This is a genomic window from Herminiimonas sp. NPDC097707, from assembly GCF_044761395.1.
Classification (GTDB): Bacteria; Pseudomonadota; Gammaproteobacteria; order Burkholderiales; family Burkholderiaceae_D; genus Oxalicibacterium.
This window is the reverse complement of the sequence record NZ_JBIWCI010000001.1, coordinates 287,252-1,209,997: the sequence shown is the minus strand read 5'-3', so window position 1 is coordinate 1,209,997 and position 922,746 is coordinate 287,252. Positions and strand designations below refer to the sequence as shown.

Genomic DNA, 922,746 nt, shown 5'->3' with positions numbered 1-922,746 from the left:
TACGATGGAGGAGTCACAATGAGCAAGGCGAGTATGAAGGTCGGAACGCGTTTGACGCTGGGTTTCGGCCTGGTACTGTTATTGATAGTGGCGCTGGTCGCAGTCGGCTTGTGGCGTTTCAATCAAGTGGGTGGGCTGAGCAGCCGCATCATCGACAAGGACTGGGCCAAGTTAGAGGCGATCAATCTTGTCGATGGCGCCACGCGCGCCAATGCGCGTGGCACCCTGGAATTGTTCCTAGTGGCCGACTCGGAGCGAGTGACTCGGATTTACCAGCAGATCGAGGTGAACCGAAAAAGGGTGGACGAGGCGCTGACAAGCCTGGAAACGCTGGTGTACCTGCCCGAGGCGAAAACATTGCTGGCGACGATCAAAGAGGTACGCGGCAAGTTTGTGGCTTCCTTTAACCGGGTCAGAATCATGCTGGAGCAGAATCAGCGTGAGGAAGCTGTTGCCCTAATGAATGCAGAAACTTTGCCGGCACTGGATGCCTTGCAGGCACCGATCACCGCCTTGCGCGAGTTGCAGAGCAAGCTGGTGACCGAAGGAGGCATCGAGATTCATAGCAACATCGATGCCGCCCGGCTGTTGATGCTGGTGCTGGGCGGGATGGCTCTGGCGATCGGCCTACTTTCCGGATTCCTGATCACCCGCCGGTTGCTGAGCCAGCTTGGCGGCGAGCCCGATTACGCAATGGCGATCACGCAACAGATTGCCGCTGGCGACCTTGCGGTCGAAATTGAAACCAAGAGTAGCGATCACACCAGCCTGCTATTTGCGATCAAGACCATGCGCGACAGCTTGTCCGGCATCGTGCGCCAAGTGCGTAGCGGCACCGATACCATCGCCACCGCATCGGGTCAGATTGCGGCTGGCAATATCGACCTGTCGTCGCGCACTGAAGAGCAAGCCAGCTCGCTTGAAGAAACCGCTTCGTCGATGGAGGAGCTAACTTCGACCGTCAAGCAAAATTCCGACAATGCGCGCCAAGCCAACCAACTGGTAGTGTCGGCTGCCGAAATTGCGCAAAAAGGCGGCACGGTAGTGGCGCAGGTGGTCGATACAATGGGTTCGATCAATGCATCCTCCAGAAAAATTGTCGATATCATCGGCGTCATCGACGGCATCGCGTTTCAGACCAATATTCTGGCGCTGAATGCGGCGGTGGAGGCCGCTCGCGCTGGCGAGCAGGGGCGTGGCTTCGCTGTGGTCGCAGCTGAAGTGCGCAATCTGGCGCAACGCAGCGCCGCCGCCGCACGCGAAATAAAAATTCTGATTGACGACTCGGTGGAGAAAGTCGGGATCGGTAATACCCTGGTGGAACAGGCCGGCGTCACGATGGGTGAGGTGGTGGACAGTGTCCGGCGTGTGACCGACATCATGGGAGAGATCGATATGGCAAGCCGGGAACAGACTGCAGGCATCGAACAGATCAACCAGGCTGTGACCGAAATGGATACCGTGACCCAACAAAATGCGGCACTGGTGGAAGAAGCGGCGGCGGCGGCCGAAGCGTTGCAAGACCAGGCGAGTAACTTGGCGCAGGTGGTGAGCATCTTCAAGCTGTCCGGTGTCGCCGATATTGCCAATGGCTCCAATGTTGTTAGTTTAGGCGCTGTTTCAGTCGTTAAAGCGCCGCGGCTAGTACTCGCGCGGGTCGAGGCGAAGCGGGGAGTGCAGCGGTCGTCGGTGCTGAAAGACAGTTCGCTCAACCCGCCACAAGCTAGGCAGGTAAGCGTGACAGCGGACAGCGACTGGGAACAATTTTAAGCATCAGGCCGGCGACGTTTGAGTCGCTCAGCAGTCATCTCAAGCCAGCATATGAACCACGAATCCGTTAAACAATTATCTTTTTCAGACGCGCCCGATTCATTTTTTCGGTCCAGTATCAGCCGCAAAACCGGCTGGATATTCGTGTTGGTGCTGATGGTGGCGACGGCCAATATCGTCGTCGTCAAGCATATGCTGAGTGATTTGAATGACGTTGCCGCGACGTTAAACGTATCCGGCAAGCTGCGCATGCTGAGCCAGAAAATTGCATTTGAAACGCTCAATCTGTCGCTGAGCCCGCGGCAGTCGGGCAAACAGGCGGTGTCTGATGATATCCGCGACTTCGAAGCGGCGCTGATGGCGTTGCGGCAGGGCGGCAGCGTATTCGGTTACAACATTCCGCAACTGGACATCCAGCATCAGAGCCGGCTGCATAAGGTGCGCGGCGAGTGGGTTGCTTACCGTGGTGCCATCGAAGACATGCTGGCAAAGTTGGCGCCGTTCGGCCAGCCTGCTGCAGGTCAATCCGAATTCGCAGGGCTGGCGCGAGACGCCGCCATCGTCCTGGCTAGCACTGAAAACCTGATCAGCTTCATTGTGACTGAAACTCAGAAAGTGCAGCAGCGCGGCTTGTTGAAACTCTATGCCTTGCTAGTGTTGGATATATTGATACTGGCGGCTATATTTGTCGCCATCCGCCGCAACATCGTCCGTCCCTTGCAGGACTTGTCGGCATATTGCGGCGCGCTGGCGGTAGGGAATTACCAAGTGCGTAGCCGCTTTCAATCGTTCGATGAAATCGGTCAATTGTCGGCGGCTTTCAACCACTCGGCGCAGCGCATCGGCGATTTGCTGGACCACGTTGAGCAGGAGCGACAAAGCCTTGTGCGGGCGGAAACCATGTTTCGCCAGTTGGCGGAAAACTCAGGGGTCGGCGTCTACATCGTCAAGGACGAGCATTTTCATTTTGCCAACGCCAAGATGGCCGCCATGTTCGGCTATGAGCCGACTGAAATGATGGCCTCGGTCGGCATCTTCGATATCGTGACCAGCGATGATCGGCAAGTGGTACGCGAAAGTATCCGAAGCCGATTAGATGGCGAGTTGCGGGAGGTGCACTACGAACGCCAGGCCTGTCGCAAGGACGGCAGCCAGTTCGAAGTCGAAGTCTTCGGCTCCAAAATGCAGATCGACGGCCATGACGTCACGATCGGTGTCATGCTCGATATCAGTCGTCGCAAGGAAACTGAAAGAGAAGGGCAACTGGCGGCGCTGGTCTACCAGAACACCAGCGAGGCGATGATGGTCACCGATGCGCACGGTACTATCGTCACGGTCAATCCGGCGTTCACCGAAATCACCGGTTATCCGGCGATGGAAGCAATTGGCTTAAACATCAAAATTCTTAGTTCTGGCAAACAGGATCAGGCGTTCTACCAGACGATGTGGCATGCCATCAATACCACCGGCAAATGGCAGGGTGAATTGTGGAACCGTCGCAAGAACGGTGAACTGTATGCCGAGCGTCTGGTTATTAATACGTCCTTCAATGAAGACGGTACGGTGTACCGACGCATCGCCCTGTTTTCCGACGTTACAGACCAGAAGCAAAATGAGTCGTTGATCTGGGAGCAGGCGAATTTCGACTTCCTGACCGGCCTGCCTAACCGAATGATGTTCCACAACCGGCTAAAGCAGGAAATTCAGAAATCGCAACGCGTCGCACTGCCGTTAGCGTTGATATTTCTCGATCTCGATAATTTCAAGGGAGTCAACGATACGCTGGGGCACGTGATCGGCGATGAGTTGCTGAAACAGACGGCCCAACGTCTGCGCAGCTGTGTACGCGGTTCGGATATGGTGGCACGCCTAGGCGGCGATGAGTTCACTCTGATCCTGGCGGAGTTGAGTGAAATCAGCGTGGTCGAAAATATTGCGCGCAAAATCTTGCAGGCGTTGGCTGAGCCTTACCTGCTGGCGGGAGAAGAGTTGTATGTGTCGGCCAGCATCGGTATTACTTTTTATCCAGAAGATGCCGGTACGCCGGAAGAATTACTCAAGAATGCTGACCAAGCGATGTACGCAGCCAAGGATAGCGGCCGCAACCGATTCAGTTATTTCGTCCGCTCGATGCAGGAAGTCGCCCAAAGTCGGTGCCGGTTGGCGCGCGATTTGCGCCTGGCGCTGGCCAGCGCCCAATTCTGCTTGCACTACCAGCCGATCGTGAATTTGGCGACCGGCGCTATCGACAAGGCGGAAGCGCTAATCCGCTGGCAGCATCCCGAGCGCGGCATGGTCAATCCCGCCGAATTCATTCCGGTGGCCGAGGAAACCGGCATGATCAATGCGCTTGGCGATTGGGTGTTCCGGACGGCAGCGCAACAGGCGGTGCAGTGGCGCACCTTGCTCGGCACGCAATTTCAGGTCAGCATTAATACCTCGGCGGTGCAGTTCCGGCGCGACGGTATCCGTCCGGACGACTGGCTGGCGTGGCTACAGGAGCTTGGGCTGGCGGGCGACGGCATCGTGATCGAAATTACCGAAGGCTTGCTGCTGGATGCCGGTAGCGTCGTTACCGACACCCTGCTGGCGTTTCGCGAAGCCGGTATCGCGGTCTCGATCGATGATTTTGGCACTGGCTATTCGTCGCTCTCCTACCTGAAGAAATTCAACATCGACTATCTGAAGATCGATCAATCCTTCGTGCGTAACCTGGTGCCAGAATCTTCCGACCTCGCGTTGTGCGAAGCCATGATCGTGATGGCGCACAAGCTCGGTATCAAGGTCATCGCGGAGGGCGTGGAAAGCGCGCAGCAGCGTGATTTGCTGAGGGCCGCTGGTTGCGATTACGCCCAGGGCTATTTGTTTTCCCGGCCGGTTGTGGCCGTGGATTTTCCCGTTTCTGTCTGAACGGCACGTGCTTTTTCAGCTTTAAAAAATCGCCTTGTAAGCATCCTCGGATGCTTGATACATGTAGTTGCTAATTTTTTAATAATTATTGGTCGCTTCGTTACTCTCCATCAAGATTGTAAATATTTCTGGTCGGTGTTTGGAAGTAATACACATCAAAAATTTCGCTGCTATCTCGCAAACAATGACTACACAAATATTTTCTCATCGTTCTTGCCAAGGCTCTGCAGGCAGAGGCCGGAGCATAAAATTCCTGCTTGTCATTTGTGGCCGTGAGCCTGTTACTCATGGTAGTGCTCGTTATGTTGCGTAGTTATCCTCTTGTATAGTGATCACAATCAGGTAAGATAGTAATAGATTACTTACTTTGATGAGTGAAAACAATGAATGACCATGCCAAAGCCAAACATCTACCTGCCGACGAGCGGCGAGCGGTCACTGTCGAGGTGGTGGTCGAACTGGCAGCTGAACAAAATCCGAACGACATCACTACTTCCGCCATTGCCAAGCGCATGGGGCTGACTCAGGGTGCGTTATTTCGCCACTTCCCGAACAAGGAAGCCATTTTGCAAGCCGTCATGGCATGGGTAGCAGAACGCTTGCTTTCACGAGTGGACCAGGCCGCACAGGGCGTTACGTCCCCGATTGCCGCGCTGGAGGCAATTTTTATGACGCATATTGATTTTGTGGCTGAGCATCCCGGGGTGCCACGGATGCTGTTCGGCGAGTTGCAACGCGCGGGAGAGACGGCGCCCAAACGCATGGTGCAGACGCTCATCCGGCATTATGGTGAGCGTCTGCACCGCTTGATTGAGGAGGGTAAGGCGCAGGGCGAGCTGGATGTTACGCTCGATTCCGAGGCAGCCGCCACCCTCTTCATCGGCACTATTCAAGGATTGGTGATGCAGTCGCTGCTGGCTGGCGACGTTGCCAGCATCCGCCGCGATGCGCCGCGAGTCTTTGCGATTTACCGGCGTGGTATCGGGAGCGCGTAATGAAACGTCTGCCATTGCAAGGTCGCACTCTGGCACTGCTGGCGGTTATCGTCCCTCTGCTGGTCCTCTTCATTTACGTTGGTTTTCGCTCCGGCCCGCTGGCGCCGGTCGCCGTAACGGTCATGACAGTGGAATCGCAAGCGGTCACGCCAGCGCTGTTCGGCATCGGTACGGTGGAGGCGCGTTACACCTACAAGATCGGCCCCACATTTGCCGGACGTGTCAAACGTCTGGATGTGCATGTGGGCGATCAGGTCAAGGCTGGGCAGGTATTTGGGGAAATGGATCCGGTTGATCTTGATGACCGGGTGCGTGCACAGGAATCGGTATTCAAACGTGGCGAAGCGGTTTTGCGTGAAGCAGAGGCACGGCAAGTCTACGCACACACTCAGGCGCGTCGCTATGAACAATTGTTTGCGGTGCGCTCGACCAGTGAGGAAATCGTCACTACGAAGCAGCAGGAACTGCGGATCGCCGATGCCGTTTTATCTGCTGCTCGGGAAGATATCTCCCGAGCACGTTTCGACCGTGAGGCGCTGGTTGCGCAGAGAAACAATTTGCGTCTGATCGCACCGGTCGATGGCGTGGTCGTCATGCGCGATGCAGATCCCGGCACCACCATCGTTGCCGGCCAGGCAGTGGTGGAAGTGATCGATCCCGAGAATTTGTGGATCAATGTGCGCTTTGACCAGATCAGCGCATCGGGACTGGCTGGGAAATTGCCTGCCCATATCGTCTTGCGTTCGCGTGGTGGTCAGGCGTTGAAGGGGCGCGTACTGCGCATGGAACCCAAGGCAGATGCGGTAACCGAGGAGGTGCTCGCCAAGGTGATCTTCGACAGCAGACCGGAGCCTCTGCCACCGCTGGGTGAACTGGCGGAGGTCACGATTGGCTTGCAGACGCTTCCTGCCGCTCCTGTGATTCCCAATGCTGCCGTCCGGCGGGAAGGCAATAAAGTGGGTGTGTGGAAAATCGTGGAGGGCGATCTGCGCTTCTCCCCGCTCAAGCTCGGTGCTTCCGACCTCGATGGTGATGTACAGGTACGTGAAGGGCTCAAGAGCGGTGACCAGGTTGTGACGTATAGCGAAAAGACACTGACGGCGCGCAGCCGCATCTACGTGGTTGACGCCATTCCGGGAGTCGCACGATGATCAGCCTGGCTGGTCGCGACATTCTCCATACATGGGAAAAATTCGTTTTCACCGGCATTGGTCTGGGTCTGCTGATCGGCGTCACGCTGGTCATGGCCGGAGTGTATCGGGGCATGGTGGAAGACGGCAAGGCGCTGCTCGACAATAGTGGCGCTGATCTTTGGGTGGTGCAAAAGGATACTTTAGGCCCCTATGCGGAGTCTTCCAGTCTCAACGATGACGTGTATCGTGCCATCCTCGTCATGCCGGGCGTCGCCCAGGCGGCGAACGTGACCTACCTGACCATGCAGGTACGCAAGGACGAGAGCGATGTGCGCACCATGGTGGTTGGCATCGCACCGGGTGCGTTGGGAACGACGCCCGGATGGCCGCCCTATCTGGTCGCTGGACGCCAGATCACGCGAGGTCATTATGAAGCGGTGACCGACATCGCGACCGGCTTCAAACTGGGAGATCGTCTTGCCATTCGTCGCAATCATTACACCGTCGTCGGGCTGACGCGGCGCATGGTGTCATCCAGCGGTGATCCAATGGTATTCATACCACTCAAGGATGCCCAGGAAGCACAGTTCCTCAAGGACAACGATGCCGTCTGGCAAAGCCGGCGACGCACTGCAAGCAACCCAGCCTTCAATCGTCCCGCTGTTCCGGGTTTGCTGGATGCCGTCATTGCTTCACAGAGTACGAATGCATTTGTCAATGCGGTATTGGTCACGCTGCAACCTGGCCATGCGCCGGACGAGGTGGCCGAATCCATTCGGCGCTGGAAGCGTTTGACGGTCTATACCAGAGCGCAGATGGAAGGTATTCTGGTCGGCAAGCTGATCGCTACTTCGGCCAGACAGATCGGCATGTTTCTGGTGATCCTGGCTATCGTCAGCGCAGCCATCGTTGCCTTCATTATCTATTCGCTGACGATGGATAAAATCCGCGAGATCGCGGTGTTGAAGCTGATCGGCACGCGCAACCGAACCATCGCCGCGATGATCATGCAGCAAGCGCTTGCTTTGGGCGTGATTGGTTTCGTGGTTGGCAAGATCACAGCTACTTTTTCTGCTCCGTTTTTTCCTAAATATGTACTGCTCACGCCCATGGATTCCGTGGTCGGTTTTTTCGCCATGCTGGTGATTTGTGTTCTTGCCAGCATGGTCGCCATTCGCATGGCGCTCAAGGTCGATCCGGCAGAAGCGATAGGGTGATCAGATGAGCAGAAAAGGCATCCGTATCGAAGGCTTGAGCAAACGCTATGGACAGGGCGATACTGCCGTTTATGCCCTGAAGGATGTGAACATGCACGTCGCACCAGGCGAGGTGGTTGGCTTGATCGGTCCTTCAGGTTCAGGCAAGAGCACGCTGCTCAAATGTCTGGGCGCAGTGATCGATCCCACCGCCGGTCGCATGATACTGGACGACGACGTGATTTATGACAACGGCTGGAAGGTGCGTGACCTGCGCGCCTTGCGGCGGGACAAAATCGGTTTCGTCTTTCAGGCGCCGTACCTGATCCCATTTCTGGATGCTACCGATAATGTGGCGCTACTTCCCATGCTGGCTGGCATACCCAATGATGAAGCACGCATGAAGGCACTGGAATTGCTCACGGCGCTGGATGTGCAGCATCGCGCTCGTGCCATGCCGTCCGAGCTGTCCGGTGGAGAGCAGCAGCGGATTTCCATCGCGCGCGGCCTGGTCAACCGGCCTCCGGTGATTCTTGCCGATGAACCCACCGCGCCACTCGACAGCGCGCGCGCCATGACTGTAATCCGCATCCTCAATGACATGGCCCGCAAGTTCGAGGCCGCCATCATTGTCGTCACCCACGATGAAAAAATCATTCCCACTTTCAAGCGTATTTACCACATCCGTGATGGCGTGACACATGAAGAAGCCGGCGAGGGACGGGAATTCGCATGAAAAATAACTTGATGCCATCCCTTTTTACCCACACAGGAGAACTTCCGATGATCCAATCTTTCAACCGAAAAACAGGTTATTTGATCCTGACCGCCTGCCTGGTCATTTTCGCTCCGGCGCAGGCGCAGCAATCCCATGATCACGGCCACGCAGAGCATGGAATGGTGCAGCTTGAACTCGATCATGGTCGACTTTGGGCCACCGATGCGCCGCTGCGTGAGGGCATGGAGCGTATCCGCGCTGCGGTAGCCAAGGCCAGGCAGGCTGGTGCGCAGAGAGGCCTGAATGCTGCCCAGGCTAAAACCCTGGCTAATGCTATCGAAGACGGTATTGCCTTCATGGTTCAGCATTGCCGCCTTGAACCTAAGGCTGATGCCAATCTGCATATCCTGCTCGAGCGTTTGTCGGCTGCCGCCACGGTGGTCAAAGCCAATCCCAAGGCAGCGAATGGTTTGACACAGATGCTTGAGGTACTCGATGCCTATCCGCGCTATTTCAATCATCCGGGATGGAAAGCCATCACCCACGTGCATTAAGCACGTTTTTCAACGCAAGGAGATTCATCATGCATACCAATGTCGGCCAGACCGATCGCATCGTCCGTATCATCATCGCGCTTGCACTGTTCAGCCTTGTCTTTTTTCTCGATGGTTCCCTGCGCTGGTTTGGACTGATCGGGGTCATTCCTCTGATCACGGGCATCGCTGGTCGATGCCCCGCTTATCGCTTGCTCGGGTTCAGCACTTGTACGATGCGCAAACCGGACTAAGCGAATCATGAAGGTCATCCGAATGCTGTGCGCGCTACTGAAAAACAGTTGCCCGGCCTGCCTCAGATTGTGCATCAGCTGTTCGCGGAGTATTGCTATGGGCAGAGTTGAGGTGACGAGCCGCCTTGGCGTTCATTGCATGAAAGCCGGATGCAATGCCGTGTGCTTATTCACGGCATTGCTTCTTGCCGGATTGTTGGCCGGCTGTACCGCCGGGCCTGATTTCAAACGGCCGGCGGCGGCTCCCGATGTCACTGGCTACACAGCGACATCCTTGCCCATGCAAACGGTATCCGCACCCATGTCTTCCCTGGGAGAGGCGCAGCACTTTACCCCTGGTTCGAGCGTGAGTGCGCAATGGTGGCAAAGCCTGGGCTCATCCAGACTCGATGCATTGATTGCGCAGGCTTTTCAAGCCAGCCCAACACTGGCTGCTGCCAGGGCCACTTTGCGACAGGCGCAGGAAATTTATTCAGCGCAGGCAGGATCGACGCTTTATCCACAGCTTGATGCGGGCATCGGCGCTCAGCGCCAACGTCTGAATCCCAGCCTCTTGGGACAGACTGGCGATGCGCGGGAATTCAATCTGTACAACGCCAGTGTCGGTGTGCATTACCAGCTTGATCTGGCTGGCGGCAACTGGCGTGCCATGGAAGCCTTGCTCGCCCGCGCCGAGTATCAGCGCTACCAACTGGAGGGTGCGCGTCTGACCCTGGCAGCGAATATTGTTACCACTGTCATCACCCAGGCCAGGCTCACCGGGCAAATCCAGTCCACGGAGGCCATCCTTCGCGCTCAGGATGAACAATTGCATCTCACCCGAGAGCTTGTGCGCCTTGGTCAGGCTGCGCCAGACGATGTACTGGCGATGCAAACCCAGGTGGAACAGACGCGCGCCGGACTTCCCTTGCTGCGCAAGCAACGCCAGCAGAATGAACATCTGCTGGCCGTACTCGCTGGTCAGATGCCGGGAGCGGGAGGTTTGCCCACTTTCAATCTGGAAGAATTAACGCTTCCTGTTCAATTGCCGCTGGTTTTGCCGTCTGAACTGGTGCGCCGCCGCCCTGACATTCAGGCCGCAGAAGCCTTGTTATCTGCCGCCAACGCAGAATATGGCGTTGCGGTCGCCAGGCTATACCCGCAACTCAACATCAGCGCCAGCCTTGGTTCGCAGGCATTGAGCACTGGCGCAGTGTTTGGTGGGGGCTCTGCAGTATGGAGTTTCATCGGGCAATTGACCCAACCGCTCTTCACTCCCGGACTATCCGCCGAAAAACGTGCTTCATTGGCCGCATTCGATGCAGCGGCAGCAAATTACCAAAGTGTCGTACTCGAAGCTTTACGTAATGTGGCGGACGTATTGCAGGCACTGGATAACGATGCGCAGACGCTGGCGGCACTGGCAAGCGCCGATATCGCAGCACAGGGTTCTCTGGAATCCATGCAAAGACAATATGCACTGGGCGCTGTCAGCTATATCCAGTTGCTCGTTGCGCAACAGCAGGCGCAACAGAATCGAACTAACCTGATTGCGGCTCAGGCACAACGCCTCGTCGATAGCGCCGCTTTGTACCAAGCTCTGGGTGGTGGAGGCTGAGGTGACGTCAGTTTAAAGCTTGTTCTAAGAATGACGTTGCTCACATTGGGCATTTGGCATGACACAGATTACGTGCCAGGAATGATTTGGGGCCTACTAGTTTCATGCGTGGAACGGCACTAAAAACCTAAAATCCCGTGTAACTACGGGCTTTTTCCATTTATATTTCAAAATTTCCGGTGGCCTAGCAACGTTAAACAAGACTTTGAACTACTACATCTAAATTTTGTTCAACAATTTAATGATGCTACGACCGGTTGAATCCGCCCACCCGAAGTTTTTTGTGCTCGCAACCTCGATTATTTAATCATCAGATTTGTTCAAGGCTTTCCATGAATGTCCTTACATGATTGCTCCATAGACTCGGTCTTGTAATGATGAGATGGCCTGGTGAAGTGCCAGTACTTTTTTGGATGTGATAACTTCCATTGGGTACTTGCTTGATCATATTTTGTAGGATCTGTAACGCATTAGGATTGAACTCGTCATCGTCAACATTGAGGGCAAACACTTTTGCTTTGATTGTGTTTAGTCCGGGTTCTGGATTGTAGTCACGAGACGATTCCAATGCATACAGCACATTATTCGCATCTGCAGAAGTGCTTTCTTTCTTGACTGATTCAATCCATTTTTCCGCACTGTTCGGATCTGGCACCAGAGTTTGAATGCGCGGAACACTATCGATCATCATTCTCAGAAGAAGATAACCATATTGGAAATTATCTGGCTGTTTTGTGTAATTACCACCGTTCCAACTAGGATCGTTTCTTATTCCGCTGATAACGATGGTGCGCCACAATAAGTTACGTCCTGTGATTGCTTTAGGAAATGTAACGACGGGCATAATGCCCTGGACCGCATCAGGATATTTAACTGCCCATTGCCATGCGTTCATTCCGCCCATGGACATCCCTAGAATAGCGTGCAGTTGGCGAATACCCAGCGTCTCGGTAATGAGCCTGTGCTGAATTTCTACAATATCTTCGTACCCGTATTGTGGAAAGTGTGCATGCAATCCATCACTTGGCTTGCTCGATTTCCCATGTCCAATATTGTCTGGAAATATCAGGAAGTATTTATTTGCATCGAGTGGTTTACCTGCTGCAAATAGCGTTTCCTGATACTCAGAAGTGAGAACTTGGGCGCTACTGTTTGCTGTCCAATGTAATACAAGAACCGCGTTGTCAATCTCGCCAACTGTATTGCAAAGGGGCGTGCCCATGGTGGCGTAATGTAGCCTTAGATTATTCAGCGTTTGACCGTTTTTGAATTTATAGTCTTGATAATGTACTTCTGAATAAACGATGGTCGGTGGTAGTGGTGTTGACGTTTGGGTAGTCGATGCCGAAGCAGATAGCAGCCCGGCAATAGTAAGGTCATTTTTGATCATGTTTGCCCCTAGGAATTTAGTTTTCTGATCGCGCGTGGGTGGTGCCAGCGTAGGGAATAATCTACATCGTTGCCGTTTTTTTCATTGTGCTTGTCATTATCTTCTTTACCAATTCATAAAGCGAAACCTGCCAATTTAAAAATGTTTTTCCCACTTAGTAAAAATCGGCGAATTCTAGTATGAAGTGCAATTTATGAACCAAGCATGTCAGGTGGGTGCGATGCGGTAGCATCAATGATTTTTTGACCGGCTAGTCGAAATTGCACATGAGCTACACACACCTCAGCCAAGAAGAACGATATCAGATTTACACGCTCAAGAAAGGGGAATCCCCCCATAAAAAAGCGGTCTAAAAAGGTAGAATTTTCTCGAAATAAATTAAGGAGGTTTTGCAGTGAAGAAATCACGCTTTACGGATAGCGTGATCATGGCCCGGTTCCCCGATCTCACTGCAAAAGCTGCCTAAGGTGATCTTGCTTACTGGGTGTCCGACCGTCACAGTAGACTTGCTCTTATCATCGTGCTCGATCAGTTTTCACGTTCTATCTGGCGTGGCACGGATCGCGCATATGTACAGGATGATGCTGCGCTGTTGCTGGTCTGGATGGCATTGCGAACGGTCACTATGCCGCTCTAAGCAGACCGTGGCACAAGATTGTTTTTTGTTTGCCGCTAGGCCACTACGAAGGCTCAGATCGTATTGAACTGCTTATCCGGCTACGCCAGGATATCCTTACAGAATCGCCGACGCCGCCGCGGTTTATTTGCCAGTCGCTGGTAAAAAAGCAAGCCGATGACGTGAGGCAGGTTATTGCTGCGTTTGGTCGCCACCCTCATCGCAATAAGGTACTTGCTCGGGACTCGACTTCTGTAGAGGAGGCGTATATAGCGGGCAGGACAGTTTACGCATTTAAGAGCATTTGACGGGCAGCTAAGGTCTGTTCGCGCTGTCGCTTTTATCGTTTTCAATAACAAAAGTGAATGCCGTACACGAGACTATATCCACGTCCGGACCTTCGCCTTGTATGACGCAAAGTCGGTACCGAATTTTTCCTGAAGAAATCGTTCTTCGGGCCGGATTTGATAGTGATGGATGTAAAGCGCAAAGGCGAAAGCAAACAGTAGCGACAATGCATTGCCTAGGAATAGCGCCCAAGCGATCAACATCATCAGTATCCCCAGGTACATCGGATTGCGGGTAAAACTATAGACGCCGGACGTAACCAATGTTGATGCAGAGCCGGGTTTTCTTGGATTGGGTGTAGTGTGTGCGTGTTTGAAGGCTAGGATTCCCGCCATGCTGACGCCGAGGCCCAATAGGCCGGTGATCAGCGCCGCTGTGACGCTGCTGAGCGCGAGCAGGGTGAGCCCAGGTAGAAAGACGGAAGGCAGCCACATGATCAAGGCGGTTACGAGCATGATAATGGGTGGCGGAACGGCTAACTCAAGGGACTTCATACTTATCTCCTAGTAGGTGAGCTTACGCTGCAAATTTGTTATCCATGATATAAAAAATGTAGATATCAAATGCGTGCACACCGAAATAAGTCGTCGCCAACATGGCACAGCCCTTGTCGCTACAAAATATAAATGCGTTGACGTGCAGGCGTCTGTTTAATCGGCTCGTAATGTATTGAATGCAAGCGTTTTGTATAAAGCTGTTCCGAGGGAGCGGGGGGATATGCTGAATTGCAACAGGAAGAAAATCATTTTTTCATTTTTCCGCTGCCTCAAGAGCATTACACAGCGTTCTTCGGTAGTTCGCAAGCTAGAATTGAGCGGCTGAAGAGCGAGGGCAGCCAATTCATTGGGGATATCAAGACGTTTAGAAAGGTATTTCAGAGCCGGACAGGCATATCTATTTCAACAATCCACGGCGTGAAGGGGGTGGAGTTTGATGCAGTGATCACCTATGCTTTGTTGGAAGACATGGTGCCGCACTTTAATGACCCGAACGGCCAAGAAAGTGCGATGAAACTACTATCTATATGTCATCGGATCACGTGCAAGGAAGAACTTGTACCTGATTTCGAAACGGGGTCGTCACCAGTACTCTGGTGAAGAATATCAAGCAACAAGGAAACTCGTGTCCTGCAAGTTCTCATATGACCAGATTTAGTGATCGCACTGTTTCCTAGCAGCCGATCTGATGCAGGGAAATTATCCGGAAGTCTTTCTTGTTAGTAGTAATTGTGGTGAGGTGGTTTGGATGTTCCTCATCCTTGTCGCCGCTTCCTGGTGCCGTCGAGACGGTTAAAATCTAAGCCTTCCGCATGAGGATGACGTTATCTGCAGGTTTCAGAATCAATGACAGGCGGTCGCCCAGCAGCTGCCATGCCTCTTGTTTTTCAGCTGCATAGTCGTAGGTCTGGTACGTTCTGCGCAGTTTGTTCGGTTCGACATGATTTAGGCAGCGTTCGATAACGTCAGGCACCACTCCCAAGCTTTGCATCATGGTCGCGCCGGTCCTGCGAAGGTCATGCGGAACCCAATCCCCACCGGATAGAATAAGCGCATCGGCTTTCTGGCTGCGGTTCGACATTGGCTTGGCACCCGGGGGCTTTTGGCGGTCACGTACCTGCTTCGTCGTGGACTTGATACAAACGTGGGTTTCATCGTCGTCACGCGGAAAGCACCACGCGCTTTTGTCAGCTAGTTGCTTCAGTTCGCGAAAGTGGGGAAGGGTGAATGTCGACAGGTAGATGGTGTGCGCCATCTTGTTTTTGGCGTTCTCTTTCGGGATTGTCCACACGCCATTCTCCATGTCGATATGCTCCCACCGGGCCTTGATGACCTCGCCTATACGACAGCAGCAGGACAGCATGATCCACATGCAAATTTCCGTGCGCTTTAGTAAGCTAGCTTTTGGTAATTTTTCTGACAGGTCTTTAATTTCGTCAGCGGATAGAGTGCGGGTGCGCTCGGCTCCGTCGTAGTCTTCAGACGTGATGCGCTTTGCTTCCAGGTGTTCGACCGGGTTATCGTCGATGAGTTTTTTCCATGGTCTGCGCTTTTCGGCCCAGCGGAACATTTGCTTCAGGTCTGACAGAAGCATGACGGCCATGCGATCGGAACCTCGATTGACTACGCCGTCAAGGATGCTGCGCATATCCTTTTCTGTAAGCGATTTAAGCGCCTTGGCGCCGACTTTAGGCAATACGTCACGCGCAAACAAGCGCCGCAGCTCTGCGCCTTTGTCTTTGCGGTCGGTGGTGATAATCCATTCGTCGAACAGGTCTTGAGTGGTTAGATTTTCGGCTTCCAGTTGCAGCTTGATCGCCTCCGCTGCTGCTTCTCTTTCCTGCTTTTCGGTGGCAAGTCGGATAATCTCGTTTTGTACAAACTCTTTTGGATCGATGCTATTTTTTCGCCAGTCGGTCAATTCGACAGCAATGCGCCGCGCAGTCGCAAGCGTCAGTCGCGCATTGGCTTCTAGTTTATATAGTGTCGTTTCAAATTCCGGCAAGCTGGCGTCGTAATCGCCCAGCACCATATAAACCGATTTAGTACCTACCTTGTAGGCATACATCCAGCTACGCGAAATGCTCCCCGACTGGCCCTTACGAAACCGAAGTGATAACCCGTTACCGTCTGATTTCGTTTCGTCACTTTTTGTCGGCTTGTACTTTTCAATTGCAGTTGCGGTTAGTTTTTGCGTGGCCATTGCTACCTCTTATTGTTATCTAACCGGAAATGTTGGTAAGAAATTGGTAAGAAGTTTTACATGGATTGTGCTGCACGTCAACAAACGTCTTTGGACACAAAGTTATGTAACTAATTGAATAAAAAGGATAAAAATATATTTCTTGGATCTCATCGGACGTTAAAAAACATATTAACTCTTACCTACGAACCAAGGGGTAGTGGGTTCGATTCCTGCCAGCCGCACCAGCATATACAAGGGGTTACGTTCAAAAGACGTAGCCCCTTTTGCTTTGTCTGAAAAGTTTGTTCTTGCACCCGGTAATACGATCTGGAAACGGATTCCGTCATTTCCACAATCACAGCCGAGCTCTTGTAAATTCTCCTGCCTGCCGGATTCCGGCTACGTGCGCACCGGAATCGGTCGTCGCCAGCGCGGCACATCCCTTATCGCTACACTATATAGATCCCTATACGTATGGACGTTCGTTTGTCGGTCGTCATGTATTGATGGCATTCGTTTTGAATGAGAGCTGTTTCGTGTGGGCGAGGGTGAGTATTCCAGGCTTGCAGTGATACGCAGGCAGCAGGAAAAATAATCATCTTCTTCCTTTTCGTGCTGCCGCAAGGTGCATAAGGATTTTCATGATGAGTGCCGATGTTATGAGTCACGATCCTGCACCGATAGAGCCGCTGATTTGTACGATCGGTCATTCCAACCGTTCGCTGGAAATTTTTCTGGCTCTACTGAAAAGCAATGACATCGTTCACGTGCTTGATGTGAGAACGGTGCCGCGTTCGCGCCATAATCCGCAATTCAATCGGGATGTCCTGCCTGTGTCATTAAAGGAGGTGGGCATTACCTATACTCATCTTCCCAATCTCGGCGGTTTGCGTCACGCGCGCCGTGATTCTCCCAATGCCGGCTGGCGCAATCTCTCGTTCAGGGGGTATGCGGATTACATGCAATCAACGGAATTTTCCGATGGTGTTGACTGGATTGCGAATCTGGCACGTACCGAACGCTGTGTATTGATGTGTGCCGAAGCGGTGCCGTGGCGCTGTCATCGCTCGATGATCGGTGATGCCTTGCTGGTGCGGGGCGTGCGGGTGGAAGACATTATCGGGCCAAAGGAGCGCAGGCCGCATGTGCTTACCGCGTTTGCACATGTGGAAGGAAGGCAAATTACTTATCCACCAATTGATACAGAAGCGTTGCCTGTCAATTCGGAAGGAATTGCGTCATGACACATGGATTTAAAGTCGGTGATCACGTGAGCTGGAATTCGGAAGCGGGACGCGTCTCGGGAAAAATCATCAAGGTGCATACGAAGGAAGTGATTTATAAGGGCTATACGCATCACGCCAGCGTAGCGGAGCCGCAATATGAAATCCAGAGTGTCAAAACAGATCACATTGCTTTGCATAAAGGGACTGCACTGCACAAAATAAGCGCTTGAGGTTTTATGCGCGATCCAGCATCAGGGAGGTCTGATGCCAGGCAACTAAAGCAATCACAAGCGGTTTTACTTTCACCAGCCGCCAAAACCGAATTTGCCATCGCGATTGAAGCGCAGATCCGGCCCGTTTTCCATCTTGTTGACGATGCCATTGTTGTTGAAGTGAACATGCATCATCGAGTTCCACACGCCAGCTTCCTTGTAGGGATAGGTCCACACTTCCAGTTGCAGGCGTGGCAAATAAGATGTTTCCGAAGGATGGCCTACGGTGCGCAACACGTCGGTTTTGGTCGATACGCCTGGTTTGATGGTGGCGAATTTCTCCGTTGTCAGCACTTGCTCGTATGAAACCAGCCTGCCATCACGGTCGAAACGCGCCATATCGGTGGCCTGTCCCCAGGGATTGCGCGTGTATTCCAGCAGATAGCCGTTCACGTCGGGAATGCGCGCAGTCGGCTGCCCGCGTTTGGCAATGACTTGGGCCTCGGTCTCGCCGACCTGAACTGGAGAGGGCATGAGAACAGCGCAGGCAGTGAGCAGCAGGGCTAATCCGCTCAATATTGCTTTTTGAACATAGTTCATTTCGGTTGCCTTAAAATAAGTGCCGCCAAGTGTTTGAGCCGCTTGAGTTTTCCGTTATACTCCGGGGCTGGTCAATTTGACCTGTTTTATTAATCGTTGTTCACGGTGTGTGGGGTGAGAACTCTGTGCATCGCATGTGAAAGGTAATTCAATCATGTCTCTCGAAAAAACAAGCAAAGCTGCCATCGTTGCAGATAACGCACGTGGCGCAAACGATACCGGATCACCAGAAGTGCAAGTCGCTCTGTTGACCGCACGTATCAACGACCTCAACGGTCACTTCAAAGCACACTCGAAAGATCACCATTCCCGTCGCGGTTTGATCATGATGGTCAATCGTCGCAAAAGCCTGCTGTCTTACTTGAAAAACAAGGACGCAACGCGCTATCGTGATCTGATCGCAAAGCTCGGCCTGCGCAAGTAATCCGTTTGCGTTATTTTATCCGGCTTGCATAGAAAAATGCCTGCGTCAGTTCTCTGATGCGGGCATTTTGTCTTTTTGAAGTTTGTTGTTCGCAATGAAGTACCCAGTAACTCTCGGTAGGTAAGCAATAAAAGCGACGCCTGATTTGTTGTGTCGTTTGTGGTGAGGTGAACGACAGCACCTGAAAATCTGTCGGTAAAATTAGAAAGGAACACCCGTGTTTAATAAAGTCACTAAAACTTTCCAGTATGGTCAACATACGGTCACGCTTGAAACCGGCGAAATCGCTCGTCAAGCTTCCGGTGCCGTACTCGTCTCGATCGAAGATACGGTCGTACTCGCAACGGTTGTCGCTCGCAAGGATGCAAAACCAGGTCAGGATTTTTTCCCGCTGACCGTTGATTATGTAGAAAAAACCTACGCTGCTGGTCGTATTCCAGGCGGCTTCTTCAAGCGTGAAGGCCGTCCTTCCGAAAAAGAAACACTGACATCGCGCCTGATCGATCGCCCGATTCGTCCGCTGTTCCCGGAAGGTTATTTGAATGAAGTGCAGATCATCATTCACGTGATGTCGGTCAATCCTGAGATTGATCCGGACATCGCTGCAATGATCGGCGCATCGGCTGCATTGTCGGTTTCCGGCATTCCATTTGCAGGCCCGCTGGGTGCTGCTCGCGTCGGTTATATCGATGGTCAATACGTATTGAACCCGACTTCATCGCAACTGAAAACATCGCAAATGGATCTGGTTGTTGCCGGTACCGAAACTGCAGTGTTGATGGTTGAGTCGGAAGCGCAACAATTGTCGGAAGAAGTCATGCTGGGCGCGGTTGTTTTCGGCCACGATCAGATGAAAGCAGTCATCGATGCGATCCATGATCTGGTACGTGACGGCGGCAAGCCTGAAGTGCAGTGGGCGCCTCCAGCAAAGAACGAAGCCTTGATCGCACGCGTAGCGCACTTTGCAGAAGCAAAATTGCGTGCAGCGTATCAAACCAAAGACAAGCAGGCACGTACTGCCAAGCTGAAAGATGCATTTGCAGAAGTAAATGCTGAAGTTGCTGCAGAAGCTACTTCGGTCGGCGGCGCTGCGCCGGACTCGTCCGAAGTCGGCAACATCCTGTTCGATCTGGAAGCAAAAATCGTTCGTTCGCAAATCCTTGATGGCGAACCGCGTATCGATGGTCGTGACACACGCACCGTGCGTCCAATCACGATCCGTACCGGCGTCTTGCCGCGTACCCACGGTTCGGCATTGTTCACCCGTGGCGAAACGCAGGCATTGGTGATCGCAACTTTGGGCACCGCACGCGACGAACAAAAAATCGATGCATTGATGGGCGAGTACTCGGATCGCTTCATGTTGCACTACAACATGCCGCCGTTCGCAACTGGCGAAACCGGTCGTGTCGGTACACCAAAGCGTCGCGAAATCGGTCACGGCCGTTTGGCGAAACGCGCGCTGATTGCAGCCTTGCCTGCGCCTGAAGATTTCAGCTACTCGGTGCGCCTGGTTTCGGAAATTACCGAATCCAACGGTTCGTCGTCGATGGCTTCGGTCTGCGGCGGCTGCCTGGCACTGATGGACGCTGGCGTGCCTATGCAAGCGCATGTGGCTGGTATCGCCATGGGTCTGATCAAGGACGGCGGCAAGTTTGCAGTCTTGAGCGACATCCTCGGCGACGAAGATCACCTCGGCGACATGGACTTTAAAGTGGCTGGTACCGCAAACGGTATTACCGCTTTGCAAATGGACATCAAAATCCAGGGTATCACCAAGGAAATCATGCAAGTCGCTTTGGCGCAAGCTAAAGAAGGCCGTATCCATATCCTCGGCGAAATGGAAAAAGCAGTGCCTAGCGGCACGACTGGCGAATTGTCCGACTTCGCACCACGCCTGATCACCGTCAAAATCAATCCGGAAAAAATCCGTGACGTGATCGGCAAGGGCGGCGCAGTGATTCGCGCCTTGACCGAAGAAACCGGCACTCAAATCGATATCAGCGATGAAGGTGTTGTCACCATCGCTTCCGTCGACGCAGCTGCTGGCCAGGAAGCCAAACGTCGCATCGAAGAACTGACCGCTTCTGTTGAAGTCGGCAAGGTCTACGAAGGTACCGTTCTGAAATTGCTGGATTTCGGCGCGATTGTTCAAGTCATGCCAGGCAAAGATGGTTTGTTGCACATCAGCCAGATTGCCAACGAACGCGTCAATGCAGTTGCTGATTACCTGAAAGAAGGCCAGCAAGTGCGCGTTAAGGTTCTGGAAACAGATGACCGTGGTCGTTTGAAATTGTCGATGAAGGCAGCGCTCGCAGAAGAAAATCCGGAAGCGGCGCCGCAAGAGTAATCAGCCTGAATCAGGCTTGCCTGAAGGTAAAAACAAAAACCGCTCATTGCGCATGCATTGAGCGGTTTTTTATTGACCTGGGTCAAGCATCTAGTTTGACCATGCTTGCTGCAACAAGCTAGAATAGCGGGTTATTAGAATCTTGGATTTCATATGCGCCGCAAACTCGTCGCAGGCAACTGGAAAATGAATGGCAGTCTTGCTGCCAATGCTCTTTTGCTGGCAGAGATCAAAGCCGAGTTTGGCCATCCCGCATGTGATGCAGCAGTATGCGTTCCTGCACCTTATCTTGCTCAGTGCATGTCATTGTTGTCGGATAGCGCGATCGCATTAGGTGGGCAGGATGTGTCGAGTCACGATGCCGGTGCCTATACCGGTGAAGTGTCAGCTGCGATGCTGCTGGAATTTGCCTGTCGTTATGTGATCGTCGGTCACTCCGAACGACGTGCATATTTCGGCGAGTCGAATGAGCTGGTAGCGCAAAAAACAGTGCGCGCCTTGAATGCCGGCCTGATGCCTATCGTCTGTGTTGGTGAGACGCTGGAACAGCGCGAAGCAGGGCAGACCGATGAAGTCGTAGGTCGACAAATCGATGCGGTATTGTCATCGATTGCAGAGAATGATCTGGCGAAAATAGTAGTGGCGTACGAGCCGGTTTGGGCAATTGGAACCGGCAAGACGGCGACGCCGGAGATGGCGCAGGAAGTCCATGTCATGTTGCGCAAGCGCTTGCATGCAAAGAATGCGCAAGCTGCAACGGAAGTGAGAATTTTGTACGGTGGCAGCATGAAGCCGGATAACGCCAAAGAGTTGCTCGCCATGCCGGATATCGATGGCGGCCTGATTGGTGGAGCGGCATTGAAGGCGACGGATTTTCTGGCGATTATCCGCGCGGCATAGGTCGCTGGCTTTATTACGAATTACCTAAAACTGGAAATTAAATGAATAGTTTGCATACCATCATCGTCGTTGTTCAAGTGCTGTCTGCATTGACGATTATCGGACTCGTATTGCTACAACATGGCAAGGGCGCCGATATGGGCGCATCCTTTGGTTCGGGCGCCTCGGGAAGTTTGTTCGGTGCTACCGGATCATCGAACTTCCTGTCGAAGTTTACCGGCGTTGCAGCAGCTATTTTCTTTGCTGCGACATTGGGTCTCGCATTCATCAGCAATAAGCCTGCACAAACCAGTGCCGGCGTGATGGAAAATTTGCCGGTGTCTGCTGTTCCTGGTGCGGAAACCAAGTCTGCAGAAGTGCCGGGTGCACCTGCCAATGTACAGCCTGCTGCGCCTGCATCGTCATCTGAAAAAGAGCATGCAAATCAGATTCCAAAATGACTAAGTATTAATACGTATTTAGTGCATTTAAGAGTGTAAAAGTGCCTGTTTTATCATGTTTTGATGCAATTGTAGATTGAGCAAATGTCTTGAAGCGGGTTAGAATGTAAGGCTAATGCCGACGTGGTGAAATTGGTAGACACGCTATCTTGAGGGGGTAGTGGCGAAAGCTGTGCGAGTTCGAGTCTCGCCGTCGGCACCAAACAAAAACAAGGCCAGCAAGGGAGTGCCTGAGCTGGCTTTTTATCGACAGATAGTCGCTTAATTCAACGGATTTTTTGCGCGTCAATTAACCGTATAACTTACTGCTGCGAATCGTGAACCTCGAAACTTACTTCCCTGTTCTGCTTTTTATTCTGGTTGGCATTGGTGTTGGTGTCGTGCCTCAAGTCTTGGGGCGTATCCTCGGCCCGCACAAGCCAGACGCACAAAAACTCTCTCCTTACGAATGCGGCTTTGAAGCCTTTGAAGATGCGCGCATGAAGTTTGATGTGCGTTATTACCTCGTCGCAATTTTATTTATCCTGTTCGACCTCGAAGTGGCCTTCCTAGTTCCTTGGGCGGTAGCGATGCGCGAAGTAGGGATGCTCGGATTTTGGTCAATGATGATTTTCCTTGGAGTGCTGACTATCGGTCTGGTGTTCGAATGGAAAAAAGGCGCGCTGGATTGGGAGTAAGTCATGGCAATTGAAGGCGTATTGAACGAAGGCTTCGTTACTACGACAGCCGACAAGCTGATTAACTGGACTCGTACCGGTTCGATGTGGCCGATGACCTTTGGTCTCGCATGTTGCGCGGTAGAGATGATGCATGCCGGCGCTTCGCGTTACGACATGGATCGATTTGGCGTAGTGTTCCGTCCTTCGCCGCGTCAGTCCGACGTGATGATAGTCGCCGGCACACTGTGCAATAAAATGGCGCCGGCGTTGCGCAAGGTCTACGATCAGATGGCAGAGCCGCGTTGGGTGATCTCGATGGGTTCCTGCGCCAACGGTGGTGGTTACTATCACTACTCCTACTCGGTGGTGCGCGGCTGCGATCGTATCGTGCCAGTGGATGTATATGTTCCGGGTTGTCCCCCAACTGCCGAAGCGTTGTTGTACGGGATCATGCAATTGCAAAACAAGATCCGTCGTACCAATACGATCGCTCGCTAAGAGGCTGCCTAGTTAATTATGACGATCAAACTTGAACTCCTCGAATCGGCCTTGCGCAATGCGCTCGGCGATCAACTCCAAACTCTGACGCTTGCGTTGGGTGAAATCACCATCGTAGTAAATTCGAGAGATTATGCATCCGCCATGCGCGTACTGCGTGATCATGCCGATTTGCGCTTCGAAGAATTGATTGATTTGTGCGGTGTTGATTACTCGACTTATGGCGATGGCACCTGGGATGGGCAGCGTTTTGCTGTGGTATCGCATCTGCTGTCGATTACGCATAACTGGCGTGTACGTGTGCGCGTATTCGCTTCGGACGATGAGATGCCGGTGGTGGCATCGATGATGGAAATCTGGCCGGCTGCCAACTGGTACGAACGTGAAGCGTTCGACTTTTTCGGCATCCTGTTTGAAGGCCACAGCGATTTGCGTCGCATTTTGACCGACTATGGTTTTATCGGTCATCCATTCCGCAAGGATTTCCCAGTCTCCGGTTACGTTGAAATGCGTTACGACCCTGAGCAAAAACGGGTAATTTACCAACCCGTCACGATCGATCCGCGCGAAAACGTGCCGCGTGTGATCCGTGAAGAACAATACGGGATGAAATAATGGCTGAGATCAAGAACTACACCCTTAACTTCGGTCCTCAGCATCCTGCCGCGCACGGTGTGTTGCGCCTGGTTCTGGAGCTGGATGGCGAAGTGATTCAACGTGCCGATCCGCATATCGGTTTGTTGCATCGCGCGACCGAGAAGCTCGCCGAACAAAAGACCTATCTGCAATCGGTGCCGTACATGGATCGCCTCGACTATGTGTCGATGATGTGTAATGAGCATGCGTATGTGATGTCGATTGAGAAAATGCTCAATCTCGAAGTGCCTTTGCGTGCACAGTACATCCGCGTCATGTTCGATGAAATCACGCGCATCCTGAATCACCTGATGTGGCTGGGCGCACATGCGCTGGACGTTGGCGCAATGGGCGTGTTCCTGTACGCATTCCGTGAACGTGAAGATTTGATGGACTGTTACGAAGCGGTTTCCGGCGCGCGTATGCACGCTGCCTACTATCGTCCGGGCGGTGTTTATCGTGATTTGCCGGATGCAATGCCGCAACATCAGGCATCGATTATTCGTAACGCCAAAGCAATTAATAAATTGAATGAGAACCGTCAGGGTTCCCTGCTCGATTTCATTGAAGACTTTACCAATCGTTTCCCGACTTACGTCGATGAATACGAAACCCTGCTGACCGATAACCGTATCTGGAAACAGCGCCTGGTTGGCATTGGCGTGGTGACGCCGGAGCGCGCCATGGCAATGGGCTTTACCGGGCCTATGTTGCGCGGTTCGGGCATTGAATGGGATCTGCGTAAAAAGCAGCCGTACGAAGTGTACGACTTGCTGGATTTCGATATTCCAGTCGGTACCAACGGCGATTGTTACGATCGTTATCTGGTGCGCGTTGAAGAGATGCGTCAATCGAATCGCATCATCAAGCAATGCATTGAGTGGCTGCGCAATAATCCCGGTTCTGTCATGACGGACAACCACAAGGTTGCGCCGCCATCACGTGTAGACATGAAGTCGAACATGGAAGATTTGATCCATCACTTCAAACTGTTTACCGAGGGTTTCCACGTACCGGTGGGTGAGGCATATGCCGCAGTGGAACATCCAAAAGGCGAGTTCGGTGTTTATCTGATTTCGGATGGCGCGAATAAACCGTATCGGATGAAGATTCGTGCGCCAGGCTTCCCGCATCTGCAGGGTCTGGATGAAATGGCCAAGGGTCACATGATTGCCGATGCAGTAACCATCATCGGCACGCAAGATATTGTGTTTGGTGAGATTGACCGCTAATCGCGGCTCAATATTTGAGGCATAGACATGCTGTTATCAGAGCAAGCGTATAAAAAAATCGATCGCGAGATCGCCAAATTCCCAGCAGATCAGAAACAGTCTGCCGTTATGGCGGCACTCGCCATTGCGCAGGATGAAACCGGCTGGTTGCCACCGGAGGTGATGCAGGACGTTGCCGACTACCTTGGCATGCCGGCGATCGCGGTGCAGGAAGTGGCGACTTTCTACAATATGTATGACACTAAGCCGGTCGGCAAGCACAAGATTTCAGTGTGCACCAACTTGCCTTGCCTGTTGTCCGGCGGCGAGAGAGCCGCACACTATTTGAAACACAAACTCGGTATCGACTATCGTGAAACGACGGTAGACGGCCAGTTCACGCTGATCGAAGGCGAGTGCATGGGCGCTTGCGGCGATGCGCCTGTGATGATCGTGAATAACAAACGCATGTGCAGCTTCATGTCGGATGACAAGATCGATGCGCTGGTAGAGGAATTGAAAAAATGACCAGTCTGCATAATCGTCATATCAAGCCATTGATTTTGGCCGGCCTCACCGGTGATAACTGGGGTCTCGAAGAATATGTCAAACGCGGAGGTTACGCATCGCTGAAGCGTATCCTGAGCGAAGGCATGACGTCTGATCAGGTCATTGCTGAAATCAAGGCATCGACACTGCGCGGCCGTGGTGGTGCTGGTTTTCCAAGCGGTTTGAAGTGGAGCTTCATGCCGAAGAATTACGAAGGTCAAAAATATTTGATTTGTAATTCTGATGAGGGCGAGCCAGGCACTTTCAAGGATCGCGATATCCTGCGCTACAACCCGCATGCAGTGATTGAAGGCATGGCCATTGCTGCTTATGCGATGGGTGTCAGCGTCGGTTACAACTATATTCATGGCGAAATTTTCGCCGAATACGCACGTTTTGAAGAGGCGCTGGAACAGGCGCGTGCAGCAGGTTTCCTCGGTGATCGTATCCTGGGTTCAGCATACAGCTTTCAGTTGCACGCATTCCATGGTTATGGCGCGTATATCTGCGGCGAAGAAACCGCCTTGCTGGAGTCGATCGAAGGTAAAAAGGGTCAGCCGCGCTTCAAGCCGCCTTTCCCTGCCAGCTATGGCCTGTACGGCAAGCCAACCACGATTAACAATACCGAGACCTTTGCTGCGGTGCCTTTCATTTTTCAGGTGGGCGCTGAAGCTTATGCTGCAATGGGCAAGCCAAACAACGGTGGCACCAAAATCTTTTCGGTGTCCGGCGATGTTGAGAATCCTGGCAATTACGAAATTCCGCTCGGCACCCCATTTGCCGAATTGCTGAAGCTGGCAGGTGGTGTGCGCGGCGGCAAAAAGCTCAAGGCAGTCATTCCTGGCGGCTCGTCAGTGCCGGTCGTCAAGGGCGACCTCATGATGGCTACGGATATGGATTACGATTCGGTCGCCAAGGCCGGCTCCATGCTGGGTTCTGGCGCCGTCATCGTGATGGATGAAACACGTTGCATGGTCAAGTCGCTATTACGATTGTCCTACTTCTATTTTGAAGAGTCCTGCGGTCAGTGCACGCCGTGCCGTGAAGGTACCGGTTGGTTGTATCGCATGGTGCACCGTATCGAAAACGGGCAGGGCCGGGCGGAAGATCTCGATATGCTGAATTCGATTGCTGACAATATCCAGGGCCGCACGATCTGCGCGCTGGGCGATGCAGCTGCGATGCCGGTACGCGCGATGATTCTGAATTTCCGCGAAGAATTTGAATATCACATCGAGCATAAGCATTGCTTGGTACCTGCGTACGTTTAAGTCAGCTTGCTGAATACGTAACTGAGAACACTAAGGCAAAAAAGTATGGCCATGGTTGAAATCGAAATAGACGGTAAAAAAGTCGAAGTGGAAGCCGGCAGCATGGTGATGGACGCTGCCAATAAAATCGGCACCTACATTCCGCACTTCTGTTACCACAAAAAATTATCCATCGCGGCGAACTGCCGCATGTGTCTGGTCGAGGTTGAAAAAGCACCCAAGCCTTTGCCGGCTTGTGCGACCCCGGTCACACCCGGCATGATCGTGCGCTCGCATAGCGAGAAGGCAGTGCAGGCACAAAAAGGCGTGATGGAATTCCTGTTGATTAATCATCCGCTCGATTGCCCGATCTGCGATCAGGGCGGCGAATGCCAATTGCAGGATCTGGCGGTCGGCTACGGCGAATCAACTTCGCGTTACGCAGAAGAAAAGCGTGTGGTCGTACCGAAAGACGTCGGCCCGCTGATTTCGATGCAAGAGATGAGCCGTTGCATTCACTGTACGCGTTGTGTCCGTTTCGGCCAGGAAGTTGCCGGCGTGATGGAATTCGGCATGCTGGGTCGCGGCGAACACGCAGAGATTACTTCTTTTGTCGGCAAAACTGTCGATTCCGAATTGTCCGGCAACATGATCGATCTGTGCCCGGTTGGCGCACTGACATCGAAGCCGTTCCGTTACAGCGCTCGTACCTGGGAATTGTCGCGTCGCAAATCGGTGAGTCCACATGACGGCCTGGGTGCAAACCTGGTTGTGCAAGTGAAAGCCGGCAAAGTCATGCGCGTACTGCCGCTGGAAAACGACGACGTCAACGAATGCTGGATTTCGGACAAGGATCGTTTCTCCTACGAAGGTTTGAATAGCGAAGAGCGTCTGACCAGCCCGATGATCAAGCAAGACGGCAAATGGCAGGAAACCGACTGGCAGACCGCATTGGAATATGTTGCGCATGGTTTGCGCAACATCAAGCACGAACACGGTGCCGAGGCGATTGCCGCTCTCGCCACGCCGGATTCGACGCTGGAAGAATTATCCTTGCTGGGCAAACTCGTGCGCGGCATGGGTTCCAACAATGTTGATTTCCGCTTGCGTCAGGCCGATGCTTCGCTGGATGCATCGATTACGCCATGGCTGGGTATGTCGATCAATGAATTTGCGGGCTTGAAGCGTGCATTCGTCATCGGTTCCTTCCTGCGTAAAGATCATCCTTTGCTGGCAGCGCGTTTGCGTCAGGCAGTCAAGCAAGGTGCCAACGTCAGCATTCTGCATGCGACGGATGACGATCTGCTGATGCCGGTTGCCAACAAGATGATCAAGGCGCCATCCGATTGGCTGGCAGCGTTGTCTGAAGTCGTGGCAGCAGTTGCGCAAGCTAAAGGCATGACTGCACCAGCGGGCTTTGAAAACATTCAAGCTTCTGTGGAAGCCAAGCAAATCGCGGCCAGCCTGTTGTCCGGCGAGCCAAAAGCAGTATTGCTCGGTAACGCTGTATTGCAACATCCGCAAGCGGCCCAACTGCACGCTGCGGCGCAATGGATTGCACAAAATACCGAAGCAAAATTCGGCTTTCTGACGGAAGCGGCAAACAGTGTTGGTGGCTATGTGGCAGGTGCGAACGGTGCTTCTGCGGCGCAGATTTTCGCTCAGCCGCGCAAGGCATTTTTGCTGTTGAACGCAGAGCCTGAGCTGGATACCTTTAACCCGCAAGTTGCACGTCGCGCGTTGGAGCAGGCTGAAATGGTTGTGGTCATGTCGCCATTCAAACACAGCGCAGACTTCGCCGATGTATTGCTGCCGATCGCACCGTTCTCGGAAACTTCCGGCACCTTTGTCAACTGCGAAGGTCGTGCACAAAGTTTCAACGGCACCGTCAAGCCACTGGGCGATACACGCCCGGCCTGGAAGGTATTGCGCGTACTGGGCAATCTGACCGGTCTGCAGGGTTTTGAGTACGAAACTTCGGAAGCAATCCGTAACGAAATTCTCGGTGTGAGTGCACCGGCAGATGCAAATCTGACGGCGCATCTGAATAATTTAGGCAAGACGGCGCCGCAAGCTGCTGCGGCGGCAACGACATCGTCGCTGGAACGCGTTGCCGATGTATCGATTTATGCGACCGATGCCATCGTGCGTCGTGCGCCAGCGTTGCAAGAAACCAATGATGCCGCCGTGCCACAAGCATGGTTGTCGTCCGAGTTGGCGAGCAAGCTGGGTGTCGCTGCCGGTGATCGAGTCAAAGTAAAGCAGGGTGAGGGTAGCGCAGTGCTGGTCGCAGCGATTGCTCCTACATTGCCAGCGAATGTGGTGCGCGTAGCTGCCGGACGTCAGGAGACTGCAGGCTTGGGCGCGATGTTTGGTGCTATCAGCGTGGAGAAAGCGTAATGGATCAATTGTTGGCATCCGTCCACGCAACGGGTAACTCTTTCCTCGGCGATTACTGGTTGCTGGTGTGGACTCTGGTAAAAATCGTTGCGGTTGTTGCGCCATTGATGGGCGCGGTTGCTTATCTGACTTTGTGGGAACGCAAAGTCATCGGCTGGATGCATGTGCGTCATGGCCCTAACCGCACCGGCCCTGCAGGTTTGCTGCAACCGATCGCCGATGGCGTCAAACTATTGCTCAAAGAGATCGTCGTTCCGGCGAAATCGAGCAAGGCGCTGTTCTTGATCGCTCCTATCATGACCATCATGCCAGCGTTGGCGGCGTGGTCGGTAATTCCGTTCGGACCTGAAGCAGCATTGGCAAACGTCAACGCAGGCTTGCTGTTCGTGATGGCGATTACTTCGCTGGAAGTCTACGGTGTGATCGTGGCAGGCTGGGCATCGAACTCCAAATATGCCTTCCTCGGTGCGATGCGTGCCTCGGCGCAAATGATTTCATATGAAATCGCGATGGGCTTTGTGCTGGTGATTGTATTGATGGTGTCGGGCAGCCTGAATCTGTCGGAGATCGTTCTGCAACAAACCAGCGGTCGTGGTGCCGACATGGGCCTGACCTTCCTGTCGTGGAACTGGTTGCCGCTGCTGCCGATGTTTGTCATCTACATCATTTCCGGTACAGCTGAATTGTTCCGTCACCCATTCGACGTGGTGGAAGGCGAGTCAGAGATTGTTGCCGGACACATGGTTGAATATTCAGGCATGTCATTTGCAATGTTCATGTTGGCTGAATACGCAAACATGATTTTGATTGCGATGCTGGCAACGCTGATGTTCCTGGGCGGCTGGTCGTCACCGATTGATGCGATGCCATTCACCTGGATTCCGGGCTGGATCTGGCTGGGTATCAAGACGCTGTTTGTCGTGACCCTGTTTATCTGGTTCCGTGCATCGTTCCCACGCTATCGCTACGATCAAATCATGCGCCTGGGTTGGAAAGTATTCATTCCATTGACTTTGGTTTATCTGTTGATCGTTGCGATCTGGATGAAAACCCCGTGGAATATCTGGCATTAATGCAGCAAGGCTGAGCAAAAAGGGAAGCCAAAATGGAAGCAATCAAGGATTTTTTCGGTAGTTTGATGTTGCGCGAGATGCTCAAGGGCATGGCCCTGACCGGACGCTATATGTTCTCGCGCAAGATTACCGTGCAGTTCCCGGAAGAAAAGACACCGCAGTCGCCGCGTTTTCGTGGTTTGCATGCGCTGCGTCGTTATCCGAACGGTGAAGAGCGCTGTATCGCCTGCAAACTGTGTGAAGCAGTGTGTCCTGCAATGGCGATCACGATCGAATCGGAACAGCGTGACGACGGCAGCCGTCGCACTACACGGTACGACATCGATTTGACCAAATGTATTTTCTGCGGCTTCTGCGAAGAATCCTGCCCGGTCGATTCGATTGTGGAAACACATATTTTCGAATACCACGGCGAGAAACGCGGCGATCTGTACTACACCAAGGAAATGCTGCTGGCAGTAGGTGATCGCTACGAAACCGAAATTGCAGCTGCACGCACCGCCGACGCGGCCTATCGTTGATTAATAGTATTAGCAGCGTTTTTAGGCTTACCTTTACGCTGACTTTTTGCTGACTTTTTGGTTGATTATGGAATTTACAACTGTATTGTTTTACGTGTTTTCAGTGATTCTGATCCTCGCTGCCATACGTGTCGTCACCGATTCCAATCCGGTACATGCAGCATTGTTCCTTGTGCTGTCGTTCTGTACGGCTGCAGCATTGTGGATGCTGCTCAAGGCGGAATTCCTTTCCATCGTACTGGTGCTGGTATATGTCGGCGCAGTGATGGTGCTGTTCCTGTTCGTTGTCATGATGGTCGACATCAAGCTCAGCAATGTGCGTGAAGGCTTCTGGGGTTATCTGCCGCTGGCAGCGACCATCGGTGTTGTGATTGTGCTGGAAATGGCAGCCGTTCTGTTCCGCGGTTTCTGGAAAGCGCATACGCACGTGCCGGAAGCAGCGGCCATGATCGGCAACACAAAAGAGCTGGGCAAGCTGATTTATACCCAGTATCTGTATGCATTCGAGCTCGCTGCATTGCTGTTGCTGGTAGCGATGGTGGCGGCAGTGGCTTTGACGATGCGCAAGCGCAAAGATACCAAGTATTTTGCGCCTGGAGATGCGGTCAGAGTCAAGGCGGGTGATCGTCTGCGCATCGTGAAGATGAAAGCGGAATCCACACGCGCCAACGGCGATCAATCAGCTGCTCCTGCAGCAGAACAAAAATAAGGGGAGTGTTGTGGAGTTATCGCTCGTACATTACCTGATTCTCGGCGCGATCCTGTTCGCGATCTCGATAGTCGGTATTTTTCTGAATCGTAAAAACATCATCGTTTTATTGATGGCCATCGAATTGATGCTGTTGTCGGTAAATATGAATTTCGTCGCGTTCTCCTACTATCTTGGTGACGCCGCCGGCCAGGTTTTTGTTTTCTTCATTTTGACGGTAGCCGCCGCTGAAGCTGCAATCGGTCTTGCCATTCTGGTTTCCATGTTCCGTACATTGGACACCATTAATGTCGAAGATCTTGACAGTCTCAAAGGCTAATTCCGAACAATAACGATAAGGTTTCATCATCATGGCGGGGCAACTTAACCCACACCTCCTTCTGATCGTACCGCTGGCACCACTTGCGGGATCACTGATTGCTGGTTTGTTTGGTACCAAATTTTTTGGCAATTTAATCGGCCGCAAGGCGTCGCATTCCGTGACGATACTTGGCGTGTTGATCGCATTCATCCTGTCCTTGCACACGATGTCGCTGGTTCTTGACGGCGCCACGTTCAATGACAGTTTGTATACATGGATGACGGTCGCCGGACTGAAACTTGAAGTCGGCTTTCTAATCGACAGTCTGACCGCGATGATGATGTGCGTGGTGACCTTTGTGTCGCTGATGGTGCATATTTACACGGTAGGTTACATGGAAGAAGATGAAGGCTATAACCGCTTCTTCTCCTACATTTCCCTGTTCACGTTTGCCATGCTGATGCTGGTCATGAGCAACAACTTCCTGCAGCTGTTTTTCGGTTGGGAAGCTGTGGGTCTGGTGTCCTACCTGCTGATCGGTTTCTGGTACACCAAACCGACCGCAGTCGTGGCGAACATGAAAGCCTTCCTGGTTAACCGTATCGGCGATTTCGGTTTCATCCTGGGTATTGGCTTGTTGCTGGCTTATGCCGGTTCCATGGATTACGCTGAAGTCTTCGCAAAGAAAGATGAGTTGGCGCTGCTGACTCTGCCGGGTACCGACTGGATGCTGCTGACGGTAGCCTGCATTTGCCTGTTCATCGGTGCGATGGGTAAATCGGCTCAGTTCCCGCTGCACGTCTGGCTGCCTGATTCGATGGAAGGCCCAACCCCGATTTCCGCACTGATTCACGCGGCGACGATGGTGACGGCAGGTATCTTCATGGTGGCACGCATGTCGCCGCTGTTCGAGTTGTCGGATACGGCCTTGTCCTTCATCCTGATCATCGGCTCGATTACTGCGCTGTTCATGGGCTTCCTGGGCATCATTCAAAACGATATCAAACGCGTAGTCGCTTATTCGACGCTGTCGCAACTGGGTTACATGACCGTAGCACTCGGTGCATCGGCTTACTCGGTTGCCGTGTTCCACTTGATGACGCATGCATTCTTCAAGGCGCTGCTGTTCCTTGCTGCAGGTTCCGTCATCATCGGCATGCATCATGATCAGGACATCCGCAATATGGGTGGTCTGCGCAAGTACATGAAGATCACATGGATTACTTCCTTGCTGGGTTCGCTGGCATTGATTGGTACACCATTGTTCTCGGGCTTCTACTCGAAAGACAGCATCATTGAAGCGGTGCATGCGACTCATATTACTGGCGCAGGCTTTGCCAACTTTGCAGTACTGGCTGGCGTGTTCGTGACTGCGTTCTATTCCTTCCGCATGTACTTCCTGGTATTCCACGGTGAAGAACGTTTCGGCAAGGCACATGCTGATCATGCGCATGACGATCATGCTCACGCTGATGACGAACATGACGATGCGGCGCATCACGGTCTGGCTCCCGGCCAAAAACCGCACGAGTCGCCTTGGGTGGTGACGCTGCCGTTGATTCTGCTGGCGATACCATCGGTTGTGATCGGCTACTTTGCGATCGAACCCATGTTGCATGGCGATTTCTTCAAGGGCGTGATTACCGTTGATCCGAAGCATGGCGGCATGGCAGAACTGAGTGAAATGTTCCATGGTGCAATGGCAATGGCGATCCACGGTCTGCAAACGGCGCCGTTCTGGCTGGCGTTGGCTGGCGTGGTGTCGGCTTACTACTGCTACATGATCAATCCGCGCGTTCCAGCCTGGTTCTTCAAGAATTTCCATGCCGTGTACAAGCTGCTCGACAACAAGTACTACATGGATAAATTCAATGAAGTCGTCATTGCCCGCGGTGCACGTGCACTGGGTGGTGGTTTTTCCAATGTGGGCGACAAGACACTGATCGATGGATTGATCGTGAACGGCAGTGCGAAGCTGGTGGGATGGTTCTCAGGTATCGTTCGTACGCTGCAGACCGGCTACATTTATCACTACGCATTCGTCATGATTCTCGGCGTGCTGGGTTTCCTGATTTATTTCTTGCCGTTCCCATCGTTCGCCCAATAAGTTAGCGAAATAGAGCAAATAAAAACATGATGCAGTCAACATTTCCCCTGTTAAGTCTCGCGATCTGGTTGCCAATCGCGTTCGGTATCGTCGTGATAGCTTTCGGTCGTGACGACAATCCAAACGTTGCGCGCAGCGTATCGCTGGTCGGTGCCATCGTCAGTTTCCTGGTGACCTTGCCGCTGATACAGAAGTTCGATAACGCAGCGCACGGTATGCAGTTCGTTGAAAAATTCAAGTGGATTGATATTTTCAACATCAACTACTCGCTCGGCGTCGATGGTTTGTCGATGTGGTTCGTCGTATTGACTGCCTTCATCACGATTTTCGTCGTGATCGCAGGCTGGGAAGTGATCGAGAAGCGCGTAGGCCAGTACATGGGTGCATTCCTGATCCTGTCCGGTTTGATGATCGGCGTGTTCTGTGCTCTCGACGGCTTGCTGTTCTATGTGTTCTTTGAATCGACACTGATTCCGATGTTTATCATCATCGGCGTGTGGGGCGGTGCAAATCGCGTCTATGCATCGATCAAGTTCTTCCTCTACACCTTCTTCGGCTCGCTGCTGATGCTGGTCGCATTGCTGTACCTGTACTTCAAGTCCGGTCACAGTTTCGACATTCTGGCATGGCATACCTTGCCGCTGCCTATGGATGCGCAGATCCTGATCTTCCTGGCATTCCTGATGGCGTTTGCCGTCAAGGTGCCGATGTGGCCGGTGCACACATGGTTGCCGGATGCTCACGTGGAAGCGCCAACCGGCGGTTCCGTCGTGTTGGCAGCGATCATGCTGAAACTCGGCGCATACGGCTTCCTGCGTTTCTCGCTGCCGATCACGCCGGATGCCAGTCATTACCTGTCCAGCTTCATGATCACGCTGTCGTTGATCGCCGTGATCTATATCGGTCTGGTCGCGCTGGTGCAAAAGGATATGAAAAAGCTGGTGGCGTATTCTTCGATTGCGCACATGGGCTTCGTCACACTGGGCTTCTTCATGTTCAACGACATGGCAGTGCAGGGCGGTATCGCACAAATGATTTCGCACGGCTTTGTGTCGGGCGCGATGTTCCTGTGTATCGGTGTGTTGTACGACCGTATGCATACACGTAATATCGCTGACTACGGCGGCGTCGTGAACACCATGCCTAAATTCGCTGCATTCTTCGTGCTGTTCTCGATGGGTAATGCCGGTTTGCCGGCAACCTCGGGTTTCGTTGGCGAATTCATGGTGATTCTGGGCGCGGTCCAATACAATTTCTGGATCGGCATGCTGGCAGCCACCGCATTGATTCTGGGTGCAGCGTATTCACTGTGGCTGGCCAAGCGCGTGCTTTTTGGCGCTATTGCCAATCACCACGTGGCGGAACTGACAGATATCAACAAGCGTGAATTCCTGATGCTTGGGCTGCTCGCCATTGCTGTTTTGGCTATGGGTCTGTATCCGGCGCCTTTCACAGATGTTATGCAGACTTCGGTCGCTGATTTGCTCAAGCATGTCGCGATTTCGAAGCTTCCTTAACGTTCTGCAACCGCGCAACTGAACGCACACACACTGCGACAAAATGAATAATTTGAATCTGATACCTGTCATTCCTGAAATCTTCCTGGCAATTGCGACTTGTGCAATTCTGCTGATCGATTTGTTTCTGTCGGATGCGAAACGCTACCTGACTTATATATTGTCGCTCGCAACTCTGGTTGTGTGCGCAGTACTCAGCCTGAGCGATTTCAATGCGGGCGCGACTAGCTACAGTTTCGGCAATATGTTCGTCTCGGACCCAATGTCGAACCTGCTCAAGTTCTGCACGTATATTGCGGTCGGCCTGACGCTCATCTATTCGCGCCAGTATCTGGAAGATCGTCAAATGGTGAATGGCCGTCTGGGCGGCGAGTTCTACATCCTGTCGCTGTTTACCGTCCTCGGTCAGATGGTGATGATGTCGGCCAATAACTTCCTGATCATTTATCTCGGTCTCGAAATCATGTCGCTGTCGCTGTATGCGCTGGTTGCTTTCCGTCGCGACAATGCTGTGGCAATTGAAGCAGCGATGAAATACTTTGTCCTCGGCGCACTGGCTTCCGGCTTCCTGCTGTACGGTATTTCGATGTTGTACGGCGCGACCGGTTCGCTCGATTTGACTGAAGTTGCGCGTGTGATTGCAACTGGCGCTGTCAACAAGCCGGTACTGATTTTCGGTCTGGTATTCGTGGTGGCCGGCCTGGCGTTCAAGCTTGGCGCCGTGCCATTCCATATGTGGGTGCCGGACGTTTATCAAGGTGCGCCAACTGCGGTGACGCTGATGCTGGGCGGTGCGCCGAAGCTGGCTGCATTCGCCATCACGATACGTCTGCTGGTGGAAGCCTTGCCTGCGCTGGCTATCGATTGGCAGCAAATGCTGACGATACTTGCCGTGCTGTCAATGGCGATCGGCAACATTACCGCGATCATGCAAACCAATATCAAACGCATGCTGGCCTATTCGACCATCTCGCAAGTTGGTTTCATTCTGCTCGGCCTGCTGTCTGGCGTAGTGGCGGGTGCGGATGGTGCGACCACCAACGGCTATGGCGCGGCAATGTTCTATGTCATTACGTATGTACTGACTACGCTGGGCATGTTCGGCGTCATCATGCTGTTGTCGCGTGCCGGTTTTGAAGCGGACAACATTGACGACTTTAAAGGTTTGAATCAACGCAGCCCATGGTTTGCCTTCGTTACATTGTTGCTGATGTTTTCGCTGGCCGGCGTGCCGCCAGTCGTCGGCTTCTACGCCAAGCTGGCAGTCTTGCAAGCGGTTCTGAGCACGGGACAAATCTGGCTCGCAGTGGTGGCGGTGCTGTTCTCGCTGATCGGTGCGTTCTACTATCTGCGCGTGGTCAAGGTCATGTACTTCGATGAACCGGCTGATACGGCGAAGATCGTTGCCAGCAAGGATGTCACCGTGACCCTGAGTATCAACGGCGCAGCATTGCTGGCCTTGGGCCTGGTGCCCGGGCCGCTGATGACAGCCTGTGCGGCTGCCATCATCAAGACGCTCGCGTCCTGATGGCGATGACAGGCGCTTACTGAATGGATGTGTCGCTGGCAAGCTGGTTTGTGATTTTGTTGGCGCTCTTTTGCGCCAACCTGCCATTCTTCAATGAGCGTCTGTTCGCCGTCATTCCTTTTTCACGCCAGATCAAGCCGGTCTGGTTGCGCCTGATCGAATTGTTCCTGCTGTATCTGGCGGTCGGCCTGGTGGCCGACTTGCTGGAGTTGCGTATCGGTAGCGTGTTCCCGCAAGGCTGGGAATTTTATGCCATTACAGGTTGTCTATTCCTCGTGCTGGCCTATCCAGGTTTTGTCATGCGCTATATGCGCAAGCATCATCACTGAGCGTCAGGAAAAACGCTTTTCCATTATTTCCATCTGTCGCATGTCTAGAGCGTTATCGGAGCCGGAATATGGATAATCATCTGAAAGAAATTCGCATCGACAGTACGCTGGCCTACGATGGCCACTTCCTGAAAGTGCAGCGCGATACAGTGCGTCTGCCAAATGGTCAGCCGACTACGCGTGAATACATCAAGCATCCTGGCGCCGTCGTGATTCTGCCGCTATTCGACGATGGCTCTGTATTAATGGAACGTCAGTTTCGTTATCCGCTGGATCGTGTCTTTATCGAATTTCCGGCCGGGAAAATCGATCCTGGCGAACAGCCATTGGCCTGCGCCCAGCGTGAGTTGCTGGAGGAGACCGGTTATACGGCAAGCGATTGGCAATTCGTCTGCACGATACACAATGCGATTGCCTACGCTGATGAACATCTGGATTTATATCTGGCGCGCGGCTTGATCGAAGGGGAACGCAAGCTCGATGACGAAGAGTTCCTCGAAACCTTCAAGGCTGCGCCATCCGATTTGCTGGGCTGGATACGCGAAGGCAAGATTACCGATGTGAAGACCGTGATAGGCGCGTTCTGGCTGGAAAAAATATTGCGCGGTGAATGGAAAATTTGATCGCAGCGCAGTAAAAACAGATCGTAAAAAAAGCCGCATAGCGGCTTTTTTCTTTTCCTGCAGATATTTACATATTCGGATAGTTCGGCCCGCCACCGCCTTCCGGCGTCACCCAAACGATATTCTGCGTAGGATCCTTGATGTCACAGGTTTTGCAATGCACGCAGTTTTGCGCGTTGATCTGCAGCTTGTCTGCACCGGCCTCATCCTTGATGAATTCATACACCGCCGCCGGACAGTAGCGTGCTTCCGGACCGGCATATTCAGCCAGGTTGACTTGCACCGGTACGGCCGAATCTTTCAGCGTCAGGTGTATGGGCTGATCTTCTGCATGGTTGGTATTGGAGATGAAAACCGAAGACAGGCGATCGAAGGTCAGGATGTTGTCCGGTTTCGGATACGCGATAGGCTGGAACGCGGCGGCAGGGCGCAGGCATTCATGGTCTGCATGCGTATTACGCAGGGTCCACGGCGCCTTGCCGCGCAACAGCATTTGATCGATGCCGAACATGATGGAGCCGGTGTACAGGCCCTTGCTCATCCACGGCTTGAAGTTGCGTGCGACATGCAATTCTTCATGCAGCCAGGACTGTTCAAATGCGGCCGGATACGCACTCAATTCATCGTACTGGCGACCAGCGGCAAGCGCCGTGAAGGCGGCGTCCGCTGCCAGCATGCCGCTCTTGATGGCGGCATGGCTGCCCTTGATGCGGCTGCCGTTCAGGAAGCCGGCTTCACAGCCTATCAATGCGCCACCACCAAAGACCAGCTTGGGCAGGGATTGCAAACCACCGGCAGTAATGGCGCGTGCACCGTAGGAAATACGTTTGCCGCCTTTGAAGAACTTGCTGATTTCCGGATGTGTTTTGTAGCGCTGGAATTCTTCAAACGGCGACAGATAGGGATTGTCGTAACCGAGACCAACTACGTAACCGACGGCGACCTGATTGTTTTCCAGGTGATACAGGAAGGAGCCGCCATAGGTATCGCTCTTCAGTGGCCAGCCGGCAGTGTGAATGACGAGCCCCGCTTGATGCAGGGCCGGATCGATTTCCCACAACTCCTTGATGCCGATGCCGTAAGTTTGTGGCGCCTTGCCCTGGTTGAGCTTGAACTTCTCCATCAACTGCTTGCCGAGGTGGCCGCGCGAACCTTCGGCGAACAATGTGTATTTGGCGTGCAGTTCCATTCCGAGCTGGAAAGCAGCAGTCGGCTGGCCGGCACGGTTGATGCCCATATTGCCGGTAGCCACGCCTTTGACGGAGCCATCGTCGTTGTACAAGATTTCTGCCGCCGGAAAACCGGGGAAGACTTCCACTCCCAGCGCTTCGGCCTGTTGCCCCAGCCAGCGGACCACATTGGCCAGCGAGACGACGTAATTTCCGTGATTCTGGAAACAGGCCGGCAGCAGAAAGTTTGGTGTTTTGTAGGCTTTGCTCTCGGTCAGGAACAGGAAGCGGTCTTCGCTGACGGGAGTATGGAGCGGTGCGCCCAGCTCTTTCCAGTCGGGCAGCAATTCGGTCAGCGCCTGCGGATCCATGACGGCGCCGGAAAGAATGTGTGCGCCCAGTTCGCCGCCTTTTTCCAGAATGCAAACGGAAACTTCGTGATTTTGTTCGGCGGCAAGTTGCTTGAGTCGAATTGCCGCCGCCAAGCCGGCCGGTCCGCCGCCGACTATCACAACGTCGTATTCCATTGCTTCGCGTGGACCGTATTGGGCTAACAGGCTGGATTCTGGGAGAGGGGTCTGGGTCATGGTAAAAACAGTCTAATTATCTGCATGCGAAGGCCTTATTGCCTCGCGGTTTCGCAGTGAGTACGAAGTGTAAAACGCGCATTGCTGCGCTTTCGTGTAATCATAACGCCTCCAAGGTCACTTTTTGTTTTTCGTACGTTAATAATCAAGAGCAAGTCAGGAGAATGTCGTGGGCATAGAAGTCAATTTTGAAGGCAAAGTCGCCCTGATTACCGGCGCTTCCAGCGGACTTGGCGCACGCTTTGCAAAAGTACTGGCGATGGCTGGTGCGCAAGTCGTGCTGGCGGCGCGTCGTGTAGACAGACTCAAGGAATTGCGTGCCGAGATCGAGGCAGAGGGCGGCGCCGCGCATGTCGTGACGCTGGATGTCACCGATTATGCCAGCATCAAATCTGCCATCGCACATGCAGAAACTGAAGCAGGAGCGATCGATATCCTGGTCAATAACGCCGGCGTTACCGCCAGCGGACGCCTGCTCGATGTGACGCCGGAAGAATACGCCTACGTGATGGATACCAATCAGCGCGGTGCATTTTTCGTGGCGCAGGAAGTGGCAAAGCGGATGATTGCGCGCGCCAAGGGCGATCCGAAGAAGCAGCACTGCATTATCAATATTGCTTCGGTCGCGGCCTTGCGCGTAGTACCGGAACTTGGTGCGTACAGCATGAGCAAGGCGGCGCTGGTGCACATGACGAAGGCGATGGCGGTGGAGTGGGGCAGGTTCGGCATCAACGTCAATGCGATCTGTCCGGGCTACATCGGCACCGAGCTTAATCAAGAGTACTTCAAGAGCGAACAGGGGAAGCAGTTGCTGGATACCCTGCCGCGCAAACGTATCGGCAAGCCGGAAGATCTGGATGGTTTGCTGTTGCTATTGGCGGGGGAAGAATCGCACTTCATCAACGGCGCCATCATGACGGCCGACGACGGCATGAGCGCGCATTAAGTTTTTACTCTTCAGGTCGGGGCAAAATTTAATGCAGCACCGATTTACCGCAACACGCCTAGCAGGCGATTGATCAGTTCGCTGGCAGTGCTTGCGGTAAATTTTCGCATCAGTTTCGATCTATGCATTTCCACTGTGCGTGGACTGAGCCCGATTTGCTGCGCAATCAATTTGCTGGTTTTCCCATCGACCAGCATGGCGGCAATTTCACGTTCGCGCGGCGTCAGCGCCGCCGTCACCGGTCGCTTTTCACTCAAATCGTCGAAAGTCCAGATGCCGGCCGCATGCGGATCATCCGCCACCAATGCGCGGCCGCTGACATGACACCAGAATAACTGCCCATCTGCGCGTTTCATGATGCGCTCGTCCGAATAAGAACCTTTTTCATTCATGATAGGAATGATGCGCGCACCGGTGCGCTCGAATTCTGTGTAGCTCGGGTACAGCACGGAAAATGACAATCCGGCCAGTGCACCGTCCGGGTAGCCAAACATGTGCGTCAATGCAGCATTGCAGGCGTGTATCACCCGATGCTGCGAGATACACATTCCGATAGGCGCATGCTGGAAGATGCTTTCATAGTCTATGTTTGCCGAGTCCATCATTGATGCCCTGCCTTTTCAGCTTGCTACTCGTAGTTCTACGGTATTGTGATTGGCGTCGCCACGTCTTATGCTGGCTGACACACTACAGACGTTCTCGTTGGTGACGGTTTACTCTACACAAAGAAGGGTGACGATGAATAAAGTTTATCCCGATGCAGCGCTGGCGCTGGCCGATATAGTCAGTGATGGGCAAACCATTGCCGTTGGCGGTTTCGGCTTGTGCGGAATTCCGGAAGCCCTGATTGCAGCATTGCGCGACTCCGGCGTGAAGAACCTGACGGCAATTTCCAACAATGCAGGCGTGGACGATGCCGGACTGGGGCAATTGCTGGCAACGCGCCAGATCAGGAAAATGATTTCCTCCTATGTAGGCGAAAACAAGGAGTTTGAGCGTCAGTACCTGGCCGGTGAACTGGAAGTGGAATTTACGCCGCAAGGCACGCTGGCCGAAAAACTGCGCGCCGGTGGCGCCGGCATCCCGGCATTTTTTACCAGAACCGGCATAGGCACTGTCGTTGCGGAGGGCAAGGAAGTGCGTGAATTTGATGGTGAGCAATATGTGATGGAACGCGCGCTGATTGCTGATGTTTCTCTCGTCAAGGCATACAAGGCGGATAAGGCCGGAAATCTGGTGTACCGGCACACGGCGCGCAACTTCAATCCGAATGTGGCGATGGCGGGGAAAATCACCGTGGTGGAAGTGGAAGAGCTGGTCGAGATCGGCGAGATCGATCCCGACGATGTGCATACGCCGGGTATTTTCATTCATCGCATCGTGTTGAATGCGCATCCGCAAAAACGCATAGAGCAGCGTACCTTGCGTGCCAGCTAGTTGAAAAATACGCGGAGAACGATATGGTATGGACCAGAGACCAAATGGCTGCACGCGCAGCACAGGAATTGCATGATGGCGCTTACGTCAATCTCGGCATCGGCTTGCCGACCCTGGTTGCCAATTTCATCCCGGCAGATGTTCACATCTGGCTGCAATCGGAAAACGGTTTGCTCGGGATAGGTCCGTTTCCCACCGAAGATGAAGTCGATCCGGATCTGATCAATGCCGGCAAACAGACGGTGACCTCGTTGCCGGGCTCATCGTATTTCAGTTCGGCAGATTCCTTTGGCATGATACGCGGCGGAAAAATCGATATCGCCTTGCTGGGTGCGATGCAGGTTTCCGAAAAAGGCGATCTGGCCAACTGGATGATACCGGGCAAGATGGTCAAGGGCATGGGCGGTGCGATGGATCTGGTGGCCGGCGTCAAACGCATTGTGGTGTTGATGGAACATATGGCACGCGCCAAAGATGGTTCGATTGCGCACAAGATTTTATCTTCATGTGATTTGCCACTGACCGGCGTGGGCGTAGTCGATCGCATCATCACGGATTTGGGCGTGATCGATATCACGCCAAAGGGATTGCACCTGGTTGAACTGGCGCCTGGCGTGACGAAAGAAGAAGTGGTGGCAAATACCGGCGCGCCGCTGGATGTGAGTGCGCTGCATTAACCGCCGGGAAAAATCAAGGAAGAAGATTGTGATTGAAGATTTTTAAAGAGCACCGTTTAAAAGTTTTAAACGGTGCGAGTTCTTGCATCTTTATTGCGCAGTCCATCCACCATCCATACTCCACGCCGCACCGCGCACCTGATTGGCGGCTTCGCTGCAAAGAAATACCGCTAAAGCGCCCAGCTGTTCCGGCGTGACAAATTCTCCCGACGGCTGTTTTTCCGCCAGCAAACCTTTCTTGGCCTCGTCATTGGATACGCCTTCATTTTCTGCGCGTACATCGACCTGTTTTTGCACCAGCGGTGTCAACACCCAGCCGGGGCAGATCGCATTGCATGTGACGCCGGTTTGCGCAGTTTCCAGTGCCGCGACTTTGGATAATCCGACGATGCCATGCTTGGCCGCGACATAGGCTGATTTTTGTGCCGAGCCGACCAGGCCATGTGCGGATGCAATGTTAATGATGCGTCCCCAGTTCTTCTCTTTCATTGCGGGAAGCGCGAGGCGTGTTGTATGGAATGCGGAAGAGAGGTTGATGGCGATAATCGCATCCCATTTTTCGACCGGGAAATCTTCGATGTCTGCAACATGCTGAATACCGGCATTGTTGACCAGGATATCGACACTACCGAATTTTTCGGCAGCAAATTGCATCATCGCCGCGATTTCCTGTGGTCTGGACATGTCGGCCGGATGATAAATCGTCTGTACGCCGTAGTCCTTCGTCAGCGCGACTTGCAGCGCGGCGATTTCATTTGCATCGCCGAAACCGTTGAGTACGATATGCGCGCCTTGCTGCGCCAGTGCGCGTGCAATTCCCAAGCCTATGCCGGAAGTGGAGCCGGTAATCAATGCCGTTTTGCCGCGCAGAGGTGTGTTTTGCATGATGGGCCTTTCAGGCTGAGATTTCAGATGCTGCGATCTTTGATAAGATTTTACGCTCAAGAGTCGTAAAATACGGCATATATCCAATTTCGATTGCCATGACTCATACTCAAATCAAAACTGTTCAATGCCTTTCTCCTGCCGGCTTGCACCGGATGGCATACAAAGAGTGGGGCGATCCCGCCAATCCGAAAGTATTGATCTGCGTGCATGGCCTGACGCGGGTATCGGATGATTTTGATGCATTGGCAAAAGTGCTGTCGCACGATTACCGTGTGATTTGTCCCGATGTGGTTGGACGCGGGCGTTCAGAGCATTTGCGCGATCCGCAATATTATCAAGTGCCGCAATACGTCAGCGACATGGTGGCGCTGATTGCGCGCCTGGACGTGGAATCCGTACACTGGCTCGGTACTTCGATGGGCGGCGTGATTGGCATGGCGCTGGCGTCTTTGCCGGATACGCCGATACGCAAATTGCTGCTCAACGATATCGGCCCTACCATCGATGCGCAAGCGCTGGCACGCATAGGCGAATATGTCGGGCAGGATGTCCGTTTTGCCAGCTTCGATGAGGCATGGCAATACGTGCGCGCGATCTCGCTGTCATTTGGTGCGCATAGCGATGGGCAATGGCGCAAGCTGGCGGCGGATGTGATGCGTCAGAATGCGCAGGGGCAATGGGTATTCGTCTACGATCCGGGCCTGGCGCTGCCATTCAGGCAAGTGACTGCGGAAAGTGCAAGGTTGGACGAGCAACGTCTGTGGGTCGCCTACGATGCCATCACTTGCCCTGTTTTACTGGTGCGCGGTGCCGATTCCGATTTGCTGTCGCCGGAAACGGCACTGGAGATGTCGCAGCGCGGCCCGAAAGCCAGGTTGGTGGAGCTGCCCGGAATCGGGCATGCGCCGACTTTTTTGAGTGAGGCGCAGATTGCGATCGCAAAAGATTTTTTCCTGAACTGATGTTTGCAGCCGGATTTTTATACTGAAATAACATGAACATCACACGTTTGCATATAGGCGATACGCTGTCGGAAGTTGCCATACATAATGGCACGGTATACTTGGCGGGACAAATTGCAGAAGATACGGCGCAGAATATTCAGGGCCAGACACGCGAAGTGCTGGGCCATATCGATCGTCTGCTGGCGGAAGCCGGTAGCGATAAAACCCGTATTTTGTCGTGTCAGATATTTATTGCCGATACCAATGACTTCGACGGCATGAATGCCGCGTGGAATGAATGGGTGCCGGAAGGGCATGCGCCGCCCAGAGCAACGGTTGCAGTGCAGTTTCCCGATGCACAGCGTCTGATTGAAATTATTGTGGTTGCAGCATCTTCCTAGGTTGGTAATGGTTTCTTTAGCATCAACACAGAGCGACGTACCTGCGTTGCTCCGCTCCGGCCTGACAGAGCACGATAGTGCTCGCGTGATGGATGCGCTTGCATACGTCAAACCGTTTTATACCGGCAAGAGCGTTTCTGCAGGACAGGATGCGTTTGAAAGCGAGCAGGATGCCTTCGAATTTGCGCAAGGCGTGGCGACCGTTTTATCCGAGCTGGAAACCGATGCCGATACGCGGATTGCTGCTTTGCTATTTGAACTGGAAATGATCGCGCCGGCGGCTGCCGAAAAAATCGAAGAACGATTCGGCAAAGAGGTGAGTGATCTGGTGGCGGGAGTGCGTCAGTTGATGCGTTTGCATGAAGCCACTTTCACACAGCATGAAGCAGCGCGCAACAAGAACGCGGCGCAGGAAGCGGCAGCGCAACTCGAAGTATTGCGCAAGATGCTGCTGGCCATGGCGAGCGATATGCGTGTGGTGCTGGTACGTCTCGGTACGCGTGTCACAACGCTGCGTTACTTCGCCGACAACAAGTTGCTAAATGAGCGTTCGCGGCAATATGCGCGCGAGACTTTCGACTTGTATGCGCCGCTGGCAAACCGGCTCGGCATCTGGCAATTGAAATGGGAGCTGGAGGATTTATCGTTCCGCTTCCTCGAACCTGAAGCGTACCGGCGCATTGCATCGCTGCTGGAAGAAAAACGCGTCGAGCGCGAAGCCTTCGTTGAAAATTCGATCAAGCGCCTGAAGTCGGAAATGGCCGCAGCCGGCATCAAGGCCGAAGTCTTCGGCCGGCCGAAACACATTTTCAGTATCTGGAGCAAGCTGCGCGGCAAGGAAATCGAGTTCTCCGATTTGTACGATGTGCGCGCATTCCGCGTGATCGTCGACGATGTGAAAACCTGTTACACGGTGCTCGGTATCGTGCACAACATCTGGACGCCGATACCGGCAGAGTTCGACGATTACATCTCGCGCCCCAAAGCCAATGGCTATCAATCCCTGCATACGATTGTTATTGCAGAGGATGGTCGACCGCTGGAAGTGCAGGTGCGTACCAACGATATGCACGACTTTGCCGAATACGGCGTGGCTGCGCATTGGCGCTACAAGGAATCGGGCGGCTCGAATTTTGCCGGGCAAAAGTATGATGAAAAAATTGCCTGGCTGCGTCAATTGCTGGCGTGGAAGAGCGAAGTCGTTGATACCGTCGTCGGGCAGGAAGACGTGCATCGCGACTGGGTGGAAAAACTAAAGTCCGCCACTTTGGATGACCGCATTTATGTATTGACGCCGCAGGCGCGCGTAATCGAGTTGCCGAACGGCGCCACGCCTATCGATTTCGCTTACCACCTGCACAGCGATGTCGGGCATCGTTGCCGTGGTGCGCGCGTCGATGGGGTATTGGTGCCACTCAATACAGTGTTGAAAAATGGTCAGACTGTCGACATCATTACCGCCAAAGGCGCCAGCGCCGTGACAGGCACAGTCGGTCCGTCGCGCGACTGGCTTTCGCCCGGTTATGCCGCGAGCCCGCGCACGCGTTCCAAGGTGCGTGCCTGGTTCAATGCAATCGATCAGCAGGAGACGCTTTCCAGCGGACGTGCGCTGATTGAAAAAACCCTGCAGCGTGAAGGCAAGACTGCCGTCAATCTGGAAGAACTTGCACACAAACTGGACTTTGCCAAACTCGACGATTTGTTCCTGGCGGTAGGCAAGGATGAGTTCAGCTTGCGCACAGTGGAACAGGCTTTGCGTGGCGACGAAGCAAGCGCTGCCGCGCAGGCCGAACTGGAAGATGTGGTCATTCCGCGCAAGAGTCGCGCGTCCAGCGTCATGCACGGTGCCAAGTCCGGTGTGCTGGTGGTCGGTACCGATGGCTTGATGACGCAGCTGGCAAAGTGCTGCAAGCCGGCGCCGCCGGATGAAATTGTCGGCTTTGTTACGCGCGGCAAAGGGGTGTCGATACATCGTGCGGACTGCAAGAATTTTGTTGAAATGCGGCACAAGGCACCCGAACGCGTAGTGCAAACCGCGTGGGGAAAAACAGAATCGGCGACTGTATATCCAGTCGATATTTTCGTGCTGGCCAGCGACAGGCAAGGCTTGTTGCGCGACATCTCCGATATCTTCCTGCGTGAGAAAATCAATGTGATCGGCGTCAGTACACAAAGCGTGAAGGGGCAGGCGCGCATGGCGTTCACGGCGGAAATCGCTTCTACTGCGCAATTGCAGAAAGCGCTGGCCGTCATTCGTGAAGTAAAGGGCGTATTGGCCGCCAGACGCCATTGATGCCGTTAAAGTGAGTGCAGAATGCGTTGCCGCTTCTGCACGATAAAAAGCGCCGTATAGAGTTTTTTCAAACAAGTTTGCACAAGCACTAGCTAAGAAGATAATTTGTCGCTATAATTTCGCTTCTTTAGGCGCGTAGCTCAGCTGGTTAGAGCACTACCTTGACATGGTAGGGGTCGTTGGTTCGAGTCCAATCGTGCCTACCAACGAAAAATTGGTAAAACCTGTAAGAGCGAGAAAGGCAAACCCGGTTATGACACCGCGAACGACAACCACACTGGTTTCCGAGCGACGCTAAGTCGGGTTCTTTTTCGTCATTACTATTTGAAAAAGCGCGGCTAGCCCGCGTTTTTTTTCGTCCGCATTTTTTGTTGTTCAATTAATCTAGCGTCAGCAAGCAAGTCCCCGCTGAAACGGAGAGCAAAATGATTACAGTCCGCCTTCCTGATGGTTCGCAACGCGAATTCGATTCCCCGGTCACCGTGGCGCAAGTCGCTGCCAATATCGGTACCGGTCTTGCCAAGGCGGCACTCGCCGGCAAGGTCAACGGCAATGTGGTTGATACCTCGTACTTGATCGAGCAGGACAGTGATCTGTCTATCATTACCGATAAAGATGCTGAAGGTCTGGACGTCATTCGCCATTCCACCGCGCATTTGCTGGCCTACGCGGTAAAGGAACTGTTCCCTGATGCGCAAGTAACCATCGGTCCGGTCATCGAAAACGGCTTTTATTACGATTTTTCGTATAAACGCCCATTCACGCCGGAAGATTTACTGGCGATCGAAAAGAAAATGACCGAGCTGGCGAAAAAGGACGAGCCGGTTACCCGTCAAGTCTTGCCGCGCGACGAAGCGGTTGAGTATTTCAAATCCATAGGCGAAGCCTACAAGGCAGAAATCATTGCGTCGATTCCCGCTGATCAGGATGTGTCGCTGTACACCGAAGGCAAATTCACCGATCTGTGCCGCGGCCCGCACGTGCCGTCGACCGGCAAGCTGAAAGTATTCAAGCTGATGAAGCTGGCCGGCGCCTACTGGCGCGGTGATTCCAAGAATGAAATGCTGCAGCGTATCTATGGCACCGCATGGGCCAAGAAGGAAGAGCAGGAAGCCTATCTGACCATGCTGGAAGAAGCTGAGAGGCGCGATCATCGCAAGCTGGGGCGTGCACTCGATCTGTTCCATTTCCAGGAAGAGGCGCCGGGCCTGATTTTCTGGCATCCGAAGGGCTGGACAGTCTGGCAGCAAGTCGAGCAATACATGCGCCGTGTTTATCAGGACAACGGTTACCAGGAAGTAAAAGCGCCGCAGATTTTGGATCGCAGCCTGTGGGAAAAATCCGGCCACTGGGAAAACTATAAAGAAAACATGTTCACCACCGAGTCGGAAAACCGCTCGTATGCGTTGAAGCCGATGAACTGCCCGGGCCACGTACAGATTTTTGCTTCGGATTTGCGTTCATATCGCGAACTGCCGCTGCGTTACGGCGAATTCGGTCAGTGTCACCGTAACGAGCCGTCAGGTTCCTTGCACGGCATGATGCGTGTGCGCGGCTTTACGCAGGATGATGGCCATATTTTCTGCACCGAAGACCAGATTCTGGATGAATGTGTTGCCTTTACTGCATTGTTGCAAAAGGTATATCGCGATTTCGGTTTCACCAATGTCATTTATAAAGTCGCAACACGACCTGAAAAACGTGTCGGTTCGGATGAGGCGTGGGACAAGGCTGAGGCTGCACTGATTGCGTCGCTGGATCGTTCAGGCTGCACGTATGAAATTTCACCGGGCGAGGGCGCATTCTACGGTCCGAAGATCGAATACACACTGAAGGATGCGATCGGTCGTATGTGGCAATGCGGCACGATACAGGTCGACTTCTCGATGCCTGCACGTTTGGGTGCGGAATATGTCGCAGAAGACAACACCAAGAAAATTCCGGTCATGTTGCACCGGGCAATCCTGGGTTCCTTCGAGCGTTTTATCGGCATGCTGATCGAAAACCACGCTGGCGCCTTGCCATTATGGCTAGCCCCGGTTCAGATTGCCGTGCTGAACATCTCAGACGCACAAGCCGATTACGCACAAGCCGTTGCGCAAAACCTGAAAAAACAAGGGTTTAGGGTGCACGTCGATTTGCGTAATGAGAAAATAACCTATAAAATACGCGAGCATTCTGTTCAGAAGCTGCCGTACATTATAGTAATTGGCGACAAGGAACGGGACGCAGGTACAGTGGCCGTGCGAGCGCGAGGTAATGTCGATCTGGGTGTCATGCCTGTCGATTTATTGGTGGAGCGCCTCAATCATGAGGTTGAAACCAAAGCCTGAGGGATCAAACCCATAGCGCAAGAGCACGGCTTAATTATTTAATTTTAAAAGGAAATTGCAATAGCTACTGACAAGTCGCATCGGATCAACGGTGAAATTACAGCGCCTGAATTGCGTTTGAGTGGTGTCGAAAATGAGGCACTCGGTATCGTTAGTCTGGCAGATGCCTTCCGCCTTGCGGAAGAAGCTAACGTCGATCTGGTAGAGATTGCGCCAACTGCGCAACCACCGGTCGCTCGCCTGATGGACTACGGCAAGTTCAAATATCAGGAACAAAAGAAGGCGCACGAAGCCAAGCTCAAGCAGAAAGTTATTCTGATCAAGGAAGTCAAATTCCGGCCTGGCACCGATGATGGCGATTACAACATCAAGCTGCGCAATCTGATCAAGTTTCTGGACGATGGTGATAAAACCAAAATCACGCTGCGTTTCCGCGGCCGTGAAATGGCGCACCAGGATATTGGCTTCCGTATGTTGGAACGTTTGAAGGCTGATTTGGAGCCATATGGCCAGGTCGAGCAGTTTCCCAAGATGGAAGGCCGTCAGATGATCATGGTTCTGTCGCCGAAGAAGAAGAAATAATAGAGTTTCGTACGAGCCGTCCGGCAACGGGCGGCTGGTGCAAAATAGCAGTGGACTCGATTCCGCTGCATAACAAGTGAGAGCAGGCATCCAAGTGTGGCGAAATTGCTGCCACCTGCAATCATGTTAAAAATGGAGCTGTCCCCAAAGGACAGATAGTGTCATGCCTAAAATGAAAACGAAAAGCGGCGCCAAAAAGCGCTTTCGTGTACGTCCAGGTGGGACCGTTAAACGCGGCCAAGCTTTCAAGCGTCATATTCTGACCAAGAAAACCACAAAAAATAAACGTCAATTGCGCGGTTCTGTCGGTGTTCATGACACCAACATGGTATCCGTACGCGCAATGATGCCGAACGCTTAACCTCACTCAAATAATCAGGAGCAATCATGCCTAGAGTAAAACGTGGGGTCACAGCACGGGCCCGTCATAAGAAAGTCCTCGATCAAGCCAAAGGCTATCGTGGTCGTCGCAGCAAGGTTTACCGTATTGCCAAGCAAGCAGTTATGCGCGCTGGTCAATATGCATACCGCGATCGTCGTAACAAGAAACGCGTTTTCCGCGCTTTGTGGATCACCCGTATCAATGCAGCATCGCGTGAACATGGCCTGACATACAGCGTGTTCATGAACGGTCTGAAACGCGCATCCATCGAGCTGGACCGTAAAGTCCTGGCCGATATGGCTGTGATGGACAAGCCAGCATTCGCGGCAATCGTGAATCAGGTGAAAACTACCATCGCTGCTTAAGTTGTGATCGTATGCACTGTCTTCGGACGGTGCAGCAATATCCGAGAGCGGGGCAGGGTTCATACCTATGTCCCGTTTTTATTTTTGCACGGCCTTTTGGGCTTTCCTTTTCGGCTTCCTTGCTAAGGACGAAAACAAACCGCATGAATCCCCTAGATCAACTTGTCATTCAAGCCCAGACCGATTTTGCTGCTGCAGATGATGCCGCCGCGCTGGAAAACGCGAAAGCGAAATACCTCGGCAAAACGGGACAGATTACCGAACAGATGAAGAGCCTGGGCAAGCTCGCGCCGGATGAGCGCAAGACGCAAGGCGCTGTCATCAATTCCGCAAAAGAGAAGATCGAGGCTGCGCTGACGGCGCGTCGCGACGCCTTGTCCAATGCACAGATGGAATCCCGCCTGAATGCGGAAGCCATCGACATTACCTTGCCTGGCCGTGGTCGCGGTACCGGCGGCATACACCCTGTCATGCGTACATGGCAGCGTGTGGAAGAGATTTTCGGCTCTATCGGTTTCGATGTGGCAGACGGCCCCGAGATCGAAAACGACTGGACCAATTTCACCGCATTGAATAGCCCGGAAAATCATCCGGCACGTTCGATGCAGGATACGTTCTACATCGAAGGCAACGATACGCAAGGCAAGCCTTTGCTGCTGCGTACGCATACCAGCCCGATGCAGGTGCGCTATGCGCGCATGAACAAACCACCGATCCGCGTCATCGCACCTGGTCGTACATACCGTGTCGATAGCGATGCAACGCACTCGCCGATGTTCCATCAGGTCGAAGGTTTGTGGATAGACGAGAACATCAGCTTCGCCGATTTGAAAGGCGTGTATCTCAATTTCGTCAAAGCCTTCTTTGAAACCGACGATCTGCAGGTACGCTTCCGTCCATCCTATTTCCCTTTCACCGAACCGTCGGCCGAGATCGATATCGCTTTCGGAAGTGGTCCGTTAAAAGGCCGCTGGCTCGAAGTGTCGGGCGCTGGCCAGGTGCATCCGAACGTGATGCGCAATATGGGATTCGATCCGGAACAATTCATCGGTTTTGCGTTCGGCTCCGGCCTTGAACGCCTGACGATGCTGCGTTATGGCATCAATGATCTGCGTCTGTTCTACGAAGGCGATTTGCGGTTCCTGAAACAATTCAACTAGCAGCAACAAGGCAGGGCATGCTGAATAGGCGCGTGCCCTGATTTTTTCTGTATTTGTGATGTCTGTGGCAAAAGGTTTTTAAATCATGCAATTTTCCGAAAGCTGGCTCCGTACGATGGTCGATCCGAACATGACGTCGGACGAATTGGCGCACATGTTGACGATGTCCGGTCTGGAAGTCGAAGAAGTCGAACCGGTTGCGCCGCCATTCTCGAATGTCGTGGTGGCTGAAGTACGCGAGATCGCCAAGCATCCGAACGCCGATCGCCTGAATGTCTGCCAGGTCGATGCCGGCACCGGAACATTATTGAACATCGTATGCGGTGCGCCTAACGTGCGCGCCGGCATGAAAGTCGTTTGCGCATTGGCTGGTGCAGTATTGCCGCCGGGTGAAGATGGCAAGCCGTTCGAGATCAAGGTTGGCGCCTTGCGCGGTGTGGAATCGCAAGGCATGTTGTGTTCGGCGAAAGAACTCAAGTTGTCGGATGAACAGGGCGGCTTGATGGATTTGCCGTCGGATGCGCCTATCGGCCAGAATTTCCGCGATTACTATCAACTGAATGATCTGAAATTCACCATCAAACTGACGCCGAACAAGGCGGATTGTTTGTCTGTACTTGGTGTCGCACGTGAAGTTTCCGCCTTGACCGGCACGCCATTGAGAATGCCGACGTATCAGGCTGTAGCAGCCACGATTGCCGATGTGTTGCCAGTGACGGTTTCCGCTCCGGATTTGTGCGGTCGTTTTTCCGGTCGCATCATACGCGGCTTGAATGCAAAGGCAAGTACGCCGGACTGGATGAAACAGCGTCTGGAGCGTAGCGGCCAACGTCCGATTTCTGCTTTGGTGGATATCTCCAATTACGTCATGCTTGAGCTGGGTCGTCCGACGCACGTGTTTGATCTGGGCAAGATCCACGGCGGCCTGAATGTGCGCTGGGGTAAAAAAGACGAATCGCTGAAACTTTTGAATGGCAACACGGTTGCCGTTGATGAGTGGATAGGTGTGATCGCCGACGACCAGCAAATCGAATCGCTGGCCGGCATCATGGGTGGCGACGCGACGGCTGTGTCGCTCGATACGCAGGATATTTATCTGGAAGCTGCGTTCTGGTATCCGAATGCCATTCAAGGTCGCGCACGTCGCTTCAATTTTTCGACCGATGCCGCACATCGCTTCGAGCGCGGCGTCGACTTTGCAACGACGGTCGAGCACATCGAACGCATTACTGCATTGATCGTCGAGATTTGCGGCCAAAAAGATAAAACAGCAGTTGGCCCGATCGACGACCATATCGTCAATCTGCCCAAACGCGATCCTGTCAGCGTGCGCACTGCGCGTGCCGTCAAGGTCATCGGCGTACCCTTGACCGATGCACAGATCGCCGACATCTTTACCCGTCTCGCACTGCCGTTCACGCAAAAAGACAGCGTGTTTTCAGTCACGCCACCGTCCTATCGTTTCGATATCGAAATCGAAGAAGACCTGATCGAAGAAATCGCACGTGTCTACGGCTTTGAGAATATTCCAGCCTTGCCGCCAGTTGCGACCAATGCGATACGCATTCGTCCCGAGAACACGCGTTCGCTGTTCACGATTCGTCGCCAGTTGGCCGATGCCGACTATCAGGAAGTGGTCAACTTCAGCTTTGTCGAGCAGGCGTGGGAAGCAGACTTTGCAGGCAACAGCAATCCAATCAAACTGCTCAATCCGATTGCCAGCCAGATGAGCGTGATGCGTTCATCGATGATAGGCAATCTGATCGCCAATGTGCGCTACAACCTGAACCGCAAGGTCAGCCGTATTCGTCTGTTTGAAATCGGCGCTGTTTATTTGCGTAACAACATAGATCAAGACGGTCCGCTGTCTGTGGCCGGTTACGACCAGCCTAAACATGCCGCTGCAATTGCCTACGGTCCCATCGTGGAAGAGCAATGGGGCATGGATTCGCGCAACGTCGATTATTTCGATGTCAAAGCCGATCTGGAAGCCTTGTTTGCTCCGAAGATGCTGACTTTCGCCAAAGTCGAACATCCTGCACTGCATCCGGGCCGTTCGGCGAATGTTTTACTCGATGGCAAGGTAATCGGTTTTATCGGTGAACTGCATCCGCGCTTGCAACAAAAGTACGATTTGCCACTGGCACCAGTTTTGTTCGAGGTAGAGACAAGTAGTTTGCAACAGGTGAGCGTACCGTCCTACAAGGAAATCTCAAAATTCCCTGCGGTAACACGCGACTTGGCTCTGGTAGTCAAGAATACCGTTTCCATGCAAGACTTGATGGATGTTTTTGTTGCCGAAAAGAAAATAAATCCAATTTGCAACATCTTGCAAGTCGTTGTTTTATTTGATGAATATCGCGGCAAGGGCTTGGAGTCTGACGAAAAAAGCCTTGCTTTCCGCTGCACCTTGCAAGATACTCAATTAACCCTGCAAGATGATCTGGTAGATGCGGCAATGGCCGCGTTGATCGTCGCTGCCGGTGCCAAGCATGGGGCTAAATTACGTGCATGACGAAGTCGCAACCCGAGCCGTGAATATAACCAATATGAATGATGTGAATTCCACCGAACTCCAGTCCGTATTGGCAGCCGATCTCAATCGCGCCATGCTGGAGGCACAGGTACGTTCGCAGGCGGAAAAGGATTTGCCGACCCTGACCAAGGCTGAGTTGGCGGAGTTGCTGTTCGAGCAAGTCGGTTTGAACAAACGCGAAGCCAAGGATATGGTTGAAACATTCTTTGATGAAATTCGTAATGCGCTGGAACGTGGCGAAGCGGTAAAACTCTCCGGTTTCGGTAACTTTCAGTTGCGTGACAAACCGCAGCGTCCAGGGCGTAATCCGAAGACTGGAGAAGAGATTCCAATTACTGCCCGCCGCGTCGTTACCTTCCATGCCAGTCAAAAGCTAAAAGGCATGGTCGAAGTTTCCAACCAGGCGTCACTCGCACATACCAGCTGAATTAGATGAACGAACGGATCAACAAAGCTGAATTGGCAGCATTGCCGCCAATTCCTGCCAAACGCTATTTCACAATCGGCGAAGTCAGCGAATTGTGCGGTGTAAAGCCGCACGTTTTACGCTACTGGGAGCAGGAGTTCACTCAGTTGAAGCCGGTCAAGCGGCGCGGTAATCGGCGCTATTATCAGCATCATGAAGTATTGCTGATACGCCGTATTCGCGAACTGCTTTACGAACAGGGTTTCACGATCAGTGGTGCGCGCAACAAGCTGGATAGCCGGATTCTGGAAGCGAGAAGCGATGAGGATATGCCGATGGATGTTGTGACCATCGATCCCAATGCCGTACTTGCGATTCGTAACGAACTGATGGAAATCCTGACGCTGCTGAAGTAGTACATTTCATGCTCAGAGTTTTTGCATGGCGAAAAAACAGCATTGCTCTGGTATAATTTTGCTCTTGTCGGGGCGTAGCGCAGCCTGGTAGCGTACTTGCATGGGGTGCAAGGGGTCGAGTGTTCGAATCACTCCGTCCCGACCAATGAATTCAAAGGGTTATAGACTTTAGTCTATAACCCTTTTTTATTTTCAAGTTTGAAGCACTTCGATGCGCGTTATGGAATTTACTCTTCCTATTTCATCTGACCCGATCAAGGTGCTCTCGTCGAAATATGAGCGGCCTGTATTCAGGCTGCTCCGGTTTGATTCGCAATTCGCACCGGCGGTCTGATTGCCGGCGATGACACTGCTGCTGGCGGCGCCAGCTCCACCGAACTGGAACGGTAGCCGATGCGAAAACCACCCCAGTGCTTGCCGCCGACGTAGATCGGCACCGACAGATCGTGCATGACCTCACCGGTATCGCGTTTGTATGTCTGCAATAAAAATGGCTTGGTATTGCTGCCGCAGCGTTTGCCAGTGCGATCAGTGAAAATGCGCTTGGTGCGATTATTCACCAGATCGACATCGTAGTTGCCAGTCAGTGGTTGGGAAAATTTCTTGTTATGGGTCGGGAAATAACCATTGTCATCTACCGCGCCGGCATAAGCGAGTTGTGGCATGGCATCCAGTATTGCCTCTTGCACCGTCGGCAAAACCCGATCGGTGAAGGCATCGAATTGAGTCGTATGCTTGGGCGGTGAAGTGTTCGGCAGCGGCTGATAATGTCGGTCAAACAAAGCTTCACGAGTGATGCGACCGGCAACGATCGCGTCATCGAAAATTCGCCCGATCTGATGTGCCGCCTCGGTCGCGATCATGCGGATCGGATCGTGCTGAGTGTCCGCACCGCTTTCGGCAATCGCGTCGTACACGACTTCGGCGCGTTCCGACAAGGCCATTGCTGATGCCGCAACACGCGGCAACTCGGTATCCGTCTCCAGCATGCCGTCACGGATTTCCAGAATGGCGGCCGCAATCCTGTGGGTGGTTTCCACATGCTCACGCGAGGCGCGTGCAATTTGCTGAATCTCTTCTTCAGAGGTGCTGGCAGCGCGCTCGATATTACCCAGAAACTCATGTACTCGCGCGACGTTCTGCGAAGCTTCCATCACCTTGCCACTGAGCGCCTGCATACCACCGGCGGCGCGTTCTGCCTCGACATTGATGGCGCGTACCATGGAGCCGATATCGTCGGTCGCCTCCTTGGTTCGCTGCGCCAGTTGTCGCACCTCGCCGGCGACCACCGCAAAACCGCGCCCATGCTCGCCAGCGCGGGCTGCCTCGATGGCTGCGTTCAGCGCCAGCAAATTGGTGCGGGCAGCAATTTCACTAATGACTTCGGTGATGCCATGAATACGACGCGATTTTTCCTGCAGCACGCGCATCATTTCGGAGGCGGCCTGCGCATCATCGCGCGCCTTGCCGATCTGTTCCAGACCCCGATTGACTTCAGTGCGGCCGGCAACACTTTCGGTGCGCACTTCGGCAGCGACTTGCGAGGCGCGCTCGGCATTGGCGGCAATTTGCTCAGTGGTGCTGGCATTTTGCTCGGAACCGGCAACGATGCCATTAGCCGCCTGCACATCCTGTGCAATCTTGCTCTTGATCGAATCGACGAAAAAAGAAGTCTCGGCAGCACCAATCATGATGTGATCAATTTCGCTGCCAACCTTGTTGATAAAGTGGGCATTCTTGCTGCCCCGCTGGTGCAGAAGCTCCAGCAAACCAGCGCTGACCAGCGCCGCCATCAATACCAGCCACGGCAACGCCAATGTATCGCCAGCCAGTTGCGAAACGCCGAGTGCCAATCCGGCACCTACCGCAACTGCTGCCAGCAACACGGCAGTCCGCGTCAAACATCGGAAAAAACTTTTGTTTTTATTCCTGAACATATCGCGGTCTCCACGCAAATGATCTGACGCGCCTTGATTTTTTTGATTGGCACGGTACAGAGTGAACTTAAAAAACGACAAGTTTCAATGCCACCGATGCTCTTCAGGCGAAGACGTAATTCCCGACTTTTCCCTGCGGCAGGCGTGTAATTTTTATTTTATGCAACTCGATACTACTCACACTAACTTACGCCCAGCTTATGCAGAAAACAGTATAAAAATGGAAACATCTCATCTTCGCCAGCGCAGAATGCGCCCAATTAATCAGGCGATGAAACATATTTCAATCAAGACACTCATGGCGAAAATCATCGTGGCAGTGCAGGGATTTTCGGGTGTAGCGCACGCGCAAGATGCCGTGCCACCGCAAGACTGTGGCGATGCTACCGGCAGACCGCGTACGGCGATGGATGAAAGCATGCAGGCTTATCGGGCGCAATACGGCGCTGCACTCAAGACAAAGTACGGACCCTCCGGCAAGTTGCGGCAAGAGATCGAGGTCGCGCAAAAGTGGATGTGTTTGCTTCTTCTTCCACGGATCACGCGCAAGCACTGGCGCAACAAAAACAAGTAATAGGGGCAGACCACCATTGTTTTTATCAACCCAATTGTTGCTAAATTTAGGTCGAAGGGGATAGCGGGGAAGGCAGGTAGGCAGATCAAGGCGGAACTACTGCACTTGAGCCGTTCTTCTGCATACATCTTCTTGCGCCTGGCGTTCTCCATCTCCAACTTCTTGATACGCACATGAGTCCACGATAATAGAAGGCGCAAAATTTTGTCTATTCAGCCATTCTTAGGCAAGGCCAACTATAATCGACCGGATTTTGGCGTACAGAGACGCGATATCATTTGCTGGCTGATTGTCCTGCATCGCCATAGCTGATTCTGAACACGGCTGTGCTGTGGCTGATTTTCTGTCTGCAACCAATGTTCTGATTATTTTTATTCCACAGGAGTATTCATGAAGTTCGAAACGATTGCCTTGCATGCTGGCTATACGTCTGACCCGACTACCAAAGCGGCGGCGGTGCCGATTTACCAGACCGTTGCTTACACTTTCGATAGTGCGCAACACGGTGCCGATCTGTTCGATCTGAAGGTGCCGGGCAACATCTACACGCGCATCATGAACCCGACTAACGCCGTCCTGGAGCAACGGGTCGCCGCGCTTGAAGGCGGGATAGGTGCGCTGGCATTGGCCTCCGGCATGGCGGCCATCACTGCCGCAATCCAGACCATTTGTGAAGTCGGCGACAACATCGTGTCAGCCGGGACGATTTACGGCGGTACTTATAATCTGTTTGCTCATACCATTCCGCAGCAAGGGATAGAGGTACGCTTTGCCAATTCCAGCGAGCCGGATACCTTTGCGGCACATATCGACGAGCGTACCAAGGCGATTTTTTGCGAATCGATCGGTAACCCGCTTGGCAACGTCACCGATATTGCCCGCCTGGCCGATATCGCGCATGCACACGGCATCCCGCTGATTGTGGACAACACCGTACCCAGTCCTTATCTGTGCCGGCCGATTGAACACGGCGCTGATATCGTGGTGCATGCGTTGACCAAATACATGGGCGGCCACGGCAACAGTATTGGCGGCATCATTGTCGATAGCGGCAAGTTTCCCTGGGCAGAGCACAAAGCCCGCTTCAAGCGTTTGAATGAGCCGGATGTGTCTTACCACGGAGTGGTGTATACCGAAGCACTGGGTGCTGCGGCCTACATCGGGCGCGCGCGGGTGGTGCCATTGCGTAATATGGGGGCGGCGCTGGCGCCCATGAATGCGTTTTTGTTTCTGCAGGGGATCGATACGCTTGCGCTGCGCATGGAACGTATTTGCACCAATACGCTAGCATTGGCGAAATATTTGCAAACACATAAAAAAGTGGCGTGGGTCAAGTATGCCGGTTTGCCGGATCATCCTGACCATGCATTGGCACAGAAATATATGGGTGGGAAGGCATCGGGGATTTTGTCATTCGGCGTCAAGAGCAACGATACTGATCCGCGTGCAGCCGGTGCAAGGACGCTGGATGCCTTGCAGTTATTCATGCGACTGGTCAATATCGGCGACACCAAGTCGCTTGCGACCCATCCGGCTTCCACCACTCACCGCCAGCTGGATGAGGTGGAATTGGCCAAGGCAGGAGTTTCAGAAGATATGATCCGACTGTCGGTGGGCATAGAGCATATTGATGATCTGATTGCCGATTTGGATCAGGCATTGGCTGCGGCTTGACTCGTTTCTGAAATGCCTGTTTATCGTTGCGTATCGGTTGAGCGAGAGTGATGATGGGCGCGGCAATAAGTACGCTTATTGCCGCGCTGATGATTTGAATGTTTTTGCTCAGCGCTATGGCTCCCGTATTACGCAAATCATGCGGTTACAGTTTTCTTTCTTCAGTACGTTCCGTCTGTATCGCATATGCATATTTTGTCATATTGGATAAGTGTTCAAGGGTGCGTACTATGGCGCAAACTTGCTCAGGGGAAGAATATGAATAATCTGTCGATTAAAGCGTTGATGCTGGGAGCAGCCATGGCGGTTTCAGGTTGGAACGGTGTCTTGCATGCGCAAACGACCGAGCAATTGCCTTTGCTGGTTGCCGCCGGGAGTTTGAAGACGGCAATGGATGAAACGATTGCAGCCTATCAAGCACAAGGTGGTTCTGCATTCAAGGCAAAGTATGGCCCGTCTGGAAAGTTGCGCAAAGAGATCGAGGCTGGCGCGAAAGTGGATGTGTTTGCTTCGGCGGATATCGAGCACACGAATGCACTGGCGCAACAAAAATTGCTGGATGTATCCAGCGTCTTTACGCATAACGATCTGTGCGTGGTCGCCAGGCCGGAACTGAAGCTGCACGCCGACAATATGCTGGATGTCTTGCGCAGCCCGTCTGTACGAGTGGCAACGTCGACGCCGGTCAGTGATCCCATGGGCGATTACACCTGGCAGTTTTTCAGAAATGCAGAGGGCAGGCAGCCCGGCATTTATCAACTGCTGGATGCCAAGGCGCTTAAACTTTCCGGTGCGAGTGTGCCTGCTCCAGGTGAAAAACTGCCTTACATTACGGCCTTTGAAGATGACAAGGCAGATGTCTACATCATGTATTGCACCAATGCCGTGATCACAAAAAAAGCCGTGCCGCAATTGCATGTGGTGCGGATACCGGATGAATTGAATGTGCGCAGTGTCTACGGGATTGCCGCCGGCCTGCATTCGGCCGCTGGAAAAGATTTCGTCCGCTTTGTAATGGAGAGCACGGGACAGGCCATTTTGAAAAAACACGGTTTTGAGTAGCGGCTTGACCCCTTCATTCCTGCATACGATAAGCCTGAAGTCGACTCGAAAAAATAATGAAGAAAAACCACTTGCATCAACATAACACTGGCTCGGCCATTTGATCATGCTGGGACTTTTTGATTTCGAGCAGGACGGGCGTTATCCCTTGCGTCGTATTCCCATGACGATGCGTTTCAATCTGGATGCATGCGGGATAAGGATATCGCTGACCGCATGGATCACCCTCAGTCGTGATGAACGCGAACAATTGGTCGCGATGCCGTGTGGTTCTGAAGAAGAAAAAAATATCTATCGCGAACATCTTGCTGCGATGCTGGCGCCGCATGCAGGTAATCCGGATGCGTTGATCGAGCGTGTTGAAATAGAAACGTCTCCGGCCTGGAGCGATCGCCATACGATTCCGCAGCTTGTGCTGGTTACGCTGCTGGAACTGGCTTTGCCGGCGCCGACCCTTGCGCAATGGTCGGCGCTGAGCGATCTGCAACGTTTTGCTTTGCTCAAGCTGACTCGCTCAGGTCATAAAAATGCCAATCTTCTTCCTGCACTGAAAGAATTCGGTTTGGCCTGAATGCAATAACTTTCCTCCTTGCGTTTCTACACATAAATTTCCACGCACAAACGAACTGCCGCTTGTCCTACGTCCTCATCAGCGCTTAACCGATACCGGCGATGAGCAGTGATCTATACACTTCACTGCATTCATTACCGGAGCCGGCGGTTCGAAAATATACCGGCACCAATTCAATTCTTCAGGCAGTCTGACGGGGCATGATTGCCGTTCAGGCTGACAGAAAATCAGCAGCCCGCTCTTCAATCCATCTTCTTTCAGTACATCTGCCTTTCATACGACGCAGCGCCATCATCGTTTTACGCTATCCTGTCGGCAACGTTAAGCTGCTTCAGAAGGAAACGATGTCTATCAAAATAAGCTCTCATTTCGATGCCGGTGCGATTGAAGTATTGCGCGCCGAAACGGCACAGACCATCGAACTCACATTACGCAAAGATTCGCATGCCGATATCCGCCAATGGTTTTATTTCCGCTTGCAGGGCGCGCGTGACGAGCGCTGCATACTGCGTTTCCTGAATGCGGGTGAGGCGACGTATCCGGATGGATGGAAGAATTATCAGGCGGTAGCCAGTTACGATCGCAAGAACTGGTTTCGCGTACCGACTGCATACGATGGCAGCGTGATGACGATCTCGCATACGCCGCAATTCGACAGCGTGTATTACGCCTATTTCGAGCCTTATTCGTGGGAACGGCATCTGGACTTGCTGGCGCGTGCGCAAAGTTCACCGCTGGTGCGTGTCGAAGATCTGGGTTCCAGCGTCGAAGGGCGCGATTTGAATGTTCTGGTGATAGGCGATGCTGCAGCACAACGGAAAATCTGGATGATTGCACGCCAGCATCCGGGCGAGACGATGGCGGAATGGTTTGCCGAAGGCATGATAGATGCCTTGCTTGATCCCTTGAATTCCATTGCGAAAAAATTGTTGCGACATGCTGTGTTTTACATCGTGCCGAACATGAATCCGGATGGTTCCGTCCATGGTAATTTGCGCACCAATGCAACTGGCGCAAATCTGAATCGGGAATGGATGACGCCGACCCTGGCGCATAGCCCGGAAGTGTTTCACGTCAAAAATAAAATTCATGCGACCGGATGCGATCTGTTTCTCGATATTCACGGCGATGAAGGTTTGCCTTATGTGTTTGTGGCCGGTAGTGAAATGCTGGATGGCTTTACACCGCAGCAAGCTGCCGAGCAGCAGGCATTCATCGAGCAGTTCATGCAGGCCAGCGAGGATTTTCAGACTGAATTCGGTTATGCCTCAGGAAAATATCGCGCAGAAATGCTGACGCTGGCATCCAAATACATAGGCCATACATTCAAATGCGTAGCGCTGACGCTGGAGATGCCGTTCAAGGACAATGCACATTCGCCCGTTCCGAAAGTCGGCTGGAACGGTGCGCGCAGCGCGAATCTGGGAGGCGACATTCTGCAGCCGATTCTGCATAACGTGGAGCGGGCAGTGCGATGAGTGTCGAAATCGAAAGAAAATTTCTGGTGCGCGGCAGCCTCTGGAAAACCCTGGGAGAGAGCGTGGCAATACGGCAGGGTTATCTGTCGACTCACCCGGATCGGGTGGTGCGCGTGCGTATCGAGGATGATGCCGCCACGCTGACAATCAAGGGGCGGATGCAGGGCATTACGCGCGGCGAATGGGAATATGCAATCCCGGTTGCAGAAGCGGATCAGCTATTGAAATTATGCGAGCGGCCCCTGATAGAAAAAACGCGCACGCGCATTGTGCACGAGGGCATGGTGTGGGAGGTGGATGAATTCTTCGGCGACAATCTCGGCCTGGTGGTTGCAGAGATAGAGCTGGAAAGCGAAGGGCAAGCGTTTGCCAAACCGGACTGGATCGCGGAAGAAGTGACTGACGACGCCCGTTATTTCAACGCCAACCTGTTACGCCATCCATACATAGTCTGGTGATACATACGGCGCAGTGAACACCGCGCCGGTCAGCAGCATCAATGCAGATGAGTGGAGCCTGTCGGTGCATCTTCGGGCATTTCCGCATGCGTCAGTTCCGCATCCATATCGGGAAAGAGTGGTGCGCCGCAGTCGTCACAGACTTCCATTGCAAACAATTCGGCATGACGTTTCACATTAATGACGCCGCATTCCTCCAGTAGTGCAAGAATTTCCTCTATCGGCGATTTGCGTTCCACATCAGCCGAAATCACAGGGTCGCTAGGTACTTCCATTGCGCGATATTGCAACTCTTCGTCATCTTCCTGACCGTAGAGTGGCCATACGATGCCGTAGACGACTTCCATGTTTTCCATCAAGGCAAAGCTGATGCGATATTCGTCAACACGACCATCGGCAGATTCTTCGCCAAAGCTGCCGATAATGGCTTGCAAGTCATTCGGTTCGACATTCAGTGTGTACGTCAGATAGTGTACGGCGGCGCGTATCGAGGCCGGACGAATTTGCTTGTCGCCTTCGCGGCAGGCAACAAAATAAGCTTCAGGCAACAGCAGCTCGATACCGCAGCCCGGCAACAGGCGCGCAATATTCGGCATGGCCTGTGTATTCCATTGCGCCAGGGCTTCGTCGCGTTCCTGCAAATTGGCCGAGATCTGCCAGCGAAACAATGGTTCGCCTGCAACGGCAGTGACCACCGCCAGCAGATAACGCGTATCGGCGAGGAAGGGCGCCGTTTCAGGCTGCTGTGCAACCTGCTTCAATGCGCTGTCTTTCAAGGCGGCCTGTGCCATCTTTTGTGTGAGGGCGAAGGTTTCAGCGTGGCTGCGCGGTAGTTGGTCGATAGAAAACAGATTCGGCATCATGGCCATTTTTGTTTCTGTCGCCAGCATGTGCGCCTGCAAATGCGCCGACAGGGTTGTCACCATCTCAGCCGGGATAGCGCCTGAAGCAATGGAAAAACGTGTCCATGCGAGGATGGGCATGGCGATCAGCAGGGCATCGTAACAGACGCCGTCTTGCTCGATCTGGCAGGATTCGCTGGCTGCTTCTGCGCATTCCATCAAGGCATCGTAAGCGGCTGATTCCAGTTTGAACAAGTGATCAAATGCGGCATCGATGACTTCCTGATGATGCGCTTTCAGCAGCTTGCGCAACAGCAAATCCAGTTGCCGCTCCCAGTTGCGTTCTTCCAGGCGGCTGGATGCCTGGATAATTGCCTGGGCGAGCGTCGCCAATCGTTGACTATCGGGGGACAGCTTGAGAGCGGTATTTTTAGATGGACGACGCATGAAGGAATGATCTGAAGAAAGGCGGAGACTTGTATTGTAGTGGATTACACGTAGCGCAAACGTAATCCGGCGCTTACATGCAATTTTGCTGACAGGGCAGAGCGTTTGCACAGACTCTGAATCTGATTTGATCCACGCATGCGAGGCGAAGTTCATCAAGCATATTGCATGGTTTGCCAATAAAAAAGCCGCATGCTTGATGCATGCGGCTTTTTGTTATCGGCTGTTGCGCAGCTGCTGTCTTCGTGCAACTCTGCAAGAGTCGCACGAAGAAGATCAGGCTGCCAGCAATTGACGCAGTACGAAAGGCAGAATGCCGCCGTGCTTGTAGTAATCGACTTCGATAGGCGTATCGATGCGCAACAGCACTTTGACGTCCTGCGATTGACCGTTGGCACGGTGGATGACCAGTGTGACTTCCTGCTGCGGACGCAGATTGCCTTCCAGACCTTTCAGATCGAAAGTTTCTGCGCCGGTGATGCCTAGCGTGGTGACGCTGTCATCGCCGAGGAATTGCAGAGGCAGAACGCCCATGCCAACCAGGTTGGAACGATGGATACGTTCGTAGGAACGTGCGATTACTGCCTTGACGCCCAGCAACTGCGTACCTTTGGCAGCCCAGTCACGTGACGAACCTGTGCCATATTCTTCGCCGGCGAAGACCATGGTAGGCGTGCCTTCACTGACGTAGCGCATCGCTGCATCGTAGATCGACATTTCTTCGCCAGTCGGCTGGAAGCGAGTGATGCCGCCTTCAACACGCGAGCCGTCCGGTTTGATAGGGATCATCAGATTTTTGATACGGACGTTGGCAAAGGTGCCGCGCATCATGATTTCGTGATTGCCGCGACGTGAACCGTAGGAGTTGAAATCGGCTTTCAACACGCCTTTTGCGGTCAGGTATTTACCGGCAGGGCTGGTGTCCTTGATCGAACCGGCAGGCGAGATGTGATCGGTGGTGATTGAATCGCCGAATACGCCGAGCGCACGTGCAGCGGTAATGCCGGTTGCAGCAGCTTTCGGTTCCATAGTGAAGTCGTTGAAGAACGGTGGTTCGGCGATATAGGTCGAGCTTGGCCAGTCATAGACCTGGCCTTCAGCGACGCCCTTGATGCCTTCCCACAATTTTCCTGGCGCGGTTTTGACTTGTGCGTAGTTGTCCTTGAATACCTTGGCGTTCATCGCAAACTTCATCAGCTTGGAAACTTCCTGCGAAGTCGGCCAGATATCGCCCAGATACACATCGCGCATCTTGCCATCGGCGCCTTTGCCGCGACCGACTGGTTCCGTCATCAGGTCGCGTGTCATGTTGCCGGCGATCGCGTAAGCGACAACCAGCGGTGGCGAGGCGAGGAAGTTGGAGCGGATGTTCGGATGAATACGTGCTTCAAAGTTGCGGTTGCCTGACAATACGGCCGAAGCGACGATATCGTTTTGTACAATCGCTTCATTCATCGCAGGGGTCAGGTCGCCGGCGTTACCGATACAGGTGGTGCAACCGTAGGCGGTGACGCCGAAGCCGAGTTTTTCCAGGTAGGGCAGCAGGCCGGCAGCTTGCAGGTATTCGGTCACAACGCGTGAGCCAGGAGCAAGCGAAGTCTTGATGTGCGGTGAGACTTTCAAGCCGGCTTCAACTGCTTTCTTGGCCAGTAAACCTGCGGTCAGCAAGACGCTAGGGTTCGATGTATTGGTGCACGAAGTAATCGCGGCAATCAGCACGTCGCCGTTTTTGACTTTGACGCCATCGCTGTTGGTATAAGTAGCATCCAGATCTTCCGGTTTTTTATTGAAACCGTTTTCCGATACCGGCTTGGCAAACAAATCGGCGAAGTTTTGTTTGACGTGACCGATTTCGATGCGGTCTTGCGGACGTTTCGGGCCGGCCAATGATGGTGCGACGGAACCGAGGTCGAGTGCGACCACGTGGGTGTAATCGATCTCGCCGGATTTTGGAATGCCGTACAGACCCTGCGCCTTGAAATAATTTTCAAATGCATCGATTTCGGCTTTGGTGCGACCAGTGCCCTTGAAGTAATCGATAGTGGCATCGTCGACCGGGAAGAAGCCCATCGTGGCGCCGTATTCCGGTGCCATATTGGCGATGGTGGCGCGATCGGTCAGCGACAGCGACTCGGTGCCTTCGCCGAAGAATTCAACAAACTTGCCGACGACTTTTTCCTTGCGCAGCAATTCGGTGATGGTCAATACCAGATCGGTTGCTGTCACGCCTTCACGCAACTGGCCAGTCAGGTTGACGCCGACTACATCCGGGGTCAGGAAGTAGACCGGCTGGCCCAGCATGCCGGCTTCCGCTTCGATGCCGCCCACGCCCCAGCCGACTACGCCGATGCCGTTGATCATGGTGGTGTGCGAATCGGTGCCGACCAGCGTGTCCGGATAGTAGACGTCGGTTTTGCCGCCATCCTTACGTTTGTGCACGCCGCGCGCCAGATATTCCAGATTCACCTGATGCACGATGCCGAAGCCCGGTGGCACGACGCCGAAAGTGTCGAACGCCTGCATGCCCCATTTCATGAACTGATAACGCTCGTTGTTGCGCTGGAATTCCAGTTTCATGTTCAGGTCGAGCGCGTTCTTCTGGCGGAAATGATCAATCTGGATCGAGTGATCGACTACCAGATCAACCGGCACCAGCGGTTCGATATTCTTTGGGTTCTTGCCCATTTTTTTTGCGACGCCACGCATTGCTGCCAGATCTGCCAGCAGCGGAACGCCAGTGAAATCCTGCAACACCACACGTGCAACGACGAAAGGAATTTCATCCGTGCGTGAGGCAGTCGGCGACCAGTTGGCCAGTTGATGGATGTGTTCTTCGGTTACTTTTTTGCCGTCGCAATTGCGCAGCACCGATTCCAGCACGATGCGGATCGAGACTGGCAGGCGCGACATATTCACGCCCAGTTTTTTACCCAATGCAGGCAGCGAATAAAACGTGCCTTTTTTCGAGCCTGAAATATTGAATTCCTTAAGTGTATTCAATGTGTTGCGCGACATGATGTTCTCCTTGATACAAAATAACCGATACGAAAATGATTCTATGCACACTACCAGCGACGAAGCCGGCAGCATTTCCAACTGTTAACTCTTTACTTTTGCGGCCAGTGCTTTTGCCTGCTCAGGATCTCTGCACTCATTGGCCAGTTGCTGGCCTTTTCTGGAGTCGAGCAACATGGCTTTGGATGGAATGTGGATCCATACCAGACCTGCCTTGCGATTCTCAAAACGATTTGCGCCAGTGCTGGTGCCGATTCTGCGCATGCGGTGGACTTTGTCTTTCCAGCGGATGGCAATATGCTTGTCGTCGCTGGCGTTGTAATAAGTGGTGATCTTGTTACCGAGCTCGCAATTGAAATTGTTGACGATGGAACCTTCGATATTGGCTTCGCCCAGATCTTCGTCATCATCGTCGACGGCAGCGCTTGCCGTGGCGCCTGCTGCCGTTGCTGCTGCAGGCGCTGCTTTTTTTACGGTCTTTTTAACTGGTTTTTTTGTTGCTTCATTTTTTGCGATGACGATATTTCCTTCTGCAAATGCAGGGGAAAGCGCTGACGATACGCCGATCAGCAGGACAGCATAAAGTAATTTTTTCATTCAAAATCTCCATTCATTCTGATAGTTCGCTGGCAGCAAGCCGGTGATGCGCTTGGTGTGAACGAATGCATATTCATAAAATAGTGCGGGCCGAATCGGGCAGGGGCAAGCCGCTGGCCTGCGCGCGTTGCAGTATCGTCCAGTAATAACGGTAGCTGGCTTTGTCGTGCAATTTGCCGTTGTGCTGTATAGGCCCCCATTGAGCTGCCTGTGCTTGCGACAGGATAGCCGCTGCTTCGTTCACTTCCGAGAGCTGGGGTGCAAATGATTTCAGGATAGGTTTGATCTGTCCTGGGTGAATACTCCACATCCGTGTATAGGCGAATTCGGATGCTGCACGGTGTGCATCGCTGGCAACCACCGACGTGTCGTTGATTTCCGTCGTGACATTGTGCGATGGCGTCTTGCCGTGCGCATGACAGGCTGCGGCAATTTCCAGCTTGGCGCGCGTCAGCAGCGGATGGGTAAATTGTCCGGGTGAACGCATGGCGTTGCCGGGAATGGCGCCGTAATGTGCGGAAACGAAATCCATGATGCCGAAGGACAGGCATTCGACCTGCGGCAGGGCGGCGATTGCGTAAGCATCTTTCAATGCGCCATGCGTTTCAATCAAGACGTGTACCGGCAAGTTGGTACGGCCGTTTGCATGACGATTGATGAGGCTGATTGCATTTTCTACGTCGGCCACGCTGTCGACTTTTGGAACGACAAGATAAGCCAGACGTTCTGCAGCATGTTGCAGAATGATTTTTATATCCTGTTCGAAGAATTCACTGGTGACATCGTGCACGCGGGCTCCGATGCGACCGAACAGATTCTCTTCGCCGGCAATCAATGCGCCGATCAAATGTGCATGCGCCTGTTCATTGCCATGTGCAGCACCGTCTTCGCAATCGAAGGTAATGTCGAAAACCGGCCCCAGCTCTGCTTGCAGTGCCAGTGATTTTCGCATCAGTTTTTCTGAGCCGGCATAGTGATCGCAGACTGGAATCGAAACTGGTGGCAAGGTGCCTTGAAAGAGAACTTCGGACGGATGCATGAGCGGTGTGCTGGCTAAAAAGGCTGGCGGCAGGGGAGAGGGACGAATAGCCGTAGCCATTCGTCCAGAGCTAATATCAAGCCAGAAGGTGTTTGACGCCTTCACGTTCTTCTGACAATTCTTTCAGGGTCAGATTGATGCGTTCTTGTGAGAATGCATCGATTTCCAGACCTTGAACGATTTTGTATTCGCCGTTTTCGGTGGTCACCGGGAAACCAAACATCGTGTCCTTCGGGATACCGTAGGAACCATCCGACGGAATACCCATTGTGACCCATTTGCCGTTGGTGCCGAGTACCCAGTCACGCACGTGATCGATCGCTGCGTTGGCTGCCGATGCTGCGGAAGATACACCGCGTGCTTCGATGATGGCTGCGCCGCGTTTGCCGACTGTAGGCAGGAATACGTCTTTGTTCCAGACTTCGTCGTTGATCGCTTCCTTAACCGATTTGCCGTCTGCTGTCGCGAAGCGATAGTCGGGATACATGGTTGGCGAGTGATTGCCCCAGACCGTCAGTTTTTCGATGGAGGTGACTGGCTTGCCGGTTTTCGCTGCGATTTGCGACAAGGCGCGGTTGTGATCCAGGCGCAGCATGGCGGTAAAGTTTTTTGCAGGCAGGTTCGGTGCCGATTTCATCGCAATGTATGCGTTGGTGTTGGCCGGATTGCCGACCACCAGTACTTTGACGTTGCGCGACGCAACTGCATCCAGCGCTTTGCCTTGTACGGTGAAGATTTGTGCATTGGCTTCCAGCAGATCCTTGCGTTCCATGCCTGGGCCGCGTGGGCGTGCGCCAACCAGCAGGGCAATGTCTGCATCCTTGAATGCGGTCATCGGATCGCTGTGCGCGGAAACGCCGGCCAGCAATGGAAATGCGCAATCGTCGATTTCCATGATCACGCCTTTCAGCGCGTTTTGTGCTTTTTCATTATCGATTTCCAACAACTGCAAAATAACCGGCTGGTCTTTACCCAGCAAGTCGCCGTTGGCGATGCGGAACAGCAGGGAATAACCGATCTGGCCGGCGGCGCCGGTGACGGCAACACGCATAGGGGCTTTAGCCATGTTGAATCTCCAAGGTAATGAAATCGTGATTGGGTAGGGGGAAAATATTCCGCGTGGCGCAATAATACAGTTGAATACCGGAGAAGTCAGCGGGGGCTATCCACAAATCGATCATCTGTTTTGCTCGATGTTGTTGTTGCTGCGACAAAATAATGCTGCTGCGAGTGTAGGCTTCGGGCATTGTATTGTCAATATGTATCTTATGTCTTATATAAGACATGTTAATTATCAACTTTCGCTGGACGCGGAGGGTGGTTTTGTGGTGAAATCCATACTCATGAGCTCCTCCCATCCTTCTCTGTCGATAGCTAATCCGGCCCAGGCTGCCGGTGCGTCAGCGACGGTGCCGTCACCGACCTTCAGTCCGCTATACCAGCAAATCAAGGCATTGATTACAAAGAGTCTGCAATCGGGCGAATGGCGTCCGGGCGAATTGATTCCGAGTGAGATCGAGCTGGCCAATCGCTTCAAGGTCAGTCAGGGCACGGTGCGCAAGGCGATTGATGAGCTGTCGGCCGAAAATCTGGTGGTGCGGCGGCAGGGTAAAGGTACTTTCGTTGCAACGCATCATGAAGCGCGGGCACAGTTTCGCTTTCTGCGTTTGAAGCCGGATGTCGGCGATGCTCAGTATCCCGAGAACACCGTTACGGAAGCCAGGCGTTTGCGTGCGCCGGCCGATATTGCGCGTCAATTGGACATTAAAACCGGCGACTCGGTTTTCTTCGTCAAGCGTATCCAGTCGTTCGATGGTGCGCCGACGATTCTGGAGGAGCTGTGGTTGCCGGGATCGATTTTCAAAGGCCTGTCGCTCGAGCGTGTGCTGCAATACAAGGGGCCCATGTATGCGCTGCTGGAGACGGAGTTTGGTATTCAGATGATACGTGCGGTTGAAAACATCCGCGCCGTGGTCGCCGATCAAAGTGCGGCGGAACTATTGATGCTGCCGCTGAATACGCCATTGCTGAGCGTGAACCGGGTTTCATTTACCTATGGCGATAAAGCGGTGGAAGTGCGACGCTCTTTGTATGTGACAAATAATCATCATTACCAAAATGAATTGAGCTGAACATGACGATGCGATGCCTGCAATTGTCAGTCCCATGTTTGCTAAGTAGGCAAGTAAAAAGTGTTAAACAGGATTTAAAAAAAGATTTGTTTTGGTGTGGTGCACCAAAATCGGTGAAAATTAGAAGTTCATCTCGCTTGGGAAAGTCACGTCATGTCTGATTCACTCAAAACCGGCAAGCCGCAGTTCCGCAATATTAATATTGCCGACCTGGTGCATTATCGGATGCCACTGGCTGCGATCATATCCATTATGCATCGCATCAGCGGCGCATTGATTTTCCTGCTGCTGCCAGTCATTTTGCTGCTGCTCGACAAAAGCCTGATGTCTGAAATCTCTTTCGAGCATTTCAAGGGCATCGCTTCCCACTGGTTTGTCAAACTGATCATTCTCGGGCTGGTGTGGGCTTACCTGCATCACTTTTGCGCCGGTATACGTCATTTGCTCGCAGACGTGCATGTAGGCGTGGATAAGGTCAATGGACGCAAGTCGGCTGTCATTGTGTTGGCGATTAGTCTGCCATTAACGGCGCTTGTCGCACTCAAACTGTTTGGAGCTTTCTGATGGCTATCGATAATATCGGACCGCATAGACGGGTCGTAGGTGCGCATTACGGTTTGAAGGACTGGCTTGCGCAACGTGTAACGGCAATCATCATGATTGTGTACACGGTGGTTTTGTTGCTCGCTTTCCTGCTTGCCAGCGATTTCAGTTACGAAGGCTGGGCCGGACTGTTTGCGCAGCAATGGTTCAAAATGTTCACCTTTGTGACCTTCCTGGCATTGTTTTATCACGCATGGGTCGGCATGCGTAATATCTGGATGGATTACATCAAACCGGTATCGATACGCCTCATATTGCAGGTTGCCACGATCGTGTGGCTGGTCGCTTGCGCCGGATGGACGGCGCAGATTCTTTGGAGAGCGTAACGTGGCAGCAATCAAATCAAGCATTCCTTCGCGCCATTTTGACGCCATCATCATTGGTGCCGGCGGTTCTGGCATGCGTGCATCGCTGCAGCTTGCAGAAGCAGGCTTGAACGTCGCGGTGCTTTCGAAGGTATTCCCGACTCGCTCGCATACTGTTGCCGCGCAAGGCGGAATTGGAGCATCGCTCGGCAATATGGCGGAAGACAACTGGTTCTGGCATATGTTCGATACCGTCAAGGGCGGCGATTATCTGGGCGACCAGGATGCGATCGAATTCATGTGCCGCGAAGCACCTAAAGTGGTCTACGAGCTGGAACATTTCGGCATGCCGTTCGACCGCAATGCCGACGGTACAATTTATCAGCGCCCATTCGGCGGTCACACCGCCAACTTCGGTGAAAAGCCCGTGCAACGCGCTTGCGCGGCTGCCGATCGTACCGGTCATGCCTTGTTGCACACGCTGTATCAGCGCAACGTGCGCGCCCGTACGCATTTCTTCGTTGAGTGGATGGCGATCGATTTGATGCGCGATGCCGATGGTGATGTGATCGGCGTGGTCGCGCTGGAAATGGAAACCGGCGAAGTGATGATGCTGGAAGCAAAGACGACGATGTTGGCTACCGGTGGCGCCGGTCGTATTTTTGCCGCATCAACCAATGCATTCATTAATACCGGCGACGGTCTCGGTATGGCAGCACGTGCCGGTTTGCCACTGGAAGACATGGAGTTCTGGCAGTTCCACCCAACCGGTGTGGCTGGTGCCGGCGTGCTGATTACCGAAGGCGTGCGCGGTGAGGGCGGCATTCTGGTGAATAGCCAGGGTGAACGCTTCATGGAACGCTATGCGCCTACCCTGAAGGATCTGGCGCCACGCGATTTTGTGTCGCGTTCGATGGATCAGGAAATCAAGGAAGGGCGCGGTTGCGGCCCGAACAAGGATTACGTGATGCTGGATCTGCGTCACATCGGCGCAGAGACAATTCAAAAACGTTTGCCATCGATTCTGGAAATCGCGCACAAATTCGCCAACGTCGATGCGACGCGCGAAGCGATTCCTGTTGTGCCGACTATCCATTATCAAATGGGCGGTGTTCCAACCAATATTCACGGCCAGGTAGTCGAACCGAAAAACGGCAATCCGAACCATGTCGTCAACGGTCTGTATGCGATCGGTGAATGCGCCTGCGTATCGGTGCATGGCGCCAATCGTCTTGGCACCAATTCGCTGCTTGATCTGATTGTTTTCGGTCGTGCAGCCGGCAACCATATTGTCCAAAGCAATCTGAAACAGCGTGAGCTCAAGCCCTTGCCGGCGGATGCTGCCGATCTGGCGCTGTCGCGTCTGGCGCATCTGGAAAACAGTACTGGCGGTGAGCGCGTACAGGATGTTGCCAATGATATACGCTCGACGATGCAGCAGTATTGCGGTGTGTTCCGTACCGACGAACTGCTGCAAACCGGTTACAAGAAAATCATGGAACTGGATGAGCGTCGCAAGCACGTTTCATTCAAGGATAAATCCCGCGTTTTCAATACTGCACGGGTCGAAGCACTGGAACTCGATAACATGATCGAGGTTGCCAAGGCAACGATTACATCTGCCGTGGCACGCAAGGAATCACGCGGCGCGCATGCACATCGCGATTATGAGAACCGCGATGATGAAAATTGGATGAAACATTCGCTGTTTTATTCCGAAGGCAACCGGCTTGATTACAAGCCAGTGGTGACCAAGCCACTGACGGTTGATACCTTCAAGCCTAAACCACGCACTTTCTAAAAGGTCAGAACATGGCACGCACGCTCAGACTCCAGATTTACCGCTATGATCCTGACAAGGATGCAAAACCGTACATGCAGGATGTGACGGTGGAATTGCAGGATCATGACAAGATGTTGCTGGATGCCTTGCAACGCATCAAGGCCGACGTCGACGATACACTGAGCCTGCGTCGCTCATGCCGTGAAGGTGTGTGCGGCTCGGATGCAATGAATATCAATGGCAAAAACGGCCTGGCTTGCACGACCAATCTGAACGAGCTGACAGAGCCTATCGTCTTGCGTCCATTACCTGGTTTGCCAGTGATACGGGACCTGATCGTGGACATGACGCAGTTCTTCAAACAGTACGACTCGATCAAGCCTTTCCTGATTAACGATACAATCCCGCCTGAGAAGGAACGCTTGCAGACGCCGGCGGAACGTGAAGAGCTGGATGGCCTGTACGAATGCATCTTGTGCGCATGTTGCTCGACTTCCTGTCCGTCGTTCTGGTGGAATCCGGATAAATTCGTCGGCCCGGCAGGCTTGTTGCAAGCCTACCGCTTCATTGCCGATAGCCGGGATGAAGCAACCGGTGCGCGGCTGGATAATCTGGAAGATCCATACCGATTGTTCAGATGTCATACAATCATGAATTGTGTGGATGTTTGCCCCAAAGGTTTGAACCCGACGCGCGCGATCGGAAAAATCAAGGAACTGTTGGTGCGACGAGCGGTATAGCGTTTGCACAGAGGGCGTTGTCCCGAAGTGTCAGCGATGTACGATGGCTGATCTGAAATTCGTCGCCGTGTTTTTCTTCGCAACAAGAATTGACGTGGAATAAGCGTTAAAGATTGAATGAGTGTCCATGTCGAATACCCACCAAGCTGATCCCGTAAAGCGCGCACGATTGCGATGGCGCGGTCGCCGTGGCTTGCTTGAAAATGATTTGCTGCTGACGCGATTTCTTGATCAGCATGAAGAAACCTTGACTGACGAAGATGTCGAAGCTTTTTCGGTATTGCTGGAGTTGCCGGATAATGATTTATTGAATTTGCTGCTGGCGCGCAGCGAACCGGAAGGTGAAAACGATCTCCCACATGTACGCGCGTTGCTGACAAGATTGCGTGCGATTTGATCGAAACGGATCAAATTGCACGGATGATGACTTTTTAATTTTGCGATTTATTCTTAAATCGACTCCACCCCTCGTTATATAGAAGGAAGAGCCATGCCCCACTCCCAATCTGACACCAAAGCCACACTGTCGTTTTCTGACGGTTCGCCATCAGTGGAGTTACCGATCTACAAGGGAACCATTGGTCCTGACGTGATTGATATCCGCAAGCTGTACGGTGCAAGCGGTAAATTCACCTATGACCCAGGCTTCATGTCTACCGCATCGTGCAATTCGACCATTACCTACATCGATGGCGACAAGGGTGAATTGCTGTATCGCGGTTACCCGATTGAACAATTGGCGGTACATTGCGATTTCCTGGAAACCAGCTATTTGCTGTTGAAGGGCGAGTTGCCTAATGCGGCGCAGAAAAAAGAATTCGTTGCGACCGTTACCAAGCACACGATGTTGCATGAACAGATGCAATTCTTCTTCCGCGGTTTCCGTCGTGACGCGCATCCTATGTCGGTGCTGGTCGGTACGGTCGGTGCATTGTCTTCGTTCTATCATGATTCGCTCGACATCAGCGACGCGCATCACCGCGAAGTATCGGCGATCCGTTTGATTGCAAAGATGCCGACGCTGGTGGCGATGTCGTACAAGTACTCAGTCGGTCAGCCTTTCGTGTACCCACGCAATGACTTGTCTTACAGCGCAAACTTCATGCACATGATGTTCTCTACGCCTGCTGAAGAATACAAAATCAATGACGTGCTGGTGCGCGCGCTGGATCGAATTTTGATTCTGCATGCCGATCACGAACAGAATGCATCGACTTCGACCGTGCGTCTGTCCGGTTCGTCCGGCGCCAATCCGTTTGCCTGTATCGCAGCGGGTATTGCCTGCCTGTGGGGCCCGGCACATGGCGGCGCGAATGAAGCAGCACTGAACATGCTGAAGGAAATCGGTTCAGTCGACAAGATTCCTGAATTCCTGGAGAAGGTCAAGGACAAGAATTCCGGCATCAAGCTGATGGGCTTCGGTCATCGCGTGTACAAGAACTTCGATCCGCGCGCCAAACTGATGCGCGAAACCTGCCATGAAGTGCTGGAAGAACTGGGCCTGCACGACGACCCATTGTTCAAACTGGCAATGGCGCTGGAAAAAGTGGCATTGGAAGATGAATACTTTGTATCGCGGAAGCTGTACCCGAACGTCGACTTCTATTCGGGCATCGTGCAATCGGCATTGGGAATTCCAGTTTCGCTGTTCACCGGTATTTTCGCGATGGCGCGTACTGTCGGTTGGGTCGCGCAATGGAATGAAATGATTTCAGATCCGGAACAAAAGATCGGTCGTCCGCGTCAATTGTTCATTGGTGAAAAAGCGCGCGATGTGCCGGAAATGTCGAAACGCCCAGCGTAAGTTGACGCGATAAAAAGCGAGTCATGAGATTCGCTTTTTATTCATTTGTTTTATGCTATTCTCGTTTTACATTGTTAGACCCAGTTATTAAATCAGTTATCGAAAAAACGTCCTTCCCCACAACTTGATGTGCAATCCGCTAAACGGTCAGGCCGTGTCGCGGAAGGTTGAATAACCCGCTAATCTCGCGAAACGCGAAGAAAGGTGAGCAAGATGATGCAACAACTTTTAGCCAACTCCTATTTGTTTGGGGGTAATGCTCCGTACGTGGAAGAACTGTACGAAGCATATTTGGACAATCCCGGCTCCGTGCCGGATAACTGGCGTGCGTATTTCGACGCTATGCAGCATGTGCCTGCGGTCGACGGTTCCAGCAAACCGGACGTGGCCCATGCTTCCGTGATTGCGTCTTTTGCAGAGCGTGCCAAACATGGCCCGATCCGCAATGTCGTCGCATCCGAAGATGTGGAAATGGGACGCAAGCGCGTCGCCGCCACACAGTTGATTGCGGCTTATCGCGTGCTTGGCAACAACTGGGCCAATCTCGATCCCCTGCAACGCCAGGAGCGTCCATCCATTCCGCAACTGGAACCGTCTTTTTACGGTTTCACCGATGCCGATATGGACATCGTGTTCAATATCAGCAATACCCATTTCGGCGCCGAAACGGCATCGCTGCGCGATCTGCTGAATGCCTTGCGCGATACCTATTGCCGCTCGATCGGACCGGAGTTCATGTACATCAGCGATCCTGCGCAAAAGCTCTGGCTGCAGGAACGTTTTGAATCGATACGCTCGACACCGACATTTTCCAGCGAAAAAAAGAAGCATATCCTGGAACGCCTGAGTGCAGCCGAAGGGCTGGAGCGTTATCTGCATACCAAATATGTAGGACAAAAACGCTTTTCTCTGGAAGGCAGCGAAAGCTTTATCGCGGCACTCGATGAGGTGATTCAGCGCGGCGGTGAAAAGGGCGTGCAGGAAATCGTCATCGGCATGGCGCATCGCGGTCGTCTGAACGTGCTGGTCAATACGCTGGGCAAGATGCCGCAGGAATTGTTTGCCGAATTCGAAGGCCGGCATGGCGACGATTTGCCTTCCGGCGACGTCAAGTATCACCAGGGCTTCTCATCCGACATCAGCACCCCGGGCGGACCGGTGCATCTGTCTCTGGCCTTCAACCCATCGCATCTGGAAATCGTCAATCCGGTGGTGGAAGGTTCGGTGCGTGCACGTATCGAGCGTCGTGGACAAAACGATCCGTCGCAACAAGTGCTGCCTATCCTGATTCACGGCGATGCGGCATTTGCCGGACAGGGCGTCATCATGGAAACGCTGAACCTGGCGCAAACCCGCGGTTACGGTACCGGCGGCACGGTGCACATCATCATCAACAACCAGATCGGCTTTACTACCTCCGATCCGCGCGATACGCGTTCGACTCTGTATTGCACGGACGTGTCCAAGATGATTGAAGCGCCGGTTATTCACGTCAACGGCGACGATCCGGAAGCAGTGGTTTTTGCAGCGCAGATCGCGCTCGATTATCGCCTTGAATTCCGCAAGGACATCGTGGTCGATATCGTCTGCTACCGCAAACTGGGGCATAACGAGCAGGATACGCCGGCGCTGACGCAGCCGCTGATGTACAAGAAAATTTCCCAGCATCCCGGCACACGCAAGCTGTATGCCGACAAACTGCTCGCGCAGGGAACTGTGGGAGAGAATGAAGCCGATGACATGGTCAAGGCCTATCGCGATGCGATGGATGAAGGCAAACATACCATCGATCCGGTCATTTCGAATTTCAAGAGCAAGTATGCAGTGGATTGGTTGCCGTTCCTGAATCGCAAATGGACCGATGCTGCCGATACGGCCATTCCGATGACGGAGTTGAAGCGCTTGTCCCAGCGTATTACTGCGCTTCCGGAAAATTTCAAGGTGCATCCACTGGTCGAGAAAGTGCTGGCCGATCGCGCCAGCATGGGACGCGGTGAAATGAATCTGGACTGGGGCATGGGTGAACATCTGGCCTATGCATCGCTGGTTTCTTCCGGTTATGCAGTGCGCCTGACCGGGCAGGATGCAGGGCGCGGCACTTTCGTGCATCGCCATGCGGTATTGCACGATCAGAATCGCGAACGCTGGGATGCCGGTACCTATGTGCCTTTGCAGAACGTCTCCGACCAGCAGGCATGGTTCCGCGTTATCGATTCTGTCTTGTCGGAAGAAGCGGTGCTGGCCTACGAGTACGGCTATTCGACGGCAGAGCCGAATACGCTGGTGATCTGGGAAGCGCAGTTCGGCGATTTCGCCAATGGTGCGCAAGTCGTGATCGATCAGTTCATCAGTTCGGGTGAAGTGAAATGGGGTCGCGCATCCGGCCTGGTGATGATGCTGCCGCATGGTTACGAAGGTCAGGGCCCGGAACATTCGTCGGCCCGTCCGGAGCGTTTCCTGCAATTGTGCGCAGACAACAATATGCAAGTGGTGCAGCCGACTACGGCAGCGCAGATTTTCCACCTGCTGCGTCGTCAGATGATCCGCAAGTTCCGCAAACCGCTGGTGATCCTGACGCCGAAATCGCTGCTGCGCAACAAGGAAGCCGGTTCGCCGCTTTCCGAGCTGGCCAGCGGCTCGTTCCAGACCGTGATTGGCGAAGTCGATACGAATATCGATGCGAAAAAAGTCAAACGCATCATCGCCTGTTCGGGACGCGTTTATTACGATCTGGTCAATGCACGCAAGGAGCGGGCGCAGAACGATGTGGCCATCATCCGCATCGAACAACTGTATCCATTCCCGCACAAGGCATTCGCTGCAGAGCTCAAGAAATTCCCGAACGCCATAGATTTGGTGTGGACGCAGGATGAACCGCAAAATCAGGGTGCATGGTTCCAGATTCAGCATAATATTCTGGAAAACATGTCGGATGGACAGAAGCTGGCTTATGCCGGTCGTCCAGCCAGCGCTTCACCGGCAGTCGGCTATTATGACAAGCATTACGCGCAACAAAAGACGCTGATAGAAACAGCATTCAGCAAGTTAAAAGGTTTTATCCAAACGAAATAAAGACCCTGTCGCACTCCAGATACTGGGGTGCGACATGAACAAACCGAAACGGAGAGTTATATGGCAATTCTTGAGATCAAAGTTCCGCAACTGTCGGAATCCGTTGCAGAAGCAACGCTGCTGCAATGGCATAAAAAAGTGGGCGAGACCGTCACACGCGACGAAAACATGATCGATATCGAAACCGACAAGGTTGTGCTGGAGTTGCCGGCACCGGCTACCGGCGTGATCACGCAAATCATTCGCGATGACAACAGTACCGTGGTCGCTGGCGAAGTCATTGCCTTGCTCGATACCGACCTGTCGGCAGCAGTTGCTCCTGCAGCGTCTGCTCCTGCCGCAGCAGCACCTACCGCGACCGCACCTGCAGCAGCAATGGCGGCATCCGCGAATACCGCCAGCGGTATCGCCATGCCGGCAGCAGCAAAAATGCTGGCGGAAAACAAGCTGGCAGCGAGCGATGTTGCCGGTACCGGCAAGGATGGCCGTGTCACCAAAGGCGACGTCATCAGTCAGTTGGAGAAAAAACCGGCAGCGCCTGCAGCCCCAGCAACTGCGGCAGCCAAGCCCGCTCTGCAGCAAGTGACTGCGCCAATGTCGGCCACTATGCTTGCCAATCGTCCGGAAGAACGCGTGCCTATGAGCCGCTTGCGCGCCCGTATCGCCGAGCGTTTGCTGCAGTCGCAATCGAGCAATGCCATTTTGACGACCTTCAATGAAGTCAATATGCAGCCGGTGATGGATCTGCGTACCAAGTACAAGGACAAGTTCGAAAAAGAACACGGCGTCAAACTCGGCTTCATGTCCTTTTTCGTCAAGGCAGTGGTCGCTGCATTGAAAAAATATCCGATCATCAATGCATCGGTAGACGGTAATGACATCGTGTATCACGGTTACTTCGATATCGGCATCGCAGTCGGTTCGCCACGCGGACTGGTGGTGCCGATTCTGCGCGATGCCGATCAAATGACTATCGCTGAAATTGAAAAGAAGATTGCGGAATTTGGCAACAAGGCCAAAGAAGGCAAGCTGACGCTGGACGATCTGAACGGCGGCACTTTCTCGATTTCAAACGGCGGCGTATTCGGTTCGATGCTGTCGACGCCTATCATCAATCCACCGCAATCGGCGATTCTGGGGATACATGCAACCAAGGAGCGCGCAGTGGTTGAAAACGGCCAGATCGTGATCCGTCCGATGAACTACTTCGCCATGTCTTACGATCATCGCATCATCGATGGCCGTGAAGCCGTACTGGGCCTGGTGGCGATGAAGGAAGCGATGGAAGATCCTGCGCGCCTGTTGCTGGATCTCTAAAATCGGATAGACGGAAAGACACAAAGGCGCGCGCAAGCTGATGCCTTTGTGTCTTTTTTTTCAGTAAAAAATTCGCGGGATAAAAAATGTCGAAAAATTTTGATGTAGTAGTAATTGGCGGCGGCCCTGGCGGCTATGTTGCCGCCATACGTGCAGCGCAACTGGGATTTTCTGTCGCCTGCATCGATGAATGGAAAAATGCCAAGGGCGGCGCAGCGCCTGGCGGGACGTGCACCAATGTCGGTTGCATTCCATCGAAAGCCTTGTTGCAATCGTCCGAGCATTACGAGCATGCAGGTCATGCCTTTGCCGAGCATGGAATTGAAGTCAAGGATTTGACGCTGAATGTAAAAAAAATGGTGGCGCGCAAGGATACGGTCGTCAAGCAGAATAACGATGGCATCCTGTATCTGCTTAAGAAAAACAAGGTCACCTTTTTCCATGGTCGTGCTTCCTTTGCAAAAGCGAGCGCGGGCGGATATGAAATCAAAGTGGCCGGCGCCGCCGAAGAAATCGTAGTGGCCAAACATGTGATCGTGGCAACCGGCTCGACGCCGCGTGTATTGCCGGGTGCCGATTTCGATGAAAACATGATCCTCTCCAACACCGGTGCACTGGCTATGACCGAAGTACCGAAACGTCTGGGCTTGATCGGTGCTGGAGTGATCGGCCTGGAAATGGGCAGCGTCTGGCGCCGTCTCGGTTCTGAAGTTACCGTGCTGGAAGCCTTGCCGGTTTTCCTCGGTGCTGTGGACGAGCAGGTCGCCAAGGAAGCGCAAAAGCAATTCGTCAAGCAGGGTCTGGCGATCAATCTGGGTGTGAAAATCGGCGCGATCACTGTGGGCAAGAATGATGTCACGGTCAACTATGTCGATGACAAGGGTGCGGCGCAAAAAGCGGTATTCGATAAATTGATCGTATCGATCGGACGCATACCGAATACGGTAGGCTTGAATGCCGAAGCAGTTGGCCTGAAACTGGATGAGCGCGGTTTTATCGCTGTCGATGGCGATTGCAAAACCAGCCTGGCTAACGTCTGGGCAGTGGGTGACGTTGTGCGTGGCCCGATGCTGGCGCACAAGGCGGAAGAAGAGGGCGTTGCCGTTGCAGAGCGCATAGCCGGTCAGCATGGGCACGTGAACTTCAATACCATTCCATCGGTTATTTATACCTCGCCGGAAATTGCTTCGGTCGGTAAAACCGAGCAGCAGCTGAAAGCTGAAAATATCGTCTATAAAGCCGGCACCTTTCCTTTCCTGGCGAATGGTCGTGCGCGTGCACTGGGCGATACCACCGGCTTTGTGAAGTTTCTGGCCGATGCAAAAACCGATGAAATTCTTGGCGTGCACATCATCGGGCCGCAGGCATCCGAATTGATTTCGGAAGCGGTCGTCGCGATGGAATTCCGCGCTTCGTCGGAAGATATTGCACGAATTTGCCATGCACATCCTACCTTGTCGGAAGCGCTCAAAGAGGCGGCACTGGCGGTAGATGGCCGGGCCTTGAATTTCTAGAAAGAGGTTTATGCGTTACATCAGCTTGCTGCTGCCCCTGGTATTGACAGCCTGTGCCACCGGTAATTGGGGCGACGGCCGGGTTGCCGTTGCCACTGCCAGTAATGGTCAGGAATTCGGCGGCGCCACTTGTGTCGTGATGAACAATGCGGCGAGCTGGAATGTGACGACGCCGGGGACACTGGAGATCGGCCAGGCTGCCGGTGAGTTGCGCATCGTGTGCAACAAACCCGGCTACCGTACTTCTGAGCTGCGCTTGCCGCCGTATGGGCAATCCGGCTCCAGCATGGGTGTCGGTTTAGGCGGTGGTAGCGGCGGTGTCGGCCTCGGACTGGGCTTCAGCCTGCCGATCAGTTCGGGCGGCGGCAGTTATCCGCCGCGTGTCGTGGTGAATATGTATCCGCTGTAAATATACGTGTGTTGAAATGTGCGGGCGAGTTGCGACTCGCCCGTTTTTATCTTGAACATCGATAAACAATCAGATCGCACCTACTCTGAAAACGAATTGGATTTGAGCAGAATGAATGTTCAAGAGTTTTACGACCATGCCTTGCTGCAACGCGGATTCAGTGCAGACGAAGCGCAGAGGCAAGCCGTAATCCGCCTGCAGCAAGCCTACGATGAGTGGGTAGAGTACAAGGCGCAACGGGCAAATGCCTTCCTGCGTTTTCTCAAGCCGCCGGCCATTCCGCGCGGTGTCTATATGTGGGGTGGCGTCGGGCGCGGCAAATCCTTCCTGATGGATAGTTTCTATGCGGTGGTGCCGCTGGTGCGCAAGACACGCGTGCATTTCCATGAATTCATGCGCAGCGTGCATCGCGAGCTGGATGAATTGAAGATGATTGCCAATCCGCTGGATGAAGTGGCATTGCGCATCGCAAAGAAATATCGGCTGATCTGCTTTGACGAATTTCATGTGACCGACATCGCTGATGCGATGATTCTGTACAACCTGTTCAATGCCTTGTTCAAGAATGGCGTGTCTTTTATCATCACATCCAATTTTGAACCGAGTACGCTGTATCCGGATGGCCTGCATCGCGATCGCATGTTGCCGACCATCGCTTTGCTGCAAGAAAAACTGGACATCATGAATGTGGATGGCGGCAACGACTATCGCAAGCGCGCCTTGTCCCAGGTTGATGCATACCACACACCGTTGGGAGCCGAGGCCGATCATGCATTGCGTAAGGCATTTGTACGGATAGCGGAAACCAGCGACGAGAATCCTGTCATCGATGTTGAGGGGCGCCAGATCAAGGCGCTAAGGCGCGCCGGCGGTGTGATATGGTTCGACTTCGCTACGCTGTGCGGCGGTCCGCGTTCGCAAAACGACTATCTTGAAATTGCCAGCCGTTTTCATACCGTCATCCTGTCGGATGTCCCGCTCATGTCGGCAGGCATGTCTTCGGAAGCACGCCGCTTCATCTGGCTGATTGATGTATTGTACGATCGCAGAATCAAGCTGCTGATGTCGGCAGCCGTCGATATGCATCAGCTTTATACCGATGGCGCGCTGACGATGGAGTTTCAACGCACCGTGTCGCGTCTGGTGGAAATGCAATCAACCGAATACATGGAAGCCGAACGCAGCCACAGCGGCAATGCAATTTTATAGCCCTGGCAGCAATTCAACCTGGTGAAACCGTAATGATGAAACTGATAGTGAGAATGTTTGCAGCGGCATTGATGCTGCTATCCGGCCCCTATGTCTGGGCGCAAACGACTGTGACGATGGATGAAGCAGCCTTGCAGTCCTACTCGGTGCAAGATGTGGTGGGGCGTTATCCGGCCGGTGCCATCAAGTCGCAGGAAGCTGCAGAGAGTGCAGTGGAGGAAGTGAAGCATGCGCGTGCCAATGTCGAAGCGCGCTTCAAGGCGGAGCAGCATGCCTGCTATCCAAAATTCTTTGCCACTTCGTGTTTGAACCAGGCGAAGGAGCGCCGGCGCCTGGATTTGCTGACAGTGAAGCCGATCGAAGTCGAGGCCAATGCATATATACGACATGCGCGCGTGGTGGAACGCGATCGCCGTCTGGCAGGAAAAGCAGCGGAAAACGAAGGCAAGGCCATCCTGCAGCAAGCACCTGACGAAGGCAAAACCGATGATGCCGGTAAATCGCTCCATGAACAAAACAGCGTATCCAGGGATGCGCAACGCAAGGCGCGCGCAGATGCACAGGCAAAAAAAATCGAGGAACAAGCGGAGAAACAGCGGAACTTGAAGGCGAATGAGGCGGCGGAAGAACAAAAACGCGCTGAGAATATCAGGAGATACGAAGAGAAGGTAAAGGAATCCGCTGCACGTCAGAAAGAAATTCTGGAGAAAAAAGCGGAAAAGGAAAGGGCGCAGCAGCAAAAATAAGGATGCGCTGGTGTGCTGCCTCTTCTTTTGCCAGTGTGGGAAGTTCTCAGATTTTCATGACAGTGATACAAGAAAATGAGTAAATTTCCTATTAATGCTTTCTTGCAAGATTAAGTAATTATCAAAGTTTAACTTTTTTAATTTTCTCCGGTATAATCAAGCATCGTTGAGATTCGAGTTAGTAGTGCAGTATTAGTCTGTCATTCCTGTCTTGGTTGAAACGATTTAACGGGCAACTGCCCAACTTAACTGAAATTAGGAATTGTAATGGCAACTGGTATCGTAAAATGGTTTAATGATTCGAAGGGCTTCGGCTTTATTACCCCTGACGAAGGCGGCGAAGATTTGTTCGCTCACTTCTCGGCAATTCAGTCGAGCGGCTTCAAATCACTGCAAGAGAACCAACGCGTTTCTTTTGAAGTGACCGCTGGTCCTAAGGGCAAGCAAGCTTCGAACATTCAGCCTATCTAAGCTGAATCAAGCGAAATAAAAAATCCTCGGTTCGCCGGGGATTTTTTTTGTCTGAAAATTCGTGTTGAGAAAGTAAGTGCGAAGGTGCAGTAGAGCGCAGACTCAAGTTTGAGTCAAAGTTTTGCGAAGATTGCGCTCCAGCTGCCACTCCTGATATTCAGCGCTGCTTTGTGCCTGCTGTTTTAGCTCGGAGTTGTTTTTATCCGCATGCGATGTGATCAGGCGATGTGCGATGCGATGGTCGGGCATGGTGGTGCCGTAAAACATCACATCGTCGCCGCGCTGAATTAAAAGTGTGGGGAAGTTTTCAACATCGAAGTCGCCAATCAGATCGGCACTATCTTCAATATCGATCCAGATAAAAAGCTTGTCCGGATGTTGCGCAGCCAGTTCATCGAAACCTGGTCGGTAGCTTGTGCATACATCGCACCACGCCGCGCACAGGCAGGCGACCACCCATACGTCGTCTTGCATGCGTTGCGCTAACTGATGCTGGTTTTCCGGTTCTAGTGTGATACTGGGCATGGCGGTATTTTACCGGTTTCTATCCTCAGTTGAGCAAGCGTCTGCTGCGACAGCCGGGCTTGCCGCAATTTTCATAAAGTGTGCACGCGATCCAGACGCCTTGCGGCACGCGCGGTAAAATACCGCCATGTCTACTATCCTTGCTATTGAAACATCCTCTGAACTTGCCTCGGCTGCATTGCTGCATGGCGCTGTCGTGACATCTGCAGAAGCGGCTGGCGTGACAACGCACTCGCAAAGCATTTTGCCCATGGTGCAGGACTTGCTCGCCAGGGCCGGTCTGGCATTGGCGGATTGCGATGCAATTGCATTCGGTTCCGGTCCCGGTTCATTTACCGGCGTGCGCACCGCTTGCGGGATTGCGCAGGGCTTGGCGTATGGCGCAGATCTGCCATTGCTGCCGACGGTCACCTTGCTGGCATTGGCGCAGGCTTGTCATGAAAAAACCGGCGCATGCGATGTACTGGCAGTGATGGATGCGCGCATGGGCGAAGTCTATTGGGCGCAATATCGTTTCGATCGCGAATGGCAGATTGTGATCGCACCAAGCTTGTCCGCAGCATCAGATGTAATGCCGAATGGGGAAGTTGTCGCTTGCGGTAATGGATTGAAGGCATATGAGAAGGATTTTGCAGCGCGTTCTTTTTTTCGCGCCGAGATGAAAGAATGGGTGCCGCATGCCGCACAGATTGCAACGCTGGGCGCGCTGGCCTTTGCGCAAGGGCAGGGCGTGGCTGCCGGTGTTGCAGAACCTCTGTATTTACGCAACAAGGTGGCATTGACGACGAACGAACGTCTGGAAAAGGCCGCAAAGGAAATCGCATGAGTTCTGTGCAAAGCCCGATTCCGCAGCCGGCTCCGGTAGCGCGTCCGCTCAAGCTGTATTTTTCCCGGATGCAGCCGTCCGATGTCAGCGATGTGCTGGCCATTGAAAACGATGTCTATCCGTTTCCGTGGACGCGAGGAAATTTCCTCGATTCGATCAGCAGCGGCTATGAAACCTGGATACTGCGCGATGCTGCAGGTACGTTGAATGGTTATTTCCTGCTAATGCCGTCGGTGGACGATGCGCATTTATTGAATATCACCGTGCATCGCGATTTGCATGGGGGTGGCATCGGACTCTTGTTGCTCAACAAGGCCAAGGCCATCGTGCAGGAAAGAAAATTGCAAGCGCTGTTGCTGGAAGTGCGTCCTTCCAATACGCGGGCGGAAAAAATTTATGAACGTTACGGCTTTGCGCGCATCGGCATACGCAAGGGATATTATCCGGCACCGAATAATCAGCGTGAAGACGCCATTGTGATGAAGCTGGCGCTATGAGCGATCAACATCGACGGGCAGCATTCCTGCATGAAATGGGCCTGGGGCCGATTTGGTCGCAACGTGGCATTGCAGCGCCACAGGCTGTCGCAGAGGCGGTAATGGATGCTGCGCCTGCAGGGATACCATCCATGCAGGCGACAGCAGTTGCGGTAACGACGTCTGCATGGGCGGAAGCTACTCCGGTCGTGGCAGTGCCGCTGCATGCACCTGTTACGCTTGCCGCATCTGAAGTGGCGACGACCACATCGTTTGCCGATATTGCGCAGATGGATTGGGCGCAGCTCAAATCCGTCGTCGCGAGTTGCACGCAATGCGGTTTATGCAAAAGCCGGACGCAAACCGTATTTGGCGTCGGCGATCAAAAGGCAAAATGGCTGTTTGTCGGTGAAGGCCCGGGACGCAACGAGGATTTTCAGGGCGAACCCTTCGTCGGCCCGGCCGGGAAATTGCTCGATAATATGTTCGGTGCGATGGGCTTGAAGCGCGGTGAAAATACCTATATCGCGAATATCGTGAAGTGCCGGCCGACCGATGCCAGCAAACGCGATCGCCCTCCTGCAGCAGAAGAAGCTGCAGCCTGCATCCCGTACCTGGAACGGCAGATAGCCTTGATCAAGCCGACCGTCATCGTCGCACTGGGCAAAACGGCGGCAATCTCGCTATTGAAACTGGAGCCGACCACGCCGGTCAGCAAGTTGCGCGGCACCGTACATCGCTATGCCGATCTGCCTTTGATCGTCACGTATCACCCTGCCTATCTGTTGCGCAACCTTAAAGACAAGAGCAAGGCATGGGCCGATTTGTGCCTTGCCATGCAAACGTATGCCGACAGTCCAAGCGCATAAACCTGCGAATAATTTTCAGGCGCAATTTCACCGGCGCTGGGGACATCTGAACGATCCGCATGTACGCGCATTGGCATGGTTGCTGGTTGCGCCTGATTTGCTCGATCCGCATGCACCGCAATGGCAGGGAAAAATTGCAGCACTGCCGGCCGGCATGCTGGCTGGCATCGATGCATGGCTGACCGCCATGGATAGCGAACCTGCAGAGCTGCATCGTTACCTGGATTTGCAACCGTTCGCGCGACTGGGACGTTATGCAGAGAAGTTGATGGCGTTTTATCTGGAACGTCAGAACGTACTGTTTGCACACAGCGTGCAGGTGCGCGCCGGGAAAAACAGCACCATAGGCGAATTTGATTTCCTGCTGCGTCTGGACGATCAACTGGTGCATTGGGAATTCGCTACCAAATTCTATTTGCTGGAATCCAGCGGCGCAGGCAACGATGCCGATTACTTCGTCGGCCCCAATCTGGCGGATACGCTAGGCGCCAAAATGCACAAGATACTGGACCGGCAGTTGCTGCTTTCCGCGCATCCTGCTGCGCAAATACATTTGCCGGAGCCTGTCAGCAAGGCGCAGGCTTTGGTGAAGGGCTGGCTTTTTTATCCGGATGTCGATCTGGAAATGAACGCCTTCGGCACCGCACACGAACATTGCCGCGGTTTTTGGTGTGCATGTTCCGATCTCGCGCATTTGCGTGCGGAACGCTACGCAATTTTGCCGCGCCTGCAGTGGCTGGCACCCGCCAGCTTGCCGCTATCGCAGACGATGGATCAACAGGCACTGCAGGAATATCTGGCGGAATATTTCGTGCACGATACGATGCCCGTGCTGGTCGCATTGCTGGAAGTGAAGGATGGCGTGGGACTTGAGGTGAGTCGCGGGTTTATCGTGCCGGATGACTGGCGTACGCGCGCCGGACAGAGAATAAAATTGGCACATCCTCTGGCCTGAATGTTGCCACGATTAGTGTTTGTGCTCGCCGATCAGAGACAGTGAATCGTGCTCGCGCTGATTGGCTGCATGCCTGCGCATGATCAGCAGCATGATGCCGGAAACAAAGAGCCCGAACATCACGATGACAATGTTGATATTCAGATCCAGCTTGATCATCAGTGCATAGAGCAGCAGCATCGTCAGCACCGACAGATTTTCATTGAAGTTTTGTACGGCAATCGAATGCCCGGCGCTCATCAGGACATGGCCGCGATGCTGCAGCAATGCATTCATGGGCACGACAAAATAACCGGACAGGGCGCCTACCAGCACCAGTAGCGGATATGCCAGCCAGACCGTGTGCACCATGGTCATGATGATGACGACGACGCCCATGATGACGCCCAGCGGCATCACGGATAATGATTTTTTCAGGGGGACAAAGCGGGCTGCTGCAATGGCGCCTATTGCCACACCCACCGCGACTACGCCTTGCAGAATGGCGGCTTCGTCCAGCTGCATGCCCAAAGAATTGCCGGCCCATTTCAGGACGATGAATTGCAGGGTCGCTCCTGCGCCCCAGAACAGGGTGGTGACGGCGAGTGAAATCTGGCCCAGCCTGTCATTCCACAAGGTAGTAAAGCAATGAACAAAATCGCTAATCAGCTTGATTGGATGGCGTTCCTGATGCGGATAACGGGCGCCGGTGTCGGGAATTCTTAGATTGAACAAGGCTGCCAGCAGATAGATGATTGCAATAATGCAGAGTGCAGTTTCTGCCGGTGTATCAATGCCAAAATCAAAATACGGGAAATCGAACGCCAGCAATTTGGCGGCAATGCTCGGATTAATCAGAGCGCCACCCATTACCGTACCAAGAATGATGGAGGAAACGGTGAGTCCTTCGATCCAGCCATTTGCCGCGACCAGTTTTTCTGCCGGCAGCAGCTCAGTCAGAATGCCGTACTTGGCAGGTGAATAGGCGGCTGCGCCGAAACCGACTACGGCATATGCGATCAGCGGATGCACGTCGAAAAACATCATGCCGCAACCGACTATCTTGATCATGTTGGTGACGAACATCACGCGCCCTTTGGGCAGCGAATCCGCGAATGCGCCGACGAAAGCGGCCAGCAAGACATAGGAAAGAACGAAGAACAGTTTCAGTAATGGCGTCATCCAGTCAGGTGACTTCATGACTGTCAATAAAGCGATGGCCGCAATAAGGAGGGCGTTGTCGGCGAGCGATGAAAAAAACTGCGCCGCCATGATGGTGTAAAAACCGCGATTCATCCGTATTGATCTATTTGTCTGTGTATCTCCGGCTTGCTTTATACCATGAAAATCTGCGACTTCGATTGAAATGCCCGTCATCGATCAGAGTGCGTCCGGTAAAATAAGATCGCAGGTCGCGCGATGTCGCGGCCCCTCGATTGCTTTACATCGCGCGCAGCATGCGATTTAACTTTTTTATTTTTTTTTGTATGCCCAGACCTTTACTTGCCACTATTGATATTGCTGCTATGCGTCATAATTTGCGAGTGGCAAAAAATTGCGCGCCGCATTCCTGCATTCTGGCTGTAGTCAAGGCAAATGCATACGGACATGGTCTGGAACGCGGCATGCGCGGTTTCGCGGAGGCGGATGGCCTGGGTCTGATTGAAGTGGAGAATGCGGTGCGCCTGCGGCAACTTGGTTGGCAAAAACGCATCCTGCTGCTGGAGGGCTTTTTCGATGCGGCTGACTTGCAGACGATTTCCGTTCATCAGATCGATACCGTCGTGCATTGCGTCGAGCAACTGAAGATGCTGGAGCAAGCCAGTCTGAATGCAAAACTGGATGTGCATCTTAAAATCAATAGCGGCATGAATCGCCTCGGCTTCATGCCTGCGGTCTGTCATGATATCTATCAACGTCTGCGCGCCATACCGGCAGTACGCAATATTTCTTTCATTACGCATTTCGCCAATGCGGAAAATGCAGCCAACGCCAATTTGCCGCTCAGCGAACAACTGCAGCGCTTTCAAACGGCAACGCAGGGCTTGCCCGGCGATCGCAGCCTGTCCAATTCGGCGGCAGACTTGATGCATCCGGAATGCACGGCGGATTGGGTGCGCCCCGGTGTGATGCTGTACGGCGGCACACCCGCAGACACGCCGGCAGCAGCCTTTGGCTTGCAGCCTGCGATGACCTTGAGCAGTGAAATCATCGGTATCCAGCACATCGTGGCCGGCGATGCGGTTGGTTACGGCAGCAGTTTTGTCGCCAGCGGGCCGATGACGGTAGGCGTGGTCGCATGCGGTTATGCAGACGGTTATCCGCGTCATGCGCCTAGTGGTACGCCGGTCATCGTCGATGGCGTGAGGACGCAGATAGTCGGACGCGTTTCGATGGATATGATTACTGTCGATCTGACACCGGTTGCCTATGCTGGTGTCGGTAGTCAGGTCATCTTGTGGGGACGGGGCTTGCCGGTGGATGAAGTCGCCAGTGCGGCGGGTACGGTAGGCTATGAATTGATGTGCGCAATTGCACCGCGCGTGCGTATCGTTGAATCCGAGCACGTTTAACTTAATCAGCAAGACGGAAACCGACACAGATGGCAAAAGCCAAAACTAATTACACCTGCAGCGAATGCGGCGGTATCAGCAATAAATGGGGCGGACAATGTCCATCCTGCAATGCATGGAATACGCTGGTCGAGACGGTTGTCGAAACCGGCACCAATCGTTTCTCGACGCAACACCAGGGCCTGGCGCAATCGGCACCGGTATTGAGCCTGGCCGACATCGAGGCGGTCGATGTGCCGCGCTTCGGCACCGGCATAGAAGAATTCGATCGCGTTCTGGGTGGTGGCCTGGTGGCCGGGGGCGTGGTGCTGATAGGCGGCGACCCCGGCATCGGCAAGTCGACCTTGTTGCTGCAAGCGCTGGCCAATCTGTCGAAGATTAAAAAAGTTCTGTATGTCAGCGGCGAAGAATCGGGCGCACAGATTGCCTTGCGCGCCAGGCGTCTTGCGGTGGATGCAAAAGACTTGAAACTGCAGGCTGAAATCCAGCTGGAAAAAATTCTGAATACCCTGGCCGAACACAGGCCGGATGTGGCGGTGATCGATTCGATACAAACCGTGTATTCGGATGCGCTCAGCTCGGCGCCGGGATCAGTGGCACAGGTGCGTGAATGCGCCGCGCAGTTGACGCGCATCGCCAAGCAAACCGGTGTGACCATTATCATGGTCGGGCACGTCACGAAGGAGGGCGCGCTGGCCGGGCCGCGCGTACTCGAACATATCGTCGATACGGTTTTGTATTTTGAAGGCGATACGCATTCCAGCTTCCGTCTGGTGCGCGCGATCAAGAATCGCTTTGGTGCGGTGAATGAACTGGGCGTATTCGCGATGACGGAAAAGGGCTTGAAGGGCGTTTCCAATCCATCCGCATTGTTCTTGTCACAGCACGACAGTCCGGTGCCCGGCGCCTGTGTGATGGTGACGCAGGAAGGAACGCGTCCCTTGCTGGTTGAAATTCAGGCCCTGGTCGATACTTCGCATTTGCCGAATGCGCGCCGCCTCTCCGTGGGGCTGGAACAGAACCGACTGGCGATGCTGCTGGCGGTTTTGCACAGACACGCAGGTATCGCGGCCTTCGATCAGGATGTCTTCATCAATGCGGTTGGCGGCGTGAAGATTACCGAGCCGGCAGCCGACCTTGCCGTATTACTGGCGATCCATTCGTCGATGCGCAGTCGTCCCTTGCCGCGTGGCCTGGTGGTGTTTGGCGAAGTCGGGCTGGCCGGTGAAATTCGCCCGGCGCCACGCGGACAGGAGCGTTTGCGCGAAGCTGCGAAACTGGGTTTTTCGCTGGCCTTGATTCCGAAGTCGAATGCACCTAAACAGAAAATAGAAGGCTTGACCATCATCGCGGTAGAGCGCATCGATGAAGCGCTCAATCGCGTGCGCGAACACGAATAAGGTTGGCGATTTATTTTGCTGGAGTAAAGTGCTGGCACAGCAAGCTCGCGGCTTTCACGCCGCTGTGCACTGCCGATTCCAGCGTAGCCGGATAGTCGCTGGCCAGATAATCGCCGGCGATGACCAGATGAGGAAATTCGGTCTTTTCTTCCGGACGCTGCAGCGCAGGCGTACAGGAAAACGTTGCGCGTTTTTCTGAAATGATCCGGCTCCATTCGGGATGCGCCAAAGCCGGCATCTGCAAGGCATGGGCCAGTTGTGTCGCAATCGCCGCAGACAAGGCTTCATGCCCCAATTCAATTGCGGATGTCGAAGTGCTGACGACGACGGCAAACAAGCCGCTTTGCGTGCGATCGAGTTGTCCGCGATCAAACACAAACTGGCCCCAGCATCCGCTATCAGCGTCATCAGTCAATGCATAGAACGGCAGGGCGAGATGCGTATTCGCCGGATATTGCAGATAACAGGTGGTGATCGCTTCATATTCAAATGCAGGGATGGCGGCGTCCATCGTCACATCAGCCAGCAGGATCGCCGTTTGCGTCGCCGGTGTGGCGATCACCACGGCGTCATACATTGCATCTTCTGTGTTATCCAGCATCACCGACCACTTGCCCTTGCAGGCGACTATTTTCTGCACCATCGCGCCGGTTTTGATCGTGCCGCCATGCTGCGTTACCAGGCTTGCAGCCTGCTGCGGAAACAGCGTAGTCAGATCGACGCGCGGGATCAGCATGTCGGATGCGGCGCGGCGCGCGCCCAGACTGTCGCGCAATACATTGAGAAAGATTTGTGCCGATGCACGTTCCGGCGGGGTATTGAGGGCGGCGATGCATAGCGGTTGCCACATCAGTTTGATCAGGCGCTCGGTTTGATCGAAGCGATGCAGCAACTCACTGACGCTGCAATCGGTATTCAATTGCCAATCCATCCAGCGTGCTGCCGATGAAAAGCGCGCCAGAGCCATTTTGTCACTGCCGCTCAAGCCTTTTGTGCGCAGCAAGGCGGCGGCCAAATGCAAAGGTGCAGGCAGTCGCGGCGCGACGAAATCCATGCCGTCGCATCCTGTCGGATAACGCATTTGCAAAGGCAGGCGCAACAGCGCTTTGTTGATATCGATGCCGACAATTTTGAATAAGCGCAAACTTTCCGCATAGGCGCCGAGCAGGATGTGCTGTCCGTTATCCAGCATTTTTCCCTGCATTTCAACAGCGCGAGCGCGGCCGCCCAGCGTACGGGACGATTCGTAAAGTGTGACCTGATGTCCGGCGCGAGCCAGTTCAACTGCTGCGGCGCAACCGGCCCAGCCGGCCCCAACGACGGCAATTGCCTGCTTCATGCGGGACGCAGTTTCAGACATTAACCGCGCACATAGGTAATCCACGCCAGCCACAGTTTGCGTATAGGCGTGAGGGAAATGCGTTGCGTCAGGACATGGAAACCGTCGCGCTCCACTTCATTCAGCACGGCACGATAGATTGCCGCCATGATCAGGCCGGGACGCTGGGCGCGTCTGTCTTCCTTGGGCAGCAAGGCAAATGCTTCGTCATACATTTTTTGCGCACGTGCGGCCTGGAACTGCATCAGCTTTTCAAAATTGTCGCTATGGCGCGCATTCAATATATCGGCGGCGGTGACGTTGAATTGCTGCAGTTCGTTGACCGGCAGATAGATGCGACCCTTGCGGGCATCTTCGCCGACATCGCGAATGATGTTGGTCAGCTGGAAGGCCAGGCCGAGCTTTTCTGCGTATTGCAGCGTTTGCGGATTGGTCACACCGAAAATATTCGCCGACAAAAGGCCGACCACACTGGCCACGTGCCAGCAGTATTTTTGCAAGCCGGGGAAATCGAGATAACGCGTCTGATCGAGATCCATTTCCATGCCGTCGATGATGGCCAGCAGATGCTGGCTGTCGAGCGAAAATGGCGTTAAATGCGGCTGCAAAGCCTTGCTTACCGGATGCGTCGGTGCGCCGGACATCATGGCAGCGACTTCCTGACGCCACCATGCCAGCTTGGTGCGTGCAATCGAAACGTCGGTGCAGTCATCAACCGTGTCGTCAACTTCGCGGCAGAAGGCGTAGAGCGCAGTAATCGCACGGCGGCGTTCCGCCGGCAGAAACAGGAAGCTGTAATAAAAACTGGAACCGCTTTGAGCGGCTTTTTGCTGGCAATAATCGTCGGGTGACATAAAAGTAGGGCGCCTGGCGCTGAATGAAGCCGCTATGCTAGCCGACTAAGGCAATCGGGACAAATATGTCCTTACCTTTGGTTAATTATTTGAGAACTTGTGTATGACGGCAAGACGATACATCGGTGTTTGATGTGACGCCCTTATTTTTCATGCAAGCCTGACTGCACCGCTTTCATGCATATGGCACGCCAGATCAGGCGTACCCAGTCGCTTTTCCCCAGCTTGGGGCGATGCCGGAAGACATCGTAATCAACGGCTTCTATGCGTTCCAGTATACGCAGGCCGCCTTGCACGACCAGACGCAACTCCCAGCCGATACGCCCCGGCAGGCGCAAGGCCAGCGGCGCACCCGAGATGAGTATGCTGCGTGCGCGGGATATTTCGAATTGCATCAGATTGCGCCAAGCCTGATCGATACGCTGGCCGACGATATGTTCTTCGTCTACCTGGAATTTTTGCATATCTTCCTGCGGCAGGTAGATACGCGCTTTCCGCATATCAATCGCCACGTCCTGCCAGAAGTTGATCAATTGCAGTGCGGAACAGATGGCATCCGAATCGCGCAGGTTTTCTGCGTTTGCCGCGCCATACAAATGCAGCATCAGCGTGCCTACCGGATTGGCCGAGCGACGGCAATAGTCGAGCAACAGGCCGAAGTCTGCATAGCGCGTGGTGCCGACATCCTGCTTGAAGGCTGACAGCAAGTCGCGGAATGGCTGCAGTGGCAACTGATAGTCGGCGATGACCTTGGCCAATTCGCGGAACAGGGCAGTGTCCGGCGTCTGTGTGGCAGCAATCTGATCCAGCCCATCTTCGTAGGCGGTCAGCGCCGCCAGTCGTTCCTCTGCGCTGGCATCGCCTTCATCTGCCAGATCGTCGGCGCTGCGGGCGAATGCATAAATGATTTCGACGGCAGGGCGCAAGCGTGCAGGCAACAGGATGGACGCAACAGGGAAATTTTCGTAATGATCAACAGCCATGGATGGAGTATGGTGCGTGCACAGAGATGATCAGTGCTTTTAAAATAGTGCAGCAAAACATTGCTGCGATAACAAGGCCAGCCCGCATAGTAAATGAAAATGCCGCTTCCTCAGGCAAATATGCAATCGATGTCGAGTGGCAGGCGGGGTCGCAAATCGCTGTCGCACAGTGTGCCATTCTGTCGGAAAGCAAAGCAATCATGCATTTCGACGGTGGGAGAATCGGGCCGTTGGCGTAAGCAAATTGTCAAAATGTGCGCAGGTGCTGCAAAATCCAGTAAAATCCCGGGTTGAAGTTGAACGGCCGATACAAAAGGCAGTGCAGGGCGACCCACATATTCACTTCCAGGTCGCCCTTTGCTTTTGTATTTGCGCACTTAGTGCACATTCCCGCGAGGATGGCGAAATTGGTAGACGCACCAGGTTTAGGTCCTGACGCCAGCAATGGTGTGGGGGTTCGAGTCCCCCTCCTCGCACCACAGAATTCTTTATTTTTTGGACGATTCACATGGCAACTGCAGTCGAAACTCTGGACAAACTTGAACGCCGCATCACGATCACCGTGCCGGTCGCAGAAGTACAAACGGAAGTCGAAAAACGTCTGAAAGTACGTGCTCGTACCGTCAAGGCGCCGGGCTTCCGCGCAGGCAAAGTACCGATGAAGATGGTCGCGCAACAATACGGTTATCAAATCGAAAACGAAGTGCTGAACGACAAGGTCGGTCAGGCATTCGGCGAAGCAACCAGCGAAAGCAAACTGCGCGTGGCTGGTTATCCAAAAATTGAAGCCAAGAACGACGACGTTGCTGAAGGCACGCTTGCTTTCAATGCAACGTTTGAAGTTTACCCAGAAATCAAGGTAGGCGATCTGGCTTCGGCTGAAGTGGAAAAAACCATCGTTGAAGTCAGCGATGCTGAAATCGACAAAACCATCGACATCCTGCGCAAGCAGCGCGTGCACTACCACGTCAAGGGCGAGCAAAGCGCGCATGGCGACGGTGGTTCGGATCTGACTGCCAAGAATGGCGATCGCGTCACCATCGATTTCGTCGGTACCATCGACGGCGTTGAATTCCAGGGCGGCAAAGCGGAAGACTACGCATTCGTGTTGGGCGAAGGCCGCATGCTGGCTGAATTCGAAGCCGGCACCATCGGCTTGAAAGTCGGCGAATCCAAAACTTTCCCATTGTCGTTCCCAGTCGATTACCACGGTGCAGACGTGGCCGGCAAAACTGCCGAGTTCACGATCACGCTGAAACAGATCGAATGGGCACACATGCCGGAAGTCGATGCAGAATTTGCCAAGTCGCTGGGTATTGAAGACGGCGATCTGGAAAAAATGCGTGCAGACGTCAAACAAAATCTGGAACGTGAAGTCAGCAACCGCGTAAAAGCGCGTACCAAAGACAGCGTCATGGATGCGTTGATCAAAAACAGCGAATTCGATGTACCTAAAGTGCTGATCGATCAGGAAACCCAGCGTTTGATGGAATCGACCCGTCAAGACATGGCGCAGCGCGGCATGAAGGTCAGTGACCTGCCATTCCCGCCTGAACTGTTTACTGAACAAGCTGAGCGTCGCGTACGTTTGGGTCTGATCCTGGCTGAAGTTGTGAAAGCCAACGAGCTGCAAGCCAAGCCGGAACAAGTCAAAGCGCAAGTCGAAGAGTTTGCGCAGAGCTACGAAGACCCAACTCAGGTTCTGAAGTATTATTTCAGTGACCGTAGCCGTCTGGCTGAGGTTGAAGCCCTTGTATTGGAAGAAAACGTCGTCAATTACGTATTGGCTAAAGCCAAAGTGACCGACAAGTCGGTTGCGTTCGATGAATTGATGGGCAACAACGCACAAGGCTAATCGCTTTGTGCCGCTCCATAAGGAAAGCACATGACCACTAGCATGACTCGTACTTCCGCTCTTGATACTGAAATGCTCGGTATGGTCCCAATGGTGATCGAGCAGAGCGGTCGCGGTGAACGCGCGTACGATATTTATTCGCGTTTGCTGAAAGAGCGCGTGATCTTTCTGGTCGGCCCGGTCAATGACCATGCCGCCAATTTGATCGTTGCGCAATTGCTGTTCCTTGAAAGTGAAAATCCGGACAAGGACATCTCTTTGTATATCAACTCGCCTGGTGGTTCGGTTTCGGCCGGCATGGCGATTTTTGATACGATGCAGTTCATCAAGCCGAATGTATCGACACTGTGTACCGGTCTGGCTGCATCCATGGGTGCTTTCCTGCTGGCGGCAGGCGAAAAGGGTAAACGTTTCTCGCTGCCGAATTCGCGCATCATGATTCACCAGCCTTTGGGTGGTGCACAGGGCCAGGCTTCGGATATCGAAATCCAGGCACGCGAAATCCTGTATCTGCGTGAACGCTTGAATCAGATTCTTGCCGATAGAACTGGCAAGACTCTGGACGAAATCAGTCGCGATACCGATCGCGACAATTTCATGTCAGCCGATGCGGCAGTTGAATACGGCATGATCGATAAAGTTTTGACAACCCGAGCCTGATAGTTGTTTATTATGCAAATAACGCCCGGGCGCACCAACGTTCGGGCGTTTTATTTTACGGTCTGCCATCGCAACACTGGTTTTTTACGCTGCGTGACGAATCTGTAATTCGCAGGTAATATCAACCGGCAGCCAAGATCAATCTGTACCAACCATAGATAAACACGCACCATGTCAGAGAAAAAATCCTCAAGCGGCGAAAAACTGCTCTATTGCTCGTTTTGCGGCAAGAGCCAACACGAGGTGAAAAAGCTCATCGCCGGACCGTCCGTGTTCATTTGCGACGAGTGCATCGATTTGTGCAACGACATCATCCGTGATGAAGCATCCAGCGTAGAAACGCTGACCGGCCCGCGTACCGATTTGCCGACACCGCAGGAATTGTGCGAATTGCTGGATCAATACGTGATCGGGCAAAACTCGGCCAAGCGCATTTTGTCGGTAGCGGTTTATAACCACTACAAACGCCTCAAGCATCTGGGTAAAAAAGACGACGTCGAACTGGCCAAGAGCAATATCTTGCTGGTCGGTCCGACCGGTTCCGGTAAAACCCTGCTGGCGCAAACGCTGGCGCGCACACTGGATGTGCCGTTCGTCATTGCCGATGCAACCACGCTGACGGAAGCTGGTTATGTGGGTGAAGATGTAGAAAACATTATTCAAAAGTTGCTGCAAAACTGTAACTACGAAGTCGAACGCGCGCAAAAAGGCATCGTCTATATCGATGAAATCGACAAGATTTCACGTAAATCAGACAACCCATCGATTACCCGCGATGTGTCCGGCGAAGGCGTGCAGCAGGCTTTGCTGAAACTGATCGAAGGCACGATGGCTTCGGTGCCACCGCAAGGCGGCCGCAAACATCCTAACCAGGATTTCGTGCAGATCGATACGACCAACATCATGTTCATCTGCGGTGGTGCATTCGATGGCCTGGCCAAGATCATTTCCGAGCGTTCGGAGAAGAGCGGCATCGGCTTCTCGGCGACCGTGAAGAGTCGTGAAGAGCGCTCGGCAAGCCAGGTCATGCTGGATACCGAACCGGAAGATCTGATCAAGTTCGGTCTGATCCCTGAGTTGGTAGGCCGTCTGCCGGTCGTAGCAACTTTGCGCGAACTGGATGAAGAAGCGCTGATCCAGATCCTGCTCGAGCCCAAGAATGCGCTGATCAAGCAATATTCGAAATTATTGGAAATGGAAGGCGCAGAGCTGGAAATTCGCCCGGCTGCCTTGCAAGCCATTGCCAAGAAAGCCATTGCACGCAAAACCGGTGCACGTGGTTTGCGTTCGATTCTTGAGCACGCCTTGCTGGATGTCATGTACGAATTGCCGAACGAACAGAATGTTTCCAAAGTGGTCATTGACGAAGGTACGATTACCAACGGTGCGAAACCATTGCTGATCTATCATGAGCAACCCAAAGTATCCGGTGCAAAATAGTAAATATTTAAAAAATCTGCAGGAAATCATCAAAAACAGGCTCTTTGAGCCTGTTTTTCATTGAAAACACCAGTACAATCAAATCAGCAAGGATCATTCAGGCTTCCATCGTAAAGCCACTTCGAAGACAACTTCGCAGGTGGCTTTTTTTGTTTTTCTGTCTGATTTTTGTTGCTGTCCGGGCTTGTGTTTTGGCCGTTAGCGCCAACATCATTAACACGTTTATAGATAAGGCTCGCCATGACGACTACTATTTCCACTGAACAAACCCAACTGCCGCTATTACCGTTGCGCGATGTTGTTGTCTTCCCGCATATGGTGATCCCTCTGTTCGTAGGTCGTCCAAAATCCATCAAGGCATTGGAAGCGGCAATGGAACAAGGCAAGAGCATCATGCTTGCCGCACAAAAAGCCGCCGCCAAGGACGAACCTTCTGCCGATGACATTTATGAAATCGGCTGCGTCGCGAATATTCTGCAAATGCTGAAGCTGCCCGATGGCACCGTCAAGGTGCTGGTCGAAGGCGCCCAACGCGCACGCATACATCACATCAGTGAACTCGACACGCACTTTGTTGCCGATCTGACGCCTATTGAGTCCGAAACCGGCGATGAATCCGAGATCGAGGCCATGCGCCGTGCGATCGTGCAGCAGTTCGATCAGTACGTAAAACTGAACAAGAAAATTCCACCGGAAATTCTGACCTCGCTGGCCGGAATAGATGATGCCGGCCGTCTGGCCGACACGATTGCTGCGCATCTGCCGCTCAAGCTCGAGCAGAAGCAAGTCATTCTGGAAATCTTCAATGTCGCCAAGCGTTATGAACATCTGCTGGGTCAACTGGAAGGCGAACTCGATATTCTGCAAGTCGAGAAGCGTATTCGCGGCCGCGTGAAACGCCAGATGGAAAAATCGCAGCGCGAATACTATTTGAACGAGCAGGTCAAGGCGATTCAGAAAGAATTGGGCGAAGGCGAAGAGGGCGCGGATCTCGAAGAACTCGAGAAGAAGGTGATCGCCGCCAAGATGCCGAAGGAGGCGCTTGCCAAGGCGCAGAACGAGTTGAAAAAACTCAAGCTGATGTCGCCGATGTCAGCCGAAGCCACGGTCGTGCGCAACTACATCGACACCTTGCTCGGTTTGCCCTGGAAGAAAAAATCCAAAGTGAACAACGATCTGGCCAATGCTGAAAAAGTACTGGAAGACGATCACTACGGTCTCGACAAGGTAAAAGAACGTATTCTGGAATACCTCGCCGTGCAACAGCGCGTCGACAAGTTGAAAGCGCCGATCCTGTGCTTCGTCGGTCCTCCGGGCGTGGGTAAAACTTCGCTCGGCCAATCGATCGCACGTGCGACGAACCGCAAGTTCATCCGCATGGCTTTGGGCGGCGTGCGTGATGAAGCAGAGATTCGCGGTCATCGTCGTACCTACATCGGTTCGATGCCGGGCAAGATTTTGCAAAGCATGTCCAAAGCGGGCGTACGCAATCCATTGTTCCTGCTCGATGAAATCGACAAGATGGGTGCCGACTTCCGTGGTGACCCTTCATCTGCATTGCTGGAGGTGCTGGATCCCGAGCAGAACCACACGTTCTCGGATCACTACGTTGAAGTCGATTTCGATTTGTCGGACGTGATGTTTGTCGCGACGTCGAACTCGTACAACATTCCGCCTGCCTTGCTGGATCGTATGGAAGTCATTCGTCTGTCGGGTTACACCGAAGATGAAAAAACCAGCATTGCGCAACGCTATTTGCTGCCGAAACAGATCAAGAACAATGGTCTGAAAGAAGGCGAAATCAGCGTGGCGGAATCGGCAATACGCGACATCATTCGTTACTACACGCGTGAAGCCGGCGTGCGTTCGCTGGAACGTGAAATTTCAAAAATCTGCCGCAAGGTTGTGAAGATGCTGCTGTTGAAAAAACAGGAACGCAAAATCACGGTCACGAGCAAGAACATCGATAAATTCCTCGGTGTGCGCCAGTTCGATTTCGGCGTGGCAGAAAAAGAAAACCAGATCGGCCAGGTGGTTGGTTTGGCATGGACTGAAGTCGGTGGCGATTTGCTGACGATAGAGGCGATGACGATGCCGGGCAAGGGCAATATCATTCGTACCGGTACCCTGGGCGATGTGATGAAGGAATCGATCGAAGCGGCGCGCACTGTGGTACGCAGCCGTGCGAAGAAACTCGGGATCAAAGCCGATATTTTCGAGAAGAGCGATATCCATATTCACGTTCCCGAAGGCGCCACGCCGAAAGATGGCCCATCAGCCGGCGCGGCAATGACCTTGGCAATGGTATCGGTATTCACGGGTATTCCTGTGCGGGCCGATGTGGCGATGACAGGCGAGATCACTTTGCGCGGCGAGGTATTGCCGATCGGCGGTTTGAAGGAAAAATTGCTGGCGGCGCATCGCGGTGGTATCAAGATTGTTTTGATACCCGAGCAAAACGTGAAGGATCTGGCAGAGATTCCCGACAATGTGAAAAACAAGTTGGAGATCGTGCCGGTACGCTGGATCGACAAAGTGCTTGAGATCGCATTGGAGCGCGCGCCTGTGCCATTAACTGATGAAGAGGCTGCAGTGGTTGAGACTGCAGTTGCCAAGCCATCTGCACCGACTGATTCTGGTGTCGTGAAGCATTAAGTTGCCTGTACTTAAAAAACGCTCTTCGGAGCGTTTTTTTTTTGCGTAAAACGATCGCTTCATGCAAACACATCTGCATTCCGGCATTAAATGTTAATTTTCAGAGGGGAAAACAGGGCAAAGCGCTTGACACATAGCTGTGCGGCTTGTTTAATACCTGCTGCAGATTTTTCTGCGTGTCGTAACGTCGCATTACTGATTCGGGTAGAAGCGACTTTGCGGCATTCAACTTTTGTGAGGGGACGTAAGTGAATAAGACAGAATTGATTGACCACATTGCTGGTTCCGCCGACATTTCCAAAGCTGCTGCAACGCGCGCGCTTGACGCGGTCATCGTCGCAGTCAAAACCACATTGAAGAAAAATGGCACTGTTACCCTGGTTGGTTTCGGTACATTCTCTGTAGGCAAACGTGCAGCACGTACAGGTCGTAATCCGCGTACCGGCGAAGCAATCAAAATCAAGGCTGCCAAAGTACCTAAATTCAAACCAGGTAAAGCTCTGAAAGACGCAGTTAATTAATGTCGATGTGTGCGCAATTGCTAGTGCAAATTGCGCCAACATGCTGTAAAATAATTTCTTTGCGGCGTGGTGACAACGCTGTATGTTTGGCTGAGAACTCGTAACTTGGGGTGCTTAGCTCAGTTGGTAGAGCGGCGCCCTTACAAGGCGTAGGTCGGCGGTTCGACCCCGTCAGCACCCACCATCAGTCAAACTCGCAAATAATCATCAAGTAGTTTAGGAGTGGTAGTTCAGCTGGTTAGAATACCGGCCTGTCACGCCGGGGGTCGCGGGTTCGAGTCCCGTCCACTCCGCCAAAAAATAAAAAGGCGAACGAGAGTTCGCCTTTTTTCATATGCGACATATTGATCTGTCTGAGATTGGTTAGCCATGTTTGAATTTATCCGTACTCACCGCCGTCTGATGCAGTTTTTGCTGCTGTTGATTATCTTGCCATCCTTCGCTTTCGTCGGGCTGGAAAGCTACACCAGCATGGGTGATGCCTCGAATACTGTTGCCAAAGTCGCTGACCAGACAATCACACAACCGGAATGGGATGCGGCGCAACGCGAACAGATGAGTCGCTTCCGCGAGATGTTCGGCGATCAGTTCGACGCCAAGATGTTCGATACGCCTGAAGCCAAACAGGAAATCCTGAACAACCTGATTGCACAACGTGTCCTGACAGCAGAGGCAAAACGCAACAAGCTTGCCGTAACCGATCAGGCCCTGCAGCAAACCATCGTCAATATGGGCGGGTTGACGACCGCCGACGGTAAATTCGATGTCGAGCGTTACAAGGCGATTCTCGCTGCGCAGGGCATGACGCCAACCATGTACGAAGCTCGCTTGCGTCAGGAACTGACCTCGCAGCAAGTGAATGCCGCTATTCAGAACACTGCGTTTGCGCCGGATTCGCTGGCCAAACGCCTGTCCGAACTGGGCGAGCAGGAACGCGAAGTACAGCAACTCGCGTTCAAAAAATCCGATTATGCCGGACAGGTCAAAGTAACTGACGACATGCTCAAATCGTACTATGAGAAGAGTAATCAGTTTAATGTGCCGGAACAGGTGAAAGCTGAATATGTCGTATTGACGGCAGATGCATTGGCTGCACAGATCAATGTCAGCGATGCGGATATCAAATCGTATTACGAGCAGAATGCCAAACACTATGGCGTGGAAGAACAACGTCGTGCCAGCCATATTCTGATCGGCGTCAACAAGGATGCGTCCGACGCCGAGAAGGCCGCTGCAAAGACGAAAGCAGAGCAATTGCTGGCAACGTTGCGCAAGAATCCGCAAGAGTTTGCCAAGCTTGCCAAGGAAAATTCCAGCGATACCGGTTCGGCTGAACGTGGCGGCGATCTGGGTTTTTTCGGCAAGGGCATGATGGTCAAGCCTTTTGAAGAGGCAGCCTTCAAGCTCAAGCAAGGCGAATTGAGCGATCTGGTGCAATCCGATTTCGGCTTCCACATTATCAAGCTTACCGCTATCAAACCGGCTTCGACCAAAACACTGGATGAAGTCAAAAACGAAATCGCAAACGACATCAGAAAACAATTGGTGACGAAAAAATACACCGAGACGGCAGACGTCTTCAGCAACACGGTGTACGAGCAGGCAGATAGTTTGAAAGCGGTTGCCGATAAGCTGAAATTGAAAATTGAAACGACCGGCGATTTGTCGCGCCAGCCGAATCCTGCTGTCGCGCCAACGGCACCATACAATAATCAAAAATTCCTGACTGCCTTGTTTTCAGATGAATCGTTGAAAAACAAGCGCAATACGGAAGCGGTGGAAGTTGCACCGAATACGCTGATTGCCGGCCGTGTGACGGAATACAAACCTGCAAGCAAACGTCCTTTCGATGAAGTGAAAGCGCTGGTGCATGAGCGTGTTGTACAGGAAGAAGCTGCTGCACTAGCCAAAAAAGCCGGTGAAGCAAAGCTGGCGGCATTGCAGGAAAAAGACGATGCGAGCGGTTTTTCTGCCACGCAAATCGTTTCACGCGCCAAGAGCCAGGGGTTGAATCCTGCAGTATTCCTGGCTGTGATGAAGGCTGATACCAGCAAGCTGCCAGCTTACGTCGGCGTCGATGTGCCGCAGGGCTTTGGGGTGTTGCGAATTGTACGTGTAACGCAACCGGCCAATGTCGATAGCGCCAAGCGTCAGGCTGAACATCAGCAGATCACGGCAGCGCTGGCGCAGCAGGAAACATTTGCCTATATCGAAGCCTTGAAGCAAAAGGCCAAGGTGAAAATCCTGCGACCTGTTGCCAAGTCAGAGACAACTGAATAACAGTTTGCCACCATTGCAAGTCCAAATAAAAAAGCCGCGTTAAGCGGCTTTTTATTTTCCGCTGATCAGCAACGGTTTGAGTTGCGGCCAGATATTGTCGAGTATTCTCGGGTGCGCTGCGGCGCTGGGATGAATGCGATCGGCCTGGAACAGTTCGGGTTTTTCGGCCACACCCTGCAGCATGAATGGGACCAGAGAAGATTTGCTTTCCTGTGCCAGTTTGGGAAATAGGGTGGAGAACTGCCTGGTGTAATCGCTGCCATAGTTGGGCGGTATCTGCATGCCGATCAACAGGATTTTTGCCTTGGCCGCTTTGGCGCTTTTAATCATCGCGCGCAAATTTTCCTGCGTCGCAGTGAGCGACAAGCCGCGTAGTGCATCGTTTGCACCCAGTTCTATCACGACGATTGCCGGTTGATGTTTGAGCAGCAGAGACGGCAATCTCGCTTTGCCGCCGCTGGTGGTTTCGCCGCTGATGCTGGCATTGATGATGGACGCAGAGATTTTTTCCGCTGCCAGTTTTTTTTGCAGCAGATTGACCCAGCCTTCACCGCGTGCCAAGCCATATTCTGCCGACAGACTGTCGCCGAGCACGAGGATGGTTTTTGATGCAGAATAAGCGCTCGTTGCGAATGACGTGAAAACGACCAGTGTCACTGTTTGTAATGTCGTTTTTAATGCCGTTTTTAATATATTTCCCACCTGATACGAAAACCTGAAATCAATCGGCATGTCTGAATCCTCTACTGTGTATCCTGCAATTGAAGCAATCAATTTGACTAAACGCGTGGCCGATGCAACTGGTGAGCTGACCATTCTGCAAGCGGTTGATTTTACAGTGCAAGCGGGCGACACGCTGGCGATCGTCGGCGCGTCCGGTTCGGGAAAATCAACCTTGCTTGGTTTGCTGGCAGGGCTGGATACGCCCTCGGACGGAACGGTCAAGCTGGATGGTATTGATATCTTTGCGCTGGATGAAGACGGACGTGCCGGCTTGCGGAAAGAAAAACTCGGTTTTGTGTTTCAGTCGTTTCAATTGCTGGGGCACTTGAATGCGGTCGAAAATGTCATGTTGCCGCTGGAATTGCGCAACGATGGCAAGGCGAGGGAAAAGGCCGAGGCGATGCTGGCACGCGTGGGCTTGTCGAGTCGCCTCAAGCATTATCCGAAATATCTGTCAGGCGGCGAGCAGCAGCGTGTAGCGCTGGCGCGTGCCTTTGTCAGCGAGCCGCCCTTGCTGTTTGCCGATGAGCCTACCGGCAGTCTGGATGCAGTGACCGGCGAGTCGGTGATTCAGTTGATGTTCGAATTGAATCATGAACGCAAGTCGACTTTAGTATTGGTCACACACGATCCATCAATTGCTGCGCTGTGCAAACGAACCATCACGATTGCGGCAGGCCGCCTGGTGCAATGATGCGTATGTGCTGTTGCAGTACTAATTGATTCAACATCGCACGTATTGCCGGAATCAATTCGCTGGCGGTAAGTCCGATCGGGCCGATGCCGTCCTGAACCAGATTGTCGGCTGCCTTGCCATGCAACCATACGGCCGCCAGTGCCGCTTCCCATGCCGGCCAGCCCTGCGCCAGCAGGGCACCGCATAATCCCGACAGCACATCGCCAGAGCCGGCAGTGGCAAGTGCCGGATTGCCGGTAGGGTTGACGACGATGATGCCGCTTGGCGCCGCAACGATGGTGCCCGAACCTTTCAGAATTGCTGTGGCATTGAACCTGGCTGCGAGTGCGCGGGCTGCGGCGATGCGATCCGCTTGCACTTGTTGGACTGTGAGGCCGAGCAGGCGGGCTGCTTCCAAAGGATGTGGCGTCAGTAGTGCCGGTGCTTCGCGCGCCGCCAGTTTTTGCTGCAAGCCTGCTTCCATGGAAACAAGATTCAATGCATCCGCATCCAGTACCAGAGGCGTATGCGCTGCCAGTGCCTTGACGAGGAAATCGTGCGCGGTGCGCGAGTCGCCCAATCCCGGTCCGGCGACGATTGTTGTGCTGTCGAAGTCGATATGTGCAGCCAGGCGGCACATCAGTTCCGGTTGCACACTGTCGTAAGCAGGTGCCTCTGAAATACAGGCGACGAATACGCGACCGGCTCCGCAGTTGGCCGCGGTGCGAGCGGCCAGGACAGCCGCGCCGACCATGCCGTGGGCACCGCCGAGTACGCTGACATCACCATAACTTCCCTTGTGTGAATTGTGTCGTCTGGACTGCAGCTCGGCAGAAAACAGGGCCACGTGATTTAACTGCATGGAGGCGAGTGGAAACAGTTGCGGATCGATCGCAAGATCGCTGACGAGCACCTCTCCGGCGTAATCGCGACCATCGCAGGTATGCAAGCCCGGTTTGTCGCCGATGAAGGTAATCGTGTGTGTGGCCCGGATGATGCTGCCGCTGTTGCCACCGACGATTGCGCCGCTGTCCGCATTCAATCCGCTTGGAACATCCAGCGCCAGAACCTGACAGTGCAAAGTATTGATCTGCTTGACCAGATCGGACATTTCACCCGTGATGGCGCGTGCCAGCCCGATGCCGAACAAGCCATCGATCACCAATGTCCAGGCGTTTGCGCCTATGGCTGCGCGATCGATGAAAGTGGCAGGGCTGCCTTGAGCGTGTTGCAAGGCTTGTTGCGCATCGGCTGGCAGTTGCGCAGGATCGCCGGTCAGATAGATTGAGACCTGCAGGCCGTAGTGCGCCAACTGGCTCGCTGCCTCAAGCGCATCGCCACCATTGTTGCCGGGCCCGACCAGCGCCAGAACGGCAACATGATCATGATGGCCGAGCAGTCGCCGAACATATTCGGCTGCTGCCGTACCGGCGCGTTGCATCAGGAAATAATGTGGAAGTGCAGCGTGTGCGGCTTGTTCGATCTGGCGAATCTCTGCAACTTTGTAAAGGGCAGGGCGATGGTTGGTCATCAGAAGGCGCGATCAAAAAAATGTGCAAGGCAGGATGCCGGCACAGCTTGATCTGATTCTAGCGCAATCCGTCCGCTGAAATCAGCGAAACCGCAGTGGCGTCAAACCGTCAAGATCGATATCCGGAGTACGGCCTGAAACGATATCCGCCAATACCCTGGCTGAACCTGCCGCCATGGCCCAGCCGGTAGAACCGTGGCCGATGTTAACGTAGACATCCCTGACTTGTGTTGCGCCTATGAGCGGCGGGCCGTCCGGCAACATCAGACTGGTGCCGGACCAGAACGCAGCCGTGTTGTAGTTGCATGCATCCGGAAACCAGTCGTAGCCGACTTTAAGCAGGGTATTTAATCCGGCCTGGCGCAAGTCCGACGTGCGCGCCCCCAGTTCTGCCATGCCTGCGATGCGGATGCGATTGCCCATGCGCGTGATGGCGACTTTGTAGGATTCATCCATCAAGGCGGCGACTGGCGCCGATTCGAAATTACGGATAGTGGCCGTTGCCGAATAGCTTTTTACCGGATAGACCGGTAAATGCAAACCCAGCGGTGCGAGCAGCTTGCTGCTGTCGGCACCGCTTGCCAGAACCACCCGGTCAGCGGCAAAGCTGCGGTCTTCAATCCGGATATCCACTCCGTGCTCGGATTGCCGTATCGATTTGACGTTGCTGCCAAAATGAAACTCCACGCCCATGGCTTGCGCAAGCTGGCGCATCTGGCGCGTGAACAAGGGGCAGTTGCCGGATTCGTCAGTCGGCAAGTGCAGGCTGCCGGCAAGCGGCGTATGCGGATTCAATGCGGGTTCTATCGCACGCGCGCCATCGGGATCCGGAAAATCATGTGGAATGCCATGTGCGGCAAGAAAATCAAAAGCGGGTTTTGCCAGTTGCAGATCGCGTTCGGAGCGAAATAATTGCAGGTAACCGGGTGCCTGCTCGTAATCCAGTTGATGCAGTTCGCGCAATTGCCGCATGATTTTATCGCTGTAAAAAGCAATGCGTTGCATGCGGTTGCGATTGATCTGATAGCGCTCGATATCGCATTCTTTCAGCCAGCGCCGTATCCAGCGCCACATCGAAGGATCCAGCATCCGATTGAACAGCAGCGGCGATTCGGATTTGAACAGATGGGAGAGCAGGGATTTGGCGGCACCGGGGGCTGCCCACGGCGCAATGCTGGCTGGCGCAAGAATACCGGAGTCGCCGAAGCTGGCCTCTTCCGCCACATTGTTGCGACGTTCGATCACCACGACTTGATGTCCTGCCTCGGCTAAAAAATACGCAGTACAGACCCCGACTACACCGGCACCAACAACTGCTACTTGCATTACTTCCACCCCTCCTGAGATTAGCCATGCATGTTACCAAGTCGGTGCGTAAAGAGGCCAGCAGAAGGTTGAAAATTAACAATAAATTGCAGGAAATCGCTGCCAGGTGTTGGGCAAAAGCTTGATAGTCGGGGGAATGCGGATGTTTGATGCTGATTGAATAATAAAAAAGCTGCGCCGGATCGGCACAGCTTTTCTCGTCTATATTCAGCCTATTCCGGCAGACCGGATATTCGGGCTGATTTTCATGCGCGTATTACAAGGGCTTGCGGCCGCTGATAATGCGCAACAGGATAATCACAATGGCGATCACCAGCAGAATGTGAATGAAACCGCCGATGGTATAAGAGCTGACCAGGCCGATCAGCCACAGGATGACGAGTACGACTGCGATGGTATAGAGCATGGCAATTTCCTTTCGAGTTATGGTTCATTGTGGAATGCTCGTTGCAACAACTTCAATGTCTCTTTTCATCGTTGCCGATTTTTATGCAAAACGCTGCGCGCCGATGAAAATGCCGTGCGCAATGCATGTCTGCACAACAGCTTCTTGCGCCAAGTCTAACGTTGTCATCAACGTCCATCTGTACGTTGTCGCACATAAAGATATCTATATTGATTTACGTCTGAATTAGCATGCTTTCCATAAAAGCATATGGGACAATCGCTTCGTTTACATGCAATCACTTATTCGATAGCAGCCACTCTCTGCAGTAATTTTTCAAGCGCACAATCATGACCGAGCAGAATGGGAATAACAAAGAAGTACAGGATGAGATCGGACTTGTATCTGCTACCGGTGATACCGCGCACATTCAGATTCCGGTCAATGCGCGCAGCATCTCCCTGACGATACTGGCAAGTGTGGCATTTGTGTTTGCCTTGTCTGCCGCACACAAATTTTTTATCCCGCTGGTGTTTGGCATCTTCATCGCCTATACCTTGAACCCGCTGGTAGTCTGGCTGGAACGCATTCGTATTCCGCGTGTGGTGGGCACAGTGTTTGTCATAGCCGCGATTTTATCCAGCGCCTTGTGGACGGCAAATAATTTACGCGATGAATTCAATTCGATTCTGGTCAGCCTGCCGACCGCGACACAAAAGCTGACGCGTTCGCTCAAGCATCTGCAAAAAGATCAAACCAGTACGATTCAGCAAATGCAGGCAGCAGCGACGGAAATTGAAAAGGCAACCAATCAGGCGGCCGGTGTGCGCCCGCTCGTCAAGAATACGGCGGCCGAGCAATCGGTTTTCAATCTGAGTCAGTGGTTGTGGGCCGGCTCGATGGGAGCCGCCGCCTTCGCGAGTCAGGTGCTGATGGTGGTTTTCCTGGTATTTTTCTTTCTGGTGTCGGGCGATATGTTCAAGCGCAAGCTGGTGAAAATCAGCGGCAGATCACTGTCTTCGCGCAAAATTACAGTCAATATTCTGGATGCAATCAACACATCGATACAGCATTACATGCTGATGCTGCTGGTGACCAATACCCTGTTCGGTTTGTTGATGTGGATCGCCTTGCGCTGGGTCGCTCTGGAAAATGCCGGCGCCTGGGCCGTTGCAGCGGGATTCCTGCACATCATTCCCTATTTCGGACCGTTATTGATAGTGGCCGCCACGGGCGTAACTGCCTTCATGCAATTTGAAACATTTGCATCGGTACTGACGGTTGCCGGCCTTACGCTGATCATTGCCACTCTGGTGGGGACCTTCGTGACCACCTGGATGACCGGACGCATCGCAAAAATGAATACGGTGGCGGTATTTGTGTCGCTGCTGTTCTGGACCTGGTTATGGGGCGTATGGGGCATGCTGCTCGGCATTCCCATCATTGTGATCGTCAAGGTGATTTCCGAGCATATAGAAGGATGGCAGGTGATTGCCGAATTGCTTGGCGAGTAGGGTGAGCAAATCGATACAGGAAAATGTGTCGGTGCGATTTGACGACTTTCCCATTTTCAGAGGGGGGAGTATTATGCTAATGGCAATGAAAATAATGCCCGTCAGGAAACGATCCGTACTGTGCGTCTAGTTGTAGTACATACAGGCTGGTCGCTCTGATCACCAACTAATCAAGGATGGATATATGCAAAATGCTGATGACCTCGGAAAATTGCTGTTGCGGCTAGTGCTGGGCATATTGATACTGTTGCACGGCATTGCAAAAATCGTTGCCGGCCCAGCCTACATCGTCGGTGTGGTAAGCGAAGCGGGGCTGCCGGCTGCACTGGGCTATCTGGTTTATCTGGGTGAAGTAGTCGCACCTATTTTATTGATCGTCGGTATCTGGTCGCGTGTGGGGGCATTGATCATTGCCGGCAATATGGTATTTGCCATTTTCTTGGTGCATATGAAGCAATTGCTGACGCTCAACGGTCAGGGCGGATGGGCGCTGGAATTGCAGGGCATGTTTCTGGTCACCGCCTTGGCAATCCTGTTGTTGGGAGCAGGGCGCTTCAGCCTGGGCGGTCGTGGCGGCAGATGGAATTGACGGCGCTTTGCAAAGGCAGGCAGCAATAATGAATAAGGGGTGCATGAAAATGCGCCCCTTATTCATTATTAGCGGAACAATAGTAGTCGTCCTGACAGTTAATGCGGGCTCTCGCGGTATAATCATGCTTTCTGATTTAACTCGCAGGACGGCAGCCGAATTCATCTGCTTTTCTGCATCAACTACCTTCTCGCCATGCTGATTTTGCCAGGTTCCAACGCCCTGTCTGCCTTTCGTACCGAACGCCTCTTACTGCAACTGCAACAAATCGATCATGCAATTGCCGGGGTGACCGGACAGTTCCTGCATTTTGTCGATTCTCCAGCAGCAATTGCACCGGATGACGTCAAACGTCTCAACGGTTTGCTGACCTACGGCGAACCGTTTTCTGCAAAACTGGAAGGCGACGAGTTTGTCGTGATTCCGCGTTTCGGCACGATTTCGCCATGGGCCAGCAAGGCGACCGATATCGCGCATAACTGCGGCATGACCGATATCCACCGGATAGAACGCGGCATTCGCTATATCGTGCATCTGAAATCCGGTTTGCTTGGCGGTGTGAAAAAACTCTCCAGCGAGGCTATCGTTGCAGTACAAGCCTTGCTGCACGACCGCATGACTGAAATGGTGTTGCGCAGCGCCGACGAGGCATCCGGCCTGTTTGGCGAACTGGACGCCAAGCCATTGGCCTTCATTGATATCGCGCAGGGCGGCAAGTCGGCACTGGTGCAAGCCAATACCGAACTTGGCCTGGCTTTGTCCGACGATGAAATCGATTATCTGCTGGCCGCCTTCACGACGGCCAAACGCAATCCGACCGACGTCGAGCTGATGATGTTCGCGCAAGCCAATAGCGAACATTGCCGTCACAAGATATTCAATGCCGACTGGACTATCGATGGCGTGAAACAGGATATGTCCCTGTTCGCAATGATCAAGAATACGCATCAACTGGCGCCGCGCGGTACCGTTGTTGCGTATAGCGACAACTCGTCGGTGATCGAAGGCGCAACGGTCACGCGCTTCTATCCGCGTGGCGCTGCCAGCGGCAATGTGTACGCGACGTCGGAAGAGTTGACGCATATCCTGATGAAGGTCGAGACGCATAATCATCCGACCGCGATCTCGCCGTTTCCCGGTGCCTCTACCGGCGCCGGCGGTGAAATTCGCGATGAAGGTGCAACCGGCCGCGGCGCCAAGCCCAAGGCTGGCTTGAGCGGCTTTACCGTTTCCAATCTGATGCTGCCGGATGGCGTGCAACAGTGGGAAAACGATCACGATGTCACAGTCGCGGTAACAGACGATACAAAATCGAACGCATACGGCAAGCCTGATCGCATCGCTTCGCCGCTGCAAATCATGATCGAGGGGCCGATAGGTGCGGCCGCCTTCAACAATGAATTCGGCCGTCCGAATCTGGGCGGTTATTTCCGCACCTATGAACAAAACGTTGCAGGTTCGGTCAACGGTTATCACAAGCCGATCATGATCGCCGGTGGCATAGGCAGCATCGCCGCGATTCATACGAAGAAACACGATCTGCCGGTTGGCAGTTTGCTGATCCAGCTTGGCGGCCCCGGCATGCGTATCGGTATGGGCGGCAGCGCTGCCTCGTCGATGGCAACGGGAACGAATACTGCCGATCTGGATTTCGATTCGGTACAACGCGGCAATCCGGAAATGGAACGACGCGCACAGGAAGTCATCAATGCGTGCTGGGCGATGCAGGATAACAATCCCATCCTGTCTATTCATGACGTAGGTGCAGGCGGTTTGTCGAATGCCTTCCCGGAAATCACCAATGACGCGAAACGCGGCGCGATTTTCGATTTGCGTGCAGTGCCGCTGGAAGAAAGCGGCATGGCGCCGAAGGAAATCTGGAGCAACGAATCGCAGGAACGCTATGTGCTGGCGATTGCACCGGAAAGTCTGCCGCAGTTCCAGTATCTGTGTGAACGCGAACGCTGTCTGTTTGCCGTGGTCGGCACCGCGACCGAAGAACGTCAGTTGAAGGTGATTGATCCGCAGCACGGCAATGAGCCGGTCGATATGCCGATGGATGTTCTGCTTGGCAAGCCGCCGAAAATGCATAGAGATGTCAGCCATGTAAAACAAACATTGCCGGCAGTGGATTTGACCGGCATCGATTTACTGGAAGCCTCGATACGCATTCTGCGTCTGCCGACGGTGGCCGACAAATCCTTCCTGATCACGATAGGCGATCGCACAGTGGGCGGTACCACGGTACGTGATCAGATGGTCGGACCATGGCAAGTGCCGGTCGCCGATTGCGCGGTGACCACAATGAGTTTTGAAGGCTATCTGGGTGAGGCGATGGCGATGGGCGAGCGTACGCCGCTGGCCGTCATCAATGCCGCCGCATCGGGCCGTATGGCCGTCGGTGAAGCGCTGACCAATATTGCTGCGGCGCCGATAGCCGATATCTCCGATGTCAAATTGTCCGCCAACTGGATGGCCGCTTGCGGTCAGCCGGGCCAGGATGCCGCGCTGTTCGATACAGTCAAAGCAGTCGGCATGGAATTGTGTCCTGCCCTGGGCATCAGCATCCCGGTCGGCAAGGATTCATTGTCGATGCGTACTACATGGAACGATGATGGTGCTGACAAGGCAGTCATTTCACCGGTTTCGCTGATCGTATCGGCATTCGCACCGGTCCATGACGTGCGTCAATCGCTGACGCCGCAACTGCGCACCGATGTCGGCGACACCGTGCTGATCGCAATCGATCTGGGCCGCGGCAAGAACCGTTTGGGCGCTTCCGCCTTTGCACAAGTCATGCAGCAGCTCGGTAACGAGACGCCTGACGTCAATAGCGCAGAAGATCTGAAAGGATTCTTTGCCGCGATCCAGCGCTTGAACAAGGAACAGAAGCTGCTCGCGTATCACGACAGATCCGATGGCGGCTTGTTCGCGACCTTGTGCGAAATGGCGTTTGCTGGTCACAGCGGGCTGTCGGTCAATCTGGATATCCTTACGCTGGAAGGCGAACATGCCAGCGATGGCGGCGATGCGAAAAACTGGGCTGACCAGGTATCCGCACGCCGTAACGACATGACTTTGCGCGCTTTGTTCAATGAAGAGCTCGGCGCCGTGATCCAGGTGCGTGCGGAGCAGAAGTCGGACGTCATGAATGTGCTGCGCGAATACAATCTCGGCGCCTGCAGCCACATCGTCGGCAAACTGAGTGACACCGACATGATCGAATTCACGCGCGATGCCAAGGTGATTTACAGCCAGTCGCGCATCGATCTGCATCGTTTCTGGAGCGAAACCAGCTGGCGCATTGCGCGCCTGCGCGACAATCCGGATTGTGCCGATGCCGAATATGATCGCATTCTCGACAAGCTCGATCCGGGCATCAAGTCGGTGCTGACCTTCGATCCGCAGGAAGATATTGCCGCACCGTTCATTGCCAAGGGCGCCCGGCCACGCGTGGCGATTCTGCGCGAGCAGGGCGTCAATTCGCAGGTGGAAACTGCATACGTCATGCACAAGTCGGGCTTCGAAGCAGTCGATGTGCACATGAGCGACCTGATTACAGGCCGTGCACATCTGAGCGATTTCAAAGGCATGATCGCCGTCGGTGGTTTCTCTTACGGCGACGTACTGGGTGCAGGCGAGGGCTGGGCAAAAACAATTCTGTTCAATATGCAATTGGCGGAAGAGTTCGCAATCTACTTTGATCGCGCCGATACGTTTGCACTGGGTATTTGCAACGGCTGCCAGATGATGAGCAATCTGAAATCGATCATTCCGGGTGCACAAGCCTGGCCGAAATTTACGCGCAACAAGGCTGAACAATTCCAGGCGCGCTTCTCAATGGTCGAAGTGACGGACTCGCCATCGATCTTCTTCAATGACATGGCCGGTACACAAACACCGATAGCCATCGCACACGGTGAAGGTTATGCAGATTTCTCCCTGACAGGCGACATCGACAAGGCACTGGTGGCAATGCGCTTCATCGACAACAAGGGCCAAACCAGCGAAACCTATCCGTACAATCCGAACGGTTCGCCGGAAGGTATTACGTCGGTAACGACGCCGGATGGCCGCTTTACCGTCTTGATGCCGCATGCCGAACGTGTATTCCGCAGCGTCCAGCAGTCATGGCATCCAGAGTCGTGGGGCGAAGATTCGCCGTGGATGCGGATGTTCCGCAATGCGCGTAAGTGGGTAGGCTAATAGGCTGTTGTGATGGGTTTGTGCTGCGGTGCAAGCCTGCTTGATTGCAGTTTTTAGTAGTAATAAAGATGCCGCTCAGTTTTTGACTGAGCGGCATCTTTTGTTTGTTTTTCAGTTTTTTCTTGGCGATGTTGTTCTTGCTTCTGGGTGGCTCAGCATGCCAGGGCAGTCCGGCAACGAAACGATGATCGAAGAAAGAACAGAGCCAATAAAAAAGCCGCATGGTGCGGCTTCTTCATAAAACAACACATCCTATTTACTCTCAACAATCCGCAAGGAATAATCGGTAGCCCGCACATCCTTGGTCAAACCGCCGATGGAAATGCGATCCACGCCGGTTTCCGCAATCGCCCGCACCGAATCGCGATTCACGCCGCCCGACGCTTCGAGCAGGGCGCGACCATTCGTCAAGACAACCGCAGCCCGCATATCGGACAGTGAAAAATTATCCAGCAGCACCGATTGCGCACCTGCCGCCAAAGCCGCTTCAAGCTGTGCCAGATTTTCCACCTCTATCTGTATCGTTACACCGGCTTGCAAGGCCAGCGCAGCCTGCATGGCGGCCGTCACACCGCCGGCTGCGGCAATATGGTTTTCCTTGATCAGGATGCCGTCATACAGTGCCAGTCGCTGATTCTTGCCGCGGCCTACGCGCACCGCGTATTTTTGCGCCAGACGCAAACCAGGCAAAGTCTTGCGCGTATCGAGAATGGCTGCTTTGGTGCCGGCGATCAATTCGACGTAAGCGCGCGTCGCCGTGGCAACACCGGACAGCAATTGCAGGAAATTCAGGGCGGTACGCTCAGCTGTCAGCAAGGCGCGTGCCGGCGCTTCGATGGCGCACACTTCGCTGTCTGCCTGCATCAGGGCACCTTCTGCATAACGCCACTCGATGCGTATGCGTGCATCCACCTGTTTCATGACTGCTTCAAACCACGGCGCACCGCACAACACGGCTGCTTCGCGCACGATCACGCGCGCTTGCACGATTTCGTGTTCCGGCACCAGCTTGCCGGTGACGTCGCCGCTACCGACGTCTTCAGCCAGCGCCGTCACAATATTGTCTTCAAACGCTGCCGTCAAAGCAGCATCGAAAGGGGCAAATGGATTACGCAGCAGACTCATGCCGGTCCTATTCCTGAAAACAGTTTTTGTTCTTTTGCCAGATCGCTGGATGGACGCACATTGGCTTTTTGCGCGGCAGCGAAATCGAGCATGCGATCGATGCAAACGGTTGCCTTGCGACCGATTTCCGGATCGACGTGAATTTCATTGCGGCCCGATTCCAGCACGTCCAGCAGATTCTGCAAACCGTTCATGGCCATCCACGGGCAATGCGCGCAGCTCTTGCAGGTCGCACTATTGCCGGCAGTCGGCGCATCGATGAAAATTTTGCCCGGCGCGGCCATTTTCATCTTGTGCAAAATACCGTTGTCGGTAGCGACGATGAATTCCGGCGCATCCATGGTTTGCGCAGCATGGATCAGTTGCGAAGTCGAGCCGACCGCATCGGCCAGCGCCACGACGGCAGCAGGCGATTCCGGATGCACCAGCACTTTCGCCAGTGGATGTTCCTTCTTCAGCAGCTCCAGTTCCACTGCCTTGAATTCATCGTGCACCAGGCAGGAACCCTGCCACAGCAGCATATCGGCGCCGGTCTGTTTTTGTATGTAGCCGCCCAGATGCTTGTCCGGCGCCCACAGGATTTTCTTGCCTTGTGCATGCAGATGTTCGACGATCTTCAAGCCGATGGATGACGTCACCATCCAGTCTGCGCGCGCCTTCACTGCCGCGCTGGTATTCGCATACACGACGACCACGCGATCAGGATGCGCATCGCAGAAAGCATGGAACTCGTCGACTGGACAACCGAGATCCAGCGAACAGGTCGCGTCCAGATCCGGCATCAGAATGGTTTTTTCAGGGCTCAGGATTTTCGCCGTTTCACCCATGAACTTGACGCCGGCTACCACCAGCGTCTTGGCCGGATGATCGCGACCGAAGCGTGCCATTTCCAGCGAATCAGACACGCAGCCGCCGGTTTCTTCCGCCAGATCCTGCAGATCGGCATCGACGTAGTAATGCGCCACCAATACGGCTTCGCGCTCTTTCAGCAAGTGTCTGATGCGTTCCTTCAGGGCGATTTTTTCTTCCGGCGATGGCGTCGCCGGTGTGCGTGCCCACGCGTGGGCCACGCAACTGCTGCCGCTTTCCATCCCGGGACGTTCAAATTCAATTGTTTTAATAAACTGGGTCTGCATGGCTGCTCAATGTCGGTATTGAAGACGCATAAATGTATGCGATGAATTTAAGCGGTGAATTCGTAATTACGGTTCAGGCAAATTGTAGCGTCATTTGTCTCTGATGGCAGAGTCATGGATGCACACGGGCAAGTCAAATTCCAAGCGTAAAAAAGCGCGACGGGAATATTCCACGTCGCGCTTTTTATTTACAGCAATTACTCGATACCCTGGCTGGACAGATAATCCTCGTACGTACCCTGGAAATCGATGATTTCGCCATCTTTCAATTCCAGCACGCGCGTTGCCAGCGAAGAAACGAATTCGCGGTCATGCGAAACGAAAATCAGCGTACCGGCATATTTTTCCAGCGCAATGTTCAGCGATTCGATGGACTCCATATCCATGTGGTTGGTCGGTTCATCCATCAGCAGCACATTGTGACGGCCCAGCATCAGCTTGCCGTAGGTCATGCGCCCTTTTTCACCGCCGGACAATACCCTGACCGATTTCTTCACATCGTCGCCGCCGAACAGCAGGCGACCGAGTATCGAACGTACTGCCTGATCGTCGTCGCCTTCCTGCGTCCACTGTCCCATCCAGTCGGTCAGATTCTTGTCGCTGGCAAAATCCTCGGTCGGATCTTGCGGCATGTAGCCGACATTGGCATTCTCGGCCCATTTGACGCGCCCCTGATCCGCAGCCAGCCCGGTGATTTCCTCGCCGCCTATGCAGCGCAGCAAAGTCGTTTTACCGGCACCGTTGGCGCCGATGATGGCGATGCGCTCACCAGCTTCCACCATGATGCTGAAGTTCTTGAACAGCTGGCGATCGTATGCTTTTGAAATCGTTTCCGCTTCCACTGCCAGGCGATGCAGTTTTTTCTCGCCGTCAAAACGCACGAATGGATAAGCGCGCGATGATGGCTTGATGTCGTCGACCTTGATCTTTTCGATCTGCTTGGCGCGCGACGTCGCCTGACGTGCCTTGGATTTGTTCGCGGCAAAGCGGCGGACGAATTCCTGCAGCTCGGCAACCTTGTCTTTCGCTTTCGCATTGTTCGCCAGTTGCTGATTGCGCGCCTGCGTCGAAGCAAACATGTAGTCGTCGTAGTTGCCCGGATAAATCTTCAGCGTGCCGTAATCCATATCGGCGACGTGTGTACAGACCTGATTCAGGAAATGGCGATCATGTGAAATGATGATCATGGTCGAGTTGCGCTCGTTGAGCACATCTTCCAGCCAGCGGATCGTATTGATATCCAGGTTGTTGGTCGGCTCGTCGAGCAGCAGTATGTCCGGGTTCGAGAACAGCGCCTGCGCCAGCAATACGCGCAGCTTCCAGCCTGGCGAGACATTGCTCATCGGCCCCTGATGCAGATCGATGGCAACGCCGGCACCCAGCAGCAACTCGCCCGCACGCGATTCTGCAGTGTAGCCATCGTATTCAGCGAATTTCGCTTCGAGGTCGGCCGCCTTCATGTAGTCGTCATCGGTCGCTTCCGGGTTCGCGTAAATCGCATCGCGCTCAGCCATCGCCGCCCACATTTCCGTATGGCCCATCATCACGACATCCAGTACGCGCATTTCTTCAAATGCAAATTGATCCTGGCGCAATTTACCCAGACGCTCGTTCGGATCGAGCATGACGGTGCCTGCCGACGGGTCCAGATCGCCGCCGAGGATTTTCATGAAGGTGGATTTGCCGCAACCGTTGGCACCGATCAGGCCGTAACGGTTGCCGTCACCAAATTTGACGGAAATGTTTTCAAACAGCGGCTTGGGGCCGAACTGCATCGTGATATTAGCTGTGGAAAGCACTGATAAAGCCTTTGCGGATATGAATTTAGATAACCCGGCATTCTACCATTGTGGGGGCTGACTGGCAGCGTCTGGCAGGAGGCTGGCCAGCCTTTAATGGAGATTCGATGCCGAAAACCGGTTTTTCTTCGTGGATACTCGGTTGCCGGCTAGTCCGGCAAAGCAACCATGATTGAAGAAAGAGCGGTATCAACACCAGAAAACCAAAAACCACCCGCCAATAAAAAATGCCGCTCAGTCACAAACTGAACGGCATTTTTATTAAACAGCACAATCTCAATGCCTACGATCCGGCGACAACACGCTAGGCAATGCCTTGGGCAGAGTATCCGGATAATCACGGCTGTAATGCAGACCGCGGCTTTCACGGCGCGACAATGCGCTGTTGACGATCAACGAGGCGACTTCAACCAAATTACGCAATTCCAGCAAATCCGGTGTGATGCGGAAGTTGGCGTAATATTCGTCGATTTCTTCCTTCAGCAAACGGATCCGATGCTGCGCGCGTTCCAGTCGTTTGGTGGTGCGCACGATGCCGACGTAATTCCACATGAAGCGACGCAGCTCATCCCAGTTGTTGGCGATGATGACTTCTTCGTCGGCATCGGTGACGCGGCTTTCATCCCAGGCTGGCAGACTGACGGCTTTTTGTTTGGGTTGCGTATCGATGTACTGCGCTGTGGAGCGTCCCAGCACCAGGCATTCGAGCAGGGAGTTGCTCGCCAGGCGATTGGCGCCGTGCAGGCCGGTGCAAGTGGCTTCGCCGACGGCATACAGGCCGGGTAGGTCGGTGCGGCCGGACAGGTCAGTAATCACGCCGCCGCAGGTGTAATGCGCAGCCGGCACGACAGGAATCGGTCCCTTGGTCATGTCGATGCCGAGCTCCAGGCAACGCGCCATGATGGTAGGGAAGTGCTCCTTCAGGAATTCCGGCGATTTGTCGCTGATATCGAGATCAACATAATCGATACCGCGTTTTTTCATCTCGGCATCGATGGCGCGCGCCACGATATCGCGCGGCGCCAGTTCGGCACGCTCATCGTGCGAGGGCATGAAACGCTTGCCGCGACTTTTACCGGCAGTCACCGGTAATTTCAGGACGCCGCCTTCGCCGCGCACCGCTTCCGTAATCAGGAAGGATTTTGCGTAGGGGTGATACAGGCAGGTCGGGTGAAACTGGATGAATTCCATATTTGCAATCCGGCAGCCGGCGCGCCAGGCCATGGCAATGCCGTCGCCGGTCGCCGTGTCGGGATTGGTGGTGTACAGATACACTTTGCCGGCGCCACCGGTGGCCAGTACCGTGTGTTCGGCGGCGATCGTGATGACTTTGCCGGTTTTGACATCCTGCACATACAGACCGAGACAGCGCGGGACGCCCTTTTTTTTCTCCAGTACATCGGACGTGATGACGTCGATCGCGTAATGATGCTCCATCAGGGTGATGTTGGGATGAGCGCGTACTTTTTCTTCCAGCGTTACCTGTACCGCGTGTCCGGTGGCATCGGCGGCGTGGATGATGCGACGCTGGCCGTGGCCGCCTTCGCGCGTCAGATGGAAGCCGAGTTCGGCGCTGGCATCCGGGGTGAAGGGTACGCCTTGTTCGATCAGCCATTCAATCGCTTCGCGCCCGTGCTCGAGAATGAAGCGAGTGGCGGGTTCGTCACACAGGCCGCCACCGGCGACCAGCGTATCGGCCACATGTTCGTCCACGCTGTCATTGGAATCCAGCACTGCAGCAATCCCGCCTTGTGCCCAATTGCTGGCGCCGTCGAGCAGGGTGCGTTTGGAAATGACAGCGACTTTGCGGGTTTCTGCCAGGTGGAGGGCAACGGTAAGACCAGCCAGTCCGCTGCCGACAATTGCGACATCAAATTTCATAAATATTTATATTAAGAAAAAGTTTGTCCATGACTATATTCGATTTAGCAGCTTGCCGTGTAATTTGCATATTGAAAATGTGTTTTTCCATACAGTATGTGGCATGAGAAAAATGTTAAAAACAGTCGATTTAATGCAGGTAATGCATGATTTATTTCCATATGAATGATGGAAAAACAGGCATACGATTACAAATACTATGGGCATGCAACTGGTCGTGTGTAGGTGCCTGTCAAACAAGGAACATGGGCTCAGAAGGCTTATGCTTTCATCCAGGAAAAGAAAAATGTCCAAGCCACCTTTTTATAAATCCTTGTACGTACAGGTTATTTTTGCCATTGTGGTCGGTGTCCTGCTGGGACATTTTGCACCGGAAACCGGTACTGCAATGAAGCCTTTCGGCGATGCTTTCATCAAGCTGATAAAAATGATCATTGCTCCGGTCATCTTCTGTACGGTCGTGATCGGGATTGCCGGTATGGAAGACATGAAGAAGGTCGGCAAGACCGGCGGCATGGCGCTGCTTTACTTTGAAGTGATGAGTACGCTGGCGCTGCTTGTCGGTCTGCTTGTCGTCAATCTGTTGCAGCCAGGCGCCGGCATGAATATCGACGTCAACTCGCTGGATATTGCCAGCATCGCAAGTTACACCGAGCCCGGCAAGCTGGAAACCGTGACAGATTTTCTGTTGCACATCATCCCATCCAGCATGATCGATGCCTTTGCCAAAGGCGATGTGTTGCAAGTGTTATTGGTGTCGGTGCTGTTTGGCTTCGCCTTGCATAAGCTGGGTGGACGCGGCACGCTGGTATTCGATTTCATTGAGAAGATTTCCCATGTGCTGTTTTCCATTGTAGGCATCATCATGAAAGCCGCGCCGATCGGGGCCTTCGGTGCGATGGCATTCACGATAGGAAAATACGGCATCGCTTCCTTGCTGTCGCTGGGGAAATTGATGGGCACCTTTTACCTGACCTGTCTGATCTTCATCTTCGTCGTGCTGGGCATCGTGACGCGCCTGCACGGCTTCAGTATCTGGAAGTTCATCAAGTACATCAAGGAAGAATTGCTGATTGTGCTGGGAACATCGTCGTCGGAATCCGTATTGCCGCGCATGATCGCCAAGATGGAAAATCTGGGGGCGAAAAAATCGGTGGTCGGCCTCGTTATTCCAACCGGCTATTCATTCAATCTGGACGGCACTGCAATCTATCTGACAATGGCTGCAGTGTTTATTGCACAGGCGACTAATACCCCAATGACTTTGATGCAGCAGATCACCCTGCTGGCGGTGCTGTTGCTGACATCAAAAGGCGCGGCAGGGATTACCGGCAGCGGTTTTATCGTGCTGGCGGCAACCCTGTCTGCTGTGGGGCATGTGCCGGTGGCGGGGCTGGCGCTGATTCTGGGCATCGATCGTTTCATGTCGGAAGCGCGTGCGCTGACCAATACCATCGGTAACGGCGTTGCCACACTGGTCGTGGCACGCTGGGGCAATGATCTGGATATGCAAACCTTGCATGCGCAATTGAATAATGAAACGGACGTGGCTGCAAATGAACCGGAAAAAATACTGGATATGGTGAACAACAAGCTGGACGTGTGATATCTGCCGTTGCTGGAGCAATCGGCTCCAGCAGCATGTCTTTTAATACGCGATGCCGATTGCGACAGTCAGCCGAGCGGAAATTGATGGCTGGAGCAGATCAGCGTTTCCGCTTCTTCGGCTGACAGCGGCGGCGAGAAGATGAAACCCTGTCCCAGATCGCAACCCATTTTCTGCAACTCATGAACGTGTGCGCTTGTTTCCACGCCTTCAGCGACGGTTTGCAGATTCAAGGTTTGCGCCAGCGCCATCATCAAACGAATGATTTCCCTGTCGCTTTGCTTGGTGCCCAGACCGTGCACAAAAGTCTTGTCGATTTTGAGTATGTCGATCGGCAGCTTTTGCAGATAGGCGAGGGATGAATAGCCGGTGCCGAAATCGTCCAGCGCCAGACGCAGACCGAGGTTTTTCAGCAAGGCCAGATTTTCTATCGTCTGCAGCGGATTGGCCATGGCAGACGTCTCGGTCAATTCCAGTTCTATCGTACGCGGCACCACGCCGCTACTGTCGAGTATTTCGCGTACCTGGGTGAAGAACGAGGTGTGCAGCAACTGCCGCATCGAGACATTGACGGCAACGGTGATGTCGCCCATTGCCGGATAGCTGGCTTGCCATGCGGCGAGTTGCCGACAGGCCTGTTCCATCGCCCACATGCCTATCGGCACCACCATGCCCGAGGTTTCGGCGATAGGGATAAATTCGTTCGGCGAGATCATGCCGTATTCCGGGCTGTTCCAGCGCAGCAGCAATTCAAATCCCCTGACACGGCCATCCACCAGCGACACCTTGGGCTGATAGGCTACCGACAGTTCATTGCGCTCCAGTGCAAAGCGCAAAGCTACGTCCATGCGCGCATGTTTGGTCGATTTGATCTGCAGGGCGGCATCGTAGATTTCCGTACGATTGCGGCCGCGTTCCTTGGCTTGATACATGGCGGCATCGGCTTCGCGGATCAAATCGGCCGGAACCTGATGATCAGGGCTCAATTGTGCAATACCGATGCTGATTTGAATCTTGACGGCGACATTGTCGAAGATCAGGCGTTCGGATACGGCGCGTGCAATGGCCTTGGCCTTGATGCTGCTTTCTGCCAGTGAGGAGTTGGTCAGGATCACGAATTCATTGCCGCCGAAACGCGCAACGAAATCGGTTTCCGGCAAGACGGCAACGATGCGCTTGCTGATTTCAAGCAGACACTGATCGCCGAAGTCGTGACCGTGCGTATCGTTGACGCTCTTGAAAAAATCCAGATCGCAGAACAGCATGGTCAGGCTGGATTGCTGCTGCCGGCTGGTTTCCATCGCAGTGGCCAGCCTATTGACGAGATAACGGCGGTTCGGCAAATCGGTAAGCATGTCGTGCATGGCCTGATACTCGATCTGTATCTCGGTCGTCTTGCGTTTGGTAATGTCGCGTGTGACGCCGAGTATGCCTATGATGTTATTTCTGGCATCGCGCAACGGATATTTGCTGGTGTGGAACCACAGATGCATGTCGTTGTGCCAGAATCCCGGCGCTTCCATATCCTGCAGCGGAATGCCGGTTTGCATGACCTGCTGATCCTGCTGCTGGATTTCGTCGGCGATTTCGCGCGGGCTGAGTTCATCGTTCCCATTCGCCATCTTCAGGCAGATGTCATAGACGGTTTTGCCGCGCAGTTCATCTTCGCTGGAATAGCCGAAGCGCCGCTGGAAAACCTGATTGCTGATAGTGAAGCGTCCGTCGCTATCCTTGACATAGATCATCGAAGGATTGAGATCGAGCACGGCACGCAGCATTGCCGTTTCCTCCTGCAGTTTCAGCTCGACATCCTTGCGCAAGGTAATGTCTTCTATGCTGAACACGAGGCCGTTGATGGCCGAGTCGTGCAACATGTTGTAGCCGCGCGTTTCCAGCCAGACCCAATGGCCGTCCTTGTGCCGGGTGCGATGGCGCGAAAATATCGTACTGTGCGGCGTATCGCGCAAATGACGTAATTTCTCCTTGTGTTCTTCTTCATCGTCCGGATGCAGAATCGGCTTGATTGCATTGCGAAGGATTTCTTCATAGCTGTAACCGATGACTTCCTGTAATGCAGGATTGGCAAATTTGATGCGATAGTCGGCATCGGTAATGATGAAGATGTGGCGCGTCACCCGTGCAATTGCATTGAAGCGGCGTTCGTTGGTGCGTGCCTTGCTGAGTGCAATACGATTGATGTTGAGCGTTTTTGCCAGCAACAGTGATAGCCAGCCTATACAAATGGTGGCAAATAAATCGGGCAGCCAGTCGCCTGCAGTGGCACCCAGATACACGTTGAGACGATAGCCGATCAAGGTCAGTGCCGCGATGCACAGAATCGCAATACGGTGACGCAACACCAGCGGAAATACACCGGCGATGGCAATCAGCCACGGTATCGGCAATGCGGGTATGGTGCTTTGCGCAGCCAGTACGGCGATGGAGCATGTTGCGACCAATACTTCGGCCAGCAGGAATTTTTCACTGAGCAGAATCGCTGTGCTCAGCCAGAAATAGCGTATGAAGGAAATTGTCAGCAGGGTAAGCAGAAGCACCACAGTGCCCATGCCGATGGGTGTCAGGCTGAGATGTTTTGCATACACCAGCAGCATGGTGTGGAACAGCAGCGTTGCGTATAGCAACAGCGAAGCGGTGCGGAAGATATCGCTCCCTGCCAGAATCCCTGCGGCACGAAGGCGTGTTTCGTTCATCTGCTGTGCACCACCGGCTTGATCGTCGCAGCTGCAGTCCTGGCATTGTTGCGTGCGGTTTCAACATCGGCAGCAGCAGCCAGTGCAACCCCCATGCGGCGGTGAGTGTATGATTCCGGCTTGCCGAACAGGCGGACATCGGTGCCGGCGACGCGCAATGCATCGGCTACGCCCTCGAATGCAATGACCGCGCCGTCGTGCCGGCCGTAGATGACGGCTGAAGCGGCCGGTGTTTTCATCGCTACATTGACCGGCAGGCCGAGTATGGCTTTGGCATGCAATTCAAATTCGCTTTGTTCCTGGCTGGTGATGGTCACCATGCCGGTATCGTGCGGGCGCGGGCTGACTTCGGAAAACCAGACCATATCGTGCTTGACGAATAGTTCGACGCCGAACAGTCCCAGACCGCCGAGGTTATCAGTTACTTTTTTTGCGATGTCGTGCGCTTTCTGCAGCGCGCCGGGATGCATGGCTTGCGGCTGCCATGATTCCACATAGTCGCCGTTGACTTGCAGGTGGCCGATAGGTTCGCAAAAATGCGTGTGCGTTGCACCATCGGCGCCGATCGCGCGTACGGTCAGCAAGGTGATTTCGTAATCGAAATCGATAAAGCCTTCGACGATCACACGTCCGGCATTGACGCGTCCGCCGGCGGCAGCGCAATCCCATGCGGCCTCAATATCGTCGGCACTGTTCAATTTCGACTGGCCCTTGCCGGATGAAGACATCACCGGTTTGACCACGCAGGGATAACCGATGTCGGCGCAACCGGCCTTGAGTTCCTTCAGGCTGTCGGCAAAACGATAAGGCGAGGTGGCGACGCCCAATTCTTCCGCTGCCAGCCGGCGTATGCCTTCTCTATCCATCGTCAGCCACGCTGCGCGTGCAGTCGGAATCACGCGCACATTGCCGGCATTTTCCATTTCGAGCAGGGTGGCGGTGGCGATGGCTTCAATTTCCGGTACGACCAGATCCGGCTTTTCCTGATTGATCAATGCCGCCAGCGCCACGCCGTCGGTCATGTCGATCACATAAGCGCGATGTGCGACTTGATGGCCAGGCGCATTGGCGTAGCGATCGACTGCAATCACTTCAATGCCCAGGCGCTGCAGGGAAATGATGACTTCCTTGCCCAATTCGCCGGAGCCCAGCAGCATGACTTTGGTGGCGCTGTGAGTCAGGGGAGTACCGATGCGAGAGATGGTGTTGCTTTTATTCATGGCGGGAAATTCTATGGGTATGCGAGTACCCGTATTGTGTGCGAGAAGATTTTATTGGCATCCCGACAATAACAAATCCTGATTGATTTGGACAGCGCAAATTACTGGAGTTCATGTTTTTCATCAGAAAATATTTGCATCAATAAAGCAAAAAAAAAACTGCCAGAAATTTTCTGGCAGTTTTTTTCAAGCTTGCTTGAATGAAAGACTAATGACGCTTAATCGTTGGCGTAAATGTCATTGTCCTTGGTTTCGCGAACGAAGATCATGCCGATGACGAAGGTCATCAACGCAATGATGATCGGATACCAGAGGCCATAGTAAATGTCGCCCTTGAACGCCACCAGTGCAAACGCCGTGGTTGGCAGCAAGCCGCCGAACCAGCCGTTACCGATGTGATACGGCAGCGACATCGATGTGTAACGGATACGGGTCGGGAACATTTCAACCAGCATGGCGGCAATCGGACCGTACACCATCGTGACGTAAATCACGAGAATGAACAGCAGCAACAGCGTCATGCCATAGTTGATTTGTGCCGGATCGGCCTTGGTTGGATAACCATGTGCCTTGATGGAATCAGCCAGTTCTTTTGAAAAGGCCTTGTCCTTGGCAGCGGCATCTTCTTTCGACAAACCTTTGGCATCGAAAGATGTCAGCAGGGTATCGCCAACCTTGACCGTTGCAATTGTGCCGGGAGCAGCATCCTCATTCGAGTAGGCCACCGAAGCAGCAGCGAGCTTAGCTTTCACGATGTCGCATGACGAAGTGAATTTCTTGGTGCCGGTCGGATTGAACTGGAATTGGCAGGTTGCCGGATCGGCAGTAACTACCACTGGTGAATCTTTCAATGCAGCTTCCAGTGCGGGATTGGCATAGTGCGTCAAGCCGCTGAAGATAGGGAAGTAGGTCAGCGCAGCAATCAGGCAGCCTGCCATGATGATCGGTTTGCGGCCGATTTTATCGGACAGCGAACCGAAGATCACGAAGAATGGTGTCGCCAGCAGCAGCGAAGCCGCGATCAGGATGTTGGCAGTTGCACCGTCTACCTTCAGTGTTTGCGTGAGGAAGAACAGAGCGTAAAACTGACCCGTGTACCAAACCACGGCTTGACCAGCAGTTAAACCGATCAACGCCAGAATAACGATTTTCAGGTTGCCCCATTTTGCAAATGCTTCAGTCAGTGGTGCCTTGGAGGTTTTGCCTTCCGCTTTCATTTTCACGAATGCCGGCGATTCAGCCATCGACAGACGTATCCAGACCGAGATCCCCAGCAGGAAAACCGAAACCAGGAACGGAATGCGCCAGCCCCAATCGGCAAATGCTTCTTCGCCCATTGCAGTACGCGTACCCAGAATCACCAGCAGCGACATGAACAGACCCATGGTTGCCGTAGTCTGAATCCACGACGTGAATGCACCGCGCTTGCCGTGCGGTGCATGCTCAGCCACATAAGTAGCTGCGCCGCCATATTCTCCACCCAGAGCCAGACCTTGCAAGATGCGCAGAATGATCAGGATGACAGGAGCGGCGAGGCCGATCGATGCATAGTTTGGCAGCAGGCCGACGACGAAGGTCGAACCGCCCATGATCACGATTGTGACAAGGAAGGTGTATTTACGACCGATCATGTCGCCCAGACGACCGAATACAATAGCGCCAAACGGTCGCACGAGGAAACCTGCGGCAAATGCAAGCAATGCAAAAATGAAGGCGGTATTGGGATCGGTGCCTGCGAAAAACTGCTTGGCGATAATGCCTGCCAGTGAGCCGTACAGATAAAAGTCATACCATTCAAATACCGTGCCCAGAGAGGAGGCAAAAATAACTTTACGTTCCTCCGGGGTAATGCCGTTGCGTCCGGCTGTCGCTACTGTGACCATGCTCGTCTCCTTAATAATTATTAATGGAATGCGTGTGCACATTCCTTGTATTGGGTAAGCGAGTCGAGTGTGCGACTAGAACCTTACGGGATACTTGCATTAAGCTTACGTAACGCTTACATATGCAAATGACTTGAAACACTGTTTCCTCTGGATGAAATTCCTGTCATGGCTGTATTTTCATAGGGCGCACAGGCGAAAAATTTCTGCATAAGTTTGGTGCGCGACTCGGATGGCTCTAAAATGACGCCATTTTGCAACTGAAAAGTACCAATGACGAATTCATCCCATAGTTCAGTGGCCGCTGCGGCTTCACCCGTGATTCCCTTTTTGCAGGAGCTCGGCATCCATGTCGTCGAATCCGGTGCGGGCCAGGCGCAAGTCGAATTGATCCTGCAGGCGCATCATCTGAATGGCTGGCAGGTTGCACATGGTGGAGTGATCATGACCATGCTGGATAACGTGATGTCGCTGGCCGGACGTTCGATGGCGCCGGATATCCGCGGTGGTGTGACGATAGAGATGAAAACCAGCTTCATGCAGCCGGGCGGAACAACAGGTTGCCGTCTGCTGGCGAAGGGCAAGGTCCTGCATGCATCGACCAGCATTTATTTTTGCGAAGGTGAATTGTGGAACGGCGACAAGATGGTGGCCAAGGCCAGCGGCACCTTCAAATTCATTCGCCGTACCGACGTGGCGAAAAAAATGACGCCAGCCTGATCGTCCATCCGCGCATTGCTGTGAACCAGACTGCAGCGTTCAAGGCGAGGCCGGAACAGCCTCACCGCTTATTCAAAATCCTTTTGTACACTGCCCGCGATGAGGCACACGTTCCGGCGCGGGCGGCATCGCTACTGTCGGGCGCTCCAGCAATACCGGTGCCTGATTGGTTTGCAATTTGACCAGTGTGGACACGCGGGTGCCGTAATCGTGAGAGGTGATGCAAACGGCGGACAGCAAACGTTCACGCTCTAGACTGACGCCGGTTTTCGGCAGGCGGCAGTCTGACGCGCAGGTCGTGTCGGACAGCATTTCAAAGAATGCATCTTCCGGCGCTCCCTGGCAGAGCAGGCTGGCAAATTCAGCCTTGGTGCTGACCACCTTCGGCCATGTGCAATCCAGCAGCGAGTTCGACAAGCCGTACATGCCGGGTTTCATCGGCTTGCCGTTGCGCTCGTCTTTTTCGCCGCGATTGGAATACCAGATTAATTCATCCTTGTTGCCTATCAACAGATTGAAACCGTTGTAGTCGGCAGCATGGGGAGAAATTTCTTCTACGTAGTCGGTCGGCGTTGTCGTTCCGGCCAGATAATTCAATACCAGATTGCCGCGCGTAGGTGCATCCGGACGTATCTCGGACGGCGCGCGTATATTCGTGATCGCCGCAAAGCGTCCGTCGCGTGTGATACCCATCCATGTACCGCCGCCTTGCAGGTCGCGGCCCGCATAAATCTGCGGATGGTCATGCCACCAGTCAGCCGGGCTGGCCGGTCTATCGTAGAACTCGTCGCGATTGCCGGCGGCGAGCAAAGGCATATTCGGCATTACTTGCCAGGCAAAGACGATTAAGCACATAAAGATACATCCAGAAATTGTTCAGTGTGGCGTTTGCCATCGATGAGCGATGGCAGCTGACTTGCCGCAACGGCTTGCTCCAGCTTGACTGCAAAATCTTCATTCACGGCCAGATACACTTCCATCCACGTATGCATGCCGTCCTGCGCGACGGGACTGCGCTTGAGTGCCGTACGAACCGCGTATAGACGGGTCAAATTATCCTGCAACGCCGACACCTGCGTCAGAAAGAGCGCGGCGTCGGCAGCCTGTACCCGATAATAAATATAGAGGTCCATCGTTGGCTTTGTGTTCAGCAGCATTTTCCGACGTTGCTCAGACCGGATCAGTCAAAGGGTAAGGCAAGGGCTGGAAAGACAGCACCGGGCCTTGCGCCGAACCCAGTCGCACTTCGGACTCCGCTGCCGCCAGTTTGATCTCGACCAGACAGGCGATTTCCTGCGCATTTGTGCGTTCGGCATTGACGACCATGCCGCATGGCTGCTCGGGATCGCTGACGGAAAAAATTTCAGTGCCGGGTTCCGCGCTTGCCGCACTCACGCTCGCATGCAGCATGCGGCGCTTGAGCTTGCCGAGATACTGGCTGCGGGCGACGATTTCCTGGCCAGGATAGCAACCTTTCTTGAAATTCACGCCGCCTATCAATTCAAAATTGATCATTTGCGGAACGAATTTTTCCTGGGTGGCAATGCCGATGTGCGGCACGCCGCTATCGATTTCTGCCAACTGCCACGCCGCTGCGCCGGCAGCATGCAAAACTTTCGTCAACTGCGGCCATGCTTCCACAGCCTGCGCGGCAGTGGTGATCCATTGGTAACGTGCGGTGCCAAATGCATCGGGATGGCGGATCAGCGTACCGGCGGCGGATTCGGTCTTGTCGTAAATCGTTGCTGGCAAGATGGGAAACCACTGCTGCAGTACGCTGGTTGCGGCCGGACCGGCAAGGCCGAGCATCACGTGATTTTCTGTTGCATCGATGAGTTTGGCCTTGGCGCGCAGGACAAACATTTGCAGGCGTTTTTGTACGCCTGCCTGCAATTCGCGCGGCAGTTGCAACATGACGCCGTCGGCGGTTTTCCAGATCAGCAGACTTGCCAGCAGCCGGCCTTTGGCTGAGCAATAGCCGGCCAGTCGTGCTGCGCCGGCATCCAGATGTTCAACATCGTTGGTCAACTGGCTGTGCAAAAAATGCGCCGCCTCGTCGCCGCTGGCGGCGATCAGACCCAGATAGGTAATGGGAGCAACAAAATCGGTGCGCGGTGTTTCAGACGGCATCTGCGCGCCGAAATGCAGAAGTTCGGGTACTGCTTCAGCGCTGGCGGGTGTGCTGAATTGCGCGCCCTGATCAGCCAGAAAATTCAACCATGTAGTCATAATTTCAATCAATAAGTTAGAGCAAACAGCGGTTCCGCTATTATCATTAGAGTCTGATTATAGTGGCGTGGGAAAAACGCGTCGGTTTGCCCTTGATTTGCCTGGATTTCACCGAGACCTTGCCTTGATTAAAAAATTCTTCACCCTGATTATTCTGCTGGCAATCGCTGCAGCGGCTGCCTTCGTGTTCTGGGCGCAGCAACCCATCATCCAGAATGGCCAGCCCGTCATCGACTTCACGATTAACCCCGGCAGCGGTGTGAGAAGCAGCATGCAGCAAATCGAAAAAGCCGGTGCGCCGGTGCAACCTTTCCTGATGATGGTGCTGGCGCAAGTCACCGGCAACAGCACCAAACTGAAAGCCGGCAGTTACGAATTGAAACCAGGCACGACACCATCCCGCTTGCTGACGCAATTGGTGCGTGGCGAGTTTGCCCAGGAAGCGCTGACCGTTATCGAGGGCTGGACCTTCAGGCAGATGCGTGAGGTGATCAATGCGAATCCAGCCCTGAAGCATGACACTGCAAGCCTCTCCGACCAGGAGTTGATGGCAAAGATATCGAGCGATTACAAAACGCCGGAGGGCTTGTTTTATCCTGATACCTATATGTTTGCAAAGAATTCCAGCGACTTGCTGATTTACAAACAGGCACACAATCTGATGCTCAAGCGTTTGAACGAGGCATGGCTGGCGCGCAATCCGTCGCTGCCATATGCTTCGCCTTACGAAGCCTTGATCATGGCTTCCATCGTGGAAAAGGAAACGGGTAAAAAATCCGAGCGCACGATGATTGCCGGCGTCTTCGTCAATCGCCTGAAGAAGGGCATGCTCTTGCAAACCGATCCGACCGTCATCTACGGCATGGGCGATAGTTTCAAGGGCAATATCCGCAAGCGCGATCTGCTGACGGACACCCCGCACAACACGTATACTCGCGCAGGCCTGCCGCCTACGCCGATAGCCTTGCCGGGCACGGAATCGCTGCATGCAGCGATGAATCCGGCAGCGACCGATGCCGTGTATTTCGTCGCGCGCGGCGATGGCAGCAGCCAGTTTTCCGCGAATCTGGACGATCACAACAATGCAGTCAACAAGTATCAACGCAAATAAGTTCGGCAAAAATAACGAGTATTACTTTTATGGCAGTGGCATGACGACAGCAAAATTCATCACCTTTGAAGGTATAGACGGAGCGGGAAAATCCACGCATTTATCGTTCGTCGCCGACTTGTTGCGTACAGGTAAAAAAAGCGTTGTGGTCACGCGCGAGCCGGGCGGCACCAGTCTGGGCGAAGCGTTGCGCGCTATCCTGTTGCATGAAAAAATGCATCTGGAAACCGAAGCCCTGCTGATGTTTGCGGCGCGGCGCGAGCACATCGCGCAGATTATCGAACCGGCACTGGCGCGCGGCGACTGGGTAATTTCAGACCGCTTTACCGATGCGACCTTCGCTTATCAGGGCGGCGGCCGCAAGCTGGATAGGCAAAAACTTTCTGTACTTGAACAATGGGTGCATCCGCATCTGCAACCCGATTTGACGCTGCTGTTCGATGTGCCGCTGGATGTGGCGCGCGCACGGCTGGATGCAACGCGTACGCTGGACAAGTTCGAGCAGGAAAAGGCGGATTTCTTTGCCGCCACGCGCGCCGAGTATCTGCGCCGTGCCGCCGAATTCCCGCAGCGTTTCCGCATCATCGATTCGACACAGGCTATCGCGACGATACAGGAACAATTGCGCGACATCATCGCAGGACTCGATACTTGAATACTCTTTATCCCTGGCAGCACACTTCCTGGCAACAGTGGCAGAAATTGCGTGAACGCCTGCCGCACGCGATTCTCTTTCACGGACCGGAAGGTATAGGCAAGACAGTTTTTGCCGAAGCCTGCGCCCAATCGCTGCTGTGCGAAACGCCGGCAACCGATGGACATGCATGCGGCACTTGCGCTGCATGCGGCTGGTTCCAGCAATACAGCCACCCCGATTACCGTCGGGTGCGTCCGGAAATTCTGGACGATGGCGAATCTGCAGAGGGCGAAGAAGCCGAAGCCGGCGATGCCAAAAAATCCAAGTCCGCCAAGGCACCATCGAAGGAAATCAAGATCGACCAGATCCGTGCCTTGTCCGACTTCATGAATATTTCCACCCATCGCTCCGGCATGCGTGTGATTACGCTGTATCCGGCCGAAGCCTTGAATACGGCAGCCGCCAATTCCTTGCTGAAAATGCTGGAAGAGCCGCCGCCGAATACGATGTTTTTGCTGGCGACGAATAGCATCGATCGCCTGTTGCCGACGATACTCTCGCGTTGCCGCAAGTTTGCACTGGCGATGCCGGGAGCCGAAGAAGCCTTGCAGTGGCTGCAGACGCAACAGGTAAAAGACGCCGACAGCTGGCTGGCCGAACAGGGCGGCTCACCGCTTGCCGCGCTGGCATCCTCGCAAGCTGGTGCACGCGAAACGCTGGATGAGTTTTTGCAGCAGCTGGCACAGCCGGGTGTCGATGCTGCATTGAAAACTGCCGAACGCCTGCAAAAAACACCGGTGACAGAATTAGTAGCGTGGCTGCAACGCTGGTTGTATGACGTGCTTTCCGTCAAACTTTCCGGCACAATCCGTTACTATCCGCGCTACAAAAAAGAATTGGCTGCGCTGGCTGCGCGTGCCGATGCAGGCGCCTTGCTGCAAGCGATCAAGATGCTCAATGAGCGGCGTGCAATTGCCGATCATCCGCTGGCGCCCAAGCTGTTTATAGAAGACATGTTGCTGGATTATTCGACGCTTTTTTCCTGAGAGGTAAATGATGGCAGATGCCCCGATTGCAGCAGCTAGTCCCGCAGTGGGGCGCCCGTCGGTATTGTCTTTGCCGATCAAGGAAAAATCCGCTTTGTACGCGGCCTATATGCCGTTTCTGGCAAATGGCGGCATCTTTGTGCCATCCACCAAGCCATACAAGATCGGCGATGAAATCTATCTGATCCTGACCTTGCTGGACGATCCGACCAAATATCCTATCGCCGGCAAGATCGCGTGGATCACGCCGGCCGGGGCGAACAACAACAAGGCGCAAGGCATAGGCGTGCAGTTTTCCGCCGACGAGAGTGGCCAGCGCATCAAGCTGCGTATCGAGGAATTGCTGGGTGCGGCGCTTGGTTCATCACGTGCCACGCATACCTTGTAAAAACCGCTGTATCGCTTTTCAATAATGCCTCCAAGCCAGCAATGTAGTCAGCAAGCCAGTAAGAAATTTCTCCACCGCCTTGCGACTCTGGATGATTTGCCAGCAATCGTGGCTATCTACAACAGCACTATTGCGTCACGTCAGGTCACCGCAGATATCGAACCTGTCACCGTCGCCTCGCGTCTGGATTGGTTTAATGAACGCTCTGCGGACAAACGACCTATCTGGGTAGTTGAAGACGATGGGAAAATTCTGGGCTGGCTTGCCTATTCCAATTTCAATACGCGTGCCGCCTATACTCACACGGCAGAAATTTCCATTTATATTGCGCAAGATGCCCGGGGAAAAGGCTTGGGCGGCTACTTCCTGACGGAAGCAATTGCATTTGCATCAACGTTGAATATTCATACGCTGGTAGGTCTGATTTTTGCTCATAACGAACCGAGCCTGAAATTGTTTGAGCGCTTCGGCTTCGAACGCTGGGCTAACATGCCGGGCGTTGCAATGCTGGATGGGCTTGAGCGAGACCTGGTGATAGTCGGCAAGCGAGTGACATGAGCAAGATTGCCTGAGCGGATCTCGTTCCGGGTGCGACCGCTCGCAGCAAAGCCGTCTGACGCGTACAATTCAGTTCCATGTATATCGATTCCCACTGTCACATCAATTTCCCCGAGCTTGCTGCGCGCATGCCTGAGATACTCGGCAAAATGGCCGAGAACGAAGTCAGTCATGCGCTCTGCGTTTCGTGCGACCTGCCGAATTTCCCCAGTGTGCTGGAGCTGGCCGAACGCTATCCCAATATTTACGCCTCGATCGGCGTGCATCCGGATTATGAAGATACGCCGGAGCCGTCCGTCGATGAGCTGATTCGTCTTTCCGATCATCCGAAGATTGTGGCGATCGGCGAGACTGGACTCGATTATTATCGGCTGGAAGGCGATCTGGAATGGCAGCGCGAGCGATTTCGCAGGCATATCCGCGCTTCGCGCGCGACCGGCAAACCCTTGATCATCCATACCCGTGCGGCCTCTGAAGACACGATACGTATCATGCGTGAAGAGGGTGCCGGCACCGATGCAGGCGGGGCGGCCGGCGTCATGCATTGCTTTACCGAGTCGCTGGAGGTGGCGAGGGCGGCGATGGAAATGGGATTTTACATTTCGTTTTCCGGCATCGTGACGTTTAAGAGCGCGAAGGACTTGCAGGCGGTAGCGCGCGAAGTGCCGCTGGAGCAGATGCTGATCGAAACCGATTCGCCTTATCTGGCGCCCGTGCCGCATCGCGGCAAGGTGAATGAGCCGGGACTGGTGCGTCATGTAGCGGAATATCTGGCGCTCTTGAAAGACGTTCCGCTGGAGAGGATTGCACAGCAGACGACGGATAATTTCTTTAACTTATTCAAGATTGCGCGGTAAGCAGATGCCGAACAAAAAAATGGACGATGTGCGCAGACGCTCCCTGCAACTGTTGGCGGCGATGTCGCTGGCCGCGAACTTGCCGATGCTGGTGCATGCAGGTGCTTATGAAGATTATTTTCAGGCAGTGAAGGGCGATGACGCGGCGACCGTTACTTCTCTGCTGCAGCGCGGCTTTGATCCGAATACGATAGAGCCTGAACGCGGCGATTCAGGTCTGGTGCTGGCTGTGCGTGAAAAGGCAATGAAGGTATTTGCCGTCTTGCTGAAGGCGCGCGAAACAGATGTTGACCTGCAAATCAAGAACGGCGATACAGCCTTGATGATAGCCGCCTATACCGCCAACAAGCAGGCGGTGGCCGCATTGCTGGCCAAAGGTGCAGCGGTCAACAAGAGCGGCTGGACACCTTTGCATTATGCGGCAGCAAGCGGCGATGACGAGATCGTGAAAATGTTGCTGGATAAAGCAGCCGTACTGGATGCTCTATCGCCGAACAAGACCACTCCCATCATGATGGCGGCGCGCGGCGGCCATATTTATGTGGTGAAAACATTGCTCGATGCAGGAGCGGATGCCACGCTGAAAAACGATGCCGGCATGACAGCTATCGACTTTGCCCGACAGAACGGCAACAAGGATATCGTTGAAGGTTTGACGTATCGCTTGAAGAAGGTCGGCAAGCTTTAACCATCAATACGGCAGCATTAAAATTGCCGGGCGCATGCAAGGTGCAAAATCGGCCGCTGGGATCAGGCTCTTTTGCTCATGCCGTATTTGGGCTGAGAAATCTTTCTCTTAATTCTTTACAAATATCGTCTACCTCGGCAGTCGTCAAGCCGAGTGTGTCGGTCGCCATCTCGCCACCTTCCAGCCATTCAATCGATACAGCATGCCTGTGTTGCTGGATCGCCTGATCCACGACGCAAAAGATCGCGATCAATTCGCGTATTGCAGGTGCAAAGACAGGGTCGGACATGATTTCGTAGGAATGATGTTTTTTGATCGCGAGTACGACCAGCGGATCGGCGTGCCAGTGTTCGGCCAGCATGGCGCCTACCAGCGCATGATTGATTCCATGACGTGTGTTTTCAAGTTCGATAAACCCCTGATGTTCCAGCTGGTTTGCCACAGTGAGCGTGTCTTCGTAATCCAGGAAAGACGCCATCATGAGCGGAATGCCGATATCGCAAAACAGGCCGAAGTTATACGCAAGATCCGGTGCAATGTTCGTGACCTGGCGCGCGACGTGCATCATGCCCCACGAGCGTTTTTCGGACACATCCCAAAATCGCGGCATCATCATCTTGCCGTGGGATAGCATTCTGCGCGCCATCAATCTGGTGATCAGCGCATGGCAATTGTTCAGGCCGATCAGTGTGATTGCTTCTTCGACCGTTTTGATATGGCGATTCAGGTTGAACATTGCCGAGTTTGCCATTGCCAGCAGATTGCCTGCGATAGCGACATCGCGATTGACCAAATGCGCAATTTTTTTCATGTATGGTTCTGCCGTTGCGATTTCGTGCTGCAAGGCGATGAGCAGGGCGGGGCGGGGAGGTATGTTGACGGGGCGTGCGAGCTCTGTTGACATTGATCGCGTGCCGGTTTTTGGACTGGACCCGTGCATGAACATTTCCCCTAAAAAGCAATTTCTTAATGCTTGTTTCACTGCGTGACAGCAGTGTGCCGCTGATGTTGCAGAATGCCTCTTGGGCAACAAAAGAAAGGCTATATGTTATTAATTTCCTATTGGATTCCAGAGTATCTCGAATAATGCATTGGGGATACAAGGTTATGAAAAAATCCGGGAAAACTGTTGCTTATTGTTAAATAAAAAGCGACGTGATTTTTGAGCTTATTTGGACTTCAAATGAAAAGCCTGCATTTCTCCATCGAGAGATGCAGGCTTTTTGGCGGGGCGGGTAGAGGTGCAGGGCGCACCTGCGGGGAATTAAATCAAGCCCTCAAACAGAATCACATCGACCAGCTCACCGGCTTTCACTTCAGCCCTGTCGTGTTCCAGTACGACCATGCAATTGGCTTCCGACATCGAGCGTAAAACGCCCGAGCCTTGCGACCCGGTGATGCGTACTTCCTGTATGCCATCGCTGTTTCGACTCAGTATGCCGCGCTGGTACTCGGTACGTCCCGGACGCTTGCGTATGGCAGCCTGCGATACGACGCGCAACAAGGGCGGCGCTGCTACCGCCGATGCGCCCATCATGTGTAGCAAGGCTTGCCGCGCGAGGAAATAAAAGGTCACCATCACGGCGACCGGATTGCCGGGCAGGCCAAACAGATAGGCTTCCTTGCCGTTCGAGGCGATTTTGCCGAAGGCCATGGGGCGCCCCGGGCGCATGCCGATTTTCCAGAAGCCGACATCGCCCAGTTGCGCCATCATCTGCTTGGTGTAATCAGCTTCGCCTACCGATACGCCACCGGAAGTGATGATGGCATCGGCATTTTCGCAGGCAGTGCGAAACGCGGCTTCAAGTACATCCGGATCATCCTTGATGACGCCCATGTCGACCACGTCGCAACCGAGACGTATCAGCATGCCATATAGCGTGTAGCGATTGCTGTCGTAGACGCAGCCTTCGTCCAGCGTTTCGCCGATGGAGCGCAGTTCGTCGCCGGTAGAGAAAAACGCCACTCGCAGACGACGCTGTACCGGCACTTCGCCTATGCCCAGCGAAGCCAGCAAACCGAGATCGGCGGGGCTGAGGATTTTGCCTTTTTGTAGCGCGGGCGTACCGGCCTTGAGGTCTTCGCCTTGCAAGCGACGGTTGTCGCCAAGCTTCACCGCGCCGGCCGGAATGGTCATGCCGGCATCGCTGGCATCGCGCACGAATTCCTGTGGAATCACGGTATCGCATCCGCCCGGCATCACGGCGCCGGTCATGATGCGTACGCATTCGCCGCTACCGACTTTGCCATCGTAGGCGCGGCCGGCGTAAGCGGTGCCGATTATCTTCAGACTCAAATCCGCCTTCGGGTTCAGCTCGCTGCCGTGCAGCGCGTAACCGTCCATGGCCGAATTGTCGTGCGACGGGACGTTGATGGGCGACACGATATCGAGTGCCAGTACGCGGCCCAATGCGCTGCGCAGGGCAATTTTTTCCACCGCATTGATGGGCTGGATGAGCTGGCGAATGATGGCTTGCGCATCCGCCACCGGCAAGGCATCGGGATCGTAATCCGACAGGCAGTTGACCACGCTGGAGAGCGTGCGCGGCGGATTCTGGTCGGCAGGAGAAACGTTGGACATGGGCTCGTCTAAATCGTCAAGGTTGGCATCGCGCAGGATGTGGGCATAGCGCAGATTCATGGTGTTGCTGCAAACTTGTGCAGCTCGTCCAGCGTATTAATGTTGCGGAATGCATCTTCATCATCGAAGTGAACTTCGGCTACCTCCAGCGATGCGTACCATTTGTCAAACTTGCGTCCGCCTTCCTGCAAATAGAGTGTCAGGTGCGGCAGCAGCGATGCCTTGACCAGACAAAAAACAGGATGCGGTTGTCGCGTTTCGCCTTCGCCGGTAACGGCTACGGCCAGATCGGCATGCTTTTCTTCCAGGCCGGCAGCCAGGCGCTGTACCAGGTCTTTGGGTAGAAATGGGGAATCGCATGGCACGCTGACCATATAATCCGTTTCGCAATGCGTCAGTCCTGTGTGCAAACCAGCCAGCGGTCCGGCAAAGTCCTGGAATTCATCCTGCCAGACGGGTGCGCCGAAACCTTCATATGGCGCGATATTCTGGTTCGCATTGATCATCAGATAACCGACCTGCGGCGACAGACGCATGAGCACATGCAGGGCCATAGGCGCGTCGCGGAATAATTGCAGGCCTTTATCGACTGTGCCCATGCGGGTGCCGCGTCCGCCTGCGAGTATGAGTCCGGTAATTTGACTGGTATCCATTTTTTAAAATTATTCCAGTAACAATTAAATGAGCAGTTAAATGAGCAACTGGATGAACAGTTGCGTGAATGGAAGGAGTTGTTAGCCGCCGATGTAAGACATTTCGACTTTACGCGTCGATTTCAAATCGGTATTGGCAGTGCGTAATTCCGAATAGCGATCGTCACGCGCGCGCCAGATGTGGGCAATGACGGTGGAAATTTCTTCATCCGTTTTGTTTTCGCGTAACAGCGCACGCAAATCGTGGCCGCCGGTGGCAAACAGGCAGGTGTAGAGCTTTCCTTCGGTAGACAGGCGGGCGCGGCTGCAGTCGGCGCAGAAAGCTTGCGTGACGCTGGAGATGACGCCGAGTTCGCCGCCGCCATTGCTGTCGTTGCCAGCGTAACGCCAGCGTCCCGCAGTTTCGCCAGTGTAATTAGGGGCAATCGCCTCCAGCGGCATTTCGGCATGGATGCGACGGACTACTTCGGCAGAAGGAATGACTTCATCCATCTTCCAGCCGTTCGATGCGCCTACATCCATGTATTCGATGAAACGCAGGATGTAGGGGGTGTTCCTGAAATGGCGCGCCATCGGCAGAATTTCCTGATCGTTCATGCCGCCCTTGACGACCATATTGACCTTGATCGGGCCGAGGCCGACGCGATGTGCGGCTTCTATGCCTTCCAGCACATCCGATACTGCAAAATCGACGTCGTTCATCTGTTTGAAAATCTTGTCGTCGAGTGCATCCAGCGAAACAGTGACGCGCTTCAGGCCGGCATCTTTCAGCGCTTGCGCCTTGCGGGCCAGCAGCGAGCCGTTGGTGGTCAGCGTCAGATCAAGTTCGCGTCCATCCGGCGTACGCAATGCGCTCAGCATTGCTATCAGCTTCTCGACATTCTTGCGCAGCAGGGGTTCGCCACCGGTCAGGCGGATTTTCTCGACGCCATGGGCGACGAACAATGATGCGATGCGGGTGATTTCTTCAAAAGACAGCAGCGAAGAGTGCGGCAGAAAGGCATAGTCCTTGTCGAACACCTCTTTCGGCATGCAGTAGACGCAGCGGAAATTGCAGCGATCGGTGATCGAGATGCGCAAATCCTGCAAGGGTCTGGCGTGCGTGTCGGACAGCAATCCGCTCGGCGCCTCAAGTTGCGTCGGGATGATCGGTATCCGGTTCAGATAACGGTGGTCTGCAAGTGGAATTATTTTTTCAGTCATGACGTGGCCGCGATTAAGTCTCTATTGTAAGTGCTTCGTACTCGCCATGTCGAATCGGCACGGCTTGTTTTACTGTCTTGCTGATGATAAATGCCACACATGGCAAATGAGGGCGAAAGCAGAAAAATCAACGCGGGCACTGTATTCGATAGGTTCTAATGCGACATATCGTGAATGAAGCATGGTGTGAATTGGATGGCGGAACGTTCTCTTTAACATTGATCAAGGCCGATATGCTGCAAATTGGTTTAGACTTGCACAATACATTCAGGAGAACCAATGAGCATTACGATTGAAGCAGTCAAAGCGGCATTGTCCACAGTAATTGACCCTAACACCGGCAAGGATTTAGTCAGCAGCCGTTCCGCAAAAAATATCCAGATCAATGGCACCAACGTCATTTTCGACGTTGAACTCGGCTATCCGGCCAAGAGCCAGATCGACGGTATCCGCAAGGCATCGATTGCCGCCGTGCGGACTATCGAAGGCATGGGCAGCGTCACCGCCAACGTGTACTCCAAAATCGTGGCGCACTCGGCGCAACGCGGCGTAAAGTTGCTGTCCAACGTTAAAAACATTATCGCGGTGGCGTCCGGCAAGGGCGGCGTGGGTAAATCCACAACTTCCGTGAATCTGGCGCTGGCGCTGGCGGCGGAAGGCGCGCAGGTCGGGATTCTGGATGCGGATATCTACGGCCCGTCGCAGCCGATGATGATGGGCATTTCCGGCCGTCCTGAAAGCGCAGATGGCAAAACCATGGAGCCGATGGAGAATTACGGATTGCAGGTATCCAGCATCGGTTTCATGATCGATCCGGATGAGCCTATGGTGTGGCGCGGTCCTATCGTGACGCAGGCATTGACGCAGTTGCTGGAACAAACCAACTGGCGCGATCTCGATTATCTGATCGTCGATATGCCGCCGGGTACTGGCGATATTCAATTGACGATGTCGCAAAAAGTACCGGTAACCGGCGCTGTGATCGTGACCACGCCGCAGGATATTGCGTTGCTGGATGCGCGCAAGGGTTTGAAAATGTTCGAGAAGGTCGGCATTCCGATTCTCGGCATCGTGGAAAACATGAGTACGCATATCTGTTCGAATTGCGGTCATGCCGAAGCGATTTTTGGTGCAGGCGGCGGCGAAAAAATGTGTGGCGAATACGGCGTGGATTTCCTCGGCGCCTTGCCGCTGACAATGTCGATACGCCAGCAGGCGGATTCTGGCAAGCCGACGGTAGTGGCCGATCCGGATGGCCCGATTGCGGTGATCTACAAACAGATCGCCCGCAAGATTGCCATCAAGGTCGCGGAAAAAGCCAAGGACATGTCATCCAAGTTTCCAACCATTGTGGTCAAGAACGATTGATGTTCATTTGCTTGATGCAAGCAGCATTTACGCGTATGGTTGCTTTAAAGTATTAGTGCTGGACAGTAAGTAGTGTTAAAGCGTGAGCAGAGCATGCTCACGCAGTTTATTCATGATTTCCCTTCATCGTTTGCAAACACGATTTTCAGAGACGAAATCCGGTTTGCAGTTTCGGCGCACAATAGACAACGCGTCGCTATCGATATAACGACAGGCAGAATATGCCGAAATGAGGAGACATGGAGACAGAAGCAATCAGCATTGGCGTCATCATGCAATGCACGCCTTTATCAAGTCGTTGGCAGCCGTTCCAATGGCAGCCGATTGAAATCGTCGGACAAGTCGGACCCGCGGGTGCGCCGCATTGCCTGCGCAATGATCCTACCGATACACGCTGGTTATTTACCGGTATCGACGTCACGTTATGCAGTCCCGAGGCGGAAGGATATTTCCTCAATATCAGCGCGCCTGTGCCATGCTGGTTTGTCATGTGGCGCATCGAAGAAGTGGACGGTGCAGAACTCGCGGTTCCCAAGGTGGTCACGCTGTCGTACAACGAAGCGGCACGTCTGATGGATGGCGGTGAACGCGTTGATACCTTGCCGGTTTCCGACGAAATCCTCGAGCGTCTGACGGCTTTCACTCACGATTACTACCATCCTGAACCCAAACGCAAACACAAGAAACCATCGTTTGAAGGCGGCGAAGGCGTCGACAAGATGGCGCGTGCCGAAGGTGTGAAAAATGGCAGCTGAAGATTTTTTTGCGCGCTGGTCGAAAAAGAAAAACGATATATCCAGCGTGGCTGGCGAAGCGCAACAGGACAGTGCGGTCACGCTCTTGCCTGAAGCCCATGGCAAGACCGGGGATGCGGTAGTGCAGGATGCAGAGACACAAGTCTTGCCGACGCAGGAAGATGTCGAAAAATTGACGCACGATTCCGATTACTCGGCATTCATGACGCAAGGTGTTGATGAGTCGGTCAAGCGCTCGGCAATGAAGAAGCTGTTTTCCAATCCTCATTTCAACATCATGGATGGCCTGGATGTCTATATCGAGGATTACAGTAAATTTGAACCGATCAGCCCGGCGCTGCTGGCGTCGCTGAGTCATGCGAAGGGATTGTTGGATCCCTTGTCGCAATTGCAGGCGCCGATAATGCGTTTGCTGGAAAAAAATCCCGAAAAGAATACCGCCGAGCCGGATAACGGACAGCCCGCGCCCGCGTTCGATGATGTGACGCAGGAAGACGCACAAGCACCGGAAGCCGCTGCAGCACTGTCTGATGTCGATCAGGAAAAAGACTGTGCTGAACAGCGTACGCATCAAGACAGCCAGAATCAAGATAGCAAGCCAGTAAAAGAGCACGTCGTTAAAGAGGATGTGCAAGAGCTCAAAACATCCCCAAAGTTTGACGACGTTTAAAGCAGTTTTTCTCAGCCAGCATCTACAAGCCAGCCAATGACAACAGAATTCAAAGTTTGCAATTGCAATCGCACCATGCCACTGGACGCTGCCGCAGGTACGCAGCTTGGTGCTGCACTTGGTACCGCACCTATTCCTATTGCCGCCGAATTGTGCCGGCGTGAAGTCGGCACTTATTTGAAAACGCTGGATGGCGTGGATGATGTGGTGGTGGCGTGTACACAGGAGCGCAGCCTGTTTGTCGAACTGGCGCAGCAAAAGGGCACGGTTGCACCTTTGCGCTTCGTTAATATTCGTGAAACCGGCGGCTGGAGTGCGCAGGCCGGACAGGCATTGCCGAAAATGGCGGCAATGCTGGCCGCGGCAGCCTTGCCAGATCCAGAGCCGGTGCCTATCGTCAATTACGATTCTTCCGGGCATGTGCTGATTATCGGACCTGCCGATCAGGCGCTACCGTGGGCGCAGCGCCTGCGTGAACAGGTCGATGTCAGCGTGCTGCTGACATCCGGCAGCGAGAGCCAGATGCTGGGCGAGCGCAGCTTCCCAAGTTTTTCAGGCAAGAAGATAAAGGTTGAGGGCTGGCTGGGCGCATTCAATGTGCGCTGGCAGCAAGATAATCCGATCGACCTGGAAAGCTGCATACGCTGCAATGCCTGCATAGAAGTCTGCCCGGAAAGCGCGATTGATCTGACTTACCAGATCGATCTCGATAAATGCCGTTCGCACGGCGATTGTGTCAAGGCGTGCGGTAGCATCGGTGCAATCAACTTTGCGCGCGGCGAGATGGCGGGAGCCAATGACCGCAACGGCGAATTCGATTTGATATTCGATTTGTCCAGTACACCGCTGGTCCATACGCATCAGTTGCCGCAAGGGTATTTCGCTCCCGGACAGGATGTTGCACGACAGTTTGAAGACAGCCTGAAGCTGACGCAGATGGTCGGTCAGTTTGAAAAGCCGAAATTCTTCAGCTACAAGGAAAAGCTGTGCGCGCACAGCCGCAACGGAAAAATCGGTTGCAATGCCTGTATCGAGATTTGCTCGGCGGAAGCCATCAGCCACAACGGCAATCACGTCAAGGTCAATCCGAATCTGTGCGCCGGCTGCGGTGCCTGCACCACGGTCTGTCCATCCGGCGCGATGGCGTATGCCTATCCGCGTACTGAAGACATGGGCTTGCGCGTGAAGACCTTGCTGAATACTTATGCCAAGGCAGGCGGTCGTCAGGCCGGATTGCTATTTCACAGCAAAGGGCAGGGCGCAACGTTGATCGCACAGACTGGCCGTTTGGCGAAGGCAGGCGGGAACGGAATTCCGGCGCGCATTATTCCGGTTGAGTTGCATCACACTGCAGCTGTCGGCATCGACGTCTGGCTGGCTGCCTTTGCTTATGGTGCCGCCAATGTGAGCGTGATGGTAACGGATGAGGAGGCGCCGCAATATCTTGACGCCCTGCAGCAGCAAATGGAGCTGGCGCAAACCATCATGTCCGGGCTTGGTTATGCCGGTGTGCATGTGCAATTGATCCGGATTAATACGGCGGCTGAGTTGGATACCTTCGTCAACGCGCTGGCACCGGCCCAAACGACGGCAATCTGTGCCACTTTTAATGTGGCGGCAGACAAGCGCACTACGCTGGAATTTGCGCTCGATCATTTGCATCGGCACGCACCAATCAGCGTCGAGCAGATCGTGTTGCCGGCTGGTTCCCTGTACGGTGCGGTGGTGGTTAACCGGGATGCGTGCACCCTGTGCATGTCCTGTGTGGGCGCCTGCCCGGAATCGGCGCTGACAGACAATGCGAATGCACCGCAATTGCGCTTCATTGAAAAGAATTGTGTGCAATGCGGACTGTGCGAAAAAACCTGCCCGGAAAACGCCATCACCCTGGTGCCGCGTTTGTTGCTGACCCCTGCGGCAAAAGAGCTGCAGGTATTGAATGAGGCAGAGCCGTTCCATTGCATCAGTTGCCAAAAACCTTTCGGCACGGCGAAGATGATAGAGAACATGGTGGGCAAGCTGTCCCTGCACGGCGCATTCTCCGGCAATATCAACAGACTCAAGATGTGCCCCGATTGTCGCGTGGTCGACATGATGGCGAACAAGCAGGAATCGTCGGTTTCCGATTTCAAATGAGTTCGCAGTAAATGGTTTTGATATTTTGTCTTCAATCGAACGGAAAGATCTGACAGGACTACATGACAAGCACTCAATCAATCAAATTTGAATCGCAGGATCAAGGTGAAGAAACTGCGCGTGCCGATGTGTACGGCTTATTGGCGACACTGCTGTACGCGCCGCCTTCGCAAGCCTTGCTGGATACGATAGGTAGTGCACCGGCAGAAGGCACTAGCGTACTGGAACAGGCGTGGGCCGATCTGGTTGCTGCCTGTAAAACAGCGCAACAGGAAAGCGTGCGGGAAGAATATGAGCAGCTCTTTGTCGGGGTCGGCAGGCCGGAAGTGATGTTGTACGGTTCGTTTTACCTGTCCGGCTTTCTGATGGAAAAACCGTTGGCAGAGTTGCGCACCGATCTGGCGGCACTTGGTTTGCAGCGCTCGGACGATGTGGTCGAGAGCGAGGATCACCTGGCCTCCCTGTGCGAAGTGATGCGCTATCTGATTGCATCCGATGATGTCGTGCATGCAAATCTCGCAGCGCAGGAAAAATTCTTCAATACACATATGCGCGCCTGGGTGCTGGATTGCTGTGCTGCTATGGAAGCCAGTGTGAATTCTCATTTTTACAAGCCGGTGGCATGTCTGGCGCGTGTGTTTTTTGAAGTGGAAATGCAGGCTTTTGATATGGTGAATTAGGTTGACTCAGTCGTGTCATTTGTTTTTTGAATGTAAATTTTCCATGCTTTTTTCAATTTCAGTCTTTTTTGCCCCAAAGAAGCGCATTTTTTATATCTTTACTTGTGCAAGTTGCCAAAAGGTATGCTAAGTTACACACATGCTGCATTGGAATTAAAAAGCATATTACGTCCTGACCCCATCACAGGAGACGATCATGGCAGAACAAACTAAAATTCCCCGCCGCAGTTTTTTTGCAGGTTTGGGGCTTGTCGCAGCCGCTGGCGTTGCCGCCAAACTGGCCCCTGAATCCGCAACATCCGCCCTGACTAACGCGATTTCCCCGCAAGAACCGGAAGGCAAGAGTTACCGCCTTTCCGAGCACGTCAAAAAATACTACCGTACGACCACAATTTAATTACGAGGTGACGTCATGCTGTTAACTCGCAAAAGCAACGCTGCAGAGCGTTCGCCTGCCCGCTTTACATCCAGTCTTGCCGATAGCCTGTCGCGCGCCTTGCCGACGATGGACAGGCGGGGTTTCCTCAAACGTTCCGGGATCGGCATCGGTGCCGGTATTGCCGTTGCGCAATTGAGTCTGATCCAAAAAGCCAGGGCAGCTGAGGGCGGTAAAGCTGCGGCAGCGGGCAGCAAGATTGAAGTCAAACGTACGGTTTGCACACACTGTTCGGTCGGTTGTGCATCCGATGCCATTGTCGAAAATGGCGTGTGGGTACGGCAGGAGCCGGTATTTGATTCGCCGATCAACCTAGGCGCGCATTGTGCCAAGGGCGCCTCGCTGCGTGAGCATGGCCACGGTGAATACCGCCTGAAATATCCGATGAAATTAGTGAATGGAAAATACCAGCGCATTAGCTGGGATCAAGCCATGAACGAAATTACGGCCAAGATGCTGGATATCAAAAAAGCCAGTGGCCCGGACTCCGTGTTTTTCGTCGGTTCATCCAAACATAATAACGAGCAGGCAGCATTGTTGCGCAAGTTCGTTTCCTTCTTCGGCACCAATAACACTGATCACCAAGCGCGCATCTGCCACTCGACTACGGTCGCCGGCGTTGCCAACACCTGGGGTTACGGTGCGATGACGAACAGCTACAACGATATGCAGAACTCAAAGGCTGCGTTGTACATCGGTTCGAACGCGGCTGAAGCACATCCGGTATCGATGCTGCACATGCTGCATGCGAAGGAAACCGGCACCAAGATGATCGTGGTGGACCCGCGTTTTACGCGCACCGCTGCGAAAGCCGATCAATACGTTCGCATCCGCTCAGGTACAGATATTCCATTCCTGTACGGCTTGCTGTATCACATCTTCAAAAACGGCTGGGAAGACAAGAAGTACATCAATGACCGCGTCTACGGTATGGAAAAGGTCAAGGCGGAAGTCATGACCTGGACGCCGGAAAAGGTGGAAGAAGCCTGCGGTGTGACGGAAGCTGAAATGTATAAGGCTGCTGAGACGATGGCGAAAAATCGTCCTTCGACTCTGGTCTGGTGTATGGGGCAGACACAGCACTCGATCGGCAATGCGATGGTACGCGCTTCGTGCATCGTGCAGCTGGCGCTGGGGAATGTCGGCGTTTCGGGTGGCGGAGCAAATATTTTCCGCGGCCACGATAACGTGCAGGGCGCAACCGATATTGGTCCGAATCCTGATTCGCTGCCGGGCTATTACGGTCTGGCGACAGGCTCGTGGAAACATTGGTGCGCTGTATGGGGCGTCGATTACGAATGGGTGAAGAAGCAGTACGTTTCGCAAGCGATGATGGAGAAATCCGGCACCACGGTATCGCGCTGGATGGACGCCGTTCTTGAAAAGCCGGAAAACATTGATCAGGACAATAACGTCAAGGCAATGCTGTTCTGGGGCCATGCACCGAACTCGCAAACACGCGGTCTGGACATCAAAAAAGCATTCGACAAGCTCGATTTGCTGGTCGTGATTGATCCTTATCCATCTGCTACGGCCGCGATGGCCGCGATGAAAGTCGATGGCCAGGAACTCAATCCGAATCGTGCCGTGTATTTGTTGCCGGCGGCGACCCAGTTTGAAACCTCGGGTTCCGTGACGGCGTCGAATCGCTCTCTGCAATGGCGTGAAAAAGTAATCGAACCTTTGTTTGAGTCGCGTACCGATCACATGATCATGTATCAAATGGCGCAAAAACTGGGCTTCGGCAAAGAGCTGGTTGCCAAGATCAAGCTGGTTCCAGGCAAGGGCGGGATGATGGAGCCGGAACCGGAGTCGATGCTGGAAGAAATCAATCGCGGGTCGTGGACCATCGGTTATACCGGCCAGTCGCCTATGCGTCTGAAAGCGCATATGCGCAATATGCATCTGTTCGATGTGAAAACATTGAAATGCAGCGTTGGCAAGGATGCGGCAACGGGTTACGACATAAGCGGCGATTATTTCGGTCTGCCATGGCCTTGTTACGGTACGCCGGAATTGAAGCATCCAGGCACGCCTAATCTGTATGACACTTCCAAGAGCATGATGGAGGGCGGTGGCAATTTCCGCGCCAACTTCGGCGTGGAAAAAGACGGTGTCAACCTGCTGGCTGAAGATGGTTCGCACAGCAAGGGTTCAGATATCACGACCGGTTATCCGGAGTTCGATCACATCCTGCTGAAAAAACTAGGCTGGTGGGACGACCTGACTGACGCCGAGAAAAAAGCGGCGGAAGGCAAGAACTGGAAAACCGATTTGTCCGGCGGTATTCAACGCGTCTGCATGAAAGTGCATGGCGTGCATCCATGGGGTAACGCGAAGGCACGGGCTGTGGTCTGGAATTTCCCGGATGCCGTGCCGCTGCATCGCGAACCGATCTACGGCACACGCCCGGATCTCGTGGCCAAGTATCCGACGCATGACGATAAAAAAGGTTTCTGGCGCATGCCGACCTTGTACAAGTCGCTGCAGGACAAGAATGTGGAAACCAAGATGTATGAGAAGTTTCCTATCATTCTTACTTCTGGACGTTTGGTTGAATACGAGGGTGGTGGCGAAGAGACACGTTCCAATCCTTGGCTGGCCGAACTGCAGCAGGATGCGTTTGTCGAGATCAATCCGAAAGCGGCATCTGCGCGCGGCATACGCAACGGCGAGTATGTCATTGTCAGTACGCCAACAGGTGCGCGGATCAAGGTCAAGGCACTGGTGACCCCGCGTGTTGGTGAAGACACGGCATTCATTCCGTTCCATTTTTCCGGCTGGTGGCAGGGCAAGGATCTGCTTGAATACTATCCTGAAGGAGCGCATCCGATCGTGCGTGGCGAAGCGGTGAATACTGCGACGACTTACGGTTATGACTCGGTCACGATGATGCAGGAAACGAAGACGACTATTTGCAATATCGAGAAAGCGGCGGCGTGATTATCTGTACGAAGACGAATAAGCAACCGTTAGATGCGGCGTTGAACACGGATAAGAACAGCTAAGGAGATACCAAAATGGCACGAATGAAATTCATCTGCGACGCAGAGCGCTGTATTGAATGCAATGGTTGTGTGACCGCCTGCAAGAACGAAAATGAAGTGCCATGGGGCGTCAATCGACGTCGCGTGGTTACCATTAACGATGGTGTAATCGGTCAGGAAAAGTCGATTTCCGTGGCCTGCATGCATTGTTCCGATGCGCCGTGCATGGCGGTCTGTCCGGTCGATTGCTTTTATCGCACCGATGAAGGTGTGGTGCTGCATGACAAGGATATTTGCATAGGTTGCGGTTACTGTTCTTACGCATGCCCGTTTGGCGCACCGCAATTTCCATCCAACGGCGCATTCGGTCTGCGCGGCAAGATGGACAAGTGCACGTTCTGTGCCGGTGGTCCGGAAGAGAACGGTTCCAAAGCGGAATTCGAAAAATACGGACGCAACCGTCTGGCCGAAGGTAAATTGCCGGCCTGTGCGGAAATGTGCTCGACCAAAGCCTTGCTGGCTGGCGATGGCGACGTGATTGCCGATATCTTGCGTGCACGTGTGCTCCGTCGCGGCAAAGGTAGCGAAGTCTGGGGTTGGGGTACCGCTTATGGCAAGTCACATAACCCAGAGGCCAAAGCGCCAGTGGAGAAAAAATCATGATACGCGCTCTGTTGATTTCAATACTTGCGTTGACTGTGTTCGGTTGTAGCGAAAAAATTCAGTCGCAGGACAAAGAGCGCGTATCCGGCGACGTGCCGCCATACAAGGGAGCGGTAAACGACCCCTATGTAATCAAAGGCTGGACGGCGGGTAATAAAACCGAGTGGGACAAGCAAATGCACGAACGTGCTCAGACTCAGAACGAGTACCTGAAAGTCAATTGATGCATTTGCGAGGAGAATAATCATGCAAACATGGTTCGCAAAACTCGCTATCGGCGTGTCGCTGTTGGTGGCGACTGCCGGTATAGCGCTGGCTCAGACAAGTGAGCCTGCTGCGGCGGCAACGCAGAATATGTCCAATATTGAATCGGACGATATTTTGTACATGAAGCAGAATCAGGCTGAACGTACAAAAGTCCAGCCTGGCAATCTGGCACCTGTATATCGCCAAGTCAAGGAAGGCGGCGAACATTACTCGAGTTTGCCGGCGCTGGAGTCGGGCGTGCTGATTCAACAGAAAGCACAATTTCCCGGCCAAGCACGCGCGACGACAGCAGGTGAAGCGTGGCGGCAATATCGCAACGGTCCTCTGACAACTTACGGCGGCTGGTTGATCATTGTGGCGGTGGTCGGGATCGCAGCATTTTATCTGGCGATCGGAACCATCAAGCTGAAAAGCCCACGCACCGGCCGTCTGATCGAACGTTTTACTTCGATCGAACGCTTGGCGCACTGGACAGTCGCGATCAGCTTCCTGACACTGGCATTGACCGGACTGATCATGCTGTTCGGTAAATATGTGGTGCTGCCGGTATTCGGGCATACCGCATTCGGCTATCTCACTTACGCAGGTAAAAACATACACAACTTCGTCGGGCCGGTTTTCACGGTTGCGCTGATTGTAATGTTCGTGATCTTCGTCAAGGATAACTTCCCTGCGCCGTCGGATTGGCAATGGCTGAAAAATCTTGGCGGTGCTCGCGGTCATGCCAGTGCAGGTCGCTTCAATGCGGGTGAAAAACTGTGGTTCTGGGGCGGCCTGGTGTTTCTCGGATTGATTGTCAGTGCATCCGGTTTCGTACTGGATATGCTGGTGCCGGGCATACTCTACACGCGCGGCAATATGCAGATTGCCCATGTGATCCATCTGGTTGCTGCAGTATTGGTATTCAGCGCATCGCTGGCGCATATCTATATCGGTACCCTCGGGATGGAAGGTGCGTATGAAGCAATGTCCACCGGCTATGTAGACGATGCATGGGCCAAGGAACATCATGACATCTGGTATGCGGACATTGAAAGCGGCAAGGTGCCACGCATACGTACTGACAAGGGCACGGAAAAACTCGGCGTGCCAGCCAAGGCTGTCTAAGGAGACCTGCAAATGAAAAAGATACTGATTGGACTGATGGGCTGGACGGTCGTGGGTATGGCTTGCGCAACATTGCCGCCTTTGAGCGATGAGGCGAAGGCCAAAGCTGCCGAAGCCAAAAACAAGACAGACTGGAGCAACAAGGTCGCGGCGTATCAGCTATGCCAGGTGCAGGATCGCGTGGCGGCCAATTATCTGAAAAGCAAAGGCAAGCCCAAACCTGCAGGCGAGTTTCCTGCATGTACCAGTCCGGGACCTTATGTTGCCTTGCAAGTGGCGACTTCGACGGTAGGCGTGGCCGACGCCAAGCCGGTTCCCGCAGCTGGCGCTAAAAAATAACAGTATCTGCAGTGGTCGCCCGCATCTTGCATGCGGGCGCACGTCTGAGCGGGCGTACTCTATGCCTGCCTTCCCGTTATAATCTCGCTGTAGTAAGGAAATATGCGGTGCCGTCATGGGCGCTCGCGCTTCCTTGCTTATCCCGCATCATGTTGAAACATGAATCCGATAATGAACAGAAGCCAGCCGTTTGTGCTGCCCGAGATGAGTTGCCATGTCGTATCGCCCAGAATTTACCAGCACGCCGATCAAGCTGACGTACGATGTCCAGGCGGTCGATGAAACTGCGCAGGCTTCGACCATAGCAATACCGGCCGAACGTCCGTTGACCGTCTACGTCGATGGCCGGGAATTGATTACCCTGATGACGCTGGGCGCGGCGCCGGAAGCGCTCACGCTGGGCTATTTGCGTAATCAGCGTCTGGTGCAGACTATTGAAGAAATCGTTGCAGTACATGTGGACTGGAGCAAGCATGCTGTTTCAGTAAGTACGCGCGGCGGGATAGAAAATATTGAAGAGCGCACGTCCAAGCGCGTGGTCACGACAGGTTGCGGGCAGGGCACGATGTTTGGCGGTTTGATGGATGAGGTTGATACGCTGGTTCTGCCAGCCGATGCGAGGCTGAAGCAATCTACACTATACAAAATCGTCAACACGATACGCACGCAGGATTCAGTTTATGCACAGGCCGGTTCGGTGCATGGTTGCGGCCTGTTTTCATCTGAAGGCGACTTGCAATATTTCATCGAAGACGTGGGCCGGCACAACGCAGTCGATTCCATCGCCGGCATCATGTGGCTGGAAAATATCAGTGGCGCGGATAAGGTGTTTTACACTACCGGCCGCCTGACTTCCGAAATGGTGATCAAGGGTGCGCAGATGGGCATGCCATTCCTGATCTCGCGTTCCGGCACCACGCAAATGGGTCATCTGGTCGCGGAAAAGGTCAATATGACTTTGCTGGCGCGCTGCACCGGCAAACATTTTTTGCTGGTGACAGGCAAGGAACGCATGGTTTACGAACCGCATTTGCTGGATACTTCTCTGCACGTTGCCTGAGCATAAAGACGTTGCAGGTACGCCTTTCGCCGGTATGCTTTTAGAGTGCGCTAGAATTGCCATTGCACAATAAATAGTCGACCGCATTCGTGTCGCCACTTACCCATCATTTCCCATGCCATTAATTGATGCCACCCAGGCTGCTTTCGGTTTGCTCTTTTCGGGCGATCCGGTGCTATGGAAAATTGTCTGGATCTCGCTCAAGACATCGATAGTCGGCCTCTCGATAGCGACGCCGATTGCGGTGCTGTTTGGTTACCTGATTGCGACGCACGATTTTATCGGTCGCCGTATTGTCATCTGGATTGCGCAAGCCGCCTTGTCCTTGCCGACTGTACTGATAGGCTTGCTGCTGTATCTGATGCTGTCGCGTCAGGGGCCTTTCGGTTCCCTGCAATGGTTATTTACCCAGTCGAGCGTCATTCTCGGGCAAGTGCTGATTGTGCTGCCGGTGTTGATAGCCTTTACCTTGTCGGCAGTGCAGGCGGCCGATCCGCGGCTGGCTGAAACAGCCACCGTGCATGGCGCTTCCAGGTGGCGTGTGATGCTGACGGTGTTGCACGAAGTTCGTTTTGGTGTGATGGCCGCGGTGATCAATGGTTTCGGCCGCGTGATTTCAGAAGTTGGTTGCGCGATGATGGTGGGTGGAAATATCGCAGGTGAGACGCGCACGATCACTACCGCGATCGCGCTGGAAACCAGCAAGGGAGAGTTTGCGCAAGGTATTGCGCTCGGTATCGTGCTGGTTGCCTTTGCGTTATTGATTAATGCAGGAATGATGTTGCTGCAAGGCGATACGCGTCCTGCGAGGAATATGTGATGGATGCATTGTTATCGATTCGGCATTTGCAGAAAAGTTTTCATCAACGCCGTTTGCTGGATATCGAAAACCTGTCGATTGCGCCGGCACAGGCTTATGTCCTGACCGGCACCAACGGTTCCGGGAAAAGCACATTGATGCGTATTCTGGCGGGGCTGGAATCCGTCGATGCAGCCGAGGTGCAGTTTCAGGGGAAATCCGCCAGCCTGTCGCCTTATCCGCGCGCGATGCGCGATGCCATCGTCTATGTACATCAGCATCCGGTGATGTTTTCCACCAGCGTGGCGGAAAACATCGGCTACGGTTTGTTTGTGCGCGGTGTAGCGAAAAATATCATCGCTGAAAAAGTGGAAGAAGCGATCGAGTGGGCCGGCATTGCGCATCTGCGCAAGAGCGTGCCGAATTTTCTATCCGGCGGCGAGAAACAGCGTGTCGCACTTGCGCGCGCACGCGTGCTGGCGCCGAAGCTGCTTTTGCTGGATGAGCCTACGGCGAATCTGGATGGCGCGGCACGCGAACAGGTGATTGCCCTGATTCCAACGCTGGTGAGCGAAGGCAACAGCGTCATCATGGCATGCCATGATCGCGACCTGATTGCCTTGCCTGGGGTACAGCGCTTGAAAATCCGCGATGGAAAGCTGGAAGTAAGAAAGATCAATACGCACGGCGAATAAGCTGGTTCATCCGACGTGAAAAAAATATCCCGGCTTACGGTAAACGCATCGTAAAAAGTGCACCGCCATCGGCGCAGGTAGTCAAATGCACGCTGCCATGTCTGCCATCGTTGCAATGCGCGCGGGCAATTGCTGCACACAAGGCCATGCCCAAACCGGTTGACGTTTGTTCTTCTAAGGCAGCCAGCCCCGGCCCATCGTCGCGCACCGTGAAAATAATTTCCCCGGCTGTTTTTCTGCAAGCGACTTCTATGTTTGATGTTGCAAAGCGCGTTGCATTTTGCAATGCTGCATTCATGGCCAACCCAAGCAGATGTTCATCGAAAAATGCGATAGCCGGCAATGCATGGCTATCAATCGTCAGTGTTAATTCCGGGCGCGGATTGGCATGATTGCGGATCAACTCCCTGAGAAAATCGTCCGGATGGACTGCTTCAATGCGCGGATTCAATCCCTGTTCCGTGGCTTTGTATAAAGTCAGGAAAGCGATCATTTTTTCGCGCAGTGCAATACAGCTTGTATGCGCCTGAAGTGCCTGTTCCCGATCGAGATCTACGGTCAGCGTCGCCAATCGGCCTTCCAGTACGCCCAATTCATTTTTCAAATCGTGCACGACGATAGCGCTCAATTGCGGATTCATGGTCATGCCTCTTTCGCGACCTTGACCAGCGTTTCGCGCAGGAAGCGATACATCTTGGCCACGCGTTCGCTGTTCGGCATCAAGCCATCCAGTTGCGCCAGATAGCCGTTGACGCGCCCGACGTAAGAGCGATCCAGACCTTTCTGGCTCATCCACAATAAATGCAGTTGCGCGGCCGCGAGCAGCACCCCGGTATTATCTGGTGTGGCGTTCAGCGCTTCTTCCAGTTTGGCTAGCGATTCATCGAACTGACCGTTACGCATCAACCTGGTAGCTTCATCGACGATCAATGCGCCTGCGCTGATTGCGTCATCGACGATTCTTTCGATCAGTGCTTCATTGCCGGTATCTTTCAGGACTCTGCGCGCCAGCGCCACCAGCCGTGCATTTTCATGATCGGACTTGATTGCTTTCGCCATGATGCGCGCACCTTCTTCATGCATGCCGACGCAAAATGCCGCTTTCGCCAATGCCAGCGTATTGGCATCCGCACGTATATCTGCAGCCAGTTCTTTGGCTGATTCAAATGCCGCCTTGCCGGAAGCCATGTCACCCAGGGCGGCGAAGGCCTGCGCGGCGATGATTGCCTGTCGGTTGGCGAAACCCGGATCGTCATGATGATCTTGTGCGGCGGCGCTCAAAATTTCCAGCGCATTGCCGGCCTGACCAATGTCGACGTGCACCTGCGCCAGCGACAAGGCATCCGATGCCTGTGCGGTCAGCGAACCGCGTGTGTGATTCAATGCTTTATCGAATGCGCTGCGCGCCTGCTCCAGATCGCCGACGCGATACGCAGCATCGCCGACCATGCGGCTGCGGCGTGCCGATGGAATGACGTTATACGATTTGTTCAGAGCTTCCAATACCTGCTGATCCTCGCCCTGGGATTCGGCTATCTGCGCCAGCAAATCATAGGCATCGATGTATTGCGCATTTTTTTCCAGTACGCCTTGCACGATGATTTTCGCTTCCTCCAGTCGGCCTGCGGCCTGATCGCAGCGCGCCAGGCCCAGCTTTGCCCACACCAGATCCTGACGCAGACCCAAAGCCTGCAGATAGCTGCGGCGCGCCTCATCGTTTTGCCCCAATTCCAGTGCGGTGCCTGCTTTGGTTTTGAGTATGTCGACGATCCATTTAGGTTCCGTTTTCAATACCCTGTCGCATTCGGCGATGGCGCCGGCCAGATCTTTTTTCTGCAGTCTGTCGGTGATCGGTTTTAATGCCTGCTGCCGGTCCAGCAAACGCTCGATCCGATCGGCAATCTTGCCGCCGGTGAGCGGCTTCACCATGTACGCATCCGGCTGGAATTCGGCAGCGCTGGCAACGCTGTCATAGCTGCTTTCTGCCGTCACCATGAAAAACATCGCGGTAGGGGAGAGCAGTTTTTGCGAACGGAGGAACTCCAGCATTTGCTGGCCGTTGGTTTCCTTGTTGAGGTTGTAATCGCAGATGATCACATCGTAGCTGGTGTTGCGGATGTACTTGATCGCATCGTTTGGTGTGCCGGCCTGATCGACTTGTTCTATCCCTAACTGACCTAGCTGGGAGCGAATATTTTGTCGCATGGCCGGCATGTCGTCGACGACCAGCGCACGGAGTTTCGCAAGACGGCTATTGAGGATGGTTGCCATGTAATAGAGAGCATAAGGGATGCTTAATCATACATGCTGGCGTCAGATTTGAAGCAGGTGCGGAAGTAAAAATACTTTTCAGCATTGATAGAACCGGCATGCACACGCGACCATCCTGCGCATGCCGTTTCATCCACCCATCCTCTGATGGCTCAAGGCTGCTATCAGCGCTAAAACTTAGTGGTGATAGCGATACTCTTGCGTATACCCGCCATAACCATACGACGCTGCTTTTACGTCCTGAACATGGATATAGCTTTCTTCATGCAGATTCCCCAGAATGCGGTCGAATCCGGCAAACGCTTCCCTGATGTAAAGCGCTTTTTCATCCTTGGTATTGGTTTCATCGGTGATCTTGATATCGAAGTAGAAGCTGTTCTTCTTTTGCTCGCTGAGGGAATAGCCTCCCACGATCCAGCTGTCGTGCTCGACAAAATCGATGGCGATGGCCGTTACTTCGCGTTTCTTTTTCAGAATGCGCGTCGTCAGATCCAGCAGCAGTTCGGATATCTGTCCGATCAGTTCAGGCGATTTTTTTGCACTTACTTTCACATTCAGTATAGGCATTTGAAACTCCTATTAGTTTGCTATGCAACTATATGATTAAAAAAATACTCAGCCTATGACTGAGCGAACAGCCCTCACTTTGCTTACTGTTTCGTCAAAATGAGCGATACCTAATTCCTTTTTCAAACGTTTCGTTACTTCTCCGCTGGCAGCATCGAGCTGTTCCTGCATTGCGTGTCCCAGAGCAGTTGGCTGGATCGCAGATTCCCGACCATCATTCAAGGTCGCCTCACGCACAAGCAAACCCATCTGCTGCAAGCCATCCAGCGTGCGTGTAGCGGTCGAGCGTGAAATTGCCAATTCCCTGGCCAGTTCGCTTTGCAGCAAGCCCGGTTTCTTCAGCACAACCCTGAGCATGAATGCCTGCGAAGGCGTCAGCCCGAAGGGCTTGAACGCCTTGCTCCATTCGCGTTCCAGAACGCGAGCCAGGGCAGTTGTGTTGAAGTAGAGGCAGTGATCGAACATGCAGGGATAATAGGTCAATTTAATTCGCTATACAACTATAATCGCTACTTCCGAAGCGTGAGTAAGCGCATAATGCATGGACAATTTGCGCCCAATTACGTTTTCAGAAAAACTCCACGATGCTTTTAGAACCCCCTCATGCTCAGGTAGGCTTTAGCGACGCATTGCAATCGCAGATTTGCAATGATCTGGAAACACAAGGCTGGTCGCAGCAGGATTTTTCTCTCCCGGATGAGCTGATAATTACATTGGCTGCTGAATGCAGGCAGATGAGTGTGGACGGCACACTGAAATCGGCCGGCATTGGTCGTGCCGAGGGGCAAGTGTTGCGACAGGATATACGTGGCGATCAGATTGCCTGGTTGAAGGCCGGGCAGTCTATTGCATGCGATCGCTATCTGCAGATCATGGAAAGTGTGCGGCAGATGTTGAACCGCACGCTGTATCTGGGATTGGAGGAGTACGAGAGCCACTTCGCCATGTACTCGCCCGGCGCGTACTACCTCAAGCATCTGGATCGGTTTCGGGACGATGACTGCCGCATCGTTTCAGCGGTGATTTACCTCAATCCTGATTGGCAGCCGGAGCAGGGTGGCGCCTTGCGCCTGCATCTTGATGAAAATCACATGGAAGATATTACGCCGTTGGGCGGTCGGCTGGTGTTGTTCATGTCTGCCGACATGCCGCATGAAGTGCTGCCGGCCACACATGACCGTATCTCGCTGGCAGGCTGGTTCAGGCGTCGCGTCTGAGCAGATCAACTTTCCATGAGTTGCTGAAACTCATCAGCTCTTTCCAGCAGAAACAGCATTTTTTCCTTTGTAAGGCCAGCCAAATTACTGGGCAGCGATAGATAGAAAACGGCGATGTTCTTCGGGAGGGACCAGCGAGCCACCGGTTGTCCAGATGACGTGAGTCGCATCGCTTAAATGATGCTCCAAACCATGTTGATGCAGGTAAGCTCGGCCAGCGTCACTATTCCTTAGCCAGTCAGGTCCACACACGCCAGCTGCGGCAGAAGGCTCAAGCGCGATATCTTCTGTGCGCAATACTTGTAGCAATTGTGTGTACAACTGCTGGTCACTTACGGTAAACACGCCGGACAACTGCGCCGCCATCAAGGGGCTGACCAGCGGAGATGCCAGACCTACAGCCAAGCCGTCGGCTTCGGTAATGTTATCCAGACCTATGTCGTAAACTGAAATCGGCGTACTTTGCTGAGACGCTAATTGCACCAGCATGCAGGGTGATGCGACCGGCTCGGCGAAGAAGCAGTGCACGTGCTCGCCGAACAAGGCTTTGAGTCCGAAGGTAATGCCGCCAGGTGCGCCGCCCACACCGCACGGTATATAGACGAAGAGTGGGTGAGTCGCATCGACAGTACGTCCCGCAGCACTCAGTTGCACAGCGAAGTGTCGCGCTGCGGCGGCATAGCCAAGAAACAGCATCAACGAATGCTCATCATCGACAAAGTAGCCATACGGATCGGCCTGCGCCTGCATTCGCCCGGCGGCTACGGCTGCTGCGTAATCGCCATCGTGTTCGACAACCTCGACTCCTCGCTGGCGCAGACGATCTTTTTTCCACGCTTTGGCATCGGTGGACATGTGCACGATGGCTTTGAAACCCAGTGCCGCTGCCATCACGCCTATGCTCAGGCCCAGATTGCCGGTACTGCCGACTGTGACTGTATAGCGGGCAAATAAAGTGCGTGCCGCTTCGGATGCGAGTTGCAGCCGATCACCATCAGGAAGAAGTAGGCCATGCTCGATGGCAATCGACTCCGCCAGGGCCAGGATTTCATGGAATCCGCCACGTGCCTTGATGGAGCCGGCGATGGGTAAGGCATGGTCGGCCTTGATGAACCAGCTACCTTCGTGTGTTGGATGATTGCTCATCACCTGCTGTAATTGAGGGGTGGCGATTAATTCAGATTCGATCAGGCCAGCGCTCACCTTCAATTCCGGGAAAAGTGCTGCCATTAGCCCGGCACAACGTGCGAGTCGCGCCTCGGCTTCGGCGACATCGGCAACGCCGGGGGCATCCTTCGGGAGCGAGCTGCCCAAGACAGGATTAAGCCACAGCAAGGGTGTGTGAGACTGTAGCTGTGTTAATAGGTCGGGCTGAAAATTTTTCGTTATAGAATTCATGGAAGTAACCGTGTGAGCGAGAATTTATAGGTATCAGGCAGTAATCGTAATGCTGCAAGCATATTCTGAAAAACGATATTTACTACTTCTATCATTAGCCATACTAATTCGAATGAAATTTAATTCATCTATTCTCACTGGCTTGCGCTGCTTTGAAGTAGCGGCGGGTCTACTTAATTTCACCAAGGCCGCACAAGCACTCAATCTTACTCAGAGCGCCGTCAGCCAGCAGATTCGGAATCTTGAGGGAAATCTCGGTTATTCGCTATTTGTGCGCCAGCATCGAAGCCTGGTTCTGACTGATAAGGGAAAAGTACTGTTTGAATGTGCGAGCAGAACTTTCCTCGATATCGAACAAACGCTCAGGCGCCTGGAGCCATCGGATACTCCCTTGCAAGTCAATTGCCTGCCGTCCTTTGCGCTGCAATGGTTGATGCCGCGTCTGAGCGACTTTCAGCATCTTCACCCGACCATTGCAGTGCGGCTGAAGGCGGAATTCCAGACCCTGGATCTGCACGCTATGCAGGCCGATGATATCGACGTGGCGATACGCTTTGATCCCGGACAATACGGCAATCTGAAAGCGGATCGGATTCTTGATGAGTATCTGATGCCGGTAGCGACGCCTAAATTCCTCTCGGAACATCCGGCATTCGCCGCAGGGCAGTCGCTTCAGGGTGTGACCCTGCTGCATGATGCAACGCCGTGGGGCGGGGCGCCAGAGTTCATTGAATGGCGCACATGGATGGAAGCGGAGCGCCCCGATTGGCTAAGCGAGTTGGGTGGAATACAGTTCAATCTGGCGAGCTTGGCCATAGGCGCAGCACTCAATCATCAGGGCGTGGCCATGGCGCGTACGGCACTGGTACTCGACGAAATTAAAAGTGGTCGGCTGCTTAATGTGTTCGGCCGCTTGGTCTCGTCCCCGGCGCACTATATCTTACTGACTCAGCGTGCAGAGGATCGCCGTACAACGGTGTTTTCGCTATGGTTAAAAGACGAGTGCAGTCGTTTCAACGATGAGCGTCGACAACTGCTGTCGATATAAATGCTTAATTGGCATCAAAAATTGATCGTTTGGCGGCAAGTTCTCATTTCTAATTACTCAGTGCCAGTTGGCGCATCCCTTTGATTCTCCCTTTGTAAGCGCCGTGAAATGGCCTGTCCTGCACGTTAAAATTTAATATCGTATAATGACGATATTAAATTTTAAAGAAGACGATATTTGTTTCGTCTTTTAACGAAAAGCTAATAAAACAGGAAATACCCCATGGACATAGATGCAATCCACAAGGCGCTGGCCAATCCGGTACGCAGGCAGATTCTGGCCTGGCTGAAGTCGCCTGGAGAGTATTTTGCCGAGCAGGAGCACCCGCTGGATTTCGGCGTGTGCTGCGGCATGATCGACAAGCGTAGTGGTTTGTCGCAGTCAACTATTTCCGCTCACTTGGCGACCTTGCAGGCGGCGGAACTCATCGTGCCTAGACGCATCGGGCAATGGGTTTTCTTCAAACGTAACGAAGCCACGATTCAAGCCTTTCTCGATTCGATACACGGCGATCTGTAACACCCTTATTCAAAGAAAGACTGCATGCCTTTAGCTTTACTTATATTAGCGCTGAGCGCTTTTGCCATAGGCACCACCGAATTCGTGATCATGGGTTTGCTGCCTGATGTGGCGCGCAGTTTGTCGGTATCGATTCCCAGTGCCGGTTGGCTGATCAGCGGTTATGCGCTGGGCGTTGCGATTGGCGCACCGATCATGGCGGTAGCGACGGCTTCCTTGCCGCGCAAACGCGCACTGTTGTTATTGATGGGGATTTTCATCGTCGGCAACGTGTTGTGCGCAGTGGCGGCCGATTACAACTTCCTGATGGTGGCGCGCATTATCACGGCCTTATGCCATGGCGCATTCTTTGGTATCGGTTCTGTGGTCGCCGCAAGTCTGGTGCCGGAGAATAAAAAAGCATCAGCAGTTGCACTGATGTTCACTGGCTTGACCTTGGCAAACGTACTGGGTGTACCGTTGGGTACCGCACTCGGCCAAGTCGCCGGTTGGCAGATGCCATTCTGGGTGGTTGCTGTTCTCGGTGTGTTGTCGCTGATCGGTTTGTGGCGTGTGATGCCGAGCGGGCACGACGAAGAAAAAACGGATCTGCGTGCAGAAATCGGCCAGTTGCGTAATGCCGGTTTGTGGGCAGCGCTATCGACAACGATGCTGTTCTCTGCCGCCACCTTCGCCTTGTTTACTTACGTCGCCCCTTTGCTGGAAGACGTGACGCATTTGTCGCCACAGGGAATTACCTGGACCCTGTTTTTGATCGGCCTTGGTTTGACGGTCGGTAATTACATCGGCGGTCGTTTGGCTGACTGGAGTTTGGGTACTGCATTGACGGGAATTTTTATCGTGTTGGCAATCGTCAGCTCCATCGTGCGCTGGACCAGCCCAAGCTTGATTCCGGTAGAAATCAATCTCTTCCTGTGGGCGATGGTGTCCTTCGCTGCGGTTCCCGGTTTGCAGGTCAACGTGATGATATTCGGCAAGGCTGCGCCTAATCTGGCGGCGACATTGAATATCGGCGCATTTAATTTAGGCAATGCACTTGGTGCATGGGTCGGCGGCTCTGTCATCAGTGCCGGCTTTGGATTGCAAGCAGTACCGTTGGCAGCAGGAGCACTCGCGCTGACGGCAGTTTTGGCAATGCGCGTATCACTGCGCCTTGCCCGCGACGAAGTACCGGCATGTGCCGCTGCCGTCGCTTGATTTAAACCATTTTTCTGGAAAGAACATTATGACGAATCATTTATTTACCCCGATTAAAGTTGGCGACATCACTCTTCCTAACCGCGTGATCATGGCGCCTCTGACGCGTTCGCGTGCAGTTGGCGGCGGTCGTGTACCGAATGAGCTGATGGTCGAATACTATGTGCAGCGCGCATCTGCAGGTTTGATCCTGAGTGAAGCGACTGCAGTCACGCCGCAGGGTGTCGGTTATGCCGATACGCCGGGTATCTGGTCGGATGATCAGGTCGCAGGCTGGAAGACGGTGACGGACGCAGTGCATAAGGCCGGTGGTCTTATCTCGCTGCAGTTGTGGCATGTCGGTCGCATCTCGCATCCCATGTTCCTGAATGGCGATTTGCCGGTTGCGCCTAGCGCGATCAAACCAGCAGGCCACGTCAGCATCGTGCGTCCGCAAGTGGAATACGTGACGCCACGCGCATTGGAATTGGATGAAATTCCAGGCATCGTCGCTGCTTATCGCAAGGGCGCGGAAAATGCCAAGCTGGCCGGTTTTGATGGTGTGGAAGTACACGGTGCCAACGGCTACCTGCTGGATCAGTTCCTGCAAAGCAGCACCAATCAGCGTACTGATATCTACGGCGGTTCAATTGAAAATCGCGCGCGTCTGATGCTGGAAGTGATCGATGCATGTATCGAAGTGTGGGGCGCGGGACGCGTAGGTTTGCATCTGGCTCCGCGCGGTGACTCGCACGATTTGAGTGATGCAACTCCGGCGGAAACGTTCGGCTACGTTGCTGCCGAAATGGGCAAACGCGGTATCGCCTTCATCTGCGCGCGTGAATCGCTGGGTGAAAATCGTCTTGGCCCGCAATTAAAAAAGGCATTCGGCGGCGTGTATATCGCGAATGAACAAATGACCAAGGAAACGGCAGAAAATGTGATCGCGACAGGTGAAGCGGATGTGGTTGCATTCGGCAAACTGTTTATCGCGAATCCGGATTTGCCGCGTCGTTTGAAAGATAATGCACCGCTCAATCCGGCACGTCCTGAAACCTTCTACAGCCCGACTGCAGAAGGTTATACCGATTATCCTGCACTGGCCTGATTGATCTGTTCCACCGTGCAGGCGATTTGATTGATCGCATGCACGCTGGACAACTCTCTGCGCATCAACTACCTCAGCCGAGGATGAAGGGCTGTTTGCTGAGCGCGACTGCGATGATGTAGGCGAATACAGCCAATGCGGCAAGGAAGGCGTGCAGTCGCGTCGCTCTGGTTTTGCCGCGTTTCAGCGCGATCGTTCCCAGACCAATGTAAACAATCAGTGCAATCACTTTTGCGGTCAGCCAGCTTTGTACAAATGGATACTGCTGGCTCCATACGACCATCGTCACTGCGCTTGCCAGCAGCGCTGTATCCACGATGTGCGGGGTAATTCTCAGCCAGCGTTGCTGCAAGGCCGGTGACTGACGCAGCATCAACATGCCGCGCAGTAAAAAAAGGCTGATACTCAAGACAGCGCAAGTGATGTGCAGATGCTTGAGCGCGATATAGCTGATCATTCGATGTTTCCAATATTGAAGATGCGCCGGCTTTCCGGTGTAAGCAGATCAAGGTATTGCGGATTCTTGCGTAGATAATTCACCATGAAGCCACAAATCGGCACCACCTGTCTGCCCTGGCTGCGCGCATATTCCATCGCCCGAGCGGCAAGTTTTGAGCCATATCCATGGCCGGCAAGAGCAGGTGGCACTTCGGTATGCGTGATCATGCAGATCTCGCCGAACACGTAGTACTCGACAAAACCGAACAACTGATCTTCATCCCGCCATTCGTAACGTTCGGTGCCGCTTTCGTTTTCCTGCTGCTTCATGCACAAGTGATGAGTAAATTTTTCTGCTTTGATGGAAATAGGTAAAACATCATGAGATGATACATTGATTCAAGCGGGATTTATTCGGAGAACAAGCATGGCAAATGAGAATACGACTGTTCAACTGAGTGAGCTGACACGTCAACCGGACGATTGCAGCCGCGTGCTGGTTGCCGCGCTGGAGTCAGGCGATATTGAAACCTCGGTTGCCTTGTATGAACCGAGTGCAGTTCTGTTCAAAAAGTCAGGGGAAACCATGACCGGTCTGGATGCGATACGCGAGAATAATGCCAGTGTGATTGCTTTGAAACCAAAATTCACGATCGAGTTCATTACCTTCACGCTCAGTGGCGATGGCAGCTTGGCGACCAATCGGATGAAGGCGAATCTGGCGTTTGTCAAACCGGATGGGACGCTGGTGAATACCAATGTCGATACGCTGGAAGTGTTGCGCAGGCAGGCGGATGGATCGTGGCGCTACATCATCGACGATCCCTACGGCAGTATGCGAGCAGGCATGAAACAGCGTTAGGGTGCTGTCATGCCTGCTGTGGTAACGGCGATTACTTGGCTTTTTCTCTGTGGCTCAGGAACTGTTCCAGGTCTGCTGTGCGATGCACGGCATGCAGACGCATGCAGCTGAAGTATTCGATATCCTGCAAGACACTGCCCGTATTGTAGATATTGATGGTTTTGCAGTCCTGCTCGACGAACCCGCTCCAGGCCTGCTGCGCGAGCTTCAACTGTTTTTTGACGGCTGGATAAGGAATGCCGGCGACGTCCTTGGCGGGCATTTGTGCTTGCAGTGCCTGGTAAGTGCTATCAAGTTTGGTGCTGGCTTTTTTGTATTCTTCTTTGGCGCAAGCGCTCATTTCCTGCGCCGAACCCTTGCCGATACAAGGATCGACCTGCTGGGCAAAGGCTGACAAAGGAAGCAGGGCCAAAAAGAGCAAAGTGATTTTTTTCATCGTATCCCTGGCGAAAAAATTAATAAAAATAAGTGACTGAACAAAAAACAGCGTACCGCGACAGCTTGCGTCATATTTTGATCGAGGTCAATAAACTGCAGGGAAGAGGGCTGCGAGCCCTACATCTTGAGCCGGTAGCCGGTCTTGAATATCCACGACACCGCAGCCAGGCACAAAGCCAGGAATACCAGCGTCATGCCGGCACTGATGGCCACACTCACATCCGAAGTACCGTAAAAACTCCAGCGGAAACCGCTGATCAGGTAGACCACCGGATTGATCAGTGCAATTTTCTGCCATACGGGCGGCAACATGCTGATCGAATAGAAGCTGCCGCCGAGGAAGGCCAGCGGCGTCACGATCAGCATAGGAATGATTTGCAGCTTTTCAAAACCGGTGGCCCAGATGCCGATAATGAAACCGAACAGGCTGAAGGTCACCGCAGTCAGAATCAGGAAGGCGACCATCAGGATCGGATGCGCGATATCGAAGGAAACGAATAGCCGTGCAGTAGCGAGTATCAGTACGCCGAGGATGATCGATTTGGTCGCTGCCGCGCCGACATAGCCGATCACGATTTCCACATAGGAGACAGGCGCTGACAGTACTTCGTATATTGTGCCCGCATATTTCGGCATAAAGATGCCGAACGAGGCATTGGAAATACTTTCCGTCATCAGCGCCATCATGATCAAACCGGGAACGATGAATGCGCCGTAACTGACGCCGTTGACTTCCACCATGCGCGCACCGATGGCGGCGCCGAACACGACGAAATACAGCGAAGTGGAAATGACCGGTGCAGCAATACTTTGCATCAGCGTGCGCCAGGTACGTGCCAGCTCGAAATGATAGATGGCGCGGATTGCATAGAAATTCATGTTCAAGTCCTCACCAGATTGACGAAAATATCTTCCAGCGAACTCTGGCTGGATTGCAGATCCTTGAAGCCTATGCCGTGTTCATCAAGTTTCTTCAGCAGTTCGGCAATGCCGGTCTGCTCGCTCTGCGCATCGAAAGTGTAAGTCAGCTCATTGCCATCGGCAGAAAGTTCCAGCTGCTGCGAGATGAGCCCGTCGGGGATCGCCTGCAATGTCTGCTGCAACTGCAGGTGCAACTGTTTCTTGCCCAGCTTGCTCATCAATACGGATTTTTCTTCCACCAGTATGATTTCGCCTTTGCGGATCACGCCGATACGGTCGGCCATCTCTTCGGCTTCTTCAATATAGTGGGTGGTCAGAATGATGGTCACGCCGCTGGCACGCAAGCCGCGCACCATTTCCCACATGTCGCGGCGCAATTCCACATCCACGCCGGCAGTCGGCTCATCGAGAAACAGAATTTGCGGCTCATGCGACAAAGCCTTGGCAATCATCACACGTCGCTTCATGCCGCCGGAAAGGGAAAAAATCTTGGCGTCTTTCTTGTCCCACAAGGACAGTGAGCGCAGCACTTTTTCGACGTGTGCATGATTGCGCGGCTTGCCGAAAATGCCGCGACTGAAATTGACGGTGGCCCAAACGGTTTCAAATGCATCGGTCGACAATTCCTGCGGCACCAGCCCGATCTTGCTGCGCGCAGCGCGATAGTCACGCACGATGTCATGCCCATCGGCCAGTACGGTGCCGGTGCTTGGATTGACGATGCCGCAAATGATATTGATCAGCGTGGTCTTGCCGGCGCCGTTGGGGCCGAGCAGGGCGAAGATTTCACCGCGCCGGATATCAAGATTGATTGCCTTGAGCGCCTGGAAGCCGGACGCATATTGTTTGGTCAGCTGTCTGACTGAAATGATGGATGGCAAATTAGCCTCGCAATAAATCTGATGGCATAGATTGTAGTGCGAATGGGATTTCGATGTATTGAACGATTTCTTATGTTCAGAGGCGAATATTCACGGCGCGTGGCGCGACGTACATGTCTCTGGTCATCAGGTCGACGCCGCAATCCAGCGTTTCTATCCAGTCGAGAAAGCGCGCAATCATGGCCTTGCCCTTGAATGGTGCGCCATGCTGCGGCACTATCCATTCCGGATCGACTTCGCGCACCATGGCTGCCCAATAACGGCAGACCTTGTTCGAGACCATGTAGCGCGTGTGAAAACCGCGCATGAAGGACAGGTGCTGATCGAAGTTTGTCACCGCTGTCGTTGCCAGGTCGGGCGGCATCATGGAGGCGCCCATATCGCCGGAAAACAGGATGCGGCTGACCGGATCGTAAAACTGCAGATTGCCTTCGGCATGCAGGAAATGCGCTGGCAGAATCTGGAATGTCGTGCTGCCGAAAGGAAGTAGCGTGCCTTCATCGGGTAGCGCGATGATGCGTCCTTCGGTTTTACCCTGCGGGCAGAAATGCGGCACGAAACGCGACCAGATACGTGAAATCAGCAGGCTGGTTTCGGAGCCGTTCAACCAGCGCGGCAGCGAGGCGATGATGTCGGGATCGGCATGCGAGGCAAAGACATATTTCAATTTCTTGGGCGGAAAATATTTACTCATCGCCATGTAGAGTTCGTTATAAGTCAGTACGCCGCCCGGATCAAGCAGGATGCCGTTGCCATCCTGTACGATCAAAAACTGATTGGACTGTACCGATTCGCCATCTTCTTCCGCCAGATCGGAAAACATCAGGCAAATATGCTTGCCATCGTTGAACAGTTCAATTGCCATGCATATTCCAGGGTGCGGGAGTTGGGGTTGATGTGCGCAATCTGCGTCGTGCTTTGTCATCTGCCATTTTGATTGGCGGCCAGAGTATGGCGTGCAAGTCAAGAGTGCTTCTTGATTTACATCAAAGATGGTGAAGCCGTATTGGATGAAAAAGGCCTGCGCGCTCGCGCAGATTGATCGAGGCGAACCGACATCAGTCAGATCAAGTATCCTTCGTGTCTGGCTTGCTTGATCCTCGCTTTCAATTTTCGTTCATCAACGTTTCTGCACATGACTCAAAAAATAACACCTTCGACTGCATTGCTGCTGACGATTGCCCCGCTGATGTGGGCAGGCAACGCAATCGTCGGACGTTCGATCAACACGCTGGTGCCGCCGCTCACGCTGAATTTTTTCCGCTGGTCGATTGCAGCAATCATTCTGTTGCCATTTGCGAGCTGGATATTCCGTCGCAATAGCGCGCTGTGGACGCACTGGCGCCGCTTTGCCTTGCTGGGCTTGCTGGGCGTGGGGCTCTACAACTCGCTGCAATATCTGGCCTTGAAAACGTCGTCGCCCATCAATGTGACGCTGGTGGCGGCAAGTATGCCGGTCTGGATGCTGATGATAGGGTCGATGTTTTTCGGCGTACGGGTATCTGCAAAGCAAGCGCTGGGCGCGCTCATGTCGATTGCCGGCGTGCTGCTGGTGCTCAGTCGCGGCGAGCTGCAGCAGTTGCTGGCCTTGCGTCTGGTGCCGGGAGATATATTAATGATACTGGCGGCGATCATCTGGTCTTTTTACAGCTGGTTACTGACGCTGCCGAAGGATCCGGCGCAGATTCGCGCCAACTGGATCGCCTTTTTGCTGGCCCAGGTTGCATTTGGCGCAGTGTGGTCAGGCGCATTTTCCGCTGCTGAATGGACATTTACCGATCCGCACATCGTGTGGGGCTGGCCCTTGATTGCGGCGCTGATCTTTGTCGCCATCGGCCCGGCCATCATTGCCTTGCGATGCTGGGGGCTGGGCGTGCAACGCGTCGGGCCGACTGTCGCCGGTTTCTTTAGCAATCTGACGCCTTTGTTTGCGGCCTTGATGTCGGCTGCATTTCTGGGCGAAACACCGCATCTTTATCATGGGCTTGCATTTCTGCTGATCGTGGGCGGCATCGTGGTGTCATCGCGCCACTGATTCGGGCGTATTACGCGATTCGGCATGCCATCAGAGAACCTGCTTGTGCGGGAAGGCGAATCTGCGCCAATCGGATAGCCGGACGATGTATTGCCTTTGTCGGCGATACGGGCATTATTTCTCGCCAACTTTATTCCTTTCTACACGCTTCGATTTCCTTGCCTATAGTGAAATAGCGCCCAGGTTTTTGTATCGCCGATTTGTTTAAATGTTTCGTAAAAATATATTTCATTAATGAAGTATATCGGCGTAGAATAAAAACCCGATGACTATCCGATTGGCTTTCGCATCACCATGAAAAAGATAACTTACCTGTGTCTTGTCTGTTTGACGGCCTTGCTTGCTGCCTGCGCCGACATGGGAAATATCAAGCCGCAGACGCAACAGGTCGATGCAAACAAACTGGTGGGCGGCAAGGAGATTGCCGGTTCTACGCAGGGCGTCACAGTGGCATGGCCGCAGCTGGAGTGGTGGCATGCTTACGGCGACCCGCAACTGGATGGCTTGATTGCCGCTTCTTTGAGCGACAATCCCAATCTGCATATCGCTGAAGCGCGCGTGCGCCTGGCGCAGAATTACGCAGGATTGGCAGAAGCCGCCACACTTCCCAGTGTGGGCATTGCTACATCCATGACGCGCCAGCTATTTTCCGAACACGATTTCATCCCGCCACCGGAAGCGGGCAACTATGCTTGGTACAACCGCGCCGCTGTAGAAGCGACTTACGATCTTGATTTATGGGGTCGGCATCGCCAGGAGTTGGCTTCCGCGCTGGATGAAGTCAAGGTCGCCGCAGCGGAATCGCAGATGGCAAGGCTTGCGCTGGAAAACAATATCGTACGCAGCTACGTCCAGCTGTCATTGCAGTTCGCATTGAAAGACATTGCCGAAGAGACGCTGGCACATCGCGAAAAAGCCTTGCATGTCATGCGCCAGCGCATGACTGCCGGGCTGGCAACCGAAGTCGATGTCACGCAACTGGAAGCCGCTGTGCCGCCTTTGCATATGCAAATAGAACAATACGAAGAATCCATCACCATCCTGCGTCATCAGCTTGCAGCCCTGAGCGGCAAGGGGCCGGGCGAGGGTGAGCGGATTGCGCGTCCGGTACTGGCGCTCGATGGACGCTCCTGGATGCAATTGCCATCTGCCTTGCCGGCCGATCTGATCGGCCGCCGCCCGGATGTCGTCGCGCGACGCTGGGGTGTCGAAGCTGCAGCAAAACAGATTGAAGCAGCCAAAGCCTCGTTCTATCCGAATATCAATTTGATGGCTTTCATCGGCTTTCAAGCGATAGGCTTCAGCAAATTCCTCAGTGGCGAGTCGGCCATACGCGGAATAGGGCCGGCCATTTCCCTGCCGATTTTCGATGGCGGCCGCTTGCGCAGCAATCTCGGCGCACACATGGCGGCGTACGACATGGCGGTGGAAAGCTACAACGGCACATTGATACATGCGCTGGAAAGCGTGGCCAACACCCTAGTTGTGGCGCAATCGCTGCAGCAGCAAAAGCATTTGAACGATGGCGCGCTGGCAACCGCCGGCAAGGCGCGTGCTTTGACCAGCAAGGGCTTTGCGGCCGGCATGAGCGATTTTCTGCTGCTGCTCAATAGTGAAGTCGCCTTGCTGGCACAACAGCAACAGCAGGCGCAAATCACCGCACGCATGCTGGAAAGTCATGCTGCACTGATGCTTGCATTGGGTGGCGGTTATCTTCCCGTGCAGGTCGCGGTAGAAGCAAACACACCTCCGGTTGATGGTGGAAAGGCAGGCACGCATGAGTAATTTTGATGGCACGATTCATCGCATCGCCCGTTGCAGCGTGCGCATGCCGGATCAGCCGCAGCAACTGGTGACGCTCAACAGGCTGGCGTATCACATACAGAAACGCACGCAGGATGCACTCAATACTGCGATGAAAAAACATGGCCTGACGAGTGTCAGCTATACCGCGCTGATGGTGCTGTACGGATCTGACGATGAAACGCAACGTGCATCCGATCTGGGTGACGCCTGCTCGGAAAAACCGGCCAATCTCACCCGTATCTGCAACGATCTGGAAAAGCAGGGCCTGATCAAGCGCCGTTTCAGTCTGGAGGATCGCCGCAGTGTGGAAATATCGCTGACCAGCGCAGGCAGAAAACGCATCGAACAGATTTCTCCGGAGTATTGGGCTATTTTGCACCAGACGTTCGACGGCATTAACGACAGGAATCTCGCATTGCAGGAAACCTTGCTCAGGCAACAGCTCGCCAATCTGGAGGAGAAGCATTCGACATGAGCAATGCTGCTGAAGCCACACCGTTAATGCCAACACCGGCACCGCCGGCTGCATGGCATCGCCGTGCCCGCGTGGTGATGCAGGACTGGATGGATACGGAAGGGCAGCGCTGGGCCTTCGTGCTCAAAACCTTGCTGGCAGCTTTCCTCGCCTTGTGGATCGCCTTTCGGCTCGGCTTTGACTCACCGCGCAGCGCCATGATGACGGTCTTCATCGTCGCCTTGCCCAGCAGCGGCATGGCGCTGGAGAAAAGCATCTATCGTTTGCTCGGCACGCTGATCGGTTGTGCAGCGGCGCTGTTTTTTTTCGCTCTGTTTCCGCAACAGGCGATGCTGCTTTTCATCGCGCTCGCCTTGTGGGTCGGTTTGTGTACCGCAGGTTCCGCCTTGATGCGCAATGCGCGCTCTTACGGTTTTGTGCTGGCCGGTTACACAGCGTGCATGATTGCGTTGCCGGGTATTAATGCGCCGCTGGATGTATTCAATCTGGCTGTTTCTCGCGTGACGGAAATATCGCTGGGCATATTGTGCGCGGCGCTGGTTAACGACGCCCTGTTTCCGAAACATCAGAGCGAGCAGTTGGTGCAGGCGGTGCGCAAGCTGTATCGAAATTTTGCGCAACTGTGTTACGACGCCATGCAGGGACGCCTGAGTGCAGAACAACTGGAACGTTTGCATCTGCAGTTCGCGACCGAGATTGCGGCATTGGAATCCGGCCGTGCAGCGGCGGTTTTTGAAGCCGGCGATACGCGCACGCGCAGCCAGCAACTGTATGCATTCAATGCGGCTGCCATGGTCGGCCTGACCACTTTCCATACCTTGCATCAGTTGATGGAACGCCTGCGCAGTCGTGGCGACATGCTGGTGCCGGAGCTGATTGCGCCGCTCTATGCCGCATTTTCACAAGCCTTGCTGGTTACCCATATTCCAGCACGAACAGCGGCGGAAGTGAGCGTGACGCGAAACAAATTCGTACAGTTGCGTGCCACGTTGCCAGCGCTGACCGCCAATGCACGCAAGGATTTTCTGCTGCGGCAGGGCAGTCATCAGCAGCAACTGGACCTCGATACGGCGCTTGAATTGATACAGCGCTTCAGTGATGAATTTTATCGACTGGTCGTGATTTATCAGGCCTTGCCAAAACGCCTGTCCCGAACGCCGGCAAGAAACCAGACGAAGGTACTAGCCTACAGCGCTAAAACGCCGACCATGATTGCCGTTGCCGCCGGCTTGCGCACTGCGGCGGCGGTGTTGGTATTGACTTCCGCCTGGTATGCGCTGAACTGGCCCAGCGCCAGCGGTGCGGTAATTATTGCCGTTATTTTTTGCGGCCTTGCAGCGTCTTCTGCCGAGCCGGGCCGCCTGATCCGTCAGACCACATTCGGATTCATGCTGGGAACCCCGTTCGCATTTCTTTGCGCTTTCTTCATGCTCAATCACGTGGAAGGTTATCTGATGATGGTGCTGGCGATGCTGCCTTTTCTGATGGCGGGTGCGTATGCCAGCACCTGGCGCAATATCGCGGGCATCGGGATGGGTTTCAATCTGATGTTTGCACAAATGATCGCGCCGGAAAACATGATGCGTTTCAATGTGCCCAGCTTTATCAACGATGGCATGGCGCAGATCATCGGTCTGATACTTGCTGCAATAATCTTTGCTTTGATCCTGCCCGAGCATAAGCAGGGTTCGCGCCGTCATATTGCCCGGGCATTGTGGGATGAGGCGCTGCGTCTGTGCGTCAGCGATGCGGCGCATCTGCGCCACCATTTCGAGAGTCGTATCCGTGACCTTCTGAATCAGTTGAGCATGAGTGTGCGCGGCACTGCGGATGCGGCGACACGCCAGACGCTGAATCAGGCCATTACCCTGCTGGAGCTCGGACATGCCCTGATCGATCTGCGCGACTGGAGCGCGCACCTGAGCATTGGCCATCCGGTGCGCCTAGCCAAGGAACAATGTATTGCCGCTCTGGCAGATTATTTCCGTCAGCCACAAGTGCAGCAGCATGCGCAGGCGCTTGCCGCCACGCAGGCTGCCGGAAAAATGCTGCAGGCATTGCTGCTTGACGAAACAAATGCAGAAGCCGGCGAGACTGCGCGATTGCGCCGTGCGTTGACGGACCTTCATCTGATCAACGCGTCCTTGCTCGATCGATCCTTGAACGATTTTTCCATTGACTCGACAGCGCCGACAGGAACAGCCCATGATGCCGCGTGAAATTTCCATCTTTGGCGTACTGGCGCCATCGCTATTGCTGATTTTCCTGCTGAGCGTGCTGATTCATGTTGGTGTGGACTGGTTGTGCGGCCACTTCGGCGTTTATCGTTATGTATGGCATCGCTCGCTGTTCCGGCTGTGCCTGCTGGTTTGTATTTTCGGTGCGCTCGCGCTGCTTATTTACTGAAAGAGGGATTGCTCTCATGCGTACGTCCGCCTATTTACGTTACATCATTACCGGTGTCCTGCTCCTGATTGCCATCCTGTTCGGCAAATATCTGTGGGATGACAATATGTATTCGCCGTGGACGCGCGATGGCCGCGTCAAGGCCGATACGATTCATATTGCGCCGGATGTTTCAGGTATCGTGACCAAGGTTGCGGTACGCGATAACCAATTCGTGCACAAAGGCGATGTACTGTTCAGCATAGACAGGAGCCGTTACAGCCATGCGCTGGCGCAAACTGAAGCTGAAGTGGCAGCGCAGCAGGCCGAGCGGAACATGCGCAGCAAGGAGTCGGCGCGACGCAACGGACTCGATGCCTCCATCGTGACCAGCGAAAACCGAGAAGCGGCGGCTTCGCTGTCATCCATTGCCGGCGCAAAATATCTGGCAGCAGTAGCCGCACGCGAAACGGCGCAGCTCAATCTGGAGCGTACCGATGTGCGTGCGCCGGTTGATGGCTACGTCACCAATCTGCATGTGTATGCGGGCGATTTTGCCACCGCCGGCGTGCCTCAACTGGCGGTAATCGACAGCAATTCCTATTATGTAAGCGGTTATTTTGAAGAAACAAAATTACCCTATCTATCGCTCAACGACGAAGTGGAGATCCATCTGATGAGCGGTGGACCGTCGCTGAAAGGCCATATAGAAAGCATCTCGCGTGGCATCACCGATCGCGATGCGACAACCGGCAAGGAGTTGCTGGCCGACGTCAATCCAACCTTCAACTGGGTGCGGCTGGCGCAACGCATACCGGTGCGCATACGTATCGACGATCTGAAGAAGGAGCATCTGCTGGTGGCCGGCATGACCTGCACAGTGATCGTCAAGCACAGCAAAGGGTAAGCCGCAGTTCCATCTTGCGTGGTCGATATTTATGCCGTGCTGCAGTTTTTTCCGTGCAGGGAAAAATCAGTAATGACCGCTGCGTTTCAGTTGGGCTTTCAGCATGTCGATCTGATCGAGCAGGTCGAGCGCGAGCGCCACACCGGGCGTGTTGATTTCCATATCCTGCACCAGATGTTGGGCCAGACGCGCACGTCTTAGGGATGAACCGCTGAAGCGCCATTCCTGCGGCAACTGTCCGTCCGGTTCCAGTACTCCTTCAAAGACCCATGCGCTAATCAAATCTTCCGATACCTGGCAGGTCTGGCACAGTTCAACCAGCGTGAGATGGAGCTCTTCTTCAACTATCTGTGCGTCGAGATGCTTGATCGTGGTCTGAATCATGATGGACGTCCTTTACAACGATGCACGCGGGTTGAAATCGAGCGTTTCTTTTAGTGCCCGATAAGCTTCTTTGGCCTTCTCCGTCTGGGCCGGCGGCAGGACGATCGTCAATACCGCATACAGGTCGCCGGCTTCCTTGCCCGGAATGCCTTTGCCCTTCAAGCGCAACTTGCGCCCGGCCGAGGAGTTCGGCGGGATGGTCAGCTCTACCGATCCTTCCGGCGTCGGCACTGCGATGCTGGCGCCCAGTGCCGCTTCCCACGGTGCCAGCGGCAGATCCACATACACATCGCGTCCGTCTACGCGGTAACGCGGATGGGGGCGGAACACAATTTCCAGATACAGGTCGCCGGCCTTGCCTTGGCCGATACCCGGTCCGCCCTGGCCGGCCAGGCGCAGGGTTTGTCCGGCGCGTATGCCTTTCGGAATATTGACGCTGAGCGTGCGCTCTTTGGTGACGACATGACCATGCTCATCAACCGTCGGCATGCGTAGCGAGATGTTGCGTTCCGCACCGCGATACGCATCTTCCAGATCGATCTGCACCTTGGCATGATGATCTTCGCCTTGCACATGGCGCGTGCGATGCTGTCCGCGCCAGCCGGTTTGCTGGCCGAACATTTGCTCGAAATAATCGCTGAAATCCGATCCATCGCCGAAGTCAGCGTGCGCACCGCGGCCGCTGAATTCAAAACCTGCATCGGCATTCGGCGGCGGCTGGAAATCCTGGCCATTCTTCCAGTTAGCGCCGAGTTGATCGTAAGAGGCGCGTTGTTCCGGGTCCTTCAAGACCTTGTAGGCTTCGCCCATTTCCTTGAAGCGCGCTTCTGCATTCGCTTCCTTGCTGACATCCGGATGATATTTGCGCGCCAGCTTGCGGTAGGCGCCCTTGATTTCGTCTTGCGTCGCATCGCGTTTGACGCCGAGAATTTCGTAATAGTCCTTGAATTTCATGTCTGCAGCCTTCTGCCTGATTTCAGTGAAACTTCAATAAGCGGAATGCCCGTTGTTTATTCAATAGATAGTACGCGTTAAACAACGGTGCCGAATAGTTTGCCTATGCCTGCCGTGATACCCATTGCCAGTGCACCCCAGAAGCCGACGCGCACCGCGGCACGGAGCAGAGGGGCGCCACCTGCTTTTGCTGCCAGCATCCCCAGTGCTATCAGAAACAGCAGCGAGGTAGCCGTCAGTGACGCTATCAGCATGGATGGCGGTGCGATCAGGGCAGTCACTAGCGGTAATGCAGCGCCGGCAGAGAAAGTAAGGGCGGAGGCGATCGCCGCCTGCACCGGTTGCGCTGCCGAGGTATCGTGAATGCCAAGTTCGTCCCTTGCGTGCGCACTGAGTGCGTCATGCGTCATTAATTGCTGCGCGACTTGCATGGCCAGCTCAGGCGCCACGCCGCGTGCGGTATAAATCGATGCCAGCTCACGCTGTTCGGCAGCCGGCTGATCGCGCAGTTCCACGCGTTCGCGTTCCAGATCTGCCTGTTCCGTATCCGATTGCGAACTGACGGAAACATATTCGCCGGCCGCCATCGACATGGCGCCGGCTACCAGCGCCGCCACGCCCGCGACCAGCAATTCACTGCGATCTGCATTGGCCGCCGCCACGCCCAGCATCAGGCAGGCGGTGGAAATGATGCCATCGTTTGCACCGAGTACGGCAGCACGCAACCAGCCAATGCGGTCATTGCGGTGATGTTCGGAGTGATAGTGACGTGACATGGATGCCTTGTGCGATGTTGAACAGTAAACGGCACTTTATCATTCTGATATGAAGTCATGATGAGGCCGTCATTTGATGTTTCAAGAACAAGGATCACATTTCAGTCTGAATCATTTTTGATCCATGTCAATTTGTCTGCGATCCTCTTTGCTACAGTCGGGCATCTATATGGCAAGCGAAGGATGATTGTGCTGGATACCGCATTCCCGAAGTTGAAACTGAAGAATAAATTACTGCTCCCCATCGTGCAAGGCGGCATGGGCGTGGGCGTTTCTGCGCATCGCCTGGCCGGCACTGTCGCCAGCCTCGGTGCGCTCGGCACGATTTCCAGTGTCGATCTGCGGCGGCATCATCCAGACCTGATGGCGCAAACCGAAAAGTCGCGCAGCAAGGAGCTGATCAATGCAGCCAATCTGATTGCACTCGATCGTGAAATCAAGGCCGCCAAGGCAATGGCAGAAGGTCGCGGCATGGTCGCCGTCAACGTGATGCGGGCGGTGGCCGAATACGCAGCCTATGTGCGGCAATCCTGTGAAAGCGGCGCCGATGCGATCGTGGTCGGAGCCGGCCTGCCCATGGATTTGCCTGAGTTAACCAGCGAATATCCGGATGTGGCCTTGATCCCGATTCTGTCCGATGCGCGCGGCATTGCGCTGATATTGAAAAAATGGATGCGCCGCAAGCGCCTGCCGGACGCGATCGTGATCGAGAATCCGCAATTTGCGGCCGGCCACCTGGGCGCTGCCGGACTCGATAGCGTCAACGATCCGCACTTTGCGTTTTCCGTGGTGCTGGAAGGAACGCTGGCCTTGTTCAAGGAGCTGGGTCTGGAGAGCGAGAAGATCCCGCTGATTACCGCCGGCGGGATACACAGCCCGGAACAGGTGCGCGAACTGTTTGCCCTCGGCGCCAGCGCGGTGCAACTCGGTACGCCGTTTGCGGTGAGCGAAGAAGGCGATGCGCATATCAATTTCAAGAGGGTATTGACCGGCGCGAGGCCGGAAGACATCGTGACCTTCATGAGCTGCGCCGGTTTGCCGGCGCGTGCGGTAAAGACGCAATGGCTGGCCAATTATCTCGACAAGGAAGCCAAGCTGCAGCGCAAGGCAGGACCGAAAGATTGTACGGTCGGCTTCGATTGCCTGCATCAATGCGGTTTGCGTGACGGCATCGCGAAAGCCGGGCAATTCTGCATCGATACGCAATTGGGCTTTGCACTGGAAGGCGACGTCAAGCGCGGTTTGTTCTTTCGCGGCTCCGAGCCTCTGCCATTCGGCACGGCAATCCGGCCAGTACGCGAGTTGATCGATTATCTGCTGAACGGCGTCAACCCAGTAACGCATAGGGCGCTGCCCGCATGATGCTGCTGTAGCCTGCGCAAGCAGTGTTGTGGTGTCACGCCGTCTTGCCCTGCATGCGTACAGAGCACATCCTGCATGACGTCTTGCCGCATCTGTTATATCCTCGGTCACTCTATCGATTGCGTTCAGACGCAGATTTGGTACGCTGACCCGGTGCAAGGATAAAACGCATGCACAAGTGGCAAAAAATAGTGTTGTGGGGAGCGGGCGGATTGGCGCTTGCGCTGGTCATTGCTGTGAGCATCCTGTATACGCAGACCGACAGCGCGCATCTGAAAATCATTGCACGCGACCAGTTCAGGCAGGCCTTGATGCGCGAACTGACGCTAGGTGAAATCGACCTGAGTCTGTTTCCTTATCCGCAATTGCATGCGAAAAATGTCACGCTATCCAATCCCGTCTGGGCACAGGATCAGCATTTTCTTGAAGCGTCTTCTGTCACTGCGCAGCTTGCCTTGCTGCCGCTGTTAAGCGGCAGGATCGTCTTGAGCGGATTGCATCTTGAAGGCTTGCAAGCGAACCTGGAAATCGCAGTTGACGGTAAACGCAATTGGGAATTTCCGGATGCGGACGCTGTTTCCCTGCCGGATATGACGCTGACATCCCTGAGCGTCTTGCACAGCAATATCCGTTTTCGCAATGCCAAGGAAGAGCCTGCACAATGGCAGGTGCTCAGTCTGCATGCCGATGGCGGGCGCGGTTTGCAGCGCGTGAAATTCGGAATGAAAGTAGTGCGCGACAATCATTTGCTGCAACTGGACGGCAAGCTGGACGATTTATCGGAACTGGGCAAGCCGGGTGCAGTCAGCAATGGCATCGTGCACGCAATTTCCGGTCAGGCAAAAGTCACGATTAGCGGCAAGATTCCTCTTGATCTCGCATTGCAGAACTACGATATTGCAGCCTCGATAGAAGCAGAGTCGATGCAGGACATGTTCGCTTTTTTCGGCATACAACGCCCATCTCCAGTGCCTTTGAAAGGGGAGATGAAGCTGCACGCAGCCAATAAAAAAACCGAGATTGCGGATGTCAGACTGCACATGGGCAAGCTGAATTTGTCCGGTGACGGCCGGTGGGATGGCAGCGGCAGCAAGCCGGTTTTTCATGCGCGCCTGCAAGCCGACAGAATAGACATGGTGCAGACTTTTCTTGACATCGGCCAGCCATCACTGCCGCCTAAAAAAAACGGACAATTGTTCCGCGATCAAGCGCTCGCCTGGCCCTTGCTGATCGACCTCCAAGGGACGCAAGGAACTGCCGAAGTCAAAATTTCAGCCTTGAAAATGCGTTCCGGCATTGAAGTCGCAGATGCGGCAGCGCAGATGAGTTTCAACGATGATCGCATGAAAGTGGAGGCGTTTTCCGGCAAGCTGCTGGGCGGTCATGCAAGCGGCGACGCACTTTTTGAGGGCCGTAAAAAAGCCGTGCATCTGAATCTGCAGATGGCCGATACCACGCTGGAGCAATGGTTCAGGCAAAGCGGAAAGAACATCGCCATCACAGGTGGAGCGATGAAAGTCGATGCGCGTATCGATGCGACAGGCGCATCGATGAACGACCTTGCCGCCACGCTCAGTGGCCCCGTCAATATTCAGGTCGGTGCGGCAAAAATTCTCTCGCCCAAGGCAGGCAATGCCGAGTTCTGGCTGACCGGCCTGTTTTCAGCCAAGGATTCCGATCGTATCGATCTTTCCTGCGTCAGTGCACGTTTGCCCTTCCAGTCCGGCGTGGCGCGTGGCGAGGCAATTGTAGGCGCACGTAGCGATGCCAGCCAATTACTGACGCGCGGCGCGGTGAATTTGCGCAGCCAGACGCTGGACTTGCGCGGCCGTGTGCGTGCGCGTTCAGGTATCAATCTGGGCATTTCCAACTTTGCCGGCGAAGTGAAAATCGTCGGCCAGCTCGTCAACCCGGAATTAAGTATGGATGAAAGCGGCGCGCTTGGTGCCATAGCAAGAATAGGTGCGGCAATCCTGACCAGTGGCGTCAGTGTGCTTGCTACATCGATATGGGATGGCGCCAATCCTGAGTCAGATCCATGCCAGCTGGTCTTTTCCAGCAAGGCAAAAGCCTCTGCCGGCAAAGCGAAACGCACATCTGGCAACTGAAAAAAGCTATGATGTCGGCAGTTTTTGTTTTGGAATGGAATGCAGATGGCCTTGCTCGAAGATATTGTCAATAAGCAAAAAGATGGTGCGCAGTTTGTTATTTCGGCGCAGATGCTGCATCTCGACCCCGAAGAGTTCGATACGCTGGTGCACATGTGGCTGGAAGATGGCGGATTGGGCTTTGAATTGTCAGGCGTGCCGCACCGCAAATGTGTAGACGGCGAATTTTTTATCGACCGGATTACCGTCAGGCGCGTCATTGCACCGAAATAAGCTTCAAGACCCGCTACAATCACGCATCTTTTTTCATCGAATTCATTGTGTCCAATCGCCTGCCTGTTCTTCCGCAATACCTGCTGCCTAAAAAAGCATTGACCATCTTCGCCGGTAAAGTCGCGGGCGCGAAAGCAGGGCGCGTGACGACCGGCCTGATACGCTGGTTTATCGGCAAATACGGCGTCAATATGACGGAAGCGGCGAATCCGGATATCCGCAGCTACGCCAGTTTCAACGAATTCTTCACCCGCGCACTACGCAGCGGTGCGCGTCCGCTGGCCGACGATCCATATATCTGCCCGGTCGATGGCGCGATCAGCCAGTGCGGCACGATACAAAAAGACCAGATATTCCAGGCCAAGGGGCACAGTTATTCCACTACTGCGCTAGTGGGCGGCGATCGTGAATTGGCAGCGCAGTTCGAGAACGGCAGCTTTGCCACCGTGTACCTGAGTCCGCGCGACTACCACCGTATCCACATGCCTTGCGATGGCCGCCTGATGCGCATGATTTATGTACCGGGCGCATTGTTTTCAGTTAATCCGACGACTGCACGCGGCGTGCCGAATCTGTTTGCGCGCAACGAACGCGTGGTATGCGTGTTCGAGGGCGCTGCGGGGCCGTTCGTGCTGGTGCTGGTGGGCGCGACCATCGTCGGCAGCATGCAGACGACGTGGCACGGCATAGTCAACGCAACGCGCAATGGAAACATACGCGAATGGCACTACGACAAACAGTATCTCGGCTTGAAGAAAGGCGAAGAGATGGGACGCTTTTTACTCGGCTCCACTGTGGTCATGCTGTTTCCGCACGATACCTTGTCCTTCAATCCGGCATGGGCGGCAGAGCGCCCGGTCCGTCTGGGAGAGAGCATGGCGCAGACGCTTGCCGTTACTACTCCCTCTGCAGTGCAGTCTGACGCCAGCTAGTTACCCTTGGGCGGGAAGGGGTGCTCTTCATCGACCAGGCCTTCACGCTTTTCCGCGTCCTTGATGGCTTGCTGATCGAGTTTTCTCCCAGGATTGATTTTGCCGATTTCAAGCTCGGTCTCCAGCTCGCCTGCGTTTTTTTCGCCGCTGCCTATGTCGGCTTCGTCCATATAATGTCTGATTTCCTTCGTCATGATGCGACTCCTTGAGCTACTGCATGTCGACGATTTGACCTGTTGCGCGATAAAAAAATTGTCGCCGGGACGATCGCCTTTGCCTGTTTAAAATCTTTACACGCCAAGCACAGCTTGCAGCTGCCTGCTATGCTTTCTGCTTCCGAATAAAGAAGCGCGAACAAGAGACGGAACGAATATCATGAGCTTTCTGCTAGAACTGATTGAGCAATACGGCTTGCTTTTCGTTTTCGCTAATGTGTTGCTGGAGCAATTGGGTGCGCCTATACCAGCTTATCCTACGCTTGTGATTACCGGCGCGCTACTGGGACGGGGCGAATATTCTGCACCGATGTTGTTGTTTGTTGCCGTATTGGCCGCCTTAATTGCCGATTTCGCCTGGTATCTGGCTGGACGGCGTTACGGCGCGCGCGTAATGGCGCGCTTGTGCCGGATTTCTCTGTCGCCGGATTCCTGCGTGCGTCAGACCGAATCCATTTATCTGCGTTTTGGTCCGGCATCGCTACTGGTGGCGAAATTCATCCCCGGTTTTGCTTCGGTTGCCAGTGCGCTGGCCGGTGCGATCGGTACGCGTTCCGTTAAATTCATTTTTTTCGATGCATTGGGCGCGGCGCTGTGGTCGGGCTCGGCGATTTTTCTCGGCTCACTGTTCAGTTCCGCCGTTTCGGATTTGCTGGATATTCTGGCCAGCCTGGGCAAATGGGGCTTGGTGCTGGTGGCAGTGGCGCTGGCAATTTACATTGCGCGCAAATGGTGGCAACGCCATAGTTTTTTGAAGGATTTGCGCATGGCGCGCATTTCTGTCGACGAACTCGATCAATTGCTAAAGCAGGGCAATCCGCCCACCATCATCGATGTGCGCTCCGACTTCGCCCAGCAGAGCGGGAGAATTCCCGGCGCGATGGTGCTGTCGGATGAGGATATCAGCGCGCTGGTAATCAATACCGAAACCGATTCGGAAGTCATCGTCTATTGTGCCTGCCCAAATGAAGTATCGGCAGCGCGGATCGCCAGGAAATTAATGCAGCGCGGTTACACCCGAGTGCGACCATTGACTGGCGGTATCGATGCATGGGTGGAGGCCGGATTTTCGGTCGATCATCATTAGATTTTTCGGGTAGCCTGTTTTTCATCCATATTTTCATTCATATTTTTGATTTCCATACCATCTGAAGATATCTCATGCTGATTCTATTCCTCAAGGCTGCAATCCTGATACCGATTACCCTGGTACCCATCCTCAATCCTTTCGGCAATGCGGCAATATTTGCCAGTCTCGCGGGCAATATCGACCGCGATGCAGAGAAGCGGCTGGCGCGTCAGGTTGCGATCAATTGTTTTGTCATGCTGCTGGGAACCATGTTCATCGGCTCGCACGTGTTGATGTTCTTCGGTATTTCGCTGCCTATCGTGCGTATCGGTGGCGGCATACTGGTGGCGGCTACCGGCTGGCGGCTGTTGAACGATAAGGGGCAGGATGCCATCCGTACGCAAGTGGCAAGCAAGCCGCGCGAAGTCTGGTCCGAGGATGATTTCAAGGTGCGCAGTTTTTATCCGATCAGCTTTCCACTGACAGTCGGCCCCGGCACAATTGCGGCGTCGATTACGCTGGGTGCAAGTGCACCGTCCCGTTTGTCGAATCTGTTTGTTTCAATCGGCAGTGCAGCTTTGGGCGCGGCCATGACGGCGCTGGTGATTTTTCTCTGTTATCGCTATGCGAACAAGATGGTCAGGCTGCTGGGACGCCTGGGTACGATGGTCGTGCTGCGGCTGTCGGCTTTCATCCTGCTGTGCATAGGCATAGAAATTTTCTGGCAGGGCATGCTGGGCCTGTTGGCTGAAGCAGGTATTACGCTTCATTAGGAAAAATTCCGGCGCTTTAAATACAGCGCCGGAATTGTTACGCATGCATCTCTGATCAGGAAAAATCGGGAATGCGTTTTTGATATTCCGACTCCATCTTGAGGAAGGTAGCCCAGAATAATCGCGGTGCATGGTTGCTGAGGCGATCTTCCAGAATACCCAGATGCGTATGCCATCCACCGGAGACATTGATCATTTCCTGGCGGTTCGGCAAACGGCTGTGCGTCAGTATCAGCAGCGTCTTTGTGCCTTGCGACTTGAGTTCAAATCGCACTTCCGATGCATGCCCATTCTTTTCGTTCCAGGTAAAGCTCAGCAGATGCGGTGGCTCGCATTGCGTGATGTGGCCGCTTTGCCGATGGCCGGATTCATAGGGCAGGAAGCGCTCTGGCGTGGTTTCGCTGGTGAGTCGTCTGAAATCGAAAGTGAGATCGGCTTTGCCGCCGACTTGCAAGTCCATGACGCCGGCAGCCAGCCAGGTGCTGCGCTTGTCGGAGTCGGTCAGATATTCCCATACATCGTCGATTGCGCCGGGCAGTACACGTTCCATGCGCACGCTTGTTGTGTCGTTCATTACGCCGTATTCGCTCATCACTTTCTCCTTTTCCTGTTTGCAGATTCAAGTTCGTGTTCCAGTGCATCGAGACGATCCGTCCAGAAGCTCTGATAAAAGCGCAGCCAGTCTTCAGCCGCGGCCAGCGGTGCCGCTTCCAATGTGCATAGATGCGTGCGGCCTTGCACGATGCGCGAGATCAGACCGGCATTTTCCAGTGCCTTGACATGCTTGGAGGCACCGGCAAATGACATGTCGAAAGGCGCAGCAAGCTCGCCTATCGTGCGTTCTCCATCGGCAAGTAATCGCAGCATTTGGCGTCGGGTAGGATCGCCAAGCGCATTGAAGACGGCATCGAGTTTTTCTGTATTTAATTCAACCATGTGGTTGAATATAGCACCGCAAAATTTAAAGTCAACCATTTGGTTGAATTATTTTCGTGCCGGATAAAAGTGAAAGAAGTGCGGAGAAGTGGGATAGCAACTATTGATTAACGTGTACCTGTGTCGGTCACAGGCACACGCAATCAACAATTTCTATTGAAGAACGCCGTTCAGCAGCAGGAAGCCAGGCAGCCATCCGGTAAAAACACCGCATAACAAGGCGACAACACCGGTCAGCTGGCCGATCTGCTTTTGCATGGAGAGCAGCAGGAAGAACATGAACCACAAGACCGCCCACGCAGCCCAGCTCAGGCCGAACCAGATGCCCCATGTTGTCGTGGCTGCTTGCAGGGTCTCGATCGCAACGGGTATGGCGGTAGGCTGAACCAGCCCAGGCCGCGACCGTCTGCGCCATTGAAGCGATTGAAGGCAACCCACAGGTAGGTGAACGAGAATAAAAGAGTGAGTGCGGCCCCTTTGATCGATGCGGCATCGGCGTTTGCGCCAAATGCCAGTTGCAAGGAAATCAGCAGCGTGATGCCGCCGGAGAATACGTTGATGACCCAGATCTCCTTGTCGCCGATACGGCCGAGCAGCCATAAACCGTTAAGAGACAGAACCGCGCCAACGTAGAGAAGTGATAGACCTAATAGCATGAGATCCCTTGATTGATAATCCCGATGGCCGTCCTGTCGTGCTGGTTGTTGATGATGCCCCCAGCAGTCTGGGCGTACTGTGCGAAACGCTGGAGAGCTCCGGCTATACCGTGCTGGTCGCTTGCGATGGCGAGACTGCCTTGCGTTGCCTGGCCCTGGCCACGCCGGACATCATTCTGATGGATGCGCTGATGCCGGGCATGTCAGGCTTCGATGCTTGCCGTCACATCAAGTCTGACCTTGCGACCAAACATATACCTCTTATTTTCATGACAGGCTTGTCCGATACTTCACATGTGCTGGAAGGCTTTGCCTGTGGCGGCGTGGATTATGTGGTGAAGCCGGTGTGTGCGCCGGAAGTGCTGGCGCGTTTGCACACGCATTTGGGCAATGCACGCGTTGCCCGATTTGCATTGGATGCGATAGATGTGTCCGGCCTGGGTGTGGTCATGCTGGATCAGCAGGGTGTGATTTCATGGTGCTCGCCATGCGCAAGGCAATTACTGATGCAATCCGGCATCAGGCAGGATGCGCTCATCTTGCCGCGATTCTGGTGGGATGGTGACAGCAATATGGAACTGGTTGCTTCCATAGCTGAACCGGCTGGCGCCAGTTTGCTGGTACGCAATATGGGTTCGGCCGGGATGGATGAAATCATGTTGCAGCTTGAATTGAGCAGCAATCGCATGTTGCCGACAGGACGTCTTGCCAGTGCCGCGTTGACGCTGCGTGAAACGGAAGTGCTTTCCTGGCTGGCCAAGGGCAAAACCAATCGCGATATCGGCGATATCCTGCAATTAAGTCCGCGCACTGTGAGCAAGCATCTGGAGCACATCTTCGAGAAACTGGGAGTCGAGACGTGCTCGGCAGCGGTTGCCATGGCGAGTGCTCAGGAAAATGCAGACGCTCGCCGGACGTCAGGCAAATGGCTGCCTTGAAGCAACAGCGCAGCACGTTTGCCAGAATGATATTTGAGGGCTGAAAAGTTTCTGGATGCCATGCTCAAAAGGAATGGCATCCAGACTAATCAATCGCGATGGCAAGTGTCAGCAATGTCATACCGATAGCGATACACGCACACAGCCATTTTTTCAGTCGTACGCCGTTTTCGACCAATTGCACGGCTGCCGCTCGTTTGGCTGCGGACAGATCATGTTTTTTCATGAGTGTGCGAGTTCTCCTACTGCCGAATCCAATGGCGTGACATCGAGAATCTTGATTTTCTCGACGCGATTCGACGGCAATTCAACTTCGACCGTGCTCGATATTTTTCTGCCTATCAGGGCCAGACCGATGGGCGTCAAGGTGGAAATCAGCGCGAGTTGCGGATTGGCATCCTGCGGGCAGACGATGGTGATGCTGCGTTTTTCATCGCTGTTGTATGGCGAATACGAAACGGTCGAGTAGAGCGAGACGCAATCCTTGCGCGGTGCATTGATCGGCAGAATCACCGAAGTAGAAATGATATCGATCAATTCTTCGCCGGCATTGATTTCGACTTCGCCCAGGCGCAACAGATGCTCGGCCAGCTTGCTCAGAATGGAGGCATCATTTTGGGTCAGGTAACGTTGATTTTTCATGGCAATAAAACTCCACGGCCAGTCATGTCAGACCAGCCAAAAAAAATGGCAATACATATCGATGCATATCAATGCAAAAGCATCAATACATCGTCAGGTTTTGGATGTGGGTGGCTCGGGAGTGATGTTGCAGAACGAAGTTTCGTTCCCGTGGACACTCGCCGAGCCTAAGGGAGGCAGGCGAGGTCTCTTACGAAAGTTGTCTGCGAGTAGATTCCGGCAACGGCGCGCGTAATAACCGGAATGCTCACAATGCGCGCACGCGACTCTTCCTTGTTCGGCGCAGAACGTATGCGTTTCGACAGGAAGGTTGGCGTAGTCATTGCAGGCAGCTTATGCAAGTGGATGAAAGAGCTTCAGTATAGCCATTTAGATGTTTCCGTCAACCATGTGCAAAATTGCATGCAAATGGAAGGTTTTTTCAGGATGGCAGTAGTTCAGGTGGGGGCGTTCATCTGTAATTCAAGCCACGGCAGCCCATAGCAGCGACATGCCTGAGCAAAACAGCAAGCAATCCAGCAAATGCTGAAAAGTGCGCTCGCTCAATTTCAGCATCACTATTTTTCCGGCGAAGGTGCCCGCCATCAGCGATGCGCCGACCAGCAGCCCTTTGATGAAAATATTCGGTGGCAGGGCGCCGAACTCGCCGAAGACGATGAGTTTGCCGACATAAAGGAAGAGCGAACTGGCTGCCTCGGTTGCGATGAACGCTCCTTTGACCAAGCCGTAGGCGGTAAAGGCCGGTACGCTGAGCGGACCGGTAGACAATACGACGCCGGTGAGAAAGCCGATGACGCCGCCGGCCAGCGACAGATGCCATAAGCTGAGGCGAAAATTGCGCGCGATCAGCCAGTGCCGCAGCGGAATCATCAGAATGAAAAACAGACCGAGAAAGCTGTTGATCAGATTGACCGGCAAGGCCAGCAGCGTGCGTGCACCGATGGCGGCGGCTGGAATGCCGCTGATCGAATAGGCCGCAAACGCACGCCAGTCGATCAACTTCCACCATGCCATCACGCGCGCCAGATTGGCCATTACAGCGGCCACGGCCATAATGGGTATGGCCTGCTTGGGGCCGAAGGTAAATACCAGTATGGGTAGGAGAATGATGGACGAGCCGGTGCCGATCACACCGCTGATGGCGCCGGCGATCAGGCCAACGGCCAGAACGAACAGATAGGCAATCATGTTTTTAATTGTTGAATGGAACAGTCGCGAGTGCAGATTACCGCGCAGACCGTTACACTGCCGTTATGAATAGAGAGCACCATGACCATAGTCGATAACAGAAAAGCATTCCACGATTACTTCATCGAAGACCGCTACGAAGCAGGCATTGTATTGCAAGGCTGGGAAGTCAAGGCGATACGCGCCGGCCGCGTGCAGCTCAAGGAAGCGTATGTCATTGCGCGCGACAACGAGATTTACCTGTTCGGGGCGCACGTCAGTGCCTTGAACAGCACATCATCTTTCGATCACCCGGAAGCGATACGCACGCGCAAACTTCTGCTGCATGCAGCGCAAATCAAAAAACTCGTCAGCAAGGTCGATCAATCCGGCTTTACGATGGTGCCGGTCAATCTTCATTGGGTAGGCGGCAGGGTGAAATGCGACATCGCGCTGGCGAAAGGCAAGAAGGACTACGACAAACGCAATACCGAAAAAGAACGCGACTGGCAGCGCGAACATCAAAAGATCATGAAGATCCATCGCCGCTAGGCGTGTGGATGGCTGGAATGGAGAAAATAAAATTTCAGATGCCAAATTAAACCCGCAGGAACTGGGGCATATCAGCGCCGTGACGCTGAATCATTACAATCAGAGTGCGAACGCGTTCCGCGAAGGGACGCGCACGCATGACGTCAGCCAGAACATCCAGTCGCTGCTGAAATATATAGAGGCGGATGCGCCATTCAGCATTCTGGATCTGGGCTGCGGTCCCGGGCGCGATTTGAAAACTTTGCGGGAGCTTGGTCACAAGCCGGTCGGTCTCGACGGCTCGGCCGAATTTGTGCGCATGGCGCGAGAGGATGCCCAATGCGAAGTATGGCAGCAGGATTTCCTGCAACTCGCCTTGCCTGAGCAGCATTTCGATGGTGTGTTTGCCAATGCATCGCTATTCCATGTGCCGAGCCAGGAGTTGCCGCGCGTGCTGCGCCAGTTGCATGCAAGTCTGAAGACTGGCGGCGTGCTCTTTAGCTCTAATCCGCGCGGAGAAAATCGGGAAGGCTGGAGCGGCGATCGTTATGGTGCTTATTACGAATGGCCCGCCTGGCAGCAATACATGACGGATGCCGGTTTTGTCGAACTCGAACATTATTACCGGCCGCCAGGATTGCCGCGTGAACAGCAACCGTGGCTGGCTTCGGTCTGGCGCAAACCTCGATAAGGGAAGCCGAAGTTCTGATCTTCAATCCAGCTCTTGTTATGCAGGTTTGAGTGGCTTGCGTATCATGAAAATAACCACTGCCGCAAACAAACACGCAGCACCAGCCGTGTACAGCGCTGGCGTATACGTCAGCAACATGGTGCGCGACAAACCGGCGCCGTAGGCTGCAATCGCACCACCAATCTGATGCGCGGCAAATATCCAACCGAAGATCATGCCCGCACGTTCCTTGCCAAACGAGGCGCCTGCCAATTTGACGGTAGGTGGCACGGTCGCAATCCAGTCCAGTCCGTAGAACATCGCGAAGATAGACAAGCCGTACAGCGTGAAGTCGGAATGCGGTAACCACAGCAGCGACAAGCCGCGCAAGCCGTAATACCAGAACAGCAGTTTGCGATTATCGTAACGGTCGGACAGCCAGCCTGACAAGATAGTCCCGACAAAATCGAAGGCGCCCATCATTGCCAGCATGCCCGCAGCCGGAATCGCGGCCATGCCGTAATCGCCGCACAGCGAAATAAAGTGGGTCTGGATCAGCCCGCTGGTGGAGAGGCCGCAGATAAAGAAGGTGCCGGCAAGAACCAGGAAGGTACGATTGCGTGAAACGCTGGCCAGTACTTTCAATGGTTCCAGCAAAGTCATGTGTGCTGTGCTTGGCGGCATCGGCAGCACCACGCTCGGGTCAGCACCGTAAGCCACGATACCCACATCGTTAGGGCGGTTGCGTATCAGGGCGAAGGCCAGCACGGCCACCAAGGCGCAACAGCAAAATACCGGAAGCACAGCCATGCGCCAACCATGATGCTCGATCAGCCATGCCGCGACGGGCAAGAAAATTAATTGTCCGGTGGCAGTACTTGCGGTCAGCAGACCGATCACTAATCCACGCCGTTTCTCAAACCAGCGATTGGCGACCACCGCGCCGAGCACCAGTGCCGTCATACCGGTTGCAACACCAAGAATCAAGCCCCACAACATGAACATGTGCCAAAGCTGTGTCATTTGCGTGGACAAGGCGAGGCAAAGTGCAACCAGCATCAACGCAGTCGAGATCACATTGCGCAAACCGAAGCGTTCCATGAAGATGGCTGCAAACGGTCCGATCAAGCCGAACAGAATGAAGCGCAGTGCGATGGCGGATGAAATCTGATCCGTAGTCCAGCCGAACTCCTTGCTGAGTGGTTGCAGCAGCACGCCTGGCAAACCCAGCGCGGCGGCAGAAGTCAGCATCGTCAGGAAGGTGATGGCGACTATCACCCAGGAAAAATGGATGCCTTTGCGGTCCAGCCATCTGGATAATGATTGAGCGAGCATGAATATCCTATGTGTGGTTCGACAGGGAGTTGCTGAATGGTGAATCAGATATCTGCATCGGCGAGCAATTGTGTGCGTGCGGCAGACAATATTTCTTCCGCAATCGTATCGTCATGGGTGGCGCGCGCGAGCATCATGGCGCCGACCATCGTGCTCCATTGCGCTAGCGCGACTTTCCTGCGCGTTGCCGGATCGACTGATGGGCATAAGGACGCCAGGACTTCGACCAACTCCTTGGTACCGGTCAGATAAGCGGCATGCACAGGTTTATCCAGGGGTTCGCGTGCCACATCGACGGCCAGGGCGGGGCCGGGGCAACTGTTGCCGATATCGAGTACATTTTTCGACGACAGGTAATTGTCGACGATGGTTTTGAATGCGGTTTTTTCATCCTTGGTGTTCTCAATGCGCTTTTCCCAGCGTTCAACAGCATGGTTAAAGGCGCTGGCGCAGGCAAACGCAGCTAATTCATCCTTGGACGAAAAATGTCCGTAGAAACCGCCGTGCGTCAGTCCGGCCGCTGCCATCAGGTCGGAGACGCTGACGCCGTTGAAGCCTTTTTCACGAAACAGTTTTGCAGAAACATTCTCGATGGCAGCACGATTGAGATCGGCTTGATCCCTGGAGACGCGTGGCATGGCTTACCTTTGAAGAATCAGCTTGCCAGAATTATAGATGATATTCGTCATTGATTAAATAGATGTCAACTGTCATCTATAAAAACTGGCATGACTCTGCCTTGCCAATATAGCCTGCTGCGCAAAGTCCTTAATATTTTCCTGATAAAAGTGCGCCTGCATTCGGCGAGATTGTTTGCAGACCGAGCTTTTCCAGCATCTGGTAGGCAGTGCATGCCGCCGCAGACAGGACAGGCAAGCCCAGCCTATCCTGTACCGGCTGGATGGATGCCAGAGAAGGCATTTGCACGCAGGCGGACAGGACCACGGCATCGCAGTTCGCAACATTGAGTCGTTTCGATATCTCGATCAGTGCATTCGGATCGCGCGCGCCGACCTGGAGGTTGTCGGCGATTTCAAGCGAAATGCAATCGAGTACTTCTATCCCTTCGTGCTGGATGTAATCCACCACCAGTTCGGTAAGAGGCTTCATGTAAGGGGTGATGATCGCAATTTTTTTTGCGCCGATTTTGTCGAGTCCATGCACCAGTGCGCCCGCGCTGGTGACGACTGGCGCGGGGCCGTTATTTTCAACAGTGCGTTGATGCAGACGTGCTTCGGAAACGCGGTGGTAGCCGCGTCCCATGCTCATGATCGCAACCAGACAGGCATAGCCAAGGACGTTGACGCGGGCATCCGACAACTCCAGCGCGCAGCGGTCGGAATCGGCATCCATGGCGGCAAGTTCCTCCTTGGTGACACGCTTCATGCGCATGCGGCTGGAATGAAAGGTAAAACGTTCCGGTGCCATGGATTCTCGTGCGCGCAGTATCGCGGGAATTTCGGTTTCCATCGTGGTATTGCTGCTGGGGACTATCTGTCCGATACGGAAGGTTTTCATGCGTTGCTCCTTTTTAAAGTCTTATTTCCCAGCCTGCGCAAAGAACGAAAGCTGGACCAAGATGAAGAACTATCAGGCAGAAATTTTCTGGTCTGGTTTTCAGCAGGGAAGAGAGCGCCTTGAATGCGCTTTAGACCCGTCTTCTGGCTTCCAGCCTGGGCGCTTGTCGCCCCCGCTTACAACAAGCACTGCATTACGCAGTCTTGCCCGATGGCTTGGGCAAGGAGGCAATCAGATCGGTAAAGCGCTGGCCCTGAATCATGATGTGCTGACGCAGCAATTCAGCTGCGAGCTCGCCTTTGCCTTCGATGATGGCATCGACGACCGCACCATGTTCATCGAATGACGCTTTCACGCGGTTACGCACACGCAGTTGCAGGCGGCGATACGGGCGCAGACGGCGTTGCAGCACACGTGCCTGCTCTTCCAGAAAGGTATTCTGGCTGCCTGTATATATCTGCTGGTGGAATTCTTCGTTCTTGTAAAAGTAAGCGTCGGAATCTACGTTGTCGCGTGCTTCCTTGCAGGCCAGATGTGTCGCCTTCAATGTCGCGTGTCCTGCCGGACTCATGCGCCGCGCCGCCAGCCGTGCACACATGGCTTCCAGCTCTGCCATGACCTCGAACATCTCTATCAACTGCTGCGGGCCGATCTCCGCCACGATGGCGCCGCGTCTGGGGCGAATCACGATGATCCCCGTGGAGGCCAGCTGGATCAGCGCTTCCCTGATCGGCGTGCGTGATACGCCAAACTCTTTTGCGAGTTCAGTTTCATCGAGATGATGTCCGGGAGGGAGCTTGCCAACTGCAATCATTTCTTCGATTGCTTCGCGTAATACTTCAGAGTGTTTTTTCATTTTTGCGCAGTATGGCTATGTTTCTTTAAGAAAAATATCAAAAAAACATTATATAAATTATTTAATTCTTGACTGTGTATTCTTTAAATGTATTCTTGTATACACAAAAAGAAAAGCCACCATTGGTATTTATTTGCTGATCGCATAGCGATTGCGCATGCAAACTCAGTGGGAGGTGAGGTTGATCGTCAGTCTGCACGCGTGGATGAATGTGTATCTTGAACGCTTGCTACTGATGCCTTGAAGCAGTTGAATTCTCAAAAAAGAAGTTCATACAGGAGACAAAAATGATCAGTAACAAGTTTCTGAAGTCCACACTATCCACTGTCCTCATAGGCGCATTTGCCTTGGGATTCTCGGCCTCATCGATGGCTGCAACCAAGGTCATCAAGATTTCCCACCAGTTCCCGGGTGGCGATGGCGCCGATGTCGATTTTCGTCATCGTCTTGCCGTCAAATTCGCACAGGACGTTGAAAAACGCACCAACGGCGAATTGAAATTCGAGATTTATCCATCCGCCTCCCTGGTCAAGCCGAACAGCCAGTTTTCCGCGATGCAGACCGGTGCACTGGACATGACCGTGCTGCCATTGGCTTACGAAGGCGGCAAGATTCCGGAAACCAATCTCGGCCTGATGCCTGCGCTGGTGACCAGCTACGAGCAGGGCTTGCGCTGGAAGACTGCGCCTATCGGCAAGGCCTTGAATGACGTGGTCGAGGGCAAGGGCGTCAAGATCATTACCTGGGTATGGCAAGCAGGTGGCGTAGCTTCCAAGACCAAATCCATCGTGCAGCCTAGCGATGCCAAGGATGTCAAAATCCGCGGCGGCAGCAAGGAAATGGACATGATGCTGAAAGGTGCGGGCGGTTCGATCACGAACGTTCCATCGTCGGAAATCTATAACGCCATGCAAACCGGCGTGCTCGATGCGGCAGTGACATCAAGCACATCCTTGTTGAGTTTCCGCCTGTATGAAGTGGCAAAACAGGTGACGACCGCACGTAAAAATACGTTCTGGTTCATGTTCGAGCCTTTGCTGATGGCGAAAAGCACCTATGACAGCCTGACGCCGGCACAGCAAAAAATCGTGATGGAAGTCGGAGTCAGTCTGGAAAAATTCGCGATGGAAGAATCGAAGAAGGATGACGTTCGTCTGGGCGAGGTCTATGCCAAAAATGGCGCCACCGCATCGGATATGGATGACGCCGCCTTTGCAAAATGGCGCGAACTGGCCAAGCAGACTGCATGGAAAAATTTCGCTGAAAACGTGAAAAATGGCCAGCAACTGCTCGACATGGCTCAGGCCGTCAAGTAACCCCGTCGAACTAAAAATGCCTGCAATTTCACTTGCAGGCATTTTTTCAGGAATTTCATATGACTAATTTGATTCGATTGATGGGCAACAGTTTGCGTGCCTTTAATCGCTGGATGGCGATTCTTTCTGCTTTATTAATTGTGGTGGCGACGCTGGCGCTGGTCTACGAAGTGGTGACGCGCTACTACCTGCTTATCGCCAACGACTGGATGATCGAGTTTTGTGTTTACCTTTTGATTGCCGCGACTTTTCTGGCTGCTGCCTATACGCAGGCCGAACGCGGCCATGTCGGCATTGAAGTGCTGGATGAAGTGATGTCGCCGAAATGGAACAAGTATCGTTTGATGGCGGGTGATTTTCTGTCGCTCATCGTGGTGTTTTTTGTCGCGCGCAATGCGTGGCTATACGCATGGAACGCTTATCAACAGGGATGGAGCACCAGTTCCACCTGGGCTCCACCATTGTGGATTCCCTATTTTTTCATGGGGTTCGGCTTGAGCACGATGGCTTTGCAGATGGTGATGCAGATCATCGAAACGCTCACCATTCCTGTCCAGCATCAACAACATCAAGAACAAAACCTGATGGGAGCCTAAATGGGCACGCTAGAACTTGGTTTGCTTTATCTCGGCGTCACTCTGGTCCTGTTGTTTTCAGGGATGCCGATTGCGTTTGCACTGGGCGCCAGTGCGCTTGGCTTCATGTACTTTTTCATGCCGCCGATGAATCTGGAAATGCTGGCTGAAACCTTGTACGGTGAACTGGATAACTTCACCTTGTTGACGATCCCGCTATTCATCATTATGGGAGCGGCCATAGGCAAGACGCGGGCCGCTGTCGACCTGTATGAATCGGCTTATCGCTGGATGCACAAAATGCCGGGCTCGCTGGGCGTGGCCAATGTGATCGGCTGCACGGTATTTGCTGCATTGTGCGGATCGAGTCCTGCGACGTGTGCGGCGATCGGTGGCATGGGCATACCCGAAATGCGCAAGCGCGGCTATTCGGATGCGCTGGCAACCGGCCTGATTGCTGCCGGCGGCACGCTGGGCATTCTGATCCCGCCATCGATCACGCTGATTATCTACGGTTTGATTACCGAACAATCGATCGGCAAGCTGTTTTTGGCCGGCATCATTCCCGGCTTGTTACTGGCATTTTGCTTTGCTGCGTATGTCGTGTATCGGGCATCCAAGGATATCCGTTTGGCCAACGAGGCACTGGCAGCAGGCAGCGATCATGTGCATACGGCTCCAGTAGTGGAAACCTATAGCTGGCGTGAGCGGTTTGAAGTGCTGCCACGCTTGTTGCCATTCGTGATCCTGATCGCCATCATCATGTATGCAATGTACGGCGGCATCGGTACGCCGTCCGAGATTGCCGGCATCGGCGCCTTCGGTGCGATGGTACTGGTGGCGCTGGTGTACAAATGCTATCGCTGGATGGACGTACGTGCGATTTTCCTGGGTACGGCAAAAGAATCGTGCATGATCATGATGATCATTGCGATGGCTTTCCTGTTTACTTATGTGATGAGCTATCTGCGTATCACGCAAAGCGCAGCGGAATGGCTGGCCGCGCTGGAAATGTCCAAATGGGCCTATCTGTTCTGGGTCAATGTGCTGTTGCTGGTGCTCGGTTGCTTCCTGCCGCCGGTCGCCATCATTCTGATGGTAACGCCAGTTATTTTGCCCGGCATTATTGCCAATGGTTTCGATCCGATCTGGTTCGGTATCGTGTTGACAGTCAACATGGAACTCGGATTGATCACACCGCCGGTCGGGCTGAATCTGTTTGTCATCAAGGGTATATCGCCCGACATCAAGAACCGCGAAATACTCAGAGGCGTTGTTCCCTTCATCTGGATCATGATTGTGTTCATCGCGCTGCTGGCTGTATTCCCGGAGATAGTCACCTACCTGCCTAATAAAGTGGGGATGTAATGAAACAGTGGAATCTGCTTTCCGAAAATAGGGAAAAAAGAATTGCACGGGGCCTGGCGATCACAGGACGGATCGCCGACCCCGGCAAAATTGTTGCACTGCTTGAAGCCGTGATTGAATCGGGCGATCGCGTCTGCCTCGAAGGCAATAACCAGAAGCAGGCGGATTTTCTGGCAGGGGCCTTGTGCTCGCTGGATCCGGCGCGTGTGCATGATTTGCACATGCTGCTCTCGGTTCTTGCCTTGCCGGAGCATCTGGATGTTTTCGATAAAGGGATTGCATCCAGGCTGGATTTTTCCTTTTCCGGGCCGCAGGCAGTTCGTCTGGCGCGGCTGGTTGCGACGGGCAAGATCAATATCGGTGCGATTCATACCTATCTCGAACTGTTCGGACGCTACTTCATCGATCTGACGCCGCGCGTGGCGCTGATTGCCGCACAGGCGGCAGATCGGCAGGGAAATCTTTACACGGGGCCCAACACCGAAGATACGCCAGCCATCGTGGAGGCGACGGCCTTCAAGAACGGTATCGTGATTGCGCAAGTCAATGAAATCGTTGATGTGTTGCCGCGTGTTGATGTGCCGGCAGGCTGGGTGGATTTTGTGGTGCCGGCACCGACGCCGCATTACATCGAACCCCTGTTCACGCGCGATCCTGCATTGATTTCCGAAGTGCAGGTCTTGATGGCGATGATGGCCATCAAAGGCATCTACGCCGAATACGGTGTGGAACGCATCAATCACGGCATTGGTTTTGATACCGCCGCGATTGAATTGATCCTGCCGACCTATGCCGAGTCGCTGGGCCTGAAAGGAAAAATCGGACGGCACTGGGCCTTGAATCCTCATCCCGCACTGATTCCTGCGATCGAAGCCGGCTTTGTGGAGTCGGTGCATTCTTTCGGCTCGGAGCTGGGTATGGAACGCTATATCGAAGCGCGTCCGGATGTATTTTTTGTCGGACGCGATGGTTCGATGCGTAGCAACCGTGCGATGTCTCAGGTAGCCGGCCATTATGCGTGCGACATGTTCATCGGTTCGACGCTGCAGATCGATTTGCAGGGAAATTCATCGACCGCAACGCTGGGTCGCATTTCCGGTTTTGGCGGTGCGCCGAACATGGGCTCGGATGCACGCGGCCGGCGTCACCCAAGTGCGGCATGGCTGAAGGCAGGGGAGCAGGCGCGGCAGCAGACAAACCAGGACAAGAAAAAAATACCGCGTGGGCAGAAACTGGTAGTGCAAATAGTGGAGACCTTCCGCGAACATATGCAACCGGCTTTTGTGGAGGAACTCGATGCATGGAAAGTGGCCGAGCAGGCCAAGCTGGCGATCCCGCCGGTGATGATTTACGGCGACGATGTCACGCATATCCTGACTGAGGAAGGCATCGCCAATCTGCTGTTGTGCCGCACCGAAGAAGAGCGCGAACAGGCGATACGCGGCGTTGCCGGTTATACGCCAGTCGGCATGGCGCGCGACAAAAAAATGGTGGAAAACCTGCGTGATCGCGGCATTATTTTGCGCGCCGAAGACATGGGCATCGACAAGCGCATGGCGACGCGCGATCTGCTGGCAGCAAAAAACATGAAAGACCTGGTGCGCGCATCCGGCGGCTTGTATGCACCGCCCAAGCGTTTCAGAAACTGGTGAAGCAAGACATGGAAACCTCGATATGGAAACCTTGAATTTTCGTTTTGAAAACGGTACGCGACGTATCACGCCGCATGCGGAACTGGTCGGTGTGGTGAGTTCGGGCAATCTCGAAGTGCTGATCGAAACGGCGGCCCTGAACGGCGGCTGCGAAGTGGAAGTGAAAACGGCTGCGGTTGGATTCGCTGCAATCTGGCAGGCAGTGATAGCGGATTTTTATCTGCGCTGGTCGCTGGCGGATGTCCGCATCTCGATCAACGATGTAGGCGCGACACCTGCGGTCGTCAGTCTGCGTCTGGATCAGGCGGTGGAATCCATGATGGGAGCGACGACATGAGCAGCTATCTCGAAGCGAATGCACGGCAGCGCATCCATCAGTTGCTCGACGCGGATTCGTTTACGGAATTTCTGCCGCCGGCGCAGCGCATCGTCAGCCCGCATCTGGCGCAACTGGATACGCCGGTCTCGTTCGACGATGGCGTGGTGATCGGCAGCGGCACATTGCTGGGAGCGAAAGTGCTGGCCGCATCGCAGGAAGGCGGCTTCATGGGCGGCGCGGTGGGCGAGGTGCATGGCGCCAAACTTGTGGGCTTGCTGAAACGTGCCATCCAGGATCGCGTGGACGGTGTGGTGCTGTTGCTGGAAACCGGCGGCGTGCGCCTGCACGAAGCGAATGCCGGTTTGATTGCGGTATCGGAAGTGATGCGCGCAGTACTCGATACGCGCGCCGCCAATATCCCGGTCATCGTTTTGATCGGCGGCTCCAACGGCTGCTTTGGCGGCATGGGCATCGTGGCCTGTTGCGCCAATGCGATCCTGATGTCGGAAGAAGCGCGGCTGGCGATGTCGGGCCCGGAAGTGATTGAGACGACGCATGGCGTGGAAGAATTCGATTCCCGCGACCGTGCTCTCGTGTGGCGCACGACAGGAGGCAAGCACCGTTACCTGCTGGGCGATTGCGATGCCGTGCTGGCAGACGATATTGATGTTTTTCGCGATGCTGCATCTGCAGCGCTGCAACGCTGCCGGCAAAGTTCAGCCGAACTCACGCTGCAGGCGCTGGAATCCGAACACGCTTTGCTGAGCAAGCGCTTGAAGGATTTCGGCCAATTGTCCGAACCTATGGATATCTGGTCCAGCCTCGGCATTACGAACCCCGCTGCATTGCCGATGCTGGAAGCCGAAGCCTTCATGCAGCAGGTCTCATCCTTCCGCCTGGGAGAACGCTAATGGAATGGCAGAAACTTGCTGCAGAGTTGTTCCCGGAAGGGCATGACATTGTCGAGCGCGATTTTTTCCTGCGCGGTAACGCGACAGTCGCCGGTCGCATCGTTACCGTCATCGGCACTACCGGGCATACACCCATCGGAGTGGAAATTGCGCTGGCGCAGGCCAATGCCATACTCGAAACGATGCGTGAATTTCCCGGACGCCCGCTGATCATACTGGTCGACACGCAAGGCCAGCGCCTGCGACATCGTGATGAAATGCTGGGCATCAATCGCTATATGGCGCATCTGGGTAAATGCATCGATCGTGCGCGCCGCAATGGCCATCCGGTGATTGGCCTGGTCTACGATCAGGCACTGTCCGGTGGTTTCATCACGAGCGGCCTGATGGCAGATGCCTGTTATGCGCTGCCCGAGGCGGAAATCCGCGTGATGGGCTTGCCCGCCATGGCACGCATTACCAAAGTGCCGGAAGAAACACTGCGCGAGCTGGCGAAGTCGAATCCGGTGTTCGCTCCCGGCGCAGAAAATTATTTGAATATGGGCGGTGTCGAAGCCATCTGGCACGATGATCTGGCAGCCTGTTTATCGCTGGCTCTGCAACAGACGGATGCAAGCGATCGCCGCAGTGAACGTGGGCTGGAAAGAGGCGGGCGCAAAATGGCGCGTCCGGTTATCCAGGCCGTGCTGGCCAGCCGCGATGTTTTACCGTCATAACCGCGTCTGGCTATCTGCAACTGGATGGCAGGCTGCATGTGCACGGCTACCGGCTGCACATGCAAAAGAATTGATGCGATGGGCTGAAAATGACTGGCCGGCCATCGTGCGCCGGAACGACGCCGCTGCACAGCCGGATATGCTTTGCCTTGGCCTGGCACCACCGCCTGAGCTGGATAGCGGTGTAAAAACACGGATTCCCTTTTCAGTCGGTACGACGGACATCATGCGCCACGAAGCACCGCTGGCGCTCATTGCGGCAGAAGCTGCATTGCCGTCTGCATGGCGTTGTGCATTTTCTGCATTGGCAGTAGAAGCAGGCGGCAAGGAACTGGAATTTCGCGTTTATGGTTCAGTCGCGCTGCAGGCAATAACAGGTCTGCCTTACCTTGCCGCTTCTTCCGACATAGACCTCCTTTTTTATCCGCGCACGCAGGCACAGCTTCAGGAGGGCATGATGCTTCTGGATCTGTATGCAAAACAATTGCCGCTGGATGGGGAAATCGTTTTTCCTTCCGGGCGCGCGGTGGCATGGAAGGAGTGGGCGCAAGCGTTTGCAAAGCCGGATCGCCTGCGGGTGCTGGCGAAAGGCATGTCGAGTTTGAATCTTGTGCCGACCGCAGACTTGCTGGCGGAACTGGAAAAATCATAGTGAAGCAATCAGCTCATTCCTTTCCTGCGCGATCCCGGGAAATTCCTGGCAGTGTCGCTGTCCGGATGCCTTCGGCAAACAAGCTGCTGCGTGATGCGTGCCTGGCAACGGCCGGCATCGCCATAGGAAGCCTGCACGCAGAACTGGTGCTGTATCCGAAGCCCGGCCTGGTCTCTCTCATAGACAATGGCAGCCATACGGACATGGATGCCGGCTTGTTCATGCGCAGCCTCTTTTCACTGCGCCATTACTTTGTCCGGGCGGCACATGCGGGGGCAGCGGATGTGCCGTTTGGCGTATTGAAGGAACTCGGTATTCAGGCAGAGCAGCGCATGCTGGCAGCAACCGGCGGTATCAACACGCATCGTGGTGCCATTTTTTCTCTGGGCCTGCTCTGTGCCGCCGCCGGATATTGCCACAGCCACGGATTGCCTTTATCGGAAAGCACATTGCGCACGGTGCTCATGAGGCAATGGGGGGCGGCACTGGAGGCGCACTCGATGCCGCCGGCATCCGGAACTTCTCACGGCATGCGTGTTGCACATCTGTATGGCATTAGCGGTGCGCGCGAAGAAGGCGCAAAGGGTTTTCCGGCGGTATTCGATATCGGTGTGCCGCAGTTGCGTAAAACCATCGCCGCAGGGCGTTCGTCATATCATGCGCAGATCGATGCCTTGTTCGCCTTGATGGCGCATATGGCAGACACCAATATTTATCATCGCGGCGGGCCGGATGGCGCGGTGCTGGCCAGACAGGCTGCGCAAGGATACATCGCACTTGGCGGCACTGCACATCCGCACTGGCACGATACCGCGCTCGATAGCCACCGGCAATTTGTGAGCAGAGGTTTGTCGCCGGGCGGCGCAGCAGATATGCTTGCGGCAAGCTGGTTCGTGTATCAGGCAAGTCTATGGATGGAATGAAATGACAGGGACGGGATGAGTAATCGCATTGCTATCTTGTGCTCCGGACAGGGAGGGCAGCACGCGGATATGTTCGATATCCTGCGCGAGGATGCGCGTGCCAGTCAGTTGCTGCAGACATGGCCGCTGGAAGAACTGTGTGGACACACGCTGCCGGATATCTTGTCGGACGAACACTTGATGTTTGCCAATCCGATTGCACAACCGCTGGTGGTCGCGAGCATATTGGCAAACTGGGAAGCAATCAAAGGGCTCATACCCAGACCCGTGATTACCGCCGGTTACAGCATAGGCGAGCTGGCATCCTGGTCGGTGGCGGGGGCGCTGGCTCCGGAAGAGACGATCAGGCTGGCTGCGTTACGGGCCAAGCTGTTGCAGGCGTGCATTACACCTGAGCAGCCGCAAGTGATGCTGGCCATTTCGCTATCGCAAGCCTTGATACAGATGGCAGAGCTGGAGCCCGTGCTGCGTGCGCATGATTTTTTCATTGCGATTGAGGTCGATGAAGATGCGGTGATCGCCGGCGGCCTGCTCGACAATGCCGATGCGCTGGAAGCGGCCGTTAGCGCAGCCGGCGGTAAAGTAACCCGCCTGCCAATTGAAATCGCTTCGCATACGCCGTGGATGCGCGATGCGGTCACGCCGTTTGAAGACGCTGTGACGGCGAGCGGAATGAGCAATCCCTTATTTCCTGTTCTGGCGGGAATTTCCGGTGCACGCCTGCACAGCAAGGATGCCGCAGCGTCCGCATTGTCACGTCAGCTTGCCGAGCCGATACGCTGGCAAGGCGTGATGGACAGTCTGGATGAAGCGGGGGTGACGATGGCGATAGAACTGGGCCCCGGTGCGGCCTTGTCCAGAATGCTGAAGACGCGTCATCCGCATATACAGTGCCGCTCTGTTGCAGAATTCAGATCGCTGGCCGGTTTGAAAAGATGGGGCGAGCAGTACGCCGATACATGAAGCACAAGACAGAAAAATAGAAAAACTTCTGTCTTTGCTTCCCGAATATCAAATCACACAAGTTCTGAGCAAAAGCATCAATCGATGCGAGTAATCCTGTCGGTGGCCGGCGGTTTTAATGGGGAGTGTGTGCGCAGATACGTCTCCAGCGCATCGACATCCAGTGGGCCGCCCGACACATTGCGTCCCTCATTGAACAGGCTGAATTGATCGCCGCCATTTGCCAGGTAGCTATTCATCGTCACGCGATAAATTCTGTCATCTGCAATCGGCACGCCATGCAGCTGCATGGCGACGATGCGTGTGCCGGCCGGATTTTTCAGTTTGTAACTATAGGTAAATCCGCTCGATGGAAACAGGATGCGTGGATGCCCGATGGGGTTGCTGTCAGTCTTGAACTGCTGCTCCAGCAGTTTACGCAGTTGTGCTCCGGTAAAACTTTTGACGACAAGATTGTTGCCAAACGGTTGACTGCTGAATAGTTGCGCATAGCTGATCTCGCCGCCGCCGTTCGGAACCTGCAGATCGGCACGCAGGCCGCCGGGATTCATCAGCGCGAATTGTGCCTTGCCATTTTCCACTGATTGTGTGGCGGCGAGTTGCGCATCGGCGATCAGATTGCCGAGCGGACTTTCGCCGGACGCTGACTGTCTGCGTGTTGCGGATGCCGTCAGGCTGCCGACGATGCGGTTTGCCAGTGGCGCGGTGGCGTATGCGTAGCGGCTGACGATCGCGGCGACATCGCGCTCTTCCTCAAAACGCGGATACGCGGCAGAAGGCTTGACTGCGACACCTGCATGATTGATGAAGCCAGCTCCCTGCACGATCACATTGTTGGCGGATTTGGACACCACTTTGCGCGTGCGGGGATTGATGCGCAGATTGATGTCTGTCACGAGGGTGCCGTACTGGCCTGCGCTGGTCAGCAAAAACGGCTTGGCCGAATTTTTACGGCCGTAATCGCAGACATATGATCGATGCGTATGGCCGGATACCACGACATCGACTGCCGGATCGAGCCGCTCCAGTATCGCGACGATCGCGCCAGTCAGATTCGGGCAGGAATGATCGTTGAAGCCGCCGGTCGTCGTCCCGCCCTCATGCACGATGACAACGATGGCAGCGGCACCTTGCGCCTTCAACTGCGGGATCAGTGCATTCGCAGTACGTGCTTCGTCCTTGAAGGTCAGGCCGGCAACGCCGCCGGGCGTAACGATGTGTGCTGTATTTTTCAATGTCAGGCCGATGAAGCCGATCTTCACCTGCTGTGCACCATTGCCAAAGGTCTTGATGGCGCTGGCGGGGAAGAGTGTGCTGCCATCTGCCTTGAAGGTGTTCGCTGCGAGAAAGCCAAAATTGGCGCCGGGGAACTGCTTGTTGAGCGCGCAGGGCTGGCGTTGCGTGTATTGGGCGCAACCGCCGTTCTGCATGCGCAACAGCTCGGCTGCGCCTTTGTCGAATTCATGGTTGCCGACTGCATTGAAATCGATGCCGAATGCATTGACAGCTTCTATCGTCGGCTCGTCGAGAAACAGTGCGGATACCAGCGGCGAAGCCCCTATCATATCGCCGGCAGAAACGACCGCATGATACGGGTTGGCCTGCTTCAGGGATTTGATTGCGCCGGCAAGATAGGCGGCGCCGCCGGCCGGTATGCCAACATGCGTGCCGTCGGCGGTCGGTACGGGAATGGATAATTTTGGAGCTTCGAGATGACCGTGCAGATCGTTGAAGGCAATGATCTTGACGTCAATATTGGAGATGGTGTCATCGACTGAAGCGGGCAGGACTTGCGTTGCGGCAGGATAGCTTGCACTGCAACTGCCAAGCAGAACGGCGGCACAAAGCGACAGCGCAATCCGGATCATTTATCTGCGTCTGGATCGGGATCGACCTGGTTCCGAATTGCATCCATGATCAAAGGTTCGACTTCCTTCCACTTGAGCATGATCAGCGGATCGTCCGAATCGCAAAGGCGGGTATCAAATAATTGATGATCCACAGCATACATATTGAGCATCGCAGTATTGATAATTTTTTCATAAAAATATCGGCTTTCCGCATCCATGCCGGCAAACATTTTTCTGGTGCTCATATCCATACCTCGTATAGAAATTACCGTACCGGTCTCTGATCATTATATTCGGCTTGCCGATATCCGAAAGGTTTGCGTGCAGGCATGATGCAATGCGTCAGCAGACGTGAAAAGGGCAAACACGAATGTTTGCCCTTTTCAAGCTGACGGCAGTTCAAATGCCGCCAGTTACTCCATGCTTATCAATAGGTACCCATGTAATCGCGCTTGCCGATTTCAATGCCGTTGTGGCGCAGGATGGCGTAAGTCGTGGTGACGTGGAAGAAGAATTGCGGTAAACCGAAGTGCAGCAAATAATCCTGTCCATTGAATTTTCTTTCTTTTGGCGTTCCTGGGCGCAGAACGATGTCGCGCGCTTCCTGGCCGTCGATTTGTGCCGGTTTGATACTGTCGAGAAAGGTGATCGTTTCCGCCAGCATGGCACGCAGATCGGCAAAGGTGGTGGCCAGGCTGTCGTCGACCTTGGGTACGTCGAGGCCGGCCAGGCGCGCCGATACGCCGCGCGCAAAGTCGCCGGCAATCTGTACCTGGCGTATCAACGGAAACATGTCCGGGAACAGGCGCGCCTGCAGGTAGGCGTTAGGGTCGATGTTCTTTGCAGCAGCATGCTCTTCGGTTTTTTTGAGCAGGTCGCTCACGCTATTGAGCATTTGCTTGAGTACGGGGACGGAGGCGGTGTAGAGAGAAATGGTCATGGAACTTCCTTGGTGAGGGTGTGGCAGGTAGATGTGCCGATTATAGGCAGGATTGGAAAGTCGCGCAGCCGCCGGTATTTTTACGCCTGCTGATTTCTCTCGTGTCATCCTTATTCATGCTCTTGCATATCTGCCTGCATGCCGACATGCGCTTGTTGTTGTGCGACAAAACCGTCGAATGCCGCCAATAGGGGTTTATATTTTTCAATGTTTTCTTCCAGTTGCATCAAGGCGTAGCAGGTCGCCTCGAATGAGGAAAGCTGATCTGCCTTGTGCGCCTTGCGTATCCGGTAATGCGAAGACGGCGGATCGCGTAAGGTCAGACGCGGCAGCTGTTGCAGCAGCGGATTGAGATACAGCATCTTGCGGCTCTTGCGCCAGGTGCCATCCAGTACTATCAGGCGGATGCGCATTTCCGATGGTATCTGTGCGACGGGGGGCAACGCGATGAGTCCTTGTTCTTCAGAGTTTTCAGGATAGAGCAGGATAGGGTAGGCCGTCTTGTCTGACGCATGCATCTCGTTTGCAGAATCGAAAGGCGCATACAGCAATGCCTGCAGCTCATGTGCGGAAAATGTTTCGCCAACAACGAGACGACTGTGCGGCAAACTCATGTGCAGCAGGCGCGCACTGTTTTTTGCGTTGTGGACTTCCAGCGGATGCTGCAGGAACAGCACTTCGACATCATGCTCAAGCGGCGTGACCCACTGACAGATGCAGGTGCGTTGCGGACGCAGGCATCGTGCGCAGTAGAGGCGTTTGCTGGTGTTCGGCGATGACATGGGCAGGATTGGACTTTGTATCGTGCTAAAAAGCGGAAAAGCGCTGGGCGAGTTTTTGGGTACGGAAATGTTCGACGATAAAATCGACGAAGGCCCGCGTTTTTGCCGGCAATAGTTTCTGGGCTGTGAAGTAGAGAGACAACGTCCCCATATCGACGTACCAGTCGGGCAGCACCCGCAGCAGTTTTTTACTTTCCAGATAAGGAAGCGCATTAGGCATGGCGATCAACGTGATACCCAAACCAAGTTGAGCCGCTTCGCATGCGGCATCCGGATCGCTCATTGTCATGCGGATGCGCAATGTGATCGGCATTTGTTCGTTGGCGTGATTGCGCAAAGGCCACGGTCTTACGCGCCCGGTCTGCGGCGAACGGATCAGGATGCCATCATGCTGGGCCAGATCAATGGGAGATTGCGGCAGCGTTTTATTCGTAAAATAATCCGGTGCAGCAACGAGCACACCATGTGCTGGCGCCAGTGAACGGGCAATGACGCCGGGCGGCAACTCGAAGCCGCCGCCGATGGCTGCGTCAAATCCTTCCGCGACCATATCCACGCGACGATTGTCGAAATGCCAGTCCGGTACGATGGCAGGATAGCGTTGCAGAAAATTTCCCAGCAAAGGCACGATATACGCGCGTCCGAAACCGGTACCCATACTAATCTTCAATGCGCCGGCCGGCTGGCCATCAGCGCTGGTCAGATTGGCGACGGCCGATTGTATGATGGCCAAGCCGCTACTGACTTCAGCCAGAAAGCGTTCGCCGGCCTCGGTCAGGGTCAGGCTGCGTGTACTACGCTGGAATAAACGCACGCCGAGATTGGACTCCAGTTTTGCAACATTCTTGCTTACGGCGGCAGGAGTCAGACTGAGGCGTCGTGCGGCTTCCGAGAAGCTGCCCGCTTCGGCGCTACGTACAAAACACTCGATGCCGCTCATTGATTCCATGACTTCTTCCACGTCAATTTTAAACCATTGGTATCAACAGATTATAGTGACTACTGTCTAGTAACACCATAATCCATGTTCGACACTGACTCCGTCGCTTCGCAATTCAATTCACTCTAACGGAGATCAAATCATGTCAAATACAACACAGCAAACTTTGCTCGGTAAAGTCGCTTTCGTTCAAGGCGGTTCACGCGGTATCGGCGCAGCAATCGTCAAACGTCTGGCACGCGATGGTGCGACAGTTGCCTTTACGTATGTCAGTTCGTCTGACAAGGCAAATGAAGTCGTCTATGCCATTCAGCAAAACGGCGGCCGCGCTTTGGCAATCAAGGCTGATAGCAGCGACGCTACGGCAGTCAGGCAGGCAATCGATCAGGCAGCCGCAACATTTGGTGGCATCGATATTCTGGTGAATAACGCTGGTGTATTTGCCTTGGGAGCGATTGAAGATTTCAAACTGGACGATTTTGACCGGACAATTGCCGTGAATGTGCGCAGCGTTTTTGTTGCAACTCAAGAAGCACTGCGCCACATGGGTGTAGGTGGGCGCATCATCACGATAGGCAGCATCAACGCTGACCGCATGCCATTCCAGGGCGGGGCAGCGTATGCAATGAGCAAATCGGCAATCGTCGGTTTGACAAAAGGCCTGGCACGTGATCTGGGTGGGCGCGGTATCACAGTCAACAATGTACAGCCAGGACCGGTAGATACTGATATGAATCCTGCAGAAGGAGAGTTTGCGGAAACCATGAAAGGCTTGATGGCAATCGGCCGTTACGGCAAGACAGAAGAAATCGCCAGCTTTGTTGCTTATCTGGCCGGCCCGGAAGCCGGTTATATAACCGGTGCCAGTCTGACGATAGATGGTGGTTTTGCTGCTTGATAATGAAAAACCGGCTATTGCGGCCGGTTTTTTTACGTCATCTGCACTGAATAAAACTTTACGTTTTACTGCAGGCGTCAGTCATGCGGCGAGTATGACGTCATATTTCGCATCGTCAATCCTTCTCGCGTGTCAGCGTCAGAAACTCGCTTCTGAGCGCAGGATTGCTGCGCATTTCTCCCAGTAGCGCCGAGGTCACGGTTTCTTCCCCCTGCGCCCGGATGCCGCGACTTTCCATGCACATGTGACGACAGCGAATGACGACGCCAACCGACAAGGGCTGTACATGTTCCATCAGTGTTTCTGCAATCTGTATGGTCAGGCGTTCCTGCACCTGCAAACGCCGCGCGAAGCAATCGACCAGACGCGTCAGCTTGGAAAGGCCGACGATTTTTCCATTCGGCGTATAGCCTATGGTGGCGGTACCGAAGAAGGGCGCGAGGTGATGTTCACAGTGGCTGTACACGGGAATGCCGCGCACGATGATCAACTCCTTGTATTGTTCGGCACCGTCCGAAAAGACTTTCAAAATTTCGGCCGGATCTTGCGCATAGCCGGCAGTCCATTGCTGCCATGCTTTTTGCACGCGTTTCGGCGTTTCCTGCAAACCCTGGCGATTCGGATTTTCACCGAGATGAATCAGCAGCCGACGCCAGTCACGTTCTGAAAAATCATTGGCTTCCATTTCACTCACAGCTGCGCTTGTTGCGTGTGCGGACATGGTGTTCAACGGATGTTCATCAAGCAAAGGATGGATTTTCATTTTTTGCATTCAGGCGATGTGTTGGCCTGTTTCAGGTAAGAGATCAGGTCACTGCGTTCTTTTTGACTTGTAACTCCGGCATACGTCATCGTGGTTCCCGGCACCGTTTTGGTCGGGTTGCTGAGAAATAGATTCAGCGTCTTTTCATTCCAGACGATATTTGAATGTTTCATTGCATCCGAATACTTGAAATCCTTCACGCTACCGGCGCGACGCCCGAACAAGCCGCAATGCCGCGGGCCGGTGCGATCATAAGCGAGAGCATGGCATGCCATGCAACGAGCGTAAATCGCTTCGCCGGCCTTGACCTGCGTCGCCAGTGCCGCACTTTTATCCGGTGCTGCATCGGCAGTTGTTGCTGCCGATGCCATGCAGGCGGCCAGAATCAAACCGGCTAATGCACGCATGCTGGTTCACCCTCAGGACATGAAAGCCGAAGGTACCGGCACTTCGCCCAGTGCATTGCGCAGAATCGCCCAGTGCATGGCTTCATCGCCGAGGATGCTTGCAGCCGCTTGCGCCAGTTCACGATTGCCGAACAGCGGGACTGCGCCCAGATAGGCGCTGACTGCGCCTTTTTCCAGCGTGGCGGCAAAGCGCAACACATCTGTTTGCGATTTCAGTTTTTCCACTGGAAAGGTATATTTTTCTTTGGCATTGACAGCCTTGCCGCCGAGTTTTGCAATGGTCTTGGCAAGGATGTCTGCATGTTCCTTGTGGTGCCCCTGAAAAGTCAGTGCCAGATCAAGTACGGGTTTTTGCAGCAAACCGCTTTCGGCGCCCAGCTGATAGGCGGCAATTGCTTCCAGCTCTGCTCCCAGCGCAGTGTTGAGTATGTTGACGTCGGCGTGGGTCGAGGCACCGCCTTTTTTGGCGGCTAGCACATCCTGTCCTGCAAGAAGTGCAACGGCGGCACCGGATAGCAGCAGTCCGGATTTGCTCAGAAAGGAGCGGCGCGTGTCTTGCAGTGTGAAATCATCGGGTTGAATTAAAAAGGACATGTCATTTCTCCATTGAATAGTTACTGCACGTAATCAGGCTTGGTCTGCCTGTAAATTCTTGACGCGATCAAGTGCGCCGGCCACGATGCGATCGCAACGCGCACCATCGAAGGAAAAAGCCTCTTCGTAGACGAAATCGATTTCTCTGGCCAATGCTTCGCGCAACATGCCGCGTGCACGAAAGAAACGGCTGCGCACGGTGGCTTCCGGAACGTCGAGGCAGCGCGAGACTTCATCCACGCTCATCTCTTCCAGTGCGCGTAATACGAAAACTGTGCGGAATACGTCGGGCAGGGCGTCGATTTGCCGCTCTAGCATGCGGCGCGCCTCCGCCCGCAAAACGACGCTTTCAGGTTGTTCCGCTGTCGCTACGTTTATTGCTTCGTTCATGTTGACCTCCGCCACTTCATATTCCAGTGGCGACGTGTTGTCGCTATCGAGTCGAATGATTTCCGCTCTGCGTCTGCTTTTGCGCGACCTTGCTATGGCTTCATTGATGACTATGCGTGTCAGCCAGGTGGATAAAGCAGATTCGCCGCGAAATTTTCCTATATTCCGATATGCCAGCAGATAGGCTTCCTGCAGTACATCTTCGGCCTCGGCATCGTCTTTAAGAATGCTGCGCGCGGTGCGGTACAAAGGACGGTTATGCCGTCGCATCATGAATTCGAATGCAGACTGATCACCGCGCGCAATGCGTTGCGCAATCTCCATGTCAGACCATGCGCCGGGGTTGTCTTCTTTTGTGGATGTTTGCATCACTCCCTCTGCTTTCTTGTGTTGTCGTGATATTGGATGCAGCGTGCGCGTATCGCGTTCCCGTGCAGAAGTTTCTTTTGCCTCGTCAGGATTTGCTGCTTGCCAGATGAAGTCTGCAACAGTTTGATAAGTGCTGCTGAGCATGAAATGTGAACGTGCCCGCGAAGAGAGAAATCGGGCCGGGCTTATACATTGAAAGTCTGAGTAAATTGCCTATACTGAATTGTGCACAGGCAAGCAAAGGAGCCGTCATGAGACATAGACTTTATTACTTCCTCCCGGACATTGAAAGTGCCCGCCGCACTCTTGATGACATGTTGCTCCATCGTATAGAACAGCGACATGTGCGTTTTATGTCAGGCAATACGCCGTTGCCACCGGACATGCCGGAAGCGAGTTTCCTGTTGAAGACTGACGTTTTGCATGGCGCAGCAGCCGGCATGGTTGTTGGTGCGCTTCTCGGTATAGCGTTTGGTGCCTTGTTGATCGTGTATTACGACTTGGGAGAGGCAACGGTGCTCGTGACCACGTTCATCGGTATTATTTTTGGCGGATGGGCATCGAGCATGGTTGCTGCGGCAGTGCCTAACACGCAGTTGAAAGCGTTTTATCCCGCTCTTGAAAACGGGAAAATTCTGATGATCGCGGATGTGCCTGCTCGTCGGGTCGATGAAATTGAAAACATGCTGGCCGAACGCCATCCCGAAATGAAATTCGGTGGTGAGGAACCGCATATTCCGGTTTTCCCTTGATGAAGAGTGGGTGGTTGGAATCATGCTGGATGGTAATCAGTACTTGTAGATGACAGAGAAAATGTCGGTTGTGCGGTAATTGCCAGGGTTGGCAACAGGTTGGAATGGTTTTTTATGGAGGCTGCTATGGAACTTCACATGCATTCACATCGGTGGGAACACCGCAGTCCTGACTGGACGGTGGCGGCGGTTTCCGGTTTTGCAGCAGGCGCAGTGCTGATGGTGCTGGAGTTGCTTTGGTCAACCATTATCATGGGCGCCAATCCATGGGAAACATCGCATATGGTAGCGGCCATTACCATGGGGCAGGATGCATTGCAGTCGACCGATTTTAATTTGATGATCGTGGCTGTGGCGCTGTGTACGCACTATGTGCTTGGTATTGTTTTCAGTCTGATTCTTGCGGCTATCATCGTGCCGTTTCGTTTTGACTCCAGTCTGGGCATGGTGTTGCTGACAGGTGCGGTCTTCGGGGCGGTGCTCTATCTTTTCAACTTTTACGGCATGGTGCAGTTTTTCTCCTGGTTTGCCGGCATGCGCGGCTGGACCACGCTGAGTGCCCACGTGATATACGGCTTGGTTGTGGCGGCGATGTACTGGAAGCTGGAGCAGATTGAAAGATGAGCAGGTAATTTTCTCTTGCGTGATCAATCATGCAACAGAAAATATTGAAACAATGCCACCTGAAAGGGTGGCATTGTTTATTTAGTGCAGGACTAAAGATGGTTTGCCAGCTGCTTTATTAAGCAATGGCCTATATGAATGGCGTCATTCTTTGTACTTTGAAAACGCTTTTCTTGAATATTGCTGCTTCGCAGCATAATTTTCATGTGCGCATGAAATGTTTGCATGTGTAGCGATAATTGCCGGGGTTATCATCGAAAAAACCGGCAAAATCGGTCTTTATCTCGTTCGGTCTATCCTCCACCGGCATCTCGCAAACGTCTGTCAATCCAGCATTTGCAGCAGTTTAAACGCATCGCTTCCCATATTGGCGACCATGCATCATCCGGCATAAACGAAGACGAGTTTACTTTAGTCATCTTCGTTCCGACAATTCTGAATAAGATATTTTTCCATGAGCGCAATTCCTCTCAGCACTATCAGTGACCGCACGTCGCTGGAAAATCGCACTTACGCCAAAGTAACCCTGCGGTTGTTACCTTTCCTGTTCATCTGTTACGTTGCGGCTTACCTCGACCGCGTCAATGTGGGCTTTGCCAAGCTCAGCATGTTGAACGATCTGCAATTCAGCGAAACCGTCTATGGTTTGGGTGCAGGTATTTTCTTCATCGGCTATTTCCTGTTTGAAGTACCGAGTAATATCATCATGCATCGTGTCGGCGCCCGGGTCTGGATTGCCCGCATCATGATTACCTGGTCCGTGCTGTCGGCAGCGACCATGTTCGTGACTTCCCCTACGATGTTTTATGTCATTCGCTTCCTGCTCGGTGTGGCAGAAGCTGGCTTCTTTCCTGGCATCGTTCTGTATCTCACCTACTGGTTCCCGTCCTCGCGTCGCGGCCGGATGAATGCATTGTTCATGATCGGTATCCCGATTGCCGGCGTAGTCGGCGGCCCGTTGTCGGGATGGATCATGAATCACTTTGCCGGTTCCAATGGCTGGTATGGCTGGCAATGGCTGTTCCTGCTGGAAGCCATTCCATCGCTCCTCTTGGGCGTCATCACACTGTTCTATTTGCCTAACACCATACGCGCATCGACATGGCTGTCGGAAAATGAGAAGCAGGTGCTGGAAGAAAATATTGCGCATGATGGCGTGGATGCAAGCAAATCGCATTCGGTGGCTGGTGTATTCACGAATCCTAAAGTCTGGTTGATGGCCGCAATTTATTTCTGCTGCATGATGGGCCTGTACGGCATCAGCTTCTATCTGCCTACGCTAGTCAAGGCATCCGGGGTCAAGGATGCACTGGATGTCGGTCTTCTGACTGCTATTCCTTACAGCTGCGGCGTCATTGCTACCTTGCTGGTGGCGCGTAGCGCAGATCGCATGCGTGAACGTCGCTGGCATTTTGCCATTGCCAGTGCGCTGGGCGGCCTCGGTTTGTTCCTCAGCACAGTGTATGGCGATAACGTAGTGCTGGCTTTGCTGGCCTTGTCGCTCGGTACTGCAGGCATGCTGTCGACGATGCCGGTATTCTGGACTTACCCAAGTGCCATCCTCAGCGGCGCTGCCGCTGCTGCCGGCATCGGTTTGATCAACTCGGTCGGCAATCTGGCCGGTTTCGTCAGCCCGTCCATCGTCGGCTGGTTGAAAGACGTGACTGGCAGCACCAACGCAGGCATGTATTTTGTTGCTGGCGCCTTGGTGATAGGTGCCGGACTCGCCTTGTTGCAACCACGTGCATTGGTTAACAAGTAATCGAATAAAGCTACACCTGATCGTAAAAAAGCCCGCTTGCGCGGGCTTTTTTACGTCTTGTTCATACAGATGGCGACAGGGAAATGACGAGTGACACTTGCTGACACGGTAGGTAGTGCTGCATCGAGTGCTTGAATTCAAGGCTGATAGCTGACATAAAATCAGCGGCACGGCGATTTTTCCGGCACTCGTTGCGAAAAACTTAATCGAAGGCGTATGTGGTGGGCCTTTCGGCTTAAAGCTTGATGCGCGAATGGCACCTCTGTTATCTGTCCATTCAGGAGAACCAAGATGATCAGCAAAAATACGATTTGCCTTTGGTACGACGGCGCCGCATTGGACGCCGCAAAATTCTATGCCGAAACATTCCCTGACAGCACGGTAGGAGCGGTCCATCGCGCGCCCGGCGCCTATCCTGCAGGAAAGGAAGGGGATGTGTTGATGGTCGAGTTCACGGTGATGGGCATTCCCTGTCTTGGCCTGAACGGGGGGCCGGAGCTCAAACACAACGAGGCTTTCTCGTTTCAGGTCGCGACCGACAATCAGGCCGAAACGGACCGCTTGTGGACGGCGATTGTCGGAAATGGTGGACAGGAAAGCGCATGCGGGTGGTGCAAGGACAAATGGGGGGTATCGTGGCAGATCACGCCGCGTGCCCTGATAGCCGCGATCACCGATCCTGATCGAACTGCGGCCAAGCGCGCGTTCGAAGCCATGACGGAGATGGGAAAAATAGACATCGCGGCAATCGAAGCCGCTCGACGCAGCTGATACGCACGAATGAGAAATATGTACATGAATTTGAATTTGTTTGATAGGGAAGAACCGCGCAGCTGGCGCGAGGAGTTGTGTCCGGGCGCCGTCGTCTTGCGCGGATTTGCGCTGCCCGTGGAAGGGGATATTCTCTTGGAGCTGGAAAAGATTGTCAGCGCGGCGCCGTTACGGCATCAGGTCACGCCGGGCGGTTTTCGCATGTCGGTTGCAATGAGCAATTGCGGGAGGTATGGCTGGGTGTCGGATCGCGCCGGCTATCGCTACGATGCTGTAGACCCGGACAGCGGCAAACGGTGGCCGTCTATGCCCGCACTTTTTTCCACACTCGCGTCCGATGCTGCCGCGCATGCAGGTTTCAGCGATTTCAAGCCGGATGCCTGCCTGATCAATCGCTATGATCCCGGTGCGCGCATGTCGCTGCATCAGGATAGAGATGAGCGTGATTTCAGTCAGCCCATAGTCTCCGTTTCGCTTGGCATCCCAGCCGTATTTTTGTTTGGCGGGATGAGCCGCGAAGACAAAGCCATGCGCATTCCTTTAACGCATGGCGATGTAGTGGTGTGGGGTGGAGCAAGCAGACTGCGCTATCACGGGGTTCTGCCGCTGAAGATGGCAAGCCATCCCTTGCTTGGTGAACATCGCATCAATCTGACTTTGCGCAAGGCGATTTGATCAATGTAAACATTCGCTGAGAAACGCATGAAATTAGTCGCCTGGAAGTACTTTATGAGTTGTTTTTTAGAGTAAAGTTAATTGCGGGGATTCATTTTCATGTGCCTGCTGCAAAGGCTTTTCTACAGCAATTGATTGAATTTCTGACTCACCATTAAAAATGACTGAGCAGAACTTTCAGAATGATTTTCGGCACGAACCTATTGTTAAACAAGAACAATGACAGGAGATGTATTGTGAAAAAGTTAATTGGTTTAATCCCGCTACTTGTCGCTTCGACGACCTTTACTTCCAACAGCTTTGCCAGCCCGCCCACCAAGCTTGATATTGGTACGGCTCGCGAAATCTACGATGGCTCTCTTTACCCGGACAAAGCTGTCCGAACCTATCAAAACACCAATAAAATTTTTCCGACGCGAGTGATTAAAGCAGGGGGGAAACCATCTCCGATGCCCTTGAGCGACAAGCAAATAACTTCTTTGACTTTCACTTCAGAGGGGAAGAAATATGATTTGCCGGATTATGTTGCTTTGAACAGGGTGGTTGGCTTGCTCGTGCTGAAGAATGGCAAGATTGCCTATGAGCACTATGATTTTGGACTAAAGCCGGATACACGATGGATGTCCATGTCGGTAGCAAAATCCTTTGTGTCCACCTTGGTTGGCGCTGCGATCAAGGATGGCTATATCACCAGTGTCGACGATCCCGTAGTGAAGTACTTGCCTCAACTTGCTGGCAGTGCTTATCAGGATGTTTCCATCAAGGATGTACTCATGATGGCATCCGGGGTGAAGTGGAACGAAACGTATACCGACCCAAGCTCGGACCGAAGAAAATTGCTGGAGCTGCAAATTGCAAGCAATCAGAAGGGCGGTATTTTTGATATTTTGAAAACCCTGCCAAAAGCCTCTGAACCGGGAAAGAACTTTAACTACAGCACAGGTGAAACGGTATTGATTGGTGAGATTGTTCAAGCCGCAACAAAGATGCACCTGGCAGACTATCTTTCCAAAAAAGTGTGGATTCCAGCGGGGATGCAGGCTGATGCCTATTGGTGGCTGGATTCTCCAAATGGTCATGAGGTTGGAGGCAGTGGCATTCTCGCAGTCATGCGTGACTTTGCGCGCTTTGGACAATTCATTCTCAATGGCGCAGAAGTGAATGGGAAAAAAATTGTTCCAGATAACTGGATAGCCGAAGCAACGACAGCAAAGCCCATTAGCGGTGTCACTGGCAAGAATGGGTATGGCTATCAATGGTGGACCATGAAGCCTGAAGCAGGAAAGGTGCATGAGCAGGCATTTATGGGCAGAGGAATTCATGGGCAATATCTTTATATCAACCCGGAAGAAAATGTAGTGGTTGTTGCCTTAAGCGCTCGCTCAAAACCTACGGGCAGGAATACGATAGATGATCTTGATTTTCTGGCGGCGATAGTGGAAAAGCTGAAAAACTAAGGTGGAAATTGTGGCCTGAGATTAGAAAATTGACGAGCCCATCAGTAAACGAAGCTCCCCCACTATTTCAAATGGGGGGCTTTGTTCTGTATATACCTAGCATCGCGCCCGTCACAGCTTGTATACTGTCATATGCCATCCGATTATTCCAGAGTTCAGGTTTGAGTCGAGGTAATTTGTGCGCGTAAGCGCTCTTCCTGTTCCTGCAGTTCCGGCGTAAATTCGCTCCCGAAATCTTCTGCCTCGAATATCTGCCGAATTTCGATTTCGCTGTTGGCACCGGTTGGGTTAGGGCAGCGTTTGACCCATTCGATTGCTTCTTCTTTCGATTTTACTTGCCAGATCCAGAAGCCGGCGATCAACTCTTTCGTCTCCGGAAATGGTCCGTCGATGACGGTGCGTTTGTCGCCGGAGAACTGGATGCGCGCACCTTTGCAGCTCGGCTGCAATCCTTCGCCGGCCAGCATGATGCCGGCTTTGACCAGCTCTTCGTTGAAATTACCCATGTCAGTGAGTAGCTTCTGGTCTGGCATAACGCCTGCTTCGGTATTTTTATCGGCTCTGATAATGATCATGAATCGCATGGTGATGGCTCCTTGCAATCAATTTTGAAGATAAATAAAGAGGGCCGATCAGGCTGCCATTTTTTGCATTGCCTGCTGCATTTCTTCCGGGCCTACATCGCGTATGTGGGTGGCAATCGACCATTGGTGCCCAAACGGATCTTCCACGACGCCGTAACGGTCGCCCCAGAACATATCCTGCAGCTCGACCTTGACGCTTGCACCGGCGGCAACAGCGCGTGCGAAAGCTGCGTCGGCATTTTCAACGTAAAGATGTAGTGAGATGGGTGAGCCTTTGAGCGCCTTCGGGCCAAGCGCACCGCAATTCGGCATTTCATCGACCAGCATGATGGTCGAGTCCCCGATACGTAGTTGTGCGTGCATCAGCTTGCCTTCCGGCCCAGGCAGCCTGAATACTTCTACGGCATTGAAAGCCTTGATATAAAACGCAATAGCATCTGCGGCGCCGGCGCATATCAGATGCGGTGTCACGCTATGCATGCCTGCGGGAATGGATTGAACTTTGGCGTTGCTCATGGTGCTTCTCCTTTAAGTGAACATCCTGGGTGCTGCAACTGATGACGCGCCTGTTCCATTGAGGCCGTCGGGGGAGGGGATAATGCGCGGATTTTCAGAGTGTCTTCATATGACTCAATCAGGACGATCAATCTTTGCATTTCCTGCTGATCGTGCCCTGTTGTAGAGGATTCCCAGAGCAGATCGAATTGCCTGACCATTTGCCGGTAATCATTCGGCATAGATGGCAGTACCGGTTCTGGTTGGGTTTCAACAGAAGGGGCGGTTGTCATGGCAGACGATGATCTGGCGTTGCGAATACGGTTTACGGTTTCAGGTCAAACAATGCCTTGCCGCTTTCTGGATCAAACGGTGCTGAAAAATGCTCGTGCACAATGCGCCATTGACCATTTGTTTTGCGGTAGCCAGTTGTGACACGCATCCACGACGAATGTTCATTCCCATCCTTGTCTGTGCCGCTGCATTGATTAAGGCAGTGGCTGAAGGCAATGTCGTCGCTGGCCGTAATGTTCAATTCCTGCATCTTGAAAATCATCGGGCCGCAGCACATCGTCAGGCAGTTTTGCCAGTGCTTTGTGTACGCATCTACTCCCTTGAATTGCAAGGCGAGGACGGCATCGAAAGCGACGATATCCGGTGCGTAGTGCGACATGATGGCATTGAGGTCGCTGGCTGTAGCGGCCTTTTGCCAGCTCTCGATCACTTTGCGGACATCGGCTTCGGCAGTTGTTTTACTGATGGCTGTTTGCATGATGTTTCTCCTTTGAAATGAGTTGTTGTGTACAGTGTCCATAAATATTATTACGAATAGTGTACGGTGTACACAATCATTTAAAATGACAAAGAAAATGAGTATTCCCAAACGAAAAACCTATCGCCATGGCGATTTGTATCGCGCCTTGCTGGATGCCGCTACGGAACTGGCGCGCGTCGGCGGACCGACAGCAGTGGTATTGCGCGAGGTGACCAGGCAGGCTGGTGTCGCGCCGAATGCGGCATACCGGCACTTCGCCGATCGCGACGCATTGTTGCAGGCAGTCTGTGCCGTCGCGCAGGCGCAGCTTGCACAAGCGATTGAAGCCGAATGGGCGGTTGCCGGATCGGGTAGCAATGCGGCTGACGGTGCGCGCGCCCATTTGCGCGCGGTGGGGACCGGCTATATGCGTTTTGCGCGTGCCGAGCCGGGCTTGTTTCGCACGGCGTTTTCCGTGCACGAGGATTTGCAAAAGGCTGGCACTCCGGAAATGGCCGGCAAGAGCGGCTTGACGCCATTTCAGTTGTTGAGCTCTGCGCTGGATGAGCTGCTTGCCGCCGGAGTATTGGCGCCGGAGCGGCGGCCGGGCGCAGAGTTTCTTGCGTGGTCTGCGGTACACGGGCTTTCGATGTTGTTGATCGACGGACCTTTACGCGTGCTGGATGCACAGCAGGCAGAAGCAATCGGCCAGCGTCTGATTGATATGGTTGAACTTGGTTTGCCAGCGGCCGGAGCAGGGCGCTGATTTATCGATGCATAGCCACAGGCGTATCAGTGCGTGCGTAGTGGATCGAGCAAATGTCGCAGTGCATTATGGTCGAGTTCATACATCAGCGCGATCAGGCTGCCCAGCTCTCCCTTGGGAAAACCTTCGCGTGCAAACCAGCCCAGATAATGTCCGGGCAGATCGGCGAGCAGGCGGCCTTTGTATTTTCCGTAGGGCATGGTGCGGCTGACTAGCAGTGATAGATGTTCTGGATTCATGCGTGTATTCGGTGGTGATTCAGGTGTGTGCTGTGCATGGTAAACGTCATGGCGGTTTTTTGTTTATGATGGATGCCAGCTGATTGCGGCAAAACGCAGTGAGATAATCGGCAAGCGGAAGTATGCTGCGATAAAAAGCGCAAACACAAATGCAAGATTCTTTCTAACCAGGAGTCATCATGAGCAAGTATCAGATCGCGGTTGTTGTCGGTAGTCTGCGCAAGGATTCGTTCAACCATCAAATGGCGAACGCCATTGTAAAACTGGCCCCATCCGATTTCTCATTCAAGCAGTTGCAAATCTCCGATCTGCCGCTTTACAACCAGGATGACGATGCGAATCCGTCTCCACCTGTGAAACGGCTGAAAGCTGAAATTCTGGCTTCTCAAGGCCTGCTGTTCCTTACGCCTGAATACAATCGTTCCATTCCCGGCGTGCTCAAGAATGCGATCGATCAGGCATCGCGCCCCTACGGACAGAGTGCATGGGCAGGCAAGCCGGCCGGTGTGCTGGGTGTATCGGTCGGCGCCATCGGTACCGCTATTGCGCAACAGCATTTGCGCAATATTCTCGCTTATCTGGATGTGCCGACGCTGGGGCAACCGGAAGCATTTATTCAGGCCAAAGAGGGCTTGTTCGACCAGGATGGAAATATTGGGGCAGGCAGTCAAAAATTCCTGCAAGCCTGGATGGATCAATATGTCGCGTGGGTAAAGAAACACGCAGCTTGATACGCGATGCAGAGCCGCACTTGTCGCGAAATGCCGGGCTTCTTTTCTGCGCGGCATCACTTCTTTTAAGCGCCTCTTCACCTGGAGCTTGAGCTTTCTGGTGAACGCGTTTCATTCTTTTCACTGCGGAAACTCCGCAATCAAATCGAGCGAATTTCGCTGGAATTAGTACGCTCGAGCCGTGGACGAAAACAGTTGCATTGAGAGGGTGCACCTTCGGCACCTTGCGTACTTTTTCCTTTGTACTGACGCTGTGCTCAAATACAAAAATAGAATATAATGAGAATCATTGTTATTTGTATTGGCGTCGTGTGAATCTTTCAGAATTGCTTCCCTTTACTTCTGCCGTCGTTGACGAAGTGGCAGATATGACCGGCGATGATCCGATTGCCAAGCGTTTGCGCGAACTCGGCTTTGTCTCGGGCGAGCCGGTTCGTATCGTGGCCCGCGGGCTGATAGGCGCCGATCCTTTATTAGTGCAGATCGGCTTTACACGTTTCGCCTTGCGCCGTTCGGAAGCGCAACGTGTGCACATCCACCTTGCCAGCTAACTTTCATCCCATGTCTATTTCACGTATCGCGCTGGTCGGCAATCCCAACTGCGGCAAGACTGCCTTGTTCAATCAGCTGACGGGCAGTCGCCAGAAGGTCGCAAACTATGCCGGCGTGACGGTTGAACGCAAGGAAGGACGCTTCACTGCGCCATCCGGTCGCGTATTCAACCTGCTGGATCTGCCAGGCGCCTACAGCCTGGATGCCACCAGTCCGGATGAAGTGATTACGCGCGATATCTGCCTTGGGCGCATCGCCGGCGAAGCATTGCCGGAGTTGATCGTCTGCGTGGCGGACGCGACCAATCTGCGTTTGCATTTGCGCTTCGTGCTGGAAGTACAGCGGCTCGGGCGGCCGATGGTGCTTGCCTTGAACATGATGGATGCGGCGCGCAAGCGTGGCATCAGCATCGATCGTGAAGAACTGCAGCGCCAGCTCGGCATGGATGTGATCGAAACAGTGGCGATACGCAGCGATGGTGCAAAAGCGCTGGTAGCCCATCTCGATGGCATGGCATTGCCGGAAGCCGTGCCGGCAACAGAGGGAAATGCCGCTGATCTGCATGCACAGGTGCGCAAAATACTGGCTGCTGCCGTCACCATGCCGCGTGCAACCGCGATGAACGATGAGATGATCGATCGCTGGGTCCTGCATCCGGTATTCGGCCTGGCGATACTGGCAGCGGTGATGTTCTTCATTTTTCAGGCCGTGTTTTCCTGGGCTGAGCCGCTGATGAATGGCATTACCGAAGGTGTGACCATTGTTGGCCAATGGTTTGCATCGACGCTGCCGGACGGCTTGTTGCGCAGTCTGATTGTCGATGGCATTTTCGCCGGGCTGGGTGCGGTGCTGGTGTTTCTGCCGCAAATTCTGATTCTGTTTCTCTTCATACTGGTGCTGGAAGAATCCGGCTACCTGCCGCGTGCCGCCTTCCTGCTCGACAGGATGATGTTCAAGGCCGGTTTGACCGGGCGCTCGTTCATTCCCTTGCTATCCAGCTTTGCCTGCGCCATTCCCGGCATCATGGCGACGCGCAGTATTCAAGACCCGCGTGACCGTCTGACGACTATACTGGTGGCGCCGCTGATGACCTGTTCGGCACGTTTGCCTGTTTATACCTTGCTGATTGCGGCATTCATTCCCGCCACGACGGTATGGAATATCTTCAATCTGCAAGGCATCGTTTTGTTCGTGTTGTACGTAGCCGGCATCGTCAGTGCATTTGCCGTGGCGTGGGTGATCAAGCGCATGCGCAAGGATAAAAGCGAACATGCCTTGCTGATGGAGTTGCCATCCTACCGTTTGCCGGGCGTGCGCAATATCGCTATCGGCCTGTGGGAAAGAGCGCTGATTTTCCTGCGCCGCGTGACGACCATCATCCTGTCGCTGACCGTGCTGTTGTGGTTTCTTTCGACATTTCCGGGGCCGCCAGAAGGTGCAACGTTGCCGGCCATCGATTACAGTCTGGCCGGCCAGATAGGCCGTCTGCTGGAGCACGTGTTTGCGCCCGTCGGTTTCAACTGGCAAATCTGCATTGCATTGATTCCAGGCCTAGCGGCGCGTGAAGTAGCCGTCTCGGCTTTGGGCACCGTGTACGCAATGTCGGGCAGCGAAGATGCAGTGGCGGCGCAACTGGGGCCGGTGATTGCCGCGCAATGGTCGCTGGCGACTGCACTGGCATTGCTGGCCTGGTATGTGTTTGCGCCGCAGTGCATGTCGACGCTGGCGGTGATTCGGCGTGAAACGAATTCCTGGCGGGTAGTGGCGGTTTCTGCAGGCTATCTGTTCGGCCTGGCTTATCTGGCTGCGTTCCTGACGTACCAAATCACGAAGGCGCTCACATGACGATCTACGGACTTGTACAAGATGTGATTATCGGCGCGGTAGTGCTGATCAGCGGACTGTACGTGTTGCGCAAGTTGCTGCCCAAGTGGATGCGCGGCAGGCAATTGGCGCTGGCGACCGCGCTGAACCAGCCATCGCGTTCTGTGTTGTTGCGCAAGCTTGGTGGATTTCTGCAGCCGGGCGAATCTTCAGGCGGTGGTTGCGGCAGTGGATGCAGCAGTTGCTCCAGTTGCGCATCCAATCCGGAAGTGCAGGCCGAAGCCGCGAAAGAAATCAAACCACTGGAATTTCAGCGGCATATCTGAAGATCCGATTCGGCGATCGATAGCTCGAGGCGGAATGCATGCGCCTGGTAGCGCGCATTATTATTTCAAATTCAAACCAGCCATGACCGGTTGAGCATGTCCTGTCATCAGGAAGCGATGCAGGCTGACGGCATCGGCAGTCCGATTTGCGCTGGCACGCGCATTCAATAACACCATGATGGCATCGCGCCCTGAGGTTCGTACGCGCATGATGATGCAACGGCCGGCCTCCTGCGTATAACCTGTTTTGGACAGGGAAATCGTCCAGTTCTTGTCGCCCACCAGTTTGTTGGTGTTGTGATAGCGGCGTGCCGAACTGCCCAGATCGATCAAATCGCCTGCCGAGGTGGTGATTCTTTCAATTTCCGGATAGCGTGCAGCAGCCATCGCCAGCTTGGCCAGATCGCTCGCGGTCGATGTGTTGTAAGGGGAAAGGCCGGTTGGCTCTTCGATATTCGTGCGGCGTAACGACAAGGCATGCGCCTTGTTGCGTGCCGCCAGCCTGAAGTGTTCAATGCCGCCCGGATAGGTGCGCGCCAGCGCATGTGCGGCACGATTGTCGGACGACATCAGGGCAAGTTCCAGCAGGGTATTACGCGTCAACATGCTGCCTACCGGCACACGGGATGAACTGAATTTGAGGGTATCCACATCGTCGTCGGTGATCATGATGTGCTCATGCATGTCCAGACGGGCATCGAGTACAACCATCGCCGTCATCAGCTTGGTCAGTGAGGCAATCGGTACGATATCACTGGAATTTTTCTCAAACAGTATTTTGCCGGTCGCCTCGTCGATGACGATCGCATGCTTGGAGCCCAACGACATGGCTGATGCAGATGTGCTCAGTGCGAAGAGGAATGCGAGAAAAAAGGACCGGATCATATGCGCTCGAAAATTTTTGCTTCGGGCGCTGATCATAGCGTCGTTTATCGATGATGTATGTGGTTATCGTGTCGCAGACGAAATATTTTTTGTAAGCGATGACTATCGATCAAGCATGAACTGTCTGCATGTTTGAAATTCGGCATGCAGATCGGTAAAAGAACGATCTGCATGCCGCGCCGCATCCGCTTTTGGCTTGGATGGAAGACGGCACTCCCACCTTACTGATTAGGACGCGTCTCTTTTAGGCGGATTCGGATCCAGAATCGCGGCTACCGTCGCAAACATCTCGGCGGCGGCGCTGAAGTGGTTGTTTTCCAGATATTCCGATTCGCGCATCAAGTGTGCAGCGAGTGCCGGGTCGTTACTGGTGATGCCTTTCAGACTACGGCCCAGATGGCGGCAGAATGAGGCTACTTCGCTTTTGGTCAGGGTTTCCGGCTGTACTGCTGGATCGGTATTCGTGTCGCTCATTGCTACTTCCTTTTTCATACAGTGGGTGAACCCCTAATGATAGCGAACATAAGGCAGCTTGTCGCCCATCTGCCGGCACGGGCAAATACGGAAGCCGATTTAACATTAATATATAACTTTAATTTAATCTTATAACTACATGATTAATATAATTAATTTATATTAAATTGATGGCTTTTTTATGATGGGTACAAGGTGCCAGCATTGCATGCTTCACGTTGCACGCATGGAAGCCAAGTAAATTGAACGTTATCGGTCTGGCTATGCCAAAAGGCTTTGGCACTTGCCGCAATTAAATAAAGGAGTCTGATGCAACGTCGTGATTTACTCAAAGCATCCGCTGCGCTTGCGTTGGCTGGTTTTTCCGCACCGCAGTTATATGCAGCAGGAAACGCTCCCGCAAAATTGAAAACGCTGGGCAAGGCCGTGCCTTTCGACTATGCATGGTTGAAAGGGCGTGCCCGCGCACTGGCCGGCCAGCCTTACCATTTGCCGGCCACAGAAGTGCCGGCTGCAGTCAAAGCACTTGATTGGGATCAACATCAGTCGATAGCCTATCGCGACGACCATGCTTTGTGGGCCGGGGACAAGTTGCGCTTTCAGGCCAAATTTTTTCATCTCGGCATGTATGCCACGCAATCGGTCAAAATCCACGAGCTTGAAGACGGCAAGGCACGCGAGCTGGCTTACGATCCGGCCATGTTCAATTACGGGAAAAGCGGACTGAAAGGTTCTGATCTGCCCAAGGATCTTGGTTTTGCCGGCTTCCGGGTAAATTTTCACACTGATCTGGTGCGCGATGTGGCCGCATTTCTGGGCGCCAGTTATTTCAGGGCAGTGGGCGGCGATTGGCAATACGGTTTATCGGCGCGCGGTCTGGCCATAGACTGCGGTATGGAACGGCCGGAAGAATTTCCGCGCTTTACCGAGTTCTGGCTGGAACGTCCGGCGCTGCAATCGAGCAAGCTGGTGGTGTATGCCTTGCTCGATTCGCCCAGCATCGCCGGCGCCTATCGCTTCGAGATCATGCCAGGCGCAACGCTGTTGATGGATATCGATCTCGCGCTCTATCCGCGCAAGACGATTGAACGCATGGGCATCGCTCCCTTGACCAGCATGTTTCTTACCGCTGAAAACGACCGCCGCATCAACAACGATTGGCGCCCTGAAATTCATGACTCCGACGGTTTGGCGATGTACTCAGGCAAGGGAGAATGGATCTGGCGTCCGCTGGTGAATCCTGAAAACCTGCGCTTCAATGCCTATGTCGATGAAGGCCCGCGTGGTTTCGGTTTGATGCAGCGTGATCGTAATTTCGATCACTATCAGGACGACGGGGTGTTTTACGAACGCCGTCCAAGCTTGTGGGTGGAACCCAAATCCGGCTGGGGAAAGGGTTCTGTCCAGCTGGTAGAGATTCCAACCGTCGATGAAACCTTCGACAATATCGTCGCTTTCTGGAACCCGGGGGCCACGCCGCAACCGGGGCAGGAATTATTGTTCGGCTACAAGCTGCACTGGGGCAGCAAAATGCCGGCGCTGCCGCAGACAGCGACAGTGACAGCGACGCGCACCGGCATAGGCGGTGTGGTTGGCAAGAAACGGACTTATTTCTCATGGCGTTTTGCGGTCGATTTTGTCGGCGGCGATCTGGCGCTGCTGGGAAAAAACGTCAAGGTGGAGCCTGTCATCAGCGCCACGCAAGGGACGATAGAAATCACTTCTGCCCGCCCACTGGACGACGTGAAAGGCTATCGCGCTATATTCGATCTGAAAGTTGCGGACAATATTCAGGGGCCTATCGATCTGCGGCTTTATCTGAGTGCGGATGGGCAAACCTTGTCGGAAACCTGGTTGTATCAATGGACGCCGCCTGCCCAGCGCAGCTTCCAGTAAATTCATCGATGCTTCCGACACCTCGTCTTGCGTAATGCAGATGAGGTGTTCTTGTCTCCACCGAAGATCAAAGCAAGTGCGTGGCAAGCGGACGGTTTTCTTTGCAGTTTAACAGTCGTGAAAATCGCGTCTTCCGTTCCTTACGCCTCGCTACGGCTTCTCAAGCGCGACTGAAAAAGGTAAGATAGGGCCATGATCGATCCTTCACTTATGGGCCGGCTTTCCTTTGCCCACACACAACCTATAAAACCACCTTTGCAACCCGGCCGCCATTCGCTCGGCATAGCCGAAGAACGCGATACCTTCCTGTATGTTCCCAAGGGACTGGAAGAAGAGGTTGCAGTTCCTTTAATGGTTCTGTTCCATGGCGGCGGCGGCAGTGCGGAAAAAGTTGCACACTTTCTGGAGCAGCATGCCGAGCAGAATCAGTTTCTGTTAATGGTGCCGCAGTCGATATATCCGACCTGGGATATCGTCATCGGTGGTAACGGTCCGGACCTGCAGCGACTCAATACTGCGTTAGCCAAAGTCGCCGAGCATTATTTTATCGACCCCGACCGTTTCTGTTTTGCCGGATTCTCGGATGGCGGCAGCTATGCGATGTCCATCGGTCTTACAAATGGCGATCTGGTGACCCATGTGGTCGTGTTTTCCGGCGGCTTCATGTCGGTCTTCATGCAAGAAGGCGCTCCGCATATATTCATTACCCATGGTCTGTCTGATGAACAATTGCCGATTGAAACCAGCGGGCGTCCGAATGCACAAAAGATGAAGGCTGCCGGTTACGATGTCACCTATCTGGAATTCAACGGTAATCATTCCATTCAGCCGCCAATAGTCGATCTGGCAGTCAATTTTTTCCTGAATAAACCAGCGAACCGATGAAATCATGTGCTCAGTAATGTCTGCCGTCTGATGCAGTGTTCATGGTTTGGCAGTATGCTTGCAAGGCATGTTTTGATGTGACTCCGATTTCAGTCAGTAATATTTACTTATGCAAGGAGCAAAAGATGAAAAAAGCCGTTGCTAAAAAATCAGATGTGAAACGCAGGCAGATTGCCCCGCTGATCACACCTAGCGACCTGAATGCCAAAGCAACCAAGGATATTACCGGCGCCATGAACGGCGTACTGGCAGATGTCTTTGCCCTTTATCTGAAGACCAAGAATTTCCACTGGCATATGAGCGGACCGCATTTTCGCGATTACCATTTGCTGCTGGACGATCAGGCGGTACAGATTTATGCAATGACCGATTTGATCGCCGAACGCATACGCAAGGTAGGTGGCACGACGCTCCGCTCGATTGGTCACATTGCCCGTCTCCAGCGCATACTCGACAACGATGCGGATTATGTAGAGCCAAACGACATGCTGGCTGAACTGCGCGAAGACAATAAAATACTGTGCGCGCGTCTGCGTGAAGCCCATAGCGTCTGCGATGAGCATCACGATATCGGCACTACCAGCCTGATTGAAGTCTGGATCGATGAAACGGAACAGCGTACATGGTTCCTGTTCGAGGCCAGCCGCCATAGCGATTCTACCGGCCGCTAAGCTGCGTCGAATCAAGGGCATCATCAAAAACACCTCCGTTCATGGAGGTGTTTTTTTTTGCTTCTGGGCTTGTTAAACCCGATGAATTTCGATTGTGATGTGGGCCAGTTCTTCGTGTACAGCCAGTTGGCTGCGGAAATATTCCGGGCTGACGTCTTCGGTAGTCGCAAGACTCAATATGCATGCATATTTATCCTTTCCTACGCGCCATACGTGCAAGTCGCAAATGCGGGCTGCAACAGGGCTTGCGGCGATTACTTCCCGGATTTCCATCACGACTGGCGCATTCATTTCCGCATCGAGAAGAATGCGGCTGCTATCCCGGATCAAGCCATAGGCCCAGACCGACACGAGCACGGAACCGACTATACCCATCAATGGATCCAGCCAGCTCGCGCCCCATAATTTTCCACCGAACAGGGCAATAATTGCCAAGACAGAAGTCGCCGCATCTGCAATCACATGCATATAGGCTGAGCGCAAATTCAAATCGTGGTGATGGGTGTCATGCGCATGATGATGCTCATGTTCATGATGGTGGTGATGGTCGTCTTTCAGCAGATAAGCGCAGGCCAGGTTGATCAGCAAGCCGATGCTTGCGATAACGATGGCCTGATCATAGAAAACAGCGGATGGATGCAGCAGGCGCTCTATGGATTGGTAGAGCATCAGGCCTGCAACCAGAATCAGCAGGATTGCACTGGTGTAACCGCCTAGTATTTCGATTTTCCAGGTGCCGAATGCAAAGCGCGAATCATGAGCGTAACGTCGCGCCAGCACATAAGCCAGCACGGACAGGCCAAGTGCGAGCGTATGCGAACTCATATGCCAGCCATCCGCCAGCAATGCCATCGAATTGTATGCGTAACCGCTGATGATTTCGGCAATCATCATGATCGTCGTGAGCACCAATGCGAGGGCGGTCTTCTTTTCTCCAACCGGATTGCCGCGATCGAAAACGTGATCGTGGAGCGGACTGTATGGCGTGTCAGAAGCATTCATGAGGCAATTTCCTGAAATTTAATATGTCATCCGCAGTATATTGCGAAGACGGATGGGATTTTTTTTAGACGCCTATGGTTTTTTCTGCCTGCATATCGACAAGGAGAGGGCGGCACCCAGACGCAGAGATATTCAAACACCCGCCTTCAACGGCGGAACCACATCATCCGCATCGTCGAATCCCGTCTGAAGTAGTGATGGTAGAGAGCTGCCAGCGTATGCAAGCCGATCACGAAATAAGCTGTGTTCGCCAGCGTTTCATGCACTTTCTTGAAAAGGTCGGCGAGCGCAGGATTTTTCCCGATCAGTGTGGGCAGCACATAGCCAAAATATTCGACTTCACGTCCTTTGCCGTTGAGGGTCAGCCAGCCAAGCAAAGGCAAGCCGAGCATCAGGCAGTACAGCGTGATTTTCACGATGCTTGCCAGTCTGGTTTGAATGCGCGGCGGTGTCGGCAGTATCTGCGGTGTGGCGCCGGCCAGGCGTACCGATAGACGTAACCATGTCAGCGCGAATACGGATATCCCCGCCATGTAGTGCCATGTTTTCATCGATTGCCGTAGCGGCGTGCCACGCTCTGCCAAGTCATGCAGTTCCATCGTTGCGTAGGCGATGATTATCAGTATGGCAGTCAACCAGTGCAAAGCGACAGGGACCGAACCGTATCCGTCTATCGTATTTTTCCATTTCATTACCGGCCTGCTTTCAATCCGTTGGGCAGCGAATATGACAAAGTCGCTGTTATGGGTTTGTTAAAAATACGGGTTTTACGTGATTAGCGATCGCTGGTGCATTGGTCGCTGCGCGCATTGAATGCCAATTCATTCTTGCGCTGATCTGCTTGAAGATGCATATTGATTTTATGCGGATTCCGTCGTTTTTCTTGAAGAATTTCCCGCTCTTTTGATCCATCATAAGTTTTATTAAGAGAAAAGTCGTTTGGCTTCAACACGATGGTGGCATTGTCTGATTCCTGCTACGTTATCCAGCGAAGGAAACATATGCGTATCAAATTCCTCGGTGGCACCGGAACAGTTACCGGCTCGAAGTATTTGATTGGGTCGTGCGCAGGAGCTGATGTATTACATTCATTTATGATCGCGGGCGTGGATGCCATCAAGATTCATGGAGAGTATGTGCCGCTACGCGCAGAGGTAAAGCAGATTGATAATTTGTCGGCGCATGCGGACCGGGGAGAAATTATCGGCTGGCTCTCCCATTTCTCTGCTCCACCTAAACAAACGTTTATTACGCATGGCGAACCGGATGCAGCAGATGCCTTGCGCAAGAGTATCGAGGAAACACTACACTGGCCGTGCCGTGTCCCCGAGTATCTTGAAGAAGTCGAGTTGCCCTGAAGGGCAAGTCGTGGATTGTGCGGCGGTTTAGCGAACGATCAGCACCGGTATGTCGGTTGATGCCATGATCTTGGTCGCCACCGACCCCATGATTGCCCCAGCCAGCGCGCCATGCCCATGCGAACCCATGACGATCAGGTCTATCTTGTTCTTGGATGCATACTTACGGATTTCATCCGTGATCTCGCCTACCTTGTAACTGGACTTGAAAGGAATGCCTTTCTTGCTCAGCGCTTTTTCGGCAACGGCTAATGCCTTTTCCGATTCATCCTTGTAGTAACTATCCACAGCGTTGTTACCGAGCAGGGCGCGCGCTCGATGAACTGCCAGGCCAGCTGGAATGGGTGCCTTGACGTGCAACAGGTGCAGTTCCGGCATCTCCTTGAAGAATGCCAGATGCGAAGCCAGATATTTAACCGCTTTTTTGGTATAGATAGAGCCATCAACAGTCAGCAGAATTCTCATTTTTTGTGTCCCGGTTGGTTGTTAAAGCGATGGAAGTCGGTCTCGTTCTAATGCGACATCAGTATCGGGACGCTCATCTGACCCAATACAGTCAGTGTAACGCCGCCCAATATGATTTCCCGTAAGCGTGCGTGGCCGTAACCGCCCATCACGACAAAATCGTAGCCCTGATCGGACGCCAGCGCCATCAGTGCGCTGCCGATGTTGCTCTCGTTCTCCTGCGGCAATACATCTACCTTGACGCCATGTCGTGCAAGATACAGGGCGATGTCGGCGCCAGGCAGCTCACCGTGCACGTCTAGCTGCGCAGCAGGATTGAATACCACCACAGTGACATCTTGTGCACGCTTGAGTAGCGGCAGCGCATTGCTGATTGCCCTGGTCGAAGACATGCTGCCGTCCCATGCTATCAATATCCGGTTCGCTATCAAACGTGATTGTGATTCATAAGGAACAATCAGAATAGGACGCACGGATTGAAGGGTCACGTATTCGGGCAGGTTTGAGACAAGGCTGGGGTCGAATTCGTTGAAATTCTTTTGGCTGATGACTACAAGGTCGCTGTAACGAGCCTGCAGCACAAGACCTTCTGCAGGATCGTCATTGATCAATCTTTTTTCATAAGAAGGGACGCCGATCTGTTTGACGATGGCCTCGAAATCGATCAGTGACTGATTCGCCCGTTCGCAAAGCATCTCGATACGGGACTCAACAAGAATGCTGTGATCTTCATAAAGAAAACGGGAAATACCCGTCATCGCGGTGCCGATCAGATGGGCGTTTTCAGCAAGTGCGATGTCAGCGGCAATCCGAATACGGTCCGCAGATTGCGGCGAGTGATCGACATGCACGAGGATAGTCTTGTAAGCCATCGCGTCTCCATTTTCTTTATGGTGTCTTGTCTGCGGCACGTTGCAAGCGGTCAAGCACGGAGTAGGCGGGGCACCAGCCGATGCTGCCTGTAATCAGCGGAATTAAACCGATCAACCCTATCCAGCGCCAGTTGCTTTCGAGAAAAAATATTGCGCTCAACAAGCAGAGTCCGACGATGATGCGGGCGATACGTTCAGGGTATTTGATATTCATGATTGCTTCCTGGTTGTTGCACGGAAATCAGAACGTCGGCTGAAACACCTCAATAAACTCAACCATACGCCAATAGTGACGGATATCGCGGAAAGAAAATTGATGTATATCAAATCAAATGAACGAGTGTGGAACTGGTGACGGTGGAAGCCCGCGCGCGGATGTCTGGCATCATGGCGGCGCACAGCCGAGCGGCGCCTGCGCGTTCTTGATCAACTGTGTCACGTTTCAAGCCGTTTGTCGCGAATTCTGGCCGCAGAGCCAGTCGATGCGAATCAGATAGGAGAGGGCGACAAGATTTGAGATGCCGAAGTAATTTCTTGAACGAAGCCGACCGCAGTTTTTTAACTGAGACGATGTAATCCGATTGAAGAATTGCTTAGGCAAGCGGCGACTACCTAAGCAATTCATACATCTATGCAGTTTGAAGTTTCGGGAAAAGCGGGCCTGCCAACACAAAAATCCAGACGACAATGACAAAAGGAGCTGTCAGTGCCGGCATTCCCAACGGTTCCAGGGCGGCAGACACTGCAGCAAACATCACTGCCGTCGTGATCATGGCGAGCAGCCCATACAGTGCCGAGCTGACATTCAGTACATAAAAGACGCTCATCATCGCAATTGCCGTAAGCACGGAATTGAATCCGAAGGCGCCGGAACGAATGGCCGGTTCGGCAGCGCCCATGCCCCAAGCGACGATTAATCCCGTCAATGAGCCGATCAGCGCCGCCGCACATGCCACTCTGGAACTGATCAGTAGCCCGATTGCAAACAGGATGCCAGTGACGACATTACCCTGAAAAAAGACCTGGGCAATACCGTTAAAAAGTCCCTCTGCAAATGTCGATGCGCTGACTACACCTTCAATGATGGCGGTTTTTGGTAGCCCTGCGGTAGGCAGATTGCCGGTCGAATGCAAACGCCCCAAACGTGCGCACGCCATCACAAAGAAAAGCGTCGTAAAAACAAACGGTGCCGTAAGGACAGGGATTTTCCTGCTCTCAAAAAGATTCAGCAGCGCCGCCATCACAATGGTTGAACACGCGGCGGCCAGAACAACATAAGCACCGGTGACAATAGTAGGCTCAAGAAAATACAGTAAAGCGATGGCAACCAGTGCGCCGTTAAAGCCGAAAAGGCCGGCACCTATGCGAGCGCGACTAACGCCCAGCAGCATCGCGGTTGCGGTACTTATCGTTGCGCCAAGCAATGCGGCCCATCCGAAAAGCGTGGAATTATAAAAAATCCCTGCCAGAAAGAGAACGCCAGCATAACTATTGTTCTGCAACATTACTTGCCCAATACCGCGCAAAACCGCGTCTAAAAACCCCAGCAGGCATCGTTGGTCAGTTGCATTCTCTTGAACGAGCAATCCGGTTGAGGAAAAGTGAGGAGCAAGGATTGCACGCAAGTTGTAGACGTTTTTGGATTTCATCAGTATTTTCTGTATCGCACGTCTAGCCGGAACGTATATTTCAAAAGATATTTTTAGCCGCCGCAATCATACTTCATGTCAGTCCATGGGCCTACACACAACTGGCCACCGATCTTTTTTATAGATCCGGCTTTTCATCGGCCAGTTGCTAAAAGGGCTTGAGTCATCTCGATTCAAGCCCTTTTATTCAATGATGACAAAGATGGGCGATTCAGTGCGCAGGCCTATCCAGTACCGGTTTTTGTGCACCGCGCTCACCCAGCACCAATTGCACTGCGACAGCCACGGCAATATTCAGTACCAATGCCAGCAAGCCCGTGTAGATCGTATAGCCGGAGCCGCCCAACATCAATGTATGCACAGGTTTGATGCCATCGGAAAACGCCAGCCAGCTACCGCCGGCCATGCCGACCGCCCATCCTGCCAACAGCGCAGGGGCGCGGAACCAGCCGAAGAACAGGCCGAACACGACGGCAGGGAAGGTCTGCAGTATCCATACACCACCCAGCAATTGCAGGTCGAGGGCGAACTGGGTCGGCAGGAACAGGATGAAGATCAGAGCGCCGACTTTGACCACCAGCGACACGATTTTGGCCACCTGCTGTTCGCCAGCCGGCGTAATCTCCGGATTCACATAAGGTTTCCAGAAGTTGCGTGTAAACAGGTTGGAAGCGCCGATCGACATCACTGCTGCCGGCACCAGTGCCCCGATCGCAATGGCTGCGAAGGCAAAACCAGTGAACCAGCTTGGGAACAATGCATTGAACAGCGCTGGCACTACGTCATTGTTGTTTGTGATCTTGATTCCGGCTGCATGTCCCATGAAGCCGAGTAAGGCAATCAGGCCAAGCAGCACAGTATAGGCCGGCAGAAATACGGCATTCTTTCTGATCGTGTCAGCGCTTCTTGCTGCAAAAATCCCCGTCAGCGTATGTGGATACATGAACGCAGCCATTGCAGAGCCTAGCGCCAGAGTCGCAAACGGCAGAATCTGTTGCGGTTGCAGGAAAAGTCCGGTGGCACCACCTTTGGCTGCGAATGCTGCACCGGCCGAAGAGAACACCGCACTGTAGCCGCCGAGTCTCATCGGCACCAGCACGATTGCCACCAGTACGACGATGTAAATCATCAAATCCTTAACGAAGGCAATCAGGGCTGGTGCACGCAACCCTGCTGAATAAGTGTAGAGAGCCAGAATGATGAACGCCGCCGCCAAAGGCAGTTCGCCCGTCAGGCCGAGCGCCTTGATAACCACTTCCATACCGACCAGTTGCAGGGCGATGTACGGCATGGTGGCGATCACACCGGTGAGAGCAACCGCGAATTCCAGCGTACGTGAGCTATAGCGACCGTACACCACGTCGCCAGCCGTTACATGCCCGGCGCGATGTGCTGCATGCCACAGTTTCGGCATGATGGCGAACACGATTGGATACACGATGATTGTATAAGGTAGTGCGAAGAAGCCATAAGCACCGACCGCATACACCAGCGCCGGTACGGCGATCACAGTGTAGGCGGTATAGAAATCACCGCCGACCAGAAACCAGGTAATCCATGTGCCGAAGTTGCGCCCGCCCAGGCCCCATTCATCCAGGTGCGCCCCTTTGTGGGTGCCACCGCTTTGCCAGCGCGAGGCGGCAAAGCCCATTACCGTTACCAGCGCAAAGAAAAAGATGAAGACGCCCAGCGCCATCCAATCAATTTGGGTTTTCATCATTCATCTCCCCTGCGTTTACCGTGGCGATACACTATCCAGATCAACAGAGAAGTGATTGGTACCCACGCCAGTTGATACCAGTAAAAGAATGGAAAGCCGAAGAGAGTAGGGAACTCGTGGTTATAGAACGGCAACCACAACAGGCCGATAAACGGCAGTAAGAGCAAGATCCACATGTCGATCTCCTTTGCTGATAGCGGAGCATCAGTACAGTCACACTGGCGTTGTAGCAATTTGCAGACAGGTAACTTATGTGAATTGGACAATAAATAATTGCGCAAATTCATTCCGGTTTTTGGATCCAGAGCAAATATTTTTCTATTTTTTAGCGGATGTGACTACATCGTTTTGGATTTTGAAAAGATGCGCTATCAGCTGATATGTTCTATCTTGCGCTCTGTGCTTGGCGTCACCAAAGATGGTAAAACGGGCGGTGAAATCGATGTGCGCAAGCCGAATAGCTTCGGTTTCGGTAAGGATGGGGGCGCAAGCTGGCCGCGTACTTGGCGAAGTATTGCGCCAAGTCGATGGAATATGCTGTCAGCTGTCCAGATAGCGCTTGCAATCGCTGCTGAGGGCAATCCGCACGATATGGCGCTCTACCATAACAAGGGCCGCAAACGATCTGAATAGCCACGGCACCGGGACGAAGTCCGGTCAATCCTTTTGTCGCTCCATTTTGATAGAATCGCCTGATAATAAAATTCAGGGATACGGCATGCGATATCTGGCTAGTTGTTTGTTTCTTTTTGCGGTTTCTGCGTCTGCGCAAGTTAAGGTTTGTGTTGATGCAAAAGGTAAAAAGACATTTACCGATTACGACTGCGCAAAAATCGGAATGAAGAGTGATGCGGTGATTCAAGATATCAACATCACGCCAAAGCAGTGTGGCGCAATCAAGGATGCTATTACTAATAGCCAAAATTCCCTTGCTCGGCATGATGCTGAAATTGTTAATGTGGTAGTGCCTGGCGGTTCTATGTTGCGTAACGTTCTAGTAAATCAGCTTGAAGCAAATCAGCTTCGCTATCATCGAGAATGCGTTCGGTAGTAGCTTTTGTTTTGTTGGTTAAACGCTTCGCAATGTCCTTAATTGGCACGCCTTGCGTGTAGTAGCGCAGTTCTTCAGGATTACCATAACGTGTGTTTGAATATCTCATTTTTCCGCTTTCGTTGAACGTAAAAAAAGCACCATAAGCGGTGCTGTGTGGTTTCAATCTGCGATGATTAGTTTCGTATAATTTATATTATGTCAAATAGAAGAAGAAAATTGCTGAATGCATTGAAGGCATTTTTTACAATGCCGCTGTCCTCGGCAACAAGAGCGCTCCGAACTAATCTTCCTACCTATCCGGAAGTAATCTTCTTACTTTTTATTTTCGCACTTCCGTCTGATCTTTAGTTCCATGCTTATGGAACGCCACTATCCCATCTTAGCAAGATTTAGATTGATATCAAGGATCAACGCCGCGCCTACATTAGCGTCAAAGAGCCACTCATTCGCACGTCAAAGTAACATGGCATAATTGCGGAGTCTAATCCTGTGGAAGATAAATATGAAACGTTCTTTGTTGATGTGTTTGGTTCTGGCTGCTGGCGTGTCAAATGTCGCTATGGCGAATGCCGATTTGGCGAAAGCAAAGAACTGCATGGCTTGCCATGCAGTGAACAACAAAATTCTGGGTCCTGGCTTTAAAGATGTCGCGGCGAAGTACGCGGGCCAAAAAGGCGCGGAAGACATGCTAGCTCAAAAAATCTTGAAAGGCAGTAAAGGCGTATGGGGAACCATGCCGATGCCAGCCAATGCACAAGTGAGCGAAGCAGAAGCACGCGTGCTAGCAACATGGATCATGACGTTGAAATAATCAGCTTGTGATGACGAAAAAAAGCGCCGGCTTGGCGCTTTTTTCGTCGGTACTGCTCTTGCGACTTTCACCGTCACGGCTCAAGCACAAAAAAACCTGATACTCAGGCCGATTTTACGGGCAAGTTTCCCGAACCGCTCGTCTTCGTCACCTGCCGCCGACGTTGCCAGAACGGCTGATCAGACCAGCGGGGTTGAATGCCATAGTAGAAGTCTCGTTGCGACAAGTAGGTTTGCCAGAGTTGGCGCTGTTGCTCATCGTATTGATGCACGAATTCATTGCGCTTGTCCAATCCCCCTACCGTGCCCTGCGGACAGTCTGTTAGCGCGTAATGGATCATGTGTCCGGCGTGACTAGCCGTCCTGAGGGCCTTGTCTATGCCTTGCGACGACAGCGGATCATAGGCTTGCGCCGCATCGCCCACCGCCATCCAGGCATCACCGCAGAAGTCCTGTAATCGCTGGCTATTGGCTGGTGCACCTCGGATTGTCCCGCAAGCTTGGTAGCCCCTGGCTTTGAGCAATGGCGCGATATGCGTCGAGTCCTGCAGCACCTGATCGAAACCTTCCAAGCGCGCAGCCATTCTCGCCGCCGGCAGGTCCTTGTCGGAGTGAAAAACTACCAATCGCCTAGATTCATTGCCTTCAGTGCTCGGCAAGCGGTTGCTATACCACCAGCCGTTTGGCGCGGCCTCAATCCGGGTATAGCGGTCATCATCCTCGCCGATGAAGGAATACCATTGTGCATAGGCGAACAACTTATCATCGCTGTCGACGATAGGCACACCGAGCGACTTAGCCACGGCCGCCCGCCGGCCTGTACAGTCGACCAGATAGCGTGCGCGATACTGCTGCGTCCGTGTTTCCGAGCTTAGCGTCAGCTGCCAATTGAAGGAGGGGTCAGCGCTACGTGCGCAGGATTCGAAGCGTACACCTGTGAGCAAGCTTGCACCGGTAGCAATCGCATTCGACCGAAGGGCCTCATCGAAAGCCAATCGTTCAACGCACAGGCCGTAACCTGTCAGCGTGAAGAAAAAGTCCGTGACATCGGCCTGCTCGGTCGCCCATAGTGAAACATTGCCAGCCGTTCTGAAAAGACCTGGATGATCCTGTTCTGGATCTTCCAGGTCTCCCAGGAAATGCTTGACCAGACCGATAGATGTGGGCGGCAGCGATTCACCCAACTTGAAGCTGGTAGATACCCTTTCCTCTACCAACAGCACACGCTGGCCAAACCTGGCCAGCGTGATCGCGGTTGCGGCTCCTGCCGGTCCGGCACCGACAATAACAACGTCCCATACTGTATCGGTCTGGTCGGCACCGTCGTGCCGAGTCGACGGCACGAATTACTTCCTTTTGACCGGTGGCCGGTTCAGTGTCGGATCACGCTCTTGTTCGACGAATACGGTCGCGCCCTTATCTTTCAAGAAACTGCCGTCCTTGGTTTTGATTGGCAGCACCATCCCCAGTTTCGGCCAGGCATACGCCATCTGTTCGTAACCATCCGTGGACGATAATGGCTCACCATCAGCGTCGTATCCCCGGAACCATTCTCTATAGGTTTTGGTCTTGTTCTTTTGGTCGTATTCAAAAACGATATCTGGTCGTTGCGTCGGCCACCATGCCACGTTGCACGACCAAAAGTCGCCCTGCCACGGACTCGACATATAGGCAGAAAGCGCACCAGGCGCATTGTCTTTACCCACCCGAAACGCCTCGGCGAAATACTGCCGATAGACGAACAGGTAGGGCAACTCAATACCTGGGTGAAAACCGCCACCGATAGTCGGTTCGAGTGCCGAGCTGTCGAGCGCATGCGGCTGTTCTTTCAACGGCAACTTCTCCAGGGATACGGGCTTTTTCGGAGTGCCGACTTCAAAGTTGCCATCTGCCCATTCCTTCAGATGATTCAACTGCAAGTCGGTCAAGCTCAGGAATTGGTCCGGGAGTTGATTGCCAAGTTGCTGATTCTGCAGAGGTTTGCCGCCCGTACCCCACAGCTTAGGCATTTTTTTATCATCCTCTGGGCGTTTGAACTCTTCGTTTTTCCAACTGGTTGGCCGCAGCGGAGGAGCCGGCAACATCGAATCGACCAGTCGTCCCTTCGTTCCGGGAGCGTGCCGCATCAGACCATAGATCCGCTGCCTTATCGGCTTCATTTGTTCGCTTGGATCAGTCAGCAGCGTCATGTATTCAGTGCTGAGCAAGCCACCCGCCTGCCCCGGGCCATGCGCCATGTTCTTTGTTTCAGGCGTGACACCCGCTGCCTCAGGACTCACCCAACCGTAGTTAACCGCATTGGCGAAGACCGGATAGACATCGCGGTAGAAATTCGTCTTCTTCCCAGCGTAAGGGTAAGCCTCAGGAAAGGCCTCGTAGACGCGATCCAGAATGGACACCACGTGGTACATGTGGGGAGCATATTTCGGCGGAGCGGTGACTATCCATGCCCCGGCTTTTGGATTCCTCGTACCTTCATCTTTTTCCGACTTCACGTTGTCGCGTGTACTCAAGACCGTGCCGTCCTTGAGCGTAACCGTGACGTCGATTTCACCGCCACAGGTATCGTCCCACCAGCCCGGAACGTTGAAGTAGGCAAATTGGTTAGTCAGTGGATTTTTTCCGTTCTCCGGGCCGTTCGGAGGGAGTATCGTTTCACTCGGGTTCGACAACACAACCTTCGGTGTTGTGACGCACTCGCCTTTCCCTGGCGCGGGAATGAACAACAGACGATCCTGGGAATCGAGGCGAAGCTGCCCTAACTCGATACCCTTGGCGGCTTTATACGTGACCTCAACTTCTTTCGTAATGTCCTTCGGCGTGAAACCCTCGAAACGCAATGCGCCAGGCAACAACCCTTTTTCAATACCAGTGAAGACATCACCCTTCATGACAATCGGTCCAGCCTGTCCGGAGGTGATGGTATGCACACCTGCATTGATAATGAGCTGATCACGTTCACTCGGCTTCTTGCCGGGCTGGATGGACGGATTCCGCAACTTGTCCGGGTCAAACAGATAGGCACCCTGAAACGCATAGTTTGCCGCCTTCAAGTTCTGGACATGCACCCTCCAACGCAGGGATTGAACGAGACCCGAGTCAGACGTGAGCTCCGCGACGACCTGGTCGTTGGCATCATAGGCATACACCCGATATCGCTGCGCCTGGCGCTTCAATCGCGATCCGCTATCGCGGTAGGTTCCACCATCCGGCCCCGGCCCATTTTTACCACCCGGATCGACCACGACCCCTGGTGCTTCAGGGCCGATGTAAAACTCGTCACTATTCCCTAAACGGGCAAGGCCAATACCAGGGTGAATGCGAATGCTCTTGATTTTCTCGGACATGGTTCAACTCCAATACATGTTGACTTTAATTATTCGGTACTAAAACGGCAGTTCAGCCATCGAGATTGAATTATTTTCACACTACAGAAAAAATTCATAATTTGACGGCAGTAGATTCAAAGCCTGAATTAGTTATTCAGAGAGGAGCTAACGATCTTCCAATCCAGCATGTTTGCCGAGGTGACCGCGTATCGATTGCCAAAATTTTCGATCTCGGCCCGGGTCAGAGCGCCGGATTGTGTATGAGACCGTACCGTGAAGCCGCCACCGAAGTTCGCCTTGATAGATTTCTCTATGCGCAAATCCGCAGCCGATGTGTTGTTCGCTTTCTTGCCTTTCGCGGCAATGGTGCTGGCGCTTGCGCCAACAGGGAGCAACAGAACACACGCCGCTGCACCGCACCCCTTGACAAAATCTCTACGCTTGACGTCCATGTTCTGTTACTCCTTAGTTTCAGCGCTCATTGGTTTTAGCGCCCCTTGAGAAGAGTATATAGTTTTTCCGTGCAACAGGTTTTCCAAGGAATCGGGGGATGCTGCTTCGAATTCTCGATAATTTTTACATTACCTCCCGCTACGAAACTGAGGATAAGACGCTTTGTAGGTAATGAAGTGTGGGGAAATGTCGTGTCCGTTGGGCTGGAGTTCGGCGCTGCTGAGATTGCGAAAGAACGCCGGACTCATTAGTGCGAACTCAATGTGGTGCACTTCGGATGCGAAATGGTGGCTACTTTGAATGCAAATGAGTGGCTATTTTCAAATGCGGCTGCGTGGCTACTTTAATGCGAATACTCAGCAACGTTCGTGCGAATACTCAAATACTGATAGTTTCGCGGGAGTTTTTCGGCGCAATCACTTGCTGCTGCTTTGGGGGTTGTCATTAGCTTTTCGCTGCTTCAGCTTTAATTCCTCATCAATTTTCTTTTGCGATTCAGCAAGATAACGTTCGGCCTCAACGAGTGAAAAGCCAAGTTCTAAAAATATATTTTTGTCTGGCATCGTGATGTGCCAAATTTTAGAGTCAATATCCATCATATTTCACCTATGTATTGAAGTGAATTGATTACTACACATGTAGATACATGCTACCACTCGCTAAAATATGAGAGGAAGTTCTGATTCAATATCATTGCGTATTGAAATTAGTGAGATAAGCATCCCACTGTAGCGCTCCGAACTAACTGCTGCTGAAAGCCCTTATCTTTTCCAAGGCGATTCCAGACCACGCCGTGTGCGCAGCGCTTAGGACGACATTTTGGCAAAAAAACACCATGGGAGATTTATATATACTTTGTTCATGGATTTAATGAGGAATTAACAATGAACAGCCCCAACCCCACTATTCCCGTAAAAAATGTACGTATGCCGGTGTTCTACATTCCCCATGGCGCCGGCCCCTGTTTTTTCATGGACTGGAATCCGCCTAATACTTGGCATCGAATGGCGAGTTTTCTCAAGGGAATCGCAGATACGCTGCCGGCTCGGCCACGCGCAATTGTCATAATCTCCGCCCACTGGCTAGCACCCCAGTTCAGCGTTACCGGTCATGCCCGCCCACCACTGATCTATGACTACTATGGCTTTCCGCCGGACACCTATGAGCTGAACTACCCTGCTCCCGGTCATCCGGCACTGGCTGCGCAAGTGACGCAGTTGCTCGAACAAGGCGGCATGACTGCCCAGGTGGATAACGAACGCGGCTTCGACCATGGCATGTTCATTCCAATGAAACTGATGTTTCCTGCGGCAGATATCCCGGTAATTCAGCTGTCCTTGCAGCACGATATGGATCCAGCCAGCCATTTGCAAGCCGGTCGGGCATTGACGGCACTGCGCGATGAGGGAGTCTTGATCGTGGGCAGCGGCATGAGTTTTCACAACATGCGTGGATATGGCGATACGCGTTATACGCCGATATCGGCCGAGTTCGATGAATGGCTCAGCGCCGCGGTGGCAAGTACTCCTGCACAACGCGACAGTCTTTTACAAGAATGGACGCAGGCGCCTCAAGCACGACATTGCCATCCGCAGGACGCTGAAGAGCATCTGATCCCGCTGCTGGTGACGGCCGGCGCTGCTGATGACTCGATCGGACAACGTGTCTATTTAGAACAGATCATGGAAACCACGATTTCCGCATATCGCTTAGGCTGAATTCCAGCTGCAACTTAACCATAGAGGTAAGCAATGATTATCAATCTTTCAGGTAAAACCGCTTTAGTCACCGGATCGACCGGTGGCATCGGCTTGGCGATCGCCACCGGACTTGCCACGGCAGGTGCTCGGGTGGTCATCGCTGGCCGTGATCAAGACCGTGTTGATGCTGCACTGGCACAAATACACCAAACAAGCGGTCGCGACGATGCCACTGGCGTAGTCTGCGATCCCGGCACCGCACAAGGCTGCCAGACATTGATCGCCGCGCTGCCGGAGGCGGACATCTTGGTCAACAACCTTGGTATTTACGGCGCATGCGAGTTCTTTGAAATCGATGACGGACTGTGGGAAGAATTTTTCGAGGTCAACGTACTCAGCGGTGTGCGCCTGGCCCGTCATTACGCCAAGGGAATGCGCGAGCGCAGCTGGGGCCGAATCCAGTTCATCTCTAGTGAATCGGCCTTGAACATACCGACGGAAATGGTTCACTACGGCGTCAGCAAGGCCGCGCTGCAAGGCTTGTCGCGTGGCTTGGCCAAAGTACTGAGGGGTACCGGCGTCACTGTCAACACGATATTACCGGGGCCGACGCGCACCGAAGGCGCGATCGCCATGATGTCGGATCTGGCGGCAGAGCGCGGTGTGTCGTCGTCAGAAATGGAAGCCCTGTTCCTCAAGGAAAATCGCCCCTCCACCCTGCTGCAGCGCTTTGCCAGCCCTGAAGAGGTGGCTAACCTCTGCGTGTATGCGGCCTCAACTCAGGCCAGCGCAACCACCGGTGCCGCGTTGCGCGTAGAAGGCGGCATCGTCGAAAGCATCGCTTGACGCAAAGGGATTTATATCAGTGATAACAAGCAGCGCAGATATTCAGGCGCAATAGGCACAAGGCCTGATGGTTAGCCTGTGCAAGCATTGGGGTCATAAGCTTCCGCTCAAGCAAAGCGAACAGTGGAGCGAGATAGCGCTGCTGATGGGTAATTGTCGTTTATACGCCGGTGATCTTCTGAAAGTGGAACTAGAAAGTGACACAGAGCAGATGCTGAAAATGCAGCAGGTTGCGGGTGGTACTGGACTCATGACAACTGGACTGGACCTCACTAGGGCGAGATGAACTAATAACTTGGAGATCTCAGATGAATCAACAGAACACCATAGACGTGAAAATCCAAATTTCAGAAAACGGCCCGTATATCGTCTCGGGAGATGTACCTCTAAGTAAGAAGATCATCGGCACCAACAAAGACGATGAATCGGTAAAGTGGACGCAGGGGCAAAAATATCCTTCTCAGGGGCAATACGCGCTGTGCCGCTGTGGCCGCAGCGGGAACAAACCATTTTGCGATGGCACTCATATGAAAACTGGATTTGACGGCACAGAAACCGCGAGCCGCCAACCGTATCTTGAGCAGGCAAAAGTGGTACGAGGCCCGACGATGTCATTGACAGACGTCGAGAACTTGTGCGCGTTCGCGCGTTTTTGCGATCCATTTGGGCAGGTGTGGAATCTCGTCAGCGAAACGGACAACCCGTCAGCAACTAAGCATTTCGTCAGCCAAACTTGCGACTGCCCTTCGGGGCGCCTTGTGGCTTGGGACAACGAGACCGGCAAACCGATCGAGCCGAAGTATGAGCCATCGATTGGTCTGATTGAAGACCCTGTCAAAGGGTGCTCCGGGCCGATATGGTTGCGCGGCGGAGTGCAATTGATCGGCGCCGATGGTTTCGAATATGAAGTGCGCAACCGCGTGACCTTATGCCGCTGCGGGGCATCGCGGAACAAGCCTTTTTGCGACGGCACGCATGCGTCAATCGGATTCAGCGACGAGAGCTGAACCGACAAATAATGGCCGGGAATGTCAAATGTACTCAGAATCGTTTTCGTCGCAGCAGTGTGCCAGCGGCATTTGCCTGAAACTGCCCCGCTTCCTCAATATAACCCTGCACGGTTCCATCATGACGCCAACCGCCTTGCCGTTTGATGTCCTGAAAGTCTGCGCCGACGCGATGCGCGCTGGTGGCCATGCCGCGCCGTAGGCTGTGACTGGAAAGTTGCGGGGCATATTCTAATTCTACGAGTTTTGCACAGATTTCCAGCACCGAATTTACGCTGGCCTCGTGCAACGCTTCTTGGCCAATTTCACCCCACTTCGTAATAGACCTGAATATTGGTCCAGCTCTGATACCAGTGGCATCGAGCCAGGCGCGCAATGCTGTCGCAGGACAGCATGATCCGTCGCCAAATGGAATGGCTTTGGTGATGCCTTGGCCGAGCTGGTCTGTTTTCGAGCGCGGTAGCGTGATCACCAGCCCTTCGTGCTCCCAAGCGATGTTTGATACTTCCAGCCCGACAAGCTCACTGCGTCGATACCCGCCGAAATAACCGATTTGCAGCAGCGCGTTGTCGCGTTTTGCCTTGATGGTGTCAATTCCAGCCAAGTGCTCAACGATGCGCTCCAGATCCTCGATTGGCAATGCCTTCGCCTTCTTCTTTGGCTTGCCATTGGTGCGACCGATGCCCAGCAGCGTCTTGCGCACGGTCGGCGTCGATGCAGGATCAAGAAAGCCTTGATGGGTGTGCCACTGCGATAGTGCCGTCAAGCGCAGCGCCAACGTGCGGGAATTGAGCGCCTGGGAGAAATCGAGCAGATAGCGAATGATGGCCGCTTCATCGCAGGGTAATGCCCCGCCCCATCTCTGGAAGTGACGAATGGCAGACCGATAGGTACGACGCGTATTTTCGGAGGTGGCAGCAGCCAGGAATTCCCGATGCTTTTGCTGCAAAAGACTAACCGGAGCGACTGTGCTGTCGTTACACGATATTTCTTCGACAGCGCTTGGTATGACGCCATCATTTTCGGGGAGATTTTCGCCAGACATGTTTTGTCGCTCGATTTTGGCATTTGTTCTCAACATTACGCAGGCTAGCATAATCATCGGCAACATAACACTCGATAAATTATATTATCGAATCTATAAAATATTAAATATCTTATAAATTATAAGTGTTATATAAAATAATATTACGTATCATGTAATACGTAACTTTATTTGAGGACCACTATGGCACGCGCAGGCATACTCTATTCTCAAGTGGCTTCGGTTGCCGCCCAATTGGCAGACCGAGGCATCAATGCGACGGTCGACAACGTACGGGAAGCGCTGGGCAATACTGGTAGCAAAAGCACGATTGCACCATTGTTAAAACGTTGGAAAAGCGAACGGGAGGAGCGCGTCTCTATCGTGCAGACCGGATTGCCAGCGGATCTGGTCACGGCAGTCAAAAATTTGCACGAACACCTCCAGCATGAAGCTGCCCAAAAGGTTGATGCTGCCTTAACCGAATTGACATCGGCTAAGGCAAACTTCAATGAGCAGGTGGAGGCCGCCCGTAATGAGGTGATGATCTTTAAGACAGAGCGGGATACGCTAGGTATGGCGCTGACTCAGGAGCGAAATGCGCATGAAAAGCTCGGCGCTGCCTATCATGGTCTGCAAGTAATCGAAGCCAAGTTACAAGCCGAAGCCACTGGCTTGGCGCTGCGTCTACAAGATCACCGCAACGAGATTGACAATCTACAGCAACAACTTCGCCAAACGCGCGTCCAGTTTGAGCATTATCAGGAGTCCATTGCCGTCCAACGCATGGAGGAACGACGTCAATTCGAGCATGCCAAGGTAACACTGGAAGCCGAAATAATGAAAATGCGCCGCCAGCTTGCATCCAAAGATATGGTATTAACGCAGCAGAATCAGCAAATTGCGCTGTTGAAGCAAACCGATGAAGAATTGCAATCATCCAAATCGGAATATCGTCACCTCGAAGAGGAATTCTTGAAAGTGACCCAGACTTTAAGCACGCAAACTGCACTTGCCACTGAGTTAAGCACTCGATTTGAAGTTGCATCTGATGCATTATCGGATGCTCAAAACAAATTGGCCGTCCTAGATTATGAGCGGACGCAACTGCAGGTCCGCAATATCGACCTAGAAGCCAAGTGTACTACCTTGGAAGATGCTTGCCAGATCTTACGTATAGAACAAGCAACTCTGAAAGGTCAGCTTCATCAGATCACTGTACCGAAAACTCGAAATGTTGGGTAGCCGAACGAAATAAAACGTAATTTTTCGCTTCTCTTATTTTGTTCCGAAGAAGTACTGAAACTCATACATTCTCCTCCTTGCAGAACGTTACCGATAACATCTCCTACTCCGCTAAGTACGCTAATAATAACGCCAGCGAAGTCTGTATGTCTGGGCATGACTTTCGGTGCAGATAGTCCTCGAACCTAAAGTTGAATAGTGATAAGAACTAAAAATATGTCTCCGAGATAAAAAAGTGATTTCTATTTCGAACGCATAGCATTACTACCGTGTGGTATTCGGAGAGTAGATTTTGCTCGTACATATCCCGCTTGGTCCCGTCGGCCGACGCGCTCTTCCCCGAACCTCAGTATTTCGGCAGCAGGAATTCGTTGTAGGCGTTGATGACCTGGACGATGGCCTTTTCCAGCCCCTCCTCCGTGCTGCCAAAGACCGGAGCCGGCCAAGTGTGGATTCCAAACTGGTCGCTGGCCTTGGGCATCAGCCCACTGTGTGCTGCCGCCTGAAGTCGCCCGGCGCCATACCTGCTTCGCGCCTAAAGAACTTCACAAAGTTTGTCGCTTCATCAAATCCTAGCTTGTCAGCGATGTCAGACACCGACTGCCCCGAGTGTGCCAAGAGCCGCTTCGCTTCCAGCACGATCCTCTGCGACAGGAATGCTTTCGCGCTCACGCCCGCAACATCTAGCGTCGCGCGCTGAAGGCTTTTTTGCGAGCATCCGATGAGTTTGGCGTAGTCAGCAACCTGATGCAGGTGGTGGAGTTCGTCTTCGACTGCGAGCCTATAGCGCCTGAACCGCTGCAAGAGAACGGGGGCGGCAGCTGGCTCGGCCTTGGCCCAGATAAGGTGGAGGCGGAAAAGCAAGGCCAGCAGTTGATGACGCAGCAATGGGTGCAGCACGTTTGCGTTTGCGTGGAGCCGAGCATCCGCCGCCATGCGTTCGATGCCCTCAGTCACGGCTTCTTGCTCGCTCACGCTTAGCGTTCGATGCACGGATAGGTCTGCCAACTGGTGGGGAGCATTATGTTGGCCGATGACCGTCGTCGACACCCTTGCGGGCAGGAACTCTGGTCGGAATATCACCAACCAGCCCTCCCAATCGGTCGACTTCGTGTCGAAGCGCTGCATCTGCCCTGGATTCAACACCAGCAGGGTTCCCCGCTCACACGCCAGCGGTTCGAAATCTACGATATGCGTGCACCGACCTTGCGTGACGTACAACAGCATATGGAAGTCCACGCGTTGCGACTGACGCAGATGCTCCACGCTGACGCGTCGCCTGAACTCGGACAGAGGAAATATCTCCAGATCCAGCGCATAACCCGCAGGCGGGTGGTAATGAACCGGAATGAGCTGCTCAATTGATGTTGGCTTTCTGCCCATCGATTACGCTTGTCCCGTTTTTACCATGATTGCTGCTATTTTATACCTAACAGCATCGACCCACATGTCCTAGACTGGACATTCGTCATTAGCCATTGAGTATATATAGAGTGCCGCTATAAGGAGCTGGCTTATTCAGATCGCGGCCCATGTTGTGAGCGAACAACCCTGTTTCAAAAAAGAGAAAATAATGAATCGTCGAAAACTAATTATTAACGCCTGTTTGGTAGCGACTTCCGGCATTGCGGCCTTATCTTCGAAAATGGCTGCAAGCGCTACGTCGTCTCCTGGAGTTGCGCTGATTGATCGACTGGTAGAGGGTATCAATTCACGCGAGTTGTCAAAGCTCGATCAGATTTATGCGGCTGGTTCGGCATACAGCAACCACCAGGTGCTTGTAGGTGCGCCTAGCTCGATTCCGGCAAGAGAGGAATTTAAGAGCTACCTTGCGCAACGCATTAAAGCCTTTCCGGATATCACGCTCAGCTACGATGTTGCTTTCGCAAGTGATGACATGGTCGCCGTCAATCTCATCTGGCGCGGCACCCATAAAGGGGACTACCTCGGAATAGCGGCGACCTCGAAAAAGGTCACGTGGAACTCGACCGACCTGTTTCGAATAAAGAATGGACTGTTCTCGGATCATTGGGGAGCGGTCGATCTCTATGGCTTGGAACGTCAGTTGAGGAGTTGAGCGAAGCTTGGCAAGCGTGTACATTTTTTAAAACAGGTTACTGCTGAGGGAGCTCTCGTTGTGCTTCATTGTTTTCAGCGACGACCACCTTCTATTTTCAACAAAGAAATGCTCCACCATACTGGTGAAACTGTATGCCAACAAATACAACATCACACTCTGAGGAGAGCATTATGCACACCGATATACCCGAAACATCTGCCCCGAACGAATCCCGTCGCGACCTTTTCAAGATAGCTGGATTCGGCCTCGCAGCTACGCTGGCACCCGGCTTGGCGCTCGCTCAGCTCAAGGCTGAATCCGGCTCGCCTTCGCTCGCTCTTCAGCGCAAGGGTATAGACCGGGCACTGGATATTATCAATCCGGACCTGCTTGAGGCCGAGGCGAAGAAGATTTATTCCGCGGCGGTATATGCCTTCGTGACGCAGGGTTCGGGCAAGCAGTGGACGCTGCGCGAAAATCAGTATGCCTGGGACGACTGGGCATTTTCTCCGCACCGCATGGGTGGCGTGGTACGCAACAAGATAGATACTTCCGTGACGCTGCTGGGTGAAAAACTACCGACTCCGATTATTGTTACGCCCTTCGGCAGCCACGGCCTGCATCATCCGGAAGCCGAAGTTGCTACCGCGCGCGGCGCGGCAATGTCAGGTGCGCTGGCCTGCTTCTCCAGCGCATCGACCGCCAGCCTCGAAGACATCGCCAAAGCTTCAACGGGACCGAAGTGGTTCCAGATGTATCTGAATGTTGATGAGGGAATTTCGCGTGAGGTGCTGCAGCGCGTGCCACGCGCGGGTTATAAGGGTGTGATCATCACCATAGACGCCATCGGTCAGGGTTCGTCAGACGCCTATGTGCGCAGCGGCAAGGCGCGTCCATGGCTGCCGTATGGCAATTTCCCCAGCGGCACTGCGAACGCATTCAAGACAAATCTATCCTGGAGCGATGTCGAGATGATCCGCAAGATCACAGGCCTGCCGGTGATCGTCAAGGGTGTGACACGCCCAGAAGATGCACTTGCAGCGATTCAGGCGGGTGCCAGCGCTGTCCAGGTATCCAATCATGGTGGTCGCGCACTTGACGGCACACCGGCCGCTATTACGATGCTGCCACGCATTGCCGATGTAGTGAAGGGTCAGGTCCCTATCATTCTCGATAGCGGTATTCGTCGTGGCACCGACGTGGCGAAGGCGCTTGCGCTTGGTGCCAACGCGGTCGCCGTCGGTAGGCCGCTGATGTATTCGTTGGCGCTGGGTGGCGCGAAGGGTGTCGATAGCTTGCTGAAGTTTCTTCACACCGAACTCGTCGAGACGATGTTGCACCTCGGCGTGAATCGCCTTGGCGAGCTGGACAGTTCTCATGTCATCGCTGCACCGGGCGGCCGCTTTGCGACCGCGCCTGCACCAGCACGGGCGATCTCACCGCGCGAGTAAATTCTCTCCATTTACATTGAGTTTTTCAGTTACACCATGATTCAAGATTTATTGCCAAATCATTTCTAATCAATTTTTGGAGACCTATCATGTTATATCGCATCGCTTTACTGTCACTCTCCTTGTTTGCCGCGCAGGCCATTGCAGCAGATACCTACAATTTGGACCCAAGTCACACATTTCCACGCTGGCAGATCAATCACTTTGGTTTTTCCACCCACCATGGGCAATTCAACAAGACTAGCGGCACGCTGACGCTTGACCCCAAGGCCGGCAAAGGCAGTCTTGATGTTACCGTCGATGCGAATTCGATTTCGACCGGCGATCCGGCGCTAGAAAAGCATTTGCGCACCGCAGATTTTTTCGACGTCGAAAAGTTTCCCTCACTTACGTTCAAGTCTAAATCGATGAAATTCGAGGGCGGAAAACCGGTGTCGGTTTCCGGCGATTTCACGATGCACGGCGTTACGAAACCGATGACCTTCCGCGTAGCGAAGGTGAAGTGCGGCATGCATCCGGTGTCAAAGAAGGAATCATGCGGTGCCGAAGTGAGCGGCACGCTGAAACGCTCAGCATTCGGTATGACATACGGCGTGCCGGCACTGGGTGACAATATCCTGCTTACTATTCAGGTTGAGGCGAACAAGGAATAGTTTGTGACGCGCGTTCTTAATAATGGAAATACCTGTCAGCCATACGCAATGAGCACAGCCACAGGATGAGCTCATTGCGTATGGATTACTGGGATAGCTCTGAAAGGTGAGCATCCGAATGTCTATCGCAAATGGAAACGGAACGTGGTCATGAGTACGCAACTGGAACGCAACAAACAAAACGTCACCACGTTCTACGATCTGATGTTCAATCAATGTCAACCACGTGAGGCAGTACGCCAATATGTGGGCGACACGTATATTCAACACAATCCGCGCGTGGCCGACGGTGCCGAGGCTTTTGTCGCGTATTTCGAACGGATGGCCAGTGAATATCCAGGCAAACGCGTCCATTTCAAGCACGTCATCGCCGAGGGAAATCTCGTCGTACTGCATTGTTTTCAGCAATGGCCGGGCGATCATGACTGGGCCGGCATCGACATTTTCCGCCTGGATGAAGCCGGCAAGATTGTCGAACACTGGGATGTATTGCAAATCGTGCCGGATAAGTCCGCCAACAACAATACGATGTTCTGAAAATGTGACCGGCCCTCAAACGCTTGATGATTACGAAAGGAACTCAACATGATGCTCGACTGGAATGACTACCAAAAACAATTGTTGACCCGCATCGGTGAAGTCGGGAAATTAAGCCCGGATACCGTGCGTGGTTATCAAGCCTTGTCCAATGCCGGCGCAAAGACGGGGCATCTGGATGCCAAAACGCGTGAGCTGATTGCGTTGGCCGTGGCAGTCACGCGCCAGTGTGACGGCTGCATCACCGTGCATACCGATGCAGCCGCCAAGCTTGGCGCTACGCAAGAGGAAATTGCCGAAGCACTTGGCGTGGCCATTGCTGTCAATGCTGGGGCTGCATTGGTGTATTCGGCACGGGTATTGGATGCTTTTTCAGTCAAAACTAGCTGAAACAAGTCAGCCTTCAGGGCATTCCGCTGTGTGGTTTTGACATCAAGTGGGTGAAATTTAAGCGCTTTTGATCGGAAAAATGCAGTAAATTAATTTCCAATTCTAACCATAAATTAGAAGGTAAATAAACATGAGCCGATATCAAATTGCCGTTGTAGTCGGCAGTCTCCGCAAAGATTCATTCAATCGCCAGTTGGCGAACGCCATCGTCAAACTGGCACCATCGGAATTCTCATTTAAGCAGCTGGACATCGGCGATTTACCTCTCTATAACTAGGATGACGATGCGCAACAGGCCACTTCCGTCAAACGCCTGAAAGGAGAGATCATAGCTGCCCAGGGTCTATTGTTCGTCACGCCTGAATACAATCGCTCGATGCCTGGCGTGCTCAAGAACGCTATTGACCACGCTTCACGTCCGTATGGCCAGAACGCATGGGCGGGCAAACCTGCCGGCATATTGGGTGCATCGGTTGGCGCCATTGGCACTGCGATGGCACAGCAGCATTTGCGGAATGTTCTGGCGTATCTGGACGTGCCGACTTTGGGCCAGCCGGAAGCGTTTATTCACGCCAAGGAAGGATTTTTTGATAGCGCGGGCAATATCGGCTCCGATAGCAAGGCATTCCTGCAAAACTGGATGACTCAGTATGTGGCGTGGATAAAAAAGCACGCAGGCTGAGGCTAGTGCTTGTACACACTCAGTAAATTGCAGGCACCGATCAAGGACGGCCTGTGCAGTAACCTACGACAACACAAGGAAATCATCATGAGCAATAAACTCAACGACGAAGGCCTCGACTTACTGTTTCGTGCAGCCCGTACTCATAATGCCTGGTTAGACAAACCTGTCAGCGATAACCTTTTGCGCCAGCTCTACGATGTGATGAAATGGGGGCCGACCAGCGTGAACTGTTCACCGGCACGCATCCTGTTTCTGCGCACGCCGGAAGCGAAACAGAGGCTGCTGCCGGCATTGGCACCGGGCAATGTCTCCAAGGCCATGGCAGCGCCCGTTACGGCCATCATCGGTTATGACGGCAAGTTCTACGAACAACTGCCAAAGCTGTTTCCCCACGCCGACGCACGGTCTTGGTTCGTCGATACGCCGGAGCTGGCTGAAGTCACCGCGCGGCGCAACAGCTCATTACAGGGCGCCTACTTCATGATTGCCGCGCGTGCCTTGGGGCTGGACTGCGGGTCAATGTCCGGCTTTGATCAGGCAAAAGTGGACCATGAGTTCTTTCCCGCTGAACAGCGGACGAATTTTGAGTATGAAAATTTTCCTGACAGCCACATCAAAACCAACTTCTTGTGCAACCTTGGGTACGGTGACCCGGCGCAGCTGTTTCCACGTGGCCCACGCCTCGATTTCGATGAAGCATGCAAACTGCTTTAATTGATAAAACATTGCACTGTACGGCGGGCGCCGCCGTAAACGGCGGATGGTCGACGATCTGATCACCATCCATCGCCACAACTATGCGGCAAGTGGAGCCGAGTTGATCATGGGTGACGGGAAGTTCGTGGCTCCCAAGATGATCAAGGTGCAATTGCAAGACGGCGAAACGCGACAACTGCGCGGTCAAAATTCTAAGGAGATCAGATAATGAAAATCGGAGTCATAGGCGCCGGAGCCGTAGGTAGCGCATGCCTACTCTCACTCGTGAATGGCCAAGTAGCGCGTGATATCGTCCTTGTGAATCGCACGCACAAGCGTGCCGCAGGCATAGTGGCGGATCTGCAGTACGGTGCCACCCTGACTGACGCAGTCGAACTGAGCGCCGGTGACTATGCCGATCTCCAGGGCGCTGGCGTTGTCATTATTACTGCCGGCGTCAACGAGAAAGCAGGCGGTGCGACTGATCGCAGCGATACTGAGGGCCGCCTGCGTTTGTTGGAAGACAACGCAAAGGTCTATCGAGACATCATTCCAAAAATCGCCGCGGCGGCGCCTGATGCCGTATTGCTTGTGGTGACAGACCCGCCCGATCCCCTAGCGGAATTGGCGCTGACCCTGGCCGGACATGATAGGGTCATCAGCAGCGGCACATTCCTGGATACGCAACGTTTGCGGTTCCATGTTGGGCGGCGGCTGGGCGTGCATGCGAGCGCGGTGCAGGGGTTCGTGCTTGGTGAGCATGGCATGTCGCAGGTTTTTGTCTGGTCGGGTGTGCGAGTTGGAGGCATACCCCTGGCAGATGTCTTAGGCTGCAATCAAGCACAGTGCGAAGCGCTCCAGAAGGAAATCGAGGAAGAAGTGCGTCATGCCAACATCACCATTATAGAAGGGACCGGCGCGAGCCAGTTAGGCATTGGGATGGTAGCGGCACGGCTTGCCAGAGCAATACTGCACGATGAACGTCTGGTGCTACCGGTGGGTTCGCACGTACCTGAATATGGTACGACCCTTTCAGTGCCGAGCATAATTGGACGTCAGGGTGTCGTGCGTCGTCTGGCGTCTTATTTGTCTGAGTCCGAGGCGTATCTGCTCACCCAGAGCGCACGGAAAATCACCGAAGCCGTGAGAGGCGTAGGCTGAGTGATGGGGTACCGCCGCACGACCATGCTCAGCAGGAAGGCCCGGAAGTTCGATTGCTCAACTAAATGCCTTTCCCCTCGAGCTATACGCGAAGGCTCGTGAGTGTCGCGCCCTCGATAGGTGTTGCACCGAGGCAGATTCTCATCATTTTCGTGCCAGAAAGTCGACCTTCAGGGTGACGGCTCCCTATCGCGCGAAGCATCGCGTTTCACCCTTGCATGGGCGGAGAGATGCGCAATTGGCAAATGCCATCCATGTCTGATCGCCATGAAACGAAGCCCAAAGCATAACACCGCCCCGCTCACGGCGGAAACGCCGTAAGGAAGCCCGACAAGATCGCCAATAACTACGACGGATGCACCAGCGAGCGCCGCAACAGCGTAAAGATCTGAACGTAGAACCGACGGAATTTCAGTGAGAAGGACATCGCGCATCATCCCACCGCCGATACCGGTCAGCATACCCAAAAGGGCCGACATGATCGGGTTAAGTCCAAATTCAATCGCCTTTTGCGCACCCACGACGGCGAAGAGCGCTAGTCCTGCCGCATCAAAAAGGAGTACGGGGTTGCGCAGCTTGTCAATGCCGGCATACCAGAGAAACGTGGCAAGTCCGGCTAGAACCGAAACCAGCAAGTACCGTCCATCCGTTAGGGCTGCTGGCGGCACCGCGCCAATCAGCAGGTCGCGACTGATTCCGCCAAAATTTCCTGCGACGAACGCAAGGACAAGAATGCCGAATATATCTAGCCGACGATTAACAGCGGCAACCGCCCCGCTGAGAGCAAAAACGAAGGTGGCACACAAATCTACGGCACGCATGAAGACTTCAATGGTGATCATGGCAGGTGCTCCCTCGCGCTCCCATGTGTTTTGGCCGGAATGTACAGAAGCAGCAACGTCCGCGTGCAACAAGACTGTTTCGCCGCTTTTCTTTCGGTACTAGGCATCAGGTCGTCCCGATCCATGCCAGCACACCGACTACCAAGGCTTCAACACCTGTTTCCAGAGTGGGATGCAAGACCGGCGCAAATTGCGGACTGTGATTCACAGGCAGCTCGTTCAGCTTGCCCGTTGCTTTCGCGCGAGCGTACTCCTCTGGGTCATTACCGCCCACGAACCAGAACACCGAAGGCACCTGCCATGCTGTGCCAAAGCAGCCGAAATCCTCACTCGCTGGCGCCGGGCCCGTGTGCTTCACCCGATCGGGGGGGAAATAGCCGCGAAAGGCTGTAGCGATGCGGTTGCTCGCCACCTCGTCATTCACGTTCAATGGGTAGCGGTCAAGTGGCGTGATCTCGGGCTTGCGCGGGGCGCCTGATGCTTCAGCTTCGGCATTGACGATTCTTTCGATCGCTTCAAGCACATGCTTTCGTACGCCAGCGTCGAAAGTACGCACGTTGAGTTTGATAAGGGCCTCGTCGGGAATAACGTTCTCTTTCGTACCTGCCTGTAGCACGCCGACCGTCACTACTGCCGAATCCATGGCGGCAATCTCACGGGATACGATGGTCTGAAGCCGCAGAACGATAGCAGCGGCCATGACAACTGGATCGATGCTTGCCTGTGGCATCGAGCCGTGCGCACCGCGCCCGAACAAACGTATTTGCAGGCTATCCGCTGAAGAAGTGATCGGCCCTGCGCTCCCCGCGACGGTGCCGGCGGGACCTACCATGACATGTTGGCCGAGCACGACATCGGGTGCTGGGAAGCGTTCGAGCAGGCCATCATCAATCATGGCCTGAGCCCCTTGGGCAGTTTCTTCGCCCGGCTGAAAGACCACTAGTAAAGTTCCCTTCCAGCCGTCACGACTCTGGGACAATAATGTCGCCGCACCAACCAACCAGGCTACATGCATGTCATGACCGCACATATGCCCCACCGGCACGGTGTTTCCTTCTCCATCTGTCGCCGTTATTTCGCTGGCGTATGCAAGGCCCGTGTTTTCTGCAATCGGTAGCGCATCCATGTCCGCGCGCAGCATCACCGTGGGCCCCTCCCCATTGCGCAACAGACCCACGACCCCCGTTTTGCCAACCCCGGTCGTCACCTCATACCCAGCCTTCTTCAGGCTATTTGCCGCTATACCTGCCGTTCGCGTCTCTTGCATCGACAATTCAGGATGGGCATGAACATCCTTATATAACGCCTCGAGATCGGGTAGCAAAAGTTCCATTTTCCCGAGAATGGCAGCTGCGCTTTTTGAAGAGATATGCCCACTCATAGTGACCTCCTAGCCACGACCTTTATCGACCGATAAGATCGCCGCGTTACGACAGCGTTCGATATTGTGAGTACCCGTGTCAACATTACCACTGAATCGCATCTCAAAGTTGCCACCTATTCGCACAATCGATGCCACACAATGTTCATGCATAAACGCACTGTTAATTAATGTCCGCTTTCGGCCAAGAGCAGTCGTTGGACTTCCAAAAACCGATGTAACATCCATAAAAAATGACCATAAAAAGAGGCTTTCAGCGACGCCACGTGCCTCGATGTGCGACAAATCCGTACGCACTTCTTTCCAGATTTCCGCTCTACAATGCCTTGAAATATTTCTCGCTTAACACGTAAAATTTTCTGAGGAGGTGAGGCGGGAGGTGGCAAACTGTGATTCCAAAAGAAAGTAATTTTCAGCTTATGTGGCACTCTACAATTACCCTTCCTGAGAACGGGATTGAGAGAGATTAAAAGGAATTTTTTAACACAATAGACTCTCAGTTGAGGTTAGGGGGGCGCTCTGTCGCAGGATGGAGCCATAATGCACCTATTTATAATTGACTCCCGCCATTGCGAAAGCCTGCTGTTCGCACAGGCAGGTGGTCACCAAGTTCATCATCGCGTTATCCGCTTCCGAAGGGAGGCAGCGCACCGCTAGGAAAGAGTAAATCCATGCCGAACGAGCCATCCGACGATGAACACTTCGAAGCCGCTCAGCCGAGCATGCAAGCGCGAACAGTGAAGCCACATCCCCCGCTTGAGCGCAGTCGATTCGGCGGCACAGAACGCCGGCATGAGCGTCCGATCGACGACGCACCAGTGTCGCGCAGCGATCTCAGCAAGGGCCCTCAGGAACTGATCGAGGATCGTACGGCCCACATCAACTGGCGCGTTCTACTAATCTCGTCGCTGGTGATTCTCGTTTTTTCGATCTGTGCCATCGTCGTTCCCAATCGCACCCGCATGACGATGAAAGTTGCCGTCGACTGGATCGCGATGAATCTCGGTTGGTACTACGTGCTCACGATGACGCTTGTAATCGGTTTCGTGCTCTGGGTCGCGCTTTCCAAGGAGGGCGACGTGCGGCTCGGTCCTGACCACTCGCGGCCGCAGTACAAACTCGCGACCTGGGTTGCTATGCTGTTCGCCGCGGGCGTCGGGATCGACATGCTCTTCTTCTCGGTCACCGGTCCTGTCACGCAATACCTATATCCTCCCTCTGGAGAAGGTGGCACATCCGCTGCGATGCGAGATGCGGTCGTCTGGACGATGTTTCACTACGGCATCGCTGGCTGGGCAGTTTATGCATTACTCGGCATGGCGATGGGGTACTTTGCCTATCGGTGGGATATGCCTCTATCAATCCGTGCGGCTCTCTACCCGTTGCTCGGCAAGCGCGTACGCGGTTCCTTGGGCGACGGCATTAGCATCATCGCGCTGGTTGGCACCGTGTTCGGCGTCGCCACGTCGATGGGCATCGGCGTCGTCCTGCTGGGTGTCGGCTTCTCGCTGATCTTCGGCTTGGAGCAGGGCCTCACGCTACAGATTGTGCTGGTCATCGGCGCAGTGGCTCTGACCATCGCGGCCACCACGTCTGGCGTCGACCGCGGCATTCGCTGGATCTCCGAGCTGAACCTCTGGAGTGCCGTGGCGATGATGCTTTACATCCTCTTCACCGGACAGACGGCGTTCCTGTTGAACGCACTCGTCGAGAACATCGGCCAGTTCATTGTCACGTTCCCCGCCCGCACGCTACAGACCTTCGCCTACGAACCCGGCGGTGCCGAGTGGATGGGTGGATGGACGCTGTTCTTCTGGGCATTCTGGCTCGCGTGGGGACCGTTCGTTGGCGTTTTCCTCGCCCGCATTTCACGTGGGCGTACGCTGCGCGAGTTCGTGATTGCTGCGATCACCGTACCGGTGCTGTGCGACTTCATAATCGTCTCGTTCTTCGGTAATTCGGCCCTATACCATGTGATGCTGGGTAACACGGCGTTCGCCGACCTCGCGGTCCAGAGCCCGGAGCGCGGTTGGTACGCATTGCTGGGGATGTTTCCGGGTGCGATGTTCCTGATCGGTCTGGCGACGCTCTCAGGATTACTGTTCTACCTCACGAGCGCGAACTCGGGTGCAATGGTGATGTCAAATTTCTCAGCCTCGATTCCGGATCCATCGCACGACGGGCCGAAGTGGCTGCGTATTTTCTGGGCTGTGCTCAGCGCAGTGCTCACGGTGGCAATGCTACTCGCGGGTGGTGTGACAGCGATGGAGTATGCGACGCTCATCTTCGCGTTGCCGGTGACGATCATTGCTTACTTGGTGATGGCATCCTTCTACAAAGCGCTACGGATGGAGCGGGCCGAGCGGGAGGGCCAGGTGCTGCGAAGGCCATCCATTGCACCGAGCGGCGGCCACGTACCGGAACGATCGTGGAAGCAGCGGCTTGGACAACTATTGTCTTACCCGTCGCGGCGGGAGGCCAGCCAGTTCCTCGAGCGCACGGTGCTTCCGGCGCTTGACGATGTCGCCACTGAGTTTCGCAATCAGGGTTACGAGGTCGAGCGGAGCACCGTAACCAGCGCGAGCGGCATTGAGGGGCCGCTGCTGCGGGTATCGATGGATGCTCTGCGCGCGTTCCAATATCAGGTCGCTATGGTCGAGTCGCCAGTGCCGACGTTCAGCGGCAAGATGTCGCCTGAGACCGATGTCTACTATCGGCTTGAGGTATTCACGCAAACCGGTTCGGGTGGTTATGACCTGATGGGCCTTACAAAGCAGCAGGTGATTGACGACATACTCGAACGATACGAGGCTCACCTCGCATTCCTCACTTTCTCTACGGAGACCGATACCGCATCAGTACTCACACCAGCGGTGCCGCACAAAAACCAGCAGTCGGCGGTGCCGAAAGGCGCGGGGGACATTGAAAAAAATAAGGAGTGACGTCAAAGGGAAATAATTTGATTTGTTGCATGGAAGCTACTTTATTCAAAACTGGCAATATAATCGAGCCCTTGATCGATCATAGGTAGCCACGGCCCATGAAACGTACACTATTCGCTTTTGCCCTTGTTTTCGTTGCTCCAGCTGTCATGGCGCAAGCACCCATTTATAAATGCATCAGCAAAGGAAAAACGGTTTATTCCGAATCGCCTTGCCCAGTCGGCACCAACAAGCAGTCGATGATAGACACGACGCCCGAATATATGGGTAATGAAACGTTCAGCCGAGACACTATTAACTCAGCCAGAGCAAGAATTCGTGAGGGAATGAATCAACCAGGCGCAACCGGGACATCAACTGGTTCGGCACAACCGACTGGTAATAAAAAGTACGTATGCGATTCGGTAAAACAAGATCTCGATAACCTTGATGCCGCCGCAAGGCAGCCGAACAGCAGTTCCGGTCAAGACTGGATAAAGCAACGTAAACTTGAAACTCAAAAGACTGCAATTGAATGGAAATGTTAAAGTTAAAATTGCACATATACATTTAGATGGGGACGAAAATGCCTGACCGTCAACACAAAGAAGATTACAAGGGATGGCGCATTTCCGTTTGGATAACTCCCATTCAATATGAAACAAAGTCCCCCAGTCAAATTCCATCTTACATTCCCGGGGTCGTCGTTAAAAAAATCACCGAAGCGATGCTAATTGATCAGCCCATCGTTCTAATCCAGCAATTTTCAGAGCCGCAACAATGTTTAGAATTTGGAATAAAAGCAGCTCGTGAATACATTGATGCGACGCAGAGCGTTGGCAAGTAAAAGCGGTTTCGCATGGCGCGAGATAGTTTGACTGCAGTGGAAATGCCAAGGGTGCATTAAACCGAAATCTATATGCGCCCTCACCGGTCTACATGGCCCTGTGGCCCACACCCCGCTACTTTTCCACGCAGACCATGCGCTGATCGATAATTTTGGTGATGTATAGCGCCATTTCAGTGGCTGCTATCGTCGATGAAATCACTGCCACCAATATCCAACCAATGATGCGTGAAGAGAGAAAACTCTTTGCTTCAGAAAACTCCATAGAGAGACGTTGTTTAGGTTTGCGCACTGTGCCGACAGCAAAAATGGGAATGACCCTCTCCGCTAGCGAACGATCATTCTGCCGACCAGTCACACAAGCACCGGCACTTGCACCCATCGCGGCAACATTCGTTAGCGCAATCGATTTTCCAGCCGGCAATTCCAATACAAGGAGACTGATATGCTTAACAGCAAGGAGGCGATCACGATGATCGCGGTCAAGGATATGCAGGTCGCAGCGAAATTTTACGAGGCCACACTCGGCCTGCAGAAGGAATCAGTCGAAGGCAATGATGTCATTACCTATCGCAGCGGCAACACGAGAATCAACGTTTACCGGTCGCAGTATGCTGGCACCAACAAGGCAACGACACTGATATGGAATGTCGGCGACGAGATCGATACCATTGCACACACACTGAAGGACAAGGGTGTCGCCTTCGTACATTACGACCTACCGGGACTGACACTTGAAGGCGACCTTCATGTCGGCGGCAATATGAAAGTCGCGTGGTTCAAGGATCCGGATGGCAACATACTTAGCATCGTCTCCGACTAGTATGGTCAATACAATCCATTAACTTTAACGGCTGGATTCCACGTTGGGGCCAGCTCCATTCATCCAGTCTTCCAGCGGTAAAATCACCGCCGGCTTGCCATTATTCACGAACCAGCTATCGACCACGTATCGATGCGGTTTTACTTCGTCCCAAAAATCCAAAATGCCATCATCATCACCCGGCTTCCCCAGCATGGGATGAGGTAGCTCCTCAATCACCGCCGAGAAATGCTCAAACAGGAAAAACCGGCGACGGCGTACCACGTTCTCGACTTCGTGATACCTCAACAGCCTTCTACTCTCCAGCATCTTGAGGAAGCGTGTGGTTGTTGTGGAATGGTCAATGCAATCCATTGCCCCATTCACCGCACCATCAGCCACATTGCCGCCTTTATCCGCGTACACGGGTGTTTGCTGCCCGGCCCAGTAATACAGCTGACCAATGACATCAGACAGGGCTTTGCGTTCTTCCGCTGCAGAACGCGTCGATCGCAGTTTCTTTGCAAGCGTTCGCAGTTGCGGCTCCGAAAACCATGCGGTCGCCTCGTCAGTGCAGCTATAGTTGTAACAGACACTGATGCTTTCGTCCGCAGACGCCGCGCCGCTGACCAGCAAAAACAGTAGTGCCAGGAGTTTTCTCATTTGGCATGCACACATTGTTGTGAACCGAGTGTAGCCCAAGCGCTAATACTTAAACATAATGGTCGCTACCTTTTATCCATGCAATGAACGAGTCGCTCATTGCAGCAAATAATGCTTGACACTCCCATGGTGGGAAGCTTTATATTTAGCCCCCAAGCACATCAAAATCGATGTTGCTGTTATCTAGTTCAAACCTTATGAACCGCACCTTCAGGACATTACTACTCTGGCTATTAGTCGCTGCGCAGCCCCTTCAGGGGCTGGCTGCTGCTATGCAGACGTCTTGTGGACCGGCACATCATAGTGAATTAGAAGTTTCTGCAGAGGGAAACGCGCATCATCACGATGGCGGAACCATGCTGGGCCTGGATGACGCAGCTGCAGCACATCATTCTGCATCTGACTTATTTTCGACATCAGACCATTCATCTACGCCTCATAAACATCAAACCTCCGTATGCAGCGCATGCGCCGCATGCTGTGTTGGTGTCATCGCATTTACCTCAAGCACTCTGTTTGCACCAACGTACACAAGCTCCGAGCTTGTCCTTATTTCCCCTTCCCCACTAGTCACCGGCTTTATCCCGACTGGCCTGGAACGACCTCCCAAACGTATTTCCGCTTAATCGACATACCGCTGTACGGCATCAAGTAGCGCGAACCTTATCCGTTCGGCGACTTGCTTCCCGTATGAAGCTGCGTGCTTAGTCATTTGGATAACGCGCGTCTTGATTATCGATGTAGAGGAAATCATGTTCTTTTCACTCAAGCTTATGCTTGCCGGCTTGGTATTGCTGCCGCTCGCAGCATTCGCACAAGCAATACAGCAACAGCCAGACCCTGCCGATGCACATGCTGCCGTTCCGGCACCAGGCTATACATCCGCATTCAACAACTATCGTCCAGCCACGGAACAAGCCGCAACACCTGACAAGCTCTGGCGCGCGGCTAACGACGAGGTGCAAAAAACTGCAGGGCATGTCGGCCACACGATGGGAGTCGAATCGAGTGATGCTGAGCCTGCGCCCAAGACCGATGCGCACGCCGGACATGGCCATGACAGTCACCAGAGCAAAGGGAAATAATGATGCGCTCTCGACCACAGGCGCCGCGCCTGAAAACGCTCGCCATTGCCTTCTCCGCTTTGGCTCTGGCTGGCTGCGCGACTTTTTCCAGCGACGGCGGACTAGCTTCCGTATCCGCGATCACCAAGGAACGCACCGGATATGCGGTCCAGCGTGAACAGGCGAAGGAAGACAGAACATCTATTGAGTCGGTGATACGGCAACTCACCGCACAACCGTTGACGCCGGACATCGCCGTACAAATTGCCTTATTGAACAACCAGGGCTTGCAAGCCTCACTGGCAGATCTGGGTATTGCCGAAGCTGACCTGGTACAGGCTGGACGCATGCGCAATCCGGGCTTTTCCTTCGGACGCATGCGTGGCGGCAGCGAGGTGGAAATCGACCGCAGCATCATGTTCGACCTGGCTGGTTTGCTGACGATGCCCATGCGCAGCGAAATCGAAGGCCGCCGGTTTGAACAGGCAAAACTCCAGGCGGCATCGCAAGCGATTCAACTTGCGGTGGATAGTCGCAAAGCCTACTTTAATGCCGTCGCAGCACAGCAAACAGCCCTGTATATGGAACAGGTTGCGAGTGCGGCCGAAGCAGGTGCCGAACTGGCGCAGCAACTGACCATGGTTGGTAACTGGAGCAAGCTGGATCAGGCGCGTGAACAAGTGTTTTATGCAGATGCGATTACGCAACTGGCCAAGGCGCGTCACAACGCTACCGTAACTCGCGAGCAGCTAACGCGTCACCTTGGTTTGTGGGGTCGCGACACTGCGTTCACGCTTCCAGCCCGTTTGCCGGACATGCCCAAAGCGCCTAACGATGCGCTCAATATCGAGTCGCAAGCGATGGCGCAGCGACTGGATGTGAACATGGCCAAGCGTGATGCGGAAGCGACCGCCAAGGCGCTGGGATTCACCCATGTCAGCGGATTCATTAACGTCTTTGATGCGGGCTACGCCAACAAAAGCACCACGGGCAAACCACGGGAAAATGGCTACGAGATTTCGCTGGAGCTGCCCATCTTCGATTGGGGCGGTGCCCGCGTAGCCAAAGCCGAAGCCACCTACATGCAGGCAGTGCATCGTGTCGCCGACACGGCGGTCAAGGCACGTTCAGAAGTGCGGGTATCTTATTCGGCCTACCGCACCACGTATGACCTGGCCAGACACTACAGCCAGGAAATTGTCCCTCTGCGCAAGAAAATTTCGGATGAAGTTCTACTGCGCTACAACGGCATGCTCGCCAGCGTGTTCGAGCTGCTGTCCGATTCGCGCGACCAGATCAATAGCGTCAATGCCACCATCGAGGCGCAGCGTGATTTCTGGCTGGCCGAAACCGATTTGCAGGCGGCCGTCAACGGTAATGGCGGCGCTCCCGCCCCACTGCGCGCGCAGGCTTCCGATGCAGCCGCAGCAGCACACTAAGAGGAATACAAAATGGTTACACGTAGAAATTTTTTCACTGGCGCGGCGGCCATGGTTGGCACCGGTTTCGTCAGTCGCGTCGGTGCTGCTTCGCTACCGGAAGCGGCAACCATGAATGGCGCTGTTACGCAGGCACCGCTCAGCCCACCGAATGGCCAGCCTTACAACCCGGTTGTAACCTTGAACGGCTGGTCGCTGCCCTGGCGCATGAATAACGGCGTCAAGGAATTTCATCTGGTTGCAGAACCGGTAGTGCGAGAACTAGCACCTGGCATGAAGGCAAATCTGTGGGGCTATAACGGCCAGTCGCCGGGCCCAACCATCGAGGTGGTTGAAGGCGACCGTGTGCGTATTTTTGTAACCAACAAGCTGCCGGAACACACCAGCGTTCACTGGCATGGACAACGTCTGCCTAATGGCATGGATGGCGTGACTGGTCTGACGCAGCCGGGCATCCCGCCGGGTAAAACGTTTGTCTATGACTTTGTCGCCAGGCGCCCCGGCACTTTCATGTATCACCCGCACGCCGATGAAATGGTGCAAATGGCCATGGGCATGATGGGGTTCTGGGTCACGCATCCGAAAAATCCTGACTTCATGAAAGTCGATCGGGATTTTGTTTTCCTGCTCAATAATTACGACATCGAGCCCGGCAGTTACACGCCGAAAACCGCCACCATGCTGGACTTCAATTTATGGACGATCAACAGTCGTGTCTTCCCTGGTGTAGATCCGCTGGTGGTACGTCAGAACGATCGCGTCCGCATTCGCGTTGGCAATCTGACGATGACCAACCATCCTATTCATCTGCATGGACATGAGTTCGAAGTGACTGGTACCGACGGTGGCTGGACTCGTCCTGAATCACGCTGGCCGGAAGTCACGACTGACGTTGCCGTCGGCCAGATGCGCGCCATAGAGTTTGATGCCACCGATCCGGGCGACTGGGCTTTTCATTGTCATAAATCCCATCACACGATGAATGCGATGGGACATACCGTCCCGACCATGATAGGTGTCGACCATCGCGGCGTCGCTGAAAAAATCAACAAGCTGGTGCCCGACTACATGGTCATGGGCGAGCGTGGCGGTTCGATGGGCGACATGGAAATGCCGCTACCCGATAACACCTTGCCGATGATGACCGGTCAAGGTCCATTCGGCGGCGTCGAGATGGGCGGCATGTTCACCGTCCTCAAGGTACGCAAGAACCAGAAGCCGGGCGACTACAAGGACCCGGGTTGGTACAAGCATCCGCCGGGTACGGTTGCCTATGAATGGAAAGGTGCGCTTCCGCAAGCAACGCGCAAGCATTCCGCAGGCGGACAGGCTATGCCCTCCTCCCAGGCGCCGAAGAACATCGAAATGACTGTGCGCAAGCCAGGCGGCCACGGCAGCCACAATTAACAAACTGTTTGATACGAAAGGACAAGCAATGAGATATAGACTATTTTCAAGAATGATACTGGCCGGCGTCATGAGCCTTCCCTTGCTGGCCAGTGCCGCCGCGCCGGTCGTTGAAGTTTACAAAAGCGCCTCCTGTGGCTGTTGCACGGAATGGGTCAAGCATTTGCACAAAAACGGCATTGCCACCAAGGTGCACAACGTCGAAGACACTTCCGACTACCGCGCCAAATTGGGCATGCCGCAAGCACTCGGTTCCTGCCATACCGCGAGAGTGAACGGCTATGTGATCGAGGGCCATGTTCCCGCTACAGAAATCAAGCGCCTGCTCGCCGAAAAGCCGAAGGCGCTCGGCCTTGCGGTGCCGGCCATGCCTATGGGTTCACCAGGAATGGAAGGCCCACGTAGCGATCCCTATGACGTTTTGCTGGTGCAGGCAAACGGGCGCTATTCAACTTATCGCCACTATGGCGCGAAATAATCCGAAGAAGGAAACAACGATGAAAACCATTGCACAAATTTCCATTGCACTCGCAGTCGGCCTGACTTCTGCATCGCTCACTTTTGCAAACGATGCGCATCACCACGCGACAGATGCCCGCTCAAGCGAATCCGTGGCCGCTATGTCTGAGGGTGTCGTGAGAAAAGTCGATAAAGAGAACGGGGAAATTACCATCCGGCATGGCGAACTGAAAAATCTCGGCATGCAGCCGATGACGATGGTATTCCGCATCAAGGATGTGGCCATGCTTGACCTGGCGAAGGTCGGCGACAAGATTAGTTTTGTTGCGGAAAACTCAGGAGGCCAACTGACGGTGACACAGCTTGAGATACAAAAATAATCCGTTCACTCATCTGACAAGGACGCCATATCGATCACGAAGCGGTACTTCACATCGCTCTTCAGCATACGTTCATAGGCGACGTTGATATCCTGGATCTTGATCAGTTCGATTTCTGACGTAATACCGTGCTGTCCGCAGAAGTCGAGCATCTCCTGCGTTTCGGCGATGCCGCCGATCAGGGAACCGGCAACCGACTTGCGCCCCAGGATCATCGGCGCCGTATTCAGCGTCGGTTCGAGGCCGCCCAGATATCCCACCAATACCAGTGTTCCTTCAATCGACAGAGTCGGGATATAGGGATTGATGTCGTGGATATACGGCACCGTGTCTATGATCAAGTCGAAACGACCATTGATCGCATGCATCTGCGCTGCATCGGTGGAAAGCACCACGTGATGCGCACCCAGACGACGCGCATCCTGTTCCTTGCCCGGTGAGCGGGTGAACAGCGTGACTTCAGCTCCCAGGGCATTTGCCAGCTTCAGCCCCATATGCCCGAGTCCGCCCAAGCCGACGACGGCCACCTTGCTGCCCTTGCCCACTTTCCAATGGCGTAGCGGCGACCAGGTTGTGATGCCGGCGCACAGCAGCGGTGCTGCACCTGCGAGATCCAGACCATCAGGTACTTTTAGTACGAACTTGTCGGAGACGACAGTTCTTTCCGAATATCCGCCATAGGTAGGCATATGGTCATGCCGGTCGATAGCGTTATATGTAAAGGTGGAACCCTCTGCGCAATACTGTTCGAGATTCTTTTGGCAGGCGGCACAATGTTGACAGGAGTCCACCATGCAGCCGACGCCAACCTTGTCACCGACCTTGAAGCGCGTGACATTCGCACCTACGCTTGCCACGCGACCGATGATTTCGTGGCCTGGCACCATCGGATAAACCGCGCCGCCCCAATCGTTGCGCGCATTGTGAATGTCGGAGTGGCAAACGCCGCAATACAGGATGTCGATTACCACGTCGTTACTGCGCTGATCGCGACGCTCGAAGCGGAACGGCCCCAGGTCGTCAGTAGGTGCATGAGTTGCATACCCAAGAATATTCATCGTCATTTTGCTCTCCGTATCTAACGCTAATGATGCAAATTGTTTGGGGGCGCCCATTCAATTCGCCCACTGGTACAGAGCAATATACGCTTAAAAATAGACTTGATTACATGCTGAAATCAGCGTGAGCCTATCAATTGCATTCATTCATGAAACGGGATAATTTCGTTGATTTACTCGCGTCATCCCCTCGTGCACGAAGAAAGCGTCACCGGCACCGGCACTCACCCTGATAGTTGATGCCTTTCCTTGCTGAAACCATGCCTATGCCCTGTTTTTCTGCAAGCGCATCTCGGCAAGCGCCGAAGTTTACGTTACCCTGCGTGCTTTTTCCCGGGACTAGTGATGATCTGGACTTTTGCAGTATTAGGACTGGCGCTGATTGTTGCCGTACTGGCGGCGCGCGAAGGAACCAAGAATAACAGGGGCTTGGGCGGCACCATCAGCCAGAAGTCCCCATTGAATGCGAATGAACAGGCACTGTATTTCCGCCTGCTGGAAGCGTTGCCGGAGCACATCGTGCTGTCGCAAGTTGCATTTTCTGCTTTGATGACGGCGGACAATCGCGCAACACGTAAGGCCTTTGGCGGCAAAGTAGCCAACTTCGTGATCTGCGAAAAGTCCTTCAAGGTGCTTGCGATCGTTGAATCGGACGTCGCCAGCTATAAAGGCAAGGAAGCAGTCGATGCCAAGCATGACATGATCTTGCAAAGAGCCGGTTACAAAAGCCTGCGCTACAAGAGCATTCCGGAGATCAGGAAGGTCAAGGCCGATATCGCTGGTTTGGCGCAGAACGCCGATCTGCCAGCCGACCCAGCTTAAATAAGCGATCTGATCTGGCATTTTTTTGCCGGATCAGGCTTGTTTATATGCCGGTTTCAGCGCTGCTATTCCCGGTTTTTTGAGTCTGGCCGCACAGGCACGTTGCACTTCTTTCCTGCAAGACTTGATATCCAGGACGCGCGCATTCTTGAAGATGCCGGAATAAAGCGCAAGCATTTGCAATTACTTATACTTAAAGTAGATTATTTTTAACTTTAAAATTCATTAATAATCAATTATTTATAATTGATTATTAATGTTTTAAATTAATAAAAATATTGCTTTGAAGTGCATATTTTTTGTCGCAAAAATGAGTGGGTTTCTTGCAGGCACTGCTGTTAATGCCGTTTGGTTCATCGCAAAATTCCTGTGCCTACGCCTACCATTCCCCTGCTCTTTTCCAGCCGATAGCTGATGTTTCACCTGCTCATCCAGATGGCACCAAATATGGTGGCAAGTATTGCTGCCGTCTTGCCGCACGCAATGGCCCGCTGCGGCGCATAGCTCAATAACAGCACCAATAGCAGCGCGCTTGCTGTCATGATCCCGATGCATAACACGGCTCCAATTGCCCAGCCTTCCAGGCTGACGCTTACGGCGAATGTGCTCACCAGCGCCAGCGCGCCGAACAGACGATACTGCTGGCGCGTGCGCTGATCCTGCTCCTTGCCGCGGCCGTGGATATCTGCATAGTGCCTATCCATCCCAAGGCTGAGTGCGGCCCAGCCGGAATATGCCAGTGCAAGACCGGCTGCCACCCCAAATGCAATCATGTTGCCTCCGGGTATGCTGCACGATCACCGGCCTTTGGTTTTTTCTCTACGGCCGGCTCCGCTGACTTTCGCTTGTCCGGCCTCAGCCACTTGGCGGCATGGATCATCAGCAAACCTAATCCCAGAACGAACAGATCGAAACCGGCAACGGCGAACGGGCCTTTACCTTGAAGCAGGGTGACGCCCAAATGTGTATCGGTGGTGAAGCAGTTCAGCAGCGGCAACAGCGCAAACAGTACGCCACCTATCCTTAACTGCCATTGCCACATGCGACGATCGGGACGAATCTGCGCCAGCACAGCCGCAAGACCCCATGCGATAAAGAAGCAGCTGATTTCCGCATCCGCACGTCCGCTCAGGCCTGTCGGTAACAAGCGGTTGGCCCAGAAGTAACTGGTAAACGCAATCGGCAAACCGGCAATTGCGCCTATGTTCAAGCCGTCAACCAGACGCAAGCCGAATCCGATGCGCCCGCCTTTTGCCAACACCTTTGCGTAAGCCTGCCGCTTCTTGACCGCCCATAGCAGAGCGCCGGTCGCAACCATCGCGCATCCGGCCAGGCCGCACAGGAAAAACAGCGTACGCAATAATGGGTTCGCGAAATTCGCCACATGCAAACCGAACAGCACGCCCCGGGATTCGATCGCAGCGCTGACCTCGTCACCCGCCGTGGACATCAGTGTGCCGCTCACGCCGTCGAATTGCATCGTTTGCCGCACATGCGACAGTTTCTTTTCCTGCTGGCGCCTGATCTGGATGGTGGCGTTGGCATCGCCCGGATGATTGATCGTCACACGGCCGATCTCCCCGCCATCCCAGTGCTTTTCGGCTTGTGCCAGCAGTGGCGCAAGTGTGGTCAATGGTGCCGGCCGACCCGCAGCTTTCCTGTTTTCACCTTGCGGAAACGCTTCTGCGATGAAGGCCTTTGCATCGCCCTTGTACGCTGCCTGTGTGCCGAAAGGCATCAGCATGAACATCAGAGTCACCAGTCCTGTATACGTAATCATCAAGTGATACGGCAAGGCGAGTACGGCGACAGCATTGTGCGCATCCAGCCAGGAGCGCTGCCCCTTCTTCGGCCTGAAGGTAAAGAAATCCTTGAAGATGCGCTTGTGCGTGATGATGCCGCTGACGATGGCTACCAGCATGAACATCGCGCAAAACCCGATGATCCAGCGCCCCCATAGTGCCGGCATGTAGTGCAGATCATAATGCAGTCGATAGATGAAATCACCGCCGCGCGTTTCCCTGGCTTCTGGCAAACGTTCGCCGGTGGCAGGGTTTAGTTGGGCCCTTTCGATTTTCCCGCGCCCTTTTTCACCTTTTGCTACCTGGCCTATCCAGAGAACTTCCAGTGTCTGATTGCGCTCATCCGGCAAGTTGATGAACCAGCGCGCAGCACCGGGCGCTTCTTTTTCCAGCATGAGCATCGCGTTGTGTACTGCCTGACTGGCCGCTACCGGCGTGGCCGCCGCAGCGTGCAACTCAGGTTTCATCCACAGGGAAATTTCTTCACGAAAATACGAAGCTGTGCCAGCTGAAAAAACCAGAAACAATACCCAGCACACCAGCAAACCGGACCAGGTATGCAGCCACGCCATCGATTGGCGAAATCCTTCTTTCATACGATGCTCCGATATGCCAGCAAGCTCAGACCCAGAGTGGCAGCAGGCAAACCTATACCCATCCAGGCCTGGAATGCACTACGCGCGGCGAACACCCACAGCACCGCGCAGGTATAAATGGCGAACGATAACAAGGTCGCCGTCATGGCCGCATCGACGCGCGCCAGCGGCAACATTAATGCCAGTACGGCGGTGGCAAGTGCCGTCACCGCATAGCCGCCGAGAATGGCGGCTATGGCACGTGAGGCAACCGCAAGGCGATACTGCAATCCTTCGTTGAGTTCCATTTTTTTGATGACTGATTGTCTCGATTGCTTATTTACTCGGCATTTCGGGCGTCATTGTCGGCAATGCCTTGATGCCTGCTGTTTGCGACAGCGACAAGGTCGTCATGAAATTGGTGAAGTCGTATGGCTTGCCGGCACGTTCGCCAGGCGTCTTGTCGACGTAACGGACTTCCAGCACGTAAGTGCCTTGCCATGGCAGATCGAACTTCACCACGCCTTGCTCATTGGAAAATGCTTCTCTGGTCCAGCCGGATTGCGCGATTACACCGACTTTGACCTTGGCCTGCGGCTGTCCCTTGTAATACACCTGGAACTCGCCTTGCTTGCCGGCAGGCACCAGATCGAGCGTGAGCTTGGGTGCTTGCACTGCATTCGATGTGACCAGGCGTGCGCCCAGTATTCTGGCGAAGCGAACTGTCGCATCGCCATTCTTGTATTCCGATACAGGGAAATCCACGTCTTCAGTAAAGATGGATTCGTTTTTACCAGCATGTGCCGGAAACACGAGTGCATTGTCTTTTCGCGTAAAGGCCAAAGTTTTCTCGCCCTTCTCGCCAGACAGGGTCGCAGTCGGCTGGGTGATTTTGTCGAGCTGGCCAGGCGAAGTTTCGCGCAGATTGCGATCGAACTCGCCGAAGTACAGGCTGGCCGCTTTGGGCGTCTGCTCCAGCCAGATCTGATGTGCATGCGCGGCGCCGGCAAACATCAATGCCGATACCAGTGGAAGCAATGCGAAATGTCGTTTCATGATGGTTCCCTTTTTTTAAATGATAAAAATAATGACCGACGATGTGCTGCTTGCTGCTGTCCGCTTCTACTTTTCCCTACCACGCAGTTCTGAGCGCGAGCGTGACGCTGCGCGGTTCGCCATAGAAGTTCTGCCGCGTAACGCCGCTGATTTTTTCGTAATAGATTTTGTCGAACAGATTGTTTACCGTCAGGCTAAGGCTGGTGGCCTGGCTGATCTGGTAACCGACTTGCGCATTAGCGACGGTGTAAGCCTTGCCGATGATGCGCACATTGCCGCTTTGGGCATAGGTTTCACTGACGCTACGCAAACCGCCGGCCGCGCTCCAGCGATTGAATGCACCATCGCGCCATGTGTGCTTGCTCCACAAATTCAGATTGTGTTTCGGCGTGATGCTGCTGAATACCTGCCCAAGCTGGCTGACCGGCGCTTTCAGATATTTGGTATCGGTATAGGCGTAACCCGCAGTCACTTCCCAGCCTGGCTTGATCTGGCCGCTGACTTCCGCTTCCCAGCCCTGGCTTCTTACTTCACCACCGGCAATCGATTTGGTATTGCTAATGTCGTTCGGATCGGCAATGGCGCGATCGTTGTCGAGTATGCGGAATACAGCCAGATGGGTATTCATCCGTTTGTTGAAAAATTCGCTCTTGATGCCGAATTCGATCTGCGAGCCTGTGCGCGGCGGCAGAAGCTTGTTGTTTACATCCAGCGCCGTCTGCGCAACAAAGGTTTCTGCATAGCTGCCATATAGGGACGAGTTGTCATTGAGATCGAAAATGACGCCTGTCAGAGGCGTGAATTGCGGCTCCGGCTTGGGCGCAGGCGTCACGACGCCGGTAAGCAGGTTGCGCGCTTCCGTATCCCACCAGCTCACGCGGCCGCCGAGCAGGAAGGTCCAGCGATCGAAGGGCTTCAACTGCAACTGGCCATAGGCGCCGGTTTGCGTTTGTCCGGCACCAGAACTGTATGGCCCCACCACCAGCGCCGGCAACGGCACGCTGTAGTTGGGCTGGAATATGTTCAGCGTTCCGCCAGCCAGCCCGGGCGCGTTGGCTGTCCTGTCTTCTTCGCTGGCATAACTTAATCCGGCCAGCACTCTGTGCGTACGGCCGCCCCAGTCGAAAGGCGTAGTGATATACGCATCCAGGTTGCGATTGACGGTTTCCCTGCGCGACGCTGCACCTTGCATGGTCACCAGGCCCGTCAGCGGATTGACTGCACTATTGGCGCGCACTCCTATGTCATACGAAAAACGTTCCACCTCGCGCGCAGAAAATTTAAGCAGGCCGCCGCCATCCAGATGGTGCTCCAGTTCAGCGAACATATCGCTGGTTTCCTGTTTTTGCGTGTTGCCGTTTCTGCCGGCGAAGGTGGAACGCGGAACATTCAGCAAGGTGCCGTCTGCATAGGTCGGCAACCCCAGATCGCGCACGGTATCCAGTTTTTGCTGCGATGCGCCCAGCGACAAGGTGGTACGCGAACTCAGGTCAATTTCCAGCGTGCCGTAAGCAAGGGTTTTATCGTTTTTGACGACATCGATATGGGAATCGCGATTGTCGGCCACGCCGACTATGCGACCACGCACATTGCCCGACTCCGTGAGTTTCCCGGTAAGGTCGAATTCCGCACGTTTGGCATTCCATGAACCCAGCATGGCGGCAGCACTGCCGGCAAAATCTGCGCGTGCGCGTTTCCTGACCAGATTGATGGTGCCGCCCGGCTCTCCTGCTCCCAGCAGCAAACCAGATGGGCCGCGCAGTATTTCGATACGATCGTAGATCGCCGTATCGACCGTTGAATAGCTGGTGGCCTGGCTGATAGGCAGGCCGTCGAGTTGTATCGAGCTGATGCCGAAACCGCGTGCCGTAATGCTGTTGGAATTGCCGGAGCCGTCCAATTTTGTCACGGTAATGCCGGTGGTTTGCTTCAGCACATCTTCCATTTTGATGATGTTCTGATCATCCAGGCGCTGACGCGTAACGACACTGACAGAAAAAGGAGTTTCTCTTACCGTCTGTGGAATTTTCGAGCCGATGGTGACAGCTTGTGCGACATAGGAACCGCTATGTTCGCTGCTTCCATCCGAAACTGCAGTGACCTGTACTTCCGGCAAGGTGGTCGTGGCAATGGCATCGCCATTCGATGTTTCGTTTTGCTGGGAAAATGTGTAGCCGGACAGCGTTGCGCAAGCAAGCCCCACGGCAAGCGTAATGGTTTTTCGGTACAGCACAGTATGGCCCCGGTTGGTATGGGCACTGGCTGACGATAGCTGGCTGGCGCAAGGTTATTGGAATAATTTCGGCAATCTTAACATGGAATGATTCTCATTTGTCTTTATTTCACCTGCTCTGTTTTCCATGTAGAAACAAAAAATCAGAGCAGGATGCAATGTCCGAGGCGCCAGTTGTGGCATGGGCTGTTATTTAATCAAGTGCTTCCCGGCGATATGCGAGTCGATACAGCAATGGCAATATCAACAGCGTCAATGCAGTGGAAGACAGGATGCCGCCAATCACGACGGTGGCCAGCGGCCGCTGTACTTCGGCACCGGTTCCGGTAGCAATCGCCATCGGGATGAACCCGAGCGAAGCCACCAGCGCGGTCATCAATACCGGCCGCAAACGCGTCAGCGCGCCGTCGCGTACCGCTTCTTCCAGTGAGCGCCCTTCTTCGCGCAAGCTGCGGATGAAGGAAATCATCACCAGTCCATTCAGAACCGCAACCCCTGACAGGGCAATAAAGCCGACTGCTGCAGAAATCGACATCGGTATATCGCGTAGCCACAAGGCGATGATGCAGCCGGTCAGTGCAAACGGAATGCCGCTAAAGACCAGCAAGCCATCCTTGATGTTGCCGAACATCGCAAACAGCAGCACGAACACCAGTAATAAGGTGACCGGAATCACGATTTTCAGGCGTTGCGTGGCCGATTGCAGCTGCTCGAATTGCCCGCCCCAGGTAGTCCAGTAGCCACTCGGTATTTTTACCTGTTGCCGGATTTTTGCTTCTGCATCGGCGACGAAGGAACCGATATCTCGTCCCCGCACATTGGTGCTGATGACGATGCGACGCTTGCCGTCTTCACGGCTGATCTGGTTCGATCCAGGCGCCAAATCCAGCGTGACGACTTCGCCGAGCGGAATGTAACTGGTCTTGCTCTCGCTGCCTTGTGCGCGCGGCAGTGAAATCGGCAAACGCTTGATTGCTTCCAGATCGTTGCGTATGTGATCCGGCAAACGGACGATGATATTGAAACGGCGATCGCCCTGAAACAGCGTACCAGCTTCCTTGCCGCCGATTGCGGTGGCAACCGTATCCTGCACATCGGCGATATTCAAGCCGTAGCGCGCGGTTTTCTCGCGGTCTATGTTCACCGTCAGCATGGGCAGACCGCTGGTTTGCTCTACCTTCACTTCGGCCGCGCCTGGAATTTCCCCCATGACCGCCGCTACTTTGTTGGCTGTGTCGTTGAGCACATCCATGTCATCGCCGAACAATTTGACCGCCACATCGCTACGCACGCCGGAGATCAATTCGTTGAAGCGCAACTGGATAGGTTGAGAGAATTCATAATTACTGCCAGGCAGACTGGCGACGGTTTTTTGCACGGCAGCCAGTAATTCATCGCGCGTCTTCACTGGTTTCGGCCATTGATCCTGCGGTTTGAGCATGATGTAGCCGTCAGAAATATTCGGTGGCATGGGATCGGACGCAATCTCTGCGGTACCGGTGCGGGCAAAGATACGTTCGATTTCCGGATGTTTTTCCTTCAGCAATTTTTCCAGTTGCTGCTGCATGTCGACCGATTGCGTAAGGCTGGTGCCGGGAATGCGCAAGGCCTGGATGGCAAAATCCCCTTCATTCAGATTCGGCACGAACTCGCTGCCCATACGGGTCGCGAGCAGGCTGGAGAGAACGACCAGCACGGCGGCAAACGTCAGAACCACCGGCTTGTTGGCCATGACGCTATCCAGCGCAGACGCATACCATGTGCGCGCTTGCTGCATCATGCGGTTTTCTTTCTCCGCGACTTTGTCGCCTATGAACAAGGCGATCGCAGCCGGGATAAAGGTAATCGACAGGATCATTGCACCAATCAAGGCGATCACAACGGTAAATGCCATCGGATGGAACATGCGCCCTTCGACGCCGGTCAGCGCAAAGATAGGCAGATACACGGCCATGATGATCAACTGGCCGAAGATCAGCGGACGCCGCGCTTCCTTCGCGGCGGCAAACACTTCATGGAATCGTTCCTTGCGCGTGAGCGCACGACCATGCTGCATCTGCGCGTGGGCCAGCCGGCGCACGCAGTTCTCGACGATGACGACCGCGCCGTCCACGATGATGCCGAAGTCCAGTGCGCCCAGACTCATCAGATTGGCGCTGACGTGATAGTTCACCATGCCTGTGAACGTAAACAACATCGACAGTGGAATCACCATCGCGGTAATGATCGCCGCACGGAAATTGCCGAGGAAGATGAACAGCACCGCAATCACCAGCACCGCGCCTTCGAGCAAATTCTTCTTCACGGTGCTGATGGCTTTATCGACCAGTACGGTGCGGTCGTAGACGGTGATCGCCTGTACGCCTGCCGGCAGGCTGCGATTGATTTCGACCATCTTCCTGTCCACAGCTTGCGAGACGGTGCGGCTGTTTTGTCCTATCAGCATGAAGACTGTGCCCAGCACGACTTCGCGGCCGTTTTCCGTGGCTGCGCCGGTGCGCAACTCACGGCCTATTTCAACTTCGCCGACATCGCGTATGCGTATCGCCACACCTTGTACATTGCCGAGAATGATGTTGCGGATATCGTCCATCGATTGCACCTGGCCCGGTGCGCGTATCAGCAACTGTTCGCCGCGTTTTTCTATGTAGCCGGCGCCGACGTTACCGTTGTTGCGTTCCAGCGCAGTAACAATGTCCTGCAAATTCAGGCCGTAGGACGCCAGCCGTTCCGGCACCGGTGCGACCTGATACTCCTTGGCGAAACCGCCGATCGAATTGATTTCCGTGACGCCGCTGACATTGCGCAGCTGCGGTTTGATGATCCAGTCCTGAATCTCGCGCAGATCAGTCGGCGTATACGCGGAGCCATCCGCCTTCTTCGCACCCTCTTTCGCTTCCACCGTCCACAGATAAATCTCCCCGAGGCCGGTTGATATCGGCCCCATGGCCGGCGCGATGCCGGGCGGCAGATTTTGTTGCGCTTCCTGGATGCGCTCATTGACCATCTGGCGCGCGAAATAAATGTCGGTGCCATCCTTGAAAATCACCGTGACCTGCGACAGGCCGTAACGCGACAGCGAACGGGTCTGCTCCAGATTCGGCAAACCGGCCATCACGGTTTCGATGGGAAAGGTAATGCGCTGTTCGGTTTCCAGCGGCGAATAACCCGGCGCCGAAGTATTGATCTGCACCTGTACATTGGTAATGTCAGGCACCGCATCGATAGGCAGTTTTTGATAATTGTAAATACCCAGCGCAGCCATGCCGGCAACTGCCAGCATGACCAGCCAGCGCTGTTCAATCGCAAAGCGTATAAGACGTTCAAACATGATGGTATGCCTTTCGCATCAATGCGTATGTTCGGCACTGGCTTTACCCAGTTCCGACTTGATGATGAAACTGCCGGCCGACGCGTATTTGCTGCCCGCCTGCATACCCTTGATAATTTCCACCGACTTGCCGTCACTGCGACCCGTCGTGACCTCTTGCGCAATGAAGCCGTCTGCAGATCTGACGAAAACGACAGGCTTGTCGTTGATGCTGTGCAGCGCCTCAGCCGACACACTGACCGGCACGGACGCTTCACCGGCAACAATCTCAATACTGACGAACAGGCCCGGACGCCATGTGCCCTGCGGATTGGCTAGCGTGACGCGGGCTGTCGCGGTGCGCGTCTGCTCGCCCAGCAGGGAGCCGACATAGCTGATCGTGCCGGATGCGCTGGAATCGAAAGCGCCGGCTTTGACGATCACCTTTTCACCGACGCGTACTGCATTCAGGTCCTTTGCCGAGACGGCAATATCGGCCCATACCGACGACAGGTCGGAAATCGTGAAGATGTTGGCGTCTTCCTTCACCGCTTCGCCCAGCGCGATGTGCTTGGCGACGACCATGCCATCGAACGGTGCGCGGATTTCATAACGGTTGAATGCGCCGGATGTACCGCTGCCGGCCCCCAGCGCCGCCAGTTTCTGGCTGGCATTCTGTACGGCGATTTCAGATTCGCGCAGTATTTGTTGCGCCTGCAGATAATCCTGTTCGGCGGAAATTTTTTCTTCCCATAATTTCTTTTCACGCTCGAACGTCAGCCTGGCCAATGCCATCCGTTTTTGCGCAGCGAACAGCTCGCTGCGCTGCTCGGACAAACCGGTGCTGGCAATGGCGGCCAGTACCTGGCCCTTTTTTACCTGTTGCCCGAGATCGGCCGCCACGCTTTGCACGACGCCGCTCAGGCGCGGCACCACATGTGCGGTGCGGTCTTCATTAAACTGGATTTCTCCCGGCAGGATCAGGGTAGTCCTGATGTTTGCAGCATCGGCGATCTGTATCGTCACACCCGCAGCCTTGATCTGTGCATCGCTGAGGACGATTTTGTCGCGATGTTCTTCCTCTGTGGCTTGTTTTTTTTGCTTGCCTTCCGCGTGTTCATGCTTCTCTTCTTTTGCATGACTGCTTTTCCCGTGTTCGTCGCCGACTGCAGTATGTTTGTCTGACAACAGGATCAGACCGGCCAGAACCAGGCCGACGATGATGATCGCCATCACGGCGATGCTTTGCTTTTTATTCAGGATAATTTTTTTCATGGTGGCTCTTATTGCGTGATGGCTGGCAGAGGTGTGCCGAGAAGACGATCGATCTCGGCGGCGGCGCGATGCGCTTCGGAAAGGCTGCGCAAATATTGCGCTCGGGCTTGCAGGAAGGTGCGTTGCGCCTCCAGTACATCGAGGAAATTGAATTTGCCGAACTCGAAACCTTTGGTCGCAGCGTCATAGGCGCTTTGCGCACCCGGCAGAATTTCGCTTTGCAATGCCTGCGCTTCCTGACGCGCATTCTTCAATTGCGCCCAGGCTTGCGCTAGTTCGCCGTCCAGGCGAATTTCGCTGGCTGCCAGTTCATCGCGGGCCTTGTCGGTACGCCGCAATGCTTCCAGCATGTTGCCCTGGTTGCGATCGAACAGAGGAAATGGAATGGACAGGCCGACCACGGCCTGGTTGCGTCCCAGTTCCTGATCGCGCTTGACGCCCAGACTGACCGTCATATCCGGCGTGCGGCGACTGTTCTCCACTTCAGCCATCGCCTGCCGGCGCTCGAACTCGAGGCGTGCGCGCGTGATGGCAGGCGCTTGCGCGCTGCGGATTTCCAGATCGCTCCATGCAGGAAGATGCGGCAAGGTTTCAAGCGCGCCTTCGGCTTGTACAAAACGCGGCGCCGGATTTCCCCAGCTTGCAGTCAGGCGCCTGCGCGCATTGCCTAGTTCGTTTTTTGCCTGTCCCAATTCCAGTCGCATATTCGCTTCCGCAACCCGCGCCCTGGTTTCTTCAACCGGCGAGACCTTGCCTGCCGCAACGCGCCGCGCCGCGACATGCGTACCGCGCTGCGCAAGAAGCAGCGATGCATCCGCTAGGCGCAAGCGCTCCTGCGCAGTCAACACATCGAAAAATGCGGTCATGACGGCCGCGCGAATATCGGCATTCTTGGCATCCAGATCGGCATTCGCCGCATCGAATGTCCGGCTGGCCGCCGTGATGCGCGCAGCGCGTTTGCCGCCCAGTTCGATCGCCTGATTCAGTTGTACTGTCGTGGTGCGCGTGTCGCGGCGCGTATCTTCCATCAGCCAAGACAGCTCGGGATTGGGGCTTGCTCCGGCCTGCTGGATAGTTGCATCAACCGCACGGGCCTCATTGCGCGCCGCCGATAATTCAGCGTTGGCGCCCAGCGCCAGGGTCAGCGCCTGATTTAGCGTGATCGGAGTCGCGGGTTCTACGGTTCGTGCTGAATACGCACCGGCATGATTCGGGAAGGCGCGCGTGGCGCCATCGACTGTTTGTGCAAATGCGGGCGTGAGCGCAACTGCCGCCATGCCGAGCGCAAAAAAATACCTGTACATCGAACTCTCCAGAGAAATAAAACGGAGGAAAAATTCGACGAGACGTCAGGTCAGACTAAGTATGTATGGAAATGAGGATCGTCCCGTCGTTCAGGCGACGGGACGATCGGGCCGTCTGGGGCTGTCGGGGATATGGGAGGAAAAAGAAAGGGGAAGTAATTCAAGATGCAGCGAAACGAGCGGGATCGCCAGCGGCAAGGACTGTTCAAGGAAGGAAGCGGGACTGACTGCATGACAATAACCGCAGTCAGTGTGCACCTGTGCCGACTTTTCCTTGTCGTTCGTCTTCTCTGCGCTGGCTGGATGTTTATGCTCGTGATGACCGTAATGAGTGGTCGCCGGGTTGATTTCGTGCTGACAATAGGCTGCTGCCGCTGCCCACGAAAACTGGAGCGGCAACACTATCAACATCAAAATAATCAGCAGTTTTTTCACGGGCTGAATCATAACATTGAATATGAAAATGTCTGCAAGGCCTGCCTTTTCAGACCGCACGCAACAGCCGCAAGCCGTTTGCAACGACAATCAGGCTGGCTCCCATGTCGGCAAATACTGCCATCCACAAGGTTGCTTCTCCCGTCAGTGCCAGCACCAGAAATACGGCCTTGATGCCGAGCGCAAGTGCGATGTTCTGGATCAGTATCGTGTGCGTCTTGCTGCTCAGGCCGATGAAGTCCGCGAGTTTCCCGAGCTTGTCGTCCATCAATGCAACGTCGGCTGTTTCCAACGCCGTATCGGTGCCGGCTGCGCCCATCGCAAAGCCGATGCTGGCTTTGGCCAGTGCGGGTGCGTCGTTGATGCCGTCACCGACCATGCCGACGCAAGCGTGCTGAGCCAACAGTTCGTTGATGGCGGCCAGCTTGTCGTCCGGCAGCTGATTGCCGCGCGCGTCCGTAATCCCTACTTTGGCGGCGATCGCTTCTGCCGTATGCGGATTATCGCCGGTCAGCATCACGACTTTCACTCCCAGCGCATTCAGCTTCGCCACCGCATCCGCACTGCCGGCGCGCACCGTATCGGCCGCTGCCAGTATTAATAAAGGTGCTGTCTCGGAAGCAAGGACGATCGCGGTTTTTCCGCTGCGTTCGAAGGCATCCAGCGTCGCTTCCAGTTCGGGGCCGCAAATGCCGAGTTCATGTATCAGTCTGTGATTGCCGAGGTAGTACGATGCCCCAGCTATCGCGCCCTTCACACCACGCCCGGTCAGTGCTTCAAAATCGGCGACTTCAGACAAGGCCTGACCGGATGCCTGCGCCTTCCACCATGCCAGGACTGCCGATGAAACCGGATGATCCGAGCGCTGCGACAAGCTGGCCGCCAGTCGCAGCAAATTGTCGTCATCCCCGTCTCCAACCGCCAGCATATCGGTCACGACCGGCTTGCCCAGCGTGATGGTGCCGGTCTTGTCGAGTGCGATCGCTTTCAGTTTGCGTCCCAGTTCAAGATAGGCGCCGCCCTTGATCAGGATGCCGTGTCGCGCTGCGGCGGCCAGTCCGCTGACGACGGTAACAGGCGTTGAGATCACCAGCGCACATGGGCAGGCGATGACCAGCAGCACCAATGCCTTGTACAGCCAGGGCTGAAACGGCGCCTGCATCAGCAGCGGCGGCAGCAAGGCAACCAGCACGGCCATGATCACAACGGCAGGAATGTAATAGCGCGCAAACTGATCGACAAAGCGTTGCGTCGGTGCGCGTTCGCCCTGCACTTGCTGCACGCTCTTGATGATGCGTGCCAGTGTGGAATTGGATTGCAAGGCGGTGACACGATAGTCGAATGAGCCCATTTCATTGATGGTGCCGGCAAACACCGTATCACCGATTTGTTTCGCAAGCGGCATGCTTTCACCGGTGATCGGTGCCTGATTGATCGTGCTCTGGCCATCGACGATGATGCCGTCCAGCGGCAGGCGTTCGCCCGGTTTGACGCGCACGATGGCATCCAGCGCAACCTTGTCTGCAGCAACGGTTTGCCATTCGCCACTGCTGTTGCGCACGGTCGCCATTTCCGGCGTCATCGCCATCAGCCCCTTGATTGCATTGCGGGCGCGATCGAGCGACATCGCTTCTATCATTTCAGCCGCCGCAAACAGGAAGATCACGACCGCCGCTTCCGGCCACTGTCCTATCGCGATGGCGCCTATGACCGCCAGCGACATCAGGAAATTCATGTTCAGCGAAAAATGGCGTAAGGCGATCCAGCCTTTTTTCAGGGTATCCATGCCGCCGGTCAGGATCGCCAGCAGCGCCAGTGCGATCACTAGCCAGGAATTATCTGCGCCGGTAGACCACGCCACGATTTCCGAACCGATCGCCGTCACGCCGGAAATCCCCATCAAAGTCCATTTCAATGGTGAAATCCGGTAGTCGCCGGACAGATCGTGATGCTCGTCCAGACCATCGCGCACCAGATTGAGCGTATCGGATTTCACGACCGGGACCAGATCGAGTTTCTTCAATGCCGCGACGATGGCATCCACCGACATCAGATTGTGCTGTACGGTCAGTTCGCGCTGCATCAGGTTGAACTGCATGCCGACTATTCCTTCCATATGCTGGAAGCGATCGCGTATCAATTTTTCTTCGGTCGGACAATCCATCTTCTGGATCAGCAGCACAGCCTGCTCTGCGCCTGCAACCGGCGCAGATGCTGGTACGGCGGACTGATTGTCCGCGTTGGCGTTGGTGTGGTCATGATCGCAACAGTGCATGGATACTCCGGTTTGAATTGGATTTACACTTGCAATTAGAGACTCTGTAGCCACTATAGGGTCAAGGGCTTTTTTCGCCTTTATGAGCCAGGAGCAAAAAATGACACAGCAAACACTGAAAATCGGTGAACTGGCAGCACAAACCGGTTCCTCGGTAGAGACCATACGTTATTACGAACAGCAAAATCTGTTGCCGCAGCCTGCTCGTTCCGCTGGCAATTACCGGATTTACAGCGAGGCGCACGTCAAACGCCTGCAATTCATCCGCCACTGCCGTTCGCTCGACATGACGCTGGATGAAATCCGCACCTTGCTGAACTTTCGCGACACGCCGGAAGAAAACTGTGCCGGCGTCAATACGCTGCTGGACAAGCATATCGGCCACGTTGCAGACCGCATCAGGGAGCTGAAAGCGTTGCAAGTGCAATTGCAGGAGTTGCGCAGTCGCTGCCTGACCGTCCAGTCAACGCAGGCATGCGGCATCCTGCAAGGTCTGGCGAATGCGGATGATATTGATCCCAAGAATCTGGGTTCGCATTCCGGCGGTTGTCATTAAATCTTCGAGCTGACGGCATCCACACTCACACCATTCCTCAGCCAGCGGCTCCTTTCTGGGGCCGCCATCATGTTTGCCTCCCTTCCCGTCGATTTATACGTGTTGTTTACATCGCGCCCTGCTCTTTTTAGAAAGTCTTTATACCTGCACGGATAAGCTTCTTTCCAGCATAACGATGGAAAAAGCTTGCGACTTCCCCAGTCTTTCCCCTCGTTATTTTCTTGATAACCTGGAGGGAAAAAGTAAATGAAAAAATTGATCCTGGCGGCTGCAATCACGACTGCCTTCGTCGGCAATCTGGCCCATGCAGAAGAACAAAAACCTGATCATGAAGTCGGCTTCAATGCGGCAGTTACCTCTGATTATCGTTATCGGGGCATTTCACAAACTCGTCTGCAGACAGCTCTGCAAGGCGGCGCTGATTACGTACACAATGCCAGCGGTTTCTATGCCGGCACCTGGCTTCCACCCTCAAATTTGTCAAGGATGCAGGCGGGAGCGGCGATGTTGAAGTGGATGTATATGGCGGCAAGCGCGGCGCAATCACCAGGGATGTTTCATACGACGTTGGCGTGCTGACTTATGTCTATCCATCCAACAAGCTGAAGCCCAGCATCAATACGACTGAAGTTTACGGACAACTCGGCTATGGCCCTGCTTATATCAAGTACTCGCATTCAGTAACGAATTTGTTCGGTTACCTTGATAGCAAAAACAGCGCTTATCTGGATATCGGTGCCAATCTGGATCTCGTCGATGGATATATCCTCAACCTGCATGCCGGCCATCAAAAAGTATCAGGGATAAATACAGGCGTCAGTAACAGCCGTTTTAATTACACCGACTGGAAGGTAGGCCTCACCAAGGACTTCGGCATTGTTACCGGCGCACTGGCTGTGGTCGGAACCGATGCAGACAAGTCTGCCTATGCTTCGCCGGCCAACGCGAAATTCATGGGGAAAACCGGTCTTGTATTGACCGTCAGCAAAACATTCTAGGCTGAAGGCATCCGATACGGGCGTCTTCGATCGCGCCCGTATTGAGCCATCGCATTAGTCATTCAAGCCGTCGCTTTTCTTTCTCCTGATCAAGGATCAGATCACCATCGTGCAGTCTTGCATGGAACCGATTCCATTTGCCGCGCTCTACCTTTACCCTCACCCCCTCAAGGAGATACAGATGGAACACACTGGATCAGCAGCATGGAAAGGCGGCATCAAGGACGGTATCGGCAGCATTTCGGTACAAACCGGTGTCTTGAAGAACGCGCCGTACGGGTTCAAGGCGCGCTTTGAAGATGGCCCGGGCACCAATCCGGAAGAACTGATCGGCGCTGCGCACGCCGGTTGCTTCACGATGGCCTTGTCGGGAGAGCTTGGCAAGGCCAATCTGACCGCAGACAATCTCACAACGACCGCTACCGTTACGCTGGAAAAAGTCCCCGGCGGCTTCAGCATCAGCAAAATTCATCTCGATCTGGTCGGTAAAGTGCCAGGTACGGACCAGGCCGGCTTTGAAAAAATAGCGAATGACGCCAAGGTCGGTTGCCCGGTATCCAAACTATTCAAAGGCAATGCCGAGATTACATTGACTGCCAGGCTGGAAAACTGATTCCTTGCGTCATTCTGTACTGAATACCTGCACATCATGACGAGACAACAATCCCCGCATCAGCGGGGATTGTTGTCTCCGCCACCATGATCCGGATACCTGTTCAAGTGCACCACCAGGAATTGTTTTGTCCTGATAATGTCTTATAAAGACTCGCCATCAAGATGCACTTGATTGCAATCCGGAAGCCCTTTTACGTTTGTTACAGCCAGTAACACGCTAAAGGTCAACTTCGCAGCAATCCAGGACGTTGAAGAAGAATCAGGGCAGGACCGCAACTGCGGTTCGCCAACTATCAAGCCGGCAGGTGCACAATATGAAGACCAATAAAAGCAAGCTCTCCACTTTGGTGGCCTCATCGCTCGTCATTAGCCTGCTTACCGTTGCCGGTTGCGGAAAAGCCGACATGAGCACGACAGCACCGCCGCCCGCCGCCGCTATACCCCCAACGCCCACTCCCTATACGCCGCCAACTGCCGAGCAGCTATTACAGATGGTTGCGCCGATTGCACTGTTTCCTGACAAGCTGGTTGCGCAAGTTCTTGCCGGTTCGAGCTATCCGGATCAAATCACCGCCGCCAATCTATGGCTGGGACAAAATCCATCCTTGAAAGGCGAGGCATTGCAAAATGCCGCAAATCTGCAACCCTGGGACGTAAGTGTCAAATCATTGACAGCCTTCCCTGCCGTACTCGCCCAGATGGCAAATAACATCCAGTGGACGACAGCGCTCGGCGAAGCCTATGTCAATGATCCAGACGACGTGATGAACGCAATCCAGACGATGCGCTTGCGTGCACAACAATCCGGCAATCTGAAAACTTCGCAACAAATGAGAGTGACGTCCAGCCCGCGCCTCGCGCCGCCGCCTGACTACGCAGATGATGCAGGCTACTTCGTGATAGCACCACCCTCGCAAACCATCGTGATCGAATCGGCACAACCGGATATGGTCTATGTGCCTAACTACAATCCTGCACTTGTCTATGGCGCGCCGATTCCGGTTTATCCAAGTTACGTTTACAACCCCGGTTACAGTTCCGGCGATATGTTCACGACCGGCATCATTTCATTCGGTCTCGGCATTCTGGTGGGCAGCGCCATTCACCATCATGACGGATGGGGCTGGCATTCGTGGGGCATGAACTGGGGCGGTCGCGGTCCTGGCTCCGGGCCGGATTATGGTGCCAATCACGGCTGGCGCCGTCCTTCCGTCGTTTACAACGATACGACCTATGTGTCGAGATCGACTACCATCGTCAACCGCAGCCATAACCCTGCGCGCATCAGCAACAACTTTGGCACGCCGAACAGCAATGCGCCTGGCGCTGGCAATAATGCAGGCCGGCCTAATTTCAGCGGCGGCACACCGAATGTCAGACCGCAAAACCAGAACTTGAGTACGCAAGCGCCGAACCGACCGATGACGGTGCCGCACTTCAATGCTGGCGATACGCGTCCGGGAGCACGGCCAGACACAAGTAGACCTGACGTACAGCACAGAGCCGATACTCCTCATCCTGCGCAGCAACAAAGCGGAGCGATGACCATGCCTCGCTTCAACTCTGGCGATACGCGCCCGGGCGCACGCCCAAGAACGGATGTGCCTGATGCACAACACAGCGCCAATATCCCTCGTCCGACGCAACAGCAAAACGAATCGCGGACCGCGCCTCGCTTCAATGCTGGCGATACGCATCCGGGCCAACGCCCCGCCATGAACGGCCCGGACAAGCGAGACAATCCAAATACTACGCGTTCAACACAGGCACGTGATGCACAAACGCGGGAAATGCCTCCTCGCGTCAATAACCGTGGGCCGGAAACACGCCCGCAATCCGAAACCGGACAAAGGCTCAATTCGAATGGATTTCAGCGTCCGACTGGACCGAACACGATAGGCACGGAGAACAGGCCGCAAAATCCTGCGCATACAACGCCATCGCAAAACACCCTGCGCTCAACCGGCGGACAGCAAAACGAGATGCGTCAACAACGTATCGAGAGAGAAGCCATGCCGCTACGCTCGAATCCGGAACCTGTGCAGCCTCGGCCACAGGCACCGCAGCAACAGCCGCATCCACAAATCTATTCCGCCCCTGCTCCGCAACAGCCTCGTTTTGAGCCGCCACAACAACCTCGGTTCGAGCCGCCACGCCCACAAGTGCAACAGCAACAACCACAACCGCAAGTGCAACAAGCGCGTCCACAGGCTCAACAGCCACGGCCGCAACAGCATGAGCAAATACGTTCTCGTCCAGCGAAAGAAGAAGAGAGAAAAGAACGGTAAAGTGCACCAGCCAAATCAGATGGCATTTGCCGTCTGATTTGCATAGAATTTACAAAGGCAGCAGCAAGCGGTAACCCACTGCCGTTTCAGTCAGCAGATAACGCGGCTGCGCAGGATCGTCTTCCAGCTTTTGCCGCAGATGCCCCATGTAAATACGCAGGTAATGGCTGCTTTCCGAATGTGACGGCCCCCATACTTCGCGCAGTAGTTGCGGATTCGTGACGACCCGTCCAGCATTGGTCGCCAATACCGCCAGCAGCCGGTATTCAGTCGGCGTCAGATGCACCATCTGATTGCCCTTGGTCACCAGATGCGCCTTCAAGTCCAGCCTGACGTCACCGAACTGTATCGCCTCCTGCGCATCACTACCCTGGCGGTGTTGCCGCCGTACAGTGGAGCGAACACGTGCCAGCAATTCACCTACGCCGAAAGGTTTGGACAAATAGTCGTCGGCGCCGGCATCCAGCGCCTTGATCTTGTCGCTTTCATTCGTGCGCGCAGACAGCACGATGATGGGCACCGTCGACCACTTTCGTACATCGTGAATGAAATCCACCCCGTCGCCATCCGGCAAGCCGAGATCGAGCACGATCAGATTCGGTTTGCGCGTGCCGGCATCAATCAGGCCGCGCTTCATCGTTTCCGCCTCAAAAATTTGCCAGCCCTCCTCCTCCAGCGCCGCGCGTACAAAGCGCCGGATTTGCGGTTCGTCTTCCACCAGCAGTGCAATGGGTAATGCTTCCTTCATGGTCTTTGGTCCAAGGTGGTGATCTCGCTCTCGTCGATGGCCGGCGGTGTGCCGAGCGGCAGGGTAAAGTTGATGGATGCACCGCCATCCGGCGAATGTGCGGCACGTATCGTACCCTGATGCGCTTCGACGATGGCACGGCAAATCGCCAATCCGAGGCCGACGCCCGGCGTTGCGGATTCGCGTTCGCCGCGGGTGAATTTATCAAAAATCGCTTCTTCCTGGCCGGCCGGCAAACCGGGGCCATTGTCGTAGACGGAGACTTCCAGGAAACGTCCACTGATTTCTGCCGCGATGACGATACGGGAGCCGGCAGGCGTGTACTTGACTGCATTCTCGATCAGATTGCACAGCACGCGCTCTATCAGCACTGCATCGAAGCGCACCAGCGGCAAATCAGACGCTAGCCTGGTTTTAATTTCGTGATGGACAATCGCGGATTGACTGGCGCGCAATGCGCTGCCGACCACTTCTTCAAACTGCAGCCATTGCAGATTGAATTTCACTTCGCCGCTTTGTATGCGTGCCATGTCCAGCAGATTGGACACCAGATTGCCCATGCGCCGCGCTTCATCGTGCAAGGCTTGCGCGAGTTCCTGCTGGCTGGATGTCAGTGGCGGTTTCGACATGGTCAGTGATTCGGACAGGCCAATCAGCGACGTGAGCGGTGTACGGAGGTCATGCGATAGCGCCGACAGCAAGGAATTGCGTAAACGTTCCGACTCCATGCGCACCAGTGCGTCTTGCGCTACTTCGATGTAATGCACACGTTCAAGTGCGATGGCAGCGAGCGCTGCGAAGGTATCGAGTTGCTGTCTTTGCTCGGGAATCAGAATCCAGCGCCGGTTCTCCGGTTGAATAGCCAGCACGCCGCGCGTGCGCATCGGAGCGACCAGCGGCAGGTAAAAATACGTGCTGGCCGGCAGCGTGTCGGTCCCCATGCCGGCCGGCGTGGCACGATCGAATGCCCACTGCGCGATGCCGATATCCAGCTCGGCAACGTTCTTGCCGTTAGCAGCATCGCTGCCGATGCCGTCCGCAGCTTGTGCCGGCAGCCTCAGGTGCGCCGCATCATCCGGCAACAGCAATACTGCCTTTGCCCGAAACGTGCGTTGTATAAAGGATTGTGTAATCTCGAATATCTGCTCGGCCTGCAATGCACTCGATAACTCCCTGGCAAATTCATACAGCGCGCGTGCCCTGCCTTCCCGATGTGCGGCGATCCTTGCCTGGAAGCGCAATCCCGACGTCAATTGACCGACTATCAGTCCGACGACCAGCAAGACAGAAAAAGTCACCAGATATTGCACATCGCTGACCGCAAAGGAAAAGCGCGGCAAGACGAAGAAAAAGTCGAATACGGCCACACTGAGAAATGCCGCCAGCACAGCCGGCCCGCGTCCAAAGCGCACGGCAATCAGTACTTCGGTCAGCAAAAACAGCATCACGATATTGGCCAGATCCAGATGCGGCAGCAAGGGCGTCGCAAACAAGGCGGTAAAAATACACGCCACGACCGTCCATACATAAGGCATATATCGCGGCTTCGTTCCGCCGGGCATTTCATCCAGCCCCGAGCTGAGGCGCGCTGACAGATTTTGTGATGACGACGAGCCCTTGCCTTCCATCCGCCCTATTTCTATCAGATCGATATCCGGCAGATGATGCGCGATCAGTTTTAAATGCGAGGTTTGCCACGGCCATTTGCTGTGATCCCGTCCCAGCACGATGCGTGAAAAATTATGGCTGCGCGCATAGTTGACGATTTCATTTGCGACCGTATTACCGGATAGAACCGCCGTTGTCGCGCCGAGGTCTTGCGCCAGCTTCAGGGTTTTCAGGATATGTTCGCGATGCGCTGGAGGGAGGCTCTGCAATTGCGGCGTTTCCACATACACTGCATGCCACTTTGCATTCAACTGTCCGGCAAGTTGTGCCGCGCTGCGAATCACATGTTCGCAATTGGCGCCCGGCCCCACGCAGACCAGCAAATCGGAATCAGTTTTCCACACGCCATTGATGGATTTTTCTATCCGGTACGCCTGCACATCATCGCCGATGCGATCGGCGGTTCTGCGCAAGGCCAGCTCACGCAAGGCGATCAGATTGCCCTTGCGGAAAAAATTGCGCGATGCGCGCTCAGCCTGCAGCGGCTGATAGACCTTGCCTGCGCTCAGGCGTGCCAGCAAGTCGTCGGCCGGAATATCGACCAGCACGACTTCATCGGCCTGGTCGAAGACTGTATCCGGCAAGGTTTCCGCCACACGAATACCCGTGATGCCGCCGACCACGTCGTTCAGCGTTTCCAGATGCTGCACATTGACGGTGGTGAACACGTCTATGCCGGCGTCCAGCAATTCATGCACATCCTGCCAGCGCTTGGGATGGCGCGAACCTGACGCGTTGGAATGCGCCAGTTCATCCACCAGAATCAGCGCCGGGCGACGTGCCAGCGCGGCATCGATATCGAATTCGGAAATAGTTTTGTCGCGATAGGCGATCTCTTTACGCGGCAGCACTTCCAGTCCGTCAAGCAGCGCAGCCGTTTCATTACGACCGTGCGTTTCGACGATGCCGACGATGACATCATGGCCTTCCGCCTGCATCCTGCGCGCGGCGGACAGCATTGCATAGGTTTTGCCTACGCCGGCAGATGCGCCGAAGTAAATGCGCAGTTTGCCCCGTTCGGCCCGGCGTTCCTGCTCCTGCACATGCGCCAGCAAGGCATCTGGATCGGGGCGTTGGTAATCGGCTGGAGGCATGGATGTGGAACGACAATGAGAGTAACTATTGTGAATGGAATGCCGGCTTTTATTGTGCCATATTCGAGAGAATCGTCAGGCCCTCTCTTCATCAGTAAATACCATCGGCAGCGCCCGGCTGCCGACAGGCTTTATATCTTAGTGACGCTGATCCAGGGCGAGGTTCAATGCCAGGACATTCACACGCGGTTCGCCAAAGAAACCGAAATACTGTTCCTTGCTGTGTCTGTCTATGAGGCTTAGCACTTCTTCCAGTTGCATCTTGCGTTCACGTGCAATGCGGGCAGCCTGATACTTTGCAGCGGCAAGACTGATTTCAGGATCGAGCCCGCTCGCCGAAGCCGTCACCAGGTCAACCGGAACTGGCAAGGTATTGGCCGGATCGGCGGCTTTCAATGCGGCGATGCGGCCTTTCACACTATCGATCAGTGCCGGATTAAGCGGGCCCTGATTAGAGCCGCTGGATGCCGCGGCATTGTTCGGCATCGGGCTGGTAGCAGATGGTCGCCCCCAGAAATACTGCGGCGATGAAAACGCCTGGCCGATCAGCGATGAGCCGACGATTTGCCCGTTACGTAATACCAGGCTGCCTTCCGCCTGTTCGCTGAAGGCCAGCTTGCCGATGCCGGTAATCGCGTACGGGTAGATGAGGCCGCAAATCAGGGTGAGCGCGGCGAATAAAACCAGTGCGGGACGCAGTGTAGATTTCATATCCATTCCTTCGTATCAATTCTTCATTCAGATGAGACCAAAAACGGTCAGGATCATGTCGATCAGCTTGATGCCGACGAAAGGCACCAGAATGCCGCCCAGGCCATAAATCAGCATATTGCGACGCAGCAGCGCAGCCGCACCGACGGCGCGATACTTGACGCCCTTCAATGCCAGCGGGATCAGCACGACAATGATCAGCGCATTGAAAATCACGGCCGACATGATGGCCGATGACGGACTGCTCAACTGCATGATGTCGAGCGCCTTCAGTTGCGGGTAGGTCGTGACAAATGCAGCCGGAATGATGGCGAAGTATTTGGCGACATCATTGGCGATCGAGAACGTGGTCAGCGAACCGCGCGTCATCAGCATCTGCTTGCCGATCTCGACGATCTCCAGCAGCTTGGTCGGATTGGAATCCAGATCGACCATATTGCCGGCTTCCTTCGCGGCCTGCGTGCCGGAATTCATCGCCACCGCGACGTCAGCCTGCGCCAGCGCCGGTGCATCGTTGGTGCCGTCGCCCGTCATCGCGACCAGACGGCCTTGCGACTGATATTCGCGGATCAGCCTGAGCTTCTGCTCCGGCGTGGCTTCGGCCAAAAAGTCATCGACGCCAGCTTCGGCCGCAATCGCTGCCGCAGTCAGCTTGTTGTCGCCGGTGATCATCACGGTCTTGATGCCCATGCGACGCAATTCGGCGAAGCGCTCCTTGATGCCGCCCTTGACGATATCCTTCAGCTCGACCACACCCATCACGCGGCCATCGTCGACCACCACCAGAGGCGTACTGCCTCTGCGTGAAATATCATCCACCGTATTCGATACTTCGATCGGGAACGAGCGGCCAAGCAATTCGATATGTTTTTTCACCGCATCGGCAGCACCTTTGCGTATCACGCGCTCGCCCATATCGACGCCGCTCATGCGTGTTTGCGCACTGAAGTGAACGAAGTGTGCATTCAATGCCGCGATGTCTCGTTCTCGTATGTTGTACTTTTGCTTGGCAAGGATGACGATGCTGCGGCCTTCCGGTGTTTCATCGGCCAGCGAAGCCAGTTGCGCGACATCGGACAACTGGATTTGCGTAATGCCAGGCGCCGGATAAAACTCGGAGGCCTGACGATTGCCGAGTGTGATGGTGCCGGTTTTATCCAGCAACAGCACATCGACGTCGCCCGCCGCTTCTACTGCGCGGCCCGACGTGGCGATTACGTTGGCTTGCATCATGCGGCTCATGCCGGCCACACCGATCGCCGACAGCAAACCGCCGATGGTGGTCGGGATCAGGCAGACCAGCAAGGCGATCAACACGGTGATCGTGATCGGCGTGCCGGCTCCAGCGACTTGCACCGAGTACAGCGAAAACGGCAACAAAGTGACCGTCACGATCAGGAAGATGATGGTCAGCGCGACCAGCAAAATCGTCAGTGCAATTTCATTCGGCGTTTTCTGACGCTTGGCGCCTTCAACCATCGCAATCATGCGATCGATAAACGCCTCGCCGGGATTGACCGCAATACGTACCACCAGCCAGTCGGACAGCACGCGGGTGCCGCCGGTGACAGATGAAAAATCTCCGCCCGACTCACGAATGACCGGAGCAGATTCGCCGGTAATCGCGCTTTCATCGACCGAGGCCACGCCTTCGATTACTTCACCATCGACTGGAATCACATCGCCGGCTTCAACCAGTACGGTATCGCCCTTGCGCAGATCGGCAGGCGATGCAGGCAGCCACGTTGTGCCATGTTTGGGCGTCGCGAGTTTCTTCGCCAGCACGGTTTGCTTCAAGGCGCGCAACGATGCGGCTTGCGCCTTGCTGCGCCCTTCCGCCAATGATTCGGCGAAGTTGGCGAACAACACGGTGAACCACAAGCAGATGGAAATGGCAGCGATAAATCCGGAATTCGCCTCGCCTTGTCCCACCAACGATTGAATGAACAACAGGGTCGTGATGATGCTGCCGACATAGACAACAAACATCACCGGACTGCGCCACTGTGCGCGTGGCGTCAGTTTTTTGAATGCATCGACTATGGCAGGGCCTATCATGGCCGTATCGAAAAGCGCCAGGCTTTTCCGTGACACGATAGGCGCCGCCTTGATTTCTGGCATGTGCATGGCAGGCTTTCTTTGATTTGTTGGAGACGGAATCGCGGTGCGGCTCCGCCCCTCTCCAGTTGATTAATGTGAGAACAGTTGCAGATGTTCGACGATCGGGCCAAGCGCCAGCGCCGGGACGTAATTCAATACGCCTACCAGCACAACCACGCTTACCAGCAAGGCAACGAACAGCGGTCCATGCGTAGGCATCGTGCCTGCATTCGCTGTAAGTCTTTGCTTGCCTGCGAGTGAGCCGGCGATCGCCAGAATCGGCACGATCATCGCGAAACGTCCGAACCACATCGCAATCGCCAGCATCGTGTTGTAGAACGGCGTGTTGGCAGACAGTCCGGCGAACGCACTGCCGTTGTTATTGGCGGCCGATGTGAATGCATACAGGATCTCCGAGAATCCATGCGCGCCCGGATTGGCAATGCCTATCTTTCCGGGCTCCACCAGTACGGCAATCGCAGTACCGACCAGCACCAGTGTCGGTGTCACCAAAATCGTGATCGATGCCATCTTCATTTCATACGACTGGATTTTCTTGCCCAGGTATTCCGGCGTGCGACCTATCATCAGACCCGCAATGAACACCGAAAGAATCGCGAAAATCAGCATGCCGTACAAACCGGTGCCGACGCCGCCGAACACCACTTCGCCGAATTGCATCAACACCAGCGGGACGAAGCCGCCCAGTGGCATCAGAGAATCATGCATATTGTTGACTGCGCCGCATGATGCCGCCGTCGTTACCGCAGTGAACAAGGCAGATGCACTGATGCCGAAACGGGTTTCCTTGCCTTCCATGTTGCCGCCAGATTGCAGGGCGGTAGTCGTCTGATCAACGCCTAGCGCCTGCATCGCTGGATGTGCGCTTTGTTCCGACATCATGACGATGGAGGTCATGACAACAAAGATCAGCGTCATCGCACCCAGCACCGCCCAGCCTTGTCGCATATCGCCGACCATGCGACCGAAGGTAAAACACAGACCGGCTGGAATCAGGAAGATCGCCAGCATCTCGATGAAGTTGCTGAGTGCGGTCGGATTCTCGTAAGGATGGGCCGAGTTGGCGTTGAAGAAACCACCGCCGTTGGTGCCCAGCATCTTGATCGCTTCTTGCGATGCAACCGGACCCATCGCGATGGTTTGCGTTTTGGTGGTCAGGGTTTCCATCACAGGCTTGCCTTCTGCATCCACCACAGGTTGTCCGTCAGCAGTGGTTTTCGCTTGCTGATACGTAACCGGATCGACCAACGCCACATCCTGATAGGCAGAGAAATTCTGAATCACGCCCTGCCCCATCAAGGCGACCGAGACAACGATAGTCAGCGGCAACAGGATATACAGCGTGGAGCGCGTCAGATCGACCCAGAAATTGCCTATCGATTTGGCTGAACGCGAACTGAAACCGCGTATCAACGCAAATGCGACGGCAATACCGGTCGCTGCAGAAAAGAAATTCTGTCCCGTCAATGCCAGCATCTGCGTCAGATAGCTCATCGTCGATTCGCCGGCATAAGCTTGCCAGTTGGTATTGGCGACGAAGCTCACTGCCGTGTTGAACGATGAATCCGGGCTGACGTTGCCGAATGCCTGCGGGTTGAGCGGCAACCACGATTGCAAGCGCTGTACTGCATACACGAACAAGGCGCCTAAAGTATTGAATACCAATAGCGCGATGGCATAACTTTTCCAGCTCATTGCGGTTTGTGCACCGAGGCCGGCAAGGCGATAGAGAGCATTTTCTATTTTGAGCAGCCAGCCGAATCCGCGGATAGCTGTGCCGTCGCCGACCTTCGCCATGAACAGACCCAGGGGATAAGCGAGCGCCAGCAATACGGCTAGAAATGCAAGGAGGTACATGATGGATTGCGAAGTCATTTTACAAATCCTCCGCTTTCAGCAACGCCATCACGAGATAAATAAGCAAACCGACCGCCACAACTGCGCCGATTACGTAAAATACGTTCATGGCCGTTCTCCCAACTGGCTGCAGCCTTCAGCAAACGCCCAGCAGGTAAGGAAAAACGCCGCAATTACACCGAAAAAAACGATGTCCATTTCACACTCCCACATCACTGTTTTGATGAGATCTAGCTTAGGAGAAACGCTCTAAAAATTGTGTAAAGACTTGGACACGGGATGTAAACAAGATATAAAAACGAGATATAAAAATTGATATAAGCAGATTGGAAAAATGAGCAAGCTAGCAATCCTTCAGTATCCCGACGAGCGCCTGCATACGGTAGCGCAAGCCGTCCCGCAGGTAGATGCCGGCATACGCCGTCTGGTGGGAGATATGGCGCAGACCATGTATGCAGCGGACGGCATCGGCCTGGCGGCCACGCAAGTGAATGTGCATCTGCGCGTGATTCTGGTGGATATTTCCGAAGACCGGAGTCAGCTATTGGTGATGATCAATCCGGAAGTCATCAAGATGGGCGGCAGTGCAGAATTCGAGGAAGGCTGCCTGTCCGTTCCCGATGTATATGAAAAGGTGAAGCGCGCCGCCTGGATCAGGCTGCGCGCGCTGGATATAAATGGCAAGCCCTTTGAAGTACAGGCAGACGGATTGAAGGCGATGTGCATCCAGCATGAGCTGGATCATCTGCAAGGCATGGTGTTCGTCGAACATCTGTCGCCGCTGAATCAGGCACGGATACTCAGCACGCTCGCCAAGCCGAAGTCGGCGCGACGCAAAAACCGTATACGCGGCAAGCTTGCGGTTTAACGCGCTGCGTCTGCCTTGATTACGGCCAGACGCGCTTCTACCCTGACCATTGCGCCGGTTGCCGGGTGACGCAACTTGGTGATGCGCTCGACCAGAATCGTTTCTATCTGTTGCGGCTGCAATTGATATCGTTGCAGAAAATCGTCCGCGACTTCAATTTCCACCGTGATCAGCCCTCTTTCTTCTGCAATATCCACTGCCGTCACTTTACCGAACATATCGATTTGCAAACCGCTCAGGGGATTGCGGATATCGAGCAGGCGCGGTTCGATCGCATTGGTGAACTGTTGCGCATTCAGTGCGCGCAACACGGGGAAACAGCCGCTAACTTCTATTCGTGTTTTCATTTTTACCTGAATCCTGATACTTGAATCTTGATACTTGCGTCGTCACGCAGGCATCCATTTTGCCATTACTTGCCGGCTCAGGGCCATCGCCCTCATTCTTGTCAGCGCGAAAATTTTCTAGTCGGCTTCGCGCAACAGGCGCATGCCTACCAGCGTATAACGCGTATCCGGCGCATTCCAGTTGCGATAGGACGAACGGGCGTAAAACGACCATGTGTGCCATGAGCCGCCACGACGCACGCGGACGTTTCCGGTCGCTGGCCCCTGCGGATCGTTGACCGGCGAGTTGGCGTAATAGTGATCGTCATGCCAGTCGGCCGTCCATTCCCATGCATTGCCGTGGATATCGTAAAGTCCAAATGCATTCGGCGCAAAACTGCCGACCGGCGATGTAAAGGCAAAGTCATCATGCCCGGCCAGCGCATAACTGGCCCATCTGCCCCAGTTTTTTGCCGTGTCCGCATCAAAGATATTGGCCGCGCCCAGCAGCGATTGCGGATCATCGCCGGTGTAATACTGGGTGCTGGTGCCGGCACGTGCAGCGTATTCCCACTCGGCTTCGGTAGGCAGGCGATACGTTTTTCCTTCTGTCTGGCTCAACCATTTGCACATGGCGAGCGCATCGTTCCAGGTAACGTTGACGACCGGATGATCATCGTCTTGCGCAAAGCCGGGATTGCGCCATGAGTATTTCGGATTGCGGCCCTCGAATGCATCGCCGCGCGCCGATAGCGCCGGATCGTATGCGGGGTTGTAACCGTAGCCGCCACTACCGTCGGCTTCCGATTCAGGCTGATAGCCGGAAGCCAGCAGAAAGCGGCGAAACTGGCCGACCGTGACTTCATGCTGTCCCAGATAAAAGGCGCGCGTAATGCGCACCTTGTGCACCGGCGCCTCATCGCCCAGCTCCAGAAAACGTTTGCGCTCGTATTGTGGATAAGCTTTGGCAAGAGTGTCGGCTGAAGCATCGCTGCCCATCATGAATTCGCCGGCAGGAATCAGCACGAACTTCATGTCGATCAGGTTTTTCAGCACCGCTTCGTCAGCCCAGCTCCATGAGGGCAAACACAACAGGCCAAGAATAAACAGGATACGTCTGCGCATGGCGCCCCGCTAGAGAGAAGGAAAAAATGCCAGTGTCTTGTAAAAGTCGCCGGACTTTCAAAGCAATTGCGCAACTTTAACATGTACATTCAGAAAGATTTACCTACAGACTCACCTGATTTTTCTTGCGATCAATGACACTGCGTGAACGCTGAAAACCAGCGAAATCCACAGCCACGAATGTGATAAAGCGAATTTTATAATTTAACTTTTGACAATAAAAATTCTGGCAAACAAGTGAAGTGATATAAAATTCGCGCTTCCCGATCATAGAGCCGTCGTCACCGATGCCGAGTATGAAAACAAAGCGCGCGCCTACCATACGCTCCAAGCTGCTTTTACTTGTCATTGCGTGCGTAGTGCCGGCTGCACTGATGGCAGTGACGCTGATCACTTACGAATACCAGCGCACCCGCGAGCAACTATCGCAGACTTTGCTGGGTACGGCACGCGCCATGATGTCGGGTGTGGATCGCGATCTTGCCAGTATCGAGTCCTCGCTGGTCGCGCTCGCAACCTCGCCGCACCTCGCTGCAAACGACTTTCATACTTTCTACGATCAGGCGCGCCAGGTACTGGCAGCTCGTGCCGAGGACGACGATATCAACATCGCCCTGCTCGACATCGACGGCAAGCAGCATCTCAATACGCGCCGCCCATTTGGCGCGCCCCTGCCTGTGCAAAGCCAGTTTCCCGGCTTGAAGGCGATTTATGAAGATGGCAAACCCGTCATCACCGATTTATTCATCGGCCAGGTGACGCTGACTCCCATACTGGTCATAGCCGTGCCCGTCTATATAAACGGCAAGGTAGCCTACAACCTGAACGCCGGTATTTTTCCTCAGCGCTTCGAGGAATTGCTGCAGCAGCAAAAGCTGCCTGCCGGCTGGATTGCCGCCATTTTTGACAGCAAGGGAACGATCGTCGCGCGCACCCGCGAGATGGAACGTTTTGTCGGCAAAAAAGCCGCGCCAGAGGTAATGGAAAATATCAGCACGAACAATGAAAAAATTTTTTCCAGTACAACGCTCGAAGGCGTCACCGTGCACACCGTGCTTAGTCACTCCGAAATATCGAACTGGTCGATAGCAATCGGCATACCGAATGAAGCGTTTACGCTCGAATTGCGCAATACATTGCTCAAGCTGATTCTGGCCACATTGATACTGCTGGCCGGCAGCCTGGCAATAGCGTGGATGATAGGCGGCCGCATTGCCGCATCCATACGCGGCCTGACCGGCCCTGCGCTGGAGCTCGGTAGAGGCAAGAAGGTATATGTGCCGCCTTTGCATTTGCGTGAAGCCGATGAGGTAGGTGCATCGCTGATGCGAGCCTCGGAAATGCTGCAGAAGGCGCAACATCAAGCCAATCACGATGTGTTGACCGGCCTCGCCAATCGCGGGCTATTCGATGAAATCGTCAATCAGCAACTGGCGCTGTGTGAACGCAACCAGACCAGCTTGTCTATTTTGTACATCGACCTGGATGGCTTCAAGGCCGTGAACGATGCGTACGGCCACGAAATCGGCGATCAATTGCTGTGTGAAGTCGCGGCGCGTCTCAAGGAAAGCAGCCGCCATTCCGATCTGGTGGCGCGTCTGGGTGGCGATGAATTCGCCATTGTGATGGTCGGCACCGGTTTGAAAGATGCTGCATTTTTTGCGGAAAAACTGGTGGAAAACCTGTCGGTCGTCTATGTTTTCGGCAACTTGAGCGCGCATATTTCAGCCAGCATAGGTGTCGCCAGTTATCCCGATTGTGCACTCACCAGCGACACGCTGCTGCAGTACGCAGATCGCGCAATGTATCAGGCCAAGGGAGCCGGAAGACGCCAGGCTGTTATGGCGCCTCCGGCCGAACGAATGTAGGCGGGGCCGAGGCAATGCGTTTGTCCGACTCCACCTCGCCGCGATACATCTCTTCGCGCTGCCTGTCCTTGTCATCCTGATTCAGGTTTCCCGGTACTGGCTGCTCAGGCCCTGGATTGAACAACTTTTCCCAGAACCCTTTCTGTTCATCGATATCCACTGAGCGTACCGAGTCGCCATGGGCATACTCGTCGTACATCCAGTCGCCATCGACTTGCGTGAGGCCGGCTGGAACTGCGCTCTGGATTTCCGCCTTGCCGCGCAAGGCAGTGCGCATATAGTCAACCCAGATCGGCAAGGCCAGCGTGCTGCCGAACTCTCTGTTGCCGAGCGAACGCGGCTTGTCATAGCCCATCCATGCCACGGCCACCATGTCGCGCCCGTAGCCGGCAAACCAGCCATCCATTGCATCATTGGTGGTGCCGGTTTTCCCGGCCAGGTCGCTGCGCCCCAGACGCTGGCCAGCCATGTAGCCGGTGCCAGAACGCACGACATCGCGCAGCATCGTATTCATGATGAAGGCATTACGCGGATCGATGGCGCGCGCAGTTTCATCACCGGCTTGCGGATGATTCGCCTCCAGCAAAACCTTGCCGCGCACATCGACAACCTTCTGGATCAGATAAGGCGCGAGCTTGAAGCCGCCGTTTGCAAATACTGTATACGCGCCCGCCATCTGCAAAGGCGTGACGGAACCGGTGCCCAGCGCCAGCGTCAGATTGTCGGGCTGCTTGTCGGCATCGAAACCGAAATGCGTCAGGTGTTCGATTGCATACGGCGGCGTAATCTTGCGCAGAATCCGGATGGAAACCAGGTTCTTCGATCTTTTCAGTCCGGTGCGCATCGTTACCGGACCATCATACTGACTGTTGTCATTGCCCGGATTCCAGGCCTTGCCACCCTGCTCGCCAGGATTATCCTCGGCCAGCGGGGCATCGTTGATCAGTGTGCCGGGCGAGAAACCTTTTTCCAGTGCCGCTGAATAAACGAAAGGCTTGATGGTGGAACCGGGTTGGCGCCAGGCTTGCGTGACGTGATCGAACTGGTTCAGCGCAAAATCGAAACCACCCACCATCGCACGGATGCCGCCATCCTGTGCGTTGACAGCAACGAAAGCGGCAGCGACTTCCGGCAATTGCGCGATCCCCCATTTTTTCTTGCTGTCCTGCAGCACACGAATCACGGAGCCGGGTTTGATTTTCTTCTCTTCGACAGCCTTGGCCGACAGTGCAGCGGCCGCGAAACGCAGACCTTCGCCGCTAATTTCAATCTCGTCGTCAGCCAGCGTAACGGCTTTAACCGATTTGGCCGATACGGCAGTCACAACGGCTGCCTTCAAATCATCGCTATCCGGATGCTTGACCAGGATTTCTTCGATCGCCTGCTGGCGATCTTCTTCATCTTTCGGCAAATCGATCCACGCTTCCGGCCCGCGATAACCGTGACGCTTGTCGTAATCGAGCACGCCGCGCCGCACTGCTTCGTAGGCGGCGTCCTGATCGGCCTTGATCAGTGTGGTGTAGACGCTCATGCCGCTGGTATAAATATCATCCTTGTATTGCGAATACATAAACTGTCTGACTTGTTCTGCTGCATATTCCGCATGGGTGCGGAAGCGATTGCCGTCCGCCAGCACATGAAGTTGCTCAGCGGCTGCTTTTTCATATTGCGCTTGCGTGATGAAATTCAGTTCATGCATGCGCTTGAGTATGTACTGCTGACGTTCAGTCGCACGTTTCGGATTGACCACCGGATTGGCGCTGGCCGGCGCCTTCGGTATACCTGCCAGCATGGCGGCTTCTGCGATGCTCAGATCCTTGATCGGTTTGCCGAAATAAATACGCGCTGCACTGCCGAAACCGTAGGCGCGCTGTCCCAGATAAATCTGGTTCATGTACAACTCGAGAATCTGGTCTTTCGTCAGATTCTGTTCTATCCGATAGGCCAGCAATACTTCCTGCAGCTTGCGGCTGTAGGTTTTCTTGCGCGTCAGCAAAAAGGTGCGGGCAACCTGCATGGTGATGGTCGATGCGCCCTGCGAGCGACTGCGCACAATATTGGCCAGTCCGGCACGCACGACACCGAGCAGATCGACGCCGCCATGCTCATAGAAATTATTGTCTTCAATCGCGATGATCGCGTTTTTCATGCTCGATGGAATTTCTCCTATCGATACAAAGTCGCGCCGCTCTTCGCCGAACTCGCCGATCAGTACATTGTCAGCGGTATAGACGCGCAGCGGAATCTTGGGCCGGTAGTCGGTCAGCGCATCGATGGATGGCAGATTGGGGGCCACGAACAGGAAAGTGTAGGCTACCAGCAGCAAGGCTGCGCAAAAAGAGGCTATGACGGCAACGATGGCTGCCTGGCGAAGTTTGATATCGGTTGGCCGCTCGGACCAATCCACGATTGATTTTGAAATAAACGAAAAAAGCCGCAACGCAATCCCCTGTGAAGTCTTGTGCGTCGCAACTTTATCAGGCATTGCGCCATCAAGTTGAAACCATTTGTTTCTTGTAAAATTTACATTTTTACAAAACGAGTGCACTACATTTATATTGTACCTCTGGCTTTACCATCAAAAACGAGGAGCGGTATACAGCGCCCTCATTTTATGCGGCGTCACTTTCCGGCAGTTTGAGCCGCCCGGTATGGTAGTCATACTCGAATACTTCGCCGTAGCGGCCCCACTCGACGACCACCTTGAGTACGCGCTTGGCTTCATCATCCTTCAGGAACTCTTCCAGCAGATCAAGGAAACGCTTCTCGGATAGTGTGCCGCTCGGCTCCTGCTCCAGGCTTTGGCGTATCTGTTTGGCCAGCGGTACATGCATCAGCAGTTGCTGGCCGAATATCTCTTTTCGCAGCATGTGCGTGGCTTGCGCGTAGCTATGTCCCAGTGCCGTCAGCGTGATATCGCCCTTCTCTACCTGCGCCAGGCCAAGCAGGCCCAGCACTTCGTAAGTAGGGAACAATTCCTCATCCGGCAATTTCGATTCTTCCGCCAGTTGCGGCAAATCGGCGCGGCCATTGAACGGCGGACCTGCCAGCAGATCAAGCACGCCTTCGATATGCGTGACATCGGTCTCCGGCAGGCGATGGCTGGAAGGCGCATGCAGAACCATGCCGCCCGCCGTTGTTTCCGGCTGGGTACGCATGGTCATCAAGGCATACACTTCATCGATCAAGCCTCTGATTTCGACTGAGTCGACATTGCGGGGGCGCGGCAGATTGATCCTGATTTCACTGCGTATGCGTCCGGGACTGCTGGACAAGACAAGAATGCGGTCCGCCATCATGACCGCCTCCTCGATATTGTGGGAGACGATCAATATGCCCTTGGTCGGAATGCGTTTTTCTTCCCACATTTCGAGTATGTCGTCGCGCAGGGTTTCGCCGGTCAGTACATCGAGCGCGGAAAATGCTTCATCCATCAACAATACATCCGGGCCGGTCACCAGGCCTCGCGCAATGCCGACACGCTGCTTCATGCCGCCTGACAATTCACGCGGCAAGGCGCCGCCGAAACCGGCCAGGCCAATCAGATCCAGCATCGCATCGGCGCATTTTTCACGCTCATCCGGCGCCATGCCTTGCGCTTCCAGTCCCAACTCGACATTTTGCTGCACCGTCAGCCATGGGAATAAGGCGAACGATTGAAACACCATGGCGACACCGGAAACCGGGCTGTAAATGTCCTGTCCGCGATACTTTGTCGTGCCCTGATCGGCAGGAATCAGCCCGGCCATAATGCGCAGCAAGGTGGATTTTCCGGAACCGGACTTGCCCAGCAAGGCGACGATTTCCCCTTCAGCCAGTGCAAAATCCACGTTTTCCAGCACATTGCAGGGCGTGCCATCCGCCGTCTTGAACGACTTGGCGACCCCCTTCAATTCAATCAATAGATTCTGGCTCATCATCTTTCCTCAATGACTGCGGTCTTCGGCAAGCAAATACAACTTGCGCCAGAAGAAGCGGTTTAACAACATCACGAATATGCACATCACGCCTATGCCAAGTCCGATGCGATGGAAATCGCCGATATCGGTCATTTGCTTGATGTAGCTGCCCAACCCATCCGCAATCAGGGTGGTTTTGCCCCATGTGACATATTCTGCAACGATGCTGGCATTCCACGAGCCGCCGCTGGCAGTGATGGCGCCCGTTATATAAGAAGGGAAGACTGCCGGCAAATAGACGCGTTTCCATTTCAGCCATCCTTTCAGGCCGAGATTGTCGGATGCCAGCCGCAGTTCGTTTGGAATCGTTGCCGCACCGGCCACAACGTTGAACAGGATGTACCACTGCGTACCGAACACCATCAGCGGACTCAGCCAGATATTGGGATTGAGCTGCATGCTTACCAGCACATACACGACCAGCGGAAACATCAGATTGACCGGGAATGCCGCCAGAAACTGGGCCGCGCCCTGCACGCGTTGCGAATATTTCGGACGTAGGCCGATCCAGACTGCAATCGGCACCCAGATCAGCGAAGCCAGTCCGATCAGCAGCAATACACGCAGCAAGGTAATGAGGCCGAGTTTCACGACGTGCAATATTTCCGCCAGGCCGATATCGCTATGGATGAACATCGCAAGTTTGAACACGGCCAGCAAGCTTGCAAACAGAATCAGCGCGTTCCAGATGCGCGGCCACCATGGGTGGATGGCGCGTGCGCTGGTTTGCGGCGAGGTGCCGTCATGCTGCAGGCTGAACCAGCCCAGCGTGCGACGCAACAGGCTCCAGACACGATCCGACAAGGCGCGCATCCAGCGACTGCGCCGTCCCCAATCCAGCAGCCACGAACGCTGTGCCGTATCGCCCTGCGATTCCTCGAAGCGAAATTTGTCAGCCCATGCCAGCAGCGGTCGAAAGAATAATTGGTCGTACAGCACAATCCCGGCCAGCATCGCACCGATGGCCCACAGAATCGCCTGCAGGTCCCTGGCTTCGATCGCCACCGCAATATAGGCGCCGATGCCGGGCAGCTTGATATCCTGTCCGGCAACCGAAATGGCTTCCGCCGCCACCAGGAAAAACCAGCCGCCCGACATCGACATCATCATGTTCCACAGCAGGCCCGGCATGGCATAAGGCAGTTCCATGCGCCAGAAACGCTGCCAGCCTGACAGTCGAAAAACGCGTGCTGCTTCATTGAGCTCGGACGGCACCGTGCGTATCGACTGATACAGGCTGAATGCCATATTCCAGGCTTGCGAAGTAAAAATGGCGAAAATCGCTGCACACTCGACGCCCAGCAGATTGCCGGGAAAGAAAGCGATGAACGGCGCAATTGCAATGGCCTGAAAACCGAGGATAGGCACCGATTGCAGGATATCCAGCATCGGAATCATGACTTTTTCGGCGGCTCGGTATTTGGCGGCAATGGCGGCAAATACAAAGCTGAACAGCAATGAGAACCCGAGCGCCATGAACATGCGCAGAATGGTGCGCAACAGGTAATACGGCAGATACGCTGGATCGAGCGAAATCGGCGTTGCTTCGCCGACCATGAAGGGTCGGCTCATCTGCGCCGCGCCAAATGCCACCGCGAGCAGCACGATCAGTACCAGCGGCAACAGGGCCCAGTCCCAGCGATTGGGCGAGATCGCCAGCAGCGATCGATCGGCCTTGCGCGGGGAAAACAATTCAAACATGCTCACACCTTCTACTCATGATGACCTGGCCTGAAGGCGCGAATATTGTGCAATTCAATATGCGATTCTTTTCTCTTTAAAAATCGCAGAATATGCAGGCTCAACGCGCTTGCGGTCGATTGCGTGGACAAGCCGGCACGAGAAAAGTGTGCAATCTGCCAAATATCAGGATGAAGCAAGTCAATAAAACAATTGTGAACATGCTTTAACAGCCTGTTTCTCATGCAAATTCGATGACAAATTCGGCTATTCGTCTGGCTGACGTTACAATGTCGTCTGTGCCTCATCGTATGGAATGGAGAAAATGCCTTTTGTCGTTACCGAGTCATGCATTCAATGCAAATATACCGATTGCGTGGCGGTATGCCCGATGGACTGCTTTTTCGAAGGCCCTAATTTTCTCGCGATTAATCCGGATGAGTGCATAGATTGTTCAGTGTGTGTGCCTGAATGCCCGGTTAATGCGATCGTTAATGCGGCGGAAATCTCGCCTGAGCAGCAACATTTTGTCGAATTGAACCGGACGCTTTCCCGGCATCCGGACTGGAAACGTATCAGACTGCAGAAGGAACCTCTCCCCGAACATGCAAAATGGGCGGAGCTTAAAGATAAACTACCCTTGCTGCTGGTTTGAGAAAAGTAATCAACGCAGATCGTTATACCGGTTTTGAAAACGCACAGCCGTAGCAGACATCGCCAAACCGATTGCAACGGATATAACCATGAAGTATTTGCCACATTACTTTTAAGATACATGACCAAGACATGAGCAATCCCTCTCCTGACCTTAGCCCGACACTCACCGTTAGCGCTGTGCGCGCCAGTTGCGCTACCTGCAGCATGCACCAGTTGTGCCTGCCGATGGGATTGGGTGAAAACGATATGGATAAGCTGGACCAGATCATAGGCCGTCGTCGCAAGGTGCCGCGCGATGGATATCTGTATCGGATGGATGATCCGTTTACCAATCTGTATGCGGTGCGCATCGGTCATTTCAAGACTTACCAGGTCAATGCAGGCGGCGAACAGCAGATCACCGGCTTCCAGATGGCGGGAGAGTTGCTGGGCATGGATGCCATCAGCACCGATCGTCATCATTGCGATGCGATTGCGCTGGAAGACAGCGAAGTCTGCGAGATTCCGTTTCCGCGCCTGGAAGAATTGTTTGGCAGCATGCCTATCCTGCTGCGCCACTTCCACCGCATGATGAGTCAGGAAATCACGCGCGAACAAAGCGTCATGCTCCTGCTCGGCAATATGCGCGCCGAACAGCGTTTCGCAGCCTTCCTGGTCAATCTGGCTTCGCGTTACGTGGCGCGTGGTTATTCTTCAACCAGCTTCCAGTTGCGCATGTCGCGCGAGGATATCGGCAACTATCTGGGCCTGACGATAGAAAGCATCAGCCGCCTGCTGTCCAAGTTCAAGAAACAGGGCTTGCTGAAAGTGAGCAACCGCGAAATCGAATTGCTCGATCCGGTCACTCTGAAGGCAATGGCCGCCGGCACCGAAACCTGCGGCTGATTGCAGCGCCAGACTGCTATAGCGTCATCCGGCTTTTTTCGGCTCTTCGTTCAGATAAAGAGTCAGAAAGCTGGAAAGCGCGCAGAACAGCCACAGGGCAAAGAAGCCTATCGTATAAGCCGCCATCGGCTGCAAGGCGACCTTGCTGCTGCTGAATGTCAGCAGGTAGGGATCGAACACAGAGAAAAACAGGCCTTCCGCCACAATCGCAGCGAGAAAAGACGGCCATAGAACGATCATCAACAGTCGTCGCATTGTGTGTGCTCCCCTTTTATTTTTTCTCTGCCTCATCTGCTTCAATCACGATCTTGCGTTCTGCCGGCCATGACCAGTGAGCGTTCAGACGCCAATCGCGCTGTTCATTTTCGACCAGAACCTGCCAGCGTCCCATCTCGAGCACCGGTAATGCTACTGCAAAATTTCCGTTTTGATCCGGTTGCAGCAACAGCACGAGGTCTTTTTCCGGAATGGTTGCATGGATCAGCCGCATATTGAGGTTGCCGGTGGCTTGTCTGGCCGTATTCGCCACGCTGCCCGTCAGCATGCGGGTGGACGCATCGTACTGCGCGCTGAAGCGCACACCGAGATCAGTGGCCACACGATCGCGCCGCAAATCCTGATTGATCGCCTTGCCCTGCTTGTAGTAATCGTCGACCACCAGTGCATCCTGCCTGGAAACGGCAATCCAGATCGTGATGCTTCCGGCGATGACCACGATGAACGGTCCCAGCATCAGCAGCCACGGCCAGCGATGTTTGTACCAGGGTCCTTCATTTGCTGTCTGGTTCAGTAGCGGTGCTGTGCGTGCCATCGTATTTTCCTTTTCTTGCGTATCAGCGCGGCACAAAAAATACCGCATCTTCGGTGACTTGCAGACGGCGGTCATCCACCGCCTGCAGCGTCACGCTAATTTTGTTGGAACCCGGTTCGCCCTGCCCCTGATCGGTACGCAGGCGTATCGGTACGGCGCGTGTTTCAGTAGCAGCCAGATCGACTTCATCCGGTGTAACCAGGCGCAGCGATTCTATGCCGTACACGCTGATGCGATAACGATGTGCAGATTCAGAAGTGTTCATGATCTGCAGACGGTAGACATTTTCTATCATCCCGTCTTCCACTTCACGGCCCATTGCACCGCGATCACGGATCACGTCGAGTTTGAGCGGCGTGCGCAGCGCCAGTGCGGTGATGAATACAATCACGATCGCCAGCAGGATGCCGGTATAGATCAGCACCCGCGGCCGGAAGGCGCGGCGCCGCACTTCCTTGGGTGACAGATTGTTAGTCAGCGCATTCTCGGTTGAGTAGCGTATCAAGCCGCGCGGCGAGCCTACCTTGTCCATCACGGAATTGCACGCATCCACACAGGCAGCACAGCCTATGCACTCATACTGCAGGCCGTCGCGGATATCGATGCCAACCGGGCATACCTGTACGCACATCGTGCAGTCTATGCAGTCGCCCAGCTTTTTGTCCGCCTCGTCGGCGCTCTTGCTCGGCATGCCGCGCGGCTCGCCGCGTTTCTGATCGTAGGTAATGATCAGCGAATCCTTGTCGAACATCGAGCTCTGGAAACGCGCATACGGGCACATGTATTTGCACACCTGTTCGCGCAGCCAGCCGGCGTTTCCGTAGGTGGCCAGTGCGTAGAACAGAATCCAGAACAGCTCCCACGGGCCCAGCCCCAGGTTCAGTACTTTCTGCATCAGGGTATGAATGGGAGTGAAATAGGCGACGAAGGTGAAGCCGGTCCACAAGGCAACGCCACCCCAGGCCATGTGCTTGGCGATTTTCTTGGCAAATTTGGAAAAGGATGCCGGCTGCTTGTCCAGCCGCATACGGGCGCTGCGCTTGCCTTCTATCACCCGCTCTATCCACAAAAAGATTTCCGTGTAGACCGTTTGCGGACAGGCAAAGCCGCACCAGACACGGCCGGCAATGGCCGTTACCAGAAACAGCAGATAGGCTGAAATGATGAGCAGCGCGGCAAGATAGATGAAATCCTGCGGCCACAGCACGATACCGAAAATATAGAATTTACGTGCCGTCAGATCGAACAGCAGCGCCTGCCGGCCATTCCAGCTCAGCCACGGCAAACCATAGAACGCCAGTTGCGTCAGCCATACGCACAGCCAGCGCAAGGTAGCGTAGCGACCCTTGGTCTCGCGCGGATAGATTTCCTCGCGCGCCGCATACATCTGGATGACGGAAACTTCCGGATCGCTGCTACTCATATTCTTTCCATTACGCATACTGCTTTATACAACAATGCGAGAATCAAATGATAAGACTGCCGGATGACATTCGGCGATGGCAAAAGAAGACCGCCTGCGCCGGTCTTCTTCCTGATCCATCATTTTTGTGCGCTCTCGACCTTCTGCGGGTTCGACAGACCCCATACATAGGCGGCCAGTACATGTACCTTGGCCTCGCCGAGGAAATCGTCAAAGGCCGGCATCATGTTATCGCGCCCTTTACGGATGGTTTCCATGACGCTGTTCGTGCTGCCGCCATACAACCACACTTTATCCGTCAGATTCGGTGCGCCCAGCGCCTGATTACCCTTGCCGTCTGCACCGTGGCAGGCCGCGCAGGCTGCAAACTTGGGTTTGCCGAACACCGTCTTGATAGGATCGGAGTTGGAGCCGGACAGACTCAGCACGTAATGCGCAAGGTTTTCCACATCCGTATCCGAACCGACTGCGGCTCCCATCGGCGGCATGATGCCGTGGCGCCCTTTCATGATGGTCGCCTTGATGACATCCGGTTCACCGCCGTACAGCCAGTCTTTGTCTGTCAGGTTGGGGAAACCCTTGTTGCCGCGCGCATCCGAACCGTGGCATTGCGCACAGTAAGTCAGGAACAGACGTTCGCCTATGAGTTGCGCCTGCGGATCGGCAGCCACGGCTTTCAGATCCTGCTGCTGATACTTGCTGAACAGCGGACCATATTCAGCGTCGGCCTTTTTCAGCTCCGTTTCATATTCGCCGCTCGATTTCCAGTCCAGCTTGCCGGCATAGGTGCCGAGTCCCGGATACAGGAACAGATAGGCCAGAGCGAATACGATCGTGATATAGAACAGCCACATCCACCAGCGCGGCATGGGTGTATTCAGTTCGGTCAGATCTTCATCCCAGACATGGCCGGTGGTTTCCATCTGCTGAGTGGAACCGGGCTCCCGCTTGATCTTCACTTTCGATTGCGACCACAACAGCAAGCCGCAACCGAAGATGCCGAGCAGGGTCAGCACCGTAATATAGATACTCCAGAAACCATTGGTGAAATCAGACATGGCCGCCCTCCGCTTTTTCCCGGTCTTCCTCGTCTGCAAACGGCGCGCGGGCCACCGCATCGAAATCGCTGCCGCGATGCAGGATGAAGGTCCAGACCAGAATGCCGATGAATGTCAAAAAGCTCACTACTGTCATGATGCTGCTGGCATCGATGGAAATATTCATGATTAGCGTCTCGCCTTGATCAAAGTGCCCAATCCCTGCAGATATGCAATCAACGCATCCTGCTCCGTCTTGCCGACCAGTTCGTCCGGCGCTGCCTTGACTTCATCTTCGGTGTAAGGCACGCCCAGTCGTCGCAATGCATTCATCTTGGGAATGATTTCTTCCGGCACCAGCTTGGTTGTTGCCAGCCACGGGTAGTTGGGCATATTCGATTCCGGCACCACATGGCGCGGATTGTCCAGATGAATCCGATGCCATTCGTCGCTGTAGCGGCCGCCTACGCGCGCCAGATCCGGACCTGTGCGTTTCGAGCCCCACTGGAACGGACGGTCATAGACGAACTCGCCGGCTACCGAATAATGACCGTAACGTTCGGTCTCGGCGCGGAATGGACGGATCATTTGCGAGTGGCAGTTGTAGCAGCCTTCACGGGTGTAAATGTCGCGACCGGCCAGACGCAGCGGCGAGTACGGCTTCAATCCGGCGACCGGTTCAGTGGTCGATTTCTGGAAGAACAGCGGCACGATTTCTACCGCACCGCCGACGCTGACCACCAATGTCACCAGCGCGATCAGCAGCCAGGGATTCTTTTCAATCCATTCATGTGAAAATTTCATTCATTTGCTCCTTGATCTGTGAATTACGCGTGCGCCGCAACGACATCCGGGATGCGGGCGTGTACCGCCTCGCTATCGCGCATCGTCATCCATGTGTTGTAAGCCATCAGCAGCATGCCCGACAGGTACAGCAAACCGCCGGTAAAACGGATCACGTAGTACGGATACGTGGCTTTCACGCTTTCGACAAAGGTATAAGTCAGGGTGCCGTCAGGATTGACTGCACGCCACATCAGGCCCTGCATCACGCCGGCAATCCACATCGAGGCGATGTACAGCACGATGCCGATGGTGGCGACCCAGAAATGGGTTTCGATCAGGCGCGTACTCCACATTTCCTTCTTGCCGGACAGACGCGGAATCAGGTAGTAGATGGAACCCATGGTGATGAAACCGACCCAGCCGAGCGCACCGGCATGGACGTGGGCGATGCCCCAGTCGGTGTAGTGCGACAGCGCATTCACAGTCTTGATCGACATCATCGGGCCTTCAAACGTGGCCATGCCGTAGAAGGACAGCGAAACGATCAGGAATTTGAGGATAGGATCGGAACGCAGTTTGTGCCATGCGCCAGACAGCGTCATCATGCCGTTGATCATGCCGCCCCAGCTTGGCGCCAGCAAAATCAGCGAGAACACCATGCCGACCGATTGCGTCCAGTCTGGCAATGCCGTGTAGTGCAGGTGATGCGGGCCGGCCCACATATAGGTAAAGATCAGCGCCCAGAAGTGGACGATGGACAGGCGGTACGAATACACCGGACGTTCCGCCTGTTTTGGAATGAAGTAGTACACCATGCCGAGATAGCCGGCGGTGAGGATGAAGCCGACCGCATTATGGCCGTACCACCACTGGATCATCGCATCCTGCACACCCGAATATGCGGAGTACGATTTGCCGATCGAGGCCGGCATGCTGATGCCGTTGACGATGTGCAGCAAGGCCACGGCAAGGATGTAGCCGCCGAAAAACCAGTTGGCCACATAGATATGCGCGACCTTGCGCTTGACGATAGTGCCGAAAAATACCACTGCGTAGGCAACCCAGACGATGGTGATCAAAATCGTGATCGGCCATTCCAGCTCTGCGTATTCCTTGGCGCGGGTCCAGCCCATGGGCAACGTGATGACGGCCAGCACCAGCACCAATTGCCAGCCCCAAAAGGTGAAGGCAGCCAATTTATCGGAAAACAGGCGCACCTGACAGGTGCGCTGCACAACGTAATATGAAGTAGCGAACAAGCCGCAAATACCGAAGGCAAAGATCACGCCATTCGTATGCAAGGGACGCAGGCGCCCGTAAGACAGCCACGCAATATCGAAATTGAGCTCCGGCCAGGCCAGCTGTGCTGCGATAAAAACGCCAACCAGCATCCCGATCACGCCCCATACAACGGTGGCGATCGTGAACTGCTTGACGATCTTGTAATTGTAGTTAAGCGCAGTATCCACTGAACCTTCTCCCCTAGAATGCAATGATGATGCCGCAAGAGTACGGCGGAGTGACGTTTGATATTTTGATTTGCATCAAATCGGAACCAAACAGAATGGACAAACTACTGATTCGCCTTACATGTGTGTCCCGCATCAAGACGGGATCCAGCACATCGGATATTTTCCGTATTATTTTTTATGCCCTATAGTAAGCGAGTTGGCGAATGCGCCTGCGAAATAATAGGTTGACTGTTTGTGGATGTGGACGTGTATATGCCTATTGCTTATTTGCGGCGCCTGTCAGGTCGCACCAGAACGCGCAGCGCAAATCAGCAGCTGGGTGTCTTTCTGGCCTTTGTCGCCGGTGCAGTCAATGCAGGCGGCTTCCTCGCGGTGCATCAATATACTTCGCACATGACGGGTTTCGTTTCGTCGACGGCAGACAATCTGGTGCTGGGCAATGCCCTGCTCGTGCTCGCAGGACTGGGATCCTTGCTGTCATTTCTGTGCGGTGCGGCGACCACAGCGATCCTGATCAACTGGGCCAGGCATCGCAATATGCACGCCGAATACGCGCTCTCGCTGGCAATCGAAGCGCTGCTGTTGCTGATATTCGGCCTGCTGGGTGCCAATCTGAACGCCTATACCTCAGTGACCCTGCCCGCCACCGTCATTCTGTTGTGCTACATCATGGGTCTGCAGAATGCGATTGTGAGCAAGATATCCAATGCGGAAATCCGTACCACGCACGTCACCGGCATCATTACCGATCTGGGTATAGAACTGGGAAAAATGCTTTACTGGAATCGCAGCAACGACAAAACCGCAATCGGTCATGTCCATGCGAACAAGGCAAAGCTGATGATACACATGGCCATTTTGCTCATGTTTTTTATTGGCGGCATCATCGGTGCGCTTGGTTTCAAGCATGTCGGCTTCATGACTGTCGTGCCGTTCGCCTGCGCCCTGTTGCTGCTGGCACTGATGCCCATCATTGATGACGCACTTTTCTATCTGCGCGCTATGCGCAAGCAGTTGCCGCGAGAATAGGTAAAGCAGCTTACTTCCCGGGCCGGTCATCGTCCTGCAATATGCGGTCGCCCGGCCCTTTCAGGTCGTCGAACTGTCCGCTATCGGAAGCGCGGAAAAACACCCAGATGGCGAGAAACACAATCAGGATGCTAAGCGGGATCAAAAGGTACAAGGCTTCCATATGCGTCAGTTTACCCTTTGTTCCGCCACCGCAGAAATGCCGTTTGCCTGTTCTGCTTTTGCATTTTTTTCATTTAAGCGTGCCGACTGCTCGACCTGCGAACGCGGAATGCGGCGCAGGCGCAGTGCATTGAGTACGACTACCGCCGAACTGAGCGACATGCCGACGCCGGACATCCATGGATTGATCCAGCCTATCGCCGCTGCCGGAATCGCCAGCAGGTTGTAGCAGGTAGCCCAGGCCAGGTTTTGCCGGATCACGTGCATGGTTTTGATCGCGACCTCGGAGGCATGCGCGATGGCCGCAAGATGCGGCGACAACAAAACGGTATCGGCATGTGTCTGCGCCAGTGCCGCACCAGAACCCATCGCAAACGATACGTCGGCGGCACGCAGTACGGCAGCGTCGTTGATGCCGTCACCGACCATCGCCACAATGTTCCCCTGCTGCTGCAGTTTCTGCACGAAGGCCAGCTTCTGTTCGGGCAGACAGGCGCCATGCGCTTCCGCAATCCCGAGTTCGGCCGCCACGTGCTGCGCGACATCCGGCTGATCACCGCTGAGCAGAATGACGGTTTTTCCCAGTTTTCTGAAATACGCGACCACCGCGCGCGCATCCTCGCGCACTGCATCGCTCAGATCGAAGCGCGCCAGCCATGTATCGCTGCTGCCCAGATAGACTGAAGTCATGCCGGTGCCGCTCTGGTGATCGATGCTGCGTCCGGCCAGCTCGCCGACGAAGGAGGCATTACCGAGCCGGAAGCGCACACCGTCTATCACGCCGTCCAGGCCTTGCCCCGCCGTATAACTGACATCATGCGCAACCAAAATCGAAGTTGTCGTGTCCGTTGCGGCGGCTGAGGCTGCCGCAACAATGGCTTGCGCCAGTGGATGTGCATTCGAGGCTTCCAGTGCAGCGGCTATCTGCAGGCAGGCATTGCGCTCTGCATCTGCGAAAGCATGCATATTTTGCAGCGTCGGTTTGCCGACCGTCAGCGTGCCGGTTTTATCGAACACGATGTGCGTCGTGCGATGCAGGATTTCCAGCACATGCGGCTGCACGATCAATACGCCTTGCCGCACCAGCCTGTCGGTGGCGGCAGCCAGCGCAGTTGGCGTGGCGAGCGATAACGCGCACGGACAGGAGACGACCAGCACGGCAATGGCAATCGGCCAGGCGCGCGCCGCATCGTGCCACTGCCAGAAGACAAAAACGGCAAGGGCAAACAATAGCAAGGCAGCGACAAACCATGCAGCCACGCGATCCGCCCACAGCGCGATCTGCGGCTTGGCATTCCCTGCCCGTTCGATCAGCCGTATCAGTTGCGACAAGGTGCTGTCCGCCGCCACCTTGCTTACGCGCAGCACGATCGCCTGCGTGATGTTGATGGCGCCGCCCGGCAATGTCTCGCCCACGCCCCTTTTCAAGGCTGCGCTTTCGCCGGTCAGCAAGGACATGTCGATCGCGCTCGCGCCTTCGACTATCTCGCCATCGGCGGCAATGGCTTCGCCCGGCTTGACCAGTATGAAATCGCCGGCGCACAACTGGGTCGCTGCCACCATGCTGCACTCGCGTTGCGCCGGATAGCCGTTCATGCGCGCAGCCGCAGCCGGCAAGGCATGCTGCAGCTTTTCCAGGGCGCCGGCCGCTTTGCGGCGCGCGATCAATTCCAGATAGCGGCTGCACAGGAGCAGGAAGATGAACATCGTGACGGAATCGAAATACACATCGCCGTCGCCGCGCAATACGGCGACCACACTGCCGATGAAGGCAGCGCCTATGCCAAGCGCAACCGGGACATCCATGCCTAGTGCACCCTGCCGCAGGCTGGCGTAAGCGCCACGGAAAAACGGCAAGGCCGAATAACAGACGGCGGGCAGCGTCAATAACAGGCTGGCCCAGCGCATCAGTGTGTCCATATCGTTTTCCAGCGTGCCGTCGTGCGAGATATAGGCGGGTACTGCGTACATCATCACCTGCATCATGGACAGGCCGGCAACGAATAACTGGCGCGACAGCGTGCGACTGGCGCGACGCAGTTGCGCATCATGCCTGCTCGCATCGTAGGGATAGGCGGCATAACCGATATCGCGCACCGCCTGCAAAACGTCGCTCGGCTTGCACAACTCTTTTTGCCAGCGCACATACAGTCTTTCGGTCGCCACATTCAGATTGACGGCTTGCAGGCCGGGCAGACGCGCCAGACGGCGTTCGATCAACCAGACGCAGGCAGCGCAGCGTATGCCTTCGATGGACAGCGTCGCTTCCGCACTTTCTTCATTCAGATCGAATTTCTTTTGCGCTTCCGGGAGATCGTAGAGCAGCAGTTCCGGCGGAATCAGCGCCGCACTGTCGACGGTGGCGGAAAATGCGGAACGCGTGCGGTAATAATCGGCAAGCCCCATCTCGACGATGGTCTGCGCCGCCGCCTGACAACCAGGGCAGCACATCTCGCGCCGCTGGCCGTCGATCTCGACCGCCCAGTGCGCCGCCGGCGGCAGGGACAAACCGCAGTGATAGCAGCCGTCGAATGCTGTTGCGCCTTGTGCGACAGAACCTGTTTCAGCTTCCGCATGGATATTCATCTATGCAGCCCCGCTGCCTGTGGCGTGATGCAAAACACATCCAGCAAGCCACCGGAAATATCGCCGGACAGACCGCCGGCAGCGCGCACCAATCCGAGCACCCCAAACGCCAGCACGATGAGGCCGCAGACTATCCTCACCTTGCGTTTTTGCGCCAGCATACGCAGGCGCGCACCGACCAGGCCCAGGCTCAGCATGGCCGGCAAGGTGCCGAGCCCGAATGCCAGCATCACCAGCGCGCCAGAGAGCGCAGAGCCGGAAAACATTGCGGTCAGCAGCACGCTATACACCATGCCGCACGGCAGCCAGCCCCACAAACCGCCGAGCGCAAACGCCTTGCCGACATTATCCATGGGCAGCAGGAATTTCATCAGCGGCTGCACGCGCCGCCACAGGATCTGGCCGACCGCTTCCAGTCGTGCCAGACCGCGCCATGCATCCATCAGGTAGAGGCCGAGTACGATCAGCATCAGGTTGGCCAGCCAATAGCCGCCGACTTGCAGCACTGCCAGATTGGCGAACGATCGCATGCCATCCGCCAGCCCGCCTACAAGCGCGCCGGCCACTGCATAACTGCCTATGCGGCCGGCGTTGTAGGCCGTTACCCGCAAGGCATTATCGAGGGCTGCAGTTTGTATTCCACTCGACATCGCATCGGCTGCCACCACCGCCACCGGAAAAGGGCGTGGCGCCTGTGCGGCCGACAATGCGCTGACGATGCCGCCGCACATGCCTATGCAATGCAGCCCGCCCAGCAGGCCTATCATGAAAATCGGAAAGAGATTGAGACCGGTCAATGCATGGCTCGTATTAAATTTTTTTCGTATAGCGCAGCGGCCGGGTTTCGGTTTTGGCAGAAGCGCCGCCGGTTTTTGCTTCGCACGCGGTGTTCAGGTAACGATCGAATACCATGCAGACATTGCGAATCAGCAAACGGCCCTTGGGCGTGACGCTGATCCACTCTTCATCCACGGTAACGAGGCCATTGTCCTCCAGCTCGTGCAGTTTATCCAGCTCTGCGGCAAAGTAGGTTTTGAAGGTGATCGGATAAGCCAGTTCGATGGAGTCTATCGACAACTCGAAATTGCACATCAGCATCTGGATGATGATACGGCGCAGCAGATCGTCCATGCTCAGCTTGACGCCTGTGACGATAGGCAGTTCATTTTGCTCTATGCGTTCGTAATATTCATCCAGCGTTTTGGCATTTTCGCTATAGGTTGCGGCGACCGCGCTGATGCCGGAGACGCCGAAGGCAACCAGATTATGTTCGGCATGCGAGGAATATCCCTGAAAATTACGATGCAGCCTGCCCTGCCGTTGCGCAATCGCCAGGTCGTCGCTGGGCTTGGCAAAATGATCCATGCCGATATACACGTAACCGGCATCCGTCAGGCGCTTGATGCAAAGAGAAAACATGTTCAGACGCGCGTCCAGGCTGGGCAGATCATCTTCATCTATGCGGCGTTGCGGCTTGAACATATTCGGCCGGTGCACATAGTTGTAGACGGCGATGCGATCCGGACTGGCATTGATCACCTTGTTCAGGGTCTGCGCCATCGTGATCACATTCTGTTTTGGCAAGCCGTAAATCAAATCGATGCTGACTGAGCGAAAGCAGGCTTCGCGCGCGGCGCGGATGATGTTCAAGGTATCCTGTTCGGACTGGATGCGATTGACTGCCTGCTGCACGTCGGGATCGAAATCCTGCACCCCGATACTGATGCGATTGAAGCCCTGCTTGCGCAGCGCATGGATGCGTTCGACGGTAACGGTGCGTGGATCGACTTCGATCGCATACTCGCCGTCGAAATCGGAAGCGAAGCGAAAGTGGCGGCGCAGATGCGCCATCAGCTCGCCCATCTGCGCATCGTTCAGATAGGTAGGCGTACCGCCGCCTATATGCAGCTTTTCAATCTGGTTCATGCCGGCAAACAGATTGCCCTGCATTTCTATTTCATGCTTCAGATAACTCAGATAAGTGGCAGCCCTGCTGCGATCGCGCGTCACCACCTTGTTGCAGGAGCAGTAATGGCACACGCTGTCGCAAAACGGAATATGCACGTACAGCGATAGCGGCCGCATGCCGCCGCGCGTGCGCAAACTGACCACGGTTTGCAGATAGTCGCGATAGCTGAATGCATCGCTGAAGCTGTCTGCCGTCGGATAGGATGTATAGCGCGGCCCGAGCTGAATCAGCCTGCGCACCAGACTGGCATCGAATTCCAGCGATGGATTGCCTGTTGCCGGTATTGCAGATGCCACCATTATTCTGTACTCCTGCTGTTCGTTATTCCCGCCGCACCCGCAACCGGGATCTGAACTGATGCGAACCGAGTGTAGCGGTCACGGCCTGGCCATGCTTTGACATACATCAAAAACGTCGGTGCTATGTCCGCATCGCCATGCGGCTGGAATGAGAACAAGGCGCTAGATCGTCTTCGAGTAACGCAAGGGTTCCGGCTGCGATTCACGTTTCTGATTCAGGTAAGTATCGAAAGTCATGCAGATATTGCGTATCAGCAAACGCCCCTTGAGCGTCACGCGCAACCAATGCTCATCCAGCGTGATCAAACCGTCTGCCTGCATGACGCGCAGTTTTTCCAGCTCGGGGGCAAAGTAACTGGCGAAATCGATGTCGAATGTCTGCGCGATGTCGGCTATCGACAATTCGAAATTGCACATCAGGCGCTGGATCAACTGCCGGCGCAACAGATCGTCGGCCTTCAGTTCAATGCCGCGCACGACCGGCAATTCATTCCTGTCGATGTGATCGTAATAGACGTCCAGCGTTTTGACATTCTGGCTGTAGGTCGGTCCGACCGCACTGATGGCGGAGACGCCGCACGACACCAGATCGGCTTCGGCATGCGTCGAATAACCCTGAAAGTTGCGATGCAGACGCCCTTCGCGCTGCGCCACAGCCAGATCGTCACCCGGCTTGGCAAAATGATCCATGCCTATATAAACATAGCCGGCTTCGTTGAGGCGGCGTATGCACAGGAACAGCATCTCCAGCTTGGTATCGGCATCCGGCAAGTCTTCTTCGGCAATGCGCCGTTGCGGCTTGAACAGATGCGGCATGTGCGCATAGTTGTAGATGGCGATGCGATCCGGATCGGCGGCAATCACCTTGTCCAGAGTCTGCCCTATCGTCGTCAGCGTCTGTTTCGGCAAGCCGTAGATCAGATCGACGCTGACTGAACGGAAATCAGCGGCGCGCGCCGCTGCGATAATGTCCAGCGTCTGCTGTTCCGGCTGGATGCGATTCACCGCCTTTTGCACAATGGGATCGAAGTCCTGCACACCGAGACTGAGGCGATTGAAGCCCTGGCGGCGCAAGGTATGTATGCGCTCGCGCGACACGGTGCGCGGATCGATTTCGATCGAATATTCACCCACCGTATCCGGCGCAAAGGAGAACCAGCGGCGCAGATGCGCCATCAGATCGTCCATCTGCTCATCGGAAAGATAGGTAGGCGTGCCGCCGCCGAAATGCAATTGCTCGATTTGATTCATGCCGGCAAACAGGCGCCCCTGCATGGCGACTTCGCGTTTCAGATAATCCAGATAAGTTACCGCCTTGCTGCGATCCCTGGTGACGATCTTGTTGCAGCCGCAGTAATAGCAGACCGTATTGCAGAAAGGAATATGCAGATAGAGCGACAGCGCGCGTTTTTCAGCCTTGGCGCGCACGCCGGCCACCGCACGTTCATAGTCGGCTATGCCGAACGTGCCGGAAAAACGATCGGCCGTCGGGTAAGAGGTATAACGCGGGCCAAGCTGGTTCAGCTTGCGGATTAGCGGCGCGTCGAATTCGACTGACGGCAGCACGGAAATGGGAATCACGGTAGCGCTCATATTTGACATTCCTGCGGCAGCTGGCTTCCGGAATGGAAGACGATGCGACCAGAATGCAGTGTAGGGAGCCTAAGGTGCAGCGACTTTGATCCACATCAAAATCGCCGTAAAACAGGCCGTATTCTCCGGCCTGTCAGCCTTCCTTGCCGTCTATCCGCGCGCGCAAAAGATACGGCGCGTACACCGCAACGTACAGGATAAAGGCGGCGCTCCAGCAGAGCGTGCTGAAAACCAGTACCGCATCGCGCCAGCCGAACAGTTCGAACGCTGCCGCCACCCGCGCCAGCGCGCCGGCCTGGATCAGCAGATACATGGTCACTTCCGCCGGACCCGCCTTGAGCAGGCGTCCGGTATGGCCGAGCGTCGTGCGCGTCATCATGCCGAGTATCAGTCCGGCCATCGAGCCGACCGTCAATGCGTGGAAGGCGGCACTGACGGGAATCAGATTGACGGCCGCCAGCGCCAGCAGGAAAAAGCCGACAGGAATCCAGCCGTAGGACAGATGCAATATCCACAGCAAAGGCACGCGCACGGTGCGCTGCGGCTGCCAGCCGGCGAGTCGCAGCAGCAGCGCACAGGCCGCCGCAAATGCGAACGCGGCGATAGTCAATGCGGGCGCACCGAATATCCATGTCAGGCTGGCAGCTGCCGTCAGCAGCACCGCAATCAGATCGCGTCGCGTATGCACGATGGGCTTGGTGCCCGGTGCGCCGTTGGCGGTAAACATCGGAATCACGCGTGCACCTATCAGCGATTCGATGATCACGATCAGCAGGATGGCCGCCTGTATGACCAGCATCGGCGATAGCGTCAGCAAACCGTTCACTGCGGCGTGGAACAGCAGATTGCTCAGAGTCAGCAATCCCAGCATCACGATCAGAAACATATTGCGTTTATTGCCGGCGCGCTGCAGCACGCGGAACATCGGCCATGCGGCCAGCGGCAGAAAAGCCAGGTCCATGACGGCGGCCCACAGCGGCGGCGCCCACAGCATGGCGATACGGCCGGCCAGCCAGACGCCGGCCAATGCAGCCAGATGGCCTTTGCGCGGCGTCCACAAACCGGTCCAGGCGCGCATGGCGGTCAACAAGAAACCGACGACCACTGCAATCGCAAAGCCGTACACCATCTCGTGCATATGCCAGAACAGATCGACCCGCGGCATGTGGATCACGCCGAAATACTGCGCAATCCACAAGGGAATGCTGAGCACGGCAAACAGTGCCGCCAGCAGATAGAAAGGACGGAAGCCGAGCTGCCATACCGGCTGCTCGGTGAACGACGCGTGGCGCGGCATGGAAACTTCCGGTTCGTCGATTTTTAAAAGCGTCATGGCGTACTCAATTTGCAAGGAAATGCAACGAGGCCTGCATCGATGATGCGGCTATCGGCATCGCAAACCATCTTACGAACTAGCCTCGCAAAGTTATTTGATGTGGATCAATGTTTGCATAGTATGCGCTGATATATTCAAGATGCGTCAAGACGCGTCAAGCAGCGTCAACCGGCGGCGCTCCACGGAACGATCCGTCCGCTATGGCTCTGTTTCACTCCTAGTACAACGCCGTTTGTCGGTGCCGGTAACAAAGCACTGGAAAGGCCAGACTTGCCATGAATCCGTTTTCCCTGCTGCCGCAACGGCTGTCGAGCAAGATAGTTGCCGTCTTGATAGGCTTTCTGCTGCTTGCCTTATCCGCCATCGGCACCACCCTGATGCTGTCGTGGCAACTCGAAGGCAGTGCTGCCGCCATCAATGAAGCCGGCGGCGTACGCATGCAGAGCTATCGCCTGACCAGCATGCTTGCCCGACTGCTCAATGAGGAAGTCGGGCCGGATGACTTGCGCAACACGGCTGAACAGCAAATGCGCACCATCGACGCCACCTTTGCGCGACTGCAACGCGGTGATCCGCAACGGCCGCTCTACCTGCCGCCCACCAATAACATCCATACCGTCTTTGAACAGGTAGTCGAACGCTGGGACACCGAACTTGAACCGCTGGCACATGCAATCTTGCAAAAAGCACAGCCTGACCGGCGACCCGACTGGGATCGTTATCTGACACAGATAGACGGCTTCGTCGCCGACGTCAACAACCTGGTGCAACTGATAGAACGCGATAGCGAAACCCGCATGTTCTGGCTGCGTTCATGGCAACTGGTGCTGGTGGCGATGGCGCTGATCGGTACCGTGATGATGATTTACCTGATGTTCCTGCTGATTATCCAGCCGGTCACGCGCCTGCAGGAAGGCATGCAGCAGATGAACGGGGAGGAACTCGGCGTACGACTGCCGGTGGAAAGCAAGGATGAGTTCGGCCAGTTGACGCTGGGCTTCAACCAGATGGCCGACCGGCTGGAAACCTCATACAACAACCTGGAAAACCGGGTAAAACAAAAAACTGCAGAGCTGGAAGACCAGAACCGCGAGCTCGCCCTGCTCTACGACAGCGCCGCCTTCCTGCAGCGTCCGCAACCGATGGAAATGCTGTGCGACGGTTTCCTGCAACGCATCACGCAGTATTTTCAGGCCGACGGCGGCTCGGTGCGCGTGCTGGAAGCCGCACGCGACAATCTGCACATGGTGGTGCATCAGGGCATCTCGAAAGAACTGGTGGAATCCGAGCACTGCCTGAAAGTCGGCGATTGCCTGTGCGGCGAAGCGGTCGAAAAAAAGATTTCAATGGTGCACAACCTGCAGCAGATGGATCAGGCGCACGCGCTGCAATGCCATCGTGAAGGATTTGCAACGGTGTCGATTTTTCACATCTATGCGCATGAGCAGCACATAGGATTTTTCAATCTGCATTTTCGCCAGCCCAGAGTGTTCGACAAACATGAACAGGCTTTGCTGGAAGCGCTGGGCAATCTGCTCGGCGTCGCGATTGAAAATATCCGGCTGGCGATGCGCGAACGTGAAATGGCAATTTCGGAAGAGCGCAATCTGGTGGCGCAAGGTTTGCACGACAGCATTGCGCAGGGCCTGACCTTTCTGAATCTACAGGTGCAGATGCTGGACGATTCGCTGCAAAAAGGCCGCCTCAAGGAAATCGCCGAAATCGTGCCGGCACTGCGGGCAGGTGTCAACGAAAGTTACGAAGACATACGTGAACTGCTGCTGAATTTTCGCAGCCGTCTGATCAAGGGCGACCTGATCAATTCACTGCAGACCACGATCGACAAGTTCCGCCGCCAGTCCGGCATTACCGTCAATTTTGTTGCCAGCGGTGATGGCGCACCGCTGCCGTATGAACAACAGCTGCAGATCATGTTCATCGTGCAGGAAGCCTTGTCGAACATACGCAAGCATGCAGCGGCCAGCAAGGTGGAAATCCGCCTGCAGGACAATCAGGATTTCTCCCTCTCCATCCAGGACAACGGCGGCGGCTTCGATGCCGATACCCTGCTGAGCAAGGGAGACAGCCATGTCGGTATCAACATCATGCGCGAACGTGCACAGCGCATACACGCCAGCTTCGAGGTGCACTCCACTCTCTTGCAAGGCACTACCGTACGGCTACAACTCGCGCGCGCACAACGCCGCACCGCCTGACACGACAGATCAACCCGGGAAAATCATATGAGCAATACAGAAAAAAACCAGACGCCGGACACCCTTGTTCCTGCTCCCATCAGCGTATTGCTGATCGACGATCACACCCTGTTCCGCAGCGGCATACGCTCGCTGCTGCAACGCTACCCGGAATTTTCCGTGGTTGGCGAAGCGGCGGACGGCGTGGAAGGCATCAAGCGCGCACGCCAGCTGCAGCCCGATGTGGTGCTGCTGGATCTGAACATGCCGGGCATATCCGGATTGCAGACGCTGCAGCTGATGCTGCAGGATTGTCCGAATACTGCGGTCATCATGCTGACGGTATCGGAAGATGCGGAAGACCTGGGCGTGGCGCTGCAAAGCGGTGCGCGCGGTTACCTGATCAAGAACATCGATGCCGATTACCTGGTGCGCGCAATTCAGCGCGCTGCTGCCGGCGAAGCCGTAGTGGCCGAAGCGATGACGAGCAAGCTGATCGCGCAATTGCAGAGCGCCGGACAACGCACCGAAGTGCGCTCAGAACTGGACAAGCTGACGCCACGCGAAAGAGATATCCTCGCCTGTCTGGCCAGAGGCGAAAGCAACAAACTCATTGCACGTACGCTGGATGTAGCCGACAGCACGGTCAAGATACACGTGCAAAACATCCTGAAGAAACTCAATCTGAGCAGTCGCGTACAGGCAGCCATTTTTGCCGTCGGACACGGTGTTACCGGTTCAGTCGAAAACAAATAAGTCAGGCATGGACTCCGATTCTGAATCGGCCACCGTCAAATAAAAAGCGCCCTTCCCCTGTCGGTGAAAGGCGCTGCTGCAGAACCAGCTGCAAGACGATTTCCTTCCTGCCGGAATCGTTATCTCCTTCTAGGCGTGTGCTCCGCCGCAACCGCCGCAGCAGCCACTCGCCTTCTTCTCCAACGCTTCAATACTGTAGCCGGCGCGTGTCAGCGTGGTCTGCAATTCCTGCAGCGACGTCAGTTCTTCATCGAATTGCACGGTTGCCTTGCTGCCGGCAAGTGAAATGATGATGTCGTTGACGCCCTTGATATTCAACAAGGCATCGTTGATTTTTTCGGCGCATGCTTCGCCTGTCATGCCCTTCAGTTTCATGGTTTCTGTTTGCATCGCATTTCTCTCTGTTTGATCTAATGCATTGATCTTAAATGCGGCACACGGGCATGTGCATGATCTGGATCAAGGTTTGCATCAATGGCAGCCGCCATCCGGTCCCGGGCCATGTGTTTATTTTTATCGATGTAAGCCAGCAGCCATTGCAGCACCTGTTCCGGCTGATTCAGATCCAGCCAGGCCAGTTCACGCGAAAGACCGGCCGGCGCAGGCACATCGCTGGCAACCGCCACCACGTCCGGATTGTCGACATACAGAGCGGCTGGCCGGTGGCTGGGCCGGTATACCTCTATCTTTGGAATCGGCTCCCATTTATAACCTTCGACCAGCGTCAGATCGGCCGGCGCCATGCGCTGCACATGCTCGGCCAGTGTGGGCTCCGGTTCGCCGCGCAATTCATGCATCACTGCAAAACGGAATGGCGACGATACCAACACCTCGATCGCACCGGCAGCACGCGCACGCGCACTATCTTTTTGCTTGTCTTCCAGTACCAGGTCATGGTGACTGTGCTTGATGACATTGACGCGCAAACCGCGCGCGGCGAGTTGCGGCAACAGGTATTCCAGCAGTGTGGTCTTGCCGCTGCCCGACCATCCTGCGATGCCGATGATGTTTGCTGTCATTTCAGTTTCCTTGTGCTTTTATCTCTATCAGGAGGAACATGCTGGCCCTGGACTGCAATCGGCGATTACGCAAAGTCACTATAGCCTGATTGTAGACAAACAGCGTGCGCCTGACTGCTGGCATGACGAGCTAAGGCAACTAGTCATTTCGGACTAATGATTCACGCTCATCGTTTACGTCAGGCGCGGAAGCGTATGGACTGGCATATCAAGCATGTGCGGCAACGTCGCACGTTGTGTCTGAGCCTGCTCAAGTTTGAATACGCTCACGACCTGCACCAGATTGCGGGCCTGTTCCTGCAGCGATCCGGCGGCAGCGGCCGCCTCTTCCACCAGCGCGGCATTCTGCTGTGTGACCTGATCCATCTGGCCGATGGCCTGATTGACCTGTTCTATGCCGGCAGTCTGTTCGCGGCTGGCAATCGTGATTTCGCCCATGATGTCGGTCACCTGTCCTATGCTGGCAACGATCTCGCTCATCGTGCTGCCGGCCTGATCAACCAGCACGGCACCTGCACCGACTTTTTCCAGCGAGTCGTCTATCAAGTTCTTGATTTCCTTCGCGGCCTCGGCCGAACGCTGCGCCAGACTGCGCACCTCAGTGGCAACCACCGCAAAGCCGCGCCCCTGTTCGCCGACGCGCGCAGCTTCCACCGCCGCATTCAGGGCCAGGATATTGGTCTGGAAGGCAATACCGTTGATGACGCCTATGATGTCGCCTATCCTGCCGGCCGATGTGCTGATGGAATCCATCGTCGTGACAACCTGCGCCACCACCGTATTGCCATGCACGGCGATATCGGATGCCGAAACTGCCAACCGGTTCGCTTGCTGCGCATGGTCGGCATTCTGCTTGACCGTCGCAGTGAGTTCCTCCATCGAGGATGCGGTTTCTTCCAGCGAACTGGCCTGCTGTTCGGTGCGCGCCGACAGATCGATATTGCCGGAGGCGATCTGGCCGGAGGCGGCGGCGATGGTATCGGTGGCATGCCGGATCTCGCCTACTCTTTTTGCCAGATTTTGTTGCATGTCTCGCATCGCTGCCAGCAGGCTGCTGCGGTCGCCCTTGCGGATGGTGACGGCTCCCGACAGATCGCCGCCGGCAATGCGGCGCACGATCTGCGCCGCATATTGCGGTTCGCCGCCGAGTTGCGCATAAATGCTGCGTACCAGCAGGAAACCGAGCAGCGTGGCCGCCACCGCGCCGGCCACGAGCACCGTCGTAATGACGTTGCGGATAGTCACATAACGCTGTTGCGCAGCCTCATAGGCCAGGCCGGCTTCGTCTACCTGCAGCTTGCGCAAGGCATCGATGCTGTTGCGTACCGCCGGCACCAGTTTCTGGAACTGCTGCTGCAATTGCACCGCCTGTGCAAGTTCCCCTGCCTGCAATGCGGCGGCAGCCGGGAATAAACCATCCTGCACCATGCGGGCGCGATGAGATGCAAAATTTTCTGCCAGTTTGCGTTCATCGGACAACAGACTGCTGCCCATGTATTCTTTCCATGCCTGCGTGATTTCTGCGGCATTTTTTGCAATCAGCGCAGTCTGGCTGGCGGTCTTTTCCGCATCCGGATCTTGCAGGGCTTCGGACAATGCCAGTCGATTTGCAAGCAGTAGACGATCTATGCGCGAGATTTTTTCCAGTGCCACCGTGCGATTTTGATAAACCTGCTGCAAGTCCTCGTTGGAACGGCCGATGCCGTTCAGACCCAGCAAGCCGACCACCATGCTGATGAGCGCAAGAAGGCCGATGACCAGGCCCAGCCTGGTCTTGAGTGTGATGTTCATTTGTTTTCCAGATGCGACAGCGCCGTCGGACGACGGCGCGAATTTACTGCACCAGCGGCGTTTCCGCACCTTCCAGCGTGACGCCCTGGATATCGGCGCGACCGACCAGTATCTGCAGATACTGATGCACCGCGCGTTGCCACGCCTGCCGCGACAGATGATCGGCAATCTGCGCCTTGACTGCTTCAAAGGGCACGATTTCTCCTGCCACACGACGCACAACCTGCACGATATGCAAGCCGAAGCGCGTTTCCAGCAAGCGGTCGGCCAATTCACCTTCCGGCAGGCGGAAGACCAGCGCCTCGAATTCCGGCACTGTCTGTCCGCGTGTCAGTTGGCCGAGATTGCCCCCCACCGTACCGGAAGCGCAGTTTGAATATTCACGCGCCAGTTCGGCAAAACGTTCCGGATGCACGCGCAGTTCGGCCAGCACCGCTTCACCGGTTTCGCGCAGCAACTCCAGCGGCGCACTAGGCGTCATCTGAAACAGGATATGTCGCGCTTCCACCAGTTCGCCGCTGGTGAAGCGTTGCGGCTGATTGCGATAGAAGGTAGCGCAGACCGCTTCGTCGGCGTCCGGCACGCGCACTTCCTGTGCAAACAAGGCTTCGATGCGCGCATCGTCGCCATCACCGGCGATGGCCAGGCGGTCTGCTTCATGCAGCAGCACGGTACGCAGCACCAGCTCATGCACCGATTGCTTCAATGGATTGGCGGCCTGTTGATGGTGCGGCAATTCCTGTTCGATTGCCGTATCAGGAATCTCTATGCCGTTGACGGATATGCCCATGATCATTTCTCCTGGATATCTAATAACGATTAACGACGGCGCACCAGCTGGAAGGCGCGGCCCAGATAGGTGACGGCGCCGAAGCCGCTCCATACATGCACCAGACGGGTGAACGGGAAAATCACAAACAGCGACATGCCCATGAACAGATGCAGCTTGAAGATCAGCGGTGCATCGGCGATGAATTGCGCCGCTCCGCCGCGCAAGGTAAGGATGTGCTGCGCCCAGTTCATCAGTTGCACCATCACGTGACCGTCGGTGTGCGAGGCTGAGGCATAGATGGAAAACAATCCAAGCAACAGCGTCGCCAGTATCCACAGCATCACGATCTTGTCCTTGAAGGTGGTGACTGCCCGCAGTCTGTCGTTGGCGAAGCGACGCGCCAGCAGGATCAGTATGCCGATCAGGCACAAACCGCCCATCACGCCGCCCGCCACCATCGCGACGATCTGCTTCAGACTGTGCGAAATACCCAGCGCATCCCATACCCAGACCGGCATCAACAGGCCGACTGCATGACCGAAGAACAGGCCGAGTATGCCGACGTGAAACAGAATATTGCCGGTACGCAGGCTGCCCTTATGCAGCAGCTGACTGGATTCCGATTTCCACGTGTACTGTTCGCGGTCGAAGCGTATCAGGCTGCCGAGCAGAAAAATCGCCAGCGCGATATAGGGATAAATCCCGAAGATGAATTGATGCAGGTAACTCATTTGTATCTCCTGTTTGATGCGGGCTGTTTTGATGCGTGCTGTGACGGCACGATCAATCCATGACTGCGGCTGTCGTGCGCGCAGCCGCCTTGGGGTAGAAGTTGACCGGTTGCGGCCCGCCGGCAAAGGTTTTCAGCAAGGGTTCAACGCCATCGACGCCGGGCCCGAAAGTTTCCAGCGCCTCATCCATGTCGCGCACCGGCGGCTCGGACAACTCTTCGGGAGCGACCGGGCTCAAGGATTCCAGCACCGCGAAGATGCCGGCGTACGGACTGCCGCCGGCCGCCAGCTTGCGACCGATGTAGGCCAGCACGTGGATGGCATCGGCCAGCATGTTCAGGGCCTGCTCTTCTTCCAGTTGCGACAGAAATTCGAGAAACAGCGGCACGTAATCCGGCAGGTCGTCGCCGCCCATTTCCAGCCCATGCTTCTTGTATTCCTCCATCAGATCGACCATGGCCTGACCGCGGTCGCGCGATTCGCCGTGGATGTGCTCGAACAGATGCAGCGAATGCGATGGCGTGCGATCGAAAGTGGCAACATAGTTTTGCTGCAGTTCGATCAATTTTTCCTTCTGCAGATAGGCAAACAGCGGCTGCAGGGCCGGTTGCAGCTCCGGCGTATAGGCCAGAATGGCGTCGAGTTCGTCCAGGCTGTCGAGCAGTATCTGTTCCGGATAAAGCAGCAGGGCCGACAGGACTTGATAATGTTTCATGGTGATTCCTTTAAGCTGATATCCCCTCGCCTGCTGGCAGGGCGAGGGGCGGTGCAGGATGCCTATACGCCTTCGGTTTCGCGTTTCTTGCGCGACTTGGGCATGCTGACGAAGATCGCCGAGCCCTGCTTTTTCTTGCCGAACAGAGAAGCATCGGAAACGCCGTCCGAACAGCCGTTGCCGAAGCTGAAGCCGCAGGAACCTTTTTCATTGAAGCTGTCTTCCGCCATTTCCTTGTGGCTGGCCGGGATGACAAAGCGGTCTTCGTAATTGGCGATCGCCATGATGTGATACATGTCTTCTACCTCGGCCTGCGACAAGCCGACCTGCTTCAGCACAGTCAGGTTGACTTCCTTGTCGACCGTCTTGCTGCGCATATAGGCACGCATCGCCAGCATGCGATCGAGCGCATGCACGACCGGCGCTTCCTTGCCTGCGGTCAGCAGATTGGCCAGATATTTCACCGGAATGCGCAAGCTCTTGGTGTCGGGAATGATGCCGTTCAAGCCCATCTTGCCGGACTCGGCTGCGGCCTGAATCGGCGACAGCGGCGGGATGTACCAGACCATGGGCAGCGTGCGGTATTCCGGATGCAGCGGGAACGCTACCTTCCATTCCATCGCCATCTTGTAGACCGGCGATTTGGCAGCCGACTCCAGCCATGAATCGGGTATGCCCTGACGACGCGCTTCTTCGATAATGGCGGGATCGTGCGGATTCAGGAATACGCCGAGTTGCGCTTCGTACAGATCCTGTTCATCCGGCACCGAGGCCGCCGCTTCAATCTTGTCGGCGTCATACAGCAGCACACCGAGGTAGCGGATGCGGCCGACGCAGGTTTCCGAACACACGGTAGGCTGGCCGGCTTCGATACGCGGATAGCAGAACGTGCATTTTTCGGCCTTGCCGGACGACCAGTTGTAATAGATTTTTTTGTATGGGCAGCCGGAGATGCACATGCGCCAGCCCCGGCACTTGTCCTGGTCAATCAGCACGATGCCGTCTTCCTCGCGCTTGTACACCGAGCCCGATGGGCACGATGCAACGCAAGTCGGATTCAGGCAGTGTTCGCACAGGCGCGGCAGATACATCATGAAGGTGTTTTCGAAGGTGCCGTACATCTCCTTCTGCATATTGTCGAACAGCTTGTCCTTGCTGCGCTTGGCAAACTCGCCGCCCAGATCGTCTTCCCAGTTCGGGCCCCATTCGATCTTGTCCATCTTCTTGCCGGTGATGACAGAGATCGGTCTGGCCGTCGGTGGCGTTTCCGACAGTGGCGCATTTTGCAGGCGCTCGTAGTCGAAAGTGAAGGGCTCGTAGTATTCGTCCAGCGCCGGCATGTTCGGATTGGCGAAGATGTTGGCCAGGATTTTAAGACGGCTGCCCTGACGCGGTTCTATCTTGCCGGATGCTGTACGTTTCCAGCCGCCGTTCCACTTGTCCTGGTTTTCCCATTCCTTCGGATAACCGATGCCGGGCTTGGTTTCCACATTGTTGAACCAGGCGTATTCAACGCCGTCGCGACTGGTCCACACGTTTTTGCAGGTGACGGAACAGGTGTGGCAACCGATGCACTTGTCCAGGTTCAGCACCATGCCGATTTGCGCTCTAATTTTCATGCTTCACTCCCTTGCTCTTGTCCTTGCTCCTGTCCTTGCTCTTCGAGCGGACCTTCCAGCCAATCGACTTTTTTCATCTTGCGAACCAGGACGAATTCATCGCGATTCGAGCCGACCGTGCCGTAATAATTGAAGCCGTAAGACAGTTGCGCATAGCCGCCTATCATGTGCGTCGGTTTGGTGACGGTGCGTGTGACCGAGTTGTGGATGCCGCCGCGCTTGCCCGACATTTCCGCTCCCGGCACATTGATGATTTTTTCCTGTGCGTGGTACATCAGGGTCATGCCTTCCGGCACCCGCTGGCTGACGACGGCGCGCGCGGTCAGCGTGCCGTTGACGTTGAACACTTCTATCCAGTCGTTATCGACGATGCCAGCATTCTTCGCGTCGATCTCGGACAGCCATACATGCGGCCCGCCGCGCGACAGCGTGAGCATGCGCAGGTTGTCCGAATAGGTCGAATGGATGCCCCACTTCTGATGCGGCGTAATGAAGTTCAGCGCAATTTCCTTGTTGCCATTCGGTTGCGCGCCCAGCATGGCCGCCGTGGTCTTGGTATTGATCGCCGGTTTGTACACACACAGGCCTTCGCCGAAATCGCGCATCCACAGGTGATCCTGATAGAACTGCTGGCGACCGGTCAGCGTGCGCCATGGGATCATTTCATGCACATTGGTATAGCCGGCGTTGTAGCTGACTTCTTCCGATTCCAGGCCCGACCAGGTGGGTGATGAAATAATCTTGCGCGGTTGCGCCTGCACATCGCGGAAACGTATCGTGTCGTGCTCGCGCGGCAATGCCAGATGCGTATGGTCGCGCCCTGTCATTTTGGACAATGCATCCCATGCCTTGACTGCCACGTGGCCGTTGGTTTCCGGCGCCAGCGACAGAATCATCTCGGCAGCATCGATGGCCGTATCCAGACGCGGCTGGCCTTTCGACACGCCCTCTTCCAGCACCGTGCGGTTGATGCCGCGCAGAACCTCGACTTCGTGTCCGGTTTTCCAGCCTATGCCTTTGCCGCCGTTGCCCAGGCTTTCCAGCAAGGGGCCGACCGAGGTGAACTTCTTGTAAATGTCGCGGTAATTGCGTTCAACCACCGTAAAGTTCGGCATCGTCTTGCCGGGTATCGGTTCGCATTCGCCGGCGCGCCAGTCTTTCGGATCGAAAGGCTGACCGAGTTCACCCGGGGTGTCGTGCATCAGCGGCGTCAGCACCAGATCCTTTTGCGTGCCCAGATATTCGCCGCCGATTTCCGAGAATTTCTCGGCAATGCCTTTATAGATTTCCCAATCCGATTTCGATTGCCACAGCGGTTGCACCGCTTCCGACAAGGGATGGATGAAGGGATGCATGTCGGAGGTATTGAGATCGTCCTTTTCGTACCAGGTCGCGGTCGGCAACACGATGTCGCCGTACAGGCAGGTGGTGGACATGCGGAAGTCCAGCACCACCAGCAAGTCCAGCTTGCCTTCGGCGGCAGGACGCACTTTCACATCCTTGGGCTTGATGCAGTTGTCTTCATCGCTCATCAACGCATTTTGCGTACCGAGCAGGTATTTCAAAAAGTATTCATGCCCCTTGCCCGAGCTACCCAGAATATTCGAGCGCCAGACAAACATATTGCGCGGGAAGTTGGCCGGATTGTCCGGATCGTCGCAGGAGAAATTCAGCTTGCCGGCCTTGATCTGATCCACTGCATATTGCGTGACATCCTGACCAGCCGCTTCTGCCGCACGCGTGACTTCCAGCGGATTGGTTTCCAGTTGCGGCGCCGACGGCAGCCAGCCCATGCGTTCCGATTTGGCGTTGTAATCGAGCAGAGACATCTGCGCAACGCTGCTGTCAGCCGATGGCGACTGGATTTCTTCGGTATGCAGTTTTTCGTGACGCCACTGGCTGGTGTGCGCGTAGAAGAACGAGGTGCCGTTCATCTGCCGCATAGGACGATTCCAGTCGAGTGCAAATGCGAGCGGCGTCCAGCCGGTTTGCGGACGCAGTTTTTCCTGCCCCACGTAATGCGCCCAGCCGCCGCCGCTCTGGCCGACGCAACCGCACATCATCAGCATATTGATGATGCCGCGATAGGTCATGTCCATGTGATACCAGTGGTTCAGCGCCGCGCCGACGATGACCATGCTCTTGCCCTGGGTCTTGTCGGCGTTGTCGGCGAATTCACGCGCCACGGTAATCACGTCGGCGGCCTTCACGCCGGTATGCTTGACTTGCCATGCCGGTGTGTACGGCACATCGTCGTTGAAATCTTTTGCGACATTGCCGCCGCCCAGACCGCGATCGATGCCGTAGTTGGCCATCGTCAAGTCATACACGGTAGCGACGGTGGCGATGCTGCCATCGGCCAGCTGGATTTTCTTGATCGGCACATTGCGCAGCAACATGTCTTCGGCATCCTTGCCGCCGAAATACGGAAAACCGACCGCTGTCACTTCGTCGCTGCAATCGATCAGCGACAGCAAGGGATCGATAGGCTTGCCGCTGGTGCCAGCCTTCTGTTCCAGATTCCATTTGCCGGATTCGCCCCAGCGGAAGCCGATCGAGCCGGCTGGTGCGCTGATGTCGCCGCTGCTTTCATCGATGACCAGGGTTTTCCAGTCCGGGTTGTTGGTTTCGTCCAGATTGTTGGCCAGATGCGAAGCGCGCAGGAAGTAGTCCGGCACCAGCGTGCCATTTTTTTCCTTCAATAAAACCAGCATCGGGAAATCGGTGTACTGCTTGGCGTAGCTGCGGAAGTAGGCGGATTTTCCGGTGGCGTGGTATTCCTTCAGGATCACATGACCCATCGCCATAGCCAGCGCGGCATCGGTACCCTGCTTGGGCGCCAGCCAGATGTCGCCGAACTTGGCCATCTCGCCGAAGTCGGATGAAACGGCAACCGTCTTCGTGCCCTTGTAGCGCACCTCGGTGTAGAAGTGGGCATCCGGCGTGCGCGTCATCGGCACGTTGGAACCCCAGACCATCAGGTAAGTCGAGTTGTACCAGTCGGCCGATTCCGGCACGTCGGTTTGTTCGCCCCACACTTGCGGGCTGGCTGGCGGCAGATCGCAATACCAGTCGTAGAAACTCAAGGCCACGCCGCCGATCAGCGACAGATAGCGCGTGCCGGCTGCATAGCTGACCATCGACATGGCAGGAATCGGCGAAAAGCCGATGATGCGATCCGGGCCGAATTTCTTGACTGTGAACGCATTAGCGGCGGCGATGATTTCATTGACCTCATCCCATTTGGCGCGCACGAAACCGCCCTGTCCGCGCACCGATTTGTATTGCTGCGCGCGTTCCGGATTCTGGCTGATGTATTCCCAGGCCGCGACCGGCGACATCAGCACGCGTGCTGCGCGCCACATTTCCATCAGGCGGCCGCGCACCATCGGATACTTGACGCGCTGCGCCGAGTACACATACCAGGAATAGCTGGCACCACGCGGACAACCGCGCGGCTCATGATTCGGCAGGTCGGGACGGGTACGCGGGTAATCGGTTTGCTGGGTTTCCCACGTGATCAGGCCATTCTTTACATAGACCTTCCAGCTGCAGGAGCCGGTGCAGTTCACGCCGTGCGTGGAACGCACGACCTTGTCGTGCTGCCAGCGCTGGCGATAGGATTTTTCCCAGGTACGGTCTTCATCGACTACCGCGCCGTGACCGTTGGAAAAACTTTCTTGCGGCTTGTTGAAAAATTTCAGACGATCCAGAAAATGACTCATGCTGCCTCCACACGTGCACCGTTATCGATGCTGGAAATAAAAACGTCGCAAAGAATTGCTGTATTGAACGTCGATGCGATGAGTCTATCCAGCGCGGCAAGGCTTGGGTATTAGCAAGAAGTCGGTGCGGCGCTTCGATAAGAACTAAGCCTTCTAGTCCTTTGTGACTATAGGGAGGGCTGTGCGATCTGCGGTATACATAAGGACTGACGCTGCCGCACGAAGGACCTTCAGTCGGCGCACTGTTCACTTCCTTATCGAAAGACCATACACCATGAGTATTTCCAGTTATGCCGATCTGCTGCGCGAAGCAGGCGCACAAGAGCAACCGCAACGTCTGCTGTTCACCTTTGCCCAGGCCGGCTTGCCTAACGATGCCGGCGCCGGCGAACAAATGCGTTTTACGGAAAAGCGCGGCGGTACGCTGACGCCGTTGATGTGCGTCGACAAACTGCCGCTGGAATGGAACAGCTTCGACGCGTTGCTGGAGGAATCGCAGCGTGTAGACGCACAGTGGGATGTCGTATTCGTCTCCAGCATGTCCGGCAGCAAGGGACAGGCGCCGGCCAGCGATGATGCCGAAGCGCCGCTGAAGAAAATGGTGGAAGCCATCGCGATCGGCCAGCTCGGCGCCTTCCTCGCCTTCAATCGCGACGGCGAACTGTTGCAGTTTCATTGATGCGGTAAACGAAAAAACGGCACGCTGCGGCGTGCCATTTTTTATCTGTCAGCGTTGAATGCACTAGCAAGGCATATCGGCATTCTTGCGCGCGTAACACCACCAGGTAATCGCAATGCAACTCAGGTAGAAACCGATGAAGCACCACAGTGCCGCAATCGGACTGCCGGTCAGCGCAATCGATGTGCCATAACTTTTCGGAATGAAGAAGGCGCCATAGGCAGCTACCGCCGAGGTGAAGCCGAGTACCGCAGCACCTTCCTTGTTGGCATCGATGATGGCTTGCTGCTGCGCCACCGCGCCCTTGCCCGCCGCATCTCGTTGACGCGCGGTGAGAAAGATCACCGGGATCATGCGGAAAGTCGAGGCATTGCCGACACCGGTGCAGGCGAACAGCAACATGAACATGCTGAAGAAGCCCCAGAAATTACCGCCCACACCGCCTTGCGGCATGAAGTGAATCACGCCCAGTACGGCGCCTATCATCAGGAAGAAAGTCCACAGCGTGACGCGGGCGCCGCCCAGCTTGTCGGAAATGATGCCGCCCGCAACACGCGCCAGAGCGCCGACCAGAGGCCCGAGGAAGGCATACTGCAATGGATTAAGATCAGGGAATTCGGTCTTGATCAGCAATGGAAATGCCGCCGAATAGCCGATGAAGGAACCGAAAGTGCCGGTATACAACCAGCACATCAGCCAGTTGTGCTTGCGCTTGAAAATCACCGCCTGTTCCGCAAACGAGGCCTTGGCCGTCGCCAGATCGTTCATGCCGAACCACGAGATCAGCGCCGTTGCGGCGATGAACGGGACCCAGATGAAACCCGCATTCTGCAGCCACAATTGCTTGGCCTCGCCCGCCTTCATCCAGGTTTGCGGCTCACCGCCCAATGCGCCAAATACGCCAACGGTAATGACCAGCGGCACCACGAACTGCACCACCGATACGCCCAGATTTCCCAGCCCGGCATTCATCCCCAGAGCAAACCCCTTTTGCGCCTTCGGATAGAAAAAACTGATATTGGCCATTGACGAAGCAAAGTTGCCGCCGCCGAAACCGCATAGCAGCGCCAGCACCAGCATGGTCGGATAGCTGGTATTGACATCCTGCACCGCAAAGCCGATGCCGATCGCCGGAATCAGCAGCGATGCGGTAGAGATCGTCGTCCATCTGCGACCGCCGAAAATCGGCACCATGAAGGAATAAAAAATACGCAAGGTCGCGCCCGACAGGCCGGGCAAGGCAGTCAGCCAGAACAATTGATTTGTGCTGTATTTGAAGCCGATGCTGGGCAGATTGACCACCACCACGCTCCATACCATCCAGACCGCAAACGCCAGCAGCAATGCCGGAATCGAAATCCACAGATTGCGATGTGCAATCGGCTTGCCGGTGTTCTGCCAAAAATGGCTGGTCTCCGGCTCCCACGTGTTGATCATGTACTTGCTCATTACTCTCTCCTGTTTCCCACTTTGTTGACGCCGGGCGCAAGCGCATACGGGGCTCAGCCCCGTATGTCTCAGGCCGCTTGAAGGACGGGTTGCCGTTCCTGCTTGAATGAAAAATGCATCCACACCAATGCCACGCAGACCGTGCCGTACAACAGCATGAATGCGCTGGAACGCACGCCGGTCAGATCGACCAGCGCGCCGAACATGATCGGCAGCACGAAACCACCCAGACCACCGGCCAGGCCGACCACGCCGGATACCGCGCCGATGTTGTCGGTGAAATCATCCGAAATGAATTTGAAAACCGAAGCCTTGCCGATCGCCATCGCCACCCCGACCACGAACAGCAGTACGGTGAACAGCCACGGCGAAAGACCTATGTGCAGATTGAGATCGCCATTCACGGTTTTGATCGCCATGCTGGTTTGCGGATACGACAGCAGGAAGAAGCAAACCCAGCAGACCCACATCACCCACCAAGTCACCTGGTAGGCGCCGAACTTGTCGGAAATCCAGCCACCCAATGCGCGCAGTACTCCGCCCGGCAGCGAGAAACACGCGGCCAGCAAGGCCGCCAACTGCATGTCGAAGCCGTATTCGGTCACGTAGTATTTAGTCATCCACAATGCCAGTCCGACATAGCCGCCGAACACCACCGAGTAGTACTGGCAGTAACGCCAGACGCGCGGATCTTTCAATACTTTCATCTGCTCGGCAAACGACACGCCGGCCGGCATTTGATGCGATTTATCGGTGTAGGAAAAGAACCAGAACAGCAAGGCGGTGACCAGCATGCCAAGTGCATAGACTTTGGGCAGCATTTGCCAGCCGTAGGCGGCGATGATGGCTGGTGCGACAAACTTGGTCAGTGCGGAACCGGAATTACCGGCGCCGAAGATGCCCATCGCCAGCCCGCGTCGTTCCTTCTGGAACCAGCGCGCCACATACGGCGTACCGACAGAAAATGAACCGCCGGCCAGGCCGACAAACAAGCCGAGCACCAGAAAGTGCCAATACTCGGTGGCGTAACTGATCAGGTAGATAGGCACCACACTGGACAGCATCAGCAGGAAAAATACGATGCGGCCGCCGTAACGGTCGGTCCAGATGCCGAGCGGCACACGTATCAGCGATCCGCTCAGGACCGGCATGGCAGTCAGCAGACCGAACTCGGTTTCGTTCAAGCCGAGCTGCGTCTTGACCGGAATACCGAGCACGGCAAAAATCATCCATACGGCAAAGCAGATGGTGAATGCAAAGGTACTGCTTGCCAGTACCGAAATTTGTTGCTTGTTGTGGGCCGCCACGATGCCACCTCCGCTCGCATGTTTTGATGCAATCAGCGTACGTGGTGCGATGCAGCGGGACTATTCGCCGTAGAGGTAATTTGCAAAGGCAATCTGGCTAGCGCACTCGGCCGGAATGACTAGGCGCAGCGCTTGCCATATAGATCAAGAGGAGTATGGCGACAGAGGATGACGTGCTTGATGTTGCGGATTGTGGAGTTGCGGATTGTGGAGTTGCGGGTCGTGCGAACAGGGAATGTGATGCGTATGGATGCTGCGACAGTGAGGCTGGCTCTCAACGCTTCATGCGCCCTTCTTTTTCTTTTCCGGAAAATGCATCTGGATAGCCTGCGTCTTCAAGCCCTTGCCGTCTGGAGCGTTTTTTTGGGCAATCAGGTCTGCCAGTGTCACATTGTTGAGCACGGCCAGATAAGCCTCGATGGCATCGTTCAACACACCTTTCAGTATGCAGGATGGCGCGTACACGCAGGCATTGCTGGCCGGATCGAAACATTCGGCCATAAAGAAATCGGTTTCCGTATTGCGCACCACCTCGCCGATATTGATGTCAGCCGGTTCGTGTCCCAGCTTCAATCCGCCATTGCGACCGCGCACGGTTTCGACCATGCCGGACAGGCCAAGCTGATGCACCACCTTCATCAAATGATTTTTCGAGATGCCATGCAGGTCTGCAATGTCCTGGATCGTCACCAAGTTGTCGCGATTCATCCCCAGATACATCAGGGTGCGCAACGCGTAATCGGTGTAGGAAGTCAGTCTCATTGAGTGATCGGCATTCGTTGCTAAAGCTGCTTGAAGATCAATATGTCATTGACGATACGATTGATCAGGTAAGCAGTATATATCTTTGTTCCGGTTTTTTGATTTACCTCAAAATTATAGATGTATTTTATTTGCATCTATTAATACATGCACCTAGAATGCATCTTTAATGACGTTGGCTTTACCTCGCGCCAGATTGCAATTCAACTTCATTCACAAGGAAACCTTGTTATGCACGCTACGCGCAAACTCTGGACCTGGCTCGCCGTTATCTGCGTCCTGTCCTTTTCCGTTCTGGGCTGGGTCGGAACAGAGATTTATCTGACCGCCCCGCCTATTCCCAAACAAGTCGTCAGCAGCAACGGCAAACTCCTGTTTTCCGAAGGACAGGTGCAACGCGGGCAGGAAGCCTGGCTTTCCGCCGGCGGCCAGCAGCTGGGTTCGGTATGGGGCCACGGCAGCTATCTGGCGCCGGACTGGTCGGCCGACTGGCTGCATCGTGAAGCACTGGCCTTGCGCGCCATATGGGCGCAACACGATTACGGCAAACCCTACGAGCAGTTGGGCATAGGCCAGAAGGCCGAGCTCGACGGTCGTCTGAAAAGCGAGATGCGCAGCAATACCTACGACGCCGGCACCGGCAGCGTCACGCTCTCACCCGAACGTGCCCGCGCTGTGCAGCAGGTGACCGAGCATTACATGGGCCTGTTCGGCAGCGACCCTGCATTCGACGCACTGCGCGAACAATATGCGATGCACACCGGCTCCCTGCCCGATCAAGCCGATCTGCAGGCACTCCCGGCATTTATTTTCTGGTCTTCATGGTCGGCTGCCACCGACAGGCCCGGCGAATCCGATCTGAGCTACACCAGCAACTGGCCGCATGAACCTTTGGTCGACAACACGCCGACCGCCGGCGCCGGTATCTGGTCTATCGCCAGTATCATTTTGATGATCGCCGCCATCGCCGGCATGATCTTCTACCATTCGATGCACCAGGAAGAAGGCGATCCGACGCCGCCGAAGAAAGATCCTTTATTCGATCTGACGCCGACACCATCGATGAAGGCCACGCGTAAATACTTCTACGTCGTAATAGCCCTGATCATGGCGCAGGTCGGCATGGGCGTGATCACCGCTCACTATGCGGTGGAAGGAACCAGCTTCTTCGGCTTTCCTCTGGGGGATATCCTGCCGTTCACGGTAAGCCGCACCATCCATACCCAGTTCGCGGTGTTGTGGATCGCGACTGCATGGCTGGCTACCGGTCTCTACATTGCGCCGGCGATTTCCGGCCATGAACCGAAATACCAAAAGCTGGGCGTCAACCTGCTGTTCTATGCGCTGCTGTTCATCGTGGTCGGCTCCACTGCTTTCGGCTGGCTGGGCACGCTGCAACATAGGGGTAACGACTTCAGTTTCTGGATCGGCAATCAGGGTCTGGAATTCACCAGCATGGGGCGAATCTGGCAAATCCTGCTGTTCGTCGGCTTGCTGTTCTGGGTCACGCTTCTGGGACGTGGCCTGTTGCCGGCACTGAAAAAACCATCCGAAAGTCGCGGCCTGATCGCCATGGTCTTTCTCGCTGCGCTCTGCATAGGCGGCTTCTACGCCACCTCACTGACCTGGGGCCAGAAAACCCATTACGCGATGATTGAATACTGGCGCTGGTGGCTGGTGCACTTGTGGGTCGAAGGCTTCTTTGAAGTGTTCGCCACCGCTGTCATTGCACTGCTGTTCACCCGACTCGGCCTGATCCACGCGAAAACCGCCAATAGCGCCATCGTGCTGGAAACCATCGTGTTCCTGTTTGGCGGCATCCTCGGCACCCTGCATCATCTGTACTTCACCGGCACGCCTACTTTCGTGATCGCGATCGGTGCCATGTTCTCGGCCCTGGAAGTGGTGCCGCTGGCGATGATAGGCGTCGAGGCTTATCGCAATTATCAGCGCTCGAAAGCGGCACCCTGGGTGCAGGCGTACAAATGGCCGATCCTATGCTTCATCGCAGTCGGTTTCTGGAACGTGGTCGGGGCCGGCCTGCTGGGCTTTTCGATCAACACGCCGATCGCACTGTATTACATGCAAGGCCTCAACATGACGGCAGCACACGGTCATGCCGCCCTGTTCGGTGTGTACGGCATGCTCGGAATCGGCTTGCTGCTGTTCTGCCTGCGCGGCTTGTCGGATCGTGCCGCATGGTCGGATCGTCTGCTGGCGCCGATGTTCTGGATGCTCAATATAGGCCTGGCGATGATGGTCTTCATTTCGCTGGTGCCGGCCGGTATTTATCAGGCATGGGCCAGTGTGACGCAAGGCATGTGGTTTGCACGTTCGCCTGAAGTCATCCATTCGACCTTCATGGAAACCATGGTCTGGCTGCGGGTTCCAGGCGATATCGTGTTTGCCATCGGTACGGTATTCCTGGCCCTGTTTGCACTGCGTCTGCTGACCGGCGCAAAACGCAAACAGCCGGCGACTACAGCGGCCGGTATCAGCAAGGCGTAAACAACAACACAGGCTGGAGGCTCCTGGCCTCTGCCTGTCTGCACTGAAAATACATTGAAAAGGAATTTCATCATGACTCACGATTGTTCCCAGACTGTTTCCACGGAAGCCATTTATCCATTCGATGCCCGCGGCGTTGCCAAGCGTTTTCGCCATGCGGCAATTTTCGGTGCGCTGGATGCCTTGCAAGTAGGCGAAACCATGCGCTTCTGCAATGACCACGATCCGATTCCGCTGCTCATGCAGATAGGCAGCCGTTTCGGCCCGCGCGTCGAGATCAGCTATGTGCAGCGCATGCCCGGCGAGATCGTGATCGATTTCCTGATCGCCGCTTGAAGGTACAATAGCGGCTGAATCCAGCCAAAAATCAAAACCTGCGGACGGCGATTTTCAGATTGTCGTTCGCCTGATGTATTTAGCAATACCGCCGCCGGTTTTTGACTGCCGGCGGTTTTTTTAATGGAAAAAGGAATGATCCAGGAATCACTAGAAGCGGAACTCGCTGCGCTCAAGGCGCAAGGACTGCAACGGCAGCGCCGCACCTTGCAGACGCCTTGCGGCGTGCAGGCAGAAGTGGACGGACGTTCGCTGCTGTCTTTTTGCAGTAACGATTACCTGGGCCTGGCCGCCGAACCGGCATTGATAAACGCCGCCCGCGAAGCTGCCTTGCGCTGGGGCGTAGGTTCCGGCTCCTCGCATCTGGTCAGCGGCCATTTCGCCCCGCATGAAGAACTGGAACACAAGCTGGCATCCTTTGTCGGCGCTGCACGTGCACTCTATTTCAGCACCGGCTACATGGCCAACCTGGGTGTGGTACCGGCGCTGGTGGGTCGCGGCGATGCCGTCTTTGCCGACAAGCTGAATCACGCTTCGCTAATCGATGCAGTGCAATTGTCGCGCGCCGATCACCAGCGCTATCCGCACAACGATCTGGCGGCGCTGGAACGCCAGTTGAGCGCCAGCACTGCTAAGCGCAAGCTGATTCTTACCGATGCGGTGTTCAGCATGGATGGCGATCTGGCGCCGCTGACGCAACTGCTGGAACTCGCCGAACGCTACGATGCCTGGCTGATGGTGGACGATGCGCATGGCTTCGGCATACTCGGCCCGCAGGGGCGCGGTGCGCTGGCGCAGTGCGGGATCGTTCTCGCCGATCATCCACGTCTTCTTTACATGGGCACGCTGGGCAAGGCTGCCGGCGTATCGGGCGCCTTCGTGGCCGGCGCAGAGAGCGTCATCGAATGGCTGCTGCAACGCGCCCGTACTTATATCTTTACCACTGCATCCAGCCCGATGCTGGCGGCGACCCTGCTCAAAAGTTTGGACCTGATTGCCGGTGCAGATGGCGACGCCCGCCGCAGTCAGTTGCGGTTGCTGATTGCGCGCCTGCAGGACGGCCTGCAAGGCAGCCGCTGGCAATTGCTGCCATCGCCCACCGCGATTCAAGCCATCATCATCGGCGAAAACGATGCCGCATTACGCGTAGCCGCAGCGCTGGCCGAACAAGGCTTGTGGGTGCCGGCCATCCGCCCGCCGACAGTGCCCAAAGGCACGGCGCGTCTGCGCATCACGCTGTCGGCAGCACACAGCCTGGCCGATGTAGATCGCCTGCTGGCCGCATTGCAGGCAGCGCAATGAACCCTTTGCATCTATGGCACGGCTGGGGCATGCACCCCATGGTGTGGAGCGGCCTCTGTGCCGAACTTGCGCAGCACGACATCGCCACGCAAACGCCAGCCTTGCCCGGTTACGCTCAGAGCGAGGCCGTCGCACCGTACAGCCTGGATGCGCTGGTCGATGCGATGCTGCCCGCGACGAGCACACCGCTCGTCCTGTGCGGCTGGTCGCTAGGCGCATTGCTGGCGCTGCATGCGGCACGCCGTCATCCGCAGCGCGTCGCGCGCCTGATCTTGATAGGCGCCACGCCCAGTTTCGTGCAACGCGCAGACTGGCCGCACGGCATGCCGCCGGCAGTACTGGATGAATTCATCGCCGCCGTTGCACACGATCCGACGGCAGCATTGAAACGTTTCATGGCGCTGTCGAATCAGAACGATGTGCATGCGCGCAGCATGGCACGCACATTGGCGCAGATACTGTCCGCCACCGCACTGCCATCTGCCGCTACCCTTACGGCCGGCCTTAGCTTGCTGCGCGATAGCGATCTGCGCGCCGGAATCGCCGATATTACGCAGCCTGTACTCCTGCTGCACGGCGCGCGCGACCCACTGATGCCGGTCGCAGCGGCACAATGGCTGGCTGATGCCTTGCCGCAGGCGCAGCTCGAGATCCTGCCCGAGGCTGCGCATACGCCCTTCCTTTCCGACCAGCAGCACTGCTGCGCTTCCATCGCAAGTTTCTACCGTGCCTGATATCGACAAGCAAAAACTCAGTCTCTCCTTCAGTCGCGCGGCCGCTCATTACGATGCCATCGCCAGCTTCCAGCAACAGGTCGCGGCACGGCTGGCGCAACTGTTGCCGGCCATACCCGCCACATGCGTACTCGACGGCGGCTGCGGCACCGGCGCCAGCAGTGCGCTGCTCACACAACACTGGCCGGATGCCTTGCTGCTTGCCTGCGATCTGTCGCCGGAAATGGCACGACTGGCGCACGCACGACAATTGACTGCCGTATGCGGAGATCTGGAACAACTGCCCTTCAGCAAGGCCTGCTTCGATGTCGCATGGTCCAGCCTGGCCTTGCAATGGTGCCAGCCGCAGCTGGCCTATCCGGAATTGCAGCGCGTGCTGAAACCCGGCGGCCAGCTATTGTTCAGTACGCTGACCAGCGGCAGCCTGCATGAACTGGAAAGTACATTCGGCGGTATAGACCGGCATAAACGCGTGCTGCCATTTGCCAGCGAACAGCAAGTCGTGGATGCGCTGCATGCAGCCGGTTTTGAACATGTGCAATGCCAGGCCGAACGCTGGGTTACGCAACACGCCGATTTAAAAACGCTGCTGACCAGCATACGCGGCATAGGCGCAAACCAGACCGGCGCCGCCAGACGGCCCGGCATGATGGGCAAGACGCAATGGCAGGCTGCACAGGCACGTTATGAAAACCTGCGTGATGCAGATGGCATGCTGCCGCTTACTTATTCGCTGCTGTTTGTCAGCGCTGAAAAATCATCAGCGCAAGACTGATCCAGGGAATGTTGGGCTGATAAAACCTTAGCCCAAGCTACCTTGCTTTTGGTTCTTGCCAGATACATCCCACCTGCTTCGATTTATCACCATCACGGTTTTGGTTCGGCAATGCCGAAGGCGAGCCGGACCTGCCTCTTCCGCTGTGACGCTGCCGTTTGTGCGAAGCAGAAAATGGAATAAGAAGTGAACGTTGTCTGAGCCGCAGGCGAGTTTCGTTCGCTTCCCATTTTTTGCCTCGCACAAACGGGAACCCGAAGGGCAGCGGCTGTGCGGTCGCCTTCTTTTGCTTACTTTTCTTGGCGAAGCAAGAAAAGTGAGTAGCCGCCGGGCTACCCCCGGCAACTGAGCCTCATCGAAGAAAGAACCGTTTCAGCCATCACCAAAAAAGAAACATCTCTGAATTCCGCCACCAATCGAGTCGAGATTTCCGCCAAGGCGCAGGTATTTCCCACCCCACTCGCCAGCAGAATTGACCCATATCAAGGAATATCGAAGCGCCGCCGCTTTCAATTGACCTCACTATATATAGTCAATAGTCTTCCAAAAACACCACATATTGTGTTCACGGGAGAATTTCATGACGACACAGGCAGTTTCCTTTTTGACGTACATCGTCAAGCGCGATGGCAGCATCAAGCCCTTCGATGCCGGCAAGATCGAATCCGCACTGCTGCGTGCCGGTCTGGCCAGCGGTGAATTCGATGCCAGCGTGGCGAAGAATTTAAGTGCGCGCGTAGCGCTGGCGCGCATCCGCTTTCATGAGCAGGATGCACCGCATATCGAACAGATACAGGATGCGGTGGAAACCGTGCTGTTCGATGCCGGCTATCGCAAAACCCTGCGTGCCTATACCGTCTATCGCGAGCAGCACCAGAAATTGCGGCGCGACCGCAAGACGCTGGTCGATGTGGAATCGTCGATGAATGAATATCTGGATCAGCTCGACTGGCGCGTCAATGCGAACGCCAACCAGGGTTATTCGCTGGGCGGCCTGATCCTCAACGTCTCCGGCAAGGTGATCGCCAATTACTGGCTCAATCACGTCTATCCGCCGGAAGTCGGCGATGCACATCGCAATGCCGATCTGCATATCCACGATCTCGACATGCTGTCCGGCTACTGCGCCGGCTGGTCATTGCGCATGCTGCTCACCGAAGGCTTGAACGGCGTGCCCGGCAAGGTTGAGTCCAGTCCGCCCAAACACATGTCGAGCGCGATCGGACAAATCGTCAATTTCCTCGGCACGCTGCAGAACGAATGGGCCGGTGCGCAGGCTTTCAGTTCGTTCGATACCTATATGGCGCCTTATGTGCGCAAGGATAATCTGGACTATGTCGAGGTCAAGCAATACATCCAGGAACTGATCTACAACCTCAATGTGCCGTCGCGCTGGGGCACGCAGACGCCATTCACCAATCTCACCTTCGACTGGGTGTGTCCGGAAGATCTGCGTGTACAGGTGCCGCTGATAGGCGGCGTTGAGATGCCGTTCACCTACGGCGATTTGCAGGTCGAGATGGACATGATCAATCGCGCCTACATCGAGATCATGATGACCGGGGACGCCAAGGGACGCGTATTCACCTTTCCGATTCCGACCTACAACATTACCGAAGATTTCGACTGGCACAGCCCGAATGCCGAACTGCTGTTCGAGATGACGGCGCGCTACGGCCTGCCCTACTTCCAGAACTTCATCAATTCGGAATTGAAGCCGAACATGATCCGCTCGATGTGCTGCCGCCTGCAACTGGACTTGCGCGAACTGCTCAAGCGCGGTAATGGTTTGTTCGGTTCCGCCGAGCAGACCGGTTCACTCGGTGTGGTGACGATCAATTGTGCGCGCCTCGGTCATCTGCATACCGGCGATGAAGAAGGCTTGATGCAACGGCTGGATGAATTGCTGGCGCTAGGCAAGACCAGTCTGGAAATCAAGCGCAAGGTCATTCAGCGCCATATGGACAACGGCCTGTTCCCTTATACCAAGCGCTATCTGGGCACGTTGCGCAATCACTTTTCGACGCTGGGCGTGAACGGCATCAATGAAATGATCCGCAACTTCACCGCCGATGAACACGACATCACCAGTGACTGGGGACATGCCTTTGCCGTGCGTCTGCTCGATCGCGTGCGCGCCCGCATGCTGGTATTTCAGGATGAAACCGGCCATATGTACAACCTGGAAGCCACACCGGCCGAAGGCACCACCTATCGTTTCGCCAAGGAAGATCGCAAACGCCATCCCGATATCCTGCAGGCCGGCACCGTGGATATGCCCTACTACACCAACTCCTCGCAACTGCCGGTCGGCTTTACCGACGATCCGTTTGAAGCGCTGGAGCGACAGGACGATCTGCAACGCAAATACACCGGCGGCACCGTACTGCATCTGTACATGACGGAACCGCTGTCGAATGCCGATGCCTGTCGCACGCTGGTCAAACGCACGCTGAGTCGCTTTTCGCTGCCCTACATCACGATCACGCCGACTTTTTCCATCTGCCCCAAACACGGCTATCTCGGCGGCAGCCACCATTTTTGTCCCAAATGCGATGACGAACTCATCGCACGCAAGCAGCGCGAAGCTGCAGATGTTTAACCTTGAATCCCAACCACAGGAGCAGCCATGAACGACATGATCAAACCGATATTCCTCGCCAGACCAGCCATCGTCCTCACCGATGCCGAACGCCAGCCGTGCGAAATCTGGACCCGCGTCATGGGCTATCACCGCCCGATGTCATCTTTCAATACCGGTAAAAAGGGAGAGTTCAATGAACGCAGGTATTTCAGCGAACAAAGCAGCCATCTCGTCTGAGATTGCTGCAGCCAGCTTGCTGAAGGTGGGCGGCGTAACGCCGTTCACCGCCACCGATTACCCCGGCCAGCTGGCGGCCGTGGTGTTCGTACAAGGCTGTCCGTGGCGCTGCGATTATTGTCACAATCCGCATCTGCAGTTGCGCACTATCGACAGCCCGCTGGAGTGGCCCAAAGTCATGGCGCTGCTCCAGCGCCGCATCGGCCTGATCGATGCCGTTGTATTCAGCGGCGGTGAAGCCACCATCGATCCCGCCCTGCAGGCAGCCATCCTGGAAGTACGTGCGCTGGGTTTTCGCGTGGGCTTGCATAGCGCCGGTATTTATCCGAAGCGGCTGGCTGAAATTCTGCCTTTACTGGATTGGGTCGGCCTCGACATCAAGGCGCCGTTCGACAGTTACGAACGCATTACCCGCATCGCCGATAGCGGCCGTTATGCACGGCAATGTGCGGAGATGATACTGGCCAGCGGCGTGTCTTATGAATTTCGCACCACCATCCATGCCAGCCTGCTGAGCGAAGACGAATTGCTGAATCTGGCGCAGACGCTGGCCGATATGGGTGTGCAGCACTACGCGCTGCAATTGTTCCGTCCGCAAGGTTGCCGCAGTACGCAGCTCAAAACGTTCAAGCAGTCCGACTATCCGACGCTGGAACTGGTGCAGCGCATGGCGGCACTCTTTCCGCACTTTACGCTGCGTCAGGCGGAATGATCCGTCTCCAGCGTATCGCCGGCAGTCAATCTCGCATGCGCAGCATCAGCCCATGCACGCTGATGCGCCAGTTCATCCGCTACCTGTGTGACGATTTGTTCCGCCTGTGCCGGATCAAAATCCTCATGCAGGCGTTTTCTCACGCCGTAGTCGTGCAACTGCAAATGCTTGTCGGGCGTGATGTGATGGCGTTCCAGGCATTTGGTCGCGCAGACCAGCTGACAGCCGTCGATCGCAATGATGGGTCGCCCCGAATGCGCGAGCTTGAGCAGCGACGGCACATCGCCGCCGACGCCGGCTATGCACGACATTTCGGCAATGCCGCGCCGGTCCAGGCGTAGCGCCACATGATTGGCCATCTGTGCGGCGCTGGAACAACCGGAACAGGAATAAACCAGCGGCAAGGTTTTCTTATCGGCACGCATCATCACACCCTCCTTCACGCAAACATCAAGTCCTCACCCCTGACTCGCGTACCAGGCCGGACTTGAAACGGGCCAGCACACGCATCGGCGCCAGGCGCGCCGGATCGAATACCGGAGCCTCGATGGCATCCAGTGTATTTTTTACCAGCAGGCCCAGTTCGGTATCGCCTTCCATCTGCAGGCGACGGCTGAAAAACAGCGTATCCGGATCTTCCTTGCGTTGCGCCAGCAACAGGAAATCGTGCGCCGTGGCGCCTATCGTCAAATCGATCTCGTCGCTGATATTGTCAGCAAGGCGGCGAGCCGAGAAGCGTCCTGCACGCCATTGAAAATCGAAAGACAGTTGCAAATCGAGTACGCTGATGCGCAGGGTCCGGCCTTCCAGCATCGCTTGCGTATCGGATGGCAGGTGCCGCGCCAGCAGCAGATTGAGCGCACGCACGAACAATAGCGAGCCGGGATAAACCGGCAACAGCGACAGCATTTTTGCCAGCGCTGCCGGCACCACGGGGCGAATCTGATTCATAAGCCATTCCTTCGTGAATTCATTCATGCGACATAAAACAGGACGGCACAGTAATGGCAGGCGCTGCCGCCCAGCACGAACAGATGCCAGACGCCGTGACCATGCCTTACCCGGTGATCGGTCGCATAGAATATGATGCCTACCGTATAGAGCAAACCGCCTGCCGCCAGCCACAGGAAACCGTCCCAGCTCAAGGCATCGATCAGGGGCACGATGGCAACGATCGCCAGCCATCCCATCAACAGATAAATGACCAGCGACAGGATGCGCGCACCGCGCGCCAGCCAGATTTCCTGCACCACGCCCAGCAGGGCCAGCCCCCACACGATGCCGAACAGCGACCAGCCCCACGGACCGCGCAAGGTCACCAGCGCAAACGGCGTATAGCTGCCGGCGATCAACAGATAGATCGCGCAATGATCTAATTTGCGCAGCACATCCTTGGCACGACCGTGCGCGCTGTGATACAGCGTGGAAATCAGATACAGCGCCAGCAGCATCGCGCCATAGATACTGAAGCTGACGATGCGCCATGGATCTCCGGTACGTACTGCCAGCACCAGCAACAGCACGCCGCCGCTCGCCGCCAGCAAGGCGCCGAACAAATGACTGATGCTGTTGAACCGTTCACCATAAACCATCACATATCGCCCACCTGCAGCGCCTGTTCAGTTTGATCCATTCCCGGCTTGCCGTTCCAGTAACCATTGCAGGGCTGATTCGGCATCCATTTCTGTACAGCCGCCATGGCTGCGTCCGGCAGCATGCGGCCATGCCGCACGCGATCGAATGCATCTATGATGCGCTCATTATGTTGCGCCTGCGGGCTGATGCGCGCCACGCTTACCCCCATTGCCTGCATCACGCTCAATTGATCGAGCAGATTGCAGACTTTTGCCGACTGCGTCTGGATGCCGTTGAGCACCAGAAAATCGCTGTTTTCGCGTGTTTGCAGCAACAAGCCATCCGGATGCTCAAGGCAGCTGAACTCGCAATTGTCTTTCGGCAGATTGCGATGGCGCGCCGTAAAGCAGCGTGCGGAAAAGGCCAGCGGCATACGGCCGTAGGCAAAGACTTCCGTTTCCAGCCCGGCCGGTTTGTCCTGCAGTATCTGCGCCAATCCTTCCCGCCCCATTTCCAGCGGCATCACCCAGCGCGTGGCGCCCAGCCCGGCCAGCAGTTTCAGCGTCGGCGCATTGTAGATATTCAGATGCGGCCCGGCGATGAAGGGCATGCCTTCCAGCGCATGCACCGCGCCCATGTCGTTGGCTTCCACTGCATAGCGGCCGTTGTCGACTATCCGGCGCAGTGTGCCTACATCGAGGCCGGATTCGACCAGCACCAGTGTCGACAATACCGGCTGCTTGCCGGCATCCGCCAGACGGTCGGCGATTTCCAGCCAGTCGGCCAGACGCAATTCATGCCGACGCGAACAGACTGTCTCGCCCAGATAGACGATATCGATCGCTGTACGGGCTATCTCTTCATAGAACTTGAAGGTTGCGGCACGCGGCCAGTAATACTGCAGCGGCCCCAGACTGAGTTTCAACATGCTTGCTCCGGGAAAATATCGTGATCGAAATGTGTGCAGCTGGCAGTGCTATTTCCAGGCGCGATGATAGGCACCCAAGGTATGCTGCTGGCCTTCCGCCACCTTGTTCAATTCATTCATCCACACCGGCTTGACCGAGTAACGCGGCAAGTTGTCGCGACACAGATCGATGGCCTCGCGCCATACCCGCGTGACTTGCGCCACATAAGCCGGGCTGCGCTGCCGTCCTTCTATCTTGATGGCGCGCACGCCCATCGCCAGCAGCTTGGGCAACAGTTCCAGCGTATTCAGGCTGGTCGGTTCTTCGATCGCATAATATTGCTCGTCGCCGACATCGAAACGGCCCTTGCACAGCGTCGGATAACTGGCGCTTTCGCCTTCTTCGTAACGGTCGATCAGCACCCCGTTCAGGCGCGACTCCAGACCTTTGGGCGTCTGCTGCCAGCGCACTGCCCTGGCGGGCGAACATACGCCATGCGTATTCGGCGCTTCGCCGGTCACGTAGGACGACAAGGCGCAACGCCCTTCCACCATCACGCACAGGCTGCCGAAACCGAAGACTTCGATATCGACCGAAGTTTTTTTCGACAGCTGTTCGACCTGCGTCAGCGACAGCACGCGCGGCAACACTGCACGCACGATGCCGAAATGTTTTTGATAGAAATTGATCGCTTCGTAATTGGTTGCCGAACCCTGTACCGACAAATGCAGGCGCAGATCAGGATGCGTATCTGCGGCATAACGCATCAGGCCCGGATCGGCCAGAATCACCGCATCGATGCCGGCGCGTGCAGCCCTGTCGATGGCAGTGCGCCACAAAGGCCAGCTCGATGGTTGCGGATAGGTGTTGAGCGCCAGCAGCACCTTGCGCCCGCGCGCATGTGCATAACGTATGCCTTCGTCTATCGCGGCATCGTCGAAATTAAGCCCGGCAAAATTGCGCGCATTGGTGGCATCGCGAAAACCCAGGTAGACGCAATCTGCGCCATGATCGACGGCCGCCTTCAATGCCGTCAGGCTGCCGGCCGGACAGACCAGCTCGATTGCAGGTGCTGCAAGAGCCGTACTGGAAATCATTGCATTGTTCATCATGGATCGATCGATATCTTCAACTGCGGGTAGACAGGATGTGCGGCGCGGGGTTCACGCCGTGGCGGTTTGCAATGTGGCCGGTCGTATGCCGTGCAACAGATATTCGATCAACTCACTGACCGGTCGAATCGCGTTGCCGAAGGGCAGGCTTTCCGAGCCGCGAAAAAACAGGCCGCGTTTGAGATCGCCTTCGAGTGCGAAAGCCAGTTGGGTATCGATGCAGAACTGGCCTGACCTCGCGATGCCGTCACGCAAACCGCATTGATGCAGGCAGTCGAAGCCGACCGTGCATTCCTTGGGTCCGGCCTTGCGTTGCAGCTTGGCTTCCTTATCGAGATAATTGGCCAGCCACGGCGTCTTCACCGCACGCGCCGGCAAACCGGCCACGCTCATGAAGGTCACGATGTCTTCCGGCCGTGCATCGGCCAGCACTTTCTTGAAATTCGGATGCGCATCACCTTCCAGCGTCACAGCGAACGGCGTGCCGAGCTGCACCGCACTGGCGCCCAGACCGAGCAGATTGCGCACCTGTGCGTGGCTGTTGATTCCACCTGCGGTAATCAGCGGAATTTTTTCGCGCTCCAGACCCAGCTGCTTGAACAGTTCAAACGTGCCTTCCAGCACAGTGGGAAAAGCAAAGTGCGGATCGTTGAGATTGTCCAGTCCGGCAGCGCCGAGATGGCCGGCAGCGTAGCGCGGATTTTCAATCACGATGGCATCCGGCAGGCGCTGCTTGCGCATCCACTTTTTCAGCACCAGCGCGATGCCGCGCACATCGGACAGAATCGGAATCAGCGCCACTTTCGGATGATGGGCAGTCAAATCCGGCAGATCGAGCGGCAAACCGGCGCCCACCACCACCGCATCGGCGCCGCTGTCGCACGCCTGACGCACATAGGCGGCATATTCGGCAACCGCGCGCATGATGTTGACTGCGATCATGCCCTTGCCGTCGGCGATAACTCCCGCCGATTTTATTTCGCGATCCAGCGCCAGCAGGTTCGCCGCATCGATTTTTTCCTTGTCGCGCGACTTGCCGGTTTGCGCCATCAAGTCCTTGTGATGCCGGCGCAAATCGACGCTGGAAATGGTGCCCAGTGCGCCCAGTCCGGCAACCGTGCCGGCCAGACGGTGCGCCGAAACACCCACGCCCATCCCGCCCTGCACTATCGGTAACAGGGACTTTCCCTTGAGCATGAGTCGTGCAAATGCCGTCTGCGCCACAATTTTTCCTTTGATTTACAGCAATAATGTGCGGATAAGCGAGGTGTCTCATCGCTCGCAATCAATATAACCTTCATGCAGCTGTGCTTTCCTTAATGCACATCAAGGTTATGCAGCCGGCTGTAATGTGAGAATGCGTCATCCCTGTAGAGAAAGCACAGCATGACCACCATCAATGCTTACCTGAACGCAGATCACCCATCTTGCGATAGCCCTTTCAGCGAACTGGAAGACCATGCCCGTGCCGGCAACTGGCGGCAAACCAAAGAGACTTTCCTGACGCTGCAGCAGGCGCTGGAGCAACATCTCGGCATGGAAGAGGAGTTTTTGTTTCCCGCCTTTGAAAAAATCACCGGTAATCGCAATGGCCCGACCGGCATCATGCGCATGGAGCACGGCCTGATACGCAATATTCTGGTGCGCATGGCATACGCATTGGCGCAACGCGACGCGGCAGATTTTCTGCATCATGCGGACACCTTGCTGACGACGCTGCAGCAGCACAATCTGAAGGAAGAAAACATCCTGCGCCTGATGGCCGATTGCATCCTGCTCAGCAAGCACGTCGACATCATCGATGCAACGACACCGCGCACAGCCGTCAGCGCGTGAACTGTATGGAAACGGAAATCAGCCTGAATGCCTGCGGCCTGCAACCGCCGGAACCAATGGAACTGGTACTGGAAGCCTTGTCGCAGCTGCAGCCCAATCAGCGCCTGCGCATGCTGATCGACCGCGAGCCGCGGCCGCTGTATCGCATCCTCGACAACAACGGTTTCCGGCATACCACGCTGGAAAGACCGGACTACCTGTACGAAATATTGATCTGGCATAAAACATGATTCAACGCGCCCTCTCTTACGACCGCACGCCTCCTCTCTCGGTGCCACTGAGATTTTTTCTCAGCGCACCGATTTTTTTATTTGCCGCCGCCCTGCTGCTGTTGTGGGAAGGCCCGCTCGCGCTACTGTCGCGCTGGACGCCCGCCACGCTCGCCCTGACGCATCTGCTGACGCTGGGTTTTCTGAGCATGGCCATGATAGGTGCGCTGCTGCAGATACTGCCGGTGGTAGCCGACATCCAGTTGCCTTATCCGCAGGCGACCGCCCGCTTTGTCCATGCCTTGCTGGCCGCCGGCACCATCCTGCTGGCCTGCGCCTTCTGGCACTCCTATCCGCTACTGTTTCGTCTCGCACTGCTGTGCCTGGTGCCTGCATTTTTGTGGCTGCTCACGGCCTGCTTTATCGGCATGCAGCGCAGGCCGAAACTGAAATCCAAAGCGGCGGGAACCGTCGGCGCCATACGCCTGGCCGTCATCGCGCTTGTCATCACCGTGCTGCTGGGCGCGGCACTCGCCAGCACATTCGCCTGGCCGCATGCATTGCCCATGCTGCTGTTGACCGATCTGCATGTGTTGTGGGGCTTGTCGGGCTGGGTAGGCTTGCTGGTCATCGGCGTGGCGTTTCAGGTGGTGCCCATGTTCCAGATCACTGCCCTCTATCCGGTCGATATCACGCGCGTGCTGGCCGGCACGCTATTCCTGTTGCTGATCTTGTGGTCTGTCGAAGCCATGCTGGAATCGCAATGGAACACCGTGGCGCTGTCCGGCATGATCCTGTCCGGCTTTATCGTGTTCGCCGGTATCACGCTGTATTTGCTGGCACGCCGGAAAAATCCGAAGCTGGATGCCAGCACCCTGTTCTGGAGCACCGCGATGGCCAGTCTGTTCGTTTGTGCAGTGGTATGGCTGACGCAGACCGCCAGCGGCCACAAGGCTTATGCATTGACGCTGGGCGTATTGTTCATCGTCGGCTTTGCCGGCAGTCTGATCAATGGCATGCTGTACAGGATCGTGCCGTTTCTGCTGTGGTACCACGCCCAGAATGAAGCGGGAGCCGGCATCAAGCAGATGCCGAACGTCAGGCAATTGCTGCCGGAACAGGCCGCCATCCGGCAGTTCCGCATGCATCTGCTGGCCTTGCTGCTATTGATAGGCGCCACACTGTTGCCGGAAGTACTGGCGCGCCCGGCGGCGCTGGCAATGTGCATCTCCTCGGGCTGGCTGTATCTGAATCTGCTCAATGCAGTGCGCATGCATACGGCGGCTAAAAGAAACCGGATTTCAACCTTCGTAAGTGCGTAGACGTTCGATATCGAGAATGCGCACATTGCGCCCACTGACGCTGATCATGCCGTTCTCCGACAGGTCGTGCAGAATGCGCGAAAAATGTTCCGGCGTCAGATTCAGGCGCGAGGCAATGACGGTTTTTCTGACTTGCAGATTGCACTGATCGCCGCCTTCGCGCGCATTGCCTTCGAGCAGATAACCGATCACGCGTTGCGTGCCCGAACGCAATGAATAAGCTTCCACATCGCAAATCAGGCCGTGCATGCGACGGCTCAAACCGGCCAGCATTTTGTGCGCGAAGTGCGGATTGCTGGCCACCTCATTGAATACCGTAGCTTTGGTGACGTGCAGCAATAGCGTATCGGCCAGCGCCTGTGCGGAAACGATATAGGGTTTTTCCATGAACATCACCGCTTCGCCGAAACTGTGTCCGGGGCCGATGATCTCCACCACTTTCTCTCCGCCACCGGGCGAAATGAAAGCCAGCTTGATCTGACCGTAAATGACCAGATGAAAACCGACACAGGGATCGCCGCGCTGAAACAGCATGGCGCCACGCAAGATATGCTTTTCGGTAGTACCGGCCGCAATCTGATCCAGTTCCTGCGGCGTCATCTGATTAAACAGCGGCAGCCGCGCGAGAAAATCCTGCACTTTGATCTTGCCTGTCTGGATGGCCACGGACTTCCCTTTTGTTCCGGTAGATGAACGCACTTTTGCGCAGTCTCTGTGCAAAACCGGCGTCGCTTGTGTGTAATTTTTATGCTGGCTCAGCTCGCGGGAAAAGCGGATCGATGCTTTCGTTCATGCGCATTCCCCGGAGTTTCAGCTGTACCAGTATGAAGAGATTACCGGCACAAGAATTGACATGGATCAAATTTGTAGTGCCTAAGCAGCATGCTTGCGTGCCCAGTTTCAATCGCATGCTCTATATTGCTATGACAGTTCCCTGAGCATCAAATGAAGCGGGTACATTGCATACACCATCATCAAGGAAATAATCACCGAAGCTGCACATATCTTCCATAAAAACCTGTCTCTAATTTCCTATACCAAATTGGAGAAATGGAAAAATGCTTATCAACGGGATCACAAACCAACATGCTCCAAATGAAAATACCACCTCAGACCATGGTGATAGCCTAGAAGAAAAATTCTATCGATTGTTAAGCTCGAATCAGGATTACGCCAAGAATTAAGAGTCCTGCGCCGATCAATCTAAACAGGCTTACCGGTTGCACGGGTAAGCCAAGCCAACCGAAATGATCCATCGTCAACGAAAGAAGCATCTGCCCAACAACTACTAAGGAAATAGTAGTCGCTGCTCCCAGTTTTGGCACCATCAGAATGGTTATGGCGATGAAGGTTGCGCCAAAGAGTCCGCCCGTCCATGGCAACCAATCGCCCACTTTATGGAAAGTTTCGGTAAATTTCGGGCCGGGTACGACCAGCGCGATAACAAGCGTAAACAGTAAACCTACGAGATAGCTTACGAACGCAGCCCACCACGGCGAACCGATTTGAACACGGAGATTGGCATTGAGTACCTGCTGAAAAGCTACGCTGGCACCAGCCACTATTACTAACAGTATAAAAAAATATGAGCTCATAATTGCTTTAATGAGTGAATACACCGCGGTGTCGGCCAAAAGAATTTTTTCATTTACTTTTAATTTTGCGCTAACAGTTTAGCCAATATTTGATTGTCGCGAGGGCCATCATTATTACTCAGGCCATCGACTACGCCTAACCATAGACTTTCACTTATTTTCCAGGGCCGTTGTGCTTTGACTGCTCTGTTACAGCTGTTTGTATTTCTGCCGCTGATTGCTCAGCTGTCAGAATTGGCACTGTCGAAACCTGCGCCTCGATTACTTGAACACAAAGCGAATGTCTTTGACGACTTGATGCTTGCCCCAGTAGAAGTTGCATAATCTAGCGACCTCAACACCATCCTTGCTTTCGGGCACACAACCTCCGCGGATTTTCACCACCTTATCTCCCTGCTTGGACAGGGGGAATTCTTTGGACAAGCCCTCAGGAATAGTGTGCTCCAGCTCGACTTTTTCGGAGTAATCATCTACCAGAGCGAAAACCAGAACTTTGTCAGCCTTCAGCGTATATAAATCATGTTCAAACGCAGCGCCTGGCACGATACATATTTCGATCACGGATTTTTCGACTATCTGTTGCTTGCAATGAGGCGGCCCTGCCGCCAGAACTCCAGCCGAGACAAAAAATGACAACAGGATGATGGATAGGGAGCGTTTCATATCTTCCTCTTAGAGCCAGGTGTTCGTTTAGGCCTGACATTTAAAGTCAGGACGCGAAGTCGGTTTGCCGGCGTAGCATCCTTCTGGGCAGAAGGATGAAGCAAATCCCTAAAAGGGACGTGTTTCACAAGATACCATTCAGCGATCAAGTGCTGCATTCAATTTCACTTTGGCACGCATCGGTTGCTGATGATGGATTGCAAAGTGCACACTAAATTATGTGTTTTAACTAAACAACAGTATGGGATAGATATTGTTGTATCGATATGATGCGATCTCATTGCGAGATGCAGAGCGGGAGCGAGAGCGAGAGCGGTAAACCCTGTCACAAAACACAGTGATTTACCGGGGAGCTTCCAGAGTCCGGGGTCTATCGGGGACTGCAATGCGCAGCCCCCACCCCTCAATCAAATTTCTTCGTACAAAGGCAAAGTCAAAAATTCTGCAAATGACTGCGCCGTCGACATTTCTTCGAATATTTTCGCTGCACGCTCATAGCTTGGGCTGACGCCGTTAGGCGCTTGCTGTTTTACCTTGGCCAATTCTTCCGGGATCATAGTCCGCACCATGGCGACCGTGATTTTACGGCCGTCATCCAGCACACCTTTGCTCGAATGTATCCATTGCCATACTTGTGAACGACTGATCTCGGCCGTCGCCGCATCCTCCATCAGATTATGAATAGGCACGCAGCCGTTACCGTCCAGCCAGCTGCCCAAGTAATGAATGCCGACGTTGATGTTGTAACGCAAACCGGCCTCCGTAATCGGCGTCTCCGGCTGGAAGTTCAGCAAATCGGCGGCCGTCGTGCTTACATCGGTGCGCTGCTTCTCTATCTGATTGGGCTTGTCACCCAGTACCTTTTTAAATTCCGTCATCGCCAGTTCAACCAGGCCCGGATGCGCAACCCAGCCGCCATCGTAGCCGTCTATCGCATCGCGCTCCTTGTCGATACGCACCGCGTTCATGGCGATTTCGTTCTTGACGGGGTCGTTCTTGATCGGAATCAGCGCCGCCATGCCGCCCATCGCATGCGCGCCGCGTCTATGACAGGTTTTGAGCAGCAGTAATGCATAGGAGCGCATGAACGGCACCGTCATCGTTACCTTGGCGCGATCGGCCAGACAAAAATTCTTGTCCAGTTTGAAGGTCTTGATGCACGAAAAAATATAATCCCAGCGCCCTGCATTCAGACCGGCGCTATGATCTTTCAGTTCGTAGAGAATTTCATCCATCTCGAATGCCGCCAGCAGGGTTTCGATCAGCACGGTCGCCTTGATCATGCCTTGCGCCAGGCCCAATTCCTGTTGCGTCATGATGAAAATATCATTCCACAGGCGCGCTTCCAGATGCGACTCCATTTTCGGCAGATAGAAATACGGGCCGGAGCCGCGCCTCAGCAATTCATGGGCGTTATGGAACATGAACAGCGCAAAATCGAAGATGCCGCCGGATACCCGCTTGCCGTCCACCAGCATATGTTTTTCATCCAGATGCCAGCCGCGCGGCCGCACCATCAGCGTAGCGATCTTGTCATTCAACTGGTAGTGCTTGCCGTTAGTGTCCAGCGAAATGGTCTTGCGCACTGCATCGATCAAATTGATCTGGCCGCTGATCTGGTTGTCCCAGTTCGGTGTATTCGCATCTTCAAAGTCAGCCATATAGATATCGGCTCCCGAGTTGAAGGCATTGATGACCATCTTGCGATCGACCGGGCCGGTAATTTCAACTCGACGGCATTCCAGTGCCGCAGGAATAGGAGCTATGCGCCAGTCGCCGGCGCGTATGTGCGCCGTCTCCGGCAGAAAATCCAGACGTTCACCGGCATCGATACGTTTGGCGCGCGCGCTACGCATATGCAACAACTCCTGGCGGCGTACTTCAAATGCACGGCTCAGTTTGGCTACCAAAGCCAGGGCGGCGGGTGTCAGGATCCGTTCGTAATCCGCTTTGAACTCGCCATCGATTTCAATTCCTGCCGGCAGGTCTATGGTCAGTTCAGTCATGTCTATCTCCGTGTAAAAGTAATTTTTATAAATAATGAATCAATAAAATTTTGCTTCTTTTGCCTGGTTTTTCTTCAGCGCGGTGGAAGGCCGCATGCAGCTTTTCAAGTAATCGCACCCTTGTGAGCTGCGATTACCGTCTTGCAAAATATGCTCAAGCTGCGTTCTTGTGCCCTGTGATACAAACTTTTGCCAGCTTGTTGTTATCGAAAAATTGTTCATCTTCAGTCGAGCCATGCAATGCGGTGGTGGACGACTTCCCTTGCTGTATGACCTGAGTGATGGCATCGAAGTAGCCTGTACCGACCTCGCGCTGATGTTTGACTGCGGTAAAGCCCTGCGCGGCGGCAGCAAATTCGGCTTCCTGCAACTCGACGAAGGCAGACATCTGATTGCGCGCATAGCCATGCGCCAGATTGAACATCGAGTAATTCAGCGAATGGAAGCCGGCCAGTGTGATGAACTGGAACTTGTAGCCCATCGCACCCAGTTCCTTCTGAAAGGTGGCGATGGTTGCGTCGTCCAGATTTTTTCTCCAGTTGAATGAAGGCGAACAGTTGTAGGCCAGCATCTTGCCGGGAAATTTTGCATGGATCGCATCGGCAAATTGCTTGGCGAATTGCAGGTCGGGCTTGCCGGTTTCGCACCACAACATATCGACATATGGCGCATAGGCCAGTCCGCGCGATACCGCCTGATCGAAACCGGAACGGGTTTTGTAAAAACCTTCTACCGTGCGCTCGCCCGTCAGGAAGGGTTGGTCGTTTTCATCCACGTCGGAAGTCAGCAAGTCCGCCGCCTCCGCATCCGTGCGCGCAATCACCAGCGTGGTCGTGCCACAGACGTCCGCTGCCAGACGTGCGGCATTCAGTTTTTCCACCGCTTCACGAGTCGGCACCAGAACCTTGCCGCCCATGTGGCCGCATTTCTTCACCGATGCCAGTTGATCCTCGAAGTGCACGCCTGCAGCGCCGGCCTCGATCATGGACTTCATCAGTTCGTAGGCATTCAGGACACCGCCAAAACCGGCTTCCGCATCCGCCACGATGGGGGCGAAAAAATCGATATCGCCGCTATCTTCCGACCATTGAATCTGATCTGCGCGCTGGAAAGTATTGTTGATGCGCTTGACTACCATAGGCACCGAATTGGCCGGGTACAGCGACTGGTCCGGATACATTTCTCCCGCCAGGTTGGCGTCGCCGGCAACCTGCCAGCCCGACAGATAAATCGCTTTCAGGCCGGCCTTGACCTGCTGCATGGCCTGATTGCCGGTCAGGGCGCCAAGTGAATTGACGAATGGCTCGTTATTGCACATCTCCCACAGTTTCTCTGCACCGCGCTGCGCCAGCGTGTGATCGATCTGCAAGGAGCCGCGCAGTCGAACAACATCTTCAGCGGTGTAATTGCGCTTGACACCTTTCCAGCGCGGATTTTCGTTCCAATCTTTGTTGAGTGCCTGAATTTGCTGTTCGCGAGTTGCCATGATGATTCTCCTGAGTTAAATGCATGAAATAACAGATAAAGAAAAAACCTGAATAAATCATAGGCTATATTTTGCAGAGCAACAATGTCTTATATAAGATATTTTAATAATTTTATTTCGTTATTTATCAATGACTTATATATTATTTTTCTGTATGTGAAACGTTATTTTGCCAAATAAAATTGAACTATGATGCACCGCGATATCAATTTTTCATAATGCGGAGTGCTGTCTTTAATCATGAAAGATGCATTCTCTTTACACTGGTTTTCCGCATGTTTTTCATGCGCCTGCCCATGCCTGTTAGACTGCGTGTCCATTTCCGCATCACGCAAGCTCCCAACATGAATCCAAGTTCCTTCGCCGCCCTCGCCCTTTCCCCTCCGATGTTGAGCAATCTCGACGCACTCGGCTATCGGGAGATGACTTCCATACAGGCGCAAAGCCTGCCGGTAATATTGCAATTACGCGATCTGATTGCGCAGGCAAAAACCGGCAGCGGCAAGACGGCGGCTTTCGGTATCGGCATGTTGCAGAAATTGAACCCGACCTGGTTCGCCATTCAGGGGCTGGTGATTTGCCCCACCCGTGAACTGGCAGATCAGGTATCGAATGAGTTGCGCCGGCTGGCGCGCTTTGCAGACAACATCAAGATATTGACTCTGTGCGGCGGCGCACCGATGCGGCCGCAAATCGCCTCGCTGGAACATGGCGCGCACATCGTGGTCGGCACACCCGGACGTCTGCGCGATCACATCAGCCGCAATACGATCAATCTGTCCACCGTACAAACGCTGGTGCTGGATGAAGCCGACCGCATGGTCGATATGGGTTTTTATGAGGAGATCGCCGGCATCGTCAGCGCCTGCCCCGAGCGTCGTCAGACCCTGCTGTTTTCTGCGACCTACCCGGACGATATCCGCAAGGCCAGTGCTGAATTCTTGCGCGATCCGGTTGAAGTCAAGGTTGAAGCACAGCACGACGACAGCCAGATCGAGCAGCGGTTTTATGAAGTCGGCTACGACGACCGCAACGCCGCCGTCGCCACGCTGCTGAAACATTACCGCCCCGTATCGACGCTGGCATTCTGCAATACCAAGATTCATTGCCGCGAACTGGCCGCCGAATTGCGTGCGCAAGGTTTCAGCGCACTGGCTTTATATGGCGAGTTGGAGCAGCGCGAACGCGATGAAATTCTCGTATTGTTCGCCAATCAAAGCTGTTCGGTGCTGGTGGCGACTGACGTTGCCGCACGCGGACTGGACATTCAATCGCTGGGGGCGGTGATCAACGTGGATGTATCGAAAGATACCGAAGTGCATATCCATCGCATCGGTCGTACCGGTCGCGGCCAGGACAAGGGATTGGCGCTCAGCCTGTGCGCACCGAACGAAAAGAAATGGGTCAAGCTGATCGAGGAATACCAGCAGAAGCCTGCGCAATGGTTCGACCTGAAATCTGCCGAACCGGCGGAAGGCGGCGACTTGCACGCACCTATGGTGACGCTGTGCATCATGGGCGGCAAGAAGGATAAATTGCGCCCGGGCGATTTGCTCGGCGCCCTGACCGGCGATGTCGGCTTGACGAAAGATCAGGTCGGCAAGATCAATGTGTTTGAATTCATGACCTATGTGGCGCTGGATCGCCGCGCCGCAGACAAAGCCTATGCAAGTTTAAGCAATGGCAATATCAAGGGGCGCAACTTCAAGATGCGCTTTATCGAAACCAATAACGGATGACACTGCGCGGCTGATGGCATCAGTGATGGTGCGACCAGTTGCCATCACCCGAGCTTATATAGGATTCGACCGCATCTTTCTGGCCGGTCGCGTAGCGCATGACCTCGCCGCAAGTGCATATCCCCTGATACGGCTGGATATGCGAACAGGCGGAAACTTTTTGTAAAAATACCTGAACCGGTTTTGTGCATTTCTTGCACTTGAAGGTCAATATGCGGGCTGGTTTGTTAGCCATCTTGATTCCTGAATGAATTGAATACGACGCTGCATCCGGCAGCGTCGCTATTATAAAAGATCAGCGTGCGGCAAGACGCCACAGCGATGTGATTTCAGCCGAACGCGCATGATGCAGCGGATCGCTTTCATCCGCTGCCTTGGCATGGTTCGGTTTGGTGTCCATGCGCTTGATCACCTTCAAGCCGGCATCGGCGATCATTTGCAGCAAGGTTTCGCGCGATCGCAATCCGAGGTGTTCCGCCAGATCGGACAGGATCAGCCAGCCTTCGCCTTTCGGCTCCAGATGCGCTGCCAATCCGTTTAAAAAACCGCGCAACATGCGACTGTCCGGATCGTAGATCGCATGTTCAATGGAAGAATTCGGTCGCGCCGGTATCCACGGCGGATTGCACACGATCAGCGCAGCTTTTCCCGGCGGGAACATATCTGCTTCGATCACTTCCACCCGATCGCGCACATCCAGCCGCGTCAGATTTTCGCGTGCACAAGCCAGCGCCCGCGCATCCTGATCCGTCGCGATCACTTTTGCCACGCCGCGATGTGCCAGCAAGGCGGCGATCACGCCGGTGCCGGTGCCGATATCGAATGCCAGACTGGTAGTCGGCAATGGCGCCTCTGCAATCAGGTTCAGGTATTCGCCGCGTACCGGCGAAAACACACCGTAATAAGGATGTATGCGCGCCTGCAGCGCAGGAATTTCCACGCCCTTGCTGCGCCACTCATGCGCACCGATCAAGCCGAGTATTTCGCGCAGGGAAACCACGAACGGCCCCTGACTCGCGCCATAGGCTTCGTTGCAAGCGAGCCGGATATCCGGCGCCCGGCGCAACGCGATCGTGTAATCGGCAGCCACTTCTATCAGCAGCATGCCTAACGTGCGGGCGCGCTGCGATTGTGCCTGCCGGTGCAGATTGAAGGCATCCAGCGGCGAAGTCGCCGCCTTGCGCGGTTTTCTTTCGGTACGGCGCGCCAGCGCCTGCAGCAACTGTCGTGCATTCTGATAGTCGCCGCGCCACAGCAAGGCATTGCCTTCGCTGGCCAGACGGAAGGCCGAATCGGCCGTCATTCTGTCGTCCGCAATCTGCACGCGTTTGGGGGCGGCGCTGCGGTTTTCCGATTGCCAGCGCGCCGAACGTTCTTCACCCGCTTCATTCCAGGAAATAATTGAATGCTCGCTCACGATTATTTCTTGAAGATTTCAGGATTGGATTTATTGCGCTGCTCGAAAATCGTTTTTGCATCCTGCACCGCCCGCTCCTGCGTGCGCATGGCGGGATCGTCATCATGCAGCGTGAAAAAATCGCCAGCCTGTGCACGCATCACGTATTTGATCGCGGCGGCATCGCTGAGATCGTACATTTCAGTCAGCAAGGTGGTCACTTCATCCAGATATTCTTCGTAGGTCATAAATCTTTTCAACTTTAAAAATGTCGTTTATTGAACGAAGTAGAGAGTATGCCCTTCAAAGCTGTGTCTACATAGCTGAATTGTGGCCTTTCTGTTTTCATCCGGGCAACACAAATCATGATCAAGGAGTAGATGCAAGCGGATGGCAGCTGATTTTTTTGACCATTGCGTTAATTGACAAGCAATAGTTGCCCTATTCATCCCTTAGACGGCCGGGCAGCAATGTCAGAATACTCTTGCAGAAAGTGCCATTTACCGCACAGAACAATTTCCGGAACGATTGATCCGCTCAGCTGATAGTGACGAAACCTGACAAATGAAATCAAGAAATTATTACCAGACGCTAGGTGTGCCGCGCGATGCCACGCAGGAAGTGATTAAAAACGCGTACCGCAAACTGGCGCGCAAATATCATCCTGACGTGAGCCGCGAAGTGCATGCCGAACTCCGCTTCAAGGAAGTCGGCGAAGCATACAAGGTCTTGAAAGACCCGGAAAAACGTCTGGAATACGACCAGATGTCCGGTTTCTTCCATACCCGCAGGGAAAGCCCGCAGCCGCAAGCGTCGCGCAGCTATGGCTTCGACTCGCAAAAAGAAACACGAACGGAAACCAGGTCCGCCAAACGCAACGACGACAATTTCAGCGATATCCTGGATGAAATGATGGGCCGCCCCAATCCGACGCCGCCCAGATACCGCAGCATCAATGTGCACGGCAGCGATCAGCATGCAAAAGTGCAGATCGATCTGGAAGATACCTTCCACGGCACCGCATGCAATATTTCAATGCCAACCTATGTCACCGATGAATACGGCATGCCCATGGTTTCCAAACGTACACTGAAAGTCAGTGTGCCGAAAGGCATACGCGGCGGGCAGACCCTGCGCCTGGCCGGCCAGGGCTTTCCCGGCATGGGAGAAGGCAAGGCTGGCGATCTGTATCTGGAAGTGATGATACGTCCGCATCGCCGCTATCGCGTCGAAGGGCGCGACATCTATTTCGACATTCCGCTGACTTCCGCCCAGGCAGCAGTCGGCGCCACCGTCAATGTGCCGACGCCGGAAGGTTCGGTTCAGCTATCGATTCCGTCGGGCTCCATGCCAGGTCGCAGATTGCGCCTGAAAGGCAAAGGCATTCCGGGCGATCCGGCCGGCGATCTGTATGCCGTCATCGTCAATGTCCCGACGTCCGTGCATACGATGGTGGCGCAAAAAGCATATCAGGCGCTGAAAGCGGCCTTCAGTTTTGCACCGCACTAGGGCTCTGGCGTATACATTTCCTTGCCGACCGCCCTGCACCCACAGGCAAACCAGTTGCACATCTTCTCCCCTCCGGCAACACGCAAGCCAGACGGCACACCCGTTTGCGCATTAGAATGATGCACCTGATCACTCTCATTCGGAAGTTAAGCACTCATGGCATACGAAGTAGTCGATACACAACTCTCACCGGAAGGCCGCCTGGACATCCTCTCCAAGGCCGAAGTACAAAGACTGCTGGACACACGCAACGGCGGGCTCTACCAGCTGTTTCGCAACTGTGCGCTGGCCGTGCTCAACAGCGGCAGCAGCACCGATGACGGCAAGGAACTGCTGGAGCGTTATCAATCCTTCGACATCAACATCATCCAGCGCGAGCGCGGCATCAAGCTCGATATCAAGGGTGCGCCGGCCAGTGCTTTCGTTGACGGCAAGATGATCAAGGGGATACACGAACATCTGTTTTCGGTATTGCGCGACATCCTCTACATTCATGACGAAATCCTGTCCAACCCGACCTTCGATCTCGAATCCTCGGCCGGCATCAGCGATTCCGTCTTCAGTATTTTGCGCAATGCGAATGTGCTGCATCCCAATCTGAACCCCAAGCTGGTGGTTTGCTGGGGCGGCCATTCGATTTCCCGTGAAGAGTACGACTACACGAAAAAAGTCGGTTACCAGATCGGCTTGCGCGACATGGATATCTGCACCGGTTGCGGGCCCGGCGCAATGAAGGGGCCGATGAAAGGCGCCACCATCGGTCACGCCAAGCAGCGCATCCCGAACGGGCGCTATCTCGGCATTTCGGAACCCGGCATCATTGCCGCAGAAGCGCCGAATCCCATCGTCAACGATCTGGTCATCATGCCGGATATCGAAAAACGCCTGGAAGCGTTCGTGCGCGCCGGCCACGGTATCGTCGTTTTCCCGGGCGGCGCCGGCACGGCGGAAGAAATCCTCTACATACTCGGTATCCTGCTGCATCCGGACAACGCCAATCTGCCCTTCCCGCTGATCTTTACCGGCCATGCGGCATCCGCTGAGTACTTCCGCCAGATCGACCAGTTCATCGGCGTGACACTGGGGCCGGATGCGCAAAAACTGTACAAGATCATCGTCGACGATCCGGAACGGGTGGCGCAGGAAATGCAAATCGGTGTCGCCCAGGTACGCGAGTTCCGCAAAAGCAAGGGCGATGCGTATTACTTCAACTGGACTTTGAAGATAGACCACGCATTCCAGCAGCCCTTTGTCCCTACGCATGAAAACATGCGCAATCTGTCCCTGCACAAGAAGCAGGAAAACCATTTGCTGGCGGCCAATCTGCGGCGTGCCTTTTCCGGCGTGGTGGCAGGCAACGTCAAGGATAGCGGGATACGTTCGATCGAAAAACACGGCTTGTTTGAAATCAGCGGCGACCGCGAAATCATGGAGCCGATGGATGCGCTGCTGGCATCATTCGTTGCGCAAAACCGGATGAAGCTGCCGGGCAAGGCTTACGTGCCCTGCTATCGCATCATCAAATAGTTCTTTGCCTAGACGGTCAGTTGCTGCTGCGCGTTATCAGTGCTCAGCAGCGACTGGATGGCGCGCTCGAACAGCGGCGCATATTCGATCATGCCGATCGAACCTTCACGCAAGCCCTTGATCAGCGATATCGACGAGTAGATCAGCAAACGCGGCTTCTGCTCCGCGGCAGCCTGAAATACATAGAATGATTGCTGCTGATTGACCCACATCAGGCGTGCCGGTTCGTAGGCTTTGTCCGCCCACCATTCAACAGCCGTACCAAGCTGCATGCCGCCCAGCCAGCTGACATCGGAATTGAGCAAGGTACCGATATCGCTATCAAGATGCAGATGTGCTGCCACATCGAATTTCTGCAGCATTGCCTGCAGGCGGATATGCGGCACGGTCGGCGCATGGATGGCAGCATTTTCTGCAGGGGCGCCACCGATGCGCAAGCTTGAAAAATGCTGGTGCAGGCTTTCCATCGACGTAGACGCCTTCAAGGGCACCGTTTGTATCATGCCCAGCACATGCGCATGCATGGCGATCAGATCGTCAATCGCCTGCTTGGTATCGTTTTCCGACAAGGCGATCAATTTCATGCCGCTCTTGAGCTGCTTGATCAATCTCGGCAACAGCTTCATCAAGGCGCTGCGCTCGGTCACATCGTGCTGCTGCACACTCCAGATCAGTTCTGCAATGGCATCGCGATACGGCCGCTTGTCTATGCTGTCATCTTCATCCACATGCACCAGCACGCGCGCCCAGATCTTGATGAGGAAATCGACTGCGCGCTGATCGGTTTGCACCGTGAGCAGGCGTTCACGCAAGGCATTCACGGTTTCGACCACCAGCACGTCCTGTCGCAGCGGATCTTTCTCGGCTTCTTCCAGTGCATCGATTGCATGCGCAAGATCAGCGTCCGTCTCGCGCAGAATCTGCGCTACCGCTGCATCGAGCTGTGTCAGCGCAGCGCTGAAAATCGTCATGTCCGATTTGAAATCGTTCAGAACCTTATCGACCACACGCATCATCTCCAGCCGAATCTCGATACCGGGCGAACTTTGCGCATCCAGTTCGACGGCCAGCGATGCCATGCGATTCAATAATTTTCTGAGTGGGTGTTCGGCCAGTTCCAGAATATGCGGCGCCTGCATGGTGGCTCGCAGAAACGGCACCTGCAAGCGCACAATCACACTGCGGAATGCGGCAGGAATCGAGCTGTCCTTGCCGATGTAATCAAACAGCATGGCGACCATGTCCATGGAGACGCGCTCCATTTCACTCAACCGTTCGGTTTCCAGTTCGCTGTGCAAATCAAGTAGATGGATGGCATCGTCTTGCGTTGCAGCGCTGTTGAGCGTTTCCCGCTGCAACCGATGCAACTGGCTGGTCAATGGATGCGGCTTGGACGATTCATCCTCAGCACACTGACGGTAAATATTGGCCTGTCCATCGGAGGAACGCACATTCGACGGGGCGCGATCCTGCGCCGTCTGATTGAATATTTTCCAGACAAAATCCTGCAAGTTCGCCTGACTTTCCTGCTGCGGTGTACGCAACACGTTATGCACATCGGCAGAACGCTGCTGCAACAAGGACTGTACGCGTTCCATCGACGGCGCTACAGATGGCTCGCCTGAATAATTGCCACCGCCCTGCACGATGACGGTATTGGAAAAACCCGGCAATCCTTCCAGCATCTCGCGATCACGCCGGCTCATCGATGATGGGCGCGCCAGCAGCCGTGCATGCACGCCGTTAGACTCAAACACTTCGCGGATGGCGGCAAAGTAGTCGGGCAACTGCGTTGCCAATGCGCCGGACAGATGATCGAACAGCATCGCGCACAGATCGCTGGTGCTGCTCATTTCACACAGTACATCGTGCAAGGCACGCGCCATCAGATAGGGGCGAAACGGATTTTCCCTTTCGCGCACATCGTGTTCGTCATGCAGCTGCGCAATCATCAGGTTCAAGCGGCCCAGACTGAGTTGATCTGCGTCGCGCAAACGCAGGACGCGGCGTTCCACTTCGATTTGACGCACGATGGTTTCGTCGTCGATCAGGGCCCAGGTATCGGCCGAGACATCTTGCAGTCCCTGGCGCAAATCGCGATACATGGTTTGCATGCCGCGCTCGACATAGCCGCAGTAACTGGCGTACAGGCGCTTGAGAAAAACCGGCCCCTGCGTTGCCAGCCATTCCTTGGCGGCGGCAAATGTTTTCTGTTCATGCACCGTGGTGGCGGTGAGAGCCTGTTGCGCGACGCTGGTAGTCGCATCCTGCAGCATGCGGATGGCAAGAGCGGAAAATCGGAATAGCGCACGTTCCTTGGCCAACTGGATCACAGGTTTGATGGCGTGCATTACCGTATTTGTCTCCGCTGAAAATTTGATGCAAACATGAAATTAATCATATCTCAACAAGCCTGGTGTTGATATCCAATTTTGTTTTTCGCATACATCTTTAACTGAATTTAACGATTCAATCAATCACTGACAAACATGCTCCGGAGCATTGATTCAGTACAGGACATTTCATGACACGGCTGAATGCGTATGAAAATTTCGCATGAGAAAGTATTGTTACGATTTTTACGCACGGAGATGCTGCAGAAAAACGCCTGTCAAGCCTCGGCAGAAGATGCTGAAGGTCTGAGCAAAGCCAGCTGTTCCGCATCCAGATAAGTCCACTCGCCTTCTTCCAGTCCCAGCGACTCCAGCGTCAACTCGCCTATCGCCGCCCTGTTCAAGGCTGAGCAATGATTTCCCGCTGCGGCCAGCATGCGCTTGACCTGATGATATTTACCCTGCTCCAGCACAATCTCGATCTGATGCTCAGCCAGCATGCGGCAAGTCTGTGCCGCCAGTGGCGCCGGTTCATCGTGCAGTTGTACGCCACCCAGCAATTGCGCGATCAGTTCCGGCGTCACCGGATCGTGCGTAGTCGCGACGTATATCTTGGGAATATGTCGTTTCGGCGAAGATTGCGCGTGTATGAAAGGGCCATCATCCGACATCAGCAGCATGCCGGTCGTATCGTGATCCAGCCGGCCTACCGGCTGCAGATCGCGCCAGGTGAATTGCTCCGGCAGCAAAGTCAGCACGCCGGGGTGGTGGCTGGGCTTGCGCGAACATTCAAAATTCGCCGGTTTGTTCAGTACGATGTAGACGTGTTCGCGATAGCGCCACACTTCATCGAAGATCGTGAATTCAAGATCAGTCGTATCGACCGCAGTCTTGAAATTATCGACAACTTCGCCATTGATGCTGACTTCACCGTCCTCGATCAGGCCACGGCAATATTTTCGGGTGCCGAAACCCTGCGATTGCAGGATGCGGTCTAGGGTCAATTTACTCATGGCGGCACTCTACCAGAATGGCCGAAAATTATCAGCCGCCAGAGGAGAAAATACTCTGTCGACAGATGTCATTGCGTCATCACATGCAGCAAAAAATGCATTGCCGCGGCTCGCTCCAGGGCCGCAATTTTCTATTTAGCGACTGCGCACGATAAAATGGGCGTATCTATCAATAAGCATCAAAAGGAAAAGCAGTCATGAGTCAGTTCTGGAGCCCTATCGTGCAAACACTCACGCCGTATGTACCGGGTGAGCAACCGAAATTGCCGGGCTTGATCAAGCTTAATACCAATGAAAACCCATATCCGCCGTCGCCCGCCGTCACGGCGGCCGTGCATGCAGTGACAAGCGATGCCTTGCGCCTGTATCCGGACCCTGATTCATCCGAACTGAAGCAGGTATTGGCGCAGTACCACGACGTGCAGCCAAATGAAATTTTCGTCGGCAACGGCTCGGATGAAGTGCTGGCCTTTACCTTCATGTCCCTGCTCAAGCATTCAGCGCCCCTGCTGTTCCCCGATATTACCTACAGTTTTTACCCGGTCTATGCCAGATTGTTCAGCATCGATTACGTGGAGGTGCCGCTGAACGCGGCGATGGAAATCGACATCGCAGACTATGAAAACCAGTCCTGTAGCGGCATTATTTTTCCCAATCCGAATGCGCCTACCGGCATCCTTGCGCCGCTGGCGGCAATTGAAGCACTACTGATCAAACAGCCGAACGCGGTCGTCGTCGTCGACGAAGCGTATATCGATTTTGGCGGTGAAACGGCGATTCCGCTGATACGTAAATACCCGAATCTGCTGGTAGTGCGCACCCTCTCCAAATCGCGCTCACTGGCCGGTTTGCGTATCGGCTTTGCGATGGGCCATCCAAAACTGATCGAGGCGCTGGATCGCGTCAAAAACAGCTTCAACTCCTACCCGATGGACAGGCTGGCGCTGGCTGGCGCAGTCGCCAGTTACGGCGATGAAGCATATTTCCGGAAGACCAATGCAGCCATCGTGGATAGTCGCGAACAGATGACGGCAGCGCTGGAAAAACTCGGCTTCTCGGTATTGCCTTCGCATGCCAATTTCATTTTTGCGCGCCACGAGTCGTATGCCGCCGTTCAGCTGGCGGCCGGCTTGCGCGAACGGGCCATCATCGTGCGTCACTTCAATCACCCCCGCATCAACCAGTATCTGCGCATCAGCATAGGCAATCCGGACGAATGCAAAATGCTGATCCAGACGCTGACGCTGCTGACCTCGGCCCATTAAGAATCAAGGAATGGAATCTGCTACGGGAAATATGGAAGTATCTGATTCTGTTCGCCGACACTAACAGGCTGTATGCTGTCAGACAGGAAAGCCACGGGCAGACATAGCCTGCCGCAAGTGGACAATTTTGAAGGAAACATGATGCCGGAACCAAGCAAGAAAACGCATGAAAAGACCTCCTTTCTGGCCACGATGGGAGCCATTTTCTGGTCTTTTATCGGATTGCGCCGCCGTTCGGATTATGAGAAGGATGTCACCGGGCTCAATCCGTTTTACGTCCTGATCGCTGCGCTGATCGGCGTTTCCCTGTTCATCGGCATCCTGCTGCTCGTCGTATCGCTGGCATTGAAGTAGTTCATGCTGATCGAATAAAAATGGCGAGCCTTGCAGCTCGCCATTTTTATTTTCAGGCTCAAATGACTATTGCGCTCAGGCAGCAATGGTTTCGGTTTGCTCTTCAACGGTAAAGATGGCTGCATCGCCTGCACGTATCGAGGCTTGCAGAGATTGGATGGAGCAGCCTGCGCGATACGCGAAACTGACACATAACTGATCACCGGCCTTGACCGTGAGTGCTTGCGCCAGTGGCAGGGTCATATAGTGATTCAGCCAGTCTATGGTGGTCGATTGCTCCATCACGACGGCAAGAATGTTCTTGGTCACGAAACGCAAGGCATTGACGACACCATCGTTTTCAATCACAAACGCACCTTGCCAGCGTATATCCTCAGCAACGTTTTGCGTAAAATCCAGCATCGTATAGACCGCAGGTGGCGCCAGTTCGATACTGCCGGCCTGCTCAAACGTCGCCTCGCGAAACTGCACGATAGGCGCGTTGTAGCCTTCAAAGCAGTAATCCTGCTGTAAAGGCTGGACTGCCATGATCATTGCTTCCGGAATAAAAATCGGCAAAGGTCCGCCGAATTTTTCCAGATAGCGCTGTTTGAAAGCCTCAATAACCTGCACTTGCTTCTCGCGCACCATCGCGACGTGGATCATTTCGCAGATCACGACATCAACGGGTTCCGGCGGCAAATAGTCAAAGGCATCGGCCTCGACAACTTCAACCTTGTGTCCATTGACGTTCCTCGACAAGAAGGTGCGCGCTTCCCTGACCAGATCGGGATTGTATTCAACGCACCAGACTTTTTCAGCCTTGGCTGCTGCGAACCATGACAGCACACCAGTGCCGCCACCCAACTCCAGCACCTTGGCTCCAGGCGCAACCAGATGATCAATTGCGGCTTTGAAGCCCGTCATTCGCCGATTATCCATCAACATGTTGTGGTGGTAATGCACAGGGATGAATTGGCCCAGATAGGAGCTTTCAAGTTCGCGTTCAGTCAGCATGGCATCATCCTCGTCAATTGTCGTTTGCGTACGATTCCACTGGAACAGGTACGTGAAGCATCATTATGGTGAACGTCACAACAAAGCAAAGGGCAGAGGTATGGAGGTTTTACCCAGCTATCCGGCTAATTGAAAGCACGGGCGGCCCATAGAAAACGGGCTCAAGCGAGAGTGCTTAGTAAGTTGATGATTAAAACAAGGGCGGATCACAAGAATGTGACACCGCTGCATTACATTGCAGCGGACATCACAAACGAACGAAAACGCGTTGGGCAGACCGGATGACACTTTTACCTTCGTTCGCATTAAAAATATGATGCGCCCTTGACCATCACGGCACTATAATTTTTGACAATTTTTCCTCGTCAAAAATAATTTATCGTCTCAATCAGGATTCCCTGATTCATTAACAGATAATTTATTTTTGGCTGTCGCTGCCCATCACAACAGTGACGGTATGTGTCGCACCGTCATCGCACATGATGATGACCTTATCCGGCACCACCACACCATCCAGCTCCACCCGCAATACACCTTTGCTGATGCCCTTCGGATTCTGCAGCGTGATGTTGTAGGTCGAGGTGCCGTAACGGTAATGCAATTTTGCATTGCGCCATTCCGGCGGCAGGCATGGATCCAGGCTGAGACGATCGGCCTTGATCTGCAAGCCCAGAATGAATTCCACGCCGGCGCGATACAGCCAACCCGCTGCGCCGGTATACCAGGTCCAGCCGCCACGTCGCACATGCGGTGATTCGGCATAGATATCGGCGGCAACCGCATACGGCTCCACCTTGTAGGCCGCCATGCCGGTGCGCGTACTGCTGCGGTTGGCCGGGTTGATCATCTTGAACAGATCGTGCGCCTGACCACCCTTGCCCATCATCGAATAGGCAATCAGGCTCCACACCGCAGCATGCGTGTACTGCCCGCCATTTTCACGCACACCGGGCAGATAACCCTTGATATAACCGGGATCAAGCGGGGTTTTATCGAATGGCGGCGTAAACAGCAGGATCAAATCATCGCCGGGACGGATCAGGTATTGATCAACCGACTCCATCGCGCGTTGCGCACGACGCGGTTCAGCGGCACCGGAAATCACCGACCAGCTTTGCGCAATCGAATCGATACGGCATTCGGCATTACTGGCTGAACCAAGCGGCGTGCCGTCGTCGAAATACGCACGGCGATACCATGCGCCATCCCATGCATGCTTCTCGACCGCGGCCTTCAATTTCTCTGCATGCTTGCGCCACGCCATTGCACGTACATGATCGTTGCGTGCTTCCGCCACCGGCACAAAACGCAGCAGCGTCGCATACAGGAACCAGGCCAGCCAGACGCTTTCACCCTTGCCTTCATGGCCGACGCGGTTCATGCCGTCGTTCCAGTCGCCGCCGCCCATCAAGGGCAGACCATGCCTGCCTACCGGCAGACTGTGATCCAGTGCACGTGCGCAATGTTCATACACGCTGGCTTTTTCGTCGGAAATTTTTGCTTCAAAATAATGGTCTTCTTTTTCCAGCGGCAGCAGATCGCCTTCGAGGAAAGGAATCATCTCGTCGTAAATCTGGTCGTCGCCGGTCACCTCGGCATAATGCGCGGCGCAATACGGCAACCAGATCAGATCGTCCGAAATATGCGTGCGCACACCGCGTCCGCTAGGCGGATGCCACCAGTGCTGGACATCGCCCTCCGGGAACTGGCGCGACGAGGCTCGCAGAATCTGGTCGCGCGCCAGTTGCGGCGCAACCATTGCCAGTGCCTGCGTATCCTGCAACTGGTCGCGGAAACCATAGGCGCCGCCGGCCTGATAAAACGCCGTGCGGGCCCAGAAGCGGCAACTCAAGGTTTGATACAGCAGCCAGCCGTTGAGCAGATAATCCATCGAGCGATCCGGCGTCTCGACCTGTATCGTATGCAGGATCTTGTGCCAGTTGCGCTGGCTGGTTTCAAATACCGTATCGATATCGACTGCACGATAACGTTGCACCAGCTCGCGTGCGGCTTCGTTCGTGTCGGCCTGCCCCATCAGGAACACGATCTCGACTTCGCCGCCGACGGGAATTTCAAGCACTGTCTGCAATGCGCCGCAGGGATCGAAACCGGCGCCGACGCGATTCGACAAGACATTCCCGCGCATCAAGCCGGCCGGTTTTTGCAGATTGCCGTTGCGGCCTATGAATTCCTTGCGGTCGCCGGTCCACGCAGTTTGCTTGCCGCACAGATCGATGAAGGCAACGCGCTGGCCGAATTCGATATTCCACGAATTATGCACAAACATCGCGCCGCTTTCCGCATCGCGTTCCGTGACGATGAAGGGTGCATTCTCGGTACGGGTGGCGCCCAATACCCATTCCACATAGGCAGTCAGCGACAGACGGCGCGGATTGCGCGATACGTTCTTCAGACGCAGACGGCATATTTTTACCGGATCGTCCCAACTGACGAATTGCAGCAAGTCGCTGGCAATGCCGCTGCACTCCAGCTCGAAGCGGCTGTAACCCTGGCCGTGCCGCGTCGTGTACGTTGCATTCGGTACGCGTATCGGCGACATGGTCGGGCTCCACAGCGCGCCGTTTTCTTCATCGCGTATATAGAATGCTTCGCCGGAAGGATCGGATACCGGGTCATTCGACCACGGCGTCAATTTGTTTTCGCGGCTGTTCAGGCTCCACGTATAACCGGCGCCGCGTTCCGATACCGTGAAACCGAACACAGGGTTCGCAATCACATTGATCCACGGCGCCGGCGTGACCTGGTCCTGACTCAGCACAATCACATACTCGTGACCATCCGGATCGAAACCGCCCAAGCCGTTGAACAGGGCCAGTTGCGGAACCGGGCCTGGCGCTGCGCCTTGCGGTGCACGCACCTCGCGGTCCAGCCACGAAAACGGCGCATCGACATCGCTGCCGGGACGCGCCTGCAACTGTTCCGCCAGACTGCCCTGACCGCCTTCCAGCACGACCCTTGCAGAAGCCAGCAGCAAGGTGCGCTCATCATCGGTAATCAGATCGGCGCGCACGATGTAGGCGCCGCCACGCTCAGTCTGTTCCTGCTGGGCGGAAAACGCCTGTGCGGCATGCACCATGTTTTCCATCGCAGCCTGCAACTCCTGCGCATACGACGCGCCTTTTTCATTCAGGATGACCAGATCGACCGGCAACTGTTTCATGCGCCAGTATTCATGTGCACGCAGCAACTGCGATACCAGCCGCAAGTCTTCCTGCTTGGCCATGCGCAACAACACGATAGGCCGATCGCCGGAAATGCCCTGCCCCCACAAACCGGCATGACTCAGGCGCATGGCGCGGATCACGCGTCCGCTGACACGCGATGAAGCATCGGAAAACAGGATGCGGCTTGCCAGATGCTGGAACAATTCGGCTTCGTAATGTTCTGTACGCAGGTAATGCAATTGCACCTGCGCATGCGTCCATACCAGGGCTGAAATCCGCGCGAACGCCGAACCATCATGATATTTATCCGCCAGGCTGACGATCTCTTCGCGCGAGTTGGCCGCCATCGTGGCAAAGACCAGATGCGTGACTTCGCCCGGCTCAATGCGCACGCGCACCCGCAAACTGAAAATCGGATCCAGCACCGCACCGACCGTGTTGGACAAGGGCCGGCCGTCGCTGATCGAGTGCGGATTGCTGATGTTCTGCCCACGACCGGTGAAACGCGCACGATCGGTTTCATATTCGATGCTGATGGCGCTGCTGCCTTCGCCGCCTGCCACCACATGTGCTGCCCACGGCCGCAATTCGCCATCCTTGCGCGGACGGCGCGATGCCAGCAAACCGCGCACCTCGTGCAGATATTCGGTTTCGACAAACAGATTTGAAAATGCCGGATGCGCCGCATCGGCTACCACCGGCGCCAGCAATACTTCCATATACGAGGTGACTTCTATCGTGCGGGCACGCGAGCCGGTATTCGTCAGTGTCAGACGGCGCAGCTCGGCGTCGTCTTCCGGCGAAACAATCACTTCCAGCATGCTGGAAATCGTGCCGTCCACGCGTGAAATGCGGGCTCTATCTTCGGAAAACTTGACCTGATACAGATCCGGTTCGACCGCCGTCGGCTGATAACAGGCCGACCAGAACTTGCCGCTGTCAACATCGCGCAGATAAAGATAGCTGCCCCATTGATCACGTGTCGCGTCTTCGCGCCAGCGCGTGACGCCCAGCTTATTCCACAGGCTGTAGCCGGAACCTGCCGCCGTCAGCATCACTGCGTAACGTCCGTTGGAGAGCAACTGCGTTTCCGGCGTGGCCGTCATTACCGTATTGAAATGACGCGCCACTCCAGACTCCGGCATGACCACGGTAGGACGTTCCATATCTTCGCGTATGGCAAGCGAGGCCGGCTGCACCCAGCGCGGTTGCGCTTCATGCAGCAGCAGTTCAGCCGAACGGATGATGGGCTCATGATGGAAGCGATGCCGCATCACATTCCTGTTGATTACGTTGCCAAGCGCTACCAGCAACATGCCCTGATGATGCGCCATATAGGCGCGCACGATGGCCATGGTCTGGTTTTCCGCCCGGCGTCCGGGTGTGAAATCAAGCGCTTCGTAGAAACCGTAACGACCGATCGCGCCCATTTCTGCCAGGCGGCGGAAATTTTCAACTGCGCTTTTCGGCATGTACATTGCGGCCAGGCCGGTTGAGTATGGCGAAACAACGACGTCTTTTTCCAGCCCGCGTTTCAGGCCCAGGCCTGGCACGCCGAATGCCGAGTATTGATATGTGAAGGCGCGATCGCGCAAATTCATTGCCGATTCGGAAACCCCCCACGGCACTTTGCGTTCCTTGCCGTATTCGATCTGACGCGCAACGATACTGCGGCAGGTTTGGTCCAGCATGCTTCCGCGCGGCGTCGAAATCACCAGCGACGGCATCAGGTATTCAAACATCGAGCCCGACCAGGAGGCCAGCACCGGCCCGTCTACGGAAGGCAGCATGCGCCGGCCAAGGCGGAACCAGTGCGACGGCGGCGCCTGCCGTTCGGCAATGGCCACCATGCTGGCCAGACGTGCTTCCGACGCGAGCAAATCGTAATAACTATCGTCCAGCTTGCCTTCATCGACGTTGTAGCCTATCGAAAACAGTTTGCGTTCCGTCGACATCAGGAAGCGGAAATCCATTTCCATCGCCATGCTGCGCGCCACATTTTCCAGTGTTAGCAGGCGTTCCAGCCATTTGCCGGACAGTACGCCTGCCTGCACCAGCGCCGCATCCAGTTCGTCGTAAAGCGCCTGTGGAATCACGCCGGGATCAAGTCGGTTCTGCGATGAAAACAGCCGTGCAACATCGCGACGCACCGAGTCATACCGTTCCGGCAAATCTTCCAGCACCACATCGGCATCGATCTGCTCATTGACGATCTGCCATAATTCTTCATTCTGTTTGCGCGCAAGATCCTGCGCCTGCAGATGCGCCCACGGCAGAATGGTGATGAAATCTTCGCAATGCGTGCGTACTGCATCGCGCAGTTCCCTGGCCCAGGCCAGCACCTCATTGTCGGCCATCCGGATTTCTGCTGAAAACGCTTGCGCCAGATCGGCCAGATTTTCCGCGCAGTCAGCCAGTTTTTTCCAGACGCTATAACTGGACAACCCGCTCTCCAGTGTCAGCAACAGATCATTGAACTGTTCGACGGTCTTGCGCAGTTCCGTGATGCTGACGGCCTGCGTGCGCAATTCACGACCTACGCCTTCGATCGCCAGGCGCAATAACAGTGCCGTGTCGAGCATGCCGGCAGCGACGTTGCTGCGCAATACGCTCTGCTCGCGCGCATCCTTGCATGCCTGCGCCAGGACGAACAGGTGGCCGGCGAGATTGCCGCTATCGACGGTGGAAATGTAACGTGGCGACAGCACTTCCAGACGCTCGGTTTCGTACCAGTTGTAAAAGTGACCGTGATAGCGCGGCAGCACCTGCAGCGTTTTCATCGTCGCTTCCAGCCGCTCCATCATTTCGCTCAGGCCTATCCAGCCAAAATCGCGCGCACTGGCAACCGATAGCAAATACAGGCCAAAGTTGGTCGGTGAGGTGCGATGGGCAATCACCGGATGTGGATCTTCCTGGAAATTATCCGGCGGCAAATAATGATCCTGCGCCACGACGAAGGTCGTAAAGAAACGCCAGGTGCGACGTGCGATCAGGCGCAATTCATTTTCTTCAGCGATTTCCAGAAATTCAACATCTTTATCGACCGGCGGCAGGCTGATCGTGCGCGCAATCACCGGGCTCAGCACCCACAGCAAACCGAATGGCAGCACCAGCAACCAGCGCTCCGGATTCAGAAAATACACAATCGCGACGATTGCCACCGCCACCAGCATGCCCATGCGGCCACGCCAGACGAAGCTGGCAAGAGAATAGCGTTTAGATCTTCTGACTTGTGCGGATGTCACCCATTGCAGCAAGTTGCGGCGCGTGAATATCAGCCGGATCAGGGTGCGTACGATGGCATCCAGCATCATCCACGCACGCTGCACCAGCACCACCAGCGAAATGAAGATCACGGCCAGCGTATCCGGCAGCACGGCCAGGCCGCGTCGCCAATGCGCCTTGAACGAAAGATCGTCGCGATGCGGCAGCAGATCGGAAATGAACTGGAATACGGAAGGCGTAGCCAGTCCCACAATGCCCAATATCAGCCAGGGCCAGATCGGCGCAGACTCGAAGCAGAAGGCGGTCACCAGCACCAGCAGAATCGCAGGCGTCATCAGGGAACGGCGCATGTTGTCGATGATTTTCATGCGGTCGATGACCGACATCGACACCCGCCCTATGTTCAGCAACCACGGCAGCAATTGCCAGTCGCCACGGGTCCAGCGATGCTCGCGTGCCGCAGCTTCTGCGACATGCGAAGGAAAATCCTCGAACAGTTCAACGTCGTTGACCAGCGCACAGCGCGCCAGTGCGCCTTCAAACAGATCATGACTGAGCATGGTGTTTTCCGGCACCTTGCCGGACAGCGCCAGCTCAAAGGCATCGACATCGTACAAACCCTTGCCGGAATAACTGCCCCAGCCAAATACGTCCTGATACACGTCCGGTACTGCGCCGCCGTACGGATCGACACCGCCGCGCGCGGAAAAGAAACGCCGGAACAGCGTGCGTTCCTGCGGCATCGGCAGCGTCGGCGTAATACGCGGTTGCAGGATGCCGTAGCCTTCAATCACCTGCTTGGTCACGGGGTCGTGACGCGGCTGATTCAGCGGATGCGCTGCCACGCCGACCAGCGCGCGCAATGCGCCTATCGGCAGGCGCGTATCCGCATCCAGCGTAATCACGTAACGCACATTATGCGGCAAGGGATTATTTTCCGGCAGGAAGGAGGTATCGCGCGCGTCGCGCAACAGGCGGTTGAATTCATGCAGCTTGCCGCGCTTGCGCTCCCAGCCCATCCACAAACCTTCTGCCGCATTCCACAAACGGTTGCGATGCAGCACATAGAAACGCGTCTGCCCGCTCACACTGGGGCCGTAACGCGCATTCAGTTTTGCGATTTCGCGGCGGGTTTTTTCCAGCAAGGGCAGATCCTGCGGCATATGCTGTTGTTTGGCATCGGCCCAGTCTGACAGCAGCGTGAAATACACTTCGCCGTCAGGATTGGCAAGATAGTGCGTTTCCAGTTGCTGTATCTCTTCGTCCACGCCCTCTTCGCTGGTCAGCATCACAGGCACTGCGACAAAGGTCCGCACGTTTTCCGAAATGTCCGCCAGTTCCAGCCGCGGTAAATGGCGCGGCCAGAACAGGCGCATCAATATTTTATTGACGATGGTGATGGCAATATCGCTGGCAGGAAAAAAACCTGCAACAATCAGCAGCGTCAATGCAATGGAAGAAAGCGCATGCCCGCGCGTAGTCGACAGGGGAACAGCCAGCACTATCAAGCTGAAGAATACGATCGTCAACGGGTAGTACAGGCTGGAATGAGCGACATAATGCCGCCTCATTTTTTGCGAAAAATGCGGCTGATACCCCAGCTCCGCTTCCAGATCGGTTCTGCCGCCGCCCAGCAGATAATGGCCGGGATCCAGCGCGCGTTCGTCGGCGACGACATCGTCGTGTTCCATCTGGCTGCGGTGAAATTCGATCTTGCGCACCAGCGCATCGGCAATCTGCTGCTCCGAATAGCGTGCGTTCAGGGCAATTTGCTGAATGATCTTGCGATAGCGATCGCGCGTCAAAAAATCCAGCGCAACATAATTCGGCAGCGTTTGCAGTTTTTCCTCGACCAGGCTGGCCGATTCAAAAAATAGCCGCCAATCGAAGCTGGCGATGCCGCGCATGCTGGTGATGATGTTGCGTATCGTCTGATTGGCAGCGACTTGCGTCGTATGCTCGCGCAGCACCAGATCGTCTATGGTCAGCCCCTGCTCTGCAAGCCGTCCGCCCAGCGTATCCAGCAAGGTTGTAAATCCGGGTTGCTGATAACGCAGACGTTGCACCAGTTGCACCACGAATGGCTGCCGCAGGCGGCCCGGCCGCAATACCAGAGGCGGCTGTTCGTTCTCCTGCGTCTTCTGCGCAATCGTAATCAGATCGTTGGCAAAATCGTCAGCCTCCTGGCGCGCTGCCTGTGCCGTGACGACACGTAAGGCAACCCGGCGCAGATGTGCCAGCAGCACTGCACGCATGACGATGGGCAAGGCCCACAATTCCGCCATCGTCAATGCCTGCACGCGTTGATAGGCTTGCACAAAACGCAGAAACAGATCGGTATCGAAGTGATTGTCGGTATGCGCGGCAAAGGCCCAGCACAAACCATAGATGCGCGGCTTGCCGGCAAATTCACCGTCCGACAACTTCGGCAGCGATTTATATACGCGGCGCGACATGTTTTCCACCACGCCGACGACACTTTCCTCGACGACATGCAGATTATCGAGCAGCCACTCAGCAGCGGAAGTAATGGCACGGCGTTCAGCTGCCGCTTGCTCAATCGCCGCATGTGCAGCAAGCAGTGCGCGGCCATCGTCACGCACCGAGACAGAAAGGGATCGGTGAAAAGGAGCGGCACCGATTTTTTGCGTGGCGGCCAGTTGCGCTGCGAGCGCTTCCAGCTTGTCCGCACTGTATATTTCCGCCCGCACCCGCTCTTCGGAAATATCTTCTACGTTTTCGGCCGCCGAAAAAAATGGAAGGTGCTGGAGGATTTTATTAAACAAGAGCGTCCTCGCGTTTCACGTATGAAACATGCGTCTCATGGCCAGGCGGATACACGCGACGATGAAAGCCTGTTATGGAAAGCCGGCGGACTTTACTGATGACGAAAGATCGCATCGCACATGCGTCAGTTGCATGCGTCGGGATAGTACTGACCATATTTTTTCCTCCCGCTGATGCGGTTTGTAGATCGACATGGTGGTCCGTATTTTGCTCAGTTGGAGGCAGGAAATGAGCAAGAGTTCCCAACTTTGAAATTGCAGTAGAGCGGAATATTGGTGCTTGTAATCGGACAGCGTTGGTGCTGCTCGCTCTGCGCCGAATTCTTTCGCAAAAAGCAGGTCTGACAGAAAACAACTACGGAGAGGTTACCATGCGCACCAAACTCATCAACGATGGCTCAGAGAAAACATATGCCTTGATACTGGAAACAGGAGAAGAAGTGGTCAGCCAGTTGCAGCGTTTCATCAAAGAAAACGATCTCGCCGCCAGCCGTTTCACGGCAATAGGCGCATTCAGCAGCGCGACGCTGGCCTATTTCAACTGGGATCAAAAAGATTATGAAAAAATTGCCGTCAACGAACAGGTCGAAGTATTGTCCCTGATCGGCGATGTGGCCAAACAGGATGGCGAATCGAAAAGCCATATCCACGTCGTCGTCGGCAAACGCGATGGCAGCGCACACGGCGGCCATCTGCTGCAAGCCTATGTGCGGCCCACGCTGGAAATCATCCTGACCGAATCGCCCGCCTACCTCAAGCGCAGCTTCGATGCAGAAAGCGGTCTGGCGCTCATCGATATCGGCTGACGGCCACTGCGCGGCAGCAACAATATGTAAGAAATGCCGGCATCGTTTGCAATAAATCCATGCAATGCAGCGTTATTCAGTCAACGGATTTTTCGGATAAATAAATTCCAGTTCGGCATGCGCTCCTATGCGCAATGCCTTGCTGTGCAAGGCAGTGTCGGCAATCGCATCATCGGCGGCATGGACCGCTACCGCAATATGGCTGTTATCCCTGATGGTCCTGAACCACCATACATGCGGCGCGCTGAAAACTGCACGTCCTTGCACCACAAGGCCGACTATATTCATGTTGTCATCACCCATATTCGCTATCAGTACGCCCTGCTTGCGCAAACACGTTTACAGTCGCTGACAAAATTGCGCGAGCGCAAAGCCTGCGGCGCGCCATCGGCATCGAAGCCATCCAGCAAAATGACATCTACCGACGCTGCGGCCATCTGCTCCAGATACGGCACCGCATCGACATGCAAGACCTGCAAACGCGCATCGTCGGGCGGGATCATGAAACAATCGCGCAAGGCGATGACGTCGGCGTTCGATTCCAGTACCGTGATGCGGGCTGCCGGCAATTGCCGATAACAGTATTTGAGCAGCGAACCGCCGCCCAGTCCGATCAGCAGAATATGTTCCGGCTCCGGATGCAAGGCAAGGAAGCGGCTCATCATCTGCGTATACAGAATCACCAGTTCGTCAGGCGCCGACAAACGCATCGCACTTTGTACGACATGTTCATTGAAATGCAACGTACGAATATCGCCGTCATCGAAAATAAACGGTTTACCGTCACGTGCCAGTTCCTTGGTTTTTTCTATGCGTTCCGGGCTAAAAAATTGCATGGAGTGATAATTGGAGAAAAGGAAAACGTAGTGTGAAACGATCTTGCCACAAAGTCAAAACCGGCGAGCGATGCAAAGTCCCGCCATTCGCTGCTACCATGTTTGCATGACTGCCTCTGCATCCACCTTCAGCACCCTCAGGACGATGGGACGCGCCACGTTGCGCTGGCTGATAGGCGGCTGGCGTATTGTACTGTTCGGCATGCTGGTGCTGTCGCTCGCGCTCTCGCCTGCGACTTACCAGCGCGACAACCGGCACGCAATCGCCTATCAAATCGTGCTCGGCACCACCGCCAACCTGATCTGGTTTTCCGTGTTATCGGCTCTGGCCAGCCTGATCCTGATTCGCATCGTGGTCGTCACCGCATTGAGTTACGGCCTGTCCAAATATGCGCTGGAAATGGTGGTGCGGGTACTGGTGCTGGAACTCATACCGCTCACTGCCGCCCTGTTTGTAGCCTTGCGCCGCACCCTGCCGGATGGCGTCGAGCTGGCCGAAATGCGCGCGCGCGGTGAGCTGGAAGACTTGCAACGCCAGGGCATCGATCCGATCCGGCGCGAATTTTTTCCACGTGCCGTGGCCGGGGTATTTTCCGTGCTGATGCTGGCTGCCGTCAGTTGTGTCCTTTCGCTGATTCTGGCTTATCTTTCCATCTACGGTTTCACGCATTGGGCGCTAGCCGGCTACACGCGTGTGGTCGGACAGATTTTCAATCCCGCCGTCTCGATGATATTCCTGCTCAAGACCCTCTTCTTCAGCCTGGCCGTATCCCTGATCCCGATGGCATCTTCACTTTACGATACACGCAGCACGCAACTGCACAGTCGCTCCAAGGCCGCAAATGAACTGGCGGCGATGGTGCGGCTGTTTTTCGTTATCCTGTTGATCGAGATTGCTTCGCTGATGGGTAATTATTATTAACGTCGATTCCTGACTCCACTACGGCACCCGACCTCCATGCAAGAACAAGCTGATCTTCCTTCCGCCCTTCCTCAGCCACCACCGGCGCCGGATAACCTTGAATTCAAGGCTGCGATCCTGCTGCTGTTCCTGATCGCGCTGATCTGCAGCTCGGTTGTGTACCTGATGTATGCGCGCGGCGCATTCGAGGTTACGCAGGAACTGGTATTACTGGCCGACGATTCGGAAGGCGTGGTGGTCGGCATGGATCTCACCTTCTCCGGCTTTCCGGTAGGCCGCGTCAGCCGCATCGAACTGAGCAAGGAAGGCAAGGCGCGCATGATCGTCGATGTGACGCAAAAGGATGCGCACTGGTTGCGCACTTCCAGCGTCTTCGCCATGGAGCGCGGCATCGTCGGCAGCACGCGCATACGCGCCTACACCGGCGTGCCGGCCGATCCACCGCTACCGCCAGGCGCCGAACGCACCTTGCTGGTCGGCGATGTGGCAGCGGAAATTCCGCTGCTGGTCGCATCTGCCAAACAATTGATTGAAAATTTGAACGGTCTGACCTCGGCCGAATCGGCACTCAATGCCAGCCTCGCCAATCTGCAGGGATTAACGGAAAAATTCAACGGCCCGCACGGCGCCATCGGCGGCCTGTTCGGCAATGACAAGGATGCACAGAAATTGGTCGCGACGCTGGAGCGCGCCAATACCGTGCTGGCAAAAGTCGATGGCTTGCTGGTCAAAGCCGATACCCAGATATTCGGCAAGGACGGCAATAGCCAGGCCACCGTAGTGCAACTCAATGCCATGCTGGGCGAAGCACGGGCCAGCCTGAAAAAGGTCGATGCGGTACTGGTCGATGCGCAGGCAATCAGCGCCAATGCCAGAATCGCCACCGGCGATCTGGACGTGTTGCGCGCCGATGTCGATCGCAGCCTGCGCAAGGTCGAGCAACTGGTGAATGAAATCAATCGCAAATGGCCGTTTGCACGCGACACGGAGTTGACCCTGCCATGACCTTATCTTTCCCACGACTTTTTTATTCTGCCAGCCTGGCCGCCCTGCTCACTGCCTGTGCCGGCACACCGGTACCGGACTGGCAAATGAACGCCAGGACTGCAATGGAACGCGCTACCGCCGCCTACCTGGAAGGCAATACGCGCGTCGAAACGCAGGAGTTCAAACAGGCGCGCAGTGAAATCGCCCGCACCGGCCGCGCCGATCTGCTGGCGCGGGTCGAACTCACGCGCTGTGCCAGCCGTGTTGCCAGTCTGGTGATGGAAGACTGCCCTGAATTTGAAAAATTGCGGCTGGATGCCGCTGCGCCGGAACGCGTTTATGCCGACTTTCTGGCCGGGCGCATCAACACGCAGAACATTGCCTTGCTGCCGCCGCAACATCGCGCCGTAGCAGGCGCCACTTCGGATACGGCAGCCGCCTCTGCCTTGCAGAATATCGCAGACCCGTTGGCGCAACTGGTCGCCGCCGGCGTCCTGTTTCGCAGCAATCGTGCCACGCCGGCAGTATTGACAACAGCGGTCGATACCGCATCCGCGCAAGGATGGCGCCGCCCATTGCTGGCATGGCTGGGCGTGCAGGTCTTGCGCGCAGAAAATGCCGGCGATACCGTCGCCGCCGAGCACTTGCGCAGGCGCATCGCGCTAGTACAAAACGCCGCGAATTCCGGCCAGCCATAAAGCCGTACGCGAGTGAAGCTCTAATCTGTCATTAGAAGATTACTCATGGATCAAAATACACGCGAAGAACTGCGCCACCTGCTGTCAGCTTCAGGCACCATGGCCGGCCTGTGCATCACCGGCGTTACGCTCTTTTCAACCGTAGGCAGAACAGTGGGCGGAACAGTCGTCGACGATATCTTCGTTCTCAGCGCGCTGCTCTTTCTGCTTTGTACTTACTGCGTTTTCTGGGCCTTGCGCACCAAACATCGCGGCATCGTGCAATTGCTGACGCGCATAGCTGAAATCCTGTTCGCCGTTGCGCTGACGACCATGGTGTCGGCAGGATTCATCATGGCCTATACCTTGTGGTGAGTGCGCCGCCTTGTCGATATGCCGCCTGCCCGTTTCAGTCCGGGTGAACGCGCCTGACGGCGAACTGTGCTCAGGTCGCAGAAAAAAACGCTAAAAATTTCACTTAAACCTTTTATACTGTACATATATACAGTATATTGATAACTCACCGGCACGCGGTGTCTTGTCCCAAACAGCACTTTGGAGGTTTTATGGCTGCACTGGCTTCTGCTCTTCCTTTTTCCACTTCGCCCATTCTTGCGTCGCAGCCGGATTCCATCTGGCTGCACGATCAGATCGGAGCGTCCCGCGCCAAAGCGATTTCGTCCGGATATCGCGAGCTGGATCAGCAGTTGCCGCATGGGGGCTGGCCACCTTCCGTTTTGACAGAATTGCTGCTCGCCAATCCCGGCGGCGGCGAATTGCGTTTGCTCGCATCAACACTGACGCGCATCACGCAAACCGGTAAAACCGTGGTGGTGCTGGCGCCTGCGCATCTTGCAATCGCCGCCAGCCTGAGCGAATGCGGGATAGACATGAGCAAAGTCACACTGATAGAAGTAGACAAGCCGGCAGACAAGATCTGGGCTGTGGAGCAGGCCTTGAAAAGCGCCAGCTTCGGTGCATTGCTGTGCTGGTTGCCGCAAGCACGGGACGACCATTTGCGACGCCTGCACCTGGCGGCTGCCGCCACGCAAGGATTGACGTTTTTGTTTCGCCCTCTGGACGCGCAAGCTCAGGCATCGCCCGCCCCCTTGCGCATGCTCTGCAAGCCGCTGGCGATCGGACGCCTTTCAATAGAGATCATCAAGCGTCGCGGCCCGGTGCACGTTGAACCGATTATCTTGCCGCTGGAGATTCCGGAGATATTGCTCAAACCACTCGCGACACGTGCCCTCGGCAAACCCGTTTTCAGCACACCGTCTTCTTATAGCGTGAACCGCTACGCGCTGGCCGCAACTGCCGCCCGGCATCGTGCCACGCTGCTGTCCTAGAAGAGTTCCGGGATACAAAAAGGCCGCACATGTGCGGCCTTTTTGCATGGTTTACCTGGATGCGGATTAGTAAGTGCCGGGAATCAGAATTTTCCTGTCGACTTTTTTCACGTCCGTCAGACCGCAAAATGCCATCGTCAGATCCAGTTCCCGCTCGATGATTTCCAGGCATTTGCTCACGCCCTCTTCGCCCATCGCGCCCAAACCATACAGGAAGGAGCGGCCGATATACGTGCCCTTCGCACCCAGCGCAAGTGCCTTGATCACATCCTGTCCGGAGCGGATGCCGCCATCCATGTGCACTTCGATCTGATCGCCGACTGCTTCAACGATACTCGGCAATGCCGCGATGCTGGACAGTGCGCCGTCAAGCTGGCGACCGCCGTGGTTGGACACGATGATCGCATCGGCGCCGCTGGCCACGGCCAGTCGCGCATCTTCGGCATCCATGATGCCCTTGATGATCAGCTTGCCGCCCCAGCATTTCTTGATCCATTCGACGTCTTTCCAGGACAAGGCCAGATCGAATTGCTGCGAGGTCCATGCCGATAGCGAGGACATGTCCGACACATCACTGGCATGGCCGACGATATTGCCGAAACTGCGTCGCTTGGTGCCCAGCATGCCCATGCACCAGCGCGGCTTGCCCATCATGTTCAGGATGTTGGGGATGGTCAGCTTGGGTGGCGCCGACAGGCCGTTCTTCAAATCCTTGTGACGCTGCCCCAGAATCTGCAAGTCCAGTGTCAATACCAGTGCCGAACATTTCGCCGCCTTGGCGCGTTCGATCAGACGTTCGATAAAGGGACGGTCTTTCATCACATACAGCTGGAACCAGAACGGTTTGCTGGTGTGGGCGGCAATATCCTCGATCGAACAGATGCTCATGGTCGACAAGGTAAAGGGGATGCCGAATTTCTCGGCGGCCTTGGCCGCGAGAATTTCACCGTCCGCATGCTGCATGCCGGTCAAGCCGGTCGGTGCAATCGCCACCGGCATATGCACCTCTTGCCCCACCATGGTGGTTTGCAGCGTGCGATTTTCCATATTGACCGCGACCCGCTGGCGAAACTTCATTCTGGCGAAATCTTCGCTGTTCGCACGATAGGTCGATTCAGTCCAGGAACCGGAATCGGCGTAATCGTAAAACATGCGCGGCACGCGCTTTTGCGCCAGTACGCGCAGATCTTCTATATTGGTAATGACAGGCATCAGATGATTTCCTTTTGGCGATCAGGCAGGATCGGTACGTAAAACAGACTCCGTATTATGTGAAGATGCGTACCAAACACTATGCTGATTCTGCAGGTTTGGACAACAGCTCCTCCGTTTTTCTACCAATATTCTATTTCCTCTTCGTGCTGCATGAGATGAATGTTTTTAACCGATAAGGGCGGTTCTTCACAAGCGACCCTGCCCAGCCCGAACAACTGCGATCTGTTCGAGGCACCTGGCCTGGATACATATGGCCGACACCAGAGCGTATGCGTCATGTCATTTGCTCAAATAATATTTGCATTCAGGATGCAACATATTTACACTTGCCTGCCGTGAAAAATACCAGGATTGTTGCATCCGGGACGGATACAGGCGACAGTACGCGTTGCCGATTTTGGCAACAGCATTGCTAGACGTATCATATTGTGATGTAATAACGGGCTTACGAATTCGTCAGGGATAATATGGTTCTATCGAAATTGAAGTTGCTTCTCCGTATTGTCCCCGCATCTGGATTGGTTGATCGTTATGAAAAAATGCGCGCTTGCGCCGGCGCATTATTCGGTATCGTACTCACGGCTCTTTGCAGCTACTTTATTCTCGGCAAGGATATCAATGCCGCCTGGCTGATCGCCCCCATGGGTGCGTCGTCAGTGCTGCTGTTCGCCGTTCCCGCCAGTCCTCTTGCCCAACCGTGGTCCATCATGGGTGGCAATATCATCGCGGCGATCATCGGCGTAACCTGCGCAAAATTTGTAGGCGAACCGATACTGGCCGCAGGCTTGGCGGCCTCGCTCGCCATCGGCGCCATGTTTACCTTTCGCTGCATCCATCCGCCCAGCGGCGCAGTAGCGCTGACGGCCGTCCTGGGCGGCCCGGCCGTACATGCCATGGGTTACAACTTTGTACTGATACCGGTCGCCTTGAATTCACTGCTGCTGTTGCTGACTGCGCTGTTTTTCAATAATGCAACCGGACGTCGTTATCCGCACATCGTGCAACCGGATCGCGGCAACAAGCACAACACGAAGGACGTCGCGCCGACCGAGCGTACCGGCATCACACCGGAGGATCTGGATGTCGTTCTGGCACGCTACAATCAGGTGCTGGATATCAGCCGCGACGATCTGGAATCCATCATGCTGCAAACGGAAATGCAGGCATATCGACGCCGCCTCGACGGCACCAAGTGTGCAGACATCATGTCGAAAGATGTGATTCACGTGGAGTTCGGCACGGAATTGGCAGAAGCATGGCGGCAATTCAAATCACATGACTTGACTGCATTGCCGGTCATCGATCGTGGCCGACGCGTGATCGGCATCGTGACCACGGCCGACTTCCTGAAGCACGCCGAGGTCGAATCGCATGAAGGCCTGGGACGCAAGCTGGCAAACCTGATCCGTCCTTCCCTGCTGTCGCATACTGAAAAACACGAAGTAGTCGGACAAATCATGACCAAAGAGGTCTACACCGCCAATGCAAACCAGTCTATCGTCGAACTCGTGCCGCTCATGTCCGATGCCGAAGTCCATCAAATGCCGGTCATCGACGATGACAACCGCCTGGTTGGCATGATTACGCAAACAGACATGATCGCCGCCCTGTTCGAGCACAGCATGGCGGAAGCGATATAAACATCTCGTATTTTTACGCAGGCGTCATTACCAGGAGAGAGAAATGCAAACCAACAATGTAGATCTGGCCTTGTCAAAAGCAATCGTGGATCAGGCGCCGGACGCCATCATTTTTGCCGATACCGGCGGCTTGATCCGTGTCTGGAATAGCGGCGCGGAAAGAATTTTCGGCCATGCCGCAGCCGATGTCATCGGCGGCCCGCTCGACATCATTATTCCGGAACGCATGCTGGCAGCCCATAACAAGGGTTTCGACCACGCCGTATCGACAGGCGAAATGAAATACGTCAACAAGGTATTGACCACCCGTTCCATGCATAAAGATGGCAGCCAGATTTACATCGATATGAGCTTCGGCGTGGTGCACGATCCAGATGGAAAAATTCTGGGCGCACTGGCAGTCGCCAGAGATATCACCGAACGCTTTGCCAGCGAGAAGGCACAACGCGTGCGTATCGCCGAGCTGGAAAAGGCTGTGCAGGAAAAAGCCGGCAACACTGCCGAATAAGACAAGCGCCCTGCTGGGGGATTGCAGAAAAAAGGCCGCCGGATCAGATGATCCTGCGGCCTTTTTTGCATGCTCTGCTTTCTAACGGCTGAACAAGCGCTCCCGGATATGTTCTTCATGAAATGCCGTGTGCGAAGGCTTGAGCAAATCGCTGCGACTGACAATGCCGATCAGCTTCATGGAAGCCCGGTCCACCACCACCGGCAATCTTTCCGCATGCTGGATCGCCATGCGCCGCCCGACCACCTGGCAGGTTTCAGTGGCAAAAGCCACGGATGGAATTTTTTCGAACAAGCTGCCTATCTGCCGCGCGCCGTCATGCTTGTCCATCCACTGCATCAACAACTCGCGGTCCAGCATGCCGAGCAATTTCTGCTGCGCATCCACGACCGGAAAGCTGCGATGCTTCTGCCCAGCGCCGAAATAATCGTGCGACACCTGCTGCAAAGGCAAGGCTGCGTCAATGTGCGCAATATCGGTTGCCATCACATCTTGCACAAACATGCGCTCTTGCGGATCAACGCTATATTCGCGATAAATATGCAAACCCCGCCGTGCGATTTTTTCCGTCATGATGGAACGTTTCATCACCAGAACGGTAAAGCCGTAGGACACGCCGGTAGCCAGCAGCAGCGGCAGCAAGGCATTGAAATCGCCAGTCAGGCCCAGCGCAAAAATGGCCGCCGTCAAGGGCGCGCCCAGCACGCCGGCCAAGACTGCCGCCATGCACACCAGCGGCCACAGCGTCGGATCGCTACCTGGCACCAGACTGGCAATCACCGCCCCCAATCCTGCACCCAGCATCAGCAAAGGTGCCAGGACGCCACCGGAAGTACCGGAACCCAGCGCCACCACCCAGATAATCGCCTTCACCAGCAGCAAGGACAAGGCGGCAGACAGGAGCATTCTGTGATTCAGCAGATCGGAAATCACGTCATATCCGACACCCAGCGCACGCGGCTCGAAATAAGCGCCTATGCCCACCACCAATCCGCCTATGGCCGGCCACCACATCCAGTGCAGCGGCAACTTGCCGAACCAGTCTTCCACGCGGTACAGCGAAAGCGACATGACGGCCGACAGCATGCCGCTGAGCAAACCGGCAACGATGCAAATCGCAAACGCCGCCAGTCCGACCGGCGCTGTGTGAATGGGAAACAGCGGCCCCGACTCCAGCAGCAAGGGCCGGCAGAACGCAGCAACGGCACAGGCCAGAATAACCGGCAACAAACTACGCGGTCGCCACTCAAACAGCAACAATTCGACCGCCAGCAGTACGGCCGCCACCGGCGTGCCGAATACGGCGGTCATGCCGGCTGTCGCACCGGCGACCAGCAAGGTCTTGCGCTCGGCGGCGCTCATCGAGAAATTTTGCGCAATCAGCGAGCCGATCGCCCCGCCCGTCATGATGATCGGGCCTTCCGCACCGAACGGCCCGCCGCTGCCGATCACGATGCCGGATGTCAGTGGTTTGAGAAGCGCTACCTTGGGCGACATCTGACTCTTGCGAAACAGGATGGCCTCGATTGCCTCCGGAATGCCGTGTCCGCGCACCTTGTCGGAGCCGTAGCGTGCAATCAGGCCCGCAATCAGACCGCCGGCTACCGGCACCGCAATCACCCACAAGCCCAGGCTATGAGTCGCAGGCGAGCGATCTGCAAATGAAAAAGTCTGAAAGAAAAACAGATTGGTAAAAAAATGAATCAGATTAAGCAGCACAAACGCCGCCACTGTACTGACGGCGCCGATCACGACTGCAATCAGGCACAGAAAAATGATGCGTCGATCCGGCGCAAAATCGCGTTGATGAGATCGCATGAAAAGCGCTCGCTTGAAAGAAACTGTCTGAGGAGGACGCCTGGGTAGCGTTATCTATCGTTGAAGGCAGAAATGCGCGCGACCTTGAAGACATTGGACAGGGAACGCAATTCATTGCGATGCAATTCTGCCAGGTGGCGCAACTGTTTTTCGCCGGTTTCCGTCAAGCGCACGCGAACCTGGCGCCGATCTTCCACACCCGGGGAGCGCGTTACCAGTCCGGCTTTTTCACAGCGCGATACCAGCGCAACAGCACCATGATGCTGCGTTTGCAGACGTTCCGCCAACTGGCCGACGGTCGCCCAATCCTGGCCGGGAAAACCCTTGATGTGCAACAGCACCAGATAATGCAGCGGCGTCAGACCGACGCTTTGCGCAGCATCTTCACTGAAACGTAAAAAACGCCGTAGTTGGTAACGGAATTCCGACAAGGCTTCAAAATCGGATTGTTCCAGTGGAGAAGTATTAGTCATGTGTCGTCATCGCTATCAGGCCGCGCCTGATACTGCAGAAGTAAAGCACGAGATAATATCACGACATGATCTATTTGCGGGTGATGTCATGCATCGAGCAAACGCTTATCTGCCGCTTCGCACTTGCATACGACTATTCACGCAAGCCATAAAAACCGGCAAACGCCAGATTTTTATGGTGGTAAAAACATTCAGGCTTTTTGTCCGGAAATGGCGCGCACGCCCGTACTCTTGTCTATCTTCATTTCACGCAGCAATTTGGCCAGACCCGCGCCATGCACCAGCCGCATTTTGTGATCGACGGCAAACTGCATCGCATTCGGCGTAAAGTCGCCCGCAGTAATATAGAACGAATAATCCGCACCACCCGCCTCCACTGCACGATGCAAATCGCGCAATGGTTCGATACCATTGCTCGCTGCTTTCCAGCGCTTGCAACTGACGAGCGCCTTGCGTCCGCCGCTGATGATGGAAAAATCGGCCTGCGGCTGTTCGATGCGCGTCACTTCAAAGCCGTCGCGCACCAGTGCGCGTTCAATTTCCACCGAAAAATCCTTCCACGACATCGCCCGCGTTGCCTGCAGGATTTCTGCCACGCGCGCATCGCTGGGCAAGCCGCGTTTGCGCCACAGTACCATCACGCTGACGACCAGAAAGGGCATGCCGCTAAACACGCCATATATTGCATATTGGCGCGGCAATATCGCCCACGCAATGATCGCGATGACCAATGCAATCCCGCCGCTGACCCACCACTGTGCACGCAGCAATAATGCAAAGACCGAATTTTTAGCCATACTGAATTTCACACGTCACCTCACTGTTTTCTTTGCTGTCCATAATAACGCAGTTCAAGCAGAGATCGAAGCCGTACTGCGATTTGCAGACGGCAACATTAAGACGTAAGCTGACCCATTATTTTGCTCACGCTGGTGCCACGCAGACGACATGAAAAACGACCGACAGCAAAACGATTACGAAAATCGCATCGCGCTGGAACTTGCCAGGCTTGGCATTGCGCAGGAATTGATTACACAAAAACAATTGCCTTTTTATGTGGAAGCGCAGGAATTGACCATAGCCGAGACCGATGACGCCGGTCGTGCATACCAGATGACGCCGGCAACAGCCGCAGCCTGGATGGCGATGAAACAGGCTGCACGGCAAGACAATATAGTGCTGGAAGTCGTATCGGCATTCCGCTCGATCGAGCGACAAATCGAGATCATTCAATACAAGCTGGATCGCAATATGCCGATCGAAAAAATACTGACGCTGAGTGCGCCGCCCGGTTACAGCGAACATCACACAGGTCGTGCCATCGATATCAACACGCCGGGCTGCATCGCCACGGAAACAGAGTTTGAAGATACCGCTGCATTCTGCTGGCTGACTGCCAACGCCGGCGGCTTCGGTTTTACCCTGTCATATCCGCGCGACAATGCGCTGGGATTCATTTACGAGCCCTGGCACTGGTGTTTTCAGGCTGATGCGCCGGATGAAAACAATATCTAGAATAACTTTAGATATACATTGCAAGCTATTGTTTTTAATAACAAAAATAACTATAACTTTTGTTGCAAAAATTCCAGAAAACAACTGATTCTTCGCGACAACTGCGTGTTCCGGTAATACACCGCATGGATCTGTTGCCGATAGCCGGTGTAGTAATTTTCCAGAATTCTGACCAACCGGCCGGCTGCAATATCGTCCCGTGTCATGTAATCGGCCAGGCTGGCAATGCCCTGCCCGTGCAAGGCCAGCGCACGCAATGTTTCTCCGCTCGACGCAAACAAGGCAGGCGTAACCGTCAGGCCTTCTCCACCGGCATGTCGTATCGGCCACGTATTGCCGGATTCAAATTGCAAAAAACCCAGCAACTGATGCTCGGCCAATTGTTCCGGCGTGGTCGGCGTGCCGTGTCGTTGCAGGTAGTCGGGGCTGGCCAGCAGATGCAGCGGATTGGCCGTCAAGGCGCGCGCGTGCAGCGTCGAATCCTGCAGGTTGCCGATACGGATCGCAATATCGGTACGATGTTCAAGCAAATCCGCGACCTGATCATTGCTCGTCAATTCCAGCGTAATTTGCGGGTATAGCGTACGAAACTCGGCCACATGCGGCACGATGGCATGCAGGATGAACGGCGCCGCAGCATCGATACGCAAGCGCCCGCTCGGCTGCTGGCGCCGCACCCGGATAGCCTCTTCCGCCTCATCCATCGCAGCCAGAATCGCGCGAGCTTTCTTCAGAAACAGCCGACCTTCGTCGGTCAACTCCATCCGGCGCGTGGTGCGCGTCAGCAAGGAAGTCGCCAGTTTTTCTTCCAGCCGCGACAGCCCACGACTGACCGCCGAAGTCGTTTGCCCCAGATGCTGCGCCGCTGCACCCAGCGTACCGCTATCGATGACGGCGACAAAGGTTTTCAAATCATCGGAATTGATATCCATTGTTGATCCCAGGGAAAATATCATTTGATGGTACAGCTATTTTTCTCAACAATAAATGCCCGCATAGTACGTTCATGGGCTTGATCCTGCCGTCCGGTCAGCCGGCATGCATGGGATGACGCCCACAGAAACATCACTCATCCATATATAAAAAGGACAGAACATGAACGTATTCATTACCGGCGCGGCAGGTTTTATCGGCGGCTCAGTCGCAGCGCGTTTATTGCAGGAGGGCTATCAGGTGCATGGCCTGGTGCGTACGCAGGAACAGGCGAATCGCGTACAGCAACTCGGCATCACGCCCGTCATCGGCACACTGGAAGACAGCGAGGTTTTAACACGCGAAGCAAAACAGGCCGACGCAGTCATCAATGCTGCCAGCTCGGATCATCTGGCTTCCGTCGAAACCCTGCTCAACGCCCTTGCAGGTTCCGGCAAGGCCTTCATCCATACCAGCGGTTCCAGCGTCATCGGCGACGATGCGCGCGGCGAATGGAAGTCCGATACCGTCTTTGCCGAAGACACGCCCGTTACCGTGGTGCCGGGAAAAGCGCCGCGTGCTGCGCTCGACAAACTGATACGCGATGCGGCACAGCGTGGCGTGCGTTCCGTCATTCTGTGCAACACCATGATTTACGGCACCGGCCTGGGTGCCAGCCCCGATAGCGTGCAAATTCCGCCGCTGGTGGCGCAGGCGCAAAAAAGCGGCATCGCGCGTTATGTCGGCCAGGGCGTCAACGTCTGGTCCAACGTGCACATCAAGGACGTCGTTGAATTGTATTTGCTGGCTCTGAAAAATGCACCGGCCGGCTCTTTCTATTTCGTTGAAAACGGCGAAGCATCGTATGCCGATATCGTTGCGACCATCGCCCAACGTCTGCAACTCGGTGCATCGCAATCATGGCCGATCGAAGAAGCGATCAAGGAATGGGGATACGGCCATGCCGTTTATTCCTTCGGTTCCAACAGTCGCGTAACGGCTGACAAGGCACGCAAGGAGCTCGGCTGGAAACCGATGCATGCGTCGGTCTTCGACTGGATCGCAAACGACATGCAGGTCACCGCCAGATAAAAACCGCGGCAGCATCAGGCGATGTACGCAGGACTATCAAGGCTGCGTACTCACCCTGATAGTCCGCAACATGACATCAGACACCCGTCCTGCAAATCATAGCCCGTGCCCAGCCGTGACTGATATTCAACTCAACTCATCCCCCACTACTGCCCAGCACCGCACCGGACACCACTCTCATTTGTCACCGCTACAAAAGGGCAGGTAGGAATATCTCGCAAAAAATTTATTGATAGATGAATAGTTTTCAAGCAAAGGCTTTCTCACATAAAAATCAAGATGGAGTAAGCATAAAGTAAGTATCTCCAGCCAAGATGAAGAGGACTTATGCAAAATCACCTCTCCACTAGCAGCATCAAGACTGCACCTGTGCATCAATTCCGCTTCAGAGATTGACCCAGTATTCAACTGCGGAATCCTGATTCGCCTGCGCACCTTTAGCAAATGTATGTGAATTTCACCGGCCATCGAAAAATTGATATCCGGCGACGGGATGAGCTTGCTCGAACAAGCTGCCCACATCAAATAAAAAATAGTGACACCAAAGGGGAAGACACATGTCCGCATTACAAAATCGCCGCTCCATGAGCATCGCAAAAAAACTTGGCTTGCTCACCGCCAGCGCCATCCTGGGCATCGTCGTACTGACTGCGCTGTTTCTGATTTCCGAACGAAAACTGATACTGGAAGAACGAAAAAATAATGTGCGACAGGTAGTAGAAGCGGCCCACGGCTTACTGACTCATTACCACGACCTCGCAAGCAAGGGCAGCTTGACCGATACGCAGGCGCAACAGCAGGCGATGCAGGCGATCAAGGGCTTGCGTTACAGCGGAAGCGAATATTTCTGGATCAACGATATGCATCCGCGCATGCTGATGCATCCGATCAACCAGGCACTGAACGGCAAGGACCTGTCTGCCAACAAGGACCCGACAGGCAAGCATCTGTTTGTGGAATTCGTCAAGCTCGTCAAGGCTGAAGGTGCCGGCTTCGTTCCGTATATGTGGGCCAAACCGGGCAGCGAGCAACCGGTGCCGAAAATATCGTACGTCAAGGGATTTTCGCCATGGGGCTGGATTATCGGCTCCGGCGTATACCTCGATACGGTTGAAGCCACCATCATGAGTCGCTTGCTGTCCTTTGCAGTCGGTGCATTGATACTGGCTGCCATTCTGTTTGCAATCGGCATGATCATTTCGCGCAGCTTGCTCAGACAGCTCGGCGGCGAACCAGATGACGCAAGCAATCTTGCCAGCGCCATCGCTGCCGGCGATTTGTCGCTTGACATCAAGACGCGCCCGAGCGACAGCACCAGCCTGCTGTATGCGATGAAAAGCATGCGCGACAGTCTGGCAAAAGTAGTCGGCGATGTACGCGCTGGCACCGACACCATCGCCACTGCATCGAATCAGATCGCTGCCGGCAATCTCGATCTTTCGTCACGTACCGAGGAGCAGGCCAGCTCGCTGGAAGAAACCGCCTCATCGATGGAAGAGCTGACCTCGACCGTGAAACAGAATGCCGACAATGCACGACAGGCAAATCAACTTGCCATGTCCGCATCGGAGGTTGCAGTCAGGAGCGGTGCCGTCGTCTCGCAGGTGATCGATACCATGGGCTCGATCAATGCATCGTCAAGGAAGATCGTCGACATCATCGGCGTCATCGACAGCATCGCATTTCAGACCAATATTCTGGCGCTGAATGCGGCAGTCGAAGCCGCACGCGCCGGTGAACAGGGACGCGGCTTTGCCGTAGTGGCATCCGAAGTACGCAGCCTGGCGCAACGTTCGGCAGCAGCAGCGAAGGAAATCAAGACATTGATTAATGATTCGGTTGAAAAAGTGGATGTCGGCGCCAAACTGGTCGATCAGGCCGGCAGCACCATGAACGAAGTTGTCGACAGTATCAAACGCGTGACTGACATCATGAGTGACATCACTGCGGCCAGTCATGAACAAAGCAGCGGGATCGAACAAATCAATCAAGCTATCGGACAGATGGATGAAGTAACTCAGCAAAATGCCGCACTGGTGGAAGAAGCCGCTGCTGCTGCCGCATCTCTTCAGGTGCAAGCTGAGCATCTCTCGCAGACAGTCAGCGTATTCAGACTGTCATCGACAAGGATCGATCATGCGTAAGGCAGTTTTCTGACACGGCCTGGATGCTGGCGCAGGGCCCATCCCTGTTGCCAGCCGGCACGATCTACTGATGGAAGTCAAAGTAATGCCTGCCGACCTGCCTGACATAAAAATCTGCAGCAGCGCTTATCCGCCGGATGGCGAATAGCCGGATGGCGAATATAAAGCTATCGACCGGCATGCTGCCGTAGCATGCAGTCGGCGACCACGTTGGAAAGTAATACTTGAGAGGGAAAACCGTATTGAAAAAATTCTGCCAAGGATTCAAGAAATGAGGCAATGCCTATACTGACAGAGGCCTCCAAAACAAGTTGAAACCATCTGTCTTTTTCAAATCTTTTTTACAGTCCCCTCCCCTAAAAAAACATTCGTTCTCACGAATATTTTTTACGATTTTTTTTCATGCACTTCTATTGAAAAACAAATCGATACAATCACAACTCATCTACTTCTCCGCCCATACTTTCTGTTTTTCCTTATCGGTATTTCACGTGATTTAACAATCTGCAAAAACAGAAAAAATATTTTCACCCCTCGCATTTTCTTCAATCAAAAAACTTCCCAAAAACGCCAGATGCGACTGTCCGAAGCAGACAAGGTTTTGTCGTAAAGAAAAAAGGTCGGCGTCCTATTATCAATCCAATCCAGACGAAGCCAGTCAAGCACTGGCGCAAATGGATTAGCCCGAGTGGCGGATATCAGCATCATCTTTCTCAAGACATATCTGCCAGTCGGAACCTATTGAAAAAGACATCAAGGTACTGGTATCCATCCATTCAGGAGAATCAAAAATGAAACGTCACATCATTGCAGCAGCCATTACATCAATGTTCGCCGTCGCAGCATTTGCGGGTGGTCATGGTGGTCCATACAATCCACCTCCTCCTTCACATCCACCAATGTCAACGGCAGGTGTAAGTGCCGTTTCAACTGGCGGCAATGGCGGCGGCGGCGGCAGCGCAACGTCAGGCAATGTCACCGGTGGTTCAACTACTGGAGGTAATGCAAATGGCGGCTCTGCATTTCAAACCAACAACGGCGGCCCAGCAAACACAGGCGGCAACTTCACGGCCACAGGCGGCACCAGATCAACGGGTGGCAACACCACCGCCAACACCAGCAACACAGCTAAAGTCACCGGCGCCGGTGGCGGCGGCAGCGGCGGGGGCTACGGCGATCGGGGCCGTGGCGGCGATAAAAGTAGTGGTGGTGGTAGCGCAAGGACAGGCGACACAACTGGCGCGTCGCAGGGCTTCAACGGTAATTCTCTCGCAATCGGCGGAGAAACAAAATCCAACACCGGCGATGCCAACTCGGCCAGCAACAACGGCAACTACGCCGGAGATGGAAAATCGGTAACGATTGGTGGCGATACGAAGAGCGGTGCAGCATTCGGCGGCAATGGTGGCGACGGCGGCAATTCTGCTGCGGTTATTGTTAATGGCGGCCATTGAGCAGTACGCAACCGGCTACTGCTAAGGCAGTCCGAAAAACAGGGAGAGAGTTATCTCTCTCCCTGAATTTCAAAAATCATAATGTGATGGAGTCGCCATGAAAAGCAAAATTCTAGGTGTGCTGGTAGCCTCAATGTTCGCCTTGCCAGCGTGGTCGGGAAACATGCATAACGGCTCCGGTGGCTCCGGTGGCTCAGGTGGTTCAGGTGGTTCAGGTGGAGCACCGACATCATCTTCGTCATCCACAGCAACAGGTGGTGCCGGCGGTGCAGGCGGTTCAGCCACCGGTGGTAGCGGAACTGGTGGCTCAGCAACTGGTGGCGCATCGAATGTAAACGTTTCGGTTAACACAGGTTCGGGTTCGGGTAGCGGCGGCGCATCTCCAGCCGCAATCGGTGACGTAGGTGCACCAGGCAGCAGTGCCAACAATACCAAAGCCACTGTCGATTACGGTGGCAGCTATACCGTCAAGAATGTGCCTAGCACGATCGCACCATCGCTGACCACAACACTTTCTGATACCTGCATGGGATCGGTATCGGGTGGCATATCAGCCGTCGGTTGGGGTCTGTCAGGTGGTACGACGATGGTTGATGAAGCGTGCGTACGCCGTCTTGATTCGCGCGAATTCCGTGCAATGGGCATGAATGATGTTGCACTCGCATTGCTATGTCAAAGCGCAGCCAATCGCAAAGCGGTTGAAGCAACTGGTCGCGCCTGTCCCAGCTCGGCACCAACTCAAGCGCAAGCTCCGGGAGTAACGACCTACTCAGTCGGCTCGCCGCAATCTGCAGGAGAGTACACCGACCCTATCGTACGCAGGCGTATGGGGCTGGAACCTTTGCCTGATTTATCCGCAGCGAAATGAAAAAGATGAAACTGATTCTCCTAGCGGTATTGGCGCAACGGAACAGAAACAAAAGGTCATGCGATGAAGCGGACAATAACGAGCGATCGGATTGCAGCAGCCTTGAAACAAGAGGAATTAGGCATGCCATTGAAAGATGTGATCCGACAAGCAGGCGTATCGGAACACACTTTTCTTGACTGGAAGAAACACTACAGCGCGATGCCAGGCTTCCCGCAGGATTTAAAGTGCTTGCAGGAAGAAAATACCAAACTCAAGCAAATCGTCGCTGAGCTGACGCTGGAAAATGCGCGACTGAAAGATGAATTGAAGGAAAAAAGATAACACCAAATGGCAACATCATGATGCCGCCATTTCAATGAAATGTAACCAAATGTAATGACACTGCCATTGCATTTCAAAAATGCAGCAATAAAATGTTTTCTTTAAGCGCATCTTAAGTTCGTAGTCGCAACATGCACTGTAGAAAATATATTTGCTTTGCCATGAAGCAATTTATTTTTCTGTTGTGGCCAGAAAAAATTCTTGTTCAAAAGTAAGAGCAATAAAAAGCAGTTTGACAGGAGATAAAAATGGAACGGATGTCCTTCAAAATGTCGGCAGAGACCGACAGTGCAAGATCCATCAAACATATAGGCATCATCGTTTTTGAAGGCGTTATATTGGCCGACGTTATCGGTGCAGCAGATGTATTCGGCGTTGGCGACAAATTAATCTCTTCCGTCTTTGCTGGCGAGACAGGCTATGCCATTTCCCTGTTATCGCTCTACGGTGGCGTCATTAAATCTTCCGCCTCCGTCGAAATCATGACCTTACCCCTGTCGTCTCATGAGCAGCATACATTTGATACCTTGATCATCGCGAGTGGCACTGGCAATTTCGCTGCATATCTCGAACCTGGCATGATCGAATGGCTGCAAAAAACAAAGAATAAAGTTCGTCGCATAGGCGCCGTATGCACAGGTGTATTTGTGATGGCAGCCGCCGGCTTGCTCGACAATCGTCGTGCCACTACACATTGGGTCTTGCAAGATAAATTGATACATGAATTTCCGCAGATCAAAGTGGAACGGGAAGCGATGATGACGGAAGACGATGGCATTTTTACTGCAAGCGATGTCGGCATGGCTTCAGAGATGGCACTCAGTTTTCTCGAAAGCGATCTTGGTCCAAGTGTGGCAAAACGCGTTGCAGACAGCCTGCTTGTCTGCCAGCGTCGCCGCGATCATCCAACGACAGCTCGTCCGGTTCGAGTAGCTGAACCCAGCAAGAACAATAAAATCCAGCAAGCATCGCGCTGGTTTGCCGAGCACATGGCAGAATCGATCAACATACTCAGTGCCGCAAATTTCGTTTCGATGAGTGAACGCAATTTTCAGCGCCAGTTCAAACGCGAAACCGGATGGACGCCGCACGAATTTTTATTGCATCTGCGACTGGAAGCGGTTCGTCAACAACTGACTGAAACAGATTTGCCTGTCGATAAAATTGCACGTCGCTGCGGTTTTTTAAGCGGTGAACATGTATCAAAATTATTCCGCAAGCATCTATCGGTCTCGCCTTGCGAATACAGAAGAAATGAACGATCCGTACAAAAACAGCTTTTCCCGGCAACATCACAACAGCATCAATTTGTAATCAGCCGCAATCTTTCCCAGGCATCGCAAACGACAACGCCTTGATCAACAGAGTGTTCATCAAGGCGTTGTCGGGCACTACGTGTTTGCTTCAAATTTATTCAATCCGATAGCCGCAGTATTATTTCAAGGCACCAAATACCTTCCCCAGAATCGCACTGCCGGAACCGATAGGATCAGCACGAATTGCTTTTTCTTCCTCAGCGATCATCGTGTACAAACCATCCAGTGCGCGCTTCGTCACATAGCCCTCAACCGTAGTCTCATCCTTTGATACCAAACCGCTGGATCCCGCTTTTCCCATGACGGCGTTGTACTGCGCTGACAGACCGTTCTTATCGGTGATTTTTTTCACGACAGGAAGGAATTGCGCATTCAATGGCGTGGCTGTTTTTTGACGGAAGAAATCAGTGACCGCCGTATCCCCACCAGTCAAAATATTTTTAGCATCGGTGACCGACATCGATTTCACAGCATCGAGCAATAAAGGTTTAGCCAATGCAACCGCAGATTCCGCAGCATGATTCATCGACACTGTCAGCTCATCCACTTTCTTTCCCTGCCCTGTCATGCGCAAAATAGGCATGGCCTTTTCCAGCACGCTCGGCAAGCCGATTTTAACTTTCTCATTATTCAGAAAACCATTTTCGACGCCAAGTTTTGAGACGGCAACACTCGCTCCTTTTTCCAGCGCCGCCTTGACACCGCTGCTGGCATCTTTGTTGCTGAGGTCAGCCAGCGACATAGCGCCGGCAAGAGAACTCGCACATACAAATGTAATGGCCGCAGCCGTTTTGGATAAAGAGAAAATCGACATGATGGCTCCGTGTATAAGTAAAAAATGAATGGCGTTAATGAATATTAGCGAACTATCATCTGGATGGCACGATAATATCTTCCCGCACCCGCATGAAACTCGCGAAGCGTGGAATGCCGCTGCGGTTTTTATCGCGATATCGATACGTCACCCAACTGCCGATTGCCGGTGGCGACGTACGTTGTGCATCACTGAATCCCGTACCCAGCCGGAAACGCTGGCCGTCCGGCATTTCCACCAGCAAGGCGCCGAGCCGCCCCTGATGTTTACCCTTGCCCGGCAGGTGCGCGATTACTCTGGCTTCAGCATCTTCATGCAGTTTCAACTTCAGCAGATCATCGTTGCGGGCGGCCCGATACAAGGATGCGCCACGATGCAGCATCAATCCTTCGCCACCGGCTTTCACGGTTTTTTGCAGCAGTGCCTGCAAGGATTGCTCATCCCGCACCCTGACTTGCCGGACGGCCTGCACCCAGGGCACATCCAGTTGGGCAATGACCGTTTGCAATGCCGGCAGGCGCTCGTCGAAGACGCCGCCATGCAGTGGCAGATCGAACACCATGAAATGCATATTGCGCCAGGCGGCATCCTCCGGTTTTTGTCGGCGTGCGGTCGATACCGCCTCGGCAAAACGTCCGCGTCCGGCCCACAGTTCGCCATCCAGTGCGAGCTGCGGCCAGCCTGCGGTAAACCATGCCGGCGCATGAATGCGTTCGCCCCCACGCGTAAAGAATTGTTCGCCATCCCAATAGGCGCGGATACCATCGTATTTTTCGCTGACCCAGTAGGCGGATAAATCAACATTGCTGTGATAGCTGTTTGCCAGCATCAGCGGCGTAGCGCCGGATGCTCCATCTTCAGTAGATGCGCCGGATGGCGCCATGCCCAGAAACGCGGCAAGCACCAGGCTGACAAAAACTCTCGCGAGCATCACAAGCAGTTGCGTCATGTACAAGGTAAAAGCAAACCGGTATGCATGCATGATATTCCCCTTCCCTGCTTCGATCGCAAGGGTCTTTATTCACTTGATGATCGTATGCCGGAAAACAGTGATGCCCATCATAAATGCAGCGCATTGTGGCTTAAAAGATACTGACATTACGTTGCACCAAAAAAACTATTCAAGTACTCTCACTCTGAACTTTGCTCTTCTTTATAGGTGCAATTGCATGCGCTACGGCCTGCGGTATCGAATACTGTTCTTGATATTATTTTCGCTTGCACTTGGTATCTCGGGACTGGCCCGGTCTGCCGACCTCATTCATGTCGGCGTCACAGTGAGCAAGACAGGCAAATATGCCGAGCTGGGCAGCATGAATGAAAAGGCATACCGGCTATGGGAGCGCGACGTTAATCGGCGTGGCGGCCTGCTTGGCAAACAGGTACAGATCACCATGCTGGATGATAAAAGCGATCCCCACCTCGCCAGCAATCTTTATCGCAAGCTCATTGTTGGCGACAAGGTCGATCTGGTGCTCGGTCCTTATTCCAGCGACATCACCGAAGCCGTCTCCAACATTACCGAACAGCATCATATGCCGCTGCTGGCATCCGGCGCATCGGCTGACTCCATCTGGCAACAGCACCGCAACTATGTGTTCGGCGTCTATGTCACCAGCAGCAAATATTCAGTCGGCTTCCTCGAACTGCTCGTCAAATCTGGGATTAACCGGATCGCCATCGTGGCCGCCGACGATTCCTTTTCGCAAAGTATCAGCATCGGCACTGCCGAATGGGCAAAGCGCTATGAAATGCAGACAGTACTTTCAGCGACCTTCAAGAAGGGCTCCACAGATATCCGCAACAGCATCCAGGCTGCCCGCCTGGCCGGTGCCGAAGCAGTAATAGTCGCAGGCCATTTCGACGATGCGGTCAACGGACGTCGCGCCCTGAAGGAAATCGGCTGGACGCCCAGGGCTTATTACGCCACTGTGGGCCCGGCCATACAGAAATTTTCCGATACGCTGAAGGACGATGCGGACTACACCTACTCGACTTCACAATGGGAACCTACGCTGTCTTATCCGGGAGCGCGCGAATTTACGCAATCCTTCCGCGAAGAATACGGCATCCTGCCCTCCTACCATGCGGCCAGTGCCTACGCTTCGGGACAGATTCTGGAAGCGGCCATACGCAAGATAAAAAGCATAGATCGCGAAAAACTCCGGGATGCCTTATCCAGACTGGATGCCATCACCGTGATGGGACGTTACGGCGTGGATGAAAGCGGCAGGCAGATACGTCATTTCACGACGACCGTGCAATGGCAAAAAGGGAAGAAGGAAGTCGTTGCACCGCAAGAACTGATAACGGCCAAGCCCGTATGGCGATAGAAAAAAGCTCCACCGCACTTGCCAGCAGCCTCTATTTCCGCATTCTGGCGCCTGTCATTCCCATCATCCTATTGATGGTGATACTCGGTGGCACCGTTTTTTCGTTTGGACTGCGCACGGTATCGCACTATGCAAACGAACGGATACTGGATGATCTTGAACGCAATTCCCGCGAGCTGTACAACATCTGCGATACCGTATTGCAGAATCTGCTGCTGGGCGGCTTTGCCGATACCGCAGCGGAGATACGCGTACGCAAGGGCAATGCGCTTGGAAAAATAGAAGAATATGCACACGAGCACAATCTACAGGTACTGGTGCTGGAGGCAAAGCGCGGCAAAATACTGTTGCAGCAGGCCGTCTTGCCGCCGCAAAAAATCATTGCAGATACCGAGGCGGAAAGTGACAAGCCGTTCATAAAAATCAGTTACGAAGACGTCGATTACTATGCGCATCAATTCAATTTTGAATTATGGGACTGGCGCGTCATCATTCTTCGGGACGGCAGAGCGTATGAAGCGTTTGCCAGCACAATCAGACAAGGCTATATCGCTATCGGCCTGATCCTGCTGATCATCAGCGTGATACTGGTGCTCTACTTTCGCCGCGTCATTCACAAGCCGGTGCGCACCATCATTGCCTCTATTCAGGCTAATGGAATGCCTAATTACAAGGGCATTTACGAATTTGAATTTCTCAGCAACGTCATTCGCGAAGCAAAACAGAATGAGCAGGAAAAACAGATCGAGATGTCCTACCAGGCATCGCATGACGAGCTGACCGGCCTGATCAATCGACGCGAATTTGAACGATGCCTGCAAAGCGCCTTGCATGACATCCATACGCAACACGGGACGCATACCATTCTTTACATGGATCTCGACCAGTTCAAGATCGTCAACGATACCTGCGGCCATCATGCCGGCGATATTCTGTTGCAGCAATTGACCCGCGTGTTGAAGGAAAAACTGAGACAAAACGACATTCTCGCCCGTCTGGGCGGAGATGAATTTGGTGTGCTGCTGCGCAATTGTTCCGCCGAACCTGCACTGAACGTCGCCGAATCCCTACGCCAGACCGCCAGCGAATTTCGTTTTGCCTGGAACGACAAACTGTTCTCAATCGGCGTCAGCATAGGCTTGCTGACCTTTTCCGACGACGAACTCAGCCTCAACGAAATCCTGAGCATCGTCGATGGTGCCTGCTATCTGGCCAAGGAAAAAGGTCGCAACCGCATCCATGTCTGCCATCCTGACGATGGCGAGTTAAGCGAGCGCAAAAGCCAGATGGGCTGGGTGGCGAAAATATCGAATGCACTCGAAGAAAACCGCATGGTTTTATTCAAGCAAACGATCGCACCACTGCAGCCATCGCAACAGAAAATCATCCACTTTGAAGTGCTGCTGCGCATGCTGGATGAAGAGGGAAAGCTGCTGCCGCCCGCTTTCTTTCTCCCTGCTGCAGAACGCTACAACCTGATGACCAGCATCGATTTCTGGGTCATTAAAACGGCGTTTGCCTACTATCGCGACTTCTGCACCGATCCGGCGGTGGCCTATACCTGTTCCATCAATCTTTCCGGCGCAACAGTTGGCGACGAACGCCTGATCGCCTATATCCGCGAACAGTTTCAGGTTTCCGGCATTTCACCTTCCGGCATCTGTTTTGAAATCACGGAAACCGCAGCCATTGCCAATCTCGATCGTGCCGTGACGCTGATGCAGGATTTGCAGAGGATCGGCTGCCGTTTTGCGCTCGACGATTTCGGCAGCGGCATGTCCTCTTTTGGTTACCTGAAAAAATTGCCTATCGATTACATCAAAATCGACGGCAGCTTTGTAAAAGACATGCTGCGTGACCGTATCGATCATGCGATGGTGGAAGCCATCAACAACATCGGCCATGTGATGGGCATCCAGACCATTGCCGAGTTTGTCGAAGATGAAAAAACAATGATCGCGCTACAGGAAATGAACGTCAATTTCGCACAGGGCTACGGTATAGGAAAACCCGAACCGCTGTGCAACTTGCCGGAACAGATGATGGAAATGCACAGTTAAACCAGCGTCTGCAGCATGCACCGGTCACCGCCGCCGCAACAGGCACTCCTGACCTCAGCGGCAAATCTGCATTAAAAGGAAGAGCCTGCTGTTTGCAAAAACGCCTGTTCGTCTGCTGTCGATGTGCGTCCGAGAATGGCGTTCCTGTGCGGGAAACGGCCGAAGCGCGCAATGATGTCGCGGTGACGGATCGCAAAATCCCGGAAGCCGGCAAACACCGCCTGCTGATCCGCAGGCACTTCATTGCACAGCTGCCGGAATAATTCCACCGCTTGCTCCTGATCAGCAAGCGATTCGGAATGTTCAAGAGGCAGATAAAGAAACACGCGTTCTATAGGGCGAAGCCGGCGATCATCGCCCTGCTCCAAGGCCTGCTTGCACAAACGTAAAGCCTGCGCATCAAATGAAAAGGAAGCGGGAAGTCCGCGATACATATTGCGCGGAAATTGATCGGTCAACAGAACCAACGCCAGCAAGCCGCGCGGGTCAGCGCGCCATTCATCGAGTGCGCCCTGTGCCGCTGCGGCTGTGCAGGCGGAAAATCGGGTACTGATCTCTTGATCGGCAGCGCTATCCTTGGCCCACCAGAGTTGCTTTTTTTGTTCTGCCGTCCGTGCATCGTCGCGGTCCGTACCGAACCAGAAGGCAAGTATTGATTCTGCAGTTTCCATCTTCATTCCCGCTGTTGATATTGGAACTACAGATGCGGACGCAGCAGGCGTATATCAAGCGATCCGATCAGACGCCGGCATCAAGCCTTCGTATTGATATGGTTACCAAGATGCGCAGGTAGTGCTGCCGGCGTTTGAGCGACAGATTCGATCAGGGCGAGCGCCGACGATCCCTGCATGTCGAGCGCTTTCTTGAAAACGGTTAAAGATACGTCGACATCGTTGCGCTGTTGCGCCATGCTCGTCGCCAGGCTGGCAATATTACTCACGTCCATTTGCACCTCTATCAATACGCCGGAAACAGCGCTTCTTCTTTGTTATCGGCACGCGTCTGAAATTCTTTAAGCATGCGTATAGGACTATAGTGAAAAATGCTGTAAACATGAATTGAATGTTTCATGACAGAACGTCATGAACTAAAATTTTTTCTTGTTGCCAACTTTTTAATGAAATTGCTGTCATATCCATGGCGATTCATATTGTCTGAGTCCGGCAGTACCCTAGAGAAGAGAAATAAACCGGGTGCGCCACCTGCAATCAGGCTGCTCGAACCGCGCTGCCCTAACAATGTTGAACCATCTAAAAAAGCAGGCACAATAATGATGCGACATTTTCTACACGTCCGGCCCCCCATCAAACTTCTGTTTGTAGCGCTTTGCTTTTCCTTGAGCGCCTGCGCTTCATTGCCCGAGGTGCAATATCTGAAAACCTCGCTGCAAGCGCAGGATTCCGCCACGATACAAACCGCGTCAGGCACAAACTTATCCAAGCAAAAAACCGAATCCCTGCTGGCGCAAAAACTGCGCAGTGCAAAAGTCGATTTGCCGGAACTGGCAGCACTGGAAGAAGCTGCGACCGGCAGTCCGCTGATCGCCGGGAACAAATTGACTCTGCTGAATGACGGTCCGCAGACGATGTCCGCGATGATCGCGGCAATCAAAAACGCCAGGGACCACGTCAATCTGGAAACCTATATTTTTGGCGATGAAGGTTTGGGCGAGGAATTTGCCGACCTTCTGATCCAGAAACAGCGTGAAGGTGTACAAGTCAACGTCATTTACGACAGCGTAGGTTCCATCAAGAGCAAACCGGAATTCTTCCAGCGCTTGCGCGATGGCGGCATCAATCTGCTTGAATTCAATCCGGTCAATCCATTCAAACGGATGATTTCATGGCATTTGAACAATCGCGACCATCGCAAGATTCTGATCGTGGATGGCACGATCGCGTTTACCGGCGGCATCAATATCACCGACGATTATTCTTCCGGCTCACTGTTTCGTTCGCGCTCCAGGAGCCAATCGAATCTGGGTTGGCGCGATACGCACATTCAGGTTGAAGGTCCGGCAGTCGCCTCCTTCCAGTGGTTATTCATGCAAACATGGGTAAGCCAGAAAACCGACGACCTCGCCACACGAAAATACTTTCCACCGCTGAAGCCAATGGGCGACAAAATTGTCCGCGTCATCGCCAGCACACCGGACGGCGATTATGGAATCTACAAGGCGTATATCCTCGCCATGCAGGAAGCGAAAATATCCATCCACATTACCAATTCCTATTTTGTACCCGATGTGCAAATGATAGAGGCGCTCACCAAGGCGGCGCAACGTGGACTGGACGTGAAAATAGTCTTCCCCGGCGTCTCCGATACCGGCCTGGTCATGCATGCCGGCCGTTCGTTTTACAGTCAGTTGCTGGCAAGCGGCGTACGGATATTTGAATTGCAGGCATCTGTGCTGCATGCCAAGACTGCCGTCATCGATGGCTACTGGTCCACAGTCGGTTCGACCAATCTAGATATGCGCAGTTTTCTGCACAATAATGAAGTCAATCTGATTGCTCTCGATCAAGACTTCGGTTCCGTCATGGAAAATGCCTTCAATGAGGATATAAAAAATTCGATCGAGGTGACCAGCGAAAAATGGGAGCAAAGACCATTCTCCGATCGGCTCCGCGAATGGATCGCACGCCGTTTTGAATACTGGCTATAGTGTCCAGCAAGCGAATGTGAACTATCGTCAATCCTTGCATAAGAAACAAGGAGAGCAGGGAAAAGCTGTTCTCCGTGGACTATAATCACCTAACTCCAGACGCTGACATTTATTTTGATCGTTGCCATCCCCTTTACCCACAAATCGAAACGACTTTCCCTCCAGGCGGCGCTCACCGTCTTTATCGTCCTCGTTACCGTTTTACTGGTCAGCATCCTTGCATTAAATGCCTGGCATGCACGCGCTGAAAAAATACGCGAAACGGAAACCAACACCAGCAATATGGCGAAGGCCCTGGCCCAGCACGCTGAAGATACGATAGGCGGTATCGATAACCTGCTGGTCAGCATGGAGGAAATGCTTGAGCGCGATTCCTGGAACGTGCAGCATCTTGATCGCATGAATAAATTCCTGCGCCAGCGCGTAACGGATTTACCCTTGCTGCACGGTCTTTTCGTCTACGATGAACACGGACAATGGGTAGCCAATTCGCAGGAAACCCTGCGTACCGACTTCAATAATGCCGATCGCGAATATTTCATCTTTCATCGCACCCACACTGATAGCGGTCCTCATCTGGGTCCGCCGATACGCAGCCGCTCAACCGGCGACTGGATCATTACCGTATCGCGCAGGCTGAAGCATGCCGATGGAAATTTTGCCGGCGTGGTGCTGGCAACCATCCGCATGCAGTATTTCACTGCGTACTATAAAGACTTTGATATCGGCAAGGATGGCGCCATCCTGCTTGCATCAGACAGTGGCACCATACTGGTACGGCGCCCCTTCGACGAAGCCGTAATCGGAAGCGATATCAGCAAGGGCCCGGTCTATCAGTTATACAAGCGTCAAGGCGCTTCCGGTACTGCAATACTCACTGCCAAGATCGACCACACTGAACGGATTTACAGTTACCGTCATCTTGATCGTTATCCGCTTCTGATTGCGGTCGCGCAGTCCACGGATGAAGTGCTGGAAAGCTGGCGCAATAGCACCATACGTTTTGCTTTTTTCAGCGCGATGCTTCTTTTCCTGCTGTGGCTGCTGGGTGCGCGTCTGGTACATCAGATTACCGTGCGCGAACGGGCACAATCCGAACTGCGCACGGCGCGGGACGATCTGGAAAGAAGCAACGGCGAACTGGCCGCATTGGCATTGCTGGACAGTCTGACTGGGCTAGCCAATCGTCGTCGTTTCGATGCCGCACTGGATGATGAATTCGCACGCGCCATGCGCAATCAGACGCCGCTCGCGCTGATCATGCTGGATGTCGATCACTTCAAAAAATACAATGATCGTTACGGCCATCCGCAAGGCGATGAATGCCTGAAGAAAATCTGTGGAGTATTGAAGACGGCAACGGCACGCACCGGCGATCTGGTCGCTCGCTATGGCGGTGAAGAATTTGTCATCCTGCTGCCGGGCACTGACATCACCGGTGCAGCCGCAATTGCTGAACGTGTTCGCCTGTCGATTCAAGCCTTGAACATGGAGCACGCAACAACACCGGACGGCATCGTTACCATCAGCCTGGGTATCGCTTCCTTCATCCCGCAACGTCAGCAGAACTCGCCGCAGCAACTGATACAGCAAGCAGATCAGGCTCTGTACAAAGCGAAGGAAGGCGGCCGCAATCAAAGCTGTAGCAGCACCTGAGTCAGCGCCGATAACTAGGGTCTGCCGTGCACCATCCATAGACGCGCCGGGAAATATCCAGCGCGATTACCGGTTTTTTCTCTATGCGGGAAAACAGCTTTCCAAATATACAATTTAGAAACTATTCTGCCCCTGCTGCATGCCTTCTACTCTTCTCTGTCAAAATACATACTTTACCTACTGCATCTATGATGGATATCCTGGGCTGACTGTATCGGCTTACATGCCTGTATCAGTTTTATCAAGCACAGCCAAATCCGTATTGCATGCAGATAGCCACGCCAGCCCGGTTTTCCGCCGCACAAGGAATTGACATGAATGCCCCCATACCGCACGCGGTTTGCCACTTGAATGATATGCCGCTTGCCAATTCGTTTGCATCCCTGCCACCGGCACACTATACCGCGCTGATGCCGACACCTCTGCCTGCCCCCTATCTGGTATGCGCCAGCGCCTCGGCCGCAGCCCTGATCGGGCTGGATTTTTCCGACGTCAGCAGCGCAGACTTCATAGAAACCTTCACCGGCAATCACATCCCCGACGGCTCCAAACCATTATCGGCCGTATATTCAGGCCATCAATTCGGTGTATGGGCCGGCCAGCTCGGTGATGGCCGCGCTATTCTGCTCGGCGATGTGCCGGCACCGGCGAGTATTCCCAGCGGCAGGCTGGAATTGCAATTGAAAGGCGCTGGATTGACGCCCTACTCGCGCATGGGCGATGGACGCGCCGTGCTGCGCTCATCGATACGTGAATTTTTATGTTCGGAAGCAATGGCGGCGCTGGGCATACCCACTACGCGCGCGCTGTGCGTTACCGGCTCCGACCAGATCGTGCTGCGTGAACAGCGCGAAACCGCTGCGGTCGCTACGCGCATGGCGCAGAGTTTCGTGCGTTTCGGTTCGTTCGAACACTGGTTTTACAATGAAAAACACGATGAACTGAAAACGCTGGCCGATTATGTGATCGCCCAGTTTTATCCGCAATTCAAAACAGCAGAAAATCCTTACAAGGCGCTGTTGACCGAAGTCACGCTGCGCACTGCACAGATGATCGCGCACTGGCAGACCGTCGGCTTCATGCACGGCGTAATGAACACCGACAATATGTCGATACTCGGCTTGACTCTGGACTATGGTCCGTTCGGCTTCATGGAAGCCTTCAATGCCACCCACATCTGCAATCACACCGATCAGCAGGGGCGCTATTCGTATGCACGCCAGCCGCAGATCGGCGAATGGAATTGCTATGCGCTGGGCCAGACCTTGCTGCCCTTGATCGGCGATGTAGATGAAACGCAGAACGCGCTACGGATTTACAAACCGGCCTATGCCGAAAAATTCACGGAACTGATGCGCGCCAAGCTCGGCCTGCAAACGCAGCAGCCGGATGACGGCAAACTGTTCGATGCACTGTTTGCCGTTCTGCAAGGCAGCCATGCCGACTTTACGCTGTTCTTCCGCCGTCTCGGCGAGTTGCGCATCGGTCATGCAGCCAGCCGCGAAGCACTGCGCGACCTGTTCCTGGACCGCGCCGCGTTTGACAACTGGGCGCTACAATACGAGGTACGCCTGCAACTGGAAAACAGCGACGACGACGCCCGCAAGCTTGCAATGCACGCGGTCAACCCCAAATACGTTTTGCGCAATTACCTGGCGCAAATCGCTATCGAAAAAGCGCAGAACAAAGACTTTTCCGAAGTGGCCAAACTATTGCAGGTGCTGGAAAAACCGTTTGACGAACAGCCGGAAAACGAGAAGTACGCCGCCTTACCGCCCGACTGGGCCAACGACCTTGAAGTGAGTTGTTCATCATGACTGAAAAAGTAATCAAGACCGACGCCGAATGGCGCGCCATGCTGGACGATGAAGAATACGACGTCACACGCCACGCGGCGACTGAAGCGCCGTTCAGCGGCCGTTACTGGGATCATCACGAGCATGGCATTTACACCTGCGTCTGCTGCAATACGCCGCTGTTTGCATCGGATACCAAATTCGACTCCGGCTGCGGCTGGCCCAGCTATTTCACCGCACTCAATCCGGACAATGTGAAGGAAAAAATCGATCGCGCCTATGGCATGATACGTACCGAAGTCATCTGTAATGTATGCGATGCGCATCTGGGTCACGTCTTCAACGACGGCCCGCCGCCAACCGGCTTGCGCTATTGCATCAACTCGGCATCCCTGCGCTTCGACGCCACACCCGATCTGAACGAAAGCTGATCTCATGAAATTTCTGTTCGACCTGTTCCCTGTCATTCTTTTCTTCGCCGTCTTCAAATGGGGCGAAGGCAACGCCGATGCCGCGCAGGCATTCGGCCAGCAATTCCTGTCCGGACTGGTTTCCGGCGGACAAGTCACTGTCACGCAAGCCCCCATCCTGCTCGCCACCGCAATTGCCATCATCGCCACCATTTTACAAATCGGCTACCTGCTGTCACGCCGGAAAAAAGTCGATGGCACGCTGTGGCTATCGCTGGCAATTATCGTGTTTTTTGGCGGTGCAACGATTTACTTCCACAATGAAACGTTCATCAAGTGGAAACCTACCGTGCTCTACTGGTGCTTTGCTGCTGCCCTGTTATTCAGCCAGATTTTCCTGAATAAAAACCTGATCCGCACCATGATGGAAAAACAGATGTCGCTACCGGATGGTGTATGGCGTCGTGTCAACCTGTCCTGGGTCGCCTTCTTCATTACGATGGGTTTGCTGAATCTGTATGTCGCCTTCAATTTCTCCACCGCCGCCTGGGTGAATTTCAAGTTGTTCGGCGGCATGGGATTGATGTTTGCTTTTATCATCATACAAAGTTTGTTGTTGTCTAAATACCTGAAAGAACCGCAATGAGTACACGGATGGAACACATACGGGAACGGCTGCTTGAAACTTTTACCCCGCTGGAATGTCAATTGGAAGACGAGTCCGCATTGCATGCAGGACATGCCGGTGCGGCATCTGGTGGCGGTCACTTTCGCTTGCGTATTATTTCCACTCAGTTTGAAAAACAGAGCCGGATAAAACGTCACAGGCTGGTGTATGATTGCCTGGATGACATGATGCAGACAGAAATACATGCGTTAGCCATTACTGCTTTGGCGCCATCCGAAATTTGACGTGCGCCGTAAATAGATTGTCGTACCTCTCTAAAAAATACTTCCATTAGGAATTTATATGACCTTAAAACCTGCTCATCTGCTGGTCGCATTATTTGTATTCGCTGCATTGCCTGCAATGGCACAGAATCTGGCCGTAGTGAATGGCAAACCCGTGCCGTCTTCACGTGCAGATATCATGATCAAACAAATGGCTGCACAAGGTCAGCAAGACACGCCTGAACTGCGCGCCATGGTCAAGGAAGAACTGATCAATCGCGAAATCCTGATTCAGGAAGCCGACAAGCTGGGCCTGGGCACCAATGCCGAGGTAAAAAGCCAGGTTGAAATCGCCCGTCAATCGATATTGATACGCGCGCTGGTCGCCGATTTCCTGAAAAAGAATCCGGTCAAGGATGCCGATATCAAGGCTGAATACGACCGTTTCCGTGCCCAAGCCAGCGACAAGGAATATCACGCTCGTCACATCCTGGTTGAAAAAGAAGATGAAGCAAAAGCTATCATTGCTAAATTGAAAGGCGGCGCCAAGTTTGAAGAGCTGGCCAAGCAATCGAAAGATCCAGGCTCTGCCGACAATGGCGGCGACCTGGATTGGGCAGCACCAGCCGCATTCGTCAAACCTTTCTCGGATGCGATGGTTTCACTGCAAAAAGGCCAGTTGTACGAGACACCGGTTAAAACTCAATTCGGTTACCACGTGATCAAGCTGGATGACGTACGCGCAGCAAAAATCCCGACACTGGAAGAAGTAAAACCGCAAATCGCAGAAGGCCTGCAACAGAAAAAACTGCAGGCATTCCAGCAGCAATTGCGTGCCAAGGCGAAGATTCAATAATCTTCTTCAGGTATGAAAAAAGGCGCTCTTCGGGGCGCCTTTTTTATTGGGTTTATTGTTTTGGTTTGTTGTTGATGCTGTTCTTTCTTCAAGCTAACTCCGTATGCTTCGGGCTCGCCCGGCAACTGAATCTGCACGAAGAATAAAAAATTAACTATCAAACAAGGAACGATATCCAGACATCGTCAAAGAAAACGAAACAGAATCCGAAACCAGCTCAGCCCGGGAACCAAGCACCAGCGTGGCTTTGTCCCGCCCATGCCCAAACGGCAATCCTGTCAGCACCGGCACCGGCAAATGCGCGCGCAAATACGCCACCATCTGCGTAAAGTCGTAACCATTATCGTAATCGCTCAGGCGATAACCGGAAAAATCGCCCAGCAATACCGCTTGCTGCTCATCCAGCATGCCGGCATGCAATAACTGCAGCATCATGCGTTCGACGCGATACGGATGTTCGTTGATGTCTTCGACACACAGAATGCCGCCATCTATTTTCGGCAACCACGGCGAACCGACCAGATGCGTCAGCATCGCCAGATTGCCGCCCCATAGCGTGCCTGTGACCTGTAACTGGGGATTGTTGTCAGCCTGTGCCGTGATCGTGTGCGCAGGCTGCGTCAGACATTGCCAGAAATTGTTCAACGTATAGCCGCTCAATTCATCGCGAACAAAATCGTCGCACAGCATGGGGCCGGAAAAACTCATGGCGCCGGCCTGTGCCAGCAAGCCCATTTGCAAGGCGGTGAAATCACTATGACCGACAAACAATTTTCCGCTTGCGGCCAGTTGCGAAAAATCCAGTTCTGGCAATAGCCGCGTCAAACCATAACCGCCACGCAGGGCCAGCACGATATCGACTTCCGGATCTTGCGCAGCAGCATACAGTTGCGCAATACGTGCATCGTCACTGGCGCCGAAACGCTGAAATCTGCTGGCAGTATCCGTGAAGTTGCGCACACGGCAACCCTGCGCCTGCAAGGTCGCGATTCCGCGCTCGACAGCGCCAGGAATCGGCGCGTAACCGCTAGGCGAAACGATCGCCACTAGCGGGCCTTCCGGTTTATTCGCAAGCAATGCCTGCCGTATATCCTGATTCAATTGACTGTTCATTTTTTTATGCAGCCACTATCGGCGTGGCGACTGCGGCATTGTCCGAAGCATGGCAATGGACAGCGATTCTTGCTGTGATTTCATCTGCCAGTTGGTCCGGCAAATCATGCCCCATGCCGGCGATCTCTAACATCACGGCATTCGGTATCAAACTTGCCGTTTCACGACCACCAGCTATCGGTACCAGCGGATCTTCAATGCCGTGTATGACTAAAGTAGGTACTGCAATGCTTTTCAAAAGATCAACGCGATCACCGGATGCGCCGATTGCCAGTAATTGCCGTGTTGTGGCGACCGGCTCCAGACTGCGTTTGATTGTGTAGTCGACCCGTCCCTGTAAAATTTCCTTCGGCGTCGGATAAGCCGGGCTGCCTATCACTTGCATCAGATTGACGAAGTGCTCCGTCAAAGCGGCATGATTTTTCGGATCTGGCGCCGCAGAGAAAAGTACTTTGCGCGCCGCGCGTGTCGGCCCCGGCAAGCCGCGACGACCGCTGGTCGACATGATGGAAGTCAAACTGAGGACGCGTTCCGGATAACGTGCGGCAACGATCTGCGCAATCATGCCGCCCATCGAGGCACCGACGATGTGCGCCCTGGGAATATCGAGCGCATCCAGCAGGCCAATCGCATCCGCTGCCATATCATCGAGTTTGTAGCCGGCAGCGAGCTTCATGCGCAACGCCATTTTCATCACGGCCAGCAGTGTATTTGGCTTGCCAAGATGATGCAGCTTGGTCGATAGGCCGTTGTCACGATTGTCAAAACGGATCAGATAAAAACCACGCTCTACCAGGCCCTTGCAAAACGACTCCGGCCAGGATACCGATTGCATTCCCAAACCAACAATCAGCAAAAGCGGTGGGTTGCCTGGATCGCCTTGCGTGTCGTACCAGATATCGAGATCATTTACTTTAGCGATGGGCAAACTGAAACTTTCAAAAAATAGTTAAAACTTATGCGCGCTTTGGATCGCGATAAATGCATTTATTTATACCTTGATGACCGTTCCTGTCGAAGCGCCGCCATTTTCCATCGACTTGCGCAAGTCGATCGGCAATCGCATGCAACACCGTAGGATTGACGACCATGCCGGTATGGCTGCCATGGACTTCGATATTTTCTGCCTGTTCGCCTTCTTCCTGGACGCAACATTGCCACGACACAATACCATCGCTGCGACTGAAAATCGAGGTGCTTGGCACTGGTGGCGGTTTCCGAATTTCGGTAATTTGCACATCGTCAATTGCGGTTTTACCACTGACGGTCTCATACAGTCGCCACACATTATTCGCCTTCGGATGGCCGGTAAACGGTGAGCCCAATGTAATCACTTGGCGCACATCATTCGGTAATGCCTTGGCAATTTCACGCGCAAAAATCCCACCCAGGCTCCAGCCTATAAGGCTGACTTTTTGCCCATGCTTTTCGCGTAATTCCTTGACACGCGCGATGCATGCGTCGAGCACGCCCTCGCGCGGCCCAAGATTCCAGCCTTGTTCCCACGCATAGGCCGTATAGCCGCTGCCCTGCAGGAATGTGCGCAGGAACAAAGTCAATACATCGCCCGCCATCAAGCCCGGCAATACCATCACCGGATGACCGTCACCACGCGCAGCGTTTTTCAACAAGGGAAACGCCAGCAAGGATGCGCCAAATTCCCACGGCGCACGCACTTCCAGTGCCAGCAGCAACAGGCTGGGCGGCTTCAGTTTTTGGTCCTGAACAGAGACTTCGACGGAACGCAGTGCATCCATGCGGACTTTCTCCCGGGCGAAACAATGGCAAACCAGCCATGATTACTCGATTGGAGGGCGCAAGCAGCGCGTGGTTCAACGAGGGAGATCAGGAATCGGGAAGCGGAGATGTGCAGGAAAAGCGTTACGTACAACAGGCACGAGCATAGTGCTGTCAGACAGGATTGGAGTCATCCAGTTTTGCTGCTTGCGCTGCCTTGCGACGTTCCGCAAAAAAGTCCTTCAGCAAGGCACCGCATTCCTGCGCCATCAGGCCGCCGGTCAGTTGCGTATGGTGATTGAGTTGATTCTGTTCGAACAGATTGACGATAGAGCCGCAGGCGCCAGTCTTGGGGTCGGATGCACCGAACACCACACGCGCAAGCCGCGCATGCAGCATCGCACCCGAACACATCACGCAGGGTTCCAGCGTGACATACAGTTCGCAGCCGGGAAGACGGTAGTTGCCGAGTATGGTTGCCGCAGCACGCAAGGCCATGATTTCTGCATGTGCGGTCGGGTCGTGCGTGCCTATGGGCTGATTGAAACCGGTGGCAATGACTTGCCCATCCTTGACGATCACGGCGCCAACCGGAACTTCGCCCAGCGCCCACGCGTTATGCGCCTGATCCAGCGCCTGCCGCATCCAGATCTCGTCCTGCGTTACATCCTGACATGCATCCGCCATGAGAGCAATCAGCCTTCCGCAGTGATTTCAGCCCAGCAGTTCGGCGTTTCGTGCAGCACCAGTTTGTGCAGACGCAAGCCGGTGCCGTAATGATCCTTGTATGCCGCATTCAGGATATTAAATGCGGTTTGCGCCAGATTTTCCACTGTCGGAATACGATCGATGATCACGGTTTTGTGGTCAGGTATGCTTTCAAGGAACTCGCGCACCTTGGCATCTTTTTCATAAACGAGAAAAGAATGGTCCCAGACATCAACCAGATGCTGTTTCGCCAGCGACTTGATATCGGAAAAATCCATGATCATGCCGTTATCGGAACTGCCCTCTTCGTCAATCACATTGCCGACCAGTGTGATTTCGAGCGTATAGCGATGGCCGTGCAGATTGCGGCACTGGCTTTTGTGGTCGGGAATACGGTGACCGGCATCGAATTCAAGTTTGCGGGTAATTGTCAGCATGATTTTTTCTGTACTACGTCAGGGTATCTGTAAAAGTTTATGGGTCTGTATGCTCAGCTTCCATTTCGGATTGCGTTTGCAGACATCAATAGCAAGCTTGGTGTTCTGTTCCGCCAATGGGCCGTCCATAGGCTGCACGAAGAAGTGTTCAAAATCCAGGTCTTCATACGCCGCCAGCGATTGCGCCAGCTGCGGAATCACGACCTTCAATTCGCTGCCTTTGCGCACCACCAGTTGCGAACCCATCTTCGGACTGACGCAAACCCAGTCAACGCCGGCCGGCACCGGCAAGGTGCCATTGGTTTCAATCGCGATTTCAAAGCCGACCGCGTGCATTGCATCGATCAGTTCTGTATCCAGTTGCAGCAATGGCTCGCCGCCGGTAAACACCACGTATTTGCTGGCAGCATACGATGCCGGCCACAAAGCATTGATCGTGTTTGCCAGTTTCACCGCATCGGCAAACTTGCCGCCGCCTTCGCCATCTGTGCCGACAAAATCGGTATCGCAGAACTGGCACACGGCGGTGGCGCGATCGCTTTCACGACCAGTCCACAGATTACAGCCGGAAAAACGGCAAAACACGGCAGGCCGCCCGGCGTGCGCGCCCTCGCCCTGTAATGTGTAGAAAATCTCTTTTATGCTGTAAGTCAAAATGATGGCCGGATGAAGGTTGATGCAAGGCCGCTGGCAAATGACAGCTCGCAAATGGATGCGGAACTACGCTGTTTTGCTTGTGTATCGCGGGCCGTCATTATAGACCAGAGCGGGCTTTCCCTCATGGCCGGATGAGATACGTGAGCGCTATGCACCTCTTCTGCCATTAAGATGCAATCTTAATAATGAAAATCCTGAATCCTATAATTTCCTACTCAAACTTTGGCAATCAAGCAGGGACGTATTCAATAGCAACATCAATCGGCGATGTGGATTAAGCAACTAATGTTGCACATGCCGCGTCAGCGCCCCTTCAATCAAATCCAGTTCACGCAACAAACGTTGATGCAAAGTATCGTCCAGCTTGTTGTGCAACCACATCTGAAATAACTCGTCGCGTTCTGCGCGTATCGCGGACAGGCGCAGTTCACGTTCTTTCTCTGCCAGCAGTTGTATGCGGGTGGCTTCTTCGCCTTCGCTTAAACCGTAATCCAGCCGTCGCCGATAGAGTTCGGTGACGCGCATGGCTGCTTCTGTTTGACCGTTATTTTCTGCATTTTCCGGCGCAGCGTCGCATAGTGATTTGATGTGACGGATGGCGGCTTCTGCTGCTGCGACGCGGGCATGTCCTTCATCCATGCCCAGCATCGGTTCGGGCGCAAACTTCATGTCCTTGCTCAACAAAGGCAAGGCCACGCTTGCGCTCAATAGCGAAAGCAGGATTACGCCTTTTGCCAGAAAAATCAGCAAATCCCGCGCCGGGAATGCAGAACCATCCGGCATCAATAAAGGCAAAGTCAAAATACCGGCCAGTGTGATCGCGCCACGTACGCCTGAACATGCGGTCAACAGGAGCACGCGCATAGAAGGCTTGATATCGCTAGACTGATCACGGCGCTTCTTGAACAAAGTGAAGCGGAGCGTACTCCACACCCACAAAAATCTCAGACCGGTTAGCGCAACGCCAATCGCAATCACATAGAGCGATAACCACCATGCGCTACTCAATCCCATATTGTTTGCCACCATAGGCAAACCTTCCACCGTGGTTCGTATTTGCGCACCGAGAATCACAAAAATCACGCCATTGAGCGCCATCTGTATCGTGTCCCACACTGCGCGGCGTTGCATGCGCGTCGTCGCCAATCGGCGGCCGACCATATCGGTGTAGTGCGTGGTAATGCCGGCAGCGGCAGCAGCAAGAATGCCGGAAACCTGCAAATGTTCTGCCAACAAATAAGCCGCAAATGGCAGCAACAGGCTGATCAAAATTTGACTACCGGGATCTTCACCGACAGCAAATACCAGCCACTTATTCGCGACGCCAATCAGCCATGCCACGAGGACGCCGACCAGCAAACCACCGCCTGCTGTCCACAGGAACTCTATCGACGCATCCAGAAAGGAAAACGTACCGGTAATCACCGCCGCCAATGCAAAGCGAAAGCAGACCAGGCCGGACGCATCGTTGAGCAATGCTTCGCCCTCGAGTATGTGCATCAGACGCGGTGGAATCGGGCTTTGTGAAGCGATGGCAGAAACCGCAACCGGATCGGTGGGCGATAGAATTGCAGCCAGCGCAAACGCGGCGGCCAGCGGTACGGATGGAATCATCCAGTGTATGAAGTAGCCCATGCCGAGGACCGTAAAGAGCACCAGACCAATCGCCAACGTGGTGATTGGGCGCACGTCGCGAAAAAAGGCGCTTTTGGGAATGCGCCAGCCGTCCAGAAACAGCAAGGGCGGAATGAAGAAGAGGAAGAAAAATTCAGGATCGAGCGGGACGCTGATGCCAAAGCCGTAAGCCAGCCCGGCTCCCACTGCAATCTGCACCAGGGGCAAAGGCACCTTGATTGGCAGTAGTCGTGCAAAGAATCCGCTGGCCAACACGGCCAGCAATAAAATCAAAGCGATCGTAACGGTATGCATCTAGGCTTGAATCTCATTGGGTGCTGATACTGATGTTCTAAAACTTAAGTCTCAAGTTTTAATTCGAGCCCCATTTTATCGAAACGACCATCTACGCGCATACCGTTATAAAGTTCATTCAATTACGAGTTGCCGAGTTTTTCCTTGCGTATTGCTTCATCGTCCATCAGCTCGTACCACATCGCATTCAGCACGGCGAAAGCCGCTGCAAGAGGCAGACCCAGCATCCAGGCAAAATACCACATGATTTGTCCTTGTCTTTGATTGATGGCTGTCAGATGACGACGGCACGATCTTCACATTGCTCCGTCAATATGCATGTCCGCTTTCATCGCGTATCGCTTTTTCATCCACCTTGCCCCACAACACGTGATACACCCAGGTCGTGTAAGCGACGATGATCGGAATAAAAATCACGCTTACCACCAGCATGATGAACAGGGTCAGATGGCTGGATGAAGAGTCCCATACCGTCAGGCTGGCAGCCGGATGAATGGACGATGGCAGGATGAAGGGGAACATGGACGCACCCACACTCAGCACGATGCCGCTGATGCTCACTGCACTGCACAGCAGTGTGAATATTTCACGCCGCATGCGCAAACCCAACCATGCACCGAGCGCTCCAAGCAGACCCAGAACCGGTGCCGCCATCGTCCACGGTTGCGCGGCGTAATTGACGAACCACGCACCCGCATGCCCTTCGACCGTTTTCAGCAAAGGGTTGGAAGGGCCGACTGGATCGATCATGCTGGTAATGCGATAGCCATCCACGTATTTCCACAGCAGCAGACCGGCAAAGGCATACAGCAGCACCGTCGCCAGCGCCGCCATGCTGCCGTAGCGTCGCGCGCGCTCTGCCACCACACCGTCTGTTTTCAACTGCAGCCACGCACTGCCGTGCATGACCAGCATGGCGACCGAGACCAGCCCGCACAACAAGGCAAACGGATTCAGCAAACCGAAAAAGCTGCCTTCGTAGAAAATATGCATGTGCGGATCAAGCCGGAACGGTACGCCCTGCAACACATTGCCCAGCGCCACACCGAAAATCAACGTCGGCACGAAACCTGAAAAAAACAGTACGCCATCCCAGCGTGCGCGCCAGCCCGGATCTTCGCGTTTGCTGCGAAACTTAAATGCTACCGGACGCAGGATAAGCGCGACCAGAATCGCAAACATGGCAAGATAGAAACCGGAAAATGCAACGGCATAAAGCTGCGGCCATGCGGCAAAAATTGCCCCGCCGCCCAGAATCAGCCACACCTGATTGCCTTCCCATACCGGTCCTACGCTATTGATGACGACGCGCCTTTCGATATCGTTGCGCGCAACAAAAGGCAGCAATATGCCGGTGCCCAGATCGAAGCCGTCCGTCACCGCGAACGCCAGCAGCAACACGCCGATCAAAGCCCACCAGATCAGACGCAGAATATCGTAGTCGATGAGTGTGTGCAGTATCATGATTGCTCCGGTGCGGCTGCAGGAGTGCCGGCAAGAACAGGTTTCAGGTCACTCATTTCTCGAGGTGAATGTTCTGAGCTCGGCCCGGCATGAATCGCCTTGAAAATCAGTTTCATCTCGATGATGAAGAGCACGGTATAAATCAGGATGAAACCGCACAACGTAATCAGCAGTGTCTTGATGCCGAGGCTGGATACCGCCACCGCTGTCGGCAGTACGCCTTCTATCACCCACGGCTGGCGGCCGAATTCAGCCACCAGCCAGCCCGCTTCGACGGCTATCCATGGCAAGGGTATCGCACACACCGCCAGCTTCAGCAACCAGCGATGTTTGGTGAGTTGCCGGCGCGCCGACAGGAAAAAGAAAGTGCCCGTCAGCAGAATCAGGAAGATGCCTATCCCGACCATGATGCGGAACAGCCAGAACAGAGGAGCAACCTGCGGTACGGTATCCAGTGCCGCCCGGGAAATTTGAGCCGGCGTAGCCTGGCGCGGATCGTCTACATAGCGTTTGAGCAGCAGGGCATAGCCGAGATCGCTGCCGGTTTCTTCAAATGCAAAGCGCATTTCCGGCGTGATTTTTTCACCCTGCCCGACGGCGCGAATTTTTTGCAAGGCATCGTAAGCCTGTATGCCGTTCGCAATACGCAATTCAGCATGCTGCACCAGTTCATTAATACCGGGAATCACGGTATCCAGCGAACGTGTGCCGATCAAGCCCATCACCCACGGTATATGAATCGCATAGTGTGTCTCGCGTGCTTCCTGATTCGGGAAACCGATCAGGGTAAAGCTGGCCGGTGCCGGCTGGGTTTCCCACATTCCTTCAATCGCAGCCAGTTTCATTTTTTGATGTTCGGTTGACAGATAACCGCTTTCATCGCCCAGTACCACTACCGACAGTGCCGCCGCCAAGCCGAAAGACGCTGCCACCGTCATCGAACGTTTGGCCAGTTCGAGATGGCGCCCTTTCAGCACATACCATGCTGAAATTCCCAGCACGAAAATCGCTGCCGTCACATAACCGGCCGATACCGTGTGCACGAATTTGGCTTGCGCAACCGGGTTGGTCAGGACTGCTGCAAAGTCGGTGACTTCCATGCGCATGGTTTCCGGATTGAGCGCGGCACCGACCGGATTTTGCATCCATCCGTTGGCAATCAGAATCCACAATGCAGAGAAATTGGAGCCGATGGCCACCGCCCAGGTGGTGATCAAGTGCCCCACTTTGGAGAGTTTGTCCCAGCCGAAGAAAAACAGGCCAACGAAGGTCGCTTCCAGAAAAAAGGCCATCAGGCCTTCTATCGCCAACGGCGCCCCGAAAATATCACCGACGTAGTGGCTGTAGTAACTCCAGTTCATGCCGAACTGGAATTCCATGACCACTCCGGTCGCCACACCCATCGCGAAATTGATGCCGAACAGCGTGCCCCAGAATTTGGTCATGTCGCGCCAGATGACGCGGTCGGTCATGACGTAGACCGTTTCCATGATGGCGAGCAGGATCGCCAGCCCTATCGTCAGCGGAACAAACAGAAAGTGATACAGCGCCGTGATGGCGAACTGCAGGCGGGACAAGGAAACAATATCGAGTTCCATAAACGTCCTTTGTATCTGATTTGAACTTGTTGCGCTGACAGCTCCAATCAATCCGGCCGCAGCGTATTCAATACCATTTCAAAATCCGCATCACCACGCGTAACGTCCCTAACGATACGCCCATATTGCAGACAAACCAAGCGGTTCGCCAACGCCGCTTCACGCCGCACATGCGTTGCCAGCAGTATTCCCCGTCCCTGCGCCAGCGTATCCAGCCTTTGCAGCACATCGCGTGCAGTGGCCGGATCGAGCCCTTCAGTCGGCTCGTCAAGCAACCACAGCGGCACCTGTCGCAACAACAAGCGTGCCAGTGCCAGCCGGCGCAACTGTCCGCCAGACAAACCCATGCCGCCTTCACCCAGTCGCCTGTCCAGTCCGGCCGGCATCCTTGCCACATCGTCGGCCAGACCGGCTGTCCGCAATACCTGCCATAGTCGTGCATCGTCAGCCTGCGCATCGGCCAGACGCAGATTGTTGCCCAGGCTGTCCTGGAACAGCTCGGTGCGCTGTGTCAACAAGCAGTGTGGCGCGACTTGCAGCAAACCGGATTGCGCGCTCAACTCTCCGGCAACGACTGCCATTAAAGTCGATTTACCCGCCCCGCTCGCGCCTATCAATGCCACGCGTTCGTTGGCTCGCATGGCGAATGTAATGTTGTGCAAAACAGGATCGCCTGGCGCCTCCGGGCCGGCAGGATGCGCTGTCATATTCACCAGATTGAGGATCAGATTATCCCCCGGAGATTGCGCACCTGCACTTGCCGTTTCCGTCTGCTGCAGGCGCGGCGCCAGCCGGCGCGCAGCCAGCACCGTGCGCCCCAACTCCAGCGCACCGCGACGCAGTCCGGCAAACGGTTCCAGCGCCGTCAGCACCAAGAGCAAGGCCAGTGCAGCCAGCGGCGCGCCTATCTCTCCTGCCTCAACCAGCGCTGCGACCACCAGCAAGGTCGCAGCCAGCGTCAAGCTACCGACCGCAGCGTAGCTTGCGCCTGCCTGCACTTCCAGCCGGTTCAAGGCATCATCTGCACGCGCCAGGTAACGATCGGCGATAGCCAGCGTTTCTATCTGCGCATCCAGACGTCCGGCCATGATCAATTCCGTCTGCCCGGCCAGCAGATCGATGCTGCGCGCGCGCAGGGCTTCGAGCGCATAACTGCGACGCCGCGACGCCGCACGCGCAGCTTGCGCGGTGAGCAAGGCTATCCCCACACCGGCCGCGATCAGCCAGACGACCATCCCTATTCCCAAGCGGATATCGAGAAAACTCAGCGCAAGACCGGTTGCCAAAGCCACGGCAATTGCCGCGGCAAAAGGTACCAGGATGCGCAGGTAGAGCGTATCCAGCGCGTCTATATCTCCAGTCAGGCGGAACAATAATTGCGCGGGTCGGGCCAGCAAACGCCGCGCAGCCTCCGCCTGCGCCCAGCCGCGAAACAGACGTTCGCGCAAGGCCGCCAGCACGGCCAGCGTCGCATCGTGCGTCACCAGTCTTTCGCCGTAACGGGAAAAAGTGCGGCCCAGCGCCAGCAAACGGATGCCAGCCGACGGCATGAAGACATCGAAAGTAAACGCCAGCGAGACATTCAAGCCGGCAATCGCGGTCGCCGTGATGAACCAGCCGGACAAGCCCAGCAAGGCCATGCCTGACAAGGCGGTCACGACAGCCAGCAAAGCGCCCAGCAGCAAACTATTGTGACGCCGGGCGGCGAGGAACAAGGCCAATACCGGATACAGATCGCGCCACAGCTTCATGCCGGCACCTTCGCATCCGTATTTGCATCGGTATCCAGCATGATCACGCGATCCATGCACGCCGCCAGTACCGGATCATGCGTGGCAATGATCATGGTTTTTCCCTGCGCCAGTTGCAGCAGGGCCTCGGTGACCTGATGCGCCGTCATGCTGTCCAGATGCGCAGTCGGTTCATCCACCAGCAGCAAATCGACATGCGGGTCAACCGCCGCACGCGCCAGTGCCAGCCGCACCGCCTCGCCACCCGACAAACCTCCGCCACCTTCACCCAGGCCAACGCCGGGCTGCGCTTGCGGCACCTTGTCCAGCGCAGCAAAACGCAGTGCCGACGCCACATCCTGCGCATCGATATCCTGCCGGCCCAAGGCGACATTGGCGCACACCGAGCCGGCGAAAATATGCGGCTTCTGCCCTATCCATGCCATGCGCGTGCGCAAGGCATGGATGGTGTTTTCCGCCAAAAGCACACCGCCTATTCTGATCTCGCCGCCCTGCGCCGGCACCAAACCCGCCAGCAGGGCCAGCAAGGTCGATTTGCCGCCACCGCTGGCGGCCACAATCGCGATACGCTCGCCGGCTTTTACATGCAGCGCAAAACTGTCAAACACCAGTGCGGCGGCTCCTGCATGCGAAAAGTGCAAACCGTGAATCTCGACTGCCGGCGCCGCTTTATCTTCATACGGAAAACCCGTCTGCGGCAGGATGGGCTTGGCGCTTGCACCCGGCAGCAATATGCCTGCTCCGCTCAGGCGCTCCATCGCCTCCAGCGCCGCCTCGCCAGCTGCCCTGTCATGCCAGACGCTGGACAGATCACGCAGCGGTTCGAAAAAAGCTGGAGCCAGCAGCAGGATGAACAAACCCTCTCCCAATGTCAGGCGTCTGCCCCAGGCGCCGAATTCAAGCTGGCCGAGTAAATGAAAGCCTGTATAAACCGCCACCATCGCCACGCCCAGAGCGGCAAACAGTTCGAGTACGGCAGAAGATAAAAACGCAATGCGCAAGACCGCCATCGTGCGTTGACGCAATGCTTCTGCCGCGTCACGCAAACGCAAGGCAGTGATATCCACGGCACCCAGGGTGCGCAAGGTCGCCAATCCACGCAGGCGATCCAGTAAAAAGGCATTCATACCGCCCATCTCGATCATCTGCGCTTCACTTGCGGCTTTCGCACGCCAGCCGACCAGCGCCATGAAAAGCGGAATCAAGGGTGCTGCCACCAGCAAAATCAGTGCGGCGACCCACGAGAAAGGGAAAACGATGACGAGAATAACGAAGGGAACAAGCGTGGAGCGCAGACGCGCAGGACGATAACGGGTCAGATAAGGAATGATTGCTTCCGCCTGTTCCGCCATGACACTCGCGGCAAGACCCGAGGCCGGACGCTGTACATCCAGCGGAGAACGCGCTGCCAGCGATGCAGCAACTTGTGCGCGCAACCCAGACAGGCGCAAGCGTGCTTTTTTGAATACCAGTCGGATCCCGCATGCATCGCAGGCAGCACGCAGCAAGCCGACAATCAGCAGGAGTAAGGCAGGAATCCTGACGGCCTCCAGGCCACCGCCATCTGCCACGCCTTGCACGGCATAAGCCAGCAAAGCTGCTTGCGGCAACCACAGCAAGGCTGCCAGCGTTTGCAGAGCAGCACCCATATCGAACCTTTGAGCGGACTGCAAGCGACGGGGAGATTCTGAGCTTGGGTGCATAGTGCTATGCATTATGGCTGATCGTCGCTGTTAATTCTGCATCCGATCCATGAGCATCCATTTTATGCCTCACTGATGAGCTGAATTTCTGGATGCTGCCGGAAAGAATGTCAGTGAAAACGAATTGCATCAAATTTACATTTGAATAATATATTTAAGCTAATCGGAGGCAGTTTCTTTTGATTGTGGTCAGCTATCGCCATCGCAGTGCTGAAGACATTCATGATGTACCGCCATCATTGAGGCACGCTGCTGCTTCACGCAAGGCATTGAAGGTCCGCTAAAATGATGATAACGGCAGGCATACAGGAACGGCATGAAGCGCTTATGATGTCAGTAATGCGCTTTCACACGCCCTCGCGCGTCTTTCATTCATGGAGAATCAAGTGCCCGCAAGCGATCTTTGCAGCGACGAAGAAGTCACACAACTGGTACATGCGTTTTATGCCAAGGTAAGGCGTGACGACATGCTCGGCCCCATCTTCAATAGCGAAGTCGAAGACTGGGATCATCATCTGTCAAAACTGGTGGATTTCTGGTCATCCATCCTGCGTGGCACCGGCCGTTATACCGGCACGCCGATGCAAAAACATACGGCATTGAGTCATCTGGATCCGGCGCTTTTCCAGCGCTGGCTGGCGCTGTTTGATGAAACCATCAAACAGCAAGCCAATCAGGCGATGGGCGAACGCGCCTATGCCGCTGCACAGCGCATTGCGCAAAGTCTTTGGTACGGGTATCAGATGAGCCGCAATCCGGATGCGCTGCCTACGGATTTGCCTGCTAGTTGAATTGCTGCAGAAGCCTGCTGCATCGCGATAACGAGCAGAATATATAGTCGGGATTTTTGCACGGCGCAAGACGGTCTTTCGTCATCCGGCATGCAATGAAAATTCTGGCAAGAGAATGCAGCCTGCCGGCGGCTGCGACGCTTTCCCCTCCTCAGGTACTTGCAGCGCTGTCACCGGCGTGCACCATTACTTCGTCAACTGCAGGCTGCCCTTCATGATTCCTGCATGGCCAGGGAAAGAGCAAAAGTAAGTGTAACTTTCGCCTGCCTTGAGCTTGCTGGTCTGAAATGTCACGGCATCGCTTTCGCCACCGCCTACCACTTTGGTATGCGCAATCACTCGCGCATCGCCGGCTTTCACATAGTTTTTAGCGGCACCGGCGGCCATGCCATCAGTGTCGATACCTTGCACGTCAGCAGTTTTGCTGAGTACCCAGTTATGACCCATTGCCGTTTTCGGCAACTTGCCGCTGTGCTTGAGCTTGACGGTAAATTGCTTACAGCTTTGCGGCACGCTGATACTGGCCTTGTTGTATTGCATCGCATCGTTGCCTTCTATCTCGGTCGAACAATCTGCTGCCAGCACCGAACTGCTCAATCCTGCCAGCATCAGCAAGGCTGTGGTTTTCCATATCTTCACTTTTTTCTCCTTTAGGCAAACAACAATAAAACCTGCTCACTTACAAAGCTTCTATGCGCGGATAAAAATCGCGGTTTTCACGTTGCATACGTTCATGCAGCGTACGCAAGACAATATTGGCATCAGCACGAAAACCATCTTCATCACGTTGCAAACTGTGCGCCGTATTCCAGCGTTGTGCAAACCCTTCGTAAGTACGCGCAATCACACTCATTTCCTCCTGGAACTGTTTACCCATGCGCGCCATGGCGGCATTCTGGCCGTTCTGCAAGGCCGGGTACAAAACCTTGTCTTCGACAGCCAGATGCAGTTTGATGGTCGAACTCATCGCCACGACCAGCCTGGCGATATCTGACGCGTTCAGTGCCACGCCAGCCTGGGTCAGCTTGCGCAGGCTTGCAATGTTGCCGAGGATATCGACGTGCTGCTGTTTGAATTTATCAATATTCATCTATCGTTCCACTTGAAATAAAATCTTTACGCATGCACCGAACGGATCAGCGCAGCATTCTCGAACAGGATGTTGTTTTCCAGATGGATGTGCTCCATCAGGTCTTCACGAAATACGCGCAACGCAAAATACAGCGCCCGCCATGTATTGCACGCGGCCTGCGGCAAGCTGATATCGTTCGTCAGCGCCAGCAGATGCTGCAAGGCGTCGCCATGCTGGTCGTGCTCCATGCGCATGATGGTGATCGGTCCTCCTACCAGTGCTGCCTGGCCGCATAGCAGCAAGGGAAACAGTATCTGCTCCTCTTTTTTCATATGGCTTTCCAGCTCCTGCTGCATCTCGCTCAAGTGATCCGCCAGGCCGACCGGACAGTCATTGCGCTCGCCGTGCGTCTGCTCGACCTTGCGTGCCAGCCGTATCAGTTCCGGCAATTGCTGACGATGACGTTCATGAAAACGCAGCAGGATATGGTCAATCAAACTTTCCGACGACTCGGCATTCCAGTCGGTTTCATCCGTGGCGCCTTGCAGGCTTGCCAGACGCTGTGCGACTTCCTCCGCATCAATACCTTTTTCTTGCGCGGCGTCGCGCAAGCTGTATTTACCGCCACAGCAAAAATCCAGCTGGTAATCATTAAAAACCCTGGTAGCGCCAGCGACGCTGCGGGCCAGTTGCCCTAGTGATTGATCGAGCATGTCCATCGCTCCCCCCTTTTTTCACAAGTATGTACAAAGAAGACAATGCGAATCGCGTGCCTGAAAAAAACCTAACAAAATCAATGTTATGGGAATGCAATGGTATTATTTACCCCAAATAAAAAAGGTAAATTAAACCACTTAAGGTTGTTTTGACCATGATGACAAATTTCTTCCTCGCCGATCTGGTGGCCAATCTTGCGCCGGCGATCCGCATGCAGCGGCTGGTCAGCACTTTGCGTACGCATTTTCGTTGTGGTGCCGTGGCTTTGCTGCAACTGGAAGAAGAGCATTTGCGCCCGATTGCCGTAGATGGCCTGGTGCGCGATGCGCTGGGTCGTCGTTTCGCGATCAGCCAGCATCCGCGCCTGGCCGCCATTCTGACGCGACGCGACGTCACCCGCTTCCACCACGACAGTACGCTGCCCGACCCTTACGATGGATTGATCGACGAGCACATCGGTGAACCCTTGCCAGTGCACGATTGCATGGGCATCAGCCTGCATGTCGAGGGACAGCCCTGGGGCGTGCTGACGCTGGATGCGCTGCAGATTGGCACCTTCGATGACACTGCGCAAACGGAGCTCCAAAAACTCACGATGGTCATCGAGGCATCTATCCGCATCACCCGCCTGGAAGCCGAAATTCGTGCGCTGCGGCTGACACGTGGCGATGCGCCTATGGACAGCAGCAAGCAGGAAAGTGAAATCATCGGCCAGAGCGAAGCAATCGGCCAGCTATTGCATGAGTTGCGCGTGGTCGCCGATTCGGAACTGCCGGTGCTGCTACTCGGTGAGACCGGCGTCGGCAAGGAATTGTTTGCGCACCGCCTGCATCGTCAGTCGCGTCGTCATGCCAAGCCGCTGGTGCACGTCAACTGCGCGGCATTGCCTGAATCGCTGGCAGAAAGCGAATTGTTCGGCCATGCCAAAGGCGCCTTCTCGGGCGCCATCAGCGACAGGCCCGGCCGTTTTGAAGCTGCCGAAGGCGGCACGCTGTTTCTCGATGAAGTGGGTGAACTGCCGCTGGCGGTACAGGCCAAATTGCTGCGCACCTTGCAGAACGGCGAGATTCAGCGCCTGGGCGCAGACCGGCCGCGACGCGTCAATGTGCGCGTGATCGCCGCCACCAACCGCAACTTGCGCGACCTGGTGCGGGACGGCGCATTCCGCGCAGATCTGTATCACCGCCTGTCGGTCTATCCCTTGCCGATTCCGCCACTGCGCGAACGCGGCAACGATGTGCTGCTGCTGGCTGGCCGTTTTCTGGAACTCAATCGTGCACGACTCGGCTTGCGCAGCCTGCGTTTATCGAGCGATGCGCAAGCTGCCCTGCGCCGCTATCGCTGGCCGGGCAATGTGCGCGAACTGGAACATGTGATCAGCCGTGCTGCACTCAAGACACTCAGTCGTGGTGTCAATCGCAACGACATCATCACACTGGAAGCAGAGCTGCTTGATCTGGATGCACTGGAATTGCCGCCAGCACTGGCGTCTCAGGCAACGGCACCCGGCATTCCACTCGCCATATCGTCTCTGCGCGACGCGGTAGCAACATGTGAGCGCCAATCCATTCAGCAGGCGCTGGATGCCAATGGCGGCAGCTGGGCGCAGGCAGCGCGGCAACTGGATGTGGATGCAAGCAATCTGCACAAGCTGGCACGGCGACTCGGGCTCAAGGATTAATTTTCCCGGAATTGCTGGTAAACATTCCTGGTAAACGCAAACGCCATCCGATGAGGATGGCGTCAGGAACTACATGATGCTTTTCTCCGCGCCGAATGCGCGCGGAAGGAAAGCGTTTATTCCCACTCGATCGTGGCCGGCGGCTTGCCGGAAATGTCGTACACCACGCGGTTAATGCCGCGTACTTCATTGATGATGCGGTTGGAAACCTTGCCGAGCAGATCGTATGGTAAATGCGCCCAGTGCGCCGTCATGAAATCCTGCGTCTGCACTGCACGCAAGGCCACCACGTATTCATAGGTACGGCCATCGCCCATCACGCCGACCGACTTCACCGGCAAAAATACCGCGAAGGCCTGGCTGGTTGCGTCGTACCAATTGCGATGCGGAATCCCGTTGTCGGTTGCTTCCGAGGCGCCGGCCGCCAGCACATATGGCGTATTGCGCAGTTCTTCGATAAAGATCGCATCGGCACGGCGCAGCAGATCAGCAAATTCCTTTTTCACTTCGCCGAGTATGCGCACGCCCAGGCCAGGACCGGGGAAAGGATGGCGATACACCATATCGTGCGGCAGGCCGAGCGCCACGCCCAACTGACGCACTTCATCCTTGAACAATTCGCGCAGTGGTTCCAGCAATTGCAGGTTCAATGTCTCAGGCAAGCCGCCGACATTGTGGTGGCTCTTGATGGTGTGCCCCTTCTTGCCCTTGCCTGCGCTTTCAATCACGTCCGGATAAATCGTGCCTTGTGCCAGCCACTTCGCATTCTTGCGTTTGCCTGCTTCGACCTGGAACACTTCCACGAATTCGCGGCCGATGATCTTGCGCTTGGCTTCCGGATCGGTCACGCCGGCCAGATGGCCCATGAACTGATCGACTGCATCGATACGAATCACGTTGACACCCAGATTGTCGGCGAACATGTCCATCACCATCTTGCCTTCATCGAGACGCAGCAAGCCGTGATCGACAAATACGCACGTCAGCTGGTCGCCGATGGCGCGATGGATCAGTGCCGCAGCAACGCTGCTGTCCACACCGCCGGACAAGCCGAGAATGACTTCATCGCTGCCGACCTGCTGGCGAATTTTTTCAACCGCTTCAGCAATATAGTCGGGCATGTTCCAGTCCGATTTGCAGCCGCAGATATCGTGCACGAAGCGCGCGATGATGGCCTTGCCCTGCAGCGTATGCGTGACTTCCGGATGGAACTGGAATGCATACATGCGGCGCGCTTCGTCGGCCATGCCGGCAATCGGGCAATTTGGCGTCGATGCCATCAGCTTGAAGCCGGGCGGCATTTCATTGACCTTGTCGCCATGACTCATCCAGACCTTCAGCATGCCATGACCTTCAGCCGTGGTGAAGTCGCTGATGTCTTTCAGCAGTGCGGTGTGACCATGTGCGCGCACTTCGGCGTAACCGAATTCGCGAACGGTGCCATTTTCGACCTTGCCGCCCAGTTGCTCCGCCATCGCCTGCATGCCGTAACAGATTCCCAGCACAGGCACGCCCAGTTCAAATACGGCTTGCGGTACGCGTGGCGACTCGTCGCCCTCGATCACCGAGTTCGGACCGCCCGACAGAATCACGCCGGCTGCGCCGTAATTGCGCACGAATTCATCGCTGACGTCATACGGATAGACTTCGGAAAAAACACCGGAATCGCGCACGCGACGTGCGATCAGTTGGGTGACCTGGGAACCGAAATCGAGGATGAGAATTTTCGAATGCATGAGATAAATGGCTTAGCGTTTCAATGTGGAACAGTTAATTTTCAGATCAGGACCCGGTGCGGGGTGCATCAGCGGAAAATCCGGAGAAGTGCAATTCCCGCTCGATTAGCGCCGCCAGATCCGCCATCCAGTGTCCATCGCCGGATGTGAAAGCGCGCGAGCGCTCATGTATCAGCACTACCCTGCCGACAACATTGCCGGCGCGATCGCGCAAAGGCTGCAGGGCACAAAACCGCACCTCGAAATTATCGACCTTGCCCAGCGCAGGGCTGAAAGGCGATGCTTTCTCGGGCATTAGTTGCAAGACCTCGCCTAAAGGCAGATCGGCGCAGAAACGATGCGCTGACGAGGCAAAAGCCGTTTCGGCCAGCATCTCATCCGCAGCATGCAGTTGCACGACACAGGCAGTAACGCCGAACAGACCTTTACCCAGCCGCTCGATACGCGCAATCGTCTGCACAAGATCCTCGTGCTCCACCCTGCCTGCTACCGTCATTTCATTCGCCTGCCGCAACACGATCTTAGTCAGCGCGATAGTTCGGCGCTTCCTTCGTGATCTGCACGTTGTGCACATGCGATTCGCTCATGCCCGCCGAGGTGATTTCCACGAACTCTGCCGCTTCACGGAAAGCGTCTATCGTCGCGCAACCGCAGTAACCCATGGTTGAACGGACGCCGCCCACCAGTTGATACAGAATCGTGACCATGCTGCCTTTGTAGGCAACACGACCTTCGATACCTTCCGGTACGAACTTGTCGACGTTATTCGCCGGGTCCTGGAAGTAACGATCAGCTGAACCATCCGCCATCGCACCCAGACTGCCCATGCCGCGGTAAGCCTTATAGCTACGGCCCTGAAACAGAATCACTTCGCCTGGCGCTTCATCGGTGCCGGCAAACATGCTGCCCATCATCACGGTCGATGCGCCTGCGGCCAATGCCTTGGAGATATCGCCGGAAAAGCGAATGCCGCCATCAGCGATACACGGTACGCCGGTACCCTTGAGCGCTTCCGCCACATTGGAAATGGCAGTAATTTGCGGCACGCCGACGCCGGCGACGATACGCGTGGTGCAAATCGAACCTGGACCGATGCCGACTTTGACGCCATCCGCACCATGTTCAACCAGAGCCAGCGCAGCAGCAGCAGTCGCAATATTGCCACCGATGACATCCACGCCCTTGTAGTTATCCTTGATCCAGCGCACGCGATCCAGCACGCCTTTGGAATGGCCGTGCGCAGTATCGACCACGATCACGTCCACACCAGCCTTGACCAGCAGATCGACGCGCTCGTCGTTGTCTGCACCGACACCGACTGCGGCACCGACGCGCAACTTGCCCTGGCTGTCTTTGGATGCCAGCGGATGCTCGGTCGCCTTTTGAATATCCTTAGCGGTAATCAGCCCACGCAACTCAAACGCGTCGTTGACGACCAGCACGCGCTCCAGACGGTACTTGTTCATCAGACGTTTGGCTTCCACCAGATCCGCACCTTCAGGCACGAACACCAGTTTTTCCTTGGGCGTCATCTTGCTGCTGACCGGCGCATCCAGTTCGTTTTCAAAACGCAGATCGCGGTTGGTGATGATGCCGACGACATTCTTGCCTTCCACAACCGGGAAACCGCTGATGCCATGTTGCTGCGACAGCGCCATCACATCGCGGATCTTGGTATTGGGAGGAATCGTGATCGGATCGCGCACCACGCCGGACTCAAAACGCTTGACTTTGGCGACTTCGCGCGCCTGTTCGGCGGCAGTCAGATTCTTGTGAATAATGCCGATACCGCCTTCCTGGGCCATCGCAATGGCAAGGCGCGCTTCGGTCACGGTATCCATCGCTGCAGACAGCAAGGGGATATTCAACGTGATGTTGCGCGTCAGGCGCGTAACAAGAGAAGTATCTTTAGGGAGAATGTCGGAATAAGCCGGAACCAGCAGCACGTCATCGAATGTGAGTGCTTTTTGTAATAAACGCATAGTGTTTTCCTATTGGCGCAAAACCGAATTATACAGAAATCCGCTTGCCGCGTCCCGCCCTTGCGACAAGATTTACGGCAAACCCAGCCTATGCATTGACAGATGGCAGGAAGCATGGCGAAATCGCACAAGTATTTATTCCGCCTTCCTTTAAGGACACACCATGCATGCACCCGGTTTGAAACGCCTTGCTGTCGCCATTTTGCTCGCCGGATGCACCAGCGCAGCCATGGCTCAATATGTCTGGCTGGATGACAAAGGCAACAAACAGTATTCCGACACACCGCCACCCGCATCGGTGCCGAACAGCAAAATTCTCAAATCGCCAAAGGGCCTGACGCCAGTCAGCACGCCGGCAAAACCGGCCGAAGAAACTGAAAAAGATGGCGAAGCGGCAAAAAAAGGCCCGCAAACCATCACTGAAAAGAACGCCGACTTCCAGAAACGCCGTGCACAGCAAGCGGAAAAGGACAAGGAAGCCGAAGCAAAAAAACAGGCTGCCGCCGACAAAAAGAAAAACTGCGAACAGGCTGGCAATTACAAGCGCGTGCTGGATTCGGGCCAGCGCATCAGCCGTATGGATACGTCCGGCGAACGTGACTATCTGAGCGATGAGGAACGGGTGCAGGAAATGCGTGAAAACAAACGCGCGCTGGAAGAATGCAAATAAGGTTTGAGATTTTGACCAAAACCGGCCGCTGAAACCGGCAGGTCTGTCAGGCCTTCTTTTTGACGTCCCGACTTTCGGCGCGCTTGCGCCGGGAGTCTTTTGGATCGGCGATCAGGGGCCGGTAAATTTCCACCCTGTCGTGTTCGTGCAGCACGGTATCCAGCGTTTTCAATTTGCTGTAAATACCTACACGCCAGACGCTCACATCGATTTCCGGCGCCAGCTGGATAATTCCACTCCCCTGAATTGCCTGCTGGATCGTCGTACCGGACGGCACCGTCTGATCCAGCAAAAACTGCTTATCCTCTCTGGCGTAGCAGATCTGGATATGGATGACGGCAGGGGCATTGCTCATATCGTCAGCCATAGACTTCTTCCGCCCGCTTGCTGAATGAATCGACAAAGCTGGTCGCAATCATGTTGAACACCGGCCCGATAATGGATTCGATCAGACGATTGGAAAATTCATACTGCAAATCGAATTCAATCTTGCAGGCATCTTCACGCAAGGGCTTGAAAGTCCAGGTGCCATGCAATTCCTTGAACGGCCCTTCCAGCAAACGCATGGTCATCGACACCGGCCGCACCGTCGTGTTCTCGGTGGTGAAACTTTGCTTGATCCCGTGATAATTGATCATGATGCTCGCCACCAGCTTACCCTCTTCCCGCTGTTTGACATCTATTCCTCCGCACCATGGCAGGAATTGAGGATAATCCTCGACCCGATCAACCAGCGTGAACATCTGTTCGGCGCTGTAACCCAGCAAAACTGTTTTGTGCACTACTGCCATCGAATAGGAACCGTTTGATAGAATCGCAGAGTTGCCATTTTAACCGACCATTAGCCGAAACTCATGAGCATTGTTGATAACAGAAAAGCATTCCACGATTATTTTGTCGAGGAGCGCTTCGAGGCCGGCATCGTATTGCAGGGTTGGGAAGTCAAGGCCATACGCGCCGGACGCTCGCAATTGAAAGAGGCATACGTGATCGTACGCAATGAAGAAATTTTCCTCTTCGGTGCGCATATCAGTCCCCTGGCCTCCGCCTCCACACACGTCACGCCCGATCCGGTGCGCACGCGCAAGCTGCTGCTGAAAGCCGACGAGATCAAAAAATTGTCGATCAAGGTTGAGCGCGCCGGCTACACACTGGTGCCGCTGAATCTGCACTATCAGAAAGGCTATATCAAGTGCGAGATCGGGCTGGCGAAAGGCAAGAAACAGCACGACAAGCGCGATAGCGAAAAACAGCGCGATACGCAACGCGAAATTCAGGCGGTGATGAAACAGAACCGACGATAAAAAACGGCGCTCTGCAGCGCCGTTTTGAATTTCGTCGACCGTCTTCCGGCCGTTTCTCCATACTCAGGACTTGATTTGCGAGCCCTGCGATTTCACAACCTGCATGGCCGTTGCAATCAGTCCGCCCATATCGCCCAGATTGGCTGGAATGATGATGGAATTATTGGTCTTCGCCAGCTTGCCGAATGCTTCGACATACTGCTCGGCCACTTTCAGATTCACGGCATCCGAGCCGCCCGGCTCGCGTATCGCCGACGCAGTTTTGCGTATGGCCTCGGCAGTTGCCTCCGCAATAGACAGAATCGCCGATGCCTCACCCTGCGCACGATTGATCGCCGCCTGCTTCTCGCCTTCCGAACGGGCAATCGATGCCTCGCGTTCACCGGTAGCAATATTGATCTGCTCCTGCTTGCGTCCTTCCGACGCTGCGATCAGTGCGCGCTTCTCGCGTTCGGCAGTGATCTGTGATTGCATTGCATGCAAAATTTCACGCGGCGGGGTCAGATCCTTGATCTCGTAACGCAAGACTTTCACTCCCCAGTTCGAGGCCGACTCATCGACCGCGCCAACCACACTGTGATTGATCAAGTCGCGCTCTTCAAAGGTTTTGTCCAGTTCCATGCGGCCGATAACCGAACGCAAAGTCGTTTGCGCCAGTTGCGAAATCGCCGAAATGTAATTCGATGAACCGTACGATGCACGCATGGGATCGGTCACCTGGAAATACAGAATCCCGTCGACTTCGAGTTGCGTATTGTCCTTGGTGATACAGACTTGCATGGGCACATCGAGTGGAATTTCCTTCAACGAATGCTTGTAGGCGATGCGATCGATGAAGGGCAGCACGATCTTCAGGCCAGGGCCCAGCGTGGCGTGATATTTACCCAGGCGCTCAACGACCCAGGCGTGCTGTTGCGGCACGACGTTGATCGTCTTGACGACAAAAACAATCACGACGAAGAGCAAAAAAATGATGGTGCTGCTGGTAGTACCGAACATGGGAACTCCTTGGTATGTTGCGATTGGGTCGTACTTTATCTGATCTGCGAAACGGGAGGTCTAACTATCCGTCGCATTGCTATTGATGACAATCAAACGATTGCCCTGCACTTCCTGAATCCGGAATTGACCAGCTACTGCCGTGCCGTCGCTGGCTAAATCAACATCCCACAAGGCACCGCGATACATAACGCGCGCGCTGCTGGCTGCGCCCGGTACATGGCGCCACTCTGCGACTTCCAGCGTTTGTCCGATATCCAGATTCACGCCGGGATCACGCGATGCGTCCAGATTTTCCGTCCGGCCAAAACGACTGCGGCGCAAGGCAAATGTAGCGACCGCTGCAATCACTGCCGCCAATATGCATTGCCATGTGCCGCTTGCGGCGCTCAGTGCAGCGATACCGCCTGCTGCAGCGCCGATGGCAATCATCAATAGATAAAAGGTGCCGGTTGCCATCTCCAATATGATCAACACGCATGCCACCGCAAACCAAATCATCCAGTCCGTCATCAGCATTCCTTTACGCATTCCTTTGTTTATTAAGCAAAAAACCCTCGCAGTCCGGAGAGCAACGAGGGTTGATAAACCACGATAAAGCTTGTTCAGTGTTATCCGGTCGGGTGTCCACAGTCTAGTCTAAAAAACTGTGTTGGAAAATAATTTAAGCACCCGACCATCATCACTATTTTTTTACAGACGTTTAGCCAGGTTCTGCCATGTTTCGATGACGGAATCGGGATTGAGTGAAAGCGAAGTAATGCCTTCCTTCATCAGCCACTCTGCAAAATCCGGATGATCCGATGGCCCCTGACCGCAAATACCCACGTATTTTCCCTGCTTGCGGCATGCAGCAATCGCACGCGAGAACAAGGCCAATACTGCGGGATCGCGCTCGTCGAAATCGGCCGCCAGAATTTCCATGCCGGAGTCACGATCCAGACCCAGCGTCAACTGCGTCAAATCGTTGGAACCGATAGAGAAGCCGTCGAAGTAATTCAGGAACTCTTCCGCCAGAATGGCATTCGATGGGACTTCGCACATCATGATGATGCGCAAGCCGTTCTCGCCGCGTTTCAAACCATTCTTCGCCAGCAGGTCGATGACTTTTTCAGCCTGGCCCAGGGTACGTACAAACGGCACCATGATCTCGACGTTGGTCAGTCCCATTTCATCGCGCACGCGTTTCATCGCCTTGCATTCCATCTCGAACGATTCGGCAAAATCCGGCGCCAGGTAACGCGCGACACCGCGGAAACCCAGCATAGGATTTTCTTCATCCGGCTCGTAACGCGAACCGCCGATCAACTTCTTGTACTCGTTCGATTTGAAATCCGACAGACGCACAATCACCGGCTTCGGCCAGAATGCGGCACCGATGGTGGCAATGCCTTCCGCCAGTTTGTCGATATAAAAAGCCTTCGGCGACGCATGGCCGCGTGCGACCGATTCCACTGCCTTCTTCAAATCCGGATCAATGTTCGGATATTCCAGAATGGCTTTTGGATGTACGCCGATATTGTTGTTGATGATGAATTCCAGGCGAGCCAAACCGACACCTGCATTGGGAATCGACTGGAAGTCAAACGCGAGCTGAGGATTGCCGACGTTGAGCGTGATCTTCAATGGCAGTTCAGGCAAATCGCCGCGTGCGATCTCTGTCACTTCGGATTCCAGCAAGCCGTCGTAGACTTTGCCTTCGTCGCCTTCAGCGCAAGACACCGTGACCAGCGCGCCATCCTTCAACAGCTCGGTTGCGTCACCGCAACCAACAACAGCAGGCACACCCAGTTCACGCGCGATGATCGCTGCGTGACAGGTACGGCCGCCGCGATTGGTAATGATGGCGGAGGCGCGTTTCATGACCGGTTCCCAGTTAGGATCAGTCATGTCAGCGACCAGTACGTCGCCCGGTTGTACGCGCTCCATATCTGCCGCGTCGAGAATCACACGCACCGGACCGGCGCCGATCTTCTGGCCAATGGCACGACCGACGGTCAATACGGTGCCGCTGCCTTTCATCTTGAAGCGTTGCTGCACATCAGTCGGCTTTTGCTGCGACTTGACGGTTTCCGGACGCGCTTGCAGGATGTAGAGCTGGCCATCCAGACCGTCCTTGCCCCATTCGATATCCATAGGGCGACCGTAGTGTTTTTCAATGATGACGGCGTACTTTGCCAGTTGCACGATTTCTTCATCGGTCAGCGAATAGCGATTGCGCATGCCGATAGGTACATCGACGGTCTGCACTGAGTGCCCTGCTTTCGCTTCGGCAGTGAATTCCATCTTGATCAGTTTGGAACCGATATTGCGACGGATGATAGGCAGTTTGCCTTGTTCCAGCATCGGCTTGTGCACATAGAATTCGTCAGGATTGACGGCACCCTGCACCACTGTTTCACCCAGGCCGTAGCTGGAAGTGATGAAAACCACATCCGTAAAACCGGATTCGGTATCCAGTGTAAACATCACACCGGCAGAACCCAGATCGGAACGCACCATGCGCTGCACACCGGCCGACAAGGCTACTTCGGCATGCGTGAAGCCCTTGTGCACGCGATAGGAAATGGCGCGGTCGTTGTACAGCGAAGCGAACACATGCTTGATGGCTTCCAGCACATTCTCGATGCCGACGACGTTGAGGAAAGTTTCCTGCTGGCCGGCAAACGACGCGTCCGGCAAATCTTCAGCGGTCGCGGAAGAACGCACGGCAAACGACATTTCCTTGGATGAGTCAGCGGAAAGTTTTTGATAGTACTGCGTGATTTCGTTTAGGAGTCGCGGCTGAAACGGCGTTTCCACGATCCATAGCCGAATCTCGGCGCCAGCCTGTGCCAGCGCACGGACGTCGTCGGTATTCAAATCGGCAAGCCGATCGGCAATGCGTTGCGCCAGGCTCAGCCCGCCGCCTTCGCTATGTTCTAGAAAATCCCGAAATGCCTGTGCCGTGGTGGCAAAACCGCCCGGCACCCGCACGCCTGCTTCTGCAAGCTGGCTGATCATTTCTCCCAATGAAGAGTTTTTACCTCCCACCGAGTCCACATCAGACATCCGTAGATGTTCGAAGGAAATGACGTAATTTCCTTCTGCTACCTGGTCATGCTTAATACCAGTGTTTACAACGTTCGACATAACAACCTCTGCTTTGATGACAAGAAATCTTCATGCGTGCCTTTCTGAGGCTACAGTTTTTGTTATTCTTCGAGAGCGGCCTTGGATAAAAACAGCTATTGGCCGCCATTTTACCGAATCCCGTCGCGATGCGCATCGCAGCGCAGCATTTTTTTAACTTACATCAGGCTTACATTTCATCCATGTCCACTCCTGCAAATCATTCTACGCCCAGCGCACGCACCGTTTTTTTCATTTCCGACGGCACTGGCATCACTGCCGAAACCTTTGGTCATTCGGTATTGACGCAATTCGATTTGCGCTTCAAACAGATCCGCCTTCCTTTCATCGATACGCTGGACAAAGCGCATGATGCACTGCGCAAAATAAACGATGCATTTGCGCTCGATGGGCAGCGCCCGATTATTTTTTCGACTTTGGTCAAAGCGGATTTATCCAAAGTAGTCCGGCAATCCAAAGGTATGCACATGGATTTGATCCAGACTTTCGTCGAACCGCTGGAACAGGAACTGGGTGTGAAATCGACGCATACGATAGGCCGCAGCCATACCAGCACCGATTCCGAGGAATACAAAAACCGGATCGAAGCCATCAATTTTTCTCTGGCACACGACGATGGACAGTCGAACAAGAATCTGGCGGAAGCGGATGTGATACTGGTCGGCGTCTCGCGTTCCGGCAAAACGCCAACCAGTCTTTTTCTGGCGATGCAATATGGCATCAAGGCAGCAAACTATCCTTTGATACCCGATGATTTTGCGCGGGAAAAATTGCCTGGCGATCTGCTGGCATACAAGAGCAAGATCTTCGGTCTCTCGATTGCTGCCGACCGGCTGGCAGAAATCCGCAACGAGCGCCTGCCCGGCAGCAAATATGCGGCGCTGGCAAACTGCCGTTACGAAATCAATGAAGCGGAAAAAATGATGCGTCGCGAAGGCATACGCTGGATGTCATCGACCACCAAGTCGATTGAAGAAATTTCCGCGACTATTCTGCAGGAAATCAAATCCGAACAACGCCCGGATTGAAAAAACTAGTGTGAAGTTTGCTGGCGCACCTGCTCGAAGAAGCACACTGCCGAACTGGCAGCCACGTTCAACGACTCGATCGCGCCCAGATGCGGTATCGTGATCTGATGCGTCGCCAGCGCCAGTAAATGTTCAGTCACGCCCTGTCCTTCATGTCCGAACAGCCAGGCAACCGGCTGCGTCAGATCCAGATCGTAGAGCCGCTTTTCTGCATGTGAACTGGTGGCGATGACAGGAATATCGGCACGCACGATCAAGGCATCGAGATCGACGTTTTCAAAAATTTCGATCAAAAAATGTGCACCCATGCCGGCGCGCATGACCTTGGGCGACCAGGCAAAGGTCGTTCCGGCGCTGCAGAATACCTGCTTGATGCCTGCTGCCGCCGCGCTACGCACGATGGAACCGAAATTACCCGGGTCCTGCACCTTGTCCAGCAAAACTGCAGACTGCAGCAAACGCTGCGGTTCTGTCAGTTCCGGCGTATCGATGACGAACAGGATATCGATGCCATGTTCAACCTGGCTTAACGCGTGGAACAAGGCATCCGGCAACACGATGCATTGCGTGTGGCTATCGCTGCACTGCTGGACGATCACCGTCACTTCGCCGTTGAGCAGCGCTGTTTCACTCGCAATGCACAGTGGCGGCAGACCGACCTGCTGCAGATACGCTTCGCACAGATGTATACCGTCGAGCAAAGTGCGCCCAGCCTTGCGGCGCGCCTGCGAACTGGTGGCGAGATGCTTCAACTCCTTGTAGAGCGGATTGTCGCGCGATGAAATGATTTTGGTCGTCATGATGGTTCAGCGTTTGTCATTCGCAACTGCGCTAGCCAGCAAGGCACGCACCGGCGCATACGATTTGCGATGCACAGGCGACACGCCATGCTCGCGCAGGCGCTCCAGATGCAAAGCCGTAGGATAACCCTTGTGCTGATCGAAGGCGTAATGCGGGTATGCAATATGCAGCAATCCCAGAGCGTGATCACGCGCTGTTTTCGCCAGGATCGATGCGGCTGAAATCGCCTGGACCTTGTCATCGCCCTTGATGATCGCTTCTGCGCGCACGGTCATCACCGGACAGCGATTACCATCTATCAGCGCCAGCGTCGGCTGTATGTGCAAGCCTTCCACCGCACGCCGCATCGCCAACATCGTTGCCTGCAGAATATTCAGGCTATCGATTTCTTCTTCCGAACATTGCGCAATCGACCATGACAATGCATGTGCCTTGATATCAATCGCCAGCGCATCGCGTCGCACTTCGCTTAATTTTTTGGAATCGCGCAAACCGTCTATCGGCCGCATCGGATCGAGAATGACCGCAGCTGCGAATACCGGGCCAGCCAAAGGTCCACGCCCCGCCTCATCGACACCACAGATGACATCCTCATCCAGACTGCTGAACAAGGAAAGATTGGTATCGTTTTTTATTGTCATGACGGTCTTTTAAATTCTATTGCAGTAAATGCCATGACTTCAGGCGCGACGCGGCGATTGCGCAATCAATTCGAGTACCGCGCGTGCGCTTTCGCCGGCGGTATCGCGCAATAGCGTGTGGTGCATTTCAGTGAAGCGGCGCTGCAGGTAATCGCGATGTGTGCCATCCTGCAATTGCTGCCACAAGGCATCGGCCAGAGCCTGCGGTGTAGCAGCATCCTGTAACAGTTCCGGCACCAGAAATTCCTGTGCCAGAATATTCGGCAAGCCTATCCATGGTTGATAGCCCATATGGCGCAACACATACCAGGATGCGCGCATCATTTTGTAGGCAATCACCATCGGCTTCTTGAACAGGGCGACTTCCAGCGAAGCCGTGCCGGATGCCACCATGACTGCATCTGCCGCTGCCAGTGCGCGATGCGATTGTCCGTCTATGACCTTGATCTGCACATCCTGCAAACCGGCCTGCGCAATGAGTTCATTAAAGTAGCGATGCTGCGCCTCGCCAGCCATGGGCGCGACAAACTGCAGCGACGAATCGCGTTGCAGCAATAGTTTGGCTGCCGCCACAAAAGCCACTGCGTTGTATTTCAGCTCGGACATCCGGCTGCCCGGCAACAGCGCTACAACAGGCACATGTGCAGGCAAGTCCAGCGCCACACGTGCAGCGGCCTGATCCGGCTCCATCGGGATCACTTGCGCCAGCGGATGGCCGACGTAAGTTGCCGGAATTCCGGCCTGACGATACAGCTCTTCCTCGAAGGGAAAAATCACCAGCATGTGCGACACCGCCCGCGCAATTTTCTTGATGCGCCCGCCACGCCAGGCCCAGATCGAGGGGCCGATGAAATGCATGGTGGGTATGCCGGCACTCTTCAGTTGCGCTTCGAGCCCGAGATTGAAATCCGGTGCGTCGACACCGATGAAGACCGCAGGCCGTTCGGCCAGCAGCTGGTCGCGCAACGCAATTTGTATGCCCTTGATTTCCCGGTAATGTGCGAGCACTTCAAACAGGCCGCGCACCGACAGTTTTTCCATCGGGAAGTCACTGACAAAACCATGCTGCGCCATGTTGGGGCCACCTATGCCGTGCATCAGGGCATCCGGCAATTGCGGGCGTAAACCGGAGAGCAGGCGACCCGCCAGCAAGTCGCCGGAGGTCTCGCCGGCAACCATTGCTATCGCAGTCCTGCCTGCAAGGTCAGCGGATGATGCCACGTGGGGATGTTTCTATGAAGGTCCGCAACTGGCGCAGATAGGGAGCAGCGTCAGGCGATTTGTTTTCTTCCGCCAGCAAAGCCGCCTTGGCTTCTTCGAGCGGCAGATTGGCGCGATAGATGATTTTATAGCCGCGCTTGATCGCCATGATCTGCTCGCTGCTGAACCCGCGTCGCTTCAAGCCTTCGCTATTGATACCGGCCGGTACTGCGCGATTGCCGGCTGCCGTCACGAAAGGAGGAATATCCTGGCTGACGGCGGCAGTAAAGGCCGTCATCGCATGCGCACCGATACGACAGAATTGATGCACTGAAGTGAAACCGCCGAGGAATACCCAGTCTTCCAGATGCACATGGCCGGCCAGCGTCGCATTGTTGGCAAGAATGATGTTGTCGCCAAGCTGGCAATCGTGCGCAATATGGACGTAGGCCATGATCCAGTTGTCGCTGCCCAGACGCGTGATATTGGCGTCCTGCGTGGTACCCAGATTGATGGTGACGAATTCGCGTATGGTATTGCGATCACCGATGGAGAGCTGCGTCGGCTCGCCCGCATATTTCTTGTCCTGCGGTGCAGCGCCGATGGAGGCAAACTGGAAGATCGTATTGTCGCGACCTATGGTGGTATGTCCTTCCACCACCACATGCGGACCGATCTTGCTGCCTGCGTCTATCTTTACATGCGGACCGATGACGGAATACGCACCGACCTCAACCGAAGTATCGAGCTGCGCCTTCGGATCGACAATCGCGGTGGAATGGATCAGGCTCATTACTGTCCCGCAGCCGAACCCGCATCGTTAATGGTACGCATCGTGCACATCAACTCGGCTTCCAGCGCGAGTTGGCCATCTACCGAGCCAGTCGCCTTGTATTTCCAGATGCCGCGTGCATTGCGCAGAATTTCAACTTCCATTTTCAGCTGATCGCCCGGTTCGACCGGGCGCTTGAAGCGCGCACCGTCGATGCCGATAAAATACACCACGCTGTTGTCGTCCGGCTTCTGTCCCATCGTCAGGAAAGACAGCAAGGCCGCAGTTTGCGCCAGCGCTTCTATCATCAGCACGCCCGGCATGACCGGCTTGTGCGGGAAGTGGCCATTGAAGAATTCTTCATTTGCCGTGACATTCTTGATTGCAGTAATCGACTTCCCGGATTCCCACGTCAATACACGATCGACCAGCAGCATCGGGTAACGATGCGGCAAATATTGTTTGATCTGGTTGATATCGAGTGTTTTCATTTCCGGCACTTTGTTTTCCTGATTAGTCATTCTTGTCTCTCACTCTTGCATTTCACTCTTGTTCATCGCCTAGCGATTTGATGGTTTTTTCCATTTCGCGAATTTTCTCACGCATCGCCGCCAAATTGCGCACGATCACTGCAGATTTTTCCCATTCTGCATTTTTTGCCAATGGATAAAATCCTGTGTATTGCCCAGGTTCGTTGATCGAACGGGACACCAGGCTACCGGATGATATATGCACACGATCGGCAATCGTCAAATGTCCCAGCACCATGGCCGCGCCGCCAAATGTGCAATATTTCCCTATCACCGCACTGCCTGCCACGCCGACGCAACCGGCCATTGCCGTATGTGCACCAATATGGCAGTTGTGGCCGATCTGAATTTGATTGTCGAGCTTGACGCCGTCTTCTATCACCGTATCGGCCAGTGCACCGCGATCGATCGAGGTATTCGCACCGATTTCGACGTCATCACCTATTCTGACAACACCGGTTTGCGGAATCTTGATCCAGGCGCCACCTTCATTGGCAAAGCCAAAGCCGTCCGCGCCTATCACTGCACCGGGATGAACAATGCCACGCTGGCCGATACTGCAACCGGCAAGAAAGGTCACGCGCGGATAAAAATGCGTGGCCGCGCCGATACGCGCATTGCGGCCAATGAAACAGCCGGCATCAATCACGCATGCATCTTCAATGATGGCGCCGGCTTCTATCGTCACATGCGGCCCGATGGATGCGCTGGCCGCGACCTTCGCCTGCGGATCAACGCTGGCGGTCGAATGTATCCCCACTGGCGCTACATGAGCATGCAATTCGGCAAACAGTTGTGCCGCACGCGCAAAATAGGCATACGGATTGTCGGCGACGATGCGCGCGCCCTGATAACTCGCGGCGACGATCTCGTCATCCGCAGCGGACAAAATCAGAGCGGCCGCACGCGTTTGTGCAGCCTGCCCTCTTAACTTGGGATTGGAAAGAAACGTGATGTGCGACGCATCTGCATCGCCTAACGGCGCGATGCCGACAACTTCAATGTCCGCATCGCCTATCAAGCGGCCCCCCAAGCGTTCGACCAAATCTCCCAGCCGAGTGCTCATCGTTGCCTTTTTATTTTATTTGCTCAGCGCTTTGAGCACTTTGTCGGTAATGTCGACACGCGGACTGATGTACACAGCTTCCTGCAACACGAGATCGTATTTTTCTGCTTCAGCAATCTGCTTGATAACGCGATTCGTACGATCGATGACATTCGCCATTTCTTCATTGCGACGCTGATTCAGATCTTCCTTGAATTCACGTTGCGTACGCTGAAAATCCTTGTCCGCTTCCACCAGTTCACGCTGGCGTTTGTTACGGTCGGATTCCGACAGTACGGCAGCGTCCTTGTCCAGTTTGTCTGCCAGGTTTTTCACCCGGGTCGCCATGGACTCCAATTCCTTCTGGCGCTTGGCAAACTCCTGCTCGATCTTGGTCTGTGCTGCCTTGTATGGCGCCGCCTCACGGAAAATACGTTCGGTATTAACCACGCCGACTTTCATGTCCTGCGCCTGCACGCCAGAAACCACAAACATGCCCGCAGCAAATAATGTCAGGCCTTTGGATACCACTGATAGTTTAGTAAACGACTTCAAAGTTATCTCCGTGTTTCAAATTTCTATTTCCAGCTGCTTATTATGCCTGAAGCGATCAGAAACCTGTACCCATCTGGAATTGGAAGGCCTGGGTTCTGTCGCGTTGATTAGGCGGACCATCTGTATTCGCGTTCAAGGCCTTGCCGAAACTCAACTTCAGCGGACCGAGAGGCGATACCCAGCTCATGCCGAGACCCACCGATGTTTTCATGCCGCCGCTACCGAATCCGTCTGCATACACATTACCGGCATCGAAGAAGGTAAACCAGCGCAGGGTGCGATCGGTGCCCGATCCCGGGAATGGAAATTGCAATTCGGCATTCGCGATGATGCGTGAGGAGCCGCCCAATGGATCGCCATTAGTCGCCTTCGGCCCGATCGACGAGCCTTCATAACCGCGCACGGAACCGATACCGCCGGCATAGAAGTTCTTGAAGATAGGGTAATCCTTGCCGCCCAGACCCTTGCCGTAATTTATTTCACCATTCAAGGCCAGCGTTGTGCTGCCGCCGAATAAAGGCTTGAACCATTGATGCTGGTAAGTGGTACGGAAATAATTTGAATCACCAGCCGGCGAGATTTCAAAATTGGCGCGTTGATAGCGTCCCTTGGTCGGCACCAAAGCGCTATCGCGGTTATCGCGTTGCCACGCTGCAGTTAAGGGAATACCTGTAGCACTGGCACTGCGCTTTCCATCTGGATAACCAGTAAAATCAGCAGGAAAAGGCAAACCTTTCATACTATTTACATAGCGCTGGTACACCTCCGGACTATCCGCGTAAGACGGGCTAAGACCTTTGTAAACTTCAACCTCAGTCCGCTCGACACCTGCACCGAAAAATACGGTATCGAATTCAGAAAACGGCACACCGAATTTGATATTGCCGCCAGTTGTACGAATCCGGTAATCGCCGGCATTGATGGTGGGCGGTCTGGTCGTGCGAATGAATGCTTGGTAGCTGCGGCTAATGCCGTCATCGGTAAAGTAAGGGTTCGTGCTCGATACCGCGATGGTGCGATTCAGGCGACTGGTGTTGACATCAACGCCTATCGTATTGCCGCTGCCGAAGGCATTGGTCTGGTTGATTCCGCCGCTAAGGGTCAGTTTCTCATTACTGGAAAAACCTGCGCCCAGCATGATGTTGCCTGTCGGTTTTTCAGTCACTCCCAGATTGATATCTACCTGATCCGTTTTGCCCGGCACGTCCGGCGTTTCGATTGTAACGTCCGTAAAGTAATCAAGGCGATCAACGCGATCGCGCGACAATTTGATTTTTTCGCCGTCGTACCAGGAATTTTCAAACTGGCGCAATTCGCGACGAATCACTTCATCGCGCGTTTTCGTATTGCCGGCAATATTGATGTTGCGCACATAGACGCGCTTGCCCGGATCGATCATGACCGTAAACGCCACTTCCTTCTTGTCGCGATCAATTTTCGGATTTGCATTCACGTTGGCAAATGCATAGCCGAAATTACCCATGCGTTCGGAGATGCTCTTGGTGCTCGCAGTCAGTTTTTCCCCTGAATAGACATCGCCTTTTTTCAGTTGCAGCAGCGAGTTCAATTCAGCTTCACGACCAAACATTTCGCCTTCCAGCTTGATGTCCGAGACCGTGTATTTTTCACCTTCATTGATATTGATGGTGATGTAGATATCCTTCTTGTCCGGCGAAATCGAGACCTGGGTCGATTCGATCTGCATCTCGATATAGCCGCGATTCTGGTAGTAGGATTTCAGCGTTTCGATATCGCCGGCCAGTTTCTGCTTGGAGTACTGATCGGCTTTTGAATACCAGGTAAACCAGCCCGGTGTACGCAGGCTCAGCATCTTGATCAAATCTTTTTCGCTGAATACCTTGCTGCCGATGATATTGATATTCTTGATGCGCGAGACATCGCCTTCATCGACTGCAAAATTGATCGAGACGCGATTGCGCTCCACTGGCGTCACTGTCGTTGTGATCAGTACGCCGTACAAGCCACGCGACAGGTATTGACGCTTCAGTTCCTGCTCTGCGCGATCAACCAGGGCCTTGTCGAAAATGCGCGATTCGCCGACGCCAATTTCCTTCAGCGCTTTCGTCAACTGGACTTTATCGAATTCCTTGGTGCCGGAAAACTCAACGCTGGCAATTGCCGGACGCTCTTCAACGAAAACCACCAGTACGTTGCCCTCGACTTCGATGCGCACATCCTTGAAGAAGCCTGTAGCATACAAGGCCTTGATCGCGGTCGCACCTTTTTCATCGGTAAACGTTTCGCCTACCCGCACCGGCAGGTAACTGAAAACCGTACCGGCTTCGGTACGTTGTATGCCTTCAACGCGGATATCTTTTACAGTGAAGGGATCAGCTGCCTGCGCATAGCCGGAACACAAGGCAAACGCTGCAACAGCGATAAGGTGACGACGAAATATCGGCAAAGGGAAACGCTCTGAATGTAATTTCATTGGCTATCGTAAATTAAGATATTCGTCAGGCTCGGATTCAGGGACAGTCCTGCCCCGTCAGGAAATCAGGCGGTTGATGTCATTGAAGACTGCCACCAGCATCAAGGTCATCAATATTCCTATCCCCGCACGCTGGGCAATTGCACCAAAGCGTTCAGAGACCGGACGACCTGTCAAAACTTCCACAGCATAATACAGCAAATGACCGCCATCCAGCACTGGTATGGGCAACAGATTCATCACTCCCAGACTGATGCTGACAAAGGCGATAAAGCTGAGGTAACTGACCAGGCCGATACGCGCAGTCTGCCCCGCATAGTCGGCGATGGTAATCGGACCTGTCACATTTTTCCAGGAAACCTCGCCGACGATCATCTTGCCGACCATCTTCAGCGTCATCGCACTGGTATCCCAGGTTTTCTGCACCCCTTTGGCCAGAGCCGCGAATGGTCCGTGGCTGGCCAGCACCATATCCGGCATCATGGGCACTTCAACCTTGATGCGGCCGAAAACCTGGCCATCCTTGTCCGCCGCTTCCGGCGTCACATTCACGGCCAGCGGTTTGCCATCTCGTAAAAGTTCGATCTTCAGCATTTTGCCAGGCGCAGCGCGCACCGTATCGACAAAGGCCAGGCCGTCTGGAATCGCGACGCCGTTCACGGCAACGATCAAATCGCCGGATTGCAAGCCAGCCAGCATCGCCGGACCGTCCGGCACGACCTGCCCCAGAATCGCCCGTGGGCGCGCCAAGTCGATGCCGAGTTTGACGAGGAAATCCCCTTCCAGCTCTTCGGCAGAAATACTGTCGACCGGAATCGTTACGGTGCGGATGATTTTGCCGGCATGCGAATCGGCAGCTGCACGCTCCACATCCAGCGTGACGGCTTTTTTGTTGATCACCGCCTGTACCATCTGCCAGCGCAAATCGCTCCAGATCTGAATCGGCTCGCCGTTGACAGCCGTTACCAGTTCGCCGCCACGCACACCGGCTTGATACGCTATCGACTGTTCCGCCGGCGCCCGCAGTTTCGGTGCAGGTTCGGGAGTGCCATAGCTGTACAAACCGGCAAACAGCAAAATCGCCAGCAGGAAATTGGCCAGCGGGCCGGCAGCCACGATCGCAATCCGGCGCCACACCGATTGACGCGTAAATTCGCGCTTCATGTCTTCCGCAGACACATCGCTCAGATCGCCTTCGCGCGCATCCAGCATCTTGACGTAGCCGCCCAGCGGAAGAACCGACACCGCCCATTCGGTCTGATCCTTGCCGAAACGACGCGAATAAACGACTTTTCCCATGCCAACGGAAAAACGCAAAACTTTGACGCCGCACCAGCGTGCGACCAGGTAATGCCCGAGTTCGTGCACGATAATCAGCACGCCGAGGACAACAGCAAAAGCAAGTAGGGTCTGGAGAAAATGCATTTTTATATGAAGGAAGCGGCTGTGTCGCGCGCCCGTCTATCCTGTTCAAAAACTGTATCGATGTCGGTTACGGGACTGGACGGCAAGGCCGCCATCACCCGTGCGATCAATTGATCGATGGCGCGAAAACCGATGCGTCCGTCAAGAAAGGCCTGCACGGCAATTTCATTCGCCGCATTCATGATGGCCGGTGCAGAGCCGCCCGCCTGCAATGCATCATACGCCAGTTTCAAGCATGGAAATCGGAGCAGATCGGGATGCTCGAAAGTAAGTTGCGCGATCTTGATCAAGTCGATGGGCGCGACGCCGGAAGCTATGCGTTCAGGATATGCCATGGCATGCGCAATCGGCGTGCGCATGTCCGGATTGCCGAGTTGCGCCAGCACCGAACCATCGATATACGACACCATCGAATGCACGACGCTTTGCGGGTGAATCACCACTTCGATGCGGTCGGCTGGCACACCGAACAGCCAGTGCGCCTCTATCACTTCCAGGCCCTTGTTCATCATCGTGGCAGAGTCCACCGAAATCTTGCGGCCCATCACCCATTTTGGATGTGCAATCGCTTCGGCGCAGGTCACCTGATCCAGCGTATCGAGAGCCCGATTCAGGAAAGGGCCGCCGGAAGCTGTCAGCAGAATTTTTTCTATTCCATGCTGCGCCGGCGTGCGTTGCTGTTGATGAAAGGCGGCCGGCATGCACTGGAAGATCGCATTGTGTTCGCTGTCGATAGGCATCAGGATCGCGCCGCTGGCAGCGACCGCTTCCATCAGCAAAGGGCCGGACATGACCAGCGCTTCCTTGTTGGCCAACAATATTTTTTTGCCGGCACGCGCTGCCGCCAGCGTAGGCGCCAGGCCGGCGCCGCCAACGATGGCCGCCATCACGCAATCGCATTCAGGCGCACTGGCTACTGCGCACAAGGCTGCAGGACCGTATTCAACCTGCGTTTGCAAGCCCAGGCCGCGCAACAGCACTTGCAGTTTTTGCGCCGCTTCAGCGCTGCCGACGACCGCCACATGCGGATGGAACTGCGCACATTGTGCCGCCAGTTCCTCTACCTTGTTTTGCGCCGTCAAGGCATGCACACGGTAACGATCGGGGTGACGCGCAACGACGTCCAGTGTCGATACGCCTATGGACCCGGTTGAGCCCAGAATGGTTATATGCTGCATTTTTTGCTGCATGTGAGCCTTACATCCAGTAAGCAACCAGCACCGCCAGCGGCAGCGTCGGGATCAAGGCATCCAGCCGGTCGAGTACGCCGCCATGGCCGGGCAACAGGCTACTGCTGTCTTTCATGCCGGCACGGCGCTTGAGTTGCGATTCAAACAGATCGCCGACAATGCTGGCGGCAACCATCAATATCAATATCAGCAGAAAACCCGGCCAGCCCCATGTGAGGTAAAGCTGCACCGCAAACGTATCATTCAATGCCGGCACAGCCAGCGTGGCCGCGCTGGCAAGCAGCACCAGTATGCCGCCGCCGATTGCCCCTTCCCACGACTTGCCGGGCGAAATCGATGGCGCCAGTTTGCGCTTGCCGAAAGCCTTGCCGCTGAAGTAGGCGCCGATGTCGGCAATCCAGACGATCGTCATCACCGAAAACATATACAGCGCCGAACGATTGTACAAGCTCAGAATGGCGACAAATGCACCCAGCACTGCAATGCCGTAGATTCCGGTCAGCAGGCGATTGCGCGTGCCATCCAGCGGCGGCAAGCCGAAGGCCAGCGAGGGCACCAGACGCAAGGCCCAGATCGCGACGCAGATGCCGTATAGCAGCACGCTCTGCTTGAAACTGGCGGTCACCACAAGATAGGCAAACGCGACGGTCCACAGCACCGCTCCCACGACCGGAAATTTATTGCCGAACAGACGCAGGCATTCCCATGCCGCAGCGGCAAAGAAAATTGCCGTCAGGATGGAAAAAACGATAAAAGAACCGGAAAAAATCGCCAATAGCAGCACTGCCAGCAGAATCACTGCAGTGATGATGCGCGTTTTCAGCATTTGGCCACCGGCATTTGCGCGCTCACCTGGGCACTGGTGCGGCCAAAGCGCCGCTCGCGCTGTTGATAGGAAGAGATCGCCAGTTCCAGCGCAGCTGCGTCGAAGTCCGGCCAGTAGGTATCCGTGAAATACAGTTCGGTATAGGCGAGTTGCCACAACAGAAAATTGGAAATGCGTTCTTCGCCGCCAGTGCGTATGAACAGATCCGGTTCCGGCGCATAAGCCAGCGACAGGAATGGTGTCAACTGCTGTTCGCTGAAATCGCCTGCATCCGGATAGGCCGCCGCCATTTTGTTGACCGCCTGCATGATGTCCCAGCGCCCGCCGTAGTTGGCGCAAATAGTGACCGTCAACCTGTCGTTGGCGGCAGTTTTGCGCTCGGCATTGGCAATCATTTTCTGCAGCTTGTCATCGAAACGACTCAGATCGCCGACAATTTTCAGACGTATGCCGTTTGCATGCATCTTCGAGACTTCGCGTTCCAGCGCTGTCATGAACAAACGCATCAACAGCGACACCTCGTCGTCCGGGCGGCGCCAGTTTTCCGAGCTGAACGCAAAGAAGGTCACGTATTCCACGCCCTGCTTCGCGCACGCCTCGACGATCCCGCGCACCGCTTCCACGCCTTTGACGTGACCGGCCACGCGCGGCATGAAACGCTTGGTTGCCCAACGCCCATTGCCATCCATGATGATGGCGATATGACGCGGCACCAGCGAGACATCCGGCACGATTTGGGTTGAACTCGACGTCATCATGAATGAAGCGGCGGTAAAGATATGAAGAGCCGACTCAAACCGTCAGCACTTCTTTTTCTTTTTCGACGACCAGCTTGTCGACTTCCAGCACGAACTTGTCGGTCAGTTTTTGAACTTCATCCTGCGCACGACGTTCGTCATCTTCCGAGCAGGCTTTGTCCTTCAAGAGTTTTTTCAGCGTTTCATTGGCGTCGCGGCGGATATTCCGGATCGCGATTTTTGCGTCTTCGGCTTCGCTCTTGACCAGCTTGACCATTTCCTTGCGGCGCTCTTCGGTCAACGGGGGCGTCGGCACACGTATCATTTCGCCCTGCGTGGCCGGATTCAGGCCGAGATCAGCGTCACGAATCGCTTTCTCAACTACGGCTACCATTTTCTTTTCAAATGGCTGCACACCGATCGTACGTGCATCGATCAGCGTCACGTTGGCAACCTGAGTCAGGTTGGTCGGATTGCCGTAATACTCGACCATCACATGGTCAAGAATGCCGGCGTGAGCGCGGCCGGTACGAACTTTTGCCAAATCTGCCCTTAAAGTCTCGATCGACTTTTGCATTTTTTGATCGGCAATTTTTTTTGCATCTGCAACAGTCATTACTGTTCTCCTCTTCTACTGCGAGTTAAACGAAATTGAATTCGCTGAATTGAACTCAGTGAAATTTATACGTGGACCAACGTGCCTTCGTCTTCGCCCATGACGATGCGCTTGAGTGCGCCCGGTTTGACGATGGAAAATACCTTGATCGGCAGTTTCTGGTCGCGGCACAGTGCAAATGCCGTGGCGTCCATCACCTGCAAATGCTTGGAAATGGCTTCATCGAAAGTGATGGTCGAATAACGCGTTGCGGACGGGTCCTTGTTTGGATCGGCACTGTACACACCATCCACCTTGGTCGCCTTCAACACGATTTCCGCGCCAATTTCCGCGCCGCGCAAGGCCGCTGCGGTATCGGTGGTAAAGAATGGATTGCCGGTACCGGCAGCAAACACCACGATCTTGCCTTCTTCCAGATATTGCAAAGCCTTGGGACGCACATAAGGCTCAACTACTTGCTCAATCGCAATCGCCGACATGACGCGGGCGGTAATGCCCACCTGGCGCATCGCATCGGCCAGGGCCAGCGAATTCATCACCGTGGCCAGCATACCCATGTAATCGGCTGTAGCCCGGTCCATGCCTTCTGCGCCGGGCGCAACGCCACGAAAAATATTGCCGCCGCCGATCACGATCGCCAGCTCGACTCCCAGCCTGGAGACTTCCGATACGTCCGCCACCATGCGTTCGATGGTGGCGCGATTGATGCCATACGGATCATCTCCCATCAACGCCTCACCCGAAAGTTTGAGCAGAACACGTTTGTAGGCAGGGGTTGTCATGGGCTGGATTCCTTGTTTTGTCCGGTTTTTTGAGGCGCTGCAATTACTTCAATCTTGCCTGACTTCAATGCGTTGTTTCGACGCGTGCTACCCGGTTAATCACGGTAGCCAAATGAAATTCGACGGCAAATCGAAGCATACTTGATGATGTTAAAAAAACGGGCCTTTCGGCCCGATTTTTTTGCTTACGCCTGTTTTGCTGCTGCGACTTGTGCTGCCACTTCTGCGGCAAAGTCGTCCTGCTTTTTCTCGATGCCTTCACCAACTACGTACATCGTGAACGCTTTCACGCTGGACTTGGTATCTTTCAGCATTTGTTCGACAGTTTGCTTGTCGTTTTTAACAAAGGTCTGATTCAGCAAGGAAACTTCTTTCAGGTATTTCTGTACCGAGCCTTCGACCATTTTGGTAACGATCTCGGCTGGCTTGCCCGATTCAGCCGCTTTCAACTCAGCAACCGAACGCTCTTTGGCGATCAGATCGGCAGGCACGTCGTCCGACGACAAGGCAACCGGCTTCATCGCAGCGATGTGCATCGCCACGTCTTTACCGACTTGTTCGTCAGCCGCGTCGAAATCAACCAGCACGCCGATACGGGTGCCGTGCAGATAGGACGCCACTTTGCCAGCGGTTTCAAAACGCACGAAACGACGGATCGACATGTTTTCACCGATACGGCCGATCAATTCAGCACGTTTTTCTTCCAGGGTTTTGCCATCCAGCGGCAAAGCCGCCAGCGCAGCCAGATCAGCCGGATTGTGTTCGGCGATCAGTTTTGCGCAGGCATTTGCCAGCGCCAGGAACTCATCGTTTTTGGTAACGAAATCGGTTTCGCAGTTGACTTCCACCAGTGCACCGACATTACCCACGACGCATGAAGCAACAACGCCTTCAGCGGTCACGCGGGAAGCGGCTTTCGATGCCTTGCTACCCAGCTTTACACGCAGGATTTCTTCTGCCTTGACTGGATCGCCATCGGCTTCCGTCAATGCTTTTTTGCATTCCATCATAGGCGCATCGGTAAGCGCGCGCAGTTCACCAACCATAGCTGCAGTAATAACGGCCATTACAATCTCCTAACAATTCCTGACAAGCGGACGTCGTTCTGACGCCCTCTATCTTATTACGTTCAAAATACGCTCGAAAAAAAGGGGCGAACCACTGTTGCCCCTTCATTTCTGACGCTCAATCCATCAGAGCCAGGGTATTAAGCCTGCTCGTTGACCTCAACGAAGTCGTCGCCGCCCTTGATCGATTCAACCAGATCGTTGGTCGCGCTAGCACGGCCTTCGAGGATCGCATCAGCCACGCCACGAGCGTACAACATGATCGCTTTGGACGAATCGTCGTTGCCTGGAATGATGTAAGCCACGCCTTCTGGCGAGTGGTTGGTATCGACCACGCCGATGACCGGGATGCCCAGTTTGGCGGCTTCGGTGATCGCGCCTTTGTGGTAACCGACGTCAACCACGAAAATTGCGTCAGGAATACCGCCCATGTCCTTGATGCCGCCGATGGATTTTTCCAGCTTGATTTTTTCGCGTTCAAACATCAGCGCTTCTTTTTTGCTGAGTTTTTCCATCGAGCCGTCTTCAACCAGCGCTTCCAGTTCTTTCAAACGCTTGATCGATGTCTTGATCGTTTTGAAGTTGGTGAGCATGCCGCCCAACCAGCGTTGATCAACGTAAGGCATGCCGGCGCGCGCTGCTTCAGCGGCAATGGTTTCACGCGCTTGACGCTTGGTGCCAACGAACAGTACGGTGCCGCGATTGGAAGACAATTGCTTGATGTACTTCATCGCCTCCTGGTACATGCCCAGGGTTTTTTCCAGATTGACGATATGAATTCTGTTGCGATGGCCGAAAATGTAAGGGGCCATCTTTGGGTTCCAGAAGCGGGTTTGGTGACCGAAATGGACACCGGCTTCCAGCATTTCACGCATAGTTACTGACATAATATCTCCAGGGTTGGGTCTGGAATTCGCTCAGTCACCGGAATCATTTTGAACTGATTCGGGCACCCTTTTCGAGCGGATTCGCGATTTACAAAAAATTTTGCTTGAAGTTCAATCCAGGCAAGCCCGAGATTCTACCTCAAAATACCAGCTTGTTTCAAGTCCCGCGCCACTTTGCCCGACGAATAAGTGTGCGCTCGTCTATAATTCTTCATCCGCCACTTTTTTCACGCTGTCTTTTCAGCCATTTCCAGCTTCCCATGAGCAATATTTCAATTAAAACAGCAGAAGATATCGAGGGCATGCGCATCGCAGGCCGTTTAGGCTCCGAAGTACTCGACTACATCACCCCATTTGTAAAAGCCGGCGTGACAACGGGCGAACTCGACCGTTTGTGCCATGAATACATGATTAATGTACAAGGCACGATTCCGGCGCCGCTGAATTACTGCCCGCCCGGCTACACACCTTATCCCAAGGCAATTTGCACGTCCGTCAACGATGTGATCTGCCACGGCATTCCGGGCGACAAGGTATTGAAGAACGGCGATTCGGTCAATCTGGACATTACCGTCATCAAGAATGGTTATCACGGCGACACCAGCCGCATGTTCCTGATCGGCGAGCCATCCATCCTGGCTAAACGCCTGAGTGAGATCACCTATGAGTGCATGTGGCTGGGCATCTCGAAGATCAAGCCGGGCGCGCATCTGGGCGATATCGGTCACATCATCCAGCAACATGCGGAAAACGCCGGTTATAGCGTGGTGCGCGAATTCTGCGGCCACGGCATCGGCAAGGTGTTCCATGAAGAGCCGCAAGTGCTGCACTACGGCCGTCCCGGCACACTGGAAAAACTCGCTGCCGGCATGATCTTCACGGTTGAGCCGATGATCAATGCAGGCCGCCGCGAAGTGCGCGAAATGAATGACGGCTGGACCATCAAGACCAAGGATCGCAGCCTGTCGGCGCAATGGGAGCATACGGTGCTGGTGACGGAAACCGGCTATGAAATCCTGACCCAGTCAGCCGGCACACCGCCGCCGCCAGCCTTTATCGTCCCGCCGACTGCCGTCCAAGCCGCCAACGCCTGATCCATCCATGCCGTCTCTTGCCCTTGCACTGAAAGAACAACTCAAAGCCGAACGGCAAACAGTCATAGACCGCTTTCTTGTAGACGGCAAGGCCGAGCAACTGCTGACGCAACTGAAAAACAAGGTCGATGCCGCGTTGTCGCAGGCGTGGGCGAGTTTTGAACTACCGCCGACAGCCGCACTGATCGCCGTCGGCGGTTACGGGCGCGGCGAATTGTTCCCCTATTCCGACGTGGATGTGCTGATTCTGCTGCACGAGCACCCCGATGCGGCGCTGCAGGCCAAGCTGGAAGAACTGATCCAGCTGTTCTGGGATCTGGGGCTGGAAATCGGCCACAGCATACGCACTATCGACGAATGCCTGTCCGAAGCGGCAGCCGACATCACCGTGCAAACCAGCCTGCTGGAAGCCAGATTGATCATGGGCGACAGCGCGCAGTTTCAACTGCTCAAGGAACGTTGCGACGCCGCAATGGACCCGCAGGCATTCTTTCAGGCCAAGACGCTGGAACTGCGTCAGCGCCATGCCAAATACGAAGATACGCCATACAGCCTGGAGCCGAACTGCAAGGAAAGCCCGGGCGGCCTGCGCGATCTGCAAGTCATCCTGTGGGTGGCAAAGGCTGCGGGTCTTGGCGACTCCTGGCCCAAGCTGGCCGAACGCGGCCTGATCACGCCGACTGAAGCGCGTCAGTTGAAGCAGAAAGAACGCTCACTGAAGGAAGTGCGCATCCGCCTGCACATCATCGCCAACCGGCACGAGGACAGACTGGTATTCGACATCCAGACTGCCATCGCCGAATCGATAGGATTCAAGTCTACCGATGCCCGGCGCGCCAGCGAATATCTGATGCAGCGTTACTACCTGGCAGCCAAGGCTGTCACGCAGCTCAACGCCATCCTGCTGCAAAACATTGAGGCGCAGTTGTTCCCGCAGATGACGTCGCCGGTCGCGATCAACGAACGCTTCAATGAAATCAACGGCTTCATCGACATTGCCGACGATCATACTTTCGATGCCACGCCATCGGCCATGCTGGAAGTCTTCCTGCTGCTGTCCCTGCACCCGGAACTCAAGGGCATGACCGCACGGACTTTCCGCTCGCTGTGGAATGCACGCTTCAAGATCGACAACAAATTCCGCCGCGATCCGGTCAATCGCGCACTCTTCATGAAAATTCTGCAGGCCCCGCAAGGGATCACCCATGCGCTGCGCCGCATGAACGAGACCAGCGTGATCGGACGCTATCTGCCGAACTTCCGCAAGATCGTCGGCCAGATGCAGCACGATCTGTTTCACGTCTATACGGTAGATCAGCACATCATGATGGTGGTGCGCAATGTGCGCCGCTTTTTCCTCAGCCAGCATGCGCACGAATATCCGTTTTGCAGCCAGCTCGCCGCCAATTTTTCACAACCGTGGCTACTGTATATCGCTGCACTGTTTCACGATATCGCCAAAGGCCGCGGCGGCGATCATTCGCAATTGGGGATGGAAGACGCGCGTGTCTTTTGCGTCGATCACGGTTTATCGGAAGAAGACACCGAGCTGGTGGTATTCCTGGTTGAACATCATTTGATGATGTCGCAGTTTGCACAGAAACAGGATTTATCCGACCCCGACGTCATCGCCGATTTCGCCCGAATGGTCAAGGATGAACGGCATTTGACTGCACTGTACTTATTAACGGTGGCCGACATACGCGGCACCAGTCCTAAAGTATGGAATGCATGGAAAGGCAAGCTGCTGGAAGATCTCTACCACATGACCTCGCGCGTGTTCGACGGCGACGCGCCATCGGCCGATCGCGAACTGAAAAACCGGCAGGAAGAAGCGCTGAAAACCCTGCGTCTGTTCGGCCTGTCGGACAAGGATCATGAAAAACTCTGGCAGCAACTCGACGTCGTGTACTTCCTGCGTCACGATGCAGACGAGATTGCATGGCAGACGCGCGTACTGTATGAAAAAACGGATAGCCCGGTGCCGGTCGTCAAATGCCGGCTGGCGCCGATAGGCGAAGGCTTGCAGGTGACCGTCTACGTGAAGGATCAGCCCGATCTGTTCGCACGCATCTGCAGCTATTTCGATCACAAGAATTTCAGCATTCTCGATGCCAAGATTCACACCACCAAGCATGGTTACGCGCTGGATACCTTCCTGATTACGGAACCGGCGTTCGCTGATAATTATCGCGACCTGATCAGCCTGATCGAACACGAACTGGCCGAAACATTGACGGCGCAAACCGCCCTGCCCGCGCCCAGCAAGGGCCGTCTGTCGCGGCTGTGCCGCAATTTTCCGGCCACGCCGACCGTTGATTTGCGGCCGGACGAACGCGGCCGCTATTATCTGCTGACGGTCTCCGCCAACGATAGAAACGGCTTGCTGTACTCGATCGCCAATGTGCTTGCGAAGTACAAGGTCAATCTGCATACCGCCAAGATCATGACGCTGGGCGAACGCGTGGAAGACGTATTCCTGATCGATGGCCCGGTGCTGGACAATCCGCGCAGCCAGATCCAGCTGGAGACCGATCTGCTCGACACCTTGCGGGCTTGATAGCCGCATCATTCTTCAACCTGCTTTTTAATTACTATTACTGTACCAACATGACCGAACCGCTACGCCTTTCCAAACGCATGTCCGAACTGGGCCTGTGTTCACGCCGTGAAGCCGATGAATGGATAGCCCGCGGCTGGGTGCGCGTCGATGGCAAGGTGGTGTCCGAGCTCGGCACCAAGATCTTGCCGACGCAACGCGTCACCGTCGAGCGCCAGGCTGCTGCCGAGCAATCCAAGCGCGTCACCATCCTGATCAACAAACCCATGGGTTACGTCAGCGGCCAGGCCGAAGATGGCTACAAACCGGCAGTCGCACTGGTCAAGGCGGAAAGTCGCTGGAAAGAAGACGCCTCGCCTACGCAATTCCATCCAACGCAATTGCGCAGCCTGGTCCCGGCCGGACGTCTGGATATCGACTCGGTCGGCTTGCTGGTGCTGACGCAGGATGGGCGCATTGCCAAGCATCTGATCGGCGAAAACAGCAGCGTAGAAAAAGAGTATCTGGTACGCGTGCAATATATCAAGCCGGGAAAACTGCCCGAGGCGGATCTGCAACGGCTGAATCACGGTTTGATGCTGGACGGAAAAAAACTGCTGCCCGCCCAGGTCAAATGGCAAAACGAAGATCAGTTGAGCTTCATTTTGCGTGAAGGTAAAAAACGCCAGATCCGCCGCATGTGCGACATCGTCGGATTGAAGGTGGTGGGCTTGAAGCGGGTACGCATAGGCCGCGTCAAACTGGGTGATTTGCCGGTCGGCGAGTGGCGCTATCTGACAGAAGGCGAGCAGTTCTGAGAGCTTGATTTCCAAGGAAGTTTTGCTCTGGATCAATATTTACTTGCTGTAAATCGCTACCATCCTAGCTTATCGTCCCGCGATCCGTCCAAAGGCGGCCTGCCACCCCTTACTCCAGTCTGCAAATGAAAAACGACATCATCGGCCGTCCGCCCCCGGCTGCGCCAATCGAACAAGAGGTGCAGGACACAGAACGCAACGCGAGAAACCGGCGCCTCAACCAGCTCTACAAATCGCTGATGCGATGCAATCAGGCGATCATACGCAGCGAAAGCGAAAGCGAACTGTTTGCGCAGATCTGCCGCAACGTCGTCGATTTCGGTTGCACAAAGATGGCATTCATCACGTTGCTCGATGACGACCGACAGAACTTGATTCCCGTCACCTGTTACGGCAGCGGCACCGAATATCTGAAGCTCCTGCACATCTCTGTAGAAGAAAATTCATCGCACGGACATGGCCCGAGCGGTATCGCCTTTCGCGAAAACCAGCCCTTCTGGTGCCAGGATTTCCAACAGGATCCCGTCACACTGCCCTGGCGCAGCCTGGCCTCCCGTTTCGGCTGGCAGGCCTGCGCGGCACTACCGCTGCACAAAAATGGCGAGGTAATCGGCACCCTGAATGTGTACGCCGATGCAGTCCATGCCTTCGATGACATCGCGCAAAACCTGCTCTGCGAACTGGCAATCGACATCGATCATGCACTCGCCCGCTTCGAACTTGAATCCGAACGACGGCAGTCGCTGAAGATGAAAACCTTGCGCGTTTTCATGCTGGAGCTGATTACCAGCGAACTGCCGCTGCAAGAAATTCTGCTCAATGTCGTACTTCAGTTCGAGCAACTCCTCCCTGGCAGCATGTGTTCCATCATGCTGCACGACAAGGAAAACAAACAACTGCTGCTGGGTGCCGCACCCAATCTACCCACCTCCTACATCACGACGCTGGACCGCATGCCGCTCAGCCCTGATGGCGGTTGCATCAATGCGGTCATCAACGGCGTGCGTACCATCGCCGTCGATATTGCCAACGATCCGAACTGGGGAAAATTCCGGCAACAAGCGAAGGAGATGGGCTTGGGCGCGTCCTGCTCCGAACCGATTTTTTCCGCCGGCACGCAGGTACTGGGAGCGTTTACCGCTTACCATCGCACCCCCTTCCATCCGGACCAGCCGGATCTGCAACTGCTGGAAACCGCGGCTCATTTCCTCGCCATTGCGATTGAACGCAAGCAATCGGAAGCTCTCATGCGCAAGCTGTCGCAAGCGGTCGAGCAAAGTCCGAATGCCATTATCATTACCGATCTGAACGGCACCATCGAGTACGCCAACACGACGTTCAGCACCAACACCGGCTATGCGCTGCACGACATCATCGGCAAGAAGCCCAACATGCATAAAAGCGGCAAAACATCGCGCGCCACCTATGCCGATATGTGGGCGCATCTGGGACGCGGTGAAAGCTGGCAGGGCGAGTTCATCAATCGTCGCCACAATGGCGAAGAACGCATCGATCTGGTGCGCGTCTCGCCGGTACGTGAAGCCGATGGCCGCATCACGCATTACCTGGCGATCGAGGAAGACATCACCAACCAGAAAAATGCACAGGCGCGCATAGAATCGCTGGCGCATTTCGACGTACTCACCGGCCTGCCCAATCGCGCGCTGCTCGACGAGCGTGCACAACGTGCATTGCGGCTGGCGGAACAGGATCAGGCTACGCTGGCAGTGATGTTTCTCGACCTCGATCACTTCAAAAACATCAACGACACGCTCGGCCACAATCTCGGTGACACTTTGCTGGTCGAACTGGCGCAACGCCTGCGCGCTGTACTGCGTCGGGACGACACACTGTCGCGTCTGGGGGGCGACGAGTTCGTCCTGCTGCTGCCCGGCGCCAATCGTGAAAGCGCGAAAAAAATAGCGCAGGAGCTGATGCGTGCCATCAACGAACCCTATCGCATAGGGTCGCACGAACTCAACGTGATGGCCTCGATCGGCATTGCAGTGTATCCGGCAGACGGCATGGATTTTGAAACGCTGTGCAAAAATGCAGACGTCGCCATGTATCGCGCCAAACAGGAAGGCCGCAACGGTTATCGTTCGTTCACACAGGAAATGCAGGCGTATTCGACACGCTACCTGCAAGTACTCAATGCCTTGCGGCAGGCGATCGCGCATGAACAACTGCACGTGCATTACCAGCCGCAAATATCGTTAATTAACGGCGACGTAATCGGTGCCGAAGCCTTGTTGCGCTGGCATCATCCGGAAATGGGAAATATTTCGCCTGCCGAATTCATTCCGATCGCGGAAGAAAGCGGCCTGATTCTGCAAATCGGCGAATGGGTACTGCGCGTTGCCGTTGCTCAGGCGAAAAAATGGCATCAACGCGGTCTGGATAAGTTGATCATGGCGGTCAATCTGTCCGCCGTGCAATTTCGCCACGCGGGCCTGCCCAACCTGGTCATGCGCATCCTGAAGGAGGAAGATTTTCCACCGCAATATCTGGAGCTGGAACTGACTGAAGGCGTGGCGATGCACGACCCGCAAGGCGCCATCGCAATGATGAACAGCTTGCACGAGCGCGGCGTACGCATGTCGATAGATGATTTCGGTACCGGTTATTCTTCACTCAGTTGCCTGAAGCAGTTCAAGGTCTACAAGCTGAAGATAGACCAATCCTTCGTGCGCGATATCAGCACCGATGCGGAAGACAAGGCCATCGTCAGCGCCATCATCGGCATGGCAAAAAACCTCGGTTTGCAAACCATCGCGGAAGGCGTTGAAACGGTAGAGCAACTGGCTTTTCTACGCGAGGAAGGATGCCACGAGGCGCAAGGCTATCATTACAGCAAGCCTTTGCCGGCAGCAGAATTCGAGGCTTTTATTCTGGGCGTATCTGCAGCGTGACACGCTGCAGATACTGGAAATACTGCGGGAAAATATACGGCAGCAACGACGCGCATGAAAATCCGGACAAGACGCCCGCAGATCAGTCGTCTTCGTTCGGATCCATTTCAGGGAACAGTACATCGACATAGCCGAATTGACTGAAATCCTCGATGCGCATCGGATACAGGATGCCATCCAGATGATCGCATTCATGCTGCACCACGCGTGCATGGAAACCGTCGACATCGCGACTGATTACCTTGCCGAACTGATCGAAACCTTCATAATGCAGCGAACTGAAACGCGGCACCACGCCGCGCAAACCGGGCACGGACAGGCAGCCTTCCCAACCTTCTTCCCGCTCGGATGAAAGCGGTCTCAACTTCGGATTGATCAATACCGTTTCAGGCACCGGCGGTGCATCTGGATAGCGCGTATTTTGCTTGAAACCGTAAATCACCAGACGCAGATTCACCCCGATCTGGGGTGCAGCCAAGCCTGCGCCATTGGCCGCATGCATGGTGTCGAACATATCGGCAATCAGCGCATTGAGTTCCGGCGTATTGAATTCCTTCACCGGTTCCGCTACCCGCAGCAAGCGCGGATCGCCCATCTTCAGGATTTCTCTTACCGTCATTTCAGTGTCTTCAAATATTCTGTAAAGGCGGCGCCGGTTTCCGGATGCTTGCGCCCCATGGCCACCATCGCCTTCAGATAACCCAGCTTGGAACCACAATCATAACGCTGACCTTCATAACGGTAAGCCAGCACCTTTTGATCGCGCATCAGCGCCGCAATGCCGTCGGTCAACTGTATTTCACCGCCGGCGCCCTGACTCACATTTTCCAGGTAATCGAATATCCTGCCGCTCAGGATGTAACGCCCGACCACCGCCAGCGTCGAGGGTGCATCTTCCGGTTGCGGCTTTTCGACGATCGCATCGACCTGTTCCAGCCTGTCCTGATACGGCGTCGCGCTGACGATACCGTATTGCCTGGTTTCTGCGCGCGGCACATCCTGCACGGCAAGAATGCTGCTGCCTTCACGTTCGAAAATTTCAACCATCTGCGCCAGCACCGGCGCCGTCCCGACCGGCGTATCCATGAAGTCATCCGCCAGCAATACCGCAAACGGTTCGTTGCCAACCACCGGGCGCGCGCACAGCACTGCATGGCCCAGACCCAGCGGTGCAGATTGACGGATGTAAATGCAATTCACATGCTTGGGAATCACATTCTGTACAAACTCCAGCAGTGCGGTTTTACCCGCTGCTTCCAGTTCGCTTTCCAGTTCGTATGCAGTGTCGAAGTGATCTTCAATTGCACGCTTGTTGCGGCCGGTAATGAAGACCATTTCCGTGATGCCGGCGGCGACGGCTTCTTCCACCGCGTACTGGATCAGGGGCTTGTCCACTATCGGCAGCATCTCTTTCGGCTGCGCCTTGGTAGCAGGTAAAAAACGACTGCCCAGACCGGCAACAGGGAAAACGGCTTTTCTAATCTTGTTCATTGGTATCCAGTAATTGAAGTAATCCGGCTTCGTCCAATATTGTCAGGCCCAACTCTTCTGCCTTGGCCAGCTTGCTGCCCGCTTCCGCGCCGGCAACGACATAACTGGTTTTTTTGGAAACCGAACCAGCGACCTTGCCGCCTGCTGCCTCGATTTTTTCAGCCGCAGCATCACGACTCAAAGTCGGCAAGGTACCGGTCAACACAAAAGTTTTACCAGCCAAAGGCTTGGGCTTGTTCTCGACAATATGTTCGGGCCATCTGACACCTGCAGCCTGTAATTGTTCAATCAATTCGGTATTCAGCGGATCGGCCAGAAAAGTCATGATGGATTTTGCCACCACCGGACCGATATCTGCCACCTCCAGCAATTGTTCTTCCGATGCCTGCAGCAAGGCATCCAGATTGCCGAAATGACGCGCCAGCTCCTTGGCCGTCGCTTCCCCTACATGGCGAATACCCAGTGCATAAATAAAGCGCGCCAATGTCGTCGATTTCGATTTTTCCAGTGCATCCAGCACGTTCTGCGCCGACTTATCTGCCATCCGCTCAAGTTCAGCCAGCGCACGAAAACCCAGCTTGTACAAATCGGCGGCCGTCGTGATGATGTGCTTGTCGACCAGCTGTTCCACCAGTTGATCGCCCAGGCCTTCCACATCCATCGCGCGACGCGAGACGAAATGCAGCAAGCCGCCCTTGCGCTGCGCCGCACACTTGACCCAGCCGCCGGAGCAGCGCGCAATCGCTTCATCTTCCAGCCGCACGATAGGCGAACCGCACACCGGACAGCTTGAAGGCATGATGAACGGTCGTGCGCTGGCAGGCCGACGTTCCGGCACAAACGCCACCACTTCCGGAATCACATCGCCGGCACGGCGCACGATCACCGTGTCGCCGATCTGGATATCCTTGCGCCGTACTTCATCTTCATTATGCAGCGTTGCATTGGTCACGGTGACGCCGCCGACCAATACGGGCGCGAGGCGCGCCACCGGCGTAATCGCACCGGTACGACCAACCTGCACTTCGATATCCTGTACTGTCGTCAGAGCTTCTTCTGCCGGGAATTTATGCGCGATGGCAAAGCGCGGTGCACGCGAAACGAAACCGAGCTGCTGTTGCTGATCAACACGATTAACCTTGTACACCACGCCGTCAATTTCGTACGGCAATTGCGGGCGCTTTTCACCCGTGGTTTTATAAAATTCAAGCAGACCCTGCGCGCCCCTGACTACTGCACGCTCGTCGCACACCGGAATCCCGAGTTCCGCATACCAGTCGAGCAAGGCGGAATGCGATGCCGGCATGTCGGCGCCTTCCAGCAAGCCGATGCCGTAAGCAAAAAAGCGCAAGCTGCGCTGTGCGGTAATGCGTGAATCGAGCTGGCGCAAGCTGCCGGCCGCTGCATTGCGTGGATTGGCAAACTCTTTTGCGCCGGCGTCGCGCTGGCGTGCATTCAGTTTCGCCAGATCGGCCTTGTACATCATGACCTCGCCACGCACATCCAGCACCCTGGGCGGATTGTTCGTATGCAGACGCAGCGGAATTTCGCGTACGGTGCGTATATTGGCCGTCACATTTTCACCGGTCGCGCCATCACCTCGCGTTGCCGCCTGCACCAGTACACCATCTTCGTAACGCAGATTGATGGCCAGGCCGTCGAACTTCAGTTCGGTCGCGTATTCGACTTCTTCCTGGCTATTCAAACCCTCGCTGACGCGCTTGTCGAAGGCAAGCACATCGTCGTCTTCAAAGCCGTTGCCCAACGACAGCATAGGCACTGAATGCGTGACCGGAGGGAAAGCCGACAGTGCCAACGCGCCGACACGTTGCGTCGGCGAATCAGAAACCAGTAATTCAGGATGTGCGCTCTCTAGTGCTTGCAGCTCGCGAAACAGCTGGTCGTATTCGGCATCGGGAACCGAAGGATTGTCGAGCACGTGGTAGGCGTAATTATGGCGATTCAGCTCACTGCGCAACCATGCGGCCCGTGCAGGCGGATTGCTGGCATCCGGAATTTCTTTCGGCTGCGTAGCGGCACTTTGTTTCGATGCCGTGGAAAACAGGTCCGGCTGCATAATCAGTTAAACAAACGCAGGGCCCGGTTGGAACCTGCAGGAATATCTGCTGCTTCCATGTCGGCGTAGAAGATTTCGATCTGACCGCCGATTTCATTCAGGGAAGCATCCGACAAAGGCTGGTTGCTGTCGTCGACTACAGTGCCATCCAGCCGCGATGACAGCGAACGCGCGCAGGCAATCATTGCACCGAAACCATCACGCTCAGGCGCCACCACCGGCACATCCAGCAGCAGCGTTAAACGACTGGTGGTGTCTTCCGCCAATGTGACATTGGTGGACAGTGAAAACAGCACGCCGCCGTCGCCGTCCGGCATCACCAAACGGCCTTCCGGCCGCACATCGAAACCTTGCCGCTCCAGTGCCGCCAGCAAGGTCGTCACCGACCACGGCGCGCCATTGGATTGCACGTTCACGCTCAGCTTGGCATCGTATTCAGTGACGAAATGATGCAGGGAACGCGCCGTCACCATGACTTCCGCCATATCCGGGACATCGGGATCGGCATCGAAGTCGTCGGCAATCTGGCGCAGACGCATGACGAATTCGGAATATTCCAGTTCATTCAGCGCATTGCTGCGATTGGCCAGTTGCACACCGGCCATCAGCGACTTGTAGATGCCGCCATGCGTAATCGCTTCCCAGCCGCCATCGATATGCTGACCGGCAAAATGCACCGGCTTGCTGCCGACATGGCGCAAGGATTGCAATGCAGACAGAATTTTTTCGCCGCGCAATTGCGTAGTCAAGGCCAGCGGTATCGTGCAATCGATCAGGTAATCGACCGGCAATTCCTTTTCTTCAGCGGGCGGCATCATATCGACCGGCGCATCGTGTTGAGCGTCAAGATCCTGCGACTCTGTCGATTCGGCGCGGACAAAAGATTCCTCGTTGCCATCGCCGCCAGAAAGGGTAGGCTCAAGTCGATCTGCATAAACTGGCGTGGCAATTGCCTCGTCGCCGGATGCCATCAACACATCGTCATGCGAGGAAGAAAAAGCGCGCTCCACGCTTTTCTTGGCCTTGTATTCCTGCCATTTATTGTAGGAAATGACAGCGACGACAATCGCGCCGCCAATAACAATCAGGCTAGCCTGCAAATCGGTCATGCTGCACCCGGAGAGGAAAAGTCACTCTGCACCGTACTAAACATGCAAGGGACAAAATGTAAAAAAACGGATAGTTTCATAAAAATCCAAGGTTCTATGGTCATGCAGTTATCCGCGAAAACAACGCGCGTTCAGGATACCGCACAAGCCGTGTTCAAGTTAAGTATTACCCATTCTGTACAGCCAACGCTAGACGGTCTGCGCTTCCGCCGCGAAACTTGTAGCGGACTCCATATCCACCGCCACAATCCGCGATACGCCCTGCTCCTGCATCGTCACACCGATCAGCTGCTGCGCCATTTCCATCGCAATTTTATTATGCGAAATAAACAGGAACTGCGTATGCGCCGACATGCGTTTGACCATATTGCAGAAACGTTCTGTATTGGCATCATCCAGCGGCGCATCAACTTCATCGAGCAGACAGAACGGTGCCGGATTCAACTGGAACATCGAGAACACCAGCGCCGTTGCCGTCAATGCTTTTTCGCCGCCTGACAACAGATGAATCGTGGCATTTTTCTTGCCCGGAGGTTGCGCCATCACCTGCACGCCGGAATCCAGAATTTCTTCGCCAGTCATCATCAGTTTGGCCTGGCCGCCGCCGAACAGTATCGGGAACAGCTCGCCGAAATGATGATTGACCTTGTCGAAGGTGTCCTGCAACAGATCGCGCGTTTCCTTGTCGATCTTGTGAATCGCATCCTGCAGCGTATTGATTGCTTCGGTCAGATCTGCATTTTGCGCATCGAGGAAGTTCTTGCGTTCCGATGCCGTCGCCAGCTCGTCCAATGCGGCCAGATTGACTGCGCCCAGAGCCGCGATTGCATTCGTCAGACGCGTGACTTCACCTTGCAGGTAAGACGGACGCAGGTCGCCGTTGAGTTTTTCCATCAGCGCCGCTTCATCGGCTTGCGCTTCGATCAGTTGCTGTGCGTACTGTTCCTGATTCAGGCGCGCCGCCTGTTCTTTCAACTGCAATTCGGTGATGCGATCACGCTGCGGCTGCAGGCTGCGTTCAGCCTGCATGCGCGCTTCGTCATGACCGCGCAATTGCTGTGTCAGTTGATCGAGTTCATGGCGCGCATCGGCCAGCGCACGTTCCTGATCTGTGCGTTTGTCGAGCAAGGTTTGCAGACCGGCCTGTGCCGCCTGATCATCCAGGCTTTCCAGTTCCAGGCTGCCTTGCTGCATATTGGCAAATAATTGCGCTGCCTGTTCCAGTGCGGTGGCGATGCTGCGTTTCAATTCTTCGATCTTGCTGCGCTGTGATTTCTCTGCGTATTCCGCTTCCTGTGCGCCGCGTTCCAGCTCACGCACCCGTTGCCGTGCATCGTTGAGCTGCTGTTCTTTCGCCAGATATGCGGTCTGTCCTTCTTCGTGTTTTTCCTGTAGCTCACCCAGCTCGCCGTCAAGTTGTTCGAACTTGGCTTCCGACTCGGCCTTGACTTGCTGTTGCTCGGCTTCCTGCATCGCGATTTCTTCCAGGTCGGTCGCAATCTGCGTGCTGCGCTGGTTGAAGCGTTCCTGCACTTCCGACAACTTCATGACATCGATTTGCAAACCATGCACCGTTTGCGTCAGCGTATTCACGCGCTGGCGAATTTCCTGCAGGCGTTGCGTCGCTTGCGTCAGTGCAGATTCTGCACGCACCGAACGCGATTTTGCTTCATCGGCCAGCATGTGCTGCGCACGCAGTTGCTTGGTGATGTTTTCGATTTCCTGCTGGCGTGCCAGCATGCCGTCCTGCTCAGAATCGGATGCATAAAAACGCACGCTCGATTTGCTGATCACATGACCTTGCTTGGTCACGAAATAAGCGCCGTTAGGCAATTTATTGCGATCGACGAAAGCAGCGGCGATATCGTCTGCAACATAGACGTTGTGTAGCCAATCCTGCATCAAGGCGCGCAGGCCCGGATCGTTCAATTGCAGCAAGCTCAGGAAAGGTTTGAGGCCGGTTTGCGTCGGGCTCGCTTCAGACGGTATGGCATTCGGCGTGAACAAGGCCAGCTTGGCCGGCGGCGCATCGTTGAAGAAGGCTTTTGCCCAATCGAGATTCGACATTTCCAGCGCCGATGTGCGCTCGCGCAAGACCGATTCCAGCGCGGTTTCCCAACCCTGATCGATATTCAGTTTTTGCCACAAACGCGGCAATTCGCTCAGTTCATGTTTTTGCAGCCATGGTTGAACCTTGCCTTGCGCCTGCACGTTTTCCTGCAACTGCTTCAGTGCCGCCAGGCGTGCTTCCAGCTGTGCGTTGTTGGCGGTTTCCGTATTGACCTGCTGCTGGGTGCTGCGACGTTCCTCTTCCAGCTTCGGCAATTGTTCCTGCGCGATTTCCAGTTGTTCGGTCGCCTCTTCCAGCGTCGCCTGTTTTTCTTCCAGTTGCATCTTCAGGTTGGACAGATGCGTACTATCGGGCAGATTCAAGCCCTGCTTTTCCTGCTGCAAACGTTCGCGACGTACGGTCAAACCAGACAGGATATTGGAAGCGTTGCGTTGATGCGCCGATTCAAGCTCGATCTGCTGCTGCGCCTGCATGATCTTGCCGCGCGACTCAGTCGTTTTCAATTGCGATTCGCGCCATGCCTGCTCCAGCGCCGGCAACCTGTCGTTTTCACGATGCGCGGTTTCCTGCGCCTGCTCGACGCGCATGGCCTGCTCTTCCAGATGCATTTCGGCTTCGACCAGATCGTCCTGATATTGCGTGCCCTGGCGTTGCCATTGATCTCGCTGTGCGGTCAGCGAATTGAGTTGCGATTGCAAACGGCTGCGCGATTCGATGACGAACTTGATTTGCGCTTCCAGGCTGCCGATTTCGGAATTGGTTTGATACAGATGTCCTTGCGCCTGATGCATGCGATCGCCGGCGCCGTAATGCGCCTGACGCATATGCTCGAGTTCAGTTTCGACGTGGCGCAACTTGGCGGTCTGTTCTTCCAGATCGACTTGCGCTTTTTCGATGTCGCGAAAATGCTTGTCCTGCTCGGCTTTCGCTTCATTTTTGCGCAGCAGCCACAGCAGTTTTTGCTTCTCGTCCTGATCGGCCTGCAGTTCGTGGAATTTTTGCGCGACGGCGGCCTGGCTTTGCAGCTTTTCCAGATTGGCATTCAGCTCGCGCAGGATGTCTTCAACGCGCAGCAGATTTTCACGGGTGTCGTGCAGGCGATTTTCAGTTTCGCGGCGACGTTCCTTGTACTTCGATACGCCCGCAGCTTCTTCCAGAAAAATACGCAGTTCTTCCGGCCGCGCTTCGATGATGCGCGAAATCATGCCCTGCCCGATGATCGCGTAAGCGCGCGGGCCCAAACCTGTACCGAGGAAGATGTCTTGAATATCGCGACGGCGTACTGCCTGATTATTGATGTAATAAGTCGAGGTGCCGTCACGCGTCAGCGTGCGCTTGACGGCGATCTCTGCGTACTGGCCCCACTGGCCGGCAGCTTTGCCTTCGCCGTTATCGAATACCAGTTCGACTGATGAGCGGCCAGCCGGCTTGCGGGTATTGGTGCCGTTGAAAATAACGTCCTGCATCGACTCGCCGCGCAACTCGGAAGCCTTGGATTCACCCAAAACCCAGCGCACAGCATCGATAATATTGGATTTTCCGCAACCATTAGGGCCGACGACCCCTACCAACTGGCCTGGCACCTGAAAGTTCGTTGGATCGACGAAAGACTTGAATCCAGATAATTTAATGGAAGTTAAACGCACGTTATCAACCGTTCCCAGGATATACAACAGAAATTAAGTATCCGACCGAGTTGGCGGATGCGGCGAAACAGCCCGCAAAAGGGGGTAATCATAGCATTTGCAATAACGTTTACTCGCATTTGAAACAAGACCTTCCGCAAGTCCTGATGCCTGACATAAAGCGCGCTACGGTTACAGCCGCATGGGCGGTATAATGTTGCCACTTTGAACCTTGCGTCAATTGACATCTCACTGTTAACACTGATTGCCTCTTTTCCGCCCTCTGCCGTGAATCCACTTCTGAACCAGCTGCAACCTTACCCCTTCGAGAAACTCAAGCAACTGTTTGCCGGTGTGACGCCGAACGCTGCTTATCGCCCCATCAGTCTCGGCATAGGCGAACCCAAGCATCCAACGCCGGCTTTTATACAAAAAGCGCTGGCCGACAATCTGGATGGTTTGGCGACCTATCCGACTACGGCCGGAACGGATGCCTTGCGTGCCACTATCGCGGGCTGGCTGGAGCGTCGTTACAACTTGCCCAAACTGGACCCGGCCACGCAAGTTCTGCCGGTCAACGGTTCGCGTGAAGCCTTGTTTGCACTGGCGCAAACCGTCATCGATCCAAGCCAGCATGCGCTGGTTGTATGCCCGAATCCGCTGTATCAAATTTACGAAGGTGCCGCTTACCTGGCCGGCGCCCAGCCTTATTTTGTCAATTGCGATCCGGCGCGCAACTTTGCGCCTGATTTTGCAGCCATCACACATGAAGTATGGTCGCGCGTGCAACTGGTCTACGTCTGTTCGCCGGGCAATCCGGCTGGCGCCGTATTGACGCTGGATGACTGGGCTGAACTGTTTGCCTTGTCCGATCGCTACAATTTCGTGATCGCGGCCGATGAATGCTATTCTGAAATTTACTTCAAGGCAGAAGCGCCGCTGGGCGGGCTGGAAGCCGCACACAAGCTGGGACGCAAGGGCTATCCGCGCCTGATCGGTTTTTCCAGCCTGTCGAAACGCTCCAATGTGCCGGGCATGCGCTCGGGTTTCGTCGCCGGCGATGCAGAAATTCTCAAAAAATTTCTGCTGTACCGCACCTACCACGGCAGCGCAATGAGCCCATCCGTGCAAAGCGCGTCAATTGCCGCCTGGAACGATGAACAGCACGTGATCGACAATCGCGAAAAATACATCCAGAAATTCAATCAGGTTACGCCGCTGCTGCAGGAAGTGATGGATGTATCGCTACCGGACGCCGGCTTCTACCTGTGGGCCAAAGTCGACAAGCTGGCTGCCATTGGCGATATCGAATTCGCGAAGCGCCTGTATGCCGAATATAATGTCACGGTATTGCCGGGCAGTTATCTTGGCCGCGAGGCGCATGGCATCAATCCCGGGCAAAATCGCATACGCATGGCGCTGGTAGCCGAAGTCGATGAATGCCTGGAAGCAGCACAGCGCATCGTTGAATTCACCCAAAAAATATCCCAGTCAGCTTCTTAATCATTTCTGTTAACCGATAAGTACTCACATGACACAACAACTCGAACAGATCATCGACCAGGCATGGGAAAACCGTGCAGATTTCTCCCCTAAAAATGCGCCGGCAGATTTGCGCAATGCAGTCGCACAAGTCATCGCTCAATTGAACGAAGGCACATTGCGCGTCGCGCAAAAAGACAGCGGCGCATGGGTCGTCAATCAATGGGTCAAGAAAGCTGTTCTGCTGTCCTTCCGTCTGGAAGACAACATCGCCATGCCATCCGGCGAGCACATGCAGTTCTACGACAAGGTGCCAACCAAGTTCGCCAACTACACGGCGGAAGATTTCGCCAAAGGCGGTTTCCGCGTGGTTCCTCCTGCAGTGGCTCGCCACGGCAGCTTCATAGGCAAAAACGTTGTCATGATGCCTTCCTTCGTCAACATCGGCGCCTACGTCGATGAAGGCTCGATGGTCGATGCATGGGCAACCGTCGGCTCCTGCGCACAGATCGGCAAGAACGTTCACTTGTCCGGCGGCGTCGGTATCGGCGGCGTGCTGGAACCTATGCAAGCTAACCCAACCATCATCGAAGACAACTGCTTCATCGGCGCCCGTTCGGAAATCGTTGAAGGCGTCATCGTTGAAGAAAACTCGGTTATTTCGATGGGCGTCTACATCGGCCAATCGACCAAGATTTACGATCGCGCTACCGGCGAAGTAACGTATGGCCGCATTCCTGCAGGCTCCGTCGTGGTGTCCGGCAACCTGCCATCCGCTGATGGCAAGTACAGCCTGTACTGCGCGGTGATCGTCAAACGCGTGGATGCAAAAACCCGTGCAAAAACCGGCATCAACGAACTGCTGCGTGACTAACAGCAATCGCAGGTGAACTGCAGAAACCAGCTGCAGTTTCGCATTTTCACTTCCACCAAGGATTAGCTCATGGCTATGGATCGGTTATTTCTCCTGATGAAGGAAAAAGCAGCATCTGACTTGTTTATCGCAGTCAATTCGCCGATCCATATCAAGATCAATGGCAATTTGATGCCGATCAACCAGCAGAAGCTGGACCAGAAAGCCATCATGTCGCTGCTGGCCGAAATCGTGTCGGCAGCGAAGCTGGAAGAGCTGGATCGGGATAACGAACTCAACATCGGTATCCCGGTGGCAGGCGTCGGCAGTTTCCGCCTGTCGGCGTTTCGCCAGCGCGGCAGCATCTCGGCCGTGCTGCGTTACATCCCGGGCGAGATTCCTGCGCTCAACAGCCTGGCACTGCCGCCCGTGCTGGCAGATCTGGTGATGGAAAAACGCGGGCTGCTGCTGGTCGTCGGCTCTACCGGCTCAGGCAAATCGACGACGATCGCTTCCATGCTCGATCATCGCAATGGCTTGCGTACCGGCCATATCCTGACGCTGGAAGATCCGATCGAGTTCCTGTTCAAGAACAAGAAATCGGTGGTCAATCAACGCGAAATCGGCAGCGATTCTACCGACCTGTCGACCGCCTTGCGCAATGCGCTGCGACAGGCGCCCGATTGCATCATGATCGGCGAAATTCGCGACAAGGAAACCATGGCGGCCGCGCTCGCCTATGCGCAGTCCGGCCATCTGGTCGTGGCCACACTGCATGCGAACAATAGTTATCAGGCCTTGACGCGGATCATCAATTTCTATCCGATTGAAAACCGCCAGTCGCTGCTGACCGATCTTTCGTCCACCCTGCGCGCGGTTGTGTCGCAACGCCTGATTGGCGCCATCAACGGAGATCGGCGCGCTGCAGTCGAAATCATGCTGAATACGCGTTACGTCGCGGAACTGATCGAACAGGGTGAGATCACGCAGATCAAGGAAGCGATCGAAAAGAGTATGTCGCCAGGCTCGCAAACCTTCGAGCAGGCATTGATGCAACTGATCAAGGATGGCGTGGTGACGCAGGACGAAGCGCTGGCCCACGCCGATTCGGCCAGCAATCTGTTCTGGCTGTTGAATAACTCGGCACAAAAAATTGAAGTCGAAGAGCCGGAAGAAGAACAAGGCGCGAGCTTCACCGAATTCACATTGAAAATGTAAGCATGACGATTAATCTGTATGGCATCCCCAATTGCGACACGGTCAAGAAAGCGCGCACCTGGTTAAGCAGCAATGGCACCGACTTTGTCTTTCACGATTTCAAGAAAGACGGCATTACGCGCGCGCTGATCGCAACGTGGTTACGCGATGTGCCGTGGGATGTGCTGGTCAATCGCAAGGGAACAACCTGGCGCAAGCTGCCTGACGAACGCAAGGCAGCTATCGTCGATGCGGCCAGCGCCACCGAACTGATGCTGGAATCACCATCGGTCATCAAGCGTCCGGTGCTGATCAGGAACGAAAAAACGACAGTCGGCTTTTCCGCCGATCTTTATCAACACATTTTTCAAGATTGATTTTATGAGCAAGACGCTCGCTCTCACTGAAGAACTGATTGCACTTTCATCGGTCACCCCTGAAGACAAAGGCTGCCAATCGCGCCTGATCGAATTATTGTCGCCTCTCGGTTTTGTCTGCGAAACCATAGAATCAGATGGCGTGACTAATCTGTGGGCACGCAAAGGCAGCGCTCAACCCTTGCTGGTATTCGCCGGCCATACCGACGTAGTGCCAACCGGCCCGCTGGATCAGTGGACTTCACCACCCTTCGTACCGACCCAACGCGACGGCAAACTGTATGGCCGCGGCGCTGCCGACATGAAAACCTCGATCGCTGCGATGGTCGTGGCGGCTGAAGAATTCGTGCACGCGCATCCGGACCACAAAGGCTCGATCGGCTTCCTGATCACCAGCGATGAAGAAGGCCCGGCCACCGATGGCACCGTGATTGTCTGCAATGCATTGAAGGCACGCGGCGAACAACTCGATTACTGCGTGGTCGGCGAACCGACTTCTTCCGATGTCCTGGGCGACACGATCAAGAACGGTCGTCGCGGCAGCATGTCCGGAAAATTGACGGTCAAAGGCATACAAGGCCACATCGCCTATCCGCAACTGGCGCGCAATCCTATTCACCAATGCGCACCTTCATTGGCAGAACTGGTCGCCGAAAAGTGGGACGATGGCAATGAATATTATTTGCCAACCTCATGGCAGGTCTCGAACATGCACGGCGGCGCAGGCGCCTCGAATGTGATTCCGGGCAATGTCGTGATCGACTTCAATTTCCGTTTCTGCACAGCCAGCACGGTCGAAGGTTTGCAACAGCGCGTACATGCGATTCTCGACAAGCACGGCCTCGAATACGATTTGAAATGGTCGATCAGCGGCTACCCTTTCCTGACACCTAAAGGCAGCTTGAGCGATGCGATGGCAGATGCAATCAAATCGGAAACCGGCGTCACGACAGAATTGTCGACCACCGGCGGCACCTCCGATGGCCGTTTCATCGCGCAGATTTGCCCGCAAGTCGTCGAGTTCGGCCCGCCGAACGGCAGCATACACAAAATCGATGAACACATCGAAGTGCGTTTCATCGATCCCTTGAAGAACATCTATCGTCGTACGATGGAAAATCTGCTGCTGTAAGGCAGCTGGCAACACATGTCATGGCCCACTGCAAACATGCAGCTTGTGGCCGGACATACTCCCGCCCGATAGCGTCATGCGCATATCGGGCGTCATCTTTTTTATTTTTTGCTGCATAGAACCATGCCTACCAAGCCTAACGATCTCTCCACCATTCGCGATCTGCTGCGTTATGCAGTCACCCGTTTCAATACCGCGAAGCTGTTCTTCGGGCATGGCAGCACCAATGCACTGGATGAAGCCGCCTACCTGATTCTGCACACGCTGAAACTGCCTCTCGACAAGCTCGATCCGTTTTTCGATGCCCATCTGTTGCAGCATGAAGTCGATGCCGTCCTGCGCGTGATCGAACAGCGCGCCGATGAACGCCTGCCTGCTGCCTACATCACCAACGAAGGCTGGCTGGGCGGTTACCACTTCTATGTCGATGAACGCGTCATCGTGCCGCGCTCCTTCATTGCAGAATTGATCCCGGATCAGTTCTCGCCATGGGTCAGCAATCCGGACAAGATCACCAACATCCTCGAACTGTGCACCGGTTCCGGCTGCCTGCCCATCATGCTGGCCGATGCCTTCCCGAATGCGCAGGTGGATGCAGTCGATATCTCGGCCGATGCGCTGGCGGTCGCGCGGCGCAATGTGGACGAATACGAATTGCAGGATCGCATTACATTGATCGAGTCCGATCTGTACACGAATGTGCCGGAAAACAAATACGATTTGATCATCACCAATCCGCCTTACGTCAATTCAACGTCCATGGGCAAGCTGCCGCCGGAATATCTGCGCGAGCCGCACATAGCATTGGCGGGCGGCGACGATGGCATGGATCTGGTGCGCAAGATCGTTGCCGGCGCAGCAAAACGCCTGACACCTAACGGTTTGCTGATGGTCGAAATCGGTAACGAACGGGTATATGCAGAAGCCGCCTTTCCGGAATTGAACCTGACCTGGCTCACCACCAGTGCCGGCGACGACATGGTGTTTCTGGTCACAGCGGATCAGTTGCAATAAGTCTCAGGATCGACAGCAGAATCTTGCTGTCGATATCTCGCGATCGCATGCACATTGCAGATCACGATTTCGGCTTGCGAGAAGACATTTTCCCGCCAGCCATTTTTAACTCATTTATTAAAGAAGCAAAGCTGGCAGCAAGCGCTGTCGGCTTACACACCATATGATCCGTTTTCAACAAGTTTCACTCATGCGTGGCATCAAGCCGCTGCTCGACAAAGTCGACGTCACACTCAATCCCGGCGACAAAATCGGCTTGATCGGCGCCAATGGTGCAGGTAAATCCAGTCTGTTCGGTCTGCTGCGCGGCGAGTTGCACGCCGACCTCGGCACGATCGATTTTCCGGCCAAATGGCGTGTCGCTTACGTCGCGCAAGAAACACCGCCACTGGAACGCTCGGCCATCGATTACGCCATCGACGGCGACGTGACCTTGCGCCGCCTGGAAGAAGAACTGGCTTTTCTCGAAAGCGAACCGGACACAGCCGACAACGGTACGCTGATCGGCGATCTGTACAGCGCGCTGGCCGATGCCGATGCCTACACTGTACGCTCGCGCGGCGAACAATTGCTGCTCGGCCTGGGCTTCACGATGGCGCAAATGGAGCAACCCGTTGCCAGCTTCTCCGGCGGCTGGCGCATGCGCCTGAATCTGGCGCAAGCACTGATGTGTCCTTCCGATCTGCTACTGCTCGATGAACCAACCAACCATCTGGATCTGGACGCCATCATCTGGCTGGAAGACTGGCTCAAACGTTATCCCGGCACTTTGCTCGTCATCTCTCATGATAGAGATTTCCTGGATGCCGTCGTCAACGTCATCGTGCATATCGACGAACGTAAATTGAAGCGTTACTCGGGCAATTACTCCGGCTTCGAGCGTCAGCGTGCAGCACAAATGATCCTGGCGCAAAGCGCGCTGGAAAAACAAACCCGCCAACGCGCTCATCTGGAGTCCTTCATTAACCGCTTCAAGGCGCAAGCCAGCAAGGCGCGTCAGGCGCAAAGCCGGATGAAGGCCTTGGAGAAAATGGAAGAGCTCGCTCCCTTGCGTGCTGCGGCTGAATTCTCATTCGAATTCCGCGAACCGGCTGCTGCACCGAATCCCTTGCTGGTGATGGAGAACGTCGATGCCGGTTACCGCATCGAAAATGAAACCGATTATTCGATCACGGAAAAGAAAATTGTTTCCGGCATCAACTTCTCATTACAGATCGGCCAGCGCATCGGCCTGCTCGGTGTCAACGGCGCCGGCAAATCGACACTGATCAAAACCATCGCAGCAGAACTGCAACCGCTGAGCGGCGTATCGGAATTCGGCAAAGGACTGGCTATCGGCTACTTCGCCCAGCATCAGGTGGAAATGCTGCGTCATGAAGAATCGCCCTTATGGCATCTGGCGCATATCGCACCGAATGTCCGTGAGCAGGAGCTGCGCAACTTCCTCGGCAGCTTCAACTTCAACGGCGCCATGGTCACCAGCAAGATCGCCCCGTTCTCCGGCGGTGAAAAAGCACGTCTCGCGCTAGCACTGATCGTCTGGCAACGCCCCAACCTCTTGCTGCTCGATGAGCCGACCAACCATCTGGATCTGGAAACACGCGAAGCACTGACGATGGCGCTGGCGCAATTCGAAGGCACGTTGATGGTTGTCTCACATGACAGGCATTTGTTGCGCGCCACCACCGACGAATTCATCATCGTCGCCGATGGCAAACTGCAACCCTTCGACGGCGATCTGGACGATTACAAGGATTGGCTGTTCAAGACCAAACTGGCCACCAAGAACGCCGCCGCCGGCAATGCCGCACTACCGGCCGTCAAGGAAAAATCTGCCAGCGTAATCGCACCTGCCGCACCCGCTGCAGCATCAGTAGACAAGCGTGAGCAGAAAAAACAGGAGGCGGAAGATCGCCAAAAACTGGCAGCGCGCAAAAAACCGATAGAACTCAAAATCAAAAAACTGGAAGAGCAGATCGCCAAACGCAATGCACAGAAAGCTGTCGTGGAAACCGCCCTTGCCGATCCCCTAATATACGACGCCGCCAAGAAAAAGGAATTGAAGCAGTTGCTGGCAGATCAGACTTTCTACACGAAAGAAGTTGCGCAACTGGAGGCGGAATGGCTGGAACAGCAGGAAGCGCTGGAACAAGCCAATCACTGACCGGCAGGATAAACACCCATGAGCAAGCCGAAAACACTCTCCATCATCGGTTGCGGCAAAGTCGGCCAGACGCTGGCGCGCTTGTGGGTGCAGCATCACACTGTCCGGATTCAGGACATACTCAACACTTCCAGCCAAAGCGGCACGCATGCCGCTGCTTTCGTCGGCGCCGGACACGTCGCGAGCGACTATGCTGATCTGCATGCTGCCGATATTTTCCTCATCGCGGCACCCGATGACAGCATTATCAATTGCTGCGAAGCGTTGGCACGCACCAACTGTCTGACGGCAAACAGCATCGTCTTCCACTGTAGCGGTGCCCTTTCCTCATCCGTATTGCACAGCGCCAGCGAACGCGGCGCAGCCGTCGCCAGCATTCACCCGATACGCAGCTTTGCCGCACCTGCAAAGGTCGTTGCAGATTTTGCCGGCACCTACTGCGGCGTGGAAGGCGACCAGCGCGCAATCGAGGTATTGAGCGCAGCATTCACCGCAATCGGCGCAGAGTTCGTCCCCATTAATCGCGATGCAAAGGTTCTGTATCACGCGGCAGCGGTATTCGCTTCCAACTATCTGGTAACGCTGCTGGACACTGCCGTGCAAACCTACGGCAAGGCAGGCATACCTGAAGACACTGCCTTGAAAATGATGGCTGCTCTGGTAAGGGAAACAAGCGAGAATGTTTTGCAGCTCGGTCCCGAGCAAGCACTGACAGGGCCAATTGCGCGTAATGATGTTGCGACTGTCCTCACCCAATATCGCACAGTCAATATGTGGAACAGGCGCTATGGCGCACTCTACAAACAACTGGGGAAATTAACCGCGCATCTGGCACATCGGCGCAAGAGTAAATAAAACCTGTCGGTAGGACGATGAAATCAAGTTCCGATCAAGCCAGCTGCGATATTGATCGACAAACCGATGATAGCGACGTTGAATAGAAAACTTAGCACCGACTGCGCCAGCACTGCCTTGCGCATGCCGGGAGACATCACCGTCACATCAGAAGTCTGCGCAGCCACGGCGATCGTAAAAGAAAAATATAGAAAGTCCCAATAATCCGGATTGAGCTCCGCATCCGGGAAACGCAATGCTCTCCGATTTGCTGGTGATTGGTAATACAGGCGCGCGTAATGAAAGGTGTAAATCGCTCCCAGCAACAGCCAGGAACCCAATACCGTCATGCCGGTAAACACGTAATGGGAAAATTTCAACGCACCGGACAGGCCTTTTGCCGACGTCAACTCAAGGACGATCGCAACCAGACTCAAGGTCGCCACGATAGACAAAATCCCCAGCACCGTCACTGCACCATCATCCTCGCGCCCCGCAATTTCCCTCACCCGTGCGCGATTGGCTGTGGCCATCACCCACCCCATCTGCAACAGATTCGCCCATACCGCAACATTCCACCCAACCAAAAACCGCGTCACCAGCCGCCAGGAATCAGGCGTAACGATGCCGACGATGAGACCGGTCAAGACGATCGATGTCAGGCGCAGGTGGGAATGGGCAAAGCGAGATGTCTTATGCATGAACAGAGTCACCGTCAAGATCAGGGGAAATTTCCGATTCAGGGCAATTTCTTGTAGCGATGAATATACCGCCGATTCAAACGATACATATGACGCTCACGCAAATACTTTATGCACTTTGGCGAAGAAAATAAAAGATCAGGCAAGCAGCCCAATCTTTAACACGGCTTCGGCCTGGAACGTTTCTTTGAACCTTGATCAATCTTCCGCAGTGACAGGCACTTCAGTCACGACATCCGGCAAGCCAGAAAGAATCATCAGTTGCACGCGACGATTACGCAAGCGCCCGTCCATCGTCTCGTTACTGTCGACCGGTTGATTGGCGCCGTGGCCCATCGCGACCAGGCGTTTTTCATTCATCCCGCTGTCGAGAAACAGGCGCACCACGCTGCTGGCGCGCACGGCGGACAATTCCCAGTTGGACGGGAACATCGCATTGTTGATCGGGACATTATCGGTGTGGCCTTCGACCTGAATGTCGTTATCGACCTTGTTCAAGACTTCCGCCACGGCGCGCAAGGCTTTTTCGGATTGTGCACTGAGCTTGGCTTCGCCGGGTGCAAACAGCACGCTGGCATTGATTTCGACGCTGACGCCACGATTGGTTTGTGTCACGCGCACTTTGCCTTCCCTGATCAGCGGCGCCATCGCCTTCAGGATATCGCGTGCGATATTGGTCATGCGGGCTTTTTCGCGTTTGGTGGCGGCATCATTGGCGCGCTGCGATTGCGATTGTACCGGCATGGGCAGCGGTAATATGGGCGCGCTCGATTCAACCGGATCTTTCAGCGCCGGCGCTTTGGGCGTGATGCCGCTGAATGCAATGCCGAGCGAGTTGGACAGGATGCGGTATTTACCTTCGTTGACCGAAGAAATTGCATACATGACGACGAAAAAGGCAAACAGCAAGGTAATGAAGTCGGCATAAGACACCAGCCAACGCTCATGATTTTCGTGTTCTTCTTCGTGTTTTCTACGCGCCATGTGTGCTCAGTCTGCCGATGATGGAAGCAAAGTTGCCTTACATCAGATAGATATTCATCCGCTCTTCGATCAAGCGTGGATTGTCACCAGCGGCAATGCCGGCAAATGCATCGGCCAGCATTTCATGCTTGAAGACATCGCGATTGACGATGGCCTTGAGTTTGCTGGAAATCGGCAGGAACACCAGATTGGCAAAACCGACACCGTAAATCGTCGCCACGAAAGCCACGGCGATACCGCTACCAAGACGGGACGGATCCGACAGGTTTTCCATCACATGGATCAAACCCAGAACGGCGCCCAGAATGCCGATGGTAGGTGCGTAACCGCCGGCTGCTTCCCATATCTTGATCGACAGGCGTTGCTGCGTTTCATACGCGCCGATTTCCATATCCAGCACTTCGCGCAATTTATGCGGATCGACACCGTCGACAATCAGACGCAAACCGTGTGCGACGAATGGATCGTGGACATCCTTGATCATGCGCTCCAGACTCAGCAAGCCTTCACGGCGCGCCACTGTGCTCCAGTTGGTGACGTCATGCATCAGGCTCGCGTAATTATCGTCCTGCGGCATAAAAACGCGGCCGGCCATTTTCAGACCGGTCGCAAAGTTGTGCCAGCCGCTTTGCAGCAGCACCGCACCTATCGTGCCGACAATGACGATAATGAAGGCCGCCGGCTGTACCAGAGAGCCGAGTTTTCCGCCTTCCAGCATTTGCCCGGCAAGTATGCCGCCGAGCGCAAGCACGATACCAATTAAGCTACCCCAGTCCACGCCTTCTCCCTCAAGTTTGCACGCATCCTGGCGATGGCCTGGCTATGTAGTTGAGACACACGGGATTCGGTTACGCCCATGACGGCGCCGATTTCCTTCAGATTCATTTCCTGTTCGTAGTACAGACTCATCAGGATTTTTTCGCGCTCCGGCAAGGCTTCGATAGCAGCGATCACCGCTGAGCGGAAACCGGTATTCATCAAATTCTGCAAGGGATCGGGCGATTCGTCCGTGCAATAGCGATCGAGGAAATGCTCGTTGTCTTCGCTATCGTGAAAATCTTCGTAATAGACCAGTTGGTGGCCGCCGCCATCGCTGAGCAAATCCTGATAATCGGCCAGCGATAACTTGAGCTGCTTGGCGACTTCACTTTCATTCGGTGGGCGACCCAGCTTTTGCTGCAAGCTGTTCATCGCCACCTCGATCTTGCGCATGTTTTGACGCATGCTGCGCGGCATCCAGTCGCTGCTGCGCAATTCGTCCAGCATGGCGCCGCGTATGCGTTGCACTGCGTAGGTTTCAAATTGCGCGCCATGCGTTTCTTCGTAGCGGCCGACTGCATCGAGCAGCCCTATCATGCCGGCCTGAATCAGATCGTCGACTTCCACGCTGGGCGGCAACTTGGCTTTCATCTGATGCGCCAGTTTCTTGACCAGCGGCGCATGTTGGCTTACCAGGTGGTCCCTATCCGATCTTCCATCTGCCGTGTACATTGCTCAGGCCCCGAACTTGGCGCCATGGGCGGATAATGCAAAACGTTCTGCAAGACGACGAAATGCCACCGAGGCGCCTGCCATCGGGAAGGCGTCAATCACTGCGCGTCCCAGGCGTGCGGCGCGTGTCAGGTGATCGTCGGACGGTATCGAGCCGATGAACTGCAGCTGCACGGCCAGATAGCGGCTGGCTGCCTGCGCCATGTTTTGATAGACGATGTGTGCTTCGCGTTCATCGGCATCAGTGACCAGAATACCGAATGGCCGGCGCCCCAGTTGCGCGTTGAGACGCTTGATCAGCGAGTACGCTTCCTTGATCGATGCGGCAGCCGGAGAAACCTGCACCACGATATCGCCGCTCGCCATACCGGGAATCGGAAAATTGTCATTCTTATCCAGCTCGGCATCCACCACCAGCACATCGGACTGTGCTGCCAGCACGCCGAATGCATTGGACAGGCGACGCAACTGATCTGCATCGCGGCTGGCGGCATGGATTGAACCACTGGTCAGCGAAGCAAGGCCAAAACCCTGCGGCATGGACTGCACGACCTGATTCAAGGCACGCTGCTGACGTGCCACATCCAGCAGGGTCGCTTGCATATCGACACCCATGCGGCGCGTGATGCCGGCTGTCGATGCGCAGGCATCCAGCAGCACGACATCGCTGCCGCCGGAAGCAAGAGAGGCGCTCAAATTGACCAGCATTGCACTTTTATCGGCAACCGAAGTGGCGGACAAAAAAGTAAAAATGCGCGGCTTCGGTCCGGCCAGCATGCGCCGCAAACCTTCTGCCTGATCACATTCAAAACTAGCCAAGAATCACCTCACGCAGACTTTTATCGTTCATTGCTTTTGCTGTATTTGCCATTACCAAAGGAATTTCCGCATCATTGAACTGGAATGGCGCTGTCTCACGTTTGAGTTTGAATGCACGGTCGACCAGATATTGCTGGTTCGCGACATGCAGGTCTTCCGGCACGCGCTGTCCATTCGCCACGTAGTATAAGTTTAATTTCTGTCTGATGACTACATCTAGTGCACTACCTATGGTTGCAGCTTCATCAAGTTTGGTCAATATGCAACCGGCCAAGCCATCGCCCATGTAGGAACGCACAACTTCATTGAGCGTTTCTCCGGTCGAGGTGGCGTTCAGGCACAACAGACGTTTGACCTGGCTGCCTGCGCCCGTCAACATTGAGATCTGTTCTGCCACCATTTTGTCACGCTGACTGACGCCGACCGTATCGATCAATATCGTATGCTTGCCCTTGAGCTCATCGAGTGCGATGCGCAGGTCGGCTTCATCTTTCACCGAATGCACCATCACGCCGAGAATCTTGCCGTAGATGCGCAACTGCTCGTAGCCGCCGATACGATAACCGTCAGTCGTGATCAAGGCCAGTTTTCCCGGACCGTGACGCATCACGCAACGCGCCGCCAGTTTCGCGGTAGTCGTGGTTTTGCCGACACCGGTTGGACCGACCAGAGCGTAGACGCCGCCTTTTTCCAGGATTTCGTTTTCATTGCCGATAGTCGCCAGATTGCGCGTCAGGATCGCCTTGATCCAATCCATGCCACTCTGCTTGCTGGCGCCGGCCGGCATTCTTTCAGTCAGATAACGCGCCAGACTGGCGCTGAATCCGGCTGCCAGCATTTCACGCAATACGCCGGATTTGGCCGGCTCGCGTTTGTGCTGGTCGGTCCATGCCAGTTCAGCCAATTGCATTTCCAGCATGCCACGCATGGAACGGATTTCACTCATCACACTGTGCAGTTCGGCGCTGTTGATTTCGCTGGCTGCTGCTTGCAGCGGTGCGCTGGAGGCAATGGCTAACGGTGCCGGCTGTGCAGCCTGCTGCGTTTGATACTTGGGCGCCAGAGCTGCCAGCGTGGTTTCCGAAATCGTTTTCTCAACCATCGGCTCAGCCAGCGATGCCATATCTTCTCCAGCCAGCGCCAGAATCTCAACCCCGCCTTCGACTGCGCGATTGGAAAGAATCACGGCATCGGGACCCAGCGCTTCACGCACCAGGCTCCATGCGCCGCGCGACGTGCTTGCCGTAAATTTTCTTACATTCATACCTGGCCTCCAACTAAGCTAGTAACTCTAATCGTTTTTGAATCGGGCACTTCTGCGTGCGAAAGAACTTTCAACTGCGGCAATGCACGGCGCAGGAAACGCGCCAGCAGTGCCCTTAACTGTGCCGGCACCAGCAGTACCGGCGTCAATCCCATTTGCTCCTGTTGACGCGTCGCCGCTTCGGCTTGCGCGGCGATCGTATCGGCCAGGCCCGGCTCGATGCCCGCGCCTTCCGGTCCGCTGGCGCTCAAGGCTTGTGTCAGCAGGCGCTCGAGGCGATTATCCAGCGTCATCACGGACAATTCGTTCGTCGATGGGAACAACTGCTGCACGATGGCGCGACCCAGCGCGATGCGCACCAGCGCCGTCAATTCATTGACGTCTTGCGTATGCGTGGCATGCTCGGTCAATGTTTCGATAATGCTGTGCATGTCGCGTATGTGTACGCCTTCGATCAACAGGTTCTGCAAGACTTTTTGCAGGGTGGAGAGCGAAATCAGTTTCGGCACCAGGTCTTCCACCAGCTTCGGCGATTCCTTGGTCAGGTGTTCCAGCAATTGCTGCACTTCCTGGCGGCCCAGCAATTCAGCTGCGTGAGTGGTAATCAGATGATTCAAATGCGTGGCGACCACGGTGCCTGCATCGACCACGGTGTAACCCATGCCTTGCGCCTGTTCACGCAGGCTGGCATCTATCCAGGTAGCGGGCAAACCGAAGGCCGGATCGCTGGTGGCCTGGCCCGGCAGCGTGCCGCTCACCATGCCAGGATTGATGGCAAGGAACTGACCGGCCAGCGCTTCGCCGCTGCCCACTTCCACGCCTTTGAGCGTGATGCGATAAGCAGATGGCTTCAGTTCGAGGTTGTCGCGAATATGCACTGGCGGCGATAGGAAACCGACTTCCTGTGCGAATTTTTTGCGTATGCCCTTGATGCGACGCAGCAGCTCGCCGCTTTGCGATTTATCGACCAGCGGAATCAGGCGATAACCGACTTCAAGCCCGAGCGTATCGACTTGCACAATATCCTGCCAGCTGGCTTCCTCGACTTCCGGTGCTGCCGGCGGCGCCGTTACTTCCGGCTCGACTTGCGGCGCTTTCAATGCGCGTTGCGAAATCAGGTAGGCTGCGCCTGCCAACACGCCGGCCAGAAACAGAAAGGACATGTGCGGCATGCCGGGAATCAAACCCATGCCGCCGACGATTGCAGCGGTGATGTACAGCACCTGCGGCTTGGCGAATAACTGGCCAACCAGCTGGCCGCCAATGTCCTGTTCACTCGCGACACGTGATACGACGATACCGGCTGCAGTCGAAATGATCAGCGAAGGAATCTGCGCCACCAGACCGTCACCGATGGCGAGCAGCGTGTAGTTTTCCAGCGCCGCCGAAAACGCCATGTCATGCTGGACCATGCCGACGATCAGGCCGCCGACCACGTTGATCACGGTAACGATGATGCCGGCAATCGCATCGCCGCGCACGTATTTGCTGGCGCCGTCCATCGCGCCGTAGAATTCCGCTTCCTGCGCCACTTGCGTACGGCGCAAACGCGCATCCTGTTCGCCGATCAAACCGGCATTCAGATCGGCATCGATCGCCATCTGTTTACCCGGCATCGCATCCAGTGCAAAACGTGCACCCACCTCGGCAATACGGCCGGCACCCTTCGTCACCACGGTGAAGTTGATGATGGTCAGGATGATGAAGACCACCAGGCCGACGGTGTAGTTGCCGCCGATCAGAAAGTGACCGAAAGCTTCAATCACCTTGCCGGCAGCGTCCGGGCCGTTATGGCCTTCGGTCAGCACGACACGCGTGGAGGCGACGTTCAATGACAGGCGCAACATCGTGCTGACCAAAAGCACGGTCGGGAACACCATGAAGTCCAGCGGTTTAACCGTGTACAAAGCGGTCAGCAATACGATGATCGACAGTGCGATATTGAAGCTGAAGAAGATGTCCAGCACGATGGCCGGCAAAGGCAAAATCATCATCGACAACATCATGATGATGATCAACGGCGCGGCGATGGCTTTTGAACCAGGGCCCGTCATCCAGGCTGGCATTTTCAGGCTATTCATTGTGGCAGGCCATTGGTATCTGCATCTTCTGCAGCGGGGTTAAGAGGATCAAGTTCGGGAGGCACTTCGAGGTCGCCCGGTTTTTCCGGACGCGCGCCGCCGTTTTTGCTGTAGGCGCGCAACTGGAATACATACGCCAGCACTTCCGCCACCGCGATATACAGTGCTTCCGGAATTTCATCGCCGAGCTCTGCGTGACGGAACAAGGCACGCGCCAATGGCGGCGCTTCCAGCATCACCACATTGTTTTCCATCGCGATTTCGCGGATTTTAGCAGCGACTTCATCGGCACCCTTGGCAACCACGGTCGGTGCGCGCATGCCGTTTTCGGAATACTTGAGCGCGACTGCATAGTGCGTCGGGTTGGTCACCACCACGTCTGCGGTCGGCACTTCAGTCATCATGCGGCGACGCGCCATTTCGCGCTGTTGCTGGCGAATCTTGGCCTTGATTTCCGGATTACCGTCGGATTCCTTGGACTCCTGGCGCACATCCTGACGCGACATCATCAATTTCTTCGCGTGCTGCCACATCTGATACGGCGCATCAATGCCGGCAATGATGATCAAGCCGCTGACTATGAAAACAAAGCTGACCAGCAGCAGATGCCCCAAATGTTCAATCCCGGATTGCAGCGGTGTCACGCTCAAGGCCAGCACCGAATCGATTTCATGCTTCATCACTGTCCATGCAATGAAACCGATCAGGAGGGTTTTGGCAATCGCCTTGCCCAGCTCTACGGCTGAACGAGTGGAAACCATATTGCCCAGGCCCTTGATCGGATTCATGCGACCGAAATTTGGTTGCAGTGCCTGGGCGCTGAACAACCAGCCGCCGATCAGCATCGGCGAAGCCAGCGCGACCACAATCAGGATCAGTGCGGCGGGTGCAAATGCAATAAGTAATTTGATGATGCTGGCAGCGGCGTGCGCCAGCAGCAATTCCATGTCGAACGCCATGGCGCGATCGAAGTTCAGGCCGGCAGCCAGCATGCTGTTGAGTTCCGCGATCATATTGCCGCCGGTGAACCAGAAAGCCGCACTCGCGCCCAGCAACAGCGTACAGGTTGCCAGCTCGCGCGAACGCGGGACGTCACCCTGCTCCCGCGCCTGTTCCAGCTTGCGCGGTGACGCGGGTTCTGTCTTTTCGAGATCACTTTCTTCAGCCAAAGCCGACTCCTGGAGCAAACCGGCTGGCGTTCAACATGACGCCATACGGAGCTATGAGTGGATTATTGGCCAGAAAGCCTGAAGGTCATCGAGGGAATAGGCTGGGAAATACCCGCTTTTTAAATATTGCCAAGTGGATATGGATGGAAACAACGCATATTGTGCGTTTAAATCTTGATACTTTGGGCCCAGGCCAGTGCGGCCAAATGCGCTTCATTGACCTGACGCGCGTTGATGAACAGCGAATCAGCCAACGCACCGATATCGCCATTATCCGTTTCACAAGCCTCGGCCAGTGCCAGAAAAGGGCCGTACATGCCATCGCGCGTCAGCAAGGCTTGCGCAACCGGTTCGGCAAGCTGGATTTTCTCCAGTACTTCTTCCATCGGAATGCCCAGCAAGCGGTCCAGCATTGAAAACATGCCGACCACGAACAGATTCTCGGCCTCGTTCTTGGGCAAAATGCCATGTCCGGCCAATTCGGCAAAACGGCCACGCACGATCGCGGTCTGCATCAGTACAGCCGAATCGCTGCCGGTGCCGGCCGTTGCCAGCAGCAGGGACAACCAGCGATACAAAGGCGAATAACCCAGCATCGTGACCGCATGACGCAAGGATTGAATCTCTGCGCCCAGGCCGAAACCGACATTGTTGATATAGCGGAAAAGTTTGTAAGCCAGTGTGGCATCGCGCTTGAGCACATTTTCCAGCTCGCGTACGTCGTCATTCTGCCGCACCATCTGCATCAGTTGCACGATGATGAGCTGCGCCGAATTCAAGCCCTTCTTCTCCGCTCCCGGACGCTGTGTCAGATACAGCTTGCCGATGAAAGCCTGCAACCCTGCTGCTGCGCAGCGATCGTATTCCTGCCAGTCGGCCAGATGGCGCACCACTTTGATCGGCGACGCATGTGCTTCGCCGGAAATTGCAGTGGCATTCTCGATACCGCTGCCGAAGCGAACCTCGACATGGCTGGCCAGCGTCAGCAAGGGGCTATCCGGCGCCACGGCATCTGCATCGCACAAGGAAAATCCATAACCCTGCTGGCGCAGAGCTATTACCGCCTGATGCGTGTCTGCATCGGCCAGATCGGCGGCAGTCAGGCGAAATACGGTATTTTTTGCCGGCAAGGTCTGTACTACATCGGCAGCGATCAAGGCTGGCGTCGCCTCAAAAAACAGCACACTGTCATTCAGTAGCCAACCCGACTCTTCATTACGCAGTTGCGTGGCGACAAACGTCACCAGTTCCAGCAAATCCTCATCGCTGGCCATGCCGTCATCCTGCTGATTGCCATACCAGCGAAGTTCGTATCCAAGAACCTGCTGCTTCGCACTCACTAAAGGTTCGCGAACAATAAATTTAGTTACAAGCATGGGGGCAATAAGAAAGGAAGAAACAGGAAATGGAAAGGATGGACAACATCACTTGCCGACGAATTAAAACCCTAGACTGTCGAGTAAATCATCCACCTGTGCCTGGCCGGCAACCACATCATTGCCCACCGGGTTGATTTGTGGTCCGTTCAGCAAGCCGGTATCGACTTCACGCTTGATTTCCGGCGGTGCGTAATCGACCAGCAATTGCAACAGCTGCTGCTCAAGACCATGCGCCAGCTCGGTCACCTTCTTGATGACCTGACCGGTCAAATCCTGAAAATCCTGCGCCATCATGATATTCATCAGATGCTGCTTGGTTTCTGCCGTTGCCGCTTGCGTTTGATTCAAATAAGCGAGCGTGTTTTCGGCGACGGCACGATATTTTTCTTCCGAAAACGCGCCTTGCAACGTTTGCTGCCATGCAGCCGAAATGCTGGCGGCATCGGTTTGAATACGGTCTTGCAACGGGCCGGCGGCTTCGGTTGCATTCAGCACACGTTGCGCCGCCTGCTCTGTCATGCGCGCCACGTAATCGAGGCGATCGCGCGCGTCCGGAATATCATGCGAAGCGCGTTCGATCAGTTGATCGAAACCCAGGCCTCGCAGGCTATCGTGCAAGGCACGCGTCATATGACCGACGCGCGACAATACTTCGTCATGCGCCAGATCACCACGCTCGTCAGCCATGCCGGAAGGCATGGGCTCGGCACGCAGGGTCGTATTCAACTCAGGCTCCGGCAGCGGCCAGTTTTTCAAAGATCTTCGCGAGTTTTTCATCCAGAGTCGCGGCGGTGAACGGCTTGACGACATAACCGTTGGCACCGGCCTGCGCCGCTGCGATGATGTTTTCTTTTTTCGCTTCTGCCGTCACCATCAGGACCGGCAATTTGGACAGCGCGGGGTCGGCACGTATCTGCTGCAACATCGTCAGGCCATCCATATTCGGCATGTTCCAGTCGGAGACGACGAAATCGAAGGTTTCGCTACGCAGCTTGGACAGTGCCATCACGCCGTCTTCAGCTTCATCAACATTCGTATAGCCCAGTTCCTTCAACAGATTGCGGACGATACGACGCATCGTTGAAAAATCATCGACAACTAAAAATTTGGTGTTTGGACCTGCCATGAATTACTCCATTAATTCTTTATACCGTTATCGATCTTGAAAGAGATCGAAGCTCACTGCAAACCTTGGTCTCTTTTTCCGACATCTTGCTATTATGCACTGATGATGCAGCAGAATTGGAAGATTTGCCAGCCTCTGCAGCATCACTCTGCATCGGCAGCCTGCTCTACACCCTCAATGCGCGACTGCTGTTGCTTGCCAGATGACCCAAAACCATGCCCGGCAAAGCATTCAGCGAGCCGACCTCGTGTGTTGCACCGACCGCAATGGCTTCCCGCGGCATGCCGAACACCACGCACGATGCTTCATCCTGCGCGAAATTATAGGCGCCGGCATTTTTCATTTCCAGCATGCCGAGCGCGCCATCCTTGCCCATGCCGGTCAGGATCACGCCCACCGCATTTTTACCTGCATGCACGGCAGCGGAATGAAACAGTACATCCACTGAAGGACGATGACGATTGACCGGCGGTCCCTGATCGAGTTGCGTCATGTAGTTTGCACCGCTACGCACAAGCTGCAAATGCGAATGGCCGGGCGCAAGGTAGGCATGACCGGGCAGCACGCGCTCCCCGCCTTCGGATTCCTTGACGTCGATTTTGCACAGGCTATCGAGGCGTTGCGCAAACGATTTGGTAAAACCGGGCGGCATGTGCTGGGTAATCAGTATGCCCGGGCAATCGGACGGCATCTGCATCAGGAAATCCTTGATGGCTTCAGTGCCGCCGGTCGAAGCACCGATGATGATCAGCTTTTCGCTACTAGTCAGGGGGTTGCGTACCAGCGGCAGTACACCGTCTCCGGCTGACTTGTGCGTTTCAGTCGGAATATGGCGCGCCTTGATGCGTGCCTTGGAAGCGGCGCGGATCTTGTCCGCGATCATTTCCGTATATTCCAGCATGCCGCTCTGAATCGACATCTTCGGCTTGGTAACGAAATCGACTGCGCCCAGTTCCAGCGCGCGCAAGGTGATTTCCGAACCGCGCTCGGTCAGCGAAGACACCATCACGACCGGCATCGGCCGCAGGCGCATCAGCTTCTCAAGAAAATCGAGACCATCCATGCGCGGCATTTCGACATCCAGCGTCAACACATCCGGATTCGTCTGCTTGATCAAATCCCGTGCGATGATCGGGTCAGGGGCAACGCCCACGACTTCCATATCCGGCTGGCTGTTGATGATTTCCTTCATCACGCTGCGAATCAAGGCCGAGTCATCCACAATCAACACTTTTATCTTCATATCCTCACCTTGACAATTCTGCTTTAGCTACTGTCACGCACTCAGGAAAACAGCTCGATGTCGCCGGCGACATTGTTCGACTGCAGACGATTTGCATAATCCTGTTCGCGATTGACCAGCGTATTGTTATTCAGTTGTTTGAGCTTCTTGACCAGTACCTTGCCGCTGCGCGGGAAGTAATACACTTTGCGCGGATGAATATCGTTGAGGTCTTCCGCAATGATGCGGATACCTTCCACCTTCAGAAAATCACGTACGAACTGTGCATTGCGTTCGCCTACGTTCATGGCGATAAATCCGCGCAGCACGGCACCGCCGCCGAATACCTTGGCTTCCAGATTTTCACGCTTGGCACCAGCCTTCAACAGATCGTTGATCAGCACTTCCATTGCATAGGTGCCGTAACGCGCCGAGGCGGAAATGGGGCTGCCTGCATCGGCACCGCTATCCGGCAGCATGAAGTGATTCATGCCGCCCACGCCCGTTACGCGATCGCGTATGCAGGCAGATACGCAGGAGCCGAGCACCGTCACGATCAGCATGTCCTTGCCGGTGTAGTAGTACTCACCCGGCAGTATCTTGGCTGCATCGCAATCGAAGGTTCTATCGTAATAGACGTTCGTGGCGAAATGCTCTTTGGTAAATTCACTCATACATTCAATCTCATGCCCTGCGCAATTTTGCGCTGCTGGTTTTCCTGTCCGGATCCAGTTCGTATACTGTTTTTCCGCGCAGCTTGAATTCATCGCATACATACAGGAAGTTTTCGGAATGACCGGCAAACAGCAAGCCATCCGGTTTCATCAGGGGCGCAAAACGATCCAGTATTTTCCCCTGCGTCGGTTTGTCGAAATAGATCATCACATTACGACAGAAAATCACGTCGAACGGCCCGGAAACTCCCCAATTATCAGCCAGCAGATTCACTTGCTTGAAACTGACCATCTGACGCAACTCGGGACGCACACGCACCTGGCCTTCACGTTCGCCTTTGCCGCGCAGGAAAAAGCGTCGCGCGCGTTCCGGCGACATTTTATCCAGCCTGTCGATGGAATAAACGCCATTGGCGCCGGTATTGAGCACATTGGTATCGATGTCGGTGGCAATGATGCGCACCGGCGGCGTCAGCGTATTGAATGCTTCGCATGCTGTCATCGCAATCGAATACGGCTCTTCCCCGGTCGACGCAGCAGAACACCATATCTCGATCGGTTCCTTAACCTTCTTCAGATGTTCGGCCAGAATCGGGAAGTGATGGGACTCGCGAAAAAACGAAGTCAGATTGGTCGTCAACGCATTGGTAAACGCCTCCCACTCTTCCGTCTCTCCACTGCCCTGCTCCAGCCTGTCGAGATACGTCACAAAAGAACTGATGCCGGTAGCGCGCAAACGACGCGCCAACCGGCTGTAAACCATTTCCTGCTTGCTTTCGGCCAGTGCAATTCCTGCTTTTTTATAAATCAGCGCACGCACCCGCTCAAAATCGCGTGCAGTAAACTCGAACTCCTTGGAGCCTTCGGTTCTGGTTTGAGAAGACGATTTCATACTGCCACTTTCCTTTTCCACAGTTGCATATCAATGCTGCCGATTATGCAGTCTCTAAAAATCGTCAACTGTTTTGCACAATTTTGTATACCGACTCGACTACGCTGCAATATTTTCAATCAAACCCATCTCTTCGCTGGACATCAATTTGTCTATATCGACCAGGATCAGCATGCGTTCGTCCAGCGTGCCCAGACCGATCAGGTAATCGGTATTGAATGCCGTACCCATTTCCGGTGCCGGTTTGATTTGCTCCGGCGACAGGGTAATCACATCCGACACGCTATCGACCACCATACCCACCACGCGACCGCCGATGTTCAAAATGATGACGACGGTAAATTGATCGTAGGTCGGTTCGCCCAGATTGAATTTGATTCGCATGTCGACGATAGGCACGATAATGCCGCGTAGGTTAACCACCCCCTTGACGAATTCAGGCGCATTCGCAATCCGCGTCACGGTCTCATAGCCGCGAATTTCCTGCACTTTCAGGATATCAATGCCGTATTCTTCCTTGCCGAGTGTAAACGCAAGAAATTCATTCCCGGTTTTGGCGCCGTTGGTATTGTCTTGTACATTGTGAATCATGAAAATTCTCCTCTTCAGGAATAAATGGATTCGTCGTTCAATTGACGACTGGAGCGCAGTAGTGCAGCAACATCAATGATCAGCGATACGCCGCCGTCACCCAGAATAGTGGCACCGGAAATTCCCGCCACCTTGCGATAATTCGATTCAAGATTCTTGACCACAACCTGCTGCTGACCGACCAGCTCGTCGATAAACAAGGCCGCCTTCCGACCTTCCGATTCCAGAATCACAACAATGCCTTCGGATGGATCCATGAAGTTCGGTTCAATATCGAACATCTTGTAAAGCGGAATCAAAGGCAGGTAATCGCCACGCACCTTGACCACTTTTCCCTGTCCGCTGATTTCCTTCACATCCTCCGGGTCCGGCTGCAGCGATTCCACCACGTAGCCCAGCGGCAGAATGTAAATTTCCTCGCCAACTTTAATCGACATGCCATCCAGAATGGCCAGCGTGAGCGGCAGCGAAATCGAAATGGTGGTGCCGAATCCTTTGCTGGAACGAATGTCGACCGCACCGCCCATCGCAGTGATATTCCGCTTGACCACATCCATGCCGACGCCACGACCGGAGACGTCCGTCACCGCTTCTGCAGTGGAAAATCCCGGTGCAAAAATCAGCTGCCAGACGTCTGCATCCGGCATCTCGTCCGATACTTCCATCTCCTGCTGTCTGGCCTTGGCGAGAATTCTTTCGCGATTCAAGCCGCCGCCATCATCGCTGACTTCGATAATGATGTTGCCGCCCTGATGGCTGGCGGAAAGCGAGAGCTGTCCGGCCGGCGTCTTGCCGGCAGCCGTTCTTACCTCCGGCATTTCTATACCGTGATCGACGCTGTTGCGCACCAGATGTGTCAAGGGATCGACGATACGTTCGATCAAGCCCTTGTCGAGTTCGGTTGCCGCGCCTTGCGTGACGAATTCGATTTTCTTGCCCAGCTTGCCGGCAAGATCGCGCACCATGCGAGGGAAGCGGGAAAACACATAATCCATCGGCATCATGCGTATCGACATCACCGCTTCCTGCAGATCGCGTGTATTGCGCGTCAATTGCGACACGCTGTTCAACAGCCGCTCATGCAGCATCGGATCAAGCGAATCCGTACGCTGTTCTATCATCGCCTGCGTGATCACCAATTCACCGACCAGATTGATCAGTTGATCCACTTTTTCGATACCGACACGTATTGAAGACGATTCGGCGCTACTCGTCATTTTGTCGGTATCGCGTTTGGCTGCAGGTTTTTTATCATTTGCAGCCGCGTGATGGTGGGCCTCGCCCTCATCATCCTCGACGTCCGTCGCCTTGCGTGCGACCGCAGGAGCAAGTTCAAGCGGTACGAAGGGTGCAAAAAAACCATAACCCTGCGCGTTTTCCTTTTCCTTCAAGGCGGTTTCACCGGCGATCACCGAATGCAGCGGCTCGAAGAAGCCGTAACCCTGCTGCGCCTCAGCATGGCTGCGCTCATCAATTGATTGGCTGCCAGGCGCAAATTCTTCCGTTATTTTCAGATCATTCGGGTCGAGGATGAAAGAACAAATGGCGATAATATCGTCCGGTCCTTCATGCGTGCTCAATGTAAATACCGGCCGCTGATCAGGCAAGACATCCCGGTGGATCTCGCCCAGCAAACCGAGCTCTGCTGCCAGCGCCTCCACGTCGCGCGGCGGCACTTGCGGCAATTCAATACGAAAACGACGATCAGTGCGCGCAACAACTCCGCCGGCATTGGCAATTGGTGCGACAGCCGCAGCAGATGGAGCCGCATCGTCCTGCGACAGCGCTTCCAGCATCAGACGTACTTCGGTTACCGCATCCAGATCGACAGGCGTGTGTAAACGATGGCCATCGAGCTGCATTTTTAAAATATCTTTTGCCGACAAAAACGCATCCACATGTTCTGGTTTCAGCGCCATCTCGCCCTTGCGTATGCGATCCAGCAGGGTTTCCAGCACGTGCGTCACTTCGGTCAAATCGGTAATGCCGAACGTGCCGGCGCCGCCCTTGATTGAGTGGGCAGCGCGAAAAATTGCGTTCAGATCCTCTTCATCGGGAGATGACACATCAACGGCCAGCAGCAATTTTTCCATCTCAGCCAGCAGTTCTTCGGTTTCATCGAAAAACACCTGGAAGAACTGACTCATATCGATGGTCATTATTCAACTCCGTTGTCTATGCTCTGGATGATATTCATGCTCATCGCGCGATCAACCTATGACTTTTTTCACTACTTCGGTCAGACGTTGCGGATCAAACGGTTTGACCAGCCAACCGTTTGCACCTGCCGCCCGCCCTTTGGCTTTCATTTCATCGCTGGATTCCGTTGTCAAAACCAGGATGGGCACTTTTTGATAGGTTGGCAATGCACGCAGCGCACGAATCAGCGAAAAGCCATCCATGCGCGGCATGTTCTGATCCGTCAGGACCAGATCGAAAATCTGCGTTTGCGCCTTGTCCAAACCATCCTGTCCATCCACTGCTTCGGTCACTTGATAACCGGCTGCTCGCAGACTGAATACCACCATCTGTCGCAACGAACCCGAATCGTCGACTGCCAATATTGTTTTAGTCATTTCCACTCCTGCAAATACACATTTCCGGCTGTTAAATCTGCCAGGCCAAAGTTTTGCTGCTCATTCAAAACAAATCAATTTCGCCGCTTTCCATATGAGTCTGGCGCACAGCCTTCCATAACTCCTTTTCCAGCTCGACACTTTGCGCCTTCAACCTTGCATTGACCTCGCTCAGCGCCGCATGCATCTGTTCGCCATTTCCATCGGTCGGAATTGCGCTGCCATTTGTTCCCAACACTTCCAGCACGTCGCGCAATCCAACCACCCGACGTACAGTGCGATTGATCAATTGCGTTGTCATATCCTGAAACTGCAAACCGGTCACTGCGGCATTCACGTGCTGATCGATTTGCGCTGCTTGTTCGCGCAAATCCAGCATCGCATCCGGTGTCACGGCAGTGCCTGCCAGCAAGGCATCGACTATCTGCTGTTGTGCAGTAACAGTCGCATGAATCGCCATGAAACTGACACTCAACTTTTCAATTGCCTCGCCGAGCAGAACATTGGTCTGTACCAGATCAGTCTCGATCTCGGTCAAATGCTGGCCTCCATGCTCGGACAGGCCCGATAGCAGATGCCTTACCTGTGCAGCCAACGAAGTCTTTATTGTCATGACAGTACCCGCTCTTTATTTTCAGTCACAGCAGATGTCGGCTCATTTTTGTGCACCGGCGGGCGTTGCTACAAGTGGCACAGGCTGGGCTGCAACAGATGGATTAACACCATTTTCCACCGTCTGTTTTGCCGTCTCCTCATTCACCACATCCAGTGTCCGGTTTTCCTTGGTAATGGAGTCTTCCGTTTTCTTGTTCATGACGATAATGCTGATGCGGCGATTGACCGGATTGAGCGGATCTTTTGGATCGAACAGCACGGCGGAAGATAAGCCGACAACACGCAGCATTTTCGATTCTTCCATGCCACCGGCGATCAACTCGCGACGCGATGCATTGGCCCGATCCGATGAAAGCTCCCAATTGCTGTAGCTTTTTTCGCCACTCGAATACGGGGTAGCATCAGTATGACCGGATAAACTGATGCGATTCGGAATATCGTTGAGTGTCTTGGCAATCTCGTGCAGGATAAGTTTTGTATACGGCTGCAAGTCGGCTTTCGACAAGGCGAACATCGGGCGGTTTTTTTCATCCACAATCTGAATGCGCAAACCTTCCGAAGTTATATCCAGCAAGAGTTGATTTTTGTATTGCCGCAGGCTGGGTATCGAATCGATTGCCTCTTCGATGCGCTCCTTCAAGGATTTGAGGCGGTTCATTTCCTGCCGCTCCAACTCTTCCTCGGCAGCTTTCAGATTGAAGCTTTTGGTGGGAGTAAGGTTTTCGCCTTTTTGCTGCTGACCATCGATGCGGGTCATATCCTTGCCGCCGCCCTTGATCACGCTGGTGGCATCGCCGCTGCCCGAACCGCCCGCCATCGCTACCTTCAGCGGGGTACTGAAATAGTCGGCAATCCCTTGCAGATTGCCCTTGGTGGTGGAGCCCAGCAACCACATCAGCAGAAAGAACGCCATCATCGCGGTAACAAAATCCGCGTAAGCGATTTTCCAGGCGCCGCCGTGATGGCCGCCTCCTGATTTTTTAATGCGCTTTACGATAATGGGACGGAGTCCTTCGTCAGCCATGTCAGTCTCCGTTAAGGTTCTTTTATATTTGTATTCTCAAGACGGAGAATTGCATTATTTCGACTTCGACTGCTTGATATGATCCTCCAGCTCGCTGAAAGAAGGACGTTCAGTCGAAAACAATACCTTGCGGCCAAACTCGACTGCGAGCGCAGGCGCGTAGCCATTCAGGCTGGCCAGCAAAGTCACTTTGATGCATTGGAACACTTTGGATGATTCATGCAGTTTTTGTTCCAGCGTACTTGAAAGCGGCGAAACAAAACCATAAGACAACAGAATACCGAGGAAGGTACCGACCAGCGCATTGGCAATCAGGATACCCAGCTCTGCCGGCGGCAGGCCAACCGATGCCATCGTGTGTACCACACCCATGACTGCGGCGACGATACCAAATGCAGGCAAACCATCGCCCATCTTGGCAATGCAATGCACGGGAACCTCGCCTTCAGCATGATGCGTATCGATTTCATTATCCATCAGGTTTTCAATCTGAAACGCATCCATATTGCCCGACACCATCAGGCGCAGATAATCGGTAATGAACTCGATGATGTGGTGATCCGCCAGTACCGTCGGGTATTTGGTAAAAATCGCACTTTCTTCAGGAGCGTCGATATCACCTTCGATCGACATCAAGCCTTCCTTGCGAACCTTGGTCAATATCTCGAATAAAAGCGTCATCAGTTCCATATACAGGCTTTTTGTATATTTGGAACCCTTGAAAACATTAGGCAGGGCTTTGAAGGTTGCCTTGATCGCCTTGCTGTTATTACCGACAAAAAATGCACCGGCAGCCGCGCCACCTATCATCAATAATTCGACAGGCTGAAGCAGTGAAGCCAAATGTCCGCCAGCAAGCGCAAATCCGCCAAAAACAGATGCAAGGACGACAATGTATCCAATGATAACTAACAAACTGCGCTCCGATTCTGGGTTTAGGATGCCATTATTGCCTTAACAATTGCCAATATGCAACCGCGATGATGCCGCGCTTGTCTTGATCACACGACAAGCGATGCAATGCGCCACCCAGCACGCACGATATCCAACTCGCCTATATGACTTTCAACGGCTTGAATTGCAGGAACTTGAGTCGCAGCACACTTGCAGAGCACGAATACATTTACATTCGCCAGCAATAAATGCACCGATGATTAACAAGCGGCGAAACGACCATAGTCGGTACGACATCAGGGATAGGGAATTCATAACTGAGCAGGAGTGTCCCGGCGCGCATTTCAGCACGCGCTTTTTCCCACAAGGCAGGCATCGCTGCCGGTGACAGATAGGCAAACACTACATCGTAGGCGGCAAAATCAAGATGACGGTAATCGCCACGCTTGAAGCGTGCCCGGCTGCGTGTCAAAAACGTGCGCAGCACGCTCACCAGCCAAGGTAGCGGTGCGATTTCTATACCGGAAAATTCGCTGTCCGGCCTGCGCTTTGCCAGATTCAGGGTCAAACCGCCCAAGCCACTGCCTATATCAATAAAGCGGATTGCCCGCTCCTGCGGCAATAATTCCGCCACTGCGTGCCAGGTTGCAAGGCCGGAGGGGTAAAAGGGAACCTGCGTGCGAAAGGTCGTCCAGTATAGAAACAGCAGAACGAGGAAACCCAGCATGAATAGCGTGGGCGGCAATTGCAGAGACAACGCAAACAGAAGAACTATGGGGAAGAACAGCTGTATCGCCAGCCACCAGGATGCGAGTTTGCGCCAATAGGAAAAACCGGCGGCAAGCAAGCCTTGAAGAAAGACAGCCAGCCAGAGATTGACCGCAATGCCGAAGATCGCCACCAGACTACGAGCGATCAGCAATACGAGAAAAAAAGAAAGGATTTGAAAAAAAAGCGCCTGCACGGCAGGCAAGTGGAAGACAGATTCAGACGACGCCAGCTTTGCGCCGGAGCGCCGCACACTCTTCACTCAGACACTCTTTCCAGAAGAAATTCAATTACGCTACCAGCAGATTTGCATCCATCTTGGCACGTTTGGTTTTACCGGCTCTGGATGGCATGTGGCACAAACCACAAGTGTAATTCGCGTTCAGGTCCAGACGGTGCACGACAAAATGACCATTGCATTCGCTGCAACATGCCGTTTCCAGCATTTTACTATCGAAAAACCGCACCAGGGTCCAGGCACGCGTCAAAGACAACACCGGTTCGCCGTCCTCGCCCATATCGACCTGTTCCAGGTACAGCTTGTAGGCTTTCATCACGGCTTCAATGCCGGAAATCTGCGCATGCTCAAGCAGGTATTTATAAATGCCGATAAATAATGAAGAATGGATATTAGGTTGCCAGGTAATGAACCAGTCGGTCGAAAACGGCAACATGCCTTTTGGCGGTGAAACGCCACGCAATTCCTTGTACAGTTTCAGCAAGCGTTCGCGCGACAATGAGGTTTCCGATTCCAGCAACTGCAGGCGCGCACCCAGATTAATGAGTTCGATGGCGAGTTGGATTTCCTGGGATTCTGTTACTACACTTTTCTTGGCCATGTCCGCGCTCTTTTCCGAAACTACAACAATACGATGATCGATACTTGTTCAGACTGCAATCAAGCGATTTGCTCGACTGCCTGGCCCGCCATCAGAATAGCCGCATGCGAATGCGCAAGTGAACGATCCTTGTTGTAATTGGTCAGCATGCCAAGAATGGCACCGTCGTCGAAACGAAAGCGTGCCAACATCATGTTGGCGCCGGCGAGTTTCAGGATTTGCGCATTGTTCATGCCTTCGATCAAATCAGCAATTTCATTGCTGATGCCCAGGCGGAAGATTGCAGTCGCCTTGTCGGCGCGAATCATTTGCTGCGCAAGCATCAGGTAACCAAGATTTGCGTCGCGAATTTCTGCAATGATGTCGTTATTAGTCATGTGAATCCCCTTACCCGTGAATGTCTTTGGCTGCTATTTGTGAGCCAGTGAATGCATTCTGAGTTGGGAACCCAATGCCTGAAATAGGCACTAATCGGTATTTTTATACAGAGAAGACGACAATAGGCCGGTAGGCGTTTGTCTTACAAACGCCGACCAGCATACGATACACTCCACAAGAAATGGAGCGGAGAGTGGCTTGTACATTACATCTACGCGTTTACACCTTGCGTGGATAAATTGACAAAAAACCGATAATAAAGAAATTTTCCAAGTCTTTTTAGTGACTGAATTTCTCAAAAATATTCATTCAAACAGCAAAAACAACGTCTTTTTACTGCCTCTTGTATCTTTAACGGCACGCTTTTGCAGAACTTTAGGGTTCGAGCAAAATAAATTTTAAAAACTTTATGCCTTTATCTAAGATTGATAACGGCAGGCATCACCAGAACTTTAGGGTTGGAATGAAATAATTTCGATTATTTGCATATTTTCTGTTTTAGCCGCTGCTGCCAGTCCGGTTTTGCAAGCGCGGCATGACTAATACCGCCGCTAATGAGCAAGCCGTATCAGCCTGGATACTAAAAAACGCCCGGTTTGCCGCCCGCGTACCCACTCATCATCTTTAATGCCTATTTGCATACAAAGCCCAATACTCCGGATGGCCGCCTGCGCACGCACAGGTTTCAGCATCAGATATTCATTCGATGCGTGGGCTGCCCATAAAATCTGCTATTGTTAAGCCGGATATTCCATCATCAAGTAAAAGGAGACTCTTATGGATTTGGTAGAAAAATTCGATGCCAAAGGTAAAACAGGAGCGGCCTATCACGTGGAGGTGTACCAAACCCCTATAGAAACTTCCGACGAAGGAAGTCCGGGTAGCAAAACCTATCAGCTGACAGATGGACGAGCGCTGGATCCCCTGTCCGACGCCAAATTCAAGATTGTGCAGACAGGAGAAAAGATTTATCGCGTGTAAGCCTCAGGCACGGCCTGCGTCTTTAACCGGACTGATATGCATTGCAAATGTCTGCCATGTTGATGACCCGATGAATTGAAAAAGCCCGCAATCTTGCGGGCTTTTTCGTATGCAAAGAAGCGATATCGCCTTCCATTGGCACTTCAGAAATATTGTTGCACAATCTCGCCAAATGCCGCTTCCGCAGACATGCCCTGCTTCATCAGTGCACTGACTTGCTGTGAGTAGGCGCGTATGCCTTCCGGCAGCTTCTGCATATTGTTTTTGAAGTATTCATATTTCTGGATATCGATCAAGTCACCTGGCTTGACCGCCGCCTTGGCAGCACTGCCGACAACGCGCGTCTTGCGCACGCTGCTCGTTGTCTTGGCCATGCCGATGCCTGCAATCGTCTGTTCAATTTGCTGCAGCGTCAGCACCACAGTCGCATTGCCCACCGCAAATTCATGTTCTTCCGCGCGCAGCAAATGATGATTGCCGTCGAATGCCATTTTTTTATCGAAGGTATTGGTCACCTGATAATTCGGTCGCTGCCCCGGCCCGCTCAGAGCAAACTGCACGCGCTCACCGTAAGCCTTCATTTGTGCGGTCACACCCTTCAGATAGTCCGCCTCCAGCGTATCCATGCTCCCATTCCAGCGCTTGCTTCTTTTCGTGTTCAAAATGCTTTGTTCCAATAAAAGTGACTTATCCAATTCGACCAAAGAAAAAAGCCCTTGATTTTCATCAAGGGCTTCTAATCTTTTGGAGGAGGCGGTGGGAGTCGAACCCACGATACGGGTTTAAGCCCATATGCTTCCTTAGCAGGGAAGTGCCTTCGACCACTCGGCCACGCCTCCACATTACTTCAGTAGCACCACCAACACACTACCAGAAGGTTCAGCATAATAACTTTTCATGCATGTCTGGTCAACCAAACTATGCAATCAAAAATGACTTAATTGCTTTTTTCCAGATCAAAGGTCTTGTGCAATGCGCGCACTGCCAATTCCATGTACTTCTCGTCGATCAAAACAGAAATCTTGATTTCCGAAGTTGAGATCATCTGGATGTTGATGCCCTCTTCCGACAAGGTGCGGAACATTTGCGATGCGATGCCGACATGGCTGCGCATGCCGACGCCGACCACGGACACTTTCGATACCTTGGTGTCGCCCTGAATGCTGGCAGCGCCGATATGCGCCTTGACGCTGTCGTCGAGCACATCCACTGCCTTGGCGTAATCGGCGCGCGGTACGGTGAAGGTAAAGTCCGTCTTGCCGTCCACCGACTGATTTTGAATAATCATGTCGACTTCAATATTTGCAGCAGCGATCGGGCCGAGAATCTGGTAAGCGATACCAGGACGATCCGGTACGCCCAGAACGGTGATTTTCGCTTCATCGCGACTAAATGCAATACCGGTAATAGCGGCTTGTTCCATCTTTGTATCTTCCTCAAACGAAATCAGGGTGCCGGATTTTGCTTCTTCTTCCAGCGACATCATGGGGTCGGTCAGCGACGACAATACACGCGTCGGCATCTTGTAATTGCCGGCAAATTCGACTGAGCGTATCTGCAGCACTTTCGAGCCTAGCGACGCCATTTCGAGCATCTCTTCAAATGTGACGGTATTCAGGCGGCGTGCTTCCGACACGACGCGCGGATCGGTCGTATAGACGCCATCCACATCGGTGTAGATCAGGCATTCCTTCGCCTCCAGCGCGACCGCAACCGCAACCGCCGACGTATCCGAACCGCCGCGTCCCAGCGTGGCGATATTGCCATCTTCATCCACGCCCTGGAAACCGGTAATGATCACGATACGGCCGGCATCCAGATCCTTCTTCACCTTCACGTCATCGATCGATTGTATGCGTGCCTTGGTAAAGGCGGAATCGGTCTTGATGCCGGCCTGCCAGCCGGTATACGACACGGCTTCCTTGCCAATGGAATGCAGCGCCATCGCCAGCAAGGCGACGGAAACCTGCTCGCCAGTCGAAGCCAGCATGTCGAGTTCGCGCGGATTCGGATGCGGCATCAACTCCTTGGCCAAACCGATCAAACGATTGGTTTCACCGGACATGGCCGATGGCACCACCACGACTTGATAACCAGCGTCATGCCATTTGGCGACGCGTCTGGCGACATTCTTGATGCGCTCGGTAGAGCCCATCGATGTGCCACCGTATTTGTGAACTATTAAAGCCATAAGGAGTAAAAAGCGCGCTTTGAAATGAGGGAAGCAGGAAAAATGAACCCACGACTTTACAGCCTGCGGCGCAGAATGACAAGTCCGGCAAGGGCTCCCAGCCACTTTATGCTTATTAAAATAAACATAAAGTGGCAATGAAATTGATTTATGGCGAATCGAACTGCCAGCGCAGTTGTATATGCATTCCGGTTTCAGTACTGAACGAGTGGCAATCCATACCGATTCCTGCCGCAAACAGTAATTGCTTCTCTGCAAAAACCAATGGCAAACGTTCCCGTTCCCAGGCCGGTACATCGCCAGCCTGATAATGATATTTCAGACTTTTGGTCGGCCGATTCCACGCCGGCTTCAGACGCTCGCCGCCGCTACGCAACTGCAGGGTCAATGCCTGCTCACGCAACCATTCCGCGCTCACGCCCTGCTCTGCCTCCTCGAAAAACAGCGCACCGCCGAATTCGGCAAACTGCATGGCCGTTGCACCGTCCCAGCGAAACGCCAATGGCGCTTGCTCCAGCATGGCAGGGTCGAGTTTGGGTGTGAGATAGACGCGATCGCGATGACGGCGGATATGGCAATCTGCATGCGTGACGCATAACTGCGCATCGTGTTTGGCTTCCAACAATTGCGTGCGCATTTCATTGAGCCAGGAGGTCGAAGGCATGCGCACGCCGCGCGAACCAAACCAGTAACGCAACATGTTATCGATGCGATCCGCGCTGAATTGTCTGAGCTTCGTTACATCGAGACAGGCGCCATCGAGACACACGGTCAAATCCTGCGCTGCCAGTTCTATCAGCAGGCGTTGTGCCGATTGTGCATGTTGCGCGGTGCGCGCAAAGCGCTGCTGAAAACCCGGGAAATGTTGCGCCAGTGTCGGCATGACTTGATGACGCAAGGCGTTGCGCGCATAGCGCGGATCGAGATTCGACTCATCTTCGACGAAGCGGATGGAATGAGTAGTAACGAATTTTTCCACATCCAGGCGCGCCACCTGCAGCAAGGGCCGCCCCATCAGCAATGCTGCGTCACCCAGCAAATCGGCTGCATGGTTGGCGCTATCCATACCGGACAGCCCTGCCACACCTGAGCCGCGCAATAATTGCAGCAGCACGGTTTCAGCCTGATCGTCCTGATGATGTGCAGTCAACAGCAGCGGGACATCGTGCCCGCGACACATATCGCCCAATGCAGCATAGCGGCTTAGTCTTGCCGCTTCCTCGATGCCGTTCTTTTCATTTTTGCCGACTTGCACCTTGCGCGCATCGAATGCGATATTCAACTCTGCGCACTGCTGCCGGCAATGCGCCAGCCATAGATCGGCATTCGGACTCAAACCGTGATGCACGTGAAAAGCGAATAGTTCTATCTGATGAGCCTGTGCGTATGCATGCATCAGATGCAGCAAGGCGGCGGAATCCAATCCTCCGCTATAAGCAATGGCTATCTTTTGCGCAGCAGATCCGGAAAGAGAAACGCGCGTCCGGATTTCCCCTAACGCGCGTTCAAATTCACTTTGCGTTGCCGCAATGTCTTTATCGATCAAGGTTCATTCCGGTGTGTTGATCTCTTTGAATTTACCGTAACTCATCAATTTTTCATGGCGAGCAGCCAGCAAATCCTTGGTTTTCATGCCCTGGAACTGACGCACGGTATCAGCCAATGCGCGCTTGACCAGTGCCGCCATCTGCTTCGGATCGCGATGTGCGCCACCCAGCGGTTCATTGATGATCTTGTCGATCAGGCCCATCGCCTTCAAGCGATGCGCGGTCAGGCCCAAAGCTTCTGCCGCATCGGATGCACGCTCTGCGGATTTCCACAGGATCGAGGCGCAACCTTCAGGCGAAATCACCGAGTAAGTCGAATATTGCAGCATCAATACTGCATCGCCGACTGCAATCGCCAGCGCGCCGCCGGAGCCGCCTTCGCCGATGATGGTCGCGATCAGCGGCACTTTCAGTTCCGCCATCACATACAGATTGTGGCCGATCGCTTCCGACTGGCCGCGCTCTTCCGCGTCGATACCTGGGAAGGCACCCGGAGTGTCAACAAAGGTGAATACCGGCAAACCAAACTTTTCCGCCAGCTTCATCAGACGCATCGCCTTGCGATAACCTTCCGGTTTCGGCATACCGAAATTACGCAGGCTACGTTCCTTGGTGTCGCGGCCCTTTTGATGGCCAATCACCATGCAAGGCATGCCATTGAAACGGGCCAGACCACCCACGATAGACAGATCGTCCGCATAGCTGCGATCGCCGTGCAATTCGTGGAAGTCGGTGAAGATTTCATTCACATAGTCCATCGTGTATGGACGTTGTGGATGGCGTGCAATCTGCGACACTTGCCATGGCGTGAGCTTGGCGTAGATATCTTTAGTCAATTGCTGGCTTTTCTTCGACAAGCGATCGATCTCTTCCGAGATATCAACTGCCGAATCGTCCTGCACAAAGCGCAGCTCTTCGATCTTGGAATCGAGTTCTGCAATCGGCTGTTCAAAGCCGAGGAAAGTCGTTTTACTCATCGTGCCTCCTTCTGATCAACACGAGGTGGATATTCATATGGCTGCTCAAGCTGGTGCGTTCACCGCATCAAGACTGCGCCATAGGTACCAGGTTGCCACCGTACGGTAGGGCTCCCAATTAGCGGCGACTTCCCGCGCATCGCTGCGGGAAACCGGCTCGCCGGAAAAATAGTTACGACTGATGCCTGCCAGCAGACCGAGGTCGTCCAGCGGCAAAATATTCGGCCGGAGCAGATTAAATATCAAAAACATCTCCGCTGTCCAGCGTCCAATGCCGCGAATTTGAATCAAATCGGCAATAACGTCCTCATCTTCCATCTCGGCCCACTTGTCACAATTGACACGTTTCGCCTTGAAATGGTCGGCCAGATCGAGAATGTACTCTGATTTTCGCTTGGATAAACCACAGCTGGCCAGTTTATCGCCAGCCTTGATGACCTGCACGGGCGTGCATTTCGGACAAACTTCGAGAAAACGCTGCCACACGCTATCGGCGGCCTTGACGGAAATCTGCTGGCCGATGATAGAACGCGCCAATGTTGAAAACGGCTCACCACGGCTGGCCAGATGCAAATCGCCAAATTGCGGAATCAGCTTGCGCATGATGCGGTCGCGTTTCATCAGCTCGACCTTCGCCTCCTCCCAGTAGACAGGCAGGATGCGCGTTTCATCGGCGGCAGTCATTTTCCCCATCCAGTTCTACGCCCTTCGCCACTCGGTTAAACCGCCGGGTTTGTCTTCCAGGATGATGCCTTTTTCCAGCAAGGCAGCACGAATGCGATCCGCCTCGGCAAAGTTCTTTGCCTTTTTTGCATCTACGCGTGCGGTGATTTGTCCGGCAATCAATGCTTCCATCTCGTCAGCGTCAGCGGCACCGGCACTTGCCAATCCTGCATGCAGGAATTGCTGTGCCGGGCGCTGCAAAAGACCGACTATACCAGCCAGCCTGACCAACTGGCGCGCCAGTATCGGTGATTTTTCCCTATTAATTTCATTTGCCAATTCAAACAACACGGCAATCGCCAGCGGTGTGTTGAAATCGTCATTCATCGCATCGATGAAACGGACTGCATGCGCCTCGCTCATGTCCAGCGGCAAATTATCCGGTGCCACTTCTTTCAGGGCCGTATACATGCGCGTCAAGGCATTGCGCGCATCGTCCAGATGCGCATCGGAATAATTCAACTGACTACGGTAATGCGCACGCAAAATAAAGAAGCGCACGACTTCCGCATCGAATTTTTCCAGCACTTCGCGTATCGTGAAAAAATTGCCCAAAGATTTGGACATTTTCTCATTGTCGACGCGCACAAAACCGTTATGCATCCAGTAATTGACAAAGGGATGCCCGCTCGCGCCTTCAGACTGCGCAATTTCATTTTCATGATGCGGGAATTGCAGATCAGCACCGCCGCCGTGGATATCGAATTGCTCGCCGAGTAATTCACATGCCATGGCCGAACATTCGATATGCCAGCCGGGACGGCCACTACCCCACTTGGAAGACCATTTCACTTCTTCCGGTTCTGTTTCTTTCGATGACTTCCACAATACAAAGTCCAGCGGATCGCGCTTGCCCGTGTTGACATCGACGCGCTCGCCTGCGCGCAAATCGTCCAGCGACTTGCCGGACAACTTGCCGTAACCGGCAAAATCACGCACTGAATAATTGACGTCGCCATCGGATGATTTGTAAGCCAGACCATTGCGTTCCAGCGTTTCGATCAAGCCCAGCATTTGCGGCACATAGTTGGTCGCACGCGGTTCATGATCGGGTTTTTGTACACCTAGCGCAGCGGCATCCTCATCCATTGCATCGATGAAACGTTGCGTCAGCTGTGAAATCGTTTCACCGTTTTCTGCCGCCCGCTTGATAATCTTGTCATCAATGTCAGTGATATTGCGTACGTAAGTGACATCGAAACCGGAAGCACGTAACCAGCGCTGCACCAGATCGAATACCACCATCACGCGCGCGTGTCCGATGTGACAATAGTCGTACACCGTCATGCCGCACACATACATCCGGACTTTGCCCGGATCAATAGGAGTAAACGGCTGCTTCTCGCGCGCCAGCGTATTGTAGATCTTCAGGGCACTCATGAATGGTTGTCTGTTTTGGCCAGGAATTTGTTACAAGCTTTGATGCGTATCACCATCAACACGTATCAGCCTACCCCCGGCACTGATGCGACCATGTCGCAAAACACTTTGTCATACTTCTTTTTGATAAAATGCACGTTTTTGCGGCAGTATAGCATTGATGAAATTTCCTCCCGTCACCAAAATGACGGCAAACCTTCAGCAATGCGGCAACAACCTTGGCAAACCGCAAACACCCGATACTTAACTTGCAAAGGGGACGGCATAATATGATGGTGCCGCCATTCCTGCAACCGCAGCATCGAATAAATTCCTGCCAGGCAGACTGAATTGCTTGAAAAAACTCAAGCATCAGCAGCCGGCATTTTGCAACCTGTCCATCCAGAATGAAGGAAGTCAGTATGAAATTTTCCCGTCGTCGCGCCCTCTCCATCGTCTTCGCCATGTCGCTGTCAGGCGCATTGCAACTGGCGCATGCAGCCGATGCGCCACAGGTTTTGCTGAAAACGAATATGGGCGATATCGTACTGGAACTGAATCAGGACAAGGCGCCGAAAACAGTAGACAATTTTCTGCAATACGTAAAAAGCGGCCAGTACAACGGCACGATTTTTCATCGCGTCATAGCCGACTTCATGATTCAGGGCGGCGGTTTCGACAAGGACATGCGTGAAAAAGCCACCCGCGCGCCTATCCAGAATGAAGCGCAAAACGGTTTGAAAAACGATATCTACACGATCGCCATGGCACGTACCGGCAATCCGCATTCCGCCACTGCACAGTTTTTCATCAATACGCAAACCAACAACATGCTGAACTATCCGGGCCAGGATGGCTGGGGTTATACGGTATTCGGCAAAGTCGTCAAAGGTACGGAAGTCGTCAACAAGATCAAGCAGGTCAATACTGGCAATCGCGGGCCGCATCAAAATGTACCGGTACAGCCAGTGATCATCGAATCCGCTACCATTACACAATAATTTTTTTACTTCACACCTAACAAGGACTCATATGGCTGTCATCCTCACCACCAACCACGGCAACATCACGATCGAACTCGACGCGGAAAAAGCGCCAAAAACGGTTGAAAATTTTCTTGCCTACGTCAATTCCGGCCATTACGCCGGCACCATCTTTCACCGCGTGATCGATGGCTTCATGATCCAGGGCGGCGGCTTTGAACCAGGCATGAAACAGAAACCAACCAACGATACGGTTGAAAACGAAGCGAAGAACGGTCTCAAGAATACCAAGTACACACTGGCCATGGCACGCACTTCGGATCCGCATTCTGCTTCCGCACAGTTCTTCATCAACACCAACGACAACACCTTCCTTGATTTTCCGGGTCAGGATGGCTGGGGTTATTGCGTATTCGGCAAAGTCACTGACGGCACCGATGTTGTGGAAAAAATCAAGTCTGTCAAAACCACTCGCAGCGGCATGTTCGCCGATGTGCCAGCAGAAGACGTGATCATCGAAAAAGCAGAAGTAATCTAAGCATCGATACCGCTGATTCTTTTCGACGCACAACATGACCACTTCATCTTCTGCATCGAACCAGCAAGCGCAGCCGGAAACGGCTGCGCTTTTTGTTTCTGACCTGCACTTGCAGGCGGCGATGCCGCGCACCACCCAGGCGTTTTTTGATTTTCTGCACCGTCACGCCAGCAAAACCAGGCAACTGTATCTGCTCGGCGACATCTTCGAGGCGTGGGCCGGTGATGACGACATGAAAGATGCTTACAACCAGCAGGTCGTGAGCAAGCTGAAACAGTTGAGCGATGACGGCATTGCCATTTTCTGGATGGCCGGCAACCGCGATTTTCTGGTCGGCCGGGAGTTTGCTGCGACGACCGGCATCACATTGCTGCCCGACCCCTTCGTGACGACGATTGCCAACCGCCCGCTGGTGCTCACGCACGGCGATGCCTACTGTACCGACGATGAAGCCTATATGCAGTTTCGTGCGCAGGTGCGGCAGGACGAATGGCAAAAGAATTTTCTTGCGCTGCCACTGACGCAACGCAAGGACATCATCGAAAGCCTGCGTGCCGGCAGCCGCGCAGCACAACGCGACAAGTCTTACGACATCATGGACGTCAACAAGACGGCGATCGCCGCGCTATTCGCCCAGAGCGCCAGCGCGACCATGATCCACGGCCACACGCACAGACCGGCGCGCCATGACGAAACGCACGACGGTCAGACACGCACACGCTATGTATTGTCGGATTGGGATCTGGATAGTGCTATGCCGCGTGGCGACTGGCTGGCGCTCGATGCGGCCGGGCAGATCACACGCCACGCCTTGAATGGCGCAGTCATCGCAGATTAGACTGCGATGAGCGCAGGTGGCAGCTTATTCGAACTGCTGCCTGAATTGTTGCAATTGCGCGGCAAGTGCCGCAACTTCTTCCCTTAAGGCGCTAACTTCGCCTTCCAGTTGTGCAATGCGATCCTGCCTGGAAACGCCGGTTGCAGCGCTAGCCGCATACGTTACGCCTTCGGCAGTTTCCGGATAGCTTTCACCGCACAGCAACGATGCATAGCGCGCCTCCTTGGTACCTGGAGCACGCGGCAAGCGGGCAACCAGCGGCGGATACTTATCCATCAGGAATTGCAATCCTGCTTCGACATCGGCAATCGAGGCAAACTCATGCAGGCGACCGGAGCGGTTACGGATTTCGCCGGCCGTCTGTATGCCGCGCAGCATCAGGATAGTCAGCACTGCCAGCTTGTCCTGCTCCAGCGACCATTTCATGCGCAGTCTATGTTCATACTTGCTGACCCGCGCGCCGGCCTGATTGACTTCGGCTATGAATTTTTCCTGTATCAGGCGCTGCAGGATTTCCCGCACCTCGTCTTCACCCATCGCCATCACAGGATCGCGGCTGGTCAATTGATTGCAGCCATTGGTCAGCGCATTGAGCGACATCGGATAGCTATCGGGCGTCAGCGCTTCTTTTTCCGCCAGCACGGCAAGCACACGCATTGCGCCTGTATCGAACATCGCTTGCGGTTTTTCCTGCGCGTCGGATTCTGTCGATGTGGAATGCATTACTTCGGTATTCATATCTAAACGCTTATTTAATCAGCTTACTCAACCAGCTTGTTCATCTGTTCCTGATCGAATTTCTCCGCTGCCGCCAGGGTTTCGCAATCAATTCCCGCGCATTTCAGGGCAGCCAGAATTTTTTCGATTTGATGTTCCTGTGTCGCTGCATTATCGATCAAGCCGTGCAAAGCCTTGGAGAGCGGATCATCACCATTCGGTGTCACGCCATAGGATGCAAACATGCGCGCTGCAGCCTGATCGCGGGTGTCGTCCTTGAGGATAATACGTGCCGGATTGCCGACCGCTGTCGCGCCTGCCGGTACTTCCTTCACGACAACCGCATTCGATCCGACCTTCGCACCCTCGCCCACGGTAAACCCGCCCAGCACTTGCGCACCGGCACCTATGATGACACCATTGCCCAGCGTAGGATGGCGCTTCGCACCTTTGCTCAGTGAGGTCCCGCCTAGTGTGACGCCCTGGTAAATCGTGCAGTCGTCGCCGATCTCTGCGGTTTCGCCTATCACTACGCCAAAACCGTGGTCGATAAACACACGCCGGCCGATTTTTGCACCGGGATGAATTTCGATACCGGTCAGCCAGCGCGCAATATGCGAGGTAAAGCGTCCCAGCCACTTCAAATCATTTACCCAGAACCAATGCGCCCAGCGTTGCATGACGATGGCGTGCAGCCCCGGGTAGCAGGTAATGACTTCCCATACGCTGCGCGCGGCTGGATCGCGGGCAATGATGTTGGCGATATCTTCTTTAATACGACTGAACATGGAATGAATAATTATGCGAAAGATGCGTAAGTAGCAATATTAGCCTGTTATGGCAATACCTGACGAGTGCCGGACTTGCATCCGGCATCCCGCCTGCCATCGTCAGATCTGCTACGAACCGGTAGCGATGCGTTGCCGGCGGGCTTCGTACAGACAAACACCGGAAGCCACGGAAACGTTCAAGCTCTCGACCGAACCGAACATCGGGATGCCGACCAGCACATCGCAGGTTTCACGCGTCAGGCGGCGCATGCCCTCGCCTTCCGAGCCCATGATCAGTGCGGCAGGGCCGGAAAAATCGGCTTCGTACAAGCCTTTTTCAGAATCGTCGGTAGTGCCGATCAACAGAATGTCGCGCTCCTTCAACTCTCGCAAGGTGCGCGCCAGATTCGTCACTGTGATGTACGGAACGGTATCGGCTGCGCCGCTGGCGACTTTGGCAGCCGTCGCATTCAAGCCGACCGCGCGGTCTTTCGGTGCAATCACTGCATGTGCACCGGCGCCATCGGCCACCCGCAGACATGCGCCGAGATTGTGTGGATCGGTAATGCCGTCGAGCACCAGCAACAAGGGTGGGCCGTCGATTGCATCGAGCAGCTCATCCAGATTGCGCGCCAGCGACAATTCGCCAGCCTTGGCAACCACGCCCTGATGGCGACGGGTACCAACTATGCTGCTCAGACGTGCGTCATCGGCGGCAATGATGCGCACCTTGGCAGCTTCCGCAGCGCGTATCAAATCCTTCATGCGCTGATCGTGACGGCTGGCGTCGATATAGATTTCTTCTACCGAAGAGGCTTCATGACGCATGCGCGCCGTGACGGCGTGAAAGCCGAAAATCATCTTGCTCTTCATTTTTTATCGTTTCTTCTTGCTTGGTTTTACCGCCGGTGGGCGTTGTTTATTGGGTGTGGCGGGCGGACGTTTGGCCGCCTTGGTCTTTTTCGCAGGTGCAGTATCCGCAGCGCCAGCCTTCGCCGCACTCTTCTTCGCACTTTTTAGCTCGTTTTTTTGCTCGCCTTTTTTCGTACGCTGCTGATGTTCGGTATCGGCGCGGCGTGCTTCATTCTTCAAAATCGTGCGTATGCCGGGTTCAGTCACCAGACGCAAATCGATCTTGCGCGCATCCAGATCGACGCGGCTGACCTGCACCGTGACACGATCGGTCAACTGGTAACGGATACCGGTACGTTCGCCACGCAATTCATGACGCGCGTCGTCGAACTTGAAGTGATCCGCACCCAATTCGGTAACGTGCACCATGCCCTCAATGAACAGCGAATCGAGTTGCACGAAAATGCCGAAGGTCGTAACACCGGAAATCACGCCGGTAAATTCCTCGCCCAGCTTGTCGCGTATGAAATAGCATTTCAGCCAGGCTTCGACGTCACGCGAGGCTTCATCGGCACGCCGTTCATTGGCGGAACAATGTATGCCCAGCGCTTCCCAGATTGCCAGATCGCCTTCAGCTTTCTCGCGCTGCTTTCCTTCTGCCTTGTCCTGCGCGTGCTTTTTGCGCGCGGCGGACGACAACATCGTGTTCAGCGCACCGGTATCTATGCCTTTAGGCGTATAACGCTTGCCTTGCAAAATTGCCTTGATGGCGCGATGCGTGAGCAAATCGGGATACCGGCGAATCGGGCTGGTGAAATGCGCGTACGCTTCATACGACAAACCGAAGTGACCGATATTTTCCGGGCTGTAAACAGCCTGCTGCATCGAACGCAACAGCATCGTTTGCAGCAGCAAGGCATCGGGACGATTCTTGATCTTCGGCATCAGCTCTGCATAATCTGAAGCGCTAGGCTTGTCGCCGCCAGCCAGATTCAAGCCGACCTGTTTCAGGAAGGTGCGCACCTGATTCAGCTTCTCTTTGGTCGGCAAGGCATGCACGCGATACAGGCTAGGATGCTTGTGACGTTCCAGCAGATCGGCAGCACATACATTGGCTGCCAACATGCATTCTTCAATCAGCTTGTGCGCTTCATTACGCGTACGTGGCAGTATCTGTTCGATCTTGCCGACCTCATTGCAAACGATATAGGTTTCCGTCGTTTCAAAATCGATAGCACCACGCGCATGACGCGCCTGCAGCAAGGCCTTATACACGCCATGCAAATTCAGCAGGTGCGGCACCAGCGCCGGGCGCTTGGCAGCTTCTATGCCTTTGGTATTGCCCAGTATCGCTGCCACTTCTGTATAGGTCAGACGTGCAGCAGAATGAATCACCGCAGGATAAAACTGATACGCCTTGATCTCACCCTTGGTGGTGATCACGGCATCGCAAACCAGCGTCAGACGATCGACGCCCGGATTAAGCGAACACAATCCATTCGACAATTTTTCCGGCAGCATGGGAATCACACGACGCGGAAAATACACCGAAGTGCTACGTTCCAGCGCATCGACATCCAGCGGCTCGTTCGGTTTCACATAATTGCTGACGTCGGCAATAGCGACGATCAAACGGAATCCATCGGCGCGACCGATTTTGCATGGTTCGCAATAAACGGCATCATCAAAATCACGCGCATCTTCACCGTCGATGGTGACCAGCGGCACATCGCGCAAATCAACGCGATCGGCCAACTCAATTGCACGGACTTCATCCGGCAACTTTGCGGCAGCTTTTTTTGCTTCTTCAGAGAACTCATGTGGCACACCGTACTTGCGCACGGCGATTTCGATTTCCATGCCAGGGTCGTCGATATCGCCCAGCACCTCAACGATCTTGCCGACCGGCTGACTGAAACGCGATGGTTGCTCAGTCAATTCAACACTGACAACCTGCCCGGTTTTTGCCTTGCCGGGCGAACCGGACAGCATGATGTCCTGGCCTATGCGCTGATCCTCAGGCGCGACGATCCAGACACCGTTTTCGTTCAGCAGGCGGCCGATCACATGCGTGTTGGCACGCGCCACCACTTCAACGATCGTGCCTTCTGGACGGCCACGACGGTCGGTACCGATAATGCGGGCTTGCACGCGATCGCCGTGCAGCACTTTTTGCATTTCTTTTTCAGGCAAAAAAATGTCGGCACTGGCATCGTCCGGAATCAGAAAACCGAAACCATCGCGATGGCTGCTGACGCGGCCTTCGATAAAATTGGATGAATGCGCGAGCTGATAATTGCCGGTGCGATCAGGTTTGATCTGCCCATCGCGCTCCATTGCATTGAGGCGGCGCATCAGGCCGTCCATTTCGTCAGGTTTTACACCGAGTACGGTTGCAAGAGAGGTAGCATCGTGCGAGCTGGCCGCCGTGCGTAAGATGCCGAGAATTTCCTCGCGGCTGGGAATGGTATAAGAGTATTGGCTCAAAAGCTGTTTTAGTTAATTGTTGTTGAAACGGTAGTCAGTGTAACGGACGGTGACGATGTTTGCATAATAAGTAAAGACTCATGCAAATAGATTGCAATCGATGATTGACATTCAAATGATTTCCGCTATACTGCTGATCTTTCTGTAGGCCCACGTGGCGGAATTGGTAGACGCGCATGGTTCAGGTCCATGTGCCGCAAGGTGTGGGGGTTCGAGTCCCTCCGTGGGCACCAAGTTATTAAAACCCCGTTGATTCGTCAACGGGGTTTTTCTTATTTCAGGCTGCATTTTTTCTGCCGCCTTCTCATTACAAAATTCATACACCACTTTTCACGCTGCAATAGAAATCAATAGTGCCTGTGAAAAGTGACATGCCGGTGACTGAACGCGGCTATCCTTATTCTGCATCACCCTTCTTCATCCATGCAGCCAATTGGTGCGGACGCAAACCGTCGTATTCTTCAAACGGTTGATGTATCCAGGGATTGTGAGGAAAATAATCGAGATAGAAGTCAGGCTTGGTCGATGAGCAGGCCTTGTACCAGATGACGGCGGATTTGACTTCCGTTACGGCGGGAAATTGTTCGGCAAGATGGCGTTGCACTTCTGCCAGCGTGACGCCGGAATCCACCAGATCGTCGAGCAGCAATACCTTGCCGCCTAGCGATCCGTTGATAATGGTGATGTGACTGGCAATATCGAGCGTGCCTTGCGTAGTGCCCGCCTCTTCGCGATACGAGCTGGCCGAAAGTATCGCCAGCGGTACATCAAAGATGCGGGAGAACACATCGCCCGGACGCAAACCGCCGCGGGCCAGACACAAAACCTGATCGAATTTCCAGCCGGATTCATGCACCAATAAAGCCAGACGTTCGATTGCATGGTGATACTCCTCCCATGTAATCCACAAGTCCTTGTCGCTTGATTCAGGCATCGTGCATGTCACCAGCCGCAGAAATTCTTATTTGAATGGATGACGCAATACGATAGTTTCTTCGCGGTCAGGACCGGTGGAAATCATGTCGATAGGCACGCCAACCAGTTTTTCGATGCGATCGATATAGGCGCGAGCATTCGCCGGCAAGGCTTCCAGCGTTTTCGCGCCGACTGTCGCTTCTTTCCAGCCTGGCATTTCTTCGTAAATCGGCTCGCAAGCTGCCGCATCTTCCGCACCAACCGGGAAGATATCAACGATCTTGCCATTCAGTTTGTAGCCGGTGCAGATACGCAGCGTTTCCAGGCCATCCAGCACGTCGAGTTTGGTAAAGCACATGCCCGTCACGCCATTGATCTGTACCGAACGCTTCAGCAAGGCTGCATCGAACCAGCCGCAGCGACGCGCACGACCGGTCACGGTACCAAACTCGTGACCAACGGTTGCCAGATGCTTGCCGACACCTTGATCGGTCGGCAATTCAGATGGGAATGGGCCCGAGCCGACACGCGTGGTGTAGGCCTTGGTGATACCCAGAATGTAATGCAGCATGCCGGGGCCAACGCCGGAACCGGTGGAAGCATTGCCTGCCACACAGTTGCTCGACGTAACGTAAGGATAGGTCCCGTGATCGACGTCCAGCAAGCTGCCTTGCGCGCCTTCAAACAACAGGTTCGCGCCTGCATTGTAAGCAGCATACAAGGCACTCGATACGTCGCCAACCATAGGCTTCAGGCGTGGCACATCTGCCAGCGCTGCATCCAGAGTTTTTTGGTAATCAACGGTCGGCACCTTCAGATAATTCGCCAGCACGAAGTTGTGATAATCGAGGTTTTCCGCCAGTTTTTCTGCAAAGCGTTTTTCGTTCAACAGGTCGGCTGCACGAATCGCGCGACGCGCAACCTTGTCTTCATATGCAGGGCCAATGCCTTTTCCTGTAGTGCCAATCTTCGCATCGCCGCGCGCCACTTCACGCGCCACGTCGAGTGCCGTGTGATACGGCAGAATGATCGGACACGCTTCGGAAATTTTCAGGCGCGACGGGACTTCAACACCGATCGCATGCAGTTTGTCGATTTCGCGCAGCACGTCAGGCACCGACAGCACGACGCCATTACCGATGTAGCACGCCACGCCTTCGCGCATGATGCCGGACGGGATCAGTTGCAATGCAGTTTTATGGCCGCCGATGACCAGCGTATGACCGGCGTTATGGCCGCCCTGAAAACGCACCACACCCTGCGAATGATCAGTCAGCCAATCGACGATCTTGCCCTTGCCTTCATCGCCCCATTGAGTACCGACTACGACGACGTTTTTTGCCATGCTTTTTGTAGACATCACTTAACCTAAATTTTTAATAATCCAGTTGCCATCTTCAAGTACGAGTACACGATCACACTCGAACTCATCCTGATCGTTTTCGTGGCCGGAGAGACTTTGAATCACGATTTCTCCTGCCTTGCGCAATGCGCCGATTTTTGTACGTAATGCCGGTTCGCGCCCCCATGGTGCGCGTATCGCGCGCTTGGGTTCTGCACCAGGCAACAAGCGCGCCAGCTCGCGCAAATCCATCGAGAAGCCGGTAGCCGGACGTGCCCGGCCAAACGCTTCGCCAACGTGATCGTAACGGCCGCCGCGTGCCACTGCGTTCGGCAGGCCAGGCACATAGATCGCAAACATGACGCCGCTTTCATATTGATACCCACCAAGATCGGCCAGATCTATCGTTACGCTCGCTCCACCAGCCAGGCTGGCCAATGCAGTCAATTCATCCAGGGCCGTATCGATTCCCGGCAGTTTCGGCAATATTTCGCGCGCCCGCGCAATCACCGTCACGTCGCCATACAAGCCTGGCAAGGCCAGCAAGGCGCGCCGCGTATCGGCACCGTAGGTCAAGGTCATTTCCTGCAGCGCAGGAACATCTTTCGCCCGCAGGAAAGTATACAGCGCGTCCTCATCCTTTTGTGCCTGAACATCGCTTGCAATAATTGCACGCAATACGCCTACATGACACAAATCGATTCGCACCTGCGTAAAACCAGCCAGTGCCAGCGAGGCCAGCGCCAGCTCCTGAATTTCCGCGTCCGCTTCCAGACCGCCATGACCGTAGACTTCTGCGCCTATTTGCAAAGGCTCGCGCGTCGCATGCAAGCCACTCGGTCGCGTTTGCAGTACGCTGCCGCAATAGCACAGGCGCGTGATGGAAGCACGATTGAGCAGATGGGCATCAATGCGCGCCACTTGCGTCGTCATGTCTGCGCGCACACCCAGGGTTCGACCGGACAACTGATCGATCAGCTTGAAGGTGCGCAAGTCCATGTCCTGTCCGGCGCCCGCCAGCAGCGATTCCAGATACTCGAGCATGGGCGGCATCACCAGCTCATAGCCGTACAGGTGGAAATTGTCGATGATGAGACGACGCAACTCTTCAATTTTGCGCGCTTCGGACGGCAAAACATCGGCAATATTTTCAGGCAACAGCCAATTGGGCATAACAGGCAATGAAATAGGTCAGAAAAAGAAAATCGACACGGCTTATACGCCAACATAATGGCCAGCGCATGATCCACAAGCAGAATCATACCTGACCAAATTTATTCGCTTTGCAAAATGTAGCGACGCCAACAAAAAAACACTGCCGCGCACAAGCCAGGGCTCACGCCCCGCATCGTGTGCACGACAGTTCGTATTATTTCTTTGCCGCGCCGCTACCGGTCGTCGGATTTTTGAAGTATTTAAAGAACTCGGAATTCGGATCAATGACGAGCATATCGTTACGCGTTTTGAAACTGCCGCGATACGCCTCAAGGCTACGATAGAACTTGTAGAACTCAGGGTTTTGGCCAAATGCCTGTGCATAAACCTGCGACGCCTTGGCATCGCCCTCACCGCGAATCTGTTCTGCATCACGATAGGCTTCTGCCAGAATAACGGTCCGCTGACGATCTGCATCGGCACGAATCTTCTCCGACTCTGCAGCACCGGTCGAACGCAATTCATTGGCCACACGTGCACGCTCTGACTTCATGCGATCAAAAACAGAAGCATTGATCTGCTCGACATAATCGACACGTTTCAAGCGCACATCGACAATCTCGACACCGATCTGCTTGGCTTCTTCGGTCACTTTTTTCTGGATACCGTCCATCACCTTGCTGCGTTCGCCCGAGATCACTTCACGTACGGTACGTTTGGTAATTTCATCATTCAGCGCCGCCTTCACAATCTGTGCCATGCGGTTCTGCGCGCTACGTTCGTCACCGCTAAAACTGACGAAATACAGACGCGGATCGACGATGCGCCATTTGACAAAGGCATCGACCAGAATGTTTTTCTTCTCCGCCGTGATGAAACGGTCTGCATCCGGCGTATCCAGTGTCAGGATCCGCTTATCCAGAAAAACGACGTTCTGGAAAGGTGGCGGCAATTTGAAGTGCAAGCCAGGTTCGCTGATCACGCTTTTAACTTCACCCAGCGCGAACACAATCGCGTATTGACGCTGATCGACCACGAACATGGTCGAGAAAAATATGCCGGCCGCGATCGCCAATGCGATCACATAAGAAATAAGGCGATTCATTATCGGCTCTCCCGATCACGGGAAGTACGGCTATCACGAGTACGGGAATCCTGCGGCAATTGCGTCTCCAATGCGACTGAATCAGATGGTAATGCTGGTGTAGTAGCTGATGGTGCAGTTGCTGCAGCTGTACCGGCAGCAGTTTGCGAAATCAATTTGTCCAGCGGCAGATAAATAAGATTGTTGCTGCCTTTTGCATCAACCATCACTTTTGTCGTGCTTGAGAAAATCTTTTGCATTGTCTCGAGATACATACGATCGCGTGTCACGGCCGGCGCTTTTTGATATTCCACCAGCACCTGCTTGAAGCGTGAAGCTTCACCTTGTGCGTTGGCAGTCACGCTGGAGCGATAAGCTTCCGACTCTTCCATCAGACGCGATGCTGCACCACGAGCACGCGGAATCACGTCATTTGCATACGCCTGCCCTTCATTCTTTTGACGTTCGCGATCCTGGCCTGCTTTCACCGCGTCATCAAACGAAGCCTGCACTTGTTCCGGCGGCTGCACGCCCTGCATCGTCACGTTGGTAATCTGCACGCCCGCCTTGTAGCGATCCACGATTTGCTGCATCAACTGGCTTGTATCGAAGGCGATTTTTTCGCGGCCTTCATATAATACAAAGTCCATCTTGCTGCGGCCGACAACTTCGCGTATCGCCGTTTCGGCAACCTGCTTGACCATCTCGCCCTGTTCGCGATTATTGAATACCCAGTCGGAAGCGTTTTTCAATGTGTACTGAACCGCGAACTGGATATCGATGATGTTTTCATCTTCCGTCAGCATCAGCGATTCCTGATGCTGCTTGTTTTTGATGCTCCCGCGATAACCGACTTCCACCGTGCGTACTTGCGAAACATTCACGATTTCGTGACTTTGGATCGGAGTTGGCCAGCGCCAGTTGAAACCGGCTGGCGTCATGTGGCTGTATTTGCCGAAAGTGAGAACAACGCCGGTCTGGCCTTCCTGTACGATGAAAAAACCACTGACCAGCCACAGGAATGCAACGATGACGGCAATGACACCGGCACCAATACCGGCGCCGCGCATATCAGGCTTGAAGCCCGTACCGTCGGTGTTGCCGCCATTGCCCCCGTTACCGTTGCCGCCGCCGTTTTTACGGTTGCCGAACAGATTACCTAAGCGCTGATTGAAATCGCGCCACAATTGATCCAGATCCGGCGGACCGTCATTGGGACGTTTGCCATTCTGATTCTTGTTGTCGTCAGAACCACGACCCCAACGAGGATCATTGAGCGAGAATTTCAGGCCAAATTTTTTGAGTAGGGAAACAAGCATTCTTTTGCGGTCCGGGCTGAAAAATAATGAGTTGGAATGCCAGGTAATTTTCATACCTTGGCGTCGTCGGATGCAACAAGCGAAACATCTTCAAGTCCAGCGGCGCGCTCTTTCGCACACTCGGCTATCGCTTCACGCAATAGATCCAATCCGCTTCCAGTCTGGGCACTAATAAAAACACGACCGATTTTATCATATTCATCACGCTCCAAAGCAGGTTCCAGCCCTGCAGCGTCAATCTTGTTCCAAACGAGAATCTGCGGAATCTGATCGGCACCAATTTCGCGCAAAACCGCATTCACTTCTTCTATCTGCTCCATGCGCGTCGGGCTGGCGCCATCGACTACATGCAGCAGCAGATCGGCATGTATGGTTTCCTCCAGCGTGGCACGGAACGCAGCAACCAATTGATGCGGCAATTCACGAATGAAGCCAACTGTATCGGAGATCACTACATTCCCGGCTTCTCCCAGATAAATCCGGCGTGAAGTCGTATCCAGCGTGGCAAACAATTGATCCGCCGCCAGCATCTTGGTTTTAGCCAAAGCATTGAACAAGGTCGACTTGCCGGCATTGGTATACCCGACCAGCGACACTGAAAATGCATTGTTGCGACCACGCGCGCGGCGCTGGGTTACATGCTGCTTGTGCAACTTTTCCAGCTTGGCGCGCAAGGCTTTGACCCGCACACCGAGCAAACGTCTATCGGTTTCCAGTTGCGTCTCACCCGGACCACGCAGACCGATACCACCTTTCTGACGTTCCAGATGGGTCCAGCCGCGTATCAAACGGGTAGACAAATGTTGCAGTTGCGCCAACTCTACCTGGACTTTACCGACGTGGCTTTGAGCCCGCTGCGCAAAAATGTCCAGAATCAGGCTGGTCCTGTCGACTACCCGTATCTTCAGGTGGCGTTCCAGATTCCTCTGCTGTGCCGGCGACAGGGCATGATTGAAAATAACAATATCGATCTCATGATCAAGCACCGCATCGGCAATTTCATTTGCCTTGCCGGAACCGACAAACAAGGCAGCGTCCGGACTGGCACGCTTGCCTGTAATTGTCATGATAGGTTCGGCACCCGCAGAACGGGCAAGCAGGGAAAGTTCTTCCAGACTTGCTGCGAAATTGCCTTTGCCAAAATCAAGGCCAACGAGTACTGCACGCATATTAATTCCGCGCCAGCAAGGAAATGAAGCAGACCTTATTCAGCGTCAGACTCGATGCTCAGATTGACGGCACGTGCAGGAACAACTGTAGAGATTGCGTGTTTGTAGACCATCTGGGTGACGGTATTACGCAGCAAAACGACGTATTGGTCGAAGGATTCGATATGACCCTGGAGTTTGATGCCATTGACGAGATAAATCGAAACGGGAACGTGCTCTTTGCGCAAGGCATTGAGAAATGGGTCTTGTAACAGTTGCCCTTTGTTGGTCATGACAGCTCCATTGTGTTGTTGTGATTAGGAGGTTGAGGCATCTTGCTTATTTTCAAGTGTCTCTCTCAGTGGGAATGTAATCGATTTCGAGTTTTTTCGCCAAACCGGCTTATTTTTCGGATCGGCTGAAAGGATTTTTGCCTGAACGTAACTCGATACGTAATGGAGTCCCAACCAGTGAAAAAGTTTCGCGGAAATGCTTTTCCAGGAAGCGTTTGTAGTTTGCATCAATCGCGTCCAGCGCATTGCCATGGATAACGACGATAGGCGGGTTCATGCCGCCCTGATGCGCATAACGCAATTTCGGCCGGATAGAACCCTTGCGACGCGGCTGTTGATGCTCTACCGCTTCGATCAGTGCACGCGTCAGTTTAGGCGTAGACAGATTGGACATCGCGGCAGCATAAGCGTTATCGACGGATTTCATCATCGGACCGATGCCGCTGGACTTCAGGGCCGAGACGAAGTGCGTTTTCGCGAACGACAGGAAGCCAAGCTTGCGTTCCAGATCGATCTTGATTTCATCGCGCCTGTCGCTGGTCAAACCGTCCCATTTATTCACGCCGACTACCAGGGCGCGACCCGACTCCAGAATGAAGCCGGCAATATGCGCATCCTGCTCGGAAATATCCTGTTGTGCATCAAGCAGCAAGAGCACGACGTTCGCTTCGGAAATCGATTGCAGGGTTTTCACCACCGAAAACTTTTCGATCGCTTCGAATACCTTGCCGCGACGACGAATACCGGCGGTATCGATCAAGGTGTACAACTTGCCTTCGCGCTCAAACGGAATCTCGATTGAATCGCGGGTAGTGCCCGGCAAATCGAATGCGATCACGCGCTCTTCACCCAGCAGGGTATTGACCAGCGTTGACTTGCCGACGTTCGGACGACCAACAATCGCCAGCCTGATACTGCGATCCTTGGATTCAGGAACTTCTTCTTCCGGCGGACGTTGTGCGAAAGCGATGTCCAGCGATTCTTCCACCAGATCGGTCACGCCATCGCCATGCGCGGCGGAAATCACGTAAGGATCACCGAGGCCGAGTTCGTAGAAATCGGCGGTCACCATCGTGTACTTCATGCCTTCGGCCTTGTTGACCACCAGCATCACCGAGCGCCCCGATTTGCGCAGAAAATCGGTAATGGTTTTATCGTGCGGCGTCAGACCCTGACGTCCATCGACGATAAAGATCACGACATCGGCTTCGGCCACAGCCTGCTTCGTCTGCTTGGCCATTTCATGCATGATGCCTTCCTTGGCAACAGGCTCGAAACCGCCGGTATCAATGACCAGAAACGGACGTTCGCCCACACGGCCTTCGCCGTAGTGCCGGTCACGCGTCAAGCCCGGAAGGTCAGCGACCAACGCATCACGCGACCGGGTTAGTCGATTGAATAGCGTGGATTTGCCGACGTTAGGTCGACCTACAAGTGCAATAACCGGCTTCATTTAATTGTTTTACTCAGCCGCGACAGCGACCAAGGTTCCTGATTGAGTTTGAAAAATAAAATTCGCGCCGGCGTGAGCCGGTGCGGCAAGAATCGGACTGCCATCGGTGCTGATACGCGCCGCCAGCAAGCCATCTTCTTTCGAGAAAAAATGGATATAACCCTGGTAATCGCCCACCGCTACCAGCCGACTGGAACTGATCGGTGTCGACAGACGGCGATTTGCAAGTTGATTGTTGCGCCAGGCACTGACGCCGCCATCACGCGCAAACGCGTTCAATGCGCCGCGTTCGTCGGCAGCATAGACAAAGCGCTCATCGACTGCCACGCCCACGTCGCTGGACAAGGCTTTGGCCCAGCGCGGCGTGCCGCTGATCGCATCGAAACAGGCTACACGGCCTTGATAAGCGACCGCGCACACATCACGACCGGAGACGACAGGCGCACCGGAAATGTCGGCGATGCGTTCCAGTTCCGTCGTGCCGCGCGGATCGCCTACAGCGACTTCCCAGCGCGGTGCGCCGTTATTCAAGGTCACCGCTAACAGACGACCACCGGCCAAACCGACATAGGCATTTGAATTTGCGATCGTGATACCGGGCGATGTACGCAAGGTCAAGGCTGGCGCCGTGCGCTGCACAAACCATTTGCGCGTGCCCGTTTCGGCATCCAGTGCCACGACGCGATTGTCCAGGCTGCGCACAATGACGACGCCTTGCCCTACTGCCGGCGTGGACAACACTTCGCTGCTGGCTTGCGCCTTCCAGCGTTGCTTGCCATTGCCGTCGAATGCCAGCACCGTTCCTTTTTCACCCGCCACCACAATGGTGTCGCCATCGCTGCCGACGCCTGCCGTCAGCTTGCTGCCGGCATTGATGCTCCATACCGAACGCCCGGTCGCTGCGTTGATGCGCATAACCGTGCCATCTGCCGCTGCCGTAAAAACGTCACCGCCGACTACCGCCGGCGTAAAAACATATTGATCAGCCTTGCCTACACGTTCCGACCAGACCGTACGCACGGTTGCAGTCGTTTTTACCTCAACCAGAGCCGCAGGCTGATTGCGTGTCGATGGTTTGCTGGCAAATGGATTGAGCGAGGACATGAACGAACATCCCGTCGTTGCCACCAGCAATCCGGCGCCCAGAACTTTTAATGTGGCATTTGATGTAATACGCATCGTCTTCCTTAAGCGTGTATGCAAGCTTGTCAAATTAAGCAGCTTTTTTCGCAGCAGCGCCGCCAATGGCATCCAGTTTTATCTGGATCAACTGACGCCCAGGATTCTTTACATCGGTTTTTTCCAGCGCCGCCTGATAAGCCGTACGTGCTTCATCCAGCTTGTTTTGCGCCATCAGGATGTCGCCCTTGCGATCTTCAACCACACCGGCGAATTGTGCCGGGAAACTGGCTGACAGTAATTTCAAGCCTTCGTCGTAGGCCTTTTCATCCAGCAGAATGCCGGCCAGACGTATGCTTGCAATCGCCTTGTAGTCATCGCTGACACCCTTGTCGATTACCCACTGCAATTGCGCTTTTGCCGTTTTGAAATCATTCGCGTCGAAGGCGGATTTGGCAGCAGCCAGGGCGGTCATCTGCGCATAAGCGGTACCGGGGAATTTCCCCTCCATATCGGCGGCAACACGCTGCACCTGCTCCTTATCCTGCGCAATCACAGCTTTTTGCAACTCTTCATACAGTTGCGCAGCCTGATTGGCCTGCTTGTTTTGGTAAGCGCCCCAACCTGCCCAGGCTGCATAAGCACCCAGCACGATAATCAGCAACCATGTAATCAGATTGCCGTATTGATTCCACCAGGATTTAAGGCTGGCGAGTTGTTCTTGTTCTGCGTGATCGTATGCCATATTGGTCTGATATTAATGGTGATAGTGAACGTGATCGGCGTGATCATGGTCGTGATCATCGCCAACGATTTGGTCAACCAGATAATCGGCTATGCCCTCGAATGCAACTTCCGATTGCTTGCCTTCTGCATCGCGCATTTCCTTGACGACGGCTGCGCCCTTTGCGATTTCATCCTCGCCGATAATCACGGCATAAGCTGCACCGCTATTATCCGCGCGCTTCATCTGCGATTTGAAACTGCCGATGCCGGCAGGCGCTGCGCAATGCAGGACGACATCCAGACCGGCATCGCGCAAACGCTCGGCAACAACGGAGGCCTGCAATTGCGCCGGCTCACCTTGATGCACGATATAAACGTCGCATTGATTCGGCGTAAATTTCTCGCCGCTGGCTTTCATCAGTTCCAGCAAGCGTTCGACACCCATGGCGAAACCGCAAGCCGGCGTCGGTTTGCCGCCGAACATCTCAACCAATGGATCGTAACGACCACCACCGCACACCGTACCTTGCGAGCCGAGTTGATCGGTGACCCATTCAAATACGGTGCGATTGTAATAATCCATGCCGCGCACCAGACGCGGATTGATGGTGAACGGGATTGCATTGTGGTTCAGAATTTTTTGCACGCCTTCAAAATGCGCACGCGAATCTTCACCCAGATAATCGAGCAGCTTGGGCGCTGCATTGACCATATCCTGCATGGTCGGATTCTTCGTATCCAGAATACGCAATGGATTGCTATGCAAACGCTTTTGCGCTTCGGCATCCAGCAATTCAGCATGCTGCTTAAAGTAGGCGATCAGATCGGCTCTATGCTTGTTGCGCTCTTCGGCATTGCCGATCGAATTCAACTCCAGGCGCACATCCTGCAAGCCAAGATCGTCCCACAAACGCTGGCACATCATGATCAGTTCTGCATCGATGTCCGGGCCGGAAAAACCGATCGCTTCTGCACCGATCTGATGGAATTGGCGATAGCGGCCACGTTGCGGTCTTTCGTGACGAAACATCGGGCCTGAATACCAGAGACGTTTTGGGCCGTCATAAGTCAAATTGTGTTCCAGCGCAGCACGCACCACGCTGGCCGTGCATTCCGGACGCAAAGTCAGTTCATCGCCATTCATCGAATCGGTAAAGGAATACATTTCCTTTTCGACGATATCGGTGACTGCGCCCAGGCCGCGCGCAAACAAGGCGGTCGGCTCAACGATAGGCGTGCGGATTTGCTGGAAACCGTAGCTTTTCAAAACCGTGTGCACGGTATTTTCAAACAACTCCCACAAGGGCGCATCGGCTGGGAGAATGTCGTTCATTCCCTTCACACCGACAATTTTTTCTGTTTTTTTGGTATCTGACATTTGCTTTTAAAAACTGATCTTTAACTTGTTTGATGCTGCTTGCTTGACTAACGTCGTCTATTGATCCAACTCAATCACTATTAAGCAGCACTGTTTTCGCTGTTTTCTTTGCCGTAACGACTCTTGACGTAATCCAGCACAATCGCATGAAATTCTGCGGCGATATTGTCGCCGCGCAGCGTGACGGTTTTTTCGCCATCGACAAATACCGGTGCCGCCGGCGACTCGCCTGTACCTGGCAAACTAATGCCAATGTTTGCGTGTTTCGATTCGCCCGGGCCATTCACGATACAGCCCATCACCGCAACGTTCATTGCTTCCACACCCGGATACTGTTTTTTCCAGACCGGCATCTGGTCACGCAAATAAGTCTGAATGCCGTCCGCCAGTTCCTGGAACACGGTGGAAGTGGTACGACCGCAACCCGGGCATGCAATCACCATAGGCGTAAATTTACGCAAGCCCATGGTTTGCAGAATTTCCTGGCCGACGATGACTTCGCGCGTCCGATCGCCACCCGGCTCCGGCGTCAGCGAAATACGGATCGTGTCGCCTATGCCTTCCTGCAGCAGCACCGACAACGCAGCAGTCGAGGCAACGATGCCTTTGCTGCCCATCCCCGCCTCGGTCAAACCCAGGTGCAGCGGATAGTCGCAACGACGCGCCAGTTCGCGATACACCGCGATCAAATCCTGCACGCCCGACACCTTGCACGACAGGATGATGCGATCGCCAGCCAGACCCACTTCTTCCGCACGCATCGCGTTTTCGATTGCCGATGTCACCAGCGCTTCATACATCACTGCCTGTGCAGTCCACGGATTCGCTCTTGCCGCGTTTTCATCCATGATGCGCGCCAGCAGTTCCTGATCCAGGCTGCCCCAGTTCACACCTATGCGTACCGGCTTGTCGAAACGGCAAGCGGTTTCTATCATCTGTGCAAACTGCGTATCGCGCTTGTTACCCTTGCCGACATTGCCGGGATTAATACGATATTTCGCCAGCGCCTTTGCGCAATCAGGATAATCGTTCAACAGTTTGTGACCGTTGTAATGAAAATCGCCCACCAGTGGCACCACGACATCCATCTTGTCGAGCTGCTCGCAGATTGCCGGCACGGCAGCCGCTGCTTCCGGCGTATTCACCGTGATGCGCACCAGTTCAGAACCGGCGCGCGCCAGCTCCTTGATCTGGATCGCAGTCCCGATCACATCGGCGGTATCGGTATTGGTCATCGATTGCACGACGACCGGCGCATCGCCACCTATGTGGACTTCGCGCCCACCATAGCTGACAACGGCGATGCGGCTTTTACGCCGCGAAAAAGGGCCTGTGGCAATCGGATCGGATGACGACATACGTAATCTATTTCAAATTCAAACGGGCAACGTTGCTGGTATTCCCGGCAACAATATCAATCGGCGTACCGCGCAAAGTCACATCAACGCCGGCAGCATTGCCGATCACCATCGACACCGGCCCGCTCACTTCAACTACTTCGGAGGACCCTGCTTTCAGCAAGCGCGACAGCACAATGCTATTGTCGGCGCGCTTGATCTCAACCCAGGAATCCTCACGCACCTTAATTGCCAGCGCATCTTTACTGTTAACAGAAACCGCAATGGCCGGTACCGTTACCTTGCTCGCCTGCGGTGCAGCTACGGGAAGCCCCGCAGGTGCTGCTGCAGAGACAGGAGTCGGTGTCGGTGTCGGCGCCAACGCTGGGGCAGGAGCAGGCGGAGCCGTCACTGGCTTGACTGTCGCAACTGCCGGCGCAGGCGTTACCGGCTGCGGCTTAACTGCCTCTGGAACTACCGGCTGAACAGGCTCGTTCGCCCCAGACGTTGCTTCTATCGTTTCTGTTTCCGGCACTTCGACTGCCGCTTCAGCAGACTCGGCCGGAATTGATTTTTCTTCAGCATTGGAAGATACAGCCGAAACTCCCTCTGGCAGCCAGCCCATGCGTTGACCGGCGAACAACAACACGCCTATCACCACGACGGCCACCACGCCCATCACCGTCTTGGACGACAACCCACGCGAACCGGAAGGCGACAGCCTGGTTTCGGAAAACGATGCGGAAAGCGTATTGCGTTCCGGCTGCAGAACAGGCGGCACTGCAGTATCGCCAATCACAGCAGCAAGTATGGGCGCAGGATCAGTCTGCAATACTTTTGCATAAGCACGGATAAAACCGCGCACAATCACCATCCCTGGCAAGGCCTCATAGTTATCGGCTTCCAGCGCCTGAATCTGCCGGTTTGCAAGATTCAATTGATTGGCAATCTGCACCGTAGTCCAGCCGCGCGCTTCACGCAAGGCAGCAAGCTGCGTCCCGGCCGATATCATCGGCTCAGCGATTTCGCTCACAGCTTCCGCAACAGGCTCGACGGTCGCGCTATTTGTCGTTTCATTCACAGACATATTGTCATTCATTAAAGGCCCCGCGCTGATAAGCGGCAAATTCATTTGAGTTCGGGTAACGGCGACGCAATTGCGTCGCATAACTGCTTTCTGCTGCCCGATCTCCCATCTTGCGTTCAATCTTGACTGCCAGCCACAACACTTCTGCACTCAACACATCGGCTTTGGTGACGCGTGCGATGTAAAAGCGCGCGCGCTCATAATCGCTACGGTCGTAATTCATGCGTGCCAGGTTGGTATTCGTCGTCGGATTGCCCGGCTCGTAACGAAATGCCTCGTTAAAATAGCGCTCCGCTGCGGCAGCATCCTTCAGGATCATGCTGCACGTTCCGGCATTATTCAAAGCCTTGGCAGGCGACTGATATGCCTTGTTGCGAATGGCCGCTTCAAAATAGGCAATCGATTGACTGGCGCGACCGTTCTGGCACAGGAACCAGCCATAGTTATTGCTTAAATCCGGATCGTTCGGCGCCAGACGAATGGCGCGCGTAAAGTTTTCTTCCGCCAGCCGCGTCTCGCCCATATCCATGTAAATCAATCCAGCCATGCTGTAGGCATCGGCAAATTCGGAATCAGTCTGCAAGGCGAGCTTGATTTCATCCAGCGCGATATTCATCTGCCCTTGCTGGTAATAGCCTATCGCCAGTTGCAGACGAATCCCCGCACGCTTCTGTTTATCGGTCTTGTCGGAACTGGTCGCCAGATCGCCTTCCGGTTTGACTGCGGTGCTTGAAGCGCATCCCGCCAACAGGACTGCACACAAAAGCGATGCTCCCAACCAGGCAAATCGGCGTGCTGTCATCAAGATGGAATCTCCACAATACGTCCAAAATTTTTGCCGAATTTTTCCTGGTATTCGGCCATTTTTTTCATACGGTCCTGCACTCGCGTACGATCCTGCACCTCGCCTGCCAACTGACCGCATGCAGCGTCGATATCATCGCCGCGCGTCTTGCGTATCGTCGTGACGAGCCCACCATCCATCAGTACCTGGGCAAATGCCTTGATGCGCGGATTATTGGAGCGCGTCAGACCGGACTCCGGAAATGGATTGAAGGGAATCAGGTTGAATTTGCATGGCACATCGCGCACCAGCGTCAACAGTTCGCGCGCATGCTGATCGCTGTCGTTGACACCATCCAGCATGCAATATTCAAAGGTCACGAAATCACGCGGCGCAAACTCCAGATAGCGTTTGCACGCCGCCATCAATTCCTGCAACGGATACTTCTTGTTCAAGGGCACCAAACCGTCGCGCAAGGCATCGTTCGACGCATGCAGCGACACCGCCAGCGCCACTGCACAATCCTGCGACAGCTTGTCTATCATCGGCACCACGCCGCTGGTCGATAGCGTCACGCGACGACGCGACAGGCCATAGGCATTATCATCCAGCATCAGCTTGAGGGCGGTAACGGTCGGCTCGTAATTCAACAAAGGTTCGCCCATCCCCATCATCACCACATTGGTGATCTGGCGTTCGCCTTTCGGGCCAGGTTCGATACCTTTGGTTCTGCGCAATTCAAATTCCGCCATCCACAGCTGGCCGATAATTTCGCCCACCGACAGATTGCGGTTAAAACCTTGTTTTCCGGTTGAACAAAACCGGCAATTTACCGCGCAACCCGCCTGTGTCGAAATGCACAGGGTGCCGCGGTTTTCTTCGGGAATAAAGACAGTCTCGACTGCATTGCCCTGCCCCACATCGATCAGCCACTTGCGTGTGCCGTCGGAAGAGGTGTGATCGGAAATCACGGCTGGCGCAGCAATCATCGCACGCGTTTTCAACTTGTCGCGCAGCGACTTCGCCAGATCCGTCATTGCGTCGAAATCACTGGCGCCGAATTGATGTATCCAGCGCTGCAATTGCTTGGCACGAAACGGCTTCTCACCCAACTCACCGCAATAAGCGATGAGCTGCGCAGGATCCAAATCCAGCAAATTGGTGAGAGTCGTCGTCATAAAGCCATTTCACGCCGTTCAGAGAGCAGATGAAAACCTGCGCAGAACGGCAATTCCAAATTAACGCGAATACACATTCAATGCAGGGAAGTAGTAAGCGATTTCAACTTTCGCTGTTTCTTCTGCATCGGAACCGTGTACGGCATTAGCGTCGATCGAGTCGGCGAAATCGGCGCGGATCGTGCCTTTTTCAGCTTTCTTCGGATCGGTTGCGCCCATCAGGTCGCGGTGCTTGGCGATTGCGTTTTCGCCTTCCAGAACCTGAATCATCACAGGACCGGAAATCATGAAATCGACCAAATCCTTGAAGAAAGGACGTGCGCTGTGAACAGCATAGAAACCTTCTGCGTCAGCACGCGACAATTGCGCCATGCGAGCAGCGATGATTTTCAGGCCAGCGCCTTCGAAACGGGAATAAATCTGACCGATTACGTTTTTAGCGACTGCGTCGGGTTTAATAATCGACAGGGTGCGTTCGATTGCCATCTGAAAAAACTCCAATAAAATGAAAGGGTTAAGACAAAAATATGATATTTCAACTAACCTTTAATTCTAGCATGAAAGTACCTTGCACTTCGAGCAGAAACACTGGTTTTTATGTGAGGATAGCGTTAAGAACAGAAGCGTTTATACTATGGACATGTCAAGAAGCTGCTTGGCAACAATGCGAGCTTGATATTAACTGGAGGAAACATGAGCAATCTACAGCAAACCTACGGGTCCACCTATGACATTACGTCAACCAGACATCGTGTGCTGCGCAATACGTACTGGCTACTTGCCTTATCGATGATACCCACCGTGCTGGGTGCCTGGCTGGGCGTGCAGTTCAAATTTGCATTCTTCGCCGCCAGTCCTTTCATGGGCATGATGGTCTTTCTGGCTATCGCCTTCGGCTTTTTCTATGCCATTGAAAAATTCAAGAACTCGGGTCTGGGTGTAGCGCTTTTACTCGGATTCACCTTTTTCATGGGCTTGATGCTGTCGCGCCTGATCGGCCACATACTCGGCTTTGCAAACGGCACCACGCTGATCATGACGGCTTTTGGCGGTACAGCAGCCATTCTGGGCGTAATGGCCACGGTTGCAACCGTTTCCAAGCGCGATTTTTCAGGCTTGGGCAAATGGCTGTTCATGGGCGTACTGGTGATCATACTGGCAGCCGTCGCCAATATCTGGTTGCAACTGCCGGCGTTGCAACTGACGATCTCGGTCGTCGCCATCGGCATATTCTCGGCCTTCATCCTGTACGACGTACAGCGCATCATCAATGGCGGCGAAACCAATTACGTCACGGCAACTCTGGGAATCTACCTGAGCGTGTATAACATTTTTGCCAACCTGCTCTCCCTGCTGGGGATTTTCGGTGGCGAACGCGACTGATAGCTGACGCACACAAAAAAGCCGACTTGCGAGTCGGCTTTTTTTATGCGTGAGCGTTATGGAAAATGTCTGATCAAATCTTTGCGTCGGCCGCCTGACCGGCAGCTTCCTTCAATTCGAAAACTGCCATCGATTCCACATGCGAAGTATGCGGGAACATATTCACTACACCTGCATTTTTCAGTACATACGGCCCCTCATTCACCAGTACCGCTGCATCGCGTGCCAACGTCGATGGGTTGCATGAAACATAGACGATACGACTCGGCAGCAAATCCGGTCGCACGGCATTCAGCCCGGCCAGAGCTTCGCATACTGCCAGCGCACCATCGCGCGGCGGATCGATCAACATGCGATCGAATTTTCCCAACGCGATGAAATCATCCGTTTTCGCTTCAAACAGATTACGTGAATAGAAGGCTGTTTTGCCGGCCAGCCCATTGGCCACGGCATTTTCCAATGCACGCTCGGTCAGCGTGGTGCTGCCCTCGATGCCGACAACCTCGCTCGCCTGCGTTGCAATCGGCAGCGTGAAATTACCCAAACCGCAAAACAGATCGGCGATCCGATCCGTCGCTTGCGCATCCAGCAGGCGCAAGGCGCGCGCCACCAGCACTCTGTTGATTTGATGATTCACCTGCGTAAAATCAGTCGGCTTGAACGGCATTTTTATGCCGAATTCAGGCAGGGAATAATGCAGATTCTCATCCTCCGGATAGAACTGATAGGCACTATCCGGCCCAGCCGGTTGCAACCACCATTGCACCTTGTATTCATCGGCAAATGCCTTGAGCTTGACTTCATCTTCGGCCGATAAGGGTGCCATGATGCGCAGCACCATCGCGGTAATTTTGTCTTGTTCGCCCTGGCCAATGGCCAATTCGATTTGCGGCAGATGATCGATGATGGACAACGATCCGACCAGGTGACGCAAAGGCACCAGCATCGCCGATACGTTTGCCGGCAGTATTTCGCAGGTTTTCATATCGGTAATGAAGGACGATTTCCTTTCATGGAAGCCGACCAGCACCCCGCCTTTTTTCGGCACATTACGCACTGAAATACGGGCGCGGTAACGATATCCCCAGGTTGGCCCATGTATCGGACGCAACATGGTTTCCGCCTTGACCTTGCCGATGTGTTTCAGATTATCTTCGAGGATGCGCTGCTTCATGGCAACCTGTGCCGTCGGCTCCAGATGCTGCATCGAACAACCACCGCAAATGCCGAAATACGCGCATTTCGGCTTGACGCGCAACGACGATTCCTTGAGCAGGACCATCATTTTCGCCGCTTCCCAGTTCGCTTTCTTGCGATAGGATGAATAGACGACGCGTTCTTTGGGCAAGGCGCCTTCGACGAAAACAACTTTGCCCTGAGTGCCATCTTCATTCTGCAGATGGCCTACGCCTCGCGCTTCCATGTCGAGGGATTCGATATCGATAATTGTTTGCTGCATAGGAGTTGAATCAGGTGAGCCGGCCGGGAACGGCTGGCGTTAAAGAAGAAGGCGAAAATCAAAAGAACCGGATGATAGCAAACTGCGTACATGCACGGCACACAGCATGTGCCGCCCCTGTCTCAGCTCGGCTATAGCAAAGAGTCTTTGTTCACACCTGTCCTGGCCAGCGAACGTTTCAGCTTGACTAGCGCTTCCTGCTGGATTTGCCGTACCCGTTCGCGCGTGACATGCATTTCTGTCGCCAGCTCTTCCAGCGTGGCCGGGTCGTCGTTATCCAGACCGAAGCGACGCGTGATGACCAGACGCTGCTTGTCCGACAGTTTGTCCAGCCAGTCACGCACCAGCACGATCATTTCCTGATGCTCGGCCAGCACATCGGGATCGCTCGCATGGTCGCCCTGCAGCAGATCCATCAGACTGGATTGCGGATCGCCATCCAGCGGTGCATCCAGTGAACTGGCATGCTCGGACAGAGCAAGAATGTCCTGCACATCCTCGACACTGCGCTCAACCAGATGGGCAATATCTTCCGCCGTCGCATCCTTGCCGTCGTGATGTTGCGCCTCAAGATGAAACTTGGCACGCAGGGTCTGGTTCAGTTCACGCACTACATGTACCGGCAGGCGTACCGTACGCGCCTGATTCATGATCGCGCGCTCTATGCTTTGACGTATCCACCAGGTGGCGTAGGTTGAAAAGCGAAATCCGCGTTCCGGCTCGAATTTATCGATCGCGCGCATCAAACCCAGATTGCCTTCTTCGATCAGATCGAGCAGAACGACGCCGCGATTGATGTAGTGCTTGGCAATCGACACCACCAGGCGCAGATTGTGTTCGATCATTTTCTGACGCGCAGCAAAATTTCCCTGCTTGGCCAGCGTGGCAAAGTGTACCTCTTCCGCCACCGTCAACAAGGGGCGAGCGCCAATCTGGTTCAGGTAATGCTGGGTTGCGTCAGTGGAAAGTTCGCTGGAGAGAACCTTTTTCAGTTCATCAATACCGGCAACTTCAGGCACCTCTGCCGGCTCATGCGATTCGATCTCATCGCTCTCCTGATCGGCATCATCCGTTTTTTCTTCATCATCAACAGGCTGAAACGATAGCTCACCAGGCGCAACTCCTGCGCTTTCTTCATCGTCCACCTGGGCGTTTCGATTGTGGCTCATTAGCGGCTAGGTAAAAATTTGGATGGATCGACCGGCTTACCTTGCTGGCGAATTTCAAAATGCAGCTTCACGCTATCGGCATCGGAATCACCCATATCTGCAATTTTCTGCCCTTTGCTGACGCTCTGGCCCTCTTTCACATGAATGGTCTTGTTATGCGCATAGGCAGATAGCAGCGTGCTCGTATGCTTGACGATAACCAGATTGCCGTAACCGCGAATCCCGCTACCTGCATACATCACCTTGCCCGCACCGGCCGCCAGTACCTGCTGTCCCGACTTGCCGGCGATATCGATGCCTTTCTTGTTATCGTCAAAGGTGGCAACGAGCTTACCCTCGGCTGGCCACATCCACGATACGGTTTCATCTTCCGTGGCAGCGGCGGCAGCAGAAGTCTCCGCCGGTTTGTCGTTCGGTGCAACTGTCTTTGGCGGTGCACTTGCTGCTGCGCCTTCCGATTTCTGCATTTCTGCCAGCGTGCTATCGGAATAAGGACGTTTTTCGCCGCGCGGACTGGTTTTATTACCAGCCGTGCTACCGGCCGGTGGTGCAGAAAGGGAGCGTGCCTCGGCGCCAGAGCCGGTCGCCACCGCACCGGTTTGCGCACCGCTGCTGCTACGTGCAACGGCAGCGTCGGGCGGTGCAACGCGCAGCACCTGATCGACCTTGATGTCGTTTGGATTGGCCAGCTTGTTCCAGGTTACGAGCTCACTATAACTTTGCCCGAAATCCAGCGCGATACGATACAAGGTATCGCCTTTTTTGACGGTATAAAAATTCCGGTCGTCTGCAGTATTTTTTGCAGTGCCAGCACCGCCTATCGTTCGTTCGGTGACAGGTGCGGCGCGATGCGTGGTGCCGCAGGCGACAAGCGAGCCGACCAGCAATACCAGCAATGTGATTCTAAATTTTTTCATTCTCTTTACGTTCAATTATCTACAGCGGTGTTTGTTCGTTACATTCAAGTTACGGTACCCGGACGGAGCGGCACAAAATGGCAATCCTCCAGTGTCGAACTTTTCCATTCAAATTTGCTGACGCGCTCTATCAATTGCAGAACCTGATGACGGTCGCCAACCGGGGCAACCAGTCGGCCGCCTATTGTCAGTTGCTCCAGCAAGGCCTGCGGCACTTCCAGTCCGGCGGCGGCCAAAATAATGCCGTCAAACGGCGCTGCCTGAGGCAGGCCAAGCATACCATCTCCGTAATGCAAGCGGATATTTGCCACACGCATGGGCCGCAAGTTGGATTTCGCCAGTTCGTGCAAACCCTTGATGCGCTCGATGGAATAGACTTCCTTGGCCACCAGCGACAGCACCGCCGCCTGATAACCGCAGCCCGTGCCGATTTCCAGAACACAATTGAGTACGCCGGCATTGTTATTGTTCCGCATGACTTCAATCATTCTTGCAACGATATACGGCTGCGAGATTGTCTGGTGATAGCCAATTGGCAACGAAGCATCGATATACGCCTGGCTGGCCAAGGCCGGCTCCATGAACAAATGACGCGGCACCGCTTCCATCGCCGCCAGCACCTTGCTGTCTGTCACCCCTTGTTTGGCCACGCGCGCCGTCATGGCCTTGCGTATTGCATCTGACACCAACGATGTGGTGCGCGGTGCAGTTGATGCGGCGACCTTGTGCGGCACTTCCTGCTGCCGCGCTATCGGCGCCTGAATTTTGCCGTGCCGGGAGGCATTCAGCGTTGCCGTCTGCGGCGTAGCGGTCTTTCCCGCAACGCGCTGAGGCTCGCTGCGCGCACCGTTGCGCGGCGCCTTTTCCGACAGGGAGGAAAGCGACAGTGGAAAACGCTTGGCCTTGTCCGTCATGCCAAAACTTTCTTCAAGGCTGCCAGTTGCGCATTTTGCGTCAGATCGATCTGCAAAGGCGTGATCGATACATGACCCAGAGCCGTGGCATGAAAATCGGTACCCTCGCCGGCATCCTTTTGTCCACCGCAAGGGCCTATCCAGTAGATATCGCGGCCATGCGGATCCTGCGCCTTGATCACGGCTTCGGACTGATGGCGCCGGCCCAGACGCGTGGCGACCGCGGGTTTCAATTGTTCATACGGCAAATTGGGAATATTGACGTTGAGCAGGAAATTCTCGGACAAGGTATCGAAACGGCGCTCGACAAGATCGCGCGCTACCCGTGCCGCCGACTTGAGCTCGGCCCATCCCTTGTCCAGCTGTGAAAACGCAATTGCCGGTATCCCGAATAAATGCCCTTCGGTTGCCGCCGCCACCGTACCGGAATAGAGCGTGTCATCGCCCATGTTTTGCCCCTGATTGATACCGGAAACGATCAGGTCGGGCCGGGAACTCATGATGCCGGTCAGCGCAATATGGACGCAGTCGGACGGCGTGCCGTTAATAAAATAGAAACCGTTGGATGCCTGGTAGACCGACAAGGGCCGGTCCAGCGTCAGTGAATTGGAACTGCCGGAACGGTTGCTGTCGGGCGCCACGACGACGATATCGGCAATCGGCGCCAGCGCATCAGCCAATGCTATGAGTCCCGGCGCAAGATAACCGTCATCGTTACTGATAAGAATTTTCATGGGTGAATTTTACCTGAAGCAATATGGCTTTCCGAACTAGCTTTCATGCCCGCTCAAACACCGGAAAACGTGCCGCGCCATGCACCAGTTTATTCCGTTGCATCCAGCGCGACATCCATCGATGCAAGAAATGTACGCACCACATCCAGTTCACGCGTGCGCTTGAATGGCGGCAGACTTTGCCAGATTCGCTTGCCGTAGGGTTTGGCTATCAGGCGCGGATCACAAATCATCAGTATGCCGCGATCCGTTTCATCCCGAATCAGGCGGCCGGCGCCCTGCTTCAGATTGATGATGGCGGCCGGCAACTGATGATGCATGAAACCGTTCATGCCCTTGCGTTCCAGCGCTTCGATGCGCGCCGCCAGCACCGGATCGTCAGGCGGAGAAAACGGCAGTTTATCGATGATGACCACCGACAGCGCATCGCCGCGCACATCAACGCCTTCCCAGAAACTCTGGCTGCCGATTAATACTGCATTGCCGGCTGCACGAAAACGATCCAGTAATTCCGTGCGCCCGGCTTCGCCCTGTACCATCAGTGGAAATGGCAGTTTGCGGCGCTCGAATTCTTCCCGCAAACGTTCGGCTGTGTGATTGACTGCGCGTATCGTCGTGCACAGAAAAAATGCGCCGCCGCCCGCTGCTTCTATCACCGGCAGCGCCGCATCGATGACGGCATCGGTATAGTCAGGCGAATTCGGCTGCGGCAGGCCGGTAGGCACATACAGCAAACCCTGGCTATCGTAATCGAAAGGACTAGGCCAGGAATGCGCCGGTTCGTCCCACAAGCCCATTTGCGCGCTGTAGTGATTAAAATCGTTTTTCACCGCCAGCGTGGCGGAAGTAAATATCCATGTGCGCGGTACGCCCTCACGCTGCTTGTTGAAAATAGGTGCAATCGACAGCGGCGTCTGGTGCAGTTGCAGCGACGATGAAAACGCTTCTACCCACAACACGCTTTCCTGTCCGATGATCACTTCGCCCTTGGGCTTGTTCCACGCATCCAGTCTGGTCGCGATTTCAATTCCGCGTACCCGGCACTGCTCTATCGTCTCGGCTCGCTCTGCCTGCTTTTGCAGAATCGAAATCATGCCGTCCAGTTCTTCCTTCAGTGTTTCCAGTGCAGGGAAAAACGGGCTGGACGGTGCGATCTGATTGACCGCGAGACGCACGATATCTTGCGGGAAAGTCAGACGCAAATCGCGCGCAGCACGTTCGACCTTGCTCACGACACCCGCCCAATCAGCGCCATCGCGCGCATGCGACAAGCCTTCTGCCAATACGTCGCGGCACAGCTCCAATACATTGGCAGTTGAAATCGTATCGCCGAAAAACAGGGTCGCCGTTTCCGGCAACTGGTGCGCCTCATCGAAAATAATCGTGTTCGCAGATGGCAGCAATTCGGCCACGCCGGTATCTTTCAGCGCCACGTCGGCAAAGAACAGATGATGATTGACCACCACCACGTCGGCCTGCTGCGCTTCCTTGCGCGCCTTCATCACAAAGCAATCCTGGTAATACTGGCACTCGGCGCCCATGCAGGTGTCGCGCGTGGATGTCACCAGATTCCACACCAGCGCGGTTTCCGGGACTTTCGACAGTTCAGCCTTGTCGCCCGAACTCGTGGTTTTCATGAAGCGGGAAATTTCACGCAGATAACCGACATCGTCACGCGAGGTCAGCCGGCCATTCTGCAAGGTACGCTCCAGATGAAAATGACAAACGTAATTGGCCCGCCCCTTGAGCAAGGCGACCGAAACCGGCGCGCCCAGCGCTTTGCGCACCGTCGGGATATCGCGCAGAAAAAGCTGATCCTGCAGGTTCTTGGTACCGGTCGAGATGATGACCTTGCCGCCCCACAGCAGCGACGGCACCAGATAGGCGAAGGTTTTTCCGGTACCGGTGCCGGCTTCCGCGATCAGCGTGCTTTGGTTGACAATCGCATGGGCAATCGCCTTGGCCATTTCGGTTTGCGACTGACGCGGGCGGAAACCGCCGACCGCATGACCGAGCGGGCTATCAACACCAAACAACTGATCGATTTCGGCATCGTGTGTGGCGACTACAGGCAATGCAGAAGATTCGGCGGTCAAGGTAAGTGCTTTGGAAATACGTTAAAAATCTAGGATTCGCTGCCGGCAAGGCAGACGCACAGCAGATCAATCATCACCAATGCGCCATCAGGCCGGAATATCCGGCACCAGTTGCATTTTGAGCAGGGTGATATTGTCTTTCAACTGCAGTTTGCGCTTTTTTAAACGACGCAATTGTAACTCTTCATGCCGTCCGTCACGGATCAGGGTTTCAATTACCTGATCCAGATCACGGTGCTCGACTTCAAGTTCAACAATGCGTTGATGAATGGCTTGCGGAGAACTCATGGTCATATTGTCATTCTTGGCAATGCTGCGTTCGATGGGTGCTTCCGATGAGTCATTACAGCGGATGCATTCCTTGAGCTTCAACGTCTGGGAGCATACCCATGCGCTGATGCCAAAATACCTACAAAAAACAACGGATTTCACATGGAAGCGCCATGCATCGCACCGCTTCAAACTGATTGTATAAAATTCTTACAATTTAAAAAGCATGCATTTGACTGTGTGCAGAGCCTGCATGCAATAATCAAACGCAACAAACTCACCCGCATAGTTTAATCCACCCAGACGTATGAGCCAATACAAGATAGAAGCAGGAACCGGCCAACATATTGGCGATCGCGAAGAACAACAGGATAGAGTCGCATTATTTGCCGCTCCCAAGGCGCCCGGCTATATGCTGGCAGTGATAGCCGACGGCATGGGCGGCCTGTCCGGTGGCGCACTGGCGGCGGAACAGGTTGTCAGCACTGCACAACAAATTTTCGAGCGGTTTTCACCACTGACCGATACGGTAGAAGAGATTCTGCACACCATTGCGCACGAAGCCGACACCGTCATCAAATTATCGGCCATGTCTTCCGACAAGAAACCGCACAGCACCGTTGTTCTTCTGATCATCACGCCACAGAATGCTGCAATCTGGGCGCATGCAGGCGATTCACGGCTGTACTGTTTCGACGGACCGAACTGCAGCAAACGCACCACCGATCACTCCTATCTCGAACAGTTGAAAGCCGAAAACAAGCTGGATGAAGAAAAAGCAAGAGATCCCTTGCTGGCCAATCTGCTGGTCAACGTGCTCGGCAGCAGCAGTAACGATTTCACCTTGAGCCTCAACCGGCGTGATGGCTTGAAAGCCGGCGATTCCTTTCTGCTCTGTACCGACGGCCTCTGGCAGTATTTCAGCGAAGCGGAACTGGGAGCGGCCATTGCCATGAATACCAGCCGCAAGGCATGCGAAATGCTGATCAGCAAGGCACGTGAACGGGCAACGGGCAGCAAGGCGGACAATTGCACTTTAGCCATCGTCAAGCTTGTCAAACCGGCCAAGGAAATCAAGGATTACACTGTCAAGAAAATGCAGCGAGCCGTCTGACTCCGGCAGCAAACGCTGGATTTTCTGCGCAGATTGATTTTTTACGGAAACTCTTTCCGCTCTGTTCCGGTCTGATCCACAAAGGGAAGACCGGCAGACGATTACATACTCAACGCCTCGGTCCAGGCAGCGCAATCGGCGCATGCCTTTTCTCTTCTATTGAATTACTGATCCTTTAAAAAAGTCCATGCATTGAAAAAACCGTTGCGTTCACACTTCAATTTCGACAGCTTGCGCGTCCGCTTGCTTGTATTGGTGTTGCTTGCCATTGTGCCACCCGTCATTCTGACCGTGTACGGTGCATGGAAAGAAAGACAACAGGCCATACACATGGCGGAAGACAATCTGCAGCAATTGACACAATTGGCTGCCACCAGCGAAGCACGTTCCATCGAAGGTGCGCAACAATTATTAAGTGTACTGTCGACCATACCGGAACTGCGCGGCGACGCAAAAACCTGCAATCAATTCCTCGCCGGGATCCTGAGAAAAAACGAAGGTTACGTCAACTTCGGTCTGGCTCAACTGGACGGCAGCGTCAGTTGCAGCGCTGTGCCGCTGAACGATAAAGTCAATCTGGCTGGCCGTTCGCATTTCAAGCGCTCAATACAGGATCGTGCGTTTGCCGCCGGCGACTATGTATTTGGCAACGCCACACGCAAACACGCAATCAATCTGAGCTATCCCGTGTTCGACAATAACGGTGCCGTGCAAGCCGTCATTTTTGCCGCGCTTGATTTGAGTTACCTCGATCGCTTTGTCAGCGATATCGCATTGCCGGACGGGGCCGTACTCATTACGGCCGATGGCAACGGCACCATCATCGCCAGACGGCCCGAGCCGGAAAAATGGATAGGAACACGCGCCTCGCAAGCCTTGTTTGACGTCATGATCAAGGTCGGCTTTGGCACTTCCGAATTGACCGATAGCGATGGCATCACACGCTTGCACGCTTTCGCACCGGTCGGCACCAATAACATTTCCAACTTCAAAGTCAGCATCGGCATTCCGATCAAGGACATCGTTGCTCCCGCCAACCATCTGCAAATGATGGAACTGACCACCCTGGCCATCATCGCCTTGCTGGCCTTGCTGGCCGCCTGGTTTGTCGGCGATGTGATTATCCTGCGGCGCGTCAAGGCGCTGGTAAAAACAGCAAATAAGATCGCGGCCGGAGATCTTGATGCACGTACCGGCATCAAGTATGGCAAAGAAGAAATCAGTCAGCTGGCGCGTGCCTTCGACAGCATGGTGATATCTCTGCAACAGCATGAATCCGACCGCGAGTTGTCGCAGGCAATTCTGTTCGCGGAAAAGGAACGCGCGCAAGTCACGCTGGAGTCGATTGCAGATGCCGTGATCACGACCGACAAACGGGGCAATATCGAGTACATGAATCCGGTTGCAGAAACGTTGACCGGCTGGAGCAATATTGAAGCAGTCGGCCTGCCCTCTACACGCGTATTCAAGATTCTCAACGGTTACACACGCGAACCGGTATTAAACCCGGTCGAACTGGTGCTGCAGCAACAAAGCAATGTAGAGCTGATCAAGGACACCGTACTGCTCAGTCGCGACGGCATCGAATATGCCGTGGAAGATTCGGCCGCGCCGATACGCAATCGCGAAGGCCTGATCATCGGCGTGGTACTGGTGTTCCACGACGTCAGCGATTCGCGCAAACTGGCGATTCAGCTGTCGCATCAGGCGGCACACGATCCGCTGACCGGCCTGTTCAATCGCCGCGAATTCGAACGCCGGCTGGAACTGGCTATCGATACGCTGGCGCGTCAATCCAAACAGCATGCGCTGTTGTACCTCGACCTGGATCAATTCAAGATCGTCAACGATACTTGCGGCCATAGTGCCGGTGATGAATTGCTGCGTCAGATCACTGCCCTGTTGCAACCCCTGGTGCGCGACAGCGATACGCTGGCGCGCCTGGGTGGCGATGAATTCGGCGCGTTTCTCGAAAATTGTTCGCCTGAATCGGCAATTCGCATTGCGGAAAAACTGCGGCAGACAATTTGCGATTTTCATTTTGTCTGGCAAGACAAAATATTCCCGATCGGCGTCAGCATCGGCCTGGTCAACTTCAATACCAATGCATTGTCCCTGCCGGATCTGCTAAGTGCTGCCGACACCGCATGCTACGTCGCCAAGGATGCGGGGCGTAATCGCGTGCATATTTATCGTCCGGAAGATCACCAACTGGCGGTACGCGAAGGGGAAGTCAAATGGAACGAACGCATTCAGAAAGCATTTGAAAATGATCGTTTTCACCTGCTCGCACAAGGCATCGTCAACATTCGTTCCGACCAGAAGAGTTTTTCTTTTGATGAATTGACCCTGGTCATGGCAGACGAGTCCGGTCGATTGATTCCAACCTCCGCCTTCCTGCCTGCAGCGGAGCGTTATCATTTCATGCCGACCATTGATCGCTGGATCATACGCACCACTTTTGCGCAGCATGCTGCAACCATTCGCAATGCACGCGATGCTCATCCGCACGTGATGCTGATCAGGGTTTCCAGCAACTCTCTGGACGATGAAAGCTTCGTCGATTTCATTCAGGAACAGTTCGTTCATTACGCGCTGCCTTACCAGGCCATCTGTTTTGCCATTGCAGAAACCACCGCCATCACGAACCTGACGCGCGCACTGCACTTCATAGGGAAACTGAAACCGCTGGGCTGCCAGATTGCGCTCGACGATTTTGGCAGCGGCATGTCTTCGTTTGCCTATCTCAAGCATCTGAACGTGGACTTCCTGAAAATCGATGGCAGCTATGTCAAAGGCATGGCAAATGATCTGGTCGATTGTGCCAAGATTGAAGCGATACAGAATATCAGCAGTGTGATGGGCATTGAAACCATCGCACAAAACGTCGAGGATGAAATCACCTTGGACAAGTTGAAAAAAATCGGTATCGGCTATGCGCAAGGCAGCGCCATCAGCCCCAAAATTTCGTTTTATCCTCCCGCCAGCAAAAACCCTGCGCCATAAAAAATCCTGCTACATGCAATTGATTGCATGTAGCAGGATCAGAAAGTCTTCAAATCGAGGGCTGCGTTCCCGTATGCTATTTTTTTGCGAACAATAATCCAAGCAGCAAACCGATGCCGGCCGACAGTGTCACCGCCCGCCATGGATTGTGCTGCACATAGTCATCGGTGGATATTGCCGCTTTCTTGGTTTTCGCAACGGCCACGGCCGGCACTTCCTTTGCAGCAGCGATTGCGGAATTAAAAAACTCCGCATATTTCGTACTCAACTCGCCGTTTTTCTTCATGAGCGCCTCTTGCCCTTCACGCGCCTGTGACAATGCTTTCAGATCGTCGCCAACAGCCTCTATTTTTGCCTCTGCCATGTTGATACTCCTTGAGATCGGTCATTCGCGGATGGAAATACACAAAAACACGGCGCCTGTTCATGCGCCATATCTCCGAACGTTATTGCTATGTAGCAGTACGCGCGTGATCACGCAGATTCTTGATGGCGTCATGGTTTTGGCGCACACCCTTATACTGGCGTTCGACCACAGCCTTCACATCCAGCGGTAAATCTTTTTCAAGCGCGCGCCTGTAGCTTTTGACAGCGACGTCTTCACCGCGTTCACATTCCGCCAACACTGCTTCATCGCCCTTTCCCATGATGGCAGTCTTGATGTCTATCCAGCGACGATGCAGCGTACCGCTGATACTGCTTTTGGTCTCCGGGTCTCCGCCACGGGCAATGACCAAAGCTCTCAACTCCTGATCAGCTTTGGCGCAATCGGCCGCAAAGAGCAGAAATGATTGCTTGAGCTGCGTATCGCTGATGTTTTCAGCGCAGCTTTTAAACGCTTCCTCACCGTCTTTACAGACTTCAATCAGATTATTGAGCGTAGCGATCAGGTCTTCCTTCATCATATTTCCTTTCAAGACATCGCGTTTCCAGCGCAGGTTTAATAGAGATGGAAGCTTGCCCGCCGCGACTGGGATACTGCCGCGGCATCGAATATCTCAGTAAAAAACGCAAGGATTCTGTCAAATTTCCATCACGAAAGTCGCCGACAACTGATGTGCCGAGATTAAGATCCACTATGCATAAAAGGCGCCTGCGCCTCTGTTCGACATCGCACATAGAGGCATCATGTGTGTATTTTTATTACTACTTTAAGATGACAATCAGTTGAGCATTTAAAATCTAAACTTATGTAAATTATTGCTTCGCACGCGACGAGTTTCCGGTGAGCAAGGTACAATGTTTCCACTCATACAGCATCATGAAGAACATTTTTCATTCGACATTGTCATCCTGTCGCTCCGTCTTCAGACATCGCGTTGACAAGGTGAAATGTCACTCTGCCAACCGGCACTCCTCATAAGCTCTGGTCGTGATTGTGGTGTGTGCTCCCTGCACGCCTGGCAATACTTTCCTGGCGTATCCGATGCCTGTCATGAAAACAGCAATTTTCGTGTCGTTTTGTTTATTTAATATTGCGTGAATGAAGCTTCAACTATGTTAACAGCGTACTACGCAGCACATTACGACACCCTGCTGGTCCTCATATCTTTGCTGGTTGCCATCCTCGCGTCTTATACCGCGCTGGATATGGCGGAGCGCATCAATGCGACCCAGCACAAAGCCGCAGCCTTATGGCTGGCCGGTGGCGCATTTGCAATGGGCGTCGGTATTTGGTCCATGCATTTCATCGGCATGCTGTCGTTTCGCCTGCCGATTGCTCTGGGCTACGATTTAACACTGACGATCACCTCGCTGGCAATTGCGGTTGTGGCCTCCGGTTTTGCACTGTGGCGTATCAGCCAACCCACCTTGCCTGTTCTGCAATTGAGTGTAAGCGCCTTGTTGATGGGCATCGCTATCGCCGCCATGCATTACACCGGCATGGCCGCTTTGCGCATGACGCCAGGCATTGAATACAATCCGCTGTTGTTCTCGCTCTCCATACTGATCGCCATCGCAGCTTCGGGCGCTGCACTGTGGATAGCCTTCACCTTACGAAAAAATAGACCGCACATGAAACGTGCGCGCGCAATGGCTGCAGTGGTGATGGGTGTGGCTATCATCGGCATGCACTACACCGGCATGGCCGCAGCGAACTTCCCTCTCGGCAGCATTTGCACCGCAGCAAGCGAAGGCATTCCTCCCGGCTGGCTGGCCTTGGTCGTCATTATCGTGACACTTTCAGTGCTGGCCATCGCACTGCTCACCTCGGTGCTGGATACGCGCCTCGAATCGCATACCAGTTTGCTGGCCAAATCGCTGGCTGTCGCCAATCAGGAATTAACCCGGCAGGCTCTGCAAGACAATCTGACCAAATTGCCGAACCGAACCTTGCTGGAAGACCGCTTGAATCAAATTTTGCACAAGGCTGAGCGTACGCACACACGCTTTGCGTTGATGTTCATCGATCTCGACGGCTTCAAGGCCATCAACGACTCTCTCGGCCACCATATCGGCGACATGCTGCTGATTGAAGTGGCGCAACGGATTCGCGGCAGCATCAGGGCGCAGGATACGGCGGCGCGCCTGGGCGGCGATGAATTCGTTTTGCTGATTGAAGTGACAGAACCGGAAGATGCCGCCTCGGTGGCAGACAAGCTGTGCAACATCATCAATCAACCATTCAACATTGATCTCCATACCCTGGGTGTGTCCGCCAGTGTCGGCATCACCATTTATCCGGATGACGGCCAGACCCCGCATGACTTGCTGGTCAACGCAGATGCGGCGATGTATCACACCAAAAGTACCGGGCGCAACGGTTACCATTTCTTTGAAACGTCGATGAACACCAATGCGCATAACCAGTTGCAGGTGATACAGGATTTGCGGCTGGCGCTGGAACGCAAGGAGTTCCAGCTTCACTACCAGCCAAAATTCAACACATTGAATGGCATGGTTGTCGGAGCGGAAGCACTACTGCGCTGGCAACATCCGACACGCGGCATGATTGCGCCTGACGATTTTATTGCGCTGGCAGAAAAGACCGGCTTGATTGTGCCGATAGGCGAATGGGTATTGGATGAAGCCTGCCGTCAAATGCGGGTATGGCATGATGAAGGAAACCAGCACTGGAAAGTAGCTGTCAATTTATCAGCTGTTCAATTCAGCAACGATCATTTGATCGAGCTCGTACAAACCACCCTGACGCGGAACGATTTTCCCGCGTCCGGTCTGATCCTGGAAGTAACCGAATCGACCGCGATGCACGACGTCGAAGCAAGTCTGAGGATACTCGACAAGCTTGCCGGTCTGGGTATCGATATTTCCATCGACGATTTCGGGACAGGCTATTCCAGCCTGCTCTACCTGAAGCGTCTGCCTGCCACCGAACTGAAAATCGATAGAGGCTTCATACGCGACCTGGCACAAGGCAGCAATGACTCATCCATCGTTGCGGCCATCATCGCCTTGGGACGTTCGCTGAATCTGCACATCGTTGCAGAAGGCGTCGAAACGGAAGAACAGCAGACATATTTGACGGTGCTGGGTTGCGATGCAATGCAAGGTTATCTGATGGGCCGACCGATGACGCCGGATCAGTTTATGGATGCCATCCGTACTGCAGCGTTAGTGCCGACACAAGTCGAATTGTTGTCGACCAAAAACATGCCTTCAGGTAGTCACTCAGCGACAATTCAATAATTGGAATCCGTGCTTATCTTGAGCAATACGCGATCGCGATAAGATCGCTCACAGCTGCGGTGTAATGCCAGGATACGGTTTCATGTAAAACGATGTAGGGTGAAAAATCGTAGGTCGCGTGTGTGTCATCGCGATTCATATCGACGGCAATCGCTTCGGGCAGCATCGGCGACCAGATAACAATCATGATGGTGGCCGCGGCTGCAAAAATGACAATAGCAATGCTCGCCAAAATCAGGCCCATGAAGTGCGATTTTCTTGCATCCATGCCGTCCCCCTTTCGCCGCATCACCGGCCCTCCCCACTCTCGACATTTAATGGATACTATTCCTGTCCTTTCCAGTTGATCTGTACGTTTGCGCACGTAAGCAGAGCATTTTTGTCGATGGCGACAACCGCCAATAAAGAAAAAGGCCTTGCGTCTCGGCAAGGCCTTTTGAAATTACCAGGACATTCGTCGTACCAGCCGGCACGATGGATTTCCCCGTCATTTAAAGTTGAGGATTCAGCTTTTCTATCTTCGAATGCAATTTATTCAGCGCAGAGATATAGGCTTTTGCCGAAGCCACGACGATATCAAGATCAGCACCGACGCCATTGACGATACGACCTGCTTTCGACAAACGCATCGTGACTTCGCCTTGAGATTCCGTACCCGTAGTAATCGCATTAACTGAAAACAACAGCAATTCCGCCCCGCTTGCCACTTTCGATTCGATGGCATTGACGATTGCATCGACTGGACCATTGCCCTCGCCTTTGCAGGTTTCTTCCTTGCCGCCCATCGAAAAGACGACACTGGCAACAGGCTTGCTTGCGCTGGACGATTGCTGTGTCAGGGAAACGAAATTGTAGTATTCGTGCTCATGCGAATGCTGCTCGTCGGATACCAGAGCCATGATGTCTTCATCAAAGATCTCAGACTTGCGATCGGCCAGTTCCTTGAAGCGTATGAATGCGGCATCCGTATCCGCCGCCGATTCCATCGTGATCCCCAATTCCTCAAGACGCTGCTTGAAGGCATTACGACCTGACAGCTTGCCCAGGACGATTTTATTGGCAGACCAGCCCACGTCTTCAGCACGCATGATTTCATAGGTATCGCGCGCCTTCAGCACGCCATCCTGGTGTATCCCCGAGGCATGTGCAAATGCGTTTGCACCCACCACCGATTTGTTCGGCTGCACGGCAAAACCGGTAATCTGCGAAACCAGTTTGGAAGTCGACACGATCTGTGTAGCATCGACGCCAATCTCCAGATTGAAGTGGTCCTTGCGCGTACGCACGGCCATCACGATTTCTTCCAGTGCGGTATTGCCTGCGCGTTCACCCAAACCGTTGATCGTGCACTCGACTTGGCGCGCGCCGCCTATCATGACGCCGGCGAGCGAATTGGCAACTGCCATGCCAAGATCGTTGTGGCAATGCACTGACCACACTGCCTTGTCGGAATTCGGAATCCGCTCACGCAAGGTCCGCAGCATGTTGCCGTACAACTCAGGCACGGCGTAACCGACCGTGTCGGCAAAGTTGATGGTCGTTGCACCTTCCTTGATCACGGCCTCAATCACGCGACACAGAAAATCCATATCCGAACGGCTGCCGTCTTCCGGGCTGAACTCGACATCATCGGTAAATTGCCGCGCATAACGCACCGCGCTCTTCGCTTGCTCGAAGACCTGATCCGGCGTCATGCGCAGCTTTTTTTCCATATGCAGCGGCGAGGTCGCAAGGAAAGTGTGAATCCGCTTTCTTGCCGTCGGTTTCAGCGCCTCTGCCGCACGCGCGATATCTTTATCGTTGGCACGCGACAGGGAGCAGACGGTCGCATCCTTGATGATGCCGGAGATCGCATATATCGATTCAAAATCGCCTTGCGAGGCAGCGGCAAAACCAGCTTCGATAATATCGACCTTCAAACGCTCAAGCTGTCTGGCGATACGGATTTTTTCATCCTTGGTCATCGATGCGCCCGGTGACTGCTCGCCATCGCGCAAAGTGGTATCGAAAATAATCAGTTTGTTTGAATCGACTGCCATATTGCACTCCTGAGCCCACGCTCATATTTAAATGAATTGCGCCTGTTAGGCAGACGCCAAATTATTCCTGCATCAATGCTCATCGTGCTCGGTTTGTATGATGCTTACCGGCCGGCCTTTGGCCAGACGCCAGAAATAAATCACATAACCGGACAAGCCATACAGCACGAACAGACTGAATAACACTTTCGGTGGATCGCCCGCGATCGCCACAAATGCCAGCACGATCACGAAGATGGCGATGAAGGGCACCGATTTTCGATAGTTGATGTCCTTGAAACTGTAGAACGGCACGTTGGTCACCATCGTCAATCCCGCATACAGCGTAATGGCCCACGCCGCCCAGCTCAAATCGTTGCCAGCATAGCCGAGATCCTGCATCAGCCAGATAAAACCGGCTACCAGTGCAGCCGCTGCCGGGCTGGGCAAACCCTGGAAATAGCGTTTATCAACCACCCCGATATTGGTATTGAAACGCGCAAGACGCAAGGCACCGCCGGCGCAATACACAAATGCCGCCAGCCAGCCGAGTTTACCCAAATCCTGCAGTGCCCAGATATAGGCCACCAATCCCGGCGCAGCACCGAAGGACACCATGTCTGCCAAGCTATCGTATTGTGCGCCGAATTCGCTTTGTGTATTCGTCAGGCGCGCCACACGGCCATCGATTGCGTCCAGCAGCATCGCGGCAAAGATAGCAATGGCTGCATAATCGAATTTTTGCCCCATGGCCATCACAATGGCGTAAAAACCGCAAAACAATCCAGCTGTAGTAAACGCATTTGGTAACAGATAGATGCCGCGCCTGCGTCCTTTGGGCACGGGTGCAAGCGATTCACTCTCATCGCCTTGCGGCAGCACTTGCGGGCCACGCGCTAGCTTGCCCAGAGGGCGTACCCGAGGGAAAGTGGAATTATTGTTTTTCGCTTTTCGACGATTGAAACTTGACATGCGAATCCTGTCTTTAAATAGCGGTTTTTGATGGAGAATCAGGAATTGACAGTGTATCAGACGAGCAATGCCTGCGGCAGTCCGCACATCAGCTGCATCAGATAAATCCCGTATTCTGCGAAATGCAAAAATCGCATCGCATGCACTGAGTGCATACGATGCGATCGGTAATAAAAGCAATGCGATGAAGAACACGGCATTGAAAGTACGGAGCGTTTGTATCCGACCTCAATACCGCGTTAATACAACTTCATTCCGGCCTCAAGCTGCCACAGCTCAACGGAATTTGACTTTGCCCACGACGCGCATGCTCAACGTCGTTTCTCCCGGCTCAAAACTGGGCTCCTCGACTTGTGCAACATCAGCCGACATAGCAGCGGCCCGCATCATTTTTGGCGCAGCGGATTCCTGCGCATAATTGCCCGACCCTTCAAAATCTATCGTGTCCAGCACGGCATCGGCCGGATTGCGCCCCATTGCACGCGCAATCGCTGCGATGCGTTCCGTCAGATTTTTATACGTTGCGTTTATACGTTGCGCATCCAGTTTTTTGGCAGTCGTATCGCTCAGACCGAACTGCAGACCATTCATCGCCAGCACGCTTTGCGCAGCAGCGACGGTTTTAGGCAGACTGGCCAGGTTATTGGTCTTCACTTCCAAATACTGGCCAACGCGCCAGCCGCTAATTTGACGCACTTTGTTCGTTTGAGTATTCGTCGGGCGCGGCTGCTCTTCCTGATAAACGGCATAGGTGTAATAGCCGCGCGTACTCAGGACTGCTGACGGATCTTCCTTGCGGACGATTTCCATCCCCTGCTTCATTTTCTGATTCACGCGCGAGGCCGCGGCAGCCTTGTCCTTGTCCTGCTCCTCTATCATCAGGGTCAGGCGCGCTTCATCGTTGGCCTGCTTGACTTCGCCAAATGCCGGAACGATCAACAAGGCGCCACTGGTCTGGATAGGCGTTTGTGCAAATACCGTCGCACTGATAGCAACGCAAGCCAAAGCAAGAATGGAAGATTTTAATCGTGACATCATGGTTCTCCAGAAATAGGTGTACAGCACACCCGGGTTATTGCAGGATAAATTGCGCATTGTTGTGACTGGCTGGAAACAGCTTAGTTCTTGCCATCTGACAAGGATTGCATCTTTTATGCAAGCAAATGTAAACGAAAAAAGCTGCACCGAAGTACAGCTTTTCGAGCGAGCCCGGCTTTAGTTTGGCAAACCTTAGTTCTTGGTTTGGTCGATCAGCTTGTTTTTGCAATCCAAGGCACGTGAGGACGAAAAAAACCACGCGAGTGCGTGGTTTTTCGTTCGAGCCCGGTATGCGCTTGCAAGCGCATACCGTTTGATGCCCGCAGGTAGTTAAAGCAAACTTAGTTTTTAGTTTGATCTACCAGCTTGTTTTTAGCAATCCAAGGCATCATCGCGCGCAGTTTTGCACCAACTTGTTCGATTTGATGCTCTGAATTCAAACGACGACGGGAGATCAGCGTAGGTGCGCCAGCCTTGTTTTCAAGGATGAAGCTCTTCGCGTATTCGCCGGTTTGAATGTCTTTCAGACATTGGCGCATTGCGTTTTTGGTGTCTTCGGTCACGATGCGTGGGCCGGTGACGTATTCGCCGTATTCTGCATTGTTCGAGATCGAGTAGTTCATGTTGGCGATGCCGCCTTCATAGATCAGATCAACGATCAATTTCAGTTCGTGCAGGCATTCGAAGTAAGCCATTTCCGGAGCGTAACCAGCTTCGGTCAATGTTTCGAAACCAGCTTTGATCAGTTCAACCGCACCACCGCACAGAACAGCTTGTTCACCGAACAAATCGGTTTCTGTTTCTTCGCGGAAGTTGGTTTCGATGATGCCGGCACGGCCACCGCCGTTAGCCATTGCGTACGACAAGGCGATGTCGCGTGCGACGCCGGATTTGTCCTGGTACACAGCGATCAGGTGAGGCACGCCGCCACCTTGCGAGTAAGTACCACGTACGGTGTGGCCTGGTGCCTTAGGCGCGATCATGATCACGTCCAGGTCGGCGCGTGGCACGACTTGACCGTAATGCACGTTGAAGCCGTGAGCGAATGCCAGCACTGCGCCTTGCTTGGCGTGCGGAGCAACGTTTTCGTTGTAAACCTGAGCGATGTTTTCATCAGGCAGCAAGATCATGATGACGTCAGCCGCTTTAACAGCGTCGTTGACTTCAGCAACATTCAAACCTGCGTTTTTAACTTTGTCCCATGAAGCGCCGCCTTTACGCAGACCGACCGTTACTTTGCAGCCGGAGTCGTTCAAGTTTTGCGCGTGTGCATGGCCTTGCGAACCGTAACCGATGATGGCAACGTTTTTACCTTTGATCAGCGACAGATCACAATCTTTATCGTAGAAAACTTTCATGATGTTCCTAAATGGTGTTGTTGGTGTGAATATATGAACTACATTAAACTTTGAGTATGCGCTCGCCGCGACCAATGCCGGAGCTGCCGGTACGGACAGTTTCCAGAATCGCCGTGCGATCGATGGACTCGATAAACGCGTCGAGTTTGGTTTTATTACCTGTCAACTCGATCGTGTAAGTCTTGTCCGTGACGTCGATGATACGGCCACGGAAAATATCCGCAGTACGTTTCATTTCTTCACGTTCTTTACCGACCGCGCGGATCTTGATGAGCATCAGCTCACGTTCGATAAACGCACCTTCGGTCAAATCGACCACTTTGACCACTTCGATCAAACGGTTCAAATGCTTGGTGATTTGCTCAATCACCTCATCCGAGCCGCTCGTGACGATCGTCATGCGCGACAAGGTTGCGTCTTCGGTCGGTGCCACGGTCAAGGTTTCAATGTTGTAACCGCGCGCAGAGAACAAGCCTACTACGCGTGACAGGGCACCTGCTTCATTTTCCAGCAAAACAGAAATGATATGTCGCATCACAGATCCTCCGAACCCAGCAGCATTTCAGTCAAGCCCTGACCTGCCTTGACCATAGGCCAGACGTTTTCGGTTTGATCCGTAATGAAATTCATGAATACCAAACGGTCTTTCATTGCAAACGCTTCTTTCAAGGCGCCATCGACATCGGCAGGATTTTCAATCGTCATGCCCACGTGACCATAGGCTTCGACCAATTTATCAAAGTCAGGCAGGGAATCCATATACGATTCGGAATAGCGCGATCCGTATTCCAGCTGCTGCCACTGACGCACCATGCCGAGGAAGCGATTGTTCAACAGAATGATCTTCGGTGTCAGGTGATATTGCTTGCAGGTCGCGAGTTCCTGGATGCACATCTGGATCGACGCCTCACCAGTGATACAGGCGACGGTCGCACCCGGATTGGCCATCTGCACGCCCATCGCGTACGGCAAGCCCACACCCATCGTTCCCAAACCGCCGGAATTGATCCAGCGACGTGGTTTGTCGAATGGATAGTATTGCGCCGCCCACATTTGATGCTGACCAACGTCGGAGGTAACAAAAGCATCGCCCTTGGTAACGTCCCAGACTTTCTGGATCACCGATTGCGGCTTGATGACAGTCGTCGAGTTTTCAAACTTCAGGCAATCGCGCTTGCGCCATTCATTGATTTGTTTCCACCAGCTCGACAGCGCTACGCTGTTCGGTTTGGTTTCAGCTGCATCGAGTTGCGCCAGCAATTCAACCAGCACTTCCTTGACGTTGCCGACAATAGGAATGTCAACCTTGACGCGTTTCGAAATCGACGACGGGTCGATATCGATATGAATGATCTTGCGTGGATTCGACGAAAAGTGTTTCGGATTGCCGATCACGCGATCATCGAAACGCGCACCGATCGCAATCATCACGTCCGAGTGCTGCATCGCCATATTGGCTTCGTAAGTGCCGTGCATGCCTGGCATGCCGACAAACTTGTCGCTGGATGCGCGATACGAACCCAGACCCATCAGTGTGTTGGTACAAGGGAAACCGAGTTTATCGACCAGTTGCGTCAATTCTTCCGACGCATTCGCCAGAATCACGCCGCCGCCGGTATAGATCATCGGACGCTCGGCTTGCAGCAACAGTTGCACCGCTTTACGGATCTGACCGGTATGTCCCTTGTCGACCGGTTTGTACGAGCGCATCTCGACTTCCTTCGGATACGAGAAAATGCATTTGTGCATAGACACGTCTTTAGGAATATCGACCAGCACCGGGCCTGGACGGCCGGTCGTGGCGATATAAAATGCTTTTTTCATCGTCGCCGCCAAATCCCTCACGTCCTTGACGAGGAAGTTGTGTTTGACGCACGGACGAGTAATCCCGACAGTGTCGCATTCCTGGAATGCATCCAGACCGATGCCGTGTGTAGGCACCTGACCGGAAATGATCACCATTGGAATTGAATCCATATACGCAGTTGCCAGGCCGGTGACCGCATTGGTCACGCCGGGGCCGGAGGTCACGATAGACACGCCGACTTTTTTGGAACTGCGGGAATAGGCATCGGCAGCATGGACGGCCGCCTGTTCGTGGCGCACCAGAATATGCTGGAATTTGTCTTGATTGTAGATGGCGTCGTAGATGTACAGTACTGCGCCGCCAGGATAGCCGAACACATGTTCGACACCTTCTTCAGCCAGACAGCGTACGACGATTTCTGCACCGGTCAGCTCTTCGCCGACGGCATTATTTGTTTCCGAGGTCATGCTAACGTCCTTTCAAGGTCCATTGGAAATTGATCGGATGCTCTCTCCTGACGAAATCACGTCTTGCAGCAGTGCTGGGGCGTCCCTTTTTTGTGCGGTCACGTCGATTCGTCACACATCTGTGAATGTGTTTCAAACAAACGCTTAACGCGACTCGTTCGGCCTGAGTTGTTGCTGCGATACTGTGAATTTCTCGCGCTTGTGGCGCGGGTTAGAGCAAACAGCTTTCAAATTTTGAAGCGCGTCTTCCTGCAACATTGCATCATGCGCAACACGCGGAAAGACCATAGTGCCCTTTGTGATCGCAAAGGGACTAATACGTTACTGCGTCGCACCATTTCGGTCAAGTGAAATTCATTGCAAAGCGTTTGAAATCAAGGATTTTGCGCAAAAATACCCGCAAACGAGGCTTTTTTGCTAGCATGCCTGCAGTTTGAAAAAGTGATTGTCCAATTTTTGTCGAGACATCGAATCCAGCAACATCTTCGGCAGCGCACTAATAAATGCGCTGCATCCAATGGCAACTGATAAAGAACTTTCGGATTTTCTTGCAGACGTCGAACGACGTGCGTTCAAGCAAGCCCTGTACGCCGTACGCAAGGACGAATCCGCATTCGATATTGTGCAGGATGCCATGATCAAGCTCGCCGAAAAATACGGCGACAAGCCGGCAGCCGAACTGCCCATGCTGTTCCAGCGCATTCTGCAAAATACTATCCGTGATTATTTCAGGCGCGAAAAAGTGCGCAGCTCATGGATCAGCCTGTTTTCCAGTTTTGGCAACAAACAGGAAGACCAGGAAAACTTCGATGCCATGGATATGGTCGAAGCAGAAGAAGGTAGCTACGGCGCAGAGACTGGCTTGGGCAAACTGGAACGCAAACAAGTACTCCAGTTCATAGAGCACGAAGTACAAAACCTGCCGGCGCGTCAACGAGAAGCCTTCCTGATGCGTTATTGGCAGGATCTGAACGTGGCCGAAACCGCGATCGCCATGGGATGTTCCGAGGGAAGCGTGAAAACGCATTGCTCCCGCGCGACGCACACCCTGGCTCAGGCGTTGAAAGCCAAAGGAATTTACTTATGAAAACGAAAGAACTGGATCTGGCGTATAAATTACGCCATGCGCTGGACGAGAGCAGCAACGATTTGCCGAAAAATATCTGCGAACGGCTTGCATCTGCTCGCAATCTCGCCTTATCTCACAAGAAAGCAGAATCCACAGCAGCAGTGCTGGTGCCGCATGTAGCCCTGGCCGGTCATCCCGCACCGTCAACCCACAAGCGCTTTTCCTGGATAGCGCGCATGGGCATGGCGGTACCTTTGGCAGTCCTGTTTTTTGGCTTGATGGGTATTTATCAATTCGAGCAACGCCAGCAAATTATTGAATCTGCCGCCATCGATGCCGCAGTATTGAGCGATGACCTTCCGATATCTGCTTATCTGGATAGCGGCTTTAACGCATTTCTAGCCAAGGCAGAGGATTAGGCATGAGGGCATGGATTTTTTCCTTGAAGACTAGCCGTCTTGGGAAAATCGCTGCAGCGTTGCCGCCCACTCTGCTGGCCGGCGTGCTACATGCCATGCCTGCCCCTGTATCGACTCCCGCTCCTGCGCCGACGCCGCAACCGACTGCAGTAGTCACGCCACCAGCAGCGCCGCAGCAAGCCGTCAAAACGGTAGCCAAACCGCGCGCCGGCACCACTGCCAAATCAGAGTGGAATAAATTAAGCCCCGCACAACAACGTGCCCTTGCCCCACTGGCCGGAGATTGGTCCAGGCTGGATAGTTTTCGCAAGGAGAAATGGCTGGAACTCGCCAACCGATTTGCCTCCATGCCGCCGGAAGAGCAAGCGCGCATGCAGGGGCGCATGCGCGACTGGGTCAAGCTATCCCCGGAGCAACGCCGTCTGGCGCGTGAAAGCTATTCGCGCGCGAAGAAACTGAATGCAGAGCAAAAATCCCGGCAATGGGAGGAATATCAGCAATTATCGGAAGAGAAAAAGAAACAGTTGGCAGCCACGGCCAAACCGAAAAAACCGCTAGCCAATCCGCCGCGCCAGTATGCTGGCAAAGATCCGGTCATAAAAAAACCACCGAAACTCGGCACCCCGGCGCAAGCGCCCCAGCCCACGGCAGAAGCAACGCAATCTTCGACTATACATCCCGCCCCGTCTACGCCTTGAGTGAACTGCCTGCCCCATGCAATTTGAATCATCCGATACACCCACTATCAAACGCCGCCTGACTGTCATGATTTATGAAGGCGTGCTGCTATTTGGCGTAGTAGCAATTGCCGACCTGTTGTTTGCATTGATTTTTCAGCAGCGTCATGCACTCTATCTTCGTCATGCAGCGCAGTACTGGTTGTTTATCGTTATAGGCGCATATTTCATCTGGTTCTGGATGCATAGCGGGCAAACTCTGCCGATGAAAACATGGCGCATGCGCCTGGTGACGCAGGATGGCAGGCAGTTGCCCTTCAAACACGCGCTGGCGCGTTATTTCCTCGCATGGCTATGGTTTGTCCCCGGCCTCGCCATTGCCTGGCTGCTGGATGCCAAGGAATGGAGCGCCGTAGCGATCGTGATGGCAAATATCCTCGCCTGGGCGCTCACGGCCAGCCTGCATCCAAGCCGGCAATTCTTGCATGACCGCATTGCCGGTACAAAAATCATCCAGCTCAACAAAGCCAAATAAGCAGAGCAGATGCGGCGCGGCCTGCGTCCATTCGTCCATTTCCGCACACCTGGCAGAGCATCATGCTGACAGAAAATTCAAGCCTGCACCTCAAAGGCAATACCCCTCGCCGCGCCTTATTGCCACTATAATTGATTGCACTTCCGGCATTTCCATCTGATGGATGTCCATGCCAGACCAGACGTTTTTGTTTAACCTGAACGGAGAAGTCACATGGCAAAGAAAATGAAGAAATCGACTAGCAATCAATTACATAACGGCGTGCATGCTTCTGCACAGCAGATATGGCAAGCAGGTCTGGATGCATTTGCGAAGACGCAGAAAAAAGGCGGTAAGGTTATTTCCAAACTCGCGAAGGATAGTTCCAGTCTGCAGAAACGCACGCGCCAGATCGCCGAGGATCAAGTGTCCGATGTATCAGCAGGCCTGCAAAAAATGAGCGGCCGCGTGAGCAAGCAGGCAAGCGAATCCTGGAATAGTCTGGAGCAACTGATAGAAGAAACCGTCACACGCTCGCTGACCAGTCTCGGCCTATCGACACAAAATGAATTACTGGCGCTGCATAAGCGTATCGATGCCCTGATCAAGCCTGACAGCAAAAAAACGGCTGTGAAAAAGGCTGCGAAAAAAACGCCTGCCAAGAAAGCTGTCGCAAAAAAAGCCGCAGCCAAACCGGCAGCGAAAAAGAAAGCTGTCGTCAAAAAAGCGGCCACAAAAACGAGCCGCTAAACGGCGAACGCCATCTTCAAGCAGCAGCGGGATTGCGCCACGCGCAACCCGCTTTTACTTTTCGTAACTTGAGTACCCTCCCCTGATAATGAAATCCCTTTGCGTCTATTGCGGCTCCTCCTTCGGGGCCAAACCCGTTTATGCCGATGCGGCACGTACACTGGCCGAAGAAATGGTCCGACAGGATATAGCCCTGGTCTATGGCGGCGGCAACGTCGGCCTGATGGGCGTCATTGCAAATGAAGTATTGCGTTTGGGCGGCACAGCAACCGGCGTGATCCCGCAAGCCTTGCTCGATAAGGAAGTCGGCCACACACAATTGACTCACTTGCATGTCGTCAAAGACATGCATGAGCGCAAAGCCATGATGGCGGAATTATCGGATGGATTCATTGCCATGCCGGGCGGCATCGGCACACTGGAAGAATTATTTGAAGTGCTGACCTGGTCGCAACTCGGCTTTCATGAAAAGCCGGTTGGGGTATTGAATGTCGACGGTTTCTACGACGGCCTGATCGCTTTTGTGCAAAACCAGGTAACGCAAGGTTTTGTAAAGGCAAATCAGGCTGCATTGATGATGCATGAGAAAAATGCATCTGATTTGCTGCATAAATTACAGACGTTTATTCCGCAACCAAGCACCAAGGTGCTGGATGCACTTGCTGCTAAAACACTGCTACCCTGATAAAAATCTTAAACAGCATCCAGCGCCTGCCGGAAATCTTCCACCAGGTCGTCCGTATCTTCAATGCCTATCGACACACGTATCAAGGATTCTGCAATCCCCATACTGGCGCGGCGCTCTGCGCCCATTTCATAAAAAATGGTATGGGCAACCGGAATCACCAGTGTGCGCGTATCGCCCAGATTGCTGGCCGAAATACCCAGCTTCAGGCGATTCAGATAATCGAAACAATCAATACCGTCTTTCAGTTCAAAACTGAACAGACTGCCGTAAGAACGGAACAACTCGGTGGAAATCGCGTGCTGTGGATGTGATTTCAGCCCCGGATAATACACGGCCGCCACGCGCTCATCAGCTTCCAGCATCTGTGCCACCGCCAGCGCATTCGCACATTCGCGATCAAGACGCAGCGCCATCGTTTCCGAACCGACCGCTAGGTGGTGCGCCGCCTCAGGTCCAAGCGAAGCGCCGAAATCGCGCAGGGACTTTGCACGTATCTGTGCGATGCCCCATTGCACGGTTGGGTAACGCTTATACGTATCGAAGATATTCGGGAAACGCGACCAATCGTACAAGCCGGTATCCGTCAGGCTGCCGCCTAGCGCATTGCCGTGACCACCGATGGATTTCGTCAGCGCATTGATGACGATGCTGGCACCTACCGACTTCGGCTGGAACAGATAGGGCGAGGTCATCGTGTTGTCGACAATATAGACAATGCCGCGCTCCGCACACAACTTGCCTATGCGCGCCAGATCGGCTACCTGCGTGCGCGGATTGGCGATGGTTTCGACGAAGACGATACGCGTGGCGGGCGTGATGGCGGCTTCCACATGCTTGACATCGGTTGCATCCACCATCGAAACAGCCACGCCTTGCAAACCGACGGTTTGCCACAGACTATTGGTATTACCAAACAAAAAGGCCGAAGATACGACGTGATCGCCCTCCTGCAGCAAGGCCTGCGCAAGCGCACCAATTGCCGCCATGCCGGTTGCAAAACAGATCGTCGCAAAGCCGTTTTCCATTTTATTGACTTTGTCTTCCAGCGCCGCCACCGTCGGGTTGCCCTGCCGTCCGTAGCGATAACCCGGCTGCTTGCCCTGAAACACCGTCGCGAGTTCGCGCGCATCGTTGTAGCCGAAGGTTACCGAGGTGTGAATCGGTTTGTGCAGGGAGCCATGCTCGATCGTTTTTTGGCGATCGCTATGCAGCGTGGTGGTGGTAAAGCCGTATTTTTTAGAATCAGTCATCGTGGTCAATTCGGGATGCCAAATAAAAAAGCCTGCGTGCGCACCAGGTGCGCAAAGCAGGCATCAATACACATCAATGCAGCAGAGTGATTAATCTACCTGCGCCAGATTCAAGTTCAGTTGCGAGCGAATTGCGTCGTCTGTTTCCGGTTTCGGATTATTGCGGGCAAATTCAATCCGGTCCAGATAGTCGCGCGAAATATCGCCTGTCACGTAAATACCGTCAAAGCACGACGCTTCCAGACTCTTCAAGGCCGGATTTACGTCAGCAATAGAGCGCTTTAATGCATCGATATCCTGATAGATCAAGGCATCTGCAGTAATTTCACGACAGACTTCTTCATCAGTGCGACCGTATGCAATCAACTCTGCGCGAGTAGGCATATCGATACCGTACACGTTAGGGAATTTAACCGGTGGCGCAGCCGATGCAAACATCACTTTTTTCGCTCCGGCTTCACGCGCCATCTGCACGATCTCGCGACTGGTGGTACCACGCACGATAGAGTCATCGATCAGCAATACGTTTTTGCCTTTGAATTCCGAACCGATGGCATTCAATTTCTGGCGTACCGATTTGCTGCGAATCGCTTGTCCCGGCATCAGGAAGGTGCGACCGATGTAACGGTTCTTGATGAAGCCTTCGCGGTATTCGATATTGAGCTTGTGCGCCAGCTCCATCGCTGCAGGACGCGAGGAATCCGGGATCGGCATCACAACGTCGATATCTCCCAGCGGGAATTCGCGTGCGATTTTTTCCGCCAGATACTCACCCATCTTCAAACGTGTTGCATACACCGATGCGCCATCGATAATCGAATCCGGACGCGCAAAATAAACGTATTCAAATGCGCAAGGATTGAGCGTCGGATTTTCTGCGCATTGCTGGTTGTAGAGTTTTCCTTCGATGTCGATGAAAATTGCTTCGCCCGGCAATACATCGCGCAGGAAGCGGAAACCCAGGCCTTCCAGCGCCACCGATTCGCTGGCCACCAGATATTCAGTGCCTTTGTCAGTTTCATTGAAACCGATGCACAGCGGACGAATGCCGAACGGATCGCGAAAAGCCAGCAATCCGTAACCGGCGATCTGCGCTGTCACTGCGTACGACCCGCGCACCCGCTTGTGCACCATCGCCACTGCTTTGAAAATCGCTGCCGGATCGAGCGAATAGCCGGTCGTAGCCTGTTGAATCTCATGCGCCAGAACGTTCAGCAATACTTCGGAATCGGAAGTCGTGTTGATATGACGTCTGTCATTCTTGAACATCTCGATCTTCAACTGTTCCCAGTTGGTCAGATTGCCGTTGTGCGCCATGATGATGCCGAACGGCGCATTGACGTAGAACGGTTGCGCCTCTTCCGCGCTGGATGAGCCGGCCGTCGGATAACGGACCTGGCCGACCCCCGAATTGCCGAACAGCGAACGCATATTGCGCGTGCGGAAAACATCCCGTACCAGGCCGTTGGCCTTGTGCATGCTGAATGTATTGCCGTTATCGGTTGCGATACCGGCAGCATCCTGACCACGGTGCTGCAACAGCAGCAGCGCATCATAGATCAATTGATTTACAGGGTTGTGAGAAACGACGCCAACAATGCCACACATGGTGGACTCCTCAACTAGAACAAATTAAAACTGCGAATGTAAAATCTTGAATTGAAAATTTCGATTCAAAACTTGATATGTTGTGCAAAATCACCCGGCAGGAAAGGCTTGACCGTCAATGCAGCGGTTTCCGCCAGCGGACTGAACAAGGCTTCTTTCCAAAAACTCTGTTGCGGGATCGCCGTCATACCGCATAACAATACGCCAGCCAGCACGATCAGCAAACCACGCGCCAGACCAAACAAACCGCCCAGACCACGATCCGCCAGAGCTAAACCGCTTGCCTTGACCACCGCATCCAGCGCCATCGTCAGCAAGCCCATCAGGATGCGTACACCGATGAACAAGACGATGAATCCTACTATCAGGCGCGTCGTGTTGCCCGGCACCATATCCGGCAGCAGCTGCGCCAGCGATTCACCATAGGCGTTGGCGACCACAAATGCCACGATCCAGCTCAGCAAGGACAGGATTTCCTTGACCAGCCCGCGCAAGGTACTGATGACGATGGAGCAGATCAGTACAAACAAGACCAGATAATCAAAAATCGTCACTGTCGATTTACTTTAACGCGCATCCGGCCATCACGCCGGAATCAGTTTTGCATTCAAACCGATCTTGACCAGTTTGGCGCGGGCTTTTTCGGCTTCCGCACTGTTTGCAAACGGGCCTATGCGTACACGTATGCGCTCACCGGATTCGGTCGCCACTTTTTGCGTGTACGACTTCAAGCCGGCACCCTGCAATTTCTTTTGCAGCTCATTTACCTTGTCTTGTGTAGCCAGTGCTGCGACTTGCAACACGACCTTGCCGGCAACTGCATGCTCGGCGGAATTCGATTTGCCCTCCAGAATCGCCCGTGCCCGCGCAGCTTCGTCCGAATGATCGGCCTTTGCTATGCTTGGAGGGTGCGTTGCCACTTTTGGTTCTGGCAATTCAGCCTTCATGACTGGCGCCGGCGTCGTCTTTTTATCAGGCTCGACCGCTTTCACTTCTGTTTTTACCTCTGTTTTCACTTCCGCCTTGGGCGCAATTGCGCTCGGCTCCAGCACTTCTTCTTCAGGATTGAGCGACTCTGCCAACGGTTCGCGATTTTCCTTTTGCACAGCAGCGACTTTAGCTTGCGCAGGCGGCACCGGCGTATCTTTGGATGGAATTTGAATGGCGATATCGTCAGCCAATGGCTTGGGCTCAGAGTCTAGAATCATCGGCAAACCGATGATGGCAGCCAGTACCAAAGCAATCGCACCAACCAGACGTCGGCGCGCGCGTTTCTTTTCCGGCAAGACCGGATCGACCGCTTCTTCGCGTTTGCTGCCTTGTCGACGCTTACTGCGGCCAGTCGGCACTTCTTCATCGGACTGCGAATAAAAATCGCTCTTGCCGACCGATGATTCCTGCTTATTTTTACGAAGAAACGAGAACAAGCCCATACGATATAGTGTGAAATTCGTTAGTGATGTTCGGAGTGTCGGAATTCCATCACGCCAGCGACGGTAAGGAATGATCCGAAAACCGTAATTCTATCATTCTCGCCCGCTCGGCTGAGCGCATTTGCAAAAGCATCTGCAGGCGTAGCGAATGTGCGGATGCTGCGTTCGGTTTCTGCGGCGGGTGGCAAATCGGCATAAGCATGCAGCAGCTTTTCCCGGATATCGGCCGCCGTAGCTGCACGTGGCAAGGGCAGGTCCGTTACGCACCAATGGTCAACCTGCCCTTTCAAGTGGGCGATGACGCCGTCAATATCCTTGTCCTGCATCGAGCCGAACACCGCATAGGTGTAGGGATGAAAGCCCATATTGCCAAGATTCTGTGCCAGCGCAGCGGCGGCATGCGGATTGTGCGCCACGTCGAGAACGATCGTAGGCTGGCCTGGCAATACCTGAAAACGCCCCGGCAAGTCGACCAGCGCGAGGCCGGTACGCACTTCCTGCGCACCGACCGGCAAACGCAGGCGCAAGACTTCCAGTGCCGCCAGTACGGAAGAAGCATTCAGCAGTTGATTGGCACCGCGCAAGCTGGGATAAGCCAGCGAGTTGCGCCTGTGCCCACGTCCACTGAAATTCCATTGCTGCTTGTCGCCCGAATAATTGAAATCGCGATTGAACAGCCATAAATCAGCACCAATTTTTTCCGCATGCTCAACCAGCGATGCAGGCGGCACCGGATCGCCGCAAATCGCGGTTTTCCCGCTACGGAAAATACCGGCTTTCTCAAAGCCGATTTTTTCACGTGTATCGCCCAGATATTCGGTATGGTCGATATCGACGCTGGTAACGATAGACACATCGGCATCCAGCACGTTGACGGCATCCAGCCGACCACCCAGGCCCACTTCAAAAATCACCGCATCCAGCTTCGCATCGGAAAACAGCTGTATCGCCGCCAGCGTCGTAAATTCGAAATAAGACAGGGAGACATCCGCGCGTACCGCTTCGAGCTTGTCGAAAGCGGCAATCAATTCGGCATCGCTGGCAGATTCGCCATTCATCCGCATGCGCTCATTAAAATGCAGCAGGTGCGGCGAAGTGTACAAACCAACGCGATAACCGGCGCGCAGCAATATGGATTCCAGCATGGCGCAAGTCGAGCCCTTGCCATTGGTGCCGCCGACGATGATGACAGGACAGGTGAACTCGGCAGTCATTGCCTGCTTGACCTGCCGCACCCTGTCCAGCCCCATGTCAATGGCTTTCGGGTGCATCGTTTCGAGATGGGCGAGCCACTCGGCGAGGCTGCTAGGATGATTTTTCATGCGAATTCATCGTGGTAAGGCTTGGTATGTGTAGGCGAACAGTCAAATAAAAAGCCCGAACCGTGCCGGGTTCGGGCTTCAGCAAGCAGACTGCTCGATTAAGCGAGAACTTCCGCTGCCTGATTTTGCAATAATGCCAACAGACGTGCGATTTCTTCGCGCATTTTGCGTCTATCGACAATCATGTCGACCGCACCCTTGGTCACGAGGAATTCGGCGCGCTGGAAACCTTCCGGCAGTTTTTCACGAACCGTGTTTTCAATCACGCGCGGACCGGCAAAACCAATCAGAGCTTTCGGTTCGGCGATCACCACGTCGCCCATGAAGGCGAAGGAAGCGGACACGCCGCCCATGGTCGGATCGGTCAGCACTGAAATGAAAGGCAATTTCTTTTCAGACAACTTGGTCAGCATGGACGTGGTTTTGGCCATTTGCATCAATGACAGCAAACCTTCCTGCATGCGCGCACCGCCAGTGGCTGTGATGCAGATAAACGGCACTTTTTGCTCCAGCGCGGTTTGCGCGCCACGGGCAAAACGCTCGCCGACTACCGAACCCATGGAGCCGCCCATGAATTCAAACTCGAAGCAGGCAACCACGACAGGCAAGCTCATGATGGAGCCGCCCATGACGATCAGGGCATCGGTTTCACCGGTAGCTTCCAGTGCCGATTTCAGGCGATCCGGGTATTTTTTACTGTCCTTGAACTTGAGCGTATCGACCGGCAAGACTTCCTGGCCGATATCGTAACGCCCGCCGGCATCCAGCAAAGCGTCCAGACGATCACGCGCACGAATGCGCATGTGGTGGTTGCACTTCGGGCAAACGTGGATATTCGATTCCAGATCCGTGCGGTACAGCACCGCCTCACAGGACGGACATTTGACCCACAAACCTTCCGGCACCGATTTGCGCGAGGCGGTATCGGAGCGCTGAATACGCGGGGGAAGTAATTTTTCTAGCCAGCTCATCGCGACCTCTTTCATTTTGACTTGGCGAATTGTACCGTTTGCACAGACATTCGCCACAATTGCGTGTTTTTTACCGAATGGGCGATATTTTACTTGTCTGCAAAGACAAATTCACCTTATTCGTCCAGCGCCTTGCGAATTCCTGCAATAAATGTTTGCACTTTCTCAACAACCTGCTCATGCGGCGTATTTTCCATTTCCTGAATAATGCGGCTGCCGATCACAACTGCATCCGACACTGCGGCCACCGCCCTGGCTGTTGCCGCATCGCGAATACCGAAACCGACGCCGATCGGCAATTTCACGTGCTGGCGAATCGCCGCAATGCGTTCCGCCACTTCCTGTGTATTAATATTGGCAGCGCCGGTCACTCCCTTCAGTGATACGTAATAGCTGAAACCGCTGCCTAGCTTGGCAACCTGCCGGATACGTTCTTCGGTCGAAGTCGGCGCCAGCAAAAAGATGGGGTCCATCTCGTTTGCCTTCAACGTGGCAACGAACTCCTCACATTCTTCCGGTGGATAATCGACGACGATGGTACCGTCCACGCCAGCTGCCTTCGCTGCCAGGACGAAAGCCGTTTGCCCCATGCGCTCGATAGGATTGGCATAACCCATCAAAACGACGGGAGTGGTGTTATTGGTTTTACGGAATTCACTGACGAAGCCCAGCACATCGCGCATGCCGACATTGAATTTGAGCGCTCGCTCGCAGGCGCGCTGAATGACCGGGCCTTCCGCCATCGGGTCTGAAAACGGCACACCCAATTCAAGAATATCGGAGCCGCCGGCTACCAGCGCATGCATCAAGGGCACAGTCAAATCCGGTGCCGGATCGCCGGCCGTAATAAATGGGATGAGCGCTTTCTTTTTCTTCGCCGCCAATGCGGATAAAGTGGGTTGAATTCTGGACATGAAGATACTTTATAAATTTTTCAGACTAGGTTTAGTCGCGTACATTTCAATTTTCTGAAAGTCGCTTCAGTGCCAACTCTGCACAGGAAGCGATTTTCCCGCCGTGCAGGTTCAATCGAATTTCAAACCCATGCGCTGCGCTACCGTATGCATATCCTTATCGCCACGGCCGGACAGATTAGCCAGCACGATTTTTTCTTTTGGCAGCGTCGCAGCCAGCTTGGCGGCATAGCTCAATGCGTGGCTGGACTCCAGCGCCGGGATGATACCTTCGATGTGACAGCAATCATGAAAGGCTTGTAGCGCTTCCTCGTCCGTAATCGTGACATATTGCGCACGATGGGAATCCTTCAGCCAGGCGTGTTCCGGACCTACACCTGGATAATCGAGGCCAGCCGAAATCGAATGCGTCTCAATGATCTGGCCGTTTTCATCTTGCAGCAAATAGGTGCGATTGCCATGCAATACGCCAGGCGAACCCGCCGTCAGCGATGCCGAATGTTTGCCGCTCTCCAGTCCCTCACCTGCCGCTTCCACGCCGATCAATTGCACATTTTGATGTTCGATATATGGATAGAAAATCCCCATCGCATTGGAGCCGCCGCCGATACAGGCGATGACGTAATCCGGTTGGCGGCTGGTCATTTCCGGCATTTGCGTCAGGCACTCATTACCGATCACCGATTGAAAATCGCGCACCATCATCGGGTAAGGATGCGGGCCTGCTACCGTACCAATGATGTAAAACGTGTTTTCAACGTTGGTCACCCAGTCGCGCATCGCTTCATTCAGCGCATCCTTGAGTGTCTTGGAACCGGATTCGACCGGCACAACTGTGGCACCCAGCAACTTCATGCGATAGACGTTTTGCGCCTGGCGTTTGACGTCTTCGCTGCCCATGTAGACCACACATTCCAAACCGAAACGCGCACAAATCGTCGCTGTGGCAACGCCATGCTGACCGGCACCGGTTTCAGCGATGATGCGCTTCTTACCCATGCGACGTGCCAGCAATGCCTGGCCAATCACGTTGTTGATTTTGTGCGCGCCGGTGTGGTTCAGGTCTTCGCGCTTGAAGTAAATCTGCGCGCCGCCCATTTGCTCGGACCAGCGTTTGGCATGATAGATAGGGCTCGGGCGACCGACGAAATGCTTCAGGTCGTAATGAAACTCAGCCAGAAATGCAGGGTCCTTGCTGTAATGCGCATAGGCATCCTTCAGCTCGGTCAACGCTTGACTCAAGGTTTCCGCAGCAAAGCTGCCGCCATATTGACCGAAATGGCCTTTCGCATCAGGGAAATTGTAAGGAGCCGTCTGCTGCAAACTCGTTTCCGCAATTGCCTGTCGCTCGGCGTAAGTGCCGAGCACGTTTAATTCTTTCATGATGTTCTCTTTACTGTTTAGTCTGGCTGTATTGCATCTGCATTTGCATCTGCACTATGCACAGCATCGATAAAAGCGCGAATTTTCGCGATATCCTTGATGCCCTTGTCGCGTTCGACGCCGCTACTGACATCGACCGCATAAGGGCGAACGCGCTGTACCGCGTCAGTCGCGTTTTGTGCGCTCAAGCCACCACTTAAAACGACCCGAGGCGCGATGTTTGCGGGTATGAGAGACCAATCGAAAACCTTTCCACTGCCGCCGTAGCTATCCACATAGGTATCCAGCAACAGGCCGGCAAACAATCTGCTGGCGGCGCGATAATCAGATTCGTATTCTAGCAAATCAGCCGCGCTGGTATCCGGTTTTACGCGAATGGCGCGTATGAAGGGGCGATTCACTGCAGCAGCAATCGCTGCGCATTCTGCCACTGTTTCGTCGCCATGGAATTGCAGCAGTGCAATTGATGTTTGCGCCACTACAGTCTGCACTTCTTCCACACTGGCGTTGACGAACAAGCCGACCGCGCTGACAAAGGGCGGAATCTGTGCGATTAATTGTGCCGCCGCATCCGGCGCGATATAGCGCGGACTCCTGGAATAAAAAACGAATCCGATTGCATCCGCGCCGGCAGCAATTGCGCCTTGCACATCTTCAATTCGGGTCAGGCCGCAAATTTTGATGCGGGTGCGGTGTGTCATTGTATCCATGCCATCTTCAAAAGTGCTTCTGGTCTAAGGTGGAAATTGCTCATGCATCGGATGTCATCAAGACCACAAGAAATTCTGTATCTCCGTTTGCGGCAACTGCCATTTTGGATCGTAATCGATTTGGGCCAGATACAAGCCATCCGGCATAAAGGTCGGAGCGGCAAATTTTCGTTCCTGTCCCGTCAGCACCTCTTTCAGCCATGACGGGGCTTGCGTGCCATTCCCGACATAAATCAGCGAACCGACAATATTGCGCACCATGTGATGCAAAAACGCATTGGCGTGCACAGTGAACATGATCAAATCGCCGCGCCGCTCTATCTTGATCGCGTACATCGTCTTGACCGGCGATTTGGCCTGGCATTGTACGGAACGAAATGCTGAAAAATCGTGTTGCCCCAGCAAATGCACTGCCGCTTCCTGCATTTTAGCAATATCCAGCGTACGAAATACCCAACCCGCCTTGCCTTCCAATAGAGGAGAACGCACCGGATTGTTGTACAGCATGTAGTGATAAGTGCGGGAGCGCGCGCTGAAGCGGGCGTGAAAATTTTCTGCCGGATCGTGCGCCACTTCGCTCGCCCAGCGCACCGCAATCGAAGACGGCAGGAAGGTATTCACGCCACGCACCCAGGACTGCATATCGCGCTCCAGCGTGGTATCGAAATGCACCACCTGCTCCAATGCATGCACGCCCGCATCAGTACGTCCGGCACAAGCAGTCGTGATGGTTTGCTGCGTGAATTTGTATAGCGCGAATTCCAGCTTGTCCTGCACGGTCAAGCCGTTGAGTTGCGTCTGCCATCCCTGCCACGGCGCACCGTCATATTGCACGCCGAGCACGATACGTCTGGATGTGATTGCGTCGCCTGATTCGCCATTCATGATGAAAATTGTCCGAAAAATCCAAACTGAAAATGAAAACGGGCGCAAGCAGTGCATTGCGCCCGTCGATACTACATATTAGACCGTCAGGAGAGTTTGCTGAGGAGGTTTTTCGCCCTCTCCGATTGTTCGCCATTACCGCCTTTGACGACTTCTTCCAGCAACTCGCGAGCACCTTCCTTGTCGCCAATCTCTTGATAGGCAATTGCCAGATCAAGCTTGGTCGCCATTTCGGCATTACTGGTATAGCTGGTGTCATCATCCAAACCGTCCAGAGCCAGATCGTTGGCAGCTACGGCATCGGCAGGATGCAAATCAAGTGCGATATCGGACAGATCAAAAGTGGGCTCTTTTGCCGGTGTTGCGGCTACTTGAACAGAAGCACTATTTTTCGATGGAAAATCCAGTCCCAGATCGTCCGGAATCAGAATTTCAGGCGCGGCAAACTGTGACGTTTCCTGCCTTGCCTCGAAGCTTGCCACCGCTGGCTTTTCTCCTGTTGCGGAAGCAGATTGATCTTCCAGGAAGCCGAAATCGATATCGGCGATATCAGTCGGCATCTCTGTCGACGACGTTTCAGACGATTTCTTGTCAGTGTTTTCAGTGTCCAGCCCATCCAGATCGAAATCAAGATCCTCAATCACGGCTTGCTGCACTGGAGCATCTGCCGGTTTCTGACTCCACTCTTCATTGAGCGGCAATGTCGGGCTATCCGCCAATGAAGAACTCGCGAAGGACGTATCTGATTCTGCAGGCTCGGACGAAGTCGCAGTATCTTCTTCGTCAAACGGCTGCGTGTGCGCATTCAATGCAGCAGCGTTTGATTCCGTTTTCCCCATCAGGGTATTGTTGGCATACAGCGGATTGCTCGGGTCCAGAATCAAGCCCATATTGGCCGCCTGCTTCCAGTCCTCGCCTTCTCCCTTGGTCAGGCTGTACAGCTCGCTGGCCAGGATTTCAAAGGAACGCGCGTCATTGCGATTGGCATAAATCTCCAGCAGCTTGACACGTACGGCATGGCGATCCGGTTGATTGCGCAATGCTTCCTTCAGGATTTCTTCAGCCTGTGCGTCACGGCCATAGGCGATATAGACATCGGCTTCGGCGATAGGGTCGACTTCATTCGTATCGAGCTGACTGGCGGACGGCACGAAGTTCGAGTTGAACACACTGTTATTGGTGTCCACGCTTTGACCGCCGGTTGAACCAAACAGGGAATTCGACTTCAAGCTGGAATCGCTGATGATGCTGTCTTCAAACGACTTGGTTTGCTTGCGGCGACGCGAGCTGTAGATGCCCAGTCCGGCCAGCAATGCCAGCAAGGCGGCAGCGCCCGGCAGGAACAATGCATTGTCCATCAAGTCTTCAAAGAAGCTCGGCGGCGGTGGTGGCGGTGCGACAACTACCGGCTTTTTAGGCGCTGGTTTAGGTGTAGGGGCAGGCTCTGTCACTGGAACAGGAGCGACCGCAGCTTCAGTTGCGACAACAGCTTCGGCGGGCGCTGCAGTTGCCGCGGCGTCTGCCGGAGTTGCAGCAGTTGGCGTTTCAACAGCAGGACTTGCCGCTGCTGGCACAACTGCAGCAACCGGTGCAGCTGAAGTTGCAGATGCTGCCTTTTGCTGTTCTGCCAAATCCTTGTTTTTTATTTCAAGAATTTTTTGCAGTTCGCTGACATTCTTTTCCAGTTCCTTGACGCGTGCATTTGCCTCGGCAATTGCCCTGTCTTTGGCAATCAGATCTTCCGCACTGGCACCCGCATTTGCGCCAGCATTCGCTGCCGCACCCGATTTGGATAACTTCAGCTTGTCTTTCGAATCATCTCCGGCGCCGGACTCTTCCTGAATACGGGTAGTGATTTTTCCGCCAGCGGTTTGCCTGACGTCGTCCGATTTCTTCGCTTCTGCAGCAGCCACTTGCCCGGCCAGCTTGTTGCGATAGCTGTTGAAGTCGGCGGCCTGCGCCACAACGACTCCTTTTGCTTCGGATTGCGCTACAGATTTTGCGCTGTCTGCCTCCGGCACGGACAGGATCTGGCCAGCCCGCAGGCGATTCATGTTTTTGCCGATAAAGGCATCAGGATTGGCACGATACAGCGAGACCAGCATCTGATCGAGCGATACACCGCTTGGTCGATACTGATTGGCGATTTTCGCCAGCGTATCGCCTTTTTTAACCTGATACTCATCCGCTGCAGCAGCATCTGCTTTCGGTTCTGGTACGGCGCGCGCTGGTTTGCTTGCTGCACTTGGCACTGCTGTTTCACGAGCGGCAGGTGCAGACTGAGCAGCCGGCTCTGAAGATGGTGTTACCGATTCCGGATTGCGCTCGACAGGAGTTACCGGCGGCAATGCGCGACCGACAACAATAGGCGCTACCTGGACAGCACGCGCAGAGCGCATTTCAGGCGGATCCAGCAGGAAAGTATATTCGCGCACCAAACGGTTTTTATTACCAGCCAACTCCAGCAGCATGTCGACGAAAGGTTCGTTGATAGGCTGGGTCGAGGTGATGCGTACTATAGGTCGGTTGCCACGTTGTTCAACAGCAAATCGCAATGAAAACAGAGCTGGATTGAGATCGATATTCGCCTGGCGAAATGCATCGGCAGATGCCAGCTTGGGAATCAGCGAACCGGCTTCGTCGGGCGATACGGACGTCAGCTCAATCTCGGCACGCAGCGGTTGCCCCAGCGACGACAGGACGGTCAGTTTTCCCAGGCCTGCTGCATGCGCATTCGACAACACCACAGCCGAAATCACTGCTGCACTGAGTGTTTTTAATTTGAACGAGGAAAAGGATGAGCGAGGAGTTGACCGCATTTTTAGTGGCATGGAGAGTATTCCGTTAGCGTACGTTGGAGACCACAGGCAACGCTTATTGATCGTTTTTCTAAGAACTTTCACCATAGCATCATGGACTTACGCGCGCAAGCGCAACCATATTGGCAACTAATTTAAAACCCGCCTATCGCTCCTTAATTGAGCGAATTTGGCGGGTTTATGTTGCGTCGTGACAACGCAAGATGCTGCTTTTATATGTCGATCAACGATCCAGCACGATGCGCAGCATGCGGCGCAGCGGTTCTGCGGCACCCCACAGCAACTGGTCGCCAATTACGAAGGCGGAAATGTATTCCGGCCCTTGATTCAACTTGCGCACACGACCGACACCAATTTCCAGGCCGCCGGTGATCGCAGCCGGAGTCAATTCCTTGACCGTTACTGCGCGCTCGTTAGGCACCCATTTCACCCACTGATTGCCGGAACGGATGATGGATTCGATTTCAGTCAAAGGCAGATCACGCTTCAGCTTGATCGTCAAAGCCAGGCTGTGACAACGCATCGCACCGATACGTACGCACAAACCATCGACCGGAATCGTTTTGGTATTGCCGAGAATCTTGTTAACTTCGGCCTGGCCTTTCCACTCTTCTTTCGACTGGCCGTTTTCAAGCTGGGCATCGATCCACGGGATCAAACCGCCCGCCAAAGGGGCGCCAAAGAATTCGGTTGGCACTTCCTTGCGGATGGTTTCCGCAACCTTGCGGTCAATATCCAGAATCGCCGACGCAGGAGTCGCCAGTTCATCTGCCACCGCGCCATGCACCACACCCATGCCGGATAACAATTCGCGCATGTGATTGGCACCGCCACCGGAGGCCGCCTGATAAGTCATCGAACTGACCCATTCAACCAGATCTTCGCGGAACAAGCCGCCCACGCCCATCAACAGAATGGAGTTGGTGCAATTGCCGCCTATGTAATTTTTAACGCCGCGTTCCAATGCGTCCGTAATCACATTCTGGTTGACCGGATCGAGAATGATGACGGCGTCGTCTTTCATGCGCAGTGTCGAAGCTGCATCGATCCAGTAACCGTCCCAGCCCGCTGCACGCAGTTTCGGGAAAATCTCGGTGGTGTAGTCACCGCCCTGGCAAGTAATGATGATGTCGCATTTTTTCAGTGCGTCGATATCGTTGGCGTCCTGCAAAGTCGTTTCCTTCTTCGCCATTGCCGGAGCTTTTCCACCCTTGTTCGAGGTAGTGAAAAACACAGGTTCGATATGCTCGAAATCGCCCTCTTCCTGCATGCGTTGCATCAGGACCGATCCCACCATCCCACGCCAACCGACTAAGCCAACAACTTTCATCATCATTTCCTTAACTCAGGCGCATCCGACGCCCTATTAGTCAAATTCATGGCAGTCTCTGCCACTCCTGTTTCAAGCCAATGCTTTGACGACTGCATCACCCATTTGCGTCGTGCTGACCTTGGTGGTGCCGGCTTCGTAAATATCGACAGTACGCAAACCTTGCTTCAAGACAGCTTTCACCGCTGCTTCAATACGATCAGCCTGCTCTGTCTTGGCCAGCGAGTAACGTAGCATCATGGCCAGCGACAGAATTTGCGCCAGTGGATTGGCGATATCCTTGCCTGCGATATCCGGTGCCGAACCGTGCGACGGCTCGTACAAGCCTTTGTTGTTCGCGTCCAGCGAAGCCGATGGCAACATGCCGATCGAGCCGGTCAGCATCGCTGCCGCATCCGACAGGATGTCACCAAACATATTGCCGGTCACGACCACGTCAAATTCTTTCGGTGCGCGCACCAATTGCATTGCTGCGTTATCAACATACATATGATCGAGTTTGACGTCCTGGTATTCCTTGTGCACGTCGGTAACAACATCGCGCCAGAACTGGAATGTTTCCAGTACATTGGCCTTGTCGACGCTGGTCAGGCGCTTGCTGCGTTTTTGCGCGGCCTGGAATGCGACGTGCGCAATGCGACGAATTTCCGGTTCGCTGTAACGCATGGTGTCAAAACCTTCACGCGCGCCCTTGAACGGACCGTCCGGTGCTTCGCGCATGCCGCGCGGCTGACCGAAGTAAATGTCGCCCGTCAATTCGCGCACGATCATGATGTCGAGGCCGGAAACAATTTCCGGCTTCAGCGACGATGCGCCAGCCAGTTCCGGATACAGGATCGCAGGACGGAAGTTTGCAAACAAACCCAGATGCTTGCGCAGACCCAGAATCGCCTGTTCAGGGCGCAACGAACGCTCCAGTGTGTCGTACTTGAAATCACCAACAGCGCCGAACAAAATAGCATCCGCTTCTTTTGCAACCTTCAAGGTCGATTCCGGCAAGGGATGACCTTGCTCCGCATATGCTGCGCCGCCGACCGGCACGGTTTCGATTTCAAACTTTTCACCCAAGGCGTTCATCACCTTGACTGCCTGATTCATGATTTCCGGACCGATGCCGTCGCCCGGCAAAATTGCAATTTTCATTTGATAGCTTCAGTAATAATTAAAAAAGAATATAAGCGCGCGGCCAACATTCAGGCCGTATATATCAAGCCTATGATGCGCGTCGTTAAATGGTGTTCGACAGCCAGGGCTGTGCAGCAAGATGACGTTCTTCATACGCGCGTATCTTGTCAGCCTTTTGCAAGGTCAGCCCGATATCGTCAAAGCCGTTCAACAGGCAGTATTTGCGGAAGGCATCGATATCGAATGGATAGGCAACGCTACCGTTGCTGGTCGCTATGATTTGCTTTTCCAGGTCGATCACCAGATGAAAACCCGGGAAAGCCTTGACCTCGTTGAACAAATGGTCGACTTGCGCTTCGGTCAGCGCAACCGGCAACAAGCCGTTCTTGTAGCAGTTATTGAAGAAGATATCGGCAAAGCTGGGCGCGACAATCGCGCGGAAACCATACTGACTCAAGGCCCAAGGCGCATGCTCGCGTGATGAGCCGCAGCCGAAATTCTTGCGCGCCAATAAAATCTGCGCACCTTGATAGCGCGCTTGATTCAGCACAAAGTCAGGATTCAAGGGACGATTCGCATTGTCCTTGCCCGGCTCGCCCTGATCCAGATAGCGCCATTCATCGAACAGATTCGGACCGAAACCAGTACGCTTGATCGACTTGAGAAACTGCTTTGGAATGATGGCGTCGGTGTCGACATTTGCACGATCCAGCGGTGCAACCAAACCATCAAGAATATTAAATTTTTCCATAGTGCCCAACTGTTGGTGCGTATAGACGACGATGTCGCCGGTATTATTTTTGAGTATCGATGCGGCAGAACAAGCTTTTTACTGCAGACAGTTGCTTTAGTTCAGCGATGCGTCCGAATCAATCGGTGCATCGCTGCAAACCAGCTTCTTATTTACCCTGGATTTTGTCGCCCACATGCTCGACATCCTTGCCGAAACCCTGGACCGTATTGCAGCCTGCCAGCAACCATACGGAAGCAATCAACAAAGCAGCGATTTTTTTCATTTTTTCTCTCCGTGAGTGTTATTTAAAGCAACGCATTTACAGCAACAATTACAGCGCACGTACATCAACGAAATGACCTTCGATACCTGCAGCTGCTGCCATAGCAGGGCTCACCAGATGGGTACGACCACCCGCACCCTGGCGTCCTTCGAAATTGCGATTCGAAGTCGACGCACAACGTTCACCCGGCTCCAGACGATCAGCATTCATTGCCAGACACATCGAACAACCCGGTTCACGCCATTCAAAACCGGCATCCTTGAAAATCTTGTCCAGACCTTCGCGCTCCGCCTGCTCTTTGACCAGACCGGAGCCCGGCACGACCATAGCAAGTTTTACGTTTGATGCACGATGCTTGCCACGTACGACGGCAGCAGCAGCGCGCAAATCTTCTATGCGTGAATTGGTGCAGGAACCGATGAACACTTTATCGATGCGGATATCGGTAATCGGCGTGTTTGGTTTCAGGCCCATGTAGACCAGCGCTTTTTCCATGCCGTCACGCTTGGTTGCATCTTTTTCCTTGTCCGGATCAGGTACGCGCCCATCCACGGATACCACCATCTCTGGCGATGTGCCCCAACTTACTTGCGGTTTGATTTCAGCAGCGTTCAAGGTCACGACCAAGTCGAACTTGGCACCAGCATCGGAATGCAAGGTACGCCAGTATTCGACCGCACGATCCCAGTGCGGACCGACAGGCGACAAAGGACGACCCTTGACGTAATTAATTGTGGTTTCGTCGACGCCGACCATGCCGGCGCGAGCACCGGCTTCGATCGCCATGTTGCAGATGGTCATGCGACCTTCCATCGACAGCGAACGTATGGTCGAACCGGCAAATTCAATTGCATAACCGGTACCGCCGGCAGTGCCGATTTTTCCGATAATGGCCAACACGATGTCCTTGGCAGTCACACCGGTCGGCAATGCGCCATCAACCTGTACCAGCATGGCTTTGGATTTTTGCGCCAGCAGGGTTTGCGTCGCAAGTACGTGTTCGACTTCGGACGTGCCTATGCCGTGTGCCAATGCGCCGAATGCACCGTGCGTGGATGTATGCGAATCACCACAGACAACCGTCATACCAGGCAAGGTTGCGCCCTGCTCCGGCCCGATGACATGCACGATGCCCTGACGCTTGTCGCGCATGCTGAAGTAGGTCAAACCGTATTCGTGTGCATTGTGATCCAGCGTTTCAACCTGCAGACGCGATGTCGGATCTGCAATCCCTTCCGAGCGGTCGGTAGTCGGCACATTGTGATCCGCCACCATCAGATTGGAGGAAACGCGCCATGGGCGACGGCCAGCCAGCTTCAAGCCTTCAAAAGCCTGCGGGCTGGTGACTTCATGCAACAGATGGCGATCGATGTAAAGCACGGTTGTGCCATCGTCGCCAGTATCGACAACGTGCGATTGCCAGAGTTTATCGTAGAGCGTTTGAGCCATATTTCGTGTGTAAAAGTAAGTCGGTAGTGACCGATGAGCAGCTCTTGATTATGCCATATTTGTGCGTTTCCATTGCAGGAAACGGCGGCACAGGCATACAGGGAACCGCCTCATCATAAAAATGAGGGTATTTATCTTTAATGCAATGCCTTGTTCTTGCTATCTGCTTTTTGCCTGCAGATAAAGCGGCATCACGCGCTGTGCGTAGACTGTGAGGTCGCTACTACGATCTGCACTGGATGGGTGGGTAGAAAGAAATGTGGGCGGCGCACTGCCACCTACCTGCCCCATTTTTTGCCACAGGGTGATCGCGGCGCGCGGATCATAACCGGCGCGCGCAGCCAGTTCGACACCTATGCGATCCGCTTCTGTTTCGTGGCTGCGTGAATTGGGCAGCCCAACCAGGCCCATGTATGTATATTCGGCACCTTTCTGCCCCAAACTGCCCACACCCAGCAGCGCCGAACCGATCGAAATCACGCTACCCGCCACCATTTGCTCGGATGCGCGTTCGCGCGCATGTTCGCGCAATGCATGCGAAATTTCATGGCCGATGACGGCAGCCAATTCGTCATCAGTGACCTGGAGTTTTTCAATCAAGCCGGTATAGACAGCAATCTTGCCTCCCGGCATGCACCAGGCGTTCACTTCAGGCGACGTCAATACATTGACTTCCCACTGCCAGCGTGGCGCATCGGGACGAAAAACCGACGTCTGCGCAATCAATTTATTGGCGATGCTGCGCACCCGCGTCACCTGCGCCGCGTTGCGGTTCAAGGCGTTTTTCTGCTTTTGCTCCGCAATCAGCGTCGCGTATTGCTTGCCCGCAGCCTGATCCAGCTCCTGCGCCGACACTGCCATTCTCTGCGTCCTATCGATACCGACCAGTCCACTTTGTGTCGTCTGCACCGTTTCGCAAGCTGTCAGCATTAGTACGAGTGAAGCCGTTGCCACCGATGAAAGCGCAAAAAATCGCTTGCTCAATCTCATGTTCATTCCTCGTCAAACAACATAAATCCTGCGCAAAAACGCTGTAAAAATGAATCAGCGCGAACTGGCCGGTATCGGTGGCGGGCTCACCTTGACGTCGCCGCATTGCGCTCTATGCCGCAATGCGTGATCCATCAACACCAGCGCCAGCATGGCTTCGGCAATCGGCGTGGCGCGAATGCCGACGCAGGGATCATGCCGTCCGAAAGTTTCGACCATGATCGGATTGCCAGTCTTGTCGATTGAATGGCGCGCGGTACGTATGCTGGAAGTCGGCTTGATCGCCATCGATGCCGTGATGTTTTGACCGGTCGAAATACCGCCCAGTACACCGCCTGCATTATTGCTGGCAAAGCCGTCGGGGGTCAGCTCATCGCCGTGCTCGGTGCCTTTTTGCGCAACGGATTTGAAGCCGGCGCCGATTTCAACACCCTTCACTGCATTGATGCCCATCAACGCATAAGCGATTTCCGCATCCAGCTTGTCGTAGATCGGCTCGCCCAATCCTATTGGCACATTTTCCGCCACCACATCGATACGCGCACCGCAGGAATCGCCGTTCTTGCGCAAGTCGTCCATATACGCTTCCAGCTGCGGCAGGATGCTGGCGTTGGCCGAGAAGAAAGGATTGTTCGGCACATGCTCCCAGCTCTCGAACGGAATCGCGATTTCACCGAGCTGGCTCATGCAACCCTTGAATGTGGTGCCGTATTGTTCCAGCAACCATTTTTTCGCGATGGCTGCAGCGCCGACGACCGGTGCGGTCAAACGCGCCGACGAACGTCCGCCGCCGCGCGGATCGCGGATGCCGTATTTATGCCAATACGTGTAATCGGCATGACCAGGACGGAAAGTGTCGGTTATGTTGCCGTAATCCTTGCTGCGCTGATCTTCGTTGCGAATCAGCAGCGCAATCGGGGTACCGGTTGTTTTCCCTTCAAATACGCCGGACAGGATTTCCACTGTGTCCGATTCCTGGCGCTGCGTCACATGCCGCGAGGTGCCCGGTTTGCGACGATCCAGGTCGAACTGGATGTCGGCTTCTGACAACACCATTCCAGGCGGACAACCATCGATTACGCAACCGATTGCCGGGCCGTGGGATTCGCCAAAAGTGGTGACAGTAAAGAGTGTGCCAAATGTATTGCCTGACATGATGGTTCATCGCTAATGAATAAAGTGCCATTCTACCAGTGCACAGAAAACAAATACTTCAAGAAAAATCATTGCCGAATGTTAAACCGGTGTGCAATATACGGTTTCCAAACTATAAAAACTACATCTCGGAGAAGGTAACATGAGCAAGTCGGTCAGCCATAGTGAGGATGACCTTGTATTTCTGGATGAAGCAATATCCGCATCCGAAAACAATGCTTTGGGAACAAACAAGGACGTCTGGCAAGTCATGATCATCGACGATGATGCTGACGTCCATTCGGCAACCACCTTCGCCCTCAGTAACGTTGAAATACAAAACCGTCCTCTGGCGTTTTTGCATGCTTATTCCGCGCAGCAAGCGCGCGACATTCTGGCAAATGAACCGAATATTGCGGTCATTTTGCTGGACGTCGTTATGGAGCAGCAGGACGAAGGTCTGCAACTCGTTCATTACATCCGAGATGTATTGCATCGCGCCGAAGTGCGCATTATTCTGCGCACCGGCCAGCCCGGCTACGCACCGGAAATCGATGCCATCCAGCAGTTCGACATCAACGATTACAAGACAAAATCCGAACTCACGCGCATCAAGCTGTTTACCGTCGTTACTGCAGCGATCCGCTCCTACGAACAAATCTGCACCATCAATTCAAGCAGCAGCGGCCTGGACATGATTCTGCGTGCCAGCACCGATCTGATGGCATTGCAAACGCTGGAAGAATTTACCGCTGGCGTGCTGGAAAAAATTGCACACCTGCTGGATATGCCCACGAACGGTTTGTTTTGCATACAGGAAACGCTGCATGATGAAGAAACCGAATTGTTCGTGGTCGCAGCGACAGGAAGTTATCAGGATCTGCTGAACCATCCAGTTTCCACGCTCAAGGATGCCCACATCGGGCACACATTGACGCGCGCGCTCAATGAACGCCGTCATATCTACGGCCGCGAATATGCCGCATTGCATTTTACCGGCAGCGCGACCAGCAACTTCACCGCATTTTTCAAAACCGGACGCGTATTAAACGAAATTGAATTGCGTCTGCTGGAAGTTTTCTGCAGCAACATTTCGGTCGGCCTCGCCAATATCATGCTGGTCTCACGACTGCATAACTCCGCTTTCTACGACTCGCTGACCAAACTGCCGAATCGCACCCGTCTCAAGGAAATCATCGATGAAAGCCTGATCTCCTCCAGAAACCGGCCGACTACTCTGGCACTGATCGACATCGATCACTTTGCCGAAACCAATGACACGCTGGGCCACCAATTCGGCGACCTGCTGCTGCTGTCCGTTGCCGCACGCCTGCAATCGCGTCTGGGCGACCGCTTGGTCGTGGCGCGCGTCGGCGGCGATACTTTCGGCGTGCTCGGCGACGATGTGCAAGTCAATCCCGCCACCGTGCTGGCGCAATTCGAACGGCCGTTCAACATCGATGGCCAGGACGTGCAACTTTCCGCCACGGTCGGTCTGGTGCGCCTGTCCGAACATAAAGGGCGCGGTGTAGAGGCGTTGAAAAATGCCCATATCGCATTGAAGCGCGCAAAAATGCAGCAGCGCACCGGGCACCTTTATTTTTCACGCAGCATGGGCATAGACATCCGCGAACGCGTCAACATGATGCATGCCTTGCGCACCGCATTTGAAGAGAAGCAACTGTTCGTCGTCTACCAACCGCAAATCGATATGGTGACGCGTGCACCGGTCGGCGCCGAAGCCCTATTGCGCTGGCAGACCGCAGACAACATCATGATTTCGCCGAATCGCTTTATTCCAATTGCGGAATATTCCGGCCTGATCATTGAACTCGGTGAATGGGTATTGCGTCAGGCCTGCCAGGAACTGGTACGTATTCAGAGCCTGGGCTTCAGCAATTTCATGATGTCGGTCAACGTATCGCAAGTGCAGTTCCGCCATCCACATTTTCTCAGCATGCTGCGCAAGGCTCTGGAAGATACCAATGCGCCCCCTCATTGCATCGAACTTGAAATCACCGAATCGATGGCAATGGAAGAACCGGATGCATTGATCAAATTACTCGACCAAATCACCGAAACCGGCGTCAGCATCGCCATCGACGATTTCGGCACCGGCTTTTCATCACTCAGCCACTTGCAGAAATTGAATGTCGATCGCCTCAAGATCGATAGAACCTTTGTCATGGAAATTACCGATTCTTCTCGCGGCAGCAGTATCGCCGAGATGATCATTCAATTAGGACGCAATCTGGAGCTGGACGTGATTGCCGAAGGTGTCGAAGACGAGCGACAGGCGAAAATTCTGACTGAACTCGGCTGCCCGTTTGGCCAGGGTTATTTATTTTCCCATCCATTGAAACCCGATGGATTGCACGATTGGCTGAGCAATCACAAGCCACACTAACAAACCGCTATTTCCTTAGCACGCAACATCGGCCGCATTCCTCTCCTATCGTCTAATCTCCATTAGCAACGGGCGCCATGAAAAAAAGCGTATTTACCCTGCGACGTTCTATCGTACTAGTGGTGGTAATTGCTTTATTCGTTCCGGCTGCTCTGGTTAATGGCTATGGCTGGCTAAAAACCTACGATATCGAAATCAAGAACCGTAGCGCCAGGCTGGCAGATGAAACCGCAGCAGCACTGGTCAGCGGTATGAGCGAGGCCTTGTGGAGTTTCAGGCACGAAGATGCGCTTGCTCTAGCCGACGGCGCGATCTGGCGTAACGACGATATTGTCCGTATTGAGGTGCGTGACAACAAGCGCGCTCTGTTTGCTACCAGCGAACGCCGTGAGCCTCGTTCCGGTTTTATTGCCAGCTCCGACACCAGTCTTGTTCATCAAGGACAGGTTATCGGTTCGCTCAGGATGGAAATTGCTAGCACACGGCTGCGGCAAACCATGATGCAAGATCTGGCCCGACAAATACTGCTGCTGGCGCTGCAAATCGGTTTATCCGCTCTGCTGATTCTGTTCTTTTTTGAACGCCGCCTGATACGCCCGCTGCAAAGCCTGCATACCGATGCAACACATCTGCTCGAACACCAGCTCGAGCAGCCGCTCGCCTTGCAACATCGCGATGAAATCGGCCTGCTCTCGCAAAAGCTTGAGCCGATACGTCTGCGTTTGCGCAATCTGCTGGGCGACGTACCGCATGACAATACTATCGAGGCCGAACAGAATGCACGCGCCAGAATGGAGTTGCATGAACATGCAGCACACCTTCGCGCACTGATAGCCCACAGTCCGATCGCAATCATCGAATGGGACAAGAAATATCAGGTCGTCGAATGGAATGCCGCAGCCGAACGCATATTCGGCTACCGCCGGGATCTTGCAATGGGCAGAAATATTCGTTTCCTCAGCCCGCTCGACCAACGCCATCTAATCGAAGGCATTGTCCAGCAAGCCAGATTCCATGCGGGCGCGCCCATCGGGCAGGAAAATTTAACCGCTGATGGACGCATCATTAGCTGCCAGTGGCGCTATTCGCATATAGATGAAGATGACGGCAATACCGGCCGCCTGTTATCGATGGCGGAAGATATTACGGAACAACGTCATGCTGCAGAAGCGCTGCGTCTGTCGGAAGCGAAATTCGCCGGCGCCTTCCGCAACAATCCAGAGCCGATTTCCATTGCACGTTACCCCGATGGCACATTTGTCGAAGTCAATGCCGCGTTTGAAAACATTCTCGGTTTTGCACGCGATGAATGGCTGGGAAAAAACGGCTTGCGCTTGCACATCTGGGTATATGCAGAGGAACGTACAGAATTATTCCAGCTGCTGGAGCGCGATAAAAAGGTGGAAAATTTCGCCTGGAGCATGCGCAACAAGACTGGTGAAATCCGCCACTGCCTGCTCAATGCCACGCTGTTCTCCATAGCCGACGAAATGTACATGCTGGCCGTCATGCGCGACGTCACCAGCCAGAAGCTGCTGGAGGAGCAGAAAATGGAAGCCGATCATGCGCTGCTGCGGCTGGCACAAGGCACGCAGAGCATCGCCGGCGAACCCTTCTTTGAATTGCTGGTCAATGATCTGGCGGGCGCACTGCGTACCGATTGCGCACTGATAGCGGTGCGCTCCAGTACCGACCCGCAGCGTATTCTGACACTGGCATCGCATATGCATGGCGAAATCGTCGACAACTTCGAGTGTGCAATACCCGGCACTCCCTATGGATATACGCTGGATAGCGGCCTCTGCGTTTTTGCCCATGATGTACAGAACATGTTTGCGCAAAACACCTCTCTGATCAAACGCGGCTGGGACAGCTACTCTGGTGCACCGCTGCACGATGCCAACGGCCTTGCCATAGGCGTACTGGCCGTGATGCATTCCAAGCCGCTGCGCAACCCGGACCTCGTCAAATCGCTGCTGCAGGTGTTCAGCGAGCGTGCCTCGGCAGAACTTGAACGCAAGCGTGCAGAAGAAGAATTGCGGCTCAGTGAGCAGCGTTTCGCGACTATTTTCCATTCCACGCCGGTGCCCATGTTTGTCACGCAACTCAGCAACGATAGTGTGATCAAGGACGTCAATGCAGCGTTTGAACAATTATTCAAACGCACGCGGCAGTCGGTACTCGGCAAGAACACTCTGGATCTCGCCATGTATTGCAATCCCGCCGATCGCGACGCCCTGCTGAGCAATCTGCAAAGTACCGGCAGCCTGAAACAGCTCGCTGAGTTATGGATGTACCGCGGTGACCAGAGCAAGATACTGATCCAGTTTTCCGGCCATGTTTTTTTGCTGGAAGGCGAACAATTCGGCATTCTGGCGTGTCAGGACGTGACGGAAAAACGCCTGATTGAAAATGAAATTCTGGAGTTCAATGCGACCCTGGAAGACCGCGTCATCGAACGTACGGAAGAATTGCAGCAAGCCAACCAGGAACTGGAAACCACGCTGGAAGCATTGAATCTGGCGCATGAAGAATTGGTCAACAATGAAAAGCTGGCTGCATTGGGCGCGCTGGTGGCCGGCATTTCGCACGAATTGAACACGCCCATCGGCAACAGCCTGATGGTGGCCAGCGCCCTCAGCGACCAGACGGCCAGGCTGACCGAAAATTACCGCGACAGCAAGGGCATCAAGCGCTCAAGCCTGGAAACCTACATCAGCGATGTCGACAAGGCGGGCGATATTCTGGTGCGCAACCTGCATCGCGCTGCCGATCTGGTCCACAGTTTCAAGCAGGTCGCCATCGATCAAACCAGTTCGCAAAGACGAACTTTTTCGCTGGAAGAAGTCATCAGCGAAATCCTGCTGACGCTTTGGCCACTGATACGTAAAACACCATTTACCGTCGAGCAAAGCATTCCGGAAGATCTGGTTTTTGACAGTTATCCCGGCCCGCTGGGTCAGGTGCTGAACAATCTGATTAATAATGCCCTGTTACACGGTTTTGAAGGAAGAAATCAGGGTTCGGTCGTCATTGCTGCGCGCAACAGCGCCGAAGGCTGGGTGGAGCTGACGATCAAGGATGATGGCGTCGGCATTCCAGTCAGTAACCTGAACCGGATTTTCGATCCGTTTTTCACCACCAAGCTGGGTGAAGGCGGTTCCGGTCTGGGCTTGAATATCACGCACAACATCGTCAGCGGCATACTCGGGGGCCGCGTCCGCGTGCAAAGCGCAGTGGGCACCGGCACTACTTTCATCCTGACCCTGCCGCTGGCCGCGCCGCAACGCAGCCACGATGATGAAGCCTTGCACCCGCTGGCATGAAATCCCGGGCACCTCTGTTTAATCTATAGACTGGCCGGGTTTTATCCACGCCAGGAAACGATGCAGGAATTCCGGCACCGCAGCAAAGATAGAGGCGGTGACCAGCGCATTCAATATCGCAGTAAACAGAAACAATTGCGGAATACTCAAACCCGCATTCAACAACACCATCGCCAGCAATGCCGCTGCCACCATGAACAAGGCGTTCAGGATATTCATGCCGGCTATCGTGCGCGACATATGCTTGGGATCGCAGCGTGTCTGGACCAGGGCAAACAGCGGCACAATATACACGCCGCCAAACGCGCCTATCAGCAGGCAATCCAGCAGGATACGGATGCTGCCGGGCTGCTGCAGGAAGCCTGCGATATCGACCAGATGCGGATTGACATAGGCCGTGCTGGAAAGAAAAAGATCAATGCCGAATATCGACAGGCCGATCGCTCCCAAAGGCACCAGCCCGATTTCAACCTTGTGCCGGGAGAGCCGTTCGCACAGCAGCGAACCGGTGCCGATTCCAAGTGAAAATATCGTCAGCAGCAGCACGAATATGCTGTGATCGCCATGCAGCGTCTGCTTCGCATACATGGGAAATTGTGCCAGCACGATCGCGCCGTAAAACCAGAACCAGGAATTCGCCAGCATCGCCATGAACACCGGGCGATTTTGTCCTGAAAAACGGATATTGCGTACCGATTCGGTGAGCAGATTCCAGTTGATTTTCAATTCAGGAGCAGGAGCAGGAGAAACAGGAATCGCACGACTCGCCAGCCAGCCAGCCACTGCAATTGCAATCGTGGTGCCGGCCACCAGTTCTATGCCCCACGGTTTGTGCAGCACCAGCACTGCTCCCAGCACTTCGCCCAGCAAGATGCCCACGAAGGTTCCCATCTCTACCAAACCGTTACCGCCCACCAGCTCATCAGGCGCCAGTTTTTGCGGCAGATACGCATATTTGACCGGTCCAAACAGGGCCGAATGCAAACCCATGCCTGCCACTGCGGCAATCAGCAGCCATAAATCGTGCCGGAACCAGCCCACGGCGGCCAGCAGCATGATGGCAATTTCGAGTAGCTTGATATAACGAACCAGGCCGGATTTTTCAAACTTGTCTGCCAGTTGTCCGGCAATGGCAGAAAACAGCACGAAAGGCAGAATGAATAATCCAGGGATCAGATTATTCAAAAATCCTCTATCCATCGTCGTCCAGTCCAATGCCTCAAACGTCAGAACCGTCAGGAGCGCCGTCTTGAAAACATTGTCGTTGAATGCGCCGAAAAACTGGGCCCAGAAAAAAGGGGCGAAACGGCCTTGTGTGAGCAAGGTAAATTGACTGGGCTTGTGCATGAAAAAATTTGAGCGCTCAAAGAGGTAGACGCATGCCGTCTGGCAAATGCGCCGGATTCAGAATCAGGGGATTGTAAGGTATTGCAGCGGGAACAAAGAAAAGCCGTCCGTGCATTCATGAATACACGGACGGCTGCATAGAATTTTATCCGTCCGGTTTAACCGTCTTGTTCGCTGGCCAGGGCGGGAGAACTCTGAATATACGATTTCAGCATTTTATTCTCAAAACTTTGCGCTTCCAGCACCGCCTTCGCAACGTCATAAAACGAAATCACGCCGGCCAGAATTTTGCCATCCAGCACAGGCACGTAACGCGCATGTTTTTCCAGCATCATGCGGCGCACCTCATTGATCTCGGCATCGCAGGAAATCGTGATCGGGCTCTTGTTCATATGCTGCCGAACGCTGCCATTCCCTATCGCACCTCCCTGTTCATGGATGGTTGCCATGACTTCACGGAAAGAAAGCATGCCGATCAGATCGCCTTTTTCCATCACGACCAGCGAGCCTATATCCTTTTCGGCCATGACATTGACTGCATCCAGCATCGGGCTGTCCGGTGTCACAGTGAAGAGAATATTTCCTTTTACCTTGAGTATTTCGGAGACTTTCATGTGACGGCCCTCCCAACATTATGGTTGTACTGCGGTACGCTTCCAATGTAGCGCAAGCGCTGCAAAAAATCTACTCCATCATCCGAATAGATGCACTGCCATAGGACAACACGGGAGCACAAAAATTCCGCGATGGCGGTTTTATCCAGGCAGATGCAAACTTGCATCTTGCTCAAACGAGGTCTACTCTGAAAGAACAAGTGGAAGGAGACCATCATGAGCGTCATCGCACACAAGACCGAGCAATCGTTTGCCGAGTTCTATACCCATTATCTGAGCGACCATGGAAATCGCCATTCGCGCCAGCTGCATTTCTTCGGTTCAACGCTTTCCATACTGTGCCTGGCCATTCTGGCCCTCACTGGCAATGCATGGTGGTTATTGGCAGCCGTGCTGGCGTTCTACGGTTGCGCGTGGATAGGGCATGTCAAGTTCGAGAAGAACCTGCCATTGTTCAAACAACCGGTCTACTCATTCATGGCTGCATGGCTGATGTACTGGCAGATGCTGAGCGGCCAGATCTCGTTTTAGGCTGACTCACTGAAATATTCGGACAGCGAGAGCGTCAGTCCCTGCTCAACCGCAACTTCGACTTTCTTGGCCAATATCTCATTGCTGCTGGCATCGAAGACAAACAGTCGGTATACATCCGCCAGTGTTAATTGCTGCGGATTGGCCAGCAAAGCCCAGCGATCGAGACCGTCGGTAATGCGCTTGCCCCATTGCATACGCTTGGGCTGCTCATTCTTGATGCGCCCTACCCAGCCTGCATCCAGCATTTTTTCCAGCAAAATTTCCGACTCATCAAAACCAAGGCGGGTTTTTTCACGAAACTGCCTGGTATCGACCGTAGCACGCGCACCCACGGTGCGTGACTCATGCAATACCGCCAGCAATGCCATCGCATCGACGAAGGCGCTACCCGGTTGCGGCACATGCCACCATCGTTCATATTTCACGATCGGCAGTGCGGCCGTCACCACCGCTCCACCCAGCGTAATCAGCCAGCCCAGATATATCCACACCAGAAAAATAGGAAAAGCCGCGACCGCTCCGTACACCACCGTATAGGTCGGCACCTGGACGATGAAAATCGCAAACAGGCGTTTGACCACTTCAAAGGCTATCGCCGCCAGCAAACCGCCGCACAAGGCATCGCGCCATTCGACGAAGCGATTCGGCACCACCATGTACAAGGACGTAAACGCCACTGTCGTCAACAGAATCGAAATCGACGAATACAGCACGCCGCCGAAAAACGGGATGTTGCGCACTGCGCCATTGGTCGAAGTAAACAAATATGAAGTCAACGTCATCGAGGCGCCTATCAATAGCGGCCCCAAAGTCACAATTGCCCAGTAAATCAGGATGCGCTGCATGATCGGGCGCTTGGTCTTGGCGCGCCAGATCTGGTTGAAGACGCGATCTATCATCAGCATCATCATCACCGCCGTCACGATCAGCGCCACCGCACCGACTGCCGACAGGCGCGTGGCCTTGGTCGAAAACTGCGTCAGATAACCGAGTATCGTGTTGGCGATCCCCTTCGGCATCAGGTTCTGCACGAAGTAGACTTCCAGCGAGGCGCGAAAGGTATTGAAAAGCGGAAAAGTGGTAAAGATCGCCAGCGCGATCGTCAGTATCGGCACCAGTGCCAATACACTAGTGAAGGTCAGGCTGCCGGCGACTTGCGGCAATCGTTCTTCATCCAGCCGGCGCGCTGCAAAACGGATCAGATTGCGCAGCTGCGCCCATGACAGTTCACGAAAAAGAAGAGGTTTGGCTAATTTCATGCAGAACGTATCGACAGGTTCATCGCCTGAAAAATGCATATCGGCTATGGCTATCGGATATGGGGATGCTTATAAAGCATCCTATAATACCAAGCATGAACTCATCCACGCTCCCTATTCTCGTTTTGTATTATTCGCGGCACGGCTCTACGCGCAAACTGGCTGAATTGATCGGCCAGGGCATAGATAGTGTAGCCGGTTGCGAAGCACGCCTGCGCACCGTGCCGGCGGTTTCCACCGTGACCGAAGCCACCGCCCCGGACATCCCGACGGAAGGCGCTCCTTACGTGGAACTGCGCGACCTGGAAGAATGCGCCGCGCTCGCGCTGGGTTCGCCTACGCGTTTCGGCAATATGGCAGCGCCGATGAAATATTTTTGGGATGGCACTTCGTCGCACTGGCTGTCCGGCACGCTGGCCGGCAAACCGGCTTGCGTGTTTACTTCCACCGGAAGTCTGCACGGCGGGCAGGAAACAACCTTGTTGTCGATGATGCTGCCTTTGCTGCATCACGGCATGCTGCTGCTCGGCATTCCGTATACGCAAGCTGAACTGATGACCACCAGCTCCGGCGGCACGCCTTACGGCGCCTCGCACTGGTCCGGCGTCAGCGGCACGCAGGCAATCTCTGCGGATACGCGTGCACTGGCAATCGCACTGGGCCAGCGGCTGGCGCAAACTGCCATCAAATTACGGAACGCCTGATGCAGACGCAAAGCCAGAAAATCATACACCTGGGAGCAGTCTGCAGTCTGATTGCACTCATCGTCCTGTGTATAGCCTGGGAATGGTTGCTGGCTCCCGTGCGTCCCGGCGGTTCATGGCTGGTGCTGAAAGTCATTCCCCTACTGATTCCCTTGCGCGGCATCCTGAAGCGCGATCTCTACACGATGCAATGGTCGTCGATGCTGATCCTTCTGTACTTCGCCGAAGGCATAGTACGCGGCATGAGCGACAGCGGCTTGTCCGCCACGCTGGGCTGGATAGAAGTCGCGCTAGTGCTGGGCTTCTTCATCTGCGTGATTGCCTATCTGCGCCCGTACAAGAAAGCCGCCAAAGCACTAGCCAAAAAGGCGCTGCAAAAGGCTGCTGAATGAAAGAGTTTCTCGATGCATGTCGCCACGCCATCGGCGCGCAATATGTATTGACCGCAGCAGATGAAACCGCGGCCTATCTCACCGACTGGCGTCGCCGTTTTACCGGCAGCGCGTTTGCGGTAGTGAAACCGGCCTGCACCGAAGAAGTTGCCGCCATTGTCTGCCTTTGCCATCAATTCAATGTGCCTATCGTGCCGCAAGGCGGCAATACCGGGCTGGTACTGGGCAGCATTCCCGATGCCAGCAACACCGCCATCGTTCTGTCGCTCACACGTCTGAACCGGATACGCGTCATCGATACGGTCAACAATACGATGACAGTAGAGTCCGGTTGCATCCTGCAAAACATTCAGCAGGCAGCCGCCGATGCAGGCCGCTTATTCCCGCTCTCACTGGCTTCGGAAGGCAGTTGCACGATAGGCGGCAATCTTTCTTCCAATGCAGGCGGCACTGCCGTTCTGCGTTACGGCAATGCACGCGAACTGTGCCTCGGGCTGGAAGTCGTTACACCGCAAGGCGAGCTGTGGAACGGTTTGCGCGGCTTGCGCAAGGACAATACCGGTTACGATTTGCGCGATCTGTACATAGGTGCAGAAGGTACGCTCGGCATCATCACCGCCGCCGTACTCAAACTCTCCCCGCCACCCAAGGCGCAACGTACTGCGCTGGCCGCTTTGCGCAGCTCTGATGACGCCTTGCGTCTGTTGACGCTGGCGCAGATGCGCTGCAGCTCGGCACTGACAGGTTTCGAGTTGATGTCGGCGTTCTGCCTGACGCTGGTCGGCAGGCATTTTCCGCAGATGCAGCTGTCGTTCAAGGAGCAGCATGCACAATACGTATTGCTGGAACTGTCCGATAGCGAATCGGAAGCACACGCGAATACGCTGCTGGAAGAATTGATAGGCGACGCTTTGCAACAGGACATCGTGCAGGATGCCATCGTGGCCAGCTCGCTGGCACAATCCGCTGCGCTATGGGATATACGCGAACACATCCCGCTGGCACAGGCTGCCGAAGGCAAAAACATCAAGCACGATGTATCGCTGCCTATCTCCGTCATCGGCGACTTCATCCGCAGCACCGATGCCTTGCTGCAGCAGGCATTTCCCGGCGTACGCATGGTGATCTTCGGCCATCTGGGCGATGGCAATCTGCATTACAACGTCGCGCACCCGGAACAGCAAACCGATGCCGCTTTCATCGCACAGCAAACTGCCGTCAATCGGGTTGTGCATGATAGTGTGCACAGTTTCGGTGGTTCGATTTCTGCCGAACATGGCATAGGCGCGCTGAAACACGAAGAAATTCTGCGTTACAAATCCACAGTCGAGATGCAGCTAATGCGTACCATCAAGCAGGCGCTCGATCCGCAGAACATCATGAATCCGGGCAAGCTGCTTACATAAATCAGACCATCAACCAACCGCGAGACTGCCATGCCATCTACGCTGCTGTTTTTTGTGCTTCTTGTGTCACTCACCTTTTCCAGTTCTGCACTGGCCATCTACAAATGCGAATCCGGCGACCAGACCGTCTACAGCGATACGCCCTGCCACAACGGCAAAACAGAACGCATGCAGGAAATCGCGGTAAGCGCACCTGCGACCGATGCCGCTCTTGCACAAAAACAGGCGCAGCAAGACAAACAGGAACTACAGCGCCTGCAACAACGGCGTCAAAAACAAGAGAAGGTAGACGCACGCCAGCAGGAAAAAAGAAACAAGGCCTCTGCCGCGAAAAAACAGAAATGCGCAGAGTCGGCACAGCGCGTCAAATGGGCCAGCGAAGATGCAGCCAGCGCATCCGGAAAAACTGCCGAACGCGCCAGGCAAAAAGCACGGCGCGCAACAGAAAAACATCAGCTGACTTGCGGCCAGACCTGAGTCCTCCACCCTGCTTTTCAACAAAGCTGGCGGAAATTTGATGCATGTCAAACTCCCGTCACATACGCTTGTTACGATACGCCCGTGCTCTCAAAAAGAGCCGTTTTTAGCGCTACACCCACGGCGCTACTACCGGCGCTGGCGGTCGGGAAACATACCAGCACCAATTACCAAAGCCTGCCTCGTGCAGGCTTTTTCATGCCCTGCGTAAAGACTGTATTTACATCTATCGAAATTCATTGGATTTAATATCAAAATTAAGCATTTTTATTGTTGCATTAAAAATGCTATAAATGTCGTGCAGTCAATTCATATGCAATGAGTACCGAATAACGGTATTGAAATTGCGCTTATCCACCAAGGAGGCCTTATGCAAATCAATGAAGAATTCAAAGTCCAGAATGCCGCCGGCAAACCTCTCATCATGCTCAAAATTTCCAAGGGGATCAGCTATCTAGATTTCGGCTTCGCACATATGCCACGCGATTTTGAAGGCTATATGGTGAAGCATACAGATGAGATTGCGCTGCCGCAAAGCGATGGCAGTTTCAAACTGAAAGATAGCCAAGAAATTTTCAAGCGCGTTTAAACGACTCTTATTGATGTTCAACGTGCCGGGCCGGCTTCGGCCCGGCACGTTCATTTTCACTTTAATTTTTTCCTGCTCCGCTACCCTGCCTTAATCCAGTACATTTGCCCTGCAGCTAAATCACCATATTTGCCGTGCTGAAAAGATGCCCGCGCACATATAGCTTTTTCCTATGAGGAAAACAGAAAATACAAACAACATCAATGAACCTTCGATGATAGTATTTAAACGGTGTCGCATCATCTGTGCCGACTTTGTTCACTTACATTTCTAGAGGGACGTATGTCAAAGAAAAAACTTACCACCATTGGTGGCGCACCTGTTCCAGACAACCAGAACGTCCTGACTGCCGGCCCGCGCGGACCGCAACTGTTGCAGGATGTCTGGTTTCTTGAAAAACTGGCGCACTTCGATCGGGAAGTCATTCCTGAACGGCGCATGCATGCAAAAGGTTCTGCCGCATACGGCACCTTCACCGTCACGCATGACATTACAAAGTATACGAAGGCAAAAATTTTCTCGCAGGTTGGCAAGAAAACCGAGATGTTTACCCGCTTTTCCACCGTCGCCGGCGAACGTGGTGCAGCCGATGCTGAACGCGATATTCGCGGCTTTGCAATGAAGTTTTACACCGAAGAAGGCAACTGGGATCTGGTCGGCAACAACACGCCGGTATTCTTCTTCCGCGATCCACTGAAATTCCCCGATCTCAATCACGCCGTCAAACGCGATCCGCGCACCAATCTGCGCAGCGCAAAAAACAATTGGGATTTTTGGAGCTCGCTGCCGGAAGCACTGCATCAAGTCACTATTGTCATGAGCGACCGCGGTATTCCTGCGTCCTACCGTCACATGCACGGTTTCGGCTCGCATACCTTCAGCTTTATCAATGCAAAGAATGAGCGTTTCTGGGTGAAATTCCATTTCCGCACTCACCAGGGCATCAAGAACCTGAGCGATGCGGAAGCAGCTGCTGTCGTCGGTAACGATCGCGAAAGCTTCCAGCGCGATTTGTATGAAAGCATCGAGAAAAAAGACTTTCCGCGCTGGACCATGTCGATCCAAATCATGCCGGAAAAAGATGCCGAGAAAGTACCTTATCATCCATTCGATCTCACCAAGGTATGGCCTAAGGGCGACTACCCATTAATCGAAGTCGGCGTGTTTGAACTCAACCGCAATCCGGACAATTATTTCGCCGAAGTCGAACAGGCTGCATTCAACCCGGCCAATGTGGTGCCAGGCATCAGCTTTTCACCTGACAAAATGTTGCAGGGCCGACTGTTCTCTTACGGCGATGCGCAACGTTACCGGCTCGGCGTCAATCATTACCAGATCCCGGTCAACACACCGAAGTGTCCGTTCCATTCCTCCCATCGCGATGGTGCGATGCGCGTGGATGGCAATCATGGCAGCACCCTGCATTACGAGCCGAATAGCTACAACGAGTGGCAGGAGCAACCAGATTTCCGTGAGCCGCCATTGGCAATCAATGGCGCTGCGGATCACTTCAACTTCCGTGAAGATGACGACGATTACTACTCGCAACCGCGCGCACTGTTCAAGCTGATGACGCCGGCACAGCAACAAGTATTGTTCGACAATACCGGTCGTGCGATGGGTGATGCACCGGTCGAAATCAAGCAAAGGCATGTCGACAATTGCACCAAATGCGATCCTGCATATGGCGCTGGCGTGAAGAAAGCCCTCGGACTTTAATTTGTATTTATTGAGTCATTAGGCAAAAAAATAGCCGGGAGAAATCCCGGCTATTTTTATTTCAGCAATGACTTCTTACTGAGGTTCTTAAACGACTTTCAGAGTAATGCTAGGCAATTTTTCGATATAACCTTCCATCACATCGCCCCGTACTACCGGGCCGACATTTTCCGGCGTGCCCGAATAAATAATGTCGCCTGGTTTCAACTCGAATGCTTTCGACAAGTTGCTGATCTGCTCGGCTACGGACCAGATCATCTTGTTCAAATCCGAGCTTTGCTTGACCTGACCGTTCACCTTGAGCCAGATTTTTCCTTGTGTAAAGTTGCCGATGCTGGCAACAGGATGCAAGGGACCGATAGGCGCCGACATGTCGAAGCTCTTGCCGATTTCCCACGGCTTCTCTTCCTTCTTCATCGCCGCCTGCAAATCGCGGCGCGTCATATCCAGGCCAACCGCGTAACCGAAGACATGTTGCAAGGCTGTTTCAACGGGAATGTTTTTACCGCCCTTGCTGATCGCTGCGACCAGCTCGATTTCGTAGTGGTAATTTTTCGTCAGCGTCGGGTAAGGATGATCCACCGTCTTGCCTGGCGCGATATATTGAATCGAGTCACTCGGCTTTTGGAAAAAGAAAGGCGGTTCGCGTGTCGGATCCGAACCCATTTCGCGCGCATGCGCCGCGTAATTGCGACCTATGCAGTAAATACGGCGTACGGGAAAACGTTCATTGCTGCCAACGATAGGGATCGATGGCTGTGCTACTGAAAAAAGTGCCTTGTCGCCAGTACCTTCGCCACGCGATGTGGCACAACCACTGACCGCTCCTAGTGTCATCAAGCCGGCGGCCTGCAACATCCCACGTCTACTGATTTCAGCCATGTTGTCTCCTTGTCTATTTTTTTAGATATGGCAAGCGGCAGACGCATCAAGCTGCAATGCGTCTGTCACTTGCCATGTATACAAATATATACTGAATATATGCAAGAAGTGCATATATAAAAAGAGAATTGCAATATGCGGCTTGCGAGCATGCTGCAAGCAATGAGTTTGCAAATTTGTATTTGCAAATAAAAAATGGAACGATGCAATATCGTTCCATTTTCATCAGACCCCGTTTTCAGGTACTAGCGGTTCTGCATCAATACGACGCCAGCACATTGATGAAAAATCCGCGACTGCGATAAGACAAATCAGTCAGATCATCCGAGTAGTTGGTGAAGTTGTAGCCAACACCTGCATTGATCCCTTTGTCGACGTGACGATAACTGCACTTGTACATAGCGCGCCATTTCGCCCCCAAACAACATAGAGGGCAATCTTTGAAGTTACATCGAGAGTTCCAGATCTTCAGTAATCGATTTGACGCCTGCTCTTGCGCATCGGTCATCAGCATCGCCATTCGGCGCGCCAGAGACGCCAATCGCACCGTATAAAGTACCGCCGGCTTCGATCATGAGGCCGCCGCCGATGGCGAGTACACGATCAATCTGACGGATCCCGCTGGACGGTTTTCCAGCCTGGGTCGCTTCCGCCAGTTGCGTTGTATTTGACTTGAAACTGGCTGCGCTCCAGGCCTTGTCCAAAGCAGCGCCCGGCGTGTGCATACCGGCCAATCGATCGCGCAACATGACCTGCGCCTGGCCGGTGCGATCAACTACCGCAACGGCGACCTGAAAACCTTCTTCACGACATTTTTTCAACGCCGCTTGCGCAGCTTTCAATGCCGTCTCGGGTGTCATCAGTTTGATTGTGTAGCTGGCGTCTTCGGCATGTGCATGTGCAGACATGCCCATGATCAGTAAAGTGATTGCAATGATTTTATTCATGGATGCGGACCTTTCTTGTTATCCGGCTTCTCCGCCAGCTTCCTGGCCGACTCGGCAAATGCATTGTCTAGATAGCCGCCATACAAGCCTGCAATATCGCCACCCACTATAGGTGCGGTGAGCAGCTCTCCATGCGCATCCATAAACAGTACGGTTGGCGCAGCATATACGTTGAAGCGCTTTGCCACATCACGCTGCGTTGTCAGGCGACGATCGAAATCCTTCACCTCTTTCAGACTCGTCATGTCTACCTCGCGAATGACAGGACGATTCTTGACGACGTGATTACGCAGCAAAGGAGCAAGATAGTTTTGCCGCACCACTTTGCAGTAAGAACAATCCGGCATCGAGAAGAAGAGAATGAGAGGCTTTTTTTCAAGCCTGGCTCTCTCTCCGTCACGTCCCAGATCGGCCAATGGCGGTACCACGCCCGGCTTTATTTCTGCCCCTTGCGCGTGACCGGCCATCAGACCCGTGCCCGAAAGTATGTACACAATCAGGCAAAACGATTGCAGCGCCTTATACATGACAGACATCCTGAAAGGGTTTTAAGAACGAATCAGCACCCGTCCGCATGCTTCAGAATTTCGGAAAGTACATCTTGCTTTTCTCAAGCTTGAAACTCCAGGGCAGGCCGGAATTTTTCCATCCGTTGACTGCCCGTTCGCCAGCGCGTGGTCCATCCTTGGCGACATCACCCTCGAAGCCGTCCACTACCGTATACACCTTGGTGTAGCCGAGATCAGCTAACAAATTGGCGGCACGCGCACTGCGATCGCCGGAACGGCAAATCAGGATGACCGTGTCGTCCTTGCCCATGCCCGCCTGTTCCATGCGACGCGCCAGTTCAGGAGCGAAATCACTATTGACGTCCAATTTAAATCGCGCGTTTTTATCGTCCCACGGAGCGTCGTACGGATGTTCTACATATGGAATATTTGCATCGACCGGTGTCGCCATGCCGACATACGACACTTCTCCTCGTGTACGCACATCGACAAAATAGGCTTTTGCGCCCAACTGGCTTTTCAATGTATTGGCTTCGACCGCATCCAGATACTTGCCGGCTTTGGATTGTTTCGCCGCCGGTACCTTGGCCGCATCAAAAGCAAACGCCGGCAGGCACACGAGGCAACAGGCAATCAGGGAAAGGATTTTTTTCATATTATTTTTTGCCCGTTCAGGGAGCAATACCCGGATTGCCATCCATGCCTATGATGCGCGGTGTGTTGAGCTTGCGTGGCGTGACAGTCTTATTGGTGCGCAACCACTGCGCAACAACATCCCATACCGGTTCGCCGCTTGCACCCTCGGCAACCGGCGCCCATCCGGCGACCTTGTAGGTTTTACTCGCATCGATCAGTTTGCCATCCAGGCGCATATTCTGGATACGAGCCCCCATTTTTTCTTTTGGTGCAATCGTGTACGACATGCCACCAACGCGCACCATGTCACCACCCTGCTGGTAATACGGATCTGGATTGAACAGATTGTCGGCTACATCTTCGAGAATGGTCTTGATTGTCTCGCCACTCATGTCCGACAGCGTAGTGTAGGAATACGTAGTTGCCGTCTGATCCATCAGATGCTCCATCAGGATAGGACTGTCCGGCAACAGCGAAGTGCCCCAGCGGAAACCTGGGGAGAAAGCGATGTCTGCACCTTTAACATCCATCAGGGCATCGACGATCAATTGGTCGAAGGTGCCGTTGAAATTGCCACGGCGGTACAAGGTACCTTCCGTCATCGCGAGTTTTTCATTGAGTTTGGATTCATACGGCGCACGTATCTTCGTGATCAGTGCATCCATATTCTTGTCGGCCGGCAGAAAATTGGAGAACACCGGCAACAAACGATATTTATAACCTTGTATCTTGCCACCACGCACATCGAAATCGAGCACGCCGAGGAATTTGCTATTACTTCCTGCGTTGGTCACCAACGTCTTGCCGCCAGGATTAGAAACAATCACCGGAGCCGGTATACCGTCATGCGTGTGGCCGCCCATAATTGCATCGATGCCGCGCACGCGCGACGCCATCTTGAGATCGACGTCCATGCCGTTATGCGACAGCACGACGACAACCTTGGCACCTTTACTGCGCGCCTCGTCCACCATTGCCTGCATGTTTTCTTCCTGAATGCCGAAACTCCATTCAGGCACCAGGTAACGTGGATTGGCGATGGGCGTATACGGGAATGCCTGACCGATAATCGCAATCTGTACACCGTTCATTTCTTTCAGAACGTAGGGCGGAAATACCGGATCGCCAAAATCGGTGGTCTTGATATTCTGCGCAACAAAATCGACCTTGCCCTTGAAATCCTTCTCGACGATTTCCTTCACGCGCTTGTCGCCCAGCGTCATTTCCCAATGAGCCGTCATCACATCGACGCCGAGTTCCAGACAGGCATCGACCATGTCCTGACCATTGGTCCACAACGCGGTCGCCGAACCTTGCCAGGTATCGCCGCCGTCCAGCAGTAAAGCACCGGGGCGGCCGGCCTTCATGCGCTTAACCAATGTGGAAAGATGTGCGAAGCCGCCTACCTTGCCATAGGTTTGTGCCGCTTTTTCGAAATTCAGATAGGAGAATGCATACGCTTCCGGCGTATTCGGTTTGAGACCGACTTGTTTGAGTAATTTTTCACCGACCAGATGCGGCATGCGGCCGATGGCGTCGCCGATGCCAAGATTGACATTCGGTTCGCGGAAATAGATCGGCTTCAATTGCGCGTGGCAATCGGTGAAGTGTAGTAAATGGACATTACCGAAGCGTGGTACGTCGTAGAGCTTGGCTGCAGACGGTGCTGCCAATGCGCCCTTTGCGTCGAGCAGCATACCGCCCGCAGCAGCAATACCCATGACCTGAATAAATTCGCGACGATTCAAACCCATATTGTTCCTCTGATTTTGTTCGGTAAATAATTACACCGTTATTGCTGCGCGCAAGCGATGAATAAGGGCAAAAAAAATGAGCATCGAAGACGCACTACTTCACTGTGCGCTTCGATGCTCTGATCGTATTACTTGTTAACAGGCGAAGCCGGGTCAAGCAACAAGGCCATTACGTCCTTGATCTGCTTTTCTTCCAGGATACCGTTATGGCCAAAACGCGGCATGTTGGAACATGCAGTGAAAGCCTGTGCGTTATAAATCTTGGCCCAGGTATATTTCATCATGTCTTCGCTTTGACCACGAAGCTTGCCGTACTGATACAGCGAAGGGCCGATATTGCCGAAAGAAATTTCCTCTTTGCTGATCTGGTGACAGGCATAGCAGTTACCGCCGTTCACACTGCCAACCTTGTCGGACGATTGCATACCGCGGCCATTCTGCGCAACTTTCTCGCCTTCTTTCCAGTTGCCCAGATATTTTCCATCGGCCGGATATTTGACCGTTTTCAGTTGAGAAGCTTCCAGTGCTGCAGCCTTGTCTTTCGGCACGTCGCTCGGATATTCGCTGCACAGTGCCTGCGCCTCGTCCTGTTTGAGAACACGCTCCAGAGTTGCGGGCCCCTTGGACTTGAAGTCTGACTTCATCATGGCGATGGCGGCCTTGCCGTAATCGGTTTCGGCCGTCATGGTAGCGCACCCGGCAATGGTCGCCGCGACTGTCAATACGATAGCTATTTTTTTCATGATGATCTCCCTTATCGTTTCAGCGCTGGGCCGTTATAGACGCCACCTTCGGCACTCTTTGCCAAAAACATGGTCACGGCCGTAATCAGGTCTGAACCGTATACCGGTGCCGGGAAGCGCTGCTGCCGGAAACAGTCGTTGAGACGATGCTGCATCGTACGCACCTCACCTTGCGAGACGCGATAAGCCGGCCAGGTTCCATAGGCTGCCTGTGCATCGCTCTTGTTGAGCAAATTAGGCAGATCCTGCAAGCGAATGCGCTGTTTGTCGGTCGCATGGCAAGTAGCACAGGCGAAATCATGAGAGCCGCCTCGGTAGAAGAAAACCTTCTTGCCGATTTCATACGCACGCTTTTCTTCCGGATGCGACAGCGGCACCGACATCTTGATACCGCGCGATTCTGCGGTGATGTAGGCAACCATAGGCTCGATCAGCGATGGCTTGCCGGCAGCGCCAAAGGGAACGGCGGTAGCCTGTTCGAGCGTTAAACCTTGCAAGGTCATCCGGCAATGCACCAGGCGCTGCTCAAGATCCATGACCTTGTTCACATCCTTGAAATACCGAGGGAGTTCTGCATAAGCGCCTTTGACGACACCGGGCCCTTTGCCAAGATCACATTGTTCAAGGGTGGCGTTTTTGGGGCCTGCCTTCATTTTCCACAATTCCTCCCCTCGCATTTCCCATAATTCTGCGGGATTGCCATCGGCCAGCAGTTGACGATATTTTGCGATCTCGTCACTGGAATCAGCCGTGGCATACGAAGTTGCGCCAAAGGCAAGCGCGGCAAGAAAATAGCCTATGCATTTCATAACGTCTCCTTAAATTAACTGATGTGGTCTTTGCCACATTGCGGATATGGATCGCATGACATCGTCATGCGTCCGTTACCAATCCTACGAAACGACTGTTTCGTCGGTACGGCTATCTCCGGTGTTGTCAGTCCACGTTATAGTGACCTTGTCACCTTTTGCGCCACCTTTGAATTTGAACGACAGGAACGGATCTTTCGATATCGATGTACCCATCAGGCTGTCGAGAACAACCTTGTCGTTGCATTTGGCAACCAGACTCTGGATAAAGTGCGCAGGAATGACCGCACCGGCTGCATCCTTGCGCTGACCGGTTTCCATATCGTGACGCATCAAGACCTTCACTTCGACGACGTCGCCACTTGCACTGGCGCGAATGCGCATCGGATTTCCCATAATATTCCCCTCAAAATTGTTATGAACAGGTGCTGAACAGCAGTCGATTAACCGCCGCAACCACCAAGGGTGACTTTGATCTCTTTACTTGCGATCAGCCACTTTCCATCAGCCTTGACCAATGCGTGCACATTCGACGTTCCGCCCATTTTTACGCGCGTACTGACGGTTGCTTCTGTGCCTTCCGGAATGGTGAAGCTCGCCGACAGCGGATTCGGATTCTTTTCGACCAGGATCGCCATGAATTCCGTTTTTGCTGCCTTGCTGGTGACGGACACCGGCACGACTGCGCCGTTTTCTGCAATGTCCGGTCCGTTTACGGCGATGTCGGTGCTGATCTGCGCACCACTTGCACCCAGCGCCTTCAGTGTTTCCTGCAGCGACTTCGCATCGAAACCGCCAGACTTCCAGTCGGCTGCGAAGACGTCGGTTGGCTTCAAGATGCCAGCCGTGATTGCCAGCCCGAGTACCGTTGCTATACGCAGCGCGTCACGTCGACTCTGATTCATATACTTCTCCTCTTTATAAAAATAAAGCCGTCATCTTCTCAACGGCAATGCAACAAATTACTTTACCTGCGCAAGTGCCTTGGAAAGGCGATCCTTGTTCATGACAAAGCTCTTCGATAGTTTTTCGGATTCCTGTTTTGCTGCATCCAGATTGCCAGCATTTCCAACCTGAATGACACCGGCCATGCCCATGGTTTTATGTGGATCGCAGACATAGACGTACACACCTTCCTGAGTGAGAGGAATCGAGACTTCTTCATCCATCTTGCCCTTCCAGGCAGCCGCACCTGCAGGCACAAGGACGGAAGCACTGTTGTGCGACGCGTCGACCTTGATGAACTTGACCGTATCACCTTTCGCTACTTTGAGAAAGGTCGGCTCGAAAGCCATGATGCCATCCTTGCCACTATTGACCATCTTGATCTGATGTTCAGCAGCCGATGCGCCGATTGAAACTAACGCTAATAAAATGGCTGGTACTACTTTGTTCATGCTGTCTCCTGATTATTGATTTATTACTTCCACTTTTACGCGGTCATTACGCACTGCGTGTTCACAACTTCATTCCAACATTTTCCTTGCTACTGCCGTAGCAACATCTTCTTACTTGGCGCCTGACAGAATCCAGCTCACCAGGGTTTTGATATCTTCATCCTTGACATGCGCCTGAGCAGGCATAGGCATAGGTCCCCATGCGCCGCTACTGCCATTCTTCACCTTGTCAAACAAGGTAGCTTCAGCAGCAGAATCGCCCTTGTATTTGGCAGCGATTTCATTGAATCCCGGCCCCACTATCTTGTTGCTGACACCATGACAGGCGATGCAGGCATATTGCTTTGCCAAAGCCAGCGCCTTCGGCTTGGCCGCAGCTTCTGCAGGTGCTGCTGTTGCAACAGCTGACTTGCGCGTTGCAGAGGAAATCGGCGCCGTTGATGCAGGCATACTCGTATTCACGCCACGCACTTCACCGAAGCTGCGATTCTGTTGTTGAATGTTGCCGTGCGCATTTCTGGATGGCTCAGGCAAGGACGAACGAATATCGCTGCTGACTGGACAATCCTTCATGCATGCAACACTCTTCACATCCGGCTTGCCTTTGACATCCCACATGCCGTGCTTTTGCGTCATGCCGTTACGATTCGGCATGAGTTTTTGCACTTCAGCGATGTTCTTGTCCGACAGGGTAAAGTCGTCCGGCAAGACTTCCGACATATTCAGGATATAGGCTGTCACCGCGTAGACTTCTTCTGTCGTCAGCGACTTCGGCGCTGTCCATGGCATGGCGCGATTGATGTAATCCCACAAGGTCGATACGGTCGCAACCTTCATCATCGTGGTACGTTGCGGCTGCTTGTTGGTAGCCAATGCAGCAACGCGTCCCGTCTTGACATCTTCCTTGGTCGTGCCGCCGACGATAGGCGTGAACACTTCGTTCGACTCACCGAAAGTACCGTGACAGGATGCGCACTTGCCTTCCCACACTTCCATGCCTTTGCTGACGGTGCCCGATCCTTTCGGCAAGCCCTTGAAATCGGGACGCACATCGATATCCCACGCGGCAATTTCCTTCTCGGTCGCCGTGCGGCCGATATGCGGATAAGCAGTTTGCGCGCATGCAATTGCACCGGTCGCGACCAGTACCAGCGCGACGACGGTTTTAGTAAACCTGGACATTCGACACCTCGCCTGATTCCGACACTTTCCACGACTGGATCGCATTGTTGTGATAAATGGAGCGTGTACCGCGCACTTCGCGCAGCTCATTGATTTTCGGCTGTACATAGCCGGTATCGTCAATCGCACGCGATTGCAATACGACTGGCGAGCCATCCCATACCCAGTTGATATTGAAACGCGTCAGGCACTTGGTATTAACCGGCCCTTCCAGCCTTGCGGTGCGCCAGTTGCGGCCACCATCGACAGACACATCGACGCGCTTGATCTTGCCGCGCCCCGACCATGCCAGACCAGTGATGTTGTAGAAGCCTTTATCCAGCAGCATTTGCCCGGCGGACGGTGTGGTGATGACCGATTTGCATTCCTGTATCGATGTGTATTGACGATACATGCCATCCGGCATTGCATCGATATAGTGAATCGCTTCATCTTTGGTAGCGTAAGGCTTGTCGCCTACTTCGATACGACGCAGCCATTTGACCCACGACACGCCTTGCACGCCCGGCACGACCAGACGCAGCGGATAACCGTTTTCCGGACGCAGCATTTCACCGTTCATACCCCAGGCAACGATCACATCATCCAATGCGCGATCCATCGAAATGGTGCGGGTCATACTAGAGCCGTCTGCACCTTCGGCGAGTACAAATTTACCGTTCTTCTTGTCGTAGCCACAATCTTCCAGCAACACCGATAAAGGTACGCCGGTAAATTCGCAGCAGCTCAACATGCCATGCGAATACTGCACGGTAGGCACGGCGACATTGCCCCACTCCATCGCGGTATTGGCTCCGCATTCGATGAAGTGCATACGCGATACCGACGGCAGGCGCATCAAATCATCCATGGTGTACACCTTGGGATTTTTTACCAGGCCATTGATCATGAAGCGATGCTTGCTCGGATCAATGTCATGCCAACCCTGATGATGACGCTCGAAATGCAAACCGCTCGGCGTAATGATGCCGAACAGGCCTTGCAGTGGCGCGAACGATACGGATGCCGCACCCACTCGCGTCAGCCCGGGAGATTCGCGACGCAACAGGTTCGTTTCATATTTGGAAGGAACGCCATAACCATTGGTGACGACTGGTTGACCCAGCGTGATGGAATGCTCTGGCAGATTCAAAATATTAGGGTCGCCGTCCGGCATGGCTGCGCGCGCCAACGGGACACCACCAGCCATTGCCGCTCCAGCTGCGAGAAAACTCTTGCGCAGAAAACCACGCCGTTCCTCGCTCAATCCCTTGCTCGTAATGTCGTGGGCCAGTACCGGGTCCACAAAGTTTTCAGGTGCTCGCAATATGCGGCCCGTTTTTTTAATGTCATTCGTCACGCAATGTCTCCCACTTAAAACCGGCCTGTATTTAGTTATATGCTCATATAACTATAAACGCATATTACTGAAAACCACTAAGAATTTTTTTGATTGCTTAGTTAATTTGTCGTCTTTTCTCTACAGCAGGCGGCACCATGGCAAGCATGGACTCTCCACCGATCTGCATGGCAATGCGTCCACAAACCGATTTGCACAGGTCGATGGTCTTTTCATCATCAACCCGGTAAAAAACCAGAGTGCCTTCCTTGCGGCGCGCAAGAACCTTGGCCCTGTAGAGCAGGCTAAGTTGGCGCGATACGTTGGCCTGCGTGGACTCGACTTGCGCCACGATATCGCCAACCGATCGCTCACCGTTACACACTGCATAAAGAATCTTGAGACGAGTTGGTTCGCACAGCAGCGAAAAGTAATTCGCTACTTCCTCAAACACCTCGTTCATACTCTCTTTTTTAAAATTTTTATCCACAATCAAGACCGTTAAAATAATAAGTAAGCAAAATTCAATCAATCGATCAAAGATGCGCTCACCCCATTGCACCGATGTGCATTACGCAGCTTTAATTACGCAGCTTCAAATTCCGGCAGCCCACACATAGAACAGCAGCCTTGGCTGCCAGCCGTCATCACGGCTTCAGATAAGCATACCCTTCACGTATCTGCAATCGCGCCACTTCAGCAACACCGGAAGGCACAATCGTCGCTTCCGGTATTACTTGTCCCTTGTCGATCTTACGAGCCTCCAAGGTATTGTTGCAAACGCGGAATTCAACATTGTGGCGCATCGCCAGTTCCTGTACGACGGCGTCATAGGGATTACCATTTTTATTCTTCGCGCCTTCCAGCAGAAAATCAATGCCAGGGCCATGAGTGACGACGACGATCTTGGCTTTTGGACTGGCAGCCAAATGATTGCGAATGTTGTTCAACGCAGCGGTCGCAACCGCGCTATCGTTAATGTGATAAACCACCCGCTCTTCACGTTCCGCAGCGTTGGCAGCAAGCATGCCGATGGTAGCCAGTAGAATAGCCATGGAGACTTTATGCAAAAATTTCATTTTCATTCTCCTGTTAAGCAAGCACATCAACACAATTATTGAGTGCCGAGACTTTCTTTTTCCATCTGCAAATAACTGCCATAGGCATTGATACGATTAGCCTGCTGAAATGCAGGATACTTTTCAAATCGAGACCAGTCTACTGCAGTATAAGCTTCATCAAACGGCTTCATGTCAGCAACTGCCTCACCCATTTTTTTTCGCAGGAAAATCAGATACTCGCGTGTTAATTGCATGTCCTTTTCAGGCTCGGTAGACATCCGTCCATGGCCGGGGATAACAAATTCAGGCTTTACTGCCAGCATACGATCCAGCGCTTCCAGCCATCGCTTGCTGTCGGCACTGCCTACAAATGGAATCCGGCCTGTGAAAAACAGATCGCCGGCAAACAAGACCTTGTCTTCATCGACAAACAGCATGATGTCTTCCGGTGAATGGGCTCCGCTGGAGTCGATGACGCGGAAATGCAGGCCACCCATTTCAAATGCAATCGTCTTCGCATCAGTGAAATTCAACCATTTATCTGCAGGGATCAAGCGTGTCTTGCTGTTGACCCATGGTGCAAGATCGGCTCTTCTTTGCTTCAGGCGCGCCTTGGCATCGTCAGAAGCCAGTGCGGCACGCCCATTTTCATGCGCCCATATTTCAGCGCCCTGCTCTTTCAATACCTGCAGGCCGTAGAAATGGTCGGCATGATAATGGCTGATAATTACACGCCGAATGGGTTGTGACGTCACTTTTTTGATCGCCTTTACCATTGCCTGAGCCAAGGGCGGCGTGGCCAATGCATCGAACACCACAACACCTGCATCGGTAACAACGAAACCTGCGTTTGACATGAAACCCTTGTTCGCAACACTCGCCATACCAGAATCACCCTCAAAGAAATACACATGAGGAGACACTTTGATAGGGTTTAACGTTATTTCATTGGGCTGCGCCGCACATGCACTGAATGCAAGGAGCATGGCCCAAGCGAAACCGAAGGTCTTGATACAAGGATGCATATGGTCTCCAAGTCTGAACTCCAATATGGAGATCAATGACAATTTGCTTTTATAGTTATATATGCAAATAGTGCCGAACGATCGTTACCTGTGTCAAGCAAATGATCAGAATTCCCCAAGCGCGCCCCTTTCCATCATTTTCCAAATCGTGTCACGAATCTTATGCACAGATGTATGCAAATCTGGCGGCATCTTTCGACCCATGCCGAGCAGCATGTCCATATTCAGCGAATAAATCCACAAGCCATCCTCTTGCTCAACAATCGTCAGCCGACATGGCATGTAGGCCGCCATGTGCGGGCTGAAATCAATCATCTGTCGCGCAATGACGGGGCTGCAAAACGAATACACTTTGAGAAAGAGCTGGGATTTTCCAGTACGTAATTCCAGTTCGCGCGAAAGATGGAATTGACCAACGGATTTAATATTATCCTCGGCAGCGACGCTGTCGAATGCCTGCTCGACTTCCGCAATCGACACGCCATCCTTCACTTTGCGGCTCCATGTAGTGGCAACCGCGATATCGCCCTCAGATTCCACCCATCGGTTCCACACATCCAAGGCCTGAGTGCCGGCTCCGGCTTCCGTATTGTTCATTGCACGCAGAGTGCCGCAGGCGGATAGATGTAAAAGAAAAACGATCAGTAGACTGCCTCTCACCCATTTTAATGTTTTCATATTTCCGACAATCTCAATCCATTTTGTGCACGCCGGGAAAGCAGCTTGCGTACAAATACCACCGCTCAAACATCTTGGCAACCCAGTACCGGCAACTACCGGCTTCGATCTTGAGAATAATGGATGGATCTGCGTACAGGAAAAATGGCGCCGGGAAAGCGACGCTTGTTGTAGTCAAACCAGCATCATAAAAGCCGATACGCTCACAAAGTCTTGCATGACAACCTTCGTGGCGACTTGCCAGCCAGCCCTCGCCTTACAGGACATGGGCATGACACGCTGATTCGCGTCTGCGGCAACAGCAAGGCTGCCGATTGATCATCAATCGAGCAGCGACAAATTATCTGTTCGCATAGCCGGAAATAAATTCACGCATCTGCCCGGTCTCCTGATCGTAAACGTGTCGTTTAATCTGACCTATATCCCCACCGTAGACGTGGATGCTGATCGACACACGATTTGCATCAGCGTTGGAGACACGATGTATGTCGCCCGATGCTGGCGACAGGCTTTCAATCTCGCCCTGAACAAGAATATCGGTACCTATGCACTGCATCGGCTGCCCCAACGATCCCGCCACAAAACGTTCTCCGCGTTCTGCACCGCGCAACATCCCTATCAATGCCCAGACTTTGTGATCGTGTATCGGCGTGGTCTGACCCGGGCCCCAGACAAAACTGACGATGGAAAATCGTTGTTGCGGATCGCAATACAACAGATATTGCTGGTAGTACTGAGGATGCGGCTGTGCAAACTCATCCGGCAGCCAGTCATCCGTGCCGACTAGTGTTTTTAACGCATCACCGGCAATGACAAGTTTCTGCTGTTCATTCCTGGCATCCATTCCGCCGAACAAGTCAGTCAGCGTATCCACCAGCTCATGCAGGCGCGGTATCGGTTGCATATTCATCTCCTTGCGTTTCGATGTGCTCATTTTTTGATTTTCCTTTATGCGGCAATACCGCACAAATACCAATCTTGATAGCACAAATATATCAGATGCACATCAAGTACAGAGATTAAGGACGCACTCATGATGAACAAACGTCAGCGGACATCGGCCACCTGTTCAACGGCCACGGAGAGAATATGTGAAGGAGGAGTTGAGGTAGATCATCAAGCGCTGCCGTCTCGACGATGCACGATGGATGGTCCGTAATTGACTAAAGAAATAAACGACACCATCGATCACGGCGTCCTTCTTTGATGCTCTTTGCGGTTGCCGAATTGATCCCGAAAACTGCTTCTTACATGTCGGATGTCAATGTCGCTTTTGCAAAAATTTCGATATTGTCCAGCAGCCGGTCGAGCCCCTCGCCCGCCGCTGCCACATTGCCCCTGGCGATAGCCCCGGCAACATTGGCATGCAGGCGCGCCACTTCCGGAAAGTCAGCCGCCTGTTTGTAATGGAAGTACCAGAAGCGACGCGATAAATCATGCATCAGACGCATCGCACCTTCAGAGAATTCATTACGCGCTGCAATCAGTGAGAGATCATTAAACTCACGATCCGAACGCATGAAGGCAACGTCGTCATTCGTGGAGGAAGCATGCATGAACTCATCGTGCAGTCTGGCAAATATCTCGCGTTCGGCAGGCGTAGCGCGGCGTGCCGCACTTTTGCAAATCAGGCGCTCCACTTCGCGACGCGTTTCCAGAAGCTTCAACTGTTTCTTGAGGTCGACTTCCGGAACCATCACACCACGTTGCGGCAGGACCAGCAACAGATGTTCGCGCGCCAGACGCTGGATAGCTTCACGTATCGGTGTACGACCGATGTTGAACATTTCGCTCAAGGTCAATTCTGAAATCACGGAGCCGGGAGGAATACGCAAAGTGATGATCGCTTCTTCAAGCTGCTCGTATGCCAGATCGGTCAGCTTCGGTTTGGGGCCTGCCATGCCACTGACGCTGCTGGCCAGACGCGTACTTTTCCCTCCCGGCTTCACCGCTTTTGGATTTGTATTGACTAATGTTTTTTTTGTAATTGTCATGGAATATGAACCATATGATCAGTGCAAAACAATTGCATGTGAATGCCGCAAACAATAACGCTGCAGAGCTCACACGATTAGCAATATTTAAAGATATATTCAATATGCATTATATGCAAAGAATACCCACGTAAACGTGGGGAATAATGCATATTAGATATAGTCATTAGGGACTATAGGGAGCACGCAGCACTTAGGAAACGATAGCAAAACTATGCCGAAGCAGCCGATCCGGATGATAAGTTTTCGACCTTGGACGTATCTTTTCGAGTCCAGTATTCACTCGGAAGAAAAATGCGAGAAATTACTGCGGCTGCAGCGACAGCAAATGCACGAATTGGATCCGCCGTTGCATGCATGGCATCCACAAGTCAGTGATGCCCTGATTGAGTATGCGCACTGAAACAAGCACTCGACTTGCACCCTAGGCGCAGAAGGTCAAAATGCTGCACGACGCCTTCAGCCGTTTCGTTTCACGAAGCATCTGCTGATACTCTGCCACTCGACGGAAATAACATCGTCTTTTCTTGTTCTCGTAGTGGCCGGAGAGGAAGGTCAATGACATCTTTTGCAGATGCAATGTTCATTGTGTCCGGTAATGCGACGTTGTTGCGAATAGCCGTCAGCTCAGCCAGGATGGAAATCGCAATTTCTGCCGGGGTTTTGCTGCCGATGTAGAGGCCGATCGGGCCGTGCAGACGCTGTAATTGTTCATCGCTAAGATCGAATTCTTTCAGGCGTTCGCGGCGACGTGCATTGTTAATGCGCGAACCGATGGCGCCGACGTAAAACGCATCTGACTTCAATGCCTCCATCAATGCCAGATCGTCCAGCTTGGGATCATGTGTGAGAGCGACTACCGCCGTGCGACTATCCATTTTCATGTCTATGACAAGATCGTCCGGCATCGCGTGTATGACCTCGACGCCATTCACTTGCCACGTCAGCCGGTATTCTTCGCGTGGATCGCACACTACTACGTGATAATCCAGACCAGTGGCGATCTGCGCAAGAAATTGCGACAGTTGTCCGGCACCGATGATGAGCAGGCGCCAGCGTGGTCCGTGGATCGTGCTCAAGACTCCGAAAGTCAGATCCAGTGTTGCATCTGTGGTTGCGGGGACGAGTCGAACTTCGCCGCTGACCAGATCCAGCTGACGTTTGACCAGTTCATGGCGTATGACGTGCGTCAGCAATTGCTTGATGCCGCTCTTGTCGGAAAGCGGTTCAATCGCCAGCTGAATGGTGCCGCCGCAGGGCAGGCCGAAGCGATGTGCTTCGTCAGCGCTGATGCCATACCTTACCAGTTCAGGCATGGTGCGCGTAATACCTTCCTTACGGACACGTGCGATCAAATCATCTTCGATACAACCGCCAGAGACTGAACCGATGACGCAACCATCATGGCGGATAACCATCATCGCGCCTACCGGACGCGGGCTGGAGCCCCAGGTCTGGACGACGGTCACCAGCTCGCAGGCTTGTCCGTCGTCCAGCCAGGTGTCAGCGGCTTTGAGTACTTCGAGATCGATACTGTCCATGATTGTGCTCCGCGATCCGATCAAGACGCTTTCAACTGCTTGCGAAGCGGCAGATCCCTGATGCGTTTTCCGGTTGCAGCGAAGATTGCATTGCACAAAGCGGGGGCTATCGGTGGCGTAGCCGGTTCGCCGACGCCACCCAAAGGCACATCAAAATCGTGATGAATAAAATGGACGCGTATGTCGCGCGGCGCATCCATTGCGCGCATGACCTCGTATTCGTGGAAATTGCCTTGTTCGGCACGACCATCCTTGAACGTGATTTCACCGCTCAGAGCAAGACTGAGCCCCATGATGCATGCGCCCTCAAGCTGCGAGCGGATGCGATCAGGATTGATCTGCGGTCCGCAATCGACGGCGATGTCAACGCGCGGGATGGACAGGTCGCCGTTGTCGGCAACCACTACCTCGATGACGACGGCAACGTAGGTGACGAAGCTGTAGCTGACCGCTAGTCCGAGTCCATGTCCTTTCGACAGTTTGCGCCCCCAGCCGGCCTTGTCGGTCGCAAGGGAAATGGTTTTTCGCATGCGGCCGGTATCGAGCGGATAACGCTCGGGGGATTCGCCGTAATTCCAATCATCCGACATATCTTTGGGATTGATCTTGCGTGCAGGCCCGATCAGTTCCAGCAAATAATCGCGATGATCGCGCTTTGCTGCTGCCGCAAGTTCGGCCACGAAAGACTGGATCGCGAAGACATGCGGGATATTGGAGACCGAGCGGAACCAGCCTATGCGGGTGTGCGCTTCTACTTCAGGCGCTTCCACACGGAAGTTCGGTATCGCAAAAGGAATGTTGACTGCGGACATGCCCAGCTCAAATGGCTGTTCGCCCTTGGCACCCTCCCTAAATATCGAGGCGATGGTGGGCGCGGCGGTACGATGTAGCCATGCAGTCGGCTTGCCGCTCGCGTCCAGTGCCACTTCCAGCCGCTCGACAGAAACCGTATGAAAATAGTCGTTGCGGATATCGTCTTCGCGCGTCCACGTCACCTTGACCGGCACACCCTTCATCGCTTGCGAAAGCAAGGCGGCCTCTGCCGCGAAATCGGGCTTGGACTTGCGGCCAAAACCGCCACCCAGCAGCGTTACATGCACGGTGACATCCTCAGGTTTGAGCTTGAGATGTGCAGACACGATTTCGCGCGTGGCTTGCGGCGCTTGCACGCAGGCCCACACTTCGCATTTCCCGTTGACGATTTGCGCGGTTGCTGCCGGCGGCTCCATCGTAGCGTGTGCGATATGCGGCAGATAATATTCGGCTTCGATACGACGCGATGATTTGGACAAGACAGTCATCGTATCGCCATTGTTGCGCACCGCCTTTGCCGGTTTGCGTGCGGCTTCCTGCAAGGTCTTTTTATATTCGACTGAGTTGTAGCTGGCGTGCTTGCCATCGTCCCAGGTGATCTGGAGCGCTTCGCGCCCCTTGATGGCCGCCCAGGTATTTTTCGCGATGACGGCGATGCCTCCCAGCGGGTGGAAGGAAGCAGGTGGTGGACTACTTTTTAACTCGATCACTTGAATCACGCCTGGCACTTTCAATGCTGCAGATGCGTCGAAGCTGGCAACTTTGCCACCGAGCACCATCGGGCGCGCAATGACTGCATACAGCATGCCGGGCAGGCGCGTGTCGATGCCGTACTGCGTATTGCCGGTAACAATATTCTGAACGTCGATCCCGCGTGTGCTTTCCTTGCCTATATAGCGAAACTCCGCTGGTTTTTTAAGTCGCAGTTCCTTGCCGGCAGGCGGTGCAATTCTTGCAGCAGTTTCTGCCAGTGCACCATAGCCGAGGCGGCGTCCGGTTTTGGCGTGAACGACTTCGTGATTCTTCGCGCGCACTTCCTCCGGCTTTACATTCCATTGTTGTGCGGCAGCCATTTCCAGCATCTGGCGCGCTGCTGCGCCGACACGACGCATAGGTTCGAACGATTGGCGCATGCTGCGCGAGCCATCGGTGTTTTGGTTGCCGTATTTTTCTTCAATACCGAGCGCCTGTACGACACGTACCTTGCTCCAGTCCGCTTCCAGCTCGTCGGCGACGACCATAGGCAAACTGGTGCGCACGCCTTGCCCCATTTCCGAACGATGCGCAACGATAGTGACAATGCCGTCGGTGCCTATGGATACGAAGACCAGCGTGTCATCAACCAGCCCGCCCGGCATGGCGTCGCCGCCATACTTTTTGATTTCAGCGCTGCTTGCTGCACGCACGATGCCGGATGTGCCGACGGTCAGTACCAAGCCGGTCAGCGCACCTACACCTTTGAGCCAGGTGCGTCGTGTCATCGAGGGCAATGACAGGTCAGCGGCTAGATTGCTGTCTTTATCTTCAGGTTGAAATACGGTGCTCATTTTTTTAACCTTTCTTTCCAGCGGCTTGTTTGATCGCAGCGCGAATACGTGTGTAGGTACCGCATCGGCAAATATTGCCGCTCATCGCCGAATCAATTTCTGCATCGGTCGGATGCGGTGTGGTTTTCAAGAGCGCCGTGGCGGACATGATTTGTCCTGACTGGCAATAGCCGCACTGCGGTACGCCAAGATCTGTCCACGCCTGTTGCACAGCTTTGCCGACGCTATCCTCCGCCATTGCCTCGATGGTGGTAATCCGCTTCCCGGCTGCGGCGGAAACCGGTGTGATGCAAGATCGTATGGGCTGGCCATCGAGATGCACCGTGCATGCGCCGCACAAAGCCATGCCGCAACCAAATTTGGTACCGGTCATCCCCAAGTGGTCACGTAATGCCCACAGCAAGGGAGTATCGTCAGACAGGTCGATTTGATGTTGTTTGCCGTTGATATTGAGATTTGCCATGATTTAAAAAAAAGAGTGAGGGGATGAAACGCGGATTACCAGGATAGCGTCCTTAGTATCAGCAGTCGCGAACCAGCAATAAATGAAAATGTTAAGATTTAAGAATTCCATAATCTGGAATTCTATTGGCATAGCTTGCCGCCATATAAGAAATAAAAGGGAAACAAGACATGCTGAATCGCCTGGAAATGCTTCGCCTTTTTTGCGCCGCAGCGGATGCAAGCAGCTTCAAGGAAGCTGCTGCCCGTCTCGGAACATCGCCCCAGGCGATCACCCGTGCAGTCAAGGAGCTGGAAGAGGCGATGGGCGAAGTTCTTTTTCACCGTAATACCCGCGGCATCCAGATAACCGAGTTTGGCACACAGTTGGCGGAGCATGCCCGCGAGATGGTAACGGGGGTCGACAAGCTATTTCATCACACCAATCCTCTATCGGATACAAACCTGGAAGGCTTGGTGCGCATCACTGCACCAAGTCCAATCGGACGGCGCCACCTGTTGAAGTTACTGCTGCCGCTGATACGCCAGTATCCCGGAATCAAATTGGAGCTGGGCGTGACCAATCTGCTTGCCGATGTCGTCGATAAAAAAATAGATATCGGCGTGCGTATTGGCCCACTGCGGGACAGCCGCCTTGTGGCACGTTCGGTAGGAAAAGTCTCTTTTTTTGTCGTTGCGACCCCTGAACTTGTAGCCACTCGGGGCAAACCGACCACACCCCAGGATTTACTGGGGCTGCCAACCACGGCATTAATGGATGGCAATACGGGACGGATATGGCCCTGGTATTTTGCCGACAGCCAGCCGCTTACCCTGGCTTCGCCAACGCTGGTTAGCGACGATCCTGAAGTGGAATGTGATGCTGTGCTGGCCGGGATCGGCTACGGGCAATTATCGAATCATCAGGCAGAGCCGCACATTCGTTCCGGCCGCCTGGTGACTGTGCTGGACGACTATCAGCCTGTTCCTTGGGATCTCTACGTTTATCGCCCGCAACGCGGACCGGTGCCGGCGCGCATCCGGCTGGTCTTTGATCGGATCGTCGACATACTTTCCGACCCCAACACTTTTGCGGGCCCACCTTAACTAGCCAGCCGAAGATCCCAGATCTGCTGAAGTATCGATGTCGTAATGGATACCCGGATCATTGACCTCGACCCTTGCAAGCGGATGGGTTTTCAATAAGGCGCGTGCACCCTGATCACCGGCAAGGAGCAATAATTCTGATATGTGCTTTGCACCAAAACCCACCGGATTGCCTCGAGCGCCTTTATAAAACGGCACAACTATATCGGCACCATTCCTGAGTTCGTTTGCCAGCGCTGCAATCGTTGTCGTTTGCACTCCAGGCATGTCACCCAAGCCAATGACCCACCCTGCTGCATGTCGGTTTTGCTTTAATGCGCAAACCAGAGAGATACCCATGCCTTGGTCCGCATCAGGACAAGCAACAAGCTGGCACCCCAAGTTTGATAATTCGACGGCGACTGCATCGTTCACGTCGCGCACAACTGCGGTGACAAGCGGCAGCGCAGACAGCAATGCTGTTGCAGCTGCGATCACGACTTTTTCACCGCTCACGGTCGTTTGCAGCAATTTGTTTTGCGCGCCGGACGGATCAAAGCGCACACCTTTTCCCGCCGCCAGCAAAATGCCGACAATCTGATCGTGAGCTTGTGAGTGCATGGATGAGCGCTTGTTAAAAATAGTGAATGAAAAAAATGAAATAAGCTAACAGCTTATTGAAAAAGGCATACACATCTTCAATGCCTTATCAATGATTGCAAAAATTCTCCATCAAATTGAGGCGATCACTGCGAGTACCTCATAGTGTCAATGACTAACGCAAATACCCTGGAGAAGTGGCGACTGGAATAGCAAGCGTGCAATCCAGCAAATGTCGGCACCAATTTTCCATTACGCTAAGTAGCCGCCCTTCTCGAACATGGTCTTCTGCCAGATCTGCTGTCACCAAAGCCAGGCCTGCTCAATCCCGCATTGCGCTAAACAGATTCAGATTAAATCAACTTACGCACATTCGCCTTGCGCGCCATACAACTGCGCAGCAGTGATGCCGACATCGAGCCGTACAAGCGGCAAAGGTGGCGACAGCAGCGACAAGTTCAATGCTTGATAAGCCGCATCGCTGGAAAACCCATAAGGTGCCGCATCCTTATTGTCAAATGCGTAGTAGACAGCGTCCACACTAGTCAGGACCATGGCAGCCAGACACATAGGGCATGGGTGACCACTTGCATAGATCACGCTGCCTTTCAGGTTAGACCGTCCCAAGCGCTGGCTGGCGCTACGTATCGCTTCCATTTCTGCATGTGTCGTCGGATCGTGGCTATGCACAATATTATTGACACCGACTGCAATAACTTCATTATCGATCGCCAATACTGCGCCGAATGGCCGTCCGCCTCGCTCGCGATTTTCTTGCGCAAGTTGCACCGCCTGGTGCAACATTTTTTCGTGATGAGATGACATGGAAGCTCCTTTTTGATGCATTTTTTAATGCAGTTTTAATGCGGAATTTAAATTCTTGATGCCGTGCAAATATCAACCTGATATCTACACTTTATCCGGTGAAAAATTTCAAAGCATTGAATTTGATTGAAACGATGATTGCCCTACTCAAGATGCCAAGGCGATGCACATAATCGAGACGTAACATGCTTCTCACTGTCTGCAGCATTGAAACCTCACGGTAAAAAAGGCATAATGCAGCACCTTTGCGGCATACCGTCAGGCGCTCTTTGAGCAGTACAGCATTACTTTTCATGCCGCCGCAAACCGTTTCTGCCCATAGCTCAGTTGGATAGAGCATCAGCCTTCTAAGCTGAGGGTCGCAGGTTCGATTCCTGCTGGGCAGACCACCTCCTACTCGCACTCCGTATTTTTCGACTCTGCCTTGATTATTTTTGGCTGACTTTGATTCCACGTCGCAGAATAATACTGAGTGTCAAAACCCAAGCTTCTATTCTCTAAGCTCGTTCACCATTGCATATCCTTTGGCAAAACCCGCCGCCAAAGCCTCATTCGCAGAAATATAATCCGCATCGTCACCAGACTCTGCAGCCAGTTCGCTTTCTGCTGTCGCATCCACTCCCGGCTCGCAAATTCTGACCGTATAGTCCCATTTGTCTTTCACGCCCTCTTTTTGTAAAACCGTGACGTGAACTTCCATCCCCTTGTACTGTTCGGTGCTCCAGTTTTGCTGTTTTTCCATCACGCAGCCTCGATCGTTTTTACGTCAATTGAAATCATCAGACTCTTATGGAGACGGCAAATCAGGAAAGCGTGTGCTGTGGATTGTCCACTTCCGGATTAGGCGATGGAACCGGCTCTTCTTGTGGAACCGGATGCTCTCCCGGCAAAGGTTCTTCAACTGGCGCTGGCACTGGCGCCTTGTGGGCGCGGATCAGCACTGCTGGAGTGAATGACACACACGATGGTGGAACTGCCGTAGATAAGCTCATTGCATGCATGGTTTTCGTCCCGTTGAAATCAATACGATAACAATACCATGTCATTCATCCGGATTGCTGCATCGCCGCCGGACCACCGTTGCAACGAAGAATAAGTACCGTGAAATATCCATGCTTGCCAAAAGAAAGCAGATGAGCAACAAGCCGAATGCCCGTCATTGAGCATTGGAAATAATGGATAAAAATTCAGACAAAAAAAAGGACTAGCGATTAGGCTAGTCCTTTAAATTCTGGTCGGAGTACAAGGATTCGAACCTTGGACCCCCTGGTCCCAAACCAGGTGCGCTACCGGGCTGCGCTACACTCCGAAGAACGAAATAATACTTCAATATCCGACATCAGTCAACGACTAAAGTGAAATCGACATCAACATTTTGCAAAAACTTATACCGTTAATGTAGCGGCGATTCGGCGCGCCATTTTATCGGCCGTTTCACCATTCTTTGCTTCGACCATGACACGGATCAATGGCTCAGTTCCGGAAGCACGGATCAGGACGCGACCTTCATCGCCCAACTCTGCTTCAACCTGTTCTTTTTCAGCCAGCAAACCGGCATTCTTCTTCCAGTCGAAACCGGGCCTTACCTTTACATTGATCAACGTTTGCGGAAACATCGCGATATCCGCCGTCAATTGCGCCAGGGTCTTGCCGCTGCGTTTCAATGCAGACAGAATTTGCAGCGCAGAAATGATACCGTCGCCAGTCGTGTGCTTGTCCAGAAACAGCATATGGCCAGAACCTTCTCCGCCCAGCAACCAGCCGCGTTCCTGCAGGGCTTCCAGCACATAGCGGTCGCCGACATTGGCACGGACGAAGCCGATACCCATTTTCTTGAACGCCACTTCCAGCGCCATATTCGTCATCAACGTGCCGACCGCACCTGCAACAGTCTGCACACTCATGCGATCCTTGACCATGATGTAGAGCATCTCATCGCCAGTGAAAATACGGCCGGATGCATCGACCACGATCAAACGATCGGCGTCGCCATCGAGTGCAATTCCGATGTCTGCCTGGTTGGCGCGTACTGCTTCGACCAGAGCGGCCGGTGCCGTGGCGCCCACCTTATCGTTGATATTGAAGCCGCTAGGCTGATTGCCGATTGCCACGACCTCTGCACCCAGCTCGTGAAAAACATCGGGCGCGATATGGTAGGCCGCACCATGCGCGCAATCGACGACGATTTTCGTGCCGCGCAAATCCAGCTCATTCGGGAAAGTGCTTTTGCAGAATTCGATATAACGCCCGCGCGCATCGTCCAGACGTTTGACACGACCCAGCTTTTCCGATGCTACACATGACATAGGCACATCCAGTGCAGCCTCAATTTCCAGCTCAGTGGCATCAGCTAATTTATTGCCGGAAGCGGAAAAGAACTTGATGCCGTTATCGTCGTAAGGATTGTGCGAGGCAGAGATGACGACACCGGCAGACAGACGCAATGTGCGCGTCAGGTATGCCACAGCCGGCGTCGGTACAGGTCCGGCCAGCATGACGTCCACTCCGGCAGCGGAGAAACCTGCTTCCAGTGCCGCCTCCAGCATGTAACCGGAAATGCGCGTGTCCTTGCCTATCAATACCGTCGGCCGGCTGCCCGGTGTTTTGGTAGTTTCAAATTTGGTCAGTACGCTGCCGGCGGCATAGCCCAGGCGCATCACGAAGTCCGGGGTGATCGGAGAAACACCTACTTTGCCGCGTACACCATCGGTACCGAAATATTTTCTTGTCATTTTTAGTTTGAATTTGTTATTGGTTGATTGCGTGCCACACGGTCAATGCATCCACCGTTTCAGCGACATCATGCACGCGTACGATACGTGCACCTTGTGCGACACAGGCTAAAGCGCCTGCAAGACTGCCAGCCATACGCCGTTCGACAGGCTTCTCCAGCAATGCACCTATCATGGACTTGCGCGACAGACCGGCCAGCAAGGGCAGATCCAGTGTTGCCTGCAACTGTCCGATATTTTTCAGCAAGGCGATGTTATGCGCAAGCGATTTTCCAAAACCGAATCCCGGATCTATGCACAGGCGCTCCCGCGCAATGTTCATCTGCGCAATCGCCGCTATCCGTTCGCGTAAAAATGCGGTCACATCAGCCACCACATTTTCATATTCGGGTTTCAACTGCATGCTTTGCGGATCTTTTTGCATGTGCATGATGCACAGTGCGCAATCCGCATCGGCCACCGCTTCCAGCGCACCCGGCGCACGGAAACCGTTGACATCGTTAACCATGTCGACACCGGCTGCAATGGTTTGGCGCATCACTTCCGGTTTGTAGGTATCGATGGAAAGCGGCTTGCCGCAATCGCGCAACGCATACACCAGCGGCATCACGCGATCGAGTTCATTCTGCAATGACACTGTTTGCGAGCCGGGGCGCGTAGACTCGCCACCGATATCGATGATGTCCACGCCGGCTGCAATCATTTCCTCGGCATGCGAAATCGCCGCATCCAGAGCATGGTATTTGCCCGCATCGGAAAAAGAATCGGGCGTGACATTCAAGATGCCCATGACCAAAGGGCGCGAAGTTGCCGCCACGGGAAGGCTGTAACGCCCGCATTGCAAATGAGTTTGCATGATTCACTGAAAAAATAAAAAGGGCGAGGATTGCTCCTCACCCTGTATTAATACACTACCGCTGACCCCATGCGCGAAATACTTATTACGCGGCGGGCGCTGCCGGTGCATCCGGCGCGGTTGCATTTGGCGGAACGCCACTCGAAGGAGTATCAGACGTTGCACGCTTGACCGGGATGCCATATTTAGGCTGACGCGGCTCCCGTCCTTCCATGATGTCGTTGATCTGGTCGGAGTCGATGGTTTCCCAATCCAGCAGGGTCTTTGCCATCAACTCAACCTTGTCGCGATTGTCTTCGATCAACTTGCGCGACAACGCATATTGCGTATCCAGAATCGTGCGGATTTCCGTATCGACTTTTTGCTGCGTCGCTTCAGAAACGGTTTTTGCTGACGAACGTCCGAAATAGGCATCCTGCTCGGTATCTTCGTACACCATCGTACCCAGGCTTTCCGACATGCCGTAACGCGTCACCATCGCACGTGCCAGCTTGGTTGCACGTTCAAAGTCATTCGATGCACCGGTCGACATCTGGTGCATGAAAACCTCTTCCGCAATACGCCCGCCGAACAGGATTGAAATTTCTTCCAACATCTTGTCCTTGTACATATTGACGCGATCATGCTCAGGCAATTGCCAGGTCAAACCGAGTGCAAAACCACGCGGCATGATGGTGACCTTGTGCACTGGATCTGCTTTAGGCAAGAGCTTGGCAACGACTGCGTGACCGGACTCATGGTAAGCAGTATTGCGACGTTCTTCTTCGCGCATGACAGCCGACTTGCGTTCCGGGCCCATGACGATCTTGTCTTTCGCATCTTCGAAATCCTGCATCTCGACCAGACGCTTGTTGCGACGTGCAGCAAACAAGGCAGCTTCGTTGACCAGATTGGCCAGATCAGCGCCGGAGAAGCCTGGTGTACCGCGTGCCAGAATATCGGCTTTAACGTCAGTCGCGATAGGCACCTTGCGCATGTGCACCATCAAGATCTGTTCGCGACCACGAATGTCAGGCAAACCAACGATCACCTGTCGATCAAAACGACCTGGACGCAGCAATGCTTTATCCAGCACGTCAGCGCGGTTGGTTGCGGCGACCACGATCACGCCAGCGTTAGGCTCAAAACCGTCCATCTCGACCAGCATTTGATTCAGCGTTTGTTCACGCTCATCATTACCGCCGCCCATACCGGCGCCGCGATGACGGCCAACCGCATCGATTTCATCGATAAAGATGATGCAGGGAGCGTGTTTTTTTGCGTTATCGAACATGTCGCGTACGCGCGAGGCACCGACACCGACAAACATCTCGACGAAATCCGAACCTGAAATGGAAAAGAAAGGAACCTTGGCTTCACCCGCAATCGCACGTGCCAGCAAGGTTTTACCAGTACCTGGAGGCCCCACCAGCAACACGCCGCGTGGAATGCGTCCACCCAGTTTCTGGAAGCGGGTCGGATCGCGCAAAAACTCAACCAGTTCAGTCACTTCTTCTTTTGCCTCGTCACAACCGGCAACATCTGCAAAGGTCACGGTATTCGTCGTGTCATCCAGCAGACGCGCCTTGGACTTGCCGAACGAGAACGCCCCGCCCTTGCCGCCACCCTGCATCTGTCGCATGAAGAAGACCCAGACACCGATCAGCAACAGCATCGGGAACCAGGAAATGAAAATTTGCGAAAGGAAGGACTGCTCTTCCGGCTGCTTGACGTCGAACTTCACGCCATTGTTGACCAGATCGCCGATCAGACCGCGGTCCAGATAGGTGATCGCGGATTTGATTTTTTTGCCCTCGGTGGTAGTCGCAACAATCGTGCGATCTTCAATCGTGGCTTCTTTGATGCGCTTGCTTTTTACTTCGTCCAGGAAATCCGAATAGGGAATCGCCGTCGCCGCACCCGATACAGTACGGCCATCGAACTGCTTGAATACGGTGAAAAGTACCATCCCGATCACCACCCAGATGGCGGCCTTGGAAAACATGTTATTCACTAAAACTCCTTGGACGCGAAAAGCGCCTTTTTTACTAAAATGTAAGTTCGATTCTACTCGGAATCAGCAAGGCTTGCAGTATCTGATATATGGTTAAAGCCACTATAAACAAGAGTTAAGCTTTTGTTAAAGCGGATTTTTTAGCGTTTTTCCCAGTAAAAAAATTTCCGAAGATTTATCACGACTGGCTTTCGGTTTTTTCTGGGTAACAGTTTTGAATTCATGTCTGAATTTTTCGACGATTTCGTTAAAACCGGAACCATTGAAACACTTCACCAGCAAAGAACCGCTAGGTTTCATATGATGTTGTGCGAAATCGATGGCCAGTTCGATAATATCCATCATCCGGGCGGCATCTGCAACTGCAATGCCGGACAGATTGGGTGCCATATCCGATAACACAAGATCAACCTTGCGCCCGGCCAGCACCACCTCCAACTGCTCCAGCACATCCTGTTCGCGGAAATCGCCCTGAATATAATGGACGTCGGCAATCGGTTCCATCTCCAGCATATCCAGACCGATGATGATGCCATTGATGCCGCCACCCACGCTGCCTGAGAGTTTGTTGCGCACATATTGCGACCAGCTTCCCGGCGTGCAACCCAGATCGACGATGATTTGACCGGGCTTGATCAATTTTTCGCTTTCGTCGATTTCCTTCAACTTGTATACCGCACGTGCGCGATAGCCTTCTTTCTGCGCCAGCTTCACATACGGGTCGTTAATATGATCGTGCAGCCAGTTTTTGTTTAATTTCTTCTTTGCCATTCGCGTAGAATACTAGTTTTAAATACTGTGGGACAAAGTTTGTCAGGTTTGCAATCAGCGCCGCGATAAATTATCCCCGACACCACTGCCATATATGTTGAAACTTACTCCGGCCGAGCGCAGCTCCTTACGCGCTGAAGCGCATGCTCTCAGCCCTGTCGTCATTATCGGGGAAGCCGGCTTGACGCCTGGCGTCCTCAAGGAAATCGACGCCAGCCTCGACTCCCACGGTTTGATCAAGGTCCGCGTATTCGGCGACGACCGCGAAGCGCGCGTCGCCATCTACGACACCATCTGCGAAAAACTCGATACTGCGCCTATCCAGCACATCGGCAAATTGCTTGTGATCTATCGTCCCAAGAAAGAAGTAGTGAAAGAACGCAGCGAAACCCGTGGCAAGGGCATGCGCGAAGTCACCATCGTCAAACCAAGTCCTAGCGGCACCAAGCGTCCGTCAGTGACAAAAGTGATGGTAAAAGGGAATGAACGCGTGACGCAAGGCGGTTCGATCAAACGCGCCAAGCCGCGTCAAACCAGCCAAAAAAAATCGTCGCTCGGACGATAAAACCTGATCGTTAAACTTCAACGAAGTTTAACGATCAATGCAGCGCCAAACAGGCTCTGTATGACATACACCCCGGTCGAAATCCCATGCATGATGCCAAACTGTTTTTTGGCAGCGGCCAGCAATGCTGCGTCGGTAACGCTATGCAGAACCAGGCGCAACTCGGCTATGTAAGGTTGGACGCCGAAATAGCCGATCAAGGTACATGCGACCATACCGGCAATCAGCCACAACACGGTTTTCGATGTTTTCTCCTGCTCCTTGCGTGCTGCCTGAAACAGCAGTGCAAGCAAGGCGGCTGCGCAAAACATCGATAGCCATGCCGTCACACGAAACAGGTTGCCGGCGATCGTGCCGGCCAAAGCCCGATCGCTGAGAGTAGAGAACAAGGTCGGCGCAACGACAAAGCCCACGGCCCAGAGGGTTCCCACCCAGAAGGTCGCAATCAGCAGGCGTGCGCGCGACAGAAACATCAGATATACCGGACTTGCAGGACTTCGTATTCGCGGATGCCGGCTGGCGCTTCCACTGCCACGACATCGCCGACTGATTTGCCTATCATGGCGCGGGCAATCGGCGACGTGATGGAAACCTTCTTTTCCTTCAAGTCCGCTTCATCAATGCCGACGATTTGATACGTTACCTTGTCACCCGAATCCAGATCTTCCAGATCCACGGTAGCGGCAAACACAATGCGGCCATCAGCTTCCAGCGTGGTTGGATCGATAATCTGCGAAGTACCGAGCTTGCCTTCCAGATCGGCAATTCTTCCTTCGATAAAACTCTGTTTTTCCTTGGCGGCATCGTAATCTGCATTTTCAGACAGATCGCCTTGCGCACGCGCTTCGGCAATGGCATTAATAACCCATGGCCGTTCTTTAGTTTTCAGGCGATGCAATTCCTCTTTCATGAGGTTGGCACCGTGTGGAGTAATTGGTGTGGTCATAGCTTCCATCCGTAAAAGTGGAAAACCACAGAGGTCGCAGCTGACACCGATAATGGGTGCCGTCTGTGACCTCTGTGGTTAGGATCTAACTGTATATCGGCTTAGTGTAAGGTTTTATGCAGGCCTTGTAAATCATAGACGTGCAACTCGTCCAGATGGGCCATGCCTTCCACTGCTGCTTCGGCACCGGCGATCGTTGTGAACGTCGTGACGCGCGCTGCCAATGCTGAAGTGCGAATCGTGCGGGAGTCGATAATCGCACTGCGCTTTTCTTCCACCGTGTTAATGACCAGAGCAATTTCATTGTTCTTGATCATGTCGACAATATGCGGCCTGCCCTCTGCCACTTTGTTGACCGATGTCACTTCGATACCGGCAGCGCTGATTGCCGCTGCAGTACCCTTGGTAGCGACCACGGAGAAACCGATCTCGACCAGATCTTTGGCTACTTGAACCGCACGCGGCTTGTCGCTGGCCTTGACGCTCAGAAATACCTTGCCCGAACGCGGCAACTTGATGCTGGCACCGAGTTGCGATTTGACAAAGGCTTCGCCAAAGGTTTTACCTACGCCCATCACTTCACCGGTCGATTTCATTTCAGGTCCGAGAATGGTATCGACGCCCGGGAATTTGACGAACGGGAACACGGCTTCCTTGACGCTGAAGTATTCAGGAATAACTTCGTTGAAGATACCCTGGCTATCCAGCGATTGACCGACCATGCAACGTGCCGCGATCTTGGCGAGTTGCAAGCCGGTGGCTTTCGATACATACGGCACGGTACGCGAAGCGCGCGGATTGACTTCCAGCACAAACACGACATCCTGCAACTTGCCGTCGATTTCCTGTTTTTGAATGGCGAACTGTACATTCATCAGGCCGACAACGCTCAAGCCTTTGGCCATCAGCGAAGTCTGACGTTTCAGTTCGGCGATGGTTTCTTGCGATAACGAATACGGCGGCAGCGAACATGCGGAATCACCCGAGTGCACGCCGGCCTGTTCGATATGCTCCATCACGCCGCCGATGAAGGTACGTTCGCCGTCAGACAGGCAATCGACGTCTACTTCAATCGCGTCGTTCAGGAAGCGATCCAGCAATACCGGCGAATCGTGCGACACCTTGACCGCTTCACGCATATAACGTTCGAGATCACGCTGCTCATGCACGATTTCCATCGCGCGGCCACCGAGAACATACGATGGACGCACCACCAGCGGATAGCCGATTTCCTGCGCCAGACGTAATGCATCTTCTTCAGTACGTGCAGTACGGTTCGGCGGCTGACGTAATCCCAGATCGTTCAACAGCTTCTGGAAGCGCTCGCGATCTTCTGCCGCATCGATCATGTCCGGTGAGGTGCCGACGATAGGCACGCCATTGGCTTCCAGATCGAGCGCCAGTTTCAATGGAGTCTGGCCGCCATATTGCACGATCACGCCGTATGGTTTTTCCAGCGCGACGATTTCCAGCACATCTTCCAGCGTCAGTGGCTCAAAGTACAAACGATCGGACGTATCGTAATCGGTGGAAACGGTTTCCGGATTACAGTTGACCATGATGGTTTCGTAACCGTCTTCACGCAATGCCAGTGCAGCATGTACACAGCAATAATCGAATTCGATACCCTGGCCGATACGGTTAGGACCGCCGCCCAGCACCATGATCTTTTTCTTGTTGGTCGGCTGCGCTTCGCACTCTTCTTCGTACGTCGAATACATGTACGCAGTGTTGGTGGCAAATTCGCCAGCGCAAGTATCAACGCGCTTGTAGACCGGGCGAATATTCATCGCATGACGTTGTTCACGCACTGCCTTGTCGGTAGTCTTCAGCAATTTAGCCAGACGACGATCAGCAAAACCTTTTTGCTTCAACTTGAACAGCGTGTCTTTATCGATCGCGTTCAGGGATTGCGTGTCCAGCCACAGTTCGATATCGATGATTTCCTTGATTTGCGCAAGGAACCACGGATCGATGTGCGTCAAGCCATGCACTTCTTCCAGCGAGAAACCCTGTGCGAATGCGTCGCCAACGTACCAGATACGCTCCGGTCCAGGCTCGCCAAGTTCTTCTTCTATTGTTTCGCGGTCGGTGGTTTTTTCATTCATGCCATCGACGCCGACTTCCAGGCCGCGCAAGGCTTTCTGGAAGGATTCCTGGAAGGTACGACCAATCGCCATCACTTCGCCAACTGATTTCATTTGCGTGGTCAGGTGGCTGTCAGCTTGCGGGAATTTTTCAAACGCAAAGCGTGGAATCTTGGTAACGACGTAATCGATGGAAGGCTCGAACGATGCCGGGGTTGCACCACCGGTAATTTCATTGCGCAGCTCATCGAGTGTGAAGCCGACTGCCAGCTTGGCAGCGATCTTCGCGATCGGGAAACCGGTTGCCTTCGAGGCCAGCGCGGATGAACGCGATACGCGCGGATTCATCTCGATAATGATCATGCGGCCGTCTTCCGGATTGATCGCAAACTGCACGTTAGAGCCACCGGTATCGACACCGATTTCGCGCAGCACCGCGATCGATGCGTTACGCATGATCTGGTATTCCTTGTCAGTCAGCGTTTGCGCCGGCGCCACCGTGATCGAGTCACCGGTGTGGACGCCCATAGGATCCAGATTTTCGATCGAGCAGACGATGATGCAGTTGTCCGCCTTGTCGCGCACAACTTCCATTTCGAATTCTTTCCAGCCGATCAGCGATTCTTCAATCAGCAATTCGGACGTTGGCGACGCTTCCAGACCGCGTTTGCAAATCGCTTCGAATTCTTCCGCGTTGTAAGCAATACCGCCGCCACTACCACCCATCGTAAACGATGGGCGAATGATGGATGGAAAGCCGAGTTCCTTCTGCACTGCCCACGACTCTTCCAGTGTGTGCGCGACGCCGGAACGTGCGGAACCCAGACCGATCTTGGTCATCGCATCCTTGAACTTGGAGCGGTCTTCCGCCTTGTCGATCGCTTCCGGCGAAGCACCGATCAGTTCGCAACCGTACTTGGTCAACACACCGTTGTGATGCAGGTCCAGCGCGCAATTCAGCGCGGTCTGGCCACCCATCGTCGGCAGGATCGCGTCCGGACGTTCTTTATCGATAATGCGTTCGACTGCTTGCCAGGTAATCGGCTCGATATAAGTCACATCGGCCATTTCCGGATCGGTCATGATGGTCGCAGGATTGCTGTTGACCAGAATGACTTTGTAACCTTCTTCGCGCAGTGCTTTACATGCTTGGGCACCGGAATAGTCGAATTCGCAAGCCTGACCGATAACGATCGGGCCTGCGCCAATAATCAAAATACTTTTAATATCGCTGCGTTTAGGCATTTTTATTCTTCTCCATCATCGCCACAAAGCGATCAAACAAGGGGGCGATGTCATGCGGGCCTGGCGATGCTTCCGGGTGACCCTGGAAACAGAACGCCGGCTGGTCGGTACGCTCGAAACCCTGCAGCGAACCGTCAAATAATGAAACATGTGTCACGCGGCAATTGGCCGGCAAGGTCGCGGCATCGACTGCAAAACCGTGGTTTTGAGACGTGATCAACACTTTTTTGCTATCCAGATCCTGCACCGGATGATTGGCGCCGTGATGACCGAAACCCATCTTGAACGTTTTCGCACCGGATGCCAGCGCCATGATCTGGTGACCGAGACAGATACCGAACAGCGGAATGCCGCGTTCGATCAACTCTTTGGTCGCCGCAATGGCGTAATCGCACGGTTCCGGATCGCCGGGACCATTCGACAGGAAGATGCCATCCGGCTTCAGCGCCAAGGCTTCGGCGGCAGTCGCCTGTGCCGGCAGCACCGTCACCTTGCAGCCACGCTCGGCCAGCATGCGCAGGATATTGAATTTGACGCCGTAATCGTAAGCGACCACATGGTATTTAGGCGTGATCTGCTTGCCATAGCCTTTGCCGAGTTTCCATTCGGTTTCATTCCATGGATACGATGCTTTGGTCGATACCACTTTCGCCAGATCCAGACCAGCCAGACCGCCGAAGGTTTTGGCCAAGGCCAACGCTTTTTCAGCTGTAGCATCTTCGCCTGCCAGAATGGCACCGCTTTGCGCACCTTTTTCACGCAGGATACGTGTCAGCTTGCGAGTGTCGATGCCTGCAATACCGATGATATTTTCCGATTTCAGATAATCGGACAGTGTTTGCGTCGAACGGAAATTGGAAACCAGGATCGGCAGATCCTTGATGATCAAACCGGCCGCATGTATCTTGAACGATTCGACATCTTCGGCATTGACGCCGGTATTGCCGATGTGCGGATAAGTCAGGGTAACAAGCTGATTACTGTAGCTCGGATCGGTGAGGATTTCCTGATAACCGGTCATCGAGGTGTTGAAAACGACTTCACCGATCGTATGACCCGGCGCACCAATTGAAAAACCTTTGAAAATCGACCCGTCCGCTAGCGCTAGGATGGCCGGAACGGTAGGGCCGGAAAAGAATGGCGGCAAGGGGAAACTCCTGATGTTGTTACCGCCGTTGCGCTGCGCCAGATCGACCGCCGAAACCCGCGCAGCTTGCGCGCTTGCTGAACCGAGACTATGCGCTCGATCAAGGGGTTCTACTAGTCGTATTGAGACGATGGGAAATGGGTATGCGCTACAGCGGAGTAAAATTAGCTAAACCGCCGAATTATAGCGCAAAATGCCCTCGACTGGCAACCTGATCGGCTCCTGCGAGGGCATTTACATGACGGATGCCTGCAATGTCAGCCCGGCAAAACCAGGCCGGCAATATCAGGCGCCAATCGCAATCAGGCCAGCTTTGGCAATTTGCACGTCTTCAGTCGATTTCACACCCGATACGCCGACAGCGCCCAGACATTGGCCGTTGATGATGACAGGTACGCCACCCTCCAGCATGCCTTCCAGCGTCGGCGCAGTCATGAACGAGAAGCGACCGTTATTGATGATGTCTTCATAAACCTTGGATTCACGGCGACCCAATGCGGCCGTCTTTGCCTTGGCCGGCGCGATATGGGATGAAATCGGTGCGGCACCATCCATGCGTTGCAACCACAGCAAATGCCCGCCATCATCCACGATGGCAATCGTGACATTCCATTTATTCAACGTCGCTTCGGTCTCTGCTGCTGCCGCAATTTTTTTTACATCTTCAAGCGTCAATATTTGTTTTGATTGCATGGGAACTCCTCTGAAAGAAAAATGTATTGTAAGGCATCGTTGTTTTTATCGGGAGTAACTACAATTTCCAATAAATTAACTTAAATTAACTTTTCTATTTAGCAAGTCGGCGTATATTTAGTAATGCCTACAAATCTTGCCGCGTACCATTTCGGTGTGCCTGGGATCAAAGGCAAATGTACCTACGAAGCCTGATGTAATTTTTTGTTATTGGATGGCAACATTCATAAAAGGTTGACGTAACCATATTGTCCTTTTGCAGCAGAAAGGAAAAGATATGTTCTTCAAACGCGATGTGACACCTCATCTACCACCCCCTCGTGAAGCTGAAAAAAAGCCCAGGCAGGAAAATGTCGGCAAAAAATCAACGCCGCATGTTGAAAACATTCTTTTGCACTCCCCTTTATATCGATTTAAACGCGACGTATTGAGTCTGGTTGCCAAGATGAATCAAGGAGTGCCGAACCTGGATTGCGAAATGCTGAAAAAGCAAACCATGTTTATACAATCCCAGTTGCTGCATAGTTTGACCAATGACCCGACCGTGCCGGGAAATTTCAAAATCATGCTGATGGAATATCATGCAAAAAGCGTCAGGGCAACGTTGATCGACCGTCGCGGCGAACATTTACGGCACGAATCTGAAAAATAGCTTTAATCGATGCCAATGACTCTGGCGTAACTTGCTCATTAACAAAATTGATGGATTCGTATCAAACACCTGGAAAACCTTGATGAAGGTTCTAGACCTTGTGTTGCTTCAACAGCAAATCCACCAGAGGCTGCAATTCGCCAGACATCTTGCCTATATGCGCCAGCACCTCGGCTTCCCGCCCCTCTTTAATCCAGCGGAGCAAGGTAGCCAGATCCATCGACAAATCGGCCTCACTGTTTGACGCTACCGAAGCGGCAACAGGAAGCTGCATATCCGGCAAATGCCCGCCTTGTTCCAATAACGCTTCTTCCTGCGCGCCGATTACCCCGGTAATCGCATTTTGCAAGCCCAGCAAGGCGCGTTTTTTTGCCACCACCATCATGGCGTCCAGCGTTCCTGTAGTCGCTGCAGTTTCTTCGGCGTATTCACTGATCGAAACAACGCCACAACTCGCAATCAGGGCCATCTGCCCATCCTTGATCAGGTTGGCATGTGCAATCGCGCGGCAAACGCGCTCGGCAAAATGGCGGGCGGAATCGAAATGTATGCTGCCGGTGGCAATCGTGAACTCGATTTCTCCGGTACGCGCAACGCAATCGGTTTGTCGCACCGTGCGATGCAAAAGCTGGCCGATGGCATTGATGATGCTGTGCGGCGGCAACGACGGATAGCCTTCCAGCTCAAGATGCTTGAGGCCTATGCACGCATTCAACACGACAAAATTCCTGTGCTGGCGTACTGCGCTGGCGCGCATCCCCTCTGCCTGTACGGTCCATGCATCCGGCGACAGCAGGGCTATGTGATGATTGCTGTCGACTTGCTGGGCCAATGCTTCCAGACCGCGCTCAAACTCGTTCTGGGTGCTGACCAGTTTTGAAAGAATATCCAGTCGTGACAAAAGCTGTCCGGTGCCTATGCCCTTGGTGATCAGGTCAGTGGCACCCGCCGCCTTGGCCCGATCGCGTTCGGCCTGCTCGTCGCTACCCGAGACAACCACAACCGGCATCGTGCGTATGCGACCTATTTTTGACGAACGTATGCGTTTCAGGAGTCCATAGCCGTCGAGCTTGGGCATGGTCAGGTCCGAGATCACGACGCGGATGCTGGGATCAATCAGCAACATTTCCCAGGCCTGCTCGCCATCCAGCGCTTCACGGAATTCAAACATGCCTTCAATGTGCTTGATCAGGGTCGCACGCACGATGCGGGAATCGTCGGCAATCAAAATACGCGGCTTCAACGAAATATCGCGATACGAATCATTCAGCATGCAAATTAGCCCTTTTCAATGTTGGTAACAGCATAACGCCAGCCAATAAATTTTGACAGCACTTCCAGATTGCCTTACATTCCCTCAGTCCCATTGAATGAAATTGCAATTAATGACATTTTTTCAACGACCTCTACTCACGTTCAAATTAGCGTGCTCAGCCATATTCGCGCTCAGCTTGATGGCGACTTCGGCCGCTTGGAGTAGTGATCTACTCATACAGGAAACCGACAAGCCGATCAGCAAATTGCAGGATTTGACACATCGCGCTTCAGAACTGGCCTTGCAGGCCATGGGCATGCTGGGTATACGCTACAAGTACGGCGGCTCCACGCCGGAAAACGGTCTTGATTGCAGCGGCCTGGTTCAGCATATATTCAAGGAAGCCTGGGGCAAGGACTTGCCGCGCACCTCGGTGGAAATCAGCCGGGTCGGCGAGCATATCGATAAAAAAGATCTGCAGCCCGGCGATCTGGTTTTTTACAATACTCTGAAACGCGGCTTTTCCCATGTTGGCATCTACCTGGGCGATCGAAAATTCATCCATGCGCCCTCCCCCGGCGGCCAGGTAAGAATTGAAAGCATGGATGTCGCATACTGGAAAAAACGCTTTAACGGCGGCCGCCGCATCAGCGATCAGGATCAGTAAGCATTTTTCTGCACACAAATAAAAACCGCACTGAATCGTGCGGTTTTTTTTCATCTGCCATTTACCGTTCACGTCTGATTTTGAGTTTGCGCTTGATCTCGGGCATCAGCGCCATCGCCGCCTGTTCGCCGGCCAGCACCGCCAGATTGCGGCCGTTGAAATCGTTGCCTTTCATCATGCCGAGTCCGGGGCGAATTACGATATCGGCATCCTTCAATTCATAATTGTTGATGCTTTGTCCCATGATGGCAAAGGTTTGCAGCAGTACATCGACCGAACTGGAAGCAAGTTGCGCCTCCGGCTGCACCGAAATATTCACGGCGATAATGAAATCCGCCCCCATTTCACGCGCAAAATGCACCGGCACCGGCGCCACCAGACCGCCGTCAACATACATGCGCTCGCCTATCTTCACCGGCTGAAAAAGTCCGGGAACTGCCGATGAGGCACGCACAGCCAATCCGGTATTGCCGCGCTGGAAAAGAATCGGAAGACCGGTATTCAAATCCGTAGCCACTGCAGCAAACGGGATTTTCATTTTCTCGATGGTGACATTGCGCACCGATTTATTGACGTAATTCTGCAGCGCATCGCCTTTCAATACGCCGCTCGATTTGGCAAAGAAAGGCACCGACCAGTCAGAGATGGCGGCCTCATCCATTGCCAGCGCCATTTTATGCAAGGCAAACCCATTGTTGCCAGCCGCATACAAAGCGCCGACCAGACTGCCTGCGCTCGTGCCGACCACCATGTCCGGCACTATTCCTTGCGATTCCAGAGCCTTGATTACCCCTATATGCGCAAACCCGCGCGCTGCGCCGCCGCCCAGTACCAGCGCGATTTTGATCGGCGCTCCGGATTTTGCCGGCACCACCGCTGGCACGGCCGGTTCCGATGTGAATGGCATGAGTGTGGAACAACCTGCAATCGATAATGCAATGCATGACAGGATGACGCTGGAAAAACGGGATAGGGAGTGGGAGATACGGGACATGGGAAAAAGCGCTAATTTGCAAAGTACGAAGGTTACCTTTTTTTGGCAGGTGCGTTTGAAATGACGAAAATTACATCCGTGTTTCATCATGCACCAATCTCCAATTGAGAATAATTTGCATTTAGGTGGGTGATCACTATATACTTTCTCAAGTTAAAAAATCATTAAATCATAAGGAAAAACATGAGATTTCCCATCGCATCTCTTCTTGCCATGATCACTTTGTCAGCATCGGCAGTACAGGCTCAAGACAAGGAATTGAATCTGTACTCCGCCCGCCATTACCAGACAGACGAAATCCTGTATGCCAATTTCACCAAGCAAACGGGCATCAAGATCAATCGCATCGAAGCGGACGACAATGCGCTATTTGAACGCCTTAAAAATGAAGGCAAAAACAGTCCGGCCGATGTCATCGTGATGGTCGATGCTGCACGCATCTGGCGCGCCGAAATTGAAGGTTTTTTCCAGCCGGTGCAATCGAAAATCCTGAATGCACGCATTCCGGCCAATCTGCGCGGCAAGGACGATGGCAAGGGACCGGAATGGTTCGGTTTCTCGACACGTGCACGCGTGATCGTCTATAACAAGGACAAGGTCAACCCTGCCGATGTCGCAACCTATGAATCGCTGGCCAATCCTGTCAACAAGGGCAAGGTCTGTACCCGTTCCGGTTCCCATCCTTACAATCTGTCGCTGATCGGTTCGATGATAGAACGCGATGGTGAAAAAGCGACGGAACAATGGGCCAAAGGCATGGTGGCCAATTTTTCCCGCCCTCCACGCGGTGGCGATACCGATCAGATCAAGGGCGTCGCTTCCGGTGAATGCGGTGTAGCGATTGCCAATTCCTACTATTACGTACGCCTGCTGCGTTCGACCAAGCCGGAAGATATCGCAGCAATGAAAAACGTCGGCTTCATCTGGCCGAATGCACAAACCAGCGGCACGCATTTCAACATTGCCGGTGGCGGTGTTGCGAAGAATGCTCCGCATCGCGAAGCTGCCGTGAAGTTCCTGGAATATCTGGCCAGCGACGAAGCGCAAGGTTACTTTGCAGAAGGCAATAACGAATGGCCAGCAGTGGCAAAAACCCCGGTGAAAAATCCTGCTCTAGCCGCACTCGGAAAGTTCAAGATGGAAAATGTTTCTGTTGCTGCCATCGGCAAAAACCAGATTGCGGCACAGCGTATTCTGGATCGGGTCGGCTACAAGTAAGCACATAGCGAAGGCTCGTTTCCTGAGCCTTAAAACATCAAAGGCTGCTGTTGCTCACGTACATCGTGATCAACAGCAGCCTTTATCTATTAGGTAAGCGATTCGGCTTATTCGACCGTTCTCAATCCACACACAGCTTCAATGCCGCATCCCACTCCGGCAAACTGCAAAACGTCTGCATGAAACGCTGCGAAGACAGTACCGAATTTTGCGGGCGTTTGGCTGGCAATGGATAATCCTGCGTCGCGATCGGCGTGACCTTGGGCTGTTTCAAGCCTGACGAATGCGCGATGATAGCCTGCGTGAAACCGTGCCAGCTCGTTCGACCTTGCGCAGTCACATGATACAAACCTGAATGTGCCGACCAGGCAGCGTGATCAATGTTGGCCTGCGTACCGCCGCCCTGCAATTGACAAATCGCATGCGCAGTCACTTCAGCCAGTGTGCGAGACCAGGTCGGCGCACCAAACTGATCGGCCACGATGCGTAATTCATCGCGTTCCTGCGCCAGACGCTGTACCGTCAGTAAAAAATTCTTCCCACGCAAACCGTAGATCCAGCTGGTGCGCAAAATCAGATGCGGAATTCCTGCTGCCTGTATGGCCTGTTCGCCGGCCAGCTTGCTGCGGCCGTAGACACTTTGCGGATGTGGTACATCCTCTTCCGTATAGCTTTCCGCCTTCTCGCCATCGAAAACGTAATCCGTCGAATAATGAATCATCGCCGCGCCCAGCTTCTTCGCTTCGGCAGCCATCACGCCCGGCGCATCGGCATTGATGCGCATCGCAAGATCGGGAGCGCTTTCGGCCAGATCAACCGCCGTATAAGCGGCCGGATTGATGATGAGTTGTGGCTTGACGCTACGGATGACGTCGCGCACCTGATCCAGATTCGCCAGATCCATCTGCTGCCGATCAAGCGCAACGATTTCGCCCAAACCTTGCAGCGTGCGTTCCAGTTCGTAACCGACCTGGCCGGTTTTTCCTGTAAGCAGGATCTTCAAGCGAAAACCTCGGCATCGGCGAGCAACATACCGTTTTGATCCTTACCCGACAAAATCGGATTGCCAGTGATCGGCCATTCTATGCCGATGGCAGGATCGTTCCAGGCGATGCAACGCTCATATTCTGGCGCCCAATAATCCGTCGTTTTGTACAAAAATTCAGCCGAATCGCTGGTCACGACAAAACCATGCGCAAAGCCTTCCGGTATCCACATCTGGCGCTTGTTCTCGGCAGACAGCACGGCACCCACCCACAAACCGAAAGTCGGCGAGCTTTTACGGATATCGACGGCGACATCGAAGACTTCTCCTGACACCACGCGCACCAGTTTTCCCTGCGGCTGTTGTATCTGGTAATGCAGACCGCGCAATACCCCACGCGCAGACTTGGAGTGATTGTCCTGTACAAACTCAACCGTTTTGCCAACGGCTGCAGCAAAACGCTGTTCATTGAAACTCTCGAAGAAAAACCCTCTATCGTCGCCGAACACTTTCGGTTCGATCAACAGCACATCAGGAATCGCCATACTCACAACATTCATAATCAAAATACTTTATCGTCAAGTATGCGCATCAGATAACGACCATAGCCATTCTTCTTCAGTGGTTCTGCAAGCTGTTCCAGTTTCGCGGCATCGATATAACCCTTGCGAAACGCAATCTCTTCCGGACAGGCGACTTTCAGGCCCTGACGATTTTCGATCGTCGCAATGAACTGCCCAGCTTCCAGCAATGACTCGTGCGTGCCGGTATCCAGCCACGCCATGCCGCGCCCCATCAATTCGACATTCAACTCGCCGCGCGCCAGATAGGTGCGATTGACATCGGTAATTTCCAGTTCGCCACGCGCAGACGGTTTGATGGAAGCAGCAATATCACATACCTGATTGTCGTAGAAGTACAAGCCGGTTACCGCGTAATTTGATTTCGGTATCAGCGGTTTTTCTTCGATGCTGACCGCACGGCGCTCCTTGTCAAATTCAACTACGCCGTAACGCTCAGGATCTTGTACGTGATAGGCAAAGACCGTCGATCCGCTCGTCCGCTCAGACGCCTGCCGCAACTGCTGATCAAACGCGTGACCATAATAAATATTGTCACCCAATATCAATGCGGATGGACCATTGTCGATAAAGCTGCGCCCAATGATGAATGCCTGCGCCAAACCATCCGGCGAAGGCTGCACCGCATAAGTCAAATTGATGCCCCACTGGCTGCCATCACCCAGCAGCTCCTGAAAGCGCGGCGTGTCCTGCGGTGTAGAGATCAGCAGAATATCGCGTATGCCCGCCAGCATCAGCGTCGTCAGCGGGTAATAGATCATCGGCTTGTCGTACACCGGCAGCAATTGCTTGGAAACCGATATCGTGACCGGATACAGGCGCGTGCCCGATCCTCCGGCGAGAATGATGCCCTTGCGTATTGAATTATGGGCTGGAGTGGCGAGCGGCTGCGTCATGCTGTTTCCTGTGCGTCCGAAGATGATTTGCGCTGCTTGTAATTTTTATCCAGCCACTTCATGTAGTCGCCGGACTGTACATCACGCACCCATGCCTGATTGTCGAGATACCATTGCACGGTTTTCCTGATACCGCTGTCGAAGGTCTCGGCAGGTTTCCAGCCAAGCTCACGTTCTATCTTGCGCGCATCAATCGCATAACGGCGATCATGGCCAGGCCTATCGGTGACATAAGTAATCTGTTTCCGATAACTGCTGCCCGCAGCATTCGGCTGCAATGCATCCAGCATATCGCACAGGGTATGCACGACATCCAGATTGGCCTTCTCGTTCCAGCCGCCGATATTGTAGGTTTCTCCCGGCTTGCCGGCTTGCAGCACACGACGAATCGCGGTGCAGTGATCGCCGACATACAGCCAGTCGCGAATTTGCTGTCCATCGCCATAAATAGGCAAAGGTTTTCCAGCAAGTGCATTGGCGATGATCAGGGGAATCAGTTTTTCCGGGAAATGGTACGGACCATAATTGTTCGAGCAATTCGTGGTCAGTGTCGGCAAGCCGTAGGTGTGATGATAGGAACGCACCAGATGGTCGGACGCTGCTTTCGATGCCGAATAAGGACTGTTCGGTGCATATGAAGTCGTCTCGGAAAACGGTGCATCGTCAGGGCCCAGCGTGCCATACACTTCATCGGTGGAAACGTGCAGGAAGCGAAATTTCTCTTTCTCTGCGTCCGCCAGTTGCGACCAGTAAGTGCGGGCCGCCTCCAGCAGGCTGAAAGTGCCATTGATATTGGTGCGTACGAATTCTACCGGGCCATGGATGGAACGATCGACATGGCTTTCCGCAGCGAAATGCACGATGGCAGTCGGCTTGTATGTGCTGAGCAATTCCTGCATTTTTTCGCTGTCGCAAATATCCGCGTGCACAAATATATGTCGCGTGTCGTCACGCAGCGAAGCCAGATTATTCAGATTGCCGGCATAAGTCAGCTTGTCGACATTCACCACCGGCTCATCGCTCTGCGCCAGCCAGTCGAGCACAAAATTCGAACCGATAAAACCAGCGCCGCCCGTCACTAAAATCATCCCATCTTCCTATTTATGAGTAAGCATGCAGAGCACTACGGGCTCACCTGTCGCAATCCAGGCTTGACTATGGGCGTATCAGATTCCAATTGTCGTAACAGATCATCACCGGCTCCCGAAGCACCGTTCTTTTCCAGCCAAAGCAAATCTTCTATTCCGCATTGCGGAGCATATTCGCTTACGATACGCTGCAACATGGTGCGTACTTGAGCGTAATCGAACTGCTCACAAGCCTGCTTCAGCTCCAATAGCAATGTCTGCAACTCAGTCCATGGAATTTCGTTTTCCTGTGCACGCATGATCAAGGGATGCTGCGTGCCTTCGACGTTAGAGCCGATCAGTAACTCTTCATACAATTTTTCGCCCGGACGAAGACCGACATGCCTGATCTCGATCGCATCGCTGGATTCATTGGATGCGCTACGCACCTCCAGCCCGCTGAGATGCACCATGCGGGTGGCAAGATCAAGAATCTTGACAGGTTCACCCATATCCAACACGAATACATCGCCGCCCTCGCCCATAGCACCTGCCTGCAATACCAGTTGCGCCGCTTCCGGTATAGTCATGAAGTAACGGGTAATCTCAGGATGAGTCAAGGTAATCGGCCCACCTGCCATGATCTGCTTGCGAAAAAGCGGAACCACGGAACCCGATGAGCCCAAGACATTACCAAAACGCACCATGCAAAACCGTGTCTGGTTCTGCGCACGCGACAGTCCCTGCAAAATAAGCTCCGACAGACGCTTGGTCGTTCCCATCACATTAGTGGGACGGACTGCCTTGTCGGTAGAAATCAGTACAAAACACGCGACTTTCGCAGCAATCGCAGCTTGCGCCAACGTCATGGTGCCAAATGCATTATTGCGTATGCCTTGAATCGGATTGTGCTCAACCAGCGGAACATGTTTGTACGCCGCCGCGTGATAGATGGTATCGACTGCAAAGGTACGCAAAATGCGTTCGCATTTTTCCTCATCCAGCACCGAACCGAGAAAAGGTAGTAACTTCACATTGTCATGATGGGCTTGTTCTATTCCCCGCAAATCCTGCTCGATCGAGTACAGCGCAAACTCTGATATATCCAGTAACAACAGACGCTTGGGTTTCAAACGAATGATCTGGCGACATAATTCCGATCCTATCGAGCCGCCAGCCCCCGTCACCAATACGGTTTTCCCGGTGATACAGGTAGTCAGCAATTGCGCATTCGGCTCTACCGTATCGCGGCCCAATAAATCCTCAATTTCAATATCGCGTATATCCTGCACCCGCAATTCACCGTTAATCAGACTCGTAATCGGCGGCGTCACCTTGATCTTGATCTTGAGCGGCTCCAGTCTTTCAAGAATGATTTTCTGCTCTGCCTTGCGCAAGGATGGCATCGCCAGCAAAATTTCCTGCACCTGCTTATCAGCAACCAATCTAGGCAGGCAATCCGGCGCCCATACTTTTACACCGGCAATCGTTGCTCCCTGCAATTCCTTTTTATCGTCAAGCAAAGCGACGGGAAGGTATGCACTCCCTGCACGCAATGCACTGGCCAACTGCATCCCCGAATGCCCGGCCCCATAAATAGCGACGCGTATTGCACCGCTTTTATCATTCGTCCGCAGCAGATAACCGCGCGCCATGAAACGACTGGCGACGACATACAGAATGGCGCTAACCCAGTAGATGCCAAAAACCCCGCGCGACAGGGTGACAGTGTGTGTAAAGGTCGCCAACGCCGCCATGCAAATGACAGACAGCGTTACCCCCAGCACAACCACATAGACGATTTTTTGATCGATAAAGCGGATCACCGCGCGATAAAGACCGAGTCGAAGAAAAATAGGAATGGAAATCAGCGGTGCCGCGACTATCATCCAGAAATACATCTGGAATAACTGCGGCGTACTGCTGTCGTAACGCAGCAATACCGACAGATAAAAAGTCAGTGGCAACAAAAGCAGATCGGCCGTCGCAGCGATCAGCTGTTTTTGAAAACGTGGTAATTCGAGAAAGGGCTTCATCTTGGCTCAGTGGGTAATGCCGTCTTTTTTTAGCACTTTAAGAAATGTAAAAAATATGATTTTCAGATCGAACCAAAAGGATTGTCGCTGCATGTATTCCACATCCAGTTGTACCTTCTCCGGAATCGGCAGTTCATCACGTCCATTAATCTGCGCCCAACCTGTCAAACCAGGAGTCATTTTATCAACGCCATAATGGGTACGCAGCGCTATCAGATCATCCTGATTAAACAAAGCTGGACGCGGACCGACGAAGCTCATATCTCCACAGAGAATACTCCATAACTGGGGTAATTCATCCAGACTTGAGCGGCGCAAAAAGGAGCCGATCGGAGTCAGGAACTTGTCAGCATCTGATAGCAAATGCGTTGCTACTGCTGGTGTATCCACACGCATCGTTCGGAACTTCGGCATCTTAAATAATTTGTTATTTTTCCCGATACGGTCTGACCAATATATAACCGACCCCGATGAAGTAAATCGAACGAGTAGCGCGATCAACAACATAGGCATACATAATATAGCCGCGATAACGACAGCCAGAGAAAAATCGAAAAATCGCTTCATCTTCAATTTTCAGTTATCTCACTGGCAGAAGCAGATAGCCCATCTACTAACGTAAATGGGGGCTTCCAGTTCAATTCTCGGCGAATTTTTCCATTATCAATACGCAAAGAACCAACTAACCGGGCCATTTGATCCGTCTTACCAATTAATCTGCCACCAAACTTGAGAAAACCAATTGGGAAAGGCAACAAACGCACCGAAAAATTCATGGTCTCACCCAAGAGCCTCAATAAATCTGGAGTGGAAATTTCTTCACTATCGCTGACTAAATAGATACTTCCCGCAGCGTCCTTATGCAAAGCACAAAGTATGAGAGCATCTACCAAATTTTCTATATAAATGAAACTACGAAGATTTTTTATGGAGGCAAGCGGAAGTGGCATACCACTCGCCAATGATTTCAACATAAGCGAAAAATTACCCGGGGCATTTCTGCCATAAACTAGCGGCGGCCTCAAAATCACCACCCCCAACTTACTTGCCTCGGCGATTTCTAACAAGATCTGCTCAGCCTCCCACTTGGAAAGCGCATAAGCACTGTGTGGATTAACATTATCTTGCTCGGTAAAAGGTCGTCCCAAAGATGTTTCTGCTCCGTTCACTCCTATTGAACTCACGTAAATGAATCGACGGACTCCTCCCCTCGCAGCTGCCCGGGCAAGGCACTCAGTCCCAGTCACATTTACCTGACGAAATGCATCAATTGGTTTCAATGAATCTTCACGCATAACATGCACTCTTGCAGCAAGATGTATGACTATCTCTATGTCTTGGAGTGCATCCTCCCAATCAACATCCAGCCCGATATCGGGAACAACGACTACTTCCGAACATGTAAAGTCTGGCGCGTTAGTGGTGCGCACAATCGCACGGACCCAATGACCGCGTCTTATCAACTCAGCACAAAGTGCGCGTCCTACAAAACCATTTGCACCAGTCACAGCAAACTTAGTCATCAAGCTAATCCGTCCACTTATAGGCAATTACAAGCCATTTTCGCATTACTAGAAAGAACACCATACAAGACCTGCATCTCATGAGTAATATGCTCAGTCGGAAAAAATTCGAGCACATGAAGACGAGCAGCATCACCCATGCGGCCTCTTAATTCATCGTCGCTAATCAATGTTAATAAAGATTTTTCTAAACCACTTGCATCATCCGGCGCAAACAACAATGCCGTTTCATTCTCTTTAACGGCATCAATAATTCCGCTAATACGGGAGGCTACTGCTGGCAAGCCACAGGCTGCGGCTTCAATAACGACCATGCTAAATCCTTCGCGATAACTTGGCAGGCAAAGAACATCTGCGGCGGCCATATAGCGTTCAGGTGTTGAGGTGAAGCGAACGTAACGCAAACGTTCCTTCACCTCACAGCATATGTCTTCAATCAAATCGAAGCGTACTTCTTCTTCCGCACCCAATACCAATAACGCAATTTGATGATTGTTTCTTGCAACAGCGTCAAATGCATAAGCCAAATTTAGAATCCCCTTATCTCTGTTAAGCCTGCCGACAAAGAGAATTACTTTTATTTCAGGCGAGAGATCAAGCTCCCGTCTAATCGTTTCTCTGGCTACTAGATCAGGATGAAACCGTTTAGCATCGACTCCACATATAGAACCCGCACCAATCAGTCGTGCCTTACCTCTTTTCAATATACCTTCACTGACAAGAAAATCTTGCTGGGATTTGCTGTCTGTCAAAATACACGTCGAAAAAGAAATGATTAATCGATCAAAAATTTTCAAAAACAAACGCTTTATTCCAGATTTCGTCACCCAAACTTGCCCAGTAAAGGTATGGATGCGAACAGGTACCATCGCCAGCCATGCGGCCCACATACCGAGCAATCCGGTTTTCGGCATAATCGTATGCACGATATCAAATTTATACCGACGAAACAGAAAGAATAATCTAAACAAAACCAGCAAATCTAAAAACGGAGATGGCTTTCGCTGAATGGGCAACTCAATGATATGAGCAGCCAGGTCGTCAAGCAAATGACGATCCGTTGAATTGCATATAACCGTTACATCGTAGTCTTCAACTGCTGCCTGAATATGCACTCTTAAAAATACGTGAACAGCTGCGGGAACAGTCGCTACATAGCAAAGTTTTTCTTTCACGGCATTTCTATTCCGTTGTATTTAATGATAGGCGGTTCAGTACAGCCGTCCACTCTTCGTTATTGGCGTGATCTACGTCACGCCCCCCCTTGTAATGAGAGAACCCTAGCCTCTTGCCCAAATCACTAAAAATACGTCCTGCATAAGTAATTAATGCCAAGAAAGTAAAGATTAAGCTTTCTTCTGAAAGATATTTCAATTGGAGCGTCAAAACTGTGCGACGTGTTAATGACAACTTGCGCCAATTTACTTTATTTCTTACTCTGTATGCGAACAAAATACTGTCCAAAGTAGCAAACACACTAGTCTTATAGCTTCTTAAAAGAAGCTCCTGATCCTCGCAGAAATACGGCCCTGGAACTGCGTATCGATTTCTCCGAAACCATTCTATTTTCCCCATCCATGTAGGATGAGGCAGATAGAATCCCCGCCAAGGTTTTGCGCATATTTCAGCGTGAGTTAATGCGGCGGGAAATAATCCGGTTATATTGTTTTTTTCATCAATGGTAATAGCACGGACGGCTAAAAGATCAAGATTCGGATTCTGCTCAAGGTGCAGGAACTGAAGAAGAAATCGGTCTGGATAAGACACATCGTCTTGATCCATTCTTGCAAAATATTTTCCACAAGCCAGCTCAACACACTCATTCAATCGAGCAGCCAGTCCTCGATTACTACCGTCTATTAATATCCGAATACGTGAGTCCTTTAAATCCTCGATCGTTTGCAAAGCATCGTCATCAGACCCGTCATCGATAATCAATAGCTCCCAATTCTTGAAGGATTGCTGAAGTATGGATAAGACAGCCAAACGCAAATAAGCGCCTGCATTGAATATTGGCATACCGATAGTTAGCAAAGGCTGCTCAGAATCTGAGCTCTCACTGCGATTAAAGCTAACCATTGAAATTACTCATCCACTTTGCGGTCAAGGCAAGGCCTTCATCGATTCCTATATTTGGCTGCCAGCCTGTATCGCTTTTCAGCTTTGTCGTATCTAACACATTTGCTTTCACATCAAATGGTCTTTCGGGAAGATGTTCAACCTTGACATCAAATCCAATCATCTTCATAGAAGGTGTCATCATCTCGATGACTGCCCTATTTGTAAAACCAATTCCGGAACCGAGATTATAAGTTTCAGACAACTTACCAAATTGCATCGCACTGAAAACTCCAGAAGCCAGATCGCTGACGTAAATATAGTCACGTACAGCCCCCTCTTCACCGAATATTTGTATGGGTTGCCCACGCATTACGCACCCCATCGCAGTTGAAATGAAACCTTGCCCCGCAAATGGTCGCTGCCCCACTCCATACGCATTTGAAGGGCGGATACACACATACCTAAGATCATGCGTCATCGCGTATAGGCGCGCGTAATTCTCCAATGTCAGCTTCGTAAGTCCGTAAGGAGAAATCGGTTGTGTTGAATGATCTTCACGAATAGGGAAATTTTGCGCCTCGCCATATACAGTGCCGCCAGAAGAAATCAATATCAACTTCCCTCCTCTAGCTGCTATCTCAGAGAACAATTGCACAGTCGGAGGCAAATTCTGCAACAAATCCTCTAAAGGATTGTGAAATGAGGTATTTGGCTTACTGGCATATGCCAAATGAACTATTTCCTGATGCGAATCAAGTAACGAGCGGATCAGATCTTTCTGGCCGAAATCTCCTGACACATAAACAGCATCAACAGGCAAGGGAAACTGCGAAGCCGCACTTTTCCCCAATACAGTTACCTTTCGTCCGCTAGCAATCAACAATGGCACTAAATATGACCCGATATAGCCACCGCCACCGATCACCAAGGTTCGGCTTGGGACTGAATCAGGATGAGCCTTCACTAAAAGAGTGTTCATAAACGAGATATATCCTGCATAAATATCTTAAATTCCTCGGATTACTAATTTCGGACATTCAAGCAATAACCGAAGCGCGAATCTGAATATTCAACATTACAATTTCTTAACCTGCCTTAAATGCAAGAGGGCAGCAAGACCCAAGCATATCAACATCACCCACCATGGGTAACGATACCTGTATAAGGCACCAATGAATGGAGTCGCCATTCCATATACAGTCATGACAGAAAAAGACAGTACGATCGGAACCAAAGCACTCCATTCTCTTTTGATAAAAATCCATACGGACATACTAATCAGACCAATATAAAACATGATCGCTTCGATAGGTGTAATGGTATAAAACACAGAAGATCTATAAACAAAAATATAATCCCAGTGCTCAGGCAATGGAGAAAAAATTCCCAACAGTGCGGCTCGAGGCAGGTAAAGTAATGCCTCTAAAGAGCCACTAGGAAAGACATCTCTATCTACAAAGGAAAACAAAGTGGTCGCATTATCCTGAGTATCCAAGAGTGTAAAAATCATGCAACGCTGCCCCATCATTGCCTTCAATTTATGCTCAATGAAATCAGGTAAAAACTCCTCGTTATGCCAAACTTGTCCATCTATATTTGCAAAACATTCAGCCGCAACCGAGTTGTGAGATTGCATTTCCACGCTGCTTTCCCACGTGTTGAGGCGATCAAGGGTGACATCAGATGCAGCGCCTTTCCCTAGGAAAAATAAGGCGATAAGCAAGAAAAAGCCACACAGAAAAAGCTTACGAAATTCCTGTATTTTCAGACCTTTTCTCAATTGAATCACCGAGACAAACAATATGATAAATACAGAAACTGGAAAAAGTATCTGATTCACATATGGTCTCATCAGCCAAATCAAAAAAATGCCGCTCATAAGTGGCAATAAACTACCTAGCTCGTTAGGGCAAGGCTTATGAGTTTCTTTGCTCTGTAGAAGTCTAATCAAACCGTAGGTAAAAAACAGAACTCCCGTCAAGACAAAAGAATCTTTATTGATCTGGGAAAACCAGACCATCATATATGGCGATATAGCCAGAGGAAGAATTGCAATGAGCGAGATACGCATCGGAAACCAGCACAACAAGATCATCAACATGATGAGAGTTGAAGCGCCATGCAAAATCGCATTCAGTACGACGATACCAAATGAGCTGTCCGAAACAAGATACAGCAGGCTCGCGACACCACCCGGTGCATTGCCGCCAGGGCGTAATTCAAACTCTTTATAACCACCCACGCGAATATCTTCAGCCTTTTGCAAAGCCAATTCGTGATAGTACTGAGGGTCGCCGGCAATATGCCCCGTTGTCGACGATGTCATGCGAGGAACCACTATCTCGCGGGATACCGTCATCATCACGATCGCGTATAGAAATGCACAGATAAAAACAATAATGGCCGTTTTTAATCGCCCATCATCTTTCATAATCGAACCCAAGCAGGAGGATAAAGATCACGAGTATCAAATTCAGCGACAAACCATTTCTTGGGTGCGACTACAATTTTCCGCTGGTCCGGATTTAGCCATGCCCCCCACCAACTGAACGAGCTGTTAGCAATAATGTGATGTTTACATAGGCTCATCAATCGCATGTCGTTATAACTTTCACCACCTTGGTTATGGCTCAAATAGTGATGGGGGAAATCCATCTTCAAATTTTCTTTCACCCATTTAATATCATCAGAAAATATATAAAAAACGGGCTGAGCAACTCGCTCCGTCACATATTTAATAGCAGCCTGATAGTACTCAAGGGAACAGACTTGAAAGGTAGATATATTTTTGGGATTGTTAATGTAGTCGCCCCTACGAATATGCACGCTTACTGAAGTTTCAGCTGTAAGTTGCTTTGCCAGTTCAAAATTTGGCCCCTGAAGAATCGGTAAAAATCGAAAATCTTCACGTATATCAACAGATAAGTCGGCAAAATATTTCTCTGACTGCCAATAACCCGAAAGATAGCAATTGTCGGAAATATTTTTGATGCCGGGCCAATAATGAAAATGAGGTTCGGCCACAAAATTTTCATGGCGTAGAAAGGCGCAGTAAGGTTGGGAGATAACCCGCCGCACAATAGCTGGTGATTGCCAACCTAATGCATCTGAAATGTCTTTTGGGGTGGCAATTTCGTATGGCAAATTGAACAAGCGCTGAAGCTCAAACCCCTGGTGCAATTTGTAATTACTAAAACCAGAAATATCTAGGCACAGTTGAGAATTTTTCTTTATTGCTTGCGCACGAGCACTAGCATATTGAAACATTTGATTACCAAGGCCGCCAATTATTTTTGCAATGATCATAGACATGAAAAGAATCGACTCTAGAAGTAGTGCTATTTTCCGACATGAACTTTCAGAAAAAGCCCACCAAAACCATCTTCATCTACCTTCATTCCCCTTCATGAAATGCTCATTCATGTAATTCTCAATTTTTACAAAATCGATGTTAATAAACTCTCGTAGTTTTGTAATATCTGCTCGAGAATATTCGGCCTCTCTTGTCTGAGCATGTTGAATAGATAAAGCCGGGAAACGCCTTTGAGCCAAATCAATCAATGTCGAAATTTTCGTTGCGGTCCCAGTGCCTATATTCAGGTAAGAATAGGGGATATTCATTTGAAGCAACTTAAATACGATAAATGCTACGTCTGCGACATGAATAAAGTCACGCTGAGCAATCCCACCATTGTTCAAGGTAAAAGGAGAGTCGTCATCTAAGGATTTCTTCAAGTGATTGACGATAGAAAAATTATCGTGACCACCATACATATTAAAAATACGAAGTATTTCGTACTTGATGTCGTTCACCGAACAAAACTCTGCAATCATTCTTTCATTCAGGAGCTTGCTCGTTCCATTCAGGCTAACTGGCGAACATTGATGGTCTTCGTTTGTGCGCATATCTTCGCCGTACACTGCGCAGCTGCTCAAGAACACAAATCGCGGAATCCGATGCTCCCGGGCAGACTCCAATAGTCTCGCGGTAGAAGTCAGGTTGGAATCAATTAATCTGGTCGGCGACACACCAATTTTTGTATGCAAATCGCTCGCCGCATGTACAACGACATCGACTCCGCTGAATAGCTCCGGCTTAGGTGCGTGCCACTCATCCCGGCCGAATTGAACCACATCGCAATCTGCCAACTTGAGAAACTCTGTTCCAAAATTTCCCCTTGCGCCGGTAAGTAAAACTTTCATGCTTTTTCGTCTTTCAATCGCAAAAATAGCTGTTCAAAACGATCTGTCACTTTGTCCCAGGTAAAATGATTCCGCCAGTTTTCTCTTCCCGTTGCACCAAGCTTCGCCAACATTTCCTTCTGCGGTATAAGGCCAGCCATTTCCTGCGCAAGGATGCTTGTATCAACTAGGGTATAACCTTTTGCGTCCACAGTTGACGGGCAGATCAATCCTGCGCCAGTCCACTGAGCAATTTCCACCGAATTTCCCACACTTACCGAGAGAAACGGAGTGCCAGCTGCAGCTGTCTCAAATAATACTAGTGGACAGTATTCAATATTAGAGGCAAAAACAAACAAATCGGCAGTCATAAATGCTTGTGTTAACTCAGCCCTGCCGAAATCCGAAACCAGGACCCGTTTGTTGGATTGCGACCTGTTAATACTTTCTGCAATACTTTTAGGAGAGGAGCTTGCGCCATTTACTTTGTTTAAAATCTGTCGCAGTGCATTGAACAGTCCATGAGTTTTTACCAGTCCCCTGATCTTATTCAAGATGCCTACTACGTTTCGCTCCAGCCTTTGAACCTCATTTCCGTTAAGGATAAGCGTAGCATGCTGGCCTTCACCCAACTCCATTTTAGCGAAGGCAGTCACAAGTTCTAAATGTCCTTTCAAACCGGTAAAACTACCGACCGTCAGATACAGAAATGAATCTTTCGGAATCGCATGCCTGGATCTGAATGTGGAGTCGCATGTAGAATTAAATTCCAGTTCACTCGCACCATTAGGGAAGACAGAGAATTTTTGAATGCCATGCTCTTTTGCATAATCAATGTCACGATACTTCGTCGCATTGAAAATCAAATGGTCAAACTTATGAAGGATGCTAGGCAATTTCTGAAAATACTCAGCGTATCCTGGCTCATACAAACCAGAAAATCCACAAGGTACGAATACCTTTGCCGAAGAACAGCTGTCCAGCACTGACCATAAGGCATCAAACGTCCACTGCTGTGCGGCATAAATCATCACCACATCAAAATCACCTTCAGATACGTACTTCTGATAAGCACTCACCTCACCAGTCATGCCACTGACAATGTTTCCAGCAACATCAAATTCCTGGATCGCAACGCCATTCAGCAAGTTGAATTCGCGCATAGGCAAACGGGTCGTTGCTACGGTAAGTTCATGCCCCCGCTCGACAAGTCGTTCAGCGATTTGTCGAATGACTTCCTGTACACCACCAATGCTTGGCGCATAAAACTGGCAGCAAAACAATATTCGCATCAACAAGCGCCTTTATAAATACAAACCCTTACGGGAAATCAAAGAATTCTATGGATATCCAACCTGAATCAGGTTGCGCGATATCCCTTTAGACGACGGTGCAAAGCTTTGATAAAGTTCGCGACAGGATAGCGCCAGCCAAGTAACTCGAACCTGATTAGTTCCACCTCGGCCAAAGATCGGTCTGTATTACCAGAAGCACCGCCACGGTGATGCAAAGCAGTAATCGAAGAAAGCACCTTAAATGTGTGACCTGAAAGATAAGCGCGTAGAAAAAAATCGTAATCCGCAGCAATCTTTAAATCTTCACGAAATAAATACTCTTTTAGAAGAGTACTTTTAACAAATGTTGAAGGATGTGGAATGGAATTAAAAAACCAGAGCTGCCATGGTTTAGCCACCAATCTTTCAGTTGGTACAGCGAAGGATCCGATCAGCGATACCGCAGAAATTATATCGACCTCATCGGATTGCAAGACTCTCAGCACTTCAGGGAATCCTGCTATTAACAACTCATCATCACCATTGATAAACAAAATATATTTGCCACGGGCAAAACAAATACCCTTATTCATTGCATTGTAAATACCGGTATCAGGTTCCGATACCATGCGATCAACTATGCCGCCGTACTGTTCAAGCAACTGCAATGTGCCATCAGTGGATACACCATCAATGACGAGATATTCGATGTCAGAATTCTTAATAGCCTGAACGGAAAGAAGCGTTTTTTCGAGCGTATTGGCACAATTTTTCGTCACTGTGACGATAGTCAAAAGCGGTGATTCCATTTTTATATTTTCCCAAACTGACTAGTATCATTCATCAACTCAGCCTCAACCAGTCGACCTATCAATACAGGAAATGAGACCGATGATGTCCATTCAAGCACGCGAGCTGCCTTTGATGGATCACCTGCGCTATGAATAATTTCGGATGGGCGAAATAGTGCTGTATCTGAGTCGACATGGGCATGCCAATCCATACCTAGATGCTCAAACACCTGCGAAACAAATTCTTCCAGCGTATGTGTACTACCTGTCGCGATGACATAGTCATCGGGATTCTTTTGCTGCATCATGCGCCACATAGCATCTACAAAATCAGGTGACCATCCCCAGTCCCGTGCAATATCAAGCCTCCCCAATACAAGCCGTTCTTTAGAACCTGCCGCTATTCGACAGGCAGTCGAAACTATTTTCCGTGTAACAAAGCGGGCCGGTCTCAAAGGAGATTCATGATTGAAAAGAATACCGTTACAACAAAACAAACCGTACGCTTCACGATAGTTAGTTACCAGCCAGTGCGCAGATGCCTTGGCAACACCATAAGGGCTGCGTGGTCTAAATGGGGTCATTTCATTGGCATGCTCCTCCAGGCCAACCTCACCAAAGCACTCACTGGAACTTGCGTGATAAATGCGAGACTTCGCCCCAAGAAAACGAACTGCCTCAAGAAGGTTGAGTGCCCCGTATGTAATGCTTTCTATACTTTCGGCCGGCTGATCAAAAGACAAGCCGACAGAACTCTGGCCTGAAAGAAAATAAATCTCATCAGGCTCAGAGCGCGACAAAGTATTAAGAACACTACGGAAATCGCTTTGTGCCATCGAAAGCACATTAACCTGACTGCGTACTCCCAACTTATCAAGGTTCGAAAAGTTCGCCACCTGCGCATCGCGAGACGTCCCCCAAACCTGGTAACCTTTGGTCAACAAAAGCTGGGCGAGATAAGCACCGTCCTGACCTGACACTCCACAAATAAGCGCTTTTTTCAAGTCAGGCTCCGATATATGGACATAGTCTCCCTGGCGCACTTCTCCCAACTGAAAGTACGATACTGCTGCAAACCACGTGCAACAAGATCTGCTTTGCGTTCATCTGACTGCAATACCAATTCCATTGCGGCCGTCATTGACTCTTCACTATTCGGGTCAAAATACTCACCTGCATCCCCAACAACTTCCGGTACTGAACTAGTATTGCTGCAAATAACAGCACAACCGGCGGCCATAGCCTCAAGAGGAGGAATGCCAAATCCTTCGTAAAGTGACGGATAAACCAGCGCCTCTGCTCCAAGATACAAGGAAGCCAGCACCGAATCAGAACCTGAACGATAGCCAAGCTGATTATCCCGAAGTCCATGACCAGCTGCGGCCGTCAATTCAGCCGTGCTTAAAGGTCCACCACCAAAACAGATAATGTCGAACTCTTTCTTCAGGTACTCAGATTGCGCAAACGCTCGCACAAATCGATCAAAATTCTTATAGCCGCCGCGATTGCCAACGTACAAAAGGAAGGGACGATCGCCATGCAATCCCTTTCCCTTTGATGTATCACCAACGACCTCAAACTCAACATCAGCACTTAGATAGACAACCGAGGTTCTCTCTTCCGGAACGCCGCAAAATTCAATTAAATCACGGCGCGTATTTTCCGAAATACAGATAACGTGATCCGCACGCAATACCGCAGCTTTTTTAGGACCAGACGTCATACCGCTCTGATCAAACATATCTGCATATTTTTCGTGAATCATGTCATACACAGTTAGCACGCGCTTCGCCTTATGCGGACGATAATCGTCATAAGAAAAATAGGTTTCATGCAAAATATCAGGCTCGAAACGATTGATCGCCCTTCGGCTAAGATGTTTGCTCGCTTCAATCGCGAGACGAAAAATCTTGGACGGCAGTTTAGGCAGAAAGATGCCTTTACCCGACACTCCATGCAAAGCATCCAAGTTACGGTTGAAGTGCAGCGGCGCTACCACACGCGTATCTATATTAGGCATCTGTGCAAGATGTTTAGCCAAACTGCAGATGTAGCGGGATATGCCGCCATATTCTTGCAGCAGAAACACCTGCTGATCAAACGCAATTTTCAAAGTACAGCTCCAAGTCCAGCGAGCCACTTTTCAGAATAGAGTTCACCCAGATGCCCCAATTTAACCAATTCACCAGTTTGAGAACGGGATAAATTCACAATCGGAAGCTCCTTGATCAAATCAGCCCGCGCCGGGCCTCCGATAAACATCAAGCATCCTTCGGCATCTCTCGCTTCCCGCGCCGCCGATGGAAATGCGCAAACACGATCCAATTTATCCGTTACCAATACAGATAGGTCGTTGCGCACGAAAAAAGCATTGCAACCATTAGACGCCGTTCCAACAAACGCATATCCCTTAGCCTTACCCAAAGCGATCATCGCCTGAAGCGAAGCGCCAAAATACAATAAAGAGTGATGGGCATTAGCGCGCTGAAAATCCGAACGATAAGGCACGGTTAATTGATGCAAATCGCCAAAAACAGCGTTGTATTCGCAAACAACGATCGCAGGATTTACCACAGTAATCGCCTGCCATACCCAGTAATCGTTGCCGTCGATATCCACAGATAACAGGCCGACATCTCCCGAAAAACCGGCGTTTTCTATAAGTTGATTGATATTGTCACGATCAATAAACACACGTTTCGCCTGCAATTCATGTCGCCAGTAAAGCTCTTGTCCTTGTATGTCCTCTATGTGATCGGCAGAGCCATCCAGAATCAAGCCACGCCAATTTCGTAGCTGTAATAACAGACGTGTATTTGACTCACGATAGTCACCAACGCCAAATTCTATAAATGAATGTGGAATATCTTGAAGAACTTCAATCAGCCAATCAATGATGCCGTCTTCACCCCATTGAGAAAATGCACAGAATTCAACTTCCTGTAATCCTTGGATCTTTTGACGAGCGCGATTTGCTTTCGCCATGGCTAATGCCTGCAAAATCACCTGACGTTCAGCCAGGCGCTCCAGCGGAGCGTTTGCTATCACAAGTTGGCGCTGTAAACGCTTTTTAAATTCATGAACCAGACGCATGGAGATTATTCCAGATGAGTGAGCTTGCGCTTTGGCTTCAGATGCGCGCAATAGAGTTGATAAAGGGCTGAATAAGCTTGCCCCCAACTTGCCCGCATATTTATTTTAAACAACGCCCTTAATATTTTAAACTTCTCCCGCAATGGAAATTGCGCTGAAAGTTTAAGCACGTACAAGCTCAAACGATAAAAAGGTAATAGCAATTCTATTCGCCGAGTACGAAAAGCACGATAAGAACCTGATCGACTACTAACACCATTTAAGCCAAATATTGTTAGCCCTTTATCGCAACGATGAATATTCCCTTGACTCGCTAAGAACAAATTAAAAGCCCAATCAGCGGCGGCAAAAGATTGGCCGAAAAGTTCGCACTTCTTTAACACTTCAGTACGAACAACCGAATAAAAAATACCATGCGATTCCCAGCAGTTTTGAAAAAAGAGATGAAACCTATCATGGATCGTTGGCGCAGCGATAGAAAACGATATGAAGTTTGCGCCGACTGGCGGCTCTCCCTCGAAACAATTTGGACTGGCCGATGCTACATAATCGGGATTATTTTCGAGGAACCGTACATTTTCTTCGAGAAAATCCAGTGTTCGCACGTCATCACAAGCAGCCCATAAAAAATACCGTCCGCGTGCCTGATCCATAACATATTGAAAATTAAACACAGCGCCCAAATTCTGGACCTGTCTTATGTAACGGACACGTACATCTCTATCCGCGAAAGCTTGACAAATCGCAGCCGTTCCATCGTTAGAATTATTGTCAGAAATAATCAATTCAAAATCGACTAGACTTTGTCTCAACAAAGAATCCAGTACCCGCTCTAAAGTTGCTGCGCCGTTATAAACAGGTACTCCTATGGAGACAAGGGGCATTACAGGCCTAGTTTCAGATGAATCTAATTTTGAATTTTTCTCCACGGCTAGGCTTTGACTCGCTTCAAATATCCGTCTGGTGCGACGGTAATTAATAACTTGTCTTGTATACTTTTGTCGATCTCAAATTCGAAATGTTTTTTCAGCCATTCATGCACCGCTGTTTTTGGACTATTACCCGGGCTCCAAGGGCGACCTACACACAAATTTTCTGGCATATCCTCAACAACCGTATCAAACACCACGCAATAGCTACCGACGCTGACTAAGGGCGCATAGGCTTCAAGTTCCGCCAATACATGTTCGTGAGTATGATTTGAATCAAGAAAGACCAGTATCCGTTTTCCACCAGCCGCAATTTGTTTAACCCGCTCAATAGTATCGACCGCAATACTGGATCCCTGAATCATCGTAATCAGGTGGCTCAAAGGATGCTGCTCTATCGCCTCCTTGTTATGAGCACGTATATCAATGTCCACCCCAATCACCTTACGTGACGACAAACCAGGCGTAAGCGCTGTCTTATTAGTCTGCGCGTCGCAGTAATCGAGGAGGGCCAACATGGACGCACTCATAATTAGGGAGCCGCCATGAGCAATGCCAGTTTCAATGATAATGTCTGGTCGTGTTTCCCATATGATCTCCTGCATTGCCTGTATATCTTGAGGATACTGAATAATCGGCCGTCCAAGCCAGGTAAAATTATAAGTATAGGCACCTACCGTACCTGCCTTGAGCATCCAAGCTAGAGAATCGTCCGGCAAGGAGACATCCTGTCCTAGGCGTTGTATGTTCTGTTCGACTTCTGTCTTGAATTGTTGAATAGGATTCATATTTTGACTTTCAGGTTTTAGTGATTTTTATACTATCTATGCGCCCACCAATTTGAGCGCCTTTGTAAAGATTTTCATAGCAGAATGGTTCAAAACCTGCGGCCTTCATTGCTTCCACCGCCCTATCAATGTCATAGGGAACCCGATGCAGCTCCACCTTGTCTTGATAAAGTACCGCATAAGCGGCGCGATTATCGCCATCCCGTGGTTGACCGACAGAACCGGGATTACAATATCCGCAATCATCGAAATCAACCACAATCTGCACATGCGTATGGCCGGAAAACAGCCAACGAACGCCTGCTGGAATAATTTCGCGTGCGACATTATAAATGTACTGATCTCTGGGGTCTTCAGGACCGCCATGCACGAAAAGTCGGTCGCCATCACGCAGATAATCAACTGATGCTTTCAGCCAATCCACGTGTGCAGGACTAAGAACACTCCGCTGGTAATCAATGATCTGCGTTACCACACGCGAACGCGGGCAATTTTCTTCCAGCGTGATGTAACTATCGTGATTTCCCAGAATATTTTTTGCGCCCAGTTCACGTAATAAATCTATACATTCACCAGGCTGCGCACCATACCCAGCAACATCACCCAACGAAAGAAAATTCGTACAGCCACGCGACTTCGCGTCTGCGATCACCGCTTCCAATGCAGGAAGATTGCCGTGAATATCAGAGAGAATCGCTAGCATAAGTCACAAAATCTTCTGTATAGCGCCACGCAATGCCCTCGCGCAACACAGGTACACTTGGCGTTTTGCCGTAGAGATAGTAATCAATCGACATTTCAGTTTCGTTGAAACCGAAAGCCGTACGCAAAGAATTACTGCTGGAAAACCGCGGATTTATCTCCAACAAATATGGCGTATCTCGTTCAACACGAAATTGCAGATTAGTCGGACCGACGGGTCTGAAATGCTGACATAGCTTAGTCACGGCTTCTTGCAGAATCAGGTGCTCGGATACAAGCTCTGCCTCTAACGTATTGCCCGCCGAGGATAAACGGCGACGGAAAATAATAGGTGGCAGGATGTCGCCATCACCGAGCCCAAAAACTCCTACCGTATATTCCTCATCGTCGCTGCCAACGATACGTTGCAACATCCATGTGTCGCGGGCCTTATTGCTCCAGTATTGGAAATCCCGTTCATCCACCAATTTCACTATGCCACGTGAACCATTCCCTCTCAGCGGTTTTAGCAACAAAGGAGGAGGGCCGAGTACATCTACAGCCTCAACCCATGATTTTGGTTGCACAGACGGTATGACGGGATAATCGATACCCGAAAGTATTTCTCCAAAAATCCATTTATCGCTGGTCTGTTCAATCAATTGTGGCGTATTCAACGCAAGTATCACACCTTGCGCCTCAAACCAGGCGCGGTGTTGATTCAAAAAATGCATATCGATTTCGAGGCCTGGCAAAACAAGGGTGATGCCATGCTGCTGAATCACGTGTTCCCAATAGTCCAGATAGGCTTGGCTACTTTCAGAAACGTCAGGTTTTTTTTCGAAAACATCAACAGCATAAGTACCGGGAGAGCGCTCATTGCGATCTACGCCAATAATATTTACACCACGCCCCGATGTGCGTAGGCTACGGACAATGCCTTGTCCTATGAGGGCTCCAACACCGGTAACGGCAATATTAAGAGTTGTCGGCGAACTCATTGCACATCCAATGGGCCGAAAGCCTCTGCCGTGCCTGCATTGCGAATCAATGTCAAACCATCCTCAAGGGAAATCCTAGGATGGAAACCCAGCAAGTCAAATACCGATTCGTCCTTTGGAAAGTACATTTTTCGAAATGGCTTTTTTGCCGCATCAATTTCAATTGAGCCGCCACGATCAAAGACGACATTTGCCTGACGCGCAAATTCCAGAAGATCAGTATCGACTGGGAAACTGACTGGGCGAATACCGGCCAACGATGAATCTGCTGCTCGAATAAGCAACTGTGCAGCATCTGACACATGCATGAAATTTCGCGGGCCATCGGCGGTAGGCATTTTCAGCGTAAGACCGTGCGATGCGTAAGCGACAATACGCCCAAACCATGGTTGATGCGTACAGCACGCACCCTCTGTGTCCCACAGCTGCGTCAATCTGAGACTGCAAAAATCACCACCAATTTTCGTCATTCCCCATTGCAAAATACGCTCGGCCTCACCCTTGCTGAAGCCATATGCACCAAGAGGAATGCCAGACTCGACGAGTTGATCGGAGGACAAAGAGCCCGCATACACAATCTTGCGCACACCAGTATGCTGAACAATATCCAGAACCTGCGCACAACCAGCCATATTGACGCTCAGGTTCTGTTTAACACCATCCAAATCATCTCCCCCAAATGCGGAGGCGCAATGAATCAGTACTTCGGCTTGCACCGATTTTCGGAATGTTGGCGCATCACTCGAACCTAGATTTACCACGATGTCACTATCAAGATGTCTGCCGGCACTAATGATCTCAACACCTTTGTTCGATAACTGGCGTGTAATCTCGCGCCCCAGCATCGAAGTAGCGCCGAGTACAACAACCGCTTTCATCGTACTTCCAACTCCATCATCAACCCTACACATAGATCCGGGAAATCAACTCCGACTTTAAGCATCGCCTGCAAATTTGCATCCATGTCATCAAGAGTTTTCAATACACCTAAGGGAAGTGGTTTGAGATAAATACCTTCTTCATGGGTAATACGATAACCGGCACGCTCAACCGCTGCAGTCAGCGTATCTCGGCAATATTGCCGTTGGTGTCCTAATGCAATGTCGTTGGAGTTCAGACTGTAAATGTCATCTATCAAACCCATTTCCAATCCCAGTCTACGGTTCATTGATTTAGCGTTTGGCACCGCGACATAAAGCTTGCCATCAGGCTTGAGGAAGGGACGATAATGTTCAAGTATTAAGTCTGGGTCATCCACGTGTTCGAGAATAAATCCCATAACGATGATGTCAAAAGCTTCTTCTGGATTGTAATCTTCAAAATAGGCTTCGACGATTTCACCGTGAAAATCAGGTGTGCTTTGACGGAACTGGTCAATGACAACTGACGAGCCATCCACCACTACATGGTTATCACATGCCTTGGTGAATATCTTTGCCGTATAACCATGTCCAAGCCCTAACTCAAGCAATGAAGGGGTATGTTTAAAACGAGCGATAATACGATGTGGATACCAATTCAGAATGAGATTATTCTCAATTTCTGTCGCAGCATTCGGGCGATATTCGGACGATACCAGATTCAAGTCTTTTTTCATGTCTTTGATTTAGTGTTTTCAGTAGCCGATAAAAAATCACGCCAAGGTCTTGCTTTTCCACGGATGTGTGCGACGCCACTCTGTCCACAATGTGCGATTAAATCAAGGGCACTAACGTACGGGGTAAAGCTCCCGTACGACTGCGGGTACTCATCGAGATCATAGTCAATGTATGTCACATCGACACCTTGTTCTTCAAAACTCTCATGCGCCAGATAATTTCGTGCGCCATGCCCAGTAAGGTAGCAATCAGCTCTAAGGGTCACACAAATATCAATAAGTCGCTTACTACTCGAGCCATCAATACCGAGATTCGATGATTTCAGAAAAGGTTTATTCAGCGCAATTTCAGGAAAACTACGAACAAGCACATCTGTAGATGCTTGTGCAAGATCTCCAATAATGTCGTAATCGCTTGAAAAAACCTCGTCCACGAGATTCAGCATGTAATCTTTGAACGGAGCCTCTGCATAAGCCTGCTTGAGTTGATCGCGATGACTACGCTTCCAGTCAGTACTGTTGTCTATTCGAACCTCATTTATTAACTGTCCGCGCCGCCAATCGAGAAGAGGAACCGTGAGCCAACGGATGCCATGCGGGGTCTTAATCTGAACACGATTAAAAAATCCACGCGCAAACTGAACATCGTCGTAATAAACAAAGGTATCGCAAAGCCCAATCTGTTCAAGAATGCCCACCCATGGAAAGTACATAGGTTGTGACACGACAACGCATCGCTTGTAACACTTCTCCTCTTCAAGCATCAATTACCTTTGCATATAATTTAAGGACAATTGCAATGACCCGGTCCGTATCCTCTTCAACCATATCGTGATAGCTAGGTAAATTGATGGCACGTGCCGGAATATCGTACGCGATCCTATTGTAGGAACCAGACTCAAACATCGGAAGACTCGATAGCGGATGAAAGAATACCCGTGCATCCACGCCGTCATCAAGGAAAGCCGCCTGTAGCGACTCACGAGAAATATTAAGCGACCGATCAAACACAGCTGTCGGCATCCAACAGCCGTTCTGTACATCCTTAGGCTCCGGGTTCAACGCAATGCCATCAAATTCAGCGAGGCCAACACGGTAAGCTTCGAAAACGCGACGCTTGCCCGCGATAAGTTCATCAATACGTTCTATTTGCGCACAACCAATCGCCGCTTGGATATTCGACATCTTGTATTTGAAGCCAACCATATCCGGCCAGAACTGTTTCGTTTGGCCGCGAGCCCGCCCGTGGTTACTTAGGGTAAGGACACGCTCATAAAGCTCAGGATCATTTGTCACAAACATCCCACCCTCACCGGTGGTAAGCGTTTTGGTACCATGAAATGAAAAAGTGCCGAACTTCCCCATCGATCCCGCGCGTTTGCCGTGGAATACAGAACCGATTGCTTCAGCAGCATCTTCAATAACCGGAATGCCATACTTTTCACCGATAGCCAGCAGCTTGTCCATGTCGCACAGATTGCCATAGAGATGAACCGCTACGATCGCCTTGGTGCGGGGCGTGATCGCCTGCTCCACCAATGCAGGATCGATACACCATGAGTCCGGCAGAATATCAACAAAAATCGGCGTCGCTCCTAAATGAACGATGGGCGAAGCTGTCGCAATCCAGTTAGTGTCGGCCATAATGACTTCATCGCCCGGCCCAACTCCCAAAGCTGCCATTCCCATATGAAGAGCCCCGGTACAACTGGAAGTGGCAATCGCGTATTTGACGCCGAGATGGTTCTTGAAAGCCTCTTCAAACCGATTGATGTATTCGTAACATTTATCGCCCCAGCCATTAGCCGCGGCATCGGTCGCATAGCGAACCTCCAACTCGGTAATCGAAGGTTTGGTGTAGTAGATACGCGGCTTCATAAAATCTCCAGCTTCGGCACTGCGGTAACAAATTTTGTACCCAGTTCAGCCAGCCCGGCATTTTGCCGCTTAACCTCAGCAGCGATGTTCCAGGGCAGGATCACTAGATAGTCTGGACGTTGCTCCGGCAGTGCTGCAGGAGAAAGAATCGGAATATGACTACCTGGCATGAACTTGCCTTGCTTGGCCGCTGCGGCATCACAGACAAACGGCAACAAGTCCGGTTTGACGCCTGCATAGTTGAGCAGGGTATTGCCTTTTGCGGCAGCACCGTAAGCAGCAACCATCTTGCCTGCGCGCTTTTGCTCAATCAGGAAGGCAAGAAGATCATCCTTGACCTTATCTGCCCTGACCTGGAAATTCTTGTAAATATCTTCTGCTTGCAGGCCTCGTCGCTTTTCTTCTGCCAGTATATTTGCTACTGCAGCGGAAGTTGATCTGGCATCGTCAGCGTGGCATCCATAGACACGCAAGCTGCCGCCATGCGTTGATAGTTCATCGACATCGTAGACGCGCAATCCAGCTGTCTGAAAAATCCGGCTCACCGTAAAGAGAGACAGATAGGAAAAGTGCTCGTGATAAACGGTGTCGAACTGCGTATGTTCCAGTAATTGCATCAGATGCGGGAATTCCAGCGTGATGGTACCGGCAGGCTTGAGTGCAGCTTTCAAGCCACGCGTGAAGTCGTTGATGTCCGGCACATGGGCGTAGACGTTATTGCCGGCAATCAGATCGGCCTGTTTGCCGTTTGTGGCCAGTTGTTTCCCCAACTGTTCGCCAAAGAATTCGCGCATCACGGGGATCCCGAGTTGTTCGGCGGCAGCCGCAGTACTTGCGGTAGGTTCGATTCCCAGACAAGGGATACCTGCAGTCACAAAATTCTTGAGTAGATAACCGTCGTTGGAGGCCACTTCTATCACCAGGCTCTGCTGGGTAAGTCCCAGTTGTTGCGTCATTTTTTCTGCATAGCGTGCAGCATGGGCAAGCCATCCAGTCGATGTGCTGGAGAAATAGGCGTAATCGGCATCGAACAATTCATCCGCCTGCGTGTAATCCTCAGTCTGTGCCAGCCAACACTCAGTGCAGGCCAGTACACGCAATGGATAATATTTTTCCGGAGCACGCAAGGTTTCTACGGTGAGGTAAGCATTGGACGGCGGTGCCGAACCAAGATCCACCAATGGCAAGGTCAATTCAGACTGGCAATGACGACACTTCATACGGTAATTCCCTGAAAACTCTGTTCAATCAATTTGTGGTTGCGATCCCTGTCAGAAATCTCGCTAATGGGAAGCGGCCAGACAATGTCCAGCTTGGGATCGGCAATATTCAATGCATCCTCGGATGCCGGCTGATAGGCGGAAGTGTGCAAATAAATCAGTTCGCAATCTCCAGTCAATGCCTGAAATCCATGGGCAAAGCCTTCCGGAATCAACAAGCTCTTGCGATTGGTGGCTGACAGTACTTCCGCATGCCATTGCAAAAAAGTAGGTGAACCTCTCCGGAGATCAACAGCTACATCCCATACTTCGCCCTTCAGGCAACTCACGAGTTTCATCTCGGCATGCGGCACATGTTGGAAATGCAGACCTCGCACTGCTCCCTTTTTACATGTGAGCGTATGGTTGATCTGAGCTATCGGCTTGTTCATGCCTGCTTGTGCAAATTCTTCAGCGCAGTAAAAACGCGAAAGAAAACCCCTTTCGTCTTCTATAGCCTTGCGTTGCACCACAAATAGATCGTTCAAAACTGTAGCGGTGAAATCGAAACGCGACGCCATCACCGTTCACCTTCCATATTGCTGTATTCTGCTATTTGGACGAGGGAAACCGAGCGCATATCTTCAGATTTTTTCCACGCGTCATGCCATGCGAGCGTTTTTTGCAAAGCCGTCTGCAAGCGCCAGCGTGGTTGCCAATGCAGGCGATTACGCGCCTTGCTGCTATCCAGTTTCAAATAATTTGCTTCATGCTGCTGCGAGGCTTTATCCAGTTGCCATTTCACATCGTTGCGCATTTCAGCCATCCGTTCGACGATCCATTGCACAGGGCGTGCATCATCATCCACAGGACCAAAGTTCCACGCCTCTGCGAAATCCCCCCCCTCGATGCAAAGACGTTCGGCAAGCATCAGATAGCCGGACAGCGGCTCTAGGACGTGTTGCCAGGGGCGCGTGGAATTGGGAGAACGTATGGTCAGCGTTTCCGCCTTATCCATCGCTCTCAAGAAATCAGGAATCAATCGATCGGCTGCCCAATCGCCGCCGCCAATCACATTGCCCGCTCTCGCGCTGCCTATCGCGATGCCTGCGTTCTCAAGAAAAGACTGACGGTAAGCGGATGTCACTAGCTCTGCACAACCCTTGCTGCTGGAGTAAGGATCGAAACCACCCATAGCTTCATTTTCACGATAGCCCCAATCCCATTCTCGATTTTCGTAGCATTTATCGGTAGTTACATTCACTACCGCTTTTACTGTAGGCGTTGCACGCACCGCTTCGAGCAGATGCACGGTGCCCATCACGTTGACGGCATAAGTTTCCACCGGCTCCGCATAGGAATAGCGCACCAAGGGCTGGGCTGCCAAATGAAAAACCACTTCAGGCTTGGCATTTTGTATGACTGCACGCAAAGCCTCCGCGTCGCGGATGTCTGCAATCGTGCTGCTGGCCATGCCCTTGCCAACTTCGGCAATCGTAAAAAAGTTAGGCTCGGTCGGCGGCTTGAGCGCATAGCCATGCACTTCCGCTCCCATGGCCTGCAGCCATAGCGACAGCCAGCCGCCCTTGAAGCCGGTATGTCCGGTCAGGAAAACGCGCTTGCCTTGCCAAAATTTTTTGTTTACTCCCATGTTTTCCACGGAGCCTGATTCGATTGCCAGAGATTTTCCAGATGATTCTTGTCGCGCAAGGTATCCATAGGCTGCCAGAATCCATCGTGCTGATACGCCATCAGATCGCCTTGTGCCGCAAGCTGAACCAGCGGGCCACCTTCCCATGAGGAACTGTCATCGGCAATCAGGTCTATACACTTGGGAGACAAAACGAAAAATCCACCATTGATCCACCCACCGTCACCTTGCGGCTTCTCGATAAAGCCCCGCACCGATTTTCCATCCATGCTCAGTGCGCCATAACGTCCAGGTGGCTGTACTGCAGTCACGGTAGCGAGCTTGCCGTGTTGTCTGTGAAAAGCGATTTGTGCACTCACATCGATATCCGATACGCCATCGCCATAGGTAAAACAGAACTCGGATTCGTTTTCCACATATCTAACCACCCGCTTCAGACGGCCGCCTGTCATGGTATCGTCGCCAGTGTCAACCAACGTCACCCGCCAAGGCTCGGCATGGCGTTGGTGCACTTCCATCTGATTGGCCTGCATATCAAATGTCACATCGGACATATGCAGGAAATAGTTGGCGAAATATTCCTTGATGACATAACCCTTGTATCCGCAACACACCACGAATTCGTTAATACCGTGTGAAGAATAAATCTTCATGATGTGCCACAGAATCGGGCGACCACCCACTTCTATCATCGGCTTCGGGCGCGTCGACGTTTCTTCGCTGATCCGCGTTCCCAATCCACCTGCAAGAATGACTGCTTTCATTAAATGTCCTTACTAATATTCCAGGTCAGCTTAGGCCTGACGACGCCAGGAACCGGCCCTGCATAGCCGTAACGATTTGATCGCTCATCCATTGGATCAATTACATTAAATGTCAATGCGTTTCGGTCAAAAAATTCCACGTCAAACCGAGCAGCATCGTAATATGTTGTTAGCCCTAAGCCTACAAAATATGCGCCCTCATTTAACAAATTGGCAGGGATTGTACAATCCGCAAAATAGTCGCCAGGCGGCATAGCAAGCACTCCCTCCGCACCAGCTACAAATACATAATTCCCGTCGGCGGAAAAAAAATGGAAATTCGGAACACATTTTCCGTCAATCGACTGCTTGATCCTATACTTCATACGCACGACAAATTCGTCGTGAATCGTTACATCTAGCGCATCCCCAACACCGATTAACTGTGATCCCAATAGTGCTGCCGTGTCACTCTCAAATCTTCTACTCGCTTCATCAGGGGCATTCGCTCCCTGGTAGTATTTCATTACAGCCTCAGAAATGTGCCCCTGAAATGCAAGACGTCCTCCATCAAGGACGATCCCCTTTTGGCAAAGATTGGAAATCATTGCCATGTTATGACTGACAAATAGTACGGTACGTCCCTGCTTGCCGACTTCTTCCATCTTACCCAGGCACTTCTTCTGGAACTGTGCGTCACCCACTGCCAGGACTTCATCCACGATGAGTATTTCCGGCTCCAGATGTGCGGCCACGGCAAAGGCAAGCCGCACATACATTCCAGATGAATAGCGCTTGACTGGCGTATCGAGAAATTTTTCCACCTCTGCAAAGGCGACGATTTCATCAAATCTTTTCTTGATCTCTGCCTTGCTCATGCCGAGAATCGCGCCATTGAGGAAAATGTTCTCGCGTCCAGTAAGTTCTGGGTGAAATCCGGTTCCAACTTCCAAAAGGCTTGCGACCCGTCCACTTATTTTTATCTGTCCAACCGTCGGCTCAGTAATGCGTGAAAGAATCTTCAGCAACGTGGATTTACCCGCGCCATTGCGCCCAATAATACCGACCCGATCGCCTTGCTGAATATCGAAATTGATATCTTTCAGGGCCCAAAAATCTTCACGTGTAGGGTCGCTCTTTGATGTCGCGAGTGGATGACGCAATTTATGAGCGAACCGTTTAACACCATTAGTCATTACATCGCGCAAGGCGGTGTAACGTTCCTGGGATTGATGACCGAGGACATATTTTTTCCCCAGATTTTGTACAGAAATAATAGGCGGCATAGTGATATTAAATAAGATCTGCGAAGCCGCGTTCTGTTTTACGGAAATAGAAAATACCGGTAATCAACAGCAGCGTTACCAAAGCCAGGGAGAGTAAGAAGCCGGGCCAATAGAGTTGCGTATTACCGCCCAAAATCGCCCAACGAAAACCGTCTATCACGCCCACCATGGGATTGAGCGAATAGAGCAAGCGCCATTTTTCCGGCACGATCGTACTGCTGAACCCAACGGGAGATACGTACAATCCAAACTGAACGACAAAGGGAATGATGTAGCGGAAGTCGCGATATTTGACGTTAAGCGCCGCGATCCACAACCCAGCACCCATTGCTGCAGCAAAGGCTACAAAGATAAACAAGGGTAAGGTAAGCATGCGCCAGTCAGGCATAAAGCCGTACCAAAACATGAGCCCAATCAGAATGATGCCGGAGATCACAAAGTCCACAAAGCTCACGATCACTGCACTGGCAGGTATTACCAGACGTGGAAAGTAAACCTTGGAAATCATGTTGGCATTACTGATCAGGCTATTACCGGCCTCGGTAAAAGCATTGGAGAAAAATTGCCAGGGAAGAAGCGCAGCAAACACCAGAATCGGATAGGGCACTCCCTCTGAAGGCAGTTTTGCCAGCTTACTGAAAACCAGAGTGAACACTAGCATGGTCAAAAATGGACGGAGCAAGACCCATGCAAAACCTATGACAGTTTGCTTGTAACGCACCAAAATGTCGCGCCATGCGAGAAAAAAGAATAATTCGCGATAACGCCACAAATCACGCCAGTAATGACTTTCCGAACGGCCAGCCTCGATAACCAAGGTACGCTGCTGTGTCATTTAGCTTCCTGGAAAATATTTGTGTTATCACGTCCTATCTCGTAATACTCAATGTCTTGCGATCTGATAAACGAACAGCAGACAAAAACCGAACCAATAAAGGAGATATTCATACATCACCCTTCAAATACGACTGATAAGAGATAGCTATTCCGTTACGTAAAGCGGTAGTTGCCCGCCATCCCATCTTTGATAGCTTGCTAACGTCTAATAACTTACGCATTGTCCCGTCTGGCTTGGATGTATCAAATGTTAGCTCGCCGGTAAAACCAACAATATCCTTGATGAGTTCAGCCAATTCTTTGATCGTCAGATCCTCGCCACAACCTACGTTAACCAACGGTGGTTGCACATCACTGAAAAGGTCTTGCGCTCTTTCTTCTGGCTGTTCCAACAAATACAAACAAGCATCAGCCATATCATCGCTATATAAAAATTCGCGCTTAGGCGTACCCGTGCCCCAAACCACAACTTCCTTCACTTTAGTCACCTTGGCTTCATGCATCTTGCGTATAAGTGCCGGCAATACGTGTGAAGTATTCAAGTCGTAATTATCGTTAGGCCCGTACAAGTTGGTAGGCATGACGGTGATATAGCGTGAGCCGTATTGACGGTTATACGACCAACACATTTCCAAGCCAGCTATTTTTGCCAAAGCATACGGACGATTGGTGGGCTCGAGTTCCCCCGTCAGCAAATACTCTTCCTTAATTGGCTGTGGACAGTCTTTAGGGTAGATGCAAGAAGAACCTAAAAACAGCAGACGCTTGACATCATTACGCCATGATTCATGAATGACATTGGTCTGAATCGCCAGATTCTGGTGAATAAACTGGGCTGGGTAAGTGTTATTTGCATGAATGCCACCTACTTTTGCCGCCGCCAGCAAAACGTATTCTGGCTTTTGTTCGGCAAAGAACGCTTTGACTGCCAGTTGATCGGTCAAGTCCAGTTCAGCATGGGTACGCGTAATCAGATTTGTGTATCCACGCGCACGCAACTGGCGCATCAGCGCAGAGCCAACCAAGCCGCGGTGGCCCGCGACGTAGATTTTGCTATCAAAGTTCATGTTAATGCCTGATCACTCGCGATAATTCATGGTTTGGTAGCCATGTTTTTTCACCAGTTCATCTCTTTCGGCCGCCTTCAAGTCTTCCCGCACCATTTCGCTGACGAGTTCATCGAACGTAATCTTGGGCGTCCAGCCGAGTTTGATTCTGGCCTTAGAGGCATCACCGAGAAGGGTTTCCACTTCTGTCGGACGGAAATAGCGCGGATCTACAGCCACTATGCATTTGCCGGCCGCGTCATATCCTTTTTCTTCTTCGCCAGCACCTTGCCATGTGATCTTGATGTCGAGTTCCTTGGCAGCCGCATTGACGAAGTCTCGCACACTGTATTGAACACCTGTGGCAATAACGAAGTCTTCCGGATTTTCCTGTTGCAGCATCAACCATTGCATCTCGACATAGTCTTTGGCATGACCCCAATCGCGCAGCGAATCCATGTTGCCGAGATACAGGCATTCCTGTAGTCCGAGCTTGATACGCGCAAGGGCGCGGGTAATCTTGCGGGTGACGAAAGTTTCACCGCGGATCGGACTTTCATGGTTGAACAGGATGCCGTTACAGGCGTAGATGCCATACGCCTCACGGTAATTGACGGTGATCCAGTACGCATACAACTTAGCTACAGCATATGGGCTACGCGGGTAGAATGGCGTGGTTTCCTTTTGGGGTGTTTCTTGCACCAGGCCATACAACTCGGAGGTAGACGCTTGGTAAAACTTCGTCTTCTTCTCCAGGCCTAGGATGCGGATCGCCTCCAAAATGCGCAATGCACCTAAAGCATCGGAGTTGGCCGTGTATTCCGGTTCTTCAAACGACACCGCGACATGACTTTGCGCAGCGAGGTTGTAGATTTCATCAGGCTGCACTTTTTGAATTATGCGCGTCAGGCTAGACGAATCGGTCATGTCGCCGTGATGCAGGAAGAACGGCAACCCTTCCTCGTGTTCGTCATGAAAAAGGTGGTCGATGCGCGCTGTGTTGAACAGTGAACTGCGGCGCTTGATGCCGTGCACCTCATAGCCTTTACTCAACAACAATTCCGCCAAGTAGGCGCCGTCCTGACCGGTAACACCGGTAATCAATGCAACTTTACGCATAATTATTCCCTACTATTGAATTAGACACGACCGTAACGATCTTCCAGACGGACTATATCGTCCTCGCCCAGATAATCGCCCGTTTGAACTTCTATCATCACGCAATCAACGACGCCAGGGTTGGTCAGTCGGTGCGCAGTACCGGCAGGAATATACGTGGATTCGTTACGCTGGACAAGAATTTCGCGTTCACCATTGATCACCATTGCGGTGCCGGATACCACCACCCAATGTTCACTACGATGATGATGCATTTGCAATGAAAGGCTGGCACCCGGTTTGACAACGATGCGCTTGAGTTTGAAGCCCTCGCCTTCTTCCAGCACCGTATATGTACCCCAGGGACGATGCGTTTTGCGATGATGGTGGACGGTCGCATGGGAAAGCAGCTTGAGGCGCGCCACCACAGACTTGACGTCCTGCGCACGTGAATTATGCGCAATCAATAAGGCATCCGGAGTATCGATTATCAATAGATCATCCACACCAATCGCAGCAATCATGCGCGAGTCGCTCTGAACGTAACAATTATCCGTGTCGACCAGTACCGTTTCGCAACTGGTTCTGTTACCCCTATCGTCCGGTGCGACCAATTCTGCCAGCGCCGACCATGAGCCGATATCGCTCCAATCAAAGCTTACCGGAACAACAGCTACCTTGTCGGCTCGCTCCATGACTGCGTAATCGATCGAAATATCGGGTGCCAGGGCGAAGCCTGTAGCATCCAGTACAACCGGATCTTTATCGAATCCAGTAGCAGCAAAGGTTTGTTCTACGGACGATAAAACCTTAGGCGCACATTGGCGCAGTGCCGCCAGCATCGCTCCAGCGGTAAAACAGAACATCCCGGAATTCCAGGTGAAACGATCTGACGCAATATATGCCTGTGCTGTTTGCAGATCAGGTTTCTCGACAAACCGCGCAACCTTATGGCTAATCGAATCGGCAAGAGCTTCGCCGCTTTCTATATAGCCATAGCCGGTTTCAGGTGTAGTAGGCTGAATACCGAATGTTACAAGCCAGCCTTGTTTTGCCAACTCTGTCGCTTCACTGACTGCTTGCGTGAAGGATGATTGATCGTTAATTAGATGATCGGCAGGCAAAATCAGAAGCACAGTATCCTCACCGTGCTTACGGCAAGCATGCAAGGCAGCCGCCGCAATTGCCGGCGCAGTATTGCGGCCGACAGGTTCGAGCAGATAATCGTGAATGATATGTTTACTGTCCGACTCGGTATTTGATTCGTATTCGTCGCGGGTCAGGAAATAATAATCGCGATTGGTTACGGTCAATACATTCTCAACGCCCGGTAGCGCGATTGCCCGCTTCAGCGTTTTCTGCAGCAAAGTTTCGCCATCCGGCAACGCGATAAACGGCTTGGGCAAGGCTTCGCGCGAAACCGGCCACAGGCGTGAACCGGCACCACCGGACAGAATAATAGGAAGAAGCATTAAAATAGCTTTCGATCAGGCAAAAATACAACTCGCTATTTTAGCCGATTGACAAGCCATTTTTAGCATGTTGCGAAACTATTACTCAATTGGAAATATTTGAATCCGGCCGCGATCCATACAAAACGGCCTGCTTGATTAAGGCATCTAATGCCTCAAAACAAGCGCATCGTTTGCTTTTCCGAGATACTCAGCCACTAAAAAAGAACAATCTCGTTCCCAAAGTATGCTCAGCCTCCAGCGCCATCAGCGCCACCAGCACCAGCAAACAAAGCGGCGGTAGCAAAATCGCATACATCAGCGCCAGCCGCTCCCATGCCATGTGCATGAACACGGCGACGATCAATCCTGCCTTCATCAGCATGAAGGTAATGATCAGCCCCCATCTCAGATAACTATGAAAGTGAAAATAGTCGACCAGATAGGACATTGTGCTGAGCACGAACAACAGCCCCCATACCTTCAGATAGAGTCCGATCGGATGTTCTTGACTGCTAATGGAAGTCATCGCACACCTCACCACAGGTAAAACAGCGCAAAAATGAATACCCACACCAGGTCAACAAAGTGCCAGTAGAGCCCGGCAATTTCGACTATCTGGTAGTTACCCGTCTTCTCATAGCGCCCGCGCAGCACGCGCAAGGCCACGATCAGCAGATAAATCACGCCGGCCGACACATGCAGGCCGTGGAATCCGGTGATCATGAAAAATGTAGAGCCGAACTGCGCCGCCCCCATGGGATTGCCCCACGGCCGCACGCCTTCTGCGATCAGCTTGCTCCATTCGAATGCCTGCATACCGACAAAGCTGGCACCCAGCGTCGCGGTAGCCAGCATCAATATCGCGGTAGTTACACGATTGCGGCGATAGGCGTAATTAACCGCCATCGCCATCGTGCCGCTGCTGCTGATCAGCACAAAGGTCATGATCGCAATCAGCAGCAGCGGCATGTCGGTGCCGCCTATATTCAGGGCAAATACCTCGCTCGGATTGGGCCACGCTGCCGTGGTGGTCAGGCGCATCGTCATGTAACCGGTTAGAAAACAACTGAAGATGAAGGTATCCGAGAGCAAAAAAATCCACATCATGGCCTTGCCCCACGACACTTGGAAGGCTTGCCTGTCGGACGACCAATCCGCCACCAACTGGCGCCAGCCGCCAATTGCAGTCGATGTACCCGGCCCTGACGTCAATATCGGTGTACTCATACCGCCTCCTGTTTCCATGCTCAACGCGGGCCGCAGATAAAACGTACGACTTCCGGCGTCAGCCAGCCCAGTGTCGTAAACAGCAGCAGCCATACTGCTAGCAGAAAATGCCAGTAGCGTGCACACAGCCTGATCTTCCATGCCAGCCCTTGCGCTGCACTTGGCACTTGGTACTGCCACGTCCGGCGTGCAACCATGCTCCAGGCCAGCAAACCGCCCACCACGTGCAAGCCATGCATGGCCGTGAACAGGTAAAAGAAACTGCCGGCAGGATTGCCGGCCGGTCTGACCTGCGCCGCCAGCAGCGCTTGCCAGGCCCATAGCTGCACGCACATGAAAGCCAGCGCAGCAATCCCGCCCATGAATAACAGCGTACGCGCGCGCCGCCAGTCTGCGCCGCGTGCAGCCTGGCTCGCCAACTGCAGGGCCACACTGCCGGATATCAGCAATAGCGTACTCAGCCACAGTTGCCACGGCATCGCAAGCGGATGCCAGTCGTTGGCATCCATGCGCATGACGTACGAGGCGATGAATAGCGCAAACAGAGAAGTTGCCACGCCCATGAATATCCATAAGGCTGTGCCAAGGGCACGGGGCTCAATATCTCGCCACGCAACCGCCGTACCGCGGGAATGAGCGGCATCAGTTTTCAGCAACGTGCATGTGTTCATGCCGGCACCTCTTTAATCACATGCGCTTCAGGCTCCACCCCGCCCTCTTCCAGCGGCGCATTCTGCGCAATGAAATCCTGTGGTGCCTCCGGCACGCTGTAGGCATAAGCCCAGCGATACACCACCGGCGTATGCTCGCCCCAGTTGCCATGCGCAGGCGGCGTCTGCGGCGTTTGCCATTCCAGCGAAGCAGCACGCCAGGGATTGCCGTTGGCCCGCACACCGTAAAACCGGCTCCAGATCAGATTGCCGACGAATACCAGTTGCGCGGCAGCGACGATCAGCGCAGCGATAGTAATAAACGTATTCAGCGTATGCGCCGACTGCGGAATGAATTGATAGCTGTCGAAGTTGTAATAGCGGCGCGGCATGCCGAGGATGCCAAGGTAGTGCATGGGGAAGAAGATGGCATAGGTGCCGACGAAGGTGATCCAGAAATGCAGCTTGCCCAGCGTATCGTTCAGCATACGCCCGGTAACCTTGGGATACCAGTGATAGATACCGCCGAAAACAACCAACAGCGGCGCCACGCCCATCACCATATGGAAGTGCGCCACCACGAAGTAGGTATTCGACAAGGGAATATCGACGCTGACATTGCCGAGAAATAGCCCGGTCAAACCGCCAATCAAAAAAGTACTGATAAACGCCAATGCAAACAGCATGGGCACCGTCAGATGTATATCACCACGCCACAAGGTCAGCAGCCAGTTGTACACCTTGATCGCGGTCGGCACCGCAATGATCAGCGTAGTCGTCGCAAAGAAAAACCCAAAGTAGGGATTCATGCCGCTGACGAACATGTGATGCGCCCACACCACCACCGACAACAGGCCTATTGCAAGGATTGCCCACACCATCATCCGATAACCGAAGATGCTTTTACGCGCATGCACGCTGATCAGATCGGACACAATGCCGAAGGCCGGCAATGCCACGATATATACCTCGGGATGGCCGAAGAACCAGAACAAATGCTGGAACAGCAGCGGGCTGCCGCCCGTGTATTGCGTCACCTGCCCCATTGAAACGATCGCCGGCATGAAGAAGCTCGTGCCCAGCGTTTTATCGAGCAGCATCATGATGCCGCTGACAAACAGCGCAGGAAAAGCCAGCAAGGCGAGTATGGTGGCGACAAAAATACCCCATACGGTCAGCGGCATGCGCAACAGCGTCATACCTTCGGTGCGCGCCTGCAATACCGTGGTGACATAATTCAAGCCGCCCATGGTCGCCGCCACAATAAAAATCAGCAGCGACACCAGCATCAAGATGATGCCCCAGTCATGCCCGGGCGTGCCCTGCAAAATCGCTTGCGGCGGATACAGCGTCCAGCCGGCACCGGTAGGACCACCCGCCACGAAAAAGCTGGCCATCAGCACCAGCACCGACAGCAGGTACACCCAAAAGCTCAACATGTTCAGGTAGGGGAAAACCATATCCCGCGCGCCCACCATCAACGGAATCAGGTAATTCCCGAAACCGCCGAGGAATAATGCCGTCAGCAGATAAATCACCATGATCATGCCGTGCATGGTCATGAACTGGTAGTAGTGTGCCGCATCGATGAAGGCAAAGCGGCCGGGGAAACCCAGCTGCAAACGCATCAGGTTCGACAGCGCCACGCCGACCAGCCCCACCGCGATGGCAACGCTGGCATACTGAATCGCGATCACCTTGTGATCCTGGCTCCACACATATTTAGTCCAGAAGCCTTGCGGCGCGTGGTGTGCATCACCCTGTATATCGTGCCCGGAATCAGACATGGCGTCTCCTCTGTGCTGACCTTATGGCTGCCTCGTTTGCGCTGCATGTTGCGGCACATCTTTCTGCATTCCCTGCTGTCCGCCCTGCCCTGCAGCGCTCAGGGATTCGATATAGACAAGCAGAGCAGCAAGTTCCGCCTCCGATACTTCCAGCTTGGGCATGATCGGAGGAAAACCCTTCACAATCTGGGCGGAGGGGTCGAGTATGGATTTTTTCAGATAGGCCTCATCGGCCGTCACGCTCGTGCCGTCGGTCAGGCTTGTCGTGTGGCCAAACAGGTTTTTCCAGCTCGGACCAACGCCGCTGCTGCCATCGATAGAATGGCAAGCCACGCAACCCTTGGACTGTGCCAGTTGCCTGCCCTGCTCCAGTCTTGCGTCCGATGTGTGCGCGCCAGCGCTAGGTCCAGTTGCTGCCATCGTCATCGCAAAGGTCGGCTGCGCCTTCAGCCATGCCTGAAACGCTGCCTCATCCTCGACCACCACGATGCCGCGCATATTGTAGTGACCGACTCCGCACAGCTGCGCACAGAGGATTTCATAACGCCCCGGTTTGGTTGGCGTAAACCAGAAACTGGTCACCATGCCCGGCACCAGATTCATGCGCGCGCGAAACTGCGGCACATAAAAATCGTGCAATACATCATTTGAACGCAACAGCATCTTCACCGGCTTATTGAGCGGCAGATGCACTTCATTGCCATTGATCAGTATATTGTTTTGCCCCGCCGGATCCCTGGGATCCAGGCCGAAGGGATTGGCAGCGCTCACCAGACGCGCATCGCTCAAACCCAGTTTGCCGTTCTGCTCGGGAAAGCGAAAACGCCACTGCCACTGCTGGCCCAGCACTTCCAGTTGCAGCGCATCCGGCGGCGGCTTGATGTAGGCCGCATACACAAACAAGCCGGGCGCCAGCAGCGCCATGATCGCCAGCGCAGTACCGCCTATCAGCCAGCGTTCCAGTTTTTTGTTGTCCGGCGCATAGCTTGCGCGGCTGCCCTCACGATGGCGAAAGCGCAGCAGCATGTAGACCAGAAGAAAGTTGATGGCAATAAAGAAGATGCCGGTGATCACAAAAGTAATCGCCAGCGTATCGTCCATCTGCTGCCAGTTCGAAGCCAGCGGTGTCAGCCGCCACGGGCTGAAAAAATGAAACAGCACCGAACCGACTACAAGCACGACGAGAACGATGGAGATAACCATGCCGATTCCCTTGCTCACCAATGGAGCCGCCGAAATTGCATAGCAGGACGGCCTTGTTACATCGACTCCGATATCAAGCTGCGGCGTGCTTGCCTGCGCGTGTTGCCTTGCGGCAGAAAATACCTGCTACACAATTGCCGACACCCGCATTGCGAGCGCAAACCAGACAAGATGAGTATAGACAACATGCTTGCGATTTCAACATGGGAAGACGCGCAGACAGGCGCGCATGATCATATCGATTAGCCAAGCGTTTTTTCAGACAGGGTCGGGATTGCGGCAGATCAACATGCCCACCAGAAACCTTGCCGCTTGATGAGGAAATGCGATGGGCTTGTTGCCAGGAAAAATATTGTGCGCGGGATCAATACAAGATATTTCCGGATAGTTGTCCGGAAATATCTTGTACGGAAAGCTTAAGTCGGCACATTGATCGTTTTGAATTGCACACTGAAAGTACTGCCGACATCCGGCTGCGACTCAATCGCCAGCACCGCTCCATGCCGCAGCAGCACGTGCTTGACGATCGCCAGACCCAGACCGGTGCCCTGGGTTTCCCGTGAACGACTTTTATCGACGCGATAAAAGCGCTCGGTCAAACGTACAAGATGCTCGGGACGCATCCCTATGCCGCTGTCTTTTACCGAGAACTGCGGCCCGTTTGCAGCGTCTTGCCACTTGATGTCGATACGACCGTGTATCGGTGTATACCGCACGGCATTGGAGACCAGATTGCTGAAGGCGCTGCGCAGCTCGTCGGTGCTGCCTTCAATATCGGAACCGTCTATCGTCAGGGAAATGACATGGCGTCCGCCGGACAAGGCTTCGGCTTCCTGCCGGATCTGTTCCAGCAGATTGTGGATGTTGACGTGTTCCGGACGTAGCGGATAGTCGATCGATTCCAGCCTGGTCAAGGTCAGCATGTCCTCTACCAGATTCTGCATGCGCTGGCCCTGCTCTATCATCAGCTTCAGGTGCGACATGCGTATGGTTTGATCCAGATCGGGCTGGGTCTGGGCGATTTCCAGAAAGCCGTTGATGACCGTCAGCGGTGTGCGCAACTCGTGCGAAGCGTTGGCGATGAAATCCCTGCGCATCATTTCGATGCGATCCGACTCGGTTGCATCGTGCGTCACCAGAATCTGCCGGCGATTTTCAAACGGAATGATCTGCACGATCAGCTTGCGATCCTTCAGGCTGAGCGTGAGCGGCTGTTCGTAGTGGCCGAGGATGATGTAATCGATGAAATCCGGATTACGGATCAGGTTGGTGACGCGCATGCCCTTGTCGCGGCCGTTGTTCAGACCCAGATGCCGTTCCGCTGCCGGGTTGCACCACTCAAGAAACAGCACGTCGTCCATAATGACCACGCCATCGGGCAGCAGGCTCATCGCCTGCCGGAAACGGGCCAGCCATTCAGTCAGCTCGCTGCGATTACGCTCGTCGTCGCGCCGCATCCGATACAGACGCGAGAAAATATCCGTCCATGCACCCCAGCCGTCGGGCAGCTTTTCGCTATCCGGATAGTCCAGCCAGCCGCCCAAGCGATACAGATAGTTGAGCTGGATGACGAGCAGCGCAATCAGGCACAGGATCGCCACCAGCAGGCCTATGACCGGGCCGAAGAAATACCAGGTCAGGCCGGAGGCAATGAGAATAAAGGACAGGCGCAGGACTGCGGGTATCCAGAACAGCAACTGAGGATTCATAGACGGCTGGCTCTGCCTTATTTTTCCGAGAGCATATAGCCTACACTACGCACCGTTTTGATCAAGTGTTCCGCATCCTTCAATGCCTTGCGCAAGCGCAGCACATGGACATCGACCGTGCGCTCTTCGATCACCACGTGATCGCCCCACACCTTGTCGAGCAGCTGACTGCGCGAGAATACGCGATCGGGATGCGCCAGAAGAAATTTCAGCAACTTGAATTCGGCATGGCCGATCTCGATTTTTTCATCGTTCATGCTGACGCTGCAGCTGACCGGATCGAGACTGACATTCCCGGCCGTCATTAGAGTTTGCGCATGCTCGGGCGTCTTGCGGCGCAATAGTGCATTGATGCGCGCAGTCAGTTCGCGCGGCGAAAACGGCTTGGTAACGTAATCGTCGGCGCCGTTGTCGAGGCCCGCGATCTTGTCTTCTTCCATGCTTTTCGCGGTCAGCATGATGACAGGCAGCTCGTTGAACTGCCTGTCCGCACGTATGCGCGACAGCAGACGCAAGCCGCTTTGATCCGGCAGCATCCAGTCCAGCAGTATCAGTTGCGGCAGGCGCTGCTGGATGAAATCCCAGGCTTCGCCGGCGGTTTGCACAGCGGCGACGTTCCAGCCGGCGCCTTTCAGCGTAAACGTCACCAGTTCTATAATCGGCGGCTCGTCTTCAACAATCAGTATCGTGGGTTTTTCAGCAGCCATGGTGTTAGTCGCTTGTACGATCTTCCAATTGCGAGGCGGCGTAGTCGGTGTGGCGAATATCCTTGCCCTCGACTATGTAGATGACATATTCGGCGATGTTCTTTGCGTGGTCGCCGATACGTTCAATGGCCTTGGCAACCCACAAGGTATCCAGCGCGCCGGAAATGGTGCGGGGATCTTCCATCATGAAGGTAATCAGATTGCGCATGATGGAGCGGAATTCATGATTAACCACTTTATCCTGTGCAATCAGCTGTATCGCCTGCTTGCCATCGAGACGGGCAAAGGCATCCAGTGCATCATGCAGCATGTTGCCGGCGCTGGCCGCCATCACGCGTATGGTTTCGTAGTGATTGATAGTCGTCACGCCGCGTTCGGTAATGCTCTTGGCCGAGCGTGCGATCTTGGTCGATTCATCGCCTATGCGCTCCAGGTCGGTGATGACCTTGATGGTTGCCATCACGGTACGCAGATCGTTTGCTGCAGGCTGGCGCTTGACGATCAGGTGGCTGCAGGCATCGTCCAGCGACACTTCCAGCCGGTTGACGTCCTGATCCACCTTGATGACCTGCTCCGCTTGCGCGACATTGCCGCTCTTGAAGCTCGCCACTGCGTCTTGAAACTGGCTTTCAACAAGGCCGCCCATCAGCAAGACTTTGGAGCGGATGGTTTCCAGGTCCATATCGTATTGCTTGGAAGAGTGTTCGCCTGGCATCTGGATTCTCCTAGATAAATTCTGTTTGATCGTCGCGCGCAGGCCTTGGTCTCCTGCCTGCGCAATATTGTTTTTTTACCGAATCAGCCGAAGCGACCGGTAATGTAGTCCTGCGTATCTTTCTTGTTCGGATTCATGAATATCTGATCGGTTTCGCCGAATTCAACCAGCTCGCCCAGATACATGTAAGCGGTGTAATCGGAACAGCGTGCGGCCTGCTGCATATTGTGCGTGACGATGGCAATCGTGTAATCGCCCTTCAGTTCGCTGATCAGTTCCTCGATTTTTGCAGTCGAGATCGGATCAAGCGCCGAAGTCGGCTCATCCAGCAACAATACATCCGGCTTGACCGCTACACCGCGGGCGATGCACAGGCGCTGCTGCTGGCCGCCGGACAGGCTGAGGCCGCTCTTGTTGAGCTTGTCCTTGACTTCCGTCCACAGCGCCGCCTTGTTCAGCGCCCATTCGACGCGCTCGTCCATTTCGCCTTTCGGCAGGTTTTCATACAGACGCACGCCGAAAGCGATATTGTCGTAGACCGACATCGGGAATGGTGTCGGCTTCTGAAACACCATGCCGACCTTGGCGCGCAGCATATTGACGTCCTGGCCCGGCTCGAGAATATTCTTGCCGTGGTACATGATCTTACCTTCCGCGCGCTGGCCCGGATACAGATCGTACATGCGGTTGAAGGTGCGCAGCAGCGTAGATTTTCCGCAACCGGAAGGGCCGATGAAAGCCGTCACCTTCTTGTCGTGAATATCCAGATTGATATTCTTCAAGCCCTGAAAATTTCCATAGAAAAAATTCAGGTTGGCAATTTCGAGAGTTTTTTTTGTCATGTCCACAGACGTTTCAGTAGTCATAGTATTGGCCTGAAAAAATCAGTTATTTATTTTTTGATTGAACAGCGAGCGCGACAGAATGTTCAGGGCCAGTACACTGAAGGTAATCAGCAAGGCGCCGCCCCATGCCAGCGAACGCCAGTTGTCGTAAGGGCTCATCGCAAACTGGTAAATCACCACCGGCAGATTCGCCATGGGCGCATTCATGTTGGCGCTGTAGAACTGGTTGTTCAATGCGGTGAACAGCAAGGGTGCGGTTTCACCGGAAATACGCGCCACTGCCAGCAGCACGCCGGTAATCACACCCGCCTTGACCGCACGCAAACGCACGAAGGTGGCAACGCGCCAGCGCGGCGCACCCAGTGCAAATGCCGCTTCTCGCAGACTGGTCGGTACCAGATTCAGCATATTGTCGGTGGTACGCACGACGACCGGAATCGCAATCAGCGAAATCGCAAAACTGCCGGCCCAGCCGGAGAAATGCTTGACGTTCGCCACGTAAATTGCATAGATGAACAAACCAATCACGATGGACGGCGCCGACAACATGATGTCGGTGACAAAGCGCGTAACCTTGGCAAACCAGCTGACTTCGCCATATTCTGCCAGGTAGATGCCGGCCAGAATGCCGATCGGCGTACTGATGAAAACAGCAGCGCCTACCATCAGCAGACTGCCGACGATCGCATTCATCAAACCACCGCCTTCGCTGCCTGGCGCCGGCGTGGTTTGCGTAAAGATCGCCAGATTGATGGCGCCCACACCCTTGATCAGCAGCGTGAACAAAATCCACATCAGGAAGAACAGGCCTACCATCATCGCCAGGAAGGACAAGGCAATGCCGACACGGTGTATCAGCAGGCGTTTGCGGTAGACCGGATTCATCGGTTCTTTGAAAGCTTCAGTCTTCATTTGGCGCCTTCCTTGCGGGACATGCCCATCAACATCAACTTGGCAGCCGACAGCACGATAAAGGTGATCACGAACAGGATCAAACCCAGTGCAAACAGCGAGGACACATGCAGCACCGATTCCGCTTCGGCAAATTCATTCGCCAGCGTCGATGCAATACTGTTACCCGCCGCGAACAGCGACCATGACAGCTTGTGCGCATTGCCGATCACAAAGGTAATCGCCATCGTCTCGCCCAGTGCACGCCCCAGGCCAAGCATGACGCCGCCGACCACGCCTATGCGCGTATAAGGCAGAACGACCTTGCGCACCACTTCCCACTTGGTGCAACCGAGCGCGTAGGCAGATTCCTTCAATACCGGCGGCACGATTTCAAACACATCGCGCATTACCGAGGCAATGAAGGGGATGATCATGACGGCAAGGATAATGCCCGCCGCCAGTATGCCTATGCCCATCATCGGCCCTTTGAACAATTGACCGATCACGGGAACATTGCCCAGCGTGCCAGCCAGTGCCGGCTGGATGTAATCGGCGAACAAGGGAGCAAACACGAACAAACCCCACATGCCGTAAATGATGCTCGGCACACCGGCCAGCAGTTCGACGGCGGTTCCCAGCGGGCGCTTCAGCCAGGCCGGGCAGATTTCAGTGAGGAATAATGCAATACCGAAGCTGATCGGAAATGCAATCAGCAAGGCAATGAATGAGGTAAGCAAAGTACCGACGATGGCAATCGCCGCGCCATACTGGTCGTTGACGGGATCCCATTCAACGCTGAATATGAAAGGCAGGCCGAATTCTTTTAATGCAGGCCATGCTCCTATCATCAGGGATGCAATGATGCCGAGTAAAACGAACAACACGCTCAGCGCGAAGATGAACGTGATTTTGTGAAACAGAAAATCCTGCAGCCGCTGCCTGCGCATCGTCGCCATCAGCGCCTTGCTGAAGATGCCACTGTCAGTGTTTTCTTTGTCAGGATTCATTGCGTGGGCAGAAAGTACGTTGGGAGTTGCGCTCATAATATTGGGTAGCTGATTTGGTAGCTGAGTAAGGCTGTCGCCATGTCGAATCAATTGCACGCATCATGACGACAGCCCTTGTAACGTTAAACAGCGGTAACTGCAGTTTTTACCAAACAGCCTTGCCGGAAGCGTCTTTCACATTTGCTTTCCAGGATTCCTGAACCTGTTTCACGACCGCAGGCGGCATCGCAACATAGTCCAGCTCGGCAGCCATTGCACCGCCGTTTTTGTAAGACCAGTCAAAGAATTTCAACACTTCTTTTGCACGTTCAGCCGATGCCTGCGATTTGTGCAAGAGGATGAACGATGCGCCGGTGATAGGCCAGCTGGCTTTGCCGACCTGATTGGTCAGGACCACGCCCATGCCCGGGGTTTTCGCCCAGTTTGCACCTGCAGCTGCAGCCTTGAAGCTGTCATCGTCCGGTTGCACGAATTGACCGTCACGGTTTTTTAACTGGGTGTGCGACATTTTGTTCTTCTTGGCATATGCGTATTCAACATAGCCGATCGAACCCTTGATACGCTGTACGTTGGCTGCAACGCCTTCGTTACCCTTGCCGCCTACGCCAGCCGGCCATTTGACTGCAGTACCTGCACCAACCGTCGTTTTGAACTCGGCATTGGTTTGCGACAGGAAATCGGTCCACAGGAAAGTCGTGCCCGATCCATCCGAACGGTGAACTACCGTGATATCCGCATCAGGCAATTTCACACCCGGGTTCAACGATGTCAATTGTGCATCGTTCCATTTGACGATCTTGCCGAGGTAGATGCCGGCGATGACATCCGATGTCAGTTTCAACTGACCTGGAGCCACACCTTCCACGTTCACGATAGGAACGACGCCGCCCATAATCGCCGGGAATTGCAGCAAGCCTTCTGCTTCCAGTTCTTCAGCCTTCAATGGCATGTCGGAAGCGCCGAAATCGACGGTTTTTGCCTTGATTTGCTTGATACCGCCGCCGGAACCGATCGATTGATAGTTCATGCCGGTGCCACTTGCTGCCTTATAGGCTTCTGCCCATTTGGAATAAATCGGGTAAGGAAAGGTCGCACCGGCACCAGTAATATCGGCAGCCACTGCGGAAGAAAACGCCACTGCTGCACCTGCAGCAATTACAGCGGTTTTAACAAATTGATTCAAGCGCATATCTGCTCCTTAGGGTTATCTAAATAAGACAGTGCGAACTTTAGCGAACAATTATGACAGCTTTATGACTTCGCAAAAATCATGTCACAAACTTGATTTTGCACAAAAATGGCTGTCATTAAGTTGTCATAATGAGTCACTACACTCTGCGGGATTAGCCATGGCCAAAGTCAAGAAAATGCTCAAGAAAGCCGCAGCAGAAACCGCTCCTGCCTCCCCTCTTCCGCAAAGTGCAATCTATCTGAACCGGGAATTATCCCAGTTGGCGTTCAATCGCCGCGTCCTGGCGCAAGCTGAAAATCCGGCCGTACCCCTGCTGGAACGCCTGAAATATTTATGTATAGTCAGCAACAATCTGGATGAACTGTTTGAAGTACGCATCGCCAGCCTGCTGGCCAACAATCATCTGGATGGTGAAGTCTTCGAACCACCGGCACTATCTGCAGCGCTGGCCATCGCCGGCGCGGAATGCCACAAGATCGTTGAACGCCAGTATCGTCTGTTGAATGAAGAAGTGTTGCCGCAACTGGCGCGACAGGGTATCCATCTATTGCGCGATCAGGATCGCAATGAAGCGCAACGTGCCTGGGTCAAGGCCTATTTCGACCGCGAAGTGCGGCCGCTGCTGACGCCGATCGGACTCGATCCGGCACATCCTTTCCCGCAAGTCGTCAACAAGAGTCTGAATTTCATCGTCGAGCTGTCCGGCAAGGACGCCTTCGGCCGCGGCACCGCGATTGCGATTTTGAAAGCGCCACGCGTACTGCCCCGCGTCATCCAGTTGCCGCCTGAACTGTCGAAGAACGGCGTTTCATTCTGCCTGCTGTCTTCGATTATTCATGCCCATATCAAGGACTTGTTCACCGGACGCGACGTATTGGCGTATTCGCAATTCCGTGTCACGCGCAACAGCGATTTGTGGGTCGATGAAGAAGAAGTCAAAAATCTGCGCCAGGCTTTGCAGGGAGAATTGCAAAGTCGCAATTTTGGCGTTGCCGTACGGCTGGAAGTTGCCAAGAACTGTCCACCGCATCTCTCGCAATTTTTGCTGGAACAATTTTCCATCGACAAGAACCGGCTGTATGCGGTGGATGGCCCCGTCAACATGGTGCGTCTGTCGGAATTGATCGAGCACGTCAACAAGCCTGAACTGCGCTTTCCGCCCTACTCGCCTGCCTATCCACACAAGCTGGCAAATGTCGATCTGTTCGGTGTCATCGGCAAACACGATGTACTGCTGCACCATCCGTTCCAGTCCTTCCAGCCGGTACTTGACTTCATACGCTTGGCCGCACAAGACCCGGACGTGGTGGCGATCAAGCAAACCATCTATCGCACCGGCATGAATTCCGACTTGATGGAATCGCTGATCATCGCCGCGCAACGCGGCAAGGAAGTCACCGTGATCGTCGAGTTGATGGCGCGTTTCGATGAAGAAGCCAATATCAACTGGGCGGACAGGCTTGAGCGCGCCGGCGCGCAAGTCGTGTACGGCGTAGTCGGACTGAAAACGCATGCAAAACTGGCGCTGGCGATCCGTCGCGAAGAAGGTGCATTGCGTTATTACGCACATCTGGGCACCGGCAATTATCATCCGAGCACCACCAAGTTTTATACCGATTTCGGCCTGCTGACGGCCAATCCGGCGCTGGCCACCGAAGTCAATGAAATCTTCATCCACCTGACCAGCCTGACCAAACCGAAAACGCTCACGCATCTGTGGCTGGCGCCGTTTGCCCTGCAAAAGGAATTCATACGCGCCATCCGCAACGAAGCGAAGATAGCCAGGGCGGGACGACCCGGCCGCATCATCGCCAAGATGAATGCGCTACTGGATGAATCGGTAATCCGCGCCTTGTATGCGGCGTCGGCAGATGGCGTCAAGATTGATCTGATCGTGCGCGGCGCCTGCGCCTTGCGACCCGGCGTGCCGGGCTTGTCGGAAAACATACGCGTGCGCTCCATCGTCGGACGCTTTCTCGAACACAGCCGCATCTATTATTTCCGCAACGATCTGGCGCATGACATTTACCTGTCCAGCGCGGACTGGATGAATCGCAACCTGTTCCGCCGGATTGAAGTCGCTTTTCCGATTCTCGATCCCACCCTGAAAAAACGGGTGATCGCGGAAGGTTTGAATCCCTACCTCAAAGATAATACGAATACTTGGGAACTGGATACCAATGGCGTCTATCAAAAGCGTAAACCACGCAGCAAGGCGAGCGCCTTCAGCGCACAACAATATTTGATGCAGATTCTGGGTAACCCGGTGGAGTAACACCATGGAATTGATCTTGTGGCGGCATGCAGAAGCGGAAGTGGGCGAGCCCGATGAAGGCCGCGCATTGACCGCAAAAGGCCACAAGCAGGCATGGAAAATGGCCGAATGGCTGGATCATAATCTGCCCAACAGCTGCAAAATTCTGGTCAGTCCCGCCACCCGCACGATACAGACTGCAGAAGCATTAGGGCGCAAGTTCAAGATTATTGACGATCTGGCGCCCGGCTCGACCCCCGAAAAAATTCTGGCAGCAGCACATTGGCCTGACAGTCGCGAACCGGTACTGATCGTCGGCCATCAGCCGACGCTGGGACAACTGGCCGCGCTGCTCGTTACCGGCACCGCACAAGACTGGACCATCCGCAAAGGCAATGCCTGGTGGATAGTGCAGCGCGAGCAGGATGAAATCGCCGGCAATTTTTTGCGCGCCGTCATGGCACCTGATTTACTCAGCAAGCAAGTCAGCAAATAAATCCGCCAACATCCAGCACCGCACGCATGCCTCAACGTGCGGCGCCTCTGTCTTCGCCAGATAAAACTCAACTTGGCGACCCGCCATCTCCTCCGCTCCGCTGGTTGATCAACGGTATTCAACCGGCGGCGTGCCGTCTTTGAACAATTGCCGGATTTGCTGCCTCAACTCCGGTGTGTCGACATGTTGGTGTACGGCGACCGCATGTTGCACGGCGACTTTCATCAACTCATCTTCACTATCTGCCGCAATCGCGACCGAACAATTCATGTCGCTGGGAAATTCCCGGCAATCGATATATTTGCGTGTCATGATCAACTCCATGCTTCATTCAGGAAAGAAAATCGGGCGCATGTCAGCGCGCCGATCTCAGTATAGGAAATACAGCGAACAAGTCGATGCTTAAAAAGCGACTGCATAGTCGCGCACCATCTTCTTTTCATCATGCCGTCGCATACATCTATTTTTAACGATAAAAAACGGTAATATCGTGATGCTCGCATTCCGCGAGTGAAGCACCGAGATTGAAATATTGATGAATCCAATTTCCAAATCAAAGGTAGACACGCAATGACAAAATTAAAAAAGACCGTACTCAGCCTGTTGCTGGCAGCAAGCTTGCCTGCCTTCGCACAAAGCAAACCGGTCGTGCAATTCATTGCAACCGGCGGCACGATCGCGATGAAGATCGATCCGGTAAAAAATGCGCCGGTACCTGCCATCTCCGGCGATGATCTGCTGGCCACCGTGCCGGATGTAGCAAAATACGCGACCATCGAAGTCAACAATCTGTCCAACGTGCCGTCGGATTATATGGACCCGACGCGCTGGGTCGCATTGACCAAGGCCGTGCAAACTGCAGTCGATCGCCCGGAAGTTGCCGGCGCCATCGTCTCGCACGGTACGGATACGCTGGAAGAAACCGCATACTGGCTGGATTTAACGGTGAAATCCAGCAAACCGGTGATCCTGATCGGCGCCCAGCGCAATGCCTCGGTTTCCGACTTTGACGGCCCGCGCAATCTGCTGAACGCGGTACGCATCGCCGTCGATACGCAATCCAAGGACAAAGGCGTGTTGCTGGCGATGAACAACCAGATCAATGCAGCGCGTTCGGTCACCAAAACGCACACTGCCAACGTCGAAACATTCAAGTCAGGCGACTTTGGCTTTCTGGGCGAAGTCTATCCGGACCGCGTGATTTACGCTTCCACACCAGTGCGTCGTCAACACATTCCGATCCGCACGGACAAGATGCCTGAAGTAGAAATTTTCGCCATGTATGGCGGTGCAAATGGTGTCGCCGTGCGCAATGCGGTTGATCGTGGCGTCAAGGGTATCGTGGTCGAAGCCTTGGGTATGGGCAATATGAACGTCGCCATGCTGGATGCCGTGAAATATGCGGTTTCCAAAAAAGTGCCGGTCGTCGTCACCACCCGCGTACACAATGGCCGTGTCATGCCTAGCTACGGTTTTGAAGGCGGCGGCAAGACTTCTTTTGAAGCCGGCGCCGTAATGGCCGACGATCTGAAGGCGGCAAAAGCACGCATCCTGCTGATGCTGTCGCTGCAAAATGGCGTAAACAGCCAAGCCGATCTGCAAGCAGCATTCAGCCGCTAATCGCAGCAAGCCCAGGCACAACAATGTGCCTGGGCTCAGTGAACATCCCGCCGAAACGGCATCCGCACAAGACAAACGAGCTGCATTTTTCTGCGCAGGCTCAACCGCAATCAGCGCTACCAGACCCGGATGACAGTTATGCCAGCGAGGATCGCACCGTAAGCCGGCGATCGTTCTTGCGCACCGGATGCAGATGTTGCAGGAACTGCTGGGTCGCCACACTCCACGAGTAACACAGCGCATGTTCCCGCACCACCGATCGCTTTAATTTCAGGGCTTCAAAACAGGCACGCGTCAAATCCGTATCGAGGATGCCGGCTTTGCCATGCGCCACCACGTCGATCGGCCCTTCGACCGGATAGGCCGCCACCGGCACGCCGCAAGCCATCGCCTCGATCAGCACCAGGCCGAAGGTATCGGTGCGACTCGGGAACACGAACACATCGGCGCAGTTGTAATACGCCGGCAGGGCTTCATGCGGCTTGGCGCCGAGAAAGCGCACGTCCGGATATTTCTTTTCCAGCTCGTCGCGCATGGGGCCGTCGCCTATCACCCATTTGGCGCCCGGCAAATCCATTTTCAGGAAAGCCTCGATATTTTTCTCGACTGCGATGCGGCCCACATACAGATAAAGCGGACGCTGCAGCGACGCTTCCTCGCGCGGCCCCGGCTTGAAATAATGGGTGTCCACGCCGCGACTCCATTGCACGACATTTTTGAAACCGCTCTGCTCCAGCGCGTCCTGCATGCGCGGCGTCGGCACCATCACCGCCTTGGCCGGGCCATGAAACCATTTGAGCCAGCGATACGTCACTGCCAGCGGCAGATGAAAGCGAGCCCGCAAATATTCAGGGAAACGGGTGTGATAGGCAGTCGTGAAATCCAGTCCGCGGTTGATGCAGTAACGCCGCGCCGCCAGGCCCATCGGCCCTTCCGTTGCGATGTGTATGCAATCCGCATCGAAATCGTCCAGCGCGGACGCCACCTTGCCATAAGGTTTGTAGGCCAGGCGAATTTCCGGATAGGTCGGACAGGAATAACTGCGCATATTTTCCGGCGTCACCATCAGAACCGCATGGCCGCTGGCACGCAATTGCTTGCGCGTGGCCTTCAATGTATTGACGACACCGTTGACTTGCGGTGCCCAGGCATCCGTTACGATGGCGATACGCATAGGTCATTTACCTTTTCATGTTTGGCTGATGTGTGCGGCATTACAATTTCCTGCCAGGTGACGAGCCGCAATTCACCGCTCTGCTCCTCGACCAGTGCCGACAGGCTTTCCACCCAGTCGCCGTCGTTGCAGTACAGGATGCCGTCGATGTCGCGGATTTCCGGTTTGTGGATGTGGCCGCAAATCACGCCATCCAGCCCCCGCTGTCTGGCTTCTGCAGCCAGCGCATTTTCAAAGGAAGAGATGTAGCTGACTGCATTTTTCACCTTCAGCTTCAGGTATTGCGACAGTGACCAGTAAGGCAAACCGGCGCGGGCGCGCCAGGCGTTGAACCACTGGTTGAACTTGAGGATGAGTGAATAAAGATAGTCGCCGACGTAAGCCAGCCACTTGGCACAGGCGATCACGCCATCGAAACGATCGCCGTGCAGCACCAGCATGCGCTTGCCTTGCGCCGTTGTATGCACAAGCTCGTCACGCACCCGAATACCGCCGAAATCCAGATCGATAAATTCGCGTATCGCTTCGTCGTGGTTGCCCGGAATGAAAATAACTTCCGTCCCCTTCTTCGCCTTCTTCAATACGATTTGCACCACATCGTTATGCGCCTGCTCCCAGTACCAGCGACGCTTCAATTGCCAGCCATCGATGATGTCGCCAACCAGATACAGGGTTTCCGATTCCGTCTTGCGCAAAAATTCCAGCAGACGTTGCGCCTGACAGCCGGGAGTGCCCAGGTGTATATCGGAAATCCAGATCGTGCGGAATCGAACAGGAGCGCGAACAGGAGCACGAGCCGGATCCCGCTTGTCGCCAGAGGCAGCATCGATAAAATCATTCGTCAGGAACCGGTCGCGCGGCTTCATGATGGCGCATCCTCTTTGGCACCGTCTTTGACGCCGTCCTTTAAATAGTGGCGCGCGTACCGGCTATCAAGTTTGGCCAGCGGCAGCATCATGAACAGGTCGGCGCTGTGAAAATCAGGGTCCCATGCCGGTTCGCCGCATATCCACGCGCCGCTGCGCAGGTAACCCTTGATCAGCGGTGGAATCGCAGGATGGTGGCCGGCTTCGCGTGCCGCAACCGGAAACGGCAGATGCGGTTTGACGCGATATTCAACCGGCGCAAGATTGCTCTCGGCAATCGCGTGATACAGCGCGGCGGCATTATGACCGCCATCTGCCAGGCTGATGCTGGCGCAACCGATCAGGTATGTGCACTTTTCCTTTTGCATGAAGGCGGCAATCCCGGCCCACAACATCATGATGACTGCGCCGCTACGATATTTTGGATGGATGCAGGCGCGGCCTGCTTCGGCAATACGGTCTCGCAGATGATCGAGCCGACCCAGATCGAATTCCTGCTCGGAATAAAAGCCACCGGCCTTGCGCGCGGCTTGCGGGCTAAGCACGCGGTAAGTGCCGACCACTTTGAGAGTAGTCGAGTCGCGTACGATCAGATGATCGCAATACGCATCATATTCATCCTTGTCGAGGCGATCGGCATTTGCCAGCGCGGTCAAACCCATGCCTTCGATAAAGACCTTGTAACGCAAACGCTGTACTTCCCGCACTTCTTCCGGTGTGCTGGCCATGCTCAAAGTCAGTCTGGGGGAAGCGGAGGTAGTATCGGCAGAAGCATTCAGTAATCGCATGTGTCGTCCTTTGTATTGTGACGAGCCAAGCGTAACTGGCGATTACTTCAGCAAAATGACAGGAGCATGTCATTTTCATGACACGACAACAGTCGCACAGCGCAATAAAAAAGCCGACGCAGGCGCATCGGCTTCGATCTTCACTTACTGCGCAACACCTCTGGTGTGCTGCGCCGCATGCACTTACTTGTCCTTCTTGGGGCGACCGGCCTTGATCGGAGCCAGCGCAGCAATCACGGCATTCAGTTGGCTCAGCCCCATCGTCTTGATCAGCGCAACGCCGGCACGCAACAGCTCGCTTTTCTTGACCGATACGCCGGATTTCAAAAAGGCTTTTTTGACGTCGCTCAATACCTGGTACTCCACTTCCGGCATCGTGAAACTGTCTCTGACCAGTTTGGCCTTCTTGACCTTTTCTTTTGTCGGCACGGCCGGCTTGGCAACTTGCGGCGCTTTGGCGACTGTCGTTTTTACAGACTTGGTTACAGGCTTGGCTACAGATTTTTTTGCAGGCTTGACCATAGGCTTCTTGCCGGCGGTGGTATTTGCAACGGTCTTTTTAACGGCAGGAGCGGCTGCTTTCCGGGGCGTCGTCTTGGATAGAAATGTCGACTTCGTCACACGTGCTTCCGGTTTCGCAGTGACGGCCTTGACTGCAGGCTGGGCTGCTTTTTTGGCTACGGCTTTTTTTGCCACTGCCTTCCTGGCTGGCGCCTTGACTGTATTTTCTTCCGACACAATGCACTCCTTTTTATAAATAGTATAAATAATATATATAGTTTATTCCATCAACGCAAGCCGATTGAAATTACATACCTGCTGCACCAGCATATTCATTCGCCCCTGGCTTGCCTATCGCGGCTAAAATTTCCTTTCCTCACTTGTTGTATTCCGTCTCAATTCATCGTCAGGTCATAATTCCCAAGCAGAATCCCTGTCTGATCCGACAACCCTCCTGCCTATTCATGATCTTTCGATTCCTGTGCTCATTCTCTGTCGCTGTGACAGTATTCCTGATGCCTTCTGCCGCGTTTTCTGCAGATGAAACCATCGTCATCGGCCAGGCAATCGATTTATCCAGTCCGAATGCCGCTATTGGGCGCGACTATGTCGCCGGTATCAAAACCTATTTCGATGCGCTCAATGCCGCCGGCGGCATTGCCGGCAAAAAGATTCGTTATATCGTGCGCGACGATCAGGCGACACCGGCCGTTGCAGTCAGAATCGTGACCGAATTGATCGAACGCGAACAGGTCGATTTCCTGCTTGGCGGCGTGGGCGACAAGGTGACGCAGGCAGTGCTGAATGCGCCGGCCTTCAAACGCAGCAATCTGGTTTTATTTGCGCCTCTGGTCGATGCCGTCGATTTGAACGACAGCCGTGTTTTATTCTGGCGCCCGACTTATCTGCAGGAAGTGCGGCATATCCTGTCGCATTTCGCGCCGCTGGGAATCAGGGATGTCGGCATTGTTTATCAGGATGGGCCATCCACGCAGGAGGCATTTCGCAGTCTCTCCAGCGAATTGCGTGGGCGCGGTTTGACTCTGAGCGGTACGCTGCGTTTAGGCGATAACGAAAAACAGAATTCCCAGGAAGTCGCCCGGCTTGCCGCGACCAAACCGGGCTTTGTCATCGTGATTGCCGATACGATCAGCACCTCACTGTTTCTCAAGGAATTCCGCAAATTTTCGCCGCAAACCTATGTAACCGGAACCTCACTGATCAACCTGGATACCTTGCGTGAACTGGCCGGTGCTCGTGCCGTGGAATGGACGGTATTTTCACAAGTGGTGCCGAATCCCAATGCAGGCAAAAGCGCGATCCAACTCGAACATTTGTCGATGATGAAAAAATATCGCGACGAACCGCCTTCATCGCTGACGCTGGAAGGATTCGTCATCGCCAAGGCGCTGACCAGGGCGATTCAGAAATCGAAACGCCCGGTGCGCATGGCGCTGCAGGATTTTCTGGCGCAGGATGCCGATATCGATCTTGGCGGTCTGGCGATCAGTTCTTCAGGCAGGAACAATCATCTTTCAAATTACGTCGATATTGCCCTGTTCAAGAAAACCGGCCTCATATTCTGATTGCGATGCGTCTGATTGCGATGCATCTGATTACGATTGCTGCGGCTTGAAGCGTATGAAGCGATAAACGTAGACGGCAATCACCAGCAGCAGCAGTACGCCTTTCGAGAGCGGGTCCATATAGTGTTCGACCTGTTCGTACTGCGATTGCATCAGGTAACCCGCCACCGCCAGCAAGGCCGTCCAGATCAGTGAACCGATGGTCGAATATGCCAGAAACGGCAACATCGGCATGCGCACTATGCCGGCCGGCACCGAGATCAGTGTGCGTATCGCCGGAATCAGGCGGCCGAAAAATACCGCCGCCGCACCATGCCGTGCAAACCATGTGGAAGCAACATCGATATCGCGCGACGACAGTGTCATCCAGCGGCCATGCTTGTTGGCGATACGCTTGAGCCTGTGCTGGCCGAAGATCGCACCGGCGTAATACCAGGGCAAGGCGCCCACCACCGAACCGGCGGTGCCGGCCAGTATGACCAGCACGATATTCAATTCGCCGCGCGCAGAAACGAAGCCGGCCAGCGGCATGATCAATTCGGATGGAATCGGCGGAAATACATTTTCCGCCAGCATCAGCAGAAAAATACCCAGGTAGCCGCTTTGCGACACGATATCGACGATGCTATTGAACAAGACAAACTCCAGAAACAAGTGAACAGAACTGCTGATGATGGCAACACCCTACGGCATGCAAGCGCTGCACCTACTCAGAAAACGTAGCGGGAAAATGGTTCAATCCCGGTCTTTGCGCCAGCATGCATGGTTCATCATCCATGCAGCCTGATTGAAAAGTCGATGCCTACTTCGTCCCAGGCTTCCTTTTCCTTTTCCATCCAGTAGGCCAGCGTCGGATGCGCACTCACCCATTCCTTGCGCAATTCGAGTTCGATGCGACTTTTCATCTTCAATCGTACTTCTTCCGTCTCGATATCGATGCGCGCATGCAGGAACATCACGGCCAGTCGCAAGGCCAGCACCGCCCTGGCGAAATCACCCTCATGCAAGGCATCACCGACTTTGCGCAAGCTCCCCTTCTGCGCCAGCACCAGAGAGCTCATCGCACGCTGTTCGCGCGTCGTGAAGCCGGGCAGGTCGGCATTTTCGATCATGTAAGCGGCATGCTTGTGATAACCGCTATGCGATACCGCCAGACCGATTTCATGCAACAGCGCAGCCCAGTTCAGCAGTTTGTCGTAGTGATCCTCTGCCGGCTTGAGCAAAGCAAACATGGCGTTGGCAGTTTGCGCAACACGATGAGCGCGCGCTTCATCGGCATGAAAACGCTGCCGGAAATCGTGCACCGATTGTTCGCGACGATCGCGTTTGGTTGCGCGCAGTTGCAAATCCCACAGCACCCCCATGCGCAAGCCTGCATCAACCGGCTTCATAGACTTGATGCCGAGCTCCTGCATGACGGCGATCAAAATCGCCAGACCGCCGGCCATGCTGGTGGCGCGATCGGCTTTCATGCCGATCAAATCAATTTTTCCTGCATGACCGAACTGGATCAGGCGGCGCTTGAGCGCCTCCATACTCTTGAGGGATAAAGCGCCATCGCCCAGACCATTCTTACTGATGGCATCGGCAATCGCCCGTATCGTGCCGGACGAACCATAGGCAGCCGACCAGCGTTCGGATGTGTACGTGGGCGCGGCATCTTCAAAACGCGAACGCGCCGACAGCACGGCAGCGTCGAAAGCCATTGCGCCTATATGCCCATCGGGGAAAAACGACATGGTTTGCGGTACCGTGCCTATGCTGAATGATTCGACCTGTTCGATTTCCGGCCCCTTGCCCAGGATCAGCTCGGTAGAGCCGCCACCGATATCCAGCACCAGGCGACGCTCACTCGCCGACGGCAACGCGCTGGCAACGCCCATGTAAATCAGGCGGCCTTCTTCTTCGCCGGAAATAATTTCGATCGGATAACCGATTGCAGCCTCTGCTGCCGGCAAAAATACGGCGGCATTTTTTGCAATACGCATCGTATTGGTGGCAACCACGCGCACGGCATTCAAGGGGTAACTGCTTAAAATCGCATTGAAACGCGTCAGCGACGCGAGTGCGCTTTCCATAGCTGCCGCAGTCAGATTCCCCTTGCTGTCCAGTCCTGCTCCCAGCCGTACCGGATCGCGTGCGCTCTTGACGATGCGCATGACTTCGCCGTCATGCCGTCCGATATGCAATCTGAAACTATTGGAACCCAAATCTACTGCAGCAAACATCCTGTCTCCTCAAACACCTGCCTGTTTCATGCACGGCGCATCGCCGGAGAGCAGATAGTCCGCGTGAAAAGATCGTGACCTTAAACCTGCATTATGTCGCTGTCATGACAATCCGGTGTACAGCAACTTGTGCCGGCGCCATCCACATCCCGCTTCGTATTTCCGTGCGCATAAAAAAATTGCGCATCAATGCGCAAATTGTTTATACCATTTTAAAATACCTGATGCCAGCCATGCCTTCATGTCCGGCATGGCTGAATTCATCTGTGGCATCAACCGAATTTTCTGACTGCATCCAGCGCCAGACCAGCGCCTATGCTGCCGAACAGATCGCCTTCGACACGGCGTGCATTCGGTAACAACGAGCCGATTTTTTCGCGCAGCAAATGAACCCCGCTGGAACCGCCGGTGAACACCACCGTATCCACCTGGTCGGCAGTGATGCCGGCATCGCGCAACAGATTGTCCACCGTGTTTCCCACAGTCGCCACCATTTTGTGTATCGCGTCTTCAAATTCATCGCGCCGCAAGGTCAATGTGTGAGCCGGCGCCAGCCTGTCCAGCACCAGTTGCGTTTCCAGCTCGGCCGACAACGCTATTTTTCCTTCTTCCGCCTTCAGCGCCAGCCAGTGGCCGGAACGATGTTCAATCAGGTGCAACAGGCTATCCAGCTTGTCCTTTTCCATTGCATCGCGATAGATGTCCTTGATCTGCAACCAGGTTTTTTGCGTGTATGCCAGATTGATCGTGTGCCAGGTCGCCAGATTGAAGTAATAGCTGGATGGCACTTCATTATTGTTGTTCAGGCGGCTGCCCAGTCCCAGCTGCGGCATGATACTGGTCAGGCTCAGATACTTATCGAAATCGGTACCGCCTATATGTACACCGCCGGTAGCCAGGATATCGTCGCGCCTGTCCGCTTTCTTTGCGCGTTCCGGCGCCAGTCGCACCAGCGAAAAATCCGAAGTGCCGCCGCCGATATCAGCGATCAACACCAGCTCTTCACGCTCTATCTGCGACTCGTAATCGAAAGCGGCAGCAATCGGCTCGTATTGAAAATCGATATCCCTGAAGCCTACCGATTGCGCGATTTCGTACAAGGTATCTTCGGCCAGAATATCTGCCTCTTCATTGCCATCGACGAAAAATACAGGGCGGCCCAGCACCACGCTGCTGAATTCACGTCCAGCCGCAGTCTCGGCCCTGCGCTTCAACTCAGCGATGAATTGCGTCAGCAAGGTACGGAATGGCAATGCCTTGCCCATCACTTCGGTCTGGTCGTCGATCAGGCTGGTGCCCAGCAAGCTCTTCAGCGAGCGCATCAGGCGGCCTTCATAGCCTTGCAGATAGTTGGCCAGCGCAGCGCGGCCGTAATACACCTGTTCTTCATCGGCATTGAAAAAAATCACGGATGGCAGTGTCACTTTGCCATCTTCCAGTTGCAACAAGGGTGAAACGCCGGGACGACTCCAGCCAACGGTCGAATTCGACGTCCCGAAATCGACGCCGCATGCGTTTGCCATGAAAAAACCTCTGTAAATGAAACGGGCCACGATGATAAGTCATATCCGCAGAATGCGTTTATTTTCTCGAGCGCCACGCCAGGGCCTGTTAACAATCAATTTGAGAGTGCGGACGCACGAAAAACAACTCCGTGACAGCGCATGAAGCGGCAATGAGGATTACAATTTAATGCCGCAGCCAGCAAGCATCGGGCGGGATAGCCACATACGTACTCAAACGTCATCGACAGGAGGCACTATGGTTAACGTCGGATTGCAGGTTCGCCTGGAAGCAAAACCGGGCAAGGAAAAGGAACTGGAAGAATTTCTGCGTGCGCAATTGTCATTTGCACTAGGTGAGCCGGCCACGACTGCATGGTTTGCCATCAAGCTGGACGCCAGAACTTTCGGTATCTTCGATGCATTCCCGGATGAGACCGGCCGCCAGGCGCATCTCGAGGGCGAAATCGCCAAGGCGCTTGGTAGCACTGGTGCCGCACTGCTGGCGCACGCACCGGCCATCGAGAAATTTTCCGTGCTGGTAGCCAAGCTGCCGGGCAACGGCGAAGTGCCGGATTCCCTTGGTTGAGGACACAGCGAAAACTGGCTCTTTGAGTAAGCGCATCGTAAAATAATGGCCTTACGGAGGACACATGAATACCAGTTGGGGTAGTGAAGACGATATGGAAATCGACGATGAGCTGATGCGCGACGTCGAGCATCTGGTACCGCACAGGCAACGCAACAGCGGCGACATCGGCTCGCTGGATTTTTACGACAGGCAAGACCGCATGGCGCGGGAAATTATCGACAAGCCGCGCTAGATAACAACCCGGCGGCATGGAAAATTCTCCATGCCGCCGGGCAGCTTTATTTCACTGGCAGAAGAAACCGGGCTGGAAGCGCGTTACCTGGAACTGCAAATCACCGAAAGCGTGATGGCCAGCGATGTGGAAAAATCGTTTGCGCCTGCTGGGTATAAAAATTTTGCTGGATGATTTCGGCACCGTCTATTCGAGCCTCAGTTACCTGAAGTGCTTCCCGGTCGACACTTTGAAAATCGAGCTATCCTTCGTGCGCGACCTCGCCACCAGCCAGGATAGCGCCGCCATCGTCAAGACGATCATCTCGCTCGGACATAACCAACCTGAATCTGACGGTACTGGCGGGAGGAATAGAAACGGAAGAACAATTCCAGTTCTTACTGAAAAGTGCTTGTAATGAAGGTCGGGGATATTTGATGAGCAAACCGGTTTGCCATCAGAATTTTGAATTGCTGCTGCAACCGTAAAGCCGCAGCAGCGCTTGAAGGATCAGACTAGAACGTCAGACGCTTGACGCCTTCTGCCGTGCCGAGCAAAGCAATGTCGGCGCCGCGCCGTGCAAACAGGCCGACGGTTACGACACCGACGATATCGTTGATCTGCGCTTCCAGTTCGGCAGGATCTTGAATCTTCAAGCCCAGCACATCGATGATGAAGCAGCCATTATCGGTCACCAGCGGCTTGCCATCCTTCAATCTCAGACGCGGTTCGCCGCCCAGTGCCGCCAGCTTGCGTGCCACCGCCGCTTGCGCCATCGGAATCACTTCCACCGGCAAGGGAAAATTACCCAGCAGATCCACCAGTTTCGAGCCATCGGCAATGCAAACAAATTGCTTGGCGACAGAGGCAACGATTTTTTCACGCGTCAGTGCCGCGCCGCCGCCCTTGATCATTGCGCCTTGCGCAGTGATTTCATCCGCACCGTCGATATATACCGACATGGCATCGATCTCGTTCAAGTCGAAAACAGCAATCCCGTGCGATTGCAGGCGTTGTGCAGTCGCTTCTGATGAAGCGACTGCACCTTTAATGCGATCCTTGATTTTGCCCAGTTCGTCGATGAAAAAATTGGCAGTAGAGCCAGTACCGACCCCAATAATTTCACCCGGAACAACATATTCGATTGCAGCGCGGGCAACTGCTTGTTTCATTTCATCTTGGGTCATGGCGTATGCGGGAAATTGGTGGTTGATATTAAGAAGCCTAGGGCGCTATTTTACCGGATGAGTTGCCTCATTATGCAATGCAGGAAGATATCAGTTCTTTCAGGGATGTTTGGTGTGCTCGTTATTCCCGCGCAGCGCCTGCCCTCGATTCGATCGGGGAGAAATCCAGAGATTCTCCTCTGGATTCCCGTTCTCCAATAAACAAAAAACTATCGAAGCGCCGAAGCCGCCTTGGCCAAAGCGGTAACCCGCGCCCAATCGCCCGCCGCCAGTGCATCCTTGGGCGTCAACCACGATCCACCCACGCATGCCACATTTTTACAGGCAAGAAACTGCGCGGCAGTCTCTTGTGAAATCCCGCCGGTAGGACAAAACAGCATGTCCGGCAGCGGACCTGCAATCGCGTTCAGCATGCCGACGCCGCCGGCCGGCACTGCAGGGAAAAGCTTCACCTGACGGAAGCCGGCTTCGCGCGCACGCATCACTTCCGATGGTGTCATCACGCCCGGCAACAAAGGCAAACCGCTGGAACGTGCGCCTTCGATCAATTCCTTCGTCAAGCCTGGCGATACGCCAAAGATCGCACCGGCATCGCGTGCCGCTGCAAAATCTTCATGACGCGTCAGCGTACCGACGCCGAGTATCGCTTCAGGAACCTGCTCCGCTATTTCACGAATGGCGGCCAGACCGTGTTGTGTGCGCAAGGTCACTTCCAGTACGCGAATGCCGCCTGCTACCAGCGCGCGCGCCAAAGGTACGGCATGCGACAGATCATCAATTGCAATCACCGGAATGACCGGTGAGCACCGCATAATTTCAAGCAGGTTCATGGACTTATTCATTCTGTGCTGTTCATATCGATTGTTGAACGTGGGTGTCTTCGTCGCTGAACGGTTCAGCATCGCCTTTCGGCAGATTGACTTCGATATCAGTCGGCACAAGCAGGCGCGGCAGGGCAAATGTGGCTGCGCCTTCTTCGGCGATGCTGACCGATGAGCGGAACATGGCAAACAGTTCGCGTCCCATGCCCACCACGTTCGCGGAACGATCCACCGATGCATGCGGCCGTTGCTGCCACTCCGCAGCATCGACCAAGGCCTGCAAAACACCTGCTTCGGCATCCAGAAGAATGATGTCGCCGTCGCGTATTTTTCCAAGCGGGCCGCCGGCCAGTACTTCCGGTGAAACGTGAATGGCCGCCGGCACCTTGCCGGAAGCACCGGACATGCGGCCGTCGGTCACCAGTGCGACGTGGAAACCGGCATCCTGCAAACTGCCGAGCGCAGGCGTCAATGCATGCAATTCAGGCATGCCGTTCGCCTTCGGCCCCTGAAAGCGCACGACCGCAACGAAATCCTGATTCAGTTTTCCATCCTGATAGGCGTGCATGAATTCTTCCTGCGACTTGAAAACAATGGCCGGCGCCTCGACCCGGTGATACTCGGGTTTGACCGCAGAAATTTTTATTACCGCACGTCCGAGATTGCCGGTCAGCAGACGCAAGCCGCCATCCGGCGCAAACGGCCGATCGGCCGGGCGCAATACGCTTTCGTCGGCACTGATGTGCGGCGCCGGCTTCCACACTGCCTGCTCGCCATCGAGAAAAGGTTCGGCACAATGCGCACGCAAGCCCTCGCCCAGTATCGTCGTCACATCGTCATGCAGCAATCCTGCATCCAGCAATTCGCGGATCACGAAACCAGTGCCGCCAGCAGCATGGAAATGATTAACGTCCGCTTCGCCGTTTGGATAAATGCGCGTCAGCAGCGGCACGACTGCCGACAATTGGTCGAAATCATTCCAGTCGATCACGATGCCGGCCGCCTTGGCAATCGCAATCAGATGGATCGTGTGATTGGTCGAACCGCCGGTAGTCAGCAAGGCCACGATCGCATTGACGATGGTTTTTTCATCGACCAGTCGACCGACCGGTGTGAAGGTTTGCCCCTGCGCGCTGATTTCCACTGCACGTTGTGCGGCCCGTACGGTCAGGGCATCGCGCAGCGGCGTATTCGGCGTCACGAATGCAGAGCCCGGCAAATGCAGGCCCATCACTTCCATCAGCATCTGATTGCTGTTGGCAGTGCCGTAAAAAGTGCAGGTACCGGCATCGTGATACGACTTGGACTCGGCTTCCAGCAAGGCTGCGCGATCAATCTTGCCCTGCGCGTAGAGCTGACGGATTCTGGATTTTTCGGAATTGGACATGCCGGTCGTCATCGGCCCGCCCGGGATAAACACCGCAGGCAGGTGACCGAAGTGCAAGGCGCCGATCAGCAAACCCGGCACGATCTTGTCGCAGATGCCAAGAAAGACCGCCGCATCAAACATATTGTGCGACAGCGCAATGGCGGTCGACATCGCGATCGTATCGCGTGAGAACAGCGATAGTTCCATGCCCGGCTGTCCTTGCGTAATGCCGTCGCACATCGCAGGTACGCCGCCGGCAAATTGCGCCACACCGCCAGCTGCACGCACCGCATCCTTGATGATGTGCGGGAAGCGTTCATAAGGCTGGTGCGCCGACAGCATGTCGTTGTAAGCCGAGATGATGGCAACCGAGGGATTTTTCTGCTGCTTCAATACCAGTTTGTCGTTGGCCGGGAAAGCCGCAAATCCGTGCGCGAGATTGGTACAGGACAAGGAACTGCGCTGCACGCCCTGCTGTATGGATTCCGACAATTGATTCAGGTAAGCAGCGCGATAAGGGCGACTGCGCTCCATGATCCGCTCGGTGACAGCAGACACGACGGGATTGAGCGGCATATGAAATCCTTGAAAACAGTTTTGAAATTTTACTACAATAAATCGTGTCAAGCCATCATCTTTTTTGGTTTTCCTACGAAAGCCTAGGACACGCAATTCCGCAAGAAATTCACTTTTGCAGCATTATCCTGCAAACCGGACAAATCGTCCTGGCAGATTGAACTTTCATCTCTCAAGCGCATCCGTAACAGGCTAACTACAGATAAGCGGCGATGCGCATTCGATTTGACGCCTTGCCTGCGCGGAATATATTTGTAGTGAAATTACCATAATTTGATGTATAGTTAAATCCAACTTTTATCGCATATATTGCCCATGCGCACTCCCTCTCTCATCGCCTCTCCTGCTTTTCAGGCGCTGCAACAACATCTCGCGGAAGCGAAAAACTGGCAGGTTCGCGATCTGTTCACCCAGGATCCTGCGCGTTTTACCAAGCTGTCGACTGAAGGCGCAGGCCTATTTTTCGATTACTCGAAGAATATCGTCAACGACCAGACCATGGATCTGCTGCATGCACTCGCGCGCGAAACCCAGGTGGAAGCGCAACGCGACGCAATGTTTGCCGGTGAACAAATCAATCGCACCGAACATCGCGCCGTATTGCATACCGCTTTGCGCAGACCGCGCAGCGACAAGCTGGCACTCGACGGACACGACATCATTCCCGACATACACGCCGTACTCGACCGGATGGGTGTGTTTTCCGAGCGCGTGCGCTCCGGCGAATGGCGCGGCTACGACGGGCGCGAAATTACCGACATCGTCAACATCGGCATCGGCGGTTCCTACCTCGGACCGAAAATGACTTGCCAGGCCCTGCGCTCGTTCGGTCATCCGCGCCTGGTCATGCACTTTGTTTCCAATGTGGATGGTCACGATCTTGATGCCCTGCTGCCGCGCATCGATCCTGCCACGACTCTTTTTATCATTGCCTCGAAAACCTTCGGTACGTCGGAAACCATGACGAATGCACGCTCGGCGCGCGCCTGGTTTCTGCGCAGCGCCGATGTAGACCAGTTACCCAAACATTTCGTTGCCGTCTCGACGCAACTGGACCTGGTCACTGCATTCGGCATAGCAGCGGAAAACATGTTCCAGTTCTGGGATTGGGTAGGCGGTCGTTATTCGGTCTGGTCTGCGATCGGCCTGGCACTGGTGATCTACATCGGCATGGATCGTTTCCGGGAATTTCTCGCCGGTGCGCATGCGATGGATCAGCATTTCCAGCACACACCGCTGGAAAAAAACCTGCCGGTCATTCTGGCCCTGATCGGTATCTGGAATCGCAATTTCATCGGCAGCACATCGATTTCAATCGCGCCGTATCACCAGGATTTACGCCTGTTTCCTGGTTACCTGCAGCAACTGGAAATGGAAAGCAATGGCAAGCGCATCAAAGTCGATGGTTCAAAGGTAGAGGTCGCAACCTGCCCCGTCATCTGGGGTGATGTAGGCACCAATGGCCAGCATGCCTATTTCCAGCTGCTGCATCAGGGCACCGATGTGGCGGCGGTCGATTTCATCGCCGCCCTGCAACCATCGCACACGCTGGAATCGCATCAACTGCTATTGCTGGCAAACTGCTTTGCCCAATCGGAAGCCTTCATGCGCGGCAGGAACGCGGAAGAAGTACGCGCCGACATACAGGCGCAAGGCTTGCCGCCTGAGGAAGTCGAAAAATTGATTCCGCATCGCAGCTTTCCCGGCAACCGCCCCAGCAACACTATTTTGATGGATGCGTTAACCCCGGGCACACTTGGCGCGTTAATCGCCCTGTATGAGCACAAGGTGTTTGTACAAGGCGTGATCTGGGGCATTAACAGCTTCGATCAATGGGGCGTGGAACTGGGCAAGCTGCTGGCGAAAAACATCGCGCTGGAACTGGCAGAGCAAGCCCGGCCGGCGCAACATGATAGTTCGACCAATGGCTTGATTGCACGCGCCAGAGCGGCGCTGTAATCACCAGGTCAAAAAAACAATTTACCGTGATGATGTTCTGACGAACACTTCCTCAACTACATATATCCATAACAACCATGGCTCTTACCGATTTTGATCTTGTCCTGTTTGGCGGCGGCGGCGATTTGTCGATGCGCAAACTGATCCCAGCAATGTATGCACGCGACCGCGCAGGAGATTTGCCGGCCACGGCAAAGATCATCTGTATCGGTCGCCAAAACTGGAACGATGCCGAATTCGTCCAGGCACTGAACGAAAACGCGCGACCGCACATCAATGAAAAAGTATTCGCACAGGCGTCCTGGGACAAATTCTGCGCCCGCGTGCGTTACGTATCGCTAGACGCCACCGACGCCGCCACCTACCAGCCGCTCAACGATGTCCTGCGCAGCGATGCCGGCATCACGCGCGTGTTTTATCTGGCGACGCCGCCTACGCTGTTTGCAAAAATCTGTCACAACCTAGCGGCACGCGGGCTGGCTACCGAGCATTCGCGCGTCGTGCTGGAAAAACCGCTGGGTCGCGATCTTGCCAGCGCCAAGCAGATCAATCTGGAAGTCGGTCAGGTCTTCAAGGAATCGCAGATTTTCCGTATCGACCATTACCTCGGCAAGGAAGCGGTGCAGAATCTGCTCGCTCTGCGTTTCGGCAATGTGCTGTTTGAACCGCTGTGGCGGCGCGAATGGATTTCCGACGTGCAGATCACGATTGCGGAAGAAATCGGCGTCGGTAATCGCATGGGTTATTACGAAACCTCCGGTGCGTTGCGCGACATGCTGCAAAATCATTTGCTGCAATTGCTGTGTATCGTCGCCATGGAACCGCCGCTGTCCGTCTCGGCCGATGCGGTGCGTGATGAAAAGCTCAAGGTATTGCGTTCGCTCAAGCCGTTCACACCGACCACACTAGCCAAAAATATCGTACGCGGCCAGTATCGCGCCGGCCATGTCGAAGGCCAAGCAGTACCGGCCTATCGGCAGGAAAAAAATGCCAACCCGGATTCAAATACCGAAACCTTCGTTGCCGTCAAAGCCGAGATCGATACCTGGCGCTGGGCCGGTGTGCCGTTCTATCTGCGTACCGGCAAACGCATGGCCGATCAGCTGGCCGAAATCGTCGTGCGTTTCAAAGCGATTCCGCATTCTATTTTTGCACAATCGAATAGCAGCTTTCAGCCGAACTGCCTGGTGATCCGCCTGCAGCCGGACGACGGTCTGCAATTGAACCTGATGGCCAAAACGCCGGGCGACGGCATGCGCCTGAAGCCGGTCGAACTCGAACTGGATTTCGCCGAAACCTTCAAGGCGCCGCGCATGGATGCCTATGAACGTCTGCTGCTGGATGTGTTGCGCGGCCAACTGACATTATTCATGCGCAGCGATGAACTGGAAGCGGCGTGGGAATGGGTGGAACCCGTATTGCGCTACTGGGAGCAGGAAGGTAACGAACCGATGCCCTACACTTCCGGCACCTGGGGCCCGGCCGCAGCCAGCGCCCTGATCGGGCGCGACGGCTTGCAATGGCGCGAAGAAGCGTTGCCGGAATAGTTGGAATAAACAACAGGAAACTGCATGCTGCTTGATTCGATACGCACCCAGTACGACTCGCTTTCCAAATCGGAAAAAAAAGTCGCGCTCGCCGTATTGGAGCAACCCGAACTGGCGATCGCCGAAAACATCACGGCGCTGGCAAAAAAAGCCGAGGTATCGGAACCGACCGTGGTGCGCTTTTGCCGCGCCATCGGTTTCGACGGCTGGCACGCATTCAAGATGAAACTGGCGCAGGGTCTGGCGCTCGCGCCAGGCGCCGATGAATCACCGGCACCGGAAGATCTGGCAACCGATCTGGTCAGCAAGATTTGCAGCCGCTCCATCAACACCCTGCTCGACCTGCGCAACAGCCTGGACGCCAATGCGATCGAGCAGGCGCTGCAAGTGCTGGCACGCGCCAATCGCATCGAATTTTACGGTCAGGGTACCTCCGGCATCATTGCCGCCGATGCACAACACAAATTCTTTCGCTCCGGCATCCCGACCGTCGCCTACGCCGATCCGCACATCCACAGCATCGCCGCATCCCTGCTGAAAAAAGGCGACGCCGTAGTCGCCATCTCGCAACGCGGCAACAGCATCGCCCTGCTGCGCAGCGTGCAACTGGCGCGCTCCTGCGGCGCCGATGTCGTCATCCTTGCGCCCAGCGGCACGCCGCTGGCAGAACTGGCGACCGTACTGATCCCGATTGACCTGCACTTCCATACCGATCCCTATACGCCCATCTCGGCACGACTCGCCCATCTGGTGGTGATCGATATTCTGGCCGTGGGGCTGGCATTGCGTTTGAGTCCGGAGCGCCGCAAGAAAATGCTCAACGCGCAAAAAGCCCTGCAGAAAATCGAAATGCAGTTCGATTCATTTCTGCGATAGCAGTCGACTACTGCTTCTTGTATCGACAGGCTCCTGTTCACTTTGAGTACAATAGATCACAACATCGCTCAAACATTTATTCATAAGCTCGCCATGAACCAACTCGAACAACTGAAGCAATACACCACCATCGTTGCCGACACCGGCGACTTTCAATCGATCAAGGCCTTCGCACCGCAAGATGCCACCACCAATCCTTCATTGATCCTGAAAGCCGTGCAAAAGGATGAATACCGTCCGATCATGGAAAAGATTGCGCGCGAACACGCCGGCAAAAGTACCGAGGAAATCGTCGATCACCTGCTGGTCGCCTTCGGCACTGAAATTCTCAAGATCATTCCGGGCCGCGTCTCGACAGAAACCGACGCGCGCCTGTCCTTCGATACCGCAGGCTCGATCGCCAAGGGCCGCGAACTGATCCGTCTGTACGAAGCCGCCGGCATTTCGCGCGAACGCGTCTTGATCAAGATTGCTTCGACATGGGAAGGCATACGCGCTGCTGAAGTGCTGGAGAAGGAAGGCATACGCTGCAACCTGACGCTGCTGTTCTCGTTGCCGCAAGCAATCGCCTGCGCCGACGCCAAAGTGCAACTGATCTCGCCTTTCGTCGGCCGCATCTACGACTGGTACAAAAAATCCACCGGTACCGATTACACCGGCGCCGACGATCCGGGCGTGCAATCGGTCAAGCGCATCTACACCTACTACCGCAAGTTCGGCTACCAGACCGAAGTGATGGGCGCGAGCTTTCGCAACACCTCGCAAATCATCGAACTGGCCGGCTGCGATCTGCTGACCATCAGCCCCGAGTTATTGCAAAAACTGGCCGAGTCGGATGCGACATTGACACGCAAGCTCAGCCCCGAGGCTGCAAAAAATTCCGACCTCGAAAAACTGACGCTGGATGAAAAAACTTTCCGCAGCATGCTGAATGACGATGCGATGGCGACTGAAAAACTGGCAGAAGGAATACGCGCGTTTTGCGTGGATGCGGTGAAACTGGATAAATTGATAGAAGCCTTGCGCTAGGCATCGCTGGTTTCACCCACTTCCCGGGAATGAGCGCTCCCGGCAGGCACTCATCCACGCTGCACATTTTCAAAGGCTGTCCCGGTCTTCTGCAAAAAAGAATGCTGTTAGTCAGACGGAGTGCATGATGGGGAAAAATCGGGTCGAAGCATTCAGCGATGGCGTGATTGCCATCCTTATCACCATCATGGTGCTGGAATTGAAAATTCCGCACGGAGAAAGCCTGGATGCGCTGAAACCGCTGATCCCGGTATTTCTCAGCTATGTCCTCAGCTTTGTCTATCTCGGCATCTACTGGAACAACCACCATCACATGCTGCACACCTGCGAAAAGGTCACAGGTGTCATGCTGTGGGCCAATCTGCATCTGTTGTTCTGGCTATCTCTGATTCCCTTCGTCACAGGCTGGATGGGCGAAAATCATTTCGGCCCGATGCCATCTGCGATTTACGGCGTGGTCTTGCTGATGTCCGCCCTTGCCTATTGGATACTCGAACGCCTGATTATCGCGTCACAAGGGCCGCAATCACTGTTGAAACGCGCCGTCGGCAAGGACTGGAAAGGCAAGCTCTCGCCTGTTCTTTATGCCATTGCGATTCCGGCTGCATTCTGGTTGGAGTGGTTATCGATATCCCTGTACGTATTCGTGGCTATCATGTGGCTGGTACCGGACAAGCGTATAGAGCGTGTTCTGGAACACAGAGAGTAACTACGTTTCTGTCCGAAGGACGACGGCATGAAAAATGCGGATCGGATTTCACTACAAGAGTGAAACACGATCCGCATTTTCATAGGGGAAATACTAGTTAGCTCTTCAACGCATCCGGCACCTTGCCGCCGTTTTCTGCCAGCTTGATCATGACCTGTTTGTGCAACCAGATATTCATCGAAGCGGAATCGTTGGTATCGCCTGAAAAATGCAACTCTTGCGCCAATGTTTTACGTGCAGTCAGGCTGCTGTCGAGATCGAGCAATTTCATCAGATCGACGATCGAGGTTTTCCAGTTCAGCTTTTGCGAATTTTTTGCGGCCATGCCATTCAGAATAACTTCTACATCGACCTGCTGAATTGATGCAACGGCGGGCGTAGCGGCTGCAGTAGCTGACGTTGCTGCCGGCGCAGCTTCGGTGGGTGCCGGAGCGGCGTGTGAGGACGGGAAAATCTTGCTGAAAATCGTGCTTAGAATACCCATGGTCTGGCCCCTTTAGAGATGACTGCTGTTGAAAATCCTCGACTCATCCTTCTCTGAAGGATGAGTAAGTATGATGAGACGAAGTCCTATTTAAACAGACTTGCACACATTCAAATGTAAAGATTTCTAAACTTTTCAGTTTCTCCCGATGACTCGAACAGCTTGGGAGCAATCACCGGCAACTTGATTGGTCTACCGTCGGCAAGCGCATGCTGCCTTATCGTACACCCCTCATCAGGCCTTCGGCAAGGTCACTCCATGCTGGCCCTGATACTTGCCGCCCCTGTCCTTGTACGACACTTCGCACACTTCATCGCTTTCAAAGAACAGCACCTGCGCGCAGCCCTCGCCTGCATAAATCTTCGCAGGCAGCGGCGTCGTGTTGGAAAACTCCAGCGTCACATATCCTTCCCATTCAGGTTCGAAGGGCGTCACGTTGACAATGATGCCGCAGCGTGCGTACGTCGATTTACCAAGGCAAATCGTCAGAACATTGCGCGGGATGCGGAAGTATTCGATGGTGCGAGCCAAGGCAAACGAGTTCGGCGGGATGATGCAGACGTCGCTTTTGACATCGACAAAGGAATTTTCATCGAAGTTTTTCGGATCGACGATGGTGCTGTTGATATTGGTGAATATCTTGAATTCATCGGCACAGCGAATATCGTAGCCGTAAGACGAGGTACCGTAAGAGACTATCTTCTGTCCATTCGCGGTACGCACCTGACCGGGCTCGAAGGGCTCGATCATGCCGGTTTCCTGCGCCATGCGGCGTATCCATTTATCGGATTTGATGGTCATATTCTTTGATTTAAGTGAGTGTTGTAAGGGATTTGCGCAATTTTACGCGAAATCGTCGAGATATCTGACACCCCCATATATCTATTCCCCGGTTACTCGTTTTGCCCCCATGCTGTGACTCCGTGCACCTCACGTGACGACAAGTATAAGTTCATGCGCCATCACAGGGGAACAGCCTAAGAAGTATCCGGGCCAATAACAATACAAATAATAGTTTGGGCTGCATAACCCCCATGATTATGGGATTTATCATTGTTTTTCAAATGTCTATGATCACACGTCCTTGATTTGAGCTACCCCATTTAACGCGCAATCCTAACTTAGGAGATTCCAATGAAATGCTTTTGCATCTTTTTCATGTGCCTGTTTTCGTTCAGCACGAATCTTCACGCCGATACCAATCGCATGACGAACGATGAGCGTGTAAGAATAGGCATTACTGACAATACTGGCTCGATACTGGGCCTCAGCTTCGGTTCACCGGATGAAACTGGTTGGACTATTACAAAATCTGGTTTAAGTGCCAAGCTGAAGAGGGACGGCGAATCAGCCGACGAAAATCAAGAAATTGAAGCCTATGTAATTAAACTGGATACACCATTCAATCCAATTTCCGGTTATATCGAGCATCTCAAAAAGAACATTCAAGAAGCCTTTGTGAAAAACCAAGAATTCAGTCTACAAACTCTCGACGTCAAAGAATATCCGCAGAACAATCAATGTGTCAGAGTTCATTTGTTATTAGAATATCTGCGCAACATTCGCACGTACAACAAGCAGCAAAAAAGATGGAGCGAACAGCACATAATTTCATGCGGGTCGACAAAATATAAACGTATGGGTTTTGAAGTCCGCTATTACCAGAGGTACTACGATCAGAATAAAGATGATCAATCTTCTGTCAAAGCGGACAAATTGTTCGAGAGTGTGATTATTGAGGACAAATGACAAAAACGCTTTGCGAAACGCATTTTTTGCTTTCTGCGCTAAAAAGTAGAGATGTTTTATGATTGCCAATAAAACGTCATACTCATCTCCAGAACAAGCGCCTACCTCTGCATCGTTTCCCAGACTTTCTGCAAGCGCTTGGCGGAAACTGGCATCGGCGTACGCAATTCCTGCGCAAACAGCGACACGCGTAACTCTTCCAGCAGCCAGCGGAACTCTGTCATCTTCGGATCGCCATGACGCTCCTTCAGCGCACGTTGCCACGGCGCGGCAACCTGCTGCCACTCTGTCATTGCACGTGCATCGCGCGTAGGGTCGGCGCGCAGTTTATCGATGCGCACATTGATCGCTTTCAGATAACGCGGGAAATGCGTGAGATTGCTGTAGTCGGTTTCGGCAAGGAAGCGTTTGCTGACTAATCCTTGCAGCTGTGATTGAATGTCAGTAACGGCTTGTGCATGTGCCTTCACGGTTTGCAGTTTTTTCGGCAAGGCATGGTATTCGCTCAGGATCAGGCCGAGCAGGCGTGCGATTTCGTTGATCAGCAAACCCAGACGCGATTTCCCTTCATCCTTGCGTGCGTTGAATTCCTCTGCATTTTTCGGCAAGGGTTCCTGCAGGCAGGCGCGCTCCAGTCCGGCGTTGATGATCTGTTCGCGCAGTTCTTCCTGCGAACCGAGCGCCATGAATTGCATGCCCATCTGCTGCAAACCGGGAATGTTCTTTTCCAGATATTTGAGTTGCTCTTTCAACTGCAAAGCCAGCAGGCGACGCAAGCCTATGCGATGCACGCGCGCCGCTTCAGCCGGATCGTCGAACACTTCCAGATCGCAGTGCGTGCTCTTGTCCACCAATGCCGGAAAGCCGATTAGCGTCTGTTTGCCTTGCTGGATTTCCAGCAGTTCCGGCAATTCGCCGAAAGTCCAGCCAGTCAGGTTTTGATGTGTGGTCGCATTGACTGCCTTGCCCGCAGCTACGGTGCCTGGCTGTGCTGCAACGGTTTGGCTAGCCGTCTGCATTTTTCCAGTGACGGAAACAGTTTTGCCGGTACCTGTCGATTGTCCCACCAGACTGCCTGCCAGCGGCATCGCCGTCTGTTCCGCAATACGCTGAAAACTCTCGCGTGCCTGTCCGCCGAACTCGGCACGCAAGGTAGCCAGGTTACGCCCCATTTCCAGCTGACGACCATGCTCATCGATCATCTTGAAGTTCATGAACTGATGCGCAGGCAGCGTTTCCAGCTTGTAGTCAGTGGTCTTGGTAGCGATACCGGTTTGCTCGCGCACATCGGCGATCACCGCATCCAGCAGACTTCCTTTGCCGAATGCATGGGCTTCGTGTATCCGGTCGCAGAAACCGGCCGCGTAATCCGGTATCGGTACGCAATGCCTGCGCAGTTTTTGCGGCAACGACTTCAGCAGCAGATGTACTTTTTCCTTCAGCATGCCGGGTACCAGCCATTCGCAGCGGTCGGCGGAAACCTGATTCAATGCATACAAGGGCACCGTCAGCGTGACGCCATCGCGCGGCGTACCAGGTTCAAAGTGATAGGACAGCGCCATCTCGACACCGGCGACGTTCATCATCTTGGGGAACAGCTCGGTCGTGACGCCAGCTGCTTCATGCCGCATCAGATCGTCACGGTTCAGATACAGCAGTTTCGGCTCTTTGGCAGTCGCGTCCTTGTGCCACTTCTCGAAACTGATGCCGTTGTGGATATCGGCCGGAATCAGCTTGTCGTAAAACGCTGCAATCAGTTCATCATCGACCAGCACATCGAGACGACGTGATTTGTGTTCGAGGTTTTCAATCTCGCGTATCAGCTTGTTGTTGTGCGCAAAGAACGGCGCACGCGTATCGAAATCGCCACCGACCAGAGCATCGCGGATGAATATTTCGCGTGCGTCGGATGGATTGATCAAGCCGTATTGAATGCGCCGCTGGCTATAGACGACCAGGCCGTACAGCGTTGCGCGTTCGTACGCAGACACCTGCGCCGTGCGTTTTTCCCAGCGCGGTTCGCCGTAGGATTTTTTCAGCAAATGACCGGCCACACGCTCCAGCCATTCCGGCTGTATCTGCGCAATGCAACGCGCATACAGACGCGTGGTATCGACCAGTTCTGCCGCCATGATCCATTTGCCGGCCTTCTTGATCAGCGATGAGCCGGGCCAGATATGGAACTTGATGGCGCGCGCTCCCAGATAATGCTGTTCTTCCTCCGACTTGAAACCGATATTGCCAAGCAGGCCGGTCAGCAACGCCGTATGCAATTGCTCGTAGGTTGCGGGCGCTTCATTCAAACGCCAGCCCTGCTCGCGCACAATGGTCAACAATTGCGAATGCACATCGCGCCATTCTCGCAGGCGCAATTGCGACAGGAAACTGGCACGGCACTCTTCCTGCAACAGGCGATTTGATTTCTTGTGCGCGATCGCATCCTCGAACCATTTCCAGATTTTCAGATAACTCTGGAATTCCGATTTTTCATCGGCAAACTTCTTGTGCGCATTATCGGCAGCCGTCTGCGCTTCCATCGGGCGGTCGCGCGGGTCTTGCACCGACAGGGCAGCGGCAATAATCAATACTTCCGTCAGACAGACATTATCTTTTGCCGCCAGGATCATGCGACCGACGCGCGGATCCAGCGGCAGGCGTGCCAGTTCGCGTCCCAGTTTGGTCAGGCTATTTTCATCGTCGACTGCCCCCAGCTCCTGCAGCAATTGATAACCGTCGGCAATCGCACGGCCCAGCGGCGGTTCGATGAAGGGAAAGGTTTCCACATCGGCCAGATGCAAGGACTTCATCCGCAAAATGACCGAGGCCAATGAAGAACGCAGGATTTCCGGCTCGGTGAATTTCGGCCGCAGCAAATAATCCTGCTCGTCGTACAGACGGATGCAGACGCCGGCGGCGACGCGACCGCAACGGCCGGCGCGCTGATTCGCCGCCGATTGTGCAATCGGTTCAATCTGCAACTGCTCAACCTTGTTGCGATAGCTGTAGCGCTTGACGCGCGCCAGACCGGCATCGACCACATAGCGTATGCCGGGCACGGTCAGCGAGGTTTCCGCAACGTTGGTCGCCAGCACGATACGGCGCGCATTCGAAATCTTGAATACGCGTTCCTGCTCCTGCGCAGAAAGACGCGCGAACAGCGGCAAAATTTCCACATGCGGTGGATGATGCTTGCGCAGCGCTTCGGCGGCATCGCGGATTTCGCGCTCACCCGGCAGAAACACCAACACGTCACCGGAACCTATGCGCGCCAGTTCATCCACTGCATCGACCACTGCATCCATCAAATCGCGTTGACCGCGTTCCTTCGCTGCCAGCACCGAACGCCGTGCCTGGCCGGCATCAGAGCTTGCATTCGGATTTGGATTCACCGCATTCTTGTCGAACGCTTCGACCGGGCGATAGCGCACCTCGACCGGATACATGCGGCCGGACACTTCTATCACCGGCGCCAGTTTTCCATTGCTACCGAAATGCCGCGCAAAACGATCGGCATCGATGGTTGCCGAGGTGATGATGACTTTCAGGTCGGGCCGCTTCGGCAGCAATTGCTTCAGATAGCCGAGCAGGAAATCGATGTTCAGGCTGCGCTCATGCGCTTCATCGATGATGATGGTGTCGTACTGGCGCAGTAGTGGATCGGTCTGCGTTTCCGCCAGCAGAATGCCGTCCGTCATCAGCTTGATCCACGCGCCCTTGGTCAGCGTATCGTTGAAACGCACCTTGAAACCGACGTGTTCGCCCAGCGGCGAGCCGATTTCCTGCGCGATGCGCTTGGCGGTGGACGAAGCGGCGATCCGGCGCGGTTGCGTATGACCGATCAGGCCGTTCAGGCCGCGACCGAGTTCCAGACAGATTTTCGGCAGCTGCGTGGTTTTGCCGGAGCCGGTTTCACCGCTGACGATGACAACCTGATGAGCCTGAATGGCGCGCGCGATATCGTCGCGTTTGCCGGAAACCGGCAACTCTTCAGGAAAGGTGATGACCGGTAGCGGATTGCGCAGTGGTGGCTTGACAGCGGGCGACACAGCGGCAGTCGGCGCCTTGCGCGCAGGACGGCTGCTTGTGACTGAGGTAGTTTTGGGGGTGGATTCTGGAGCGGACATGTAGATTGGAATTATACAGAGCAGTGTCGTATTTCGTCCCTGAATCGCACAATCGAAGCTAGTTGCTATGGTTATAATGTGCCTCATGGAAAATCCCGAACAATTCGTCCAGTGGCTGCGCTCGGTCGCGCCGTACATTCACGCCTTCCGCGGCAAGACCTTCGTGGTCGCCTTTCCTGGCGAACTGGTCATCGCTGGCGCGTTGCCGGTGCTGGCGCAGGATTTATCGCTGCTGCATGCACTCGGCATCAAGGTCGTGATTGTCTACGGCTCGCGCCCGCAAGTCGAAGAACAGCTGGCGTTACGGAATGTGCAAGCCCGTTTTCATAACGGTTTGCGCATTACCGATGTGGCCGCGCTGGAATGCGCGAAGGAAGCCGCCGGCGAACTGCGCCTCGATATCGAAGCCGCATTCAGCCAGGGCTTGCCGAACACACCGATGGCGCATGCGGCGATCCGCATCATTTCCGGCAATTTCGTCACCGCGCGCCCGCTCGGCATTGTCGATGGCGTCGACCTGGAATTGACCGGTGTGACACGCAAGATCGCTTATGAAGCGATCCACCCTATTCTGGCGGCCGGCGGTCTGGTTCTGCTGTCGCCGCTGGGCTTTTCGCCGACTGGCGAAGTCTTCAATCTGACGATGGAAGACGTGGCAGTATCCGCGGCCAAGGCGCTGCGCGCCGACAAGCTGATTTTCATCACCGAAACGCCGATGATGATAGACAAGGCCGGCGCTGAAATTCACGAACTGTCTTCGCACCAGGTCGATGCCGTACTGAATTACGATTGCGTGCCTGCCGATTCGGCCTTTTATCTGCAACATGCGGTGCAGGCCTGCAACGGCGGCGTGCCACGCGCGCACATCATCCCGTTTTCTACCGACGGTTCGGCCTTGCTGGAATTGTTTACGCATGATGGCGTGGGCACCATGGTTTCCTTTGAAAATCTGGAAAGCCTGCGCGATGCCACGATTGAAGATGTGGGCGGCATTCTGAAGCTGATCGAACCGCTGGAAGCCGACGGCACGCTGGTCAAGCGCGGTCGCGAACTGATCGAACGCGAAATCAATTACTTCTCGGTCATCGAGCATGACGGCGTAATTTTCGGTTGCGCAGCGCTCTATCCTTTCCCGGCTGAAAAAATGGCAGAGATGGCGTGTCTGATCGTCAATCCGGAAGTGCAAACGCAGGGCGATGGCGAACGCCTGCTGAAGCATATGGAAAACCGCGCCCGCGCCGCCGGCCTGAAAAAACTGTTTGTGCTGACGACGCGTACCGCGCATTGGTTCCTCAAGCGCGGCTTCGTGCCGGCCACTGTGGACGATCTACCGAAAAATCGTCAGCAAATGTACAACTGGCAGCGCAAATCCCTGGTTTTCACAAAAAATCTATAATGGCATCACTTCTTCAATACGCCGTTGCTCATCGCTGAGCGGCGGCATCAACTCAACCGGTCTGCGTAACAGTTACAAACAGCTACGCAGCGGGTAATACAAAGGATAGCAACATGACACGCATGGTTCACTGCATCAAACTCGACAAGGAAGCCGAAGCACTGGATTTTCCGCCGTATCCGGGCGAACTCGGCAAACGCATCTATGAAAGCGTATCGAAGGAAGCATGGGCTGCCTGGCTCAAGCATCAGACCATGCTGGTCAATGAAAACCGTTTGAACCTGGCCGATGTGCGCGCACGCAAGTATCTGGCAACGCAAATGGAAAAACATTTCTTCGGCGAAGGTGCGGACGCAGCGCAAGGTTACGTACCGCCAACAGAATAAGATAGACCTCGCCGCCTTGGGCGACGATCATGAAAAAGCCCGCCGGTTGAATCAGGCGGGCTTTTTTTACATCCATCGCCGGATGCAGAAAAACCGGATGTTCCAGCATGACACCGAGCGCCATGAAAAAAGCCCGCCGGAATATGGCAGGCTTTTGAAATACCTTCCCTGCTTTCAGGGGCGCGCTATTGGCTCTATCCTGCGCGTGTACAAGGAATTCGTCGCCACTAGAATTTCGCGCAGCAAGGCCAGGAAGCTCCCAACCAGGCACAACAGCGCCAGCACAAAAAAAGTCGCGATGAATTTGGATAGTTCGATGCTCAATGCATCGCCGAGGAAAAGCGAGATGATCACCAGGCTGACCAGCAGCGCACATGCGGTACTCATCGTAATGGCGCGATTGATCAGGTGCGCGCGTGGATACAGCGTGACCAGTTCCGCGTTGAGATCCGGATGATGGATGGGATCGACAGTACGCAGCTTCTCTTCCAATACACGCGACCTATCGGTAATCCGGCCCAGACGATTGGTCAACACCATCAAATTGGTGCCGACGCCGGTCAGCAGGAACACGGGAGCTACCGACAATTGAATGATGTGGCCAATATCGCCAACTTGAATTTCCATAACTTTTCTAGAGAGTAAACACCAAATAAAAGATAGCGCAATCAGGTCTGCATTGCATAGACCGGATTGCGTCATCATACTCGCACTGAACAGCAATATACATGCCTGGCAAAAACTTCGACGACCTGACAATCATCCGGGATTGCGCCGGCTGCCGTGTCTATTTTTTAGCTTGCTCACCGCCAAGCGCCTGCACCAGATCGGCCAGCATGCGGCTCAGCTCGCCCGTCATCAACATCACGTCCGAATCGAAGCGCTCATCATCGTTTTGCGCCGTGGTATCGGTGTTTTCCTTGATGACGTCCAGTGGCGCCACGCGCTTGATGGCCAGCGATTCAGTCAGCACGAAGGAAATCTTGTCGGCCCAGGACATCGCCAGCCGTGTGCATTGCTTGCCGGCAGCGATATGACGCTGTACATCTTCGGCTTCCAGCGTATGACGCACATAACGCACGGTCGCCTTGCCTTCACCGGTGGAGCGCAACTCGGTGTCCTGGTCGACGGTAAATCCGCTCGGCGCTTCATCCGTCAGCAGCCATTGCGTCATCGCCGCTACCGGCGACTGCACCACGTGCAGCGTGTCCAGCGGCAGCTTGTCTACCGATTTGATCAATAGTTTGATGACTTCGTCGGCCTTTGCCGGACTGCCGGCATCGACGACCAGCCAGCCGTTGACCGGATCGATCCAGACCCAGGTCTGGCGCCAGATGCTGAACGCGCGCGGCAGCAACTCGTCGGTGACGTCTTCCTTGAGTTCCTTCATCTGTTTGCGGCCGGGCTTGAAGCCTTGCTGCTCTTCGATTTCCGCCGCCTTGATCTTGGTGACTTGATTGATTACCGTGGTCGGCAGCAGTTTTTTCTCGGTGCCGAGCAGCAGCATGATCTGTTTATTGAGCGTATAGACAAGCGCGCCGTTTTCACGCGGCGATACCCAACCCTGGCTTTGCATATCCAGACTGCTGCAAGGCTGGAATGCGTGTGGCGCCAGATCGGTTTCCAGTTGTTCAGCAGTAATGGCCCATGGTGCAGGAAGACGGTATATCTGAAGATTCTTGAACCACATGGCTAGTCCCGAAAAAAAAGGGGCTATTCTACACGCGCCCTCATGCAGAACCGTATATAAAATTCACGCGGCGTGAAGTGCCGGCCAGTAGATTTGTCGTGGCAAACAGCTGCTGAAGCCTGCCCGGCTGCGGTTATAATACGCAGCACGCAGTCTCTGCAGGCACGACGTTCCAGGAACAAAGTTACCCTTCAGAAATCGGTTAGAAAATTTCAAGGCAATCCAGCATCATCAACTATCGTTTCCATGTCCAAAAGCTCATCTCGCAAACCGATTGAAATCAAGATTTCCACCGTTGTCGCCGTCTCTGCCATTTTGCGCGAAGTCGATCTGGGCGTGCTCGACGCCGCCATGCAGGAAATGACCGGCGGCAATGTTGATTTTTTCGATGATGAATTCACCGTCATCGATATCGGTGCTCTCGCGGCAACACATCCACCGATAGACTGGCATGCCATCACCACGCTGCTGAAGGCATATCGCCTGAACGCCGTCGCCGTGCGCAATGCCGCACCGGAGATGGAAGCCGATATCCTCGCGCACGGCCTGAGCCTGGACGGCCCGCTCAAGGCGCCCGCACCAGCAGCGGAGGCAAAAGCGCCGGCGCCGGTACAGGCTGAAATAGAGCTTGAAGCTGCAGAAGTTGCGGTGGCAGTAGCGCCGGCAGTACAGCAAACTGCTCACGCTGCAGCGCCCGCCCAGTTTGCCGCCAACACCATGATCGTCGATATGCCGGTGCGCGCCGGCCAGCGTATTTATGCGCGCGGCGCCGATCTGATCATTACCGCCGCCGTCAACAGCGGCGCCGAAGTCATTGCCGATGGCAGCATACACATCTATGCGCCCCTGCGCGGCCGTGCACTGGCTGGCGCCAGCGGCAATACCGAAGCACGCATTTTTACTTTAAGCATGGAAGCAGAACTGGTCTCGATCGCCGGCATGTATCGCACGTTTGAGGATGGCTTTCCGGCAGACCGCAAACAGCAGGCCACGCAAGTGCGGCTGATAGGCAATCGTATCGACATGCTGCCCATCAAGGCAGCAGCATAATTCAATTAAATTATTTAACGAAAGGGGTTTCCTTTGGCAAAAATCATCGTTGTAACGTCAGGTAAAGGCGGCGTTGGCAAAACCACTTCGAGTGCAAGCTTTGGCTCCGGTCTGGCGCTGCGCGGGCATAAAACCGTCATCATCGATTTCGACGTCGGCCTGCGCAACCTCGATCTGATCATGGGTTGCGAACGCCGTGTGGTGTACGACCTGATCAATGTCGTCAACAAGGAAGCCACGCTGAATCAGGCGCTGATCAAGGACAAGCACTGCGACAATCTGTTTGTCCTGCCTGCTTCGCAAACACGCGACAAGGACGCGTTGTCGGAAGACGGCGTTGAGCGCGTGCTGCAGGATCTGGCCGCCATGGATTTCGAGTTCATCATCTGCGATTCGCCGGCCGGTATCGAGCACGGCGCCGTGATGGCACTGACCTTTGCCGATGACGCGATCATCGTCACCAATCCGGAAGTGTCGTCGGTACGCGATTCAGATCGCATCCTCGGCATCATCCAGGCGAAATCACGCCGTGCACAAAACGGCGGCGAACCGGTCAAGGAACATTTGCTGATTACCCGCTACGTGCCGAAACGCGTCGAAGCAGGCGAAATGCTGTCCTACACCGATGTGCAGGAAATTCTGCGCATTCCGCTGGTCGGCATCATTCCGGAATCGGAATCGGTATTACATGCATCGAACGCCGGCAATCCGGCGATTCATATTGAAGGCAGCGAAGTCTCCGAAGCGTACAAGGATGTCGTGTCACGCTTTCTGGGCGAAGAAGTTCCGCTGCGCTTTACCGACTACGAAAAGCCAGGTTTCCTGCAAAGAATTTTTGGGAGTAAGTAATCATGGCGCTTCTGTCATTTCTGTTCAACACGAAACCTAAAACTGCATCCGCCGCCAAGGAACGCCTGCAAATCATCATCGCACGCGAACGCAGCGGTCGCGCAGGCCCCGACTTCCTGCCGGCCCTGCATCAGGAATTGATCGCCGTGATTTCAAAATACGTGAAGGTCAATCCGGATGACATCAAGATTTCACTGAACAGCCAGGGCAATCTGGAAGTACTGGATGTCAACGTGGTGCTGCCGGATGCGTAAAAACCTCCGCTGATTCATACCTCTGTGCAGTTCCCGGTGCGCGCCACGCGTGTATCAGGAGCTGCCGCCCCCTGCTGCAAGAGACGCACATGCATCACGCGCTGCAAGATACCGTATCATTTCACATCGTTCATTTTTTTCAGGAACCATCATGAAAACTAAAGCCGCCGTCGCCTGGAAAGCAGGACAACCGCTAACCATTGAAGAAGTTGAATTGGGCGCACCGCGCGAAGGCGAAGTGCTGGTCGAGATCAAGGCGACCGGTATCTGCCATACCGATTACTACACACTCTCCGGCGCTGACCCGGAAGGCATCTTCCCTGCCATCCTTGGCCACGAAGGCGCCGGCGTGGTGGTCGAAGTCGGACCAGGCGTGAAAAGCCTGAAGCGCGACGATCATGTCATTCCGCTCTACACGCCGGAATGCCGCGAATGCAAATTCTGCCTGTCGCGCAAAACCAATCTGTGCCAGAAAATCCGCTCTACCCAAGGCCGCGGCCTGATGCCGGATGCGACCAGCCGTTTCTCCATCGATGGCAAGCCGCTGTTTCACTACATGGGCACATCGACCTTCTCGAATTACATCGTGGTGCCGGAAATCGCCTTGGCGAAAATCCGTGAAGATGCCCCGTTCGATAAAGTTTGCTACATCGGTTGCGGCGTCACTACCGGCGTCGGTGCAGTTCTGTTTACTGCAAAAGTGGAAGCCGGCGCAAACGTGGTCGTGTTCGGCCTCGGCGGGATCGGCCTCAACGTGATTCAAGCTGCAAAAATGGTCGGTGCCGACAAGATCATCGGCGTCGATCTCAATCCTGCACGCGAAGCGATGGCGCGCAAGTTCGGCATGACGCACTTCATCAATCCGAGCAAGGTTGAAAACGTGGTCGACGCCATCGTGCAACTGACCGACGGCGGTGCTGACTACAGCTTCGAGTGCATAGGCAATGTGCACACGATGCGTCAGGCACTCGAATGCTGCCACAAGGGCTGGGGCCAGTCTATCGTGATCGGCGTGGCCGAAGCCGGGGCAGAAATCAGCACCCGCCCATTCCAGCTGGTTACCGGTCGCGAATGGAAAGGCTCGGCCTTCGGCGGTGCACGCGGTCGTACCGACGTGCCGAAAATTGTCGACTGGTATATGGAAGGCAAGCTCAACATCGACGATCTGATTACGCATACATTGCCGCTGGAACGGATCAATGAAGGTTTCGATTTGATGAAGAGCGGCGAATCAATCCGCTCGGTTGTGATTTACTAAATTTGCGGGGAAGAAGTGGAACTCATCAGTCAGCATAAATGTTTTAACGGTGTTCAAAGCTTTTACAAACACGAATCGACATCGACCAGTTTTCCGATGACGTTTTCGGTCTATGAGCCGCCACAAGCGAAACTGCACAAAGTACCGGTACTGTTTTATCTGGCCGGTCTGACCTGCACCGACGAAACCTTCATGATCAAGGGCGGCGCGCAGCGCTATGCGGCTGAGCACGGCATCATGCTGGTCACGATGGATACCAGTCCGCGACGCACCGGCATCAAGGGTGCCGGAGATAGCTGGGACTTCGGTCACGGCGCAGGGTTTTATATCGATGCGACGCAGGAACCATGGTCGGCCTGCTTCCGCATGGAGTCTTATGTCGTGCAGGAACTGCGCAACATCATCCTTGCTCAATTCCCTGCCCGTGCCGATCGTATCGGCGTGTTCGGACATTCGATGGGCGGCCACGGTGCATTGACGCTGGCGCTGAAATATCCGGAAATTTATCAATCGGTATCTGCTTTTGCTCCGATCACGGCGCCGACTGAAGTGCCGTGGGGGCAAAAAGCGTTCTCGGCCTATCTGGGCCCGGATCAGTCAACCTGGTTGCAGCACGATGCAAGCGCCTTGATGCGCACGCGCAAGACCCCGTTCCCGCAAGGTATCCTGATCGATCAGGGACTGGACGATCAATTCCTGGATGAACAACTAAAGCCACATCAGTTTGAAGCGGCATGCTGGGCGGCAGATCAGCCGCTGACGCTGCGTCGTCATTCCGGTTACGATCACAACTACTATTTCATCTCGACCTTCATGCAGGATCACATCGTGTTTCACAGCGCCATCCTGAACAAGTAATCACGACCGGCTGACTTTGCATCAGCCTAGGCATCAGGTAAATAAAAAGGGATTCTGCAGCAAGGCGATTTAATCGCCTCTCGCAGAATCCCTTTTTTCTTATCCGCGTGTTGCGGATAAGCGGTCGTTAAAACTCTTCCCAGTCATCACCGCCGGCAGCAGCCGGTTTCGGTGCTGCAGATTTCTTCGATTCAGTCACCGCCAGTGATGAAGGTGACGAAGCTTTTCTGGCAGGAGCAGCAAGTGGTTTATGCATAGCTGTCGATTGCACCGTACGCGGCGCGGCTGACTGTGCTGTCGCATAGCCACTGCCAACGCGGAACACACTGACGGCTTCCGCCAGATTCTTGGCCTGATCCTGCAGGGATTCAGCGGCAGCTGCTGCTTCTTCCACCAGCGCGGCATTCTGCTGCGTAACCTGATCCATCTGGCTGACAGCCTGATTGACCTGCTCGATACCGTCGCTTTGCTCCTGGCTGGCAGCGGTAATCTCGGCCATGATATCGGCGACGCGTTTGACGCCATCGACGATTTCATCCATCGTGGTGCCGGCTTCTGCCACCAATTTACTGCCCGCATCGACCTTCTCGACTGAATCGCCGATCAGAGTCTTGATCTCTTTTGCCGCAGCAGCCGAACGTTGCGCCAGATTACGCACTTCCGTTGCCACTACCGCGAAGCCGCGGCCCTGTTCGCCGGCGCGCGCTGCTTCAACTGCAGCATTCAATGCCAGGATGTTGGTCTGAAATGCAATGCCGTCGATGACGCCGATGATGTCGACAATTTTCTTCGCCGAGTTGTTGATGGCACCCATGGTATCGACCACTTGCGAAACCACCGCACCACCCTTCACCGCGACCGTCGAAGCTGCCACCGCCAGTTGATTGGCCTGACGCGAGTTATCGGCATTCTGTTTCACGGTCGATGTCAGTTCTTCCATCGAGGAAGCGGTTTCTTCCAGCGAGCTGGCTTGCTGTTCGGTACGCGAGGAAAGGTCCAGATTACCGCTGGCAATTTCACTCGATGCGGTTGCAATCGTATCGGTGCCGAGGCGAATCTGCGTAACGGTACGCACCAGATTTGCCTGCATACGGCCCAATGCGCTGAGCAGCAGCCCTGGCTCATCCTGGGTCGCTGCCATATCGCTGCGTGCCGTCAGATCGCCTTCTGCTACCGACTCGGCCACTTTCAAGGCTTCATGCAAGGGACGCGTAATGCCCACCGTCAGGCGCCAGGCGATGAGTGTGCCCAGCAGGATCGCAATCACAGCGCCTATGATCAGCGCCATACGACCGGACAGATAATCGTCGGTGATCGATTGATCTGCCAGTTTGACTTCGTTTTCATAGTAAGCAAGCACGTCTTTCACGCTATCAACGTAAGCATCCAGTGCCGGCACCATTTTTGTGTCGATCATCTGATTGGCTTCCGTGATATTGCCACCGGCCTTGACGCCAAGAATCGACTTGCGGATATCAATGTAAGCACTACGTTTTTTGCCCACTTCGGCAAACAGTTCTTTTTCCTTGTCGCTATTGATGCGATCTTCAATACTTTTTTGAATTTCGGTAATCTGCTTGCTCTGTGCAGTAATCGCTTTTTGGAAGAATTCCTGCGATTCCGGATCCGATGCCTTCACCAATGCCAAAGTACGCGACGCGTTGACGCTGGTTCCCAGCAACCAGTTTTGCGCTGATTTTTGCATACCCAGCGAATCATCCACCAGGTGACGGCTTGCACCGTTGATGTTTTCTAGGCGCATGATGCCGGTGGCACCCATTGCCGCGACCAACAGCAGGATCAAACCGAATCCCAGTCCCAGTCGGGTACCTATTTTCATATTTGCAATGCGCACGGTGTCTTCTCCAAAATTGTTTTTTTATGCTTTAAGTACTGTTGCCATTTCATCAGAATGTCGATCACGCAGATGACATTCTGAAAACAAAACCGACATCGCAAAAGCTAGTCATACGTTTGTCATATAACGGCTGTTAATACGCAAGCTTGACGGTGATTGAGCGATAAATCGCAAAAATAGCTAAGGATTTTTAAATGCTTGAAGATTTGCTGCGTCATGCAGCGTGACGAAAACCAGACGAATCTGCCTGATGGCATCTCAGCGGCCATCGTTGAACGCTTGCATCTTGCTCCTCCAGGCCTCGTATTCTATTTTTGACAGAGTATCGCTATCCGTCAGGCCGTCTATATTCATCATTTTATTCATCAAAAACGAGCGATAAATAAAATAAAGCAATGTTGCTGGCCAGAACTTTACACCCGATTTATCCAAATAAACAGATCAATGAAACCATACACTGACAAAAGAGAATCAGGCGCAAGACATGGCCAAACGAAGCGCCAGATTAAAGTGCCTCTGCAGCGGATGTATTAGAACCGTTAGAACCGCTCATAGCCTTTCAGGTAACGCCATTGCCCGACGGGCAAGCTCGCCATCGGAATGCGTGCAATACGGATGCGTTTCAGATTGAGCAGCTTCAAACCCACCATTTCACACATGTGTGCAATCTGGCCACGCTGTCCGGCCTTCAGTGCGAAACGCAGCCGCGTTTCGTTTTGCCAACTGACTTTCATCGGTGCCAAAGGCCGGCGATTGAAGCTCAGGCCATGATTCAGCAATGCCAGGCCGTTCGGTATCACATCGCCGCTGACTTCTGCGATGTATTCCTGTTCTATCGTTGCGGCATCATCAACCAGCTTGCGCGCGACATGCCAATCCTGCGTGAAGACCATGAGGCCGCTGGCATATGTTTCCAGGGCATCGGTCGGCTTTAATTCGCTGGTATGTTTTTTCAGGAAGCGTATGCCGGAACGATCTTCCGCATACAGGTTTTCCGGCGTGATCAGTCGCAAGGCGGCGTCGGCATCGATGTCGGCCGGCTTGTGCAACAGAATCGTGACAGGATTGATGGCGACCAGAGTCGCATCGGGAGAAAGATGAATCGCCTGCTGTGTTGAAACCCGGTGTCCGGGCTCTTCAATCACAACGCCGTCCACCGTCACCCAGCCGCCTTCAATATATTGTTCGGCTTCGCGACGCGAACATGGCACAGTGTCGGCGACGCGCTTGGCGAGGCGTATGGAATCAGTCATGTGCTGGCAATCTGAAAAAGATGGCTATTGTCAGCCTGCCGCACATCTATCGCAAGCGTTTTAGCACCTGCCTGCGCACATCAACTTGTCCAACAGTTAGGCGACCTTGCTGTCGACTGTAGCTGTTTTCGGCGCCAGGCTCACGTTCCCGGAAGGAATGCCTGCACTTTCCCATTGATCGAACTGGGCCATCACGGCTGCATATGTTTGCTGGCTGATTTCAGGCAGCTTGCCGCCCAGCATTTCCGTCGCCTGCTTGAAGCCTTTTTCAACTGCCGCACGCACTGCCGCCAGTTTCGCAGGATCGTCTCCGATGGAAGCCTTGGAAAAATTCAGGATGCGCTCTGCAACCTGACGCACGCCCATTTCGCCGTCTTCGGCAATTGCCGCCTTGGCTTTCTCTATCGAGGCCGCATCGGCAGTCAGTTTTTGTTCGCCGCTGATTACTTTGGCGATATCCAATCCCTGCTGCGTCATCAAAGGCAGGATCAGATTGATAATTTCCTGCACCTTGCGATTGGATTCTTCCAGCATGGTCGCTATGTCCGTGCGCGCTTGCATAGGATCCGTATGCGTTTGCGCCGGATTAGTGCGCGGGTTCGGATAAGTGCTGGCATCTGTTGTCGCCTGCTCGCCCAGCGTCACCTTGTCGCCAGGCGGCGTCTCGATTTTTTCGGTTTGGCGCGACGTATTCTCACGCGTGGATGCGACAGCGGCAGGTGTCACAGCCGGGCGTGGCGCGCTGTTTGTGATGTTGTTTGCAATGGTAGTCATGATAGATCCTTATTTTTATCAAGCCGATCCTGAAAATGATCGCATTGACAACATCCTTTGTGAATTTGCCACGATCGTATAAGGTATATCGACGCAAAAATGGAAAAGCTGAGCATTGTTTACATTCCGTTAACAATTGTTTTCTTTTAAGACAACTTTATATTTGCGTTTAAAAGTGAAAGTAGACTTATCGCAAGCCCGATATCGTTGCGATCGGCCAAAGGCTGTCATACTGTCGTCTTCTTCGCCAACGGCGACATGACAGCCTTCCGGCCACGTCATTTCCGATATTGCATTCCATGAGCGCTCAGCCAAAAAATCTGTTTTCCTATCCCGTCAAACATTCGCCCAAGGGCAAGACGGCAGCCAAACCTGCACCTTTCCTGCCAATGTCACGGGCCGAGATGGATGTACTCGGCTGGGATAGCTGCGATGTCATTCTGGTGACCGGCGATGCCTACATCGATCATCCAAGCTTTGGCATGGCGCTGATCGGACGATTACTGGAATCGCAGGGATTTCGCGTCGGCATTATCAGTCAGCCGGACTGGCTGTCGGCCGAACCGTTCCGCGCACTCGGCAAGCCGAATCTGTATTTCGGCATCACGGCCGGCAATATGGATTCGATGGTCAACCGTTATACGGCGGACCGCAAGATACGCTCCGACGATGCCTACACACCTCATGGTGTAGCCAACAAGCGCCCGGATCGCGCGCTGACGGTCTATTCGCAGCGTGTTCGTGAAGCTTATCCCGGCGTCAATGTCGTCATCGGCAGTATTGAAGCGAGCCTGCGCCGTATCGCACATTACGATTACTGGTCGGACAAGGTACGCCGCTCGGTGCTGCCGGATTCAAAAGCCGACATTCTGATCTTCGGTAACGCAGAGCGTGCGCTGGTCGATCTGACGCATCGCGTCGCCGCCGGCGAACCGATTTCTTCCATACGCGACCTGCGCGGTACCGCCTTCATGGTGCCATCGGGCTGGAAACCGACGCCGGAATGGGCCGAAGCCAATTCCACGCGCGTCGATACGCCGGGCAAAGTGGAAGCGCATCCCGATCCGTATGAAATGAAAATGAAGAATACGGAAGGCTGCAAAACCGACGAGGCCGTCCCCGTCGAACCCGCTGTCAAAGTCATCAAGATCATGAGCCGCGAAGAACGGCGCGAAGCCGAGAAGGAAGTGCGCAACAAAACCGTCGTGCGCCTGCCTTCCTACGAGGTGATCAAGGACGATCCGGTTTTATATGCGCATGCATCGCGCGTCTTCCATCTGGAATCCAATCCCGGCAATGCACGCGCCCTGGTGCAGGCACACGGCGAACGCGACGTCTGGCTCAACCCGCCGCCGCTACCGCTGGCGATGGATGAGATGGATGGCGTGTACGACATGAACTACGCACGCGCACCGCATCCAAGCTACGGCAAGGCAAACATTCCTGCGTGGGAAATGATCCGCTTCTCGGTCAACATCATGCGCGGCTGCTTTGGCGGCTGCACCTTCTGTTCGATCACCGAACATGAGGGCCGCATCATCCAGAGTCGTTCGGAGCCATCCATCCTGCGCGAAATCGAACTGATACGCGACAAGACCAAAGGTTTCACCGGCACGATTTCGGATCTGGGCGGCCCGACCGCGAACATGTATCGCCTCGCCTGCAAGGACAAGCGCATCGAAGAATCATGCCGTCGCCTGTCCTGCGTGTATCCAAGCATCTGCTCGAATCTCGGCACCGATCACAGCAAGCTGATCCAGTTGTATCGCAAGGCACGCGCGATTCCCGGCATCAAGAAAATCCTCGTCAGTTCCGGCCTGCGTTACGACCTTGCCGTACGTTCGCCGGAATATGTGAAGGAGCTGGTCACGCATCACATCGGCGGCCTGCTGAAGATCGCACCGGAACATTCGGAAGAAGGCCCGCTGTCGAAGATGATGAAACCGGGCATGGGCGCCTACGACAAGTTCAAGGAATTGTTCGAGAAGTATTCGAAGGAAGCCGGCAAGGAACAGTATCTGATCCCTTACTTCATCGCCGCCCATCCTGGCACCACCGATGAAGACATGCTGAATCTGGCTTTGTGGCTGAAGAAAAACAACTTCCGTCTCGATCAGGTACAAACCTTTATGCCGACGCCAATGGCGCTGGCAACGACGATGTATCACACACGTAAAAATCCTTTGCGCAAAGTGACGGAAGATTCGGAAGCAGTCGAGACTGTACGCACCGGCAAGATCCGTAAATTGCACAAGGCCTTCCTGCGGTATCACGATCCGGATAACTGGGAAATCCTGCGTGAAGGCTTGCAACGCATGGGACGCAGCGATTTGATCGGCAGTGGCGAGCATCACCTTGTTCCACGCCATGATGCCGGCAACCGCAGTCTGGCGATTGCAGAACGTCGTCGCGAAACACCGGGACCGAATCAACTTGCAAAAAAATTCGGCCAGAACAAGCCGCGTCCAGGCGGAGCCGTTCAGCGCACACCGGTTGCGCGCAGCACGACGGGACGCGTGATCGTTGCGGCAAAACCTGCACGCAAGGGTATGGCTGTTGCAGCAAAGGGCGGTCGCAAATAAACCTTGCGGCCCGTCCGTTTTGCTAGGATCGTACCTTGATATTTTGATCCACATCATTGGATGTCAAAATTCATTCATATTGTTATTCTCAGCCGCAAAAAATCCTGTCACCCTACCTGCTCGGCCGTTTTCGGTTATTCTTCCGCCAAAGTTACCGCGCTTGATCAGGCGGGATATCGATAGAGGATCACCAATTGAGCAATTTATTCACGCGCCGACTCGCGCTAGTGGCAAGCGATGCGCATCGCAGCTTGCTGGATCAGGGACGCCGCGGCATAGAACGGGAAACCCTGCGCGTCGATATGCAGGGCCGTCTCGCCGTTGATCCGCATCCAGCTGCACTCGGTTCTGCATTAACCAATCCGCAAATCACCACCGATTATTCCGAGTCCCTGCTGGAATTCATCACTCCTGCAGAACATGATATCGCCACCGCACTGGACGATCTGGATCGCATTCATCGCTTCACCAATGCCAGACTGGAACATGAATTATTGTGGAGTCAGTCCATGCCGTGCATCTTGCCGGATGAGGCGGACATTCCCATCGCCTGGTATGGCACCTCGCATATCGGCATGATCAAGCACGTTTACCGGCGTGGCCTTGCGCTGCGCTACGGCAAGGCCATGCAATGCATCGCCGGCCTGCACTACAACTATTCGCTGTCGGAAGACCTGTGGCGCGTCTTGAAAAAAGATGCAAACAGTACGGCAGACGACAAGACCTTTCAATCCGAGAGCTATATCGCACTGATACGCAACTTCCATCGTTACAGCTGGTTGCTGATGTATCTGTTCGGCGCATCGCCTGCGCTATCAACGCACTTCCTGCGCGGTCGCCAGCACGAACTGGAAACGCTGTCCGACGATACGCTGTACCTGCCTTATGCAACCAGTTTGCGCATGAGCGATCTCGGTTATCAAAATGATGCACAAGCCGGTTTGATGCAGCCGTATAACGATCTGGAAAGTTATATGCGCAGCCTGTCGCGCGCAGTGCGCCAACCGTATCCTGCCTATGAAGCCATAGGCACCCAACGCGATGGCGAGTGGATACAGCTCAATACCAATCTGCTGCAAATCGAAAACGAGTATTACGCCACGATCCGCCCCAAACGCGTGATCAACAGCGGCGAACGGCCGGTCGAAGCGCTATGCGCACGCGGCGTGCAATATATCGAAGTGCGCTGCATGGATATCGACCCGTTCGAACCGCTCGGCATCAGCCTCGAAACCTCACGTTTCCTCGATGCCTTCCTGCTGTTCTGTGCGCTGGATGAAAGCCCGTTCACGGATGAAGCCAGCCATCGCGAAAAAACGGAAAACTTCGCCAGCACCGTCAAGCAAGGGCGTCGTCCCGGCCTGCACCTGCAACGCGACGGCGCTCCGATCGCATTGCAGGCTTGGGGACTGGAACTGCTGGAAAAAATTCAGGCAGTCGCCAATGTACTGGACGCCACCAGCAAGGATCAGCAACATGCGCGCGCACTCGCCACGCAAAAAGACAAGCTGCTGCATCCTGAGTTGACGCCTTCCGCACGGGTGCTGGCGGAACTGCAAACGACCGATCAATCGTTCGAGCAATTCGGCCTGCGTCAGAGCATTGCGCACGCTCAATACTTCCGTGCACGTCCATTGAGTACGGAAGAAAATGCCTACTTCAATACGCTGGCGCAGGACTCCATTGCCCAGCAGGCAGAGATGGAACGTACGCAGAACGGCGATTTCGATGCTTTCGTTCTTGCCTACAGCACAAGAACGCCGCAGCAACTGTGCGATTGATCGATGGATCGATGAATTTTCCCGTTTGTAAAAAAGCCTGCCTATCTAACTGATACGCAGGCTTTTTCATACCCTGCAACACTCATCCTTGATTGCACGCGCAATAATAAAGCGGCTGCACACTATCTCTACAGCAGCAAATTCGGCATCAACAATATTGGCGTGCATAAATATTTCTCCCCGGAAGCGCATTATCAAACTGTGTTCGTTAGCGCACAGACCACCCCATTACGTCTCGGTAATCTTGCCTCATCGACGGGTCTTACGCATATGCAAAACGTCGGCAGCTAACTTCATGGATTGCATGAAGTTGCGGCATTTATTACGCGGCGTCACTCAAACGAGTATCGCCTGCTGTAAAGATAGACCAACCGGAGAAAAACCATGACCAAAACAAAATTGATCACCACACTGTTCGCTGCCTTGATGCTGACCGCCGTCGTCGGTTGCGCCTCGACTGATAAAAAAGAAGGAACAGCTGAATACTTTGATGACAGCGTCATCACCACCAAGGTAAAAGCGGCCATCTTGAATGAGCCCGGCTTGAAATCCACGGAAATCAATGTGGAAACCTTTAAAGGTACAGTACAGCTGAGCGGTTTCGTCAGCGAAAAACAGGATATTGCCAAAGCCGGTGCGGTAGCACGTGGCGTCAAAGGCGTACAAGCGGTTAAAAACGACTTGCGTCAAAAATAAACATGGCCGGAGAAATCACCGAGGTGATTTCTCCTTTTGTTATTGCCTTCCCGCACACACGATCGAGGACAATAACAAAACGATTGTTAACAAATGCAGTGATTTTCTTCCTGCGTCAACGCATTCATGCTGACTGCGTTATATTTACTCGAAACAAATAAATTGCTGCGTCGGGCACCAAAAAGCCGTGCCGCAATCCAACTATTGCGTTTGCCTGATCGATGGTGAGTGGCATCAAACTTTCCATTCTCCGATCGGTAGCACACGCATCATTTCAATAAATTCTTACAAGGAAACGTCATGCGCACATTAATGATTGGCAGTCTTGCCGCCGTATTGGCTCTCTCCGGCTGCGCCAATATGTCCGAAACAGAGCGCGGCACCGCGCAAGGAGCTGGCATAGGTGCAGGCTTGGGCGCCTTGATCGGCGGCGTGGGTGGCGGCTCGAAAAACATCGCGGGCGGCGCTGCATTGGGCGGCATACTCGGTGCAGTTGCCGGCAATGTCTGGTCCAGCAAAATGGAAAACCAGAAACGCGCAATGGAACAGGCTACTCAAGGTACCGGCGTACAAGTTACACAGACTGCCGATAACCGCCTGAAACTTGATATCCCCAGCGATATTTCATTCGCGACCGGCCGCTCGGACATCAATTCCAGCTTCCGCCCTATCCTGGATCGCTTTGCTACCGGCCTGGTAGACAATCCTGCCGCGACCGTCACTATCATCGGCCATACGGATAGCACCGGCAGCGATGCCATCAATAATCCGCTGTCATTCGATCGCGCCTCGCGCACGCGTGACTATCTGGCAGGCCGTGGCGTAGCGCCACAACGTATCTATGTAGATGGCCGCGGCAGCCGCGAGCCAATCGCCAGCAATGCCAACGAAGCCGGCCGCGCACGCAATCGCCGCGTTGAAATTTACGTGGCAGAGCAGCAAGCTCAGCAGCCACAACAGCAACAGCAACGATATTAATTCTGCTGTACAAGGTTCGCTGTAAAACGAACTGCCTGCAAGAGAAAAAAGCCCTCGACGATGAGGGCTTTTTTTATGTCATCGGATATAAAAATCGCTGAAAATAGCGAATAGGCGCTTCACGCGGCTGAATAAGAGTAGATATCTGGTCATCAGCAAAAAATAAAGCCGCTGGCAGCGGCTTTCGTACGCATGCTGTTTCCTCCTCCCAAATTTCTAACGCGCCAACCGGATACCGGAAAACTGCCAACGCGCCGTCGCCGGGAAAAAATTACGGTAAGTTGCACGGCTATGCCCATCCGGCGTAACGCAGGAAGAGCCCCGCAACACATACTGATTCGACATGAACTTGCCGTTGTACTCGCCCAAAGCGCCAGCCGCAGTCGCATAACCAGGATATGGCGCGTAACTGCTGGAGGTCCACTGCCAGCAAGTGGCAAACATCTGTTTCAATTCTGTTGCTGCATGTTCTGTTGTATGCACTGCTGCCAAGGACTGCCTGGCCGCATGCTCCCACTCCGCCTCGGTAGGCAGGCGCGCACCCGCCCAACGTGCATAGGCATCGGCTTCAAAATAGGAAATGTGCGTCGCCGCCGCATCCGGATCCAGCGCCTGCAAACCGTGCAAGCCAAATACCTGCTGGGCTGCCGCTGCATCATCTGTGTACCAATACAAAGGCTGCGTCAATTGCTGCGTCCGCACCCAATCCCATCCTTCCGACAACCACCACACCGGATTTTGATAGCCGCCGGCGTCAACAAAGGCCAGGTATTCGCGATTCGTCACCAGACGTGATGCCAGCGCATAGGGTTCAATGAATTGCCGATGTGCGGGCATTTCATTATCGAAACAGAATCCGGTATCGACGTGGCCGATCTGTACCACGCCGCCCTTGAAAGACTGCCATTGCAACTCACCCGCTGATGCTGAAACAGGATGCGGTGAAGCGCAATACGCCGGCTTCAGCGGATTGCACCACAGCAGATGCAGTACATCGGTCATCATCAATTCCTGATGCTGCTGCTCATGCTGCAAACCCAGTTCCAGCAAACTGCCGATTTCAGCGCATGCATGATCTGCCAGCGGCTGTGCGAGCAATGCCGTGATGCGTGCATCGACATCCCGGCGATATGCCTGCACTTCGGCAAACGAGGGACGCGTCAGCAAACCGCGCTGCGCACGCGCATGCTTGTCGCCGATACCGTTGTAATAGGAGTTGAACAGCACACGGAAAGCAGGATGATATGGCTGGAAATTCGCTTCAAAACGTTCAAGGATGAAGGTTTCAAAAAACCAGCTGGTATGCGCCAGATGCCATTTGATGGGGCTGGCATCCGGCATCGATTGCGCACAGCAATCCTCCGCCGACAAGGGTGCCGCCAATGCAGATGAGAGCCCACGTACTGCGGCAAAACGCTGCGCCAAATCACTAGCCTCATGCAAATGGATACGTGCTGTCTGTACGTTCATGCTTACCCACAATATTGATGGCGAGTCATTTGCTGCACATGACTTCCTTGCCGTTTAGCGGAAACCGATTCGACCGCGTGTTTTACCAAAATGTTCCAGCCTGTGCGCTATGCCGTCTGTGCATGGCACACCATGAACCACTGCTGCGGATCGCTCCAGCATCGGACATTGTTGAATCCGGCCTGCGTCAGCAGATTGATAAAATCCTGCTGCGTATATTTGTAACTATTCTCGGTATGAATACGTTCGCCCTGCTCGAAACAACGCATGCCGCCAGTCCAGCGTACCGTCTGTTTCGAGACAGCTTCCAGATGCATTTCTATGCGACTCAATTTCCTGTTGAAGAATCCGCAATGCCGCCATGCGCGCACATCGAAATCCGCGCCCAGCAAACGATTCAAATGCAACAGCAAATTCAGATTGAAGGATGCCGTCACGCCCAAGGCATCATCATACGCCGCATCCAGTATCGATTTTTCCTTCAGCAGATCGACTCCTATCAACAAACCGCCAGCGCCGCCCTCATCCTGTGAACAAGCTGCCTGCAAACGCTGCAGGAATGCCAATGCCTGCTCCGGCGTGAAGTTTCCTATTGATGAGCCGGGATAAAAGAACAGCCGGTTTTCCTCTCGCACGCCCTTAGGCAACACCAGCTCCGTCGAAAAATCCATACCGACCGCGACCATGTCTATCGCAGGAAAGCGATGCTGCAGGCGACTCACGGCTTCGTGCAGGAATTCGACCGAGATGTCGACTGCAACATATTGCGCCGGCTGCAGTTGCGGAAACAGACGCGCTGCTTTTGCACAATTGCCGGCACCAAGATCAATCAGCGTCGCTCCGGCGCCTACCGCCTGTGCAATATCACGCGCATGCCGACTGAAAATTTCCGCCTCGGTGCGAGTCGGATAGTATTCCGGCAGTTCGCAAATCGCTTCAAACAGTTTGGAACCCAGGGCATCGTATAAAAACTTCGGTGAAGTATAGGCGCAAGAGGCGTTCAAACCTGCGAGCAGCTCATCCTCGACAGTCTGTTTGCCTTGTTCCAGCAGTTGAATGAATTGGGTCAAACCGGCTCCTTCTGAAATAATGCTGACATGGGAAACAATACGCCTATGTGCGCATCGCGGGTATCGACATGAGTAGAATCAGACAGCAAAAAGCCTTCCGCCGTTCCCGCCTGCTGCAAACGCAACTTGTGTTGCGCACTGTCGCCCCCATATGGCAGCGATATAAACGCGTAGAACCTATGCATTTCACCACTCTTGCCGGCAAAGCTGGCAAATACATCGCGGCAACTGGTGCTAAGCTATATGCCGCGTCAGCGAACATGCCGATGCGTACGGCAAGCCGGTCATGCAAGTCATCCATGTCATTCGAGCCTGACGCAGGCATATTGAAGCCTGCTTCGCTCCCTGCAATAAATTTTTACGCCAGCCACTGACCCTATGATCCCAAAGACGTCCCGAGAATTACAAAAAGGCAGCATCGCCACCTTGCGCGGCTTGCTGAAATTTTTGCTGCCCTATAAAAAACAATTTGCGCTGGCCGGCATCGCACTGCTGGTGGCGGCAGCAGCGACGTTGGCTATTCCATATGCATTCCGCCAGATGATCGATCTCGGCTTCGGCGCCAACGGCATACACGATACCGGCAGCATCAATACCTACTTCCTCGCTCTGTTCGGTGTCGCCTGCATACTGGCGCTCGCCACTGCCGCGCGCTTTTACATGGTGTCATGGCTGGGTGAGCGCGTAACGGCAGATGTACGTAGCGCCGTCTATTCGCATGTCGTCACGCAAAGTCCGCAATTTTTCGAGACGACGCAAAGCGGTGAAGTCCTGTCGCGCCTGACTACCGATACCACGCTGATCCAGACCTTGATCGGCACCAGCATATCGATGGCATTGCGCAATACGTTGCTGTTTGCCGGCGGCCTGGTGATGCTGTTCGTCACCAGTATCAAACTGTCGTCGATTATCCTCGTGATGCTGATTGCGACGGTATTGCCTATCGTCTGGTTTGGACGGCGCGTGCGCTCTCTGTCACGCGACTCGCAGGATAGGGTCGCAGACTCGTCTGCCCTGGCCGGTGAAATCCTGAATGCGATGCCGACTGTGCAGGCATTCACGCATGAAAAAATTGAATCCGGACGTTTCAGCAAGACGGTGGAAGATGCCTTCAAAACCGCGATGCGCCGCATACGCGCCCGCTCACTGTTGACGATGATTGCGATTCTGCTGATTTTCGGCGCGATTGTTTTCGTCCTGTGGCTGGGTGCGCATGCAGTGATTGACGGCACGATGAGCGGTGGCGAACTCGGTCAGTTCATCCTGTATTCCGCCATTGTGGCCGGCGCGATCGGCGCCTTGTCCGAAGTGGTGGGCGATGCGCAACGTGCAGCAGGCGCGACCGAACGCTTGCTCGAATTGCTCGCAGTGCAGTCGCCGATTTCCTCGCCTGCCGCCCCTCTCCCCTTGCCGCCACGACGCGCCAACGGTTCCTCACTGGCACTGGATCTGGTGAGCTTTCATTACCCTTCGCGCCCATTGACGCCAGCGATATCCAATTTCTCGATCGCGATCAAGGCCGGCGAAACGGTGGCAGTGGTCGGCCCGTCCGGCGCCGGCAAGACATCGCTGTTTCAGTTGCTCCTGCGTTTTTACGATCCGCAGGAAGGCGTGATCGAACTCGACGGCGTCGATATCCGCCAGCTCGATCTGCATACCTTGCGCAATACCATCGGCATCGTGCCGCAGGACACCGTGATTTTTTCAGCCAATGCGATGGAAAACATACGCTACGGTCGTCCCGATGCCAGCGATGAGGAAGTCATCGCCGTGGCAAAAATGGCCGCTGCGCATGAATTCATAGAACGTTTGCCGGAAGGCTATCACTCCTTCCTCGGCGAACGCGGCGTACGCCTGTCCGGCGGTCAGCGCCAGCGCATCGCCATCGCGCGCGCCTTGCTGAAGAACCCGCCCTTGCTGCTGCTCGATGAAGCCACCAGTGCGCTGGATGCGGAATCGGAACGTCTGGTGCAGAGTGCGCTGGAAGCGGCGATGGTTGGTCGCACCACACTGGTGATTGCGCACAGGTTGGCAACCGTGCAACGCGCCCATCGCATCATCGTGATGGAACATGGCCACATCGTCGAAACCGGTACGCATGCATCGCTGGTCGCTGCCGGCGGGCTGTATGCCAGTTTGGCTGCGCTGCAGTTTGGACAGCATTGATCGCATGGTCCTTAAGTTAAAATAGCGAAATCCCGGGAATCAGCATTTCCCCGCAACCCTCAATAAAAACGGACTATGCATGAAACAGTATCTTGACCTGGTGCGGACCGTACTCGATTCCGGCACCTGGCAGGAAAATCGGACCGGCATACGCACCATCAGCATTCCCGGTGCGATGTTGCGCTTCGATCTGCAAAAAGACGGTTTTCCCGCCATCACGACCAAACGGCTGGCATTCAAGTCCGTGATCGGCGAATTGATCGGCTTTTTGCGCGCCAGCCGCAGCGCTGCCGAATTCCGCGCGCTCGGTTGCAAGGTCTGGGATCAGAATGCGAACGAAAACGCCGAATGGCTGAACAATCCCTATCGTCTCGGCGAAGACGACCTCGGCCCGGTGTATGGCGTGCAGTGGCGCCAGTGGCCGGCCTACAAATTGCTGGACGCCGATAACAAGCTGCAAATCCAGGATGCGCAAAAACGCGGCTTTCGCCTGATCTCGGCCGTCAACGACGAAGGCATAGACAAAGTGCTGATGTACAAGGCAATCGACCAGTTACGCGATTGCCTGGATACCATCATCAACAATCCGGCCAGTCGCCGCATCCTGTTCCATGGCTGGAACTGCGCCGAGCTGGACGCGATCGCACTGCCGGCCTGTCACCTGCTGTATCAGTTCCTGCCGAACCAGACCACGAAAGAAATTTCGCTATGCCTGTACATCCGCAGCAACGATATCGGCCTCGGCACGCCTTTCAATCTGGCGGAAGCGGCTGCCTTGCTGCACGTGGTCGGACGACTGACCGGCTATACGCCAAAGTGGTTCACCTATTTCATCGGCGACGCGCATATCTATGAAAATCATCTGGATATGCTGAACGAGCAAATGACGCGCGAACCCTACCCCGCGCCCAAGCTGGTATTGTCGGATCGCATTCCCGACTACCGCGTTACCGGAAAATACGAACCGGAATGGCTGGAAAAACTCGAACCCAGCGATTTCAGCCTTGAAAACTACGAACATCACGCACCATTGAGTGCGCCGATGGCGGTTTAATATTTAGAACCATATTCATGCCTGCACACCTGACCATCGTCGTCGCCATCGATACCAATAACGGCATCGGCATCAACAACACCCTGCCCTGGCATTTGCCGGAAGATCTGGCGCACTTCAAGCGCACGACCTCCGGCCATGCCATCATCATGGGACGCAAGACCTTCGATTCGATAGGCCGCCCTTTGCCGAATCGCCGCAATATCGTCATCACGCGCAATACGGAGTGGCAACATGCCGGTGTCGAAGCCGTCACCTCGCTGGCTGCTGCCAAGGCGCTGGTCGATGGCACGCCAGCCTTCATCATCGGCGGCGGACAGATTTTTACCGACACGCTAGCCGACAGCGACCGCCTGATCGTGACCAGAATAGACAAAGCCTTCGACTGCGATGCATTTTTCCCTGCCATCGATCCAGAACAATGGCAGGAAACCGCACGTGAAGAGCATCATTCCGAGGCGAATGGATTCGATTTCGCCTATATCACCTACGACCGGATCGCCTAGAATCCGGCTTTTTGTCATGTTGCCATCACGTTCAGGCCCGACACTGGCAGTATCACTCTGGTAACAAGCAGCCGCAGATCGCGCGATCTGCGGCTTTTTCTCCCCACATCGCCCGCATATCTGCGAAAATTCGCTTTCTTTATAAGGTACCCAATGGGTGCCATTTCCGTCGTCTTGGAGACTGCATGAAATTCCGTTTTCCCATCGTCATCATCGATGAAGATTTCCGTTCCGAAAACACGTCCGGACTGGGCATACGCGCCTTGGCCGAGGCAATCGAAAAGGAAGGCATGGAAGTGCTGGGCGTTACCAGCTACGGCGACCTGTCGCAATTCGCGCAGCAGCAATCGCGCGCATCCGCTTTCATCCTGTCCATCGACGATGAAGAATTTGGCGCCGGTTCGTTTGAAGAAACCGATTACGCATTGAAATCGCTGCGCGCCTTCGTCGCAGAAATTCGTCACAAGAACGCCGACATCCCGATTTATCTGTACGGCGAAACGCGTACCTCGCGCCATATTCCGAATGACATCCTGCGCGAACTGCACGGTTTCATTCACATGTTTGAAGACACGCCCGAGTTCGTCGCGCGCCACATCATCCGTGAAGCGAAGTCCTACATGGACGGCCTCTCGCCGCCATTCTTCCGCGCGTTGGTGCATTACGCGCAGGACGGTTCGTATTCATGGCACTGCCCTGGCCACTCAGGCGGCGTAGCTTTCCTGAAGTCGCCTATCGGCCAGATGTTTCATCAATTCTTTGGTGAAAACCTGTTGCGCGCCGACGTCTGCAATGCGGTGGAAGAACTCGGTCAATTGCTGGATCACACCGGCCCGGTCGCTGCGTCCGAACGCAACGCTGCGCGCATCTTCAATGCCGATCACTGCTACTTCGTCACCAACGGCACCTCGACCTCGAACAAGATGGTCTGGCACTCGACGGTCGCTCCGGGCGACATCGTGGTGGTCGATCGTAACTGTCACAAATCGATTCTGCATTCCATCATCATGACCGGCGCGATTCCTGTCTTCCTGATGCCGACGCGCAATCACCTTGGCATCATCGGGCCGATTCCGCTGTCCGAATTCACGATGGAAAACATACGCGCCAAGATCGAGGCCAATCCGTTTGCCCGCGAAGCCGTCAACAAGAAACCGCGCATCCTGACCATCACGCAATCGACCTACGATGGCGTGATCTACAACGTCGAAACGCTGAAAACCATGCTGGACGGCGAAATCGATACGCTGCATTTCGATGAAGCCTGGCTGCCGCACGCGACCTTCCACGACTTCTACAAAAACATGCACGCGATCGGCAAGGACCGTCCACGTGCAAAAGAATCGATGATCTTCTCGACGCAATCGACGCACAAATTGCTGGCCGGCCTGTCGCAGGCATCGCAAATCCTGGTGCGCGAATCGGAAAAAGTAAAGCTGGATCAGGATGCTTTCAATGAAGCCTATCTGATGCATACCTCGACCTCGCCGCAGTATTCGATCATCGCTTCATGCGACGTCGCGGCTGCCATGATGGAAGCGCCAGGCGGCACCGCGCTGGTGGAAGAAAGCATACTGGAAGCACTGGATTTCCGTCGTGCGATGAAAAAGATCGATCAGGAATGGGGCAAAGACTGGTGGTTCCAGGTCTGGGGCCCGGACAGCTTCAGCGAAGAAGGCATCGGCACCCAGGATGACTGGATGATACGCGCGGAAGACGACTGGCACGGCTTCGGCAATCTGGCTCCGGGCTTCAACATGCTCGATCCGATCAAGGCAACCATCGTCAATCCGGGTCTGTCACTGGACGGCAAGTTCGGCGACTCCGGCATTCCCGCGTCCATCGTCACCAAATACCTGGCCGAGCATGGCGTCATCATTGAAAAATGCGGCCTGTATTCGTTCTTCATCATGTTCACGATAGGCATCACCAAAGGCCGCTGGAACACGCTGCTGACCGCCTTGCAGCAGTTCAAGGACGATTACGACAAGAATCAGCCTATGTGGCGCATCCTGCCGGAATTTGCCGCCGCCAATCCGCGCTATGAAGGTATCGGCCTGCGCGATCTGTGCCAGCAGATTCACGACTTCTACAAAGCCTATGATGTCGCGCGTTTGACGACCGAGATGTATCTGTCCGACATGCAGCCGGCAATGAAGCCATCCGACGCATTCTCGAAAATGGCGCATCGCGAAATCGACCGCGTACCTATCGACGAACTGGAAGGTCGCGTCACATCGATCTTGCTGACACCGTATCCACCGGGTATCCCTCTGCTGATTCCAGGCGAGCGTTTCAATAAAACCATCGTGGATTACCTGAAATTTGCACGCGATTTCAACGAGAAATTTCCCGGCTTTGAAACCGATGTGCACGGCCTGGTCAAACGCGAAGTCGATGGCAAGCGCGGCTACTTCGTGGATTGCGTGCGGCAATAATTCAATAGAGATTGCAGGACCAGTACCAACAAATAATGCAGCCACGGGCTGCATTATTCATTTGGGAAAACGGATTTCTGCTGTGGGGATTAAAATACATGGCATCCGGCTTGAAGGAGCACGAACATGAAACCACGCATCAGCGTCATCACCCTGGGTGTCGATGATCTGGAAAAATCGCTGCAGTTCTATCGCGATGGCCTGGGCCTGCAAACGCAAGGCATCATCGGCAAGGAATTCGAACATGGCGCAGTCGCCTTCTTCGACCTGCAGCCCGGATTGAAACTCGCACTGTGGCCGCGCAACAGCATGGCGCACGACACCGGTATCGCCGTCGCTCCTGTCAGTGCAACTGAATTCACGATAGGACACAATGTCTCTTCAAGGGACGAAGTGGATGCGGTCATGCTGCAAGCTCAAGATGCCGGCGCCATCATCGTCAAGCAGGCGCAGACGACCTTCTGGGGCGGCTACGCCGGCTATTTTCAGGATCCCGATCGGCATCTGTGGGAAGTGGTGTGGAACCCGGATTGGGCAGCGCCGGACTGAAGCTGTTCGCCGGACAGGAATAGGAATCGGCGACTCTGTATCAAATACAAACCGAAACAATGAGCCGGAGGTCATGATGGTTGCACGCATCGTCAAATTGGGCAGCGAACGCATCGCAGGTGAAGGCTTGCGCATAGGCACGGTACGGCGGCCGCCGCGCGGCGTGCCAAAAGAGGAATTCTCTTCGCACAACTGGTACGACGTCTGGTTCCCCAATCTTTCACCCAGTGCCGAAATCGTGCCGCTCGCCCTGCATGCCACGACAGAGGCGGAGTGGAATGCATTCGCGAAAAAATATCGCGCAGAAATGGCGACGCACGACAACACGCACACCATCGAACTGCTGGCAGCACTTTCGCATCACACCAACTTCTCGGTCGGCTGTTATTGTGAAGATGAATCGCGCTGCCACCGCTCCATACTGCGCGCACTGCTCAAGGAGAAGGGCGCAAAAATAGCCTCGTAAAATCTCCGCCTGCGACGCCGGCTGGATACGCCATCACCGCATCGAAAAACTTTTTACACATCCTGCCTGAAAATAAATCAATGAAGAAAATCGCCCTGCTGTTATTCAGCCTCACCGCCAGTCTCATGATCACCAGCAGCGCCAGCGCCGCCGACAAGGATCGCACCGTCACTGCCACCATGCCGCAAGGTATGATCGTAGTCGTCTCGGAAGGCCGCATGGAACCACGCAGCGCCGGCAGCTACAGCCTGCACCTGTATGCAAAGAACGACCCTGCCTATCCTTATGATCGCTTTATTGCCGGACTGGTACGGCCGCGCAACGGCACCGTTCAGGAAATCAAATTTGCCGATGTCAATGGCGATAAAAAACCTGACATCATCGTCCTCACCCGTTACACCGGCAGCGGCGCATTCGTCACCGTCGATGCATTCCGTTTCAACAAGCAATCCTTGCAACCATTGCAGTTGCTGACCACGATTGCAGGAATGGATGCCGGGAACGATCCGGTGAAAGCCTTGAAGAAGAAACTGAGAACAGCGCGCTGATGCGCCATCAAGAACAAGAGGGACATACACAGGCGGAAAAGCGAGCGCTTTCCGCCATTCACTGCACTATCTAGTTAAAGATCAAACCGTTAAACGTCCAGTAGCCGAATAGAAAAAGCGCAATCGCAATGGCAAACTGTTTCCAGAAATTCTTGTTCATATCATCGTCCCTTAGTCTGTCTGTTTGCGGCGTTTATCAAGGCGTTAATAAACTACATCACACCACGCCGTCACGTCTCAACTCTGTAATATCTGCCTCATCATAACCCAGCATTTTCAACACATCGTCCGTATGTTCGCCCAATGCCGGCCCCAGCCATTTGGTTGCGCCCGGCGTCTCGGATAGCTTGGGCGTAATTGCCGGCAGCTTGATCGGCGTACCATCGGCGAAGGCGTGCTGCTCGAACATATTGCGCGCCAAGAATTGCGGGTCGCTCATCATGTCTTGCACCGAATAGATTTTACCGACCGGGACATCGGCTTTCTGCAATATCAGCAGCGCACTTTCTATCGTCTGCGTCGTGCACCATGCCTGAATCGCGGCGTCGATTTCCGCCGTGCGCGGCACACGGCCGTCGTTGCGTGCAAGTTGCGCGTCATTGGCGAGGTCGTCACGCTCTATGGCCAGCATCAGGCGCTTGAAGATCGCATCGCCGTTGCCTGCGATGACGATGTTTTCACCATCGCCGGTGGTATAGGTATTCGACGGTACGATACCGGGCAAGGCGCCGCCGGTACGTTCGCGCACGACACCGGCGTAATCGTATTCCGGCACCAGCGATTCCATCATATTGAAGACGGCTTCATACAGTGCAACGTCTATCATCTGCCCCTGTCCTGCGACACACTCTGCGCCGGACTTTCCATTCCATCGTCCACCGGTCGCATCGCGATGGCGCAGCGCCATCATGGCGCCTATCACGCCGTGCAGGGCCGCCACCGAATCGCCGATCGAGATACCTATACGCAGCGGCGGTCTGTCCGGAAAACCGGATACATAACGCATGCCGCCCATCGACTCGCCTATCGCGCCAAAACCCGGCTGATCTTTCAGCGGACCGGTCTGACCGAAACCGGACAGACGCACCATGATGGTGGCCGGATTCTCGGCCTTCAGTTGTTCGTAACCCAGCGACCATTTTTCCAGTACGCCGGGCCGGTAGTTCTCGATGATGATGTCGGCTTCCAGTGCGAGTTTTTTCGCGATCTGCTGGCCGCGCGGATCTTTCAGATTCAATGTCAGGCTTTTTTTGTTGCGTGCCTGTACCGACCACCACAAGGAGGTGCCATCCTTCAACACCCGCCATTGCCGGATCGGATCACCGCCATCCGGCGATTCGATCTTGATCACGTCGGCGCCGAACTCGGCCAGCATGCGTGAACAAAACGGACCGGCAATCAAGGTGCCGAGTTCAAGAACCTTGATGCCGGCCAGCGGGCCGGATGATGCAGTTTTAGTCATGACGGTCAGAAAAGAATTCAAAGATATGCAGCATGATCAACTCCGCAGGCCAAAGAAAAAAGCCTAGGTCGTACGCCTATCCAGCATGGCGCGCGCGATGGTGCCGGCATCCACGTATTCCAGCTCACCGCCGACCGGCACACCGCGTGCCAGACGGCTCACCTTCAAGCCACGCGCCTTCAACGTTTCGCTGATGTAATGTGCGGTCGCTTCGCCCTCGTTCGTGAAATTGGTTGCCAGTACCACTTCCTGCACGATGCCGTCGGTCGCACGACTGATCAGTTTTTCCAGATGGATGTCTTTCGGGCCGATACCGTCCAGCGGCGACAAGCGACCCATCAGCACGAAATACAAACCCTTGAACGTCAGCGTCTGTTCTATCATCAACTGGTCGCCCGGCGTTTCCACCACGCACAATAAAGCCGCATTACGTTCTGCGTCGAGGCAGGTTTCGCACACGGCGCTTTCCGTAAACGTATTGCACATCGCGCAGTGCTGCACGCGCTCCACCGCCTGCGACAAGGCGCGACCCAGCATGGCTGCGCCATCCCTGTCATGCTGCATCAAGTGATACGCCATGCGTTGTGCAGACTTGGGCCCGACACCGGGCAGGCGTCGCAATGCTTCAGTCAAAAATGCAAGGCTGGACGGGGATTTCAAACGATGGCCTTCAATTTATACGACGACAAGACAAGGCTGCATCAGAACGGCATCTTGAAGCCTGGCGGCATCGGCATGCCGGCGGTTGCACCGGCCATTTTTTCCTGCGATGTTGCTTCTGCCTTGCGCACTGCATCGTTGAACGCGGCGGCGACCAGATCTTCCAGCATGTCCTTGTCATCAGCCAGTAACGATGGATCGATGGACACGCGCTTCACATCGTTCTTGCACGACATCACGATCTTCACCAGGCCGGCCCCGGATTGTCCTTCCACTTCTATCAATGCAAGTTGCTCCTGCATCTTTTTCATATTGTCCTGCATTGCTTGCGCCTGCTTCATCAGGCCGGCCAATTGGTTTTTCATCATGATGTTGCTCCTTCAAATAATTTCGTATGGATGGATAGTGAATAATTACACGCTCAGATCGGCTTGACCGAGACAATCTCTGCGCCAAAATCGCGCATCAGTTTTTGTACGAACGGGTCTTCCCGCATGGACTGTTCTGCTTCGCTCTGCCGTTCTGCTCGATCGGCAATTGCAGCGGCGTTGGCCGTGTGTTCGACCGCACCAACCCTGGTTTGCACCCGCACCGTCTGGCCGAAATGCTCGCACAAGGCAGCAGTCAATTTTTCTACACTACCGGCCGCCAACAGGGTGTCCACGGCCACCAGCAAATCGAACTGGATCTGGCTGCTGTCTGCCCCCGGCGCACATTTGAGCAGTTCGCTCTGCTGCGCCAATTGCTGCGCCACGCCGCGCACCGGCAAGGATGCGGCAAGCAGCGGCCAGTTGCCGTCCCAATTCAGGGATGGCACCGGATGCAGTTCAAAAGGACGGGATGAAACAGCTTGCGATGCTGGCGCTGACGCTGGTGTTGGCGATTGTGCAGGCACAGCAGCAGGTGCCTGCGGCCTTACTGCCGGTCCGGATTGCGCTTCAGTTTTTTTTTGAGCCGGTGGGCTGGAAAAAGCATCATTGGCGTCGCTGCCGCCGAACGGCATTTCATCGTCCCACGGCGGTGCCGGCGGCAAGTCGATGGCGACTGATTTTTCGGCGGGTGCCGGCGCCCGTACTGGCGCCTGAACCGGTGTCGGTGCACGCGCAGCCGACGCAGGAACAGCAGGTGCTGCCACCTTGCTGCCGGAACGGGCTGCTTGCAAAGCCGCCATGGCCGGACTCATGCCGGCGGGCCTTGCAACAGGCGCGCTATTCGTTACTGCCTGCGGCGCAGCACTCAGGCGTGCGGCAGGTGCCGCTGCAACAGGTGCAGTTGGGCGGGCTACCGGCGCTGCTGCCGGCGCACTAATTTCCGCTTCCGCTGGACCGAAACCCGGGCGGAAGGCCAGCATGCGCAGCAAGGTCATCGAAAAACCGGCGTATTCATCCGGCGCCAATCCCAGTTCATTGCGGCCATGCACGGCGATCTGATAAAACAGTTGTATTTCTTCGGCATCGAACAGTGCTGCCAGGCGCAACACATCGTCACGCTCCGGCAAATCGTCAGGTAGCGCAGCAGGTACCGTTTGCGCCAGCGCGATTCGATGCAGGAGTGAACCCAGATCCTGCAAGGCTGCGTTGTACGACAGACTGCGGGTTGCCATTTCATCTGCAACCGCCAGCAAACCCGCACCGTCTTTTTGCGCCAGTGCATCCAGCAGGCGAATCAGAAAGGATTGGTCCAGCGCACCCAGCATGCCCTGCACTGCTTCCAGCGTAACTTTGCCCGCAGCATAGGCAATCGCCTGGTCGGTCAGCGACAGCGCGTCGCGCATCGAACCGTGCGCACCTTGCGCCAGCAGGCGCAAGGCAGGCGTTTCGAATTCGATTTGTTCCTGTCCCAGAATATCGTCGAGATGCGCAACGATATGGCCGGGCGGCATTTGCTTCAGATTGAATTGCAGACAGCGCGAAAGCACGGTGACAGGAATTTTTTGCGGATCGGTGGTCGCAAGTATGAATTTGACGTGCTCGGGCGGCTCTTCCAGCGTCTTCAGCATCGAGTTGAACGCATGATTGGTGAGCATGTGCACCTCGTCGATCATGTAGACCTTGAAGCGTGCATTCGACGGCGCATACACCGCCTGCTCCAGCAATTGCGCCATTTCATCGACGCCGCGATTCGACGCGGCATCCATTTCGATGTAATCGACAAAGCGGCCGGCATCGATCGCCACGCAGGCTTCGCACACGCCGCACGGCGTCGCGGTGATATCGCCATTGCCATCGGGGCCTATGCAGTTGAAGGACTTGGCCAGAATGCGCGATAGCGTGGTCTTGCCGACCCCGCGCGTACCGGTGAACAGGTAGGCGTGATGCAAGCGCTTGTTTTCCAGCGCATGCGTCAAAGCTCGCACGACGTGCTCCTGCCCGACCAGTGTGTCGAAGCTTTTCGGACGATATTTACGGGCGAGAACTTGATAAGACATAGGGCCGTTCGTGAATAAGGGCAAACCGCATTTTACCTGACACCGGCACCGGATTTACAGTGTTCATTCTTTCTCGCTGTACAGCGAGGTTATCCGTCGAAAAATTCCTGTTCCAAGCAGGCATAAACAGGCATTTATGCCTTGTGCCATTAAAAATTGGCATCGGGCAGCGCCAGGTTATAGACTGAACCATCTTGCAACTGTATGCAGCGTCAGCCGGCAAAGGAGTTTTCCATGCAATGGCCTACCCATGAAGTCAGCAATCAGGCACCAGATCTGCACGATTACAATCTATTCACGAGCGATAAGGCCTTGGTCGCCAGCGTACAACGCGAACAAGCCGCCTGGTATGAACAGGATTTGATCCGCCTGGGCGCAGAACTAGGCAAGCAGGAAACATTGCATCTCGGCCAACTCGCCAATCACCATCTGCCTGAACTGCAGACCCACGATCGCTTCGGCAATCGCATAGATGTCGTTGAATTTCATCCCAGCTGGCATCAATTGCTCACCATGCAACGTCGCGAGAATCTGCACGCGATGCCGTGGTCGCAACCACGTGCCGGCGCGCACATCGCACGTACTGCCGCCTACTATTTGCAAGCACAGGTCGAATCCGGCTCCTTATGCCCGATCACGATGACCTTTGCCGCTATTCCCTTGCTGCAAAAAGAAACCAAGCTGTTTGCTACATTGGAAGCAAAACTGTTTTCCCGCGAACATGACACACGCGACCTGCCGCTGGCGCAAAAGAATTCCATGCTGATCGGCATGGGCATGACGGAAAAACAAGGTGGTTCCGATGTGCGCAGCAACACAACCGTCGCCCGTCCACTGAATGGCGGCGGACGCGGTACCGAGTATGCGTTGACCGGACACAAATGGTTTTTCTCTGCGCCCATGTGCGATGCGCATCTGGTACTGGCTCGCACCGATGCCGGCCTGTCCTGCTTCTTCGTGCCGCGCTGGCGTCCCGATGGCAGCAAGAATGCAATCTTGATACAACGTCTGAAAGACAAGCTGGGCAATCGCTCCAACTCCAGCAGTGAAGTGGAATTCCAGGATGCCTACGGCGTGATGGTAGGCGAAGAAGGACGCGGCATACCCACCATCATAGAAATGGCCAATCACACACGGCTCGATTGCGTGATCGGTAGCGCTGGCTTGATGCGCAATGCCTTGGTACAAGCCATCCATCATGCGCGGCACCGCAGCGCATTCGGCCTGCCTTTGGCTGAACAGCCTTTGATGCAAAACGTTTTATCCGATCTGGCACTGGAAAGCGAAGCCGCAACCTTGTTGATGCTGCGTCTGGCACGCGCCGTTGAGTCGCCTGACGATCCACTGGAACGTGCATGGCGTCGCATCGTCACACCCGCTGCCAAATTCTGGATATGCAAACGTGCGCTGGAATTTACTGGTGAATGCATGGAAGTCTGGGGCGGCAACGGCTACGTCGAAAATGCGGCCATGGCGCGCATGTATCGCGAAGCGCCGGTCAATTCGATTTGGGAAGGTTCCGGCAATGTGATGTGCCTGGATGTCTTGCGTGCGATTGCCAAAGAACCGGAAAGCTTTAACCTGCTACTGGAATCTCTGCTTGATACAGCCGTTGAACATGCCGGCTTGCGTGAGCGGATCGCGGAACTGCGCAGCGATTTGAAAGCATCGCCATCACAGCAAGAAATGCTGGCACGCCGTTTTGCACAACGCTTGATGCTGACGACACAAGCTTGCCTGATGTTGCAAACTGCACCGCCTGCGATTGCCGAAGCATTTATCGACAGCAGACTGGATGCTGAGTGTGGCCGCGTATTTGGCACACTCAATGATGCGCTTGCCACATCAGCACTACAACAAGATATTCTTGCGCGCGCCTGGCCAGGCTAATTTTAACGACTGGCCAGTTCCTGCTCCAGCGTAATCTGCAAAGGACCATCACCGCTGAATTTATCGAAGAACAAATAAATCACCGGCGTAATAAACAGTGTGATTACTTGCGACACCATCAAGCCGCCCACTACCGCCAAACCCAGCGGTTGACGCAGCTCAGCGCCAGCCCCCAAACCCAATGCAATCGGCAACGCACCCACCGCCGCTGCCATCGTCGTCATCATGATAGGACGAAAACGCAAGATACACGCCGAGCGTATCGCCTCTGCCGGCGTCATACCTTGATTGCGTTGTGCTTCGAGTGCGAAGTCGATCATCATGATCGCGTTCTTCTTCACCAGACCAACCAGCAACAGAATACCGATGGTCGCAATCATCGTCAGTTCAAACCCGAAGATACGCAAGGTCAGCAAGGCGCCCACTGCAGCAGAAGGCAAACCGGCCAGAATCGTGATCGGATGGATATAACTTTCGTACAGCACGCCAAGCAAAATATAAATCACGACTATCGCCAACAACAGCAAGACAATCTGGCTACTTTGCGACGATTGGAAAACGGCGGCATCACCTGCATACGAAGTAATCACGCTGGACGGCAACTCAACTGCGGCTCTGATCTGATCGATCTTTGCAGTCGCTGCACCAAGCGGCACACCCGGTGCCAGATTGAAGGAAACCGTAATCGCTTGCAGTTGTCCCTGATGATTGACCGAGATCGGTCCGGCCGTACGCTGTATCGTCGCCAGGCTCAATAAAGGCACCAACACGCCCGTCTTGCTGCGCAGATGAATCTTACCCAGATCAGCCTCATCCTGCTGGCCGACATTCATATCCTGCATGATCACGAAATAACTATTGTTACTGGTATAAATCGTCGATACCTGCCTATCGCCATACGCACTGTAAAGCGCGGTACGAATATCCTGTATACCGACGCCCGCTTCATTGGCGCGATCACGATCGATGTTCACTACCGCCTGCAAACCTTTGAGTTGCGAATCGCTGGTGACATCGATAAATGCAGGATCGGCGCGCATACGCGCTTGTATTTTTTCCGCCCAGTCATTCAATTCATCCGCACGCACGCTTTGCAGCACATATTGATACTGGCTCTTGCTGCTACGTCCGCCCAGACGCAAATTCTGCACCGGCGTCATATACACAGACAGGCCGGGAATGCCGCTCACCTTGCGACGCAAATCACGCAGCACCTTATCCATGGGATCGCGTTCGCTGCGCGGCTTCAATCCGATAAACATATTTCCGACATTGCTATCGCGCGTACGCGAAGTTGCGGTCGCCACATTCGGATCATTCTGGATAATCTCCGCTGCGGCAGAGACCAAGCGCACCATCGTTGGATACGAAGCGTCTTCCGGGCCTTCTATCGTGACGCTGATCTGGCCGATATCCTCCGTCGGGAAAAATCCTTTGGGAATCGTAATGAACAAGAACGCAGTGAGGAAAAAGGTCGCAATCGCTACCATTAAAATGGTTTTGCGATGCGCCAGCGACCAATCCAGCCCTTGTGTATAGCCGTCCAATACACGATTGAACAGTTTCTCAAAGGAGCGACTGAGCCAGTTTTCATGCTCGTGCTCTTCCACCGTTTCGTGCTTCAAAAAACGGCTGCACAGCATAGGCACCAAAGTCAGCGACATCAAGGCAGACACCATCACCGCCAACGATACCACCGCAGCAAATTCATAAAACAGCAAACCGATCACACCCGGCATGAAGAAGATAGGAATGAACACCGCCACCAGCGAAATCGAAATCGAGATAATCGTGAAGCTGACTTCACGCGAACCTTTCAGCGCAGCGGCCAAGGGCTCCATGCCGTTTTCGATATGCCGCACGATGTTTTCCAGCATCACGATCGCATCATCGACCACCAAGCCCACCGCAATCGTGATGCCGAGTAGCGAAATATTATCCAGGCTATAGCCCAGCCAATACATCAGCGCACAACAACCTATCAATGAAATCGGTAGCGACAACACAGGAATCACCGTTGCCGACAAGCGCTTGAGGAAGAGGAAGATCACCAGCACTACCAGCACAATCGTCAACAGCAAGGTGAGCTTCACATCATGAATGGCTTCGCGTATCGATACCGAGCGATCATTCAAGACCTGTACATTGATCGAGGCCGGCATCTGCGATTTGAATTGCGGCAAAGTCTGCTTGACTGCATCGACTACGGCGACCGTATTTGCATTCGGCTGACGCTGCACTGCCAGCACGATAGATGGTTCGCCATTGACCCAACTGCCGCTTTTGATCGATTCGACACTATCTTCAACTATCGCAACATCCTTCAAACGCGTGGTTTGACCGTTGCGACTGCTGATGACCAGATTGCTGAATTCGGCAGCGTTGCGTAACTGCTTGTTGGCCTGCAAGGTCAAAGTCTGACGCGTGCCGTCCAGCACACCGACCGGTGTATTCGCATTCGAGGCACGCAAGGATAGTGCCACCTCATCCAGCGTCATATTGCGTGCGGCCAATTCATCAGGCTTGATCTTGACGCGCACCGCAAAACGACGCTGTCCATAAACCTGCACTTGCGCCACACCGTTGATGGTCGAGAGCGAAGGCGAAATCAGATTTTCTGCATAGTCATTCAACTCCGACAATGACAGCGACGGCGAAGTCAGCGCCAATAACAGAATCGCAGCATCCGCCGGATTGACCTTGCGATATGCCGGCAGCGAAGTCATTTCTATCGGCAGGCTGCGTTGCGCACGCAAGAGCGCCGCTTGCACGTCTACGGCAGCAGCATCGATATCGCGATTCTGATCGAACTCCAGCGTAATCGAGGTATTGCCCAGCGTACTGCTGGAACTGATCGTCGCCAAACCAGCAATCGTAGAGAACTGTTTCTCCAGCGGCGTTGCCACCGATGCGGCCATCACCTCGGGACTGGCACCGGGCAGTACACCCGTCACATTAATAACCGGCGTGTCGTAACTAGGCAGCGCCGCAATCGGCAGCTTGAAATAACAGAAAGCACCGATCACCACGATCGCGATCGACAAGAGCACGGTCATGACTGGCCGTCGTATGCAAAGCTCGGAAATATTCACTATGTAATGTGCCCAGGCAAGGTCATGGGGAGGATGCTTGAATTAATTTGATTGGCGAAAATGCTTGTCCCATGTGCAGTACAAGGCTGGCTGCGACAGGGGACAGGCATTCTAAAAACAAACAGTGGCATCAAACGTTTAAGTGCCGACTGGCGGCTGCGCTGCATAAACGGCGGCCATCTCTTTTTTTACTTCCTTTATTTTTACGCCAGGCCGAAGATTTTTCATGCCTTCCACGACGATGCGCATGCCGGCAGCCACACCTTCTACTGCTGCATAACCATCTTCTATCGCGATCACATCGACCTTTTGCGCTTTGACGGTTTCATCAGGCTGGACTACGTAGAGGAATTTTTCAACCGGGCCGGTGACCACGGCTTGCGCTGGCACCAGCACGGCATTTTGCACTTCACGCGTAACCAGGCTGGCATTGACATAACCGCCCGGCCATAGTTTTTGCGCAGCATTATCGAACTGCGCTTTCATGCGTATCGTGCCGCTCTGTGTATCCGTCAGATTATCGATAAAGGTCAGCTTGCCCGTTACCGCATCCTGACCGGAAAGTTGCGCCGTCACCGGCGCATTACCCTGAGGATAGGTTGCACGGATATTCGCCAGTTCACGCTCCGGCAATGAAAAACTGACCATGATCGGGTCTATTTGCACGATCGTGACCATGGGATTGCCCGACGGTTGCGCCAGGCTGCCCGGATGCACGCTGATAACGCCGATGCGTCCGGAAATACCGGCCGTGATGCGATTGTCGCTAAGCGCGATGCTGTTCGATTGCGTAATCGCGCGATTCGCCTTCATCGTGTTGCGCAAGGCCTCGACCTTGTTGCGCGAGCTATCGACTACCGCCTGCGATACGAAATTCTTCGCCAGCAAATCCTCATTACGCTTGAGTACCTGTTCAGCATCAGCCAGATCAGCCTGCCCGGCTGCCAGTTGCGCACTCGCTTTTTCTACATTGGATTGGTCATTGCGCTCGTCCAGCGTAAACAGCAACTGCCCCTCTTTGACAAACTGACCTTCCTTGACATGTATGGTGCGTACGATATTTTGTACCTTTGGACGCACATCGACTGTACTGATCGCAGTCACATAACCATTGGCGGACACCCGAATCGGAATGGTCTTTTGTTCGGCAACCACCGTTTTAACGGACTGAATCCCACCATCATTTTTTTTGCCGTGCTCTGCCGTACCACGCAATCCAAGATAGACAGCAACTCCGATGACAGCGATACCAAGGCCTATCCACAGATATTTTTTCGTTTGTTGCATAGTGACTGCGTATCCTCAGCCACCCGTCATAGGTGGCAAGTTATATAAGGGCATCCAGAAGTTTAACGTTACCAGGCATCAATTCGTTAGCTATACTAACTAGCAAGCTTATCATGCCGCCCTACAAATGAATCCCGACCAACCTCACGATTTATCCGATTATCAGCTCGAATTGGGACAGACCATAGGCGACATCTCGCGCGCGTGGCGCTACCAGATGAATAAACGGCTGAAACCATTCGGCCTGAATCTTTCGACCCGGCAGGTTCTCCTCCAATTACAAAGACATCCCGCCGGCCTGATCCAACGCGAACTGGCACGCAAACTCGGGATTGAAAGCCCTACCCTGGTACGCCTGCTTGATCTACTGGAACAGAAAGAATGGGTACAGCGCACTATCTCTGCAAGTGACAAGCGATACAAATACGCTGTATTGACACCCAAAGCCAATGAGCAGCTCCAGATTATAGAAAAATTATCGAGACAATTGCGCGCGGAGATGATGCAGGGATTGTCGATTGCAGATATCGAAAGCAGTACGCAAGTGATGCGTCAGATGAAAAGCAATCTGCTCCCCGATTGAAGCGAAGTCTTGAAATAAAGTGGATTGCAGTGCCGGTGGAAACACTTAACAGCAACAGCTGTTATATAGAGAAGAAAGAGGCGAGCCTTGTCTACGGCACTTGCAGGAAATGGCTGTGGCTGCTTCGTTCCCGACCTGACCAGGTTGGCCATGCCACAATGCGCAGGGGCCCGCCGACATGGATTCTAACAGCAAAGAAGGAAATGCGCTGCAGGAATTGCCTGCTTCCTCCTCTGAAAATCCACCCGGCAATGTTCACGTCCGACGAAACGGCAGCCGGACGGAACACGATGTTCAATACAAACTTTGGCCGGCCCGATTAATAAATTGCTGCGCCGGCCGATACTCAAATTCCCAGCTCCTGCCAGATCTGATCGACGCGTTTTTTTACTTCCGGCGTCATGGCGATGGTCGTGCCCCATTCTCGATCGGTTTCACCCGGCCATTTATTGGTGGCATCTATACCCATTTTGCTGCCCAGACCGCTGACCGGCGATGCAAAATCCAGATAGTCGATAGGCGTGTTGTCGACCAGCGTCGTGTCGCGGGTCGGATCGACGCGAGTAGTAATCGCCCAGATCACTTCTTTCCAGTCGCGGATATTGACGTCCTCATCCACCACGATGATGAACTTGGTATACATGAACTGGCGCAGGAAACTCCAGACGCCGAACATCACGCGTTTGGCATGGCCCGGATAAGCTTTCTTCATCTGCACGACTGCCATCCGGTAGCTGCACCCTTCCGGCGGCAGATAGAAATCCAGGATTTCTGAAAACTGCTTTTGCAGCAAGGGAATGAACACTTCATTCAAAGCCACGCCCAGGATCGCCGGCTCATCCGGCGGCTTGCCTGTATACGTAGAGTGATAAATCGGATCGCGCCGCATCGTGATGCGGTCTATCGTGAAGACCGGGAAAGTATCCTGCTCATTGTAATAGCCGGTATGGTCGCCATACGGACCTTCGAGCGCATGCTCGTAACCGGACGGATGCGACTCATCCGGATAGATGTGCCCTTCCAGCACAATCTCGGCCGAAGCCGGCACCCGTAATTCACTGCCTATGGCTTTTACCAGCTCGGTACGGCTGCCACGCAGCAAACCGGCGAACTGATATTCAGACAAACTGTCCGGCACCGGCGTCACTGCCCCTAATATAGTAGCGGGGTCGGCGCCAAGCGCGACCGCAATCGGATACGGCTGACCACGGTTGGCAATACTGTGCTCGCGAAAATCCAGTGCGCCACCGCGTTGCGCCAGCCAGCGCATGATGACCTTGTTGCGACCTATCACCTGCTGTCTATATATACCCAGATTCTGCCGCTTCTTGTGCGGCCCCTTGGTAATCACCAAACCCCATGTAATAAGAGGTGCGATATCGCCCGGCCAGCAATGCTGAATCGGCAGGCGCGCCAGATCAACATCGTTGCCTTCCCATACGATGTCATGACAAGGCGCGTCGCGACGCTCCTTGGGCGTCATATCCCACAGCGACTTCACCAAGGAGCCCAGACCCAGCATGTCCTTGAATCCCTTGGGCGGCTCCGGCTCCTTCAGCATCGCCAATACATGACCAATCTTGCGCAATTCACTGACGTCCGTCGCACCCATACCCAGCGCAACGCGCTGCGGCGTACCGAACAAATTACCGAGCACAGGAATCGTGTGACCAGTCGGATTCTCGAATAAAAGTGCCGGACCTTCAGCACGCAAAGTGCGGTCGCAGATCTCCGTCATCTCCAAATACGGCGAAACCGGCATGTTTATACGCTTAAGTTCACCCATTTGTTGCAGTTGGGAAATGAAGTCACGCAGATCAGAATATTTCATATGTTTTTCGCCGCTTTGTGCAGTGGACTCGATTATTTAAACAAAACAGTCAAGTGGTTGATTTCATTGAGTTTTATCTAAATCAATAAAAAATAATGAGATTTAAAAGTAATAGAAATTCATTTTTATAGTATTGACTTGATATAAACGGGCTCCTACAATTCGCGCAACTTGAAGAACAGGCCCGTATTTGAACACCAAACCGGGCATAAAAGAAACACTCTTCATTTCACGGGATCCGGGGTCCCACATGACATTTTAAGGAGTGTTTGCCAAGGCGTCTTGCCTTCTCCCCCGACAAAGTTGTTTGCCAAGGGCTTGCTGCATACGATGCGCGCCCTATAAGTAATCAACTCCGACGTTTGCCGTACGCGATACGCGGCAGCAAGCGATTTCTCTGATTCACGGCATGTGCAGGGCTCTACATGGATTAGCTTCTTGTAGTGGAGCCTTTTATTTGCCGCGTCAATCCAGGAGTTTGTATGTTAAATCGAATTACCACGGCGATGCGTCAGGTCGCCAACCAATCTGCTCGGCAGGCGATCGCAACGTCGATCTCCATGCGCGACTCCACCAACCGTCTGGTCGCGACAGCGCGCCAGGCAATGATGGCGCTAGGCTTGACAGCCATTGCCACCCTAGCCCTGATGTTCTTCAAGCCGGAGATCGCTGACCGCATCCAGGCTTTGTCGCCCTTCAGTGAAGCCGTTGCCTCGACTGTTCCGCAAGAGATGCCTGAAATGGCCAATCTGATGGAAGAAGCGGCAGCAGATGCAGCAGAACCGGAAGCCGCATTGAAAACCGCCACAACCGGCAACAATGTCATGATGGGCACCGATCTGCAGCAACAACGTGTAACGCAATGGATCTCCAAGCGCTACCGCGTCGCCAGCGATGCCACCAATATGCTGGTTTCGGCCGCCTATCTGACCGGCAAGGAAATCAATTTTGACCCCTTGCTGATCCTGGCGGTAATGGCAATCGAATCGCGCTTCAATCCGTTTGCCGAAAGCCCGGTTGGCGCGCAAGGCCTGATGCAAGTCATGTCGAAAGTACATCACGACAAATTTGCCGACATGGGCGGCACCAAGGCTGCACTGAATCCTGTCGCCAATATCAAGGTCGGCTCATTGATCCTGAAAGAATACGTCGCCAGAGACGGTTCGGTTGAAGGCGGCTTGAAGCGTTACGTAGGCGCAGCAGCAATGAGCACCGACGCTGGTTATGGTGCCAAGGTGCTGGGCGAGTACGATCGCTTGAAAGCAGTTGCAAGCGGCAAGCGCGTATCGGCATTTGCCACGATGGCAAGCCGCACCCAGCCGCGCATTCAGCCGATTCCTAATGCCGTCTCGGAAAAGACTGCATTGGATGACAGAGCGCGCGACAAGAACTCCGGCAGCGAGCCATACACTTCGCTGTAATAAGCATTACAAAAAAGGAGCCGAGGCTCCTTTTTTTATGTATGCATCTTCTGTCCCAACTCGTCCGCAACAAGCTTCATGAAAAGCTCGCCCGAATCACGCCACCTGAATAGTCAGTCAAAAACGGGCATTACCTGATGTGCCGGACTTTTTGAAAAAACATTCAAAACAATAACGCTCGCAACAATCAAAACCATGCCGACGGGAATCGTGCGCAACACTTCTTCGTGCCGCGATACACCAAGCGCAGCATTACCGCCTGCGTCCATTCCCGAAAAAAATCCGCAGTCGCGCGATCGCTTCCTGTAAGTTTTCCATTGAGGTTGCATACGAGATGCGCACATAGCGATGCGCGGTAGAGGGTCCAAAATCCAGTCCCGGCACCATGACCACACCTGCTTCATTCAGCATCGCGATCGTCAGCTCGTCGGCGTCATCCGACAAGGCACTGCAATCGGCATAGACATAAAATGCGCCGTCGGGCATCACCGGCACTTTAAAGCCCAGCTCCTCCAGTGCCGGCACTATATAGTCGCGGCGGCGCTTGAATTCCGCCTTGCGCGCTTCATACACCGCTATCGCTTCCGGCGCAAAGCAGGCCAGCCCTGCATGCTGCGCCAGACTGGAAGCGCAAATGAACAGGTTTTGCGCCAGTTTCTCGATAGGCTGCACCAGAGTCTCCGGCACCACCAGCCAGCCAAGACGCCAGCCCGTCATATTGAAATATTTGGAAAAACTGTTGATCACGATCACATCGTCGCCCAACGACAGCGCGGAAAACGGTGCCGCGTCATAACGCAAGCCGTGATAAATCTCGTCGACGATGGTGAAACCCTGTTTGCCTCGCACGATCTCGACAATTTTGCGTAATTCGTCTTCGTCTATCGAAGTGCCGGTCGGATTAGATGGGGAAGCCAGCAGCACGCCACGCGTTGCCTTGCTCCAGTTTTGCCGCACCATGTCGGCCGAAAGCTGGAACCTGTGCTCGGGCCCGCTGGCTATCATCTTCGCGCTACCATCGAAAGCGGCGACAAAATGCCGGTTGCATGGATACGATGGATCGGACATCAGCACTTCCGCACCTTTTTCCACCAGCGCAGCGCAAGCCAGCAGCAAGGCGCCCGAGGCGCCGGCCGTCACGATGATGCGTGCAGGAGCGACGTCAACGCCATACACGTCACGATAATGCGCGGCAATCGCGGCGCGCAATTCCGGCAAGCCGGTAGCCGACGTGTATTGCATCTTGCCGTCCGCCATGGCTTGCGTGGCGGCAGCCAGCACGGATGGCGCAGCGGTAAAATCCGGCTCGCCTATGCCCATGTGTATGATGTGGCGCCCTTGCCGTTCCAGCTCGGCGGCCATCTTGGCCAGCTCCATGACATGAAAAGGCGCAATGTTCTCCAGACGGGAGGCGAGTTGAGTCAGATGCGAAGACAAGGGAATTCCCCATTGAAAACCGCCACCTGATCCGTATCAGGCGAAGCCTGATGCAAGCGGAACAAGGTGGCGGCGATGTAATAATGACTGCTCATTTCCTCGGGAGGAAAGATGCGGAAAAAGAGTAACTCAGCCCTTGCGTCCGGCGCTGATTTCCGGCTCGCGCACGCCTGCGGCAAACTTGTCCAGCACACCGTTGACGTACTTGTGACCGTCTATGCCGCCAAACGATTTGGTCAGTTCGACCGCTTCATTGATGACGACCTTGTACGGGATCTCGATATGGTTTTTCAGCTCGAAAGCACCGATCAGCAAAGCCGCATGTTCCACCGGCGACAGTGCAGAAATTTCCCTGTCGATCAGCGGCGCCAGACCGGCGCGCAACTCGCCGACCTGCTTGACGGTGCCGTATAGGAGCGCATCGAAATGCTCGGCATCGGCCTTGTCGAAACCATGGGCCTGACGGATATGGTTTTCTATCGTGCGCACATCTTCATTATTCAACAGCCATTGATACAGGCCTTGCAAGGCAAATTCGCGCGCGCGATGACGCGGCGTACGGTTTTTGCTCGGATTGGCGTGGTCGGTTTTTTGGGTCATGGCTCACAAACAGCGTACTTCTTTCAAAGCGCGCATAAAAATTAAAAAAACAAGTTAAAAAACGCCGGCCGCAATCCGGCCAGCGATACCTATGCTTAATCGTCTTCGTCGTCTGCGTCGTCACCAGCGTCGGCTAGATCTTCCAGCGCGATCGTCAGATTCGCCATTTCAACCGCGACGCGTGCCGCATCCGTACCCTTCTCTGCCATGCGCACTTCAGCCTGCTCATCGGTGTCGGTGGTCAATACGGCATTGGCAATCGGCAGACCAAAGTCGAGCCCGACACGCGTAATGCCGGCGCCGGATTCATTCGATACCAGTTCAAAGTGATACGTCTCGCCGCGAATCACCGCGCCGATCGCGATCAGTGCATCGAATTGCAGGGTTTCTGCCATCTTGCGCAAGGCCAGCGGGATTTCCAGTGCGCCCGGAACCGTCACATGCAGGATATCCTCATCGACCACACCCAGATGCTTCAACTCGGCCAGACAGGCGGATAGCAAGCCGTGGCAGACATCCTGGTTGAAACGCGCCTGCACGATGCCGATGCGCAAACCTTCGCCTGCCAAATTCATTTCATAGGTTCCAACTGCCATGGTATTTCCCTCATGCGCCAAGCGCGCTCTACATTGATTCTATTTAAAAGCAGTATGTGCCAGTTGATTGCTCAAGGCGACAAAATTTGAATGAACGCTCAGCTTTCTGGCGTCGCGCGATATCCGGTTACTTCCAGGTTGAAACCTGTCATTGACGGCATTTTGCGCGGATTGGCGAGCAGCTTCATTTTGCCGACTGACAGGTCTTTCAGAATTTGGGCACCGATACCGTAGTTACGCAAATCCATGCGTGCCGCGCGCTGCTGCGGGCGACTATCCGGATGGGTCAGCGCCGCAAACTGCGAAAACAATTCTTCGGCCGACTCTTCGCAGTTGAGCAACACCATCACACCACGCTCGGCCTGCTTGATCGCCGCGATCGCCGAAGCCATATTCCATGAATGCGTAGTCGCGCGCGTTTCCAGCAAATCGAGGATGGAAACCGGTTGATGCACACGCACCAGCGTTTCCTGATCCGGCGCAATATCGCCATGCACCAAGGCCAGATGCGCGCCACCACTAGGCTTGTCGCGATACAGCACGGCGTGGAAAGTGCCGTACACCGTTTCCATCGTGCGCTCATCGACGCGATCGACGATGCTTTCGTGCTGGCTGCGATAGTGAATCAGATCGGCAATGGTGCCTATCTTCAAATCATGTTCTTTTGCAAATTCGATCAAATCCGGCAGACGCGCCATGGTGCCGTCGTCCTTCATGATTTCGCAGATCACGGCGGCCGGCACCAAACCGGCCAGTTCGGCAAAATCGCAGCCAGCTTCGGTATGACCGGCGCGCATCAAAACGCCGCCCTTTTGCGCCTTCAGCGGGAAGATGTGGCCCGGCTGCACGATGTCGGATGGCTTGGCGTTCTTGGCCACGGCAACTTGTATGGTCTTGGCGCGGTCGGCGGCAGAAATGCCGGTCGTCACGCCTTCTGCCGCCTCTATCGACACAGTGAAATTGGTGCCGTACGAGGTGCCGTTACGTGATGTCATCATCGTCAGCGCAAGCTGATCGCAATGCTCTTCCGTCAACGTCAGGCAAACCAGGCCGCGACCGAATTTGGCCATGAAATTGATGGCTTCCGGCGTTACGAACTCGGCCGCCAGCACCAGATCGCCTTCGTTTTCACGATCCTCTTCATCGACCAGTATGACCATACGGCCGGCACGCAATTCTGCAACGATTTCTTGAGTAGTTGAAATAGACATGAGTAATCCAGAAGTAGGCCGCTATTTTAAAGGATTTGCGTGCCCTTCAGCCCGGGATTACGCAAGAATTGCTCACTTGGAGCGGATATATTGCATAGGCCTCGCCCTTGGCGGCATTTTTGGCGCTGCCATTTGCATGCGGAGCCCGATATGCACCCAATAACTCGTCCGGATATGCCAAAAAATCAACACCGCTGGCGTATTGATCAAGGAGAATGAGAGAACAAATGTTTGAATATTGATACGCTGCGGCCTGAATCAGCCCGGTATACATATACCCAAAACTTGACAAGCGTCGTCGCCATCGCCTAAAGTAGCTGCATGACCGCTACACCACTTCATTCCCGCATTTCGTACGCTGCCAGCTCCCTGCTAGCAGCGCTACTACTATCGCTACGACTAAACTGATCGTCGCGCACTGCTGTACCTGCCGGTTTTAATTACTGGCACACCAATCAAATACCAAGGTTTTACCCGAAAAAATGCATATCAAGGCCATTCCTGTAACGTTGAACGCTGGCGTATTGTCCGCCGCGATGGCTCATGCTCGCGCTCTGCTACTGCTACCGATCGGTTACCTGGCCTAGCGTTGCGTGGCAAGTCAGGTAGCCTTCCGCCACACCGAATCTCCCCTATTCAGCAAGCAAGGAAAAACTATCATGATGTTGACTAACCCGGAACAGAAATACCGCGCCTTTCCACCCGTACGTCTCACCGACCGCAGTTGGCCGAATCAAGTCATCAGCAAGGCACCGATCTGGATGAGCACCGATCTGCGCGACGGCAATCAATCGCTGATCGAGCCGATGAACCACGACAAGAAACTGCGTTTTTTCGACATGCTGGTGAAGATAGGCTTGAAGGAAATCGAAGTCGCCTTCCCTTCCGCCTCGCAAACCGATTTTGATTTCGTCCGCCGCCTGATAGAAGAAAAACGTATTCCGGACGACGTCACAATAGAAGTGCTGACACCGGCGCGCGAAGATCTGATACGCCGCACCGTCGAATCGGTAGTCGGTGCGCGCCGCGCCATCATCCACCTGTACAACGCCACTGCCCCTGCGTTCCGCCGCATAGTCTTCAATATGTCGCGCGACGAGGTGAAGGCCTTGGCCGTGGCCGGTGCCAAACTGGTACGCGAACTGACCGATGCGCATCCGGAAACGGAATGGGTATTCCAGTATTCGCCGGAAGCATTCAGCATGACCGAGCTCGAATTTTCCAAGGAAATATGCGATGCGGTTTCTGCAGCGTGGCAGCCTACTCCTGAACGCAAGATGATCTTCAATCTGCCCGGCACGGTAGAAGCCAGCACACCCAATGTGTATGCCGATCAGGTCGAATGGATGCACCGTAATCTCGAGCGTCGCGACTCCATCCTGATCAGCGTGCATCCGCACAACGATAGAGGCTGCGCGGTAGCGGCGGCGGAACTGGCTGTGATGGCGGGCGCCGATCGCGTCGAAGGCTGCCTGTTCGGCAATGGCGAACGCACCGGCAATGTCGATCTGGTCACGCTGGCACTCAATCTGTATTCGCAGGGGATCAGCCCTGGACTGGACTTTTCGGATATCGATGCAGTCCGCCAGTGCGTGGAAGAATGCAACCAGATTCCTGTACATCCGCGCCATCCGTATGTCGGCGATCTGGTCTATACGGCTTTTTCCGGCTCGCATCAGGATGCCATCAAGAAAGGTTTTGCCAAACAGCAGCCGGACGCGATCTGGGAAGTACCATACATGCCGGTCGATCCGGCCGATCTGGGACGCAGCTACGATGCCGTCATTCGCGTCAACAGCCAGTCGGGCAAAGGCGGCATGACCTATTTGCTGGAACAGGAATACGGCCTGGTATTACCGCGCCGCCTGCAAATCGAATTCAGCCGTGCCGTGCAACGCATCACCGATGAAACCGGCGGCGAAGTGGCGGCGAACGATATCCACACGATTTTCAACAATGAGTATTTGAATGCCGTGACGCCTTATCAATATCGTAGCCACCATATTGATGACTCGCAAGGCAACGCCGAAGTACGCATCCGGGTCGAACTGGAGAAGGATGGCAAGCCGGTCACATTGCAGGGTGCCGGGAACGGGCCTATCGATGCCTTCATCAATGCATTGGGCATGGATATCAGGCTGATGGATTTTCACGAGCATGCAATCGGTGCTGGCGCCAATGCCAATGCCGCCAGCTATGTTGAACTGCGCGTGAACAATGGAAGCACCCGCTTTGGCGTCGGTATAGACGGTAACATCGTGACCGCTTCGCTGCGCGCCGTATTGAGTGCAGTCAATCGCGATATTGCTTTAGCCGCATAGCAATCTCTCGCACTACATGAAAAAGCCGCTGAAACGATCAGCGGCTTTTTTATTTTCAGAGCAGGCAGAACGGCTCAGCGCTTGGCTACCAACAAGCCTTCATATTCCTTGGTAAGACTGGTGTAGCACTCGAAAATCTGCGCTTCGAGACCGCTACGATTCACCACCGTGATTTGTCCGCGACTGTAGTGAATCAAACCTTCATCCTGCAATTTACGCGCTGCTTCCGTGACGCTTTCGCGCCTTACACCCAGCATATTGGCGATCAGATCCTGCGTCATGCTGATTTTGTTCGATGGCAGGCGATCCAGACTCAATAACAGCCAGCGACACAATTGCTGGACGATGGTGTGATGACGATTGCAGGCGACGGTATGCGCCATTTGCGTAAACAATGCTTGGGTAAAGCGCAGCAACAAGCCTTGCAAGGCGCCGCCTCGTGCAAACTCTTCCTTCAGAACTGAAGCCTTGATACGAAATGCGTAACCGGCGCTTTTAATGAATGCACGATTAAGCGATGCGCCGCCACCCATCACGATGTCTACGCCGACCATGCCTTCGTAGCCTATCACTGCTGTTTCAGAGGAAGCGCCATCGGCTGTTTCATACAGCAAGGAAACAATGCTGCCGGTCAGAAAATAGGCATGCTGCATCTGCTCGCCGGCTTCGCAAATCGTGCTGCCGAAAGGCATTTCAACAAACTCGAGATGCGGCAGCAAACGATCGTAATCGGCCGCCGGCAAGCCTGCGAGCAGGCTGTTGTGTTTAGGGCTGTGCCCATGCAATCCGGCCAGCGCCTTGGGTGCACTCAAGCGGCATTTGCCCACCTCGTGCGCGCCGTCTTTTGTTTGCAACGCTGCAATCGTATTGGAAGTGATGACGTGATGACCAACAGACGGTGTACGAATATGCGAGACTTGTGCCATGGGTATTCCCCTATTCAAGATTCCGAGCTTTGAGCATGACAGCAACATGGCGGCATAAAAATCAGCGCTTATCCCATTCGCGTGTGAGATGACACTGACAAAATGGCAACCCACCATTACGCCTCTTTTCAGCTCTCATGCGCCCTTACTCCCTTGCAATAACACATCAATTCAGCGAAAAAAAAAGCCCGTCCTCCTTGCGGAAACGGGCTAAATCCAATATTTGACAAGTTGGAGGAGACGCAATAACTATAGTGCTCCGCAACAAAATTCCAAACGACCGATTTATTATTTATATAGCTGAAAACACATATAACAATGCATTACTCGCCACGCAATAGTACGTTTTCAATTGAACTGCAATAACACCGGGAATTCTGCCATTGCAAATGAAAGCAGTGGCTTGGCAAGAAAAGCGCCCATGATTCCCACCACGGAAATAGACATCATCGCGATCGTCAGTCTTAATGTCAGTGAGCGGTTATGCGCGCGCAGCACCAGCGGCAGGTTGATCAATACGCTGGCCAGCGATGCAATCACTGCTCCGGCCGAAGCAACGTGCGCCGGTATCGAACCACCGGTGAGCAGGCTGGCGGCAGCCGCAACAGCACTGGCGCTGGATACCACACCGCCTATCAGGCTAACTGCATAGAAGCCCCCTTCACCCATGCTTTGCTGGGCAATCACACCGGCGATATGCAAAATCAGAAATAAAAGACCGTATTTCAATGCAGCACCAAGCGCAAACGGCAGCGGCAGATCAACCGGCTGAGAATCATCCTCTGCCGTTTTCTGCCGCGCATTGGCATCGAAGAAAAACCAGCCCGCATTAATCAACAGCATCAGCGCAAAGGGAATCGTGGCAGTCAGTGCAGCGCTCGGCGCGAGTATCAGCAGCAATGCGCCATTGCGAATAATCATCGCCGCTGTCGCCAGCAAAATCCCGCGATATGCGGCACTGACGGTATCGCGCTGATTGTCCTTCGCGCGCGATGCCAGTTCGCTGACCGTCACACTGCTGTTGACCAGACCACCGAGGAAACCGGCCATCACAATGCCGCGCGTGCCATACATCTTCCACAGCACGTAGTTGACGAAGCCGATACCGGCAATCAGGATCACCGTCACCCAGGCCGCGCGCGGCTCGATCAGACTCCACGGGCCGATGGCGCCAATCGGCAAGGCCGGATAAATCACGATCGCAAGAATTGCCAGCAACAGCGCGGAGCGCATTTCATTTTCGGTCAACCCGAGACTGAAACCGGTCAGCCTGTCTTTCCAGGCCAGTAGTGCGGTAACAATCACAATGATGGATGCCGGCGTAGCCGTATGACCTTTACCGCACAAAATACCCGCCACGCACGTAATCAACATCGCTGCCGATGTAGTCAGCTCGCTGCTGTCATTGGTACGCAGACGCTGGACATTCAGGAAGACGGTCAGGATGCCGGTCAGAAAAAGAATCAGATAGGCGTAGTTGTCGCCCAGCGTGCCACCCATCGCGCCGAGCAGCGCAATCAGGGAAAATGTCCGCAAGCCGGCTTCCTTGCCACGCCGTTCGCGTTCCAGTCCGATCAGCAAGCCCAGCGCCAGCGCCAGGCTCAGGCGCGTCAGACTGACCAGATACGGCCATTTGATTTCCGGCAGCGACATGCCGATCTGGATCAAGGGTTCAGCAAGGGTGGTAACGGTATGTGGGTCAGTCATAATCAGGCAAGGGCGATAGAGCTTGAGACTATAAACCACCCGACAGGAATTGTCCGCTCAAAGTACGCATGTTCTTTTGCGCTGCGCACCTGGGACGATGTCCGCATTTCCTGCATTGAACGATAGCGCGCTGCTTCAACTTGTTCTGCAGCCTGCCGGCGTCATGGCTCAGCCAGCAAATCGTCTATTTTTTGTTTCGTATCGGCGATGACCAGCGCTTGCGCTTCTTCTCTGCTATGCCCCTGACAAGGCCCGCCGAATCCCTGCGATATATCGATGCCATCGGCACCATTGATCTCTATCTCGCTGGTGGCAGACCACAGCCCGCCATCGACAGGCACGACCATCGTGAAAATTTCATAACCATGGTAAACCGCAGTAGGTATTCTGCTCATCCCAGTCTCCTTATTGATGATCCCCGGTGTGTGGCAGCGACTTGTTTTATCGCCCTCAGCGGCAATTCGATCCAGTCATACAAGAGATACTGCAGAATGCAAAAGGTTCAGCTCGGGAGATGTACCTGCCTATTGCGCACGGGAATGACTAGTGCTGGATTCCAGCATCTCGGCTGCCACTCTGCGCGCTTCCGTCTCTGCTTCCGCACTGGTCGGAAAAACCGTCTCCAGCGATACGCGCTGATCGGGGAACAGACAGTTCCTGTGCATGGGATTGTTCGAGTGGCCGTAAATCGCAACATGAGCGACCCAGGCCTTGCCATCCGCAGCCGGCACGGCAGAATATTCGACTTCGTACAATCCCATTGTTTCCGATGGCATGACGCATCTCCTCACAGTTTTTCATCCTAACATGTTCGAATAAAAAACTTGCAGCAAGGGCCAGATAAGCGCAAAGGTGCGTGAAGAAAAAATTTATTCAACGCAAAAGAAGATCGTGTAAAACAGGCGTATCCAATGCGGAAAATTCTCCTCAGAACAGTCAGCCCACGCCCCATGTTTATGGGATTGTCATCCCATATGCATTGTTATGTAATCGCTGACAGCCAAATATCTGCCGCAATGTCATTTCAGGAGCGTCCATGTCAAGCACATCCATTATCGGTCAATTTAAAAATCAGACCACAGGCGCAACCTGCACAGTCATCAAATTAATGCCTTCCAGCGCGCTGCCCGGCAATGAATGCTACGTGACCGATGAAGCGGACTACCTGGAGCCTGACCCCAGCGATCCCGGCAACTTCATGATGGCATCCGGAGATGTTTTAATTCCCGTTTACTAAAACACGCTGTTGCAGAAAATCAGGTCTCATTGCGGCAAGAATTTCGCCCACACATCATTCCAATATCTGCAGCAGACTTCAACCTGCATCGCCGCCGGAAACGAAATTTTTCTCTCCGCGCAGAAAACGCGAAAACCAGTGCAGCAACGCCAGCGCGTCGCCGAACTCCATGAAACCTTCCGTCACGCCATCGCTGAATAACAGCGAGCCGTTTAATTTGCCATCAATGACCAAGCCGTCAAAAGTGGCAACGGGAAGATAGCCGGGAGCGATATCGAAGGTATTTTCATTGAGAATGGCCGTGTAGACATGTCCCAGAAACTGCACTTCCGGAGTACGCATTGCAGCCATGTCATGCTCTTTAAAAAACGCACCGACAGCCAGCAAGGCATTGCCTATCACGACGCGTAGATAACGTGTCTTCTGCAACGGATCTGCGTGCAAGGCCTGATGTGAAGCACGGAAATCCAGCGCCGGATTGACGTCTGCATAGGAGGCCGCAATATTCCCGCCTGAACCTGTCTTCGGTAATTTGTTTTTTCTGCGCAGCACGCCGGCGACCAGATTCGCCTCCACACCACAGGCATCGATCGGCTGCCATATCATGGCGATTGCAGCCGGCAATATTTGCAACTGCTCTTCAATCAGGTCTATGGCTAGTTGGGATGCTTGCTCACCGCTCATTTTGCTCATGACAGTTCCTTTATGAATATCCGCCTGTTTTCAGGCACGCAGAACAATCTTCCTGGCGAGGAGAGTCAAATCACATTAGCGACACTCCACGATCTATGTATGCCCGCGCTGTGATGATGCCATGCTCAATGCATTTTTCCGGTGTCGGATACGAATGGCCGTCCGCAATTTCTCTGTCCTTGAATGCATTTCCCTTATGCTCGGTGATCACGACGCGCGGGATGTAATCGGCCGCCTTGCGGTCGATATCTATACGCGACAAATGCGCCGACACCTGCACTGACACGCTCCACCCTTTATAAGTTTCGTAATGCGATTTCATAGACTCTCCATGTGAGATAGCCAAGCTGATAATCGAACAGTCGCTCAAACAAATAACGTACAAATAGTGTAAGCCATCTTGCCGGACGGTTTGCAAAAAACCTCCTTGACTCAAATGCACAGACTGTCACATGCACTAGCCAACCGGTATCGCTGCCATTGCGAACGACAGCATGATCAATGTCGTGCTCTGGCATGAAGCAAACAATGAAACTCCATTTTCAATGGTATTACGCCCGCTTCTCACACGCGCCAACAGAAAACAGCGGCCTCCATTTGCAGCTTGACTTCAAAATATTCAGGTGTACGATAATTTGGCAAATCATTGATGAGGAGATGTTTGGTTTTTGCCGATAGCCCGAAAATGTAGAACGATAAAGGAGATCCGATGAACAAGATGCTGCCTGACTCGACCTTGCCCGAACGCACTCGATCCTCCACAGAGTACTTGCTTGCGGCAGAAGAAACCGCCTTGCAAGCCAAGCGTGCCGATCCACACTCCCCTTACTATATTTCACCGTCTGCCACGCCGGATCCGACCTTGCAGCGCCGGCATTTCCTGATGGGCGCAATGGCTGTCGTAGGTGCTGGCGCCCTCCAGCAGGCGCGAGCGGCAGCACCTGCCGGTGCCGTTGCCAGAGAAGTACCTGCAGATGCAAGCAAGGTACAAGGCACACCGGTAGGTGATGATGGTGGATACGGATCACGCTCGCAATTCGAAACTGAAGTGCGCACGCTTTATCCGAACCCGACCACCTTCTCTTCGTGGACCATGACCCCGCTCGAAAAAGGCATGGGCATCATCACCCCTTCCGGTCTGCATTTTGAACGCAGCCACGGCGGCACACCGACCATAGACCCGAGCAAGCATTCGCTTTACGTACATGGCATGGTCAAGCAGCCGAAGAAATATTCGATGGCCGACCTCAAACGATTTCCCTCTATTTCGCGCGTGCACTTTATCGAATGCTCGGGCAATGGTTTAACGGAGTGGTCGAAACCTACTCTGAAAACCGTACAGGGCACGCATGGTCTCACCTCTACTTCCGAATGGACGGGCGTGCCGCTTTCAACCATTCTGGGCGAAGTCGATGTACGTTCCGGCGCTAAATGGTTGCTGGCTGAAGGTGGTGATGCCTCCGCCATGACCAGAAGCATCCCGCTCGAAAAAGCAATGAAAGACTGCTTTCTTGCATATGGACAAAACGGCGAAGCCATACGTCCGGAACAAGGCTATCCCATCCGTCTGATGGTGCCTGGCTACGAAGGCAATATGCACATCAAATGGCTGCGTCGTCTCGAAATTTCCGACAAGCCCTTCATGACACGTGAAGAAACGTCAAAATATACCGACCTGCGACCCAACGGCAAGGCAGTGCAATTTTCGTTTGAGATGGATGCCAAATCGGTCATCACTTCTCCATCCGGAGAAATGCAGCTGGATGGCGCCGGATTTTATGAAATTACCGGACTGGCGTGGTCGGGACGCGGACGCGTCAAGCGCGTTGAGGTATCAACCGACGGCGGAAAAACATGGAAGGAGGCGCAACTGCAAGGACCGATCATGTCGATTTGCCATACGCGTTTCCGTTTTCCATGGAAATGGAATGGGCACGAAACGGTGATTCAAAGTCGCTGCATCGATGAAACCGGTTACATGCAGCCTACCTTAAAGCAACTAGTCGACTTGCGCGGATTGAACGGCCCACTGGGGTCCATCTACCATCTCAATGCCATCCAAAGCTGGAAAATCGCCAACGACGGAAAGGTCTCCAATGTCCACCAAAGCTAAACTCTTGAGCATTGCCGCGCTGGCGACAGCAAGCCTCAGCGTGTACGCCGCCGATCATCCGAAAACCAGCTACGGTTTTGGCAGCACTCCCAGCGCAGCGGAACTCGGCCAATTCACCTCTCCATTACCGGATGGGCGCGGCCTGCCGCCGGGCAAAGGTACTGTCAGTGCAGGTAAAATTTTGTATGAAAATCAATGTCTTGCCTGCCACGGCCAGAAACTCGAAGGCGGGATGGGTGACAAGCTGATCGGCGGACGTGGCACTCTGGTCAATAACGATCCGACTAAAAAGCCGGTGAAAACCGTTGAAAGCTATTGGCCTTACGCCACGACCCTGTTCGATTACATCAAACGCGCCATGCCCTTGCTGCAACCCGGCAGCCTGAGCAATGATGAGGTCTATGCGCTATCAGCCTACATTCTTGCCGAAGCCAAAATCATCCCGCAAGATGCGACGCTGGATGCCGCTTCGCTGGCGAAAGTGAAAATGCCGAATCGGGATGGCTTCATTCCCGACCCTAGACCGGACAAATTCCGGGCAGCTAAATAAGCTGACAATAAAAAAGCCCGCTTGCGCGGGCTTTTTTATTAATTCTGGAGGAGAGAGAGGGATTCGAACCCTCGGTACGTTCGCACGTACGCCTGATTTCGAGTCAGGTACATTCGACCACTCTGCCACCTCTCCTTATTTGGTCTATCGCTGCAATTGAATGCATCGAAGGGAAAAATTATACCAGAGTCTTACGCAATGTAAAACCCCATCGTTAGCACTGAATCATTTACTTTCTCCGCCGGCATATCAGGGGCCAACCCTTCTGCCCATATTCAGGAAGCATGCAATACGTCAATCGAGGTATTGCCAACGCATTAACATTTCCTATCATCATCCTGTCATAAATCATCAGTAACATTTCGTGGAGATCAATTCGTTCCGCCTGCCCGTCATTACGCAAAGAGTCACTTTGATGCCCTTTTCTCCCGTCCAGCCAAACAAATCAAGAAGAAACACGTTCACAGAAAAGACACTGGATGGATTGGAAATTCCGCTCGCTCAACCTTTACGGTTCAGAACCAAGAAAGCTCACATGTCAGCCGCTGCCAATGACGTTGCAATGAATGAAAATTCTTCCGACTCCGATGATTATCTGGCCCAGCGACTGCGTGAAATCATTCTGCATCGACAGTTGACGCCCCTGTTTCAACCCATCATCCGTATGCAAAGCGGTGAAATCATAGGCTATGAAGGTTTGATACGCGGCCCTTCCGACAGCCCCCTGCATTCGCCGTTAAACCTGTTCAAGGTGGCGCGCTCCTGCAATCTCAGCGTGGAGGTCGAGCATTTGTGCCGCCGCATCACGCTGGAAAAATTCGCCGAACTGCAATTACCCGGCCGGCTGTTTTTGAATGTCAGCCCGGAATGCCTGATGCAAGCGGACGTCAGGCATGGCGAAACCCTGGGTTACATCCATGAAGTCGGCATCAACCCGGAGCGCGTCATTATCGAATTGACCGAGAGCCAGCCGACCTACGATTACGATCTGTTGCGTGAAGCGGTCACACACTACCGTGCAATGGGATTCCGGATTGCGATTGACGATCTTGGCGAAGGATTTTCAAGCCTGCGCCTGTGGTCGGAACTGCGTCCGGAATATGTAAAGATCGATATGCATTTTGTGCAGGGGATCAACCACGATCCGATCAAGCTGCAATTCGTCCGATCGATTCAGGAAATCGCAGAAAAATCCGGCACCATCGTGATTGCTGAAGGCATAGAAACCGATGCCGAGCTGCTGATGATCCGCGATCTTGGCGTCTCCTATGGGCAGGGCTACAAAATCGCCCGTCCGCATGCACATCCGGCGACTACATTGTCAGTCGATCTGCGCAATCTGTTGCGGCATAACGGCGTCGCTGTTTATCCGCACGAAACCGGGCGTGGCCACAAGATACTGACCGCTCTGAAACTGCTGCGCAGCGTGCAGTCCGTATCGCCGGAAGTGCACAATAATCGCATCTATGAAATGTTCAACAGCGACCCGACGCTGGAAGTGATTCCCGTCGTCTCGAATGGAGTGCCGGTCGGCCTGATCACGCGCGCCAATCTGATCGATCGCTTTGCCCGTCCGTATCTGCGTGAATTGCACGGCAAGAAATCTTGCACGCTGTTCATGGATAGCAATCCGCTGATCACCGACAAGAATACGGCGCTGCATGCATTGAGCCAGATCATCGTCGATGCCGATCGCCATCATCTGTTCAACGGCTTCATCATCACGGATGCCGGCCAGTATATGGGCATGGGCAATGCGCACGATTTGATGCGCGAAATTACGCAAATGCAGATCAGTGCAGCGCGCTACGCCAACCCGCTCACTCTGTTGCCGGGCAATGTGCCGATAGACGAGCATATCGACAGGCTGCTGGAAAACGGTACGCGCTTTTGCGCCTGCTATGTCGATCTCGATCATTTCAAGCCGTACAACGATGTGTACGGCTATCGCAAGGGCGACGACATCCTGCGCGTAAGCGGAAAAATATTAAGCGGCCATTGCGACCCGCAACGAGATTTTGTCGGTCATATAGGCGGCGACGATTTCATCATCCTGTTCCAGAGTGAGGACTGGGAGCAGCGTTGTCGCGCCATTCTGGATGCATTCGCCAGTGCCGCACCGGATTTTTATAGCGAAGAAGACCGGCTAAGAGGCGGTTATGTGAGCGAGGACAGGCGCGGAGATAAAGTCTTCCATCCACTCGTGACCATATCGCTGGGATTGGTCAAGGTTGAGCCGGGGCAGTTTCTTTCACATCATCAAATCGCCACTGCGACAGCCGAGGCAAAACAACAGGCAAAAAAAATCCCTGGCAACAGTCTGTTCATAGACCGTCGACAGGGAGCTTGCATTGTTGAAGCAGGTGGCGACGATACAACGCTCACACATGCTGCGTAATGGATATTTTTACGCTTGTGGCAGCAAACGCGTCAGTCCGCCCATATACGGATGCAAGACTTCCGGAATGATGACGCTGCCATCAGCCTGCTGATAATTTTCCAGCACCGCCACCAGCGTACGTCCCACTGCCAGGCCTGAACCGTTCAAGGTATGCGCCAGTTCCGGCTTGCCTTGCGCATTACGGAAACGCGCTTGCATGCGGCGCGCCTGGAAGGCTTCGCAATTCGATACTGATGAAATTTCGCGATAGGTATTTTGCGCAGGCAACCAGACTTCCAGATCATAAGTCTTGGTCGCGCCGAAGCCCATATCACCAGTACACAAGGTGATGACGCGATACGGCAAGCCCAGCTTTTTCAGAATGTTTTCAGCATGGCCGCACATCTCATCCAGCGCTTCGTACGATTTTTCCGGATGCACGACCTGCACCATTTCCACTTTGTCGAATTGATGCTGGCGTATCATGCCGCGCGTATCGCGTCCGTAACTACCTGCCTCCGAACGGAAGCATGGCGAATGTGCAGTCATGCGTACCGGCAGTGCATCGGCAGCAAGGATTTCATCGCGCACGATATTGGTCAGCGGAACTTCAGCGGTTGGAATCAGATACAAAGCCTCGCCCTCGCCTTCCTGCCCGCCTTTTTTCACCGCAAACAGATCCGCTTCAAACTTCGGTAACTGACCGGTGCCTTGCAGTGAATCAGCGTTGACGATGTAAGGCGTATAGCATTCGGTATAACCATGTTCGGCCGTATGCGTATCCAGCATGAATTGCGCCAGCGCGCGGTGCATGCGTGCAATGCCGCCCTTCATGACCGAGAAACGCGAGCCGGTGATCTTGGCTGCCACGTCGAAATCCAGGCCCAGTGCCGCGCCGATATCGACGTGATCGCGCACTTCAAAATCGAACGCGCGCGGCGTACCGACTTTGCGCAATTCGACGTTGTCTTCTTCGTCTTTACCGACCGGCACAGATTCGTGCGGCAGATTGGGAATCGCCAGCATGAATTTGCTGATCTCGGCCTGCAAGACATCCAGGCGTGCGGCAGAGGCTTTCAACTCGTCGCCTATACCGGCCACTTCCGCCATCACGGCCGAAGTATCTTCACCCTTGCCTTTCAAGGCACCGATCTGCTTGGATAAGGTATTACGCCTGTTTTGCAGCTCTTCAGTACCGGACTGAATCTGCTTGCGTTCCGCTTCCAGTGCATTGAAGGCGTTGACATCGAGCTGAAATTTGCGTCCGGCGAGGCGAGCGGCAACGGTCTCGATGTCTTTACGAAGAAGTTGAATGTCGATCATGGGAGGGATAAAAAGAATAAATCAAGTCGAGATTGTACCAAGGCGGGCCGCGATTCCTACACGACCCGGAAAATTCAGCGTCAGGAAGTCGGAAGTGCGTTCATTCGGTGCTCATTCCGCGCTCAGACTTCTCCTGCAGTCTGCGTTACCATTCCATATTTAAAGAGTTCAAGCTGAAAATCATGGAAGAAAAAGCAACACCTGCCACTATTCCCCTGTACCTGCTGCTCGCCGGTTTGTTCGGCGTGCTTGGCTTTGCGATCTGGAGCGGCAGCAAGTTTTACCTGTATGGCGGCAGCATACTCTATGGCATCGCAGCCGGCCTCGCCATCGGTGCCGCCTACGCCTTCCTGAAGCAAATCAATATCCAGCGTTCGAGCAAACAGAATCATAAAAAGTAAGCATGATCGCTGGCACCCGGAATAGAAACGCTTACTTTTTGCGCTTCTTTGCAGCCTCGTCGAGCGAGCGCAGATAAGCCAGCTTATCGGCTATTTTTCCTTCCAGGCCACGTGGCACCGGTTCATACCAGTGCGGCTCTGCCATGCCGTCCGGCAGATAAGTTTCATCGGCGGCATACGCATCCGGCTCGTCATGTGCGTAGCGATACAACTTGCCGTAGCCGAGCTCCTTCATCAACTTGGTAGGTGCATTGCGCAGGTGCACCGGCACTTCACGACTCTTGTCCTGCTTCACAAAGGCGCGTGCCTGGTTATAGGCCTTGTAGCCGGCATTGCTCTTGGCCGCGACCGCCAGATAGATCACTGCCTGTCCAAGTGCCAATTCGCCCTCCGGGCTACCCAGACGTTCAAAGGTCAAGGCTGCATCGTTGGCAATCTGCATCGCGCGTGGGTCAGCCAGCCCGATGTCTTCCCACGCCATGCGCACGATGCGGCGCGATAAATACTTGGGATCAGCGCCACCGTCCAGCATTCTTGTGAGCCAGTAAAGTGCGGCATCCGGATTGGAGCCGCGCACCGATTTATGCAAGGCGGAAATCTGATCATAGAAGGAATCGCCACCTTTATCGAAACGCCGCAAGGCGTCGCCCAGGCAGGCTTTCAATAGTTCGGCATCGACTTCCGTACGCTGCTTCGCCTGCGCGGCGCGGGCCACGATTTCCAGATTGTTCAGCAACTTGCGGCCATCGCCATCGGCGCTGGCAATCAGGGTTGCCTTGGCATCGGGCGTAAACGCTAAGCCGTCCAGTTCGTTAGCGGATGCGCGATCCACCATCGCACCCAGATCTTCTTCATCCAGTGACTTCAAGACATAGACTGATGCACGCGACAACAAAGCACCATTGACTTCAAACGACGGATTTTCCGTCGTGGCGCCGATGAAGGTAAACAAGCCGCTTTCCACATGCGGCAAAAACGCATCCTGCTGACTCTTGTTGAAGCGATGCACTTCGTCGACGAACAATATGGTGCGCCTGTCCATTGCGCCGCGCGACAGTTGTGCCCGTTCGACCGCATCGCGAATATCCTTGACGCCGGAAAGCACGGCGGACAAGGCAATGAAATCGGCATTGAAACTATCCGCCATCAACCGCGCCAGCGTCGTCTTGCCCACGCCCGGCGGGCCCCACAGAATCATCGAGTGCGGCTCACCCGACTCAAAGGCCACGCGCAGTGGCTTGCCGGCACCGAGTATGTGCTGCTGTCCGATCACCTCATCAAGAGTATGCGGACGCAGTCGTTCTGCGAGGGGGATGAAGCTCATGGATGAATGGTTTTTTGCCTGGTCTGAAAATAAAAATCGACGCCAGTCGAAAAGTCAGACTGGCGTCGCACTGTCGCATTGATCATATCTGTCTTGCTCAGCCCGCATGCAACTCATTGCGCTGCGAGCACACAAGGCATTACTGAAAAACGTCCGCACCTTTCGGCACGACAAACTTGAACTGATTGGCCGGCAGGGGCGGATTTTTCTCGAACTTGGTAAACGTCAGCAACGATACCTGACCGAATGAATCACGCAACTCCATCGCTTCCGGCGCACCATTGCGCAAGCCGATGCCGATGTGATCAAAGGTCGTGTCTTTGGCTTTCGGCGTCGCCTCCAGCCACTCCAGACCATTCTTGGTGCCGGCTTCTTTCAGTGTAAAGTTTTTTTCCAGATCGTTGCTGCCGAACAGGATGGCTGCAGGTGAAGAGCCGAGCGCGTCGCCCAGTTTCTTGATCGTCACCTGATTTAAATCTTTATCGTAGATATAGAGTTTTTCGCCATCGGCCTGCAGCAATTGCTCGTACGGCTTCTGATACGTCCAGATGAATTTACCCGGACGCGCAAACGTAAAAGTACCGGTCGATTTGTTGGATACCTTGGTGGTGCCGCTATCGACCTTGACCAGTTGCTGGGTAAATTCGCCGCGTGCCGATTGCGTCGAAGAGACGAAGGATTTGAACTGATCGAGCGCAGCGGCATGCGCCTGCACGGTCCACAACAAGGCACCGGCAACCAGCACCGTCGCAAACAAGGCGACACGCAAATCGATTGCTTTTGCACCCAGCGATTTCTGTTTCATATTTTTCGTCATGTGGTCTTTCTATTCAGTTGCATTCCCGGCAGGCACCAGAATTTCCCGGTTGCCGTTGGATTGCATGGTGGAGACCAGACCGCTCTGCTCCATCTGTTCCAGCAGACGGGCTGCGCGGTTATAGCCTATGCGCAAGTGACGCTGCACCAGCGAAATCGAAGCGCGACGATTCTTCAGTACGATGGCCACCGCCTGATCGTACAAGGCATCCGCCTCGCCGCCAGCGCCGCCTTCTGCACCCAGAGTCAGGTCGCCGTCTTCGACCACGCCTCCTTCTAGGATGCCTTCGATATAGTTTGGTTCACCTTGCGACTTCAGATGATCGACCACACGATGCACTTCTTCATCGGAAACAAAAGCGCCATGTACGCGCACCGGCAAGCCAGTGCCTGGCGGCATGTACAGCATATCGCCCATACCCAGCAGTGCTTCTGCTCCCATCTGATCCAGAATCGTGCGCGAGTCGATCTTGCTGCTGACCTGGAACGCAATACGCGTCGGGATATTCGCCTTGATCAAGCCGGTGATCACGTCTACAGATGGGCGCTGCGTCGCCAGAATCAAGTGGATGCCGGCAGCACGCGCTTTTTGCGCGATACGTGCGATCAGTTCTTCCACTTTTTTACCGACGACCATCATCAAATCGGCCAGCTCGTCGATGATGATGACGATGGTCGGCAGTTTTTCCAGCGGCTCAGGCGCATCCGGCGTCAGGCTGAACGGATTCGGAATCTTTTGCTCATTCTTTTCCGCTTCGGCGATCTTGGTGTTGTAACCGGCCAGATTACGCACGCCCATTTTGCTCATCAGCTTGTAGCGCCGTTCCATCTCGTTGACGCCCCAGTTGAGTGCGTGCCCGGCCTGACGCATGTCGGTGACGACCGGCGCCAGAAGATGTGGAATGCCTTCGTAAATCGACAGCTCCAGCATCTTCGGATCGATCAGGATCAGACGCACCTGATTCGGATCGGATTTATACAACAGCGACAAAATCGTCGCATTGATGCCGACCGATTTACCCGAGCCCGTCGTACCCGCCACCAGTAGATGCGGCATTTTCGCCAGATCGGCGACCACCGGATTGCCGGCGATATCCTTGCCCAAAGCAATCGTCAGGCTGGAAGTGCTGTCGTTATAAACCTTGGAGCTGATGATCTCGGTCAGGCGCACAATCTGGCGTTTTGGATTCGGCAACTCAAGCGCCATGTAATTTTTTCCGGGTATGGTTTCCACCACGCGAATGGAAGTCAGCGATAGCGAACGCGCCAGATCGCGCGCCAAACCGACAATCTGGCTGCCCTTGACACCGGTGGCCGGATCGATTTCATAACGCGTGACGACCGGGCCCGGATAGGCAGCGACCACTTTGGCCATCACACCGAAGTCGGATAGTTTTTTCTCGATCAGGCGGCTGGTGAATTCCAGTGTTTCGATACTGACGGTTTCCTGCGCCTGCGGCGCTTCATCCAGCAGAGACAAAGGCGGCAGATTGGTATCCGGCAAATCGTTGAACAGGGAAACCTGACGCTCCTTTTCCACCCGATCGGATTTTGGCACCGCAACGATTTGCGGCTCGATGCGGATAGGCGGCGCATCGACAATTTTTGCCCGCTCATTAACCACAACTTCTTCACGCTTGACTGCAGCGACATGACCCAGTTTGCGGTCCTCGCGCGCGCCGTGCAGATTGCGCACCGCCTGCAATACCAGCTCTATCGTTCCGCCGATACGCTCGGCCACGCCCAGCCAAGACACATGGAAAAACAGGCTGAAGCCCAGGCCGAACAGCAACAGCAGCAGCAGGGTCGCCCCCATGAAACCGAAGGCATTTTGTGCTGCATTGCCGAGCAATTCACCCAGCACGCCACCCGGCGTGCGCGGCAGCTGCGCCTTCAACGTATACATGCGCAAATATTCCAGTCCGACGCTGCCTATCATCAGCAGAAAAAATCCGATGCCGCGAACCAAGCCTTCCTGATGATGTTCGGGTTCTGGTTCTTTTTTCAGTAGGAAACGTTGCGACAAACGGCGATAGCCTATCCATACCAGACGCAGAAAAAACACGCACAACCACCACGCCGAGAAACCGAAAATGAACAGCAGCAGATCAGCCAGCCAGGCGCCAGCCCGACCGCCAAAGTTATGCAGTTTGGGAACCACACTCGCATGCGACCAGCCAGGATCGATCGGCGAGTAGGTAAGGAAAATCAGAATCAGGTACAAGGTAACGGCTGCCAGAACAAACCAGCGGGCTTCGGACAACAGCCGCACGAGTCTGCCAGGCAAAGGCTGGTCTTTTGTAGAGTTGGTCTTGCGAGTATAGGCTGGGCTTGGTTTCGTCATAAATCCGGATGCAGTGACACTAATAATTGAACTTGCTTTAAACACGCGAATCGCCGTTGCGCGCAGCAGGCGGCTGGCATGCGAAAAATCTGGCGTAATGCGGTTTCCGGCCGCCGCTCCTGCTGGCGTGGCTGGTTCGTCTATAATCTTAACCAGTTTTCCCCGGTTATACCGAATAATTCAAGAACAGCTTGAAATTTGATGCCGCAGCAACATATGTAAGCGACTGAACGCAGGTTTTACCAGCCCTGATCGCGTTTCCACTCACACTTTTACGATTAGTTACCAATGCCCAGCCCAAAACATGCCCACGTTTTAATTCTTGGCTCCGGCCCAGCCGGTTACAGCGCAGCAGTGTATGCCGCTCGCGCCAATCTCAAGCCGGTCCTGATTACCGGTGTCGAACAAGGCGGTCAATTGATGACCACCACCGACGTGGAAAACTGGCCCGGCGATCCGCTGGGTGTGCAAGGCCCGGAACTGATGCAACGCCTGCTGCAGCATGCCGAACGCTTCAATACCGAAATCATCTTCGACCATATTCACACGACCAAGCTCGATGAAAAACCGATACGCCTGATTGGCGACATGGGTGAATACACCTGTGATTCGCTGATCATTGCGACCGGCGCATCGGCGCAATATCTGGGTTTGCCATCGGAACAGGCATTCATGGGCAAAGGCGTGTCCGCCTGCGCAACCTGCGACGGGTTTTTCTATCGCGAACAGGAAGTCGCCGTGATCGGCGGCGGCAATACGGCAGTCGAAGAAGCGCTGTATCTGTCGAATATCGCAACCAAGGTCACGCTGGTTCACAGACGCGATAAATTCCGCGCTGAAGCCATCCTGATCGACCGCCTGATGGCCAAAGTGGCAGAAGGCAAAATCGAGATCAAATACAATCACACGCTGGATGAGATTACCGGCGATGACAGCGGCGTCACCGGTATCAATATCCGCTCGACCACCGACGACTCCATCACCGCCATCAAGCTGCATGGTGTTTTCATCGCGATCGGACACAAGCCGAACACCAGTATTTTCGAAGGTCAGCTGGACATGCACAACGGTTACATCAAGACCAAAACCGGACTGGAAGGCATGGCAACATCCACCAGCGTCCCCGGCGTCTTTGCGGCAGGCGACGTGCAGGATCACATCTATCGCCAGGCAGTCACCAGCGCCGGCACCGGCTGCATGGCGGCACTGGATGCCCAACGCTATCTGGAAAGTCAGGAATAAGCGCTTTCAGCCCTTAAACCCGGCCACGCGAACATGGACAATCACGCCCGTGTTCGCGCGGCACAAGCTTGTCACATCGTCTGAGGATTACTCACATGCCTGCTTCACTCAAGGATTTTGCCGGGCTCAAATCGCTGCAGAAGGATTTGAAGACGCGAGAAGAAGCCCGTCAGGCTACCGAAGCGAAACGCCTACAGGCAGAAAAAACCGCGCAACTCGAAGCCGATCTCTTCCGTCGCAGCATAGGCGAAGTTGCACCGCTCACACCGCCCGACAAAATAACTGTGATGACGCCCCGCCCGCTGCCCATCGCACGCCAGCATCTGGCGGATGAACAGGCGGCATTGTGCGAATCGCTGTCCGACGAATTCACCATAGACACCCTGCTCGATACCGACGAAGCGCTGAGTTATGCGCGCAAGGGAATAGGTTCGGATGTCGTGCGCAAATTGCGGCGCGGCCATTGGCTGATACAAAGCCAGCTCGATCTGCACGGCATGCGTACCGACGAAGCACGGGAAGCATTGAGCGAGTATTTACGTACTGCGATCAAACGCGGTCTGCGTTGCGTGCGCATCATTCATGGCAAGGGACTGGGCTCCGTCAACAAGGAGCCGGTGCTGAAACACAAGGTGCGCAACTGGCTGGCGCAAAAAGACGAAGTGATCGCCTTTTGCCAGGCCAGGGCTGCCGATGGGGGCGCAGGTGCGCTGGTTGTATTGCTCAGGGCCAGCTAGACTGACCTGCGTGTCGCACAAGAAAATAAAAACTGCGGTATTCCGCAGCATCCATCTTCCGTTTCACCCTCAGTCTGCTTTTACAACACCTTAGACGGCGTCGATACCCGTTTCACCGGTACGGATACGCACGACTTGCTCTATCGCCTGCACGAAAATCTTGCCGTCGCCGATTTTGCCGGTACGCGCTGCCTTGATAATAGCTTCGACTGCCTGCTCGACCACTGCATCATCCACCACCGCTTCAACCTTTACCTTGGGCAGGAAATCCACGACGTATTCGGCACCGCGATACAGTTCAGTATGGCCTTTTTGACGACCGAAACCCTTGACCTCCGTCACGGTCAGACCGGTCACGCCCACATCGGCCAAACCTTCACGCACTTCATCGAGTTTGAACGGTTTGATAATTGCGGTAATTTGTTTCATTAATACTCCTTGAGGATTGCTCATCGATACGCCAGTCTACGCCGCAGCCAACAGATGCCGGCAGATTTTATTCATTTTGCCATTATTCGCGGAATTTTGACGTGATCGGATAACGCCAGTCGCGGCCAAAAGCGCGATGCGTCACGCGTATGCCGACTGGCGACTGGCGTCGCTTGTATTCATTGATCTTGATCAGGTGCGTAATGCGCGCCACATCTTCTGTGCGATAACCGGCGGCGATAATATCGGCCCCGCTTTGATTTTCTTCCATATACATTTGCATAATCGCGTCGAGGATTTCATACGGCGGCAACGAATCCTGATCGGTCTGATCGGGCCGCAACTCGGCCGAAGGCGCACGCGTCAATATGCGTTCCGGTATCACGTCTGAAACGGTATTGCGGTAGGCACACAGACGATACACCAGCGTCTTCGCGATATCCTTGAGCACTGCAAAACCGCCGGCCATATCGCCGTACAAGGTGCAATAACCGACCGCCATCTCGCTCTTGTTGCCGGTTGTCAGCACGATGGAACCATGCTTGTTCGACAGCGCCATCAGGATGGTGCCGCGTATGCGCGCCTGAATATTTTCTTCCGTCGTATCCAGCGCCAGCCCCTTGAACTCATTAGCCAGCGTACGGTTGAAAGCCTCGAAGCAATCGTTGATACCGATCTCGTCATAACGCACGCCGACGCGTTCGACCATATCGCGTGAATCTATCAATGAAATTTCTGCGGTATAAGGCGACGGCATCATGATGGTGCGCACCTTGTCCGCACCCAGGGCATCGACGGCAACGGCCAGTGTGAGCGCAGAATCGACACCCCCGGACATACCGATCAAGGCGCCCGGGAAACCGTTCTTGCCGATGTAATCGTGCACACCCAGTACCAGCGCCTTGTAGACTTGCGCCTCGACCGACAGCTCTTCGACGATGGTACCGTCCAGCGGCTGGCCGCCCCTGAATTCAACGATTTGCAAATCCTCGGCACAATGCTGCAATTGCGCACGCGTCTCGCCGGCCTGATCCAGCACAAAGGAGTTGCCGTCGAAAATCAGTTCATCCTGACCGCCGACCAGATTCGCATACACCAGACTCATGCCGTGCGTCGTCACATTCGCATGCATCACATCGACGCGCAAATACTGTTTGTTCATGTGATAGGGCGAGCCGTTGGGCACCAGCAGCACTTGCGCACCGGCCGCTGCCGCCCGCGCCGGTGCCTGCGGGAACCAGGTGTCTTCACAGATATTGATACCGAAGCGCACGCCTTTGACGTCAAACACCACGGCCTGATCGCAGGAGGAAAAATAGCGCTTCTCGTCGAACACCGTTGCGTTCGGCAAGTCATGCTTGCAATAGGTCGCGCTGATTTTTCCGTTGAGCAGTACCGAAGCAGCATTGAAGCGCTGCCCGTCTTTTTCAAACGGATGTCCTACCACCACATGCAGATTTTTCAGCTCCGCCAGATCGGCCGCCAGCGCATCCAACGCCTGCGCTGATTTTGCGTAGAATGACTGGCGCAGCAACAGGTCTTCAGGCGGATAACCGACCAGCGACAATTCCGGCGTCAATACGATATCGGCACCCTGTTCGGCGGCTCGGCGGGAAAATTCAGCGATCTTCGCACGGTTGCCGGCAAGATCACCCACCGTACTGTTGATTTGCGCAATGGCAACTTTGACTGTCATGACGTGAGTACTATCAGAAAATAGAGAATGCAAAAAATACAGGGAAATGAAAAACGTGATGTTTAAAAATGCATGGACAAAGCGGACTCGCCTGTGAACGAATCTACCGACGCACCGGCCAACGCATCTGGCAACGCACCTGACAATTATCGCACGCGTATCGTTTCTTCTCTGTCGAAAATCGGCCAGCCCGCATGGGATGCGCTGGTTCAACTGCAGCCGGATGCCAATCCGTTTTTATCCTTCGCCTTTCTGGATGCCCTGCATGAAAGCGCTTGCGCCTCGGCCAAGTCCGGCTGGCAGCCGCAGTTTCTGACGATCTGGCGCGACGAAGAGCTGGTCGCTGCCCTGCCCTTGTATATCAAAAGCCATTCCTACGGCGAATACGTATTCGACTGGGCCTGGGCCGACGCCTACGAGCGCAACGGCCTCGAATATTATCCCAAGCTACTGTCGGCCATTCCATTCACGCCCGTGACCGGCAGTCGTCTGCTGACGCGCGATGCGGAAGCCATGACGGCGTTGCTTGCAGCCTTGCTGGCGGTGCAGCAAGGCAATAATTTTTCTTCCACCCATATCCTGTATCCACCGTCTGCACAGGCTGACATTCTGCGCAACGCCGGCTTCATGTTGCGCACTGGCGTGCAATTCCATTGGCTCAATGCACACTACCGTAATTTTGATGAATTCCTGCACACACTGGAACGGAAGAAACGCAAGAACATTCGTGCCGAACGACGCAAGGTGCAGCAAGCCGGCGTTACCTTCCGCCATGTGTCCGGGTACGAGGCCAGCGATGCCGACTGGATTTTTTTCAAGCGCTGCTACGACCATACGTATGCAGCTCATCATTCCACGCCTTATCTGAACCTGGATTTTTTCCAGCGCATAGGCAAGACGATGCCGCACAATATTTTACTGATCATCGCCGAACAGGATGGCATGCCGATTGCTTCTTCCCTGTTGATCCACGACGAGAAAACTGTCTACGGCCGTTACTGGGGCGCAATAAAACATATCGATTGCCTGCATTTCGAAACTGCGTATTACCAGCCGCTGGAATTCTGCATCGCCAACAATATGGCCTGCTTCGAAGGCGGGGCGCAAGGCGAACATAAAATGGCGCGCGGTTTTCTGCCGCAAAAAACCTGGTCCGCGCACTGGCTGGCGCATGCGGCGTTTGCCCATGCCATCGAGGAATTTTTGCAGCGCGAAAGCGGCGGTATCGAGTCCTATATGGATGAGTTGAATGAGCGCAATCCATTCAAGTTGTAAAAAATGTGCGTCCGACAGATTTTTGATATCGAACACTTGTTATATTTCCAACACCAAGGCATGCTGAACTCACGATGACATTTATTGCCACCCTTCCCCCTGCCCCACAGACAAAACCTGTCCGTATCGGACGTTTTTCCGTCACCCATGAATTGGGGCGCGGTTCTATAGGCGTGGTTTATCTGGCACACGATCCGATCATCGATCGCGATATCGCTATCAAAACGCTCCGCAGCCGCCTGTCGCCAGTGGAAAGAAAACTGCACGAACAGCAATTCATCAATGAGGCACGCGCTGCGGGACGCCTCGCCCATTCGAATATCGTCACGATCTATGAAGCTTCCAGCGAAGGCGATTCCACCTATATCGCGATGGAGTACCTGCAAGGTCGCGAGTTGAGCAAGTTGCTGAATGCCGGCCATCGTTTTACGCCAGAGGATGTGGCATCGATCGCGTGGAAAATTGCCGATGCGCTGGGTCACGCGCACAAACATGGCGTTGTGCACAGGGACATCAAGCCGGCCAATATTTTTCTGGTGGCCGATCATCAGCCCAAGATCGTGGACTTCGGCATCGCCCGCACACCCAACAGAATTTCAGATCAGCCGCAAAAAGACAATGAACCGCATACGCTGTTCCAGGACAATATTATCGGCACGCCGAATTACATGTCGCCGGAACAGGCGCTCGGACTGAGCGCCGATGCGCGCACCGATATTTATTCGCTGGGTGCCGTGATGTTTGAAATGCTGACCTTCCGCAAACCTTTCCAGGAGGAAGATACCGACAAGCTGCTGCAGCAGATTGCCTTCAAGGCAGCGCCGGAGCCGCACATGATAGAAGCCGGCGTACCACTGGCATTATCAAAAATCGTCGCCAAGGCAATGAGCAAAAAAGCTGACAAGCGCTATCAGACCGCAGAAGAAATGGTGCTCGACATCAAGCGTCACTTGAGACGCACGCGCCGCGATCATGAGCGCTTGTCGAAGTCGATCGTCGATGTAGAACAACCGGCCAATGCTCCTGATTTTCATTCGTCGCGCATGTTCTGGCCGGTATGCGGCGTTGTGATCGCTGCCGCGATCGCCGTCTATACGCTTTGGTTACGCTAGCTTGAGCAGGCAGAACAAACAATAAAAAAGCGCACCGAGGTGCGCTTTTTTATTTCACAAGCTGCATGAAGCCAAGTTTTATTTGGCGATGCTTTTCTTGTAGGCTGCCACGCCGGACATGATTTCTTCCTTGGCTTCATCCGGGCCGACCCAGCCTTCAATCTTGACCCATTTGCCTTTTTCCAGATCCTTGTAGTGTTCAAAGAAATGCTGAATCTGCTGCAGACGCAAATCATTGATGTCTTCAGGTTTTTGCCAGTGGCTGTAGATAGGCAGAATTTTGTCGATAGGCACCGCCAGCAATTTTGCATCGCCGCCGGCTTCATCTGTCATCTTCAGCATCCCGATCGCGCGGCAACGCACGACAACACCCGGATACAGCGGGAACGGCGTAATCACCAGCACGTCAACCGGATCACCATCGTCCGACAGTGTTTGCGGCACGTAACCGTAGTTACATGGGTAGTGCATCGCGGTACTCATGAAGCGATCGACAAAAATCGCGCCGGATTCCTTGTCAACTTCATACTTGACCGGATCGGCATTCATTGGGATTTCGATAATGACGTTGAAGTCGTTCGGCAGATCAGTGCCGGCTGGGACGTGATTCAGACTCATGGTGTTTTCTCAAAAGTGGGGGGTGTAGTGCAACCCGGAATTATAGCGGTTTTCATCAACTTGCCTTGACTGGCGCTGCTGAAGGAAACAGATGGAAAGCTGCCGGGCAGCAAGCAAACCGGCAGCGGTACAGCAGAAATGTCTGTCAGTTACAAAGTCGTCGCAACCGCGCATAGCCGATAATGCGTAGCTGCTTCTTCCGTATGGTTCAGCGCTTCATGCAATTGCGCCAGTTTCAAATGTACTTCCTGCAGCATGCGTGCTCCGCTCGCATCTGACAATGCCTGCTCCAACTGACGCTGCGCCTTGCCCCACAGGTTTTGCCGCAGACACAAGGTGCCCAGAGTCAAGGCAAGCTCGGGATCGGCCGGATGCTTTTTCGCCCATTCTTCGCAGCGTTCGATCTGTCCCAGCAAGGCCGGCGTCCCTTCGGCTCCGGCAGCCGCGCGATAGGCGCGCAACAATCTGTCGTCCCATTCCGCCGCCAGCGCTTTTTCAACAATTGCGCGCGCCTCATCCTGCAAGCCGCGTTTGGTAAATGCTTCTGCGGCATGGGCGGCAACAAACGGCTTGATGCGATCTTCCGCCGGAATGCTCAGCCAGACATTACGTATCGCTTCTTCATCGTTGGACGGATTCTTCAGCAAATCCTGATAAGCGAGTTCGCGCAAGCGGCTTGACAGGGCGGGATGCAGCGCGTTGTTCTTGTCCAGCGTGCGCACCAGGCGCAATACTTCCGGCCAGTTCCCCGCGCGCTGGTTTGCCTTGAGCGCCATGCGCAGCGCGTGTATATGACGCGTGCCGTTAGCATTCAATTCATTGACGACATCCAGTGCGAGTTCCGGCTGACGCTCATCCACCAGCAGTTCGATGGCGGTCATCAGACGTGCGGTTTTCAGCGTCTGATCTTCTTCCACTGTCGCCAGCCAGGTATCGCGCCGTTCAGTCTGCTGCATGCGATGCGCGGCACGCGCCGCGATCAGTGCGGCCAGGCCGGCGTTTTCCGGCGATTCGGTCGCCCGCATCGCCGCTTTTTCTGCATGGCCGAAACGGCCTTCAAAATAAGCCTTCAGAGATTCACGCAAGGCCTGATTACCTTTGCGCTCCCGTTTCTCGCGACGGTAAGTGGCCACGCGACCCGGCATTCTTTGCGCCACGCGCAGCGTCTTCAACACCAGATAAATGAGGAAAAACAGCAGGACGCCAAGCAGCAGGAAAAAATTCAGCGACAGATCGATCCGGTACGGCGGATAGAAAAACACCACGTTACCGGGATTGAAACGCGCCACAACCGCCAATCCGATGGCAGTGGCGAACAAGGCGATAAGCCAGAGAAATATGCGCATATTAGAAACGGGTGGCAATCATGGTTTAAAAAGCGAATCCTGAAACCGGGTTCGGGATAATCAACTCAAAAAGAATCAAGGCTTCGCTTTGTAGTTACGGACTGCATTCAGACTTTCAGCCAAAGTAGGCATCTCGATTGCCAGATTGCTCGACTGTACCTGCTTCAACATTGCCTGCGCGGTTTGCGTCTGCTTGGCGCGCGTATCGAAATACTTGGCAATACTGTCCTGCGACGCAATCATGTCGCTACGGAAGGCCGCTTCATTGCGCGACAACAGGGCCAGACGCGCATTCAGCAAGCGCAGCTTCAGATTTTCACGTGCGTAATACGCCTGCGTCGGCGACAGCAGCAAGGCATCCGATGTTTCCACACTGCGCACGCGTATCAGCTGCTGGATTTCGCTCCACATTTCATTGCTCAGGCTTTCCCATTGTGCTTTTGCCACCGGCCACCAATCGTTCGCCGCCTGCTCTTCAGCAGTCGTTGCCTTCGCTGCTTTTACCTTGCTTGGGGGGCGACGGTTTTTCGGCTCGCTTACCGGCAAGGCCGGCTGCTCGTCCGCCAGCAGCGGCATGGTGTCGATCTGCCCGATCACGCTATCCAGACGCAGCGCGATACCGGTCAGATCCAGGCTGGGCAAGGCTTTCAGACGCTGAATATCATGCCCGATGGCACGTCGCACAGTGACGAATTGCGGCGTATCGGAACGCGACAGACGCGCATCGGCATTTTGCAGCGCAATCAAGGCGCCTTGTACATTGCCGGCCAGCTGCAGTTGCTGACTGGCGGTGGACAGGACCTGTTCGATTTCCGCCAGCGCCCAGTCTTCGCGTTTCTTGAATAAATCCTGATATAGCTGCTCCAGCGCGAGTTGCTGGCTTTGCGCTTCTATCTGCTTGCTTTCCAGCACATTCACCTTGGCCTGCAATTCGGTGATGGTTTCCTGCGCCGATTTCACGATTACCTTGGTCTCGCTATTGATGGCGTCGCCGCTTTGCATACGCCGCGCGACTTCATTGCGCACGCTGGAAAGCTGGCGATGCGAGGCCCACCATTGCGCTGCCAGCAGTACGGCCAGCACGATCAGCGCAATATAAATCAGCGGCTGACGCTTCCCGGCCGGGGCATTTTCCTTGTGCATGGAGGTATTGTCCACTTTGATTTCAGGGGCAGATGCCGCAGCAGGAGTTGCTGGCGGCGTGGATTCTGGAGATGTCGGCATGTCGTTCATGTGCGAGATTGTAACGCGGCTAACAGTCCGTCGTCGCCTGATCTGGTAACGGTAATATTACTGAAACCCAGCAACTGCGCGGTTTCGGCAATGCGTATATGCGATACGATGATTCTTTGTTGTTGCATTTTAGCGACGTCCCCTGTTTCATCGAGTTGCGCAACCATCTGCATCAAAAAGCGCAAGGCCTCCGAACTGGTTACGATCCAATCGTTCTGACCATGCAATAAACGTTTCAGTTCGCGGCGGCGTGTTTCATCAAATACCGGCGCCACTCTGCGGTAAGCAGCCAGAAAGGTCACATGCGCACCGGCTGCACGCAAGGCTTCGCTTAACAGCGGCCGCCCGGTTTCGCCGCGCACAATCAAAATCTGCTTGTTGCGCAAAGCGGGCAAATCCAGTTCCGCCAATAAAGTTTCGGAATCGGTGCGATCCAGATCGGTCGGACTGATGATGGTGCTGTTTTCCGCCGTCAAACCGTGTCTGGCCAATGCCAACCGGCTACCTTCGCCGACCACTGCCATCGGGATATCGCGCGGCCAATCGGCACGCGCAGCCAGCGCAGCATCGATTGCATTGGGACTGACGAAGGCAATCAGCGCATAGCCGCTGAGATCGCGCAGCGCTTGCTGCAGGGATGTCTGATCGGCCAGCGGCAAAATCTCAAGCAGGGGAAACACGGTCGCCTTGCGACCCAGCGCAGTCACGCCTCGCGCCAGTCCATCGGCTTGCGCCTGCGGCCGCGTGATGACGACCTCGCCCAACACGGAATCAGGCATCCCCGGCATCTTCCGTCTTGCATGACGCCAGAATGGCGTCGGCTTCCTGCTGGTGCAACAGCTCGGCAATCTGTCCGCCCAGCGCTTCCGGCGCATGCGCCGCTCCGTTCAGGTCGGCACGTGCCACCCGCTTGCCATCCGGGGTGGCGATCATGGCGCGCAAGCGCATGATGCCGTTTTCTATCGTGGCAAATGCCGCCAATGGAATCTGGCAACTGCCGCCGAAATTTCTGGATACGGTGCGTTCCGCAGTGACTGCCTGCGCCGTCGCCTCATGGTTGAGCGGCGCCAGCCATTCCTGCAAATCGGCTCTATCGGCATGAATTTCTATGCCCATCGCACCCTGCCCGGGTGCCGGCAGACTTTGTTCCGGATCGAGCACGGCGCGTATGCGTTGCGGCATACCCAGCCGTTTCAGTCCGGCGGCAGCCAGAATGATGGCTGCGTATTCGCCCTTGTCCAGCTTGCCCAGACGGGTATCCAGATTGCCGCGCAATGGACGGATCAGCAGTTTCGGGTAACGTGCGGCAATCAAGGCCTGACGTCGCAGACTGCTGGTGCCGACGATGGCGCCATCCGGCAAATCGTCCAGCGATGCATAGTCGTTGGAAACGAAGGCATCGCGCGGATCTTCCCGCTCCAGCACGGCTGCCAGCGCAAAACCTTCCGGCAGGCTCATCGGCACATCCTTCAGAGAATGTACGGCCAAATCAGCGCGCCGTTCGGCAATCGCCACTTCCAGTTCTTTGACAAACAGGCCTTTGCCACCGACCTTGGACAGGGTGCGATCGAGAATTTGATCGCCGCGCGTGGTCATACCGAGAATCTCGATTGAACACTGCGGATATAATAAGGCCAGTTTTTCGCGCACATGCTCGGCTTGCCACATGGCCAGACGACTTTCACGCGAGGCAATGACTAATTTTTTCGGGGGTGGAAATTTCAACGGCTTCTTTCGATTTTCTGCAGCTTAGGCGGTTTTTTCTGGCGTACCAGAACCGATGACATTGCAGATTGTAGGTTAAGACATTCGTGAAATTTTAGCATGCGCCTTCTCTCGACAGCCGACCCACTCCATCCTTATCATCCTCAACAAGCTGATTGCATTTTTCAACTATGGCAAAACAACTGAAAACTCCACCGCGCGCGCTCACCCCTTCCGCTAACAAAGATGCGCCACTCAAGGAAGATATCCGTTTGCTGGGACGCCTGCTCGGCGACGTCTTGCGCGATCAGCAAGGCGACGCGGTATTCGAAATAGTGGAAACCATACGCCAGACTGCCGTTCGCTTCCGCCGCGAATCTGATGCACAGGCCGGCACCGATCTCAACAAGCTGCTGAAAAAGCTCACGCGCGAACAAACCATTTCTGTGGTGCGCGCCTTTTCCTATTTTTCACATCTGGCCAATATCGCGGAAGATCAGCATCACAATCGCCGTCGCCGCGCCCATTTGCTGGCAGGCTCCCACGCGCAAGAAGGCAGCGTCGCCTATGCACTGGAAAAACTGCACGATGCCGGCGTCTCCGGCGCCACCGTGCGCAAGTTCTTCAAGGATGCATTGATTTCGCCGGTGCTGACTGCGCACCCTACCGAAGTGCAGCGCAAGAGCATCCTCGATGCCGAACATGAAATTGCCAGCCTGCTGGCCGCGCGCGATCTGCCGATGACAGCCAAGGAACGCGCGGAGAATACCGAGCGCATCCATTCACGCGTCACGACCTTGTGGCAGACCCGCATGGTGCGTTACACGAAATTGACCGTCGAAGATGAAATCAACAATGCGCTGTCGTATTACCGCATGACCTTCCTGCGCGAATTGCCGGCGCTGTACGAAGACATCGAATCCGAAATCGCCGAACGATTCCCGCAGCGCGCCAGCAGCGTCAGCCGCGAACAGCCCTTGTATGTACAGATGGGCAGTTGGATAGGTGGCGATCGCGACGGCAATCCGAATGTCAATGGCGACACGATGCGACTCGCACTGGCGCGTCAATCAACCACCATCCTCGAGTTCTATCTGGAAGAAGTGCACGCACTGGGAGCCGAATTGTCGATTTCGACCTTCCTCGCCGGCGTCAGCCCGGAAGTGCAGGCACTGGCCGACAAGTCGCCGGACACGTCCGAACATCGCACCGACGAACAATATCGTCGCGCACTGATAGGCATGTATGCCCGTCTGGCGGCGACGGCACGTGCGCAAGGCGCATCCGTGCTGCGCAAGGAAATCGGCTCTGCGCCGGCCTACGACAATGCAGCCGAGTTCTCCCAAGACCTGCAGGCGCTGGCTGATTCCCTGAGGGCGCGTCACGGCGCGGTCCTGATCAAACCTCGTCTGGCATCCCTGCTGCGGGCAGCGGAAATTTTCGGCTTCCATCTGGCCTCGCTGGATATGCGTCAAAGCTCGGACGTGCACGAACGCGTATTGAGCGAGCTGTTCAAGTGCGCGCAAGTTGAGTCTTCTTACGCTACCCTGCCGGAAGAAAAGAAAGTGGCATTGCTGCTGTCCGAACTGGATATACCGCGTCTGCTGTATTCACCGTATATCGACTATTCGGATGAAACCAATTCCGAACTGAGCACCCTGCGCGCCGCCAGCGATATTCGCAAACGTTACGGCGCACGTGCGATCCGCAACTACATCATCTCGCACACGGAAACCGTGTCCGACATGCTGGAAGTGCTGTTGCTGCAACGCGAAACCGGTCTGTTGCGCCCGGATACAGAAAAAAATTCGGCCGGCGAACTCGAACTGATGGTGATCCCGTTGTTCGAGACGATTCCCGATCTGCGTCTGGCTGCTACCATCATGGAACAGGTGATGGCAATTCCGCTGATCAGAAAACTGATCGCCAAACAGGGCCATCTGCAGGAAGTCATGCTTGGCTATTCGGATTCCAACAAGGATGGCGGCTTCCTCACCTCGAACTGGGAACTGTACAAGGCGGAAACGCAACTGGTCGAAGTTTTCAATAGTGCCGGCGTCAAGCTGCGCCTGTTCCACGGTCGCGGCGGCACAGTCGGTCGCGGCGGCGGCCCAAGCTACGAGGCGATTCTGGCGCAACCACCGGGCACCGTGAACGGCCAGATTCGTCTGACTGAACAGGGTGAAATCATTGCATCGAAATTCTCCAATCCGGAAATCGGCCGTCGCAATCTGGCACTGCTGGTTGCCGCGACACTGGAAGCCAGCCTGACACCGCCGCCGTCCGAAAGCCGGCATGCGAAAAAGCTGGCCGAGTTTGAAAACGTGATGGGCGAGCTGTCGGAACTGGCATACAAGGCTTATCGCAATCTGGTGTACGAAACCCCGGGTTTCACCGATTACTTTTTCTCGGCTACGCCGATTGCAGAAATTGCCGAACTCAATATCGGTTCGCGTCCGGCTTCCCGCAAGGCGACCCGTCGCATCGAGGATCTGCGCGCCATTCCATGGGGTTTTTCATGGGGTCAATGCCGCTTGTTGCTACCGGGCTGGTACGGCTTCGGCAGCGCCATCGAGCAATGGCTGGAACAAGGCGATAACAAGGCCAAGCGTGTGGCTACGCTGCGCGCGATGCTGAAGGAATGGCCGTTCTTTGCCACGCTGCTGTCGAATATGGATATGGTCCTGTCGAAAACCGATCTGGCCGTCGCTTCGCGTTATTCGGAAATGGTCAGCGACAAGAAGCTGCGCAACAGCATCTTCAAGCGCATCGTCACTGAACACGAACTTACCTCGGCATCGCTGACACTGATCACCGGCAAGAAGGAACGCCTGGCCAACAATCCGCTGCTGGCGCGCTCCATCAAGAACCGCTTTGCCTATCTCGATCCGCTGAATCACTTGCAGGTTGAGTTGATCAAGCGCCATCGCGCCACCATGAACGGTGGCGATGTGGATGATCGTGTCCGACGCGGCATTCATCTGTCCATCAACGGCATCGCAGCCGGCTTGCGCAATACCGGCTAGGCAAGCTTCTGCAGCAACAAAAAAGGAAGCGCATGCGCTTCCTTTTTTATCGCCTGCACACCACGAATGCCGCTACCGCACCAAAGCTTTGACTGCCGGCCACTGGCGTCGTGAAATCGGCAGACGATCGCTGATGCCGTGCAAAATCACTTGCCATGATTCCTGCGCACGATCGCCATCGTTATTGCCGTCGTTTTCCAACTCCACCAACAGCTGTCCGCGTTCCACGCCGACAATCGCATCACGTGCGACCAGCGCATTGCGATGCACGCGTATGAATTGCCGGGAAAACTCCTGTTCCAGCGCGGACAATGCGGCCTCCAGCAGATATTCACGCTCGCGCGTGCGCAAGGTAACGTATTTCGCTTCCGCCTTCAGATACAACACCTCATTCACTGGCACCAGCAACAGGCGCCCGCGTTCCTGCACCGAGAAATTCCTGCGCACGGTGTGCAGCGTGGCAGCCGCATCCGCAATCAATTTTTTTTGCGCCCCTGCACTCTGCTTCAAGACATGCGCGCGCCGGATCGCTTCCGCCAGACGTGCCGTGCGCACCGGCTTGAGCAAGTAATCGAGCGCACGCACCTCGAAAGCCTGCAATGCATATTCATCATAGGCAGTGACGAAAATAATCGCTGGTGCCGCCGCTTCATTCTGCGCCAGATGCGCTGCCATCTCGATGCCCGTCATGCCGGGCATTTGTACATCCAGCAGCACGATGTCCGGCGCCAGTTCGGCAATCCGGTCCAGCGCCTGTTGCGCCTGCGATGCTTCGCCTACCAGCTCATGCGGGCATTCGGCGGCGATGTCCGACAGCAGCGTCGTCAGGCGCGCACGCGCCGGCGCCTCGTCATCGACGATGAAAATACGCGGCATCATGCGCCAGCCTTGCGATAGGGAAAATGAAGATGCAATTTGAATTGCCCTTCCACCACCTGCGTCGTCAATTGCGCCTCCATATCGTATAAAAGCGTCAGGCGTTCACGGATATTATCCAGCGCCATGTGGTTGCCGGTCGACACTGCACCTGCATGAAATGGATTACTCATCACGACCTCGATACGGTCGCGTACGCGACTGATGGCGATGCTGATCAGCGCCGTATCGGCCGATGGTTCGACGCCGTAATGCACGGCATTTTCCAGCAATGGTTGCAGCAGCAATGCGGGTACGGTCGCCCGCTGCAAGCTGTCGCCGGAAATATTTTCCATATCCCATGTGACCTGCAAGCGTTCTCCCAGTCTGATTTTTTCTATTGAAAGATACTGCATGCCTATCCTGATTTCATTGCCCAGCGTCGTAATGTCGCGCGCATCGCGCATCAGGATACGGAATAGATCCGCCATATCTTCCAGTGTACTTTCTGCGCGGCGCGGCTCCGTGCGTATCAGCGACAGCACCGCATTCAGGCTGTTGAACAGAAAATGCGGACGTATGCGGGCCTGCAATGCCTGCAGCCGCGCCTCGGCCAGCGCAGGCGAAAAGGCACGTGTACGTAGTTCAAAATAATGCTGCAAACCGATACCGAACAGCGCCGCGCAGACAATACCTTCGGACGCCGATAGCCTGCTCAGGCTGATCATGCCGTTCGCATCGTTAAGCAGGTAATGAATGATCAAGCCGGTAATCGCCGCCGGCAGCAAGGCGCAAGCCAGACGCTGCCCCCACGGCGGAATGGTTCTGATCAGGCGACGCAAGCCGCACAAGCCCAGCAAGGACAGCAGGCTGGCCAGTTCAACCAGCATCGACGCTTCGACAAATGCCAGCAAACCGGCATACACACTGGCCGCATTGATCAACATCACCACCAGCACGACGCCGTTAACAAACAACAGCGACTTGACCATGATGCCGATGTTGCAACAATCGGGAATCACGATCTCGATGGGCTTTGCTGGCGCGGAATCTGACAATGGCTGCATGGTTAAGGATTTATCACGGCTGGGTGTGGGATGGCGAGCTTGGGTTGATCTATAATCGCGTATTCATCAGGAACCAATTATGACAGCACAACTCTCCAAAAAAGGCGAAGCCTGGTCGGCCCGCTTCAACGAACCCGTCTCGGATCTCGTCAAGCGCTACACCGCCTCGGTATTTTTCGACAAACGTCTGGCGCAGGTCGATATCCAGGGTTCGCTCGCCCATGCGGAGATGCTGGCGCATCAGAATATCATCAGTCAGGAAGACCACGCTGAAATCCGGAGCGGCATGGCGCAGATTCTGGAAGAAATCACGGCCGGCAAATTCGAATGGCTGCTGGATCTGGAAGACGTCCATCTGAACATAGAAAAACGCCTGACCGAACTGGTAGGCGATGCCGGTAAGCGCCTGCATACCGGCCGTTCGCGCAACGATCAGGTCGCCACCGACATCCGTCTGTACGTACGCAGCGAAATCGACAATATCGTCGGCCTGCTGCGCGACTTGCGTCTGGCCCTGCTCGATCTGGCTGAACAGCATGCCGATACCATCCTGCCCGGCTTCACGCACATGCAGGTGGCGCAGCCGATCACGTTCGGCCATCACATGCTGGCTTACGTCGAAATGTTCAGCCGCGATGCCGAGCGCATGCAGGATTGCCGCAAACGCGTCAATCGCCTGCCGCTGGGCGCCGCTGCACTGGCCGGTACCACTTTCCCTATCGATCGCGAACGCGTCGCGAAAACGCTGGGTTTTGATGATGTCTGCCACAACTCGCTGGACGCCGTTTCAGATCGTGACTTTGCAATCGAATTCTGCGCCGCTGCCGCACTGATCATGACCCACGTGTCGCGCATGTCGGAAGAACTGGTGATCTGGATGAGCCCGCGCATCGGCTTCATCGATATCGCAGATCGTTTCTGCACCGGCTCGTCGATCATGCCGCAAAAGAAAAATCCTGACGTACCGGAACTGGCGCGCGGCAAGACCGGCCGCGTCAACGGCCACCTGATCGCCTTGCTGACCTTGATGAAAGGCCAGCCACTGGCCTACAACAAGGACAATCAGGAAGACAAGGAACCGCTGTTCGACACCGTCGACACCGTCATCGATACGCTACGCATCTTCGCCGATATGGCGACTGGTATCACCGTCAAGCCCGATGCGATGCGCGCCGCTGCCTTGCAAGGCTATGCAACCGCCACCGATCTGGCCGACTATCTGGTGAAAAAAGGTTTGCCCTTCCGCGATGCGCATGAAGCAGTGGCACATGCAGTACGCGCCTGCGTCGATCGCGGTATAGACCTGAGCGATCTGACGCTGGAAGAAATGCATGTCTTTTCCAAGTTGATCGAAGCGGATATTTTCGAAGTGCTGACGCTGGAAGGTTCCGTTGCAGCACGTAATCATGTCGGCGGAACAGCGCCGCAACAGGTGCGAGCAGCTATTGCCCGGCATCGCGCGAAGCTAATTTAATGCAAGTTTTATAAATGTCTCACTCAATCTCTGGACTCTGAAAAATCCAGAGATTTTTTTATTCGCTTTCCATCTGCCGCTCACCCGGCAATAGATTAAAAAAAACACTTATTTTTCGACAGGAATCATACAATCGTCAGCGATCATTTAATCTATGTAATGTTGGTGTCAGCAACAGGCTGTATCCTCTCGTTTATGAGAATGGGATAGATGTGCGCATCCCAAGAGCATAACAAGCAAAAGCTGTTGTACGGGAACAAAAGAGACAAGCCCTGGCTTATGTTTTATTCAATTTCAATCTGGAGACAAAAAAATAATGTCTTTTTTACTATCGCTATCGCGATTCATTGATGAACTCAATGAAAAAATCGGCCACGGCATTAGCTGGGCCTTGTTGCTTGCCGTCATCATCTGCAGCGGCAACGCCAGCGTCCGCTATCTCTTTAATATCAGCTCGAACGGCTGGCTGGAAATTCAGTGGTATTTGTTTGCCGCCATCTTTTTGCTGGCAACCTCCTACACGCTGCGTCGTAACGAACATGTGCGCATCGATGTCGTCGTCAGCCATTTTTCCAAGCGCACGCAAGTCTGGATCGACCTGATCGGCTTCCTCGTCTTCCTGATGCCTGCCACCCTGCTGATTTTTTATTACGCTGCACCTTATGCCTGGATGTCCATCCAGAATCAGGAAGTGTCCAGCAATGCCGGCGGCTTGATCGTATGGCCTGTCAAATTATTGATCCCGGTCGGTTTCTTCCTGCTGGCCTTGCAAGGCATATCTGAAATCATCAAGCGTATCGGCTATCTGAAAGGCCTGGTTCCTGCCAGCGCATTCGAAAAGCAAGCCGCTACCCCGGAAGAAGAAATTGCGGCGATCAAAGCTGCGAATCAAATTAACTGATCGCCAGGAACACTCATGACTGAATTTCTCATTGCGAACATGGCGCCGATCATGTTCGGCGCACTGGTCGTATTTTTGCTATCCGGTTTCCCGGTTGCCTTTTCCCTCGCTGCCAACGGCTTGTTCTTCGGCCTGGTCGGCATCGAAGTCGGTTTGCTGAAACCTGAATTACTGCAGGCATTGCCGAATCGTATTTTCGGCATCATGTCGAACGACACGCTGCTGGCAATTCCATTCTTCACCTTCATGGGGTTGATTCTGGAACGCTCCGGCATGGCGGAGGATTTGCTCGATACCATCGGCCAGCTGTTCGGGCCTTTGCGCGGCGGCGTTGCCTATGCGGTTATTTTTGTCGGCGCCTTGCTGGCGGCAACCACCGGCGTGGTCGCTGCTTCCGTCATCTCGATGGGCTTGATTTCCCTGCCTGTCATGCTGCGCTACGGCTACGATAAAAAGATTGCCACTGGTGTCATTGCTGCATCAGGCACGCTGGCGCAAATCATTCCACCATCGCTGGTATTGATTGTGATGGCCGATCAGCTGGGTCGTTCAGTCGGCGATATGTATCAGGCTGCTTTCGGCCCCGGCTTGATGTTGACGGCGATGTACGCGGGTTACGTGCTGATTATCTCGATAGTCAAGCCAAAATGGGTGCCTGCCCTGCCAGAGGAAGCGCGCAATCTGCGACAACCAGATGGAAAAAGCGGTGTCCTTTCCTTGTTCGTATTGATCGTTGGAACCGGTATCGCCTGCTTTGTGATTGAAGAAATCCTGCTGGCCAGCAATCCGAAACTGCATGCCGATGAAGGCATTATTTACGCTGCAACATTGAGTATTGCCGGCGCCTTTCTGATTGCCTACGTCAACCGCAAAATGAAGCTGGGCCTGCTATCGAAAATCGCAGAGCAAGTAGTGTTTGTACTGGTACCACCGCTGGCCCTGATTTTCCTGGTACTCGGCACAATTTTCGTCGGTATTGCCACGCCGACTGAAGGCGGCGGCATGGGCGCGTTTGGCGCACTGGTGCTGGCATTGATGAATCGCCGCTTGACGTGGGATTTGCTGAAGCAGGCAATGAACTCGACTTCGCGTCTGTCCTGCTTCGTCATGTTCATTCTGATCGGCTCCAGCGTATTCGGTCTGATCTTCCGCGGCGTCAATGGCGATCTGTGGGTAGAACACCTGCTGACCTCTTTGCCGGGCGGTACCGCCGGCTTCCTGATCGTGGTCAACATCCTGTTCTTCGGTCTCGCCTTCTTCCTCGACTTCTTCGAACTCGCATTCATTCTGGTGCCGCTGGTCGGCCCGGTCGCAGAAAAGCTGGGGATCGATCTGATCTGGTTCGGCGTACTGTTGAGCGTGAACATGCAAACCTCGTTCATGCATCCACCGTTCGGCTTCGCCTTGTTCTATCTGAGATCGGTGGCCCCCAAAGAGGTGAAAACTTCAGATATTTACTGGGGTTCCGTACCGTTTGTCGTGATTCAAGTGATCATGGTCACATTGATCATCGCCTTCCCGAATCTGATCTCGGTCGACAAGAAAACCGATATGCACGAGAAGATCGAACTCCAGATCGATATGGGCGGCGACCAGGAATATGGCTCGCGCGGCGGGATGGATCTGGATTTCTCGGGTGGCGACAGCAAGCCTGAATCAGCAAGCGACGAAGCTCCTGCACTGAACTTCTCGGAACCAGACAAGAAGTAAAATTTTCTGCTCCTGACAATCCCGCATGATTCGCTCTGCGGGATTTTTTTATGCCTGATGCAAGAGAACGATTTTTTTGCCGCCCGTTTTTTTGCAGTCGACCTATTTTCAGGCGAAAAAAAACCGCAGGGATAAGCCTGCGGTTTTGCTAGAACAAGAACTGCTTATTTACGACCGATCATGAAGTTCTGCATCGGTGCTTCAGCAACTGAAGCCCATTGGTTCTGATCCTGACGGAAACGCTTCCATGGTTCGTAGATCTTCGCAAACTTGGCGTTCTTCGCGGCTTCGTCGTTCATGACATCGGTCGCTGCCTTGTAGCAAGCTTCCATAATCGGCTTGGAGAACTGACGCAGCTTGACGCCGTTTTTCAACAAGCGTGCCAATGCGGCCGGGTTGCGTGCATCGTATTCCGCTTGCATGACAACGTGCGCTTCGTACGATGCGGCTTCAACGGCTGCCTGATATTGCTTAGGCAGTTTTTCCCATTCCTTGATGCCGATGTAGAACGACAGTTGCAGACTTGGCTCCCACCAGCCTGGTGTGTAGTAGAACGGAGCAACCTTGTTGAAGCCGAGTTTCTCGTCATCGTAAGGGCCAATCCATTCTGCTGCATCGATCGTGCCTTTTTCCAGCGCAGGATAAATGTCGCCACCCGCAATCTGTTGCGGCACCAGGCCGAGACGCTTCATCACGACACCAGCGAAACCGCCGATACGCATTTTCAGGCCTTGCAGATCTTTTACTTCCTTGACCTCTTTACGGAACCAGCCACCCATCTGGGTACCGGTATTGCCGCCCATGAAGTTGACAATGCCGTAATCCTTGAAGAAAGCACGTGTCAATTCACGACCGCCACCTTGATCGAACCAGGCGGTTTGCTGACGCGAGGTCAGGCCGAAAGGTACTGCGCCGTCGAATGCGAATGTAGGATCCTTACCGAAGTAATAGTAAGAAGCGCTATGACCCATTTCAACTGTACCCGCTTGCACAGCATCCATCACTTGCAACGCCGGAACAATTTCGCCGCCGGCGAAAGGACGGATATTGAATTTACCGTCGGTCAGTTGAGAAACACGTTTGGTAAACACATCCGACGCGCCGTAAATCGTATCAAGCGATTTAGGGAAGCTGGACGCCAAACGCCAATTGATCGTTGGGTTGGCTTGTGCAAAAGAAGGCACGGCAACCGCACCTACCGATGCGCCTACTGCTGCTTTCTTGAGGAATGAACGACGTTCCATTTTGTCTCCTGATTTGGTTAACGACAAGACTTCTATTAAACATTTCCATCTTTACAGATGGTGAAAATGCATAATAAAAATTAGGTTGTAAGTGTTATGTAAGCAGCGCGAAGTAGAAATTTTTTGCAGCTTTACACTCTAGACAACTAGCATAACCATACTACGAAAACGCCGTATTAACCACCAGCAACCACCATATTTTCAATCAATATCGAACCCGTATTTTTCGTTCCGCGCATCAGCGTATCGGCACCGATTGCGACGACCTGCATGAAGATATCTTTCATGTTGCCGGCAATCGTGATTTCCTCCACCGGATACTGGATCACACCCTTTTCCACCCAGAATCCGGAAGCGCCACGCGAGTAATCGCCGGTCACGTAATTCACGCCCTGCCCCATCAGCTCGGTCACCAGCAAACCGGTGTCGAGTTTTTTCAGCATGGCCTTGAAATCGTCTGTCGGTTGCGTCAGCGAAGACGTCATCGTCAGATTATGTGAACCGCCGGCATTGCCGGTCGTTTGCATGCCAAGCTTGCGTGCAGAATAAGTCGACAGAAAATATCCCTGCACCACACCATCTTTCACCACATCGCGGCGACTGGTTTTCACGCCTTCTTCATCGAACGGCGAGGAACCCACTGCGCCTATGACGTGCGGATCTTCGGTAATTTGCACATGCGAGGCGAATGCAGATTTGCCGAGCGAATCGAGCAGGAAGGTGGATTTGCGATACAGCGCACCGCCAGACACTGCCTGCACGAATGCGCCGAGCAGGCCGGCCGCCAGTGGTGCTTCAAACAGAACCGGGCATTTGCGCGTATCGAGCTTGCGCGCATTCAAACGTGCCAGTGCACGTTGCGCGGCATAACGTCCGATGGTTTCCGGTGCCGCCAGTTTGGCTGGGTCCCGCATCGATGAATACCAGTCGTCGCGTTGCATATTGCTGCCTTTGCCGGCAATCGGCGCTACCGAAATGGTGTGACGCGAGTAGGGATAACCACCGATAAAGCCGCGCGAATTGGCGGACACAAAATGCGATTGTTGGGCGTAGACGCTGGCACCTTCGCTGTTGGTAATGCGCTTGTCGACAGCAAAGGCCGCCGCTTCACCGCGTTTGGCCAGTTCGACTGCTTCCTCCGTCGAAATCAGCCATGGATAACACAGTTGCAAATCGCGCGGATTGCGTTCCAGCATGTCTTCGTCCGGCAAACCGGCGCAATCGTCTTCTGCTGTAAATCTTGCAATGTTGTACGCCGCCTCGACCGTATCCTTCAAGGCCTTTTGCGAGAAATCAGAGGTGCTCGCATTACCGCGACGGATATGGCGTTCTTCACCCAGATAAACCGTGACGCCCATGCCCTTGTCTTTGTTTTGTTCTATCGTTTCCACGCCGCCCTTGCGTACTGAAACCGACAAACCGCTGCCTTCGCTGATCTCGACAGCTGCATTGGATGCGCCTTTTTCTTTTGCGTAACGCAGCACATCCTGTGCAAGTTGCTTTAACTGATCTTGACTATGTATAAACACTGAATCGCTCATGGGGGTCGTTTTCTTCGGAAATGCGTCTAAAACAGTTATGATAGCAGTCGTTTACAGAATGGCTACGCGCCTTATCAATTCCCATCATGCCAAATCCAAATCGAGGCTCCTGCGGCTTCAAATCCACCGAATTCGAGCAGGAATACGAGCGCCCGTCCAAATCCGAGCTCAAACGCCAGATGACCGCCCTGCAAAAACTGGGTGAAGAGCTGATTGCCGAACCGCGCGATCGCGTCAAACGCGTACCTATGCCGGAAGACGTGCGCGACGCCATTCTCGAATGCCAGTTGATCAAGGATCATGAAGGTCGTCGTCGCCAGACACAATATGTCGGCAAGAAAATGCGTACGCTGGAAGAGCACGAACTCGTTGCCATTCAAAAAATGCTCGACAGCTGGAAAGGCGCATCCAAATCCGAAACAGCCGCGCTGCATGCGATCGAACGCAAGCGCGACAAATTGCTGACCGACGATAAAGCCCTGACCGTTTTACTGGAAGAAAATCCGCAGCTGGATGCACAACAACTACGCACCCTGATACGCAATGCGCGCAAGGAACAAGCTGAAAGCAAGCCGCCGAAAGCGTATCGCGAAATTTTCCAGATTTTGAAATCCCTGCAGGCTCCGGCTGCGCAAGACAACAATGAGGAAGACGATGTCGAAGAAGAGTAATCCTGACGAATTGAAAATCGGCCTGGTGTCGATTTCCGACCGTGCCTCCAGCGGCGTATATGAAGACCAGGGCATTCCTGCCTTGCAGGCCTGGTTCAGCGCCGCGCTCAGCAGCGCATGGACAATGGAAACGCGCCTGATCCCGGATGAACAGGCTGCCATTGAAAAAGCGCTGATCGAACTGGTCGACGTCGAGCACTGCGATCTGGTCATCACTACCGGTGGCACCGGCCCGGCCCGGCGCGACGTAACGCCCGAAGCCACCATCGCTGTCGGCACCAAGGAAATGCCCGGCTTCGGCGAACAGATGCGTCAGATCAGTCTGCACTTCGTACCAACTGCGATCCTGTCGCGCCAGGTTACCGTGATCCGCGAAACGGAAGGTCACGCTGCATTGATCATGAACCTCCCCGGCCAGCCGAAATCCATCAAGGAAACGCTGGAAGGCTTGAAAGATGCAGACGGCAAGCAGCTCGTCGGCGGCATCTTTGCTGCCGTTCCTTATTGCATAGACCTGATGGGCGGCCCCTACGTTGAAACCAATGAAGCCGTCTGCAAGGCATGGCGCCCCAAACACGCGATCCGCCCAGCAAAATAATTCTTAGCAATTTTTTCCGTAATTTCATATCACATCATGACTCTGAAAACCGTCGAACTCGTTACCGCACCTAACCCAACCGTAGCCGTCATCTGGATGCATGGCCTCGGCGCCGATGGCAATGACTTCGTGCCTATCGTCAAGGAACTGGACCTCACAGGCTGCCCTGGCATCCGCTTCGTTTTCCCGCATGCACCGATGCTGGAAGTCACCATCAATGGCGGCCGCATGATGCCGGCCTGGTACGACATCTCAGCGACTGAGTTCGGCCGCGACGACGACGAAAAAAGCGTGCGCGATTCGCAAGTCGACATCAATGCATTGATAGACCGTGAAAAGGAACGCGGCATCGCCGCCGACAAAATCCTGATCGCCGGCTTCTCGCAAGGTTGCGCAATGACATTCCAGACTGCGCTGCGCCATCCGGAAAAACTCGGCGGCCTGCTGTGCCTGTCCGGTTATCTGCCGCTGGAAGATTCGTTTGAAGCAGAACGTAGCGCCGCCAACCAGCACACACCTATCTTCTACTGCCACGGCCGAGACGATCAGGTCATTCCGATCACGCGCGCGCAGCAAACGCTGGCCTTGCTGCAAAAGCACGGCTACGAAGTTGAATGGCATGAGTACGATATGCCGCATTCGGTGTGTATGGAGGAGATTATTGATCTCAGCAATTTCCTGAAACGTGTATTGGCTTGATATTTTTTCTTTGAACGATGAAGGAAGAAGACGCGTTTGACGCGTCTTTTTTTTGCCATGAATTTTCTGTTCAGTGATTGGAAATTATGGCCTTCCTTTGTTACTCGTCCCACTGTATTTTTTGATACTCAGTTGCCGGGGGTAGCCCGGCGGCTACTCACTTTTCTTGCTTCGCCAAGAAAAGTAAGCAAAAGAAGGCGACCGCACAGCCGCTGCCCTTCGGGTTCCCGTTTGTGCAAAGCAAAAAATGGGAAGCGAACGAAACTCGCCTTCGGCTCAAACAACGTTCACTTCTTTTTCCATTTTCTGCTTTGCACAAACGGCAGCGTCACAGCGGGCGAACTTCAACGACAGTTCAACGACAACAGCATTGTCGCGAACTAACTCAACAATCAATAAATGGTTAAGGTGTAGACGTTGCGGTTGCGGTTGCGGTTGCTTTTGACCTTAACCGCATGTGACGTTGCCAAGGCAAGCGATCGTCAGGCGGATAAAGAGCGCAAACCTGTTTGAGCCGAAGGCGAGTTTGTTTGTGCTCCCGACTGATGATCGTTTGACTTGGGAACCCGCGCAGCGGGCAACGGCTTTGCGTCGCCTTTCTTTGCTTACTTTCTTTGGCGAAGCAAAGCAAGTAAGTGGCTGCCGGGCCATCCCCGGCAACTGAGTATCAAAAAGAATCATCCCCACAAATAAAAATGCCACCCAATAAATCAAGTGGTATTTCCAACAAACCAGCGGATACAAACAAGCGCGAACAAACCTACTTGAACACCACCGTCTTCTGCCCATTCAGCAAAATTCGATGCTCAACAAAATACTTCACCGCACGCGCCAGCACCACACATTCGACATCGCGTCCAATCGCAGTCAACGTAGCCGGATCCATCGCATGATCGACACGCGCGACATCCTGCTCGATGATCGGGCCTTCGTCCAGATGGCCTGTAACGAAATGCGCAGTCGCGCCTATCAATTTCACGCCACGGTCATGTGCCTGATAATACGGCTTGGCACCCTTGAAACTGGGAAGGAAGGAATGATGGATATTGATCGCACGACCTTCCAGCGCCGTACACATTTCCGGTGACAGAATCTGCATGTAACGCGCCAGCACGATCAGATCGATGTCGGCGGCTTTGACAATTTCCAGGATGCGCTCTTCCTGCATCCGTTTCGCGCTTTCCGGCGCGCCGGTAGCCAGCGGTAGATGGTGAAAAGGAATGTTGTAACTTGCGGCCAGCTGATAAAAATCGGTATGGTTGGAGATGATTGCCGGAATGTCGACAGGCAGCAAACCGCTTTTGTAGCGGAACAGCAGATCGTTGAGGCAATGCCCGATACTGGACACCATCAGCAACATGCGCGGCTTTTTGTGCGCGTCATGCAGTTGCCAGTCCATCTGCATCGTATCAGCCAGCGCGGCAAAACTGCTGCGCAATACTTCGTCTGTCAGCGTTTCTTCTTCGACAGAAAAATGCACACGCATGAAAAAGAGTTTGGACTGCGCGTCGCCAAACTGGGCGGAATCAAGAATATTGCAACCGTGCCCGGCTAAATAAGCCGATACGCGTTGCACTATGCCGCGCTGATCCAGACATGACAAATTAAGTATGTATTGCGGATACATGATCATGATTCGAATGGAAAAAGAGATGCCGGGATACAAGCAAGGTCAATGGATTGACGCACGGCTTGTGCACCTGGACACAATGCGCCAGCTATCCGGTATTGCGCAAGAGAAAATTCAAGGAAAAATCGGAAACGACAAAAACCTGTTGTCACCGCCATGAACAGGCGCCGACAACAGGCTGGGAACACAGTGTATGGAAACTTAAACTGCTTTTGCTACCGTCAATCCCTTGGGCGGCATGGACGTATTCGCGCCCACCACTTGCACATCGCCCATTAACTGGCCGCCTTCTTCGATCACGACATTGCCGTAACGAATCTTGCCGGACACTTTACCGGATGCATAAATCACCAGTTTCTGACGCACCGTCAACTCGCCATCGAAGGTACCGTGAATTTCAGCGATATCGATGCCGGCTGAGCCTTTGAATGAACCTTCCTTCGCGATTTGAATGACGCGCGAATCCATCGTTGCTTCAACGAAGCCTTCCACCACCAGCGTATCGCAATCGGTGATTTCCACTCCCTTGAGTTTGATGTTGGGGCCGACGATCAGTTTGCTGCCGACTTCATTCACGCTGGGGTTGGAAGCATGGGTGGAAGCCGGGCTGTTGAAGCCACCAGCAGAAGAAGACACTGGCTTGTTAAAACCTTGACCCGTCGTTGTTGACAGCGCTGGAGAGCTGTTTGTGCTCAACGAAGGATTTGGCGTATTGGATTCTCGCTTGCCAAAAAGCGTGTCGGAACGAAGCATGAAATCTCCTGAAAATAATTGTCGAGATGACGTAATAAATTTGAGTAAATGCATTGAGCAAATACGCTCACAGCATCAGCTGCGCATCGCGCGTAAACGATCGTGTAGCCTAAGCTGATGTGCACTTCGAAAATGCAACTTGCAGACAAGTAATGCTCGCTGCCTGATACATCTGCAATTGGTACGTACACTGCGATGAAAGTTCGTATCTGTTACAACTTTTACAAAATCAATCTGATTAAATTTTAATCAGATGCACACAAGCAAAATTACACATGCATTTGGGCAGACCAAATACATCGCGTGCAATTGAAAATGCAATGCGATCAAACAGATGCGTGCAATTTTCCTGCGACAAGGAAGAGCAAGGCATGAAAATTTTCATCGACGTTTGCCGAGATGCCACAGACCATGACGGCCAGCTTGACAATCCATATCCGGCAGGCAACCATGCATCGCTGTCTGTATAAAAATAAAATTCCAGGGAGAAATAAATGGCGGATGCTTCTCACATAGCAGGCGAATATCATCTACAAACGCAGAGTTCTCTGCGCTTTTCATTCAGCGGTAGCGGCAGCGGCAGCGAATACTTCCGCATCTGGATCGTCAATCTGCTGCTTTCCATCGTGACTCTGGGTATTTATTCTGCCTGGGCCAAAGTGCGTCGCAGCAAGTATTTTTATAACAGCACCAGCGTTGCCGGCTCCAGCTTTGAATACCATGGCAATCCTGTTGCGATTCTGAAAGGACGCATCGTCGCCGTCATCATGATTGTGATTTACAACCTGGCGTTTGAAATGTCGGGCTTGATAGGTTTGCTGATGATCATTGCAATGGCACTGCTTGCACCCTGGCTGATCTGGAAAAGCCTGCAGTTCAAACTGTATAACTCAAGTTATCGCGGCATCCGCTTCGGCTTTGCCGGAACGATCAGCCGTGTTTACACGGTGTACCTTGCCTTTCCGATTCTGGCCGGTCTTACCCTGTCACTGCTACTGCCTTTTGCCCACCAGCGAATGAAGAAATTTCAGCATGAAGAGAGTCGCTTCGGCGCCAGCCATTTTTCCTTTACCGGATCGGTCGGCAGTTTTTACAAGGCATATCTGCTGGTTTTCATCATCTGGCTGGCCGGCTGCATTGCGATTTCTCTCGCACTGGGCGGCACCTTGTTCAGCATGATTGCTGCAGGTGACATGAGTCATATCGAATCCAGTAACGCCGGCATACTGGCGATAATGGTTTTTATACTTGCCTTGTATGTCTGGATGTTTCTGATCTTCCCGATTTTTGCGACACTGATCCAAAACCTGATCTGGAATAACACACAGCTCGATGCACATCAATTTCACAGCAACATGAAATGGGGCACGATGGCATTCATTGCAGTGACCAATATCATCGCGATCATTTGTACGCTGGGATTATTCCTGCCGTTTGCGCAGATACGCGCGATGCGCTATCGGGTGCAATCGATGTCGCTGACGCCGGATGGCAGTCTGGATCATTTCATCGCGGCAACCCAGGCACAGGTCTCAGCCACGGGTGAAGGTGTGGCCGATCTGCTCGACTTCGATCTATCGCTGTAATGCCCATAGCCATTTCAGCTTCCATGCAAATTCCCGCTCTCTACTTCGATGGCAAGACTTCGCGCGCGCATCGCGTGACGCTATCGGTAGAGGACGGGATGGCAGTGATTACCGGCGATGCCGAGCGCAGTTGTGCTATCGCCGAATTGCGCGTATCGGAACGCGCGCGCAATATCAGCCGCAAGGTGACCTTCCCAGACGATGCCTATCTGGAAATCCACGACACGCGCGCATTCGATGCCCTGCTCGCCGCTACCGGCCATCAGGACTCCATCGTCGTACGCGCGCAGCAAAGCTGGCGTGGCGCCCTGCTCGCGTTTGCTGCCACCGTGCTGGTTCTTGCACTGGGATATTCATACGGCTTGCCGCTGGCGGCAGAGGCCATTGCCAAGGCCTTGCCTGAAAAAGTGGAACGTTCCATCAGTAGCGGCATGCTGGAATTTCTCGACAAACGCATCCTCGCGCCCAGCCAGTTGCCGCTCGCCAGACAAACTGAAATTGCCACGCATTTCAAACAGCTGCTGCCTCCCAGAGAAGGCGCGCCGGATTACCAGCTCGTTTTCCGCAAAAGCAATATCGGTCCGAATGCATTTGCGCTGCCTTCGGGACAAATCATCATGACCGATGAACTGGTGAAGTTGCTGGATAACGATGAGCAGATCATGGGCGTGCTGGCGCATGAACTTGGCCATCTGCATGAACGCCATCTGATGCGGCGCATCGTGCAAAGCTCGGCCATCGGCGCCGTGGTCACGGTGATCTTTGGCGACGTCTCGGCGATCATTGCCAACATTCCGACCCTGATGCTGGATATGAAGTATTCACGCGACGCCGAACGGGAAGCCGACGACTATGCGATTGCCATGATGAAGACAAACGGCCTCAGCCTGTCACAGCTCGCCCGCGGCTTTGAAAAAATGCAAACGCAGGAACAAGAGCCGTCGCCTTATCTGTCCAGCCATCCATCGACCACAGAACGCATCGCCCATATCCGGGACGCGCGTTAACTGCGCAGACAGGGCAAAAAAAAAGCGCTGCAGGAATACCTGCAGCGCTTTTTTTACATACGGCTTGAATCGTCTATCAGTTACGAACCACGCGCTTGTATTCATTGGTGCGGCTGTCGATTTCAATCACGTCGTCGGTGCTGACAAACAACGGCACTTGAACGGTGTGGCGATGTGCTTCGACCGCATTTTCAATAATGGCTTCCTTCAGGACGTTGCCGGAAGTATTGCCCTTGACTGCAGGCTCGGAGTAGACGACCTGACGTGCAATGGTGATAGGCAATTCAACCGAGATCGCCTTGCCGTCATAGAACACCGCTTCGCATTCCATACCCTCTTTCAGGTAATGCAGCGCATCGCCCAGGTTTTCTTCTTCGATTTCATACTGGTTGTATTCTTCATCCATGAATACAAACAATGGATCGGCAAAGTAAGAATAAGTAACCGGTTTCTTGTCCAGAACGATAACGTCGAACTTGTCGTCGCCGCGGAAAACGTTTTCCATCGGGGTGTTCGTCAGAAGATTTTTCATCTTCCATTTGTAGGTGAAGCCGGTGCGGCTCGAACCATTGACATCGGAGCGCAGCACGATCATAGGTTTGCTGTCGACCATAATGATATTGCCAACGCGAATTTCTTTTGCAGGTTTCATAGTAAGTGTAAAAAAGTAGGTTGCATAAAAATCATCTGTCGCCTGCAGGCAAAAACGCCGTAAGCTCACGTTTGATCGAAAAGAAAACGTTATAAATTAACCGCGAATTATACCTAATTTTTTGCCGCTGCTGAGTGCAGCGCTCCCGCAAATTTCAGCAAATTGCCAGCCAGATCACCATTTTCCAGCATCTGCCGCTGCCAATCGGCCGACCGGCGCTCCATGCAGGCCCGGTCGGCTTGCAGTCGCTGCCAAATCACAGACCAGTCCGCCGGCCCTTCCGCAAGCCCAGTCGCGGCACCATTCCAGCGCAGGGAAAAAGCCATCAAACTTGCCATATCGATTGCATAACGCTCCAGGAAGGCGCGCAATTTCTTGTGATGCAGATTTTCGTCCTGCGGATAGATATGCCAGATAAACGGCCTGCCGGCCCACTGCGCACGCACCCATGAATCCTCGCCCCGCACGAAATTGATGTCGCAAGCCCATAACAGCCTGTCGTAGTCGGATTGCGCAACAAAGGGCAGGATACGTACAGTGAGCGCGCCGCGCGTTTGTACTGCCCCCGCTTGCGCATCCATTCCCAGAAAGGACTGCACCGCCTCGACCGCCACGCCTTCCGGCACCAGACAAGTGATGGCCGACGCGCCGTTTTGCCATGCATCGAACAGCGCGGTAACCGGCGCATGCGGATAACAAAACAGGGAAATCTTTAACGATGCCATTTCTGCCGGCGTCACACCGAACTGCGCAAGAAAAGCACCCACAGCCACAGCATCCGATTGAAATTTCCGGCGTTCTTCTTCCAGTGCAGATTCACACAGCAGACCACCCGTTTTACTGGTGAAACCAGGGAAGAAAAAATGTTTGGTCAGTGGAAGGCGTGGATGCGGCGACGGCAAGGTATGGCAACCTTCCACCCATTCTTCCGCCGTCAGGCCTTCGAGGTTGAGCCATACCGGACGCGGATTGCGCTCTGCCATGGCGGCTATATAGCCGGGAGGAATATCGCAGGCAAAAAATTCAATGACGATATCGGCAACATCGTCTGCTGAAAATACGCCATCCTGATTACGCCAATGGCGTACCGTCACACCGGCGACTTGCTGGATTTCGGTATCCAGCGCCACCTCAGGGCAAATCCGCTGGAAGCTGGCCAATTCGTCTACCCACAAGGTGACGATAACGCCATGTTCCTGCTGCAATTGCCGCGCAAGACGCCAGCAAATACCGATGTCGCCGTAGTTATCGACGACACGGCAAAACAGATGCAAGGTTGGTGGAAAATTCATACGGCGTGCCAAAAAATCAATCCCGGCATGATAGACGATGCACGAAACAAGGTATTGAATAATTCATGCCTACTGTATCAATGCGCGCCGGCTGCATCTGCACCACCGCTGGCTTTGCTGCGTTTGGTAATCCAGATAAAACCGATCAGACACAGGAACATGATGCCGGACATCCAGAACAAATCGGTCGCCGCCAAGGTACTGGCCTGCACAGTCATCTGCCTGTCTATCACCGCCCATGCCGCCTGCTCCGACATCCCGCGCGCCATCAAGGTACTCACCGCTTGTGTAAAAGCCGAATTATGTGTGCCTGTGTATTCAGCCAATTGCGCGTGATGCAGGATGGTACGGTTATCCCACATCGTGGACATCACGGAAGTACCGATACCGCCGAACATGATACGCACGAAGTTGGACAAACCTGCCGCCGCCGGTATCTTGTCTGGTGATTGACCGGACAGGATGATGGAGGTCAACGGAATGAAGAACATCGCCATCGCCGCACCCTGAATCACGGTAGGAATCATCAGCGTCATCATGTCCACATCCTGCGTAAATTCCGCACGCATGAAGAACACCAGCGAAAAAATCAGGAAGGCCGTGGTCGCCACCCAGCGCGCATCTATTTTCGGCAATAGCTTGCCGACGATAGGCGACAAGATAATTGCGAAGATACCGACCGGCGCCATCACCTTGCCAGCTTCCGTCGCCGTGTAGCCTATCTGCGTTTGCAACCATAAAGGCAGAATCACCAGACTGCCGAAGAACAAACCGTAGGCAACTGAAATAGCAATTACACCACCGCTGAAATTACGGCCTTGGAACAAGGACAAATCCACCACCGGATGCTCTTCACCGATTTCCCAAATAATGAAATAGATGAAAGACACCACCGCAACCGACGCAAGAATAATGATTTCGCCAGAATGGAACCAGTCCAGTTCCTTGCCCTTGTCCAGCATCAATTGCAATGAACCTACCCACAGCACCAGCAAGACCAAACCGACCTTATCGATCGGCAGCTTGTAGGTTTTCGATTCACGTTCGCGATAGATAGACCACGTAGCCCACGCAGCAAAAATACCGATCGGGATATTAATGTAGAAGATCCACGGCCATGTGTAGTTATCCGATATCCAGCCACCCAGCAACGGCCCCATAATCGGCGCCACCAGCGTCGTCATGCCCCAGAACGCCAGTGCCATCCCGCTCTTCGCGGGCGGATAACTGGACAGCAGCAGTGCCTGCGATAAGGGAATCATCGGCCCAGCCACCGCGCCCTGCAAGACACGTGCAGCAATCAGGATTTCTATGCTCGGGGCCAAACCGCACAGGCACGAAGCCAGCACGAACAGCAGGATGGAACTGATGAATAAACGCACCTGGCCGAAGCGCTGCGTCAACCAGCCGGTCAAGGGCACCGAAATCGCATTTGCCACCGCAAACGACGTAATCACCCACGTACCCTGCTGCGGCGACACACCGAGATCGCCTGAAATCGCCGGTATCGACACGTTCGCAATCGATGAATCGAGTACGTTCATGAACACCGCCAGCGACAGGGCTACCGTACCGACGACGAGTCGCGTGCCGTTCAGCGGCGTCAGCGCGGAAGCGGGAGTTGCACTCATGATTTAGTGTGTAGTCGGCAGCGCGACATTGCTGTTGGCAGCAATGATTTGCGCCACACGCGCCTCTGCTTCATGTCCGGCATTGTCGAATACTGCGGTTTGATACACCGGTTCAGTGCGTGCTGCCGTCACCGCTGTCAGCGAGGTACCTTCCGCATGCGCGATATCCACTTCAACCTGCATGGACAAACCCACGCGCAGAGGACGTTCAGTCAACTCTTTCGGGTCCAGCGCAATGCGCACCGGGATGCGTTGCACCACCTTGATCCAGTTGCCGCTGGCATTCTGGGTCGGCAGCAAGGCAAAGGCGGCCCCCGTTCCAGCCGACAGACCTGCCACCTTGCCATGATATTCAACACTGCTGCCGTACAGGTCGGAATGCAGGGTCACCGGCTGGCCGATACGCATTCTGGCAACCTGCACTTCCTTGAAGTTGGCATCTACCCACAAGGTGGTCAGCGGCACTACAGACAATAACGGTGTGCCGGGTGCGACGCGCTGGCCGACCTGCACCGAACGCTTGGCAACATAACCGGTGATAGGCGCCGGTAAGGTGTTGCGTGCCAATGCAAGATAAGCGGCTTGCACCTGTGCGGCGGCACGCTGCACATTCGGATGGCTCGCAACCGAAGTGCGATCAGTCAACACCTGGTTCGATGCCAGCTGCTCGCGGGTGGCCTGCAATGCGGATTCCGCCGTTTGCAATGCACTGCGTGCATGCTCCAGATCTTCTTTCGATACCGCGCCGGTGCCACTCAATTCCTGACGACGCGCCAGATCGGCCCGGGCACGCGCCACATCGGCAACCCGCAAAGCCACATTGGCATTCAGCGTACCGTTGTTGACGAAGAGCGTACGTACTTCGCGCACCGTTTGCGCCAGTTGCGCTTCCGCCTGATTCAGCGCTACCTTGGCATCGCTGTGATCGAGTTCGACCAGCGGCATGCCGGCTTGCACCAGTTCCGTATCGTCTGCATGAATGGCGACCACCGTACCGCCCACCTGCGGCGTCACCTGCACTACATTACCTGCAACATACGCATCATCGGTCTCTTCAAAATGACGCGCATAAATCGCCCACCACAGACCGTAGGCAATCAGCAACAACACAAGCAGGATGGAAACAATAATAAGATGACGACGACGCTTGCCATTGTTATTGGAGTTGGAAGTTTCTGCTGCCGGGCTGGTCGTATTCATGATGCGCTTCTCACAGAGGTGGGAATATTCAGTGGAGTGGGATTTTCTTTGGCAAGGTCTTGCGACTGGGCGTCAAAACCGCCACCCAGCGCCTTGATCAAGCCCACGCGCAGATCGCTGCGACGTGCCTGCAGATCAAGGTCCATGCGTCGTTGTGCCAGCAGGGTCATGTGCGCGCTCAAGGCCGGCAGCATATTGGTGGTGCCTACCCGTTCGCGTTGCTGCGCCAGATCCAGATTGCCGGCAGCGGCTTGCGTCGCACGCTGCTGCTGTTCGCTTTGCAAGGCAACAGCGCGCATGGATGTCACCTGGTCGGCGACATCATGCAAGGCATCAGTCAATGCGCGATTGTAGGTGGCGACCATGCCATCGTATTCGGCTACGCGCCCTTTCAGATTGGCGCGCAGAGTACGGCCTTCCAGAATCGGTACGCTGATGGCCGGGCCTATGCCGACCACACGGCTGCCGCTTTGCAGCAGATTACTCAGGCCGATGCTGGAGAAACCGGCGAAGGCCATCAGATTGACGTTGGGATAGAACGCAGTCCTGGCCGCAGCAATACCGCCATCGGCCGCTTCCACCTGCCAGCGTGCGGCAACGATGTCGGGACGCCGCCCCAGCAATGCCAGAGGCAATGCATCCGGCAAGGCAGTCGCCACATCGGCAGGCAATGTTGGTCGTTCGATCTGCCGGCCGCGATCAGGCCCTTGTCCAAGCAGCGCCGCCAGCTGGTTGCGCGTCAGTGCAATCTGCTCCTGCAACTGTTCACGTTCCGCACCCAGACTCGCTACTTGCTGCCGCGTTTGCTGACTCTCCGATTTCGCATCCAGCCCGGCCTTGAAACGCAATTGCGTCAGGTGTGCAATCTTGCCGCTCACCTCGAGTTGCTGCTGGTTCAAATCCAGTTGCGCATATAGTCTTGCCAGCTGTATCCAGGCGTGTGCCACCGAAGTCGCGATCACCAGCCGCGCATTGTATTGTTCTGCCTGCGCAGCCTTGTCTTGCGATAGCGCACTGCGCAGTTCGGCTGCATGCCTGCCCCAGAAATCGAAGTCGTAGGAAAAATTCAGCGTCAGCGAATTATCCGATTGATAGGAGCCGGCATAGGGCGGCGGAATAATGTAGTTTTCGCTGAAACGTTGATACGTGCTTTTGAAATTTGCCGACCATGCAGGGCTGCTGGCTGCACCAGCCGCTTCAGCGACAGCGCTCGCAGCAGCAACACGTGCAGCGGCAATCTGCAGATTCGGATTGCCCGCAATCGCCTCGTCGATCAAGGCTTGCAACGATGCACCGCCTATGGTGTGCGCCCACGAAGCATCCGGCCATTGCCCATGCTGATCAGGCAAGGAGGCTGCAGTTGCATAGTCGCCAGGCTGCCGCAGCTTGGCGCTGGCGTCTATTCCCTTGAAACTGGCACAGGCGCTCAGCAGCACGACGGCACAACTCGCCGCAAGCAGACTGCGGCGCGAAGCAAAAGAAAAATTTACGGAATTTTTCATCATGCGCTCCCGGCTTTTGCATCCTTGCCAGCGGTTTCGGATGAACCAAACAACAGCTTGCGCAGCAAAGTCTTGAGCGTGGCCACTTCATCGACAGTGAAATCGGCAAAATGATGACTCAGTACGCCCATATACAAATCCGGCAAACGAGCGGCGAGCTCAGCGCCGACTTCGGTCAGTTCCAGATTAATGACGCGCCGGTCGTCGCTGCATGGCATACGAACGATCAGTCCGCGCTTCTCGAGCCTGTCGATCATGCGCGTAATCGAAGCAGAGTCGATATACAGCTCGCGCGACAGTTCGGCGGCTGTTGAACAATTACCTGAAGAAAGCATCAGCAACATGCTGCCTTGTGCATGCGTAATGTCGTGCTGTGCCAGTTCGATATCAACCGCTTTCACAAGCTTGGTGCGAGAGCGTGCCAGCAGATAACCCACACTCTCTTCTACGCACCATCCACCGGACGGAAATATTTTTTCAAATTTACTCATATGTGCGCCACTTAAATAGCTGATCAGTCAATAGCTGCCTAGGCAGCAAATATATCAGGATTTTTATTTTGTGGCGCAACACAAAGAAGATTGAGATTTTTGAGCGATGCAGAACCTTGGGGCAAGACTCTTGGCGACACTCTTCGTATGGCAACGCAGATACCGACGAGTGCACCTTACTGAAAGGAGTCTGATAAACATCGAGGTGCGCCAACGCATACTGCGATTTCAACGTACACGCAGTGATTGACTATTGAAAATACTGAATTGCCTGACGATCCATCTCAATGAAATATAGTCACGAAGGTAGCGACGTCGAATAATGGCAAGTCATGCCACGCAATTGGCGTGAACCCATCAAGGCGCAAGATGAAGTTGAACGTGCAACGGAATGCTCGGCACGAAGAAAACAGAACGAAAGATGCGAGGCTTCCGGGAGCATATTAAAAATACGCTCACCGCAAACTGCTGATACGACATGGGAAGATGTTGCCCTGACACGTGCGAAATCGTTTTGTGTAGCAAGACGATTTCGCACTGCGTAGTAGCCAGAAACGAAAAAAGCCCTGAATAATCAGAGCTTTTTTCGTACCAGACGAATCTGGAATTTGGCGTCCCCAAGGGGATTCGAACCCCTGTACTCACCGTGAAAGGGTGATGTCCTAGGCCTCTAGACGATGGGGACATAAAACTGTCCTTGATACTGACCTTCTGCAAAATCGGTGGTGGAGATAAGCGGGATCGAACCGCTGACCTCTTGCATGCCATGCAAGCGCTCTCCCAGCTGAGCTATACCCCCTCGAGTGCAGAAGCGAGATTATAGCAAAGGTTTTCTCACTATGTAAATGCTCTTTTGAAATTTATTAAAGATAATTTGCAATACGCGCCAATACGACCTCGCGACCAAACAACTCAACCACTGCATCGATCGATGGTGTTTGCAATTGTCCGGTGATGATCAAGCGCAAAGGCATTGCCAATTGCGGCATCTTTAACTTATGCGCAGCCAGCACTTCCTTCAGTGCCGCAGACAATGCATCCTTGCTCCACGCGACTGTCTTCAGTTGTTCTACGTATTGCGACAGTGCCGGTTTGACCGCATCGGTCAGGTGCTGCGTCAGCAATGCTGCATCTGGTGCTGGCTGGCGATAGAACAGCATCGCAGTGACCGCCAACTCATTCAAGGTCTTGACGCGCTCTTTCATTAAGCCGATGACTGCCGGCAGATCAGGGGCATTATCAAATTGCGCGCCGAGACTTTCCATCATCGGCTTGATCAATCCAGCCAGGCGCGTGTTGTCTGCTTGCTTGATATAGTGATTATTTACCCAGTCGAGTTTTTCCGGATCGAATTGCGCCGGCGACTTGGTCAAATGATCCAGATCGAACCATTCCGTAAACTGCTCCATGGAGAACACTTCATCATCGCCGTGACTCCAGCCCAGTCGCGCCAGGTAGTTGAGCATCGCTTCCGGCAGATAACCCTGCGCCGGATAATCCATCACGCTGACAGCGCCGTGGCGTTTCGACAACTTCGCACCATCGGCACCCAAGATCATAGGCAAGTGACCGTAATGCGGAAGCTCTGCGCCTAGCGCTTTCAGAATATTGATCTGACGTGGTGTGTTGTTAACATGATCGTCGCCGCGAATGACGTGCGTGATCTTCATATCCGAATCATCAACCGCTACGCAGAAGTTGTACGTCGGCGTGCCGTCAGGACGCGCAATGACCAGATCGTCCAGCTCGCGATTGGAAATCGTGATCTGGCCTTTGACCACATCCAGCCAGGTCACATCGCCTTCGGTCGGATTGGAGAAGCGCACCACCGGCTTGCGATCAGCAGGAATCGCCGGCAGGGTTTTGCCAGCTTCAGGACGCCAGGTGCCGTCGTAGCGCGGCTTTTCGCCGGCAGCGCGCTGACGCTCGCGCATCGCTTCGACTTCTTCCGACGATGAATAACAATGGTAAGCAGTACCCGCCGCCAGCATTTGCGCGATGACTTCGCGATAGCGATCCATACGCTGCATCTGGTAAAACGGGCCTTCGTCATGATGCAGGCCCAGCCATTCCATGCCTTCGATAATCGCCTGCACGGCTTCCGGCGTGGAACGCTCCAGATCGGTATCTTCGATACGCAAGACAAAGGTGCCGCCGAAGTGGCGTGCATAGGCCCAGGAAAAAAGCGCGGTGCGCGCGCCGCCAACGTGGAGATAGCCAGTTGGGCTGGGGGCAAAACGGGTACGGATAGGAGTACGAGCGGTCATGACAAATAAAAACGGCCTTGGATTGCCAAAGCCGTCCTGTGAAAAAACGCCATTTTACCGCGTCGCCATGCGGATGGCACAGCCCTGCGCGAATATCCGCGCCACTGCCGGACAACTATCCCCGCGCAACTATATAAAGGGCCGAACTGCGTCAACCTGCGCCGCACTGCTAAAATTACGTCTTTATTACCTTCTTGATCGCAAGCACCGCCTTATGAGTAATCCATTGCCGCGCAAACTGTTCGTTACAACCGCCCTCCCATACGCCAACGGCGCATTCCATATCGGCCACATCATGGAATACATCCAGGCCGACATCTGGGTGCGGTTCCAGCGCATGCAAGGCAATCAAGTCGATTTCGTCGGTGCCGACGATGCGCACGGCGCGCCCATCATGATCGCAGCGGAAAAAGCCGGCCTTACGCCGCAAGAGTTCGTGAGCAATATTGCCGCCGGCCGCAAGCAGTATCTGGATGGCTTTCATATCGTATTCGACAATTGGAGTTCGACCGACAGCCCGGAGAATCACCAGCTTGCGCAGCAGATCTATCTGGACTTGAAAAAAGCCGGACTGATTACCAGCAAGACGGTTGAACAATTCTTCGACCCGGAAAAAAACATGTTCCTGCCGGATCGCTACATCAAGGGCGAATGCCCGAAATGTCACGCCAAGGATCAATACGGCGACAATTGCGAAGTCTGTGCTGCAGTTTATTCGCCGACCGACCTGATCAATCCGTATTCGGCATTGACGGGTGCCACGCCGGTATTGAAAAATTCCGAGCATTTTTTCTTTACGTTATCCGATCCGCGCTGCGTCGCCTTTCTGGAAGAGTGGGTCTCGGGCCTGGATACCGATGGCAAAGCCCACCTGCAGGCGGAAGTCGCCAACAAGGTCAAGGAATGGTTTTCGGCACGCACCAACCCGGATGGCACGATCAGCGAAGGCCTCAACGATTGGGACATTTCGCGCGATGCGCCTTATTTCGGCATTGAAATTCCGGATGCACCGGGCAAATATTTTTATGTCTGGCTGGATGCGCCGGTCGGCTATCTGGCCTCGCTGAAAAACCTGCTCGATAAACGCGGTGAAAATTTCGATGCCTACATGGCCGAACCGGCATTGGAGCAGATTCATTTCATCGGCAAGGATATCGTCAACTTCCATACGCTGTTCTGGCCGGCCATGCTGAAATTCAGCGGCCGCAAAACGCCTAACAAGGTATTCGTGCACGGCTTTTTGACCGTCAATAATGGCGAAAAAATGAGCAAGAGCCGCGGCACCGGCCTCGACCCATTGAAATACCTGAGCCTGGGCATGAATCCGGAATGGCTGCGTTATTACCTGGCCAACAAGCTCAGCGCACGCAACGAAGATATCGACTTCAACCGGGAAGATTTCATCGCGCGCGTCAACAGTGACCTGATCGGCAAATACGTCAACATCGCCAGCCGCGCCGCCGGCTTCATTGCGAAAAAATTCGACGGCCGTGTCGTCACCGACTGGGCAACAGCAGACGATGCCTTCATCAGCACATTGCGCAAGGTCGCGCCGGAAATTCAAGCTCTGTACGACCAGCGCGAATACGGCAAAGCCCTGCGCGCCATCATGGAACAGGCGGACATCGTCAACGCCTATGTCGATGCCAACAAACCATGGGAACTGGCGAAAAAACCGGAGAACAGCGCTGCGCTGCAGGAAGTCTGCAGCCGCCTGCTGGAAGCCTTCCGCATTCTCACCATCTATCTGAAACCGGTCTTGCCGGCGCTGGCACAACAGGTCGAAGCGCTGCTCAACATCGCCCCGCTGCAGTGGAGCGATGTCGTCACACCGCTACCGCACAATCATCAGGTCAATCCGTATGCGCATTTGATGACCCGCGTAGAACCGAAAATGCTCGATGCATTGTTCGACATGCCGGCAGTCGTGGATGCCACGGTGAACGTACCGAACGGCACGAGCGATGCTGCAGTTGCAGCCGAAAGCACCATCGAAGCACTCGCGCCGGAAATCAAGATCGACGATTTTTCCAAGATCGATTTACGTATTGCAAAGATCGTCAATTGCGAACACGTGGAAGGCTCGGACAAGTTGCTGCGCCTGACGCTGGACGTGGGCGAAGGCCGTTTGCGCAATGTGTTCTCCGGCATCAAATCCGCTTACCAGCCGGAAGACCTGATCGGAAAATTGACAGTGATGGTCGCCAACCTCGCGCCGCGCAAGATGAAGTTCGGCATTTCCGAAGGCATGGTGCTGGCAGCATCGGCAGCGGATGAAAAATCCAATCCCGGCATTTACATCCTGAACCCATGGCCAGGTGCAGAACCTGGTATGCGCGTCGGCTAACAGTCATTTCACCGCCTGATGCATCGTCCGGATTCTCGCTACAGTTCCGGACGATGCACACTCAGGTTGCATGCGCCGCATCGCACATGACAGCCTCTTCATTCTTCGCAAAAAACCCCAACTGACGTACCATCAGGGTAAGCCTGCATAGACTGGCGTCGCGATAGCAATGTGAATTGTGGGAGTGTATTCAATGAAGCCGTTCAGATTTTCGTTCCGCCCTTCTCTTCTAAAGGATTTGCGCGGCTACGATGTGCCTGCATTCTTCCGTGATCTGAGTGCCGGCCTGACGGTCGGCATCGTCGCCTTGCCGCTGGCGATGGCATTTGCCATTGCCAGCGGGGTCAAACCGGAGGCCGGTATTTTTACCGCCATCATTGGCGGTTTCCTGATTTCCGCCCTCGGCGGTTCGCGTATACAGATCGGCGGGCCGGCCGGTGCATTCATCGTCATCATTTATGGCATCGTCGAAAAATACGGTGTCGCCAATCTGCTGATCGCCACCATCTTCGCCGGATTGATGCTGTGTGCGATGGGATTCTTCCGCCTCGGTTCACTGATACGCTACATCCCGGTGCCGATCGTGATCGGCTTCACCAACGGCATTGCCGTACTGATCGCCCTGTCGCAAATGAAGGATTTTTTCGGCTTGCGCATAGAGAAGATGCCGGGCGATTTTTTTGCACAGATTCAAACGCTGGCCGAAAACGCGCACTCCTTCAATCTTGCCAGCATCGCCATCGCCCTGACTTCACTTCTGCTGATTTTCATCTGGCCCAAGCTGTGGCAAGCAAAGCAAAGCGCCCTCGATGAGGCGATAGGCCACAAAGACAAACGCATACTGCGCATACTGCGCGCATTTCCCGGCACGATACTTGTTCTAGTGCTGGCAACGCTCGCCGTTTCCCTGTTCGATCTGCAGGTCGATACGATAGGCAGCAAGTTCGGCGGCATACCGCAAGGCTTGCCCTCCTTCGCGTTGCCGCAATTCACATGGGAACTGGTCAAGCAGCTATTTCCACCTGCGCTGACCATTGCTCTGCTGGGCGCCATCGAATCGCTGTTGTGCGCACGCGTTGCCGACAACATCACCGGTGATCGCCACGATCCGAATCAGGAATTGATGGCGCAAGGTTTCGCCAATTTCATCGTACCTTTCTTCGGCGGCATTCCGGCCACCGGTACGATCGCACGCACGGTCACCAATATCCGCGCTGGCGCTGTTTCGCCGATTGCCGGCATCCTGCATGCGCTCACCTTGCTGGTGATCGTGCTGATTGCAGCACCGCTGGCCAACAATATTCCGCTGGCTGCGCTGGCCGCGATTCTTTTATACGTTGCCTACAATATGGGCGAATGGCATGAATTCGCGCGGCTCCGGCATTTTTCGATGAACTATCGGATTCTGATGCTGGCGACTTTTTTGCTGACGGTGATCGTCGATCTGACAGTGGCCGTGCAAGTCGGGCTGGTGCTGGCGTGCGTCTTTTTCATCTACCGCATCTCCAGTCTGACGCGTATTGAGTTAATCCCGTCCGATCGCCTGAGCACACCATTGCCACCCGGCGTACTGGCCTACTCGATCTTCGGTTCGCTGTTTTTCGGCGCCGTCGACAAGCTGGAAGGATTGATCGATGCGGAAGCGATACCGGAACAGGCATTGATTCTCGAATTGCACCAATTGATCAATCTGGATGCAACCGGACTCGACGCACTGGAAACCGTGCGCAAAACCTTGCAGAAAAAAGGCAGCCAGTTGATTTTGTGCGGGCCGAATCGGCAGCCGCTGGACTTGATGCGGCGCAGTGGCTTTCTCGCACGGCTGGGTCCACAGAATTGCCTGGATAACCTGCCCGATGCGCTGGCGCGCAGTGCCGCGCTGGCGGCTTGATGTGGGGCGCTAGCCCAAGACAGGATCGGACACCGATGTGCGGGTAACCTTGCCGCTATCGATATCGAAATGCACGTTGAAAAAACGCTCGGTAACCGGCCCTTCCAGATAACGCCAATCCCACACCTCTTCATTCTTCAAACCGAATTTGACGACGGTGCGCGGCCTGCCGAGTTTACGCCGTACCTGATCCCGACTCATACCAGCCTCGATGGTCGCGAAGTTCTCCGACGTCAATACTTGCGTGTAAGCCTGGAACACGCCCTGCGCGTCCAGATTGATCATGAAGGTGCGATGCCCTGACGGCCCTCTTGGATATTCGAGCGTGCGCGCGCCGTTATCTTCATCGCGCACCGTTTCCGGCTCCCCCATCGCACTGCGCACATCGGCTTCTGACGACACGCCTTTGATCAATTTTTCCAAACCGAAGTCTTCGATAGCGCGGCCGTTACAGCCGAACATCAGCAAACCACAGACAAAGCCCGACACGGCACGCAAAAAATTCTTCATTTCCATCCCATTCAAAGTCGCCCATCGCCGTCCGGCATGGTTTTTACATGCTGCAGACGGCTGCAATTGCCAGAATACCAGTATCGCATTGCTCTACTGCCAACAAGCGGAATTGTACCCATTCCAAACGGCTCTTTTTACCCCTGACGCAAACTCGCGGAAGCAGGCGCAAGACAGGGTAAAATAGCGGTTGATTCCACCTAGTTGAAAATTTACCCATGAAATTCAGCAAACAGCACCCCAATTATCAGTCCGAGATCACGCAGTTCATCGACTCGCTGAAAGCAAAGAACCCGAACCTTGAAGCATCCCAGCTCGCCGGTCGCGCACTGCTGTGGGATAAAAGCCCTATCGATCTGGAACAACAAGCGCGCAATCAGGCCTCGCACGTCGATCAGCAAGCTTACCCGTATCAAAACAAAGTTCGGTAAATGAGCAAGGGGCCGAACACGATGCTGGCGCACCTGCCTTCCAGTGCGCCCGATCTTGTAGTTGACGGCAGACCGGATACCACGCCGGATGTCATCGACGGCGTCGCTTACGCGCGTCTGTACGGCGAACCCTTGTTCCGCATGCCGACGGATTTGTATATTCCGCCGGATGCACTGGAAGTCTTCCTCGAAGCATTCGAAGGCCCGCTCGATCTCTTGCTGTACCTGATCCGCAAGCAGAACTTCAACATCCTCGACATTCCGATGGCGCAGGTGACCAAGCAGTATCTGCAATACGTCGATCAGATTCGTTTGCACAATCTCGAGCTGGCGGCTGAATACCTGCTGATGGCGGCCATGCTGATCGAGATCAAATCGCGCATGCTGCTGCCGGTACGCAAGGCCGATACCGGCGAAGAAGCCGGCGACCCGCGCGCCGAGCTGGTGCGCCGTTTGCTCGAATACGAACAGATGAAACTCGCTTCGCAGCAAATCGATGCCCTGCCTCAGTTGGGTCGCGATTATGTGCGCACGCAGATTTACATCGAGCAAAACACCGTCACCCGCTGGCCTGAAGTCGAAGTAGTCGATCTGCAAGCCGCATGGGCCGACCTGATCAAACGCGCGAAACTGACCGCGCATCACATGATCAGTCGCGAAGAATTATCCGTGCGTGAGCACATGACGTCCATCCTGCGCCGTTTGCAATCCGCCAAATTCGTCGAGTTCGCCGATCTGTTCGATCCTTCGCGCGGCGTACCTGTCGTCGTAGTCAACTTCGTCGCCCTGCTGGAACTGGCGAAAGAAACCCTGATCGAAATCACGCAGGCAGAACCATTCGCACCGATTTATGTACGCCTGGCTTACGCGCCCAGTTGAACATTGCTCCATTCATACCAATCACGACGTTTGTGCATACCAAGCATGTAACGCGCAACAAAACCCCACCAAGACAGCCTTATGAAGATCATTTCCTGTATTGAAGAATTGCGCGATCATTTGCGCGGCCAGCTCCGTACTGCCTTCGTCCCGACCATGGGCAATCTGCACGACGGTCATCTGTCGCTGATGCGCCTGGCGCGCAAGCATGGCGATCCGGTCGTCGCATCGATCTTCGTCAATCGTCTGCAGTTTGGACCTAACGAAGATTTCGACAGATACCCGCGCACGTTTCAGGCTGACGTTGAGAAGCTGGAAAAAGAAGGTGTCTACATCCTGTTCGCGCCGACGGAGAAAGATCTGTATCCGGAGCCGCAGGAATTTCGCGTACAACCACCGAACGATCTGGGCAATACGCTGGAAGGCGAATTCCGCCCCGGATTTTTCAGCGGCGTCACGACCATCGTGTTGAAGCTGTTTTCCTGCGTGCAGCCGAGCGTGGCCGTGTTCGGCAAAAAGGATTATCAACAGCTGATGATCGTGCGCAATATGTCCAAGCAGTTCGCACTGCCGACCGAAATCATCGCGGCAGAAACCTATCGCGCCGAAGATGGCCTCGCACTGTCCTCACGCAATATGTATTTATCGGCGGAAGAACGTGCAGAAGCGCCAGCGCTATTCCGCAACCTGAATGCAGTCGCCAACGAAGTACGCAGCGGTCATCTGGATATTTTTGAACTGGAACGGCAGGCGATGGCGGAGATGAGCAGCCGCGGCTGGAAGCCGGATTACATCTCGATCCGCAAACGCAGTAACCTGCAGCCACCATCGGCCGGCGATATGGCGCAAGGCGAAAAACTGGTGGTGCTCGCCGCCGCAAAATTGGGCGCCACACGCCTGATCGACAACCTGGAAATTTGACCGGCAAGCTGCTGCAAATAAAAATGGCGCGAATAATTCGCGCCATTTTTATATCGGATTCGCATTCGGCATCATCATCAGATCAGTCACGCCGACATCAATTTTTTGTTGTGATAGCAAGGTCATCACCTGACCACGGTGATGTGTCTGATGATTGAACATATGCGCGACCAACAGCCATGCCGGTTTGGTGCGCGTGGTTTTGGTCAAACCGCTATACCAGCTGAAATCCTGCGCCAGCCAGCTGTCCTCAAGATGATCTGACCATACAATGACTGCGTTATCCAATGCAATACGCGCCGCTTTCAATTCACTCCAGTCAGCATGAATATCAACATTGACGGGAGTTGTTGGCATTGTTTTTTCCAGCGCCGTGCCTTTGGTAAAACGCCCCAACCACATCGCATCGCCCCACATCAGATGATTCAGCGTGAAATGTATCGATTTGAAAAAAGCGCCACGATCGGCCTTGCGCTCGTCATCATTCAACTGTTCGCTGGCGGCGTATATTTTTTCATTCATCCATCGGTTGTAACGCGCCAATAATTGCGCATACTCGGGTGTAATCACTTTCTTCCGGCCCACTTCAGGATATCCTGCCACTGCTCCAGATCTCGCTCTACCCGCGAAGGTGCGACATCCCACAGCGTGGCGCCGTTGGCCGCGAGCTGCACGTAGTTTTGCGTATCACGCAGGAAACCGAGTATCGGAATGCCGAGTCCGCTCACATATTGCGCCAGCTGATCGGCTGCACGCGTACGGCCGTTGACACGCATGCCCAGCACACCAAGATCGAATTTTCCCTTGATTTGCTGCAGCTTTTGCAAAAATTCCTGCGTCGCCAGAATATCGAAGATCGACGGCTGCAAAGGGACGATCACCTTGTCGGCAATCTGCATCACTTTCTCGAAACGCTTGCCGCTGAAACCGGCGGGCGTATCCAGCACGATGTGCGTGGTTCCTTTCGGCGGCTTGGCGACGTGGCCGTCTTCAATTTCCCAGGCCTGGATCGCCGGCAAGGAGGCGGGACGCAATGCCAGCCACGAGCGCGAAGATTGCTGGGCATCGACGTCGCCCAGCATGACTTTGTGTCCCTGCGCTGCAAAATAGCCGGCAAGATTGGTGGCAAACGTACTCTTCCCTACGCCGCCTTTCGGATTGGCGATGACGATGACAGGCATGAAACTCCCCTTTTTGCGTTATTTTCGGCGACTCCCTTGAAAACCAGCCTGTATCTCACCTCTGCATGCTGATTTCGGACAAGAATATCATGCCCATCTGCAAGATCAAGACAGGAATACGTCGCAGGGGATCAGGGCTGACGCGCACGATGGCTGCGCGCGCGCTCGAGTTTTTCGCATACCAGAGCTGCCCCGTCGATCAAGCGTGGGCCGGCACGACTAAGCAAATCCTCATCGATGGAAAACAGGTTATGGTTTTTTACTGCCAGCAGGCTCTGATAGGCTGGCCATACTTTCCAGTTGCCGGATTGTTCCTCCTTGGAGGCACCCGTCATGATCACTTCCGGATTTTCCAGTAAGACCGACTCCACGCTTACTGCCGGGGCTGTAACGTTCATCTTTGCAAACACATTTATACCGCCGCACAAATGAATGACATCGCTCAGGATGTGTTTGCCGCTGAGGGTATACAAAGGCTGATCTGATACTTGATAAAAGACCCGCACCGGGGAAAGATGGCCGTATCGTGCTTTCAAACCCGCCAGTTGGGTACGCTGGGCCGCTGCCGTTTTTTCAGCCTGCGCCCTGGTGCCCATCAATGTGCCGAGGCGCACAATGCTATCCGGAATATCACGCAGTTTTACCGGTTCGCTGTAGTAGAAGGGAATGCCTGATTTACGCAAAGGCTCCAGCTGACGTTGCGCATTTCCCTCCGGCCAGACCACCAGCAAATCCGGTTTCAACGCGATGATGCGTTCAATATCAATTTGCTCGTAATTGCCGACCCGTGGAATCTTCAATGCCGCCGCCGGATAATCGCTATATTCGACCGCACCAACGATGCGATTTCCGCCGCCCGCAGCAAAGAGCAGCTCCGTCGCATGCGGTGCCAGCGAGACTATCCTTTGCGCAGGCTGTTTCAACTCAAGCGTTCTGCCCACATCGTCCTGCACGATAATCGTGGCGCTGGCATGCAAGGGCAGCAGCAAACACGCCAGCACGAAAAAGTATTTCATTTGCTTCCTGTGAAATAGTCCATACAGTTCAGGTTCAATGGCTGCAGCCATTGTTGCCGCATTGCGGGATCAACCTTTCAGCGTCAGCGGCAAGCCGGCGACAATGAATATTGCGCGCTCGCAGCAAGCTGCCACAGCCTGGTTCAGGCGACCTGCTTCATCGACGAACCAGCGTGATACCGCACCTTGCGGCACGATGCCCTGCCCGACTTCGTTCGACACCAGGATCACATCGCCTTTTGCCTGTTCCAGTGCCTGCAGAAACAAGGCACGCTCGCGATGAAAAGATGCGGGTGGATTGATCAGACCGATTTCGGGGAAATCTTTTGCTTCAGAAAAAAGCAGATTGGAAAGCCATACCGTCAGACAGTCAACCATCACCAGCGTATCCGGACCGCTGTGACCGGCTAGCGCCGCACCCAATGCAATCGGCTCTTCCACCGTTTGCCACTGCTCATCACGGTGCTCGCGATGATGCCGAATGCGCACGCTCATTTCCTCATCCTGCGCCTGGGCCGTCGCAATGTAGACCAGCTGTTTGCCGGATGCGATGGCCAGTGCTTCTGCGTGCGCACTTTTACCCGAGCGTGCGCCACCGATGATCAGCGTACGCGTCATGGATGCCTTGTTCCGTTCATGAGCATCATGAATATGCAGAATTCGTTCTCATCCATGTTCATCCTCGGCAGCCACATAAATGACGCGCTTGCCATGCCTGACAATCTCGATCGGATGACCGAGACATGCACTCAACAACGGTGCCTGCATGACGTCATCGACCTTGCCGGCATGCCAGTTACCGTCACCCATCAATAGCAGCGCATGCGTTGCCACACCATGCGCCAGATTCAGATCGTGGCTCACCATCAGCACCGATTTATTTTGCTCACGGCATAGCTTGCCCAGCAAATGCATCATGCTCGCCTGATGCGCCAGATCCAGCGCATTCGTCGGTTCGTCCAACATCAGCAAGGGTGTGTCCTGTGCCAACACGGCAGCAATCGCTACCCGTTGCCGCTCGCCGCCGGATAATGTCCGCACATCCCGATCTGCCAGCGCATCCACATCCATCAGCTGCAAGGCAGCATGCGCAAGTGCATAGTCAGCATCGGATTCCCAATATGCCGATTCGTGATACGGATGGCGCGCCGTCAGCACCGTTTCAATTACGCGATAGCCGAATGCATCGCTACGCGCCTGCGGCAAAAATGCTCGTGCACGTGCCAGATCCGCCAAAGGCCAGTCAGACATTGCCCGACCCTGTAATTCAATACGTCCGCCATCCGTTGCACGCACACCGGCCAGCGTACGCAACACAGTGCTTTTACCAGCGCCGTTGCGGCCGATGACGCACCAGCACTCACCGGGCAGAATTTCCCAGTTCAATGCCTTTACCAGCAGGCGGCCGGCAATGCGCAATTCGAGATTGATGGTTTTCATCAACGGCTTCTCATCAATGTCTTCTCAACTGATGCAACTGCACCAAAAATATCGGTACACCTATCATTGCGGTGATCACCCCGACCGGCAACTGCTGCGGTGCGACGATGCTGCGCGCCAGCGTATCGGCCAGCACCAGAAAAGCACCGCCTACCAGTGTCGCGGCAGGCAACAGCAGACGATGATCGGGGCCAAGAACGAAGCGGCATGCGTGCGGCACTATCAGACCGATAAATCCTATGCTACCCGCATTACTGACCGCACTTGCAGTCAGTAATGCAGCACACAGAAAAAGACCTATGCGGAATTTGGCGACATTGATCCCCAGCGTCATCGCCGCTTCCGCATGCAGTGCAATCACATTGATGGTCCGTGCAGCGCGTGTGGAAAACAGCAATGCGCCGCCCAACACTATCCAGGGCAGCCAGCGAAATTGCGTTCCCGACAGATCGCCCATCAACCAGAACACCATGCCGCGCAGACGCGTATCCGGCGCAATGGATAGCATCAAGGTCACCAGCGCAATACAACCGGAGGCGAGAATCACGCCAGTCAGCAATAGCAGCGGCGCATTGCTGTCGGAATTGGCGCTGCCGCGCAGATCGCGTCGCGCCAGCATGTACAACATCAGCGAAATGACTAGCGCACCGCCGAATGCGGCAGCGTCGATGATCCATGTCGCAGTGAAAAGCAGCATGGCGGCAAGCGCGCCTACCGAAGCGCCGCTTGATACGCCCAGCACATAGGGGTCTGCCAATGGATTGCGCAGCAAGGCCTGCATCATCACGCCTGCCAGCGACAATGTGGCGCCAGTGACAAAGGCCGACAGTGCACGATCCAGACGCAGCTCGATCAAACTTGCCGCCATCGTCGATGTTGTTCCGTGTACCAGTTCACCCAGAGCGGCGATCAACTCCGGTAACGAGAACGTTACTGATCCCACCATGCAGGCAAGCAGCAGGCTCAACAAGGCGACAGCGCTCAGCGTCGACATGGTGATCCATGTACGCGTACGGCCATGTCTTGCAGAAATTAAAATGCCGCCAGGTGCAGACATATGCATGTGGGAGAAAATGGGGTGCTTCATAAAATGAGCGCATGCAATGTCAGTGGAGAGTCGTGACATGCATGCGCAATGATCCAGCAAATTACAGCTTGTACTCAGTTAACTCAAATCAAAAATCCTTGCGGACAGTAAATTTCATTGCCCGACCAGTATTTGGATAAATACCGTTTTTACAGCTATTAAAATCACCAAATGCCTGGCCATAATAATTTTTGTCAGTCAAGTTGGCACCGACTAGTGCAAATTCCCACGCACCGACCCGTATCGCATAACGTCCATCAAGCGTCGTATAAGACGGAATGCTTGCACCACATGTATTGTTGAAATCGCTGCCATAACGTTGCGAATCAACCCACTGCACACCCACGTCAGCCGATTGCCCATTTCCCGGCAGCCAGCTTAAACGCAATGTCGCGATGTTCTTTGGTACCAGAACCAGTTCCTTGCCATCGTTCGGCCCGGATCTGAATTCGGCCGAGACGTGCTGCACGATCGCTGACAACCTCAATGAGTCTGACAAGCGGCTGCCTGCTTCCAATTCAATGCCCTGACGTTTTGTTTTATCCAGATTAACGTTGACACCCATGCCAAACGGCCCAGGGAAATTCGGATTGAAAAATATTTCGTCGCTTAAGTTGTGGCGAAATATTTTGGCCGTAATCTTGCGAGCATCATCGCCTATGGAAGCACCCAATTCCATATCATTGGAACGTTGTGGCTTCAGGCGCTCATTATTCAGCGAGTAGGAATTTTCATCTACATTCGCGACGCGATAACTCCTACCAGCCTTGGCAAACATATTTACCAATGGTGTAATTGCATAAGACCCTTGTAAATCCCATGCATTCAAGGAAAACGATGTGTCGTAATTTTTGGTAGCGTCAAACTTATTCTCGAAACCCTGATCGAACTTTTCATGCCGTGCGCCAAACGCGATGCGTGCCTTGCCAAATCGAATTTCATCACGCACGTAAATTGCTGCTGACTGTTGAGATGTGTTGGAGCCTGATAAAAAATCCGGGAAGGTAGATTTGTACACACTATCCAGACTACGACTGGAATCCGAGAAATCCATTCCAACCACCAGTTCATTTTTTACAGCACTCGAATTGCTTACGTATTTAACACGCGGAGAAAATTGCGTCACTTCACTGTTGAAATTGCCAAACGATTTACCACCAAAATCATCAGCGTAAAGCGAATCCCCTTTTTTGTTCTTATGCGATAACTCTGCGGCAATCTGAACATCTCCAAGATTACGTTCGCCAAACAAGGTGTAGCGCTCGGAATCAATCGAGCCGAAATCGAATGGCGTAACTGTTTGACGCGGATTTTGCTGGTACTGCTCCGGCGTTAATCCTCCGGCAAAACGTGAGTCCTGCCGTACAACATCGACGCGTGCGCCGAATCGGCCTTCTTTGGACGCCCATTGCATGCCTCCGCTAAAATTCTCCTGCTTCAAATCGTTGTTATCCCGATAGTTATCGGTCCGCAAGGCTCCCAGGTTGGCATTAATGGAAAAATTATCCCAGCCCTTCGCCAGCGAAGCGCGTAACTCCTGATAGCCTAAATTGCCCACTTCGGTAACGATTGAGCCATGTGTCGTGTTCGCTCCACTACGTTTAGTGATGATCTGAATCGTCCCGCCGGTCGCACCTTCACCATACAAAACACTACTACCACCACGCACGATCTCAATGCGCTCGACTGATTCAATCGGAATGATCGACATCATTGCCGTGGTCAATTCGTTTTCCGAAATTCGGATCCCGTCTACAAAAACCGCAACGTTTTGATCGCTGTTGGTACCAAATCCACGCAAATCCAGCGAAGAATCGCTTGTGCCGCTCAAATTTTGACGTCCGAAAACGCCGCCTATTTTTCGTATCGCTTCATTGATGCTGCTGGAGCCAGACTCACGGATTTGTTCCGCAGTAATAATGGTCGAGCCGATCGGTGCCTCGGCACTTTCGAAACGTGAGGAGGAGACTGTAACCATCTCAAGTTTTTGTTCAGTCACTTGGGAAAGTGCCGGAATACTTAGCGTAGCGAGTACCGATGCCAGCGCGAACGGCTTCCATGCAGCGTTGCTGCGATTTGATGATGCGGATTTCATGATTTATTTTTCGATAATGAGCACTCGACCTGCTTCCCCGCGGGTCGAATTCAACGAAAGATGGCATGAGAAAAATCTGAACAGTCAGGCGTCATGGGTAGTGCAGACACATGCTTGCGACCTTCCCGTGCGCATTGCTTTCACCTGTTCCGGCCGGTATCCGGGCTGACAAGCAAACCGTCTCACCTTCCCATGCAAATTGCACAGTGGTGTAGAAAGACGATTAGTCACGCAATACCGTGACGCTTGTTTTACCGTTGCGGGGGCAGCACACCCTGGCCTTGCGGCTTGGCGTTTCCCGTTTAACTGCAGACATGGACATGTCCGCGAGCACCAAAACTGCGCCATTGTACGGCGCATGCGATCCAGCGGCAACTTCTGCTGTTTCAGTGGCAAGCTCGAACGAGGCTGGTCTATAATCCAGCCTTGCCCGCCCTGTCCGACCATCGCATGTTTACTCCCGAACAATTAGCAATCATCACTGAGCAATTGGCTCGCACACCGGATCGCACGCAATTAGTGGATGTTGACGGAACGCCCGTCATCGTCAAGCGACTGGAAGCGCCGCTCAAGCATTGGGGTTATCCGGTGCTGAATACGCTCGCCAGCCTCTTGCGCCAGCCTATGCTGCGCGCGGTGCCGGCTCCCGGCAGCAGTGCCGCGCAGTCGATTGAAATCGCGCGCCTGCGCGCACTTGCAGCGGCCGGCGTTTCGGTGCCCGAAGTCCTGCATGTCACGCCGCACTGGTTTGCCATTTCTTTTCTGGGTGCGACTTCCATCGATCAATTGCTGCGGCAGCAGCCGGAACAAGGACTGTATTACTGGGAATCCGGTTTGCAGGCGATTCTGGAATTACACCGCCTGTGCCAGACTGCCAGCCAGTGCTTTGCACGCAATATGATCTGGCATGAAGGCAAGGTCAGCTTCATCGATTTTGAAGACAATCCCAGCAGTGTGATGCCGATGGCATCAGCGCAGGCACGCGACTGGTTATTGTATTTGCACTCGACTGCCTACATCCTGAACATCGACGCACAAGAAATCGCGCAGCATTTTTTGCGTTATCTGCAGCAGGATGGCAGCGATGTTCAAGAGGAAGTCATGCGGGCGGCGCGCACTTTCGGCTGGCTGCGCATGCTGCCGAAACAGCGCAAGCCGTGGGGCAGAGATGTCGTGTCGGCACAGGCGGCGGCACAGGTATTGCATCTGGCAGTCAAGGAATTGAACAAGCGTCGCTAAGCATCAGGCTGATGCGCCTAGCAATCCACCACCAGCAATTCACCGTAACGAATCTTGTGCGGCTTCTGCGCCGCGTAGAGCGCCATTTCCGGAATCGACAGACCGTGTTCGCAGGCCGCCAGCAGGCGTATGGTCCCAGCATGACAGATGACGATTGCATGTTCGACATTCAGTGTCGTCAGCTCATCGCGAAATGCGCGCACCCTTTGCGCAACCTGCAGCACGCTTTCTCCGCCGCCCGGCTGATAGCCCACCATATCCTTGGCCCATGCATTGACCGCCGCGCGCGGAATATCGTCCCAGGCACGCATTTCCCAATCGCCAAAATGCATTTCCGCCAGACGCTCGTCGTAGGTCGGCGTCGGGTATCCCAGCGTTTGCGCCAGGCTCTCCGTCAATTCGCTGCAGCGGCGCAAGGGGCTGGAGAACAACAAGGCATTTTTCGGCAATACCGGCAGCAGCGAAGCGCGCGCTGCCGCCAACTCTTCCGCCGCCACGGCCAGATCGGCGCGGCCATAGCAGGTATTGGCAGCGACGATGGGACGGGGATGGCGAACGAGATAAAGGTGCATGGCGATAATCTATTTAGCAAAGATCCGTAAGCAAAGTTCAATAAGCAAGTGCGGCCAGTATGCCAAGATAGCAAGCGACTTCGGCGGCTTGCTGGACCGCACCCAGACAATCGCCGGTATAGCCGCCGATACGGTGTTGAAACATGCGTGCCAGCCATAAAGAAACAATAGCCGCCAGCAATATACCGGCGGCTATCGCTTCCCAGGACATCCATCTTGTCAGGCTGAGCACCACCATGGGCAACAAGGCTGTCGCACCGGCGATGCAAAACTCTCCATTAGACATCTCCTGCCCGATTGGTTTCGCCTTGCCGTTCGCCTTTACATAATTCATGCGCCACACCAGGCTGATTGCTGCCAGCCGCGAAAACGGATGCACGATCAGCAATGCCGCCACCACTGCCGGTGCAGGCAGGCTGGAAAGCACTACCCACTTCAGCGCCAGCATCATGCCGATCCCGATGGTGCCATAGGCACCAATGCGCGAATCCTTCATGATCTCGAGGACGCGCTCTTCCGTCATGCCGCCGCCAAAACCGTCACAGGTATCGGCAAAGCCATCTTCGTGAAAAGCTCCGGTCAGATAAATACCTGCACTCATTGATAGCAGAACGGCAACCGATTGATTCCAGAACAGGGTTGCAAGGATATACACCAGTGCGCACACCAGTGCCACCACGATGCCCACGGCTGGAAAATAACGCGAAGCATGTTGCAGCCAGCGCTCGTCGAAACCGACCCAGCGCGGAATCGGTATACGCGTAAAAAATTGCAGGGCAACAAAGAACAGCCGCAACTGATGCAGGCAACGCGCACGCAGACTGGTATGAACGGGATGATCGACTTCCATCGGCTCCATCATTTATGCACCCTTGTTACTGACAGCAGCGGAATCGAAGGTCGCCATTTCACGCAGGAAATTAACTGAAGCATGCAACAGCGGCAAAGCCAGTACGCTGCCCGTTCCCTCCCCCAGACGCAAACCCATCTGCAGGATGGGTTGTACATGCAGATATGCCAGCATTTGCCTATGTCCCTGCTCATCCGAACAATGCGCAAACACGCAATAATCGAGGATGGCCGGCTGCAGCCGCGCCGCCACCAGCAAAGCGCTGGTGACAATAAAACCGTCGATCAGCAATATCATGCGGCGCTCGGCCGCAGCCAGCATTGCACCCGCGATCATGGCGATTTCAAAACCGCCGAAAGTCGCCAGCACTTCCAGCGGCTCCGTATTTTCGGCAGCATGATGCGTCACGGCAGCCTCTATCACTCTCTGCTTGTGCAACACACCTTCCGGCGCCAGGCCCGTGCCGGCGCCTACGCATTCCGCCACCGGCAATTGCGTCATCACATGCATGATGGCGGCGGCAGCAGTGGTATTGCCTATTCCCATTTCGCCGAAACCCACCACATTCCCTTTCACACCGGCAAGCAGTTCGGCGCCGTATTGCATGGCCTGCGCGCACTGCTCTGCACTCATCGCTGCTTCCTGTGCGAAGTTACGCGTACCGTAGGCGACCTTGCGATCAAGCAAACCCTCGCGCATGCCAAAATCGTGATTGACGCCGGCATCGACGATATACAGCGCGCAATGATTCTGCCGTGCAAAAACATTGATCGCCGCACCGCCGGCAAGAAAATTCTCCACCATTTGCCAGGTCACGCTTTGCGGATATGCAGAAATATTTTCCGCCACTACGCCATGATCACCGGCGCAAACGATCAGGGTTGGCGCAACGATGTTCGGCTGCACAGTCTGCTGGATCAGGCCGATCTGCCTGGCCAGCGTTTCCAGCATGCCGAGACTCCCTGTCGGTTTGGTTTTATTGTTGATGGCGGTAGTCAGCGCTGCACTTAATGCAGCGTCATGCGTAGAGGAAATGACAGGAACGAGAAAAGAAGATGGCATGCTTGCCGTGTCCGTACAGGTACACGATCCTTGGAATTGAACTGACAGGTTGACAACATCTGCGCCGTCACCACAACACAGGTGAGCAGCAGTATTTTTTTCGATGACATCGAAAACGCCGGCGCAAATAAAAAGTAGCTGCAGTGTAGGCGTACGCATCTGGTGCGTCAAACAGGGGGGTTACAACAAGACCTGCGTGCCGGCGATGTTTTTTGTTACCTAAAAAACAGCTTTCCTCCCAACTTCGACACGCATGAAGAAGCCTGGCGCAGCCTGAAATCAGCTCATCTTTTAACCAAATTTTGCAATTGTTGCGCTGCATCGCCAACTTGCGTGGAATAGCTATGCGCCCTCTGTAAATCTGGGTATTATTGCTCCATGTTAACAGGCAAAACGCCTGTTCCTATCCATAGCTGAATGTCTGGAGCAGCACCGTTTGCAGTGCCGCATCCGGCAGTCTTGCGCTCTTTGCGCCCTCCCGAAAAGCAGGGCCGCGCAGCAAGGTGAAGCACACATGGATAACGATACGGAGAAAAATTTGATGAGCGGCGACGTAGATGATTTTGATGCATTGTTTGAAGAAATTTCCGCCCAGCGCGCGGAAACGGTAGCAACAGCTGCACCCGCTGCTACCGCCCCGCCGGCACAGGCAGTGCGCGCCCCTGCGGCGGAGCCTGACGAAGACCTGTCCGAAAAACCGATGTTTGAACGTCTGGGCGGCATCGTTCGCCTACTGCACGATTCCTTGCGCGAACTCGGTTACGACCGCTCCCTGTCGGATGTCGCCTCGGAGATCACCGACGCACAAGGCCGTCTCGAATACGTCGCCACACTGACCGAACAAGCTGCCAACAAAGTGTTGAATGCCATCGATATTGGCATGCCGGAACAGGATGCCTTATCCAAAACCGCGAGAGAAATGGATACGCGCTGGGCCCAGTTATTCGACGGCAAACTCAGCATCGATGAATTCAAGAAGCTGGCCAGCGACTCGCGCCAGTTCTCGAACAAGGTAGTGGAAGTAACGGAAGCCGAAAAAGCCCGCCTGCTCGAAATCATGATGGCGCAGGATTTCCAGGACATCACAGGTCAGCTCATTAAGAAAATCGTTACGATCACGCACAAGGCCGAAAGCGAACTGGCGCAACTGCTGCGCGATAATGCACCGCCCGAAATCAAGGCCGCCCGCGCAGAAGCCAAACCTGCCGATACACCTGTCCAATTGATGAACGGCCCGTCTGCACCGGCTATCGCCATGGTGCAAGATGACGTCGACGGCCTTCTTGCCGATCTGGGGTTCTGATGGACGACATGCTCAAAGATTTCGTTGTCGAGGCGCTGGAACTGGCGACCAACGTAGAAGAGCATTTGCTCAGCCTTGAGCGCAACCCCGGCGACCTCAACACACTCAATGCCGTTTTCCGTTCCTTCCACACGATCAAGGGCGGCGCAGGTTTCATGAACCTGCCGGCCATGGTATCGGCCTGCCATCTGACAGAAAATCTGTTCGATGCATTGCGCACCGGTCAGGTACCGGTCACACCGATTGCCATCGAGGCAGCATTGCAAGCCAGCGGTTTTGTCGCCGATCAATTGACCGAACTGGCCAACGGCGCAGCACCGGAAAGCCTGTCGGCCATGCCTGATGCGCTGGAAGAAATACTGAACAGCGCGATCAGCGGCAACGATGCCGCGCCTGCAACAACAGCACCGACGGCCGCAGTTGCTGCAACGGCAATCGACACAGATGGCCCGGACTGGAATGCGCTGTATCAAGCCGTGGTCCCGGCCGGCACTGCGCTGCCGACACCTGTTGCTGCAGTTGCTGCCAGCGCTACTCCTGCCGCACCAGCCAAAGGCGGCTGGGATGGCATCGACAGACGCAGCAGTGGTGGTGGCGACAAAGCTGCTGTCGCCAGCATCAAGGAAGAAAGCATACGCGTCGATGCGGTCAAGCTCGACGCCTTGCTGGAAGTCGCCGGCGAATCGGTACAAGCGGCCAATCAGGCTAGCGTGCTGCTGGAAAAACTGGCGCAGTTCCCGGTTGAAGGACAGGCCGCCACACTGATGGCCGCATTGGCAGAAACGCTGAACCGTGCCTCGCGCTATTCCACAGAATTGCAACGCGCTACGCTATCCACCCGGATGCAACCGGTCGGCAAACTGTTCCAGAAATTCCCGCGCCTGGTGCGCGAGCTGGCGAAGGATCTCGGCAAGGATGTAGACCTGCAAATCGAAGGCGCTGAAACCGAAGTCGATCGCGTGGTCGTCGACAGCCTGTACGATCCATTGGTGCACATGCTGCGCAATTCACTCGATCACGGCATCGAAGACAATGCCACGCGTACCGCTAACGGCAAATCGACCAAATCGGTGATTTTGCTGAAGGCATGGCAGGAAGCCAGCAGCGTCATGATCGAGATTTCCGATGATGGCAAAGGCATGAATGGCGAACAATTGCGGGCCAAGGCGATTTCCAAAGGATTGATTGCCGACACGGCAGCGCAAACGCAGGAAGAAATGCTGCAACTGGTATTCCTGCCGGGCTTTTCCACCAAGGAAGTGGCCAACAGCGTCTCCGGGCGCGGCGTCGGCATGGACGTGGTAAAAACCGCAGTGGAAAAACATCGCGGTGCAATCAGCATCGATTCCACACTCGGCGTCGGCACCCGCTTCTCGATACGCCTGCCGATTGAATTGTCGATCGTGCCGACCATGCTGGTGCGCAGTTCCGATGCTGCATTGGCGCTGCCGATGGCGGTCGTGCAACGCGTGGTGGAACTGCCTGAAGAATTTGAGCACGTGGGCGGCGCACCGGTACTGCGCGACCAGGGACGTCCGTTGCCGGTACGTTCGCTGGCCGGTTCCTTGGGCTATGAACTCGGGATGGAAAAAGTCGGCATCGTCATCTCTGCACCGCAACCGTACATTCTGTCGGTAGGCGCAGTCGAAGGCACCGCCGATCTGGTGATCAAGCCAATGACGGCGATTACGGTGCCCGGCATCGCCGGTACTGCGCGTTCGGCGGAAGGTGAACTGGTACTGGTAGTCGGCTTGTCATTCTTGCTGGAAGGCGCGCGCCAGACAGCAAAAATAGCGGCGTAAACCTTCATCTGCGCGCGATCATCGCGCCAGGATGAGCGAGTTGCACAATAAAAAACACCCTGATTATTCAGGGTGTTTTTTATTGCATGCCGGTAGAGGTCGATGTACGTATCGTTAATCGTCTTTTGCGCCATCGATGCCCAGCTCATGAATCTTGCGCGTAATCGTGTTGCGCCCTATCCCCAAACGCACTGCCGCATCATTCTTGCGGCCATGCGTATGTTTCAAGGCCATCTTGATCAGCGTCGACTCGAACTGACGACCCAGCGCATCCATCACTTCCGGCTTTCCTGCTGCCAGCAATGAAGCCGCTTCTATTTCCAGCAAGGCAATCCAGTTGGAAGGCTCCGATGAAACACTCCCCGCACCGACATGCGGAAAGGAGCTCGCCTGTGACATGCCGCCCAACGCAGGCGCATCGCTTTCCGGCGTCGCATAGCTCGCGCCATTGAGTGCGCCGGTATTCGTTTGTCCGAATGAAGCAAAGGCTTGCCCTTCAGTCAGCTCATGCGGCAAATCCTTGGCTTCCACAGTTTGTCCCGGCGCCATCACTGTAATCCAGTTGCACAGATTTTCCAGTTGGCGCACGTTGCCCGGCAAGTCGAGGTTGGTCAAAAATTGCATCGCGTCGTCCGACATGCGTTTGACTTCGACGCCCAGCTGCTTCGCGCTCTGAGTCAGGAAATGACGCGTCAGGATAGGAATATCTTCGCGCCGTTCACGCAAGCTCGGCAGGCGCAAACGAATCACATTGAGGCGATGATACAAATCTTCGCGGAACAAACCTTCGCGTACGCGATGTTCCAGATTCTGATGCGTCGCTGCAATCACGCGTACATTCGCTTTCAGCGGCTGATGACCGCCGACGCGATAGAAATGTCCGTCCGACAGCACCCGCAACAGACGCGTTTGCAAATCGAAAGGCATGTCGCCGATTTCATCGAGAAATAAAGTGCCGCCGTCCGCCTGTTCAAAACGACCACGACGCGAAGCTTGCGCGCCGGTGAAGGCGCCGCGCTCGTGACCGAACAGCTCGGATTCCAGCAAATCTTTCGGTATCGCTGCCGTATTCAAGGCGATGAAGGGTTGCGATGCGCGAGGGCTGTGTTTATGCAAGGCGCGCGCGACCAGCTCCTTGCCGGAACCGGATTCGCCGGTAATCAGCACCGTCACATTCGATTGCGACAAACGACCGATGGCGCGAAATACATCCTGCATCGCCGGCGCCTGACCGAGAATTTCCGGCGTTTCTGCCGACACCTGTTCAATGCTGGTTTCGCGCAGGCTTTCTTCCAGCGCACGGCGTATCAGTTCAACCGCCTTGTCAATGTCGAAAGGCTTGGCCAGATATTCAAATGCACCGCCTTGAAACGCCGCGACCGCAGAATCCAGATCGGAAAAAGCAGTGATGATAATGACCGGCAAACCGGGATGCTTGGCTTTGACTGCCTGCAGCAATTCAAGACCAGTTTCGCCAGGCATGCGTATGTCCGACACCAGCACTTGCGGAGCACCGGTTTTCAAGGCCTCCATCGCATCGCGCGCATTGGAAAAACTTTGCGTTGCAAGGTTTTCCCGCGCCAGTGCTTTTTCAAGTACCCAGCGAATCGACTCGTCGTCGTCAACAATCCAGATTGGTTTCATATAGTTTCAGCGTCCGCGTTCGTATTGCAAAGTGAGTGATGCATTGCGGTGACTGCCCCGGATTCTGTCACGGCAATGGAATCAGAATTCTGAAATCCGTACATCCAGGGCGGCTCTCGCATTCGATCAAGCCCATGTGTTGCTGCACAAATGTCTGCGCCAGCGTCAGTCCCAATCCACTACCGCCATCCCGTCCCGATACCAAGGGATAGAAGATGCGATCCTGGATGTCAGGCGGAATGCCCGGACCGTTGTCGATGATATGCAAGTCTAATGCCAGCCGGTAGCGTACCTTGGCCAGCGTCACCTGACGCGCAATACGCGTGCGCAAGGTAATCTCTGCATCGCCGGTTTTTATGCGGGAAGCAAGGGCTTGCGCAGCATTGTGGGTAATGTTCAATACCGCCTGTATCAGCTGCTCCTTGTCACCGCGAAACTCGGGAACCGACAAATCGTAATCACGCCTTATCTTCAATCCGCTCGGGAATTCGGCCACGATCAGGCTGCGCACGCGTTCGCATACTTCGTGAATATTCACATCACCTACGATATGCGGACTGCGATGCGGCGCCAGCAGGCGATCCACCAGCGTTTGCAGGCGATCCGCTTCCTTGATGATGACTTGCGTATATTCGCGCAATTCTTTCACATGGCGCTCGGGCAACTCAAGTTCGAGCAATTGTGCAGCGCCACGTATACCGCCCAGAGGATTCTTGATCTCATGCGCCAGATTGCGGATCAACTCCTTGTTGGCCTGGCTTTGATCAATCAGGCGCTCTTCGCGATCCAGTTTCAATTGCTGGACGTTCTCGCGCAATTCAATCAGCACCGGCAAGTCCGGATTGTCCAGCGCAGTCACGACCATGTGCACCTGCAGCGGCTCGCGTCCCATACGCTCCAGCGTCAAGTCCTGGCGCTGGTCGGCGAACTGATGTTCTACTGCCTGCTGAAATACCACGTCCAGTTCATGCGCATTGAGAAAGAGTTCATTGAGCCGGTGCGTCGCCAGAACCTTGCTTGAATTTTCCAGCAGATTTTCTGCGGCCGGATTGGCATAGGCGATATGACCGTCGACGCGCAGCACCAGCACGGCCGAGGCCAGCAGATCAAGGCCGCCGAAAGAGATTGAAGGTTTTTTCACAGGAATCCAAAAAAGAAAAGCCGCATAATGCGGCCTGACTCAAGCAAACATCGTACCGATGTTATTTCGGCGCAACTATTTCAGATTACCGAGCTCGCGCTTCAATGCCTCGACGTTTTTTTCCGTGCGTGCAAGATCATCTTTCAGCGCAGCCGTGCGTTCCTGATACTTTGCATAATTGCGTTCGTCGCCGCGACGCTCCGGTTCACCGTTATTGTATTCACGGTGGATCTCGGCCAGTTTTTGTTCTTCGGTTCTCATTTCATCCTGCAGAATCTGCTTGCGATCGCTATCGCGCGCTTTCTGGACAGTGTTGTCTACACGCGGAAAATCCGCCGGCTTGGCGGATGCGGTTTGGGCTACCGGCTTTTTAGGCGTGGCGGGAACCGTTGATACGCCAGGCAAATCGACTTTCTTGCAGCGTGTGACAGAGCCGGTATTCTTGTATTCACGATTGCCGTTGCTATCAACGCACAGGTATACCTCACCCTGTGCATAAACCGGGAGCACGATGACAGAGAGCAGAAAAATAGCAAGTTGACGTTTCATAAACTTTCTTTTTGAAACTGTAAAATCAGGGTCCTAGTTTAGGACAAGAAACAAAACCTGACAAACATAGATCGCCAGTTTAATGCGTGGCCGCAACAAATCACTTAAACCGGACAATAAAAAAGCGGAAAAAGCCTGCGCTCTTTCCGCCTTGTTTCGCTCCTCTGCATTTTCATTCCGCCTTGCGGCGGAATGAAAACTGCGGATTACAGCGAGTAGTACATATCGTATTCAACCGGATGTGCAGTCATGCGGAAACGCTGCACTTCCTGCATTTTCAGTTCAATGTACGCATCGATCATTGCATCACTGAACACACCGCCACGAGTCAGGAACTCACGGTCTTTGTTCAGATGTTCGAGTGCTTCTTCCAGCGAAGCGCACACGGTTGGGATCAGTGCATCTTCTTCCGGTGGCAGATGGTACAAATCTTTCGAGGCTGCTTCGCCTGGATGGATCTTGTTCTGTACGCCGTCCAGACCTGCCATCAGCAAAGCCGAGAAGCACAGGTATGGGTTAGCCAGCGGATCCGGGAAGCGCGCTTCAACGCGGCGACCTTTAGGATTCGATACATGCGGGATACGGATCGAAGCGGAACGGTTACGTGCCGAGTATGCCAATTTAACTGGCGCTTCAAAACCTGGAACCAGACGTTTGTACGAGTTGGTGCCTGGGTTGGTGATTGCGTTCAGTGCCTTGGCATGCTTGATGATGCCGCCGATGTAGTACAGAGCGAAATCGGACAAGCCGGCATAGCCGTCGCCTGCGAACAGGTTTTTGCCGTCTTTCCAGACCGATTGATGCACGTGCATGCCCGAACCGTTGTCGCCAACGATAGGCTTCGGCATGAAAGTCGCGGTTTTACCGTAGGTGTGCGCCACGTTCCAGATCACGTATTTCATGTTCTGGGTCCAGTCAGCGCGCTCAACCAGCGTCGAGAATTTGCTGCCGATTTCGTTTTGGCCTGCGCCAGCCACTTCGTGGTGATGTACTTCAACCGGAATGCCGAGCGATTCCATGATCAGGCACATTTCCGAACGCATGTCCTGAAAGCTGTCGACTGGCGGCACCGGGAAATAGCCGCCTTTAACTGTTGGACGATGACCGGTGTTGCCGCCTTCGAATTTCTCGCCGGTGCTCCACGATGCTTCTTCCGATTCGATCTTGACGAAGCAGCCATCCATGCCGATTTTCCAGCGGATGCTGTCGAAAATGAAGAATTCCGGTTCTGGTCCGAAGTAAGCGGTGTCGCCCATGCCGGACGATTTCAAATACGCTTCTGCGCGCTTGGCGATCGAACGCGGATCACGGTCGTAACCTTTGCCATCCGATGGTTCGATCACGTCACATTGCATGAACAATGTGGTTTCTTCGTAGAATGGATCGATGTTGGCGGTATTTGGATCCGGCATCAACAACATATCCGACGATTCGATACCTTTCCAGCCGGCGATGGAAGAACCATCGAACGCATGACCGGACTCGAATTTATCCATATCGAAATGCGAAACTGGCACAGTGACGTGCTGTTCTTTACCACGTGTGTCAGCAAAGCGAAAATCAACGAATTTAACTTCGTTGTCTTTCACCATCTTCAAGACCTCTGCCGCCGTCATTGCCATGCGAATCTCCTAAAATTGAGCAAAATAATACAAATATGCAAATGGGTTATGAGCCGTGCGTGTACCTGACAGCATGCGACTTGAACTCGTGCGAAATGATAGCAGATTCCATGCCACCTTCTTAAGGAATAAGCTGCATGCGCACCTCGCTGGAGCACCCTGCATTTTATTGGGAAAACAGCTTACCGACTGCTTTGCTCCTGATTGAAGTAAACCAAAAAACATCCCCAAAAAAGTGCAATATTTCCAAATTGCCTTAAATTGGTGCGTTTGTAACTTTTCAATTAAAAATTGCATTATTTTGGTGCCATCAGAACAGGAGCAAGCACAGCGCGGCAATCGCGGTGGGCAACAAGGCGCCAGCCAGCAAACCCAGCACGCCTATCGACTCATCATTGAATCCCTGACGCAGCAAGGCGACGCCAGCCGGATTCGGCGCATTCGCAATCACGGTCAGACCACCGCCGGCAACCGCACCTGCCACCAGCATGTATTTTGCCGTGTCCGACATACCTTCAATCAGGGACCCCAGATAGGTCAGCGCCGCATTATCGGTAATCGCCGTCAATCCCATCGCACCGAAAAACAGCGCGGTCGGTTCCAGGCTGGCAACGATGGGCTGCAACCACCATTGCTGCATGCCGCCTAACACCACCAGACCAGCCAGAAAAAAACCTACCAGCAAACCTTCCTTCAGAATCAGCGGGTTCTGGAATTGTTCATACGCCTTGGTGAAACCCAGGAAAAACAAGAATAGCCCGATGAAAATCACCGGATGATGCGCGAACAGGACCACTCCGCTCAAAAAAACCAGATGAACCGTACTGACTATCAGCGGCACGTCAGGTTTTTCATCCCCCGCCTCTGCAGGCGTATAGCCTTTGATATAAGCACGCAACAGGAAGGTAATACCGGTCGCATTGACGAGAACGGCAATGGCCGCTTTCCAGCCAAAGTTGGCTGCCATGAATGCGCTATCCCAACTCCATGTCGCTGCCACCATCAACACCGGCGGTGCAGCAAACGAAGTAAGAGTGCCACCGATCGACACATTGACGAACAATACGCCCAACGCACCATACTTCAGCGATTCGGGAATCCCTTGCCGAAAAATCAGCGGCCCCAGCATCAAGGCGGCTAGTGTCATTGCCGCCGGCTCGGTAATCAGCGAACCGATCAGAGGTACCAGAGCCAGGCAGAGCCACACCTGCGCGATCGCTGTATTCAAGGGTACGGCGTGTGCAATGGCAGAAATCAGGGTTTTGACAATTTCCAGTACCGGACGCGATGCGGCGATCACCATGATGACGAAGACAAACAGCGGTTCGGTATATTGCCTGGATTCCGCATAATCAAGCGCAGCCGTTCCACCAGACACCAAGGCCATCACCACGATCAGCACGAAGGCCCAGAAACCGAACACGACTTCAATTTCACCTAACAAATGCAGCAAGCCTGCATGTTTGGGATGACGATGGGCCAGACGTTCAAATGATTTGGCGGCGAAAGTATGAATGAGTGCAATCGCAAAAATGATCGCCGCGACAAGTTGTATATTCGTCATAAGCCGAGATCCCTGTATTGTCGTGTACATGAATTATAGTCATGTAAGTCGAGAGCAACGTACAGGTGCTCATCTATAATAAAACCTTGTCTCAGGAGCCGCATATCATGACCACCTCTGCCGATATTCTTGCCGCTGCACGCGAACGTGCCCACGCCCATGCGCTACCTTATGCTGGCGCGCTGACACCGCAGGAGGCGTATGCGTTGCTGCAAAACGATGCCAATGTGAAGCTGGTTGATGTGCGTACCAACGCAGAACGCGACTGGATAGGTCGTCCCGACATCGCGCCGGAACAACACCTGGCCGTGCAATGGAATCTGTATCCGGGCGGCGCGCAGAATGCCGATTTCCTGTCGCAGCTATCGCAAGTTACCGGCAAGGATAACGTGCTGCTTTTCCTGTGCCGTGGCGCTGTGCGTTCCAAACATACGGCAAAGGTAGCAACGGAAAACGGCTATGCGCATTCCTACGATATTCTGGAGGGATTCGAGGGTGAAAAAGACGCCGATGGCCATCGTAAGAACGTCAACGGCTGGTGTCATGCCGGCTTGCCATGGACCGGCGCCTAGGATTGCGATTCGCCCAACCACACGATGCGCTTGCGCACAAAATTGATATGACTGCGCAAGCGATATAACTCATCGGCAAACGAGAGCGGAATCGAAATCTGATTGACCCTGTCTTCAATTTCACGCAAGCGTCGCAACTGCTCAGGATAAACCTCCGCACGCTTTTCCGGCGGCACGTCTTCAATCGTCTGTTCTACAGAGCGCAATTGCCCGTACCAGCGATACACGCGCGAACGCACCTTCCATACATACAAGGGCGGTAAAATACGTGACAAGGGGATGATCAATGCGCCCAATGCGACGATCACGATCCACATGCGCTCAACAAAATTGGCCACCCAGAACGGAAAGTAACGCTGCAGTAGCGGTGCGCCATCGCGATAGAACTTCTCGGCTTGTGGCGCCACCGGAATTTCCGTGTAGCTCCCGTTCGGGAATTCACCTTTCTTGTTAAACCAGCCAGCGCCGCCGTGAATACTGACGGCTGCCTGCGCAATCAAATCCACCAGAGCAGGATGCAAATCCTCGCGTGCAACCAAAGTGGCTGTCGGTGCAATCAAGTGATAATTCTTGACAGGCATATCTCGCGAAAAATCGACGATGCCACGCGGTAGCACCACGTGCGACAGATAAGGAAAACGGCGCGAATACGCTTCCGCCTGCGAAAAATCAAACAATTTGATCCCTGGTGTCCGCAACAACATCTGGATCAGCAAACCATCCGGGGCGGAACTGAACACCAAGGCATCAATACGTCCCGCCAGCAATTCAACGGTCGCCGGCGTATCGGCCAGCTTGCTTGTCTTTACGCTGGCGATGTCTATATCATTCGCCTCAAGAATCGCGTTAAACAACTTCGGTACTCCACTACCGTCGGTACCGACATTGACCTTCATTTTCTTTAATTGCGTCAGATTTTTCAGCTGCGTATTCTCGCGATAAAACAGCCAGACCGGTTCATAAAACAAACTGCCTATCGAGATCAAACCGGAACGCTCGGCATCTGCATGCTGGGTCGAACCGCTTTGCACGAAGGCGATATCGATATCCGAATCTTCATCGTTCAACAGACGTAAATTTTCCTCCGAACCTTGCGATGACTTGAGTATTGTCGTAATCCCGAACTTGCTGAGTTCTTTCGCATATTTTTTGCCGAATTCTGCATAAGCGCTACTATCCTGCCCGGTCGAAAAAACGACTTGCGACGGAGGAAACGGATTGATCAGCTTGTAAGCAAAATAGCATGCAGCAGCAATCAGAATCGCCAGCGGTCCGATAGTGACGAATAGGTCGCGCAGGGAAAAGCTGGTGAATTTCAGAATTTTTTTCATGACATGCAACACTCAATCAACAAAGGCAAACAAAAAACGCCGGTATCTCAAGGACAACCGGCGTTGCAATCGTATCAAGCACCATTAAGCGAGCTTGGCGGCATGTTCACGTGTTTCGTGGAAAGTCACACCTGGCCAGCGCTCTTGCGTCAAACGCAAGTTGACACCCGAGCTTGCGAGGTAAGCCAGATTGCCGGCTGCATCATGCGACAGATTATGACCGGCTGAAGAGCGTTCAAAATCAGCCAGCATCTTCTTGTCGTCACAGGTAATCCAGCGCGCGCTGCTGATGCTGGTGCCTTCAAATACGGCATCGACGCCATACTCATTCAGCAAACGACTGGCGACTACTTCAAACTGCAACACGCCGACGCCACCCAGAATCAGATCGCTGCTGTTAACCGGCTTGAATACCTGAATCGCACCCTCTTCGCCCAACTGCTGCAAACCCTTGTGCAATTGCTTGATCTTCAGTGGATTGCGAATCCGCACTGCACGGAAGAAGTCCGGCGCAAAATATGGAATGCCGGTGAACTGCAGCAGCTCGCCTTCAGAAAAACTGTCGCCGATCTGCATGTTGCCGTGATTCGGCAAGCCGATGATGTCGCCGGCGTATGCTTCCTCAACCTGTTCGCGACTCGACGCCATGAAGGTCACCACACTCGACACCTTGATCTCGCGATTCAGGCGCAGATGCTTAACCTTCATGCCGCGCTCGAAGCGACCGGAACACACACGCAGGAAGGCGATGCGATCGCGATGTGCGGGGTCCATATTCGCCTGGATCTTGAAGACGAAACCGGAGAATGGCAATTCGGTCGGCTTGACTGAACGCACTGTCGCATCGCGTTCGCGTGGCGGCTGTGCCCAATCGAGCAAGGCATTCAGGATTTCACGCACGCCGAAGTTATTGATCGCAGAACCGAAGAACACAGGAGTACGCGTGCCATTCAGGAAGGCATCGAGATCGAATGGATGCGAGGCACCGTGCACCAGTTCCACTTCCATTTTCAGCTGCTCGATCTCTTGCGGGAACATTTCGGCCAGGCGCGGATTGTCGATGCCTTTGACAACTTCAAACGTCTGATCCGCCTTCTCGCTACCCGGCGCAAACAACATGATTTCATCGCGCAGCAAGTGATACACGCCGCGGAAATTCTTGCCCATGCCGATCGGCCAGGTCACCGGTGCGCATTCGATCTTCAGCACGGATTCCAGCTCGTCCAACAGTTCCAGCGGATCGCGTGTTTCCCGATCCAGCTTGTTCATGAACGTGATGATGGGCGTGTTACGCATGCGACAGACATTGAGCAGCTTGATCGTCTGCGTCTCGACACCCTTGGCGGCATCAATCACCATCAAGGCGGAATCGACTGCAGTCAGCACGCGATAGGTATCTTCGGAAAAATCCTGGTGACCCGGCGTATCGAGCAGATTGACGACGTGATCACGATATTCAAACTGCATGACCGAACTGGCGACGGAAATGCCGCGCTGCTTTTCGATATCCATCCAGTCGGAAGTCGCATGACGAGCACTCTTGCGCCCCTTGACGGTACCCGCGAGCTGAATCGCGCCGGAGAACAGCAACAGCTTTTCAGTCAGTGTGGTTTTACCCGCATCCGGGTGAGAAATAATACCGAAGGTGCGACGACGTGCAACTTCGCTGGCAATCAGTTCAGCGGAAACGGCGCGCGCTTCAGCAGCGGATTCGGACGCAATGGCAGAATCGGTGCTGGCGCTATCATCGGACGTTGGAAATTCGGGCGTGGCGGACATGGAATAGCCCTAGAAAAAGGGCTAAAGTCTACCGCCTCTTGGCCCTGAAGTCTAATACGAGCATTACGTAGACGTCAGGAGGCATGCTGCAATACTGAAAATACTTAACGTTTTATCAAGCCAGCCGCTTCCAGCCTGGCCCAGATCGCAGCTTTTTCCGCATCATCGTAAATGATCCAGTTGATCACTTCGTCGAACGTCCGGCCGCAACCCTTGCAGATTTCATCGCCATGCGAGGTCGAGCAATAACCGGCGCAAGGCGAGTCGGGCCGAAGTACATCGCGGCCCTGCTTGGGAAAATTGTCTGTGTTACTCATACTGAAAATGATCTTTGATTCTATCCGTCAAACGGTGTGTCTGTAGACACACACGCAACATCACTGCCCCTGCACGATAAAATCGGTCAGCAGAACTTCCTGGATATTGGTGGTATTAAGCGTTTTATTCGCAGCATCTCGCAACAATTCCTGCACATATGTCACGCCCTCTGGAGTCCGGACACGGTGCGCATCAACATTGCCCAAGGCAGCCTGCAATGCAAAATCCAGTTCCTTTTTATGCTTTTTTACCCAGCTGGCGTCTTCATGTCGCGTTTGCACTGCAATGGTCGCCTTGATCGAAAATTCCGAGCTGCGCACCACCACAGGACCAAAACTTGCGAAGGAAGATGTTGCTACCGGGCGTGCGAGGTAGGAAATATAAAGCCATCCGGCCACAATACCGACCAATACGACAGCCAGAGCGCTAGCAAGGATAATGACGCTTGTGTCGGTTTGTCTGGGTTTGGCTGTTGCCATGACGAGCCCCGGAATAATTACAATCCCGTAGTTTAACCGATGTCCCTCGATTACCCGCCCACATGTTTCCCCGTGGAAATTAAATGTACTCGGGCTGGCAACTGATTCATGCAAGCCGGTTCGGCGTCCCTACATCCGTACCACGCTCCAACCTGTCTTCCAGTTCACCTATATGAGCGGCGACAGTATTACCGGACTCCTCTATCGCCAGTACGATGCCGCCCTGCAGCCGCTCCATCCGGTCCAGCAGTGTACCGCGCAACTCAAGATTTTGCTGTCCGACCGATTGCATTTCCGCTTCCACCAGGTGGCGCAATTCAATGAAGCGCGAAGCCTCGGCCTGGTCCGCCCGTTCACGATGGACTTGCAATTCCTTGGCGTGGCGACGCGCCTCCAGCAAAACAGAAGATTGCAGATAAATGATCACGGCAAGGAAAAAAAGCGTCAATAGCGCGGTGAATCCCAGCATGACCAGCCCCAGTGGCGCCTGCACGGTCGTCACTCCCAACCATAGTGCCGTCGGCGTATTGAACGCTTCCCAGTTCAATGCTGCGAGAGCGCCTATCGCACCCAGAATGATGATGAATAAAAAGGTACGGATTTGCATGATGACCTCACTTTAAAAAGATAATGCTTGAAAATGAAAGATCGCCTTCTTTCAAGCGTAGAGCACAACTGCTGCCTTGCGTGCCACGGACAGTATTCATTGTCTCGCAGCAAGGTTGAATTGTTTGTTCGCCAACGTACAGAGCAGGTATCAAAGGCGCATTACGCTGGCCTTGCAATGTTCGATAAACACGAATGTGGCATGTTCATATCCACACGCTGTTCACCTTAAACAACTGGAAAAATCATGTCCATCGGAACCATTTTGCTGATCGTACTGGTATTGATCCTGCTCGGCGTGTTGCCAACCTGGGGGCACAGCCGAAGTTGGGGATATGCACCCAGCGGCATCACCGGTTTGCTGGTTGTCATCCTTCTCATCATGCTGGTAACAGGGCGTATCTAAATAAACGCCCGGCAACTTGTGTTCAGGCCGCCTGACACAAGTTGCCCCCTCGCGCTCATCCGCAGGCAATTTCAATCGTCGGGAAAATAAACCGCGATACGCCCTATTCACCTTGGTTAAACCTGTATGTCTTGTGGGTCGACTAACCTCGCGCCCCGCCCTTGCCGGGCGTTGACGCAATTCAAATAAATTGTTGTGGGTTTTTGTCACCGCAAACAAGAAAAATTCTTCCCTTTTCATCGCTTAATGTACCATTCACTTTACAATTAGTTACCTTAAAAAAATATTCCAATCGGAGCGACCCTTATGAAATTCATATCTTTTTTGGCTATGGCTGTGCTGACCGCCGGGATCAATTCCGCTTCAGCGCAAGAACTGATTCTTGCCATTAACGAAGGTGTGACATATCAAGACGGTGGACCGGCCAGCGAGCGTTACAAACCGCTGCTGGCTTTGTTATCGAAGGAATTAAAACAGAACATCAAGCTGCAAAGCGTGGATAAATACGCCGTATTTGAAAAAGGCCTGGCCGAAGGAAAATACGATCTGGCATTTATCCACCCTGCGCATGTCGGTCTGGTCGCAGTCAAAAAGAATGGTTATGAAGGCTTGGTCACCGCCAAGGGATTTACCGATTATCGTGCGCGCGTAATGGTGGCCAATACCTCACCATTGAAATCAATGCAGGATTTGCGCGGCAAAAAAATCGGTGTGCCATCGCTGGAATCGATCACCACCGTGATGTTCACCGCCAATCTGCGCGAACTGAATTTCCCGCAACCGGAAAAAGCATTTACCGCAACCCGCTATCAGGATGCCGTGCCGTTCATGATTGAAAACGGCTTTGTCGATGCCGGCGTCACCGGTTCCGGCAAAGTGGCGCAAGCATGGGTCGCCAAAGGCGGCCGCATACTTGCAGAAACCAAACCGATTCCAATCAAGCAATTCCTTGCATCCAAAAAACTCAGCGAGTCCGACAGAGAAAAACTCAAAGCCTTGTTACTGGCCTTGTCGGAAAACGATGCCGGCAGAAATGCACTTTCCAAAATCAGCATGACAGGTTTTGTTCCCTGGAATGGCCAAGTAATGGCGGAAGCAACGGCCCGTCTCGGCCTGTAAAAACAACGAGCGCGCTTATCAAGCGCTGCTCATCCAACGCATTGCTTGCTGCAATGCGTTTTTTTCGTCCCAAGCTTTGATCCAGGCAATACCCCATTCCCCGGGTATTCGTTCATTCAAAAATTTCTCAACATCCTCAATCAAGAAAGCGTATGAAATTCCCTTCACTTCTAGCACTGACTCTACTGGCAACCAGTATCAATTCTGTTTCGGCACAAGATCTTGTTCTCGCGATTAACGAAGGCGTCACTTATCAGGACGGTGGCCCGGCCAGCGAACGTTACAAACCACTGTTGCAATTACTTTCAAAAGAACTCAAGCAAAATGTAAAACTGCAAAGCATAGACAGCGCAGGTTTTGCAAAAGGTCTGGCGGAAAACAAATTTGATATCGCCTTCATACACGCAGCACATATTGGTTTGCGTGCAGTCAAAAAGAATGGCTACGAAGGACTCGCAACCGCCAAAGGATTTACCGGCTATCGCGCGCACGTCCTAGTATCCAATGCATCCCCACTGAAATCGATGCAGGATCTGCGTGGTAAAAAAATCGGTGTGCCGTCGATAGATTCGATTACCACTGTCATGTTCACTGCCAATCTGCGTGAACTGAATTTCCAGCAACCGGAAAAGTCCTATACTGCCACCCGCTATCAGGACGCTGTGCCATTCATGATCGATAACGGTTTTGTTGACGCCGGTGTCACTGGCTCTATTGGCGTCGCCCGCGATTGGGTTGCCAAAGGTGGTCGCATACTCGCAGAAACCAAACCGATTCCGGTTAAGCAGTTCCTCGCATCGAAAAAACTCAGCGATTCCGATAGAGAAAAAATCAAGGCTTTGTTATTGACCTTGTCGGACAACGAAAATGGCAAAAATGCCTTGGCTGCAATCGGCATGACCGGCTTTGTAGCGTGGAACCCCTTGACGATGAATGAAGCCAGCATACGACTTGGTCTGTAAAAGACAGAGAATATTGAAGCTGGCGGCACAGCGGGAGCAACTGAGGTTGCTCCCGCTTTTTATGGTTTCGTAGATTTTTCAATCTCGGAATCTGCACGTGACTTTTCATGCGCGCCCGGATATACTGTGTTTTCATACAGTAATTTGTATTTTCGTCGGGCTGCTCCCCCTCCGGTTTTTACCGTGCAGCCCGACTCTTTCTTCCTGCGCTTCTTTCTGCACTTCCCCCTCTTCCCGTCCCAATGTCTGGCGCTAGATGCGAGCCAAATCCGCGTATGGGCTTGCCTATAACTAATTTTTGGCTCAAAGTAGCGCCCAGTTAACACTCTCGGCTCGGGGTCCTGCGCGGAAAAACATGCGCGGGTGAGAAATACCCGTTGAACCTGATTGAGGTAATCCTCGCGCAGGAAAGCATGCAATCCATCGCCATTCATAGGCATGACATCTGCTGACCTGCCATTCATCTTGAAAGACAATGATGGCTTTGCCAGACACCACACCCGCAGCAATCGCTGCCGCTTCCAATCCTGCATTTGTACCGATTCCGTCGGCAGACAGAGTATTCTCGTTCCGCGATCACATGGCCTTGTGGTTCAGCCTGGGCGTCGGCCTGCTGGTGATGCAGATAGGCGCGTTTCTCGGCACCGCCCTCGGCACGCAAACTGCCCTGTTCGCCATCCTCGTCGGCTCCTCCGTTGGCGCCGCCTTGCTGGCGTGGGTGGCTTATATCGGTTTTGAACGCGGACTATCGAGCCCCGTCCTGATGTGTCAAACGCTGGGCACGTCCTTCGCCAAGCTGCCGGTCATCATGAACGTGATCCAGTTGATAGGCTGGAGCGCATTCGAACTGGTTGTCATGCGCGATGGCACCAGCGCGCTCATCAAAAACATTACCGGCATCGACGCTGCGTGGGTGACATATCTGACGGCATTGTTCTGGGGACTATTGCTGGTCGCTCTGGCAACCGGCTCCATGATAGGGCTGGTGCGAAAATTCGTCGGGCGCTTCGGACTGCCGCTCGTCATCCTGTCGCTCATCTGGCTGACCTGGCAATTCTTCATGAAAGCGCAGGCGCAAGGACTGGATGCAATCTGGAACAGGGCGGGAGACGGTTCGATGAGTACACTGGCCGGCATCGATCTGGTGATGGCCATGCCGGTTTCATGGCTGCCGCTGGTGGCGGATTTCGCACGTTACGGCAAGGCTGGCACCAGCACTTTCCGCGGCACCTGGCTGGGTTTTGCGATTGCCAATATATGGTGTCATGCACTGGGTGTGCTAATCGTCAGCACCACGACTCCCGGCGCCGATCTGATGGCGACCCTGCTTCTAGCGCAAGGCGGCTTGATTGCGCTCGGTTTGATCCTGATCGATGAAATGGACAATGCGTATGGCGACGTCTATTCCGGTTCCGTCGCACTCAACTTCCTGCATGGAAAATTCAGCGTGCGCTTCTGGGGCATTGGACTGGCCTTGCTTGCCACCGCATGCGCACTGATTTTGCCCATGCACGGACTGGAACCGTTTTTACTATTGCTGAGTTCGGTTTTCGTGCCCTTGTTCGGCGTCGTGATTTCGCAATTGGCGATGCAGGGGCGTGCCAGCGACAAGGCGATCAACACGATCCCGGTTGTCATCTGGCTGATCGGCATAGCCGTGTTCCACATCTGCCCTGTTTTCTGGCCACAGGTCGGTTCAGCCTTGCCTAGTCTGGCAGTGACCTTGATGCTGGGAACGATTTATCGCATGGCGCGACGTCCGGCATTGCAGTCGATCTAATGGAGAAAAAAGAATGAAGGATGTCCTCCTTCATTCAGATTATTGCTGTGCGGTTTGTGCCTTGCTCCAGCCACCGCCCAATGCCTTGAAGACATCGGTAGTGCCGGTCAGGCGCAGCAGTTTCAATTGCGTCAATTTATCGTCGGCTGCGAATAGCGTGCGTTGCGCATCGAGCAGACTGTTCAGATCATCCGCGCCTTCGCGATAACGCAACTCGGACAAGCCAAGCGCACGCTGCGCTTCTTTTTTGATTGCTATCTGCGCCTGCTCCTGCTCACGATTGCGCGTTGCATTGCCGAGCGCATCGTCCACTTCCTTCAATGCGGTATACACGGTACGGCGATAACTTTCCGCCAGTTGACGTCGCATGGATTCATTAGTTTCCACGCGCAAGCGCAAACTGTTGCCGTCGAATAGCGTTTGCACTATCGAAGCTGCAATACCGATGCTGTAGGCAGGATTGCCCAGAGACAGCAAGGCAGCGCTGGCGTTACCCGCACTTCCCGTCAATGAAATTGTCGGCAGCAATGCTGCACGCGCAGCCGCAACATTGGCAGAACCTGCCAGTAGTTGCGCCTCCACACTGGCGACATCGGGACGGCGCGTAATCAATGTTGACGGCAAACCCGGGCTGACCTCCGGTATCGCAAGCGTATCCAGACTTTGTGCTGCAACCTGCAAGGCCTGCGGCTGACGCCCCAGCAAAATCGCCAGCGCACTGACCGTTTGCCGCTCCTGTACCTGCAGAGGCAAGATGGTCGCGCGCTGTGCCAGCACCGTGCTGCGCTGACGGCTGACATCCAGTGCCGACGCCGCACCAAAACGATAGCGCGCTTCGACTATGGAAAAAAGTTTTTCTGCAATCGCCAGATTGTCCTGCGCCACCTGCAATTGCATGCGCAAGGCCAGCGTCTGGAAGTAGGCATTGGCGACACCGGTCGTCAAGGTAAGGCGTACCGTTTCCAGATCGTAGCGACTGGCATTCAGCGATGCATTCGCACTGCGCGTGGTGGCTGCCACGCGTCCCCACACATCGACTTCATAATTGACGCTCAGCACAACGCCGGTTGATTCGCTTCTGGCCCAGCCGCTGCCCGTCGGGCCCGGTTTGACCTGGCCGGTATCCGTTCCAGCGCTCACGGTCAGCAAGGGAAACAGCGATGCGCCAGCACTGCGTGCGGTAATTTCAGCCTGTGTCACACGCTCTGCCGCGATGATCAAATCGGGACTGCCAGCCAGCGACTGGTCTATCAATGCAGACAGTTCGTTCGAGTCGAAGCCGCGCCACCAGTCGCGTTGCAGTTCAATACCTGCAGGCGCCACCTCCGCCCACGTGGCGGGAATCTCTACATTCGGCTTGCTCGCATCGATGTTATGCACACACCCGCTCACTGCAAACACGACCGCGACTGCAAGCGCGAGACGGGTACGTCGAAAATTAAAACGTGAAGTCATGGAATTCATTTCATTCTGCTGACAACGCGACCACAGGATCGAGTTGTGCTGCCTTTTTAGCCGGCAAGTAACCGAACACCAAACCCGTCATGAAAGCGCAACCGAATGCGAGCAAGACAGGCGCTGCTGAATATTTAATAGGAGTGCCGAAGGCGTCAATCACGGCTGCGGTTGCCAAACCAAAGATGACGCCGATGGCACCGCCTATCGCCGACACCACCACCGCCTCAATCAGGAACTGCTGCATGATATTGCTCTCGCGTGCACCGGTCGCCATGCGTATGCCAATCTCGCGCGTCCGCTCAGTGACCGATACCAGCATGATGTTCATCACGCCGATACCGCCAACCAGCAATGAAATAGCTGCAATCGAACCAAGCAGAATCGTCAGTGTATTTTGCGTCTGCTCCATCGCTTCCATGATGGAGGCCATATTGCGAATCTGGTAATCGACCGTACCGTGACGTTCCAGCAGCAGTTTGTCGACTGCTTCCTGCGTATCGTCGATGCGATCAACATCTTCCACCGCCACGGTGACATTGCGTAAATAACGCTGCCCCGACAAACGCAGGCTGCTGGTCGAATACGGTACGAACACCACATCGTCCTGATCCGAGCCCATCGGTGACGCACCGCGCTCCGACATGATGCCGACCACCTGAAACAGCAGATTGTTGATCAGTACGAATTCGCCGATCGGGCTACTGTCGCCAAACAAGGCCGTCGCCGTGGTTTTTCCCAACACTGCGACAGCAGCATAATTCGTTTCGTCATCCTCACTGAAGAACGTGCCCTGCGCTACCGGCCATTGCCGCGCGAGCGGGAATTTTGCCGAAGTACCGGTCACACTGGTAGAGGTATCCGAGGTGCCGAAACGCAGCGTGACGCTGCTGCTTTGCTCGGGCACCGCAGCCAGCACGTTCGGCAGTTCATCTATGGCTTTGACGTCATCGACCACCAGTGTCGCCGTGCTGTTGAAACCACGTTGATTCGGCGCACCCGGCCGCACCAGCAGCAGATTGGAACCCATGGCGCTGATACGCTCCACGACTTCCGCCTTGGCACCATCACCGATCGCCAGCATCGCGATCACCGATGCAACGCCGATCACGATACCGAGCAAGGTCAGCACCGAACGGAAAAAATTCGCACGCAATGAGCGCAGCGCCATCTTTGCTGCTTCCAGCATATCGGTCAGCCGCGAACCTATCCCGGCCACCACAGGGCGGACAAAATCCGTTTGCGTCGGCGATGGATGGGCCGGGCCGGGATCGGACAGAATGTGACCGTCCTTGATTTCGATCAAACGTTGCGCGTGATCGGCGACTTCCTTGGCATGCGTAATCAGCAGAACCGTATGACCGCGCGACGACAGATCTGCCAGCAGTTTCATCACATCCTGGCCGCTCTTGCTATCCAGCGCACCGGTCGGCTCATCAGCCAGAATAATCCGTCCGCCATTCATCAATGCGCGTGAAATAGAGACGCGCTGCTGCTGCCCGCCGGACAATTGATTGGGCCGGTGATGTGAGCGGTCAGCCAGCCCCAACTCCGTCAGCAATGCCTGTGCGCGTGCATGACGTTCGGCTGGCGGCAGACCCGAATACATCGCCGGCACTTCAACGTTCTCAGCTGCACTGGCCGAAGCGATCAGGTTATAACTTTGAAACACAAAGCCGAAATCGTCACGTCGCAACAATGCACGCTCATCCCGTCCGAAGTCGGAAACATCCCGTCCCATGAAGTAATAGCTGCCGGTAGTCGGCCTATCCAGACAACCGAGAATATTCATCAGCGTGGATTTACCCGAACCCGATGCACCCATGATGGCGACAAACTCGCCCTCATAGATTTTCAGGTCGATGCCATGCAGCACTTCGACTTCAAGCCCGCCGTTACGATAGGTCTTGGTCACGCCGCGCAGCTCGATCAACGGTATCTCGGCGGCATCGCGTTCACCGGCTTGCACGACGGTCACGGTGGCCAGATCGATCTCCTTGTTCATTAACGACCCCGTGTCGCACCGGGCGGCATGCCGCCTGCCTGCGTGCGCTTGGCGGATGGCGGCAGTTTGATGCCGATGATGACGGTATCGCCCTCGGACAAGCCGCTTGCCACTTGCATCTGCACGCGATTGCTGACGCCCAGCTCCACCTTGCGTTGTTCAACTTTTCCATCTTTATCGATGACTTTCACCGTGCCGCTACGTGGTGTGCGCGTTGTACTTTGTTCGGCAAAACCGCTAGTGGAAGCTGCTGAATTGTCCGGCGGGCTGCCCATACTTGAGGTGGCAACGGGCGGATCACTTTTGTCTGTGGCAGCAGGCTTTGCGCTCTCTGCCTTGGCTTTGCGATTATCGCTTGCGGCCGGCTTTTCACCCGCTGACTTGCCGGCACTATCGCCACGTTCACGCTTGCCGCCAGCACTGCCCGAACCGCGCGTAGTAGTCACAGCAGCGGTCGGCACCAGGAGTACATCTTTCGCGGTCGCCGCAATAAAAAAGACTTGCGTCGTCATGTTCGGCATCAAGGCCTGATTATTGTTCGGAACATCAAACAATGCGTTGTACAGCACCACATTATTGGTCACGGTAGGCGTAGGTTCGATCTTGCGCAAGGCGCCATACCAGCGACGCCCCTGGCTCCCCAACGTAGTGAAATACACTTCCATGTTCTTGCTCAATTTGCCGATTTCCGCTTCCGACACTTGCGTCTGCACCGTCATTGTCGACAGATCGGCAATCCGCAAAATAGTCGGTGCATTTTGATTGGCATTCAATGTCTGGCCCTGACGTGCTGTCAGAGAAACCACCGTCCCCGTCATCGGCGCGTAAATTTTTGCGTAATTGAGATTGGCCTCATCGGCACGCAAAGTCGATTGCGTCTGTTCGATCTGTGCTTGCAGTGCATCGATCTGCGCCTTGGCAGCGCGTAGCGTCGCTTCTGCAATTTGCAGCGTTTCCGCAGTGGTGGCATCGGCTGCCATCAGATTTTTCTGCCGCGTGTATTGCAAGTTGGCCAATGCCAATGCCGATTCCCGTTCCTTCATGGTTGCCTGTTGATTACGCAAACCTGCGCGCCTTGCATCCACCGTTGCACGGAACACCGTCGGATCGATCTCGGCCAGAATATCACCCTCTTTCACCACGGAACCGACCTCGATGTGCAACTTCTTCAACTGCCCTGATACCTGCGCACCCACATCCACGTATTCGAGCGGCTGCACGGTGCCGGTCGCTGTCACCAGATCCTGAATATCGCCGCGCTGCACTTCAGCCACCTGATAAATTTCGCGTGGATCTTTCTTCGCATAGAACTTATGCCATCCCCAATAAGCGCCAACGGCCAGCAGCACCATCAGCAAGGCCAGCAGCGTATAGCGAGGCAAAGCGCGTTGACGCAAGGTAGAGAGGAAGGATGAGGAAAACTTCATGGGCAAGGACATTCAGAATGTGGGTTGTTATTCAATCAGGCATATGGGATCGCAGCACGATCACATCATCAGTAACGACATGCAAGACGAGCACTTCAAGCGCCGATGATTCATGCATATCTCAAGTTGACTGGCTGGCTATCCTGATGGAGTGGCGGAATGGCTGGCGACGTCAGTCTAACGCTTGGCAGGTGATAACGATAAACGAGTCCACCCATGTTTATCAAGAGAATCCCTGCTTCCGGGAGGTAAAGAATTGTGAAGAAGATATTTCCCCCGGCACTGACAGTGCGCAATGTGCAATATCCGCGCATGTCTTCAGCCGGATAAAAAAATGGCGCCGATGTTCAGGCAAGCATCGGCGCCATTTTTAGATTCAACTCCGTCGCGACACACGCGACAGCAATATCTCTGTTTTTGAATCTGCTCGATCAGCCGCGATCCACAAACGCGCGCTCAATGACGTAATCGCCAGGCTGGCCGATACCGGCAGACACTTCGAAACCCAGATGGTCGAGTCGCGCAGCGGTGTCTTTCAACATGTCAGGGCTGCCGCAAATCATCGCGCGATCAGTCAACGGATCCAGCGGGGGAATGCCGAGGTCGTTACACATTTTTCCGGTTTCAATCGCCGTCGTGATGCGTCCTTCATACATGAAGGGCTCGCGTGTCACGGTTGGGTAATACAGCAATTTGGCTGCGATCTCTTCGCCCAGACCTTCGATCTCCAGTAATTCCTTGCCGATGTATTCACGGTATGCCAGTTCGCTGACCAGGCGCACACCGTGCACCAGAACGACTTGATCGAAACGCTCGTAGGTATCCGGGTCACGGATAATGCTCATGAAAGGCGCGAGGCCGGTGCCGCTGCCGAACAGGAACAGGCGTTTGGCCGGCAACAGATCAGAGATCACCAGCGTGCCGGTTGGCTTGCGACCGACCAGCAGTTCGTCGCCCACTTTCATGTTCTGCAGGTGCTTGGTCAACGCACCTTCCTTCACCTTGATCGACAGAAATTCCAGATGCTCTTCCCACGATGGGCTGGCAATACTGTATGCGCGCAACACATTTTTTCCATCGATAGGCAAACCTATCATGACGAAGTGGCCGCTTTCAAAGCGAAAGCTCGGTTCGCGGGTAGTCGTAAAAGAAAACAGCGTGTCGTTCCAGTGATGAACACTCAGTATGCGGACAGTTTCAAATGCAGCCATAAAATCAATACATCCTAAATATCAAATTGCCGTGATGACGGACAAGCAGGCAAACCACGTACGCATGCCGCGTGTAATGCCCAGTTTCCGAAAGGAAAGAAGCGCGTATTTTACCAGTCGGGACTTCACTGTCGTTGATATCAGACAATCGGCCTGATATCCGCAAGGAGATGTTTCGTCAGCGTATGCAAGGAACTACTTGAGAATTATTCTCATTATAAATGAATCCCTTAAACCTCGGCAACTACTGCCTGCAAGGATACTCCCCACAGCGCACTTCGATAATGACGAAATTTTCATTTGCTTATAACCAGATCGTTTAAGCGACACCGCACCTTCAACTGATGCGCTTGACCTGATGAACATGCGGCGCTCGATTTCTGGCAGGAGCCCTGACTCTGCCTGAGCATCCGCCCGATAGACCTGCAAAAAATTCCGGGTTAAAGAAACGCCTACGATTCTATCGTCTGTTCCCGCCGCATGTATTTGAGGTAAATCAAATAATTTCTCCTATATAAATAAAACAAAAAGCCGGCATATGCCGGCTTTCAAGAAACGCCTGTTTTACAAGGCGATATTTTATTCGGGTTACGAGGATCGCCCTCAGGCAAGTGTCGAAATATCAGTGAAGATTATTCCCTGTCACCAGAAACGCGCGCAAATCATCGAACGTCAACGGCCTGCTGATGAAATAACCCTGCCCTTCATCGCAACCATTCTCCTTCAGGAAGCTGAGATGCTCGGATTTTTCCACTCCTTCAGCAATCACCTTGATCTTCAGTCCGTGCGCCAATGCAATGATGGTTTGTGCAATGATCGCGTCGCCGGGATCGCTGTTGCAATTGAAAATGAAGGATTGATCAATCTTGAGGCGATCGATAGGGAAGCGCTTCAGATAGGCCAGACTGGAAAATCCGGTGCCAAAATCATCCAGCGACAATTGAATCCCCATCTTGTTCAAATCATTCAGCGTGACCACGACATCCTCAATGTTGTGCATCACCATGCTTTCGGTCACTTCGAGTTCCAGATAATGCGGATCGAGGCCGGTCGCTTCGATCACGCTTTGCACGCTCTCGACGAAATTCTTGTCGCTCAGTTGACGGGCAGACAAATTGATTGCCACGCGTATCGGCGGCAATCCCTCCTTCTGCAATTGCAGATTATGCTTGCAAGCCGTCTCCAGCACCCATATTCCGATCGGTATGATCAAACCATTACATTCCGCCATCGGGATGAAATCCATCGGCGAAATCAGTCCGCGCTTCGGATGCTGCCAACGGATCAGCGCTTCCATTCCTATGACGGCGCCATCACGCAAATCAATTTGCGGCTGATAGAGCAGAAATAATTCGCCATTCTTCAACGCATGCCACAAATCGCTTTCCAGCGAGAGGCGCTCGCCCGAAGTCGCATTCATCTCTTTAGTGTAGAACTGGAAATTATTGCGCCCGCTCGATTTGGCTCTATACATGGCCGTATCGGCATTGGCCAGCAACGACTCCGAATCTTCACCATCTTCGGGGAAACGGGCCACACCCATGCTGCAGGTCACGACAATTTCCTGCCCGCGTATCAACATCGGCTTGACCAGTTCCGTCTGGATACGCTGCATGACGCTTGCATTACTGTCACTCACACTCTGATTCGTCAGCAACAGCACAAACTCGTCACCGCCGATACGGGCAACGGTATCACCGTCACGCACACAGGTTTGCAAACGCGAACCCACATTGGCGATCAACTCATCGCCTGCGCCATGCCCCATGCTGTCATTGACCAGTTTGAAATTATCAAGGTCGATGAAAACCAGGCTGAGAAAATGATCGTGACGGCGTGCCTGGAGCAGCGCCTGCTGCGTCCGTTCATTGAGTAGATTGCGATTGGCAAGTCCTGTCAGCGTATCGTAATTGGCCTGATGCTCCAGATCTTCCTGATAGCGCTTTATCTGGGTCACGTCATACAACACGCCGACAAAATGGCCCACTGCGCCGCCTGAGGTATCGCTGACCGGTGCGATATACAACTCGTTGAGGAACATGCTGCCATCCTTGTGGTAGTTGCGCAGCAAGACCGAAGCAGGGCGTTGTTCGCGTATAGCCGCACGTAATTTCCCCAGCTCAGGCTGATCGGTATCCATGCCCTGCAGGAATTTGCAATTGCGCCCTATCGCCTCCTCGCTGGAATAACCGGTGATGGTTTCAAACGCGCCATTGACATAAATCAGCGGCATGCCCGGCGTTGCGGTATCCACGATCACGATAGGATTGACGCACGCCTCGATGGCGCGTGTGCGCAACAACAGATCCTGCTCAACCTTCATGTGCTCGGTGATATCGATCGCAATGCCGCCGACGTGCCGCGAGTCGCTGTTTTCGCCAAGCAAAGGAAATTTCGTCGACAACCAGTAACTCGCACCGGACGGCATCGACATGACTTCCAGTTCCTGCAAAGACGTACCTGCGTTCAGAACCCTAGTTTCCATTTCGCGCAACTTGTAGGCCACTTCAAGCGGAACCAATTCGGTATCCAGCTTGCCGATGGAATAACCCTTTTCAACATTGAATGCCTTGTCCAAACCGTGATTGCTGTACAGATAGCGACCATCCTTGTCCTTGATGAAGGCCGCGCCAGGAAGATTCTCCATGAAGGTGCGAAACATCAGATTGCTTTCCAGCAGTTCCGTTTCAATGCGACGTCGCGCATCTCTTTGTTCCACATGCTCCATCGCGCGGGTGACCGCGCTCGGCAAACGTGACAGATTTGTCTTGATCACGTAATCGTTCGCCCCGAGCTTCAGGGATTCGATCGCTAGTTCCTCGCCTATCCTGCCTGAGACAAAAATGAACGGCGTATCCGGCAACGCCTGTCGCACAACCTTGAGCGCAGACAATCCATCAAAATGCGGCATGGAAAAATCCGACAACACGACGTCCGGCTTGAAGTCTGCGAGCTCATGTCGCAACTCCTGCTCGGTTTCCACCCGTCTTGCCTGGTGCAGAATACCGCTACGCTTCAACTCACGCGACGCAAGTTCCGCATCGGTAGGCGTATCTTCGACCATCAGGATTTTGATCATGGCCCGGCCCTCGACTTCCACTTTTATCTTGCAGGAATTCTATTCAAGATGGCCCAATAGAAGCCAGCTTTGGAAACTTCTTCAAAAAACTTGTCCGACTCAACCGGTTTGACGATGTAGCTATTCACTCCGTGCTCGTAACAGCGCACGATATCCGGTTCTTCTGCACTGGAGGTCAGCATGATGACTGGAATAATCCTGGTCGCATCCGTTGTCTTGATCGTCTTGAGCACTTCCAGTCCATTGACCCTCGGCATTTTCAGATCGAGCATGATCAATGTTGGATCGCCGTTAACGCGACTGGCAAATTCGCCCTTGCGAAAAATATAGTCCAGCGCCTCCTGCCCATCCTTGACCCATGTAATGTTGTTGACGAGGCCGACCTTCTTGAGCGCGCGCAAGGTCATCTCCGCATCAGTCGCTGTGTCCTCAGCAAGAAGAATATGAACTGGTTGCATATCTTCATTCATGCGGCGGCCTCTTTAGGTAAGCTGAAATTGAAAATCGTATATTCATCCGGTTTGCTCTCGGCCCAGATGCGTCCGCCGTGTCGCACAATCACACGCTGTGCAATCGCCAGACCGACACCCGTGCCCGGGAATTCATTTTCGGTATGCAAGCGTTGAAAAACACCAAACAATTTGTTATAGAAGCGCATATCAAAACCCACGCCGTTATCGTGCACTGTGTACACTACTTCGTGTTCGCTCTGTTTTGCCGTGATCTCGATAATCTGTTCTTCTTTTTTACTGCTGTACTTGACTGCATTCGCCAGCAGATTCATCCATACCTGTCGCAACAAGGCCTGATCGCCCCATGCCGCCGGCAAGTTCGCCTTCTTCAAAGGCAATACAGTCTTGGAACTGGCACACACTTCCGTCCATACTTCATCAACCAAAGCGTTCATATCGACCTTCGCACTGTCGACCGGCTTGCGCCCCATGCGCGAGAAGGCCAGCAAGTCATCAATCAACTGCCCCATCTTCTTGCTGCTGACACGAATCACTGACAGCAAACGGCGTCCTTCATCGTCAAGACGATCGGCGAAATCTTCTTCAAACATGCGAGAGTAACCATCGATCGCACGTAACGGAGAGCGCAGATCATGCGAAACCGAATAGCTGAAGCTCTCCAGCTCTTTATTCGTCAATTCCAGTTGCGCTGCATTTTTTTCTACCTTGCGTTGCACGGTCCTCCGATGTTTTATCTCCCACAGAATCAGCCATAAGGCGGAAAGCAGCAACACAATCGCCAGCAGATTACCGAATAGAATCCACAATTTGGTCGATCTCGCCTTGGCCTCAACCTGTTGCGCACGCTGCAGCAACAACTTTTCTTCCACCATGATCATGAGAGCGCTCTGCTCTCTTAACTGATCCATCACCAGTCGGCCCTCACCGCCCACCAATGCTGCGATTTCATCACTATGAAATGCGTTCCTCTCCTCCAGAGCATTAATCCCCGAACGCATGACGCCTATTTTTTGATCGATCAAGGCTTCAAATACATTAATCGATTTTCGCTGTGCAGGATTGTCATAGGTCAGCCCTCGCAAAGTGGCAATTTGACTGGGGATCTGGGCAAGGATGTCGTAATGCGTCTTCAGAAAAATTCTGTCACCGGTAATCAGATATCCACGTTGCGTGGATTCGGCATCCTTCAGGTCAGAGACAACTTGATCAATTTGCTTGATGACGAAATGCGTATGCTCAACCAAGCGCGAACTATTGGCAAACTGGTCGACACTATTAAAAGTCACGATAGAAATCAGCACGAGCAAAAGCAAGGCCAGGCTAAGCCCAACCTTCGTCAACCATTCCTGCTTGATCATGTGCCTCGATCGAGTTTCATCAGACATTTCCATGCGTCCCTGTTTATTTTTGCCTGAGAAACGTAAACGTACGTTCATCAATCAGGCATATTTTCAGGAAATGAAATACTGCAAAATAGAATACTTTTTTATTGGCATCATTGCGGCAAGTCCAACTTGCCGCACGGCTACTTTTTAAATGATTCTAGTGCAAAAAAGTTAATCGCAGTGATATCTAATTGCAAAACAATGTGTCATGAAAAATATATGCATTTTTCCTTTACATTCATAGAGGGGATGCACAGTACTGGGAATGCCAAATGCATCAGTTTTTCCCATATAAATAGGGGAAAATTCTCTTATCGCCGCACAAAATAATATTCCATCAACATGGCAAAATTGCACTGCACTGGATTTGTCTCGAACATTTCTCAAGATGTTTATTTAATATCAACATATGGGGAAAATCTCTCAAGCCCGCGATTAATTCTGTCCAATCGTCCATACCATCGCTTTATATTGCGCGCATACGCAAGCTTGATGGCCGACAAAGGTAAAAACTGAAACAGCACAATTGGAATACCGTGCGAGCGCTACAATATCGTCATCAGCAGTTTCAAAACACATGAATGGATGCAAGATGGAAAACGCCGTATATAACCAAGCACTCACCGCATTGAAAAACCTCTTCGGCACACCGCGCCCACTCGTCAATAAAAGCGGAGCCCGCTTCCTGCGTAACGGCACCATCACGATTTATCACACTGAACTGGCGCCCGGCAACGATGCCGAAATCGCATTTAACGTGCATCCACTCGCCTCCGCCTATCGCATCACACCTGCCGCGCTGACCAGCTTGCTGGATGAATGCAGGTATCTGACCGGCAAGCCAACCGAAACCAACAAGGTTCAAAACTGGCCGCGCATCGGTTTTGCCAGCGAAGAAGATGTCACGCGCGTAATGGAAAAACTCTCTGCCGTACTCGTCAAGTAAAAGGATGTAAGTACCCTCCCCAAATTCCATTCGCGCGTATAAACTGAAGCCATAGTCCGCTCCACAGAATCGCCAACGACGAGTGAAAGGGGAAAATGATGGACAACCTGAACGTACAATTTCACGTTTCTGTTTTAACCGTACCGAGCTTTGTCAGTGCCGATCAATTTCCTGAATGGCTGCGCCGTGAAGCACTCGCGATTCAGGAACTCAGCGAAGACAATAGCCTCACCATCCTCAGATTATTTCTGGCTGCACGCATCAAGGAAGCATGGGGCCGGAAAAAACTGGATGTACTCCTCCAGGCGATAACGAATAAATACCCGCACATCTTCCGCGTCGAAATGGTTGTCATCGATAACCAGCTCAATATCGACGAAAAGGAACTGATTCAGTCGGAAGCAGAGAAAGAGCTCGCGCAGATACTGGAAACCGTCAAACAATTCCAGGAATTGAAGATCGCACAGAGCAAGCTGCATTGATTGTTCATGGCATTTCCCCGCACCATCGGCCAAGGAAAATAAAATGAAAAATTGGATAACACTCATCCTGGCAACAGCGTCGGTCACCGCATGTGCTGTAGATGACGGCTATTACGCCGAGCAGCGCACATACGGCAGTTCCTACGGCGGCGCGACCTGGTATCGCGAAGAAGTGCCGTATTACCCTAACTATCCTAATTACGATCGAAATCGGAACGGCATACCAGATAACAGGGAAATCGACCGTAATCGAAATGGCATACCGGACAATCGTGAAATCGATCGCAATCGCAATGGCATTCCCGATCAGCGTGAACAGGATAGAAACCGCAACGGCGTCCCGGATCGCAAAGAGCAAGGCCGGGATAGAGATGGCAAACCGAATCGCACTGACTCTAATCGCAACTGGAATACCGGCCCCAATCGCCAGAACCAGTCAGACGACAAATTCCGCGATGGAGACAAGACACCCGATAACAAAGGAGACCGTTCCAGCAATTATTACGGTCGTTAAATTTTCATCGACGATGTCGTAACCTGCAGAAACAAGCCATTGGCAAACCGAGTATCACAAGCGATGGTATAAGTAGTCTACGCATCAGGCCTAGCATTACTGCAAAGTCCTGAATAACTGCCAGGAGATTTCATGAAAATTACAGAAGTAATCACTGTCAAGAACGCTGCTGGAAAAGCCCTTACTCTGCAACATCTGGTGCCAGGAATCACCTATCTCGACTACGGCTTTACCCATCTGCCGCGTGACTTCAACGGCTATCGCGTTAAAGATACCGATCGCACCGCAGTAAAGCAAAGCAATGGCACTTTCAAACTGAGCGATTCCAGCGACCTTTATAAAGCCGCTTGACGAAAACAATCCAACTGCCATTGGGAAGTCAAAAAAAACCGCGCCCTTTTTTAAGCAGGCGCGGTTTTTTATTGTGCTCTGTCTGTTCGTATTTTCATCGGTATTGCTGCCGCTTTACTCTTCTTGTTTGACTGAATCGGATCTTCAGCCGCTACCGCTATCAGCACCGTTGGTACATACTGGCTTCACAAACTTAAAGGGATAGTGTGCAGCAATTCTGCCAAACGTTTTTGCACCCATTGTGTCGTTGCATCAGGTTGATGTCCTTGTAACCAGAGCATACGAACCGACAATACTGGCAGTGTAAACTCCTCACAAGGCAGCTCCTGTAATTGCAATCGATATTCTTCGTACTCGGCAATATTCAGCGGAAGTATTGCCCAGCCAATTCCATCTGCCACCATGGCGGCAATACTGTAAAAACTATCTGAACGCCAAACGGATGGACTCAATGCCGGATCGGCAAAATCGTCCATGTGCATCAAAAGCTGACGATGCTTGGCGAGATCTCTCTGCGTGATTTTTTTGATTTTTGTGAGCGGATGCCCACGCCCAACAAAGATCCCCTGCGACACACTGCCAATATGTTTTTGCGCAAACGATAGTGAGCTTGGTCCCCGGTCGAAATGAAAGGCCACACTTGCCCGCTGCTTTTCCACATACTCGGCGACCTCGGTTGCGGTTCCGTTCAGCAAAGTTAACTCAAGCGATGGGAAATGTTCGGATAGTTCTTTTACCAGCGCACCCACAGCCAGATAAGGCAAAGCCTCATCCAATGCCAATGACAGTTTGGCCTGCTGCCCTGCCGCGAATGATAAGGCACGCTGGTCCAACCCCTCGGCCTGGCGCAATAACTCGCGCGCTTCCAGCAGCATTACTTCGCCGGCCGGCGTCAGTTGCACATTGCGCCGGGATCGATCAAACAACTCGAAACCCAGATCTGCCTCCAGCAAGCCTATCGCCGTACTGACAGCAGATTGCGCCTTGCCCAAACGACGCGCAGCCGCAGAGATAGAGCCTGCCTCTGCGGTCGCGACAAATTGTTTCATGCGATCAATAGTCCATTCCATCCATCTACTTTATAGATAGTATTTAACTTTGTCCAAACCAAATATTGATGGATTATAGTCACCGTTACACAACAAATCGGCTCCTTTAAGAGCCGCATTAGTCATGAATCAAAAATCCATTTCTCCAAAAATTGTCACCATAAGCTGGTGTACAGACGTCGCAAAAAACGAAGCGCTTACCCAGCTCTTCGTGATGAATGCGCGCACAGAATACATTTCGCACTCTGAGCTGCAAGGACCACGAGCAGAAACTACTACGCGCTGGCGCAGCGATCTGGCGGCCACCTTGCGTGAAGAATTCCAAACAACCCTCTCACAAGACCCATCAAGCGCAGATAGCTTGATCGCAGTTGCAGACATCGACGGTGTGATCGCCGGGATGGCGCTTGTCTCCATCGGAAACCAAGATGCCGCCATTCCTTATGCATCACTAGACGATGTCATCGTGCATCCGGACTATCGCGGTGCAGGTTTAGGTCATCAATTGATCGAATGGGTAGAACAGCAAATGCTGGCCCGCGGCATCAAACGCCTGTTTCTTGAAAGCGGTGAGGCGAATCACGATGCGCATCGTTTTTTCAAGGCGCATAGCTTTCAAACCGTATCCGTCGTGATGATGAAGGAGCTTGGTAATGAATAAGCACATCTTCACACCAACTCCCGCCCTGCCTTCGTCCAGCCGCTGGCTTGTACTGGCCATCGTCTCCATCGCGCTACTGCTGATCGTTGTCGATATGACGGTGCTGTATACCGCACTGCCACGCCTGACTTCTGATCTGACAGCATCGGCTTCTGCCAAGCTGTGGATCGTCAATATTTATGCCTTGATCGTCTCTGGACTGCTGCTGGGCATGGGCACGCTGGGCGACCGGCTCGGACACAAATCCCTGTTTATTGCCGGGCTTGTGCTCTTCTGCATCGCCTCCTTGTGCGCCGCATATTCGCCCACATCCGGTGCACTGATTGCCTCACGCGCGCTACTGGCTGTTGGCGCAGCCATGATGATGCCGGCCACGCTATCCATCATTCGCTTAACCTTTACAGATGAGAACGAACGTTCAATCGCCATTGGTATTTGGGCGGCAGTCGCATTTGGCGGTGCAGCGCTGGGACCTGTCGTCGGCGGGCTTCTGCTGGAATATTTCTGGTGGGGTTCTGTATTCCTCATCAACGTACCTATCGTGCTGCTAGCAATACCGTTGGCGTGGATCTACATACCGAAAGGGCAGGCAAACAAGACTCGCCCCTGGGATTTTGCAGGCTCATTGCAAATCATGGCCGGCCTGGTCGGCGTCACGTATGCCCTCAAGGAAGTCGGCAAACGCGAACCTTCCTGGGGAATCGCTATTTTTGCATTACTGATAGGTATCGTCTTTCTCGCTATTTTTGTGCGACGCCAGCAGCGTAGTCTGCATCCGCTCATCGACTTTTCTCTGTTCAGAAATACGATTTTTTCATCATCTGTAGGCGCAGCTATCATCGCCGGTGCAGCGCTCCTGGGCATGGAACTGGTATTTACCCAGCGCTTGCAATTGGTTCTCGACATGTCACCGCTGCAGGCCGGTATTTTCATACTCCCGCTATCGCTTGCCGCCTTTGCCGCCGGCCCGCTCACAGGGCGCGTATTACCGCGCCTGGGTAGTGCTTTTGTATTGTCTATCTCATTGTTAATAGCCGGACTGGGCATGGGTGCATATCTGTTTCTGCATAACGCAGCGACTGGCATACAGATCGCATGCTTGATCGTGCTCGGGGCAGGAATCGGTGCTGCAATGACGGCAGCATCCAGCACAATTATGCAAAGCGCCCCGGCTGATCGCGCCGGCATGGCCGCGTCCATCGAGGAAGTTTCCTACGAACTGGGTAGCGTCGTCGGAGTCACCCTCATGGGCAGCATTCTGTCCTTGGTGTATGCAAGCACACTTGCATTACCCAGTGGCATGACGCTCCCAGACACCACGTGGGACAGTCTTGATGAGGCTCTCATCGTGGGCCAAGACTTGGCACCGAACATAGCGAAAATTGTCGGCGATGCTGCGCGCACTTCATTCGACCTTGCATTCGTAGCCGTCATGGCGACAGCCACATTGTTGTTGCTTGTCACTGCAGGAATCGTTTGGTGGAGCAACCGTAACGCCGATTAACTGACCGCGGGTATAGAAAAAAGTCGGAGTTTGTTGCACCGTTACGATGAAATGCTTAGTTTTTAGCAATAAAAAACCGTTCCATATTAGACTGAAAAAGCCGGTATCCACTGGCAACCATAAAAACAGGGAGAGACAATGAAACTAGCAATCGCAGCCGTGTTGTTAAGTGTTGCTGGAATTAGCGCAAATGCATCGCCACTGAGCGACGCAATGCAATCCGTTCGTGAAACTCTGTCTTTCAATACAGGAAGCTCGTTTATAAATCCGATTGAGGTCAAGGGTCGGAAAGGGAGCACGAGAAGAGGCGGCACCAACAGCAAGGGAAAAGGTAGTCGCTACACTGGCGGTCGCAGGTAGGTTTGTTAGATCGCTTCGGATGACTTACCAACCCGGAGCGGTATAAAGCAACTTTGAATAGCGCAACGCAATTCTAGTACAAATGAAAAAACCTCCGCGCAGGCGGCTTACTTCTCACCGAAAAACAAAAAAGCCCGCTTGCGCGGGCTTTTGTATTTTGGCGGAGAGAGGGGGATTCGAACCCCCGGTAGGCTATGAACCTACACACGCTTTCCAGGCGTGCGACTTAAACCACTCATCCATCTCTCCTGAATTTGATCTTCGCAGGACTGCTTTTTAGCGAAGCCGCCGATTATAGCAAAAATTTTCCCGAAAAGGCCGGTTTCTCCACTCCGCCCTTTTCAGGAGGACGTAAAAAAGCCGTCGCAGCTTGTAACTGCGACGGCGTTTCTATTGAATGCCAGCCAATAGTTTTTATTGTGCCTGCTTCAACTGCTCCAGGATTGCCGGATTTTCCAGCGTCGAGATATCTTGCGTAATGACTTCATCCTTGGCCAGTACGCGCAGCAGGCGACGCATGATTTTGCCGGAGCGTGTCTTCGGTAAATTGTCGCCAAAACGGATTTCCTTCGGCTTGGCGATCGGGCCGATTTCCTTTGCCACCCAGTCTCGCAATTCCTTGGCGATCTGTTTCGCTTCGTCGCCAGTCGGACGGCTACGTTTCAGAACCACAAAGGCGCAAATCGATTCGCCTGTAGTTTCATCCGGTTTGCCAACCACGGCCGCTTCGGCCACGATCGGATTGGCGACCAGCGCCGATTCGATCTCGGCGGTACCCATGCGATGGCCAGAGATATTCAACACATCATCGATACGGCCGGTGATGGTGAAGTAACCGGTTTCTTCATTGCGTATTGCGCCGTCACCCGCGAGATACGTTCTGCCGCCGAGTTCCTGCGGAAAGTAGCTTTTCTCGAAACGCTCCGGATCGTTCCAGATGTTGCGGATCATCGCTGGCCATGGACGCTTGATGACCAGCAGGCCGCCCTTGCCATTTGGCAGATCATGGCCGCCATCATCGACGACCGCAGCAATAATGCCCGGCAGCGGCAAGGTGCAGGAGCCCGGCACCATGGGCGTTGCACCCGGTAATGGCGAAATGACGTGGCCGCCGGTTTCCGTTTGCCAGAAGGTATCGGTAATCGGGCAACGCTCGCCGCCGATATTTTTGTAGTACCACATCCATGCTTCCGGATTGATCGGCTCACCGACCGAACCGAGCAGACGCAGGCTGCTGAGATCGTATTTGCTTGGATGTACGGATGGATCGGCTTCTGCTGCCTTGATCAGCGAACGGATCGCGGTCGGTGCAGTGTAGAAAATAGAAACCTTGTGCTTTTGCACCATGTCCCAGAAACGGCCTGCGTTTGGGTACATCGGCACGCCTTCAAACACGATCTGCGTTGCGCCAACGGCGAGCGGGCCGTAGGTAACGTAAGTGTGTCCTGTAACCCAGCCAATGTCGGCTGTGCACCAGTAGACATCGTTCGGCTTGATGTCAAATACCCATTTCATCGTCAACATCGCCCACAGCAGATAACCGGCGGACGAATGTTGCACGCCTTTCGGCTTGCCGGTGGAGCCCGAAGTATAGAGGATGAACAGCGGATGTTCGGCACCGACAGCAACCGGTTCGCATTCATTCGCCTGTTTTTCAACGAGATCGTGCAACCAGATGTCGCGGCCTTTGACAAATTTAACGTCACCGCCTGTGCGCTGATACACAACAACGTTGCGGATGGTGTCGCAACCACCCATCGCCAGTGCTTCATCGACAATGGCTTTCAAGGGAAGGCTCTTGCCGCCGCGCACCTGATAGTCTGCGGTCAGCACGGCCACTGCACCTGCATCGATAATGCGTTCATGCAGCGATTTGGCAGAAAAACCGCCGAACACGACCGAGTGTGTCGCGCCTATACGTGCGCAGGCTTGCATTGCTGCGATGCCATCGATAGACATCGGCATGTAAATGATGACGCGATCGCCCTTCTTGATATCCAGCGATTTAAGGCCATTGGCGAATTTGCAGACGCGTTCGTACAATTCCTTATAGGTAGCACGTGTGACTTTGCCGTCATCGGCTTCAAAAATGATCGCAACCTTGTCGGCATTACCGTTGGTCAGGTGACGATCCAGGCAGTTCCAGGAGACGTTCAGCTCACCGTCTTCAAACCATTTATAAAAGGGCGCATTGGATTCATCCAGCTTTTTGGTGAACGGCTTGGTCCAGTGAAGGTTCTGCTGCGCAAGGCGCGCCCAGAAGCCCTCGTAATCGTCGGCCGCTTCCGCGCACAAGGCGCGATACGCTTCCATGCCGCTGATAGCAGCATTGTTGACGAAATCTACGGGCGGATCGAATACCCGCCCCTCCTGTTTGAAGCTCTCGATACTGGACATCGTCCCCTCCGATATGGATTTTATTTGTTACCCACAATATGCTTGTACGCTTACTGAAGCCTTACATTGATCCGGCCGCACAATCTGACTGTGCAATCCGGCTGCAAAGTTGCCGCCGCACTATTGTGCTTCGCGGCAAAAAGTGCAGGCGCGTGTAAAATGCAGGCTTCCATTCGTCATCTGTTACACCACGCATCTCATGAATCCATCTTCCCGTATTGACGATTCAACAGTGAAAAGACGCATTCATGCACTCGCCAATTTTATCTTCATGACGCGCTGGCCGCAGCTGCCATTGTATCCGGGTCTGATTCTGGCGCAATGCGCCTACCTTTTCCACTTCGCCAATCACAGGATGACGAACAGCAATCCGCTGAATCAATCCTCCCACTAACGCTCACAGCCGACACTGCCATGACTATCATTAAACAAGACGATTTGATTGAATCCGTTGCCGCAGCCCTGCAATACATCAGCTATTACCATCCGCAGGATTACATCCAGCATCTGGCGCGCGCATATGAAGCAGAACAAAGCCCGGCGGCCAAGGATGCGATTGCGCAGATCCTGACCAATTCGCGCATGTGTGCGGAAGGCAAACGGCCGATTTGCCAGGACACCGGTATCGTCAATGTCTTCCTGAAAATCGGCATGAGCGTCAAGCTGGAAGGTTTCACCGGTTCGATCGCCGATGCAGTCAATGAAGGCGTGCGTCAGGCCTACAACCATCCTGACAACAAGCTGCGTGCATCGATCGTGGCCGATCCGCATTTCGAGCGCAAGAACACCAAGGACAACACACCCGCCGTCGTGCACATGGAACTGGTGCCGGGCAACACGATCGACGTACAAGTCGCAGCCAAGGGCGGCGGCTCAGAAAACAAATCGAAATTCGTCATGCTCAACCCGTCCGATTCGCTGGTTGACTGGGTCATGCAAACCGTGCCGCAGATGGGTGCCGGCTGGTGTCCGCCGGGCATGCTCGGCATCGGCATCGGCGGCACTGCAGAACGTGCGATGCTGATGGCGAAACAGGTGTTGATGGAAGACATCGACATGTATGAATTGAAAAAACGCGGCCCGCAAAACAAGACCGAAGAATTGCGTATCGAGCTGTGCGACAAGATCAATGCACTCGGCATAGGCGCGCAAGGCCTGGGCGGCCTGACCACCGTGCTCGACGTCAAGATCATGATGCATCCTACGCATGCGGCTTCCAAACCCGTAGCGATGATTCCAAACTGCGCGGCGACACGTCATGCGCATTTCGTGCTCGACGGCTCCGGCCCGGTTTATCTCGATCCGCCGTCGCTGTCCGATTGGCCGGACGTCAACTGGATGCCGAACACCGAGCTGTCGAAACGCGTTAACTTGAATACGCTGACCAAGGAAGAAGTCGCCTCATGGAAGCCGGGCCAAACCCTGCTACTAAACGGCAAGATGCTGACCGGTCGCGATGCTGCGCACAAACGCATTCAGGACATGCTGGCCAAAGGTGAAAAACTGCCGGTCGATTTCACCAATCGCATTATTTATTACGTCGGCCCGGTCGATCCGGTGCGTGATGAAGTCGTTGGCCCGGCCGGCCCGACTACCGCCACCCGCATGGATAAATTCACCGAAATGATGCTGGCGCAAACCGGCTTGATCTCGATGGTAGGCAAAGCCGAACGCGGCCCAACCGCCATTGACGCAATCAAGAAACATCAATCGGCTTACCTGATGGCAGTGGGCGGCGCAGCCTATCTGGTATCGAAAGCCATCAAGACTGCCAAGGTAGTGGGTTTCGCCGATCTGGGAATGGAAGCGATTTACGAATTCGACGTGAAAGACATGCCGGTCACCGTCGCTGTCGATTCCACCGGCACCTCGGTACACAATACCGGGCCGAAGGAATGGAAAGAAAAGATCGAGAAGATACGCCTGAACGAAATTCCAGTTTCGGCAAGCTGATTCGACCGTTCGTCTATTCGACAACGCACCGACGCCACGATCTTGAGCTTCTCTGTCACTCCCGACCCCGTTGCTGCCGAAGCGCCGATAGGAATCTTCGACTCCGGCGTCGGCGCGCTGTCGGTGCTGCGTCACGTTCAGGCACGCCTGCCATCCGAACATTTGCTGTGCTTTGCCGACTCTGGCTACGCACCGTACGGCGGCAAGTCGGATGCAGAAATCATCGAACGTACGCTGGCAGTCGCCGCCTTCCTGGCAACACAGAAGGTCAAGGCCATCGTCGTTGCCTGCAACACGGCGACGGCTGCGGCCATTGACGCCCTGCGTCAGCAATATCCGGATTTGATCGTGGTGGGTGTAGAACCCGGCCTGAAGCCGGCAGCAGTATTCAGCAAGAGCGGCAAGGCTGGTGTACTGGCAACGGCAAGTACACTGGCCAGCCACCGTTTCATCGCTTTGCGTGACCAGATTGCCGAGACAACCGGCGTGACCTTCCTGACACAGGCATGCGTCGGTCTGGTCGAACAGATTGAAAAAGGCGAACTATCCTCGCCGGAAACTGCTGCGATGCTGGAACGTTACGTGACGCCATTGCTGCGTGGCGGCGCCGATACGCTGGCGCTAGGTTGCACGCACTACCCTTTTGTTCAGCCTCTGATAGAAGCGATTGCGCTGCGCGAGAGTGCTGTTCCGGTGACGATCATCGATACCGGTGAAGCCGTATCGCGCCAGCTTGAACGTTTGCTGCAGCAACGCGGCCTGCAACGATTCGAAAATATGCCGGGCTCGCTGCAGGCATTTACGACCGGCAGCCAAAGCGCACTGGAACATGCCTTCGCAAAATTGCTGGATTTACATCCAGAAGTCACCGCGCTGAAGGCCGAAACCACAGCCTGAACCGGAACGAAAATGTCTTTTTTATTCTTTCCCATTATTTGATTTGCCAGCAGCCCATGAATTTTGTATAATGCGCAGCTGTGTTGCAAAACATCGCAAGACGCTCGTTGTAAATCAGTGGTGGCTGTAGCTCAGTTGGTAGAGTCCAGGATTGTGATTCCTGTTGTCGTGGGTTCGAGCCCCATCAGCCACCCCAAGAATTCTAGCCGTGCCCTATGTGAAAACATGCGGCACGGCTTTTTCTTTGGTGCTTCCAACTCAACTGTTTAGGCTGTATACAAGCTTTATCTTCCTGTTTGACTCTATCATTTTCAGGGAACAGCCTTATAAGAACACTCCGCTCTCACTGGTAGACAAGTGCAGCTTGCCGTTGCCAGACATTGCCGAGGCCTTGACGTGTTAGTTGAAGGGCGTGGAGTGACGGGGTGGCTTTTACAAGCCTGAGCTGCCTGTATGATGTTTGCATAATCAAATTCAAGTTGAAACCGACATGCATCGCTGCCTGATTATTGAAGACGATATCCATAATGCGAGTTATATCGCCAACGGTTTGCGTGAGCGAGGGTATGAAGCAACCGTGTGTGCGGATGGCGTGGATGGCATGGCACGGGCGCTTGATGAGCAATGGGACGTGATCATCCTCGACCGCATGCTGCCGCAGGCCGTGGATGGATTGTCGATACTGGATGCCTTGCGCAGCATGGGCAAACGCACGCCCGTACTTATCCTGAGCGCACTGTCGGCAATCGATGAGCGGGTGCGCGGATTGCAGGCTGGCTGCAACGATTATCTGACCAAGCCATTTGCCTTCCCTGAACTGGCTGCGCGGGTAGAGGCACTGGTCAGGTGGACGCAGCCGACGGAAGTAGAGCGCGAGTTGTACATGGCCGACCTGAAAGTGAACCTGCTGACCCGCAGCGTCGAACGCGAAGGACGCACCATCACTCTGCAGCCAAGGGAGTTCCGCCTGCTGGTTTACATGATGACGCATCAGGGGCAAATCCTGACTCGTACCATGCTACTGGAAGCCGTATGGAATTATCAGTTCGATCCGCAAACCAATGTCATCGACGCGCACATCAGCCGCTTGCGCAACAAGATCGACAAGGGGTTTTCCATCCCGCTAATCCACACGCGGCGCAATCTCGGCTACATCATGTCGCCCCATCTGCACGGGGAAAAGGCCGACGATAACAACGCACAAAAAAATACTGCAAAGCCGGCTCAATGAAACTGCCGACTTTCAAACCGTGGGGGTCGACCGCCTTTCGCATGGCGTTCAACTATAGTGCCTTGCTGGTTCTATCCATGCTGGTGCTGCTTGCCGTTTTTTACATGCAGACCGTGAATGTGCTGCAGAGCCGTATTGATCGCCAGATCTTTACCAATGCACATCGCCTGGAGAACGATTTTGTAGCGCATGGCGCAGCATCGCTGGAGTTGCAGATCAAGGATATTCTGCGTGACGGCGTGTATTCGGATACGGAAATCTATCTGCTGCTCAATCCCTACGGTGAAAAGGTAATTGGCAACATCCCCGCTGTGCCGTTCGGTGTCAAGGACAAGGTGGGCATGGTGGAAGCACGCGTCATCCGCAATGGACGCGAAACCATAGGCCGCATGCACATCCAGCATTTGTCGGACAACAGCATCCTGGTAGTCGGCAGCGACATCAACCATCAGCTTGAAATCGAACGCCTGTTCGATCGTGCCAGTCTGATCGCAGGATTGATCGGCTTGCTGATGTCCGTCGTCGGCGCGCTGCTGTTCCGTCGCGAACTCAGGCTGCGCATCAGCGGCATACAGCAAATCGTGACACACATCGAGGCAGGTGATCTGAGCCAGCGCATCCCCGCTTCGCAGCAGGAGGATGAATTCTCCCGGCTTAATCGCGACATCAACAGGATGCTGGATCAGCAACAGCGCCTGATGGATGGCGTACGCCATGTTTCCAACACCATTGCGCATAACTTGCGCACACCCATGACGCGCATCCGGCTGCGCCTCATGAAGAGTGAACACGAAGGCGCGCAGGCACGCGAGGAGGCATTACAGTTTGCCCTGCAGGAGATCGAGGAATTGGGCATCATTTTCGACAAGCTGCTGAATCTGGCAGAGGTCGAATCCGGTACGCACCGTCAGATTTTTTCGCCGGTTTCGCTCAACGATGTGGTGGCTGACATAGTGGAATTCTACGAACCTGTTGCCGAAGAAAAATCCATCCACTTCAGCGCAGTCTTCGATGCAGATCCGGTGATCAATGGAGATCGCGAACTGCTGGCCAGCGCCATCGGCAATCTGGTCGACAATGCATTGAAATACGTGAACGATGGCGCGACCGTTAGCATTCGTACCACACTCGATGCCAGCGGTGCATCCATCATCGTTCAGGATAATGGAACAGGCATCCCCGCAACCGAATTATCGCGGATAGGCACGCATTTTCATCGTCTGGATCGAAGCCGACCAGGTTACGGTCTGGGCTTGGCCAGCGTCCTGGCTATCGCACGTTTACATGGCGGCAATCTTGAATTTTCCGACGCCGCACCAGGATTAATTGTCCGTATGACACTGGCGCCCCATCCGGCATAAAGCCATGTCAAAAAAGCGGATGCTGTCTCCGCCTGCCCACACGTTACCGAATGGTAATGCTAACACCCTCCTCTTCCACGCCATCTACCCGTAAGATTCACCACATATACGCTGCGTCTTTCTGCATTCAGAAAACAGAAAGAAAAAGACCGTGTACACACGTGAATCTAAGGATAAAGAAGCATGCAACAATTTAGAAAAATAACTATAGCAGCAGCATTCGGAGCAAGTGTAGTCGCAGGCATTACGGGCTGCGGCAGCAAGGATAAGGAACTGCCGGCACCGGAAGTACAGGAAGCACATGCAGCGGTGTCCGCCATCAAGAATGGAAACGACACTTTGCGCTATCCAAGCACCGCACCACAATTGGTCATGCTTGAATCGCAAAGTATTCCATCGTCACCAGTACCATTAACTGATCAATTAAGTGCGCATCTCGTTTACGACGATGACGTCACTGCGCGCATAGGCATCAGCATTTCCGGGCGTATCGTCGCGTTGAAAGCGACTCCGGGCGATATAGTAAAAGCTGGTCAGGTACTGGCAGAAATCGACTCTCCTGATGTCGGCACCGTCTATGCAGATATCAGCAAGTCGCGCGCCGATGAAGAGCACAAACGCACAGTTCTCGAACGCGCCAAGGATTTGGCACAAGGCGAGGCCATCGCGCTCAAAGATCTGGAAAGCGCACAGGCAGACTATACGCAGGCAAAAGCAGAAACAGCGCGCGCCGAACTGCGCCTGAAGAATCTGAATCCGAACGGACTCGCCATACGCGGCCAACGCATCAGCCTCGTTAGTCCGATGAACGGCGTCGTCACAGAGCGTACCGCGACTCCTGCTTTGGAAGTCAGCCCTGGCATGTCATCCCCATTATTCGTCGTCACAGATCCCAAACGTCTGTGGCTGATGATAGATCTGCCGGAAAAAATGCTAGGACGCATCAAGCTGGGCAGCGCCGTTGCTGTCGAGAGCGATGCCTATCCCAACGAACGCTTCAGCGCGAAAATCGTGCAGCTTAGCCAAGCCGTTGATCCAAATACTCGCCGCGCCACAGTACGCGCTCGCCTCGATAATCCCGGTGCAAAACTGCTGCCGGAAATGTTCGTTCGCGCCTCCATACTGCAAGATAACGGTACTGGCATACCAGTACCTAACAATGCCATCGTTACGCGTGGCATCTATTCCTTTGTCTTCGTGCAGACCGCACCCGGCGAATTTCATCGGCGCAAGGTCAAACTGCTGACGCAAGGCAGCAACATCAGCTATGTAGGCGAAGGACTTCAAAGCGCCGAACTGGTTGTCGTCAAAGGCGCGTTATTGCTGGACGCAGAAATGAGCGCGAGCGATAGCCATGATTGATCGACTCATCGTCTTCGCGATGACGCAGCGAATGTTTGTCTTTGTACTGGTTGGTGCCTTAATCGGTTTCGGTGGTTATGCATTATCGAACTTGCCGATTGAAGCCTTCCCCGACGTGCAAGACGTGCAAGTGCGCGTCATCTCACAGCTATCCGGGCAGGCGCCGGAAGATATGGAGCGCTCTGTCACCTTGCCGATCGAGCGCGAGATGGCTGGTATCCCACGCCTCACTAACGTCCGCTCGGTCACCATGACCGGCTTGTCTATCGTCACACTCACATTTGCCGAGGATACTGATAACTACTTCGCACGCCAGCAAGTAACGGAAAAATTATCAACCATAGATCTGCCTGCCGGTGTAAAGCCGGAGCTTGCGCCACTCTCCACCGCCGTTGGTGAGGTATATCGCTACACCATTGAAGCGCCTGGATTATCGGACACCGAAATCCGCACGCTGCAAGATTGGACCATCCGTCCGGTTCTGCGCATGACGCCTGGCGTCGCCGACGTCGTCAGCTTCGGCGGTGCAATCAAGGAATACCAGATCGAGGTCGATCCACTCGCACTGCGTAAGTATCAAATCACGCTGGATCAGCTCAGCCAGGCAGTCAACAATGGCAGCGGCAGTGCTGGTGGCGGCTTGGTCCGACAAGGCGATGCATCCCTGGTCGTGCGTTCCGCTGGCTTGTTTGGCAGCACCGAAGATATACGCAAAGTAGTCGTCGCAGCACGACAGGGGCGAGCAATCACTGTGGGCGACATTGCAACAGTGCGCGAAGGCGAACGCCCGCGCTTCGGCATCGTGGCAGCAGATCATCGCGACAGTATTGTCGAAGGTATTGTCTCGATGACCAAGGGTGGCAATCCATCCAAGATCAATGCCGAATTGAAGCAGCGTATCGAACAACTGCAGCCCAGGTTGCCGCCAGGCGCGAAGATTATCCCGATCTATGATCGTACTGAACTCGTGCGCCACACCGTCACCACGGTGGCAGAAAATCTGATCATCGGCGCCTTGCTGGTCATCGCCGTACTGGTCGTATTTCTCTCCAGCTGGGTTGCGGCGCTGATCGTTGCCACCGTGATCCCGCTCTCACTGCTGTTCGCCTTCATTCTGATGAATGCACGTGGCGTATCGGCCAATCTGATCTCTCTTGGCGCCGTCGACTTCGGCATCATCATCGATAGCGCAGTTGTAATCGTTGAAGCCTTGATGGTGCGCCTGGCCGTCAAAACCGTGCACGATGCCAATCCACACGATGCACGCTCGCATCGCTTGAGCGTCCTGTACCGAACGATGAAGGATATGTCGCACCCAGTGCTGTTTGCCAAGGCCATCATCATTCTGGCGTTCGTGCCTATCTTCACCTTCCAGCGCGTGGAAGGAAAGATCTTCACGCCAGTGGCACTGACACTCACGTTCGCCCTGCTTGGCGCAGTACTGCTGACATTTACGCTGGTACCGACCTTGCTGTCGTATGTGCTGCAACGGCGCACACTCGCCGAGAAACACAAGCCGTGGCTGGATTGGCTGCAGCAGCGCTATCAGCGCGTGCTGGAATTCACAATGAAGCACGCGCGCGCGACACTATGGATTTCCGCCATTCCAGTCGTCATTGCGTTCTTGCTTGCGCCGCGCCTCGGCAGTGAATTCATGCCCAAGCTGGACGAAGGCAATATCTGGCTAACCATCACATTGCCCACCTCGGCCTCGCTGGAAATCACCAAGGACGTCGAACGTCTGGTACGCGCCAAGCTCATCGCCTATCCCGAGGTAGCGCACATCATCACGCAAGCCGGCCGCCCTGACGATGGCTCCGATCCCAAGGGGCCTAACAATCTGGAAAGCCTGGTCGATCTCAAGCCGCGTAAAACATGGCGCTTCGCCGACAAGGAATCTCTCGTTGCCAATATGTCCGAAAGTCTGGCAGCAATCCCCGGCATCACGACCAACTTCTCGCAAGTCATTCAAGACAACGTAGAAGAATCCCTGTCAGGATTCCGCGGTGAAATCGTTGCCAAGATCAGCGGCAACAATCTCGACATCCTGGAAAATAAAGCATCGCAAGTTGTCGGCGTCGTCCAAGGCATACGTGGTGCTACCGACGTTGAAGCCACACGCATCGGTGGACAGACTGAGGTCGTCGTCACCCCAGATCGCATGCGCCTGGCGCGCTACGGCATCACGGTTGGCGATGTCAACACGCTGGTAACGCAAGCGATGTCCGGTGTGGCTGTCACCAGTTTCTTCCAGGAAGACAAGCGCTTCGATGTCGTTGTACGCATTGGAGAAAAGAACCGCAACAGTATTGATGCCATCGGCAATCTGCAACTCGCGATACCCGGCTCACAAGTCGGCAATGGTCCGGGCACCATCGCTCTCAGCGACGTCGCCACTATCGAAGTCCGACAAGGCGCTTCGCGCATCTTGCGTGAAGCCGGCTCGCGTAGCGTCATCGTGAAGATGAATCTGCTGGGTCGTGACCAGGGTAGTTTCGTCGAAGAAGCGCAGCGCGCCGTAGCCGAACAGGTGAAACTGCCACCAGGCTACGACTTGACCTGGGGCGGTCAATTCGAAAACTCGCAACGTGCGGCCAAGCGTCTGATGGTCATCATTCCATTGACCGTGTTGCTGATTTTCTCTTTGTTGTTCTGGGCCTTCCGTTCCGTTCGCCTGGCAAGTCTGGTGCTCTGCATGGTGCCATTCACACTCATCGGCGGTCTGGCTACATTGGGCCTGTCTGAACTGCACTTGTCAGTATCTGCTGCGGTCGGCTTCATTGCGGTCGCGGGGATTTCTGTACAAAACGGCGTCATCATGGTCGAGGAAGTGATCCTGCGAGTACGCGAGGGCGCTGAAGTTACACAGGCAATTGTGCAAGGCGCCGTTATCCGTCTACGACCTATTCTGATGACAGCACTCATGGCTGGCCTGGGCTTGCTTCCTGCCGCTCTTTCTCGTGGCATCGGTAGTGAAACCCAACGTCCATTCGCCTGCGTGATTGTCGGTGGCGTCATCACCGGAACGATCTTTACGCTGCTGATATTGCCTGTCGCGATACGTTTGTTCGGTAATTTTTCGGAAGCCAGCGATAGCGCCGACACTATGCCGGCCGGCCCAACACCTGCATTGAGCAAGGAATAAGCGAAATGAAGAATCGAACATTTGATCAAGCAATGCCATCCATTTCGACACGCCAGAAATCAGGCCATGCACAGCGGCGTATCGTCATCGCAGCAGCCATCAGCTTATTGGCTGGCTGCGCTGTCGGCCCCGACTACAGCAGACCTGAATTGACACCGTCAACGGGGTTTTCTCCTAAACCGCTCCCGACAGCAACGGCTGCCTCGCCGGGACCAGGAGGAAGCTCGCAGCATTTTGTTTTGTCGCAGGATATTCAGGCAGATTGGTGGACATTGTTTCGCTCGCCACAATTGAACGCATTGGTTGAGAAAGCCTTCGCCGCCAACCCGACTATCGAGTCGGCACAGGCAGCGCTACGTGTCGCACAGGAAAATGTCTATGCACAACGCGGTTTTTTCTTCCCGACTGTGCAAGCCGGTTATTCGCCGGCACGTACCAAGATCGCCGGCAATCTAGGCGGTAATTCGCCTGGTCTGCAAGGCAATGGTAGCGACATCAGCACCACCGAAAAACCATCCATTCCGTTTGTTGGGCCGGTTATCTACAATTTCCACACGACGCAACTGACGGTGGGATTTGTACCCGATGTATTTGGCGGCAACCGCAGACAAGTAGAATCGCTGGAAGCGGAAGCGAAGTATCAAAAGTTGCAGCTCGAAGCTGCATACATCACCCTGGCTTCCAACGTCACTGCCGCCGCCATTCAGGAAGCCCTGTTACGCGAACAGATTGCGATTATCAATCGCATCATCGAATCCAATTCGCATTCGGTGGAATTGGTGCAGCGACAGTTGAAGGCTGGTTACGCATCGCGACTCGATCTCGCTATGCAACAGACCACATTGCAGCAGGCGAAAGAGCAATTGCCTCCCCTGCAGAAACAGTTTGAGCAAACGCGCAATCTGTTGCGCGCACTTGCAGGTGGCATGCAGGATAGCGATTTGCCTGAGTCCTTCGATCTCGCTTCATTGCAGTTGCCGGAAAATCTGCCTTTGAGCCTGCCATCGCAAGTGATTGAACAACGCCCGGATGTACGTGCGGCGGAAGAACAATTGCATGCAGCCAGCGCCCAGATCGGTGTTGCGCTCGCCAACCGCTTGCCGCAGTTTTCTATCGATGGCACTTGGGGCGGCGCTGCAAATCAGTTCAGCCAGATGTTCTGGAGCTCCGGGCGCTTCTTTGAATTGGCTGCAAATATTGCCATGCCGCTGTTCGATGGCGGCGTATTGCGCCATCGTCAACGTGCGGCAGAGGAATCGTATAAGCAAGCCGCTGCGCAATACAAGGAAACCGTCATCACTTCATTCCGGAATGTGGCCGACACCTTGCATGCAATCCATGCCGATGCCGAATCACTCAAGGCTGCAGCAGATGTCGCCGATACGGCAAAAATCACTTTGGAATTAACCCAAAAGCAGCATGCACGCGGCTACATCGATCGTCTTACATTGATCACGGCGGAACAGGGATACCGCCAAGCGGCCTTGAACGTTGCGCAAGCTCGCGCTACACGTCTGGGGGATTCGGCAGCGCTATTCCAAGCCTTGGGTGGCGGATGGTGGAATCGCGCGAACGAAGACAAGAAAGCAGCGGCAGATACTGCCATCGTGGCAAGCAGTTCACGCGATTAAGAGCTTGAGGCGATAACTATAGCGAATGCCTGTGCCCTGTCCTCAGTCAGGCGATTGTGAATTGCCTGCCGATCGAAACAAAGAGTATCGGCACGACACTCTTTGTTTCAATCAGAACACCACCCTATCGCGATCAAATCCGATGCCCTTCCTGAATCAACAGACAGGGTATCAACACACTCATTGTTGATAAAAATGCGTAAGCGGCCTCCAACCACCCACTGTATCCCCGCAAATCAGCACCGTAGTTCCTCGCTGAAGTATCATATTTTCAATATCTGCCAGAACTTCCACGATCTCGTAACGAGATAGGCGATTGTTCACACCGGTCATTTTTCCGCGTCTATCGGCTTGATATGCATGGGCCGACAATATCTATTTACAATAGTGCAAACCATCCATTTGCAAATCTTCCGGAATCGCAAGGAGCCGACATGATCTTCAGACAGTTGTATGAACCTCTTTCCAGCACCTACACCTACCTGCTTGGGTGCGAAGAAACCGGGCTGGCCATATTGATTGATCCTGTGATCTCGGCCATGGAGCGCGATCTGATGGAAGTAAAGCGCCTTGGATTGAGTCTGGCCTGTACTGTCGATACCCATATCCATGCAGACCACATCACGGCGGCTCGAGAACTCAAAAAAACGGTAGGCAGCAAAATCGCCATGCCGGCCTATGATCGGCTGCCTTGCGCCGACATCCGCATTGAAGAAGGAACGCCGCTGCAAATCGGCAGCATCGTCCTGCAGCCATTACATACTCCGGGACACACGGCCGGGCATTTTGCCTATTTGTTCGACGATAGAATTTTTACCGGCGATGCCTTGCTGATAGAAGCCTGCGGCCGCACCGATTTTCAGAACGGCGATGCCGATGCGCTGTACAAGAGCGTGCAGGAAAAACTGTTTACCCTGCCGGACGACGTGCTGGTATATCCGGCACATGACTACAAAGGCCGTCGGGTCTCTTCAATTGCACAGGAGAAGGAACGCAATCCACGTTTGGGTGGCGGCAAAACGCTGGAAGAATTCAGGGAAATCATGGCGAATCTCAAGCTGCCCTATCCCACCTTCATCGATTATGCAGTACCGGGAAATCGGCAATGCGGCGTCTGCCCTCCCGATTTACCGGACCAACTGGCGACCTACTGCCACCAGATGACAAGCAGCCTGCAAGGCTGATCGCTGCATTTCTTAAGCGCACATCCTGTCGGGTCAATAAAAAAGCCGTCGCTAGCGACGGCTTTTTTAGCTTGCAACACTGAGCGATATCAGTGCCCGGACAAGGCCGCTTCAGCAGCTTCGTTTTGCTTGCGGATTTTTTCTTTTTCAGCATCTTCGGCGCTTAACGGCGCTGCATCGGTCGCAGTTGCTGGTGCAGCCTCGGATGTTACTGCAGCAGGTGCAGTCGCTTCCGTTTTTTCGGAACTGCAGGCAGCCAGGGACAGGGCCAGCAAAATTGCGGCGAATAAAGACTTGTTCATTGTTCTTCCTTTTGGTAATTCTGAATTCATGTAAGTTCAAACGACTGCTGATGAATATCGTTTGATACGGATAGTCTTGCGACGCCATGCTGCATGCGTCACTGAAGCTTTGCCGGACTATAAAATAGCTTAGCAAAACGGTAAATTGTGGACTTCACTTAGCCATGTCACGAGGGCGCACAAGCCCGGCGCAGACATTGCGGCTATCATATGCAAGGTCTTCACTTACTCGTCGATACACATGCCTCATACCCTGCTCGATACCAAAGCACTGGAAGACGTGCTGGAAAAATTTGCCGACGCACGCGACTGGCAGCAATTCCACTCCCCAAAAAACCTGGCGATGGCTTTAACAGGAGAGGTTGGCGAATTGGTGGAAATTTTTCAGTGGCGTACAGAAGAAGAATCATGGCTGGTCGCGCAGGCACCGGAAACGGCGCAACACGTACGGCAGGAGCTGGCCGATGTTGCCTTGTATCTGATACGTTTGGCCTCCGTGCTGAAGGTCGATCTGAATGCCGCGATTCAAGACAAGCTGCTCATCAACGCAAAAAAATATCCGCCATTGTAGAATTCGCCCCGCGCGAACCCTGACGATGATTAGCCATTACCCATAGATTTTTGAAATTTTCCATGATCAATACCTTCAGCACGCGAACAAATACTGCCAGCACATTTACCGAATGGCTGCGTGAGCAAAATCAGGCCGACTGGGATGCTGCAATCCATCACCGTTTCATCGATGAATTATTTGCCGGCACGGTGGCCGACGATGTGCTGCAACATTATCTGGTGCAGGATTATCAATTCATCGATCGCTTCGTCGCGCTGCTCGGAGCAGCCATCGCCAGCGCCGATCTTTTCACATCGCGCGTGCGATTCTCCCGCTTTGCCGCGATGATCACCAGCGATGAAAATACCTACTTCCTGCGTGCTTTCGATGAATTGGGCCTGCCTGAAAAATACCGTACAACGCCGCCGCTGACTGCGCCGACCAAGGCTTTTCAAGACTTGATGACGGAATCTGCGGAAAGCCGGATCTACCCCTTGTGCCTGTCAGTACTGGTCGTTGCCGAATGGCTGTACCTGAGCTGGGCCGATCGTCCAGGTGCCGCCTTGCCGAAACGCTTCATCCATGCAGAATGGATTACGCTGCACAATAATCCGGCCTTCGCCGAATTCATCGGCTGGCTGCGCGCCGAACTCGATCGTACCGGCCCGCTGCTGAATGCACAGGATCAGGCGCGTTGCGCTGCCATGTTCGGGCGCGCAGTAGCGCTGGAGCGTGCATTTTTCGATCACGTTTACACACCTCTCGACTACCCATGAATCCAAGGCCGCCTGCATATAGCGGCCTGCCACCCTCATTAAAGGAACACGATGTCTTTTACTGCCGAAATCTGGAAAGAAAATTCCGCCCTGTTTGAAACCATACGCACGATGCCTTTCAATCAGGAGCTTGCTGCAGGCACCCTGAGCAAGGAACGCTTCCGTCATTACATGATCCAGGATGCGCATTACCTGGTCGCTTTCGGCCGCGCCCTCGCAGTCGCTGCCGCCAAGGCCGACAACAGCGATGAAGTCGCACAATTTTCAGAAGCTGCGCGCATTGCCATTATTGTCGAGCGCAGTCTGCATGCGGACTTCATGGAGCAATTCAATGTCAGTCCTGCGACCTTTGCCGCCACGCCGCTTTCACCAACAACACATCATTACTGCAACTATCTGGTTGCGACGGCATGGAGCGCTTCATACCCGGTCGCGCTGGCTGCCCTGCTGCCCTGTTTCTGGATTTATGCAGAAATAGGCCGCGACATTCTGGCCCGTGCCGCGAAAAACAATCCTTACGATGCATGGATCGCTACTTATGCGGGCGAAGAGTTCCATGCTGGGGTACGCGGCGTCATCGCAACGGTAGATCGTGTGGCCAGCGTGGCCAGCGCAGAAACGCGCCGCGACATGCATAGTGCGTACACGCATGCAGCAAAACTGGAATGGATGTTCTGGGATTCGGCTTATCGTCTGGAGCAGTGGACAGTCTGACCGTCTGACGCGATACCCGGTTTTTCAGCTGTCATATAGAGCTGAAATTCGTTATGATCGAATCAGGGTGAGCGATAGCTGCATGCGAAAAACATCCTTTCATCTCGCAAACATTTCACATCAGACAGGAGCCCAAGATGGACGAAGAAAGTTTCAATCTCAGTATGCGAAAATTCCTGAAAATGGTCGGTGTCAGTTCCCAGAATGCCATCGAAAAAGCAGTGGAAAAAGCCCTTGCAGACGGACACATCAAGGGCGGTGAATCCTTCCCGGCAAAAGTCACGCTGGAGATTGAAGGCATCAAACTGCATATCGTATTTGATGGAGAAATACGCCTCCAGTAAACAAGTGGCGATTTCAGCCTCGCAAGGTTTACATCAAAAAAAATCAGACGCACAGCAATGGGCGTCTGATTTTTTTTGCTGTGACAAGTCGCTGTCAGGTGTTGCTCACCGTGACAACATGCATTGTTCAGCGACTGCTACCATTTGTACGGCGGAATCGCCATCGTCACCAAAGTGGTAATTTGCGCTTGCTCGACCATGTCATTCTGACTGGTTTCTGCCGATACAGCGATCGGATTCAAGATCACAAACAGGGAGCCCATCGCGGCAATCGTACATAGACATAAAGTGTAAAGGCGTTTCATGGCATCACTTTCAATTCTGGAGTGAAGTTTCATCTCATGCGGATGATCAGGCAGACTCGTTAACGTTGGTCGGCCAATGCATGGAAATATGCGACCCGAGGGACCGAACATTTTTTCTGTCCGCAGCCAATGGCCAGACACTCTTGTCGCGCATGTCTTTCAGCATCGAAGCCGCCCATGGATTGCGCTTGGCACGCCATCTCGAATTCGCCGCACCCAGTTCGGAAACAAATTGAGGCGTAAAAATACGCGGCTCGGTAAGGCTATAGGCAGGGCCGGTCGCAGGTGTTTTATTGCACAGGTATTTCAATGCCTGGTTACGTTTTTGCCGCAAAGTCATTTCAACAGGATCAGGTTTTTTTTTGGCAATTTCACGGCAAGCCTTGATATAAGCAGGCCACTCGACTGTCACACGGCTTTTGAAAAGAGTGGAAGCATCTTGCAAAGTTGTTTGGAGGATAGACATAATTCACCTCTGATTTTTATACTTCGGTTCGATGATATTCAGAACACTCTAACTCCGGACTGCTGCCGTCTCATGTCAGTCAAGTTCATCAATATGACCGTGGCGGCTTGAGTAGAATCGTATCTGCGTTATGAATTGGATAATATAGGACAGTGCCCCGATTACTTGTAGGAAAAAGAGAAGCCAGGGCCCTGAATGGCGCATTCATACCGGAGAATGTCGCCTTGGTACAGACAGCCGTGTTGCATTGCATGGGAAATACGTTTTGCCGATTTGTTGTACGCTTCGCTACCCGCATTCATTTATATAGCTTCCATGTCCGCAGACCAAGCAGCCGCGCAATCCGCTTCTCCCATTCCACCGCTTGCCATTCCTGCCCTGTCGCTTGCGGCTTTCGCCAGTGCAGTTTCGCTACGCGTAACCGATCCATTACTACCCAGACTGGCACAGGAATTCGATATTTCTCTGGGGAGCGTTTCCTACGTCATTACCGCATTTTCGATTGCATACGGCTTTTCGCAGCTGTTTTTCGGCCCCCTGGGCGACCGCTTCGGAAAGTACCTGGTGATTGCCTGGGCCTGCGTGGCATGCACTCTCACCGCACTCCTGTGCGCACTGGCGCCCAACTACCCCTTGCTGATCGTCGCTCGCCTGCTGGCTGGTGCAACGGCCGCCGCTATCGTGCCGCTGTCGATGGCATGGATAGGCGATGTAGTACCTTATGACCGGCGTCAGCCGGTGCTCGCGCAATTTCTTATCGGTCAGATCGTGGGCATATCTACCGGTGTTCTGTTCGGCGGTTTGGCCGGTGATTATTTCAGTTGGCGTGTCCCGTTTTTCGGTATTTCACTCTGTTTTGTATTGATCGCCCTGACGCTTTTTTCCTTCAACCGCCGTCTTCCCGCCTACGCCATGACCACGCACAAGGCCGAAGGGTCTGCATTACGTCGGATGATCAATGAATTCGGTCAAGTATTATCCCTACCGTGGGCCCGCGTAGTATTGGTTACCGTGTTCCTGGAAGGCGGATTCCTGTACGGCGCGTTTGCATTTATCGCCTCGCATCTGCACCGCATACACCATCTGTCACTGACGAATTCCGCCTCTCTGGTGATGTTATTCAGCCTGGGGGGCCTGCTCTATGCCGGCACCTCGCGTCGACTGGTGAGCAAGCTCGGTGAAAAAGGCTTGACGCGCTGGGGCGGAATCATCGTCGCGACATCCTTCCTCACGATAGGGTTGGCGCCAAGCTGGCAGTGGGCCATCCCTGCCTGTTTCGCTGCGGGGACAGGCTTTTACATGCTGCACAACACGCTGCAGATGAATGCCACACAAATGGCACCGGAACGGCGTGGTGCCGCTGTTTCCGCATTTGCCGCCTGCTTTTTCCTCGGCCAATCGGCAGGCGTGGGAGCAGCCGGGCTGGCCCTCGGACATTTCGGTACCGGACCGGTCATTGCCGTCGGCGCAATCGGCGTCCTGCTGACCGCGCTGACCTTCAGCCACCTGAAATCGGCGACCTGAAACAGCCTATCCCCTGACCGTACAGTCGTTCCAACGACGGCCACTTCACATGGCTTGCCCGTTCCGCCGTTAGCGCTATACTAATGACGTGCCATCGCACATCGGGAGGGTCTATGTACCGTAAAATTCTGGTCGCTTACAATGGCACGCCTGAAAGCCGTTCCGCCTTGCAGGAATGCATACGCCTGGGGCCCGATCCTTCCACTGAAATCCATCTGCTCGCTGTCGTCAATCCGCCGCCATCGGTGGTCATTGGCGAATACGCGATGGTCTCCATGCTCGGTATTGAAGAAGAAATTCAGGCCGAGAAACAGAAAATGGAGCATGACTTGAACGATGGCTGCGCCTGTCTGCGCGAAGCCGGCCTCAAAGTACAAACCCATATCGAAGTCGGCGAACCGGTTCCGACCATTGCCGAACTGGTCGATCAGTTGGGGATCGAGTTGGTCATTGTCGGCCATTCGCGGCACCAATCGCTGGCCATGCGCTGGTGGCGTGGCGCAACCGATGCCTTGCTGGTAGAGAAAATTCGCTGCAGCCTGCTGGTGGCGACCGACCCCAAATAAACTTGTCTGTTTTGTACCGTGTTGAAAGGTATGCCACGCTGCCATCTTGCACTATTATCTATTCATCAAGCGATACACAATGTTACGAAATAGCAGTGGCAGCACATGATTATTTGGCGTTAAATACTAGTATTACTAGTGTGAGATCACCATGAAAAAATTGATAACGCTTTGCGGTTTGGCAACCGTGCTGACACTGGCTGGAACGAGCGCTATCGCTGGTGGCGTGCACTGGTCAGTCAATGTTGGTGTAGGCGGTTTTTATCCGCCACCGCCCGTGTATTATGCGCCGGCACCTGCCTACAACAACTACTCCAACTACTACGCACCGCCGGTTATTTACGGCAATGCCGTACCGGTGTATGCACCACCACCTGTGTATTATTCACCAGCGCCGGTAGTGGTTTACAGTTACCGGGAAAGACAACGTCTGCACGATCATGATCGTCGCCACGGCTATCAACGCGGATATCGTGAATATCGCGATTACGACCACTGATTTTTAATCAAGCGCATACAAAAATGGCTAGTCGATTCGACTAGCCATTTTTACTCATACCGACACATCGCCTATCTCCAGCCGCGATGACCATAATGACGAGGACCGTAATATCCACGCCCCGACCTGTACTGAAAACCGAAATTGACTGCCGGCGCGACGTAGACAGCAGGAGGCGCTGCATACACTGCCGGGCCGCCATAATAACCAGATTGATCATAGTAGCCGGCGTTATACGGTACAACGGCACATCCGCCAAGGGCAGCCAATCCTGCCAGCGAAAGAACAAGACGCTTCACCATACCTGAGGTTGATTTTTTCATTGCAACAGCCTTTCCCGGGATTACTGCTGAAGAGAGATAACGCATCCCGCTGCGCTCAAACAAGAACTTCATCACCAACTCTCTCTTCATCCTTCAATACTGCAATATTGCGTAGGAACGTTGACCCAATGACGCTTATTGCTCCACGCAGAATATTCCTCTTGGCGCTAATGCAAGCAGACAGTCAACACCCTGCGTCATTTCCTAGCGACGATATTGATTACGATCGTAACGTTCGTAATCGACGCGACGCACATCCTGCTGATAGCGGTCACGGTAATCGTTACGACCGCCATAGCCGTCGCGGTAATACGGTCTTGCACGCACCGGCGCTGGCTGATAATAAACAGGCTGCGGCTGATAATAGACTTGCGCCTGACGACGTCCGTAATAACGGTCGTCATGTCCGGAAGCACTGGCCCCAACCACTGCACCCAGCACGCCACCTATAATCGCGGCGTCCTGACCGCCAACACTATTGCCAATAACAGCGCCAACTACTGCACCCAATGCCGTGTTGACACCGCGATTGTCCGCAAACGCAGTGGTCGATATCGCAGTTGTTGAAACTGCAGCAGTCGCCAGCAAGGCAATGCCTATCCATTTTTTGTGCAGCATGATTGACTCCTTTTCACCGTAGCGAAAACCAGATTTGGTTTCATGAATCGCCAAGGCATGGAATCACTATATAGATCGCGTACGCAAAATCCACGAGAGAAATAGTCTTTTACAATTGTAAAGAAGTATGAAGAGTGCGCCTGCGGGGAGGCGGATGAAAAACATTTGATACGGGATGAAGGCGGAATAATTTACGCTGGAAACCACATGTTTTTTTGTCAGGAAAAACATATGGTCACAGATGGAATACCGTGCAAACTTATGAGGTATTACTGCAGATTAACCTCGGACACGATCTTCCATTGCGCGCCTTCCTTGGCCCAGTACTGACGCTTGCGTGTAATGTGTTTTCCCTTGCCGATCAAGGCTTCCTGGGTAAACGCGGCAACGATCAATTCCTTCTGATCTTTCTGGTCTGGATAGCGGAACAAGGTTACGTCGCGCAGTTCGACATTGATCTTGCGCGCCCCCAAAGTCGATTGCTGAATTTTAGTCAGCCAGCCATCCAGGTTCTGCCCGCGTGCCGCCTTGAAGCTGCGCGAGTAGTGTCGGCGCAAGCGATCCGGGTCTGTACTTTCTATATCAAGACGCCAGGCTTCCAGCATTTTGTTCGCACTGAGACGATCTGCTTCCCATTTTTCCTTGCTGACGAATTTGAGATCTTCGCTGATGATGACGGGTGTATTGCCTATTTCCACCGCGGCAGACAATTCCTTCAAATCGGGATTCGTCAATACGACGCAACCGTCCGACGACAAGGGTGGACGACTATAACTGTCCGACGGCGTGCCATGCAGCCAGATGCCGGAACCGCCACGACCATTGGCCTTGTCCCATTCATTCGGATAATTGATAGGCAAAGCGCCCGGCCCGTAAAATTCCGGCAGACGCGCACCATCCAGCCTGGCGGTAATGTAATACACGCCCAGCGGCGTCTTTTGATCGCCTTCCTTGAGCTTGTCCACGCCCAGCTTGCCCTGGCTGACGTAGTAATCGCTGACCAGTTTCACCTGATCTTTACTACGCTCGTACACATACAGGCGCGAGCGCTTGGCATCGACCAGTAGCAGTTTTTTCTGGTCGGCACGCATTTGCAGGAACACGCGCGGGATCAGATTCGGATCGGGGCGTTCACGCAGAGACTTCAGACGCACGATCGCTTCAGCACGCAGATTATTGAGTTTTTCAGCCGGCGCATTGGATGCTGCGCCGAAGGTCTTGATCGGTTGCGTATGCAACAACAGCAAATCGCCGCGCACCAGATGACCAAGCCGGAAGGTCGGATAGGCGGCTACCAGCGCATCGGCTTTTGCCTGTGCATCGCGCAGGCGATTCGCTGCCAATGCCTTGTAGACATCGATCAGCATGACTTCAGGATCCAGCCGCGCCGGTATACCGGGCTTGCTGCCGCTGGCAAAAGATGGCAGCGGCAATGAAGCACCGGCAATCAGTAAGCCTAAAGCTGCTGCACCTGTCCAACATCCAATACGACGTGCGATTAACCGCAACTTTATGTGCAAACCAGTCATCAGCTACCCGCACGCTCCTGCTTGATGTGCCATTTGCCGGATTGCTTGACCATCACCAATGTTTTGCGGCTGTTCGCCTTGGTGCGATCCGAGTCATAAATCTGGCGAAATTTCACCGTCGCAGTATTGCCGTTCAAGCTGACTTGCGGTGTTTCTATTTTTACACTGATACGTGCCTTGTCTTCAATACGGGCACGACGCTCATCCGTCCACGTCTTGCGTGATTGACCGGCAGGCAAGTCGAAATCATTGGCGTAGGCATTCAGATAAGCCTTCACGTCACGCGCACTCCATGCCTTGGCCCAGGTATTCACCGCATTCATCACCTGATCGCGTTCGGCAGCTTCGGCGGCATGGACTTTGGCCTTCGCTTCACGCTTGGCTTCGGCTTCCAGTTTTTGCGCTTGTTTTTGTGCGGCTTTAGGGTCGGCTTTCACTTCCGCTTTTATCTCGGGCTTGGCCTCCGCTTTCACTTCGACTTTCGGCGCTTCCTTGACTACCGGTTTGGGTTCGACTTTAGGCTCCGGCTTTGCTTCAACTTTCGCGGGCGCCAATGGCGCAGCAGCGACCACCGCCACTTTTGGATTGGTGCCGCCGTTTGTATTGCCTACCAAAGTGCGCACCATCGTCAATTTGGATTTGGCGCCGACATTGCTGTTGTCCAATTGCAGTGCCTTGTCATAAGCCTGACTGGCCAGCTTTGCATGCACATCACCCAGGTTTTCATAGGCGGTGGCGTAGGTTGGATTGGTGCGTATCGCCATATCCAGTGCAGTGCGCGCTTTTTCATACTGGCCGCTGGATGCATACAGCACTGCCAGATTATTGTAGGGTTCCGGCAGAGTTGGATAATCGTCCGTCAGCTTGCTGAAAATCGTGATCGCTTCGGCAGATTTATTCTGTTCGGTCAGAATCACGCCTTTCAGAAAACGCATTTGCGCATCGCGCGGATTCTTGTTCAGGAATGCATCGGCTTTCGCCAGTGCTGCGCCATGCTGCCCGGCTCGCAGCAATTGCGAAACATCGGAAAGTTCATCGGCCATGACCGGAAAAGCGCACAAGCCTGCCAGAGACAGAATCAGCGCCCGGCTCCACACGTAACGTAAGCCTGAATTGAAGGTGTGACGTGACGCGAAGAGCATGGTTTTCCTTGTTATGGTGATGAGATAACTGCGCACAGCCGATATAGTACGACAAACCGCATACCTTCCCCAACCGATTGCTGCATGGCGATGTGGCGGTACGGCTACGTTTTTAAGAGGAGCGCCTAAGCGGCGCTGCACACACCGTACGGTCGATGTGCATCCAAGGCGGGATTTTCCGGGATTACGCCGATTACGGCAAGCAGATCGCTCATATTGAAATGACATTTCGACATGAAACGCACGCGAAAAGCACAGCCTGCTCAGGCTGTGCTGCGGCAAGACAAAGTAAACGATTACAAGAAATTATCTTGCTTCAGGCACAGGCGCATCATCGGCAGCGCCCGTCGGGGCACTGGCCAGCGCATATGATATTTGCAACGTCGCCGGCGCGGTCACGATTAAGGAACCGGATGATGCTTTCGCAATCGCTGCGGCCGACTTGCCTGCATGCGGCGCAAACATATGCATCACGTCCGACTGCATATTCCAGCCTGCCACACCGACAAACAATGCCAGACCGGCTGCAATCGATGTCCACATGCGGACGCCAGATCTGTTTTTGTGCGGCACCGTAGCGCCCGATTCGGCCAGCACGGCAGCGGCGCGCAGACGCCACTCGTCATGCTGCTCACCACGATCGCTGATGCGGGCCAGCAAATTACGGGCGATTTGTTCCGCTTCGACCTGCCCGGCCTTCGACAATTCCAGCGCTGCTGCTGCAGCTTTTGCCTGTTCCTCGGCAGCGTTCAAGGCTGCGCGTTCCGCTGCCAGTTGCGCTTCCTGCATCGCCCTTGCTTCGGCGGCAGCAGTCAGACGCTGTTTGGAAACTTCCGCCAATTCCAGTTCGGTGATGGCGCATTGCTCCGCTTCGTTACAGGCTTTTTGCTCGGCCTGCAGTTTTTCCTCAATTGCGCTCAAAGCGATTTCACTCGCCTCCAGACGTTGCTGTTCCAGCACTTGCTGCTCTTCCAGCAGTTTCAATGCGCGCTGCTCGGCAAACGCACGTTGTTCTTCGACCTGTGCCAGTTCGCGTGCTTCCAGCGCTTTGCGTTCGGCAGCTTCCATCACGATTCTTTGCGCTTCGGCTTGCTGCATTTCTGTTTCCAGCAATTCCTTTTCCGCACTGGAGACGACTTCGGTTGCATGTCGCAAGGCTTCCTGTGCCTGCGCTCTACTGCGCAGGATATCCGCTTGTGCCTGCTCGGCGCGCGCTCTTTGTTCGGATGCCTGCAATGCTGCTTTTTCCGCTGCTATTTTTTCCTGCGTTGCCTGCAACATGAGGGCAGCACCGGCAAGACGCTGCTGCTCGGCCTGCAGTTTTTCCTCAATCGCATTCATCGCCTTTTGTTCGAGATCGGCGCGCGCGCGTTCTGCCCTGGCCAATTCGACCGCTTGTCTGGCCTTACCCTGTGCGGTTTGCGCAGCCTGCGCTTGCAGTTCGGCTTGTTGTGCCGCGGCTTCCAGCATTTGCTTTTCCGCCTGCAACATCGCCTCGTTTGAAGCACGCGAAGCCTGATCTACTTCGGCACGAGCCTGCAATACGCCAGCCTGTTCCTGCTCCTGCTGGATGCACGCTTCGGCTTCGGCACGTGCATTTTGCTCTGTCAGCAATTTTTGCTGAATTGCTTCCAGCGCTTTTTGTTCTGCAATGCTGCGCATGCGCTCGGCCTGCGCCAGTTCGAGCGCTTCGGCGGCCCGCTGTTCCGAAGCCAGCGCATTGGCCTGTTGTAGCTCAGCCTTGGCTCTGGTTTGTTCCAGCGCCTGACGAGTGGCGGCGCATTCCACTTCCGCTGCTTCACGAATTTTTCGCTCTGCCATTTCGCTTTCGCGCAGCAACTCCATTTGCTGCAGATCGGCCTGTATGCGCGCGTCCGCTTCCGCTTTCGCGGCTGCTTCAATCCGGCATTTTTCTTCCAGCGCCTGTAAGGCAAGCTCTTCCGCCTCAGCATGCTCACGCTGGGTCCGTGTCAGTTCGACCATTTGGCGCACCTTGCCCAGCGCCAGATGCGCAGATTTTCTTTGCAGTGCGGTTTTGGCTTTGGCCTGCGCCAGAATGTGCTCGTTAGCGACGCATTCCGCTTCACGCGCGACACGCAATTCCTGATTTTCCTGCTGCTGCGCCACCAACAAGGCTGCGTGCTCGTCGTTGGCACGTGCACGCGCTTCTGCTGCTGCACGTGCTGCCTGTTCTTGCTTGATTTTTTTCTGTGTCGCGTGCAATTCCTGCTGCACTGCTTCGGCATGCGCGCGTTCAGCGGCCAGCTTTTCCTGCAAGGCCGCCAGGGATTTTTGTTCGTCATGCAAACGTTGCGCCTGCACTTTTGCCAGTGCGACTGCTGCGTGCGCCTGTGCCAATGCAGCCTCAGCCGCAGCACGCTTCAAGTCGGCCTGCGCCATGATTTGTTCCAGCTTGAGCTGGATGGCGGCGCTTTCGGTTTCCTTCGCAGACAAGACTTTTTTCTCTGCCTGTTCCTGCATGCGCAACAAGGCAGTCTGCTCCTGATCTGCTTCCTCACGCGCAGCAGCAGCAGCAGCGGCAGCTTCCTCTGCCTGAATTTTTTCCTGCGTAGCCAGCAACGTGCGACGCTCTACTGCGACGCGTTGGTGCTCTGCGTTTGCCAGCTCCAGCGCCTGCTGCGCTTTTTGCGATGCTATTTCAGCCATTTGCTGCTGCAGGGCAACGCATTCTGCCGCCTTGTCCACGGCAAATTTTTCCGAAGCTGAACGTGCAGCCGCCATATCGGCAGCTTCACGCTCCATCGCGGCGCGTTGCTGCGCCAGCTCTCTGGCGCGCTGTTCTTCTTCTGCCCGCACGCTGGCGGCGGCTTCTGCCTGACGTTCTGCAATCTCGCGTTGACGCGCTTCCTCTTCCGCCCTCGCTTCAACTGCAATGCGTGCGCGCACCTGTTCGTCGGCTTGATGTTCTGCTTCCACCCGTGCAATTGCCGAAGTCTGCAATTGCTTTTCAACCTGGATGCGCGCTTCTGTGGCAACACGTACGCGTTCTTCCGCTTCACGTCGCGATTGCGCAGCTACCGCTGCCATGCTTTCAACATGTTCACGACGCGCAGCAGCAGCGTGCATTTCCGCTTCTGCACGCAAACGCATCTGAATCGCATCCAGCGCGCATTGCTCGGACTCCATACGGGCTTGCGCCACTGCGTGCTGCTCCTGCTCGGTGGCAGCCCGCGCCAGCGCATCTTCACGCGCCCGCACTTCGGCCGGCACCCGATTCAGCATGGCCGCCAAGGCCTTGGCGTCGGCTTCTTCACGCTGCTGCGTCAGAATCACGGCGTCGCGGCGTGCACTGATCAGCGTTTTATTCGTTTCATACGCGCTTTTTTCACGCCGTTCATGTTCGCGCGCCAGATCGGCCACATGCGACTCAAGGCGTGCGCGTTCTGCTGCTTCTTCCTGTGCCGCCTGGGTGGCAATCTGTGTGGCGCCTATGTGTTGCGTCATGTGCAGACGCGTTTTTTCTGTTGCCTGCTCCAGCTTTTCAGCTGCTTCGGCAGCCTGCGCGCTCAATGCGGTTTCTTCGGCGATTTGTTCTACGGTGCGTTTGCGTGCCAGTTGCTCTGCCTTGGCGCGGCCGATCGCGATGATGCCGAGCTGGGTATCGGCTTCGGTGCGTGCGCGCAATTCGGCAATTTCCTTGTTGACAGCCAGAGTGCGGGCTTCGCTGGCGGCGCGGGCCTGACGTTCCACTTCGAGGCGCGCGCGACTGGCGACAATTGCTTCTTCGGCAGCCTTGGCATTTTTATTGGCTTCGGCAATGGCAGCCGCATCGGCCTGAGCCCGATCTTCTGCCAGCGAACGCGCATGCGCTTCAGCGTAGGCGCGATTTTCGGCACTGACAGTCGCCTTGGCTTCTGCTTCCACGCGCGCAATTGCTTCACGAATCGCCTTCAGATCCATACCTGCGACACGGGCACCGCTCTTCGGCGCATCAAGAACGCTGTCAATGAAATCATCATTGCCGGCATCGGCTGCTTGCAGAGTAAGGGTTTTACGCAGTGCCTGATTCGTGTCCATCGTGGATCCTCTTGAAGGTCAATTCCGCTCGCGTTTGCTTACACTAGTCGGAGTTTCTTAATAGGCATTATCAAGGGATGGGGTATAAATCAGGCTTGAAAAAGAGGGAAGAAATACCGTCACTTCCGCGATATGGCGGGCCACCACAGGCTTGCTCAAGAGCCAATCGGAAGCGTTTGTTACGCCTTGGCGCTGGACAATTCCTGCAAAATACCGTTGAGACGCTCGATTCTGAACGGTTTGGCAAGGAAATAATTCATCCCCGCATCCATGCAGGATTGTATATCTGACAAGGTGCCAGCTGCCGTCAGTGCGACGATAGGCAAGGTGGAAGCCGGCGCCGGCATGCCGCGAATCACACGCGTGGCAGCCAGTCCGTCCATTTCCGGCATGTGCATATCCATCAAGATGACATCGAATACGTCTTGCTGCACGGCGAGCACGGCTTCGCGGCCATTCTGCGCAATCTGCACCGTATGGCCGGATTTTTTCAATAATGCGACTGCGACCTTTTGATTGATCTCATTATCTTCTGCCAGCAAGACGTGCAATGTGCGACTTGCCGGCAAGGGCCGAGCAACAACTATGTCCGGCCTTTTCCCAGGCTCAAGTGCCGGGGCAAACGTCAACTCGAACCAGAAACGACTACCCTCGCCCGGCGTACTTTCAACGCCGATGCAGCCACCCTGCATCTCGACGATTTTCTTGCAGATGGAGAGGCCGAGGCCGGTGCCGCCGAAACGCCGGGAAATCGAATGATCGGCTTGAGAAAAAGACTGGAACAAATGTGCTTGCGCTTCCGCTGCAATGCCGATGCCACTGTCGATCACGGTAAAGCGCAACGGTATCTGCGTACCGCTGGCGAAAAGCTGTTCGATTTTCAGCGTCACGCTGCCTTGCTCTGTAAATTTCAGCGCATTGCTGATCAGGTTCAACAAGACCTGCCGCAAACGTCCGACGTCGCCCGTCAGCATGCGCGGCAGATCGGCGTCGCACTCTACGTTGAGCGACAAGGCCCCGCCTTGCATTCTGCTGCCCATCAATTCGATCACGCTGCCGACCGCCTTGGGCAAATCAAAAGTGGCCGCTTCGAAGTGCAGATTGCCCGATTCCAGTTTGGAAAAATCCAGGATATCGTTCAGGATGGTCAGCAAGGCTTCGGCTGAATACTGTGCCGTTTCCAGATACTCGCGCTGTTCAACATCCGAGGCCTGCGCCAGGGCGAGTTGCATCATGCCCAGCATGCCGTTCATGGGCGTGCGGATCTCATGGCTCATCACGGCCAGGAGTTCCGATTTTGCACGATTCGCCGCTTCCGCCTCATTTTTTGCCAGCGATAAATCGCGCGTGCGCTCAAGGACCTGCTGTTCCAGATCACTGCTGAGATTTTCCAGCGCGACAATATCGTCGTAAGAACGCAAGGCAGAAATGATGCAAGTCAGCAGCTTCTGTCGCGTCAATTCGGTTTTGGATTTGTAATCATTGATGTCGTAGTTGACGACCACATCGCGCTCCGGCGCCTGCCCCGGCTGCCCGGTGCGCAGGACGATACGCACCCGCCGATTATTCATTTGCTCGCGAATATGACGCACCAGCTTCAAACCGGCATCGTCTTCTTCCATCACCACATCAAGCAAAATAATCGCAATGTCGCGATCGGCCGCGAGCATAGCGCGTACTTCATCGGCAGAATATGCGTGCAGGAATTCCAGCTTGCGCCCCTTGAACTGCACATCGATCATCGCAATGGCAGTCACCTGATGCACCTCTTCTTCATCATCGGCGATCAGGATTTTCCATCGCGGCTCGCTGCTGTCGTACCCGCTTTCCTTTTCCGGCGCGAAGACAAAATCCTCAAACATGATGTGCCCTAGGCATTGCGCAACACGGCTTGCGCTACAGGCGCTGCCGCAGCCGGATTGCGTGGAAAACGCACAATGAAGGTGGTGCCCGCGCCCATCTGGCTTTCTACGCTAATCTGTCCCTGCAGGCTGCCGGTCACCAGATTGTGAATGATGTTCAAACCCAGCCCGCTACCGCCGCTACCGCGCATGGTGGTAAAAAACGGATCGAATATTTTTGTCATATTTTTTTGCGGGATGCCGCTGCCGTTGTCGGAGAAACGCAATTCAATCAAATCGGTTTCCATTCCTTTTGCATATACATTGCGCACCACAATCCGCATTTCGCCCGATCTGTCGTCAGTGAACGCATGCAGTAATGCATTCATCACAAAGTTGGTGATGATTTGCGCCAGCGCGCCGGGGTAAGTATCGATCTCTAGCGTCTCGTCGCAATTGACCGTCATCCGGTGTTCGGAACGACGCAGTATCGGACTCAGATTCGACAGGACTTCATCGATATACGTCTTCAGGCGAAAAATGCGCCGCTCTTCGCTGGCCTGATCCACCGCCACATCCTTGAAACTTTGTATCAGTGTGGCAGCGCGCTCCATATTCGACAGCAGGAGCTTGCTGATCGTGACGGCGGTGCCGACATAGGTATCCAGATCGGAGCGCTTCATCTCGCCACTCTGGAACAGCGTTTTCAGGCGCGTGGTTTCTTCCGCCAGCGTCGAAGCGCTGGTCATGCTGACGCCGACCGGCGTATTGATTTCATGCGCCACGCCCGCCACCAGCTGTCCCAGCGAAGCCAGCTTGGCCGATTCCACCAATTGCTTTTGCGTTTGCCGCAATGAGTTCAGCGTAGTGTGCAGTTCGGCATTTTTCTGACTCAGCGCCTGCGTACGCGCTTCAATTTTTTGTTCCAGGTCGTTGTACAAGCCGGCATTCTCCAACGAGATCGCAATCTGCGTCGATAAGATCTGCAGCAGCTCCGCATGTTCGGCTGTGAATGCATCGATGGCCAGATTGTTTTCCATATACAGGATGCCAACCAGTTGGCCCTGTTTATGCAGCGGCAGACAAAGTATCGATTTCGGATGTTCGCGCGCAATGTAAGGATCGCCGTTGAACTGGCTGTCGTTCAACGCATCGCCCAGCACGACTTTCTCACCAGTGCGTTTGACATAGTTGATTACCGCCAGCGCCAGGTGCGTGCTTTTCTCTACCGCCATTCCATGCTGCAGGATGATGGTATCGGCGTTGATTTCCGCCTGCACGAACAAGCGGCCGTGCTCGATTGCCAGCAAAGCGCCTTTTTGCGCGCCGGCATTTTCAATCAGCAAATTCATCAGCTTGGCCAGCAGCTTGTCGATTTGAATTTCCCCCGACAGCGCTTGCGATGCACGGATGACCGTTTGTATATCCACCTGCCGTTCGTGCGCTTCGGCCAGGCCACGATTGCCGACCCGTTTGCGAGCCATCACGCGCGTCAGCAAGGCAGGGTAAGCCGCTTCCAGTTGCAAAGCCTTGGCAAAGCCGCCCCATTCTTCGTATCCGGCATGCGCCTGTTCCAGATGCATGCGTGCATTAGTCTCTTTAGACTGAGCCAGATAAAACTTCCCGGCCAGTTCGTGCGACAAGGCTTCATCGCCGGCAAAACCATGCTCGCGCGCTCCCTTGATCGCCAGCTCGTAACATTGCTCGGCGCGCCTGTTTTTACCGGCGACACGGTAACGTTCGGCTTCGACCAATTGCCATTTGTGTCGGTAATTCATCGGCGCATGCTCGGCCCACGGTTTGAAGCGACGCTGCATGCGCTGCACACTGGCCAACACACGCGCACTGCCGGCGTCGTGCGGATGGCACTGCGCCAACTCGGCCAGCGCATGTATCCACAACAGGAATCCTGACGATGGCGTGCCGAAATCGAAACCAGGCAAGGAAATCGCTTCCTGGGCGTGCCGCTGCGCACTGGCGAATTCGCCGAAATAATATTCGCCTATCGCCTGTATCGATTGCACGTAAAAAACACCCCACGGATCGGCAGCAGTTTTGCGCATCTGCACGTAGTCTTCCTGCTCGCGCCCCTGCGTAATATCGACGACAGACTCGCCGCTCAAGCGCGAAAAAAGCAGCGCCCACGGAATCATCACGCCGAGCAGCGTGGTGTAATCCATCTTGCGATAGATATCCAAATCCTTGCGTAAGGTCGCCAGTGCATCCTGCACATTGCCGCCCGACTGGAAGCGGATCGCATCCGAGAACGACAGTGCAAGCATCGCGCCTGGCCTGTCGCCGATTTCCATCGCTCTGGTATAGGTGTCCAGCAAGGGTTCCAGCGACAGTCGCAAATGTTCGCGATGGTGGCGGATGATGCCGTGAAAAATACCGACTGCGCCCAGCAGGCGTTTATGCCCGCCAAGCTGCGCCGCCGCCTTGCCGAATTGATAGCCTGCATCGGCCTTCCCCAGCTTGCCCGCCAGCGTACGACCCCATACCGCATACGCATAAGCAGCATGTGGCGACGAACCGTAATGAATCGAACGACGCACAATTTCCAGCGCGACCCACAACACGACGTTCGATCCCGCCAGATAGGTAAAGCCGTAACCCAGAAAAGCCATCGTTGCATGCAGTTGCAATAGATAGTGCGGATCGGTCGCCGGCGGCAGATCCGCCAGCTCCAGCGGATCCTTGCCGCGCAAAGCCAACGTGAGCTTGAGGCGCGCCAACCGTATATGTTTTTCGCTCAAGTTGGCAGGCAAGCTGATGCCGGAAATTCCCAGCATCTCGACCCCTGTTTTCATCAATTCCTGCGGTTTGTTAATTGCACCGTAGCAGCGAATCAGGTAATCCTTGGCAGCGATGATTTGGTGCGGCGTTGCGCTTTTTTCGCAGACGATCTGGCACAGCCTTTCCATTTCGCGATAATCGGCGCGGGTAAAGGCAACGTTAATCAACTCCATGTACAACTCGTGCATGAATTCCGGCTTTTTGCTCCAATCCTCTACGCTGCCGAATTCGTCGGCAATCTCGATACAGTCGCAGTGCACATCGAAGGCCGCCGATTTGCGCGCTTTTTTCGCTGCCAGCAAATTCAGTCTGGCCAGCTCATCCTTCTCCTGCTGTTGCGTCAACAATGCACAGCCCTGATTCAGGTGATCGACGATATCGAAAATACACTCTTCCTTTTCCGCCGCCGTCAAACTATCCAGCAGCAGGCGGCCTATTTTCAGATGCACGGCATCGGCTTCATGTCTGGCTATGCCTTCATACGCAGCCTGCTGCACCCTGTCGTGCTGGAACTGATAGGAACAAGGCACCAGGGTGACTGCCGCGGCGATATGCTCTGCCGGAACAATCAAGCCGGTTTGCAGTGCATCGTGCAATAACTCGCTGATCTCCTGCTGCGATTTTTCACTCACCGTTTCCAGCGTTTGCAAATCGAAACGGTTGCCGATACAGGCGGCGATCGTCAGCAGACTTTGCGTTGCCTGCGGCAGACGGTGCAACTCCCTGGTCAGTAAATCCACCACGTTGTCGGTGATATGCAAGGCCTGAATTTGCACGATATCCCAATGCCACGCTCCATTTTCAAACCACAACAGGCCGTCGCTGCGCAGGCTCTTGATGAACTGCCCGATGAAGAAGGGATTGCCGAATGTTTTGCGATAGATCAGTTGCGCCAGCAGACGAGTTTCAGGCACGTCGCGTTTGAGTGTATCGGCCACCAGTTCTTCTATGCTGTCTTCCTGCAAGGGACTCACTTCCACCGTCGTGACGACGGCATGCTTGCGTATCACATCAAGCGTCAGATTCAACGGGTGCGCGGTATCGACTTCATTGTCGCGATAGGCGCCGATCAGGAGTAGGCAGGGATCGTCCAGATCCTTCATCAACAGGGTGATGAGTTTCAGCGAGGCGGCATCCGCCCATTGCAAATCGTCGAGAAACAGCACAACGGGATGGTCGCTCTGCGTAAATACGCTGACGAAATTCAGCATCACATAGTTGAAACTGTTGCGCGTGGCGCCCAGCAGCGGAACCTGGGGCTGCCTGCCGATGATGAATTCCAGCTCGGGAATCGCCTCGATGATCAACTGTCCGTTGGGACCCAGCGCTCTCAGCAGTTTGGTGCGCCATTCGGCAATCCGGCTTTCGTTTTCGGTCAGGATTTGCCGCATCAATTCGCGGAAGGCCTGGTTCAATGCCGAATACGGAATCGTGCGTTTGAACTGGTCGAATTTTCCCGAAATAAAATAACCGCCCTGCACCGCTACCGGCTTGTGAATTTCATTCACCAGTGAAGATTTACCTATGCCCGCATAGCCGTTTACCAGCAGTAATTCGGCGCCGCCCGTGGCGACCCGTTTGTATGCATTCAGCAGGCAGCTGTACTCATGATGGCGCCCATACAGTTTCTGCGAAATCTGCAGGCGATCGCATGCATCGTGCTGCGCCAGCACGAACGGTTCAACAATGCCGGCTTCAGCCAATGCGGAACGGCAGTGTTCGATATCGCTGAGCAAACCCTCCAGGCTCTGGTAGCGATCCTCGGCATTTTTTGCCAGCAGCTTGAGAACGATATTGCCTAGCGTGTCGGGAATCGCTGGATTGAAGCGGCCAGGCGGCAGCGGCTTTTTCGCGATGTGGCTATGCACCAGCTCCATCACGCTGTCGGATTCAAAAGGAAGATGGCCGCTCAGTAATTCATACAGCACGATTCCAAGCGAATAATAGTCGCTGCGATAATCGACCTGGCGGTTCATGCGACCGGTTTGTTCCGGCGAACTGTAAGCCAGCGGCACCGTTGCATCGTTGCGCAATTCAACCGAACCGTCCGATAGCAGGCGCACATTCGCCAGGCACAGTGCCTGATGCAACTCCGTACGCTGGTGCACTTCGCGCAGGGCGCGTATCAAGGATGCAATCAGGGTCAGTGCCGCTGTCAGGTCGTACGCATGGTCACCAGCCTGCACTTGTCCGCCGGAATCAAGCGTCCGGCGAAAAAACATGGCGCGATGCAAGCCGGTTTTCGACAGCTCGGATCGTGTCGCCGATGATGCCCGGGGCGATGATAGTCGGACTTTGATTTGATACTCCACGTCGATTCAAACCGGTAACCAGCGCACCGGATTTTTGCGAAAAGATTAATCACCGTTGATGATAAGCAAGTATCAGCGGCCACCACCCGGTTAATATAGCTTGAAATGCCTGCTGCGCGGCAACGATATGCTATCAAATAAGCAATAAATTATTGCCTGGCAAACTACGCACAGAGGAAATCATTTCCGCCCGCGAAATCGACGACACGCGACACCCGTGACATGGCGATCAAACTAATGAGGTGCCTACGACAAGCTGCTGGCCATGGTGTCGCAACTGGCGCAAGGCGCAACGGTATTCGACTTCTGCGCGCCACTGCAAACCGATGCAGACAGCATACCGATAGAAGGCCCGGGCAAGGAAAGGTGGGAGGCGCAATGAATTACATCAACTCAACGCCAAAGCGGCGCATCACCAGAGCAAACACCGTAAAACAGATAACGGTAATCACGACAGAGGCGAGCAGCGTAGGCCAGAATCCTATGCGGGACAATAGTGGCGGGAAAATCAAAAACATGGGCAGCGTCGGCACCACGTACCAAAACGTATACCAAGCATGATTTGCCACTTTCGCTTCGGGCTGTTTTTCCACATGCAACCAGATCAAGGTAAGCACCGTAATCATCGGCAACGCGGCAATCAAGCCACCCAGCTTATCGCTGCGCTTGGCGAACTCGGAAACAAGCACCACAACACCAGCAGTAATCAGGTACTTCGTAATGATCCAGGCCATTTTCTCTCCATAAATTTATACATTGCCGCAACGAAGTATTGCATGTCGCTGCAATAGAAAAGCCAAGATCTCTTCTTGTAATAATAAAAACAGCTGGTAGAGTTAACTACATAAATATAGACAACTCTACAAATTATGAAGTGGGTACTACTCATCCTCACCCTGCCAACAGAAAACGCCACAGCACGTATGAGGGCATGGCGGGCACTCAAAGCCTCCGGTGCAGCAGTCTTGCGCGATGGAGTTTATCTGTTGCCGGAACAAAATGACCGCAAGGCAATGTTGTCCGAAATTGCCGACGATATCGACAAAAATGGCGGCACGACACACTTATTGCACACAAGTACAGATAAGGATGCATTCCTTACCTTGTTCGATCGTTCGACAGAGTTCGCCGCATTGTCCGATGACATTGCTCGATATCGCGCCATGCTTAGCAACGATACTGCGACGGAAACACTGAAGCAGGTACGCAAATTACGCAAAACCTTTGAGCAGTTAGTGGCTATCGATTTCTTTTCCAGCGAATCGCAAAAACAGACAAATGCCGCATTACTGGAATTGGAAACGGCGGCAATTCGAATCTTGTCGCCGGATGAGCCACACTCCATAAAGAGAGAAATTCAAGGCTTGTCGCTTGCCGATTATCGCGGCCGTACCTGGGCGACGCGAGCTCGCCCCTGGATGGATAGACTGGCAAGCGCATGGCTGATTCGTCGCTTTATCGATCCTGAAGCGAAAATTCTCTGGCTGGCATCGCCAGCAGACTGCCCGGCCGATGCCCTGGGATTCGACTTTGATGGCGCAGCGTTTTCTCATGTCGGCACCAAAGTGACATTTGAAACCTTGTTAGCCAGCTTTGGACTCGATTCTCCGCCACTCGCGCGATTAGGCGGCATCGTTCACTTTATCGACGCTGGTGGCATACAGCCGCCGGAAGCCAGCGGCATTGAACGTGCCCTGGCAGGTATCCGTAAAACCATTACCAATGACGATCAGCTTTTGGCTATAGCGTCAGGCATCTTCGATGGCCTGCTCACGACCTTTGAACAGGACATGTCAGCATGAGCAACATCACTTCCAATACGGTTCCGGATGCTGATGAACAAACTCGGCCGGATCAAGTGTCTTTCTGGCAGGCTCTAAAACTGTGGTTCAAACTGGGCTTCATCGGTTTCGGTGGTCCTGCCGCGCAAATATCTCTGATGCACAGAGAACTGGTTGAACAAAGACGCTGGATCAGCGAGCGGCGTTTTCTGCATGCGTTGAACTATTGCATGCTGCTGCCGGGGCCGGAAGGTCAGCAACTCGCTACCTATATGGGCTGGCTGATGCATCGTACCAAAGGCGGTATCGCAGCTGGCGTGCTGTTCGTACTACCGTCATTGTTTTTCCTGATTGCCTTGTCCTGGCTATATATCGCCTATGGTCATGTGCCTTTGATCGCCGGTTTGTTTTACGGTATCAAGCCAGCGATTACAGCCGTGGTCGTGCATGCGGTTCATCGCATTGGTTCGCGAGCATTGAAGAACTCTTTGATGTGGGCAATTGCCGCCGCATCCTTTGTCGCAATTTTTGCGATGAATATCCCTTTCCCGGTGATCGTCGCAACGGCAGGCTTGATCGGCTATCTCGGTGGTCGTTATATCCCGCATAAATTCACTGTCGGGGGGAGTCACGGGCAAGCCGATAAATCGTACGGCCCGGCATTGATCGATGACGATACGCCTACCCCTGAACACGCCCAATTTCACTGGTCTGGATTGACGAAGATTCTGGCTGTAGGTGGCGTGTTGTGGTGCGTACCTATGGCAGCCTTGACGCTACGCTTCGGTTGGGACCACACCTTGACGCAAATGGGCTGGTTCTTTACCAAAGCCGCCTTGCTGACTTTCGGCGGCGCCTATGCGGTACTGCCTTATATCTATCAGGGGGCGATCGGAAATTACAACTGGTTGACGCCGACCCAGATGATCGATGGCCTGGCCTTGGGTGAAGCCAATCCCGGGCCGCTCATCATGGTGGTCGCTTTTGTCGGCTTTGTCGGCGCTTATGTGCAGGCGGTATTCGGTCCTGATTTGCAATTCCTTGCCGGCGCTACCGCGGCCGTACTCGTGACATGGTTCACTTTCCTGCCATCATTCATCTTCATTCTGGCGGGCGGGCCATTAGTCGAATCCACCCACGGCAATCTGAAATTCACTGCTCCCTTGACGGGTATTACTGCTGCCGTGGTTGGCGTGATCCTCAATCTGGCCGTGTTCTTTGCCTATCACGTCCTGTGGCCGAAGGGCTTTTCCGGCACCTTTGACTGGATCGCAGCCTTAATGGCAGTTATCGCGGCGGTAGCCTTGGTTCGCTACAAACGCAATGTCATTCACGTCATCGCGGCAAGTGCTGTGATCGGACTTGTTCTAAAGATGCTCGTGGCTTAAGCGGATCAATACAGTATGCGCATACTCAGGTCGGATCAGGCTTGGGCGAAACCGTGCACAAGGCATCGTATTTTTCCAGCGCTTGATTATGTTAGTCGGGCTTGCGTCGGCTATCACAGCTGGATAGCGCTGTCTCAAGCAACATCGCCACTCTTCGCATGTGCTAGAGCAGAAAAAGAAAAATAAATACATTGGTGTCGAGTGCACCAGTTACAGAGGAATTGTCCTGAACTGTAATTTTATGTTGTAGAATTCATCCGTTTTGATAATTGCGGAGACCCTTGTGGGCACTTGTTCGAGTCGTAGTAGTTGGCCGGTTCAGAAAGCCGGCAAAATCTCGGTAAGATAATGCGCAGGCTCTCTGCTGCTGTCTCGCTGAGTGCGAGAAGCGGCATTCCAATTACGTTCCCGTTCTGGAAACGTTTTTATTCTTCTCTTTGAACTATGACTGATCTGAGATCCTTCCAAGGATCGCTTGATCGTGGACAATGCATGCCGTTTCGGCATGCTGGTCAAACTGTACGCACCGTATCAAAGCGGTGCGACTGCTTGGCGGTGCTTAAGCAAAGACTTCGCCTCTTTTAACCACTGAGGAGGGCACCATGCGTATGACTCATTTTCAATATTCCGACCGTTTTGGCACTGCCTATCTGCCACTGAGCATAGTACTGAGCCTGCTCTTGTGTACGCTTGCGACTTCTGCGCATGCGGCACGCCCCATGATTACTGACGATGCACGCATCGTTGATGACAAGGCATGCCAGCTTGAAAGCTGGGTCAAGATGAACCGCGGCAGTACCGAATACTGGGCTATGCCTGCCTGCAACTTTACCGGCAATCTTGAAGTGACCATGGGTGGCAGCCGTACGCACGATGATGCCGTAGGCACCTTCACTTCAGATCAGATATTCCAAGGCAAGACCCTGCTTAAACCACTCGAAACCAACGGCTGGGGCGCAGCTCTCACCCTAGGAACTGATCGCCATCCGCAATCAGGTAGCGGACGTGATTTGTATGCCAATGTACCGCTCAGTTTTTCCTTCAATGACGACAAGTTTGTACTGCACACAAACACCGGCTGGCTACGCGAACAGGTAACAAAACGCAATCTTCTCACTTGGGGTCTGGGTTCCGAAACACAGTTGACTGAACGTACCTGGCTGATAGCCGAAACCTTTGGTCAAAACCATGGCAAGCCTTCTTACCAAATGGGATTGCGTCACTGGCTCCTGCCTAACCGCATCCAGATCGATACCACATACGGCAACCAGTTCGGCAGCAGTACCAGCCAACGATGGTTTTCCATAGGCTTGCGCTTGCTATCCCCGCCCTTCTTGCCCTAATGCACAAGCCTGACTACAAAACGGAATCAAACCATGCCCGACCCCGAATATTTACCGCCTGCGTAATCACCCTTTCGACAGGGTGATCTGCAGAGCCGGAACACGGGAACTATCCGACGCAAATTAGAAATACAAGCTCGTGCTCAGGCAAATGGCAGCCGTCATTCGGGGCTGCAGCTCATGCAATGTTGATCGTGCGGATTTGCGCAAGATTATAGGTAAAGATGCATTTTTTACAATAGAATAAGGCGGCAATATCATTCCAATTACACAAGCATTTGCTATATTCTTCACTGATACCGCTCTCTAGCGGACGGCGATCGTAGCAATGGCACGCCATTTTCAGATGTTGCGAAAAAACCTCTCAGGAAAGTCATGTCCTTCCGCCTGCCATTCACATTCAAGACGCTTACGTCCGCACAACGGCACCGCATTGCGCGGCGACGGGAACGTTACGACGGTCAGGTGAGCGATACGCACATCCGTACACAGTTGCTTGATCACATACAGCACACGATCAACACGCAAATGAACGGCATTATCGGTGCGCTGGAAATGATACGCAAAGACGATCTTCCCTCCGACCAGTGCGAAATGATCAATCTGGCGCAAAGCAGCGCCGACACATTGCTGGCGGATATTGGGCAATTGCTCGATCTGGATGTTCCGCACCCCGTCGTGAATGACGCAGCACGCAAATCGCTGGCAGGCACGCGGATGATGGTGGTCGGCGCCGATGCGCTTGCCCGCGCCCGAATTGAAGAAGAACTGCAACAACACGATGTACGCATAGACGGCTTCGGATTGCCCAATGCCGCACTGGCGGCGCTGGAAAAAGCGGCGCACAGTGCCGACCCTTATCGTATTGCGCTGCTGGAACAATATATACCCGGTATCGATGGCGAAACGCTGGGCACCGCCATCGGCAATGCAGCGCTGCATCGCGATACCCTGCTCGTATTGATCAGCGACGAACACAACAGACACGATGCAGAACGTTTGACGCATGCCGGTTTTTCCGCCTGGCTGCCGCAAGCTGCACCGTCATCGATGCTGATCAATACGCTGGACATGTTATGCGGCTGCATCGTCAAAAAAGATGCGCCGCGCTTCGTCTGCGCCGGCGTACGTCTGGGTGCCGAGAATACGCCACTGAAACACCCCCCGCTCTTCACGCATTGCCGCATCCTGGTGGTAGACGACAATGCGGTGAACCTGCAAGTCGCGCAACAGATGCTGGGACGCTTCGGCTGCAAGATCGATACCGCAAAAAGCGGTGCGCAAGCCTTGCTGCTGTCCGGCGAACAGCATTACGACCTGATCCTGATGGATTGCCAGATGCCGCAGATGGACGGCTATCAAACCACTGCCCTGCTGCGTGCAGCAGAAAACGCTGACACACACGCCATCATCATCGGCTGGTCGGCCGGCATCAATCGCAATGAACGCGACACCTGTCTCGCCATCGGCATGGACGATTTCATCAGCAAACCGATGCGCATGCGCGCACTGAACGACATGCTGATGCGCTGGTTGCACTCGCAACCTGTCTGCGGTGTCGTTACGTTGCAGCAGGACGATGAGCTGGAGGCGACGCAACAAATGTTTGGCGCAGACTTTATCGAACTGGCGCAGCTATTCCTGAAAGACAGTCCGAAACGCCTGGCGCACTTGCAAGAAGTCAGCGCCGGCAAGGATGCCATTGCCATCGCAAAATTGTCGCATGTACTATGCGGCAGTTCGGCATCAATAGGCGCCAGTGCACTGGCTGCCTTATGCAGGGAACTGGAAATCCGGGCGAAAAACAATGAACTGGACGATGCGCCGTCGCACTTCCATGCGATTGCATGCGAATATGCACGCATAGATGCAAAATTACACAGCATGCTGAACACTGCCAGCCATGCCATATCACCAAACAAGCATTAAACGAACGATTGCCATCGTCATCAAACAGAGCGCAAATTCAACTTGCCCATCATTCCGAAGCAGACTGGAAAGCATAGAAAAATGAATCACATCCCTGAATCCAAAAAAAATCACCTGTGGCGCAAAACGATATGGCATACCGACCCGGAAGAATTTCCGCTCGGCCCGCATCATTCGGTGGAAGTGTATTGCTGTGAAGAGTCGAACGGCTACGCCGTCTGGTACGCGCGTCGGCTGGCAAAAGACGATGACAGAAATACTGCCGGCACTGAAAACGGCGATTACCTGCTGGCTTATTTTGCAAAAACCAAGCGCGACGAAGCGATTGAGCACGCAGTGCTGATTGCCAATAGCGATACTGCAGCAGATGCGGTGATTGCAGCACTGGATGTGCTGGCGAAGAATGCGCAGAGGGTTTGACGAAGACGGAGCTTAATCGGCAGGCTGCTGACAGCCTATCCCGTCTCTTCAAATGCGTGATGATCCGTCAGATCATCACGCATCGTACAATCATTGAACCACGAGCTTTTTAGAGCATCGTGTCCAGAGCTTTGGACAGATTCGCTACGGTGCGCTCGATGTTGTGCAGCTTGTCGAGACCAAACAGGCCGACGCGGAAGGTCTTGAAGTCTGCCCGTTCATCGCATTGCAAAGGCACACCCGCTGCCGTCTGCAAACCAGCGGCCACAAATTTCTTGGCCGATTGTATGCCGTCATCGTTGGTGTAGCTCACCACCACGCCTGGAGCTTGAAAGCCTTCTGCGGCAACGCTCTTGAACCCTTTTGATACCAGCAGTGCGCGCACTTTATCGCCCAGTTCCTGCTGCTCGGCACGGACTTTATCGAAACCGTATGCTGCAGTTTCTTCCATCACGCCGCGCAGGACGGTGAGTGCATCCGTAGGCATGGTGGTGTGATAAGCAACGTTGCCTTGCTCGTACGATTCCATGATCTGCAACCACTTGCGCAAATCGCAAGCGAAGCTGGTGCTTTGGGTCGTCTCGATTTTTTCTCGTGCGCGTGCGCTCAACATGATGAAGGCACAGCCGGCCGAAGCACTCCAGCCCTTTTGCGGCGCACTGATCAGAACGTCGACGCCGGTCGCTTGCATATCGACCCACATGCAACCCGAGGCGATGCAGTCCAGCACGAACAAGCCGCCGACCGCATGTACAGCATCAGAAACCTGACGCATGTAGTCGTCCGGCAGCATGATCCCGGAGGCGGTTTCCACGTGCGGAGCAAACACTACAGCCGGTTTGGTCGCCTTGATAGTGGCGATCACTTCGTCAATAGGGGCCGGTGCAAAAGCTGCCTGCGTGGCATCTTCCAACTGACGTGCTTTCAGCACTGTGGTGCCGGCAGGAATGTCGCCCATATCCAGAATCTGGGTCCAGCGATAGCTGAACCAGCCATTGCGCAGAATCAGGCATTGCTGCTTGGTCGCGAACTGACGCGCTACAGCTTCCATGCCGAAGGTGCCGCTACCGGGCATGACAACTGCCGATTGCGCCTTGTAGACCTGTTTCAAGGTCTTGGAAATATCCTTCATTACGCCTTGAAAGCGTTCGGACATATGGTTGATCGCACGATCGGTGTAAACAACGGAATATTCGAGAAGACCGTCGGGATCGACGTTGGAAAGTAGACCTGGCACGTTTGCTCCAGCAAAAATAAATAAACTCGGCCTGACCAGGATGTACTCCGGTCAGGCCACAAAAGGCAAAGAATGCCGCAAAGGATAGATTCTACCAAAACGTAGCCTCAGCATGGGGCTACGCCAGGAATGTCTGTTTTATATGCCCGCGCTCACCCCGTAACGGGTATGCGTCAAGCCGGTATTCAATTCGATGGCTCGGATTTTGGTTTCTCGCCCAGGGCGATGTCGACTGTCATTTCGTGCGCCAAAGTGCCCAGCTCCTGTCGCAAGTCATCGACGGACAACTTGGCGGGAACCAGCAAGTGCGCTCCGATCTTGAACGTTTGCTTGCCGGACACGCCGCTGCGAACGATCTCGGTATGTATGCTCTCGACGCTGACATTACGTTCCGCCAGGATCTTGGTCAGACTACTGACGATCCCCACACGATCGTCGCCGATCAATTCGAGTTCGACGCTCTTGATCGCATCGGATACTTCGGCGCCATTGCTCTTGGCAACGACCACCTGCAAGCCGCTGGACTCCAGACCGCGCAAGGCATTTGCCAGCGCATCCGCATTCTCGTGCGGCACCTCGAAGTGCACCATGCCGGCGAATTCCCCGGCGAGCCTGCTCATGCGACTGGCTGCCCAGTTGGCGCCGTAACGCTGCGCCCGTTCGGCCAGCGAACGGACGATGCCGTGACGGTCAGTACCCACAATGGAGACAACCAGCGAGGTGGTGGTGGCAGACACTTCCTCGGCCAGCACCACAGAGCGTCGGATCATCGGCGCCTTGGTCGCGAAGCGTGCATCCTGCTGGAAAGCCGGCAGCACGCCGTGTTCGGCGGCATGGTGGATGACTTTGCTCAACAGCTGCAAGCCCATAGGCGCCAATGCACGCTCCCACAGCTCACGCGCGGTTTCACCTTTTTCAACAAAACACCAATCCTGCGCAGCGACGGCGCCGGCATCCCAGCCGTCGGCCAGGTGATATATCGAACCACCGGCGATAGGATCGCCTTCCAGTATCGTCCACTCGACCGCAGCAATGCCGCGATGTCTGGGCAACAACGACGGGTGATAGCCGATGCCGCCCAGGCGCGCGCGCGCAAGTGCCTCGTCGCTCACCCGTGCATGTGTATGCGCCGCGAGGATGATATCGGTACCCTCGGCAATTGCCTCGCCCGGCACGAAGCGCGGGTTTTCGAGTATGTGCAGCGGGACGCCGGCCGCCCGTGCGGCTTGCGCCAGACGATCGTCTTCAGCCGGCGCGACGACGCTGGTAAATTCAATCCCTTTTTCCTTGCGTAGCGTCTCAAATACCTGGGCGCCAAAGAAGCGCGATCCTACCAATGCACATTTCATTTTTATCCATTCCTTTATCTATACACAAACGGTACGAGTCAGCCCTGCTCTGCAACGCATGCGCGCCTCAATGCAATTCATCGCGAACGCGCTGTAGCGGCAGCGACTGCCAGTACGGGTTCGCGCTGTCAGAATATGCGACGGGTTTCGGAGCGACCAAGATACGCTTTGATTTTGTCGTAATTTCGCGTCACGCAGGCCGCAAGGATACCAGAAAGGACCTGGCGATACGGCATGCAGAGCGGATATGAGCACCGATAAAGTTGTCGGCACCGGCATGTCCCACACCGAGGAATCGGCAAGAATTAGCTGCTACGCGCCTGCCTCCGCTCGCTTGAACACCCGCTGGCAAACATCATGTAGTTTGCGAAATCTGGCTAAGGGCCGAAAGCTGACATTCAGCAATCAGACGTAAAAATCCCGCCCATCAATGAGAGGCGGGAAAATGATAAACCGCACTCGAATGCAACCGTTTCGAGTCGCAATCCGCCGTCCGTTTAATCAAGAATCACCATCAATTCGTCCACAAAGGTGCTTCATCCATCAAGGCCACCTGCTCACGCAATTCCAGAATCCTGTCCTGCCAGTAACGCTGCGTGTTAAACCAAGGAAATGCCACCGGGAATGCAGGGTCATCCCAGCGACGCGCCAGCCATGCTGCATAGTGAATCAGGCGCAAGGTGCGCAAGGCTTCGATCAAATGCAACTCACGCACATCGAAGTCGGCGAAGTCTTCGTAGCCGGCCAGCAGATCGGATAACTGGCGCACCATGTCGCGCCGTTCTCCCGATAACAGCATCCACAAATCCTGTATTGCCGGTCCCATGCGGCTGTCGTCAAAATCGACAAAGTGCGGACCGGCATCGGTCCACAGCACATTGCCGCAATGACAGTCGCCATGCAGGCGCAGAATGCTGACATCGCCGGCACGATCGAAGCAGCGGCGTACGCCATCCAGCGCCTGCGCAATCACGCTGCGATATGCATCGAGCAGATCCGGCGGGATGAAATTATTCGCCAGCAGATAATCGCGCGGCTCTTCGCCGAAGGTCGCAATATTCAAGGCGGGGCGATGTTCAAACGTCTGCACTGCGCCGACCGCATGTATACGTCCGATAAAACGCCCCAGCCATTCCAGCGTTGCCGGATCGTCCAGCTCGGGAGCACGTCCGCCGTGCCGTGCGAAAACG

At 54.0% G+C, this 922,746-nt stretch carries 860 protein-coding genes, 15 tRNA genes, 1 other RNA gene, 8 pseudogenes and 2 riboswitches (1 of these 886 running past the window's edge); of the genes and pseudogenes, 383 read left to right on the top strand and 501 right to left on the bottom strand.

Annotated features, from left to right (window positions below):
* Positions 1-18: 18 nt before the first annotated feature.
* The 9 genes from ACIQW9_RS05800 (at position 19) to ACIQW9_RS05760 (ending at position 11,106) form a co-directional block, all read left to right on the top strand.
* Entirely contained in the window at positions 19-1,770 is a 1,752-nt protein-coding gene (locus ACIQW9_RS05800) for a methyl-accepting chemotaxis protein (RefSeq protein WP_402334089.1), read from the top strand.
* 51 nt (positions 1,771-1,821) lie between these two features.
* Complete coding sequence (locus ACIQW9_RS05795; protein WP_402334086.1) at positions 1,822-4,680, top strand: EAL domain-containing protein; 2,859 nt, start codon at positions 1,822-1,824, stop codon at positions 4,678-4,680.
* 383 nt (positions 4,681-5,063) lie between these two features.
* The gene (locus tag ACIQW9_RS05790) at positions 5,064-5,675 is read left to right on the top strand and encodes a TetR/AcrR family transcriptional regulator (protein ID WP_402334083.1); all 612 of its coding nucleotides are present in this window, start codon (positions 5,064-5,066) and stop codon (positions 5,673-5,675) included.
* Positions 5,675-6,826 (top strand): efflux RND transporter periplasmic adaptor subunit, encoded by a 1,152-nt coding sequence (locus ACIQW9_RS05785; protein WP_402334080.1) that lies wholly within the window; start codon positions 5,675-5,677, stop codon positions 6,824-6,826. The genes ACIQW9_RS05790 and ACIQW9_RS05785 overlap by 1 nt, the downstream gene beginning before the upstream one ends.
* The gene (locus ACIQW9_RS05780; protein ID WP_402334078.1) at positions 6,823-8,025 is read left to right on the top strand and encodes an ABC transporter permease; all 1,203 of its coding nucleotides are present in this window, start codon (positions 6,823-6,825) and stop codon (positions 8,023-8,025) included. Before ACIQW9_RS05785 ends, ACIQW9_RS05780 begins: the two co-directional genes overlap by 4 nt.
* 4 nt (positions 8,026-8,029) lie before the next feature.
* Positions 8,030-8,740 carry an ABC transporter ATP-binding protein gene (locus ACIQW9_RS05775; RefSeq protein WP_402334075.1) on the top strand — a complete coding sequence of 237 codons (711 nt, stop codon included), beginning with the start codon at positions 8,030-8,032 and terminating at the stop codon, positions 8,738-8,740.
* A complete protein-coding gene (locus tag ACIQW9_RS05770; protein ID WP_402334073.1) occupies positions 8,737-9,276 on the top strand; it encodes a hypothetical protein in 540 nt (179 codons plus the stop codon). The genes ACIQW9_RS05775 and ACIQW9_RS05770 overlap by 4 nt, the downstream gene beginning before the upstream one ends.
* Before the next feature lie 29 nt (positions 9,277-9,305).
* A complete protein-coding gene (locus tag ACIQW9_RS05765; protein ID WP_402334070.1) occupies positions 9,306-9,509 on the top strand; it encodes a DUF2892 domain-containing protein in 204 nt (67 codons plus the stop codon).
* Between the two features lie 97 nt (positions 9,510-9,606).
* Positions 9,607-11,106, top strand: a complete 1,500-nt coding sequence (locus ACIQW9_RS05760; RefSeq protein WP_402334067.1) for an efflux transporter outer membrane subunit — start codon at positions 9,607-9,609, stop codon at positions 11,104-11,106.
* Between the two features lie 310 nt (positions 11,107-11,416).
* On the opposite strand, the gene ACIQW9_RS05755 is transcribed toward ACIQW9_RS05760, so the two are convergent.
* A complete protein-coding gene (locus tag ACIQW9_RS05755) occupies positions 11,417-12,496 on the bottom strand; it encodes an alpha/beta fold hydrolase (protein WP_402334064.1) in 1,080 nt (359 codons plus the stop codon).
* A 484-nt stretch (positions 12,497-12,980) separates the two neighbouring features.
* Between ACIQW9_RS05755 and ACIQW9_RS05750 the strand changes: the two are divergent.
* Positions 12,981-13,420, top strand: a pseudogene (locus ACIQW9_RS05750) (DUF924 family protein).
* Between the two features lie 72 nt (positions 13,421-13,492).
* On the opposite strand, the gene ACIQW9_RS05745 reads toward ACIQW9_RS05750, so the two are convergent.
* Positions 13,493-13,954, bottom strand: coding sequence for a methyltransferase family protein (locus ACIQW9_RS05745; RefSeq protein WP_402334061.1), 462 nt, complete (start codon positions 13,952-13,954; stop codon positions 13,493-13,495).
* Positions 13,955-14,185: 231 nt separating this feature from the next.
* On the opposite strand from ACIQW9_RS05745, the gene ACIQW9_RS05740 reads away from it, so the two are divergent.
* Positions 14,186-14,557: a 3'-5' exonuclease gene (locus tag ACIQW9_RS05740; protein WP_402334058.1), complete on the top strand. Its 372-nt coding sequence runs from the start codon at positions 14,186-14,188 to the stop codon at positions 14,555-14,557.
* A 199-nt stretch (positions 14,558-14,756) separates the two neighbouring features.
* Here the strand turns inward: ACIQW9_RS05740 and ACIQW9_RS05735 are convergent, their stop codons facing one another.
* A complete protein-coding gene (locus ACIQW9_RS05735) occupies positions 14,757-16,160 on the bottom strand; it encodes a tyrosine-type recombinase/integrase (RefSeq protein ID WP_402334056.1) in 1,404 nt (467 codons plus the stop codon).
* Positions 16,161-16,786: 626 nt separating this feature from the next.
* Here ACIQW9_RS05735 and ACIQW9_RS05730 point away from each other — a divergent pair.
* Positions 16,787-17,386 carry a DUF488 family protein gene (locus tag ACIQW9_RS05730; RefSeq protein WP_402334053.1) on the top strand — a complete coding sequence of 200 codons (600 nt, stop codon included), beginning with the start codon at positions 16,787-16,789 and terminating at the stop codon, positions 17,384-17,386.
* Positions 17,383-17,598: a DUF2945 domain-containing protein gene (locus tag ACIQW9_RS05725; protein ID WP_402334050.1), complete on the top strand. Its 216-nt coding sequence runs from the start codon at positions 17,383-17,385 to the stop codon at positions 17,596-17,598. Before ACIQW9_RS05730 ends, ACIQW9_RS05725 begins: the two co-directional genes overlap by 4 nt.
* A 72-nt stretch (positions 17,599-17,670) precedes the next feature.
* On the opposite strand, the gene bamE (ACIQW9_RS05720) is transcribed toward ACIQW9_RS05725, so the two are convergent.
* Positions 17,671-18,180, bottom strand: coding sequence for an outer membrane protein assembly factor BamE (bamE, locus tag ACIQW9_RS05720; RefSeq protein WP_402334047.1), 510 nt, complete (start codon positions 18,178-18,180; stop codon positions 17,671-17,673).
* A 154-nt stretch (positions 18,181-18,334) separates the two neighbouring features.
* On the opposite strand from bamE (ACIQW9_RS05720), the gene rpsO reads away from it, so the two are divergent.
* The 21 genes from rpsO (at position 18,335) to ACIQW9_RS05615 (ending at position 38,205) form a co-directional block, all read left to right on the top strand.
* Entirely contained in the window at positions 18,335-18,604 is a 270-nt protein-coding gene (gene rpsO / locus ACIQW9_RS05715) for a 30S ribosomal protein S15 (RefSeq protein ID WP_011871312.1), read from the top strand.
* 217 nt (positions 18,605-18,821) lie between these two features.
* Positions 18,822-20,954 (top strand): polyribonucleotide nucleotidyltransferase, encoded by a 2,133-nt coding sequence (pnp, locus tag ACIQW9_RS05710; RefSeq protein ID WP_402334043.1) that lies wholly within the window; start codon positions 18,822-18,824, stop codon positions 20,952-20,954.
* 153 nt (positions 20,955-21,107) lie between these two features.
* Positions 21,108-21,854: a triose-phosphate isomerase gene (gene tpiA, locus ACIQW9_RS05705; protein WP_402334040.1), complete on the top strand. Its 747-nt coding sequence runs from the start codon at positions 21,108-21,110 to the stop codon at positions 21,852-21,854.
* Positions 21,855-21,895: 41 nt separating this feature from the next.
* Positions 21,896-22,294: a preprotein translocase subunit SecG gene (gene secG / locus ACIQW9_RS05700; protein ID WP_402334037.1), complete on the top strand. Its 399-nt coding sequence runs from the start codon at positions 21,896-21,898 to the stop codon at positions 22,292-22,294.
* Positions 22,295-22,411: 117 nt separating this feature from the next.
* Positions 22,412-22,496: transfer RNA gene (locus ACIQW9_RS05695), tRNA-Leu, on the top strand.
* Positions 22,497-22,611: 115 nt separating this feature from the next.
* The gene (locus ACIQW9_RS05690; RefSeq protein ID WP_402334035.1) at positions 22,612-22,971 is read left to right on the top strand and encodes an NADH-quinone oxidoreductase subunit A; all 360 of its coding nucleotides are present in this window, start codon (positions 22,612-22,614) and stop codon (positions 22,969-22,971) included.
* A gap of 3 nt (positions 22,972-22,974) precedes the next feature.
* Positions 22,975-23,451: an NADH-quinone oxidoreductase subunit B family protein gene (locus ACIQW9_RS05685; RefSeq protein WP_011871307.1), complete on the top strand. Its 477-nt coding sequence runs from the start codon at positions 22,975-22,977 to the stop codon at positions 23,449-23,451.
* 18 nt (positions 23,452-23,469) lie between these two features.
* Complete coding sequence (locus ACIQW9_RS05680; protein WP_402334032.1) at positions 23,470-24,066, top strand: NADH-quinone oxidoreductase subunit C; 597 nt, start codon at positions 23,470-23,472, stop codon at positions 24,064-24,066.
* Positions 24,066-25,319, top strand: coding sequence for an NADH-quinone oxidoreductase subunit D (locus ACIQW9_RS05675; RefSeq protein WP_402334029.1), 1,254 nt, complete (start codon positions 24,066-24,068; stop codon positions 25,317-25,319). The genes ACIQW9_RS05680 and ACIQW9_RS05675 overlap by 1 nt, the downstream gene beginning before the upstream one ends.
* A gap of 27 nt (positions 25,320-25,346) precedes the next feature.
* Positions 25,347-25,826: an NADH-quinone oxidoreductase subunit NuoE gene (gene nuoE / locus ACIQW9_RS05670; RefSeq protein WP_402334026.1), complete on the top strand. Its 480-nt coding sequence runs from the start codon at positions 25,347-25,349 to the stop codon at positions 25,824-25,826.
* Positions 25,823-27,118: an NADH-quinone oxidoreductase subunit NuoF gene (gene nuoF / locus ACIQW9_RS05665; protein ID WP_402334024.1), complete on the top strand. Its 1,296-nt coding sequence runs from the start codon at positions 25,823-25,825 to the stop codon at positions 27,116-27,118. The genes nuoE and nuoF overlap by 4 nt, the downstream gene beginning before the upstream one ends.
* 51 nt (positions 27,119-27,169) lie before the next feature.
* Positions 27,170-29,497 carry an NADH-quinone oxidoreductase subunit NuoG gene (nuoG, locus tag ACIQW9_RS05660; RefSeq protein ID WP_402334021.1) on the top strand — a complete coding sequence of 776 codons (2,328 nt, stop codon included), beginning with the start codon at positions 27,170-27,172 and terminating at the stop codon, positions 29,495-29,497.
* Positions 29,497-30,570: an NADH-quinone oxidoreductase subunit NuoH gene (gene nuoH / locus ACIQW9_RS05655; RefSeq protein WP_402334019.1), complete on the top strand. Its 1,074-nt coding sequence runs from the start codon at positions 29,497-29,499 to the stop codon at positions 30,568-30,570. Before nuoG ends, nuoH begins: the two co-directional genes overlap by 1 nt.
* 32 nt (positions 30,571-30,602) lie before the next feature.
* Complete coding sequence (gene nuoI, locus ACIQW9_RS05650; protein ID WP_011871300.1) at positions 30,603-31,091, top strand: NADH-quinone oxidoreductase subunit NuoI; 489 nt, start codon at positions 30,603-30,605, stop codon at positions 31,089-31,091.
* Positions 31,092-31,158: 67 nt separating this feature from the next.
* On the top strand, positions 31,159-31,800 hold the full coding sequence (locus ACIQW9_RS05645) for an NADH-quinone oxidoreductase subunit J (RefSeq protein WP_402334016.1): 642 nt from the start codon (positions 31,159-31,161) through the stop codon (positions 31,798-31,800).
* 10 nt (positions 31,801-31,810) lie between these two features.
* Positions 31,811-32,119 (top strand): NADH-quinone oxidoreductase subunit NuoK, encoded by a 309-nt coding sequence (gene nuoK / locus ACIQW9_RS05640; protein ID WP_402334013.1) that lies wholly within the window; start codon positions 31,811-31,813, stop codon positions 32,117-32,119.
* A gap of 31 nt (positions 32,120-32,150) precedes the next feature.
* A complete protein-coding gene (nuoL, locus tag ACIQW9_RS05635; RefSeq protein WP_402334010.1) occupies positions 32,151-34,208 on the top strand; it encodes an NADH-quinone oxidoreductase subunit L in 2,058 nt (685 codons plus the stop codon).
* Positions 34,209-34,234: 26 nt separating this feature from the next.
* Positions 34,235-35,725, top strand: coding sequence for an NADH-quinone oxidoreductase subunit M (locus ACIQW9_RS05630; RefSeq protein ID WP_402334007.1), 1,491 nt, complete (start codon positions 34,235-34,237; stop codon positions 35,723-35,725).
* A gap of 43 nt (positions 35,726-35,768) precedes the next feature.
* A complete protein-coding gene (gene nuoN / locus ACIQW9_RS05625; RefSeq protein ID WP_402334004.1) occupies positions 35,769-37,253 on the top strand; it encodes an NADH-quinone oxidoreductase subunit NuoN in 1,485 nt (494 codons plus the stop codon).
* A gap of 23 nt (positions 37,254-37,276) precedes the next feature.
* A complete protein-coding gene (locus ACIQW9_RS05620) occupies positions 37,277-37,582 on the top strand; it encodes a DUF2818 family protein (RefSeq protein ID WP_402334001.1) in 306 nt (101 codons plus the stop codon).
* A 68-nt stretch (positions 37,583-37,650) separates the two neighbouring features.
* A complete protein-coding gene (locus ACIQW9_RS05615) occupies positions 37,651-38,205 on the top strand; it encodes an NUDIX domain-containing protein (RefSeq protein ID WP_402333999.1) in 555 nt (184 codons plus the stop codon).
* A gap of 67 nt (positions 38,206-38,272) precedes the next feature.
* Here the strand turns inward: ACIQW9_RS05615 and ACIQW9_RS05610 are convergent, their stop codons facing one another.
* Entirely contained in the window at positions 38,273-39,961 is a 1,689-nt protein-coding gene (locus ACIQW9_RS05610; protein ID WP_402333996.1) for an electron transfer flavoprotein-ubiquinone oxidoreductase, read from the bottom strand.
* A gap of 169 nt (positions 39,962-40,130) precedes the next feature.
* Between ACIQW9_RS05610 and ACIQW9_RS05605 the strand changes: the two genes are divergently transcribed.
* Positions 40,131-40,907: an SDR family oxidoreductase gene (locus ACIQW9_RS05605; RefSeq protein WP_402333993.1), complete on the top strand. Its 777-nt coding sequence runs from the start codon at positions 40,131-40,133 to the stop codon at positions 40,905-40,907.
* Between the two features lie 44 nt (positions 40,908-40,951).
* On the opposite strand, the gene ACIQW9_RS05600 is transcribed toward ACIQW9_RS05605, so the two are convergent.
* Positions 40,952-41,512 carry a LuxR C-terminal-related transcriptional regulator gene (locus ACIQW9_RS05600; RefSeq protein ID WP_402333990.1) on the bottom strand — a complete coding sequence of 187 codons (561 nt, stop codon included), beginning with the start codon at positions 41,510-41,512 and terminating at the stop codon, positions 40,952-40,954.
* 133 nt (positions 41,513-41,645) lie between these two features.
* On the opposite strand from ACIQW9_RS05600, the gene ACIQW9_RS05595 reads away from it, so the two are divergent.
* Both ACIQW9_RS05595 and ACIQW9_RS05590 read left to right on the top strand, forming a co-directional pair.
* Complete coding sequence (locus ACIQW9_RS05595) at positions 41,646-42,344, top strand: CoA transferase subunit A (protein ID WP_402333987.1); 699 nt, start codon at positions 41,646-41,648, stop codon at positions 42,342-42,344.
* Positions 42,345-42,367: 23 nt separating this feature from the next.
* Positions 42,368-43,021 (top strand): CoA transferase subunit B, encoded by a 654-nt coding sequence (locus ACIQW9_RS05590; RefSeq protein ID WP_402333985.1) that lies wholly within the window; start codon positions 42,368-42,370, stop codon positions 43,019-43,021.
* A gap of 90 nt (positions 43,022-43,111) precedes the next feature.
* Here ACIQW9_RS05590 and ACIQW9_RS05585 read toward each other — a convergent pair whose 3' ends face one another.
* Complete coding sequence (locus tag ACIQW9_RS05585; protein ID WP_402333982.1) at positions 43,112-43,906, bottom strand: 3-hydroxybutyrate dehydrogenase; 795 nt, start codon at positions 43,904-43,906, stop codon at positions 43,112-43,114.
* 98 nt (positions 43,907-44,004) lie between these two features.
* Here ACIQW9_RS05585 and ACIQW9_RS05580 point away from each other — a divergent pair, with 98 nt between their 5' ends.
* From ACIQW9_RS05580 to ACIQW9_RS05520, 13 genes are all read left to right on the top strand, one after another.
* Positions 44,005-44,871: an alpha/beta fold hydrolase gene (locus ACIQW9_RS05580; protein ID WP_402333979.1), complete on the top strand. Its 867-nt coding sequence runs from the start codon at positions 44,005-44,007 to the stop codon at positions 44,869-44,871.
* Between the two features lie 32 nt (positions 44,872-44,903).
* Positions 44,904-45,254, top strand: a complete 351-nt coding sequence (locus ACIQW9_RS05575; RefSeq protein WP_402333976.1) for a RidA family protein — start codon at positions 44,904-44,906, stop codon at positions 45,252-45,254.
* A 7-nt stretch (positions 45,255-45,261) separates the two neighbouring features.
* Positions 45,262-47,547 (top strand): RelA/SpoT family protein, encoded by a 2,286-nt coding sequence (locus tag ACIQW9_RS05570; RefSeq protein WP_402333974.1) that lies wholly within the window; start codon positions 45,262-45,264, stop codon positions 47,545-47,547.
* A gap of 129 nt (positions 47,548-47,676) precedes the next feature.
* Positions 47,677-47,753 (top strand) — tRNA-Val (locus ACIQW9_RS05565).
* A 219-nt stretch (positions 47,754-47,972) separates the two neighbouring features.
* Positions 47,973-49,880: a threonine--tRNA ligase gene (gene thrS / locus ACIQW9_RS05560; RefSeq protein ID WP_402333971.1), complete on the top strand. Its 1,908-nt coding sequence runs from the start codon at positions 47,973-47,975 to the stop codon at positions 49,878-49,880.
* Positions 49,881-49,940: 60 nt separating this feature from the next.
* On the top strand, positions 49,941-50,462 hold the full coding sequence (infC, locus tag ACIQW9_RS05555) for a translation initiation factor IF-3 (protein ID WP_083781003.1): 522 nt from the start codon (positions 49,941-49,943) through the stop codon (positions 50,460-50,462).
* Between the two features lie 163 nt (positions 50,463-50,625).
* Positions 50,626-50,823: a 50S ribosomal protein L35 gene (gene rpmI, locus ACIQW9_RS05550; RefSeq protein WP_011871281.1), complete on the top strand. Its 198-nt coding sequence runs from the start codon at positions 50,626-50,628 to the stop codon at positions 50,821-50,823.
* Positions 50,824-50,849: 26 nt separating this feature from the next.
* Positions 50,850-51,209, top strand: a complete 360-nt coding sequence (gene rplT / locus ACIQW9_RS05545) for a 50S ribosomal protein L20 (protein WP_011871280.1) — start codon at positions 50,850-50,852, stop codon at positions 51,207-51,209.
* 143 nt (positions 51,210-51,352) lie between these two features.
* Positions 51,353-52,369: a phenylalanine--tRNA ligase subunit alpha gene (gene pheS / locus ACIQW9_RS05540; protein WP_011871279.1), complete on the top strand. Its 1,017-nt coding sequence runs from the start codon at positions 51,353-51,355 to the stop codon at positions 52,367-52,369.
* Positions 52,370-52,454: 85 nt separating this feature from the next.
* A complete protein-coding gene (gene pheT, locus ACIQW9_RS05535; RefSeq protein ID WP_402333967.1) occupies positions 52,455-54,884 on the top strand; it encodes a phenylalanine--tRNA ligase subunit beta in 2,430 nt (809 codons plus the stop codon).
* Between the two features lie 34 nt (positions 54,885-54,918).
* A complete protein-coding gene (locus ACIQW9_RS05530; protein WP_402337905.1) occupies positions 54,919-55,332 on the top strand; it encodes an integration host factor subunit alpha in 414 nt (137 codons plus the stop codon).
* 5 nt (positions 55,333-55,337) lie between these two features.
* The gene (locus tag ACIQW9_RS05525) at positions 55,338-55,727 is read left to right on the top strand and encodes a MerR family transcriptional regulator (protein WP_402333964.1); all 390 of its coding nucleotides are present in this window, start codon (positions 55,338-55,340) and stop codon (positions 55,725-55,727) included.
* Between the two features lie 68 nt (positions 55,728-55,795).
* Positions 55,796-55,872, top strand: a tRNA-Pro gene (locus ACIQW9_RS05520).
* Between the two features lie 145 nt (positions 55,873-56,017).
* On the opposite strand, the gene ACIQW9_RS05515 is transcribed toward ACIQW9_RS05520, so the two are convergent.
* A complete protein-coding gene (locus ACIQW9_RS05515; protein WP_402333961.1) occupies positions 56,018-57,664 on the bottom strand; it encodes a methyl-accepting chemotaxis protein in 1,647 nt (548 codons plus the stop codon).
* Between the two features lie 160 nt (positions 57,665-57,824).
* Between ACIQW9_RS05515 and ACIQW9_RS05510 the strand changes: the two genes are divergently transcribed.
* From ACIQW9_RS05510 to ACIQW9_RS05485, 6 genes are all read left to right on the top strand, one after another.
* Entirely contained in the window at positions 57,825-58,238 is a 414-nt protein-coding gene (locus tag ACIQW9_RS05510; RefSeq protein ID WP_402333959.1) for a hypothetical protein, read from the top strand.
* Between the two features lie 390 nt (positions 58,239-58,628).
* Positions 58,629-59,912: an O-acetylhomoserine aminocarboxypropyltransferase/cysteine synthase family protein gene (locus tag ACIQW9_RS05505; protein ID WP_402333956.1), complete on the top strand. Its 1,284-nt coding sequence runs from the start codon at positions 58,629-58,631 to the stop codon at positions 59,910-59,912.
* 258 nt (positions 59,913-60,170) lie between these two features.
* Positions 60,171-60,974 (top strand): molybdate ABC transporter substrate-binding protein, encoded by an 804-nt coding sequence (gene modA, locus ACIQW9_RS05500; RefSeq protein WP_402333953.1) that lies wholly within the window; start codon positions 60,171-60,173, stop codon positions 60,972-60,974.
* Positions 60,975-61,080: 106 nt separating this feature from the next.
* Positions 61,081-61,545, top strand: a complete 465-nt coding sequence (locus tag ACIQW9_RS05495; protein ID WP_402333950.1) for a nitrate reductase associated protein — start codon at positions 61,081-61,083, stop codon at positions 61,543-61,545.
* Between the two features lie 344 nt (positions 61,546-61,889).
* A complete protein-coding gene (locus ACIQW9_RS05490; protein ID WP_402333947.1) occupies positions 61,890-63,023 on the top strand; it encodes a M14-type cytosolic carboxypeptidase in 1,134 nt (377 codons plus the stop codon).
* Positions 63,020-63,481, top strand: coding sequence for a CYTH domain-containing protein (locus tag ACIQW9_RS05485; protein WP_402333944.1), 462 nt, complete (start codon positions 63,020-63,022; stop codon positions 63,479-63,481). Before ACIQW9_RS05490 ends, ACIQW9_RS05485 begins: the two co-directional genes overlap by 4 nt.
* 38 nt (positions 63,482-63,519) lie before the next feature.
* On the opposite strand, the gene ACIQW9_RS05480 is transcribed toward ACIQW9_RS05485, so the two are convergent.
* From ACIQW9_RS05480 to ACIQW9_RS05460, 5 genes are all read right to left on the bottom strand, one after another.
* Positions 63,520-64,770 carry a DUF2863 family protein gene (locus ACIQW9_RS05480; RefSeq protein WP_402333941.1) on the bottom strand — a complete coding sequence of 417 codons (1,251 nt, stop codon included), beginning with the start codon at positions 64,768-64,770 and terminating at the stop codon, positions 63,520-63,522.
* 276 nt (positions 64,771-65,046) lie between these two features.
* A complete protein-coding gene (gene acnA, locus ACIQW9_RS05475; protein ID WP_402333938.1) occupies positions 65,047-67,785 on the bottom strand; it encodes an aconitate hydratase AcnA in 2,739 nt (912 codons plus the stop codon).
* An 84-nt stretch (positions 67,786-67,869) separates the two neighbouring features.
* On the bottom strand, positions 67,870-68,382 hold the full coding sequence (locus tag ACIQW9_RS05470) for a hypothetical protein (protein WP_402333935.1): 513 nt from the start codon (positions 68,380-68,382) through the stop codon (positions 67,870-67,872).
* A 73-nt stretch (positions 68,383-68,455) separates the two neighbouring features.
* Positions 68,456-69,421: an HpcH/HpaI aldolase/citrate lyase family protein gene (locus tag ACIQW9_RS05465; RefSeq protein ID WP_402333932.1), complete on the bottom strand. Its 966-nt coding sequence runs from the start codon at positions 69,419-69,421 to the stop codon at positions 68,456-68,458.
* 76 nt (positions 69,422-69,497) lie between these two features.
* Positions 69,498-70,487 carry a malate dehydrogenase gene (locus ACIQW9_RS05460; protein WP_402333930.1) on the bottom strand — a complete coding sequence of 330 codons (990 nt, stop codon included), beginning with the start codon at positions 70,485-70,487 and terminating at the stop codon, positions 69,498-69,500.
* A gap of 277 nt (positions 70,488-70,764) precedes the next feature.
* On the opposite strand from ACIQW9_RS05460, the gene ACIQW9_RS05455 reads away from it, so the two are divergent.
* The 14 genes from ACIQW9_RS05455 (at position 70,765) to ACIQW9_RS05390 (ending at position 85,526) form a co-directional block, all read left to right on the top strand.
* Entirely contained in the window at positions 70,765-71,553 is a 789-nt protein-coding gene (locus tag ACIQW9_RS05455) for a GntR family transcriptional regulator (protein ID WP_050756707.1), read from the top strand.
* Between the two features lie 153 nt (positions 71,554-71,706).
* Positions 71,707-72,117, top strand: coding sequence for a succinate dehydrogenase, cytochrome b556 subunit (gene sdhC / locus ACIQW9_RS05450; RefSeq protein ID WP_402333926.1), 411 nt, complete (start codon positions 71,707-71,709; stop codon positions 72,115-72,117).
* Positions 72,117-72,482, top strand: coding sequence for a succinate dehydrogenase, hydrophobic membrane anchor protein (gene sdhD / locus ACIQW9_RS05445; protein ID WP_402333924.1), 366 nt, complete (start codon positions 72,117-72,119; stop codon positions 72,480-72,482). The genes sdhC and sdhD overlap by 1 nt, the downstream gene beginning before the upstream one ends.
* Position 72,483: 1 nt before the next feature.
* Positions 72,484-74,262 (top strand): succinate dehydrogenase flavoprotein subunit, encoded by a 1,779-nt coding sequence (sdhA, locus tag ACIQW9_RS05440; protein ID WP_402333921.1) that lies wholly within the window; start codon positions 72,484-72,486, stop codon positions 74,260-74,262.
* A gap of 11 nt (positions 74,263-74,273) precedes the next feature.
* Complete coding sequence (locus ACIQW9_RS05435; protein ID WP_402333918.1) at positions 74,274-74,984, top strand: succinate dehydrogenase iron-sulfur subunit; 711 nt, start codon at positions 74,274-74,276, stop codon at positions 74,982-74,984.
* 127 nt (positions 74,985-75,111) lie between these two features.
* The gene (locus tag ACIQW9_RS05430; protein WP_402333915.1) at positions 75,112-75,381 is read left to right on the top strand and encodes a succinate dehydrogenase assembly factor 2; all 270 of its coding nucleotides are present in this window, start codon (positions 75,112-75,114) and stop codon (positions 75,379-75,381) included.
* A gap of 93 nt (positions 75,382-75,474) precedes the next feature.
* Positions 75,475-76,788, top strand: a complete 1,314-nt coding sequence (gene gltA, locus ACIQW9_RS05425) for a citrate synthase (RefSeq protein WP_402333912.1) — start codon at positions 75,475-75,477, stop codon at positions 76,786-76,788.
* A 213-nt stretch (positions 76,789-77,001) separates the two neighbouring features.
* Positions 77,002-79,860 carry a 2-oxoglutarate dehydrogenase E1 component gene (locus ACIQW9_RS05420; protein ID WP_402333909.1) on the top strand — a complete coding sequence of 953 codons (2,859 nt, stop codon included), beginning with the start codon at positions 77,002-77,004 and terminating at the stop codon, positions 79,858-79,860.
* Between the two features lie 60 nt (positions 79,861-79,920).
* On the top strand, positions 79,921-81,177 hold the full coding sequence (gene odhB / locus ACIQW9_RS05415) for a 2-oxoglutarate dehydrogenase complex dihydrolipoyllysine-residue succinyltransferase (protein ID WP_402333906.1): 1,257 nt from the start codon (positions 79,921-79,923) through the stop codon (positions 81,175-81,177).
* 86 nt (positions 81,178-81,263) lie between these two features.
* Positions 81,264-82,691: a dihydrolipoyl dehydrogenase gene (gene lpdA, locus ACIQW9_RS05410; protein WP_402333903.1), complete on the top strand. Its 1,428-nt coding sequence runs from the start codon at positions 81,264-81,266 to the stop codon at positions 82,689-82,691.
* Between the two features lie 10 nt (positions 82,692-82,701).
* Positions 82,702-83,100 carry a hypothetical protein gene (locus tag ACIQW9_RS05405; RefSeq protein ID WP_402333900.1) on the top strand — a complete coding sequence of 133 codons (399 nt, stop codon included), beginning with the start codon at positions 82,702-82,704 and terminating at the stop codon, positions 83,098-83,100.
* Positions 83,101-83,211: 111 nt separating this feature from the next.
* Positions 83,212-84,309 carry a cell division protein ZapE gene (zapE, locus tag ACIQW9_RS05400; RefSeq protein ID WP_402337903.1) on the top strand — a complete coding sequence of 366 codons (1,098 nt, stop codon included), beginning with the start codon at positions 83,212-83,214 and terminating at the stop codon, positions 84,307-84,309.
* A 32-nt stretch (positions 84,310-84,341) separates the two neighbouring features.
* Positions 84,342-85,055 (top strand): hypothetical protein, encoded by a 714-nt coding sequence (locus ACIQW9_RS05395; RefSeq protein ID WP_402333897.1) that lies wholly within the window; start codon positions 84,342-84,344, stop codon positions 85,053-85,055.
* A gap of 267 nt (positions 85,056-85,322) precedes the next feature.
* Positions 85,323-85,526 carry a cold-shock protein gene (locus ACIQW9_RS05390; RefSeq protein ID WP_009665193.1) on the top strand — a complete coding sequence of 68 codons (204 nt, stop codon included), beginning with the start codon at positions 85,323-85,325 and terminating at the stop codon, positions 85,524-85,526.
* Positions 85,527-85,628: 102 nt separating this feature from the next.
* Here ACIQW9_RS05390 and ACIQW9_RS05385 read toward each other — a convergent pair whose 3' ends face one another.
* The gene (locus tag ACIQW9_RS05385) at positions 85,629-86,051 is read right to left on the bottom strand and encodes a thioredoxin family protein (RefSeq protein ID WP_402333894.1); all 423 of its coding nucleotides are present in this window, start codon (positions 86,049-86,051) and stop codon (positions 85,629-85,631) included.
* A 127-nt stretch (positions 86,052-86,178) separates the two neighbouring features.
* Between ACIQW9_RS05385 and tsaB the strand changes: the two genes are divergently transcribed.
* From tsaB to ACIQW9_RS05365, 4 genes are read left to right on the top strand one after another with little or no spacing between them, the layout of a single operon-like run.
* Entirely contained in the window at positions 86,179-86,877 is a 699-nt protein-coding gene (gene tsaB, locus ACIQW9_RS05380; RefSeq protein WP_402333891.1) for a tRNA (adenosine(37)-N6)-threonylcarbamoyltransferase complex dimerization subunit type 1 TsaB, read from the top strand.
* Entirely contained in the window at positions 86,874-87,374 is a 501-nt protein-coding gene (gene rimI / locus ACIQW9_RS05375; protein ID WP_402333889.1) for a ribosomal protein S18-alanine N-acetyltransferase, read from the top strand. Before tsaB ends, rimI begins: the two co-directional genes overlap by 4 nt.
* Positions 87,371-88,222 carry a uracil-DNA glycosylase family protein gene (locus ACIQW9_RS05370; RefSeq protein WP_402333886.1) on the top strand — a complete coding sequence of 284 codons (852 nt, stop codon included), beginning with the start codon at positions 87,371-87,373 and terminating at the stop codon, positions 88,220-88,222. The genes rimI and ACIQW9_RS05370 overlap by 4 nt, the downstream gene beginning before the upstream one ends.
* Positions 88,200-89,177: a DUF1853 family protein gene (locus tag ACIQW9_RS05365; protein ID WP_402333884.1), complete on the top strand. Its 978-nt coding sequence runs from the start codon at positions 88,200-88,202 to the stop codon at positions 89,175-89,177. Before ACIQW9_RS05370 ends, ACIQW9_RS05365 begins: the two co-directional genes overlap by 23 nt.
* A gap of 12 nt (positions 89,178-89,189) precedes the next feature.
* Here ACIQW9_RS05365 and lplT read toward each other — a convergent pair whose 3' ends face one another.
* Positions 89,190-90,452, bottom strand: a complete 1,263-nt coding sequence (lplT, locus tag ACIQW9_RS05360) for a lysophospholipid transporter LplT (RefSeq protein ID WP_402333881.1) — start codon at positions 90,450-90,452, stop codon at positions 89,190-89,192.
* A gap of 191 nt (positions 90,453-90,643) precedes the next feature.
* Here lplT and alr point away from each other — a divergent pair, with 191 nt between their 5' ends.
* Positions 90,644-91,729, top strand: a complete 1,086-nt coding sequence (gene alr / locus ACIQW9_RS05355; protein WP_402333879.1) for an alanine racemase — start codon at positions 90,644-90,646, stop codon at positions 91,727-91,729.
* Between the two features lie 29 nt (positions 91,730-91,758).
* On the top strand, positions 91,759-93,129 hold the full coding sequence (radA, locus tag ACIQW9_RS05350; RefSeq protein WP_402333876.1) for a DNA repair protein RadA: 1,371 nt from the start codon (positions 91,759-91,761) through the stop codon (positions 93,127-93,129).
* 10 nt (positions 93,130-93,139) lie between these two features.
* Here radA and hpnE read toward each other — a convergent pair whose 3' ends face one another.
* From hpnE to hpnC, 3 genes are all read right to left on the bottom strand, one after another.
* A complete protein-coding gene (hpnE, locus tag ACIQW9_RS05345; protein WP_402333873.1) occupies positions 93,140-94,489 on the bottom strand; it encodes a hydroxysqualene dehydroxylase HpnE in 1,350 nt (449 codons plus the stop codon).
* Entirely contained in the window at positions 94,489-95,322 is an 834-nt protein-coding gene (hpnD, locus tag ACIQW9_RS05340; protein ID WP_402333871.1) for a presqualene diphosphate synthase HpnD, read from the bottom strand. Before hpnD ends, hpnE begins: the two co-directional genes overlap by 1 nt.
* A 143-nt stretch (positions 95,323-95,465) precedes the next feature.
* Entirely contained in the window at positions 95,466-96,305 is an 840-nt protein-coding gene (hpnC, locus tag ACIQW9_RS05335) for a squalene synthase HpnC (RefSeq protein ID WP_402333868.1), read from the bottom strand.
* A 392-nt stretch (positions 96,306-96,697) separates the two neighbouring features.
* Between hpnC and ACIQW9_RS05330 the strand changes: the two genes are divergently transcribed.
* The 9 genes from ACIQW9_RS05330 to ACIQW9_RS05290 all read left to right on the top strand — a co-directional run bounded on the left by ACIQW9_RS05330 (position 96,698) and on the right by ACIQW9_RS05290 (position 105,716).
* Positions 96,698-96,784 (top strand) — tRNA-Leu (locus ACIQW9_RS05330).
* 29 nt (positions 96,785-96,813) lie between these two features.
* Positions 96,814-98,160 carry a trigger factor gene (tig, locus tag ACIQW9_RS05325; protein WP_402333865.1) on the top strand — a complete coding sequence of 449 codons (1,347 nt, stop codon included), beginning with the start codon at positions 96,814-96,816 and terminating at the stop codon, positions 98,158-98,160.
* Positions 98,161-98,190: 30 nt separating this feature from the next.
* Positions 98,191-98,820: an ATP-dependent Clp endopeptidase proteolytic subunit ClpP gene (gene clpP / locus ACIQW9_RS05320; RefSeq protein WP_402333862.1), complete on the top strand. Its 630-nt coding sequence runs from the start codon at positions 98,191-98,193 to the stop codon at positions 98,818-98,820.
* A gap of 171 nt (positions 98,821-98,991) precedes the next feature.
* Entirely contained in the window at positions 98,992-100,260 is a 1,269-nt protein-coding gene (clpX, locus tag ACIQW9_RS05315; RefSeq protein ID WP_402333859.1) for an ATP-dependent Clp protease ATP-binding subunit ClpX, read from the top strand.
* A 240-nt stretch (positions 100,261-100,500) separates the two neighbouring features.
* Entirely contained in the window at positions 100,501-102,915 is a 2,415-nt protein-coding gene (lon, locus tag ACIQW9_RS05310) for an endopeptidase La (RefSeq protein ID WP_402333856.1), read from the top strand.
* A gap of 248 nt (positions 102,916-103,163) precedes the next feature.
* Positions 103,164-103,436: an HU family DNA-binding protein gene (locus ACIQW9_RS05305; protein ID WP_011871233.1), complete on the top strand. Its 273-nt coding sequence runs from the start codon at positions 103,164-103,166 to the stop codon at positions 103,434-103,436.
* Between the two features lie 108 nt (positions 103,437-103,544).
* A tRNA-Val gene (locus ACIQW9_RS05300) sits at positions 103,545-103,620 on the top strand.
* Positions 103,621-103,655: 35 nt separating this feature from the next.
* Positions 103,656-103,732 (top strand) — tRNA-Asp (locus ACIQW9_RS05295).
* 73 nt (positions 103,733-103,805) lie between these two features.
* A complete protein-coding gene (locus tag ACIQW9_RS05290; RefSeq protein ID WP_402333853.1) occupies positions 103,806-105,716 on the top strand; it encodes a SurA N-terminal domain-containing protein in 1,911 nt (636 codons plus the stop codon).
* Between the two features lie 51 nt (positions 105,717-105,767).
* On the opposite strand, the gene ACIQW9_RS05285 is transcribed toward ACIQW9_RS05290, so the two are convergent.
* A complete protein-coding gene (locus ACIQW9_RS05285; protein ID WP_402333851.1) occupies positions 105,768-106,448 on the bottom strand; it encodes an arylesterase in 681 nt (226 codons plus the stop codon).
* On the opposite strand from ACIQW9_RS05285, the gene ACIQW9_RS05280 reads away from it, so the two are divergent.
* Positions 106,447-107,133 carry an ABC transporter ATP-binding protein gene (locus ACIQW9_RS05280; RefSeq protein WP_402333849.1) on the top strand — a complete coding sequence of 229 codons (687 nt, stop codon included), beginning with the start codon at positions 106,447-106,449 and terminating at the stop codon, positions 107,131-107,133. The two genes, ACIQW9_RS05285 and ACIQW9_RS05280, sit on opposite strands and share 2 nt — an antisense overlap.
* Here the strand turns inward: ACIQW9_RS05280 and ACIQW9_RS05275 are convergent.
* From ACIQW9_RS05275 to ACIQW9_RS05265, 3 genes are all read right to left on the bottom strand, one after another.
* The gene (locus tag ACIQW9_RS05275; protein WP_402333846.1) at positions 107,102-108,646 is read right to left on the bottom strand and encodes an NAD(P)H-hydrate dehydratase; all 1,545 of its coding nucleotides are present in this window, start codon (positions 108,644-108,646) and stop codon (positions 107,102-107,104) included. The genes ACIQW9_RS05280 and ACIQW9_RS05275 overlap by 32 nt on opposite strands.
* A gap of 81 nt (positions 108,647-108,727) precedes the next feature.
* Positions 108,728-109,972 carry a D-amino acid dehydrogenase gene (locus tag ACIQW9_RS05270; RefSeq protein WP_402333843.1) on the bottom strand — a complete coding sequence of 415 codons (1,245 nt, stop codon included), beginning with the start codon at positions 109,970-109,972 and terminating at the stop codon, positions 108,728-108,730.
* 256 nt (positions 109,973-110,228) lie between these two features.
* On the bottom strand, positions 110,229-110,378 hold the full coding sequence (locus ACIQW9_RS05265) for a lmo0937 family membrane protein (RefSeq protein WP_402333841.1): 150 nt from the start codon (positions 110,376-110,378) through the stop codon (positions 110,229-110,231).
* Positions 110,379-110,707: 329 nt separating this feature from the next.
* On the opposite strand from ACIQW9_RS05265, the gene ACIQW9_RS05260 reads away from it, so the two are divergent.
* The 4 genes from ACIQW9_RS05260 to ACIQW9_RS05245 all read left to right on the top strand — a co-directional run bounded on the left by ACIQW9_RS05260 (position 110,708) and on the right by ACIQW9_RS05245 (position 116,907).
* Positions 110,708-111,871 carry an AI-2E family transporter gene (locus tag ACIQW9_RS05260; protein ID WP_402333838.1) on the top strand — a complete coding sequence of 388 codons (1,164 nt, stop codon included), beginning with the start codon at positions 110,708-110,710 and terminating at the stop codon, positions 111,869-111,871.
* 184 nt (positions 111,872-112,055) lie between these two features.
* Entirely contained in the window at positions 112,056-112,460 is a 405-nt protein-coding gene (locus ACIQW9_RS05255) for a DoxX family protein (RefSeq protein WP_402333835.1), read from the top strand.
* Between the two features lie 195 nt (positions 112,461-112,655).
* Positions 112,656-116,666, top strand: a complete 4,011-nt coding sequence (gene purL, locus ACIQW9_RS05250; RefSeq protein WP_402333833.1) for a phosphoribosylformylglycinamidine synthase — start codon at positions 112,656-112,658, stop codon at positions 116,664-116,666.
* A gap of 40 nt (positions 116,667-116,706) precedes the next feature.
* Positions 116,707-116,907, top strand: coding sequence for a hypothetical protein (locus ACIQW9_RS05245; protein WP_402333830.1), 201 nt, complete (start codon positions 116,707-116,709; stop codon positions 116,905-116,907).
* An 11-nt stretch (positions 116,908-116,918) separates the two neighbouring features.
* On the opposite strand, the gene nadC is transcribed toward ACIQW9_RS05245, so the two are convergent.
* The 4 genes from nadC to nadB all read right to left on the bottom strand — a co-directional run bounded on the left by nadC (position 116,919) and on the right by nadB (position 122,607).
* Positions 116,919-117,791 (bottom strand): carboxylating nicotinate-nucleotide diphosphorylase, encoded by an 873-nt coding sequence (nadC, locus tag ACIQW9_RS05240; RefSeq protein WP_402333828.1) that lies wholly within the window; start codon positions 117,789-117,791, stop codon positions 116,919-116,921.
* The gene (gene nadA / locus ACIQW9_RS05235) at positions 117,788-118,927 is read right to left on the bottom strand and encodes a quinolinate synthase NadA (protein WP_402333825.1); all 1,140 of its coding nucleotides are present in this window, start codon (positions 118,925-118,927) and stop codon (positions 117,788-117,790) included. Before nadA ends, nadC begins: the two co-directional genes overlap by 4 nt.
* A 197-nt stretch (positions 118,928-119,124) precedes the next feature.
* Positions 119,125-120,726: an ABC-F family ATPase gene (locus ACIQW9_RS05230; protein ID WP_402333822.1), complete on the bottom strand. Its 1,602-nt coding sequence runs from the start codon at positions 120,724-120,726 to the stop codon at positions 119,125-119,127.
* A 276-nt stretch (positions 120,727-121,002) separates the two neighbouring features.
* A complete protein-coding gene (gene nadB, locus ACIQW9_RS05225) occupies positions 121,003-122,607 on the bottom strand; it encodes an L-aspartate oxidase (RefSeq protein WP_402333819.1) in 1,605 nt (534 codons plus the stop codon).
* 286 nt (positions 122,608-122,893) lie between these two features.
* On the opposite strand from nadB, the gene ACIQW9_RS05220 reads away from it, so the two are divergent.
* The gene (locus ACIQW9_RS05220) at positions 122,894-124,213 is read left to right on the top strand and encodes a dicarboxylate/amino acid:cation symporter (RefSeq protein ID WP_402333816.1); all 1,320 of its coding nucleotides are present in this window, start codon (positions 122,894-122,896) and stop codon (positions 124,211-124,213) included.
* A 68-nt stretch (positions 124,214-124,281) separates the two neighbouring features.
* Here the strand turns inward: ACIQW9_RS05220 and ACIQW9_RS05215 are convergent, their stop codons facing one another.
* The 3 genes from ACIQW9_RS05215 to ACIQW9_RS05205 all read right to left on the bottom strand — a co-directional run bounded on the left by ACIQW9_RS05215 (position 124,282) and on the right by ACIQW9_RS05205 (position 130,027).
* Positions 124,282-126,924 (bottom strand): EAL domain-containing protein, encoded by a 2,643-nt coding sequence (locus tag ACIQW9_RS05215; RefSeq protein WP_402333814.1) that lies wholly within the window; start codon positions 126,922-126,924, stop codon positions 124,282-124,284.
* Positions 126,921-128,144: a formate-dependent phosphoribosylglycinamide formyltransferase gene (purT, locus tag ACIQW9_RS05210; protein WP_402333811.1), complete on the bottom strand. Its 1,224-nt coding sequence runs from the start codon at positions 128,142-128,144 to the stop codon at positions 126,921-126,923. Before purT ends, ACIQW9_RS05215 begins: the two co-directional genes overlap by 4 nt.
* A gap of 218 nt (positions 128,145-128,362) precedes the next feature.
* Positions 128,363-130,027, bottom strand: coding sequence for an MFS transporter (locus ACIQW9_RS05205; protein ID WP_402333808.1), 1,665 nt, complete (start codon positions 130,025-130,027; stop codon positions 128,363-128,365).
* Positions 130,028-130,300: 273 nt separating this feature from the next.
* On the opposite strand from ACIQW9_RS05205, the gene ACIQW9_RS05200 reads away from it, so the two are divergent.
* A complete protein-coding gene (locus tag ACIQW9_RS05200) occupies positions 130,301-130,747 on the top strand; it encodes a PaaI family thioesterase (protein WP_402333806.1) in 447 nt (148 codons plus the stop codon).
* Positions 130,748-130,819: 72 nt separating this feature from the next.
* Here the strand turns inward: ACIQW9_RS05200 and ACIQW9_RS05195 are convergent, their stop codons facing one another.
* Genes ACIQW9_RS05195 through ACIQW9_RS05185 form a run of 3 tightly spaced genes read right to left on the bottom strand, consistent with a single transcriptional unit; the run spans position 130,820 to position 132,976 of the window.
* Positions 130,820-131,602 (bottom strand): NRDE family protein, encoded by a 783-nt coding sequence (locus tag ACIQW9_RS05195; protein ID WP_402333803.1) that lies wholly within the window; start codon positions 131,600-131,602, stop codon positions 130,820-130,822.
* Positions 131,593-131,880 carry a DUF4936 family protein gene (locus ACIQW9_RS05190; RefSeq protein ID WP_402333801.1) on the bottom strand — a complete coding sequence of 96 codons (288 nt, stop codon included), beginning with the start codon at positions 131,878-131,880 and terminating at the stop codon, positions 131,593-131,595. Before ACIQW9_RS05190 ends, ACIQW9_RS05195 begins: the two co-directional genes overlap by 10 nt.
* A gap of 37 nt (positions 131,881-131,917) precedes the next feature.
* The gene (locus ACIQW9_RS05185) at positions 131,918-132,976 is read right to left on the bottom strand and encodes a YgfZ/GcvT domain-containing protein (protein ID WP_402333798.1); all 1,059 of its coding nucleotides are present in this window, start codon (positions 132,974-132,976) and stop codon (positions 131,918-131,920) included.
* 127 nt (positions 132,977-133,103) lie between these two features.
* On the opposite strand from ACIQW9_RS05185, the gene mltG reads away from it, so the two are divergent.
* From mltG to ACIQW9_RS05150, 7 genes are all read left to right on the top strand, one after another.
* Positions 133,104-134,087: an endolytic transglycosylase MltG gene (mltG, locus tag ACIQW9_RS05180; protein ID WP_402337900.1), complete on the top strand. Its 984-nt coding sequence runs from the start codon at positions 133,104-133,106 to the stop codon at positions 134,085-134,087.
* Between the two features lie 40 nt (positions 134,088-134,127).
* Positions 134,128-134,742 (top strand): dTMP kinase, encoded by a 615-nt coding sequence (gene tmk, locus ACIQW9_RS05175; RefSeq protein WP_402333796.1) that lies wholly within the window; start codon positions 134,128-134,130, stop codon positions 134,740-134,742.
* Entirely contained in the window at positions 134,739-135,770 is a 1,032-nt protein-coding gene (locus ACIQW9_RS05170; protein WP_402333793.1) for a DNA polymerase III subunit delta', read from the top strand. The genes tmk and ACIQW9_RS05170 overlap by 4 nt, the downstream gene beginning before the upstream one ends.
* A gap of 10 nt (positions 135,771-135,780) precedes the next feature.
* A complete protein-coding gene (locus tag ACIQW9_RS05165) occupies positions 135,781-136,158 on the top strand; it encodes a PilZ domain-containing protein (RefSeq protein WP_402337897.1) in 378 nt (125 codons plus the stop codon).
* A gap of 24 nt (positions 136,159-136,182) precedes the next feature.
* The gene (locus ACIQW9_RS05160) at positions 136,183-136,716 is read left to right on the top strand and encodes a GNAT family N-acetyltransferase (protein WP_402333791.1); all 534 of its coding nucleotides are present in this window, start codon (positions 136,183-136,185) and stop codon (positions 136,714-136,716) included.
* A gap of 77 nt (positions 136,717-136,793) precedes the next feature.
* The gene (locus tag ACIQW9_RS05155; protein WP_402333789.1) at positions 136,794-137,573 is read left to right on the top strand and encodes a TatD family hydrolase; all 780 of its coding nucleotides are present in this window, start codon (positions 136,794-136,796) and stop codon (positions 137,571-137,573) included.
* Positions 137,574-137,577: 4 nt separating this feature from the next.
* Complete coding sequence (locus ACIQW9_RS05150; RefSeq protein WP_402333787.1) at positions 137,578-138,261, top strand: ankyrin repeat domain-containing protein; 684 nt, start codon at positions 137,578-137,580, stop codon at positions 138,259-138,261.
* Between the two features lie 76 nt (positions 138,262-138,337).
* Here ACIQW9_RS05150 and ACIQW9_RS05145 read toward each other — a convergent pair whose 3' ends face one another.
* The 4 genes from ACIQW9_RS05145 to moaA form a co-directional block, all read right to left on the bottom strand.
* Entirely contained in the window at positions 138,338-139,165 is an 828-nt protein-coding gene (locus ACIQW9_RS05145; RefSeq protein WP_402333784.1) for an HDOD domain-containing protein, read from the bottom strand.
* A gap of 360 nt (positions 139,166-139,525) precedes the next feature.
* On the bottom strand, positions 139,526-140,842 hold the full coding sequence (glp, locus tag ACIQW9_RS05140; protein ID WP_402337895.1) for a gephyrin-like molybdotransferase Glp: 1,317 nt from the start codon (positions 140,840-140,842) through the stop codon (positions 139,526-139,528).
* 56 nt (positions 140,843-140,898) lie between these two features.
* On the bottom strand, positions 140,899-141,495 hold the full coding sequence (gene mobA / locus ACIQW9_RS05135) for a molybdenum cofactor guanylyltransferase MobA (protein WP_402333782.1): 597 nt from the start codon (positions 141,493-141,495) through the stop codon (positions 140,899-140,901).
* 81 nt (positions 141,496-141,576) lie between these two features.
* Entirely contained in the window at positions 141,577-142,698 is a 1,122-nt protein-coding gene (gene moaA, locus ACIQW9_RS05130; RefSeq protein ID WP_402333779.1) for a GTP 3',8-cyclase MoaA, read from the bottom strand.
* 279 nt (positions 142,699-142,977) lie between these two features.
* Between moaA and apbC the strand changes: the two genes are divergently transcribed.
* The 14 genes from apbC (at position 142,978) to ACIQW9_RS05060 (ending at position 156,660) form a co-directional block, all read left to right on the top strand.
* Positions 142,978-144,066: an iron-sulfur cluster carrier protein ApbC gene (apbC, locus tag ACIQW9_RS05125; protein ID WP_011870912.1), complete on the top strand. Its 1,089-nt coding sequence runs from the start codon at positions 142,978-142,980 to the stop codon at positions 144,064-144,066.
* Between the two features lie 239 nt (positions 144,067-144,305).
* Positions 144,306-144,821, top strand: coding sequence for a DUF3305 domain-containing protein (locus ACIQW9_RS05120; protein ID WP_402333776.1), 516 nt, complete (start codon positions 144,306-144,308; stop codon positions 144,819-144,821).
* Positions 144,811-145,491 carry a DUF3306 domain-containing protein gene (locus ACIQW9_RS05115; RefSeq protein ID WP_402333774.1) on the top strand — a complete coding sequence of 227 codons (681 nt, stop codon included), beginning with the start codon at positions 144,811-144,813 and terminating at the stop codon, positions 145,489-145,491. Before ACIQW9_RS05120 ends, ACIQW9_RS05115 begins: the two co-directional genes overlap by 11 nt.
* 36 nt (positions 145,492-145,527) lie before the next feature.
* The gene (locus tag ACIQW9_RS05110) at positions 145,528-147,627 is read left to right on the top strand and encodes a 4Fe-4S binding protein (RefSeq protein ID WP_402333772.1); all 2,100 of its coding nucleotides are present in this window, start codon (positions 145,528-145,530) and stop codon (positions 147,625-147,627) included.
* A 62-nt stretch (positions 147,628-147,689) separates the two neighbouring features.
* Positions 147,690-148,307: a molecular chaperone gene (locus ACIQW9_RS05105; protein ID WP_402333770.1), complete on the top strand. Its 618-nt coding sequence runs from the start codon at positions 147,690-147,692 to the stop codon at positions 148,305-148,307.
* Positions 148,308-148,503: 196 nt separating this feature from the next.
* On the top strand, positions 148,504-148,704 hold the full coding sequence (locus tag ACIQW9_RS05100) for a hypothetical protein (protein ID WP_402333767.1): 201 nt from the start codon (positions 148,504-148,506) through the stop codon (positions 148,702-148,704).
* 15 nt (positions 148,705-148,719) lie between these two features.
* Positions 148,720-151,686 carry a formate dehydrogenase subunit alpha gene (locus ACIQW9_RS05095; protein ID WP_402333765.1) on the top strand — a complete coding sequence of 989 codons (2,967 nt, stop codon included), beginning with the start codon at positions 148,720-148,722 and terminating at the stop codon, positions 151,684-151,686.
* Positions 151,687-151,763: 77 nt separating this feature from the next.
* The gene (gene fdh3B, locus ACIQW9_RS05090; protein ID WP_402333763.1) at positions 151,764-152,393 is read left to right on the top strand and encodes a formate dehydrogenase FDH3 subunit beta; all 630 of its coding nucleotides are present in this window, start codon (positions 151,764-151,766) and stop codon (positions 152,391-152,393) included.
* Positions 152,390-152,617 carry a hypothetical protein gene (locus tag ACIQW9_RS05085; RefSeq protein WP_402333760.1) on the top strand — a complete coding sequence of 76 codons (228 nt, stop codon included), beginning with the start codon at positions 152,390-152,392 and terminating at the stop codon, positions 152,615-152,617. Before fdh3B ends, ACIQW9_RS05085 begins: the two co-directional genes overlap by 4 nt.
* Positions 152,618-152,639: 22 nt before the next feature.
* Positions 152,640-153,767, top strand: a complete 1,128-nt coding sequence (locus tag ACIQW9_RS05080) for a formate dehydrogenase subunit gamma (protein ID WP_402333758.1) — start codon at positions 152,640-152,642, stop codon at positions 153,765-153,767.
* A 12-nt stretch (positions 153,768-153,779) separates the two neighbouring features.
* A complete protein-coding gene (locus ACIQW9_RS05075; RefSeq protein WP_402333755.1) occupies positions 153,780-154,106 on the top strand; it encodes a hypothetical protein in 327 nt (108 codons plus the stop codon).
* 214 nt (positions 154,107-154,320) lie between these two features.
* Positions 154,321-155,166 (top strand): formate dehydrogenase accessory sulfurtransferase FdhD, encoded by an 846-nt coding sequence (locus ACIQW9_RS05070; RefSeq protein WP_402333753.1) that lies wholly within the window; start codon positions 154,321-154,323, stop codon positions 155,164-155,166.
* Between the two features lie 115 nt (positions 155,167-155,281).
* Positions 155,282-155,986 (top strand): ABC transporter permease, encoded by a 705-nt coding sequence (locus ACIQW9_RS05065; protein ID WP_402333750.1) that lies wholly within the window; start codon positions 155,282-155,284, stop codon positions 155,984-155,986.
* Positions 155,986-156,660 carry an energy-coupling factor ABC transporter ATP-binding protein gene (locus tag ACIQW9_RS05060; protein ID WP_402333748.1) on the top strand — a complete coding sequence of 225 codons (675 nt, stop codon included), beginning with the start codon at positions 155,986-155,988 and terminating at the stop codon, positions 156,658-156,660. Before ACIQW9_RS05065 ends, ACIQW9_RS05060 begins: the two co-directional genes overlap by 1 nt.
* Positions 156,661-156,694: 34 nt before the next feature.
* Here ACIQW9_RS05060 and ACIQW9_RS05055 read toward each other — a convergent pair whose 3' ends face one another.
* From ACIQW9_RS05055 to ACIQW9_RS05040, 4 genes are all read right to left on the bottom strand, one after another.
* The gene (locus ACIQW9_RS05055) at positions 156,695-157,300 is read right to left on the bottom strand and encodes a sensor histidine kinase (RefSeq protein WP_402333745.1); all 606 of its coding nucleotides are present in this window, start codon (positions 157,298-157,300) and stop codon (positions 156,695-156,697) included.
* 2 nt (positions 157,301-157,302) lie between these two features.
* Complete coding sequence (locus ACIQW9_RS05050) at positions 157,303-158,931, bottom strand: response regulator (RefSeq protein WP_402333742.1); 1,629 nt, start codon at positions 158,929-158,931, stop codon at positions 157,303-157,305.
* Positions 158,932-159,108: 177 nt separating this feature from the next.
* Entirely contained in the window at positions 159,109-159,498 is a 390-nt protein-coding gene (locus tag ACIQW9_RS05045; protein ID WP_402333741.1) for a 4-oxalocrotonate tautomerase family protein, read from the bottom strand.
* Positions 159,499-159,546: 48 nt separating this feature from the next.
* Positions 159,547-159,963 (bottom strand): MarR family winged helix-turn-helix transcriptional regulator, encoded by a 417-nt coding sequence (locus ACIQW9_RS05040; protein WP_402333738.1) that lies wholly within the window; start codon positions 159,961-159,963, stop codon positions 159,547-159,549.
* Between the two features lie 119 nt (positions 159,964-160,082).
* Here ACIQW9_RS05040 and ACIQW9_RS05035 point away from each other — a divergent pair, with 119 nt between their 5' ends.
* Positions 160,083-160,715: a 2OG-Fe(II) oxygenase gene (locus ACIQW9_RS05035; protein WP_402333736.1), complete on the top strand. Its 633-nt coding sequence runs from the start codon at positions 160,083-160,085 to the stop codon at positions 160,713-160,715.
* An 84-nt stretch (positions 160,716-160,799) separates the two neighbouring features.
* On the opposite strand, the gene ACIQW9_RS05030 is transcribed toward ACIQW9_RS05035, so the two are convergent.
* On the bottom strand, positions 160,800-162,113 hold the full coding sequence (locus ACIQW9_RS05030; RefSeq protein WP_402333733.1) for a D-serine ammonia-lyase: 1,314 nt from the start codon (positions 162,111-162,113) through the stop codon (positions 160,800-160,802).
* Positions 162,114-162,225: 112 nt separating this feature from the next.
* Here ACIQW9_RS05030 and ACIQW9_RS05025 point away from each other — a divergent pair, with 112 nt between their 5' ends.
* The 4 genes from ACIQW9_RS05025 (at position 162,226) to ACIQW9_RS05010 (ending at position 165,964) form a co-directional block, all read left to right on the top strand.
* A complete protein-coding gene (locus tag ACIQW9_RS05025) occupies positions 162,226-163,161 on the top strand; it encodes a LysR substrate-binding domain-containing protein (protein ID WP_402337892.1) in 936 nt (311 codons plus the stop codon).
* Between the two features lie 222 nt (positions 163,162-163,383).
* Entirely contained in the window at positions 163,384-163,680 is a 297-nt protein-coding gene (locus tag ACIQW9_RS05020) for an ArsR/SmtB family transcription factor (RefSeq protein ID WP_402333730.1), read from the top strand.
* Positions 163,681-163,704: 24 nt separating this feature from the next.
* Positions 163,705-164,877 (top strand): MFS transporter, encoded by a 1,173-nt coding sequence (locus tag ACIQW9_RS05015; protein ID WP_402333727.1) that lies wholly within the window; start codon positions 163,705-163,707, stop codon positions 164,875-164,877.
* A 28-nt stretch (positions 164,878-164,905) separates the two neighbouring features.
* Positions 164,906-165,964, top strand: coding sequence for an alkene reductase (locus ACIQW9_RS05010; protein ID WP_402333726.1), 1,059 nt, complete (start codon positions 164,906-164,908; stop codon positions 165,962-165,964).
* Between the two features lie 73 nt (positions 165,965-166,037).
* On the opposite strand, the gene ACIQW9_RS05005 is transcribed toward ACIQW9_RS05010, so the two are convergent.
* Positions 166,038-166,421, bottom strand: a complete 384-nt coding sequence (locus ACIQW9_RS05005; protein WP_402333724.1) for a SirB2 family protein — start codon at positions 166,419-166,421, stop codon at positions 166,038-166,040.
* Positions 166,418-166,732 carry a GNAT family N-acetyltransferase gene (locus ACIQW9_RS05000; protein ID WP_402333723.1) on the bottom strand — a complete coding sequence of 105 codons (315 nt, stop codon included), beginning with the start codon at positions 166,730-166,732 and terminating at the stop codon, positions 166,418-166,420. Before ACIQW9_RS05000 ends, ACIQW9_RS05005 begins: the two co-directional genes overlap by 4 nt.
* A 97-nt stretch (positions 166,733-166,829) precedes the next feature.
* Here ACIQW9_RS05000 and ACIQW9_RS04995 point away from each other — a divergent pair, with 97 nt between their 5' ends.
* Positions 166,830-167,264, top strand: a complete 435-nt coding sequence (locus ACIQW9_RS04995; protein ID WP_402333720.1) for a YybH family protein — start codon at positions 166,830-166,832, stop codon at positions 167,262-167,264.
* Positions 167,265-167,295: 31 nt separating this feature from the next.
* On the opposite strand, the gene ACIQW9_RS04990 is transcribed toward ACIQW9_RS04995, so the two are convergent.
* The 4 genes from ACIQW9_RS04990 to ACIQW9_RS04975 all read right to left on the bottom strand — a co-directional run bounded on the left by ACIQW9_RS04990 (position 167,296) and on the right by ACIQW9_RS04975 (position 170,369).
* Entirely contained in the window at positions 167,296-167,700 is a 405-nt protein-coding gene (locus ACIQW9_RS04990; RefSeq protein ID WP_402333717.1) for a lysozyme inhibitor LprI family protein, read from the bottom strand.
* Positions 167,701-167,819: 119 nt separating this feature from the next.
* Complete coding sequence (locus ACIQW9_RS04985) at positions 167,820-168,581, bottom strand: ABC transporter permease (protein ID WP_402333716.1); 762 nt, start codon at positions 168,579-168,581, stop codon at positions 167,820-167,822.
* A gap of 2 nt (positions 168,582-168,583) precedes the next feature.
* Positions 168,584-169,504 (bottom strand): ABC transporter ATP-binding protein, encoded by a 921-nt coding sequence (locus ACIQW9_RS04980; RefSeq protein ID WP_402333714.1) that lies wholly within the window; start codon positions 169,502-169,504, stop codon positions 168,584-168,586.
* 76 nt (positions 169,505-169,580) lie between these two features.
* On the bottom strand, positions 169,581-170,369 hold the full coding sequence (locus ACIQW9_RS04975; RefSeq protein WP_402333711.1) for an MBL fold metallo-hydrolase: 789 nt from the start codon (positions 170,367-170,369) through the stop codon (positions 169,581-169,583).
* A gap of 270 nt (positions 170,370-170,639) precedes the next feature.
* On the opposite strand from ACIQW9_RS04975, the gene ACIQW9_RS04970 reads away from it, so the two are divergent.
* The 6 genes from ACIQW9_RS04970 to ACIQW9_RS04945 all read left to right on the top strand — a co-directional run bounded on the left by ACIQW9_RS04970 (position 170,640) and on the right by ACIQW9_RS04945 (position 177,112).
* A complete protein-coding gene (locus ACIQW9_RS04970; protein WP_402333708.1) occupies positions 170,640-171,539 on the top strand; it encodes a DMT family transporter in 900 nt (299 codons plus the stop codon).
* 294 nt (positions 171,540-171,833) lie between these two features.
* Positions 171,834-173,324 carry an efflux transporter outer membrane subunit gene (locus ACIQW9_RS04965; protein WP_402333706.1) on the top strand — a complete coding sequence of 497 codons (1,491 nt, stop codon included), beginning with the start codon at positions 171,834-171,836 and terminating at the stop codon, positions 173,322-173,324.
* Positions 173,317-173,820 (top strand): MarR family winged helix-turn-helix transcriptional regulator, encoded by a 504-nt coding sequence (locus tag ACIQW9_RS04960; RefSeq protein ID WP_402333705.1) that lies wholly within the window; start codon positions 173,317-173,319, stop codon positions 173,818-173,820. The genes ACIQW9_RS04965 and ACIQW9_RS04960 overlap by 8 nt, the downstream gene beginning before the upstream one ends.
* Complete coding sequence (locus tag ACIQW9_RS04955; RefSeq protein ID WP_402333703.1) at positions 173,817-176,039, top strand: FUSC family protein; 2,223 nt, start codon at positions 173,817-173,819, stop codon at positions 176,037-176,039. Before ACIQW9_RS04960 ends, ACIQW9_RS04955 begins: the two co-directional genes overlap by 4 nt.
* Positions 176,026-176,226, top strand: coding sequence for a DUF1656 domain-containing protein (locus ACIQW9_RS04950; RefSeq protein ID WP_402333700.1), 201 nt, complete (start codon positions 176,026-176,028; stop codon positions 176,224-176,226). Before ACIQW9_RS04955 ends, ACIQW9_RS04950 begins: the two co-directional genes overlap by 14 nt.
* A 16-nt stretch (positions 176,227-176,242) precedes the next feature.
* The gene (locus tag ACIQW9_RS04945) at positions 176,243-177,112 is read left to right on the top strand and encodes an efflux RND transporter periplasmic adaptor subunit (RefSeq protein ID WP_402333697.1); all 870 of its coding nucleotides are present in this window, start codon (positions 176,243-176,245) and stop codon (positions 177,110-177,112) included.
* A 66-nt stretch (positions 177,113-177,178) separates the two neighbouring features.
* On the opposite strand, the gene ACIQW9_RS04940 is transcribed toward ACIQW9_RS04945, so the two are convergent.
* The 3 genes from ACIQW9_RS04940 to ACIQW9_RS04930 all read right to left on the bottom strand — a co-directional run bounded on the left by ACIQW9_RS04940 (position 177,179) and on the right by ACIQW9_RS04930 (position 179,226).
* Positions 177,179-177,496 carry a chaperone modulator CbpM gene (locus ACIQW9_RS04940; protein ID WP_402333694.1) on the bottom strand — a complete coding sequence of 106 codons (318 nt, stop codon included), beginning with the start codon at positions 177,494-177,496 and terminating at the stop codon, positions 177,179-177,181.
* Positions 177,497-177,508: 12 nt separating this feature from the next.
* Complete coding sequence (locus ACIQW9_RS04935) at positions 177,509-178,450, bottom strand: DnaJ C-terminal domain-containing protein (protein WP_402333691.1); 942 nt, start codon at positions 178,448-178,450, stop codon at positions 177,509-177,511.
* Between the two features lie 77 nt (positions 178,451-178,527).
* On the bottom strand, positions 178,528-179,226 hold the full coding sequence (locus ACIQW9_RS04930; protein WP_402333688.1) for a VIT family protein: 699 nt from the start codon (positions 179,224-179,226) through the stop codon (positions 178,528-178,530).
* Positions 179,227-179,409: 183 nt separating this feature from the next.
* On the opposite strand from ACIQW9_RS04930, the gene ACIQW9_RS04925 reads away from it, so the two are divergent.
* From ACIQW9_RS04925 to asd (ACIQW9_RS04910), 4 genes are all read left to right on the top strand, one after another.
* Positions 179,410-180,588, top strand: coding sequence for an NAD(P)H-dependent flavin oxidoreductase (locus ACIQW9_RS04925; RefSeq protein ID WP_402337889.1), 1,179 nt, complete (start codon positions 179,410-179,412; stop codon positions 180,586-180,588).
* 170 nt (positions 180,589-180,758) lie between these two features.
* Positions 180,759-182,696, top strand: a complete 1,938-nt coding sequence (locus tag ACIQW9_RS04920) for an AsmA family protein (RefSeq protein ID WP_402333685.1) — start codon at positions 180,759-180,761, stop codon at positions 182,694-182,696.
* Positions 182,697-182,741: 45 nt separating this feature from the next.
* On the top strand, positions 182,742-182,969 hold the full coding sequence (locus ACIQW9_RS04915) for a hypothetical protein (RefSeq protein ID WP_011870949.1): 228 nt from the start codon (positions 182,742-182,744) through the stop codon (positions 182,967-182,969).
* Positions 182,970-183,016: 47 nt separating this feature from the next.
* On the top strand, positions 183,017-183,901 hold the full coding sequence (gene asd, locus ACIQW9_RS04910; RefSeq protein ID WP_402333683.1) for an archaetidylserine decarboxylase: 885 nt from the start codon (positions 183,017-183,019) through the stop codon (positions 183,899-183,901).
* On the opposite strand, the gene ACIQW9_RS04905 is transcribed toward asd (ACIQW9_RS04910), so the two are convergent.
* The gene (locus tag ACIQW9_RS04905; protein ID WP_402333680.1) at positions 183,898-184,095 is read right to left on the bottom strand and encodes a hypothetical protein; all 198 of its coding nucleotides are present in this window, start codon (positions 184,093-184,095) and stop codon (positions 183,898-183,900) included. The genes asd (ACIQW9_RS04910) and ACIQW9_RS04905 overlap by 4 nt on opposite strands.
* Positions 184,096-184,276: 181 nt before the next feature.
* Here ACIQW9_RS04905 and ACIQW9_RS04900 point away from each other — a divergent pair, with 181 nt between their 5' ends.
* Both ACIQW9_RS04900 and ACIQW9_RS04895 read left to right on the top strand, forming a co-directional pair.
* Positions 184,277-185,203: a DedA family protein/thiosulfate sulfurtransferase GlpE gene (locus tag ACIQW9_RS04900; protein WP_402333677.1), complete on the top strand. Its 927-nt coding sequence runs from the start codon at positions 184,277-184,279 to the stop codon at positions 185,201-185,203.
* Positions 185,204-185,277: 74 nt separating this feature from the next.
* Positions 185,278-185,958, top strand: coding sequence for a MarC family protein (locus tag ACIQW9_RS04895; protein WP_402333675.1), 681 nt, complete (start codon positions 185,278-185,280; stop codon positions 185,956-185,958).
* Between the two features lie 55 nt (positions 185,959-186,013).
* Here ACIQW9_RS04895 and ACIQW9_RS04890 read toward each other — a convergent pair whose 3' ends face one another.
* The 3 genes and pseudogenes from ACIQW9_RS04890 to ACIQW9_RS04880 all read right to left on the bottom strand — a co-directional run bounded on the left by ACIQW9_RS04890 (position 186,014) and on the right by ACIQW9_RS04880 (position 187,550).
* Positions 186,014-186,550, bottom strand: coding sequence for an SRPBCC family protein (locus tag ACIQW9_RS04890; protein ID WP_402333672.1), 537 nt, complete (start codon positions 186,548-186,550; stop codon positions 186,014-186,016).
* Positions 186,550-186,894, bottom strand: coding sequence for an ArsR/SmtB family transcription factor (locus ACIQW9_RS04885; RefSeq protein ID WP_402333669.1), 345 nt, complete (start codon positions 186,892-186,894; stop codon positions 186,550-186,552). The genes ACIQW9_RS04890 and ACIQW9_RS04885 overlap by 1 nt, the downstream gene beginning before the upstream one ends.
* 153 nt (positions 186,895-187,047) lie before the next feature.
* A pseudogene (locus tag ACIQW9_RS04880) lies at positions 187,048-187,550 on the bottom strand (AmiS/UreI family transporter).
* An 8-nt stretch (positions 187,551-187,558) separates the two neighbouring features.
* Between ACIQW9_RS04880 and ACIQW9_RS04875 the strand changes: the two are divergent.
* Entirely contained in the window at positions 187,559-188,488 is a 930-nt protein-coding gene (locus ACIQW9_RS04875) for a response regulator (protein ID WP_402333666.1), read from the top strand.
* A gap of 85 nt (positions 188,489-188,573) precedes the next feature.
* On the opposite strand, the gene ACIQW9_RS04870 is transcribed toward ACIQW9_RS04875, so the two are convergent.
* From ACIQW9_RS04870 to ACIQW9_RS04855, 4 genes are all read right to left on the bottom strand, one after another.
* Positions 188,574-188,714, bottom strand: a complete 141-nt coding sequence (locus tag ACIQW9_RS04870) for a hypothetical protein (protein WP_402333664.1) — start codon at positions 188,712-188,714, stop codon at positions 188,574-188,576.
* Positions 188,711-189,130, bottom strand: a complete 420-nt coding sequence (locus ACIQW9_RS04865; RefSeq protein WP_402333662.1) for a GreA/GreB family elongation factor — start codon at positions 189,128-189,130, stop codon at positions 188,711-188,713. Before ACIQW9_RS04865 ends, ACIQW9_RS04870 begins: the two co-directional genes overlap by 4 nt.
* A 167-nt stretch (positions 189,131-189,297) precedes the next feature.
* Complete coding sequence (locus tag ACIQW9_RS04860) at positions 189,298-189,453, bottom strand: hypothetical protein (protein ID WP_011870963.1); 156 nt, start codon at positions 189,451-189,453, stop codon at positions 189,298-189,300.
* 139 nt (positions 189,454-189,592) lie between these two features.
* Entirely contained in the window at positions 189,593-190,318 is a 726-nt protein-coding gene (locus tag ACIQW9_RS04855; RefSeq protein ID WP_402333659.1) for a sulfite exporter TauE/SafE family protein, read from the bottom strand.
* Positions 190,319-190,399: 81 nt separating this feature from the next.
* Here ACIQW9_RS04855 and smpB (ACIQW9_RS04850) point away from each other — a divergent pair, with 81 nt between their 5' ends.
* Complete coding sequence (gene smpB / locus ACIQW9_RS04850) at positions 190,400-190,849, top strand: SsrA-binding protein SmpB (protein ID WP_402333656.1); 450 nt, start codon at positions 190,400-190,402, stop codon at positions 190,847-190,849.
* Between the two features lie 79 nt (positions 190,850-190,928).
* Positions 190,929-191,519, top strand: a complete 591-nt coding sequence (locus ACIQW9_RS04845) for a class I SAM-dependent methyltransferase (RefSeq protein ID WP_402333654.1) — start codon at positions 190,929-190,931, stop codon at positions 191,517-191,519.
* A gap of 36 nt (positions 191,520-191,555) precedes the next feature.
* On the opposite strand, the gene ACIQW9_RS04840 is transcribed toward ACIQW9_RS04845, so the two are convergent.
* The 4 genes from ACIQW9_RS04840 to ACIQW9_RS04825 all read right to left on the bottom strand — a co-directional run bounded on the left by ACIQW9_RS04840 (position 191,556) and on the right by ACIQW9_RS04825 (position 195,207).
* Positions 191,556-192,833 (bottom strand): MFS transporter, encoded by a 1,278-nt coding sequence (locus tag ACIQW9_RS04840; RefSeq protein WP_402333651.1) that lies wholly within the window; start codon positions 192,831-192,833, stop codon positions 191,556-191,558.
* A gap of 44 nt (positions 192,834-192,877) precedes the next feature.
* Positions 192,878-193,471: a TetR/AcrR family transcriptional regulator gene (locus ACIQW9_RS04835; protein WP_402333648.1), complete on the bottom strand. Its 594-nt coding sequence runs from the start codon at positions 193,469-193,471 to the stop codon at positions 192,878-192,880.
* Positions 193,472-193,601: 130 nt separating this feature from the next.
* A complete protein-coding gene (locus tag ACIQW9_RS04830) occupies positions 193,602-194,351 on the bottom strand; it encodes an Asp/Glu racemase (RefSeq protein WP_402333645.1) in 750 nt (249 codons plus the stop codon).
* Between the two features lie 193 nt (positions 194,352-194,544).
* Positions 194,545-195,207, bottom strand: coding sequence for a GntR family transcriptional regulator (locus ACIQW9_RS04825; RefSeq protein WP_402333643.1), 663 nt, complete (start codon positions 195,205-195,207; stop codon positions 194,545-194,547).
* Positions 195,208-195,494: 287 nt separating this feature from the next.
* Between ACIQW9_RS04825 and dctP the strand changes: the two genes are divergently transcribed.
* The 10 genes from dctP to ACIQW9_RS04775 are packed head-to-tail and all read left to right on the top strand — an operon-like array spanning position 195,495 to position 204,602.
* Positions 195,495-196,523, top strand: coding sequence for a TRAP transporter substrate-binding protein DctP (gene dctP, locus ACIQW9_RS04820; RefSeq protein WP_402333640.1), 1,029 nt, complete (start codon positions 195,495-195,497; stop codon positions 196,521-196,523).
* Between the two features lie 59 nt (positions 196,524-196,582).
* The gene (locus ACIQW9_RS04815) at positions 196,583-197,119 is read left to right on the top strand and encodes a TRAP transporter small permease (protein WP_402333638.1); all 537 of its coding nucleotides are present in this window, start codon (positions 196,583-196,585) and stop codon (positions 197,117-197,119) included.
* A complete protein-coding gene (locus tag ACIQW9_RS04810) occupies positions 197,120-198,466 on the top strand; it encodes a TRAP transporter large permease (RefSeq protein WP_402333636.1) in 1,347 nt (448 codons plus the stop codon).
* Entirely contained in the window at positions 198,466-200,118 is a 1,653-nt protein-coding gene (gene mdcA, locus ACIQW9_RS04805) for a malonate decarboxylase subunit alpha (protein ID WP_402333633.1), read from the top strand. The genes ACIQW9_RS04810 and mdcA overlap by 1 nt, the downstream gene beginning before the upstream one ends.
* A 22-nt stretch (positions 200,119-200,140) precedes the next feature.
* Positions 200,141-200,455 (top strand): malonate decarboxylase acyl carrier protein, encoded by a 315-nt coding sequence (gene mdcC, locus ACIQW9_RS04800; protein WP_402333630.1) that lies wholly within the window; start codon positions 200,141-200,143, stop codon positions 200,453-200,455.
* Entirely contained in the window at positions 200,452-201,348 is an 897-nt protein-coding gene (locus ACIQW9_RS04795) for a biotin-independent malonate decarboxylase subunit beta (RefSeq protein ID WP_402333628.1), read from the top strand. The genes mdcC and ACIQW9_RS04795 overlap by 4 nt, the downstream gene beginning before the upstream one ends.
* Positions 201,348-202,064, top strand: a complete 717-nt coding sequence (mdcE, locus tag ACIQW9_RS04790; RefSeq protein ID WP_402333625.1) for a biotin-independent malonate decarboxylase subunit gamma — start codon at positions 201,348-201,350, stop codon at positions 202,062-202,064. The genes ACIQW9_RS04795 and mdcE overlap by 1 nt, the downstream gene beginning before the upstream one ends.
* A complete protein-coding gene (mdcG, locus tag ACIQW9_RS04785) occupies positions 202,048-202,716 on the top strand; it encodes a malonate decarboxylase holo-[acyl-carrier-protein] synthase (RefSeq protein WP_402333622.1) in 669 nt (222 codons plus the stop codon). Before mdcE ends, mdcG begins: the two co-directional genes overlap by 17 nt.
* Positions 202,716-203,639, top strand: a complete 924-nt coding sequence (gene mdcB, locus ACIQW9_RS04780) for a triphosphoribosyl-dephospho-CoA synthase MdcB (RefSeq protein ID WP_402333620.1) — start codon at positions 202,716-202,718, stop codon at positions 203,637-203,639. The genes mdcG and mdcB overlap by 1 nt, the downstream gene beginning before the upstream one ends.
* Positions 203,640-203,654: 15 nt before the next feature.
* Positions 203,655-204,602, top strand: a complete 948-nt coding sequence (locus ACIQW9_RS04775; protein WP_402333617.1) for an ACP S-malonyltransferase — start codon at positions 203,655-203,657, stop codon at positions 204,600-204,602.
* Positions 204,603-204,679: 77 nt separating this feature from the next.
* On the opposite strand, the gene ACIQW9_RS04770 is transcribed toward ACIQW9_RS04775, so the two are convergent.
* The 5 genes from ACIQW9_RS04770 to ACIQW9_RS04750 form a co-directional block, all read right to left on the bottom strand.
* Positions 204,680-206,470 (bottom strand): bifunctional metallophosphatase/5'-nucleotidase, encoded by a 1,791-nt coding sequence (locus ACIQW9_RS04770; protein WP_402333614.1) that lies wholly within the window; start codon positions 206,468-206,470, stop codon positions 204,680-204,682.
* Complete coding sequence (locus tag ACIQW9_RS04765; RefSeq protein ID WP_402333611.1) at positions 206,467-206,697, bottom strand: hypothetical protein; 231 nt, start codon at positions 206,695-206,697, stop codon at positions 206,467-206,469. The genes ACIQW9_RS04770 and ACIQW9_RS04765 overlap by 4 nt, the downstream gene beginning before the upstream one ends.
* A 182-nt stretch (positions 206,698-206,879) precedes the next feature.
* Complete coding sequence (locus ACIQW9_RS04760) at positions 206,880-207,392, bottom strand: DUF1993 family protein (protein ID WP_402333608.1); 513 nt, start codon at positions 207,390-207,392, stop codon at positions 206,880-206,882.
* 110 nt (positions 207,393-207,502) lie between these two features.
* Complete coding sequence (locus ACIQW9_RS04755; protein ID WP_402333605.1) at positions 207,503-208,174, bottom strand: tRNA-uridine aminocarboxypropyltransferase; 672 nt, start codon at positions 208,172-208,174, stop codon at positions 207,503-207,505.
* Positions 208,175-208,199: 25 nt separating this feature from the next.
* Positions 208,200-209,123, bottom strand: coding sequence for a LysR family transcriptional regulator (locus ACIQW9_RS04750; RefSeq protein ID WP_402333602.1), 924 nt, complete (start codon positions 209,121-209,123; stop codon positions 208,200-208,202).
* Between the two features lie 133 nt (positions 209,124-209,256).
* Here ACIQW9_RS04750 and ACIQW9_RS04745 point away from each other — a divergent pair, with 133 nt between their 5' ends.
* A complete protein-coding gene (locus tag ACIQW9_RS04745) occupies positions 209,257-210,012 on the top strand; it encodes a 3-oxoacyl-ACP reductase family protein (protein WP_402333599.1) in 756 nt (251 codons plus the stop codon).
* A 115-nt stretch (positions 210,013-210,127) separates the two neighbouring features.
* Here ACIQW9_RS04745 and folE read toward each other — a convergent pair whose 3' ends face one another.
* The 4 genes from folE to ACIQW9_RS04725 all read right to left on the bottom strand — a co-directional run bounded on the left by folE (position 210,128) and on the right by ACIQW9_RS04725 (position 212,535).
* Positions 210,128-210,697, bottom strand: coding sequence for a GTP cyclohydrolase I FolE (folE, locus tag ACIQW9_RS04740; protein WP_402337886.1), 570 nt, complete (start codon positions 210,695-210,697; stop codon positions 210,128-210,130).
* Between the two features lie 74 nt (positions 210,698-210,771).
* The gene (locus tag ACIQW9_RS04735) at positions 210,772-211,182 is read right to left on the bottom strand and encodes a c-type cytochrome (protein ID WP_402333596.1); all 411 of its coding nucleotides are present in this window, start codon (positions 211,180-211,182) and stop codon (positions 210,772-210,774) included.
* Positions 211,183-211,194: 12 nt separating this feature from the next.
* Positions 211,195-211,776: a ferritin-like domain-containing protein gene (locus tag ACIQW9_RS04730; RefSeq protein WP_402333594.1), complete on the bottom strand. Its 582-nt coding sequence runs from the start codon at positions 211,774-211,776 to the stop codon at positions 211,195-211,197.
* A 33-nt stretch (positions 211,777-211,809) separates the two neighbouring features.
* A complete protein-coding gene (locus tag ACIQW9_RS04725) occupies positions 211,810-212,535 on the bottom strand; it encodes an RNA polymerase sigma factor (protein WP_402333591.1) in 726 nt (241 codons plus the stop codon).
* 251 nt (positions 212,536-212,786) lie between these two features.
* On the opposite strand from ACIQW9_RS04725, the gene ACIQW9_RS04720 reads away from it, so the two are divergent.
* The 6 genes from ACIQW9_RS04720 (at position 212,787) to ACIQW9_RS04695 (ending at position 218,576) form a co-directional block, all read left to right on the top strand.
* Positions 212,787-213,287 (top strand): DUF1269 domain-containing protein, encoded by a 501-nt coding sequence (locus ACIQW9_RS04720; protein WP_402333587.1) that lies wholly within the window; start codon positions 212,787-212,789, stop codon positions 213,285-213,287.
* Positions 213,288-213,413: 126 nt separating this feature from the next.
* On the top strand, positions 213,414-213,911 hold the full coding sequence (locus tag ACIQW9_RS04715; protein WP_402333584.1) for a hypothetical protein: 498 nt from the start codon (positions 213,414-213,416) through the stop codon (positions 213,909-213,911).
* Between the two features lie 454 nt (positions 213,912-214,365).
* Positions 214,366-215,673, top strand: a complete 1,308-nt coding sequence (locus ACIQW9_RS04710; protein ID WP_402333582.1) for an MFS transporter — start codon at positions 214,366-214,368, stop codon at positions 215,671-215,673.
* Between the two features lie 291 nt (positions 215,674-215,964).
* Positions 215,965-216,444, top strand: a complete 480-nt coding sequence (locus ACIQW9_RS04705; protein WP_402333580.1) for a VOC family protein — start codon at positions 215,965-215,967, stop codon at positions 216,442-216,444.
* A 24-nt stretch (positions 216,445-216,468) separates the two neighbouring features.
* Positions 216,469-217,119 (top strand): DNA oxidative demethylase AlkB, encoded by a 651-nt coding sequence (gene alkB, locus ACIQW9_RS04700; RefSeq protein WP_402333577.1) that lies wholly within the window; start codon positions 216,469-216,471, stop codon positions 217,117-217,119.
* A 236-nt stretch (positions 217,120-217,355) separates the two neighbouring features.
* Positions 217,356-218,576 (top strand): serine hydrolase domain-containing protein, encoded by a 1,221-nt coding sequence (locus ACIQW9_RS04695; protein WP_402333574.1) that lies wholly within the window; start codon positions 217,356-217,358, stop codon positions 218,574-218,576.
* A 155-nt stretch (positions 218,577-218,731) separates the two neighbouring features.
* Here ACIQW9_RS04695 and ACIQW9_RS04690 read toward each other — a convergent pair whose 3' ends face one another.
* From ACIQW9_RS04690 to ACIQW9_RS04675, 4 genes are read right to left on the bottom strand one after another with little or no spacing between them, the layout of a single operon-like run.
* A complete protein-coding gene (locus ACIQW9_RS04690) occupies positions 218,732-219,160 on the bottom strand; it encodes a YciI family protein (RefSeq protein ID WP_402333571.1) in 429 nt (142 codons plus the stop codon).
* 48 nt (positions 219,161-219,208) lie between these two features.
* On the bottom strand, positions 219,209-219,676 hold the full coding sequence (locus ACIQW9_RS04685; protein ID WP_402333569.1) for a VOC family protein: 468 nt from the start codon (positions 219,674-219,676) through the stop codon (positions 219,209-219,211).
* On the bottom strand, positions 219,673-219,948 hold the full coding sequence (locus ACIQW9_RS04680; RefSeq protein ID WP_402333566.1) for a hypothetical protein: 276 nt from the start codon (positions 219,946-219,948) through the stop codon (positions 219,673-219,675). Before ACIQW9_RS04680 ends, ACIQW9_RS04685 begins: the two co-directional genes overlap by 4 nt.
* Before the next feature lie 32 nt (positions 219,949-219,980).
* Complete coding sequence (locus ACIQW9_RS04675; protein ID WP_402333563.1) at positions 219,981-220,427, bottom strand: YybH family protein; 447 nt, start codon at positions 220,425-220,427, stop codon at positions 219,981-219,983.
* Positions 220,428-220,524: 97 nt separating this feature from the next.
* Here ACIQW9_RS04675 and ACIQW9_RS04670 point away from each other — a divergent pair, with 97 nt between their 5' ends.
* Positions 220,525-221,175, top strand: a complete 651-nt coding sequence (locus ACIQW9_RS04670; protein WP_402333561.1) for a TetR/AcrR family transcriptional regulator — start codon at positions 220,525-220,527, stop codon at positions 221,173-221,175.
* Positions 221,176-221,201: 26 nt separating this feature from the next.
* Here ACIQW9_RS04670 and ACIQW9_RS04665 read toward each other — a convergent pair whose 3' ends face one another.
* The gene (locus ACIQW9_RS04665) at positions 221,202-221,414 is read right to left on the bottom strand and encodes a DUF3820 family protein (RefSeq protein WP_402333559.1); all 213 of its coding nucleotides are present in this window, start codon (positions 221,412-221,414) and stop codon (positions 221,202-221,204) included.
* A 179-nt stretch (positions 221,415-221,593) separates the two neighbouring features.
* Between ACIQW9_RS04665 and ACIQW9_RS04660 the strand changes: the two genes are divergently transcribed.
* From ACIQW9_RS04660 to ACIQW9_RS04645, 4 genes are all read left to right on the top strand, one after another.
* Positions 221,594-222,145 carry an NADPH-dependent FMN reductase gene (locus ACIQW9_RS04660; RefSeq protein ID WP_402333557.1) on the top strand — a complete coding sequence of 184 codons (552 nt, stop codon included), beginning with the start codon at positions 221,594-221,596 and terminating at the stop codon, positions 222,143-222,145.
* A 311-nt stretch (positions 222,146-222,456) separates the two neighbouring features.
* Positions 222,457-222,696 (top strand): FeoA family protein, encoded by a 240-nt coding sequence (locus ACIQW9_RS04655; RefSeq protein ID WP_041323296.1) that lies wholly within the window; start codon positions 222,457-222,459, stop codon positions 222,694-222,696.
* A 10-nt stretch (positions 222,697-222,706) separates the two neighbouring features.
* Complete coding sequence (locus tag ACIQW9_RS04650; RefSeq protein ID WP_402333554.1) at positions 222,707-224,542, top strand: ferrous iron transporter B; 1,836 nt, start codon at positions 222,707-222,709, stop codon at positions 224,540-224,542.
* Complete coding sequence (locus tag ACIQW9_RS04645) at positions 224,539-224,847, top strand: DUF6587 family protein (RefSeq protein ID WP_402333551.1); 309 nt, start codon at positions 224,539-224,541, stop codon at positions 224,845-224,847. Before ACIQW9_RS04650 ends, ACIQW9_RS04645 begins: the two co-directional genes overlap by 4 nt.
* A 60-nt stretch (positions 224,848-224,907) precedes the next feature.
* Here ACIQW9_RS04645 and ACIQW9_RS04640 read toward each other — a convergent pair whose 3' ends face one another.
* Both ACIQW9_RS04640 and ACIQW9_RS04635 read right to left on the bottom strand, forming a co-directional pair.
* Positions 224,908-225,732, bottom strand: coding sequence for a D-alanyl-D-alanine carboxypeptidase family protein (locus ACIQW9_RS04640; protein ID WP_402333548.1), 825 nt, complete (start codon positions 225,730-225,732; stop codon positions 224,908-224,910).
* Between the two features lie 228 nt (positions 225,733-225,960).
* Positions 225,961-226,206 (bottom strand): hypothetical protein, encoded by a 246-nt coding sequence (locus tag ACIQW9_RS04635; RefSeq protein WP_402333545.1) that lies wholly within the window; start codon positions 226,204-226,206, stop codon positions 225,961-225,963.
* A 309-nt stretch (positions 226,207-226,515) separates the two neighbouring features.
* Here ACIQW9_RS04635 and ACIQW9_RS04630 point away from each other — a divergent pair, with 309 nt between their 5' ends.
* The 3 genes from ACIQW9_RS04630 to ACIQW9_RS04620 all read left to right on the top strand — a co-directional run bounded on the left by ACIQW9_RS04630 (position 226,516) and on the right by ACIQW9_RS04620 (position 229,658).
* The gene (locus tag ACIQW9_RS04630) at positions 226,516-228,102 is read left to right on the top strand and encodes a glucan biosynthesis protein (protein WP_402333542.1); all 1,587 of its coding nucleotides are present in this window, start codon (positions 226,516-226,518) and stop codon (positions 228,100-228,102) included.
* Between the two features lie 192 nt (positions 228,103-228,294).
* On the top strand, positions 228,295-228,987 hold the full coding sequence (locus tag ACIQW9_RS04625; protein ID WP_402333539.1) for an alpha/beta hydrolase: 693 nt from the start codon (positions 228,295-228,297) through the stop codon (positions 228,985-228,987).
* 125 nt (positions 228,988-229,112) lie between these two features.
* The gene (locus tag ACIQW9_RS04620) at positions 229,113-229,658 is read left to right on the top strand and encodes a Dps family protein (protein ID WP_402333536.1); all 546 of its coding nucleotides are present in this window, start codon (positions 229,113-229,115) and stop codon (positions 229,656-229,658) included.
* Positions 229,659-229,730: 72 nt separating this feature from the next.
* Here ACIQW9_RS04620 and dmeF read toward each other — a convergent pair whose 3' ends face one another.
* The 3 genes from dmeF to ACIQW9_RS04605 all read right to left on the bottom strand — a co-directional run bounded on the left by dmeF (position 229,731) and on the right by ACIQW9_RS04605 (position 231,612).
* Positions 229,731-230,660, bottom strand: coding sequence for a CDF family Co(II)/Ni(II) efflux transporter DmeF (dmeF, locus tag ACIQW9_RS04615; protein WP_402333533.1), 930 nt, complete (start codon positions 230,658-230,660; stop codon positions 229,731-229,733).
* 146 nt (positions 230,661-230,806) lie between these two features.
* Positions 230,807-231,352: a cytochrome b gene (locus ACIQW9_RS04610; RefSeq protein ID WP_402333530.1), complete on the bottom strand. Its 546-nt coding sequence runs from the start codon at positions 231,350-231,352 to the stop codon at positions 230,807-230,809.
* A gap of 83 nt (positions 231,353-231,435) precedes the next feature.
* Positions 231,436-231,612 (bottom strand): hypothetical protein, encoded by a 177-nt coding sequence (locus ACIQW9_RS04605; protein ID WP_402333527.1) that lies wholly within the window; start codon positions 231,610-231,612, stop codon positions 231,436-231,438.
* A 163-nt stretch (positions 231,613-231,775) separates the two neighbouring features.
* On the opposite strand from ACIQW9_RS04605, the pseudogene ACIQW9_RS04600 reads away from it, so the two are divergent.
* Positions 231,776-232,018: pseudogene (locus ACIQW9_RS04600) on the top strand (MBL fold metallo-hydrolase RNA specificity domain-containing protein); the annotation flags it as partial.
* 27 nt (positions 232,019-232,045) lie between these two features.
* Here the strand turns inward: ACIQW9_RS04600 and ACIQW9_RS04595 are convergent.
* From ACIQW9_RS04595 to ACIQW9_RS04570, 6 genes are all read right to left on the bottom strand, one after another.
* On the bottom strand, positions 232,046-232,483 hold the full coding sequence (locus tag ACIQW9_RS04595) for a universal stress protein (protein WP_402333524.1): 438 nt from the start codon (positions 232,481-232,483) through the stop codon (positions 232,046-232,048).
* Between the two features lie 47 nt (positions 232,484-232,530).
* A complete protein-coding gene (locus ACIQW9_RS04590; protein WP_402333521.1) occupies positions 232,531-233,355 on the bottom strand; it encodes a universal stress protein in 825 nt (274 codons plus the stop codon).
* 16 nt (positions 233,356-233,371) lie between these two features.
* Positions 233,372-233,569: a DUF2892 domain-containing protein gene (locus ACIQW9_RS04585; RefSeq protein ID WP_402333519.1), complete on the bottom strand. Its 198-nt coding sequence runs from the start codon at positions 233,567-233,569 to the stop codon at positions 233,372-233,374.
* A gap of 415 nt (positions 233,570-233,984) precedes the next feature.
* Positions 233,985-235,004, bottom strand: coding sequence for an urea transporter (locus ACIQW9_RS04580; protein WP_402333516.1), 1,020 nt, complete (start codon positions 235,002-235,004; stop codon positions 233,985-233,987).
* 211 nt (positions 235,005-235,215) lie between these two features.
* On the bottom strand, positions 235,216-236,721 hold the full coding sequence (gene mctP, locus ACIQW9_RS04575; protein ID WP_402333513.1) for a monocarboxylate uptake permease MctP: 1,506 nt from the start codon (positions 236,719-236,721) through the stop codon (positions 235,216-235,218).
* Positions 236,721-236,900 carry a DUF3311 domain-containing protein gene (locus ACIQW9_RS04570; RefSeq protein WP_402333510.1) on the bottom strand — a complete coding sequence of 60 codons (180 nt, stop codon included), beginning with the start codon at positions 236,898-236,900 and terminating at the stop codon, positions 236,721-236,723. Before ACIQW9_RS04570 ends, mctP begins: the two co-directional genes overlap by 1 nt.
* A gap of 97 nt (positions 236,901-236,997) precedes the next feature.
* Here ACIQW9_RS04570 and ACIQW9_RS04565 point away from each other — a divergent pair, with 97 nt between their 5' ends.
* The 3 genes from ACIQW9_RS04565 (at position 236,998) to ACIQW9_RS04555 (ending at position 238,589) form a co-directional block, all read left to right on the top strand.
* Positions 236,998-237,357 carry a hypothetical protein gene (locus ACIQW9_RS04565; protein WP_402333507.1) on the top strand — a complete coding sequence of 120 codons (360 nt, stop codon included), beginning with the start codon at positions 236,998-237,000 and terminating at the stop codon, positions 237,355-237,357.
* 85 nt (positions 237,358-237,442) lie between these two features.
* Positions 237,443-237,775, top strand: a complete 333-nt coding sequence (locus tag ACIQW9_RS04560) for a hypothetical protein (RefSeq protein ID WP_402333504.1) — start codon at positions 237,443-237,445, stop codon at positions 237,773-237,775.
* Between the two features lie 505 nt (positions 237,776-238,280).
* On the top strand, positions 238,281-238,589 hold the full coding sequence (locus tag ACIQW9_RS04555) for a c-type cytochrome (protein WP_402333501.1): 309 nt from the start codon (positions 238,281-238,283) through the stop codon (positions 238,587-238,589).
* A gap of 103 nt (positions 238,590-238,692) precedes the next feature.
* Here the strand turns inward: ACIQW9_RS04555 and ACIQW9_RS04550 are convergent, their stop codons facing one another.
* The 4 genes from ACIQW9_RS04550 to ACIQW9_RS04535 form a co-directional block, all read right to left on the bottom strand.
* Entirely contained in the window at positions 238,693-239,931 is a 1,239-nt protein-coding gene (locus ACIQW9_RS04550; protein ID WP_402333498.1) for an NAD(P)/FAD-dependent oxidoreductase, read from the bottom strand.
* Between the two features lie 3 nt (positions 239,932-239,934).
* On the bottom strand, positions 239,935-241,935 hold the full coding sequence (locus ACIQW9_RS04545; RefSeq protein WP_402333496.1) for a LodA/GoxA family CTQ-dependent oxidase: 2,001 nt from the start codon (positions 241,933-241,935) through the stop codon (positions 239,935-239,937).
* Between the two features lie 128 nt (positions 241,936-242,063).
* On the bottom strand, positions 242,064-242,369 hold the full coding sequence (locus ACIQW9_RS04540; RefSeq protein ID WP_402333493.1) for a twin-arginine translocation signal domain-containing protein: 306 nt from the start codon (positions 242,367-242,369) through the stop codon (positions 242,064-242,066).
* Positions 242,370-242,786: 417 nt separating this feature from the next.
* Positions 242,787-242,969 (bottom strand): hypothetical protein, encoded by a 183-nt coding sequence (locus ACIQW9_RS04535; protein WP_402333490.1) that lies wholly within the window; start codon positions 242,967-242,969, stop codon positions 242,787-242,789.
* A 285-nt stretch (positions 242,970-243,254) separates the two neighbouring features.
* Between ACIQW9_RS04535 and ACIQW9_RS04530 the strand changes: the two genes are divergently transcribed.
* The 4 genes from ACIQW9_RS04530 to ACIQW9_RS04515 all read left to right on the top strand — a co-directional run bounded on the left by ACIQW9_RS04530 (position 243,255) and on the right by ACIQW9_RS04515 (position 245,923).
* Positions 243,255-244,088, top strand: a complete 834-nt coding sequence (locus ACIQW9_RS04530; RefSeq protein WP_402333487.1) for a DODA-type extradiol aromatic ring-opening family dioxygenase — start codon at positions 243,255-243,257, stop codon at positions 244,086-244,088.
* Positions 244,089-244,121: 33 nt separating this feature from the next.
* Positions 244,122-244,916 (top strand): SDR family NAD(P)-dependent oxidoreductase, encoded by a 795-nt coding sequence (locus ACIQW9_RS04525; RefSeq protein WP_402333484.1) that lies wholly within the window; start codon positions 244,122-244,124, stop codon positions 244,914-244,916.
* 67 nt (positions 244,917-244,983) lie between these two features.
* Positions 244,984-245,202 (top strand): DUF2218 domain-containing protein, encoded by a 219-nt coding sequence (locus ACIQW9_RS04520; RefSeq protein ID WP_402333481.1) that lies wholly within the window; start codon positions 244,984-244,986, stop codon positions 245,200-245,202.
* Between the two features lie 22 nt (positions 245,203-245,224).
* Positions 245,225-245,923: a CDGSH iron-sulfur domain-containing protein gene (locus tag ACIQW9_RS04515; protein WP_402333479.1), complete on the top strand. Its 699-nt coding sequence runs from the start codon at positions 245,225-245,227 to the stop codon at positions 245,921-245,923.
* A gap of 34 nt (positions 245,924-245,957) precedes the next feature.
* Here ACIQW9_RS04515 and ACIQW9_RS04510 read toward each other — a convergent pair whose 3' ends face one another.
* Positions 245,958-247,004 (bottom strand): tyrosine-type recombinase/integrase, encoded by a 1,047-nt coding sequence (locus tag ACIQW9_RS04510; RefSeq protein ID WP_402333476.1) that lies wholly within the window; start codon positions 247,002-247,004, stop codon positions 245,958-245,960.
* A 147-nt stretch (positions 247,005-247,151) separates the two neighbouring features.
* Here ACIQW9_RS04510 and ACIQW9_RS04505 point away from each other — a divergent pair, with 147 nt between their 5' ends.
* Positions 247,152-248,192: a DNA-binding protein gene (locus ACIQW9_RS04505; RefSeq protein WP_402333474.1), complete on the top strand. Its 1,041-nt coding sequence runs from the start codon at positions 247,152-247,154 to the stop codon at positions 248,190-248,192.
* 271 nt (positions 248,193-248,463) lie between these two features.
* Here ACIQW9_RS04505 and ACIQW9_RS04500 read toward each other — a convergent pair.
* Positions 248,464-248,613, bottom strand: a pseudogene (locus ACIQW9_RS04500) (Tn3 family transposase); the annotation flags it as partial.
* A 59-nt stretch (positions 248,614-248,672) separates the two neighbouring features.
* A complete protein-coding gene (locus ACIQW9_RS04495; RefSeq protein WP_402333471.1) occupies positions 248,673-249,575 on the bottom strand; it encodes a helix-turn-helix domain-containing protein in 903 nt (300 codons plus the stop codon).
* A gap of 190 nt (positions 249,576-249,765) precedes the next feature.
* On the opposite strand from ACIQW9_RS04495, the gene ACIQW9_RS04490 reads away from it, so the two are divergent.
* From ACIQW9_RS04490 to ACIQW9_RS04450, 9 genes and pseudogenes are all read left to right on the top strand, one after another.
* Positions 249,766-250,269: an ester cyclase gene (locus ACIQW9_RS04490; protein ID WP_402333468.1), complete on the top strand. Its 504-nt coding sequence runs from the start codon at positions 249,766-249,768 to the stop codon at positions 250,267-250,269.
* 173 nt (positions 250,270-250,442) lie between these two features.
* Entirely contained in the window at positions 250,443-251,702 is a 1,260-nt protein-coding gene (locus ACIQW9_RS04485) for an alpha-hydroxy acid oxidase (protein ID WP_402333465.1), read from the top strand.
* Between the two features lie 89 nt (positions 251,703-251,791).
* A complete protein-coding gene (locus ACIQW9_RS04480; RefSeq protein ID WP_402333463.1) occupies positions 251,792-252,355 on the top strand; it encodes a YceI family protein in 564 nt (187 codons plus the stop codon).
* A 150-nt stretch (positions 252,356-252,505) separates the two neighbouring features.
* Positions 252,506-252,892, top strand: a complete 387-nt coding sequence (locus tag ACIQW9_RS04475) for a nuclear transport factor 2 family protein (RefSeq protein ID WP_402333460.1) — start codon at positions 252,506-252,508, stop codon at positions 252,890-252,892.
* Between the two features lie 51 nt (positions 252,893-252,943).
* Positions 252,944-253,282, top strand: a complete 339-nt coding sequence (locus tag ACIQW9_RS04470; protein WP_402337883.1) for a carboxymuconolactone decarboxylase family protein — start codon at positions 252,944-252,946, stop codon at positions 253,280-253,282.
* A gap of 130 nt (positions 253,283-253,412) precedes the next feature.
* Positions 253,413-253,964, top strand: a pseudogene (locus ACIQW9_RS04465) (NADPH-dependent FMN reductase).
* Between the two features lie 87 nt (positions 253,965-254,051).
* Positions 254,052-254,681, top strand: a complete 630-nt coding sequence (locus tag ACIQW9_RS04460) for a malonic semialdehyde reductase (RefSeq protein ID WP_402333457.1) — start codon at positions 254,052-254,054, stop codon at positions 254,679-254,681.
* A 46-nt stretch (positions 254,682-254,727) separates the two neighbouring features.
* Positions 254,728-254,892 carry a hypothetical protein gene (locus ACIQW9_RS04455; protein WP_402333454.1) on the top strand — a complete coding sequence of 55 codons (165 nt, stop codon included), beginning with the start codon at positions 254,728-254,730 and terminating at the stop codon, positions 254,890-254,892.
* Positions 254,892-255,824 carry an NAD(P)-binding domain-containing protein gene (locus ACIQW9_RS04450; RefSeq protein WP_402333451.1) on the top strand — a complete coding sequence of 311 codons (933 nt, stop codon included), beginning with the start codon at positions 254,892-254,894 and terminating at the stop codon, positions 255,822-255,824. The genes ACIQW9_RS04455 and ACIQW9_RS04450 overlap by 1 nt, the downstream gene beginning before the upstream one ends.
* 170 nt (positions 255,825-255,994) lie before the next feature.
* Here ACIQW9_RS04450 and ACIQW9_RS04445 read toward each other — a convergent pair whose 3' ends face one another.
* Both ACIQW9_RS04445 and ACIQW9_RS04440 read right to left on the bottom strand, forming a co-directional pair.
* On the bottom strand, positions 255,995-256,666 hold the full coding sequence (locus ACIQW9_RS04445) for a trimeric intracellular cation channel family protein (RefSeq protein ID WP_402333448.1): 672 nt from the start codon (positions 256,664-256,666) through the stop codon (positions 255,995-255,997).
* A 106-nt stretch (positions 256,667-256,772) separates the two neighbouring features.
* Positions 256,773-258,047 carry a M20 family metallopeptidase gene (locus ACIQW9_RS04440; RefSeq protein WP_402333446.1) on the bottom strand — a complete coding sequence of 425 codons (1,275 nt, stop codon included), beginning with the start codon at positions 258,045-258,047 and terminating at the stop codon, positions 256,773-256,775.
* A gap of 671 nt (positions 258,048-258,718) precedes the next feature.
* Between ACIQW9_RS04440 and betT the strand changes: the two genes are divergently transcribed.
* The 3 genes from betT to ACIQW9_RS04425 all read left to right on the top strand — a co-directional run bounded on the left by betT (position 258,719) and on the right by ACIQW9_RS04425 (position 261,815).
* Entirely contained in the window at positions 258,719-260,989 is a 2,271-nt protein-coding gene (betT, locus tag ACIQW9_RS04435) for a choline BCCT transporter BetT (protein WP_402333444.1), read from the top strand.
* A 98-nt stretch (positions 260,990-261,087) separates the two neighbouring features.
* Positions 261,088-261,516 (top strand): DUF4124 domain-containing protein, encoded by a 429-nt coding sequence (locus ACIQW9_RS04430; RefSeq protein WP_402333441.1) that lies wholly within the window; start codon positions 261,088-261,090, stop codon positions 261,514-261,516.
* A gap of 38 nt (positions 261,517-261,554) precedes the next feature.
* Positions 261,555-261,815, top strand: a complete 261-nt coding sequence (locus ACIQW9_RS04425) for a hypothetical protein (RefSeq protein WP_402333439.1) — start codon at positions 261,555-261,557, stop codon at positions 261,813-261,815.
* Positions 261,816-261,930: 115 nt separating this feature from the next.
* Here the strand turns inward: ACIQW9_RS04425 and ACIQW9_RS04420 are convergent, their stop codons facing one another.
* Positions 261,931-262,245 (bottom strand): hypothetical protein, encoded by a 315-nt coding sequence (locus ACIQW9_RS04420; RefSeq protein WP_402333436.1) that lies wholly within the window; start codon positions 262,243-262,245, stop codon positions 261,931-261,933.
* Between the two features lie 15 nt (positions 262,246-262,260).
* Between ACIQW9_RS04420 and ACIQW9_RS04415 the strand changes: the two genes are divergently transcribed.
* Entirely contained in the window at positions 262,261-262,638 is a 378-nt protein-coding gene (locus ACIQW9_RS04415) for a VOC family protein (protein ID WP_402333434.1), read from the top strand.
* 24 nt (positions 262,639-262,662) lie between these two features.
* On the opposite strand, the gene ACIQW9_RS04410 is transcribed toward ACIQW9_RS04415, so the two are convergent.
* Positions 262,663-263,280, bottom strand: a complete 618-nt coding sequence (locus tag ACIQW9_RS04410; protein ID WP_402333431.1) for a type II toxin-antitoxin system RelE/ParE family toxin — start codon at positions 263,278-263,280, stop codon at positions 262,663-262,665.
* Positions 263,281-264,008: 728 nt separating this feature from the next.
* Between ACIQW9_RS04410 and ACIQW9_RS04405 the strand changes: the two genes are divergently transcribed.
* Genes ACIQW9_RS04405 through ACIQW9_RS04385 form a run of 5 tightly spaced genes read left to right on the top strand, consistent with a single transcriptional unit; the run spans position 264,009 to position 268,029 of the window.
* Positions 264,009-264,365, top strand: a complete 357-nt coding sequence (locus tag ACIQW9_RS04405) for a hypothetical protein (RefSeq protein WP_402333428.1) — start codon at positions 264,009-264,011, stop codon at positions 264,363-264,365.
* On the top strand, positions 264,365-265,783 hold the full coding sequence (locus ACIQW9_RS04400; RefSeq protein ID WP_402333425.1) for a TolC family protein: 1,419 nt from the start codon (positions 264,365-264,367) through the stop codon (positions 265,781-265,783). The genes ACIQW9_RS04405 and ACIQW9_RS04400 overlap by 1 nt, the downstream gene beginning before the upstream one ends.
* Positions 265,784-265,795: 12 nt before the next feature.
* Positions 265,796-267,190: a multicopper oxidase family protein gene (locus ACIQW9_RS04395; protein WP_402333422.1), complete on the top strand. Its 1,395-nt coding sequence runs from the start codon at positions 265,796-265,798 to the stop codon at positions 267,188-267,190.
* Positions 267,191-267,218: 28 nt separating this feature from the next.
* A complete protein-coding gene (locus ACIQW9_RS04390) occupies positions 267,219-267,668 on the top strand; it encodes a DUF411 domain-containing protein (protein ID WP_402333419.1) in 450 nt (149 codons plus the stop codon).
* Positions 267,669-267,687: 19 nt separating this feature from the next.
* Positions 267,688-268,029, top strand: a complete 342-nt coding sequence (locus ACIQW9_RS04385; RefSeq protein WP_402333416.1) for a copper-binding protein — start codon at positions 267,688-267,690, stop codon at positions 268,027-268,029.
* A gap of 5 nt (positions 268,030-268,034) precedes the next feature.
* On the opposite strand, the gene ACIQW9_RS04380 is transcribed toward ACIQW9_RS04385, so the two are convergent.
* Complete coding sequence (locus tag ACIQW9_RS04380) at positions 268,035-269,087, bottom strand: NAD(P)-dependent alcohol dehydrogenase (RefSeq protein ID WP_402337880.1); 1,053 nt, start codon at positions 269,085-269,087, stop codon at positions 268,035-268,037.
* 345 nt (positions 269,088-269,432) lie between these two features.
* Between ACIQW9_RS04380 and ACIQW9_RS04375 the strand changes: the two genes are divergently transcribed.
* Positions 269,433-269,909 (top strand): DUF559 domain-containing protein, encoded by a 477-nt coding sequence (locus ACIQW9_RS04375; RefSeq protein ID WP_402333414.1) that lies wholly within the window; start codon positions 269,433-269,435, stop codon positions 269,907-269,909.
* 419 nt (positions 269,910-270,328) lie between these two features.
* Here ACIQW9_RS04375 and ACIQW9_RS04370 read toward each other — a convergent pair whose 3' ends face one another.
* The 10 genes from ACIQW9_RS04370 to ACIQW9_RS04325 all read right to left on the bottom strand — a co-directional run bounded on the left by ACIQW9_RS04370 (position 270,329) and on the right by ACIQW9_RS04325 (position 284,174).
* A complete protein-coding gene (locus ACIQW9_RS04370; RefSeq protein WP_402333411.1) occupies positions 270,329-270,682 on the bottom strand; it encodes a DUF3325 domain-containing protein in 354 nt (117 codons plus the stop codon).
* Positions 270,679-272,307, bottom strand: coding sequence for a PepSY-associated TM helix domain-containing protein (locus tag ACIQW9_RS04365; RefSeq protein WP_402333408.1), 1,629 nt, complete (start codon positions 272,305-272,307; stop codon positions 270,679-270,681). Before ACIQW9_RS04365 ends, ACIQW9_RS04370 begins: the two co-directional genes overlap by 4 nt.
* Complete coding sequence (locus ACIQW9_RS04360; protein WP_402333405.1) at positions 272,304-272,594, bottom strand: DUF3649 domain-containing protein; 291 nt, start codon at positions 272,592-272,594, stop codon at positions 272,304-272,306. Before ACIQW9_RS04360 ends, ACIQW9_RS04365 begins: the two co-directional genes overlap by 4 nt.
* A 28-nt stretch (positions 272,595-272,622) precedes the next feature.
* Positions 272,623-273,342 (bottom strand): DUF4198 domain-containing protein, encoded by a 720-nt coding sequence (locus ACIQW9_RS04355; RefSeq protein ID WP_402333402.1) that lies wholly within the window; start codon positions 273,340-273,342, stop codon positions 272,623-272,625.
* A gap of 76 nt (positions 273,343-273,418) precedes the next feature.
* Positions 273,419-275,575 carry a TonB-dependent siderophore receptor gene (locus ACIQW9_RS04350; protein ID WP_402333400.1) on the bottom strand — a complete coding sequence of 719 codons (2,157 nt, stop codon included), beginning with the start codon at positions 275,573-275,575 and terminating at the stop codon, positions 273,419-273,421.
* A gap of 193 nt (positions 275,576-275,768) precedes the next feature.
* The gene (locus tag ACIQW9_RS04345; protein WP_402333397.1) at positions 275,769-278,906 is read right to left on the bottom strand and encodes a CusA/CzcA family heavy metal efflux RND transporter; all 3,138 of its coding nucleotides are present in this window, start codon (positions 278,904-278,906) and stop codon (positions 275,769-275,771) included.
* 18 nt (positions 278,907-278,924) lie between these two features.
* The gene (locus ACIQW9_RS04340; RefSeq protein WP_402333394.1) at positions 278,925-280,160 is read right to left on the bottom strand and encodes an efflux RND transporter periplasmic adaptor subunit; all 1,236 of its coding nucleotides are present in this window, start codon (positions 280,158-280,160) and stop codon (positions 278,925-278,927) included.
* Positions 280,161-280,168: 8 nt separating this feature from the next.
* Complete coding sequence (locus tag ACIQW9_RS04335) at positions 280,169-281,464, bottom strand: TolC family protein (RefSeq protein ID WP_402333391.1); 1,296 nt, start codon at positions 281,462-281,464, stop codon at positions 280,169-280,171.
* Between the two features lie 90 nt (positions 281,465-281,554).
* Complete coding sequence (czcI, locus tag ACIQW9_RS04330; RefSeq protein WP_402333388.1) at positions 281,555-281,899, bottom strand: cation efflux protein, CzcI family; 345 nt, start codon at positions 281,897-281,899, stop codon at positions 281,555-281,557.
* A 49-nt stretch (positions 281,900-281,948) separates the two neighbouring features.
* A complete protein-coding gene (locus ACIQW9_RS04325) occupies positions 281,949-284,174 on the bottom strand; it encodes a heavy metal translocating P-type ATPase (protein ID WP_402333386.1) in 2,226 nt (741 codons plus the stop codon).
* Positions 284,175-284,274: 100 nt separating this feature from the next.
* On the opposite strand from ACIQW9_RS04325, the gene cadR reads away from it, so the two are divergent.
* The 4 genes and pseudogenes from cadR to ACIQW9_RS04305 all read left to right on the top strand — a co-directional run bounded on the left by cadR (position 284,275) and on the right by ACIQW9_RS04305 (position 288,631).
* Positions 284,275-284,730 carry a Cd(II)/Pb(II)-responsive transcriptional regulator gene (cadR, locus tag ACIQW9_RS04320; RefSeq protein WP_402333383.1) on the top strand — a complete coding sequence of 152 codons (456 nt, stop codon included), beginning with the start codon at positions 284,275-284,277 and terminating at the stop codon, positions 284,728-284,730.
* Positions 284,731-284,976: 246 nt separating this feature from the next.
* A pseudogene (locus ACIQW9_RS04315) lies at positions 284,977-285,728 on the top strand (TorF family putative porin).
* Between the two features lie 181 nt (positions 285,729-285,909).
* The gene (locus ACIQW9_RS04310; RefSeq protein ID WP_402333380.1) at positions 285,910-286,341 is read left to right on the top strand and encodes an OsmC family protein; all 432 of its coding nucleotides are present in this window, start codon (positions 285,910-285,912) and stop codon (positions 286,339-286,341) included.
* A gap of 316 nt (positions 286,342-286,657) precedes the next feature.
* Positions 286,658-288,631, top strand: coding sequence for a DUF3300 domain-containing protein (locus ACIQW9_RS04305; protein WP_402333377.1), 1,974 nt, complete (start codon positions 286,658-286,660; stop codon positions 288,629-288,631).
* Positions 288,632-288,680: 49 nt separating this feature from the next.
* Here ACIQW9_RS04305 and kdpE read toward each other — a convergent pair whose 3' ends face one another.
* The 6 genes from kdpE to kdpF form a co-directional block, all read right to left on the bottom strand.
* Complete coding sequence (gene kdpE / locus ACIQW9_RS04300; protein WP_011871110.1) at positions 288,681-289,379, bottom strand: two-component system response regulator KdpE; 699 nt, start codon at positions 289,377-289,379, stop codon at positions 288,681-288,683.
* A complete protein-coding gene (gene kdpD / locus ACIQW9_RS04295; RefSeq protein WP_402333374.1) occupies positions 289,376-292,141 on the bottom strand; it encodes a two-component system sensor histidine kinase KdpD in 2,766 nt (921 codons plus the stop codon). Before kdpD ends, kdpE begins: the two co-directional genes overlap by 4 nt.
* Before the next feature lie 138 nt (positions 292,142-292,279).
* Positions 292,280-292,852, bottom strand: a complete 573-nt coding sequence (kdpC, locus tag ACIQW9_RS04290; protein ID WP_402333371.1) for a potassium-transporting ATPase subunit KdpC — start codon at positions 292,850-292,852, stop codon at positions 292,280-292,282.
* 27 nt (positions 292,853-292,879) lie between these two features.
* Positions 292,880-294,979, bottom strand: coding sequence for a potassium-transporting ATPase subunit KdpB (gene kdpB / locus ACIQW9_RS04285; RefSeq protein WP_402333368.1), 2,100 nt, complete (start codon positions 294,977-294,979; stop codon positions 292,880-292,882).
* Positions 294,980-295,042: 63 nt separating this feature from the next.
* On the bottom strand, positions 295,043-296,848 hold the full coding sequence (gene kdpA / locus ACIQW9_RS04280; protein WP_402333365.1) for a potassium-transporting ATPase subunit KdpA: 1,806 nt from the start codon (positions 296,846-296,848) through the stop codon (positions 295,043-295,045).
* Position 296,849: 1 nt separating this feature from the next.
* Positions 296,850-296,939: a K(+)-transporting ATPase subunit F gene (gene kdpF / locus ACIQW9_RS04275; RefSeq protein ID WP_402333362.1), complete on the bottom strand. Its 90-nt coding sequence runs from the start codon at positions 296,937-296,939 to the stop codon at positions 296,850-296,852.
* Between the two features lie 225 nt (positions 296,940-297,164).
* On the opposite strand from kdpF, the gene def (ACIQW9_RS04270) reads away from it, so the two are divergent.
* Positions 297,165-297,698 (top strand): peptide deformylase, encoded by a 534-nt coding sequence (gene def, locus ACIQW9_RS04270; protein WP_402333360.1) that lies wholly within the window; start codon positions 297,165-297,167, stop codon positions 297,696-297,698.
* Here the strand turns inward: def (ACIQW9_RS04270) and ACIQW9_RS04265 are convergent.
* Both ACIQW9_RS04265 and ACIQW9_RS04260 read right to left on the bottom strand, forming a co-directional pair.
* Positions 297,695-298,045 carry a hypothetical protein gene (locus ACIQW9_RS04265; RefSeq protein WP_402333357.1) on the bottom strand — a complete coding sequence of 117 codons (351 nt, stop codon included), beginning with the start codon at positions 298,043-298,045 and terminating at the stop codon, positions 297,695-297,697. The two genes, def (ACIQW9_RS04270) and ACIQW9_RS04265, sit on opposite strands and share 4 nt — an antisense overlap.
* Positions 298,046-298,162: 117 nt before the next feature.
* Positions 298,163-299,149, bottom strand: coding sequence for a formylglycine-generating enzyme family protein (locus ACIQW9_RS04260; RefSeq protein ID WP_402333355.1), 987 nt, complete (start codon positions 299,147-299,149; stop codon positions 298,163-298,165).
* 296 nt (positions 299,150-299,445) lie between these two features.
* Here ACIQW9_RS04260 and ACIQW9_RS04255 point away from each other — a divergent pair, with 296 nt between their 5' ends.
* A complete protein-coding gene (locus tag ACIQW9_RS04255; protein WP_402333352.1) occupies positions 299,446-301,017 on the top strand; it encodes a sensor domain-containing diguanylate cyclase in 1,572 nt (523 codons plus the stop codon).
* On the opposite strand, the gene ACIQW9_RS04250 is transcribed toward ACIQW9_RS04255, so the two are convergent.
* The 3 genes from ACIQW9_RS04250 to ACIQW9_RS04240 all read right to left on the bottom strand — a co-directional run bounded on the left by ACIQW9_RS04250 (position 300,989) and on the right by ACIQW9_RS04240 (position 306,677).
* Entirely contained in the window at positions 300,989-303,502 is a 2,514-nt protein-coding gene (locus tag ACIQW9_RS04250; RefSeq protein ID WP_402333350.1) for a penicillin-binding protein 1A, read from the bottom strand. The genes ACIQW9_RS04255 and ACIQW9_RS04250 overlap by 29 nt on opposite strands.
* Before the next feature lie 127 nt (positions 303,503-303,629).
* A complete protein-coding gene (locus ACIQW9_RS04245) occupies positions 303,630-304,934 on the bottom strand; it encodes an AAA-associated domain-containing protein (RefSeq protein WP_402333347.1) in 1,305 nt (434 codons plus the stop codon).
* 9 nt (positions 304,935-304,943) lie between these two features.
* On the bottom strand, positions 304,944-306,677 hold the full coding sequence (locus ACIQW9_RS04240; RefSeq protein ID WP_402333345.1) for an ABC transporter permease: 1,734 nt from the start codon (positions 306,675-306,677) through the stop codon (positions 304,944-304,946).
* A gap of 304 nt (positions 306,678-306,981) precedes the next feature.
* Here ACIQW9_RS04240 and fdxA point away from each other — a divergent pair, with 304 nt between their 5' ends.
* Entirely contained in the window at positions 306,982-307,311 is a 330-nt protein-coding gene (fdxA, locus tag ACIQW9_RS04235; RefSeq protein ID WP_402333342.1) for a ferredoxin FdxA, read from the top strand.
* 131 nt (positions 307,312-307,442) lie between these two features.
* The gene (fnr, locus tag ACIQW9_RS04230; protein ID WP_402333339.1) at positions 307,443-308,198 is read left to right on the top strand and encodes a fumarate/nitrate reduction transcriptional regulator Fnr; all 756 of its coding nucleotides are present in this window, start codon (positions 307,443-307,445) and stop codon (positions 308,196-308,198) included.
* 24 nt (positions 308,199-308,222) lie between these two features.
* On the opposite strand, the gene ACIQW9_RS04225 is transcribed toward fnr, so the two are convergent.
* From ACIQW9_RS04225 to ccoN, 7 genes are all read right to left on the bottom strand, one after another.
* Complete coding sequence (locus tag ACIQW9_RS04225) at positions 308,223-308,453, bottom strand: hypothetical protein (RefSeq protein ID WP_402333336.1); 231 nt, start codon at positions 308,451-308,453, stop codon at positions 308,223-308,225.
* Positions 308,454-308,469: 16 nt separating this feature from the next.
* Positions 308,470-309,009 carry a FixH family protein gene (locus ACIQW9_RS04220; protein ID WP_402333334.1) on the bottom strand — a complete coding sequence of 180 codons (540 nt, stop codon included), beginning with the start codon at positions 309,007-309,009 and terminating at the stop codon, positions 308,470-308,472.
* Between the two features lie 22 nt (positions 309,010-309,031).
* Complete coding sequence (gene ccoG / locus ACIQW9_RS04215; RefSeq protein ID WP_402333331.1) at positions 309,032-310,432, bottom strand: cytochrome c oxidase accessory protein CcoG; 1,401 nt, start codon at positions 310,430-310,432, stop codon at positions 309,032-309,034.
* A 119-nt stretch (positions 310,433-310,551) separates the two neighbouring features.
* Positions 310,552-311,490 (bottom strand): cytochrome-c oxidase, cbb3-type subunit III, encoded by a 939-nt coding sequence (ccoP, locus tag ACIQW9_RS04210; protein WP_402333329.1) that lies wholly within the window; start codon positions 311,488-311,490, stop codon positions 310,552-310,554.
* Positions 311,483-311,656, bottom strand: a complete 174-nt coding sequence (locus ACIQW9_RS04205; protein ID WP_402333326.1) for a cbb3-type cytochrome oxidase subunit 3 — start codon at positions 311,654-311,656, stop codon at positions 311,483-311,485. Before ACIQW9_RS04205 ends, ccoP begins: the two co-directional genes overlap by 8 nt.
* A 2-nt stretch (positions 311,657-311,658) precedes the next feature.
* Positions 311,659-312,273 (bottom strand): cytochrome-c oxidase, cbb3-type subunit II, encoded by a 615-nt coding sequence (ccoO, locus tag ACIQW9_RS04200; RefSeq protein WP_402333324.1) that lies wholly within the window; start codon positions 312,271-312,273, stop codon positions 311,659-311,661.
* 23 nt (positions 312,274-312,296) lie between these two features.
* Complete coding sequence (gene ccoN / locus ACIQW9_RS04195; protein ID WP_402333321.1) at positions 312,297-313,724, bottom strand: cytochrome-c oxidase, cbb3-type subunit I; 1,428 nt, start codon at positions 313,722-313,724, stop codon at positions 312,297-312,299.
* Between the two features lie 255 nt (positions 313,725-313,979).
* Between ccoN and ACIQW9_RS04190 the strand changes: the two genes are divergently transcribed.
* On the top strand, positions 313,980-314,756 hold the full coding sequence (locus ACIQW9_RS04190) for a YoaK family protein (RefSeq protein WP_402333319.1): 777 nt from the start codon (positions 313,980-313,982) through the stop codon (positions 314,754-314,756).
* Positions 314,757-314,766: 10 nt separating this feature from the next.
* On the opposite strand, the gene ccoS is transcribed toward ACIQW9_RS04190, so the two are convergent.
* From ccoS to ACIQW9_RS04160, 6 genes are all read right to left on the bottom strand, one after another.
* Positions 314,767-314,919, bottom strand: coding sequence for a cbb3-type cytochrome oxidase assembly protein CcoS (ccoS, locus tag ACIQW9_RS04185; protein WP_402333316.1), 153 nt, complete (start codon positions 314,917-314,919; stop codon positions 314,767-314,769).
* A 5-nt stretch (positions 314,920-314,924) separates the two neighbouring features.
* The gene (locus tag ACIQW9_RS04180) at positions 314,925-317,504 is read right to left on the bottom strand and encodes a heavy metal translocating P-type ATPase (protein WP_402333314.1); all 2,580 of its coding nucleotides are present in this window, start codon (positions 317,502-317,504) and stop codon (positions 314,925-314,927) included.
* Positions 317,501-318,301, bottom strand: coding sequence for a sulfite exporter TauE/SafE family protein (locus tag ACIQW9_RS04175; protein WP_402333312.1), 801 nt, complete (start codon positions 318,299-318,301; stop codon positions 317,501-317,503). The genes ACIQW9_RS04180 and ACIQW9_RS04175 overlap by 4 nt, the downstream gene beginning before the upstream one ends.
* 13 nt (positions 318,302-318,314) lie before the next feature.
* The gene (gene hemN, locus ACIQW9_RS04170; protein ID WP_402333310.1) at positions 318,315-319,772 is read right to left on the bottom strand and encodes an oxygen-independent coproporphyrinogen III oxidase; all 1,458 of its coding nucleotides are present in this window, start codon (positions 319,770-319,772) and stop codon (positions 318,315-318,317) included.
* Between the two features lie 162 nt (positions 319,773-319,934).
* Positions 319,935-321,365, bottom strand: coding sequence for an oxygen-independent coproporphyrinogen III oxidase (gene hemN / locus ACIQW9_RS04165; RefSeq protein ID WP_402333307.1), 1,431 nt, complete (start codon positions 321,363-321,365; stop codon positions 319,935-319,937).
* 133 nt (positions 321,366-321,498) lie between these two features.
* Positions 321,499-322,698 (bottom strand): NnrS family protein, encoded by a 1,200-nt coding sequence (locus tag ACIQW9_RS04160; protein ID WP_402333304.1) that lies wholly within the window; start codon positions 322,696-322,698, stop codon positions 321,499-321,501.
* Positions 322,699-322,976: 278 nt separating this feature from the next.
* Here ACIQW9_RS04160 and ACIQW9_RS04155 point away from each other — a divergent pair, with 278 nt between their 5' ends.
* Complete coding sequence (locus ACIQW9_RS04155; protein WP_402333302.1) at positions 322,977-324,917, top strand: type IV pili methyl-accepting chemotaxis transducer N-terminal domain-containing protein; 1,941 nt, start codon at positions 322,977-322,979, stop codon at positions 324,915-324,917.
* Positions 324,918-324,944: 27 nt separating this feature from the next.
* Complete coding sequence (locus ACIQW9_RS04150) at positions 324,945-325,652, top strand: response regulator (protein WP_402333299.1); 708 nt, start codon at positions 324,945-324,947, stop codon at positions 325,650-325,652.
* Positions 325,653-325,781: 129 nt separating this feature from the next.
* Here the strand turns inward: ACIQW9_RS04150 and ACIQW9_RS04145 are convergent, their stop codons facing one another.
* The 8 genes from ACIQW9_RS04145 to ACIQW9_RS04110 all read right to left on the bottom strand — a co-directional run bounded on the left by ACIQW9_RS04145 (position 325,782) and on the right by ACIQW9_RS04110 (position 336,024).
* Positions 325,782-326,042 carry a heavy-metal-associated domain-containing protein gene (locus ACIQW9_RS04145; protein ID WP_402333297.1) on the bottom strand — a complete coding sequence of 87 codons (261 nt, stop codon included), beginning with the start codon at positions 326,040-326,042 and terminating at the stop codon, positions 325,782-325,784.
* A 20-nt stretch (positions 326,043-326,062) separates the two neighbouring features.
* On the bottom strand, positions 326,063-326,671 hold the full coding sequence (gene mobB / locus ACIQW9_RS04140; RefSeq protein WP_402333294.1) for a molybdopterin-guanine dinucleotide biosynthesis protein B: 609 nt from the start codon (positions 326,669-326,671) through the stop codon (positions 326,063-326,065).
* A gap of 174 nt (positions 326,672-326,845) precedes the next feature.
* Entirely contained in the window at positions 326,846-328,462 is a 1,617-nt protein-coding gene (locus ACIQW9_RS04135; RefSeq protein WP_402333291.1) for a methyl-accepting chemotaxis protein, read from the bottom strand.
* A gap of 43 nt (positions 328,463-328,505) precedes the next feature.
* The gene (locus ACIQW9_RS04130; RefSeq protein ID WP_402333289.1) at positions 328,506-329,252 is read right to left on the bottom strand and encodes a peptidylprolyl isomerase; all 747 of its coding nucleotides are present in this window, start codon (positions 329,250-329,252) and stop codon (positions 328,506-328,508) included.
* Between the two features lie 29 nt (positions 329,253-329,281).
* On the bottom strand, positions 329,282-329,965 hold the full coding sequence (narI, locus tag ACIQW9_RS04125; RefSeq protein WP_402333287.1) for a respiratory nitrate reductase subunit gamma: 684 nt from the start codon (positions 329,963-329,965) through the stop codon (positions 329,282-329,284).
* Between the two features lie 52 nt (positions 329,966-330,017).
* Positions 330,018-330,680, bottom strand: coding sequence for a nitrate reductase molybdenum cofactor assembly chaperone (gene narJ / locus ACIQW9_RS04120; RefSeq protein WP_402333283.1), 663 nt, complete (start codon positions 330,678-330,680; stop codon positions 330,018-330,020).
* 62 nt (positions 330,681-330,742) lie between these two features.
* Positions 330,743-332,299 carry a nitrate reductase subunit beta gene (narH, locus tag ACIQW9_RS04115; protein ID WP_402333280.1) on the bottom strand — a complete coding sequence of 519 codons (1,557 nt, stop codon included), beginning with the start codon at positions 332,297-332,299 and terminating at the stop codon, positions 330,743-330,745.
* Positions 332,296-336,024 (bottom strand): nitrate reductase subunit alpha, encoded by a 3,729-nt coding sequence (locus ACIQW9_RS04110; RefSeq protein ID WP_402333277.1) that lies wholly within the window; start codon positions 336,022-336,024, stop codon positions 332,296-332,298. Before ACIQW9_RS04110 ends, narH begins: the two co-directional genes overlap by 4 nt.
* Before the next feature lie 274 nt (positions 336,025-336,298).
* Here ACIQW9_RS04110 and ACIQW9_RS04105 point away from each other — a divergent pair, with 274 nt between their 5' ends.
* Positions 336,299-336,703: a ribonucleotide reductase subunit alpha gene (locus ACIQW9_RS04105; protein WP_402333274.1), complete on the top strand. Its 405-nt coding sequence runs from the start codon at positions 336,299-336,301 to the stop codon at positions 336,701-336,703.
* Between the two features lie 63 nt (positions 336,704-336,766).
* Here ACIQW9_RS04105 and ACIQW9_RS04100 read toward each other — a convergent pair whose 3' ends face one another.
* The 3 genes from ACIQW9_RS04100 to ACIQW9_RS04090 form a co-directional block, all read right to left on the bottom strand.
* The gene (locus tag ACIQW9_RS04100) at positions 336,767-338,152 is read right to left on the bottom strand and encodes a NarK family nitrate/nitrite MFS transporter (protein ID WP_402333271.1); all 1,386 of its coding nucleotides are present in this window, start codon (positions 338,150-338,152) and stop codon (positions 336,767-336,769) included.
* 68 nt (positions 338,153-338,220) lie between these two features.
* Positions 338,221-339,459, bottom strand: coding sequence for a nitrate/nitrite transporter (locus ACIQW9_RS04095; protein WP_402333269.1), 1,239 nt, complete (start codon positions 339,457-339,459; stop codon positions 338,221-338,223).
* 282 nt (positions 339,460-339,741) lie between these two features.
* Positions 339,742-340,221, bottom strand: a complete 480-nt coding sequence (locus ACIQW9_RS04090; protein WP_402333266.1) for an RrF2 family transcriptional regulator — start codon at positions 340,219-340,221, stop codon at positions 339,742-339,744.
* Between the two features lie 231 nt (positions 340,222-340,452).
* Between ACIQW9_RS04090 and ACIQW9_RS04085 the strand changes: the two genes are divergently transcribed.
* From ACIQW9_RS04085 to ACIQW9_RS04050, 8 genes are all read left to right on the top strand, one after another.
* Positions 340,453-342,729 carry a nitric-oxide reductase large subunit gene (locus tag ACIQW9_RS04085; protein ID WP_402333263.1) on the top strand — a complete coding sequence of 759 codons (2,277 nt, stop codon included), beginning with the start codon at positions 340,453-340,455 and terminating at the stop codon, positions 342,727-342,729.
* Positions 342,730-342,801: 72 nt separating this feature from the next.
* Positions 342,802-343,065, top strand: coding sequence for a DUF2249 domain-containing protein (locus ACIQW9_RS04080; RefSeq protein ID WP_402333261.1), 264 nt, complete (start codon positions 342,802-342,804; stop codon positions 343,063-343,065).
* A 135-nt stretch (positions 343,066-343,200) separates the two neighbouring features.
* On the top strand, positions 343,201-344,367 hold the full coding sequence (gene bioF, locus ACIQW9_RS04075; RefSeq protein ID WP_402333258.1) for an 8-amino-7-oxononanoate synthase: 1,167 nt from the start codon (positions 343,201-343,203) through the stop codon (positions 344,365-344,367).
* Entirely contained in the window at positions 344,364-345,101 is a 738-nt protein-coding gene (locus ACIQW9_RS04070) for an alpha/beta fold hydrolase (protein ID WP_402333255.1), read from the top strand. The genes bioF and ACIQW9_RS04070 overlap by 4 nt, the downstream gene beginning before the upstream one ends.
* The gene (gene bioC / locus ACIQW9_RS04065; protein ID WP_402333252.1) at positions 345,094-345,876 is read left to right on the top strand and encodes a malonyl-ACP O-methyltransferase BioC; all 783 of its coding nucleotides are present in this window, start codon (positions 345,094-345,096) and stop codon (positions 345,874-345,876) included. Before ACIQW9_RS04070 ends, bioC begins: the two co-directional genes overlap by 8 nt.
* 580 nt (positions 345,877-346,456) lie before the next feature.
* The gene (locus tag ACIQW9_RS04060) at positions 346,457-348,478 is read left to right on the top strand and encodes a ribonucleoside triphosphate reductase (RefSeq protein WP_402333249.1); all 2,022 of its coding nucleotides are present in this window, start codon (positions 346,457-346,459) and stop codon (positions 348,476-348,478) included.
* Positions 348,479-348,505: 27 nt separating this feature from the next.
* Entirely contained in the window at positions 348,506-348,697 is a 192-nt protein-coding gene (nrdD, locus tag ACIQW9_RS04055; RefSeq protein ID WP_402333246.1) for an anaerobic ribonucleoside-triphosphate reductase, read from the top strand.
* A complete protein-coding gene (locus ACIQW9_RS04050; RefSeq protein WP_402337878.1) occupies positions 348,687-349,409 on the top strand; it encodes an anaerobic ribonucleoside-triphosphate reductase activating protein in 723 nt (240 codons plus the stop codon). The genes nrdD and ACIQW9_RS04050 overlap by 11 nt, the downstream gene beginning before the upstream one ends.
* On the opposite strand, the gene ACIQW9_RS04045 is transcribed toward ACIQW9_RS04050, so the two are convergent.
* From ACIQW9_RS04045 to ACIQW9_RS04020, 6 genes are read right to left on the bottom strand one after another with little or no spacing between them, the layout of a single operon-like run.
* The gene (locus ACIQW9_RS04045; RefSeq protein ID WP_402337876.1) at positions 349,397-349,834 is read right to left on the bottom strand and encodes a putative zinc-binding protein; all 438 of its coding nucleotides are present in this window, start codon (positions 349,832-349,834) and stop codon (positions 349,397-349,399) included. The genes ACIQW9_RS04050 and ACIQW9_RS04045 overlap by 13 nt on opposite strands.
* A gap of 25 nt (positions 349,835-349,859) precedes the next feature.
* A complete protein-coding gene (locus ACIQW9_RS04040) occupies positions 349,860-350,360 on the bottom strand; it encodes an SCP2 domain-containing protein (protein WP_402333243.1) in 501 nt (166 codons plus the stop codon).
* Positions 350,361-350,383: 23 nt separating this feature from the next.
* The gene (locus ACIQW9_RS04035) at positions 350,384-351,001 is read right to left on the bottom strand and encodes a hemolysin III family protein (RefSeq protein WP_402337873.1); all 618 of its coding nucleotides are present in this window, start codon (positions 350,999-351,001) and stop codon (positions 350,384-350,386) included.
* A complete protein-coding gene (locus ACIQW9_RS04030; protein WP_402337871.1) occupies positions 351,001-351,909 on the bottom strand; it encodes a U32 family peptidase in 909 nt (302 codons plus the stop codon). The genes ACIQW9_RS04035 and ACIQW9_RS04030 overlap by 1 nt, the downstream gene beginning before the upstream one ends.
* Positions 351,910-351,960: 51 nt before the next feature.
* Positions 351,961-353,001 (bottom strand): peptidase U32 family protein, encoded by a 1,041-nt coding sequence (locus ACIQW9_RS04025; RefSeq protein ID WP_402337868.1) that lies wholly within the window; start codon positions 352,999-353,001, stop codon positions 351,961-351,963.
* Between the two features lie 54 nt (positions 353,002-353,055).
* On the bottom strand, positions 353,056-354,201 hold the full coding sequence (locus tag ACIQW9_RS04020) for an NAD(P)H-dependent flavin oxidoreductase (protein WP_402337866.1): 1,146 nt from the start codon (positions 354,199-354,201) through the stop codon (positions 353,056-353,058).
* Between the two features lie 189 nt (positions 354,202-354,390).
* Here ACIQW9_RS04020 and ACIQW9_RS04015 point away from each other — a divergent pair, with 189 nt between their 5' ends.
* Genes ACIQW9_RS04015 through ACIQW9_RS04005 form a run of 3 tightly spaced genes read left to right on the top strand, consistent with a single transcriptional unit; the run spans position 354,391 to position 356,371 of the window.
* On the top strand, positions 354,391-354,840 hold the full coding sequence (locus ACIQW9_RS04015; RefSeq protein ID WP_402333240.1) for a hemerythrin domain-containing protein: 450 nt from the start codon (positions 354,391-354,393) through the stop codon (positions 354,838-354,840).
* Positions 354,841-354,845: 5 nt separating this feature from the next.
* Positions 354,846-355,070, top strand: coding sequence for a DUF2249 domain-containing protein (locus ACIQW9_RS04010; RefSeq protein WP_402333237.1), 225 nt, complete (start codon positions 354,846-354,848; stop codon positions 355,068-355,070).
* Positions 355,067-356,371 carry a hypothetical protein gene (locus tag ACIQW9_RS04005; RefSeq protein ID WP_402333234.1) on the top strand — a complete coding sequence of 435 codons (1,305 nt, stop codon included), beginning with the start codon at positions 355,067-355,069 and terminating at the stop codon, positions 356,369-356,371. The genes ACIQW9_RS04010 and ACIQW9_RS04005 overlap by 4 nt, the downstream gene beginning before the upstream one ends.
* On the opposite strand, the gene ACIQW9_RS04000 is transcribed toward ACIQW9_RS04005, so the two are convergent.
* From ACIQW9_RS04000 to aceA, 5 genes are all read right to left on the bottom strand, one after another.
* Entirely contained in the window at positions 356,351-357,031 is a 681-nt protein-coding gene (locus ACIQW9_RS04000; RefSeq protein WP_402337863.1) for a Crp/Fnr family transcriptional regulator, read from the bottom strand. The two genes, ACIQW9_RS04005 and ACIQW9_RS04000, sit on opposite strands and share 21 nt — an antisense overlap.
* Positions 357,032-357,522: 491 nt before the next feature.
* The gene (locus ACIQW9_RS03995; RefSeq protein WP_402333231.1) at positions 357,523-358,005 is read right to left on the bottom strand and encodes a DMT family transporter; all 483 of its coding nucleotides are present in this window, start codon (positions 358,003-358,005) and stop codon (positions 357,523-357,525) included.
* Positions 358,006-358,227: 222 nt separating this feature from the next.
* The gene (locus ACIQW9_RS03990) at positions 358,228-358,629 is read right to left on the bottom strand and encodes a hypothetical protein (protein WP_402333228.1); all 402 of its coding nucleotides are present in this window, start codon (positions 358,627-358,629) and stop codon (positions 358,228-358,230) included.
* A 407-nt stretch (positions 358,630-359,036) separates the two neighbouring features.
* The gene (aceB, locus tag ACIQW9_RS03985; RefSeq protein WP_402333226.1) at positions 359,037-360,635 is read right to left on the bottom strand and encodes a malate synthase A; all 1,599 of its coding nucleotides are present in this window, start codon (positions 360,633-360,635) and stop codon (positions 359,037-359,039) included.
* Positions 360,636-360,789: 154 nt separating this feature from the next.
* Positions 360,790-362,121 (bottom strand): isocitrate lyase, encoded by a 1,332-nt coding sequence (gene aceA / locus ACIQW9_RS03980; protein WP_402333223.1) that lies wholly within the window; start codon positions 362,119-362,121, stop codon positions 360,790-360,792.
* 344 nt (positions 362,122-362,465) lie between these two features.
* Here aceA and dbpA point away from each other — a divergent pair, with 344 nt between their 5' ends.
* Complete coding sequence (dbpA, locus tag ACIQW9_RS03975) at positions 362,466-363,860, top strand: ATP-dependent RNA helicase DbpA (protein WP_402337860.1); 1,395 nt, start codon at positions 362,466-362,468, stop codon at positions 363,858-363,860.
* A gap of 19 nt (positions 363,861-363,879) precedes the next feature.
* On the opposite strand, the gene ACIQW9_RS03970 is transcribed toward dbpA, so the two are convergent.
* From ACIQW9_RS03970 to ACIQW9_RS03960, 3 genes are read right to left on the bottom strand one after another with little or no spacing between them, the layout of a single operon-like run.
* The gene (locus ACIQW9_RS03970; protein WP_011871176.1) at positions 363,880-364,095 is read right to left on the bottom strand and encodes a hypothetical protein; all 216 of its coding nucleotides are present in this window, start codon (positions 364,093-364,095) and stop codon (positions 363,880-363,882) included.
* A gap of 60 nt (positions 364,096-364,155) precedes the next feature.
* Positions 364,156-365,277 carry a methyltransferase gene (locus tag ACIQW9_RS03965; RefSeq protein ID WP_402333220.1) on the bottom strand — a complete coding sequence of 374 codons (1,122 nt, stop codon included), beginning with the start codon at positions 365,275-365,277 and terminating at the stop codon, positions 364,156-364,158.
* A 2-nt stretch (positions 365,278-365,279) separates the two neighbouring features.
* Entirely contained in the window at positions 365,280-365,504 is a 225-nt protein-coding gene (locus ACIQW9_RS03960) for a hypothetical protein (protein ID WP_402333217.1), read from the bottom strand.
* A gap of 316 nt (positions 365,505-365,820) precedes the next feature.
* Here ACIQW9_RS03960 and ACIQW9_RS03955 point away from each other — a divergent pair, with 316 nt between their 5' ends.
* Positions 365,821-366,765, top strand: a complete 945-nt coding sequence (locus ACIQW9_RS03955; RefSeq protein ID WP_402333214.1) for a DnaJ C-terminal domain-containing protein — start codon at positions 365,821-365,823, stop codon at positions 366,763-366,765.
* Positions 366,766-366,921: 156 nt separating this feature from the next.
* Positions 366,922-368,292, top strand: a complete 1,371-nt coding sequence (ppnN, locus tag ACIQW9_RS03950) for a nucleotide 5'-monophosphate nucleosidase PpnN (protein ID WP_402333211.1) — start codon at positions 366,922-366,924, stop codon at positions 368,290-368,292.
* 8 nt (positions 368,293-368,300) lie between these two features.
* Here ppnN and ACIQW9_RS03945 read toward each other — a convergent pair whose 3' ends face one another.
* On the bottom strand, positions 368,301-370,643 hold the full coding sequence (locus tag ACIQW9_RS03945) for a DUF1631 family protein (protein WP_402333208.1): 2,343 nt from the start codon (positions 370,641-370,643) through the stop codon (positions 368,301-368,303).
* A gap of 260 nt (positions 370,644-370,903) precedes the next feature.
* Positions 370,904-371,638, bottom strand: a complete 735-nt coding sequence (locus ACIQW9_RS03940) for a pseudouridine synthase (RefSeq protein WP_402333206.1) — start codon at positions 371,636-371,638, stop codon at positions 370,904-370,906.
* Positions 371,639-371,835: 197 nt separating this feature from the next.
* Here ACIQW9_RS03940 and hisC point away from each other — a divergent pair, with 197 nt between their 5' ends.
* Both hisC and ACIQW9_RS03930 read left to right on the top strand, forming a co-directional pair.
* Positions 371,836-372,903, top strand: a complete 1,068-nt coding sequence (gene hisC, locus ACIQW9_RS03935; RefSeq protein WP_402333203.1) for a histidinol-phosphate transaminase — start codon at positions 371,836-371,838, stop codon at positions 372,901-372,903.
* Positions 372,904-373,044: 141 nt separating this feature from the next.
* Positions 373,045-373,257 carry a DUF2970 domain-containing protein gene (locus ACIQW9_RS03930; protein WP_041322337.1) on the top strand — a complete coding sequence of 71 codons (213 nt, stop codon included), beginning with the start codon at positions 373,045-373,047 and terminating at the stop codon, positions 373,255-373,257.
* Positions 373,258-373,332: 75 nt separating this feature from the next.
* On the opposite strand, the gene ACIQW9_RS03925 is transcribed toward ACIQW9_RS03930, so the two are convergent.
* Both ACIQW9_RS03925 and ACIQW9_RS03920 read right to left on the bottom strand, forming a co-directional pair.
* A complete protein-coding gene (locus ACIQW9_RS03925; RefSeq protein ID WP_402333200.1) occupies positions 373,333-374,253 on the bottom strand; it encodes a methyltransferase domain-containing protein in 921 nt (306 codons plus the stop codon).
* A 418-nt stretch (positions 374,254-374,671) separates the two neighbouring features.
* A complete protein-coding gene (locus ACIQW9_RS03920) occupies positions 374,672-383,449 on the bottom strand; it encodes a GH36-type glycosyl hydrolase domain-containing protein (RefSeq protein ID WP_402333198.1) in 8,778 nt (2,925 codons plus the stop codon).
* 371 nt (positions 383,450-383,820) lie between these two features.
* Between ACIQW9_RS03920 and ACIQW9_RS03915 the strand changes: the two genes are divergently transcribed.
* Complete coding sequence (locus ACIQW9_RS03915; RefSeq protein ID WP_402333195.1) at positions 383,821-384,255, top strand: PPC domain-containing DNA-binding protein; 435 nt, start codon at positions 383,821-383,823, stop codon at positions 384,253-384,255.
* A 72-nt stretch (positions 384,256-384,327) separates the two neighbouring features.
* Here ACIQW9_RS03915 and ACIQW9_RS03910 read toward each other — a convergent pair whose 3' ends face one another.
* Complete coding sequence (locus tag ACIQW9_RS03910; protein WP_402333192.1) at positions 384,328-384,543, bottom strand: hypothetical protein; 216 nt, start codon at positions 384,541-384,543, stop codon at positions 384,328-384,330.
* A 23-nt stretch (positions 384,544-384,566) separates the two neighbouring features.
* The gene (locus tag ACIQW9_RS03905) at positions 384,567-385,091 is read right to left on the bottom strand and encodes a hypothetical protein (protein WP_402333189.1); all 525 of its coding nucleotides are present in this window, start codon (positions 385,089-385,091) and stop codon (positions 384,567-384,569) included.
* Positions 385,092-385,197: 106 nt separating this feature from the next.
* On the opposite strand from ACIQW9_RS03905, the gene ACIQW9_RS03900 reads away from it, so the two are divergent.
* From ACIQW9_RS03900 to imuA, 5 genes are all read left to right on the top strand, one after another.
* On the top strand, positions 385,198-386,013 hold the full coding sequence (locus ACIQW9_RS03900; protein ID WP_402333186.1) for an MlaE family ABC transporter permease: 816 nt from the start codon (positions 385,198-385,200) through the stop codon (positions 386,011-386,013).
* A gap of 36 nt (positions 386,014-386,049) precedes the next feature.
* Positions 386,050-387,018: an MlaD family protein gene (locus tag ACIQW9_RS03895; RefSeq protein ID WP_402333183.1), complete on the top strand. Its 969-nt coding sequence runs from the start codon at positions 386,050-386,052 to the stop codon at positions 387,016-387,018.
* Positions 387,015-387,698, top strand: coding sequence for a hypothetical protein (locus ACIQW9_RS03890; RefSeq protein ID WP_402333181.1), 684 nt, complete (start codon positions 387,015-387,017; stop codon positions 387,696-387,698). Before ACIQW9_RS03895 ends, ACIQW9_RS03890 begins: the two co-directional genes overlap by 4 nt.
* A gap of 45 nt (positions 387,699-387,743) precedes the next feature.
* A complete protein-coding gene (locus tag ACIQW9_RS03885) occupies positions 387,744-388,052 on the top strand; it encodes a hypothetical protein (protein ID WP_402333178.1) in 309 nt (102 codons plus the stop codon).
* A gap of 191 nt (positions 388,053-388,243) precedes the next feature.
* Complete coding sequence (gene imuA, locus ACIQW9_RS03880; RefSeq protein ID WP_402333175.1) at positions 388,244-389,026, top strand: translesion DNA synthesis-associated protein ImuA; 783 nt, start codon at positions 388,244-388,246, stop codon at positions 389,024-389,026.
* A 66-nt stretch (positions 389,027-389,092) separates the two neighbouring features.
* On the opposite strand, the gene ACIQW9_RS03875 is transcribed toward imuA, so the two are convergent.
* Entirely contained in the window at positions 389,093-390,238 is a 1,146-nt protein-coding gene (locus tag ACIQW9_RS03875; protein WP_402333173.1) for an L-lactate dehydrogenase, read from the bottom strand.
* A gap of 470 nt (positions 390,239-390,708) precedes the next feature.
* Between ACIQW9_RS03875 and ACIQW9_RS03870 the strand changes: the two genes are divergently transcribed.
* Positions 390,709-391,881 carry an HPP family protein gene (locus ACIQW9_RS03870; protein ID WP_402333170.1) on the top strand — a complete coding sequence of 391 codons (1,173 nt, stop codon included), beginning with the start codon at positions 390,709-390,711 and terminating at the stop codon, positions 391,879-391,881.
* Positions 391,882-391,924: 43 nt separating this feature from the next.
* On the top strand, positions 391,925-392,389 hold the full coding sequence (locus ACIQW9_RS03865; protein WP_402333168.1) for a PAS domain-containing protein: 465 nt from the start codon (positions 391,925-391,927) through the stop codon (positions 392,387-392,389).
* Positions 392,390-392,470: 81 nt separating this feature from the next.
* On the opposite strand, the gene ACIQW9_RS03860 is transcribed toward ACIQW9_RS03865, so the two are convergent.
* The 3 genes from ACIQW9_RS03860 to ACIQW9_RS03850 all read right to left on the bottom strand — a co-directional run bounded on the left by ACIQW9_RS03860 (position 392,471) and on the right by ACIQW9_RS03850 (position 395,477).
* Complete coding sequence (locus ACIQW9_RS03860) at positions 392,471-394,207, bottom strand: chloride channel protein (protein WP_402333165.1); 1,737 nt, start codon at positions 394,205-394,207, stop codon at positions 392,471-392,473.
* Positions 394,208-394,257: 50 nt separating this feature from the next.
* The gene (locus ACIQW9_RS03855) at positions 394,258-394,680 is read right to left on the bottom strand and encodes a MarR family winged helix-turn-helix transcriptional regulator (protein WP_402333162.1); all 423 of its coding nucleotides are present in this window, start codon (positions 394,678-394,680) and stop codon (positions 394,258-394,260) included.
* A 191-nt stretch (positions 394,681-394,871) separates the two neighbouring features.
* Positions 394,872-395,477: a restriction endonuclease gene (locus ACIQW9_RS03850; RefSeq protein ID WP_402333159.1), complete on the bottom strand. Its 606-nt coding sequence runs from the start codon at positions 395,475-395,477 to the stop codon at positions 394,872-394,874.
* A 151-nt stretch (positions 395,478-395,628) separates the two neighbouring features.
* Between ACIQW9_RS03850 and ACIQW9_RS03845 the strand changes: the two genes are divergently transcribed.
* Positions 395,629-396,195, top strand: coding sequence for a D-alanyl-D-alanine carboxypeptidase family protein (locus ACIQW9_RS03845; protein WP_402333157.1), 567 nt, complete (start codon positions 395,629-395,631; stop codon positions 396,193-396,195).
* A gap of 50 nt (positions 396,196-396,245) precedes the next feature.
* Here the strand turns inward: ACIQW9_RS03845 and ACIQW9_RS03840 are convergent, their stop codons facing one another.
* Positions 396,246-397,127 carry a LysR family transcriptional regulator gene (locus ACIQW9_RS03840; protein WP_402333154.1) on the bottom strand — a complete coding sequence of 294 codons (882 nt, stop codon included), beginning with the start codon at positions 397,125-397,127 and terminating at the stop codon, positions 396,246-396,248.
* 163 nt (positions 397,128-397,290) lie between these two features.
* On the opposite strand from ACIQW9_RS03840, the gene ACIQW9_RS03835 reads away from it, so the two are divergent.
* The 6 genes from ACIQW9_RS03835 to ACIQW9_RS03810 all read left to right on the top strand — a co-directional run bounded on the left by ACIQW9_RS03835 (position 397,291) and on the right by ACIQW9_RS03810 (position 404,347).
* Complete coding sequence (locus ACIQW9_RS03835) at positions 397,291-398,199, top strand: NAD-dependent epimerase/dehydratase family protein (RefSeq protein ID WP_402333152.1); 909 nt, start codon at positions 397,291-397,293, stop codon at positions 398,197-398,199.
* A gap of 557 nt (positions 398,200-398,756) precedes the next feature.
* Positions 398,757-400,343, top strand: a complete 1,587-nt coding sequence (locus ACIQW9_RS03830; RefSeq protein WP_402333149.1) for a methyl-accepting chemotaxis protein — start codon at positions 398,757-398,759, stop codon at positions 400,341-400,343.
* Positions 400,344-401,134: 791 nt separating this feature from the next.
* The gene (locus ACIQW9_RS03825; RefSeq protein ID WP_402333146.1) at positions 401,135-401,797 is read left to right on the top strand and encodes a hypothetical protein; all 663 of its coding nucleotides are present in this window, start codon (positions 401,135-401,137) and stop codon (positions 401,795-401,797) included.
* A 97-nt stretch (positions 401,798-401,894) separates the two neighbouring features.
* The gene (locus ACIQW9_RS03820; RefSeq protein WP_402333144.1) at positions 401,895-402,665 is read left to right on the top strand and encodes a histidine kinase; all 771 of its coding nucleotides are present in this window, start codon (positions 401,895-401,897) and stop codon (positions 402,663-402,665) included.
* A 63-nt stretch (positions 402,666-402,728) separates the two neighbouring features.
* Positions 402,729-402,989, top strand: a complete 261-nt coding sequence (locus tag ACIQW9_RS03815) for a transposase (protein WP_402333141.1) — start codon at positions 402,729-402,731, stop codon at positions 402,987-402,989.
* A gap of 248 nt (positions 402,990-403,237) precedes the next feature.
* A complete protein-coding gene (locus ACIQW9_RS03810; RefSeq protein ID WP_402333138.1) occupies positions 403,238-404,347 on the top strand; it encodes a GlxA family transcriptional regulator in 1,110 nt (369 codons plus the stop codon).
* Positions 404,348-404,423: 76 nt separating this feature from the next.
* Here ACIQW9_RS03810 and ACIQW9_RS03805 read toward each other — a convergent pair whose 3' ends face one another.
* On the bottom strand, positions 404,424-405,119 hold the full coding sequence (locus ACIQW9_RS03805) for a DUF4197 domain-containing protein (protein ID WP_402333135.1): 696 nt from the start codon (positions 405,117-405,119) through the stop codon (positions 404,424-404,426).
* A gap of 55 nt (positions 405,120-405,174) precedes the next feature.
* Positions 405,175-406,068 (bottom strand): DNA ligase, encoded by an 894-nt coding sequence (locus ACIQW9_RS03800; RefSeq protein ID WP_402333134.1) that lies wholly within the window; start codon positions 406,066-406,068, stop codon positions 405,175-405,177.
* Between ACIQW9_RS03800 and ACIQW9_RS03795 the strand changes: the two genes are divergently transcribed.
* Entirely contained in the window at positions 406,001-407,452 is a 1,452-nt protein-coding gene (locus ACIQW9_RS03795; protein ID WP_402333131.1) for an amino acid ABC transporter substrate-binding protein, read from the top strand. The genes ACIQW9_RS03800 and ACIQW9_RS03795 overlap by 68 nt on opposite strands.
* Complete coding sequence (locus ACIQW9_RS03790) at positions 407,443-409,512, top strand: putative bifunctional diguanylate cyclase/phosphodiesterase (protein ID WP_402333128.1); 2,070 nt, start codon at positions 407,443-407,445, stop codon at positions 409,510-409,512. Before ACIQW9_RS03795 ends, ACIQW9_RS03790 begins: the two co-directional genes overlap by 10 nt.
* Positions 409,513-409,583: 71 nt before the next feature.
* Here the strand turns inward: ACIQW9_RS03790 and ACIQW9_RS03785 are convergent, their stop codons facing one another.
* Together ACIQW9_RS03785 and ACIQW9_RS03780 are read right to left on the bottom strand one after the other, a co-directional pair.
* Entirely contained in the window at positions 409,584-410,183 is a 600-nt protein-coding gene (locus tag ACIQW9_RS03785) for a DUF924 family protein (RefSeq protein ID WP_402333125.1), read from the bottom strand.
* A gap of 80 nt (positions 410,184-410,263) precedes the next feature.
* On the bottom strand, positions 410,264-410,458 hold the full coding sequence (locus ACIQW9_RS03780; protein WP_402333122.1) for a YjfB family protein: 195 nt from the start codon (positions 410,456-410,458) through the stop codon (positions 410,264-410,266).
* Between the two features lie 327 nt (positions 410,459-410,785).
* On the opposite strand from ACIQW9_RS03780, the gene cls reads away from it, so the two are divergent.
* The 7 genes from cls to ACIQW9_RS03745 all read left to right on the top strand — a co-directional run bounded on the left by cls (position 410,786) and on the right by ACIQW9_RS03745 (position 417,786).
* On the top strand, positions 410,786-412,177 hold the full coding sequence (gene cls, locus ACIQW9_RS03775; protein WP_402337858.1) for a cardiolipin synthase: 1,392 nt from the start codon (positions 410,786-410,788) through the stop codon (positions 412,175-412,177).
* Positions 412,178-412,291: 114 nt separating this feature from the next.
* On the top strand, positions 412,292-413,833 hold the full coding sequence (locus ACIQW9_RS03770) for a sensor domain-containing diguanylate cyclase (protein WP_402333120.1): 1,542 nt from the start codon (positions 412,292-412,294) through the stop codon (positions 413,831-413,833).
* A gap of 314 nt (positions 413,834-414,147) precedes the next feature.
* Positions 414,148-415,650, top strand: coding sequence for a YdiU family protein (locus tag ACIQW9_RS03765; protein ID WP_402333117.1), 1,503 nt, complete (start codon positions 414,148-414,150; stop codon positions 415,648-415,650).
* Positions 415,647-416,060 (top strand): peptide-methionine (R)-S-oxide reductase MsrB, encoded by a 414-nt coding sequence (gene msrB / locus ACIQW9_RS03760; RefSeq protein WP_402333114.1) that lies wholly within the window; start codon positions 415,647-415,649, stop codon positions 416,058-416,060. Before ACIQW9_RS03765 ends, msrB begins: the two co-directional genes overlap by 4 nt.
* A 4-nt stretch (positions 416,061-416,064) precedes the next feature.
* Positions 416,065-416,685, top strand: coding sequence for a septation protein A (locus ACIQW9_RS03755; protein ID WP_011871221.1), 621 nt, complete (start codon positions 416,065-416,067; stop codon positions 416,683-416,685).
* Positions 416,682-416,951 carry a BolA family transcriptional regulator gene (locus tag ACIQW9_RS03750; protein WP_041322344.1) on the top strand — a complete coding sequence of 90 codons (270 nt, stop codon included), beginning with the start codon at positions 416,682-416,684 and terminating at the stop codon, positions 416,949-416,951. Before ACIQW9_RS03755 ends, ACIQW9_RS03750 begins: the two co-directional genes overlap by 4 nt.
* A gap of 58 nt (positions 416,952-417,009) precedes the next feature.
* Positions 417,010-417,786 (top strand): peptidylprolyl isomerase, encoded by a 777-nt coding sequence (locus tag ACIQW9_RS03745; protein ID WP_402333110.1) that lies wholly within the window; start codon positions 417,010-417,012, stop codon positions 417,784-417,786.
* A gap of 150 nt (positions 417,787-417,936) precedes the next feature.
* On the opposite strand, the gene ldcA is transcribed toward ACIQW9_RS03745, so the two are convergent.
* From ldcA to cydD, 12 genes are all read right to left on the bottom strand, one after another.
* The gene (gene ldcA / locus ACIQW9_RS03740; protein ID WP_402333107.1) at positions 417,937-418,899 is read right to left on the bottom strand and encodes a muramoyltetrapeptide carboxypeptidase; all 963 of its coding nucleotides are present in this window, start codon (positions 418,897-418,899) and stop codon (positions 417,937-417,939) included.
* Positions 418,900-418,903: 4 nt separating this feature from the next.
* Positions 418,904-419,827, bottom strand: a complete 924-nt coding sequence (locus ACIQW9_RS03735) for an alpha/beta fold hydrolase (RefSeq protein ID WP_402333105.1) — start codon at positions 419,825-419,827, stop codon at positions 418,904-418,906.
* 28 nt (positions 419,828-419,855) lie between these two features.
* Positions 419,856-420,656 (bottom strand): lipase family alpha/beta hydrolase, encoded by an 801-nt coding sequence (locus ACIQW9_RS03730; protein WP_402333102.1) that lies wholly within the window; start codon positions 420,654-420,656, stop codon positions 419,856-419,858.
* 154 nt (positions 420,657-420,810) lie between these two features.
* The gene (gene tadA, locus ACIQW9_RS03725) at positions 420,811-421,323 is read right to left on the bottom strand and encodes a tRNA adenosine(34) deaminase TadA (RefSeq protein ID WP_402333099.1); all 513 of its coding nucleotides are present in this window, start codon (positions 421,321-421,323) and stop codon (positions 420,811-420,813) included.
* Between the two features lie 8 nt (positions 421,324-421,331).
* Positions 421,332-421,781 carry a 6-carboxytetrahydropterin synthase QueD gene (gene queD, locus ACIQW9_RS03720; protein WP_402333096.1) on the bottom strand — a complete coding sequence of 150 codons (450 nt, stop codon included), beginning with the start codon at positions 421,779-421,781 and terminating at the stop codon, positions 421,332-421,334.
* Between the two features lie 18 nt (positions 421,782-421,799).
* Positions 421,800-422,435 carry a 7-carboxy-7-deazaguanine synthase gene (queE, locus tag ACIQW9_RS03715; RefSeq protein WP_402333094.1) on the bottom strand — a complete coding sequence of 212 codons (636 nt, stop codon included), beginning with the start codon at positions 422,433-422,435 and terminating at the stop codon, positions 421,800-421,802.
* Positions 422,436-422,720: 285 nt separating this feature from the next.
* Positions 422,721-424,367, bottom strand: a complete 1,647-nt coding sequence (locus ACIQW9_RS03710) for a Na+/H+ antiporter (RefSeq protein ID WP_402333091.1) — start codon at positions 424,365-424,367, stop codon at positions 422,721-422,723.
* 122 nt (positions 424,368-424,489) lie between these two features.
* Positions 424,490-424,612 carry a cytochrome bd-I oxidase subunit CydX gene (cydX, locus tag ACIQW9_RS03705; protein ID WP_011870882.1) on the bottom strand — a complete coding sequence of 41 codons (123 nt, stop codon included), beginning with the start codon at positions 424,610-424,612 and terminating at the stop codon, positions 424,490-424,492.
* Between the two features lie 64 nt (positions 424,613-424,676).
* Positions 424,677-425,831 (bottom strand): cytochrome d ubiquinol oxidase subunit II, encoded by a 1,155-nt coding sequence (gene cydB / locus ACIQW9_RS03700; RefSeq protein ID WP_402333088.1) that lies wholly within the window; start codon positions 425,829-425,831, stop codon positions 424,677-424,679.
* On the bottom strand, positions 425,828-427,429 hold the full coding sequence (locus ACIQW9_RS03695; RefSeq protein ID WP_402333085.1) for a cytochrome ubiquinol oxidase subunit I: 1,602 nt from the start codon (positions 427,427-427,429) through the stop codon (positions 425,828-425,830). The genes cydB and ACIQW9_RS03695 overlap by 4 nt, the downstream gene beginning before the upstream one ends.
* A 47-nt stretch (positions 427,430-427,476) precedes the next feature.
* Positions 427,477-429,180 carry an amino acid ABC transporter ATP-binding/permease protein gene (locus ACIQW9_RS03690; RefSeq protein ID WP_402333083.1) on the bottom strand — a complete coding sequence of 568 codons (1,704 nt, stop codon included), beginning with the start codon at positions 429,178-429,180 and terminating at the stop codon, positions 427,477-427,479.
* A complete protein-coding gene (gene cydD, locus ACIQW9_RS03685; RefSeq protein ID WP_402333081.1) occupies positions 429,177-430,895 on the bottom strand; it encodes a thiol reductant ABC exporter subunit CydD in 1,719 nt (572 codons plus the stop codon). The genes ACIQW9_RS03690 and cydD overlap by 4 nt, the downstream gene beginning before the upstream one ends.
* A 362-nt stretch (positions 430,896-431,257) precedes the next feature.
* Here cydD and ACIQW9_RS03680 point away from each other — a divergent pair, with 362 nt between their 5' ends.
* Positions 431,258-431,674 (top strand): group III truncated hemoglobin, encoded by a 417-nt coding sequence (locus ACIQW9_RS03680; protein WP_402333078.1) that lies wholly within the window; start codon positions 431,258-431,260, stop codon positions 431,672-431,674.
* 186 nt (positions 431,675-431,860) lie between these two features.
* On the opposite strand, the gene azu is transcribed toward ACIQW9_RS03680, so the two are convergent.
* From azu to ytfE, 3 genes are all read right to left on the bottom strand, one after another.
* Positions 431,861-432,283 (bottom strand): azurin, encoded by a 423-nt coding sequence (azu, locus tag ACIQW9_RS03675; RefSeq protein WP_402337855.1) that lies wholly within the window; start codon positions 432,281-432,283, stop codon positions 431,861-431,863.
* 70 nt (positions 432,284-432,353) lie between these two features.
* On the bottom strand, positions 432,354-432,764 hold the full coding sequence (locus ACIQW9_RS03670; RefSeq protein WP_402333076.1) for a hemerythrin domain-containing protein: 411 nt from the start codon (positions 432,762-432,764) through the stop codon (positions 432,354-432,356).
* A gap of 26 nt (positions 432,765-432,790) precedes the next feature.
* A complete protein-coding gene (gene ytfE, locus ACIQW9_RS03665) occupies positions 432,791-433,465 on the bottom strand; it encodes an iron-sulfur cluster repair protein YtfE (protein ID WP_402333073.1) in 675 nt (224 codons plus the stop codon).
* Between the two features lie 155 nt (positions 433,466-433,620).
* Between ytfE and norR the strand changes: the two genes are divergently transcribed.
* Positions 433,621-435,144: a nitric oxide reductase transcriptional regulator NorR gene (norR, locus tag ACIQW9_RS03660; protein WP_402337853.1), complete on the top strand. Its 1,524-nt coding sequence runs from the start codon at positions 433,621-433,623 to the stop codon at positions 435,142-435,144.
* A gap of 116 nt (positions 435,145-435,260) precedes the next feature.
* Here the strand turns inward: norR and guaA are convergent, their stop codons facing one another.
* Genes guaA through guaB form a run of 3 tightly spaced genes read right to left on the bottom strand, consistent with a single transcriptional unit; the run spans position 435,261 to position 438,862 of the window.
* A complete protein-coding gene (guaA, locus tag ACIQW9_RS03655) occupies positions 435,261-436,880 on the bottom strand; it encodes a glutamine-hydrolyzing GMP synthase (RefSeq protein WP_402333071.1) in 1,620 nt (539 codons plus the stop codon).
* A 46-nt stretch (positions 436,881-436,926) separates the two neighbouring features.
* Positions 436,927-437,376, bottom strand: a complete 450-nt coding sequence (locus ACIQW9_RS03650) for a GAF domain-containing protein (protein ID WP_402333068.1) — start codon at positions 437,374-437,376, stop codon at positions 436,927-436,929.
* A gap of 25 nt (positions 437,377-437,401) precedes the next feature.
* On the bottom strand, positions 437,402-438,862 hold the full coding sequence (gene guaB / locus ACIQW9_RS03645; protein ID WP_402333065.1) for an IMP dehydrogenase: 1,461 nt from the start codon (positions 438,860-438,862) through the stop codon (positions 437,402-437,404).
* A 163-nt stretch (positions 438,863-439,025) separates the two neighbouring features.
* On the opposite strand from guaB, the gene ACIQW9_RS03640 reads away from it, so the two are divergent.
* Positions 439,026-439,532, top strand: coding sequence for a DUF4124 domain-containing protein (locus ACIQW9_RS03640; RefSeq protein ID WP_402333062.1), 507 nt, complete (start codon positions 439,026-439,028; stop codon positions 439,530-439,532).
* 46 nt (positions 439,533-439,578) lie between these two features.
* Here the strand turns inward: ACIQW9_RS03640 and ACIQW9_RS03635 are convergent, their stop codons facing one another.
* Both ACIQW9_RS03635 and ACIQW9_RS03630 read right to left on the bottom strand, forming a co-directional pair.
* Positions 439,579-439,887: an RnfH family protein gene (locus ACIQW9_RS03635; RefSeq protein ID WP_402333060.1), complete on the bottom strand. Its 309-nt coding sequence runs from the start codon at positions 439,885-439,887 to the stop codon at positions 439,579-439,581.
* A 4-nt stretch (positions 439,888-439,891) separates the two neighbouring features.
* Positions 439,892-440,323: a type II toxin-antitoxin system RatA family toxin gene (locus ACIQW9_RS03630; RefSeq protein ID WP_402333057.1), complete on the bottom strand. Its 432-nt coding sequence runs from the start codon at positions 440,321-440,323 to the stop codon at positions 439,892-439,894.
* 63 nt (positions 440,324-440,386) lie between these two features.
* Between ACIQW9_RS03630 and smpB (ACIQW9_RS03625) the strand changes: the two genes are divergently transcribed.
* Positions 440,387-440,836, top strand: coding sequence for an SsrA-binding protein SmpB (smpB, locus tag ACIQW9_RS03625; protein WP_402333054.1), 450 nt, complete (start codon positions 440,387-440,389; stop codon positions 440,834-440,836).
* 63 nt (positions 440,837-440,899) lie between these two features.
* Here the strand turns inward: smpB (ACIQW9_RS03625) and ACIQW9_RS03620 are convergent, their stop codons facing one another.
* The 3 genes from ACIQW9_RS03620 to ppsA all read right to left on the bottom strand — a co-directional run bounded on the left by ACIQW9_RS03620 (position 440,900) and on the right by ppsA (position 444,967).
* A complete protein-coding gene (locus ACIQW9_RS03620) occupies positions 440,900-441,835 on the bottom strand; it encodes an SPFH domain-containing protein (protein ID WP_402333051.1) in 936 nt (311 codons plus the stop codon).
* A gap of 60 nt (positions 441,836-441,895) precedes the next feature.
* The gene (locus ACIQW9_RS03615) at positions 441,896-442,348 is read right to left on the bottom strand and encodes an NfeD family protein (protein WP_402333048.1); all 453 of its coding nucleotides are present in this window, start codon (positions 442,346-442,348) and stop codon (positions 441,896-441,898) included.
* A 180-nt stretch (positions 442,349-442,528) separates the two neighbouring features.
* Positions 442,529-444,967, bottom strand: a complete 2,439-nt coding sequence (ppsA, locus tag ACIQW9_RS03610; RefSeq protein WP_402333045.1) for a phosphoenolpyruvate synthase — start codon at positions 444,965-444,967, stop codon at positions 442,529-442,531.
* Between the two features lie 182 nt (positions 444,968-445,149).
* Between ppsA and ACIQW9_RS03605 the strand changes: the two genes are divergently transcribed.
* The gene (locus tag ACIQW9_RS03605; protein WP_402333042.1) at positions 445,150-445,995 is read left to right on the top strand and encodes a pyruvate, water dikinase regulatory protein; all 846 of its coding nucleotides are present in this window, start codon (positions 445,150-445,152) and stop codon (positions 445,993-445,995) included.
* 5 nt (positions 445,996-446,000) lie between these two features.
* Here ACIQW9_RS03605 and ACIQW9_RS03600 read toward each other — a convergent pair whose 3' ends face one another.
* From ACIQW9_RS03600 to rpsB, 16 genes are all read right to left on the bottom strand, one after another.
* The gene (locus ACIQW9_RS03600) at positions 446,001-446,795 is read right to left on the bottom strand and encodes a TrmH family RNA methyltransferase (protein WP_402333040.1); all 795 of its coding nucleotides are present in this window, start codon (positions 446,793-446,795) and stop codon (positions 446,001-446,003) included.
* 6 nt (positions 446,796-446,801) lie between these two features.
* Positions 446,802-447,437, bottom strand: coding sequence for a ribonuclease HII (gene rnhB / locus ACIQW9_RS03595; RefSeq protein WP_402333037.1), 636 nt, complete (start codon positions 447,435-447,437; stop codon positions 446,802-446,804).
* Positions 447,438-447,476: 39 nt separating this feature from the next.
* Entirely contained in the window at positions 447,477-448,616 is a 1,140-nt protein-coding gene (gene lpxB / locus ACIQW9_RS03590; protein ID WP_402337850.1) for a lipid-A-disaccharide synthase, read from the bottom strand.
* Positions 448,617-448,641: 25 nt separating this feature from the next.
* Positions 448,642-449,430, bottom strand: coding sequence for an acyl-ACP--UDP-N-acetylglucosamine O-acyltransferase (gene lpxA / locus ACIQW9_RS03585; RefSeq protein ID WP_402333034.1), 789 nt, complete (start codon positions 449,428-449,430; stop codon positions 448,642-448,644).
* Positions 449,430-449,900: a 3-hydroxyacyl-ACP dehydratase FabZ gene (fabZ, locus tag ACIQW9_RS03580; RefSeq protein ID WP_402337847.1), complete on the bottom strand. Its 471-nt coding sequence runs from the start codon at positions 449,898-449,900 to the stop codon at positions 449,430-449,432. The genes lpxA and fabZ overlap by 1 nt, the downstream gene beginning before the upstream one ends.
* Positions 449,901-449,952: 52 nt before the next feature.
* Positions 449,953-451,005: a UDP-3-O-(3-hydroxymyristoyl)glucosamine N-acyltransferase gene (gene lpxD / locus ACIQW9_RS03575; protein WP_402333032.1), complete on the bottom strand. Its 1,053-nt coding sequence runs from the start codon at positions 451,003-451,005 to the stop codon at positions 449,953-449,955.
* Between the two features lie 15 nt (positions 451,006-451,020).
* Positions 451,021-451,479 carry an OmpH family outer membrane protein gene (locus ACIQW9_RS03570; protein WP_402337845.1) on the bottom strand — a complete coding sequence of 153 codons (459 nt, stop codon included), beginning with the start codon at positions 451,477-451,479 and terminating at the stop codon, positions 451,021-451,023.
* 115 nt (positions 451,480-451,594) lie between these two features.
* Positions 451,595-453,991, bottom strand: a complete 2,397-nt coding sequence (bamA, locus tag ACIQW9_RS03565; RefSeq protein ID WP_402333029.1) for an outer membrane protein assembly factor BamA — start codon at positions 453,989-453,991, stop codon at positions 451,595-451,597.
* 57 nt (positions 453,992-454,048) lie between these two features.
* On the bottom strand, positions 454,049-455,416 hold the full coding sequence (gene rseP, locus ACIQW9_RS03560) for an RIP metalloprotease RseP (RefSeq protein WP_402333027.1): 1,368 nt from the start codon (positions 455,414-455,416) through the stop codon (positions 454,049-454,051).
* Between the two features lie 2 nt (positions 455,417-455,418).
* A complete protein-coding gene (gene ispC, locus ACIQW9_RS03555; protein ID WP_402333024.1) occupies positions 455,419-456,594 on the bottom strand; it encodes a 1-deoxy-D-xylulose-5-phosphate reductoisomerase in 1,176 nt (391 codons plus the stop codon).
* A gap of 19 nt (positions 456,595-456,613) precedes the next feature.
* Entirely contained in the window at positions 456,614-457,432 is an 819-nt protein-coding gene (locus ACIQW9_RS03550; protein WP_402333021.1) for a phosphatidate cytidylyltransferase, read from the bottom strand.
* A complete protein-coding gene (gene uppS / locus ACIQW9_RS03545; RefSeq protein WP_402333018.1) occupies positions 457,426-458,190 on the bottom strand; it encodes a polyprenyl diphosphate synthase in 765 nt (254 codons plus the stop codon). The genes ACIQW9_RS03550 and uppS overlap by 7 nt, the downstream gene beginning before the upstream one ends.
* 34 nt (positions 458,191-458,224) lie before the next feature.
* The gene (frr, locus tag ACIQW9_RS03540; protein WP_402333015.1) at positions 458,225-458,785 is read right to left on the bottom strand and encodes a ribosome recycling factor; all 561 of its coding nucleotides are present in this window, start codon (positions 458,783-458,785) and stop codon (positions 458,225-458,227) included.
* 65 nt (positions 458,786-458,850) lie between these two features.
* The gene (gene pyrH / locus ACIQW9_RS03535; protein WP_402333013.1) at positions 458,851-459,567 is read right to left on the bottom strand and encodes a UMP kinase; all 717 of its coding nucleotides are present in this window, start codon (positions 459,565-459,567) and stop codon (positions 458,851-458,853) included.
* 185 nt (positions 459,568-459,752) lie between these two features.
* Complete coding sequence (gene tsf / locus ACIQW9_RS03530; RefSeq protein ID WP_402333010.1) at positions 459,753-460,634, bottom strand: translation elongation factor Ts; 882 nt, start codon at positions 460,632-460,634, stop codon at positions 459,753-459,755.
* Positions 460,635-460,774: 140 nt separating this feature from the next.
* Complete coding sequence (rpsB, locus tag ACIQW9_RS03525; protein ID WP_011870842.1) at positions 460,775-461,521, bottom strand: 30S ribosomal protein S2; 747 nt, start codon at positions 461,519-461,521, stop codon at positions 460,775-460,777.
* A 260-nt stretch (positions 461,522-461,781) separates the two neighbouring features.
* Here rpsB and map point away from each other — a divergent pair, with 260 nt between their 5' ends.
* The 4 genes from map (at position 461,782) to ACIQW9_RS03505 (ending at position 468,884) form a co-directional block, all read left to right on the top strand.
* Positions 461,782-462,615 carry a type I methionyl aminopeptidase gene (gene map / locus ACIQW9_RS03520; protein WP_402333007.1) on the top strand — a complete coding sequence of 278 codons (834 nt, stop codon included), beginning with the start codon at positions 461,782-461,784 and terminating at the stop codon, positions 462,613-462,615.
* 7 nt (positions 462,616-462,622) lie between these two features.
* Positions 462,623-465,175 (top strand): [protein-PII] uridylyltransferase, encoded by a 2,553-nt coding sequence (locus tag ACIQW9_RS03515; RefSeq protein ID WP_402333004.1) that lies wholly within the window; start codon positions 462,623-462,625, stop codon positions 465,173-465,175.
* Between the two features lie 50 nt (positions 465,176-465,225).
* Positions 465,226-465,972, top strand: a complete 747-nt coding sequence (locus ACIQW9_RS03510) for a pseudouridine synthase (protein ID WP_402333001.1) — start codon at positions 465,226-465,228, stop codon at positions 465,970-465,972.
* Between the two features lie 125 nt (positions 465,973-466,097).
* Positions 466,098-468,884, top strand: a complete 2,787-nt coding sequence (locus ACIQW9_RS03505) for an EAL domain-containing protein (protein WP_402332998.1) — start codon at positions 466,098-466,100, stop codon at positions 468,882-468,884.
* A gap of 82 nt (positions 468,885-468,966) precedes the next feature.
* On the opposite strand, the gene def (ACIQW9_RS03500) is transcribed toward ACIQW9_RS03505, so the two are convergent.
* The 5 genes from def (ACIQW9_RS03500) to smc form a co-directional block, all read right to left on the bottom strand.
* The gene (gene def / locus ACIQW9_RS03500) at positions 468,967-469,503 is read right to left on the bottom strand and encodes a peptide deformylase (protein ID WP_402332995.1); all 537 of its coding nucleotides are present in this window, start codon (positions 469,501-469,503) and stop codon (positions 468,967-468,969) included.
* Positions 469,500-470,375, bottom strand: coding sequence for a UTP--glucose-1-phosphate uridylyltransferase GalU (galU, locus tag ACIQW9_RS03495; RefSeq protein WP_402332993.1), 876 nt, complete (start codon positions 470,373-470,375; stop codon positions 469,500-469,502). The genes def (ACIQW9_RS03500) and galU overlap by 4 nt, the downstream gene beginning before the upstream one ends.
* A complete protein-coding gene (ligA, locus tag ACIQW9_RS03490; protein WP_402332990.1) occupies positions 470,362-472,452 on the bottom strand; it encodes an NAD-dependent DNA ligase LigA in 2,091 nt (696 codons plus the stop codon). The genes galU and ligA overlap by 14 nt, the downstream gene beginning before the upstream one ends.
* Positions 472,453-472,454: 2 nt before the next feature.
* On the bottom strand, positions 472,455-473,561 hold the full coding sequence (locus ACIQW9_RS03485) for a cell division protein ZipA C-terminal FtsZ-binding domain-containing protein (protein ID WP_402332987.1): 1,107 nt from the start codon (positions 473,559-473,561) through the stop codon (positions 472,455-472,457).
* Positions 473,562-473,750: 189 nt separating this feature from the next.
* A complete protein-coding gene (gene smc / locus ACIQW9_RS03480; protein ID WP_402332985.1) occupies positions 473,751-477,278 on the bottom strand; it encodes a chromosome segregation protein SMC in 3,528 nt (1,175 codons plus the stop codon).
* Between the two features lie 267 nt (positions 477,279-477,545).
* Between smc and dapC the strand changes: the two genes are divergently transcribed.
* The 8 genes from dapC to ACIQW9_RS03440 all read left to right on the top strand — a co-directional run bounded on the left by dapC (position 477,546) and on the right by ACIQW9_RS03440 (position 486,331).
* Positions 477,546-478,760 carry a succinyldiaminopimelate transaminase gene (gene dapC / locus ACIQW9_RS03475; protein ID WP_402332982.1) on the top strand — a complete coding sequence of 405 codons (1,215 nt, stop codon included), beginning with the start codon at positions 477,546-477,548 and terminating at the stop codon, positions 478,758-478,760.
* A 28-nt stretch (positions 478,761-478,788) separates the two neighbouring features.
* Complete coding sequence (gene dapD, locus ACIQW9_RS03470) at positions 478,789-479,613, top strand: 2,3,4,5-tetrahydropyridine-2,6-dicarboxylate N-succinyltransferase (RefSeq protein WP_402332979.1); 825 nt, start codon at positions 478,789-478,791, stop codon at positions 479,611-479,613.
* 69 nt (positions 479,614-479,682) lie between these two features.
* Positions 479,683-480,810 carry a PilT/PilU family type 4a pilus ATPase gene (locus ACIQW9_RS03465; RefSeq protein WP_402332976.1) on the top strand — a complete coding sequence of 376 codons (1,128 nt, stop codon included), beginning with the start codon at positions 479,683-479,685 and terminating at the stop codon, positions 480,808-480,810.
* Positions 480,811-480,812: 2 nt separating this feature from the next.
* Positions 480,813-481,166, top strand: a complete 354-nt coding sequence (locus tag ACIQW9_RS03460; RefSeq protein ID WP_402332974.1) for an ArsC family reductase — start codon at positions 480,813-480,815, stop codon at positions 481,164-481,166.
* Between the two features lie 4 nt (positions 481,167-481,170).
* Positions 481,171-482,298, top strand: coding sequence for a succinyl-diaminopimelate desuccinylase (dapE, locus tag ACIQW9_RS03455; RefSeq protein WP_402332971.1), 1,128 nt, complete (start codon positions 481,171-481,173; stop codon positions 482,296-482,298).
* A gap of 123 nt (positions 482,299-482,421) precedes the next feature.
* Positions 482,422-483,312 carry a 50S ribosomal protein L3 N(5)-glutamine methyltransferase gene (gene prmB, locus ACIQW9_RS03450; protein WP_402332968.1) on the top strand — a complete coding sequence of 297 codons (891 nt, stop codon included), beginning with the start codon at positions 482,422-482,424 and terminating at the stop codon, positions 483,310-483,312.
* Positions 483,313-483,502: 190 nt separating this feature from the next.
* Entirely contained in the window at positions 483,503-485,476 is a 1,974-nt protein-coding gene (locus tag ACIQW9_RS03445) for an ATP-binding cassette domain-containing protein (RefSeq protein WP_402332966.1), read from the top strand.
* Between the two features lie 18 nt (positions 485,477-485,494).
* Positions 485,495-486,331 carry a Rossmann-like and DUF2520 domain-containing protein gene (locus ACIQW9_RS03440; RefSeq protein WP_402332963.1) on the top strand — a complete coding sequence of 279 codons (837 nt, stop codon included), beginning with the start codon at positions 485,495-485,497 and terminating at the stop codon, positions 486,329-486,331.
* A 23-nt stretch (positions 486,332-486,354) separates the two neighbouring features.
* Here ACIQW9_RS03440 and ACIQW9_RS03435 read toward each other — a convergent pair whose 3' ends face one another.
* From ACIQW9_RS03435 to flhD, 23 genes are all read right to left on the bottom strand, one after another.
* Positions 486,355-487,011 carry a DUF1345 domain-containing protein gene (locus tag ACIQW9_RS03435; RefSeq protein ID WP_402332961.1) on the bottom strand — a complete coding sequence of 219 codons (657 nt, stop codon included), beginning with the start codon at positions 487,009-487,011 and terminating at the stop codon, positions 486,355-486,357.
* Between the two features lie 198 nt (positions 487,012-487,209).
* Complete coding sequence (gene motD / locus ACIQW9_RS03430) at positions 487,210-487,995, bottom strand: flagellar motor protein MotD (protein WP_402332959.1); 786 nt, start codon at positions 487,993-487,995, stop codon at positions 487,210-487,212.
* A 37-nt stretch (positions 487,996-488,032) separates the two neighbouring features.
* Positions 488,033-488,773 carry a flagellar motor protein gene (locus ACIQW9_RS03425; RefSeq protein WP_402332957.1) on the bottom strand — a complete coding sequence of 247 codons (741 nt, stop codon included), beginning with the start codon at positions 488,771-488,773 and terminating at the stop codon, positions 488,033-488,035.
* Positions 488,755-489,486 (bottom strand): RNA polymerase sigma factor FliA, encoded by a 732-nt coding sequence (locus tag ACIQW9_RS03420; protein ID WP_402332954.1) that lies wholly within the window; start codon positions 489,484-489,486, stop codon positions 488,755-488,757. Before ACIQW9_RS03420 ends, ACIQW9_RS03425 begins: the two co-directional genes overlap by 19 nt.
* 3 nt (positions 489,487-489,489) lie before the next feature.
* Positions 489,490-490,305 (bottom strand): MinD/ParA family protein, encoded by an 816-nt coding sequence (locus ACIQW9_RS03415; RefSeq protein WP_402332951.1) that lies wholly within the window; start codon positions 490,303-490,305, stop codon positions 489,490-489,492.
* The gene (gene flhF / locus ACIQW9_RS03410) at positions 490,298-491,569 is read right to left on the bottom strand and encodes a flagellar biosynthesis protein FlhF (protein ID WP_402332948.1); all 1,272 of its coding nucleotides are present in this window, start codon (positions 491,567-491,569) and stop codon (positions 490,298-490,300) included. Before flhF ends, ACIQW9_RS03415 begins: the two co-directional genes overlap by 8 nt.
* Positions 491,566-493,650 (bottom strand): flagellar biosynthesis protein FlhA, encoded by a 2,085-nt coding sequence (gene flhA, locus ACIQW9_RS03405; RefSeq protein ID WP_402332945.1) that lies wholly within the window; start codon positions 493,648-493,650, stop codon positions 491,566-491,568. Before flhA ends, flhF begins: the two co-directional genes overlap by 4 nt.
* Positions 493,647-494,819, bottom strand: a complete 1,173-nt coding sequence (gene flhB, locus ACIQW9_RS03400; RefSeq protein ID WP_402332942.1) for a flagellar biosynthesis protein FlhB — start codon at positions 494,817-494,819, stop codon at positions 493,647-493,649. The genes flhA and flhB overlap by 4 nt, the downstream gene beginning before the upstream one ends.
* A gap of 167 nt (positions 494,820-494,986) precedes the next feature.
* Positions 494,987-496,195: an EAL and HDOD domain-containing protein gene (locus ACIQW9_RS03395; protein WP_402332939.1), complete on the bottom strand. Its 1,209-nt coding sequence runs from the start codon at positions 496,193-496,195 to the stop codon at positions 494,987-494,989.
* A gap of 63 nt (positions 496,196-496,258) precedes the next feature.
* Complete coding sequence (cheZ, locus tag ACIQW9_RS03390) at positions 496,259-496,897, bottom strand: protein phosphatase CheZ (RefSeq protein WP_402337842.1); 639 nt, start codon at positions 496,895-496,897, stop codon at positions 496,259-496,261.
* 28 nt (positions 496,898-496,925) lie between these two features.
* The gene (cheY, locus tag ACIQW9_RS03385; RefSeq protein WP_011870814.1) at positions 496,926-497,324 is read right to left on the bottom strand and encodes a chemotaxis response regulator CheY; all 399 of its coding nucleotides are present in this window, start codon (positions 497,322-497,324) and stop codon (positions 496,926-496,928) included.
* Between the two features lie 166 nt (positions 497,325-497,490).
* The gene (locus ACIQW9_RS03380; RefSeq protein WP_402332936.1) at positions 497,491-498,567 is read right to left on the bottom strand and encodes a chemotaxis response regulator protein-glutamate methylesterase; all 1,077 of its coding nucleotides are present in this window, start codon (positions 498,565-498,567) and stop codon (positions 497,491-497,493) included.
* A 41-nt stretch (positions 498,568-498,608) separates the two neighbouring features.
* Positions 498,609-499,220, bottom strand: a complete 612-nt coding sequence (gene cheD, locus ACIQW9_RS03375) for a chemoreceptor glutamine deamidase CheD (RefSeq protein WP_402332933.1) — start codon at positions 499,218-499,220, stop codon at positions 498,609-498,611.
* A 10-nt stretch (positions 499,221-499,230) separates the two neighbouring features.
* The gene (locus tag ACIQW9_RS03370) at positions 499,231-500,112 is read right to left on the bottom strand and encodes a CheR family methyltransferase (RefSeq protein ID WP_402332931.1); all 882 of its coding nucleotides are present in this window, start codon (positions 500,110-500,112) and stop codon (positions 499,231-499,233) included.
* A 99-nt stretch (positions 500,113-500,211) separates the two neighbouring features.
* Positions 500,212-500,703, bottom strand: coding sequence for a chemotaxis protein CheW (locus tag ACIQW9_RS03365; protein WP_402332929.1), 492 nt, complete (start codon positions 500,701-500,703; stop codon positions 500,212-500,214).
* 14 nt (positions 500,704-500,717) lie between these two features.
* Positions 500,718-502,862, bottom strand: coding sequence for a chemotaxis protein CheA (gene cheA / locus ACIQW9_RS03360; protein WP_402332926.1), 2,145 nt, complete (start codon positions 502,860-502,862; stop codon positions 500,718-500,720).
* Positions 502,863-502,913: 51 nt separating this feature from the next.
* Entirely contained in the window at positions 502,914-503,279 is a 366-nt protein-coding gene (locus ACIQW9_RS03355; protein WP_402332924.1) for a response regulator, read from the bottom strand.
* 64 nt (positions 503,280-503,343) lie between these two features.
* Complete coding sequence (locus ACIQW9_RS03350) at positions 503,344-503,892, bottom strand: chemotaxis protein (protein ID WP_402332921.1); 549 nt, start codon at positions 503,890-503,892, stop codon at positions 503,344-503,346.
* Between the two features lie 42 nt (positions 503,893-503,934).
* Complete coding sequence (gene motB, locus ACIQW9_RS03345; RefSeq protein WP_402332918.1) at positions 503,935-504,918, bottom strand: flagellar motor protein MotB; 984 nt, start codon at positions 504,916-504,918, stop codon at positions 503,935-503,937.
* A 54-nt stretch (positions 504,919-504,972) separates the two neighbouring features.
* Entirely contained in the window at positions 504,973-505,833 is an 861-nt protein-coding gene (gene motA, locus ACIQW9_RS03340; protein WP_402332916.1) for a flagellar motor stator protein MotA, read from the bottom strand.
* A gap of 208 nt (positions 505,834-506,041) precedes the next feature.
* Complete coding sequence (locus ACIQW9_RS03335) at positions 506,042-506,842, bottom strand: class I SAM-dependent methyltransferase (RefSeq protein ID WP_402332914.1); 801 nt, start codon at positions 506,840-506,842, stop codon at positions 506,042-506,044.
* Between the two features lie 28 nt (positions 506,843-506,870).
* Positions 506,871-507,419 (bottom strand): flagellar transcriptional regulator FlhC, encoded by a 549-nt coding sequence (gene flhC / locus ACIQW9_RS03330; protein WP_402332912.1) that lies wholly within the window; start codon positions 507,417-507,419, stop codon positions 506,871-506,873.
* A 59-nt stretch (positions 507,420-507,478) separates the two neighbouring features.
* Positions 507,479-507,796, bottom strand: a complete 318-nt coding sequence (gene flhD / locus ACIQW9_RS03325) for a flagellar transcriptional regulator FlhD (RefSeq protein ID WP_112992201.1) — start codon at positions 507,794-507,796, stop codon at positions 507,479-507,481.
* A gap of 778 nt (positions 507,797-508,574) precedes the next feature.
* On the opposite strand from flhD, the gene ACIQW9_RS03320 reads away from it, so the two are divergent.
* Positions 508,575-508,778, top strand: coding sequence for a hypothetical protein (locus tag ACIQW9_RS03320; protein WP_011870800.1), 204 nt, complete (start codon positions 508,575-508,577; stop codon positions 508,776-508,778).
* 143 nt (positions 508,779-508,921) lie between these two features.
* Here ACIQW9_RS03320 and ACIQW9_RS03315 read toward each other — a convergent pair whose 3' ends face one another.
* The 7 genes from ACIQW9_RS03315 to cysS form a co-directional block, all read right to left on the bottom strand.
* Positions 508,922-509,404, bottom strand: a complete 483-nt coding sequence (locus ACIQW9_RS03315) for a hypothetical protein (protein WP_402332908.1) — start codon at positions 509,402-509,404, stop codon at positions 508,922-508,924.
* Between the two features lie 119 nt (positions 509,405-509,523).
* Positions 509,524-509,617, bottom strand: a tRNA-Ser gene (locus ACIQW9_RS03310).
* Positions 509,618-509,715: 98 nt separating this feature from the next.
* On the bottom strand, positions 509,716-510,969 hold the full coding sequence (locus ACIQW9_RS03305; protein ID WP_402332905.1) for an aspartate kinase: 1,254 nt from the start codon (positions 510,967-510,969) through the stop codon (positions 509,716-509,718).
* Between the two features lie 148 nt (positions 510,970-511,117).
* Positions 511,118-512,515, bottom strand: coding sequence for a tRNA lysidine(34) synthetase TilS (gene tilS, locus ACIQW9_RS03300; protein ID WP_402332903.1), 1,398 nt, complete (start codon positions 512,513-512,515; stop codon positions 511,118-511,120).
* A 3-nt stretch (positions 512,516-512,518) separates the two neighbouring features.
* Positions 512,519-513,493, bottom strand: coding sequence for an acetyl-CoA carboxylase carboxyltransferase subunit alpha (locus ACIQW9_RS03295; protein ID WP_402332900.1), 975 nt, complete (start codon positions 513,491-513,493; stop codon positions 512,519-512,521).
* Between the two features lie 45 nt (positions 513,494-513,538).
* On the bottom strand, positions 513,539-514,186 hold the full coding sequence (locus ACIQW9_RS03290) for a DNA-3-methyladenine glycosylase family protein (RefSeq protein WP_402332897.1): 648 nt from the start codon (positions 514,184-514,186) through the stop codon (positions 513,539-513,541).
* A 6-nt stretch (positions 514,187-514,192) separates the two neighbouring features.
* On the bottom strand, positions 514,193-515,596 hold the full coding sequence (gene cysS / locus ACIQW9_RS03285; protein WP_402332896.1) for a cysteine--tRNA ligase: 1,404 nt from the start codon (positions 515,594-515,596) through the stop codon (positions 514,193-514,195).
* Between the two features lie 401 nt (positions 515,597-515,997).
* On the opposite strand from cysS, the gene ACIQW9_RS03280 reads away from it, so the two are divergent.
* Genes ACIQW9_RS03280 through ACIQW9_RS03270 form a run of 3 tightly spaced genes read left to right on the top strand, consistent with a single transcriptional unit; the run spans position 515,998 to position 517,934 of the window.
* Positions 515,998-516,576, top strand: a complete 579-nt coding sequence (locus tag ACIQW9_RS03280) for a peptidylprolyl isomerase (protein WP_402332893.1) — start codon at positions 515,998-516,000, stop codon at positions 516,574-516,576.
* A 31-nt stretch (positions 516,577-516,607) separates the two neighbouring features.
* Positions 516,608-517,096 carry a peptidylprolyl isomerase gene (locus ACIQW9_RS03275; protein ID WP_402332890.1) on the top strand — a complete coding sequence of 163 codons (489 nt, stop codon included), beginning with the start codon at positions 516,608-516,610 and terminating at the stop codon, positions 517,094-517,096.
* Positions 517,097-517,130: 34 nt separating this feature from the next.
* Positions 517,131-517,934 (top strand): UDP-2,3-diacylglucosamine diphosphatase, encoded by an 804-nt coding sequence (locus ACIQW9_RS03270; protein ID WP_402332887.1) that lies wholly within the window; start codon positions 517,131-517,133, stop codon positions 517,932-517,934.
* Positions 517,935-517,958: 24 nt separating this feature from the next.
* Here the strand turns inward: ACIQW9_RS03270 and ACIQW9_RS03265 are convergent, their stop codons facing one another.
* The 4 genes from ACIQW9_RS03265 to rnr all read right to left on the bottom strand — a co-directional run bounded on the left by ACIQW9_RS03265 (position 517,959) and on the right by rnr (position 522,760).
* A complete protein-coding gene (locus ACIQW9_RS03265) occupies positions 517,959-518,672 on the bottom strand; it encodes a YceH family protein (RefSeq protein WP_402332885.1) in 714 nt (237 codons plus the stop codon).
* Positions 518,673-518,695: 23 nt separating this feature from the next.
* The gene (gene cysE / locus ACIQW9_RS03260) at positions 518,696-519,439 is read right to left on the bottom strand and encodes a serine O-acetyltransferase (protein ID WP_402332883.1); all 744 of its coding nucleotides are present in this window, start codon (positions 519,437-519,439) and stop codon (positions 518,696-518,698) included.
* Between the two features lie 111 nt (positions 519,440-519,550).
* Positions 519,551-520,294, bottom strand: coding sequence for a 23S rRNA (guanosine(2251)-2'-O)-methyltransferase RlmB (gene rlmB / locus ACIQW9_RS03255; protein WP_402332880.1), 744 nt, complete (start codon positions 520,292-520,294; stop codon positions 519,551-519,553).
* A 3-nt stretch (positions 520,295-520,297) separates the two neighbouring features.
* Positions 520,298-522,760: a ribonuclease R gene (rnr, locus tag ACIQW9_RS03250; protein WP_402332877.1), complete on the bottom strand. Its 2,463-nt coding sequence runs from the start codon at positions 522,758-522,760 to the stop codon at positions 520,298-520,300.
* A 148-nt stretch (positions 522,761-522,908) separates the two neighbouring features.
* Between rnr and ACIQW9_RS03245 the strand changes: the two genes are divergently transcribed.
* Positions 522,909-522,993: transfer RNA gene (locus tag ACIQW9_RS03245), tRNA-Leu, on the top strand.
* A gap of 164 nt (positions 522,994-523,157) precedes the next feature.
* On the opposite strand, the gene ACIQW9_RS03240 is transcribed toward ACIQW9_RS03245, so the two are convergent.
* The 16 genes from ACIQW9_RS03240 to ndk all read right to left on the bottom strand — a co-directional run bounded on the left by ACIQW9_RS03240 (position 523,158) and on the right by ndk (position 539,564).
* Positions 523,158-523,694: a phosphoribosyltransferase gene (locus ACIQW9_RS03240; RefSeq protein WP_402332874.1), complete on the bottom strand. Its 537-nt coding sequence runs from the start codon at positions 523,692-523,694 to the stop codon at positions 523,158-523,160.
* 27 nt (positions 523,695-523,721) lie between these two features.
* Complete coding sequence (locus ACIQW9_RS03235; protein WP_402332872.1) at positions 523,722-525,035, bottom strand: adenylosuccinate synthase; 1,314 nt, start codon at positions 525,033-525,035, stop codon at positions 523,722-523,724.
* A 3-nt stretch (positions 525,036-525,038) separates the two neighbouring features.
* Complete coding sequence (locus ACIQW9_RS03230; protein ID WP_402332869.1) at positions 525,039-526,190, bottom strand: ATP phosphoribosyltransferase regulatory subunit; 1,152 nt, start codon at positions 526,188-526,190, stop codon at positions 525,039-525,041.
* Between the two features lie 196 nt (positions 526,191-526,386).
* Positions 526,387-527,277 carry a protease modulator HflC gene (gene hflC / locus ACIQW9_RS03225; protein WP_402332866.1) on the bottom strand — a complete coding sequence of 297 codons (891 nt, stop codon included), beginning with the start codon at positions 527,275-527,277 and terminating at the stop codon, positions 526,387-526,389.
* Complete coding sequence (gene hflK, locus ACIQW9_RS03220; RefSeq protein WP_402332864.1) at positions 527,277-528,575, bottom strand: FtsH protease activity modulator HflK; 1,299 nt, start codon at positions 528,573-528,575, stop codon at positions 527,277-527,279. The genes hflC and hflK overlap by 1 nt, the downstream gene beginning before the upstream one ends.
* 50 nt (positions 528,576-528,625) lie before the next feature.
* Positions 528,626-529,744 carry a GTPase HflX gene (hflX, locus tag ACIQW9_RS03215; protein WP_402332861.1) on the bottom strand — a complete coding sequence of 373 codons (1,119 nt, stop codon included), beginning with the start codon at positions 529,742-529,744 and terminating at the stop codon, positions 528,626-528,628.
* A gap of 35 nt (positions 529,745-529,779) precedes the next feature.
* The gene (gene hfq, locus ACIQW9_RS03210; RefSeq protein WP_304931855.1) at positions 529,780-530,016 is read right to left on the bottom strand and encodes an RNA chaperone Hfq; all 237 of its coding nucleotides are present in this window, start codon (positions 530,014-530,016) and stop codon (positions 529,780-529,782) included.
* A 109-nt stretch (positions 530,017-530,125) separates the two neighbouring features.
* Positions 530,126-531,469, bottom strand: a complete 1,344-nt coding sequence (gene der / locus ACIQW9_RS03205; protein ID WP_402332857.1) for a ribosome biogenesis GTPase Der — start codon at positions 531,467-531,469, stop codon at positions 530,126-530,128.
* Positions 531,470-531,478: 9 nt separating this feature from the next.
* A complete protein-coding gene (bamB, locus tag ACIQW9_RS03200) occupies positions 531,479-532,648 on the bottom strand; it encodes an outer membrane protein assembly factor BamB (RefSeq protein WP_402332854.1) in 1,170 nt (389 codons plus the stop codon).
* Positions 532,649-532,682: 34 nt separating this feature from the next.
* Positions 532,683-533,333: a tetratricopeptide repeat protein gene (locus ACIQW9_RS03195; protein WP_402332851.1), complete on the bottom strand. Its 651-nt coding sequence runs from the start codon at positions 533,331-533,333 to the stop codon at positions 532,683-532,685.
* 12 nt (positions 533,334-533,345) lie between these two features.
* Complete coding sequence (gene hisS / locus ACIQW9_RS03190) at positions 533,346-534,692, bottom strand: histidine--tRNA ligase (protein WP_402332848.1); 1,347 nt, start codon at positions 534,690-534,692, stop codon at positions 533,346-533,348.
* Between the two features lie 80 nt (positions 534,693-534,772).
* The gene (gene ispG / locus ACIQW9_RS03185) at positions 534,773-536,050 is read right to left on the bottom strand and encodes a flavodoxin-dependent (E)-4-hydroxy-3-methylbut-2-enyl-diphosphate synthase (protein ID WP_402332845.1); all 1,278 of its coding nucleotides are present in this window, start codon (positions 536,048-536,050) and stop codon (positions 534,773-534,775) included.
* A gap of 7 nt (positions 536,051-536,057) precedes the next feature.
* The gene (locus tag ACIQW9_RS03180; RefSeq protein ID WP_402332842.1) at positions 536,058-537,116 is read right to left on the bottom strand and encodes a helix-turn-helix domain-containing protein; all 1,059 of its coding nucleotides are present in this window, start codon (positions 537,114-537,116) and stop codon (positions 536,058-536,060) included.
* 4 nt (positions 537,117-537,120) lie between these two features.
* Positions 537,121-537,918: a type IV pilus biogenesis/stability protein PilW gene (gene pilW / locus ACIQW9_RS03175; RefSeq protein ID WP_402337840.1), complete on the bottom strand. Its 798-nt coding sequence runs from the start codon at positions 537,916-537,918 to the stop codon at positions 537,121-537,123.
* Positions 537,918-539,078: a 23S rRNA (adenine(2503)-C(2))-methyltransferase RlmN gene (gene rlmN, locus ACIQW9_RS03170; protein WP_011870771.1), complete on the bottom strand. Its 1,161-nt coding sequence runs from the start codon at positions 539,076-539,078 to the stop codon at positions 537,918-537,920. The genes pilW and rlmN overlap by 1 nt, the downstream gene beginning before the upstream one ends.
* Positions 539,079-539,138: 60 nt before the next feature.
* The gene (ndk, locus tag ACIQW9_RS03165; RefSeq protein WP_353153763.1) at positions 539,139-539,564 is read right to left on the bottom strand and encodes a nucleoside-diphosphate kinase; all 426 of its coding nucleotides are present in this window, start codon (positions 539,562-539,564) and stop codon (positions 539,139-539,141) included.
* Positions 539,565-539,771: 207 nt separating this feature from the next.
* Here ndk and ACIQW9_RS03160 point away from each other — a divergent pair, with 207 nt between their 5' ends.
* A complete protein-coding gene (locus ACIQW9_RS03160; RefSeq protein ID WP_402332839.1) occupies positions 539,772-540,461 on the top strand; it encodes a Bax inhibitor-1/YccA family protein in 690 nt (229 codons plus the stop codon).
* A gap of 73 nt (positions 540,462-540,534) precedes the next feature.
* Here the strand turns inward: ACIQW9_RS03160 and rlmD are convergent, their stop codons facing one another.
* The 7 genes from rlmD to ACIQW9_RS03125 form a co-directional block, all read right to left on the bottom strand.
* On the bottom strand, positions 540,535-541,920 hold the full coding sequence (gene rlmD / locus ACIQW9_RS03155) for a 23S rRNA (uracil(1939)-C(5))-methyltransferase RlmD (RefSeq protein WP_402332836.1): 1,386 nt from the start codon (positions 541,918-541,920) through the stop codon (positions 540,535-540,537).
* Positions 541,921-542,051: 131 nt separating this feature from the next.
* Positions 542,052-543,089: an RNA polymerase sigma factor RpoS gene (gene rpoS, locus ACIQW9_RS03150; RefSeq protein WP_402332833.1), complete on the bottom strand. Its 1,038-nt coding sequence runs from the start codon at positions 543,087-543,089 to the stop codon at positions 542,052-542,054.
* Positions 543,089-544,006: a peptidoglycan DD-metalloendopeptidase family protein gene (locus ACIQW9_RS03145; RefSeq protein ID WP_402332830.1), complete on the bottom strand. Its 918-nt coding sequence runs from the start codon at positions 544,004-544,006 to the stop codon at positions 543,089-543,091. Before ACIQW9_RS03145 ends, rpoS begins: the two co-directional genes overlap by 1 nt.
* Before the next feature lie 44 nt (positions 544,007-544,050).
* Positions 544,051-544,920 carry a protein-L-isoaspartate(D-aspartate) O-methyltransferase gene (locus ACIQW9_RS03140; protein WP_402332827.1) on the bottom strand — a complete coding sequence of 290 codons (870 nt, stop codon included), beginning with the start codon at positions 544,918-544,920 and terminating at the stop codon, positions 544,051-544,053.
* A complete protein-coding gene (gene surE / locus ACIQW9_RS03135) occupies positions 544,917-545,654 on the bottom strand; it encodes a 5'/3'-nucleotidase SurE (protein ID WP_402332824.1) in 738 nt (245 codons plus the stop codon). Before surE ends, ACIQW9_RS03140 begins: the two co-directional genes overlap by 4 nt.
* An 89-nt stretch (positions 545,655-545,743) precedes the next feature.
* Positions 545,744-547,750, bottom strand: a complete 2,007-nt coding sequence (locus ACIQW9_RS03130) for an ATP-dependent DNA helicase (RefSeq protein ID WP_402332821.1) — start codon at positions 547,748-547,750, stop codon at positions 545,744-545,746.
* Between the two features lie 87 nt (positions 547,751-547,837).
* A complete protein-coding gene (locus tag ACIQW9_RS03125; protein ID WP_353153791.1) occupies positions 547,838-548,038 on the bottom strand; it encodes a YdcH family protein in 201 nt (66 codons plus the stop codon).
* 289 nt (positions 548,039-548,327) lie between these two features.
* Here ACIQW9_RS03125 and ACIQW9_RS03120 point away from each other — a divergent pair, with 289 nt between their 5' ends.
* Positions 548,328-549,134 (top strand): PP2C family protein-serine/threonine phosphatase, encoded by an 807-nt coding sequence (locus ACIQW9_RS03120; RefSeq protein WP_402332818.1) that lies wholly within the window; start codon positions 548,328-548,330, stop codon positions 549,132-549,134.
* A 192-nt stretch (positions 549,135-549,326) separates the two neighbouring features.
* Complete coding sequence (locus tag ACIQW9_RS03115; RefSeq protein ID WP_402332815.1) at positions 549,327-552,140, top strand: EAL domain-containing protein; 2,814 nt, start codon at positions 549,327-549,329, stop codon at positions 552,138-552,140.
* Positions 552,141-552,216: 76 nt separating this feature from the next.
* On the opposite strand, the gene ACIQW9_RS03110 is transcribed toward ACIQW9_RS03115, so the two are convergent.
* Together ACIQW9_RS03110 and ACIQW9_RS03105 are read right to left on the bottom strand one after the other, a co-directional pair.
* On the bottom strand, positions 552,217-552,504 hold the full coding sequence (locus ACIQW9_RS03110) for a DUF883 domain-containing protein (protein ID WP_402332813.1): 288 nt from the start codon (positions 552,502-552,504) through the stop codon (positions 552,217-552,219).
* Between the two features lie 88 nt (positions 552,505-552,592).
* Complete coding sequence (locus ACIQW9_RS03105) at positions 552,593-553,042, bottom strand: PA2169 family four-helix-bundle protein (protein ID WP_402337838.1); 450 nt, start codon at positions 553,040-553,042, stop codon at positions 552,593-552,595.
* 595 nt (positions 553,043-553,637) lie between these two features.
* Here ACIQW9_RS03105 and ACIQW9_RS03100 point away from each other — a divergent pair.
* Positions 553,638-555,788: a putative bifunctional diguanylate cyclase/phosphodiesterase gene (locus tag ACIQW9_RS03100; RefSeq protein ID WP_402332810.1), complete on the top strand. Its 2,151-nt coding sequence runs from the start codon at positions 553,638-553,640 to the stop codon at positions 555,786-555,788.
* 13 nt (positions 555,789-555,801) lie between these two features.
* On the opposite strand, the gene ACIQW9_RS03095 is transcribed toward ACIQW9_RS03100, so the two are convergent.
* The 7 genes from ACIQW9_RS03095 to ACIQW9_RS03065 all read right to left on the bottom strand — a co-directional run bounded on the left by ACIQW9_RS03095 (position 555,802) and on the right by ACIQW9_RS03065 (position 563,448).
* Positions 555,802-556,032, bottom strand: a complete 231-nt coding sequence (locus ACIQW9_RS03095; protein ID WP_402332808.1) for a hypothetical protein — start codon at positions 556,030-556,032, stop codon at positions 555,802-555,804.
* Between the two features lie 247 nt (positions 556,033-556,279).
* Positions 556,280-557,827: a 2-isopropylmalate synthase gene (locus ACIQW9_RS03090; RefSeq protein ID WP_402332806.1), complete on the bottom strand. Its 1,548-nt coding sequence runs from the start codon at positions 557,825-557,827 to the stop codon at positions 556,280-556,282.
* Positions 557,828-557,899: 72 nt separating this feature from the next.
* Positions 557,900-558,778, bottom strand: coding sequence for a CDP-diacylglycerol--serine O-phosphatidyltransferase (pssA, locus tag ACIQW9_RS03085; RefSeq protein ID WP_402332803.1), 879 nt, complete (start codon positions 558,776-558,778; stop codon positions 557,900-557,902).
* A 276-nt stretch (positions 558,779-559,054) separates the two neighbouring features.
* Positions 559,055-559,813 carry an SIMPL domain-containing protein gene (locus tag ACIQW9_RS03080; protein WP_402332800.1) on the bottom strand — a complete coding sequence of 253 codons (759 nt, stop codon included), beginning with the start codon at positions 559,811-559,813 and terminating at the stop codon, positions 559,055-559,057.
* A 344-nt stretch (positions 559,814-560,157) separates the two neighbouring features.
* The gene (gene ilvC, locus ACIQW9_RS03075) at positions 560,158-561,174 is read right to left on the bottom strand and encodes a ketol-acid reductoisomerase (protein WP_402332798.1); all 1,017 of its coding nucleotides are present in this window, start codon (positions 561,172-561,174) and stop codon (positions 560,158-560,160) included.
* Positions 561,175-561,217: 43 nt separating this feature from the next.
* Positions 561,218-561,709: an acetolactate synthase small subunit gene (ilvN, locus tag ACIQW9_RS03070; protein ID WP_011870749.1), complete on the bottom strand. Its 492-nt coding sequence runs from the start codon at positions 561,707-561,709 to the stop codon at positions 561,218-561,220.
* Positions 561,709-563,448: an acetolactate synthase 3 catalytic subunit gene (locus tag ACIQW9_RS03065; protein WP_402332794.1), complete on the bottom strand. Its 1,740-nt coding sequence runs from the start codon at positions 563,446-563,448 to the stop codon at positions 561,709-561,711. Before ACIQW9_RS03065 ends, ilvN begins: the two co-directional genes overlap by 1 nt.
* Before the next feature lie 517 nt (positions 563,449-563,965).
* Between ACIQW9_RS03065 and ACIQW9_RS03060 the strand changes: the two genes are divergently transcribed.
* The 6 genes from ACIQW9_RS03060 (at position 563,966) to ACIQW9_RS03035 (ending at position 567,562) form a co-directional block, all read left to right on the top strand.
* Positions 563,966-564,535: an RNA polymerase sigma factor gene (locus ACIQW9_RS03060; RefSeq protein ID WP_402332791.1), complete on the top strand. Its 570-nt coding sequence runs from the start codon at positions 563,966-563,968 to the stop codon at positions 564,533-564,535.
* Entirely contained in the window at positions 564,532-564,936 is a 405-nt protein-coding gene (locus tag ACIQW9_RS03055) for a DUF3619 family protein (protein WP_402332788.1), read from the top strand. Before ACIQW9_RS03060 ends, ACIQW9_RS03055 begins: the two co-directional genes overlap by 4 nt.
* 23 nt (positions 564,937-564,959) lie before the next feature.
* A complete protein-coding gene (locus ACIQW9_RS03050) occupies positions 564,960-565,634 on the top strand; it encodes a DUF3106 domain-containing protein (protein WP_402332787.1) in 675 nt (224 codons plus the stop codon).
* 16 nt (positions 565,635-565,650) lie between these two features.
* Positions 565,651-566,148, top strand: a complete 498-nt coding sequence (locus tag ACIQW9_RS03045) for an RDD family protein (RefSeq protein WP_402332785.1) — start codon at positions 565,651-565,653, stop codon at positions 566,146-566,148.
* A 213-nt stretch (positions 566,149-566,361) separates the two neighbouring features.
* Positions 566,362-566,877: a phasin family protein gene (locus ACIQW9_RS03040; RefSeq protein WP_402332783.1), complete on the top strand. Its 516-nt coding sequence runs from the start codon at positions 566,362-566,364 to the stop codon at positions 566,875-566,877.
* A gap of 88 nt (positions 566,878-566,965) precedes the next feature.
* Positions 566,966-567,562, top strand: coding sequence for a TIGR00730 family Rossman fold protein (locus ACIQW9_RS03035; protein ID WP_402332781.1), 597 nt, complete (start codon positions 566,966-566,968; stop codon positions 567,560-567,562).
* Positions 567,563-567,570: 8 nt separating this feature from the next.
* On the opposite strand, the gene ACIQW9_RS03030 is transcribed toward ACIQW9_RS03035, so the two are convergent.
* The 18 genes from ACIQW9_RS03030 to aroC all read right to left on the bottom strand — a co-directional run bounded on the left by ACIQW9_RS03030 (position 567,571) and on the right by aroC (position 587,925).
* On the bottom strand, positions 567,571-568,815 hold the full coding sequence (locus ACIQW9_RS03030; RefSeq protein ID WP_402332778.1) for a cystathionine gamma-synthase family protein: 1,245 nt from the start codon (positions 568,813-568,815) through the stop codon (positions 567,571-567,573).
* A 90-nt stretch (positions 568,816-568,905) separates the two neighbouring features.
* Positions 568,906-570,423, bottom strand: coding sequence for an amidophosphoribosyltransferase (gene purF / locus ACIQW9_RS03025; protein ID WP_402332776.1), 1,518 nt, complete (start codon positions 570,421-570,423; stop codon positions 568,906-568,908).
* A gap of 65 nt (positions 570,424-570,488) precedes the next feature.
* Complete coding sequence (locus ACIQW9_RS03020; RefSeq protein ID WP_402332773.1) at positions 570,489-570,977, bottom strand: CvpA family protein; 489 nt, start codon at positions 570,975-570,977, stop codon at positions 570,489-570,491.
* A gap of 30 nt (positions 570,978-571,007) precedes the next feature.
* Positions 571,008-571,856, bottom strand: coding sequence for an SPOR domain-containing protein (locus ACIQW9_RS03015; protein WP_402332771.1), 849 nt, complete (start codon positions 571,854-571,856; stop codon positions 571,008-571,010).
* Between the two features lie 20 nt (positions 571,857-571,876).
* Positions 571,877-573,178, bottom strand: a complete 1,302-nt coding sequence (gene folC / locus ACIQW9_RS03010) for a bifunctional tetrahydrofolate synthase/dihydrofolate synthase (protein WP_402332769.1) — start codon at positions 573,176-573,178, stop codon at positions 571,877-571,879.
* A 98-nt stretch (positions 573,179-573,276) separates the two neighbouring features.
* Positions 573,277-574,149 carry an acetyl-CoA carboxylase, carboxyltransferase subunit beta gene (gene accD, locus ACIQW9_RS03005; RefSeq protein WP_402332766.1) on the bottom strand — a complete coding sequence of 291 codons (873 nt, stop codon included), beginning with the start codon at positions 574,147-574,149 and terminating at the stop codon, positions 573,277-573,279.
* Positions 574,150-574,265: 116 nt separating this feature from the next.
* The gene (gene trpA, locus ACIQW9_RS03000; RefSeq protein ID WP_402332763.1) at positions 574,266-575,063 is read right to left on the bottom strand and encodes a tryptophan synthase subunit alpha; all 798 of its coding nucleotides are present in this window, start codon (positions 575,061-575,063) and stop codon (positions 574,266-574,268) included.
* A gap of 111 nt (positions 575,064-575,174) precedes the next feature.
* A complete protein-coding gene (gene trpB / locus ACIQW9_RS02995) occupies positions 575,175-576,446 on the bottom strand; it encodes a tryptophan synthase subunit beta (protein ID WP_402332761.1) in 1,272 nt (423 codons plus the stop codon).
* Positions 576,447-576,463: 17 nt separating this feature from the next.
* Positions 576,464-577,156 (bottom strand): phosphoribosylanthranilate isomerase, encoded by a 693-nt coding sequence (locus tag ACIQW9_RS02990; protein WP_402332758.1) that lies wholly within the window; start codon positions 577,154-577,156, stop codon positions 576,464-576,466.
* A gap of 57 nt (positions 577,157-577,213) precedes the next feature.
* Positions 577,214-578,041 carry a tRNA pseudouridine(38-40) synthase TruA gene (gene truA, locus ACIQW9_RS02985; RefSeq protein WP_402332756.1) on the bottom strand — a complete coding sequence of 276 codons (828 nt, stop codon included), beginning with the start codon at positions 578,039-578,041 and terminating at the stop codon, positions 577,214-577,216.
* Between the two features lie 86 nt (positions 578,042-578,127).
* Positions 578,128-580,860: a FimV/HubP family polar landmark protein gene (locus ACIQW9_RS02980; RefSeq protein ID WP_402332753.1), complete on the bottom strand. Its 2,733-nt coding sequence runs from the start codon at positions 580,858-580,860 to the stop codon at positions 578,128-578,130.
* Positions 580,861-581,083: 223 nt separating this feature from the next.
* On the bottom strand, positions 581,084-582,196 hold the full coding sequence (gene asd, locus ACIQW9_RS02975) for an aspartate-semialdehyde dehydrogenase (protein WP_402332750.1): 1,113 nt from the start codon (positions 582,194-582,196) through the stop codon (positions 581,084-581,086).
* Positions 582,197-582,262: 66 nt separating this feature from the next.
* Positions 582,263-583,333 carry a 3-isopropylmalate dehydrogenase gene (leuB, locus tag ACIQW9_RS02970; protein WP_402332747.1) on the bottom strand — a complete coding sequence of 357 codons (1,071 nt, stop codon included), beginning with the start codon at positions 583,331-583,333 and terminating at the stop codon, positions 582,263-582,265.
* An 85-nt stretch (positions 583,334-583,418) separates the two neighbouring features.
* Complete coding sequence (gene leuD, locus ACIQW9_RS02965; RefSeq protein WP_402332746.1) at positions 583,419-584,066, bottom strand: 3-isopropylmalate dehydratase small subunit; 648 nt, start codon at positions 584,064-584,066, stop codon at positions 583,419-583,421.
* A 148-nt stretch (positions 584,067-584,214) separates the two neighbouring features.
* Entirely contained in the window at positions 584,215-584,331 is a 117-nt protein-coding gene (locus ACIQW9_RS02960; RefSeq protein WP_402332744.1) for an entericidin A/B family lipoprotein, read from the bottom strand.
* 48 nt (positions 584,332-584,379) lie between these two features.
* On the bottom strand, positions 584,380-585,780 hold the full coding sequence (gene leuC, locus ACIQW9_RS02955; RefSeq protein WP_402332741.1) for a 3-isopropylmalate dehydratase large subunit: 1,401 nt from the start codon (positions 585,778-585,780) through the stop codon (positions 584,380-584,382).
* Between the two features lie 159 nt (positions 585,781-585,939).
* The gene (locus ACIQW9_RS02950; protein WP_402332738.1) at positions 585,940-586,770 is read right to left on the bottom strand and encodes a M48 family metallopeptidase; all 831 of its coding nucleotides are present in this window, start codon (positions 586,768-586,770) and stop codon (positions 585,940-585,942) included.
* 54 nt (positions 586,771-586,824) lie between these two features.
* A complete protein-coding gene (aroC, locus tag ACIQW9_RS02945; RefSeq protein WP_402332737.1) occupies positions 586,825-587,925 on the bottom strand; it encodes a chorismate synthase in 1,101 nt (366 codons plus the stop codon).
* 142 nt (positions 587,926-588,067) lie between these two features.
* Between aroC and ACIQW9_RS02940 the strand changes: the two genes are divergently transcribed.
* Complete coding sequence (locus ACIQW9_RS02940) at positions 588,068-590,311, top strand: putative bifunctional diguanylate cyclase/phosphodiesterase (RefSeq protein ID WP_402332734.1); 2,244 nt, start codon at positions 588,068-588,070, stop codon at positions 590,309-590,311.
* 77 nt (positions 590,312-590,388) lie between these two features.
* Positions 590,389-593,637: a PAS domain S-box protein gene (locus tag ACIQW9_RS02935; RefSeq protein ID WP_402332731.1), complete on the top strand. Its 3,249-nt coding sequence runs from the start codon at positions 590,389-590,391 to the stop codon at positions 593,635-593,637.
* A 42-nt stretch (positions 593,638-593,679) separates the two neighbouring features.
* On the opposite strand, the pseudogene ACIQW9_RS02930 reads toward ACIQW9_RS02935, so the two are convergent.
* Positions 593,680-594,984: pseudogene (locus ACIQW9_RS02930) on the bottom strand (MFS transporter); the annotation flags it as partial.
* A gap of 158 nt (positions 594,985-595,142) precedes the next feature.
* Positions 595,143-595,598: a CBS domain-containing protein gene (locus ACIQW9_RS02925; RefSeq protein WP_402332729.1), complete on the bottom strand. Its 456-nt coding sequence runs from the start codon at positions 595,596-595,598 to the stop codon at positions 595,143-595,145.
* A 216-nt stretch (positions 595,599-595,814) separates the two neighbouring features.
* Between ACIQW9_RS02925 and ACIQW9_RS02920 the strand changes: the two genes are divergently transcribed.
* Entirely contained in the window at positions 595,815-596,129 is a 315-nt protein-coding gene (locus ACIQW9_RS02920; RefSeq protein ID WP_402332727.1) for an Mpo1-like protein, read from the top strand.
* Here the strand turns inward: ACIQW9_RS02920 and ACIQW9_RS02915 are convergent.
* Entirely contained in the window at positions 596,126-597,391 is a 1,266-nt protein-coding gene (locus tag ACIQW9_RS02915; protein ID WP_402332724.1) for a YihY family inner membrane protein, read from the bottom strand. The genes ACIQW9_RS02920 and ACIQW9_RS02915 overlap by 4 nt on opposite strands.
* 95 nt (positions 597,392-597,486) lie before the next feature.
* On the opposite strand from ACIQW9_RS02915, the gene wrbA reads away from it, so the two are divergent.
* The 6 genes from wrbA to ACIQW9_RS02885 all read left to right on the top strand — a co-directional run bounded on the left by wrbA (position 597,487) and on the right by ACIQW9_RS02885 (position 602,678).
* Positions 597,487-598,095, top strand: coding sequence for an NAD(P)H:quinone oxidoreductase (wrbA, locus tag ACIQW9_RS02910; RefSeq protein WP_402332722.1), 609 nt, complete (start codon positions 597,487-597,489; stop codon positions 598,093-598,095).
* Positions 598,095-598,487: a DUF2069 domain-containing protein gene (locus ACIQW9_RS02905; protein ID WP_011870716.1), complete on the top strand. Its 393-nt coding sequence runs from the start codon at positions 598,095-598,097 to the stop codon at positions 598,485-598,487. Before wrbA ends, ACIQW9_RS02905 begins: the two co-directional genes overlap by 1 nt.
* Entirely contained in the window at positions 598,484-599,893 is a 1,410-nt protein-coding gene (locus tag ACIQW9_RS02900; protein WP_402332720.1) for an FAD-binding oxidoreductase, read from the top strand. The genes ACIQW9_RS02905 and ACIQW9_RS02900 overlap by 4 nt, the downstream gene beginning before the upstream one ends.
* 30 nt (positions 599,894-599,923) lie before the next feature.
* Positions 599,924-600,370: a hypothetical protein gene (locus ACIQW9_RS02895; RefSeq protein ID WP_402332717.1), complete on the top strand. Its 447-nt coding sequence runs from the start codon at positions 599,924-599,926 to the stop codon at positions 600,368-600,370.
* Positions 600,371-600,740: 370 nt separating this feature from the next.
* Positions 600,741-600,959: a hypothetical protein gene (locus tag ACIQW9_RS02890; protein ID WP_402332714.1), complete on the top strand. Its 219-nt coding sequence runs from the start codon at positions 600,741-600,743 to the stop codon at positions 600,957-600,959.
* A 282-nt stretch (positions 600,960-601,241) separates the two neighbouring features.
* Positions 601,242-602,678 (top strand): catalase, encoded by a 1,437-nt coding sequence (locus tag ACIQW9_RS02885; RefSeq protein WP_402332711.1) that lies wholly within the window; start codon positions 601,242-601,244, stop codon positions 602,676-602,678.
* A gap of 87 nt (positions 602,679-602,765) precedes the next feature.
* On the opposite strand, the gene ACIQW9_RS02880 is transcribed toward ACIQW9_RS02885, so the two are convergent.
* From ACIQW9_RS02880 to ACIQW9_RS02775, 22 genes are all read right to left on the bottom strand, one after another.
* Complete coding sequence (locus ACIQW9_RS02880) at positions 602,766-603,560, bottom strand: fumarylacetoacetate hydrolase family protein (RefSeq protein WP_402332710.1); 795 nt, start codon at positions 603,558-603,560, stop codon at positions 602,766-602,768.
* Between the two features lie 259 nt (positions 603,561-603,819).
* Positions 603,820-603,960: a hypothetical protein gene (locus tag ACIQW9_RS02875; RefSeq protein ID WP_402332707.1), complete on the bottom strand. Its 141-nt coding sequence runs from the start codon at positions 603,958-603,960 to the stop codon at positions 603,820-603,822.
* A 46-nt stretch (positions 603,961-604,006) separates the two neighbouring features.
* Positions 604,007-604,507, bottom strand: coding sequence for a heme-binding protein (locus ACIQW9_RS02870; protein WP_402332704.1), 501 nt, complete (start codon positions 604,505-604,507; stop codon positions 604,007-604,009).
* On the bottom strand, positions 604,504-605,034 hold the full coding sequence (locus ACIQW9_RS02865; RefSeq protein WP_402332702.1) for a thioredoxin family protein: 531 nt from the start codon (positions 605,032-605,034) through the stop codon (positions 604,504-604,506). The genes ACIQW9_RS02870 and ACIQW9_RS02865 overlap by 4 nt, the downstream gene beginning before the upstream one ends.
* A gap of 52 nt (positions 605,035-605,086) precedes the next feature.
* Entirely contained in the window at positions 605,087-605,671 is a 585-nt protein-coding gene (locus tag ACIQW9_RS02860; protein ID WP_402332699.1) for a rhodanese-like domain-containing protein, read from the bottom strand.
* Between the two features lie 16 nt (positions 605,672-605,687).
* Positions 605,688-607,406, bottom strand: coding sequence for a thiosulfohydrolase SoxB (gene soxB / locus ACIQW9_RS02855; protein ID WP_402332696.1), 1,719 nt, complete (start codon positions 607,404-607,406; stop codon positions 605,688-605,690).
* A gap of 128 nt (positions 607,407-607,534) precedes the next feature.
* Positions 607,535-608,092: a sulfur oxidation c-type cytochrome SoxX gene (gene soxX, locus ACIQW9_RS02850; protein WP_402337835.1), complete on the bottom strand. Its 558-nt coding sequence runs from the start codon at positions 608,090-608,092 to the stop codon at positions 607,535-607,537.
* A gap of 68 nt (positions 608,093-608,160) precedes the next feature.
* Positions 608,161-608,958, bottom strand: a complete 798-nt coding sequence (gene soxA, locus ACIQW9_RS02845) for a sulfur oxidation c-type cytochrome SoxA (protein WP_402332695.1) — start codon at positions 608,956-608,958, stop codon at positions 608,161-608,163.
* An 84-nt stretch (positions 608,959-609,042) separates the two neighbouring features.
* Positions 609,043-609,354, bottom strand: a complete 312-nt coding sequence (gene soxZ, locus ACIQW9_RS02840) for a thiosulfate oxidation carrier complex protein SoxZ (protein WP_402332692.1) — start codon at positions 609,352-609,354, stop codon at positions 609,043-609,045.
* Positions 609,355-609,401: 47 nt separating this feature from the next.
* Entirely contained in the window at positions 609,402-609,863 is a 462-nt protein-coding gene (gene soxY / locus ACIQW9_RS02835) for a thiosulfate oxidation carrier protein SoxY (RefSeq protein ID WP_402332690.1), read from the bottom strand.
* 57 nt (positions 609,864-609,920) lie between these two features.
* Positions 609,921-610,355, bottom strand: coding sequence for a pseudoazurin (locus tag ACIQW9_RS02830; protein WP_402332689.1), 435 nt, complete (start codon positions 610,353-610,355; stop codon positions 609,921-609,923).
* Positions 610,356-610,466: 111 nt separating this feature from the next.
* Positions 610,467-611,537, bottom strand: a complete 1,071-nt coding sequence (locus tag ACIQW9_RS02825; RefSeq protein ID WP_402332688.1) for a c-type cytochrome — start codon at positions 611,535-611,537, stop codon at positions 610,467-610,469.
* Positions 611,521-612,876, bottom strand: a complete 1,356-nt coding sequence (gene soxC, locus ACIQW9_RS02820) for a sulfite dehydrogenase (RefSeq protein WP_402332686.1) — start codon at positions 612,874-612,876, stop codon at positions 611,521-611,523. The genes ACIQW9_RS02825 and soxC (ACIQW9_RS02820) overlap by 17 nt, the downstream gene beginning before the upstream one ends.
* Before the next feature lie 97 nt (positions 612,877-612,973).
* A complete protein-coding gene (locus tag ACIQW9_RS02815) occupies positions 612,974-613,417 on the bottom strand; it encodes an ArsR/SmtB family transcription factor (protein WP_402332684.1) in 444 nt (147 codons plus the stop codon).
* 85 nt (positions 613,418-613,502) lie between these two features.
* On the bottom strand, positions 613,503-613,934 hold the full coding sequence (locus ACIQW9_RS02810; RefSeq protein ID WP_402332682.1) for a DsrE family protein: 432 nt from the start codon (positions 613,932-613,934) through the stop codon (positions 613,503-613,505).
* A 35-nt stretch (positions 613,935-613,969) separates the two neighbouring features.
* Entirely contained in the window at positions 613,970-614,983 is a 1,014-nt protein-coding gene (locus tag ACIQW9_RS02805; protein WP_402332680.1) for an MBL fold metallo-hydrolase, read from the bottom strand.
* A 63-nt stretch (positions 614,984-615,046) separates the two neighbouring features.
* The gene (locus ACIQW9_RS02800; protein WP_402332677.1) at positions 615,047-615,619 is read right to left on the bottom strand and encodes a DUF302 domain-containing protein; all 573 of its coding nucleotides are present in this window, start codon (positions 615,617-615,619) and stop codon (positions 615,047-615,049) included.
* Between the two features lie 340 nt (positions 615,620-615,959).
* Positions 615,960-616,553 carry a cysteine dioxygenase gene (locus tag ACIQW9_RS02795; RefSeq protein WP_402332675.1) on the bottom strand — a complete coding sequence of 198 codons (594 nt, stop codon included), beginning with the start codon at positions 616,551-616,553 and terminating at the stop codon, positions 615,960-615,962.
* Between the two features lie 313 nt (positions 616,554-616,866).
* Positions 616,867-617,613, bottom strand: a complete 747-nt coding sequence (locus ACIQW9_RS02790; RefSeq protein WP_402332673.1) for a GntR family transcriptional regulator — start codon at positions 617,611-617,613, stop codon at positions 616,867-616,869.
* Positions 617,614-618,086: 473 nt separating this feature from the next.
* Positions 618,087-619,154, bottom strand: coding sequence for an XdhC family protein (locus ACIQW9_RS02785; protein ID WP_402332671.1), 1,068 nt, complete (start codon positions 619,152-619,154; stop codon positions 618,087-618,089).
* A gap of 20 nt (positions 619,155-619,174) precedes the next feature.
* A complete protein-coding gene (locus ACIQW9_RS02780) occupies positions 619,175-621,514 on the bottom strand; it encodes a molybdopterin cofactor-binding domain-containing protein (protein ID WP_402332668.1) in 2,340 nt (779 codons plus the stop codon).
* Positions 621,515-621,518: 4 nt separating this feature from the next.
* Positions 621,519-621,977 carry a (2Fe-2S)-binding protein gene (locus ACIQW9_RS02775; RefSeq protein ID WP_402332665.1) on the bottom strand — a complete coding sequence of 153 codons (459 nt, stop codon included), beginning with the start codon at positions 621,975-621,977 and terminating at the stop codon, positions 621,519-621,521.
* 170 nt (positions 621,978-622,147) lie between these two features.
* On the opposite strand from ACIQW9_RS02775, the gene ACIQW9_RS02770 reads away from it, so the two are divergent.
* A complete protein-coding gene (locus tag ACIQW9_RS02770; RefSeq protein ID WP_402332662.1) occupies positions 622,148-623,062 on the top strand; it encodes a LysR family transcriptional regulator in 915 nt (304 codons plus the stop codon).
* On the opposite strand, the gene ACIQW9_RS02765 is transcribed toward ACIQW9_RS02770, so the two are convergent.
* The 3 genes from ACIQW9_RS02765 to ACIQW9_RS02755 all read right to left on the bottom strand — a co-directional run bounded on the left by ACIQW9_RS02765 (position 623,063) and on the right by ACIQW9_RS02755 (position 624,806).
* Positions 623,063-623,662 (bottom strand): NTP transferase domain-containing protein, encoded by a 600-nt coding sequence (locus tag ACIQW9_RS02765; RefSeq protein WP_402332659.1) that lies wholly within the window; start codon positions 623,660-623,662, stop codon positions 623,063-623,065.
* Between the two features lie 342 nt (positions 623,663-624,004).
* Positions 624,005-624,466, bottom strand: a complete 462-nt coding sequence (locus ACIQW9_RS02760) for a nucleoside deaminase (protein ID WP_402332656.1) — start codon at positions 624,464-624,466, stop codon at positions 624,005-624,007.
* 91 nt (positions 624,467-624,557) lie between these two features.
* A complete protein-coding gene (locus ACIQW9_RS02755) occupies positions 624,558-624,806 on the bottom strand; it encodes a hypothetical protein (RefSeq protein WP_402332653.1) in 249 nt (82 codons plus the stop codon).
* Here ACIQW9_RS02755 and ACIQW9_RS02750 point away from each other — a divergent pair.
* A tRNA-Arg gene (locus ACIQW9_RS02750) sits at positions 624,779-624,855 on the top strand. The two genes, ACIQW9_RS02755 and ACIQW9_RS02750, sit on opposite strands and share 28 nt — an antisense overlap.
* Positions 624,856-624,956: 101 nt before the next feature.
* Here ACIQW9_RS02750 and ACIQW9_RS02745 read toward each other — a convergent pair.
* The 7 genes from ACIQW9_RS02745 to ACIQW9_RS02715 all read right to left on the bottom strand — a co-directional run bounded on the left by ACIQW9_RS02745 (position 624,957) and on the right by ACIQW9_RS02715 (position 630,818).
* Positions 624,957-625,208: a hypothetical protein gene (locus tag ACIQW9_RS02745; RefSeq protein WP_011870687.1), complete on the bottom strand. Its 252-nt coding sequence runs from the start codon at positions 625,206-625,208 to the stop codon at positions 624,957-624,959.
* 61 nt (positions 625,209-625,269) lie between these two features.
* Positions 625,270-625,425 (bottom strand): hypothetical protein, encoded by a 156-nt coding sequence (locus tag ACIQW9_RS02740; protein WP_402332650.1) that lies wholly within the window; start codon positions 625,423-625,425, stop codon positions 625,270-625,272.
* 273 nt (positions 625,426-625,698) lie between these two features.
* Positions 625,699-625,775 (bottom strand) — tRNA-Pro (locus ACIQW9_RS02735).
* Positions 625,776-625,851: 76 nt separating this feature from the next.
* Positions 625,852-627,198 (bottom strand): phosphoglucosamine mutase, encoded by a 1,347-nt coding sequence (gene glmM, locus ACIQW9_RS02730; RefSeq protein WP_402332647.1) that lies wholly within the window; start codon positions 627,196-627,198, stop codon positions 625,852-625,854.
* Between the two features lie 16 nt (positions 627,199-627,214).
* On the bottom strand, positions 627,215-628,054 hold the full coding sequence (gene folP / locus ACIQW9_RS02725) for a dihydropteroate synthase (protein WP_402332644.1): 840 nt from the start codon (positions 628,052-628,054) through the stop codon (positions 627,215-627,217).
* A gap of 85 nt (positions 628,055-628,139) precedes the next feature.
* Positions 628,140-630,047 carry an ATP-dependent zinc metalloprotease FtsH gene (gene ftsH / locus ACIQW9_RS02720; protein WP_402332641.1) on the bottom strand — a complete coding sequence of 636 codons (1,908 nt, stop codon included), beginning with the start codon at positions 630,045-630,047 and terminating at the stop codon, positions 628,140-628,142.
* Positions 630,048-630,173: 126 nt separating this feature from the next.
* The gene (locus ACIQW9_RS02715) at positions 630,174-630,818 is read right to left on the bottom strand and encodes an RlmE family RNA methyltransferase (RefSeq protein ID WP_402332639.1); all 645 of its coding nucleotides are present in this window, start codon (positions 630,816-630,818) and stop codon (positions 630,174-630,176) included.
* A 94-nt stretch (positions 630,819-630,912) separates the two neighbouring features.
* Here ACIQW9_RS02715 and ACIQW9_RS02710 point away from each other — a divergent pair, with 94 nt between their 5' ends.
* A complete protein-coding gene (locus tag ACIQW9_RS02710) occupies positions 630,913-631,383 on the top strand; it encodes a YhbY family RNA-binding protein (protein WP_402332636.1) in 471 nt (156 codons plus the stop codon).
* A 17-nt stretch (positions 631,384-631,400) separates the two neighbouring features.
* Here ACIQW9_RS02710 and ACIQW9_RS02705 read toward each other — a convergent pair whose 3' ends face one another.
* From ACIQW9_RS02705 to ACIQW9_RS02685, 5 genes are all read right to left on the bottom strand, one after another.
* Positions 631,401-631,856 (bottom strand): DUF4149 domain-containing protein, encoded by a 456-nt coding sequence (locus ACIQW9_RS02705; RefSeq protein ID WP_402332633.1) that lies wholly within the window; start codon positions 631,854-631,856, stop codon positions 631,401-631,403.
* Positions 631,856-632,329 carry a transcription elongation factor GreA gene (greA, locus tag ACIQW9_RS02700; RefSeq protein ID WP_011870679.1) on the bottom strand — a complete coding sequence of 158 codons (474 nt, stop codon included), beginning with the start codon at positions 632,327-632,329 and terminating at the stop codon, positions 631,856-631,858. Before greA ends, ACIQW9_RS02705 begins: the two co-directional genes overlap by 1 nt.
* Positions 632,330-632,430: 101 nt before the next feature.
* Positions 632,431-635,661 carry a carbamoyl-phosphate synthase large subunit gene (carB, locus tag ACIQW9_RS02695; RefSeq protein ID WP_402332630.1) on the bottom strand — a complete coding sequence of 1,077 codons (3,231 nt, stop codon included), beginning with the start codon at positions 635,659-635,661 and terminating at the stop codon, positions 632,431-632,433.
* On the bottom strand, positions 635,654-636,808 hold the full coding sequence (gene carA, locus ACIQW9_RS02690) for a glutamine-hydrolyzing carbamoyl-phosphate synthase small subunit (RefSeq protein WP_402332627.1): 1,155 nt from the start codon (positions 636,806-636,808) through the stop codon (positions 635,654-635,656). Before carA ends, carB begins: the two co-directional genes overlap by 8 nt.
* Positions 636,809-637,093: 285 nt before the next feature.
* On the bottom strand, positions 637,094-637,501 hold the full coding sequence (locus tag ACIQW9_RS02685) for a heme-binding protein (protein WP_011870676.1): 408 nt from the start codon (positions 637,499-637,501) through the stop codon (positions 637,094-637,096).
* A 277-nt stretch (positions 637,502-637,778) separates the two neighbouring features.
* On the opposite strand from ACIQW9_RS02685, the gene ACIQW9_RS02680 reads away from it, so the two are divergent.
* Entirely contained in the window at positions 637,779-638,153 is a 375-nt protein-coding gene (locus ACIQW9_RS02680) for a hypothetical protein (protein WP_402332623.1), read from the top strand.
* A 91-nt stretch (positions 638,154-638,244) separates the two neighbouring features.
* Here ACIQW9_RS02680 and ACIQW9_RS02675 read toward each other — a convergent pair whose 3' ends face one another.
* Positions 638,245-639,426 carry a response regulator gene (locus ACIQW9_RS02675; RefSeq protein ID WP_402332620.1) on the bottom strand — a complete coding sequence of 394 codons (1,182 nt, stop codon included), beginning with the start codon at positions 639,424-639,426 and terminating at the stop codon, positions 638,245-638,247.
* Positions 639,427-639,607: 181 nt separating this feature from the next.
* On the opposite strand from ACIQW9_RS02675, the gene ACIQW9_RS02670 reads away from it, so the two are divergent.
* Complete coding sequence (locus ACIQW9_RS02670) at positions 639,608-640,075, top strand: C40 family peptidase (RefSeq protein ID WP_402332617.1); 468 nt, start codon at positions 639,608-639,610, stop codon at positions 640,073-640,075.
* Positions 640,076-640,136: 61 nt separating this feature from the next.
* Here the strand turns inward: ACIQW9_RS02670 and ACIQW9_RS02665 are convergent, their stop codons facing one another.
* A complete protein-coding gene (locus ACIQW9_RS02665; RefSeq protein WP_402332615.1) occupies positions 640,137-641,069 on the bottom strand; it encodes a patatin-like phospholipase family protein in 933 nt (310 codons plus the stop codon).
* Positions 641,070-641,252: 183 nt separating this feature from the next.
* On the opposite strand from ACIQW9_RS02665, the gene ACIQW9_RS02660 reads away from it, so the two are divergent.
* Positions 641,253-642,287, top strand: a complete 1,035-nt coding sequence (locus ACIQW9_RS02660; RefSeq protein WP_402332613.1) for a Fe(3+) ABC transporter substrate-binding protein — start codon at positions 641,253-641,255, stop codon at positions 642,285-642,287.
* Between the two features lie 121 nt (positions 642,288-642,408).
* Here the strand turns inward: ACIQW9_RS02660 and rfbD are convergent, their stop codons facing one another.
* The 47 genes from rfbD to pstS form a co-directional block, all read right to left on the bottom strand.
* Positions 642,409-643,290, bottom strand: a complete 882-nt coding sequence (gene rfbD / locus ACIQW9_RS02655; protein WP_402332610.1) for a dTDP-4-dehydrorhamnose reductase — start codon at positions 643,288-643,290, stop codon at positions 642,409-642,411.
* Positions 643,287-643,832, bottom strand: a complete 546-nt coding sequence (gene rfbC, locus ACIQW9_RS02650) for a dTDP-4-dehydrorhamnose 3,5-epimerase (RefSeq protein ID WP_402332607.1) — start codon at positions 643,830-643,832, stop codon at positions 643,287-643,289. The genes rfbD and rfbC (ACIQW9_RS02650) overlap by 4 nt, the downstream gene beginning before the upstream one ends.
* 2 nt (positions 643,833-643,834) lie before the next feature.
* Positions 643,835-644,749, bottom strand: a complete 915-nt coding sequence (gene rfbA / locus ACIQW9_RS02645; protein WP_402332604.1) for a glucose-1-phosphate thymidylyltransferase RfbA — start codon at positions 644,747-644,749, stop codon at positions 643,835-643,837.
* Positions 644,746-645,837, bottom strand: coding sequence for a dTDP-glucose 4,6-dehydratase (gene rfbB, locus ACIQW9_RS02640; RefSeq protein ID WP_402332601.1), 1,092 nt, complete (start codon positions 645,835-645,837; stop codon positions 644,746-644,748). Before rfbB ends, rfbA begins: the two co-directional genes overlap by 4 nt.
* A 35-nt stretch (positions 645,838-645,872) precedes the next feature.
* Positions 645,873-647,852, bottom strand: coding sequence for a polysaccharide biosynthesis protein (locus ACIQW9_RS02635; protein ID WP_402332598.1), 1,980 nt, complete (start codon positions 647,850-647,852; stop codon positions 645,873-645,875).
* A 6-nt stretch (positions 647,853-647,858) separates the two neighbouring features.
* Complete coding sequence (locus tag ACIQW9_RS02630; protein ID WP_402332596.1) at positions 647,859-648,419, bottom strand: sugar transferase; 561 nt, start codon at positions 648,417-648,419, stop codon at positions 647,859-647,861.
* 2 nt (positions 648,420-648,421) lie between these two features.
* Positions 648,422-649,375, bottom strand: coding sequence for an NAD-dependent epimerase/dehydratase family protein (locus ACIQW9_RS02625; RefSeq protein ID WP_402332593.1), 954 nt, complete (start codon positions 649,373-649,375; stop codon positions 648,422-648,424).
* Between the two features lie 17 nt (positions 649,376-649,392).
* The gene (locus ACIQW9_RS02620; RefSeq protein ID WP_402332591.1) at positions 649,393-650,550 is read right to left on the bottom strand and encodes a glycosyltransferase; all 1,158 of its coding nucleotides are present in this window, start codon (positions 650,548-650,550) and stop codon (positions 649,393-649,395) included.
* A 7-nt stretch (positions 650,551-650,557) separates the two neighbouring features.
* A complete protein-coding gene (locus ACIQW9_RS02615) occupies positions 650,558-651,454 on the bottom strand; it encodes a glycosyltransferase family 2 protein (RefSeq protein ID WP_402332588.1) in 897 nt (298 codons plus the stop codon).
* Entirely contained in the window at positions 651,447-652,415 is a 969-nt protein-coding gene (locus tag ACIQW9_RS02610) for an NAD-dependent epimerase/dehydratase family protein (protein ID WP_402332586.1), read from the bottom strand. Before ACIQW9_RS02610 ends, ACIQW9_RS02615 begins: the two co-directional genes overlap by 8 nt.
* A gap of 96 nt (positions 652,416-652,511) precedes the next feature.
* A complete protein-coding gene (locus ACIQW9_RS02605; protein WP_402332583.1) occupies positions 652,512-653,879 on the bottom strand; it encodes a hypothetical protein in 1,368 nt (455 codons plus the stop codon).
* On the bottom strand, positions 653,864-654,748 hold the full coding sequence (locus ACIQW9_RS02600) for an alpha-1,2-fucosyltransferase (RefSeq protein ID WP_402332580.1): 885 nt from the start codon (positions 654,746-654,748) through the stop codon (positions 653,864-653,866). The genes ACIQW9_RS02605 and ACIQW9_RS02600 overlap by 16 nt, the downstream gene beginning before the upstream one ends.
* Positions 654,749-654,820: 72 nt before the next feature.
* Positions 654,821-655,639, bottom strand: coding sequence for an NAD-dependent epimerase/dehydratase family protein (locus tag ACIQW9_RS02595; protein WP_402332577.1), 819 nt, complete (start codon positions 655,637-655,639; stop codon positions 654,821-654,823).
* Entirely contained in the window at positions 655,636-656,910 is a 1,275-nt protein-coding gene (locus ACIQW9_RS02590) for a glycosyltransferase family 4 protein (RefSeq protein ID WP_402332575.1), read from the bottom strand. Before ACIQW9_RS02590 ends, ACIQW9_RS02595 begins: the two co-directional genes overlap by 4 nt.
* Before the next feature lie 68 nt (positions 656,911-656,978).
* The gene (locus ACIQW9_RS02585; RefSeq protein ID WP_402332572.1) at positions 656,979-657,701 is read right to left on the bottom strand and encodes a glycosyltransferase family 2 protein; all 723 of its coding nucleotides are present in this window, start codon (positions 657,699-657,701) and stop codon (positions 656,979-656,981) included.
* A 2-nt stretch (positions 657,702-657,703) separates the two neighbouring features.
* On the bottom strand, positions 657,704-658,687 hold the full coding sequence (locus ACIQW9_RS02580) for a GDP-mannose 4,6-dehydratase (RefSeq protein ID WP_402332569.1): 984 nt from the start codon (positions 658,685-658,687) through the stop codon (positions 657,704-657,706).
* A complete protein-coding gene (locus tag ACIQW9_RS02575) occupies positions 658,684-659,823 on the bottom strand; it encodes a glycosyltransferase family 4 protein (RefSeq protein WP_402332568.1) in 1,140 nt (379 codons plus the stop codon). The genes ACIQW9_RS02580 and ACIQW9_RS02575 overlap by 4 nt, the downstream gene beginning before the upstream one ends.
* A complete protein-coding gene (locus tag ACIQW9_RS02570) occupies positions 659,793-660,776 on the bottom strand; it encodes a hypothetical protein (RefSeq protein WP_402332565.1) in 984 nt (327 codons plus the stop codon). The genes ACIQW9_RS02575 and ACIQW9_RS02570 overlap by 31 nt, the downstream gene beginning before the upstream one ends.
* Before the next feature lie 5 nt (positions 660,777-660,781).
* Positions 660,782-661,705, bottom strand: a complete 924-nt coding sequence (locus tag ACIQW9_RS02565) for a glycosyltransferase family 2 protein (RefSeq protein WP_402332562.1) — start codon at positions 661,703-661,705, stop codon at positions 660,782-660,784.
* Positions 661,706-661,707: 2 nt separating this feature from the next.
* The gene (locus ACIQW9_RS02560) at positions 661,708-662,493 is read right to left on the bottom strand and encodes a cephalosporin hydroxylase family protein (protein ID WP_402332559.1); all 786 of its coding nucleotides are present in this window, start codon (positions 662,491-662,493) and stop codon (positions 661,708-661,710) included.
* A 10-nt stretch (positions 662,494-662,503) separates the two neighbouring features.
* Positions 662,504-663,196: a metallophosphoesterase family protein gene (locus tag ACIQW9_RS02555; protein ID WP_402332556.1), complete on the bottom strand. Its 693-nt coding sequence runs from the start codon at positions 663,194-663,196 to the stop codon at positions 662,504-662,506.
* A complete protein-coding gene (locus ACIQW9_RS02550) occupies positions 663,177-664,175 on the bottom strand; it encodes an ATP-grasp domain-containing protein (RefSeq protein ID WP_402332553.1) in 999 nt (332 codons plus the stop codon). The genes ACIQW9_RS02555 and ACIQW9_RS02550 overlap by 20 nt, the downstream gene beginning before the upstream one ends.
* On the bottom strand, positions 664,172-665,053 hold the full coding sequence (locus ACIQW9_RS02545) for an NAD-dependent epimerase/dehydratase family protein (RefSeq protein ID WP_402332550.1): 882 nt from the start codon (positions 665,051-665,053) through the stop codon (positions 664,172-664,174). The genes ACIQW9_RS02550 and ACIQW9_RS02545 overlap by 4 nt, the downstream gene beginning before the upstream one ends.
* Positions 665,050-665,772 carry a class I SAM-dependent methyltransferase gene (locus ACIQW9_RS02540; protein ID WP_402332547.1) on the bottom strand — a complete coding sequence of 241 codons (723 nt, stop codon included), beginning with the start codon at positions 665,770-665,772 and terminating at the stop codon, positions 665,050-665,052. Before ACIQW9_RS02540 ends, ACIQW9_RS02545 begins: the two co-directional genes overlap by 4 nt.
* A complete protein-coding gene (locus ACIQW9_RS02535; RefSeq protein WP_402332545.1) occupies positions 665,769-666,497 on the bottom strand; it encodes a WbqC family protein in 729 nt (242 codons plus the stop codon). Before ACIQW9_RS02535 ends, ACIQW9_RS02540 begins: the two co-directional genes overlap by 4 nt.
* A gap of 31 nt (positions 666,498-666,528) precedes the next feature.
* Positions 666,529-667,650, bottom strand: a complete 1,122-nt coding sequence (locus ACIQW9_RS02530; protein WP_402332542.1) for a DegT/DnrJ/EryC1/StrS family aminotransferase — start codon at positions 667,648-667,650, stop codon at positions 666,529-666,531.
* Entirely contained in the window at positions 667,647-668,870 is a 1,224-nt protein-coding gene (locus ACIQW9_RS02525) for a methyltransferase domain-containing protein (protein ID WP_402332541.1), read from the bottom strand. Before ACIQW9_RS02525 ends, ACIQW9_RS02530 begins: the two co-directional genes overlap by 4 nt.
* The gene (rfbC, locus tag ACIQW9_RS02520) at positions 668,867-669,430 is read right to left on the bottom strand and encodes a dTDP-4-dehydrorhamnose 3,5-epimerase (protein WP_402337833.1); all 564 of its coding nucleotides are present in this window, start codon (positions 669,428-669,430) and stop codon (positions 668,867-668,869) included. Before rfbC (ACIQW9_RS02520) ends, ACIQW9_RS02525 begins: the two co-directional genes overlap by 4 nt.
* On the bottom strand, positions 669,430-670,500 hold the full coding sequence (rfbG, locus tag ACIQW9_RS02515; protein WP_402332538.1) for a CDP-glucose 4,6-dehydratase: 1,071 nt from the start codon (positions 670,498-670,500) through the stop codon (positions 669,430-669,432). The genes rfbC (ACIQW9_RS02520) and rfbG overlap by 1 nt, the downstream gene beginning before the upstream one ends.
* On the bottom strand, positions 670,491-671,264 hold the full coding sequence (gene rfbF, locus ACIQW9_RS02510) for a glucose-1-phosphate cytidylyltransferase (protein WP_402332537.1): 774 nt from the start codon (positions 671,262-671,264) through the stop codon (positions 670,491-670,493). Before rfbF ends, rfbG begins: the two co-directional genes overlap by 10 nt.
* Positions 671,264-672,529 carry an ABC transporter ATP-binding protein gene (locus ACIQW9_RS02505; protein ID WP_402332535.1) on the bottom strand — a complete coding sequence of 422 codons (1,266 nt, stop codon included), beginning with the start codon at positions 672,527-672,529 and terminating at the stop codon, positions 671,264-671,266. The genes rfbF and ACIQW9_RS02505 overlap by 1 nt, the downstream gene beginning before the upstream one ends.
* Before the next feature lie 7 nt (positions 672,530-672,536).
* A complete protein-coding gene (locus ACIQW9_RS02500; RefSeq protein WP_402332532.1) occupies positions 672,537-673,364 on the bottom strand; it encodes an ABC transporter permease in 828 nt (275 codons plus the stop codon).
* A gap of 109 nt (positions 673,365-673,473) precedes the next feature.
* Complete coding sequence (locus ACIQW9_RS02495) at positions 673,474-674,433, bottom strand: GDP-L-fucose synthase family protein (RefSeq protein ID WP_402332529.1); 960 nt, start codon at positions 674,431-674,433, stop codon at positions 673,474-673,476.
* A 12-nt stretch (positions 674,434-674,445) separates the two neighbouring features.
* Positions 674,446-675,531 (bottom strand): GDP-mannose 4,6-dehydratase, encoded by a 1,086-nt coding sequence (gene gmd, locus ACIQW9_RS02490; protein ID WP_402332527.1) that lies wholly within the window; start codon positions 675,529-675,531, stop codon positions 674,446-674,448.
* A gap of 20 nt (positions 675,532-675,551) precedes the next feature.
* The gene (locus ACIQW9_RS02485) at positions 675,552-676,982 is read right to left on the bottom strand and encodes a mannose-1-phosphate guanylyltransferase/mannose-6-phosphate isomerase (protein ID WP_402332524.1); all 1,431 of its coding nucleotides are present in this window, start codon (positions 676,980-676,982) and stop codon (positions 675,552-675,554) included.
* Between the two features lie 190 nt (positions 676,983-677,172).
* Entirely contained in the window at positions 677,173-677,490 is a 318-nt protein-coding gene (locus tag ACIQW9_RS02480; RefSeq protein ID WP_402332522.1) for a cytochrome C oxidase subunit IV family protein, read from the bottom strand.
* Positions 677,491-677,498: 8 nt separating this feature from the next.
* Entirely contained in the window at positions 677,499-678,191 is a 693-nt protein-coding gene (locus ACIQW9_RS02475; protein WP_402332519.1) for a heme-copper oxidase subunit III family protein, read from the bottom strand.
* A 20-nt stretch (positions 678,192-678,211) separates the two neighbouring features.
* Positions 678,212-678,862 (bottom strand): cytochrome c oxidase subunit 3, encoded by a 651-nt coding sequence (locus ACIQW9_RS02470; RefSeq protein WP_402332516.1) that lies wholly within the window; start codon positions 678,860-678,862, stop codon positions 678,212-678,214.
* Positions 678,859-680,628, bottom strand: coding sequence for a cytochrome c oxidase subunit I (gene ctaD / locus ACIQW9_RS02465; protein ID WP_402332513.1), 1,770 nt, complete (start codon positions 680,626-680,628; stop codon positions 678,859-678,861). Before ctaD ends, ACIQW9_RS02470 begins: the two co-directional genes overlap by 4 nt.
* Positions 680,629-680,649: 21 nt before the next feature.
* On the bottom strand, positions 680,650-681,831 hold the full coding sequence (locus tag ACIQW9_RS02460) for a c-type cytochrome (protein ID WP_402332511.1): 1,182 nt from the start codon (positions 681,829-681,831) through the stop codon (positions 680,650-680,652).
* Positions 681,832-682,247: 416 nt separating this feature from the next.
* The gene (gene phoR, locus ACIQW9_RS02455; RefSeq protein ID WP_402332508.1) at positions 682,248-683,540 is read right to left on the bottom strand and encodes a phosphate regulon sensor histidine kinase PhoR; all 1,293 of its coding nucleotides are present in this window, start codon (positions 683,538-683,540) and stop codon (positions 682,248-682,250) included.
* A gap of 17 nt (positions 683,541-683,557) precedes the next feature.
* Positions 683,558-684,247: a response regulator gene (locus ACIQW9_RS02450; RefSeq protein WP_402332506.1), complete on the bottom strand. Its 690-nt coding sequence runs from the start codon at positions 684,245-684,247 to the stop codon at positions 683,558-683,560.
* Positions 684,248-684,251: 4 nt separating this feature from the next.
* Positions 684,252-684,962, bottom strand: coding sequence for a phosphate signaling complex protein PhoU (phoU, locus tag ACIQW9_RS02445; protein ID WP_402332504.1), 711 nt, complete (start codon positions 684,960-684,962; stop codon positions 684,252-684,254).
* A gap of 83 nt (positions 684,963-685,045) precedes the next feature.
* Positions 685,046-685,828, bottom strand: coding sequence for a phosphate ABC transporter ATP-binding protein PstB (gene pstB / locus ACIQW9_RS02440; protein ID WP_402332502.1), 783 nt, complete (start codon positions 685,826-685,828; stop codon positions 685,046-685,048).
* 18 nt (positions 685,829-685,846) lie between these two features.
* Positions 685,847-686,719 carry a phosphate ABC transporter permease PstA gene (pstA, locus tag ACIQW9_RS02435; RefSeq protein ID WP_402332499.1) on the bottom strand — a complete coding sequence of 291 codons (873 nt, stop codon included), beginning with the start codon at positions 686,717-686,719 and terminating at the stop codon, positions 685,847-685,849.
* Complete coding sequence (gene pstC / locus ACIQW9_RS02430) at positions 686,716-687,708, bottom strand: phosphate ABC transporter permease subunit PstC (protein WP_402332497.1); 993 nt, start codon at positions 687,706-687,708, stop codon at positions 686,716-686,718. The genes pstA and pstC overlap by 4 nt, the downstream gene beginning before the upstream one ends.
* Positions 687,709-687,853: 145 nt before the next feature.
* The gene (pstS, locus tag ACIQW9_RS02425) at positions 687,854-688,897 is read right to left on the bottom strand and encodes a phosphate ABC transporter substrate-binding protein PstS (RefSeq protein ID WP_402332495.1); all 1,044 of its coding nucleotides are present in this window, start codon (positions 688,895-688,897) and stop codon (positions 687,854-687,856) included.
* A gap of 178 nt (positions 688,898-689,075) precedes the next feature.
* Between pstS and ppk1 the strand changes: the two genes are divergently transcribed.
* Positions 689,076-691,175 (top strand): polyphosphate kinase 1, encoded by a 2,100-nt coding sequence (ppk1, locus tag ACIQW9_RS02420; RefSeq protein ID WP_402337830.1) that lies wholly within the window; start codon positions 689,076-689,078, stop codon positions 691,173-691,175.
* A 4-nt stretch (positions 691,176-691,179) separates the two neighbouring features.
* Complete coding sequence (sixA, locus tag ACIQW9_RS02415; protein WP_402332492.1) at positions 691,180-691,650, top strand: phosphohistidine phosphatase SixA; 471 nt, start codon at positions 691,180-691,182, stop codon at positions 691,648-691,650.
* A 108-nt stretch (positions 691,651-691,758) separates the two neighbouring features.
* Here the strand turns inward: sixA and ACIQW9_RS02410 are convergent, their stop codons facing one another.
* Complete coding sequence (locus ACIQW9_RS02410) at positions 691,759-691,962, bottom strand: DUF1059 domain-containing protein (protein WP_402332490.1); 204 nt, start codon at positions 691,960-691,962, stop codon at positions 691,759-691,761.
* A 258-nt stretch (positions 691,963-692,220) separates the two neighbouring features.
* On the opposite strand from ACIQW9_RS02410, the gene ACIQW9_RS02405 reads away from it, so the two are divergent.
* Positions 692,221-693,270, top strand: a complete 1,050-nt coding sequence (locus ACIQW9_RS02405; RefSeq protein ID WP_402332487.1) for an asparaginase — start codon at positions 692,221-692,223, stop codon at positions 693,268-693,270.
* A gap of 136 nt (positions 693,271-693,406) precedes the next feature.
* On the opposite strand, the gene ACIQW9_RS02400 is transcribed toward ACIQW9_RS02405, so the two are convergent.
* The 4 genes from ACIQW9_RS02400 to ACIQW9_RS02385 all read right to left on the bottom strand — a co-directional run bounded on the left by ACIQW9_RS02400 (position 693,407) and on the right by ACIQW9_RS02385 (position 696,836).
* A complete protein-coding gene (locus ACIQW9_RS02400; RefSeq protein WP_402332485.1) occupies positions 693,407-694,444 on the bottom strand; it encodes a glycosyltransferase family 4 protein in 1,038 nt (345 codons plus the stop codon).
* Complete coding sequence (locus tag ACIQW9_RS02395) at positions 694,426-695,310, bottom strand: UDP-2,3-diacylglucosamine diphosphatase (protein ID WP_402332483.1); 885 nt, start codon at positions 695,308-695,310, stop codon at positions 694,426-694,428. The genes ACIQW9_RS02400 and ACIQW9_RS02395 overlap by 19 nt, the downstream gene beginning before the upstream one ends.
* Positions 695,307-696,098, bottom strand: a complete 792-nt coding sequence (locus ACIQW9_RS02390; protein ID WP_402332480.1) for a GNAT family N-acetyltransferase — start codon at positions 696,096-696,098, stop codon at positions 695,307-695,309. The genes ACIQW9_RS02395 and ACIQW9_RS02390 overlap by 4 nt, the downstream gene beginning before the upstream one ends.
* 183 nt (positions 696,099-696,281) lie before the next feature.
* On the bottom strand, positions 696,282-696,836 hold the full coding sequence (locus ACIQW9_RS02385; protein WP_402332478.1) for a hypothetical protein: 555 nt from the start codon (positions 696,834-696,836) through the stop codon (positions 696,282-696,284).
* Positions 696,837-697,063: 227 nt separating this feature from the next.
* On the opposite strand from ACIQW9_RS02385, the gene ACIQW9_RS02380 reads away from it, so the two are divergent.
* The gene (locus ACIQW9_RS02380; RefSeq protein WP_402332475.1) at positions 697,064-698,185 is read left to right on the top strand and encodes an ABC transporter substrate-binding protein; all 1,122 of its coding nucleotides are present in this window, start codon (positions 697,064-697,066) and stop codon (positions 698,183-698,185) included.
* A 30-nt stretch (positions 698,186-698,215) separates the two neighbouring features.
* On the opposite strand, the gene ACIQW9_RS02375 is transcribed toward ACIQW9_RS02380, so the two are convergent.
* The 3 genes from ACIQW9_RS02375 to ACIQW9_RS02365 all read right to left on the bottom strand — a co-directional run bounded on the left by ACIQW9_RS02375 (position 698,216) and on the right by ACIQW9_RS02365 (position 701,936).
* The gene (locus tag ACIQW9_RS02375) at positions 698,216-698,821 is read right to left on the bottom strand and encodes a DedA family protein (RefSeq protein ID WP_402332473.1); all 606 of its coding nucleotides are present in this window, start codon (positions 698,819-698,821) and stop codon (positions 698,216-698,218) included.
* A 134-nt stretch (positions 698,822-698,955) separates the two neighbouring features.
* Entirely contained in the window at positions 698,956-700,413 is a 1,458-nt protein-coding gene (locus ACIQW9_RS02370; RefSeq protein ID WP_402332470.1) for a Ppx/GppA family phosphatase, read from the bottom strand.
* Between the two features lie 272 nt (positions 700,414-700,685).
* Complete coding sequence (locus ACIQW9_RS02365) at positions 700,686-701,936, bottom strand: Hsp70 family protein (RefSeq protein WP_402332468.1); 1,251 nt, start codon at positions 701,934-701,936, stop codon at positions 700,686-700,688.
* A 238-nt stretch (positions 701,937-702,174) separates the two neighbouring features.
* Between ACIQW9_RS02365 and ACIQW9_RS02360 the strand changes: the two genes are divergently transcribed.
* The 4 genes from ACIQW9_RS02360 to ACIQW9_RS02345 all read left to right on the top strand — a co-directional run bounded on the left by ACIQW9_RS02360 (position 702,175) and on the right by ACIQW9_RS02345 (position 703,136).
* Entirely contained in the window at positions 702,175-702,504 is a 330-nt protein-coding gene (locus tag ACIQW9_RS02360) for a putative quinol monooxygenase (protein ID WP_402332466.1), read from the top strand.
* A gap of 64 nt (positions 702,505-702,568) precedes the next feature.
* Entirely contained in the window at positions 702,569-702,739 is a 171-nt protein-coding gene (locus ACIQW9_RS02355) for a hypothetical protein (protein ID WP_011870609.1), read from the top strand.
* Between the two features lie 30 nt (positions 702,740-702,769).
* On the top strand, positions 702,770-702,913 hold the full coding sequence (locus tag ACIQW9_RS02350; protein WP_402332463.1) for a hypothetical protein: 144 nt from the start codon (positions 702,770-702,772) through the stop codon (positions 702,911-702,913).
* Entirely contained in the window at positions 702,879-703,136 is a 258-nt protein-coding gene (locus ACIQW9_RS02345; protein ID WP_402332461.1) for an EAL domain-containing protein, read from the top strand. Before ACIQW9_RS02350 ends, ACIQW9_RS02345 begins: the two co-directional genes overlap by 35 nt.
* A 97-nt stretch (positions 703,137-703,233) precedes the next feature.
* Here the strand turns inward: ACIQW9_RS02345 and rpiA are convergent, their stop codons facing one another.
* The 3 genes from rpiA to edd form a co-directional block, all read right to left on the bottom strand.
* Positions 703,234-703,905 carry a ribose-5-phosphate isomerase RpiA gene (gene rpiA / locus ACIQW9_RS02340; RefSeq protein WP_402332458.1) on the bottom strand — a complete coding sequence of 224 codons (672 nt, stop codon included), beginning with the start codon at positions 703,903-703,905 and terminating at the stop codon, positions 703,234-703,236.
* 209 nt (positions 703,906-704,114) lie between these two features.
* On the bottom strand, positions 704,115-704,735 hold the full coding sequence (gene eda / locus ACIQW9_RS02335; protein WP_402332455.1) for a bifunctional 4-hydroxy-2-oxoglutarate aldolase/2-dehydro-3-deoxy-phosphogluconate aldolase: 621 nt from the start codon (positions 704,733-704,735) through the stop codon (positions 704,115-704,117).
* A gap of 22 nt (positions 704,736-704,757) precedes the next feature.
* The gene (gene edd, locus ACIQW9_RS02330) at positions 704,758-706,671 is read right to left on the bottom strand and encodes a phosphogluconate dehydratase (protein ID WP_402332453.1); all 1,914 of its coding nucleotides are present in this window, start codon (positions 706,669-706,671) and stop codon (positions 704,758-704,760) included.
* 315 nt (positions 706,672-706,986) lie between these two features.
* On the opposite strand from edd, the gene pgi reads away from it, so the two are divergent.
* From pgi to ACIQW9_RS02305, 5 genes are all read left to right on the top strand, one after another.
* Complete coding sequence (pgi, locus tag ACIQW9_RS02325) at positions 706,987-708,630, top strand: glucose-6-phosphate isomerase (protein WP_402332451.1); 1,644 nt, start codon at positions 706,987-706,989, stop codon at positions 708,628-708,630.
* 77 nt (positions 708,631-708,707) lie between these two features.
* Positions 708,708-710,177: a glucose-6-phosphate dehydrogenase gene (gene zwf, locus ACIQW9_RS02320; protein ID WP_402332448.1), complete on the top strand. Its 1,470-nt coding sequence runs from the start codon at positions 708,708-708,710 to the stop codon at positions 710,175-710,177.
* A 24-nt stretch (positions 710,178-710,201) separates the two neighbouring features.
* A complete protein-coding gene (locus tag ACIQW9_RS02315) occupies positions 710,202-711,053 on the top strand; it encodes a MurR/RpiR family transcriptional regulator (protein WP_402332445.1) in 852 nt (283 codons plus the stop codon).
* A gap of 93 nt (positions 711,054-711,146) precedes the next feature.
* The gene (tal, locus tag ACIQW9_RS02310) at positions 711,147-712,082 is read left to right on the top strand and encodes a transaldolase (protein WP_402332442.1); all 936 of its coding nucleotides are present in this window, start codon (positions 711,147-711,149) and stop codon (positions 712,080-712,082) included.
* Between the two features lie 127 nt (positions 712,083-712,209).
* A complete protein-coding gene (locus ACIQW9_RS02305; protein ID WP_402337827.1) occupies positions 712,210-712,791 on the top strand; it encodes a TMEM175 family protein in 582 nt (193 codons plus the stop codon).
* 97 nt (positions 712,792-712,888) lie between these two features.
* Here ACIQW9_RS02305 and ACIQW9_RS02300 read toward each other — a convergent pair whose 3' ends face one another.
* Both ACIQW9_RS02300 and dcd read right to left on the bottom strand, forming a co-directional pair.
* On the bottom strand, positions 712,889-713,275 hold the full coding sequence (locus tag ACIQW9_RS02300) for a DUF3597 domain-containing protein (RefSeq protein ID WP_402332439.1): 387 nt from the start codon (positions 713,273-713,275) through the stop codon (positions 712,889-712,891).
* A 234-nt stretch (positions 713,276-713,509) separates the two neighbouring features.
* Positions 713,510-714,076: a dCTP deaminase gene (gene dcd, locus ACIQW9_RS02295; RefSeq protein ID WP_402332438.1), complete on the bottom strand. Its 567-nt coding sequence runs from the start codon at positions 714,074-714,076 to the stop codon at positions 713,510-713,512.
* 405 nt (positions 714,077-714,481) lie between these two features.
* On the opposite strand from dcd, the gene ACIQW9_RS02290 reads away from it, so the two are divergent.
* On the top strand, positions 714,482-715,024 hold the full coding sequence (locus ACIQW9_RS02290) for a hypothetical protein (RefSeq protein WP_402332435.1): 543 nt from the start codon (positions 714,482-714,484) through the stop codon (positions 715,022-715,024).
* Positions 715,025-715,125: 101 nt separating this feature from the next.
* On the opposite strand, the gene hrpA is transcribed toward ACIQW9_RS02290, so the two are convergent.
* On the bottom strand, positions 715,126-719,148 hold the full coding sequence (gene hrpA, locus ACIQW9_RS02285; RefSeq protein ID WP_402332432.1) for an ATP-dependent RNA helicase HrpA: 4,023 nt from the start codon (positions 719,146-719,148) through the stop codon (positions 715,126-715,128).
* An 85-nt stretch (positions 719,149-719,233) separates the two neighbouring features.
* Here hrpA and argA point away from each other — a divergent pair, with 85 nt between their 5' ends.
* Together argA and ACIQW9_RS02275 are read left to right on the top strand one after the other, a co-directional pair.
* Positions 719,234-720,544 (top strand): amino-acid N-acetyltransferase, encoded by a 1,311-nt coding sequence (gene argA / locus ACIQW9_RS02280; RefSeq protein ID WP_402332429.1) that lies wholly within the window; start codon positions 719,234-719,236, stop codon positions 720,542-720,544.
* Between the two features lie 113 nt (positions 720,545-720,657).
* Positions 720,658-720,930 (top strand): oxidative damage protection protein, encoded by a 273-nt coding sequence (locus tag ACIQW9_RS02275; RefSeq protein WP_011870593.1) that lies wholly within the window; start codon positions 720,658-720,660, stop codon positions 720,928-720,930.
* A 174-nt stretch (positions 720,931-721,104) separates the two neighbouring features.
* On the opposite strand, the gene ACIQW9_RS02270 is transcribed toward ACIQW9_RS02275, so the two are convergent.
* Entirely contained in the window at positions 721,105-721,557 is a 453-nt protein-coding gene (locus ACIQW9_RS02270) for a DUF2721 domain-containing protein (RefSeq protein ID WP_402332426.1), read from the bottom strand.
* 160 nt (positions 721,558-721,717) lie between these two features.
* Complete coding sequence (locus tag ACIQW9_RS02265; protein WP_402332424.1) at positions 721,718-722,620, bottom strand: recombination-associated protein RdgC; 903 nt, start codon at positions 722,618-722,620, stop codon at positions 721,718-721,720.
* A 246-nt stretch (positions 722,621-722,866) separates the two neighbouring features.
* On the opposite strand from ACIQW9_RS02265, the gene minC reads away from it, so the two are divergent.
* From minC to fghA, 5 genes are all read left to right on the top strand, one after another.
* Positions 722,867-723,670 carry a septum site-determining protein MinC gene (gene minC, locus ACIQW9_RS02260; RefSeq protein ID WP_402332422.1) on the top strand — a complete coding sequence of 268 codons (804 nt, stop codon included), beginning with the start codon at positions 722,867-722,869 and terminating at the stop codon, positions 723,668-723,670.
* A gap of 33 nt (positions 723,671-723,703) precedes the next feature.
* Positions 723,704-724,519 carry a septum site-determining protein MinD gene (minD, locus tag ACIQW9_RS02255; RefSeq protein WP_402332420.1) on the top strand — a complete coding sequence of 272 codons (816 nt, stop codon included), beginning with the start codon at positions 723,704-723,706 and terminating at the stop codon, positions 724,517-724,519.
* Positions 724,520-724,521: 2 nt separating this feature from the next.
* Positions 724,522-724,773, top strand: coding sequence for a cell division topological specificity factor MinE (gene minE, locus ACIQW9_RS02250; RefSeq protein WP_402332418.1), 252 nt, complete (start codon positions 724,522-724,524; stop codon positions 724,771-724,773).
* A gap of 151 nt (positions 724,774-724,924) precedes the next feature.
* Positions 724,925-726,031 (top strand): S-(hydroxymethyl)glutathione dehydrogenase/class III alcohol dehydrogenase, encoded by a 1,107-nt coding sequence (locus ACIQW9_RS02245; RefSeq protein WP_402332415.1) that lies wholly within the window; start codon positions 724,925-724,927, stop codon positions 726,029-726,031.
* 15 nt (positions 726,032-726,046) lie between these two features.
* Entirely contained in the window at positions 726,047-726,889 is an 843-nt protein-coding gene (gene fghA, locus ACIQW9_RS02240; RefSeq protein WP_402332412.1) for an S-formylglutathione hydrolase, read from the top strand.
* 127 nt (positions 726,890-727,016) lie between these two features.
* Here fghA and ACIQW9_RS02235 read toward each other — a convergent pair whose 3' ends face one another.
* From ACIQW9_RS02235 to ACIQW9_RS02225, 3 genes are all read right to left on the bottom strand, one after another.
* Positions 727,017-728,744: a methyl-accepting chemotaxis protein gene (locus tag ACIQW9_RS02235; protein ID WP_402332409.1), complete on the bottom strand. Its 1,728-nt coding sequence runs from the start codon at positions 728,742-728,744 to the stop codon at positions 727,017-727,019.
* Between the two features lie 542 nt (positions 728,745-729,286).
* Complete coding sequence (locus ACIQW9_RS02230; RefSeq protein ID WP_402332406.1) at positions 729,287-730,000, bottom strand: rRNA pseudouridine synthase; 714 nt, start codon at positions 729,998-730,000, stop codon at positions 729,287-729,289.
* A gap of 96 nt (positions 730,001-730,096) precedes the next feature.
* Complete coding sequence (locus ACIQW9_RS02225) at positions 730,097-730,774, bottom strand: hypothetical protein (protein WP_402332404.1); 678 nt, start codon at positions 730,772-730,774, stop codon at positions 730,097-730,099.
* 389 nt (positions 730,775-731,163) lie between these two features.
* Between ACIQW9_RS02225 and ACIQW9_RS02220 the strand changes: the two genes are divergently transcribed.
* From ACIQW9_RS02220 to ACIQW9_RS02205, 4 genes are all read left to right on the top strand, one after another.
* Entirely contained in the window at positions 731,164-733,356 is a 2,193-nt protein-coding gene (locus ACIQW9_RS02220) for a YgiQ family radical SAM protein (RefSeq protein ID WP_402337824.1), read from the top strand.
* 194 nt (positions 733,357-733,550) lie between these two features.
* Entirely contained in the window at positions 733,551-735,137 is a 1,587-nt protein-coding gene (gene gshA / locus ACIQW9_RS02215; RefSeq protein ID WP_402332401.1) for a glutamate--cysteine ligase, read from the top strand.
* Between the two features lie 384 nt (positions 735,138-735,521).
* The gene (locus tag ACIQW9_RS02210; protein ID WP_402332398.1) at positions 735,522-735,833 is read left to right on the top strand and encodes a BON domain-containing protein; all 312 of its coding nucleotides are present in this window, start codon (positions 735,522-735,524) and stop codon (positions 735,831-735,833) included.
* A gap of 300 nt (positions 735,834-736,133) precedes the next feature.
* Complete coding sequence (locus ACIQW9_RS02205; RefSeq protein ID WP_402332395.1) at positions 736,134-736,811, top strand: OmpA family protein; 678 nt, start codon at positions 736,134-736,136, stop codon at positions 736,809-736,811.
* Positions 736,812-737,027: 216 nt separating this feature from the next.
* Here ACIQW9_RS02205 and egtB read toward each other — a convergent pair whose 3' ends face one another.
* Complete coding sequence (gene egtB, locus ACIQW9_RS02200) at positions 737,028-738,281, bottom strand: ergothioneine biosynthesis protein EgtB (protein WP_402332392.1); 1,254 nt, start codon at positions 738,279-738,281, stop codon at positions 737,028-737,030.
* Positions 738,282-738,388: 107 nt separating this feature from the next.
* On the bottom strand, positions 738,389-739,351 hold the full coding sequence (gene egtD, locus ACIQW9_RS02195; RefSeq protein ID WP_402332390.1) for an L-histidine N(alpha)-methyltransferase: 963 nt from the start codon (positions 739,349-739,351) through the stop codon (positions 738,389-738,391).
* 378 nt (positions 739,352-739,729) lie between these two features.
* Here egtD and ACIQW9_RS02190 point away from each other — a divergent pair, with 378 nt between their 5' ends.
* From ACIQW9_RS02190 to ACIQW9_RS02160, 7 genes are all read left to right on the top strand, one after another.
* Complete coding sequence (locus tag ACIQW9_RS02190; protein WP_402332387.1) at positions 739,730-741,517, top strand: ABC transporter transmembrane domain-containing protein; 1,788 nt, start codon at positions 739,730-739,732, stop codon at positions 741,515-741,517.
* A 79-nt stretch (positions 741,518-741,596) separates the two neighbouring features.
* Positions 741,597-742,571, top strand: coding sequence for a thymidylate synthase (locus ACIQW9_RS02185; protein WP_402332384.1), 975 nt, complete (start codon positions 741,597-741,599; stop codon positions 742,569-742,571).
* Positions 742,572-742,588: 17 nt separating this feature from the next.
* Entirely contained in the window at positions 742,589-743,077 is a 489-nt protein-coding gene (locus ACIQW9_RS02180) for a dihydrofolate reductase (protein ID WP_402332381.1), read from the top strand.
* 185 nt (positions 743,078-743,262) lie between these two features.
* The gene (locus ACIQW9_RS02175) at positions 743,263-745,515 is read left to right on the top strand and encodes an Orn/Lys/Arg decarboxylase N-terminal domain-containing protein (protein WP_402332379.1); all 2,253 of its coding nucleotides are present in this window, start codon (positions 743,263-743,265) and stop codon (positions 745,513-745,515) included.
* A gap of 126 nt (positions 745,516-745,641) precedes the next feature.
* A complete protein-coding gene (locus tag ACIQW9_RS02170) occupies positions 745,642-746,064 on the top strand; it encodes a VOC family protein (RefSeq protein ID WP_402332376.1) in 423 nt (140 codons plus the stop codon).
* A gap of 76 nt (positions 746,065-746,140) precedes the next feature.
* A complete protein-coding gene (locus ACIQW9_RS02165; RefSeq protein WP_402337822.1) occupies positions 746,141-746,530 on the top strand; it encodes a DUF488 domain-containing protein in 390 nt (129 codons plus the stop codon).
* 80 nt (positions 746,531-746,610) lie between these two features.
* Positions 746,611-747,078, top strand: a complete 468-nt coding sequence (locus ACIQW9_RS02160; protein ID WP_402332373.1) for a PliI family lysozyme inhibitor of I-type lysozyme — start codon at positions 746,611-746,613, stop codon at positions 747,076-747,078.
* Between the two features lie 217 nt (positions 747,079-747,295).
* Here ACIQW9_RS02160 and ACIQW9_RS02155 read toward each other — a convergent pair whose 3' ends face one another.
* The 4 genes from ACIQW9_RS02155 to ACIQW9_RS02140 all read right to left on the bottom strand — a co-directional run bounded on the left by ACIQW9_RS02155 (position 747,296) and on the right by ACIQW9_RS02140 (position 751,628).
* Complete coding sequence (locus ACIQW9_RS02155; RefSeq protein ID WP_402332370.1) at positions 747,296-748,540, bottom strand: CaiB/BaiF CoA transferase family protein; 1,245 nt, start codon at positions 748,538-748,540, stop codon at positions 747,296-747,298.
* Between the two features lie 63 nt (positions 748,541-748,603).
* Positions 748,604-749,200, bottom strand: a complete 597-nt coding sequence (gene recR, locus ACIQW9_RS02150) for a recombination mediator RecR (RefSeq protein ID WP_041322211.1) — start codon at positions 749,198-749,200, stop codon at positions 748,604-748,606.
* Positions 749,201-749,241: 41 nt separating this feature from the next.
* Complete coding sequence (locus ACIQW9_RS02145; protein WP_011870563.1) at positions 749,242-749,568, bottom strand: YbaB/EbfC family nucleoid-associated protein; 327 nt, start codon at positions 749,566-749,568, stop codon at positions 749,242-749,244.
* Between the two features lie 53 nt (positions 749,569-749,621).
* Entirely contained in the window at positions 749,622-751,628 is a 2,007-nt protein-coding gene (locus ACIQW9_RS02140; protein ID WP_402332366.1) for a DNA polymerase III subunit gamma/tau, read from the bottom strand.
* 234 nt (positions 751,629-751,862) lie between these two features.
* Between ACIQW9_RS02140 and ACIQW9_RS02135 the strand changes: the two genes are divergently transcribed.
* Positions 751,863-753,518, top strand: coding sequence for an isovaleryl-CoA dehydrogenase (locus ACIQW9_RS02135; RefSeq protein WP_402332363.1), 1,656 nt, complete (start codon positions 751,863-751,865; stop codon positions 753,516-753,518).
* 2 nt (positions 753,519-753,520) lie between these two features.
* Here ACIQW9_RS02135 and ACIQW9_RS02130 read toward each other — a convergent pair whose 3' ends face one another.
* Both ACIQW9_RS02130 and ACIQW9_RS02125 read right to left on the bottom strand, forming a co-directional pair.
* Positions 753,521-756,610 carry an efflux RND transporter permease subunit gene (locus tag ACIQW9_RS02130; RefSeq protein WP_402332360.1) on the bottom strand — a complete coding sequence of 1,030 codons (3,090 nt, stop codon included), beginning with the start codon at positions 756,608-756,610 and terminating at the stop codon, positions 753,521-753,523.
* A gap of 138 nt (positions 756,611-756,748) precedes the next feature.
* Positions 756,749-757,897, bottom strand: coding sequence for an efflux RND transporter periplasmic adaptor subunit (locus ACIQW9_RS02125; RefSeq protein WP_402332358.1), 1,149 nt, complete (start codon positions 757,895-757,897; stop codon positions 756,749-756,751).
* A 127-nt stretch (positions 757,898-758,024) separates the two neighbouring features.
* Between ACIQW9_RS02125 and ACIQW9_RS02120 the strand changes: the two genes are divergently transcribed.
* Positions 758,025-758,480, top strand: a complete 456-nt coding sequence (locus ACIQW9_RS02120; RefSeq protein WP_402332357.1) for a MarR family winged helix-turn-helix transcriptional regulator — start codon at positions 758,025-758,027, stop codon at positions 758,478-758,480.
* A gap of 76 nt (positions 758,481-758,556) precedes the next feature.
* Here ACIQW9_RS02120 and ffs read toward each other — a convergent pair.
* Positions 758,557-758,655, bottom strand: an RNA gene (gene ffs, locus ACIQW9_RS02115) — signal recognition particle sRNA small type.
* Positions 758,656-758,826: 171 nt separating this feature from the next.
* Complete coding sequence (ubiD, locus tag ACIQW9_RS02110) at positions 758,827-760,311, bottom strand: 4-hydroxy-3-polyprenylbenzoate decarboxylase (RefSeq protein WP_402332354.1); 1,485 nt, start codon at positions 760,309-760,311, stop codon at positions 758,827-758,829.
* Positions 760,312-760,793: 482 nt separating this feature from the next.
* Between ubiD and ACIQW9_RS02105 the strand changes: the two genes are divergently transcribed.
* Complete coding sequence (locus ACIQW9_RS02105) at positions 760,794-761,732, top strand: transglycosylase SLT domain-containing protein (protein WP_402332353.1); 939 nt, start codon at positions 760,794-760,796, stop codon at positions 761,730-761,732.
* Between the two features lie 252 nt (positions 761,733-761,984).
* Here the strand turns inward: ACIQW9_RS02105 and ACIQW9_RS02100 are convergent, their stop codons facing one another.
* The 4 genes from ACIQW9_RS02100 to ribBA all read right to left on the bottom strand — a co-directional run bounded on the left by ACIQW9_RS02100 (position 761,985) and on the right by ribBA (position 765,576).
* Positions 761,985-763,169 carry a pyridoxal phosphate-dependent aminotransferase gene (locus tag ACIQW9_RS02100; protein WP_402332350.1) on the bottom strand — a complete coding sequence of 395 codons (1,185 nt, stop codon included), beginning with the start codon at positions 763,167-763,169 and terminating at the stop codon, positions 761,985-761,987.
* A 129-nt stretch (positions 763,170-763,298) separates the two neighbouring features.
* Entirely contained in the window at positions 763,299-763,769 is a 471-nt protein-coding gene (nusB, locus tag ACIQW9_RS02095) for a transcription antitermination factor NusB (RefSeq protein WP_011870555.1), read from the bottom strand.
* Positions 763,770-763,864: 95 nt separating this feature from the next.
* Positions 763,865-764,365: a 6,7-dimethyl-8-ribityllumazine synthase gene (gene ribH / locus ACIQW9_RS02090; RefSeq protein WP_402332347.1), complete on the bottom strand. Its 501-nt coding sequence runs from the start codon at positions 764,363-764,365 to the stop codon at positions 763,865-763,867.
* A gap of 98 nt (positions 764,366-764,463) precedes the next feature.
* Positions 764,464-765,576 (bottom strand): bifunctional 3,4-dihydroxy-2-butanone-4-phosphate synthase/GTP cyclohydrolase II, encoded by a 1,113-nt coding sequence (ribBA, locus tag ACIQW9_RS02085; RefSeq protein WP_402332345.1) that lies wholly within the window; start codon positions 765,574-765,576, stop codon positions 764,464-764,466.
* A 659-nt stretch (positions 765,577-766,235) separates the two neighbouring features.
* Between ribBA and leuA the strand changes: the two genes are divergently transcribed.
* The gene (gene leuA, locus ACIQW9_RS02080; RefSeq protein ID WP_402332342.1) at positions 766,236-767,897 is read left to right on the top strand and encodes a 2-isopropylmalate synthase; all 1,662 of its coding nucleotides are present in this window, start codon (positions 766,236-766,238) and stop codon (positions 767,895-767,897) included.
* Between the two features lie 74 nt (positions 767,898-767,971).
* Here leuA and ACIQW9_RS02075 read toward each other — a convergent pair whose 3' ends face one another.
* From ACIQW9_RS02075 to ACIQW9_RS02060, 4 genes are all read right to left on the bottom strand, one after another.
* The gene (locus tag ACIQW9_RS02075; protein WP_402332339.1) at positions 767,972-768,823 is read right to left on the bottom strand and encodes a Crp/Fnr family transcriptional regulator; all 852 of its coding nucleotides are present in this window, start codon (positions 768,821-768,823) and stop codon (positions 767,972-767,974) included.
* 348 nt (positions 768,824-769,171) lie between these two features.
* Positions 769,172-770,530, bottom strand: a complete 1,359-nt coding sequence (locus tag ACIQW9_RS02070) for an MgtC/SapB family protein (protein ID WP_402332336.1) — start codon at positions 770,528-770,530, stop codon at positions 769,172-769,174.
* A gap of 161 nt (positions 770,531-770,691) precedes the next feature.
* Entirely contained in the window at positions 770,692-770,925 is a 234-nt protein-coding gene (locus ACIQW9_RS02065; RefSeq protein ID WP_402332333.1) for a hypothetical protein, read from the bottom strand.
* A 129-nt stretch (positions 770,926-771,054) separates the two neighbouring features.
* Complete coding sequence (locus ACIQW9_RS02060) at positions 771,055-771,306, bottom strand: hypothetical protein (protein ID WP_402332331.1); 252 nt, start codon at positions 771,304-771,306, stop codon at positions 771,055-771,057.
* A 260-nt stretch (positions 771,307-771,566) separates the two neighbouring features.
* Between ACIQW9_RS02060 and ACIQW9_RS02055 the strand changes: the two genes are divergently transcribed.
* Entirely contained in the window at positions 771,567-771,767 is a 201-nt protein-coding gene (locus ACIQW9_RS02055) for a hypothetical protein (RefSeq protein WP_402332328.1), read from the top strand.
* A gap of 78 nt (positions 771,768-771,845) precedes the next feature.
* On the opposite strand, the gene ACIQW9_RS02050 is transcribed toward ACIQW9_RS02055, so the two are convergent.
* Both ACIQW9_RS02050 and ACIQW9_RS02045 read right to left on the bottom strand, forming a co-directional pair.
* On the bottom strand, positions 771,846-772,460 hold the full coding sequence (locus ACIQW9_RS02050; RefSeq protein ID WP_402332326.1) for a hypothetical protein: 615 nt from the start codon (positions 772,458-772,460) through the stop codon (positions 771,846-771,848).
* 70 nt (positions 772,461-772,530) lie between these two features.
* Positions 772,531-772,782, bottom strand: a complete 252-nt coding sequence (locus ACIQW9_RS02045; RefSeq protein WP_402332324.1) for a hypothetical protein — start codon at positions 772,780-772,782, stop codon at positions 772,531-772,533.
* A 387-nt stretch (positions 772,783-773,169) separates the two neighbouring features.
* Here ACIQW9_RS02045 and soxC (ACIQW9_RS02040) point away from each other — a divergent pair, with 387 nt between their 5' ends.
* On the top strand, positions 773,170-774,573 hold the full coding sequence (gene soxC, locus ACIQW9_RS02040; RefSeq protein WP_402332322.1) for a sulfite dehydrogenase: 1,404 nt from the start codon (positions 773,170-773,172) through the stop codon (positions 774,571-774,573).
* Positions 774,557-775,123 (top strand): c-type cytochrome, encoded by a 567-nt coding sequence (locus ACIQW9_RS02035; RefSeq protein ID WP_402332320.1) that lies wholly within the window; start codon positions 774,557-774,559, stop codon positions 775,121-775,123. Before soxC (ACIQW9_RS02040) ends, ACIQW9_RS02035 begins: the two co-directional genes overlap by 17 nt.
* A 45-nt stretch (positions 775,124-775,168) precedes the next feature.
* On the opposite strand, the gene ACIQW9_RS02030 is transcribed toward ACIQW9_RS02035, so the two are convergent.
* Positions 775,169-775,258 (bottom strand) — tRNA-Ser (locus tag ACIQW9_RS02030).
* Between the two features lie 427 nt (positions 775,259-775,685).
* On the opposite strand from ACIQW9_RS02030, the gene ACIQW9_RS02025 reads away from it, so the two are divergent.
* Positions 775,686-777,521, top strand: a complete 1,836-nt coding sequence (locus ACIQW9_RS02025) for an EAL domain-containing protein (RefSeq protein WP_402337819.1) — start codon at positions 775,686-775,688, stop codon at positions 777,519-777,521.
* Between the two features lie 9 nt (positions 777,522-777,530).
* On the opposite strand, the gene serS is transcribed toward ACIQW9_RS02025, so the two are convergent.
* Positions 777,531-778,826, bottom strand: coding sequence for a serine--tRNA ligase (gene serS, locus ACIQW9_RS02020; protein ID WP_402332317.1), 1,296 nt, complete (start codon positions 778,824-778,826; stop codon positions 777,531-777,533).
* A gap of 182 nt (positions 778,827-779,008) precedes the next feature.
* Here serS and ACIQW9_RS02015 point away from each other — a divergent pair, with 182 nt between their 5' ends.
* Positions 779,009-779,227, top strand: a complete 219-nt coding sequence (locus tag ACIQW9_RS02015) for a hypothetical protein (RefSeq protein ID WP_402332314.1) — start codon at positions 779,009-779,011, stop codon at positions 779,225-779,227.
* 31 nt (positions 779,228-779,258) lie between these two features.
* On the opposite strand, the gene ACIQW9_RS02010 is transcribed toward ACIQW9_RS02015, so the two are convergent.
* The 3 genes from ACIQW9_RS02010 to ACIQW9_RS02000 all read right to left on the bottom strand — a co-directional run bounded on the left by ACIQW9_RS02010 (position 779,259) and on the right by ACIQW9_RS02000 (position 783,711).
* Positions 779,259-780,551 carry a replication-associated recombination protein A gene (locus ACIQW9_RS02010; RefSeq protein WP_402332312.1) on the bottom strand — a complete coding sequence of 431 codons (1,293 nt, stop codon included), beginning with the start codon at positions 780,549-780,551 and terminating at the stop codon, positions 779,259-779,261.
* Between the two features lie 139 nt (positions 780,552-780,690).
* Positions 780,691-781,368, bottom strand: a complete 678-nt coding sequence (lolA, locus tag ACIQW9_RS02005; protein ID WP_402332309.1) for an outer membrane lipoprotein chaperone LolA — start codon at positions 781,366-781,368, stop codon at positions 780,691-780,693.
* A gap of 9 nt (positions 781,369-781,377) precedes the next feature.
* A complete protein-coding gene (locus ACIQW9_RS02000) occupies positions 781,378-783,711 on the bottom strand; it encodes a DNA translocase FtsK (protein WP_402332306.1) in 2,334 nt (777 codons plus the stop codon).
* Between the two features lie 288 nt (positions 783,712-783,999).
* On the opposite strand from ACIQW9_RS02000, the gene trxB reads away from it, so the two are divergent.
* Both trxB and ACIQW9_RS01990 read left to right on the top strand, forming a co-directional pair.
* Complete coding sequence (trxB, locus tag ACIQW9_RS01995) at positions 784,000-784,953, top strand: thioredoxin-disulfide reductase (RefSeq protein ID WP_402332303.1); 954 nt, start codon at positions 784,000-784,002, stop codon at positions 784,951-784,953.
* 95 nt (positions 784,954-785,048) lie between these two features.
* Entirely contained in the window at positions 785,049-785,690 is a 642-nt protein-coding gene (locus ACIQW9_RS01990) for a Smr/MutS family protein (protein WP_402332301.1), read from the top strand.
* Positions 785,691-785,780: 90 nt separating this feature from the next.
* Here ACIQW9_RS01990 and ACIQW9_RS01985 read toward each other — a convergent pair whose 3' ends face one another.
* Both ACIQW9_RS01985 and ACIQW9_RS01980 read right to left on the bottom strand, forming a co-directional pair.
* Positions 785,781-786,119 carry a P-II family nitrogen regulator gene (locus tag ACIQW9_RS01985; protein WP_402332298.1) on the bottom strand — a complete coding sequence of 113 codons (339 nt, stop codon included), beginning with the start codon at positions 786,117-786,119 and terminating at the stop codon, positions 785,781-785,783.
* An 82-nt stretch (positions 786,120-786,201) separates the two neighbouring features.
* Positions 786,202-787,815 carry an NAD+ synthase gene (locus ACIQW9_RS01980; protein WP_402332295.1) on the bottom strand — a complete coding sequence of 538 codons (1,614 nt, stop codon included), beginning with the start codon at positions 787,813-787,815 and terminating at the stop codon, positions 786,202-786,204.
* 72 nt (positions 787,816-787,887) lie between these two features.
* On the opposite strand from ACIQW9_RS01980, the gene ACIQW9_RS01975 reads away from it, so the two are divergent.
* A complete protein-coding gene (locus ACIQW9_RS01975; RefSeq protein WP_402332293.1) occupies positions 787,888-789,090 on the top strand; it encodes a GNAT family N-acetyltransferase in 1,203 nt (400 codons plus the stop codon).
* A 74-nt stretch (positions 789,091-789,164) separates the two neighbouring features.
* Positions 789,165-790,202, top strand: a complete 1,038-nt coding sequence (locus ACIQW9_RS01970; protein ID WP_402332290.1) for a serine/threonine protein kinase — start codon at positions 789,165-789,167, stop codon at positions 790,200-790,202.
* A gap of 78 nt (positions 790,203-790,280) precedes the next feature.
* On the opposite strand, the gene ppa is transcribed toward ACIQW9_RS01970, so the two are convergent.
* The 5 genes from ppa to hemC form a co-directional block, all read right to left on the bottom strand.
* Entirely contained in the window at positions 790,281-790,820 is a 540-nt protein-coding gene (gene ppa, locus ACIQW9_RS01965) for an inorganic diphosphatase (RefSeq protein ID WP_011870530.1), read from the bottom strand.
* Between the two features lie 149 nt (positions 790,821-790,969).
* The gene (locus ACIQW9_RS01960) at positions 790,970-792,166 is read right to left on the bottom strand and encodes a heme biosynthesis protein HemY (protein WP_402332287.1); all 1,197 of its coding nucleotides are present in this window, start codon (positions 792,164-792,166) and stop codon (positions 790,970-790,972) included.
* A 75-nt stretch (positions 792,167-792,241) separates the two neighbouring features.
* Entirely contained in the window at positions 792,242-793,399 is a 1,158-nt protein-coding gene (locus ACIQW9_RS01955) for a uroporphyrinogen-III C-methyltransferase (RefSeq protein ID WP_402332284.1), read from the bottom strand.
* Positions 793,396-794,178, bottom strand: a complete 783-nt coding sequence (locus ACIQW9_RS01950) for a uroporphyrinogen-III synthase (RefSeq protein WP_402332281.1) — start codon at positions 794,176-794,178, stop codon at positions 793,396-793,398. Before ACIQW9_RS01950 ends, ACIQW9_RS01955 begins: the two co-directional genes overlap by 4 nt.
* Positions 794,171-795,124, bottom strand: a complete 954-nt coding sequence (hemC, locus tag ACIQW9_RS01945; RefSeq protein ID WP_402332279.1) for a hydroxymethylbilane synthase — start codon at positions 795,122-795,124, stop codon at positions 794,171-794,173. Before hemC ends, ACIQW9_RS01950 begins: the two co-directional genes overlap by 8 nt.
* Before the next feature lie 170 nt (positions 795,125-795,294).
* Here hemC and ppc point away from each other — a divergent pair, with 170 nt between their 5' ends.
* Positions 795,295-798,129 carry a phosphoenolpyruvate carboxylase gene (gene ppc / locus ACIQW9_RS01940; RefSeq protein ID WP_402332277.1) on the top strand — a complete coding sequence of 945 codons (2,835 nt, stop codon included), beginning with the start codon at positions 795,295-795,297 and terminating at the stop codon, positions 798,127-798,129.
* A gap of 72 nt (positions 798,130-798,201) precedes the next feature.
* On the opposite strand, the gene ACIQW9_RS01935 is transcribed toward ppc, so the two are convergent.
* On the bottom strand, positions 798,202-799,008 hold the full coding sequence (locus tag ACIQW9_RS01935; RefSeq protein ID WP_402332274.1) for a LytR/AlgR family response regulator transcription factor: 807 nt from the start codon (positions 799,006-799,008) through the stop codon (positions 798,202-798,204).
* Positions 799,005-800,051 (bottom strand): sensor histidine kinase, encoded by a 1,047-nt coding sequence (locus ACIQW9_RS01930; protein WP_402332272.1) that lies wholly within the window; start codon positions 800,049-800,051, stop codon positions 799,005-799,007. The genes ACIQW9_RS01935 and ACIQW9_RS01930 overlap by 4 nt, the downstream gene beginning before the upstream one ends.
* 79 nt (positions 800,052-800,130) lie before the next feature.
* On the opposite strand from ACIQW9_RS01930, the gene argH reads away from it, so the two are divergent.
* The 3 genes from argH (at position 800,131) to ACIQW9_RS01915 (ending at position 804,136) form a co-directional block, all read left to right on the top strand.
* Positions 800,131-801,525 (top strand): argininosuccinate lyase, encoded by a 1,395-nt coding sequence (argH, locus tag ACIQW9_RS01925; RefSeq protein WP_402332269.1) that lies wholly within the window; start codon positions 800,131-800,133, stop codon positions 801,523-801,525.
* 316 nt (positions 801,526-801,841) lie between these two features.
* Entirely contained in the window at positions 801,842-802,426 is a 585-nt protein-coding gene (locus ACIQW9_RS01920) for a TRAP transporter small permease subunit (RefSeq protein WP_402332266.1), read from the top strand.
* A 15-nt stretch (positions 802,427-802,441) separates the two neighbouring features.
* On the top strand, positions 802,442-804,136 hold the full coding sequence (locus ACIQW9_RS01915) for a TRAP transporter large permease subunit (RefSeq protein ID WP_402332263.1): 1,695 nt from the start codon (positions 802,442-802,444) through the stop codon (positions 804,134-804,136).
* A 164-nt stretch (positions 804,137-804,300) separates the two neighbouring features.
* Here ACIQW9_RS01915 and ACIQW9_RS01910 read toward each other — a convergent pair whose 3' ends face one another.
* Together ACIQW9_RS01910 and pmbA are read right to left on the bottom strand one after the other, a co-directional pair.
* Positions 804,301-805,380, bottom strand: a complete 1,080-nt coding sequence (locus tag ACIQW9_RS01910; RefSeq protein WP_402332260.1) for a TRAP transporter substrate-binding protein — start codon at positions 805,378-805,380, stop codon at positions 804,301-804,303.
* Between the two features lie 176 nt (positions 805,381-805,556).
* Entirely contained in the window at positions 805,557-806,921 is a 1,365-nt protein-coding gene (gene pmbA, locus ACIQW9_RS01905) for a metalloprotease PmbA (protein ID WP_402332257.1), read from the bottom strand.
* Between the two features lie 86 nt (positions 806,922-807,007).
* Here pmbA and yjgA point away from each other — a divergent pair, with 86 nt between their 5' ends.
* Genes yjgA through ACIQW9_RS01885 form a run of 4 tightly spaced genes read left to right on the top strand, consistent with a single transcriptional unit; the run spans position 807,008 to position 809,273 of the window.
* Positions 807,008-807,592, top strand: coding sequence for a ribosome biogenesis factor YjgA (yjgA, locus tag ACIQW9_RS01900; RefSeq protein ID WP_402332255.1), 585 nt, complete (start codon positions 807,008-807,010; stop codon positions 807,590-807,592).
* Complete coding sequence (gene mog, locus ACIQW9_RS01895) at positions 807,576-808,190, top strand: molybdopterin adenylyltransferase (RefSeq protein ID WP_402332252.1); 615 nt, start codon at positions 807,576-807,578, stop codon at positions 808,188-808,190. Before yjgA ends, mog begins: the two co-directional genes overlap by 17 nt.
* 36 nt (positions 808,191-808,226) lie before the next feature.
* Positions 808,227-808,889, top strand: a complete 663-nt coding sequence (locus ACIQW9_RS01890) for an alpha/beta hydrolase (RefSeq protein ID WP_402332249.1) — start codon at positions 808,227-808,229, stop codon at positions 808,887-808,889.
* Between the two features lie 36 nt (positions 808,890-808,925).
* Entirely contained in the window at positions 808,926-809,273 is a 348-nt protein-coding gene (locus ACIQW9_RS01885) for a hypothetical protein (RefSeq protein WP_402332246.1), read from the top strand.
* Between the two features lie 376 nt (positions 809,274-809,649).
* Here ACIQW9_RS01885 and purU read toward each other — a convergent pair whose 3' ends face one another.
* Positions 809,650-810,519: a formyltetrahydrofolate deformylase gene (gene purU / locus ACIQW9_RS01880; protein ID WP_402337816.1), complete on the bottom strand. Its 870-nt coding sequence runs from the start codon at positions 810,517-810,519 to the stop codon at positions 809,650-809,652.
* 1 nt (position 810,520) lies between these two features.
* Here purU and ACIQW9_RS01875 point away from each other — a divergent pair, with 1 nt between their 5' ends.
* Positions 810,521-810,679, top strand: coding sequence for a hypothetical protein (locus ACIQW9_RS01875; protein WP_402332243.1), 159 nt, complete (start codon positions 810,521-810,523; stop codon positions 810,677-810,679).
* A 41-nt stretch (positions 810,680-810,720) separates the two neighbouring features.
* On the opposite strand, the gene ACIQW9_RS01870 is transcribed toward ACIQW9_RS01875, so the two are convergent.
* Entirely contained in the window at positions 810,721-811,272 is a 552-nt protein-coding gene (locus ACIQW9_RS01870; protein WP_402332240.1) for a polymer-forming cytoskeletal protein, read from the bottom strand.
* Positions 811,273-811,766: 494 nt separating this feature from the next.
* On the opposite strand from ACIQW9_RS01870, the gene ACIQW9_RS01865 reads away from it, so the two are divergent.
* Both ACIQW9_RS01865 and ACIQW9_RS01860 read left to right on the top strand, forming a co-directional pair.
* Positions 811,767-812,858, top strand: a complete 1,092-nt coding sequence (locus tag ACIQW9_RS01865; protein WP_402332237.1) for a YjgN family protein — start codon at positions 811,767-811,769, stop codon at positions 812,856-812,858.
* Positions 812,859-812,881: 23 nt separating this feature from the next.
* Positions 812,882-813,865, top strand: a complete 984-nt coding sequence (locus ACIQW9_RS01860) for a M48 family metallopeptidase (protein ID WP_402332234.1) — start codon at positions 812,882-812,884, stop codon at positions 813,863-813,865.
* A 76-nt stretch (positions 813,866-813,941) separates the two neighbouring features.
* Here ACIQW9_RS01860 and ACIQW9_RS01855 read toward each other — a convergent pair whose 3' ends face one another.
* From ACIQW9_RS01855 to gltX, 9 genes are all read right to left on the bottom strand, one after another.
* Positions 813,942-814,517 carry an elongation factor P gene (locus tag ACIQW9_RS01855; RefSeq protein ID WP_011870507.1) on the bottom strand — a complete coding sequence of 192 codons (576 nt, stop codon included), beginning with the start codon at positions 814,515-814,517 and terminating at the stop codon, positions 813,942-813,944.
* 113 nt (positions 814,518-814,630) lie between these two features.
* Positions 814,631-815,809, bottom strand: coding sequence for an elongation factor P maturation arginine rhamnosyltransferase EarP (gene earP / locus ACIQW9_RS01850; protein ID WP_402332230.1), 1,179 nt, complete (start codon positions 815,807-815,809; stop codon positions 814,631-814,633).
* Between the two features lie 77 nt (positions 815,810-815,886).
* A complete protein-coding gene (locus ACIQW9_RS01845) occupies positions 815,887-817,440 on the bottom strand; it encodes a DHA2 family efflux MFS transporter permease subunit (protein ID WP_402332228.1) in 1,554 nt (517 codons plus the stop codon).
* Positions 817,441-817,443: 3 nt separating this feature from the next.
* Complete coding sequence (locus ACIQW9_RS01840; RefSeq protein ID WP_402332225.1) at positions 817,444-818,640, bottom strand: HlyD family efflux transporter periplasmic adaptor subunit; 1,197 nt, start codon at positions 818,638-818,640, stop codon at positions 817,444-817,446.
* Positions 818,637-820,142, bottom strand: a complete 1,506-nt coding sequence (locus ACIQW9_RS01835; RefSeq protein WP_402332222.1) for an efflux transporter outer membrane subunit — start codon at positions 820,140-820,142, stop codon at positions 818,637-818,639. The genes ACIQW9_RS01840 and ACIQW9_RS01835 overlap by 4 nt, the downstream gene beginning before the upstream one ends.
* Complete coding sequence (locus ACIQW9_RS01830) at positions 820,142-820,633, bottom strand: MarR family winged helix-turn-helix transcriptional regulator (RefSeq protein WP_402332220.1); 492 nt, start codon at positions 820,631-820,633, stop codon at positions 820,142-820,144. Before ACIQW9_RS01830 ends, ACIQW9_RS01835 begins: the two co-directional genes overlap by 1 nt.
* 609 nt (positions 820,634-821,242) lie before the next feature.
* A tRNA-Glu gene (locus tag ACIQW9_RS01825) sits at positions 821,243-821,318 on the bottom strand.
* A gap of 38 nt (positions 821,319-821,356) precedes the next feature.
* Positions 821,357-821,432 (bottom strand) — tRNA-Ala (locus tag ACIQW9_RS01820).
* 64 nt (positions 821,433-821,496) lie between these two features.
* Complete coding sequence (gene gltX / locus ACIQW9_RS01815) at positions 821,497-822,900, bottom strand: glutamate--tRNA ligase (RefSeq protein ID WP_402332217.1); 1,404 nt, start codon at positions 822,898-822,900, stop codon at positions 821,497-821,499.
* Positions 822,901-823,114: 214 nt separating this feature from the next.
* Between gltX and metG the strand changes: the two genes are divergently transcribed.
* Positions 823,115-825,247, top strand: a complete 2,133-nt coding sequence (metG, locus tag ACIQW9_RS01810) for a methionine--tRNA ligase (RefSeq protein ID WP_402332214.1) — start codon at positions 823,115-823,117, stop codon at positions 825,245-825,247.
* Positions 825,248-825,440: 193 nt separating this feature from the next.
* On the top strand, positions 825,441-827,138 hold the full coding sequence (locus tag ACIQW9_RS01805; protein ID WP_402332212.1) for a SulP family inorganic anion transporter: 1,698 nt from the start codon (positions 825,441-825,443) through the stop codon (positions 827,136-827,138).
* A gap of 9 nt (positions 827,139-827,147) precedes the next feature.
* On the opposite strand, the gene bamE (ACIQW9_RS01800) is transcribed toward ACIQW9_RS01805, so the two are convergent.
* Positions 827,148-827,648: an outer membrane protein assembly factor BamE gene (gene bamE / locus ACIQW9_RS01800; protein WP_402332210.1), complete on the bottom strand. Its 501-nt coding sequence runs from the start codon at positions 827,646-827,648 to the stop codon at positions 827,148-827,150.
* Positions 827,649-827,866: 218 nt separating this feature from the next.
* Between bamE (ACIQW9_RS01800) and ACIQW9_RS01795 the strand changes: the two genes are divergently transcribed.
* From ACIQW9_RS01795 to panC, 3 genes are all read left to right on the top strand, one after another.
* The gene (locus ACIQW9_RS01795; protein WP_402332207.1) at positions 827,867-828,079 is read left to right on the top strand and encodes a DUF3460 family protein; all 213 of its coding nucleotides are present in this window, start codon (positions 827,867-827,869) and stop codon (positions 828,077-828,079) included.
* Positions 828,080-828,100: 21 nt separating this feature from the next.
* Complete coding sequence (locus ACIQW9_RS01790) at positions 828,101-828,958, top strand: segregation and condensation protein A (protein WP_402337813.1); 858 nt, start codon at positions 828,101-828,103, stop codon at positions 828,956-828,958.
* A gap of 81 nt (positions 828,959-829,039) precedes the next feature.
* Complete coding sequence (gene panC / locus ACIQW9_RS01785) at positions 829,040-829,879, top strand: pantoate--beta-alanine ligase (RefSeq protein ID WP_402332204.1); 840 nt, start codon at positions 829,040-829,042, stop codon at positions 829,877-829,879.
* 48 nt (positions 829,880-829,927) lie between these two features.
* Here panC and ACIQW9_RS01780 read toward each other — a convergent pair whose 3' ends face one another.
* The 7 genes from ACIQW9_RS01780 to ACIQW9_RS01750 form a co-directional block, all read right to left on the bottom strand.
* Positions 829,928-830,449, bottom strand: coding sequence for a DinB family protein (locus tag ACIQW9_RS01780; protein WP_402332201.1), 522 nt, complete (start codon positions 830,447-830,449; stop codon positions 829,928-829,930).
* Positions 830,446-831,060, bottom strand: a complete 615-nt coding sequence (locus ACIQW9_RS01775) for a ParA family protein (RefSeq protein ID WP_402332199.1) — start codon at positions 831,058-831,060, stop codon at positions 830,446-830,448. The genes ACIQW9_RS01780 and ACIQW9_RS01775 overlap by 4 nt, the downstream gene beginning before the upstream one ends.
* 131 nt (positions 831,061-831,191) lie before the next feature.
* Positions 831,192-832,076, bottom strand: coding sequence for a cobalamin-binding protein (locus tag ACIQW9_RS01770; protein ID WP_402332196.1), 885 nt, complete (start codon positions 832,074-832,076; stop codon positions 831,192-831,194).
* Positions 832,077-832,145: 69 nt separating this feature from the next.
* A complete protein-coding gene (cobU, locus tag ACIQW9_RS01765) occupies positions 832,146-832,694 on the bottom strand; it encodes a bifunctional adenosylcobinamide kinase/adenosylcobinamide-phosphate guanylyltransferase (protein WP_402332193.1) in 549 nt (182 codons plus the stop codon).
* Between the two features lie 48 nt (positions 832,695-832,742).
* Positions 832,743-833,516 (bottom strand): ABC transporter ATP-binding protein, encoded by a 774-nt coding sequence (locus tag ACIQW9_RS01760; protein ID WP_402332190.1) that lies wholly within the window; start codon positions 833,514-833,516, stop codon positions 832,743-832,745.
* Positions 833,517-833,529: 13 nt separating this feature from the next.
* Entirely contained in the window at positions 833,530-834,510 is a 981-nt protein-coding gene (locus ACIQW9_RS01755) for a FecCD family ABC transporter permease (protein WP_402332187.1), read from the bottom strand.
* A 181-nt stretch (positions 834,511-834,691) separates the two neighbouring features.
* Entirely contained in the window at positions 834,692-836,698 is a 2,007-nt protein-coding gene (locus ACIQW9_RS01750) for a TonB-dependent receptor (protein ID WP_402332184.1), read from the bottom strand.
* Positions 836,699-836,831: 133 nt separating this feature from the next.
* A riboswitch (cobalamin riboswitch) is annotated at positions 836,832-837,051 on the bottom strand.
* Positions 837,052-837,124: 73 nt separating this feature from the next.
* On the opposite strand from ACIQW9_RS01750, the gene ACIQW9_RS01745 reads away from it, so the two are divergent.
* A complete protein-coding gene (locus ACIQW9_RS01745; protein ID WP_402332182.1) occupies positions 837,125-837,937 on the top strand; it encodes a hypothetical protein in 813 nt (270 codons plus the stop codon).
* 17 nt (positions 837,938-837,954) lie between these two features.
* Here ACIQW9_RS01745 and ACIQW9_RS01740 read toward each other — a convergent pair whose 3' ends face one another.
* From ACIQW9_RS01740 to cobT, 3 genes are read right to left on the bottom strand one after another with little or no spacing between them, the layout of a single operon-like run.
* On the bottom strand, positions 837,955-838,509 hold the full coding sequence (locus tag ACIQW9_RS01740; RefSeq protein ID WP_402332179.1) for a histidine phosphatase family protein: 555 nt from the start codon (positions 838,507-838,509) through the stop codon (positions 837,955-837,957).
* A 37-nt stretch (positions 838,510-838,546) separates the two neighbouring features.
* On the bottom strand, positions 838,547-839,371 hold the full coding sequence (locus tag ACIQW9_RS01735) for an adenosylcobinamide-GDP ribazoletransferase (RefSeq protein ID WP_402332177.1): 825 nt from the start codon (positions 839,369-839,371) through the stop codon (positions 838,547-838,549).
* Complete coding sequence (cobT, locus tag ACIQW9_RS01730) at positions 839,372-840,421, bottom strand: nicotinate-nucleotide--dimethylbenzimidazole phosphoribosyltransferase (protein ID WP_402332174.1); 1,050 nt, start codon at positions 840,419-840,421, stop codon at positions 839,372-839,374.
* A gap of 541 nt (positions 840,422-840,962) precedes the next feature.
* Between cobT and ACIQW9_RS01725 the strand changes: the two genes are divergently transcribed.
* Positions 840,963-841,724: a protein phosphatase CheZ gene (locus ACIQW9_RS01725; protein ID WP_402337810.1), complete on the top strand. Its 762-nt coding sequence runs from the start codon at positions 840,963-840,965 to the stop codon at positions 841,722-841,724.
* A complete protein-coding gene (locus ACIQW9_RS01720) occupies positions 841,724-843,526 on the top strand; it encodes a chemotaxis protein CheA (protein WP_402332171.1) in 1,803 nt (600 codons plus the stop codon). Before ACIQW9_RS01725 ends, ACIQW9_RS01720 begins: the two co-directional genes overlap by 1 nt.
* A gap of 114 nt (positions 843,527-843,640) precedes the next feature.
* On the opposite strand, the gene ntrC is transcribed toward ACIQW9_RS01720, so the two are convergent.
* The 5 genes from ntrC to ACIQW9_RS01695 form a co-directional block, all read right to left on the bottom strand.
* Complete coding sequence (gene ntrC / locus ACIQW9_RS01715) at positions 843,641-845,170, bottom strand: nitrogen regulation protein NR(I) (protein ID WP_402332169.1); 1,530 nt, start codon at positions 845,168-845,170, stop codon at positions 843,641-843,643.
* 67 nt (positions 845,171-845,237) lie between these two features.
* A complete protein-coding gene (gene glnL, locus ACIQW9_RS01710) occupies positions 845,238-846,311 on the bottom strand; it encodes a nitrogen regulation protein NR(II) (RefSeq protein WP_402332166.1) in 1,074 nt (357 codons plus the stop codon).
* A gap of 75 nt (positions 846,312-846,386) precedes the next feature.
* Complete coding sequence (locus ACIQW9_RS01705) at positions 846,387-846,860, bottom strand: DUF4124 domain-containing protein (protein WP_402332163.1); 474 nt, start codon at positions 846,858-846,860, stop codon at positions 846,387-846,389.
* A 206-nt stretch (positions 846,861-847,066) separates the two neighbouring features.
* Positions 847,067-848,482 (bottom strand): type I glutamate--ammonia ligase, encoded by a 1,416-nt coding sequence (glnA, locus tag ACIQW9_RS01700; RefSeq protein ID WP_402332161.1) that lies wholly within the window; start codon positions 848,480-848,482, stop codon positions 847,067-847,069.
* A gap of 310 nt (positions 848,483-848,792) precedes the next feature.
* Positions 848,793-850,046 (bottom strand): putative Na+/H+ antiporter, encoded by a 1,254-nt coding sequence (locus ACIQW9_RS01695; RefSeq protein WP_402332158.1) that lies wholly within the window; start codon positions 850,044-850,046, stop codon positions 848,793-848,795.
* Positions 850,047-850,153: 107 nt separating this feature from the next.
* Between ACIQW9_RS01695 and ACIQW9_RS01690 the strand changes: the two genes are divergently transcribed.
* The gene (locus ACIQW9_RS01690) at positions 850,154-850,618 is read left to right on the top strand and encodes a rhodanese-like domain-containing protein (RefSeq protein WP_402332156.1); all 465 of its coding nucleotides are present in this window, start codon (positions 850,154-850,156) and stop codon (positions 850,616-850,618) included.
* Here ACIQW9_RS01690 and ACIQW9_RS01685 read toward each other — a convergent pair.
* From ACIQW9_RS01685 to ACIQW9_RS01665, 5 genes are all read right to left on the bottom strand, one after another.
* Complete coding sequence (locus ACIQW9_RS01685; protein ID WP_402332153.1) at positions 850,615-851,949, bottom strand: TAXI family TRAP transporter solute-binding subunit; 1,335 nt, start codon at positions 851,947-851,949, stop codon at positions 850,615-850,617. The two genes, ACIQW9_RS01690 and ACIQW9_RS01685, sit on opposite strands and share 4 nt — an antisense overlap.
* Positions 851,950-852,033: 84 nt before the next feature.
* The gene (locus ACIQW9_RS01680; RefSeq protein WP_402332150.1) at positions 852,034-853,728 is read right to left on the bottom strand and encodes a peptide chain release factor 3; all 1,695 of its coding nucleotides are present in this window, start codon (positions 853,726-853,728) and stop codon (positions 852,034-852,036) included.
* Between the two features lie 104 nt (positions 853,729-853,832).
* Entirely contained in the window at positions 853,833-854,045 is a 213-nt protein-coding gene (locus ACIQW9_RS01675) for a DUF1289 domain-containing protein (protein WP_011870465.1), read from the bottom strand.
* Positions 854,046-854,105: 60 nt separating this feature from the next.
* Positions 854,106-854,525, bottom strand: coding sequence for a flagellar basal body-associated protein FliL (fliL, locus tag ACIQW9_RS01670; protein WP_402332148.1), 420 nt, complete (start codon positions 854,523-854,525; stop codon positions 854,106-854,108).
* Between the two features lie 106 nt (positions 854,526-854,631).
* Positions 854,632-855,132, bottom strand: coding sequence for a LapA family protein (locus tag ACIQW9_RS01665; RefSeq protein ID WP_402332145.1), 501 nt, complete (start codon positions 855,130-855,132; stop codon positions 854,632-854,634).
* Positions 855,133-855,378: 246 nt separating this feature from the next.
* Here ACIQW9_RS01665 and ACIQW9_RS01660 point away from each other — a divergent pair, with 246 nt between their 5' ends.
* The 4 genes from ACIQW9_RS01660 (at position 855,379) to ACIQW9_RS01645 (ending at position 859,398) form a co-directional block, all read left to right on the top strand.
* On the top strand, positions 855,379-855,537 hold the full coding sequence (locus tag ACIQW9_RS01660) for a DUF3309 family protein (RefSeq protein ID WP_041323131.1): 159 nt from the start codon (positions 855,379-855,381) through the stop codon (positions 855,535-855,537).
* A 306-nt stretch (positions 855,538-855,843) separates the two neighbouring features.
* A complete protein-coding gene (locus ACIQW9_RS01655) occupies positions 855,844-856,656 on the top strand; it encodes a phosphate/phosphite/phosphonate ABC transporter substrate-binding protein (protein ID WP_402332142.1) in 813 nt (270 codons plus the stop codon).
* A gap of 152 nt (positions 856,657-856,808) precedes the next feature.
* Entirely contained in the window at positions 856,809-857,618 is an 810-nt protein-coding gene (locus ACIQW9_RS01650; protein ID WP_402332139.1) for a phosphate/phosphite/phosphonate ABC transporter substrate-binding protein, read from the top strand.
* Positions 857,619-857,942: 324 nt separating this feature from the next.
* Positions 857,943-858,045: riboswitch (TPP riboswitch) on the top strand.
* A gap of 51 nt (positions 858,046-858,096) precedes the next feature.
* Positions 858,097-859,398, top strand: coding sequence for a purine-cytosine permease family protein (locus ACIQW9_RS01645; protein ID WP_402337808.1), 1,302 nt, complete (start codon positions 858,097-858,099; stop codon positions 859,396-859,398).
* Between the two features lie 39 nt (positions 859,399-859,437).
* Here ACIQW9_RS01645 and ACIQW9_RS01640 read toward each other — a convergent pair whose 3' ends face one another.
* From ACIQW9_RS01640 to ACIQW9_RS01610, 7 genes are all read right to left on the bottom strand, one after another.
* Positions 859,438-860,853 carry an efflux transporter outer membrane subunit gene (locus tag ACIQW9_RS01640; RefSeq protein ID WP_402332136.1) on the bottom strand — a complete coding sequence of 472 codons (1,416 nt, stop codon included), beginning with the start codon at positions 860,851-860,853 and terminating at the stop codon, positions 859,438-859,440.
* Between the two features lie 10 nt (positions 860,854-860,863).
* A complete protein-coding gene (locus ACIQW9_RS01635) occupies positions 860,864-862,858 on the bottom strand; it encodes a MacB family efflux pump subunit (protein WP_402332133.1) in 1,995 nt (664 codons plus the stop codon).
* Positions 862,858-864,285: an efflux RND transporter periplasmic adaptor subunit gene (locus ACIQW9_RS01630; protein WP_402332131.1), complete on the bottom strand. Its 1,428-nt coding sequence runs from the start codon at positions 864,283-864,285 to the stop codon at positions 862,858-862,860. Before ACIQW9_RS01630 ends, ACIQW9_RS01635 begins: the two co-directional genes overlap by 1 nt.
* Before the next feature lie 431 nt (positions 864,286-864,716).
* Positions 864,717-865,496, bottom strand: a complete 780-nt coding sequence (locus tag ACIQW9_RS01625; protein WP_402332128.1) for a ferredoxin--NADP reductase — start codon at positions 865,494-865,496, stop codon at positions 864,717-864,719.
* A gap of 622 nt (positions 865,497-866,118) precedes the next feature.
* Positions 866,119-868,575 carry an EAL domain-containing protein gene (locus ACIQW9_RS01620; protein WP_402332125.1) on the bottom strand — a complete coding sequence of 819 codons (2,457 nt, stop codon included), beginning with the start codon at positions 868,573-868,575 and terminating at the stop codon, positions 866,119-866,121.
* A gap of 23 nt (positions 868,576-868,598) precedes the next feature.
* Positions 868,599-869,045, bottom strand: coding sequence for a response regulator (locus ACIQW9_RS01615; protein ID WP_402332122.1), 447 nt, complete (start codon positions 869,043-869,045; stop codon positions 868,599-868,601).
* Positions 869,042-870,406 carry a CHASE3 domain-containing protein gene (locus ACIQW9_RS01610; protein ID WP_402332119.1) on the bottom strand — a complete coding sequence of 455 codons (1,365 nt, stop codon included), beginning with the start codon at positions 870,404-870,406 and terminating at the stop codon, positions 869,042-869,044. Before ACIQW9_RS01610 ends, ACIQW9_RS01615 begins: the two co-directional genes overlap by 4 nt.
* Positions 870,407-871,025: 619 nt before the next feature.
* Between ACIQW9_RS01610 and ACIQW9_RS01605 the strand changes: the two genes are divergently transcribed.
* From ACIQW9_RS01605 to ACIQW9_RS01590, 4 genes are all read left to right on the top strand, one after another.
* On the top strand, positions 871,026-871,379 hold the full coding sequence (locus ACIQW9_RS01605; protein WP_402332117.1) for a hypothetical protein: 354 nt from the start codon (positions 871,026-871,028) through the stop codon (positions 871,377-871,379).
* Between the two features lie 95 nt (positions 871,380-871,474).
* Positions 871,475-871,861, top strand: a complete 387-nt coding sequence (locus ACIQW9_RS01600) for a hypothetical protein (RefSeq protein ID WP_402332114.1) — start codon at positions 871,475-871,477, stop codon at positions 871,859-871,861.
* A 43-nt stretch (positions 871,862-871,904) separates the two neighbouring features.
* A complete protein-coding gene (locus ACIQW9_RS01595; RefSeq protein ID WP_402332112.1) occupies positions 871,905-872,375 on the top strand; it encodes a hypothetical protein in 471 nt (156 codons plus the stop codon).
* A gap of 132 nt (positions 872,376-872,507) precedes the next feature.
* On the top strand, positions 872,508-872,726 hold the full coding sequence (locus ACIQW9_RS01590; protein ID WP_402332109.1) for a hypothetical protein: 219 nt from the start codon (positions 872,508-872,510) through the stop codon (positions 872,724-872,726).
* 185 nt (positions 872,727-872,911) lie between these two features.
* On the opposite strand, the gene ACIQW9_RS01585 is transcribed toward ACIQW9_RS01590, so the two are convergent.
* Positions 872,912-873,796 carry a LysR family transcriptional regulator gene (locus ACIQW9_RS01585; protein WP_402332106.1) on the bottom strand — a complete coding sequence of 295 codons (885 nt, stop codon included), beginning with the start codon at positions 873,794-873,796 and terminating at the stop codon, positions 872,912-872,914.
* Between the two features lie 103 nt (positions 873,797-873,899).
* Between ACIQW9_RS01585 and ACIQW9_RS01580 the strand changes: the two genes are divergently transcribed.
* Positions 873,900-874,436, top strand: coding sequence for a GNAT family N-acetyltransferase (locus ACIQW9_RS01580; protein WP_402332103.1), 537 nt, complete (start codon positions 873,900-873,902; stop codon positions 874,434-874,436).
* The gene (locus ACIQW9_RS01575; protein ID WP_402332100.1) at positions 874,429-875,940 is read left to right on the top strand and encodes an MFS transporter; all 1,512 of its coding nucleotides are present in this window, start codon (positions 874,429-874,431) and stop codon (positions 875,938-875,940) included. The genes ACIQW9_RS01580 and ACIQW9_RS01575 overlap by 8 nt, the downstream gene beginning before the upstream one ends.
* 518 nt (positions 875,941-876,458) lie before the next feature.
* Here the strand turns inward: ACIQW9_RS01575 and ACIQW9_RS01570 are convergent.
* Together ACIQW9_RS01570 and acs are read right to left on the bottom strand one after the other, a co-directional pair.
* Positions 876,459-876,549: transfer RNA gene (locus ACIQW9_RS01570), tRNA-Ser, on the bottom strand.
* A 165-nt stretch (positions 876,550-876,714) separates the two neighbouring features.
* Positions 876,715-878,697, bottom strand: coding sequence for an acetate--CoA ligase (gene acs / locus ACIQW9_RS01565; RefSeq protein ID WP_402332097.1), 1,983 nt, complete (start codon positions 878,695-878,697; stop codon positions 876,715-876,717).
* A 199-nt stretch (positions 878,698-878,896) separates the two neighbouring features.
* Between acs and ACIQW9_RS01560 the strand changes: the two are divergent.
* The 10 genes and pseudogenes from ACIQW9_RS01560 to ACIQW9_RS01515 all read left to right on the top strand — a co-directional run.
* A pseudogene (locus tag ACIQW9_RS01560) lies at positions 878,897-879,040 on the top strand (TIGR00645 family protein); the annotation flags it as partial.
* Between the two features lie 71 nt (positions 879,041-879,111).
* Positions 879,112-880,650 (top strand): fumarate hydratase, encoded by a 1,539-nt coding sequence (locus ACIQW9_RS01555; RefSeq protein ID WP_402332094.1) that lies wholly within the window; start codon positions 879,112-879,114, stop codon positions 880,648-880,650.
* Positions 880,651-880,692: 42 nt separating this feature from the next.
* Entirely contained in the window at positions 880,693-881,547 is an 855-nt protein-coding gene (gene murI / locus ACIQW9_RS01550; RefSeq protein ID WP_402332093.1) for a glutamate racemase, read from the top strand.
* A gap of 120 nt (positions 881,548-881,667) precedes the next feature.
* Positions 881,668-881,743, top strand: a tRNA-His gene (locus ACIQW9_RS01545).
* Between the two features lie 294 nt (positions 881,744-882,037).
* Positions 882,038-882,778, top strand: a complete 741-nt coding sequence (locus tag ACIQW9_RS01540; RefSeq protein WP_402332090.1) for a response regulator transcription factor — start codon at positions 882,038-882,040, stop codon at positions 882,776-882,778.
* Positions 882,775-884,139 (top strand): sensor histidine kinase, encoded by a 1,365-nt coding sequence (locus tag ACIQW9_RS01535; protein WP_402332087.1) that lies wholly within the window; start codon positions 882,775-882,777, stop codon positions 884,137-884,139. The genes ACIQW9_RS01540 and ACIQW9_RS01535 overlap by 4 nt, the downstream gene beginning before the upstream one ends.
* A gap of 183 nt (positions 884,140-884,322) precedes the next feature.
* The gene (locus ACIQW9_RS01530; RefSeq protein ID WP_402332084.1) at positions 884,323-885,501 is read left to right on the top strand and encodes an efflux RND transporter periplasmic adaptor subunit; all 1,179 of its coding nucleotides are present in this window, start codon (positions 884,323-884,325) and stop codon (positions 885,499-885,501) included.
* Positions 885,494-888,646, top strand: a complete 3,153-nt coding sequence (locus ACIQW9_RS01525) for an efflux RND transporter permease subunit (RefSeq protein ID WP_402332081.1) — start codon at positions 885,494-885,496, stop codon at positions 888,644-888,646. Before ACIQW9_RS01530 ends, ACIQW9_RS01525 begins: the two co-directional genes overlap by 8 nt.
* Before the next feature lie 5 nt (positions 888,647-888,651).
* Positions 888,652-890,277, top strand: coding sequence for an efflux transporter outer membrane subunit (locus ACIQW9_RS01520; RefSeq protein ID WP_402332078.1), 1,626 nt, complete (start codon positions 888,652-888,654; stop codon positions 890,275-890,277).
* 434 nt (positions 890,278-890,711) lie between these two features.
* Positions 890,712-891,461, top strand: a complete 750-nt coding sequence (locus ACIQW9_RS01515; RefSeq protein ID WP_402332075.1) for an MBL fold metallo-hydrolase — start codon at positions 890,712-890,714, stop codon at positions 891,459-891,461.
* An 89-nt stretch (positions 891,462-891,550) separates the two neighbouring features.
* Here ACIQW9_RS01515 and ACIQW9_RS01510 read toward each other — a convergent pair whose 3' ends face one another.
* The gene (locus tag ACIQW9_RS01510; protein ID WP_402332073.1) at positions 891,551-891,763 is read right to left on the bottom strand and encodes a hypothetical protein; all 213 of its coding nucleotides are present in this window, start codon (positions 891,761-891,763) and stop codon (positions 891,551-891,553) included.
* 241 nt (positions 891,764-892,004) lie between these two features.
* Here ACIQW9_RS01510 and ACIQW9_RS01505 point away from each other — a divergent pair, with 241 nt between their 5' ends.
* From ACIQW9_RS01505 to ACIQW9_RS01490, 4 genes are all read left to right on the top strand, one after another.
* Entirely contained in the window at positions 892,005-892,334 is a 330-nt protein-coding gene (locus tag ACIQW9_RS01505; protein ID WP_402332070.1) for a nucleotide pyrophosphohydrolase, read from the top strand.
* A gap of 62 nt (positions 892,335-892,396) precedes the next feature.
* A complete protein-coding gene (locus tag ACIQW9_RS01500) occupies positions 892,397-893,092 on the top strand; it encodes a TenA family protein (RefSeq protein WP_402332067.1) in 696 nt (231 codons plus the stop codon).
* Between the two features lie 51 nt (positions 893,093-893,143).
* Positions 893,144-893,806 (top strand): thiaminase II, encoded by a 663-nt coding sequence (gene tenA, locus ACIQW9_RS01495; protein ID WP_402332064.1) that lies wholly within the window; start codon positions 893,144-893,146, stop codon positions 893,804-893,806.
* A 137-nt stretch (positions 893,807-893,943) separates the two neighbouring features.
* On the top strand, positions 893,944-894,150 hold the full coding sequence (locus tag ACIQW9_RS01490) for a DUF6494 family protein (RefSeq protein ID WP_402332061.1): 207 nt from the start codon (positions 893,944-893,946) through the stop codon (positions 894,148-894,150).
* Between the two features lie 137 nt (positions 894,151-894,287).
* Here ACIQW9_RS01490 and ACIQW9_RS01485 read toward each other — a convergent pair whose 3' ends face one another.
* Together ACIQW9_RS01485 and ACIQW9_RS01480 are read right to left on the bottom strand one after the other, a co-directional pair.
* A complete protein-coding gene (locus ACIQW9_RS01485; RefSeq protein WP_402332059.1) occupies positions 894,288-894,455 on the bottom strand; it encodes a hypothetical protein in 168 nt (55 codons plus the stop codon).
* Positions 894,456-894,501: 46 nt separating this feature from the next.
* Positions 894,502-894,921: a hypothetical protein gene (locus ACIQW9_RS01480; RefSeq protein ID WP_402332056.1), complete on the bottom strand. Its 420-nt coding sequence runs from the start codon at positions 894,919-894,921 to the stop codon at positions 894,502-894,504.
* A gap of 315 nt (positions 894,922-895,236) precedes the next feature.
* Between ACIQW9_RS01480 and ACIQW9_RS01475 the strand changes: the two genes are divergently transcribed.
* The 3 genes from ACIQW9_RS01475 (at position 895,237) to ACIQW9_RS01465 (ending at position 897,510) form a co-directional block, all read left to right on the top strand.
* Positions 895,237-896,445 (top strand): MFS transporter, encoded by a 1,209-nt coding sequence (locus ACIQW9_RS01475; protein ID WP_402332053.1) that lies wholly within the window; start codon positions 895,237-895,239, stop codon positions 896,443-896,445.
* Positions 896,446-896,558: 113 nt separating this feature from the next.
* Positions 896,559-897,011 (top strand): universal stress protein, encoded by a 453-nt coding sequence (locus ACIQW9_RS01470; protein ID WP_402332050.1) that lies wholly within the window; start codon positions 896,559-896,561, stop codon positions 897,009-897,011.
* Positions 897,012-897,162: 151 nt separating this feature from the next.
* On the top strand, positions 897,163-897,510 hold the full coding sequence (locus ACIQW9_RS01465) for a hypothetical protein (protein ID WP_402332048.1): 348 nt from the start codon (positions 897,163-897,165) through the stop codon (positions 897,508-897,510).
* A 71-nt stretch (positions 897,511-897,581) separates the two neighbouring features.
* Here the strand turns inward: ACIQW9_RS01465 and ACIQW9_RS01460 are convergent, their stop codons facing one another.
* The 8 genes from ACIQW9_RS01460 to ACIQW9_RS01425 form a co-directional block, all read right to left on the bottom strand.
* The gene (locus ACIQW9_RS01460; RefSeq protein ID WP_402332046.1) at positions 897,582-897,905 is read right to left on the bottom strand and encodes a hypothetical protein; all 324 of its coding nucleotides are present in this window, start codon (positions 897,903-897,905) and stop codon (positions 897,582-897,584) included.
* Between the two features lie 132 nt (positions 897,906-898,037).
* Positions 898,038-898,451 (bottom strand): YMGG-like glycine zipper-containing protein, encoded by a 414-nt coding sequence (locus ACIQW9_RS01455; protein WP_402332044.1) that lies wholly within the window; start codon positions 898,449-898,451, stop codon positions 898,038-898,040.
* Between the two features lie 269 nt (positions 898,452-898,720).
* On the bottom strand, positions 898,721-899,980 hold the full coding sequence (locus ACIQW9_RS01450) for a murein L,D-transpeptidase family protein (protein WP_402332041.1): 1,260 nt from the start codon (positions 899,978-899,980) through the stop codon (positions 898,721-898,723).
* A complete protein-coding gene (locus tag ACIQW9_RS01445) occupies positions 899,980-901,122 on the bottom strand; it encodes a tetratricopeptide repeat protein (RefSeq protein ID WP_402332038.1) in 1,143 nt (380 codons plus the stop codon). The genes ACIQW9_RS01450 and ACIQW9_RS01445 overlap by 1 nt, the downstream gene beginning before the upstream one ends.
* 306 nt (positions 901,123-901,428) lie before the next feature.
* The gene (locus tag ACIQW9_RS01440) at positions 901,429-905,160 is read right to left on the bottom strand and encodes a hypothetical protein (protein WP_402332036.1); all 3,732 of its coding nucleotides are present in this window, start codon (positions 905,158-905,160) and stop codon (positions 901,429-901,431) included.
* Positions 905,161-905,339: 179 nt separating this feature from the next.
* Entirely contained in the window at positions 905,340-907,022 is a 1,683-nt protein-coding gene (locus ACIQW9_RS01435; protein ID WP_402332033.1) for a response regulator, read from the bottom strand.
* Positions 907,023-907,030: 8 nt separating this feature from the next.
* Entirely contained in the window at positions 907,031-912,019 is a 4,989-nt protein-coding gene (locus ACIQW9_RS01430) for an AAA family ATPase (protein WP_402332030.1), read from the bottom strand.
* Positions 912,020-912,492: 473 nt separating this feature from the next.
* Positions 912,493-912,843 carry a DUF3147 family protein gene (locus tag ACIQW9_RS01425; protein ID WP_402332027.1) on the bottom strand — a complete coding sequence of 117 codons (351 nt, stop codon included), beginning with the start codon at positions 912,841-912,843 and terminating at the stop codon, positions 912,493-912,495.
* Positions 912,844-912,978: 135 nt separating this feature from the next.
* Between ACIQW9_RS01425 and ACIQW9_RS01420 the strand changes: the two genes are divergently transcribed.
* The 5 genes from ACIQW9_RS01420 to ACIQW9_RS01400 all read left to right on the top strand — a co-directional run bounded on the left by ACIQW9_RS01420 (position 912,979) and on the right by ACIQW9_RS01400 (position 918,970).
* Positions 912,979-913,911, top strand: coding sequence for a chromate resistance protein ChrB domain-containing protein (locus tag ACIQW9_RS01420; RefSeq protein WP_402332024.1), 933 nt, complete (start codon positions 912,979-912,981; stop codon positions 913,909-913,911).
* Positions 913,908-915,278 (top strand): chromate efflux transporter, encoded by a 1,371-nt coding sequence (gene chrA, locus ACIQW9_RS01415; RefSeq protein WP_402332021.1) that lies wholly within the window; start codon positions 913,908-913,910, stop codon positions 915,276-915,278. The genes ACIQW9_RS01420 and chrA overlap by 4 nt, the downstream gene beginning before the upstream one ends.
* A gap of 608 nt (positions 915,279-915,886) precedes the next feature.
* A complete protein-coding gene (locus ACIQW9_RS01410; protein WP_402337806.1) occupies positions 915,887-916,621 on the top strand; it encodes a hypothetical protein in 735 nt (244 codons plus the stop codon).
* A 375-nt stretch (positions 916,622-916,996) separates the two neighbouring features.
* Positions 916,997-918,550, top strand: coding sequence for a response regulator (locus ACIQW9_RS01405; protein WP_402332018.1), 1,554 nt, complete (start codon positions 916,997-916,999; stop codon positions 918,548-918,550).
* Between the two features lie 81 nt (positions 918,551-918,631).
* Complete coding sequence (locus ACIQW9_RS01400) at positions 918,632-918,970, top strand: hypothetical protein (protein ID WP_402332017.1); 339 nt, start codon at positions 918,632-918,634, stop codon at positions 918,968-918,970.
* Positions 918,971-919,079: 109 nt separating this feature from the next.
* On the opposite strand, the gene ACIQW9_RS01395 is transcribed toward ACIQW9_RS01400, so the two are convergent.
* The 3 genes from ACIQW9_RS01395 to ACIQW9_RS01385 form a co-directional block, all read right to left on the bottom strand.
* The gene (locus ACIQW9_RS01395; protein ID WP_402332014.1) at positions 919,080-920,207 is read right to left on the bottom strand and encodes an aminotransferase class V-fold PLP-dependent enzyme; all 1,128 of its coding nucleotides are present in this window, start codon (positions 920,205-920,207) and stop codon (positions 919,080-919,082) included.
* A 185-nt stretch (positions 920,208-920,392) separates the two neighbouring features.
* The gene (locus ACIQW9_RS01390) at positions 920,393-921,556 is read right to left on the bottom strand and encodes an ACT domain-containing protein (protein ID WP_402332011.1); all 1,164 of its coding nucleotides are present in this window, start codon (positions 921,554-921,556) and stop codon (positions 920,393-920,395) included.
* Positions 921,557-922,070: 514 nt separating this feature from the next.
* Positions 922,071-922,746: the 3' portion of a serine/threonine protein kinase gene (locus tag ACIQW9_RS01385; protein WP_402332008.1), read on the bottom strand. The gene runs 317 nt beyond the window's last position; 676 of the gene's 993 nt are visible here — the last part of the coding sequence; its start codon lies off the right edge, out of view; its stop codon occupies positions 922,071-922,073.

Excerpts from the sequence above, each read along its gene's own strand:
- ACIQW9_RS04455 (WP_402333454.1), top strand. The coding sequence starts at position 254,728 with ATGGTCGACGATCTGATCACCATCCATCGCCACAACTATGCGGCAAGT.
- ACIQW9_RS04725 (WP_402333591.1), bottom strand. The coding sequence starts at position 212,535 with ATGCAAACATCCACAAAAGAAGACAACCCCGGCGCATGGTCTGACATG.
- ACIQW9_RS05680 (WP_402334032.1), top strand. The coding sequence starts at position 23,470 with ATGACGATCAAACTTGAACTCCTCGAATCGGCCTTGCGCAATGCGCTC.
- ACIQW9_RS05050 (WP_402333742.1), bottom strand. The coding sequence starts at position 158,931 with ATGGCAACCATCCTCAATAGCCGTCTTGCGAAACTCCGTGCGCTGGTC.
- narI (WP_402333287.1), bottom strand. The coding sequence starts at position 329,965 with ATGAGTTACCTGCATCAATTCATCTTCGGGATTTATCCCTATATCGCG.
- ACIQW9_RS01605 (WP_402332117.1), top strand. The coding sequence starts at position 871,026 with ATGGAAAACGCCGTATATAACCAAGCACTCACCGCATTGAAAAACCTC.
- ACIQW9_RS05100 (WP_402333767.1), top strand. The coding sequence starts at position 148,504 with ATGGCAGAACAAACTAAAATTCCCCGCCGCAGTTTTTTTGCAGGTTTG.
- ACIQW9_RS04220 (WP_402333334.1), bottom strand. The coding sequence starts at position 309,009 with ATGGCACGCACAGCACCGCTACTGAACCAGACAGCAAATGAAGGACCC.
- ACIQW9_RS05260 (WP_402333838.1), top strand. The coding sequence starts at position 110,708 with ATGACCGAGCAGAATGGGAATAACAAAGAAGTACAGGATGAGATCGGA.
- ACIQW9_RS03620 (WP_402333051.1), bottom strand. The coding sequence starts at position 441,835 with ATGTTCGGTACTACCAGCAGCACCATCATTTTTTTGCTCTTCGTCGTG.
- accD (WP_402332766.1), bottom strand. The coding sequence starts at position 574,149 with ATGAGCTGGCTAGAAAAATTACTTCCCCCGCGTATTCAGCGCTCCGAT.
- ACIQW9_RS04660 (WP_402333557.1), top strand. The coding sequence starts at position 221,594 with ATGAGCAAGTATCAGATCGCGGTTGTTGTCGGTAGTCTGCGCAAGGAT.
- ACIQW9_RS05150 (WP_402333787.1), top strand. The coding sequence starts at position 137,578 with ATGCCGAACAAAAAAATGGACGATGTGCGCAGACGCTCCCTGCAACTG.
- kdpB (WP_402333368.1), bottom strand. The coding sequence starts at position 294,979 with ATGCACATGCCAGAAATCAAGGCGGCGCCTATCGTGTCACGGAAAAGC.
- ACIQW9_RS03355 (WP_402332924.1), bottom strand. The coding sequence starts at position 503,279 with ATGACTAAAACAATATTGGCAGTCGACGATTCGGGTTCGTTGCGACAG.
- ACIQW9_RS02390 (WP_402332480.1), bottom strand. The coding sequence starts at position 696,098 with ATGCGATTACTGAATGCTTCTGCCGATACTACCTCCGCTTCCCCCAGA.
- ACIQW9_RS01855 (WP_011870507.1), bottom strand. The coding sequence starts at position 814,517 with ATGAAACCTGCAAAAGAAATTCGCGTTGGCAATATCATTATGGTCGAC.
- ACIQW9_RS02685 (WP_011870676.1), bottom strand. The coding sequence starts at position 637,501 with ATGCAATCAAAACAAATATTGACGCTTGAAGATGTAAAAAAAATTGCG.
- ACIQW9_RS03805 (WP_402333135.1), bottom strand. The coding sequence starts at position 405,119 with ATGTCGATTTTCTCTTTATCCAAAACGGCTGCGGCCATTACATTTGTA.
- ACIQW9_RS04155 (WP_402333302.1), top strand. The coding sequence starts at position 322,977 with ATGAATCCGTTTTCCCTGCTGCCGCAACGGCTGTCGAGCAAGATAGTT.
- ACIQW9_RS03125 (WP_353153791.1), bottom strand. The coding sequence starts at position 548,038 with ATGAGTTCTCCGCAAGCCATTCATCAACGCATTGTTGAACTTGAAGTC.
- ACIQW9_RS02900 (WP_402332720.1), top strand. The coding sequence starts at position 598,484 with ATGAAAGAGTTTCTCGATGCATGTCGCCACGCCATCGGCGCGCAATAT.
- ACIQW9_RS05525 (WP_402333964.1), top strand. The coding sequence starts at position 55,338 with ATGAACGAACGGATCAACAAAGCTGAATTGGCAGCATTGCCGCCAATT.
- ACIQW9_RS05600 (WP_402333990.1), bottom strand. The coding sequence starts at position 41,512 with ATGATGGACTCGGCAAACATAGACTATGAAAGCATCTTCCAGCATGCG.
- kdpE (WP_011871110.1), bottom strand. The coding sequence starts at position 289,379 with ATGAAGGAAGCATTACCCATTGCACTGCTGGTGGAAGACGAACCGCAA.
- truA (WP_402332756.1), bottom strand. The coding sequence starts at position 578,041 with ATGAATGGCGAATCAGGCGACGCAATCACATCCAGACGTATCGTGCTC.
- ACIQW9_RS05675 (WP_402334029.1), top strand. The coding sequence starts at position 24,066 with ATGGCTGAGATCAAGAACTACACCCTTAACTTCGGTCCTCAGCATCCT.
- ACIQW9_RS01990 (WP_402332301.1), top strand. The coding sequence starts at position 785,049 with ATGCCTGCTTCACTCAAGGATTTTGCCGGGCTCAAATCGCTGCAGAAG.
- ACIQW9_RS04265 (WP_402333357.1), bottom strand. The coding sequence starts at position 298,045 with ATGAAAACACGAATAGAAGTTAGCGGCTGTTTCCCCGTGTTGCGCGCA.
- ACIQW9_RS04180 (WP_402333314.1), bottom strand. The coding sequence starts at position 317,504 with ATGAATATCCATGCGGAAGCTGAAACAGGTTCTGTCGCACAAGGCGCA.
- ACIQW9_RS02525 (WP_402332541.1), bottom strand. The coding sequence starts at position 668,870 with ATGAAGTGTCGTCATTGCCAGTCTGAATTGACCTTGCCATTGGTGGAT.
- mdcA (WP_402333633.1), top strand. The coding sequence starts at position 198,466 with ATGAAACAGTGGAATCTGCTTTCCGAAAATAGGGAAAAAAGAATTGCA.
- ntrC (WP_402332169.1), bottom strand. The coding sequence starts at position 845,170 with ATGAAACCAATCTGGATTGTTGACGACGACGAGTCGATTCGCTGGGTA.
- frr (WP_402333015.1), bottom strand. The coding sequence starts at position 458,785 with ATGACTGTTGCAGATGCAAAAAAAATTGCCGATCAAAAAATGCAAAAG.
- ACIQW9_RS05420 (WP_402333909.1), top strand. The coding sequence starts at position 77,002 with ATGATGCAACAACTTTTAGCCAACTCCTATTTGTTTGGGGGTAATGCT.
- ACIQW9_RS01500 (WP_402332067.1), top strand. The coding sequence starts at position 892,397 with ATGATCAATACCTTCAGCACGCGAACAAATACTGCCAGCACATTTACC.
- ACIQW9_RS01465 (WP_402332048.1), top strand. The coding sequence starts at position 897,163 with ATGAAAAAATTGATAACGCTTTGCGGTTTGGCAACCGTGCTGACACTG.
- ACIQW9_RS01435 (WP_402332033.1), bottom strand. The coding sequence starts at position 907,022 with ATGTTTGAGGATTTTGTCTTCGCGCCGGAAAAGGAAAGCGGGTACGAC.
- ACIQW9_RS03290 (WP_402332897.1), bottom strand. The coding sequence starts at position 514,186 with ATGGGGAAAATGACTGCCGCCGATGAAACGCGCATCCTGCCTGTCTAC.
- der (WP_402332857.1), bottom strand. The coding sequence starts at position 531,469 with ATGAAGCCGGTTATTGCACTTGTAGGTCGACCTAACGTCGGCAAATCC.
- ACIQW9_RS04490 (WP_402333468.1), top strand. The coding sequence starts at position 249,766 with ATGAATCGTCGAAAACTAATTATTAACGCCTGTTTGGTAGCGACTTCC.
- ACIQW9_RS05070 (WP_402333753.1), top strand. The coding sequence starts at position 154,321 with ATGTCGTATCGCCCAGAATTTACCAGCACGCCGATCAAGCTGACGTAC.
- ACIQW9_RS02000 (WP_402332306.1), bottom strand. The coding sequence starts at position 783,711 with ATGACGAAACCAAGCCCAGCCTATACTCGCAAGACCAACTCTACAAAA.
- ACIQW9_RS01720 (WP_402332171.1), top strand. The coding sequence starts at position 841,724 with ATGGACGACATGCTCAAAGATTTCGTTGTCGAGGCGCTGGAACTGGCG.
- ACIQW9_RS04620 (WP_402333536.1), top strand. The coding sequence starts at position 229,113 with ATGAAAAAAGCCGTTGCTAAAAAATCAGATGTGAAACGCAGGCAGATT.
- cobT (WP_402332174.1), bottom strand. The coding sequence starts at position 840,421 with ATGCCATCTTCTTTTCTCGTTCCTGTCATTTCCTCTACGCATGACGCT.
- folE (WP_402337886.1), bottom strand. The coding sequence starts at position 210,697 with ATGGAAGCCAATGATTTTTCAGAACGTGACTGGCGTCGGCTGCTGATT.
- ACIQW9_RS03140 (WP_402332827.1), bottom strand. The coding sequence starts at position 544,920 with ATGACGGACAAGGCCAAGCGTTTTCCACTGTCGCTTTCCTCCCTGTCG.
- msrB (WP_402333114.1), top strand. The coding sequence starts at position 415,647 with ATGACTGAAAAAGTAATCAAGACCGACGCCGAATGGCGCGCCATGCTG.
- ACIQW9_RS01600 (WP_402332114.1), top strand. The coding sequence starts at position 871,475 with ATGATGGACAACCTGAACGTACAATTTCACGTTTCTGTTTTAACCGTA.
- cysE (WP_402332883.1), bottom strand. The coding sequence starts at position 519,439 with ATGTTCAGTCGTATTAAAGAAGATATCGCCAACATCATTGCCCGCGAT.
- aroC (WP_402332737.1), bottom strand. The coding sequence starts at position 587,925 with ATGTCAGGCAATACATTTGGCACACTCTTTACTGTCACCACTTTTGGC.
- ACIQW9_RS05590 (WP_402333985.1), top strand. The coding sequence starts at position 42,368 with ATGGTATGGACCAGAGACCAAATGGCTGCACGCGCAGCACAGGAATTG.
- ACIQW9_RS03885 (WP_402333178.1), top strand. The coding sequence starts at position 387,744 with ATGGATCAAAATACACGCGAAGAACTGCGCCACCTGCTGTCAGCTTCA.
- ACIQW9_RS03240 (WP_402332874.1), bottom strand. The coding sequence starts at position 523,694 with ATGCCTGAATCAAGCGACAAGGACTTGTGGATTACATGGGAGGAGTAT.
- dcd (WP_402332438.1), bottom strand. The coding sequence starts at position 714,076 with ATGACCATCAAATCCGATAAATGGATACGCCGCATGGCGCAGGAAACC.
- ACIQW9_RS04310 (WP_402333380.1), top strand. The coding sequence starts at position 285,910 with ATGGAACACACTGGATCAGCAGCATGGAAAGGCGGCATCAAGGACGGT.
- flhD (WP_112992201.1), bottom strand. The coding sequence starts at position 507,796 with ATGACTAATAACGACATCATTGCAGAAATTCGCGACGCAAATCTTGGT.
- ACIQW9_RS03970 (WP_011871176.1), bottom strand. The coding sequence starts at position 364,095 with ATGGCTAACAAACCAGCCCGCATATTGACCTTCAAGTGCAAGAAATGC.
- ACIQW9_RS02785 (WP_402332671.1), bottom strand. The coding sequence starts at position 619,154 with ATGGACAGTATCGATCTCGAAGTACTCAAAGCCGCTGACACCTGGCTG.
- ACIQW9_RS04570 (WP_402333510.1), bottom strand. The coding sequence starts at position 236,900 with ATGTGGATCTTGCTCTTACTGCCGTTTATCGGCCTGTTGTGGTTGCCG.
- ACIQW9_RS05505 (WP_402333956.1), top strand. The coding sequence starts at position 58,629 with ATGAAGTTCGAAACGATTGCCTTGCATGCTGGCTATACGTCTGACCCG.
- rnhB (WP_402333037.1), bottom strand. The coding sequence starts at position 447,437 with ATGACAATAAAAAACGATACCAATCTTTCCTTGTTCAGCAGTCTGGAT.
- ACIQW9_RS01985 (WP_402332298.1), bottom strand. The coding sequence starts at position 786,119 with ATGAAACAAATTACCGCAATTATCAAACCGTTCAAACTCGATGAAGTG.
- ACIQW9_RS02705 (WP_402332633.1), bottom strand. The coding sequence starts at position 631,856 with ATGTTTCTGTCGCGCGCACGCCTGCTGATTGCGACCTTCTGGGTGGGA.
- ribBA (WP_402332345.1), bottom strand. The coding sequence starts at position 765,576 with ATGTCTATTTCAACTACTCAAGAAATCGTTGCAGAATTGCGTGCCGGC.
- rplT (WP_011871280.1), top strand. The coding sequence starts at position 50,850 with ATGCCTAGAGTAAAACGTGGGGTCACAGCACGGGCCCGTCATAAGAAA.
- norR (WP_402337853.1), top strand. The coding sequence starts at position 433,621 with ATGACAAATTTCTTCCTCGCCGATCTGGTGGCCAATCTTGCGCCGGCG.
- ACIQW9_RS05755 (WP_402334064.1), bottom strand. The coding sequence starts at position 12,496 with ATGATCAAAAATGACCTTACTATTGCCGGGCTGCTATCTGCTTCGGCA.
- ACIQW9_RS04870 (WP_402333664.1), bottom strand. The coding sequence starts at position 188,714 with ATGAAAAAACATGATCTGTCCGCAGCCAAACGAGCGGCAGCCGTGCAA.
- ACIQW9_RS01830 (WP_402332220.1), bottom strand. The coding sequence starts at position 820,633 with ATGAGTAAATTTGAAAAAATATTTCCGTCCGGTGGATGGTGCGTAGAA.
- ACIQW9_RS03195 (WP_402332851.1), bottom strand. The coding sequence starts at position 533,333 with ATGGCATACGATCACGCAGAACAAGAACAACTCGCCAGCCTTAAATCC.
- ACIQW9_RS04430 (WP_402333441.1), top strand. The coding sequence starts at position 261,088 with ATGAAACGTACACTATTCGCTTTTGCCCTTGTTTTCGTTGCTCCAGCT.
- ACIQW9_RS05290 (WP_402333853.1), top strand. The coding sequence starts at position 103,806 with ATGTTTGAATTTATCCGTACTCACCGCCGTCTGATGCAGTTTTTGCTG.
- ACIQW9_RS02635 (WP_402332598.1), bottom strand. The coding sequence starts at position 647,852 with ATGAAGCCCTTTCTCGAATTACCACGTTTTCAAAAACAGCTGATCGCT.
- ACIQW9_RS02625 (WP_402332593.1), bottom strand. The coding sequence starts at position 649,375 with ATGACTAAGTTTGCTGTGACTGGTGCAAATGGTTTTGTAGGACGCGCA.
- ACIQW9_RS04375 (WP_402333414.1), top strand. The coding sequence starts at position 269,433 with ATGATCTGGACTTTTGCAGTATTAGGACTGGCGCTGATTGTTGCCGTA.
- ACIQW9_RS04685 (WP_402333569.1), bottom strand. The coding sequence starts at position 219,676 with ATGAGCAACGCCAAAGTTCAATCCATTCCCGCAGGCATGCATAGCGTG.
- ACIQW9_RS04835 (WP_402333648.1), bottom strand. The coding sequence starts at position 193,471 with ATGCCACGCGTCTCCAGGGATCAAGCCGATCTCAATCGTGCTGCCATC.
- ACIQW9_RS02495 (WP_402332529.1), bottom strand. The coding sequence starts at position 674,433 with ATGAACTTTGATAGCAAAATCTACGTCGCGGGCCACCGCGGCTTGGTT.
- ACIQW9_RS05020 (WP_402333730.1), top strand. The coding sequence starts at position 163,384 with ATGGACATAGATGCAATCCACAAGGCGCTGGCCAATCCGGTACGCAGG.
- ACIQW9_RS02615 (WP_402332588.1), bottom strand. The coding sequence starts at position 651,454 with ATGGTTAGCTTTAATCGCAGTGAGAGCTCAGATTCTGAGCAGCCTTTG.
- ACIQW9_RS04325 (WP_402333386.1), bottom strand. The coding sequence starts at position 284,174 with ATGCACTGTTGCGATCATGACCACACCAACGCCAACGCGGACAATCAG.
- ACIQW9_RS02885 (WP_402332711.1), top strand. The coding sequence starts at position 601,242 with ATGTCAAAGAAAAAACTTACCACCATTGGTGGCGCACCTGTTCCAGAC.
- ACIQW9_RS05075 (WP_402333755.1), top strand. The coding sequence starts at position 153,780 with ATGAAAAAGATACTGATTGGACTGATGGGCTGGACGGTCGTGGGTATG.
- ACIQW9_RS01485 (WP_402332059.1), bottom strand. The coding sequence starts at position 894,455 with ATGAAACGCCTTTACACTTTATGTCTATGTACGATTGCCGCGATGGGC.
- ACIQW9_RS01455 (WP_402332044.1), bottom strand. The coding sequence starts at position 898,451 with ATGCTGCACAAAAAATGGATAGGCATTGCCTTGCTGGCGACTGCTGCA.
- galU (WP_402332993.1), bottom strand. The coding sequence starts at position 470,375 with ATGAACAAGATTAGAAAAGCCGTTTTCCCTGTTGCCGGTCTGGGCAGT.
- ACIQW9_RS04830 (WP_402333645.1), bottom strand. The coding sequence starts at position 194,351 with ATGAAAACCTTCCGTATCGGACAGATAGTCCCCAGCAGCAATACCACG.
- pheS (WP_011871279.1), top strand. The coding sequence starts at position 51,353 with ATGAATCCCCTAGATCAACTTGTCATTCAAGCCCAGACCGATTTTGCT.
- ACIQW9_RS04100 (WP_402333271.1), bottom strand. The coding sequence starts at position 338,152 with ATGAGCAAGTACATGATCAACACGTGGGAGCCGGAGACCAGCCATTTT.
- ACIQW9_RS04560 (WP_402333504.1), top strand. The coding sequence starts at position 237,443 with ATGCGATATCTGGCTAGTTGTTTGTTTCTTTTTGCGGTTTCTGCGTCT.
- ACIQW9_RS05025 (WP_402337892.1), top strand. The coding sequence starts at position 162,226 with ATGAAATTTAATTCATCTATTCTCACTGGCTTGCGCTGCTTTGAAGTA.
- ACIQW9_RS05685 (WP_011871307.1), top strand. The coding sequence starts at position 22,975 with ATGGCAATTGAAGGCGTATTGAACGAAGGCTTCGTTACTACGACAGCC.
- ACIQW9_RS01840 (WP_402332225.1), bottom strand. The coding sequence starts at position 818,640 with ATGAATACGACCAGCCCGGCAGCAGAAACTTCCAACTCCAATAACAAT.
- gltX (WP_402332217.1), bottom strand. The coding sequence starts at position 822,900 with ATGACCGCTCGTACTCCTATCCGTACCCGTTTTGCCCCCAGCCCAACT.
- ACIQW9_RS04440 (WP_402333446.1), bottom strand. The coding sequence starts at position 258,047 with ATGAGTGGGCATATCTCTTCAAAAAGCGCAGCTGCCATTCTCGGGAAA.
- rimI (WP_402333889.1), top strand. The coding sequence starts at position 86,874 with ATGAGTTCTGTGCAAAGCCCGATTCCGCAGCCGGCTCCGGTAGCGCGT.
- dapD (WP_402332979.1), top strand. The coding sequence starts at position 478,789 with ATGACACAACAACTCGAACAGATCATCGACCAGGCATGGGAAAACCGT.
- hpnD (WP_402333871.1), bottom strand. The coding sequence starts at position 95,322 with ATGTCACCCGACGATTATTGCCAGCAAAAAGCCGCTCAAAGCGGTTCC.
- ACIQW9_RS01705 (WP_402332163.1), bottom strand. The coding sequence starts at position 846,860 with ATGAAACGTCAACTTGCTATTTTTCTGCTCTCTGTCATCGTGCTCCCG.
- ACIQW9_RS03570 (WP_402337845.1), bottom strand. The coding sequence starts at position 451,479 with ATGTTTGTGGTTTCTGGCGTGCAGGCGCAGGACATGAAAGTCGGCGTG.
- ACIQW9_RS03090 (WP_402332806.1), bottom strand. The coding sequence starts at position 557,827 with ATGGCAGTCGATTCAAACAAACTGATTATTTTCGATACCACTTTGCGC.
- folP (WP_402332644.1), bottom strand. The coding sequence starts at position 628,054 with ATGCAAACTCATTTGCAATGCGGGCGTTACAGCCTTCCCGTGGCGGCA.
- ACIQW9_RS04840 (WP_402333651.1), bottom strand. The coding sequence starts at position 192,833 with ATGCTCGCTCAATCATTATCCAGATGGCTGGACCGCAAAGGCATCCAT.
- ACIQW9_RS04825 (WP_402333643.1), bottom strand. The coding sequence starts at position 195,207 with ATGAAAAAACACTCTGAAGTATTACGCGAAGCAATCGAAGAAATGATT.
- tsf (WP_402333010.1), bottom strand. The coding sequence starts at position 460,634 with ATGGCCGTTATTACTGCAGCTATGGTTGGTGAACTGCGCGCGCTTACC.
- ACIQW9_RS03035 (WP_402332781.1), top strand. The coding sequence starts at position 566,966 with ATGAAATCCCTTTGCGTCTATTGCGGCTCCTCCTTCGGGGCCAAACCC.
- ACIQW9_RS03905 (WP_402333189.1), bottom strand. The coding sequence starts at position 385,091 with ATGCAATTTTTTAGCCCGGAACGCATAGAAAAAACCAAGGAACTGGCA.
- ACIQW9_RS04085 (WP_402333263.1), top strand. The coding sequence starts at position 340,453 with ATGCACGCTACGCGCAAACTCTGGACCTGGCTCGCCGTTATCTGCGTC.
- ACIQW9_RS04885 (WP_402333669.1), bottom strand. The coding sequence starts at position 186,894 with ATGGTTGAATTAAATACAGAAAAACTCGATGCCGTCTTCAATGCGCTT.
- alr (WP_402333879.1), top strand. The coding sequence starts at position 90,644 with ATGCCCAGACCTTTACTTGCCACTATTGATATTGCTGCTATGCGTCAT.
- trxB (WP_402332303.1), top strand. The coding sequence starts at position 784,000 with ATGCCCAGCCCAAAACATGCCCACGTTTTAATTCTTGGCTCCGGCCCA.
- ACIQW9_RS05095 (WP_402333765.1), top strand. The coding sequence starts at position 148,720 with ATGCTGTTAACTCGCAAAAGCAACGCTGCAGAGCGTTCGCCTGCCCGC.
- ACIQW9_RS02940 (WP_402332734.1), top strand. The coding sequence starts at position 588,068 with ATGAGCAAGTCGGTCAGCCATAGTGAGGATGACCTTGTATTTCTGGAT.
- ACIQW9_RS02550 (WP_402332553.1), bottom strand. The coding sequence starts at position 664,175 with ATGAGTTCGCCGACAACTCTTAATATTGCCGTTACCGGTGTTGGAGCC.
- rfbB (WP_402332601.1), bottom strand. The coding sequence starts at position 645,837 with ATGATTTTAGTGACGGGCGGCGCTGGTTTTATCGGTTCGAATTTTGTG.
- ACIQW9_RS01915 (WP_402332263.1), top strand. The coding sequence starts at position 802,442 with ATGACTGAATTTCTCATTGCGAACATGGCGCCGATCATGTTCGGCGCA.
- ACIQW9_RS01725 (WP_402337810.1), top strand. The coding sequence starts at position 840,963 with ATGAGCGGCGACGTAGATGATTTTGATGCATTGTTTGAAGAAATTTCC.
- ACIQW9_RS03730 (WP_402333102.1), bottom strand. The coding sequence starts at position 420,656 with ATGGATGCACTGCGTTCCGTCGAAGTCTCTGTTCAGGACCAAAAACTG.
- ACIQW9_RS04580 (WP_402333516.1), bottom strand. The coding sequence starts at position 235,004 with ATGAAATCCAAAAACGTCTACAACTTGCGTGCAATCCTTGCTCCTCAC.
- ACIQW9_RS04015 (WP_402333240.1), top strand. The coding sequence starts at position 354,391 with ATGACCACCATCAATGCTTACCTGAACGCAGATCACCCATCTTGCGAT.
- ACIQW9_RS03635 (WP_402333060.1), bottom strand. The coding sequence starts at position 439,887 with ATGAGCAATGCCCCTGCCGTCATCCATATCCAGATCTGCTACGCCAGA.
- hfq (WP_304931855.1), bottom strand. The coding sequence starts at position 530,016 with ATGACCAACAAAGGGCAACTGTTACAAGACCCATTTCTCAATGCCTTG.
- ACIQW9_RS05770 (WP_402334073.1), top strand. The coding sequence starts at position 8,737 with ATGAAAAATAACTTGATGCCATCCCTTTTTACCCACACAGGAGAACTT.
- ACIQW9_RS04410 (WP_402333431.1), bottom strand. The coding sequence starts at position 263,280 with ATGAGAAAACTCCTGGCACTACTGTTTTTGCTGGTCAGCGGCGCGGCG.
- ACIQW9_RS03080 (WP_402332800.1), bottom strand. The coding sequence starts at position 559,813 with ATGTCACGATTAAAATCTTCCATTCTTGCTTTGGCTTGCGTTGCTATC.
- hflC (WP_402332866.1), bottom strand. The coding sequence starts at position 527,277 with ATGAATCGCCTTATTTCTTATGTGATCGCATTGGCGATCGCGGCCGGC.
- ldcA (WP_402333107.1), bottom strand. The coding sequence starts at position 418,899 with ATGAACAGTCAATTGAATCAGGATATACGGCAGGCATTGCTTGCGAAT.
- rpsB (WP_011870842.1), bottom strand. The coding sequence starts at position 461,521 with ATGTCAGTAACTATGCGTGAAATGCTGGAAGCCGGTGTCCATTTCGGT.
- tadA (WP_402333099.1), bottom strand. The coding sequence starts at position 421,323 with ATGGCGGATGCATGTCAGGATGTAACGCAGGACGAGATCTGGATGCGG.
- ilvN (WP_011870749.1), bottom strand. The coding sequence starts at position 561,709 with ATGCGACATATCATTTCTGTTTTGCTGGAAAATGAAGCAGGTGCCCTG.
- ACIQW9_RS05190 (WP_402333801.1), bottom strand. The coding sequence starts at position 131,880 with ATGGACCTCTATATTTATTATCGGGTACAGGCTGCCGACGCCGCGCTC.
- ACIQW9_RS02870 (WP_402332704.1), bottom strand. The coding sequence starts at position 604,507 with ATGAATAAAATCATTGCAATCACTTTACTGATCATGGGCATGTCTGCA.
- ACIQW9_RS05645 (WP_402334016.1), top strand. The coding sequence starts at position 31,159 with ATGGAATTTACAACTGTATTGTTTTACGTGTTTTCAGTGATTCTGATC.
- ACIQW9_RS05775 (WP_402334075.1), top strand. The coding sequence starts at position 8,030 with ATGAGCAGAAAAGGCATCCGTATCGAAGGCTTGAGCAAACGCTATGGA.
- ACIQW9_RS05570 (WP_402333974.1), top strand. The coding sequence starts at position 45,262 with ATGGTTTCTTTAGCATCAACACAGAGCGACGTACCTGCGTTGCTCCGC.
- ACIQW9_RS03690 (WP_402333083.1), bottom strand. The coding sequence starts at position 429,180 with ATGAAGCTGTGGCGCGATCTGTATCCGGTATTGGCCTTGTTCCTCGCC.
- ACIQW9_RS04135 (WP_402333291.1), bottom strand. The coding sequence starts at position 328,462 with ATGAACATCACACTCAAGACCAGGCTGGGCCTGGTCATCGGCCTTCTT.
- flhA (WP_402332945.1), bottom strand. The coding sequence starts at position 493,650 with ATGAATAGCCTGAAAATGCCAGCCTGGATGACGGGCCCTGGTTCAAAA.
- ACIQW9_RS01920 (WP_402332266.1), top strand. The coding sequence starts at position 801,842 with ATGTCTTTTTTACTATCGCTATCGCGATTCATTGATGAACTCAATGAA.
- folC (WP_402332769.1), bottom strand. The coding sequence starts at position 573,178 with ATGAAAAATCATCCTAGCAGCCTCGCCGAGTGGCTCGCCCATCTCGAA.
- ACIQW9_RS02595 (WP_402332577.1), bottom strand. The coding sequence starts at position 655,639 with ATGAAAGTTTTACTTACCGGCGCAAGGGGAAATTTTGGAACAGAGTTT.
- ACIQW9_RS03840 (WP_402333154.1), bottom strand. The coding sequence starts at position 397,127 with ATGGATATCAATTCCGATGATTTGAAAACCTTTGTCGCCGTCATCGAT.
- glnA (WP_402332161.1), bottom strand. The coding sequence starts at position 848,482 with ATGGCAATGACGGCGGCAGAGGTCTTGAAGATGGTGAAAGACAACGAA.
- ACIQW9_RS02760 (WP_402332656.1), bottom strand. The coding sequence starts at position 624,466 with ATGTCATCTCATCACGAAAAAATGTTGCACCAGGCGGTGCAACTTGCG.
- ACIQW9_RS03940 (WP_402333206.1), bottom strand. The coding sequence starts at position 371,638 with ATGAGTAAATTGACCCTAGACCGCATCCTGCAATCGCAGGGTTTCGGC.
- ACIQW9_RS05080 (WP_402333758.1), top strand. The coding sequence starts at position 152,640 with ATGCAAACATGGTTCGCAAAACTCGCTATCGGCGTGTCGCTGTTGGTG.
- fnr (WP_402333339.1), top strand. The coding sequence starts at position 307,443 with ATGAGCAATCCCTCTCCTGACCTTAGCCCGACACTCACCGTTAGCGCT.
- dctP (WP_402333640.1), top strand. The coding sequence starts at position 195,495 with ATGATCAGTAACAAGTTTCTGAAGTCCACACTATCCACTGTCCTCATA.
- ACIQW9_RS01610 (WP_402332119.1), bottom strand. The coding sequence starts at position 870,406 with ATGATCAAGCAGGAATGGTTGACGAAGGTTGGGCTTAGCCTGGCCTTG.
- ACIQW9_RS04895 (WP_402333675.1), top strand. The coding sequence starts at position 185,278 with ATGCTGATTCTATTCCTCAAGGCTGCAATCCTGATACCGATTACCCTG.
- ccoG (WP_402333331.1), bottom strand. The coding sequence starts at position 310,432 with ATGAGTAGCAGCGATCCGGAAGTTTCCGTCATCCAGATGTATGCGGCG.
- ACIQW9_RS04680 (WP_402333566.1), bottom strand. The coding sequence starts at position 219,948 with ATGACAACCGCCCCTTCTGTTGAAACCCAACCAGAACCGGTACTGCCA.
- ACIQW9_RS05200 (WP_402333806.1), top strand. The coding sequence starts at position 130,301 with ATGACGAATTCATCCCATAGTTCAGTGGCCGCTGCGGCTTCACCCGTG.
- ACIQW9_RS04590 (WP_402333521.1), bottom strand. The coding sequence starts at position 233,355 with ATGGCTTACAAGACTATCCTCGTGCATGTCGATCACTCGCCGCAATCT.
- ctaD (WP_402332513.1), bottom strand. The coding sequence starts at position 680,628 with ATGTCTGATTCCGGGCACGATATACAGGGTGATGCACACCACGCGCCG.
- ACIQW9_RS05405 (WP_402333900.1), top strand. The coding sequence starts at position 82,702 with ATGCGTTACATCAGCTTGCTGCTGCCCCTGGTATTGACAGCCTGTGCC.
- uppS (WP_402333018.1), bottom strand. The coding sequence starts at position 458,190 with ATGATGACGTCGAGTTCAACCCAAATCGTGCCGGATGTCTCGCTGGTG.
- ACIQW9_RS04530 (WP_402333487.1), top strand. The coding sequence starts at position 243,255 with ATGAACAGCCCCAACCCCACTATTCCCGTAAAAAATGTACGTATGCCG.
- ACIQW9_RS04340 (WP_402333394.1), bottom strand. The coding sequence starts at position 280,160 with ATGAAAAAAATTATCCTGAATAAAAAGCAAAGCATCGCCGTGATGGCG.
- phoU (WP_402332504.1), bottom strand. The coding sequence starts at position 684,962 with ATGCCAGGCGAACACTCTTCCAAGCAATACGATATGGACCTGGAAACC.
- ACIQW9_RS02205 (WP_402332395.1), top strand. The coding sequence starts at position 736,134 with ATGCGCACATTAATGATTGGCAGTCTTGCCGCCGTATTGGCTCTCTCC.
- ACIQW9_RS04645 (WP_402333551.1), top strand. The coding sequence starts at position 224,539 with ATGACGATCTACGGACTTGTACAAGATGTGATTATCGGCGCGGTAGTG.
- ACIQW9_RS05270 (WP_402333843.1), bottom strand. The coding sequence starts at position 109,972 with ATGCAAGTAGCAGTTGTTGGTGCCGGTGTAGTCGGGGTCTGTACTGCG.
- sdhC (WP_402333926.1), top strand. The coding sequence starts at position 71,707 with ATGTCTGATTCACTCAAAACCGGCAAGCCGCAGTTCCGCAATATTAAT.
- ACIQW9_RS03230 (WP_402332869.1), bottom strand. The coding sequence starts at position 526,190 with ATGCCCAATTGGCTGTTGCCTGAAAATATTGCCGATGTTTTGCCGTCC.
- ACIQW9_RS03095 (WP_402332808.1), bottom strand. The coding sequence starts at position 556,032 with ATGGGCCTGATTTTGGCGAGCATTGCTATTGTCATTTTTGCAGCCGCG.
- ACIQW9_RS02810 (WP_402332682.1), bottom strand. The coding sequence starts at position 613,934 with ATGAAATTTTTGCATAAAGTCTCCATGGCTATTCTACTGGCTACCATC.
- ACIQW9_RS02145 (WP_011870563.1), bottom strand. The coding sequence starts at position 749,568 with ATGATGAAAAACCAATTGGCCGGCCTGATGAAGCAGGCGCAAGCAATG.
- narH (WP_402333280.1), bottom strand. The coding sequence starts at position 332,299 with ATGAAAATTAGAGCGCAAATCGGCATGGTGCTGAACCTGGACAAGTGC.
- ACIQW9_RS01470 (WP_402332050.1), top strand. The coding sequence starts at position 896,559 with ATGTACCGTAAAATTCTGGTCGCTTACAATGGCACGCCTGAAAGCCGT.
- metG (WP_402332214.1), top strand. The coding sequence starts at position 823,115 with ATGAGTAATCCATTGCCGCGCAAACTGTTCGTTACAACCGCCCTCCCA.
- tpiA (WP_402334040.1), top strand. The coding sequence starts at position 21,108 with ATGCGCCGCAAACTCGTCGCAGGCAACTGGAAAATGAATGGCAGTCTT.
- ACIQW9_RS05465 (WP_402333932.1), bottom strand. The coding sequence starts at position 69,421 with ATGCATCCGTCCGAAGTTCTCTTTCAAGGCACCTTGCCACCAGTTTCG.
- ACIQW9_RS01775 (WP_402332199.1), bottom strand. The coding sequence starts at position 831,060 with ATGCCTGTCATCGTCATCGCCAATCCGAAAGGCGGCGTAGGGAAGAGT.
- ACIQW9_RS03605 (WP_402333042.1), top strand. The coding sequence starts at position 445,150 with ATGTCCACTCCTGCAAATCATTCTACGCCCAGCGCACGCACCGTTTTT.
- ACIQW9_RS02770 (WP_402332662.1), top strand. The coding sequence starts at position 622,148 with ATGCTGAATCGCCTGGAAATGCTTCGCCTTTTTTGCGCCGCAGCGGAT.
- ACIQW9_RS01515 (WP_402332075.1), top strand. The coding sequence starts at position 890,712 with ATGATCTTCAGACAGTTGTATGAACCTCTTTCCAGCACCTACACCTAC.
- fdxA (WP_402333342.1), top strand. The coding sequence starts at position 306,982 with ATGCCTTTTGTCGTTACCGAGTCATGCATTCAATGCAAATATACCGAT.
- ACIQW9_RS01445 (WP_402332038.1), bottom strand. The coding sequence starts at position 901,122 with ATGCTCTTCGCGTCACGTCACACCTTCAATTCAGGCTTACGTTACGTG.
- fdh3B (WP_402333763.1), top strand. The coding sequence starts at position 151,764 with ATGGCACGAATGAAATTCATCTGCGACGCAGAGCGCTGTATTGAATGC.
- ACIQW9_RS04770 (WP_402333614.1), bottom strand. The coding sequence starts at position 206,470 with ATGATCCGGATTGCGCTGTCGCTTTGTGCCGCCGTTCTGCTTGGCAGT.
- ACIQW9_RS01475 (WP_402332053.1), top strand. The coding sequence starts at position 895,237 with ATGTCCGCAGACCAAGCAGCCGCGCAATCCGCTTCTCCCATTCCACCG.
- ACIQW9_RS04640 (WP_402333548.1), bottom strand. The coding sequence starts at position 225,732 with ATGATCCGGTCCTTTTTTCTCGCATTCCTCTTCGCACTGAGCACATCT.
- ACIQW9_RS02795 (WP_402332675.1), bottom strand. The coding sequence starts at position 616,553 with ATGAGCACATCGAAACGCAAGGAGATGAATATGCAACCGATACCGCGC.
- ACIQW9_RS04105 (WP_402333274.1), top strand. The coding sequence starts at position 336,299 with ATGAGTATTTCCAGTTATGCCGATCTGCTGCGCGAAGCAGGCGCACAA.
- ACIQW9_RS04635 (WP_402333545.1), bottom strand. The coding sequence starts at position 226,206 with ATGAGCGACACGAATACCGATCCAGCAGTACAGCCGGAAACCCTGACC.
- soxA (WP_402332695.1), bottom strand. The coding sequence starts at position 608,958 with ATGAAATGCATAGGCTATTTTCTTGCCGCGCTTGCCTTTGGCGCAACT.
- ACIQW9_RS04915 (WP_011870949.1), top strand. The coding sequence starts at position 182,742 with ATGGCCTTGCTCGAAGATATTGTCAATAAGCAAAAAGATGGTGCGCAG.
- azu (WP_402337855.1), bottom strand. The coding sequence starts at position 432,283 with ATGCTGGCAGGATTGAGCAGTTCGGTGCTGGCAGCAGATTGTTCGACC.
- ACIQW9_RS03320 (WP_011870800.1), top strand. The coding sequence starts at position 508,575 with ATGGATTTGGTAGAAAAATTCGATGCCAAAGGTAAAACAGGAGCGGCC.
- ACIQW9_RS02755 (WP_402332653.1), bottom strand. The coding sequence starts at position 624,806 with ATGCTCTATCCAACTGAGCTATGGGCAGAAACGGTTTGCGGCGGCATG.
- ACIQW9_RS02860 (WP_402332699.1), bottom strand. The coding sequence starts at position 605,671 with ATGAAAAAAATCCTTTCCCTGATTGCCTGTTGCCTCGTGTGCCTGCCG.
- ACIQW9_RS03925 (WP_402333200.1), bottom strand. The coding sequence starts at position 374,253 with ATGCTGACTGAACGCGAACTTGAAAGCTCCTATCTGGGCCAATTCATC.
- ACIQW9_RS02400 (WP_402332485.1), bottom strand. The coding sequence starts at position 694,444 with ATGCGTATCGCCATCGTAACGGATGCCTGGGCACCGCAAGTCAACGGT.
- ACIQW9_RS01835 (WP_402332222.1), bottom strand. The coding sequence starts at position 820,142 with ATGAAAAATTCCGTAAATTTTTCTTTTGCTTCGCGCCGCAGTCTGCTT.
- ACIQW9_RS03055 (WP_402332788.1), top strand. The coding sequence starts at position 564,532 with ATGAAAACGAAAGAACTGGATCTGGCGTATAAATTACGCCATGCGCTG.
- ACIQW9_RS05105 (WP_402333770.1), top strand. The coding sequence starts at position 147,690 with ATGACAAGCACTCAATCAATCAAATTTGAATCGCAGGATCAAGGTGAA.
- ACIQW9_RS02500 (WP_402332532.1), bottom strand. The coding sequence starts at position 673,364 with ATGACACAGCAGCGTACCTTGGTTATCGAGGCTGGCCGTTCGGAAAGT.
- sdhD (WP_402333924.1), top strand. The coding sequence starts at position 72,117 with ATGGCTATCGATAATATCGGACCGCATAGACGGGTCGTAGGTGCGCAT.
- ACIQW9_RS05275 (WP_402333846.1), bottom strand. The coding sequence starts at position 108,646 with ATGACCAACCATCGCCCTGCCCTTTACAAAGTTGCAGAGATTCGCCAG.
- rfbF (WP_402332537.1), bottom strand. The coding sequence starts at position 671,264 with ATGAAAGCAGTCATTCTTGCAGGTGGATTGGGAACGCGGATCAGCGAA.
- ACIQW9_RS02410 (WP_402332490.1), bottom strand. The coding sequence starts at position 691,962 with ATGACACGCAAATATATCGATTGCCGGGAATTTCCCAGCGACATGAAT.
- ACIQW9_RS02365 (WP_402332468.1), bottom strand. The coding sequence starts at position 701,936 with ATGGCAAACGCATGCGGCGTCGATTTCGGGACGTCGAATTCGACCGTT.
- ACIQW9_RS05615 (WP_402333999.1), top strand. The coding sequence starts at position 37,651 with ATGGATAATCATCTGAAAGAAATTCGCATCGACAGTACGCTGGCCTAC.
- ACIQW9_RS02305 (WP_402337827.1), top strand. The coding sequence starts at position 712,210 with ATGGGGAAAAATCGGGTCGAAGCATTCAGCGATGGCGTGATTGCCATC.
- ACIQW9_RS01870 (WP_402332240.1), bottom strand. The coding sequence starts at position 811,272 with ATGCTTCGTTCCGACACGCTTTTTGGCAAGCGAGAATCCAATACGCCA.
- ACIQW9_RS04940 (WP_402333694.1), bottom strand. The coding sequence starts at position 177,496 with ATGATTCAGACCACGATCAAGCATCTCGACGCACAGATAGTTGAAGAA.
- ccoO (WP_402333324.1), bottom strand. The coding sequence starts at position 312,273 with ATGAAATTTTCACATGAATGGATTGAAAAGAATCCCTGGCTGCTGATC.
- ACIQW9_RS02475 (WP_402332519.1), bottom strand. The coding sequence starts at position 678,191 with ATGAGTACACCGATATTGACGTCAGGGCCGGGTACATCGACTGCAATT.
- tig (WP_402333865.1), top strand. The coding sequence starts at position 96,814 with ATGGCAACTGCAGTCGAAACTCTGGACAAACTTGAACGCCGCATCACG.
- nadA (WP_402333825.1), bottom strand. The coding sequence starts at position 118,927 with ATGCAGACCCAGTTTATTAAAACAATTGAATTTGAACGTCCCGGGATG.
- ACIQW9_RS05580 (WP_402333979.1), top strand. The coding sequence starts at position 44,005 with ATGACTCATACTCAAATCAAAACTGTTCAATGCCTTTCTCCTGCCGGC.
- ppa (WP_011870530.1), bottom strand. The coding sequence starts at position 790,820 with ATGAGTCTGAATCACGTCCCAGCCGGCACTGATCTGCCGAACGACTTC.
- ACIQW9_RS02070 (WP_402332336.1), bottom strand. The coding sequence starts at position 770,530 with ATGACTGACCCACATACCGTTACCACCCTTGCTGAACCCTTGATCCAG.
- ACIQW9_RS01460 (WP_402332046.1), bottom strand. The coding sequence starts at position 897,905 with ATGAAGTTCTTGTTTGAGCGCAGCGGGATGCGTTATCTCTCTTCAGCA.
- aceA (WP_402333223.1), bottom strand. The coding sequence starts at position 362,121 with ATGGCAACTCGCGAACAGCAAATTCAGGCACTCAACAAAGATTGGAAC.
- ACIQW9_RS05365 (WP_402333884.1), top strand. The coding sequence starts at position 88,200 with ATGCCGACAGTCCAAGCGCATAAACCTGCGAATAATTTTCAGGCGCAA.
- bamB (WP_402332854.1), bottom strand. The coding sequence starts at position 532,648 with ATGCGTATTACATCAAATGCCACATTAAAAGTTCTGGGCGCCGGATTG.
- ACIQW9_RS05385 (WP_402333894.1), bottom strand. The coding sequence starts at position 86,051 with ATGCCCAGTATCACACTAGAACCGGAAAACCAGCATCAGTTAGCGCAA.
- ACIQW9_RS02035 (WP_402332320.1), top strand. The coding sequence starts at position 774,557 with ATGTCCACCAAAGCTAAACTCTTGAGCATTGCCGCGCTGGCGACAGCA.
- ACIQW9_RS03960 (WP_402333217.1), bottom strand. The coding sequence starts at position 365,504 with ATGACCTACGAAGAATATCTGGATGAAGTGACCACCTTGCTGACTGAA.
- ACIQW9_RS04750 (WP_402333602.1), bottom strand. The coding sequence starts at position 209,123 with ATGGAATCAATGAGCGGCATCGAGTGTTTTGTACGTAGCGCCGAAGCG.
- ACIQW9_RS05060 (WP_402333748.1), top strand. The coding sequence starts at position 155,986 with ATGGATGCATTGTTATCGATTCGGCATTTGCAGAAAAGTTTTCATCAA.
- ACIQW9_RS04950 (WP_402333700.1), top strand. The coding sequence starts at position 176,026 with ATGATGCCGCGTGAAATTTCCATCTTTGGCGTACTGGCGCCATCGCTA.
- ACIQW9_RS05575 (WP_402333976.1), top strand. The coding sequence starts at position 44,904 with ATGAACATCACACGTTTGCATATAGGCGATACGCTGTCGGAAGTTGCC.
- ACIQW9_RS05760 (WP_402334067.1), top strand. The coding sequence starts at position 9,607 with ATGGGCAGAGTTGAGGTGACGAGCCGCCTTGGCGTTCATTGCATGAAA.
- ACIQW9_RS01740 (WP_402332179.1), bottom strand. The coding sequence starts at position 838,509 with ATGCACCTTTATCTCGTTCGCCATCCCCGTCCCATCGTCGCTGCCAAT.
- ACIQW9_RS04380 (WP_402337880.1), bottom strand. The coding sequence starts at position 269,087 with ATGAATATTCTTGGGTATGCAACTCATGCACCTACTGACGACCTGGGG.
- ACIQW9_RS03435 (WP_402332961.1), bottom strand. The coding sequence starts at position 487,011 with ATGCATAAGACATCTCGCTTTGCCCATTCCCACCTGCGCCTGACATCG.
- minC (WP_402332422.1), top strand. The coding sequence starts at position 722,867 with ATGTCCAAAAGCTCATCTCGCAAACCGATTGAAATCAAGATTTCCACC.
- ACIQW9_RS02025 (WP_402337819.1), top strand. The coding sequence starts at position 775,686 with ATGAATGAAAATTCTTCCGACTCCGATGATTATCTGGCCCAGCGACTG.
- ACIQW9_RS01530 (WP_402332084.1), top strand. The coding sequence starts at position 884,323 with ATGCAACAATTTAGAAAAATAACTATAGCAGCAGCATTCGGAGCAAGT.
- kdpD (WP_402333374.1), bottom strand. The coding sequence starts at position 292,141 with ATGCCTCCAGCCGATTACCAACGCCCCGATCCAGATGCCTTGCTGGCG.
- ACIQW9_RS03270 (WP_402332887.1), top strand. The coding sequence starts at position 517,131 with ATGACCACTTCATCTTCTGCATCGAACCAGCAAGCGCAGCCGGAAACG.
- ACIQW9_RS03640 (WP_402333062.1), top strand. The coding sequence starts at position 439,026 with ATGCATGCACCCGGTTTGAAACGCCTTGCTGTCGCCATTTTGCTCGCC.
- mog (WP_402332252.1), top strand. The coding sequence starts at position 807,576 with ATGTCGAAGAAGAGTAATCCTGACGAATTGAAAATCGGCCTGGTGTCG.
- thrS (WP_402333971.1), top strand. The coding sequence starts at position 47,973 with ATGATTACAGTCCGCCTTCCTGATGGTTCGCAACGCGAATTCGATTCC.
- modA (WP_402333953.1), top strand. The coding sequence starts at position 60,171 with ATGAATAATCTGTCGATTAAAGCGTTGATGCTGGGAGCAGCCATGGCG.
- def (WP_402333360.1), top strand. The coding sequence starts at position 297,165 with ATGAGCAAGCTAGCAATCCTTCAGTATCCCGACGAGCGCCTGCATACG.
- ACIQW9_RS02660 (WP_402332613.1), top strand. The coding sequence starts at position 641,253 with ATGAGATTTCCCATCGCATCTCTTCTTGCCATGATCACTTTGTCAGCA.
- ACIQW9_RS02935 (WP_402332731.1), top strand. The coding sequence starts at position 590,389 with ATGAAAAAAAGCGTATTTACCCTGCGACGTTCTATCGTACTAGTGGTG.
- flhF (WP_402332948.1), bottom strand. The coding sequence starts at position 491,569 with ATGAATGTAAGAAAATTTACGGCAAGCACGTCGCGCGGCGCATGGAGC.
- ACIQW9_RS04720 (WP_402333587.1), top strand. The coding sequence starts at position 212,787 with ATGAGACATAGACTTTATTACTTCCTCCCGGACATTGAAAGTGCCCGC.
- edd (WP_402332453.1), bottom strand. The coding sequence starts at position 706,671 with ATGCCGCTCAATCCCGTCGTGTCTGCTGTCACCGAGCGGATCATGGAG.
- ACIQW9_RS05160 (WP_402333791.1), top strand. The coding sequence starts at position 136,183 with ATGCCTCCAAGCCAGCAATGTAGTCAGCAAGCCAGTAAGAAATTTCTC.
- hrpA (WP_402332432.1), bottom strand. The coding sequence starts at position 719,148 with ATGTCCGCTCCAGAATCCACCCCCAAAACTACCTCAGTCACAAGCAGC.
- ACIQW9_RS04040 (WP_402333243.1), bottom strand. The coding sequence starts at position 350,360 with ATGAATCAGATTCGCCCCGTGGTGCCGGCAGCGCTGGCAAAAATGCTG.
- ACIQW9_RS01615 (WP_402332122.1), bottom strand. The coding sequence starts at position 869,045 with ATGAATGAAGATATGCAACCAGTTCATATTCTTCTTGCTGAGGACACA.
- ACIQW9_RS01450 (WP_402332041.1), bottom strand. The coding sequence starts at position 899,980 with ATGACTGGTTTGCACATAAAGTTGCGGTTAATCGCACGTCGTATTGGA.
- zwf (WP_402332448.1), top strand. The coding sequence starts at position 708,708 with ATGGCTCTTACCGATTTTGATCTTGTCCTGTTTGGCGGCGGCGGCGAT.
- ACIQW9_RS03990 (WP_402333228.1), bottom strand. The coding sequence starts at position 358,629 with ATGAAACGCTCCCTATCCATCATCCTGTTGTCATTTTTTGTCTCGGCT.
- ACIQW9_RS03060 (WP_402332791.1), top strand. The coding sequence starts at position 563,966 with ATGGCAACTGATAAAGAACTTTCGGATTTTCTTGCAGACGTCGAACGA.
- ACIQW9_RS04240 (WP_402333345.1), bottom strand. The coding sequence starts at position 306,677 with ATGTTTGAATTGTTTTCCCCGCGCAAGGCCGATCGATCGCTGCTGGCG.
- ACIQW9_RS03265 (WP_402332885.1), bottom strand. The coding sequence starts at position 518,672 with ATGAATACCGAAGTAATGCATTCCACATCGACAGAATCCGACGCGCAG.
- soxC (WP_402332322.1), top strand. The coding sequence starts at position 773,170 with ATGAACAAGATGCTGCCTGACTCGACCTTGCCCGAACGCACTCGATCC.
- ACIQW9_RS05000 (WP_402333723.1), bottom strand. The coding sequence starts at position 166,732 with ATGAAGCAGCAGGAAAACGAAAGCGGCACCGAACGTTACGAATGGCGG.
- ACIQW9_RS03845 (WP_402333157.1), top strand. The coding sequence starts at position 395,629 with ATGAAAAACGACCGACAGCAAAACGATTACGAAAATCGCATCGCGCTG.
- ACIQW9_RS04335 (WP_402333391.1), bottom strand. The coding sequence starts at position 281,464 with ATGTACAGGTATTTTTTTGCGCTCGGCATGGCGGCAGTTGCGCTCACG.
- sixA (WP_402332492.1), top strand. The coding sequence starts at position 691,180 with ATGGAATTGATCTTGTGGCGGCATGCAGAAGCGGAAGTGGGCGAGCCC.
- bamE (WP_402332210.1), bottom strand. The coding sequence starts at position 827,648 with ATGAAGAATTTTTTGCGTGCCGTGTCGGGCTTTGTCTGTGGTTTGCTG.
- ACIQW9_RS01955 (WP_402332284.1), bottom strand. The coding sequence starts at position 793,399 with ATGAACGACATGCCGACATCTCCAGAATCCACGCCGCCAGCAACTCCT.
- rfbA (WP_402332604.1), bottom strand. The coding sequence starts at position 644,749 with ATGACGCAGCCGCTCGCCACTCCAGCCCATAATTCAATACGCAAGGGC.
- cydD (WP_402333081.1), bottom strand. The coding sequence starts at position 430,895 with ATGCATAGCACTATGCACCCAAGCTCAGAATCTCCCCGTCGCTTGCAG.
- hemN (WP_402333307.1), bottom strand. The coding sequence starts at position 321,365 with ATGAGCGCTACCGTGATTCCCATTTCCGTGCTGCCGTCAGTCGAATTC.
- ACIQW9_RS01770 (WP_402332196.1), bottom strand. The coding sequence starts at position 832,076 with ATGAAATACTTTTTCGTGCTGGCGTGTTTGCTGCTGCCCTTGCATGCC.
- ACIQW9_RS02075 (WP_402332339.1), bottom strand. The coding sequence starts at position 768,823 with ATGGCACAAGTCTCGCATATTCGTACACCGTCTGTTGGTCATCACGTC.
- nuoF (WP_402334024.1), top strand. The coding sequence starts at position 25,823 with ATGACCAGTCTGCATAATCGTCATATCAAGCCATTGATTTTGGCCGGC.
- ACIQW9_RS03485 (WP_402332987.1), bottom strand. The coding sequence starts at position 473,561 with ATGACCGATTTGCAGGCTAGCCTGATTGTTATTGGCGGCGCGATTGTC.
- ACIQW9_RS02350 (WP_402332463.1), top strand. The coding sequence starts at position 702,770 with ATGCCGCCGGGCAGCTTTATTTCACTGGCAGAAGAAACCGGGCTGGAA.
- soxZ (WP_402332692.1), bottom strand. The coding sequence starts at position 609,354 with ATGGGAAATCCGATGCGCATTCGCGCCAGTGCAAGTGGCGACGTCGTC.
- nuoG (WP_402334021.1), top strand. The coding sequence starts at position 27,170 with ATGGTTGAAATCGAAATAGACGGTAAAAAAGTCGAAGTGGAAGCCGGC.
- ACIQW9_RS04935 (WP_402333691.1), bottom strand. The coding sequence starts at position 178,450 with ATGAAATTCAAGGACTATTACGAAATTCTCGGCGTCAAACGCGATGCG.
- gmd (WP_402332527.1), bottom strand. The coding sequence starts at position 675,531 with ATGCGTAAAGTTGCATTGATTACCGGTGTTACCGGTCAGGACGGCGCC.
- bamE (WP_402334047.1), bottom strand. The coding sequence starts at position 18,180 with ATGAACTATGTTCAAAAAGCAATATTGAGCGGATTAGCCCTGCTGCTC.
- ACIQW9_RS02745 (WP_011870687.1), bottom strand. The coding sequence starts at position 625,208 with ATGGAAAAACAGCAAAACTGGAGCACCGAACAGTACAAGGGGATGGAA.
- ACIQW9_RS01630 (WP_402332131.1), bottom strand. The coding sequence starts at position 864,285 with ATGAAGTTTTCCTCATCCTTCCTCTCTACCTTGCGTCAACGCGCTTTG.
- rfbC (WP_402332607.1), bottom strand. The coding sequence starts at position 643,832 with ATGAATGTTGTGAGTATGGCGATTCCTGATGTGCTGTTGATCGAACCG.
- cydX (WP_011870882.1), bottom strand. The coding sequence starts at position 424,612 with ATGTGGTATTTTGCCTGGATGCTGGGTCTGCCTCTTGCAGCGGCTTTC.
- ACIQW9_RS02230 (WP_402332406.1), bottom strand. The coding sequence starts at position 730,000 with ATGACTGATTCCATACGCCTCGCCAAGCGCGTCGCCGACACTGTGCCA.
- ACIQW9_RS04865 (WP_402333662.1), bottom strand. The coding sequence starts at position 189,130 with ATGAAAAATCAACGTTACCTGACCCAAAATGATGCCTCCATTCTGAGC.
- ACIQW9_RS04390 (WP_402333419.1), top strand. The coding sequence starts at position 267,219 with ATGAGATATAGACTATTTTCAAGAATGATACTGGCCGGCGTCATGAGC.
- mdcE (WP_402333625.1), top strand. The coding sequence starts at position 201,348 with ATGGAATGGCAGAAACTTGCTGCAGAGTTGTTCCCGGAAGGGCATGAC.
- bamA (WP_402333029.1), bottom strand. The coding sequence starts at position 453,991 with ATGAAATTACATTCAGAGCGTTTCCCTTTGCCGATATTTCGTCGTCAC.
- ppk1 (WP_402337830.1), top strand. The coding sequence starts at position 689,076 with ATGCTCAAGAAAGCCGCAGCAGAAACCGCTCCTGCCTCCCCTCTTCCG.
- ACIQW9_RS03815 (WP_402333141.1), top strand. The coding sequence starts at position 402,729 with ATGAAGCGGACAATAACGAGCGATCGGATTGCAGCAGCCTTGAAACAA.
- ACIQW9_RS02155 (WP_402332370.1), bottom strand. The coding sequence starts at position 748,540 with ATGACTAAAACTGCATCATCCGGCCCGCTGGCCGGCATCAAGGTTCTT.
- soxB (WP_402332696.1), bottom strand. The coding sequence starts at position 607,406 with ATGGGTTTGAATCGTCGCGAATTTATTCAGGTCATGGGTATTGCTGCT.
- ACIQW9_RS03145 (WP_402332830.1), bottom strand. The coding sequence starts at position 544,006 with ATGAAAAAATTTAGAATCACATTGCTGGTATTGCTGGTCGGCTCGCTT.
- ACIQW9_RS02125 (WP_402332358.1), bottom strand. The coding sequence starts at position 757,897 with ATGCAACAAACGAAAAAATATCTGTGGATAGGCCTTGGTATCGCTGTC.
- nuoH (WP_402334019.1), top strand. The coding sequence starts at position 29,497 with ATGGATCAATTGTTGGCATCCGTCCACGCAACGGGTAACTCTTTCCTC.
- ACIQW9_RS04515 (WP_402333479.1), top strand. The coding sequence starts at position 245,225 with ATGAATCAACAGAACACCATAGACGTGAAAATCCAAATTTCAGAAAAC.
- ACIQW9_RS04260 (WP_402333355.1), bottom strand. The coding sequence starts at position 299,149 with ATGCGCAGACGTATCCTGTTTATTCTTGGCCTGTTGTGTTTGCCCTCA.
- ACIQW9_RS05795 (WP_402334086.1), top strand. The coding sequence starts at position 1,822 with ATGAACCACGAATCCGTTAAACAATTATCTTTTTCAGACGCGCCCGAT.
- ACIQW9_RS05220 (WP_402333816.1), top strand. The coding sequence starts at position 122,894 with ATGTCCAAGCCACCTTTTTATAAATCCTTGTACGTACAGGTTATTTTT.
- ACIQW9_RS03630 (WP_402333057.1), bottom strand. The coding sequence starts at position 440,323 with ATGGCAGTAGTGCACAAAACAGTTTTGCTGGGTTACAGCGCCGAACAG.
- ACIQW9_RS02160 (WP_402332373.1), top strand. The coding sequence starts at position 746,611 with ATGAAGAAAATCGCCCTGCTGTTATTCAGCCTCACCGCCAGTCTCATG.
- ACIQW9_RS04675 (WP_402333563.1), bottom strand. The coding sequence starts at position 220,427 with ATGCAAACAGCCATCAGTAAAACAACTGCCGAAGCCGATGTCCGCAAA.
- ACIQW9_RS02170 (WP_402332376.1), top strand. The coding sequence starts at position 745,642 with ATGAAACCACGCATCAGCGTCATCACCCTGGGTGTCGATGATCTGGAA.
- ACIQW9_RS03930 (WP_041322337.1), top strand. The coding sequence starts at position 373,045 with ATGCCGGAACCAAGCAAGAAAACGCATGAAAAGACCTCCTTTCTGGCC.
- rfbG (WP_402332538.1), bottom strand. The coding sequence starts at position 670,500 with ATGGGAGTAAACAAAAAATTTTGGCAAGGCAAGCGCGTTTTCCTGACC.
- earP (WP_402332230.1), bottom strand. The coding sequence starts at position 815,809 with ATGAATTTTCCACCAACCTTGCATCTGTTTTGCCGTGTCGTCGATAAC.
- ACIQW9_RS03875 (WP_402333173.1), bottom strand. The coding sequence starts at position 390,238 with ATGCCTGTCATTACCAATATAGAAGATCTGCGCGTACTGGCGCAAAAG.
- ACIQW9_RS03350 (WP_402332921.1), bottom strand. The coding sequence starts at position 503,892 with ATGACAATAAAGACTTCGTTGGCTGCACAGGTAAGGCATCTGCTATCG.
- ACIQW9_RS05195 (WP_402333803.1), bottom strand. The coding sequence starts at position 131,602 with ATGTGCTTAATCGTCTTTGCCTGGCAAGTAATGCCGAATATGCCTTTG.
- fabZ (WP_402337847.1), bottom strand. The coding sequence starts at position 449,900 with ATGAAAACACTCGATATCAACCAGATCAAACAATATTTGCCGCATCGT.
- ACIQW9_RS04990 (WP_402333717.1), bottom strand. The coding sequence starts at position 167,700 with ATGAAAAAAATCACTTTGCTCTTTTTGGCCCTGCTTCCTTTGTCAGCC.
- ppc (WP_402332277.1), top strand. The coding sequence starts at position 795,295 with ATGGCAAAACAACTGAAAACTCCACCGCGCGCGCTCACCCCTTCCGCT.
- ACIQW9_RS01410 (WP_402337806.1), top strand. The coding sequence starts at position 915,887 with ATGACTCATTTTCAATATTCCGACCGTTTTGGCACTGCCTATCTGCCA.
- ACIQW9_RS04365 (WP_402333408.1), bottom strand. The coding sequence starts at position 272,307 with ATGAAAGAAGGATTTCGCCAATCGATGGCGTGGCTGCATACCTGGTCC.
- ACIQW9_RS01695 (WP_402332158.1), bottom strand. The coding sequence starts at position 850,046 with ATGACGAATATACAACTTGTCGCGGCGATCATTTTTGCGATTGCACTC.
- ACIQW9_RS03365 (WP_402332929.1), bottom strand. The coding sequence starts at position 500,703 with ATGATTCACAATGTACAAGACAATACCAACGGCGCCAAAACCGGGAAT.
- ACIQW9_RS03790 (WP_402333128.1), top strand. The coding sequence starts at position 407,443 with ATGGCGATAGAAAAAAGCTCCACCGCACTTGCCAGCAGCCTCTATTTC.
- ACIQW9_RS01540 (WP_402332090.1), top strand. The coding sequence starts at position 882,038 with ATGCATCGCTGCCTGATTATTGAAGACGATATCCATAATGCGAGTTAT.
- rlmB (WP_402332880.1), bottom strand. The coding sequence starts at position 520,294 with ATGAAGAGCAAGATGATTTTCGGCTTTCACGCCGTCACGGCGCGCATG.
- soxX (WP_402337835.1), bottom strand. The coding sequence starts at position 608,092 with ATGACGGCCGAAACCGATTACGGCAAGGCCGCCATCGCCATGATGAAG.
- ACIQW9_RS04250 (WP_402333350.1), bottom strand. The coding sequence starts at position 303,502 with ATGCCTGATAAAGTTGCGACGCACAAGACTTCACAGGGGATTGCGTTG.
- ACIQW9_RS04955 (WP_402333703.1), top strand. The coding sequence starts at position 173,817 with ATGAGCAATGCTGCTGAAGCCACACCGTTAATGCCAACACCGGCACCG.
- ACIQW9_RS05005 (WP_402333724.1), bottom strand. The coding sequence starts at position 166,421 with ATGATCAGCTATATCGCGCTCAAGCATCTGCACATCACTTGCGCTGTC.
- ACIQW9_RS02045 (WP_402332324.1), bottom strand. The coding sequence starts at position 772,782 with ATGAAATCGCATTACGAAACTTATAAAGGGTGGAGCGTGTCAGTGCAG.
- ACIQW9_RS03810 (WP_402333138.1), top strand. The coding sequence starts at position 403,238 with ATGGAACGGATGTCCTTCAAAATGTCGGCAGAGACCGACAGTGCAAGA.
- ACIQW9_RS01535 (WP_402332087.1), top strand. The coding sequence starts at position 882,775 with ATGAAACTGCCGACTTTCAAACCGTGGGGGTCGACCGCCTTTCGCATG.
- serS (WP_402332317.1), bottom strand. The coding sequence starts at position 778,826 with ATGATCGACATTCAACTTCTTCGTAAAGACATCGAGACCGTTGCCGCT.
- ACIQW9_RS02765 (WP_402332659.1), bottom strand. The coding sequence starts at position 623,662 with ATGCACTCACAAGCTCACGATCAGATTGTCGGCATTTTGCTGGCGGCG.
- ACIQW9_RS02570 (WP_402332565.1), bottom strand. The coding sequence starts at position 660,776 with ATGCGTCTGGTTCATGAATTTAAAAAGCGTTTACAGCGCCAACTTGTG.
- ACIQW9_RS03755 (WP_011871221.1), top strand. The coding sequence starts at position 416,065 with ATGAAATTTCTGTTCGACCTGTTCCCTGTCATTCTTTTCTTCGCCGTC.
- ytfE (WP_402333073.1), bottom strand. The coding sequence starts at position 433,465 with ATGGACATGCTCGATCAATCACTAGGGCAACTGGCCCGCAGCGTCGCT.
- ACIQW9_RS04525 (WP_402333484.1), top strand. The coding sequence starts at position 244,122 with ATGATTATCAATCTTTCAGGTAAAACCGCTTTAGTCACCGGATCGACC.
- ACIQW9_RS02680 (WP_402332623.1), top strand. The coding sequence starts at position 637,779 with ATGTTCTTCAAACGCGATGTGACACCTCATCTACCACCCCCTCGTGAA.
- ACIQW9_RS02905 (WP_011870716.1), top strand. The coding sequence starts at position 598,095 with ATGCAGACGCAAAGCCAGAAAATCATACACCTGGGAGCAGTCTGCAGT.
- rpoS (WP_402332833.1), bottom strand. The coding sequence starts at position 543,089 with ATGAGCCACAATCGAAACGCCCAGGTGGACGATGAAGAAAGCGCAGGA.
- minE (WP_402332418.1), top strand. The coding sequence starts at position 724,522 with ATGGCGCTTCTGTCATTTCTGTTCAACACGAAACCTAAAACTGCATCC.
- ACIQW9_RS04475 (WP_402333460.1), top strand. The coding sequence starts at position 252,506 with ATGAGTACGCAACTGGAACGCAACAAACAAAACGTCACCACGTTCTAC.
- ACIQW9_RS02245 (WP_402332415.1), top strand. The coding sequence starts at position 724,925 with ATGAAAACTAAAGCCGCCGTCGCCTGGAAAGCAGGACAACCGCTAACC.
- ACIQW9_RS03865 (WP_402333168.1), top strand. The coding sequence starts at position 391,925 with ATGCAAACCAACAATGTAGATCTGGCCTTGTCAAAAGCAATCGTGGAT.
- ACIQW9_RS03550 (WP_402333021.1), bottom strand. The coding sequence starts at position 457,432 with ATGCTGAAAACGCGCATCATCACTGCAGTGATTCTGCTGGCAGTGCTG.
- ACIQW9_RS03275 (WP_402332890.1), top strand. The coding sequence starts at position 516,608 with ATGGCTGTCATCCTCACCACCAACCACGGCAACATCACGATCGAACTC.
- ACIQW9_RS02665 (WP_402332615.1), bottom strand. The coding sequence starts at position 641,069 with ATGTCCCGTATCTCCCACTCCCTATCCCGTTTTTCCAGCGTCATCCTG.
- ACIQW9_RS04585 (WP_402333519.1), bottom strand. The coding sequence starts at position 233,569 with ATGAATATCAAATACCCTGAACGTATCGCCCGCATCATCGTCGGACTC.
- soxY (WP_402332690.1), bottom strand. The coding sequence starts at position 609,863 with ATGAATCAGAGTCGACGTGACGCGCTGCGTATAGCAACGGTACTCGGG.
- purF (WP_402332776.1), bottom strand. The coding sequence starts at position 570,423 with ATGTGTGGCATTGTTGGCGTCGTTTCTCACAACCCTGTAAATCAATTG.
- ACIQW9_RS04060 (WP_402333249.1), top strand. The coding sequence starts at position 346,457 with ATGACGACACAGGCAGTTTCCTTTTTGACGTACATCGTCAAGCGCGAT.
- leuC (WP_402332741.1), bottom strand. The coding sequence starts at position 585,780 with ATGGCTCAAACGCTCTACGATAAACTCTGGCAATCGCACGTTGTCGAT.
- ACIQW9_RS05265 (WP_402333841.1), bottom strand. The coding sequence starts at position 110,378 with ATGCTCTATACCATCGCAGTCGTACTCGTCATCCTGTGGCTGATCGGC.
- ACIQW9_RS02555 (WP_402332556.1), bottom strand. The coding sequence starts at position 663,196 with ATGCTAGCGATTCTCTCTGATATTCACGGCAATCTTCCTGCATTGGAA.
- ACIQW9_RS02140 (WP_402332366.1), bottom strand. The coding sequence starts at position 751,628 with ATGTCTTATCAAGTTCTCGCCCGTAAATATCGTCCGAAAAGCTTCGAC.
- ACIQW9_RS02540 (WP_402332547.1), bottom strand. The coding sequence starts at position 665,772 with ATGAAAAAAGACTTGAATCTGGTATCGTCCGAATATCGCCCGAATGCT.
- ACIQW9_RS02190 (WP_402332387.1), top strand. The coding sequence starts at position 739,730 with ATGATCCCAAAGACGTCCCGAGAATTACAAAAAGGCAGCATCGCCACC.
- nadC (WP_402333828.1), bottom strand. The coding sequence starts at position 117,791 with ATGAGTCTGCTGCGTAATCCATTTGCCCCTTTCGATGCTGCTTTGACG.
- ACIQW9_RS02120 (WP_402332357.1), top strand. The coding sequence starts at position 758,025 with ATGAATCCCGACCAACCTCACGATTTATCCGATTATCAGCTCGAATTG.
- flhC (WP_402332912.1), bottom strand. The coding sequence starts at position 507,419 with ATGGCCAAGAAAAGTGTAGTAACAGAATCCCAGGAAATCCAACTCGCC.
- hpnE (WP_402333873.1), bottom strand. The coding sequence starts at position 94,489 with ATGTCTGAAACTGCGTCCCGCATGAAGCAGGCAATTGCCGTCGTTGGG.
- ACIQW9_RS04090 (WP_402333266.1), bottom strand. The coding sequence starts at position 340,221 with ATGAGACTGACTTCCTACACCGATTACGCGTTGCGCACCCTGATGTAT.
- ACIQW9_RS03795 (WP_402333131.1), top strand. The coding sequence starts at position 406,001 with ATGCCCAGAAACGCGGCAAGCACCAGGCTGACAAAAACTCTCGCGAGC.
- ACIQW9_RS03850 (WP_402333159.1), bottom strand. The coding sequence starts at position 395,477 with ATGGCTAAAAATTCGGTCTTTGCATTATTGCTGCGTGCACAGTGGTGG.
- ACIQW9_RS04360 (WP_402333405.1), bottom strand. The coding sequence starts at position 272,594 with ATGGAACTCAACGAAGGATTGCAGTATCGCCTTGCGGTTGCCTCACGT.
- ACIQW9_RS05040 (WP_402333738.1), bottom strand. The coding sequence starts at position 159,963 with ATGTTCGATCACTGCCTCTACTTCAACACAACTGCCCTGGCTCGCGTT.
- ACIQW9_RS02505 (WP_402332535.1), bottom strand. The coding sequence starts at position 672,529 with ATGCCGCCTATTATTTCTGTACAAAATCTGGGGAAAAAATATGTCCTC.
- ACIQW9_RS04035 (WP_402337873.1), bottom strand. The coding sequence starts at position 351,001 with ATGGTTTATGGTGAACGGTTCAACAGCATCAGTCATTTGTTCGGCGCC.
- ACIQW9_RS05370 (WP_402333886.1), top strand. The coding sequence starts at position 87,371 with ATGAGCGATCAACATCGACGGGCAGCATTCCTGCATGAAATGGGCCTG.
- ACIQW9_RS05735 (WP_402334056.1), bottom strand. The coding sequence starts at position 16,160 with ATGGCCACGCAAAAACTAACCGCAACTGCAATTGAAAAGTACAAGCCG.
- ACIQW9_RS03235 (WP_402332872.1), bottom strand. The coding sequence starts at position 525,035 with ATGTCTACAAAAAGCATGGCAAAAAACGTCGTCGTAGTCGGTACTCAA.
- nuoI (WP_011871300.1), top strand. The coding sequence starts at position 30,603 with ATGGAAGCAATCAAGGATTTTTTCGGTAGTTTGATGTTGCGCGAGATG.
- clpP (WP_402333862.1), top strand. The coding sequence starts at position 98,191 with ATGACCACTAGCATGACTCGTACTTCCGCTCTTGATACTGAAATGCTC.
- ACIQW9_RS01930 (WP_402332272.1), bottom strand. The coding sequence starts at position 800,051 with ATGCAGCCATTGTCAGATTCCGCGCCAGCAAAGCCCATCGAGATCGTG.
- ACIQW9_RS05730 (WP_402334053.1), top strand. The coding sequence starts at position 16,787 with ATGAGTGCCGATGTTATGAGTCACGATCCTGCACCGATAGAGCCGCTG.
- ilvC (WP_402332798.1), bottom strand. The coding sequence starts at position 561,174 with ATGAAAGTTTTCTACGATAAAGATTGTGATCTGTCGCTGATCAAAGGT.
- ACIQW9_RS03780 (WP_402333122.1), bottom strand. The coding sequence starts at position 410,458 with ATGGACGTGAGTAATATTGCCAGCCTGGCGACGAGCATGGCGCAACAG.
- ACIQW9_RS02610 (WP_402332586.1), bottom strand. The coding sequence starts at position 652,415 with ATGAACACTCTTTTAGTGAAGGCTCATCCTGATTCAGTCCCAAGCCGA.
- ACIQW9_RS01970 (WP_402332290.1), top strand. The coding sequence starts at position 789,165 with ATGACATTTATTGCCACCCTTCCCCCTGCCCCACAGACAAAACCTGTC.
- panC (WP_402332204.1), top strand. The coding sequence starts at position 829,040 with ATGAAGATCATTTCCTGTATTGAAGAATTGCGCGATCATTTGCGCGGC.
- ACIQW9_RS01875 (WP_402332243.1), top strand. The coding sequence starts at position 810,521 with ATGATTCGAATGGAAAAAGAGATGCCGGGATACAAGCAAGGTCAATGG.
- ACIQW9_RS01685 (WP_402332153.1), bottom strand. The coding sequence starts at position 851,949 with ATGAAAAAAATTCTGAAATTCACCAGCTTTTCCCTGCGCGACCTATTC.
- ACIQW9_RS04205 (WP_402333326.1), bottom strand. The coding sequence starts at position 311,656 with ATGAATATTTCCATCGATGCCAGCAGCATCATGACAGTAGTGAGCTTT.
- ACIQW9_RS04510 (WP_402333476.1), bottom strand. The coding sequence starts at position 247,004 with ATGTTGAGAACAAATGCCAAAATCGAGCGACAAAACATGTCTGGCGAA.
- ACIQW9_RS03835 (WP_402333152.1), top strand. The coding sequence starts at position 397,291 with ATGAACGTATTCATTACCGGCGCGGCAGGTTTTATCGGCGGCTCAGTC.
- ACIQW9_RS04345 (WP_402333397.1), bottom strand. The coding sequence starts at position 278,906 with ATGTTTGAACGTCTTATACGCTTTGCGATTGAACAGCGCTGGCTGGTC.
- ACIQW9_RS03745 (WP_402333110.1), top strand. The coding sequence starts at position 417,010 with ATGACCTTAAAACCTGCTCATCTGCTGGTCGCATTATTTGTATTCGCT.
- ACIQW9_RS03040 (WP_402332783.1), top strand. The coding sequence starts at position 566,362 with ATGGCAAAGAAAATGAAGAAATCGACTAGCAATCAATTACATAACGGC.
- ACIQW9_RS04735 (WP_402333596.1), bottom strand. The coding sequence starts at position 211,182 with ATGCGTGCATTAGCCGGTTTGATTCTGGCCGCCTGCATGGCATCGGCA.
- ACIQW9_RS02675 (WP_402332620.1), bottom strand. The coding sequence starts at position 639,426 with ATGCTGAATGATTCGTATCGCGATATTTCGTTGAAGCCGCGTATTTTG.
- ACIQW9_RS01480 (WP_402332056.1), bottom strand. The coding sequence starts at position 894,921 with ATGTCTATCCTCCAAACAACTTTGCAAGATGCTTCCACTCTTTTCAAA.
- ACIQW9_RS01960 (WP_402332287.1), bottom strand. The coding sequence starts at position 792,166 with ATGCGCATATTTCTCTGGCTTATCGCCTTGTTCGCCACTGCCATCGGA.
- purT (WP_402333811.1), bottom strand. The coding sequence starts at position 128,144 with ATGAATAAAAGCAACACCATCTCTCGCATCGGTACTCCCCTGACTCAC.
- nuoL (WP_402334010.1), top strand. The coding sequence starts at position 32,151 with ATGGCGGGGCAACTTAACCCACACCTCCTTCTGATCGTACCGCTGGCA.
- ACIQW9_RS03015 (WP_402332771.1), bottom strand. The coding sequence starts at position 571,856 with ATGGGCTTGTTCTCGTTTCTTCGTAAAAATAAGCAGGAATCATCGGTC.
- tmk (WP_402333796.1), top strand. The coding sequence starts at position 134,128 with ATGACGACAGCAAAATTCATCACCTTTGAAGGTATAGACGGAGCGGGA.
- ACIQW9_RS01585 (WP_402332106.1), bottom strand. The coding sequence starts at position 873,796 with ATGGAATGGACTATTGATCGCATGAAACAATTTGTCGCGACCGCAGAG.
- ACIQW9_RS01645 (WP_402337808.1), top strand. The coding sequence starts at position 858,097 with ATGGCTTTGCCAGACACCACACCCGCAGCAATCGCTGCCGCTTCCAAT.
- ACIQW9_RS03305 (WP_402332905.1), bottom strand. The coding sequence starts at position 510,969 with ATGGCTTTAATAGTTCACAAATACGGTGGCACATCGATGGGCTCTACC.
- ACIQW9_RS02450 (WP_402332506.1), bottom strand. The coding sequence starts at position 684,247 with ATGGCTGCTGAAAAACCCACGATACTGATTGTTGAAGACGAGCCGCCG.
- ACIQW9_RS01735 (WP_402332177.1), bottom strand. The coding sequence starts at position 839,371 with ATGATGGAGCCGATGGAAGTCGATCATCCCGTTCATACCAGTCTGCGT.
- ACIQW9_RS03750 (WP_041322344.1), top strand. The coding sequence starts at position 416,682 with ATGAGTACACGGATGGAACACATACGGGAACGGCTGCTTGAAACTTTT.
- ACIQW9_RS02395 (WP_402332483.1), bottom strand. The coding sequence starts at position 695,310 with ATGAAGCCGCGCGACCGGTTCCTGACGAATGATTTTATCGATGCTGCC.
- ACIQW9_RS04965 (WP_402333706.1), top strand. The coding sequence starts at position 171,834 with ATGAAAAAGATAACTTACCTGTGTCTTGTCTGTTTGACGGCCTTGCTT.
- ACIQW9_RS04110 (WP_402333277.1), bottom strand. The coding sequence starts at position 336,024 with ATGAGTCATTTTCTGGATCGTCTGAAATTTTTCAACAAGCCGCAAGAA.
- pheT (WP_402333967.1), top strand. The coding sequence starts at position 52,455 with ATGCAATTTTCCGAAAGCTGGCTCCGTACGATGGTCGATCCGAACATG.
- ACIQW9_RS03440 (WP_402332963.1), top strand. The coding sequence starts at position 485,495 with ATGAGCAAGCCGAAAACACTCTCCATCATCGGTTGCGGCAAAGTCGGC.
- ACIQW9_RS04650 (WP_402333554.1), top strand. The coding sequence starts at position 222,707 with ATGTCTATTTCACGTATCGCGCTGGTCGGCAATCCCAACTGCGGCAAG.
- ACIQW9_RS03395 (WP_402332939.1), bottom strand. The coding sequence starts at position 496,195 with ATGCTTGTAACTAAATTTATTGTTCGCGAACCTTTAGTGAGTGCGAAG.
- pstA (WP_402332499.1), bottom strand. The coding sequence starts at position 686,719 with ATGAAGACTGAAGCTTTCAAAGAACCGATGAATCCGGTCTACCGCAAA.
- ACIQW9_RS01400 (WP_402332017.1), top strand. The coding sequence starts at position 918,632 with ATGAATCACATCCCTGAATCCAAAAAAAATCACCTGTGGCGCAAAACG.
- ACIQW9_RS05745 (WP_402334061.1), bottom strand. The coding sequence starts at position 13,954 with ATGAAGTCCCTTGAGTTAGCCGTTCCGCCACCCATTATCATGCTCGTA.
- rlmN (WP_011870771.1), bottom strand. The coding sequence starts at position 539,078 with ATGACGACGACTCTCACCAATTTGCTGGATTTGGATCCTGCGCAGCTC.
- ACIQW9_RS04385 (WP_402333416.1), top strand. The coding sequence starts at position 267,688 with ATGAAAACCATTGCACAAATTTCCATTGCACTCGCAGTCGGCCTGACT.
- ACIQW9_RS02590 (WP_402332575.1), bottom strand. The coding sequence starts at position 656,910 with ATGCGAATATTGTTTTGCTGCCAGTTTTATGCGCCAAGCATTGGTGGT.
- ACIQW9_RS04985 (WP_402333716.1), bottom strand. The coding sequence starts at position 168,581 with ATGAATTTCTATGCAATCCGCGCCATCTATCATTTCGAGCTGGCACGT.
- ACIQW9_RS05725 (WP_402334050.1), top strand. The coding sequence starts at position 17,383 with ATGACACATGGATTTAAAGTCGGTGATCACGTGAGCTGGAATTCGGAA.
- leuD (WP_402332746.1), bottom strand. The coding sequence starts at position 584,066 with ATGGAAAAATTTAATATTCTTGATGGTTTGGTTGCACCGCTGGATCGT.
- ACIQW9_RS03295 (WP_402332900.1), bottom strand. The coding sequence starts at position 513,493 with ATGAGTAAAACGACTTTCCTCGGCTTTGAACAGCCGATTGCAGAACTC.
- ACIQW9_RS02010 (WP_402332312.1), bottom strand. The coding sequence starts at position 780,551 with ATGAGCTTCATCCCCCTCGCAGAACGACTGCGTCCGCATACTCTTGAT.
- ACIQW9_RS02405 (WP_402332487.1), top strand. The coding sequence starts at position 692,221 with ATGACAAAATTAAAAAAGACCGTACTCAGCCTGTTGCTGGCAGCAAGC.
- ACIQW9_RS03105 (WP_402337838.1), bottom strand. The coding sequence starts at position 553,042 with ATGAAGGAAGACCTGATCGCTACGCTCAATAATCTGATTGAAGTCTGT.
- tal (WP_402332442.1), top strand. The coding sequence starts at position 711,147 with ATGAACCAACTCGAACAACTGAAGCAATACACCACCATCGTTGCCGAC.
- ACIQW9_RS01420 (WP_402332024.1), top strand. The coding sequence starts at position 912,979 with ATGAAGTGGGTACTACTCATCCTCACCCTGCCAACAGAAAACGCCACA.
- clpX (WP_402333859.1), top strand. The coding sequence starts at position 98,992 with ATGTCAGAGAAAAAATCCTCAAGCGGCGAAAAACTGCTCTATTGCTCG.
- ACIQW9_RS05480 (WP_402333941.1), bottom strand. The coding sequence starts at position 64,770 with ATGCGTCGTCCATCTAAAAATACCGCTCTCAAGCTGTCCCCCGATAGT.
- ACIQW9_RS05620 (WP_402334001.1), top strand. The coding sequence starts at position 37,277 with ATGGATGTGTCGCTGGCAAGCTGGTTTGTGATTTTGTTGGCGCTCTTT.
- ACIQW9_RS01660 (WP_041323131.1), top strand. The coding sequence starts at position 855,379 with ATGTCCATCGGAACCATTTTGCTGATCGTACTGGTATTGATCCTGCTC.
- cobU (WP_402332193.1), bottom strand. The coding sequence starts at position 832,694 with ATGACGCGTACGCTGATCATCGGTGGCGCACGCTCGGGTAAAAGTGCG.
- ACIQW9_RS05595 (WP_402333987.1), top strand. The coding sequence starts at position 41,646 with ATGAATAAAGTTTATCCCGATGCAGCGCTGGCGCTGGCCGATATAGTC.
- ACIQW9_RS05470 (WP_402333935.1), bottom strand. The coding sequence starts at position 68,382 with ATGAAAAAATTACTTTATGCTGTCCTGCTGATCGGCGTATCGTCAGCG.
- ACIQW9_RS04795 (WP_402333628.1), top strand. The coding sequence starts at position 200,452 with ATGAGCAGCTATCTCGAAGCGAATGCACGGCAGCGCATCCATCAGTTG.
- ACIQW9_RS05785 (WP_402334080.1), top strand. The coding sequence starts at position 5,675 with ATGAAACGTCTGCCATTGCAAGGTCGCACTCTGGCACTGCTGGCGGTT.
- ACIQW9_RS04665 (WP_402333559.1), bottom strand. The coding sequence starts at position 221,414 with ATGAATCCAGAACATCTATCACTGCTAGTCAGCCGCACCATGCCCTAC.
- ACIQW9_RS05490 (WP_402333947.1), top strand. The coding sequence starts at position 61,890 with ATGTCTATCAAAATAAGCTCTCATTTCGATGCCGGTGCGATTGAAGTA.
- ACIQW9_RS01845 (WP_402332228.1), bottom strand. The coding sequence starts at position 817,440 with ATGAGTGCAACTCCCGCTTCCGCGCTGACGCCGCTGAACGGCACGCGA.
- ndk (WP_353153763.1), bottom strand. The coding sequence starts at position 539,564 with ATGGCAATCGAACGCACCCTGTCGATTATTAAACCCGACGCAGTCGCT.
- argH (WP_402332269.1), top strand. The coding sequence starts at position 800,131 with ATGACAGCACAACTCTCCAAAAAAGGCGAAGCCTGGTCGGCCCGCTTC.
- asd (WP_402332750.1), bottom strand. The coding sequence starts at position 582,196 with ATGATGATGAAAGTTGTTGGCTTAGTCGGTTGGCGTGGGATGGTGGGA.
- rpmI (WP_011871281.1), top strand. The coding sequence starts at position 50,626 with ATGCCTAAAATGAAAACGAAAAGCGGCGCCAAAAAGCGCTTTCGTGTA.
- guaA (WP_402333071.1), bottom strand. The coding sequence starts at position 436,880 with ATGCATTCGAAAATTCTCATCCTCGATTTCGGTTCCCAGGTCACCCAA.
- nadB (WP_402333819.1), bottom strand. The coding sequence starts at position 122,607 with ATGAAATTTGATGTCGCAATTGTCGGCAGCGGACTGGCTGGTCTTACC.
- ACIQW9_RS02460 (WP_402332511.1), bottom strand. The coding sequence starts at position 681,831 with ATGGTTATCTCCATCGTTCTCGTCGTGCTTGTAGTCGGTTCGGTGCTG.
- aceB (WP_402333226.1), bottom strand. The coding sequence starts at position 360,635 with ATGACTGAACTGACCATAGACCTGCCGGCAGGAATTGAAATCGATGGC.
- ACIQW9_RS05765 (WP_402334070.1), top strand. The coding sequence starts at position 9,306 with ATGCATACCAATGTCGGCCAGACCGATCGCATCGTCCGTATCATCATC.
- pgi (WP_402332451.1), top strand. The coding sequence starts at position 706,987 with ATGCGCACTCCCTCTCTCATCGCCTCTCCTGCTTTTCAGGCGCTGCAA.
- pstS (WP_402332495.1), bottom strand. The coding sequence starts at position 688,897 with ATGCGCTTGAATCAATTTGTTAAAACCGCTGTAATTGCTGCAGGTGCA.
- ACIQW9_RS03445 (WP_402332966.1), top strand. The coding sequence starts at position 483,503 with ATGCGTGGCATCAAGCCGCTGCTCGACAAAGTCGACGTCACACTCAAT.
- ACIQW9_RS05485 (WP_402333944.1), top strand. The coding sequence starts at position 63,020 with ATGAGTGTCGAAATCGAAAGAAAATTTCTGGTGCGCGGCAGCCTCTGG.
- ACIQW9_RS03955 (WP_402333214.1), top strand. The coding sequence starts at position 365,821 with ATGAAATCAAGAAATTATTACCAGACGCTAGGTGTGCCGCGCGATGCC.
- ACIQW9_RS02355 (WP_011870609.1), top strand. The coding sequence starts at position 702,569 with ATGAATACCAGTTGGGGTAGTGAAGACGATATGGAAATCGACGATGAG.
- ACIQW9_RS02990 (WP_402332758.1), bottom strand. The coding sequence starts at position 577,156 with ATGGATACAATGACACACCGCACCCGCATCAAAATTTGCGGCCTGACC.
- ACIQW9_RS03100 (WP_402332810.1), top strand. The coding sequence starts at position 553,638 with ATGTTAACAGCGTACTACGCAGCACATTACGACACCCTGCTGGTCCTC.
- ACIQW9_RS03315 (WP_402332908.1), bottom strand. The coding sequence starts at position 509,404 with ATGGATACGCTGGAGGCGGACTATCTGAAGGGTGTGACCGCACAAATG.
- ACIQW9_RS04715 (WP_402333584.1), top strand. The coding sequence starts at position 213,414 with ATGGAACTTCACATGCATTCACATCGGTGGGAACACCGCAGTCCTGAC.
- ACIQW9_RS02880 (WP_402332710.1), bottom strand. The coding sequence starts at position 603,560 with ATGGCTGAAATCAGTAGACGTGGGATGTTGCAGGCCGCCGGCTTGATG.
- ACIQW9_RS02015 (WP_402332314.1), top strand. The coding sequence starts at position 779,009 with ATGGAAGAAAAAGCAACACCTGCCACTATTCCCCTGTACCTGCTGCTC.
- cheY (WP_011870814.1), bottom strand. The coding sequence starts at position 497,324 with ATGGCAGGTCCAAACACCAAATTTTTAGTTGTCGATGATTTTTCAACG.
- ACIQW9_RS04970 (WP_402333708.1), top strand. The coding sequence starts at position 170,640 with ATGACTCAAAAAATAACACCTTCGACTGCATTGCTGCTGACGATTGCC.
- ACIQW9_RS03900 (WP_402333186.1), top strand. The coding sequence starts at position 385,198 with ATGACTGCCTCTGCATCCACCTTCAGCACCCTCAGGACGATGGGACGC.
- ACIQW9_RS05495 (WP_402333950.1), top strand. The coding sequence starts at position 61,081 with ATGCTGGGACTTTTTGATTTCGAGCAGGACGGGCGTTATCCCTTGCGT.
- ACIQW9_RS05155 (WP_402333789.1), top strand. The coding sequence starts at position 136,794 with ATGTATATCGATTCCCACTGTCACATCAATTTCCCCGAGCTTGCTGCG.
- argA (WP_402332429.1), top strand. The coding sequence starts at position 719,234 with ATGGAAAATCCCGAACAATTCGTCCAGTGGCTGCGCTCGGTCGCGCCG.
- ACIQW9_RS02210 (WP_402332398.1), top strand. The coding sequence starts at position 735,522 with ATGACCAAAACAAAATTGATCACCACACTGTTCGCTGCCTTGATGCTG.
- ACIQW9_RS04540 (WP_402333493.1), bottom strand. The coding sequence starts at position 242,369 with ATGGACGTCAAGCGTAGAGATTTTGTCAAGGGGTGCGGTGCAGCGGCG.
- ACIQW9_RS03650 (WP_402333068.1), bottom strand. The coding sequence starts at position 437,376 with ATGACGGTAGCAGGCAGGGTGGAGCACGAGGATCTTGTGCAGACGATT.
- mobA (WP_402333782.1), bottom strand. The coding sequence starts at position 141,495 with ATGGATACCAGTCAAATTACCGGACTCATACTCGCAGGCGGACGCGGC.
- ACIQW9_RS03895 (WP_402333183.1), top strand. The coding sequence starts at position 386,050 with ATGCAAGAACAAGCTGATCTTCCTTCCGCCCTTCCTCAGCCACCACCG.
- ACIQW9_RS05285 (WP_402333851.1), bottom strand. The coding sequence starts at position 106,448 with ATGCCGATTGATTTCAGGTTTTCGTATCAGGTGGGAAATATATTAAAA.
- ACIQW9_RS03465 (WP_402332976.1), top strand. The coding sequence starts at position 479,683 with ATGGCTATGGATCGGTTATTTCTCCTGATGAAGGAAAAAGCAGCATCT.
- ACIQW9_RS05515 (WP_402333961.1), bottom strand. The coding sequence starts at position 57,664 with ATGTTCAGGAATAAAAACAAAAGTTTTTTCCGATGTTTGACGCGGACT.
- chrA (WP_402332021.1), top strand. The coding sequence starts at position 913,908 with ATGAGCAACATCACTTCCAATACGGTTCCGGATGCTGATGAACAAACT.
- ACIQW9_RS02220 (WP_402337824.1), top strand. The coding sequence starts at position 731,164 with ATGTCACGGGCCGAGATGGATGTACTCGGCTGGGATAGCTGCGATGTC.
- pstC (WP_402332497.1), bottom strand. The coding sequence starts at position 687,708 with ATGAATCCTGACAAAGAAAACACTGACAGTGGCATCTTCAGCAAGGCG.
- guaB (WP_402333065.1), bottom strand. The coding sequence starts at position 438,862 with ATGCGTTTATTACAAAAAGCACTCACATTCGATGACGTGCTGCTGGTT.
- ACIQW9_RS04755 (WP_402333605.1), bottom strand. The coding sequence starts at position 208,174 with ATGTCATCGCCGAACACCAGCAAACGCCTCTACTGCGCACGATGCCTG.
- ACIQW9_RS02585 (WP_402332572.1), bottom strand. The coding sequence starts at position 657,701 with ATGGAATCACCGCTTTTGACTATCGTCACAGTGACGAAAAATTGTGCC.
- phoR (WP_402332508.1), bottom strand. The coding sequence starts at position 683,540 with ATGAATCCTCAGTTGCTGTTCTGGATACCCGCAGTCCTGCGCCTGTCC.
- kdpC (WP_402333371.1), bottom strand. The coding sequence starts at position 292,852 with ATGAAATCTACACTGCGTCCCGCACTGGTTTTATTCGCCGCGCTCACC.
- ACIQW9_RS04480 (WP_402333463.1), top strand. The coding sequence starts at position 251,792 with ATGTTATATCGCATCGCTTTACTGTCACTCTCCTTGTTTGCCGCGCAG.
- ACIQW9_RS05010 (WP_402333726.1), top strand. The coding sequence starts at position 164,906 with ATGACGAATCATTTATTTACCCCGATTAAAGTTGGCGACATCACTCTT.
- ACIQW9_RS04485 (WP_402333465.1), top strand. The coding sequence starts at position 250,443 with ATGCACACCGATATACCCGAAACATCTGCCCCGAACGAATCCCGTCGC.
- carB (WP_402332630.1), bottom strand. The coding sequence starts at position 635,661 with ATGCCTAAACGCAGCGATATTAAAAGTATTTTGATTATTGGCGCAGGC.
- ACIQW9_RS03615 (WP_402333048.1), bottom strand. The coding sequence starts at position 442,348 with ATGACGGACTGGATGATTTGGTTTGCGGTGGCATGCGTGTTGATCATA.
- ACIQW9_RS02830 (WP_402332689.1), bottom strand. The coding sequence starts at position 610,355 with ATGAACAAAGTAGTACCAGCCATTTTATTAGCGTTAGTTTCAATCGGC.
- lon (WP_402333856.1), top strand. The coding sequence starts at position 100,501 with ATGACGACTACTATTTCCACTGAACAAACCCAACTGCCGCTATTACCG.
- ACIQW9_RS04160 (WP_402333304.1), bottom strand. The coding sequence starts at position 322,698 with ATGACGCTTTTAAAAATCGACGAACCGGAAGTTTCCATGCCGCGCCAC.
- ACIQW9_RS05790 (WP_402334083.1), top strand. The coding sequence starts at position 5,064 with ATGAATGACCATGCCAAAGCCAAACATCTACCTGCCGACGAGCGGCGA.
- ligA (WP_402332990.1), bottom strand. The coding sequence starts at position 472,452 with ATGCAGCCGGACCTGTTTTCCACGGCATCGAAACAAAGTGCCGCTACG.
- ACIQW9_RS02600 (WP_402332580.1), bottom strand. The coding sequence starts at position 654,748 with ATGTCTATGATCATTGCAAAAATAATTGGCGGCCTTGGTAATCAAATG.
- ACIQW9_RS03065 (WP_402332794.1), bottom strand. The coding sequence starts at position 563,448 with ATGACCTCGGAAACAAATAATGCCGTCGGCGAAGAGCTGACCGGTGCA.
- ispC (WP_402333024.1), bottom strand. The coding sequence starts at position 456,594 with ATGCAGCATATAACCATTCTGGGCTCAACCGGGTCCATAGGCGTATCG.
- ACIQW9_RS01635 (WP_402332133.1), bottom strand. The coding sequence starts at position 862,858 with ATGAACAAGGAGATCGATCTGGCCACCGTGACCGTCGTGCAAGCCGGT.
- ACIQW9_RS03710 (WP_402333091.1), bottom strand. The coding sequence starts at position 424,367 with ATGCATACCGTTACGATCGCTTTGATTTTATTGCTGGCCGTGTTGGCC.
- hisS (WP_402332848.1), bottom strand. The coding sequence starts at position 534,692 with ATGTCAGATACCAAAAAAACAGAAAAAATTGTCGGTGTGAAGGGAATG.
- ACIQW9_RS04810 (WP_402333636.1), top strand. The coding sequence starts at position 197,120 with ATGGGCACGCTAGAACTTGGTTTGCTTTATCTCGGCGTCACTCTGGTC.
- ACIQW9_RS02800 (WP_402332677.1), bottom strand. The coding sequence starts at position 615,619 with ATGAAAACATTAAAATGGGTGAGAGGCAGTCTACTGATCGTTTTTCTT.
- ACIQW9_RS04495 (WP_402333471.1), bottom strand. The coding sequence starts at position 249,575 with ATGGGCAGAAAGCCAACATCAATTGAGCAGCTCATTCCGGTTCATTAC.
- lpxA (WP_402333034.1), bottom strand. The coding sequence starts at position 449,430 with ATGAGCCTGATCCATTCCACCGCGATTGTCGATCCGAAGGCGCAGCTC.
- ACIQW9_RS05390 (WP_009665193.1), top strand. The coding sequence starts at position 85,323 with ATGGCAACTGGTATCGTAAAATGGTTTAATGATTCGAAGGGCTTCGGC.
- ACIQW9_RS02185 (WP_402332384.1), top strand. The coding sequence starts at position 741,597 with ATGAAACAGTATCTTGACCTGGTGCGGACCGTACTCGATTCCGGCACC.
- rseP (WP_402333027.1), bottom strand. The coding sequence starts at position 455,416 with ATGCATTTTCTCCAGACCCTACTTGCTTTTGCTGTTGTCCTCGGCGTG.
- prmB (WP_402332968.1), top strand. The coding sequence starts at position 482,422 with ATGCCTACCAAGCCTAACGATCTCTCCACCATTCGCGATCTGCTGCGT.
- ACIQW9_RS04370 (WP_402333411.1), bottom strand. The coding sequence starts at position 270,682 with ATGATTGCATTTGGGGTGGCAGCCGGTCTTGCACTGGCATATTCCGGC.
- ACIQW9_RS05610 (WP_402333996.1), bottom strand. The coding sequence starts at position 39,961 with ATGACCCAGACCCCTCTCCCAGAATCCAGCCTGTTAGCCCAATACGGT.
- ACIQW9_RS01505 (WP_402332070.1), top strand. The coding sequence starts at position 892,005 with ATGCCTCATACCCTGCTCGATACCAAAGCACTGGAAGACGTGCTGGAA.
- ACIQW9_RS03765 (WP_402333117.1), top strand. The coding sequence starts at position 414,148 with ATGAATGCCCCCATACCGCACGCGGTTTGCCACTTGAATGATATGCCG.
- nusB (WP_011870555.1), bottom strand. The coding sequence starts at position 763,769 with ATGACCCAAAAAACCGACCACGCCAATCCGAGCAAAAACCGTACGCCG.
- mdcG (WP_402333622.1), top strand. The coding sequence starts at position 202,048 with ATGTTTTACCGTCATAACCGCGTCTGGCTATCTGCAACTGGATGGCAG.
- ACIQW9_RS04045 (WP_402337876.1), bottom strand. The coding sequence starts at position 349,834 with ATGCGTGCCGATAAGAAAACCTTGCCGCTGGTTTATTCCTGTTCCGGT.
- ACIQW9_RS05510 (WP_402333959.1), top strand. The coding sequence starts at position 57,825 with ATGCAACTCGATACTACTCACACTAACTTACGCCCAGCTTATGCAGAA.
- ACIQW9_RS04860 (WP_011870963.1), bottom strand. The coding sequence starts at position 189,453 with ATGACTACGCCAACCTTCCTGTCGAAACGCATACGTTCTGCGCCGAAC.
- ribH (WP_402332347.1), bottom strand. The coding sequence starts at position 764,365 with ATGGCAGTTGGAACCTATGAAATGAATTTGGCAGGCGAAGGTTTGCGC.
- ACIQW9_RS02960 (WP_402332744.1), bottom strand. The coding sequence starts at position 584,331 with ATGAAAAAAATCGCTGCTTTGTTGATTGCTTCCGTATGGTTGCTGGCA.
- acnA (WP_402333938.1), bottom strand. The coding sequence starts at position 67,785 with ATGTCGCGCAACACATTGAATACACTTAAGGAATTCAATATTTCAGGC.
- ACIQW9_RS04945 (WP_402333697.1), top strand. The coding sequence starts at position 176,243 with ATGCGTACGTCCGCCTATTTACGTTACATCATTACCGGTGTCCTGCTC.
- pilW (WP_402337840.1), bottom strand. The coding sequence starts at position 537,918 with ATGACAGCACGCCGATTTGCCTGGTTGGGAGCATCGCTTTTGTGTGCA.
- secG (WP_402334037.1), top strand. The coding sequence starts at position 21,896 with ATGAATAGTTTGCATACCATCATCGTCGTTGTTCAAGTGCTGTCTGCA.
- apbC (WP_011870912.1), top strand. The coding sequence starts at position 142,978 with ATGAGCATTACGATTGAAGCAGTCAAAGCGGCATTGTCCACAGTAATT.
- ACIQW9_RS04775 (WP_402333617.1), top strand. The coding sequence starts at position 203,655 with ATGAGTAATCGCATTGCTATCTTGTGCTCCGGACAGGGAGGGCAGCAC.
- trpB (WP_402332761.1), bottom strand. The coding sequence starts at position 576,446 with ATGAAAGAATTAAACGTGCTCGGCACTTACGCCGAGCGACAGGCAATT.
- rlmD (WP_402332836.1), bottom strand. The coding sequence starts at position 541,920 with ATGCAGCAAACAATTATCGATATCGAATCCCTCGACATGGAAGCGCGA.
- ACIQW9_RS03800 (WP_402333134.1), bottom strand. The coding sequence starts at position 406,068 with ATGACGCAACTGCTTGTGATGCTCGCGAGAGTTTTTGTCAGCCTGGTG.
- ACIQW9_RS04730 (WP_402333594.1), bottom strand. The coding sequence starts at position 211,776 with ATGTCCTTTTTAATTCAACCCGATGATTTCACACTGCAAGACACGCGC.
- ACIQW9_RS01680 (WP_402332150.1), bottom strand. The coding sequence starts at position 853,728 with ATGTCCGCCACGCCCGAATTTCCAACGTCCGATGATAGCGCCAGCACC.
- ACIQW9_RS04925 (WP_402337889.1), top strand. The coding sequence starts at position 179,410 with ATGATTGTGCTGGATACCGCATTCCCGAAGTTGAAACTGAAGAATAAA.
- ACIQW9_RS04960 (WP_402333705.1), top strand. The coding sequence starts at position 173,317 with ATGAGTAATTTTGATGGCACGATTCATCGCATCGCCCGTTGCAGCGTG.
- ACIQW9_RS03280 (WP_402332893.1), top strand. The coding sequence starts at position 515,998 with ATGAAATTTTCCCGTCGTCGCGCCCTCTCCATCGTCTTCGCCATGTCG.
- ACIQW9_RS03045 (WP_402332785.1), top strand. The coding sequence starts at position 565,651 with ATGCAATTTGAATCATCCGATACACCCACTATCAAACGCCGCCTGACT.
- ACIQW9_RS05035 (WP_402333736.1), top strand. The coding sequence starts at position 160,083 with ATGCTTTTAGAACCCCCTCATGCTCAGGTAGGCTTTAGCGACGCATTG.
- hisC (WP_402333203.1), top strand. The coding sequence starts at position 371,836 with ATGAGTCAGTTCTGGAGCCCTATCGTGCAAACACTCACGCCGTATGTA.
- ACIQW9_RS04400 (WP_402333425.1), top strand. The coding sequence starts at position 264,365 with ATGATGCGCTCTCGACCACAGGCGCCGCGCCTGAAAACGCTCGCCATT.
- ACIQW9_RS02265 (WP_402332424.1), bottom strand. The coding sequence starts at position 722,620 with ATGTGGTTCAAGAATCTTCAGATATACCGTCTTCCTGCACCATGGGCC.
- cls (WP_402337858.1), top strand. The coding sequence starts at position 410,786 with ATGCGACATTTTCTACACGTCCGGCCCCCCATCAAACTTCTGTTTGTA.
- ccoS (WP_402333316.1), bottom strand. The coding sequence starts at position 314,919 with ATGGAAGCCTTGTACCTTTTGATCCCGCTTAGCATCCTGATTGTGTTT.
- ACIQW9_RS05015 (WP_402333727.1), top strand. The coding sequence starts at position 163,705 with ATGCCTTTAGCTTTACTTATATTAGCGCTGAGCGCTTTTGCCATAGGC.
- ACIQW9_RS04020 (WP_402337866.1), bottom strand. The coding sequence starts at position 354,201 with ATGCTCAAGGGAAAGTCCCTGTTACCGATAGTGCAGGGCGGGATGGGC.
- ACIQW9_RS02180 (WP_402332381.1), top strand. The coding sequence starts at position 742,589 with ATGCCTGCACACCTGACCATCGTCGTCGCCATCGATACCAATAACGGC.
- ACIQW9_RS03915 (WP_402333195.1), top strand. The coding sequence starts at position 383,821 with ATGCGCACCAAACTCATCAACGATGGCTCAGAGAAAACATATGCCTTG.
- ACIQW9_RS04930 (WP_402333688.1), bottom strand. The coding sequence starts at position 179,226 with ATGTCACGTCACTATCACTCCGAACATCACCGCAATGACCGCATTGGC.
- ACIQW9_RS04150 (WP_402333299.1), top strand. The coding sequence starts at position 324,945 with ATGAGCAATACAGAAAAAAACCAGACGCCGGACACCCTTGTTCCTGCT.
- smpB (WP_402333656.1), top strand. The coding sequence starts at position 190,400 with ATGACCATAGTCGATAACAGAAAAGCATTCCACGATTACTTCATCGAA.
- ACIQW9_RS03420 (WP_402332954.1), bottom strand. The coding sequence starts at position 489,486 with ATGTACACGGCAGATGGAAGATCGGATAGGGACCACCTGGTAAGCCAA.
- ACIQW9_RS01750 (WP_402332184.1), bottom strand. The coding sequence starts at position 836,698 with ATGAAATCCGCATCATCAAATCGCAGCAACGCTGCATGGAAGCCGTTC.
- cheA (WP_402332926.1), bottom strand. The coding sequence starts at position 502,862 with ATGACCATCGATATGAGTCAGTTCTTCCAGGTGTTTTTCGATGAAACC.
- ACIQW9_RS03820 (WP_402333144.1), top strand. The coding sequence starts at position 401,895 with ATGAAAAGCAAAATTCTAGGTGTGCTGGTAGCCTCAATGTTCGCCTTG.
- rpsO (WP_011871312.1), top strand. The coding sequence starts at position 18,335 with ATGTCTCTCGAAAAAACAAGCAAAGCTGCCATCGTTGCAGATAACGCA.
- ACIQW9_RS05430 (WP_402333915.1), top strand. The coding sequence starts at position 75,112 with ATGTCGAATACCCACCAAGCTGATCCCGTAAAGCGCGCACGATTGCGA.
- ACIQW9_RS02065 (WP_402332333.1), bottom strand. The coding sequence starts at position 770,925 with ATGAGCAGAATACCTACTGCGGTTTACCATGGTTATGAAATTTTCACG.
- leuB (WP_402332747.1), bottom strand. The coding sequence starts at position 583,333 with ATGAAAATTGCAATTTTGCCGGGCGACGGCATCGGTCCGGAAATCATG.
- ACIQW9_RS04460 (WP_402333457.1), top strand. The coding sequence starts at position 254,052 with ATGAGCAATAAACTCAACGACGAAGGCCTCGACTTACTGTTTCGTGCA.
- ACIQW9_RS05215 (WP_402333814.1), bottom strand. The coding sequence starts at position 126,924 with ATGAACGAAACACGCCTTCGTGCCGCAGGGATTCTGGCAGGGAGCGAT.
- mctP (WP_402333513.1), bottom strand. The coding sequence starts at position 236,721 with ATGAAAACCCAAATTGATTGGATGGCGCTGGGCGTCTTCATCTTTTTC.
- ACIQW9_RS01390 (WP_402332011.1), bottom strand. The coding sequence starts at position 921,556 with ATGAAATGTGCATTGGTAGGATCGCGCTTCTTTGGCGCCCAGGTATTT.
- lpxB (WP_402337850.1), bottom strand. The coding sequence starts at position 448,616 with ATGGTTGCCGGCGAGACCTCCGGCGACTTGCTGGCGGGTCGCCTGCTC.
- ACIQW9_RS05065 (WP_402333750.1), top strand. The coding sequence starts at position 155,282 with ATGCCATTAATTGATGCCACCCAGGCTGCTTTCGGTTTGCTCTTTTCG.
- ACIQW9_RS01805 (WP_402332212.1), top strand. The coding sequence starts at position 825,441 with ATGAAGCCGTTCAGATTTTCGTTCCGCCCTTCTCTTCTAAAGGATTTG.
- ispG (WP_402332845.1), bottom strand. The coding sequence starts at position 536,050 with ATGTCGTCATCCGATCCGATTGCCACAGGCCCTTTTTCGCGGCGTAAA.
- pyrH (WP_402333013.1), bottom strand. The coding sequence starts at position 459,567 with ATGACAACCCCTGCCTACAAACGTGTTCTGCTCAAACTTTCGGGTGAG.
- ACIQW9_RS02915 (WP_402332724.1), bottom strand. The coding sequence starts at position 597,391 with ATGAAATTAGCCAAACCTCTTCTTTTTCGTGAACTGTCATGGGCGCAG.
- ACIQW9_RS05585 (WP_402333982.1), bottom strand. The coding sequence starts at position 43,906 with ATGCAAAACACACCTCTGCGCGGCAAAACGGCATTGATTACCGGCTCC.
- ACIQW9_RS01910 (WP_402332260.1), bottom strand. The coding sequence starts at position 805,380 with ATGGAACGTCGTTCATTCCTCAAGAAAGCAGCAGTAGGCGCATCGGTA.
- ACIQW9_RS01440 (WP_402332036.1), bottom strand. The coding sequence starts at position 905,160 with ATGGACACGAATCAGGCACTGCGTAAAACCCTTACTCTGCAAGCAGCC.
- ACIQW9_RS01865 (WP_402332237.1), top strand. The coding sequence starts at position 811,767 with ATGGCGGATGCTTCTCACATAGCAGGCGAATATCATCTACAAACGCAG.
- alkB (WP_402333577.1), top strand. The coding sequence starts at position 216,469 with ATGAATTTGAATTTGTTTGATAGGGAAGAACCGCGCAGCTGGCGCGAG.
- cheD (WP_402332933.1), bottom strand. The coding sequence starts at position 499,220 with ATGAGTGAATTTACCAAAGAGCATTTCGCCACGAACGTCTATTACGAT.
- ACIQW9_RS04415 (WP_402333434.1), top strand. The coding sequence starts at position 262,261 with ATGCTTAACAGCAAGGAGGCGATCACGATGATCGCGGTCAAGGATATG.
- ACIQW9_RS05205 (WP_402333808.1), bottom strand. The coding sequence starts at position 130,027 with ATGGTCACAGTAGCGACAGCCGGACGCAACGGCATTACCCCGGAGGAA.
- ACIQW9_RS05780 (WP_402334078.1), top strand. The coding sequence starts at position 6,823 with ATGATCAGCCTGGCTGGTCGCGACATTCTCCATACATGGGAAAAATTC.
- ppnN (WP_402333211.1), top strand. The coding sequence starts at position 366,922 with ATGGCATACGAAGTAGTCGATACACAACTCTCACCGGAAGGCCGCCTG.
- ACIQW9_RS04080 (WP_402333261.1), top strand. The coding sequence starts at position 342,802 with ATGACTCACGATTGTTCCCAGACTGTTTCCACGGAAGCCATTTATCCA.
- ACIQW9_RS02950 (WP_402332738.1), bottom strand. The coding sequence starts at position 586,770 with ATGAGATTGAGCAAGCGATTTTTTGCGCTTTCATCGGTGGCAACGGCT.
- hflK (WP_402332864.1), bottom strand. The coding sequence starts at position 528,575 with ATGCTTGTTTCCCTACTCAAAAAATTTGGCCTGAAATTCTCGCTCAAT.
- ACIQW9_RS02370 (WP_402332470.1), bottom strand. The coding sequence starts at position 700,413 with ATGTTTGCTGCAGTAGATTTGGGTTCCAATAGTTTCAGATTGCATATC.
- tsaB (WP_402333891.1), top strand. The coding sequence starts at position 86,179 with ATGTCTACTATCCTTGCTATTGAAACATCCTCTGAACTTGCCTCGGCT.
- cadR (WP_402333383.1), top strand. The coding sequence starts at position 284,275 with ATGACACAGCAAACACTGAAAATCGGTGAACTGGCAGCACAAACCGGT.
- ACIQW9_RS02290 (WP_402332435.1), top strand. The coding sequence starts at position 714,482 with ATGACGAACGATGAGCGTGTAAGAATAGGCATTACTGACAATACTGGC.
- ACIQW9_RS02470 (WP_402332516.1), bottom strand. The coding sequence starts at position 678,862 with ATGAACACATGCACGTTGCTGAAAACTGATGCCGCTCATTCCCGCGGT.
- ACIQW9_RS01760 (WP_402332190.1), bottom strand. The coding sequence starts at position 833,516 with ATGAAAACCATCAATCTCGAATTGCGCATTGCCGGCCGCCTGCTGGTA.
- trpA (WP_402332763.1), bottom strand. The coding sequence starts at position 575,063 with ATGTCCAGAATTCAACCCACTTTATCCGCATTGGCGGCGAAGAAAAAG.
- ACIQW9_RS03825 (WP_402333146.1), top strand. The coding sequence starts at position 401,135 with ATGAAACGTCACATCATTGCAGCAGCCATTACATCAATGTTCGCCGTC.
- ACIQW9_RS04505 (WP_402333474.1), top strand. The coding sequence starts at position 247,152 with ATGGCACGCGCAGGCATACTCTATTCTCAAGTGGCTTCGGTTGCCGCC.
- ACIQW9_RS04255 (WP_402333352.1), top strand. The coding sequence starts at position 299,446 with ATGAAAACAAAGCGCGCGCCTACCATACGCTCCAAGCTGCTTTTACTT.
- ACIQW9_RS02060 (WP_402332331.1), bottom strand. The coding sequence starts at position 771,306 with ATGCCATCGGAAACAATGGGATTGTACGAAGTCGAATATTCTGCCGTG.
- ACIQW9_RS01975 (WP_402332293.1), top strand. The coding sequence starts at position 787,888 with ATGGACAAAGCGGACTCGCCTGTGAACGAATCTACCGACGCACCGGCC.
- smpB (WP_402333054.1), top strand. The coding sequence starts at position 440,387 with ATGAGCATTGTTGATAACAGAAAAGCATTCCACGATTATTTTGTCGAG.
- pssA (WP_402332803.1), bottom strand. The coding sequence starts at position 558,778 with ATGTCAAGTTTCAATCGTCGAAAAGCGAAAAACAATAATTCCACTTTC.
- ACIQW9_RS01595 (WP_402332112.1), top strand. The coding sequence starts at position 871,905 with ATGAAAAATTGGATAACACTCATCCTGGCAACAGCGTCGGTCACCGCA.
- ACIQW9_RS01950 (WP_402332281.1), bottom strand. The coding sequence starts at position 794,178 with ATGCCTGATTCCGTGTTGGGCGAGGTCGTCATCACGCGGCCGCAGGCG.
- ACIQW9_RS04630 (WP_402333542.1), top strand. The coding sequence starts at position 226,516 with ATGCAACGTCGTGATTTACTCAAAGCATCCGCTGCGCTTGCGTTGGCT.
- ACIQW9_RS02545 (WP_402332550.1), bottom strand. The coding sequence starts at position 665,053 with ATGAAAGCGGTTGTTGTACTCGGCGCTACTTCGATGCTGGGGCGCGAG.
- moaA (WP_402333779.1), bottom strand. The coding sequence starts at position 142,698 with ATGACTGAAAAAATAATTCCACTTGCAGACCACCGTTATCTGAACCGG.
- nuoE (WP_402334026.1), top strand. The coding sequence starts at position 25,347 with ATGCTGTTATCAGAGCAAGCGTATAAAAAAATCGATCGCGAGATCGCC.
- ACIQW9_RS03515 (WP_402333004.1), top strand. The coding sequence starts at position 462,623 with ATGCCGTCTCTTGCCCTTGCACTGAAAGAACAACTCAAAGCCGAACGG.
- ACIQW9_RS04900 (WP_402333677.1), top strand. The coding sequence starts at position 184,277 with ATGAGCTTTCTGCTAGAACTGATTGAGCAATACGGCTTGCTTTTCGTT.
- ACIQW9_RS02485 (WP_402332524.1), bottom strand. The coding sequence starts at position 676,982 with ATGCTTCTTCCTATTATTCTGTCCGGTGGTGCCGGTTCACGCCTGTGG.
- zapE (WP_402337903.1), top strand. The coding sequence starts at position 83,212 with ATGAATGTTCAAGAGTTTTACGACCATGCCTTGCTGCAACGCGGATTC.
- ACIQW9_RS04005 (WP_402333234.1), top strand. The coding sequence starts at position 355,067 with ATGATTCAACGCGCCCTCTCTTACGACCGCACGCCTCCTCTCTCGGTG.
- ACIQW9_RS04610 (WP_402333530.1), bottom strand. The coding sequence starts at position 231,352 with ATGAAATGGAAAAATACGATAGACGGATACGGTTCGGTCCCTGTCGCT.
- fliL (WP_402332148.1), bottom strand. The coding sequence starts at position 854,525 with ATGGCAACAGCCAAACCCAGACAAACCGACACAAGCGTCATTATCCTT.
- narJ (WP_402333283.1), bottom strand. The coding sequence starts at position 330,680 with ATGAAACATTATCAAGTCCTGTCGGCCCTGCTGCTTTATCCGGAACAG.
- gltA (WP_402333912.1), top strand. The coding sequence starts at position 75,475 with ATGCCCCACTCCCAATCTGACACCAAAGCCACACTGTCGTTTTCTGAC.
- odhB (WP_402333906.1), top strand. The coding sequence starts at position 79,921 with ATGGCAATTCTTGAGATCAAAGTTCCGCAACTGTCGGAATCCGTTGCA.
- map (WP_402333007.1), top strand. The coding sequence starts at position 461,782 with ATGAGCAATATTTCAATTAAAACAGCAGAAGATATCGAGGGCATGCGC.
- ACIQW9_RS02315 (WP_402332445.1), top strand. The coding sequence starts at position 710,202 with ATGCTGCTTGATTCGATACGCACCCAGTACGACTCGCTTTCCAAATCG.
- cydB (WP_402333088.1), bottom strand. The coding sequence starts at position 425,831 with ATGATACTGCACACACTCATCGACTACGATATTCTGCGTCTGATCTGG.
- ACIQW9_RS01575 (WP_402332100.1), top strand. The coding sequence starts at position 874,429 with ATGAATAAGCACATCTTCACACCAACTCCCGCCCTGCCTTCGTCCAGC.
- ACIQW9_RS04470 (WP_402337883.1), top strand. The coding sequence starts at position 252,944 with ATGCTCGACTGGAATGACTACCAAAAACAATTGTTGACCCGCATCGGT.
- ACIQW9_RS05115 (WP_402333774.1), top strand. The coding sequence starts at position 144,811 with ATGGCAGCTGAAGATTTTTTTGCGCGCTGGTCGAAAAAGAAAAACGAT.
- ACIQW9_RS04855 (WP_402333659.1), bottom strand. The coding sequence starts at position 190,318 with ATGATTGCCTATCTGTTCGTTCTGGCCGTTGGCCTGATCGCCGGCGCC.
- ACIQW9_RS01525 (WP_402332081.1), top strand. The coding sequence starts at position 885,494 with ATGATTGATCGACTCATCGTCTTCGCGATGACGCAGCGAATGTTTGTC.
- hpnC (WP_402333868.1), bottom strand. The coding sequence starts at position 96,305 with ATGGCTGTTGATCATTACGAAAATTTCCCTGTTGCGTCCATCCTGTTG.
- ACIQW9_RS02890 (WP_402332714.1), top strand. The coding sequence starts at position 600,741 with ATGCAAATCAATGAAGAATTCAAAGTCCAGAATGCCGCCGGCAAACCT.
- ACIQW9_RS01795 (WP_402332207.1), top strand. The coding sequence starts at position 827,867 with ATGAAATTCAGCAAACAGCACCCCAATTATCAGTCCGAGATCACGCAG.
- ACIQW9_RS03120 (WP_402332818.1), top strand. The coding sequence starts at position 548,328 with ATGAGCCAATACAAGATAGAAGCAGGAACCGGCCAACATATTGGCGAT.
- ACIQW9_RS04555 (WP_402333501.1), top strand. The coding sequence starts at position 238,281 with ATGAAACGTTCTTTGTTGATGTGTTTGGTTCTGGCTGCTGGCGTGTCA.
- ACIQW9_RS02875 (WP_402332707.1), bottom strand. The coding sequence starts at position 603,960 with ATGTACAAGTGCAGTTATCGTCACGTCGACAAAGGGATCAATGCAGGT.
- ACIQW9_RS02980 (WP_402332753.1), bottom strand. The coding sequence starts at position 580,860 with ATGCGGTCAACTCCTCGCTCATCCTTTTCCTCGTTCAAATTAAAAACA.
- ACIQW9_RS04690 (WP_402333571.1), bottom strand. The coding sequence starts at position 219,160 with ATGCGATTCATGATCATTATCAGAGCCGATAAAAATACCGAAGCAGGC.
- ACIQW9_RS04670 (WP_402333561.1), top strand. The coding sequence starts at position 220,525 with ATGAGTATTCCCAAACGAAAAACCTATCGCCATGGCGATTTGTATCGC.
- ACIQW9_RS05045 (WP_402333741.1), bottom strand. The coding sequence starts at position 159,498 with ATGCCTATACTGAATGTGAAAGTAAGTGCAAAAAAATCGCCTGAACTG.
- ACIQW9_RS05435 (WP_402333918.1), top strand. The coding sequence starts at position 74,274 with ATGGCACGCACGCTCAGACTCCAGATTTACCGCTATGATCCTGACAAG.
- ACIQW9_RS03695 (WP_402333085.1), bottom strand. The coding sequence starts at position 427,429 with ATGGAACTCGATATTGTTTCCTTGTCCCGCCTGCAGTTCGCCATCACG.
- ACIQW9_RS04920 (WP_402333685.1), top strand. The coding sequence starts at position 180,759 with ATGCACAAGTGGCAAAAAATAGTGTTGTGGGGAGCGGGCGGATTGGCG.
- ACIQW9_RS03600 (WP_402333040.1), bottom strand. The coding sequence starts at position 446,795 with ATGACGACCAAAATCATTTCATCGCGCGACAATCCGCTCTACAAGGAG.
- ACIQW9_RS01520 (WP_402332078.1), top strand. The coding sequence starts at position 888,652 with ATGAAGAATCGAACATTTGATCAAGCAATGCCATCCATTTCGACACGC.
- kdpF (WP_402333362.1), bottom strand. The coding sequence starts at position 296,939 with ATGAACGTATTTTACGTAATCGGCGCAGTTGTGGCGGTCGGTTTGCTT.
- ACIQW9_RS03510 (WP_402333001.1), top strand. The coding sequence starts at position 465,226 with ATGACCGAACCGCTACGCCTTTCCAAACGCATGTCCGAACTGGGCCTG.
- ACIQW9_RS04070 (WP_402333255.1), top strand. The coding sequence starts at position 344,364 with ATGAACCCTTTGCATCTATGGCACGGCTGGGGCATGCACCCCATGGTG.
- nuoN (WP_402334004.1), top strand. The coding sequence starts at position 35,769 with ATGAATAATTTGAATCTGATACCTGTCATTCCTGAAATCTTCCTGGCA.
- ACIQW9_RS03110 (WP_402332813.1), bottom strand. The coding sequence starts at position 552,504 with ATGGCAGAGGCAAAAATAGAGGCTGTTGGCGACGATCTGAAAGCATTG.
- ACIQW9_RS01490 (WP_402332061.1), top strand. The coding sequence starts at position 893,944 with ATGGACGAAGAAAGTTTCAATCTCAGTATGCGAAAATTCCTGAAAATG.
- ACIQW9_RS01590 (WP_402332109.1), top strand. The coding sequence starts at position 872,508 with ATGAAAATTACAGAAGTAATCACTGTCAAGAACGCTGCTGGAAAAGCC.
- ACIQW9_RS02925 (WP_402332729.1), bottom strand. The coding sequence starts at position 595,598 with ATGAAAGTCTCCGAAATACTCAAGGTAAAAGGAAATATTCTCTTCACT.
- cheZ (WP_402337842.1), bottom strand. The coding sequence starts at position 496,897 with ATGCCTTCCGGCATGGCTGACGAGCGTGGTGATCTGGCGCATGACGAA.
- dmeF (WP_402333533.1), bottom strand. The coding sequence starts at position 230,660 with ATGAATGCTTCTGACACGCCATACAGTCCGCTCCACGATCACGTTTTC.
- hemN (WP_402333310.1), bottom strand. The coding sequence starts at position 319,772 with ATGGTGGCATCTGCAATACCGGCAACAGGCAATCCATCGCTGGAATTC.
- ACIQW9_RS04765 (WP_402333611.1), bottom strand. The coding sequence starts at position 206,697 with ATGAGCACCAGAAAAATGTTTGCCGGCATGGATGCGGAAAGCCGATAT.
- egtB (WP_402332392.1), bottom strand. The coding sequence starts at position 738,281 with ATGAACGTACAGACAGCACGTATCCATTTGCATGAGGCTAGTGATTTG.
- ACIQW9_RS02530 (WP_402332542.1), bottom strand. The coding sequence starts at position 667,650 with ATGAAGCCGCGTATCTACTACACCAAACCTTCGATTACCGAGTTGGAG.
- eda (WP_402332455.1), bottom strand. The coding sequence starts at position 704,735 with ATGAACCTGCTTGAAATTATGCGGTGCTCACCGGTCATTCCGGTGATT.
- ACIQW9_RS01755 (WP_402332187.1), bottom strand. The coding sequence starts at position 834,510 with ATGTCGACGCTGAGCGCTGTCGCCTTGTTGAGCCTGCTGCTTGCCTGC.
- ACIQW9_RS02560 (WP_402332559.1), bottom strand. The coding sequence starts at position 662,493 with ATGAATCCTATTCAACAATTCAAGACAGAAGTCGAACAGAACATACAA.
- ACIQW9_RS02920 (WP_402332727.1), top strand. The coding sequence starts at position 595,815 with ATGAGCGTCATCGCACACAAGACCGAGCAATCGTTTGCCGAGTTCTAT.
- ACIQW9_RS04010 (WP_402333237.1), top strand. The coding sequence starts at position 354,846 with ATGGAAACGGAAATCAGCCTGAATGCCTGCGGCCTGCAACCGCCGGAA.
- pstB (WP_402332502.1), bottom strand. The coding sequence starts at position 685,828 with ATGACTACTGAAACGTCTGTGGACATGACAAAAAAAACTCTCGAAATT.
- ACIQW9_RS05395 (WP_402333897.1), top strand. The coding sequence starts at position 84,342 with ATGATGAAACTGATAGTGAGAATGTTTGCAGCGGCATTGATGCTGCTA.
- ACIQW9_RS01675 (WP_011870465.1), bottom strand. The coding sequence starts at position 854,045 with ATGAGTAACACAGACAATTTTCCCAAGCAGGGCCGCGATGTACTTCGG.
- ACIQW9_RS05530 (WP_402337905.1), top strand. The coding sequence starts at position 54,919 with ATGAATGATGTGAATTCCACCGAACTCCAGTCCGTATTGGCAGCCGAT.
- ACIQW9_RS04545 (WP_402333496.1), bottom strand. The coding sequence starts at position 241,935 with ATGTCCGAGAAAATCAAGAGCATTCGCATTCACCCTGGTATTGGCCTT.
- ACIQW9_RS02790 (WP_402332673.1), bottom strand. The coding sequence starts at position 617,613 with ATGACAATTACAAAAAAAACATTAGTCAATACAAATCCAAAAGCGGTG.
- dapE (WP_402332971.1), top strand. The coding sequence starts at position 481,171 with ATGAGCAAGACGCTCGCTCTCACTGAAGAACTGATTGCACTTTCATCG.
- kdpA (WP_402333365.1), bottom strand. The coding sequence starts at position 296,848 with ATGACTTCGCAATCCATCATGTACCTCCTTGCATTTCTAGCCGTATTG.
- surE (WP_402332824.1), bottom strand. The coding sequence starts at position 545,654 with ATGAAAATTCTTATCAGTAACGATGACGGTTATCTTGCGCCGGGACTC.
- ACIQW9_RS04535 (WP_402333490.1), bottom strand. The coding sequence starts at position 242,969 with ATGATGGATATTGACTCTAAAATTTGGCACATCACGATGCCAGACAAA.
- hflX (WP_402332861.1), bottom strand. The coding sequence starts at position 529,744 with ATGCGTGCAGTACTCGTTGGCCTTGATTTTGGCAAAGGCAATTTCGCA.
- ACIQW9_RS04975 (WP_402333711.1), bottom strand. The coding sequence starts at position 170,369 with ATGGCAATTGAACTGTTCAACGATGGCAAGCATATTTGCCTGATGTTT.
- ACIQW9_RS02055 (WP_402332328.1), top strand. The coding sequence starts at position 771,567 with ATGTCAAGCACATCCATTATCGGTCAATTTAAAAATCAGACCACAGGC.
- ACIQW9_RS02270 (WP_402332426.1), bottom strand. The coding sequence starts at position 721,557 with ATGGAAATTCAAGTTGGCGATATTGGCCACATCATTCAATTGTCGGTA.
- lplT (WP_402333881.1), bottom strand. The coding sequence starts at position 90,452 with ATGAATCGCGGTTTTTACACCATCATGGCGGCGCAGTTTTTTTCATCG.
- ACIQW9_RS03680 (WP_402333078.1), top strand. The coding sequence starts at position 431,258 with ATGGAGAATCAAGTGCCCGCAAGCGATCTTTGCAGCGACGAAGAAGTC.
- ACIQW9_RS02175 (WP_402332379.1), top strand. The coding sequence starts at position 743,263 with ATGAAATTCCGTTTTCCCATCGTCATCATCGATGAAGATTTCCGTTCC.
- lpxD (WP_402333032.1), bottom strand. The coding sequence starts at position 451,005 with ATGAGCACTCGGCTGGGAGATTTGGTCGAACGCTTGGGGGGCCGCTTG.
- ACIQW9_RS01890 (WP_402332249.1), top strand. The coding sequence starts at position 808,227 with ATGACTCTGAAAACCGTCGAACTCGTTACCGCACCTAACCCAACCGTA.
- ACIQW9_RS05255 (WP_402333835.1), top strand. The coding sequence starts at position 112,056 with ATGCAAAATGCTGATGACCTCGGAAAATTGCTGTTGCGGCTAGTGCTG.
- ACIQW9_RS04890 (WP_402333672.1), bottom strand. The coding sequence starts at position 186,550 with ATGAGCGAATACGGCGTAATGAACGACACAACAAGCGTGCGCATGGAA.
- ACIQW9_RS03460 (WP_402332974.1), top strand. The coding sequence starts at position 480,813 with ATGACGATTAATCTGTATGGCATCCCCAATTGCGACACGGTCAAGAAA.
- ACIQW9_RS05120 (WP_402333776.1), top strand. The coding sequence starts at position 144,306 with ATGGAGACAGAAGCAATCAGCATTGGCGTCATCATGCAATGCACGCCT.
- ACIQW9_RS02300 (WP_402332439.1), bottom strand. The coding sequence starts at position 713,275 with ATGGGTATTCTAAGCACGATTTTCAGCAAGATTTTCCCGTCCTCACAC.
- ACIQW9_RS02105 (WP_402332353.1), top strand. The coding sequence starts at position 760,794 with ATGTTAAATCGAATTACCACGGCGATGCGTCAGGTCGCCAACCAATCT.
- ACIQW9_RS05165 (WP_402337897.1), top strand. The coding sequence starts at position 135,781 with ATGGCAGATGCCCCGATTGCAGCAGCTAGTCCCGCAGTGGGGCGCCCG.
- def (WP_402332995.1), bottom strand. The coding sequence starts at position 469,503 with ATGACGGTAAGAGAAATCCTGAAGATGGGCGATCCGCGCTTGCTGCGG.
- ACIQW9_RS02630 (WP_402332596.1), bottom strand. The coding sequence starts at position 648,419 with ATGAAGCGATTTTTCGATTTTTCTCTGGCTGTCGTTATCGCGGCTATA.
- ACIQW9_RS03370 (WP_402332931.1), bottom strand. The coding sequence starts at position 500,112 with ATGAAATCGTCTTCTCAAACCAGAACCGAAGGCTCCAAGGAGTTCGAG.
- ACIQW9_RS05800 (WP_402334089.1), top strand. The coding sequence starts at position 19 with ATGAGCAAGGCGAGTATGAAGGTCGGAACGCGTTTGACGCTGGGTTTC.
- ACIQW9_RS04190 (WP_402333319.1), top strand. The coding sequence starts at position 313,980 with ATGCCTATTGCTTATTTGCGGCGCCTGTCAGGTCGCACCAGAACGCGC.
- ACIQW9_RS01430 (WP_402332030.1), bottom strand. The coding sequence starts at position 912,019 with ATGTTTTTTCGCCGGACGCTTGATTCCGGCGGACAAGTGCAGGCTGGT.
- ACIQW9_RS04130 (WP_402333289.1), bottom strand. The coding sequence starts at position 329,252 with ATGGGCATATCCGTCAACGGCATAGAGATTCCTGATACGGCAATCGAA.
- ACIQW9_RS04520 (WP_402333481.1), top strand. The coding sequence starts at position 244,984 with ATGGTTAGCCTGTGCAAGCATTGGGGTCATAAGCTTCCGCTCAAGCAA.
- ACIQW9_RS05055 (WP_402333745.1), bottom strand. The coding sequence starts at position 157,300 with ATGAATCCGCAATTGAGCGCTATCGTCGTGCACGATTTGAAAAATGAA.
- ACIQW9_RS05085 (WP_402333760.1), top strand. The coding sequence starts at position 152,390 with ATGATACGCGCTCTGTTGATTTCAATACTTGCGTTGACTGTGTTCGGT.
- ACIQW9_RS04425 (WP_402333439.1), top strand. The coding sequence starts at position 261,555 with ATGCCTGACCGTCAACACAAAGAAGATTACAAGGGATGGCGCATTTCC.
- ACIQW9_RS02225 (WP_402332404.1), bottom strand. The coding sequence starts at position 730,774 with ATGACTACCATTGCAAACAACATCACAAACAGCGCGCCACGCCCGGCT.
- ACIQW9_RS02775 (WP_402332665.1), bottom strand. The coding sequence starts at position 621,977 with ATGGCAAATCTCAATATCAACGGCAAACAACATCAAATCGACCTGTCT.
- ACIQW9_RS04025 (WP_402337868.1), bottom strand. The coding sequence starts at position 353,001 with ATGAACAATGCAATGATTTCCAGTACGGCTCTTGCAGCACCTGCAATC.
- ACIQW9_RS05110 (WP_402333772.1), top strand. The coding sequence starts at position 145,528 with ATGACAACAGAATTCAAAGTTTGCAATTGCAATCGCACCATGCCACTG.
- motD (WP_402332959.1), bottom strand. The coding sequence starts at position 487,995 with ATGGCGCGTAGAAAACACGAAGAAGAACACGAAAATCATGAGCGTTGG.
- ACIQW9_RS05145 (WP_402333784.1), bottom strand. The coding sequence starts at position 139,165 with ATGTCAACAGAGCTCGCACGCCCCGTCAACATACCTCCCCGCCCCGCC.
- ACIQW9_RS01665 (WP_402332145.1), bottom strand. The coding sequence starts at position 855,132 with ATGCAAATCCGTACCTTTTTATTCATCATCATTCTGGGTGCGATAGGC.
- ppsA (WP_402333045.1), bottom strand. The coding sequence starts at position 444,967 with ATGTCGAACGTTGTAAACACTGGTATTAAGCATGACCAGGTAGCAGAA.
- leuA (WP_402332342.1), top strand. The coding sequence starts at position 766,236 with ATGATGTTGACTAACCCGGAACAGAAATACCGCGCCTTTCCACCCGTA.
- ACIQW9_RS04995 (WP_402333720.1), top strand. The coding sequence starts at position 166,830 with ATGGCAAATGAGAATACGACTGTTCAACTGAGTGAGCTGACACGTCAA.
- ACIQW9_RS02360 (WP_402332466.1), top strand. The coding sequence starts at position 702,175 with ATGGTTAACGTCGGATTGCAGGTTCGCCTGGAAGCAAAACCGGGCAAG.
- ACIQW9_RS04450 (WP_402333451.1), top strand. The coding sequence starts at position 254,892 with ATGAAAATCGGAGTCATAGGCGCCGGAGCCGTAGGTAGCGCATGCCTA.
- ACIQW9_RS04760 (WP_402333608.1), bottom strand. The coding sequence starts at position 207,392 with ATGACCATTTCTCTCTACACCGCCTCCGTCCCCGTACTCAAGCAAATG.
- ACIQW9_RS01650 (WP_402332139.1), top strand. The coding sequence starts at position 856,809 with ATGAAATTCCCTTCACTTCTAGCACTGACTCTACTGGCAACCAGTATC.
- ACIQW9_RS05460 (WP_402333930.1), bottom strand. The coding sequence starts at position 70,487 with ATGGCTAAAGCCCCTATGCGTGTTGCCGTCACCGGCGCCGCCGGCCAG.
- ACIQW9_RS04245 (WP_402333347.1), bottom strand. The coding sequence starts at position 304,934 with ATGAGCCAGAATCTATTGATTGAATTGAAGGGGGTCGCCAAGTCGTTC.
- ACIQW9_RS03505 (WP_402332998.1), top strand. The coding sequence starts at position 466,098 with ATGAAAAACGACATCATCGGCCGTCCGCCCCCGGCTGCGCCAATCGAA.
- ACIQW9_RS01555 (WP_402332094.1), top strand. The coding sequence starts at position 879,112 with ATGACTATCATTAAACAAGACGATTTGATTGAATCCGTTGCCGCAGCC.
- acs (WP_402332097.1), bottom strand. The coding sequence starts at position 878,697 with ATGTCCAGTATCGAGAGCTTCAAACAGGAGGGGCGGGTATTCGATCCG.
- ACIQW9_RS02670 (WP_402332617.1), top strand. The coding sequence starts at position 639,608 with ATGGCGACTTCGGCCGCTTGGAGTAGTGATCTACTCATACAGGAAACC.
- mobB (WP_402333294.1), bottom strand. The coding sequence starts at position 326,671 with ATGACAGCAAACATCATCGGCATCGCAGGATGGTCGGGCAGCGGCAAG.
- ACIQW9_RS01510 (WP_402332073.1), bottom strand. The coding sequence starts at position 891,763 with ATGAACAAGTCTTTATTCGCCGCAATTTTGCTGGCCCTGTCCCTGGCT.
- queD (WP_402333096.1), bottom strand. The coding sequence starts at position 421,781 with ATGCTGACAATTACCCGCAAACTTGAATTCGATGCCGGTCACCGTATT.
- ACIQW9_RS02480 (WP_402332522.1), bottom strand. The coding sequence starts at position 677,490 with ATGACTTCCATTAGCAGTCAAGAACATCCGATCGGACTCTATCTGAAG.
- ACIQW9_RS04745 (WP_402333599.1), top strand. The coding sequence starts at position 209,257 with ATGTCAAATACAACACAGCAAACTTTGCTCGGTAAAGTCGCTTTCGTT.
- ACIQW9_RS02895 (WP_402332717.1), top strand. The coding sequence starts at position 599,924 with ATGCCATCTACGCTGCTGTTTTTTGTGCTTCTTGTGTCACTCACCTTT.
- ACIQW9_RS04355 (WP_402333402.1), bottom strand. The coding sequence starts at position 273,342 with ATGAAACGACATTTCGCATTGCTTCCACTGGTATCGGCATTGATGTTT.
- pmbA (WP_402332257.1), bottom strand. The coding sequence starts at position 806,921 with ATGAGCGATTCAGTGTTTATACATAGTCAAGATCAGTTAAAGCAACTT.
- ACIQW9_RS02825 (WP_402332688.1), bottom strand. The coding sequence starts at position 611,537 with ATGTCCAGGTTTACTAAAACCGTCGTCGCGCTGGTACTGGTCGCGACC.
- greA (WP_011870679.1), bottom strand. The coding sequence starts at position 632,329 with ATGACCACACCAATTACTCCACACGGTGCCAACCTCATGAAAGAGGAA.
- tenA (WP_402332064.1), top strand. The coding sequence starts at position 893,144 with ATGTCTTTTACTGCCGAAATCTGGAAAGAAAATTCCGCCCTGTTTGAA.
- ACIQW9_RS04305 (WP_402333377.1), top strand. The coding sequence starts at position 286,658 with ATGAAGACCAATAAAAGCAAGCTCTCCACTTTGGTGGCCTCATCGCTC.
- ACIQW9_RS04145 (WP_402333297.1), bottom strand. The coding sequence starts at position 326,042 with ATGCAAACAGAAACCATGAAACTGAAGGGCATGACAGGCGAAGCATGC.
- ACIQW9_RS04710 (WP_402333582.1), top strand. The coding sequence starts at position 214,366 with ATGAGCGCAATTCCTCTCAGCACTATCAGTGACCGCACGTCGCTGGAA.
- ACIQW9_RS01405 (WP_402332018.1), top strand. The coding sequence starts at position 916,997 with ATGTCCTTCCGCCTGCCATTCACATTCAAGACGCTTACGTCCGCACAA.
- ACIQW9_RS02715 (WP_402332639.1), bottom strand. The coding sequence starts at position 630,818 with ATGGCAAAGAAGAAATTAAACAAAAACTGGCTGCACGATCATATTAAC.
- ACIQW9_RS03890 (WP_402333181.1), top strand. The coding sequence starts at position 387,015 with ATGACCTTATCTTTCCCACGACTTTTTTATTCTGCCAGCCTGGCCGCC.
- dbpA (WP_402337860.1), top strand. The coding sequence starts at position 362,466 with ATGAATCCAAGTTCCTTCGCCGCCCTCGCCCTTTCCCCTCCGATGTTG.
- ACIQW9_RS02780 (WP_402332668.1), bottom strand. The coding sequence starts at position 621,514 with ATGAGCACCGTATTTCAACCTGAAGATAAAGACAGCAATCTAGCCGCT.
- ACIQW9_RS04595 (WP_402333524.1), bottom strand. The coding sequence starts at position 232,483 with ATGAGAATTCTGCTGACTGTTGATGGCTCTATCTATACCAAAAAAGCG.
- motB (WP_402332918.1), bottom strand. The coding sequence starts at position 504,918 with ATGGCTGACGAAGGACTCCGTCCCATTATCGTAAAGCGCATTAAAAAA.
- ACIQW9_RS04705 (WP_402333580.1), top strand. The coding sequence starts at position 215,965 with ATGATCAGCAAAAATACGATTTGCCTTTGGTACGACGGCGCCGCATTG.
- ubiD (WP_402332354.1), bottom strand. The coding sequence starts at position 760,311 with ATGAAATATTCTGATCTGCGTGACTTCATTTCCCAACTGCAACAAATG.
- ACIQW9_RS01690 (WP_402332156.1), top strand. The coding sequence starts at position 850,154 with ATGACCACCTCTGCCGATATTCTTGCCGCTGCACGCGAACGTGCCCAC.
- lolA (WP_402332309.1), bottom strand. The coding sequence starts at position 781,368 with ATGACGAAAAATATGAAACAGAAATCGCTGGGTGCAAAAGCAATCGAT.
- ACIQW9_RS03860 (WP_402333165.1), bottom strand. The coding sequence starts at position 394,207 with ATGCGATCTCATCAACGCGATTTTGCGCCGGATCGACGCATCATTTTT.
- yjgA (WP_402332255.1), top strand. The coding sequence starts at position 807,008 with ATGCCAAATCCAAATCGAGGCTCCTGCGGCTTCAAATCCACCGAATTC.
- imuA (WP_402333175.1), top strand. The coding sequence starts at position 388,244 with ATGGCTGCACTGGCTTCTGCTCTTCCTTTTTCCACTTCGCCCATTCTT.
- ACIQW9_RS01790 (WP_402337813.1), top strand. The coding sequence starts at position 828,101 with ATGCTGGCGCACCTGCCTTCCAGTGCGCCCGATCTTGTAGTTGACGGC.
- ACIQW9_RS05185 (WP_402333798.1), bottom strand. The coding sequence starts at position 132,976 with ATGACTACATGGTTGAATTTTCTGGCTGATCAGGGCGCGCAATTCAGC.
- betT (WP_402333444.1), top strand. The coding sequence starts at position 258,719 with ATGCCGAACGAGCCATCCGACGATGAACACTTCGAAGCCGCTCAGCCG.
- ACIQW9_RS01980 (WP_402332295.1), bottom strand. The coding sequence starts at position 787,815 with ATGACAGTCAAAGTTGCCATTGCGCAAATCAACAGTACGGTGGGTGAT.
- ACIQW9_RS03910 (WP_402333192.1), bottom strand. The coding sequence starts at position 384,543 with ATGAATATAGTCGGCCTTGTGGTGCAAGGACGTGCAGTTTTCAGCGCG.
- ACIQW9_RS03855 (WP_402333162.1), bottom strand. The coding sequence starts at position 394,680 with ATGACTAATACTTCTCCACTGGAACAATCCGATTTTGAAGCCTTGTCG.
- ACIQW9_RS03945 (WP_402333208.1), bottom strand. The coding sequence starts at position 370,643 with ATGCACGCCATCAAACCTGTGATCCAGTTGGCCAAGGAACGTGCGCTA.
- ACIQW9_RS04625 (WP_402333539.1), top strand. The coding sequence starts at position 228,295 with ATGATCGATCCTTCACTTATGGGCCGGCTTTCCTTTGCCCACACACAA.
- ccoP (WP_402333329.1), bottom strand. The coding sequence starts at position 311,490 with ATGTCTGATTTCACCAATGGTTTCTGGAGTATCTATATTACGGTGCTG.
- ACIQW9_RS01860 (WP_402332234.1), top strand. The coding sequence starts at position 812,882 with ATGCAAATTCCCGCTCTCTACTTCGATGGCAAGACTTCGCGCGCGCAT.
- ACIQW9_RS01655 (WP_402332142.1), top strand. The coding sequence starts at position 855,844 with ATGAAATTCATATCTTTTTTGGCTATGGCTGTGCTGACCGCCGGGATC.
- rpiA (WP_402332458.1), bottom strand. The coding sequence starts at position 703,905 with ATGACCCAAGATGAAATGAAACAAGCAGTTGCCCGCGCTGCAATCGAA.
- ACIQW9_RS01935 (WP_402332274.1), bottom strand. The coding sequence starts at position 799,008 with ATGATGCCGCGTATTTTCATCGTCGATGACGAGGCGCCGGCGCGTGCG.
- ACIQW9_RS05030 (WP_402333733.1), bottom strand. The coding sequence starts at position 162,113 with ATGAATTCTATAACGAAAAATTTTCAGCCCGACCTATTAACACAGCTA.
- ACIQW9_RS01625 (WP_402332128.1), bottom strand. The coding sequence starts at position 865,496 with ATGGCTGCATTTGAAACTGTCCGCATACTGAGTGTTCATCACTGGAAC.
- mdcC (WP_402333630.1), top strand. The coding sequence starts at position 200,141 with ATGGAAACCTTGAATTTTCGTTTTGAAAACGGTACGCGACGTATCACG.
- ACIQW9_RS01580 (WP_402332103.1), top strand. The coding sequence starts at position 873,900 with ATGAATCAAAAATCCATTTCTCCAAAAATTGTCACCATAAGCTGGTGT.
- ACIQW9_RS02165 (WP_402337822.1), top strand. The coding sequence starts at position 746,141 with ATGGTTGCACGCATCGTCAAATTGGGCAGCGAACGCATCGCAGGTGAA.
- ACIQW9_RS05630 (WP_402334007.1), top strand. The coding sequence starts at position 34,235 with ATGATGCAGTCAACATTTCCCCTGTTAAGTCTCGCGATCTGGTTGCCA.
- ACIQW9_RS04445 (WP_402333448.1), bottom strand. The coding sequence starts at position 256,666 with ATGATCACCATTGAAGTCTTCATGCGTGCCGTAGATTTGTGTGCCACC.
- ACIQW9_RS05455 (WP_050756707.1), top strand. The coding sequence starts at position 70,765 with ATGAGCTCCTCCCATCCTTCTCTGTCGATAGCTAATCCGGCCCAGGCT.
- ACIQW9_RS05280 (WP_402333849.1), top strand. The coding sequence starts at position 106,447 with ATGTCTGAATCCTCTACTGTGTATCCTGCAATTGAAGCAATCAATTTG.
- ACIQW9_RS03030 (WP_402332778.1), bottom strand. The coding sequence starts at position 568,815 with ATGACTGATTCTAAAAAATACGGCTTTACCACCACCACGCTGCATAGC.
- ACIQW9_RS01640 (WP_402332136.1), bottom strand. The coding sequence starts at position 860,853 with ATGACTTCACGTTTTAATTTTCGACGTACCCGTCTCGCGCTTGCAGTC.
- ACIQW9_RS03180 (WP_402332842.1), bottom strand. The coding sequence starts at position 537,116 with ATGTCTGTGAATGAAACGACAAATAGCGCGACCGTCGAGCCTGTTGCG.
- wrbA (WP_402332722.1), top strand. The coding sequence starts at position 597,487 with ATGAACTCATCCACGCTCCCTATTCTCGTTTTGTATTATTCGCGGCAC.
- ACIQW9_RS03160 (WP_402332839.1), top strand. The coding sequence starts at position 539,772 with ATGAGCAATCTACAGCAAACCTACGGGTCCACCTATGACATTACGTCA.
- ACIQW9_RS03785 (WP_402333125.1), bottom strand. The coding sequence starts at position 410,183 with ATGGAAACTGCAGAATCAATACTTGCCTTCTGGTTCGGTACGGACCGC.
- ACIQW9_RS02380 (WP_402332475.1), top strand. The coding sequence starts at position 697,064 with ATGATCTTTCGATTCCTGTGCTCATTCTCTGTCGCTGTGACAGTATTC.
- ACIQW9_RS02275 (WP_011870593.1), top strand. The coding sequence starts at position 720,658 with ATGACACGCATGGTTCACTGCATCAAACTCGACAAGGAAGCCGAAGCA.
- ACIQW9_RS03870 (WP_402333170.1), top strand. The coding sequence starts at position 390,709 with ATGGTTCTATCGAAATTGAAGTTGCTTCTCCGTATTGTCCCCGCATCT.
- rfbC (WP_402337833.1), bottom strand. The coding sequence starts at position 669,430 with ATGGCGTCGCGTTTCGATTTCACCGCTACAGTTTTGAACGATCTATTT.
- glp (WP_402337895.1), bottom strand. The coding sequence starts at position 140,842 with ATGTCCAACGTTTCTCCTGCCGACCAGAATCCGCCGCGCACGCTCTCC.
- ACIQW9_RS02865 (WP_402332702.1), bottom strand. The coding sequence starts at position 605,034 with ATGTATAAGGCGCTGCAATCGTTTTGCCTGATTGTGTACATACTTTCG.
- ACIQW9_RS01425 (WP_402332027.1), bottom strand. The coding sequence starts at position 912,843 with ATGGCCTGGATCATTACGAAGTACCTGATTACTGCTGGTGTTGTGGTG.
- ACIQW9_RS02710 (WP_402332636.1), top strand. The coding sequence starts at position 630,913 with ATGTTGAAACTTACTCCGGCCGAGCGCAGCTCCTTACGCGCTGAAGCG.
- ACIQW9_RS01620 (WP_402332125.1), bottom strand. The coding sequence starts at position 868,575 with ATGATCAAAATCCTGATGGTCGAAGATACGCCTACCGATGCGGAACTT.
- ACIQW9_RS04395 (WP_402333422.1), top strand. The coding sequence starts at position 265,796 with ATGGTTACACGTAGAAATTTTTTCACTGGCGCGGCGGCCATGGTTGGC.
- ACIQW9_RS04225 (WP_402333336.1), bottom strand. The coding sequence starts at position 308,453 with ATGCGACGACTGTTGATGATCGTTCTATGGCCGTCTTTTCTCGCTGCG.
- ACIQW9_RS02135 (WP_402332363.1), top strand. The coding sequence starts at position 751,863 with ATGCAATGGCCTACCCATGAAGTCAGCAATCAGGCACCAGATCTGCAC.
- ACIQW9_RS04815 (WP_402333638.1), top strand. The coding sequence starts at position 196,583 with ATGACTAATTTGATTCGATTGATGGGCAACAGTTTGCGTGCCTTTAAT.
- bioF (WP_402333258.1), top strand. The coding sequence starts at position 343,201 with ATGATCCAGGAATCACTAGAAGCGGAACTCGCTGCGCTCAAGGCGCAA.
- ACIQW9_RS04905 (WP_402333680.1), bottom strand. The coding sequence starts at position 184,095 with ATGACGAAGGAAATCAGACATTATATGGACGAAGCCGACATAGGCAGC.
- nrdD (WP_402333246.1), top strand. The coding sequence starts at position 348,506 with ATGAACGACATGATCAAACCGATATTCCTCGCCAGACCAGCCATCGTC.
- ACIQW9_RS02050 (WP_402332326.1), bottom strand. The coding sequence starts at position 772,460 with ATGAGCAAAATGAGCGGTGAGCAAGCATCCCAACTAGCCATAGACCTG.
- purL (WP_402333833.1), top strand. The coding sequence starts at position 112,656 with ATGCTGATTTTGCCAGGTTCCAACGCCCTGTCTGCCTTTCGTACCGAA.
- glmM (WP_402332647.1), bottom strand. The coding sequence starts at position 627,198 with ATGACAAGAAAATATTTCGGTACCGATGGTGTACGCGGCAAAGTAGGT.
- lpdA (WP_402333903.1), top strand. The coding sequence starts at position 81,264 with ATGTCGAAAAATTTTGATGTAGTAGTAATTGGCGGCGGCCCTGGCGGC.
- radA (WP_402333876.1), top strand. The coding sequence starts at position 91,759 with ATGGCAAAAGCCAAAACTAATTACACCTGCAGCGAATGCGGCGGTATC.
- ACIQW9_RS03380 (WP_402332936.1), bottom strand. The coding sequence starts at position 498,567 with ATGAAGATAAAAGTGTTGATTGTGGATGACTCGGCCTTGATTCGCAGC.
- ACIQW9_RS03670 (WP_402333076.1), bottom strand. The coding sequence starts at position 432,764 with ATGAATATTGATAAATTCAAACAGCAGCACGTCGATATCCTCGGCAAC.
- ACIQW9_RS03830 (WP_402333149.1), top strand. The coding sequence starts at position 398,757 with ATGTCCGCATTACAAAATCGCCGCTCCATGAGCATCGCAAAAAAACTT.
- cysS (WP_402332896.1), bottom strand. The coding sequence starts at position 515,596 with ATGAGTGCCCTGAAGATCTACAATACGCTGGCGCGCGAGAAGCAGCCG.